The organism is Psychrobacillus sp. FSL K6-4046 (assembly GCF_038624605.1).
GTDB lineage: Bacteria > Bacillota > Bacilli > Bacillales_A > Planococcaceae > Psychrobacillus.
The window spans coordinates 2,074,685-2,997,430 of the sequence record NZ_CP152020.1 but is presented as its reverse complement, the minus strand read 5'-3'; the positions used below and the strand labels follow the sequence as shown (position 1 = coordinate 2,997,430).

Sequence of the window (922,746 nt, the reverse complement as noted above, 5' to 3'; positions counted from 1 at the left end):
CACAGGAAGTGGCTGATAGAGAGGGTTACTCGCAAGTATTATGGCTAGATGGAATTGAACGAAAGTATATTGAAGAAGTAGGAAGCATGAATGTTTTCTTTAAAATAGATGGAGAGGTTGTTACTCCAGCCTTAAACGGTTCTATTCTAGATGGCATTACTAGAAAATCCATTATCGAGCTATTAAAATATTGGGGTGTGCCGGTAGCGGAACGCAAGGTGTCAATGGAGGAAGTTAGAGAAGCTTATTTAAACGGTAAGCTAGAAGAAGCGTTTGGAACAGGGACTGCTGCAGTTATTTCTCCAATTGGTGAGCTTCGCTGGAAAGGCGAGCTATTCTATGTAAATAACGGAGAAACTGGTGAGTTATCTAAGAAATTATATGATACATTGACTGGCATCCAAAGTGGCACAGTGGAAGATCCTTTTGGCTGGGTTACAGAACTAAAATAAAAGTGTGAATCGCTCCTAGGCTAAGAATAGGAGCGATTCTTTTCTTTGAAAAATGAACTGATGTTATAAATTTGTTGCAATTTACAGCTCGTTTAATGAAGGACATGAGATGGTTCTGGTAGGAAAGCATGTCTTTGCAGGTTGGTACCACTGTCTCCATTATTCACATGTTGTACATCCAATTAATTTAATTAGTAGGAATCTCGTAGTCAAAATGTAAATCTTGTTTAATCCGAAAATTTTCACAATAAGCTACGTAGGTTCTTTCTTTAATATCAGGGTAGTTTTTTATTAAATTGGGAAGTAGCTCGGTGTTTACAAAAGGATAGTCACATTTCTTATCAAAAAAATAATATTGAAACGAACTATAAGGATAGTATTCCATTTTATTGGTCATAGCCTTGGAAGTCGTTAAAGGGTTTTGATGAATGTAACTACTGACATTTAATAAGCCTATAGGGTCGGAAACCATACTGGAAAAAAATCTGGTTTCATAGAGTTGTCCAAAATAATTATATTTACGTTTGAAGTATTCTGAGTAAGTCTTGTTGATGGATAACATCACTTCCGAAAGTGGTGTCTCAGGGGAGCGGATCAAAAGGTGGTAATGATTATTCATAATACAGTAAGCAATAATTATGAAATTCGATTTTTTATATGTACGTTGTAAAGCACGGAAAAAGAGAGAAACATCTCCTTCGTTCAAGAAAATATTCTGTCGATTATTGCCTCTCATTGTCACGTGATAATAAATCTCTGGCTGCCAAATCCTCCGCATTCTCCCCATTTTTCTAACCTCCATCTATTCTTTTAACAAACATACTATAAACCTATAAAATGTACAATAATGGAAATTATGCAATATTCACAATAATTTGATTTTTATAGATAATATTCGATTAAATTCTTGTTTTATCGCTTAAAATCGTATCGGAAATAAAATTATAGCGCTTTGTTATCGGTTCATTACAGGTGCCAGGCACCTGTAATGATTCTGTAATGTGTATAATTTGGTCGGTATATTGTGTTAAAATAGCCATAAAGAGGGGGATTCCGTATGAAAGAGCAGATATTAATTATAGAGGATGAGGAAAATATTGCTCGTGTTCTACAATTAGAGCTGGAATTCGAGGGGTATTCTGTCGAGATTGCTTATACAGGTACAGATGGCCTTATTAAATATAGAGAAAAGCCCTGGGATCTGGTGCTGCTAGATTTGATGCTGCCAGGGTTAAATGGGTTAGATGTATTAAGGAGAATTAGAGCAACAGAGGCTAAAACTCCAGTTATTTTATTGACTGCAAAGAGCGGGCTGGAGGATAAGGTGAAGGGTTTGGATTTAGGGGCAAACGATTATGTGACGAAGCCGTTTGAAATTGAAGAGCTTCTTGCTCGTGTACGTTCAGCCATTCGTTTCAATAAATCCTCTGCTTCTGCACCAGATCAAGTAGACAATATTCATGTTCATGTTTTCCATTCTATTACTTTAAATGAGCAAACGAGAGAGATTACTAATGATGGGGAACAAGTCAATTTGACGCCACGAGAGTATGATTTACTACTTTACTTAATAAAGCATCCTAACCAAGTGTTATCAAGGGAACAACTTTTAGACGCTGTGTGGGGCTTTGATTATTATGGGGATACAAATATTGTGGACGTTTACATAAGATATGTACGAAAAAAATTAGAGGAGAAAAATTGTTCTTCTTTCATTCAAACCGTAAGAGGCGTTGGATATGTTTTGAAGGAGCTAAAAAATGAAGCTTAAAGCAAAAATTCATCTTTTCTCTACATTTTTAACGCTAGTAATTTTAGGGTTAATGAATATAGGTATCTATTTTATATTTGAGTCAATGGCTTTCGATACCGAGTATAATCAGTTGAATAATGAAGTGGATGAGCTGGTTGGCGCTCTCAGTAAAATGGGAGCGGATGACGATCCAGCTACTATTTTACGTGCTTTTATCCCTCCTAATGGAGGAATTAGAGTGATCAACGCCAAGGGTGAATCTATCGTCTTTGTAGAGTCAATCGAAGAGATGAAAGATTATAAACCGGAGTTAGAGAATGGAGAGCGATATACCTCAGGTTATTTTCGAGGTGTCCCCGTCCTAACTATAACAAAGCCAGTCATATGGCAAAATGGCGAAGTTGTTGAAATCCATACGCTTAAACAGCTTGTTGAGGTAGATAAAAATTTAAAATTCCTTCGTTGGACCTTAATAGGGGTAACTATAATAGGGATGCTCCTTATGACAATTTCAAGTGTCACTTTAGGTAATATCATTACTAAACCTATAAATAAATTAATTAAAACCATGTCCCAAAGCAGGATGTCAGGAAAATATCAAAAAATAGAGTTAAGTAAAAATCGTAAAGATGAAATGACTCAGATGGGAATAGCGTTTAATGAAATGATGGAGCAGCTAGAGGAAAACTACAATAAGCAGGAACAGTTTGTTTCTGATGCTTCACATGAATTAAAAACGCCACTCACTGTCATCGAAAGCTATGCAAAGCTATTGTCTCGTCATGGCTTCAAAGATAAAGCAATAGCAGAGGAATCAGTAAATGCAATCATTCATGAGACGGCAAGAATGAAAGAGATGATTTCTCAAATGTTGTTACTGGCCAAAGGGAATGGACAGCACACTCAAAAGTCGGAAACAATTGAATTGTATGAGCTGGTGGAAAATACCTTGCAATCTATGCGCACTGCTTATAATCGTAAATTTATATTAAAAGGTGATGGCCCTGTCTACGTGAATACAGATATGGAGCAGCTAACACAGCTTCTTTTTATTATTCTAGATAATGCGAGGAAATACAGCGAAAAAGAAATTAAGACGACGATTACCGAGGAAGAAAATCATACAGTAGTCGCAATTTTAGACTATGGGAACGGTATTCCTAAAAAAGATATTGATCATATCTTTGACCGATTTTATCGTGTCGACGAGGATCGAAATAGGAAAACAGGTGGAACTGGTCTTGGATTGTCCATTGCAAAAGAGATTGCCAACCGTTTATCTCTCGAAATGGAAATAGATAGCACAATTGGGTTTGGTACTACTATTTATATTTTTATTCCAAAAACTCCAATTCTCATCAATTTTTAATGTTTATCTTTTAAAATAGAATTGGGGGAGGGAAGCATGAATGAAATTTACTAAAATCAAAAAATATACATTGATTTTTGTGTCAGTGATCGTCATTGTAGGCACTGGGTTTTTGTTTAATGTTACCCAAACGAACAGGCAATTTATGTCAGAGAATGATGTTCGTTCCCAGCTAGAGCAATTGTATGATGCAGAAGTAACTGATATAACGTTAAAAGAAAATGTATACAAGGCTGTTATTACAAAAGGTGGCTCTGTTTATTTAGTAGAGGTTAACTCTACAAATGGAGATATTTACACAATGGAGCAGACGAATGAATATATGTTAACAGGTATTTCTCAGCCTGTTGAGCAATCGGAATTCGCCACATATAGTGATACTTTTGAAGTTAGGGAATATCCATTAACTAGTAATATACGTAAGAAAGAAACAAACAATAACATTGTAGTAGAAATGAGTCCCATTACGCAAATACAGGTAAAAGAGGACACAATGAGCATGGTTAATAAAGTAGAAACCGCTCAAGCGACTGAAATGAAGTTGATTAAGTCTAGTATTTCAGCCACTTCTTCAATCCAAGAAAAGTTAAGTGATTCTAAAGTAGACAAGCCAATTACAGAAGTAATTAAAAATGCAATAAAGGATGTCTTGAAAACTGAGCCTGTGAAAACAGAGGAAGTTAAAAAGGAACCAGTCAAAGTGGAGGTTGCCAAGTCCGATGAGGGCAAGGCTGATGCTAAGGCAGAGGCTGCAACTGATTCTATAGAAGGTATTAAAACAGACTCTTCTAAAACAGAACCAACCAAAACAGATATAAGCAAGACGGAAACTACTAAAAATGAAACCTCCAAAGTGGAGTCTGTAAAGGTAGAATCTACTAAGGTAGAGACTAGCAAGACAGAAGAACCGAAAAAAGAGGAAGCTAAAAAGGAAGAGCCAGACGCTAGCTCTACTAGTACCAATAAAACACAAACTGAAACCAAAAAACCTGAAGAAGCAAAGCAGGAAAGTACTGCTACCGTGTTAATTACTCCGGAGCAAGCAACTAAAATAGCCCAACAACAATACAAGGGAACCGTAGATAGTAATTCCTTTATAAAAACAAATGAAGGTGGCTACTATTTAATAGTGATGCAAACCGCAGATGGTAACTCGAAGGATAGTAAGGATAAAAAAACAAAAGCGACGATCCAGGTACATGCAATCTCTGGAAAAATATTATCAGTAACATGGGAATAAAAATTCTCATCAATTTCTAATAAAACTCTCTGTGTATTCTCATTTAGTTCAGATATGATGAATATATAGAAAAATTATCTTTAATGTTGTTGAACGAGTTTTGAAGGAGCTCTTTCTCCAACTTAGTATAATCGGGGATATCTAACACACGAGCGATAAAACGATGTGGAAGTACGAAGGCAAAAAATTTACGGCGTATTAAATATACCTTGAGCGATAACAAGGAAAAAACACCTCATTCTACCATCCCCGTAGAATGAGGTGTTTTTATTTACATTTTAACTTTTTTGGAAAATAGTATATCCTTTATTTAATCGATGAAACAGAGCTATATTTCATAGTTTACAATACTCTAATAGAGGTGATTACACATATGTATGACGTGGTAGCATTAGGTGAGATATTAATCGACTTTACACCCTATGGGCAATCCGACAATAAAAATACATTATTTGAAAGAAATCCGGGTGGAGCCCCAGCGAACGTATTGGTTATGCTTAGTAAACTAGGGATGAAAACATCCTTTATCGGTAAAATAGGGGCAGATGACTTTGGGACGTTTCTTAAGGAAACTTTAATATCTAATCATGTAGATACGACTGGTGTAGTGACAACTGGACAAGTCAACACGACCTTGGCCTTTATTCATCTCCATCCGGATGGAGACCGTTCTTTTAGTTTTTACCGTAAACCAGGTGCTGATATTACTTTAGAGGAAAAAGAAGTGAACTATGAATTAATTGACAATGCAAAGTTATTTCATTTTGGCTCCGTTTCCATGACTAGTGAACCTTCGAGACAAGCTACTATTAGTGCACTGAAATATGCTAAAGAAAAGGGCTTGCTTATTTCTTTCGACCCAAATTTGCGTGAAAGTCTATGGGACGATCTAAGTGAAGCGAAGAAAGTCATCTCTGATAGCATGCACTTTGCAGACATACTAAAGGTATCTGAAGAAGAGCTTCACTTTTTAACTACCACAATGGACTATGAAAATGGAACTGAACTATTAAGTAGAAACTATGGAATTCCATTGATTTTGGTGACTTTGGGCGAGAAAGGATGCTTTTTTAGATATAAGGATAAAACAGAAATGATTCCACCATATGTAGTAGAAGCAATTGATACAACCGGATCAGGAGATGCTTTCTGTGGGGCTTTACTATTCAAAATTTTAGCAGAGTCTAATATGGAGAATTTGAATATAGACAAGCTAAAATCTAGTGTGCTCTTTGCTAATGCGGCAGGAGCATTAGCTGCTACAAAAAGAGGCGGAATACCTGCTCTTCCTACATTAAAGGGTATTTGTCAATTGCAGGAGGACAGCCGTAACGAAGTCTAATAGTGGCTATGAATAAAAAACCGTGAAATCAAGTTACTGATTTCACGGTTTATTATTTAGGCTATGTTGAAGGGTAGGGTTGATTTATGATGCAAAGATCAGAGAGTAGAATTGATTTTCGCCCCAGCCAGACGCTTTCCTCGGGGTGAGCGATAAGCCATCACCCATCGCTTACGCGCGTGGTTGTGATGTCTGATCTGTCTCACTCATCCCGTAGGAGTCGCCGTCTGGTGCTCTAATCAATAAATGAAACTGCTTTAGCATCGATAAAGCATTAAAAACATTTACTCGCATAAACAAAGCTAAAAAATGACACCAACCCAATTTCGTCATCTATTTATGTTCTTAATAGCCATTCGAAAGTTCCTTTGTTTATGTTTATAGTCACTACAACAAAGCTTTTATTCATTGAATAGTATGCCTTATGCAGTATTATTTCTTTCTTTTTGTCAATCTTCCTAGGGCAAATGCACCTGCTGCAAGACCGATCATAGTGTTCGTTTTTTTGTTAAACACTTGTTTTACGACAAGATTCATGTTTGCAGGGCGTTCAGCAAGACGTCTCATGAAGTAACCGTACCAGTCTTTTCCGAATGGTACATATGTGCAGAAGTTAAAGCCTTCTTTTGCTAGCTGTAACTGCATATCAGTACGGAAACCATATAGCATTTGGAATTCAAATTTATCATGTGAAATATTATTATCAATTATAAATTGCTTGATATGATTGATGACATTATGATCATGTGTTGCGATAGAAGTAAATTTACCATTTAATAAGTGCCATTCAATTAGCTCTATATAATTTTGGTCAATTTCCTCTTTTGTTTGATAAGCTACGTCTGCAGGTTCTTTGTAAGCTCCTTTTACAATACGTAGACGGAAGTTTTTATACTTTTGAATATCTTCAGCTGCTCTAAAGAAGTATGCTTGGATAACTGTTCCAACTTGGTCGTATTCCTTAGATAGCTCGTCCAATATGTCAAAGGAAGGCTGTAAATGTTTGTTAGATTCCATATCAATATTAATGAATGTATTATATTTTTTTGCGACTGCAATAATATCTTTTAAATTTTGTAAAGCAAAATCATAATCTATATCCAATCCTAATTGGGATGGTTTTAATGAGATATGAGCATCAACCTGATGTTCCTCTATTGCTTCAATCACTGCGATAATTTGAGCTTTGGCTTCTAAAGCCTCTTCTTTTTCAAAGACAAATTCCCCTAAATTATCTACCGTACAAGAGATACCTTGAGCATTAAGCTTTTTAATACTTTCCATCGTTTCTTCGATATTAGTCCCAGCTACAACATGTTGGGCACCCATTTTTAAACCATACTTTTTAGCGGCCCCATTTAATACTTGGTTTTCTGATAATGTCATAAAAATATCTTTTAACATGATGATACTCCTATCTCTATTGTGATAATTAATTATAGCATATAACATCTTTTTTCGTGCAAGTAGGACAAATAACCTCATACACAGAATGCAAATAATCACTATTTTTACCTTTTTTTAAATAATTAGAAAATGTCTTGCGTAAATAGTCGAATTGAGATAACTTTTAGTAGTATATGAATCTATTAGTAGGGGCATTTATACATATCATATTAGGAGGTAAGACATGAGAAACAAAAAAATTAAACAGACTGCAGTAGCCGCAATCGTAGCTACATCATTATTCTCAGCTTCAAGCATTTCCTTCGCAAGTACATCTTTTCAACAGGTAGTAGATAATGCCAGAAAAGACATCAAACAAGCATCCTATTCTTATAACACACCTGCTCAAGCTGGAAAACTGGCAACGAGCAAAGAGTTGTATCCTATTTTAAACAAAGCTAAAGCCAATTATCAAAAAGCAAGAAATGAAATTAATAAATCGAATGTAAAAAATAAATCTGCCCTTTTAAAAAGCTTAGATGAATTATATGCTGAACGAGTGACAAAAGGACTTATTCCTTATATCGATGCTTATAACTATGCAGACAAATATTTAACACCAATTATGAAAGAAATTGAAGCTGCTGAAGCGGGTAACGACTGGGAAAAAATTGAGAAAGGCTATCATAAGCTTTCTGCCCAATTAAAAACAAGAACTGCAATACTTTATCGTTTTACTGGAAGAGATGCTCGTCATCTATTGCTAACTCAATACAAGGATCCAGCTAATGAAGTAAGAAACGAATTGATGGTTCCGGTGACCGTTTATATGAAGGTTAAGCAAGCGCAGGCATTACTGACTGCAGATAAAACAGAGGAAGCAAATAAAGTAATTGAAACAATCCAGCCACTTCTTGACAGACTACCAAGTGACAAGGATCTTCCTGCAGTTAAACAGCTTTTAGAGATGGTTCATGCATTAGCTGATCATGTAGATGCAGACTTCACTCTATCTGTTATGCATGTCAATGATACACATGGCCACGTAGAAAAAGGGCCAAAACGTGTCACGGCAGTGAAAGAATATAGAACGTTGCATCCAGATGCCCTACTTGTAGATGCAGGAGATGTATTGACTGGTACACTGTACTTTAACGAATTCAAGGGACAAGCAGACGTAGAAATGATGAATCTCATGAACTATGATGTGATGACGTTTGGTAACCACGAATTTGATTTAGGGTCTTCTCCTGAGGGACATAAAGCTTTAAAAGAGTTTATCGAGAAATCCAATTTCCCATTTGTTAGCTCCAACGTAGACTTCTCTCAAGATGATTTATTCAATGGGCTATTTAATGTAAAAGTATCATCGGACCCTAAAAATGGACAAATCTACAGCGGTATCGTAAAGGAAATTAACGGTCAAAAAGTTGGTATCTTTGGTTTAACGACTGCTGAAACAGAAGGAATTTCAAGTCCAGAAAAAGTGAAATTTACAGACTACATTAAAGCAGCTCAAACGATGGTAGATGAGTTTGAAAAACAAGGAATTAACAAAGTAATGGCAGTTACTCATATTGGTTACGATGACAACCCCGCAGTAGATAATGATTTGATGCTAGCAGCCGCTGTCACAGGAATCGATGTAATTGTTGGTGGACACAGTCATACACAGCTGGACAAGCCTGTGATTGTTAATAAAGACAGTAAGGGTGTTGAGAAAGATCCTACCGTGATTGTGCAAGCATATCAATATAGCGAATTCCTAGGCACTTTAGAGGTAGACTTCGATAAAGATGGTAAAGTAATAGCTCATGAAGGTGCTTTAATACCGATAAAAGATCAAAAAGATGATGAGGAAGCCCTTAAGCTTATCGAAAAGTACTCCACGAAAGTTAAAGAAGTTGAATCAAAAGAAATTGGAGTAACTACAGATAAAGATTTAGAAAATCCTCGCCTAAGTGGTGATGATTCACAGTCAAGCGTACGTAAAAATGAAACGATCCTCGGCAATATAATTACAGATGGAATGTTAGCAAAAGCTAAAAAGTATGATGCCAAAGTAATCATGGCACTTCAAAATGGTGGAGGAATTCGTTCAGATATTAAAGCAGGACCAATCACGGTTGGTGACGTAATTACGGTACTTCCTTTCGGTAATACATTAGCGACAATGGAAATCAGTGGTGCTGACCTGAAGGCTGCATTTGAGATTAGCTTTAAATCATATCCAAAGGAAAATGGAGGATTCTTACACGTTGCTGGAGGTAAGGTAGAATTTGACTCATCGAAGCCAGCGGGTGAAAGAGTTGTTTCTATTAAATACTTTGGTGCTGATGGTAAATTAGTAGACGTGAAGGATACAGAGACTTATGTAATTGCTACCAATGCGTTTACAGCTAAGGGTGGAGACAGCTACGATGTTTTCGAGAAAATTTATAAAGCTGGTAAAGTAACTGACTTAGGTCTTTCTGATTGGGAGAATTTAAGAGAACAGTTTGAATCCCTTGATAAAATACCTACAGAAATAGAAGGTAGAATTGTAGATGTAAAAAAATAGTCTTAACTTTTTTCAGGAGGCTGGGACGTAACTAGTCTATAAATTAAAAAACATGAAACGGAAACTCGATTTCATGTTTTTACTTCATTTTAAAGGTCCGCACAATTTCTTGTAAGAAACCTTTCAATTTTAGTTGTTTGAAGTGGAGGTGGCGACTCCTGGGGGAACAGCACGAGCTGAAAGCCCTGCAGGAGCGAAGCGACGAGGAGATTGAAGCCGTGCCCCCGGAAAGCGTCCACTGTAACGGAAAACAACTACAGGTATATTTGAATAGAAGCCTCGAAAAATTTACAAGGTCGTAAAATTTTCGAGGCTTTTTATTTTTGAGTAGAGTTTTGTCCCACCCTCTTTTTAGATGAGAATAAGTAGGAGGGAACAAGTATACGTAATATTCTTTAAAAAGGATTGACACATGACAATAGGGCTGTAAGTGTAGTTTGCACTTACAGCCCTTTTTTAAATGAAGATATTTTCTAGGCTTTAAATTCCCACAGATTCTCCGTGAATTTTTTAATTGATTCTAAATTCGGCTCATAGCCTATCCCATAGCCTGTCGGCACTGTAATATATCCATCCTTGGCAACGACTTCAGGAGTAATAATATCCTCCTCCCAATATCGGGATGAACTTGATGTGTCTCCCGGAAACGTAAAGTTAGGTAACGAGGCAAGTGCAATATTATGTGCACGGCCAATACCAGCCTCCAGCATTCCACCACACCAAACTGGTATATTTTTTTCTAAGCAATAGTCATGAATTTTTTTTGCTACTGTAAGTCCCCCGACGCGACTTATTTTTATATTAATAACTTTAGCGCTACCTAATTCTATGGCTTTTTTTACATCTTCAAGTGACAGGATACTTTCATCTAAGCAAATAGGTGTTTTAATTTCTCGTTGAAGTTTTGAGTGGTCAACTATATCATCGTAACCTAAAGGCTGCTCAATCATTAAAAGATTATATTGATCAAGCTGCCTAAATATTTCTATGTCATCTAAGGTATAGGCTGAATTAGCATCTGCCATTAAAGGTAATTCGGGAAACGTTTCTCTTAGAGCAGAGATTAAAGAAATATCGCTACCGGGTTTGATTTTCACTTTAATACGTTTATACCCTTCCTGTACGTAATTCTTTACGACACTTATAAGTTCATCAGAACTCTTTTGTAAGCCAATGCTGACTCCCACTTCGATATTTTTGAAGGTCCCACCAAGTGCTTGAGATAAAGGAAGACTATTTCTTTTTGCGTAAAGATCCCAAACAGCACCTTCTATCGCAGCCTTAGCCATATTGTTTTTACGAATAGGGGAAAATATAGCAGACACTTCATCTGGGTGATTTATATTCCTATTTAATAGTAACGGGATTAAGAAATCCTTTATAATATGTAAATTAGTTTGAAAGGTTTCCTCGTTATACCAAGGGGCATGAAAGGCGGTAGACTCACCCCAGCCGGTATTTCCACTTTCGTCCATAACTTCGACTAATAAAAAAGGCTTCTCCTGTACACTGCCAAAGCTTGTTACAAACGAATTTTTCATCGTCATATTTAGATGATGTAATTTTACTTTTTTAATAATCATTTTTATAGAGCTCCTTAATTGGGAGGTTATTTCATCTTTTTTATAAACTGATAATAATTCACCGGTTCCTTAGTTTTACGAACAGCAATTATGGAATAATTTTCAATGAATAGAGTTTGTATGATTTTTCTAATCTGAAGGTCCCATTTTAATGCTAAATCAGGCTCTGTGACCCGCATTTCTTGAATCAGTTGAGGAATTGGCACTTCATAAGCTTCCTCAGTCGGTACAAATATGCGTGGCTCGATTAAGACAGGATAATTATTTTCTGTAAAGTCAATGTGAAAAGGCTGTGTAAACTTTGTATTCTCCGGCATCGATTATCCTCCGCTTTCTTACTCTTAATCTACCACTTTTTATACTTAATTTCATTGATATCCTACTAAAATTAAGAATTTTCATCGGCACCTTCAAAAAGAAAATGACTTGGGATACTTTGATACATCAGCTGTCTATTTTTAAAGGCATCCTTTTGTTCCACTATTAACCCTGAAACAATGGCATTCATAAAAGAAAACAAAGGTGCAACGGCATCAAAGGTTGACTTGTTTTGTGTAGATACAGGGAATAACACGTCGCTATATTCATGTATAGGGGCAAGCATAGAATCACTTATGCCAATAATATAAGCCTTTTGTTTTCTAACTAATTCTGCAATTTGAAGCGTTTCTTTCAAATAACGGTGAAACGATATAATAATTACTACCGAATTTGAATTCATGCTAGCAATGGTCCTAATCACATCTTCTGTGTCCGGTCTTATAAAGTGAACATTTTCTTTTACTAAACCAATTGAAAAGGAAAGCCAATTGGCGGCAGGGTAGGAGGTACGAAGGCCTAATACATATATTGATTTTGCCTTTGAAAGTCTTTGTACGGCTGCGTAATAAGATGCGGCATCGATTTGATCCATAGTAGCTTGAATAGATTGAATATCTTTTTCCATGACTTGTCTATGAAAGCTTTCTTCCTTAGATAATTCAATTTCTGTGTATTGGTAAGGACTTGTTGAGGATTCGTTGATAAAATAATGTTCACGCATAAGCTTTTGAAGTTCTACATAGCCGGAAAAGCCAAGTGTATAGGAAAATCGAATAACAGTGGATTCACTAATTCCTATTCTTCCTCCTAATTCGGCAGCTGAACAAAGCGCTATATCCCGAGGATGATCTAATACATAAGTAGCCATTTTTTTTTGGCTTTTAGACATAGTAACAAAATTTTCACGAATAAGATTTTGTAATTGCACGGGGTTCTCCTTTTGAAGTTAAGGCGTTATTTTTTATGTCGTTTGAAGGTTAAGCTTCAATTTCTGATAATGCTTAATTTATCATAATATTCCATTCATTACAATTACTTTTTTTAGATAGGGGTTTTAAATAGTATATATCAATGTATATATATAAAATCCTTTTTTTATAAAGGACACAAACAATAAGGTACAGAATGTTCTTATTTATAGGTGAAAGTTAATTGATTTATGTTTTAGGTCAACGGTTTTAGCTAATCCAATCAAGTTCATAAAAATTTCATAACTGCATTTTCGCGCAACCCAATAAAAAACCCCACGTATGGTGGGGGATAGTTATTTATTCTCTTTTTTCTCCTGAACTATTTTTTCTTCTTCGTCAAAAAATGGACAGCCTTCTCCAATCATATTAAGGGAGGCAATTTCATCTAGATCTTGCCTTCTTTTCATTTCATTAGAATCAACAGGATTTGAATTTGAGCTCAACCAATATCCCCTCTCAACTTTTACTTCAATATATTCTAGCGGAAAAGAAAAAAGTCCAAAAAAAAAATTTCGTTCTGTAAATTGAGGCTAAAATTCTATTATTTATGCGTATATCATCGCATTATGTCATAATCACGATATATATTTAATTCTGAAAATTGCAGAAAAAAGTAGATAGAGTAAAATAATAAAAAAGAAGGAGGTCTATTAATGTCGGTTCAACATTTTGTAGATGGAATGAATAAAAGTATAATTCATGTGGAAAAGTCAGTAGAACAAATGGTGCATCAAACTAGCATGACAAAAATCGACCAGCAACAAATAATGCGAGCTTTAATTGAATTGAGTGAAAAAGTAAAGCTGATTGAGATGTATATTCACATACCAAAAAAAGAAGACCACTCTTGATGTCTTCTCCATGGAATTTATTTAAGTTATTTCTTTAATGACTTTTTCTATATCTTTAAGTGGTGCATGGCAACTATTATTTTGACAAATTTCTACCGACAAGGCTTCTAAAGGCGCTGTGGTTGACCAAATATCAAACGGTCTATATGTTGTCTGAAGCACCTTTAAGATATCGCTTATTGGGTTACCAATTAACTTAATTTCTCTTCCTTTGCTATTTAACGATTGGAATGCCATTAGCGAAGACAATAGAGAGGTAGGATAAAGTGTAATTTCCTCAGCAAAAGTGGAAATAGTATTTTCAGCTAGTTGAAGCATATCTGGATTGTCGGTAATTTTAGCTAACCTCCAAAACTGCCAAGCGATTGTCCCGTTCCCAGCAGGAATAATTTGATCCATAATTATTTTTTCTCGAACAATTAGTTTTTCTCCACGTGTACTCGTAAAATAAAATCCACCATTTACTTCATCTTTAAAGTTGTCCATGATCTCTGAGGCTATCTGTTTTGCCTTCTCTAAATACTCTTCCTCATCCGTTGCTTCATAAAGCTCAACAAATGCCCACAACAAATTTGCATAATCATCCAAATAAGCAACGTTCTTCGCTTCACCATCTCTATAAGTTGCGTATAAAACATTTTCCTTAATAAGATGATTTTCAATAAATTGCACAGCTCTTTTTGCAGAGCTTATAAAGTGAGGATTCGTAAAAGCGGCTCCAGCTTTGGCAAGAGCGGCAATCATTAAAGCATTCCATGAGGTAATTATTTTGTCGTCAATATGTGGGTAAGCCCTATTCTGACGATGCTCTAATAGAATAGCTTTAGAAGCATCTAATCGTTCTTCCAATTCATCCTCCGATATATTAAATTCCTCTAGAATAGAAGCAATATCAGTATAGATTAAATTAGGTATATTTCTTCCATCAAAATTACCTTCTTCTGTAATATCATAGGATCTTGCAAAAAGTGTACCCTCATCCTCACCCAAGACTTGTATTACTTCCTGAAAAGACCAAACATAATAAGTTCCTTCTTCACCTTCACTGTCCGCATCAATTGCTGAATAGAATGGACCTTCGGGATGAGTCATTTCTCGTTCAACAAATTTAACAGTGTTGTATACAACTTCTTCATACTGAGGGATTCTAGTAATTTGATAAGCCTCCGTATATGCCATTAAAAGTAATGCCTGGTCATAGAGCATTTTCTCAAAATGTGGAGTAAGCCACATTTCATCCGTTGAGTATCTAGCAAATCCACCACCAAGATGATCTGAAATTCCACCACGAGCAATACCGTCTAATGTAATTTCAACCATATGAAGGGCATCATCCTCATTAGTTTCATGATAATACCTCATTAAAAAGAGCAACTGTAGAGGGGAGGGAAACTTAGGTTCTTTACCGAAGCCTCCGTGCTGAGAATCGAACATACCAGCTAACTGATGAAAGGCAGTTTCTATTATATTTGGCTCTATAGCTGTATGGTTGTTAGTTGTAGTAGTTACTTGAAAGGCTTCTATTAATTTTTCACTTACTTCTTCTAGTTGATCAAATTCATTTTCATATGCTTTATGTAAGCGAGGCAATAAATCTAACAGTCCAGGTTTCCCATATTTTTGTTCCTTTGGAAAATAGGTTCCCGCGTAAAAAGGTTTTTGGTCAGGCGTTAGAAAAACATGGAGTGGCCAGCCGCTTTCTCCAGTTAGCATTTGACAAATAGTCATATATATCGAGTCAATATCCGGTCTTTCTTCACGATCTACTTTAATCGATATGAAATGCTTATTTAATATGTTAGCGACCTCTTGATCCTCGAACGATTCTCTTTCCATTACGTGACACCAGTGGCATGTACTATAGCCAATGCTTACAAACAGAGGTTTGTTTTCCTTGTGTGCTTTTTCAAAAGCTTCCTCTCCCCATGGAAACCAATCAACAGGATTATTGGCATGCTGAAGTAAATAGGGAGATTTTTCTTTGGATAATCTATTGTGACATTGTGACGACATGAACATCCCACTTTCTGTCTTTAAATGTTATTAAACACTTTACCCTTACTGCTAATTAGTTACTCTTTATTTCTTGAAAATATCTCTAGTATAGCTGAATTTTAGTGGCATCACTTTCATGATTTTTCTATGTAAATAAAGCGAAACTTTAATAGAAAATAAAATGACTAAAGTTCTTTTAATAACACACAGGAGCTAAGTTTTATTGATGAAGAAAAAAAGAATCCTGTTTACGCTTAGGTAAACAGGATTCTTTACAATTGCTAAATACTTACGCCGAGTGACACAAGTAAATAGTTGAGGGAAACGATTGCTACAGATATGTGCAATAAAACCGTTAACCAGTTTTTTTGTGTCCCTTGAAAGTCTTGTACTAGCATAGCTACTGACCATATAAAAATAAATAGGTAAGCAAACTGTAATAGTATAGCTGGCAACATAATAAAAACCTCCTCTCTCTTAACATATGAAATAGATTAGTAATGGATTCCGCTCGTGCCTGTCTACAAAATAATTTCTTAATTCACACGAGTAGGCACTATTTGATTTACGGGTTAGTTATAAACCTTTTTATTTACTATATATCGCTCCTTCACGTTATTTTCATGCCCTTTCATACAAATGCTCCTATGTCTTCGTTCCTAATATTCATGTTTTTCTCTAAAAGTCTTTGACAAGAGTGGAGAAATCATGTAAATTATCAAATGGGCGAACAATTACCTTAGTTTTTAATATAAATATTCGTGTTTGGGAGTGTTGAGGCGTGGAAAACGTATTTGATTATGAGGATATTCAATTAATTCCTGCGAAATGTGTGGTTAACAGTCGTTCGGAATGTGATACGACAGTTTCGTTAGGTGGGTATAAATTTAAATTACCGGTAGTCCCTGCAAACATGCAAACAATTATAGACGAAAAAATAGCTTTGTATTTAGCTGAAAAAGGATACTTTTATATCATGCACCGATTTCAGCCAGAAAAGCGTATAGATTTTATTAAGGATATGCAATCTAAAGGCTTGATTGCTTCGATAAGTGTCGGTGTCAAAGAGGAAGAATATCATTTCATAGAGGAATTAGCGAACAAGTCATTAGTGCCTGAATTTATTACAATAGATATTGCACATGGTCATTCTAATGCCGTGATTAATATGATTAAGCATATTAAAAGATATTTGCCAAAAAGCTTTGTGATTGCAGGAAATGTAGGAACTCCAGAGGCTGTACGGGAGTTAGAAAATGCTGGAGCAGACGCTACTAAAGTTGGGATTGGACCAGGTAAGGTTTGTATTACAAAGATTAAAACAGGCTTTGGAACTGGTGGATGGCAGTTAGCTGCATTACGCTGGTGTGCAAAAGCTGCTAGTAAACCAATCATAGCGGATGGCGGTATTCGTACACATGGCGATATAGCTAAATCTGTTCGATTTGGTGCATCCATGGTAATGGTCGGTTCACTTTTTGCTGGTCATGAGGAATCTCCTGGAGTTACGATTGAAAAAGATGGAAAACGTTTTAAAGAATACTTCGGATCTGCTTCTGAATTTCAAAAAGGCGAGAAGAAAAACGTCGAAGGTAAAAAAATGTTCGTCGAGCATAAAGGACATCTTGAGGATACTTTAAGAGAAATGGAGCAGGATTTACAATCTTCCATTTCGTATGCAGGCGGAAACAAATTGGACGCTATTCGTAATGTAGATTATGTCGTTGTGAAAAACTCCATTTTTAATGGAGATAAGGTATATTAATTTTAAAAAAAGGACTGCACAGTGAATTAAACTGAGCAGTCCTTTTAAATTTTCTCGAAAGCATATATTACTACTTTCTACTAATTATTCGTGTTATTACATAAAAATACGAAGAACTAAATAAATATTTTCCCAGGGTTTAAAATTCCATTTGGATCAAATAATAATTTAATAGACTTCATTAGTTCCACTGCCTCACCATGCTCCTTAAGCTGGTATTTCATTTTACCGACTCCAACTCCGTGCTCCCCTGTACAACTGCCACCTAAGTCTATTGCTTTTAAAGCAATCTGATCATTTGTATACTTGGCTTTTGCTACTTCTGTTGGATCGTTAGGGTCGTACATGACCATCGTGTGGAAATTACCATCACCAACATGTCCGAAGACGCCACCTAGGAGACCACTTTCTTCTATTAGCGTGCGACCAAATACGACCATTTCTGCTAGCTTAGAGATAGGCACACATGCGTCAGCTCCAGTGTTATCTTTTCCTTTAATATGCTTATAGGCATAAGAGAGCTCATGACGAGCCTTCCAAATGTCAGCTCGGTCTTTTGGGGAATTGGCGCGCTCCCAATTGCTGCATCCTAAATCCTTCATTAACTCTTCAACTACTGTTGCTTCTTCTTCCACGATATTCGGAGTACCTGCAAATTCAAAGAATAGAGAGTGCTCTTCTGGGAATCCATAATCCCCATATACATTTACTTGTTTTATACTTTCAGCATCTACTAATTCCATTCTAAGTACCGGAATCCCACACGATAAAACTGCTTGAGCAGCTTCAGCACATTTTCCAGGTGACTCAAACGTACAACGAGCAGCTATCACTTTTTCTGGAATGCCATGAAGCTTTAAAGTAACCTTTGTAATTACTCCTAACGTTCCTTCTGATCCAGCCATAATTCCATTCAAGTTATAGCCCGAGGAAGATTTTTTTGCCTTGGATCCTGTATGGATAACGGTACCGTTTGCTAAAACAACTTCTAAATCTAAAATTTGATCTCTCATTGAGCCGTATCGTACAGCGGTCGTTCCACTTGCATTATTTGCAACCATTCCTCCAATGGAGGCATCAGCACCAGGATCAATTGGAAAGTATAGACCGTGCTTATTAACAAAATGGTTTAGCTGTAGACGAGTGATACCTGGCTCCACAGTAACCATCATATCCTCAGGATTAAATTCTATTATTTTTTTCATATTATCAAAACTAATAGAAATCCCCTTGTGAATTGGAATAGCTTGACCTTCAAGGCCAGAACCAGCGCCATATGGAGTAACAGGTACTTTATGTTCATTAGCTATTTTAAGAACGGTCACAATGTCCTCTACACTATCCGGGAACAATACAAAATCTGGCTCCACAAAAGGGTGGGAGGATTCATCTCGACTATGTCTATATAATTCTGATTCACTTTTACTTATTTTCTCTTTTCCTAGTACTTCTTCAAATTGGTCAAATAGATGTGCTTCCATAAATGACAATCCTCCTGTATATCTAAAAATTCAAAATATTTATTTACAATAATATTAACATAATATATTATTCATGTATACAGTATACAGGAAGGAGAAATTATTTTGAAAAAGCTTTCTCCAAAAGAATCTTTAGCTGATCAAGCGTTTAATGCTTTAAAGGACGCTATCATTAGTGGAAAACTAGCACAGCAGGAAGAATTACCGGAAGAAAAGCTAGCGTTAGATTTAGGGATTAGTCGAACTCCCCTGCGTGAAGCTTTAAAAAGATTAGCAGCTGAGGGTCTAGTTGAAGTAAATAAGGCTAAACCGGCAATTGTAGCAACTTTTACAAAAGAAGACGGGCTACACTATATGGAAATACGTAGATTATTAGAAATATATAATATTGACCAAAATGCAAATTATATTTCCGAGGAAGTATTGTGTGCACTAGAAGAAAATCTTGTGGAGCAATTAACTTCCATTAAAGAAGAAAGATACAACACGTTTAACGACTTAGATCAACAGTTTCATTTGCTGATTGGAAGTATAGGACCCAACAGAAAGCTGGGTGAACTGATAAATGATGCTAACGCTGGAAGTAATCGTGCTTTTCTGATTCTTTCCAATACATTAGAGGTCAGCGTAGAGGAGGCTTATTATGAGCATGAAGAGATAGTACGTGCCCTGCGGGTACAAGATAACGATTTGGCTAAACAACTTATGGCAATTCACCTAGATAATGTAGAAAGAAGATTTTTATTATATTTCAATGAGGAGGAAAAGAAATGAAAAAATTATTAGCTATACTACTGATCACTTTACTTACGTTAAGCGCATGTGGAAGGCCATCAACAAGTACGTCAACATCTAGCTCAGGGGAGGAACAAGAGCAATATACACTTCGAATTGCATACTTAGTATCTGAAGAGCAATCTACTCATCTAGCAGCTAAGTCTTTTAAAGAAAAGTTAGAGGAAGAATCGGATGGACGTTTAAAAGTTGAACTATATCCAAATGGACAATTATATGCATCCGATCGTGAAGGAATTGAAGCTGTACAGTTAGGTAATATTGAAATGACTATTCCAGCAGTAGCACCATTAGCTTCTTTCAATAAAAAGTTTATGGTTTTTGACTTACCATTTTTGTTTAATGACCATGATGCAGCATATCGTGCGCTCGATGGAGAATTAGGAGATAAGCTGCTTGCTGAATTAGAGAGCAATGATATGAAGGGACTTGTTTTTGCGGAGAATGGATTCCGTCATATGTCTAATAACGAGGGACCAATAGAGGGAATAGAAGATTTAAAGGGCTTAAAATATCGAACATTAGAAAACCCAGTACATACAGACACATTTAAAGCTTTTGGTGCCAATGCCTCACCTTTTGCTTTTGGGGAATTATACACGGCACTGCAACAAAATACATATGAAGCAATGGAATCACCCATTTCTTTATATTATACAAACAAGTTTTACGAGGTTCAGGAATATCTAACTTTAACTAGCCACGTCTATGCTGCAACTATTTTGTTGATGAACAATGACTTCTTTAATAGTTTACCAGACGATTTGCAGGAGTTAGTGCAAACTGCATCTGAAGAGTATCGAACAGAGCAACGTGAAATTGCTCAAAAGCAAGATGTAGAATTTCTTGAGAAATTAAAAGAAGAGGGCATGCAAGTAAATGAGCTGACTGATGAGCAACGGGACGAGTTCAAGGCCGCAACTCAATCCGTATATGACAAATACGTGGCTGAAATAGGAGAAGATTTAGTTAATATGGCAGAAGAAGCAAACAATCAATAATAGAGCAGGGGTGAAACGTATATGCTAAAGAAATTTGCAAGGTTCGAAGAGATATTGCTAGTACTTTCCCTTGGTTTAATGGTTGCACTTATTTTTGGTCAAGTAATAGGCAGATATGTTTTTTCCTCTGCACCAAGCTGGACAGAGGAAATGGCGAGATATATTCATATTTTCCAAGTATGGATTGGGGCAAGCTATGCAGTTAAATTAAGACAGCACATTCGCGTGGAAGCATTTATCACCCGCTTCCACGGGGTGTTTCGTCAGGTGCTTGAGATTTTATCCATAGTAATTTGGTTTGTAATGGCACTGTTTTTAGCTGTGTTTGGTACAGAGCTTGTTTTAAGTAGTATTAATCATGGACAACTGGCTCCAGCTATGCAAATACCAATTTGGATTCCGTATTTAGCTATACCACTTGGTGGGATTGGGATGGCTATTCGGTTAGTCATTCAAGTAAAAGAAGTGATACGTGGCAATTACGAAAAACCTAAGGAAGAGGAGATTATGCTATGACAGTAGCTCTTTTGTTCGGTACACTGTTTATTTGCCTTTTAATTGGAGTTCCTATTGCTATCTCTTTAGGTGTTTCCGCACTAGTTGCCATTTATTTTGGTTCTAATCTTCCACTGGGTATTATAGCCCAAAAAGCATTTACATCCTTGGATTCATTCCCGCTATTAGCAATTCCTTTCTTTATGCTGGCTGGAGTACTAATGAGTAAAGGCGGAGTTTCTAAAAGATTGCTGGACGTAGCTACTGCTTTAGTAGGTTGGATAGTAGGGGGATTGTCTCTAGTAACCATAGTAGCATCCATGTTTTTTGCGGCTATTTCGGGATCAGGACCTGCAACTGTAGCTGCAATTGGCGGTTTTATGATTCCAGAAATGAAAAACAAAAAGTATGACGGAGGATATGCAGCGGCTGTATCCGCTTCAGCAGGATCTATAGGCGTAATTATTCCACCTAGTATTCCATTTGTGTTGTATGGGGTAATAGGAAGCGTATCTGTAGGAAGCATGTTCCTAGCAGGGATATTACCAGGTATTATCATTGGTATTGGTCTGATGATCACCGCGTATTTTATTGCTAAAAAACGAGGCTATAAGTCCGAGGGAACTGCCCGCTTTTCATTTAAGGATGTGTTAAAAGCTATATACGATGCCAAGTGGGCATTGCTTATCCCAGTTATTATTTTGGGTGGGATTTATGGAGGCTTCTTTTCGCCAACGGAAGCTGCTGTCGTAGCAGTGGTCTATGCTTTAATTATCGGCTTGTTTGTTTATAAGGAGCTTACATGGAAATCCGTATTTGAATGCTTCCGCGAAGCGGTTGTTATTAATGCTACTACGATGATTATTATCGGTCTTTCCGTTTCTTTTGCATATTTCATGACTTTAGAACAGGTGCCCAATGATATTTCTTCTTTCTTGACTGAATTATCTACCAATCCAATTGTCATTTTACTAGCTATTAATGTCATACTATTAATAGTAGGAATGTTTATCGATACAATATCTGCGTTAGTCATTCTAACACCGATTCTTTTGCCGATTGTTATTGCAGTCGGTGTCGATCCCATTCATTTTGGGGTAATATTAGTTACTAACTTAGCTATTGGTTTTATCACACCACCTCTTGGAGTAAACCTATTTGTAGCTTCTAGTGTTGGTAATGTGAAGTTTGAAAGAATCATAATGGCCATTATCCCATTTTTGTTCAGCATGATTGTTTGCTTAATCCTCATCACATTCTTACCGAGTTTATCTTTATGGCTTCCAAGTATTCTAAGCAATAAATAATTGTGAAAGAAGGATAATTATATGTCTTTACAACTTAACCCACGTGCGATAGCACTTGAACAACCTGGTATTCGTCAGTTCTCGAATCAGCTCGTTAATTTCCCAAATGCAGTTAATCTAACAATAGGACAACCAGATTTCCCTACTCCGCAGGCAGTGAAGGATGCGGGAATACACGCTATTCAAAATGATTTAACTGGTTATTCTCACAATGCTGGGTTAATAGAGTTAAGAGAAGCTGTTAATAATTTTTTTACAGATAAATATGGTTTTTCCTACAACCCAACTAAAGAAATTGTCATCACAAACGGTGCGAGTGAAGCTATCGATACAGTTTTTCGAACTATTTTAGAAGAAGGCGACGAGGTTATATTGCCGGCTCCGATATACTCAGGCTATGAACCTGTTATTAAATTTTGTGGCGCTAAGATCGTTTATTTAGATACAACTAATACTGGTCTACAGCCTTCAGCAGATGAATTAGAGAAGCTTATTACAGATAAAACGAAGGCTATTTTGTTTAATAATCCTTCAAACCCTACTGGCATGGTTATTGAAAAGCAGGTAATGGATCAGCTAGTGGAAATGTTAAAGGATAAAGAGGTTTATATTGTCTCCGATGAAATTTATAGTGAGAATACATTTTTAGGAGAGCATGTTTCGTTTGCTTCCTATCCGGAGCTGCGAGACAAATTATTTTATATCCATGGGGTTTCTAAGTCGCATTCGATGACTGGCTGGAGGATTGGATTCATATTAGGTCCTGAGAAAATTATGGAGCATGTGTTAAAAGTACATCTTTACAATTCTATTTGTGCTTCTTTGCCATCACAGTACGGTGCACTAGAGGCATTAACCAATTCCAAGGACATCCCAAGCGCAATGAATATTGAGTATGTAACAAGACGTGACTATGTATATGATCGCTTGTTAAAGATGGGTCTTCCTGTCATTAAGCCGAATGGTGCATTTTATATTTTTCCTTCCATAGAACGTTTAGGTATGAAGTCTTTTGATTTTGCAACGAAGCTACTACATGAAGGTGGAGTAGCAGTAGTTCCTGGCAGTACCTTTACACCTTATGGAGAGGGCTATATTCGAATTTCCTATGCTTATTCCATGGCCGTATTAGAAGAGGGTTTAAATCGTTTAGAACGTTTTATAGAAAAAATTCAGTCCCAATGAATTCTATTACATGACGAAATGGAGAATACAATGAAAAAAGTAATTACGTATTCACTTGCACTTGGAATTTTTAGTAGTGTTATACTCGCTCCCGTAGCGAATGTACAGGCAGCGTCATTAACAAAAGCGGAAGCACTAGTTCAGAGAGCGGAGAAAGAAGCAACGGCTTTAAAATGGCAAATTTCTATTGAACATACCCAGTCTATTAAAACTCCAGATATGAAGGTATTCAATTCGACTAAATCTGCTTATCTAACGGCACAAAAAGAGATTTCCTCGATAAGTGATCCAGCTAAAAGGGCAGAATTAGAAAAAAAATTAGAGGAAACAGCCGGGATTCATTATAAACGCTCCATGGGATATGTGGATGCTATTACGTCTGGCAATAAAATTCAAAAGCTGGCTAACACTCTTCAACAAGAGTATAGAAAGGATCCAAGCTCTAAGCTTACGGAAACTGCTTATCATGCTTTATCCGAGGAAATTAGAAAGCAAGGAAAGCTTTTATATAGAGTTTATGGTAAGTCAACACGCGACGCTTTTATTACTCAATATAAGAGTCCTGCCGAACAGATGCTACTTAATGTAAAATCTGCAAAGCTAGCGAAAGGCTTAATAACTAAGCTGGACCAGGCTATCCAAAAGAAAACCAAGCAAGACTCCATTCTAAACGAATTGTTTTTAACTTTAGAATCCATAAAAGATGATACGATGTATTATCGACTATTTGAAGAATACAGCAAGGTCATGCGAAAGGACATAAATTTTGTTGCACAAGAAAAAGACTTCAACATTTATTTTGGTCAAATGAACCAACTGATCAATAAAAAAGATGTAACGGGAGTTTTCTCGTTATACGGTAAGGATTTTCCTGACTATGAATTTTTAAAAGAGGATATTCAAACTTCCTTCAATGAAAATGATACAAAGTTCGAACTGGTAAACGTTTATGTCTACTCCATCATTAGTGGCTATGCCTATGTGGAAGTTGAGGACCTTGCTACTACAGGAAATAAGAAGGAATCTATTTTAAATGTATATCTATTGAAAAAAGAAAATAAGGAATGGAAAATTGTCGATATTTTTACTCCTTACTAACTATTTTCTTCAAACAACCAACGAGAGAAAACTTGTTGGTTGTTATTTTTTGCTCCAAGAATGTTAAACTAAATGATATGAAAATTCAATTAAATTAATAGAGTCAATAGGAGGAGTAGAATGAAAACATTGTTATTAACAGGATTTGAACCGTTTTTACAGCTTACTGTCAATCCAACTATGAAAATTGTGGAACAGTTAAATGGTTTAGAGATTAATGGTCATAGGATTGTTGGTAAGATCCTACCGGTAGATTTTCGTGCCTCTGGTAAGGAGCTACTTCAATTACTGGAAGCAGAAAAGCCAGACGTACACATATCTTTAGGCTTAGCAGCTGGCAGGTATAAAATTACTCCTGAGAGAGTTGCTATCAATGTACAAGATGGGGATGTAGACAACAAAGGAAATAGGCCCGTTGATGAAGTGATCCAGGCAAACGGAGAACCGGGTTATTTCTCTACGTTGCCAATTCGAAAAATGGTGGAAAAGCTAATCCAAAATGGTTTTCCTGCTGAAATTTCTAATACAGCAGGAACCTACCTTTGTAATAATGTCATGTATGAAGCACTACATTATGCACAGAAGTCCAATAATAAACTGATTTCGGGGTTCATCCATATTCCGGCATCTCATGAACTAGCGATTGCACATGGGAAAATTCCGAGCTGGTCTCATGAGGACTTGAAAAATAGTATTATCACTTGTATTGGTGCGTTAGAACATCATGACAATTGAAATGCCAACTTTTTTTAGAACAGGGGAGAGGACTTTACGTTTTAGTTTTAAAGAGACTATAAGTCAAGAAGTATGGAGACAAGTACATTTCTTTGCTGAAATGGTTTCATTAGAATGGAATCATCTTATAGAGGAAGTGGTGCCAAGCTATCATACAATTACGGTGTTTTTTATTGATTCGTCGGCATTAGACAAAGTCGATATTAAGGGATTCTTATTCCAATGGCAGCATAAAAATTTAGCTTTAGAAAAAATGCCAACTAGATTAGTACATATTCCCGTTTGTTACGAGGAGCCGTATTCGTTAGATATGGATAGAATAGCTTCTTTAAATGGTCTTTCTTCCAAACAGATTATTCAGCTTCACACACAACCATTATATACCGTATATATGATTGGATTTTTACCCGGTTTTCCTTATTTAGGAGAGTTACATAAAAGCCTTTGCATTTCTCGCCTAGACAAGCCTAGAAGTATAGTACCAAAAGGCTCTGTTGGAATTGGAGGAAATCAAACAGGCATTTATCCCTTAGAATCACCAGGAGGATGGAACATTATTGGAAGAACACCTTTGGAGCTCTATTCGGCTTTTAGAAATGACCATTTTCTATTAAGAGCAAGAGATTTAATTAGATTTTTTCCCATTTCAATACATGAATATGAAGAGATAGCTAGTGAGTTAAAACAAGATTCTCTTGCTATGAAACGTTTTGTAGAGGAGTTGTCTAAATGATAACAATTGATATAAATGCGGATGTAGGGGAAAGCTTTGGAGCCTTTAGCGTAGGGGAAGACCAGGAATTATTTAAAGTGATTACTTCAGCTAATATTGCTTGTGGATTCCACGCGGGAGATTTTTCGGTAATGAACCGAACAGTAAAGGAAGCTAAGAAAAATAATTTATCCATTGGTGCTCACCCAGGTTTTCCAGACCTGCAAGGATTTGGACGTAGGAATATGATAATGTCACCCGAAGAAATCTATGAGATGGTTATCTATCAAGTTGGGGCCTTAAAGGCTTTCTGTCAGCTTCATCATGTACGACTTAGGCATGTAAAGCCACATGGTGCTCTTTACAATATGGCTGCAAAAGATTCCTCTGTTGCTAAAGCAATTGCGCAGGCGACGTTTGATATGGAACCAGACTTGATTTTATATGGGTTATGCAACAGTGAACTAATAGATGCGGGAAAAATGATAGGTCTTCAAACTGCACAGGAGGCTTTTGCCGATCGCCTTTATGATGAGGATGGGCAGCTAGTTAACCGAACAGAGCCAAATGCTATTTTGACTACTGATGAAGATATCGTTACGCAGGTTTTACGAATCGTAAAAGATCGACAAGTAAAGACCAAGTCTGGGGATAGTATAAGAATCCATGCTAATACCTTGTGCTTTCATGGCGATGGCAAAAATGTCTCGGCAGTCGTTAGGAAAGTTAGAAAAGTCCTAGAGGAAAACAATGTGAGGATTGCACCTTTGGAGTTGGGAATATGAAGGCGCTTTTTAAAGTTATAAAAGAGGGGGTTTACGCATCCTATCAGGATTTAGGCAGACCAGGGTATCGGAAATTTGGGATGCCTGTTGCTGGACCGATGGATAAATATGCTTTTCAAATGGGGAATAAAATTGTATCCAACTCTCCAAACTCCTTAGCATTAGAACTATTTTTAGGTGGCTTATCACTGGAAGTTTTAGATACTCATAAATTAGTTATCAGTGGGGCGAATCTGGAAGCTACGCTAGATGGAAGAAACCCCGTGGAGCTATGGACATCATTTCTAGTCATCAAAGGTCAAATCCTATCCTTTAATAGTCCGAGTAAAGGAAGTATTGCTTACATAATTCCACAAGGAGGATTTTGTGCGGACGAGGTGATGAACAGTAGTTCAGCATATCCAAGAGCAGATATTGGATATGTACTGAAGCCAAACATGATTTTATATGGGAGGGATACTTCGTATACAAACAAACGCTCTCGATTAATACCGTCTCTTATTCCTACTTATGAAAATGATGTAACTGTTAATGTTTGGGGAAGTCCACATTTGGCTTTATTTGAAACGAGCAGTATTGATACTTTTTTTAATTCGATTTATACATATAAGGCTGGGAATCGGATGGGATATTATTTAGATGGCCCTGAGCTAAAGTTCGTCTCTAAGGGCGATATTCTATCGGAGGCAACCCAGTTTGGTACTATTCAAATTACTAATAATGGTCAGCCGGTTGTTTTAATGGCAGATGCACATACGGTTGGTGGATATGCTACCATGGGGAAAATAGTAGACGAAGATTTATGGAAGATCTCCCAATTGAGGAGTGGTGGAAAGATTCGTTTTCAATGGAGAGAGTGATAAGGATTGTCATAAAATACACCTAGCAGTTGTGTGTTTTATGACAATCCTTTTTGAGCATGCATATATGTTGTTTATAGAATTTTTAATGCTTTTCTAAATGTAGCTTTATTTCCTCGGAAATTTTTTAAAATTCATTCTCGTTCATCATATAATACCAAATTCCATCCTTTAATTCTCCAGCACCTTCTTCAAAGGTCAGAGTTTCAATCGTATTTATACTTTTTTTATAATCTTTTTGTATATTTAGCATCTGCTCGAAGGTCATATTTGTTTGTAGGTTTTCTTCAATAATTAGAAGTAGTTCCGTTCCTTTTCCTCAGGAGTAGATTGAAGTTTGCCCCCTTTTTAAGTAGAGATTGAATTACTTGTTTTTGACGATGTTGTCTTCCAAAATCTCCTAGTGGATCATCTTTGCGCATTCTTACATAATCTAGCGCCTGCTGTCCCTGTAATCTAATTTTTTCCTCAAGAAAGGTATAGCCAAACACTTCAAAGGTCGTTTCTTTTACAACATTTACTCCACCTACAAAGTCTACGAAATAAGACTTTGTTCATTCCCTTTTTATTATTTTATAAATTATTAATGATATTTATATGCTTAAATGTGATAATTATCACATTTTTGTACAAATATTGTAGGTATAATTAATCAAAAAGGGAGTGTTATTTATATGCGTGGTTCTTTAAAAAGTAAACTTTTAGTTCTGGCTTTAATCGTTATATTACTACCTTTATCAATACTAGGCCTAAATAATTATTTGTTAGCTAAAAAAGAATTAGATGAATTAGGGAAAATGGGGATTCAAAATGGTACCTATGCAATATTGGATTTAATTGATGAATTGAATAAAGAGGTAGAAAAAGGCGTTATAACAATGGAAGAAGCAAAAGCACGAGTTGCAGATAAAATTATCGGTCCTTTAAAGGAGGACAATAAACGTTCAATCACTAATCCGGCATCCTACGGGAAGAATTTCTATTATTATGTTATGGATGATAAAGGCAACTTATTAGTACACCCTAGTCTAGAAGGGGAAAACTTATATGATAATCAGTCGGAGGATGGTCAGTATTTTATAAGAGATAGTATAGAAAAAGCATTAAATGGTGGGGGGTACGTGTCTTATAACTGGCCACTTCCTAGTGACGAAGCTCAAGTGGAACCAAAAATTGCATATAGTATAGAGGATCCCAATTGGGGGTGGATAATTGTAGCAGCTACATACGAAAGGGACTTTAATAAAGGCGCACATACTATGTTATTTACAACCATTGTGACGATTTTAATAGCGCTCCTGTTAGGATTAGTACTGTTTTGGTACTTTGCTAGAAAAATGACAACTTATTTAAAGAAGATTATGGTTTTAACCTCGGATATAGCAGATGGAAAGCTTAGTGGAAATGAGATACCAATAGAAACAAGGGATGAGTTAGGTCAGCTTGCATTAAATGTGAATACTATGAAGAATAGTTTAGAGGAAATGGTGAGTCAAACAAAAGTATCTTCAGACCATATGAGAGGCTCCTCCGAGGTGCTGAGTGCTGTAATAGAAGAAACTACGGCAGCTGCTGATGAAATTTCACATGTTATTACAGAAATCTCTAAAGGTGCAGTTATACAAGCAGAGGAAGCAGAGGTAGCTTCTGATAAAGTAAATGATTTGTCTACAGTTATTGAGAAAACACTTAAGCAATATAATGAAATTATTGTAGGGGTTAGTCAAATGACAAGCGTACAAGAAAATGGTTTATCTAACATAAATACCTTAACTACAAATACTGATAGATTGCAAGCAGTGATGGATGTCCTACAGGCTACTTTTACTCAACTTACTAATCGAATGGGACAGATATCTCAAATTGTTCAGACCATTAATGATATATCTGCCCAAACCAATTTACTTGCTTTAAATGCAAGTATCGAAGCTGCAAGGGCAGGAGAGCATGGAAAAGGATTTGCGGTAGTAGCAGAGGAGGTAAGGAAGCTATCAGAAGGTACTCAGGTAGCTACAGATAGTGTACGTAATCTTTTAAAGCAAATTGAGCAGGACACACGTTTAGCAGAAATTCAAATGACGGAAACTCAATCGATTTCAAATGAACAAATGGATTCAGTTGAATATACTAAACAATCATTCATGGAGTTGACTAAATCCATTCAACAAATAAAAGAAGAACTTATTTATTTAAATGAAGAGATGAATATCATGTATTCTAATAGAGAAGTGGTTGTAGGGGCGATATCTAATATTGCAGCCGTTGCAGAGGAGTCTGCAGCAGCAACAGAGCAAATGAATGCCTCAATTGAAGAGCAGAACAATGCTATTAATTCTATTATGAATTCAGCCCTTCAACTTCAACAGGAAGCTGAAAACATGCATGACTTGGTATCGAGGTTCAAATAAGAGATAAATGTGTTCGAATAGTATTTATTCAAAATAAACAAGGATAACAGTACCTGTTACCCTTGTTTTTTATCGTAAGAAAGCGGGAATAACACCTTTATCTTTTTCTAGTTTTATTACTAGGTAAATGATGGGATAAAAGAACAATAAAAAAACTGCAGCAAGCTCAGGGGAAATAACCTGAGCAATAGCTGCAGTCTTTAGTTGAAATCTGTCTTTATTATTCTTCCGCTTTAGAGCTATTAACCTGTAGAAAGTAGCGGCTGATATCTCGGAAAAAGGCGTTAAGCATGTTATTGAACATGTCTAATGCATCAAATGAATATAGTCTATAAGGATCTTCTTGTCCGTAGCCGCGAACGGAAATACCTTCTCTCAAGTGGTGTAAGTTTCCTAAATGAGAAATCCAGTATCTATCTAGCGTTTCAATGTAAATGCTTTGGATGTCCTTCCAAGTATCTTCATCTACATCATTCTCTAGTTCATCTAGTGCCATTCGGTAAACAACATTTAGTTCCTTTTGTAATTGTTCCTTACTTTCCGCAGTGAAGTTAGAGTAATCGATTGGCTCCGTGGTAGTAAGCGTGCCGATTATTTTAATTTCATCAATCACTTCCTGGTGCAAAGCAGCTTCTCCCGCAGCATCCATTTCTAACATATCCTTTAAGAAGTAATTTAAGCGTTCCTGTATAGCAATTTGAATGAGTGATTGCATGTTTTCCAGTTTCAATGCTTTTTCACGATAATTATAAATCACTTTTTGTTGATCATTGTTTACATCATCTAATTTTAATAAGTGTGATCTACTTGAGAAATGCATTCCTTCAATAACCTTTTGTACATTGTAAACAAATTTAGTTGGGTTAGGGGAAATTATTAAACCACTCTCATCTGTTTTTACTTTCTTTTTATACTTAGCGAATTCTTCTTCATCATAGTAGTAGAATAGTTCATCGTCTAAGGAGACGATAAACTGTGTGCTGCCTGGGTCACCTTGGCGACCACTACGTCCCCGTAATTGCATATCAATACGAGCACTACTGTGAAGCTCGGTCCCGATAATATGCAAACCACCAAGCTCTGCTACACCTTCGCCTAAAAGGATATCCGTTCCTCGGCCTGCCATATTAGTAGCTAGCATAATTTTATGCATTTGACCTGCATTAGAAATAAGCTCTGCTTCATCTTCCTCTGTTTTAGCATTTAAAATATTGTGTTTCAAGCCTTCCTCTTTAAAGAAATTGGATAGCTTCTCTGATTGCTCTATAGAGGTTGTCCCAATTAAAACAGGACGCCCAACTTCGTGGTGCTTTTTAGTTTCAGCAACAATTTTCTTCATTTTATCTTCAGAAGATAAATAGACAACAGTCTCCATATCAATTCGCTTGTTTGGTTTGTTCGTAGGAATCTCTGTGACTCTTAAATTATAAGTCTCCCAAAATTCATCGCGTGAAGGCATAGCACTGCCAGTCATTCCAGAGATATGACTATACAAACGGAAATAATGTTGAATGGTAACAGATGCCTGTGTATTGTTCTCTTCTTTGATCGAAACCTTCTCTTTAGCCTCTATTGCTTGATGAAGGCCATCGCTATATGTTCTGCCTTCCATTATACGTCCTGTATACTGATCAACGATTTGTATTTTATCGTCCTTCACAATATAGTCGACATCTTTTCTCATAACTACTTTTGCGCGAAGCGTCTGCATTGCTATATGAAGAAACTCTCTATGTTCGCGATCATATACATTATCGATTCCAAAGGCCTCTTCTAGACGATCTGCACCTTCATCTAACAATACAATTTGTTTTGTTTCTGGGTAATAATCGTATTCTCTTTTATCCTCAAACGATTCTACTACCATCTGCATCACAGGGAAGAGATTTAAGCTTGCGTTAGACTTACCTGCAATGATTAAAGGTGTCCTTGCTTCGTCTATTAAAATGCTATCTACTTCATCGATTAATGCGTAGAAAAGCGGTCTTTGTACGAGCTCATCTTCTCGTTGGATCATATGGTCTCTTAAATAGTCGAAACCAAACTCTGTCCCTGTTCCGTATGTAATATCACAAAGGTAAGCAGCTTGCTTTTCCTCTTTTTCCAGTCCAGCTACATTAAGTCCAACGGAAAGACCAAGAAATTCAAAAAGGGGCTTCATTTGTTCATAATCTCGAGTAGCCAAGTATTCGTTCGCGGTAATGATATGTGTTCCTTTTCCGTAAGCAGCCATCACGTAAGCTGGTAGGGTAGCCACTAACGTTTTACCTTCTCCCGTTTGCATTTGTGCAATTTGAGATTGTGTTAGAACAGCCCCTCCCATCAACTGAGAATCATAATGTCTCATTCCAAGCACACGTTTAGAGGCTTCTCGAACGACAGCAAATGCTTCAATAATTAACTCCTCTGGTGATATTCCCTCGTTAAGCTTCTCACGAAAAGTATTTGTATATGCTTGTAGCTCTGCATCATTTTTTTGAGTGAATGAATCTTCTAGGGCATTTATTTTATTTACAATTTTTTTTAGCTGGTTTAGCTCTATGACTTCTCCTGAAATCATTTTTTTAATAGATTGTAACATGTCTAATCTCCTATCTTTTATTTCCAATACTATTATATCATGAAACATAAGTGGTAGCATTTACTATATAAATAGCTATGATTACAATTTAGTTACATGATTATATTTAAAAAGTTTCCATATCATGTTAAAGTTAGTATAGATATGAAAGGGGTTAGAATGTTGAAAAAAATTAGTACAGCAATGCTTGCTATGGTTTTAGCAGCGCCGATGAGTAGTGTTCATGCAGAAGAGATAGTCAAAAAGCCAATGGTAGAAGTAAAAGAGCAACAAGGAATAGAAGGTATTAAAGATGTTGTCGAAGAAAATCTAGAGGTCGATAACTCGGAGGAATGGCTGGACGATATAATAGAAGAAAAGCCAGTAGAAGAAGTAATTGAGGAAGGCTACGAAAATTTAGGACCAATGATTTTTAAAGCTTCCGCTGTATCCTCTAAAATTGCAGCAAATAACGAGGGCGACTATTTTATTTACTACATCATGCATGGCTCTCCAGCGGCACTTGTTGTCGTGGATTATACGTCTAAAGAAATCTTACATACGTTTACGTTAGAAGATTCGAAAAGTGCATGGGGCTTGGATGTAGATGAAAATGGGAAGCTATGGGTTGGTGGATCAGTATCGAGCGTACTTTATAGCTATGATCCGAACGAGGAAGTATTTGAAAAGCATGGAGCGATTTTTTCCAATAAGAGTGATACATCTATTCAAGATTTAATCGTATCCGGCAATAAAGTGTATGCAGGTTCGGCTTATGGTGGTTCGTTAGTAGCATTTGATACAGAAACAAAAGAAATAGAGGAATTTGGTCAAATTCGAAAACGAAAAGAATTCGTGAAAGCTATCGTTGCTGATGAAGATAAAGATGAAATTTACGTTTCTATTGGTTCTCCAATGGATTTATTAGTAAAAAAGCCGAACACAAAAAATTTCACTTCATTTTTGCCAGCAAAATACATGTCTGAAAAATATGCACAGGACTTAGTTTTAACGGATAATTATATTATTGCTAGATTACATCCTTCAAATATGGCTGTTATTTTTGACCGTAAAACACTTAAAATAGTGGATGAATTTGAATTGAGCTCTAAAACTGTATCAGCAGTTTCTCCAAATGGAGAGGGGATTTACTATACAAAAGGGCAACAATTGATTAAATATGAGTTCGAGACAAAGATGCATACCGAACTTGGTGTTTATCTGCCTAAAGGAACGGAAGCTATTAATCTAGACTTTATCGTAAAGAATCCTAAGCTTCCGAACGAGGAAGGAACAGGGGATGAAAGTGAAAATACTGTTCCAGGCGCAGTTACTGCACCTAAAGTAGAATCTGGTGTAAAAAATACAGAGATTATCGTTCCAAACCCTGCCTCGCCAATAATAGTACCGCCTTTGAAAGAAAATCCTAATGGTAATGATCCTTCAGAAGAAACTTTGGAGGAGCCAAAGGAATGGATTTTATCAGGTATGGTTGATAACCTAGGTCAAATTTTTGAATACAATCCACAAACAGGAGAGTTACAATATCATAACTTTAACTTGCCGGAGCAGCCGGTTGAGCTTTACACTTTAGCATCTAGCTCAGATGGTAAACATATTTATGCAAATGGTTATATGTCAGGTGGCCTTGGCGTATACAACGTAGCAACGGGGAACAAGGAATTATATCGTAATATAAGCCAAGTGGAGTCTATGTTTGAGATAAATAACAAGCTTTATATTGGAGCCTATCCTCTAGCTAGATTATTAGTATATGATCGTTCGATTCCGTGGGGAGTTGGAAATCCTGCTGAAGTAATTAGAATGAGCTCACATGGGCAAGAACGTTCTACAGCAGTTGCACCTTATAATAAAGGAAAAGAGATTATTCTTGGTACTCTACCTGATACTAGCGTTGGTGGAGGGGCATTAGTTTTTTATGATACTTCTACTAAAAAAACAGAGATTTATGAGGATTATATTTATAACCAAAGCATTGTTTCTTTAGTAAGCAGAGGAACTCAAGTATTCGGTGGTACATCGATCCATGCCAACCAACAAGTAAATCCTAGAGGAGCAAGACTGTTCTATTTTGATCGTTTTAATCCAGAGGCAAAAAAATATATTCACCTACCATTTAGTTCAAGTATGATTACTAGTTTAATAGTAGATAAAGAGAATTATGTGTGGGGAATGGCTGATGGAAAGCTCTTTAAATACAAGGATGAATGGACTGATATCGAGACAGTTGAGTTATTACCATTAATATCAGGTCGATTCCGTAATGCACAAATATTAGAGGGTGTAGATGGTTACATTTATGGAAGTGTTGAAGGTAAGTTGTTCCGTGTAACAAAAGATAGTTTAAAAGTTGAATGGTTAAAAGATAAAGGAGTTTATGGACTAGAACAGGACTTAAACGGTAACCTCTATTACTACGATGGAAGTAATCTATGGAGATACACGATTGAGAAAAATCGTGGAAAACAAGCTGAATCAGCTGGGAAATGAAGGAGATTTAATTAAATGAAACGAAAATTGCTATACCTTGTTGTCGTTTTTGCAGTGGTCACGAGTTCACTATTCCAACCAAGTCAAGTAGAAGCGCAAGCAACGAAAGTGTATTGGGACGGTATTTTAATGGTTCCAGGTCAAGTGGGAAAAATTAAAGTAGTAAAACCGATCAACCTATGGAAACGAACATCAGATGGTTTAGTATTTGAGAGAATTCTAAAACCAGGAGAGCAATACCGTGTCTATCGCTATGACAATCTTTATGGTGGACAATATGGGCTTGGTGGCGGAATGTATATTACTAAAATGGCGGGGTATGTCGATTATAAAACACCGTCTAAAGCTAAGCTTCGAGAATTGGAGAATGCTCAGGGTGGGTCAACAGTTACCCCCCCTGTAGGTACTCCTGCTTCTAACTTATTTCCAAAAGAAGCTATCCCTACTCTATCCATTGGTAAAGTAGCTGCTCAGGCTATTACTCAAATTGCTCCCGGAGTAAGAAAAAAACTGATAGACATTGATGGGGCACTAGGGGCTCAAAAGCTTTTTGTCATTGACTATGATGGAAAAACTTCCAATATTCAAATGAAGGCAGAGCTTGCGAAGGATCAAGTAGTTGGGTTTGAAACAACTTCCTCACAAGCAAATAGTGTTCCGCAAAATGATTCTTATCATGTCGTAGCAGGCGTTAACGGCGATTATTTTGATAAAACAGGTCAGCCAGTAGATTTAATGATGATTGATGGATCTATTGTAGCTACACCGCAAACTGCGTTAAGCGACTTAGCTGTACTTGGGATTACTTCTAATAAGAAAGCTATCATTGGTGCACCTCAAGTTTCTATGAACCTTTCTGTAAATGGGACATCCTATCCTATTAATTCGGTTAATAGAAAAAGATTAGCAGATCATCTAGTTGTCTATACTAGAGACTTTGCTCCAACAACAAGCACTAACGAGCTTGGCACAGAAGTACGTGTGAAAATCGACTCAGGTAAGCTAAACGGTGGTGAAACACTTGCTGGTACGGTTACCGAAGTGATATCTGGTGTTGGAAATGCTGCTTTAAATACGAATGAAATTATTTTGTCAGGTCATCATTTTGCTAGCGATTTCCTAAAGGGAATTAATGTAGGTGACCAAATTGAAATATCTACTAAATTTACTCCAGCCGAATGGAATGATGTTCGAGAGGCTGTAAGTGGTAGATATCATTTAGTAAAAAACGGAGTACTACAAACGATTAAAGTAGCAGGTGTTGCACCAAGAACAGCTGTTGGAGTTCGAAAAGATGGTAGTCTATTCACTGCTGTAATTGATGGAAGAACTACTCAAAGTAAGGGGCTTTCCTTACAAAATACTGCAAAGCTGATGAAAGATCTTGGAGCTAACTATGCGATGACCTTTGATGGTGGTGGTTCCTCTACGGTAGTAGTAAGAGAGCTTGGTAACACAAAAGTGACGGTAGCCAATACTCCTTCCGATGGATACGAGCGCTCGGTAGCCAACTCACTACTCTTTGTGAGTACGTATAAAACAGGTCCTGCGGTAACTATTTCTCCAGCATCTAACGTACTTGAAGTATTTCAAGGGGCGACCTATACGAATCTATCAGTTCCTGTAAAAGGGATTGACCAGTATATGAACCCAGTTGCAATTTCAGGAAATGGAAAAGTTACTTCTACTATATTGTCTACTGTAAATGGTAAGCAGGTTGTCAATGCAAAACCAGGGACTTATGCAGGAATGGTTACTTATGAAGGTAAGACTACTAATATACAGTTGAGAGTAACAAACACGATAGACAGTATTAAAGCATCTGAAAATTATTTGCAATTAGCGAAAGGGCAAGCCGTTCAGCTTTCCGTAAGTGGGATTAAAAATGGACAAGCAGTTTTAACGGATGCTAGTGCATTTACATTTAGTAGTACTGTAGGTACTGTTCAAGCGAATGGTAAGTACACAGCACCAAACAAAGATGGAATTGGAACGATTAATGTAAAATACGGAAATAAGTCTTTAACTATTCCTGTCATTGTAGGTGAGGTCGCACCAACTATTTTAGAGTCATTTAACAAAGGTATCTTTAACTATGAGGCTACTAGTGACAAAGCTAAAAGTGTTTCCGTGACGTCCGTTGCTAATGATAGAGATGGGTCAAAGGCTATCAAGTTAACCTATGATTTTAAAGACACGACTGGTACTTCAGGAGCTTATATTAATGCTAAAACGAACCTTACAATTAGCACACCGTTAAAGAAAATAGGAATGTGGGTTAAAGGTGACGGTAAAGGTAACTGGTTAAGATCTCAAGTAGTTGATGCTACTGGTAAAACGGTTCAATTGGACTTTGATAAAAATGTAACTTGGACCGATTGGAGATTTGTTACAGCGAATGTTCCTGCTGGACTTTCTTATCCATTGAAAATGGATCTTCCTGTCCGTTATATGCAAACAGAAAATGCTAAAAAAGCAAATGGTGAAATCATCATTGATGACATTCAAGCTATTTATAAAGACTAAAATGAGTATATAGTAGTAGGTGTTGCGAAGCGATTTAATGTATGATAACGTAATAAGTATGGATTTTGGTAAACTTTGGAGGGAAATACATGGCTTCGGAAGAAAAAGAGAAAGAAAACAATCTAGTAGGAAATGCTCAGAAAATAGTAGGATTCTATAAAAGACAGGCTTGGGCAGCAAAGGTTTTTGAGAAAATTGAACAGGATTCCATAGTTCAAGACGGTAAAGATATAGTGCTTGCATCCTCTATTATTCAATCAAATAATAACTTATATTTTCCGGCTTTTATGCGAATTAACATGAAGGAAAATGGTAAGGTAGTAGGGGCTTATATGATTCAAGAGGAAGAAGATAGCTTTAGCCTATTACCTTTAGAGATCTTGTTAGAGGAACCAGAAATGCAAGAAATGCTTCCCTTTAAGTACCGTACTTTAGAAAAGATTGAGGGAGACAGTTTACAAGTCAACTGGCCTGAGTTCTCCTAATATAGTACTAGAAAAAATAAAGCTTTTTACAAGAATAGAAAGGACTGATTTTTGCTCATACTAAAGCGAAAAGTCAGTCTTTTCTTTCTTTATATTAAATTTGGTTACTAAGCTAGTTTTATAGTATAATCATTAATTGAAGAAACTTTCATGTCGTTAGTTCGTCTATTTTGTAGAACCTAGCGGCTAAAAAGAAAATAAAAAAACAAGGATGATATTTTTGGATATAAAATTACTTCTTGCTTTTATCATATCTATGGCCACGGCAATCGCAGTTACCCCTTTAGTAATTAAGTTTGCACATATAATTGGGGCTGTGGATAAACCTTCTGAAAGAAAAGTTCATCAAAAAGTGATGCCTCGCTTAGGCGGACTTGCAATTTTTATAGCAGTAACAGTTGGTTATTTCGTTGCGGGATTGTATGAAGCAAAGATTACTGGAATTATTGTAGGTGCTCTGATTATTATCGTGCTTGGTATTATAGACGATAAATATGAGATTTCTGCAAAAATTAAGTTATTAGGTCAAATATTAGCAGCTTGCGCTGTTATGGGTAGCGGGTTAACAATTGAAGTTTTAAATATTCCTTTTTTAGGTGTATTTGAACTTGGTATTTTCTCTTATATAGTAACACTGTTCTGGATTCTTGCTATTACGAACGCTATCAACTTAATTGATGGATTAGATGGCTTATCAGCTGGAATATCTTCAATCGTATTTGCAAGTATCGCATTTTTAGCATTTTCTGCTGATAAAATGTTAATACTTACATTGTCTCTTATCTTACTAGGGAGTACGCTTGGGTTTTTATTTCATAATTTCCACCCAGCAAAAATCTTTATGGGTGATACAGGGTCCATGTTTCTTGGATACGCTATTGCTGTCCTTTCGTTATTAGGACTTTTCAAAAGCGTTACATTATTTAGTTTTGTTGTTCCTATTTTAATCTTAGGAGTACCAATTTTTGATACTTCCTTCGCTATAATTCGACGGTTAGTTAATCGTAAGCCGATATCGGTGGCAGATAAGTCTCATTTGCATCATAGATTGCTTGCACTTGGCTTGTCTCATCGTGATACCGTATTAGTAATATATGGTTTCGGTTTGATATTTAGTATATCAGCGATTACATTTGAGACACTAACTTTACGTTGGGCAATTTTTATTATTTTATTTATATTAATTGCATTTGAAATTGTTGCAGAGAAAATTGGGTTAGTGAATGATGAATATCGACCAATTATTTCTGTTTTTCAAAAAGTTGTTGGGTATAAGCGTAATTAGCCCTCTAGTAGACAGATAAAAACTATCTAGACCACTTTAAAAGGTGGGTTGCGCTTTTCATATATTAAATAATTCATATAGGGTTGGTGTAAACAAATGAAAGTACCAATGTTAGATTTATCGGAACAATATGCATCGCTAAAAACAGAAGTTTTAGAAGCGTTAGACGGAGTTATGAGTAGCTCTGTTTTCATTCTAGGAAGCAATGTTAAAAAACTAGAAGCGGATATTGCCGAATATAGCCATGTGGCACATGGGATTGGTTGTGGGAATGGTAGTGATGCAATTCATATTGCATTACAAGCAGCAGGTATAGGTGCTGGAGATGAAGTAATTACAACTCCATTTACATTCTTTGCTACTGGTGGAGCAATCGTCAGAGCCGGTGCAACACCTGTTTATTGTGATATCGACCCTGTTTCTTTCAATATAGATCCAGCTGAGATAGAAAAGCATATTACGGACAAAACGAAGGCTATTATTCCGGTTCACTTATATGGTCAAATGGCTGATATGGTGAGCATTCGTAAAATTGCAGACAAGCATAACCTAATTGTGATTGAGGATGCTGCACAAGCAATTGGAGCTAAACAAGGTGACTTTACTGTTGGTGAATTAGGAGATGCAGCAACTTATAGCTTCTTCCCGACTAAAAATCTTGGAGCTTACGGTGATGGCGGTATGGTTGTTACCAATAATGATGATATCGCAGAGAAATCTCGTGTTATTCGTGTACACGGTAGTAAACCAAAATATTATCATGCTGTGCTTGGTTATAATAGCCGTCTGGACGAGCTTCAAGCAGCAGTATTAAATGTTAAGTTCCCTCATTTAGACACTTGGAGTGAGCAACGTAGAGCTCATGCAGATTTTTACACTCAATTGTTGAATGAAAAGGTTGGAGAATACATTAAGACACCTGTAAAGGTAGAAGGTTTCCATCATGTATTCCACCAATATACTATTTTGACAGAGCGTCGAGATGAGCTTCAAGCTTATTTAAAAGAAAATGGAGTAGATACAATGATTTATTATCCACTACCATTACATATCCAACCGGTATTTGAAAGCTTAGGGTATAAACTAGGAGATTTCCCGAATGCAGAAAAAGCTGCAAACGAGGCACTTTCTTTACCAATGTTCCCTGAGTTAAAAGAAGAGCAACAGCAATTTGTTGTTGAAAAGATTGCTGCTTTCTTTTCTGGAAAATAATGATTAAAAAGTAAAGGGAGACGTTTTGTTACGTTTCCCTTTAACTACCTTATGAATGGGTTTAAAGGAGAATAGATATGTCAGAAAATAAATCGTTTCGATTATATGATTCTCTAGAATTTTTCTGGAGGAAAAAGATTTGGTTCATCATCATACCAGTCATCGCTGCATTAATAGGCTACGGTGCGTCTTTCCTAGTACCATCCAACGGTAAGTATGTAGGAAAAAGTACAGTCTTCACTGGATCTGTAAAGTTAGAGGCATTAACTAATCCTGATCATATCATGACTCAGTATGGTAAACATTTTACAGGGAAAACAGAAGTCTTTGTCCCAACTAGAAGTTACATAAAAACAGAGACCTATGGAGATACTGAAGAACAAGTAAAGAACGAATTAAATCAGTTTAATGAGCAATTATTAGCTGGATTAATGAACCAACATGACAAAGTAATTGGTGGCACTGAAACATATGCGAGCATTCAAGCAGAGCGTATTGAAACATTAAAAACCACAATAGAAGATTATAAAAAATTATTAATTGAATCTGATAATGTAACGGTAATTAACAACTTTACTACCTTATTATCTGCAGCTGAAATGGATTTAACAAATGCTTTAGCTACGGAACAAAGAGTAAGAAATGACGTCATTGCTTATGAAAAACCAAGCATTGCTGGAGAAACCAGAGTAGGACAAACAGAAACATATGGAACAGAAGGTGCTATTGCAGGGTTCATCTTAGGAATCTTATTAGCAATCCTTTCGCTATCTATGTGGAAGTATCTAATCGATGCAAGAAACTATAGAAAAGCGTAAGCACCTATCTCTGCCCCGACAGGCAAATGGAGAAAAGCGAGGAGGCAGTTCTTCAGCCACCGGAGCTTTTATCCATTTGACCCGAGGGGCAAGGTGCAGGAGCTAGACAAGAAAAGCGTAAGCACCTATCTCTGCCCCGACAGGCAAATGGAGAAAAGCGAGGAGGCAGCTCCACAGATACTGCTTGTCCCATTTGCGCTCGGGGGAAAGAAAATTGAAGTACCAAAACATGAAACATTTATTGATAAGATGGTGTCTTTACTAGAGTAAAACAGCACCAATTAAAAGGAGAGTATAAAATGTCTACATATTATGAAGAATTATTAGCAAAAATTGAAAACCACACTGCAGTTATTGGGGTAGTTGGTTTAGGTTATGTTGGTTTACCACTTGCGGTTGAAAAAGCTAAAGCTGGCTATAAAGTAATTGGATTTGATGTACAAGAATCTAAAGTTCAACAAGTAAATGAAGGAATTAACTATATTGGTGACGTAGTAGATGTTGACTTAAAACAAATGGTTGAGTCAGGACATTTAACTGCCTCTACAGATTATGGTTCAATTAGTGCAGTAGATGCAGTTGCTATCTGTGTACCGACTCCATTAGACATTTATCAACAGCCTGATACTTCTTATGTTGAAAGCTCAGTAAATGAAATTGCTAAATATGCTAAAAAAGGTACACTAGTAGTTCTTGAGTCAACAACTTATCCAGGTACAACAGAAGAAATTATTAAAAAAGCATTAGAAGATAAAGGATTTGTAACAGGAGAAGATATTTTCATCGCTTACTCACCTGAACGAATTGATCCAGGTAATAAAAGCTTCAATACAAAAAATACACCAAAGGTAGTTGGTGGTATTACGGAAAAATGTACAACAGTAGCTGCTGCAATGTACAGCAATGTATTAGAGGGTGACGTGCATAAGGTTTCTAGTCCGGCTATCGCTGAGATGGAGAAAATTTTCGAAAACACATTCCGTCACATTAACATCGCTCTAGCTAACGAAATGGCTATTCTTTGTGAGAAAATGGGAATTGACGTGTGGGAAGTAATCGATGCTGCTAAAACAAAACCATACGGCTTTATGGCATTCTACCCAGGCCCAGGATTAGGCGGTCACTGTATTCCAATCGACCCATTTTACTTAACTTGGAAAGCTAGAGAATACAATTACCACACTCGCTTAATCGAGCTTGCTGGTGAGATTAACAATACGATGCCTGAGTATGTAATTACTCGTGCAATGCAAATTTTAAATGATGAAGGTAAAGCGTTAAGAAATGCAAATGTTGTACTTTTAGGTGTAGCTTACAAAAAAGATATCGATGATATGCGCGAATCTCCATCTTTAAAATTAGTAGAACTATTAATACAACAAGGGGCTAACTTCAAAACAGTTGATCCTCATGTAACTACATTTAGAGTTGCTGGAGAAACACATGAAACTGTGGAATTAACAGACGAGTTGTTAGATTCAGCTGACCTAGTTATCCTAGCTACTGATCATACTGGCTTTGACTATGCTCATATTGCACAAAAATCAAAAGTTATTTTTGATACTCGTAACGCGTTTAAAGGAATTGACACTCCAAATCGCTATATTAAATTATAAGGGCGGGATACAAGATGAATTTTATACATGAAGCTGCTGAGTTAGGCGAGAATACGACAGTTGGACACTTTTCTGTTATAGAAGAAGGAGCAAAGATTGGCGATAACGTTCGCATAGGCAATCGTGTAACAATTCACGCTGGTACCATCATTGGTGATGGTACCACCATCGATGATGGTGCCGTAGTAGGCAAACAGCCTAAGCCTGCCAAAACAAGCACAATGCAAATTACGAAAGAAATTCCTCCTTTAGAGCTTGGCAAGGAATGTACAATTGGAGCTAATACAATTGTGTATAGAGGAGCAAAAGTCGGAGAGAGTACGTTAATTGCTGATTTAGCAACGGTTCGAGAAGATGTTGAAATTGGTTCTTTTGTTATCATTGGTCGCAATGTTACAGTTGAGAACTTTGTAACGATTGGTAACCGTACTAAAATCCAATCGAATTCATATATCACCGCTCATTCTACTCTAGAAGATCATGTATTTATCGCACCATGTGTGACAACTACAAATGATAACTATATGGGAAGAACGGAAGCACGCTTCGACAAGATTAAAGGAGCTATTGTTAAACGTGGAGCTCGTGTAGGTGGAGCGTCTATTATTCTACCTGGTATAACAATAGCAGAAGAAACATTTGTAGCAGCTGGAGCAATAGTAACAAAGGATACAGAAGAGAAAACTGTTATAAAAGGTTTCCCAGCAAAATTCTTGAAAAATGTACCTGAGGAGGAGCTTCTTTAAGTGTTCTCTCAGTTAAAACGTTTAGGAGCGGATTCGCTCCTTTATGCATTTATGAACGTAGGTACTAAACTAATCGCATTTATACTATTCCCTTTATATGCACATTATCTTGAAAAAGAATCGCTAGTGGGAATGCTACAGATGGTAGATACTACGGTATCTATGCTTACTTTCCTAGTAATATTTGGTACTGACTCCGCGTTAGCTTATTATTACTTTGAGTATAAAGATAAAGACACACGGGAAAAGTACGTTCGCTCGGTTATGACGTTCCGTTTATCAATAGTTGTCTTGTTATTTGCAGTATTTTTAATCGGGGGAGATTGGCTGTCTGCTCTTATATTAGAATCAGCGGGCTATTCTCAGCTATTTTATATTGCATTAGGTACGTTATGCTTAGATACCATTATTACACTAGTTTTAACTATTTTAAGATATGAGTTCCATACGAAGAGAGTAGTCTTTACGACGATAGGTAAAATGCTATTAATAGCAGTAGTTTCTGTCCTTTTCTTAATGTTTGTATGGACTTCATTAGAAGGGATACTAGTAGCTCGCTTAGTCAGCGTGGCTATTATCGTCTTAGTGTTAATAAAGCCTGTTCGAGTGTATTTAAAGCCACTGTACGATAAAGCTATTTTAAAGAAAATCTTGGTTTACGCTGCTCCCCTAGTGCCTGCCTCTTTAGCTTTTTGGATCATAGCGAATGCCAATAACTTTTTTATACGGGCATATGGGACATTAGATGATGTAGGTATTTATGGGACCGCTATTAAGTTTGCAACCTTTATAACTCTATTGACGAGCGGTATACAACTAGCATGGAGACCATTTTCTATGTCTTTAAAGGACAAAAAAGATAGTCCCCAATTATTTGCAACATTATATGCGGCATTTTTAATCATTGGCAGCTTTGGAGTTTTAGCTTTAGCGACATTTATGCCATGGATTATTTTAGTAATGCCAGATAACTTTAGAATTGCATTTCAATATGTTGCACCCATTTCAATCGCAACATTTTTAAGCTTTTACTATATGATTGTTTCTACTGGAATATTTTATTCTAAACAAACAAAACATATTTCTATAGCATTTGGGATAGCTGCAATTGTATCAGTTGCATTGAATTTTGTTTTTGTGCCGTACCTCAATATATGGGGAACAGTTATTTCGTATATAGCAGCCTATTGTATCGCTTTATTTATGGTATTCCGTAAAAGTCAAAAGCTATATTATGTACCCTTCTCAGGTATAAAAATGGGTTGGACAATCTTATGGCTAATAGCTGCAACTCTTGGAATTGTATATATTCAATTACACGATTTAAATAGCTGGCTAATCTTAGGAGTATGGCTTGTTTTCATTCTTCTAGTCCTACTAGTTCGTATGGATAAGTATTTTGTAAAAAGAAAGTAATGGGGGATAGGCATGTCAAAAAAATGTATAACAAACCTTAGGCATAAAGATTTTCATACTATAAAAGGTGTCGGGTATGAAGGGTTTTTCAGAGGATACTTCTATTATGAAAATCAATATGTCACCCATGAAAACTTCGCTAGCATTATAAATGAAGAAATTTTAACATCTAATGACTTTGCCAAATGGAATGGGGAATATGCGTTAATCTATACAACTCCAGTAGAAACAAAACTGGTAACTGATATGAAGCGTTCTATTCCATTATTTTATATGGAGGATCAGTCAGGAAACTGGCTTGTCCAAGATTATATACAGCCTCAGGAAGGCTTAAATATGAATCCAGAGGCAGAGGAAGAGTTCCTAATCACAGGATTTGTTTTTAGAGAGAAGACGTTATTTAAGGAATGGAGCCAGGTTCCTGCAGTTTCTTATGTTACATTGCAGGAAAAGGCTGTCCAGGCCTACTACTATTCGTATGTTCTTCCAAAAGAAACAGAGCCAATCGATACATTTGCAGCCGAGTTAAAGACAGTATTTCATGACTTATTTGATGATCTTGCAAGTCGTTTAAAGGATCGTCAAATCGTCATTCCACTTAGTGGTGGGTATGACTCTCGATTAATCGCATTAGCATTGGTAGAACGTGGGTTGAAGGATAATATTATTGCATTTACATACGGAAGACCAGGGAACGGAGAGTCAACTGTTAGTAAACAGATTGCTGATAAGCTGGGCTTAAAATGGAAATACTTTGCCTATGATAAAAAGATGTGGGAGGATATGTACAAGTCTGACGAATGGAAGGACTATGTCGTGTATTCTAGTAATGCTGTTTCGGTAGCACATCTTCAAGATTTCCCAAGCACCAAGCTGCTGGTTGAGGAAGAAGGGTTACAAGACGCAGTGTTTTTACCAGGTCATTCCTTAGATTATCTGGCAGGTGGACATTTACCTTATGAATCTATTGTTGACAAGCAATTTGAAAAGAGTGAAATTCAAACCTTTATAATGAACAAGCATTTTCGATTATGGGAGCTAGCCGGTAAAGACAGCTATGCAGAAACAGACATCGGTAAAGGATTGTATCAGGATATTGAAGCGTATTCCAATTATACAAATGAACGTGTCACTTCTTTAATTGATGAATGGAATTGGCGAGAACGACAAGCGAAATTTATCATTAATTCTGTTCGTGTATACGAATATTTTGGACAAGGCTGGTCCATTCCATTATGGGACGATCGATTAATACACTTTTTCAGTAAAATCCCTGCGGATTTAAAATATAAAAAATATTTATATGATTATACATTGCATCAAATGTATCCGGAATTCTATCCATTGCCTCAAAAGCCAGGACCAGAAAATTCACTTAAAAATAAATATGGTATTCTCTATCCTTTACTACGCAAAATATATAGAAAGAAAAATCTATATCGTAAATATTTTGATGAGCCAATGGAGTGGTACGGAATCTATCCGACTTACAAGCAGTATGTACAGTCTCTTACTTTTAAAAGAAATGGACAAAAGTATGAGCATCCGTACAATATCAATTCGTTTATCGTAAAAGACATGATTGAAATGATGAAGGAGATTACAAAATGAAGGTTCTAACTATTTTAGGAGCAAGACCTCAGTTTATTAAAGCAGCAGCAGTTTCACGTGTAATTCGTGAAGAAGTAACAGAGCTTATCGTTCATACTGGACAGCATTATGATGCCAATATGTCTGATATATTTTTCGAGGAATTAAACATTCCAAAGCCTGACTATCATTTAGGAATCGGTTCAGGAAACCATGGTAAACAAACTGGTGAAATGCTAGCTAAGATCGAAGAAATAATTTTAAAAGAAAATCCTGATTTCTTATTAGTGTATGGTGATACAAACTCAACATTAGCAGGAGCACTTGCAGCTGCTAAACTGCATATTCCTATTGTTCATATCGAAGCAGGTCTTCGCAGCTTCAATATGAGAATGCCTGAAGAAGTTAACCGTATTTTAACGGACCATGTTTCCACGTTGTTACTATGTCCAACGGAGACAGCTATCCAGAATTTAACGAACGAAAATATTAGCGCAGGCGTGTATAATATTGGAGACGTAATGTATGATGCAGTTCTATACAATAAGGAACTAGCTAAGTCTACATCTACTATTTTAGAGACTGAAAAGATCGCTCCAAAGGATTACTTACTAATAACGATTCACCGTGCGGAAAATACAGATGATGTGGACCGTATGAAGTCCATTTTAGATGCATTCCGTCAAATCGAAGATAAAAAGGTTTGGCCAATCCATCCAAGAACTAAGAAAAAATTAGAGGATTATGGCTTTAAGCTAGATGAAATTCCTAATTTACAAGTTATAGATCCAGTTGGTTATTTAGATATGCTTTCCTTAGAAACAAACGCAAAAAAAATCGTAACAGATTCTGGTGGCGTTCAAAAAGAAGCATACTTTGCAGAAGTACCTTGTGTTACTGTTCGTGATCAAACGGAATGGGTAGAGACATTAATAGAGGATGCAAATATCTTAACTGGAACAGATACAAACAAAATCGTAGACGCAGTTAAAAAAGAAGTAACTCCTTCTTATACTCCTGTTTTCGGTGATGGAAAAACATCGGAAAAAGTGTTAGCTTTACTAAAGGAATATTCAAGTAAATAAAGTAGGTGTGAGCATTGTTAATATTTAGCATATGGCTCTTTACTGTGGTGGCTTCCACATACCTTTTTAAAAAGGTTTCTGGAAGCCTTTCTCTTGTAAAGCCAAATATGATTTCTATTGTTTATTATTATTCTTTCCTTATCTCCAGTTATATTGGCGGATTGTTAATAGCTTTAGGAATAGATGATTATTATATGATCAAAAGAATGGACCATGAGGAATATCGAATAATTGGTTTTATTTTATTGACGCTATTAATGATTTTATTCCCACTAACTCAGTTAGTTGTAGGTAGAATTTTTGGGTTTAATGGGGAGCTAGAATTTAATAACTATCTACAAAAACCCGTTCGTACAAGTGTAGATAAGAATGAGCGTATCTTTAGATTGGCTTTTGGTGCTTTATCCGCTATATCTGTTTTAGCAGTTGCTTATACCTTATTGAAGACAGCGAATGTTCCTTTAATGGAGCTTTTAAAGGGGAATACATCAGAGCTTGCAAAGCTTAGAATTGATGCGAGTAGAGGCTTCAGCGGGAATGTGTATATTCGGAATATATTCGGTATCGCATTGACTCCAGTCCTTTCTATTATTGCATTTGTATATACTACGAAATCGAGAGCATTATATTGGAAAGTATTGTTCTTTGTTTTATTCATTTCATCTGTTTTAATCTCTACCTATGACTTAGCTAAGTCTCCAATTTTCTTTTATATCATCATGCTGCTTCTAGCTGGTGTATATACACAAAAGTTAAAGCTCAATTGGAAGAGAATCAGCGGTTATATTTTGGCGGGAAGTGCCTTATTAATCGTTATGTATGTGGCTATTCAAGGGGTTACAGAGATTGAAAGCTTCTTGTCTCATAACTCTGGCCCAATTGGCAGGATTATACTGGCGCAAATTTCACCATTCTTTTTACATTTGGATACGTACTCACATTCTCTAAGCTTCTTAGAAGCAAAAGGCTTGCCTTCCTTTATTGCTGGAATTTTTGATATCGAGCAAGTACGATCAGCACGAATGGTAATGGAGAATGTATTTCCTGAAAACGTAGATAAGGGCACTGGTGGTGTTCTTAATACCATTTTCCTTGGTGAAGCCTTTGCTTCATTTGGATATCTAGGTGTTATTATTTCTATTATTTATATAGCAACCGTTATACAAGTGCTATATATCATCTTTTTACGCTTACCGAAAACACCAGTGGTTATAGCATTGTTTGTCTACTTTACGATTAATCTTCCAAGAACACTTGTTGGAGGAGTAGCTGACTTTTTCTTTAACCCAGTGTGGATATTAATGACCGTAGTATTGGGTGGATTGTTTATTCTGGAGCAGTATTTCCATGTTATATGGACGTTCCTATTAAGCAAAGTACGAAAAAAAGGAGCACCACAATGAAAAATATTTTAATTTATTATCCTTTTACTCTTGCTACTAATCCGAAGAGTGGTTCAGCAATTCGCCCCGTTGAAATGATTAAGGCAATAGAAAAATATGCGACTGAAAATAATTTAGAAACGATTGTTATCTCAGGTACTTCTACAGAGAGACGTCAATTATGGAATAAGATGCTTGCTGAAAAGAAACAAGAGCAAACATTGTTTTGTTATTCAGAAAACCAAACGATTCCTTTATGGTTAACAGATCCGGGACATATTCCAAAAGACTGGATTATTGACAAGGATGTTTTTAAAACATTAAAGAGACTTCAAGTGCCGATAGGTGTTTTTTACCGAGATGTGTATTGGAAATTCGATGAATTATATCCTTTGAAGGGTATCAAAAAAACGGTTATGAAGACTATTTATAGGATGGAAGAAAGATTCTATGAGAAGTATGTTCATACACTATTTCTTCCAAGTGATGCTATGGGAAAATACGTAGCTATCAATACTAGCAAAATGGCTCTTCCACCGGGAGGTCGTTTTACTGAGTTGAATGACAACAACCGGGAAATGCAAAAACCGTTTAAAGGTATTTATGTAGGAGGCATTAATAACGAGGACTACGGCTTGCCGACACTCGTGGATGCTTATGCCCTGCTAAATAAAAACGAGGTGCTAGGTAAGTTGGTTATTGTATGTCGGGAGGAAGAGTACACTCAGCTTAGTGACGAGGAAAAAGATAAGATTAAACAGCCTTATATTGAGCTAAAGCACGTGAGTGGAGCTGAGCTTCAGTCATTATATGAGGAAGTAGACTTTGCTTTTATCCCTCGTAAAAGATCCACCTACAACGACTTTGCAGTACCGATTAAATTAGTAGAATACTTAACAGCGAGCTTGCCTATTGTTGCAACGAATTGCTCTGCACAAGAAGACTTTATATTGTCGGGACCATACGGCGTAATAGCCGAGGATGATGCTGAGGGACTTGTGAAAGGTATGCTAGCTATTCAACCAGAATATTTACAGTTCAAACAAAATATTAAAAAAAGCTTTTTACAGCAACATTCTTGGAATGCACGTGCCGAGCAGGCTGCACAAGCGCTTATAGGAGGTAATAAAAAATGAAAATAGCTGTATTAGCTCCAAGTAAGTCTATTCATACACATAAATGGGCATTATTTTACCAATCAAAAGGTATAGATGTGAAGGTCTTTACGTTTAAGGACCATTATTCTGAAGACAATGCAAATCAAGTGCCAACGGAAATATTGCCAAAAGTGTTACCTGGTAAAGCATCTTATATTGCAGCAGCACCTGCTTTAAAGAAAATGCTAAAAGAGTGGAATCCAGATATTTTGCATTCCCACTTTATCTCTAGCTATGGATTGCTAGGAGCGATTGTGGATTATAAAGTACATTTTGTTTCCGTATGGGGCAAGGATATATTTGATTTTCCAAAGAAGAACAAGCTAAATGAGAAGCTTGTGAGATTTACGTTAAGTAAAGCAACGGCTATTTGCTCGACAAGTCATATCATGGCTAAGGAAACGAATCTTTATACGAATCGTCCTGTATATGTGACACCGTTTGGAGTGGATTTAGAGAAATTCTATCCGCAAGACACGAATGAAAGTAATGATAAGATCATTGTTGGAACGGTAAAAGCATTAGAGGATAAGTATGGGATTGCTGATTTAGTAAAAGGCTTTGCTAAGTTTCATATAGAGTATCCAAATTCTGAGCTACTCATTACGGGAGATGGCCCTCAACGACTAGAATATGAGCAGCTAGCAGATGAGCTTGGTATCTCCAGCGTTACTACATTTACTGGAAAGGTTCCGAATACAGAGGTTCCAGCTATTATTCGTAGTATGTCTATTTTCGCAGTTCCTTCCACAGAGGATAGTGAAAGCTTTGGAGTAGCCGCAGTAGAAGCGATGGCTTGTGGTGTTCCGGTAGTTGTGTCGAATGTCGGGGGATTACCGGAAGTAGTAGTGAAGGATGTCACGGGTATTGTCACTGATAAGGAAAGTCCAGATCAGCTGGCAGCTGCATTTATAAAGCTGGCCGGGAACAATGATTTAAGAGCTGGAATGGGTAAAGCAGGCGTAGCTCATGTAAAGGACAATTATAGTTGGATTGATAACGCTAATTACATGTTGTCATTATACGAAAAATATACAGAGGCTTAATAGTTAAAGTGGCCACTTAGGAAGAAAAGGTGAATTATATGATTAAGAAAGCAGTCATTCCGGCAGCAGGCTTTGGTACTCGGTTTTTACCAGCTACAAAAGCATTGCCAAAAGAAATGCTTCCAATTGTAGACAAACCAAATTTACAATATATTATCGAAGAGGCTATAGCTTCTGGAATTGAAGATATTATCATCGTTACTGGACGAAACAAAAAATCAATGGAAGATCATTTTGATAAATCTATTGAGCTGGAGTTATTGCTTAAAAATACGGGTAAGCTAGAGCTATTAGAACAAGTAGAAAACATCTCTAACTTAGTGGATATTCATTACATGAGACAAAAAGAGCCACTTGGATTAGGACATGCGATTCTTTGTACCAAAAAGTTTATTGGTAACGAACCATTTGCAGTATTGCTTCCAGATGACATCATCGATTCAGAAGTCCCAGCACTTCAACAAATGATTGCCAAGTATGAGGAAGTACATAGCAGTATTTTAGGCGTAAATGAAGTTCCTAGTGAAGATGTAAACAAATATGGGATTGTCGATTATAGTGCAGCGGAAAACGACTTATACTCAGTTAAACGACTAGTAGAGAAACCTGCTATTGAAGATGCTCCGTCCAATCAAGCTATTGTTGGACGCTATATTTTGACTCCTGGCATATTTGAAGAACTTGAAAAAGTACAGCCGGATGCAAAAGGTGAAATTCAGCTTACAGATGCTATTGATGCCTTACTGAAAAAAGAATCCATCTATTCTTACATGTTCGAAGGCAAGCGTTATGATGTTGGAGATAAGTTTGGGTTTTTGCAGGCAACATTTGACTTTGCATTAAAGCGTGACGATTTAAAAGAACCATTACTTGCTTATTTGAAGAATAAATTGAAAGATTAAACGGTGATTGCGATGCGTATTGTATATTTATGTCAACATTTTCCACCTGAAACAGGTGCACCTCAAATTCGTGTGTATGAAGTTAGTAAGGAATTACTTGCTCAAGGACATGATATTCAGGTAGTTACCGCGTTTCCTCATCATCCACATGGAATTATTCCAGATGAATATAAAGGGAAAAAATATGAGTTTGAAAAATGGGATGACATCCCGGTTCACCGAACTTGGATTTATCCATCTAAAAAAGGCTCGTTTTGGAAACGCCTTGTTTCCTATTTTTCATTTACCTTTAGTTCGTTCTTTGGGTTAATGAAAACTGGGGAAGTGGACGTTATTATTGTCAATTCTCCTCCGATCTTCTTAGGATTGACTGGGTTAATTGGGGCAAAACTAAAAGGAGCCAAATTCGTTTTTAACGTAGCGGATGTTTGGCCAGAGTCGGCTGTAAAGCTTGGACTTGTGAAAAATAAAATGTTTATTAAGCTTGCAGAAATTCTGGAATCCTTTCTTTATAAGCATTCTTGGAAAATCGCAACTGCCACGGATGGTATTAAGTCTTACATCATTAACCACTCTCAGCCAGAGGAAAAAGTTTTTGTATTACCTAATGGAGTTAATACAAAATTCTTCTATCCTCAGGAAAAAAATGAAGAGTATGTAGAAAAGTTTGGCCTACAGGGTAAGTTTGTTTTTGCCTACGGAGGAAACCTTGGATACGCTCAAGGGCTTGAGTTTATTTTGTATGCAGCGAAAAAAATGCAGGAAACTGTTCCACATGCTCATTTTCTTATTGCGGGAGCAGGACCGGAAGAAGAAAAGCTTCATAAGCTGAAGGATGAGCTTGGTTTACAAAACACTACATTTTTAGGACATCTTCCTTTGAAGGAAATGCCAAAATTATTTTCAGTAACAGATGTAAGTATAGTTCCACTTCGTGACATACAATTATTTGAGGGCGCACGTCCATCGAAAATTTTCCCTGCAGCAGCATCTGGAGTACCAGTACTATATTGTGGTAAAGGGGAAAGTGCAAAAATTATTACTGAAAATAATATAGGATTAGTAGCTCAACCAGAAAATGTTGACTCAATGTCTGAAAAAATGTTTGAATTTGTAGAAATGAAGGTAAATGATAGAAAAGCTATGGAAGAAAACGGTAGACGATTGGCAGAGGACGAATATAGCTGGACTACAATTGTAAATGACTTGTTACAAAATATTACTCAAAAGTAATATTCTTTACGATATACACCATCCTTTAAATTATGTATAATTGGTAAGATAAAATTTAAAAGTAAAGTAGGGAATTATTATGACTACTTCACGTCAAAACAAGAGAAAAAACAAGACGAGAAGAAAAATTTTATATACTGTACTGATCGTTGCGATGGTGTTATTGTCTGGAGTTATCGTATTTGCTACTAATTTGTCGTTTCAGACAAAGAACGCTGTTAACAAAATCTATGAGCCACTAGATCGTGAAAAGGAAGAACAAAACGAGGCAATAGAGAAGTTCGACAATGCGAAGGCAGAAGATTCAGCGTTTACTATTTTATTGGCCGGTATTGAGAATGAAGAAAAAGCTAAATACGGCCGTTCAGATGTGCTTTTAGTTGCAACAGTAAATCCTAAGACAAATAAGATATCCATGGTAAGTATTCCACGTGATACAAGAGTTTATATTCCTGACCTAGGGTATAACGATAAGATAAACCATTCCTACGCAAATGGTGGTATTAACTATACGATCAATACAATTGAAGAAATGTTAGATATTCCGATAGATTACTATGTTTCGACAGACTTCCAAGGCTTTGAAGATATTGTTGATACGGTAGGCGGAATTGATGTAGAAGTGCCATTTACATTTAAAGCACAGCTAACAGGTAGCTTAAAGTGGAAAACGTATACGGAAGGCCCTATGGAACTTAACGGTAATGAAGCTCTTGCTTATGTACGTATGAGAAAAAGTGATCCGCAAGGTGACATTGGTCGTAATAATAGACAAAAGCAAGTAATTAAAGAAATAATTGATAGAGGAACGAGCATATCAAACATCACTAAAATAGATGATATGATTGAAGATATAGGAAATAATGTAAAAACTAATATTCCTTCTTCCGAATATCTTGGTCTAATTAAGACATACCAAAAGATTAAGTCATCACCAATCGAGCAGCTTCAGCTTAAAGGGGTAGATGATACACGTAGAGGCGTCTATTATTTCATACCAGATGAACAAGGTTTAGAGGAACTTAGTGAGCAACTAAAACTAAACTTGAAAGATTTCGGTAATAATGCTCAGACTGATTCAAAAAAATCAACTAAAGTAACTGACTTAACAATTGGAGAGTAAAATGAGGAGTCCATATGGACTCCTCATTTTACTCTTTTTTCTATTCCTCGAGTATATTTCATGTCTATTAATACATTTGTTGGATTGTTTTATAGTAAAATCTGCATTAAAATGTAGAAAATACACGTTTTCAGGGAGGAAAAAATGAAAAAAGTAATCGCATCATCTGTTTTAGCAACTTCTGTCCTTTTGCCCATTAATCTTCTGACAAGTGATACAGTTCACACGTATGCTGCCTCGAACACAGCAATTGCGTCTACTCAACAATCTACTAAAGCTTTAATTACAAATAACAATGTCAATATTAGAAAAGGAGCTACTACTAGCTACAATAGCATTGGAAAAGTCCAAAATGGACAGCTAGTTACTATAATTGACCGCTTTACAAATGCTAGCGGTGAATTATGGTATAAAGTTAAAGCCGATTCTATGACGGGGTGGGTTATTAGTGATTATGTAAAAGAGGTTTCAAGTGCAGTAGGAGGGAATTCGACTGTTAATGGAAATTCTTATGTCGGTTCTTCACAAAAAATAGGGAAATCTGCAGCTAATATGAGAAGTGGAGCAACTACTTCTTATAAACTATTATCTACGATTCCAGCTGGAACTTCTTTGAAGATTTTGGGCAGTTTTACAAATGCTCAAAAAGAGGTTTGGTTTAACGTAGAATATCAAGGGAAAAAAGGCTGGGTTCTTTCAGAATTATTTTTACTTAGTGCCACTAATGGAGAAACTGGCACCTCTATGAAGGTAGTAAATCAATCGACAGTCCATAAAGGGGCAACTAAAAGCTATGCCACAGTTGCTACTGTCAAAGCTGGCACTACATTAACTGTTCATCAAGAGTTTACAAATGCTGCAAAAGAAAAGTGGATGCAAGTAACCTACGCAACTGGTAAAAAAGGTTGGATCCAAGCTACTGCTTTTGAAGAAGCAGCAAGTGATTCTAAGACAGTTGTAAAAGCTTCTACGGTACATTCAGGTGCAACTAAAAGCTATAAAGTTGTTGCAACTATTAACGTAGGAACAAAGTTAGCAGTTCATCAGGAATTTACAAATGCTGCAAAAGAAAAATGGTATCAAGTAACTTATGCAACAGGCAAAAAAGGTTGGATATCTGGGGAAGCATTCGATAGTGTTTCTACTTCACCAGAAGTGCCACCAACTGAAACACCAGAGAGTGGACAAGTTATAGAACAGAATACAAATCTAGTAGTTTCTGTTTCTGTCGCTAATATGCGTTCAGGCCCTAATATGTCCTACGATGTTGTTACTCAATCTAGATTAAATGATTCTTTTATCTCTACCCATTATGCATTAGATACAAACAATGAAAAATGGTACAAGGTTGGTACAACTAGTGGTGAAGCTTGGCTTCATGAATCTGTAGTAAATGTAGTAGATAGTACAGTAGAACCACCAGTAGTTACTCCAGGCAATGGTGAAACTGGAACTATTAAAAGATTTAATGCTTTGGTATACGCAGATAGTAAGTTTAACTCTGCAGTTTTACAGGGGCTTCCTAAAGATACAGCATTCACGGTATTAAATAAGATAAATGGTACAGATGGAACTAACTGGTTACATATTAAAGCAGGGGCAGTCGAAGGCTGGATTCCTGACTTTGAGGTAAGTGATAACATACCTACAAAATATGCAACCAAAGCGTCTACTGTATTCAGCAGTGCAAGTGCCACATCCAAAAAGGTAGAGTCTGTCACAGCTAGCTCTCCTTTAAGAATCTTACGTACTTTAAACAGCTGGTTAAATGTAGAAACACAAAGTGGAAAACGTGGTTGGATTCAAGCATCCCTAGTATCAGATGCATCACCAGTCTCTCTTATTAATGGAAGAACTGAAGTACGTAACGGACAAAATTATTTAGTATGGACTAAACCTACTAATTTTAAGATAACTTATACAATGCCGTCTGCAAATGTATTAAAAATTAACGGCAATCTATCTAGTATTAATACAATTGCTTCCGGATTAAAGGGAGTAAAAAGTATGAAGGTAGATCAAGTATCTGGCTGCACCTCTGTATTAACTGTTACATTTGATCCTAACTATACTTATACAATAAGAGATTACGATAAAGAGTTAACGATCAAGGTTGTTGCCAAAGGATTAGCTGGAAAGAAAATAATTATTGATGCAGGTCATGGAGCGAAGGATCCAGGGGCAGTTGGCCCTAAAGGCACTCGAGAGAAGGATGTCAACCTTGGCACTGCTAAATTCTTGAAGGCAGAGCTAGAGGCTGCTGGAGCAATTGTAACCTTGACACGTAGTACCGATGTATTTTTAGAGCTAAAAGAAAGAACTGATATTGCTAATGCTTCTGATTATGATGCATTTATCAGTATACATGCAGATTCATATACCTCAACATCTAGAGGAACAACTACTTTTTATAATACATCTGTAAACTTTAATGGACCTAAAAGCTTTACGTTAGCGAAGAGCGTTCAAGCAAATCTTGTGAAAGAGGTTGGTACGTACAATCGAGGAGTAAAACAACAATCATTCTATGTAAACCGTATGAATGAAATTCCTTCGGTTTTAGTAGAACTTGCCTTCCTTTCTAATCCTTCTGAAGAAGCATTATTAGCATCAGATGCTTTCCGTAAAAAAGCTGCGGTCGGTATTCGTAAAGGATTACAAGACTTCTTTAATCAATAATTGTTAAGTAATAGGAAATAATGCCGATAATACTCCTAGGAATGATTCCTAGGACATATCGGCCATTTTTTTGGGTAAATTCTTTGTCGAAATATTGGGTCATTAGTCATTAGTCATTTCTAGCGATAAAACAATAAAAGATAGGAAGGAAGACAAAAAATGAAAAAGAAAATACTTACAACGATTGGTGTTGTTTTAGCCTTAAGCTTTCTAATTGCAATTAATACACCAGCCTCTACAAAGGCAAATTCTAATCTACTATTAGCTTCGGTTGATTGGGTGCAATCTCAATTGAATCCATTAAATTCAAAAGTAACAACTTTAGAAAAGAAAGTTGCTGAGCAGGACGCTATGATTAAGCAACTGCAAAAAGCAGTTTCAGAGGGTGGCACAGTAATTCCGCCTATCCCATCAACACCTGACACACCTACTCCTGGTACGTTACCTTCAGTAGTATATACAAATGCTAGCAGCGTGAAGGCTCATAGCGGAGCTACACGTAATTATAAGGTGCTTGCAACATTTACAGCAAACAAAGCCTTAAATGTAATTGATCAGCACGGTACGGGCTCAAATCTATGGTACCGAGTAGAAGTATCTTCAACTGTAAAAGGGTGGGTTAACTCTGGAGACGTTACAACAACAAAGCCAAGTAATGTAACACCAAGCTCTGTTAGTGCAAAAGAAGCAGTGAACATCCGTAAAGGTGCTACAACTAGCTATGCTTCTATCGAACTAGTAGCAAAAGGAACTTCTTTAAAATACATAAGTTCTTTTAAAAATGCAAAAGGTGAAACGTGGTACAATGTTCAATCCCCAAAAGGAAACAAAGGTTGGGTACTAAGTACGTTAACTGAGGTGAGATAATTGAATAAAAAATTTGTAGCAGTATTAGCGGCTGTTTCATTAAGCTTTGCGTCAGCCAATACAGCACTTGCGTACAAGCAGGAGACCTATTCGAAGCAAATACAAGTCGAGGTACACAATACCTTTACAACTTCTTTAACTTTAAATGGTGTATATAAATTAGAAAATCTTACAACTAAAGAAATGTTCTTTGCAATGCCTGATACACCTATAACGTTTTCTCAGGTGAATGGAGAGGTTTCCATTTATCAAATGGGGGCATCTATGTACTCTTCCCAAGGCTATGCCTTACATGCTGTGACAGGAAATGAAAAAATAGTTGTTTTTAGAGCTCCTGTTGAAGGCAGAAAGGGTGCAACCGCTGATTATGGGGTTGTAAAATCCTATCAACCGTTCCAAGGGGCAAAATATGTAACGGAGTTTACAAATGGGAATGGAGAGCTTTGGTACTCCATTACGGACGAACAAGGGGTATCCTCTTGGGTCCCTGCTAAAGACGCAACTTTGTCATCAGTCGTCTCGCAGCCACTTGGAAAGACACCAAACGGCACGCAATATAGAGGAAGCTTCAATGTAGTTAAATCTGGATCCAATGTACAAATTGTGAATAGACTGGATTTAGAAAACTACTTAAAGGGAGTTATTCCAAATGAATCTTTTGCTTCCTGGCATATAGAAGCACTGAAGGCTCAAACTATTGCAGCTCGTAGCTATACACTAAGTAAATCAGGTATCTTAAGTAGCACGACTAAGGATCAAATGTATAAAGGATATTCATCAGAGCATAAAAACTCAAATGCAGCAATAGATGCTACAAAGGATTTAGTAGTTAAATATAAAGGTAAGCTTGTACAGGCTTACTATTATTCTACTAGTGGTGGAAGAACAGCGAATATTGGTGATGTATGGGATTCAACGCAGGTACCACAGTTTGTATCAGTCGATGATTCGATTGAACAATCTCCTTACAAGAACTGGTCTGTTCAAATTCCAGTATCTAATATTTTGACGAAGTTTGGTTTTAGCCCTACTGATCAGCTATTGGATATTAAGCTGACAAAAGGTGGAGCAAATGGTGAAGTAACAGCCGTAACAGCTGTAACCTCGGCAGGAGAGAAAACTATTACAGGCAATGAAACAGTAATGCGTAATGTTTTCTTAGATGCAAGCAACAAATCCTTGAAGTCAAGCTGGTTTGACGTTGCATTTACAAAACCAACTGGTGGGGGAGTAAATGATATTACTGTTCAACAGGCTAAAGGTACAGTTCCTGTGGATTCACTAACTGGTGTTTCCGTTCAAACAGCTAATGGTATTGTAACGATTCCAGAAGGATCAGTAAGCATCCAAACTAGCAGCGGTGCTGTGAACACTGATACTGTTCAAACAGGTATTCAATCTGTGACAGTCAACGGGAAAGGCTACGGACATCGTATCGGTATGAGTCAATATGGTGCCAAAGCACGAGCAGAAGCTGGGTGGACATACGATCGCATACTCAAGCATTACTATCAGGGTGTAACGATTGAAAAATATTAATAAAGCAAAAAGCAAGAACGTTGAGGAATCAATGTTCTTGCTTTTTTATATATAAATAATTGCTGATCACATAATGGAATATAGGTAAATACAAAATCGCCGATTTACGCTTTAGGCGGACGCTTTCCACGGGGTGAGCGATAAGCCATCACCCATCGCTAACGCGCGTGGTTGTGATGTCTTATCTGTCCCACTCATCCCGTTGGAGTCGCCGCCTGCCGCTACAATCACAGGGAAAGTAGGACCTTAAAATGGGATGCTTTCGAGTAGAGATGTATAGAGTAAAGTTACTATTTCAGATGTAACTATAACATTAAACTAGTTTACCATATACCTCTATGCTAAAAATTTTTATGAAGACATGATGTTGATACAACAGGGTGAGTAATATGCTTTTGTTAAAGCAATTAAAAATGTCGTGAAGTCTCTGTCAACCGGTTTATAGCTTCAATGGAAACAGTATTTTACTAGTCTTCGCTTATATCTTTTTTACCCCACAAGCTAAACAATAAATATATTGCAGCTGAGGCGATAGCAAAAATAACAGCTCCCGTTACCGGCAAGTAGATGGAATCTAGGTAAAACGAAACGGTCATAATGAGTATAAATGATACAATCATATAACTAAAAAACTTATGGAACTTCTGATGATTATCCGACTTACCTTCAATCAATGCATCAACTACCAAAATTATGATGAACTCAATAACTCCATAAATAATAATAAACCAAATTAGATTCGACCAATGATCATATTCAATGCCAACTAGCAATAGGACTCCAATTTCTGCTGCCATGGAGACTATAAGTGTGCCAAGAACACTAGCAATTACTATTAATATACCAAATACGGTTACTAAATTTTTTTTCATATAATTCCCTCGTTATTCGTGATGTCATTTAAAAAGAGTGCAGACAAAGCCAAAATACGAGACTTTGTCTACACTCTACTAGGTATTAAGGTTTTATAAAATTTTGAGTGTAATAAGGAATCGAGCCATGTGTCCATTTCACAAAGTAGACACCCACTCCTACATGAGTGTAGGCAGAGTTTATTACATTTTTCCGATGTCCTAGTGAATTCATTAATGCTTCATGGGCAAAGTATGGATCCGTGTATCCCATTGCAATATTTTCTCCGGCATTTCTAAATTGTACGCCTCCTTTTTCTAAACGGTCAAAAGGTGACTCACCTTTAAGATTATTATGATTGAAATAATCGTTCTTGCCCATATCCGCACTATGCTTGCGCGCTACATTCGCTGCCTTTGGAGCCGATTGTAAAACTTGAACACCATGAGCTTTTCTTTCTGCATTGATTAAATCAAATAAAAGATTCTCGTAACCTGTTTCTAATGTTGTAGACTTTTTTGGATATAAATTTGGATTATTATTTATTAGTTGGTAGTCTACTAAGTAAATAGCTGAGATTTTGTTGTCGTTATGGACATCTATGAAGAAGTTTGCTTCATATTTTGGTGTCGAGTAAGTAATAATCTCTACTGGGTACGTATTACCACTTGTTTCATAGCTTTTACCAAATTTGTTCTCGAGCTGATTGATTGTATTGGATACGGAAATTCCGTTAACTTGAAAGCTTTTATCCTTTGTATATAAAGAAGATATTTTATTACTAAGAGTACTGATCGCATAAAACTTGTCGTAATTGTTATGGTAAATCCCAGTAATTGCTCCAAATTCGTTAGCGACTGTTTTCTTCGCAGCACCGAGCTTATTAGTGACTGTTGAAATGGAATCGCCAATCATAAAAGAAGTTGTCGGAGCAGGTGTGCAATTTAATTGGCTAAGTTTAGATTTAGATGGTGTTTGATAAATAATAGATGCATCGTCCTTAATCACTAATCCGCCACCAAGGTGGTAATATGTGGACTTGTTAGCATAGACTCGATAATTATCTCCAGGCTTTACTGTTCGAAATGGTTCAAAGTTGCCATTATTGTTTTTATAAATCGTCGTTGGCTGTTGGATAAGCACTCTACCAATCTGTCCTTTTTTCAGCTCAACGCCATCCCAAGTAACTTTATCTGGACAATCAGCTGCAAAAGTAATTGCAGGAGCAATACTTAAGCCGAATAGTAACACAAGTAAAATTGAGAATTTTTTCATCTTTTTCCATCACTCCTCTACCTAATTATAAATCAAACGACATCAAACTCCAAAAATACTTTCTCCACACTGTCGATTATTGCTTGGCCGTTTGTTATTTCTGTCACCCACTCTAAAAATTTTAACTCATCTTCTGCTCTAGTGTATACAAAAATTTCCACTAAATCTGCGTAAGCAATCTCTTTTAGAGGATAAACGGAGTTTCTAATTTCGTTTTCAACTTTACCTAGCCATGTATAGTCAATAGAAATCTTCATCAAATGATGGAGCTGACATTCTACTTCGCCTGCTGCCTCGATGCCTTCCGTAGTCGCTTTACTATAAGCCCGAATTAGGCCACCGCCCCCAAGCTTAATGCCCCCAAAGTACCGTGTCACTACTACGACAGTATCTTTAAGTGCTCTTTTCTTAAGGACTTCAAGCATCGGAAACCCAGCAGTACCACTTGGTTCGCCATCGTCATTCGCTTTTTGAATGTGATCATGCTCGCCAATTATGTATGCAGAACAGTTATGATTAGCATCTTTATGCTTTTGTTTGATACTATTAATAAAATCTTGTGCTTCTTCTTCTGTTTCTGCACGTTGAATATAAGTTATAAATCGGGACTTTTGAATAATAATTTCACTTTGTGCGTATCCCTTAATTGTTTGATAATTGTTTCTCATAATAAATTTCCCTCCTAAATGCTTTGAAACATACTTGTAAACTAATTTTAATTTAATTTTAGTTAATTAGTGCTATAATAGAATTTGTCAGTAAAAATGAATGAAGACTCATGTTAAATGTTTAAAGGAGAAAAAACAGATGACGAACAAGAATCTTGAATTACAATCGTTAGATGTTATTTTCGATCGAATGGTCGAAGTAATGGATCATTCTAAAAAGGATATATTTATTATAAGCGAACAAAGTCGTCAAAGCTTCGAGGAAATGAAAGTTGAGTTAGAAATAATTCGCGGAAGCATTGAGGCTGTCATTCTGGAAGGAGACTCGCTTGAGGCAAAGTCGAGACTTGCTCGTAATAGATTAGCAGAGGTTTCGAAGAATTTTAACTCATACGATGAACCGCAAGTACGTAGCGCTTATGAAAATGCAAATGAGCTTCAAATTAATCTTTTAATCAAACGTAATGAAGAAAAACAACTGAGACAGCGTAGAGATGAACTGGAACGAAGGTTGCAGGGACTATTAGAAATGATAGAACGTGCAGATCAGCTTGTCAATCAAGTCAACATTGTCATCAACTATCTTACTTCAGATTTAAAGGAAGTAGGAGAAGCACTTGAAAACGCAAAAATTAAACAGGATTTTACACTGAAAATTATTGAAGCACAAGAAGAAGAAAGAAAACGCCTTTCACGAGAAATCCATGATGGTCCTGCCCAAATGCTAGCAAACGTGTTACTAAGAACGGATTTAATCAATCTTACGTATCAGCAGCGTGGTGGAGAAGAGGCCATGAAGGAAATTATCGAATTGAAGAGTACTGTGCGCGAAGCACTTTCGGAGGTACGTCGCATTATCTATGACTTACGCCCAATGGCGCTAGATGACCTAGGATTAATCCCGACGCTTCGAAAATACATCGCCACTACGGGAGAATATAATCCCACAAAGAAAGTACATTTTCAAACATATGGAGAAGAAATACGAATTCAGCCTAAATTTGAAGTAGCCATTTTCCGTTTAATCCAAGAATGTCTGACGAACGGACTAAAACACGGTCAGTTTTCAGAGGCATGGGTGAAGGTAGAATGGGTGAAACATAAGATGAACATTATCGTGAAGGATAATGGAATCGGTTTTGATCCAAAAGTGGTAAAAGAAAAATCATTCGGCTTAATCGGAATGCAAGAGAGAGTCGATTTACTAGAGGGTTCGATGAAAATTTTATCAACCCCGGGAAATGGAACTACTATTTTGTTTAGTATTCCAATAAATGAGGAATAGAAACTATAGCTGTTTTTTAATAGGAGGAAATGACCAATGACAAAAATTATCATTATAGATGATCACCAACTTTTCCGTGAGGGAGTAAAGAGAATACTAGACTTTGAAGATTCATTTGAAGTAGTGGCAGAAGGTAGCGACGGCAACGATGTTCTACGTTTATATGAGCAAAACTTACCAGACGTAGTGTTAATGGACATCAACATGCCAACCAAAAATGGCGTAGACGCTACAGAAGAACTAATTGAAAAATTCCCAGATGCAAAAGTAATCATGCTTTCTATCCATGATGATGAATCTTACGTATCTCACGCATTGAAAACTGGTGCATTAGGCTATATGTTAAAAGAAATGGATGCTGTGGCAATCGTTTCAGCAATCAAAGTAGTAGCTAAAGGTGGCTCTTACTTACACCCAAAAGTAACTCGTAATCTAGTATCAGAATTCCGTCGTCTAAGTGAACGCGAAAACAAAGGAAACTTCCACCAAACGGAAATCCGTCGCCCATTCCACTTACTAACGAAGCGCGAATGCGAAGTACTACAATTACTAACTGACGGACAAAGCAACCGTACAATTGGAGAAACACTATTCATCTCCGAAAAAACAGTTAAAAACCATGTATCCAGCATTCTTCAAAAAATGAACGTAAACGACCGTACCCAAGCCGTAGTAACCGGCATCAAAAACGGTTGGGTTGAAGTTCGATAATACTATAATAGATTAATATAGTGCCCAATATGTATGCCCCTCCAGATTTTTTTGTTGGAGGGGTTTTTGGTTTTGGGGAAGGGTTTAGAGAGAATAAAGCGTTGCACAAATGGTATGGAGTGCTGCAGATAAAAAAAGAGTTGCGCAAAACACTCGAAGTGTTGCGAAAACAAGGGTAAGTGTTGCGGAAACAAGGGTAAGTGTTGCGCCAAATGGTTCAAGTATTGCGCAAATGACATGAAGTGTTGCTGATAAAAAAAGAGTTGCGCAAAACACTCGAAGTGTTGCGGAAACAAGAGTAAGTGTTGAGCCAATGGATCAAGTGTTGCGCGAATGGCATGAAGTGTTGCAGAAAAATCTGCAGTTGCAAATAATACTCCTTCTATTTATCCTTTAGCATAAAATATCTTCTATTTGCTTTATCATAGGCTTGAAGATCAGGCATATTGTTTAACATACGCGAAGCAGCGTATTTAGAATCTATTTTGCAGAAATCACGAAAAGCTTTGATTGTTATCTTCCTATTTATTAAATGGAAGTATTCAAATATTGCAAGTTTATGAGCACCTCGATCAGTTACCCCGCACTTTCCACACTTCCAAGTAGAATATTGGCGCTGCATGCCAAATGTGCCGCAGCTTGGACACTCGACTCCACGCACTAAGTCTCCCGGAGCAATTCGATAATATTCACATAATGGAGGCATGACATATGGAGATAGATTTCGCTCAATCAAAGAAACAATTTCCTCAAACTTCGCAGAGTCAATTGGCTCGGTCAATCCATTGCTATGCATTTGATAGATTCTCTCGATCGTGCTTTCTAGTTTAAAGATTGGATAGTTGGAGGGCTTTTCGCGGATGCGACTGGACTTGGCGGTCATGATGATGGCGCCGGTCACCTTCATGGTGGGGCATACATTACGTAGAAATTCTTTCATGAAGCGGATATTACGTGTTAATTGAAAATAGGGATTGGGGAAGGGAGTTTCAATTCCATCTACTTCTTTATAAAACTCTTCGTCTTTAAAATACAAATTGCCGTTCATGTTTTTGGACTCGATTACCATACAGCAGCGGTCGCTCACTATTAAACAATCAATCTGAATTTTCCATTCGTCTAACAGTAAACCTACATTGGAAAATACATGATAGTTTCCTTCCAGTCTTAATTCCTCGAGCTTCCCGAGTAAACGATCCTCACCGCGCTCGCCGGCTTCACTACGTCGTAAATCTTCTGTCACGAACACAAGTCGCTCATGCTCCAACGACAATCTTTTTAATAAATTCTTCTGTGTTGGGTACAATAAACTTATTCACCTCCATTCTACATATATCTTACTTCAAACGTCTGAAAATTTCATTATTTTGAATATCGAAACTTATTCGTTGAGTTTTCGTCCTAACTATGACAAAATAACCAACAGCAGGAGGGAAACAGATGAGACTTATAATACAAGGACTTACTCTTGCGGCACTTACACTAGTACTTGCTGCATGTAACGATAAAGAAGAAGTAAATTCAGAGGCAGGATCAGTGAACGATACTGCTCCATCACAGTCAGAATCGGCACTAGACCACGGCGTCAAGGACAAATCAGACGTAGGCTTCGAAATGTCTTCTGACGGAAATGTGGAAGAAGCAGCCAATGTCCCTGAAAAGGAAAAAACGGCAGTATTAAATGCATTCAACGAATATATCGAAGCATTTAACGAAGAGGATATCGACCGTTACCTGAGTGTAATCTCTAAAAAACCAGAGGGCTTCAACTATGAGGACGATAAAAAGATGGTAATCGAAACCTTTGAAAATTATGATACGGTACGTACAGCCGAAGATGTGACGATTATCGAATATAATGATAAAGAAGCGCAGGTTTACTCTAATCTTCATATTGCCCTTCATGAGCCAGGATCAGGTGCTAAGCTTGATCGAAATGGTCGTCAGGTGACTGTTTTTGCGAAGGAAGAAGGCAAATGGTTGGTAACAAGTGTCTATTTCATAGGCGAAACATCTGAATAATGAACGACTTCCCCAACGTATATGATAAATATCATGGTTGGGGTCTTTTTATGCTTTCTTTTCCTATCCAGATTAAGTAAACTAGAGTTAGGAGAGTGATTTCTTATATGACGAAAACGGTAGTAGTAACGGATAGCACAGCGTATATCCCTGAAGAAATACGAGCAAGCTTAAATATTCAAATGGTTCCTCTTAGTGTCGTGATAGGAAACGAGACTTATAGAGAAGAAATAGATATTAATACAACCGAATTTTACGATAAAATCAGAAATGAAAAAGCACTTCCAAAAACCTCACAACCGTCTCTAGGAAACTTCGTAACCACCTTCGAAAATTTGGAGAAAGGTTATGACTCCATCATTTCGGTACATCTATCTAGTGGTATAAGCGGGACATTAGCTGGAGCAGAGCAAGCAGGTGGAATGGTAGAGGGAATCGATGTCCACACATTCGATACTGAGATTTCCTGTATGGTACAAGGCTTCTACGTAATACGTGCTGCTGAAATGGCACAGGCAGGAGAAACGCCTGAAGCAATTCTTCAAGAGCTGAACAAAATGAAGCAATCCATGCGTGCATATTTCATGGTAGATAACCTGGATCATCTTCACCGCGGAGGTCGCCTAAACGGCTTTGAGCGTGTTATTGGTTCAGTTCTTCAAGTGAAACCAATTCTTCATTTTGAAAATAAAGTTATCGTTCCTTTCGAAAAAGTTCGTACTCGCAAAAAAGCAATGAAACGAATTGCAGACATGCTAGAAGAAGATGCTAAAAAATACGATAAAATCAAGGCTACTATCATTCATGCAAACAACGAAGAAGAGGCTAATGCATGGAAGATACTTCTCGAGGCTATTATGCCAAACGTTGAATTTACGATTAGCTACTTTGGACCGGTTATCGGTACGCACCTTGGAGAAGGATCCATGGGGCTAGGCTGGTACCACGTCGAGTCGTAATGATGAACGAGCAATTACAACAATTTCTCACTGGACGAATATGGCTTCGCGCACATACACCATTTCCGCGCGAGGTCATTGACGACCATATCCGCAGCGGTCACATTCACCTCAAGCCAGGAATTGAAACAATACAATCCCACTCAATATTCCAATCAAACAAGTACATCTGCAATCGATGCCACAACACAAACCCATCCCTATTTTACTCATTTCCATGTTCCCGTTGTAATAAAACCTGTACCTATTGTCGCCATTGCATCCGCATGGGACGAGTTAGCAGCTGTTCTGAGCTAATGACATGGGCAAAAAAGCCAGCGAATGGAACGAAAAAGGACGTTTTTAACTGGAGCGGTCAGCTAACGCCACTTCAGCAAAAGGCAAGTGAGGAACTTTTATGTAGTGTCCAAAACAATCAATCTCACCTCTTGCATGCTGTTTGTGGAGCAGGTAAAACGGAGCTGCTATTCCCGTCGATCTATGCCTCTCTAAAGGCCGGTAAACGCGTATGTGTTGCTGCGCCAAGAACAGATGTCATTTTAGAGCTGTTCCCTCGATTTCAAAAGGTATTCCCGAAAACTATTATCCATGCACTTTATGGAGGAGCGCCAGACCAGGAAGGCTTTGCCACATTAGTATTAGCAACAACCCATCAGCTATATCGCTTCGAGCATGCGTTTGACATTGTCTTTGTAGATGAGGCGGATGCTTTCCCATACTACGCAGACAAAACGCTTCAGCAGGCTGTCATCAAAGCAGCAAAGCGAGAAGCCGCTATTCACTATGTGACTGCCACGCCCACTGATTCTCTTCAAACAACTAACCAATCCATTCTCTCCAAGCGTTATCACGGGTATCCTTTGCCAGTACCACGATTCGACAGTCTTTTTGGGTATACGAGACAATTGAAAAAGGGAAAGGTACCAAAAAAGCTGCAGCTATGGATGGAGGATAAAATACAAAACAACATCCCATTTCTCGTATTCCTACCAACCATTGAAATGCTTGAGCAATTCCCGGGAGACCTGCCTAGGGTACACGCCGAGCATCCTGAGCGAAAGGAACGGGTCATGCAGCTCCGTGAAAAGAAGGTTCCAGGTCTATTAACAACAACGATTCTAGAAAGAGGAATCACGATTGAAAATGTTCATGTTGCGGTAGTTGGAGCAGAACAGGCCATTTTCACAGCTAGCGCACTAATTCAAATAAGCGGAAGAGTTGGGCGTTCTAGCGCCTATCCGGACGGAGACATCGTATTCTTTCATCATGGAATTAGTCACGCGATGGATGAGGCAAAAGAAGAGATTGAAAGGTGGAATGAGCTATCATCTGTTTAATTTGTGGCAGTAAGTTTACGGTTCCTGCGACTTGGAGGAGGCTATTCCTCTATGTAATGGAGAGTGCTTGCTGTGACCGGTGCTGGCAAAAATTTGAAAGAGCAGAAGCTGTGCTTGACTTCTCTGATTTTATTGGAACGAAGTACGAGGGGGCGCTCGATCAAGTCAAATCACTTTACACGTACAATGAAGCGATGAAAGAGTATCTTCACCAATATAAGTTTCTTCAGGATGTTGCACTTGCTAACATTTTTGCGGGGGAAATAAAAGCATTATCTATGCAAGGGATTGTAGTCCCCATTCCAATGCACCCAGAGAAATTAAAGGAAAGAACCTTTCCACATGTGGATGAGCTACTAATTCATGCAGATATACCATTCCAGAATCTTCTTATCAAGGCTACCCCCAGCGAGCAAGGGAAAAAGTCGAAAAAGGAACGTTTGGAATCAGAGGATTCATTCGAATTGATCGACAATGTCGAAGCAACGCACTATATTTTATTCGATGATATATACACTACTGGCGCTACCGTCCATCAGGCTGCGAAATTACTGAGGGACGCGGGTGCTAAGAGCGTGGAGGCCATCACTTTAATAAAAGGCTAATCTGCCGATATAATACATAACTAGCAGAAATAGTGGAGGTATGGTCATGGGAGAGCTAAAGAATTGCCCAACATGTGGCGAGTTTTTTAACTATACTGGGTTAAGAGAAGTATGTAATCCTTGCGCAATGAATGAGGAAAAGCAATACGAAATCGTCTATAGATTTTTAAGAAAACGAGATAATCGAGCTGCTACAGTGGAACGTATTGTAGAAGCAACCGGAGTGGAAGAGTCTCTTTTACATAAATGGGTTCGTAAAGGGAGATTACAGCCAGCGATGTTCCCGAATCTTGGGTATCCATGTGACAGCTGTGGTAAATTGACTCAGGTTGGGAAGCTCTGTGGAAAATGTACGGACGAGTTAAAGTCAGGTTTACGCCAGTTTGAGGCTGCTAGGGAGTTTCGGGATAAGGTAAATAACCAAGAATCCGTCTATCATAAGGATCAAAAGTAACTCTCACCTAGTGTGAGAGTTTTATCTTTCAGTAAAATTACCCAGTTAATGAATGATTAACTCTTATAATAAGCCTCATTTCCTATACCAATCATTTCCTACAAAAGAACTCTAAACACTCATAAAAATAAACCGAAATAAACAATAGACAGTTTATGAACGAAAGGGGAATGTATATGAAAATCACCAACCATGGTGTCAATCAAATCAATCCATACCAACGTAATCAGATGCATTTAGGAAAAACTCAACAATCGATGAAACAAGCTGCTGACCAATTAGAAATTTCATCGGCTGCAAAAAGTATGCAGATAAAATCACCGATAGAAGTAGAACAAGCCGAGCGTGTTGCAGCTATTAAAGCTCAAATTGAAGCAGGTACCTATAAGGTTGATGCTAAGCAATTGGCTACAAACATTTTAAAATACTACCAAATTTAAAGGAGACTCGAGCATGTCCATCGATAATATCCTGCATTCGCTAACAAACTTAAATCTGCTTCATAAAAGTTTATTAGACATTGCATACAAAAAAACAGAAGCCATCAAGATGGGGGACATGGACAGTCTTAATAAGCTGCTCAAGGACGAACAAGCGCACGTAGCGGGGATTTCTCAGCTAGAGCAACAGCGTCAATTAGGGGTAACGGATTACCTTCGAGCAAAAGGAATTGCTCCAATCGACAACCCAACTGTTGCCCATGTCTTAGAAAACACCCCCACAGAGAAAGAAAAGGAGCAGCTAAAAGCTGCACGCAACCAGCTTCTTCTCACTATAGATAGTCTAAGAAAAGAAAATGACTTAAACCAAAAGCTCATTTTTCAATCTCTACAGTTTGTTAATATGAATTTAGAGATATTAAGACCTACCCCAGACAAAATAAATTATTCAAAGAATGAAGCCAGAGGTCCAGAGAATACTTTAGGACACTTTGATTCAAAAGCTTAAGGAGGCTAATCATGCGATCTACATTTATGGGATTAGAAACTAGTAAACGAGGTATGTTTACTCAACAAACCGCTTTGTATACGACTGGACATAATATATCCAATGCTAACACTCCAGGCTTTTCTAGACAAAAAGTAAATATGCAGCCAACCTTGCCGTTTCCGGGTATTGGGTTAAATGCAGGGAAGATACCAGGTTTTATAGGAACAGGGGTAGAAGCGCATTCTATTCAACGTATACGCGACCAATTTATTGACCGTCAATATAGACAAGAATCTAATGCTTTAGGATATTGGAACAATAGGACTGAAGTAATAACTCAGGTGGAGGATGTCTTATCGGAGCCTTCCGATTTTGGATTAAATGAATCTTTAGATTTATTTTGGAAGTCCTTAGGTGATTTAAGCTCACGTCCAGAAAATGCAGGAACTAGGAGAGTTGTTATTGAAAGAGGTATTGCAGTTGCAGATTCCTTTAATTATATTAACAAACAGCTTACTGATATCCAAGGAAACTTAAAAAATGAAATAGATGTATCTACAAAAGATATTAACTCACTATTAAAACAAATAGCTTCTATTAATGAAAATATACAAAAAATAGAACCAAATGGTTATATGCCGAATGATTTATATGATGAAAGAGATAACTTGCTCGATGAACTATCAGAGTATTTTCCGATTGAAATTAGTTATAACAAAAGCGGAGGAAATTCACTAGCAATAGCAGAGGGAACCGTTGACGTAAGTATTAAGAAGAGTGATGGAACAACGATTAAGTTAGTGGAAGGCAAAGAATCTACAGAATTAGTTCATAATATTTCTATGACTAATACTACAAATGATCCATTTACCCAACTTACATTTAACGGCTTACCCGCGGGAGCAAGGGATAATATTATATTTACCGATTTTAATAAGAATGAAGGTAGATTGGCATCTCTTATCAATTCTTATGGATATACGGCTCCTGGGACAACAGGTGTAACTGGATATTTACCAGGGCTATTAAGCGAAATGGATAGTATGGCTAGCGCATTTATGAATGAATTTAATAGAGTCCATGCAACAGGGTATACATTAAGCGATAAATCAGATTTAGATCCAAATAATTGGATATTAAGTGCAACTGGCCAAGACTTTTTCCAAGGCACAGGTGCTGGGGATATGAAAGTACGCAACGATATTATTAACAATGAAAATCTAGTTGCGGCATCCACCAGTTATGATCAAGAAGGAAATGGCTTAAACAGCTTAAATCTAGGAGATGTAAAGTCTAAACCTTTAATAAATGGGGCATCAATTCAAACTTTCTATGAATCACTTATAGGTAGAATCGGAGTTGATGGTGAGCAGGCAGCACGCTTGCAAAAAACAACAGCGAACAAACAGCTTACTATCGGGAACAATCGGGCTGCAGTAAGTTCCGTTTCCTTAGACGAAGAAATGACGAATATGATTATGTTCCAGCAAGCATATAACGCTTCAGCCCGAATGATTACAGTAGTAGATGAAACCTTAGATAAAATTATTAATGGTATGGGTCGAGTAGGTCTATAATTAGGAGGACTAAATAATGCGTGTAACACAATCAATGCTTTCCAATAATATGCTTAGAAATTTATCTAGCAGTTATTCCAAAATGGGAGTTTTACAAGACCAATTAAATACTGGTAAAAAAATTACTAGACCGTCACAAGATCCCGTTGTTGCGATTAAAGGGATTGGTTATAGAACAAGTTTAAACAAAATAGAGCAATATGAGCGTAATTTGGGAGAAGCAAATAACTGGCTAGATTCCACGGATGATGCACTAGATAAAGTTGGTTCAGCTTTACAACGAGTCCGAGAGTTGATTATTGATGCTTCCAATGATTCAAAAACATCAGATGATCGAGGTAAAATTGCTCAAGAAATCGAGCAATTAAAACTACAGATTCTAGACCTTTCAAACACTAAGGTTGGAGATAAACACATCTTTTCGGGAACGAAGACGTTAAGTCCCTTATTTAATAATAATGGCACACCGCCAGATTATAATGCAGATGGTTTTTTAATTGCTACCGGTGTAAATGAGAAGGTTAGCATTGAAGTGAATGATGGCGTGAAACTAGAAGTTAATTCTACAGGGGCAAGTGCTTTCCAAAGTATAAACAAAATGTTGAATGATTTAGGGGATTTACTTACAACGGGCGCGACCGGGACTCAAATTTCTAGCATGATAACCGAGGCAGACAGTAATTTAAATAGAGTATTGGCTGAACGTTCACAGATAGGTGCACGCCAGAATCGAGTTGAAATGGTTGCCGATAGGATATCCTCTCAAAATGTAATTATTCAAAAGCAACTTTCAAATAATGAAGATGTGGATTATGAGAAAGCTATAACAGAATTAATTACTCAAGAATCTATTCATAGTGCAGGATTATCAGTAGGGGCTCGAATTATTCAACAAACACTTGTAGACTTTCTTCGATAAGGTTTCTAAGTAGTATTGTTCATATTAAGTGAAAAATTTAAAAAGACGTTTGGATTACAATCCAAACGTCTTTCTTTAGGAGGTGAAATTAATGAATATTCCACAACTACAAATTACTACTGTACGTGGTACTCTAGGTCTCAAGACCACACCAGGTACACAGGAAATAGAACAACCACGTGCCATTCTTTCACAGCAACAACCTGCTGCCATTTTAAAAATCTCTACGATAAAGCCGGAGCTTTCTATTGATACGACAGAAGTACGAGCAGATTTGGACTTAAAAAGTGTTTTTAAACGAACAGAAGAATTTGCTCAACAAGGTATTCAGGATGGGATGGAAGGTATAGCACGACGAGCAAAACAAGGAAGAGAACTAAGCAATATTGCTAATGGGCATAATGTTATTAGACAGTTAGCAATTGAGAATGGTAGTCGTTCTAAGAAATCACTAGGAATAAAATTCATTCCCAATCCAATGAAGCTGCAACTATCTATTCAACCAGGAACACTTGAAATCAATGTGGAACCACAGAAGCCTATTAATGACGTGACGATACAAAAACCAGTTCATCGTTATACGCCGGGCAAAGTAACTGGTGAAATGGAGCAATGGCCTTCCATTAAAATTGATGTTAAATGGTAGGTTCACTTAAAAGAGAGAGATTTTAGAAAGGGACTTGTCATATTAACAAGTCTTTTTTTATTAATGATAGAATGGTAATCTATAGAATGAAAAAGGAGTCGAAAATATGCTTATTAAAACAAAGTTTTTTGGTGAAATAGAGCTAAATTCTGAGCAACTTTGGCATTTCCCAAAAGGTATTCCTGGTTTTGAGGATGAAAGAGAATTTGCCTTGCTGCCTATTGAAGGAAATACAATGTTTCAAGTGCTGCAATCCACAAATGTTAGTGAAATTGCACTCATTGTAGCAAATCCTTATACTTTAGTAGAAAATTATTCCTTTAATATTGATGAACCAACAATTGAATTACTTGATATTAAAAAAGAGGAAGATATTTTTGTTTTAGGAGTTTTGTCATTAAAAGATCCTTTAGAAACTTCAACAATCAACTTACAAGCACCAATTATTTTTCATTTGTCCAAAAAAATGGCCAAACAAATGATTATTAATGATCAACAATTTTCAGTACGTCACGTAATTGGTTCACAACCATCTCTAGTAAAAGAGGAGGAGTAAAAATGCTTGTGTTATCACGTAAAGTCAATGAAACAATTAAAATAGGCGATGATATTGAAATAAGAGTATTAGAAGTGAAAGGAGACTCCGTTAGGATAGGTATAGAAGCACCCAAGTCGATGGAAATTTTACGTGGGGAACTTATTCTTACCATTTCTGAAACAAATACAGAGTCCATTAAACTGAATCATGCTCTTTTTGATAAACTATCAAAAAAGAAATAAAAGTTTTTATAAAAGCTAAACATCCAAAAAGACAATCCGATATTATTATTGTAAGCAGCAAGTAAGGAATACCGGCCGATTCCTGAACGTTGTAAACAAACTAAAAAGGTTCACATGGATGTGAACCAAACACACACTCAAGGAGGAAATACTATTATGAGAATTAATCACAACATTGCTGCGCTTAACACGCACCGTCAATTAACTACCAACAACGCTGCTGCTTCTAAAAGCATCGAAAAATTATCTTCAGGTCTTCGTATTAACCGTGCTGGTGATGACGCTGCTGGATTAGCAATTTCTGAAAAAATGCGTGCACAAGTTCGCGGACTTGACATGGCTTCTAAAAATGCACAAGACGGTATCTCTTTACTTCAAACAGCTGAAGGTGCATTAAACGAAACACATTCAATTCTTCAACGTATGCGTGAATTAGCTGTTCAAGGTTCTAACGACACAAATACTGCAGAAGATCGTGCTGCTGTCCAATTAGAAGTAGACGAACTAATAAAAGAAATTGATCGTATTGCTGAAACAACAGAATTTAATACACAAAAACTATTAAATGGTGATATTACTGACTTAAAACTACAAGTTGGAGCTAACTCAGGTCAATCAATTTCAGTGGTAATTAATGAGATGTCTACCGACACTCTAGGAGTTGCTGGTGTCGCATTAACAGACCATGACGCTTCAACTGCTGCAATTAAAACAATTGATGGAGCTATTAGTATGGTTTCTGCACAAAGAGCAAACTTAGGAGCGATTCAAAATCGTCTTGAACACACAATCAATAATTTAGGAACATCTTCTGAAAACTTAACTGCTGCAGAATCACGTGTTCGTGATGTTGACATGGCTAAGGAAATGATGGAATTCACAAAAAATAATATCCTAACACAAGCTTCTCAAGCTATGCTTGCACAAGCTAACCAACAACCACAAGGTGTTCTTCAATTACTTCGTTAATTAGTAAACTATTGAAAATAGGTAGCCGTAATGGCTATCTATTTTTTAGATTGGAGATAAAATTATGATTTATGTAAATGGCAATCTTATAACAGTAGAGAAAAATCCTAAGAAAGCTGAAGTACTATTAAGGGATTATTTGATTAAGAAAAAGCTTGTCCTTGTTAATAATAATGATGAGCCTGTTTCATTTCAAGATTTATCGGAAATATTATTAGGTAATTCTAAAGAGATTAAGTTAAAGGGAATAAGTAGCTCTATAATATTAAGAGAGTTCAAAGAAGAATTACATAATTATATACTTAGAGTTGAACAGTACATCGAAGTTTCTCGTCAGAATGAAAATTATTCTTCTATGTTGGACAATTTTGTACAAGTAGTGGAAGCAATAATTGAGTTCTCAAAAATCGGTAATTTTTTGCAAAAAGAATTAGTTTCACACCAACAAATTAATAATATTTCCACTATGGCCTTTGAACAAGCTAAAGTTGGAAACAAAGAATATATTTTAGATTTGTTAGAATATGAATTACTTCCAGTTTTAAATTTTGTCTTTGATGAAACAAATGAGGTAATGTAAGATGGTTTACAGAATTAGTACCGATTTAGCAAATACTAATGAAAAAGTTTATATTTACGAAAGTGATAAACAAAAAATACCTTTAAATTCTTTATATTCTCCTGAAAAAGAAATAGAAAGATTCTTAAAGAAGTTAGCAGAAACTAAAAAACAATTTGTTATATTAATAGGGTTCGGTAATGGGAAATTGCTTGAAAAGATATTAGAAAGTGAAATATTTGAACAAAACATACACTTTTTATTCATAGAACCTTTTATAGAAGTAGAATTATCAGAATTTCACAGAATTTTACTATCAAAAACAAATAAAATATCATTTTTATATGCAGACAATTTAACGTCTATTCTATTTGCTGATTTTTTATCAAAGTTTATAGGCATAGGGGTTACAATTCAGTTCCATCCAAATTATATGAAATTAAATGAATTAAAAGTAAAGAAAATTTTAGAAGTAATTAATGAAGGTATTGAGACTAAGCAAGTAATAAATAATACAGAAATCAAATTCGCAAAAGATTGGATATTAGAACCAATTGCAAATATAAATTCTATATCAAATTCTATAAATTTGAAAGAACTTCAGGGTAAGTTTAAAGGAGAACGTGCATTACTAATCGCTTCTGGACCATCGCTAAATACTCATATGGATTTTATAAGAGAGAATCAGGAAGGATTTTATCTTTTTGCATTAGGCCCTTCATTGCGAGCATTACTAACAAACGATATTGTGCCAGATTATACGTTAAGTATAGATTCTTCAGCAGTTAACTATGAAACACACTTTAGTGGATTAGAATATAATGGTACACTTATTTATGAAACTGTTTCGAATTCATATATTCAAAAGAATCATAAGGGTCCGTTAATTGCTGTGAAATCACCTGCAGACCATATTACATCTTCAATTTTTCCAAACTTAGTAAGTTTCGAAAAAGCATCACCTAGTGTAGCAGTTTTCACATTACAAGTAATCAATTATTTGGGTTTTTCTGAAGTTTACTTTGTTGGTCAAGATTTGGCTCTTATAGATGGAAATTATTATGCAAAAGGAATTAAGCAACATGATGGGTCAAAAAATGTGAAACAAGAGCTTACAGTTGAAGATAACCAAGGAAAACAAGTAGGTACAACACAATCATTAAAAATATTCTTAGAAACATTTGAGTATGTTATTAAAAATTTAAGGAAGGATTTAAAACTTTTTAATCTTTCCACAAAGGGAGCTAAAATTGAAGGGGTAAGATTTATTGAAGAAAGTATGGTTAAAACAAATATAGAGAAAAAAATAATAGATATTCAAATGGAAGACAGAGTTTTAGCAAATATTGATCCCGATATATTCTTTAATGAGTTTGTTCTGGAATTACGGTCATTAAAAAAAGATGTGAATGTGGCTTTAACTAATTTGAATAGATATTTGAAAATGGGTGTAGCCAATTCAAAAGATATGGAAAAAATTTTAAAAGAGTATAGAAAAATAACAGGAAATAAGGTCCTAGAAGAGATTTTACTATCATATCTTACATTTTTATTTAAGAGAATCACTAATACCTTCAAATTAATGGATAATAAAAAGAATTATTTGAGCAAAGATCTTTTAGAAATAATTAAAGAATTAGATAGATTTTATTCAATAATTTTCAGTTTCAGTGACGGATTATTAAAAGATAACAGATTGAATCGTTAAAAAATATTTATTAATTAAAAATCACAAAGTTGTCATTATTTACCCATATGACACATAAGACCGAATTAATAAGCTCTACTATAAAGATAGGTTATTTCTGCGAGGCTACTTCCACATTTACTGCTTCAACATATCCAACAACCTGAATAGCTAATTTTAATTTAGTATATTGATACTCTAGCACTAGAAAAACTTCGTATAAAGCTCACTTCATAGATGTGTCATGTTTCACTGCTCAAACTAAAACCGTGAGTAAAGAAGTGATATTTTTTCCCTTCTTGGCTAGTGGGCGCTTAGGAAGATTATGCAGTGAATAGTTGATTTAACTAAGGATTTTAAAATATGTATTAAAATACATTTTAAATATTTTATTGGATAATACAACCCCTAGAAGTAGTGTGGATTACTTCTGGGGGTTGTATTTAATATACTATTCAGTTATAAGTAAACTGTGTTGTGGCTGATTCGCCATCAACATCCACAGTAATATCTACTATCCCTGGAGTTCCGGCTGGAATAATTATTCTAATTCTACCTGTATTAAAATAAGTGTAAGCTACTTCCTTACCACCCACAGTTACTTTCATGCTTTTAGCTGTAAAATTACTTCCATAGATTAAGACAGCATAACCACCCTTTGAGGCACCGTTATCGGGTGACAAACTTGTGATAGTTGGCTTAATACCTTCGTATAAATAGCCATCTTGTAATGTGTATTCTTGATTATCTGGATTAACCACTTTTACAGGGGTAAGGCCTTTAACCTCGACTGCTGGTGTAATAACTACTATTTCCGTATCAGTAACCGAAACAACACGTGCTAACTTGTTACCAAAATATACTTTTGCATATTTTTGGAAATTATTCCCAAATATAGTGATTGTTTCATTTCCTTGGAATGAGCCCGTTGAATTTGAAAGAACGGTTATAATTGGTGATGGATCTAACACTGGTTCTGTATAAGTGAATCCATTTGAAAGTAATCCGAATTTACCTTCATCATTTGCTACTTTAACATCAACAATTCCAGATGTTAAACTTATGGGAACTGATGCACGTAACTTAGTAGTTGATAAATAAGTTGTTGATGGTGATTCTTGGTTCCCAAAAAAGACTTTTGAAGTTGGAGATAAGTTTTTTCCATAAATAATAATTTGTTTTGTTGTACCAGTAAGAATAGAATTTTCAGACAATGATGTTATTTCGGGAACAGGCATCGGTGGTGGTGCCAGGTACTCATAACCGTTTATTAACTCGGCTGTAGCACCATCAGGATTTTCTGCTTTAATTGTTACAAATCCAGGGGTAAGAGCCTCTGGGACGGTCACTCGAACACTAGTAGAACTTAGGAAAGTAGTGCCAGTTGCCTCCTGGTCTGCGAAATAGATTTTAATTCCTTTTTCAAAATTTTTACCATATACGATAATAGTGTTTTTACCGGCCATTTCACCTGAAGTTGCAGATAAATTCTCTAATTCAACAGCTGGTTTTTGTGGTGGTGATAAATATTCATAAGCATTTGAAAGTTCAGCTGTTGAGCTACTAGGATTAACGACTTTAACAGTCACTTGACCAGGAATTATTGCGCCAGGGACGATAACTCGTATTGAAGTTGAAGATAAATACGAGGAAACGATAGCTTCTAAATCGCCAAAATATGCTTTTATACCTCGTTCAAAATTTTTGCCTGTTAGTAATATAGAATCTCCGCCAATAATTTGACCGCTCGTAACTGATAGAGAAATAAGCTCAACTTCTGGTGGAGGTGGTGGTGTAAGGTAATTATACCCGTTCTGTAATTCTGCGTTTGTATTGTCAGGGTTAACGACTTTAATATTAACGAGTCCACTTTTGTCAGCAGCAGGTGCAGTTGCACGTAGCACTCCTGCAGTAACTAATGTAGTTTCAGCTTTTATACCATTAAAGTAAACTGTTGCACCTTTTATATAGTTTGTACCATTAACAAGAATACTATTACCGCCTTCTAAGGGTCCTTCATTAGGGGAGACAGAAGTAATTGTAGGAATAGCATAATAACTATAGCTACCAATTGTAGACTGACGATCTGTATTTTCCACTTTTACCTCTACTGATCCTTGTTTACCTGCAGGTGTCGTCACAACAATTTCATTGTCAGTTACTGTAACAACTTGACCTAATACTGTTCCAAAATATACTTTTACTCCAGGTAAAAAGTTTTGGCCAGTTATCGTAACTGTTTCTCCTCCTGTTGTAAGGCCTTTATCTTCTTTAATACTTGTAATGATTGGTGCATGATTCTTAATTTCAACAATCGGGTTTGTAGTGTTTAACGAGTAAGTAGAACCATCACCAATTTCGAATGTTGAGGATGTTTGTGCTAGAGTATATTTACCAGCTGTAGCACTATCTTTGGCACGAACCTGGTAAGTGAAGCTAAGTTCGTTAGATTTCAATTCAGAAATAGACCATTTGATTGTGTTGCCTGAAACAACTGGCTTAGGTATATGATGATCATATGAGCCCGGAACCAATTCAAACTCAGGAGAAATTGTATCTGTAATTGTTACATTATAAGCACTTGCAAGACCAATTTCTTCTACAATTGCTCTGTAGACATCAGAGAGGCCTACCGAACCTAATACGAAATGATGGTGATCATAAGAAGATGCCATCTCTTTTAATAATTTGTTAGGTTCACTTTTATCAGGATTTTCGTTTGAACCCAGTAAAGCAATAGAATAGAACGTGATACCAGCGTCCTTCGCGGCTTTCGCTGCAGCTAAAGCTTCAGTTGAATTGTTAGCAGCTCCATCTGTCATAATAACAATGGTTGGTTGTGCCTCAGCGCGTTTATTTGCTAGCATTGTTGTAGCTAATTTGATTGCAGCACTAGTATTAGTATTGCCTCCCAGCTGAATAGTATCTACATATGCTTTTGCAGCTACTTTATCTGTGGTTAATGGAGAAGAGTATGCATTGTTATCAAAGTCTACAATACCAACTTCGTGCTTTGTCAAATCCATCAAATCTATAAACTCTTTAGCAGCTTGTTTGGCTGCATTAAGTCTATTATCTGACTGCATACTACCAGACTTATCAATAATTAAGATAACGTCATTAGGTTTCACAAAAGTTGAATCCTGTGGAGTTCCCTTTACAGTAAGTGTTACATCTGTTGTTTCCCCTTTTACTAGGGTGCTGTTGCTTACTGTCTTATTAATTTTCATTAAATCGCCACTTTTAACTGTTGCAGCTTCTGTTGAAAGAGGAGTAGCTATGCCGATAATAAGGATAGCAATTAAAATTAATTGAACACTTTTAAAGATTTTCATTCGATTTCATTCCTTCCTATTCAAAGTTTGTATTTCTCTTCTTTTATCGACTTGAACAAATGAAGGTTTAGGTATTTTATATCATAAATGTAAAAAGTGTAATTAGAACTAAGAATATTTAAAATAATATAATATTAATTTTAATATTACATCTAAAGGAGTAGGAGGAGCTAAAAATGATTAATAGAAAGATATTAGTTACAGGTGCTGATGGTTTCATAGGATCCCATCTTACTGAAGAACTTATACGACAAGGGTACGATGTACGTGCTTTTGTTTATTATAATTCATTTAATTCATGGGGATGGCTAGACCATTCTACAAATGAGATTAAGAAAAGTATAGACGTATTTGCTGGGGATATTCGTGATCCACATGGTGTTAAGGAAGCCATGAAAGGATGTACACATGTCCTAAATCTTGCCGCTTTGATAGCAATTCCATATTCATATCACTCTCCAGATACATATGTGGATACGAATATCAAAGGTACATTAAATGTAGTACAGGCTGCTCGTGAGTTAAACATTGAAAAAGTTGTTCATACGTCTACAAGTGAAGTATATGGAACAGCGAAATATGTTCCTATTGACGAAAACCATCCTCTGCAGGGGCAATCTCCTTATTCAGCGTCTAAGATAGGGGCAGATCAGATGGCATTATCCTTTTACAAATCCTTTGATACGCCAGTTTCAATCATTAGACCATTTAATACATACGGTCCACGTCAATCAGCTCGTGCTGTTATACCGACAATTATTAGTCAGCTAGCAGCAGGAACTACCAATATAAAGCTCGGAGCAGTAAGTCCTACACGTGATTTTAACTTTGTAAAAGATACCGTAAATGGATTTATATCTATAATGAATAGCGATAAATCAAACGGAGAAATTATCAATATAGGATCAAATTACGAAATTTCTATTGGGGAAACAGCAGAAATGATTGCAGAGATCATGGATGTAAAACTGACAATTGAAACAGATGAGCAGCGTATTCGTCCCGATAAAAGTGAAGTGGAACGGTTGTGGGCAGATAATCAGAAAGCAAAAGAGATACTTGGATGGGAACCTAACTATGGTGGGAAATCTGGCTTCAGAAGAGGATTAGAGGAAACAATCGAATGGTTTACCGATCCTAAGAATTTAGCAACATACAAAACGGATGTGTATAATATATGAATCTTCAGTGGATTACATTTACTAATGCCGTAAAAGAATTATACAAAAAAGAGTATGTACCGCTTCATGAACCTACATTTGATGAAAAAGAAATAGAATATGTAACGGATTGTATAAAAACGGGATGGGTCTCTTCGGTAGGAAAATACGTTGACCGTTTAGAAATGGAATTGGCTGAATATACAGGGGTGAAGCGAGCAGTTGCAGTCGTTAACGGTACAGCAGCGCTTCACATTGCTCTAAAGGTAGCAGGTGTAAAACCGAATGACGAGGTATTTATGCCTTCCTTAACCTTTGTAGCAACAGCCAATGCTATTTCATACTTGCAGGCAATCCCACATTTTGTTGATGTTAGCATAGAAACACTTGGTTTAGACCCCAAAAAGCTAGAAGAACACATTAAGGTTATAGGCGAAATGAAAAATGGACAACTTGTCAATAAACATACAGGGCGAATTATACGGGCTGTTGTCCCAATGCATACATTCGGAAATCCAGTGGACTTAGATCCTTTGATTGAGCTATGTGAGCGATATAATCTGATGCTTGTAGAAGATGCTGCGGAGTCACTAGGTTCCTATTATAAAGGGAAACATACAGGTGGATTTGGAAGAGTTAGCGCACTCAGCTTTAATGGCAATAAGATACTGACTACAGGTGGTGGTGGTGCTATCTTAACTAATGATGACCAACTTGCCGATTATGCAAAACATTTGACTACGACGGCGAAGATACCGCATCGTTGGGCATTTGAACATGATGAAATTGCTTATAATTATAGAATGCCTAACATTAATGCAGCAATTGGTTGCGCCCAGCTGCAAAAGTTGCCAACGTTTATTGAACAAAAAAGACAATTGACGCTAGTTTATGAGGATCTTCTTAAGAATGTAGATGGTGTAACGCTATTTAAAGAACCACTTCACGCAAAAGGAAACTATTGGTTACAAACCTTGATCTTAGAAGAAACAATAACCCGTGATTCCGTCTTGGAATTTTTAAATGAGAATGGTGTCATGTCCCGTCCGATATGGACACCAATGGATAAGTTAAGTTATTTTCAACAAATGCCAAAAGCTGACTTAACTGTAACGGAACAATTGAAAAATTCATTGATTAATATCCCAAGCACACCTTTGGAAGTGAAGTGATATAAATGTCTCGAAAAATATGTGTTGTTACTGGAACGAGAGCTGAATATGGACTGCTCTATTGGCTTATGAAGGAAATTCAACAGGATGAAGAGTTGGAACTACAAATAGTTGCAACAGGAATGCACTTATCACCAGAATTCGGCTTAACGTATAAGCAAATTGAAGAAGATGGATTTAGGATTGATGAAAAGGTTGAAATGCTTTTATCATCGGATTCAAAGGTAGGTGTGGCAAAATCAATGGGACTAGCAACGATTGGCTTTGCTGATGCATTACAACGATTAAAACCAGATATCCTTATTATTCTTGGCGATCGATTTGAAATGTTGGCCATTGCTCAAACAGCACTGATCATGCAACTACCAATCGTTCATTTGCATGGTGGTGAATTGACCTTTGGAGCATATGATGACGCCATCCGTCATTCGATTACGAAAATGGCATGTTGGCATTTTGTCAGTACAGAAATGCACCGTAAGCGAGTAATCCAACTTGGAGAGCATCCAGAACATGTCTGGAATGTTGGAGCCCTTGGTATCGAGAGTATTTTAAAGATATCATTACTATCCAAAGCTGAATTATGTGCAGAACTAAATCTTGACAACAATAGCCCTTACTTTTTAATTACCTACCATCCTGAAACAAATGGTAATGTAGGTGGCATCTATACACTTTTATCTGCTTTATGTCGATACCCGAATATACAGCTTATTTTCACCAAAGCAAATGCAGATAACGGTGGGAGGAGTATCAATGAGGCTATTGAGCAATTTGTTTTAAAGAATCCGAATGCATACTTATTTGATTCTTTGGGACAACTACGGTACTTAAGCTCAGTTAAACACGCAGAGCTAGTTATTGGAAACTCATCTAGTGGACTTATTGAAGTGCCTTACTTGCATACGCCAACAGTAAATTGCGGAGATCGTCAATCGGGTAGAGAATGTCCCTCATCGATTATACATACTTCCATGGACGAGCTCTCAATTGTGAAAGCAATTGAAACTGCTCGGAATTTTCAAGGTCCTTATGATCAAATATTTGGAGATGGGGATGTATCTAAAAAGATTATCAACCAACTTAAAAAGCAACCTCTTAAATTTGAGCGAAAGGAGTTTTATGACTTATGAGTCATCAAACGTATATTATTGCCGAAGCGGGCGTCAACCATAATGGTTCACTTGAAATGGCAAAGCGATTAGTAGATGTTGCAAAGCAAGCAGGCGCAGATGCAGTAAAGTTTCAAACATTTAAAGCAGAAAACATAGTTACACGCTCTGCACAACAAGCTGATTATCAAGTGAATAATTTAGGTGAAGCTACTTCACAATTTGAGATGTTGAAAAAGCTAGAGTTATCTTACAAGGAATTTGTAGAACTTAAATTATATTGTGATGCCAATCAGATTGAATTTATGTCGACGCCCTTTGATATGGAAAGTGTCAATTTTTTATTGAATGATATTGGAATGAGTAAGTTTAAAATACCTTCTGGTGAACTGACGAATAGTCCTTTTATACATTATATTGCTACTAAAAAAAGGCCGATGATACTTTCAACGGGAATGGCGACAATGGAAGATATTCATGATGCACTGTCATACATAGCCTATGGTTTAGCTTTTCCACGGCAGAAGGTGGATATCGATCAGGTGAGGGAATTCTATCAAACTCTAGAAGCAAAATTATTATTACAAGAATTTGTAACTGTTCTGCATTGTACAACTGAATATCCTGCCCCTTATGAAACGATTAATTTAAATGCCATTATTGAGATGAAAAGGAAGTTACACTTGCCAACTGGCTTCTCAGATCATTCAAAAGGTATCGCAGTTCCGATAGCAGCTGTAGCCCTTGGTGCAGAGGTAATCGAAAAACATTTTACGTTAGATCAAAGTTTGCCAGGACCAGATCATTTAGCTTCATTGGAACCAACAGATTTAAAAGAAATGGTTGTAGGAGTAAGAGCGATTGAACGATCTCTTGGCACAGGTGAGAAAATACCAACCCCTATTGAATATGAAAATCGTCAGGCAGCTAGGAAAAGTATTGTTGCGAAGGTAAAGATACCAGTGGGCGAAAAATTTACGGAAAGCCAATTAGCAATTAAACGCCCGGGGAATGGAATGCCCCCTTCTAAGTATTGGGATTTAATTGGAAAAGTAGCTAAGAAATCTTATGAAGTAGATGAGTTAATCAATGAATAAACAAATAATTATAATTGGTGATGGTGGTCATGCTCATGTTTTAGCGGAAGTATTAATAGCTCAGCAAAGAAAAATAATGGGTTATACTGCACCTCATGAAAGTAAGTCCTTTTTCAATTTACCTTATTTAGGTACGGATGATGTTATTTTTGAATACTCGTCTGACATAGTGGAACTAGTTTTAGGTTTAGGTATGATTAATATAACTCCAGTACGCAAGTCAATATTTGAACAATTTAGTTCAAAAGGATATTTGTTTGCAACTGTCATACATTCTACAGCTATTATTTCTCCATCTGTGAAAATGGGGCAAGGAATTCAAATTATGGCGGGGGCAATTATCCAAACTAATGCGAAAATTGGAAGCAACACAATCATTAACACTGGTTCCATTATCGATCACGATGTAGAAATTGGAAATCATGTCCATATAGCGCCAGGTTCCACTCTATCGGGTGGAGTTGTAATAGGTGAAGGTTGTTTAATCGGTGTAGGTTCCTCAATTATTCAAGAAATTAATATAGGAAATGAAACGCTAGTGGGGGCAGGTTCAGTCGTCACAAAAAATATTGGAAATAGGAAAATTGCCTATGGGGTTCCAGCAAAGGAAGTGTAACTGATGAAAAGTTGGAAGGATGTTCTTATACAGCCTCAAACAACGATACTAGAAACGATGAAAATAATTGACGCGACTACAATGCAATTTGCCGCCGTTGTCGATAGTAACATGTTTTTATTAGGAACGGTAACCGATGGTGATATTCGACGTGGAATATTAAAAGGACTTTCACTGGACTCTACAATAAGTAATGTGATGAATACGTCTCCTATTTGTGAATTAAATGGGAAAAAGTCCTTTTATTATAAAAAAAGAATGCGTGAAAGAAAGCTAAAGCAACTGCCACTAGTATCAAATGATAATCTATTAAAAAATATTGTATTTTCTGATGAGTTGGAGTTAACTATTAAAAAAACTAATAAGGTAGTTTTAATGGTTGGTGGTCTGGGCACAAGGCTTCGTCCATTAACAGATACAATCCCTAAACCGATGTTAAATGTAGGAAATAAACCAATCGTTGAAACGATTATAGAAAGTTTTAAAGCCTATGGTTTTACAAATTTCGTCTTGTCAGTTAACTATAAAAAAGAAATGATTATGGATTATTTTCAAGATGGGGCTCATCTAGGCGTCAATATCGAATACATAGAAGAATCGGAAAGATTGGGTACAGCTGGGGCTCTATCCTTATTATCAGACAAACCGAGTGAACCTTTTTTTGTGATGAACGGGGATTTACTAACGAAAATTAATTTTGAACAACTATTAGACTTTCATAATGAAACAAACTCGTCTGCAACAATATGTGTACGGGAGTATGAATATCAGATACCATATGGTGTTATTGAGACGGACAATCATCAGTTACTATCTATTGTCGAAAAGCCAGTACATAAAAGCTTTGTAAATGCAGGGATCTATATATTAAATCCTACAGCATTAGAATATATCCCAAATGGTGATTTTTTCGATATGCCGGAGCTGTATAAGAAATTGCTGCATGAACAAAAGAAAGTCTCAGCTTTTCCATTAAGGGAATACTGGCTGGATATAGGTAGATTGGATGATTACGAGAAGGCCAATACAGATTTCGGTAAAAGTTTTGGTTTTGGTGAGATAAAAGATGAATAAATTTAAATGTCTTGTTATTGGTTATGGGTCAATTGGACAAAGGCATACTAGATTGTTGAATGAATTAGGGCATAGTGTAGCTGTCGTTTCTAGGAGAGAAGTAGAGTATTCTAGTTCTTACTACGATATTAGGGAAGCGTTGTTGGTTGAACAACCAAATTATATAGTAATAGCCAATGAAACTAGTAAGCATGAATCGACTATAAATGAAATAAGGAGTTTAGGGTACAATCAAAAAATCCTAGTAGAAAAACCACTATTTCCGAAGGTCATAAATAGTGATTTAGACTTTGCTGAATTGTATATTGGATATAATTTGCGTTTTCATCCCTTGGTACAAAAACTTTTTAACGAATTAAAAAATTCAAATATTGTGTCAGTACTTTGCTATGTTGGTCAATACCTCCCCTCTTGGCGACCGGGAACAGATTATACAAAATCATATTCTGCAAGTGCATCAATGGGTGGTGGAGTTCTTCGGGATTTAAGTCATGAACTTGATTATTTAAATTTTCTTTTTGGTGAATGGAAGGAAATTGCAGCGTTTGGTGGTAAATTTAGTAGGTTGAAAATTGATTCTGATGATCATTTTTCTTTAATATATCATACCGAATTAGTCCCACATGTTACGCTTCAAATGAATTACTTAGACAATATAATACAAAGGATATTGATAATAAACACGGATAAAATTACTTATAAAGCCGATTTTATTAAAAATACTCTACAAATAAATGAAGAAATAATTCAATTTAATGTTGGAAAAGATAATACTTATAAACAGCAGCATGTAGCTATTTTAAATGGAGAAAATGAGTTTTTATGCTCTTATGAAAGTGGTTTAAGTATTGTTAAAATGATTGAGCAAGCTGAGAAGGCTTCAAAAGAGAAAGTGTGGGTGTCGAATGAGTAGAATTTGTACTATTTGTGCAAGAGGTGGCTCAAAGGGCGTAAAAAATAAAAATACTAAAATGTTGCTAGATAAACCTTTAATAGCACACAGTATTGAACAGGCTAAACAAAGTGGCTTGTTTGATGCAATAGCGGTTAGTAGTGATAATGAACAAATATTAGCAATTGCTAAGCAGTTTGGTGCGGATATATTGGTTGAAAGACCAAATGAACTTGCAACTGATCAAGCAGCAAAATTACCGGTGATACAGCATTGTCTATTAGCAGTAGAAGAGAAATTAGGTAAACAGTTTAAAGTTATTGTCGATTTGGATGCAACATCGCCATTAAGATTAGTAGAAGATATTATCCAATCAATACGAATATTTGAAGAAAACTCAGACGTAGACAATTTAATTACAGGTGCACCATCTAGAAGAAGCCCATATTTTAATCTAGTAGAAGTAAACGAAAAAGGGTACGCTGATTTGTCTAAAAGACTTGATAAAGTAATTGTACGAAGACAAGAATCTCCTAAATGTTATGATATGAACGCTTCTATTTATATTTGGAAAAGAGAAATTCTGTTGAATTCAACATCTGTATTTCATTCAAAAACTTTGTTATATGAAATGCCTGAGGAACGATCAATAGATATTGATTCTGAACTTGATTTTGAGTTTGTTTCTTTTTTGGCAATGAAAAGAGGGGAAATATCATGACTCAGTCTTATATCAAGAAGTTTAGGTTGAATGGAAAGACAGCTATTATAACTGGCGGAGCGGGTATATTAGGTGGACATTTTTGTTCTGGTTTGGCGGAGGCTGGAGCAAACATTGCAGTGGTAGATATTAATTTGGAAGCAGCAAAAAATATTGCAAATGTTATTACAGAAAAATTTGGTGTAAAAGCTGTTGCTTTTGAATGCAATGTAGCGTCTGAGCCATCAGTAATAAAAATGGTGGAATCAGTTCTAAGTGAATTTGGTGAAATTAATATCCTACATAATAATGCTGCTGGAAAATCAAATGATTTAGATGCCTTTTTTGCGGATTTTGAAGACTATACACTAGCTCAGTGGAAAGAAATCATGGGAACAAACTTAGATGGAATGTTTCTTGTTGCAAAACATGTTGGAAAAGTTATGAAGAAACAGAGGAAAGGTGGCTCTATCATCCAAACATCGTCTATTTATGGTGTGATGGCGCCTGATCAGCGTATATATGAAGGCTCATATTATTTAAATCGTCAAATTAACTCCCCAGCGATTTATTCAGCATCTAAAGCTGGGGTTATTGGATTGACTAAATATCTTGCTACTTACTGGGCTAAGGAAGGTATTCGTGTTAATGCAATTACACCTGGTGGAGTAGAAAGTGGCCAAAATGATACTTTTAAAGAAAAATATAGCTCTCGTATTCCAATGGGAAGGATGTCTCAGCCAGAGGAAATGGTAGGGGCACTCATTTATTTAGCATCTGATGCGTCTAGTTATGTAACTGGACAGAATATTATTGTAGATGGCGGTTTAAATGCTTGGTAATCCTAATTAGTATTCTCGAATTTCCATTATGAAAAATAGAAATTCCAAGGAGATATTAGCAAATTAGGAGTAGACTCTATTTTACACTTTAAAATAAAACTTTTAAAGGTGAAACTGGAGATGTTTACCCCTCTATTACCTTATATTAAACTAAAGTAACGATGAACTTAATAGAGGTAGGTCTAATACTTATTTTTACCAATTATCTTAACTTCCTTTTTGACTAGCCGATATAATTTGTATGTGAGCGCACTCGAATACAAGGAGGTATGAGAAATGGTAAATCGTATTGAAGGTAATGGAGTAACATCGCAAGTTAATGCTCAATTCGAACGAAGTGGACCAGACATGGATGTCATGGTTAAAAAAATAGTAGATAAAGCCATTGGAAATGCAGTAGACGGTGAGCAATTACCTACTAATCAAGCAAAGCTTATGACAGAAAGTATGAATAAGTTTTTAGAAGGATCCAATTCAGAACTTCGATTTGAGTTTCATGAAAAATTGAATGAGTATTATGTAACAATTGTTGATCCAAAAACACACGAAGTTATTAAAGAAATTCCCTCAAGAAAACTGATGGATGCTCATGCTGCTATGCGTGAATTTAATGGTCTGTTCGTCAATCATAAAATATAAGGACGGTGTAATGATTAATGAAAATTGGTGGATTAGCATCTGGAATAGATACAGACTCAATCATTAATGATTTAATGAAGGTACAACGCATTCCCCTTACCAAGGTTACACAAAAAAAACAAACACTTCAGTGGCAATTAGATAGTTATCGTAATGTAAACCGTAAGGTGAAAGAGTTTAGTGACAATATTTTCAACAATATGGTACTTTCAACAAAATTTAATGCGAAAATTACGGAGAGTTCTGCACCAAACGATGTTTCTATTAAAAACAAAAACTCTACTAGCGATTTTTCTGGAACAATAAAAATTGAACAGTTAGCAAAAAATTCTACTCTGCAGAGTCGTGTAATTGATGCAGGGGCCGGAAAACCGGCCACAACTACTATGGCGGATCTTGGGGTTACTGGTACTACTCTTAAAATAAGTGCGATTAATGAAAATGGAGTAATGCAAGATAAAGATGTAACTATAGCTTCTACAGATACCATTCAAAATGTAATGGACAAAATTACGAAACAAACAGGGGTTAATGCTTTTTACGATACGAATTCTGGTAAAATTGCGATGTCAACCAAACATGGTGGTGCTAATGTAACTGGTAGTGAAATTGTAGTTACAAGCGCTGGTGATGTCGCTAACAAATTAGGACTAGACGGGGAAGTTGTGACAAATAAGGGTCAAAAAGCTGTATATACAGTAAATGGCCTCAAAATGGAAAGTTCAAAAAATGTGGTTGAGGTTAATGGTTTCGAGTTTACATTAAAAGCAGCAAATAATAAAGACATAAATTTTAGTACGAAACCAGACACAGAAGCTGTTTTTGAAAATATAGTTAAATTTGTAGATGACTACAATAAACTGGTAGATGAGTTGAACAGTCTAGTAAAAGAAAAAACGTATCGCGACTTTAAACCACTTTCATCTGAAGAGAAAGCCGAGATGTCTGATAAAGAGATTGAATTATGGGAAGAAAAAGCTAAAAGTGGCTTGCTAAAAAATGATCCGGTCATTTCAGGTATGATATCACAAATGCGATCAGCACTTATGGGTTCCGTTAAAGACCAAGGTTCATTAAAAGATATTGGTATTGCGACACCTAGTGGGCAATACGCTTGGCAAGATAATGGTAAACTTGTTGTGAATGAGATAAAGTTAAAGGAAGCCATTAACAATGACCCTGACAAAGTCCAAAAACTATTCGCACAATCTGGTACTGCAGTATCTGCTGATAGTACAACAGGTGAGCAAGGATTTGCAGTTCGACTGCGAGCTATTGCGGAGAGTAGTTATAAAGAAATTCATAAACGAGCAGGAAGTGCTAGCTCTACCGAAGACTCATTTACTTTAGGGCGAAATTTAAAAGAAATGAATAAGCAAATGGACAAGTTTCAAGATCGCTTGAAAGTTGTGGAAGCACGTTATTGGAAACAGTTTTCAGCGATGGAAAATGCGATACAACGTGCCAATGCTCAGTCTGCTAATTTGATGAATGCTCTTGGTGGCGGCGCGTGATAAAACTAGTAACAAAAAGGAGAGATTTTAATGGCTGCTAAAAATCCTTATGCAACGTACCAGCATAACTCAGTAAATACCTCGACGCCTGGCGAACTAACTCTTATGCTGTACAATGGATGCCTGAAATTTATCCACCAGGCTAAAAGTGCTTTAGAAAATAATAATTATCAAGAGATGAATCTATCTTCTCAGAAGGCTCAGGCAATTGTGACTGAGTTGATGTTGACTTTAGACACATCATATCCAGTATCACAAAATATGCTTGCTTTATATGAATTTGTTAATAGTCGCCTTATAGATGGAAATATAAAAAAAGAAGGTAAGATGTTCGATGAAGCATCTGCTATCATTACCGATTTTCGCGATACATGGAAGCAAGTGATTCAAATTAACCGTCAAAAACAATATGGGGAAGTTAATGAAATATGATTCGACCAGCGATGAAAAATTGGCATCAAGTGTCCGAAACGCTTCTAGAGCTTACACGACAAACTGATGAAGCAAGGCGTGAAGAGACGATAGTTAATATTGATAAATGTTTAGATATTCGTGATCAACTACAATCACAAATAACTAGTCCGTTTACAGTAGAAGAAGAAGCCCTTGGTAAAGAACTTTTAGCAATGGAAGAAAGTATTCAGAAGAAACTTACCATGTTCACTAGTGAAATTAAAAAGAACATTTTTGATGCTAAATCAAAAAAAAGTAACATGAAAAACTATGTTAACCCTTATAGTAACATAACAAAAGATGGTACGTTTTACGATACAAAAAATTAAGTAATCCTGGTGGAGAAATAAATCTCTGCCAGTTTTTTTATTATAATAGTATGAATTATTTCTTGCGGCAGTTTTTGGATACCGTTTATAGAGGAATACCAAATTTTGCGTTTTGCCATGTAATCAAAAAGAGTTGCCGTATTACTAGTGCTGCTATTTACGAAACTTTCGAACTTTCTTTCCATGTATAGAATAGACAAGTATAGGTTGATGATCAAACAACAATAGCTAAATAATTTAAAGCTTGTGAGAAGGGACACACCCTTATTCACAAGCTTATAGTTTAAAGATTACGAATACCTAAAAAAATAGGCTATAATTCCTCTACTTAAAAGTTATACTCCTTCAACAATCCCTCCAGCTTCAAAGCTAGCCCAACACTCCCATCTATCTTCAGTTTCCCAAACATAAATGCTGAAGTACTATTCAAATCTCCATTGATCAGCTTTACAAAATCTTTTGAGCTCAATTTCAAGGTGCAGTCTGCCTTTGTGGAAGTGTCCTCTGTAACAAATGCTATACCGTCTGCGATGACTAATTGTTTGACGGAAGGTTCATCACCGGATAGGTGGAATTCGTAGCGGACGTTTTGGTTTTGGATTGGTGTTGGATTGTTGTTCATTGTGTTTTCGATTTGTGCCCATGTTTCATTCATAGTCATATCCCCTTTTTCTAAATGAATGGTTATTCATTTATGATTATGACATATTTTCTGACAACTTACGAGTGTTTATTTCCCAGGTAATATTTTGTTGAAAGTTGTGGATGTTACGAAAGTTTTACCGATATAAACAAAAAGGGGGTTTAAAGTATGAGAAAAAAGGTACTGATTATAGCATTTATACTGTTTTTTATTACAGAAAATGCAAGTGCAAGTACGCTTTATGAGGTGAAAAAGGGAGATAGCCTTACAAAGATTGCCAAATTACATAAAGTAACCGTCGCTGATCTACGTACTTGGAACAAGCTGACGAAGGATAATATTTATATTAAGCAAAAGCTTGTAGTACAAAAACCAGCCACTGTTAAAAGTGCCACAAAGGTTGTCCCAGCTAAGGCTGCGCCTGTTGTGACAAAGCCTGTTCAATCAGTAGTTGTTGCTGCTCCGGTCCCAGTAGCGACACCAGCTCCCGCACCTATTATTTCAGGGGAAGGACATGCCTATTACCCACTAATCATTGATTTTGCTAAGCGTTTGGAAGGCATTCCTTATTTATATGCCGGAAATACGATGGCTGGGTTTGATTGTAGTGGATTTATATATTTCCTACATAATCAGGCTGGTGTGAAAATGGAACGTAAGAGCAGCGAGTCTTATTATTTGGATAGTGTTGTGGTGACTAACCCGGTCCCTGGAGATTTGGTGTTTTTCCAAAACACATATAAAGAAGGAATCTCTCATATGGGAATCTTTTTAGGGGACAATCAATTCATCCATGCAGGATCTAAGGGAGTAGAAATTACAAAGCTCGATAATGTGTACTGGAATGAGCACTTTGTATCCTTTAATCGATTTGTTCAAAAGTAATTAAGACAGGAGAATGATTATGAAGTGGACAATTACAAAAAAAATGTGGTTGGGCTTCTCTGCAATTATCCTAGTGATGGTTGTTATTTCTTACTTTAGCAGCCTAGCATCGCAAACTACCACGAGTCAATATAGGGAAATCCTAGGGGTTGATAGTGTTAACGTGAGAATTATCCAGGACATTAAGATGGCTCAAAATGAGACTACAGAAAACCTTTATGATTTTCTATTGACGAAAACAGATGCTTCTAGAAAGAACGTGCGTGTTCATTTGGAGGATGAAAAGAAGCTGATGGAAGACCTTAAAAAAGGATTGAAATCTGAGGAGTCAGTACCATACATTGAGGACTATGAACGAAAATACAAGATGTTTGTGGAAGCAAATGAAAAGCTTATTTCCAATCAAGTGCTCATTGATCCATCTCAAATAAATACGTTAACAAAAGATGTTAAAACGATTAATGATAATATGATTTCTTTGCTAGATAAAATTGATGAGCAGGTTCAGCAGGATATGGATGCTACTGTTGGTGAGCTTTTGGATTACGAGCGCATGGCTATCATTTTTGTTATGTCTATCACAATTGTTGGAGCTGTCGTTGGAATTATCATTGCATTTTTAATTGGAAGAAGTGTTGCACGGCCGATTAAGCGTGTGACTTCTGGTCTTACAGAAATTGCAGTGGGCAATCTACTTGTAGAGCCTATACTTATTAAGAATAAAGATGAGGCTGGGGAAATGGCCTCGGCATTTAATAAAATGTCAGCCGACCTCCGTACGATTGTTTCGAATGTACATGAAACGTCAATGCAGCTTGCAGCTAATGCAGAAGAATTATCAGCCAGTTCAGAGGAAAGTTTAGCGAGCTCTCAAATGGTAGCAAGCTCAGCTCATGAGCAAATGGCTAGCAGTGAACAGCAGGTACTCCATATGACTACTTCTATGGAAGGAATGTCGGAGCTTTCACAAGGAGTGAATGAAATTGCCTCTAGTAATGGCGAGATGCTTAATTCTGCTAATAATGTTGGAATGCTTGTAAAACAAGGCTCTGATGTCATCGAGGCGGTGGCACAACAGATGAGCACTATTCATGAGACGTTTAATGAAACAGCAACCAATATGAGAAATATGGAGAAGCATTCTAGTGATATTCAAGCTATTACTACTCTTATTACACAAATCTCAGAGCAAACAAATCTGCTTGCATTAAACGCTGCGATTGAAGCAGCACGAGCTGGAGAATATGGAAAAGGATTCGCGGTGGTTGCAGACGAGGTAAGAAAGCTGGCAGAGCAATCCAAAAATGCTGCATCTGAAATTGCGGACATGGTAAAAGTGATCCAAGGGGCAACCGGGAATGCGGTGGTTGCAATTACGGCTGGAGAAAGCAAGGTTAAAGAAGGTTTAACAAAAACAAAAGAATCTTTAGATGTATTTGAGCATATTGAAACCGCAGTAGTAGAAGTAAGCTTTAAGGCAGAAACTGTTTCTAGTGCAATTAAGCAAATTCAGACGATTGCTCAAACGGTCACGGAGGGCTCAAGAGATGTTCAAAGACTCGCAGAAATTGTAGCACAAGGGGCTACTGATACTAGCGCAGCGACAGAACAACAACTTGCTTCTAATAATGAAATTACATCTAATGCTCAATCTCTAGCAAATTTAGCAGAAAAATTACAAGATAATATAAGTCATTTTAAAATGTAGGTATAAAGGTTCTATACTTAATATAAAAAGTGTAGAACTTTTTTATGCCATTAGGAATAAATATGTACATTTATCTATGTCAAAATACCTTATAAAGAGTATAATTATAGAGGTGCATTTTACTCATGTATGAAAATAATTACGGAAAAGGAGTTCCAAAATGAAGTTATCAATTTCCAAAAAAATGTGGTTCGGGTTTTCATTTGTTTTACTTTTATTAGTTTTTATAAGTGTTACTTCTATTTTTACTTCCTATGATCTTGCAAATAAGTATAAAGATATTATTGATAAGGATATTAAAAAGATTAATCTAGTGTCAGAAATTGAAGTAATTCAAAAGGATATGGCCACTGCTATTCTAGAGTTCGTTATGTTCGGTTCAGATGATGCTATCCAAAAATTTGATCAAGAAATAGAAAAGGGATCAGTCGCAGCTCGTGCTTTAATAGAATCTGTAAAGGATGAAGAGTCACAAAAGTTATTAAAGGACCTTCAAACAGAGACGGTACAGCTTTTTGAATCAAATGATAAAATAATCACGTCGAAAAAAAGCAATCAACCCTTTGAACAATATGCAGCAAAGTCAAGCGAGCTTAACGGCAATGCTTTAGCAATCTTGGGTGAGTTAAAACAAATTCAAGAAAAAAATATGCTACAGACTAGAAAAGAATTAGATACATATAATGATAAAATTAATATATTTATAATTATATTGGCAATCGCAAGTATTATTATAGGTATACTTGTTTCTCATTTCATCAGTAAAGGCATAGCTAACCCAATTCGTAAGGTGACAGGGGGCTTAGAGGAAATTGCAAACGGTAACCTGAAAGTAGAACCAATCGTTATTAAAAATAAAGACGAAGTTGGGGCAATGGCAGCTACCTTTAATAAAATGACGAGTGATTTACAGCGCATCGTCTCTAATGTTCGCGATTCCTCTATGCAGCTTGCTGCTAATGCAGAAGAACTGTCTGCAAGCTCAGAGGAAAGCCTAGCATCCTCTCAAATGGTTGCTAAATCTGCGGAGGAGCAAATGGCAGCAAGTGAAGAGCAAGTTAAGCATGTTGAAAACTCTGTGCGATCTATGTCCGAAATGCAACAAGGCGTATCAGACATTTCACAAAACAACAAAGAGATGTTACAAGCAACGGATGGCGTGAAAAAACTGGTTACTAAAGGCTCTACAGTAGTATCTGGAGTAGCAAGTCAAATGAATACGATTCATGAAACATTCAAAGAAACGACCGAAATTATGAACAATATGGCTAAGCATTCCAATGAAATACAGTCCATAACAGCTTTAATCACGGATATCTCAGAGCAAACAAATCTACTAGCGCTTAATGCTGCAATTGAAGCAGCTCGTGCAGGCGAATATGGAAAAGGCTTCGCAGTAGTTGCAGAGGAAGTACGCAAGCTTGCTGAGCAATCCAAAAATTCTGCTTCTGAAATTGAATCTATGGTTAAACTCATCCAGTCCGCTTCATCTGAGGCAGTTAAAGCAATCACAACAGGTGGAGATAAGGTAGAGGATGGTCTTTCTAAGACAACCGAATCATTAGACGTGTTCAATGAAATTGAGTCCAGTGTAGAAGAAGTTGCAGTGAAAGTTGCAACAGTTACTACCGCAATTGAACATATTAAAGAAATGACTAACTCTGTGACAGAAAGTGCTCAACAAGTAGAAAACTTGGCAAACCACGCAGCAGAGGGAGCAAGTGATACGAGTGCAGCTACCGAGCAGCAATTAGCTGCAACAGAAGAAATTTCAACAAATGCACAAACATTGGCGACTCTTGCAGAAAAACTGCAAAGTGAAGTAAGCCACTTTAAAATCTAATAATTGGGGTCACCCTTAAAGAAGACATCGTCACACATTGTGACGATGTCTTTTTTGTAGGAGTGATACAGAGAAGTGGCTAAGTGTAGGGATCTATGGCGGAAGTTCTACAGTGGTCAGCTGAAGTGTTGCGGGAAATAGGGAAGAGTTGCACAAATCAGTTGAAGTGTTGCAGAAATTGACCAAAGTGTTGCACTAACGGAAGGAAGTATTGCGGGAAATTAAAAGAGTTGCGGGAAATGAGGAAAGTGTTGCACAAATTAGTTGAAGTGTTGCAGAAATTGCCCAAAGTGTTGCGCTAACGGGAGAAAGTATTGCGGGAAATAAAAGAGCCCCCCCGTGCAAGAAGGAGGAGTGTTACATAGAAGTGAAGTAATTGCATTGTTACTTAATAGGAAAAACATTTATTTAATCTCACTCTTCTTTTCCCTCATCCCCACTCATATGCCTCTCACAATCATGTTATGTATTAATAAATTTAAAAATAATTTTTCCTTATACAAAATGCGATATATCGCTATTGTAAGCGATTACAATATAAATGAATATTCGAAACTAACAGAAAATTTAAAGAAATACGGTTGACTCTAAGGTTTATAGAGGTTATGATATCTTCAATATATTAAATATTGCAAGAAAATTCACATAGTAATTTCAACAGGTATTTACGAATTTTGCATAGGCAAACGCGTTGAAGCGGTAAAGTATAGGGGCGATGTAAATGAGAAGTGACATGATTAAAAAAGGTGTAGATCGAGCCCCACATCGTAGCTTACTTTACGCTACGGGGGTAAAAACAAGAGACTTAGATAAGCCATTTATCGGTGTCTGTAACTCGTATATCGATATTATTCCTGGACATATGCATCTAAATAAGTTTGCAGAGGTTGTAAAGGATGCTATTCGAGAGGCAGGAGGTATTCCATTCGAATTTAACACGATTGGTGTAGACGATGGAATTGCGATGGGACATATTGGAATGCGATATTCGCTTCCAAGTCGCGAGTTAATTGCAGATTCAGCTGAAACTGTTATTAACGCACACTGGTTTGACGGAGTCTTTTATATTCCGAACTGCGACAAGATAACTCCTGGAATGCTAATGGCCGCTGTAAGAACGAATGTCCCATCGGTTTTTGTATCAGGAGGACCAATGGAGGCAGGAGTATCCGCAGACGGGAAGCAGCTTTCCCTTACTTCTGTTTTTGAAGGGGTCGGCTCGTATAAGTCAGGTTCAATGACAGCAGAGCAGCTTTTAGACATTGAACAAAATGCTTGTCCAACTTGTGGCTCGTGCTCCGGGATGTTCACGGCTAACTCCATGAACTCTTTAATGGAAATGCTAGGTGTTACACTACCCGGTAATGGTACGATCGTTGCTACATCGGATGAGAGACACCAACTGATTCGAGAGGCGGCAAAGCATCTTGTTCGAATGGTCAAGGAGGATGTGAAGCCTCGAGATTTGATTACGAAGGAAACAATCGATGATGCATTTGCACTTGATATGGCAATGGGCGGATCGACAAATACAGTGTTACATACGTTAGCAATCGCTCACGAGGCAGAAATCGAGTATAACGTTAGTGAAATAAATGAAGTAGCGAAGCGAATTCCGTATTTATCGAAAATCATGCCAGCATCTGATTACTCCATGCATGATGTTCACTTGGCTGGAGGAGTCAGTGCCATTATAAAAGAGCTTTGTGAAATACCTGGAGCAGTTCACCCGGATCGACTAACGATTACTGGTAAGTCACTCTATGAAAATGTGAAAGACTGCGAGATTAAAAATGAGCAGGTGATTAGAAGAAAAGAAAATCCTTATAGTCCAGTAGGAGGCTTATCCGTCTTATTTGGAAACATTGCCCCAGAGGGTGGTGTGATTAAGGTTGGTGCAGTTGATCCATCTATTAAGGAATTCACTGGTGAGGCAATCGTCTTTGATTCGCAGGAGGCTTCCCAGGAAGCAATTGATAATGGAACTGTCAGAGAAGGACACGTAGTTGTTATTCGCTACGAGGGTCCAAGAGGTGGTCCGGGAATGCCAGAAATGCTGGCACCGACATCGGCGATTCAAGGTCGAGGCTTAGGTACAAAGGTTGCCCTCATTACAGATGGAAGGTTCTCAGGTGCATCCCGAGGAATTTCTATCGGGCATATCTCTCCAGAGGCTGCTGACGGAGGACCGATTGCTTTAGTAGAAAATGGCGACATTATCGCTATTGATCTTATTAATAGAACAATAGAGTTACAGGTGAGTGAGGAAGAGCTCGTTAGAAGAAGAGCAGACTTACAACCATTTGAACCAAAGATTAAAAAAGGATATTTAGCAAGGTATTCCAAGCTCGTTACATCTGCTAGTACAGGTGGCGTGATGAAAATATAAATATTGCTGTAAATCTATGATGAGGTAAAAGTTAAAGGAATTTTGTATTCACAGAGAGCCGGTAGTGCTGGGAGCCGGCAATACAACCTTTAGCGACATCCCCTCGGAGTGAGGTGTTGAACGGGATTATCCCTTTTAGATACTTCCGGGTGTAGTAATAAGCTACTCTCGTTAAAAATGGACGTTCGATGCTATGTCGTTTGTCTGCGAGGTAGCGGTTGCGCTACGAATTAGGGTGGTACCATGAAAAGAATTTCATCCCTATACAAAAGAACGATGGTTTCTTTGTGTGGGAGGAAATTCTTTTCTTTTTTATTAGATAAAAACTGGACGATTTGAGGAAGAGGAGGAATGATGATGAAGTTAACTGTAGAAGCGGAGCAATTGTTAGAGGAGCCGGCGACCAGTAAAGCTGTCCCGGAAAAGAATGGTGCAGACGTGTTTATCGAGACGCTAAAAAAGCACCAGGTGGAAGTAGTATTTGGATATCCAGGTGGTGCCGTCTTACCAATTTATGATGCACTGCATAAAAACCCGATTAAGCATATTCTTGCCCGTCATGAGCAAGGAGCAATACATGCAGCAGAAGGATATGCACGAGTGTCTGGGAAAGTCGGAGTAGTGATTGCAACATCTGGCCCTGGTGCTACAAATGTGGTGACAGGGATTGCAGATGCAATGATGGATTCGATTCCATTAGTCGTATTTACTGGCCAGGTTGCCACAACCGTTATCGGAACAGATGCCTTCCAGGAGGCAGACATCATTGGAATCACACAGCCAATTACGAAGCACAATTACCAAGTAAAGGATGTAGCGGATTTCCCAAGAATTATGAATGAAGCATTTCACATTGCTTCCACAGGTCGTCCAGGACCAGTAGTCGTAGATATACCTAAAAATATAGCAACAGGTATTTTCACCCCAAGGGAAGGGGAAACGGAAGCAGTTAATTTACCAGGCTACCAGCCAACTACTACGCCGAACTTCCTGCAAATTCAGAAGGCTGCTCAGGCAATCTCTACCGCAAAGCAACCATTAATATTAGCTGGTGCAGGGGTGCTGTTTGCAAACGCCTCAGAACAATTGAAGGAGCTAGCGGAAAAATACCAAATACCGATTACAAATACGCTACTAGGGCTAGGTAGTATCGAGGGAACGCATCCTTTGTTTCTAGGAATGGCCGGTATGCACGGGACATACACAGCTAATATGGCCATCCAAACATGCGACCTACTCATTAATATAGGAGCAAGATTCGATGACCGTTTAACAGGAAATTTAAATTACTTTGCTCCAAACGCTAAAGTAATTCATATCGATATAGATCCAGCGGAAATCGGTAAAAACGTACCAACCGAAATACCGATTGTGGCAGACGCAAAAGAGGCATTAGAGGCCTTGCTCCATCAAAATGCACCAAATGGCAACACGGCAGCTTGGCTAGAGAGCTTAAAGGTCAATCAAGAGCAATACCCATTACACTATGATGCAAGTGGAGATAGGGGACTACTTCCTCAGCAGGTTTTAGAACTAGTGCAGGAATACACAAATGGAGAGGCAGTTGTGACAACCGATGTAGGACAGCATCAAATGTGGACAGCGCAGTATTACAAGTTCCGTAAGCCGCACAATTGGGTGACCTCAGGTGGTCTAGGGACAATGGGATTTGGCTTCCCGGCAGCAATTGGAGCACAAATAGCTAAGCCGGATGCGAAGGTGGTATCCATCGTTGGAGATGCAGGATTCCAAATGACACTTCAGGAGCTCTCGTTACTCCAAGAAATGCGTATACCGGTAAAGGTCATTATTTTAAATAATCAGGCACTCGGTATGGTTCGTCAGTGGCAGGAGACTTTTCACGGAGAACGTTATTCTCACTCCTTAATCCCGGTGCAGCCAGATTTTATCAAGTTGGCAGCTGCTTACGATATTAAGGGTTATAGAATCGAGACATATGAAGAGGCAAAGGTGCAATTAAAAGAAGCACTCGAATCGGATGAGCCAGTGTTGATCGATTGTCGAGTAGTCCAAAAGGAAAGTGTCCTTCCAATGGTTGTCCCGGGCACAGCATTACACGAAATGATCGGAGTGAAGCCAGAATGAAACGAATCATTACTGTCACGGTCATCAATCAAAGTGGAGTGCTTAATCGAGTGACTGGTCTCCTGATGAAGCGTCAATTCAATATTGAAAGCATCACAGTAGGTCACACCGAGCAGCCCCAAATTTCTAAAATGACCTTTGTCGTTAACGTAGAGGACGAACAGAAGCTTGAACAGCTGTTAAAGCAGCTTCAAAAACAAGTAGACGTGCTGAAGGTAAATGATATTACAGAAAAATCAATAGTAGTCAGGGAGCTCGCATTAGTAAAGGTCGTATCTCCACCGTCTGTAAGAGCAGAGATCAATAGTTTAGTAGAGCCTTTCCGAGCATCTACCATTGATACAGGGAAAAATGTCGTTACATTCCAGGTCACTGGAAACCCAGAAAAAATTGATGCGTTCATCGAGCTCGTCAAGCCTTATGGTATTAAAGAATTAACAAGAACCGGTGTTACAGCCTTTGTAAGAGAAACACAAAAGGCCGCAAATACCCCTTATCTTTCTATACTGCAATAACAAAACAAACAATCTGAGGAGGAAATGAAAATGGCGAAAATGTATTATAACGGAGATATCAATGAAGGAACTTTAAAGGAAAAAACAATTGCAATCATCGGGTATGGATCACAAGGTCATGCACATGCCCAAAACTTAAAGGATTCAGGATTTAACGTAATCGTAGGAATTCGTGCCGGAAAATCTTTTGACCAGGCACAAGAAGATGGGCAAGAGGTTTACTCCGTGCAAGAGGCTGCCCAAAAAGCAGATGTCATTATGATTTTATTGCCAGATGAACGACAAAAAGCAGTGTATGAGGCGGAAATCGAAGCTGCTTTAACAGCGGGCAAGGCGTTAGTATTCGCTCACGGCTTTAATATTCACTTCGACCAAATCGTTCCTCCGTCAAACGTGGATGTATTTTTAGTAGCTCCAAAGGGACCGGGTCATTTAGTACGCCGTACATTTGAGTCTGGAGCAGGCGTACCTGGCTTATTTGCGGTATATCAGGATGCAACTGGGCAAGCAAAAGATTTAGCCTTGGCTTATGCAAAGGGTATTGGAGCTGCTCGTGCTGGAGTATTAGAAACAACTTTCAAGGAAGAAACAGAAACGGATCTTTTCGGAGAGCAAGCAGTGCTTTGCGGTAGTACAACAGCAATCGTAAAAGCAGGCTTCGAAACATTAGTAGAAGCAGGCTACCAGCCAGAGCTTGCCTACTTTGAAACGTTACATGAGTTAAAACTGATCGTTGACCTTATGTACGAGGGAGGAATGGCGACGATGCGCTCCTCCATTTCTGACACAGCGGAGTGGGGAGATTTCGTTTCCGGTCCACGCATCATTGATTCGTCAGTGAAGGACCGTATGAAGGATGTATTAACAGACATCCAAAATGGTAAGTTCGCGAAGGAATGGATTGAAGAAAATGAAACAGGTCGTCCAAAATACAATGCCATCAAACAAGCAGAGGCAGAGCATCCAATTGAAACGGTAGGTGCACAGCTACGAGAAATGATGCCATTCATCAATGAAGGAAAAAAAGCGAAGAAGGAAGTGGTGACGAGTGGCCAAAATTGATATTTTCGACACGACACTAAGAGATGGGGAGCAATCTGCGGGGATTAACTTAAACACCCAGGAAAAGCTAGAGATCGCTCGCCAGCTAGAAAAGTTTGGAGTATCGATTATTGAGGCAGGCTTTCCTGCTTCGTCACCTGGTGATTTCAACGCAGTTCAGCAAATAGCGAACACGGTTAAAAATTCAGTCGTAACAGGTCTCGCTCGTTCGATCAAAAGCGATATTGAAACGTCCTGGGAGGCATTAAGAGGAGGGGTTCAGCCTCATCTTCATACATTTATAGCTACATCGCCAATCCATATGCAATACAAGCTCAACAAAACACCGGAGCAAGTTATAGAAATTGCAGTAGAGTCGGTGAAGCTAGCACGTAAATACTTTCCATTAGTGCAATGGTCCGCTGAGGATGCAACACGATCTGACAAGGATTTTCTAGTTCGTATTATCAATGAAGTCATTAAAGCCGGAGCTACAACGATTAATATCCCAGATACAGTGGGCTATGCAACACCGATTGAATATGGTGCTTTGTTTAGATATTTGTCCGAGAATGTTACTGGTATTGAGAAGGTTAAGCTTTCAGCACATTGTCATGATGATCTAGGTCTCGCTGTTGCTAACACACTTGCAGCTATTGAAAATGGAGCGACACAGGTTGAGGGCACGATCAATGGAATCGGTGAACGTGCAGGAAACGCAGCACTAGAGGAAGTTGCGGTCGCGTTGCATATTCGAAGCGATTACTATCAATCGGAATCCGGCATCGTTCTAAAGGAAACTAAGCGTACGAGTCAGCTAGTAAGTAAGCTTACAGGAGTCGTCATTCAGCCGAACAAAGCAGTCGTCGGAAAAAATGCCTTTGCTCATGAATCAGGCATTCATCAGGATGGGATGCTCAAAAATCCTGAAACGTATGAAATCATTACTCCAGAGCTAATTGGAGATGTCGCTACCGAGCTAGTGCTTGGTAAGCATTCCGGTCGTCACGCATTCTTTAGTCGTGCAGTGCAAATGGGCTTCCAGTTAAGCGATGAAAAGTTAAATGCAGCCTTTACAGCATTTAAGAAGCTTGCGGATCGTAAAAAGGAAATATCTGATGAGGATCTATTTGTTTTATTGACAGATCAGCAAGTAAGCAGTGGAGAAGTTGAGGTTTACGAATTAGAGGAACTAGTCATTAACTACGAAAACAATGTACCGACTGCATCCATCACAGTGAAGATGCCAACTGGTGAGAGTACTACCGCCAAAGGTAACGGTTCTGGTGCGGTAGAGGCGATCTTTAACACATTAGAAAAGCTAGTAAATGGAGAGGTAAGAATTTTGGATTATCGGGTTTCCTCTGTTTCAAAAGGGCGAGATGCTCTAGGCGAGGCAGTGATCAATCTATCGTACAACGGAGCAACCTCTTCCGGAAGAAATGCATCGCAGGATGTACTTAAGGCATCTGCGAGAGCGTATATCAACGCAGTCAATCGACAACTAATGAATGCACATTTTAAAGAGCGTGTAGCAGTCATTCAATAAATAAAACAATGGGAGTGAATGGGATGGAAAAAACAATAACGGTATTACCTGGTGATGGAATCGGTCCTGAAGTAACGGAGGCAGCGGTAAAGGTGCTTCAAACAATTGCAAAGCGATATAATCATACATTTAATCTGCAATTTGCGTTAATCGGCGGAGCAGCAATTGATGCTTGTGAGAATCCACTGCCAGAAGAAACAATCAGCTTGTGCAGTGATAGTGATGCCATCCTATTAGGTGCGGTAGGTGGACCTAAATGGGATCAAAACCCATCTCATTTACGCCCTGAAAAAGGTTTATTGGCAATTCGCAAGCACTTCGGACTTTATGCGAATATTCGTCCAGTGAAGGCTATTCCAGCTCTACTAGAATCTTCTCCACTTAAAAAGGAAATCGCAGAAAATGTTGACATGGTAATTGTTCGAGAGCTTACCGGCGGCTTATATTTTGCAGAGCCTCGTAAGAAAACGAATGATTACGCATTGGACACTTTAGTCTACACTCGCTCTGAGATCGAGCGAATTGTAGACACGGCATTCCAGCTTGCCCGGAGCCGAAGAGGTAAGCTAGCCTCTGTAGACAAAGCAAATGTACTGGATTCCAGCAAGCTGTGGAGAGAAATAGTGGAAGAGAAGAAACAAGGCTATCCGGACGTTGAGGTAGAGCATATGCTAGTCGATTCAACTGCGATGAAGCTTATCACAAAGCCAGGAGCTTTTGATGTCATCGTAACAGAAAATATGTTTGGAGATATTTTAAGCGATGAGGCTTCGGTGATCACCGGTTCGCTAGGAATGCTACCATCTGCGAGCACTCGTGGTGACGGTTTTGGTCTTTATGAACCAGTCCATGGCTCTGCGCCAGATATTGCAGGTCAAAACAAAGCGAACCCTGCTGCTTGTATCCTATCTGCTGCCATGATGATCCGTGAAGCTTTCCAAATGGAAACAGAGGCTGCTGCTATCGAAGAAGCGGTATTTAATGTACTAAACGATGGTTACTTTACAGGAGACTTGCAGACGAACGGGAAGCGAGTTCTTTCCACAAGTGAATGGACTGACAAGGTGTTAGATGAATTAGACTCAGAATTTGTTTCAGAAAGCATTATGTATTCATACGTATAAAAGGAGAGGGACTACATGGCAAAAACGATTATCGAGAAAATTTGGGATGAACATATTGTATACGAGGAAGAGGGGAAACCAGACCTTCTCTATATCGACCTTCATTTACTTCACGAGGTAACGTCTCCCCAGGCGTTTGAGGGCTTGCGCTTAAATAATCGTAAAGTTCGCCGCCCAGACCTTTGCTTCGCGACGATGGATCATAATGTGCCAACGAGAAATCAAAAAGAAATTAAAGATGAAATTGCCCGTAAACAAATTAATACGTTACAGCAAAACTGTGGTGAGTTCGGAGTTCCATTAGCAAATATCGGACATCCCGACCAAGGAATTGTTCACATTATCGGGCCAGAGCTAGGCTTAACACAGCCCGGTAAAACAATCGTGTGTGGAGATAGTCATACCTCCACACACGGTGCCTTTGGTGCCATCGCATTTGGTATCGGTACAAGTGAGGTAGAGCATGTTTTATCGACTCAAACTCTTTGGCAGGCTAAACCAAAAACGATGCAAATTAAAGTGAATGGCGAGCTAGGCATAGGAGTAACTGCGAAGGATATTATCCTAGCTATCATCGCCAAGTTCGGAATTGATATGGGAACTGGCTACATCGTGGAATATACCGGAGAAGCTATCCGGAAGCTCACCATGGAGGAGCGCATGACCATCTGTAATATGTCAATTGAAGCAGGAGCGAGAGCAGGTTTGATTAGCCCAGACGAGACAACAGTCGAGTTTTTACGAGGCAGAGAATACGTTCCAACAGGTGAAGCATTTGAACAGGAAGCTTCACGCTGGCTAGCCTTGGCGTCTGATCCAGAAGCTACTTACGACAAAACTGTGGAAATCAATGCAGATGAAATCGAGCCATTTGTCACTTGGGGAACAAACCCTTCGATGGGCTCTGGAGTATCCCAAAGTATTCCTTATAAATCAGACTTCCAAGAGGCTTCCGATCAGCAGGCACATGAAAAAGCACTTACGTATATGGGACTGCAAGAAGGTATGCCATTGACGGATATTCGAATTAGTAATGTCTTTATCGGTTCTTGTACGAATGCTCGCTTAAGCGACCTGCGCAACGCAGCTAAAATAATAGAGGGGTGCACTGTTCATCCAAACGTTACAGCTATTGTAGTACCAGGCTCGCAAACCGTGAAGAAGCAAGCGGAAGAGGAAGGCATCGACCAAATCTTCAAGGCAGCAGGCTTCGAATGGCGTGAATCCGGTTGTAGTATGTGTCTAGCGATGAATGATGACATCGTTCCCGCTGGAGAGCATTGTGCATCCACATCTAATCGTAACTTTGAAGGCAGACAAGGAGCAGGAGCGCGAACTCATCTCATGAGTCCAGCTATGGCAGCTGCTGCAGCTATCGAAGGACATATTGTAGACGTTCGAAAATTTCAACTAGTGCCTGCTTAAGGAGGAAAAAACATGGAGCCCATCAATGAAATTAATAGTATCGTTACACCTTTAAATAGAAAAAACGTTGACACAGACCAAATTATTTCCAAAGAGTTTCTTAAAAGAATCGAGCGCACAGGATTCGGAAAATATCTTTTCTACCATTGGCGCTTCGATGCAGAAGGAAACGAACGTGCAGATTTTATCTTAAATGACGAGCGTTATAAGGAATCCACTATTATAGTGGCTCATGAAAACTTTGGCTGCGGCTCCTCACGTGAGCATGCCCCATGGGCGATCCTGGACTATGGCTTCCGTGTCGTCATCGCACCAAGCTTTGCGGATATCTTCTACAACAACTGCATGAAAAACGGCATTCTTCCTATTAAATTATCCGTTGAGGAAGTAGAATCCATTTTAAGTAAAGAAAATTATTCAATAGAAGTAAATTTAGAGGAGCAAACAATAGTGGGTGAGGATGGAGTCTCGTATTCATTCCCAATCGACCCTTACCAAAAGATGATGCTTCTAAACGGCTGGGACGAAATCTCATTAACCTTCCAATACGAAGACCAGATCAAAGCATACGAAGAAAAAAAGTTTGCCCAAGTATAAATAGAGAGCCGCTAATCTATAGAGATTAGTGGCTCTTATAATGTCGATGGGCTATGTGCATAATAAAAGAGAATAAGATCATGGCAACATTTTTGATTTATCACCGCTTACTGGGGTTTTATCACCGTTCGGAGAGATTTATCACCGTTCGCGGAGGATTTATAACCGTTCGGAGAAAAATATCACCGTTCACGAAGATTTTATCACCGCTTACAGAAATTTTTAGCTTTTAAAGACTATCCTCCAGGAAGCGCTACGCTAAATAGCTACAAAACGTAAGCTTTCTCATAAACCTTCACAGCCAATACGGGAAAGGTGATTTATTTCACGAAAGAGAAGTTGACTTTAGTAGGTAATTAAAATATAATTACTTACGAAAAGTAACTTAAAAAAAGAGGAGCAAATAAATTATGAAATTTCATCAAAAACCTTCTACCTATGTTGAGCTTGTAGAGTTAAAGGTAACAGACCTGGAGCAATCTCTTAAATTTTACGAGGAAGTAATCGGCTTTAAAGTATTAGATAGACAAGCGAGCAAAATTTGGTTAACAGCTGACGGGAAAACTGCTCTTTTATCCATTGAACAACCAGAAAATGTAGTGCTAAAACAGCCTAAAACAACAGGGCTTTATCATTTCGCATTACTTTTACCAAGTCGTGAGGATCTAGGCGCTGTATTAAGATTCTTTGCAGAGAGTGGAATTCGTATTGGTGCAGGAGATCATCTAGTTAGTGAAGCGCTGTATTTAAATGATCCTGATGGGAATGGAATCGAGATTTATAGCGACCGACCAGAATCAGATTGGAACTGGGAAAAGGATTCTGTTGCAATGGACACTTTAGCAATAGATGCACAAGCTATTTTAGCAGCAGGTGCCAACACGGAATGGAATGGATTACCCAAAGGAACTGTTATGGGGCATATACATTTACAGGTAGCTGATATAGAAGAAGCAAGAGAATTTTATGAGTTAATGGGGTTTGAAGTTGTTACTCCTTACCCGGGGGCTTTATTTATGTCTACTGGAAAATACCATCACCACATCGGATTGAACACTTGGGCAGGAGCAGGTGCACAACCAGCCTCAGAAAACATGACTGGATTAGAGGCATTTAATATTATTTATCCTTCTATAGAAGAAAGAGAGACAGCGGTAAAAAATTTGCGTGAACAAAATATTTCTGTTCTTGAAGAAAATGAAATTTTCTATACGAAAGATCCATCAGAAAACAAAATTAAAATGGCAGTTAAATAACTTCGTAAGCCTCCAGTATAATGGAGGCTTTTTCTTTTTCTTTAAGCAACAGCAGAGCTAGCATTTTGCATATAAAAAAAGAAGACTGGCACATACTCCAGTCTTCTTCCTCATTTTATAATGCCTTCAACATTCCACCATCAATTACTAGGCTTTGGCCTGTCATATAAGTATTTGCCTCAGAGCATAAAAAGGTAATGACCTTGGCAAATTCAGCAGGCTCTCCATATCTGCCCATTGGAATGATTTGTTTAAACCCTTCTCGAACATCGTCTACGGTTATATCACGCTTTTTAGCTGCAATTTCATCTAGCTCTGTTACGCGATCTGTTTGAATACGCCCTGGTCCAACGGTATTAATCAAAATATTATCCTTGCCATATTCTCTTGCAATACTTTTCGACAAACCAACCATACCCAATCGGAAGGTATTCGACAAAATTAGACCATCTAATACTTCTTTAGTAGAAGACGACGAAATGTTTACTATTCTACCGAATTTTTGTGCTTGCATGAATGGAATAGCATGTCGAATGGTACGTATATAGCTAAGCAGATTTTTTTCAAATGCTTCCATCCAGTCTTGGTCGGTTACTTGTCCGAATCCTCCTGGAGATGGCCCACCAGCATTATTGACTAAAATGTCTACTCCACCAAGCTGGGTTTCTGCTTCTTTAAATAATTGAGCAATATCCTCTTCCTTCGTAACGTCACAAACGGTGTAGAAGATATTTGGATTGGAGCTATGTTGTTTTATATCCTCCATAGTTACCTTTAATTCTTCTTCATTGCGACTAGAGATAAGCACCTTTGCTCCTTCTTGTGCAAACTGTAAAGCGGTTGCTTTTCCTAAGCCCTTACTTGATGCCGTCACTATAACACGTTTATTTTGGAGTCCTAAATCCATTGAAGCGCTCAACCCCTTCATTTCTTATTTATAAGAATATCTTACATTTAATATTCAGATTTGTCAGTGTAAATGATTATCCTTCGATATGATCGTCATTATTTGATTAACAGCAGCCTCCAAAGAGAGATTTTTACGCTGTTTTTAATTTGTTAAATATTTTATTTACCCTACTTTATAACTACCTATTTTTTTGTATGCAGAGATGAATAAAATTATTCGTTTTGTCCTAAAAACAGATTAACAGAAGATTTCATAGATTTTACATCTATATTTAGCGAAGAAACCATCGACAATTGTCGATGGTTTTTTATTGAAAACCTTATGTATCAAGGGTTGTCCCAAATTTAAAGAGAAATCTCCTTGATTACATTAGACGTCTTTTGTAATGAAAATGTTACATAACTGTAAAATAAAAAAGGTTTAAAGAGTGATAAGATGAATATAGTTAAGTTTTCAGAAAATTTATGACGTCGGAGGAACTACATGAACTTGAAGTCTATATCGCAAAAAGTCATTGGTATAATTATTTTATCTATGCTTTTAGTCACAATTCCATATGCAGCTAATACTGAAGCTTCTAGCTCAATAGATTCATCTGAATTAGTATCCACTGCTAAAAACTTAATAGGCATTAAATATCGCGGAGGCGGAACTACTACTGCTGGATTTGATTGTTCAGGTTTTGTAGGTTACGTATTTGATGATTTAGGAGTTAATCTTCCAAGATCATCCGCAGGTATGTATGCAAAAGGATCAAAAGTAGAAAAGGATGATCTTTCATCAGGGGATCTAGTTTTCTTTAATACATCTGGTAAAGGCGTATCGCATGTTGGCATCTATATTGGAGATGGTAAATTTATTCACTCCTCAAGCTCGAAGGGTGTAAAGGTAGATAAGCTAAGCGATCCATACTATTGGGGCAAACGTTTTGTCGGAGCTAAACGAGTAGCAGATGTAACGATGACTGCAAATAAATAAACATATAACAAGGTACCTTATCGGATTAGTCGATAAGGTATTTTTTTATAGCTTCATATAATAATAGTTTTAATCACACTAGGATGGTTTGCATTTAATATATCAGTGGTTTTCCTTTTCTAAGCCTTATGATTTTATAGGATTATGGCAATTACACACATATTAAAGGTTCACTGACTTATAATTACCAACTAAAACTCCAATAAAAGCGGAATTATAGTATGAAATATCAAAGTGTTTAAAATACATAAATAGGGTATAAAAGTAGTAGCAACATTATTTTCATATACCTCTAGCAGTCGAATGATTTCTTGTAAATAAATTCTTTATTAGTCATAATGAAGAAAAATATAAGGTTATTATTGGTTCTTGTGGGAGGACATAGTATGCAATATAAAAGAAATGAATATTTTCGGTACACATTTGGTGAACCTACTGAAGCAACTTTTCGTCTAATAAAAGAATCGGGAGGTGACCAACCTGCTGAATTCTCTAATAAGGGGAACTGTCAAATCGTAGATATAAGCCCGAATGGCTTGCGAATGGTCACAGAGCTATCCCTTGCTATCGAGCTAATAAAGCGAATTGAGATAAGTTTTATTATTGATGAGACCCAGCTAGATATGATAGGTGAGCTTGTTTGGTGCAAGAAGAGTGTACATGGTTTCTTCGAATACGGAGTACGATTAGTTAGGGATCATGACACGGACCAAAGAATTGTTAATGAACTGAAAGCTCGCCGGAGAAAAGAAATGGAAAACAAACCCAAAGATGTGACAAGATTCGACAAAAAATAATTATTTTATTTCTTAAAAAGAAGGATATTAAATAGGGATTGTAGAAATATTATATAGAGTTAAATTAAAGGAGGAGTTTACATGCTAAACTTTAACATTCGTGGAGAAAACCTTGAGGTGACTCCTGCAATTCGTGATTACGTTGAGGGCAAGATCGAAAAAGTGGGTCGATACTTTAACGAGGAAATTCAAGCGACTGCAAATGTCAACTTAAAGGTATACAATGACAAACAAACTAAGGTCGAAGTGACAATCCCGATGAAGAATTTAACTTTAAGAGCGGAAGAACGTCATACTGATATGTATGCCGCTATTGATTTAATAGTAGATAAATTAGAACGTCAAATTCGTAAATATAAAACAAAAGTAAATCGTAAAAGCCGTGAGCGTGAAGGGGTTGGAGCTTACTTCGCTGCAATCGATCCGCCAGATGCACCAGTTTCAAATTTAGAAGAAGACGAATACAATATCGTCCGTACTAAACAATTTGATTTAAAACCAATGGACCAAGAAGAAGCAGTTTTACAAATGAACATGCTTGGTCACAACTTCTTCATCTTTACTGATGCAGATTCAATGGGTACTCATATTGTTTATAAACGTAGAGATGGGAAATATGGTTTAATCGAAACAAACTAATACAACCTGGAAGCTAGTTGTATCATCGTAAATAAATACTTTTTAACGACAAAAAGTGACAAAACTCTTCTCTTACCTAGAGAAGAGTTTTTGTTATGTTTAGGTAATTATAAAGTTTTGAATCTATGGATAATTAATGTCTAGCTCCAGCGCCTTGCCCCTCGGGTCAAATGGATAAAAGCTCCGGTGGCTGAGGAACTGCCTCCTCGCCTTTCTCCATTTGCCTGTCGGGGCAGAGATAGGCGCCTGTGCATTTCTTGATGTCTAGCTCCGACGCCTTGCCCCTCGGGGTCAAATGGTTAAAAGCTGTGGTGGCTTTGGAGCTGCCTCCTCGCTTTTCCCCATTTGCCTGTCGGGGCAGAGATAGGCGTCTATGCTTTTCTTTTGTTACTCATTTGCGTGACTTTGTAACGAATGGTAAAATGGAGAGTAAGACTAAATGGGAAGTGAATATAATATGCTTAACGTTCTGAATAAAGTATTCGATTTAAATAAACGCGAGTTAAAACGATTAGAAAAAATCGCAGATAAAGTAGAAGCATTAGCAGGAGAAATGGAAGCTCTTTCTGATGAAGCATTAAGTGCAAAAACAGTTGAATTCCGTGGCAGACTAGCGGATGGAGAGAAATTAGACCAGCTTCTACCAGAAGCATTTGCCGTTGCACGAGAAGGGGCTAGACGAGTACTTGGTCTGTATCCTTTCCGAGTACAAATTATGGGTGCTGCTGCATTAAATGAGGGCAATATTGCAGAGATGAAAACCGGGGAAGGTAAAACACTTACCTCTACGATGTCTGTTTATTTAAATGCGTTAAGTGGACAAGGTGTACACGTAGTAACTGTCAATGAATATCTTTCTAGTCGTGATGCAGAAGAGATGGGTAAATTATATAATTTCTTAGGTTTAACGGTAGGATTGAATTTAAATTCTCTTTCTAAGGATGAAAAACGTGAAGCTTACGCTGCTGATGTGACTTATTCAACTAATAATGAGCTTGGCTTCGATTATCTTCGTGACAACATGGTGCTTTATAAAGAAGAAAAAGTACAACGTCCGCTTCATTATGCTGTAATTGATGAGGTCGATTCGATCTTGATCGATGAAGCAAGAACTCCTTTAATTATCTCAGGGCAGGCTAACAAAGCCGCAGCTTTATATATGCAGGCCAATGCTTTTGTTCGTACGTTAACGAAGGAAGAAGATTACACCTACGAAGAATCAACAAAAGGTGTTACTTTGACTGATGTCGGTGTGGAAAAAGTTGAAAAAGCGTTCCGTATAGATAACTTGTTTGATTTAACACATGTACGCTTAAACCATGCGATTAATCAATCCTTAAAGGCTCATGTATCTATGCATCTAGATGTAGATTATGTGGTGCAAGACGGGGACGTAGTAATCGTTGACTCCTTCACTGGACGTTTGATGAAAGGTCGTCGCTATAGTGATGGCTTGCATCAAGCTATTGAAGCAAAGGAAGGGTTAGAGGTTCAAAATGAATCCATGACGATGGCTACAATTACGTTCCAAAACTTCTTCCGTATGTATGACAAGCTGTCAGGGATGACTGGTACAGCTAAAACAGAGGAAGAGGAATTCCGTAACATTTATAATATGAATGTTATAGCGATCCCAACGAATAAGCCAATCGCTAGAGATGATCGTGCCGATTTAATCTATGCATCTATGAATGGGAAATTTGAAGCGGTTGCTGCAGATATTGCTGAACGAAATAAAAAAGGTCAGCCAGTACTGATTGGTACGGTTGCAATTGAAACTTCTGAAATCATTTCCAAGCTGTTAACAAAGCATGGCATTAAGCATAATGTATTAAATGCAAAAAACCATGAGCATGAAGCAGAAATAATCGCAACAGCTGGACATCTTGGTTCTGTAACGATTGCTACTAACATGGCTGGTCGTGGTACAGATATCAAACTTGGAGATGGAGTACTAGAAGTTGGCGGTTTAGCTGTTATTGGTACAGAGCGTCATGAATCTAGACGTATTGATAATCAGCTACGTGGTCGTTCAGGGCGTCAAGGAGATCCAGGGGTAACACAATTCTATCTTTCTATGGAAGATGAACTAATGCGTCGATTTGGTTCAGATAATATGCGTAATATGATGTCTAAGATGGGTATGGATGATTCACAGCCAATCCAATCTAAGATGGTGTCACGCGCGGTAGAATCTGCTCAAAAACGAGTAGAGGGTAACAACTTTGACTCTCGTAAGCGATTGCTGCAATATGACGATGTATTACGTCAGCAACGTGAAATCATCTACAAAGAGCGTAACGAAGTTCTGGAAACAGAAAACATGCGTGACTTAGTGGAAACCATGATTTTCGCTGTTATTGAGCGACTTGTAACTACGCACACTAACGCGGAAAATAAAGCAGAGTGGAATTACAAAGCAATAGAGGATTATATTCAAGCAAATATGCTTCCAGAGGGTGTTATTACGCAAGAAACTTTAGAAAATCTTTCTCAAGAAGAAGTTATTGAGAAGATTAAAGAAGAAGTTATCTCCTTCTATGATGCAAAAGAAGAAGAAATGACAGCTGAACGTATGCGCGAATTTGAAAAAGTTGTACTGCTTCGTTCAATTGATTCGAAATGGATCGATCATATTGATGCAATGGATCAGCTTCGTCAAGGGATTCACTTACGTGCATATGGTCAAACAGATCCGCTTCGCGAATATCAAAGTGAAGGCTTTGCAATGTTCGAGGCAATGGTTGAGTCAGTCCAAGAAGATGTTGCTAAATATGCGATGAAAGCAGAAATTCGTAACAACCTAGAGCGTGAAGAGGTAGCAAAAGGGCAAGCTGTAAATCCAAAAGAAGAAGGCGGTCCTGTAAAGAAAAAACCTGTTCGCAAACAAGCAACAGTGGGACGTAACGAACCATGCCCATGTGGTAGTGGAGAAAAGTTTAAAAATTGCCACGGAGCAGTTAGATAATAGAGATATTCGGAGGAAACAAAAAATGATAGAAATTTCAGTTGTAAGAAATGAATTAGACCGTACGGCGGGCAAGTTAAATGACTTTAGGGGGTCTCTTTGACTTAGAAAACAAAGAGGTTCGTATACAAGAGCTAGAGGAATTAATGACTTTCCCTGACTTTTGGGATGATTCCCAAGGAGCTCAAAAGGTCATCAATGAGTTAAACGCTTTAAAAGGCATAGTGGAGCAATACAATAATCTTATGTCTACTCAAGAAAACTTAGAAATGACGTTAGAGTTATTGAAAGAAGTTCCTGATGAGGAATTGCAAGAGGAGCTTGGCAGTGAGCTGAAAGAGTTTACAGCTGCACTGGGAGAGTTTGAGCTTCAACTTCTTTTAAGTGAGGAATATGACAAGCACAATGCTATTTTAGAATTACATCCAGGTGCTGGTGGAACTGAATCCCAAGATTGGGGATCGATTCTTTTACGTATGTATCAGCGCTGGGCTGACAAACGTGGCTTTAAAGTAGAAACGATCGATTACTTGCCAGGAGACGAAGCAGGTATTAAATCTGTAACGCTACTGATCAAAGGTCATAACGCTTATGGATACTTAAAAGCAGAAAAGGGTGTACATCGTCTAGTTCGTATTTCACCGTTTGATTCGTCTGGTCGACGACATACCTCTTTTGTGTCTTGTGAGGTTATGCCAGAGTTTACTGATGAGATTGAAATTGAAATCCGTACAGAAGATTTGAAAATAGATACGTATCGTGCAACAGGTGCGGGTGGTCAGCATATCAATACAACTGACTCCGCTGTCCGTATCACTCACTTACCAACTAACTCAGTTGTAACATGCCAATCAGAGCGTTCACAGATTAAAAACCGTGAGCACGCGATGAAGCTTTTAAAATCAAAGCTTTACCAATTAAAAATCGAAGAACAGGAAGCTCAGCTTGCTGAAATTCGTGGAGAACAAAAAGAAATTGGATGGGGAAGTCAAATTCGTTCCTACGTATTCCACCCTTACTCTATGGTTAAGGATCACCGTACCAATGAGGAAAGTGGAAATGTCCACGCAGTCGTGGATGGGGAAATTGACCCATTTATTCATGCCTACTTACGTTCCAAAATAAATTAATAGACGGTAAAAAATCCCATGCTATAATAAAATAGTATGGGGTTTTTACTATTTTATATGGGGATTGGGGAAAAAGTATGAACATTGATGATTTAAAGCAGAAGGATTTATTAAAGAAAAATAATATTCTTTATTTGGCATTTGCATTAGCAGCTGGGCTGGGGCTATTAGTTCAAATCATTATTCAAGCAAAATCTGAAATAATTGTTTCAATAGGTGTACCATTTGTTGCTTCTATCGTTTTTTATTTTTTAGCAAAGAAATCTATGAAAGTAGCTAAATTATTTCCTTATATTATTATTTTAGCTACCACCATGGTTGCATTAAGTACGGCATACTTCAATAAAATAAGTATAGCCACTATTATTTTGGCGTTTTTTGTGCTCGTTTTAAGTAGTATACATAATGACCGTTTTGTTTTTATTTATGGATATGTCTTATCTGTGATTGCACTGTATTTAAATGTTTCAAAGGACGAATTAAACCTATTTGATGGACAGACAATTAATGTATTCTTTATACAATTTATAATGGCTTTAGGCGTTTATTTACAAGTGATTCAAAGTAAGTCTTTGTTTGGGAAGATGCAGCAGTTAACGGAGGAAGCCGCCATTAAAGCTCAAGAAGACAATCTCTTAAATGACAAATTACAAAATGCAGTGCATGTCATTTCAACCAATTTAGAACAGATTCGCACAAGCACACAATCCGCTAATATTGCGCAGCAGGAGATGCTATATGCGGTAGGGGAAGTGAGTGTCGGTGCTCAACGTCAGGCAGATCATGTGTCTGATATAGTGCGTAATACTGAAGCAACTAGCAGCTCCGTAAAAGAAATGGCGAACAACTTAGAGTTAATCGTTCAAAAGGCAGAATCTGCTGGGCAAGATGCTTCAGAGGGCTCAAAAGTGATGGCAGAAATGACAAAAGATATCACCCAATTTACAATCTTTTTTGAAGAATTGAATGAAACATTTCAAAACTTGTTTGAAAAAATTAATGAAACAAATCAGTTTGCTAAAGATATTCGACAAATTACAGAGCAGACGAATCTATTAGCATTGAATGCCTCTATCGAAGCTGCCAGAGCTGGAGAGCATGGTAAAGGATTTTCTGTAGTAGCTGAAGAGATTCGAAAACTTGCAGGGGTAACCAATCAAACAGTGGAGAAAATAGATGACAATCTTAACAATGTCAATAAATTTAATGAGGCTGCTCTTCAAAAGCTGAAATTAGGGTTAGCACAAACTCACTCACAAGCCGAAACAGCGGAACAATCCAATGAGTCCTTCAAAGGTCTGTTTGAAACGATGAAGACGCTTCAGTCATCATTAACAAGCTATTTAAATGAGATTGAAACGATTGCAGAAAACAGCGAATCCATCAATGTAAGTACAACAGAGTTTGCTGCAATCATTGAAGAAAGCACGGCTACTGTCGAGGAAATCAATGCAACTTTAGTCAATATCACAGAGGATCAGCTTGCTATTTCGGACTACATCGACGAAACCTATAAGGAAGCACAATCTATTAGTAAATAATTTCTTGTAGTTAAAGTGTATCTAATTTATTTTAGATGCGCTTTTTTATTGTTTAGGAAATTATAAAGTTCTGAACCTGTGGATAAATTGATGTCTAGCTCCATCGCCTTGCCCCTCGGGGTCAAATGGATAAAAGCTGTGGTGGCTGAAAAGCTGCCTCCTCGCTTTTCCCCATTTGCCTGTCGGGGCAGACATAGGCGCTTGCGCTTTTCTTGTTTTGTGCAAGTAGCCTGTTAATACACCATCTTGCTAAAGTTCACAAAAATCTTTTCTGTTGTTATACTATTTCAGGTTGAATAAAAGAATTTACATGAAAGAGGAATAGTAATGACTACTACGACAAATAATAGAGTTCATAAAGAAATGTCTCCTTGGATGGCGAATGTTAGAGATTATTTATACGTCATCATTGGTGCTGCAATAATAGCGCTTGGCTTTAATGTGTTTTTATTGCCAAACCAGGTTGCATCAGGTGGAGTAAGTGGGATAAGTACTATCTTAAAAGGAGTTTTTGGCTGGGAGCCTGGGCTTGTTCAGTATGCTTTTAACATTCCTTTGTTTATCGCAGGCTTAATATTTCTTGGTGCAAAATTTGGGATTAAATCTTTTGTTGGAACCTTAGTTTTACCTGCAGTAGTTTTACTAACTGCAAGCTGGGAACCATGGACATATAATCCTTTGTTAGGTGCATTATTTGGTGGTATTACAGTTGGTCTAGGTTTAGGAATCGTATTTAGAGGCGGCGCTTCAACAGGCGGAACAGACTTAGCAGCTCAAATCATAACCAAATATACGGGCTTTTCTTTAGGAAGAAGCGTCTTGCTAATCGATGGCCTAATTGTGTTGAGTGCTGCCGTAGTATTTGATATTGAACAAGCTTTATACGCTTTAATAGGTTTATTTGTAACTACTAAAACAATCGATATTGTGCAGCTAGGATTTAGCCAATCAAAAATGATTTATATAATTACGAATAAACAGGACGAAATTAGAGATGCTATCTATAAGGAGATTGATCGAGGGGTAACTAAACTACCTGCATATGGTGGATATACCAATGAAGAGAAGTCTATCCTTATGGTGGTGGCGTATCAAACAGAGTTCACAAAGCTGAAACATGTGGTTCAAATCATTGACCCCACTGCATTTGTAATAGTTTCTGATGCCTATGAGGTGTTAGGAGAAGGTTTCAAAAGGTACTAAATTTGGTATAATATGAGTGCATTCATAATGTTGAGGGAGGTTCATTAAATGAATAAAAAATTATTAGCTGTTATCTTTGGAGCAGGTCTTATGCTTGCTGCTTGTGGCGGTGGAGACGACGAAGCAAAAGATACTGGCACAACTGACACTGGTACAACTGATTCGACTGAAACCGCGTCTGTAGATGCTGAAAAAATTGTAAATTCTAAATGTATTAGCTGTCATGGCGGAAATTTAGAAGGACAAGGTAATTTCCCAGCTCTTGCTGATGTAGGATCTCGCTTATCTGAAGATGAAATATTAGATGTTATTTTAAACGGCCGCGGAGCAATGCCAGGTAAAATCATTGAAGGCGCTGATGCAGAAGCAGTTGCTGCATGGTTAGCGGAGAAAAAATAAAATCGTGAGACAAGCAGCTACTTTTATAAGTAGCTGTTTTTTTGTTGGAATGAGACAGTGCCCATAGAGTGGAGGGAAGTGTCCCATAAGTAAGAGGAAAGCGCCCATAAAGTAAGTGAAGGTGTCCCATAAATGCGAGATATCCGCCCATAAGGATGAAAAGCGCCCATAGGGTTGAGGGAAGTGTCCCATAAGTAAGAGGAAAGCGCCCATAAAGTAAGTGAAGGTGTCCCATAAATGCGAGATATCCGCCCATAAAGATGAAAAGCGCCCATAGAGTTGAGGGAAGTGTCCCATAAGTGAGTAGAAAGCGCCCATAAAGTATGTAGAAATGTCCCATAAATCACAGGTATCCGCCCGTAAAGTTGAAAAGAGCCCATAGAGTTGAGGGAAGTGCCCCATAACTGAGTGGAAAGCGCCCATAAAGTATGTAGAAGTGTCCCATAAATCACAGGTATCCGCCCGTAAAGTTGAAAAGTGCCCATAGAGTTGAGGGAAGTGCCCCATAACTGAGTGGAAAGCGCCCATAAAGTATGTAGAAGTGTCCCATAAATCACAGGTATGCGCCCGTAAAGTTGAAAAGAGGAGAACGTATAAAATTTTGTGTAAATGACCATAACTTTCCTATAGGAGATGATCATTATGCAAAATTACGAAAATATGAGAATCAAGGATTTAGCTAGAGAGTGTCAATCTGTTGATGACATCATCGAGATGATGAAAAATCTTTTTAAAGAAACATTACAGCTTGTATTTGAGGCCGAAATCGAAGACCACCTTGGCTACTCCAAACATAGCCCGACAGGAAATAATACCGGAAACAGTAGAAATGGCTATCGTTCAAAGGTGATTCGAACAAAGTTTGGAAATACAGAATTAAATATACCTAGAGACCGCAATGGTGAATATGAACCGCAAATCGTGAAGAATTACGAGTCGTCCATCAATGGCTTAGAAGAACAGATTTTAGCTTTGTATTCCAAAGGAATGTCCACAAGAGATATCGAGTCACATATGAAAGATATATATGGTGTCGAAGTATCTCCTAGCTTGGTTAGTAAGGTAACAGATAAAATTTTACCTCAGATTTTCGAATGGCACTCCCGCCCTTTAGACCGTGTGTATCCAATTGTTTATTTGGATGCGGTCCACTTCAAGGTGAAGCACGAGAACCGTATTATTAATAAAGCTGCTTATACTGTTCTCGGCATTAATTCCGATGGAATTAAGGATATCCTTGGTATATGGGTAGGTGAAAATGAAAGCGCGAGCTTTTGGCTAGGTGTCTGTACAGACCTTAAAAGTCGTGGTGTAGAAGATATCTTTATTGCGTGTAAGGACGGACTTTCTGGCTTTACAGAAGCGATCCAGAGCACCTTTCCAAAGACGCATATTCAGTTGTGTGTGATCCATCAATTACGAAATACCATGAAGTATGTGCCTTCAAGGGAACGAAACCCGTTTATGACCGATTTAAAGAAGGTATACAAGGCTTCTACTTTGGAGCAAGCTGAACTTGAGTTTGGAAAAGTAAAGGCATCATGGAAAGATAAATATCCGAAGGTTATTGGTTCTTGGGAGGAACATTGGTTGGAGCTTACAGCTTACTTTTCCTACCCGACGGAGATACGGAAAATCATTTATACGACCAATACAGTGGAAGGATTCCATCGCCAACTGAGAAAGGTAACAAAGACAAAAACAGCCTATCCTACGGACAATTCACTAAAGAAGATTCTTTATTTGGCCACGATGGATGCCATAAAAAAATGGAATAAGCCTATTCCAGGATGGCTAGAGTGTGAGGGACAATTCAAAATTATTTTTGAGGGGCGGATTTAGTAGGATTATCCCTTGTTCATGTACAGTCGTGTTGGGCTCCGCTACGCTACACCCAAAAGTTTTACGCTTAATTTAGACCAAAAAGATAAGAAAAAGAGAGAGAAAAACCCTCTCCTTTTTGGCCATCGGTTAAGTGCTCAGGTTGCTCTTCAGCAGAGCCTTATCCCCTTAACGGATAAAGTAAGTATGTGCTTAGAATAAAGATAGTAATACATTTACACAAAATATTTTACATTCCCGAAAAGAGCCCATAGAGTTGAGGGAAGTGCCCCATAAGTGAGTAGAAAGCGCCCATAAAGTAAGAGAAGGTGTCCCATAAATGCGAGGTATTCGCCAATAAGGTTGAATTACTCTAACTAGTTTCTAGAGGTGTAACTAAATCCCAGCAAATCGCCCGTAAAGAGAGCAAAGTGTCACCTAAAACTTTGGAATCCGCACCTACCCCCGCAACCCGCACTTGTCATCCTCCCCTAAATCTCCAATATCCACCCAAACTCAATCAATCCCACCCATAATATTACACTACCCTTCACACGACACCCTAAATTCGCACTAAGAAACTTCCCCAAACTCATAGCTTTATTTGTCGATTTTCACAGAATGTTAACTATATTGGAGAAATAAACCTGTAGTTATTAATATTTTCACTGGCAACAAAATATAGCAGGAATTATGAAAGAAAGTGTAGAAATAAAGGGTATAGTCCTTTTGTAACTGAGTAAAAAACACTAAAAAAACTGAAAAATCGCTAATATTTTAGTTTTTCTGACTAAATTTACCTACAAAATGAAATCTATTTGTAACATTAAGAAAGACATCAAGTGTTATAATAAGCATTGTTGTATTTAATAAAAGAAAGTAATTAGGTGGTATAAAATGATAGAAATGACTAAAGTCTATAAAAAATATCCTAATGGTATTGTTGCAGCTAACGGGATTGACGTAAATATTAAGCAGGGCGAATTTGTATACGTAGTTGGACCCAGTGGTGCAGGAAAATCGACATTTATTAAAATGATGTATCGAGAAGAACGCCCAACGTCAGGTACGATCATAGTCAATGGTATGAATTTAGCAACCTTAAAAAATAAAAATGTTCCTTACTTAAGAAGACAGATTGGCGTTGTCTTTCAAGATTTCAAACTACTTCCTCGACTGAACGTTTATGAAAACGTTGCCTTTGCTTTAGAAGTAATAGAGGAATCCCCTAAGGTGATCCGGAAAAAAGTAATGGATGTATTGGAGCTAGTGGGACTAAAAAATAAAGCTAGAATGTTCCCGACAGAACTATCAGGCGGGGAACAACAACGTGTTTCTATAGCGCGCTCCATTGTGAATACTCCTAAACTAGTAATTGCAGATGAGCCGACCGGAAATTTAGACCCCGAAACTTCATGGGAAATTATGAACACATTTGAAGAAATTAATTCCCGAGGAACTACAATTGTTATGGCAACTCATAATAGAGAAATTGTAAATACAATTCGACACCGTGTTATTGTAGTTGAGGGTGGCTTAATCACTCGAGACGAGTACGGAGGAGATTACGGATATGAAGGCTAGAACAGCAGGACGACACTTCAGAGATAGCTTAAAAAGTATCAGCAGAAATGGTTGGATGACATTTGCATCCGTCAGTGCTGTTACCGTTACATTATTACTGGTAGGCGTATTCGTCATGATTATGATGAATTTAAATAAAGTAGCAGACGACCTAGAAAGAGACGTAGAAGTAAAAATTTACGTCGAATTGACAGCAAGTGAAGAAGAAATCACCAAGCTAGAAGAAGACATTAAAAATCTTCCAGGTGTTGCAGAGCTAGTATATGCGACTAAGGGAGAAGAACTAAAGAAACTTGTTATGGATTTTGGATCAGATTTAGAGTTATATGAACAAGAAAACCCATTACATAATGTTTTTTATGCAAAAGCGGTAGATCCTCAAGAGACTGAAGCGATTGCGAAGGAAATCGATAAGTTAGATAACACATTTGAGGTGAGCTACGGAGAAGGTAAAATAGAAAGATTATTCTCTGTACTTAATATGGGTAGAAACGTGGGCGTAGTGTTGATCCTTGCTCTATTATTTACAGCTATGTTCTTAATTTCGAATACTATTCGAATCACGATTGTTGCTAGACGACGAGATATAGAGATTATGAAACTAGTTGGAGCTACAAACTGGTTTATCCGTATCCCCTTCATATTAGAAGGTATGTGGCTTGGTATTTTAGGAGCGATTGTACCAATCACGTTAGTTACGGTGCTTTACTATAATCTTTATAATGCATTACAGCCTAAATTAGAGCTAGGAAATTTATTTAATTTACTAGAGTTTTCCCCATTCATTTATCAGTTAAACGCATTAATTCTATTAATGGGAGTTTTAATCGGTATTTGGGGTAGTTTCATGTCAGTTAGAAAATTTTTACGAGTATAAGAAGGTATCTTGAAAGGAGCAATAAGATTTGAGAAAACAATCCAAATGGATGTTGCGTATTGTTGCAATCGCTGCATCCGGAGCGCTACTATTTAACACGCCAAGCGCTCTTGCCAATTCATTGGACGACCTTAAAAAAGAAAAACAGAACATCCAAGAAAAGAAAAGCACTATTCAATCGAATATTAAAGAAACTGAAACAAAAATTGATACTAACGAGTCTAAAATTGATCAAATTATGGCTCAAATTCAAGAGTTGGATAATAAAATTATGGCAACTGAAAAAAGTATTTCAGCGGTTTTAAATGAGATTGAAAAAACTACAAGCGAAATCGAAGCATTAAAAGCCTCTATCGCTGAGTTAGAACAGAAAATTGCAGCTCGCGATGAATTGCTAAAAGAAAGAATAAGAGCTGTTCAAGTTAGTGGTGGATCAGTCAATTATTTAGACGTATTACTTGGAGCTAATAGCTTCGTAGATTTTATTGACCGCTTTTCAGCAGTTAATACATTGATGGAAGCTGACCGTAAAATTCTAAAAGAGCAGGCAGAAGATAAAAAAGAACTTGAAGAGCAAACGGCAAGCCTAGAGAAGAAACGTCAAGAGCAAGAAGCAAGTAAAGAGCAGCTTGTTTCCTTAAAAGCTAATTTAGATGGTCAAAAATCATCTAAGAGCACATTAGTAGATCAACTAGAAGTTGAACAAGCTAAGCTTCTGGAAGATAAAGAACAGATGGAAACAGAATATGAAGAAGTTTTAAACTTAGATAAAGCGATTCAAGATAAAATTGTTGCAGAGCAAAAGCGTCAAGCAGAAATAGCTAGAAAAGCAGCAGAAGAGAAAAAGAAGAAAGCGGCTGCAGAACGTAAACGTCAGCAGGCTGCTAGCGGATCTTCAACGGCGATTCCTGCCGTTTCAGCTGGTAACTGGACAAAACCTGCATCCGGAAGCTTTACTTCTGGTTATGGATACAGAATGCATCCAATCTACGGTAAAGGAAAAATGCATTATGGTATAGATATTGCCAACAGCACTGGAACACCAGTATTATCGGCTGCTGATGGAGTCGTATCGTATGCATCACCTTTAAGCACATACGGTAATGTAATTATGGTGACACATTCTATTGATGGTCAAACTTTCACTTCATTATATGCTCATTTAAGCAGTATAGGTGTAGGAGTTGGACAAGTTGTCTCTAAAGGTCAACGTATCGGAGCAATCGGAACTACAGGTAATTCTACTGGACCACATCTTCACTTTGAAATCCATTTAGGATATTGGGAAGGTATGGCTGGTAACTCAGTGAATCCATTGAGATACATTTCTCTATAAAATAAAAGTAACATGGGGCATTCAATTATTATATAATTGGATGCCTTTTTTTTTAGAATAAGAGATTTGATGGAAGTCTTTTTTTGTACACAAATTGTATAAAACTTAAGCTAGTGAATAGTATCTACTTAGATTTATGCATATAATTAAAATAATAATATTTTATAAGTAAAGTGGAGGTTAAGTGTGAAAAAAATAATTGGATTACTAATTATAGGTTCCTTAATAGCTATTGCTACTATATCATTTGTAAAAAATAATATTGATGAAAAGGAAGATCCTTTTGAAGGGGAGCAAATGGGAACAGATATGGCTGAAAACCCAGTAAACCAAGGGACTGGTAAAGGTGATGCAGCCCCAGATTTTACTTTGACAACACTAGACGGAAAAGAGGTCTCGTTGTCAGACTATAAAGGAAAAAAAGTAGTATTAAATTTTTGGACATCATGGTGTCCTCCTTGTAAAGCAGAGATGCCACATATGCAAAACTACTATGAAGATATGTCTGAAGAAGCTAATGTGGAAATTTTAGCAGTCAACCTTACGAACAAGGATAATGGAGTAGATGAGGTGTCTTCGTTTGTAGAAGACTACGGTCTAACCTTTCCAATACCTATGGATGAGGAAGGGCAAATAGGAAACGCCTATAAGGTGATCCCTATTCCAACTACTTATATGATTGATACGAATGGCATCATTCAAAATATGATAGTTGGTCCAATGAATGAGGAAATGCTGATAGATTATGTCGATAAACTAAAATAAGAATCTGATTTTTGGGCAAGTATTAAACTTCGTTTTCCTCACATATATTAGTGGAAAACTAGGAGGTTGAACTTGCGCAAAAATCGGATTATTTTATTTGGATTCATTTTAGTCATTGTGTTGGTATTAGGGTATTTATGGATGTCTGGAAAATCGTCAGAGCCAGAGAAAAGTAACGTTAGTAGTAGTCAAGTGATTGATGAAGCGTATCAGTTAATAAAAAAAGAGGCAGTTTTCTCAAAGAATGAAAAGCTATTAGTAGAGGGTGCAATTAGAGGCATGGCTGAAGCTTTAGAAGATCCACATTCTTCGTATTTAACGAAAGAGGAAGCGGAGACGCAAGAATCTTCTTTAGCTGAGGAACGCGTTGGTATTGGTGTAGAAATTATGAATTCTGGCGGTAAGTTTATTGTAGTGGCTCCCATTAAAGACTCTCCAGCTTACAAAGCAGGTTTGAAGCCTCAGGATGAGATCGTGCGGGTGAACAGTGAACGAGTAGATGGTAAAACTATGGCTGAATTAGTTCGATTATTAAGTGGTGACAAAGGTAGTAGTCTTAAAATGACGATATATCGTCCAAGCGAAAATCGTCATGTAGAGTTACATATGAAACGAGAGACAATCGCGTTGCATACTGTTTCCAGTGAAGTACTAGAGGTTGACGGAAAGTCTCTAGGGATAGTCACTATTTCTATTTTTGGAGAAAAAACTGCTGAAGAGTGGGAAAAGCAAACCAAAGCGCTTGTAGAACGTGGAATAAACGGACTAGTTGTGGATGTCCGAGGTAATCCAGGAGGTTATTTATTCAGCGTTTCTTCTATTATAGGAACCCTTCTACAAAACGGAAGTACGTTTGCTTACATGCAAGATGCTAAAGGTGTTTTAGAACCATTGAATACGGTAAATAAGGATAACCCTTACCTGAACAAGCTACCAGTTGTTCTATTGCAAAATGGAGGTAGTGCATCTGCAAGTGAAGTTTTGGCTGGGGCGTTAAAAGATAATAGTCGTGCTATGATCGTAGGTGAAACAAGCTTTGGTAAAGGTACTGTTCAAGAAACACATCCTTTGTCTAATGGCGGAAAGTTAAAAATTTCTACCCATAAGTGGTTAACTCCAAAGCAACAATGGATTCATCATAAGGGGATAGAGGCAGATTTGAAGGTAGAGCAGGATGAGTTATTCAACACAGATATTAAATATTATCATGGTGATTTCCACCAAGGAGATTATGGAGATGAAATTAAGTACGTACAACAAATTCTTAGTGGATTAGGCTACAATATATCACGCAAGGACGGTTATTTTGATGAAGCTACTGTTGAAGCTATAGATAAATATAGAGAGCAAAATAAACTAGAAATTAATTCGAAGCTAGATGAGACATTCTTTCAGGACTTAACGAACACAATTAATGAGTATAAGGCACGAAAAGAGAATGATCAGCAGCTTCAAATGGGTGTAAGTTATATAATTCACAGCTTAAATAAATAACTTGAGACAATAAACCTATACGGAAGTTCTCCTCGTTTGTTACAATAATAGGAAGACTATGTTGTAAGCGAGGAGGATTCGTATGGTACAAGAAATATTAATAGAATTGGCAAAAGGGATTGGACGTTTCTTCCTTCATCCAGCTGTTTATATAACACTTCTTTTTTCTGTATTAATCGGATACTTTCGGGTGAAGAGAGAGAGAAAACAATTTCGAGCGAGAATACTTTGGGGTTGGACAGAGGCCAAGCATTTTTTGCTAGATGGTTATGTATGGGCAATTATTATATCTGTAATTAGTGTAGCGGTTGGAATGGTTATACCGTCCACTTGGTTAATGGTTTATAGTGTATGGATGATTTTATTTGTTCTACTCTTTATGTATCAGGTCGGCTCTGCAATTTATGCAATTGCCCTAGCGGTAGCTACTTTTTATATCATGTTTTTCTATGATTGGTCTTATGAAATATTTTCATGGGAAATTGTTGGACAAGATATAGATGGACAAGTTATTGTTCCAATTGCTATTTTAGCAGGTTTATTGCTGATAGCAGAGGGTTTTATTATTCAAAAGCATGGAGCGACAAACGCTTCGCCTAGATTGGTTAAAACGGCAAGAGGCAGCGAGGCAATGGAATATGTAACTAAACGACTTTGGTTGTTACCGATTCTATTAGTCATACCTGGAGATGTTATACATACATATCTACCGTTCTGGCCACAGTTTACTTTAGGAGAGTCTACATTTTCTTTAGTATTGTTTCCTTTTGTAATAGGCTTTCAACAAAAAAGCAGACATTCACTGGCAGAGAATTTTTTCCCTATGTACGGAAAAAAGGTTTGGCAATTAGGGATAATCGTGACAGTTGTAGCAGCGGTAGGCTATATAGAACCACTTATCAGTCTAATAGCTTTGGCGTTGGGAGTAATAGGAAGACTAGTAATATCCTTTATTGAGTATAGAAGAGAGCGTAATGGCTCCTTTGCTGTATCTCCGCAATCGAATGGGGTAATGATTGCTGGTGTGCTTTCCGACTCTCCGGCAGAAAAGATGGGCTTAAAAATTGGAGAATGTATCGTTAAGGTAAACGGACAAAAAGTAACAGATGAGCAAGAACTGTATGAAGCCGTTCAAATCAATGCAGCCCATTGTAGATTAGAAGTATTGGATCATAATGGAGAGCTTCGATTGAGACAGCATGTTTTGTTTAGACATGACCATTACAGACTAGGATTAATCTTAGTAAGGTAGGAGAAACAATGGAAACTTTATCTATACCAACACAAGTTATACTTGCGATTGTTGCACCTGCTTTGTTAGTTGTGCTATTTACTCGAATAACCTTTAATCGATATGTCGCCTTGCTACTAACAGTTGCTCTGTTCGCAGCCTCTGTGTATGCTGGCTATACTCATCGTTGGTGGATCTATATATTAGATGCTGCATCTCTGACATTTGGATTTTGGTATGCCAGCTATATGAAAGCGCGCGACAAAAAGAGACTGGGACAAAACCATCCTCTTAAATGAAAAAGCCGATGAAATTTTACAATAAGTAAAATTTCACCGGCTTTATATTTTTTGTCATAAACAAAGGACGCTTTCTGATAAAATTAAGTTACCACACCAAATCCAACAGAAAGAAGTGTCCTTATGTTTAAAGATTATAACATGAATCAAGTGGTATTGCCTTTAGATTTAGAAGTAAAATTACAAGAAAACGATATTGCCTTCCATATTCACCATTTAGTTGAAAGCATCCCTGACGAAGCGTTTAAAGTATTTCTTCGAAATACGGGTTGCCCTGCCTATCATCCCCGCATGATGATGAAAATCATCCTTTGTGCTTACTCCCAGTCTGTTTTTTCAGGTCGAAAAATTGAAGGACTCTTATACGATAGTGTCCGGATAATGTGGCTGGCCCAGGGCTATCAACCAAGCTACCGCACAATCAATCGATTTCGTGTGCAGCCAGAGGTGAGCGAATTAATCCGTCAATGTTTCGTACAATTCCGCTGTCAGTTGGTCCAAGAAAAACTCATTGACCAAGAGGCAATCTTTATTGATGGTACAAAGATTGAAGCAAACGCTAACAAGTTCACGTTTGTCTGGAGAAAATCCGTAGAGAAATATAACAAAGGATTGATAGAAAAATCGAACCAGTTATATAACGAACTGCTTGAAAAGGAGATCATCCCTCAAATGGAACGAGAAGATGAAGAGCACCTGTCACTGGAAGAACTAACTCAAATGGTTCAAAAAGTAGAGGATATCATCACCGAATATGACCAACAAATAGAAGCGTCGTCAGACGCTTTGGAACGAAAGAGCTTGAGGAGAGAACGAAAATATCCAAAGCAGGTACGTAAAGAGTTGATTGATTATATCTACCGTAAACAGAAATATCAACGGGACTTTGAAATCTTTGGAACCCGGAACAGCTATTCAAAGACTGACCATGATGCAACCTTTATGAGGATGAAAGACGACTACATGAAAAATGGTCAATTGAAGGCTGGTTATAATGTACAAATCGCAACAGAGGGTCAATACACGCTTGCCTATAGTTTGTTTTCTAATCCAACAGACACCAAAACCTTGATCCCCTTCCTGGATGAGATTGAGAAAAATTACTTTAAGCTACCGAAGCATATCGTGGCAGATGCAGGCTATGGAAGCGAACAGAATTATGACGATATACTATCTAATCGTAAACGCGAAGCTCTGATCACCTATAACATGTACATCAAAGAGCAAAAGAAGAAACAGAAACAAAATAAGTTCAATACTGCAAATTGGAAGTACGACGAAGAGAACGATACGTACACCTGCCCGAACCAGAAACAGCTGTCCTTTAAATATCATTCCATACGCGAGGACAAGACAGGATACAAACGGGAGTTTAAGATCTATGAATGTGAGGACTGTTCAGGTTGTCCGTTCCGCTCCTCCTGTACGAAAGCAAAAGAAGGTAATAATAGAAAGTTGATGGTGAACGAAAAGTGGGAGCAACAAAAAGAATATGTGAGCGCGAAGCTTTCAGAGGAAAAGACAGGTTCTATCTATCGTCAAAGAAAAATTGATGTGGAACCAGTTTTTGGATTCTTGAAGGCTAATTTGCGTTTCTCACGATTTTCTGTACGTGGGAAACCGAAGGTTGAAAATGAAATGGGTCTTGCGTTAATGGCCGTGAACTTACGTAAGTTCACGGTAAAAACTAGATAGAAGAATAAAAAATACATAAAAATAAGGAAAAAGAGAAATTGAGTGAGCTCAATTTCTCTTTTTCCAATATTAGAAGCTAGTTTTGTCCCAGCCTCTTTTTTTAATCCATCGAATTGATGGAAAGTAATAGTGAAGTAGACTTCCTCAAACAGGGGTGGCAAGAGGAAGTCAATTGGTAAAGTGAGATACTTGGATAGGTGCAACACTTTAAGCCATAAGCGCAACACTTTTCCATTTAGCGCAACACTTTGGGTAAAGCGCGCAAAACTTGAAGTCATTCCCGCAACAATTTCGTCCATTCCCGTAACACTTTGCCCATGTGCAGTACTTCCAGTTGCTACTGCAACACTTTTATCCAAATGGACAAAGCTACAACCTACCCATAGGCTTTCATTCATCGAATCAGGTATTCAGCTCAATCTTGCTTCTTGGCTAGCGCTTCTTCATATTCCTTTCGTACGTTGTGAAGCAGTTCAGCATCAGTTAGGATGCGGTAGCCGGTATTGGCTAGAGCCTTAGCTCCCTTAATTAGTGCCTCGTCGCCAAGCTGGGATTTGGCAGCTTCACGGAACTCGATGGTGTGACCGACCAAATCATCTGGGCCAATTTTAATATGTGGATGGGCAGTAGGGACAGCATAGCTGATGTTGCCAGCGTCTGTTGATCCTTTGCCTTTTCGTTTTTCTGTATGGACAAACTCTCCGACTGCTTCAAGCTCTTCATGAAGAATTTCATCTAATTTAGAATTTAATACAAAGTCCTGAACCTCGTTTTGGAATCGCTCAATTCGTACGGAGGCTCCTGTTGCAAGTGCTGCGCCATTTGCAATAGCACGGACTTTTTCTGCTACTTCCTCTGTTTTCTTCCAGCTCTCTGCTCGGATATAGAAGCGAGCAGAAGCGTAGTCAGGAATAATGTTTGGAGCATCTCCACCGTGGGTGATGATCCCGTGGATACGTACAGTGCTTGGAAGCTGCTGACGAAGGGCATTAATGCCATTGAATAAAAGAATGACAGCGTCTAAAGCATTTATACCTTTCTCAGGAGATCCAGATGCATGTGCTGCTTTCCCATGAAAATGAAAATCTAATGGATCCACGGCCAATGTTTCACCAGTTAAAGAAGTCTTGCCGGAAGGGTGAATCATTAGTGCAACATCAACATCCTTAAGGAAACCGTGCTTGACGAAGCTTCCTTTAGCACTTCCATTAGGGCCACCTTCCTCAGCGGGCGTCCCAAGAACGACTACATTTCCTCCTGTAAGAGGGAGGGCCTCTGCCAAGGCAATTCCAGCAGCAACGCTCGTTGTTCCGATAATATTATGTCCGCATGCGTGACCTAGTCCAGGAAGGGCATCATACTCTGCAAGGTAAGCTACGGTTGGCCCTTCTTTTACTCCCTTTTTAATAGCGTAGAAGGATGTTTCATGGCCTGCAACGGAAGTAGTTACCTCGAAACCGGCGTCACGTAGTAGCTTTACATGTTTTGCACTAGCGAAGAACTCCTGGTTGCCGATTTCAGGGTTATTATGGATTTCCTGACTGACCTGCACGTATAATTCTTTGTTTTCCTCAATTGACTTTAGCAATAATTCCTTTGGTTCTTTTACAATACTCATCTGTATTCCTCCTATTTTTTATTTGATTAGATCTTCAAATGTTTGATCTAGTTGTTCCTGCGTTAAAATTACTAAAGCGGATCCGCCTTTTGTATCCTCGGTGATAACTTTCTGGATATCTTCTTCTTGATATAATTCGACAATACGTGTGTATGTTTCGTTATTTTTATCTTCTCCACGGGCTACTATTGTGTTGACATAAGGATAGATGGATTCATCCTTTCCTTCTTCTTTATATATAGGGTCCTCACCAGGTGAGAATCCTGCTTGACCTGCAACGCCATTGTTGATGATAGAAGCAGTAACGTCCGGCAGCACTCGTGGTGTTTGTTGGGCAACCATTGGAATAATATCTAAGTTCAATGGGTTTTCTACAATGCCGCTTGGATCTCCAAAAAGCCCGAAGCTGTCTGAAAGGGTGATTAAATCAGCAGACTCTAACAAACGAAGTGCACGAGCCTGGTTAGATGGATCATCTGGAATAGCAATTTTATCGCCTTTTTTGATTTCACTGATGTCTTTAATTTTTTCTGAATAAACGCCAAGAGGAGCAAACATGGTTGAACCAATTGGAACAAGGTCATTTCCGCTTTCTTTTACATATTGAGAAAGGAAGGAAATATGCTGGAAGGCATTTAAATCGATATCTCCCTGTGCTAAGGCATTATTGGGTAAAGTGTAGTCTGCAAACTCGATTAACTCAATTTCAATTCCTTCTTTAGCTGCTTTCTCTTTTAAAACTGGCCATTGGGCACCATCAGAGCCATTCACACCAATTTTCACCTTAACTGTATCCTTGTCTGAAGCAGCTGAAGAGTCGTTACAAGCTGCTAAGACTATTGCTGCCAAAAGAGCAATGACTAATAAACTAATTTTTTTCATATCTATTCTCCTTATCGTCTGATGAATTTTTTAGATAATGCATTTCCTAACCACTGGGCAAGCTGAACTAAAACGATGAGTATTATAACGGTTACGAGCATAACACTTCCGTCGAAACGCTGATATCCATAGGTCATTGCTATATGACCGAGTCCGCCTCCACCGACTGTTCCTGCCACAGCAGAAAAGTCTATTAAGCTAACAGTTATAAAGGTTAAACCGAGAATAAGAGGTCCTAATGCTTCTGGTATTAAAACTGTGAATATAATCCGTAATGGACTAGCACCCATTGCTTGAGCCGCTTCAATTACTCCGGGATCTATACTCACTAAGTTATTTTCAACTACTCGAGCAATAGAGAAGCTGGCGACGATTGTCATTGGAAAAATGGCGGCCGCAGTACCAATCGTAGATCCCATTACTAATCTAGTGAGCTGCGAGATGGCTACTAAAAAGATGATAAAGGGAATTGGTCGAATAATATTAATCAAGATGTTCAACACCTGAAATACAATTTTATTTTCTAAAATGTTTCTTTCTCGTGTTACAAATAATAGAAGACCAATCGTTATTCCTAAAATAGAACCAAAGATAAGAGTGGCAATCACCATAATAATGGTTTCTCCTGTTGCTTCTACAATCCTCGGCCAGAAAGTACTCCAATCAACCTTCATGCTTTGCCACCTCCTGAATGTCAACGATTGTCTCTAGCTCATTAATGGCACTTTGAATTGCCACGGTGTCGCCTTCAAAAGACACGATTAAATCTCCAAAAAGCCTTTCCTGTAACTCTCGTATAGAACCATAAACAATATTGAAATGAATGCGATGCTTCTGAGTTACTTGAGATAAAATGGCTTTATTTGTTACGTCGCCCTTGAAGATTACTCGATAAAAGCCGTTGCCTCCTCGAGAACGCCAATCCTCTAAGATTTGAGGAGAAGGTAAATCCTGTTGCACAGATCGTATAAAGCGCTGAGAGGTAAGATGCTGTGGATCAGTAAATACATCGAATACGTCTCCTGATTCAATAACCTCTCCATTTTCCATGACAGCTACTCGATCGCAAATGGACTGAATGACGTGCATTTCATGTGTGATTAACAAAATGGTAATTCCAAATTCCTTATTCACCTTTTTAAGTAAGCGAAGGATTTCTGCAGTAGTTTCTGGATCCAATGCAGAAGTTGCTTCGTCACAAATGAGAATATCAGGTGAGGTAGCAAGTGCCCGAGCAATACCAACACGTTGTTTTTGACCACCAGACAACTGGCTTGGATAATCTTTCTCTTTATCAGAGAGCCCGACAAAGCTAAGAAGTTCGTTCACCCTTTTTGTAATTTCATTTTTACTCAAGCCTGCTAGCTTTAGAGGGTAAGCAATATTTCCGCCAACTGTGCGAGAGTGGAACAAGTTAAAGTTTTGAAAAATCATTCCAATATTTCTTCGTCTTGCTCGTAACTGTTTGGAAGTCAATGATTTGACATCGATATTCTGAATAAATACAGAGCCTGCAGAAGGACGTTCCAGCATATTAACTAGTCGAAGCAGCGTACTCTTTCCTGCACCACTAAATCCTATAATGCCAAATATCTCACCTTCTTTTATTTTTAGAGAAACATCTTTTACTGCATGCACCTCCCGCTTGCCAAGACGAAAGGTCTTGGAAACATTTTTAAACTCGATCATTCAAATTACCTCCTCATACATCATTGGTTCGTTACAGACAAAGGATAGTCATCTACCTTTCTATCACGAGAAAAAGAGAGCTTCCTTGTTCTTATCTAAAAACGATAAGAAAAAGAAAGCTCTCCAAAATTTACGAAAAAGCCAACTTTTCTCATCTTTCAAGCAGTGCGCTTGCAGGAGTTGGCACAGTATTCAAAGATTTGAACCTGTTGCCGAAACGTCATAGGGCCTGATCCCTCGGTTTCTCTAGATAAGAAAGTGATGTGCTATTTAATTGTTGTAAGAATTGTTTTAAACTTTAAACAATAAAAACATAACCGTCAAGAGGTTTTTAAAAATAGGGTAATTTGAACCACTTAATTGATTAATTGAATATAAATTTTTGAAGGGCTCAAAAAAATAATAAATAACATAGTTTTATATTCATGGATGAGCTATAAGGCTATGTTAAAGAGTAGGGGTGATTTATGATGCATACAAAAGAAATCTATAAATCAGAGAGTTGAATTGATTTCCGCGCCAACCGGACGCTTTCCGTGGGGTGAGCGATAAGCCATCACCCATCGCTTGCGCGCGTGGTTGTGATGTCTTATCTGTCTCACTCATCCCACTGGAGTCGCCGTCTGGCGCTCCAATCAATAAATAGGAACATCCTTGATACATCGATATATTGATTATAAATTTACTTGCATAAACAAAGCAAAAAAACTGTTGCCAACCCCAATTTCATAATTTATTTGATAGTCATTTGAATATGTTTACAGTCACTATAAATAAGAATTGTTAGTCCAAATAAGCCAATAACTTTAACATAGCTTTAATAAATAAAATTTTTAAAGAAGTTAAACCTTTATATAAAGAGGCTATAAACTGCTAAAAAACCAACTGTTCCAAGGACGACAACCATCACATTTTGAAATAAAAAGGCGAGAGTAAAAGCAATGATAGCGCCTATAAAACCAAATAATATATCGCCTTCTTGTATGTATAAAACTGCTGGAAATATTAATGCTCCTAAAACAGCAAAAGGTATATTACGTAATATACCTGAAAGAACAGGTGGCAGTTCCTTGCCTTCCAAAAATGTTAAAGGAAATGCCCGAGGAATGTAAGTAACAACTGCCATGCCAAAGAGCATCCACCAATACCAACTACCCAATTTATAACACTCCTTTTGGCAAGCTTTTTTGTTTTCTTGCATAGATGATTTCAACTAGAATAGAAGAAGCAAGCGTTGCGACTAATATAGACCATCCAGTAGAAAGTAAGCTAGTCCAGTAAAAAAAAGCATTAATCACAGCAGAAATGAGGGCTAGCATCACTACTTTTCGGTTACCCTTCATAGACGGGACTAGTAATCCTATGAACATGGCATATAAAGCTATAGCCATCGCTGCTTTTAAAAAAGCAGGGAGGTTTGCACCAATCGCATGACCAATTGCAGTGAAGACAACCCAGCTACTATAGGCAATAATCACGACACCAAATGCAAACGGGGTGGAAATTTTCTCGCCTTTTTTAGTAGCAAGAACCGAAAAGGCTTCGTCCGTTATCCCAAATGCATAAATGCCTTTAATCCATCGTTTCTCGCTTTGCATCTTTTCATTGAGTGATGCCGTCATAAGAAAGTGACGGATATTCACTACAAAAGTATTTAATACAATTAATATAGGGTCTACCCCTTTTGTAATAAGCGTTAAGGACATATATTGGGCTGCTCCAGCGTAAACAAATATGCTCATGGCGGTTGCCTCCAGAAGAGACAATCCTGAGGTTTTTGCTAATAGGCCAAAGGTGAGAGCCACGGGAAAATAACCAATAGCGATACTTAGTCCATCCCGCATCCCGCTCGCGAAAGATCTATTCACAAAATATTCACATCCTTTTTACATAATGAAAAAATTATACTATAAGAGTATAGTTTTATGTATACAATAAAAGGGGAAAGTATAAATATACATAGGCGGAGGAGAGAGACATGCCAGATTGGTTATCGTTTGAGACACTTACTGATTTAACAAAAGAATATCGGACACTTGGCCCGATTATCGGCATTCTTCTGCCCTTTCTGGAAGCCTTTCTGCCATTTTTACCATTAGTGGTTTTTATCGTTGCTAACGTAGCTGCTTATGGTTTATTGTTTGGATTTTTATTATCATGGGTTGGTTCCTTTGTTGGAGCTTATACCGTCTTTTTAGTTATTCGTAAATATGGACGGGCCAGAGTTTTAGGTTTTATAACTAGGCATGAAAGAATACAAAAATTAATATTATGGGTAGAGAGGAATGGTTTTGGACCACTATTCCTATTGATCTGTTTCCCTTTTACTCCATCTGCTCTGGTTAATATCGTAGCAGGGTTATCAAATATAAAAAAACATACGTATTTATGGACTGTAGCCTCAGGAAAGCTCATTATGATTTTTGTCGTTAGCTTTATCGGCTCAGATCTTAAAGCACTTGTGACACAACCGGTTCGAACTGCAATTGTTATCCTAATCATTGCTATCTTATGGTTTATAGGAAAGCATGTGGAAAAAAGAATTGAAAAGAGAGTAGAAGAAGACATAAGTGGAGTCAATATAAAAAGAAAGAGAAAAAGAGGAGAGACATTTGAGTAAATTTAAGCAGGAGACAATGGAATGGGTCATTGCCATAACTATCGCTATAGCTATTGTAGTCGTAGTTCGAATGTTTCTTGTAACAAATTATGAAGTTAGTGGTAAGTCGATGATGCCAACCCTTGCGGATAAGGATAGGGTTTTAATTAGTAAAATCTCACCGATCAACCGTATGGACGTCATCATTTTTAACAATGGTGAGGAAGACTTTGTAAAGCGTGTTATTGGGTTGCCGGGAGATACAATCCGGTATGAAAATGATGAGCTATTTGTGAACGAAAAACAGGTAAAGGAGCCATTTCTAGAAAGTAATCTTGCTTATAAAAATCCAGATGAACATTTTACGGAAGACTTTAATTTACTTGAACTAACTGGCAGTAAAACGGTACCGAAAGGCAAACTTTTTGTACTAGGAGATAATCGAATTGCTAGTCTAGACAGTCGGTATTTTCATTTTATAGATAAAGATGAAGTTATTGGAGAGGTTAAATTCAAATACCTTCCATTGGCAGATGCTACCTTCAATTTTACGTCCGAATAATTTCCCTCACTTGACTATGTTTTGTACAATAGAGAGTAGGAGATTATTCGTTTTTTTTTATGGAAAGGAGCTTGTTTAGCTTGTCATTACGAATTATTAGTGGTCGGTCTGGATCCGGTAAGACAAAGTTTATGCAACAAGAAATTGTTCAATCAGTAAATGCGGCTCCATTCGGAGATCCGATTTTTTATATAGTACCTGACCAAATGTCATTTTCCAGTGAATACGACATGGCCGCTGATTCTGGGGTAACTGGAATTATTCGCGCCCAAGTGAGTACATTTAAACGGCTTGCCTGGCGTGTTCTTCAAGAAACAGGTGGGATAGCTAAAGAAGAGATTAGCGGCTTTGGCTATCGTATGCTTATTCGTAGCTTATTAGAGGACAACAAGGACGAATTTACTTTGTTTAAGCGTGCATCTACTAAGCGGGGGTTCACCGACCAAATAGAGGTGCTATTGAAGGAATTTAGTCGTTATTGCGTGGACTCCTCTTCGATGAGCAATGCCTTTAGCAGCTTAAAGGCTGTCGATGCCCCTCAAACATTATTAGATAAATCCTCGGATATTATGATGATGCTTGATTTAATCGAACAAAGGCTAGGGACAAGCTATGTAGACGGAGAAGGGTATTTAACACTACTCGCAAATAATATTAAGGACTCCTATCTTTTGGAAACCTCAGAAATTTATATTGATGGTTTCACCTCCTTTACCGCTCGAGAGCTAGAAATTATCCAAGCATTGATGAAAAAGGTAAAAAGACTATCTATCGCACTGCCAATGGAGAGTCTTTCAGATGCCTTTGATGAGCAATCTCTTTTCTTCCAGCCTGCTAATACAGCTGCTAGATTAATTGAAATGGCTCAGACTGAAAACGTTCAGGTAGAGGAAACGAAGCATTTTACAGATCAAAGACGGTTCGTAGCAGAAGAGCTTGCTCATATTGAAGCTAATTTCGACCAAATCCCAACTCCTCAAATTATGTCTAATGGAGCACTAAGGCTAACGGAGGCGATGAATAGACGCGCCGAGATTCATGCAGTTGCTAGACAAATTAGAGATTTAGCTCAATTTAAAAATGTCCGCTATAACGAAATGGCAATATTACACCGAGATACTGAAAGTTATGAAGGGCTAATAGAGACAACTTTTCCCCAATATGAAATCCCATTTTTTATAAGTAAAAAGAAATCTATGCTTCATCATCCTCTGATCGAGCTCAGCAGAACGGTTTTAGAAATTATTCAATCGGATTGGAAATATGAGCCAATGTTCCGAGCGATTAAAACGGATCTATTCTTCCCGATTGATGCACCTAAAACGATGTGGAGAGAACGAGCGGATCGTTTAGAGAATTTCGTGCTGTCCTTTGGTATATACGGGGATAGATGGTTCGATAGTCGAAGATGGGTGTACAAAAAGTATAGAGGCCTAGAATTCTATTCAAAGGTACAAACGGATGAAGAGCTTAGTATTCAGGCTGATATTCACGCGGCGAGAGATATTCTTATCCAGCCGATAAAGAATTTGGCAGATGCCCTGGAGGAATGTAATACAGGAAAAGAAATTGCTATTGCGCTCTATACCTTTATGGAATCCTTACAGGTGTACGAAAAACTGCAAAAACTTAAAGAAGTGGAGGAGGAAAGCGGACAGCTGTTGCTGGCTACAGAGCATGACCAAGCGTGGAATGAATGGGTCGATGTGCTAGATCAATTTGTTCTAATGTTCGGAGAGAAGGAAATGTCTCTCGAAGAGACTATGAAAATACTTGACGAGGGCTATGACCAGCTAGAGTTTTCTCGCATTCCTCCATCGATTGATCAGGTGATTGTTGGAAACGTGGATACTGCGCGTCTGACGAATATAAAAGCGGTTTTTGTAGTTGGAGTGAACGATGGTGTGTTTCCAAAAAGAATCGATCACGAGGGTTTGCTGTCGGATACGGAGCGTGAGTGGTTCGCCCAAGTAGGCTTTGAGCTCGCACCGACTTCTCGAATGAGATTGCTCGATGAAAATTACTTGACTTATAAAGCCTTTGCTACGCCTTCTCACTATTTGTATGTTTCCTATGCTATTGCCGATAGTGAAGGGAAGGCTCAGTTGCCTTCTATGTATATTAGTAAGCTCCAACAGCTTGTAGGAGGGGTACCACTAGAGATAGCGGTAATCGATCCTTCTGATGTAAAGGATCCTAGCTTTAGTATGACGTTAATCAGCCACCCGAGAACTACTCTTGCTTACCTGTCGATGCAGTTACGACAGGCTTTACAGTCTGGAGAGTTATCAGATGAATGGCAGGCTGTGTATCAGTATTATATGGAGGATCCTTATTGGTCTACGCTTATTAAGCGAATTATTCGTCCAATGCTGCGTGGAAACAAAACAGACCTTCTATCCTCGGATATAACGGCTGCTTTATACGGGGAAACGATTAATTCCAGTGTTTCAAGAGTTGAAAAGTATTATAGCTGTCCGTTTGCCCACTTTGCTGGTTATGGGTTAAAGCTAGAGGAGCGTTCTGAATATCGCTTAGAGGCACCGGCTATGGGAGATCTTTTTCATGCTGCAATGAAATGGATTTCAGATGAAACCTCTCGCTTAGATTTAACGTGGGGACAGTTGACTAGAGCCCAATGCATGCAGTTTGCCAAGCAGGCAGTGGATCATATCGTACCAATTTTTGTGCATCAGCTATTGTTGAGTACAAATCGTTATCGTTATATTCAAAGAAAATTAGAGCAAATCGTCGGAAACACGTTAGTGGCATTAAGCAGACATTCCAAAGTATCTGGCTTCGTACCAATTGCGATCGAGGCAGGCTTTGGTCCAGGCGAACAATTGCCACCTCTAGAGATACCATTAAAACATAGACGTAAGATGCAATTGCGTGGAAGAATTGACCGAGTGGACGCAGCGAATGTAAATGGCAATATGTTCATGCGCATCATTGATTATAAGTCCTCCAAAAAAGGTCTTGATCTCAATGAAGTGTATCACGGTATTTCCTTACAGCTGTTAACGTACTTAGACGTCGCTGTAGAAAATGCTAAAATATGGCTCCAGGAAGAAGCAGAGCCTGCTGGTGTACTTTACGTTCATATGCATAATCCGTTTATTCAAAGCGAGAAGGAATTAGAGGATGAGGAGCTACAGGATTCAATATATAAATCCTATAAAATGAATGGACTGTTGTTATCTGACCCAGAAGTGATTACAGAGATGGACGAGCAAATAGATGGGTTTTCGAAGGTTATTCCTGTCCGGATGAACAAGGACGGCAGCCTTTCTAAATCCTCGTCTAAAGTTGTAGAACCAAATCAAATGAAACTTCTTCAAACCTTTGTCCGTAAAAAACATGAACAGGCTGGGAACGGCATGAACGCAGGAGATACGAGAGTATATCCATATGTCATGAAGGATAAGATGCCTTGCCAATTTTGCTCATATAGGAGCGTTTGTCAATTCGACCCGCAGGATCCGGAGCAAAAGGTCCGAGTGTTAAAAGTAGATAAACCAGATGTTATAGCGGACAAGATACAAAAGGAGATGAGTACAAATGAAGATTCCTAAGATGCCTGATGATTTAACTTGGACACCAGCGCAGTGGAAGGCCATCTGGGCAACTGGTTCAGATGTGCTCGTAGCTGCCGCTGCAGGTTCTGGTAAAACAGCTGTGCTCATCGATCGACTTATACAAAAGGTGATTGCAAAGGAAAATCCAATAAACGTAGATGAATTGCTAGTCGTTACATTCACAAATGCTTCGGCAGCAGAAATGCGTCATCGAATGAGAGAGGCGTTGGAAAAAGCGATTGCCTTGGACCCTAATTCCAATCATTTGAGAAAGCAGCTGACGTTGTTAAACAAAGCACAGATTTCCACCTTGCACTCCTTTTGTTTAAACATTGTGCGCCAGTATTCCTATATGCTGACAATCGATCCGGGCTTTCGAATAGCAGATGACACAGAGGCAGCTCTTCTGCGCGATGATGTGCTAGCAGACATCCTAGAAGAAGCATACCAGACAGAAAATCCAGACGCTATGTATCTATTATCCGACAGCTTCACCTCAGATCGAGATGATCAATCGATTGAAGTGATGATCGATAAGTTATATACGTATGCTCGTGTGCATCCAGAGCCAAAGAAATGGCTACTGGCTATCCCGGAAGCTTATGAGCTAGACAGTAACATGACGATAGATGAACTGCCATTCATCGACCCATTAAAGCTCTCCATTATTTATCAGCTGGAGGAAGCGATGGCGCTGGCAGAGGATATTCGAAAGCTCGCGAATCTTCCTGACGGTCCTGCTCCACTTGGAGAGACGGCTATAAATGATCAACAACTTATACAGGAAGCTATACGCTTACTGAAGATGGGGAGCTGGCAGGACACATATTATTACTTCCAAGGATTAAAGTGGGGAAAAGCTGCCTCCATTCGAAAGGATTCCTGTGATGAAGAACTGAAAAAGAAGGCTACGAGTAAGAGGAATAAGGCTAAAAAGGTAGTCAACGATCTCAAGGACAAATATTTTACGCGAACACCTGAACGACTTTTAGAAGAGATGAGATTGATGGCTCCTCACTTAAAAACATTAGTAAATCTTGCTATTTCTTATGGAGAAAGATACACTGCAGCAAAAAATGATAGAGGGCTAGTAGACTTTTCTGACCTCGAGCATTATGCCTTAGAGATACTCACTGATCATGATGAGGACGGAAATTTAGTCCCTTCCGCAATCGCAAAGGAATATCAGGAGCGATTTAAAGAAGTGCTCGTGGATGAATACCAGGATACTAATAATCTCCAAGAAACTATTCTTCAATTAGTTAAAAGCGGTGATGAATTAACTGGGAACATGTTCATGGTTGGAGATGTAAAGCAATCTATTTACAGATTCAGACTTGCTGAGCCTATGCTTTTTCTTGGAAAGTATCGCGTATTTAATGAAGAGCCATTAGAATCTGGAGTGAAAATTGATTTAAATGCAAACTTCAGAAGTCGTCAAGAAGTGCTCCACGGAACGAACTATATTTTCCAACAAATTATGGGTGAAAATGTTGGAGAAATAGATTATGATGATGCTGCTTCCCTAAAGCCTCAAGCTCCATATGATGACAAAGACGCAGCGGTAGAGCTTGCGTTGTTATATGAAGTGGAGGATGGTAGTGCCGAGGTAGATGCAGATGAGGAAGATTTTTCATCTGTTGATGCCGAGGAGGAATTAAAAAAATCCCAAGCAGAGGCACGTTATATCATTTCAAAAATAAAAGAAATGATTACGAGCGGACATACAGTCTATGATCCATGGAAAAAGAAAGAACGCCCTGTTCAATATAGCGATATGGTCATTCTTATGCGGTCCATGACCTGGTCGCAGGAAGTCAATGAACAGTTTAAAGAGGCAGGAATTCCTTTATATGCAGAGCTTTCCAAAGGTTACTTTGAAGCGATAGAAGTTCTAATCATGCTACATACCCTACGTACAATTGATAATCCTTACCAGGATATTTCACTAGCTTCTGTTCTTCGAGCACCTTTCGTTGGCTTAACTGAATCAGAGCTTGCGCTTATTCGATTAGCTGCACCGAAGGAGTCATTTTATGAAGCGTTGAAGCTATTTGTCTCTAGTGGAGGAGCTGGCTTATCCTCTGAAACGGCAGAGAAGCTCCAAAGATTCCTGCTACAATTTGAAGATTGGAGAGATCTTAGTAGAAGAGGCTCTTTGGCAGACTTAATATGGCAAATCTATTTGGACACCCATTACTATGAAATAGTAGGCTCTATGCCTAACGGAAAACAGCGCCAAGCGAACCTACGTGTGTTACATGACCGAGCAGTTGCTTATGAAAAGACATCCTTCCGTGGATTGTTCCGTTTCTTACGTTTTATAGATCGGATGAGAAAGCGCGGAGACGATTTAGGCGCAGCTAGATCTATTAGTGAAAAAGAAAATGTTGTTCGCTTAATGACTATCCATTCCTCCAAAGGTCTAGAATTTCCTATCGTGTTCCTCGCAGGGATGGGAAGACCATTTAACCAAATGGACTTTAACGAGTCCTATTTATTTGATCAAAACTTTGGACTTGCCGTAAAGGCAATAGACCCTATCAAACGTATTTCTTTCACATCGCTTCCATTCCTAGCGGTAAAAGAAAAGAAACAAATGGAACTAAAAGCAGAGGAAATGCGAGTTCTCTATGTGGCGATGACTCGTGCCAAGGAGCACTTATTCCTAGTAGCTACTATAAAGGATTTAGCGAAAACCCTAGACAAATGGGAGGATTCTCAAACGCTTATGAGTGATGAAATGATCCCAGATTATAAAAGGGCAAAAGCGAAAGGATATTTGGATTGGATAGGTCCTGCTCTTGCTCGACACCGGGATTATAGTCAGCTATCTCAAATAAACGAGGCAAACATAGTGGAGGGTCCCTCCAAGTGGAATATAGTTGCTAAGCATATAGATGAGCTTAAAGTTCACCAGGAAGAAGAGAAAAAAGAGGAAACTTCACTTCAGGAACTATTGCAGTTGGAAAATCCAGCGTTATTAGAAGATATTAAGAAAATCTTTGATACGCACTACGAATTTGAAGCTTCCACTCATAAACGTTCTAAGCAGTCAGTGAGCGAGATGAAGCGACTACAATTATTGTCCGAGCGCCATGATGAAGAGTTCTTTGGTCCTACTACTACTCCTTTAAAAAGTAAAGTGGCTAAGCGTCCTTTCTTTTTACAGGAAGGAACGAAATTGACAGGAGCCGAAGCAGGTACGGCTGTCCATGCGTTTATGCAACATGTAGATTTATCTGAACGAAAGACCGCAGAACAAGTACTGGCATTTGCAGGGAGGTTAAAAGAACGAGAAATCATTACTAATGCTGAAAAAGAAGCGATTAATCCAGAAAAGATGGTCCCTTTCTTTCATTCCGAAATGGCCGAACGTTTAAGAATTGCTAAAAATGTTATGAGAGAATTTCCCTTTACCTATGCTTTAGTTGACCAAGATGGCGATAAGCAGATTGTCCAAGGGGTTGTAGACTGTTTATTCCAAGAGGAAGATGGACGGTGGGTGCTGCTAGATTATAAAACAGATAAAGTAAAGCATTTACAAAGCAACGAGGATCTTTTACTAAAAGAGATGAAAAACAGATACGCTATACAGCTTTCATTATATGAAAAGGCTATCGAAGACATCTTGAAGGTCGATATAAAAGAGAGAGTATTATATCTATTTGATATAAATAACACAGTAATTATTTAGGGGGAAGCTTGGTGATTTTACCTACGCAAGAAAAAGAAAGAATCATTTCTATCGATGTAATGAGAGGCTTTGCTTTACTAGGAATTTTCGTAGTGAATATGCTATTTTTTCATGGTCCGTATATTTATGTGAATCCATATGACTGGTATCAAACTCCAGCTGATCAAGAAACCTATAAGTGGATTGATATTTTCGTACAAGGCAGTGTCTATCCGCTGTTTGCAATGCTATTTGGATACGGATTAGCAATGCAATTTATGAAGTCGGAGGCAAAGGGCACGTCCTTTTCTCGCCTCGCAGTAAGAAGGCTATTGATACTACTAGGAATTGGGTGTATTCATGCATTTCTGATCTGGTCTGGTGACATTTTGATTACCTATGCATTAGCCGGATTGTGTTTAATCGTATTGATGAAATTAAAGCCACTTTGGTTAATAATAATCGCAGCTGTTTTGTATTTAATACCGAATGGCTTGTTAACTGGGTTGGTCTACTTCATGACAAAAATAGCCCCTGACCAGTCCGTTCTTTATACCGCAATTCAAAAGGTAGAGGAATCGGCCGTAGCCTATTCACAAGGATCGTGGTTCGATGTATTTGGACAAAGATTAGCCGATTGGCTTTACATGCAAGGATACGGTTTAAATGTTGTGCTTATTCTTTGTACAATATTACCGCTTTTAATGCTTGGATCGGCGGCTGCAAAGCTAAGACTAATCGAGCGAGCGAGTGAGCTGAAACTATTTTGGACCATTACAGTAATTGTTGCGATGACAGCAGGAACAGCTATTAAGTGGTTACCGTTTAGTCAAGGTGATGATTTATTTACAATGACTGCACAGGACACTTTTGGTGGGCCACTTCAAGCTATTGCTTACGGTGGCTTTCTAGCATTGATTTGTACAATTCCTATAGTAGGAAAATTATTATCGCCTATTGCTAAAGCAGGAAGAATGTCTATGACCATTTATTTAATGCAATCTATTCTTGCAACTACCATTTTCTACGGTTACGGATTTGGTTTATACGGTAAGGTCGACATAGCCACAGGTACATGGATGGCAATAGGAATATATGTTATTCAAATCATTTTTGCAGAAATATGGTTTACTAAGTTTAAACAAGGTCCTGTCGAATTATTGTGGAGAAAACTGACTTATTCGAAAATATGATCGAAAAAGATGAAATTAAACAAAGTTTGTAATAGACTATATTAATAGATTCAAATTTCTTTAGAGGAGTGTTTATAGATGAAGCTATTGTCATACCGTTTAAACGATAAAATTTATTTTGGTCCAAAAGTAAAAAAAGAAGAAGCAGTATGGGATGTACTTACTATTCAAGAAGAATTACAAGTGCTACCTAATTTTCCTGCAACTATCGTCCAAGGTGTCAGCTTCGGGATGGATTTTATTGAACAAATACGTGTTTTAATAGAAACAGCTTTAAAAGAAGAGGATCCAAATCGTTTTAAACGCTCATTTACAGAAATTGAATGGCTATCACCGATACCTCGCACACCCAAAAATGTAATGGCAATTGGTAAAAACTATGCCGATCATGCAAAGGAAATGGGTGGGGTAGCGGAGGACTTTGTTGTATTTACAAAGGCTCCGACAACAATTGCAGCAGATGAACAAACGTTACCAGTCCACTCAGAGGTTACTTCTTCGTTAGATTACGAAGGGGAGCTTGCAATCGTAATAGGAAAAGAAGGGAAGAATATTCCATCTAAATTAGCCTATGATTATGTATTTGGTTACACAATTGCTAATGATATTACCGCACGAGATCTTCAAAAGAAACATCAGCAGTTCTTCTTAGGTAAAAGTTTAGATTGGTCATGTCCTATGGGACCATATGTCGTAACGAAGGATGAAATTCCAAATCCTCAGGACCTAACGATCGTTACAAAAGTTAACGATGAAATTCGTCAAAATGGAGTTACCTCCGATATGATTTATTCGGTTGAAAATATTATTTGTGAGATATCAAAAATTGTAACCTTGGAGCCGGGAGATGTTATTTTAACAGGTACGCCTGCAGGAGTAGGTAAGGGATTCAATCCCCCAAAATTCTTGAAATCTGGCGATATTGTGAAAGTTTCTATTGAAGGAATCGGAACGCTTGTAAACAAGTTTGAGTAATGGTAGTTTAAAAGTGGTATAGTAAAGATATATTAAAATTAACGTTGAGGTGAAACAATGGATTTCTTAGCAAGTACGCACTTACACATAACAACTTGGGTAGTAGCATTAATTTTATTTTTTGTTGCTCTAGCAATGTCTAATTCAAAGGTTGTTCAGATGATTTTACGTTTAGATTATTTGCTTATCATCCTTACAGGAGTTGCTTTATTCATCAAAGGGATGGATTATGGAGAAGGCATGCTGTATGGCTTGAAGTTTATAGCTGGTATTCTTGTAATTGGTATGATGGAAATGACTTTAGTTAAAAAAGCAAAAGGTAAACCTTATACGACGTTCCTTGTATTAGTATTTGTGTTCTTCTTTATTGCTTTATTCTTAGGATTCAAGCTTCCAATGGGTATTAACTTTTTAGCATAATAATTAAAACTCTCATGTTTACATGGGAGTTTTTTTGTATTTAAATAAAAAGTTAACATTGTAATACAGGGAAGAGCGAGGAAAGATTTTTGCTTCGGTAGACGCTATCCTTATCGTGAGCTAGAAGCTATTACGCATATTTTACGTGATGATTTATAGTCCCTTTAAGAAGGCTATGGTGAAAATGAAGATTTATTTAAGATTGAACCCTCTAGAGCAATAATAAAAAAATGATAATATTGATTATAGCTATTCATTATTCCAAAAGGGAGGTTAACCCATATGATCTATCTGAAAAGCTTCAAGCTTTCTCCTCATACAGTCAATAATCCAAATGCATATCCATACAATGTGTTTAGAAAAATAACTGGAGAAGTGTTAGTCTTTCATAACATTACAGTAGTGTATGGTAACAATGGTTCCGGTAAGTCCACACTATTAAATTTAATGGCAAACAAGCTTAAAATTACGGGGGCTGAGGAAATAACAAATAATAGCCATAACATATACCCGTTAGATTACATATCAGAATGTTCATACGCGCTAGGTGAAAATAAGAGTGACGGAGAGTCAGATCAACTACCGTATAATACTTTGTACATCAAAAGCGAAGATATTTTATATGAGATCAAGAAGATTCAGCAGGAGGCGGTTCTTAAGGAAGGTTACCTGTACCAACACTCTAGGTTGGGATATACTAAGGAACGTTTGGAAGAGTTGAAACATTCTTCACAGATGTACAAACAAATGAAGATTATGAAATTTTCTAATGAAAAGTATTCTAACGGTGAGACATCCATGCAGATATTTGATGAACATCTTGTCCCCAACGGATTATACTTGCTCGATGAACCTGAAACCTCTCTTTCTCCTACAAACCAAATTAAGTTGGCAGAAGAAATCAATAAACTCGCAAGGTTTTTTGACTGTCAATTTATTATAGCGACACATTCTCCATTTATGTTGGGAACACTAGATGCTAAGATTTATAATCTTGACGCACCCCTTTTGACAACAAATAGATGGACTGAGCTTGAAAACGTAAGATTTTTCTACGACTTTTTCAATAAACGGAAGAATGAATTTGAATAATCAGCAGAAACATCTGCAGCTTCAGAACGCATAAAATAGCCAACCAAACTCGCCAATTAATGGTTGAATAAATAAAGTAATATACTTCTAATAACTTTTTGAAAAAAATAAGTAAGAACTTCAATATAAAAAAGCCTATAGCTCGCGAAATTTCATCTTCGCGAGCTACTTGACCATTAGAAAATTTTTTATTCCTTTATTGGCTAAAATGCTTTTATTTCGTTTCTAATAGTTGCAGGGAGGCGACGGATAGAATTAAGCCATAAGATTACCGAAAGTAGAGTGTTGTCGTGACGTTAGTCACGACAACACTCCAAAATTTCTCGTTAATGATATGGCCATAGCTATCCCAAAGCCGACCGGAAACAAATAGACAATGGCTTAAGGTTTTAATACCTCAAAATAGGAAGTAAGGATTTACTGGTTTATCATTAAAGATATAGATATTCTTCTTATTAGCTTTTCAAAAAAAAAGTAAGAATTATTCTTTAAAAAAGCGAAGAGCTCGCGAAATTGCATCTTCGCGAGTCGCTTGACCATTCGAAAAGTTATTTATTCTTTCATTAGCTAAAACGCCTTTATTCCGTTTCTAATAGTTGTAGGGAGGCGACGGATAGAATTAAGCCATAAGATTACCGAAATTAGAGTGTTGTCGTGACGGTAGTCACGACAACACTCCTAAAACTTCTCCGATAATGATATGGCCAAAGTCTATCCAAAAGCCGACCGGAAACAAATAGATTCCGACTGAAGACTTTCAATATCTAAAAGGAACTTAAAAAAATTCTTCAATACAGCAGTAATGTCTTATCAAAAGCCGACCGGAAACGATTAGAAACCCTAGAAGCTATTAATATGACACAGTTTGGACGAATACTTTTTTATTTTCTACGTATTTCTTTTTAAAACATAGCGATTGAAACGTAGCTTTGTTAAAATTAACGATGATAAGTCTTGTTTTAGGGTATAAATAAACAAGACAATTTTATGTTGACCCGATGTAGAGGAGGATTACCTTGAAATTTAAAAAATGGCTTGTTTGTAGTGTACTTTTCAGCAGCCTATGGATGACAACTGCTTTTAGTGCTCAAGCAGCGGATTCATCTATACAAAATGAAAGTATTTATGACTTATACGTTGACCGATATTTTAATAGCACAGTCGCAAATGACTACAATGTTAATACGAAAGATCATCTAGCCTTCGCTGGAGGAGATTTTAAAGGAATCATGGACAAAATGGATCACATACGTGATTTAGGCTTTTCAATACTCTCTATCGGTCCAGTTTTCTCAACGGAATCCTATGATGGTAAAGCAATTTTAGATTTTAATGAAATTGAAAAACATTTTGGAACAGCTGATGAATTAGAAGCTTTGATTGAGAAGACACATAATCAAAAGATGAAACTAATGATAGAATTTCCATTGAATAACTATAGTGCGCAGCATACTTGGGCCAGTGAAGAGGACAAGCAAGATTGGATCATGTCCAAAGACGGCGTACTAAAACTAGATTTAGAAAATCCAGAAGTCCAAATTGAACTTAAAGACACTATTGTAGCTTTTGCTACTAAGTACAAAATTGATGGAGTGAAGCTTTCTGAAATAGAAGGCGCACCTACAGAATTTATAAACGAAATGATTACAGCCTTAAAAGAAGTAAGAAATCCAATGTATGTTATAGCATTAGAGGAAAGCGATGCGAATTTTGATGTCAACTATTCGGAACAACGTATGGTCGCACTAAGAGATGCGTTCAAAAACACGGATTACCCTTCAGATGTTATTAGTTCGGTTGAATCCAATGACTTACTCCTAATTGACAATTTAGTATCAGAACGTTTTACTTACCATAGTGCTTTGGAAAACATGTTCCCTCCAACGCGCATTCGCGCTGCTATTGGAACACTACTGACACTACCTGGAGTACCTTATATGACATATGGAACGGAAATTGCCATGAACGGTCAGGTACCAGAAGAAAGCCATCAAATCATGAATTTTCGTGTAGATGAAGAGTTAATCGAGTATATCCAAGATGTTAACTCCATTCGTAATAAATCAGATGCACTTAGATCTGGTGACATAGAAGTTCTAAAAAATGAAAATGGTTATGCAGTATATAAGCGTGAATCAGAAGAAGAAACATTTATTATAGTTGTAAATAATACTAGCGCTACCCAACGTATTGACCTTTCTAGTGAAGTTGTAGGAGAAGACAAGGAAGTTAGAGGGATTTTTGAATCCGATTTAATTAGAACCACGGATGATGGCTCATACCGCATAGTTATTGATCGTGAAATTGTGGAAGTCTTTCAAGTAACAGACCGCAAAGGTTTAAATACAGCTTATATAATCGCAATGGTAATCTCTTATTTGTTATTTATCTTATTCCTCGTAATTGTTTGGAAAAAAGGAAAGCAAAGAAGAAGAGACGATGAAAACAAAGCGAAATAATAAAAAAACTATCTCTTGAGTGCCAAGAGATAGTTTTTTTAGTTAGAAAGATAAATTGAATTGATGTCCAGCTTCATCGCCTTGCCCCTCGGGGTCAAATGGATAAAAGCTCCGGTGGCTGAAGAACTGCCTCCTCGCTTTTCTGCATTTGCCTGTCGGGGCAGTGACAGGCGCTTGCGCTTTTCTTGATGTCCAGCTTCATCGCCTTGCCCCTCGGGGTCAAATGGATAAAAGCTCCGGTGGCTGAGGAACTGCCTCCTCGCTTTTCTGCATTTGCCTGTCGGGGCAGTGACAGGCGCTTGCGCTTTTCTTGTTAGTGATGTTCTGTATGAAGTGGAGGTAGGATTAACCAACCTTTTTCCTTCGTTAACTGCAATAATTTTGCACCTAATTGAGCTTTTTTCATATGGAATTGGCCATACATGGTAGCTATGTCTTCTCTTGTAGAAATACCCATTGCCTTACTGCAGGCTACTAATCCTGAAGCGCCATCGATTGCTAACGCAGCTGCAATTTCAGGATCATTGAATTTTGCACCTGGTGGGATATTTTCTACTTGAGCTACAGGACGCTCAGGAGGGGCAGGTGGAAGTCCAATGCCATTTTCCTTGAGAATCCTTTCCAAATACTTGTTTTCGTCTTTCATGGCATCCACGGAATCTTCAAGAATTTTTTTTAGATCTGTATCTCCAGCGTGATTATAAAAGGTTTGGTGTGCAGCAATTAATCCTTGGTTGGTTGTTAAATTAGTCCAAATAGCAAAAACTTCACCACAATGTAATGGTTGCTCTTTTTGATTCCCAGATAAAATACCCATTTTTTCACTCCATTTCGTCATAAGTCGACATGATTTTTTCAGGTCGACCTTATTATGTGACAACATGGAGGAACTATTCTAATTCCAATAAAAAAGACAAATCTGCTGGAAGATTTGTCTTTTAATCTATTAAAAGTTTTATGCTTCTTTGTTCAAAAAGAAGACAGAGATTGCTCCGGGGCCAGTGTGGGCACCAATGGTGGAACCAATCAGATGAATTTCTACATCTGTAGGCTGCATTTTTTCTAATATCATTTCTTTTAGTTCTTGTGCTCGATCTAATACGTCTGCATGACTAATAGCAATTACTTGTCCTTCTAAATTTCCTCCGCGTTCCTCTACTAATTCTACTATACGTTTCATTACTTTTTTAGTGCCGCGAATTTTTTCAATCGGTACAAGTTTGCCCTCTTCTACATGAAGTACAGGCTTGATGTTTAACAGGCCACCGATAAATGCACTTGCTTTTGATACTCGTCCACCGCGGGCCATATAATCTAAGTCATCTACAGTGAAAAGATGTTCCATATGTGTAGCATTCCATCTAATTTTCTCTTCAATTTCCGAAAGGCTTAGTCCTTCATCTCTTAGTTTTACTGCTTCTTTTACAAGCAGTCCATATCCAAGTGAAGCACATTTTGAATCTATGATCGTTAGCTTCATATCCGGATATGTCTCTAATAATTGTTCCTTCATCATCACAGCCGTACTATAAGTACCTGATAACTCTGAGGAGAAAGCGATGTAAATACCTTCTTCTCCTGACTTAGCAAGATCCTCAAAAATACGAAGGAAATGTTCAGGAGAAGTTTGAGAAGTTTTAGGCTGCTTACCATTTCTAATCTCTGCGTATACCTCTGTTGATACAATGTCGTTTATATCTTCATATTCTTTATCGTCAATATGAACACGAAGTGGTGCCAACTCTACTTGATTTGTTTCAAAAAATAATTTTGGTAAGTCACTTGCACTGTCGGCAAATATTCTCATTTTTGTCCCCCTAAAATTTGTGAATTATATTAATTCAATTTTAATCTTTCTCTTAAGAATTCTGCAATACCATCTTCATTATTTGTTGCAGTTATTTCATTGGCTATATTTTGTAAAGGAGAAATAGCGTTCCCCATAGCAACACCCACACCAGCATATTCAATCATTTCTAAATCGTTATCCTCGTCCCCAAAAGCAATAATTCTCTCTTTTGGGATATTTAAATACTTGGATACATGGTCTAAACCTACTGCTTTATTAAGTCCGTGTCTAACAATTTCAATGACATCCCAAGGTGCTCCCCAACGGCGATGGTCAATAACTTCTGCATGAACTTCTTTTAAATGCTTTCTAACATCATCTACTGAATTTTCCTCTGCATGTATGAGTAAACTAGTTGGATCGGCGTTTAAAAATTGTCGAAGGTCACCAGTAGTTATATTGGGATTTCCTTGTACTAAAGCCGATATCATTTGTTCATCATGATAATGTAAGTATACGTCATCTAAGACTTCTGCGAGCATATTTTTTATCGAATAGCTTTGAACGGCCTCAACTACTTCTTTTACAACATTCAAGCTAATTGGTTTATGTATCATTTGCCATGAACGATTTCTAGGGTGATGTACGAATGCCCCATTGAAGTTGACAATAGGAGTAGTTAGCCCAAGTTCATGATAATACATTTCGCTTGCTCGATAGGGTCTACCCGTTGCAATCATTACTTCATGCCCTTCATCCTTAGCCTTTAATAAAATTCTTTTCGTGTTATCAGAAATAACCTTTTGGTCGGTTAATAAAGTTCCATCTAAGTCTAATACGATTAAGTGTCGTTCCATGTGCATATTCCCCCTCATCTTATTAAAGTTTATCTTGTTCCAGATGTTCCGTCAAAATGTATTGGTTCGCGATTTTGTAAAAAAACTTTTACTTTGTTAAAATAATAATATTACGAATAAGGGGTGTATATTCAATGATTACTAATTTAGAAAATTGGGGAGACATCCCAGTGCTACATATATCGAAAGAGAATTTTACAAATAATGCTCCAGTAGTATTCTTCCTACACGGTTTTGAAAGTGCCAAAGAGCATAACTTACACTATGCATACCAGTTAGTCAATAAGGGCTGTAGAGTTATCATGCCTGATGCTCATTTACACGGGGATCGAGATATTGAACTTGACCAAATACAGATTAGCCTTCGCTTTTGGGAGATTGTTTTAACATCTATTGAAGAGTTGGGGAAACTTAAAAACGTCTTAAAAGAACGTGGGTACCACAACGGTCAAAAGATAGCTGTTTCTGGAACCTCTATGGGTGGAATTACAACACTGGGCTGCTTAACGGCATATCCATGGATTGATGCGGCTGCTATTATGATGGGAACCCCGGGATATGTAAACCTTGCTAAAGATCAAATGACTTTAGTTGAGCAAAGAGGATTTAAGATTCCAATGAACGAAGAAGAAAAGAAAAAAATGTTTGATACATTATCTATATTTGATGCTTCTAAGCAATTAGAGAAACTAGAAAATAAGCCACTATTTTTCTGGCATGGCATGAAGGATGAAGTAGTACCGTTCGCACCTACTAACAAATTTGTGGAAGATTTGATTGAACAATATGGTGATGCTCAGATTGAGTTTATGAAAGAAAAAAGCGTTGGCCATGCAGTTTCAAGAAAAGGTATGCTTCGTTCAACGGAATGGTTAGCTAACCGTTTGGCATAATTGATATATCTTTGTTATGATGAATGAAAGATGTAAGGAGGTATTAGTATGGATCAAGATATGAAAGATAGTATGATGGCTGCCCTGGAAAATGTTATTGACCCAGAGCTAGGCGTAGATATTGTCAATTTAGGTTTAGTATATGATGTGGATCTAACTGATGAGGGACAAGCAACAGTTACGATGACACTAACTTCTATAGGTTGCCCGATGGGTCCAATGATAGTAGATCAGGTTAAAACAGCACTAGCTGAGCTACCTGAAGTTAAAGACACTGAGGTTAATATTGTCTGGAACCCACCATGGTCAAAAGACAATATGTCTCGATATGCAAAAATTGCATTAGGTATTCGATAATTATTAAGACTCCTCTAATTATAAAAGAGGACGTTTAAAACAAAACAAGGCATCTTCTGTTCAAGTCGAACAGGAGGTGCCTTGTTTGATTATATGCGTTTTTTCTTGAATTATAAGAGCTGTTTTTCTATAGCTGCATAGGGTTTGATTTGTAGGGGCAATTCCAGCGGGATAAGTATGAAATTTCACCACAGCACGATTGCCTTGGAGAGGACTTGCCACTTACGCTATTGTGAGTGGCGATTGGAAGCACCCGAACTGAGTATAGCGAGGGAGAAGGCTTGAGTCGTGCACGCGAAAAGCGCCCGTCACAAAACACCGATATATACAAGCGAGTAAATGAACGACAATCGTTCACTTACTCTAATTAATCTATCCGACAAACGCAAAGAGGACAGCTTTCGCACTGGTTTTCTCTTCTTAATAACTCTAAATCGTTAATTGTAATAATACCTTTATGAAACGAAATTAGACCCTCACTTTTCATATCATTTAACATTCGATTAACTACTTCCCTACTCATCGAGCAAAGGTTAGCTATTTCCTGATTAGTAAGTGAAAAATTAATTTTAATCCTACCATCAGATAATGGTTCACCATACGTGTTACACAAGCGTATTAAAGTAGAATATAGAGCGCCTTTTTTACCATAAAGCATCAAATCACGAAACCTTGTCTGGTTTTTTAAGTAAATAAGCTGTATATATTTTGTCCATTCCACCATTAACTGAGTAGAATTAACAAGAAATTTTTCTAATTTATTTTTTGGTAGCACTAATAGCTGTGTAGTCTCCAACGTAAGAGCAGAAAAACTATGATGAGTATTATCTGCGAAAACACCAGATTCACCTATACAGTTTTCGGGGCCTACTATTCTTAAAGTGAGTAATTTGCCGCCCTCTGTATCTTTATTTATCGCAATAGAGCCGCTTACAATAAAATATACGTCTTGTGCTAGTTCGCCTTCTATATAAACCGAACGATCCTTCTCTAATTTTATAATAGAACCGTATTGTTTAAATAATAAACTAATATCTGGGGATACTAAAGTATGATCCACCTCAACACCACCTTTATATGTACCTATAAATATAGCATATATTCCGTTACATAAAGCTTAATACTTTACAAATTATGCTACAAGGATTTATATTTATAATAGTCAATAAAGGTCAAAGTTTTGTGAAATGGAGCTGTTAATATGCAAATGAACCAACAAGATCAAAAAAGTCCTTTAGAAACGTACGGACGTAATTTAGTAAATGCAGTAAAAGACGGCAAAATGGACCCGGTTATCGGTAGAGATCAGGAAATTCGAAATGTCATTCGTATTTTATCAAGAAAAACTAAAAATAATCCTGTACTGATCGGAGAACCAGGGGTTGGTAAAACCGCTATTGTAGAGGGACTGGCACAAAGAATTGTAAAAAAAGATGTACCAGAGGGTTTGAAGGATAAAGAGATTTTCGAATTAGATATGAGCTCGCTAATTGCAGGAGCAAAGTATCGTGGAGAATTTGAGGAGAGACTTCAAGCAGTACTCAAGCAAATCAAAGAGAGTGAAGGAAAAATCATTTTATTTATTGATGAGATCCACACTATAGTTGGTGCTGGGAAATCAGATGGTACCATGGATGCGGGGAATATGTTAAAGCCAATGCTCGCACGAGGAGAATTGCATTGTATTGGAGCGACTACTCTTGATGAATATCGTATGTATATTGAAAAGGATCCTGCGTTAGAGCGCCGTTTTCAGCAAGTATTAGTAAGAGAACCCTCTGTAGAGGATACAGTATCCATCCTTCGTGGTTTAAAGGAACGCTTTGAATTACATCATGGTGTACGTATACACGATCGAGCAATTGTAGCGGCATCTCAGCTTTCCAACCGCTATATTACAGAACGTTTTCTTCCTGACAAGGCAATAGACTTAATAGATGAAGCTTGTGCCATGATCCGTACGGAAATAGATTCAATGCCTCAAGAGCTGGACGAAGTAACTAGAAGAATGATGCAGCTCCAAATTGAGGAGCAAGCGCTGATGAAAGAAAAGGATTCAGCTAGCAAAAAGCGATTAGAACAATTGCGTCAGGAGTTAGAGGAGTTAGACAAGTCCTCAGCAGATATGCGTAAAAAATGGGAAGCAGAAAAAGAGTCCATTCAAGTAGTTCAAAAAAAGAGAGAGCTGTTAGACCGCTATCGTAGAGAGCTAGAGGAAGCAGAAAATAAATACGATTTAAATAAAGCAGCAGAGCTACGTCATGGTAAAATACCACCTTTAGAAAAGGAACTTCAATCATATGAAGATGAGATAAACAATGATTATGATTCACGTTTACTTCGAGAAGAAGTCACTGCAGATGAAATTGCTCATATTATTTCAAGATGGACTGGCATCCCTGTAACTAAGCTGGTAGAAGGAGAAAGAGAAAAACTTCTTCGCCTTAAAGAGACTTTGGGAGAACGTGTAGTTGGTCAAGATCAGGCAGTACAATTAGTGACAGAGGCTGTTTGGCGTGCACGTGCAGGTATAAAAGACCCGAATAAACCAATTGGTTCGTTTCTCTTCTTGGGGCCAACTGGTGTAGGTAAAACAGAGCTAGCTAAATCTTTAGCCGCAAACCTGTTTGACTCAGAGGAACATTTCATCCGTATAGACATGTCCGAATATATGGAAAAGCATAGCGTATCTCGATTAGTCGGTGCACCTCCAGGATATATAGGCTATGAGGAAGGCGGTCAGCTAACAGAGGCTGTGCGAAGAAATCCTTATTCTGTAGTGCTACTGGATGAAATCGAGAAGGCTCATCCAGACGTAGCCAATATATTACTGCAGCTAATGGATGATGGAAGGATAACCGATAGTCAGGGGAGAATCGTCAACTTTACAAATACAGTTGTCATTTTAACTTCCAATATAGGCTCCCAATACTTATCCAATACAACAGGACAAGTGTCAGAAACGGACGAGGAACTGGTAATGACCGCTCTTCGTGCACACTTCAAGCCTGAGCTATTAAACCGTATGGATGATATTATTATGTTCCATTCCTTAACGACTCATCACTTTGAAATGATAGCGAAAAAGTATGTAAAACAACTGCAAAATCGTCTGCTAGAGCAGGAAGTTACTTTAGAGGTCGAGGAAGATGTCTATACGTGGATCGTGGAAGAGGGAACTGATGCTGCTTATGGCGCAAGACCGCTCAGAAGATTTATCCAACGATATCTAGAAACAGCAGTTGCAAAAATGCTAATTGGAGGGAACATCCTACCTGGTAGCACAATTGTAGCGAGCCTGGAGGATGGCCAGCTAATGGTGAAATAGTATAGCTATACAGCTATCAAATAAAAAAACTCCCTTTAGAAGGGAGTTTTTTTATTAATGATGTTTAGCTTCTACAGGCTCATCCGGAATTACTTTAGTAATTAGTATAATTATAATAGCTGCTGGGATAGCCATATATAAACCATGGAAAAAGTTAAATTCTTCTACGCCATTAACTGAACCTACTACATAATTTAACATCGTAACCAAGATAAGTGTCCAAATTACTGTCATAACATATTGCATATAATTTCACCTCAAAAAAATTAATTTATCTATAGCTATCATAACATAGGGTTGTCCTATACAAAAGAATTATTCTTAACATCCAACAACTATGTTGAAAAATGTTCATATATTCGCTATTATTAATACCAGGTACTAATAATAGATTACAAGAAAAGAGGAATTTCATGAATGCAGGAATTATAGGTTTAGGAACTTATGCACCTGAGAAGATTTTAACGAATGAAGACCTTGAAAAAAGAATAGATACATCGGATGAATGGATAAAAACAATGACTGGTATAGAGGAGCGTCGAATAGCTGCTCCTGGAGAAGAAAGTTCACATATGGCTGTCAAGGCAGCCAAGGAAGCAATAGCGGATGCAGGAATTTCTCCGGAACAAATAGGACTAATTTTGGTAGCAACAGTAACTCCGGATCGTCCTTTTCCTAGTGTCTCCACGATGCTTCAGGAGCAATTAGGGGCTACTAATGCAGCAGCAATGGATATATCCGCTGCATGCGCAGGGTTTATGTATGGTGTCGTTACTGCAAAGCAATTTGTAGAATCTAAAACGTATTCTCATGTGTTAGTAATTGGTGTGGAAAAGCTGTCTAAAATTACAGACTGGGAAGATCGAAATACTGCTGTCCTCTTTGGGGATGGAGCAGGGGCTGTAGTAATTGGAGAAGTCTCTGAGGGCAGAGGCATATTGTCCTTTGAGCTTGGAGCCAATGGCAGTGGAGGAAAGTATTTATTGCAGGACGGACCTTACATTACGATGAATGGAAGAGAGGTATTTAAATTTGCGGTTCGTCAAATGGGCGAATCTGCTATTAACGTTATCGAAAAAGCAGGATTACAAAAAACAGATATTGATTTGTTAATCCCTCATCAAGCAAATATTCGTATTATGGAGGCATCTAGAGAACGACTGGAGTTGCCTGCTGAAAAAATGGCCAAAACTATACACAAATATGGGAATACCTCATCTTCGTCTATTCCACTAGCATTAAAAGAAGAAGTGAAAAATGGAAAAGTGAAAGATGATGATATTATTGTAATGGTAGGTTTTGGTGGAGGCTTGACTTGGGGAGCAATAGCGCTTAAATGGGGAAAATAATTTAATTTGTCGAAGGGACGGACATACATGACGAAACGTAGGGTTGTAGTAACAGGATTAGGTGCCGTAACACCACTAGGTAATGATGTAGAAACGACTTGGGCTGGTATTAAGGAAGGTAAATCAGGTGTCGGAATGTTAACAAGACTTGATGCATCTTTGTTTCCAGCGAAAGTGGCCGCAGAGGTAAAAGATTTTGACATAGAGAAGTATATTGAAAAGAAAGATGCAAGAAAAATGGATCGTTTTACTCACTATGCTTTAGCTTCTGCAATTATGGCAGTTGAGGACGCCAATTTAACAATCACAGAAGAGCTAGGTCTACGTACAGGCGTTTGGATTGGTTCAGGTATTGGTGGAATGGAGACATACGAGAATCAGTTCCGAGTATTTTTAGAAAAAGGAACGAGACGCGTAAGTCCATTCTTCGTGCCAATGATGATTCCTGACATGGCTGCAGGTCAGGTGTCAATTCATTTTGGGGCAAAGGCGATTAATTCATGTACGGTAACGGCTTGTGCATCTGGCACTAACTCTATAGGGGATGCTTTTAAAGTGATCGAGCGAGGAGATGCAGATGTGATGATTACCGGCGGAGCAGAGTCTCCGATTACTCATATGTCTGTAGCTGGTTTCTGCTCCAATACTGCACTTTCTTTAAATACAGATCCTAATACCGCATCGAAACCTTTTGATGCTAATCGAGACGGATTTGTTATTGGTGAAGGAGCTGGAATTCTTATATTAGAAGAATATGAGCACGCTGTTGCTCGTGGTGCTAAAATCTATGCAGAAATAATAGGTTATGGTTCTACAGGAGATGCCCACCATATTACTGCACCAGCTCCAGAAGGAGAAGGGGCAGCTAGAGCCATGAAGCAAGCATTAGACGATGCAGGAGTGTCTCCGGAGAAGATCGATTATATTAATGCGCACGGAACTAGTACGCCTTATAATGATCAGTTTGAAACAATGGCTGTAAAATCCGTATTTGGTGAGCATGCGTACAATTTGGCTATGAGTTCCACTAAATCTATGACTGGTCACTTGCTCGGTGCGGCAGGAGGGGTAGAGGCAATATTCAGTGTATTAGCTCTCCATGAAGGCATCTTACCGCCTACCACAAATCTGGAAACGCCTGATCCGTTATGTGATTTAGACTATGTTCCAAATGAGGCAAGAAAAGAAGAAATTGACTATGCCATGAGTAATTCATTAGGTTTTGGTGGTCATAATGCAAGTATATTATTTAAAAAAATCAAATAAACAACAAAAAATCCATGTTCTTGTGAGCATGGATTTTTTTGTATATTATAGTTCTTTTAGAACAAATATATATTAAAAAGTATTAAGAAATAAGTGTATATTTAATTTATTTTCATAACAATTTTCCATTATTTAGCCTAATTAAAACCTTGATATTCCAATGTTTATAATAATTTTGTATGGTTCAGAATATATTAAATAAACAAAATATATAAAAAATTTATATTGCGCTTGTAATCATCCTGTAATAGACTTTACAAAAGGAATCAAATAACAGAAAAATTTTAATCTTTAATTATTTGGAAAAAATCAGACCGAACATAAAGTTGCGTGAGAGGAGAATTAGTTTGAACAACTCAGAACAGCTATTAACCATAAACAATTTACATACCGGATTCAGAATAAAAGATACATATTATGATGCCGTGGATGGGGTATCCATTTCGCTAAAGAGAAATGAAATTCTGGCAATCGTAGGAGAATCAGGTTGTGGGAAATCTACTTTAGCAACGTCCATTATTGGGTTACATGACCACAACAAAACAAGAGTGGAAGGCGAAATTATATACAATGGTATCAATCTTGCTAAATTGAATGATGAAAACTTTAATACTGTTCGAGGAGAAGAAATAGGGATGATTTTCCAAGATCCCTTATCTGCATTAAACCCGTTGATGAAGATTCAAGACCAAATTGAAGAAAGCCTTGCCTTTCATACAAAGCTGAGTAAGTCTGAAAGAAAAAAAAGAGTATTAGAGTTATTAAAACAAGTAGGTATCCCAAATCCAGAGCGAACTGCAAAACAATTCCCACATCAATTGTCTGGAGGGATGAGACAGCGGGTTATCATTGCGATTGCAATCTCTTGTAAGCCTAAAGTAATCATTGCAGATGAACCAACTACTGCATTGGACGTAACCATTCAAGCTCAAATATTGGACTTACTTATTGACTTACAAAAAGAAACAGGTTCGGGAATTATATTAATAACACATGACTTAGGCGTAGTAGCTGAAGTAGCAGACCGGGTTGCAGTAATGTACGCAGGACAAATTATTGAAGAGGCTCCTGTAGAGGAACTATTTTCTAATCCGTTACACCCTTATACTCGTTCATTATTTAACTCTATACCACAGATGAATAGTGAGAATGATAGGCTTGAAGTTATTCAAGGAATTGTACCTTCTTTAGCCAAATTACCTCGAGAAGGATGTAGATTTTCTGCCAGAATCCCTTGGATCAGTGAAGAGACACATGAAAAAAATCCAGTATTGCATGAAGTTTCTCCGGGACACCTTGTCAGATGCACATGTTGGCAGCATTTTCATTTTGAGGGTGAGAAAGGGGAAGTAACCAATGAGTTTTATGCAAATTAAGGACTTACATGTTCATTATCCTATCAGGGGTGGATTTTTTAATACAGTGGTTGATCGTGTGCATGCAGTAGATGGAATCTCGTTAGAAATTGAAAAAGGGAAAACGTATGGATTGGTAGGAGAATCTGGCTGTGGAAAGTCTACTACTGGTAAATCTATTATTGGACTTGAAAAAATAACATCTGGACAAATCATATACGAAGGACAGGATGTTACAAATAGCCGTCGTAGTCCATCTTCTTCCTATAATCGAGATATTCAAATGATATTTCAAGACGCTCACTCAAGTTTAAATCCTAGAAAACGAGTTCAAGATATCATAGCAGAACCTATTAGAAATTTTTTGAAACTGTCTCCTACCGAAGAAAAAAGAAAAATTAATGAACTGTTAGAAATAGTGGGAATGAGCGAGGATGTCAAGGTAAAGTATCCTCATGAGTTTTCAGGCGGTCAGAAACAAAGGATTGGCATTGCTCGTGCTATTGCAACAAATCCTAAATTGATCATAGCAGATGAACCAGTATCAGCACTAGATTTATCGGTTCAAGCCCAAGTGTTGAATTTTATGAAAGATATACAAAGAGAATTTGGATTAAGTTACTTATTTATATCCCACGATTTGGGTGTAGTTAAACATATGTGTGATGAAATTTCTATTATGTACAAAGGTAAATTTGTAGAAACTGGAAGTAGGGAAGATATTTATACAAATCCTCAACATATCTATACAAGGAGATTGCTATCGGCTATACCTGACGTAAATCCAAAAGGTAGAGAAGCAAGAAAAAGAGAAAGAATTGAAGTAGAAAAAAATTATGTAACTGATCATCAGAAATACTTTGATAAGGATGGGAAAGTATTAGATTTAGTACCAATCTCAACTACTCATCAAGTAGCAATGGCCACTAGAAGCAAGGAGGTCATCTAATATGTGGAAAACAATATTGAGAAGAGTTTTAGCCATGATTCCACAGCTTTTTGTCTTAAGCCTACTAATATTTATATTAGCTAAGCAAATGCCTGGAGACCCATTCACAGGCCTAATAACACCAGAATCCGATCCTAATCGATTAGAAGAAATGAGAGTGTTAGCAGGATTTTACGATCCTTGGTATGTACAATACTACAATTGGATAACGAATGCAATTCAAGGGGATTTTGGTAAGAGTTATACGTATAGCATGCCTGTTGCGGATTTAATAGGATTTCGGGCGATGAACACACTGTGGCTATCCTTGCTAAGCGTTGTTCTTCTATACTTAATAGCTATTCCGTTAGGAGTATTGGCGGGGCGCTTTCAAGATACATTCCTAGATAAAACAATCGTACTATACTCTTTTGTGACCTATGCGATCCCAACATTCGTACTTGGCTTGCTGGCATTATTCTTTTTCGGTTATCATCTTGGATGGTTTCCGACAGCCGGTACGGTGGACATAAAGTACGAGGAAGGTACCCTTGGGTATGTATGGAACCGAATTTATCATATGCTATTGCCTGCAATGACCTATGCAATCCTTGGAACGACCGCAGTAATTCAGTACCTAAGATCTGAAATTATAGATGCAAAGTCGATGGATTATGTCCGTACAGCAAGAAGTAAGGGAATTCCTATTAAAAAAGTATACAGTAGACACATTTTCCGTAACTCATTATTGCCAATTGCAGCTTTTCTAGGGTTTACAATTACTGGGTTACTAGGTGGCTCCATATTTATAGAAACCATTTTTGGATATCAAGGCATGGGGCAATTGTTTATGCAATCTATATCCTCCAGGGATTATAGCGTTATTACTGCTTTAGTATTGCTGTTTGGCTTCTTAACTTTATTAGGTAGTCTATTGTCTGATATCATCATGAGCATTGTAGATCCACGTATTAGAATAGATTGACCCAAAATATAAGGTTAAGGAGAGAGTATGATGAGTGAACAAATACTTAATACAGAAATTCTAGAAAAAAACACACAAAGCTCTCCGCCTACAGGTTTTCAAGTGCTAGTAAGAGAGTTTAAAAAAGATAAGTTAGCAATGTTCTCGCTATTTTGTTTAGTCATTGGAATAATAGCTATCTATATCTCAGCAGCAATGATCAATCAAGAAGAATTAATGAATGTAAGTTTAAGAGACAAATTTTCAGAACCTGGCGAAAAGTTTATTCTGGGAGCTGATCAGGGTGGACGTTCCATTTTAGGACAGTTAATCATCGGAGCTAGAAACTCCATTACTATAGCATTATCGGTGACAATTATAACAGGTATTGTAGGTGTGGCCATTGGTATGATTACAGGCTACTTTGGTGGTTTAATAGACAATATATTTATGAGAATTATTGACTTTTTCATCACTATTCCAACTTTAATGATCATCATTGTGTTTGTAACAATTATTCCGAAATACTCTATATTTGAGTTCGTTCTTATTATGAGTACTTTTTTATGGGTGTCAACGGCCCGACTGGTTAGAAGTAAGTCATTAACTGAGAGTAGAAGAGATTATATAAATGCCTCTAAAACATTAGGAACTGGCAATGGCAGAATTATCTTTACAGGTGTTATGCCTAATCTTAGCTCTATTCTAATCGTTGAACTGACGTTAAGTTTTGCAGGAAATGTAGGTTTAGAAACAGGATTATCTTATTTAGGCTTTGGCTTACCGCAAAGTGTACCTAGCTTGGGAACTCTTGTGAGTTATGCGAATAATCCGTTAATTTTAGAGGACAAATGGTGGGTATGGCTACCAGCTTCCTTGCTAATTTTGTTATTAATGCTTTCCATCAATTATGTAGGGCAAGCGCTACGTCGCTCGGCAGACGCAAGACAAAGGCAAGGATAATGAATATGGTATTAAACGATTTCTGTTTGATATATAAAGATATATAAAAAGGAGGAAAAAGGATGAATAAGAAGCTTTGGACATTATTAGCTGTACTAATAGCATTTATGCTTGTGTTAGGCGCATGTAACAACGACGAAGAATCTTCAGGCTCAAATACTGAAGGAACAACAGAACCGGCAAAGACTGAGGAAGATAAGGATAAAGAAGAAGATAAAGAGGAAGAACCTGCTGCAGAAGAAGGTACTTCAGAATTTTCTCAAAAGGTTGAGCATGAGGGAGATGCAATTGATGGCGGAATTTTAAAGGTTGCATTAGGAACAGATACTCCTTTTGAAGGGATCTTCTCTCTGGTATTATATCAAAATGGTGTAGATGCAGATATTTTAGATTACGCTAGTAATTCCATTTTCTCTGTAGATGGTGACTTTTTAATTGATGACAGAGGTATTGCTACACTTGAAGCAGACCCTAATACAAACAAAGCAACAATTAAAATCCGTGAAGGTGTAAAATGGTCAGATGGCGAGCCTTTGAAAATTGAAGATGTTATGCTTCCATATTTAATCATTGGACACCCAGACTATCAAGGTATTCGTTATGACGGAGATTTTAAAAATATCATTGGTGCAGAAGAGTATAATGCAGGAACTGCTGATACAATTTCTGGATTAAAAAAGGTTGACGAAACTACATTAGAAATTTCCTTTAAAAAATTATCTCCAGCAATTTATTCAGGTGGAGATGGTCTATGGAGTTCTGCTGAACCAAGTCATATTTTAAAAGATATTCCAGTAGGACAATTGTTAGAATCTGACCCAGTTCGTAAAAACCCATTATCTTTAGGTGCATTTAAATTTGAAAAAATTATTCCTGGTGAATCTGTTCAATTTGTAAAAAATGAACATTACTTTAAAGGAGAGCCTAAGTTGGATGGCGTACTTTTAAAAGTAGTACCTTCTAGCTCAATCTCTAAAGCGTTAGAAACTGGTGAATATCATATGACAGCTGGATCATTACCAGCAACGAAGTATGCGGAAGTAAAAGACTTTAAAAATGCTTCTGTACTTGTTCAACCAGAGTTATCTTATTCCTACCTTGGATTTAAATTAGGTAAGTTTGACACTAAAACTAAATTAAGTACAATGGATCCAAATGCTAAAATGGCTAATCTAAACTTACGTATGGCAATGGGATATGCTTTAGATGTAGAGTCTGTAAATGAAGCATATTACGATAATTTACGAACTCGTGCAACTGGTTTAATACCACCAGCATTTGCTTCTTTCTATGATGACACTTTAGAGGGCTTAAAGTATGATCCAGCAAAAGCAGAACAATTATTAGACGAAGCTGGTTATAAAGATATCGATGGAGACGGATTCCGTGAAACTCCAGAAGGCGAAAAATTAGAGATTAATTATGCAGGTATGTCAGGAGACGTTACAGCTGAAGAAATGGCTGCATATTGGATTCAAAACTGGAGAGACGTTGGTCTAAAGGTTGTATTAACATCTGGTCGTTTAATCGAAATGAACTCTTTCTATGATAAAGTAGAAGCAGATGACCCTGAAATTGATATTTACATGGGAGCTTGGGGAACAGGTACAAACCCATCACCACTAGGCTTATATGGAAAAGACTCAGCATTTAACTATAGCCGCTTTACTTCACCTGAATTAGATGAATTATTAGCAGCTATCGATTCACCGGATGCATTTGACTCTGCAAAACGTGCGCAAGCATTCCGTGATTTCCAAGTATACATGTCAGAGCAAGTTCCAGTAATTCCTACTCAATTCCGTAGCGCAATTTATGTAGTTAACAAGGCAGTGAAAAACTATGATGTAACTTATGGTACTGACTTTGGATTACATGAACTTCAACTAGTATCAGAAGAGCCATTAAAATAATCTTCAAAAAAACCGTTCCTAGACGAAAGTTTAGGAACGGTTTTTCATATGTTTTATGAAGGACGTGATAATAATGAGACTACTAATTTTTCTAATAAGCTACGGAATAGCAATTATCAGCTGCTCCCATTTAGTACTATATTTAAATTTCCTGTCTTTAGGATATTCATGGAAATCAGTGCTGATGTATATGCTAAACTCAAAAGATTTTATTATCTTCTGTCTATCCATTTTAGGATTAACGATTAGCGTCTTCTACCGAGACCCATTGCGGCTTCCATCTTAACAAGCGTTTCATTTGCTAATTGGTTAGCTTTTTCTGCACCGCGATCTAGAATGGAATCTAGTTCTGATGAGTTTAATAATTCCTCGTATCTCTGTTGAATAGGTGCTAGATGATTAATAATAGCTTCTGCAACAGATGCTTTAAAATCTCCATAACCTTTTCCTTCATATTTAGCTACTAATTCTGGAATAGGTGTACCCGTCAAAGCAGATTCTATTGTTAATAGATTAGAGACACCTGGTTTGTTTTCAGTATCAAATGCTACGATTCCTTCTGAATCAGTAACAGAGCTTTTGATTTTCTTTTCTATTTGCTTTGGCGTATCTAAAATACGAATAGTTGCTTTTTGATTAGGGTCTGACTTACTCATTTTTTTCGTTGGATCCTGCAGGGATTTGATACGTGCGCCGTGCTTAGGAAGCTGGATTTCAGGCATAGTTAATACATTACCGTATCTTTTATTGAAACGTTCTGCCAAGTCACGAGTTAGTTCTATATGTTGTTTTTGATCATCGCCAACAGGTACGATGTTTGTTTGGTAAAGAAGTATATCAGCGGCCATAAGTGGTGGGTAAGTCAATAATCCAGCAGTCACAGCATCTTTCCCATCTGATTTATCTTTGAACTGCGTCATTCTTTCCAGTTCTCCAATGTGAGAAATACATTGCATCATCCATCCTGCTTTTGCATGGGCTGGAACCTCTGACTGGACAAACAAAATCGACTTCTCTGGATCTATTCCTACCGCTAGATATAAGGCTGCCAACGAACGAATATGATTTTGAAGTTCTTGGGGGTCTTGAGCTACAGTAATAGCATGCTGATCTACGATGCAAAAAATACAATCGTTATCATTTTGTAGGTCTATAAACTGTCTAAATGCGCCGATATAATTTCCCAAAGTAATTGTACCGGTAGGCTGGACGCCCGAAAAAAGTGTTTTCATAAAATTTTCCTCCTTAGAATATAAAAAAACATCATGCATCCCTAAAAAAGGGACGAATGATGTAATATCCGTGGTACCACCCAGCTTGCTAAAATAAATAGCCACTCTTCTTCATAACGCGAAGGAAACGGTATAAGCTACTTGACCTTTCACTTATACTGCTCAGAAGCCCATTCCATTTATCGTATGATCTGCTTGCAGCATCCGCAGACTCTCTAAACACACTCTATAAATGTACTTTCTTCATCAAAGCTCTTTATTTAGTTTTGATTATTATATATAGAAGAAACTCAAAAATCAAGGGACAAATTTATCCATAATAAAAAAGTAACGCTATACATGTACAAGCTAAAATTGATAACCCTAAAGCAAATAGTGGTTTAGGGGAGAAAGAAAAAACTTCGGAAGGAAGTCGCATATTCACAATCTCATCTTTTAAATGTTTTCTAGTGAAAAATTTCCTTGAGCCAGACGCATAAAGATCAAAAAATCCTCCTGATACAACATATGTAACTAGACCAATAAATGTGACAAGTCCTCCTATATAGAAGGAAACATTAGTATATGCTTCCAGATCGATACGTTTAGTCGTTAATAACATCACTAAAATTATAATAATCTGAGCACTAAAAAAATAGATAAGCTTCTTTTTCATAATTCACCTCTAATAAATTAAATTATAGAAGATTTGTTTGAAATAATCAAAACTAATAAAAAAATATGGCTATGTTAAAGGGAAGGGTTGATTTATGAAGGAAAGAAATCTATAAATTAGAAAGTAGAATTGATTTTCGCACCAGCCAGACGCTTTCCTCGGGGTGAGCGATAAGCCATCACCCATCGCTTACGCGCGTGGTTGTGATGTCTGATCTGTCTCACTCATCCCGTAGGAGTCGCCGTCTGGCGCTCCAATCAATAAATGGGAACAGCTTCATGCATAGATAAGTGCTTATTAATTTACTCACATAAATAAAGTCGAAAAACTGTACCCAATCCGAATTTCATAATCTATTTAATCTTAATAGTCGTTTGAATATTCTTTTAATAATGGTTTACAGTAACTATAAAAAAGAATCGTTAGTCAAAATCAACCAATAACTTTAACAAAGCTAAAAAAATAAAAGATAATTAACAAAATAGTTAAGAATCTTCCTAATTCGTTAGGACAATGTAATGATTTTGTTACATGATTGTAAAAATATTTAAAAAAAGGTATGTACAACTCTCTTATAAAATGTATAATAATAAATGTAATGAATTTTTCTGAATATTAGGGAGGTTATTTTTGTGAAGAATAGTAAATTAGTATGGCTTCTTAGCCTACTGTTAGTTGTAGGTCTATTCCTAGCTGCATGTGGCGGCGACGATGAGGCTAAAGAAACACCAGCTAACGAACCAGCAACTGAAACAGATGGAGAAAAAGAAGACGATGGTGCTGAAGAAGCAACATTAGACGAAGAGCAAGTATTAAACTTAATCATGGGTTCTGAAATTCCAACTCTTGATTCTGCTTTAGTAACTGACTCAGTAGGTTTCGATCTACTAAACAACGTAAATGAAGGTCTTTACCGTTTGAATCAAGAAAATGTAGCTGTACCAGCAATTTCTGATGGAGAGCCAACAGTTTCTGAAGATGGATTAGTTTATACGTTCAAATTACGTGACGCTAATTGGTCTGATGGTACACCAGTTACTGCAAATGACTTTGAATTCGCTTGGAAACGTGCTATGAACCCAGATACTGCTTCTGAATACGGTCCATACATGATGGAAGGCGTAATCGCAAATGCATCTAAAATTGTAGCTGGAGAAGTTGAGTATACTGAATTAGGTGTTAAAGCTCTAGATGAGAAAACATTAGAAGTTACTCTTGAAAAACCAGTTCCTTACTTCTTATCATTAATGTCATTTGGTACATTCTTACCACAAAAAGAAGAATTCGTTACAACTCAAGGTGAAAATTACTCTAAAAACTCTGAAGCACTTTTATACAACGGACCATTCGCTTTACAAGATTGGGATGGAACAGGCTTAAGCTGGAAACTAGTTAAAAATGATCAATATTGGGATAAAGATACTGTGAAACTTACTGAAATTAACTATGATGTAGTTAAAGAAGTAGCTACAGCGGTTAACCTTTACACTAATGGTGAAAAAGACCGTACTGGTCTATCTGGTGAGTATGCAATGCAATATGCTAATGATCCAGAACTAGTAACAGAAATGGAAACATCAGTATTCTATTTCAAATACAATCAAGAACGTAATGGAGAACCTACTCCACTTGCTAACGTAAATATTCGTGAAGCAGTTTCAAAAGCTATCAACAAAGAAGATTTAGTTAACGTAGTTTTAGCTAATGGTTCTGTACCTGCTCATTACCTAGTACCACAAGGATTCACTTTTGACGAAGATGCTAATGATTTCCGCGAAGTTAATGGAGATATGTCTACATTTAACGTAGAAGAAGCAAAAGCAGCTTGGGACAAAGGCTTAAAAGAACTAGGAGTTACTGAGCTTACTCTAGAAATTCTTGGCGGAGACTCTGATCTTTCTAAGAAGATGGATGAGTATTTCAAAAATCAATTAGAAACAAACTTACCAGGTTTAACTGTTACTCTTAAAGAAGTACCATTTGCAGTGCGCTTAGATCTTGATACAAACCAAGACTATGACATTCAAGTTGCTGGATGGGGACCAGATTACCAAGATCCTTACACATTCATGAGCTTATGGTTAACTGATGGTGGTAACAACCAAATGTCTTATTCTAACCCGAAATATGATGAGTTAGTAACTTCTGCTAACAATGAATTAGCATTAGATACAGAAGCTCGTTGGAAAGCACTTGCTGATGCTGAAAAACTTCTAATTGCTGAAGACTATGCTATTGGACCAATTTACCAACGTGGTCTTATGCAACTTCAAAAACCATATGTTAAAGGTATCGTTGCTCACCCATTCGGTGGAGACTATAGCTACAAATGGGCATATATCGAAGGTAAAAACTAAGATAGTTTAAAGTTTTAAAAATCTCATAAAATGAGAGTATATGTATTCCTTTCGGAACATATACTCTCTTTTTAAATGAGTCGAAATATACGCAATATTTTTACTATAAAATATGATTTTGACAAATTACTATTTTTTTTGTTTAATATATAGATTAGTAAAATTATAATTTATTAAATAATTTAGGAGGTGCAAAGATGGCGAAATATATTTTGCGTCGTGTTTTTTATATGTTTATCACGCTTTTCCTGATTGCGACAGCTACATTCTTCTTAATGAAGACGCTACCAGGATCCCCTATAAGCTCTGCTTCAAAACTATCCCCGTCTCAACTTGAAATAGTGGAAGCGAAATATGGATTAAATGATCCAGTTCCCGTCCAGTATGTAAATTACATGCTTAACTTAGTTCAAGGTGATTTAGGTAACTCGTTTCAGTTCAAAAATGCTGAAGTTACTGATTTGATTTTAAGTCGTATTGGACCATCGTTCCAAATTGGTTCCCAAGGTCTTATTGCCGGAGTACTAGTAGGTATTCTTTTAGGAATGATTGCTGCATTAAAACAAAATACATTTTGGGACTATGGAAGTACCATCATAGCCATTATTGGTATATCTATACCATCGTTCGTGTTTGCTACAGTATTACAATATTGGTTAGGTGTAAAGTGGGGAATTCTACCGGTAGCTTTATGGAAAGATGGATGGGCCTCAAGTATTATGCCTTCCATTGCATTAGCACTGGGACCACTGGCTACTGCAGCTCGTTTTATAAGAACCGAGATGGTAGAAGTTTTAAGCTCTGATTATATAACATTAGCAAAGTCTAAAGGAGCCAATGGTACTGAAATAGCATTTAAACACGCTTTGCGAAATGCTTTGATTCCGTTAGTGACTGTACTTGGTCCGATGGCAGCAGGATTATTAACTGGGTCATTAGTAATTGAACAAATCTTTGCTATCCCAGGAATCGGAGAACAATTTGTAAAATCTATTAACGTAAATGACTATTCTATTATTATGGGTACTACGATTTTCTTCTCTGTATTCTTAATTGTTGTAATATTCATTATAGATTTACTTTATGGAATCATTGATCCACGTATTCGTTTGTCAGGAGGTAAAAACTAATGAGTCAAGACTTGAAAAAATTACCTGCTGATTCATTTGATAGAATCCATGTAGATAGCAGTCAAGCGGAGAGAATTTCTAAACCGAGCGTAAGCTTTTGGAAAGATGCTTGGTATCGCATAAGAAAAAATAAAGCTGCTATAGTCAGTGTTTTTATACTAGTATTTATTATTCTTATGTCATTGATTGGTCCATACATTGGCCCTCATGATGCAGAAACACAAACAATTACACATGCTAACTTGCCACCAAAAGTTCCAGGAATCGAAAAGCTTGGAATTATGGATGGATATGGAAACTTGGCAGGTAAAGAAGTCAATTTATATGAATTAAAAAATGTAGATACTTATTATTGGTTTGGAACAGATGGTCTAGGTCGTGATATGTTTGCTCGAGTATGGGAAGGAACTCAGGTATCTCTTTTCATCGCATTCATGGCTGCCTTAATAGACATGGTTATTGGAGTGGCCTATGGAGGTATCTCGGGTTACTACGGTGGACGTGTAGATGATGTTATGCAACGTATAGTAGAGATTCTAATTGGTATTCCAAATCTAGTAATTGTTATTCTCATGATTATGTTTATGGATCCTGGTATCACGGCAATTATTATTGCCATTACGATAACTGGATGGATAGGTATGTCTCGCGTTGTTCGAGCTCAGGTTTTGAAATATAAAAACCAAGAATTTGTTTTAGCTTCTCGTACGTTAGGTGCTTCAAATAACAGAATCATAACAAAACATATTCTACCAAACGTTTTAAGTATTATTGTTATTAACACGATGTTTACTATTCCTGGTGCGATTTTCTTCGAAGCTTTCTTAAGCTTTATCGGGTTAGGATTACAACCGCCTGCAGCTTCTTTAGGTACACTAATTAATGATGGAGTTAAATTACTAAAATTCCAGCCACATATTTTAGTATTCCCAGCTGTAATTATAAGCTTACTAATGCTGTCCTTTAACCTTCTTGGTGATGGTTTAAGAGATGCGCTAGATCCAAAGATGAAAGACTAAAGGAGGAAAGCAAGGATGGATAAAATATTGGAAGTTAAAGATCTAGAGCTTTCCTTCCATACTTTTGCAGGTGAAGTTAAAGCTATTCGTGGTGTTAACTTCGATCTTTTAAAAGGTGAAACACTTGCAATCGTAGGGGAGTCTGGTTCTGGTAAGTCAGTTACAACTAAGGCGATTATGCGTTTATTACCGGAATCAAGCTCTGAATTTAAAAATGGACAGATTCTTTTTAATGGTAAAGATTTAACAAAGCTTACGGATAGAGAAATGCAAAAGATTCGCGGAAAAGATATCTCTATGATTTTCCAAGATCCAATGACTTCTTTAAACCCAACAATGACAATAGGTAAACAAATTATGGAGCCTATTTTAAAGCATCGTAAAGTAAGTAAGGTAGAGGCAAGAAAAATAGCGGTGGATTTATTGCGTCTAGTTGGTATGCCAAAGCCGGAAGCTCGTATAAAACAATATCCTCATCAATTCTCTGGTGGACAACGTCAACGTATTGTTATAGCTATTGCCCTAGCTTGTAATCCACAGATTCTGATTGCGGATGAACCAACAACGGCATTGGATGTAACAATTCAAGCGCAAATTTTAGAATTAATGAAAGATTTACAAAAGAAAATTGATACATCCATCATCTTTATTACGCATGATTTAGGAGTAGTTGCTAATGTTGCGGACAGAGTAGCTGTAATGTACGGTGGTAAGATTGTGGAAACAGGCACGGTAGATGAAATATTCTATAACCCTCAGCACCCATATACATGGGGCTTGTTAAGCTCTATGCCGTCATTAGATACTGCTGAAGAAAAACTCTATGCAATTCCAGGAACACCACCCGATTTGTTAAGCCCTCCTAAAGGAGACGCTTTTGCACTTCGTAGTGACTATGCAATGAAAATAGATTTGGAGCAATCTCCTCCATTCTTTAAGGTTAGTGATACGCATTACGCTGCTACATGGTTATTGCACCCTGACGCACCAAAAGTAGAGCCACCTGCGTCGATTGTTGAACGTATGAAAAATTTCCCTGGAAGTCGTTACTACGAAGGGAGTACTAACTAATGGCTGAAAAATTACTAGAAATTAAAAATTTAAAGCAATATTTTAACGAAGGTAAAGAAAATGAAGTTCGTGCAGTAGACGACATTAGCTTTGACATCTATAAAGGTGAAACTTTGGGTTTAGTAGGTGAATCCGGATGTGGTAAGTCTACAACTGGACGAACTATTATTCGACTTTATGATGCTACTGACGGAAAAGTTATTTATGATGGTGTAAACGTACATGATAAAAAATCGAAAAAAGATTTGAAAATCTTTAACCGTAAAATGCAAATGATCTTCCAAGATCCTTACGCATCTTTAAATCCGCGTATGAAAGTTTTGGATATCATAGCGGAAGGTTTAGATATTCATGGCTTAGTTAAAAATCAGACTGAACGTAAGGCGCGAGTAATTGAATTGCTGGAAACAGTGGGTCTTAATAAAGAGCATGCTGAACGTTATCCTCATGAATTCTCTGGTGGTCAGCGTCAACGTCTAGGTATAGCTAGAGCGTTAGCTGTAGATCCAGAATTCATTATTGCGGATGAACCAATATCAGCTTTAGATGTATCTATCCAAGCCCAAGTAGTTAACTTATTAAAAGAATTGCAGGAAGAAAAGGGTTTAACATATCTTTTCATCGCGCATGACCTTTCCATGGTTAAATACATTTCAGATAGAATAGGTGTAATGTATTTCGGTAAGTTAGTAGAGCTTGCACCTGCCGAAGAATTATACTCAAATCCATTACATCCATATACGCAGTCTCTATTATCTGCTATCCCGCTTCCAGATCCTAACTATGAGCGTACTCGTGTACGTAAGTCTTATGATCCTTCTTCGCACAAATATACGGATGGGGAAGAAATTGCAATGCGTGAAGTTACACCGGGTCACTTTGTATTTTGTTCTGAAAAGGAATTTAAAGAACTAAAAGCTATATCCCAATCACGTATTTAATAAACCATTAAAAGTAGGCTAATCGAAGAAATTCGAATTAGCCTACTTTTTTTGTCAGGACATATTTTCAAAGTTAAAGCTAAAAATAAGTTATACAAATTTCTTTGATTATGGAGTAAGGGTGAAAAGAAATAATGATATAGCTGAACATTTAGATTAATTATAATTTTTATTGTAATATTAGACGTATGTACTCTTTTCATCGTACGATATAGTTGTTAGAATGTTAGACGTAAAGAAAGGGAGACGGTTATGAAACAAAAATTATTAACAGTAATTTCTGGTATTATGCTAGGTGTTTTAATGATGACACCATTCGAAGCTTCAGCTGAAACAAAAGCTTTCTCGAAGGATTTTACATCGAAGGAATTTGGCTTCAATTCAATAGAGGAAACGTTAGTATCCTCTTCTAAGCTATTTGTCTATGACTCCGGACTTACTTTTAACTATCCTGATGCGGTAAGAGGAGTGTACGTAACGGGTCACTCAGCAGGCGGTTCAAGGTTTAATCAATTAGTAGAGCTAATGGATAATACTGAGTTAAACGCTATGGTCATCGATATTAAAGATGATTTTGGGAACCTAACTTATAAGCCTAAAGAGGATTCACCTTTGTTCAAGTATGAAATTGGAAAACCATACATAAAAGATCTTAGAGGAATTCTGGAAGTGATGGAGAAAAAAGAGATTTATCCGATTGCCCGCGTTGTTGTTTTTAAAGACACAGAACTAGCGGAAAGAAAGCCAGAATTATCATTTGTTGAAAATGGTTCCGTTTGGAAGAATGGAAGAGGCGAAGCTTTTGTTAATCCATTTATGCAAGAAGTATGGGATTACAATGTAGAAGTTGCAATTGAAGCAGCGAAAATGGGCTTTAAGGAAGTACAGTTTGACTATGTACGCTTTCCAGAAGGATTTGAAAAAAGAGACACTACATTAGCATATGGTAAGGGAAAATATGAGGCATCTGAGTTGGATTCAACCCAGCGTAGAGTTTCAGCAGTAACTGACTTTGTTGCTTATGCTAGAGAAAAACTAAAACCATATGGTGTACAAGTGTCTGTTGATATATTTGGATATTCCGCAACACTACCAGAAGCTCCAGGTATCGGACAAAATTTCTCGAAGATATCGGAAAACGTAGATGTCATTTCATCCATGATTTATCCAAGTCATTGGACATCTTATTTTGGAATTGCGAAACCGGATTTAGAACCATATCGTCTTGTCCAAGAATACGCTAAGGTTGAGAATGCCAAGCTAGGAGAGCTAAAAAATCCTCCAGTATCCAGACCTTGGTTACAAGATTTTACTGCTTCTTATTTAGGTAAAGGGAATTACTTAGTATATGGTAAGGCTGAGGTAGAGGCTCAAATAAAGGCATTAAACGAAGCCGGTATTAACGAATTCTTATTATGGAATGCCGGAAATAAATATACACCAGGTGTAGATTATACACCAGTTAACTAATGTGACAAGTGTCTAGGATTAAAAGCTCCCCAGATTTTACGAAAGTAAAATTTAGGGAGCTTTTTTACTATCTGCTATTTTGATAGGATACTTCCATACAGTTGCTTAAAGTGACTACAAGGGGGAAATTAAAACTATAGATGTACGTGATATCCAATCCAACTGACTATCCGATCATTTTACTTAAAAAATGAGCAAACGCGCCTTAATTACAACATAAAATGAAACTTTTTTTCATGAAAAACGTACTATATAGTGTAACAGTTGTTTTCATTAAAGAACTGCTAATTGAGAATGAATATTTTTTAGAAAACATGGTTTAAATGCTTTTAAAAAAGGGTATCATTGTATTAAAGAAACATTATTATTCTAAAAATGTATCAGGTTGTTCATTATATGTACAAATTGTAAATACTCTTTATAAGTGAGAAAATTTCTGGAAAAATGTATTTTAAATACTTATTAATTAGTGTATACTATAAAAGTGCTAAACTACATTAAATTAATTATAATCTACTTTATATAACACAAGTAACAATCGAGAGGAAGTGTTTTTTAATATGATGGTTACATTATTTACTTCTCCAAGCTGTACTTCATGTAGAAAAGCAAAAGCCTGGTTAGAAGAGCATGACATTCCTTACACAGAAAGAAATATCTTTTCGGAACCATTAAGTATCAGTGAAATTAAAGAAATACTACGTATGACCGAAGACGGTACAGACGAAATAATATCTACTCGTTCAAAAATATTCCAAAAATTAAACGTTGATGTGGAGAGCCTACCACTTCAAAGGTTATATGAATTAATTCAAGAATATCCAGGTTTACTTCGTAGACCTATCATATTAGACGAAAAACGTTTACAAGTTGGATATAATGAAGATGAAATTCGAAGATTTTTACCTAGAAAAGTTCGTGCGTATCAATTACTAGAAGCGCAAAGACTTGTGAATTAGTTCAGGATTAAGCTGATGATTTTCAAAGAAATTTTGAAAATCATCAGCTTTTCTTTATTAGTTTTTCTTGCCTCATGTTATAATTTTTAAAAACATAAAAAGTTGTATTAATATTTTTAAAAGTGAAGCTGGAATCCTTTTCTTTTTTTATTAAACAACATACAATAGTAATAGACACTACAATAATGAGGCGGAAGAAGCGAAAGGAGATGTGTTAAATGGATATCGAGCGCATCAATGACAACACTTTCAAAGTATACATTTCATACATCGACATTGAAGAAAGAGGCTTCAGCCGAGATGAAATATGGTTTAATAAAGATAAGAGCGAGCAGCTTTTTTGGGAAATGATGGATGAGGTTCATGATGATGATCATTTTGAAGAGTTAGATGGTCCCTTATGGATTCAAGTTCATGCGATGGAAAAAGGTTTAGAAGTGATTGTCACTCGAACGGAAATGGCAAAAGATGAACGATCAGACGATAGCTTAAGTGCAGAGGATTTATCAAACAAGATATTTAAAAGTGCTGTCTCCAATTCCATGGGGCCACATGAGTTTGATGATTTTTCAAATTATATGGATGACTTAGATGAAATACCCGCAGAATATACTTTTATATTCGAAAATTTTGAAGATGTTATTGGATTGTCCAAAAAACTAGATGATTTAGATCTTGACACTTCTTTATATCATTATAATGAAAAATATTACTTACACGTAATTTTTGATATGGATATGGTGGAGTTAGAAGTTATTTTAAATACGTTGAGTGTTATTTCAGAGTTTGGGCAAAGCACAAAAACAACAATTCACATAATACAAGAGTATGGCAAAGAAATTATAGCAGCCAATGTGATGGAAGAATTAAATAAACATTTTTAAAACCTTCTGAAAAGAAGGTTTTTTTGTTTTAAAAATTTGGCTATGTTAAAGTGTAGGGTTGATTTATAATCCAAAGAAATCTTAGATCAGAGAGTAGAATTGATTTCCGCCCCAGCCGGACGCTTTCCGTGGGGTGAGCGATAAGCCATAACCCGTCGCTAACGCGCGCGGTTGTGATGTCTTATCTGTCTCACTCATCCCACTGGAGTCGCCGTCTGTCGCTCCAATCAATAAATGGGAACAGCTTTAGCATTGATAATGAACTAATAAATTTACTCGCATAAACAAAGCTAAAAAACTGTCACCAACCCCATTTTCGTCATCTATTTATGTTCTTAATAGCCATTTGAAAGTTCAATTGTTTATGTTTACAGTCACTATAAAAAAAGAATTGTTAGTCAAAATCAACTAGTAACTTTAACGAAGCTAAAAATTTTAACCTCATACCATTATGATTTTGATTATTGCGTTTTATTTCTTTTATTTGTATATTAAGAATGGAGGTGATTATCATATTAACAGCCCTAACAAAGGACGGCGAAATCTTCATACCAGCTCATTATTCAAGAGACAGTTTAAAAATGATGAGACAAAATGTCTATAATTGTGCTGAATGTAAAGAAACGCTTATTTTAAAAGTCGGCAACATCAAAATTCCTCATTTTGCTCATCAACATAATACCGTTTGTGCACAGTCATTTTCAGAAGGGGAAAGTGAAGATCATCTGAGAGGGAAAATTCAACTGTACGATTTTTTGCAAAGTAAAAAAGTACCTTGTAATTTGGAACCATTTATTTTAGATATTAAGCAAAGGCCGGATATTTTAATCTTTACAGACAATATAAAGGTTGCACTGGAGTATCAGTGTAGTAAAATACCCACTAGCATCATACGAAAGCGTAATAAAGGCTATATGCAGGTCCATATCAAACCACTTTGGGTTTTAAAAACCCCTAACCCACTGGATTTTCCCCTTCAGCAAATTGGTTCCATGAAGATTTCTGCTTTTCAAACAGAACTTTTATATCATAGTATGAATGGTAAAGTTCTAATCACGTACTGTCCTCAAACCAAATCCTTTTCCTATATTTCTAATCTCCTTTATCTATATTCCAATCATTTTATCGTAAAAATTAATAGGCTTCCCATTACTATGCAAACATGGCCCTTAGCTATGGTTAAAACAATTACTGAGCACGAGTTTCAGACTTATTTAAAACTCTACCAAGATAAGAGAATGAAACGTTTAAAAAATTTATATCTATATAACCGTAAAGGTATTCAATCTTCCTTTTTACAGGTGTGCTATAAGTGGAGAATAAATCCTATAAATCTTCCTTTATTTATTGGGGTACCGTCTTGTGGGGCTGATGCGTTTGATGAGCATGCCTGTGAATGGCAGCTGCAGTGGATCGATTTTTTACTAGGCAATAGTCTGATGTTAGACACGATTACCGACCAACACTATCGCTATTTCTTACTGGTTCATCGTTGGAAGGATCCCAATCGATTAGTAATGCGGATAAAGGCTTTAAAAGCGTATGTAGCGATTCTCTTGGAATGCTTAGATATACCGGAACAACTTCACCTAGAGAGTACATGCAACTATACCAAAATGCATAAATTACTTTATAACCAATTCCTTGCAAAAGGAGCTGAAAATTGAGAAAATAGAATTGGTTCGTAGTTCGAAACAATAGGAGGAGAGAGTATTTTGACAGCAGATACAAAAAATAAAATCTTAACAAGAAGTGAAGTAGATGAACGTCTTACTTGGAAGTTGGAGGATATATTTTCTACTGAAGCGGATTGGGAAAAAGAATTTAAGGAAGTAGCGGAGTTAGCTAAAAAAGCCTCTTCTTATCAAGGAACAATAAGTTCTGGACCAGAAGCATTATTAGAAGTTTTAACATATCGTGACGAGCTAACTAGCCGATTACGTAAGCTATATACTTATGCTCATATGCGTAATGATCAAGACACTTCAAATAGTAAATACCAGGCTTTAGATAGCCGTATAAAGTCTTTATACGTAAAAGTTTCCACAGAGCTTTCGTTTTTAGTACCAGAGATATTGTCTTTAGATGAAACGGTACTAGGAAATTATCTAAAAGAAAACAACGACCTTCAAGTATATAAACAAATGCTAGAAGAGATAAACAAAGAACGTCCACATGTACTTCCAAAAGAGCAAGAGGCACTACTTGCTCAGTTTTCTGAAGTGACCGGGGCATCAGCGGATACTTTCGGTAAGTTAAACAATGCAGATTTGGAATTCCCTTTCATTAAGGATGAGAATGGCAATGAAGTACAACTTACACATGGTCGCTATAGTAGATTTTTAGAAAGTGAAGATCGACGAGTGCGTGAGGATGCATTTAAGGGTATGTACGAAACCTATGGTAAATTTAAAAATACATTTGCGTCTACTTTGAGTGGGAATATCAAAGCAGATAATGTTAATGCAAAGATCAGAAACTATTCTTCTGCTAGAGAAGCTGCTTTGTCAGCTAACCACATCCCTGAATCTGTTTATGATAACTTAGTGGAAACGGTTAACAAAAATGTACATTTACTTCATCGATATGTCAGCCTTCGTAAAAAAGTTCTTGGTGTAGACGAGCTACATATGTATGATTTGTACACACCGTTAGTAAAAGAATTGAAAATGGAGTATACGTACGACGAGGCTTGCGCAGTGATGTTGGAGAGCTTTAAGCCTTTAGGTGAGGAATACGTTTCAATTGTTAAAAAAGGTCTTGAAAGCCGCTGGGTAGATGTTGTGGAAACGAAAGGAAAGCGTTCTGGTGCCTATTCATCTGGTACTTATGGAACTAATCCTTATATTTTAATGAACTGGCAAGATAACGTAAATAACTTATTTACGCTTACTCATGAGTTTGGACATAGTATTCATAGCTATTATACTAGAGAAAACCAACCGTATGTGTATGGGGACTATTCTATTTTCGTTGCAGAGGTAGCGTCAACATGTAACGAGGCTTTGTTAAATGATCATTTACTAAAAACAATAGAAGATCCTAAGAAACGCATTTATTTACTAAACCATTGGCTTGAAGGATTTAGAGGGACAGTATTTAGACAAACCATGTTTGCGGAGTTTGAGCATATCATTCATCAACTAGACCAAGACGGAGAAGCATTAACAGCTGATAAGTTTACTGAAGTGTATTACGAGCTAAACAAGAAATATTTTGGTGACGATATTGTTATAGATGAGCAAATTGGTTTAGAATGGTCTAGAATTCCTCACTTCTATTACAATTACTATGTATATCAATATGCAACTGGCCTAAGTGCCGCTACTGCACTGAGCAATCAAATCTTGTCTGAAGGACAGCCAGCGGTTGACCGTTATATTAATGAGTTCCTTAAAGCTGGTTGCTCAGATTATCCAATCGAAGTTTTGAAAAAAGCTGGAGTAGATATGAACACAGCTTCTCCAATTGAAGAGGCTTGTAAAGTATTTGAAGAAAAACTAAATGAATTAGAGCAGTTACTGAGCTAATTAGTAAAAGCCACCTCTTAATAAAAGAGGTGGCTTTTACTTTAGAATAGAAATTATAAATTCTGGGATAATGTTTGACGAATTTGTGAAAGTGAAGTACAAGGAGTTGTTTTTATTACTGGAGCATGCTAAAGTAAGAGTGTGAAATAAATCACAAGATAACATACACCCCTTTGTTTGAACGTGAACATTTCTCCCATCCCCTTTGTAAAAAACCCTTTCCTAATTGAGGAAAGGGTTTTTTCTTTTGGCTATGGTAAAGTTATCGGTCAATTTTGACTAAACTTTTCTTTTTTATACCGACTGTAAATTAAACGACTATTAAAAATATAAATTGATTATGAAGTGTGGCTGGAGTGATTTTTCCGGCTTTATTTATGCAAGTAATTTATTAAATAGGGCTTTTTTAACTGGAGTGCCAGACGGCGACTCCAGTGGGATGTATGATCGCTTATCGCTCGCCCCTAGGAAAGGTGGTCTTGGTGCGAAAATCAATTCTACTTCCCGATTTAGAATTTTTTATGCATCATAGATATCAAGCCCGGCCTTTTCTTCATATAAAATCTAAAGCAGTATATGGCAGTGGCTATGGCTCGTTAAACGAGGGGAAAAGCCCCTTTATTACATAATAAAAGGCTGTAAACAAGTGTTTACAGCCGATGAATAATCTATTTATCTATTTTTTAAACGCCAAACTACTAGATTTGGAAGTACAACTCTTTCAACCTCTTGACGCAATAAAAGCTTTTTTAATTCATAATCAGCTTGTTGCATCGTTAAACCGTAGTAATCAGCTATTTCCTTAGTAGTCAATGAATGAAATCGATTTAATAATTTATCAAGTCCGGGTGGATCTTGTCTTTTGGGAGAAGTATTTAACATCTCCTGTAAAATTTGTACATATATATCATAAGGATAAGTGCCAGAAATTTTGATGCCTTCATCTTCAATATTTTCATTAAAAAATACAACCGTTGGGAACGTATCAACTTCCATTTCACAAGTGATGGATAAATCACTTTGGAAGGAGCGTAAACATTCCTGAGACTGGAAGTCACGTGTAAATTCCTCTACATCAATTTTCGCTTCATGTGCAAGCTCTTGTAATACCGAAAAAGAAGTTACATTTTTTGTTTGAAGGAATAGATATTCCTGTATTTTATTAAAAAAACGAAGTCCAGCTTTTTTTCCTTGAAATTCAGCTGCTTTTACTGCAATAGAAGGCAATACAGAATGCTGAATATATGGATAGTTGATATCATCTTCAACTGTTCCTTTGGATAAAACGCAGGCAGTATTTAAATTGTTTAGTCTTGTACTAAGCACTGTTCGAATAGTAAAGTACTGCCCATACTCCACTTGTAATTTTCTAATAATCGGTTGCAAATCCCAACAAGCAGAACAAAGCGGATCTAAAAACATATACATTTCAAGTGGCTTGTTTGTAATAGGAGCATTGATCGGCTCAACAGGAATTTGTATTCTTGTCACATCTTTTCCTCCTCATGACTCATTTGATTGACCATGTGGTTGGCAGTAAGTACAAGTCTTCTATATAAATCATGACGCACCTTTCCATCAAGTTCGACTTCGTCCATTGCATCTGACATACAGCTGAGCCAAGCTTCTGCACGTTCTGGTGTGATAGAGAAAGGGTTATGGCGCATCTTTAGCATGGGATGGCCATGTTCTTCCGAATATATGTTTGGTCCCCCAAGGTATTGGGTTAAAAATTGTTTTTGTTTACGCGCTGTTTCCGTTAAATCTTCAGGAAATATTGGCTTTAGCTTTGGATGTTTTGCTACTTTGCTATAAAACGTATCAACAAGGAGTGATAATTTATCTGCACCTATCTCGTCATATGGTAAAATCGGCTTCTGGGTCATAGTTGTTTACTCCTTTGCTTTAGCACTAAATACATTTTAGCAATCAAATACGAATATCTCAAACAATTAGACTGTAATCAGAAACAATATAGAAAAAACGACCAATTTTGGCGGTCGTTTATACGTCAAGCTAAGAAATTATTTAGAACTTTTTTCACATAATTTTCTGTTTCCTTATAGGGAGGAATTCCGTCGAATTTTTTAACTGATCCTGGTCCGGCATTATAAGCGGCTAGCGCTTTTTCTATATTACCATCAAATTGCTCTAACATCTGTTTCAGGTATTTTGTTCCACCCATGATGTTTTGCTCTGGATCCAGAATGTTTTGTACACCTAAATACTTAGCAGTGCCTGGCATAAGTTGCATTAAGCCAGATGCCCCAGCAGAGCTAATTGCACTAGGATTAAAATTCGACTCTTGTTTGATGACAGAAGAAATTAATTTTGCTGGCACATTATATGCGTCAGAAGCTTTGTTTATGATTTCTTCTATTGATGAGGGGTTACCTACAGAAACTTTCATAGACTGGTAGGAATTATTTATACCGTTTTCGGGTATATAAACAGGTGAGTCACCACTATAGAAAAGGGAATCGAAAGTAGTTGTGGGACCCCCAATAGATGTTTCTTGTAGAACCTGTCCAAGCATTTCTGAAAAAAGGGAAGAAGCGTTGTTAGTTTGAGAACTTTGGACACTTCCCAATGTTTGCATAGCATTAATATCCATTAACGTTTTTAGTGACTTTATATCTATAAAGCATCAACCTTTCAAAGAATTCATAGCCTTTACAAGACGTGCAATCTTTTTATCGGTCGAACGAAGGGGGATTTGATGTTTTTTCAATAATTCATAAAAGAATTTTTGCCCTTTTTCGACATCTTTACTTTCATATTCTACCTCATAATCTTCAGTATGACTATATGAGGAGTGGTCTAAGAAAAGTATGCCTTCCTCCAGCTTCAATTGAGCACGATTAGTCTCTATACTACCAAAGCAAGAAAGGGATTTAGAAGCAATCAGCTCATCAATGAAAGCGATAGAAGGAAAAATTGCTTGGTTAATGATTAAATCTCTTTGCTCATCCGTTACTAAAATTGTTTGCTCATTCATCACGTGCTTTTTTACTGGTGATTTTAGGGTAAGTTCATTTCGATCTTCCAACACTCTTAAGCGAAAGCCCATATGATTATTTTTAAAATATTGGTCAGGTGTATCAAAATAATAGTTTATTTGACTTTGAAAATGCTTAGGCTCGATATGGAAAAAGTCTGTCAAACTCATGAATTCTTCTTTCGTTAATAAGTTTTTAAATTCAATCTCTTGTTCAGATAACATAGTCTCACACCTTTCATATTATTTCATTATAGACGGTTTCCAATGAGTTTCAATATGTTAAAATAGTTACAGAATAGACAGAAGGGAACGATGTGTTTTGCCTATTACATTTCAAGTACAAAGTGGCGTGCAACTAGAAAATGATATTCGGTTTACTTTAGAGGATGTGCCTAAAGGGTTAAATATAAAAGCTGGCGGACAAATGATTACAGATTCTGATTCTTTAGCTTTCGTATATTTATTAGAAGGAGATAGCGAATATCACTATCTTAAATTTGGTCAGGATGTATGGCCATTACTAGTTAATACTTTAAAAGCTACCGAGGATCCTACTTTACAAATTGGAGACCAAAGAATCGTTTTAGTGAAATTTAAAGAAGAGTTAGAAATGCTAATTTTCAATATAGAAGGAAATGATAACTACGGAGTAGAGTTTGCTCAAGCCGTTGAAAATGCTTTTAAAGAAATTTTAAACGTATAATAAGTGTTCAAAGTGGAGGTTTAGTAGTATGGGCCAATGGGAACGTTTTTTAGAGCCGTATAAGCAGGCAGTTGATGAGTTAAAAGTTAAAATGAAAGGTATGCGGACTCAATTTGATATTGAGAATACTAACTCCCCTATTGAATTTGTAACTGGTCGGGTTAAACCACTGGCGAGTATATATGATAAGTCATTAGAAAAGGGAATCGTTTTTGAACCTTCTGCAACACTTGCAAGAGAAATTCCGGACATCGCAGGGCTGCGAATGATGTGTCAATTCGTAGATGATATAGAAACCGTCATCCAATTACTTCGTAGTAGAAAAGATATGACCATTATTGAAGAAAGAGATTATGTTAGTCATAAAAAGCAGAGTGGCTATCGATCCTTTCATGTCATCATTGAATACCCTGTACAGACAATTCATGGAGAGGTAAACATATTAGCGGAAATTCAAATTCGAACATTAGCAATGAATTTTTGGGCCTCCATAGAGCATTCGTTAAATTATAAATATAAAGGCGTGTTTCCAGAAGAAATTAAAACCAGGCTGCAATACGCTGCAGAAGCAGCATTTCGTTTAGATGAAGAGATGTCACTTATTCGAGGTGAGATTCAGGAAGCACAAAAATATTTTAGTGAGAACAAGGAACTATCCCCACCTCACATAAAAGAAGAAAAAATATAAAAGAGAGGCCGTGGTACAATGAATTTCTTTATACAGTCTCGAAATGATGAACTATCCAATCAATTAATGGAAACTGCTAAAATGTACCTTACAGATTTTGGACTAACTTTAAACGAAGAGAATCCTGATATCGTTCTTTCCATCGGTGGTGACGGTACATTATTGCATGCTTTTCATAAGTACAAGCATATGACCGATTCTGTTGCATTTGTTGGTATTCACACAGGGCATCTTGGTTTTTATGCGGATTGGAAACCTTCAGAAATAGAAAAACTAGTTATTAGTATTGCCAAGAAAGAATTTAAAGTTATCGAATATCCATTACTGGAGGTTACGATTAATTATAAGCATGGAGAGGATAGCTCTGTTTATTTGGCATTAAACGAATCTACTGTGAAATCTCCAGACGTTACGCTTGTAATGGATGTGGAGCTAAATGGGAGCTTGTTTGAGAGGTTTAGAGGAGATGGTTTATGTATGTCGACTCCATCCGGAAGTACTGCGTACAATAAAGCGCTAGGGGGAGCAATAGTACATCCTTCTTTAGAGGCTATGCAGCTAGCTGAAATTGCTTCGATTAATAATCGTGTGTTCCGTACGGTTGGTTCTTCTTTAGTGTTGCCTAAGCATCATACTTGTTTACTAAGACCAGTTAACGGTCCAGATTTTATGGTTACTGTCGATCATCTACACTTGCTACATAAGGATGTTGCATCCATTGAATATAAGGTTGCAGAAGAAAAAGTTCGTTTTGCTAGATTCCGTGCCTTTCCTTTTTGGACTAGAGTGCATGACAGCTTTATAGATAGTGATTTAAAATAATGACGGAAAATAAAATACAGCTTTCTTTCAAGGTGGATAAATCACTTCTACTAAGAGAAGCAATTAGCGAATATGGCATATCCAAAAAGGCCCTTACTAGTATTAAGTTTGAAGGCGGTCAAATTATAGTAAATGGGGAAGAAAAAACGGTGAGACATATACTTGAAAAGGGTGACATTGTTACGATTGTGTTTCCTAAAGAGAAAAAAAGCGAAGGCTTAATAGCCGAGGAAATGTCCTTTCCTATATTATTTGAGGATGAACATTTACTTGTTATATCTAAAAAAGATGGGATAAGTACAATTCCTTCTCGTGAACATCCTACGGGAACAATAGCAAATGGGATTGCTGGTTACCTTGAAAAGAATTCATCTGTTTCCACCGTACATATCGTGACTAGGCTAGACAAGGATACGTCTGGCATAGTCTGTATTGCAAAGCATCGTCATGCTCATCACTTAATGAGTGAAATGCAAAAGGCTGGATCTATTTTTAGAACCTATGAGGCAATTGTTCATGGCAGTGTAGAACAAGATTCTTTCCTTATCGATGCCCCAATAGGCCGAAAGGATACCAGTATAATTGAGAGAAGGATTGACCCAGATGGTAAGCAAGCTAAAACGTTTGTAGAAGTAATCAAGAGATTTACTGTTAATGGTGAAAATTTAACGCATGTTAGGTTAAAGCTTTTTACCGGTAGAACTCACCAAATAAGAGTACATATGATGTCAGTGGGACACCCATTGATAGGTGACGATCTGTATGGAGGAAGTTTGGATATAATGTCTCGCCAGGCATTACATGCTAAGCAACTAAAATTGGTGCATCCATTTACAAAACAAGCTTTAACGATAGAAGATGAATATCCTATGGATATGGCATCTGTTTTAGAAAAAGCTACAATAGAAAAAAGAATAAATAAACTCAAAATAAATAATGAATGAAAACAAGGGGGTGAATCAAATCGCTACCCTTGTTTCATTTTGATAAGTAGTGCTCATCTTGTTCTAACGTCGATACAGAGTAACTTTATACTTGTACTAATGTAGGGTTAAGTAGGGAATTCTTTTACATTTAGTTTTAGTATGATTTCCCGGGGAATAATATATTGATGTAACTTTTTTACCAAATAAAGAAAGCAGTTGCTTAATAAAAATAGTGGTTTTACAATAGTAAAGGATAAATGCCGAGGGGAGGGAAAGATATGAGAGAAGAAAAGATGGATTTATTAGAATTAGAAGAATCAAATTTAATTCATTTTTTACTTGCAGATTCGATGGATGAATTTAGAGAAATTTTTATGGAGCTACATCCATACGATCAATCATTATTTTTTGAGAAGGTAGAGCCAGAGCTGCGACAGAAAATCTTTCATTATCTTTCTCCAAAAGAGATGGCAGAGCTTTTTGAAGCAAACAAGTTTGATGAAGAACTATATGAATTTTACTTAAAAGAAATGGATACGACATACGCAGCTGATATGCTTTCCTATATGTTTGCTGATAACGCAGTAGACGTCTTAAACGAACTTGAGGATGCCCAGGTTGCTAGCTACTTAAATATCATGGATAAGGAATCTGCTCAGGAAATAAAAGATTTGCTACATTACGAGGAATATACTGCTGGGTCTATTATGACTACAGAATATGTAGCAATTCCAGAAAACTCTACCTGTCGTTCTGCAATGACCATTTTAAGAAATGCAGCTCCTGATGCAGAGACCATTTATTATTTATTTGTAGTAGACGAAGCCCATCGACTTTCTGGAGTAATATCCTTAAGGGATTTAATAGTAGCAGATGAAGATACCCTGATAAAGGATATTATGAATGAACGTGTTGTTAGTGTGCTAGTAAACGAGGACCAAGAAGAGGTTGCTCGAATGATCAAGGATTATAATTTTTTAGCGGTTCCTGTTCTAGATTTTGAGAACCACTTACTAGGAATTGTAACAGTAGATGATATTATCGATGTATTGGATGAAGAAGCTTCTGATGATTATTCTAAGCTTGCGGCGGTTTCTGACATGGATACTTTTGATAAGGGGCCATTTTCTGCTGCAAGAAAAAGATTGCCATGGCTAGTTATACTTCTTTTCTTAGGTATGATGACAGCAAATCTTATGAGTATTTTCGAGCAAACACTAGATAAGGTAGCTCTGCTTGCTGTGTTTATTCCTTTAATTGCTGGGATGGCTGGTAACAGTGGAACTCAAGCTCTCGCTGTAGCAGTTCGAGGAATTGCAACAGGTGATATTGAAGAACAAAGTAAAACAAAACTATTATTTCGTGAGGCGGGAACAGGTTTAATAACAGGATTAATATGTGGCTTACTAGTTATTGGAGTCATTTACTTCTGGAAACAGGACCTGTTGATTGGAATGCTTGTAGGAGCAGCGATTTTTGGCTCTATATTTTTTGCAACGCTTGGAGGATCTTTTATACCCTTACTTATTCATAGATTGAAAATCGATCCTGCTGTAGCTTCAGGGCCTTTTATAACGACTATTAATGACCTAGTTAGTATTTTAATTTATTTGGGCTTAGCAACGCTGTTTATATCATCTTTATAAATTCACCAATCCAATCTTTTTGGCATAAAGTAAAGGAAAAAAGGATGTGCCTATGAGCTCTTTAAATGATCCTATACTTTATATATCCGGTCCCCCTGTTTTTCATCTACCTCCACAGTTACGCGCCAGGGAGGAAGTAGAAATAGTAGTAGATGAGACAATTATAGAAGAGGAAAGTACTTCTATTTATGAGATAAAAAATACAGTGTCAACAAAAAACAGTGCTATTTTTGAAAAGCTGAAATTCTTAGCTAAGCCATTTCAACGGAAAGTATATCGTCCATTAAGTTTTCATATGGCCGATGGAAGTATTATTCAAGGTGAAGTGCAAGAAGTGACCGATGAGCAGGTAATATTTAGTATCAATGACGAGAGCTTAGAGACGTATCCAGTCCATCAAGTAAAGAAAATATTTTGGCGTGGAAGTATATTGAAATAGTTTAAGGCTACCTTATAGAGGTAGCTTTTTTTGTTGTATTCTACCATAAAAGTATTCGATAAATGTTGGATTTCTGTTTTTCATTGGGAGCAGTTGTCACTGACAAGTGCGTTTGCTGCTGTTTTCTCAGAGGGTGTTGAATAACCTTTTAGTATTTGCTTTGGTAGTAAAAGTAAGGTGTTTTTTAAACATAAAACTTTGTTAAAGTTATTGGTTGATTTTGCCTAACAATTCTTTTTTATAGTGACTGTAAACATAAACAATTGAACTTTCAAATGGCTATTAAGAACATAAAAAGATGATGAAAATAGGGTTGGTGACAGTTTTTTAGCTTTGTTTATGCGAGTATATTTATTAGCGCTTTTTCGATGCTAAAGCTGTTCCCAATTATTGATTGGAGCGCCAGACGGCGACTCCTACGGGATGGGTGATGGCTTATCGCTCACCCCGAGGAAAGCGTCCGGTTGGGGCGAAAAATCAATTCTACTCTCTGATCTAAGATTTCTTTATATCATAAATCAAACCTACCCTTTAACATAGCCAAACATAAAAAAAACCGTTCGGTGAGTTAGCCGAACGGAAAAGACACTACAATATTGAAAGACGATCAGTCACAAATATCTAAGAATACATCCGCTACACATTGAATCGCACAGAAGCAGCTTAAGTCCACAGTCACACAGTTTGTTGTTGCATCCCAATCATTAACACTACAGAAGCTTCCTAGATCTATATTCTCTCCATCGTCATTTAAGAATGGAACGATAGATGTACCACCTACTGTTGATAATGGTGCTAATACACGTAAAGTTGCACAGCAATTATCAAATACCTCTTCAACTCTGAAGAATATAGAAACATTACATTGTACAAGAGTAGTTCCTGGAGCAGTATATCTAAATAAAGAAGAGAATGGCGTGCCATCCTTATTCAAAAGCATAAATACACGAGTATCTGCACGGTTATTTACTGGACTAACAAGACCTCCTAGTGGTTCTAAAAAACAGCTAGTCGGGCAAGAACCACAATCAGTTACAGCTTGTGCTTGAATATCTGCTATTGCTTGCACAACATCACATACACAGTTTCCAGTCGAAGGACTTGGAGAAGGGTGATGATTTTTTCCACAACCCATTTTGTTTCACCTCCTTTGCTTCTTTCTTTAGTAATTTATGTAAAGGGTTCTAATTGAACAAGGGCAAATAGCTCAGTTCCATTTGTATATTTAAAAAGTCTGCGTGCATACTAACCTAAAAAAAGAGGAGCAAAAAGCCTAATGCGCAAAATAGTGTATATTCTACTGTTGTCTTTATTATTGACGGCTTGTTCTAGCCCTAAAGATCAGGTGTATTCGGACAGAGATACCTCAAAACTTGAGCAAGTCCTTAAGGAGCAGGATAAGATTGCCGGATATCAAAGTGTAATTGATAACAATGATGTTGTTGTAGCGATAGATATCCCGAGGTTCAAACGTTTTCAAAAAGTTAAAATAGAAGATGAAGTAAAAAAAGCGATTGAAAAAGAGTTTCCAGATAAAGAAGTAATTGTTACAGGAGATATAAAAATTAAATGGGAAATTGAAAAGATAGTAGACAAGAAGAAGAAAAATGACGAATTAAAAAAGTCAATTAGTGACATTAAATCCCTATCGAAGGAAGAGACATGATGGATCAAAAACAATATCAAAAAATCGTCGATAAGCAAACTCCTAAGGCCCCATTATTTATGAGCTGTCTTAAAGCATTTCTAGTTGGAGGAATATTTTGTACGGTTGGACAGCTAATTACTTTTTTCTATATACGTTTTTTTCCTTTTACTGAAAAGACTGCGGGTAATCCGACCGTAGCAACGATGATCTTTATCGCCATGATCTTAACAGGGACAGGCTTATATAAAAAAATCTCTCAGTTTGGAGGAGCGGGATCAGCGGTACCTGTTACTGGCTTTGGTAATGCTGTAATTTCAGCGTCAATCGAGCATAAGACAGAGGGGTATGTTTTAGGTGTAGGTGGTAATATGTTTAAGCTTGCAGGATCTGTTATTGTATTTGGTGTACTTTCCGCCTTTTTAGTAGCGTTAATTAAAACTATTTTAGTTAAATTAGGAGTGGTTTCGTGGTAAATACCGGTGGAACGATTTCATTTACACAACGACCTAGTATTGCAAGTGCCGGAGTAATAGCTGGTCCGGTCGAAAAATCAAGTCCATTTGCCGAGGGTTTTGATGAAATACTGGAAACTGAAAAAGAAACAAATGAAACATACGAGCAGGCAGCAAGTCGGTTTATTGAAAAGGCCTGTTCTACGGCAGTAAAAAAAGCACATGAAAAAATGGATAATATTGATTTGCTAATCGGAGGGGACTTAGTAAATCAAATGTCGCCTTCTAACTTTGCTGCAAGAAAGCTTGCTATTCCATATTTCGGTGTTTTTTCTGCATGTGCGAGTTCAATGGAGGCAGTTATCATTGGATCTCTTATGCTAGAGTCTGGAAATGCTAAGAACGTTCTTGCCGGCGCCTCCAGTCATCACCCTTCTGTAGAAAGACAGTTTAGATATCCATTAGAATACGGAGCACAGAAACCAAAAACAGCTCAATGGACAGTAACTGCAGCTGCTTTTGCATTATTACAAAGTAAGGCTAAAAATGCTCCTTATATTACTCATGCTACTATGGGCAGAGTTGTGGATGGCCAGCAATCGGACCCGCTTCATATGGGAGCTGCAATGGCTCCTGCTGCGAGAGATACGATTGAAAGGCATCTGAAAAATACGAATAGCAAAATGACTGACTATGATCTAATTATGACTGGCGATCTTGGAAAAATAGGTCTTTCTATATTAAAAGAAATGTTCCAAGACGAGAATAGTGGAGTTATTTTACAGGATGCCGGTGCCCAATTTTATGGAGACGATCAATTCTTTAATGCAGGTGCGAGCGGTCCAGGTTGCTCCGCCTCTGTATTCTTTAGCCATATTTATAGTCAACTTAAAAAAGGAACGTTTAACCGAGTATTGTTAGTAGCTACAGGGGCTCTATTGTCCCCTTTAACTTATCAACAAGGGGAAACAATCCCTTGTATAGCACATGCCATAGAATGTCGAATGGAGAAGAAGGGATAATATGATATCATCATTAATTACAGCTTTTGTAGTAGGTGGATTAATATGTGTAGTTGGGCAAATCTTAATGGATGCATTTAAGCTTACGCCAGCCCATACGTTAAGTGGATTAGTTGTTACAGGATCGATTCTAGATGGGTTCGGTTTATATGAGCCTCTCATCGATTTTGCTGGAGCAGGTGCAACTATACCAATTACCTCTTTTGGAAACTCATTAACTCATGGAGCGTTGGCCGAAGCAGAGAAGCACGGATTAGTTGGAGTAATAACAGGAATGTTTGAAGTAACTAGTTCAGGTATTAGCGCAGCAATCTTATTTGGTATCATTGGAGCCTTTATATTTCAGAAACGGAAAACCACCTACTAATTAAAATGCCCTACTTCCTCTTACCCCCTTGCATACTATAAGTTGAAAGGAAGGGGGGAAAGATATGTACGGCTATTGTGGTGGCGAAAGCTTTTGCTATGGTGGTGGTTACGGCTATGGCTATGGCGGTGGTTATGATGGTGGAGGATACGGTGGTTTTCAAGGCTCTAACGCATTTGTTCTGCTTGTAGTGTTATTCATTCTTTTAATAATAGTAGGAAGCACCTTTCTCCCTTAACACCTGGATATAAATAATGCGAGGGGGAAAATACATGCAAAATTCTTTTTTTAGAGCGATTGAGAATAAAACTGGCGTATCAATGGATCAGCTTTTTACATTAGCTAACGCTATTTCAAATGCTGATTTTACTGATGAACATCAAGTTAGAAAAATCGTAAGAAAAGTAGGCAGGGTAGCTAACAAACCTGTTTCTAAAGAATTAGAAGATCAGCTGACGAACTCTATCCTCCAAAAAGGAAGTTCCATCAGTTTAACTGATATTGAAAAAATGTTGTAATTTTTTTAAAAAATAGGTTTAAGGTAATTTCAAATGGGGTAAAGAGCATAGAGTTTATAATGGAGGTGGATAAGAATGGGGTATATTATTCCAGTTCAACCTTTGCAGTCACAAATTTATGCTAATCGAATGCAAATGGAAGAATATAATTTTGCTCAAATCAGCAATGTTCAATCAGTTAAAATGAAATCACTTTTTGATAATCACTTAACAAACCTTCAACAAAATGAAGATGTAGAACAAAAAGAAGAAAAGCAATTATCGGGTAATAAGGAACTTTCTAGCTTGCCATTATACAAAGGCTTTATCCAACCTAACCCCGTCAATTTATCACCTATTATTGCAGAAATATCAGGTAAAGGTCATTTTGTAAATACCTATATTTAAGCAAAAAGTAAAACCCGCTAACATACCGTTAGCGGGTTTTGCTTATGTAGGATTATAATTCTTTTTCCATAGCTCGGTGAGGAATATTAGCCTCCAGAAATTCTGGGGACGTAATAGTATACCCTCTTTTTTCATAGAAAGGTAGCGCCTGACTTTGAGCATTAAGCTTTAGCTTTTTAAATTGATGATCCAATGCATATTTCTCCATACAATCCATCATCAAGTTACCTAAATGCTTCCCTCTGTACTTTGGTAAGATACATACTCGCTCTACTTTACCGACATGGGGCTCTGCAATACGGATGCGGCCAGCTCCAAAAGGAGTGTCTCCATCATAGGCTACAAAATGCGTGGATTTCATATCATATTCGTCTAACTCTAAATGTAGAGGAACATCTTGTTCCTCTACGAATACTTTTCTTCTTATATGAATAGCATCCTCATATTCTTTCTCTGTTTCAACAATTTTTGCAAATACCAAGGTTACTCAGCTCCAGACAATCTAAATGTTTCATAGACGGTCCATGAACCGTCTTCTAATTGGTACAACAGGTGAATCCGGTCAATTTCTTCCTCAAACTGTGCACCAATCATTTTTAATTGAGGTAAAATATCGTCGTGTTCACTTCCACTAAGTTTTTGTGCAATAGTAATATGAGGAACAAATGAATACGTTTCATCATCATGAAATTCAATAGCATTTAAATCCTCATGAAGCTTCTCAAGCTCTGGAGTAGATTGAACATTAAAATAGATAGCATTTGTTACAGGTGCAAAAGAACTTACCTTTGTAGTTTTCATAGTAAAAGGCTTATGTTTTTTAGCTATATCATTAATATGGTTAGCTATTGTTTTAATTTGGGCTTCATCTGCCTCAAAAACTCCCTTCAATGTCATATGAGGAGTAATTAGGGCATAATGGGGATCATAACGCTTTCTATAAGAGTTTGCAAAATCTTGTACCTTTTTTGATGGAAAAGCAACAATACCGTATTTCATAATCATGACCTCCTTATAATTATCTTACAATATATTTCTATTATATCAAAAATACCCTACAGACTGAAATTGTTTAGCAGTGATCTTTTAATATCCGGCTGCCAAAGCTTCCATGTATGGTCTCCATTTAATTCGTCGTAAAAGGTAGAAACTCCTTTATTTTTTAGCATAACATGCAGTTGTCGATTAGGTGTAAGGAAATCGGTGAGTAATCCGTCGCCTGTTTTAACTGCCGTTTCTTCATTTCCTATTACTTGATAAATGGAAAAAGCACTTACTTCTTTATGATTTTCCACCTTTTCTAATATTTCTTCATTAACCAAAGGGGAGTGAAGGATGACCTTGCCAAAGGTGTTTGGGTATCTTAGAGCAGTAAGTAAAGAAATTGTTCCTGCCAGTGAATCACCTATTAGAGCTCTCCCCATTCCAATTTGATAAGTGGGATAATTTTCATCAATGTAAGGAACTAGCTCTTGTGCTATAAAACGTGAATACGCAAGCTGCTGCTCTCCCTCTGGATGATATTTACTTCGGCGATCTTTTACATTTTTATAAGGCACGCCCACAATGATTAAGTTTTCTATTTGCCGGTTTTCGTATAACTCATCTGCAATCCGGGATATTCTGCCAAGCTGAAAGTAGTCTTTTCCGTCTGATGCGATTAAAACACTATATTTGTATAATGGTGAATAATTGGGAGGTAAATAAATTAATAACTGGATCTCTTCATCTAAAGCTTTACTGTAAATTGTTGTATCTTGTAATGTGCCTCGATTCATATTTACACCTCGTTGTCATGTTATATAGAAATTGTATCATATACTGGTAAAGAGGTATAATAAGAGGAGTCACGATGAATTTTTTACAATGTTAGATTATAAGGAGGTTATTTTTTTGGAAAATGAATCATTAAGAGTGCATTCGAGAACAGTAGAGCAAGCCACGTTAGATGCCTTAAAACGTAGAGGGGTTACCATCGAAGAGGTTGCTAAAATCGTGTATGAAATGCAGTTTCCTTATAATAAAGGATTAACAATTGAACATTGTATTGAGTCAATCAAGAGTGTCATGAAAAAAAGAGAAATGCAGCATGCCATCTTAGTTGGTATTGAATTAGATGAGCTTGCTGAGAAGAAAATGCTTTCAGCTCCTCTTCAGCAAATTGTAGAAGCAGATGAAGGTTTGTTCGGAGTAGATGAAACAATCGCATTAGGCGCTGTATTTACATACGGAAGTATAGCCGTCACCACGTTTGGGCATCTAGACAAGAATAAAATAGGTATTATATCTAAACTAGATACAAAAAAGGGCGGAAGTATTCATACCTTTTTAGATGATTTAGTTGCAAGTATCGCTGCTAGCGCAGCATCTCGTCTCGCTCACCGAACGAGAGATTTAGAAGAAGCAAATGAAACCTTTGAAGATTTAGCACCAGAAGAAACAGCTCCAGAAACTAAAATTAAAGGTGCAACAACATAATATAATCGTATTAAAGTCTGTGGACAAACTGAAATTGAAGTTTGTTTGCAGTCTTTTTAGTTATTCATATAAATAGAATGATTTTGAGTTTATATGTTATCAATTAACATGACTAGGTACATTATTTCTAAAGTATTGTAAAGAATAAAATATATAAGGCGTTGATCTATCTGCATATTAAAAGGAGGAGAATCATTGGACTCTCCTCCTACATGTTCTAAGTAACTACGATACATTACTAATTCAAAATAAAAATACTGACTTTTAGAAAATAATCTATTCGATTGTTGTCGTCTCGGTTGTAGTAGAGTCACTTTGTTGGAAATATAAAAAAGTTTCCTCTTCTAGTTCATTTTGTAAACGTTCCTTGTTTAAACCTATTGACATTGGTCCTTGAAAAATAGGTTCCCACCATGTTTGAGTTTCAGTCATTATATTTCCTCTCCTTTTTAAAAGCTTTTAAATAATTCATTTGATTTTTATATACCCCAATTTGTTGCTCCATCAAACACTAATTACGAAATTAAAACTTTTCATAAGACAGGACTGGTTAAAGAACGGTTAGAAAGGTTACTTTATAACTCATCCTTTAAAAGTAGTATGCCATTTTTGAATCATTTAATGTACTAGGTAGAAAATCCAATTTCTTTCGTCTACTTGAAAAAAATAGTATGCTTTAGCAAGAAGGTCTTTTAGCACTAAAGAAGTTTTAATACAAAACAAAGTCGATGAGGAGATGATTTATGTGAAATTTAATTCACAGCAGTTGGATATTATGTTAGAGGAGCATCATGCATTTTACTACTCAGGCATAACAAAATCCGCGAAGTTTCGAATCGAACAATTAGAAGTATTGAAAAAAACGATTAAGAAGTATGAAGCTGAAGTAATTGAAGCTCTTTATAAGGACTTAAGAAAAAGTGAGTTTGAGTCATATACGACAGAAATAGGCTTAATATATGAAAGTATTTCAAACATGAATAAAAACCTGGAGCACTGGATGCAGCCTAAACAGGTGAAGACTCCAATGGCCTTAATGCCATCTAAAAGTCAGATTATTAGTGAACCCTATGGAACTGTATTAATTATTGCCCCATTTAACTATCCTTTTCAATTAGTAATGGAACCGTTAATTGGTGCAATTGCTGGCGGTAATTGTGCCATGATTAAACCTTCGGAAACTACTCCTCACACTACTAATATAGTGAAAAAGATTGTTGCAGAGGCATTTCATCCGCATTATATAAGAGTCGTGGAAGGAGAAAAAGAAGAAACTTCCCTTTTAATCCATGCTCCATTTGATTTTATTTTCTTTACAGGTAGTGTAAATGTAGGGAAGGTAGTAATGGAAGCAGCTTCTAAAAGACTCACTCCTATTGCTTTAGAATTAGGTGGGAAAAGCCCGGCTATTGTCGATCATACAGCTAACTTAGATTTAGCCGCTAAACGTATTATTTGGGGTAAATTAGTGAACGCCGGACAAACTTGTATTGCACCTGATTATTTATTAGTAGAAGAGCCGGTAAAAGACAAGCTGATTGAAAAATTACAGGAAGCAATTCATCATTTTTATGGAAAAAATGTACAAGAAAGTACAGACTATGGCAGGATAGTTAATACCAATCACTTTAAACGACTACAAAAAATGATTGTACAAGAAAAGGACCAGATTATTTTTGGTGGAAAATCAGACAAGGAAGATTTATATATAGAGCCGACAATTCTAGATGGTGTACAATTTTCTAGTCCATCTATGCAGGAGGAAATCTTCGGACCAATTTTACCTGTAATCACTTACAAAGAGTTACCTGATATTATTCGTCAGATTAGAAAATTCCCTAAACCTTTAGCTGCCTATATGTTCAGTGAGCATGAGGGAGCTCAAAACTATTTCCTAGAAGAGCTTTCATTTGGTGGCGGTTGTATAAATGATACTATCATGCATGCAGGTAGTGCACATTTACCTTTTGGTGGGGTAGGAAACTCTGGAATGGGTGCATATCATGGACTAGCGAGCTTTGAATTATTTACTCATCAGAAATCTATTGTAAAGAAGAGCACAACTATACCTCTTAATGTAGCATTCCCGCCTTATAAGAACAAAATAAAGCTAGTAAGAAGTTTATTAAAATAATAGTATTTTTTGGAGGTGCGATGATATAAAATTGTCGCACCTTTAGTGCGTTGTAATTAACTAATGTCCAAATGGTGACAATGAATAAACCTATTATATCAATGTAATATTGACATTTTGTATCTTTTTTACTAATATTTGAAGTGAAGCGGTTAGGTTTTTACGATAAATTAAAATTGGAGGACAAATTATGGAGTCCATATTTGGAACAGGTTCCGAAGATTTATTGCTCACAGTAAAAGAAGCTTTACATAAAGAGTCATTGTCAGATATTAACCTTTTGGGAGAAAAACTTGAAGATACATTATACAAAATGAATCTGATGAGCTATGCAGTAAATAAAACAATGATTATAGCTTTAACTAATCGTGCAGGTAAAATATTATATGTAAATGACAAATTTACAGAGATCTCTGGTTACTCTCGTGAAGAATTAATCGGAAAAACTCATCGAATTATTAATTCCTTCACCCACCCGTCTGGTTTTTTTGAAGAATTGTGGAAAACTATTCTTCAAGGTCAAACATGGGTAGGTGAAATATGTAACAAACGGAAAAATGGAGAATTGTATTGGGTAAAGACTTACATTTTGCCTATTAATACAATTGACCAAGGTACATACTTTTTAAGTATTCGAACAGATATAACACCTGAAAAAGAAAATGAGCTACGTTTAAAAACTAATATCATTAATTCCTTTGATACTGTAGTGAGACATGTAAATAACTTAATTTTTAGATTAGATAAAGAGTTGAATTTTACCCTACTAACCGGAAAGATAGCAACAGAGTATTTTTTGGAAAGAGGAATTCCGATGATTCATCCTTCCAATGAACTGTTTGCGGAACAAACATCTCGATCCTTCAGTCAGACGATGGATTATTTTCCTCGAGAAATATCTGATAGATTTAAGGAGAATATTTCTGAGGTCTTTTTAGGGAAGGAAGTTTCATATAAAGAGTGGTTTGGGCCGAAATGTATTCATATCACGATCTCACCTATTGAAAAAGAAGGTGAAATAATGGGCGCAATAGGAATAGGAAATGATATCACGGAAATAGAAAAGACTAGAAAGAAACTATCAGAGCTAGCGTACGAGGATCACTTAACAAATACATACAATACTGCAGCATTAAATAGAGATATCCAGCTTAAGATAAAATTAAAGGAAAAGTTTAGTTTTCTATATATTGATTTAGACAGATTTAAAAATATTAATGACTCATTAGGTCATGTTACAGGAGACCTGCTATTACAAAAGGTTTCTAAAAGAATGAAGAAATTTTATACCAAAGGCGCCAAGATTTATAGGATGGGCGGGGATGAGTTTGTTATCCTTTTGGAGGATGACTATTTTTCTTGTAGAGACTCATTAAGTAATGCCCAACTGTTATTAAAAGAAATTGAAAAGCCTTTTAGCATTCATGAAATGGAGTTATACATTTCATGCTCTATTGGAATTTCCTGCTTTCCGGAACACGGCGATAGCTATAATGCTTTACATAGAGCTGCAGATTTAGCGTTAAATGAATCGAAAGATAAAGGGAAGAGAACAGCAGTCTTGTATACATCTGAATATGAAAAAGGATATATAGATAAATTGTCTTTAGAGAGTGATATTCGAATGGGACTTAAAAAGAACGAATTCTTTCTAGTCTATCAACCGAAATTAAACCTAACTACCAACAAGGTTCAAGGCTATGAAGCTCTCATTAGATGGAATAGAAAGGGGGGAAATATTATTCCTCCGAATGAGTATATTCCATTTGCAGAAGAGACAGGGCTAATTATTCCGATTGGTAGGTATGTTCTTAAGGAAGCATGTAAACAAGCTACACAGTGGTTAAAAGAGGGATTGTCTTTTAGTACAATATCTGTGAATATAAGTCCAGTCGAGTTAGATCAAAATGACTTTACAACCAATGTAAAATATATTCTTCATGAGACTGGGCTTCCACCACATTATCTAGAATTGGAAATTACGGAAAACATTCTAATGAAAAATATAAGCAAGCTGTCTACTATATTGGAGGAATTAAAACAATACGGTGTTCGAATTGCTATGGATGATTTTGGCTCCGGCTTTTCAAATTTCCGTTATTTAAAGGAACTGCCTATTCATACGTTAAAAATAGATCAAGTCTTTATGAATCAGATCATAGAAAAAAGAGACGAAGTAATAGTGTCATCTATTATAAAAATAGGCAAAAGTCTTGGTTTAGAAGTAGTGGCAGAAGGGGTGGAAACAGAGGAAGTCATCCAGTTTTTAAAGCTGCATAATTGTGAAATTGTCCAAGGTTTCTATTATTCCAAGCCTCTTCGTGTGGAGGACGTTCCGAGCTTTAAGCTATTGGCTTCGCAATTATAATATTATATGGGGATCTTTTAATCTTATAAATTGGATGATAACTACCTATTCATTTTTGAAAATTAGCGAAACTACTAAAGCAAAAATACCTTGAGATCCCATTCTCAAGGTATTTTTGATTTAGTAAATGGGGGATGTAAGTATTTGATGCAACGGATATAAAAAGAAGAGACTAATCCGTAGCCTCTATACTTGAAGTGTAAGGTAACTGAATAGTTACTGTAGTTCCTTGTCCTTTTTGGCTTTCAATGGCAATCGTTCCACCATGTTCAGCAATAATTTTTTCGGAAATCATCATTCCAAGGCCTGTCCCGTTAATCTTAGTAGAGAAAAATGGATCGAAAATTTTCTCAACAACCTGTTTTTCCATCCCTACTCCATTGTCTCTAATTTTAATAAGGATGATATCCTGGGGCTCGATGGAACAGCTAATATGGATTTTACCATTGTCAGACATTGCCTCTATCGCATTTTTAACTAGGTTAATAAGTACTTGCTTCATCTGACCTTCCTCACCGTAAAGGTGTATCGGACCTTTTATAATATCAGTAGTCAAAAATATCCCATTCAAGTTAATCTCGGGTTGAAATAAAACGAGAAGGTCATCTAATGTTTGAGTTAAATCATACTTCTTTGGCAATTTTGCGTGTGGCTTTGCTAAAACTAGGAATTCACTAATAATGTAATTGATTCTTTCAATTTCGTTTTCAATTACTTTCGTGTAACGGTAATAGGGCTGGGTAGGGTCCCCATTCATAATCTGCATAAAGCCAGATATAACTGTAATAGGATTTCGAATCTCATGAGCTACTCCAGCAGCCATTTCTCCAGCAACCTTTAGCTTTTCTGATTGTAGTAATAAATTCTCAGTTTCTTTTTTAAAGCTAACGTCCCTACTAATTATAGAAAGAGCAATCAGCTCGTTTTGGTAATCATAAATTGGAGAAACAGTAATTTGGGCATCAAAATAAGTTCCATCTTTTTTTCGATCAGTAGTTTCGAGAAAATGATAGCTGGCCCCTTTTAATACCTCTTGTTTTCTTGTTTCATCTAGCTGATATTGTGGAGACAAAATAGAAACACTTTTTCCTATTACTTCTTCCCTTTTCCAACCATATAAATCCTCAAAAGCAGGATTTACTTCTATTATTTTATTGTCTTTATCAAATACAGTAATACTATCCTTCGCATTGTCAAAAAAAAGCTGTAAATAACTTTCTCTCGAATATTGCTCTTTTCTCATAGAAGTATTTAGTTCAGAAATCTTATTCCAATATTTACGGTCAAAGTATGTATTTAAGATGGAAGTGAAAATAAGTATAGCTAAAAGTAGTATAAAAGCAATTAAATCTTCTGAGGACAAAATATATGTATAGTCATCATTTTTATAATAGATGAGACCAAGAATTTCAATGATAGTTATAAAGAATAATAATATTCTTAGACCAATATTGGAATAGATGACTGCGATGTATATAGGGTAAAGAAAAAATACCATCATTACTACGCTGTCACTGTATATATTCAAGATTAATAGGTAAAGATTAAGTGTTATAAACAAAATATATTGGATGATTGGGTTCTCTGAGTTTACCCAACATAACAACGTTAAGATGAGTAGGAATACTATCCCAGCGTACAGATAAATTAATAGGTCCTTGTTATGTGAAAGTATTGCCAGAATAATATGGCATACGGTAAAACAGGAAAAAATAATGAAAAACAATTTATTTTTATCTTTCGTAGTATTAATATATTCCATTTTTCCCACCTCCTATCAGATTAGATACTTCTTATATTAGCCTATTTAAAGGTATCTGAAAATACAAGATTTTGATAAGATGGAGTAAGAACAAAGGAGGAGTCATTATGTCATACAAATTTCAAGAGCAAGAGACTGTCTCTTTGCTAAAACAATTAGTGGAAATTCCTAGTCCTTCCGGTTATACAAAGGACATCATGGACTTTATGGAGCAGTTTTTAAAGGATATTGATGTTAATTATATTAGAACTAACAAGGGAGCACTTATTGCCACCATTATAGGAGAAAATGATACTAAACATCGTTTACTGACAGCACACACCGATACTTTGGGAGCTATGGTAAAGGAAGTGAAGTCTTCTGGCAGATTGAAGCTTGCAATGGTAGGCGGCTTTAATTGGAACGCAGTAGAAGGTGAGTATTGTACAATCCATACAGCAGATGGAAGAAAAATACGGGGCACCATTCTCATGCATCAAACAACAGTTCATGTCTATAAAAATGCGACTACGCTCGCTCGTGATGAGCAAAACATTGAGGTACGAGTGGATGAGAAAGTAAAAAGTGCTAGTGAAACAAGAGAGTTAGGTATAGAGGTCGGGGATTTTGTTTCATTTGATCCTCGATTTGAGCAAACGGAATCTGGCTTTATCAAGTCACGTCATTTAGATGACAAAGCAAGTACTGCCCTTTTACTCCAACTAATGAAAGCTATTAAAGAAAATAAATGGACGATTCCTTATACAACACATTTTTATATTTCTAATAATGAGGAAATTGGATTTGGAGGCAATTCTAACATTCCAGAACAAACAGTGGAATATATAGCAGTCGATATGGGTGCAATAGGCGATGGACAAACCTCGGATGAGTATACTGTTTCCATTTGCGCAAAAGATTCCTCTGGGCCGTATCATTATGAATTAACCCGAAACCTCGTCGAACTAGCCAAGGTAGAAGGAATCGATTATAAGTTAGACATCTATCCATACTATGGTTCTGATGCTTCTGCTGCAATAAGAGCAGGTTTTGATGTCAAGCATGCATTGTTTGGACCAGGAATTGAAGCATCGCATGCATATGAAAGAACTCATATACAATCATTAGAAAATACAGCGAAGCTATTGTATTCTTATATACAATCTGAAATTCTGTAATGGATACTAGTAGACATTTTTACGATTAATTTGTAAAATTGTCTGCTAGTTCTTTTTTTACTTGTATTTTTGCTAGTAAATCCATATGATAAAAAAGTGAATAAGAAGGAGATATACAAATATGGACAAACAATTACAAGAAGAAATACTTAAGAGAAGAACCTTTGCAATAATTTCCCACCCGGATGCTGGTAAAACGACTATAACGGAAAAGCTTTTATATTTTGGAGGAGCTATTCGTGATGCAGGTACAGTGAAGGGGAAAAAATCGGGGAAATTTGCAACTTCAGACTGGATGGAAATTGAAAAGCAACGTGGGATTTCTGTAACATCCTCTGTTATGCAATTTGACTTTAATAATTGTCGTATAAATATATTAGATACACCTGGACATCAGGATTTTAGTGAAGACACTTATCGAACATTGATGGCTGTGGATAGTGCAGTGATGATTGTAGATGCTGCCAAAGGGATAGAGGCTCAAACATTAAAACTATTTAAGGTTTGTCGCATGCGCGGTATTCCTATCTTTACTTTCATTAACAAACTAGACCGACAAGGTAAAGAACCTCTTGAATTAATGGAGGAGCTAGAAGAAGTACTTGGAATTCAATCTTATGCAATGAATTGGCCGATTGGTATGGGAAAAGAATTTTTAGGGATTTATGATCGCTACAATCATCGAATTGAGCAATTCCGCACAGAGGAATCTGAAAAATATCTTCCGTTAGATGATGAGGGAGAATTAGCTGTCGATCATTCTATGAAAGAAACATCTTATTATACGCAAGCTATGGAAGATATTATGTTGTTAAATGAAGCAGGGAATGATTTTGATAAAGAAAAAGTACTTTCTGGTGATTTAACACCTGTATTTTTTGGTAGTGCATTAACTAACTTTGGTGTGCAAACCTTCTTAGAAACATATCTTCAGTTTGCTCCAACTCCACAGCCGAGAATGACTGATGTTGAAGAAGAAGTAAATCCTTTGAACGAAGATTTCTCCGGTTTTATATTCAAGATTCAAGCGAATATGAATCCTGCTCACCGAGATCGAATAGCATTTGTACGTATCGTTTCGGGGAAATTCGAACGAGGGATGACTGTTACGCTAGCACGAACTGGTAAAACATTTAAAGTCACTCAGTCTACTCAATTTTTAGCTGATGATCGTGAGACAGTAGAAACCGCTGTAGCTGGAGATATTATTGGTCTTTATGATGTTGGGAACTATCAAATTGGTGATACGGTTGTTGGAGGGAAAAAAGCATTTAATTATGAAAAGCTTCCTCAATTTACTCCAGAAATGTTTGTAAAGGTTACTGCTAAAAATGTATTAAAATCTAAGCATTTCCATAAAGGTATTATGCAGCTTGTACAAGAAGGTGCAATTCAATTTTACAAAACACTTCATACAGAAGAAGTAATTCTTGGTGCAGTTGGACAGCTTCAGTTTGAAGTATTCGAGCATCGTATGAAAAACGAGTATAATGTAGAAGTTCGTATGGAGCCAATTGGATCGAAGGTAGCTCGTTGGATTGAAAACGAAGAAGATGTAAAAGAATCGATGACAGGTCCAAGAAGCATGCTAGTAAAAGATCGTTATGATCACTATGTATTCTTATTTGAAAATGAATTTGCAACTCGCTGGTTCCAAGACAAATATGAGCATATAAAGCTATATAACTTACTATAAGGTATAGATCCCTACCAAATAGGGAATTGTAAATAAAGGTAATCGGAAGAATGCTCGCATTCTTTTGGTTACTTTTTTTATTAGGCTATGTTAAAGAGTAGGGTTGATTTATGATACAAAGAAATCTTAGATCAGAGAGTAGAATTGATTTCCGCACCAGCCGGACGCTTTCCGCGGGGGGAGCGATAAGCCACCACCCATCGCTGACGCGCGTGGTTGTGATGTCTTATCTGTCTCCCTCCTCCCGCTGGAGTCGCCGTCTGGCGCTCCAATCAATAAATGGGAACAGTTTTAGCATCGATAAAGCGCTAATCAATTTACTCGCATAAACAAAGCTGAAAAACTGTCCAACCCCAATTTCATAATTTATTTATGATTACAATAGTCATTTGAAAGTCACTTACATAATGTTTACAGTCACTATAAAAAGAATTGTTAGTCAAAATCAACCAATAACTTTAACAAAGCTTTTTATTATAAAAAACGAGAGAATTTGATTTCTATATGGAGCAGAAAGAATAAATTAAAGAAGTACATTTTCCATTGAGGTGAGTGAAATCGTGGTATTTTTAACTTATATAACTGGAGAGCTACCCGTTCTAACCATCATCGGCTGTGTATGAAAGGGGAAGTAGTTCGTAATTAACGTTATTAGTTGTTTCTGCACATTTCTACGGCATAGAAAAAAGTTATACAATTGTTATATTCTCTTTATTTATCTATCCCTAAGCAATAATAAAATTTGAACTCTTACGTCATAGAGCATATGATATAAATAGCGAAAGTAAAGGTGGTTCCCTGTATATGAAAATTAGTGGTTTCTCTATAAAAAGACCTGTATTTACTACTGTAATTATGTTTTTAGTAGTTATATTAGGAGCTGTTTCTTTTTTTAAAATTCCAATCACATTGATCCCAGAGTTAAATCCTCCAATTGGCGTTGTCGTAACTAACTATCCTGGTGCTGGGCCAATAGAGGTAGATGAAAAAATAACCAAACCATTAGAAACTTCTTTAAGTACCTTACCTGGTATTAAGTCAATCAGTAGTACATCTCAAGAAAGCGCTAATTTTATTTTATTAGAATTTGATTGGTCTACAGATATGGATGATGTTCAATTGGACATCATGCAACGAATAGATTTAGTGCCCGTACCTACTGGAGCAGATAAACCAAGATTTTTAAAATTTGATCCTGCCCAGTTTCCAGTCATTCAGTTATCACTAAGAGCTGCTGATGATGGACAAGATATTCGATTAATAGCAAAAGAACTCGAGAAGGAATTAATCAGCACAGATGGTGTTGCAAGTGTTAATATATCTGGCTCACTTGTCGAAGAAGTGCAGATATTATTAGATCAAAACAAATTAATTCAAAATGGACTAACTCAAAGTGATATTGTCCAGCTAATTCAAGCGAATAATATTTCTCTTCCTGGAGACCCAATAGAAACAGAGGAAAAGATGTCCTTAACTACTCGAATTATGAGTTCATTAACCTCTGTTGAAGAAATACAAGATTTAATTATTACTGTTAACCCAATTGATGGTTCGCAAATAACTATTTCCGATGTTGCAACAGTTCAGTTAGCAGAACAAGAGACAAATAGTGAAACAAGAGCCAATGAAGAGCCGGCTGTTCTCTTGTCTGTGCTCCAAGAATCTAGTGCAAACACTGCACAAGTATCTACAGCTTTTCAAGAAGCTTTAGACAAGCAACTAGAGAAAGAGGAATATAAGGGAGTTACAGCGGATATTCTTTTTGATCAAGGGGATTACGTCAAGCTGGCCATTAACAATATTGGAACCACTTTAGTAACAGGTGGTTTATTGGCAATGTTAGTTTTGTTCGTGTTCTTAAAAGGGATTAGAAGTCCAATTATTATTGGTGTGGCAATTCCATATTCCGTTATTGTGACATTTTTACTGATGTACTTTGCGGGTTTTTCTTTAAATATAATGACGCTCGGAGCACTTGCATTGGGAATTGGGATGTTAGTTGATAATTCGATTGTTGTTATTGAGAATATCGAAAGGCATCTCGGTTTAGGAAAAGACCCTAAAGCTGCAGCTTTAATAGGCACAAAAGAAGTAAGTGGGGCAATTACAGCTTCTACTTTAACAACTATAGCAGTATTTATACCTGTAATTTTCCTTTCAGGACTTATTGGCCAGATATTTACCGAATTTGCGTTAACTATTTCGTTTAGTCTTATTGCTTCACTTTTTGTTGCACTCACTGTCATACCTATGATGGCTAGCAAAATGTTAAAAAAACCAAAAGGAAATTTAGAAGCGAGAAGACGAAGATCGAAGGCTTACAACAATTTGGAGAAGTCAATTAAGTGGTCTTTAGGTCACCGAGCTTTAGTTCTTACTATGACCTTAGCTTTACTAGTCATTTCTGTATTTGGTATTTTCCGTGTGGGTACTGAATTTTTACCTCCTACGGATGAAGGCTTTGCTTCTATTAGTGTAAGGCTACCAAATGGTTCATCGTTTACATCTACAAATGAAATAGTAGACGAGATAGAGAATATATTGCAGGAACAGAAGGATGTAGATGTCTATGTAAGCTTCGTAGGCGGAAGTCAAGAGGGCATGTCTCGAGGTACTTCTAGATCTAACATCGCAGAAATCTCTGTGAAACTAAAACCGCTTGATGAACGAAGTCAGTCTACGTTTGAATTTGTAGATAAAGTACAGCCTAAAATAGTAGAGGTAATTGGAGAAAGAGCAGAGATAAACTTTAATGTTCAAACAGCATCAGGCTCCTCACCTAATGTGGTATCTTTCAATATTTCCTCCGCTGATAAAGATATATTAAACCAAGCCGTTGCTGATTTGCAGGCTGATTTAGAAAAAATAAAAGGCGTAACTAAGGTCAACAATGACATTATTTCTACAGTAGAGGAAGTACAAATGATTGTTAAGCGAGATGCAGCAACAGAACTAGGTCTCGCTCCTGCTCAAGTAGCTCAAATGGTTAACAATGTAACGAGAGGCGTGTTAGCTTCCCAAATAATCTCGGAAGACAATGAAGTTTACGGAGTTTACGTTAAATATAACGAATCAGATCGGGAAAATATTGAAACCTTAAAGCAATTAAAACTACGTACTCCATCCGGTCAATTTGTAAACCTTGAGGATGTTGCAAGTATAGAGGTTGCTGAGGGACCAGTAGCTATACGGAGCTTAAACCAGGCTAGCGCGGTTGCATTTTCTGTTAAGTATGAGTCAGAAAATACACTAGGAGATATGTCTGAACAAATTGATCAAGTAATAGAGAAACAAAACTTTAGTGATAAAGTGCAGGTCAATTTTGGTGGCGACAGAGAGTTGATGGATAATGCCAAAAATGATATGATTTTGGCTGTTTTATTGGCGGTTGTCTTAGTGTTTATCGTAATGGCAGCTCAGTTTGAATCTTATAAATATCCGTTTGTAATCATGTTTACTGTACCGTTAATCGTGATAGGAATTGGGATTGTCTTATTCATTACAAATACTCCTATTAGCGTTTCCGCTGTCATAGGGATATTAATACTTGTTGGAATTGTTGTGAATAATGGGATTGTATTAGTAGATTACATTAACCAGCGTAAAGCAGATGGCTATTCATCCTTCGAGGCAATTACGACTTCCGTTCGGGATAGAGTACGTCCGATACTAATGACAGCTCTAACGACAATATTAGGTTTAATTCCATTGGCCCTTGGAATTGGAGAGGGAACAGAAATAAATCAGCCAATGGCTTTAACTGTAATTGGTGGTTTAGTTGCTTCGACTTTACTAACGTTATTTGTAGTGCCAATCATCTATAGTTTAATGGACAGAGAGACAAGAAAAATAAAATCATCTTAAATAAGAGAAGCTCCGAAAATTTACGTACTGTAAAATTTCGGAGCTTTATTTTTGTATACATTGGTTTGGTTTAAGGCACTAGACCTAATAGAATTTCGTGTAATACCTTTTACGATTAAAGTTTATGTATGCGCATTTAGAGGTCTTTAGTATAATCAAAAAAAGGGGATGATTACCAATATGTCTAATGCATTGATTACAGGATTTCCAGGGTTTTTGTCGAAAAATATCATAAAGGAACTACGTCATCAAAATCGATATTCCGCTATTTATGTTCTTGTTCTTCCTAATCTAGTTCAAAAAGCTGAACAGGTAATAAATGAAATCTACGAGGACGGAATAACTAACCAATCGATTATTGTGGTAAAAGGGGATATTACACTTTCAAATGCAGGGCTTGATAATGAAACAATTAACAACCTAAAGCAAGAAATAAATGATGTATGGCATTTAGCAGCTATTTATGACTTAGCTGTTCCAAAGGAAATTGCCTGGAAGGTTAATGTTGAAGGAACTAAATTATTTAATGAGTTAGTTCTTAAACTTCCAAATATAAAAAGGTATATGTATTTTAGCACGGCTTATGTGGCGGGGAAAAGAGAAGGTAAGCTACTGGAGACGGAACTTATTAAACCCCCTGGATTTAAAAATCATTATGAGGAAACAAAATACGAGGCAGAAGTACTTGTAAACAACTTAAAAAGCCAACTGCCACTTACCATTATTAGACCAGGGATTGTAAGGGGACATTCCATCACGGGAGAAACGATTAAGTTTGATGGGCCATACTTTTTTATAAACATGATTAACAGATTAAAACGATTACCAATAATACCTTATCTCGGTAAGTCCACGTCTTTTATTAATGTAGTACCATCTGATTACATAACAAAAGCCTCCATATATTGCTGTTTTGATGAGGAAGCAGAAGGGAAGACTATTCATTTAACCGATCCAAAGCCTTATCCAGTTGAAGAGGTATATAGAGCTTTTGTTAGAGAAGTTACAGGAAAATATCCTAAGGGAAGAATACCATTAGCATTAGCAAAGGGGTCTGTTAGCTTATTACCTATAAGAAAGTTCCTGCAGGTGGAAAAAGAAACATTAGATTATCTCGCTTGGAATTCTTCTTTTGATACAACAAATGCTGAAAAAATTCTACGTAAAGGAGAGATAAATTGTCCTGATTTTATAGAGTCTATACCTTCCATGGTTCGTTTTTATAACAAACACAAAGACGATTCAACTTATCATATTTCAATTAAATAATTTTGCTTTACTAATCACTTATATGTTGTTATTATAGACATATAAATAAATAGACTCTTGACGTTCGTCAAAGGGGAGTAGCTATAGGGAAACCTATTTCATAGTCGTCATTACATGGCTTTTGCCATCGGTTATGATAGCACATTAATTTTTAATTTGCTTAGCAAGACCTTTGCCTTTTTTTAGGCAGGGGTCTTTTTATATTTCAAAGGAGGATTTTTATGGATTATGGAATTTTGTTAGAGTATGGATGGGTTTTACTTGTCCTAGTAGGACTGGAAGGCTTGCTAGCTGCTGATAACGCAGTAGTAATGGCAGTAATGGTTAAGCACTTACCGAAGGCCCAACAAAAAAAGGCTCTGTTTTACGGTCTATTAGGAGCTTTTGTTTTTAGATTTGCAGCTTTATTTATGATTACGTTTTTAGTTAACATTTGGCAGGTGCAAGCACTAGGTGCTGCTTATCTGTTATTTATCTCGATAAAACATATTTACGATCAACGTAAAAAACCAGGTCCGCATATTGAAACAGATGGCTTAGAAGAAAATGCAAAAGGTTCAGGATTCTGGATGACTGTATTAAAAGTAGAATTAGCAGATATCGCGTTTGCAATCGACTCTATGTTAGCTGCAGTTGCGATTGCAGTAACGTTGCCATATTGGGGAGACTTTGAAATTGGTGGAATTAACGGTGGACAGTTTGCAGTAATGTTCATCGGTGGTGTTATTGGGCTAGTTATTATGCGTTTTGCCGCACATAAATTTGTTCAATTACTTGAAAAATATCCTACACTAGAAACAGCTGCATTTTTAATAGTAGGTTGGGTAGGGGTTAAGTTAACTGTATTAACACTATCTCATCCAAGTGTAGCTATACTTGATGAGCATTTCCCACATTCAACTGGATGGAAATTGACTTTCTGGGTTGTTTTACTAGTAATCGCTATTGGTGGGTATTTACTTGGTGTAGCCAAAAACAAAAAGACTGCTTAATCTTAGTAAATATATAATGATTTAGTTAAAAGTATGAAAAGATAGTATGGTTACTGCTATCTTTTTATACTTTTTTTTTTTACAATGATTTAATAGGCTCTCTTTAACTTGAAAGGAACATATTAAATGAAAAACTATACATTTAAAGCGAAATATAAAATGACACCGGCTCAAATAATTGTTTCTTATTATTTTATTGCCATCGCTATTTCAGTTATTCTACTTCGCTTACCGGGAGTTCATAGGCCAGGTGTGAAAGTAGACTTTATTGATAGCTTGTTTACAGCAGTTAGCGCCGTTAGTGTAACAGGGCTAACAACTATAAGCATTGTAGATACATATACTATTTTTGGGTATATCATGCTTATTCTAATTCTCCAGCTTGGAGGAATTGGAATAATGTCTTTAGGAACATTTATTTGGCTTGTGGTTGGTAGAAGAATTGGTTTAAGGGAAAGGCAGTTAATCATGGTTGACCACAACCAGTCTAAAATGTCAGGTGCTGTAATGCTTATAAAGGAAATTATTAAAATTCTCTTATTTATTCAATTGCTTGGTTCAATTATACTGACAGTTTACTTTACGCAATACTACGATACATTTAAACAAGCATTGTTACATGGAGTGTTTACTTCTGTTTCTGCTACTACTAATGCAGGTTTTGATATAACAGGTGAATCCTTAGTTCCTTATCATCATGATTACTTTGTTCTAATCATCACGAGTATAATGATTGTATTTGGTGCGATTGGCTTTCCTGTTTTAATCGAGGTAAAAGAATTTCTTTCGAATAAAAATAAAAATTTTAGATTTTCATTATTTACGAAGCTAACTACTTTAACGTATGGGGCCCTATTAGTTATAGGAACAGTGATGATTTTTTTACTTGAATTATTTAATACTCTTAAGGATCTACCTTGGCATGAGAAATTCTTCACTGCTTTTTTTCATTCAGTATCAACTCGGTCTGCGGGGCTAACTACTGTGGACATCAATATGTTTAACGAAGGAACTAATCTTTTTATGAGTGCACTCATGTTTATTGGTGCTTCTCCTAGCTCAGTAGGTGGAGGAATACGGACAACTACCTTTGCACTTGCAATCTTGTTTCTAATAAACTTTTCTAGAGGCAAAGAAAATATACAAATATTTAATCGTGAAATTCATCTACTAGATATTTATAGGGCCTTTGCAGTATTTGTTTTAGCTATCCTGATGGTCTTTGCTGCAACAATTATATTATCGGTTTCGGAACCGGGTGTTCCAGTAGCATCCCTACTATTTGAAATAACCTCTGCGTTTGGTACATGTGGTATGTCGCTTGGGGTGACAGAGAACCTATCTTCCTTCGGAAAGCTAGTAATCATGCTCCTCATGTTTATAGGAAGAGTTGGTTTAATATCCTTCCTATTTACATTAGGAGGTAAGCGAAAAATTACCAAATACCATTATCCAAAGGAACGTGTAATTATTGGGTAATTAAAACTGCTATTGAATAACTGCTAGTCATCCTTACACAACACGGTGAAAAGCTTGTGGAAAGAGATAAACGATTAAGTAGCCCTCTTGTAAACCAAAGTGGAAACAAAAGCTATAAGGAAACAACAGAAGCCCCAGAATTTACCGAATGGTAAAATTTCTGGGGCTTTTGAAATTTTAAAGCGGTCTAATCACCTTTCTACTAATTTCTGGAATGAAACTTGGTGATTATTAATTCGTTACTTTTATATTTTCTTTTGGTTGCAAAAAGAAGAATTGTGGAGCTTCTCCGTTTTGGAATGCAGTCAGTAAGAAACCATTCTCTTCTTTGATGATTCCTTGCTTAAACAAATCCACATTAACAGTAATCGGTGTGATAAATGTCTGCTTGTACAGTTCTCGTTCTGACAAATTTAAGTGTGAAAAGTCTATTCCAGCAATCGAGGGATCCTCTATTAGTAGCTTATAAATCGCAGACTGAGTTTCTTTGTTTAAATCATTATTCCACCAAGGCTTCCGTGGTTGGAATTTTTGTTTTGATAAATAATCTAGTTTCATAACAGACTTAATAGTCGCTAAAGGAATATTTTCTAATTGTTCTAGGAAAGCAAAAAGACGAGTATAAAGGTCCTCTAGCTGATGTCCAATTCTAGACCAATTTCTTTCTTCCCAATAGGTACCGAATTGTTGGAAAAAGTCGAAAGGTGTTTCAAATACATGCTCAAATAGAAATTCTAACGTTTGGTCCATTCTATGTGCATTCCAATACTTTTCAAGAACGTCTTCCACTTGCTTAATACGTAAAATATCTTGAAAGCTTAATACATTATTAGAGAAAATTTCATATGGAGCTTGGTCTACATACACATAACCATACTTTTTTGCTTCGACTCGCAATCCTGTACCTCTTAAAAGCTTCAAAAAGCCTAGTTGTAACTCTTCGGGACGCATTTCAAAAACTTCATTGAAAGTATTTCGGAAGGAATGATAATCCTCTTCTGGTAGCCCAGCGATTAAATCTAAATGCTGATCGATTTTTCCACCGCTTTTAACCATAGTAACTGTCCTTTTCAACTTTTCAAAGTTCTGTCTGCGTTTAACTAACTCATTCGTCAAATCGTTGGTAGATTGTACACCAATTTCGAAACGGAAAAGACCAGCTGGAGCATTTTCATTTAAAAATTGAATAACTTCTGGTCGCATAATATCAGCTGTTATTTCAAATTGAAAAACAACTCCTGGTAAATGTTCATCGATTAGGAATTGAAACATTTCCATAGCATAACTTCTACTGATATTGAATGTACGATCGACGAATTTTATCGTTTTTGCACCATTTTGCATTAAGAATCGGATATCCTCTTTAACTTTTTCACGATTAAAATATCGAACACCAACTTCAATAGAAGAGAGGCAGAATTGACAAGAAAAAGGACACCCTCTACTAGTCTCAACGTAGACAATTCGTTTAGAAAGATTGGGTAAATCTTCTTCAAAACGATATGGAGAAGGAGATTCACGTAAATCTAATTTTGGAGGTAGCGGATTTAGAATAAATTTGTCGTTTTGTACATATGCTAGTCCAGGTACTTCTTTTAACTCTTTCTTTTTGTAAAGGAAGTCTAATGTTTCCTTGAAAGTCTGTTCACCTTCACCAACTACGATATAATCAATTTCTGTCACTTTACGGAGCCAAACATTCGTGTCATAGGAAACTTCGGGACCGCCTAAAATAATAGTTATGGAAGGATCTACTGTTTTTAACATCTTGATTACTTTAATTGTTTCTTCAATGTTCCAAATGTAACAGCTAAAGCCAACTACATTCGGATTTTTCTGGTACAAATCAGCTACTATATTAAAAGTTGGATCTTTTATAGTATATTCAACAATAAGGGGGGAATAGTCTGGTTCAGCTGCTGCTTTTAAACAGCGTAATGCTAAATTCGTATGGATAAACTTTGCATTTAATGTGGTTAATATTATATTCATTTTCTTAACTCCTTTAGTTTTGCATAACTATTGTAACAGTGAATATTCATGTCGACAATATGGTTAAAAATAACCATATCCAGAATAATAAAAGTGTGGAATAATCAGAATTAATCAATAATTTAAAAATTTGAATTGTTTATTCTCAGATTCTTATGAGAGGTTGGGTGCAAAATGTTAGCAGAATACGAGTACAAACAAAGGTTTGAACAGGTTTTCCAACTCTTTTCAAGTGGATTAATATTTATAAGTGATGAAGGAGAAGTATTAGACGCTAATCCATATATAGAAAAAGTGTTAAAGATAGAACGAGAAGAATTGCTTAAAATGAACTCTAATACACTTTTAAATATGTTCTCTCTAACAGGAGCTTCTAGAAAGACATTTCTACAGAATTTAGCTTCAAAAGGACAAGCAGAATTTTTTAGTGAATTTCAAACATATATGGGTGACAATAGGTATCTGCATTTGATTGTATCTAAACAGAGTGAATCTAATCTATTTCTCATGGAAATTCATGACGAATCAGAAAAAATGTTTATGAGGAAGCGCCTGAATCATAACGAATCGTTAAGTACTCTAGGACAACTTGCGGCAAGTATCGCTCATGAAATACGTAATCCCATGACATCTTTAAAGGGATTCACACAGTTGTTACTGAAAACTGCTAATGAAGACGGAAAAAGATACTTGGATGTTATTGATCATGAGATACAAAGAATGGAAGAAATATTGACAGAATTTCTTCAAGTTTCAAAGCCGAGCAACAAAGAGTACACCTACTTCGAAATTGACCAGCTCATAACAGAGGTAGCTAGTTTCATGACTCCTCAATCGCTTATGAAAGCAATTGAAATTAATATTACTAATGAATTATATACAAACATTAGAGTATTGGGAAATAGAAACCTTTTAAAACAGGTTTTTATAAATGTCATAAAAAATGCTATTGAATCTATGGTAAAAAGTGGTAAAATAGATATTAGATTATCTTTGTCTTGTGATGGATTTGTAAGTATTAAAGTAAAAGATGAGGGGAATGGAATTGGAGAAGAAGAATTAGCTAATATTTTTAAGCCATTCTTCACAACTAAATCGACAGGAACTGGGCTTGGATTATCTCATGCCTATGAAGTTATGGAGGCTCATGGCGGTAAAATAGAGGTTGAGAGTATGGTTGGAAATGGAACGATCTTTAATTTCCTACTCCCCTTACAAGTAGCTTCCTAAGCTATTTTGACAATCTATTAGTCTGACCTATATAATGATTGTTAATGTAATTTAATATAGGTGAGGATGACGACAATGACCAATGACTTATCGAGTAGTGCTTTGAAATTATTTATAGTACTTTCCCGTGCTCATAAAGTAATACATGAATGTACAAATCATTTCTTTCAAGAAAATGGGTTAAATCCAACTGAATTTGCGGTATTAGAGCTTTTATTCCATAAAGGAAAGCAACCCTTGCAACAAATAGGAAATAAGATATTACTCGCTAGTGGATCTATTACTTATGTAGTAGATAAGCTTGAGGGTCGTGGCTTTATAAAGCGGGTATCCAGCGATACAGATCGAAGAGTTACCTATGCGGAAATAACAGAAGAAGGCTCAGAGTTTATGAAAGAATTATTCCCACGTCATGAGCAGCAGTTAGTACAATTAATGAGCATCTTGACAGAAGATGAAAAAAAAGATGCTATAGAGTTAATAAAGAAGCTTGGTCTGTCCATTAAAAAATTATCTTAAGAACTTCGAGCCATAGTACGGCCCGAAGTTTTTATTTTAATTGATTTTAATAGTATTTGCCATTTTGATGAAATCTTCAATAGCAGGCGATTCTGCTGTATCAAAAACTGTTAATTTTACTCCTAAGCCATCTTGAAGGAATGTGTAGCCATAGACATTATTGCCATCTGGAATTTCTGCTTTGTACGACTTAACATCTTCTATTTGTTTCCCAGAAGGGACAATTGAGTTATCAGTGATTTCTGTTACGTTGCCTTCTGAATTAGATGCTTTTACTGTCTCTACTAGCTCGTTTGTTACATCTGCCATATTAACCTCAGAGGCATTATAGACTTCTATACGCATAGATTGCTCTTCATTTTCTTTATTGAATAGCAAGTCTTTATTTGGTTCTTCTGCAGTTAATTCATAGCCATCAAGTACGGATATGGAATATTCCTGATTATCACTATCTACAGAAGTTCCGGTTGCTTCAGAACTATTTTCTTTTTCCTCTGAACCGTTAGCTTCGCTGTTGTTTTTAGAATCTGTTACTTGATCATCGTTAGATGTCTCTTTCTCTGAAGAACCACAAGCAGCAATCAAAAGTGTTAGCAGAAGGACAGATAAAGTTGAAATTACTTTTTTCATTTATTCAGCTCCCTTTCTAGTATAGTTATGGTTTACATAACTTTCATATTAGTGGTAGCACCAGGAATAGCATTAAAAGAAATACAATATGGGCTACAATATTAAGTGGCATACTTTTTTTCTTTTCGTAAAGCCATCCAAAAATGATTCCTACAATAATAGCAAAAAAAACACCAATGTAGAAACCACTCACTATAAATGATGCTCCATATAAAACGGAACTAGTTAGTATAGCGAGAGTAGGAGAGAACCAATTTTTCACTGCATTTTGGATGAAGCCACGCCAGAAAAATTCTTCTCCAGGAATAATGATGAAGAACAATAAAATGTAATGCCATAAAGCAGAAGGTGCAAATACACCAAAGAAATGAGAAACTTCTTTCGTCGCTTGAGATGGTAATAGCTCCAGTAGCTGTAAACCTAAAAAGCACAATAAGTAAGTTCCTATACCATATACTATACCCCAAAATAAATAGTTAAACGTTTTCAGCTGATCTTCTAATTTTGAAAAATAAAAAGAAGAAGCCGTTAAAAAAAGTGTTGTAAACGAATAGAAATACCAAAATACGTTTTCATTATTAAACGTAACCCAAGTAAAAACAAAAGCTAATACTAGTGATATTACTAGTCCTATAAAAAGTTTTCGATTAATCATATATGCACATCCTTACCATAGTCACAAAAAAAGAGAAGTATAGAGTTTTATGACGGTCTAGGAAAAAGAATTGCCTGTTACTTAGAAATAAAACCGTTCATCTCATGGAGAGGAACGGCATGACGTTTAATCTTCATTGCTATATAATATCTTATAACGCTTATGGTTGATTACCGTTTTTTCTTCTAGTTCAAGCTCGTTAAAGTTTTCCATATAAGTTAAATCAACTATGACAGAATTCTCGTTAACTTTTTCTACTATACCTTGAAGACCATCTTTAAACTCAATAATGTTACCGACTTCAGCGATTTTCATAGATTGTCCCATCCCCTTAAGAACATAATATAATACAGTTTGCCCTAAAAAAAGATGTACGTAAAGTATTTTTATCAAAAGTTTTAAAACTATACATTTTGACTGATTTTAAAATAGTACTTTTTAATAATACATGAGGAATTCAGTTTAGGAGACATTCTATAATTGTTATGTTTTTCAGAGGAATAAACACCATTTATTTAAAATATAAGGAGATTTAAAAATATGCAATCGATAGATGAACAACTTAACGCGCTAAAAAGTGGGATGATAGATCAAATTCACGTCACTAAGGAAGAGTTTTTAGCATTTAGAGAAGTACTTGTAAAAAGAGAAGATTTTAAACACTTTAGTGGTAATGCAATGCAAGGTGGAGATATAATATATACTTATCTAACGCATCCAAGAAGTTAATGTGCTAATGTACATTACTTTACTTTAAATTGTCGGTATATTCTGATTAGTATAAGGGGTTTATGTATAGATAGTAGAGGGAAATATACAATTTTCAAAAGGAGAGTTTTCTAATGATGGAATCTATTCTAAAAAGGCTAGAATATACAAGAGAAAAGATGATTCAATCTGCGATAGAAAATGGTGTAACTAATAGGGAAACTATTCGATTAAGCGAAGAGCTAGATCATTTACTTAACGAGTTTCATTCCCAAGTTAAGCAGCTAAGCACATCTAAACAAATCGACTAGTAAATTGGAGAAGATATGAATGGATTCAGCTTTAATCAAACTAAAAAAAGAATTGAACCAATCTATTATAGGTAGACAAAAAGAAATCGATTTTATGCTAATGGGTTTGTTAGTTCAAGGCCATGTGCTATTAGAAAGTGTACCTGGATCTGGAAAAACAATGATGGCTAAATCTTTTGCAGAAGCCATTCAAGGAGAATTTAAACGAATACAATTTACTCCCGATGTTCTTCCTTCAGATGTAACAGGAATTAGTTACTTTCATCCTCAGAAGCAGGAGTTTATTCTGCGGATGGGTCCAGTAATGAGTAATATTTTGCTTGCAGATGAAATTAATCGTGCCACTCCAAGAACTCAGTCCAGTCTTTTAGAGGCGATGGAAGAGAAACAAGTGTCAATTGATGGTGAAACTATTAAGCTACCTTATCCTTTTATGGTAATTGCTACACAAAACCCAATAGAATCACAGCAAGGTACCTTCCAGTTACCTGCTGCTCAGCTAGACCGCTTTTTATTTAAGCTTAATATTGGTTATCCAACCATGAAGGAAGAGAATTACATTTTAAAACATTTTGGTCAAGCTCCTGGAAAAGTTAAAACTAAGCAAGTGGTTACTCTTGAGAAAATTGAAGAATGGTCTAAGCAAGTAAATAATATTCAAGTTCATGAAGATATTTTTACTTACATCATACAAATTGTACAAGGCACGAGAAAACACCAGTACATAGAACTAGGGTTAAGTAGTCGAGCTTCTTTAGCTATGCTACAGGCTTCTAAAGCCCACGCCTTCATTAATGGTAGGGAGTATGTGACACCAGACGACGTAAAGAACATCATAGATCCTGTTTGTTTGCATCGCCTTAGATTGTCCTCGCAAGGAATGCTAATCCATGAAATATCTAATATTATGGCAGAATTGATTAAAGAAATTGAAGCACCTGTTGAGGCAAGTATATAATGACGTGGAAACGTAACGATGTAAACTATAAGTATATAAAAATATATAGGGATATATTGCTGATCAGTGGGGTATTTCTTTTTATCTTTGATCAGCATGTACTTTTCGTTATTATTTTCTTTTTGTTATGTTTCGTGTTGATTCAACTGCTTTACTTTCAAAAAGTTGGTAGTGGACTTACTTTTGTAAATGAGAAAAAAAGAGTTAGATTAATGAAAGGGACTACCTCACATTTTGAGCTGACTTTTAAAAATAAAGGTATGCCGATTTGGAATGGCACCATTACAATAGCATTCCACGATTCAGTTGCTCCAGTTAGAGCCAATAATATTTTATCTTCAGGATTTTTTGAGGTGAATGTTCCTTTTTCTATTGGATACAATAAAACAGTTACGATACAAGTACCTATAGTTGGTAGTCGAAGAGGTCTTTCGAGGTTTAGAGGCATAGATATTAATATCCCTCATCCTTTAACGGAAGGTTCTATTATATTGAATTACCAACCATACATATTGATGGATGCAATGGTTTATCCAACTATCTATCCAATCAAAGAAGAATTTCTTCCTACTCGACTTAAGCCTGGAGAGCTGGAGTTAAATTCTTCTTTGTTTGTTGACCCGTTCTTCCCTATTGGTACTAGAGAATATGAACAAGGTGATCAGTTTAACCATATTCATTGGAAAGCAAGTGCAAGGACACAGCAGCTTCAAACCAAAATTTTTACAAAAGTTACTAATGTATCGGTATTATTTTTAGTTAATCTTGCAGATGGGTATAGGATGGTTCATGATTTTGAGGAGAAGATAGAGTGGCTAGCATCTAATGTGGAAGCTTGTTATAAGGCAAATGTTCCCTTTGGATTTGGCTTAAATATTCGAGCATCAGGAAAGAGACCATTTGTATTTGTTCCTTTAGGCTCTGGTGATGTACATAGACTAAATGCTTTAGAGTTACTTTCTATTCTATCGGTTAGCAATATCACTATACCATTTGAAAATATGATTAAATATATTGATAGTCATGAGGAAATACCGGTGTCTGTTCGAGTTTTTTCTCATAATATGGAGAAGTATCATTCCATATTAACCCCATGGGAGCAGAAGGCCATTGTCACATATCTGACTGAGCAAGAGGAGGGAGATTATGTTAAATAACTCCACTCAAACTTTCCATATACAAAAATTGTCCTATGAAAAGTACCTGAAGGATATGTGGATAGTTAGCTTGTTCTTTGTTTTATTGTTAAATGAGACTTTGGTAAGTTTGCCGTTTCTATGGATTGGTATCCAAATTTTTACCGTGCTGGTTGCCCAGTATACTTTTTCGAAATTTGGACCTAGTTTAATCATCGCTTTTATTATTCCTACGGTGTCATTACTTTTCCTCTTTTTATTTGGAGGTCCCTTTTGGCTATATTGTATTGGGGTTCTAATATCTGTGTGTTGCTTACATTATAGATATAATGTAATTCAGTTGGATGAGGACAGTGATAATCCTTTTGCCTTACTGTCATTAATGGTATTTTTCTCTATCCACTTAATTTGTATTATGCTTGTGATCGAAAATTATAAAATCACTTTATATAGTGTCTTTATAGGAGGAGTTATTTTCTTTGTAGGGTTAAGGCTATTTAGTGTTTGGAGAAAAAGTTACAGTCATACAAAAGAATCGTTAAACCAATTTGCACTTTATTATTTAGTTGGTTTGTCCGTTATCTTTCTTTTAACTTTCTTAAGCTTTTTGATTTTTAGCCCAGTGAGACAACTTTTAGGTGTGATCCTCCAAGGGTTGTTTACTATTGTGATGTTGCCTTTGACACCTTTGCTCATTTTAATTGAAAAATATTTGAGTAATTTGTTCAGCGAACCAGCAGAGGAAAGAGAACAGGATATTGTAGCAAATGACGGTATAATGGATGGTTTACGTCAAGATGAATCTGAAGCAATTACTTCGTCATTTCCAATAGAGTGGATCCTATTTGGGGCCTTAGGTATAGTAATACTTTTAATTGTTACTTATATTATCAAAAAGAAAATAGAATTTCCTGTGGAACAACAACGAAATAATTTCATTTATAAAAATGATAATTTGGCTATTCAGGATGAAGAATTATTAAAGCAAAGTACCATTTATAAAGTTGAAGCTTCATTCCTTAGAGAGCTTTACTTAGAATTTGAAAAAGAGGCAACATCATTAGGATACAATAGAGAAATGAGTGAAACTGTTAGGGAATGGTTTAAAAGAATGTCATGGGAGGTAAAAGGTGAATTTTTTTCTACTTATGAAGAAGTAAGATATGGTGGTCACATGGTAGGAGAAGAACAGGCAGATATTTTTATAGAAGAATTGGATAAAATAAAAAAAATTTTAAAAAAAGAGGTTTAAATAAATGTGAGCAGGGCATATTAATAAAGAACACAGCAACATTCTCATTTCCCCCTTTTTAAGGATCATCCACTGGATGGTCCTCTTTTTTTGTCTAAATTTATCATTTGCGTATTAGTTATTGAAATAAATTGCACTTCCCTTTATGAATGGACAGGTTGCTGATCCATTAGAATGATGCAAGGGACAGTTAAGAGACAAAACAGTTGATGATAGTTTATCGTTCGCCCGGATCATCTGCACTTCCGAAAAGTGATATAAAATTTCTCTCTTTTCAATCGTCCCTGCCTTACATCAAAACCAAAATTATGAAATGGATTAATCATTAAAGTGAAATTTTAAATAAATTTGTTTTACTTTTCTGATAAACTGTATTTAATACAAATTATATTGGAGGAGTTATTTATGACGGAGCAACTTAAAATAGGTTTTATTGGCACAGGTGTAATGGGTAAAAGTATAGTTAAGCATTTACTAAAAGCAGGTCATGAGGTTAGTGTATACACAAGAACTAAGGAGAAAGCAGAGGAGTTACTTACTTTAGGAGCAAGGTGGGTATCAAAGCCTAGTGAAGCTGCTAGCAGTGTACAATACCTCTTTACCATGGTTGGCTATCCACACGATGTAGAAGAAGTTTATTTTGGAGAAGAAGGAATATTCTCAATAGAAAACAAAGGGTTAACTGTCATCGATTTAACAACATCCACACCTACTTTAGCAAAAAAAATTGACAATCGCGCTAAGGAGCTAGATATGCAATCCCTAGATGCTCCAGTGTCGGGTGGAGATATAGGTGCTCAATTAGGAAAGCTATCCATTATGTGTGGTGGAGAGAGGGAAACCTTTGACAGTTCTTTATCAGTACTGAAGCTATTTGGTGAGACCATTCTACATGAGGGAACTGCGGGCGCTGGACAACATACTAAAATGTGTAACCAAATAACGATTGCATCTAATATGATAGGAGTCTGTGAGGCACTTACATACGGAAAGAAAGCTGGGTTGGAATTAGAACAAGTATTAAGAGCAATTTCTACTGGTGCTGCTGGTTCTTGGTCATTGAGCAATTTAGCACCTCGAATGATTAAAGGTGATTTAGAGCCGGGATTCTTTATCAAGCATTTTGTTAAAGACATGAAAATTGCTTTGGAGGAATCAGAAAGAATGAATTTGACATTACCTGGGTTAGAGTTAGCGAAGTCATTATATGATCAATTAATAAGTGACGGATATGAGGATAAAGGTACTCAAGCACTAATAAAATTATACGAATAATATAGTAATATTTTACCTCTGTATGATACAATTGGTATAATCGTGAGTGTGGAAAGGAAGATTTTTTGTGAATGACCACAAAGGAATATTACTAGAAAGCGGAACCAATGAATTAGAAATTGTAGAGTTTCAAGTAGGTTCAAATAGATTTGGCATTAATGTGATAAAAGTAAAGGAAATTATTCAACCTATTCCGGTTACTTTTATTCCTCTTGCACATCCGCATGTGGAAGGCATTATTCAATTACGAGGTGATGTTCTACCCGTGATAAATATGAGTAAAGTTTTAGGTTTGCCCATGCAATCTACAAGTGAGCAACAAAAATATGTTGTTGCAGAATTTAATAAACAAAAGGCTGTATTTCACGTAGACAATGTAACTCAAATACATCGTATATCATGGGATCAAATAGAAAAGCCTGGTTCCCTATATCAAGGAGGATCTTCCCACGTAATAGGAGTTATTAAAAGAGACGAAGACATGCTCTTATTATTAGACTTTGAAAGAATTATTGTGGATATAAATCCTGAATCAGGAATGAGTATAGATTCGGTGAAGAAATTAGGCCCAAGAGAAAGATCTAACAAAAAAATTGTAATTGCAGAAGATTCACCTTTGTTAAGGAAATTATTGCATGATACTATGCATGAGGCGGGTTATGTAAACCTCGAGTTCTTTGAGAATGGGAAGGATACTTTAGCATACCTAGAGGGATTAGAGAAAGTCTCTCCAGATGTATCGGAACATGTTCAAATGATTGTAACCGATATTGAGATGCCACAGATGGATGGGCATGCTTTGACAAAATCCATTAAAACCAATAGTAATTTAGCCAAACTGCCAGTAGTCATTTTTTCAAGTCTGATTACAGACGACCTTAGACACAAAGGTGACTTAGTAGGAGCAGAAGATCAAGTGAGTAAACCAGAAATTACTGAACTAGTTTTAAAAATTGATAAATATATACTGTAACAATATATAGAAATTAAAAGAGGGATTCTCAAAGCTAATGCTAGCTATGAGAATCCCTCTCCATAATATTAAATCAAATATACACTACTCAGCGTTAAAATAGGGTTAGGTAACTAGAACATTATAAGGAAGAAGAAATACACTTTTTTGACTGATAAAAGTGTTTGCTTCTACGAAATTTTATCGATCTAGGTAAGATTTCATCTTACTTGGGCGTCTATTGGAAACACGAGCAAACTTCGCAGTACAAGATGTAGAGTGATTAGTGGACTTGCTTTTAGTAGCTTTGGGAGGTCCTATATAATCGGTTAATAATTGTTTAGCCATTCTTATACTCATTTTCCTGATAGGGTTTCTATAAGTATCATCTAAATGACCGAGATGTGGTAATGTTTTAAAATCTTCTTTAACCGGAAGAAGGTGGAAATAATAGTCAGCACACTGAACTAAAACGGAGGATTGCTGTTGGCTATTTCTAGGATTACGCACAAAATGAAGACCAATTTTACTAGCTTTTTTTTCTGTAATCATTTTTTGAATAGCTAATTTTTTCAGCTCATAAAGGGGCTTGTTGTCTATAGCAGTTTTTGCATGTCTATTAACTGTATATATTGCAGTCGCTAACTGCTTGTCTGATTCAGTAGTCATAATAAGTACACTCCTTTCTTTTACTCTTACTATACATACTATCATACCAACTAATGACCTAATTGTGTACACAAATCAAAAAAATATTATATAAAAATATTTATTAGTATTTTTATTAAAAATTACCATTATTTGACGATACAAAAGAGAGTACAGTGTGTTGATTTTTGCAATATGTCTTATACGAGGCTATGGAGGCTAACATGAACAATTACGAACAGCTTAAGATGGATGATTACTTAGCAGATATGATTCATGAACAACCCAACCTGATCACTTGCCTATTGCAAAAAAAGGAAGATGGTTCTCATGTAATTATTTATACAAATAAAAGTGCCAACAAATTTTTAAAAAGTGCGATAAATTTAAATAATTTCACGCAAGAATTATGGATTCAATTAGAACCACTTTTTGTAGAAGAGGCCAAGCAGAAAGTCTACCATAACTTTGACATTATATTAAATGACCAAGTTTATACGTTTGATATTACAATAGCGCCAATGGGAGAAAAAACAAGAGGGATATATGGCTTGTTGATGGTTGATCAAACGGCTAAACCCCATTTTGATCCCTTGCTAGAGGTTCAAGAAAAATATCATTCGTTAATAGAACACAATCTAGACACCATATTAGTTATTGACCAAGAAGGTAAAATTCAATACGCAAATAAAATAATAAATACAGTTTATGGATATAAGTCGAATGAGTTATTAAATATACCATTTGAAACATTTGTAGGAGAAGAATCTCTGTGGAACTTCCGCAATATCATGAGCCATGTAAAGACGGGCAAAGCTACCGAAATGCAGAATTGCTTGATACAACATGAAAAAGGCCATTTTATAAGTACAGATCTAAAAGCAATTCCTATAGTAATTGGTGGAAGTGTAAGTGGACTTCATATAGTTCTGCGAAATACGGTAAGTGATACAGAGGAGCAGGAGCAACTATTCTATCTTGTTTACCATGATCATTTGACGGGCTTATGGAATAGAAGAGCATTAAAAGAACACTTACATGAAAATATTAAAGACGCTCAAAAAACAAATAGTGAAATATCTATTATACGAATTGACCTTGATCGATTTAAATTAATAAATGAATCATTGGGTTATACATATGGTGATGAGTTACTAAAAAAAATTGCAGATCGTTTAAGTTTATATATTGATAAGGCGAGTAATTTATATAGGCAAAGTGGAGATGAATTTGTTTTTTTATTAAAGGGAAAAACAAAGGAAGATACTAGTGCATTTGCGGAAAGTATATTAACGGAACTTGCCAAACCGATTTATTTAGATCATCAAGAGTATTTTGGTACAGCCTCTATAGGAATATCGATGTTCCCTTATGATGGAGAAAAAAGAGATGAGTTATTGTTAAAGGCTGATCAGGCTTTATATGTGGCAAAAGATAGAGGAAGAGCTCATTATCGATATTTTCAGGAACAGATGAATTTATCTTTTCCAAATGCAGCATTGATGGAATCACATTTAAGAAGAGCAATTGAAAAAGACGAGTTGTCTATACATTATCAGCCACAGGTCAATCTATTGACTGGTGAGATAAATTCATTCGAGGCTTTGCTACGTTGGAATAATCGCAAGTTTGGATATGTCTCTCCTATGCAATTTATCCCTCTAGCAGAAAAGTCAGGAATCATATTCAAGCTCGGAGATTGGGTTTTAGATGAGGTTTGTAGACAGTTAAAGCAATGGCAAGATAAGGGCTTCCGAATGGCGAGAGTTGCAGTCAACATTTCACCTCAACAATTTAAACAAGATAATTTTGCTTTTAAGATTAGAGATAAAATTAAAAAATTCAATATACTTGCCTCTTCTTTAGAGGTAGAAATTACAGAAAGTGCGATGACCGACTTGCAGAATACTTTCACTATTCTAAAAGAATTGAAGGATATTGGAGTCGTTATTTCAATTGATGATTTTGGAACCGGTTATTCCTCACTGAGTTATTTAAGAAAGTATCCAATTGACATTATAAAGATAGATCAGTCCTTTATAAAAGACATGGAAACCGACGAAAAAAGCGCTGCTATTGCAACGACGATTATTCGTTTAGCTCATAGCTTAGGCATGGAAGTAATCGCTGAAGGAGTAGAAAAAGATACCCAGGTGGAAATCTTAAAAGCAGCGAACTGTCAAAAAGCTCAAGGATTCTTTTTTAGTCGCCCTATCCCAATAGAGGATATTAACAAATCATATATGAATTATCAATAATCATTGTAGACCCATGAGAGAGCACAAAGGCTTTTCTACGGGTCTTTTTTTATTAGTATAGACTCTATCAAGCCATAGTGCTTTTCTTATAAGGGTATGATAAAATATTGAGTGAATGTTCATTCAATTTTAAAAGGGGTGTGTTTTCATTGTTATTAAAGGGGAAAACGATTATTGTCACTGGTGGTTCTAATGGGATGGGTAAATATATGGCGATGGCTTTCGTAGCCGAAGGGGCAAATGTCGTCATTACTGGTAGGGATAAGGAAAAGCTAGATAATGCAAAATTAGAGATCGCTCAGAATGGGGAACAAGTGGAAGTATTTCAAATGGATGTACGAGATCCTGAGCATGTTGCAGCAATGGTTGAGTTTACGGATAAGGCATTTGGTAGCATCGATGGCCTAGTCAATAACGCAGCAGGCAACTTTATTGTCGAGACTTCGAAGCTTTCGCCAAATGGTTGGAAGGCTGTAATCGATATTGTACTAAACGGTACCTTCTATTGTTCAAATGCTGTAGGTAACTATTGGATAAATAAAGGAACGAAAGGTTCTATTATTAATATGCTTGCAACCTATGCTTGGGGAGCAGGGGCTGGGGTAGCTCATTCTGCTGCCGCAAAAGCAGGCGTGATGTCCTTAACAAGAACACTAGCTGTGGAGTGGGGAAGTAAATACGGTATACGAGTTAATGGAATTGCCCCAGGTCCAATTGAACGCACGGGTGGAGCAGGGAAGCTTTGGGAATCAGAAGAAGCTGCTAAAAGAACAATTCAAGCGGTTCCTCTAAAGCGTTTAGGTAAACCAGAAGAAATAGGCGATCTTGCAACATTCATGATGTCAGACAAAGCTGCTTATATGAATGGAGAAATAGTAACGCTAGACGGTGGACAATGGTTAAATCAATTTCCATTTTAAAATAAATGTTAACTTCATCTGAAAATGATGAATTCCATAAAAAATAATAGCGGGCATGTAAAGTATTGCGCTAAATTCCTCTTATACCGAAACATCTTTAGAGATGTTTGAATAGCGATGTCCTCATTTGAATTTAAAAATAATGAGATGTTGTAAGCGATTTCATAGTTTTTTATTCCTTTCATATGCTATCATAGTTTTATAGGTTGTGTTTTCCAATTAGGAAAACAGACAAAGGAGTAGGATTCAATGATATTTGTAAGTAGTAAGGACTTTTTGCAAATTCCTATTAAGGATTACATTATTTCAGCAGATAAGGTTGCTCATGTGCAATTAGGAAATAATGCAGAACATGCATTGCTTGTGTTAACAAAGACGGGTTATTCTTCAATCCCAGTCCTAGACGTAAAGTATCGTCTGCAAGGACTTGTTAGTACTCAACAAATTACAGATGAAATACTTGGACTTGAACATATTGAATATGAACGATTACCTGATTTAAAGGTTGATCAAATTATGAAAAAGGATATTGCTTCTATTCACGTGAATGAAAAATTTCAAAAAGGTTTAGATCTCTTAGTCAATAACCCATATGTATGTGTTGTAGATGATGAGGGTACTTTTATCGGTATTTTAACGAGAAGAGTTATTTTAAAGCAGATGAAAAAGTATTTATACCAATCCCAGGAACCTCAAGAATGATCTAATATAAATAGCTAAGCATAATAATAAGACACTTACTGGTTGGGTTGAACAGTAAGTGTCTTATTTTGTGGGCAAAATAATTGGAGGTATTTAGATTTCATTCAAATTTCTTAAGTCGCACCCTGTAGCTACGATAAAAAAGAATAAAATACTCGTGTTTGGTTGAAAAAAATTCCCTATTTCTCTTTCCGTACGATTGTTATGACTTTAGAATTAAATTAGATTACTTAATAAAAGAAATAAAGTATACAATTAAGATGACTAAGTACTATACCGATAAAGTAATCTCAATTGTAAGGAGTAAAATGGAATAATTATGACGAGATGAATGAGAGAGATAAGTCCTGCAGTAAGTATAGATACATGCTTGTAAATTCTCCTGTGGAACATGAACCCATTGAAATAGTAACCAAACTTAAAGAAAGAGGGTCAATAAATGAATTCAGATTATCTTATTATCAAAACATTAGCTGAAGAACAAAATATGCGTAAGGCAGCAGAGCGACTTTTTCTTTCTCAACCAGCTTTATCCTTACGTCTGCAAACCATTGAAAAGGAATGGCAAACAAAGTTATTCTTAAGATCTCAAAAGGGTCTAACAGCTACTCCTGAGGGAGAACTTGTTATTGAATTTGCTAACAGTATACTCCAGCAAAGAGAAGAACTTTTTGAGACTTTACAATCTTTAAGCTCTAAGGTGCATGGAACATTAAAAATTGCGTGTGCCTCTATAGTAGGTCAAAATTGGCTCCCAAAGGTGTTAAAGGATTTTGTCCAAACGTATCCAGAGGCTAAGGTTTCTTTGTTAACCGGTTGGAGTTCAGAAATTGTGAAAGCCATTTATGATGGAGAAGCTCAAATAGGCATTGTTCGAGGCCAAACGGATTGGAAAGGGAGCAAAATGCACTTATTTAGAGATACTCTGTATTTAGTAGACAAAGAAATGACCAGCATAGATGATGTGCTAACAACAGAAAAGCCTTTTATCCAATTTAAAAGTGATTCGAACTATTATCAAGAAATTCAGCAGTGGTGGCAGAAACACTTTTCTGTAAACCCGAAGCGTCAAATAATTGTAGATCAAATTGAAACGTGCAAGCAAATGGCTTTAAACGGTATTGGATATGCTATTTTACCTTCCATTACACTGACAGGCCATGAGGATGTAAATAAGATCCCGTTAACTAATAATGAAGAAGAGTTTGAACTTACAAGGGATACTTGGTTAATCGGGTATGACAGCTCATTTGAACTTCCACAAGTTGAGGCATTTGTAAAAATTGTGAATGAGCATGCGAAGAAATTCCACTAAAGGAACTTTTTTGGGTGAGAAACGTACTAAAAGATATAAATAATAGGAGGGAAATAATATGCAGATACGCAAGTTTGCTTTGGCAATCGCAGCACTTTTTATCATTTTTTGTATACAACCATTAGATGCCTTAGCAGCTCCAAGCTTAAAGGTCAAGACTACTCTAGGTTTTGACGGAAAGGCAAAGTATGGAGAGGGCCTTCCTATAACCATCACTGTAGAAAATTCAGGTGATGCTTTTTCAGGGGATATCGTGCTTGATATGTTCGAATCCTATAGTTTAGGGAATGGGCAGGCAATTCCATTTGAAATTGGTGCTAACGAAACAAAGACAGTTCAAATTGCCTCTTCGGGGTTAAGTGACGATTATTTATACTCTAACTCCAATATTCAGCTTGTACATTTTTATGAAGGCGGCTGGAAAAAAGGAAAATCCATTGAATATAAAGGCTCCAAGAATTTAAAGGCAAATTTTATGGACCCATCCTCGACCTTTTATTTGACAATGACTAACAGTGCCGACCGTTTAACTGTTTTAAATGGTTTAAAGCAATCGAATAGTCAGGTAATCCATTTGAGTCAACTAAGTGATTTCAGCTATCCTACTGAAGGTATAGCATGGCAAATGGCAGATTACATATTCATAGATGAATATGTTTTAGCTGACCTATCTAATAGTCAGCAACAGGCTTTAGTTGATTATGTTAGTTCAGGGGGATATATCCTTGCTGGGGCCTCCGATAATACGTCCGCAGAACTTGGATTATTAGCAGAACACTTACCGTTCAATTTGCAATCGACCACAAAAAGTCTTTCACCTGAAACTGTTAGCTCTATTACTGGAGAAAAGTTATTAACAAATGATTTAACAGTTTATGAAGCAACTCTAACTGAAGGTGCACAGCCTTTGATCAATTTAGATGGTACATTACTTGCTGGTCAAAAAAAGTTGGGCAAAGGTGCAATTATACAAACAAGCTTTTCTTTAGGTGATGCGCCTCTAGCAAAAGACGAAGCGTATCCAGAGTTAATGAAAAAAATTCTGAACCCTTTAAAAACGCAGGCTACTAACTATATGTATGGATATAACGTGAAGGATCAATTAGTACATGAAATTGGTAATACGAATTCACTTTTTGCTTCTTTTAAAGTCTCAACTCCTTTGATGATAGGAATTGTAATTGTTTATATGCTTTTAGTGGGACCTTTACTGTACTTTATATTGAAAAGAAAAGATAAAAGAGAATACGCTTGGGGAATTATTCCGCTTCTTGCTATTATAACTTCTGCTGCCATATTTGGTTATGGAGCAAAGGATCGCATTGCCAGACCACAAGTTCAGCAATCTTCATTTTTATATGTAAATGAAGATAGCAGCCTTAGTGGGTACTATGCGGAATCTATTTTGAGTAATAAAGGTGGAGAATTTGCTTTTACGTCTCCAACTAGTACTTCTATGGTAGCAAGTCGAGAATACAACTCCTTTACAGGCGATGTAGTTAATATTCATGAAAACGTAATACTTGAAAAGAGTGCTTCAAGCTCAGAACTAACCTACCGCGACCTTGGTTATTGGTCCGTTTCTTCATTTTATGGAGAAACATTTATTCCAGATATAGGTAAAATAGATTCGGATCTTCGAGTAGAGGCAAGTAAACTATCAGGTACTATAACGAATAGCTTCCCTTTTACCCTTAAAGAAGTTTCTATATGGTCGGGTTCCAAGATAATAAAACTGGGAGATTTAGAACCTGGTGAACAAATGGCTGTAAATAAGGATATAGGATCCATTATGCTAAGTCCAACCTCCAACCCTTATATTAATAGTGGGGGCAGCTATGGCCAAAATGCTGGAAATCAAGACGATTTAATAACTCAACGTAAAAAGTCACTGTATGCAACAAGTAAAACTATTGAGCAACAGACAACCAAACCTGCTATTACTGCATTTGTAGAAGATAATGTAATACCAATCGAGCTTAAAGATAAAAAGGTAGAAATGTCTGCACTTCATTTATTAATACAACCATTTGAGGCAGAGACAATTATATCAGGAGATTTTACACTTCCTTCCACTAGCTTTACGGTTAATGTTGAAACAAATGCATACGGAAAATACATGGAGCCAATGGAGAATAGTAACTTTGAGTGGTATTTAGATGACGGAGAATATATTACGTCATGGAAGCTACCAGAAACTTTATCAGTAGAAGGCGTGACTTATACACAATTGCAAATTGCGAATACGGATCGCAACTCACAAACGATCGAGCTATGGAATAATAAATCCGAAACATATGAACCAGTTGATGAAAGCAGATTTACGATAAAAGAAAATATTTCCGATTATATTAACCAAGAGGGAGTAATTATATATAAATTGACGAAGGATTCTATAGACGGAAATTCTTATACACGACTTCCAGAGGTTCGGATGAAAGGGGAGGTTAAGTAATGATCGAGATTAAGGGATTAACCAAAAAGTATGGCTCTTTTTATGCTTTAAATGATTTAAATTTAACCTTACAAGAGGGAACTGTTTTTGGATTTGTCGGGGCAAATGGTGCCGGCAAATCTACGACTTTCTCTATTTTAGCTACATTGTTGCAGCCTACCTCCGGTGAAGCGTTCGTCAATGGAAATAGTGTTAAGACGGAGCCTCATGAGGTAAGAAAACAAATCGGCTACATGCCTGACTTTTTTGGTGTCTATGATCAACTGAAGGCAAATGAGTATTTAGACTTCTATGGAGCTTCTTACGGTATTCCAGAAGCAGAGAGGGCTGTTTTAATACCCCAGTTATTAGAATTAGTGAATCTAACACATAAACGATATGAATATGTAGATCTCCTTTCTCGTGGGATGAAACAACGTTTGTGCTTAGCAAGGGCATTGATCCATGATCCAAAGGTATTGATATTAGATGAACCAGCATCTGGCCTAGATCCACGTGCACGTATTGAAATGAGAGATATATTAAGACAGTTGAAGGAAATGGGAAAAACTATTCTAATTTCTTCTCATATTTTACCGGAGCTAGCTGAAATGTGTGACGAAATTGGAGTGATAGATGGAGGTAAACTGATTGCGCACGGTTCTGTTCAGGAAATTCAAGCACAGCTTGCTGGCGAGAGACATATAACCGTTAAAGTAAAAGGTTTACTTGAAAATGTAGCAACCTTCTTTGAAGAGGATCCTTTTGCTTCTAAAGTAGAGAGCGACCCTGTGAGAAACGTTATTACGTTTAACTATAGGGGAACGGAAGAAGATCAGATTAATTTACTTAAAAAAGCAGTAGAGCAACACCTAAAAATTATATCTTTTGCAGAAACAGAAACAGATTTAGAAGATGTATTTATGGAAATTACGAAGGGGGCGAAGTAAGTTGAAACAAGCTTTAAATAATCCAGTACTTATCAAAGAGATAAAACTTCGCTTTCGCTCTCTGAAAAGCTTCACAGGTATTTTGTTTTATCTTATTGCCATGTCTATTTTTGTGTTTGGTTTTATACTATTAACAACATCTTTTACAGGCACAGGATATTTTAGACCAGAAGAAAGCTTCTTTATGTTTGTGATGCTTACCTATATTCAGCTCGGTCTTATTCTTTTCATCACACCTGGTCTAACAGCTGGAGCAATTAGCTCAGAGCGTGAGAAACAAACCTTGAATATATTGTTAACAACGTCTCAAACTTCTTTTCAAATTATTATAGGAAAGCTTTCTTCATCCATTGCTTTCTTATTGTTATTGTTAGTGGCAGGCTTACCTGTATATAGCTTTGTGTTCCTTTTTGGTGGGGTATCACCAGGACAGCTTGGGCTAATCTTTTTATTCTTTTTCTTAACCATGATGGCAATTGGCGGTATAGGCATTATGTATTCCACAATTATTAGGAAGACGATTGTTTCTATGATTGCTACCTACGGGACAATGATTTTTTTAGCTGGGGTAACTGGATTTATTTATCTAGTCCTTACTGGTATGAACAGTATGGCTACGGGAGCACTTGCAACTACTCCTCAGCCAATAGCTCATTTTTTTGCAACGATTAATCCGGTTGTCCTTATGTTAAATTTAACAATGTCCAGTTCGGAGAGCTTTATCGGCCAAACAACGAATATAGATTTTCCGATATGGGCGGGATATGCTATTTTTTACGTTTTACTAACGGTTCTAACAATCTTTATAGCAGTCAAAAAGTTACGAGTTAATATGAAAAAATCTAAGTGAGGAGGATTGTAAATGGAGGACAGAAACAGATTGATTCAGTGGATTAAAAAAGCTAGATATAGCCTAGCAATTGAGCACTATTTTAAAATGCTCCAAGGAGCACTATTTTACGCATTTCTTTCTGTTGCTGTGATTTTACTAATTTCTCGCTTATTTGTCTTACCATATTACACAATTTATGCCTGGTCATTAGCCATTATTGTTTTTGTCACTTTATTAGGATGGGCATTTTGGAAAAGGCCGAAGAAAGAAATTGCTCTTCAACAGTTAGATGCATATTTCCCAGATAATGTTCTAATGACTGCCGTGTCATTTATGCACAATAAAAACCCCCTCGCTCAAGGTATTTTGCGCAAAGCTGAAACTAGTGGGGGAGCAGCTTTTGAGGCATTTAAAAAAAGAAAAAAGAATTATTTTGAAGTAAAATGGATGGTCGGGTTAGTCATGTCATGTGCGGCGATTCTTTTGTTATACACGTTTCCCGCGACTACTCAATTAGAAGCAAAAGATATTGAACAAGAAAAACAAATAATAAGTGATATAAAGAAGGAAGTAGAGAAACTAGAGAAAAAAGATTTATCTAAAGCAGTAAAAAAGGATTTAGAGGAATTAAGGGAATCATTGAAGGATACAGAACTTGCTGAAGAAGCATTGAAAGAACTTATAAAAAAACAAAAGGAGCTTGCTCTTAAGGAACAAAAACTAGAAGAAAAGAAAAATATGGCTAACTCAGATGGATCAGAGGGAGCCTCTTTAAACGAAGCGGAGTTAAAAGAGCTTGCTTCCTTAAAGGAGTCTAATAGCGCATTGGCAAAAAGTTCAGCATCTGCTCACTCTACTCTAAGTAAAATGGGGAAAAAGCTTCCATTTTCCTCGAACAATATAGCACAAGGTAATACAAATTCAAATAATAACAGTAACAATAACCAGCAAGGCCAAGGACAGCAAGGTCAAGGCCAACAAGGTCAAGGACAGCAAGGCCAAGGCCAAGGACAGCAAGGCCAAGGCCAGGGGCAAGGTCAAGGCCAGGGGCAAGGTCAAGGTCAAGGCCAAGGACAGGGTCAAGGTCAGGGTCAAGGTCAAGGCCAAGGCCAAGGCCAAGGCCAAGGGCAGGGTCAAGGTCAAGGCCAAGGTTCAGGAGGACAAGGCGCTGGTAAGGGTTCTGGAGGAAGGGACCTCCTTTCTATTCCATCTAGAATAGGTGGTACTGGAGATACGAGTGTAGACAGTGGAAGCCTTGGCGAGGGTGACTCTTCTAGTGAAGAGCCAGCAGAAGCACCGACAACTAGAGGTACGGTTAAATCATACGAGGAAGTCATCAATGAATACACGGACTCCTATTTAAAGAGTTCGGAAAGAATGCAGCTCCCTTCTGATTTACAGAGGATTGTTCAGGATTATTTCTCATCCGTAGAAAATAACGATTAATGGAGGAAACTATGGAGTTAACAACTGAAGACTATATCAATATGAGTAAACGTTTAGAAACAGTTCGCCAGGAAATAGGTCAATTTATTGTTGGACAAAAAGAGGCAGTAGAATTTTCTATTTATTGTGTTTTAGCAGATGGTCATGCACTTTTAGAGGGATTGCCAGGACTTGGGAAGACTATGCTTATCCGTACAGTTTCTGAAGTACTTGACCTTTCCTTTTCACGTATTCAGTTCACCCCTGACCTCATGCCATCTGATATTACGGGGACTAGTATGATCGAACGATTAGAGAGCGGAAAACAACAATTTAGTTTTCAAAAAGGACCTATATTCAGTCAGATGGTTTTAGCAGATGAAATAAATCGTGCAACTCCTAAAACTCAAAGTGCCCTCTTAGAGGCGATGGGAGAGAAGACTGTTACGGTCCTCGGAGACACCAAGAAGATGGATCGACCATTTTTTGTATTAGCAACACAGAATCCAATTGAAATGGAAGGGACTTATCCATTGCCAGAAGCACAAATGGATCGATTTTTATGTAAGATAATTGTTTCCTATCCAACTAAAGATGAGTTAATAGAAATTACAAAGAGAACTACGGGAAGCCAAGATATTCGTTTGAACAAAGTAATGAATGCAGAAGATCTGATTATTGCTCAACAAATGGTTAAGGAAGTATTGATTGCGGATGACATGTTAGAGTATGCAGTTGATCTTATTGCAGCTACTCACCCGGAATCTTCTGTCGTCCCAGAAGTTCAGCAATATGTTCAATATGGGAGCGGCCCTCGTGGTTTGCAAAGCCTTATTAAACTAGCAAAAGCAAGAGCCTTGGTTTCAGGACGTTATCACGTTTCGATAGCTGATATTAAAACCGTAGTAAAGCCTGTACTAAGACATCGTTTGTTGCTTAACTATGAGGGGGAAGCAGAAGGTAAAAGTACGGATGACTTAATTGAAATTATTTTACAAACAGTGAAGCAAGGACAAAGTGTATGAGTAAGGATTACTTGATCCCAAAAGATTGGACTGGAAAGCTAAGTCGATTGTCTATAGCAACCAAATCTAAACTACGTGGACAGCATAAAGGGTCTCATCGCTCCCAAAGATTCGGTGCTTCTCTAGACTTCTCAGATTTCAGGGAATACACGCCTGGAGATGATGTTCGTCAAATTGACTGGAATGTTTATGCTAGAACAGATAAGTATTTTATCAAACGTTTTTTAGATGAACAGGAAATGAGAGTACATATTCTACTTGACTCCTCAAAATCGATGGGAGAAAAAGTAAAATGGAATTTTGCTAGGCAATTAGCAGCTTCCCTAGGTATCCTTGTACTTCAAAGAGATGATCGACTTACCTTTTCCATGGTTTCAAATGAAAAAGTTCCTCCTTTCAGAAGAAAAGGGGCAACCTACCGTAAAGCGTTTGCACAAGTAATAACCGATTTGAATCCGCCGTCTATGGTAGACTCCTTTGCTAAAAATGCAATCTCCTTTCTGCCGAAAGACAGTACTGTATTATTCCTTATTACGGATTGCTTGGAGGACATAGAGCATTTAAGAACTCTTATACAAAAACTACCTCGCTTTGCGGGTGATATACGACTGTTACAAATTGTTACGAATGAGGAGTTAACCCCTTCTTTTTCTGGTGATATGCAGTTGGAGGATGTAGAAACCGCTCAACAATTAAATATATCTATGTCTTCCAGAGTAATAGATTCTTACAATGAGGAAAGAAAGCTGCATCAACTTGCTTTAGAAAAGTTATGTAGTAAATTCGGTATCAAACTAATACAGGTCAATGCAGATGAGGGCATTTCTCATGTCCTATTTCATCAACTACTAAGAGCAAATTGGGTGCAGTGAGGTGAGTACATTTGGGTTTTAGTCAATTACCATATTTATGGACAGCAATATTTCCAGTAGTTGTTCTCCTTTATTATTTCTTCCGAAAAAAATATAAGAAGCAATCCGTTTCATCTACGCTTTTTTGGGAGGAAGTAATGAAAGAAACGAGGGCCTCTCCTTATTTACAGCACCTTCAAAAAAATGCCTTATTTTATCTTCAGATGTTAGCGATGATTTTACTTGTTCTTGCACTGATTCAGCCTTATTGGAAAAAAGAAGCACTTGCAGGAGAGCAGGTTATCTTTGTCGTAGATACATCCGCTAGTATCGAAGTAAATATTAATAATACGAATTTATTTGACCTTCATAAACAAGAAATGCTTGATATGATTGAGCAGTTATCTGGTAAGCCGTTCACCCTTATTACTACAGGAAATGAACCAACTGCTGTATTAAAACAAGAAACAAATATAAATCATATAAAAAATGAAATAAATAAATTAGAAGTGACATATGAGGATGAGGCCTTTTCCAAAACACTAGATTTTGCTCAATCTTTTTTTCAAACGAAAGATACTTCGGTTTATGTATTCACAGACAAGCTTGATCAACAGACACTACCCCTACACTATGAAAATGTCAGCTGGAATGTTATTGGACAGCCAGCGGAAGTGGATAATATATCCATTAAACGTTTTGGGGCTACAAAGATGAAAAACGGAACTTCAGCATTGGTCCAAATTGACAATCAAACGAACGAAGAACAAAATGCTTCTTTAACCGTATCAAATGGAGAGAAGGATATTATAAAAGAGGCGGTTATTTTGCCACCTAGAGAAACGGTGACTCTTTCTTTTAATGAGTTGGAGGAGGCAAGCTTTCTTAAAGCTACTATTGATGTTTCTGATGATTATCTCCTAGATAATGAAATGGTTGTATTTATGCAAGACCAGCTTTCTAAGATTTACATAGATAGCTCGCTACATACATTGGTTCGTACGGCATTTCAATCACTAGGGATTGAAATGAGCAGTATACCATCGGAGCAGGTAAGCTTAGTAAAAGAAGAAGGTATACTCGCTACCAATCAGTTTGGTTTGATAGATCAAATGGAAAGACCAGCCTTATTTATTGGAAGAAATGATGTGACGCCAATCGAAGTGAACGGTAATGTTCAAACTGTGGAGCACCCGTTATTTTCTTTTGCTGATTTATCGGATATTTATGTGAGCAGTGTATACCCAGGAGTAGAAGGCTATTCTACAATTGCAACGGTCGATAATAAGCCCTTTATACAGGTATCAACCAAAGGCGATGTAGTCGTGCTTTCCGATATACAAATGACTGATTGGCCATTAAGTCCTTCCTTCCCATTATTTATGTGGAGCGTAAAAGAACAGCTATCCAATAGTAATCTATATTTAGGAACATTTACTCCAAATGAAAGAAAACCTCAATCGTTAGGCAGTACGACGAACGAATGGGAAATATATACGATGGAGGATTCCTATTTATATTCTATTGAAAATGGAGGAGCCTTTATGGCACCAAGAGAGCCCGGTGTGTATGTTATACGTTCAGGTGAAAAAGAAAAATACTTTACGGTAGCATTATCACAAAAAGAAAAAGAAATTTCCAAAGGAGCTTCTTATTCCATTGGGGCTCAGAAAACAGATAAGCAATCCGAGAATCATGAACAATTTTCGCTAGTTCCATTTCTAATTGTTTTATTGCTCTTGTTGTTTGTTATCGAGTGGGAGGTGCAAAGACGTCGTGGATTTACGAGTTGATCAACCACTATTGCTATTAATATCACTACCTATTCTTATTTATTTTATATGGATATGGAATAAAGACAGAAAGCACTGGAAGAAGGAAGGTCTTGTAGTTTTCTTTATCCGCCTGCTTGCTATTTTTTGTTTAATACTTGGTCTTACGAATCCGTATCTATTAATGCCGATCAAAGAGGAACAGGTAGTTTTCCTTATTGATCGTTCTGCTTCCGTTCAAGGTACGGAACAACAGGTTTCTGAGTGGATTGAAAAAAGCTTAGATGCTCAAACAGACAAACATCTAGTTGGAGTTTATTCTTTCGCTGAGAATTTTCAGTCAGAGATAGCATTAACGAATGAGGATATAAAGCTTCCAGTATTCAGCCCAATGGATTTACCTGGTAATACAGATATAGCTAAAGCGTTGCAATTATCTACTGGAATAATTGATCCCAACAAAGCTACACGAATTGTTCTCTTTACCGATGGAATTGAAACTAGTGGCTCGGTGGCAGACGAACTCATGAAAATGACAGGTAGTAATGTAACTGTTGATGTGGTGGAGCTTGAGAGAATATCATCAGAGGATGTAGCTATTACTACATTTGAGACACCACCTGTAGCCTTTGAAGGAGAACAACAGCAGCTAAATGTGGAATTAGAGGCTACTAAGGCAACTAATGCAGAGCTATTACTTTATCAAAACGATGAATTATTATCTAGAGAACAAGTATCCTTGGAACAGGGCTCCAATAGTTTTACATTCCGTAACACGTCTAAGGGTGAAGGTCTGTTGAAATATGACGTACAGGTGATCGTTCAAGGGGATGCTTTAATCGAGAACAATAAGCTTACGAGTGTTACGAATGTAGAGAGCTCTCCAAGACTGCTGATTGTCACTAATGAGGATGCTACAACTAATATTACTCAAGTAATTGACCAAGAGGCAATTACTACAGATGTTATCTCTGCTAGTTCCTTGCCATATGATTTATCAAATTATCTAGCCTATGATGCAATTATTTTCGACAACGTTCCAGGGCATCTTGTTGGAGAGCAAAAAATGAACGTCATCGAACAGGCAGTCAAAAATTTCGGTACTGGATTTATGATGGTTGGCGGACAAAATAGCTTTGGACTCGGGGGATATTTTAAAACACCTATAGAAAAGTTATTACCCGTTGAGATGGAAGTGAAAGGGAAGCAACAATTGCCTTCATTAGGACTTATTATAGTGATGGATAGGTCAGGAAGTATGGCTGGCTCTAAAATGGAATATGCAAAGGAGGCAGCTGCACGTTCGGTAGAAATGCTAAGAGACGATGATCATTTAGGCTTCATAGCCTTTGATGATAAACCATGGCAGATCATTGAGACAGAGCCACTCACAGACAGGGAAGACGCGGTTGAAAAGATCCTTTCTGTAGGCGCAGGGGGAGGAACTGAAATATATTCAAGCCTTGCGCAAGCATACGAGCAGTTACAACCATTGAAGCTACAGCGAAAACATATTATCTTACTGACAGATGGCCAATCAAGCTCGTCTAATGATTATCAAACTTTAATAGAAGATGGAAAAGAGAACAATATAACTGTTTCTACTGTAGCGGTTGGTCAGGATGCAGACCGTGCTTTATTAGAAAGCCTTGCAGAAATGGGGGGCGGAACATTTTATGAAGTACAGGATGAATCTACCATTCCAGCGATTATGTCTACTGAAACGGCAATCATCTCCAGAACCTATATAGAGGATAATCCGTTCTACCCGACTATTTATGGAGACCCGACATGGTCTAGTTTGTTTGTGGAAGGAGTTCCGCAGATGAACGCATATATTGCAACCACTGCAAAACAAACTGCGAATGTTATTGCACAAAGTGAGAAGGAAGATCCCGTTTTAGCTGAATGGATGTATGGTTTAGGAAGAACACTTGCCTTTACTTCTGATTCTACCGGTGCCTGGAGTGGAGATTTTGCTCGTTGGAATAATTGGGGAGATTTTTGGAACACAGCAGTCTCTAGGATGCTTCCATCCTATAGTGAAGTGCCATATACGATTCAAAAAGCAAGTGATGGAAGCTATACCGTAACAGATCCATCTGGAAAATCATCCTTTATAGAAGTGGCAGCGGTCAATGAAAAAGGGGAAGAGCTAGAAGTAAGTTCAGAGCCATTGGCGCCTGGAAAATCACGTGTCACGGTTGAGAGCGAGCCAGGACTTGTATTTTTCCGAGTTTCCAATGAACAGGACGCTGTCTATCAAGCTGGAATATCAATTCCTTATAGTGAAGAATATAAGGTCCAACAGCCAGATGTCCAAAAACTACAGCTTATAACAAATAGAACTGGTGGAGAACTTTTAAGTGAACCAGCAGAGGCGTTCCGAGATATGGATGTCACTAGCTCCGAAAAACAGCCTATTAGACAGATATTAATATTAATTGCGATAATCCTTTTCTTTATCGATATAACAATCAGGAGATTTGGATTTAAACAGCTAATTTTACCATTTAAGAAACCTAAAAAAGCAATTACCCCTTCCACTACAACAAAGTCCAGTAATATGGAAAAGCTAGTGAGAGAAAAGAAAAAACGATAAAATGTAAAAGCGCAACAGAGGCTTGTTTCCTCTGTTGCGCTTTTATCATAGAATGACAGGTTTCTTCTTTTTAACCCAAACAAGTGTAATGACCCAAGTGCAAAGTAAAATTACAGCACCTACTAAAAACGGTATGTTAATATTTACGTCAAATAATATACCAGCAAGTGCTGGGCCAATCATATTACCTAAGCTCATATACGCATTATTCATACCAGCAGCAAACCCCTGCTCATTGCCAGCGAGCTTAGAAACGATGGTATTAACAGCTGGTCTAATCAATGTAGTAGCAATCGAGAAGACTGTTGCTAAAAACAAGATAAGCCAAAAGGAATCTACTAAAAAGAATAGAACTAATGAGACGGCTCCCACAACTAAGTTGACAAGAATAACGTTTAATTCACCAAAACGTTTAAATAAGCGATCAATGACTACTGTTTGAATAACTACTCCCACAAATCCACCTACCGTTAAAATAGCGGCTATTCTTTGCGGACTATATTCGTATTTGTGATCTACATATAAAGAAAAGGTTGCCTGGAAGTTGGCGATTCCAAAAGAAAATACAAAAATGATAAATAACATCATAAAGTAAGGTGTATAAATCGAGCTTTTCATTTGAGTAAGAATATTTTCACGTTTTTTTATAGCTGGATTTAAATCAGTTATTACATTTTTAATATCAGGCAAAATGATTAAGGATACTATTGCGGAAAGAAAAGAAACTACCGCGGCCATATAAAATGGAAAGGATAAACTAACTCCTGCTAAAAATCCTCCAATAGCCGGCCCAATCATAAAGCCTAGTGACATGGAAGCTCCAATGAACCCCATACCTTTCCCACGTTCTTCATAACTTGTGATGTCAGCGACAAAGGCCATCGTTGCAGGTACTAAAAATGCTCCTCCAACTCCACCCATAAATCTTGCAATATAGAGCATCCATTCTTGAGTAGCTATCCCAAACCATAATTGTGAAACAGCAAAAATGATCAAGCCAATAATGATCATTCTTTTTCTTCCATGTTTGTCAGATAGTTCTCCCGCTAATGGAGAAAATATAAATTGTCCTAAGGCATAGGATGCGATAATAAAACCTAAGGCTTGCCCAGCAACTCCAAAAGTTTCTAAATAAGAAGGCATTACTGGAATAACAATCCCTATCCCTGACATTACAATAAACATATTGAACATCAGAATATATAATGCAAATTTATTTCTTTTCTCTGTCATAACGACTCCTGCTTTCTCTCGTACTATTATTCATCTATCGATAATATCATATTTTCCCATTAATACATACTTTCGTGTCCCGAAAAGTTATACAATTTTCTTCAATTAGAGTACTGTGTAAAATAAATAATAGCAATATAATAGCAATATAAAGTATTAATGAAATAGCTGGTTTAAGCATATACAGAGGACGCTTTCGACGGGGGAAGTGGATAAGTAAGTCATCATTCGTCGCGACAATGAACGTAAGAGTAGGATTAGATTGAATGATCTGCAATGATATTTATGAAGACTAATTTTATTAAAAATTGGGAGGTTGTTCAATAAAAAAGCTTACTTCGCGCCATAAAAAAATACCCCCAACAGGTAAACAGTTTCATCTGTCTACCTATTGGGGAGCATATCGAAATTAATTTCACGTTTTAATTTATAATAATATGTTGAAATTAATTATCTCCCATTTTAAATTTCAAGAATAATTCATTGTAATGGCCTAGCATTTCGAGACCTAGATTTTTGTATACTTCTAAATTATCTCTAGCTTCCTCCGTAGGATAGAAACGCTCGTCTGCGATAACCTCTTCATCCATTATTTCCATCGCTGCAGTATTAGGAGTGGAATAACCAACATAATCTGCATTTTGGGCAGCAACCTCTGCATCTAGCATGAAGTTAATGAATGCATGAGCACCATCGACATTCGCGGAGGTTTTTGGAATTACCATATTATCAAACCATAAATTAGAGCCTTCTTCAGGAACAGAATAGTCTAGTTCTTCATTTTCCCACATCATGTCAGCAGCTTGTCCAGACCAAGTAAGGGCTACAGCTGCTTCCTCATTTACCATCAGCTGCGTTACTTCATCGCCAATAATAGCCTTTACATTAGGAGTCAAGCTTTGAAGCTTTTCAAGAGAACTTTGAAGCTCATTTTCATCAGTAGAGTTTAAGGAATAACCTAGGCTATTTAATCCCATTCCAATAACCTCACGTGCTCCATCTACTAACAATACTTTGCCTTCTAAGGATGGATCCCATAAATTATCCCAGCTTTCAAATGTTTGTCCCTCCAATAGGGAAGGATTATAAACAATTCCTACTGTTCCCCAAAAATAAGGGATAGAAAACTCATTTTTAGGGTCAAAAGGTAAATCTAAAAAGTAAGGATCAACGTTTTTTAGATTTGGTAACTTGGAAGGATCGATTGGCAAGAGTAAATCATTTTCCTTCATTTTTTCAATAGCATACTCTGAAGGGACAGCTATATCATAGGAAGTCCCACCTTGTTCAATTTTTGTCATCATGGCTTCGTTTGAATCAAAGGTTTCATAAACCACACGATATCCGGTTTCTTCTTCAAACTGGTTTATCAACTCAGGATCAATGTATTCTCCCCAGTTAAAGACAGTAACAGTATCACTACCGGCATTATTTGCACTTTTTCCTAAATAATCGTTTGTGATAAATAATACGATACATACAACTATAATGGCTACAGCTGCTCTTACAATCTCTTTCATTTACGTATCCCCATTCCTGTCAGGTTTTTACCGCCTCGTTGGCTAATGAAGTAGTAACCTACAACTAAGAACAATGTTACGATAAAAATAATACCTGAAAGTGCATTTATCGTTAAAGTAATTCCAGCTCGAGCCATGGAGTATATTTCAACAGATAGAGTACTAAAACCATTTCCTGTTACAAAAAAGGTGACTGCAAAATCATCTAAAGAATAAGTAAGTGCCATAAAGAAACCTGCGAAAATACCTGGCTTGATGAAAGGGATGATAACCCTTCTTAAAATGTCTCTTCTAGTTGCACCTAAGTCAGCTGCAGCATCGATTAATGAGCTGTTCATCTCTTGGAGCTTTGGAAGTACCATTAAAACAACAATAGGAATACTAAAAGCAATATGAGAAATAAGCACAGAGGCAAATCCTAGCTTAACGCCCACCATAGTGAAAAGAATTAAAAATGACGCACCAATGACAACGTCAGGACTTACGATTAACACGTTATTTAACGATAAAATCGAATTTCTCAATGATTTGTTTCTAATATAAACGATTCCTAAGGAACCTAGAACTCCAATAGCCGTTGAAATTAAAGCAGATAGTAATGCGACTATAACTGTGTTTATAAGTATCATAATTAAGCGAGTATCAGAAAATACTGCTGTGTAATGCTCCCAAGTAAAGGAGTCAAATTCATTCATCGTACCGCCGCTGTTAAATGAATAGAATATCAAATAAAAAATAGGAGCATAAAGAATGACGAAAATAAGGACTAAATATATTTTTGCTGCCTTACTTGTGTTTCCCATTGGAAGTTGCCCCCTTATCTCTTTGCCCTGTAATAATCATTACGATTACCATGAAGATGATTAAGAATACAGCGATCGTTGAACCCATTCCCCAGTTTTGAGTTACGAGGAATTGTTGCTCAATAGCTGTTCCTAAAGTAATTACTTTGTTACCAGCGATTAAGCGGGTAATCATAAATAGGGATAAAGAGGGAATAAATACTGCTTGAACTCCAGCCTTTACACCATTTGTTGTTAAAGGGAAGATAACCTTTCTAAAGGTTGTCCAACCAGAAGCTCCCAAATCTTTACTTGCATCAATAAGAGAAGGATTTAACTTATCGAGTGAGTTAAAGATCGGAAGAATCATAAATGGTATAAAAATATATACCGAAACGAAAATAAAACTGAAATCAGTAAATAGTATTTGTTGCTCTCCTATACCGAATACATTTAAGAAAGCATTAATTGGGCCGTATAAGCCGAAAATACCGATAAATGCATATGTTTTTAATAATAGATTTATCCATGATGGAATGATGATTAAAAGTAACCATAATTGTTTATGCTTTGTTTTAGTCAAAAGATAAGCTGTTGGATATGCGATTAATAATGAGAACAAAGTAATTAGGAACGCATACCAGAAAGAGCTAAGTGTTAGTTTTAAATAAACAGACGTAAAGAAATTTTGATAGTTATCTAAAGTAAAGTTTCCGCTTAAGTCGAAGAAGGAATAATAAGCGATTAATGCAATTGGAGCTATTACAAATAACAGAATCCAAGCATAGTAGGGTATTAGATAAAGCGCCCTAGCTTTTTTAGTTTCCATAAGCGTCTTCTCCGTAAGACTCTAGGCGTTTATCAAACTCTTCTTCTGTTTCATTCAGACGCATAACATGAATAGACTCTGGATCAAAATTCAAGCCAATCATTTCACCTACGGCCGCCTTTTTAGTTGAATGCACTAACCACTCATTTCCTTCTTCATCATAAGTGGAAAGCTCATAGTGAACTCCTCTAAACAATTGGGTATCTACTTTAACTTTCATTTTTCCTTTATCAATCGTTGTGATTTCTAAATCCTCTGGACGAATAACGATATCGACTTTTTCATTTGGGTTTAGACCTTGGTCTACACATTCAAATTCCTTGCCACCGATACGAACACGGAAATCTGCTACCATTGTTCCTTCAACAATATTAGACTCCCCAATAAAGTCTGCAACAAAACGATTAATCGGTTCATCGTAAATATCCATAGGCGTACCACTTTGTTCAATGTTCCCAGCATTTAGGACAAAGATTTCATCCGACATTGCAAGTGCTTCCTCTTGGTCATGGGTAACGAAGATAAATGTTTTACCTAGACGTTGTTGCAGCTCACGAAGCTCGTATTGCATTTCGGATCGTAGTTTTAAGTCTAATGCTGAAAGGGGCTCATCTAGTAGTATAATTTCAGGGTCATTGACAATAGCTCTAGCAATAGCGACACGTTGTCTTTGTCCTCCAGACATCTCTGCTATCTCTCTATTTTCATAGCCGTTTAGGTTAACGAATTTTAACGCCTCTAATACTCTGTCCTCTATTTCTTTTTTTCCTAATTTTTTGATACGTAGCCCGAATGCTACATTTTCAAATACATTTAAGTGAGGAAACAAAGCGTAGTCCTGAAACACTGTATTTACTTGGCGTTGGTTAGCTGGCACATTGTTAATTAGCTTCCCGTTAAGATAAATACTGCCATTTGAAGGCTGCATGAAACCAGCTATTAAGCGAAGGATAGTTGTTTTCCCACAACCAGATGGGCCTAACAATGTATAAAACTTTCCACGCTCTAATTCAAAATTAATGTCTTTAAGAACTGTTGTGTCCTCATCATAAAATTTAGTAACATTTTCAAAGCGAATAATAGGTGTCTCTGACATAATAACCCTCCATTTTCATAAATAAGAATTCGTGACGACATAAATAACCTTGGAGATATCATCTGATGCATTTTTTAAAAGATGATGATCTGCCGCTTCAAAATAGAGGGACTCTCCAGCCGAAGCAAAGTAGTGTTGTTTGCCAAGTTGTAACTCGACGCGACCTTGTAAAACATATATAAAAGTTTGAGATAAGGAAGGTTCAAACTCTTTAAACTGACCGCCTTTATCAAAAGTGATCAATACTGGCTCCATATCGTTTTCATTGGATTCAGAAATAAGCCAGTGAAGCTTGTACTTTTTTTCTTCATCTATGTAAACAGTCTGCTCCTCTTCTTGGAAAACCACCTTAGTTCTACTATGTTCATCGTCAAAGAAATCCTTAGGCTTACAACCTAAAACATTTAGGATAGAAAAAAGTGTTTCAATGGAGGGAGAATTTAGATCTCTTTCCAGCTGGGATATGAAACCCTTGCTTAAGTCCGTTCTCTCGCCTAGTTCTTCCTGTGTTAAACCTTTTTTCAGCCTTAACTGTTTAATTTTTCTACCAATTTGCATGTAATTACGCTCCTTCTCTTTTGTAAAATAAAGAGCTTTTCCATAAAACAAAGTTTATTTTAACATAACTTTAAGTTTACTTTAACAACTTTTTAAAGATAATACAAAAAAAATTTTTTCCAACTAACAGATGCAACTGTCTCTTAGTTGCATAGACTGAATATGGATGACGGATAAAGGAGAGATATGGATGAATTTGAGAGAGGAGTTACCGGAGTTTCCTATTACGACTAAATGGTTAAACGGATCGTGGACAAAGGGACAGTTATTAGGTACAAAGCCTTTGCTTGTCTATTTTTGGTCTGTTAGCTGTGATGCCTGTAAGGTTGCTCCACCATTGATAAATAAATGGAAAGAGAAGTATAAAAATCAGTTTAATGTCATTGCTATTCATATGCCTAGGTCTCCTGAAGATGCGAGTAAAAGCTTGGTGAAGTCGACAGCTTCTGCTGCAGGAATTTATGACTCGATTTGTCTAGATCATGATTTGGTGCTATCTGAAATGTACCAGTGTAAGCTTGTACCAAATTTTTATTTGTTTGATAAAAAAGGCCGACTGCGACACAGACAGGCTGGCGAGAGAGGGTTGCAAATGTTGGAAAAGCGACTTGTCCTCTTGATAAAAGAGATCTAATTTTTAATAATAAGCATGGGTTTAAAAAATGATGGAAATCTAGATAGCAGTAGAACCACTGTTGTGTTAAACTAATGGCAATTAGTTCTAGGAGGCGCAGCTATGCAGAAGGAATTTGTTGTTATTGGTTTAGGTCGTTTTGGTGGAAGTATCGTCAAAGAGTTAATGGAGCAGGGCGCCGATGTTATGGCCATTGATAAGGTACAAGAAAGAGTTGATGAATTTGCCTCCATAGCAACCCAAGCAGTGATTGCGGATACGACAGACGAAGCAGTCTTAAAATCGCTCGGGATTAGAAACTTTGAGCATGTTATTGTTGCAATAGGTGATGATATTCAATCTAGTATTCTTACAACGCTTATGCTAAAAGAAATAGGTGTGAAGAAAATTACAGTAAAAGCTCAAAATGATTATCATGAAAAAGTGTTACGTAAAATTGGAGCCGATCAAGTAGTTCATCCAGAGCGGGACATGGGGATACGAATCGCTCATAACATCCTGTCCAACAATGTCTTAGATTATTTGGAGCTTTCCGATGAGCATTCTATTATGGAGATTAAAGTAAATGAAAAAATTGCTGGATTCTCTATAGTGGACTTGGATATACGAGCTAGATACGGTATTAATATAGTTGCGGTAAAAAGGGGAAAAGAGATTATTGTATCTCCACAGGCACAGGATAAGATGCAGCTGAATGATGTGCTCATCATCATTGGAGCAGACGTGGATATCAATCGTTTCGAAAAGAAGGTTCTTTCTTAAATAAATGAAGTGTTCATTCTGTCGAAAAATTAGTTGGCAGCTTTTTGCTGGATGAGCGATATGCTATCAGCCTATCCATCACGGGATATTTTAATAGACTCGTTTATCCAGCTAGATTTAAGGACATCAATTTATAACCGCAATCTCCCAAAAAGGGGTTGCTTTCCTACTTTTTTCCCTTACAATATTATTACATGATTTATACGGGGCATTAGCTCAGTTGGGAGAGCACAACACTGGCAGTGTTGGGGTCAGGGGTTCAAGTCCCCTATGTTCCATCATTTTGTTTACTATAGAGTAAGTAACTTAGCGAGTAGGGTATGTTTACCTTCTCGCTTTTTGTATGCATAAAATTTTTTGTATTATTTTTGTAAACAGCATTTTACCGATTAAACACGAACATTTTCTCTATATTGATTGTAACGGTAGGCGGCGACTCCCTCTTAAAATGTAGTCGTACCAATGGTTTCATTACGTATTTTAAAGTGAAAAAAATTTTTTTAACTCGTCTTACTGATCTTTTGCACCCTTATTAAACCACTTATTAAAAATATTGGAAACGAAGGCTGTGCTCCGCTAAATATCCTGGTTAAAAATTCCATAAATATACTATTCTTGGATGCACTCTGTTTCTCTGCAGAACTTATGATGACGTACCCTCCCATATCTCTTTGCGTCGCACGCATACATTCCTTCGTTCGGTCTAGTCATAAGGCAGAGGCCGGCTATGCTCCAGCAGGGACTTGAAGTCGAATGTCGCGGTTGTGCCAGCTCTCTATGTCATCCAACTAAGTTAATAACTAATGAAATGGTTCACGCTGCCGTTTGAAGAACAGTCAGGTCTTGTATCATGCGTTCTGACTGAAACATCTGTTTCTTCGTACAGAGGCCATGTGCGATTTTTAATAGTTTGCCACATAAGACCACCATGGCTTCTTTCTTTCTTAAAGGGTTTACTGGGCGTTCAATATAATAATGATACAGTGCCTTAAAGGCAGGATTGTAACGAATCATAGGCAAGATGGCTCGGAAGAGGGCTGCACGCAATTTTCTGCGTCCTCGTTTAGAAATCTTCTTTTGTCCCTTTTGTTCACCCGAGGAGTTCTCCCGTAATGTCAGTCCCGCTAGTTTGATAATTTGGCGTGGACTATGAAAGTTAGTGAACGGCCCTACCTCTGATAACAGCTCGACGGCTGTATTGGGGCCGACCCCCTCGATAGATACCAAAAAGAGATAATCGGGCATATTCTGAGCGATTTCTTGTAACCGTTCTGCCAGTAATTCATACTGTTGTTGAACGAGTCTATATTGCATAACCAAGGTATGAATCTCAAATCGAGCCATCTCCAGGCCTTCGGTCAACCCGATCGAGATTTCAGCGGCTTCCTTGAGTTTTATTATTTTGGGAGAAGAGACACACTTTAACCCATCCACCTCTTTGTAGAAAGGGAGTAGCTCCGCCACTTCTTTTTCTCGAAGGTCCTCTGGTAATGGTGTTTTCTCCAGCACTGCTAGGCCGGTTTTCCCGATGTCTTTAAAGACATGTTGGAATTCTGGGAAGAACCGATCTGTCCATCGAATGATTCGATTGGTAATGATGCCAAGCTCTTTCTGAAGCGAGGCGCGATGGGATGCACCATTGCGCAGTTCCGCTTCGATACCTTCTAAAATGCGTGGGAAGCTGAACCGCCCATCGCGGATTAGCTTGGCGATGACCATCGCATCCTTCACATCGTTCTTTGTCTGTAGATTGTCATCCAATTCTTTGGATTTCTTCACGTGACTAGGATTCACAAGCACATAGCGGATGCCATGCGCTGTTAAATGGGCCGCTAGGTTCATCCAGTAGTGTCCCGTTGGTTCGAACCCAACAAGGATTTCTGATTTCTCGTGTTTGTTTTTTAATGCGAGTAGCTGTTCATAGAAGGTCGTAAATCCTTCTGCCGACTGTCTGATAGGGAATGACTTATGCAATACTCGTCCACGGTCGTCTACAGCACAGGCGTAATGTTTGCGCTTGGCGATATCGATCCCAATGACCAATGTCTTTTCAGTTACTTGATTAATTTTATGATTCATACTATTATTCATAAGGGGCCCTCCTATATATGTTTTGAGTATTCAATTGGTTGTTGTTACTCTAGCATCATATAAGAGGGTTCTTTTTTTTTCAAGAGCCTGTAAAGTAATCATACAGGAATGCTCCAGCGGGAGGAGGGAGACAGATAAGGCATCACAACCACGCGCGTAAGCGATGGGTGGTGGCTTTTCGCTCCCCCCGCGGAAAGCGTCCGAGATATGAGCGAAAATCAATACTACTTTATTGTTTAAAATCATTTCAATTTTTGTATTCTCTATTAATTATTCGTGTTTACTATAAAAAAGCAATTATAAAATTAAAAAACGACTGCAATCAAGCACGAAAACCTCGTGGATGATTGCAGTCGAAGATATTTAGTAGAAAGCTACTAGATTAGATTATATTATTTACACTTCCATAATGATTGGTAAAATCATTGGACGGCGTTTAGTCTTTTCATATAAATAAGGGCTTAAAACATCTGTAATTTCGTTTTTCAATTCAGACCATTCTATTGCTTTGTCTTGAATGGTAAATCTTAAATGTTTATTTAGCATTTGCTGTGCTTCATTAATCATGGTGCCAGATTCACGCATATACACGAATCCTCTAGAAATAATATCTGGACCAGAAACAATTTTCTTTCTTTCCATATCCGCACTAACAACTACTATTACTAAGCCTTCTTCAGAAAGAATTCTACGATCTCTTAATACAATATTACCAATATCCCCGATACCACTACCATCAATATAGACATCTCCAGATGGGATACGTCCTGCGATATGTGCTTCGTTGGAGCTTAAAGCTAAAACTTGTCCATTCTCCATAATAAACGTGTTTTCGATAGGAACATCACAATCTGCCGCTAATTCTGTATGGATTTTTAACATACGGAACTCACCGTGGATTGGCATAAAGAATTTTGGCTTCATCAAACGTAGCATTAGCTTTTGTTCTTCCTGAGAGCCATGCCCAGAAGTATGGACATTGTTCAAGGAACCATGAATAACTTCAGCACCCGCACGGAATAACAGATTAATCGTTCTATTAACGCTTGCTCTGTTACCTGGGATAGGAGAAGAAGAAAATACTACGGTATCTCCTGGCTGAATCTGAATTTGTCGGTGAGTACCATTAGCAATTCGAGAAAGAGCTGCCATTGGTTCCCCTTGACTACCTGTACAGAGGATTAAAACTTCGTTAGCAGGTAATCGGTTTAATGCGCTTGTATCAATGAACATTTCCTTAGGGGCTGTAATATAACCTAGCTCTCGTCCAATTGTAATATTGTTGTCCATGCTTCTTCCAAAAACAGCAATTTTGCGATTATGATGAATCGCAGCGTCTATTACTTGTTGAAGTCTATGGATATTCGAAGCAAAGGTTGCAAAAATAATACGACCATTTACTTTACGGAAAATGGAATCCATACTTTCTCCAACTTTGCGTTCGGACATTGTGAAGTTAGGAACTTCAGCATTAGTACTATCTGAAAGAAGACAAAGAACGCCATCACGACCGATTTCTGCCATTTTCGTTAAGTTTGCAGGTTCGCCGACAGGAGTAAAGTCAAATTTAAAATCTCCTGTATGCACAATATTACCAGGTGGAGTTTTTACCACAATTCCAAAAGCATCAGGTATACTATGCGTAGTTCTAAAAAAGCTTACAGCTGTTTTTCTGAACTTAATCACATCGTCTTCTTCGATTACATTCATTTTCGTTTGACGAAGTAAGCCATGCTCTTCTAGCTTGTTTCGAAGTAGACCCAATGCTAGCTTACTTCCGTAAACTGGGACATTGAGTTGCTTTAGTAAGTAAGGAATTCCACCAATATGGTCTTCATGTCCGTGGGTAATAAAAAGGCCTTTAATCTTGTCCACATTTTTGACTAAATAAGTATAGTCTGGGATCACATAATCGATTCCTAAAAGATCATCTTCTGGGAATTTAATACCAGCATCAATTAGAATAATTTCATCTTGAAATTGAACGCCATACGTATTTTTGCCGATTTCACCTAGTCCGCCGAGGGCGAAAACAGCTGTTTGGTCATTTTTTACAAATTTCATGAATTACAACTCTTCTACTTTGAAATTTGGACTTGCTTGTTCGTATTCCAAGTGGTTACCTTCAAGCAGCTGGATAAGCTCAATATTATACTTGCGGTCTATAAGAAGTGAACGAACTTCACGCTCTGAATCAGCCTCTACGTATAAGCTTTTAGTGTTTTCGCGAACTGGTACCTCTAGTGCGTTTTCTTGATAATAAACTTTATAAATCATTTTTATACTCTCCTTTTTCACGTTCAAAATAAATCAATTCTCTTTATATTATCACGCTACTTATTTAAAATAAAGAAAAGCCCTCCAAATTTTGAAGGGCAAGACATTTGACTTAAGCAATAGTTTTGTTTCTGAGCATTCCGCCGAGTCGCCGCAACAGTTTTCTTTTCAAGCGTTTCAACATGGCAATCCACTCCTTATGACGTATTATATATGAAATTGTGGAGTTTGTAAAGGATTTTAACAGAAAAGTCAAATAATTTAACTTGAAAAGGGAGAAAAAAATAATGAAAAAAAAAGTATTGATTTTCGATATAGATGGAACCATTTTAGATTTAGAGAAAAATATTCCTGAAGGGGTAGAAGAAGCGTTTAAACAAGCGAGAGAAAATGGACATATTACTGTAATTGCTACTGGGAGGGCGCCATTTCTTGCTAAAGCAATCGTAGATCAACTTCAAATTGATTCTTATATAACTTATAATGGTCAAATTGTTCAATTTGAGGGCAAAACCATACATAAAGGTGTTATAGATAAGGAAGAGCTAAAAAAACTTTCGGAGTTTGCAGCTTTGAAAGACCAACCTTTAGTATATATGGACAGTCATGAGATGGTTTCTAATGTACCTGATCATCAAGATGTAATTGAAAGTATTTCAACATTAAAGGTTGGTTTTCCGAGACAGGCAGAAAACTTTTATTTAAATAATGATATTCATCAGGCACTTGTCTTTTGTGAAGAAGAAGTACAAGAGGAGTATGAACGTGCATTTCCTAACTTGTCCTTTGTAAGATGGCACAGAGTATCTTGTGATGTGCTCCCTAAGGGCATGTCTAAAGCTGTTGGGATTGAGATACTTTTAGAATACTTAGGAGAAACTCGTCAAAATGCAGTTGCATTCGGGGACGGATTAAATGATGTAGAAATGCTGAAGTTCGTAGGTACAGGTGTAGCTATGGGAAATGCTGTAGATGAACTTAAAAAACACGCAACAATCGTTACAGAACATGTCTCAGAAAATGGTTTAGTAAATGCGATGAGGCAATTAAAGCTAATTTAAAGGAGTATCACATGATAGAGCAAAGTAATAAGTACGTATTAGTATATGGCGATGCCTTTGTTGACTATATTTCAAAGGATCAGACAAATAAGAGCTTTAAAAAGTTTTTAGGGGGAGCCACTGTAAATGTAGCTGCAGGTATTGGCAGACTAGGCTCTTCTTCCTCTTTTATAACTATTATCGGAGAAGATGATACCTCTAAATTTGTGAAAAGGGAGCTAGAAGCAGAAGGAGTTGACCTTTCTTATATACAGGTCGACCCGGAAAAATCTATAAGTGGAGTTTATGTGCACTTAACAGAAAATAACGATCGTCATTTTCATACTTATTTAGATGATACCCCTGACTTACAAGTAGATTTCTCTATGATAGACTTGAATGCTTTTAATCAAGCAAGTGCTTTCCATTTTTGCTCTGGGACATTATTTCATGCAATCGCTAGAGAGACTACTAGAAAAATAGTAGATGAAGTGAAGAAATCTAGTGCGCTAATATCGTTTGATGCTAATATTCGCCCTTTAAGATGGAATACTGAACAGCAATGCAGAGAGACAATTTGTTCGTTTCTTCATGACGTAGATATATTTAAAATCACGGAGGAAGAACTTCTCTTTTTAACTCAAGCTAATACTCAATTAGAGGGTCTTAATAGATTAGCGGAATATAATATTTCCGTAATCCTTGTAACAGTAGGAGCAAATGGAACATACGCCATGATCGAAGGGGAACTGGTTCATATTCCAACTGAAAAGGTAATAGCTGTTGATACAACCGGTGCTGGAGATGCATTTATGGCAGGAATTCTATCAAAAATCCAGTCAGAAGGTAAGCCTGAAACTAGGGAAGAATGGATCAGATATATTGCTTTTGGGAATAAGCTCGGATCTATTTGTGCTACAAACTTTGGAGCGTTGTCTGCTATGCCAAAATTGTCCGATATAAACTAATGGGTAGTTGCTTTAGGAGCGGAGAGCGGAGCGTTTATTATGAAAAGCTTTGTTCAAGTTATTGGTTGATTTTGATTAACTAAACAAAGGAACATTCAAATGGCTATTAAGAACATAAATAGATGATGAAATTAGGGTTGTTGACAGTATTTCAACTTAGTTTATGCGAGTATATTTATTAGCGCTTTTCGCTCACAACACGAAAAATCGTCCGCGATATGAGCGAAAAATCAATTAAGATTTCTTTGCATCATAAATCAACCCTGCTCTTTAACATAGCCTTATTAAAAAAAGATTGGTCTCCGTAGAGGCCAATCTTTTTAATTATTTATTTTCGTAAGGAAATGCATCTGCTATTTCCGCATAAGGGTTTTGTGGATTGATATGGTCATAAAACATAATGCCATTCAAATGGTCTAATTCATGTTGGAAGGCGATAGCAGCCAGACCTTTTAGACGTTTCTTAAATGGAGTTCCATCTGGATAAAATCCAGTTGCTGTAATTCTGGCATATCGAGGAACATACCCTTCAATAACTTCGTCTACAGATAGACAGCCTTCACCAGAAGGTATATATGTTTTTTCTACGGAATGGCTAATAATTTTAGGGTTAACTGCAACAAAGCTTATTTCCTGATCGTTCTCATCCATTAGGTGTATGGCAAACATTCTTTTAGATTGGTTTACTTGGGGTGCAGCAATTCCAATTCCAGGACGAAGGTTGTATTTTTTCACCATTTCATCATCTTGGCTATTTATAACGTACTCCAATAAATCATGTGCCAGAGCTTTTTCATCCTCAGTGAGTGGAAAGGTAAGCTCTTCCGTTTTCTTGCGTAGAGTAGGATGTCCATCTCTAATAATGTTAGGCATTAAAATCATCTTGATCGTCCTTTCAAATTTCATATTTCTATTATATCGAATTATGTCGTTTTACTAAACAAAAAGGTATATAAGTCAGTTGAATTTAGTAACTAGAACAATTATAGTTGAAAATGGGTATAGGAGGTTACGGAATGAAAAAATTAATATTCGTGGTTCCTTTCATGTCACTTTTACTATTGTCTGCCTGCTCTTTTGGAGAAAGTACTCAGGAAAAATTATCTGATGCTTTAACTGAAATCTATGAAGCAGAAGAAGGCTATAGAGAAGTTCAGACTTCCTTGAAGGAAACAGAGTTAAAGGAACAGGGAAATTTTCAAAGCATGATGGAATTAACTCAGGACCAAAAAGAAGAGCTTAGTGCTCAAGTAGATGCAACTGCTAATCTATTAGAAGAACGTATGACACTGGTAGAAAAAGAAAAGGATTCCATATCTAAAGCAAAGGATAAGCTTACAAAACTAGAGTCAGTTATTTCTGATGCTAAAGAGGAATCCGAAAAGGAAAGTATCCGTTCAGTAGAAGATGCTTTTAAAAATCGATATGATTCTTACGATAAGTTGGTTGAACAATATAACTCTCTTGCAAGCTTACAAGACGCTCTTTATAATATGCTTTTAGACGAAGAAGCGGACGTATCTAAAATTCAAGAACAGGTTGCAGAGGTTAATAAGCAGAATGAAGCAGTTCAACAAGCAGTTCAAGAATTTAATGATTTAACAAAACAATTAAATGAAGTAAAAGATCAGGCTTTTTCCACACTTCAAAAAGAAGAATAATAGATTGCCTTATGAATAGTTGCCCCGCAAATGTTAGTAACATAATTAACATTTGCGGGGTATTTTTATATTTAGGCTCTGATAAAGGGGAGGGTTGATTTATATGATGCAAATAAATTTTTTAATCTGAAGGTTGATTTCCGCACCACCCAGAAGCTTTCCTCTGGGTGAGCGATAAGCTCAACATTAGGAGTCAAAACATATAGAGACTGATTATTAATGGTCGAGTTGTAACGGAAAGTGAATCACTAGAATTTTTATTAGGTTATCCTATTAATCTTTAAGGTGATTTTCTATGAGCATAAAAATAAAAAATGTGTAAAAAATAGGAGAGGTGGTATGTATATCGAAAAGGTGGTTTATATACCAGTATAGAAATTCTGTTTGAAAAAGGTGCTAAAGGTGTAATAAAAATCAGGCGATTTCTTCAAACTGATATAGTACAGATTAAATTAATGAGTAGTACAGAATTAAACTTTTTTAATATTCTAATATAAAAATGGTAGAGTTCTAGATGATTGACCGACCATTTATTCTTGAGTATACTAAGAAGTAATTGATATTGTACCAATCAATGTGCAACTTTATTTTAATACAGAGAAAAAGGAGAGGTGCTTTATGGCTTCAAACAAAGAAAACCAGTTTGACCCAATGAAAACGCTTCATGAAATCGAAGAAAAGTTTGAAATGTTCCAGATTTTAAATGAAGACGGGGAAATTGTTAATGAGCAAGCAGACCCTAATTTATCGGAAGAAGATTTAGTTGAATTAATGAGTCGTATGGTTTACACAAGAATATTAGATCAACGTTCTATCTCGTTAAATCGTCAAGGTCGTTTAGGATTCTATGCACCTACAGCAGGGCAAGAGGCTTCCCAGCTTGCTTCCCATTTCGCATGTGAAAAAGAAGATTTCATCCTACCAGGCTATCGCGATGTTCCACAAATAGTTTGGCATGGCTTACCATTATGGCAAGCATTTTTATTTTCACGTGGTCATTTTATGGGTAACCAAATTCCAGAAGGTGTAAACGTATTCCCACCACAAATTATTATTGGTGCGCAATTTATTCAAGCAGCTGGAGTAGCTTTAGGTATGCAAAAACGCGGTAAGAAATCTATTGCTATTACATATACAGGAGACGGTGGTTCTTCACAAGGGGACTTTTACGAAGGTATTAACTTCGCAGGTGCTTTCCGTGTACCAGCAGTGTTTATCGTCCAAAACAACCAGTACGCTATTTCCACTCCTCGTGAGTTACAAACAGCAGCAAAAACAATTGCACAAAAAGGTATTGCGGCTGGTTTACCAAGTATCGTAGTAGACGGTATGGATCCACTTGCAGTATATGTTGCAACGAAGGATGCTAGAGACCGTGCTGTTAAAGGTGAAGGACCAAGCTTAATCGAGACGGTTTGTTATCGATATGGCCCTCATACAATGGCTGGTGATGATCCTACACGCTACCGTACATCTGAAACGGATTCAGAATGGGAGAAAAAAGATCCGCTAGTACGCTTCCGCAAGTATTTGGAAGGTAAAGGTATTTGGAGCGAAGAAAAAGAAGCAGAAGTTATTGAGAGAGCAAAAGAAGAGATTAAAGATGCTATTAAAAAAGCAGATTCTGCTCCAAAACAAAAAGTAACTGATTTAATAAATATTATGTATGAAGAAAATCCATATAACTTAGATGAGCAATTAGCTTACTATACAGAGAAGGAGTCGAAGTAACCAATGGCGCAAATGACGATGATTCAAGCGATTACGGATGCTCTCCGTACTGAGCTTAAAAATGATGAAAATGTGTTAGTCTTCGGCGAAGACGTTGGTAATAACGGCGGAGTATTCCGTGCAACTGAAGGGCTACAAAAAGAATTTGGGGAAGATCGTGTATTTGATACACCACTTGCAGAGTCAGGTATTGGTGGACTAGCAGTTGGTCTTTCGTTACAAGGATTCCGTCCTGTTCCTGAAATCCAATTCTTTGGTTTCGTATATGAAGTGATGGATTCAATTAGTGGACAATTATCTCGTATGCGTTTCCGTACAGGTGGTGCTTTTAATGCACCAGTAACTATACGTTCACCTTTTGGTGGAGGAGTTCATACACCAGAAATGCACGCAGATAGCTTGGAGCTTTTAATGACTTCAACTCCTGGTGTGAAAGTGGTTATTCCATCTACACCTTACGATGCAAAGGGTTTACTAATATCCGCTATTCGTGATAATGATCCAGTTATTTTCTTAGAACATATGAAATTATATCGTTCTTTCCGCGGTGAAGTTCCTGAGGAAGAGTATACTATTCCTCTTGGAAAAGCAGACGTGAAACGTGAAGGTACTGATTTAACGATCATTGCTTATGGTGCAATGGTTCAAGAAAGCTTGAAAGCAGCTGAGGAACTAGAAAAAGAAGGACACTCTGTTGAAGTTGTGGATCTTCGTACTGTACAACCATTAGATATCGAAACAATCATTGCTTCTGTAGAAAAAACAAACCGCGCAATTGTTGTACAAGAGGCGCAAAAACAAGCTGGTATTGCAGCAAACGTTGTTGCAGAAATTACAGAGAGAGCTATTCTAAGCCTAGAGGCTCCAGTTCTACGTGTGGCTGCACCAGATACTGTATTCCCATTCTCTCAAGCAGAGACAGTTTGGTTACCAAACTCTAAAGATATAATGGAAACAGCAAAGAAAGTATTAAATTTCTAAAAGAAACGAACAATAGAAAGGGTGAGCACTTTGGCATTTGAATTCCGCCTACCGGATATTGGAGAAGGTATACATGAAGGAGAAATCGTTAAATGGTTTGTTAAGGCCGGTGACGAAGTTGATGAGGACGATATCCTTTGCGAAGTACAAAATGATAAAGCTGTAGTAGAAATTCCTTCACCTGTAAAAGGAAAAGTAACAGACGTGTTGGTAAGCGAAGGAACAGTTGCTGTAGTTGGCGACGTACTAGTTAAGTTGGATGCACCAGGCTATGAGGATCTTCAATTTAAAGGAGACCACAGTGGTGAAGAAAAAACAGAAGCTCAAGTACAATCTACTTTAGAGGATGGCAAGGAAGTGGAGAAAGAAGCAGTTGATGCTTCTAAAAATCAGCAACCTTCTACACCTACTAAAGAAAAGACTGAAACTACAGAGGTTAAACCTAAAGGCGACACTCGTGTAATCGCGATGCCTTCCGTTCGTAAATTTGCTCGTGAAAAAGAAGTGAATATTGCAGACGTAAATGGTACTGGCAAAAACGGTCGAATCCTTAAAGAGGACATTGAAGCATTCCTTTCTGGAGACCAATCAGTTGAAGAAGCTACATCTACAGCACCAGCTGCTGAACAGGAGAAAGTGCAAGAAACAAAATCTTCTGCACCAGTTAGCTTAGAAGGAGAATTCCCTGAAACTCGTGAGAAACTATCTCCAATGCGTAAGGCAATTGCAAAAGCAATGGTTAATTCCAAGCATACTGCACCACATGTAACGCTTATGGATGAAGTGGATGTTACTGAGCTAGTTGCACATCGCAAGAAATTCAAAGAAATAGCTGCAGAGAAAAATATCAAGTTAACTTATTTACCTTATGTAGTGAAAGCTTTAGTAAGTACATTGCGTGAATTCCCAGCCTTAAATACTTCGTATGATGATGATACAAACGAAGTTATCCAAAAGCATTATTACAACATAGGGATAGCAGCGGATACAGAAAAAGGATTGTTAGTGCCTGTTATTAAGAATGCAGATCGTAAATCAGTATTTACAATCTCTGACGAAATTAATTCATTAGCTACAAAAGCTAGAGACGGCAAATTATCTCCAGCTGAGATGAAGGGTGCATCATGCTCAATTTCTAATATTGGCTCTGCTGGTGGACAATGGTTTACACCTGTTATCAACCATCCGGAAGTGGCAATCCTCGGAATTGGTCGAATTTCAGAAAAACCTGTAATAAAAAATAGTGAAATTGTAGCCGCTCCTGTGTTAGCATTATCATTGAGCTTTGATCATCGCATGATCGATGGTGCGACTGCCCAACATGCGTTGAACCATATAAAACGTTTATTAAGCAGTCCAGAATTATTATTAATGGAGGCGTAAAAAATGGTAGTAGGAGATTTCCCGATTGAAACAGATACTTTAGTAATAGGTTCAGGTCCTGGAGGTTATGTAGCTGCAATTCGTGCTGCACAAACAGGACAAAAGGTAGTAGTTGTAGAGAAAGAACATATCGGTGGAGTATGCTTAAACGTAGGGTGTATCCCTTCTAAAGCGTTAATCTCAGTTGGTCACCGTTTTGAACAAGCAAAACATTCAGATGACATGGGTATCACGGCATCTGATGTTAAAATTGACTTTTCAAAAGCACAAGCTTTCAAAGAAAGTGTTGTGAAAAAATTAACTAGCGGTGTTTCCGGATTATTAAAAGGTAACAATATTGAAGTGGTTTCTGGTGAAGCTTACTTTGTTGATGCAAATACAGTTCGTGTAATGGATGAGAAGTCTGCACAAACTTATACTTTTAAACATGCGATAATCGCTACTGGATCTCGTCCAGTAGAAATTCCAACATTTAAATATACAAAACGTGTTATTAACTCAACTGGTGCTTTAAATCTTCAAGAGGTACCTGAAAAATTAGTAGTAATTGGTGGAGGGTACATTGGAACTGAGTTAGGTTCTGCATATGCTAACCTAGGTTCACAAGTTACAATTATCGAAGGCGGAGACGATATTTTAGCTGGCTTCGAAAAACAAATGACTACTATTGTTAAAAAAGGCTTGAAGAAAAAAGGCGTAGATATGGTAGTGAAAGCATCTGCAAAAGGTGTTGAAGAATCTGATACTGGCGTAGTCGTAACTTATGAAGTTGGTGGAGAAGAGAAAAAAGTGGAAGCTGACTATGTATTAGTTACAGTTGGCCGCCGCCCTAACACCGATGAAATTGGTTTAGAAGAGCTTGGTATTAAATTTGCAGAACGCGGATTAATCGAAGTAGATAAGCAATGTCGCACTAGCATTAGCAATATCTTTGCTATCGGTGATGTAGTAGCGGGGCCACAGCTTGCTCACAAAGCTTCTTATGAAGGTAAAGTAGCTGCTGAAGCGATTGCTGGTCAATCATCTGTTGTAGATTATCTTGCAATTCCAGCTGTTTGCTTCACAGATCCAGAGCTAGCTACAGTTGGTTTATCTGAAGCACAAGCAAAAGAACAAGGATTTGATGTAGCAGCTGGTAAGTTCCCGTTCGGAGCTAACGGTCGTGCACTTGCTCTTAACGCGACAGAAGGCTTTGTAAAACTTGTTTCACGTAAAGAAGATGGATTATTACTTGGCGCTCAAATCGTAGGTCAAGGTGCATCTGATATGATCGCTGAACTTGGTTTAGCAATTGAAGCAGGTATGACGGTTGAGGATATCGCTATGACTATTCATGCACATCCAACGCTTGGAGAAATTGCAATGGAAGCTGCAGAAGTAGTAATGGGTCACCCAATCCATATTCTATCTAAATAATAAGTAGGTCGATAAAACCGTGTAGAAATACTCTACACGGTTTTCTTTTTGACTGTTAGAATGGAAATAGAAGGGATATGGTGATTATATTGAAACTTACAACTTGGTTATTACCCGCAGCACTAACTATTTTATTAGTAGGATGTAATGCAGAAACAACGGAAGTTCAAAAAGAGCTTGGAGAAAAAAATGAAGTTAATAAAGAAACGGTAGAAACAAAGCCGGAAGAAACTGAAAAAGTGGAAGAAATAAAGCCTGTAGAGGAAGTTATTGAGGAAGAACCAGTTTCAGAAATAAAGTATGAAATTAATGAGGCAAATTGGACGATAAAACCAATTGCTGATGCGAATCCTAAGGCTGTGCTTTTAACGATTGACGATGCTCCAGATAAATATGCTGTCGAAATGGCGAAAACATTAAAAGAACTTGATGCTCCAGCTATCTTTTTTGTGAATGGTCATTTCATAGATTCAGAGGAAGAACAAGCTAATTTAAAAGAGATATATGATTTAGGCTTTTCTATTGGAAATCACACTCAAACACACGCGAATTTAAAAAATAGCAGTGAAGAACAGCAACAAGAAGAAATAATTAAAGTAAACGAGACGATAGAAGCAGTGATCGGTGAGAAGCCTAAATTTTTCCGAGCTCCTTTTGGTGTAAATACTGATTTTAGTAAGTCCTTGGTTCATCAAGAAGGAATGGTCTTGATGAATTGGACATATGGATACGATTGGGAGAAACAATATATGGAGGCTAACAGTTTAGCAGATATTATGGTTAATACGGAGTATCTAGTAGACGGAGCAAATTTGCTAATGCATGATCGAGAATGGACCGCAGCAGCTCTTTCGAAAATTGTAGAAGGCTTACGAGCAAAAGGGTATGAATTGATTGATCCAAAAACTATTAAAACGATAGAATAATTTTTCGAATCTAGTTCTGACAAAATACCTCGAGATATAAATCTTTTGAGGTATTTTGTTATTTGGAATGATATTGAGGTAAATTCCTCTAATCTAGTTTTTAGACGCTACATTAAGTTTCTCATATGAAAATACTAGTTGATTGGAGTGGAAGGTGGCGACTCCCTCTTAAAATGTAGTCATACCAATGGTTCATTACGTATTTTTAAAGTGAAAAAATTTTTTCTGAGTTCATCTAATTGACTTTCGATACCTCAATAAACCACTTATTAAAAATATTGGAAACAAAGGCTGTGCTCCGCTAAATAATTTGGTTAAAAATCCCATAAATATGTTATTCTTGGATGCACTCTGTTTCTCTGCAGAACTTATGATGACGTACCCTCCCATATCTCTTTGCGTCGCGCGCATACATTCCTTCGTTCGGTCTAGTCATAAGGCAGAGGCCGGCTATGCTCCAGCAGGGACTTGAAGTCGAATGTCGCGGTTGTGCCAGCTCTCTATGTCATCCAACTAAGTTAAAAGCTAATGAAAGTGTTCACGCTGCCGTTTGAAGAACGGTCAGGTCTTGTATCATGCGTTCTGATTGAAACATCTGTTTTTTTGTACAGAGGCCATGTGCGATTTTTAATAGTTTTCCACATAAGACCACCATGGCTTCTTTCTTTCTTAAAGGGTTTACTGGGCGTTCAATATAATAATGATATAGTGCCTTAAAGGCAGGGTTGTAACGAATCATAGGCAAGATGGCTCGGAAGAGGGCTGCACGCAATCTTTTGCGACCTCGTTTAGAAATCTTCTTTTGTCCTTTTTGCTCACCCGAGGAGTTTTCACGTAATGTTAGTCCCGCTAGTTTGATGATTTGGCGTGGACTACGAAAGTTTGTGAAGGGCCCTACCTCTGATAACAGCTCGATGGCTGTATTGGAGCCGATCCCCTCGATAGATAACAAAAATATATAATCGGGCATATCTTGAGCGATTTCTTGTAACCGTTCTGCCAGTAATTCATACTGTTGTTCCACGAGCCTATATTGCATCACCAAGGAATGAATCTCAAATCGAGCCATTTCCAGGCCTTCGGTCAACCCAATCGAGATTTCGGCAGCTTCCTTGAGTTTTATTATTTTGGGAGAAGAGACACACTTTAACCCTTCAACCTCTTTGTAGAAAGGGAGTAGCTCCGCCACTTCTTTTTCTCGAAGGTCCTCTGGTAATGGTGTTTTCTCCAGCACAGCCAGGGCGGTTTTCCCGATGTCTTTAAAGACATGTTGGAATTCTGGGAAGAACCGATCTGTCCATCGAATGATTCGATTTGTAATGATGCCAAGCTCTTTCTGAAGCGAGGCGCGATGGGATGCACCATTGCGCAGTTCCGCTTCGATGCCTTCTAAAATGCGTGGGAAGCTGAACCGTCCATCGCGGATCAACTTGGCGATGACCATCGCATCCTTCACATCGTTCTTTGTCTGCAGATTGTCATCCAATTCTTTGGATTTCTTCACGTGACTAGGATTCACGAACACATAGCGGATGTCATGCGCGGTTAAATGGGCCGCTAGGTTCATCCAGTAGTGTCCTGTTGGTTCGAACCCAACAAGGATTTCTGATTTCTCATGTTTGTTTTGTAATACAAGTAGCTGTTCATAGAAGGTCGTAAATCCTTCTGCCGACTGTCTGATGGGAAAGGACTTATGCAATACTCGTCCACGGTCGTCTACAGCACATGCGTAATGTTTGCGTTTGGCGATATCGATTCCGATGACCAACGTCTTTTCAGTCACTTGATTAATTTTATGATTCGTACTATTATTCATAAGGGGCCCTCCTATATATGTTTTGAGTATTCATTGGTTGTTACTCTAGCATCATATAAGAGGGTTCTTTTTTTTTCAAGTGCCTTTAAAGTTATAATACAGGAATGCTCCAGCCGGAATAGCATGAGGTGAAGACCCCGCAGGAGCGTAGCGAGGGCACTGAAAAAGTGCCTTTAAAACGTTTAGATGTAGAGTATGAATGCAGGTTCTGTTCATCTTCTACTATTTTCTGAATCCATGTCTTTCCGTTCCGAGCGGATGCTTTCCAGGGGGCGGCCCGGCAAGCCTTCTCCCTCGCTGCGCTCAGTCCGGGTGCTCGCCGTGGCCGCTAATCCCCTAGGAGTCACCGCTCTGCACTCCAATCCAATCCACTTTTCTACCTGTTATAGAATTTTTTAAAATGTACTCAGACCGAAAAATTATTTTCTTGCTATACTAAAGAAAAGTAAATGCAGGGGTGCTCACAATGATTTCAAACCAAGAAACGCTGAACTTAAGTCCATACATGGCGTTATATGATTTAATAATTCCAAAAGACAATATGCTTCGTCAAATCAATGAACTTGTTGATTTTTCGTTTATTTTAGAAGAACTTCAATCAAAATATTGTTTGGATCATGGTCGTAAAGCGATTTCACCCATTCGTATGTTTAAGTATTTATTATTAAAAGCAATTCATGATGTGTCCGATGTGGATTTAGTGGAACGTTCAAAATATGATATGTCATTTAAATACTTCTTAGGAATGGCTCCAGAGGATGAGGTCATTGAACCAAGTTCACTTACAAAATTTCGTCGACTTCGTTTACAAGATGTAGATTTGTTAGATATGTTAATTGGGAAAACCGTTGAAATCGCACTTGAAAAAGAAATCATCAAAAGTAAAACAATCATTGTGGACGCAACGCATACGAAAGCACGTTACAATCAAAAATCGCCCAAAGAATTCTTACAAGAAAAATCAAAGAATGCCCGAAAAGCGGTCTATAAAATAGATGAATCTATGAAAGAGAAGTTTCCAGAAAAACCGACTTCTAACGAAGTGTCAGATGAAGTGACTTACTGTAAAAAAGTCATTGAAGTGATAGAGAAAGAGCCACAAATAGCGCAAGTGCCTGCCGTGAAAGAACGTTTAAATACATTAAAAGAAATCGTAGAAGACACACTATTTCATCTGAATTATTCAAGCGATACCGATGCACGTGTCGGACATAAATCAGCAGATACATCTTTCTTTGGTTATAAAACTCATATAGCGATGAGCGATGAACGAATTATTACAGCAGCGATTGTAACAACTGGTGAACAAGGTGATGGACAACATTTAATAGATTTAATTGAAAAAAGCCAACGTACAGGTATGAAAATAGAGAAGGTGCTTGGAGATACAGCATATTCTAGTAAAGACAATTTAATATATACCAAGACAAATAAGGTCCAACTCATTTCAAAATTACATCCGCTGATTACAAATGGCCACCGTAGAAAAGAAGATTTATTTGAATTTAATAAAGACGCTAATTTATATGTTTGTCCAGCGGGTCATTTAGCAAAAGGAAAAACTATAAAAAAAAGAAATACAGATGACAACCGTAACCCTCAAATCAAATATAATTTTGATGTTGAAAAATGTAAAATATGCCCTTTCAGAGTTGGGTGTTACAAAGAAGGATCGAAATCTAAAACATATTGTGTCACAATCAAATCGACAGAGCACCTTGAACAAGAGGCATTTCAGAATACCGAAGAATTTAAACAGCTTGCCAAAGAGCGATATAAAATCGAGGCAAAGAATAGTGAATTAAAGAGTGGACACGGCTACGATACAGCGATTAGCACGGGTCTTTTTGGCATGGAAATACAAGGAGCCACAACCATATTTGCGGTCAACTTGAAGCGAATCCTAAAGTTACTTAACGAATGAGAGCAAGAATAAGGCAATGAAAAAGGGTACTTTCTGTTCAGTTTGAACAAAAAGTACCCTTTTTTAATTTTCAAAAACAAAATTATTATAAAAACGTAAGTTTTTCAGTGCCCTCAGCGTAGCGACGAGGAGGCTGAGGCCATGCTGGCGGAAAGCGTCCACCTGGAAGGCAAATCATCCGATTCATTCCAAGCAAGTAAACTGATTTTCTACTCATGGACATACTAAAAGAGAAGGCGTAAAATTATTTCTATTATCAGCGTTTATGGAGGTGAAACTTTAAAAGAATAAACTTTTAAAGTACATAATGAACAAAATAAAAAAAGTAGGTCGAATCATTTTTCAAGTAATTATTCTTTATTTATTCTCTACTCTAGGATCTTTTGTAGTGGAATTATTACCGTTTTCCTTTCCTGGAAGTATTGCTGGATTATTAATACTATTAGCGTGCCTCCTGCTAAAAATACTTCCAGCCAATCTTATAAAAGATGGGGCTGGTTTTTTACTTGCATTTCTTGCCTTATTCTTTGTGCCGGCGACCGCAGGGATAATGGATTACCCTCAGTTAGCCTCGTTAAAAGGGGTTTTTATAATAATCGCTTTAATAATTAGTACAATGTTTACAATTGTAGTAGCAGGAAAGGTATGTCAATACTTTGAAAGTAAAATAGTAGGGGAGGATTTGAAATGATTTCTCTAGCGATGGTAATTGGTACAATCATTATTTTTATAGGGATGACTTTTCTCTATAGAAGGTTCACCTATCCTTTACTATTACCTATTTTAACTACTACGATTATCCTTGTAGTAGTGTTAAGTTTTTCAGGAGTTTCTTACGATACATATATGTCAGGTGCCAAGTGGATTGATGCAATGCTCGGACCAGCGGTAGTAGGGATGGCTTACCCTTTATATATACAGCGAGAAAAAATTATAAAAAACAAGGTGACGATTATATTAGGTGTTACTGTAGCAATGCTTTCTGGACTAATTAGTATTGTTATAATAGCTAAACTTATGTCTTTTGAGGAGTTTCTTCAAAAATCCTTATTACCAAAGTCAATTACTTCTCCAATTGCGATGCCTATTAGCGAATCAATTGGGGGTATTCCAACTTTGACAGCAGTTTTTGTAATTTTAGCTGGTTTAATAGGAGCATTAGCTGGACCGTTTCTCTTTAAACTATTTCACATAGATACCGCAATCAGCAGGGGGATATCTATAGGTAGTGCATCGCATGGCATCGGCTTATCTAAGCTATCCGAGTATGGGGAAGAGACGATGACGATGGGGTCAGTGGCAATGACTCTTAGTGCTATTTTAGGGGCCTTTATATGTCCAGTGTTTGCCTTTTTAATTTTTTGATTCTATTAAAAAACAGACTTTGACGACGTTAGCCGTCAAAAGTCTGTTTTTGATTGGAGCTGAAAGTTTAATATACTAAATGATAGCCTGATGCTCTTTAATAACATGAATCATTTCTAATGTGTCGTCTTCTGGTCCCTGTACTGGTAAGCCTGCCTCTAGGTTCATCAAGATATAGTCAATATTTCCTTGAGTAATTATTTCCCCGGGAATAAAAATAGGAATACCAGGAGGGTAGACCATTACGAATTCAGCAGAAATACGGCCACTGGCTTCTAATAGTGGAATAGATTCAGTTTCTGCGTAAAATGCATCTCGAGGTGACATAGCTAAACCAGGGATGTCTGGTAAGGTTACAGCTGATTCTACTATTGTTGCTGCAGATTCATATGCCACTACCATTCTCGATAATGCATTAACAAGCATGTCTACTTCTTTTTTTGTATCTCCTAGCGTAATCAGGCAAAGGATATTATATAAATCAGAAAGCTCTACTTCAATATTCGCTTTTTCTCTAAGCCAAATTTCAGCTTCAAATCCAGTGATTCCTAAATTTTTAACGCTAATTAGTAGCTTAGTTGGATCCATATCGTAAGTAGCGGAGGATTGTAATATTTCTCTTCCTACACAATGGATATGTTCAATTTCATTTATACGTTTACGAGTTTCCTCAGCAATTTCGATTGCTTCGCCTATTAAATCCTCTCCATGTATAGCTAGCTGTCTTCTAGCGGTATCTAGAGAAGCTAAAAGAGGATAGGATGTAGAAGTCGTTGTAAGCATGGAAAGGATTGATTGTACCCTTTTTGCAGAAACTAGTCCTTCTCTTACATTCAGGACGGAGCTTTGAGTCATAGATCCTCCAAGTTTGTGTACAGATGTTGCGGCCATATCAGCACCGGCAGACATTGCCGAAATAGGAAGGTCATTATGAAAGTGGATATGTACACCATGAGCTTCATCCACTACTACAGGTATACCGTGCGCATGAGAAATATCTACAATTCTCTTTAAATCGGCTGCTAAACCAAAATAAGTTGGGTTGATAACAAGTAAACCTTTTGCATCTGGATGTGCTTCTATTGCTTTTTCTACGGATTCCACAGAAATACCATGCGAAACACCAAGTTCTTTATCTACCTCGGGATGTATAAATACGGGTATAGCACCTGCAAATACAATGGCAGACATAATAGATTTATGAACATTTCGTGGAACAAGGATCTTATCCCCAGGTCCACAAATAGTAAGGATCATTGTCATAATAGCTCCACTCGTACCTTGAACAGAGAAAAAGGTTTCATCTGCTCCAAAAGCTTCTGCAGCTAGATGTTGAGCTTTTTTGATGGCTCCTTTTGGAGAATGTAGGTCATCTAATGGAGCTATATTGATTAAATCAATTGAAAGTACATTATCTCCAACAAACTCTCGAAATGCAGGGTCCATCCCTTTCCCTTTCTTATGACCAGGAATGTGGAACTGAATTGGATGACGATTTCGATGCTTCAATAAAGCATCGAAGATAGGAGTTTCTAATTGTGACAACGCTTATACCACCTCTAATTAAATTTTTGTGCATGTAAACGATTCTAGTAATTATTAATAGAGACGTTGATGCAATGTTAAAAACAAAAGAATTATAGCATTTAAGGAAATTTATTACTATAAAAATAATTCAAAATTATTAAGATGCATTAATTTTGCTGGACAAATAGAAAAGAAATCGAGAGGTTTGCTTCTACAAGTATTTTAAAAGTCATTTGTTTTTAAAAGCATTTTATAATGAAGAACAGTTAACAAGCATTTAAGCAGTAAACGATAACCTTATGCAAACTTGTATGTTTTTCCTACGGACTTGTCTTGTTAGAGTCTTCTAATACATACATAACCTACTTTAAGGATTTAAAACGGCTCATTTAAAATTCTATCCTTTAATAGATAGATTGAATCCTAATTAAATTTTCTTTACACTACTATAAAGGGAGGGGATTAGTTTGTCATTTCAAACAAGGGTTACAGATCTATTAGGAACAAAATATCCTATAGTACAAGGTGGACTAGCATATCTTGCGTATTCGGATCTATGCATTGCGGTTTCAGAAGCGGGTGGCTTAGGACAGATAACTGCTATGAGTCTCTCAACACCGGAGGAGCTTCGCCAAGAGATTGATAAAGTGAGAGAACATACAAATAAACCTTTTGGCGTAAACTTTGCTATTGGGCAAACAGGTAGACCTTATGAACATATGCTTGAAGTCGCTATCGAAGAAAACGTTCCAGTAGTTTCAATGACTGGAGGCAATCCTGCGCCAATTTTAGATGCCCTAGATAAGACGAATATCAAAAAGCTTGTTTTAGTCGCATCTAAGCGACAGGCTTTAAAAGCAGAACAGCTAGGGGCCGACGCTGTGATGGTTGTAGGGCAAGAGGGTGGCGGTCACTTAGGGAGAGATGATATTGGAACTATGGTACTTATCCCTCAAGTTGTAGATGCTGTTTCATTACCTGTCATTGCTTCTGGTGGCATTGGAGATGGGCGAGGCTGGATGGCTGCTCATGCTCTAGGAGCAGAAGGGATAGAAATGGGGACTCGTTTTATCGCAACAAAGGAATGTATCCATGCATCGGAAGCATATAAAAATGCCATATTATCAAAAGAGGAAACAGATACAGTTGTTATTAAAAAAGAGCTAGGGTCGCCAGCAAGGGCTATCCGTAATAGTTGGACCGAAACTATTTTGACTATGGAAAAGGAAAACCCTACATATGAGCATTTGAAGCATCATATTAGTGGAGAAGCCAACAAGCAATTTATTTATAACGGTTTCGAAGACCAAGGCTTTGCTTGGGCAGGGCAAGTAATAGGTATGATTCATGACATTCCTACAACGAAAGAGCTCATCGACAGAATGGCAGCTGAGGCACTAGATATACGAAAAAAATGGAAATTATAGGAGAGTTGAAAATGGAATACACATACCCTTTTTCGTTAGATTGGTCTACAAAAGAAATAGTAGACGTAGTACAGTTTTTTGAAGCAATTGAAAATGCTTATGAAAAAGGCATAAAGCGAGAAGAACTGATGAATAAATATCGTCGCTTTAAAGAAATAGTTCCGTCTATAGCGGAAGAAAAGACATATTTTCGGGAGTTTGAAAAAGAAAGTGGATATGCAAGCTTCCCAATCATAAAAAAAATGAAAGAACAAACTAACGAAGCAATTATAAAGGGATAAAGTAATCCCTCCTTAAAAAGGAGGGAAAGCTTGTCTTATTTTATATTGGTCATAGTTTTGTAAATGGGTAGAAGCTGTTCAAACGTATTTTCTACTAAGTCGAATAATTCTGTTTCTGTTAATTTAACAGCTTCTTCTTTAGGTATATGACGCCCAACTAAAAATTCACCCTTTTTAACGTCTCTCAGACGCGTTAGAAGCTCTTCTACTCCCTCTTGATTAACTTCCCTCAAGGAAGAGGCCTCTGGCTTCATATGGTCCCCAGAAACGATAAAATCATCTGGAAGCTTTTTAAATAGACTCATTTGTTGCAGCAAACGCTCTGCAATTGCAACTTTATCGGGTGCTTCATAAATAACTGCTACTATGATAAATAAATGCGTACCCCATAAGCCAATTTGAAAATGAGGCAAAGCCTTGTAACCACGTTTGTAAGGAGCAAAAGCTACCCAACTATCCTTTGGAGGGTTAACTGATCGACGAGCGTGCTTAGCTACATGGCTAAAAAACTCATCTCCAAGAACACCAGAAAAATAAAGGCTATATTGTTTACCAAGTTCTTCAAACTTAGGTCGAACATTCTCTATAAGAGCAGTCATTCTATTTTCTAATCCTTCAATTTGAAACACTTCAAAATCTTTTTCTTGCCAAAAAGTTTTACTCATATATTAACTCCTTTCAATTTCTATGTTTATTTTAGCGGATTTTTGGGTAAAAATCTTGTAAGCAGTATTTATTAACACAAATCGATTTGTAGCATAATGTAAGTATAAAGTTCTGAATATTAAGATAAAATGATTATGGAGAGGTGTTAACTATGAAACAGGTTGTGCATATAATTCGTAAATATGATATGGAAAAGGAAAAAATTCAAACATTGAAATTGGAAATGGATTATCAATTAGCTACTTTATACGATGCAATGCAAGATGGAGACCAAGAAGTAATTAGCGAAGCGAAGATGCGATTAACAGAGCTTCATCAGTCACTGGATGAACTAAATGCGTTTACTTAAGTTGTCGTCACTAATAGCACCATGAAAAACACCAGCTAATCTTGAAAGACAGCCGGTGTTTTTTTCTTTATACTAAGACTAAGTATATGCAAAGCATGTATGACGGTCAGTTAACAGGAACATAGAAGGGGTGGTAACATGGACTTACATATACTTGATAAGTATGCAAAATCATTGATTAAACAAGCTGCGACTCAAATAAGAAGCTCATTCTCGGAGGAGTTAATTATCGAATCTAAGTCGGAAGCGAATGACTTAGTTACTAATATTGATAAGGAAACAGAAAAGTTTTTTATTAGACATATTAAAAAAGATTTTCCAAACCATCGTATATTTGGAGAGGAAGGGTTTGGAGATAAGATAGAAAATTTGGATGGCTACGTTTGGATGCTAGATCCAATTGATGGGACTACTAACTTTATTCACTTCAAGAAAAACTTTGCTATATCGTTAGGTATTTACAAGGACGGCGAAGGAATTCTTGGTTATATTTATAATGTTATGGATGATGATTTACTAAGTGCTGCTTCGGGACAAGGGGCATACCTAAACGACGTGAGGATCCCTCGGCTTGAGAGTACGACAGTAGAGAAATCTATTATAGGGGTGAATGCTAGTTGGGTTGTACCAAATCGAATGGTGCATCACGATGGAATGATAGAGCTCGTGCAAACGTCTAGAGGAACTAGATCCTTTGGGTCTGCTGCAATTGAGATTGCCTATGTAGCCACTGGAAGATTAGATGCATATTTGTCCATGAGACTTTCACCATGGGATATCGCTGGAGGAATGGTAATAGCAAACGAAGTGGGAGCAGTTGTTACTAACTTATCTAACGAGCCTATAAATCTGTTAAAACAAAATTCATTTATAGTCTCTAAGCCTAATCTTCATGAACAACTATTATCAAAATATATTATTTTAAAATAAATGAGTTCGTTTCATATATTTAAAAAATATAATAGAATCTTATAAAATTATATTGTCGAAAACCATACAAGTAATCGTTGATAAGAATTAAGGCTTTAAAAAAAGAGACTGGTCAGTGACGTTAGTCAGGACCAGCCTCTACTGAAGTAGAAAGAATTGATAAACTACCCAGCTATAATTATAAAAAACTCGGGCTTATTTAGATTTTCCTATTCTAATAACCCTTGTTCACGCATTTTCTTTTTCGTTTTAAAGCCAAATCCCATTACTACAAATAACATTGCTAAAAACAATAATGCTAACGGAATATTACGTAATGCAATAGCAACTCCTATTAAACCCATAGACAACATTGCGCCTAGAGAAAACAATACAAAAACCCATTTAATGTTACTCAAAACAATTACCCCCAAGAAAATAATTAAAAATATTATAACTTTAGTTCTACTTGTGTTATAATAGCACAGTTATGGACATGAAAAAAGAATATGGAGTGGAAATATGACAAAATTACGTCAAGATTTAAGAAACATAGCTATTATAGCACACGTTGACCATGGAAAAACGACTTTAGTCGATCAATTATTAAAACAATCAGGAACGTTCCGTTCTAATGAACACGTTGACGAAAGAGCAATGGACTCAAACGATATAGAGCGCGAGCGTGGAATTACTATATTAGCAAAAAACACAGCTGTAAATTATGAAGACACACGCATCAATATTTTGGATACACCTGGCCATGCTGATTTTGGTGGAGAAGTAGAGCGTATCTTAAAAATGGTAGATGGTGTTTTACTAGTTGTAGATGCATATGAAGGTTGTATGCCTCAAACACGTTTTGTATTGAAGAAAGCATTAGAACAAAAATTAATACCAATAGTTGTAGTTAACAAAGTAGATAAAGATTCTGCTCGTCCACTAGAAGTAGTAGATGAAGTATTAGAACTTTTCATAGAGTTAGGTGCAGATGACGATCAATTAGACTTCCCAGTAGTATATGCTTCAGGTGTTAATGGGACTGCTTCTTTAGACGCTGACCCAGCTAACCAAGAAGAAGATATGAAGTGTTTATTTGAGAAAATCATTGAATCTATTCCAGCGCCAATTGATAATTCAGATGAGCCATTACAGTTCCAGGTTGCATTACTTGACTATAATGACTATGTAGGCCGTATCGGTATTGGTCGCGTATTCCGCGGTACAATTGAAGTAGGTCAACAAGTTTCATTAATGAAATTAGATGGCAAAGTTAAAAATTACCGTGTTTCTAAATTGTTTGGTTTCTTCGGTTTAAAACGTGTAGAGATTGAATCTGCAAAAGCTGGAGATTTAATAGCGGTTTCTGGTATGGAAGAAATTAACGTAGGGGAAACAGTTTGTCCTACAGACCATCCTGACGCTTTAATTCCATTACGTATCGATGAGCCAACGCTACAAATGACATTCTTAACAAATAACTCACCGTTTGCTGGTCGTGAAGGTAAATGGGTTACATCTCGTAAAATTGAAGAACGTCTTCGTTCACAATTACAAACAGATGTTTCTTTACGAGTAGAAGATACAGATTCACCTGATGCTTGGGTTGTTTCTGGTCGTGGAGAACTCCACTTATCTATATTAATAGAGAACATGCGTCGTGAAGGTTTTGAGCTTCAAGTATCTAAACCTGAAGTTATTATTCGTGAAATTGATGGCAAAAAATGTGAACCGGTTGAACGCGTTCAAATTGATGTACCAGAAGACTGTGTAGGTTCAATCATTGAGTCTATGGGTACACGTAAAGGCGAAATGGTAGATATGATTAATAGTGGGAATGGCCAAGTACGTTTGATTTTCATGGTTCCTGCCCGTGGATTAATCGGATATTCAACTGAATTCATGTCCTTGACTAAAGGGTTCGGAATCATTAACCATACATTTGACAGCTACCAACCAGTAGTGGCAGGTCGCGTTGGCGGACGTCACCAAGGTGTACTTGTTTCTATGGAAACAGGAAAAGCAACAACTTATGGTATGATGCAAATTGAAGACCGTGGAACTCTATTCGTAGAGCCAGGTACTGAAATTTATGAAGGTATGATTGTTGGTGAAAATACTCGTGATGCTGATATCACAGTAAATATAACTAAAATGAAACAAAAAACAAACATTCGTTCAGCAAATAAAGACCAAACAAATGTTATTAAACGCCCACGTATCTTAACTTTAGAAGAAGCATTAGAATTCCTTGGCGATGATGAATACCTGGAAGTAACACCAGAGTCTATTCGCTTACGTAAAAAAATTCTTGAGAAGAGCGAACGTGAACGCGTAACGAAGAAAAAGAAAAGTGCAGATCAGGAATAGGAACTGAAAGGGTGACAAGCCTTGGAGGAACAAGATCTAGTAATGGGTAGAATGTCTTCTATCGCTAGGTTTATATATGAAACAATGCCCAACTTTACTGTATCAGGCTATGTTTTATTTATCGTCATATTTTTATTGTCGGTGCTAGTGTACAAGCTTGGATTTGCAAAGAAGTTAGTGTTTAAGCAAAATGTAGTTATCTATATTTTCCTTTTGTTAGGTTGCTTAATGTTGACCTTCTTAGCATTTTTCCTTCCGGTAGTGGAAGCATTGTTAGTTGCTGCATTGATATTAATCATATATAAAATACGATTAAAACTAGAAAAAAGAGGTTCGACTACTTAGGTAGACTACTTTAAATCTATAAACGAGGCTGAGACATAATCCACCTCAAAATTAAAAGCAGATCAAATTTTACGATGAGTAAAATTCGGTCTGCTTTCTTTTTATATCTTCTTCCGAAACCATGTAGAGATTATCTGCTTATAGAAGTAATATTAGTTGTTCGGAGTGAAGGTTGCGACTACTAGAAAGAGACTATAGGCCACAGGAAAGCGTTCACAGTAACGGAGAACAATGGCTACCCCAGTTAGGCGTTCTAGGAAAGACGAAGTTAGACGAAGCTCTTGGGCTCGCATCCATGGTCACAAATTTTAGAAAATATGCAGTACGAGGATGGCATCTCATTATATATTTTCAAGGCTCTGTTAAAGGCTAGGGTTGTTTTTTCGTGAAGCGATTTAGTTTGTGAAATGTTATACTTAAACTAATGAGGTAGTTTAGTTTAAGTAGTAGGTATTATTAAATGTAAGTGTTTATAAAGAGAAAGGGGTTATGACGTTGAGAAAAACAAAAGAAAAAAATGAATTATTTGAATGGATAAAGACAATAGGAATTGCACTTTTATTTGCATTTGGTATTCGATTTTTCCTATTTGAACCTATTGTGGTTGACGGTGCCTCTATGATGCCAACGTTTGAAAATGGTGACAAAGTAGTAGTGAACAAAATCGGACCAGAATTGATTGATTATCAAAGATTTGATGTAATTGTATTTGAAGCCAAAGAAGATACTAACTACATCGAACGTATTATTGGTATTCCTGGTGACCGCATTGCTTATGAAAACGATGAACTTTTTATTAACGGTGAGAGGTACGAAGAACCCTACTTAGAGGAATATAAAAAAGCTTTGTTAGACAATGATACACTTACTGGAGACTTTACATTAGAGGAAAAATTAGGTGAAACAACTGTACCAGATGGTACTTTTTTTGTACTAGGAGATAATCGCCGTGATAGCACAGATAGCAGGGACCCTCGTGTTGGATTTGTTTCAGAGGAAAAAATATTAGGTACCGCAAAAATAGTATTTTTACCCCTAGATAATTTAAAGATAATAAAATGATAAAGTGGTTTGTAAGTGAAATGAGGAAATATTTATTAAGCTAACGAGTGCTTTAGTAAAAACTCAGTATCAAAGTAAAATGAGCCAGGAGGAAATATCCTAGCTCATTTTTATGTGTATTTAAAATCAACCTTTACCTTTAACATAGCCACTTTCAAAATAAAACGCAAAAAGAGAATTCCACAAAGCAATTCTCTTTTTGCGTAAAATGAAACTAATTATGTACTAGCTTCGTTTTTATTCTCTTATAAGTAAAAGCAGAAAAAAAGACCTAGAAATTTTCTGTAAGTAAAAATTTTAGGTCTTTTTGATTTGGAAGATAAGTATGGTCCTAGTCTTGATTAATTAAAACTCATTTTCAATTAATCGAGAACTTTTGTAGGAGATATACTTACCAGTAGCTAGGCGTTCCTTCGTTTTATACTCGATTCGATCATGACATTCTTCGCACATATAAGTGTGAATAGGTCGGTTTCTTAATTTTTTTGCTAGTGGTAAATCAGAAGAAATTTCATCAATTCGATCACATATCACACATTGCACTTTCATATACAACACTCCTACTCTAATCGAAATGCAGTTACGTATCTAATCGGATCATTCAGGTTACTTCCATCTTTTTTTATAATATGGACGGGACCATCTTCACGAAGAGGCTTGCCCTTGTGACTAAATTTAACTAGAATATCATCCATTTCATCTAAGGAAATAGTATGATTTCCTTCGCTTGTTTCAATTATTAAGTGCTTTGCCTCTTTTAATGGTTCAGCATTTTGAATAAATGGTGTTAACTCAATGCCATAAGTGTTAGAAAGCATTTTAGTCTTTTCATATTTCTTTTCTGATTTTAATGTAGGGGGATTTGTAGATCCCTCTATAATCTCACGAGACCAATGAGCTGAAGTGACCTTTGTGTATTCCTCGTCTAAATCTTTATACTCATATTTACCTTCAAAAAACTCATCTAGGTCAATTCTACGATCATCAAAAATCCACACAGTGGGATCCAACGTTATATTAAATTTAACTGCTCCTGTAATAGGTATTATAAATTCCATGCAAATTGCCTCCTCTTAACTGTCTAATCTATATTAGTATACAGATAAAAGGTGAAATTTAAAAAGAATATTTCCTTTTCGATTAAACCTAAGCGAGAGAACACTTGCAATTTTTCCAATCAAAAGATACACTTTAGGGAGGTAAAGAACAAGAAATAATAATAATGGGGGCGTCCTCATGGATACTAATATAGAACTTTCCTATCAAGATAAAGCTTTAGTGCTCTTAAAAAAAGATGCTGAAAAAATTGCCCAATTGATAAAAGTGCAAATGGATAACTTAACAATGCCTCAATGCCCTCTTTATGAAGAGGTTTTAGACACGCAAATGTTTGGATTATCTCGTGAAATAGATTTCGCGGTAAAACTTGGACTTTTAGAAAAAAGTGAAGGTAAAGAGATTATTGCTTCACTTGAAAAAGAGTTGTCTGTTTTACACGAGATTCACACAGAAAAATAATGTTAAAACTCAAACAAGCAGACTGTTTGAGTTTTTTTCTATAAAGAAATTGAGGTCTTTCATATGAATGCTTATATAAAACGTTTTATTAAAAACTTTGACTATCCTGTATTTTTTGTTTACATCGCTCTTTGTTTATTCGGTCTAGTAATGATATATAGTGCGAGCATGGTTTGGTCCGTTGAAAGGTATGGATGGACCCCAGATTATTTCTTCAACAAGCAAAAGCTTAATTTGTTATTATCTTTGCCTGTGTTTTTTTTAGCTGCGTTGTTTCCGTACAAGCATTATAAGAGTCGATTTATGATGCAGTTGATGCTTGGAGTAATGTTTATCCTACTCATTCTCGTTCATTTTATTGGAGTAGGTGGAGAAAGTGGATCCCAAAGTTGGCTGAGTTTAGGTTTTGGTAATGTACAGCCATCAGAAATTGCTAAAATTGTAATAGTCTTATACTTTGCTAGTATCTTTACGAAAAAATATCAAAATGGAACCTTGGATAAGTTGAATGAGTCTGTAGGACCTCCTTTGTTAGTTTTATTTTTCGTATTTGTTCTCATTATGCTTGAAACTGATGTTGGAAATACAATGATTATAAGTTTTGTAGCCATATCTGTTATTGCTGCAAGCGGTATCAAATTTAAGTCATACTCCAAACTAATGGGATTAATTGGTATACTAATAGTTATTGCCTTAACTTTTATATATTTCTTAAAAGATTCGCTTCTGACAGAACGTAGGTTAGGTAGACTTGAAGCATTTTTCAATCCTTTTGATTATGAACAGGGCTTTGGCTACCAAATAGTAAATGGATATATTGCTATTGGATCAGGCGGGCTGACAGGGCTGGGCTTGGGAAATTCTAACCAAAAGTATGGATATTTACCAGAGCCACATACAGATTTTATCATGGCCATTATTGCTGAGGAGTTAGGCTTGGTAGGTGTTCTGATTGTGTTATGCGGTTTGTTCTTCCTAGTGTTTAAGGCGATAATGATTAGTATAAAAACTAGAGATCCTCAGGCTAGAATGATAGCTGCTGGAATCGCAAGCATCATAGGGTTTCAAACATTTGTCAACCTTGGCGGTATGCTTGGAATAATCCCGCTTACTGGTGTACCACTTCCTTTTATAAGTTACGGGGGGACCTCCATCATTATCTTATCTGCTGCCATTGGTATACTGATGAATGTGTCAATGTTTGTTAAACTTGAAAAGACTAAATCATAAGGAGTGTGCAATGGGATGAATAATATTAAAAAAATAGTAGTAGCAAATAGAGGCGAGATTGCTATTCGTATATTTCGTGCTTGTACCGAGTTAAATTTGCGTACCGTAGCTATTTATTCAAAAGAAGATAGCGGTTCCTTCCACCGCTTTAAATCAGATGAGTCTTACTTGGTGGGTAAAGATAAAAAACCGATCGATGCTTATCTAGACATTGAAGATATTATTCGCATTGCAAAAGAAAGTAAGGCCGATGCTATACATCCAGGCTACGGTTTTCTATCAGAAAACGTAGAGTTCGCAAAAAGATGTGAAGAAGAAGGCATTATTTTTATTGGTCCAACATCTAAGCATTTAGATATGTTTGGAGATAAGGTAAAGGCACGAGAACAAGCTGTAAAAGCTGGAATTCCTGTTATACCGGGAAGTGATGGACCACTAGAAGACTTGGAATCCATTCGTGATTTTGGTAAAAAGCATGGCTACCCTCTAATGATTAAAGCTTCTCTTGGTGGTGGTGGTCGTGGAATGAGAGTAGTACAAACTGAGGAAGATCTTGAGAGCGCTTACGATAGAGCAAAATCAGAAGCAAAAGCGGCTTTTGGCTCTGATGAGGTTTACGTAGAAAAGTGTGTATATGAGCCAAAGCATATTGAGGTTCAAATTTTAGGAGATAAAGAAGGAAACCTAATCCATCTATACGAGCGAGATTGTTCTATTCAACGTAGGCATCAAAAGGTTGTAGAGATTGCTCCTTCCAATTCATTAAGTCCTAAGTTAAGAGATGAAATATGTCAGGCAGCTGTAAAGTTGATGAATAATGTAGGTTATATAAATGCAGGAACTGTAGAATTTTTAGTGACGGATGATGAATATTATTTTATCGAAGTAAACCCACGCATCCAGGTAGAACATACGATTACAGAAATGATCACGGGAATAGATATTGTTCATGCTCAAATAAAAATAGCAGATGGGATCCCTTTAAATGCTCCTGAAATGGGTATACCTGACCAAGCTGACATTCCGTTATTTGGTTTTGCAATTCAATCGCGTGTAACTACTGAGGATCCTTTGAATAATTTCATGCCAGATACTGGTAAATTAGCCGTTTATCGTTCAGGAGGAGGATTTGGGGTCCGTCTAGATGCAGGTAATGGCTTCCAAGGTGCTATTATTTCTCCATATTATGATTCTTTGCTAGTAAAAGTTTCCACATGGGGAATGTCATTTAAAGAAGCAGCAGCTAAAATGGATCGGAATTTACAAGAATTCAGGATCCGTGGTATTAAAACAAACATACCATTCCTAGAAAATGTAGTTAAACACCCTTCGTTCCTGTCAGGGAAATTTAATACAAGTTTTATAGATTCTACACCTGAATTATTCCTGTTTCCTAAAAGAAAGGATAGAGGGACTAAACTATTAAATTACATTGGTAATGTAACGATTAATGGGTTTCCAGGTATAGAGAAAAAGATAAAACCAGAGTTCGGCTCGGTTAGAAAGCCAACTTTCGATTTATCCTCTAACCCACCAGCAGGGACAAAAGATATTTTAGATCAGCGAGGCGTTGATGGTCTGATTCAGTGGGTAAAGGAGCAGAAGGATGTTCTATTGACAGATACGACATTCCGAGATGCCCACCAGTCTTTACTTGCAACTCGAGTGCGCTCTTTCGATATGTTTAATATTGCCAAAGAATCTGCACATGGTATGCATAATCTTTTCTCATATGAAATGTGGGGAGGAGCAACGTTTGATGTAGCTTATCGCTTCTTGAAGGAAAATCCTTGGGACCGCTTGATCAAAATGCGTGAAATGATCCCAAACACTTTATTTCAAATGCTATTCCGAGGAGCAAATGCAGTAGGCTATAAAAACTATCCTGATAATGTGATTCGTGAATTTATAGCAAAATCTGCTGAAGCAGGAGTAGACGTATTCCGAATATTTGATAGCCTTAACTGGATAAAAGGAATGGAAGTAGCGATTGATGCTACGCGTCAATCCGGTAAGATTGCAGAGGCAGCTATTTGTTACACTGGAGACATTTTAAATGACTCTAGAGACAAATATACCGTTCAATACTATAAAGACATGGCAAAAGAGTTAGAGGCTTTAGGGGCTCATATTTTAGCGATTAAGGATATGGCAGGATTGTTAAAACCGGAAGCAGCCTATCGTTTAGTGTCAGAATTAAAAGAAAGCGTAGATATTCCAATCCATCTACATACACATGATACAAGTGGAAATGGTATTTATACTTATGCTAAAGCAATTGATGCTGGAGTAGATATTGTTGATACAGCATTGGGAACTATGGCTGGATTAACATCACAACCTAGTGCTAGTAGCTTAAGCTATGCCATGCAGGGATCTGGTCGCAATGTTATTGGTAATGTCGAAGCATTTGAAAAACTTTCTAGCTACTGGGAAGATGTTCGTAAATATTATCAAGACTTTGAAAGTGGCATGATTAGCCCGCATTCTGAAATATATGTCCATGAGATGCCTGGAGGTCAGTATAGCAATCTTCAGCAGCAAGCGAAGGCTGTAGGACTAGGGGATAGATGGGAAGAAGTAAAATCGATGTATTCACGAGTGAATCTTTTATTTGGAGACATCGTAAAGGTTACCCCTTCGTCTAAAATTGTTGGAGACATGGCTTTATTTATGGTTCAAAATAACCTAGATGAGCTATCCGTTGTTACGAGAGGGAAGAAAATTGACTTTCCAGACTCTGTTATCGAATTTTTTGAAGGATATATCGGACAACCTCATGGTGGTTTCCCTGAAGAGCTTCAAAAAGTGGTTTTAAAGGATCGTGAACCTATTACAGTGAGACCAGGTGAACTATTAGAGCCAGTAGACTTTAATGCGGTTAAAGAGCTTCTATTCAACAAATTAGAGCGTCCGGTAAATAGTCAGGAAATATTAGCCTATACTTTATATCCAAAAGTGTTTGATGAGTACTGTGCAACTGAGAAAAACTTCGGTGACGTTTCGGTTCTTGATACACCTACTTTCTTGTATGGAATGAGACTGGGTGAGGAGATTGAGGTAGAAATAGAGGTTGGTAAAACCTTGATCATTAAACTAGTTTCGATTAGTAAACCAGACAAAGAAGGAAATAGAATTATCTATTTCGAGCTCAACGGCCAGCCACGGGAAATAACTATCCAGGATATGAACATGGAAGTAAGTAGTTTCTCTAAGCTTAAAGCTGAACCGTCTAATGAAAGCCACATTGGTGCTACTATGCCAGGAACTGTATTGAAAGTAGAGGTTGCCACGGGTGATGAAGTAAGACGTGGTCAGCATCTAATTATTACAGAAGCAATGAAAATGGAGACGACCGTCCAAGCACCATTTGATGGTATTGTAAAAGCTATCCATGTAGGAGCAGGAGAAGCAATTGCAACCGGTGATTTATTAATTGAAATGGAAAAATAATAAGTAAAATAGCTCAAAGGTATCAGAGTTAAAATTTATGATATCTAAGACTGTAGGCAAACATCGTGAATTATGGAGTTTGCCTACAGTCTTTTCTTTTAAAAAGGAGATAAAGTTGATTACCAGATGCGAGCGAATCTTATATAGGATATTAAGCAAGCTGGTAAGCTATTGGATTCTTTAGTCCATATATGTCTTTATTGAGTTGACCAATGAAAAAAAACGTAAGCATGCTAGAAGGATACTAGTCTGCTTACGTTTTTTTTAAAAGAAAAGAAGAATCTTACTGCTAAGTCTATTTTACTTCTGTATTTAGTTGCTTGTTTTACTTCTCGATAACAATAATATGAGATAACATAACAAACCAAATAAAAGAGAAATAAATAAAGAATGAAGTAAGGCGATATAAAGGTTTAATTTAGTTAATACTACAACCATACCTGTAACTACCTGGCAGGACACAAGTATGAGGGAAATAATCCAGCCCCAGTAAATCGCACGTTGATCCTTATAGTTCTTGATGACATGAATAGCAATGATTAAAATCCAGATAAAGATTAGGCCGGCAGCTGCTCTGTGCCCCATTTGAACCCATTCATACATATTGGTTGGTAAGGCAAAGCCATCATTGTTACATAGTGGCCAGTCATTACAGATTAAACTTGACTCGGTGTGACGAACTAATGCCCCCGTGTATATAACAATGTAGGAATATAAGGCCACGCCAATGGTATGAAATCTCAGTGTCCTACCGATTTTAATCTTATCAGTATCAAATTTTCTGTCTACCTCGAAAATTAGAAGTGTCAAAAGTAATACTGCTGCAAAGGAAATTAGGGAAATTCCAAAATGAAGTGCGAGGATAAAGTCGCCCTGTCCCCATTTAACTTGAGCGGCTCCGATTAATGCTTGCAACACAAGGAAAAAGAAAGCCATAAAGGATAAGAACTTAGTCTCACGAACATGACCCAATGCGCGCCAAGCCCATACGGATAATGCTACAATTAATATTCCAACTGCCCCTGTAACTAGGCGATGTGAAAACTCAATTAAAACTTCAGCGGTAATTACATCTGGTATAAGCTGTCCATTACAGCCAGGCCAATGTCTACCACAACCCATGCCGCTGTCAGTCTTTGTAACAAGTGCTCCACCTAAAAGAATTAGGAGCATACCAATTGTTGAAGCTACAGCTAGCCATTTTAAATATTTGTTTATATGCAATACGTCACCTACTTTATGTATATATTGCTCGCTTAATAAAAGCGGTATCTGCTACTAGATAATATCGAAACCTGAGCAAAAATACAATGTAAAACAACGAAACACTTAAATAAGACAAACTCTATTCACAAATTGTTCATAAAATCGTTAATTAGTATTCACACATGAGGGGGGCAAATGATTTACTATTGATATGTTCAGTTTAGAAACATAAATTACTAGGTACTATTATGCGAAAATTCTTTTCTGTGTAGAAATATGTTATAGTTTTCGCTATAGTATAAGGTAGCGGAATATGCTTACAACTTTGAAAGGAGGGTGCAGCATGTCAAATGGTCATACTATAACCGCTACGACCAAAACCGACAGAGATCCGGTAACTTCTTCTTTTTTGAAAGACTTCCTTTCATTGATTAAAATTGGAATTGTCAATTCTAATTTAGTTACTACTTTTACAGGTTTATGGTTAGCTTTCCAGTTTACGAATACAAACTTTCTTCACGAGCTAGATTTATTGTTTTTCACGCTTTTTGGTTCCGCGTTAATAATTGCAGGTTCCGCTGCGATGAACAATTTTATCGATCGTGATATCGACCCAGTGATGCAGAGTAAGAAGGGTAGACCAACTGTCACAGGTAGATTTAACCCGACAGCCGTGCTCATTACTTCTTTCACGTTTTTAGTTGTAGGTGAGGCTTTCTTATTTATGGCATCTACTTCCGCAGGTATATGGGGATTAGCTGGTATAATCAGTTATGTCGTTTTGTACTCTATGTGGTCGAAAAGAAAGCATGTCAGTAATACTATTGTGGGTAGTATCTCTGGTGCAATCCCACCGGTAATCGGCTGGGCGGCTGTAGAGCCAGGTTTAAGTTTAGGAGCATTAGGCTTGTTCTTCATTATGTTTGCTTGGCAACCACCTCATTTCTACGCTTTGGCTATGAAACGTGTGGAAGAATACCGTGCAGCTAATATTCCAATGCTACCTGTAGTCAAAGGTTTCAAGCGTACAAAGGTTTCTATGCTACTGTGGGTGATTTTACTATTCCCACTTCCACTATTTTTGATGGAACTAGGAACAGCTTTTGTTGTACTTGCAACAGCGTTAAACATTGGATGGCTAGTTTTAGCTGTTAAAGGATTTAAAGTAGAAGACGATATTAAATGGGCGACTAAAATGTTCGTTTATTCATTGAACTATATGACAATTCTATTTGTATCAATGATTATCTTCTCTATGTTTGTTTAATTTTTGGGATTCTTTCTTAGTCAACAAGAATTCATATAAAAGAACCACAGTCCAAATGTACTTGAAAACAATAATGAAAGAGGGGTTTGATTTAGCTATGATGAAAGGGCTTAAAAAATGGCGACTTTTTTCACTGTTAGCAGCTCTTACGATTTTTCTGTCGGGTTGTGGCGAAGAATATTTATCAACGCTATCACCTGCGGGAGAAGTCGGAAGAGATCAATTTAATCTATTACTACTAGCATCAGCTATTATGGCATTAGTTATTATAGTAGTAGTGATAATTTATGTAATTGCTCTAACGAGATATAGTCGCAAAAAGGTTGGAGAAGATGTGATTCCTAAACAGGTTGAAGGAAGTCACACACTTGAAATTATTTGGACAGTTATTCCAATTATACTTTTAGTTATTCTTGCAATTCCAACTGTTTATTACACGTATAAGCATGCAGATGTTGCAGCTATGGATCAAGTGGATGAAGAAGGAAACAAAACAAACCTAACAGTAAATGTAACTGCAAAGTTATACTGGTGGGAATTTGAGTATCCGGACTTAGGAATAGTAACTGCACAAGAACTAGTTGTTCCTACAGATGAGCAAGTATTCTTCAATTTGAAGGCTGCTGATGTAAAACACTCATTCTGGATTCCATCAATCGGTGGTAAATTAGATACAAACGTTGAAAACGTAAACAAATTCTACCTTGTATTCGATAAAGAATCTGCAGGATTAGAAGATGGAGTTTTCTACGGAAAATGTGCTGAATTATGTGGACCATCCCATGCATTAATGGACTTTAAAGTAAAATCAATGAATCGTGAAGATTTCAATGAGTGGGCAGAAGCAATGAAAACCACTGTACATACTGCAGAAGGGGATCTTGCTCAACAAGGGGAAGAATTATTCCAAACAGCTACTTGTATTGGATGTCACGCAACTGGTGGCGAAGGTATGGCTGGTCAAATGGGACCAAGCTTAGCTACATTTGGAGATCGTAACCGCGTGGCAGGCTTCATGGAACACAATAAAGAAAATATAAAAAAATGGATCAGTGATCCTCAAGAGTATAAACCAGGTAACATCATGCCTGCTGATGAACAATTAAATGGCGGTAAACCATTTACAGACGAGCAATTAGATGCTCTTGCAGAATACTTAATGGGACTATCTATTGAAAAATAATTCCATAGATAAAAATGAGGGAGGTAAAAAGTTGTGAGTTCTATAGCTAAGAAAAAAGGCTTTGGCGCAACTTTATGGGACTATTTGACAACAGTAGACCATAAAAAGATTGCTGTCCTGTATCTCGCTGCCGGTGGTTTGTTCTTCGTAATCGGTGGTATCGAGGCAATGCTTATTCGTATCCAATTGGCTAAACCGGATAACGACTTTGTAAGTGCAGGTCTTTTCAATGAAATTATAACAATGCATGGTACTACGATGATTTTCCTTGCAGCCATGCCGATATTATTTGGTTATATGAATGCCGTCGTGCCACTACAAATCGGTGCACGTGACGTAGCATTCCCGTTCTTAAACGCACTTGGATTTTGGTTATTCTTATTTGGTGGTATCTTCCTAAACCTTTCTTGGTTTATGGGTGGAGCTCCTGATGCTGGTTGGACTTCTTATGCATCACTGTCCTTAGCATCGCCTGGTCACGGTATTGACTTCTATGCACTCGGACTACAAATATCCGGTGCTGGTACGTATATTGCCGGGATTAACTTCCTTGTAACAATTATTAATATGCGTGCGCCTGGTATGACATATATGCGTATGCCATTGTTCACTTGGACTACATTTGTGGCAAGTGCATTAATTTTATTTGCATTCCCACCACTTACAATCGGTCTTTTCTTCCTTATCATCGACCGTATGTTTGGAGGACAATTCTTCAATCATGAAATGGGAGGAAATACAATTATCTGGGAGCATTTATTCTGGATATTTGGACATCCTGAGGTATATATTCTGATTTTACCTGCTTTCGGTATTTTCTCAGAAATCTTCTCATTATTTGCTCGTAAACGTCTATTTGGATATTCATCCATGGTATTTGCGACAGTATTGATCGGATTCTTAGGATTCATGGTTTGGGCCCATCACATGTTTACAGTTGGATTAGGGCCAACAGCTAACGCAATTTTTGCAGTTGCAACAATGGCAATTGCTGTACCAACTGGTATGAAAATATTTAACTGGCTGCTTACAATTTGGGGAGGAAGTATTAAAGTTACAGTTCCGATGCTTTATGCATTAGGATTTATCCCTTCATTCGTAGCAGGTGGTGTAACTGGTGTCATGCAAGCCGCGGCTCCACTTGACTACCAAGTACATGATTCTTACTTTATCGTTGCCCATTTCCATTATGTAATCGTTGGTGGGGTAGTACTTGCTATCTTAGCTGCATTACATTTATATTGGCCTTTAATGTTCAACCAAATGTTAAGTGAAAAATTAGGTAAGTGGACTTTCTGGTTCTTCTTTATCGGTTTCCATCTAACATTCTTTGTTCAGCATTTCTTAGGATTAATGGGTATGCCACGTCGTGTATTCACGTTCGGAGCAGATCAAGGTTGGGATTTATTCAACGCAATCAGTTCCGGTGGTGCCGTATTCATGGCAATCGGTGTAATTATCCTTGTAATTAATATCGTTATCACAATTGTTAAAAACGAAAAAGTTGGAAATGACCCTTGGGAAGATGGACGTACATTGGAGTGGGCTATTCCACAACCAATTCCATTCTACAACTTTAAACAAACTCCACTAGTTCGTGGTTTAGATACTTTCTGGATTGAAAAACAAGAAGGAAACAAAGAAGGCATGACATATGCAGAGCCAATTTCGGATATCCATATGCCTAACAATTCTTTCATTCCTTTCGTAATGACATTAGGTTTATTTATCGCAGCGTTCGGTGCACTTTACAATGGTGAAAAAGATTGGGCTGTTCCAGTATTAGTACTAGGACTTGCAATTACAGTTGCTTCTATGGCTGTTCGTTCATTGAAAGACGACCACGGATATCACATTCATAAAGAAGATTTAATGAATGACAAAGGGGGTAAATAAGATGGACGTGAATAAAAAGTACACCCCACAAACTTGGCCAGATCATCCAGAACAAGCAACAATGGAAGGTAAGAATAAATTCTTAGGTTTCTGGTTGTTCTTAGCCGGTGAAACTGTACTATTTTCTAGTTTGTTTGCAACTTATTTAGCCCTTAAAAATAAAGGGCCAGAGGGTATGGAATTCAGTACAAATACGTTATTTGAATTACCTCTAGTTTTTATCATGACAATGATTCTGTTAACTTCATCGTTAACAAGTGTTTATGCTATGTACCATATGAAAAACCATAATTTCCGCGGTACACAAACTTGGATGGCTATTACTGTATTGTTAGGTCTAGTTTTCCTAGGATTAGAAATTTATGAGTTCAATCACTATGTACATTTAGGATTCCACTATGGACAAAGTGCTTTCTCAACTGCATTCTTTACGTTAGTTGGTACTCACGGTCTTCACGTAGTTATTGGTTTAGGATGGATCATCTTATTACTTCTACGTAATGCTAAACGTGGATTCAACTTATACAATGCACCAAAATATTATACTGCATCTTTATACTGGCACTTTATTGACGTTGTGTGGGTATTCATCTTTACAGTAGTATACTTGATGGGAGTGGTGAACTAATGTCTTCACATGACAATCATGTTTACGTTAGATCTCAAACTGAATTTGAATATTTGAAGCGAAAAAGAAGAGAGAATATGCGTACACAAGTAACGACATTCTCTATCATGATTTTCTTGACGTTAATTTCATTTACAGCAGTAGTAGCAGGTTTTTCAAAATACTACATTATCCCAATCATTTTATTGTTAGCTGCAGTTCAAGTAGTGTTACAACTTTACTACTTTATGCATATGAGTGAAAAAAATCATAACATTCCTGCTTATTTCATCTATTTTGCAGCAATGGTTGGTTTTACATTCCTACTAACTTTCATAACAATTGTTTGGTGGTAATACTAAAAGAGCTAAGATTTTTCTTAGCTCTTTTTTTTTTTAGATAAAATAACTTCATAATTCCTGTTTTAATATAAAAATATGGACTAAATTCAACTTCTGGGATGCTTTACAGGTGCACGTTATGATATATTATCTGCACCAATGGAGGTGACGCCTGTCTCTGAATCATTAATAGAACTGATCCGTGCAATTAACCGGCAGAGAGTGATTCATGAAATTTGATTTCATTATAATCGCCTTTATATCTAAATCAATGTGTGACAGTCTGTCACAAATTTTATAATAGTAATAATTGTCATAGTTCGTTCATTTGATGTTAATTGAACTGCCCTATATAATAGGGGTAGCAACTTAAAAAGGAGCGTATAAGTATGTCTATTAGCATATTCGGCTTCCAAGCTTTATGGAGTCCTATTCTTTTAGGATTATTAGTTTGTATAGCTATTTTATATTTCTTGATTACTGTCAAATGGAGAAATGACTTTAAAGTTTCCGAGCCACTAAAAAGAAAAGAAGCAATTTATTTTATTTCTGGTTTAGTTCTTTTATATATTGTAAAAGGCTCTCCTTTGGATTTAATGGCACATATCATGTTTACATTCCATATGGTTCAGATGGCACTTCTGTTATTACTAGTACCACCCCTACTTATGAAAGGGATTCCATGGTGGGTATGGAAAGTGGTTCTTGAGTTACCGGTATTAAGAAAGCTCATTCCTTTCTTTACAAAGCCACTGTTATCATTAGTATTATTTACTATGACTTTCTCGTTGTATCATATTCCTTTGGTTTTTGATGCTATTAAGATGAACGAGGTTCTTCACGGGGCTTATACTTTAATGCTATTTTTAACGGCTGTCTTTATGTGGTGGTCCATTGTGGACGTGCTGGAGTCGGAAAAAAAATTACATGGCCTAAAGAAAATTGGTTTTATCGTTGCGAGTGCAGTATTAATCACCCCAGCGTGTGCACTAATCATTTTCTCAAATAGTCCAATGTATGACACATATACAGATTCTGATGTTTGGTTAAAGAACATGGAGTTATGTGTACCTACAGATACATTAGCCGGTCTAAACCTATCTGGTCCTGAGTTGTTCTCTAACTTAGATCCACTAGAGGATCAACAGCTGGGCGGAATAGTAATGAAAATTATTCAAGAAATTATATATGCTGCATTCTTATTCTCCATCTTCTTTGCATGGTATAAAAATGAGCAGGATAATGCAGATCAAATAACTCAAAAAGCATTAGACGACTTAAAGGTACAAGCTAAACTATAATTTTTATATATGAGGAGAATGAGAATGAGTGTTCCAGTATTACCTACAATCAGCACATTTTTTATTGTTTTAAGTGCTGTGCTTGTTGCGGTTGGTTGGATTTTAGTTAAGCAGAGAAAAATAGAAGCTCATAAAAAAACAATGTTTGCAGCCGCAATCTCAGCGCTTACGTTTTTCATAATTTATGTGTCTCGAACATTATTTATAGGAAATACAGCCTTTGGTGGGCCGGATGATATTAAAATTTACTATACGGTATTTTTAATATTCCATATTATTTTAGCCACTACTGGGGCAGTATTTGGATTAGTTACAATTTATTTAGGATATAAGAACAATATAAAGAAACACCGTAAGCTTGGACCTATTACTAGTGTTATATGGTTCTTTGTCGCAATCACAGGAGTGGCAGTGTATTCATTGCTTTATATATTCTATAAAGGCGGGGACACTACCTCCGTGTTCAAAGCAATTCTCGGTGGATAATAACTTATGTTCCCTGTAGTAGACTCATTTCTAAGCAATGGAATTTCAATAAGAAATAGAATGACGAGGCTTGGGGTAAAATTAGTCTCAGCAACATAAAAAGGTGAAATTGCGACATGCAATTTCACCTTTTTTGTGTTGTATATTTGTAATCGAATTATAATTTAAAATTTAATCGAATCATGCCCGCTTCTCTTGCGGTTATAAATAATATGACGACCAGTGGCCCGATTAGGAACCCAAGGAAGCCAAACAATTTAGCACCTATAAACATGGCGATAAGAATCGCTAAAGGGGATATACCCATTTGACTACCCATTAACTTAGGCTCTACAGCTCTTCTAATTATAAGTAAAATTATAGCAAGAACCGTGAGCTTTGTGGCGAATACAGTATCACCTACAAGGAATAAATATCCTGCCCATGGAGCTAATACAGCAATCGATCCTAAAATAGGAATAACATCTATGATCCAAATAACTAGAGACATTATGATGGCTATCTTAAATGGAACAATAAATAACAATCCTATTAAAGAAACGCCTAAAATGATGAAGCTAGCTAATATTTGAGCCTTCATAAAACCAATGGTTACTTTCTTTACGCTAGAAGTCATGACGCGTACCTTTTCAGCAGTCCCATCCTTCAGGAAGAAAAAGAATTTTTGGCTTAGGTTTTCTAGGTCTAACATAAATAGAAAAAGAGCAATTATAAAAACTATGAAGTTTATAAGAAACTCAGGAATATTAGTTAGCAGGGCCGAAATATTTGAGTAGCTTAAAAGATCTAGAAGCGCATCCTTCATACTTGTTAAGGTAGCATTAAACTTATCTTGTATGGACTGTACTACTTCAAGAGGTAGCCCTTCGGTATACTGAAAGACGTTATTCTGAATATTTATCCATATCCCAGTCAAACTATTAAGATGATAAGGGATTACTTTTGAAGTATAAAGGAGTTGGCTTATAAGCTTAGTTACAATGAAATATAAGAGGGCCGAAATGATGGTTAGAAAAAAAATGAAGTTGGTAATAACTGCAGGTTTTCGTTTCCATTTAAATACCCTTTGAGTAAACTTTACAACTGGTTCAATAACTATCGCAGTAAGTAACGCTAAAATAATCGGAACTGACACTGGTAGGATGAAAATAGAAATGAACAGAATAAAAATAAATAGGATTATATACTTAATGTTTTCTTTTTTAAACGCTTTTAAAACCATTCTATTTTGCTCCTTTATAGATCGTTCCTTTAAGTATATACAAGGAATACCAGTTTTAACAGATAAAAAAACGTTAGAGAAATTTTTCTCTAACGTTTCATTAGTTAACCTTGGATAGCAAATTCATCTAATTCAGCTTTTAAAGCTGTTAGAGTAGTTACACAAGATTTAACTAGATGGTTCGGGAATACTTCACCTTCACCGTATTCCACACCATGCGGATAATAGTGTTTTCCTAAAACCGGTTTTAAAAGTGTAATGTTAGCTTCGTGTGCACCAACATCTCCTTCTTTTGTAAAACCGAATATACGAAGGTAGAAGATACCCTCTTTAATTTCGAATTTCTTATCGTAAGTCACACGTTCATAATCCCATTGTCCGGCGCGGATTAAACCATGTTTTTTCATTATGTCGTCTAATACATTTAAGTCTAAGACTTTGTCTTCTATACCTGTATTTTCAAAATACATCGAATTGTCCTCCTTCACATTGAAGTTATACTAAGAATCTGTTCTTATTAATATTAATTCAAATTCAAAAATGTTGCAATGACAACATTGTGTATTTGTACATATCCTTGATATACTAATGAAAATGAAGGAACTTCGAAGGAGCCAAAAAAGTTGAAAACTTTATTTCATATTTTAGTTGGCATGGCTATTATATTATTAATATTCATATATTTTGATTCACCAGTTCGAGAAAACGATTTAATAACAGGTTCAAATAATAACGGCCAGCTAATTCCAGTTGAAAGAGAAGAAGTAGTCGAAACCGTTAGTATATTCACAAGGCCGAAGGAGGGAATCTCCACTTTAATAGGAAAGTCAGTAAAGGAAGTGAGGACCCTTTATGGAAATCCAGCTAGAATTGACCCTTCCATTTATGGATATGAATGGTGGGTATATAATAAGACTTTCTCCGACTATATGTTAATAGGAGTTAAAGAAGACAAAGTAACACAGGCATTTGCAATAGGAAATCATGTTGATACTTCCCCTTACAAGATTGGTCAGTCTCTTGAAGACATCTACCGGTTCACACTAGTGCAATCCGAAGTAACAATGAATATTGGCGACAACACATATATATTTTCCTTAAACGAAAATGATATTAAAACTAGACTGCTGGTTCAATTTGATGATTTGTTCGCGATGCTCTATATTGATCAAAAGGATCAACAGCTAGAGGCTGTCAGATTTAGTGACTCACAAACTCTTCTCCTGCATAAACCGTATGATATCTTATATAGTGGGGAAGTCATTGAATCTAAAACACCATCTTCCAATCTTCAAGTAAAGGCGGATAGAGCTACTGCTATCCAAGTTGTGGAGATAACAAATATTTTAAGGCTTCGACATGGGTTACGTGTTTTAGAATCAGACGTTAACCTCCAGAACTTGGCTGATATGCACAGTGAAGAGATGGCAAAGAATAATATTGTTACAAACGATAACTTTGAGATACCAAGGTTTAAAGATAAGCTTAAAGAAGCATCACTGGATTTTAATCGCGCTGGTGGTAATACTGCTGCTTTTTACTTTGATGCTGGAGAAGCTGTGAATGGTTGGTTGAATTCCCCAGACCATCGACAAACTTTATTAGGTAGGTCATATACTCATACCGGTGTAGGAGTCTACAGTAATTACTATACGCAAAACTTTATTGAGAAAAAAGATAATCTAGAATAATTATAGATGAACAAAAGTACCATTTGTTTCTTCGTACAAAGAGCGAATATGAAGTGGGACACCATGAAGGGCAGCAAAATTTGCTGCTCTTTTTTGTATGACTTCTACAGGTTCATTTATTTTAAGTTGAAGCTCATCATACGTCATATGGGATATTAATTCCACTTCGCTATTAGTAGAAGGATCTGCTGACATCACTCCTGGCACATTCTTGTAAAATTCTACAACATCTGCTTTTAAATAATAGCCATATACGACAGCCGTTAAATCACTTCCACCTCTTCCAAGGGTAGTAAAATTGTTACTACCTTCTGTAACTCCTTGAAACCCAGGAACTACGATGCATGGGTAGTCCTCAAATGTTTTTAAAATTTGTGTGGTGTCTACCTTATCTATATTTGCATTGCCAAATTCTTCGTTAGTAATAATCCCAGCATTTTTACCATACAAAATAGTTGAATGAACACCATTTTGTTTCAATTCTGCTACTAGTACAGATGCACTAATGAGCTCTCCACATGCAGAAAGTAAATCTGTCTCTACACTGTGTGGCGAGCTTGGTATAAGGTCAAGCAATGTATCGGTAGAGTAATGTTGACCTCTTCTTCCCATGGCGGATACAACAACTAACACTTTCTTATGGGCAGTGATTGCTTTTTGGATTCTTTCGATGACTAATTGTCTATTCGAAGTATCCTGCATCGCAATTCCTCCATATTTTTGCACAATCATATTTTCAACCACTCTTTTCGTGACATTTCAAACACTCCGTTCATAAAATACAAGGAATTCATTTTACTGTATGCGATTTAACAAGAATGGTGTAGGGAGTGAGCTACTATTTATCCAATAAAAGAGCTATTAGAGGGTCTGGAATATAAGATATTTGGAGATTTAAATGGTATAACGGTTCATCGTTTTATAGATCATTCCAAACAAATACAGCTTGGAGATGTATTTGTCTGGGAATCCAACAATCGTACCTTTGTAGAAGAAGCAATCCAAAGAGGGGCTAATCTAGTCATTACTCAGCATTATATTCCAGACTGTAGTGTTCCACAAATCGTTCTTCCATCTGATATGTTTTTGCTAAAAGACAAGATTGCGTATTTAACCTATAAAAAATATGGACAAAAAATAAAGACAGTAGGCATTACAGGTACCAATGGTAAAACTACCGTTGCTTCTTTTATTGGGCAGCTATTGAAGCAACAACAGAAGTCAGTATGTGTAATTGGTACTCTAGGGGTCTATGTGAATGGTGAAAAATTGGAAAGACAATTTAGAAACAATACCACTCTACCTTTTTATGATTTCATACAGGTAGTGAGGTATTGTTATGACTATGATGTGGAATACATCGTATTAGAAGCCTCTTCTCAAGGCTTGTTGGATAATCGATTAGGAAGTTATCCAATGGACGTAGCTGTATTTTTAAATATTGGAAAAGACCATCTAGAGTTTCATGGCGGCATGGTGCCATATAAAAAATCTAAGGAGCTACTCATTCCATTGGCGAGAAAGCTAGTAGTTAATAATAATGATGAATGGTGTCGTTCAGTTGCACAAAAAGCATATATACCAACAATACGATTCGGAAATCAGAAAGGTAACGATGTAATTTTTAGTAATGAAAAATATTTAAATGAAGAAGTTAAGTATGAATATGAAGTAAATGGAAAAGAGACGTCTGTCATCATGAGGAATAGTGGATATCATAATGGGATGAATTTAGCTGCTGCACTTGGTGCAATGTTAGGGCTTGGCCTCCCATGTGAGATGATCTATCCAGTAAATTTACCGGCTGGAAGGCTACAAAGGGTACAGAATAATAAGGGGATTGAAGTATTGATAGACTACGCACATACACCTGATGCATTAGAAGCTTGTTTGTCTTCTATTACAGTTTATGCGAAGAAAAATATATTCGTTGTCTTTGGGTGTGGAGGAAATCGTGATAAGCAAAAGAGAAAATGGATGGGAGAAGTAGCTTCCAAATATGCTACTAAGGCAATTATCACTTCTGATAACCCACGAAATGAGGAACCAGAAGCAATTATCGCAGAGATTATTCAAGGGATAGACCCTAGCAAGGTAATGGTGGAAGCTAATCGAAGAAATGCAATTCGCTTGGCATTAGCTACCGCTCAAGAAGGAGACGTCGTTCTAATAGCGGGAAAAGGGCATGAAAAAGAACAAATTATTAAAGAAGTTGTTTTACCCTTTTCTGATCTTGAAGTAGTTCAGTCTTATTTTGATGAAGGTGTAATAACAAAAAATGATCCGGTTGCATGAGCAATCTTTTTCCCATCCGGTTGGGTAACCGTGCATTCCATTACTAGCGTTTGTCTTCCTTTATGTAAGTACGTAGATGTAGCAATCAGTTGCTTTTCGGATGAAGCTTTTATGTAGTTAATCGTCATATTAGTTGTAACGGCACCTTTTCCTTCTGGATGAAGGTCTTTGTTCACTAAAAATCCCATAGCATTATCGACCAAAGTTGCAATGACACCACCATGAGGCATATCAAAGCTGTTATGAATTAGTGGGGTAACAGGAAGTGTTACAATACATTGGTTGTCCTCAAAACGAGTGTCCATTTGAAACGTCGCATTTAGGTATGTAGGGGCAAGTCCTTCTTGTTTCTTTTTTAATCCGGTAAGGAAGTCTGTCAGTAAGCCTTTTTCCGTTTCTGAGGCTTCTTTTGTAACTTGTTCAAATAGAGTTTGTAAATTTTCCATAGAAATTCTCCTAACACTTAAGTTATTAGTTTAACAATTGTCTCCAGTTTTCTGTTATGATAAACAGGATTGGAGGTTTTATTTATGATTATGACTGATGAATGGGTGGATATAATGGATCACTCAGACCTATTATGTACAATGATTTTATCCTCTGAACCATTTTACCTTTACTTAAATGCACATCGTGCTGTATATACAAAACCTGAACTAGTGCGGGAAATCAATAGCTTTACCCGACTGAAGGACCAATATGAAGAGGTTCAACGCTTTGGAAAATACCATCCAGATTACTCAAGAGTCATGAAAGACATTCGTGTAACTAAACGTAATCTTGATATGGTAGATGAAATAGCAGCTCTTAAGGTGGCTGAAAACGAGTTACAGGACCTCCTCGATGAGGTAAGCTTGATTATTGGTAAAACAGTCTCAGAAGGAGTCAAAGTACCTGTAAGTAATCCATTTTTCGCTTCTAGCGGTTCAAGCTGCGGTAGTGGCTGTGGAACCGGCGGGTCGTGCTCTTGCTCAGCTTAAGAAAATCACAAAATTAAAAGTCAGCTAATCAAACAAATGGATAGCTGCACCAAATAAATTAGGAAGGATGTGTACATTAATTGTGCACATCCTTTTTTTACTCATAAAATTCTAGTTCAACTTTAATACATCAATTGCTAGGTCAGGTCTATCTGTAATAATCCCTTTTGCTCCATTTTGAATAAGCTTTTTCATTACCTCTGGATCATTGATGGTCCAATAATGTACCGGGATATTTAAAGTAGATAAAAATTTTATAAATCCAGGACTGTCCAGAGAAACCATTTTGGCTCTTAGCGGTAACTGAAAAATGTCCGCCTTTGGATGATATAAATGTCTAAATTGTGAAGTGTAAGCTGTGTATGCTTTTTTCACTTCTTTTTCTCCGGCACCTAAAGCAACTCTGTTTTGAGCGTAGAGATTGAAACGATCAATTTGTTCATCAAAGAAGCTTGTTACAACTACCCGATCAAAGGCTTGTTTTTCTTCTATCAATCTCCATAGCTTAGATGGCATTAGACTACCTTCATAAGTCGCAGGGTTGTCCTTTATGTCCATATTAATGAGCATTTGTGGATAAGCATCGATTAACTCACCAAGTGTTACCACTCGTTCACCTTTGCCTCTATAAGAAAAGCCATCTTTTATATCTTTAAAATGATACCCTATATCTGCAGCTCTAAGCTCAGACAACGTGTAGTCTGCAACCTTGCCTGTAAGATCTGTTGTTCTTTCTAATGTTTCGTCATGAAATACAATGATTTCTTCGTCTTTAGTTAATCTCAAATCAATTTCAAAGCCATGGACTCCTAATTTTGCAGCATTATCAAAAGCAGCCATGGAGCCTTCAGGAGCAAGGGCTAGTCCTCCTCGATGTGCAAGAATAATGGGATGTTCATACTTTAATGCTTCCTTTGAAGGGCGGCTATCCGGCTTTGATAAAGCTTTTGTACTAGCCCAAGCGGCACCTGCAGCAGCAGCAATTGCAAGAGCTACATTAGATTTTTTCCCCATATTTTAATCCCCCTTTTTGGACTTATTCAAATTGTAGCAAGATAATAGGAACTTAACTCACTTATGTTGCGACGATTTCTTTAATTATAGCCAATTGATATTTAGCTGTCAGCTAGTTGTTGTTGCTATCAAAATCCTCCATATGTTATTCTTGAAGGAAGAAATGAGGGGAAGCGTATGACAGAAAGACAAGGACTAATTGTCTATGTGCATCATTTAAAGCAGGCTAAATCTTTAAGAAAATACGGGCATGTCCATTATATTTCTAAAAAAATGAAATATGTCGTTTTATATTGTGATCAGGATCAGATAGAAGCGGCTAAACAAAAGATGAATAAACTTCCTTTTGTAAAAGAAATATTAGAGTCCTATCGTCCGTTTGTAAAAACAGAATTTGAAAATAGTAAACCAGATAAAGCTAAAGAGTATGATTATAAAATCGGTCTATAGCATTTTATTGGAATGGTGGTATATAATGGTTTAATCTTAGGATTCCAATGATATACTGATAAAATAAATGCGTATCTGCAAACGTCGAGGAATGCTTAATAGATATTTTTATTGGTTCAACCTGTAACTCGTTTAAAGTTTCTTTAAATGTACTTAGTCTTTTGGATTCTGGCTGTGACTGGGGAATGCCCTCACGGCAAATGTAAATTGGGAAAAATTTGGTATCATTTATGGGTTTTAGAGCAATTGCTATAGAAATATAGTCCTTCCCATTTTTTGGTGAAGAGAAGATAAATGCTCTGTAAATACGTTCCTTGTTTACACGTGCTAATTCACATAGCTCAAATGTATCTCCGTAACCTTCGCCAAGTTCTATAAAACGTTGGATCAATGAAAACACTTCCTTTCCAATTCATCTTACCACTATGTTGGAGGACAATTCCATGAAAATTATTGTAGGCTTTATATCTATGCTTTTAGTAGTAACAAATTGCGTTTTATTATTATTTCAATATGAGGTGTACTCCTCCAATATAGATGAAGAAGTACAGGACTTTTCATATGAGCAAGAAGTAGATATCCAATTATTTGAAAATAGTATACAAGTAAATCATCACTTTTTTAACTTACCAAAGGAGAAAGTCTCTATTTTATGGCCAATTGCTAGTGAAAATAGGAGCTGTTTAAACGGTGCTGGAGATAGCTGTAAACGTTTTGCAGAAGACTTGAGTAGCTTTCTTGAAGATGAAGTCTCCAGTCAAAGTGTATCCTATACTTTTCCTTTGCCAAATGGTTTAAAAGAAGGAGTCGTTCTTTCTGATTTTCTCTTAAAGCTAGAAAATGGTGATGTAACCTATACAACATTACATATAACAGACTCTTTAAAAAGAGGAGGAATGTGGGTAAGTGGACTACCTAAGATTGGTAACTCTTCTTTAGACTTAATTGACTACTCACTTTCTATTGGAGAAGGTACTGTACAAGAGTTATATTGGCAACAAGAAGCTTTACCGATTCAATACCAAAATGATCATTATTCGGTCTATTCCAAGGAGCCGGTAGCGGTTGGTCTACAAAAGCTTTTAGATGAATTACAATTACCTAACACTAGACATTCTTCTATTTTAGTTGAGGATAATAAGTACAAAGTGAACGCAACCAATATTTTATTTTTGGAAAATGAGGACTTGCCTTCTATACAGAGAGATATAGCTGTTAAAAATATTCAGGATGGCTATAATTTACCGACCGAAAATCTTCTGCTAGCAGAAGTAGTAAGCAGCTTTTTAATGGAGTCTCCTGTGGGGGCTGAAAAGTCAATATGGATGTATGAGACCATAACTAATTATTTGACTAATAGTCAATTGTCAGAATGGAAGTCCTTGTTGGAAAATCAGAAGGAGTTAAGTGCGGAGAAGTTGGATAAGCTATTGTCATCTCTTCTGGACTCCAAAACTTCATTTTTCGAATGGAATGATCTGCAAAACGACAAGTTCCCATTGTTGTTTGAAGATTCACGACTTGTATATATTAACGATGGCATACAAAAGGACATCGACGTCCTATTTAAGGATGGAAAGGTTTTGTATGCAGCAGAACCATTATTAGATGTGTTGGGCTATACGTATGACGACACAGATAAAGGTTTATACGTCCAAAATGAAACTAGGGCATTTAGATTTCCTATTCAAGAACCATTTTATGTTTATAATCAAAAAAGATATGATGCCATGTCCGAGCCCTTTGAAAAAATCGGTTCAAAATTTTATATAGAAGAGACGTGGATGATTCGTTTGTTTTTGTTGAACATAGATAAAGAGGACGGACGAATTCATTTACAAGAAGAAACGTCTAATTAATGCTGGGAGAAATAGTATGAGAGTTATTTCAGGAACTAGAAAAGGATTACCATTGAAGGCAGTACCAGGAACTAATACAAGACCTACTACAGATAAGGTGAAAGAGTCTATTTTTAATATGATTGGGCCGTACTTTAATGGCGGAACGGCTGTGGACTTATTTGCAGGCAGTGGTGGACTAGGGATTGAGTCTTTAAGTAGAGGTATAGAAACATGTATTTTTATTGAAAAAGATTATAAAGCGATTCAAACCATTAACGAAAATCTAAAAAAATGTCGCTTAGAAGATGCAAGCGAGATATACAAAATAGATGCATCTCGTGCAGTAAAGGCATTTGAAAAAAGAGCGCTGAGTATAGAGCTATTATTCGTTGATCCTCCCTATAGTAAAACTCCTTTTTATAATCTGGTTGGGGAGATAGTGGAAAAGGGTCTAATGTCTGAAACAGGAACAATCGTCTGTGAGCATGAAAAGATGGTGGATCTACCGGATGCTTATGGAGAGTTCCAGCTTTCGCGCAGAGAAAATTATGGTGGGACGGTTATTTCCATTTATCGTTACCAAGAAGAAGAGGGGAAATCACATGAGTAAAATGGCAGTTGTTCCAGGAAGTTTCGATCCAATCACTTATGGACATCTTGATATTATTACTCGAGGAGCTTCTATTTTTTCAGAGGTTTATGTAGTTGTTTTAAATAACTCCTCTAAAAATCCTCTATTTTCTGTAGAAGAACGAGTAAAGCTTATTCAGGAAGTAACTGCCCACTTGCCCAATGTAAAGGTAGAAACCTTCTCAGGTTTACTTATGGACTATGCTCAGAACGTAGGAGCAAGTGCAATCATTAGAGGTCTTAGAGCAGTCTCTGACTTTGAATATGAGATGCAAATCACCTCTATGAATCGAGTTTTGAATGATGAAATCGAGACATTTTTTATCATGACCAAAAATCAATATTCATTTTTAAGCTCTAGTATAGTAAAAGAAGTTGCTAAGTACGGAGGCAACATTGGAGAGCTAGTACCACCACAAGTGGAAATAGCGCTTAAAGAAAAATATAAGCATCAACCATAACCTTGCCCTCGGGCAAGGTATTTTTTTGCCTCCGATCAATAAATGACAGAAGTGTTACTGGTGCCTGGCACCAGTAACACTTCTGTCATTTAGCCAAGTATGAAAAATAGTGGAATGATGAGCATGTTGAGCAAACGGAACATGAGGTATTTCCGAATGGGTATGCCTGCTTTTTGAGCAAGAACAATTATTTGCATATGAATACTTAAACCGCTAAAAGCAATAATAAGAGCAATGATAAAAGGAAGGTAGTAGGATCCTGATAGTATTTGTCCGGCAAGGCTAATCCCACCCGTCATTTCAAAAAGTGAGGATACAAAAACTAGGACAGTTGGTGAAATAGTTGGGATGATTTCTTTTAAAGATTCAAATACGATATAGCTAATTGTAGTAAAGAAGATAACGGTCGTCCCAATAAGTAAAAGGATTTGATAGGTTTCTTTTATGCTCTCTTGGAAGGGAGAGGTGTTAGCTTCTTTTTTGTATGTATTCATTTGAATAGGCTTGGAGAAAATAATGAATACTAGTAGGAAAATAAGGTTGACTACATGAATGATGATTAATAATTTAAGCCCCGCTATTTCTGCATTAAATATTTCAATTCCCACAAATCCAATCACAAACATTGGGCTAGGTGCGTGGCAAATAGCTAATAGCCAGCTTGCATTCCGGGCGTTTAAGGTGCCTATCTCCTTTAAGGAGGATATAATGGCTGCTCCACTAGGGAAGCCCCCAAGAGCTGTCAGGAGGTAAATATTAAAATAAAGTTTAAATTTGTTACTGGTAGTTAAAAATTTTTTCTGAGTGCGAATAAACATTTGAGTGATCACCAAATAAGGTAATAGGTAAGGCATGAGAGATGTAGTGAAGATGCGCATCCCTTCTAATGCACCTTTATGTGAAACTCCAGGCTGTAAAAATAAGAGAATAATAAGTGCCCAACTGCCAACTGTAACAATAATATGCATTTTGCGTCATTCCTTATCTCTTAAAGGAAAACATTTTTTCCTCAAAGCGTAGTTTTTGTAAGATTTCTTTCTTGAACAGAGTTATTCATTCTTTTAAATCTTCCAGAGTTAGCAATATTTTCTTAATATGTTTTGTCAGTCAAAATTGGAAGTGATAAACTTATATTTATATTTAATTATTTATGAAAGAGAGGGATAACTTATGAAGAAGATAAAACCAATAGTCCTTCTTTTTATTGTTGTAATTATTTTGGCATTAGGCTTCTATCCAATGGAATCCTACATTTCAAGACCAGGCGGAGCTTATGAGCTTTCACCATTGGTACATGTTGAAAATGGAGATGAGGATGACGAGGGTACATTAAGTCTTCTAACTATTGCTCTATCAAAGGCGACTCCTCTCACGTATGCGTACGCGAAAGTAACAGATAGTCAAAAGATTTATCCTGCCGATCAAATTCGCCAAGAGGACGAAGATGAAGAGGAATATAATGTACGTCAATTAAAGCTTATGTCTGATTCTCAGTTTAATGCTATTACGGTGGCTTTCGATCGAGCGAAAAAACCATACACCGTTATTAATCACGGAATATTTATTTTTAATGTAGTGGATGGAGGGGGCGCTCACAATATTCTAAAACCAGGAGACAAAATTTTAGAAATGGATGATTTGTCTGATCTGACGGGAGACGTGATTGCTAAGTACTTAGCGGATAAAAAAGAGGGCGATACCGTTCGTTTAAAGGTCGAGCGGGAAGAAAAGGTGCTTATTAAAGAGGTAACCCTTAAATCGGTCCCAGGGGTCCTTGAAAAGGCTGGTATTGGTATTTCCTATACTGAAAACAAGGTAGTAGAAACCACCCCGTCTGTAGAGATTAAATCCGACGATATTGGGGGTCCATCGGCAGGTCTAATGTTTACCCTTGAGTTATTAAACCAACTGCTTCCAGAGGACATAACAAAAGGCTACAATATTGCAGGGACTGGTGAAATGCTACAAGATGGTACTGTTGGAAGGATAGGCGGAATTGACTTAAAAGTAATTGCTGCAGATAAAAAAGGGGTAGATTTCATGTTTGCACCCGACGATGATATACCTGAAGAAATTGTTGCTAAAAACCCAGATCTTACCTCTAACTATGAAGAAGCTTTAAAAACGGCAAAAAAAATTGGCACAAAGATGAAAATTGTGCCAGTGAAAACCATTGACGATGCAATGGAATATTTAGATAACCTAGAACCTAAATGATTAAATTCTAATTGGTATCTTTCTAAATTCGCTCCCAACCATGGATGAACCAAATTTAGTTTGAAGTCCTAAATAATATAGATTTGCGGCTTTAATATCAAGCTGCAGTAGTATATTATCCTTGCTTGCAGCCACCCTACTAACTAGAGGGAGCTGCAAGTCTTTTTTTATGAATTGGAGGTAGGTCTGTCCTTTTTGACTCATTGCAAGTGGTCGGATATAGGTAGGGTACTCAATAGCTCTTAAATCTTCCCATGTAAATGCATTATAAATATGGGTCAACATTCTTTGTATTCTTGTCCAGGTAAATCGTTTGGATTTTATTTGCTCCATAAATGGGAAGAAACTGTCATGCTTTGCAGCAGCGTTCCAAATAGCATTTTCAATGCCTTCCGTCACCTCTGCATACTTTGCAATGCTATGTTTATCCTGGCGCAAAATAATTAGGCGCAAAATAGGATAAAAACGCTCCCAGCTACCGAAGCTTTCTGCCTGGTCAATCCATTTGGTTAGACCCATAAGACTTGTGTCGGGTAAATATGGATGAATTTTAGAAAGCTCTTTTTCTTCGAAGAGCACCTTTCTAATTCCAGTAGCGCTCGCAATCGATTCTGTTTTTTTAGCATCATCGTGATAGTTAGCCACAATGCGTTGAATTGTAGTTGGCTTGATGGATGAATTTATTTGACGTGCAGCCTCCATGTAATGGTAGCCTAAGATGTTATTCGGTTTAGACAAATCCACTAGAGGTTCAGTTGCTTCATTTGCCAATACATGATATGCCTCGTTCAGTGCTTTTGGATAACTAATCCCTTTTTTTATAAATTGGGAGATAGCCTCGTTATATTCATTCTTTTTAGAGGTTAACAACTTAACTGTATGATTAAAAGACTCTATTGACCCTTCCTCACTTCCAAAACAAAAGCTGTCGCATTTTAATGCATCCAATAAAAAAATAGCTCCCTTAGCAAAATCACTTGCCTGTGCAGTTGCAAATGCATATGGTAACTCTATAACTAAATCGACACCAGCATCTACTGCCATTTTAGCTCTAGTCCATTTATCTACAAGCGCTGGCTCTCCACGCTGCAAGAAGTTGCCGGACATGACAGCGATTGAAAGTTCGCTATCCGTCTGTTTAATGGACTGTTGTAAATGGTGTAGATGACCATTATGAAATGGATTGTATTCTACAACAATTCCTGTGGCTTTCATTATAATTAATCCCCCTTAAATTTTCTGATCTTCTAGCTGGTAGTCTTTGCTATCCTTGTTTTGTCTGTTAAATCTGGACCAATCTTAAATACTTTCCTTACTGAAAGTATAATGTTAAAATAAAGTAGTGACAAGAAATTATCTTGACATCTAAAACTAAGCATTATATAATCAACTTTGTTGTCTTGAGGTGATAATCGTATGAAATGGGCAATTAGTCAGCTTTCTAAATATCGTGAGAATGGTCTAGATATAGATGAATTCGTGGAACTCGAAAATGTGAAGAAGCGAAATCAAGACGTTCGAAAGATTTCACCCGTTCATGTAAAAGGGCACTGCACATTTGGTGCAGCGCAAATGACTTGTCATTTTCAGCTTTCTGGAGTTTTAACCTTACCATGTGCACGCACTTGGGAAGATGTAGAATTTCCATTTGAGATTCATTCGGATGAAGTATTCACCTGGTCCGACACTGCACTCGCTTCTGCTAAAGCGTATGATAATTATCATATCGTAGAAGGGGATGTCATTGATGTCGATCCTGTTCTGGAAGAATTAATTCTTTTAGAAATACCATTGCAAGTGTATAAAGAAGGTGCAGACCAATTTAAACACGAGGGTGGGACAGGTTGGAGCTTTACTACTGATGAAGATCTTAAAGAATTGCAAGAAGATGACCAACCAAAATTGGATCCAAGACTTGCTGATTTAGCTAAGTATTTTGATCAAACAGACGAATAATAGATCTGTAAGGAGGTGCCACCAATGGCAGTACCAGCTAGAAGAACTTCTAAAACTGTAAAAAGAAAACGTCGTACACATTTTAAATTATCCGTACCTGGTATGGTTGCTTGTTCAAATTGTGGTGAAATGAAATTGGCTCACCGAGTTTGTAAATCATGCGGTCAATACAAAGGGAAAGAAGTAGTGAGCAAATAATACAGTATTTGTTCCTTAAAAGGCTACCAAAGAGACCATGGCTCTTCGGTAGCCTTTTTCTCTATATTCATTTTAGGAGGTACATACGTTGGCTTACACAATAAAAGAACAGGATAACATCCTAATATTTGAGATTGATCGACCTGACATACATAATGCTATTAACTTTGATGTTTTGGCTGGATTTAGGCAGCTTGTGACCGAGGTTAATTCAAATAAAGAAATTAAGCTTGTAGTAATCACAGGAGCAGGAGATAAGTCTTTCTGTTCAGGAGGAGATTTATCGGTTTTTCATGAGCTAAAAACGGCGGAGGAATCTTACGCAATGCTAAGCGAAGTAGCTAAAGAACTTTACAAGGTAGCTACTCTCGAGGTACCAACAATAGCTTTAATTAATGGGACCGCAGTTGGTGGGGGATGTGAAATAGCCACATTATGCGATTTCCGACTTGTCAAAAAGGAAGCAAAATGTGGTTTTATCCAAGGTAAACTTGCTATTACCAGTGGCTGGGGTGGAGGAACATACCTTTTTGAAAAGGGTATGAGGTATGATAAAGCGCTAAAGATGTTAACAGAAGCCACACCTTATCATTCATCGGAGCTATTAGAAATGGGTTGGGCTACCGAAGTGTTTGAGGGTGATAAAGTGATTGCTCTACAAGACTTCATCTCCAAAATGATTCTTCCCCATTCGACAGTTTTGAAGGCCTACAAAAAACAGATCATACGAAAATGGGAGCAATCTAAATTATTTGAGAGAATAATGGAAGAAGTGAAAGAATGCTCTATACTTTGGGAAGCTGATGTACACCATGAGGCAGTGAATTCTTTTTTATCAAAAAAGAAATAAAATAGAGTCTATTTATACCCACTTTGCATATATTAATAAAAAAGCAAAGGGTGATTAATGTGAATGTTAAATTGAGAAAAGATAGCTGGACCCTCGACGAAGACAATCTACTAAAAGAGATAGTACTAAAGAAAATCGAACAAGGCCACACCCAAATCTCAGGGTTTCAGGAAGCCAGCGTGTTGTTAGGACGGTCCAAACAAGCTTGTGCATTTAGATGGAATAAAAATCTTCGCCCACAACTTTTCCCAAAAGAGGATTCCCCGAAGGTAGAAAGTTTCAAGGAGACTGTAAACGATTCCACTTCCCTTCAAAACCATTTGCAACTTGCCATGCAAAGTTATGATGAAATGAAAAATTCCTATGATGAAATAGCTAATGCATATAATTTACTAAAAAGAGATTACGAGGTACTAGTGAACTGGGCCAAACAAGGTGTTCAACACATAGAAAGAAATTAGCAAGGAAGTCTCTAAAAAATAGAGACTTTTTTTAATGGAAAATAATTTTATATCAGAATCGTTACAGGTGCCTGGCACCTGTAACGATTTTGTAATTTTTTGTTGGTTATTTGGCCCTAGGTTATGTAGATGATTTTAATCAATTATTATGTGAAAGTTGAATTCACTTTCAACTTTCGTATAGACTAATAGTGGGGAGAATATTTTGACAAAGGGGAGATACATATGAAAAAGCTGTTAATAGCAAATCGGGGAGAAATAGCACGACGGATTATTAAGACATGTAAACGATTAAATATTGAAACTGTGGCAATTTATAGTGAAGCGGACGAACAGCTTCCTTATGTAAGAGAGGCGGATTATGCTTTTCTTATTGGGCCGAGTCAGGTGCAACAGTCTTATTTAAAGGCTGATGACATAATTGAGCTTGCTATACGAGAAGGTGTAGATGCAATTCATCCAGGCTATGGTTTTTTGTCAGAAAATGCAGAGTTTGCTAGAAAAGCAGAGGCGGCTGGAATTACGTTTATTGGCCCTAAAGCAGAAACGATTGAAAAGATGGGAGATAAAATTGAATCCCGTATAACAATGATTCATGCAAACGTGCCTGTTGTACCGGGAACTGAGGATGGGCTTAATTCTTTGGACGAGGCACTTCTCGCAGCCAAACAGATTGGCTACCCAATTATGCTTAAGGCAAGCGCCGGCGGAGGCGGCATCGGCATGATTAAATGTGACGATGAAGCAACCCTTACCAAGCACTTTGAATCGATTAAAACTAGAGCCAAATCTTATTTTGGTAGTGATATAGTATTTTTAGAAAAATTTATTGAAGATTCTCGCCACATTGAAGTACAAATCTTTGGGGATACAAAAGGAAACATCGTGCATTTGTTCGAACGTAATTGTTCTGTACAAAGAAGAAATCAAAAGGTTCTTGAAGAATCTCCATCTCCTAACTTCCCAGAAGAAGCCAAGAAGAAGCTGTTTGAGGCGGCGGTTAATGCGGCAAAGGCGGTCGATTATGTGAATGCTGGCACGGTGGAATTTATCGTAGACCAAAATCATCAATTTTACTTTTTAGAGATGAATACCCGTTTACAGGTAGAGCATCCAGTAACAGAAGCGGTAACAGGCTTTGATTTAGTAGAATGGCAGCTAAAGGTTGCGCAAGGTGAGGAGTTGCCGGTTAAGGAGCAAGACAAAATTACAACTAATGGGCACGCGTTTGAATTTAGAATTTACGCAGAGGATCCAAAAACGTTTTTACCTTCTCCAGGAACAATATCTACTCTTACATGGGGAAATGATTCGGATGTACGAATAGATGCAGGGTATGAAGAAGGAAATAAGGTGACTCCTTTTTATGATCCAATGATTTCCAAAGTAATTATACATGCAGAAAACAGAAGATTAGCAATAGAGAAAGCACAAAAATTATTTTCTTCTGCTAAAATAGAAGGTGTAAGAACTAATATTTCACTATTTGACCAGTTTTTACATGACAGTACTTTTGAAAGTGGAGTATATTCAACATCCGTTTTAGGGGAATGGATGGACAAACAAAGGGAGGAAATTTCAAAATGAAAAATTTAGAATCAACTATGGCAGGTACAGTATTTACGGTTAACGTTGCAGTGGGGGACGAAGTGCAAGAAGGCCAAGTGGTTATGGTACTTGAATCGATGAAAATGGAAATTCCTGTAGAATCTAATGTCGCAGGTAAAGTTCTAGAAATAAAGGCGCAAGTTGGAGACTTCGTAAATGAGGGAGACGTATTAGTAACGTTCGAATAAAAACACCTCCAATACCAAAAGTGTAAGTTGCGTATTTAAAATTCTATTAGAACATTAAGTAGGTTTAACGAATCGTTCAATAAATGTATCTATCAATTAAAATAATTGTTTATTTTATTCTATCAAGCAATTGTATCAGTCGGAGTGTGCCCTACATACAGGGCTCGGCTGCTGCTACTTGAAACGGGGGTTTTACAAAGTGGGAGAAACAAAGGGGTATAACGATAAGTTAGAAGAAAAATTATCATCTATTTATGCAGGTGGACATTCAAAGTATCATGAGAAAATGAAGGAGCAGGGGAAGCTGTTTGTTCGTGATCGTTTAAACCTGTTATTTGATAATGGGGAATACGTAGAAGACGGTCGATTTGCAAATGTAGAAGCAGGTGACTTACCTGCTGATGGTGTTGTTACTGCAACTGGAAAAGTAAATGGACAAACAGTTTGCGTAATGGCAAATGACTCTACAGTAAAAGCTGGATCATGGGGATTTAGAACAGTTGAAAAAATAATTCGAATCCAAGAAATTGCTGAAAAAAATCGCGTGCCACTATTGTATTTAGTAGACTCTGCTGGGGCACGTATTACAGACCAATTAGCAATGTTCCCTAATCGCCGAGGAGCTGGTAGAATTTTTCACAATCAAGTGAGATTATCCGGTTTTATCCCTCAAATATGTTTGTTATTTGGACCATCAGCTGCAGGAGGGGCGTACATACCGGCATTTTGTGATGTTGTATTTATGGTGGAAGGAAATGCCTCGATGTACCTTGGATCTCCACGTATGGCTGAAAAAGTAATTGGAGAAAAGGTGACCTTAGAGGAAATGGGTGGGGCGCGCATGCACTGTACAGTTAGTGGAGTCGGCGACGTGCTTGTTTCCTCGGAAGAAGAAGCTATAGAAGAAGCGAAGAAGTATTTAAGCTACTTCCCTGCCAATTACACTGAAAAGCCAAAAACGGTTGAACCGAAGCAAACCAAAGAAGGTAGAACGTTAGAGGAAATTATTCCTGAAAACCAAAATGCACCTTTCGATATGTATGAAGCAATTGATGCATTAATCGATGAAGGTACTTTCTTTGATATTAAAAAACTGTTTGCTCCGGAGCTAATAACAGGATTTGCTCGAATCGAAGGGAAGCCGGTAGGAATCATAGCGAACCAACCGAAGGCAAAAGGTGGAGTCCTGTTCGTAGATTCTGCAGACAAGGCTGCTAAGTTCATTTCTCTTTGTGATGCTTTCTCCATTCCATTATTATTCTTAGCAGATGTTCCGGGCTTCATGATAGGGACAAAAGTGGAAAGGGCAGGAATTATCCGCCATGGAGCTAAGCTTATCGCTGCTATGAGCTCAGCAACTGTACCAAAGCTTTCTGTTATTGTACGAAAAGCTTATGGCGCAGGTCTTTACGCTATGGCTGGACCAGCTTTTGAACCTGATGTGTGTATCGCACTTCCTACCGCTCAAATTGCTGTTATGGGACCTGAGGCAGCGGTAAACGCTGTATATTCCAATAAGATTGAAGCAATCGAGGACCCAAAAGAACGATTAAAATTCGTTCAAGAAAAACATGCAGAATATAAGGAAGAAATAGATATTTATAAGCTGGCATCTGAAATGATTATCGATGAAATTGTGAAGCCGAGCGATCTGCGTAACGAGCTTGCTAATCGTTTGAGATACTATGAAGACAAAGAAATTGCAATTGCACCTCGAAAACACCCAGTCCTTCCTGTATAATATTTTTAAACTTAGGTCTACCTTAGAGGTAGGCCTTTTTAATAATAAGCTTTGTTAAAGTTATTGGTTGATTTAGACTAACAATTCTTTTTTATAGTGACTGTAAACATAAACAAAGGAACTTTCAAATGGCTATTAAGAACATAAATAGATGATGAAATTGGGGTTGGTGACAGTTTTTCAGCTTTGTTTATGCGAGTAAATATTTTAGCAATCGATAAGCTGTCGCCGTTTATTGATTGGAGCGCCAGACGGCGACTCCTACGGGATGAGTGAGACAGATAAGACATCACAACCACGCGCGCTAGCGATGGGTGATGGCTTATCGCTCACCCCGAGGAAAGCGTCCGGCTGGGGCGAAAAATCAACTCTACTCTCTGATCTAAATTTCTTTGCATCATAAATCAGCCCTAACCTTTAACATAGCCTGAAAATACGACCTAATATAACGTTTGGTGGACGACCTCCCTGGATGGTAGATTATTCCCCCATATAATATTTTGTAGGAGGTGAAGAAGTATGCGAATAGGAATTATAGGAGCTGGAGCAGTCGGTATGCTATTTGGCGCCTATTTATCTAAAGCAGGTCATGACATATCCTTTTTAGTAAGGAATAAGAGCTTAAAAGAACTATACATAAAAACAAATGACATTACGGAACCAATTGAATGTCAGATAGTCAATTCTATAGAGGCACTACATCCAATGGATATAATTATTGTGGCAGTTAAGTATCACGATCTCTCTTCATTAAAAAATAATTTAGATTCCTTACCAAATGAAACTCCTCTACTGTTTATACAAAACGGTCTACTACATTTACAGTTTATCGATACTTTAAAACAATCGAATATATTATTAGGTTCTGTTTTGCACGGAGCGACCAAAATAAATCGGGAAACGGTACAACACTTAGGAATTGGAACGACTTCAATTGGATTTTATAAAGGAAAGTGGCAGCGTCTTGAACAGCTACTGAGATCTAAGTCAGAGCAATTCCCATTTCAACTTACTGAAAATATTAGACAAATCTTGTTTAAAAAAGCATTACTTAATTGCTTGATAAATCCCTTAACTACCATTGCTCGTGTACAGAATGGTGAACTAATTAAAAATGAATCATATAAAAAAATATTGCGAAGCCTGTATGAGGAAATTATAGAAGCCTTTGAAGATTGGAACGACTTATTGGCTTGGGAAGAAGTTGTGTCGCTTTGCCAAAATACAGAGTATAACTACTCATCCATGCTTAAGGATTTTCAGAGCAATCGCATAATGGAAGTCGATACTATAGTAGGGGCTATCCTAGCGGAAGCAGAGAGTCGTAAAAAGTCATTGCCCATTCTAAATACTTTTTATTTATTATTAAAAGAAATGAATAAAGTAGGTGATTGATATGATCAGCCTTGTTTCTATCATTGTATTAGTTCCAGCAATTCTATTTATCATTTCTTTTGTGATTGCCAAATATGCGTTTCGCAAAAGAAAAAAATCTATTGGTACAGCTGCAGATATTACTACGTTTTTGTTATTCTTTTCAGTTTCTCATGTGTTTAATGTTATTTTTGAAAAAGAAATAGGATTTATTATTATTATTTTTGCTATTTTTATTGCAACTATTATGACCATTCTAGAATGGAGAATGAAAAAAGAGATAGAAATAAAGCCTCTGCTTCGGAAAGTGTGGAGATTGTTTTTCATCCTACTCTGCTTCATGTACGCTCTTTTATGGATAATCGGAGTAATCCGATATGTTTTAAAGTATATAAGCTAATAATTTTCATCTCTTTCTGATGAAATGATATACTCTAAAAGGATTATATTAAAGAGGTGGAAAATCGTGCGATTAGAGCAATACACACAACCATTTGTTTCCCCATTCTATAAAGCATATTTAGAGGACTCTGCAAGTCTTTCCTCTTTTTTTCATTATGAATGGAACCAAGAGGATTTAAATAAAAGACTTCAAGAGACCGATTACTCAAAACATAAAAGAGTTGAGCTGGCTGGCGTCATTACTAGCTATATGGACCAGTTTGGTATTTCTGAGAAAAGTAGAAAACATATAGAGGAATTGAAAGATAACGGCGTGGTTGTAATTGGTGGACAGCAGGCAGGCATATTGACCGGTCCTATGTATTCCATCCATAAAGCCATTTCAGTGATCGTTCTTGCGAAACGTCAAAGAGAAATACAAGGTATACCGGTAATTCCTGTATTTTGGATAGCAGGTGAGGATCATGATATCGATGAAATCAACCATGTTTACATAGAGAAAAGCAGAAAGCTCCAAAAACTCGTTTTCCCCGAAAGATCGAAGTTAAAGAAAATTGCTTCAGAGACAACATTTACGAAAGAAACGATGCTAGCCTATTTAGAAGAGATTTTCAAAAGCTTGCCTGAAACATCCCATACGAAAAAACTATACTCAAAGTTCACTCATTTTGTAGAGGAACATTCCAACTTCACTACGTTTTTTTCGGCAATTATGAACGAATTATTTTACGAAGAAGGACTTCTTATGGTTGATGCAGCCTATCAGCCTCTTCGCCAGTTGGAATCTGACTATTTTGTTCAAATGATTGAACAGTCCTCGGATTTGGCAAGTTTAGTATTTCGAAAGGAACAACAGCTTGACCAACTAGGGTACGGAACTCCAATTCAAGCGAAAGAAACAGCTGCCAATTTGTTTTATGTAGAGGATGGCGAACGTTTTCTTCTAGAAAGAGAGAGTAATTCTTTTGTACATGATGCTAAGGGATTCTCTTTCACCAAAGAAGAGCTTATAGCGATTGCTAAAGATCAACCTGAGAAACTTAGTAATAACGTTGTTACCCGACCATTAATGCAAGAAATGGTTTTTCCGGTATTAAGTTTTATTGGTGGTCCAGGCGAGATAGCATATTGGGCTACATTAAAAGATGCCTTTCAATTATTTAATATGAAAATGCCGGTTATCACGCCGCGACTTAGTATATCTTTGGTCACTCCTAAGGTGCAATCGCTACTAGATAAGCTGGAATTCTCGATTCCTGATGTTTGGAGTGGAGAGGTTGAGCTTTCAAAATCTAGGATGATTGAGCAAAATCAAAATAAGGATGTCTCCTCGTTCATCCAGTCAATTAAAGATGATTTAGCAAGTAAGTATGAAGAGCTTGATCAATTACTAAAACGAAATGACATTAAGCTTACATCTTTAGTAGAAAAAAACTTAGATTTTCATGCGAAGCAGCTTACCTTCATGGAGAACGCAGTGGAGGATACTATTTTAACCAAGCTAGATTCTTCTATTTATCGTTATGACCAATTAATGATTCAGCTTATGCCTAATGGTGGTCTGCAGGAAAGAACTTATTCTCCTATTCAATTACTAAATGAAAAAGGACAGAACCTCCTTGAAGAATTACTCCAGGTTCCATATGAATTTAATGGTAAGCATCATGTAGTATCTATATAATGTATCTTGCTCCTCTCCCTTAATTGGGAGAGGAGTTTTTTCGTTTCTGAGAGAGATGCATTATTTGTATGGGTTGAAATTGATGAAAGGGAAATAATTAAGTCGTTTTTTATAATCCATGGGATGTAAATTATGACTTGTAAAATCATATTACAAATCGAAAAATAAGGGATTATAAGATGAATTTGTTCTTTTGTTAATTTTCTCTTCTTTAGAAATATTAAATGTTGTTTATCTATTACAACGACTGTTAGTTAAATTTAATGCAAATTTAATGAAATATAGGTTTAAGCTTCGGAATAATGGGTAGCTCTTTTTTCTCCTAAACCCTTGTCATATTTGCTCTAAATGTGTTTTAACAAGTACTAATTACGCATTTTCAAATTTTCTCCACTAATTTACGAAAAAATTGTGGAGGAAAGTGGGGGGATGTGGTATGTTATTGACATAAAGTGGGGTGAGTAGCATGTTCATGGGCGAATACCAGCATAACGTCGATCCTAAAGGGAGAATAATCATACCTTCTAAATTTAGAGAGCATTTGGAGGATTGTTTTGTTTTAACTCGTGGTCTTGATAATTGCTTATTTGGTTATCCTATGAATGAATGGCGAAAGCTCGAAGAAAAATTAAAAGAACTACCTGTAACTAAAAAAGATGCACGAGCATTTACTCGTTTTTTCTTTTCTGGTGCTACAGAAGTAGAAATTGATAAGCAAGGCCGAATCAATATACCAAGTAATCTTAGAGCATATGCAAAAATGGACAAGGAGTGTATTGTTCTTGGGGTGTCCAACCGTTTGGAAATATGGGCGAAGGAAGCCTGGGAAACATACTTTGAAGACTCTGAGGATTCATTTAACGACATTGCAGAGAATATGATCGGCTTTGATATATAAGAAATGGAGGGAAGAGCTTGTTTCATCATACAACAGTACTACTCCACGAGACGGTAGATGGGCTAGCTATTCGTCCCGATGGAATTTATGTTGACTGCACACTAGGTGGTGCCGGTCACAGCGAATACTTAATCAAACAGCTTAATGAAAATGGTAGGTTAATCTGCTTCGATCAGGATATGACAGCTATCGAAAATGCAAAAGTAAAATTAGCTCCTTACTTGGAACAAATCACTTTTGTTCACTCCAATTTTCGATATTTAAAAAAATCCTTAAATGATTTAGGTATTGAAAAGGTTGATGGGATTTTATATGACTTAGGAGTTTCCTCACCTCAGCTAGATACCCCTGAGCGTGGTTTTAGCTATAACTACGATGCTCCTCTTGATATGCGGATGGATCAAACAAGTGAATTAACAGCTTTCCATGTCATTAATGAATGGCCTTATGAAAAGTTAGTGAAAATCTTTTTCCGTTATGGAGAAGAGAAATTTTCCAAGCAGATTGCAAGGAAAATAGAGCAGGCAAGGGAAACTGCACCTATCGAAACTACCTTCCAGTTAGTTGAGTTAATCAAAGCAGGAATTCCGGCTGCAGCAAGAAGAACAGGCGGGCATCCAGCCAAGCGTATTTTTCAAGCAGTCCGAATAGCAGTGAACGATGAGCTGGGAGCAGCTGAGGATTCACTCGAGGATGCAATACAGCTTATAAAGGTGGGAGGACGAGTTAGCGTTATTACTTTCCATTCTTTAGAAGATAGGCTAACAAAGACTATCTTTAAGGAGGCGTCCTCACTTCCAGAGTTACCGCCAAACTTACCAGTTATCCCGGCTGGAATGGAACCTATGCTGAAGTTAATAACTAGAAAGCCAATTTTACCTTCGAAAGAAGAGCTAGAAGTAAATAACCGTTCAAGATCTGCCAAGCTGCGCATTGTGGAAAAACTAATCGAAAAGGGAAGTGTTTAAATGGCTTTACGTAACTATCAGTCAGAGACATACATAGCTAGGCCTTCTTTTCCAGAGCAACCACCACAGCCAAAGAAGCCGGCAAAAATAAAGAGTAAAATACTATCTAAAGGTGAAAAGTTTTTATTTGTAGGATTATTGATCGTTGTAACTGTGCTTTCGTTAATGATTGTTCAAACTCAAACAGACGTTAGAGCAACTACGAAAGAGATATCTTTACTTGAACAACAAATAGATACTACTTCAAAAGAAAATACTGACTTGTCCATACAAGTACGTGAATTATCTACCTATGATCGAATTTGGAAAAAGGCAGAGGAACTCGGCTTGAAACTAAATGAGCAAAACGTAAAGGTAGTACCAGGACAATGAATAAAAAATTTCGTTTTCAATGGGGAGCCTTTCTAATGTTTTTACTTTATGGAGGGCTCTTTTTTGTATTGCTAAGCCGCTTTGTATTTATTCAGGTTACAGGTACAGCAGAAGGGGAAGTTTTAGCTTCAAAAGCAGACGATAAGTATGGACGTGTTCAAGAAATACCAGCAAATAGAGGCAATATTGTAGATCGTAATGGCGAGATAATTGCAGAAGATACCTTAAGCTATAAGATGATTGCAATTACGAGAGCAGAGGTTTCAGGTAATAGTAAAGTCCCTCGACATGTTGTGGATCCAGAGGATACTGCTAGAATACTTGCAGAATATATTGATATGTCAGAGCAAGAGATTCTAGAGATATTAAATAAAGGTATTGAAAAGGACAAGTATCAAGTCGAGTTTGGCAAAGCTGGAAGAGATATTAGTCATAAAAAAATGTTAGAGATTAAGAGTTTAGAACTTCCTGGAATTCAGTTTAGCCAAGATTTAAAAAGGTTATATCCTAATGGGACATTTGCATCTCATTTAATAGGATTTGCTCTCAAGGAAGAGAACAAGGATGGGGAAGCCATTGCAGTGGGGAAAATGGGACTTGAGTACATTTATGATAAAAAGCTTACTGGTGTGCCAGGTAAAGTGGAATATCATAGCGATACAAAAGGCTTCTTACTTCCTAATGCAAGCAAGATGGTCACAGAAGCACAAGATGGCTATGACATTCACTTGACGCTCGACAAAACAATAGAAAACTTTTTAGAAGATGCTATGAATAAAGCAGAAGAAAAGTATAATCCTGAAAAAATGACAGCCATTGTTGCAAATGCTAAAACAGGTGAGATATTAGCAATGGCTCAACGACCGACATTCGAACCGAATACGAGAGAAGGACTTTCGACCAATTGGTTGAATGAAGCCATTGAGCAAACGATAGAACCGGGTTCTACGATGAAAATCTTTACTTTAGCATCTGCTATTGAAGAGGGTGTGTGGAATCCAAATGATCAATTTAAATCGGGCTCCTACAAAGTGTATGATCGTACCATAAGAGATCATAATGTAGTTGGTTGGGGAACTATTTCTTACCTAGAAGGATTCCAAAGATCTTCTAACGTTTCCATGGCCTTTTTACTAAATAAAATAGGTGACGAAACCTTTATAGAATATATTCGTCGTTTTGGTTTTGGGCAGCCCACTGGTATAGACCTTCCAAATGAGGCAAGTGGTATCGTAAATGATAGATATCCTATTAACAGAGTTACTACGACTTATGGGCAAGGGGTAACGGTCACACCTATTCAATTAGTCCAAGGAATGACTGCTATTGCAAATGAAGGAACTATGTACCAGCCTTATGTTATTGATAAAATCGTTAATCCTAATACAGGAGAGATTGTCGATGACAATGAACCAGTAGAAAAGAAATCTCCTATTTCAGCAAGCACTGCTAATCAGGTAAAGGAAATTCTGGCAAGCACTGTTACATCGGAGCATGGGACGGCCCAACGCTTTAAATTGAATGGATATACTTCTGCAGGAAAGACTGGTACTGCTCAAATTCCAAAAGGGGATGGAAGCTACTTTTGGGGAAGACAGCTATTCCTCTATTCCTTTTTAGGGATGGCTCCTGTAGAGGATCCTCAATTAATCGTGTATGTTGCTGTTCAGAAACCGAAGATAAAAGATACAGAGGTTGGTTCTCAGCCAGTATCTGAAATATTTAATTCTGTCACTGAAAATAGCTTGAAATATTTAAATATAGAACCAGAAAACCTTGAATTATCTAAACCGATAAAAATGCCTAATTTAATTGGTAAAAATGTGTTAGACAGCCAAATGGCGTTAGAAACTCAAGGATTAAAAACTGTTATAATTGGACAGTTGGATCAGGTGTTAGAGCAATATCCTAAGGCAGGCACCTCTGTTATTTCTCAAGGAACTGCTTTTATAAAAGGGAGTGGGGAAATAGTACTTCCGAACTTTGCAGGATGGTCAAAAAGAAATCTTATGATTTATAAGTCACTTTCTGGGTTGCCAATAGAAATAATAGGAGATGGCTTTGTGTCGAAGCAAAGTTTAACAGCTGGCTCAGTTGTGACTAGTGATTCACCGATTGTAGTTCAATTGTCGAGTCCAAAGGAAATTGCTGAAAACAGCGTAGAGGAAGAAGAATTGGAAGAACTACCGCAAGACTAGAAGAGTGCTAGAATAGTTAAGGACGTTTTCTCATAAGCTATCTAAAACGGACATAAAGGAGAAAACGTAATATCTAAACTTAAACAAGTTATTCGGCTACGTATGATATGGGTTATTACGCTGCTGTTGTTTCTGGCGGTAGCGGGAAAGCTTATTCAGCTTCAGTTTTTTCAGTTCAGTGAATTGACTACTAAAGCTAAGGAAAGCTGGGACCGAGAGCTGCCTTATGCTTCTGAAAGGGGCAATATTCTTGATCGAAATGGGGAGGTAATAGTTGGTAACAGACTATCTCCTACCCTTTTCTATATGCCTTCCCAAAATAAAGAACCAGAGAAGGTTGCAAAAGAAATTGCACCATTGTTAGAAGTGGAAGAGAGTAAGCTATACGAACAGATTAACAAGAGAGCTTATCTTGTTAAAATTGCTCCAGCAGGGAAGAACATTACGTCTGACTTAGCTATGCAGATTCAAGATAAAAATGTTAAGGGTCTGTATGCTGGTATTGACTATGTCAGAGATTACCCGCATGGTAAAATGCTTTCGAGATTGTTAGGCTTTACCGGATATGATGCCCAGGGGCTTGCTGGAATCGAATATCAATACGATTCTGTCTTGAAGGGCAAAGAATCAGCCATTCGAATGTTTACTGATGCTAAAGGCATTCCACTTCCACATGTGGATGACAGTTGGAAAAATGGACAAAATGGTAACCATGTCCAATTAACAATCGATATGAAAATTCAATCCGTAGTAGAGAGAGAATTGTCACAAGCAATGGATAAATATGAGGCAACTCAAGGCATTGCAATCGTAATGAATCCTAATAATGGAGAGATACTAGCACTAGCTTCGGCTCCAAATTTTGACCCTTCTTCTTATCAAGAAGTTGATTCTACTATTTACAATCGTAACTTACCAGTTTGGATGACATTCGAACCTGGATCCACGTTTAAAATTATTACGCTTAGCGCAGCACTCGAAGAAAATGTTGTTAACTTAGATAATGACCATTTTCATGATGCTGGTTACACAATTGTAGAAGGAGCAAGACTGCGATGCTGGAAACGACAAGGGCATGGTAGCCAAACGTTTCTGGAAGTTGTAGAAAATTCCTGTAACCCGGGATTTATAGAATTAGGCAGGAGAGTTGGACCTGACAAGCTTTCAGAGTACATAAAGAAGTTTGGATTTGGTCAATCCACAGGTTCTGGAATGGCTGGAGAATCTTCGGGCATTCTATTTAGTAAAGATGCTTATGGGCCAGTTGAACATGCAACCACTTCATTTGGCCAAGGTATTTCTGTCACACCGATTCAACAAGTTCAAGCAGTAGCAGCGGCTATTAACGGCGGCTATTTGTATAAGCCTTATATTGTTAAGAACATTGTGGATGGAGAAACAAATAAAATTCTATCTACAGCAGAACCAGAAATGAAAACGCAAGTAGTATCAGAAGCAACTTCTCAAAAAGTACGTGAGGCACTTGAACACGTGGTTGCTCATGGTTCCGGTAGAAACGCCTATAGAGACCAATTACGGATAGGTGGAAAAACTGGGACTGCACAAAAGGTTCAGAACGGCCGATATATGGATGGAGAGTACATTGTTTCTTTCATCGGCTTTGCTCCTGCGGATAAACCAGAACTTATAGTATATGTAGCAATTGATAATCCAAAGCATAGTACTCAGTTTGGTGGAGTAATTGCCGCACCAATAGTAGGTCAAATTATTGAAGATTCACTTGAGGTTACCGGTGGAGGTAAACAATTAGAGAAAGATTATAGATGGGGAGATGTTCAAACTGTCCGCGTCCCAAATCTTGTAGGAACTAAAAGAAAAGAAATTACATCGTACATGTATCCGTTTCAAATTGTTTGGCACGGCGATGGAGATGAAATCTTAACTCAATTACCGAAAGAAAACAGTCTTATTCCGTTAGATGGGACTATACATGTTTACACAAAATAAAAATAACTATAGTACATTCATGATTAGTTGTGCGTATTTAAGGAGATTTTTTTATGACATTGTCTACAACGTTAATTACACTTATTGCTAGTTTTTTAGTATCTGTTATACTTGCCCCGATTATTATCCCCTATTTAAGAAGGATGAAATTTGGGCAAAGTATAAGAGAAGAGGGGCCAGAATCCCATCAGAAAAAAGCTGGAACACCTACCATGGGTGGTTTAATATTTTTAACCTCAATCATTGTGACAACACTTGCTATTTCGTTTATATTTGACAAGCTTACGACACAGTCAATCGTATTGTTGTTAGTATTAGTGGGCTTTGGGTTAATTGGGTTCTTGGATGATTTTATAAAAGTAGTTTTAAAGAGAAATTTAGGTTTAACTTCTCTACAAAAACTAATCGGACAAATAATTATTGCGATTATTGCCTTTTTCTTGTTAAAGCTAGGTCCATTTGATACTTCAATTTCCATTCCATGGACTGATATTACGCTTTCTCTAGGTCAGTTCTATGTTGCCTTTTTAGTGTTTTGGCTAGTTGGCTTCTCCAATGCAGTAAACCTATCAGATGGGTTAGATGGTCTTGTATCTGGTACAGCATCAGTATCTTTCGCTACTTTTGGAGTGCTTGCTTTAATATACGAACAAACGGATATTGCAATTTTTGCCTTTAGTGTTGCTGGAGCCTTGTTAGGTTTTCTATTGTTCAATAAAAATCCCGCTCAAGTTTTTATGGGAGACACTGGATCACTAGCTTTAGGTGGAGCACTAGCTATGGTTTCAATTCTTGTTCAACAAGAAGTGCTTCTATTGATCGTTGGGATTATCTTTGTAATAGAAACATTATCGGTTATATTACAGGTCATTAGCTTCAAAACTACTGGTAAGAGAATATTTAAAATGAGTCCGATTCACCATCATTTTGAACTTTCTGGCTGGAGTGAACGTAAAGTTGTCACCGTATTTTGGGCTATTAACTTTGCGGCTGCAATGTTTGTAGTGATTATGGAGGTTATGTAAATTGAAACAGCTACCTTTTGTATACCATAAAAAAATACTTGTTTTAGGCTTAGCCAAAAGCGGTACAGTTGCTGCTGAGCTCTTGCATGACTTAGGAGCATTTGTAACAGTTAATGATTCCAAGCCATTTGAGCAAAATGAAAATGCTCAATATCTTTTGACCAAAGGATTGACAGTCATTTGCGGCAGTCATCCAGAAGACTTGCTGGATGAAGGGTTTAATTTAATCGTAAAAAATCCTGGAATTCCTTATACGAATAGTGTAGTTGCAGAAGCTATTAAAAGAGGTATTCCTGTATGGACAGAAGTAGAGCTTGCGTATCGTATTAGTGATGCTCCCATGATTGGAATTACGGGGTCAAATGGTAAAACTACTACAACGACTCTTATATACGAAATGTTGAATCATGCTTCTAAGCAACCATTGATTGCGGGTAATATAGGAACTGTTGCCTCTGGGGTCGCAGAAAAGGCGACTGCAGACAATACAATTGTTATGGAGTTGTCCTCCTTTCAGTTGATGGGAACTGAACAATTAAAACCTAAAATTTCAGTTTTAATGAATTTATATGAGGCTCACTTGGACTATCATAAGGATTATCAAGAATATACAGACGCAAAATTTAATATTACCAAAATGCAGGATGAAAATGATTGGTTTGTCTATAATGCAGAGCAACAGTTAGTTCAAGATTATGCTGATAAAAGCCAAGCACAAAAGGTTCCTTTTTATGTTAGCAAAAAGACAGCTAATGGTATAAGTGCCGACGATCAATTTGTATATTGGAATGGTGAACAACTTTTTGAACGCTCCCTTATTGCACTACGAGGTAAGCATAACTTGGAAAATGTATTAGCTGCAACTGCTGTAGCTATTTTGTCAGACTGCTCGTTAGAGAGTATTAAATTTGTATTACAAACCTTCCAAGGTGTAAGGCATCGCACTCAGTTTGTGTTAGAGTCAGATGGACGTAAGTTCTACAATGATTCTAAAGCTACGAATACGCTGGCTACCAAAAGTGCGTTAGAAGGGTTTACTGAGCCTGTCGTGTGGATAGCGGGTGGAGTCGATCGAGGACATTCGTTTGATCAGCTTATTCCTTATTTACCTAATGTGAGAGCACTTGTACACTATGGTGAAACAGCGGAAAGACTTCAGAAATTTGGAGAAGAGAACCATATACCCTTCGTGAAAAGAGTCTCTAATTTAGAGGAAGCCACCCGTTTAGCTGTGGAGGTATCAGAAAAAGGAGACATTATTCTTCTTTCTCCCGCTTGTGCAAGCTGGGATCAATATGAGAGCTTTGAAATTCGAGGGGATGAATTCATCAAGGTTGTTGAATCTTTAACGAATAATTGAAAGGATGAAATAATCGAAAGATAAACGTAAGTTACTATTCTTATCGTCTGTATTATTTTTATCAATTATTGGGATTTTGTTTGTGCATTCAGCCGGATCGTATTGGAGCGAGGTTCATTATCAAGGGCAAACGCCTTTCGCTTTGAAACAGAGCTTGTATTTAATAGTTGGGGTGGCAGGAGCATTTTTTATACAAAATAAATCATTTCTCCGCCTTCCCACATTTTGGCACGTTTTATATATCATATCGGTGGTATTGCTTATAGGGGTATTGATTCCTGGTATCGGTGTCGTACGGAATGGTTCACAGAGTTGGATATCTCTTGGTTTTACCAACTTTCAGCCTGCAGAGCTGTCTAAAATTGCTGTATTAGGCGTGTTGGCTTTAGCTTTAGCAAAGGAACCAAAAAACAAAGGTAAACTATATATGCGTAGCGCACTTCTACTCTTGCTGCCAATAGGCTTAATAATGGTTCAACCAGATTTTGGATCTGCTTTTGTATTAGTTGTAGCAGTATTTATGCTGTTATTTGCTGCAGGACTTCCTTTAAAGTTTTTTTTCGCCATTGGATTATCTGGGGTAATAGGTTTAGCAGCACTAATCATTTCTGCTCCGTATAGGTTAGTTAGGATCCAAGCTTTCTTGGACCCTTGGAAAGACCCTTTAGGTTCTGGATTCCAAGCAATTCAATCACTATTAGCCATTGGTCCAGCTGGTCTATTCGGTTTCGGCTACGGAAATAGTCGCCAAAAGTTTTTATATTTGCCAGAGCCACAGAATGATTTTATCTTCTCCATTTTATTGGAGGAAACGGGATTTATCGGTGGGATAGTTGTAATCTCTGCCTTTGTTGTTTTTTTCACTACTAGCTATATGATGGCTTCCCGTGCGAAGACAAGAGAGGCCCAATTAATGATAGTAGCCTTAACCTCCTTACTTGTTGTACAAACGTTTTTAAATATGGGAGTAGTAACTGGCTTGTTACCTGTCACAGGGGTAACCTTACCATTTATCAGCTATGGCGGGTCATCCTTAGTAATGACCTGGGGGATTATCGGAATCATTTTAAACTTGGCTAATACATCTAGTACAGAAGGGAGGCGGTAGAATGGAAAAAGTCATCGATATCGAAGATCGAATACCTACCTTAAAAGAAAAAAGAAGACGTAGAACAAACAAAAAATTTTCCATTCTACTTTTTCTCTTTGTCTTTACTCTATTGGTCTTGCTTTATTTTCAATCGTCTTATAGTCAGGTACAAAAAATAGAGCTAGATGGGGCTAAGCTTTTCTCCGTGAATCATTACATTGAACAAAGTGGTCTAAAAATTGGAGATTCCATGTGGAGCTTTAAGGAAAAAGACATAGAAAATTCATTGGAGAAAAGCGATTGGGTAGAATCAGTTCAAGTTAAAAGAAAATGGCTATCCAGTGTTCATATCGAAGTTAAAGAATTTAAACAAGTTGGATATGTAGAAAAGGAAAATGCACTTCAAATAATTTTGGAAAATGGTAAGACTATAATTCCAGAAGATGAGATTGTTCCTGTCGAAGGGCCAATCATCGCAGATTTTGAAGATGAAAAAATTCGATTACGTCTTATAAAAGAACTTAAAAAGTTGAATAGTGAAGTGTTATTAACTATCTCTCAAATAAACTACGTCCCTACAGAGAATGATATATACTCCATTCAAGTTTTTATGAATGATGGTAATGAGGTACAAGCTCTAATCCCATCATTTTCAAGTAAAATGAATTATTATCCGTCGATTATTTCACAAATAAACCCAGATCAAAAAGGGGTAATCGATATGGAGGTAGGGTCATATTTTGAACCCTATCAAAAGGTTTTAAATGAAACTGAGGGTGAGGAGGCCATTGAGGATGAAGAAGAGGAGTCGTCTTAATGTTCCTTTTCGTGGACGTATTCTTATCTCGCTGGTTAGTTTAGTGTTAGGGTTCATTTTAGCTTATTCCTATAGCATGGCATCTGCGGATAAAGAAATAGAGGGTAATAATAGCTATTCGTTGGAAATACAAAAGTACAGAGAGCAGCTAATAGAACAGAAGGAAATGAATAAGGAATTAACAGAAGAGATAAATAAAAAACAACAGGCTATTAGAGTTTTTGAAAAGTCATTTGTGGATAGCGAAGAAAGCGTGGAAGAGTTAGTAAAGGAGGCTGAAATGCTTCGGTTACTAATGGGAGACATTCCATCTGAGGGGAAAGGCATTTCAATAGCTTTGCAGGATGGTGAGTATAATCCTTCTCAGGAAAACCCAAATGATTACATTGTTCACGAAAGTCATGTATTTAAAGTGATAAATGAGCTAAAAATATCAGGAGCAGAAGCAATTACTATTAATGGACAAAGGCTTCATGCTCAATCTTACATATCGTGTACTGGCCCAGTGATAACCGTCGATGGACGAGCTTTTCCCGCGCCTTTCACAGTTGAAGCCGTAGGTGATCCCAAGGTATTACTAGCATCGGTTAACTTAGGTGGCGGTATTGTAGATCAGCTAACAAACGATAATATCGTAGTCACCGTTGAAGAAAAGAGTAACATCATGATGCCTGCCTTGCGTGGGGACCAAAATTAACAAAGGCAAAGGAGGGCCGAATACATGAAAAAAACCGTCTATATTCGGTTTACTATAATTTTGTTGATCGTTGGTTTCATGATTGCCATTCAATACAATACAGTAAAACAACCAGAAACTCGCGATACGCGTGATGTATGGGAGATTCGCCAAGAGCTTGCCACGGAAACACAGCTGCATTCCGAATTGTTGTCGGAAGTGCGCCTGTTAGAGGAGACAGTTGGCAAGTATGACAATATGGTCAATGAAAGCCCTGAAATAGCTTTAAATGAAACCGTTAAACAATTAAAACAGGATATTGGTATAGCTGATTTTAAAGGTCCAGGACTAACCATAACAATTGAACCCTCTTTAGAGAGTATGATGGTGGGGGAGCAAATAGAAGAAATATCTCCTGATTTATTAATTCGATTAATTAATGAGATTAATCGCTTTAAAGCGGAGGCAGTAGAAGTGGATGGCAAAAGGATTGTATATTCCTCTGCTATACGGGATGTAAACGGCAGGACGACGGTTAATAACCTGACAATAAAAAAGGCCCCCTTCACTATTAAAATTGGCACATTAACATTAGAAGACGCTAAGAAAATGTATAACCAGCTACAAGCATCTCCTATTGGAGATAATTTTTACATTGATAATCTAAGACTAACTATAGGTGAACCGGAAGATGAGGTTACAATACAAGCCTTTGATCAATCAGTAAATATGGAATTTTTACAAGAAGTGCCAGGGGGAGAATAGTTATGTGGTTGCCGTTTTTAGGATTAATACTTGGAATATCACTTGGCTTAATGACTGATATTCAAATTCCAGAGGTTTATGAAAGCTATTTATCCATTGCTGTTTTAGCTGCATTAGATACTTTGTTTGGAGGAATTAGGGCACAACTTCAACAAGTTTACGATGATAAAGTATTTGTTTCCGGTTTCTTCTTTAATATTGCTTTAGCTGCTGGTCTTGCCTTTCTGGGGGTCCATTTAGGGGTAGATTTATATCTAGCAGCCATCTTTGCTTTCGGTGTTCGACTTTTTCAAAATATAGCTGTGATTCGTCGAATAATATTAACAAAATGGCCTGAGAGAACAAAAAGATAATGTTTTGTGCTATAATTTACTATTTCTTTAGAAAATTTTAGACTTTATAGGTTTTTTACAATAGAATAATAAATAAAGAGTTATTAGGAGGTGCCACGGGTGAATCAATCAGAAATGTACGTATCATTAGATATTGGGTCGTCTTCCATTAAAGTATTAATAGGTGAAATGAGTGATGACTCGCTGCATGTAATAGGAGTAGGAAATGTTAAATCAAACGGTATTAGAAAAGGCACCATTGTTGATATAGATGCAACTGTTCAATCGATTAAAAAAGCCGTTGGTGAGGCTGAAAGAATGATAGGAATGTCTATACATGAAATAGTGTTAGGTATACCCGCTAATTTAGCGAATATACAAAACGTTAAAGGCGTTGTCGCTGTCAATCGAGAGGACAGAGAAATAACAGACGCAGACTTGGACCGCGTATTAGAGTCTGCTCAAGTAATGTCTATTCCTCCTGAAAGAGAGCTAATTAACATTGCTCCCAAACAATTTATCGTGGATCATTTAGAAGAGATTAAAGATCCTCGCGGAATGATTGGAACTCGTCTAGAATTAGACGGTTTAATGATGACGACATCCAAAACGATTTTACATAACGTGTTACGATGTGTGGAAAGAGCAGGCCTTCAAATTAGAGAGATATACCTTCAACCATTGGCAGCAGGACATTTTGCCTTAACTGAGGATGAAAAAAATCATGGTACTGCCTATATTGATATTGGTGGAGGCTCTACAACCATTGCAATATTCAGAGAAGGTCATTTAGTCAATACTACTGTTATTCCTGTAGGTGGGGATCATATCACTAAAGATTTATCTATCGTTTTAAAAACCCCTACAGAACAAGCAGAAATGATAAAATTAAAATATGGACATGCCTTTTACGATGACGCGTCGGATGATGAGTTATTCGAAGTACCAGTAATTGGTGCTGATATGAAAGAGCAATATTCTCAACGATATATAGCAGAGATTATTGGAGTACGTCTAGAAGAACTATTTGAGTTAATTCTTGAGGAATTTTACCGTATGGGATTACAAGATCTCCCAGGTGGAGTAGTAATCACAGGTGGAGTTGCTAAACTTGAGGGTATCGGACAATTGGCGAGACACATATTACAATCGCGTGTTCGACTGTACACACCAGATTATATCGGCGTTAGAGAACCACAATATACAACAGCTGTTGGCCTTATAAGATATGCCTATAAAGAAGATCTTTTCTATGGTAAAATTGGCAATAGCCATGCATTATCTCAAATGGCACACAATGAAGTAGTAGCAAGCACTAAAAAACAAAAACAACCACAAAAAAATTCAAACAATGAAAACAAAGAGAGTGCAATGAGTAAGGCGAAGAAACTTTTTGACAAGTTCTTTGAATGAGAAAACTTTATCATAGTTGAAAGAATATAGGAGGCAATAGCATGTTAGAATTTGAAACAAACGAAGATCAATTAGCAATTATTAAAGTTATTGGAGTCGGTGGCGGCGGAAATAACGCAGTAAATCGTATGATTGAACATGGCGTCCAAGGGGTAGACTTTATCGCTGTAAATACAGATGCACAAGCCCTTAACATGTCAAAAGCTGAAGTAAAACTTCAAATTGGTGGTAAACTAACTCGCGGTTTAGGAGCAGGAGCTAACCCAGAGGTAGGTAAAAAAGCAGCTGAAGAAAGTAAAGAATTAATAGAAGAAGCACTAAGAGGTGCAGACATGGTTTTCGTAACCGCGGGAATGGGTGGCGGAACTGGTACAGGAGCAGCTCCTGTAATAGCTCAAATCGCTCGTGACTTAGGTGCTTTGACTGTCGGAGTAGTAACACGTCCATTTACTTTTGAAGGCCGCAAGCGCTCTACACAGGCTGTAGGCGGGATTGGCATGATGAAGGAAGCCGTTGATACACTAATTGTTATTCCTAATGATCGACTATTGGAGATTGTAGACAAAAATACTCCAATGCTAGAAGCATTTAGAGAAGCTGATAACGTTCTTCGTCAAGGTGTCCAAGGTATCTCTGATTTAATCGCAGTTCCTGGTCTTATTAACTTAGACTTTGCCGATGTTAAGACAATTATGTCTAACAAAGGAGCAGCACTAATGGGGATTGGTATTTCTGCAGGAGAAAATCGAGCAGCAGAAGCAGCTAAAAAGGCTATTTCTAGTCCGTTACTTGAAACTTCGATTGATGGAGCGACAGGTGTATTAATGAATATCACTGGCGGCTCAAATCTTTCCTTATTTGAAGTACAAGAAGCTGCAGACATCGTAGCATCTGCTTCAGATGAAGAAGTTAACATGATCTTTGGTTCGGTTATCAATGATAACTTGAAAGATGAGATTGTAGTAACAGTAATTGCAACCGGTTTTAATGAAGAAGTAATTATGCAAAAACAACCTAGAGGGACAGGCTTTGGAACTGCACGTGCACAGCAAGCAGCTACTACACAGCGTGAAACTAGAAAAGAAGAGCCACAGTCTCAACCGCAGCCTTCTTATCAGCAGGAACGTCCTGCTCCAACTCATAACCACCAAGATGATGCTTTAGATATACCAACATTTTTAAGAAATCGTAATCGCAGAAACTAATAGATTAATAGATAAAAAGCAATCAGTTTAATAGCGATTGCTCAGGCTATAGACTTTCAAAGAAATTTGAAATGTCTATAGTCTTTTTTATTGTTTAGGAAATTGTATTATTCTGAACCTGTGGAATTTATTTATGTTTTTAATTAGTCGTTTGAATTGTCACTTTTGTAATGTTTACAGTCACTAAAAGAAAGTTTTAGTCAAAATCAACCAATAAACTTTAACAAACCTTTTATTTTTAATACATAGTGAGGTGCCTTCTCTTCATGTAAGGTCTCATTATTTTTCAACTTTTTGTTCTTAGTCTTCGTCTCATCAAAGGTTTATGAAATCGATTCAACTAGTTACGAAAAAAACTCATACCATAATTCTTTCTATAATTTTGTCGTTTAAAAAATTTACTTTTGAACGCTCCTTTGACAAATTTCTTATAAATCGGATGTTAAGCTTTTATCAAAAGGAGGAGAGCTATGTACGCAGAAGTTATGATTGCAACAAACACCTTTTTCAACTATACCGTTTTAGCGTTTGCAAACAGAATTGGTTGGATTGAAAACAAAAAAAGATACCTGCTTCTGTCTGCATTTGTTGCGGGATTGATAACCGTCGTTTTTTCTAATCATTTCATTACGCTATTTTTGACTTTCTTTCTCATGATTGGAATAGCGTTTTGGAAAAAAAGGACACAAATCGTCAAAGCCATTTCATTAACATTACTAGCAAGCATCTTTGCTGGTGGACTACTTACAGCAATTGCCCCAATGTACCATAATGCGAGTAATTCATTCATGATTATCAATTATGCATTAATTGCTACTGGTGGTTTATACCTCCTCACGAAACACGTACTTAGTCTGCATATTTCACAATCGGAAAGAGAACTTATTTATCCTTCTAGCATTAAATTATTCAATCAAACAAAGGAACTTACACTATTTATTGATTCTGGGAACGTCTGTACAGAACCACTTTCTAATGATCCTGTACACTTTATAGCAGCAGAAGCTCTTCGTCCCATTCTTCCAGAACTTCTTTATGATGTGATAAATAGCTGGGATAGCACACATTATAAAGGTTTGGATATGCTTCCAAAAGAGTATGCGAGTAAGGTTCGTCTAATACCAATTGCAACCGTTCAAAAGGAAAAGTCATGGGTAATAGGCATTAAATTCGATGAATGGGTCGTAAATGATCAACCTTTACCAAAAGGTTACATCGTACTAACGAGAGGTAAGGACAAATTTCCACACGAGGCAGACGGTATCTTACATAGTTCCTCGTACTATCATTTGAAAAAAAGGAGTGCTAAATAATGATATTAAATATGCTACGTCGATTTTATTATTGGATTCTCTCATTTAGAAGAAAAGGAGTCCATTATATTGGTGGAAGTGAATCATTACCAAAACCATTGACGAGAGATGAGGAACGAGAAATGCTACTAGCTTTTATGGATGGAGATGAGTACGCAAGAGATGTGTTAATCGAAAGAAATTTAAGACTTGTAGTATACATTGCTAGAAGATTCGATCAAACGAATACAAACATAGAAGATTTAATTAGTATTGGATCCATCGGACTTATAAAAGCGGTAGAAACGTTCAATTTAGATAAAGGCATTAAGTTAGCAACCTATGCTTCAAGATGTATTGAAAACGAAATTCTTATGCATTTGAGAAAAACGAACCGCATGAAATCAGAAGTTTCATTTGATGAGCCTTTAAATTCTGATTCAGATGGTAATGAATTACTGCTTTCCGATATTCTGGGTACAAGTGAAGATCTAATAATAGAGGATGTCGAAAAAAAGCTAGAACGTCAGCATGTTTTTGAAGCTATAAATTTATTGGGAAATAGAGAAAAATATATTATGCAATGTCGTTTTGGGCTTAACGGACAAGAGGAAATGACTCAAAAAGAGGTAGCTGATCATCTTGGAATTTCCCAATCTTATATCTCAAGATTAGAGAAAAAAATAATTTTAGATTTAAAAGAAGTACTGAATGAACCGATTGCCTAATGGGTGAAATTGGATAGCTATGCTCCGAATAATCTTTTAACCGGCGGATAAACTGACTAAGAACTATTAAAAAGTCCGGAGGAAGATCTATGACGAGAACAAAAGTTGAATTATGCGGCATTGACACATCAAAGCTTCCTTTACTAACCCACGAAGAAATGAAAGCATTATTTATTCGCTTACAAGCTGGCGAAGATTCGGTTAAAGATGAATTGGTAATGGGTAATTTAAGATTAGTTTTAAGTCTAGTACAGCGCTTCGCTTATAGAGGCGAGCAAGCAGATGACTTATTCCAGGTAGGTTGCATAGGGCTTATAAAGTCCATTGAAAATTTTGATTTAAAACATAATGTGCGTTTTTCCACATATGCAGTGCCTATGATCATTGGTGAGATAAAAAGACATTTGCGTGACCACCATTCTGTAAGAGTTTCTAGATCATTAAGAGATATTGCTTATAAGGCTATGAAAGCCAAGGAACAATATATTAACGAACATTTGGAAGAACCGACATTAGAGGATTTGTCTAAAATACTTGAGATACCAGTAGAAGATATATTACTATCGCTAGATGCAATTCAAGATCCTGTCTCTCTTCAAGAACCAATTTTCAGTGATGGAGGAGATGCTATTTATATGATGGATCAATTATGTGATAATGATGTATCAGAAGATCAATGGGTTACTTATTTTACGGTAAAAGAGAGTTTTCAAAACTTAGACTCGCGACAAAAGAAAATATTAACGAAAAGAATATACTTTGGTGCGACACAAACCGAAATAGCTACCGACCTGGGTCTCTCGCAGGCTCAAATCTCAAGACTAGAGAAAAGTGCTTTATCTACTATTCAAAATCAGTTAAATCCTAAATAACAATCCTTAACGCTTTTTCTCGTCAGAAAAAGCGTTTTTTTCTATTTTCATGAATATACTATTAAAAAGGAGGGGAACTGTTGAAGTTTTCAGATGCGCAACAAAAAGAAGTCATTGAGGCTAATTCAGGGCAATTACTGGGCTTTATAGTGGATGCAGAAATAGATAAAGAAACAGGTCATATCATTTCCTTTATTGTAGAAACTAATGGGGCATACCCCACATTTTTCAATAAAAAAAGGGAAACGAAAAAAATTAGCGTACAAAATATAGCTGTTATTGGAAAAGATGTAATAATTGTTGCTAAAAACAGAGAATAGGTACTGTTCTTTATTGATAAAACGCCATTTCATTGATACAATGAACAAAACACTAGATGAAGAGTTGGTTTAAAATGTCAAATGTTCATAATAATTTAATTAACATTCAAAAGCATATTGAAGAAGCCTGTGTACGCTCTAATCGAAATTTTGACGATGTAACACTTATTGCTGTTACAAAGGAAGTTTCAGTAGAACGTACGGAGGAAGTTATTCAAAATGAAATATTGCATCTTGGAGAAAATAGACCTGAAGGACTTAAAAGAAAATTAGAAGCTATTTCAGCTAACGTAAAATGGCACTACATAGGCTCATTGCAAACTAGGAAAGTAAAATCGGTAATCAATGAGATAGATTATTTGCACTCCTTAGATCGTAAAAGCTTGGCCGAGGAAATTGAAAAAAGAGCAGACAATGTTAAAAATTGCTTTGTTCAAGTGAATGTTTCTGAGGAACAATCCAAGCATGGTCTATCTATGGAAGAAGCTGAATTGTTTATTGACACTCTTAAGGATTATTCACATATACGTGTAGTCGGTCTAATGACAATGGCACCGAATACGGAAGATAAGGCTTTAATACGAAACGTTTTCCGTAGCTTAAAAGAGCTTCAACTAAGAATTGCTGCAAAACAACTTCCACACGCCCCATGTAAGGAGCTATCCATGGGTATGTCCGGAGATTACGAAATAGCTATTGAAGAGGGAGCTACATTTATACGAATAGGAACAGCATTAGTCGGCAAAGACAAGGAGGATGAATGAGTATGAAGAATTGGGTAAAAAACTTCTTCTATTTAGAAGAGGATGAAGATACTACAACACCTCAGCAACCTAGAACACAAAATCGTGCAGTAGAACCAGAACAAGTACGACAACAGCCAGTAAAATCATCATATCCTAAAGAACGCAAATTTAATGCTGCTCCTAAGGAAACTGCTGCTACGAATCTTGTCAGTATTCAAAATATGCAAAAGTCCTCAAAGGTAATTTTAATTGAACCGAGAGTCTATGCTGAGGCACAAGACATTTCAGAGCATTTAAAGAACAAAAAAGCAGTTATAGTTAATTTACAACGTATTGACAAGGAACAAGGAATTAGAATAATCGACTTTTTAAGTGGAACAGTATATGCTTTAGGTGGAGACATTCAAAGAATAGGAACAGATATATTCTTATGTGCCCCTGATTCGGTAGAAGTAGCGGGCTCAATATCGGATTACTACTACAACGATCTAGATTAATAGAGGAGTTATTATAATGGATTTGATTTTATTTTTATTGGCACAATTAGTACAAATTTACTCATTTGCGTTGATTATTTATATCTTTATGTCATGGGTACCTAATGTGAAAGAATCTACGGTAGGACAATTTTTAGGGAGAATATGTGAGCCCTACTTAGAGCCCTTTCGTAAGATTATCCCACCAATAGGTATGATTGATATTTCACCGATTGTTGCTATATTTGTTCTTAATATAGCTATGAGAGGGATTATATCTCTAGGTCATTACATTTAACCTCACATTTGTGAGGTTTTTTTAAAATATATTATTTATTCTTGTCCCCTCGGGTTAAACAAAGGCAAGCAATTTAACTAAACTAAAAGGCTATGTTAAAGGTTATGGTTGATTTACGATGCAAAGAAATCTTAGATCAGAGAGTAGAATTGATTGTTCGCACCAGCCGGACGCTTTCCTCGGGGTGAGCGATAAGCCATCACCCATCGCTTACGCGCGTGGTTGTGATGTCTTATTTGTCTCACTCATCCCGTAGGAGTCGCCGTCTGGCGCTCCAATCAATAAATGGGAACAGCTTTAGGATCGATAAAGCGCTAATCAATTTACTCGCATAAACAAAGCTGAAAAACTGTCACCAACCCCATTTACATCATCTATTTATGTTTTTAGCCATTTGAAAGTTCCTTTTTTAATGTTTACAGTAACTATAAAAAAGAATGGTTAGTCAAAATCAACCAATAACTTTAACAAAGCTAACTAAAAAAAGTTTTTCTGTGCTTTTCTCCATTTGCCTGTCGAGGCAGAGACAGGCGATTGTGCTTTTCTAATTATAAATTTCAGTGAGGTCTTGATTATATGGAACATTTATTACAGCATTTTAGGAAAGAAGAGCAACCTTTTATCGAGCAAACGGTTAGTATGATGAGAGAGGTTGAGGATCGTTATGCGCCAAAGCTAACGGATTTCTTAGACCCAAGACAACAATTTATCGTGGAGTCTATACGTGGGCAATATGAAATAATTGAGTCTAGCTCTGCTGGTGCTTTAGAGGACGCGGAGAGAAAAAGGATACTACTTTATCCCTCGTATTTCGAACCAGCGGAATCTGATTATAATATGACCGTAGTGGAAGTAAAATATCCACAAAAATTTGTAACATTAAAGCATCAAGATGTACTCGGTTCGATGATGTCCTTAGGGATTGATCGAAGTAAGTTTGGTGATATTCGTGTGGAGGAAGGATCTATTCAGTTTGTAGTTGCTACAGAGGTTCTTGACTACGTTAGAGCAAATTTCGTCAGTATTGGTAAGGTTAAAGTTCATATGGAAGTAGTAGAAGATCCGGCTAATTATTTTAGACAGCAAGAAATATGGACTTCTGAAAATCATACGGTTAGCTCTTTAAGGCTGGATACAGTTATCTCATCTATTTTCAATATTTCTCGGCAAAAATCTGCTTCTATCATTCAAGGTGGAAAAGTAAAGGTCAATTTCACTGTAAAAGAACAAACATCCTTAGAGTTACAGGAGTTAGATCTCATCTCTGTAAGAGGATTTGGTCGATTAAAGTTATTGATGATTGAAGGGAGAACAAAAAAAGACAAAATTAGACTGCAAATTGGTAGATTAGAGCCAAAAAAGTGATTTCCTTAAATTAAATTTGAAATTTAGATGTTTTCAACCTGCCGGAAATGTATAATAGAGGGAAGAAGATTAGTATGTAAAGGAGATGGATAGGATGCCACTAACACCACTTGATATACATAACAAAGAGTTCAGTAAAGGATTCAGAGGTTATAACGAAGATGAAGTAAACGAATTTCTGGATCAAATCATGAAAGACTTAGAGATACTCATCAAAGAAAAAAAAGAGTTAGAGCTTAAATTGAAGTCATCTAGTGAAAAGGTTGGCCATTTCACCACTATAGAAGAAACCTTACATAAATCCATAGTTGTTGCCCAAGAGGCTGCTGAGGAAGTAAGACGAAACTCTCAAAAAGAAGCAAAGCTTATTGTAAAAGAGGCAGAAAAAAATGCAGACCGTATTGTCAATGAAGCTCTATCTAAAGCTCGGAGAATTGCTTTAGAAATAGAGGAATTGAAGAAACAGTCTAAAGTGTTTAGAAATCGCTTTAAAATGCTAGTAGAGGCTCAATTAGATCTTATTAATACAGACGATTGGAATCATTTGATGGAGTATGATGTAGATTCTACTGCTGTCGATCGTATTTCTGCTACAGAGGAATAAGAGATTTCTTGACGGCTGGCCGTACATTTCCTATAATAATTTCATATCATATATACATGCATTGAAAAAGACGTCTAAAAATGATTTCAGTCAAGCGACTTGGGGATGGTGGAAGCTCAAGCAATGAAGCGTTTTAGAAGATCACTTTGGAGCAAGGACACTGAATTTTTTAAGTGTCTTCGGATATGTCCCGTTATGACATACTAAGCGGCGATTACTTTGGGTGATCGCAAGTAGGGTGGTACCGCGAGCATAACTTCTCGTCCCTTTTTGGGATGAGGGGTTTTTTTATTTGTAAATATACCAGTACCTGCGAAAAATGAAGGAGGAAGAACAAATGGAGTACAAAGACACATTATTAATGCCAAAAACAGACTTTCCTATGCGAGGAAACCTACCGGTCAAAGAAGTAGATATCCAAGCAAAATGGGAAGAACAGGACATCTACAAGAAGGTTTTAGAAAGAACGAAAGATCGTCCATTTTTCGTCCTGCATGATGGTCCTCCGTATGCAAACGGTGATATTCATATTGGGCATGCTTTAAACAAAGTTCTAAAAGATATGATCGTTCGTCACAAATCAATGACTGGCTATCATGCTCCTTATGTGCCAGGCTGGGATACTCACGGACTTCCAATTGAACAGGCTTTAACAAACAAAGGTGTTAAGCGTAAAGAATTATCATTGGCTGAATTTAGAAAGCTATGTGAGGATTATGCCTATCAACAAATTGACAACCAACGTACTCAGTTTAAACGTTTGGGTGTGCGTGGAGATTGGGAAAATCCTTATGTGACTTTAAAGCCTGAATTTGAATCTCGCCAAATCGAGGTATTTGGTGCGATGGCTAAAAAGGGATACATTTATAAAGGATTGAAGCCTGTTTACTGGTCACCTTCAAGTGAATCAGCGTTAGCAGAGGCCGAAATTGAATATCAAGATAAAAAATCTCCATCCATTTATGTAAGCTTTGCTGTTACAGATGGTAAAGGGGTATTAGAAGAAGGTACCAAGTTTATTATTTGGACTACAACTCCATGGACAATTCCAGCAAACCTTGCTATTTCATTGCATCCACGAGTGGAGTATGTCGTAGTGCAAGCAAATGAAAATAAATATGTTGTAGCGAAAGACTTGGTAGAATCAGTGGCAGCTGAGCTGGGCTGGGAAGAGTATTCTATTGAACGTACAATTCTTGGTCAAGAAATGGACCGTCTAGTTGCTAAACATCCTTTGTATGACCGTGATTCTTTAATAATCCTAGGTGAACACGTAACTACTGAATCTGGTACTGGTTGTGTTCATACGGCACCAGGACACGGGGAAGATGACTTTTACGTAGGGAAAGCTTATGGTCTAGATGTGCTTTGTCCAGTAGATGAGCGTGGAGTAATGACAGCAGAAGCACCAGGCTTCGAAGGGTTATTCTATGATACAGCCAACAAAGCAATTACAGAAGCATTAGAAGAAGCAGGAGCATTAGAGAAACTTACATTCTTTACTCACTCATATCCACATGACTGGCGTACGAAAAAGCCTGTTATTTACCGTGCAACACCACAATGGTTTGCTTCAATTGAGGCATTTAGAGATGAATTATTACAATCTATCCGTAACACTAAATTTACACCAGCATGGGGCGAAACGCGTTTATATAATATGATTCGTGACCGTGGAGATTGGTGTATATCTCGTCAGCGTGTATGGGGTGTGCCAATTCCAGTGTTTTACGCAGAGGATGGAGAACCGATTTTAACAGAGGAAACAATTGCTCATGTATCAAATCTTTTCCGTGAGCATGGTTCGAATATTTGGTTTGAAAGAGAAGCGAAAGACTTGCTTCCTGAAGGATTCACACATCCACATAGCCCAAATGGTATCTTTACAAAAGAGACAGATATTATGGACGTTTGGTTTGACTCTGGATCTTCCTACCATGGTGTTTTAGAAGAACGTGATGATTTGGTATTCCCAGCAGACTTATATTTAGAAGGTTCTGACCAATATCGTGGGTGGTTTAACTCTTCTTTAATCACAAGTACAGCTATGCATGGTCATGCACCATACAAAGGGCTACTAAGTCACGGATTTATTTTAGACGGAAATGGTCGTAAAATGAGTAAATCACTAGGAAATGTAATTGTTCCTGCAAAAGTAATGAACCAGTTAGGTGCTGACATTTTACGACTATGGGTTGCTTCAGTAGACTATACTGCTGACGTTCGAGTTTCAGATGCAATTATTAAGCAAGTGACAGAGGTATATCGTAAAATCCGTAATACACTTCGCTTCTTACATGGGAACATCAGTGATTTCAATCCAGCAAGCAATCGTGTGGCATTTGAAGATTTACGTGAAGTAGATCAATACATGTACATGAAATTACAAGAAGTTATTAAGACTGTTAGAGCAGCTTATGAGCGCTATGATTTTGCGACCGTTTATCACACAGTAAATAACTTCGTATCTGGAGAGTTAAGCTCGTTCTATTTAGATATTGCAAAAGATGTTGTATATATTTATGGAGCAGATGACAAAGATCGTCGTGCAATGCAATCCGTCATGTATGATACACTTTCAGCTTTATTGAAACTGTTAACTCCAATTCTTCCCCATACAACAGATGAGCTTTGGGCTTATTTGGAGCATGAGAAGGAAGAAAGTGTCCAATTAACTGACATGCCAGATGCTGTTGAATACCCAGCTTTCGAAGCTCTTGCTCCTAAGTGGGAAAAAATCATGGAACTACGTGATGATGTTCTTAAAGCGCTTGAGGAATCTCGTAATGCGAAGACAATTGGTAAATCATTAGAAGCAAAAGTTACGTTATATGTTAGTGATGAATATAAAGTATTGTTCGATACTGATGCAATTGACTTTGCACAATTATTTATCGTATCTAAGTTTGTTCTGGGAGGCTCCCAATCTGATGCTCCAGCAAACAGTTTAGTGCTTGAGCATTCATCTGTTGTAATAGAAAAAGCAGATGGTGAAAAATGTGAACGCTGCTGGACTATTGCTGAAACAGTAGGAGAAAGCGAAGCTCACCCGACTTTATGTACTCGTTGTGCAGAAGTTGTAGAAAAACATTACGTATAATAAATTTATAGATGTCCTTTATGTAAATTCATAGGCACCGAAAACCACAGTCAAAAAGAATAAAGGCGAGTACGTGAACGATTATCGTTTACGTACTCGCTTTTTTTATAACGAGAGTGATTATATAGCGAACCTGTTAATTAGGGCACCTTTTTATAGGAGCTAGTATAGTATTTGCATAAACAGCAAAGTATTATATAACACAGAGTTTCCCAGGACGTTTAAAGAGAAGCCTAACTTTTCTTTGTATAATCTATAGATGCTCTTTTACGTAAGATAGGTTTCTATGGTAAACTATTGTAGATTGTTTAATATTATTCAGCAAAAATCTTTTTAATAATTATAAGTTGGATGTAATATTCATTACTACAGACGAGAGAGGTCGTTAAGGCTTATTTGATTATCGGGGGAATTAATGTGTGGAAATTTTATGGACTAGCAGTATTTGTTATTGCCTTAGATCAATGGACAAAATGGCTTGTTGTTAAAAATATGACGCTTGGTGAGCAAATTATGATTTGGGACCCTTACTTTGCACTGCTTTCACATCGTAACCGTGGTGCCGCGTGGGGTATGCTCCAAGGACAAATAGGGTTTTTTGCGGTAGTTACTATAATTGTAATCGCTGCAATTATTTATTACTTCCATAAGGAAGCAAAAGGGAAACCTGTTTTTCAAGTAGGATTAATGCTTTTACTAGGTGGAGCAATTGGTAACTTTATAGATCGACTTTGGAAAGGCGAAGTAGTTGATTTTGTAGATGTGCTCATTCCAATTGTTAACTATGATTTTCCGATTTTTAATATTGCAGATGCTGCCCTGACTATAGGAGTTGTAGTAGTAATTATTTTTATACTACAAGAAGAACGAGCTGAAAAGAAAAAGGTGAAATAATGGAAGAATTAACGTTTATTATTGAAAAGGAACAAGAAAAAGAGAGAATTGATAAAGCAATTGCTTCTTTTGATACAGACTGGTCTCGTACACAAATTCAAAATTTTATAAAAGATGGTAGTGTATTAGTTAATAACGAGCCTGCCAAAACAAGCTACAAGGTAAAAGAAGGCGATGTTATTATTGTCACACCTCCTGAAGTAGTTGAGCTAGACATAGTGGCAGAAAACTTAAACCTTGAAATCGTTTATGAAGACGAGGATGTATTAGTAGTGTATAAGCCAAGAGGTATGGTAGTTCATCCGGCTCCCGGACATCTTAGCGGTACGCTTGTTAATGGTCTTATGCATCAAATTAAGGACCTTTCTGGTATTAACGGAGTATTACGACCGGGAATTGTCCACCGTATTGACAAGGATACGACAGGCCTTTTAATGGTAGCTAAAAACGATGTTGCCCATGTTTCTTTAGTAGACCAACTTGTAAAGAAAACTGTTACTCGTAAATATACAGCACTTGTTCATGGCCACATTGCTCATGACAAAGGTACAATTGATGCACCGATTGGCCGAGACAAAAAAGAACGTCAAAACATGGCAGTCGTTGATAATGGTAAGCATGCTGTAACTCATTTCCGTGTATTAGAACGCTTTAACAAATATACTTTAGTGGAATGTCAGTTAGAAACTGGTAGAACACACCAAATCCGTGTTCATATGAAGTATATTGGTTATCCTTTAGCTGGGGATCCCAAATATGGTCCAAAGAAAACACTAAACTTTAATGGACAGGTTTTACATGCGGGAGTTCTTGGGTTTATACAGCCTAGAACCGGGGAATACTTAGAATTCTCATACCCACTACCAGAGGATTTCACGGATTTATTGCAAGATTTGAGAAAAACAGCATTGCCAAAAGAAGAATAGTCAGATATACTGATTACAATAAATTGAATAGTTTCACCTTTAATAACAGTCCAGAGAGGCTGAGAAGGTACATGTGAAAGTGACTCACTATTATTCTGCGGATTAATAGGATCACTATATTTTAAATGCGCACATACAACCTCTTGGGCTCTTCTAGCTCAAGAGGTTTTTTACATTTCCGAATAGGAGGAGATAATTTATGGAAGAAAAAGCAAGTATTCTAGATGAACAAGCCATTAACAGGGCACTTACTCGAATTGCACATGAAATAATTGAACGGAACAAAGGAATTGAAGAATGTATATTAGTAGGCATAAAAACTAGAGGTACATATCTAGCACAAAGACTGGCTGAGAGAATCGAAAAAATTGAAGGCAAACCAATCAAAACGGGTGAATTGGATATTACATTATATCGAGACGATTTATCAATCAAAAGCGCTTCTAATGAGCCTTTAGTACAGCAAGTAGATATTTCTCATGATGTAACGAACAAAAAAGTAATTTTAGTAGATGATGTGCTATTTACAGGAAGAACAGTTCGAGCGGCAATGGACGCAGTAATGGATATAGGTCGACCCTCTCAAATACAGTTGGCTGTTTTGATCGATAGAGGACATAGAGAGCTACCAATTCGAGCGGATTATGTTGGCAAGAACATTCCTACCTCTAGCAGTGAAAAAATAGTAGTTAAAGTTACAGAGACAGACAAAATAGATGCTGTAACAATCTTTGAATAAACCAAAAAAGGTGGCGACTTAAATGTCAAAGGCAATATTAGATGTAAATGACAAGCCTACAGGTGGACAGCTGATTACTTTAAGCTTTCAGCACATGTTTGCAATGTTTGGCTCAACAATATTAGTACCTCAGCTTGTAGGGTTAAGTCCCGCTATCGCATTGCTAACCAGTGGTATAGCAACTATCATTTTTTTAATGATAACCAGATTTCAAGTACCAGCGTATCTTGGTTCCTCCTTTGCTTTTATAGCGCCTATACTAGTTGCTTCAAATGGATTAAATGAATCAACAGGTAAAGCTATAGACCCGGGAAATGCCATGATTGGAGCAGTATTCGTCGGTTTGGTATATGGTGTAGTGTCACTGATCATTTGGAAGAGTGGCTATAAGTGGATTATGAAGCTATTACCACCAATCGTTGTTGGTCCGGTAATCATGGTTATTGGTCTTGGATTAGCAGGAGTAGCAGTGGACATGGCCATGAATATTACAAATGTAGAAACTGGTTTAAAAGAATATAGCTTTTTACATTTTTCAGCAGCGCTAGTGACATTGTTTACAGCAATCATTTGTACAATCTTTTTTAAAAATATTATTAGCACAATGCCAATTTTAATAGGCTTAGTAGTTGGATATCTCTACTCTATCCTCATTGGTATTGTAGATTTTACACCAGTTAAAGAGGCTAGCTTACTAGCGTTACCTGATTTCTTAATACCAGGTGTTCATTATGACTTTGAAGTTACTTCTAGAATCTTGCTCATTATGGTACCAATTGTCATTGTTACTATTTCGGAACATATTGGCCACCAATTAGTATTAGGGAAGGTAGTTAATAGAGACTACATCAAAGAACCAGGTTTACATCGATCTCTTCTAGGGGATGGTCTTGGAACATTTGCTAGTGCCTTAATCGGCGGACCTCCAAAGACAACCTATGGTGAAAATATTGGGGTATTGGCAATTACTCGCGTATATAGTGTGTATGTCATAATGGGTGCGGCTGTGATCGCTATACTACTGTCTTTCTTTGGTAAAGGCATGGCTCTAATCACAACGATACCTACTGCAGTACTCGGTGGAGTATCGATCCTTCTATTCGGAATTATCGCTTCTAGCGGATTGCGAATGCTAGTAGAGGCAAATATTGATTTTGGGAATAGCAGAAATCTAGTTATTGCGTCGGTAATCCTTGTAATCGGTATAGGTGGAGCTAAATTTATTGTTACAGAGGCTTTGAGTGTGGAAGGTATGGCACTAGCAGCAATCGTTGGTGTAGTTTTAAACTGGATACTACCAGGTAAAAAAGAAGCACAAGCATCAGGTAACGAGACAATAGAATAATGACCTTTTAAAAAGTTGAACAGAGAGTCAACGAAGGGTTCAGATTGAAAAGAGAATTTTAGTAAAAAATCTCTTCTTTGATCATGCTTTGACGAACCCTCTTGAGCTTTTTCAAGAGGTTTTTTTTATAGAAAGGCGGATATTTATGAAAAATTTAGTCTCAATGAAGGAATTATCTGTAGAACAAATAATTGCAATATTAGAACAAGCCGAAGCATTCCGAACAGGCGCAGCCTCTACTTTAAAAAATAAATATACAATGGCAAATCTCTTTTTTGAGCCGAGCACTAGAACTAAGATGAGCTTTGAAATGGCAGAAAGAAGGCTCCCAATCGATGTGCTGCCGTTTGAAGCTGGATTTTCAAGCACGTTAAAAGGTGAAACATTATATGACACAGTAAAGGTACTGGAAGCTATAGGACTTGATGCACTAGTTATAAGACATGAGCAAAACAACTATTTTGAAGAGCTGATAGGTAATGTAAAGCCTGCAATCATTAACGGCGGAGATGGCACTGGAAATCATCCGACTCAAAGTCTGTTAGATATTTTTACGATCTGGCAGGAGTTTGGTACTTTAGAGGATAAAATTGTCACGATAGTAGGGGACATAGTGCATAGCAGGGTGGCAAGGTCTAATGCTCAAGCTCTTACTAGACTAGGAGCTACCGTTCAATTTGTCTGTCCTCCTGAGTGGCAAGGAGAATTTGAAACTATTAATAGTTTTGAGGAAGCGATAGAAACAAGTGATGTATTAATGATGCTTCGCGTACAACATGAACGTCACGATGGTTTGGCTTCTTTTTCAAAGGAAGCGTACAACAAGTCTTATGGCCTTACAGTAAATCGGGAACGAAGGATGAAAGATGGAGCAATCATTATGCACCCTGCCCCTTTTAACCGTGACGTGGAAATAGCTAGTGAATTAGTAGAGTGTGAACGTTCTAGAATTTTTAAGCAAATGGAAAATGGTGTTTATATCCGAATGGCTGTTATCGAGATGATCTTAAAAGGGAGAGAATAAAATGACAAAAATTATTCAAAACGTCCAACTAGTAAACAAATCAGGTGAATTACAAACTACCTCAGTTGTAGTAAAAGACGGAAAAATAGCTGAAATTACGCCTACTCCTACTTTAGAAGATGCGCAAGTGATTGATGGTAAAGGAATGTTACTGTCCGCTGGCTTTATCGATGTGCACGTTCATTTACGTGAGCCAGGTGGAGAGCATAAAGAAACAATAGAAACAGGAACTAAGGCTGCTGCAAAAGGGGGATATACTACGATTTGTGCGATGCCAAATACTCGTCCAGTTCCAGATACAGTAGAAAACTTCTCTCATGTATTAGATTTAGTAGATAAAAATGCACTAGTTCGAGTACTTCCTTATGCTTCTATTACCATACGTCAAGCAGGTAAAGAACGTACAGATATAGCCGCACTAAAAGAACTTGGTGCATTTGCTTTAACAGATGATGGAGTCGGTGTACAAACAGCTGGAACTATGCTGGAAGCGATGCAAGAGGCAGCAAAACATACTATTCCTGTTGTAGCTCACTGTGAGGATAATTCCCTTTTGTACGGTGGGGTAATGCATAAAGGAAAGCGAAATGAAGAGCTTGGATTAAAAGGAATCCATTCGGTTTCAGAATCGGTACATATTGCGAGAGATATATTATTAGCTGAAGCAGCAGGAGCACATTATCATGTTTGCCATGTAAGTACAAAGGAATCTGTTCGAGTGATTCGAGACGCTAAGAAAGCCGGCATCCATGTTACTGCAGAAGTAAGTCCACATCATTTATTACTTTGCGAGGAGGATATTCCAGCAAATGATGCAATTTGGAAGATGAATCCTCCGCTAAGAGGTAGAGACGACATGATGGCTTTACGTGAGGGATTGTTAGATGGAACTTTAGATTTTATAGCAACAGATCATGCCCCTCACACAGATGAAGAAAAAGCACATGGTTTCGAAAAGGCTCCCTTTGGAATAGTTGGATTAGAGACGGCATTCCCATTACTGTATACTCATTTCGTAAAAACGGGGGCGTGGTCATTAAAGCAACTGCTAGATTATTTGACCATCAAGCCAGCAAACGTATTTGGGTTTGAATTTGGCAAGCTAGAAGTAGGAGCTCCAGCTGATTTAGTATTAGTAGATTTAAAAAAAGAACAAAAAATAGATAAAGAAGCATTCCTTTCTAAAGGAAAAAATACTCCGTTTGATGGATGGGTTTGTACAGGTTGGCCACAAGTAACGATTTATAACGGAGAAATAGTATGGCAGGAGGAACAGGCATGAAAACAAGATATTTAATATTAGAAGACGGTACTGTTTTTAAAGGAAATGCATTTGGTAGTGAATTAGGGACTATTGGAGAAGTAATTTTTACAACTGCTATGACCGGTTACCAGGAGTCTATATCAGATCCATCCAACTGTAGTCAAATACTTACTTTTACGTATCCGATGGTAGGTAATTACGGTATTAATCCAGATGATTTTGAAGCAATAGAGATCGCCTTGTCTGGGGTTGTAGTTCGGGAGCTAGCAGAGAACCCATCTAACTTCCGTAACCAAAGTACATTGAATGAATTTTTAACTTTAAAAAATATTCCAGGAATTGAAGGAATAGATACTCGAAAGCTGACACGCATTATTCGTAAGCACGGTTCTCTAAAAGGAACGCTAACAGCTGCTGGAGAAGAAGTGAATGTGGAAGAAACCGTGGCAACGTTAAAATCTACTGATATTCCTAAAAACGTAGTGGAGCAGGTTTCTATTACGAGACCTTATCCAAGTCCAGGGCGAGGTAAACGAGTTGTATTAGTAGACTTCGGTATGAAGCATGGAATACTAAGAGAGTTAAATAAACGTGATTGTGACGTTATTGTAGTACCCTTTAATACATCTGCTGAAGAGATTTTAGCTATGCGCCCTGATGGAGTGATGCTTTCTAATGGCCCTGGGGATCCGACAGATATACCAGAGTCTATTGAAATGGTAAAAGGTCTAATCGGAAATGTTCCAATCTTCGGAGTTTGTCTAGGTCATCAGTTAATTTCACTAGCAAGTGGTGCAACGTCCTTCAAACTAAAATTTGGTCACCGAGGTGGAAATCATCCAGTAAAAGATTTAACTACTGGAAGAACAGAGCTAACTTCACAAAATCATGGCTATGCGATTGATGCAGATTCAATCTCTAACACGGATTTAGAAATTACTCATCTAGCATTAAATGATGGGACAATTGAAGGTGTAAGACATAAAAAATATCCCGTATTTTGTGTACAGTTTCATCCAGAAGGGTCATGCGGTCCAGAAGACTCAACCCACTTATTTGATCAATTTATTGAACTAATGAATAAAGAAAGCAAAAAGGAGACTTCACATGCCTAAACGTAAAGATATAGAAACTATTTTAGTAATCGGATCTGGTCCAATTGTTATCGGTCAAGCTGCAGAGTTTGACTATGCGGGGACACAAGCATGTATTTCCCTTAAAGAAGAAGGCTACAAAGTAATATTAGTAAACTCAAATCCAGCAACTATTATGACAGATACAGAAATTGCAGACAAAGTATATATTGAACCTATTACTCTTCCATTTGTGAGTAAGATCATTCGCAAAGAGCGTCCAGATGCAATCCTTCCAACTTTAGGAGGACAGACAGGTTTGAACATGGCGATTCAATTAGATGAATCAGGTATATTGGATGAGTTAGGAATTGAAATTCTTGGTACAAAACTAGAGGCGATTCATAAAGCAGAGGATCGTGACTTATTCCGTACGTTAATGAATGAATTGAATGAACCAGTACCGGAAAGTGATATTATCCACAACCTAGACGAAGCAAAGGCGTTTGTAGAGCGAATCGGATACCCAGTAATAGTAAGACCGGCCTTTACCTTAGGAGGAACCGGGGGAGGTATTTGTCACAATGATACAGATCTAGTGGAAATCGTAACTAGTGGTTTAAAGTACAGCCCTGTGACTCAATGTCTACTAGAAAAATCGATTGCTGGCTTCAAAGAGATTGAATATGAAGTAATGCGAGATTCAGCTGATAATGCAATCGTTGTTTGTAATATGGAAAATGTTGACCCAGTAGGCATTCATACGGGAGACTCGATTGTAGTAGCTCCGACACAAACATTGTCGGACCGTGAAAACCAAATGCTTCGAAATGTTTCCTTAAAGATTATCCGTGCGCTGAAAATCGAAGGTGGATGTAATGTGCAGCTTGCTTTAGATCCATATAGCTTCCAGTACTATATTATTGAAGTTAACCCACGTGTAAGTCGTTCATCAGCACTTGCATCAAAGGCAACTGGCTATCCAATCGCGAAGCTTGCAGCAAAAATTGCAGTAGGACTTACACTAGATGAAATGATGAATCCTGTAACTGGAAAGACATACGCTTGCTTCGAGCCAGCTTTAGACTATATTGTTGCAAAAATTCCTAGATGGCCGTTCGATAAATTCGAATCAGCAAAACGTAACCTTGGAACACAAATGAAGGCAACCGGAGAAGTAATGTCGCTAGGACGTACATTTGAAGAGGCAATCTTAAAATCTGTTCGTTCATTAGAAACAGGTCACTTCCATTTGGAAATGAAGAACAGCGAATCCATAACAGACGAATGGATTGCCAAAAGAATTCGTCGCGCAGGAGATGAGCGCTTATTCTTTATAGGAGAGGCACTTCGCCGTGGTGTGAGCATCGAGCAAATACATGAATGGTCTCAAATAGATCTGTTTTTCTTAAACAAATTACAGAACATCGTGCAATATGAAAAGGTAATACAAGAGAATCCGTTTAATCAAGAAATTCTTTATAAAGCAAAAAGAATGGGCTTTGCTGATAAAACAATAGCAAAGTACTGGAACGTGAAAGAAATAGAAGTATATAACTTTAAAAAGGAACATGGAATTACACCAGTTTACAAAATGGTAGATACTTGTGCAGGAGAGTTTGAATCAGAAACTCCTTATTTCTACGGGACATATGAAGAGGAAAACGAATCCATTCGAACGGATAAAGAAAGTGTCATCGTACTTGGTTCTGGTCCAATTAGAATCGGGCAAGGAGTTGAATTTGATTATGCAACAGTTCACTCTGTATGGGCCATCAAAGAAGCAGGCTATGAAGCGATTATTATTAATAATAATCCAGAAACAGTTTCTACCGATTTCTCCATCTCAGATAAATTGTACTTTGAGCCATTAACGGTAGAAGACGTCATGCACATCGTGGACCTTGAAAAGCCAAAAGGAGTAGTTGTACAGTTTGGCGGTCAAACAGCGATCAACCTAGCGGAAGCGTTAGAAGAACGAGGCGTAAAAATATTAGGCACTACTCTAGAAGATATCGATCGAGCAGAAAATCGCAATAAATTTGAGGCTGCTCTTCACGAAATAGGAATTCCTCAGCCGCTAGGTAAGACAGCAGTATCTGTAGAAGAAGCTATTGAAATAGCTAATGAAATTAGTTATCCGGTATTAGTTAGACCTTCTTATGTTTTAGGTGGTCGAGCAATGCAAATCGTTTACAATGAAGATGAAATTAAACACTATATGGAAAACGCGGTTGAAGCTAGCCCCGAAAAGCCCGTTTTAATTGACCGTTACTTAACTGGTACAGAGGTAGAAGTCGATGCAATCTGTGATGGAGAGAATGTTCTAATACCAGGTATCATGGAGCATATTGAGCGAGCAGGAGTGCACTCAGGTGATTCAATCGCTGTATATCCACCACAAAAGCTATCACAAAAACATATAGACACATTGGTAGATTATACAACGAGACTGGCAAGAGGCTTAAAAATAGTAGGTCTGATGAATATTCAATATGTAATTTCCAAAGACGAGGTTTATGTAATTGAAGTAAACCCACGCTCAAGCCGTACGGTACCTTTCTTAAGTAAAATTACATCGATTCCAATGGCAAATATTGCAACAAAGGCAATTTTAGGAAAATCCATTGTAGAGCAAGGCTTTAAAACAGGGCTTGCACCAAATAGTCCAGGAGTATATGTAAAGGTCCCTGTATTCAGCTTTGCTAAGCTGCGCCGTGTAGATATTACCCTAGGGCCAGAGATGAAATCGACTGGAGAGGTTATGGGTAAAGACATAACATTAGAAAAAGCCCTCTATAAAGGCCTAGTAGCTGCAGGAATGGAAATTAAGGATCATGGCTCAGTGCTAATGACGATTTCTGATAAAGACAAAGAAGAAGCAACAGATATCGCTAAGCGTTTCCACGCAATTGGCTTCCGTATAATTGCAACTGAGGGTACAGCTAAAGCAATTCAAGAGGCAGGTATTCCAGTAGATATTGTTGACAAAATTGGTTCTAAGGGAACTACTTTACTTGATGTTATTCAAAAAGGGGAAGCGCAATTTGTTATTAATACTTTAACAAAAGGCATGCAGCCCGAGCGTGACGGCTTCCGAATTCGTAGAGAGTCTGTTGAAAATGGAATTCCTTGCTTAACTTCTCTAGATACAGCAGAGGCAATGGTTCGAGTAATTGAATCGATGAGCTTCTCTACGGATACGATGAAGTTACAGGAGGTCCGTGCATGATTAAACAGGAGCAGATGATTGTTGTATCTCAACATAAAATTGCGACGAACATTTTTAGGCTTACGATAAAGGGACAGCTCGTACAGGAGATGAAACAACCTGGCCAATTTGTTCATGTACGTGTGGCAAATCAAATGGAGCCACTACTACGAAGACCGATTAGTATTTGTTCTATCGATAGTGAAGCATCAGAATTCACGATGATTTACCGAGCAGATGGTAGAGGAACTGCGCTACTCTCAGAGAAAAAAGCAGGGGACTATATAGATGTACTCGGTCCATTAGGTCAGGGTTTTCCAATCGAAAAAGCTGCTTCAGGCGACAAGGCATTACTAGTAGGTGGAGGAATTGGAGTTCCTCCTCTCTACGAGTTATCTAAAAGATTAGTAGAAAAAGGTGTTGAACCGATTCATGTTCTAGGCTTCCAATCGGAAAATGTTGTTTTCTATGAGGAGCTATTTAACCAGCTTGGCGAAACACATATTGTTACAGCAGATGGAAGCTATGGTCATAAGGGATTTGTAACAAATGTTTTAGAGACGATGACGGATGACTTTGCTGTGTACTATAGCTGTGGTCCAACGCCTATGCTTGCTGCTGTGGAAAAAATGTATCCGCATAAAGAAGGCTATCTCTCCTTTGAACAACGAATGGGCTGTGGGATTGGTGCATGTTTTGCATGTGTATGTGAGACAACGGAAAAAATGGATGCTGACTATCTGAAGGTTTGTTCAGATGGTCCAGTCTTCGAGTCAGGAGTGATTCGAGTATGAATAGATTAGCTGTCGAATTACCAGGACTGTCATTAAAGAACCCGATTATGCCTGCTTCTGGGTGTTTTGGGTTTGGAAAGGAATATGCTCAACTCTATGATTTATCCAAATTAGGAGCTATCATGATTAAAGCAACAACCTTAGAAACACGACTAGGTAACCCAACTCCTCGAGTAGCTGAAACGCCTGCAGGGATGCTGAATGCGATTGGGCTACAAAATCCAGGACTAGCTAAGGTCATGGCAAACGAGCTGCCGTGGCTAGAACAATATGATGTGCCGATCATTGCAAACGTGGCTGGGACATTAACAGAGGACTATGTTGGTGTTGCTGAGGCTATTTCAAAGGCACCAAACGTATACGCTCTAGAGCTAAACATTTCCTGTCCAAACGTTAAACAAGGTGGAATTACGTTTGGCACAGATCCCCTAATAGCAGAAGAATTAACAAGGGCTGTCAAGGAAGTTTCAAGCGTTCCCGTCTATGTAAAATTGTCTCCAAATGTAACAAACGTAGTAGAAATCGCAAAAGCAGTAGAAGCTGGCGGTGCAGATGGTATAACGATGATTAATACGTTACTTGGTTTACGTTTAGACACTCGAACTGGTCGCCCTGTAATTGCTAATGTAACCGGCGGCTTATCAGGTCCTGCAATTAAGCCAGTCGCACTTCGTATGGTGTATGACGTTGCTAAACAAGTATCCCTACCAATTATCGGTATGGGCGGGGTGTCGAATATAGATGATGTCATAGACTTCCTATCTGCAGGAGCAAGTGCGGTTGCAGTAGGCACCGCTAACTTTGTTGATCCATTCATTTGTCCGACTTTAATCGATCAATTACCAGAAAAGTTAGATGACCTTGGATATAAAACAGTAAACGATTTAGTTGGAAGGAGCCATCGATTATGAAAAACAGCCCCATTATCGCATTAGACTTTTCTTCAGCAGAGGAAGTGTACCATTTTTTAACCCCTTTTGAACATTCTCTGTTTGTGAAGGTGGGAATGGAGCTTTTTATGCAAGAAGGTCCAGCTATCGTTTATAAGCTAAAGGAAAATGGACACAACGTGTTTCTAGATTTAAAGCTACATGATATTCCAAACACCGTGGGGCAAGCAATGAAAGGGTTAGCTCGTTTAGGTGTTGATCTCATCAACGTCCATGCAGCAGGGGGAGAGTCTATGATGGCTAGAGCTCGAGAAGGTCTGGAAGCTGGTACATCAGTTGGAAAAGTAAGACCTGCTATTATAGGCGTTACGCAATTAACTTCCACTTCTGAGAAGCAAATGCAAGAGGAACAGCTGATTAAACAAACTCTGGAGGAATCTGTTCTTCATTATGCTAGGCTTTCCCAAAAAGCAGGATTAGATGGGGTAGTATGCTCTGTACTAGAGGCAAAGAAAATAGCAGAAGCCTGTGGGGGAGACTTTTTAAGAGTTACTCCAGGTATACGACTATCTACTGGAGAGGCACACGACCAAGTACGAGTAGCAACTCCTTCTAATGCTAGGAAGCTAGGCTCTTCTCACATTGTTGTTGGACGTGCAATCACAGAAGCAGATAATCCCGTAGAGGCTTATAAAACTATTCTAAAAATGTGGGAGGAACAAGCATGACACCTGAACATAAAATTGCAAAAGCACTTCTTGAAATAGGAGCAGTAGAATTAAAACCAAACGATCCTTTCACGTGGGCATCGGGAATTGAATCACCCATTTATTGTGATAATCGTATAACGATGTCTTCTCCGGTCGTTCGCAAGGAGATTGCAAAAGGTCTTGCTGAAGCAATCCAAAAGAACTTTCCAGAAACTGAAGCCTTGGCGGGAACGGCGACAGCAGGGATTCCTCATGCGGCATGGGTAAGTGATGTATTAGAGCTTCCTATGATGTATGTACGCTCTAAGGCAAAGGAGCATGGTAGAGGAAAGCAAATCGAAGGGAAAGTAGTGACAGGTCAGAAGGTAGTAGTCATCGAAGATCTAATTTCCACTGGAGGAAGTAGCTTAACAGCTGTTGAAGCGCTTCAAAAAGCTGGGTTAGAAGTACTTGGAGTTGTAAGTATTTTTACATATGGACTTCCAAAAGCGGAGGAATCATTTAAAGAAGCAGAGATTGACTTTGTCAGCCTGACTAACTTTGAAGCTTTGGTTAATGTGGCGCAGGAAGTAGGATCTATTACAGAAGCCGATATTCCGATGCTTACTAAGTGGCATAATGATTTAAAGCAAGGGTTATTAAAATAAGAAAGTGATTGCCTCTCATTTTTAATGGAGAGGCGATTCAGACTGTAGACAAACTCCAAAAATTTTGGATTTTGCCTACAGTCTTTTTTCTTTTAAAATAGAAGTAACGCGAGGAAGAGTTGATTTCCGCTACGAACGGACGCTTTCCGCGGGCACGGCTTAGGCCAACAGGATGTTGGTCAGGAAAACGTTGTCACACGATGTGACGTCCTTAGTTTTCCCTCCTTGAAACTCCCTCGCTGCGCTCAGTCCAGGGTATTCAGCTCGCGCTGTTCCCGCTGGAGTCGCCGTTCTTCGCTCCAATCAACGGGGCCTCCTATAAAATGAATGAGGTGATGGATATGATGACGAAAAATCAAACCAATGAACGCGCACAATTTGAAATCTTGACTATTGAACAGTTGGTACCACAAGGTTATCGCCAGTATGCCTCAACTCCTTCTATTTGTGCCACGTGTCCAGTGATTGACCAATGCACGCAGAGTATGAATAAACAAAAGATGATTCAATGTCCTATCTGGCAAGACTATTTGGATGTAGCTGAGGACTTACGTCATAACTATGAAATGAAAGGAATTTACGGGAAGCGTAAAGAGACGATCGAGCGTGTCTTTGCCGATGCCAAAGAAAAGCATGGTATGCGATGGACAACCTTAAAGGGTCTTAAAATATTGTCCATGCAGGCGATGCTAACTTTTGTTGCCTTAAATCTTAAGAAGTTGGCCAGCTGGACCTGGAAAACGCCAAAAATGGCGTAAAACAAACAAAATCGAGAGCTGAATTAGCTCTTTTTCCAGAATGTAAACTGTGATAATAGCAAAAGGGTGGGAAATCGTTTCGATTTCCAACCCTTTTGTCTACACTCTGGATCGCCTCTCATTTTTAATGGAGAGGCGATTTTTAAATGGATGAATCAATTTCATAATCATTTGCCTCATTTATCCTAGTTGAGCTGTCCTTGAATCAAAGCAACCTCTAAAGATGCTTACAGATTTTTGTACCATAAGTAAAAGAGAAAGAAGTGAGATTACTTCTTTCCCTATTTAGTCAAAGAATGCTAGATTTATTAGTCTACTGTTACAGCAAGCTCTTTTACTAATAGAGAGGGTGATCCATAACCTCCAGGTTGAAAGGTAAGATCTGATGCAATGGCATCTATAGTTTTCATAAGGTAATAGAAGTTTCCAGCAATAGTCATTTGGTTTATAGGTGATTCGATATTACCGTCTTTTATATGATAACCTGTTGCCTCCACTGAAAAGTCACCTGATATCGTATTTGTTCCAGAGTGTAGCCCAGATAAATTAGTTATATAAATGCCATTTGGAAGATTACCTAATATCTGCTCTCTGTTTTGCTCCCCAGGAGCAATATATAAATTTTGCGGTGCTATAGTTAAAGTACCTTTGTAAGAGGACTTATATGCATTTCCAGTGGACTCGCAGCCATCAATCTTAGCAGTCTTCCGATTGTGTAGAATAGTTTCCAATGTTCCATTAGAAATAATTGTTCGTTTTTTGGTAGCTACTCCTTCGCCATCAAACGAAGATCCAGAAAAAGCATCAGGATGGAAAGGGTCGTCTATAAGAGTCAGCAAATCTGATCCTATTTTCTCTCCAACTTTTCCTTTTAAAAGGGATTGATCCTTTTGAGTATTTTCAGCCGAGAAAATTTCAGAAAAGATAGCTAAGAGAGAAGCAGCGGCATCATGTCTGAATACGACCGGGTATTTACCGCTAGGGATGGTTTTACCACCCAAATAAGATAATGCTTCTTTTGCTAGCTCAGTAGCAATTTCATCAGCATTTAAAGTATGAAAATCACGAGTCATTTTAATAACGTGTCCAGTTTTCATTTCATTATCAGCTTTTACAACTGCCGATACAAAAATATAAAGTCCGTTTCGTTCATCCTGCAAAGAGAGGCCTTTATTATTAATCATTAATCGTTCGGAATTAAAATCTTCTAGCATGCAATAGTTTAAAGTAGTTATTCTTGGGTCGTATGCCAGTACTTTTTGTTCAATGGCTTTTATAAGCTCAATTTTCTCAGGAATTCCTATCTTCTTTAATTCAGGATTATAAAAGCTATGTTGGACATATTCTTTACTTCCCTCGAAAATAGAAGAATTATCACTTTCATCTAAGATATCAGCGTTAGCCTTAGCTTTTTCTACTAAGAAGGCAATCGAGCTCTCATCTATTTTTTCTGTATAAGCATAGCCCATGTTTCCGTTATACAGACCTCTAAACCCTATGCCAGCTTCTTCAGAAGTTTCATAACTATCTACTTCTCCATTAAAAATCATACATTTAAACGAATCTGATCTTTCGTAGTAAGCTTCTGCTTCAGAAAATCCAGTGGCTTTTGCTTGTTTAAGCAGCTCTTTTTGAAAGTCTGTTGTATTCATCATTATTCCCCCTTTGTTCCACCAACAGTGATTTCACTTACACGAATCATGGGCTGTCCTACGTTAACTGGAAGGCTTCCACTAATGGAACCGCACATTCCAGCACCGTGAGCAAGATTATTTCCGACACGATCTACTAGTTGTAATGTCTTTGCCCCATTTCCAATTAGCGTAGCACCACGGATTGGTTGAGCTATTTCTCCATTCTTAACTATATAACCTTCCATAACTGCGAAGTTGTAGTCTCCAGTGGCAGGGTTAACTTGCCCACCGCCCATATATTTAGCATAGATTCCATATTCTGTAGAAGCTATTATTTCTTCCGGAGTAGAAGACCCAGGTGCGATAAATGTGTTAGTCATTCGTGACGTAGGGTTGTATCTATATGATTGTCGACGTGAAGAACCCGTTGGCTTTGCATTCATTCTTCTAGCATTAAATTTATCAATCAGATAGCCTTTCAAAATACCATTTTCAATTAATACGTTCTTTTGAGTTTTTTCACCTTCATCATCAATATTTAATGAACCCCATTCGTTAGGTAATGTACCATCGTCAATATAGGATACAATGTCAGGAGCAACTCTTTCACCTATTCGATTAGCAAAAACAGAATTGTTTTTGGCAACCGATGTAGCCTCTAGGCCATGACCGCATGCCTCATGAAAAATAACTCCTCCAAATTCGTTGTCAATAATAACTGGGAACTTTCCGCTAGGACATTCCTCAGCACCAAGCATATTTACTGCGATACGAGCCGCCTCTCCGGCATAATGTTCTAAGTTAAGATTTTCTATGAATTCAAACCCAGCATGAGCCCCTGGACCATAAAAGCCAGTCTGCATTTCAATACCATCAGAAGCAGTGGCTTGAATAGATAGTCGGCTATATACACGAGTATCTTCTACAAACTTTCCTTCTGAATTTGCGATTAAAACATTCTGTTCCTCGTCTATATAGCGTATTCCTACCTGTTTAATACGAGGATCAAAGCCTCTGGCAATATCATTTGCTTGTCTCATGACAGATACTTTTCTAAGATTTTCTACACTACGAGGCTTTAAAGCAATAGTATGTAGTGGCTGAATAATTTCTTTTTGAAGTGGATGAATGATTCCAGCAGAACCGCCTTGGATGGCATGGGCTGCTCGCTTGGCTGCTTGTATTAAACCTTCTTCTGAAAAATCAGTAGTATACGTATAAATACTCTGTAACCCTAAAAATATACGAATACCAATACCAAAATCTCTACCCGAATTACTTTTTTCTAGTTTGTTGCTTTGTAGTACTAATTGATTCACGTATTTATCTTCTACAAAAATCTCTGAAAAATCTCCTCCGGTAGAAAGTGCTGCCTCCAATACGTTTTCTATAATGGACTGTTTTAACATATAATTCCCCCCTCGTATATTAGTAATAAGAGCTCTTTCCGATAGAATTTCCAGTTGATCCGGACAGCTGGAGGATCTGTTGGATTTCCTATAGGAAGTGGTCGCCTCTTGGCTCCCTCACCCTTTTTATGTTTTACCTGTTTGACCCCTGCTTTACCGAGGGAGCCAAAAAGGAAAAGTCTATTTTTAACATGACTAAATAAAGCTGACAGGTGCTTACCTGCTTATTTGAGTTGCCTAACTTCATATCGTTTGGACGAAGATTGGAGGATGCTCCATTTCAGTACTTCGTCCTTTTTTATTTCAATCTACTTTTCTCTCAGACCGTGCCCATGAGACAATGGAACGGACAAGGTTGACACAGGAAATAGCTTTTCCCCCTTGCGGGCACTTAGTGCACTGCTTAATAAGCCTGCTACCCATCGTTCATTATGGAAGGTCTAACCACTGGCTGCGACGCTGAGGAAGAAGAGAGTGTAGCGCTCATTTTGGTCTTCTTTCACTTTGATTGCTAATAACGAGGCAGACATCGATGATTCTGATGGGCACCCAGGTCTGAGACAATCTTGATTAATCCCACCTTAGGAGGTGATTGGCATGTCACAAATGCTAGTCGGTATCGACGTGAGTTTGCGCTCCCATCATGTCCATTTCATGCATGGAGAGGGACATACGCTCGCTGATTTTTCTGTTTCCAATGATACAGAAGGTGCGAACACCTTAATTCAAAAGCTTTTAGGAACAGCGGAAAAAAATCAGTGCGAACATATTAAAATTGGATTAGAAGCGACAGACCAGTATAGCTGGCACGTTGCTCATTATTTAAAGAATCAATTGCACAATTATGAACCAACGTTTCAAACAGCGGTTTATATGTTAAATGCACGTAAAGTATCTCGCTTTAAAAAGGGGTACGATACGTTACCGAAAAACGATCGAATTGACGCCTGGGTAATTGCGGATCATTTACGCTTTGGACGTCTGCCACATGAAATGCAAGAAACCTTACAATATGAAGCACTTCGTCGTTTAACACGTACCCGATTCCATCTAATGCATGAAGTTGCACGTAATAAAACCTACATGATGAACCAACTGTTTTTAAAGTTTAGTGGCCTACGCCAAGATAACCCGTTCTCGAATACATTCGGTACGACCAGTCTCGCTGTCATTGAAGAGCTAGATCCGGAAACCATTGCCGAGATGCCTTTAGAAGAACTGGTTGAGTTCTTACAGGAGAAAGGCAAAAAACGTTTTGCCGAGCCAGAAGAAATCGCTAAATATCTTCAAAAGCTTGCACGTAATTCCTTTCGATTAGACAAGGCCATGGCTGATCCCGTTAACATCTCACTATCCGTGATTTTAAGTACGATTCGCCATATGGAATCCCAAGTCAAACGTTTGGATAAGGAAATCGAGCGTATGATGAAAGGTTTCACCCAAACATTAACTTCCGTAAAAGGCATTGGACCCGTGTACGCAGCCGGCTTGCTCGCCGAAATTGGAGATATCAAGCGTTTTGATGACCACCACGCATTAGCGAAATATGCTGGACTCGTTTGGACACAGTATCAATCTGGCGAATTTGAAGCCGAAAATACTAGCCGGATGCGAACCGGCAATAAATACCTACGGTATTATCTTGTACAAGCAGCAGATGCGGTACGTAAATATGACACTGAATATAAAGCCTTTTATCAAAAGAAATACCAAGAAGTAACCAAGCACCAACATAAACGCGCTCTCGTCTTAACCGCTAGAAAACTAGTACGCCTCGTGCATTCGCTACTACGCACGAATCAGCTGTACATACCACCAGAAAGGAGAGACTGAGTTAACCAACTCACAACCTTTCACCCGTTAAATAACTTCCATTTTTTTCTTTTTTAAAAGCAGAAAAATGAGAGGTTTATTTGGTATGCGCAAAAAGTGTTCATTTGGAAAGTATCACTTAAGTAATTTCCAATTCATTTCTTTTTTTCGCTTGACATATTACCACTGGGCTTAATAGAATTATATAGTAATAAACTATTACTTAATACTGTTTATTTTGATAATTTAGTAAATTTAAAAATGTTATTAGAGGGTAATATTTACGCATTAATAAGTGTGTTAGAGTTGGGCATTCTAATAGTATGGGATGACCTTTATTACGTGCATTGACATGGGCTTTGGAGAAATAGAATGGATATTTCCTTTCTCATGAAGTATTATTTCGACTAAATAAATTAAAAACTAAAAATCTGTATTGGATTAAATGGGTAATAAATCATAAGAAAGTTAAGACATCCCTCTCTGGTTATGTTATATTCTTAATAATTATAAAAAAATGAAAATAGAGGATGTAGAGAATATGTCAAATTCAAAAATATTGAAATGGGTTACAGGAGGATTAGAGGCTGTACTAGGTATACCAGTTCTTGGAGGAATCATAATTCTGAGCTTGGCCTGGATTCCTTTGCTAATTATGCTGGCACTGCATATAGTTACTCTAGTGATTACAAAAAAAGAAGGCAGAGGAACTACGACAGGGAGTATACTAGGAATAGTAACCTCTTGCATTGGCTTCATACCTATTGTAGGAATGATTATGCATATCATTACTGCTGTTATTTTAATGATAGAAGCTTCTAAGCCAGAGATTCCAAAAGACGTCTTTAATGAAGAGTTTTAAATAGACTTAAAGAAATCAAAAACTGACTTATTAGAGACAGTAGCTAAGTACAGTTTTTTCACAACTCGCTGTAACCGTAAATAACTCCAGATAATTGAAAGAAGCCATGAAAATTTTACATCCGTAGAATTTTCATGGCTTTTTATTTTGAGGAGAGTTTTACACCCGCCTCGTTTATTAATTTTTTATTATTTAGTGTAGTTATCAAAGTATCCTTGAATATAAATCATTGGTGTACCTTTGTCTCCGCTACCGGAAGTAAGATCTGACAGAGAACCAATAAGATCAGTTAATCTACGTGGAGTTGTACCTTGAGCTTCCATTGCTCCAACAAGATTGTCTTCTTTGTTATTAATATGCTCAGTAATTGCTTGCTTTAATTCTTCTCCTCTTAAGTGAGCGAAGTTATTATCTGCAAGATATTTTAATTTTACTTCATTTGGAGTTCCGGCTAATCCAGATGTGAAGGCTGGTGAAACAACGGGATCAGCTAGCTCCCAAATATGTCCTACAGGATCTTTAAATGCTCCATCTCCATATACCATTACTTCTACATTTTTCCCTGTTTTTTCTTTTATAATTTCTTGAATGTTATCAACGATTGGTTGGCAATCGCGAGGGAAAAGCTTCACCGTGTCTTCTGTCGATTTGTTCGATCCAAGTAAACCATATTCCTCGTTAAAACCACTTCCATCAATGGATTCCGATAATATGTTGTCTAGACTATAAATTTTTTCGCCACCATTTGCTTTTAATATTTTCTTCGTTCTAAATCTTGAGTGAATATCACAAGCAAGTACATTTTTTGTATAGTCTAGAATAGATTTTGGGTTGTTAGAGAAAATGACTTCACATTCCACTCCATATTCTTCTATTAACGATTTATAGTATGCAATGTAGTCTACTCCGGTAAAAGGATGTAGCTTATAGCCAAAGTAGTCGCGGAATTGTTTCTCTGTAAGGACATCTGTCCAAGGGTTTACGCCTTTATCATCTAACTCGTCAATTTCTACAAGATGATTGCCGACTTCATCAGAAGGATAGCTTAGCATTAAGACTATTTTCTTTGCACCTTTTGCTATTCCACGGAGTACTACTGCAAATCTATTACGACTTAGAATTGGAAAAATAACACCTAGTGTGTCATCTCCAAATTTCGAATGAACGTCAGTGGCAATCTGGTCTATACTAGCGTAGTTTCCTTGAGCGCGGGCAACGATAGATTCAGTTACGGTCACAATGTCCTGATCGTTGATAGAAAAGCCTTCCACTTCTGATGCTTTTAATACACTATTTACTACTATTTCTTCAATATTATCACCATTATTTATAATTGGGCCACGAAGACCTCTTACAACTGTTCCCACTACTCTTTCCAAATTGAACGCTCCTTCAACTATTATAAATATATTATTACCACTTGTAATTCTACGTAATACAGTGATATAAGTAAAATTAATATATATTATAATAGATATAAGAGGTGCTTATATGTCAGGGAAACTGGATTTATATAAAATATTTTGCATGGTAAGTAAAAATAATAGCTTTTCGAAGGCTGCAAAAGATCTCTTTATGAGTCAATCCGCAGTTAGTCAGGCCATAATGCAACTGGAGAAAGAACTAGATACCAGATTATTCTACAGAACGACAAAAGGAGTTACTTTAACAACAGAAGGCTCTGTGCTTTTTGAATATGCTAGCTCTGCTTTAAAGCTCATTGATACTGGTGAGGAGAAAATTTTAGAATTTAAAAACCTTACTGCAGGGGAACTTAAAATTGGAGTTGGAGATACAATTTCAAGATTTTTCTTGCTCCCTTATTTAGAGGAGTTCCATAATAAATATCCTAGTATTAAATTCACCATTGTAAATGGTACGACCATAGAGCTTTGCAATATTTTAAAGAGTGGAGGAGTAGACATTGCTCTTTGTAATTTTCCGATAGATGATGATAGCTTGGGACAACGGCCTTGTCTAGAGGTACAAGACATCTTTGTATATGGGGAAAAGTTTGATAAAGTCTTGTCAAAGCCAATTAGTTTGGACAAGCTTGTAAAATTTCCATTAATATTCCTTGAACAAAAATCAGTCTCGAGAAGATATGTGGAAGAATATATGCTTTCAAAGGGTGTAAAAATATCACCTGAATTTGAGTTAGGTTCTCATGATTTACTATTGGAATTCGCAAAAATTAACTTAGGTATTGCTTGTGTTACTAAGCAATTTGCGGGAGATTATTTAAGAAAAGGTATGCTTAAAGAGGTGAAGTTAAAAGAGAGTATACCGCCAAGAAATATAGGAGTGTGCTTTCTAAAAAGGGTTCCATTATCAACTGCCGCCACTAAATTTGTAGAATTAATCGAGTAAAGGCTTGATTTTCCACAACTATTTCTAAGAAGTGCTACGCTTTGTCATATTGGGGTAGCACTTCTTTTTTCTTCCAAAATACAGTATGTAGGGATACGTAGTGTGATTTTAAAAAAAATATTCTGAAATTTCACTGTAGACATGTTAGGTAACCTTACATTATAATAATATATTATAAAAAAGGGGGAATTGAATGGTTAAATTTACAGCTGTGTTATCGATCATCCCAAAAGCCTTGCAAATGTTTTTAAACCTCTGCTTAGTCTTCTTGGCCTTTATACTGGCCTTTTTGTTAGTGAAGGAGCTGACGATTTTTATAAAGGTGTTGCTCACGGTAGGTCCGAGCAATTATAAAATGTTCCTTGCTAATATCCTCATATTCTTTTTGTATTTTGAATTCATCACTATGATCGTGAAGTACTTCAAAGAAGACTACCACTTTCCGCTTAGATATTTTTTATATGTAGGCATCACAGCAATGATCCGTCTAATCATCGTAGAGCATGACCATCCAATTGATACTCTTTTTTACTCACTCGTTATTCTAATTTTAATTGTTGGTTATTTTATTATGAATATTACACCACTTGAAAGACCTAGTAACCCATGGTTTATAAAAGGAAGGGAAAGAGAAAATCCATCAAACTTGGGAGAAACGAATGCATGAAAAATACCTATTTAAGTCGTGAAATTATTCCTAAAAAAATAAATAAAACCTCTATAAATGTTGCAAAGAGGATGGTTGTGAATAAACCACAACCATCCTCTTTATTTATATATAGAAAAGCGTAAGCCCCTGTGCTTGCGCCGACAGGCAAATGGAAAAAGCGAGGAGGCAGCCTCACAGCCACCGGAGCTTTTATCCATTTGACCCCGAGGGGCAAGGGGCTGAAGCTAGCCAAATAGAAAAGCGTAAGCCCCTGTGTTTGCCCCGACAGGCAAATGAAAAAAGCGAGGAGGCAGCTCCGCTCATACTAATATACTAAACCAATGCGAGTATGAGTTTTTTGAAAATCTTCTTCCTCAGGGTCAAAATAATCATCACTAAAACTAGCTATAAATTCCTTGTTGTCATTTAGGTAGCCTGCACCCCATGTAGGATCCATTGTGACCCACCGATCATCGACCTTAGCCTCTACCCATGCATGTCGATCTATAGTGTATCCTTCTACAAATCGGGCTTCGATATTGCTTGCACGTAAGAGTGCAATCGTAAGGTAGGCGTAGTCCTGACATACCCCCGTTTGAGAATTTAAAGTTTTTAAGGCACTGTCATCCCATTTAAAGTCGTCATTTTGGAATTTAACTACGTCATAAGAGATGGTGTTAGCTACAAATTCATAAATAGCTTTTGACTTTTCTAATTCGGAAGTTTTCCCTTTTGTAAGGCTGTTTGCTAGGTCAATAATTTGTGGTGCATCAGATTCAATGCCTCTTGAAGGAAGAATATCTCGTTTATCCTGTTCAGCTGAAGAAATTATATCGAACTTAGCAACCTCATAATATCTAAAGAAATCATTTTTAGTTTCAGTAATCTCAGGGACGCTAATAGATACTTCATATTCTCCAGGGCCAAATCTTAAATGAAAATAATCGTTAAATGTAAAGTCTTGGATGGGGATGACCTCTAGAGCATGATCTTCACCTTTTTGAGTTTGCACATAGAGATGGGTAGTTTGTTTTGATAGTGAAGCTTCTGGATCTATAAAACCCTTAATGTAAAACGTGTGTCCTGTTGTCTTTTCTCCACTGACAGGCTCAACCAGATTTATCCCGCGTTCAGCATATAGGGAAGAATAAGAGATTGGTTCCAATATCTCTAATGATGTATTTTCTATAAGCAAATCTGTTGCAGTCTTGTAAAAGTTATCTTTCTCTAAATCGGGAATCATAACTTCTAGCTTATGCAAGCCTTTGCCAAATAAAAGTGGAATATTGGCAGTAAATTGACCTTTTTTTATTGGAATAACATTACTCCACGTTTGACCGTCTTTTGATAGCCGAACCATAATATCCTCGTATAATCCACCATTCTGTAAGTTCCCTTGCAATGTATAAATACCGTCTTCTTCTACATAGCCGACCTCTGTATTAAGGATCAGTCCGGCTTCTAAACCAATAGGTGTATAGGCAACATCTCTAATTCTATTTGGGTTTACATTTAGAACTTCAAAGTTTGCTGTATCATAGTAATGGTTTTCTCGTTCTGTGCTCGGTATCTGTACTTTAATCTTATACGTTCCCTCACCGTTAAAAAAATGAATGATTTTTTTAAATTTACCATCACTAATTGGAACAAAATAGTCCTGTTCCTGAATATAACTATTTTCATTTTCTGTTTGGACATTAATCCATATGTAGTTAGATTTTAGTTCGTCAGCCTTTTTTATCTCACCTGCAATAGTAACTTCACCGTTAGCAGAAAACTTCTCATATTTTGGTTCATAAAAGGTGAGCCCTAGTTCACTTGCATAAGAGGAAGTGAGATCCAGCGGAATAAGGTTTATGCTTTTATTTTTTTCCTGAACTAAAATTTCATAAGGATCAGCTTCAACTTTTTCTATTGGAACAGGGATGTTAGGTTCTGTTGGTATTGGATTATTCAATGTTTCGGAATCATTACCACATGCAGTGAGAAGAATTAAAAAACAAAATATAGGGAATCCGCGTTTAAATAACTCCATTGAACATCCTCCTTTTTATCCGCATAAAACTCTTCTATTTATTCTCTCATAAATTTGGAAAAATAGTGGATTATTTTTTACATGTATTGATATCAGTAGCAGGTGTCTCCAGTAGGAGACGTGAGCTGTATAAGCGATGACAGCGCGAACGCTTAATACAAGGGATAACTTAGAAATTTACGCGTCCAACTGCCAGCTGCTTACTAAATTTAAAATAAAATTAAATTATATACAAATAATAAAAAAATGACAAAATTATGAACAATCGATTAATAATTTATGAATTAATAATGAAAAAAAGAATAATAGTATAACAAAAAAATACAAAAGAGTTATACTTACGTTATTGTGAAATTATTCACAATTAATAATATTAAACCTATTCTTTTAAATGAAACAGCATCAAAACTCCTGCAATTTATGAAACTTTACTTGGGAATTTCAGGTATAAAAAGTTTTTTTGATTACAAGATAATTTAGAAACTTGTATGAACAAATTATTAAGGTCCTAAAAGTGAAGTCCCAGTAAGAGAGTAGTTAAGAGAAAGAGGCGATTTCCAAAACTTAAAAGTTAAAATATCGTGTATGACAATAGAAGAAGATGGAATGATTAATAAGGATAAATTAGGACAAAATACAGCAGATAAGTATACAGAGGTGCTTTAAGTTCACCTATTATTTTATCCACAAGTATGTTTAATCGCAAAGTAAAGATTCATTCTTAGTTAGTCTATTTGTAAATTTATAGAAGTAGAGGAGAAGAAAAGATGAAAAAAAATAAAATGTTATTTGTTCTTCTGGCTTTTGCAGTATTTCTTATCATTATTTTGTTACCAAATCCTGAAGGACTTCCTGTTGCTGGGCAGAGAGCTCTGGCAATACTTGCGTTAGCAGTAATTCTGTGGGTTACAGAGGCTGTATCGTTTCCTGTAAGTGCCTCCATAATAATTGTGCTCATTTCCGTATTTATAGGTCTTGCTCCAACTATTGATGATCCTACAGTAGATTACACGACATCAGGTGCATTAAAGCTTGCGTTAGGTGGGTTTAGTTCTTCTGCAGTCGGATTAGTAGCCGGTGCTACATTTATCGCAGCAGCGATGGAGCTTACGGGATTACACAAAAGGTTAGCCCTTTTCATCATGTCCAAAGTTGGTACAAAAACCAAGAGTTTAGTTTTTGGGACAATTGTTGTAAGTATTGTATTAGCTCTATTTGTTCCTAGTGCTACAGCTCGGGCGGGTACAATTCTTCCTATTCTTTTAGGAATAGTAGCTGCTTTTAATTTACCTAAAACAAGTAGGCTTTCCGCTTTATTAATAGTTACGGCAGTGCAGTCTATATCTATTTGGAATGTTGGTATTAAAACAGCTGCAGCCCAAAACATGGTTGCTCTTGGATTTATTGAAGAAACTTTTGGCATTAATATTACCTGGGGGCAATGGTTTATATATGCTGGTCCCTGGTCCATACTGATGTCTATCTTACTATTTTTTCTAATGAATAAGCTTATCAAACCAGAGCTATCGGAATTAGAAAACGGTGACGTAGTTATTAAAGATCAATTAAGAGATTTGGGTCCTATAACAGGGAAAGAAAAAAGATTAATCATTATTTCCATCGCATTGCTAATTCTTTGGGCAACAGAAGGTATACTTCACCCACTAGATTCAACGACAGTGACTTTTATAGCGGTCATGGTTATGCTCTTACCTGGAATTGGTATTTTTTCTTGGAAAGAAGTGCAAAATAAGATTCCATGGGGAACTCTTGTAGTATTTGCAGTTGGGATATCAATGGGTACAGTGCTTTTACAAACGGAAGGAGCTGCTTGGTTATCGCAAAATACTTTAGAAGCAGTCGGTTTGACAGAAATGCCTCTTATTTTTATTATCATGGTCCTTTCGTTATTTAATATTTTGATTCACTTAGGATTTGCAAGTGCTACGAGCTTGGCTTCCGCTTTTATACCTATTGTTATCGCTTTAGTGGTCTCCATGCAGCCAACTTCATTTAACGGTCCTGGTCTTGTATTAATCCAACAGTTTGTTGTTTGCTTCGGTTTCTTGCTACCTGTAAGCGCACCCCAAAATATGCTTGCATATGGTACCGGTGCCTTCACAACAAAGGACCTTTTGAAATCTGGTCTTCCAATCACTATAGTAGGATACTTATTAATCATTGTCTTCAGCATGACTTATTGGCAATGGGTTGGTCTTCTTTAAGACAAGTGGGATTAGTTATAAAAATATAAGGATGTGTAATAATGAATAACAATTATCCATGGAATCAATTTCAAGGACCCAATTTAGCATACCTGTTAGAGCAATACGATTTATATGTACAATCACCTGATGACGTAGAAGAGGAAATAGCAGCATTGTTTCAACAATATGGTTCACCAGTCGATTCTTTGGGTCAAAGTGAGACTAAATCGATATCAGGTAATATAAACAACAACTTAGATAAAATTCTTCGAGCTATTCGGCTCGCAGATGCTATTCGTACACATGGGCACCAAAATGCTAACATTTACCCCCTTAACAATGGGAAACAGGATCCGTCGAAAATTAGTATGGAGTTCTATGGCCTCTCTGAACAGGACTTAGTAGATGTACCGGCAGCTCTTATAATTACTAATCCTCCTAAAGACATACGTAATGGACTTGAGGCTATCAATTATCTAAGGTCTGTTTACACGGAAAGTATTGCTTTTGAAATTACACATATCACAGACTCCAAGGAGAGACAATGGCTGCAAGATAAAATTGAAGGAAATGCTTTAAATCAAAGCCATTCATTAGAAGAAAAGAAAGAGTTACTAGAACGTTTAACTAAAATTGAAGGATTTGAAAAGTTTATTCATCGTACGTTTGTAGGAGCTAAGCGCTTTTCTATAGAAGGGCTTGATGCATTAGTTGTTTTAATCGATGAATTAGTTAATCAGGCTGGGATAACAAAAACTAAACAGGTGAATATCGGAATGGCCCACCGTGGCCGATTAAACGTCTTGACGCATGTATTAAATAAACCGTATGAGATGATGTTTGCTGAGTTCGCTCATGTACCGTCTAAGGCATTCTTACCTAAGGACGGATCTTTAGAGATTGCAGAAGGCTGGTTTGGTGATGTGAAATATCATAAAGGGGCTACCTATCGTTCAAATAATGGCGTCACAGTACAGCTGGCCTATAATCCATCCCATCTTGAGGTAGTGAGTCCTGTAGTGACTGGTCAAACTCGAGCTGCACAAGAGGTAAAAGACATACCTGGTTATCCGAAGCAGGATAAGAATGCAGCATTTGCAATCTTAGTTCATGGAGATGCCGCTTTTCCAGGGCAAGGTGTAGTAACAGAGGTATTAAACTACAGCCGAGTACGTGGTTTTCAAACAGGTGGATCCATTCATATTATTGCTAACAATATGATTGGATTCACTACAGAGCAATTCGACTCTCGTTCTACGAATTATTCCTCGGATCCTGCAAAAGGATTTGAGGTTCCAGTCATCCACGTAAATGCTGACAAGCCGGAAGCTGTGTTAGAAGTAGCAAGGCTTGCTTTTGAATATCGTCGACAATTTAGTAAGGATATAGTTATTGATCTTATTGGTTACCGTCGATATGGTCATAATGAAATGGACGAACCATCCATTACTAATCCATTGATGTATCACATTGTCCATAAACATCCAACTGTAAGGCAAATTTATGGTGACCAACTTGTAGAAGAAAAGGTACTTAATCAGTCCCAAGTTGAGATGTTAGATGAGACAATATTAAAGGAAATGCAGGAGGCATATGACAGGGTCAAAGAACTTCCGCAGACAACTGCAAACGAGGTAGTGATTCCGCAGGTTGTATTAGACGGGTATCCTGATATACAGACTGGTGTTGAGGAAGTAAAGCTAAGTAAGGCTAACGCAGAACTTTTAACCTGGGCCAAGGAGTTCACACCATTCAAAAAATTAGAGAAGATACTTAGACGTAGGGAAGAGCCCTTTACCGGAAGCGGAAAGATAGACTGGGGACACGCCGAAACACTTGCGTTTGCAACTATTTTGCAAGATGGACATTCGATACGCTTAAGTGGACAGGATGCCCAACGCGGGACGTTCTCTCACAGACATTTAGTACTACATGATGAGAAAACAGGAGAAGAACTTATACCAATGCATTTTATTAGCGATTCTGCTGCCTCTTTTGTTGTTCATAACAGCCCATTAACAGAAGCTGCTATTTTAGGCTATGAATTCGGATATACACTAGAGGATAAGAATACGTTAACGATTTGGGAAGCACAGTATGGGGATTTTGCTAACATGGCACAGGTAATGTTTGATAACTTTATCAGTTCTGCTCGAGCGAAATGGGGATTGAAGTCAGGTCTAGTAATGCTGCTTCCACACGGGGCCGAGGGGCAAGGCCCAGAGCACACAAGTGCTAGATTAGAGAGGTACCTACAGCTTTCAGCAGAAAATAACTGGACTGTAGCTAACCTTTCAAGCGCAGCAAATTACTTCCATATATTACGCAGACAAGCAGAATCTTTGAATGAAGAATTTGTGCGTCCGCTACTAATCGTCTCTCCTAAATCACTTTTACGGAATCCTTTGGTTGGTGCTGATGTCTCTGAATTGGTGGATGGTAAATTCCAAGCAGTGATTGAACAACCGAATCTTGGTGGCCAACCAGACGAGGTAAAGAAAATTGTTTTTGCTAGTGGGAAAATGGCAATTGATTTAGCGGAAAAAGTAAAAAGCGGCACTGATTTTAATTATTTGCATATCATTCGTGTGGAACAGCTTTATCCATTCCCTAAGGATGAAATTTTGTATATATTAGGACGTTACCCAAACGTAGAGTTATTGACATGGGCTCAAGAAGAACCTCAAAATATGGGTTCTTGGAATTATGCTCTCCCGTATTTATTAGAGATGGCAGATGGAAGAAGCATTGCTTATACAGGACGAGTGCATCGCTCAAGTCCGGCTGAAGGCGACGCAGATACTTATAAAGTAGAACAAGGAAGAATTATTGAAGAAGCATTAAAAAGTTTGTGAGCAATAGAACTAAAAGGAGGAAGTTTAAGTGGCAGAAATTATAGTTCCGGAATTGGCAGAGTCTATTACAGAAGGCACGATTGCCCAGTGGTTAAAAAAACCAGGTGATACCATTGAAAAAGGCGAGTTTATAGTTGAGCTCGAAACAGATAAAGTAAACGTTGAAGTTATATCCGAGGAAGCGGGAGTAGTGAGTGAGCTGTTATTTGGTGAAGGAGATACAGTTCAGGTAGGAGAGGTTATTGCAATCGTCGGTGCAGGATCTGGAACTTCTGCTGCCCAACCTCAGGCAGAGGAAGTAAAGGTTGAGGAAAAAGCTCCAGATATACCAAAGGCAGAAAATGCACCAATTACAAAGGTTGAAACTACCTCAGACACAAGTAGACCTATTGCTAGCCCTGCCGCGCGTAAGATGGCAAGGGAAAAAGGTATTGATTTAAATGAAGTGTCTCCTGTTGATCCAATGGGGCGTGTTCGTGTTCAAGATGTATCAGCCCATGGCTCAAAACAAATAGCAGAGCCAGCTAAAATTGTCTCTGCTCCAACAGATGATGGTCGTACGACTCGCGAAAAAATGTCTCGTAGACGACAAACAATCGCTTCACGTTTATTAGAGGTCAAACAAAGCACTGCAATGTTAACGACGTTTAATGAGATAGATATGACGAATGTGATGGCTTTGCGTTCTCGTAAAAAAGATAAATTTTTCGAAGACAACCAGGTACGTCTAGGTTTTATGTCGTTCTTCACTAAGGCAGTCGTAGCTGCTTTGAAAAAATATCCTTATGTTAATTCACAGCTGGATGGAGAATACATTGTTAAAAATAACTTCTTTGATATTGGTATTGCTGTATCAACAGAAGGGGGTCTAGTAGTGCCAATCGTTCGTGATGCGGATCGTAAAAACTTTGCAGAAATTGAAGGGGATATTGGAGAACTGGCTAAAAAGGCGCGTGATAACAAGCTAGCACTTTCGGATATGACGGGTGGTTCCTTCACTATTACAAACGGGGGTGTATTTGGTTCCTTAATGTCTACCCCGATATTAAATGGAACACAAGTTGGTATCCTTGGAATGCATACCATTCAAAAACGACCGATAGCGGTTGGAAGTGAAATTCAAATAAGACCTATGATGTATGTAGCTCTTTCTTATGATCACCGTGTAATAGACGGAAAAGATTCAGTAGGCTTTCTGAAAATGGTAAAAGAATTGCTCGAAAATCCAGAGGATCTTATGCTGGAATCTTAAGAGAGTTCAGGTGGAGTATTAATATTTACATTTTAAGTTTTTTGGAGGCTTACTGGATTAATCCAGTAAGCTCTTTTTTTATTCTTAATTATTTTCTGGGAAATACTATTAGCAGGAACTCTTTTATGAAAGGCGAATTACTAGTTATTACATTAGAATGGGAGTGGCGCTATTATGGTAAAAAATATGACTTCTGAAGATTCTATTAAGAGGTGGGACAAGTTTGCTGAAAAATATGCAGCCAATCATCTGGAGCATGGAGATCCACATAAAGAGGTATATTTAAATCCAACCTTGTTTAGTCTTATGGGGAATTTAAACAACAAAAAAGTACTAGATGCTGGTTGTGGAGAAGGGTATTTAAGTAGACTGATGGAGAAAGCAGGAGCAGCTGTAACAGCTATTGACTATTCATCAAAGATGATTGAAATAGCAAAAAGTAGAACAACATCAGAACTCAATATAGAATTTAAACAATCTAACTGTGAAAATTTACATTTTATAATGGAAGGAACTTATGACGTAGTTGTTTCTAATATGGTGATCCAGGATTTAGAAGGTTATCAGCAAGCATTTAATGAGATTTATCGTGTTCTTCGAGAGGGTGGGATTTTTATCTTTTCTATTTTACATCCTTGTTTTCAAACTCCAAAAAGTGGATGGGAGAAAGGGCATGACGGTAAAAAATTATATTGGAAAGTAGATAACTATTTTTATGAGGGAGCCTATGAGCAAAGAGGGATGGACCAGGTAATCTTCTATCACCGCACATTAACAAGTTATGTAAAAGCCATCTGTGAAGCTGGATTTTTAATAGAAGAGATAGTAGAGCCTACCCCATCTGAGGAAATGTTGAAGAAGTACCCATCATTTCGTGAGGATTTTAGAAGTCCCGACTTCATTGTTTTTCGACTGAAAAAGTAATGTTAATTAAGTAGAATAGATTTTTTAAAGCTAAGCTAGAACAGTTTAACGAGTTGTGTAGTGGGGAGACTGTCGCTGGACATAGTGATAAATAATAATCCTTCTAAATTATTTTTTTCTTATATTAAATTTATCTAAACTAATGATTAAACCTAATTTATATACCTTAAAAAAGGGCAATCTCTCATGAGATTGCCCTTTTTTCGTGGTAATCACCTATAAAAACTAGATACACAATTTTCTTACGGTTTAATAATTTTACTCAAACCTTTCTTTTGGCTCTACATATGATAGCAAAGTACGAAAATCTATTAAAGGTGTGTAAGTTATGACAAAAGAAAATGATGAAAAACATTTTAATAGACTTGGGGAACATGAACATCGCTCAAATAAAAATAGGTATAAACTAACTTCGCAACAATTTCCTGTTAGAAGCTCGAGAATAGAATCCGCAAATATAATGCCGAGTGCTTCTGTTAATCGGAACTCTCCTTCTGGAGCCACTGGAAATAACAATGTTCGTTATCGAACTTTTAATGGCAAACAAATTAGTCAGTTTTGTAACTATAACCCTAGAAGAGATTTCGGACGTTGCCTTGAATATAACCGCGACGCGATTCCATCTGTTTGGACAAGGAGCCAAGTAGAACAAATTCGAATTAATTCTACTAATGTTGCACCGCTAATTGAAGCCCCATTCCCTCGTATATCAGCCGATTTATGGATATGGGATATGTGGCCGTTAATAGAAAAAGACGGTTCAATCGCAGTGTTACCTGGTGGTTGGCGAGTGTTATTTGCTTTATCTGTCCCTCGTAGTGTTCTACCAGGAAAAAGACATGATGTTGCAAGAATCAGTTACTTTTATTCGAGAAACGGACTTGACTGGATCCAGGGAGGTTACGTATTCGAAGAAGGTACAGCTTTAGGGTCTAGACAGTGGGCGGGCTCAGCAATGCTTGATGATGATGGTCGTATTTATTACTTCTATACAGCTACTGGTAGAAGAGGAGAAGCTCAAATCACTTACGAGCAGCGAATTGCATTATCGAGCAGTGATTATATTTCTAACTTAGATGGTGTGCAATTAGTAAACTTTGCCCCTCATCAAGTAATCCTAGAACCAGACGGTATTCTCTACCAGACAGAAGAACAATCTAGTGGAGGAATAATTTATGCCTTCCGTGATCCCTTCTTCTTCAAAGACCCTGCGACAGGGTGTGAATATTTATTGTTTGAAGGAAATATAGCCGGTACGTCAGCAGATGTAGACTGTGGACCTGGAGTTCCAGCAGACGCTGCAGAATATACAGGCAATATAGGAATAGCATTACTTCGTAATAACAGCTTTTCCAGTTGGGAACTACTCCCTGCACTTTTAGAAGCAGGATGTACGAACCAACAAACTGAACGTCCTCACATAGTAGTGAGTGACGGACTGTACTATCTTTTCACTGATACTCATGCTTCAACATTTGCACCAGGTCTTGTTGGGCCAGACGGGTTGTACGGTTTTGTAGCAGGATCCTTACGTGGAAATTACGTACCGCTAAATGGAAGCGGTCTAGTAGTTTCTAATCCTCCTTCCGAGCCATTCCAGGCCTATTCTTGGCTTGTATTACCCGACTTTTCAGTCCTAAGCTTTATAGATAATTTTGATTTACAAGGTATTCCTATAGAAGAAGTCGGTTTTTTACCAGAACAATTTCAATTTGAGCATTTTGGCGGGACGCTAGCTCAAACACTACAGTTAGCTGTAAGTGGTAGGAATACGGAGATTATAGATGTTTATGAGTATGGACTAATGATGGTATCAGAAACAGAAAGTCCGAAATGCAGAGAATGTAATGATGATTACTCTACTGAGAATCATCACAGACGTTAAGTAAGAAAAATTATAAATAACATTTGATTATATGAGTGGTCAATTTTTCAAATTAGATTAAATTAGATTTTCGTACAACCATTCATTTGATTGAATTGAAAATAAGAAAAGGTGAAAATATATGTCAAAAAAAAGAGATATGGGTCAGAGAGTTCCAATCGCTGGGTCAGGTAATGAAATGCTATCTCCAATAACTGGAGGTTCATCTAATAGAAATTTCCCAAGTGCTGCAACTAATTCTGGAACTACTCAATACAGATCATTTAACAACAATGATATTAAAAGATTTTGTGACTACAACCCACAAAGAGATTTTAAAAGATGCTTAAACCAAAGTATTGACGCGGTCCCTTCGGCTTGGACGAGGGCGCAAGCAGAGCAAATTAGAATTACTGCTTCTAATAGCGCTCCTGTTATACAAGAACCATTCCCTCGAATTTCAGATGATTTGTGGATATGGGATATGTGGCCACTTCAAGAAAAAGATGGCTCTATAGCTGTACTTCCTGGTGGATGGAGAGTCCTGTTTGCCTTATCTGCACCTAGAAGTGTATTGCCAGATAACAGACATGACGTAGCGAGAATCGCATACTTCTATTCTAGAGATGGCTTAAATTGGATACAAGGTGGACTAGTTTTTGAAGAGGGTACTGCATTTGGATCAAGACAATGGGCAGGATCTGCAATCATCGACGGAGGAAGAATCTATTACTTCTATACAACCTCCGGTAGACGTGGTGAAGCTCAAGTAACTTTTGAACAACGCATTGCATTAACAAGCAGTAACTTTAGATCCAATTTAGATGGTGTCGAGCTAGTTAACTTCGCGCCACATGAAATAATTTTAGAGCCAGACGGAGTGCTTTATCAAACGCAAGAACAATCTGAAGCGGGTGGAAGTAGTATTATCTACGCTTTCCGTGATCCTTGGTTCTTTAAAGATCCAGCAACAGGCTGCGAGTATTTATTGTTTGAAGGTAATATCGCGGGAAACAACTTAGACATTGATTGTGGACCTGGAGTGCCAGAGGAAGCAAGGCTTTACACTGGAAATATTGGAATTTCCCTACTAAGAAACAATGAGTACACTTCTTGGCAATTACTTCCGGCTCTCTTAGAGGCGGGTTGTACAAATCAGCAGACAGAACGTCCACACCTTATTGTAAGGAACGGTTTGTACTATTTATTTACAGATAGTCATAGATTTACGTTTGCTCCTGGTTTAACTAATGGACCTGGACCAGATGGTTTATATGGTTTTGTTGCAGGGTCATTAAGAGGGAATTATCAACCATTAAACTCTGGTGGTTTAGTTATAGCAAATCCAGTTTCTGAACCGAATCAGGCCTATTCTTGGTTAGTGTTACCTGATTTCTCTGTACTAAGCTTTATCGATACATTCGATTTACAGGGAATAACGACAGATGAGCTTGCTGATTTACCTGAATCATTCCGAAGAGCTCATTTTGGTGGAACTCTTGCGCCTACTCTTCAATTAAGAGTTTCAGGTAGAACAACAGAAATTGTAGCTGAATACGAGTACGGCTTGGTTATGGTATCTGAAACGGAAAGTCCGAAGTGTTGCCGAAATGGTGCAGAAAACGGTAATGGTGGAAACGAACACGATCATGATTGCCGCTGTAAAGATCATGGTGATTGTAATTGTAACCATCATCGTAATAGAGGCAAAGACAATTACGATTGTCAATGTAACCATCAACACGGGAAAGACAGAGACAATGAGGATTGCAACCATGATAGAAGTGATGAGTGTGATTATGACAATTACGATTCTAATGGGCAATGTTATAGATGCGGAAAAAACCATAGCAAACCGTCCTATCCTAGAAGTCATAAGTCTTGGAAGGAAGATAACTATTGGAAAAACTCTAAGCATAAACACGATGATGACTGCTACTCGGTAGGTGATTGTGAATGTAAGGATAAGCATGACGATTATGACTGTATCACGTTTCCGAAACCAGATAGAAAGAGATTTTACGATGACCCTAACTGTGGATGTAGAAACAGGTAAAAAAATTAAATATAAAATTTAGTCTTCAGTCCGGCTCCTTTATGGAGTCGGATCTTTTTATATGAGACATATTTCTAAAACAATAGATGGAGAGAAGGTATGAATTCTTGCATCTGCCCGATAGAAAATGGCCAAAGCGAACATAAGAGAATGGAATCGCTAGAAGACATCAAGCTGGTACAAGTTACTCTAAATACATGTAAGCTATTCATGATTCTAAAAAGTACAAAGTATGAAGAAATGTAGCTAACAAGCCTGTTATTGCCGATAAACACAATTATGTAATGAAAGTTAACATAAAATAAAATAAATTCAGAAAAATGTATTGACATTCATTCTGTATTAAGTAAAATAAGAATATAAATAAATGATGTTATGTTTTCTTACATGTAATGTTAAGAGATGTAACATAAAGAAATAGGAGGGGTCAAAATGGAAGATGTAATGTATTTGATGAACAGCTTATGGACCATGGTTGCTGCAATTTTAGTTATTTTTATGATTGGTGGATTTATACTTTTAGAAGCTGGTTCAACAAGAATGAAGAATGCTGGGCACGTTGCCGGTAAAACCATTTTTACTTTTGGGTTGGCATCATTAGTATTTTGGGCAGTAGGATATGGTTTTATATTTGGAGGGAATGCTAACTTCTTCGTAGGAATGACAGACTTCTTCTATGCTGGTGGAGGAGAGGATGGAGCAAGTGTTTCTCCTACCGTATTTTTTGTTTTCCAATTAGCATTTGCTGGTATTGCAATAACGATTGCTCTTGGAGGGTTTGCCGAACGTGCTAAACTGTCTGCTTACGTAATTTTCACTATTCTTTTCGGCATAATCGTTTATCCAGTAATCGCTCATTGGGTGTGGGGAGGCGGCTGGTTAGCTGAACATGGAAAACAAGATTTTGCAGGGTCTACAGTAGTACATCTAACTGGTGCAGCTGCAGCTCTTGCGGCAACGATGATACTAAAACCTAGAATAGGGAAATTTAACAAAGATGGTTCTTCTAATAACTTAGCGGGTCATAACCAAGTTTATACTGCATTAGGTGTACTAATTTTGTGGGTTGGTTGGTTTGGGTTTAACGCGGGTAGTACGGTTTCCGTTGATGCAGCATTCTTTGGGTATGTAGCATTAAATACTGCTTTAGCAGCAGGAGCAGGAGCGGTTGCGGCAACATTTATCTCCTGGGTAGCTTTAGGGAAATCAGATATTCCTACTATTTTAAATGGAGCATTAGCTGGTTTAGTTGCTATTACGGCATCGTGTGCATTCGTAGACGTATGGGCGTCAGTTGTAATTGGTTTAATAGCTGGGGTACTTGTATTTTATAGTGCACGATTCTTTGAAAAGAGAAAAATTGATGATCCAATTTATGCACTTTCTGTTCATGGAACTGCTGGTATTTGGGGTACTTTATCTACCGGCTTCTTTGCTACAACCGAGCTTGCGACGACAGGGAAACCTGGTTTGTTTTATGGTGGTGGCGTAGATCAGCTGTTAGTTCAATTAATGGGAGTTGCAGCTTGCGGAGCATTCGCTTTCGCCGTATCATATGCTATTCTGTTTATAATGAAGAAAGTCATGGGTGGTATCCGAGTAACAGAAGAAGAGGAAATAATGGGTCTGGATATGAGTGAGCACGGGAATTATGGCTATCCAGAACAAATGGTTTTAGAGGAAGCGAAAGGTACTAACTAAAACAAATAAATAAACGTCAAAAAGCCTCTGCTTCAGAGGCTTTTTGTATAAAAGGGAGTGTGGTCATGGAAACCTATGAATCCTTAAGAGAGTGGAAGGACCAAAATATCATGTCCTATTTGAAAGATACCATCTCTCTCAATGATTTTCATGATCAAGTCATGCAACATGTGATGTATATTGCTAAAAGTAAACTAAAAGAGGACCCGCCCTGTAACTTCACATGGTTTATAACGGGCAGTGGAGGTAGAAGAGAGCAAGGTTTAATCAGTGATCAGGACCATGGAATTATATATGAAAAGTCGGACAAAGAATATGAGGAATATTTTAAAGTGCTGGGAGAGGAGCTAGCATTCGGGTTGCATGCTGTAGGGTATCCATATTGTCAAGGGAACGTTATGAGTTCTAACCCATTATGGTGCAAGTCTGCGGGGCACTGGAAAAGTCAGCTTGAGGGATGGATGAGAGAAGAAAGCTGGGAGGCTATTAGACATCTTCAGATTTTTTTTGATGCTCGTACTTTATGTGGAGATCAATGCTATATTAATGAATTAAAACTTTTTATCTATCAATTTCAGCTAGGTCATTCTTCTTTATTGAGTCGGTTTTCTGCCAATATTGAACATGTCAAAAATGTTATAGGACCAGTGGGGCAGATTTTAGTGGAGCAGCATGGTAAGTATCAGGGATGTGTCAACTTGAAATATGCCGCCTTTTTGCCGTATGTAAATGCAGTGCGTCTATTATCCATAAAGGAAGGCATCTATGAGACTTCTACGTTAAGTAGGATTGTTCAATTAAAGCGTTTAAGTAAATACGATAAAATGCTACAAAACTGTGATAGAAATTTCTTGGATTTGTTAAAGTATCGTATTTCTTTAATTCAAATAGAGAATTATACAGACACTCATTACTTAAGGATTCATAATTTGTCTAAGGAAGAGCGTAAAGAGATTAAGCGAATACTGAAGGATGGAAAAAGGCTACATGAAGAAGTAATTGCTTTAACTAGTTAAAAAAAGGGTGTTGGCGATGGCATTTGAACCGTTTATGCAAATATTAAGAGGACTACAAGGAAAACGTAACAATGTTGGAATTGGTGATATTCAAAATGCTCAGCAAATGGCCTATTTACGTAACTTGGAAAAGGAAATGAATCAACAATATGTACTTGATGTTCCGCTTATGGATTTAAAGGTAGTAGTCTTTGACATCGAAACGACGGGGTTTTCTCCTGAAAAAGGAGATACCATTATTTCTCTAGGGGCAATAAAGATGCGAGGTGATCAAATAATTGAGGATGAGGTGTTTTATTCGCTCATCCACACCGACCAAAAAATACCTGATGTTATTGTTCAATTGACAGGAATTACAAATGAACAGGTAAGCAATGCCATGCCGCTTTCGGATGTATTCATCCAATTCCTTCAATTCAAACAAGATTGCACATTAGTGGCACATCATGCTACTCATGAACGAAATTTTATGGAGCACGCAAGCTCAACCTTGTTTCGTAAGCCCTTTAAGCATCGGATTGTAGATACTTCTTTCCTTTTAAAGGTGATAGAGCCTAATTTAAATTTTGTGACGCTGGAAGACATATGTGTTCATAACGAAATTCCTATTATTGGACGACATCATGCTCTAGGAGATGCCAAAATGACAGCTAAGCTATGGAGTATTTATGTTAAAAAAGCCAAAGAAATCGGCTGCGAAACGTTAAGTGACGTCTATCACCGTCTCGCCAGGCTCTAAAAGTATAGGGGTTTTAAAATAAGCCTGACAGTTCATTAACTGTCAGGCTTATTTTTATTATATGAGAAAAGGGTATTTACATAGGTAAATCGAATATATAGTAGTGGGTAGGGGGTTGTTTAGTGGAAAATATACTATTATCAGATGGTTGTAATGCGATTAATTTTTATGAAGTGGGTGATCGACGAAATCCCTTAATTGTTTGTTTACATGGCCTAGCTGGAAATGCACCATATACATTTGATCAACTTTCAACATTATTGGAGAAGGATTTTTATTTTATTATGGTCGACCTACCTGGGCACGGACTTACAAGTCCACTAAGTAGGGAAAGTGACTATTTATTCTCATCATTGGCTCAGTGGCTTCAAAAATTAATTAGACAAATAACTGATAAGCCTTTTTATATACTGGGACATTCCTGGGGAGCTGATATTGCACTGCACTACAGTAAGTTATTCACGGAGAATATATTAGGTGTGATAATGTTGGATGGAGGATATACCTTTCCTGTCAATCAACCAGAGATGACATATGAAGTTGCACTTTCCGGTTGGAATACATATATGGATCAATCTACTTTAGTAGAATGGGAAACAGTTTTAAAAGAATATAAGGAGTATACAAGCAAGTGGGATGACCGAAAAGAAAAATATGTTCGGACACTATTTTACAAGGAGAACAACCTTTTCACTTTAATTCCCTCTAAGTTTACTATTCTTTCTATTATTAAAGCCTTTTTCACTGAGCCTTTCACAAGTGCCTACCCATACATTCAAGTGCCACTTTTACTCTTGCATGCAACATTGCCGAGAACTCTTGATAAAGCCCGAGGTGTTGGATTTAAGCAGCTAGAAGAATCAATAAGTGAATTGGCAATAATAGCTATGGAAAACGCTGGACATATGATTCAATGGGATCAACCAGAACAAACAGCTTTAGAAATTAAAAAGTGGGTTATGCAACAAAAAATGAAGAAAAATGAAGAGGAGTTATTAGGATGACAAAGACTACTTTTGCACTAATCGGAACGGGGATAGTTGGAGAACGTATCATTAACCAAATAAAAACTAATCCTAATTGTGAAATTTTATCTGTTTTTGATGAAAATAAAAAAAGACTGAGAGAAGTTGCTGAAAAGTATACGCTACCGGAAGCCTCTACGCTAGAAGAACTACTAGAAACAAAGCCTGATTGGATTTATATAGGAACACCCCCAGTTAGCCACGCACCGATTACAGAAAAGGCAGCAGCCTATGGATTAAATATTCTTTCTGAAAAGCCACTAGCACACGATGCGCAAGATGGAGAAAGAATGGTTAAAGCCGTGACCAAGGCAAACGTACATACAGCCATGCATTTTCCTTTAATGTACAGTCCAGTTATACATAGTCTACAACAATCGATTTCAGATGGTTCATTAGGGGATATCCTTAAAATTGAGCTACATACATACTTCCCTCATTGGCCTAGAAAGTGGCAACAAAATGCATGGATCGCATCTCGTGCGCAAGGTGGTTTTATAAGAGAGGTATTTCCACATTATTTACAACTCTTATATCGTTTATTTGGGAATTTCACGATAACAGCACATCATACGACATATCCTCAGGATGCAGAGCTTTGCGAACTTGGTGTCTCTGCCTTGGCAAAAACGGATAGTGATATTCCTATTGTTTTGAATGGCTTATCAGGGATAGGGCAGGAAGAACGACTAGAGTTTAAAGTATTTGGAACGAAAAAGGTTATCACGATTAGAAACTGGTCCGAGTTATGGGAAAGTGAATTGGATAAAGAGGCAGTACAAATCACTCCATCTACAGTGTCTGATGGAATAATTGAAGCATGTCATCAATCGAGGATCGGTGAAAAGTCTACATTAGTTTCCTTTGAAGAGGGTTTGAAGGTACAGGGATGGATTGATGAATTATTAAAGTAAATCATAATTGCTATTTCTATGGAAGCACATGCACATCCTCTAAGAAATAACGAAATTTGTACACCTTTAATTATATTTGTTTCCACTCTAGTCGGATGCAACTGCTATTTACGATAAGTCACTTTATTGTTTTAAGCTTTGTTAAAGTTAATGGATGATTTTGACTAACCATTCTTTTTTATAGTGACTGTAAACATTATAAAAGGGACATTCAAATGATTATTAAGATTATAAATAGATGGTGAAATTGGGATTGGGTACAGTTTTTCGGCTTTGTTTATGCGAGTAAATTTTTTAGCGATCGATTCTAAAGCTGTTCCCGTTTATTGATTGGAGTGCCAGACGGCGACTCCTACGGGATGAGTGAGACAGATAAGCCATCACAACCACGCGCGCAAGCGATGGGTGATGGCTTATCGCTCACCCCGAGGAAAGCGTCCGGCTGGTGCGAAAAATCAATTCTACTCTCTGATTTAAGATTTCTTTGCATCATAAATCAACCCTACCCTTTAACCTAGCTTAGTTTTAATAAGCTAGGACATAACTATTAAATTAAAAAACCGTGAAATCTGCAACATGATTTCACGGTTTTATTTCTTTGAAAAGACACTGATTTCTTGTAGTACGTCTCTCCATTACTACATGTTGTTTTAAGGAGAGTTATGTCCAATCCTCTTATGTTGCTCCTCACAAATACAGTGCTGCAAGAAAAATGCCTAATGCATCTTCATAAATTTCATCAAATTGGGTTAGTGGTAGGGGGTTCGTACCAATGCCTAGTTCGATAGTAAAACCAGGTCTTCTCCAGTCTTGGATAAACCAGTCCTTATAGCCCGCGTAGCTATTGGTAGTTTCTATTGGAATGTAGCCGCTCGCTTCACCGAATTGTATGGCTAGAACTTCATTTTCGGGAGGCTGAAGATTTTCAAATCCCCAGTAAATGACTTGACCCTGGGTATGAAAAGGGAGTACTCGAACGAAATCTCTTCTTCTCGTTAAATCTGCCATTGCGATAGCTTCGGGCTGTGTTAATGGAGCTTCCCCGCCATAATCTCTTGGTCCTGGAGATTTAGGATTCCGATCTCTTTCTAGCTCCCATAACGCAGGAAATTGATCATTTAAATCTACCCCGTTTATATTGGCCTTCCACCCTGAAAAGTTAGTACTTCCCTTATTCCATTCAATCACATTACTTCGATAAGGCTCGTCGGATGGTGGACCATTAATTACTAAATCCACTCCGTCTGGATTAACCATGGGCACTATGGAAAGAAAAGTTTGTTCGTACAAAGGTGTAGTTTGAATTCCTCTAATGGTGTTCCTATTAGTCAGTGAAAGTAAATAGTCATCTAAGAAGGTCATGATGATAGGAGTTGTAATCCATTCGTTGGCATGAAAGGAACCATCAAAATGGACTCGCTTGTTTCCATTCCCAACTACTATTTCCTGGAGTTCTTTGCCCATAACAGAGTTGCCAATAGAAGAAATTTTTAAAAATGGATACACGGTTTGAAGGCGTCGAATATCAATGACTAAGGAATTGTAATCATAATTTCTTTTACCGGTGACTACTCTCCAAGTAATTCTCAAAGGGATTTTAATCGTTTGTCCGACTTGTAATGAGGTTGGGGTAATATTTGGGTTAGCTAAAAGAATACCCTCTACTGATATTTTTCTACTCTGTGCAATAGCCCAAAGTGATTCTCCTCTTCTAATTTGATAAGCTAATCCTACATATCCTGGTATTTGAATTTGTTGTCCAATGAAAAGGTTTTGAGGGGATATATTCTGGTTGGAATCGAGAATTAGTTGTAGGGGAATATCAAACAACTGACTAAAGTAATAGAGGGAATCTCCTTGTCTTACAAAAACATCCATGCACTTCCTCCACTTCTTTCGATTCATCATAAAATTATATGTAAAAGAAAAGGAAAGATATGACTTCAAAAGAAAAACGTGCGAAATTTATTTCGCACGCAAACTTTTAGTCTACCAATTTTCTTTTTGCAATTACTATTCCATCTTCGTCTGCATATAAATAATCTCCTGGATGCCAATCGATGCCTAAGAAAAACAGTGGTATATCCACTTCACCTGTTCCTTCTTTTTTACTTTTTAAAGGATTACTTCCGAGGGCTAGAATGGCTATGTTAAGCTCAGTTAGTTCCTTTGAATCTCTCACGCATCCATTAATCACAATCCCGGAAAGGTTTCTATTTTCGGCTATTCCAGCTAAACGGTCTCCCATTAGGGCGCACTTTTTAGATCCTCCACCGTCCACGACTAGAACGCTTCCCACTGGAATGTCTTCTAATGCTTGATTTATTAAAATATTATCTTCAAAAACTTTAACAGTACAAATGGGACCAGAAAAGCTAGTTTTTTTACCGTAGGATTTAAATTCAGAACCTAGGACTTGGATCTCGCCTGAATATTCATCACATAAATCTGCTGTGCTAAATGTCATTCATTTAACCTCCTGGTTTTAAAAAATATATTTCTACCAATTTACTACTTATTTTAAATATTTGCAAAAATTTAAAAGGAATAGTTTTCAAGACAAAAAAGCGACTGATAGAGTTATCCTACCAGTCACATAGTGAAGACAAAATGTCTCGAGTGTTTCATCTCTCGAGGCATTTTGTCATTTTCAAAGGAATGGTATGCGACTTCCCTTTGAGTGTTGAAGATGCGGTAGAAAATCTGTTCAAAGATATCCGAATCCTAAAAACCAACGATACTCCATATTCCTTTCGATTTCTTTAATCGTTTGACGCATGGAACGGATTCCGAATGTATATTGAATAAATGTCATTTGTGACAGTACGACAGGGTCGATGCTTGGTCGGCCAACAGCAGAGTATAGATGTTCTACTAATGGATAAATAAAGTTAAAATTAATGGCAGCATCCAGCTTGCGGATCAGGTGGTCCTTAGGTACAAGTTGTTCACGCTCATTCATTTGATTGCTCGTCATCATGGTTATCATCGCCTCAGAATAATGGGAAATGTATAAGGACACCCTATTCTAGTAGCCGATACAAGTCGATTGGAGCGGAAGGTGCGAAGACTCCTACGGGAACAGCACGAGCCGAAGCACCCGGACTGAGCGCAGCGAGGGAGAAGGCTGAGGCCGTGCCCGTGGAAAGCGTAGCGCCTATAGCGGAAATCGATGATTTCTTAGTATGTATGGTAAATAGAAAAAACTGTAGACAATCTCCAATTTCTTTGAATTTGTCTACAGTCTGCGACTGATAGAGTTATCCTACCAGTCACTTTGTTTATTTTTTCATATGTCTAATTTTTTCTTCATCTGGTGTAACGAACAAAGTAGTTTGTTCGAAGTAAATGACAAAGCCAGGCTTCGATCCATTTGGCTTTTTCACTTGTTTGACTACTGTATAGTCAACTGGCACCGAAGAAGATTCACGGGCTTTACTAAAATAAGCTGCCAGGTTTGCTGCTTCTGATAGGGCTGTTTCAGATGGGTTATCTGAATGTATAACAACATGAGAACCAGGTATATCCTTCGTATGCAGCCAAGTATCCGTTTTCTTCGCTAGCTTAAATGTCACATAATCATTTTGCTTGTTGTTCTTACCAACTGAAATTTCTGTGCCGTCAGAGGCAATATACTTTTCAGGTGTTGGTTTTACAGGCTTTTTCTTCTTTTTCGAAGCGCGCATTTTCAGCAAGCCTTGCTCCATTAACTCTTCTCGAATCTCCTCGATGTCAGTAGGAGATGCCTGCATGACTTGTTGTTGCAATAGCTCAAAATAGGCGATGTCATCTTGGGTTATTTCTAGCTGCTGTTCAATCTTTAATAAGGCAGTTTTTGCTTTTGTATAGCGGTTGTAGTAACTTTGAGCGTTTTGGGTGGCTGTCTTTCTATCATTTAATGGAATGACAACCGTTTTTTCATTTTCATCATAATAGTTAACTAATTCCACTTCGGACAAACCTTTATCAATTGCGTATGCATTTGCCATTAGCAATTCTCCGTACAATTGGAATGTATCTAGCTTTTCAGCCTGTTCGAAATCCTTTTTTAATTTCTTCATTTTTAACTTTAGCTTATTTAGTTCATTTTGTAGCCATCGTTCTAAATCGCCGGCTTGCTGCTTCACTCGATCACGTTCAGCTTTGGCAAAATAAACACGGTCTAACAAGCTGCCTAAATTTTGTTCGTCAAACTTAGTGCCATCTAAATGATTTAAAGCATTAGGTGAATAATAAGTTTTACCGTTTATCTCTACGATTTGCTTTGAGGTACCACCTTGCATAAATTCACTTATATAGGATTTATAAACATCCAGCTTTTCAGTAGTATTAGTAATTTCGTTCATGCGATATATCAATTCCTTCGCATGAAGTGGAGAAAACCCTGAAATCTTCTCTACTATTTCTTTAGGGTCTGATGTATTGAAAATCACATTTGTTAAATCCTCGGAATATACTAGTGGGTTCAGCTTGTTCTGTGTAGGTGGTGCAATATAGGGCTGACCAGGCAAAATGGTTCGATAGCTATTCATCGAAGGAGATAAGTGTTTAATGCTTTCTAGGATCAAGTTTCTGCTAGGATCTACTAATAACAGGTTACTATGACGGCCCATTATTTCCATGTGAACCTCGCGGGTAATATCATCCCCGATTTCATTTTTGCTTAGTACTTCTAGTATAATAATTCGATCCGTTTCATGTTGGCGAACCGCAGTAATGATTCCGCCCTCTAGATGCTTGCGAAGTACCATACAAAACAGTGGAGGAGTAGCTGGGTTATCGATCGATTCATGAGTGAGTTGTATTCGAGAATAAGAAGGGTGTACAGAAAACAATAGTTTAAAGTTTTTCCCTTGAGCTCGTATTTGCATAAGTATTTCTTGTGCATTTGGTTGGTGTATTTTAGAAATACGACCTGTTACAATTTGTTGTAATTCAGTTTTCATTGAAATGGTAAATAATCCATCAAAAGCCATAATAATTCCTCTTTCAAAACAGTTTTTTATATTCATTTAAAATTGATTAAACTATGTTAGTTTGGTAAAAATGCAGAGAATATGATTTTTTTACAATTGGAATAAGAAGAGTGGACTAAAAAACTACCTGCATAGGCGAGTTTATCCTCTCACCGATTAGTTTCTCTATCATGAGAACTCAATTATAGCTTAAACTTGTATATCTTTAAGCAAAACTATCTCAAACGTTAAAATCTAAAAATTGTTAATATAGCTAAAGTAATAAACAAGTCCTTGCTTTTCTTTTAATCTTATCATTTTATAGAGGACTTGTGTTATAATCAGTAAAGTATGTATTAAAGTTAGTATTCGGAGATAGCATGTAATTGAAGGAGAAGTTATGCGAAGAGAAAAAGGGATATTAATCGTTTTATCAGGTCCATCCGGAGTGGGTAAAGGAACTGTAAGAAAAGAGTTGTTCTCTGAACCGGGAACGAACTATGAGTACTCCATATCCATGACTACAAGGCTCCCACGCGAGGGTGAAGTAGATGGTGTGGATTATTTCTTTAAAAAGAAGGCAGAGTTTGAAGCCTTGATCGAGCAAGGTAAATTGTTAGAGTATGCATCTTATGTAGGAAACTACTACGGTACTCCAATTGACTATGTGAATGAAACGTTAGACTCCGGTCGAGACGTTTTTTTAGAAATTGAAGTTCAAGGAGCTGCTTTAGTACGCGAAAAAGCTCCAAATGCCTTATTTATTTTCCTTGCGCCTCCTAGTTTAAGCGAGCTCGAGCAACGATTGATAGGTAGAGGGACGGAGACAGAGGATGTCATCAACTCCCGTATACTAGCTGCTAGGCAGGAACTAGAAATGATGCACTTATATGATTATGTTGTAGAAAATGATGAAGTTACAAAAGCTTGCGCAAAGATTAATGCAATTGTAGCTGCGGAGCATTGCCGCCGTGAACGTGTGGAAAAAAGATATTTAGCCATGTTGGAAGGGGAATTTTAAAATGTTATATCCATCAGTAGATTCATTAAAAAACCAAATCGATTCAAAGTATTCATTAGTAAGCGTTGCTTCTAAAAGAGCACGCCAGTTACAAGAAGAAGGCGGAGAGCGCCTAGGTATTTACGTTTCAGCGAAGCAAGTTGGTAAAGCACTTGAGGAAGTAGCTGCTGGAGAGCTTAAAATCGAATCCACTAACGAAAATGCTGTATACGAGGATGAAGTATAAGTAACTCTATTTAGCTTGCGTTAGACATCAGCTAAAGTAATAGTTAAATGCCTCAACGGATACCTTAGGAGTAAACGCCAAGGCGAATCGGATGAAAAGACACCTCCCAAAGAATGTATCTGTTCTTTGGGAGGTTGTTGTTTAGAGAGGGGATTAATAAATGATAACTTCTAAGAAAATTCTTGTTTGTGTGACAGGCGGGATTGCAGTTTATAAAGCAGTTGCGCTAGTAAGTAAGCTAACGCAGGCTGGCGCAGAAGTGAAGGTAATGATGACACCATCCGCTATGGAATTTGTGACACCATTAAGTTTTCAAGCGATGTCAAGAAATGATGTATACTATGACACGTTTGATGAAAAAAATTCGCAGGTTATTGCACACATAGATTTAGCAGATTGGGCGGATTTGGTGCTCGTTGCTCCTGCAACAGCTAATACTATTGCCAAGCTTGCTAATGGGATAGCGGACAATATGGTTACCACTACTCTTTTAGCAACAACGGCAGATGTCTGGATTGCGCCTGCTATGAATGTACATATGTACGACCATCCAGCAGTAAAACGGAATATTGAACAGCTTTCAAAAGACGGATATTCATTTATCGAGCCATCTGAAGGCTTTTTAGCATGTGGTTACGTTGGAAAGGGAAGATTGGAAGAACCAGAAAAAATTGTAGAGTTAGTCGAAACACATTTTTCTCCGAAAGACTTACCTCTAAAAGGGAAAAAGGTAGTCGTAACTGCAGGTCCTACAAGAGAAAAGCTAGATCCTGTTCGATTTTTAACTAATTTTTCAAGCGGTAAAATGGGATATGCTATGGCAGAGGCTGCTTCTAAATTAGGAGCAGAGACTATTCTCATTTCAGGTCCAGTTGCAATAGATGCTCCTCAAAATGTAAAGCTAGTAAACGTCGAAAGCACAGAGGATATGTTTCTTGCAGTCCTTAATCATTTTGAAACAGCCTCTATAGTAGTGAAAACAGCAGCAGTAGCGGATTATAAGGCGAAAGAAATACACCCTCAAAAGATGAAGAAAAAAGAGGGGGAAGTTACAATCGCTTTGGAAAAAACTACGGACATATTATCAGAGTTGGGAAAACGTAAAACAAGTCAAATATTAGTTGGCTTTGCAGCTGAAACTAATGATGTTGTGCATTATGCAAAAGGTAAGTTAAAAAAGAAAAATGCAGATTATATAATAGCTAATGATGTGACAGAAGAGGGTTCTGGTTTTGGGACAGAAACGAATGCCGTAACTCTTGTTGGAAAGAATGATATCGATATTCACTTTCCACAAACCAGTAAGAAGGAGCTAGCCCTTCAGTTATTCCGCATGATAATCGAGCTAGAGAAAGATGAGACTCTATGATTGTAGAGGTTATTGTTGATGTAGCTGCATATCCGATTGACCGCCCGTTTGATTATGTAGTACCTGAACATTTGGAAGACTTAGTAGAACGAGGTAGCCGGGTTCATGTTCCTTTCGGTAATCGAAAAGTGCAAGGGTTTATTACCAATATCAAAGGAGAAACAGATATAGATCGAACAAAACTTAAGGAAGTTCTATCGATTATAGATGTTGAGCCAGTTATTACGGAAGAATTGCTAGAGTTGTCTAAATGGATGACAAAGAAAACTCTTTGCTATGAAATTGACGCTCTTCAAGTAATGCTTCCAGCTGCCTTACGAGCATCCTATAAAAAAAATATTAAGATAGTTGACTCTACCCAATTAGATGAAGAGATTCTAGCGCTTTTTGGAAAGAAAGAAGTTCTTCCTTATGAAGCTTTTGAAAAAGCAGGAATGCTACGTGTGATGAAAAGGCATTTAACAGAAGGTAGTCTATTGCTCGAAAATATTATTAAGCAGCAAACAAGAGTTAAAACAGTTACTAAATATACGCTGGTTGAAGATAAAGAATTTATAATAGATCAACTAAATAAACTCACCAAACAAGCAGTAAAACAAAAAGAATTGATTGAGTGGCTTCTAGCACAAGAACAAAACTCTTTCACTATGCAAGAAATAATTCAGACTGCCGCTGTTAGTAATGCTACTGTTCATGCACTTATTAATAAAAAGATATTAGTGAAAGAGCAAGAAGAGGTGTATCGGGAGATTACTTCACTTGACTATCAAGATCGTGATAACCGAGTACAGCTAACTAATGAACAGAAGGCTGCATTATCTAAAATTACAAATGCTCAAAATAATAGAGAAAACACTACCTTTTTATTGCACGGTATAACAGGCAGCGGTAAAACAGAAATCTATCTTCATGCAATAGAAAAATCTATAGCAGAAGGAAAACAAGCAATAATGCTGGTACCTGAGATTTCATTGACACCCCAAATGACACGACGTTTCAAGCTGCGCTTCGGGGACCAGGTGGCAGTAATGCATAGTGGCCTATCAACCGGCGAGAAGTTTGATGAGTGGCGTAAAATTTGGCGTGGTGAAGTAATGGTTGTTGTTGGAGCTAGATCAGCAGTATTTGCTCCATTTAAGGATTTAGGTGTCATTATTTTAGATGAGGAACATGAGTCCTCCTATAAGCAAGAGGATACACCGCGCTACCATGCCAGAGATGTTGCAATTTGGAGAAGTGAGTATCATAAATGCCCGGTTATTTTAGGCAGTGCCACCCCCTCCTTAGAATCCTATGCACGTGCATCAAAAGGGGTATACACTTTACTAACTTTAACAATGAGGGCAAAAGAGCAAGCTTTACCAACCGTCAATATAGTGGATATGCGTGCGGAGCTAAAAAGTGGGAACCGTTCTATGTTTAGTGTTCCTTTAGCAGATGCCATTCGAGAAAAACTAGAAAAGAAAGAACAAATTGTACTCTTTTTAAATAAGAGAGGTTTCTCTTCTTTTGTTCTTTGTAGAGATTGTGGAACAGTTGTAGAATGCGACCAGTGTGATATTTCTTTAACGTATCACCGAGAAGGCGAACGATTAAAATGTCATTATTGCGGACATGAGGAGCCAGTGCCTCATCAGTGTCCGGAATGTCAGAGTGAACATATCCGTTTTTTTGGCACAGGTACGCAAAAGGTAGAAGAGGAAATTACTAAATTATTTCCTTATGCCAGAGTTTTACGAATGGATGTTGATACTACTAGAACGAAGGGATCGCATGAACGCATTCTGAAACAGTTTGGAGATGGCGAGGCAGACATTCTATTAGGAACACAGATGATAGCAAAAGGACTGGACTTTCCTAATATCACTTTGGTAGGTGTCTTGAATGCCGATACTACTCTCCACCTTGCGGATTTTAGAGCTGCTGAAAAAACATTTCAGCTAATGACACAGGTAAGTGGTCGAGCAGGAAGACACGATAAGGAAGGTATTGTATTCATCCAAACGTATACCCCTGAGCACTATGCGATAGAGTACTCTAAGGACCAACTGTACGAGCCCTTTTATCATAATGAAATGATTATGCGTAAGCAATATGAATATCCACCATTCTATTACGTGACATTAGTGCAAGTTACGCATGAAAATGTTCTTCTTGCAGCAGAATACGCGAAGCTTGCTACCGATTGGTTACGAGGTAATCTATCGAGCACGAGTATGGTAATAGGGCCGACTGCAAGCGCAATTAGCAAGATACAAAATAGATATCGCTACCAATGTTTGATAAAATACAAACAAGAACCACTATTAATAGAAAAACTACAGCAACTGATTAAAATTTACCGTACGGAGTGGATAAAAAAAGGGGTTATACTTACAGTAGACTTAGATCCCTCCACTATTTTATAGGCTGTTTGAAAAGAGGAATTTAGAAATGGCAATTCGATCAATCGTTACACACCCTAATGAAATATTAACCCAAAAATGTAAAGAAGTTCATGCATTTGATGAGAAACTTGGTAAGCTACTAGACGATATGTATGACACAATGATTGCTTCAGATGGTATCGGTCTTGCTGCGCCCCAGGTTGGAGAAGCCATCCAAGTGGCGATTGTAGACTTAGGAGAAGGTCAAGAGGTAATTGAAATGATTAATCCCGAAGTAGTCGAAATAGGTGGATCAGAAGTGGAAGTGGAAGGATGCCTAAGTTTTCCTGACATTTATGGAGAGGTAGAGCGTCCATTTTATGTGAAGGTAGAGGCTCAAGATCGTGATGGCTCTTTATATGAGTTAGAGGCAGAGGACTACGAAGCAAGAGCAATTTTACATGAAATTGATCATTTACACGGTATTTTATTTACCTCTAAAATAATTCGTTATGTTGATATGGAAGAGTTGGAGAATGAACAGGAGGATGAGCTATGACTTCTATCGTATTCATGGGCACACCTGCTTTCTCAGCACCAATCTTACGCATGCTAGTTGAGGAAGGCTACGAGATTAGTGCTGTTGTGACTCAGCCTGATCGACCAGTAGGTAGAAAAAAAGTGTTAACTCCTCCTCCGGTAAAGGAAGAGGCTTTAGAGCTTGGATTACCAATCATTCAGCCAAACAAGCTAAAGGGATCTGAGGAACTCAATCAAATCCTTAACCTGGCGCCAGACTTGATTGTCACTGCTGCCTTTGGTCAAATTTTACCGAAAGAATTACTAGAAGCTCCCAAATACGGTTGTATCAATGTGCATGCATCCTTACTTCCAGCCTATCGTGGAGGAGCCCCAATACACCAAGCAATTATAGATGGACAAGAAAAAACAGGTGTCACTATTATGTATATGGAGGAAAAACTCGATGCAGGGGATATCATTTCTCAGCGTGAAATTCCTATTACACATCTAGATGATACTGGAATTCTGTTTAACAAACTAAGTGAAGTAGGAACTCTCCTTTTAAAGGAAACATTGCCATTAATCATTACGGGCAGAAATGAACGAATTGTCCAAGATGAGTCTCTAGTTACCTATGCAAGAAATATTTCACGCGAACAGGAAAGAGTAGATTGGACTAAGTCTGCAATAGAAATTCACAATCAAATCCGTGGTCTTCATCCGTGGCCTGTAGCATATACCACATTAGATGGACAAACAGTGAAGCTTTGGAAAGCAGACACGATTGATACAGATACAATGGAATTACCAGGGACAGTCGTAAAAATTGAAACAGATTATTTTGTTGTTCAAACTGGTTTGGGAGAAGCTATCCGAATTGATGAGATACAGCCGGCTGGGAAGAAAAAAATGTCTGCAAATGACTATTTGCGAGGCGTAGGTTCTAAATTGCGAATAGGAGACAAATTTGAATGACAAAAAAGAATGAAAAAATATGGACAGGTAATGTAAGAGATGCAGCATTAACTATACTAATGGCTGTTGAAAAACAACAAGCTTATAGTAACTTGTTGCTACATCAAACAATTGAAAAGTATGACATTGAACCAAAAGATCGAGCCTTATTAACCGAGTTAACTTATGGAACGCTTCAACATAAAATGACATTAGATTACTACCTTCAGCCCTTTATAAAAGGTAAGCTGGATGACTGGGTTAGACAACTTCTTCGATTGTCCTTATATCAAATACACTATTTATCGAGAATTCCAGACCATGCAGCTGTAAATGAAGCGGTTAACATTGCTAAGCGAAGAGGACATAAGGGAATTTCCGGTGTAATTAATGGTATTTTACGCTCGATCCTTCGAGAAGGCGTCCGTTCCACGGAAGAGATTCAAGACAAGGTAGAGAGACTTTCTATCGAGACTAGTCACCCAATGTGGATGGTGAAACGATTTATTTCCGAATATGGTTTTGAAACAACTGAGCAAATGCTTAAAGAAAATAACGAGCCTCCTGTGACTACTTTACGTGTTAATTTATTCAAGCGAACAGTAGAACAAGTTATGCATTTAATGACTCAAGAAGGATATGTCGTGGCAAAGAGCGAAGTTATTCCAGAGTGTATTTATTTGTTCAATGGCCAAGCAGCTAAAACGACAGCTTTTCAAAAAGGTTTTGTTACCATTCAAGACGAAAGCTCTATGATCCCGGCCTATGCTCTTCAAGCAGAACCAGGAATGACCGTATTAGACATGTGCTCTGCACCAGGCGGAAAAACGACACATATAGCTGAAAAAATGAAAAATACTGGAAAGCTTGTAGCGATGGATATTCACCAGCATAAATTGAAATTAGTAAAAGAAAATGCTGAAAGACTAGGCTTTAGTTTTATTGAAACAGTTGAAAAAGATGCACGCCAAGCGTCAGAGTTATTTCCAGAGCAAACGTTTGACCGTATTTTAGTTGATGCTCCTTGTAGTGGTCTAGGGGTCATGAAAAGAAAGCCTGACATTAAATATACGAAAAGTGAAAAGGATTTCGATTCACTGAAGCCGATACAACTAAAATTATTAGACGAAGCATATACACTTTTAAAGCCAAATGGTTTAATAGTTTATAGTACGTGTACAGTGGACCGTGAGGAAAATGAAGGTACGGCCAAGTTATTTATGGAAAAACATCCAGATATGGAACTAAAAAGTTTTCCAGACGTTGTAAAGAATATAAAGCAACAAGAAGAGGATGGTATGTTACAGCTGTTTCCTCAAGACCTGAGAAGTGATGGATTTTTTGTGGCAGTTTTTCAAAAAAAGAGCTGATTGCAACGGGCTCTATCTATGAAGAGGTGAAGGGATAAATGAGGTTCGTTGTTAAAACTGATGTAGGCTTGAAAAGAACCATTAATGAGGATCGTGTAGGTGTATTTAAACGTGAGGATGGTCGTATTTTAGCTGTTGTAGCGGACGGAATGGGTGGTCATAATGCTGGAGATGTAGCTAGTGAGATGGCTATTACTGAGTTCGAAAAGTATTTTCATGCTTACAATCCTTCTGTTGTTCCAGCAAAAGATTGGTTAATGTACACGTTTCAAACCATTAACCAACTAATCGCCCAACATTCATCCTCTAATACAGGGTGTGAGGGTATGGGAACAACTTTAATTGCAGGTTTGTTTGAAAACAGCAAAGGGATTATAGCTCATATTGGGGACAGTCGCGTTTATCAAATTACACAAAACTTGGTTCGGCAAATTACAAGAGACCATTCTTTTGTAAATGTCTTACTCGACTCTGGGGAGATAAATGAAGAACAAGCAAAAACACACCCTATGAAGAATGCAATTATGAAAGCAGTCGGAACCGAACGAACTATTCACCCTGATTTTTTTGAAGTAGAATTTGCAGCGAATTCATATTTTCTTTTTTGCACAGATGGTTTAAGTAACAAAATAAGTGAATCCTATATACAGCACTTGCTATACTCAAAGAAATCTCTTTACGAAATGGGAGATGAATTAGTAGAGGAAGCTAATAAGTCAGGCGGAGAAGATAATATATCCCTGATCTTGTTAACGAATAAGGATGAGGAGGTGTAAGGATGTTAATCGGCAAAAGAATTAGCGGCAGGTATAAGTTGCTAGAGATGATTGGTGGAGGCGGCATGTCCAACGTATATTTGGGACATGATATGATCTTAGACAGAGACGTCGCAATTAAGGTTTTGCGATATGATTTTTCTAATGAAGAAGAACTGCGTCGTCGCTTTCAGCGAGAAGCACTTTCTGCCACAAGCCTTACTCACCCTAATATAGTTAATATCTACGACGTAGGAGAAGATGAAGATATTCACTATATAGTTATGGAACATGTTAAAGGTGAAACATTAAAACAATACATACAGCATAATGCCCCGGTTTCGCCCGTTAAAACAATTACGATTATGAAGCAGCTAACTTCGGCTATTTCTAATGCACACAATAATCATATTATTCATCGGGATATAAAACCACAAAATATTTTATTGGATGAACAAGAAAACGTGAAAATAACTGATTTCGGCATAGCGATGGCTTTAAGTGCGACTTCCTATACACAAACTAACTCCGTTTTAGGAACCGTGCATTATTTGTCTCCAGAACAAGCCCGTGGCGGTACTGCTACTAGGGAATCGGATATTTATGCGCTAGGAATTGTGTTGTTTGAGTTATTAACTGGACAGCTTCCTTTTTCAGGAGAGTCAGCTGTATCCATTGCATTGAAGCATTTACAGGCGGAAACTCCATCGGTTAGAGCTATCAATCCAGTCATACCACAAAGCCTAGAAAATGTTGTCCTAAAGGCAACTGCAAAAGATCCTAGAAACAGGTACCGTTCTGCAGAGGAAATGGAAAGAGACTTATCAACTGCCATGTCACCAGAAAGGTCCAATGAACCAAAATTTGTTGTTCCTGTAGACGATGGAGCTACGAAGGTTCTTCCGGTTATTAAAGAGCCTGTTTCTTTTGAAGATGTTGCAGAAACTAAAAAATTACAAACGGAGGATAAGCCTCCTGAACAAACAAAACCAAAGAAGAAAAGAAGTAAATGGAAAATAATAACAGGGATAATAGCTGGCCTTATCTTGCTAGCATTAATCATCATCGTAGCTTTCCCTGGGTTGTTTAAACCGGACAAGATAGAAGTTCCTCCTGTAGCTGGCTTAGCGGTCGAAGATGCTATAAAGCTACTTGAGTCAGAAGGCTTTATCATTGGAGAACAAATTTTAGAATTTGATGATGAGGTCGAAAAAGATCATGTCATAGGTACAACACCAGAAGAAGGAAAAATGCGTGACGTAGAAACTGAGGTAGATATAATTGTATCCCAAGGGAAGGAAACTTCTGTAATGGGTGACTACGAAAATCAGGATATCACCCAGGTTATAGCTTTGCTTGAAAAACAAGGCTTTAAAATTGAGGAAGATAAAATCTACTCTTCTACAACGGCGGGTACCATTTTAAAGCAGGAGCCTGAAGCTGGACAAGAAATAATTCCAGAAGAAACAGTTGTCCGTTTTCAAGTAAGTCTTGGACCAGAAATGATTACTTTGAGAGACTTAAGGGAATACAATGAAAAGAATTTAAACGAATATGCAACAAACTCTGGATTAAAGGTCGTTAAAACAAAAGAAGTAAACCACGATACAATTCCTAAAGGAGCAGTTGTAGAACAATCTCCTGGGCCAAACTCGAAAGTGGCAAAGGGAAGTACGGTTCAGGTAGTGATTTCTTCGGGGCCAAAAGCTAAGCCAACTAAGACGTTTGTAAGAATTGTGCCAATTCCTTATTTGGAGCAAGAACTTGATGGTGAAGGGGAAGAAGGAGAAGATGAGGAAAATCCTGAACAGGAAGTTGTTCCTCAAATAATTCAAATTTACATTCAAGACAAAACGCATAAATTTACTGACCCTCCAGTTGAAGAGTTTGAAATTACATCGGCAGTAGAGAAAAAGATTTCACTAGAAATTGTGGAAGGCGAGGCTGGCGGATATCTTATTAAAAGAAATCAAGAGGTACTCGAACAGAAAACAATAAAATATGAAGATATAGATTAGGGAGGCATAGGATGCCAAATGGTCAAATAAGAAAAGCACTTAGTGGTTTCTATTATGTATATGATAATGGTAAAGTGATTCAATGTAGAGGGAGAGGGGTCTTTAGAAATAGAGGCGAATCTCCTCTAGTTGGTGATTTTGTTGACTATACAGTCGAGGGAGAGAACGATGGTACTATAACTGTCATCCACGAAAGAAAAAATAACTTAGTTCGTCCACCGATATCGAATATTGATCAGGCCATTTTAGTTTTTTCTATTAAAGAACCAGACTTCAATACGATATTATTAGACCGTTTTCTAGTAGTGCTAGAATCCTTTTACATTGAGCCAATCATATGCTTGACGAAAAGTGATTTGATGGATACTAAGATGGAACAAACAATGAAGGATTATATCAACGATTATGAAAATATTGGTTATGAAATATTAATGACCTACAAGGATGATCCAGATTTTAACGATAAAATAACCCCTATTTTAAAAGGGAAAACTACTGTACTAGCAGGACAATCAGGGGTAGGGAAATCTACTTTATTAAATACAATTCTCCCTTCCTTAGATTTAAAAACAGGAGTCATATCGGATGCTTTAGGACGTGGGAAGCATACAACCAGACATGTAGAACTAATCGAGGTTTGTGATGGGCTTCTAGCTGATACCCCTGGTTTTAGTTCTTTTGAATTTGATTTAATGGAAAAAGAAGAGCTCTCTAGTTGCTTTCCTGACTTTGTAAAACGACAGGACGAATGTAAGTACCGTGGGTGCCTACATGTTAATGAGCCAAAATGCGCTGTAAAAAAAGCAGTAGAGCTTGGAGAAATTAAAGAATACCGATACAAACATTATTTACAATTTTATGAAGAAATAGTAGATAGAAAGCCGAGGTACTAACTTATGGTAAAGATTGCACCTTCTATTTTAGCAGCAAATTTTGCAAAACTTGGAGAAGAAGTATTAGAGGTAGAAAAAGCTGGAGCTGAGCTTATTCATATAGATGTGATGGATGGTCATTTTGTTCCAAACATAACGATGGGACCGATTGTCGTAGAGGCTTTGCGACCACTTACGAGCCTTCCATTGGATGTACATCTTATGATTGAAAATGCAGATCAATACATTGAGGCATTTGCTAAAGCTGGAGCTGATTATATAACAGTTCACGTAGAGGCTTCACCACATCTTCACCGTACAATTCAGCTGATTCGTTCATTTGGAGTGAAGCCAGGAGTTGTGTTAAATCCACATACACCTGTCGAATCAATTATGCATGTATTAGAGGATGTTGATATGGTTTTATTTATGACTGTCAACCCTGGATTTGGTGGTCAGAAATTTATACATTCGGTCATTCCTAAAGTAAAACAACTTTCTCAGATTATACAGGAAAGAAATCTTTCTATTGAAATTGAGATTGATGGAGGAGTCAACGAGGAGACAATTATTCCTTGTGTGGAAGCAGGAGCAACTATTTTAGTCGCTGGATCCGCTGTTTATAATGCACCTGACAAAGGAAAGGCACTTCAAAGAATAAAAGCTGCAGGATTGAGTGTGGCTTCAAAATGAAGCGTGTCTTCATCTGCGCAGGTGGTCCTGTAGAGGAAGTTGTTGATCTTAGACAGCTTCCTTTTTTACAAGAGGAAACAATCTTTATTGGGGCTGATAGAGGTGCCTATCATTTGCTGAATGCTGATATTGTTCCAACTGAGATTATTGGAGATTTTGATTCTATTAGTTATAAAGAGTTGGATACACTACGTAAACACGTGACACATGTATCTATAATGCCTTCTGAGAAGGATGAGACAGATACGCGTTTGGCTTTATTAGAAGCAATGAAATATAAACCAAACGAAGTTATTTTAACTGGTGTAAGTGGTTCTCGTTTGGATCACTATCAAGCAGCTCTTCATGATGTATACCACTTTCAACGATTGCATCCTGAAGTCTCCTTTTATATCCAGAACAACAAAAATAAGCTTCAATTTCTACTTCCTGGAACACATAAAATAGATCAACAAGAATACAAATATATATCTTTTTATCCTTTTGGTGAAGGACTGGAAGACGTTACACTAGACGGATTTTTGTATAATGTGGAAGAAGAACCAATAAATTATGGCCATGCAAAGTTTACTAGTAATGAACAAGTAGAGCGAACAAGTACTATCTCCTTTAAGTCAGGCATATGTTTAATGATAAGAAGCAGTGACTAAAAGGGAGGAAATTCGTGTGAAGGTCTACACATTTAAATTACCTAAATCTGTTAGTAGTTTAATGAAGGTTTGTATTCGTCTTTTTAAAAAGGATGAGGAAAAAAAATAGTTTTAAAAAGAAATAATGCCAGGTCGACAATTTGTCGGCCTGGCATTAATTATGAGAGCGATTATACGCGCTCAATTTTTCCTGATTTTAAAGCTCTAGCAGAAACCCATACGCGTTTAGGTTTACCGTCTACAAGAATACGGACCTTTTGAAGGTTTGCCCCCCATGTACGCTTAGTAGCGTTCATTGCGTGAGAACGAGCATTACCAGAACGAGCTTTACGCCCAGTGATTGCACATACTTTTGGCATTATAATTTCCTCCTTTAAAAAAGAAGCTGAAAGATTTTCAGTTCGATATTTCACATACTTTAATAATTTACCACAGACTCTTTTGATAAGCAAGTATATCAAGAAAAAAACCTTTACACTATAAAATAACAGTTTAGCTTCAGTAGTTACTTGCAGTGTCGGGGTTTACATAGTTACTATAGTAACAGATGGCGTTTATACTGGAAAAATATTTTACTAAAAAATAACTGCATAAATGAATTTAAGAAACTAAGAGGTTTCAGGTTACTTGAAAAATAAGATAAAAAAGCAGGAGAAGAAATTGCTGATTTTCACTTTCTGCTTGATGAGCAATATGGATGCCCGTCATTAGCATACTCGAAAGCAATTCTGAATTATTTTTATTCAAGTCATAGAGCACCTTATTGCTATAATTACAGGTTGTATAGAAAATAACGTATAATGTATAAATCAAACCATCTTTTTTTTGAAAAGGAAGCGCTAAATAAAAACCACTTTTGCAAAAAGTAGACGAATAGAAACGTGTCTTTTATAATTTTAAAGGGTGTAGTACAATAAGGGATAGTCAAAAAGGACTTGGGAGGTTTCAACATGTCAATAGAATTAACAAATGAATTTGGGCACATTGATATATCACAAGATACTATTGCTCAAATTGCAGGCGGAGCAGCGATTGAATGCTATGGAATTGTTGGTATGGCATCAAAGCATCAAATCAGAGATGGTTTAACAGATATATTAAGAAAAGAGAACTTTACAAAAGGTGTAATTGTTAGACAGGAAAAAGATGATTTACATATCGATATGTATATAGTTGTAAGTTACGGAACAAAAATTTCTGAGATCGCTTATCAAGTCCAGTCTAAAGTTAAATACACGCTAAATAAATCTCTTGGTATGTCGGTGAAATCCGTAAATGTTTACGTACAAGGAGTTCGCGTGGCAAACGTGTGATTAAGGAGAGAAAACAATGAAATCAATCAATGGTAATCAATTTGCGGATATGGTCAAGATGGGAGCACATCATCTTTTCCAAAACGCTGACTATGTCGACGCATTAAACGTATTCCCTGTACCCGATGGTGATACAGGCACAAACATGAATCTTTCAATGACTTCAGGGGCTAAAGAGACAGCTGCTCATACTAGTGAGCATATTGGCAAAACAGCTCAAGCATTGTCCAAAGGTTTGCTAATGGGTGCTCGAGGAAACTCTGGAGTTATTTTATCGCAACTTTTTAGAGGCTTTGGAAAGTCGATTGAGCAGCATGCAACCTTAGATGCAAAACAATTTGCCCAAGCTTTACAGTATGGAGTAGAAACGGCTTACAAAGCTGTTATGAAACCAGTTGAGGGCACTATTTTAACTGTAGCAAAAGATTCAGCTAAAAAAGCAGTGGAAGCTAGTGAAACGATTACAGATATATCAGAACTAATGGCAGTTGTTGTAGAAGAGTCTAAACTATCACTAAACAGAACTCCAGATCTATTACCTGTTTTGAAAGAAGTAGGCGTAGTTGATAGTGGCGGACAAGGCTTAGTATTTGTTTATGAAGGTTTCCTTGCAAGCTTAAAGGGAGAAGCTCTTCCTGAGAGAACAATTAGTTCCTCTATGGACGATTTGGTTAGTGCTGAGCATCATAAAAGTGTTCAAGGATATATGGATACTGCTGACATTGAATTTGGTTTCTGTACAGAGTTCATGGTCCGTTTTGAAGAGGGCAAGAAAGCCTTTATCGAAAATGACTTCCGTAATGATTTAAGCGAGTATGGTGACTCACTTTTAGTTATCTCCGATGATGAGATTGCTAAAATTCATATCCATTCTGAAACACCAGGTGAAGTCTTAACTTATGGTCAACAATATGGGGACCTAATTAAAATTAAAATTGAAAATATGCGTCAACAGCATACAGATATCGTAGGTGAAGGCCATTCTTCTAATACTGCTAAGAAAGCAGAAGTTCATCCTTATGCAGTAGTAACAGTTGCAATGGGAACAGGTGTCGCTGAATTATTGAAGAGTCTTGGAGCTTCAGCAGTGATAGAAGGTGGTCAGACAATGAATCCTTCTACTGAAGACATTGTAAAGGCGATTGAGTCTGTAGGAGCTGAGCGTGTACTAATCCTTCCTAATAACAAAAACATCGTAATGGCTGCTGAACAAGCTGCAGAGGTTCTGGGGATTGAGGCTGCGGTAGTGCCTACAAAAACAATTCCTCAAGGAATGGCAGCGATTTTAGCGTTTAACGCTCAAGCGACTGTTCAAGAAAACCAAAAGAATATGACCGATGCTTTTGCACACGTTAAAACTGGTCAAGTTACTTTTGCTGTACGTGATACGTCAATTGACGGTGTAGAGATTAAAAAAGATGATTTTATGTCTTTAGCTGAAGGGAAAATTATACTTTCACAGCCATCTAGAGTGGAAGCTGCAACAAAGCTAGCAACAGAATTGATTGACGAGGATTCTGAAATTGTGACAGTTATTTACGGAGAAGATGTCACGGAAGAGGAAGCTGGGAAATTTGCTTCGTTTATTGAAGAGACCTTCGAAGATGTGGAAGTAGAGCTTTATAATGGTAAACAACCATTGTACCCATATATTTTATCAGTAGAATAAAACTAGTAATACTCCGCGTGGGAGAAATCCCACGCTTTTTTTTTAGCAAGAAATTTCAGAGTTCTTTGTAATCCTTTCGTACAATACTTTTGTTTAAAGTTCCCTAAAAGTGTAAAATAGAAATATCAACATGAAAGTGAGGTCTGTCAAATGAAATTTAAGTCTGTTTTTGACATTATTGGACCCGTTATGATTGGACCGTCCTCTTCCCATACTGCTGGAGCAGCTCGAATAGGAAGGGTAGCAAGAGATTTATTTGGAAAGCAACCTACTTGGGCAAAAATCCATCTTTATGGCTCTTTTGCCGAAACATATAAAGGCCATGGTACAGATGTGGCGATCATCGGTGGCTTATTGGACTATGATACCTTTGATGAGCGTATTAAAACGTCGTTTAGTGAAGCAGAAAAGGTCGGTCTATCCTATGAGTTTATACCTGAGACAGGACATACTGAGCATCCAAATACAGCTAGAATTGTATTAGGAGACGACGAACGTGAAATGTCGGTGGTTGGTATTTCTATTGGTGGCGGGAAAACAGAAATAACAGAGCTAAATGGTTTTCCGTTAAGATTGTCAGGCAACTTGGCTGCGATATTAGTTGTTCACAATGACCGTTCGGGATGTATTGCAAGCGTTGCCAATTGTTTAGCTAAGCACAATATTAATATCGGTCATATGGAGGTTTCTCGAAAAGAGAAAGGAAATATGGCATTGATGGTAATTGAAGTGGATCAAAATGTGAGTAAAGATATTTTAGATGAAATTACAACTCTACCTAACATAACGAAGGTTACGAGAATTGTAGATTAAGGAGGGTTATGATGGAAGTCTTATTTCGCAATGTGCGAGAATTAGTAGAAAAAGCTGAAAAAGAAAATAAGCTTATATCTGAGATTATGATAGAACAAGAAATTCTTATTACAGAACGCACTCGTGAAGAAATCATGTCACAAATGGATCGTAATCTGACAGTTATGGAAGAAGCAGTAGAAAAGGGACTAAAGGGAGTTCGTTCCACTTCTGGATTAACTGGTGGGGACGCTGTTCTTTTGCAAGCTTATATGAAAAAAGGAAATTCTCTTTCTGGAGAACTGATGCTTGATGCTGTAAGTAAAGCTGTAGCTACGAATGAAGTAAATGCGGCGATGGGAACTATTTGTGCTACACCTACAGCGGGCTCGGCAGGAGTAGTCCCAGGAACTCTATTTGCGGTAAAAAACAAGCTGAACCCGACTCGTGAGCAAATGATCAGATATTTATTTACAGCAGGGGCATTTGGATTTGTTGTAGCGAACAACGCTTCTATATCTGGCGCTGCAGGAGGCTGCCAGGCAGAAGTTGGATCAGCGGCTGGTATGGCTGCCGCGGCGATAGTAGAGATGGCTGGAGGGACTCCTGCCCAAAGCTCTGAGGCATTTGCTATAACTTTAAAAAATATGCTTGGATTAGTATGCGATCCAGTTGCAGGGCTAGTAGAAGTACCATGTGTGAAAAGAAATGCGATGGGAGCCTCTAATTCCTTAGTGGCAGCAGATATGGCACTTGCGGGAGTAACAAGTCGTATTCCTTGTGATGAAGTAATAGATGCTATGTATAAAATTGGTCAAACGATGCCAACAGCATTAAAAGAAACTGCTCAAGGAGGCTTAGCAGCTACACCTACAGGAAAATGGTTAGAAGCTAAAATCTTTGGTGGGGCTGTGGTCGGCAGTGGGAAATAAGGGGAGCGATTTAGTTATCTCTCTAAAAGGTGTAGGGGCAGGAACTGCTAAAGCCTTAGAGGAGCTAGGGATAGTTACACTAGATGATTTAGTAATGACCTTTCCTTATAGGCATGAGGATTTTCGGTTAAAAAACCTTGCAGAGAGCGCCCATAATGAGAGAGTAACTGTGGAAGGAAGGGTCGAAAGTGAACCTTCTCTTCTTTTTTTAGGGAAAAATAAATCGAGGTTGCAGGTTCGATTGTTGGCAGGCCAGCATCTGATCAAGGCTGTATTTTTCAATCAAGCTTATTTAAAATCAAAAATAACTCCAGGTTCTGTAATTACTGTTACTGGTAAATGGGATAGAGGACGACAAGTTATTAATGTGTCGACGTTCTCAGTAGGACCAAAGACAGACCAACAGGATTTTGAACCTGTCTATTCGTTGAAAGGCTCCATAAGCCAGAAAGTTTTTAGGAGATTTATGCGACAGGCGTTAGATGAGTTAAAAGGGGATATCACGGATCCTTTGCCGGAGTCTATCCGATCGATGTATAAATTGCCTGAAATGGTGGAGGCTCTCGAGGGAATTCACTTCCCACAGGATGCTGAACATTCCAAAAATGCAAGAAGACGGTTTGTTTACGAGGAACTACTTAACTTTCAGTTGAAGATGCAGGCCATTAAAAAGGTGCGAAAAGAACAAAATGTTGGAAATGGCGTTTCCTTTGATAATGAGCGAGTAAAAAAACTAATTGAATCCTTACCTTATGAGTTGACTGATGCTCAAAAGAGAGTAGTTAATGAAATTTGTCGTGACTTGAAAGCACCTAATCGAATGAACAGACTTTTACAAGGGGATGTAGGCTCAGGGAAAACTGTAGTTGCTGCAATCTGTTTGTATGCTGTCATAACGGCAGGCTATCAAGGTGCTTTGATGGCTCCGACGGAAATTTTGGCGGAGCAACATGCAGCTTCATTAGATGAGTGGCTCTCACCCATTGGTGTAAGAATAGCGCTATTAACTGGCTCTACTAGGCAAAAGGCAAGAAGAATGGTACTAGAAAATTTAGCTGCAGGTAATATTGATTTACTAATAGGTACACATGCGTTGATTCAACCTGATGTTTCATTTAAAAATCTTGGTTTAGTTATTACGGACGAACAACATCGTTTTGGTGTGGCTCAAAGAAGAGTTTTAAAAGAAAAAGGAGAAAATCCAGATGTACTTTTTATGACAGCGACACCTATTCCGCGGACCTTAGCCATAACGGCGTTTGGGGAAATGGATGTCTCCGTTATTGATCAGATGCCGGCAGGAAGAAAATCCATTGATACTCACTGGATGAAGGAAGATCAGCTTCCTAAACTTATAGGTCGTCTTAAAAAAGAGTTGGCTAATGGCAGACAAGCCTATATCATTTGCCCTCTAATTGAGGAGTCTGAGAAACTAGACGTCCAAAATGCGGTAGATGTTTATAATATGATGTCTTATGAGCTCGGAAAAGATTATTCGGTTGGCTTGATGCACGGACGGCTGCATCCGGACGAAAAAGATGAAGTGATGAGGAATTTTACCGAGGGGCATATTCAAGTATTAGTCTCGACAACGGTAGTTGAGGTCGGAGTAAACGTTCCTAATGCATCCTTTATGATTATATTTGATGCAGAGCGCTTTGGATTAGCACAGCTACACCAACTACGTGGTAGGGTTGGGCGCGGAGAACACCAATCGTACTGTATCCTTCTTGCTGATCCTAAGACAGAAGAAGGGAAGGAACGAATGATGTCCATGACAGAGACGAATGATGGTTTTGTCTTGGCAGAAAAAGATTTGGAGCTACGAGGACCTGGTGACTTCTTTGGGAAAAAACAAAGTGGATTGCCTGAGTTTAAAATAGCAGATTTAGTTCATGATTATCGTGCATTAAATACAGCGAAAATAGATGCCGAGCGTTTATTGGAATCTGAGCACTTTTGGAATTCCGATGAAATGGAAGGTCTACGGAATGCCTTGGTTGACTCTAAAGCACTAGATGGGGAAAGAATTGATTAAAAAGAATGCAAGGATGAACTAAATCATTTCTTGCATTCTTTTTTTATTGTTTATATACTGATATTAGTACCAAGTGCTAAAATGGTGGTGAATAGCTTGAAATATACGAAAAAAGAAAGACAAAGGCTTTTACTAGAAACGCTAGATAAAAACCCTTTTATAACAGATGAAAACCTGGCGGCAACTTTTCATGTAAGCGTGCAAACCATACGATTAGATCGAATGGAGTTATCCATCCCAGAATTGCGTGAGAGGATTAAATCAGTTGCAGCTCATAATTTTGAAGAAGAGGTAAAATCTCTCCCAATTGATGAGGTTATTGGAGAAATTATAGATATAGATTTAGACAAACAGGCAATATCACTACTAGATATTAAGCAGGACCATGTGTTTGCAAGGAATGGTATTGCACGGGGACATCATCTTTTTGCACAAGCAAACTCATTGGCTGTAGCTGTTATTAATGATGAACTGGCCTTAACTAGAAAATCTAATATTACATTTGTGAAGCCTGTAAAAGTCGGTGATCGTGTTATTGCAAAAGCAGTTGTCCTATCTAATGACACTGAAAAGAAAAATACAGTTATTCAAGTGACAAGTAAGGTAGAAAATGAAACTGTTTTTGTTGGAGAATTTAATATGTATAGAGAAACTATGAAGTAAAAAGGTGTGTAAAAATGAAAATATCGATAGATGCAATGGGCGGAGACAATGCCCCTCATGAAATAGTAAAGGGAGCCTATGAGGCTCTAGAAGCTTTTGACGATTTGAATATTATCTTATATGGTGATGAAAGTAAGTTAGAATCACTTGTAACTAAGCATGACCGCTTGACCGTAGTTCATACCGATGAAGTGATTGAAGGAACTGATGAGCCTGTTAGAGCTATTCGTAGAAAGAAAAATTCCTCAATGGTTAAAATGGCTGAATCGGTGAAAAGTGGCGAGGCAGATGCGTGTGTTTCTGCGGGTAACACGGGGGCTCTAATGGCAGCGGGACTTTTTGTAGTTGGTAGGATAGATCAAGTAGATCGTCCAGCGCTTGCTCCCACCCTCCCAACAATAGACGGGAAAGGGTTTGTAATGCTTGACCTTGGTGCAAATTCAGATGCCAAACCGGAACATCTACAGCAATTTGCTGTAATGGGAAGTGTATATGCAGAAAAAGTTCGTGGTATTCAAAACCCTCGAGTTGGCCTACTGAATATAGGAACCGAAGACAAAAAAGGAAATGAGCTTACAAAAGCCGCGTTTTTACTGTTGAAAGAGACACCGGTGAATTTTATTGGAAATGTTGAATCTAGAGATCTTTTAAATGGCGTAGCTGATGTAGTTGTAACAGATGGATTTACAGGTAATATGGTATTAAAAACGATTGAAGGTACGGCCGGGGCGATGTTTACTTTGTTGAAAGAAGCTTTTAATACATCGACAAAAACAAAAATATCAGCATTGCTAGTAAAAGAACAGTTAAAAGGTATTAAAAATAAATTGGATTACTCTGAGTACGGTGGAGCTGGTCTATTTGGATTAAAGGCTCCAGTTATTAAAGCACATGGTTCATCTAATAGCAGAGCGGTTTTTCATGCGATAAGACAAGCACGGACAATGGTAGAAAATAATGTTTCTGAGATTATTTACACTACATTACGAAAGGAATCTTCCGATGACTAAAATTGCTTTTATATTTCCTGGACAAGGGTCTCAATCAGTAGGGATGGGGCAACAGCTAATTGAAAACAACAGTGAAAGTAAAAAGATTTATGAATCAGCAGATCAAAAATTAGGTTTTTCCTTATCAGATATTATGTTGAATGGACCGGCTGAGGAGTTAACTAAAACCTACCATGCACAGCCTGCTTTACTTACAACCAGTACAATGATTGCAAGATTATTAATTGAGGCTGGAATTACTCCAGATTATACGGCTGGGCATAGCTTGGGAGAATATTCTGCTTTAGTTGCCTCTGGGGCAATTAGTTTTGAGGATGCGGTATTATTAGTTCATAGACGTGGTCTTTTCATGAATGAAGCTGTACCGGCAGGAGAAGGCTCAATGGCAGCCATATTAGGACTAGATGATACTTCTTTAGCTGAGGTAACTCAAAAGGTTACGCAAGCTGGTGACATTGTACAAATTGCTAATCTTAATTGTCCTGGTCAAATTGTTATTTCTGGTACAGCAGAAGGAGTCAAAAAAGCTTCTGAACAAGCGAAAGAAGCAGGGGCTAAAAGAGCAATTCCTTTAACTGTTAGTGGTCCCTTCCATTCTGAATTAATGAGACCTGCTGCACATAAATTAGATGAGGCAATCAATTCTATTAAACTTTCAACTGCAAAACCTCCTGTAATTTCTAATGTTACGGCGCTTCCTGTAGAGGATGCAGAGGACGTGAAGTCCCTATTGGTCGAACAGTTATATTCGCCCGTTCGTTGGGAAGAATCGATTCAACAAATGCTTGATCTTGGTGTCAATGTCTTTATTGAATGTGGTCCAGGTAAGGTACTGAGTGGCTTAGTCAAAAAAATAGATCGATCTGTTACGACTTATTGTGTATATGACGAGGCTTCCTTCCAGCAAGCCATTACGGAAATAGGAGAGGTTATCAATGGGTAAATTAGAAGGCAAATCTGCAATTGTAACAGGTGCTTCTCGTGGAATCGGTAAGGATATAGCTATTTACTTAGCAAACGAGGGTGCTAAGGTAGTAGTCAATTATAGCGGCAGCAAAGAGAAAGCAGAAGCCGTTGTGGAAGAAATAAAAGCGCACGGAGGAATTGCTTTTGCTGCTCAAGCTAATATTGACCAAGCCGATGATGTTCAAAGTTTAGTTAAGCAAACTTTAGAAGTCTTCGGATCTATTGATATTTTAGTTAACAACGCTGGTATCACACGTGATAATCTAATTATGCGCATGAAGGAACAGGAATGGGACGATGTATTGAATACGAACCTAAAAGGGGTATTTCTCTGCACAAAAGCTGTTACGAGACAAATGATGAAACAACGAAATGGTCGTATTATTAATATAACTTCTATTGTTGGAGTTTCTGGAAATGCTGGACAGGCTAATTATGTTGCGGCTAAGGCTGGTGTCATTGGTCTAACGAAATCTTCTGCAAAAGAATTAGCGAGTCGTAATATAACTGTTAACTCGGTTGCGCCTGGGTTTATAACTACTGATATGACGGATGCTCTTCCTGAAGAAGTTAAAAGTCAAATGTTGAGCCAAATTCCTTTAGCGAAGTTTGGAAATCCTGAAGATATAGCAAAAGCAGTAGCATTTTTGGCATCAGAGGATGCTAATTATATTACTGGGCAAACGCTTCATGTTAATGGCGGTATGTATATGTAATGCCCATCTGTAACTTAATAAGCACGATCTGATATAAGTATTTAGATTTCATGTGAAATAGCCTTTCATAGACTAAAAGTTTTTTGTATAATCATTGAGGGGAGGTGACAAATTTGTCAACAGTTTTAGAACGTGTAACTAAAGTGATCGTTGATCGTCTAGGTGTAGACGAGAGCGAAGTAAAATTAGAAGCATCTTTCCGTGATGATTTAGGTGCTGACTCACTAGATGTAGTGGAGTTAGTTATGGAGCTTGAAGATGAGTTCGATATGGAAATTTCGGATGAGGATGCGGAGAATATTTCTACTGTGGGTAACGCAGTTAGCTATATTGAAAGCAAGCAAGGCTAATATTAAATAGTCACCTTTATATATATAGTCTTTATATAAAGGTGAATTAAGTTAAATAGCAACAGAGACGTTTTTACTATTCGTATGAATAATTAAAAGCGTCTCTATTTCTTTTTGCACATTGCTATAGAAACAGGTAAACTTAAACAGATAGATGTTAAGTAAGAAAGGCAGATCAGGATGAAAGTAAATAGAAAAAGCAACCACCCTAAAAAAACAGGGTTCCCAGAGAGTGTTAAACAACAGTTTCAAAAATTTCAAAGTCATTTTGAAATCGAATTCAATAATCCAACATTATTGTATCAAGCCTTTACCCATTCATCTTATGTGAATGAGCATCGACGTAAATTTTTCACCGATAATGAGCGTTTAGAGTTTCTAGGAGATGCCGTATTAGAATTATCTGTTTCTCAATACTTATTCCAGCAATACGAGGTTATGAGTGAGGGGCAGCTTACAAAGCTTCGAGCAGCGATTGTTTGTGAGCCTTCTTTAGTTGTGTTTGCAAACGAATTAGGATTTGGTAAGTATGTGCTCCTTGGAAAAGGAGAAGAGTTAACTGGCGGACGTGAAAGACCGGCACTTTTAGCGGACGTATTCGAAGCATTTATCGGTGCTTTATATTTGGATCAAGGATTGGAGGTAGTCGTTTCCTTTTTGGAAAAGATTGTCTTCCCTAAAATCGAAGTCGGTGCTTTTTCGCATGTGATGGATTATAAAAGCCAACTACAAGAAGTCATTCAACAAAAAAACAATGGTGCACTTAGCTATGAAATTGTAGAAGAAAAGGGTCCGGCACATAACCGTACCTTTGTTTCGCGTGTTATTTTAAATACAACGGAACTTGGCGTCGGAATAGGACGTTCTAAAAAAGAAGCAGAGCAACAAGCAGCTAGACTAGCGATACTCGCAATAAAGGATCAAGAACAGGGGGAATAATCGTTGTTCCTTAAGAGATTAGAAATTATAGGGTTTAAATCATTTGCAGACCGAGTTGGGATAGATTTTGTACCAGGAGTTACTGCAGTGGTAGGTCCGAACGGTAGTGGGAAGAGTAATGTTACAGATGCAATCAGATGGGTGCTAGGTGAGCAATCTGCCAAATCACTCCGTGGAACAAAGATGGAAGATGTTATCTTTGCAGGGAGTGATTCAAGAAAGGCATTAAACTTTGCAGAGGTTACCTTAATATTGGATAATTCTGATCGTCGTGTTCCATTAGATTTTACTGAAATAAGTGTTACGAGAAGGGTTTACCGATCAGGAGATAGTGAATATCTTCTTAACAAGCAAACGTGTAGATTGAAAGATATTATAGATTTATTTATGGATTCTGGTCTTGGAAAAGAAGCGTTCTCTATTATTTCCCAGGGACGTGTTGATGAAATACTAAATAGCAGACCTGAAGACAGAAGAACGATATTTGAGGAGACCGCTGGCGTCCTTAAGTATAAACAACGTAAGAAAAAAGCAGAATTTAAGCTGATAGAAACGGATGATAACTTAAATCGAGTGCTTGATATTCTCCATGAACTAGATGGTCGAATGGAGCCACTCAAAATTCAATCATCTCTTGCTACAGATTATTTAGAGATGTCTACAGAACTAAAGGATATTGAAATTGCAGTTATTGCTCATGACTTGAATCTTTTTGTGCAAGAAAGTACAGAGCTACATAATCAGCTTCAACAAATAGAAGAGCAAAAAACGTCGCTTTTGACGAAGATTAGTAATGCAGAGTCAGATATTTTATCTATAAGAAGAACCATTAGTTCCACAGATGAAAAGCTAGACAAGGAACAGACTGAGTTACTTGAGGTAAGTTCTGAATTAGAACGTCTAGAGGGAAGAAAGCTGTTGCTTGCTGAGAAAAAACAAAATGCTAGTCAGCAAATATCGCAGCTAAGAAGAGCTTTGGAAGAAGAAAAGACGAGACTTCAAGTACTTGAAAAACAGCTAGAAGAAAATATTTCTTCTAGCTCTAAAAAGAAACAGTCATTAAAAGAACTTCGAGCAAAAAAATTACAAATCGATCATGTTCTTAGTAGGTCAGCTTCAGAGGTTGAAGAGGAAATCGAAACTTTGAAGGGCACTTACATTGATTTGTTAAATGAAGAAGCAACAATGAAGAATGAAATGAAGCATATGGAACAGCAGCTTCAATTTGAACTAGTATCTTCTGAGAAAATTATTGAAGATTATCGGGAGATCAAAGACGAGTTAGAAAAGCTTACAAATCGAAAAAAAGAGATAGAGAAGCAGCTGGAAGCATGTCAGAAAGACTTAGCGCAAAAGGTGCAGGACTTTAAAACGAAGCGAGAATCATCGGAGCATTTAGAAGCCTCTTATGAGGAACAGCAAACGTTGCTTCAAAAAGCCTATCAAATGAAGCATCAAATGCAGGCTAGAAAGGATTCCTTACAAGAGCTTGAATCCGAGTTTTCAGGGTATTTCCAGGGAGTTAAGGAAGTATTAGTTGCACGTGATAAAAAAGAGCTCAAAGGGATTCATGGCGCAGTGGCTGAACTAATTCAAATTCCATCTAACTATATGAATGCAATTGACACAGCTATTGGCCAGCAGTCTCAGCATATTATTACTGATACTAGTCAGGATGCACGGATGGCTATTGATTGGCTGAAAAAGAAAAGAGTTGGAAGAGCTACCTTCCTTCCACTTCAGGTTATGAAGTCACGTAAATTGAGCGAGCAGACGCTGGCTCCGATTAAGGAGCATCCATCTTTTGTGAATACGGCAGATATGCTTGTCAATTACGATAGAGACTATAAAGTAATTATTGAAAGTTTACTAGGTAATATTATTATTGCAACAGATTTAAAGGGCGCTAACGAAATGGCGGCACGCCTTCAATTTAGATACCGTTTCGTAACACTTGACGGTGATGTTGTAAATGCAGGAGGCTCCTTGACAGGGGGGTCTGTAAAACAACAGTCATCTGTCTTTACACGAAAAGCTGAGTTAGAGCAATTAAATGATAAGCTTGTAGAGCTAGAACAATCCGTACATCAAGCAGAAAAATCAGTTGCTCATAAAAAACAGCAAGTTCAGCAGATTAAAATTGCATTAGAGGAAGCGCGTCTCTCAGGGGAAGCGTTGCGAGAAGAAGAGCATAAACTATTGTCAGAAGACAGAGAATGTGGAGCGATAATTTCTCGTTTAACCAATCGCTTGCTTGAATTTGATGAGGTTCAAACTGAAAAGAATAACCTGCATGAGAATCTTGTTCGCAAAAAAGAACAAACAGCTAAGCGTAGTTCGGAGATCAATGAATCTTTAGCTTCCATTCAAAAAACTATTGATCAACTGCAACTGTTAAAGCAACAGTCTATGCAAGAAAAAGATAAAGTACAAAATGAACTTGGCGAACTGTTGTCCTCTATTGCTGTAGTAAATGAGCAAGTGACGCAACAAGAGAAAGAAAAGAAACAGCTGGAACAGGATATTCAATATTGTGTTCAAAAAGTTGGTACTTTAGAAAAAGAGATCAGCTGGTTTGAGAATGATGACCAAACAGGTCCATCTCCAGAACAAATTGACCAAATGATTGCCACTAACAAACAGAAAAAAGATTATCTACAGGGGCAAATAACGACGGACAAAGAGAAAAGAATTGGACTTTCTCAAAGAGTTAACGAATCTGAAGGTCAATTAAAGATGCTACAGCAACATTTAAGTATCTTTTCTAACGACGAGCGTGCATTAGAACTAAGGTTGAGCAAGCTGGAGGTGGAAACTAATTCACTTCAAACACATCTAGAAGAGACGTATGAAATGTCCCTGGATGAAGCAAAGCGAGACTATCCTTTTGACATGGATGAGGAGCTTGCTCGCAAAAAAGTAAAGCTATTAAAACGCTCTATAGAAGAGCTGGGACCTATTAACTTAGGGTCTATACAGGAATACGAGCAAGTCAGCGAACGTCACTCGTTCTTAACAGAACAAAGAGAGGATTTGCTTTCTGCTCAAGATACATTGCATGAGGTTATTAAAGAGATGGACGAAGAAATGACTATACGCTTCGAATCTACGTTTAATGACATTCAAAGAAACTTTAAGGTAGTGTTTAGACAGTTATTTGGTGGCGGACAGGCAGACTTAATTTTAACCGATCCTACCTCCATGTTGGATACGGGAATAGATATAGTGGCACAGCCTCCAGGCAAAAAGCTACAGAATCTTTCTTTACTGTCGGGTGGCGAACGAGCATTAACCGCTATTGCCTTGTTGTTTTCAATTCTTCATACTCGTCCGGTACCTTTCTGTATCCTGGATGAAGTGGAAGCTGCCTTAGACGAGGCTAACGTAACGCGTTATAGCGACTATTTAAAGAAATTTAGTCATGATACGCAGTTTATCGTCATTACACACCGTAAGGGTACGATGGAGGGGGCAGATGTACTGTATGGTATCACTATGCAGGAATCTGGGATTTCCAAGCTTGTATCTGTAAAATTAGAAGAAGAATTAGTCACTTAAATAGGAGGTTCTACTGTGAGCTTTTTTAAAAAAATGAAAGAAAAAATGTTGGGCTCTACACCAGAGGCTGAAGAAACAGTTTCGATTACCAATAAATTTAAAGAAGGACTATCGAAAACACGAAATCAATTTACTTCTAAAGTAAATGATTTAGTAGCGAAATATCGTAAGGTAGATGAGGATTTCTTTGAGGAGCTTGAAGAAATTTTGCTTCAGGCAGATGTTGGATTTGAAACCGTAGTGGAGTTAATGGACAAATTGCGTTTTGAGGTTCAGCGTAAAAACATTAAAGACACTGCCGGAATCCAATCTGTTATTTCTGAAAAACTTGTTGAGATATATGAGGCTGGTGATGAGGATTTAACTGAGCTTCACATCGAAGAAGAAGGACTAACAGTTATCTTATTCGTCGGTGTTAATGGAGTTGGGAAAACAACTACTATCGGTAAACTTGCACATCGTTTAAATGGAGAAGGAAAAAAAGTAATGCTTGCTGCCGGGGACACTTTCCGTGCAGGTGCTATTGATCAACTTCAAGTGTGGGGCGATCGTGTAGGTGCAGAGGTTATAAAACAGGCAGAGGGCTCTGATCCGGCTGCTGTTATGTATGATGCTATTCGTGCTGCCAAGAACAGAAAAGCTGATGTGCTTATTTGTGATACAGCGGGTCGTTTGCAAAATAAAGTAAACCTGATGAATGAGTTGGAAAAAATTCACCGAGTTATTACTAGAGAAGTGCCTAATGCTCCGCATGAAGTATTGTTAGCATTAGATGCCACTACAGGACAAAATGCGCTTGTTCAGGCACAGACTTTTAAAGAAGTGACCAATGTTACTGGAATTGTGTTAACAAAGCTTGACGGCACTGCAAAAGGCGGTATAGTACTTGCTATCCGCAATAAGTTGCATATACCAGTTAAATTTGTTGGTCTCGGAGAGCAAATGGATGACCTACAGCCATTTGATGCAGAAAAATATGTTTATGGATTATTTGCTGAAGGGTTAGAACTAGAAGAAACATCAGAAGACAAGTAATTTTACTTGACAGTTAAAGCTAGTCTTTATAAACTATTAGATGAACCATTCATGGTAAGGAGAGATGGGAATGATTGAAAAAACGACTCGTATGAATTTTCTCTTCGATTTTTACCAGGCTTTATTGACAGATAAACAACGAAGCTATATGCAGCTTTATTATTTAGATGATTTATCACTCGGCGAAATTGCAGAGGAATATAATATATCCAGACAGGCTGTTTATGACAATATACGTCGCACTGAAATGATGCTGGAAGAGTATGAAGAAAAGTTAAATCTTTTTTCCAAATTCGAAAAAAGACAAGAAACGACTAAACAGCTTATGCAAATAGCAAATGAACAATCATCAGAAGAACTGACTCAACTCATTGAGCAATTAAAAGAATGGGATTAGGAGGCGAGCTTGCATGGCATTTGAAGGTTTAGCTGAGCGTCTCCAAGGGACGATTCAGAAAATCAAAGGTAAAGGCAAAATTTCTGAGGCTGATGTTAAAGAAATGATGCGTGAAGTTCGTTATGCACTACTGGAAGCGGACGTTAACTTAAAAGTGGTAAAAGAATTTGTTAAAAACGTCTCTGAACGGGCTGTAGGGCAAGAAGTGATGAAAAGCTTAACTCCAGGTCAGCAGGTCATTAAAATCGTAAAAGATGAATTGACCCAGCTAATGGGAGGCGAGCAGAGCCAGATAGCTTTCTCTTCAAGACCGCCTACTGTTATTATGATGGTCGGATTACAGGGTGCTGGTAAAACCACCACTACTGGTAAACTTGCAAATGTACTTCGAAAAAAGTATAACAAGAAGCCTTTGTTAATTGCTGCGGATATTTATCGTCCAGCAGCAGTGAAACAGCTTGAAACGATTGGAAAACAACTCTCCTTACCAGTATTCCAAAAGGGTACGGACATTTCTCCTGTGGAAATAGTGAAGCAGGGTCTTGAGCATGCAAAGGAAGAACATTATGATGTAGTGATTGTCGATACAGCTGGTCGTTTACACATTGATGAAACTTTGATGCAAGAGCTTAAAGATATTCGTGCATTAAAAGAGCCGGACGAAGTATTCTTAGTTGTAGATGCAATGACAGGGCAGGATGCAGTCAATGTAGCTAACAATTTTAATGACTCTATTGGTATAACAGGGGTCGTACTTACGAAATTAGATGGCGATACACGTGGTGGGGCAGCCCTTTCAATCCGTTCTATTACTCAAAAACCTATTAAATTTGTAGGTATGGGTGAAAAAATGGATGCTTTAGAGACTTTTCATCCAGAACGCATGGCATCCCGTATTTTAGGCATGGGAGACATGATGTCCTTAATCGAAAAGGCTCAAGCTAATGTTGACGAAGAAAAAGCGAAGGAACTGGAAGAAAAGTTCCGTACGCAGTCTTTTACGTTCGATGATTTCCTGGAGCAGCTAAGCCAAGTGAAGCAAATGGGACCTCTTGACGAGATTTTAAAAATGCTTCCAGGAGCAAATAAAATTAAGGGATTAGAAAATGCGAAAGTTGATGAAAAGCAAATGGATCGTGTCGAAGCCATTATTTATTCAATGACTACGCAGGAGAAAACTAACCCTGAAATTATTAACGGAGCTCGAAAAAAGAGAATTGCTAAAGGATCAGGAACATCTATTCAAGACATTAATAGACTTCTAAAGCAATTTGAAGAGATGAAAAAGATGATGAAGCAAATGACAAATATGCAACAAAAAGGAAAGAAAAAGATGAAAATGCCAGGATTTGATTCTCTTTTTAAGTAATTTTCCTTAAAAAAATAAGGTGTTAAGAAAAAACACTTTACAAACATTTAAAACCTTGATAATATACTATCTTGTGTGAAACTATTCGGAGGTGCAATAAAAATGGCAGTTAAAATTCGTTTAAAACGTATGGGAGCTAAAAAATCTCCTTTCTATCGTATTGTAGTAGCAGACTCTCGCTCACCACGTGACGGTCGTCAAATTGAAACAGTAGGTACTTACAACCCACTTACTAAACCAGCAGAAGTTAAAATTAACGAAGAATTAGCGTTAAAATGGCTTCAAGATGGTGCGAAACCATCTGATACAGTACGTAACTTGTTCTCTGAACAAGGAATCATGGAAAAATTCCATAACGCAAAACTCGGCAAATAATCGGAGGGGACATTGTGAAGCAGCTGATCGAAGCAATCGTTAAACCATTAGTTGATTATCCAGACAAGGTTCAGGTGGTAAAGGACGAAAGTGTAAACCGTATAGTTTACAAACTTTCTGTTCATCCTGAAGATATGGGAAAAGTAATTGGCAAACAAGGCCGAGTAGCTAAATCTATTCGTACAATTGTTTACTCAGCAGCAGGCAGTCACCAAAAGAAAACATATGTCGATATATTAGATTAACTTCACTTGTGAAGCTAATACCTCAGGGAAGAAATTCTAAAGAGGTAAATGTAATATGAAAAGAGGGAGAACACTTTGTTCTTCCTTTTTTGATAGGAGGAATTTATTCGATGGAATGGTACAATGTTGGAAAAATCGTCAATACCCAAGGAATTTGGGGAGAGGTTCGTGTCATTTCTACTACTGACTTTCCAGATGAGCGTTATCAGGTAGGAAATGAGCTTGGTCTTTTTAAAAAAGATGGTTCTAAACCAATCATCGTTAAAATTACCAGCTACCGTAAGCATAAAAATTTTGATTTGTTAACTTTTGACGGTTATACCTTACTGAAAGATGTAGAAGGCTTTCGTGATGCAACGTTAAAAGTATCTGAGAAGTATCTAACAGAGTTAGAAGAAAATGAATACTACTATCATGAAATTATTGGCTGTACGATTGTTTCTACCGAGGGTGAGACAATTGGAACCGTTACTGAAATACTTCAAACTGGAGCAAATGACGTATGGACTGTGCAGCCGGTCAAAGGGAAGACACACTATATTCCATATATTGAGGACGTAGTGAAAAAAATAGATGTGGATAAAAAAGAAATTACGATTGAGGTACTGGAAGGTTTATTGTCATGATGAAAATTCATATTCTTTCGCTTTTTCCAGAGATGTTCACTGGAGTGTTCAACTCATCAATTTTGAAAAAAGCGCAGGATAAAAATGAGGTGTTGATTGATGTAGTAAACTTCCGAGACTATTCTGGTAACAAGCATCATCAGGTTGATGATTATCCCTATGGTGGTGGAGCAGGGATGGTATTAAAGCCAGAACCTATTTTTAACGCTATTGAGGCTCTTCCTCCTAGCTCTAGTGGGAATAGACGGATTATATTGCTTTGCCCCCAAGGAGAACGCTTTAATCAGCAAAAAGCTGAGGAATTAGCGAAGGAAGAGGAGCTTGTTTTTATATGTGGTCATTACGAGGGCTACGATGAGCGAATTAGGGAGCATTTAGTTACAGATGAAATTTCAATTGGAGATTTTGTTTTAACCGGTGGAGAATTAGCTGCTATGACTGTAGTAGATAGTGTTGTGAGATTACTCCCCAATGTTCTTGGCAAGGCTGCTTCCCATGAGCAAGATTCGTTTTCTACGGGCTTGCTAGAGCATCCACATTACACTCGACCAGTAGAATATCGTGGCTACAAGGTTCCAGATGTATTGCTGTCTGGAAACCATGCAGCTATCGATCAATGGAGAAGAGAGCAGTCTTTAAAACGAACATTAGAAAGAAGGGAAGACCTTCTCGAAAATGCAGAACTAACAGATTCTGAAAAAAGAATGCTTCAATTAAAAGAGTTATAATTTATAATTGCATATAGCCAGTCAATATGATATATTTTACTATGTACTTTTATGTGAAGTACTGATTTTGGGTGTTCCGCTGCAACAGCTATGTGTGTAAGAGCATTCTATATAAGGAGAGAAAATGATGCAAAACATTATTTCAGAAATCACAAAAGATCAATTACGTACAGATCTTCCTACATTCCGCCCAGGTGACACAGTTCGTGTACACGTTAAGGTTGTTGAGGGAACTCGCGAACGTATCCAAATGTACGAAGGTGTTGTAATTAAACGTCGTGGAGGCGGAATTAGCGAAACTTTTACAGTTCGTAAAATCTCTTCCGGTGTTGGTGTAGAACGTACTTTCCCAGTACACACACCAAAAATTGCTAACCTAGAAGTTATTCGTCGTGGTAAAGTTCGTCGTGCTAAATTGTACTACCTACGTGAACTACGCGGTAAAGCTGCTCGTATTAAAGAGCGTCGCTAATAGTGTAAGTAAGGCAAAATTGCCTGATGTGAATGTTGCAGGAAAAAGTGATCTCACTTTTGCTGCAACATTTTTTTCTTTGTGGATAATTATTGTATTTAAGAGAAGTATATATATTATCTATTTTTTAAAGTGGTAACCGTCATTGTTAGTAAAGTGAGGGAAGACTAATCGTAGCCCATACAGAACGCATCGGACAAGAGTAAAGATAAAATACATATACTAACTGAGAAGCATATAGAAAGTTATTAAGAACTAGCATGAAATTGGGGTGGGTGACAGTTTTTCAGCTTTGTTTATGCGAGTAAATGTATTAGCGCTTTATCGATGCTAAAGCTGTTCCCATTTATTGATTCCTTTAACATAGCTTTTTATTTTAGATATTTTCTCTATATATACTGAATTTAGACGATTTTATTTTGCCACTCTTACATTTTCCTTGTACAATATAAGAGTATATAAAGGGGGCAAGTGAATGGGACAAGCACAAAAAGAAAAGAATGAGTTATGGGAATGGTCGAAAGCGTTATTAATAGCTTTTGGACTTGCAGCATTAATTCGACTCTTTTTATTTACCCCTATAATTGTGGACGGAGAATCTATGATGCCGACCTTAGAAAATGGGGATAGTATGTTAGTGAATAAAATTGGTTACGTGGTCGGTGAACCAAAACGATTTGATATTGTAGTTTTTCATGCACCTGAGCAGAAAAACTATATAAAACGTGTAATAGGGCTTCCTGGCGATCATGTCGAGTATAAAAACGACCAGCTCTACATTAACGGAAAAGAAGTTGCTGAGCCTTATTTAGAACAAAAAAAGAGCGAGTTAACAGAAGGTACATTAACTGGGGACTTTACGCTTGAAAGTATCACTGGAGACAAAAAAATCCCAGAAGGATATGTTTTCGTTATGGGAGACAACCGCTTATACAGTAAAGACAGCCGAATGATCGGTTTAATTGAAATCGATGAAATTATAGGGAAAACAAATTTAGTATTTTGGCCAATTGGTGAGGCTGGTTTTGTAAAATAACCAAAGTAGTGCGTAAGAAGGTGATTCTTCTTCCCGGCTATTAGAAAATAGCTAGTGCTTTAAGAAGGAGGTGCAATATGACAATACAATGGTTTCCGGGTCATATGGCCAAAGCAAGAAGAGAAGTTACCGAGAATCTAAAGCTTGTAGACATTATTTTTGAACTGATAGATGCACGTTTACCATTGTCTTCAAGAAATCCTATGTTAGACGAGGTAGTCCATCAAAAAACAAGGCTACTTATTCTAAACAAAGTGGATATGGCTGATGATATGCAAACCAAAAAATGGATAGCTTATTTCGAGTCAAAAGGGCACCCTACTGTTGCGATAAACTCTTTGGAAGGGAAAGGACTCCAAGCGGTTTTTAAGGCCTCTAAAGAGCTTTTAAAGCCTAAATGGGACCGTATGAAAGAACGCGGGATTAAACCTAGACCAATTAGAGCTATGATTGTAGGAATTCCGAATGTTGGAAAATCTACTTTAATTAATCGCTTTGCCAAAAAGAATATTGCTAAGACCGGAAACACTCCAGGTGTAACCAAAAGACAGCAATGGATTAAAGTTGAAAAGGAAATAGAGCTATTAGATACGCCGGGTATTTTATGGCCCAGATTTGAAGACCAAATAATAGGCTATAAACTTGCTTTAACTGGTGCCATTAAGGATGCTGTTATCAACATGGAAGACTTAGCAGTATATGGGCTACGTTTTTTAGAAGAACATTATCCAAAGAGAATGGAAGAGCGATATAATATTACAAAAGTCAGTGAGGATTTAGTAGACACTTTTGATCATATTGGTAAACTCAGAAGATGCTTTGCATCGGGCGGTGAAATTGACTATGATCAAGTGGCTGAGCTAATTGTTCGTGATATTAGAAATCAGCAACTAGGTAAGCTAACCTTCGATTTTGTAGACGAATATGAGTGAAAAAATTCTACCCTTTTTACCTTCTGGTAAAGAGGGTTTTCTCGATTTATAATATTTTTAACCGATACATACATAAAGCAAAGAAAGCTGAAGTGATTTTATTGTTACGTTTACAAGATATAAAAGAAAAATTAATAGTTGCAGATGGCACAGAAGACTGGTTTAAAGAACTTGAAGAAGATCAACGGGCTGGAGCAAAGAAATTATTGGAAAGCTGGAAGAGAAAACAACAAGTCCAAAGACTAGAAAAAGAAGCTCATATTGAGAAGGTAATGTTTGATAAAAGTTTTGATGTTAATCGAAGTGGACTAATAGCCGGAGTCGATGAGGCAGGAAGGGGGCCGCTAGCAGGTCCAGTTGTGACTGCCGCGGTTATTTTAAGCGAAGATACAAATAACTTAATAGGATTAAATGACTCTAAACAAATATCCAGAGCAAAAAGAAATGAATTAGCTTTAAAAATAAAAGAAAATGCTATTAGTTACTTCATACATTTTCAATCAGTTGGAAAAATTGACACGTTAAATATATATGAAGCAACAAAACAATCGATGTCCGAAGCTGTGCTTAGCTTAAAGATTCAACCGAGTGTTGTATTGGTAGATGCTATGAAACTACCAATAGATATAGAAAATCACTCCCTTATTAAAGGAGATGCTAAAAGTTTAGCAATTGCAGCTGCTTCTATTTTGGCAAAGACAGCAAGAGATGAATATATGGATAAACTTCACGAGCAGTATCCTGTCTATCTTTTCAATAAACACGCAGGCTATGGTACAAAGGAACATATAGCAATGATTATGCAGCATGGTCCAAGTGAGCATCATCGTAAAACGTTTGAACCGATTAAATCTATATTAAAAAGTGAGGTGAAAGTATGAGTGGGCCTTCTTTTTCGTCCATCCAATCGAACGCACCAAATGTTATTTCATCGAAGGTATCGGCTCCTTTGAAAGAAGGGCAAGTCGTACATGGAACAATAAAAAAACTATTCCCAAATCAAACAGCGGAAATGCAAATAGGCAATCAAAAGATCATCGCTAAACTTGAAACCCCTTTAAAAACAGGTGATGCCCACTTCTTTCAAGTAACAAAGTCGGCACCTGAAATTCAACTAAAGGTAGTTACTGGTCCCTTGAGTGGAGGGAATTCAATTGCACAACAGTCTCAGCAGTTGCTCCAGGCGATGAATTTAAGTAAATCGAGTGAGATGCAGGCAATCATTCAATTTTTTATAAAGGAACAATTACCTATCTCTAAGGAAATACTTATACAGGCTGAACAGCTGATTAAGAATTTACCTCCTAATGCTACTTTAAAAGGAGGACTAGAAGCAATTCAAAAAATGATAGAATTAAAAATTCCATTGACATCTAATATGTTTGATACTTTATTGAGTGGTAAAACTACTACTGGTTTCCCTTTACTAATAACTAATTTGAAAACTGCATTACAGCAGGAACAACAACTTTCTCCAACACAAAAAGAATCTATTGTACAAAACCTACAGAAGATAGGAGAACCTTTTCATCTTCCTGTAGCAGGTGCTCTATTAGGTAAACAGCTACAAACTCTTCTAAATACACAGCTTCCATCTGCTATTCGTTTACCTATATTACAACAGCTTATAACCGCTTCTATCTTACCTTCTGAGGCGACATTGAATAATCCGGTGCCAATTTCAAATAACCCAGTATTAAAACAAACAGCAGGGGAAATCATTAGCAAACTAATGCAGCCAAGTATAGAAAATAAACTGGGAGTAGTTGAGCAGTTGCGAAGCTGGATTCAAAATCAGCCCTTACTTTCATCATCTCAAAAGGAACAAGTTTTAATGAATATTAAAGAAGGAGAAGCAAAACCTAATCTAGTAGCTCATTCATTAGTTAAGGTCTTCTCTGAGCAAAGCCAGCAAGCAGTTTTTAAAATAGATTCAAATGGACTTACACCAAAAGATCATTTAGTTTCTATATTGGGAAAAGGAATGACTATCAATTCCATTAATCAAACTTTAGAGCAAGTAACCAATATTAATAAGGACTCTTCTCTTATCCAATTTAGAAATCAAGCAGAGCAAGCAGTACTAAGTCAACTAGATGGTAAAGCCTTTGAAATGGCAATGAAAGAAACTCTAAAAATGCTTGGATTTAGCTATGAAGGAAGTTTAGCGAGTGGGAAAGATGAAGTGCGCCAACTGGCAAGCCAGCTAAAACCACAGCTTGTAGAACTACTACAAATGCCTAATATATCGGCTATTGTTAGAGATGGAGCCGAATCGATTATTAGTCGGATGAATGGTTTGCAGCTCCTATCGGGTGAAAATGGTCCCCAACATCAATTATTAATGCAAGTTCCTTTAGAATTTTTAGGTAAACGAATGGATGCAACTCTTGAATGGAATGGGAGAATGAAAGAAGATGGGAAAATAGATTCAGATTTTGCCCGAATAATTTTTTATCTCCAACTAGATTCCCTTAAGGAAACAGTAATAGATATGCAGGTTCAAAATAAAATTGTAACAATTAATCTCTTCAATGATGACCAGACAATTGAAACGATAGCGAATAAGTTTAAAGCTACATTAAAGGATGGACTGGTTACTGCGGGTTATCAATTATCTGGAATATTTATAAAAAGCTTTGCACAGCAAAAAATGTCAAACCTATGGCAAAATAACTCTTCTTCTAAAGAGCAAGGAGTGGATATAAGGATATGACGGAAGGAAAATATAAAAGGAAAGAGGCTATCGCCCTCACATATAAACCTGGTCAATCGGATGCTCCTACGGTAGTAGCTAAGGGTAAAGGGAAAATAGCAGAAAATATTTTAGAAAAGGCATTGGAGCATTCTGTACCAATACAAGAGGATGCTAGTCTAGTAGAACTGCTAGGAAAGCTAGATATTAACCAATCCATACCCGAAGAACTTTATCAGGCGGTTGCAGAGGTTTTTGCATTTGTGTATAGGGTAGATAAAGAAAGAGGAGAGAAGTAATATTTTGTCCTTTTTATCACAGAATAGATTATGCAAGAGAGTTCGATAAAAGATTTAGAAACTACGGGTAGAAAATCATCTTTTTGTAAATCGTGTTGTACAAGCTTATTTTGAACACATATTTTAGTGAAATAGGAAGTACATTGTCGATTTCTATAGATTGAATATTCTATGTTTTTTGTAGTTATAATACTTTTATGGACAATTTGTGACAGCTTTATTACAATGATAAAGGTAGCAAATAGTGACATAAGTTTGAGGGAGGATGTATAAATGAATATCCATGAATATCAAGGTAAACAGCTCCTTAGACAATATGGCGTAGCAGTTTCTAACGGAATCGTTGCTTTTTCACCAGAAGAAGCAGTGAAGGCCGCTAAGGAATTAGGTTCTGACGTTATTGTTGTTAAAGCCCAAATTCACGCAGGTGGACGCGGTAAAGCTGGTGGGGTTAAAATTGCAAAGAATTTAGACGAAGTACGTGAATATGCAAAAGAGCTTTTAGGTAAAGTTTTAGTGACTCACCAAACAGGACCAGAAGGTAAAGAGATCAAGCGTCTACTTATCGAAGAAGGTAGTAAAATTAAAAAAGAATATTATGTAGGTTTAGTATTAGATCGCTCGACTTCTCGTGTAACATTAATGGGCTCTGAAGAGGGCGGAATGGACATCGAGGAAGTAGCAGCAAACTCTCCGGAGAAATTATTCTATGAAGAAATCGATCCTGTAGTAGGATTAACTGGATTCCAAGCTCGTAGAATGGCATTCAATATGAATATTCCAGCGAAACTTGTAAATAAAGCAGCTAAGTTTATGCTTGGTCTTTATCAAGTTTACAATGAAAAAGATGCTTCTATCGTTGAAATCAATCCATTAGTAGTAACTGAGGATGACAATGTATTAGCATTAGACGCTAAGTTTAACTTTGACAGTAATGCTTTATACAAACACAAGGACATCTTAGAGCTACGTGACTATGATGAAGAGGATCCAAAAGAAATCGAAGCATCTAAATATGACCTAAGTTATATTTCATTAGATGGAAACATCGGATGTATGGTTAATGGAGCAGGTTTAGCTATGGCAACAATGGATACAATTAGCTACTACGGCGGCTCACCCGCTAACTTCCTGGACGTTGGGGGCGGTGCTACAGCTGAAAAGGTTACAGAAGCATTCAAAATTATCTTAGCTGACAAAAATGTAAAAGGTATTTTTGTTAATATCTTTGGTGGTATCATGAAATGTGACGTAATTGCAGAAGGTGTTATCATCGCTGCAAAAGAAGTTGGACTTCAAGTGCCATTAGTTGTTCGCTTAGAGGGAACAAACGTAGATTTAGGTAAAAAATTATTAAATGAATCAGGCATCAATATTGTTGCAGCAGATTCAATGGCAGACGGTGCTCAAAAAATCGTTAATCTTGTAGGATAAGAAAGGCAGGGACATAAAATGAGCGTATATATTAATAAAGATACTAAAGTAATTGTTCAAGGAATTACGGGCTCAACTGCTCTTTTCCATACAAAACAAATGCTAGAATACGGCACTAAAATCGTTGCTGGGGTTACTCCTGGTAAGGGTGGAACAGAAGTAGAAGGCGTACCTGTATTCAATACAGTAGCGGACGCTGTTAAAGAGACAGGTGCTAATGTATCTGTAATCTACGTACCTGCTCCATTTGCTGCTGATGCAATCATGGAAGCTGTTGACGCTGAGCTAGATATGGCTATTTGTATTACTGAGCATATTCCTGTATTGGATATGGTAAAAGTTAAGCGCTATATGGAAGGCAAGAAAACACGTTTAGTGGGACCAAACTGCCCAGGTGTTATTACAGCTGATGAGTGTAAAATCGGGATCATGCCTGGATATATCCATACAAAAGGACATGTAGGTGTAGTTTCACGTTCTGGTACGTTAACATATGAAGCGGTTCATCAATTGACTCAAGCAGGCATCGGTCAAACAACTGCTGTAGGTATTGGTGGGGACCCTGTAAATGGTACAAACTTTATCGACGTGTTAAAAGAATTTAACGAAGATGAAGATACTTATGCTGTAGTAATGATCGGAGAAATCGGTGGTACTGCTGAAGAAGAAGCTGCTGAATGGATCAAAGCTAACATGAAGAAACCGGTAGTAGGATTTATCGGTGGTCAGACTGCACCTCCTGGAAAACGTATGGGTCATGCTGGAGCAATTATCTCTGGTGGCCAAGGTACGGCAGAAGGTAAAATTAAAGCAATGGAAGCTGCTGGAATGAAAGTAGCTGCTACTCCATCTGTAATTGGCGAAACGTTAATCGAAGCTATTAAAGAAGCAGGAATTTACGACGCTTGTAAAACACATTAATTAAAAAAGTGCGGCTCATCAAATGATGGGTCGTACTTTTTATAAACTAATAATTACCCACATCTGTTAGGGCATACACATGCACATACTTTTCATATAAAAAATTTCACAAAAGGGGTTAATTGATGATAGAACAAACTTTCCAAAGAAGATTACTCGCTCTACATTATGTATTTCCTGTACCTCTCCCTAAAGTAATTCCACTTCTAAAAATAGATCCCGATCTATCCCAACTAGAAAACATCCAACCAAACCTTCTTGCTAAATTGTGTAATATTCCCATTGAAAGAGCTATTCACTTGAAAAATATGTATAAAGAATTAGTTTATCATCCTCTACTTGAAACCTATGAGAAACATAATATTTTCCCAATCGCTTATAATGATAATTGTTACCCAGAAAGTCTTTTGAAATTATATGATCCTCCAGTGATTTTATATACTAAAGGAGATGTAAGCTTACTAGCTAACATTAAAAAGATTGCTATAATTGGTTCTAGAAAGGCAACTTCCTATTCAGAAAAAAGTATAGAAAAAATACTACCCCCTCTAATTCAACAAAATTATGTTATTGTCAGTGGTCTTGCAAGAGGTGCGGACACGCTGGCCCATAGAAAAACAATAGAAATGGGTGGAAAAACTATTGGAGTATTGGGCACAGGTTTTTCTAATATTTATCCTAAAGAAAATGAGGATTTAGCGAATTTTATGTCGAAGAGCCACCTACTAGTAACTGAATATCCTCCCTATATTACTCCAAAAAAGTGGAATTTCCCCATGAGAAACAGGATTATAAGTGGTTTGTCGTTAGGTGTCGTTATTACAGAGGCACATAAGAAGAGTGGTACAGTTTCTACAATGGAGCACGCCTTAGAAAATGGAAAAGAAATTTTTGCAGTTCCAGGATCTATTCATTCAGACCTATCCGAAGGTCCGAATCACTTGATTCTAGAAGGGGCAAAGCCTATTTGGGACGGCAATCAAATTATTGAAGAATTAATATAAAAACCTTCAATTTAAAAATTTAAAAATGAAAAGTCTTGCAATTATTAAGAAACTGTTATACATTTTGCAACAGGTATTTGTTTTGCAGATTGAAGCGAGTTACCTTCTATAAGGAGGCACATCTATGTCGGATTATTTAGTTATAGTAGAATCGCCAGCGAAGGCAAAAACGATTGAGCGATATTTAGGAAAGAAATATAAAGTAAAAGCATCGATAGGACATGTTATAGATTTACCAAAAAGTCAAATGGGTGTCGATGTAGAAAATAATTACGAACCAAAATATATTACAATACGTGGTAAAGGGCCAGTCCTACAGGATTTAAAAAATGCGGCCAAAAAAGCAAAGAAAGTTTATCTCGCGGCTGACCCCGACAGAGAAGGGGAAGCAATCGCCTGGCATTTAGCAAAATCTCTAAACGTAGATTTAGAGTCAGACTGTCGTGTTGTATTTAACGAAATAACAAAAGATGCTATACTAGAATCATTTAAGCATCCTAGACCGCTTGATAAGGATTTAGTAGATGCCCAACAGGCAAGACGAGTTCTAGATCGTCTAGTAGGATATAATATCAGTCCTATTCTATGGAAGAAAGTTAAAAAAGGTCTTTCAGCAGGTCGTGTACAATCCGTTGCTCTGCGACTAATAATTGATCGTGAACGAGAAATCGAAAAATTTATCCCAGAGGAATATTGGTCTATCGAGGGTAAATTTGAAAAAGGTAAAAAAGCATTCGAAGCTCTTTACTTTGGCAAAGAAAAAGAAAAAGCAAAGCTTACCAATGAAGATGAGGTTAAAGCTGTATTAAATCTCATGAAGGGTAAAAAGTTTGATGTTACTAATGTTACTAAAAAAGAAAGAAAGCGTAATCCTGCGCCTTCATTCACTACCTCCTCACTACAGCAAGAGGCAGCTAGAAAATTAAACTTTAGAGCTAGAAAAACAATGATGCTTGCTCAACAGCTTTACGAAGGAATTGACCTTGGAAAAAAAGAAGGTACTGTTGGTCTTATAACTTATATGCGTACGGATTCTACTAGAATTTCGGATACAGCTAAGGCAGACGCTGCTGAATTTATAAAAAGTGAATATGGATCAGAGTTTCTTTCGACTAAGAAAGCGGAGAAGCAAGATAAAAAGGCCCAAGATGCTCATGAAGCTGTTCGACCTACAAACATACTAAGAACACCTGATTCGTTAAAGGCAATATTATCTCGAGATCTTTTCCGCTTGTATAAACTTATATGGGAAAGATTCGTTGCAAGTCAAATGGCTCCAGCAACTTTGGATACAGTTGCAGTAGATTTGAAAAATGGTGAAGTCATTTTTAGAGCTAATGGTTCTCAAGTGAAATTTGCTGGTTTTATGAAGGTCTATGTAGAAGGCTCTGACGACCAAACAGATGACAAAGATAAATTGTTGCCTGCAATGGAAGTAGGAGATAAAGTAAGCGCTACAGAAATAGAGCCTAAGCAACATTTCACACAGCCACCACCACGTTACTCAGAGGCGAGACTTGTAAAAACGTTAGAGGAACTAGGCATAGGTAGACCATCTACATATGCCCCAACTTTAGATACAATTCAAAAAAGAGGCTATGTTGCTCTAGAAACAAAGAGGTTCGTTCCAACCGAGTTAGGAACAATTATCCATCAGCTTGTATCAGAATTCTTCCCCAAAATAGTAGATATTGAGTTTACTGCTCAAATGGAACGAGATTTGGATAGTGTAGAAGAAGGTCAAGTCGAGTGGAAGAAAATAATCGATGCTTTCTATGTAGAGTTTGAAAAACACTTGGAACATGCGGAAGCAGAGATGGAAAAAATCGTAATAAAAGATGAGCCTACCGGTGAGGATTGTGAAGAATGTGGTTCTCCGATGGTGTACAAGCTTGGTCGCTACGGAAAATTCATGGCATGTAGTAATTTCCCGGACTGTAGAAATACAAAAGCAATTGTTAAAGAGATTGGCGTGAAATGTCCATCATGTGAGGAAGGGCAAATTGTTGAGCGTAAAAGTAAAACAAAACGCTTATTCTATGGCTGCAATCAGTATCCTACATGTGAGTTTCTTTCTTGGGATAAGCCAATTAGTAGACAGTGTCCAAAATGTAATGAAATGCTAGTAGAGAAGAAGTTGAAAAAAGGAATACAAATACAATGTGTTGCGTGTGATTATAAGGAAGATCCGCAAAGCTAGAAAGAAGGATACGACATGACTGAAATAGTAAACGTTATTGGAGCAGGTTTAGCTGGAAGTGAGGCTGCTTGGCAAATAGCTAGCAGAGGAGTTAAAGTACGTCTCTTTGAAATGCGTCCTGTTAAACAGACGCCAGCTCACCATACAGATAAATTTGCTGAGCTTGTTTGCTCAAACTCTCTTAGAGCAAACAACTTAACAAATGCTGTTGGGGTTATTAAAGAAGAAATGCGTATGTTGGATTCTCTAATCATCTCCTCAGCGGACAATAGTAGTGTTCCTGCAGGTGGTGCACTTGCCGTAGACAGACATGATTTTGCGGGTAGAGTTACTGATTCTATTAGAAACCATCCACTAATTGAGATTGTAAATGAAGAAGTAACTGAAATACCAGAGGGTATTACAGTGATCGCTACAGGTCCTTTAACATCGCCAGCTCTTGCAGAAAAGGTAAAAGTGGTTACAGGTCAGGATTATCTATACTTCTATGATGCCGCTGCACCTATCGTAGAAAAAGATAGTATCGATATGGACAAAGTATACTTGAAATCTAGATATGACAAAGGGGAAGCAGCTTATTTAAACTGTCCAATGACTGAGGAAGAGTTTAATCGCTTCTATGATGCTCTTATTGAGGCAGAGGTTGTACCATTGAAGGAATTCGAAAAGGAAATTTATTTTGAAGGCTGTATGCCAGTAGAGGTCATGGCTGCAAGAGGCAGAAAGACGTTGCTATTTGGTCCTATGAAGCCGGTTGGCCTAGAAGATCCTAAAACAGGCAAAAGACCATATGCTGTAGTCCAACTGAGACAGGATGACGCTGCTGGCACACTTTACAATATCGTAGGGTTTCAAACACATCTAAAATGGGGCCCACAAAAAGAAGTACTAAAGCTAATTCCTGGATTAGAAAATGTGGAGATAGTAAGATATGGAGTAATGCATCGCAATACGTTCATTAATTCGCCATATGTTTTAAAGCCAACATATCAGCTAAAAGCTAACGAACAAATCTTTTTTGCTGGTCAAATGACAGGTGTTGAAGGCTATGTTGAATCAGCTGGAAGTGGGTTATTAGCTGGCATAAACGCTGCAAAATTGGCAAAAGGTGAAGAACTAGTTGTATTCCCAGCCGAGACGGCTCTAGGGAGCATGGCCCGTTATATAACAGAAGCCAACCCGAAAAATTTCCAGCCAATGAATATTAACTTTGGCTTGTTCCCAGAGCTACAACCTAAAGTAAGAGATAAGAAAGTACGCACAGAGCAGATGGCTAATCGAGCACTAACAACGATTCAAAATTTTATGAAAAGTACATCGATATAATTGCTAAAAGCCTCTAAAAAGTTGTATACTTTTAGAGGCTTTTACAATAGATGAATTGGAGTGGTTACTTGTGATTGGTAAAGAGGAACTTCATTCTTTTATTGCACATATACAATTAGAAAAAAATTATTCTAATCTAACAGTTCGAGAGTACGAAAAAGATATTATTCAATTTTTAAAGTTTATAGAGGCGGAGGGTGTCCAAGAATTAAATGACGTTGAATATATTCATGCTCGGTTGTATATTACTAAGTTGTATGATGAAAAATTAGCAAGAACGTCTATTTCTAGGAAAATCTCGTCAATCCGATCTTATTACAAATTTTTAAACAAGGAATATAGTATTCGAGACGATGCTTTTCAGTCTTTGTATCATCCGAAAAAAGAAACGAGATTACCACAATTTTTCTATGAAGAGGAAATGGAAAAGTTATTCGAGAAAAATAAAGGGACAGATCTATTGTCTGTTCGAAATATTGCCATACTTGAATTATTATATGCAACTGGGATGCGTGTGAGCGAACTTATTTCCATTGAAAACAGTCATATAGATAGTAGTTATGGTGTAGTGCGGGTTATGGGTAAAGGAAGAAAAGAGAGATACATACCAGTGGGAGACTATGCACTTGCTGCAGTTGAAGAGTATATGCACAATAGCCGACCTAAGCTGATGAAAAAAACTTCTCATCCATACTTATTTGTGAACAATCGAGGTGAGCATCTCACTACTGATGGGGTGCGTTATATCTTGAATAGTATGATTAAAAAAGCTTCTATGCATACAACTATATATCCCCATATGCTTCGCCATACATTTGCTACTCACCTACTTAACAATGGTGCTGATTTAAGAAGTGTCCAAGAGCTGCTAGGGCACGCTCATCTCTCCTCGACTCAGGTTTATACTCACGTAACGAAAGAGCATTTAAGAAAGACATATATGAATGCCCACCCAAGGGCGTAACTACAGGAGGTCATACAATGGGTTCAATTCATGCAACTACTATATTTGCAGTTAGTCATAATGGAAGCTATGCAATGGCAGGCGATGGTCAAGTTACTTTAGGAAATCAAGTGGTAATGAAGCATACAGCAAAAAAAGTTAGAAGATTATTCAATGGTCAGGTTATAGCAGGTTTTGCAGGTTCTGTTGCAGATGCTTTTACGCTTTTCGAGATGTTTGAAGGAAAATTGTTAGAGTACAATGGTAATCTTCAACGAGCAGCAGTAGAGTTAGCTAAACAATGGCGTGGAGATAAAATGCTTCGCCAATTAGAAGCGATGCTTTTAGTAATGGATAAAAAGCACTTGTTGCTTGTCTCTGGTACCGGAGAGGTTATAGAACCTGATGACGGTGTTTTGGCAATAGGCTCAGGTGGTAATTATGCATTAGCAGCAGGAAGAGCATTAAAACAATATGCTGGAGACAAGTTGACTGCAAAGGAAATTGCAGAGGCTGCTTTGAACACAGCTGCAGACATTTGTGTGTTTACAAACCATCAAATAATTGTGGAGGTATTAGGTGAACATGAAGGAAACTAACTTAACCCCTAAACAAATAACAGAGCACTTAAATAAATATATTGTAGGCCAAGAAACAGCAAAGAAGGCTGTAGCAGTTGCTTTACGCAATCGTTATAGAAGACAAATGTTAAACGAAGAAATGAAAGCAGAAGTAATCCCGAAGAATATTTTGATGATTGGACCTACAGGTGTAGGGAAAACTGAAATTGCAAGAAGGATTGCCAAGCTAACAAAAGCCCCTTTTGTAAAGGTAGAAGCGACTAAATTTACAGAAGTAGGGTATGTAGGTAGAGATGTAGAGTCTATGGTTAGAGACTTAGTAGAAGCTGCTATTCGTATTGTAAGAGAAGAAAAAATGGAAGAAGTTAAGGATCAGGCTATACGTTTAGCTAATGATGCTATTGTAAAGCTTCTTGTACCTTCTCTTAAAAAGAAGAATGCGGGACAAAATCCCTTTGAAGCTTTATTTGGTGGAAAGCCTGAAGATGATTCATCAGACACCGAGGATACAGATGTACGTATAAAACGTTCTCAAATTGCCGAAGATTTAAGAGATGGCAAGTTAGAGGATGAAATAGTAACGGTAGAAGTGACAGAACAGTCACCATCTTTATTCGACGCATTACAAGGTGGAGGAATGGAAAGCATGGGCATGAATATGCAGGATGCTCTTTCTAACTTAATGCCTAAGAAAAAGAAAAAAAGAAAAATGAAAGTAAGAGACGCTAGAAAAGTATTAATTCAAGAAGAAGCGGGTAAATTAATTGATAACGATGAGTTGTCACAAATTGCCATTGAAAAGACGGAGCAAACAGGTATTATTTTTATAGATGAAATGGATAAAATCGCTAGCAAAAATGGTGGAAGCTCTTCTGCTGATGTATCTCGTGAAGGGGTACAAAGAGATATATTACCAATTGTAGAAGGTTCAACAGTTACGACAAAATATGGAGCAGTAAAAACAGATTATATATTGTTTATTGCTGCTGGTGCTTTCCATATGTCGAAGCCTTCTGATTTAATACCTGAACTTCAAGGACGCTTTCCAATTCGTGTAGAGCTTGAGAAGCTTACGAAGGAAGACTTTGTCCGAATTCTAAAGGAACCTCATCAGTCTCTAATAAAGCAATATGAGGCATTGTTATTAACTGAAGAAGTAACTATTTCTTTTTCAGATGAGGGAATTGAAAGAATTGGGGATATAGCATATCAGGTAAACCAAGAAACCGATAATATCGGAGCAAGACGTCTTCACACGATTTTGGAGAAAATTTTAGAAGACCTATCTTACGAGGCTTCAGATATTTCACCGGCTCAAATACAGATCACTCCTGCTTATATTGACTCTAAACTTGACAATATTGTGAAAAATAAAGATTTATCACAATTTATACTTTAAAATCCGATTCTTATTACTTTCAAAAACAATTAAAAACCTTTAGAATATTAAAATAAATAGGAAAATTACAATGGAGGCTTTATTTAAATGAATTTATTAGACAAAACACGCAAAATTAACTCGATGTTACAGGCATCTGCTGGGAAACCAGTTAACTTTAAAGAAATGGCTGCAACATTAAGTGATGTAATAGAATGTAACGCATTTATCGTTAGCAGAAAAGGAAAGCTATTAGGTCACGAAGTACACCAACAAATCGAAAATGATCGTATCATTAAAATGATGGAAGAGCGTCAATTCCCTGAGGAATATACAAAAAATCTTTTCCACGTGAGTGAAACGTCATCTAACTTAGATGTATATAGTGAACACTCTGTATTCCCTGAGGAAAATAGAGAATTGTTTAAAGATGGTTTAACTACAATTGTTCCTATTATCGGTGGTGGAGAGCGTCTTGGTACACTTATTCTAGGACGTCTTAAAGATGAGTTCCAAAACGATGATTTAATCTTAGGTGAGTATGGTGCTACTGTAGTTGGTATGGAAATCCTACGTGAAAAATCAGAAGAAATTGAAGAAGAAGCTAGAAGCAAAGCAGTAGTACAAATGGCTATTAACTCATTATCATATAGTGAATTAGAAGCTATTGAGCATATCTTTGAAGAATTAGACGGAAACGAAGGACTTTTAGTAGCATCTAAAATTGCTGACCGTGTAGGAATTACTCGTTCTGTGATTGTTAACGCTCTTCGTAAACTGGAAAGTGCTGGAGTTATCGAATCAAGATCTCTTGGTATGAAAGGAACTTATATTAAAGTTCTTAATGATAAATTTTTAGCAGAACTTGCACAACTTAAAATGCGATAATATCCTAATAAATGGAGCCAACTCTAGAATATCCTAGGGTTGGCTTTTTTTTATTTAATAAATTAATTAAGATAGAAACATTTTTATTCCAAAATCAGACATCGATAAGCAAATGTGACAAATAATTTGTCGAAAATGAATAAAAAAAGGATAAAAGACCTAATATTTTTCAAAAAAATGAATAGACACTGTGTGACATTTTCTTTACAATTAGATTATTGTGTTTTTGATAGAAAATTAATAAAAAATACTCAATTTAGTTAAACGGAGGGGAGATAAAAGTGGGAATTTTTACCGGTACAATTGAGAATTTAGAACGAGGTTTGAATTTCGCATCTATGAAACAAAAGACTATAGCGCAAAATATAGCGAATGTTGACACACCAAATTACAAAGCAAAAAGTGTTAACTTTAATGATTTTTTAGAAAATGCAAAGAAGTCTTCAATTTCTGCATACCGTACAGAAGAAAAGCATTTTAACTTTCAAGCTAGTCAAGCCTCACCTGGAGCATTCGACTATTCCAATTTAAGATATAGCAGTAATGGTAATGGGGTAGACATGGATAAGGAACAGGCTAATCTAGCAACGAACCAGCTTTACTATAATGCTTTAGTCGATCGTGTTAGCGGCAAGTTAAATAGTCTACAAACAGTTATTAAAGGAGGCGGTTGATAGTGTCAATATTTCATGGGATGAACACTACTGCGTCAGCACTTACAGCTCAACGTTTACGAATGGATGTTATTTCTTCTAATATGGCTAACGCTGAAACAACACGAGCGAAATTGGTCGATGGAGAATGGCAGGCATATAGAAGGAAAACGGTAACTCTACAACCAATAGAAGGCTCTTTTTCTAGCATTTTAAATGTAGCAAGAGGAACTTCTAGTAAAAGCGGGGTAGGAAATGGAGTAAAGGTCTCGGGAGTTAAAGAGGATGCAGAAACACCTTTTAAACTTGTATATGATCCTTCACATATTGATGCTAACGAGGAAGGATATGTAGCAATGCCTAACGTCGATCCTTTAAGAGAGATGGTTGATCTTATCTCTGCTACTCGTTCATATGAGGCGAATGTCACCGTTTTTAATGCAAATAAGGCAATGCTTTCAAAGGCACTTGAAATAGGAAAATAGAAAGAAGGTTTAACGCTTAATGGCTATTGAATCAGTATCTATGTTTAATGTTGGCCAAGTAAATGCACCTTTGGCAGCAAATAAGTTGAGTCCATCTCAAGCACAAGAAAACTTTGGTGATTTCCTTCAAAGTGCTATTAACTCGGTAAATGATACACAGAAGGCTTCAGATGTAGCAACCAACAAACTAATAAGTGGTGGAAATATTGAGCTTCATGAAGTAATGATCGCATCACAGAAGGCAAGTATTGCATTAAATGCAACATTAGAGATTCGTAATAAAGTCGTAGAAGCATACCAAGAAATAATGCGTATGCAGGTTTAGACCTCGGTTATTGTAATATATCGAGCTAAAATATTCACCATAACCGGAGGATAAAAATGAATGAGCGTATAACAAAAATTAAAAGTGATATAACAACATTTTGGAAGAGTCGTACTAAAGGTCAAAAAGGGACTATGATTGGCGGATTTCTAGGTGTAATAATTCTTGCTGCGGTCCTGACCTTTTTTCTTACAAGAACGGAAATGGTTCCTTTATATTCAGAGGTAACTCCTTCTGAAGTAGGACGTATAAAAGAAAATTTAGATTCTAAAGGTATACCAAATGAAATAGCTGTTGGAGGGACTTCTATATTAGTTCCAAAGGAACAGAAGGATACTTTATTAGTGCAAATGGCAGCAGAGGGATTTCCGCAATCAGGAATGATTGATTATAGCTTCTTCTCTCAAAATGCAGGCTTTGGGATGACAGATAACGAGTTTAATGTATTAAAGCTGGCTACTACACAAACTGAACTAGCCAATTTGATTAAAAGCGTGGAAGGTGTTAAGGAAGCAAAGGTAATGATCACCTTACCTGAAGAAGGGGTATTTTTATCCCAAAGCAATGAAACAGCAAGTGCATCTATTGTACTAAATACAGAACCAGGCTATCAATTTTCAGAGACGCAAATAGCGTCCTTATACAATTTAGTTTCTAAATCTATTCCGAACTTATCTACTGAAGATATCGTTATAAGAAACCAATTCCTAGAGTATTTCGACCTCCAGCAGGCAAATGGTTCTGGTGGTACAACTGTCACAGATCAAATGACATTGAAGAAGACGATTGAGCGAGACCTACAACGACAAGTACAAACCATGCTAGGTACCTTAATGGGCCAAGATAAAGTAGTAGTATCCATTACTACAGATATCGATTTTAAACAAGAAAATCGAGAAGAGAATCTCGTAGAGCCAGTCGATGTAGAAAATATGGCTGGAATTGAAATTAGTGCTCAACGTATTTCTGAAACGTTTACGGGCAACAATCCGGTAGCTGGTGGTACTCCTCAAGGAGAGGATGCTACTGATAACTTCACCAACTATGTAGAAGGAACTACTGCCGATGGAGATTACGAAAGATCGGAAGATACAATAAACAATGAAGTGAATCGTATCCGAAAAGAGATTGTTGAAAGTCCATATAAAATTAGAGACATAGGTATACAAGTAATGGTTGAACCACCAAATGCAGAAGATGTTGCATCCTTACCGGAAGATATCCGAGGAGATATCGAACAGATGCTTGCTACAATTGTTAGAACTTCCATCGACAAAGGTGTAGGAGAACTAACAGAGGAACAAGTGGAAGATAAGATTGTAGTTTCGGTTCAGGAGCTGAGAGGGAAAAATTCGGTTGCTGAAGTATCTTCTTCAACAATCCCTTGGTGGGTATATGTAATTGGTGGAATATTATTAGTCTCCATTATTCTTCTTGTCATTACTTTAATTCGTTCAAGAAGAAGTGAGGAAGAGGAAGAATTACTTATTGTCGAAGAGGCAAGAGAGATACCAAAAGTTGATGATATTAATAATGAGAAAGAAACAGAATCTACTTTAAGACGTAAGCAACTAGAAAAAATGGCTAAAGACAAGCCAGAGGAATTTGCAAAGTTATTACGTACTTGGATTGCAGAGGATTAAGGAGGGACGGCTATGAATAAAAAAGAGAAAGAACTAACAGGTAAGCAAAAAGCCGCGCTCCTATTAATTTCTCTAGGACCAGAAGTGTCTGCTTCCATTTATAAGCATTTAAATGAAGAAGAAATTGAACGATTAACTCTAGAAATATCTGGAGTGAAAAAAGTAGAACCGGAAATAAAAGAAGGTATTATAGAGGAATTCCATCATATTGCCCTAGCGCAGGATTATATATCACAGGGTGGTATTGGCTATGCAAGGACAGTTCTTGAAAAGGCACTTGGTAGTGATCATGCTCAAGCAATTATCAACCGTTTGACGTCATCCTTACAAGTTCGTCCTTTTGATTTTGCTAGAAGAGCAGAGCCAACGCAGCTGTTTAACTTTATACAAAATGAACATCCTCAAACGATTGCTTTAATTTTATCTTATCTTGAACCACAGCAGGCGGGGATTATTTTATCTTCCCTTCCTCAGGAAGTACAAGCAGATATAGCTAGAAGGATTGCAACAATGGATTCTACTTCTCCGGAAGTAATTAGTGAAATAGAATCAGTGCTTGAGAGAAAACTTTCCTCTACCGTAACTCAGGACTTTACAGAAACTGGCGGTGTAGATGCAGTTGTAGAAGTACTAAATGGTGTCGATCGAACTACTGAAAAAACTATTTTAGATGCTCTTGAAATTCAAGATCCAGAGCTTGCAGAAGAGATTAAAAAGAGAATGTTTGTATTCGAAGATATCGTTACGTTGGACAACCGTTCTATTCAAAGAGTTATACGTGATTGTGAAAATGAAGATCTTATTCTTTCTATGAAGGTGTCGAGCGAGGAAGTGAAGGATATTATCTTCCGAAATATGTCTACAAGAATGGCAGAAACCTTTAAAGAAGAAATGGATATTATGGGACCAGTCCGATTACGTGATGTAGAAGAAGCACAAAGCAGAATTGTTTCTGTGATTAGACGACTAGAAGATGCTGGTGAAATTATCATTGCCCGTGGTGGAGGAGATGACATTATTGTCTAAAATTTTCCGAAACGTACAAATGGATTGTAATACAGAAAAATTCCGTCCGATTCATATAAGAAATCTCAATGTAGAAGAGACAAGCGATAAAACACCGCTCGCTATAAAGGAAAGCTTCAATATAGAACGCAGCAAAATGTTGGATGAGGTCAATCAAGAAATAAGGAATAAACAAAAGCAGTTACAATTAGAAGTGGAAAATACTCGGCAACAAATTCAACAGGAGCTAAATGAATGGAATAACCAGAAGCTTAGCTATCAACAAAGTGCTTACGAAGAAGGATTTGCACAAGGTGTAGAAGAAGGAAGACAAAAGGCACTGGCTGACATGCAAAGTTCCCTAAAAACAGCCAACGAAGCGATGCAAACAGCATATGAAAATGCTGCTGCCTATTTACAGCAACAAGAACAAGTAATTCTTGAATTGAGTATTCGAAATGCAGAGCGAATCATTGGGATTAAATTAGAGGAAGATTTCGATTTGTTTTTGTCTATTGTTCAAAGGGGCTTAAAAGAAGCTCGTGAAATGAAAGAAATAAAAATATATGTTTCCCCATATTACTTCAATCTAGTATCTAAAAATCGAGAAGAGCTTGCTTCTATCTTCCCGATAGACGTGCCATTTATGATTTTCGTAGACGAGGAAATGAATGATACAGATTGTTATATTGAAACAAATCATGGTCGAATTGTTGTAAGTATTGATGAACAAGTAAAAGAATTAAGACGTAAGCTGGTTGATATTCTTGAAAGCATGGAGTGAGAGTAATGAAAGCAATCGATTTAATCCAAAAAATACCAAATGTCTCTACTTTTAAAAAGTACGGCCGTGTAAATCGTGTAGTTGGATTAATGATTGAGTCGCAAGGCCCCGAGAGCTCTATTGGAGATGTATGTAAAATCCATATTAATTCTGCTAAAAATGGTCCCTCTGTCATTCTTGCTGAAGTAGTAGGCTTTAAAGAAGAAACTGTAGTCTTGATGCCTTATACAAATATACGTGAAATTTCCACAGGATGTTTAGTAGAAGGAACAAACAGTCCTTTAGAAATAAAAGTAGGTCCTGAGTTAATTGGGAAAGTACTTGATTCCATGGGCAATCCAATTGATGGAACGGTGTTACCGAAAGGCTTGAGCACAGTTGGTACAGAGCAAGATCCACCAAATCCTTTAACAAGACCACCTATTCATGAGCAAATTGAGGTGGGAGTGAAGGCGATTGATGGTATGCTTACAGTCGGAAAGGGACAAAGGGTTGGTATTTTTGCTGGTTCAGGTGTAGGTAAAAGTACCCTGTTAGGAATGATTGCAAGAAATACGAATGCTGACTTAAACGTGATTGCCCTTATTGGAGAACGTGGCAGAGAGGTTCGAGAGTTTATTGAACGTGATCTTGGCAAAGAAGGATTGGAAAGGTCAATCGTAATAGCTGCGACTTCTGACCAGCCAGCTCTTATGCGTATTAAGGGAGCATTTACTGCTACTGCTATTGCGGAGTATTTTCGAGACAAAGGCTTAAATGTCATGCTAATGATGGATTCCGTTACCCGTGTAGCGATGGCTCAACGGGAAATAGGATTAGCAGTTGGTGAACCACCAGCTACAAGAGGGTATACTCCCTCCGTATTTTCTATTTTACCTAAGCTGTTAGAACGAACGGGTACAAATGAAAATGGAAGCATTACAGCGTTCTATACGGTACTCGTAGATGGAGATGATATGAATGAGCCTATTGCTGATACAGTCCGTGGGATACTTGACGGACATATAGTGCTTGATAGAGCGCTAGCCAACAAGGGGCAGTTTCCTGCTATCAATGTGTTAAAAAGTATTAGTCGTCTAATGAATCATATTTCAGATGAACAGCATGTAAAGGCTGCTGAAAGGCTACGTGAGCTTTACTTTACTTACAATAAATCAGAGGATTTGATCAATATAGGGGCATATAAAAGAGGAACTTCCAAAGAGATTGATGAGGCCATTCAATATGAACCTTTAATTACTGCTTTTTTAAAGCAAGGATATTTGGATAAAGTTTCTTTGGACAATAGTGTTCATGAATTAGTGATGTTATCAGGCGGAGGAGCTTAAGATGGTTGCTTATCAATATAAATTTGCTAAGGTGCTTACGGTTCGTGAACAGGAGAAGTCAGAGACAGAAATAGCGTACAAAGAGTCAGTTAATGCCTTTGAACAGGTTGCTACTGAACTATACAATCTTTTGAAAAAAAGAGAGTCTACTCTAGACACTCAAAACGATTTGCTGTCCAATGGATTAAGTATTGATGGAATACATCATTATTCTAATTTTCTAGAGAGCCTACAAAAAAGAATTGAAGTTGTACAAAAAGAGGTTATACAGGCTAGGTCCAAGATGAACTGGTATGAGGAAAAACTGTTGGAAAAAAGCTTAGAGGTTCGGAAGTTCGAAAAAATGCAAGAAAAGGATTTTGAAAGTTTTCAACAAGAACAGTATCGCCTAGAAGCGATTGTTTTAGATGAGATTTCTTCCTTAAAGTTTCAAAACAAAGAGATTAGGTGAGTAAAGCATGGCAAAAAAGAATAATCAAAAGAAAAGCCTTCATACGATGGACAACGGGCCAAGAAAAATCGGCTTAGGCAAGAAAATATTATATTTGTTTATCATACCGCTTCTCTTTGCTTTGGCTCTCCTTTTAACTTTTGCCCAAATAACAAATATTAATGTATTTGAAAAAGCTAAAGAACTTACCTCGTTTAGTGAGAATAAGCCATTGGATGACAATGCAAAATCAAATCGCTTAGAAGAGAGAGTTGTTTCATTGCAAGCAGAGATTCAGCAAAAAGAAGTACAAATTAATCAGCTTCAGGGCGAAATAGAAAACTCTGTGAAGTCTGAAGAATCCTTGTTGTCAGAACAGGAAAGCCTATTACAGGAAATTGAAGAACTGAAGAGACAAAATGAACAATCAAAAAGGGATTATGCAGAGGTAGTTTCTACCTTCGAAAAAATGTCTGCAAAATCAGCAGCTCCTGTTATCTCGAATATGAGTGATGCAGAGGCATTGAGAATTTTGGCGAGTTTAAAACCAGATACTGTTGCAAAAATTTATGAAAAAATGTCACCTCAGGATGCTGCTAAATATACTGAGCTAATGACCAAGCAGTAGATCGTATTTTGCATGTGAGAGGAGGTGAAAGAAAAATTGAGCATAGCGATATTTAATATGAGACCTCCTGCTGCTGTGCAACCTAAAACAGAGTTGCCAACAGGTAACAGTCAAGGATTTGGAAATGTATTTGGACAAATTCTTTCCAGTCAGTCTGTACCATCTGTTAATGTTGAAAGCCCTGTGAAAACAGAGCAAAATCTTATACAAGATTTACTTTCTCTATTAGATGCCGAATCCATAGAGGATGCACAGAATTTACTTCAAACGGATGAACTACTAGTAGATTCAAATGACTTACATCAATTGTTAAATAAATTGCTAAGCAAGCTTGAAGATTTACAGGAGAACCCAGATCAGAAACAGGATGTTTGGGAAATTCTTGCGAATGTAATGGAACAGCCTCAAAAGCTTGTTGACTCTATCCTTTTAACATTAAATGGACAAGCATCGAATAAGATTACAAGTCCAGTGGAAGCAAAACAAGCAGTAGAGCTTTTAAAGGTAGTCCAACTTATAGGAAACAAAAGTGATTTGACCTTCAAACAAGAAACGACACTTTTTGATCTAAAACAAACATTGGAAACTTTAAAGGAAAACTTAACAAATTTATCATTGATACAAGGTAGAAACTCTACTCCCGTAACTAAAGCATTTATACAACAAGTGGTAATGAATCAATCAGTTACTAAAGGAATGAGTACAGAAGTAGTAACAGAAAGTAAAGAAACCACTTCTGTAAATCAAGGTCAGACAATCACTGTACAAACAAAAGTAGAGACAGTGTCCATGACTCTCCCTACACAAAAATCAGCTCAGTCAGAGGAGTTTATAAAAGAACTTCAAAAGTTGATGAACCGGGTTCAATTTGGACAAGCAGCAGGGGCTAATAGATTAGTGATTAAGCTATATCCTGAACAGCTTGGAACGATCCGCATTGAGTTGATACAAAAGGATGGAATCTTAACTGCAAAAATGCTTGCATCAACTGCCTTAGGTAAAGAAATGCTAGATACGCATTCTGGTCAATTAAGACAAGGACTGGCAAATCAAAATATACAAATAGAGAAGCTAGAGATTACCCAAGCATTGCAAGACACAGCAAAACAGGAGAAAAACCAAGGTTTCCAAGACTCTACTTTTAAACAACATAGACAGCATGATCAACAAGAAGAAGATTCAGATGTTTCAGTTTCAGATATACAAACCACGTTCCAAGAATTTCTAAGTGAAATAGAGGTATAAAAATGGCTGATTTAACACCAATTACAAGCAATATGTACCTGTCATCTAAAAAAACGACTAAAACAACGGGTAATAGTACGCTTGGAAAAGATGAATTTTTAAAAATATTGATGACACAACTTCAAAATCAGGATCCTACTAATCCAATGAAGGATAACGAATTCATTGCTCAAATGGCACAGTTTTCTTCCTTAGAGCAAATGACGAACTTAACGAATGCCTTTGAAAAGTTTGCGCAGGCACAAGAACAAACCCAAATGATTGAATACAGCAATTTTGTTGGTAAGCAAGTGAAATGGCACGAGCTGACAGACAAAAATGGTGTAGATGGTAAGCCTATCACTAACGAAGGAACTGGCCAAATTGTTGGAGTTAAATTCGTAAATGGGAGCGTAGAATTTACACTGTCTGATGGAAAGAAAATTACACCAGGTAACATTTCGGAAGTATTATCAAGCAATGGGAACTCTAACAGTTTAGTAGAGGCAAGTATGATGATTGGAAAAACTATTGGATACACTGATAATACCGTAGAAACAAAAGGTGTTGTTGAATCTGTCTCTAAAAAAGATGGTGTGATTTTATTGAATCTTTCTGGTGGTACTACGATAACAGCAGATAAAATTAATTCTATCCAATAAAGAATAGAACGGAGACTTGCAATGGACCATGTTACTATTAACCGTGTCTCCCTGCAACCAGGTATCCGTCAACCAATAACAACTAAGCAAGTCACACCTCCTAAACAGGCGTTTTTACAGCATTTACATGAAGCCACGGTAAAAACAGAACTAAAGGTAAGCAAACATGCCAATCAGCGATTACTAGAAAGAAATATTCATATTTCAGATGCGCAGTGGCAGCTTGTAAGTGACAAAGTATCAGAAGCGCGCTCCAAAGGTGTAAAGGACTCATTAGTATTGATGGAACAAGCAGCTTTAATCGTAAGTGCAAAAAATGCCACGGTTATTACTGCAATGGATCGTACGGAAGCAAACAATCAATTGTTTACCAATATAGACGGCACAATAGTGCTAGGATAGCAGGACCTTTAAAGGATGCTACGTGCAGTGGACTGATTGAAGCTAGCACACAAATCGAAGGGAGAAATTCATCAATGATTCGTTCAATGTACTCAGGTATCTCAGGACTTAAAAACTTTCAAACAAAATTAGACGTAATAGGTAACAACATCTCTAACGTAAATACTTATGGTTTTAAAAAGGGTCGTACAGTTTTTAAAGATTTAATCTCACAGACGACTTCAGGTGCTTCTGCACCTACAGGAACACGAGGTGGAGTAAACGCTAAACAAGTAGGGTTAGGCTCCCAGTTATCTGCAATTGATACTATCCACTCTGGAGGTTCATTGCAATCTACAGGTAATACATTAGATCTTGCTATATCTGGAGATGGGTTTTTTCAAGTAGCAGATGGAAAAGGAGCAACTGCCACAGCTGGTCCAAATGGATTTGAAAATTATTTATATACACGTGCTGGGAACTTTTATATGGATAAAGAAGGATACTTAGTTAATTCTGACGGGAAATACTTAGTTGGTGCCTCAGCAGTTACTACTGGTGCGCCGGCGCAGTTCCCATTGGCCAATTTAGTTTCTGTAACACCTAATAGCGGGAATTTAGATGCAACTGGTAATGATGGAATTCCTGATAAAACATTTATAACCGGAGCTACTACTACTTATAAACCAATTCAAATTCCTACTGACGCTCAAAGTATGAGTATTAGTCAAGATGGTACTGTGACATTTGTAGACAAAGGTGGAGAACTTAGATGGTCGGGGCAATTGGTTTTAGCCAAATTTCCAAATGCAGGAGGTTTAGAAAAGGCGGGGAACAATTATTTTAAATCCTCACCAAACTCAGGTACTCCGTTAAACTCAGTAGGAACTCAAGATGGTCTTGGAACAGTCAACTCTGGCTTCCTAGAAATGTCTAACGTTGACTTATCTGAAGAGTTTACGGACATGATTGTAGCGCAACGTGGATTCCAAGCTAATACTCGTATTATCACGACTTCAGACCAAATCTTAGAGGAATTAGTTAACTTAAAACGATAAAAAATAGTCTAACAGCTTGACAGTAAGGGAGGGGTGGGCCGTTCCTTGAATGGCCCGGCCCTTAAATAAATGATTAGTTTAACTCGTTTAAACGGTAAAGAGTTTTCGTTAAATGCATTATACATAGAGACGATTGAATCTTTTCCAGATACTACGATAACGCTAACGAACGGTCATAAATATGTGGCGTTAGAAACACGAGAAGATGTGTATGAAAAAATCGCTCAGTTCTACAAGGAAATACATATTTTATCGAATCCTTATTTAAGAGGTGAACAGGATGAAGAATAACAATAAGCTAGTAACTATGATGCTAATTATTTTGGTTTCTCTTACTTTGGTAGGTGTGGTTGCAATTTTACTCTACTTCCAATTTAATAAAGGTGAAGAAGCCAACGAACCTACAATTGATGAGATTGTCGAGTCTTCTGTGGACATTCAAGAAATTACAACTAATTTAGCAGGCGACAAATTTATCCGGATTTCTATGAAAGTTCAAACAGACAGTACAAAGTCGGCAGAGGAACTTACAAAACGAGATTTCCAAGTGAAAAATATTTTGATCACGGAACTTTCGGAAATGACGCCAGAGGATTTAGAAGGTAAGCAAGGTAAGATAAGCTTAGAGTCCTCTTTAAAAACAAAAATAAATGAATTAATGCATGATGGGGAAGTACAGCAGGTGTATATTACTTCCTATATTATTCAGTAAAGTAATTTTTTGAATGGAGGTGGGCAGATTGGCAGGAGATATATTATCTCAATCAGAAATAGATGCATTGTTAAGTGCCCTTTCGACAGGTGAAATGACAGCGGACGAAATGAAGAGCGAACAGGAATCAAAGAAAATTCGTACTTATGATTTTAAGAGAGCTCTGCGTTTCTCGAAAGACCAAATACGAAGTTTGACACGTATACACGAAAATTTCGCACGTCTTTTAACCACATTTTTTTCTGCCCAGTTAAGATCATATGTTCAAATATCTGTAGTGTCCGTAGACCAAATTCCTTTTGAAGAGTTTATACGCTCGGTACCTCATATGACACTCATTAATGTGTTTGAGGTTCCGCCTCTAGAAGGTAATATTCTAATGGAGATAAACCCCAATATCGCATATTCCATGCTGGATTTATTAATGGGAGGGAAGGGTCAGACGCATACAAAGGTAGATAATTTAACTGAAATAGAAACAAAGATAATGACTAATCTCTTTGAAAAATCCTTTGATAATTTAAGAGAAGCATGGAGTAATATAGCGGATATCGATCCAATCTTAACGGAATTAGAGATAAATCCGCAATTTTTACAAATGATTTCTCCAAATGAGACTGTAGTTGTCATATCTTTTAATACGGTTATTGGAGAAACAAGTGGAATGATTAATATTTGTATTCCTCATGTAGTATTAGAACCAATCGTACCGAACCTATCTGTGCGTTACTGGATGCAAACAAATAAAAAAGAAGTGTCACCGGAACAATTAGCAGTCCTTAAAAAACGTGTTAAATCAGCAGAAATACCAGTTGTGACTGAATTAGGTTCTACTGAAATCACGATGGAAGATCTTTTATATCTTCAGTTGGGCGATGTGATTCAGTTAAATGCAAAAGTTGAAGATGCTCTTACGATCAAAGTAGGAGATATACCTAAGTTTAAAGCCCAGCCTGGTAAGCTTAAAAAGAAAATGGCAGTACAAATAATTGAAACTTTGAAAGGAGGAGAGGATGATGATGAGTGATGATATGCTCTCCCAAGAAGAAATTGAAGCCCTCCTACGTGGAACGGTTGACAATGTGAAGGAAGAAAAAGCAAACAAGGGTACATCGAATATTGAAGATTACTTAGACTCTTTTGCTATAGATACTTTAGGAGAAATCGGTAATATTTCCTTTGGAAGCTCTGCTACCGCTCTATCTTCATTATTAGGTCAAAAAGTGGATATAACTACTCCACATATTAGCATGATTAATAGAAGTAGATTAGTGGAGGAGTTTCCACATCCTTATGTGGCGGTACAAGTCAAATATACTGCTGGACTAATAGGTATGAATCTACTAGTTATTAAGCAATCAGACGCTGCTGTAATTGCAGACTTAATGCTAGGTGGAGATGGAATAGATCCAAGTCCTCAGCTAAGTGAAATTCAATTAAGTGCCGTACAAGAAGCTATGAACCAAATGATGGGCTCTGCCGCTACTTCAATGTCCACTGTGTTCAATAAAAAGGTAGATATCTCTCCACCATCCATAGATATTTTAAATCTTATCGAAGGGGAAGGCGAGGAAGCGATCCCTAATGATGATTTACTTATTAAAATATCTTTTAGACTACGAGTAGGAAGCTTAATAGATTCTAATATTATGCAGCTTATACCATTAGAGTTTGGACTGAGCCTAGTTAAATCACTATTGGGTGAGGATGAAACTGAACTAGAGGCTGCGGCAACAGTGTATGAAGAAAGAGTAGAAAGCAATCACGTATCCGTTCCAGTGCCAGACTATTATGAAACACCACCAGTTCAACAGCCAGTTGCACCGCAGCATCAACCAAGACAAAGTAATACACCACCTGTAGAGGTGCAACAAGCTCAATTTGCTAGCTTTGAAGCAACAAAACTAACACCTAATGAGTCGAGAAATTTAAATTTACTTCTTGATATTCCGCTACAAGTAACAGTAGAATTAGGTCGTACTAGAAGGACTGTGAAGGAAATTTTGGAACTTACCAGCGGTTCTATCCTAGAGTTGGATAAATTAGCTGGAGAACCTGTAGACATCCTTGTAAATAATCGTCATATTGCCAAAGGGGAAGTCGTTGTAATTGACGAGAACTTTGGTGTTCGAATTACAGATATACTAAGTCAGGCAGAACGTATAAATAATTTACGATAAGTAATGGAGGAGACATATTATGTCGAAAAGAATTTTAATAGTGGACGATGCTGCGTTCATGCGCATGATGATTAAAGATATTTTATCTAAAAATGGTTTTGAAGTAGTAGGTGAAGCGGCAGATGGTGTACAAGCTGTAGAAAAGTACGCTGAATTAAAACCAGATTTAGTGACGATGGATATCACGATGCCCGAAATGGACGGTATCGAAGCTTTAAAAAAAATTAAAGAAAAAGATCCGAGTGCAACAATTATAATGTGTTCTGCCATGGGGCAACAAGCTATGGTTATAGATGCCATTCAAGCAGGAGCAAATGACTTTATCGTAAAACCATTCCAAGCTGACCGAGTAATTGAAGCAATCTCTAAAGCGATAGGGTAAGAAATGATGTGGAAGCTTTACCTAAATATTTGTATGGCATGTTTTCTATTGATATCTTTTCCGTTAGGTACTGAGGCATCTGTAGATTCAAATGAAAGTATTAAGGATTATTTAGAACGAGAAAAGAACGACTCTGATCCATCTAAAGAAACCGATAGTAATACACCAGTTGAACAAGAAAAGAATACTCCACAAGAAGCAAGTTCAAGTGGAGTATCTATTACAGCCTGGGATTACATTAAAATGATTTTTGCCTTGTTATTTGTCATTGCTTTGTTGTATGGGTTATTACGCTTTTTAAATAAACGAAATAGAAGCTTTCAGCATAACCAGCTCATCCATAATCTTGGAGGAGTTGGGGTTGGACAAGGCAAGTCAATTCAGTTAATGCAAATTGGCAACTCTCTCTATTTAGTAGGGATTGGAGAAAATATAAATTTACTGAAAGAAATTACAGATCCTCAAGAAATAGAAGTGTTAACAAAACTATATGAGGATAAGCTTGGAACTGCTCAAACGCTTCCTTATATTATGGAGTTAATGAATAAACTAACAAAAAACAAGACTCATAAGGCAAAAAATAACGAAAATCCTTCATTTAATGAAACGTTTCAAAAAAAGCTAGAAGATATAAAAAGAGACCGTAGTGAAGTATTAAAGGATTGGAAGACAAAGGAGCGCAAAAACAATGAATGATTTCGTCCAATTCTTCTCGGACAGTGATCCGTCAAATGTCTCCACTTCTATCAAATTAATGCTTTTACTAACGGTTTTATCTTTGGCACCAAGTATTTTAATATTAATGACTTCCTTTGCTAGAATTATGATTATTTTGTCTTTCGTACGTACAGCTTTAGCAACCCAACAAATGCCGCCTAACCAAGTATTAGTTGGTTTAGCCTTATTCTTAACGTTTTTTATCATGGCACCAACACTTCAGGAAGTGAATGAAACTGCCTTGACTCCTCTCTTTGATGAAGAGATTACGTTGGAACAGGCTTATGAAAATGCTAGTGGACCATTTAAGGATTTTATGAGTGAGCATACAAGGCAAAAGGATTTAGAACTATTTTTAAGATATACCGAAGCAGAGCGACCAGAATCAATTGATGATATTCCATTGACAGTAATGGTACCTGCTTTTGCTTTAAGTGAAATTAAAACAGCCTTTCAAATAGGTTTTATGATCTTTATTCCTTTCTTAGTAATCGACATGATTGTGGCTAGTGTCCTGATGTCGATGGGGATGATGATGTTGCCACCGGTAATGATATCCTTACCATTTAAAATTTTATTGTTTGTATTAGTGGACGGATGGTATTTAGTTATGAAGTCCATCCTACAAAGTTTTTAGGAGCTGATTGTATTGAGTAATGAAATGGTAATATCAATTGCAGAAAGAGCCATTTGGGTCATTCTTCTTGCATCAGGTCCTCTTTTGTTAGTGGCTTTAATAACAGGTCTTGCAGTGTCTATCTTTCAAGCAACAACACAAATTCAAGAGCAGACTCTTGCATTTGTTCCTAAAATTATTGCAGTTTTAGTGGCTATCGTCTTTTTTGGACCATGGATGCTATCACAAGTGACCTCCTATGCTGCAGATATTTTTGAAAACTTAGTGAGATATATTGGTTAGTTCAATGGAAGAGATCATACCTAGACTAACTGTATTACTATTAATTATTGCTAGAGTTTCAGCGTTCATGATTACATTGCCACTGTTTTCACATCGTACTATTCCAGCTACACACAAAATTGCCTTTGCCGTGATTCTCTCTTGGATGATGTATTACACGATGGATGTGAGTCCTTTTGAAATTAACGGAGAATACATATTATTAATCATCAAGGAAGTAATGGTAGGCTTATTTGTAGGGTTACTAGCCTATATCATTCTTTCTGCAATTCAAATTGCTGGCGGATTTATCGACTTCCAAATGGGGTTTGCAATTGCCAATGTAATAGACCCTCAAACTGGAGCGCAAAGTCCGTTGATAGGACAATTTTTAAATATTATTGCACTTTTATTACTGTTAGCTTTAAATGGTCATCATTTGCTCTTAGATGGAATTTTTTATAGCTATCAGTTTATCCCTATGGAAACGACTTGGCTTGCTTTTGGACAAGAAAATTATGTGGAATTCATTATGAAAACATTTGCGGGAGTTTTTGCAGTTGCCTTCCAGATGTCTATTCCTATCGTGGCGACTCTATTTCTAGTGGATATCGCGTTAGGAATAACAGCTCGTACAGTTCCTCAGTTAAATATTTTTGTAGTGGGATTCCCTATAAAAATTGGGGTTACGTTTATCGTGTTATTAGTCATGATGGGAGTCTTACTGGCTGTTATGCAAAAAGTATTCGAGATGATGATCATCGCTATGCGAGATTTAATGATAATTTTAGGTGGTGGCTAATATGTTAATGCTCCGATTGGATTTACAGTACTTCGCAGGAGAAAAGACAGAAAAGGCTACTCCTAAAAAAAGACAGGATTCTCGAAAAAAAGGACAAGTGCTAAAAAGTCAGGATGTTACAAGTGCCATTGTGTTACTAGCAGTATTCGTCTTTATGTTTTTCTTTGCAGGTTTTTTACGAAATGAGATTTTTACTTTCTTCAATGTTACTTTTACAAAGTATATGTTAATGGATTCAATTTCCATCCCCATAGCCATTGAGATTTATAAGGATATGCTAATGGAAATGGCTATGATTTTGCTTCCTATCATGTTAGTAGCGGTAGTTGCTGCTGTTGCTGCAAATTTCTTTCAGTTTGGCTTGCTCTTTACGACGGAGCCTTTGAAATTTGATTTGAAGAAAATAGATCCGATAAAGGGACTTAAGCGAATCTTCTCGATGAGGGCGGTCATTGAACTATTAAAATCCATTCTTAAGATTACATTTATAGGATCTGTTACAACGATGATTTTATGGATGAACCTTGAGCAAGTACTCTCTTTGTCCTTCAAAACTGCTTGGGACACCTTATCAACGATAGGCTGGCTCACAGGGATGATGGGTATTGTCGCTTCCCTTGTCTTGTTGTTTATATCGATCTTAGATTTCTTCTATCAGCGTTTTGATTACGAGAAAAATTTGAAGATGTCTAAGCAGGATATAAAGGACGAACATAAGAACTCAGAAGGAGATCCTATTATTAAATCACGTATTCGACAGAGACAAAGAGAAATGGCCATGCGTCGAATGATGCAGGAAATTCCTACAGCTGATGTTGTCATTACGAATCCTACTCATTATGCTATTGCACTAAAGTACGATGACCAATCAATGGAAGCCCCAATCGTAGTGGCCAAAGGTGCAGATTACGTTGCTCAAAAGATTAAAATGATTGCTAAGGAAAATGACGTGGTAATGGTTGAAAATCGGCCACTGGCTAGAGGGATGTATGACCAGGTTGAAATTGGTCAACGAATTCCCGATGAATTCTTTAAGGCGGTAGCTGAGGTATTAGCTTATGTGTATCGCATTAAACAAAAAATTTAAAGATTGAGGTGGAAGTATATGCAAGTCCGCGATATATCCGTTTTAGCAGCAGTAATTTCTATTGTGGCTATGCTCGTGATACCTCTTCCTCATTGGTTATTGAGTTTTCTAATCATTGTTAATATTACTATTGCTCTTTTAATTTTAATGACGGCAATGAATATGCAAGAGGCATTACAATTTTCTGTCTTCCCAACATTATTATTATTAGTAACCTTATTTAGACTTGCGCTTAATGTTTCCACTACACGCGCGATTTTAGCTGAAGGGGATGCGGGGAAAGTAGTAGAAACGTTTGGAACATTTGTTACAGGCGGGAATATGTTAGTTGGGTTAGTAGTTTTTGCAATTTTAGTTATAATCCAATTTATCGTAATCACTAAGGGAGCGGAACGTGTATCAGAGGTTGCTGCCCGTTTTACCTTGGATGCCATGCCTGGTAAACAAATGAGTATTGACGCTGACTTAAATGCCGGAATGATTTCGGAAAAGGAAGCAAGAGAGAGACGTGAAAAGGTAAGTGGAGAAGCCGACTTTTATGGTGCGATGGATGGTGCAACCAAATTCGTAAAGGGTGATGCGATCGCTGGTATCATTATCGTAATTATTAACTTACTATTTGGTATTATCATTGGTGTAGTTCAGTTTGAACTACCTTTTGGTGAGGCTGCAGTTTTATTCTCCACAATGACTGTTGGAGATGGACTTGTGTCCCAAATTCCGGCTTTACTAATATCGACTGCTACAGGGATTGTTGTTACAAGAGCTGCATCTAAAGGTAATTTAGGTGGAGATATTACAGGTCAGCTATTAAGTCAGCCTAAGCTACTTTATGTAGCAGCTGCCTCAATTGCACTTCTGGGGATTGTGACCCCTATAGGAGTGATTCTTACTTTTCCTATCTCAGCTATTTTAGTTATTGGTGCTTACATGATGGGTAAAACTGAAAAAGAGGATCCGGAAGAACTAGAGGAGTTCCAGGAGGAAGCAGCTACCGATAATATGAAGAGCCCTGAGAATGTTATTAATCTATTAAACGTAGACCCAATAGAATTTGAATTTGGCTACGGCTTAATACCACTTGTTGATACAGCACAAGGTGGAGATTTACTTGATCGTGTAGTAATGATTCGCAGACAGCTGGCGTTAGAGCTCGGTATAGTCATTCCGGTAGTACGGATACGTGATAATATTCAACTTCAGCCAAATGAGTATCGGATTAAAATAAAAGGAAATGAAATGGCTCGAGGGGAATTGCTATTAGATCACTATCTTGCTATGAGCCCTGGAGATGACGATACGATCGAAGGGATTGACACGATTGAACCTTCTTTTGGATTGCCGGCTAAATGGATATCTGAAGCGGTCAAGGAAGAAGCAGAGATTATGGGATATACAGTCGTAGACCCACCTAGCGTTGTTTCTACTCATATGACAGAAATCATCAGAAACCATGCCCATGAGTTACTTGGTAGACAAGAGACGAAACAGCTCATTGATCATATTCGTGAAACATCTCCAATTCTAGTGGACGAATTGACTCCAACTCCGATGACGATAGGAGAGATTCAAAAGGTACTAGGAAACTTACTAAGAGAGCATGTTTCAATCAGAAACTTGCCAATTATTTTCGAAACACTTGCAGATTATTCAAAAATGACATCCGATGTCGATATATTAACTGAATACACTAGACAAGCTTTAGCAAAACAAATAACTTCTCAATATGCTGGGAACAGTAATACGCTCAAAGTTTTAACGGTGTCTGGTAGAGTAGAGAAAATGGTTGCTGATAGTATTCAACAAACTGAGCATGGTAACTACCTTTCAATTGATCCTACTGATTCGCAAGCTATATTGGAATCTATGGCAAGAGAGGTGGAACGAGCTTCTCTGATGGAGCAGTCTCCGATAATATTATGTTCACCAGCAGTAAGAATGTACTTAAGACAAATGACCGAAAGATATTTCCCTCAAATCCCGATTCTTTCATATAACGAGCTAGAATCATCTATTGAGGTACAAAGCGTTGGGGTGGTGAATGTTGAATGAAAATGAAAAAATATATCGCAGCCACTATGCCTGAAGCAATGAAGGCTATTCGTAAGGAATTAGGAGACGAAGCAGTAATTCTAAGTTCTAAGGTTGTATACTCAAAGGGTTTTCTAGGAATGTTTAAAAAGAAATCTATTGAGGTTTTAGCTGGAATGGATAGTATAGAGCTTCCAAATAAAACACCAAATTTACCGACTGTTCAGATTGATTCAGATTCTAATCAAACTTCAGAGATAAAAAAAGAATTAGAAGATATAAAGAATATGGTTAAATCGATTCAACGTCCACAGTTGGAACAACAATATTCGGAAGAACTTCATACACTTATTCACCACCTTAAGCAACAGGAACTAGCAGAGGAGCTTATCACGCGAGTAAGTGATGAGCTTTTTGTGCATGGTAAAACAACGATTGAAGAACAATTAGATTTCACAAAAAACTATTTAAATAATCTCCTGAGTGATCTTTCATTTGGAGGAATCTCCTACGAAAGAAAATTTATTAATGTGCTAGGACCCACGGGTGTTGGTAAAACAACGACGATAGCAAAAATGGCCGCTCGTGCAGTTCTTGAAAAGAAGAAAAAAGTAGGGTTTATCACAACCGATACTTACCGCATTGCTGCAATAGAACAATTAAAAACATATGCGGGTCTTCTACAGGCACCTATTGAAATTGTCTACAGTCAAAAAGACTTCCAACAAGCTGTTCATCAATTTGAGAAATTGGACCTGGTCTTTATCGATACGGCAGGTAGAAACTATAAAGAAGTTAAATTTGTAGAGGACTTACAAAAGTTAATCGATTTTAAGGACAACACGGAAACTTTTCTTGTACTCTCTTCTACCTCTAAAGAAAGAGATATGGAAGTAATAATAGAGCAATTTACAGAGTTTCCAATTGAAAAACTGATATTTACTAAAATCGATGAAACAAATTCTATTGGCTCGATGATTAATTTAATGGTTAAATATAACAAGGGACTTGCTTACTATACAGATGGGCAAGAAGTACCGGAAGATATTGTAGAGGCTAGTCAAGATGGAATAGTCGAGTTGCTATTAAAGGGGATTCATAATGAGAGATCAAGCTGAGGAATTACGATTGAGAATGCTTCGCAATCATAGTCAGTTAGGCCGTTCAATTGCAGTAGTTAGCGGAAAGGGGGGCGTAGGGAAAAGTAATTTTTCTACAAACTTCACATCGATGCTAAGTGCGCAAGGGAAAAAAGTAGTCTTAATCGATATGGACATTGGAATGGGTAATATTCACATTTTACTTGGAAAATCAGCGCCTCATAATTTAAAAGATTATTTAGTGGGAGAAAAATTATTAGAAAGTGTCATGTTTGATGGACCAAACGGACTGAAATATATATCTGGAGGTTCAGGGCTAAATGGAGTCTTAGAGTGGTCGGACAGTATGTTTGAAAGGCTAATTGAAGCGTTTGAATTCCTTCAAAAGTCCTATGATTATATTATTTTCGATATGGGTGCTGGGGCAACATCTCAAACATTAGACTTGTTAGTTGCATTAGATGACATTATCGTCATAACAACGGCTGAGCCTACATCAATCACTGATGCCTACTCTATGATGAAATATATATATCTTAAAGATCCACAGAAAAGCTTCTTTCTATTATGCAATCGAGCTTTCTCAAAAGAAGAGGGTGAAGATACTACGGCTAGATTGAAGTTGGCTATGTCCAAATTCCTTTCGAAGGATGTTGTTGTTCTAGGGAGCTTACCAGAGGATCCCACAGTACGTAAAGCAGTCCAACAGCAAGTACCTTTTTCCATTTTGTATCCGCAAAGTGAAATCTCTAAAAAGCTTTCCTCTATTGTTAGCAAGTTTACAGAAGAACAGTTGGTAGCAGTTCCGTCTAATCCGAGTAAGTTTATTGATAAATTGAAAAGCTTATTTAAAGGAGGCGGTAAGTAGGATGGAACCAAAGAAAAAATTACTTATCGTGGATGATTCAGCTTTTATGCGTAAATTAATCGGAGACTTTTTTAAGGAAAACAAAACAATTGAAGTAGTTGGTATAGCCCGAAATGGATCAGATGCCCTTAGAAAAATTAAAACACTACGTCCTGATGTTATTACGATGGATGTAGAAATGCCAGAGATGAATGGAATAGAAGCCCTAAAACAAATAATGATTGATTCGCCTGTTCCAATCATTATGCTTTCTAGTACCACGCAACGGGGTACGGAAAGTACTTTACTAGCTATGGAATATGGTGCAGTAGACTTTGTAGCTAAACCTAGTGGCACCATATCTTTAGATTTACATAAGATTAAAGATGAATTAGTAGAAAAAGTAGAACATGCTTCAAAAATCACTATAAGTAAATTAAAAAAATTACAACTACCAACAAGAGAAGAGCCAAAGGTAGTGATGAACCAATCTGTTACACATAGGTTGCTAAACAAAAAAAAGATGGTATTGATCGGTACTTCTACAGGGGGACCACGAGCTTTACAAGAGGTTCTACCCAGTTTACCAGGGGATTTAAAGGCTCCTGTTTTAATAGTTCAGCATATGCCTCCTGGGTTTACTAAATCACTTGCGGATCGTTTAAACCAACTATCCGAGATAGAGGTAAAGGAAGCAAGTGAAGGAGATATTATTAGGAATGGACATGCTTATATAGCTCCAGGTGGATATCATATGCGCATAAAAAAAGTAGGAACGGCTTATACGATAAAACTTGATGATGTAGAGCCTCCTAGAGGAGGACATAGACCGTCTGTGGACGTTCTATTGGAAGACAATAGCAGCTATAATGACTTTGATAAAATCGTAATCATTATGACTGGTATGGGTTCGGACGGCTCTAAAGGCCTGAAGCGGTTAGTTGAGGCTGGTAACGTAGTAACAATTGCTGAATCCTCGAATACATGTATTGTTTATGGCATGCCTAAAGCAGCGGTAGAAACAAAATTAGTGAATGAAGTGGTAGATTTAGAGAGAATTGCAAACACAATCACACGGTATTTACCTTAAAGGGGAGTTAAGTTCATGGATATCAATCAATATTTAGAGATGTTTATAGAAGAAAGTAAGGAGCATTTACAGGCATGTAATGATCATTTACTAGAACTAGAGAAAAATCCCCAGGATCTTTCTATTGTTAATGAAGTATTTCGTTCTGCTCACACATTAAAAGGTATGTCTGCAACAATGGGTTACGAGGACATAGCTAATCTTACTCATAAGATGGAGAATGTTCTAGACGAAATTCGAAATAGCCGTTTAAATGTTACTCCAGAGCTTCTTGACGTAGTTTTCGTAGCGGTGGACCAGCTAGAAGAAATGGTCTTTAACATTGCTGAAGGCGGAGATGGAAAACTGAATGTAGAAGAGACTGTAAGAAAGCTTCATGAGATTGAAACCGGGGAAATAGAAGTTGCTGCTACTGTTGTAAATAATGTTTCTTCAACCTCGCTAGAAAATTACTTAACTTATGACGATTATGAAATGACTGTCATACAGCAATCTGCAGAACAAAATTATTTTTCATATGAGATATCTATCAAACTTCGAGAAGATTGCTTGCTTAAAGCTGCCCGCGTGTATATGGTTTTTGAGCTACTTGAAAAAATGGGAGATGTTATTAAATCTTCTCCTTCAGTTGAAAAGCTCGAAGATGAGGATTTTGATGAGCAGTTCTATGTAGCCTTCGTTACGACGGAAACGCAAGCTGATGTACAGAAGAAGCTGATGAAAGTATCAGAGGTTACGGAAGTAATCGTAAACACGGTTAGCCTTGAACAACTAAAGAAACGACAAAGTGAAGCCTTAGAAAAAGACGAAAGCAGCGTCATAGAACAACAGAATGAAGAGAAACCAACAACGGAATTGAAGGCTTCTAGAAAAAAACAAACAGTTACAAAGAATAACCAGTCGCACGGAAACAAAACAATTCGGGTTAACATCGAGAGATTAGATATATTGATGAACTTGTTTGAAGAGTTAGTAATTGACAGGGGTAGGCTTCAATCTATTTCTGAAAATCTACATGATAGTGAATTAGAGGAAACTGTCGAACGTATGGCAAGAATTACGGGTGATTTACAGAATATCATTCTCACAATGCGTATGGTACCTGTAGATACAGTATTCAATAGATTTCCTAAGATGGTTAGACAGCTAGCAAGAGACTTAAACAAAAAGATTAATCTACAAGTTATCGGTGCTGAGACTGAATTAGATCGTACGGTCATAGATGAAATTGGAGACCCACTTGTTCATCTTATTAGAAACTCTTTAGATCATGGTATTGAAAGTCCTGAAATTCGAAAAGCAAAAGGTAAACCAGAAGAAGGTACTGTTATACTTCGAGCGTACCATAGTGGTAATCATGTCTTTATTGAAATTGAGGATGATGGTGCTGGAATTAATCGTGAAAGAGTATTGAAAAAAGCTATAGCTAAAAACATTGTAACATCAGAGGCTGCAACGGTAATGAGTGATAAACAGGTTGCAGAGTTAATATTATCATCTGGTTTTTCGACGGCGGAAGTCATTTCTGATGTGTCAGGACGCGGCGTAGGTCTGGATGTAGTAAAAACAACGATTGAATCATTGGGAGGCTCTATTGAGATTTCTTCTACTGAAGGACAAGGCTCCTTATTTTCTATTCAACTACCTTTAACACTGTCTATTATTTCAGTCATGTTAGTGGAACTAGGAGAAGAAATTTTCGCTGTCCCTCTTTCTTCTATTATTGAGACCGCAATTATTCGTTCATCCGACATTTTAAATGCTCACAATCAGAAGGTCATCGATTTCCGTGGTAATGTTGTGCCGCTCGTATTCTTAGATGAAGTATTTGAAGTTCCTCAAGAGCGTACAGAGGAAGAATTTCATTCAGTGGTGCTTGTAAGAAAAGGTGACAAAATGGCTGGCTTAGTTGTTGATTCATTTATTGGCCAACAAGAGGTCGTATTAAAAACTCTTGGAACATACTTGTCTAGTGTATTTGCTATTTCAGGAGCAACTATTCTAGGGAATGGGAAAGTAGCCTTAATAATTGATTGTAACGCTTTAATAAGGTAGGGGGAAAAATAATGACAGAGGCTTTAGAAACAGAATACTTAAAAGTAGTTGTTTTTCAATTAGCGGACAAAGAATACGTAATACCAGTAAGCCAAGTACAAGGAATTGAGAAACTGATTCATATAACAAGAGTTCCCAAGACTCCTTCTTTTGTAAAGGGTGTCATTAATTTACGAGGTGTAGTTACACCTATTATCGATTTGAAAAGCAGATTTGGTTTAGGTGAAAGTAATTTAAATGATTCCTCACGAATTATTATAATTTCATTAGATGATATGAATGTAGGTGTCATCGTAGACTCTGCAAATGATGTGTTAGATATTTCGAAGGATTCCATTGAACCACAGCCGGAAGTAGTTGGAGGATTAGAACAAGACTTTATAGCAGGTGTTACTAAAATTGACAAGCGTCTATTAATATTGCTGCATCTAGATTTAGTTTTAAATCCTATTAAGACAGGAGCTTAGTTTAATGTTTGAAAAGCAAATTACTTCCGTCCATCTGGATGTTCTTCGAGAAATTGGGAATATTGGAGCAGCTCATGCTGCTACTGCACTGTCCATGCTATTAAACAAAAAAATAGATATGAATGTTCCTAAGGTAGAAATGGTGACCTTCGATGAAATGATGGAGCTAGCTGGCGGGGCAGAAAGTGTTGTGGCAGGTATATATCTTCGAATTGCAGGAGATGTCAATGGGAGTATGTTCTTTGTATTACCTGTAGAGCAAGCAAATCAATTTATTCGGAGATTAGTTCAAGATGACCAAATAGATTTTGAAAAGGCTCAAGTAACTGAGATTGGCGCATCTGCTCTTCAAGAACTAGGTAACATATTATCAGGCTCTTATTTATCCGCTCTCTCTGATTTTACAAAGCTAAATATTTACCCATCTGTTCCTGCATTATGTGTAGATATGGTAGGAGCAATCATTAGTTTTGGTCTTGTAGAGCTTTCACAAATAAGTGATTATGTAATTGTCATTGATACAGCTATTAACGAAGAAGAAATGGAAAATGGAAAAAGTGTCCACGGACATTTCTTCTTACTTCCAGATCCAGAATCATTTCAGTCGATCTTTCAAGCCTTAGGAGTAGAATAATATGATTGAACAAGCTCAAATGGCAGCAGTGGTGAAGGTAGGAATTGCTGATATGAACATTGTTAAGGCTCCTCAAATTATAAGGACCACAGGCTTGGGGTCTTGTGTTGGAGTAGTTTTATATGATGATAAATCTCAGATAGCTGGTATGGTTCATATAATGCTTCCTAACTCTTCTTTAGGTAGAAGTGAAAACATTAATACGGCCAAGTTTGCTGATACGGGTATTCAAGCGCTTATTAACCTCTTAAAGCAAGAAGGGGTAAGTAGTGATAGACTTCGAGCTAAAATAGCTGGCGGTGCACAAATGTTTCAATTTTCGTCCAGTAGAGACACGATGAGAATAGGTCCTAGAAACGTAGAAGCAGTAAAAGAATATTTAAAAAAATACTCCATCCGAATAATTTCAGAAGATACTGGAGGGAATAGCGGGAGAACAATTGAGTTTGATCCTCTGACCAAGCTGTTAAATGTACGGACGGTTAACCAAGGGGTGAAAAATATTTAATGGTTGGAACGATGATGTCTAATTTTTGGATAGCGTTGCTAACATTTAGCATTCTTTTTCTCTTCTCTTACCCATTTATAGAAGGGGCAATTATTCTTATACCGATTATTTTGTGGGCTATCCTATCTTTCTTTATAACTTTTGGGGGTCGTGCAATTTTATCTTATGTACTAGACGATAGAATGAAAAAAATAGAAGTCGAGGTTCCTTTTACCCAGGATAATTCTCAAACAAAAGTTGTTGGATCAAAAGAATACGCTGAAATTATAAAAGATATGATAAATGAGGAATCTTAAGTGGGGGGCGATTTTTCTTCGTCTCCCCTTTTTGTACGAAATTTTGGTATAATATCCATAAATAATAGAATGCAGTGTCGAAAGGAGGATATTTGTGTCAAAACAAAACTTGACAGAGGAGCAGCTCCTTTGGAGAAGATGGACTGAAAGCAAGGATCCTCAAGCGGGCGATTTACTTCTAAAAAAATATACTCCACTAGTTACGTATCATGTTCAACGGATAGGTGCGGGTATTCCTCAAAATGTTTCAAGAGATGAGCTCAAGAGTCTTGGCATGATGGGCTTATTTGATGCATTAAATAAGTTTGATCCTTCTAGAGATTTGAAGTTTGATACGTATGCATCCTTCCGGGTAAGAGGTGCAATAATAGATGGCCTTAGAAAAGAAGACTGGCTTCCAAGATCATCACGTGAAAAAGCTAAAAAACTGGATCAGAAAATAGAAGAATTAGAGCAAAAACTTATGCGACATGCGACACCTGAAGAACTGGCCGATTTTGCAGAAATACCTTTAGATGATGTATATCAGACTGTTCAAGAACACTTCTTTTCTAATGTTTTGTCTATAGATGAACAATTACATGATCAGGATGAAATGGATAGCAAATCCTTTGTGATCAGAGATGATACACAAACTACGCCTGAACAAAAGCTCGTAAAGGACGAGCTAATTAATGACCTTGTCAATCAAATCCAACACTTAAATGAAAATGAGCAATTAGTATTAAGTTTATTTTATACAGAAGAATTAACTCTAACTGTTATCGGGGAGATGCTCGGCTTATCCACCTCGAGAATATCTCAAATACATTCTAAGGCACTTTTTAAGCTTCGGAAGCTATTAGTAAATGAAATGATGAATACCTAATGTGTGGAGGGCAGACAGATGAGTCTTAAAGGTTTGGAATTACAAATAGCTATCCCAAAGACCGTGGACGCAGGGAAAATGGCTGATCAGATGCAGCAGCAAAGCCTAGTTAACCAAGCCAACGCCCAAGCCGCGACAGAAAGGCAAATAGAAAAGAACAGAGAAACTGTTATAAAATCTAATCATATAGAAGCAGACTCAAAGGGAAATCAACAGGAGCAGGATGAGCAAGAGAAGAAAGATAGGAAAAAAGGACAAGAGAACAACAATATAAAGCATCCTTTTAAAGGGAACTTTGTGGACTATAATGGATAGGAGAAAAAATGACAACAATTATTATAATAGCACTGTTTCTTCTCCAAATAATTAGCTTTTATTTCATTGCATTATTAAATATGAAATTATCAAAATATAAAGATTTGGAAGACAGACAAGAACAAACTATGAAAGAAATAGAAGATTCATTTAGTGCTTATTTAGCAGATATGAAGGATGAAAATGATCGTCTTCTATATGAATTAAAGGAAAACAGTTTTGTTCCTCCTATAAAGGAACATGCTTCTGCAAAAGAAGAAGTTTCTACAACTATAAAAAATGATATAGATTCTTCCTTTGTGATTTCAAGGCCCCTTGTATCCAAACATAAGGTAGCAAATAGCTATGTCCAGGCTGCTAGTTTGCCAGAAAAAAAACAGCCAGTTACGATGAAAGAAAAGGTACTATATTATAGTGAAGAAGGAAAAAGTCCAATTGAAATAGCCAAATTACTTCAAATAGGAAAGACGGAAGTAGAACTTTTCTTAAAGTTTAAGTAATAAATAGTTGAAAGTATAAAATAACTATGGTATATTACAATACGGTATGAATACACACGCATTACGGATGAACTTGGCAGGTGCTCTAGAAATAGAGTAGCCAATGACAGATGATGGATGCGGAAGACTAAACCAAACCAGGAGGAAATAAAATGTCAGTAATCTCTATGAAACAACTACTTGAGGCCGGTGTACACTTCGGTCATCAAACTCGCCGTTGGAATCCAAAAATGAAAAAATACATTTTTGTTGAACGTAACGGAATCTATATCATCGATCTTCAAAAAACGGTGAAAAAATTAGAAGAAGCTTATGATTTCATGCGCCAAGTAGGTCAAGATGGCGGGAAAGTTCTTTTCGTTGGAACTAAAAAACAAGCTCAAGAAGCTATTAAAGAAGAAGCTGAACGTTCAGGTAACTACTACATCAACCAACGTTGGTTAGGTGGTACTTTAACAAACTTCGGTACTATTCAAAAACGTGTTGCACGCTTAAAAGCAATCGAAAAAATGGAAGAAGACGGTACTTTCGCTGTACTTCCTAAAAAAGAAGTTGTTCAACTTAAAAAACAACACGAACGTCTAGTTAAATTCTTAGGCGGTATCCGTGATATGAAAGCTGTTCCAGATGTAATGTTCGTAGTTGACCCACGTAAAGAGCGTATTGCAGTAGCAGAAGCTCGTAAATTGAACATTCCATTAGTAGGAATTGTTGATACTAACTGTGACCCAGATGAAATCGACTATGTAATCCCTGCAAATGACGATGCAATCCGCGCAGTAAAATTATTAACTGCTAAAATGGCGGATGCATTACTTGAAGCAAGACAAGGTGAAGATGCAGAAGTAGCTTCAGCTGAAGTTGCTGCTGAGTAAGACACATGTAAGTACAGGTGATAAGCGGCCAAACCACTTATCACCTTTTTTTGAGAAACGACATGATTCGTACTAGGAGGAATTTATAATGGCAGTTACAGCACAAATGGTAAAAGAATTGCGTGAAAAAACTGGCGCAGGTATGATGGATTGTAAAAAAGCTTTAGTTGAAACAGACGGAAACCTAGAAGCAGCAATTGACTTCTTACGTGAAAAAGGTCTTTCTTCTGCAGCTAAAAAAGCTGATCGTATCGCAGCTGAAGGTACAACTTACATCCATATTGATGGAAACAAAGCTGTATTATTAGAAATGAATGCAGAAACGGATTTCGTTGCTAAAAATGAAGGATTCCAAACATTAGTTAAAGACGTAGCTTCTCACTTATTAGCTACTGAACCTGCTTCAGTGGAAGAAGCATTAGCTTCTAACATTCAAGAAGGCGTTACAGTTGAAAATGCTATTTCTAATGCAGTAGCAAAAATCGGAGAAAAAATTACTCTACGTCGTTTTGTTATTGAAACAAAAACAGATGCAGACGCTTTTGGACCGTACCTACACATGGGTGGACGCATTGGTGTTCTAACTGTTCTTGAAGGATCTACTGATGATCAAGCAGCTAAAGATGTTGCTATGCACATCGCAGCTTTAAGCCCATCATATATCTCTCGTGATGAAGTATCTGCTGAAGAAGTAGAGCATGAGCGTAAAATCTTAACTGAACAAGCATTAAACGAAGGTAAACCTGAAAATATCGTTGCAAAAATGGTAGAAGGTCGCCTTGGTAAATACTTTGAAGAAGTGTGTTTATTAGACCAATCTTTCGTTAAAAATCCAGACCAAAAAGTACGTGCTTTTGTTGAATCAACTGGTGGTAAACTAGTTTCATTCACTCGCTATGCTGTTGGTGAAGGAATCGAAAAACGTGAAGACAACTTTGCTGAAGAAGTAATGAGCCAAGTTAAAGGAAATAACTAATAATAAGAACTTTAAGTTCTTATTTTATAGAAAAACTCTAGGGAGCACGTAATTTGTGTTCCCTATTTTTCAAGAAAAGAGATGGAGGATATCTATGAGCACACCATATAAAAGAATCGTTTTAAAACTAAGTGGCGAAGCATTAGCTGGAGAAAAAGGATTCGGATTGTCACCTGAAATTATCAAATCAGTAGCTGAACAAGTGAAAGAGGTAGTGGATCTTGGGGTAGAGGTTGCTGTTGTAGTTGGCGGAGGCAATATCTGGAGAGGTAAAATTGGAAGTGAGATGGGCATGGACCGTGCGAATGCTGACTATATGGGCATGTTAGCTACGGTTATGAATTCATTGGCACTGCAAGATTCTCTAGAGCAATGTGGAGTTGAAACTCGTGTACAGTCTTCCATTGAAATGCGTCAAGTGGCAGAGCCGTACATAAGAAGAAGAGCTATTCGTCATTTGGAGAAAAAACGTGTAGTAATCTTTGCAGCGGGAACAGGAAATCCATACTTCTCGACTGATACTACAGCAGCCTTAAGAGCGGCAGAAATTGAAGCAGATGTAATCTTAATGGCTAAAAATAATGTAGATGGTGTGTATTCTGCTGATCCTAAGACGGATAAAACAGCAGTGAAATATGATGAATTGTCTTTCTTGGAAGTAATTCAACAAGGTCTACAAGTAATGGACTCAACAGCGTCCACGCTATGTATGGACAATGATATTGCACTTATTGTATTCTCAATTATGGAGAACGGAAATATTAAAAAGGCTGTCCTAGGTGAATCTATCGGAACAGTCGTTAGGAGGAATTCATAATGCCGAAACAAGTAATAGAGCAAACAAAAGATAAAATGGCTAAAACTATTCAAGTGTATACAAGAGAATTGGCTTCTATCCGTGCTGGTCGTGCAAGTGCTGCATTATTAGACAAAATAACTGTAGATTATTACGGTGCTCCAACTCCAATTAACCAAATGGCTGGTATTTCAACACCTGAAGCTCGTTTACTAACGATTCAGCCATATGATAAATCCGTTTTAGGAGATATCGAAAAAGCGATTATGAAGTCAGATTTAGGGATTACGCCAACAAATGATGGTAACCTAATTCGTATCGCGATTCCTGCACTTACAGAGGAACGTCGTAAAGACTTAGTGAAACAAGTGAAAAAAGAAGCAGAAGAAGCTAAAGTAAATATTCGTAACGTACGTCGTGATGGAAATGACGACTTGAAAAAGTTGGAGAAAGCTGGAGAAATCACAGAAGATGATTTAAGAAGCTATACCGAAGAAATTCAAAAAATCACAGATGCAAATATTGAAAAAATTGATGCAATCACGAAAGACAAAGAAAAAGAAATTCTAGAAGTTTAAGCCCTTCTAGCCAGTCTTACAGTTGAACTTTTATTCGAGGAAGGCGTCCTTTTAGTAGGACGCCTTTTTATATTCGTCTTTATTTGTTATGATAAGATATATGCTTCGAGAAGGTTTAAAGTGGAGGTTAATGCATGCTAAAAAAACTTATTCGTAAAAATGATCAAGCGATAAGTAATAATTTAAATGATCGGGTGGGAAATGCCCAGAAAGAACAATTGCCAGACCATATAGCCATCATTATGGATGGAAACGGTAGGTGGGCAAAAAAGAGAGCCCTACCGAGAATCGCAGGTCATCATGAAGGAATGCAAACGGTTAAGAAAATAACGAGGTTTGCAAACGAAATTGGAGTAAAAACGCTTACTTTATATGCATTTTCAACAGAAAACTGGAAAAGACCAAAAGTCGAAGTTGAATTTTTAATGCGTTTGCCAGAGGAATTTCTCAACACGTACTTACCTGAATTGATTGAACAAAATGTTCAAGTACGAATGATGGGTAATATTGATCTTTTGCCAGAGCATACTAAAAATGCTGTAACAAAAGCAATGGATAAAACGGCTGATAATAATGGGTTAATATTAAATTTTGCTTTAAATTACGGAAGTAGAGATGAAATTGTTCAAGCTATAAAAAAAATAGCTACTGATGTACAAAAAGGAAGCATGGCAGTAGAAGATATATCAGACAGTAAGTTCAATGATTATTTAATGACAAAGGACCTGACCGAACCGGACTTACTCATTAGAACAAGTGGAGAGGTTAGATTAAGTAACTTTATGCTTTGGCAGCTTGCTTATACTGAATTTTGGTTTACAGACACATTATGGCCTGACTTTGATGAAGGCTGTTTACTAGATGCGATTGAAACTTTTCAAAAACGTAATAGAAGATATGGTGGAATTAAGGAGGAAGAAACAAATTGAAAACAAGAATCATCACGGGTGCGGTGGCTTTAGCGCTCTTTCTTCCTATTGTTCTTCTAGGAGGACCTATATTTACTGTTCTAATTTATGCGATTGCTGCAATAGGATTATATGAAATATTAAAAATGAAGGGTATAAGCTTAATCAGTTTTCCAGGTATTATATCAATTCTTCTTTTATTCTTACTATTATTCCCTTCCGTATATACAGAGAAAATAGTTAATCTTACGGGTCACACGAAGCTGGAATGGATATTCGTAGCGGTATTTATTTTACTAATATTTACGGTATTAACGAAAAATAAATTTACATTCGAAAATGCATCGTTTGTGCTATTAAGTACGTTATATGTTGGGATTGGATTTTATTACTTTATTGAAACGCGAGCAATAGAAGGTGGTTTGGCGTATGTCATTTTTGCCTTATTAATCGTTTGGACCACGGATTCTGGAGCTTATTTTACAGGGAGAAAGTTAGGTAAACGTAAGCTTTGGCCAGAAATATCTCCAAATAAGACGGTTGAAGGTTTTGTTGGGGGTATAGTTTGGGCAATAGTAACAGCACTAATTATCCAATGGGTTAGTCCGCTTACATCTTCTTACATAATATTGATAGGGATTACAATCGTAGCCTCTATATTCGGGCAACTTGGAGATTTAGTAGAGTCAGGTATTAAAAGACATTTTAATGTAAAAGATTCAGGTAATCTTCTTCCTGGGCATGGTGGTATATTAGACCGTTTCGACAGTCTTCTTTTTGTCTTGCCATTATTGCATTTTTTACATTTTATATAAGGGAGACGACATTATTTCATGAGTAAAAGAATAAGTTTATTAGGTGCAACAGGTTCTATCGGGATACAAACATTAGATATAATAAAGGAGCATCCGAATAGATTTCAATTAGTTGCATTTTCTGTTGGTAAAAATATAGAAGAAACAAAAAAGATTCTAAAAGAGTTCCACGTAGAGGTTGTGTCTGTCCAAAAAGAGGAGGATGCTATTTTACTTCAACATGAGTTTCCCAAAGTAGAAGTTGTTTTTGGTGATGAAGGTTTAGTGCAAGTGGCTGCTCATACAAAAGCAGATGTTCTTGTGAATGCTGTTCTAGGAAGCGTAGGTTTAAGACCTACTTTAGAAGCTATTAAAAAAGGTATTACTATAGCTATCGCCAATAAAGAAACATTAGTTACTGCTGGTCATTTAGTAATGCAGGCCGCTAAAGAACATAATGTGCCGATATTACCAGTGGATAGCGAGCATTCAGCACTTTTTCAAGCAATGAATGGAGAGAAAAAATCCGAAGTATCTAAACTAATCATTACTGCATCTGGTGGTAGCTTTAGAGACCGTACACGCGAAGATTTAAAAAACGTCACTGTAAAAGAAGCATTGAACCATCCAAACTGGTCTATGGGTTCTAAGATCACAATTGACTCAGCAACGATGATGAACAAAGGCCTGGAAGTAATTGAAGCGCACGTTCTTTTTGATATCTCTTATGATGACATTGAAGTTTTATTGCATAGAGAAAGCATCATACACTCCATGATTGAATTCAAAGATACCAGTGTGATTGCTCAATTAGGAACACCAGACATGCGAGTACCAATACAATATGCCTTGTCCTATCCAGATCGATTGGAGCGTTCAAGTGCTCAACGATTAAATTTAGCGGAAATTGGAAAACTTCATTTTCAAGAGATGGATTATAAGAGATACCACGCCTTAAAGCTTGCGATAGACGCAGGCCGAGCTGGAGGTACAATGACGACTGTCTTAAATGCTGCTAACGAAGCTGCAGTAAGTCTATTTTTACAAGAAAAGATTAAATTCCTAGAAATTGACGAATTAATCGAACGGGCAATGGACGAGCACTCTAATATTTCTTCACCAGATTTAGATACTATATTATTTGTTGATAGCCAAACGAGAAAAACTGTTCAAAACATGGTAAAATAATGTATTGAGGAAAGATAAGCAGGAGAAAAAGGTGGGGTATAATGGAAACAGCCATTGCGTTTATAATCATATTTGGAAGTATTGTTTTTTTTCATGAGCTAGGGCATTTTATTTTTGCCAAAAGAGCTGGAATAATGGTTCGAGAGTTTGCTATTGGCTTTGGGCCTAAAATATTTGGTATGACTAAAGGCGAAACTCTATACACAATCCGTTTATTACCAATGGGTGGTTACGTACGGATGGCTGGAGAAGATTTAGATTCTGTTGAATTGCAGCCTGGTTATCGTCTAGGTATTCGCGTAAACAAGGATAACAAAATCGATCAAATCGTACTTAACCAAAATAAACAGTTTCCTGATATGCTCTTTTTAGAAGTAGAAAGATCAGATTTGATGAAGGACATGTATATTGAAGGCTATGATGAGGAAGAGCGTTTAGTTCGTTATCAAGTGGCAAGAGACGCTGTTATCATAGAGAATAATACAGAAACATTTATAGCCCCTTACGATCGACAATTTGGTTCGAAAACAGTTGGACAACGTGCCTTGACGATTTTCGCAGGACCTTTGTTTAACTTTATATTAGCTTTCTTTATATTTTTAGCTCTAGGTCTGATACAAGGTATTCCAACTAATGAGCCTATTATTACGTCAGTAGTGGATGATAGCCCAGCTGAAATGGCAGGCATGAAAAATGGGGATTTAGTTAAAGAAATTGACGGAGTGCAAATTACAGAGTGGGAGCAGCTATCAAATGCTGTGAGAGAAAGTGCAAACGAGCCGATGACTTTCGTCGTAGAACGAGATGGTATGACCGAAGAATTGATGATAACTCCAAAAGAAGTGTCTACCAAAGAAGGGAAAGTCACACAAATTGGCGTCATGTATTCGAGTCCTTTAGAGAAAAATCCAATTGGAGCAATAGCCTTTGGAGCTGAACAAACCTATGAATGGACGAAACGAATATTTACTATCTTAGGGACATTAATAACTGGTTCATTTAGTATAGATGACTTGTCTGGGCCAGTCGGTATATATCAAGCGACAGATACGGTAGCACAATCAGGTGTATTTAATTTAATGCATTGGGCAGCTGTGTTAAGTATAAATTTAGGGATTATGAACTTGTTGCCATTACCAGCATTGGATGGCGGTAGATTATTGTTCTTCCTATTTGAAGCGGTAAGAGGAAAACCAATTGATAAACAGAAGGAAGGAATGGTTCATTTTGTCGGAATCATGCTTCTAATGGTATTGATGGTAGTAGTTACCTGGAATGATATACAAAGATTCTTCCTATAGAGTAACTTGGTGAATACTGGGTAATCTTTTTGTTTATAGATTTGATAGAATATGTAAGAGGGGGAGTTCGAGTAGCTGAACTTCCTTTCTTTTTCTGTTAATCGTTCAGTTTTATCTATAATAATGTTTAATATGCTTAAAGTAGAGTTGATTCCGCTTTTGGCGTACGCTTTCCGCGGGGTGAGCGATAAGCCATCAGCCATTGCTTACGCGCGTGGGTGTGATGTCTTATCTGTCTCACTCATCCCGCCGGAGTCGCTGCCTACCGCTACAATCAACACGGAGAAAGTAATCTGGTTTAAGTAGTAAGGTACTTTTTATAAAAGTAACCCAATTAAGAAAAAGAATAATTAATGAAATCTAAATGCAATTCAAAGGAAATAGAATTGATTTCCGCTCTCCCGAAATGCTTTTTCGTTGGGGTACCATACCAATCGTTAATGTATAGGATGTCTTATAGATTAATCTCATTCAACGTAACAAATAAAATAAATATATAGAATAACTTTTAAAATAAGGGGGGATAGGTAATATGCAAGATGGCAAAATGAGAATGCATCTATTGTTGCAACAGCTAGAGTTGACCGAAGACACTGTTGTTAAGCATTTCGAAAATGCTTCTATTACAAGATTTACAGTTCATAAAAAACAAAGACAATGGCATTTTCAAATCAATATAGCTGCCGTTCTTCCTATCGATGTCTATAACCAATTCCAATCAAGACTAGAAGAAAAATTTCAAGGGATTGCTACAATATATTTAGAAATCAATTGTGAGCATCCAGAAGTAACAGAATCGCTCATAAAAGCTTATTGGACAAGTGTACTTAAAGAATTGAGCGACATGGCTCCTCCTTTAAAAGATTGTCTACTTGGTCAAGAGCCCGAGTGGAATGGTCAGATGATTCAGCTGACATGCGGACAAGAATTACAACAACGTACTTTTAAAAAGAAATATATTGATCAAATTGCAAGTGTATATGAGAGCTTTGGTTTTCCTAAACTTGCGATAGATTTTAAGTTAGTCGAGGATACAGAGGCTTTAGCTGAAGCACAGGTAGCTTTTTTAGAACAACGAAGAATGGAAGAAGAGCAACTTGGGAAAAAGGCTTTAGAAGATATGCAAAAGAGAGACTCTCGTCAGGATAGTGGTGAAGCCAGCGAAGATGGTCCATTCCAGCTAGGTACTCCACTGAAAAAAGAAGAGGCAAGTGTGGAGATACGTTCTATACAAGATGAAGAGCGTCGTGTAACGATTGAAGGCTTTGTGTTTGATGTCGAGGTGAAAGAGCTGAGAAGTGGTAGATCTCTATTGACGGCTAAGGTCACTGACTACACAGATTCTATTCTTGTAAAAATGTTCTCTCGCGACAAAGAAGACGCTGGAATGATGGAGCGCCTTAAAAAAGGAATGTGGATAAAGGTAAGAGGTTCAGTTCAAAACGATACATTTGTGCGTGATTTAATCATTATGGCTCAAGATATGTGTGAGATTAACCCTGTACTAAGATATGATACTGCAAAAGAAAAAAGAGTCGAGTTACATATGCACACTCCGATGAGTCAAATGGATGCGGTTTCTTCTGTATCGGCGTTAGTTTCTCAAGCAGCAAAGTGGGGCCACCAGGCAGTAGCCATAACGGACCATGCGAATGTGCAATCATTTCCGGAAGCGTATGCTGCTGGTAAAAAGAATGGCATTAAAATTTTATATGGACTAGAAGCTAATCTAATTCATGACGGTGTTCCAATAGCTTATGACGAGCAGCATATCCCACTTGAGGATGCAATTTATATAGTTTTTGACGTAGAAACAACCGGTTTATCCGCCACATATGACAAAATCATTGAGCTTGCTGCAGTTAAAATGCAAAATGGCAATATTATAGATAAGTTTGAAAGATTTGCGAATCCACATCATGCTTTATCAGCTACAACAATTGAGCTTACAGGTATCACAGATGATATGGTTCGCAATGCACCAGAAATAGAAGACGTTATACGGGATTTTCATGAGTTTATTGGAGACGGCATAATTGTTGCCCATAACGCATCGTTTGATATGGGCTTTTTATACGAGGGGTATAGAAAGTGTGGCATTGATCACTTTGATCATCCAGTAATTGATACGTTAGAGCTGGCTAGGTTTTTACATCCAGAGATGAAAACACATAAACTAGGTACTCTAGCCAAAAAGTTTAATATTGAATTAACACAGGCCCACCGAGCAATTTTTGACTGTGAAGCAACTGGCTATTTACTTCTTCACCTACTAAAAGAAGCTGAAGAAAAGAATATTCATTATCATGATGACTTTAACAAGCACATCGGCCAAGGTGATTCATACAAAAGAGCTAGACCATCTCACTGCACAATTTTAGCTGTTAATGATGAGGGGCTTAAAAATCTATTTAAGCTAGTGTCCTTGTCACATACAACAACTTTCTATCGAGTTCCACGTATTAAGCGTTCAGTACTACAAAAGCATAGAGCTGGATTGATCATTGGCTCTGGCTGCGATAGAGGTGAGGTATTTGAGGGACTCATGCAAAAGCCGTTAGAAAAGGTTGAGGAGATTGCGAGTTTCTATGATTATCTGGAGGTTCATCCGAAAGAAGTTTATGCTCATTTAATAGAAATGGAACTAGTAAGAGATGAGTGGAATCTAGAAGATATTATTCGTAAATTAATTAAAGTAGGGAAAAAGCTGGGAAAACCAGTAGTAGCGACAGGTAACGTACATTATTTACATGAGAATGATGCAATGTTCCGAAAAATCCTTGTCAATTCACAAGGGGGGGCAAACCCGCTTAATAGGCATGAGCTTCCTAAAGTACATTTTAGAACGACAAATGAAATGCTTGATGCCTTCTCCTTCTTAGGGGAAGAGCTAGCAAAAGAGATAGTTATAACAAACCCTAATAAAATTGCGGACTCAATCGAAGACATAAAACCGATTAAAGACGATTTATATACTCCAAAAATTGAAGGTGCGGATGAAGAGGTTAGAGAACTGACCTATACCAAAGCAAGAGAAATTTATGGAGAGAATATACCTGAGATTGTGGAAGCTCGTATAGAAAAAGAACTTACCTCAATTATCGGACATGGCTTTGCCGTTATCTATCTGATCTCTCATAAGCTAGTAAAGAAATCTTTAGATGATGGTTACTTAGTTGGTTCTCGTGGTTCTGTAGGCTCGTCCCTTGTAGCAACATTAATGGATATAACAGAGGTCAATCCTATGCCTCCTCATTATGTCTGCCCAAACTGTAAGCATTCGGTGTTCTTCCAAGACGGCTCAGTCGGCTCTGGATTCGATTTACCAAATGCCAACTGTGAAAAATGTGATACACCTTATGTAAAAGAAGGACAAGATATTCCATTCGAAACATTCTTAGGATTTAAAGGCGATAAGGTACCAGATATCGACTTAAACTTTAGTGGAGAATATCAACCAATCGCACATAATTATACGAAGGAACTTTTTGGGGAAGAATATGTTTTTAGAGCGGGAACGATAGGAACTGTTGCAGAGAAAACTGCTTATGGGTACGTCAGAGGCTACATGAATGATAACAATATAAATTTACGTGGAGCTGAAATCGATCGCCTCGTACAAGGATGTACAGGAGTAAAACGAACTACAGGGCAACATCCCGGCGGTATTATTGTTGTACCTGACTATATGGATATTTATGATTTTTCACCAATCCAGTTCCCAGCAGATGCTCAAGATTCTGAATGGAAAACAACACACTTTGACTTCCATTCCATTCACGATAATCTACTTAAGCTGGATATATTAGGTCACGATGATCCAACGGTCATTCGTATGCTCCAAGATTTATCTGGAATTGATCCTAAGACAATTCCAACAGATGATCCTGAAGTGATGAAAATATTTAGTGGGCCAGAGTCACTTGGTGTTACAGCAGAACAAATCGATTGTAAAACTGGAACCCTTGGTATCCCGGAATTTGGGACCCGTTTCGTTAGACAAATGCTTGAAGAAACAAAGCCATCTACTTTTTCCGAGCTTGTTCAGATTTCCGGGCTGTCCCATGGGACGGATGTTTGGTTAGGCAATGCTCAAGAGCTTATACAAGCAGGCACCTGTCAGCTTTCTGATGTTATCGGTTGTCGTGACGACATTATGGTCTATTTGATTTATCAGGGACTTGAGCCATCACTTGCTTTTAAAATTATGGAGTCTGTGCGTAAAGGGAAAGGTTTAACACCTGAGTTTGAAGCAGAGATGAAATCGAAAGGCGTAGCCAACTGGTATATTGAATCGTGTAAAAAGATTAAATACATGTTCCCAAAAGCGCATGCCTCTGCCTATGTTTTAATGGCTGTTCGTATTGCATATTTTAAAGTTCATTTCCCAATACTATATTATGCGGCATATTTTACAGTACGAGCGTCAGACTTTGATTTGATCTCTATTGTAAATGGCTCTCATACGATAAGAGCTAAGTTAGATGAGATTAATGCTAAGGGGTTAGAAGCATCTAACAAAGAAAAAAGTTTAGCTACTGTGCTAGAGCTTTCCCTAGAAATGTCAGAGCGTGGAATTAAGATGCAAAAGATTGATCTTTATAAATCCAAGGCGCATGAGTTTACTATAGAAGGTAATACATTAATACCACCTTTTGATGCAGTACCAGGGTTAGGGACAAATGTAGCAGTTCAAATTGTTAATGCTCGCAAAAATGGTGAATTTCTCTCTAAAGAGGATTTACAGCAAAGAGGAAAAGTATCCAAAACAATCATTGATTATTTAGATGCAATGGGTTGCCTAGAAGGGCTTCCTGAAGCAAATCAGCTTTCGTTGTTTTAGTCACTAATTTGCAAACAAACCTATGGTATGGTAAGATAAATCTACCAATGTTTCATAGTTCTGTGACGAAAGAGTGGGATTTCCCGCTCTTTTCTGTTGTTATATAGAAAATCACGGTTTTGTAAGGAGGCCTTTATGAGTAATATAACTAGTAAAATGGAAGAGCTTGTTTTACCGATTTTACAAGAAATGAACTTAGAGCTCGTTGATATTGAATATGTAAAAGAAGGTCGCGATTGGTTTTTACGTGTGTATGTCGATACACCAACTGGTGGAATCGATATTGAGCAATGTGCACAAGTAAGCAACAAACTAAGCGAAAAGCTGGATGAAGAAGATCCTATTAAGGAAAATTACTTTTTAGAAGTTTCCTCTCCAGGGGCAGAGCGTCCATTGAAAAAAGAAGCTGATTTTATTGCAGCTGTAGGGAAATATGTTTTTATTAAAACTTATGAGCAGATTAATGGTGCAAAAGAGTTTGAAGGAACATTACTTTCTTATACTGCAGAAGAAGGCGCTTTAATAGAAATTCGCATCAAAACAAGAAGAGTAAAAATTCAAATTGAAAAAGAGAAAATTGCGCTAGCTCGTTTAGCAATCGATTTCTCTGCATAATGTATATTGAGGAGTGGTGGCTGTGAGTAGTGAGTTATTAGATGCGTTAACAGCGCTAGAGAAACAAAAAGGGATTTCAAGAGATGTATTAATCGAGGCAATCGAGGCTGCTTTAGTTACGGCTTATAAAAGAAATTTCAATCAAGCTCAGAATGTTCGCGTCGATATTAACTTAGCGAATGGTTCGATGATCGTTTATTCAAGAAAAGATGTAGTGGAAGAAGTAGGAGATGGTCGTTTAGAGATCTCTTTAGAGGATGCACAAGCTATTAATCCACATTATGCAATTGGAGATGTAGTGGAAGAAGAGGTTACTCCACGTAATTTCGGTCGCATTGCTGCACAAACAGCGAAACAAGTTGTAACGCAAAGAGTTCGTGAGGCTGAACGAGGATTAATATACGAAGAGTATGTTGATCGTGAAGATGATATAGTAAATGGTATCGTTGAACGACTAGATGCGCGTAATATATATGTAGGATTAGGGAAAGTGGAAGCTGTTTTACCAGTAAACGAACAAATTCCAACTGAAACATATCGTCCCCATGATCGTATCAAAGTGTATATTACAAAGGTTGAACGAACAACTCGTGGACCACAGGTGTTTGTTTCAAGAACACATCCAGGATTACTTCGTCGCTTATTTGAAATGGAAGTACCTGAAATTTTCGAAGGTATTGTAGAGATTAAATCTATCGCTCGTGAAGCTGGAGATCGTTCAAAAATATCTGTTTTTGCACATAACGAAGAAATTGATCCGGTTGGCTCATGTGTAGGTGCGAAAGGTGCTCGTGTTCAAACGATTGTAAACGAACTAAGTGGAGAAAAAATTGACATTGTTGAATGGTCAGAAGATCCTATTGTTTTCGTTGCAAATGCACTTAGTCCTTCGAAAGTTTTAGATGTTCAAGTAAATGAAGAAGAAAAATCCACTACTGTAGTAGTACCAGATTATCAATTATCCCTAGCTATTGGTAAAAGAGGCCAAAATGCAAGACTTGCAGCTAAGCTAACTGGCTGGAAAATTGATATTAAAAGTGAAACTGATGCTAGAGAGCTAGGAATTTATCCTAACGAGAATTCTCCGCAGCTAATTGTAGAAGAATTAGAAAATGATATGGATGATTTTGATTTTTACAAAGACGAAGAGTAAGAATAGGAGGCTGATTTAGTATGGCCACTCAAAAAAAAATCCCATTACGAAAATGTGTTGCTACTGGAGAAATGTTTCCTAAAAAAGAAATGATTCGAGTAGTTCGTTCTAAGGAAGGCGAGGTTAGCGTGGACCCGACAGGAAAAAAATCTGGTCGTGGTGCGTACGTCTCTAAAACCGTAGAAGCTGTTAACCAAGCGAAGAAAAAGAATTCTTTAGGTAATCATTTAGAAGCGAGCATTCCAAATGAAATATATGACGAGTTAATCGTCATGATTGAAAGAGAAAAATTGAAATGAATATAGAACAACAAATTACGCAACTATTAGGACTCGCCACTAGAGCTAGAAAAACGATTTCTGGTGAAGAGTTAGTCGTAAAAGAAATTAGAAGTAAGAAAGCAAAGCTAGTTATATTAGCTAACGATGCTTCACATAATACTGCTAAAAAATTGAATGATAAATGTGCATCTTTTAACGTTGAGCTGCATGTCTTTGGAGACCGGCACGATCTCGGACATGCGACGGGAAAAGAGGCCAGAGTGGCAATAGCCATTATGGATGACGGTTTCGCTAAAAAACTGTCCGGCCTTCTCAACGAATATAACCGGGGGTGAGCTAATGACTAAAATCAGAGTTCATGAATACGCGAAACAAATTAATAAATCGAGTAAAGAAGTTATAGAGCAACTAGGAAAGTTGAATATAACAGTAACGAATCATATGTCTACGCTTGAAGGAGATGCTGTTAGTAAATTAGACGGCATTTATAAAAAAGGTGGAGCTGGAAACAACTCTAATTCACAACAGTCTAAACCTGCTAACCAAGGACAAAGACCAAGTAATCAGAACCAGTCTAGACCAGCTTCACAAGGACAGCAAAGACCAAATAACCAAAACCAGTCTAGACCGTCTTCACAAGGTCAACAAGGACAGCAAAGACCAAGTAATCAGAACCAATCTAGACCAGCTTCCCAAGGTCAACAAAGACCAAATAACCAAAATCAATCTAGACCATCATCACAAGGGCAATCACGTCCATCAAATGCTGGTCAATCTCAGCAAAGACCAGGAAGTCAGTCAAATACTCAAGGTTCTAATACTCAAGGTTCAAACAATCAACCAAAGAAAACCTTTACTAATAATAACAAGCCAGGTGGACAAAATCGTCCAGGTGGCCAAAACCAAAACAGACCAGGTGGACAAAACAGACCAGGTGGCCGATTCAACAAGCGTAGAAAAGGACCAACTACACCTGTTCAACCACCAGTTCCTAGAAAAGAAAGAGAACTTCCAGAAAGAATTACCTTTACGGAATCTCTTACAGTTACAGAGCTAGCGAAAAAATTAGGTCGTGAGCCTGCAGAAATCATTAAAAAATTGTTCTTACTTGGTGTAATGGCAACAATTAACCAGGAACTTGATAAGGATGCTATTGAACTTATTTGTGCAGACTACGGTGTAGAAGTGGAAGAAGAAATTAAAATCGATATTACCGATTTAGAAGTTCATTTCGAAGCTCCTGTTGAAGAAGATGCTGCTAACATGGGTGAACGCCCACCAGTAGTTACAATCATGGGACACGTTGACCATGGTAAAACAACTCTTCTAGATTCAATTAGACACACAAAAGTAACTGCTGGAGAAGCCGGCGGTATCACTCAGCATATCGGTGCATACCAAGTGGTAGACAATGGCAAAAAGATTACTTTCTTAGATACTCCAGGACATGCTGCATTTACAACGATGCGCGCACGTGGAGCGAAAATAACTGATTTGACCATTTTAGTAGTAGCAGCTGATGATGGTGTAATGCCTCAAACAGTAGAAGCTATTAACCATGCAAAAGCAGCTGAAGTTCCAATTATCGTAGCAGTTAACAAAATGGATAAACCATCTGCTAATCCTGATCGCGTAATGCAAGAGCTTACAGAGCACGGTTTAGTACCAGAAGCATGGGGTGGAGACACAATCTTCGTACCAATTTCTGCTTTAAAAGGTGATGGTATCGACAACCTACTTGAAATGGTTCTACTTGTTTCTGAGGTTGCTGAGCTTAAAGCTAACCCAAAACGTCTTGCTTTAGGAACAGTAATTGAAGCTCAATTAGACAAAGGTAGAGGTTCTGTTGCAACGTTATTAGTTCAAGATGGTACATTAAAAGTTGGAGATCCAATTGTAGTAGGGCATGCTTTTGGGCGTGTTCGTGCAATGGTCAATGATTTAGGTCGTCGTGTGAAAGAGGCAGGTCCTTCTACTCCTGTGGAAATTACAGGATTAAACGAAGTACCACAAGCAGGAGACCGTTTCGTTGTATTTGAAGATGAAAAAACTGCTCGTCAAGTAGGGGAAACGCGTGCTTCTCATGCTCAAGTGAGCCAACGCTCTGAAAAATCACGAGTAACATTAGATAACTTGTTTGATCAAATGAAACAAGGTGAAATGAAAGAACTTAACCTAATTGTTAAAGCAGACGTTCAAGGTACTGTGGAAGCGATGGCAGCTTCACTTATGAAAATCGAAGTTGAGGGTGTAAATGTACGTATTATCCACACGGGTGCAGGAGCAATTACTGAATCAGACATTAGTCTTGCAGCTGCTTCCAATGCAATTGTAATTGGATTTAACGTTCGTCCAGATACAAATGCTAAACGTGCAGCAGAACAAGAGGGTGTTGATATTCGTCTTCACCGTATTATCTACAAAGTAATTGAAGAAATCGAAGCTGCAATGACAGGCCTATTGGATCCAGAATTCCAAGAGAAAATCATTGGTCAAGCAGAGATTCGTGAAACCTTTAAAGTTTCTAAAGTAGGAACTATCGCAGGATCCTATGTAACAGAAGGTAAAATTACACGTGATAGCGGAGTGCGAGTAATTCGTGATGGTATCGTTATTTTTGAAGGTGAATTAGATACGTTAAAACGCTTTAAAGACGATGCAAAAGAAGTTGCAAAAGGCTACGAGTGTGGGATAACGATTAAAAACTTTAATGATGTAAAAGAAAACGATATTATCGAAGCTTACATTATGGAAGAAATTAAACGCTAATGATTGTCTATGCAGAGTGTGAATTTCTTATTCCTACTGCACATTCATTGAAAGAAAAAAGAGCAGTTTTACAACGTATGCTCACTAGAACCAAACAAAAATTTAATGTTTCTGTTTCAGAGTTAGATCACCAGGATGTGTGGCAACGTACCAAAGTTGGAATAGTTGCCATTGCTTCTGACAAGCGTGCGGTCGAACGCGAGCTAGTGATGGCCATTAGGTTTTTAGAATCTAACCCTGAATGGGAATGTATTGAAATCAACAAAGAATATTTATGATGAAAATGAGGTGTAGCAATTATGTCAATGCGTGCGAACCGAGTTGCCGAACAAATGAAAAAAGAGTTAGGTGAAATCATAGGACGTAAATTAAAGGATCCTCGTATAGGATTTGTAACAGTTACAGATGTAGCAGTTACAGGAGACCTACAACAAGCGACTATTTATATTACCGTACTAGATGGAGACCGTAACGATACCTTAAGAGCTTTAGAAAAAGCTAAAGGCTTCATACGTTCGGAAATAGGACAGCGTATTAGATTACGTGTAACGCCAGAATTATTATTTGAGTTTGATGAATCTGCAGCATATGGAAATCGTATCGATAATCTATTAAGACAGATTAACCAATCTTCAAATGAGGAATAACACATAATACAAAGAAGTCTGCTTAAATTGAGCAGACTTCTTTCGTGTATTTTTGAAAAATGGGGTGAGCATGATGTATGAAGGAATATTGCCTTTATGGAAAGAAAAAGGAATGACCTCACATGACTGCGTTTTTAAATTACGCAAAATATTGAAGATGAAACGGATTGGCCATACAGGAACATTAGATCCAAGTGTAGAAGGTGTATTGCCAATTTGTCTTGGTCAAGCTACTAAAGTATCCGAGTATATAATGAATGAAGGAAAAACCTATGTAGCTACTGTAACGATAGGATCATCTACAACTACTGAGGATGCAGATGGTGACGTAGTAAAGGTAGATTCAAGTGAAAAACAATTCTCTATTGATCAAATAAAAAGTGTCCTTCAACAGCTGACTGGACAGATTACTCAAACTCCTCCAATGTATTCTGCGGTTAAAGTGAATGGTAAAAAGTTATATGAATATGCCCGCGAAGGTAAAGAGGTAGAGCGACCTAGTAGACAGGTGACTATACATTATTTAAATCTTTTAGATGAAGATGATCTTTTTTCAGGTCAAGAAATTTCCTTTCAAATAGAAATTGGTTGCAGTAAAGGTACATATATACGTACACTTGCAGTACAAATAGGTGAACTTTTAGGTTATCCTGCACATATGTCTTCACTTGTTCGTACAGCATCAGGGAACTTTACTAAGTCACATTGTTTAACCCTTCAAGAGGTACAAGAAGCTTTGGAAGAGGGTGTATTGGATAACAATATATTACCTATTAAGCATGCACTCGCTAAATGGCCATCTGAAGAAATGGATGAGTCGTTAAAGAAATGGATTGCGAATGGAGCCGTCTTAGAGTTACATCCTCTCCTCAATACCAATGACAAAGTTGTTTTTACAGAGGAAGGGCAACCAGTTGCAGTTTATATTAAACATCCAACAAAAAATGGTATGATGAAACCAGAAAAAATGTTTTCATCAGAAAAAGGAGTATAATATGAACGTTTATCATTTATCTTATCCAAACCATTTATATAACATGAAGAACAATGAAGAATTTTCCCTAGCAATCGGCTTTTTTGATGGTGTTCATTTAGGTCATCGAGCTGTCATTCAAGAAGCCTTGGACAAAGGGAATGAAATGAATCTAAAAACAGCTGTAATGACATTTGATCCACATCCTTCTCTTGTTTTAGGTGGAAGGAAGGAACAGGTATTTTATATAACTCCCTTGGAGCAGAAAATTGATATTCTGGAACAAATGAACGTAGATACACTGTTTGTAGTGAGATTTACATCTGACTTTGCAAAGCTAACCCCAGTTGAATTTATAGAATCTTTCATTAAACGAGCTAATGTAAAGCATGTTACAGCTGGCTTTGATTTTTCTTTTGGTGCTTTTGGTAAAGGGACAATGAAGGATATGGCGGATCTTTCTGCTGGAGACTACTCTGTTTCTGTAGTAGGTAAACAAGAAATGGAAGGCGATAAAATTAGTTCTACCAGAATACGTGGAGCACTTAAAGAAGGTAATGTGGAAGACGCAAAAGAACTTTTAGGTCGCCCATTTATGCTTACAGGCGTAGTGGTACATGGTGATAAGCGCGGAAGAACGATTGATTTCCCTACTGCTAATATTCAACCAAAAGAAGGTCAGTTTATACCGGCTATAGGTGTTTACGCAGTGAAGATACGTGTGCAGGAGCAATGGTATGAGGGAGTGTGTAATGTAGGATATAAGCCTACATTCAATAATCCGGATGAAAAAAAATTGTCTATTGAAGTACATATCATTAACTTTGACCAATCTATTTATGGTGAAGAAGTGGCAGTCCATTGGTACAAGCGCATACGTGCTGAGCAAAAATTCAGTGGAATTGTAGAGCTTAAAGAACAAATCGGCAAGGATAAGCAAGTTGCTATTGATTACTTCAAATTATAATTTTTGAACCAATTGCTTCAGACAAACTGCTACTATATTTGGAGAAGAAGCGTCTATAAAAGTTGCTTCACGTAACAGATTATGCTATTCTTTATAAGTACAAAATGTACTTAACCTTTCCTTGGCTTTTTCGATTCTCCAACGATTGCTCAGGAACAGGGGATATTAAGAATATTAGGAGGAAACCTACATGGCAATTACACAAGAACGCAAAAACGAACTAATCGCTGAGTACAGAACTCACGAAAGCGATACAGGATCTGCAGATATTCAAATCGCAATCCTTACAGAAGAGATTAACTCTTTAAACGAACATTTACGTACACATAAGAAAGATCATCACTCACGTCGTGGTCTATTCAAAATGGTTGGACGTCGTCGTAACTTATTAAAATACTTACGTGAAAACGAAGTACAACGTTACCGTGAACTAATCGCAAAACTTGGTTTACGTCGATAAGATACACCTAGGAAAGCGGGATTTATCCCGCTTTTTCTATTGGTATAAATTTTAATATATTAGGGAAAATATTATATATTAGTATTAGCAAGTAATTTCTGTTTTTTTAGTAAAATATTTCGCATAGTTCCGATATTTTTGATACACTACTTATGATACATATAACCACTATAGCGCGCTAAACATTAGACTGCGTTATATTTCAAGTTGTATAGAAATAGTAGATGATTTATGAAAGTGTGCACTTCTAATGAGAAGGAATCTTTCTTAGGATTGTCGAAAAATTTATTATAGCTAATTAAAAAGAAGTTTTTTGAAGTTGAGAGGAGTCCAGATTAATGAGTGAAAAGAAAGTATTTACACACGAATGGGCAGGCCGTCCATTGCAAGTAGAAATTGGACAACTTGCAAAACAAGCGAATGGGGCAGTTCTAGTAAGATATGGTGATACTAGCGTATTATCCGTAGCGACTGCATCTAAACAACCAAAGAATTTAGATTTCTTTCCATTAACAGTGAACTATGAAGAGAAATTATATGCCGTTGGTAAAATTCCTGGTGGATTTATTAAGCGTGAAGGTCGTCCTTCTGAAAGAGCGATTTTAACAAGCCGTTTAATCGACCGTCCAATTCGCCCATTATTCCCGGATGGCTTCCGTAATGAAGTTCAGGTAATCTCTATTGTTATGTCAGTAGACCAAAACTGTTCTTCTGAGATGGCTGCAATGCTAGGTTCTTCTTTAGCACTAAGTGTATCCGACATTCCGTTTGATGGACCGATTGCAGGTGTTCAGGTAGGCCTAATAGGGGATGAGTTCATCATTAACCCAACGGTAGACCAAATGGAAAAGAGTATTTTAGATTTAACTGTAGCTGGAACAAAAGATGCGATTAACATGGTAGAAGCAGGAGCTAAAGAAGTTTCTGAGGAAGTCGTTTTAGAAGCAATTATGTTTGGACATAGTGAAATCGTAAAATTGATTGAATTCCAAGAAAAAATTGTTGCAGAAATCGGTAAAGAGAAAAAAGACATACCTTTATTTGAACTAGATAAAGAACTTTTTGGTGAAATTAAAGAACTATGCGAAGCTAAGCTAGTACAAGCTATCCAAGTACAAGAAAAGCATGCTCGTGAAGATGCAATATCTGAAGTGAAAAATGAAGTGTTAGAGCAATATAAAGAAAAAGAAGCAACAGATGAAACGTTGAAACAAGTGCGTGAAATTCTGGATGCTATGGTTAAAGAAGAAGTGCGTCGCTTGATCACAGAAGAAAAAGTACGTCCAGATGGTCGTGGTGTAGCTGAAATTCGTCCATTATCTTCTGAAGTAGGCGTTTTACCTCGTACGCATGGTTCTGGTCTATTCACACGTGGACAAACTCAAGCTTTGAGTATTTGTACATTAGGACCGCTTGGTGATGTGCAAATTATTGATGGTATTGGCTTAGAGGAATCTAAACGCTTTATGCACCATTATAATTTCCCACAATTCAGTGTGGGTGAAACTGGTCCAATCCGTGCTCCTGGTCGTCGTGAAATTGGTCATGGTGCCTTAGGTGAACGTGCATTAGAAGCAGTTATTCCAGACGAAAATGATTTCCCATATACACTTCGCTTAGTTGCTGAGGTGTTAGAATCAAATGGTTCTACTTCACAAGCAAGTATTTGTGCTTCTACCCTTGCTATGATGGATGCAGGTGTTCCACTTAAAGCTCCAGTTGCTGGTATAGCAATGGGACTTGTTAAAAAAGGAGAGCATTACACAATCCTAACTGATATTCAAGGAATGGAAGATCACCTTGGGGATATGGACTTTAAAGTAGCAGGTACTTCTAAAGGGATTACAGCACTTCAAATGGATATCAAAATAGACGGATTATCTAAAACCATTTTAGAGGAAGCTCTTGAGCAAGCTAAAATTGGACGTATGCAAATTTTAGAAAGTATGCTTGCTACTATTGGTGAGCCACGCCAAAGCTTATCTAAATATGCACCAAAAATTACAGTTATTAAAATTAATCCAGATAAAATCCGTGATGTTATCGGACCGGGTGGTAAACAAATTAACAAAATCATTGATGAAACTGGCGTAAAAATTGATACAGAGCAAGATGGTACAATTTATATCGCTTCAGCAGATGAAGAAATGATTGCTCGTGCAAAACAAATTATTGAAGACATCGTGCGTGTAGCTAAAGTAGGAGAATACTACTTAGGAAAAGTGAAACGTATTGAAAAATTCGGTGCATTTGTTGAAATCTTCAACGGTAAAGATGGCTTGCTTCATATCTCTGAAATTCAAGAAGAACGTACGAAAAACGTAGAAGACGTTCTGAAACTTGGCGACGAGCTTTTAGTAAAAGTTATTGAAATCGACAACCAAGGCCGCGTTAACTTATCTCGTAAAGTAGTAATTAAAGAAGAAAAAGAACGCGCAGAACAACAAGATAACTAATAATTAAAATATACGTAAACAAAAGGTTGTCCGTAGATCCAATCTACGGCAACTTTTTTAAATAACTAAAGAAAAGCGCAACCGCCTGTCTCTGCCCCGACAGGCAAATGGGGAAAAGCGAGGAGGCAGTTCCTCAGCCACCGGAGCTTTTAACCATTTGACCCCGAGGGGCAAGGCTGCTTGGGCTACAAATAAAAAATAAATGAATAGATTAGATAGAGGTGCTATATTGATAAAGAAGAAAACGTGTAAGAATGGGTTGCGTATAGTGCATGAGCATATTCCACATGTGCGATCTGTTGCAGTAGGCATATGGGTTCAGGCTGGTTCAAGGTATGAATTGCCAGAGGAAAATGGGTTAACTCATTTTATTGAGCATATGTTATTTAAAGGCACTAATACTAGAACAGCAAGACAAATCGCTGAAGAGTTCGATCGAATTGGTGGAAATATTAACGCCTTTACTTCAAAAGAAAATACTTGCTACTATGCAAAGGTTCTCGATCACCATGCAAAATATGCTGTTGAAATACTTTCAGATATGTTTTTTAACTCCACATTCGATCCAATCGAATTAGATAAAGAACGACAAGTAGTATTAGAGGAAATCAAAATGGTAGAAGATACCCCTGATGATATCGTACATGAGTATCTATGGCAGGCTATGTTCCCAAATGATCCTTTAGGTGCTCCTATATTAGGAACCGAAGATACATTAAATACATTTACAAGGGAATCCATCATATCTTATATGGAAAAACACTACACACCGAAAAATATTGTAATTTCAGTAGCAGGAAACATTTCTGAGGATCTATTAGGCTATATAGAGTCATTGTTTGGTGATTTTAAGCAACCAATCTTAGAGGTGGCACAATTTAGCACACCTGTTATTAAACCTGTGTATACGGAAAGCCATAAAGATACAGAGCAAGCCCACTTATGTTTAGCTTATCCTGGGCTTAGTGTGAAGGCGGACAATATATACAGTCTTGTAGTGTTGAATAATATACTTGGTGGAAGCATGTCCTCAAGACTTTTCCAAGAAATTCGAGAAGAAAAAGGGCTAGCCTATTCTATTTACTCATATCATTCGTCATATGAAGATACGGGAGTTGTTGCCATTTATGGCGGAACCTCTTGCAATCAATTAGAAGAATTAAAGAGCTCTATTAATGAAACGATTCAAACTGTCTTGGAGCACGGCTTTACGGAGACAGAAGTTTCAAACGCTAAAGAACAGCTTAAAGGAAACCTTTTGTTAGGACTGGAAAGCTCAAACTCTAGAATGAACAGAAACGGTAAAAATGAATTATTATATGGCAAGCATCGCTCATTAGATGAAGTAAGCGATTCAATTGATGAAGTTACTTTGGAGTCCGTAATGGACCTTACAAAAGAAATATTCTCTCATAAGCCTGCTATTTCTGTAATTATGCCTAAAGACGTCGAGTGTTAATCGACGTCTTTTTTATTTTTTTAAAAGCTTTGTTAAAGTTATTGGTTGTTTAGATTAACAATTTTTTATAGTGACTGTAGACATAAACACAGGAACTTTCAAATGGCTATTAAGAACATAAATAGTTATGAAATTGGGGTTGGTGACAGTTATTCAGGTTATTTATGCGAGTAAATTTTTTAGCGATCGATGCTAAAGCTGTTCCATTTATTGATTGGAGCGCCAGACGGCGACTCCTATGGGATGGGTGATGGCTTATCGCTCACCCCGAGGAAAGCGTCCGGCTGGTGCGAAAAATCAACTCTACTCTCTGATTTAAGATTTATTCATATCCTCTCCTGTAGTTACGCTAGGAGCCCATTATTTTAATGGGTTTTTAATTCACTTTGTTTTAAAGATGGCATATACATAAGTAGAGATTAAATGAGGAGGGGACAGATTGTTACTTTCGGAACTTGCAGAAAAAGAGCTTATTCAAGTGAAAGATGGATCGAGATATGGAAGGCTGGCAGACACTGAATTATTATTTAATCCACAAACGGGTAAAATACTTGGGTTTGAATTATATCAAAAATCTTCATCTTTTTTTCAATCCAATAAAGCTCCTAGGAGAAAAGAGTTTATATCCTGGGAAGAAATAATTCTTATTGGTAAAGATCGAATTTTGTTCAATGAAACTGACTCTTCGATAGAAACAAGTGTATACCCATGAAGAAAAAAATTGCAATTATCGGAACAGACCCACGCTTAAATTTTTTGCAACAATCTGTGTCTGACTATTTAGATACTCAATTGTATCCAACGATGACATGGGATACAGAACTCAGAGAAACTATTTTTGCATATGAACCAGAGGTTATTTTTTTACCGATTCAACCAATCCAAACAGATTGCTCCTTGGAATTGCCTCCCAGTTGTCAAACCCTTTTTATAGGTAAAACAAACGAAAGCATTGATAGGGAATCTAAAAAAGATACTATTCAGCCCTTTTATTATTTAGAGGACGAAGAATGGATTTGGGAAAATGCCAACCTCACTGCTGAGGGCTTTATCAATTATTTTTACTTATATGAAAAACAAGCAATTTATAACAAAAAATTCATCATTACCGGATACGGAAGGGTAGGTAAAAGATTAGCACTTGCTTTGCATCATTTGGGAGCCGAAGTTATTATCTCTGTTAGATCGGAGCTTCAACTTTACGAAGCTAAAAGCTCTGGCTATCAAATAGTAACCCTTGATAATGTTTTGGACCAGCAAGGTAAGGACGCCTATCTGGTTAATACAATCCCTACCAAGTGGTTAAAGAATGAAAATGCAGCCTCTTTCAATCGAGTTTTTGACCTCGCCTCCAATCCGGGCTGTCTCTTGGATAACGAAAATAACATCCCTCTGAATTACAGTCTCTCCACCAGCTTGCCAGGTATGTACTTTCCGCAAGATGCAGGACAATTACTTGCCAGGTCTGTTTTGAAGCATCTTGCTTTTTAGAGGAGGAAAAATAGTGTTAGAAGGTCTACGTATTGGTCTAGGAATCACCGCTTCTCATTGTACGTATGAGGAAGTGATACCAATGATTAAGCAATTTACGGATGTTGGTGCGACAGTTGTGCCAATCATCACTTTTTCAGTTTTAACAGCTGCTACTCGTTTCGGTACAGGAGAAGAGTGGGTAGAAAAAATAGAGGCAGCTAGTGGCAATAAGGTAGTTTCCAAGATAGTAGAGGCAGAGCCTTTTGGTCCTACTAATCCACTAGACTGTATGGTTATTGCACCAATGACGGGTAACTCCATAAGTAAGTTAGCTAATGCACAAACAGACTCACCTGTATTAATGGCTGCAAAGGCCACCTTGCGTAATGGTAAGCCTGTGGTGCTAGGTATATCCACAAACGATGCATTAGGCTTAAATGGAACGAATATTATGAAGCTGCTCACTACAAAAAATATTTATTTTATCCCCTTTGGTCAAGACAATCCATATAAAAAACCTAATTCTTTAATTGCAGATTTCACAAAGATTGTACCTACTGTTGAACACGCAATAAATGCAAAGCAAATTCAGCCTTTACTCATTGCCTATCAATTATAAATATTAAAAATAGTGTATTATTATTTAATTTATGATACAATATCGCCAATATGTTTTGATTTTTGAGAGGAGAGCTTTGCATGTCAAAAAATTATACAACAGCTATTGTAGGAGCTACAGGTGCTGTAGGTCAAAAAATTATAGAGCAACTAGTTAAGAGAAGCTTTCCTTTTTCTACCTTGAAGTTATTAGCTTCCAAAAAGTCTGCAGGAAAACAGATTGATATTGACGGGAAAATTTATACAATAGAAGAAGCTACACCAGAAGCTTTCGAAGGTGTTGATATAGCATTTTTTTCTGCGGGGGGCTCTATTTCAAAAGCATTGGCTAAGGAAGCTAGTAAGAGAGGCGCTATAGTAATAGATAATACGAGCGCATTTCGAATGGATCCGGATGTTCCGCTAGTAGTACCAGAAGTGAATAAATATGCTTTAAATGAGCAACAAGGGATTATTGCTAATCCTAATTGTTCTACTATTCAGATGGTTGTTGCATTAGAACCAATTCGTAAGCATTATGGGCTATCAAAGGTCATCGTTTCGACTTATCAAGCAGTATCAGGAGCTGGGGCTGCAGCTATTCAAGAATTGACAGCTCAAAGTGAGAGAATAATAGAAAGACAACCAAATCCTGAAGTTTTACCTGTAAAAAGTGCGGAGAAGCATTATCCAATTGCAGGTAACGTAATTCCTCAAATTGATGTCTTTAATGAAGATGGTTTTACATTTGAAGAGCACAAAATGATGAATGAAACAAAAAAAATTATGTCTCTTCCGGAACTTTCGATTGCCGCTACCTGTGTAAGGGTGCCTGTTGTAACAGGACACTCTGAATCGGTGTATATAGAGGTAGATAAAGAGAACGTATCCGTTTCTGATATTAAACAATTGTTATCTGAAGCAGAGGGAATTGTTCTTCAAGATAATCCGAATGAGCAACAATACCCGATGCCTTATTTCTCAGAAGATGAAGATGCAGTTTTCGTTGGACGTATTAGAAAAGATCCTTCTAATCAGTATGGTTTCCATATGTGGATTGTTTCTGACAACCTATTAAAAGGTGCTGCTCTAAACTCCATTCAAATTGCTGAAGCATTAATTGAAGAGAAAATATTGTAAGCAAGAATAGTTTTTAGCTTATCTAAGAGGTCGCTTGTTTGTGGGGGGATCGATAAGGAACCACCCATCACTTCCAAGTGGTTGTGGTGTTAAGCTTTCTCTTATCCCTACTTGTGGCACCGCTTGCCTTTAATAATGATAAAATATACTCCATTAAATATATTTAGATTTTTAGAGAGAGTTTTTTCTCTATTCATTTGGAAAAGCGCTAGCAGCCTTGCTCCACAGGTCAAATGGATATAAGCTGCTCGTCGCAAACTAAAACGTTTGCGGTGGCTGAGGAACTGCCTCCTCGCATTTCCCCATTTGCCTGTCGGGGCAAACATAGGCGCCTGCGCTTTTCTTATTGTCTAGCTCCGGCGCCTTGCCCCTCGGGATCAAATGGGAAAATACTGCGGTGGCTGAGGAACTGCCTCCTCGCATTTCCCCATTTGCCTGTCGGGGCAGACATAGGCGCCTGCGCTTTTCTATTAAATATAGAGAATTAAATAAGAGGTGTGGTTGAATGAATATAGGAAATGTTTCTACAGCAATGGTTACACCGTTTAGTTCAGACGGTTCTATTGACTATCATAATACTGAAATACTTATTGAGCACTTGCTTTCGAATGGAACTGATTCTCTTGTAGTTAGTGGTACGACTGGAGAATCTCCGACATTATCAACAAATGAGAAATTAGAACTTATACAATTTGTAGTGGAAAAGGTTAATAAAAGAGTACCAATCATTGCTGGTACTGGTAGCAATAATACAGCTGCATCCATTGAGCTTTCGCAAAAGGCGGAATCGCTCGGAGTAGATGCTTTGATGATAGTGACTCCTTATTACAATAAGCCTAATCAACGAGGAATGATTGCCCATTTTGAGGCTATTGCTTCAGCTACTACGCTTCCTATTGTTGTTTATAATATCCCTGGGCGATCAGTAGTCAATTTGGAGCCAGAGTCAATTATTTCCCTTAGTAAGATACCATCCATTCAAATTGTAAAAGAAGCTAGCGGCAGCCTGGATCAGATGACCAAAATCTTAGCTGGAACAAATGAGGATTTCCTTGTGTACAGCGGGGACGACGGCTTAACCTTACCTTTACTTTCAATTGGGGGGAAAGGAATTATTTCAGTCGCTTCTCATGTTATTGGTAACGAAATGCAGGAAATGATACAGCTGTTTCACCAAGGGGAACATGCTAAAGCTGCTAAAATCCATCAACAAATCTTGCCAGTCATAAAGGCATTATTTCAACATCCGAATCCTGTAGTTGTAAAATATGCACTTTCTAAAATTGGCGTAGAGGTTGGCTCCTTGAGACTTCCTTTAGTTGAGATGAACGAGGAAGAGAAGCTAGATTATGATCGTGTTTGGGATAAATTTTTGGAAACGAAATAATGATATGAGAAGCTGGAGTTCTAACTTCAGCTTTTTTTATTTGTGTGAAACGGTGACGTCCGATATAATAAAAAATAGTGGATGTTGGTCGGGTTAACAATTAGGAGGAAAAGAATTGGTAAAAGCTAAAAATGAACTTATACGTATTATACCGCTCGGCGGAGTTGGTGAAATAGGAAAAGCAATGTACGTAGTAGAAATAGACGATGAAATATTTATAGTAGATAGTGGACTTATGTTCCCAGAAAACGAAATGTTAGGAATCGATATAGTTATTCCAGATATTACGTATTTAGAAGAAAACAAGGATCGTGTTAAAGGAATATTTTTGACGCATGGACATGAAGACGCAATTGGTTCTATTGCTTACTTACTGCAAAAGATTCAGGCGCCTGTATATGGATCTAAGCTGACGATTGCTTTAGCAAAAACGCATGTAAAGGCTATGCCAGTTAAACAACAAATAAAGTACTTTGAAGTTACAAACAAAAGTCGTATGAACTTCCAAAACACACACGTAACTTTCTTTCATACCACACACAGTATTCCAGACTCTTTAGGTATCGTATTCCATACATCTGAAGGTGCAATTGTGCATACTGGTGAATTTAAATTTGATCAGTCTGCTAGAGGGAAGTACCGTCCTGATATTGCTAAAATGGCTGGCCTGGGTGAAGAAGGCGTATTTATATTAATGTCTGATTCAACAGAAGCAGAAAGACCCGGACACACAACATCAGAGGCAGTAATCGAAAACCAATTATCTGAAACATTCCACGCTGCTAAAGGTCGTATTCTAGTATCTTTATATGCATCCAACTTTATAAGAATTCAACAAGTGCTAGACAAAGCAACGGAAACAGGAAAAAAAGTAGCTATTGCAGGTAAAAGCTTGGAAAATATCTTTGCTATAGGGTTAGACCTAGGTTACTTTACGGTTGCAGAGGACACAATCATACCTATAAAGGAAATCTCTAAGTATAATGATGAACAAATAGTAATCATTGTATCTGGTAATCAAGGAGAACCTTTAGAAGCTTTAGAGAAAATGGTACGTAAGCATCATAAAGATATTAAGATTAAAGATACAGATACCGTATTAATAACATTTACACCATCACCAGGTATGGAGGTTGGCGTATTTAATACGATGAACCTGATTGCCAAGGCTGGTGCCAAAGTGTTGACTTCCAGTAAAAATGTCCATGTATCAGGGCATGGAAGTCAAGAAGATTTAAAAATGATGTTAAACTTAACAAAGCCTAAATACTTTATCCCAATTCAAGGGGAATATCGTATGCTTATTGCTCACTCTAAGTTAGCCCAAGATATCGGGATGTCTAAGTCAGAAATCTTTATTGCTGATAAAGGCGACATCGTGGAATACAAAAATGGGAAGATAAGAATGAGTGGAAGAGTACAAGCAGGTAACGTCCTGATCGATGGCATTGGTGTAGGAGACGTAGGGAATATTGTTTTAAGAGATCGTAAGCTATTATCTCAAGATGGAATATTCATTGTAGTAATTACACTTAACCGTGCACAAAAGAAAATAGCATCAGGGCCTGAGATTCTTTCTAGAGGGTTTGTATATGTAAGAGAATCAGAAGAGTTGATGGACGAGTCAGCTAAACTAGTAAGAACAATTGTTGAAAAATATGTGAATAAAGAAACGTTTGAATGGACAAACATTAAACAAGAAATCCGTGATACGCTAAATTCATATTTATTCCAACAAACGAAGAGACGTCCGATGATTATTCCAATTATCATGGAATATTGATATCTAAAAATCAGGATTTCCTTTCCCCAGTGGAAGGAAATCTTTTTTATCTTTTTAAGCTGTTATATTTTACCTGTTAGGGACATCCTAATAGAGAATACTTAATGCAAAGCAGGTGATATTCTTGGCAAAGAAGAAAACAAAGAAAAAAGTTAACAAAAATAAAAGTAAGAAGAAATCCCTTCATCCTTTAATGTTTGAAATAATAGGGCTTCTCATATTGGGAATCGCAGTTATTTCATTCTTTGAATATGGCTTAGTTGGAGAAGTACTCGCTTATATTGGGTATTTTTTATTTGGAAATTGGCATATCGCGATACCATTTATGTTCGTTATTTATGCTCTTATTATAATGATCAAACAATCCTTTCCACCGTGGAATCATCGCTTGTTATTAAGTGGAGCCTTTATTTTAAGCAGCTTACTAATATTTAGTCATTTAGCACTTTTTGAGCAACTGTTTGAGGGCAAGGCACTGATGACGAACTCTGTTCTAAGGGAAAGCTACAGGGTCTTAGTAGAAAGTGGAGGTATTACGAATAGAAGTAGTTCTCTAGGTGGAGGTATGATTGGGGCTATTCTGTTTGCCTCATTCCATGTGTTGTTTGACTCTGCTGGTGCAAAAGTTATTAGCTGGCTACTCTTATTAATTGGTATCGTTCTTTTGACAGGAAAAGCACTTGTACCTTATTTGGTAGAAGTATCTCCTAAGATGGCTGAAAGCTTTAAGAACCGACCAAAAGCTGAAAAGAAAAAGCCTTCAACGGAGCAGAAGAAGGTTTCGCGCAGATCTCGTAAAGATGCAGTACAAGAAGAGTCGGAGCAAGCTGTTACCATACTTGACTCCAATCATCCGCCACAAGAAGAACCAGAAATCCCATCTTCTCCGATTATCTCTGCTTTTACAGAGAGAATCACAAGAAAAGATGAGACAAATGAATCGACAGAACCAACAGAACCTATTGAGATTAATATGGATGCGGATGAACTGGAAAACGAAGATTATCAGTTACCGAGTATTAATCTATTAGATTCTCCAGAGCACAATGATCAAAGTGGAGAGTTAAATGCAATTCAAGCTAATGCTAAAAAGCTCGAGCAAACGTTCTTAAGCTTTGGGGTAAAGGCAAAAGTCATGCAAGTCCATTTAGGGCCTGCAGTTACTAAGTATGAGGTACTTCCTGACGTAGGAGTGAAGGTTAGTAGAATCGTAAGTCTTCACGATGATTTAGCACTTGCTTTAGCGGCTAGAGATATCCGAATTGAAGCTCCAATCCCAGGGAAGTCTGCTATAGGGATAGAAGTACCAAACAAAGAAGTGGCAATCGTAAGCTTACGAGAAGTACTAGAGGCAAAAGAGAATAATAAGCCAAGCCAAAAACTATTAATAGGTTTTGGTCGTGATGTTACCGGACAGGCAGTATTAGCCGAATTAAACAAAATGCCTCATTTACTTGTTGCCGGTTCGACAGGTAGCGGGAAAAGTGTTTGTATAAACGGGATTATAACAAGCATTATGATGCGAGCAAAACCGCATGAAGTTAAAATGATGATGATTGATCCAAAAATGGTTGAGCTTAACGTCTATAATGGGATTCCCCATTTGTTAGCACCCGTAGTTACGGATCCAAGAAAAGCATCCCAGGCATTGAAAAAAATTGTTTCTGAAATGGAAAGAAGATATGACTTATTTTCCCATACAGGGACGAGAAATATCCAAGGCTACAACGACCATATAGAAAAATGGAATGAAGAAAATGAAGAGAAGCATCCTAAACTTCCATTTATTGTAGTGATAGTCGATGAGCTAGCTGATTTGATGATGGTAGCTTCAAGTGATGTAGAGGATTCTATCACACGACTCGCTCAAATGGCCCGTGCAGCTGGAATCCATTTGATAATAGCGACACAACGACCGAGTGTGGATGTTATTACAGGAATCATTAAAGCTAATATACCTTCAAGAATTGCATTTGCGGTATCTTCTTCCATAGATTCGAGAACTATTTTGGATATGGGTGGAGCAGAAAAACTTCTAGGTAGAGGGGATATGCTCTTCCTACCAGCTGGCAGCTCTAAGCCTGTTCGTGTACAAGGCGCCTATTTGTCAGATGCCGAAGTAGAGAGAATTGTCGATTTTGTAATTGAGCAGCAAAAGGCAAACTACCAAGAGGAAATGATTCCAGATGAAGTGGAAGAATCGCAGGAGCAGTTAGAACGAGATGAACTGTATGATGATGCCGCACAACTAGTCATGGAAATGCAAACAGCTTCAGTTTCCTTGATCCAAAGACGCTTCCGTGTTGGATATTCTAGGGCTGCACGTATTATTGATCAGCTTGAAATGGGTGGAATCGTAGGACCATACGAAGGAAGTAAACCAAGACAAGTGTTAATATCAAAACAAGATTACGACCAAGATCCATTGTAAAAAATGTGCTAACCATTTATGAGGAATAACATATGCAAACATACGAAAGATAATCGAGAAGTTCTATACTCGATTATCTTTTTTAATTACTAAAGAATAAATAATTTATTTTTAAAGACATTACAAACATGCGTAAGCAAAGCAGAGGGGTTATCGTGCATTCCTGGAAGGTGACTACCAAAAGTTGGTAAATGTAAAATGCTTCTAAGAAAAATTTGATTTTTAAAGATTTAAAACAGTAAGGCTAAATAAAATTTATTACTATATTTTGAATGTAATTTTTATATATAATTCCTTTTTTTTACTACAATGTGAAGCAATTTAAAACACTGACAAAATTCAGTGTTTTCAAGGGTTTTTATCAATTAGTATCACACATTAAGAGATATATTATGACAAAATGATTACATTTATATATTAACAACGTAAAAACAAATAATAATTTCGTAAATAAAGTATTTATTTAAAAGATTAAAAGTGGTATAGTATGTACTGATTAGTAGGAAAGTTTTACATCAGAGGTCTGATCTCTTCATAATGGTGGTGTTTTAAATGACAATAAAAATGGATCAAAGGCATTTATACCTACAAGTAATCGATCGTCTTAAACAAGACATTGAAAAAGGGATTTTCAAAGAAAAGGAGAAGTTACCTTCTGAATTTGAATTGGCCAAGCTTCTTGGGGTAAGTAGAGCAACTTTACGAGAAGCTCTGCGAGTGCTAGAGGAAGAAAATATTATCGTAAGAAGACATGGTGTAGGAACCTTTGTTAACTCAAAGCCTGTTTTTACATCAGGGATTGAACAACTCTCAAGTGTTTCGGCGATGATTAGAAACGCAGGGATGGAGCCTGGTACTATTTACCTTAGTTCAATGGAATCAGAAGCATCTGAAGATGATGCAAAACGATTCCAGTGTGAGGAGGATACGACCGTTGTTACAATGGAGCGGGTCCGAACTGCAGATGGTGAACCAGTGGTATATTGTATCGATAAAGTTCCACAATATTATTTACCGGCAGATTTTCTTATAAGAAAAGAAGGCTCTATTTTTACAGCATTGGAGGAATCAGGTGATATAAGGATTTCGCATGCGGTTACCTTCATTGATCCAGTGGGATATCATGAAGTAGCTTCACCAACCTTAAATTGTGATCCAGAGACTTCGTTGCTGATTTTAAAACAATTGCATTATGATGAGAATGATCGTGTAGTTTTATATTCGAAAAATTATTTTCGAGCAGACAAATTTAGCTTTCATGTAGTTCGGAAAAGGGTGTAAAAAAGTAGTTCCTGCTAAGAAGAAGAAAAATAATGGGGGTTTTCAAGTTGACGAAACGTAAATTTGGTTTAGGCTTATCACTTGTTTTAGCTGCTGGTACAATTCTTGGAGCATGTGGTTCTAAAGATGAGGAAACAAAGAAAGACGAAGGTTCTAATGCTGGTACTGGAACTGAAGAAACAGCAGACATCTCAATCGCAATGGTTACAGACGTCGGTGGAGTAGATGATAAATCATTCAACCAATTAGCTTGGGAAGGTATTGAAGCATTCGGTAAAGAGCATGGTCTTAAAAAAGGCGATGGCGGTTACGATTATTTACAATCACAATCAGATGCAGATTATATCAACAATATTACTAACTTAGTTCGTCGTGACTTCGACATAGTTTATGGTATTGGTTTCTTGATGGAAAAGCCTATCACTACAATTGCTGAACAGCAAAAAGATGCTCAATTAGCAATTATTGATGCAGTAGTTGATGCTCCAAACGTTGCTTCTGTAATGTTTAAAGAACAAGAAGGTTCTTACCTTGCTGGAGTAGCAGCAGCATTAATGTCTGAATCAAAACAAATTGGTTTTGTTGGTGGAATGGAAATTCCTGTTATTGAACGCTTTGAAGCAGGTTTCCTTGCAGGAGTTAAAGCAGTTGATCCATCTATTAAAGTAGATGTTCAGTATACTGGTAAATTTGACGATGCAGCTCTTGGTAAAACAACAGCAAATCGTATGTACTCTTCAGGCGTAGACATTATTTTCCACGCAGCTGGTGGAACTGGTAATGGTGTTTTTGCAGAAGCTAAAGAACGTAAAACAAAAGATAAAGATGCTAACGTATGGGTTATTGGAGTTGACTCTGACCAATACGAAGAAGGAGCAGTTGGCGACACTAATGTAACGCTTACTTCTATGCAAAAACGTGTTGATGTAGCAGTACAAAACATTGCAAAAGAAACAATGGAAGGGAAATTCCCAGGTGGTAAAACGGTTACTTACGGTTTAGCAGAAGAAGGTGTTCAGCTTGCTGATTCACGTGGAGCTATTCCTGAGGATGTTTTAGCGAAAATTGAAGAATATTCTAAAAAAATCGCTTCTGGTGAAATCGTAGTTCCTGAAACTGTAGAATAATTTGACTTAACATCATAAAGGCCGACTTGCTCGGTCTTTATGATATTTTAAATTAATGGACGAAAGATTTTAAATATTTAAAGTCTTTCCTGTATTAATTTAGTACTAGTATTCAAGTAGGGAGTGAAATTCATTGGATTATGTAATAGAAATGCTAGGCATTCGGAAAGAGTTTGGAACTTTCGTAGCAAATGATAATATAACCCTTCAATTGAAAAAGGGAGAAATACATGCTCTTTTAGGTGAGAATGGAGCAGGAAAGTCCACTCTCATGAACGTATTATTCGGTCTGTATCAACCAGAAGCAGGCGACATAAAAGTAAGAGGTAAGTCTGTGAAAATTACGGACCCAAACGTTGCCAATGACCTGGGAATTGGAATGGTTCATCAGCATTTCATGCTAGTGGAAAACTTTACAGTTACGGAAAATATTATTTTAGGTAACGAACCAACTAATGGCGGTGTCGTAAATATTAAGGATGCTGCACGTAAAATAGAGCAACTGTCAGAAACTTACGGATTAAATGTAGACCCTTATGCAAAAATAGAGGACATTTCCGTAGGAATGCAACAGCGGGTAGAAATTTTGAAAACGCTTTATCGTGGTGCTGAAATACTAATTTTTGATGAACCGACAGCCTCTTTAACTCCTCAAGAGATTAATGAGCTTATTCAAATTATGAAGCGTCTTATTAAAGAAGGTAAATCTATCATTTTAATAACGCACAAACTTAAAGAAATTATGGATGTGTCGGATAGAGTCACGGTTATTCGTAAAGGTAAAGGAATTGGTACTGTTATAACAGCAGAAACAAATCCAAACGAATTGGCATCGCTTATGGTTGGACGTCAGGTTGAATTTAAAACAGTTAAGGGCGAAGCTAAACCTAAGGAAGAAGCATTGATCATTAAAGACTTAATAGTGACAGACTATAGAGGTATTGAAAAGGTTAAAGGGTTAAACTTAACTGTTCGCAAAGGTGAAATTCTCGGTTTAGCAGGGATTGACGGAAATGGTCAAAGTGAGCTAATTGAGGCAATTACTGGTCTTCGTAAGTCTAAGAGTGGATCTATAAATCTAAATGGAATAGATATTACAAACAAAAAACCTCGTAAAGTGACAGAGGCGGGAGTTGGACATATTCCACAGGATAGACATAGACATGGTTTAGTTTTAGATTTTCCAATTGGTCACAATATTGCTCTTCAAACCTATTATTTAGAGCCTATTTCTAAAAGAGGAATTATAAATTACAAAAAAGTGTCTAACTTAGCGCAAAAAATTATTAAAGAATATGATGTACGTACACAAGGTGAGCATACATTGGCTCGAGCATTATCAGGAGGTAACCAACAGAAGGCCATTATCGGTCGTGAGGTTATACGTGACCCTGAGTTGTTGATCGCGGCGCTTCCTACTCGTGGTTTAGATGTAGGGGCAATCGAATTTATTCATCAGCGTTTAATAGAACAAAGAGATAAAGGGAAAGCTGTTTTACTTCTGTCGTTTGAACTTGATGAAGTTATGAACGTATCGGATCGAATTGCTGTTATATATGATGGACAAATTGTTGATTCTCTTTTACCTAAAGAAACGACAGAGCAAGAGCTTGGTCTATTAATGGCAGGACAAACAAGAGAAAAAGATAAGAAGCAGGGGGATGTAGAGCATGTCGAATAGAGTAGTAAATATACTTGTCCCTGTTATTTCCGTAATACTAGGGTTAATCGTGGGTGCGATTGTCATGCTAATAAGCGGATACGATCCTATCTTGGGATACGCTGCGCTATGGGAAGGTATATTTGGAGATGCCTATAGAATGGGTGAAACAGTACGTCAAATAACACCATACCTATTATCAGGGCTTGCGGTGGCGTTTGCTTTCCGCACTGGGCTGTTTAACATTGGAGTGGAGGGGCAATTACTTGTAGGCTGGTTTGCAGCGGCTTACGTCGGTATTGCATTTGATCTGCCAATGTACATACATCTACCACTAGCAATACTTGCTGCAGCCGTTGCAGGAGGATTGTGGGCTTTCCTACCAGGATTATTAAAAGCAAAACTTCAGGTGCATGAAGTAATAGTAACGATCATGATGAACTACATTGCACTTCATACAACGAATGCGCTTATTAAAATCGTTGCTGATGGTGGCGACAGTACGGAATCTATTAAACCAACCGCTTCACTGACGTCTGCTTTCTTCCAAAGCATGACAGACTATTCTCGTTTACATTATGGAATATTTATTGCGTTAGCAATGGTTTTATTAATGTGGTTCATTTTAGAGAAAACAACTACTGGATATGAATTGAAGTCAGTAGGATTTAACAAGCATGCTTCAGAGTATGCTGGTATGAATGTCTCTAAGAATATCATCTTATCTATGGTTATCTCAGGTGCTTTTGCCGGTCTAGCTGGTGCTATGGAGGCATTAGGTACATTTGGTTACGCAAGTTCTAAAGGTGCCTTCACAGGTATCGGGTTTGATGGAATCGCCGTGGCTTTACTGGGGGCGAATACACCTCTAGGAGTAATTTTTGGTGCTACACTATTTGGATCTCTAAAATATGGAGCAACTAATATGCCTAACGCTGCAGGAGTTCCGATAGAAATTGTATCGATTGTTATTGCGATTATTATTTTCTTCGTTGCCTGTGGATATGTCATTCGCTATTTCCTTGAAAAGATTAGTAAGAAAAAGGAGGCGAATTAAATGAGCTTTTTAGATGTATTATATTTCATCGTTCCATCAGCAATTTTCTATGCAGCCCCTTTAGTTTTCACTGCTATAGGTGGAGTTTTCTCTGAAAGATCTGGTGTAATTAATATTGGTCTAGAAGGTATGATGGTTATGGGTGCCTTTATTTCCATCATTTTTAACCTGACTTTCGTTAGTACGTTTGGTGCTATGACACCTTGGGTTGCAGTTATTGCAGCCATGATTGTTTCAGGTATATTTGCTTTACTACATGCGGTAGCATCTGTATCGTTTAGAGCAGACCAAACCATTTCTGGGGTAGCGATTAATATGTTAGGTGTCGCTATTGCATTGTTCACAGTAAAAATGATCTATGACAAAGGACAAACAGATTATATTCAAGAACGTTTTATACGTTTTGATATTCCTGGTTTAAGTGAAATACCAATCATCGGACCAATGTTATTTAAGGATGTCTACTCTACTTCTATTTTAGCTGTTGCAGTAGCTATTCTAGCATGGTTTGTTATTTACAAAACTCCATTTGGTCTTCGCCTTCGTGCAGTAGGTGAGCATCCTATGGCAGCAGATACAATGGGAGTTAATGTAAAGAAAATGAGATACATTGCAGTAATTATTTCTGGTATGCTGGCTGGTATTGGTGGAGCTGTATATGCTCAATCTATTTCAGGAGAGTTCAGTCACACTACAATTAATGGACAAGGATTTATGGCTCTTGCAGCCATGATCTTTGGTAAATGGCATCCGCTAGGAGCACTTGGAGCAGCACTTTTCTTCGGATTTGCGCAAGCTTTAAGTATCGTTGGTGGACAAATACCATACATTGATCAGATTCCAAGCTATTACTTGCACATTTTACCATATGCATTAACGATTCTTGCTGTAGCAGGATTTATAGGGAAAGCAAATGCTCCTAAAGCGAGCGGTATTCCTTATATTAAAGGAAAAAGATAAATTTTTGCTTAGAATTTACCAATTAATAATAAAAAATATAGCGATTAAAAAGGGACCAATTAAGTTTGGTCCCTTTTGTTTGTATTGATATAATTAGAAGATGTATAGTGAAAAGGTATATGAGTAACACTAGAAAGAAAAAGGGGGAATTCTTTTCATGTTTCAACATTTTGAATTAGCCAAAGGTGTCCAGCTTTATATAAGACCTACAGAACAATTTAAAACCATTAATATTTCATTTAAATGGAAGCAGCCATTAACTGTAGAGTCTGCTGCAGTAAGAGCGGTACTTTCCAATGTACTGCAATATAGCAATGCCAAATATCCAACATATGCATCTTTTAGAAAACGTTTAGATGAATTATTCGGAGCGGTATTATATTTTGACACATCTAAAAAGGGTTTAAATCATATTTTTTCTTTAAATGCCGAAACTGTTAACGATGCTTATCTGTCTAATGAAACTGTGGTAGATGAAGTACTTTCATTATTACAAACAGTGCTTTTCCAACCTAACTTAGACAATGGAAAATTTGTTGAATCGGTTGTGAAGCGAGAAAAAGAACAAGTGATAGAACGTATTCAGTCTATGTACGATGATAAAACTCGTTATGCACAGCAACGATTATTAGAAAATATTTTACCCGATCATCCTGCTTCTATTAGCGCTAATGGTACGGTGGAAACAGTGAAGGCAATAACAAACGAACAGTTATTAGAAATGCATCAAAACCTGCTTACAAAAGAACCATTATCTATCTATATTGTAGGTGATGTAGATGTAGATGAAATGAAAACTAAAATTAGTGAATTTTTCCCGTTTGAAGCTCGTTCTGCAGACATTCCAAAAGAAACAGAAAGTGCTGTTTCAACAAACGACAACGAGTTTTTACATGAAAAACAGGACATGAAGCAAGGGAAATTACATATCTCTTATCGAACTCCAGTCACGTTTTACTCTAATGAATTCCCAATTATGCAAATTACTAATGGTATTCTTGGTGGCTTTGCCCATTCCAAGATTTTCATGAATGTTCGTGAAAAAGAAAGTATGGCATACTATGCCTCAAGTAGCTTTTCCTCCCTTTATGGTCGCATTTTTGTATTTGCTGGAATTGATGCCAACCTACAGGAAAAAGCTGTGGCATTAATAGACGAACAGCTAAAGGAAATGCAAGAAGGAAATATATCTGATTTAGAGATCAATCAGACAAAATCCATGCTTAAAAACCAGCTTAAGGAATCTTTGGATTCTGCTAGAGGACAAATAGAAATTTACGATCAATATAAAGAACTCGATGAATCCTTTACAGTGAAAAACTGGACCGCTAAATGGGAAGATGTCACGAAGGAGCAAATTCAAGAAATGGCTTCAAATATCGAAAAGGAATTTGTCTATTTCTTATCTGGTAAGGACGGTGCAGACAATGAATGAAACTTACTTTGAACAGCTAGAAGAAACACTATATCACGAAGAACTTTCCAATGGATTAAATGTCTATATTTTGCCTAAAAAAGGCTTTTCCAAAACATATGTAACCTTTACTACAAAATACGGTTCTATTGACCGAGAATTTATTCCTCTAGGTAAAAAAGAGCCTGTTACAGTACCAGACGGGATCGCCCATTTTCTAGAGCATAAAATGTTTGAAAAGGAAGAAGGAGATGTTTTCCAGAAGTTCAGTGAAAATGGGGCTTCTGCCAATGCATTCACATCATTTACAAGAACTTCTTATTTATTCTCCTCAACAGATAATATATTAGAAAACACTAATACTCTTCTTAATTTTGTACAGGAGCCATATTTCACAGAACAAACTGTTGAAAAGGAAAAGGGTATTATTGGGCAAGAAATTACCATGTATGACGACCAGCCGGACTGGAGGTTATACTTTGGTACGATTGAAAATATGTACAAAGAACATCCAGTGAAAATTGATATCGCGGGCACAATAGAGTCTATTAGTCATATTACAGCTGAGCATCTTTACGAATGCTATAACACGTTTTACCACCCTTCGAATATGGTGTTGTTCGTTGTAGGAGCTGTAGATCCTAAAGAAATGATGGAATTTGTGAAAGAAAATCAGGCTAAAAAAGAATTTAAGGCTCCAGAGGAAATTGTCCGTTTCTACCCAGATGAGCAGCCGCAAGTAGATAAAAAAGAACGAACGTTAAAAATGGACGTACAAAAGTCTAAGCTTTTATATGGCATAAAATCGAACAATGTTAATATTACCGGTGAAGAAATGTTAAATTATGAGTTGGCTATGCAAGTGGCAGTTGAACTGATATTCGGTAGAACATCCTCGTTTTTCCAAGAGGTCTATGAAAAAGGGTTAATCGATGAATCCTATAGTGCAGACTTCTCTATGGAGGAAGGCTACGGTTTTGCAATGATAGGCTCCGATACAGGAAATCCAGAAGAGCTTGGTCAGAAGATTAAAGAAACTATCACTAAATTTGCAACGAATTGGACATTAGAAGAAGAGGATATGAAACGAATCACCAGAAAGAAAATTGGTCATTTCTTACGTTCATTAAATTCAATTGAATATATTGCAAACCAATTTACTCGTTATAAGTTTAACGATATGAATTTATTTGATGTAGTACCAGCCTTAGAGAACTTAGATGTGGACCAAGTCAAGAAGGCATTTGAAGCCTTTAAGGATGAGAATACGCATACTGTATTTAAGATTATTCCATCAAAGGAAACAGATAATGGCTAAGAAGTTTGCTCTAGTGATAGGTGCGTCTGGAGAAATAGGGATTGCTACTAGCCTAAGTATGGCGGAGGCTGGATGGTCCCTGTACCTTCATTTTGCAAGTAATAAAGAGAAGGTGGATGAACTTATAGTTGCCCTCGATCTTGCCTATCCAGAACAGGAATTCATACCTATTCAAGCAGACCTATTAGATACAAATGCAATTGAAGTCATTGTGAATTCTATTTACTCTCTTCAATCGATTGTCTTTGCCCAAGGCCAAAGTCTTTATAAAGGTATAGAAGAGACCTCTCTGGAGGAAATAAGACATCTCTTTCAAGTACATGTAGAGCATCCGATGTTTTTAGCGGGAAGATTAGCGCCTAAGCTACGAAAGCATGAGCATAGCTCTATTATCTTTATTGGCTCTATATGGGGAGAAACAGGTGCTTCCTATGAGGCAGCCTATTCCGCTGCTAAAGGGGCTCAGCATGCGTTTGTGAAAGCCTATGCTAAAGAGGTTGCAATGCAAAAGACAAACGTCAATGTCGTAGCACCAGGTTTTATCGATACAAAAATGAACGCTCATTTAGATGATGAATCACGAGAGTTTATATTAGAAGAGATTCCTGCAGGTATATTTGGAAAACCACAGGACGTAGCCAATGTGGTTGTTTTTTTAGCAAGTGAGAAAGCATATTATATTACTGGTCAAGTCATTCGAGTTAATGGTGGTTGGTATATTTAGGAAAAGAAAAGGGGGAAGTTAACTCTCTTTTCTTTTTTCCTTTTATTCGGTTATAAAATCATATATGATAGAACTATTAATGCATTGAGAACGTCATTCTATAAAGGGAGGAATACATGATGGCAAGTGAATGGTTTTTTGAATACGAAATTCAAGTAAATCGTCCTGGACTTTTAGGAGACATTTCTTCTCTATTGGGTATGCTGCGAGTAAATATAGTCACTATTAATGGAGTAGATGAGGGTAGACGTGGTATGCTCATTAAAGCTGAAAAAAAAGAAAATATTGAACGCTTTGAACATATCATTTCCACAATGGAAACAATTCATTTAACTAAGTTTCGTGAGCCGAAGCTAAGAGATCGTTTAGCTGTGCGTCACGGAAGATACATACAAAGAGATGCTGATGACAGAAAGACTTTTCGATTCGTAAGAGATGAGCTTGGTCTACTAGTAGATTTCATGGCTGAGATCTTTAAACAGGAAGGACATAAGCTAATCGGTATCAGAGGTATGCCTAGAGTAGGGAAAACAGAATCTGTAGTTGCAGCAAGTGTTTGTGCGAACAAAAAATGGATTTTCCTGTCTTCCACAATGATTAAGCAAACGATTAGAAATCAACTCGCTGGGGATGAATTCAGCGATCGCAATATCTTTATTCTGGATGGAATTGTTACAAGAAAGTCAAATGATGAAAAGCATCTACAACTTGTTAGGGAAATGATGAGAATGCCTACTATTAAAGTAGTGGAGCACCCAGATATGTTCATCAAGCATTCCGAATATTCTATAGAGGATTTTGACTATATAATTGAGCTTCGTCATAGTCCAGAGGAAGAAATAACGTACGAAATGATGGAAAAAAATCATGCGATGACCGACAAAGGCATGGGTGGATTTGGCGGATTCGGTGAATTTAATTTTTAACGAAGTAGGTGTTTTAATTGACTGAACTTGGTACTCGTTTAAAAGAAGCGAGAACAGCAAAAGGATATAGTATCGAGGATTTGCAAGAAATAACAAAAATCCAAAAAAGGTATTTAGCTAACATTGAGGAAGGGAATTATTCTACAATTCCTGGTGCTTTTTACGTGCGAGCTTTTATCAAGCAATACGCAGAGGCAGTTGGCTTAAATGGGGATGAGCTTTTAGAGACATACAAATCAGAGCTTCCAAGTCCTACAAATGAGGATGTTGCAAAAACTATTCCTGCAACACCGTCTAGAAGAACTTTGGGTGGCCGAGCATCGAACAGATTTATGGAAATTATGCCGATGATTATTGTGGCATTGTTTGTTGTCGCGATAATTGTGATTGTATGGACACTTAGACAGAACTCTCCAGAGACGGAAGAGTCACCTGCAGTAGAAACAGAGGAACCAGTGACTATGGATATCACTCCTCCACCTTCGGATCAAACAGCTACAGATAATGAAGAAGAGGAAGAGGCTGTGGAAGAAGAAATTGAAGAAGAACCAGTGCCTAAACTAGCTTTCACGTTAGAGGGGACTCAAGGGGAAACTTCAACATATACTGTATCTGGTGCAGAAACTTATCAGCTAAAGTTAATGGCTAGCAGCGACAAGACATGGTTAAACTTAAAAGACCAAGCAAACAAAACTTTATATGATAGCTGGGTTAACACTGGAACGCCATATGAGCTAGATGTAACTACAACGGAACAAATTCGCGTGAGAGTGGGTAACGTTCCAGTTACGCAAGTCTTTATTAATGATGAGCTAGTAGAATTCCCAACAGATAAGAGTCCTCAAAATTTAGTTATAAAATTCAGCAAATAGTCATCGATTAGATGGCTATTTTGTTTGAAATATGAAAGGAGTATTTTTTGATGAAAATGAATATACCAAACCAAATTTCTATGTTTCGCATATTTTTAATTCCAGTATTTATGATTTTTATGCTAATTGATTTTAACTGGGGGGAAGCTAGTTTTTTAGGCGCAACTATTCCAGTAAATCACCTAATTGGAGCTATTATTTTTATTATCGCCTCTATTACTGATTTTATCGATGGTTATTATGCTCGTAAATATAATTTAGTAACCAATATGGGTAAGTTTTTAGATCCTCTAGCGGACAAATTGCTAGTTTCAGCAGCATTAATTATATTAGTGCAGTTTGGAGTTGCACCAGCGTGGGTAGTTATATTAATTATCAGCCGTGAATTTGCAGTGACTGGTTTACGCTTAATATTAGCGAATACAGGAGAGGTAGTTGCAGCAAACCAACTCGGTAAAATAAAAATGTGGACACAAATTATCGCGATTTCATCATTACTTTTAGGAAATGTATTTTTTGAAATGTTCAATTTCCCATTTGATATGATCATGCTATACGTTTGTCTATTCTTTACTTTATGGTCGGGATTTGATTATTTCTATTTGAATCGCAAAGTGTTACTTGACTCAAAATAGGAAGGAAGTTTTGGGATGAAAGCAGAGATTATTGCGGTAGGATCAGAATTATTGTTAGGGCAAATTTCCAATACGAACGCAAGATATATATCCTCCCAGCTGGCAGAGTTAGGGATCGATGTGTATTACCACACAGTAGTTGGAGACAATCCTAATCGTTTGTTAGAAGCCATAAAAATCGCAGAAAATCGAGCTGACCTCATTATTTTTTCAGGAGGTTTAGGACCTACTAAAGACGATCTTACAAAAGAAACAATTTCTAAACACCTTAACAAAAATCTTGTATTAGATGATCATGCAATCATTTATATTGAGGATTTCTTTAAAAGAGCTGGAAAAGTAATGACGGAGAACAATAAAAAACAAGCATTAGTTTTAGACGGCTGTACTGTCCTTGAAAACAAGCATGGGATGGCTCCGGGGATGCTGCTTTCCACAGAGAAACATACATATATGTTATTGCCTGGCCCTCCAAAAGAATTAGAGCCGATGTTCCAATTTGAGGCTAAGCCGCTGTTACCTAAACTGCTTTACAAAGAAAATGTAATTATGTCCCATGTCATTCGCTTTTATGGTATTGGCGAAGCAGAGTTGGAGAATGAGGTCCAGGATTTATTGGACAATCAAACAAATCCGACCCTTGCGCCGCTAGCTTCTGACGGCGAGGTAACCTTACGACTTACTGCGAAAGCAGATACGGAGGAAGAAGCTTGGAAAAGGATTGAAAAGCTACAAGCTGAAATCTTAAACCGCGTGGGCAAATATGTATATGGCTATAATAACGAATCGTTAGCCTCCAAGCTTAGAGATATTCTAATTGACAATGAGCTAACAATTTCTGCTGCAGAAAGTATGACTGCTGGACTTTTTCAATCGGAGTTAGCGGCAGTCCCAGGAATGGGCGTAGCACTTGTAGGTGGCATTATCACCTATACAGAAGAAGTGAAAATCAATCAGCTTAGTGTTAAGAGAGAAACGATTGATGAACATAGTGTCGTTTCTAGTCAGGTTGCAGAAGAAATGGCTAGTCGAGTCAAAGAAAAGTTTGAAACAACGATAGGTGTAGGTATTACTGGAGCAGCTGGGCCAGATGGACACGGAGATCAACCGGCAGGAACGGTGTGGATTGGAATAGCGTATGGAGACGTTGCCCCAATTTCTTATAAATTGAATCTATCTGGTATGAGAAACACAAATCGTTTAAGAACAGTTAAGTTTACTATTCATTATTTGATTCGACTTTTAAGAGAAGAAGGATTATCGAAAATTTAATTTTAACAAAGGAAAACGGCTCAAATTATCATTTTGTGCTGTTTTTTCCTATCAAAATCTAATAGTGTTAAAAAATAAACGAATAGATGTTCGCTTTTTTCTTGTAAATTTCTCAAAGACCGAGTATACTAAAGATAGTAAAAAAAATGATAGTTTCTAGGAGGAAATACATTTGGCTAATGATCGTAAAGCAGCGTTAGAAATGGCTTTAAAACAAATAGAGAAACAATTTGGTAAAGGGTCCGTAATGAAATTAGGAGAGAAAACAGACCGTGAAATCTCTACCTCTTCAAGTGGTTCCCTAGCTCTTGATGCAGCACTTGGAATAGGCGGATATCCAAGAGGTCGTATTATTGAAATTTATGGCCCAGAGAGCTCAGGTAAAACAACTGTAGCGCTTCACGCTATTGCAGAAATACAAAAAACAGGTGGGCAAGCGGCATTTATTGATGCAGAGCATGCGTTGGACCCTGTATATGCACAAAAACTAGGCGTTAACATAGATGAATTATTATTATCTCAACCCGACACTGGAGAGCAAGCCCTTGAAATCGCAGAAGCTCTAGTCCGCAGTGGTGCGGTTGAAATCATTGTTATCGACTCTGTTGCAGCATTAGTACCAAAAGCGGAGATAGAAGGAGAAATGGGAGACTCTCATATTGGTCTTCAAGCTCGCTTAATGTCTCAAGCATTACGTAAGCTATCAGGAGTTATTAACAAATCTAACACTATAGCAATCTTTATTAACCAAATTCGTGAAAAAGTTGGAGTAATGTTTGGTAACCCGGAGGTAACGCCTGGTGGTCGTGCACTTAAATTCTACAGCTCTGTCCGCTTAGAAGTAAGACGTGCTGAAGCTATTAAACAAGGTACAGACATTATGGGTAACAAAACGAAAATTAAAGTAGTAAAAAACAAAGTTGCTCCACCATTTAAAACTGCAGAAGTAGATATTATGTACGGAGAAGGAATCTCTCAAGAAGGAGAAATCGTTGATATAGGTTCTGAATACGATATTATCCAAAAAAGTGGTTCTTGGTATGCTTACAATGAAGAACGTATTGGCCAAGGGCGAGAAAACGCTAAGCAATTCTTGAAAGAAAACCCTGCTATTAAAGAAGAAGTGGCATTAAAAATCCGTCAATCTCTAGGTATGTCTGCTGGTGCACTTGTTATTGCAGCGCATGAGCCAGAGGACGAAGATGGCGAGTTCGAGCTACTTTTAGAAGATGAATAATAGTTAAAGTTAAAAAGATATCAAGAGACTCTCTCTTGGTATCTTTTTTTAAAATCTATTTCTAATATTTTTTGTAGTTTAAACTTATCATAAAGTCCATTTTACTTGAACTTTAGTAGTTGTGAATGAGCTAAATTCAAAATTAGAAGCTTTACCTATTAAAAGCGTTCGTTGAAACGACAGGCAATGAATCTAGTCGGTTGAATGAACATTGATCATTCTTCAGAAAAGGACAACCAGAGCTGAAACTAATTATAATTTCTTTGCTGAGCAGATAAATATCATGATTTTTTTATTGATTGTTCCTTGTGGTTTTACATAATAAAAGAAAATATGAAATTGTTTCAAATAGGAATTATGAAATCATATTATTTAGGCAATACCTAAAGTAATAGATATCCTCTCTCTAAAACTAATAATATTCTTCCGTTTCCTTGACAGAGTATTTCTACATCTATACAATTAAAATTGTATAATTTCTTTATTAAATGACTAAAAAGCAGTACAAATATGCATTCAATTAGCATATATGTGCCGACTGAAACTTAAAAGTATAGCAAGAGGGGGTGTTCGAAATGACATGGGAAATTATCATCTCCGCTTTGCTTGGTCTTATTATCGGTGGCGCTGTTGGTTACGGTTATCTGAAAAAAGTGAATGATTCAAAAGTGACTGGTGCAAAACAATCTTCTGTACTCATTATAGAGGAAGCAAAGCGAGAGGCAGAAGCATTAAAGAAAGAAGCACTTTTAGAGGCCAAAGATGAAACTCACCAATTACGAAATGAAGCTGAATCTGACATCCGAGAACGCCGCATGGAACTGCAAAAACAGGAAAATCGGTTATTACAAAGAGAAGAGAATCTAGATCGTAAAGATGATGCTCTAAACAAGAGAGAAGTAAGTCTTGAGCGTAAAGAAGATGCTCTAACACAAAGACAACAGCATATCGAACAAAAGGAAAGTAAAGTGGATGAACTAGTTGAAGAGCAACAAACAGAGCTACAACGTATTTCTACTCTTACTCGTGAAGAAGCAAAAACTATCATTCTTCAAGAGGTAGAAAATGAATTGGCTACTGATATTGCTGTGATGACTAAAGAATCTGAAACAAGAGCCAAAGAAGAAGCTGACAAGAAATCGAGAGAAATACTTTCACTTGCTTTACAAAGGTTTGCAGCAGATCACGTTGCGGAAACTACCGTTTCGGTTGTAAACTTACCGAATGACGAGATGAAAGGACGAATTATCGGACGTGAAGGACGAAACATTCGTACACTCGAAACATTGACTGGTATCGATCTTATCATTGACGACACACCAGAGGCTGTAATTCTTTCCGGGTTCGATCCGATTAGAAGAGAGACTGCTCGATTAGCCCTTGAAAAATTAGTGCAAGATGGACGTATCCATCCTGCTCGAATTGAAGAAATGGTAGAGAAGTCTAGAAGAGAAGTAGATGAACAAATTCGCGAAATTGGCGAACAAACTACTTTTGATATAGGTGTTCATAACCTACATCCAGATTTGATGAAGATTTTAGGCCGTTTAAGATACCGTACAAGTTATGGTCAAAACGTATTAAAACATTCTACTGAAGTTGCCTATTTAGCTGGTCTCTTAGCTGCAGAGCTTGGAGAAGACGTAACACTTGCTAGACGTGCAGGCTTATTACACGACATCGGAAAAGCAATTGACCATGAAGTGGAAGGAAGTCACGTTGAAATAGGGGTAGAACTTGCAAGAAAGTATAAAGAACATCCGGTAGTAATTAATAGTATTGCTTCCCATCACGGAGATACAGAAGCTACTTCTGTCATTGCCGTATTAGTAGCAGCAGCAGATGCTTTATCTGCAGCTAGACCTGGTGCAAGAAGTGAAACATTAGAAAATTACATTCGCCGCCTTGAAAAACTAGAGGAAATTTCAGAATCCTATGAAGGTGTTGAAAAATCCTTTGCTATTCAAGCGGGTAGAGAAATCCGCATTATGGTTCGTCCTGATCAAATCGATGACATTACGGCTCATCGCTTGGCAAGAGACATCCGTAAGCGAATTGAAGAAGAGCTCGATTATCCTGGTCACATAAAAGTAACTGTAATCAGAGAAACTAGAGCCGTAGAATACGCAAAATAAAGTAAAAGCAATCATAACATTGAAAACAAAAGGCTTCGAAATGAAGCCTTTTTTTCGTGAAAGGACGTTATTGTAAAAATGAAAATACTATTTATCGGTGATATTGTTGGATCAATTGGTAGAGATACGTTGGAAAGCTACTTACCAAGACTAAAAAGAAAATATATGCCAGATGTTGTAATTGCCAATGGGGAGAATGCAGCTGCTGGTAGAGGCATTACGAAAACTATATTTAACTCTCTTTTACATATGGGAGTAGACGTAGTGACGATGGGAAACCATACATGGGATCAAAAAGAAATTATGGACTTCATCGATGATACAGATTATTTAATTCGTCCTGCCAATTTTTCAGAAGACGCTCCGGGTAAAGGAATGACCTCTGTAACGAAAAACGGCCACACTATTTCTGTCATCAATATGCATGGTAGAACATTCTTACCGCCACACGATGATCCATTTAAAATGGCAACTGAAATGGTTGAAGAAGCTAAGCAGCTATCCCCAATTGTATTTGTAGACTTTCATGCAGAAGCGACAAGTGAAAAAATTGCCTTTGGATGGCATTTAGACGGCAAGGCCTCTGTTGTAGTAGGAACTCATACGCATGTACAAACAGCGGATTCTCGTATTCTTCCTGGCGGCACTGCTTATATTACAGATGTCGGAATGACAGGTCCTTATGATGAAGTATTAGGGATGAAAAAAGAGGACGTACTATACCGTTTCCAAACAAATATGCCAACTCGCTTTGAAGTACCGAAGAGCGGTCGTTCGGTGCTAAGTGGATTTTTCGTAGAGGTGGATAACCAAACTGGTAAAGCAACACATCAAGAGAGAATATATATTAACGAAGATTATCCATTTGAAGCATAAAAAAGTCTAAAAAATTTCTTCCGAGCATAAGTTAGTTTATGAACGAAAGCAAGTTCATAAATATAGCGATAAAAGGAGAAATGATAGTGGATTCTTTAAAAGTATCTTCTCGTTCAAACCCCAATTCAGTTGCTGGTGCATTAGTTGCAGTTATAAGAGAACAAGGTTACGCAGAAATGCAGGCAGTAGGCGCAGGAGCATTAAACCAAGCTATAAAAGCTATTGCTATTGCAAGAGGATTTGTTGCTCCTAGTGGAACAGACCTAACTTGCTCACCGGCGTTCACAGATATTATTATTTCTGGTGAAGATCGAACTGCTTTGAAATTACTGGTAGAAAAGAAATCAAAATAATATATAGCAGCAAGGCTTTCTTCACAAAAGGCTTGGTACTCTATATAAAGTTTCACAAAAAGCCGCTACTGTCTTTAGTAGCGGCTTATAATTTGCGTTTCCATACTTTTTTGAATAAATCGTGACGGAGGGGTTCCGTCAAAGGTCTGAAATTCCATAAAAGTACAGGTAATACATAGTGTATATCGCTACTTCGTGATAAACTAATGAAGGAAAAAAGCATTTAAAGAGAACAGTAAGGAGATGTTTATATGTTGCAACAGCTTTCTTGGAAAGTAGGAGGGCAGCAAGGAGAGGGTATTGAGAGTACAGGCGAAATATTCTCTATGGCTATGAATCGCCTTGGGTACTACTTATATGGATACCGTCATTTCTCTTCTCGAATTAAAGGCGGACATACTAATAATAAAATTTGTGTGCGTCCTACTCAAGTACGTACCATTCCAGATAACTTAGATATTTTAGTGGCATTTGATCAAGAAACGATTGAAGTCAATTATAAAGAGCTTACAGAAAAAAGTATCATACTAGCAGATGCTAAATTTTCACCAGAGGCACCAGAGGACTGTTTAGCACCAATGTATATCGTACCTTTTACAGAGATTGCTTCTAGCCTTGGAACCTCTCTCATGAAGAACATGGTGGCAATTGGAGCTACGTCTGCTTTATTAAACCTAGACAAAGCCGTTTTCCAAGGAGTCGTTGATGAAATCTTTGGTAAAAAAGGTGAAGAAGTTGTAGAAAAAAATATGCAGGCGATTCAACAAGGATATGACACGATGGCTGAGCAGCTTGGGGACCGTCTTGGAGAGTGGGAAATAGCTCCAGCTGACGGCAAACAGCGTTTATTCATGATTGGTAATGATGCAATAGCTATGGGCGCATTAACTGCAGGCGTACGCTTTATGGCAGCTTATCCAATTACTCCAGCTTCTGAAATAATGGAGTATATGATTAAAAAGCTACCTCTATTTGGAGGAGCAGTCATTCAAACAGAAGATGAAATTGCTGCAGCAACAATGGCAATTGGTTCTAACTACGGTGGTGTACGTGCATTTACAGCGTCTGCAGGGCCTGGCCTGTCTCTAATGATGGAAGCAATCGGATTGTCCGGGATGACCGAGCAACCATTAGTAATTGTCGACACACAGCGTGGGGGTCCATCTACAGGATTACCGACCAAACAAGAGCAGTCTGATTTAATGCAAATGATCTACGGTACGCATGGGGAAATTCCAAAGGTGGTCATTGCACCAAGTACTGGAGAAGAAGCGTTCTACGATACAATCCAAGCTTTTAATATTGCTGAAGAATTGCAGCTACCTGTCATTATTCTTTCGGACTTACAGCTATCACTTGGTAAGCAAACAGTGGAACCATTTGATTATTCGAAAATAGAAATCCGTCGAGGTCGTTTAATGGACAACGAAGAGCTTCCGGAAACAGAAGATAAAAGTTATTTCAAACGATACGAAGTAACCGAAGATGGTATTTCACCACGTGTATTACCAGGTATGAAGCATGCAATTCACCATGTAACAGGTGTAGAGCATGATGAAACTGGCAAACCTTCTGAAGCAGCATTAAACCGTCAAGCTCAAATGGACAAGCGTATGAAAAAATTAAAGTTTGTTAACTTCGATGAGCCAGTGTACGTTAACGCCCCTCATGAAGAAGCAGATATATTATTTGTAGGATTCAATTCTACTCGCGGAGTACTAGAAGAACTACAACAAACACTAAATGACAATGGAGTGAAAGTGAACCATGCACATATTCGCTTAATTCACCCATTCCCAACCGAACAAATGCAGCCGCTAGTAGCTAAAGCTAAAAAAGTAGTAGTGGTAGAAAACAATGCAACAGGACAATTGGCAAACATTATTAAAATGAACGTCGGCGGTCATGACAAAATAGTGAGTGTATTGAAATATGATGGCACTCCATTCTTGCCATTAAGTCTTGCAAAACAAGTGAAGGAGATGCTAACAGATGGTAACATTTAAAGATTTTCGTAACAATGTAAAACCAAACTGGTGCCCAGGATGTGGTGACTTTTCTGTGCAAGCAGCAATACAGCGTGCAGCAGCAAACGTAGGCATCCAGCCGCATGATTTAGCAGTCATCTCTGGTATCGGATGTTCTGGACGTATTTCTGGCTATATTCACTCTTATGGCTTCCATGGTATCCACGGAAGAGCTTTACCAATTGCACAAGGTTTAAAAATGGCTAATAAGGATTTACACGTAATCGCATCTGGTGGTGACGGAGATGGGTTTGCCATTGGTATGGGACACACAATCCACTCAATTCGCCGTAATATCGATTTAACGTATGTAGTAATGGACAACCAGATTTATGGATTGACTAAAGGGCAAACATCTCCACGTTCAGCAGAAGGCTTTAAAACGAAGTCTACTCCAGGTGGAGCAATAGAACCTTCCGTTAAACCACTGGAGCTAGCACTGACTTCTGGGGCTACATTTGTCGCACAAGGCTTCTCTTCAGACATTAAAGAATTAACTGCAATTATCGAAGCAGGTATCCAGCATAAAGGCTTCTCGTTTATCAACGTGTTCAGCCCATGTGTCACTTATAACAAAGTAAACACATATGACTGGTTCAAAGAGAATTTAACGAAGCTATCTAATGTGGAAGGCTACGACTCCACTAATCGTGAGGAAGCAATGCGAGTAGTAATGGAAAATGAAGGACTAGTAACTGGAATCATCTATCAGGATGAAAATGCACCTTCTTACCAGGATCAAGTACCTGGATATGCTCCAACACCGCTTGTTGATCAAAACTTGAAGATGAGTGAAAAAGAGTTTGATGCATTGTTAAAAGATTTTATGTAAATGAATACTAAGCTCATGAACGATTATCGTTCATGAGCTTTTTTGTGTTTATAGGGATAATTATGAATAGAATCTCTGCTAAGGATGTGTGGATGGTTGCACGTAAATGTTGGGAGGTGCACTTGTAGGAGGTAGGAGCGCACCTAAGCGAGAGAGTCGCACGTAAATAGTGTGGAGCCGCACCTAAAGGGTTGAGAAGTGCACGTAAAGTAAGTGAAACCGCCCATAAGTAATAGCAAAGTGTCCCATAACAAGTTGAAAACCGCCCATAAAGCATGGACAAGTGTCCCATAAATCACAGTAAACCGCCCATAAACAAAGAAACCGCCCATAAGTAAGGGAATGTAAAATATTTTGTGTAAATGTATTACTATCTTTATTCTAAACACATACTTACTTTATCCGTTAAGGGGATAAGGCTCTGCTGAAGAGCAACCTGAGCACTTAACCGATGGCCAAAAAGGAGAGGGTTTTTCTCTCTCTTTTTCTTATCTTTTTGGTCTAAATAAAGCGTAAAACTTTTGGGTGTAGCGTAGCGGAGCCCAACACGACTGTACATGAACAAGGGATAATCCTACTAAATCCGCCCCTCAAAAATAATTTTGAATTGTCCCTCACACTCTAGCCATCCTGGAATAGGCTTATTCCATTTTTTTATGGCATCCATCGTGGCCAAATAAAGAATCTTCTTTAGTGAATTGTCCGTAGGATAGGCTGTTTTTGTCTTTGTTACCTTTCTCAGTTGGCGATGGAATCCTTCCACTGTATTGGTCGTATAAATGATTTTCCGTATCTCCGTCGGGTAGGAAAAGTAAGCTGTAAGCTCCAACCAATGTTCCTCCCAAGAACCAATAACCTTCGGATATTTATCTTTCCATGATGCCTTTACTTTTCCAAACTCAAGTTCAGCTTGCTCCAAAGTAGAAGCCTTGTATACCTTCTTTAAATCGGTCATAAACGGGTTTCGTTCCCTTGAAGGCACATACTTCATGGTATTTCGTAATTGATGGATCACACACAACTGAATATGCGTCTTTGGAAAGGTGCTCTGGATCGCTTCTGTAAAGCCAGAAAGTCCGTCCTTACACGCAATAAAGATATCTTCTACACCACGACTTTTAAGGTCTGTACAGACACCTAGCCAAAAGCTCGCGCTTTCATTTTCACCTACCCATATACCAAGGATATCCTTAATTCCATCGGAATTAATGCCGAGAACAGTATAAGCAGCTTTATTAATAATACGGTTCTCGTGCTTCACCTTGAAGTGGACCGCATCCAAATAAACAATTGGATACACACGGTCTAAAGGGCGGGAGTGCCATTCGAAAATCTGAGGTAAAATTTTATCTGTTACCTTACTAACCAAGCTAGGAGATACTTCGACACCATATATATCTTTCATATGTGACTCGATATCTCTTGTGGACATTCCTTTGGAATACAAAGCTAAAATCTGTTCTTCTAAGCCATTGATGGACGACTCGTAATTCTTCACGATTTGCGGTTCATATTCACCATTGCGGTCTCTAGGTATATTTAATTCTGTATTTCCAAACTTTGTTCGAATCACCTTTGAACGATAGCCATTTCTACTGTTTCCGGTATTATTTCCTGTCGGGCTATGTTTGGAGTAGCCAAGGTGGTCTTCGATTTCGGCCTCAAATACAAGCTGTAATGTTTCTTTAAAAAGATTTTTCATCATCTCGATGATGTCATCAACAGATTGACACTCTCTAGCTAAATCCTTGATTCTCATATTTTCGTAATTTTGCATAATGATCATCTCCTATAGGAAAGTTATGGTCATTTACACAAAATTTTATACGTTCTCATAAGTAATAGCAAAGTGTCCCATAACAAGTTGAAAGCAGCTCATAAAGCATAGACAAGTGCTCCATAAATCACAGTAAACCGCCCATAAACAAAGAAACCGCCCATAAGTAATAGTAAAGTGTCCCATAACAAGTTGAAAGCAGCCCATAAAGCATGGACAAGTGCCCCATAAACTCCAACAAACGACCCATAACCAGAAACTCACCAAACCGCCATACCAGAAGTTTCTCCTAAACCACCATTACAACTTAAAAAAGGACCCCCTAAAACAAGGGAATCCCAGCAGAACAAACTCTATTATTCAAATCACAATCTTATCTAATTCCCATTAAGTGCACTATATAAACCAAAAAACCGCACATATTTTGTCTAAATAAGAAATTTTAAGCTTAATGCCTTGTAGCAATGGAGCACTATTCAGTATAATAGGATGGATATTCGGATTTTGGCGAATGAAAGAAAGGGGAGTTCTTATGAACGAGGAATCACGTTTACAAAGTACTCAAATAAAAGAAACTACTTCTCCCGAGAAAAACGTGGAGAAAGATTATAGCAAATATTTTCAAGCAGTTTACACTCCCCCGTCCTTAAAAGATGCAAAAAAACGTGGGAAAGAAGAAGTGGCTTATCACAACGACTTTTCAATTGCAGATGAATTCAAAGGGATGGGACAAAATCGTAAATTTTATATACGTACTTATGGATGTCAAATGAATGAACATGACACAGAAGTAATGGCTGGGATTTTCATGCAGTTGGGATATGAGCCAACTAATACAGTGGAAGATGCGAATGTCATCCTTTTAAATACTTGTGCTATTCGTGAAAACGCGGAGAACAAAGTATTTGGTGAACTTGGTCATTTAAAGCATTTAAGAAGAAATAATCCTGATTTGCTAATCGGTGTATGTGGATGTATGTCCCAGGAAGAATCCGTAGTAAAGAAAATTTTGAAAACGTACGATCAAGTAGATATGATTTTTGGTACACACAATATTCACCGTCTACCTAACATTCTTAATGAGGCGTACCTATCAAAAGAGATGGTTATTGAAGTATGGTCTAAAGAAGGGGATGTAATAGAGAACCTTCCGCGAGTGCGTAAGGGGTCTATTAAAGCCTGGGTTAACATTATGTATGGCTGTGATAAGTTCTGTACATATTGCATCGTGCCATATACACGAGGTAAAGAGCGTAGCCGTCGACCAGAGGATATTATTCAAGAAATTCGCCACCTTGCAGCTCAAGGCTATAAGGAAATTACACTTCTTGGTCAGAATGTAAACGCTTATGGAAAAGACTTTACTGACTTAGATTATCGTTTTGGTGACTTAATGGATGATCTAAATAAAATTGATGTAGCGAGAATTCGTTTTATGACTAGTCATCCTAGAGATTTTGATGACCATTTAATCGAAGTTTTAGCAAAGGGCGGCAACTTGGTAGAGCATATTCATTTACCAGTTCAGTCAGGATCATCTGATATTCTAAAAATTATGGCTCGTAAATATACAAGAGAACATTATTTAGAGCTAGTAAGAAAGATTAAAACTGCTATTCCGAATGCCTCATTGTCAACGGACATTATTGTTGGTTTCCCTAATGAAACGGACGAACAATTTGAGGAAACACTATCTCTGTATAAAGAGGTAGGATTTGAAATTGCATACACTTATATTTATTCTCCACGTGAAGGCACTCCAGCAGCTAAAATGATTGATAACGTGCCAATGGAAGTGAAGAAGGAAAGACTTCAACGTTTAAATGCACTAGTAAACGAAATGTCTGCAGAGGCAATGAAGAAGCTTGAAGGTGATATTGTGGAGGTATTGGTAGAAGGGGAAAGTAAAAATAACCCTGATGTACTTGCTGGATATACCCGAAAAAGCAAACTAGTGAATTTTGTTGGACCTAAAGATATTATTGGGAAGCTTGTTCAAGTTAAAATTACAAATGCAAAAACGTGGTCACTTACTGGTGAACTAGTAGAAGAAACAATTGAAGAAAAGGTGGGTATATAATGACTACTAAATACACTAGAGACGATATTATTGAGAAGGCTAGAGAAATAGCTACTATGATTGCAAACACGGAAGAAGTTGACTTCTTTAAACGTGCAGAAGCACAAATTAATGAAAATCAATCCGTACGCGAGAAAATTGCTAGCTTAAAGAGCTTACAGAAACAAGCTGTTAACTTCCAGCATCTTGGAAAAGAAAAAGCATTGAAGATGATTGAAGGTAAAATAGCTGCAATCGAAGAAGAAATCGACAGTATTCCCATTGTTCAAGAATTTAAGCAATCTCAAGGTGACGTAAACAGTCTGTTACAGCTAGTTGCTAATTCAATCTCAAACAATGTTACTAACCAAATTATTGAATCTACCGAAGGTGATCTTCTTAGAGGAGAAACTGGTTCTAAGGTTAAAAACACTACTTACGATAGCTGTTCATAATGATAAACGACAAAACATACACTGTATCTACACGATACAATGTATGTTTTTTTATTTGGACAAAATTCTTATTGTCTATTGAAATCTCTGGAATTAACGCTCGCTACTTTTCGGCAAATTAACGGAATTTACTTAATTAATTGACATCGTATGAAGTATTTATGATAGAATTATAGAGAACAAAGGGTACTTTTATATAAAAAGGGAGGAAATGTAAAATATGAAAACTAGACAATTTAAATGGTTAGCAGTCTTAAGCATTTTTGCTTTAGTATTTTTAGCAGCTTGTGGAACTAGTGACTCCGATAGTGGGTCAGACTCGGGTTCTGGCGACTCAGCCAAAACAAAAGCAGATTATAAATTTTTAAGTATACTAACTGGTGGAACGCAAGGTACGTATTACCCACTAGGTGGTACTTTTGCTGATTTAGTTACTGAAGAGACAGGTATAAAAACAACTGCTGAGGTATCTCAAGCTTCCGCTGCGAATATGACAGCTTTACATGAAGATGATGAAGGGCAAATTGCCTTCGTACAAACTGATATCGCTTATTATGGTACAGAAGGAACAGAAATGTTCGAAGGAAACAAGTTAGATACAGTAGTTGCAATTGGTGCACTTTATCCAGAAACGGTTCAACTAGTTACCTTAGCGGATTCAGGAATTAATTCATTTGAGGATCTTAAAGGCAAAAAGGTTTCTGTAGGGGCTCCTGGTTCAGGAACATATGCAAATGCTGAGCAACTTTTAGAAATTCATGGTCTATCAATAGAAGATGATATTGAAGCTCAAAACTTAGATTTTGGTGAATCTACTGATGGGTTATCAACTGGACAAATTCAAGCTGCATTTATCACTGCAGGTTACCCAACTTCCGCAGTGGAAGCTTTAAATGCAACTAAAAAAGTAAATATTATTTCTGTTACAGAAGATAAAGCAAAAGAACTTATTGAAAAATATCCTTATTATGCTGTAGATGCTGTGCCTAAAGGTACTTACGGTCTTTCTGAAGAAGTTCCAGTAGTTTCTGTATTAGCAATGCTAGCAGTTAAGAAAGACCTTCCAGAGGATTTAGTTTATGAAATCACAAAAGCGATTTATGGCAATACAGATAAAATTAGCCATGCTAAAGGTGAATTTATTAAAGCAGAAACAGCTCTAGATGGTATTGGAATAGAAGTTCATCCAGGTGCTCAAAAATATTTTGATGAAGTAAACAAGTAATCATTAGTGAAAAGAGGCTTTGATGCGTACAGCTTCGAGTCTCTTTTCTAATTAAGAGAGGCTTTCCACTTCATGAAAAATAAAATAATTATTGTTCTTATAATGATAACTTTCTCTTTTATCTTTATACCTTTTGTACCTACCCTCTCCTTTACCGAAACACGTACGGAATTACCAATTACTCATTATCTTCCTTTAAAAAAGGAAAAAGAATTCCAAATTATTTTTACTCATACTATACATAAAACAGATGTTATTGAAAATTACCGGGTACTAAATAACAAGGAAATTCTCTTACTATCAATGGAATATAGTGACGTTGCGATTGGAATGCCGAGCTACGCAGAAGAGGGGCAAACACTTGTATATAAAGATGGTTTATACACTCTATCGTATGCTCATGAAGCGTTGCCTTCTTTTACTATGTTTGTAGGAGATGTTGAAGATCAGCTTTTTTTACAATACCAAAAGAAGAAATACAATTTAAAAGTAAAACTAGAAAAAGGGAAATCTTATTTATTCGAAGTGAAAAAGCTATCATTATTTGACATAGCGAGAGGAGTTAACCTGAATGAGCAATAATAAAGGCAATAAAAAAGAGCGGAATGCAGAAGAAAGTAATTTTAAAGAGTTGTCAGCTGAGGAACAGCAGGCGCTGCTAGAGAAATACGATCCAGAATCTAATACACGTAGTGTAGGTAGTAATTTTAAATATGTTATTTATTTTGGCTTGCTAGCATTCTCTTTATTTCAGTTGTATACGGCAATTTTTGGACAGTATCCAGCGCAAATACAGCGTACTGTTCATTTGGGCTTCGGTTTATTATTTGTATTTTTATTATTCCCAGCTCGTAAGAAACTTTCTAAAACAAAAATACCGTTTTATGATTATATACTAGGAGCAGCGGCAATTTTTGTAGGAAGCCATTGGGTAATTAATTACGAACGACTTGTTAAAAGTTTAGGTGGTCTAGAAACCTTAGACTTTATAGTCGGTTTAGTTGCTATTATATTAGTTTTAGAGGCTGCACGCCGAGCTGTAGGCTTGCCGATCACTATTATAGCAGGGTTATTTTTAGTATATGCCTATTTTGGAGAATACTTCCCTGCGTTTATGGCTCATCGAGGACAAAGCTTAGATAATATCGTTAAGCTAATGTTCTTTTCAACGGATGGAATTCTAGGAACACCGTTAGCAGTTTCCTCTACGTATATTTTTGCATTCCTATTGTTTGGAGCATTTCTAGTTAAAACAGGGGTTGGACAGTATTTTAATGACCTGGCAGTAGCTGTTGCTGGGAAAATGGTTGGAGGCCCTGCAAAGGTTGCAATCTTCTCATCAGCTTTACAAGGAACTATTTCCGGGAGCTCGGTAGCAAACGTTGTTACTTCAGGATCTTACACCATTCCGATGATGAAATCATTAGGCTATAGAAAAGAATTCGCTGGAGCTGTAGAGGCTTCTGCATCAACTGGTGGGCAGTTAATGCCACCGATCATGGGGGCAGCCGCGTTCCTTATGGTAGAATTTATCGGTCGTGGAGTCACCTACTGGGATATTGCGAAAGCCGCAGCAATTCCAGCGCTTCTTTATTTTACAGGAATTTGGATTATGACTCATTTTGAAGCAAAACGTTTGGGTTTAAGTGGGTTAACAGATGAACAAATGCCAGATCGTAAAGAAATCTTTAAAAAGATTTATTTAATCTTACCGATTTTCTTAATCATTATTTTAATGATGACAGGTGTACCTGTTATCCATGCTGCGTTATATGGCGTGGTAGCATGTATAGTTGTAGGTGCGATTAACAAAAGTACACGTTTAGGGCCAAAAGAAATTTTAGATGCTTTAGTAGACGGGGCACGAACTGCACTAGGTGTAGTAGCAGCCACTGCTTGTGCTGGGATAATTGTAGGAGTAGTCGTGAAAACAGGATTAGGTCTTAGTCTAGCAACTAGCTTAGTTAAGCTAGCGGGTGGAAGTATTATACTAACCTTGTTCTTCGTTATGATTGCATCTCTAATTTTAGGAATGGGAGCTCCAACAACAGCAAATTATGTTATAACGTCGACTATTGCTGCACCAGCTATCATTACCTTACTAGCACCAGATGTAGCACAAAATGCAATACCACTAGTTGTCATATTGTCTGCTCACTTCTTTGTATTCTATTTTGGAATAGTAGCAGATATAACCCCTCCGGTAGCACTGGCCGCCTTTGCAGCCTCGGGTATTTCTGGTGGAGATCCTATTAAGACAGGTGTTCAATCTTCTAAGCTAGCGATTGCCGCCTTTATAATACCTTATATGATTGTATTTTCTCCGACGTTGCTCATGATTGATACGACATTCGGGGAAATTATCTGGGTAACATTCACCGCTGTTACTGGAATGATTTCTATTGGAGCAGGTATGATTGGATATTGGTATCGAAAAGTCAGCTGGATTGAAAGAATACTGGCAATAGGTGCAGGTTTATTGTTAATCTATCCAGAAGGTATTTCTGATATTACAGGGTTAATTATTTTCGCTATATTATTCATCATCCAATTATTTACTCGAGAGAAAAAGGAAAAACAAGCTATTGCTCTATAAAAGCTAAAACCACGAGCTAATTATGGCTCGTGGTTTTATTTCATATGTAAAATTATGAATATATTGGTATAATTAAATTTAACAGAATACATAGAATAGAGGATATATTTATGACGTTAAAATTCATTCAAGCTGGTAAGCATACAAATGATATGATTCATTTTCCTGAATTTGATTTGACAATACAACCCGGAGAGGTAACGGCAATCGTTTCTACAGTAAATGTTAAAGAGCAGCTTTTAAATACATTTCTAGGAAAAACACGACTTTCCAATGGTAAAGTAGATTATCTCCCAGATAAAAAAATAGGTTTTTTCTTTTTACATGAAGGTTGTTATGAACGACTAACGGTAGTTGAAACTTTAAAATATTATCAAAAACTATTTAATTCCTCTGAACAAATAGAAAGCATATTACAAGCAGTGCAGCTAGATGCTCAAAAGAATAAGAAACTAAAGAGTTTGACTTACTCTGAAAGAAAGCGAGTACAGCTTGCATGGTTGCTTATACAAAACCCTGATATATACATAATGGAAGAACCAGATCAAAATCTCGATATCGAGTCGAAAAGGATTCTTTTTTCACTTTTAAGAGAGCTACGTCTAGCAAAAAAAGTAATCTTAATATTAACTGGCCAAGTAGAAAGTGGAGTTGCTTGTTCCGATAATGTATACCGATTAGATGAAAAAGGACTGCGCCCAGTTTTAACTAAGGAAGAAGACAATGAGGAAGTAATAGATAGGAGTGAGCCGACTACTGACAAAATTACCACTACCGATGAAGTAGTAGAAGAAAAAGTAGTTCAGCCAATTCGTTTCGAAAAAATACCGACGAAAGTAAATGAAAAAATTGTATTATTTGACCCTCCAGAGATTGATTACATAGAAAGCACAGAAGGACAAACATATTTACATATTAAAGGGGAAAGCTTTGCATGTTCCTTTACGTTGAATGACTTAGAAGAAAGATTATTGGCTTTTGGTTTCTTTCGCTGCCATCGTTCCTATATAGTAAATTTACAAAAAGTGCGGGAAGTCATTACTTGGACAAGAAACAGTTATAGCTTAGTACTAGATGACTCAGAAAAATCGTCCGTACCACTCTCAAAGACCAAAATGGCGGATTTAAAGGGAATGTTGGGCCTCAAATAAGCTCCATTCAGCATAAAAAGGAGTTCATTCATCCTAAAATTAACTCCTTTCACGGTAATTATAATGTCTTTCCATTAAATATCTTCTAATCTTAGGTTGTAGATACGAAATGCTAAACCAAACAATTAGGAGGTTTTCAAATGGAAAATGTAATTGAAGTAAAAGGCCTTGCCAAATATTTTTCCAACTTTAAGGCAGTGGAGGATGTAAACTTTCAAGTAAAAAAAGGTGAAATTTTTGGTTTTCTTGGACCAAGTGGTTCTGGTAAAACGACTACTATTAAAATACTAACGGGTCAGCTGGATCCCACAGAAGGGGAAGCGTTCGTTTTTGGCGAAAGTGTATCTAACTTTAAAAAGGCTAGTGAACGAAAGCGATTCGGTGTTCTTACCGATAATAGTGGACTCTATAGTAGATTAACAATTTTTGAAAATTTAAAGCTTTACTGTGAGCTATATGATTTACCGATTTCGAAAGTAGATGAGGCTCTTGGATTCGTTAACTTAAATGAGGCACGTAAGAAAAAAATCGCTGAATTATCTAAAGGAATGATACAACGTGTAGTACTAGCGAGAGCTATTCTCCATGAGCCAGAGCTATTGTTTTTAGATGAACCAACGTCTGCATTAGATCCAACAAACACGTTACATATTTATACCGGCTTACGTGCATTAAATGAAAAAGGAACCACAATCTTTTTAACAACACATGACATGCAGGAGGCTGAAACCCTTTGCGATCGAGTTGCATTTTTAAATAAAGGGAAAATTCAATTACTGGATAAACCTAGCGAGCTGAAGAAACAATTTTCAGATGGAACGATGACCGTTGAGCTAACAAACAATGAAACAATCATAATTAAAAGGGATGAGGCTGGAGCAGATACGATGTTCCAATTGATGAAGGAGAATCGTATTTCCACTGTACATTCCAATGAGCCTACATTAGGTGATATTTTTGTCAAAGTGACTGGAGGAGAATTAATATGACATTTTCATGGAAACGTGTAAACGCAATTTTTCAAAAGGACTTTAAGGAATTTAGTAGAAACATGGCAGTCTCAGTTGTTGTCTTTTTACCTATTTTAATGGCAGCTATTTTTAGCCGGATGGGAATGGATCCATTGGTGAATGGTAATTTCACGATAAGCTTTGCGTTAACAATGGTAGGCTCGTATGTTCAATGCTGCTTGATTGCAGAGGAAAAAGAAAGAAATACACTGCGCGGATTAATGCTATCCCCTGCAAATACGTATGAAATTCTTGGTGGGAAAAGTGCATTATCATTCGTTTTAACAATGATAGTAGCTATTGTTAGTGTAATGCTTGCTGAGTATTCTCCAGCCAACGTACCTGTATTATTATTAGGATTAGCCTTATGTGCGATATTTTTTATAGGCTTAGGTACTTTACTAGGGTTAATAGCAAAATCAGTAATGGAGTCTTCTGTGATCGTGTTGCCAGTTATTTTATTGTTTTCTATGGGAACAGCAATCGAAAGCTTTAGTGATAAATATCCTATTTTAAGTGTAATTGAATATATACCAAACCTTCAGCTATTAGAATTAGCAACTAGGATAGATGCTGGAGCTGGGTTTGGAGAAGTTTGGAGCCATTTAGGTATAATCGCTCTATGGTCAGTAGTAATTTATATCATTACTGCTATTGTCTATAGAAAACAAATGGTAGATTAATAAAAGGAAATGTAAACCGACTGAAATATTAAAATGAATTTGATTAAGAGAAATAATGCCAAATATAGGAGAAGCTTTGTATCCCCCAGAGCTACTCCTTAAGGTATTTAGAAGAGAGGATAAAAATAATGTATAGTCCAATTTGATTTAACTCCGTATTAAATGAACGAAATTAATATGGGGGATAATTATGAAACAAAATAAAAATTTTATAGTATTACTAACTAGTCAATCGATTGCAAACCTTGGAGATGTTTTTTATCTAGTAGGTGTTATTAGTGTTTTATATGACTTAACGGGTTCAGCCGCCATTTCTTCCATAGTGCCATTTACTATTACTACTGCAATGTTTATTTCTAGTTTAGTGACTCCTTTATTTCTTGGGAAATATAGGCTAAAGTTCTTACTGGTGTGGTCGCAGGCAGGAAAAACTTTGCTATTAGCATTGTTAGTAGTTTTTCTATTGTTTTTTATGCATTCAACTAATTATTGGTACATTTTCTTTGTAATAGGTGGAATTGCTTTGTTAGATGGCTGTGCCAATCCGATTATGCGAGCTTTCCTACCTCATTATGTGGAAGATGCTCAGCTGATAAAGGCTAATAGTATCGTAGAAACTGTCACTCAGTTATTGCAAATTGGTGCTTGGTTGTTCGGCGGATTGTTACTTTTATTGCTAAGCCCCAATTGGTTAATACTTATAGTATGTGGCTTCTTTTTAGTTTCCACTATACTTACGTTGCTTTTAGAAGATGTAAGTCATGAGGAAAATGAGAAAGATACCCTCTGGAACCAGTTCTGCGAAGGCTGGATTAGTATAAAGAAAACTCCGGTTCTTAAAAAAATTATGCTAATGGATATTCTAGAGACGATAGCAGGTGCTGTTTGGATAGCAGCCATTCTATATATTTATGTGGAGACTGCCCTCCATGAAGGAGAACAATGGTGGGGCTTTATTAATGGAGCATTTTTTATAGGATTATTAGTAGGAAGCATTATTTGTATGAAATATTCCACTGTGACAGATACCTATAAGCAATATTTTATCGGCTATGGCGCATTCATTAGCGGTATTCTTACCATCCTATTCGGTTCTATAAGTTTTCCATTACTAGCGATTATAATATCTGTAGGTATTGGACTAACTAGCCAATTGAAAAATATACCGCAACAAACAATTATTCAGCGAAGCGTCCCGAAAGAAAAGTTATTAACCGTTTATACATCTTTAGGTACAGTAGGTACTGGGCTGTTTGGTATATCTTCCTTAGCCATAGGTATTGCAGTAGATTTAGTCGGCGTAAGAATAGTATTTATTCTTTCAGGTGTACTACTACTTTTGGTGAGCTTGGTAGTTTTAAAGAATAGAAGGTTGTTTAATTAAAGTTGTCATGCAGGAGCTCAGTTATATTACTGAGCTTTCTGTATGTTGTTGGAACTGTATCAGTTATAATGAGTGTAAACAACGCGAGGTGATTTGCATGGATCGTGATTTTTTAATACATATTACTTCTGAAAGCCTCAAGCTAGTCAGAGTAGAGAACGACTATACACAAGATAAAATGGCGGAGCTACTAGGAATCTCCAAAAAAACATTAGTACAAATAGAAAAGGGAAGGACACTAGCAAATTGGACGACCACTATCGCTATATGTGCCTTATTCCGTGATAGCCCAACCTTGCAAAATCATATTGGTGGAGATCCTATGGAGGTAATAGAGCTCACTGCCCACGATGTGATTATACGTCCAAAGGATAAAACATTAGGTGGCTATATATGGTGGAAAAATGTTGAAGAAAAAAATGGTTTTCGCTTACAGCAAAATGTACTTAGCAAGCATTTTCGAATAGTAGATGAAGAAAATTATCGAATTCTTAGCACGTTTGATGAAGCGGTAGCAAGAGATAAGTGGAATATTATTAGTCAGAAAATTTAATGTTGTCTAAAACTCCCCTTTAGTGTAAAATTACACTAAAGGGGAGTTTTAGTATGAAGAATATAAACAAATATCAAATTATAATTATAGTTATTTTCATCAGCGCATTGCTTATTAATTTCATGCCTGCGATTAAATTTCCAGACCATCGGATAAGTATTTTCAACTTAGCTATTTCTGTACTGTTCTTAATAGGCATCCTATATTACTCGAGTGTAAAGGATGGCACTGCTTTATATGGCATTGGATTTGTAGCAACCTTAGTTATATTTGTTGTAAATCTTACGGAAAATCATCTTTTCGATTATGTTGTCTTAGATGTATTAGCTAATATACAATATCCTTTGTATGTTATTTTCGTCATTCCACTTTTTGGACTAAACAAATTATTGAATTTGAGCTACGGAAATTTTTCTTTGATTGTTTCTCTCCTATACCTAACCATTTTAGCTGGCAGCCTTTTAAAGTATAAGTGGAAGGTGCGGAATACGAGTTTACTTATTTTGGTTCTTTTGTTTTATTGTTTGCCTTTTGGCTACTACGGCATGTATTTGGATTATACAAAAGGGTCATTGCTCGGATACCTATCAATGATTATCATTTGTATAGCTCTAGCGTATATTTGCAAAGCATTTCTATTTGTACCTGTTCTAGTTGTAGGGAATTTATTATCTGCTATTAGTTCTTTATATTTTATACACATGATGGATATAAAAGAGGATTGGGGATATTTTTTTAAACCATTTAGGCAAACAACTATATTTTTTATTATCTTCCTTTTAAATTGCATCCCACAATGGTTTGTTATTAGATCAACTGGTAGGAGGGATAGGAAAAGATGAAAAATTGGTTAGTTATAATTTTAGTTATAAGTTTATGTGTAAATGTATTGCTGTTTGGCAATATTTTCTGGAAAGGGATGTATACACCTAACGAAAAGGATCGGGTCATTTTAGGAGAAATGGTACAATTAGTAATAAGCAGTCAGAAATTTAAAACAATAGATGAATCAGAGGGAGTTCTTGCAGTCAATCAAATTGTTGATAGAAACAAGGGAGGGGTATTTCCTTATCACTATGACGTAATTGTATATACCAGTGAGCAGGCATATATCTTTGGTTGTAAAGATGATAAATGTGACGTAGTGGGATTAGTAGGGACTATGGCTTCTAAATACGAAGATTCGGAGCAACTATTACCGTTCAAATAATAAATCGGAGTTAGTGTTCAGAATGGGATATGACCAATTCCGCCGTTAGATCTTTGAAACGAATATATTTTTTCCTCGTCTAATTCATAAAAATAAAGAGGGATTATAATGTATAAAATAGGTTTCCTTGTGTCTTTAATAGTTCTGTCCTTATGTTTAGTGAGCTGTCAACAAAAGGTTGATAGGAAGGTTGATACCGAACCGTCTGATACGAAACCACTAGATACAAAAGCCCAAGCTATAGAAGAAGATTTTGTATATCGACTTGTGACAGAAAAAGCAGAGTACGGTAAGAATGGACCTATAAAAATTTATGCTGAATTAGAATATACAGGAGAAAAAGATGAAATTGAAATTTTTCATTCAGCTTCCCCGTTTTCTTTCCCAATGGTTGAAACTACCAGAAACTTTGAAATCGGATACGGTATGGATACACCATTATTAAGCACTAAACTAAGAAAAGGGGAACCACTCCGTGCAGAATATTGGGGAAGTGGCGGCTACACTTCAGAGGATAAAAAAGAATATGTAGATTTTATAAGTCAAATTATGAATCAGGAATTTCCAGAAGGACGTTATATCGTAAACGGCTCTGCTGATTTTTATGTGAAAGCTAACGGGAAAACTGAACAAAAGAAACACTATAACATTAAATTGCAAGTAGAATTTAGGGTTAATAATACTAACTAGAAAAAAATGCTAGATGAAAACAACTACTCTAACGTAAGAAAGGTTGTTAGCTAATTGAAGAAAGTAATAATAGCCATCTTTTTATTCGGATTAATTGTCATTGTTCAAAGCGTTCAAGTTATTTACACGACCCATACATTTATTAGGGTGATGAATTTAATATCTACCATTTTCATTTCTGTGGCAATCGGTGCCTTTATTAGAGAAATGTTTATTTTAAAGAAGAGTAAATAAGTAGAATAATATATGGAAAGTATTTAACTAGGAATCGGTTATTGGAATAAATTAATCACTATCACATAAATAAAAGAACTAGAGGGGATTAGCAATTTATTTGGTAAGCCATTTAATTTCTAAAGCTTTTTTCTTTGCTAGTTGTAGAATTTGAAGTCTAAATGCTTGCTTGCTCTCTAGCTGTTTGATCATCATTTCAAATGTACTAAAATTACTTATAATATAACCCGTTTTCTCATTGTTAAAGTCATAGTTTCCAAGTATTTTTATTTTTGATAGGTACCAAACTTTATATGTATCGGTAGTAGATTCCGACTTCTTCCATCACTTCCCGCTCTAAAGCCTCCTTCAAACTTTCACCATTTTCTAAACGCCCTCCAATAGTTGTGATTTGCTGTTCTGCCTTGTCCCACGAAAGCATAATCATGCCTTGTTCGGTTATGGGTTTACAATGAACACCAGCAATTCTTCTGTCCTTTGGTAGTGAATCCCTATCATTTAGCATCAAATTCCTCCTTACACCTTAAACTATTTCGATATAAATTTGTAAAAATCTACTTTGAATAAAAAAAGAAAAGCGAAAAAATGTTTACTTAATTTACAAATTTTAGATTATAATAGTATTAACAGATAATTACAATAAATATTTGAATGGGGGAATTATGAGTTGAAAAACTTATATATCATTTTAGCTACTGTCCTAGTAGAAACAGCTATATTATGGGGAGTTTCTATTATATTAGATTGGAAATTCGTAGATGTCATTTTTCTTGGTAGTTTAGCGGTATTTGGCCTCATCTGGTTTCTTCAACTTAATTCTAATAGAAATAGCAATGAAGAGAACGCTCATTTGAAAGGCTGGAATGGACAGGATGGTGGCGGGGTTACACCTTTTCAATTTAAATTCAAAGGATCTCCTATTGTATTAGGATTACTGCTATTTATTGTAGTAAGCTTTTGCATAACTGCATTGACTTATTATCCTTATTTTATTGATTAATGAAAGAGGTCTAGGCTATGGAACGATTGATAACAGAACAAGAGGATTTATTAATAGTGTTAGACAGTCTTTTAAGGGAACCAAAATTTTTTTGGGACGATTTTTATCGTGATCGGAAAAGAGAGGTTCCTTTTTTTACGGTAAAGCCTGATGAAAATTTAGTAGAATATGTGGAACGAAATATATTTAAACAAGGTAATGTGTTAGAGCTAGGATGTGGACCTGGCAGAAATGCCATTTATTTAGCAAATAAAGGATTTGCAGTTGATGCGGTTGATATTTCAAAAGAGACTATACAATGGGCAACCGAGAGAGCAAAAAAAGAAAATATTGATGTTAACTTCATCTGTCAAAATATTTTTGAGCTGAATATTCAGGAAGATAGCTATGACATTGTCTATGATTCAGGTTGTTTTCACCATATCGCTCCTCATCGGCGAATGAGTTATATCCAACTAATACAGAGAGCACTTAAATCTGGAGGCTATTTTGCTATCACTTGTTTTTCTCCAAATGGCGAATATGGTGGAGCGACAATTTCGGACGAAGAGGTTTATCGTTCACTAAGCTTAAAAGGTGGACTTGGGTATGATGAAACTAAATTACGAGCTGTCTTTAAGGGATTTAAGGAGATAGAGATACGACAAATGAGGGAAATAAAACCACCAGCAGAAATGCTTGGCTTAGCTGGTTTTATGACAGCAGTTTTTCAAAAAACATGATTGGTGGGAGCAGTTTTATGTCTAAATGGGTACATCAAATGATAGAAACTTCTCGAGGAAGTTTTGAGGTGTTTACAAAAGGAAAGGGAGAGCCGGTTTGCGTTACACACCATTACTCTGAATTCGATGATAGTGGTGATTATTTTGCTAATACTTTTACAAGTACAAACAAAGTGTTTCTTGTAAACCTGAGAGATGCAGGTAACACAGACAAGCCTAGTTCTCCACACGAATTAAGTATGATTGACGCAGTACTTGATTTAGAGTCCATACGGCAGGCCTATGGTTACGAGAAGTGGATTTTTGCTGGACATTCGACAGGTGGAATGATTGGTTTACTTTATGGTATCCATTTTTCTGAATCTCTTAAATCTCTTATTATTGTGGGATCTTCGGCAAGAGAGTTTAGTTCTTCCTCAACTAAGTGTATTTATAATGAAGAACACCCGAATTATGAAAGAATGCAAGAATTAATGCAACTTTTAAAAAATCCACTTCTTACAATAAAAGAACGCTATCAACTCTCAAAAGAAAGAACTCAATTTTCTTTATATAGACCTGATAATTATGAATCATTTTTTTCGAGTAACATACATAAAAAAATATGTGCTAGCAGACTAAACTTTTTTGGGAGGGAGGCTCTGATTTACGACGTGACACGTCAACTTGATAAGGTCAAAACTTCCGTTCATATTTTGTGTGGGAGACATGACGTTCAGTGTCCAGTAGAGTTTTCTTTAGAAATGCATGAAATACTAGAATATTCCACGCTCGATATATTCGAACAAAGTAATCACTATCCATTCATAGAAGAAAAAGAGTTATTTACACAAGTTATAAATAGGTTTCTCGTAGAATGACTACAGTAAGCAAGTTATGTTCTCTAGAAAGAGAGGCTATATAAATATATGAATAAGTATGGCAATGAATTGTTCACAGGAACAGCTTTGTATTATTCCCGGTACAGACCTCTATACCCAGCTACTCTGATTCGATTTTTAATCCAAAGGTTCGCTTTAGACGGAACGGGACAAATGTTAGATTTAGGGTGTGGTGATGGAAGACTTGCGTTAAGATTTGTCGATTGGTTTGAAAGAATAGTGGGAATAGACCAGGAAGCAGAAATGATTCAGCAGGCTACCCATTTACAGCAGGAGTCTAGATTTAGTAATTTCGAGTGGTTTCTAGGCGATTTGGATAATTATAAAACTAATCATGAGGAATCATTTAAGCTAGTAACAATTGCCAAAGCTTTTCATTGGATGGAACGTGAAAAAACACTTGAACTGTTGTTTAGTATGGTTTCACCAGGAGGCGGTATCGCGATTATTGACCCTGCTTTCACCAAAGTCACGCCTAGTTTGTGGGAACTCAAAGTGGATGAAGTTATGAAGTATTGGTATGGTGGAGAACGAAAAGCAGGAAATACGCTTTATCAACCGCCGAGTGAGACTTATGAACAGCTTATTAATCGTTCTAACTTTGACTTGGAAACCATTGAGCTTCCACCATATCAACATAGCTGGAACATAGATTCTATAATCGGCAATATATATTCATCCTCCTATGGTGCTAAACATTTTTTAGGTTACAATTCTCATGTGTTTGAAAGGCATTTAAGAGAGGAATTACTAAAAATTGAACCTACTGGACGTTTCGAGGAAAAAATCCAACTTTCAGTCCAATTAGCGCTTAAATAAGGAGTGTTATCACTATGCATAAACAAATTAAAACCTACAAGGAAGCTATACATATAATTGAAGAATTTGGGCTATTGCCCCTTGCGCCTCTTATCCCTGATTATCCTTCATTAGGAAGTATAACTGCTAAAGAAGTCTGGCATTCAGATACAGAATTTGATCCATGGATGTGGAGGACACAATTTTCGATGGATGGAACGGCAGGATACGGCAAGTTTATTAAGAAAAAGTCGGTGCTCATTTCAAGGGAGCTACTCCCATACTTTAAAAGGGTTTTAGGTGAAGAAGATTCAGTCGAACAACGTTTTGCAGATGGCAAACTATCAAGAGAGGCTTTAGTAGTTTTTCAATTAATTCAAGAAGAACAGGGAATAGATACTAGAGTTTTACGGAAAAAGTCGGGTCTGATACAAAAGGAGCAAAAGAAAGTTTTTGAAAATGCATTGTTAGAACTTCAGGGTTATATGGATATCGTAATTGCTGGAATTCAAGAGAAGACAGATGAACATGGAGAGAAAAATGGTTGGAACTCCACAGCCTTTGAAACCTATGATGCATGGACTATCAGAAATGGGATCCAGAAGCTTGGCCCTAGTAGACAGGAATCTAAAGACTATTTAATTGCTCATTTTGAGAACAAGTGCAATGAGAATGCGATGAAAAAAATAATTAAAATACTGCAATAGAATGTGGGGATTCAATGGAGTTTTTATATCATATGGTACCAAAGAAAATGATTGGCGATGAACTATTACCGCTAAATTATATAAAAGGCTTAGACAACGAGCTTTATAAGCAATATAGCGAGAAATATCGTAACAGTCCAGAAAGGGAAAGTCTTTTGCAGAGGAAAATACCTAAACTAGATTGTTTGTGAAATGATGTTATATTTTTATTGCCACTTCATCCAAACTACATTTTTGAAGCATTGTCCGAGTTAGGGGTAAGCATAAAAAAGGACCTATTATTTTATGAAATCCCAATTGAAAGACTACATGATAACTTAAATGCAATCTATTATTATCGCAAAGACAATTACAAGGGACCATCTTCAGATATACCTGAAGAGGAAGTGGAAATTATTCAAATGGACTCTTTTCCAATGTTAAATGCAATCCCCGAAAATACATTAATCTACTTTGCTGAAGAAAGTAAGAAAGGTAAAAACTTCGGGATGTTTGCCTATATTCCTCATGTTTTAAGCCTTGGAAAAATTAATATTTATGGTGTAAATCATGTTAACTGGAGTGAGAAGCCGATTTAAAAAATAGGTATAAACCTAGAAAAAGAACAGCGACTGCTGCTCTTTTTTTTGTATAGAAATTCTAAATTAGCGTATCACACATTTTAGAAGGGTATAATAAATACATAAGAAAAAAAGTAATTGATAAGAAAGGAAGGTTCGATGTCAGAAACTCAAAACCAAGCTGGATGGAATCTAGACAATAGTTATACTAGTCTTCCGCCAATGTTTTTTACAATAATAGATCCTAATCCTGTTAGCTCCCCTAAGCTTACCGTTTTAAATGAATCACTAGCCACTGAGCTAGGATTGAATAAAGACTATCTTAAAAGTGAACAAGGTCTACAAATACTAGCTGGAAATAGTGCTCCAGAAGGAAGTAAGCCTCTTGCACAAGCCTATGCTGGTCATCAATTTGGACACTTTACTATGCTAGGAGATGGTCGGGCATTATTGTATGGAGAACAATTAACCCCTGATGGGAAGCGTTTTGATATACAACTAAAAGGCTCTGGTAAAACTCCTTATTCTCGCGGAGGAGATGGAAGAGCTGGACTTGGTCCTATGCTTCGAGAATATATTATTAGTGAAGCGATGCATGGATTAGGAATACCGACGACACGTAGTCTTTCAGTTGTAACTACTGGCGAATCAATAATCCGAGAAACACTTCAACAAGGGGCTGTAATGACGAGAATCGCTAACAGTCATATTCGAGTTGGTACGTTCCAGTTTGCTGCAACCTACGGGACATATGAGGACTTACAGGCACTAGCTGACTACACGATAAACAGACATTATCCTGCGTTGGAGGATAAAGAGAACAAATATTTACTTTTCCTCGAGGAGGTAACGAAGCGTCAAGCATCACTTATTTCTCAATGGCAGCTAGTAGGGTTTATTCATGGAGTGATGAATACAGATAATATGAGCATCAGCGGAGAGTCTATTGACTATGGCCCATGTGCGTTTATGGATACCTATGATATGAACACTGTATTTAGCTCAATTGATACGCAAGGACGTTACGCATACGGCAACCAACCTGGTATTGGTGGCTGGAATCTGGCTAGACTTGCAGAAAGTTTATTGGCCCTTATTCATGAAGATCAAGAGGAAGCAATAAAACTTGCACAGGAAGTGTTATCTGCCTATCCAGAGCATTTCCAAACAAATTACCTAAAAGGCATGAGAGCTAAACTAGGGTTATTCCATGAAGAAGAAGGAAATCTAGCCCTCGTTCAAGAGCTTCTAGAACTAATGCAGAAGTATAAAGCAGACTATACAAACACCTTCCGAGCTCTAACTATGGAAGAGCTAGATGAAAATGAACTTTTTAAATCAGCTGATTTTAATAAATGGCATACAAAGTGGTTAGATAGATTAGAAAAACAACAAGAATCAAAACAAGAAGCAACACAAATGATGAAGCAACATAATCCTTCTGTCATTCCGAGAAATCACCGTGTGGAAGAGGCGCTAGAGGCAGCAGTTGATAGAGGAGACTATCAAGTGATGGAAAGTTTAGTGGCAGTGCTTCAAAACCCTTACGATTATTCAGCCGATAACCAAGAGTACTCGAAGCTTCCACCAGACTCAAGCTGTGGATATCAAACTTTCTGTGGAACGTGAAATATAGATTCTGGTTTTGACTTTTATTTAATGAAATTAACTTTCTTAATCAATAAGTATCAACAAGAACCTTCCAAACAAAATATGTTTGGAAGGTTTTTTTGTTTTAAGTAAAGAGCATCTAAATCATTAGACCTAATAGATTAAGGTAGGTATTATATATCAACTATAATTAAGACTCTTTTAAGACATATCTATAATTATAAAGGGATAATATACTGAAAATTGTAATTATACTGATAAAGGAGGTTGTTTAATGGGGAGAAAACAATTTATTCGTGCTGTTTCTCTTTTTCTAAGCATCATGTTAGTCTTTGCTGTTTTGCCTATGACTAGTTTTGCTAATTCTGTAGAAGAAGATGTAATAGCAAAGCTTAAGGATAGGGGATTTAAGTCCCCTGTAAATCTCGGAATAGGTGCCTCAGAAGTTGTTCTATTAAACGCTGCTTTTGGAAAAGAAAATGGTAGAGATGTAGTTTATGCCACAGCAAATGGTGGTGTATTTAATGTAGTAGATGTAAAGGATAATAAGCTAATATTTTCTCAGCAGTTAGCAAAGGTATCTCAAGTGTGGAGTCATACTATTGCTTCTAATGGGACAGTGTATATTGCTGCACTCGGAGAAGGAAATGTAGGAGAGCTTTGGAGCTATTCTCCAACAACAAAGATTGTCGAAAAGCTAGGAACACCTAATGCTGGACACCAAGCATGGAGTAGTACTACGGATGATAATGGAAACGCATATATTGGTACGTATGCGGAAGGCAATGGGCGTATTTATAAGTATGATGGTGCCACTAAGTCTTTCGTTGACTTTGGAAAGATTGATGCTGACAATGCTAGTTATATTCGTTCTCTCGAATATCATGATGGATACTTATATGCTGGTTTAGGAGTGGAAGGAAAGGTTTATCGTATTAATGTAGAAACGATGGAAAAAGAAGAAATAACAAAAAATGTACCTGACATTTTAGGGAAGCCTGTCAGCCAGATTAAATTCGTTTATGATATGGCGGTCGTCGGTAACTATCTATTTGCTCGTTTTGATGACGGAGGCGAATCGGCTATACTTTTTTATGATTTGATTAACCAAGAATGGGTGTCAGATAAAAAGCTTGGAAAACTGCATGATGGATCAGCAGATGATTTTGGAAGCTTTGGTTTTATCCAGTTACCGGTCAATGGAGATAAGGCGTATGTAATTCACAATCGTCACATTGTAGAAGTTGATATCAATACATTGGAGACGCGTGAAACAGGGATTAGATATGGAGCTGGCTTACGAGGAGGGGCATTTGTAGATATGGGAAGAGAAGATCTTCCAGGTCTCTCTCTAGTAACAATGAATAGGACAGGCCAAATATTTGCTGCAAATCTAGAGACAAATAAAACTGTTACCCTGCCAACGGCTATGCAAGCACTTCCACTTAAACTTCATAACCTTGGGGAGGGTCCAGATGGTAATCTTTATATGACTACTTATCCTGGGGGACCAAAGGGTTCGAAATATAATATCCAAACAGGGCAATTTGTAACGTATTCCCAGGGACAGGCAGAGGGAATTGTAGCGGGAAATGGGAATGATTTATTTTTTGGGATTTACGGAGGTGCTGCTATTCAAAGGATGAATACAGAAACAATGGCGTTAGAAACACTTTTTGATCTTAAGCCGGAGCAGCAGGATCGGCCGTACATTATGAAATTTGTAGAAAACAAATTATTAATCGGTACTATACCGGATTATCAAAAGCTTGGCGGGGCACTTACGATTTATGATTCTGTTACGGGAGATAGAAAAACTTATCGTAATGTGGTTCAGGATCAAAGTATTGTTGGATTAGCCTATAAGGACGGTTTAATTTACGGCTCCACTACAGTAAGAGGGGGGCTTGATATTCCTCCGAGCACGTCAAAGGCAAAAATGTTTATATGGGATATGGCAAGCGAGCAAAAATTGAAGGAATTTGAATTAGATATTCCAGAACTAGATGCTCCTCCAATAATTAGCGGATTAACGTTTGATGATAACGGAACATTATGGGGCGCAGTAGACGGCATTATTTTTGCAATGGATCCTGCGACTCATGAAGTGATAAAGTATAAAAATATATATCCAGAGATAAAAAATAGGGGTATGTGGAGACCGGTCCATATTGAAATTGGAAAAGATGGTCTGCTATACACAGATGTAGGTGGAAAGCTTACGGTAATAGACCCTTCCTCTGAAAACCTAGACCATGTTTCATTAATCAATTCAGGACCTGAAATTGATTTTATGGTTCTAGCGAATGACAAAGAAGGAAATGAAAATATCTATTATATAGATGGCGATGCAACTCATCTATTTATGATTCCTGTAGTGGATGGTGGAGAAGTTGTAAATCCTGAGGAACCGATTTATGAGACTGTCAATGTTCCGATTAAAAATGCAGGATTCGAAGACAAGGTCAAGAAAGAAAGCATACCGGGTTGGTCATCCTTATTTGGAGCATTTCCATCCAATGCATCCTTTGAAATAAGCGATTTACGTAAAAAATCTGGTAAGAAAAGCTTAAAAATTAACGATACCGATCAAAAGCAAACTGTTTTCGCACAAACCGATTCGATTTCTATAAAAGAAGGAATCGAGTATACAGCTTCTACTAATCTCTTTTTAGAAGACGGTAGCGTAAGCTTCTTTATTCGTTATTTTGACGAAAAGGGAATACAAGTAGGTAGTGATCGAGATGGTGAAAATATTATCCATATCCGTAACGGTCATAAGGAATGGCAGACGGTAAAAGCGACCGTTACAGCTCCAGAGGGGGCAAAATATGCTCGTCTATTTGCTGGAACATCCAATTACTTCACTACAACAGCTGCATACTTTGATGATTTTAAGCTGAGCTATGAAAAGGAAGTAAAGAAGCCTGGTAAACCTGGGAAGCCAGATAAACCGGGTAAACCTGAAAAACCAAAGCCAGAGAAGCCCGGAAAACCAGGCAAGTAAGGTATTAGAAAAAGAGGAAAAAGTGAATTTACACTTTCTCCTCTTTTTTAATTTATCTCTTTTTCTTCTTGCCTAGCTCTGCTGCAGCTTTACTTTTTTCTACTATTTTCTCAAATTCTATTTGAACATGCACATGATTGTTATCATTATAGGAGACGTCTAGAACCTTGCACTTGCGACCTTTAATTTTTAAGTCTTCGTCTACTGCAGGAATGTTTCTTAACGCTTGAGTTAATACAATTATATTATTTTCATAAAAATGTACTGCGAACATGTGCTTTTCCCCTTTATCAAATAAATTAATTCTGAAATAGAATCTCTATATTTTATGAGATAGAAAGGAATATAGAACAAGAAAAAGTGACAAGATAAAGTATGGTAGATATTGATTGTAATTATGAAGCAGACCGATCAATTATTTGGAAAAACCGACCGATTAATGAAGTTTACCGACCGATTATTTAGAGAAACCGACCGATTAATGGAGTCAACCGACCGATTATGAGATAAAACCGTCCGATTACCCTCTAAGCATACAAAAAAACGAAAAAGTTACACTGTATGTTTTACTTTTTCGTGGAAGATTATTATATATCTGTATGATCACTTTCTAATTCATTGAGCTTTTCATAAATTCTTCTTTTCCTGTAAAGCATGATGCCAGCCTCTGCTATATCTTGGATCATTCCTTTATTTGCAAATGCTCCAAATATAATTCCGGCTATGGGTACCATTTGAAAGAGCTTTTTCCACCCAAATTGATCACGATAGGTGAAAAATACTTCCTGCCAGCCTTTTAACTGGGACAGCATATTTTCTGACGTCGGTTTATTTTCATGAAGAACCGATAATTCATTTAAAATGGATTCTTTTCCAACGATATCAGCAGACGCAAATTGCAGACACTTAATGATAAACACACGCTCCTGTTTGTCGTTTGGATCATACCCATGAATAATCGCAATTTCCTGCAAAGTTTTTAGTGCAGTACCAAGAATCACGGGAATATCGATTGCTAGTGTAAATATGCCACCAACCCCCGTAGTCGCACCCTGAAGAGTAGCAAACTTCACACGTCCTTTTTGTAACCTTTCACTCAGTATGATCATATCTTTTAATGGAATGTTCCCAATATCCTCTATAGACTCTATAGGGTCGTAAGGAGTAGATGATTTAATCTTATTAATCATCGTTTGTTCATTGAATAAGTATTTACCACCCGTTTGTATATAGCTGCCTATTTCAGAGACAAGTAAACCAATTTTTTCTTGTATAAAAGCAGGAGTTAACTTATCTAAGACCTTAAAAGGAAGACGTCCGAGCTTTTCCCAAATCCATAAACCCTTCTGATCTTTCTCCCAGGCTTCTATCTCTTCTAAATGTGTATGAAGATAGTCTTTCGTTTCCATCTATCACTACTCCTTATAATAATATCTTATCACTACTATAATCTAATCTTGTTCAACTTACATACATGACGCGCTTAAATCTTTATCGGTTTCAATATTGTTAAGTTACTTGTGCTATTGTTACAGGTGCCAGGCACTTGTAACAATTGGAAAATGTTATTTCAAAATAATTGTTTACCAATTCATAATTTTCGTGTTAAACTAGCATTTATATATAATTAATCATAAAATTTTAACATATCAAAGAGCAGGTACATCGTTAAATATGCTATCATGTTTAATATCGGAGGGAACAACATGAAAAAACTCTTACATACATGGAACCAAGTAAGTCTCGTTAAACAAATTTTACTGGGTATTCTGATAGGTGTTATTCTAGCTTTAACAATACCTGAAGCTGCAAGCTGGGTTACTATTTTTGGTGCTTTATTTGTTGGTGCTTTGAAGGCTGTTGCGCCAATACTTGTATTGTTCCTAGTTATCCATGCAATTTCTTCTCATAGAAGTGGTCAGCAAACGAACATGAAGTCAATTATTATACTTTATGGAATTGGAACATTTCTTGCAGCACTTGTTGGTGTTCTTGCAAGCTTCCTATTTCCGGTTACGCTTACGCTTACAACTGGAGTAGAGGATGTTACACCTCCAAGTAATATTGTAGCGGTATTAGAAACTCTTCTATTTAATGTAGTTGATAATCCGGTAAATGCCATTATAAATGCAAATTATATTGGAATTTTAACATGGGCTATTCTTTTGGGACTTACTCTGAAGAATGCTGCAGAAACAACGAAAACTGCTATAGCTAATATTTCAGATGCCATTTCACAATTAGTGAAATGGGTGATCAAGCTTGCTCCTATTGGTATTTTAGGGCTGGTTTTTGATGCAATCGCAACGAATGGTCTTTCTGCTTTAACGGAATACGGCCAATTAATTATTATATTATTAAGCTGTATGCTATTTGTAGCTTTAGTTATTAATCCTTTAATTGTTTACTTATACGTACGGAAAAATCCTTATCCATTAGTATTCCGCACGTTAAGAGAAAGTGGAATTACAGCTTTCTTTACGCGTAGCTCGGCTGCTAATATTCCTGTAAATATGGAATTGTGTAAAAAGTTAGAGTTGAACAAGGATACATACTCTGTTTCCATTCCTTTAGGAGCTACTATTAACATGGCTGGAGCAGCAGTTACAATAACTGTCTTAACCCTTGCTGCCGTTAATACGTTAGACATAAATGTAGATATTGCTACTGCACTAATCCTTAGTGTCCTTGCTGCTGTGTCTGCTGCGGGAGCATCTGGAGTTGCTGGTGGATCACTTTTACTTATCCCATTAGCATGTAGCTTGTTTGGTATACCGAACGAAATTGCTATGCAGGTGGTTGGTGTAGGATTCATCATTGGAGTCATCCAAGATTCATGTGAAACTGCCTTAAACTCATCCTCAGATGTATTGTTCACAGCTACTGCTGAATATGCAAAGGATCGTAAAGAAGGAAAAGAAGTTATTATTCACTCTTAATAAAATCAAGTGCCTCTCTATAATCCTTTATAGAGGGGCACTTTTTATACATATTTTAATTTAATGGAAGGATACTAAAGACAAAAGGAGAATCTTTATGTCCGAGTGTCCACTGTGCAATGCATTCAATGAATTTGAAGAGAACTGTCCAAAGTGTACTAACCCTTTAGAGGACGCTGGCAAGGAAAGTGATTTTCTAGATCCCTATGCTCATTACAACGACCTAGACACCATTAAAATGGCAGACGGTTATTCTCATACAAGCAAGGAAGAAATTTGCCCACATCTCATCACTTGTAATAATTGCGGATACGATGAAGTGAAATTTGTACAAGGAATATGAAACAGCTGAATAATCAGCTGTTTTATTTTTGTGTATTGAAGTAAAATATATGTAATATTGAAAAAATATCGCTTAATGAAAAAAAGAAAAGAAGTCAAATCCATATAGAAAAGAGGAATAGATATAGTTATAAAAACAAAAACGCATTACCCATTTATCTATTTCTTCATTGAGCCGAATGTTGTCATTGTATATAAAATAGAAACTCAAAACTATTTGACAGCAACTGAATTTAAGAACTATGACTGCAAGATGTATGAGATTAATACACCAACTGAATTTGAAGAGTTTCACCATGAAAATTATCGACCTCTCCGTTCACGAACTTGGTTTATCAAGCAGGAAATAATGAGTGACATTGTAGAAAAAATAAACTCCTTCATCCAAGAGTCTCTACAGTTACATCAAAGATCTAAAGGACCTATTCATTTAGTTTCTTCGGAATCTGCAGCCGGGTCTCTTAAGGTAGGACTTCCGAAGCCACATACAGTCATCGCTATCCCAGATAACTTAACTTATGGCCCGTTAGGAAAATTAGTTGAAAGAGCAGAGCAAAAAATACGAGAAGAATGGCTATTTGATCATATAAATGACGAGCAGGAAGAAGGAAATTATGCCAGTAAATTTAGCAATATGTTACGTCAAATTGATGATATTGCCGATTCAATCCCTATATATCTATGGTGTGGAAATAATGTAGCTGAACAAATAGGGATCCGTTTTATGGTTTATTTATTAGGAGAGAAGAAAAATGCTATTTATTTGATAACTGAGGATAAAATAGCTATATCTTATACTTCTCATTTACATTCGGAGCAAATTAAAAAAATATTCGAACAAAACAAAGATGTTTTACCACTTTCCTCAAATGAGCGTTCCACCTATATCGAAGAATGGTTCAAGTTAGTTGATAGTAAGGAAGTCTTGCGCATATGGAATGGCAGAGAAATAATAGGGGTTTCAGAAAATTATTATGATTCCCTCATTCAAGCAACTGCCGAAATGCTGCATAACAGTCAATCTGAAAAAGAGTTTCTTCCCGTAGGAGAAGTCATAGCTGAAATACTTAATAAAGAGATAATAGATCCATTCTTCTTAGAATATAGAGTAAGACACTTAACTTACGATGGTACTTTTAAGATAAAAGGTATTCCTAAATCTATGCACAGCTATAAAATAAAGCTCCAATAGTGATGCATTCGGAAGCTATCCAAAAATTCAAGATCTGCTAGTTATTAAATGAAACAAAAGGAGAAAAAATTATGAAAAAACTTTATATAAAGCAAAAGGTATTAAGTCTAAGTGGCAAGTTCACCGTAAAGGATCAGCAGGAGAACGATGTATATTACGTTGAGGGCAGCTTTATGAAAATCCCCAAAACGTTCTCTATTTTAAATACATCCAGAAACGAAATAGCGCTCATTACGAAAAAAATGTTCAGTTTTTTACCGAAGTTTTTTGTGGAGGTAAATGGAAAAGAAGTACTAACGATTAAGAAGGAATTCTCTTTCTTGAAGGCTCGTTATTCAATTGATGCAGCTGGTATTGAGGTGCATGGTAACTGGTGGGATATGAATTTCCAGGTGTTACAGCACGGAGAAGTGGTAGGGCAAGTTAGTAAGGAATGGTTCACTTGGGGGGATAGCTATCAGGTGGAAATCTGGAAAGAGGATATGGAAGCCATCATCATTTCTCTAGTTATTGCGATTGACTGTGTAAAGGCGGACCAAGCAGCATCTTCATCTGCTACTGCGTCGATTTAAGCTTTAGATTGTCTACCAGCATTTCAAAATATGATTCTTGAATTCGAAAAACAAGAATCATATTTTGATAAAAAAATTTTACCCTTTAAACCAATGCTTATTATAATAATGCTTCAATATCCTTTTCCATATCAATGGTATCTGTAGTAGATTCATAACGATGTAGAACGTTACCATTACGATCTAATAGAAACTTAGTGAAGTTCCATTTAATCGAATTTCCTTGCATATAATGTGGTACCTTTTCATTAATGATGGAACTTAGTATTCGAGAAGACGGATGAGAATTGTTAAATCCTTTAAATGGCTTAACTGTCGTTAGGTAATTAAAAAGAGGTTCGGCCTCTTGATCTCTTACTTTTACCTTAGAGAACATTGGGAATTGTACACCAAAATTTATCTTACAAAACTGATTAATGTCTGAATTACTACCAGGCTCCTGGTCATCGAAATGATTAGATGGGAATCCTAGGACTACAAATCCCTGCTCCTTATACCGAGCATATAATTTTTGCAAATCTTCATATTGGTATGTAAAGCCACACTTGCTTGCAGTATTGACGATCAACACTACATTCCCCTTAAATTTTTCTAATGAAACCAAGTTACCACTGATATCCGGTAATTTAAAATCAAAATCATAGATACTCATCTTTTCTCCCCTATCCTCAAATAAAAACTTATAATAAGAGTCCTTAGACCTAATTCGTTAGACTCATATAATTGATTGTATTATAGTTCTTAAATAATTGCCAAATTATTGCTTGGTATGTTTATAGAATGATTTAAATCTATATATTTTAACTGCTAACTTACAAAAGGAGGAAGTGGAAGGAGGAAAGAAAAATCTTTTGTAGTATTTATAATAAGACAGTTTCTTGAGTCCCAATTTACTTAGGAAAAATCCATAAAAAAATACTAGAAAGAGATACCATCTAGTATTTGAAAAAATTATAAATTTTCGTTTTGTTGTTTGATCTCGTCGCCAGTTAGAATGATATTGGCCTCTTCGAGTGCTTTATGTTTATCAACAGAGTCACCAGGAACATGGTTACCGTTTGGATAGGTAGATCCGTTTTCAATCGTTATTTTTTCATTTTTAGGTGCTTTTGTATTAAAGTCATCCTGCTTTTTCATTTTTTCACTCCTTGTTTGTTATTAGTATCGTTTACCAATGTACAATTTCTGCTTTACTATTATGGACATCCTTTTAATAGACATACATTTGGCTCAATGAAAGATGGAATATCTCCACAATCTCGAAACTATACCTAGGAGGAATTACAATGAATCGCATAAATATTATTACACTTGGGACAAAGGATATCGTCCGTGCACATGAGTTTTACAAGAAACTAGGATTCGCTACTGCTGTAAGAGGACCAGAATCAAGTCCGCATATTATCTTCTTTAAAAATGAAGGTACTAAAATAGCTTTATATCCATTGGAAGACCTTTCAAAAGACATAAATTCGGATAATCCACCGAATGCATCCAATGGATTTACAGGCTTCACACTTGCTTATAACGCAAAAACAAAAGAAGAAGTAGACGAATTAATGAAAATGGCCCATTTAGCAGGCGCAACTATCCAAAAAGCAGCCCAAGCAACAGACTGGGGAGGCTACGGTGGCTACTTTACTGACCGAGACGGCTATTATTGGGAGATTGCCTACGCAGATACATGGGAGTTTGATGACGCAAATATGTTGTTAATTGAAGATTAGTAGGGATTTTGATAGTAAGGAGCGTTAAAATGGATAAGTTTGTTTTTATATTTGGACCCTAAGCAGTGGGCAAGATGACAGTTGGACAGGAGCTTGCGAGGGAAACAGGTCTAAAGCTGTTTCACAACCATATGACAATAGATTTGCTAGAGCCACTTTTTGGCTTTAGTGAGGAAATGTGGAGACTGACTCACGAGTTTCGAATGGAGATTTTTCAATCATTTTTGAAAAGTAATCAGGATGGAATGATCTTTACGAAGGTATGGTATTTTGACAAACAAGAGGATTGGGATGATATAGAGAATATCTGTCAAATGATGTCATCCAAAGGTGTTTCTATTTACTTTGTTGAGTTAGAAGCCAATGTGGAGAAGAGACTCGAACGAAATATGACACCACATCGATTAGAATGTAAACCAACAAAAAGAAACGTGAAGCTATCTGAACATCACTTACTAACAACAATGGAAAATAACAGATTAAATTCAATGCCTGGAGAAATAGAAAGAGAAAATTATATAAGAATCGATAATACTTTTTTGAGTCCATATGAAGTCGTACAAATAATAAGAGCTGAGTTTAATTTTTAATAAGAAAATGAGGGGACATAATGTTAGAGACAGTAAAAGAGCTAATTACAAGAGAGCAGTGGTCAGAAGCATTTCCTTTAATGAATCAACTAAGAACAGATTTAACGATGGAAACGTACATAGATTTATTGGACGAAATGCAGAAGGATGGATACAAGTTGTATGCCCTCTATGTCCAAGAGAAAATGGTTTCTTTAATCGGATTTAGCTGGCGAACGAACTTTTACAATAAGCGCCATATATTTGTTTACGATTTAGTAACGGATACATCACAGCGTTCAGGTGGCTACGGTGAACAATTATTAACATACATACATAAATACGCTAAAGAAAATGGTGCAGAGTACATAGCTTTAGAGTCAGGCTTACAAAGAAAAGAAGCCCACCGTTTTTATGAAAATAAATTTGAATACGACAAATGGTGCTATTCCTTTAGAAAAACGTTGAACTAAATAAAACAAAAGGAGCAATAAAATGAAAGTACTTATTCTTGGAGCCACTGGCTTTTTAGGATCTATCTTATATCAAAAGGCTCTTCAGGAAGAATCGCTAACCGTTGTTGGAACATCTAGGTTGTCAAACGTGGCAAAAAAAATCATTCCTTTAGATGTAATGGACAAGCATTTAGTTGCACAGACAATAAACAGTATAAAACCGGATGTCGTCATTTGGTGTCTTATGAGCATGGAGAACGAGGATCAGCTTATTGAAATTGGACTGAAAAATGTCGTAACACATTTGAGTGAGGTCACCAAATTCATATTCATATCTACTGATGCGGTGTTCGTGGATGGTAGGGGTGATTACGATGAGCTTGATCCCACTGGTTTGCTACCTTCCGAAGCTCGTCTAGCTATTTACGTAAATGCAAAAAATGCCGGAGAACAATATTTGATGAAGAATCATCCAAATTATGTGATTGTACGGACAGGGCCATTATATGGGGACAATCATTATATAGAAAAACGTACGCTCCTAATCATTGAACATATAAAAGAAAATAAGCAGTATAATGCGTGGGAAAATGTATTTAGGTCTTTTGTGAATGTCCATAATCTATCAGAAGCCTTGATAGAGCTAAGTAAAAATAACGTCATAGGCATTCTTCATGCAGGTCCACCACAAAAGGAAAGCTATTATACTTTTAATAAAAAGAGAGTGGAGCAGCTTGGATTCGACAGTACCTTCATTTGCCCAGTGATTGTTACAAAAGAAGAGAATCCCTATATATCTCTAGATACATCCTTAAGGACAGATAAGATTTCTGAATTGCTGCCAACCGTATTTAGGAATATATAAATTACGGAAAATCGTTACATGCAGAGACGATGAATGTTCGACTAAAACAGCAAATACTCTCTAATACTAATTCAATAGACATATTTATCATAGGAATATTGATAGATGCTTTCCTTAACATACCACTCCGAAAATCCTCTTTTTTACTTGTTGGAAGGAAATTTCTTCTTTAAGTGGAATATGTCCCTAATCTATTAATGCAAATTAGAATGGGGGAAGATTATGAGGAAAAGGTGGGCAAGCCTTTTGATGGCTTGGGTCTTATTTGTGAGCATGTTTGGAATGGGGCAATTAGCTCAAGCAGAGGTAACAACAGAGGATGCTTTAAGTGAATCCATTTCGACAATCGTTCAAGAAAAACTGTCAGGTGCAAAAGTAAGTATTGCGATTATGGACCGGATGACTGGTGAAGTGGTGTATGACTATAATGGTGATACACCTATTAAACCTGCTTCCAATATGAAGCTGCTTACTACTGCCGCAGCGCTAGATGTTCTAGGAGAAAATTATCGTTTTAAAACAAGTCTGTATACGAGCGGTAAGCTATCTAATGGAGTATTAAAAGGAGATGTCTATTTACAGGGACAAGGCGATCCAACCTTAATGGAGGCAGACTTACGACAATTTGCTCAAGCATTGAAGGCTAAAGGAATTCAAACGATTGATGGAAGAATTGTCGGAGATGACAAGTGGTTTGATGATGAGTTGTTAACACCAGGCATATGGGCAAACGATGAATCGTATTACTACGCAGCTCCAATTTCTGCATTGACTACATCACCAAATGCTGACTATGATTCTGGAACCATTATTATAGATGTCAATGGTTCTGCAATCGGGAATGCTCCTACCGTAAAAGCAACACCCCATCTTGGAGATCTAGAAATTGTCAATCAAGCACAAACTGTAGCGGCTGGCCAAAGTAATACAATTACGATTGAAAGATCTTATCGAACAAATCAAATTGTCATAAGTGGCAATCTACCGATCGATAAGACTAAAAGAGAGTGGGTAACGATGCAGCACCCAACTACTCATACATTGACAATGTTCCAAGCCATATTAGAACAAGTAGGGATAGAGTATAAGAAACATAAATTGTTTAGAGCTGCCACTCCTAAAAGCGCTGAACTAATATCAGTAAAAGAATCTATGCCATTAAGAGAACTACTCATTCCTTATATGAAGCTAAGTAATAATGGTATTGCGGATATATTGGTTAAAACAATGGGCAAGGTCAACGGCAATCATGGAAGCACGAAGGCCGGCTTAAAGGTGATGGAGCAGTACGGTAATTCCATTAACTTAGATATGTCTAATTGGAAATTTGAAGATGGCTCTGGCATGTCTCACGCAAACTCAGTGTCCGGCTTGGCTATTAATGATTTACTTCTAAAGATACAACAGGAAGATTGGTTTGCCACTTATTTTAAAAGTTTACCAGTAGCTGCTCATCCTGACAGAATGGTAGGAGGCACACTAAGAAACCGTCTAAAAGATCCACTTACTTCAGGTAACGTTTTTGCCAAAACAGGTTCATTAACTGGCGTTAGTACGCTAAGTGGTTATATAGAAGGAAGTAGTGGGGAACAATATATTTTTAGTGTATTGGTACAAGATAAGTCAGGTACAGCTACAGTAATTGATGAAATTGTAAAGGAAATGGCTAGAGGACTATAAAATATTTAAAAACTAATAGAAAGGCCGGTAAACGAAAGTTTACTGGCTATTTCTATTGTCAAAATGAAAGTAAAAGTATCAAGTTAGAGAAGTGGCGCTTAATAGAATATATGATTTTGATTGACAGTCAAATCAAAAAGTGTGCTAACATACATATTTATGACGAAAAATAATGAGATAATTCTAAAAAATCTAATTTTTATTTGATTTATTGCGATTAGTGAAATATATTAATAGAGTGCTTAATATGTTAAAAAAAGGGGATGAATGAAGTGAAAAAGAAATTATTATGGGTGTTTCTACTTACCTTAAGTATTTTGCTAGTTGCTTGCAATGAGGACAAAAATACTAAAGAAAGTTCAACGAAAGAACCAGAAACTACTGAGGGGAAAGATTCTGCTGAACTTGATGAAGTACAAGAATTAAATCTTGTTGCAGGTGCAGAGATTCCGTCAATGGACTCAGTTTTGGCCGATGATGCTGTGTCATTTAATTACCTTAATAACGTAATGGAAGGGCTCTATCGATTAAATCAAGAAAACATTCCTGTGCCTGCAATGGCAGAAGGTGAACCAGAAGTTTCAGAAGATGGATTAACCTATACATTCAAATTACGAGATGCTAACTGGTCCAATGGTACTCCAGTAACAGCAAAAGATTTTGTATTTTCTTGGAGAAGAGCAATTGACCCTGAGACAGGCAGTTCCTATGGTCCTTATATGATGCAAGGGTTAATAAAAAATGCAACCCAAATATCAATGGGGGAAATGGCAAAAGAAGAATTGGGCGTTGAAGCCGTGGATGATAAAACCTTAAAGGTGACGCTTGAGAGACCCGTACCTTATTTTATGTCCTTAATGTCATTTGGTACCTTCTATCCTCAAAATGAAGAATATGTAACTGAAAAAAGTAATTCCTATGCATCAAACTCAGATAACCTTATCTACAATGGACCATTTGTGCTAACTGAATGGGACGGGACTGGCTTATCCTGGTCATTAGAAAAAAATGCAACCTACTGGGATGCTGAAGTTGTCCAGTTGGATAAGGTTAATGTGGACGTAGTCAAGGAAACAGCTACATCTGTTAACCTCTATGAGAATGGGGAAAAAGATCGTGTAGGATTATCAGGAGAATTTGCACTTCAATATGCAAACCATGAAGAAGTAATAAAAGAATTAAAACCTACTATCTACTATTTGAAGCTAAACCAAGAACGTGATGGTCAAAAAACAGCCCTTTCAAATGTGAAAATTCGTAAAGCAATTGCTATGTCCTTCAACAAAGAGGATTTGGCATCAGCTATACTGGCAAACGGTTCAATACCAGGTGATTTCCTAGTGCCTAAGGGACTGACATTCGATGAAAATAAAAAAGATTTTCGTGATATAAATGGAGACATGGCAAAGTATAACGTTGAAGAAGCAGCAAAACTATTTCAAGAAGGAATGGAAGAAGAAGGACTGACTGAATTAGAGCTAGAATTAGTTGGTAATGACAGTGAGCTTGCTAAAAATATGGATGAATATTTAAAAGCTCAGATGGAAGGAAATCTTAAAGGGCTTACTATTAAGCTGATACCAGTTACATTCAATGTGAAATTGGACAAGGATGCAGCGCAGGATTACGATATTCAAAGCACTGGCTGGGCACCTGACTTCCAAGATCCAATTACCTTCCTAGAATTATTTGTTACAGGTTCACCGCAAAATAATATGTCTTATTCAAACCCGGAGTTGGATAAACTGATTGACCAAGCAAAAAATGAACTTGCATTGGAGCCTGAGGCACGCTGGGAAGCACTAGCAAAAGCCGAAAAAATCATTATGGAGGAAGATGCTTCCGTCGCATCGATGTATCAGTCAGGACTCATGTCACTACAAAAACCATACGTCCACGGAATTATATCTCATCCGTTTACAGGTGATTATAGCTACAAATGGGCTTATATTTCAGGAAAAGAATAATCCGTAAATGATGAGTGTATATCCATTATTGGATATACACTTTTTATTTCACCTATTCTAGACTGCATATTTGTTACAAGGGTGGAAAGTATAATAGTATTCGATTAAAGGAGGCCATACATATCTTGAAGCAAGAAAATAATGAAAGTGCTAAATTAGGGAATAAAAACGTTGCTACGAATACGGCTTATGGAGATCCCATTAAATCTACCAAACCCTCAATAAATCAAGAATTTAAGCAAGCATCCTCCCAAATTGCAGATAGTACACAAAAGCCAATGATGAATGACTATGGAAAACAGAATACTTCCAAGGAATATACAACGGATCGGTCATACGGAGACCCTTTAAAATCAGATGCACGACCTATGGATTATACACACAAAGCAGCATACTCCATTATTGCAGAGAGTACGGAGAGGGCTAGTACAAAAAAAGCGAAAGAGAAGGAAGACCCCACTAGTTTCACTGGAGGGCACTGAAAAACTTACGTTTTTATAATAATTTTGTTTTTGAAAATTAAAAAAGGGTACTTTTTGTTCAAACTGAACAGAAAGTACCCTTTTTCATTGCCTTATTCTTGCTCTCATTCGTTAAGTAACTTTAGGATTCGCTTCAAGTTGACCGCAAATATGGTTGTGGCTCCTTGTATTTCCATGCCAAAAAGACCCGTGCTAATCGCTGTATCGTAGCCGTGTCCACTCTTTAATTCACTATTCTTTGCCTCGATTTTATATCGCTCTTTGGCAAGCTGTTTAAATTCTTCGGTATTCTGAAATGCCTCTTGTTCAAGGTGCTCTGTCGATTTGATTGTGACACAATATGTTTTAGATTTCGATCCTTCTTTGTAACACCCAACTCTGAAAGGGCATATTTTACATTTTTCAACATCAAAATTATATTTGATTTGAGGGTTACGGTTGTCATCTGTATTTCTTTTTTTTATAGTTTTTCCTTTTGCTAAATGACCCGCTGGACAAACATATAAATTAGCGTCTTTATTAAATTCAAATAAATCTTCTTTTCTACGGTGGCCATTTGTAATCAGCGGATGTAATTTTGAAATGAGTTGGACCTTATTTGTCTTGGTATATATTAAATTGTCTTTACTAGAATATGCTGTATCTCCAAGCACCTTCTCTATTTTCATACCTGTACGTTGGCTTTTTTCAATTAAATCTATTAAATGTTGTCCATCACCTTGTTCACCAGTTGTTACAATCGCTGCTGTAATAATTCGTTCATCGCTCATCGCTATATGAGTTTTATAACCAAAGAAAGATGTATCTGCTGATTTATGTCCGACACGTGCATCGGTATCGCTTGAATAATTCAGATGAAATAGTGTGTCTTCTACGATTTCTTTTAATGTATTTAAACGTTCTTTCACGGCAGGCACTTGCGCTATTTGTGGCTCTTTCTCTATCACTTCAATGACTTTTTTACAGTAAGTCACTTCATCTGACACTTCGTTAGAAGTCGGTTTTTCTGGAAACTTCTCTTTCATAGATTCATCTATTTTATAGACCGCTTTTCGGGCATTCTTTGATTTTTCTTGTAAGAATTCTTTGGGCGATTTTTGATTGTAACGTGCTTTCGTATGCGTTGCGTCCACAATGATTGTTTTACTTTTGATGATTTCTTTTTCAAGTGCGATTTCAACGGTTTTCCCAATTAACATATCTAACAAATCTACATCTTGTAAACGAAGTCGACGAAATTTTGTAAGTGAACTTGGTTCAATGACCTCATCCTCTGGAGCCATTCCTAAGAAGTATTTAAATGACATATCATATTTTGAACGTTCCACTAAATCCACATCGGACACATCATGAATTGCTTTTAATAATAAATACTTAAACATACGAATGGGTGAAATCGCTTTACGACCATGATCCAAACAATATTTTGATTGAAGTTCTTCTAAAATAAACGAAAAATCAACAAGTTCATTGATTTGACGAAGCATATTGTCTTTTGGAATTATTAAATCATATAACGCCATGTATGGACTTAAGTTCAGCGTTTCTTGGTTTGAAATCATTGTGAGCACCCCTGCATTTACTTTTCTTTAGTATAGCAAGAAAATAATTTTTCGGTCTGAGTACATTTTAAAAAATTCTATAACAGGTAGAAAAGTGGATTGGATTGGAGTGCAGAGCGGTGACTCCTAGGGGATTAGCGGCCACGGCGAGCACCCGGACTGAGCGCAGCGAGGGAGAAGGCTTGCCGGGCCGCCCCCTGGAAAGCATCCGCTCGGAACGGAAAGACATGGATTCAGAAAATAGTAGAAGATGAACAGAACCTGCATTCATACTCTACATCTAAACGTTTTAAAGGCACTTTTTCAGTGCCCTCTTTCACTGCATACGGAGACCCAGTGGTTTCTTCTAGCGAATCTATAAATGAAAACTATAAAAATGCTTCTGCAATTATTGCAAAAAGTACAGAGGATACTGGGCATGATGGGGCTAGAATCAAATAGTATAAATATATAATAGCATTTAAATTGAGATATAAAGGATTAAGGGGTAGGATGAAATAGAAAAGAGTTAAGGAGGTAATATTATGGACAGACTTAAGGATAGGGTTGTTATTGTTACAGGAGGAGCAGGAGGCATTGGGCTAGGTATGTCCAAGGCGATGGCTAAGGAAGGAGCAATAATAGCAATTGTTGATGTGAACGAAGAAGCTGGTCAAGCAAGTCTAAAAGTACTTCAGGAAATATCACCTAAATCGATGTTTTTAAAGGCAGACTTAATGGATAGAGACAAGCTTCCTACAATTATCACTACAGTAGCAGAAGCGTATGGAAAAATTGATGTTTTAGTCAATAATGCACATGCATCTAAACAGGTGACGATTGAAGACACAACACAAGCAGATTTAGATTTGTCATTCGGCACAGGGTTTTACCCAACCTTCTATTTGATGCAGGCAGCACTTCCATATTTAAAAGAAACAAAAGGAAATGTGATTAACTTTGCATCAGGCGCTGGATTAGCTGGACACGAAACACAAGGGGCGTACGCTGCAGCAAAAGAAGCAATTCGAGGAATTTCCCGTGTGGCAGCCAATGAATGGGGTCGCTTCGGTATTAACGTAAACATTATTTCTCCTATTGCCGACTCTGAAGGCGTACGAGCATGGGCGAAAGCACAGCCTGAATATTACGAAAATGTTCGCAGCAAAATCCCATTAGGACGCTTCGGTGATGTGGAAGAAGATATCGGTCGCGTAGCAGTTTTCTTAGCAAGCGAGGACTCTAAGTATATAACTGGTCAAACAATCATGGCAGACGGCGGATCTATAATGCTACGCTAAATATATGAAAAAGTCAGGGTGAATTGTTTCTCACTCTGACTTTTTAAATGTGTATTTTTATTACTCTCCGCAAGGTACCACTCCTATATGCTTGTTTCGTAAAAAAACTAAATTCTCTAGACTTACTAGATGCACTAGACTACGGTAAATCTCCTTCTGAACTAACAGTTCCATTTGAATTGTAGTAATTCATTGTGTGATTGTCGTAAAGTAGAGCGGCATTGTAGTAAATGAAAGTTAGATTGTAGTAAATTTCATTTCAAATTCACAGTCAGATTTGGATTGTAGTAATTTACTGGGTGAATGTCGTAAAGTAGAGCGGCATTGAAGTAAAGGAGGTCTAGAATGTCGTAAATTTCTTTTCAAATTAACAGTCAGAAATGGATTGTAGTAATTTACTGGGTGAATGTCGTAAAGTAGAGCAGCATTGTCGTAAAGGAGGTCTAGAATGTCGTAAATTTCTTTTCAAATTAACAGTCAGATATGGATTGTAGTAATTTACTGGGTGATTGTCGTAAAGTAGAGCGGCATTGTAGTAAACGAACGTTAGATTGTCGTAATACGCTGGAAAATTTTCGTAAAGCACAGCATTATTGTAGTAAACGAGCGCTATACCAAATAGATTCATGAAAAAAAGAAGACTAATAAATAGCCTTCTTCAGAAAATTATTTCAAAAATTTAGGATCTTCATATTTTGGATTTGGATAATCATAAAAACCTTTTCCATTTTGAATTCCCAATCGTCCTTTATCGATTAACTCCGTTTTAAAGTATGCTGCTATTTTCGCCTTTTGCTCATTTCCTAATTTTGCTTTTTCAAGTGCAATGTTATATGGGGTGTTTAATCCTATAATGTCTAGCACTCCGAAGGGGCCTCTGTTTACGCCCATACCTGCCATCCATGTTTTATCCACTGTCTCAGGATCAGCAATTCCATTTGCGACTAAATTTTGAGCGGCATCTAAAAATGGTACTAATAAGGAATTTAAAATGTAGCCAGGCTGTTCCTTATGGATAGGTAAAGCAATCATATTAATTGCTTTAGCAAATTCAATCACCTCTTCAAAAACCTGAGGTTCTGTGCCTTCATGTTTCATAATTTCAGCCGTGTTGTTTAACCAAATTCTATTTGCAAAGTGTAAATGTAAGAATTTCTCAGGACGACCCGTAAACTCAACGAGCTGACTAGGGATCATAGTGGAGGAATTTGACGCAAAGATTGTTTTCTGTGGAGCAACCTTCGACAAATTTTCATAAAATACTTTCTTGATATCCAACACTTCGGGAACTGCTTCAATTACTAAATCCACATCCTGAACAGCCTCAGCTAAGTCCGTATGCAACGTTAAACGATCATAAGCTGTATCTACTGCTTCTTGAGTTGCACCTAAGTCTTCTTGATAGCTTGCTTTCAGCCCAGTAAGTCTTTCCTTTGCCTTCTCTAACGCTTCTTCATTAATATCATATACGGCTACTTTAAATCCGTAAAAAGCTGTCTGAAAAGCTATTTGACTTCCTAAAACTCCACTACCCGCTACCAGTACCTTATTAGTATCCAAAATAGTTCACTCCTCTATGCTCTAATAACTATTAGTTATTATCTAATTTGACATTATTATGTATTAGAAAATAAAAAATTAGTATAAGACAGCTTGCTATTGAGTGAAGGTGAAAATGATGGAAAATTACATTTATTCATTGAAAAAGAAAGGAAAAAAATTAAATACATGTTAAAATTGAACAAGAAGCACAAATATTTAGTTTTAGAGAGGACGCTAATGGACTATACAGAAGTAATTCATAGGTTGAAAGATAATCGCTTGATGCATTCTGAGCAAGAAATTATTTTGTTCGAAGAGGCATTGGAGGAAGTAGCAAATACAAATGATGTTCACTTTATCGGTCAGCTGATGGGCGTGTTAGACGATGAAACCGAACAGGAAGAAGTCATGTGGGGCGTTATACATACAATAGAATACTTAAGTGCGTTTTCTCCTAAGAAAGGCTTGAAACAAATGATTGCTGCTGTTCCAATGAATATCGAAAAAAGTAGAGAGTGGATGGTGTTTCTACATTATAGAATTTTAAATCATGATGAATATAGAAATTTATTTATTGAAGCATTAAAAGAGGCTGACATAATATGCAAAGGCGTTGTATTGAATCTACTAGAAGTTATAAGGGATGATAATCCAATTGATTTTACAGATAAAGTAGAAGAGGTAAAAAAAGGATTATGCACATAGAAAGGAAGAAAACAGTGGAATTGAGAATAATACGAGAAGATACCGATGAATCTAAAAAAAATATTAATGAAAGATTGTATTATTTTAATCTAGCACACTTTCCTGAGGACTTGAGAGGGAGATATGAGGAAGTTAACTTATTTATAAAGGATGAGAAGGATCAAGTGCTAGGAGGAATAATGGGAGAAGTATGCTGGAATTGGCTAGAAATTCATGTTTTGATAATGGATGAATCGCTACGTAAGAACGGGTATGGTTCAAAGTTGTTGATAAAAGCAGAGGAAATAGCTAAGGAAAGAAAATGTGATTTCATTAAACTGGATACTTTAAGCTTTCAGGCATTAGAGTTTTATAAAAAACATGGGTATGAAGTGTATGGAACTCTGCCTAACGTTGGTCGGGACTTTGACCATTATTACATGAAAAAAGATTTAATGTATGAAAATAGATAGGGGTAATTTAATGAACATGCAAACTATACATATGCTAGATATAGCATACTGCGAAACATTTACTAGAAGAATTGATAGATCATGGGGGATTCTATTTTGTAACGAGAATCAGCCTGACTACTATGATGCTAATCATGCAAGGATAATGACTGCTTGCGACAATTCACATGAAGTAGCTGAAGAAGTCATAAACTTTTTTCAATCCAAAAACATCGTACCGAGGTTCTACATTTATGACCTAGAAAACCAGCAAAACTTACTGACCGAACTAAAATCGAGAAATTTTAAATATGAAGAATTGATAAGTCCGGTACAACTATGGGATAACAAAGTTATTGATATCTCCGCTGACCCTAAGGTGACAATTGAAAAAGTGACAAATGAAAATTACCGAGAAGCGATTGAGATTGAGGGAAGTATAAAAGAGTTCGGTGGTCTGGAAGTAATGGAAAAGGTTTTTGAGGAGCAATTTAATCACCCAGCATTCACTCATTATCTACTTCGTTATGATGGGGTAGCCTGCTCCTCGGCTTGTATTTTTGAAGACGGCAATCAAGCTAGAATGGAAAGTGTAGCAACATTAGAAGCATTTAGAGGAAAAGGATTAATCGGACAAATCATTCATCATATTCAGCAAGAAGTTACAAAAAAGGGAATTGAAAAGCTATGGGTTTTCCCTATAAATGAAACCATCGAAAAGGTCTATCAAAAATATGGTTTTGAGACAGTACATAAAGCAGTAGCGGGTCATGCATTTTTAAGCGGGAAGAGTATTAAAGAAATTCAAAGTTAATTTTCATGATAGCTTGGTTCGTATTAATCGAACTAAGCTATTATTTATAAATCTATTTCATATAAGTAGTTTTGAACTGTAGCTATCCTAAATGCAAAAACATTAAATAAGTAAATGAGGTAATTAAAATGAAATATGCCCGATTTTTATATTTTAGTATAGTGTTTATATTTTTGATGTTATTTATAAATCTATATATTCTAATTGAACCATTCCACCATATCGTTTTTATGATAGTTGGTATAACTTTTATTATATCTTCCTTTGTATATTATAAATATCAAGAAAAGAGTTAAAATGGCTTAATTAGCTATTCTTCATCGAATTCCTTAAAATAATTCTCTATTGCTTCGGGGAGCACTTCTGCCCGAAGGATCGTTAGTTTATTCGTCCCAGGACTGGTTTCTATAAGAACTGATTCTGTATCATCATCATACTGAATAACGGTGAATTGCCGAATCATTGACGGGCTACCTTTCTCGCTTTTTAATACGTCATATGCCTCTTCAGAAAAATAATTCTCGTAGCCCGGCTCCAACAAATGGTGAACACTCGAGAATTCTTCTGAGAATCTTAACTCTTGATATAGTTCTAAGGAATCTTCCGGCTTCGTGTAGTAGTCATATAACAAGGGACCAAAAAAAATCACAACTATTAATATTATAACGGTTACTTGAATGGTTGGTTTCCTCATATCACCTTTCCTCCTCTAATTTAGAATTGCTAAAAGTAACACAATGATTATACCATGCGAATTATAATTGGGGTATATTTCCAAAAAGAAGCGATCAGATTGTCTCGAGTTTAATGAGTAGTTTATTCGCAACAAATATATGAAGGAGTAGATGAGGATGTATAAGCAAGGAATGGTTTCCATTTGGCTTGGTAATATCAAAAACCAGAGCTTGTTATATGGGTACGTGGATGTAACTTATGATGAGGATGGAGATTCCATTCCTTCTAAATTTTATTTGGATTTTAATATTGATATGGATGAAACAGACGAGGACTTCATTGAAAAAGATTTTGTTAGTAAGAAGAGTGATGATCTATCCAAACTTTTAGAAGGGTGTTCATATGATGATGTTATAATCCCAAATGTTAAAAAGAAAATTAATATAACAAAACCATATAATGCATTAATATTAATTTATAATTTTGAGTATGAAAATAATATCCAAGCAGCTAGCGACTTTGTATTCGTAATTACTACTAGGTACGAATAAAAGGAGTAAACTATTTGTATTTAATTTTGACTTTTCGTTTGACTTTTTTAATTCCAAATATTACAATCAAATTAAGGTTAACGAATTGTTAATCAAAAACCTTTGGAAAAGATTTTTTTCTTCAGAAGGAGTGATAAACATGTCTAACGAAGAAGCACTAAAGCAGTATGATATCAAAAAATATAAAACACCGGACGGCTATACATCAGATATCGCAGTTTTTACAATAGTTGCAGAGAACAAGGAAGAGCATAAGCCACCTATCATGTCTCTGAAGCTAATGCTGATCCAGCGGGCCTTACAAAACGCTGAAGGCGATACAAATATAGAGGCAGGAAAATGGGCGCTACCAGGGGGTTTTGTTCAAGAGGATGAAACGGCTTTGGAAGCAGCTAAGAGAGAGCTTGAGGAAGAAACAGGCGTTGAAAATGTGCTGATCAAACATTTCGGGGTGTACGACACACCTGGTAGAGATCCCCGTGGATGGATTATTACGAATGCTCATTACGCTATTGTTCCGATGGATTACCTTTCTAAAAGAAAGGCTGCAGATGATGCAGCAGAAGTGGAGTTATTCTCCATTGAAGAAGTGTTAAATCTCTCATTAGCATTCGACCATCGGGAAATCATTACAGATGCTATTCACATGATTACAAATGATTTGCTCCAAACGACTGTTGCTAAAAACTTCTTGCCAAAACATTTCACTTATTCAGAGCTTCAGGCAGTATTAGCAACTGTAACCGATGAACCGGGTATCCTAAGCGAGCAATCCTTTGCTAGGAAAATAAAGACACTGCCGTTTATTCAAAAGGTTCCGGGAAAGAAGACACAGAGAACATCTAAGTCTCCTGCTGCATTATACGAATTTTTGGAAATGGATATTGTGAAGTCTATTTACACGGCTAGATATTAATTTTTTTATTATCAATGATTAACAATTTGTTTATTAAAATAATATGTAGGAGGAAAATAAAATGAAAGCACTTATTAACATTGATTACACGAATGACTTCGTTGCGACGGATGGTGCATTGACATGCGGAAAGCCAGGGCAAGACATTGAGCAAGAGATTACGCGACTAACAGAATCTTTTATCAAGGAAAATCAGTACGTAGTGTTTGCAATAGACGTACATCATTTAAATGATCCGTATCATCCGGAAACCAAATTGTTCCCTGCTCACAATTTAGAAGGAACAGAAGGTCGTAAATTATACGGTAGCCTGCAGGAGATATACGAATCGTCTAAAGAGAGCAAGCAAGTATATTGGATGGACAAAACAAGATATTCAGCTTTCGCAGGAACGGATTTAGAGATAAAGCTACGCGAAAGAGGAATTACCGAGGTTCATTTAGTTGGAGTATGTACGGATATTTGTGTGCTTCATACTGCAGTGGATGCTTACAATAAAGGTTTTAAGGTCATTGTGCACAAGGATGCAGTCGCAAGTTTCAATCAAGTAGGACATGACTGGGCTCTAGGGCATTTCCAAGGGTCTATAGGGGCAGAGGTTATTTAATCGAAATTTAGACTGGGAGGTTAGTACAATGGAACGATTATATAAAGACGATAGCTTAGCTCTCCATACGGACCTGTATCAAATTAATATGGCCCAAACGTATTGGAGAGATGGATTTCATAATCAAAAATCGGTGTTCGAGGTTTATTTTCGTAAGCTGCCATTTGGGAATGGCTATGCTATTTTTGCTGGTCTGGAGAGAGTGATCGAATTTATCAACAACTTCCATTTCTCTGAGACAGATATCGATTATTTAAGAGACCAAGGCTATGAAGAGGAATACTTAGATTACTTGAAGGGTATTCGATTTACTGGTACATTACGAAGCCTAAAAGAAGGCGAGCTAGTTTTCCCGAATGAGCCAATTATGCGTATAGAGGCACCACTGGCCGAGGCACAGCTAATTGAAACACCTATCTTAAATATTATTAACTTCCAAACGCTTATTGCAACGAAGGCAGCACGTATTAAACAAGTGGTTGGAGAAGATATAACATTGGAGTTTGGTACTCGTCGAGCACAGGAAATGGATGCGGCTATTTGGGGTACAAGAGCTGCTTATATTGCAGGGTTCGATGGAACTTCGAATGTGAGAGCTGGAAAACTGTTTGGTATTCCAATTGCAGGCACCCATGCACATTCATTGGTTCAGGCTTATATCGACGAATATACAGCGTTCACCAAGTATGCAGAGAGTCATAAGGATTGTGTGTTTTTAGTAGATACGTACGATACATTGAGATCTGGTGTGCCCAATGCGATCCGAGTAGCGAAGGAACAAGGAGATAAGATTAATTTTAAGGGTATCCGATTAGACAGCGGAGATTTGGCCTACTTATCTAAAGAAGCTAGAAAAATGCTAGATGAAGCAGGATTTAAAGATACCAAAATATCTGCCTCGAATGATTTAGACGAGGCGACGATTCTTAACCTGAAGGCACAAGGGGCTAAAATAGATATGTGGGGAATTGGGACGAAGCTGATTACCGCCTATGACCAACCTGCCCTAGGAGCAGTTTACAAAATCGTGTCTATAGAGGGAACGGACGGGGAGATGGTAGATACCATCAAAATAAGTGCAAATCCTGAAAAGGTTTCGACACCTGGTCTGAAAAAGGTTTACCGAATCATTAATCGGAACAATGGGAAATCGGAAGGGGACTACATTGCTTTAGAAACCGAAGAGCCACAAAAAGAAGAACGATTAAAGATGTTCCACCCGGTTCATACATTTATAAGCAAGTTTGTTACTAATTTTGAAGCAAGAGAACTACACCATACGATTTTTGAAAACGGCAAGCTTACGTATCAAACTCCTTCTATATTAGAGATTCGAGAAAATGTTCAAGAAAATCTAGAGCTACTTTGGGATGAATATAAGCGCCCGTTAAATCCAGAAGAGTATCCGGTAGATCTGAGCCAAAAATGCTGGGATAACAAGATGAATCGTATCGCAGAAATAAAAGAAAAGACACAGCAAATGATGAAACAGAAAAAATAGCTTATAGGAGGAGTTAATATGGCTAGGATCGGAATCTATGGATCTTCCTTTGATCCCATCACGAATGTCCATTTATGGACAGCAAGCACGATTGGGCGCAGATGTCGTTTAGATAAAGTAATCTTTTTACCTTGTTCGCACAAAAGAAGAGATAAAGAGATGAATGTTGCAGACAACCATCGTTGGAATATGATCTTACTCGCTATCGAAAACAATGAAAAATTCGAGGCAGATGATTATGAGATGAATCAGGAAGCCTGGAATGCAAATACGTATCAAACGATGAAGCATTTCAAAGAAAAATACCCGAATGATGAAGTATTCTTCATAATGGGAGCAGATTTACTAGTTGATATAGGTGCAGGTAAATGGAAAAACGGTGAAGATTTAGTGAAGGAAAATAAATTTATTGTCATGGCAAGGGACGGAATTGATATGCTCAAGGTAATCAGCAAGTCCCCTATCCTAAGAAACAACGATGAAGGATTTCACCTCATAGACAAGGGACTAGCAATGGAAATCAGTTCCTCCTATATTAGAGATGAATTCGCAATGGGTGGGGAGCCGAGATATCTTCTACCAGATAAATGTTATGAGTACATCCTAGAAAATACACTCTATCAACGGAAATAAATTGTTGGCGCCTAGCTAAACCGTAGGCGCCTCCTTTTTAATAAAAGATTTATGGAGAATTTTTATAGTCTAGCAAAATCTATAAAATTGGGAGATATGAGCTCATGATCAGAATGCACAATTTACCTGAAAACATCAAAGAGGCATTAAAACCTTTTTATACCAAAGATGAAAAACCAGATGTTTTTCCAGCGAAATTTTCTTTTAAAGGGGAACTTTATTATTATTTCACTTTTGCTCCAGCGGCAGAACAAGTGATTTTACGCAACGATGGAAGTGCTCCTTACTTCGAGGAGATAAAGGAAGAGGCGCTACTAGCAAACAATTTTAATGTTTGTATTGAGAAATTTGTACATATTGGAGCTGGATGGGCAACTGCAAACAGGCTAGGTAACTATGAAAACTATAAAAACATATTTACCCAAATTAAAAGGAAATTAGGTCCATTCCCGGAGGATGTACAAAAAGCATATGATGTAGTCAAGCATGTCCCCGATATAATTATAGAAAATCAACATCAAATAGTAGATGCCGTGAAAAAGGCGGATGAGTTGTGGAAAGTAGCAAGTGATATAGAGCTGGTTACCGATCAGGATGAAGAAAAAATGGAGTCCTATTTAGTTGAAATGATTCAGGCACAGGTTAGACAAAATGATATCCAAATGAAAACAGATGAGGAAAGAAGGATAATTAGTGAATTTGTTTCCTTAAAAAAATGGGTTAACTTACACGCATTTATATTATCCATCAGGCTAAGACCCTTTGATAAATACATGTTTAGTCGTAATCATGAGGATGCGGACGAATGGGCTGAGCTTAGAGACATGGCGCTATATAGTAATCGTAAAGCAGAGGAAGTAAAGGATCATCATTTGGTTTTCGATAGCCTAAGAAATCCTAGATTAAAGAGTGAAGGTATTTAGATGAGAGGAAAAATAAAATATTGTGATGTTTACCCTATCGTTCTAAGTGTTTTAAACATGTTAAGAACGATAGGGATTTTTTAAAGTTTACAGAGCAACATTGAGGAAGATAAAGTGATTATTCTCGTGCCAGAAAAGTGTATTCATGACACAAAATAGCAAAACAGTCTCTAGTACAGAATAATCTACTACTATATAATATAGGATGCATGAAAGATCAATTGGAACGGAGAAAAATTATTGACACACATTCTAGTAGTAACATTAGCGGGCATAATAAGCTTGTTTCTTAGTTTATATATACGAGTTAAAGCGAAAGATGCTCCGGGAGTAAAGCCGTATATTTTAGTTACCATATTGTCATCGATTTTCACATTTGCTTATGCCTTTGAATTAGCAAGCTCGACCTTAAAAGAAATGAAGTTTTGGCTTGAAGTTGAGTACCTTGCCATGCCATTCATTCCTGTATTTGTTCTATTTATGTGTATGGAGTATGTAGGACGCAAGATTAAAACATGGAACTATGCTATTTTCATCATTCCCATCACTACGATATTTATGATGCAAACGAATGATCTTCATCATCTTTATTATAAATCGATGAAAATAAATAGAGATGGTCCATTCCCGTTGTTAGAGCTAGAATGGGGCCCATGGTTTAATGTTCATGCTATCTTCTTATTTTTATGCTTAACTATATCTGTCTTCCTATTGCTTAGGGAATATCGTAAATCTTTATTTATGTTTCGTATGCAAACTTTATTGATGGTGGCAGGCTTTATTACGCCTATAATAGCTAATTATTTTTATTTAAATGATTGGAGTGAAGGAATAGATCTAGGCCCGATTTCTTTAAGTATTGCTTTTACGTTCCACGGGATAGCTCTTATATCCTTACAAATGTTCAATGTCGCTCCCATTGCTAGGGATAGTGTATTTGAAAGCCTGAAGGAAGGAGTGCTTGTTTTAAATCAAAACAAGGTGATCGTTGATTATAATAAAGCAGCACTAATTGTAATTCCGACTTTAAGTGGTCATCATATTGGTAAACCTATTGCAGAGGTTCTCGCTGAAAATCCCGAACTTATTGAGAGGTTAGATGAAGAAATAGAGTCTGACTATACTAGCTTACTAGACGAGAGAGTTACACACTTTCGAATAAATTTTACAGAAGTGATGAATAAAAGTGGGTTGCAGGTCGGTAAAATTATTACCTTTATTAATGTTACGGAAAAAGTACAGATGGAAGAAAAATTAAAACAATTGGCAAGCATAGATGGGCTTACTCAGGTATTAAACCGTACATTCTTTATGAAAAAAACGGAAGTAGTATTTGATGATATATCGATAGATAGAGGTAATATTTCTATTGTCATGTTTGATATAGACCATTTTAAAAGAGTAAATGACACTTATGGACACGAGGCAGGAGATGTAATCCTAACTAGTGTCACAAGCATAGTAAAGAAAAACTTACGCTCCACAGACTATATGGGTCGCTACGGAGGAGAAGAGTTCATTATTTGTATGAGGGATACTTCTTTGATAGAGGCTGCTAATAGAGCAAATATAATTCGACAAGCAGTGGAAGATAGCTTAGTCGCTTTTTATAATGAAGAAATACAAGTAACATCAAGTTTCGGGATCTCTCATGCTCTTCTGGAAGTAGGAGAAGATAGATATTCCATTCAACAGCTAATTAGAGAAGCTGACCAAGCGTTATATGCTGCAAAAAATAAAGGTAGGAACTGTGTAGCAATATATAATGCTGACGAACTATTACTTCAAATCTAATAAAGACGAGTGAGTAAACAGGTGATCTGTTTACTCTTTTTTTTATAAATAAGAATAAAGACTTAGGATTAATTAATACAATAGACTTAATTTTTCTAGATATTAGTAATCCTTATGAATTGTTTTGATGATTTAATCCATTTCATCCTTTACCTTTCTTTATAATAAATGGAATATTATAGATAAAAAGAGATTGCTAGAGGAGGAGAAAGTATGCCTAGTTCTAGGGGAATATTGTATAATAATGAAAACAGGCAATCCTTCCTAACACCGAACATTTGGTGTGGTTGCCTATGAAAATATTAGATGTAGATTTACTTCAAGATGGATTGAAACGAAATATGGCTATGCTTGAGCGCCTGAAAAACGAGACAGAGAATATCGAAAGAACGGTAAGTGGCTTAGTTGAAATGGACGAGCTGTTAAAGGGCGCAGGAGGCAATGCTATCCGCGACTTCTATGCAGAATGTCACCAGCCCTTTCTACAATTCTTCCAGCTGTTCTCCGTTAGTTATCTTCAAACGCTTCAACAAATGGAATCTGCCCTCCTATCACTAGAGCCAGATCCAGCAGGATACATAAGGCAAGAATTTCTAGAGGGAGAGCTGGAGCAGGGCCTAACACTGATCGGCAATCTGACAGAAGCCCTCACCAATGAGGCGAACAGTATCATGGACAGTGTCAGTGATATCGTGGCCCTGCCACATCTCGATGACAGTGCAGTTCAGGAAGGTGTCATTACTTCCAAAAAGAAGCGGGATGACACCGTTCAAAAGTTGAACGAGTTCGATTACTCTCAGACCGTGTCATTGAATCCTGTGGAACAGGACATTCAAACGATGGACACATGGCTAACGGATATAGAAGGAATGTTTCAAAGTGGTCTAACCGATGTCCATTTTCAGCCGAGTCGCTGGGGGATCTTGGCTTCGAGAAATACTTTGAAAATGGAGCTGGAGGCACGTACTTCACGGATTCAAGGAGACACCACCCTCCAACCCAAAAATCATGACTTGACGACCATGTTTTACACTTTTTTAACAGGGGCAAGCCCCCTCCAATTTGGCTACAGGGGATTCATCCAAAAACCAAATGTATTATATGGTCCTAGTATTCTAGGTTTTGCTAGTCTTCCTACTCATTCGACCACAAAAAATATAAATGAAAATGTGAAAGATGAATCGAATGAACTGGACGAAATTTATGCAGCGATTTTAAAAAGTAATCCAGAATTGGCAACAGATAGCCCTTCAACTCCTCAAACATATTACGCTAATGAACCTATTACCTATGAGGGAATGAGGAAAGTGCTAGGTGGAAATGGATCCGGAACTCCGGATGGGTTATTTGCCATGGGAGTAGGTTTGAGTATAGCTTCTAAAAAGGGTGGAGAAATCGCGGCAGATGAGTTTCTCTTAAATGATATTGAAACCCTAAGGGACCCTAATGCTTCTAAAACAGACAAGGGAATCGCTCTTTTTTCTTTAACGCCTATGGGGAAATTAAAAAAAGCCGCTGAAGGGATAGAGGAAGGGAAGGACTTTTTAGAGCATGTCATTGATGCTCAAAAGAAGGCCGAGAAAGCAAAGGATACGGCAAAGGATGCTAAAAAATCCGTGGAGGATGTTGAGATTGAGACTAAGGGTACGGGTAAATTTATCAGTAGCGCCGATGATGTTGTATTTAAACAAAGCTCAATAGATAAGGCTTTCAGTAAACACAGAAAAGATTTTGGAAGTTATCCTGATGGTAGTAAATCTAGTGTGGAATTATTCAAAAATGATGTTTCAGAGCTGATTAATACTGGAGTTCGAAAACAAGGAAAATATAGAAACGTTGAAGGAACGCATATTTATAACGAAGATAATAAACAATGGACTTTTATTAACTCAGATGGAACTATGAATACAGCATTTAAATTAAGTGACTCACAATACAAATATTTAATTGACAAAGGAGTTGTAAAATAGTGAGATTAGTTAACACCTACCTCTCAGAACATGAATTAAAGAAAGAAGAAATTGAAGTGATTTGCAATATATTTAAGAAACAATATGATGAAAATATAGAAGTAAATAGCTATAAATATGATGATCGTAAATATTATGAAACTGATATTGATATAATTGACATAGAATTTCTAAAGGAGAGTATTTATAAAGAAATTGATAAGTTGATTAAGGTTCATGAAATGGTTATTCAATTAGTTAACCAAAATGTAGAAATAATTGTAGCTAATGATGATACAGATACGGAAATCCAAGTATTTGAAAAAAATTGGAATGATATATCAGGATTTGGATTATTTATTACTTCAAGAAAAATTCAAGATGTTGAACCCTATTATACTTCTGATATTTGTAACGCATATTTGAATTTTGAAAATGTTAGCTTTGGAGTAATGTTCGAATAATGTTTATTATGTAGAAGGGGAAGTTGTATAATTGACTATGAAAATTTATTATTGTGACGAATGGTCGGACATTAAAAAGAAGCCTTGGAACATAATTGATGACCGTACTGCATACACATACCATCAAAAACAAGAACCATATACGGCGGTATTAGTAGAGGATGAGAAACCTAAGTATATTGTAAATGTTACAAATGATTGGGTATCGGTTGGGTTTTATGATGACCTGATTCGTAAGTATTTAAATTATGATTTTGAAGTTATGAGTGATGGTAAGATTTTTTTAAGAACAGCTATGTATTGGGAATATGATGATGAAACTGACACGGAAGTAAGTACCTTGATTTTAGGCTTCCGAGAAGATGGTTATATAGCAATGGAAAAGAGAGATTTAAATACCGGTTCAGTCGAGGAGCGCGAAACTAGCGATACCCTTGAAAGAAACTGGGATGTATTTCCTGGATTTGGTCATTACAATCATTTGTGCAAAGAGGAAAGGTAACGTGTTTAGAGCACTCTAGTGCCTAAACTAGTTATACGAAAGGGTTTTACGTATAGGCACATAAAGCAAGTGAACTAAAATACAATTAAAATATTTAAGATGGACAAAAAGAGCAATGATCCGTTTAAAAATAGAGACTCCATGAAGGTACTGCCATCATGGAGTTTTATTTTGTATAGGAATAATAAGAAAAGTACGTGAATTGGGTGATTTGACATTTTACATGGTGTGGGGACTTATGACACTGCAAAACCTATAAACTAAAGACAATGGGTAAGCTCGTAATTTAAAGTGAAGATTTATGAGTGGGACAATAAGAATGTGATATGGTTTGTAATTTTACTAGAGAAGGTCGTAGACGAGTAAGAATGAGTTTAGAAAGTTATTTTCACTTCCAAAAAGAAGCGGGATGACACCGTTCAAAAGTTGAACGAGTTCGATTACTCTCAGACCGTGTCATTGAATCCTGTGGAACAGGACATCCAGACGATGGACACATGGCTAACGGATTTAGAAGGAATGTTTCAAAGTGGCCTGACAGATGTCCATTTTCAGTCGAGTCACTGGGGGATCTTGGCTTCGAGAAATACTTTGAAAATGGAGCTGGAGGCACGTACTTCACGGATTCCAGGAGACACCACCGTCCAACCAAAAAATCATGACTTGACGACCATGTTTTACACTTTTTTAACAGGGGCAAGCCCCCTCCAATTTGGCTACAGGGGATTCATCCAAAAACCAAACGTTTTATATGGTCCTAGTATTCTAGGTTTTGCTAGTCTCCCTACTCATTCACCCACAAAAAATATAAATGAAAATATGGAACATGAGACGAGTGAATTGGACGAAATTTACGCAGCAATTTTAAAAAGTAATCCAGAATTGGCGGTAGATAGTCCTTCTACTCCTCAAACATATTCCGCGAATGAACCTATTACCTATGAGGGAATGAGGAAAGTGCTAGGTGGAAACGGATCCGGAACTCCGGATGGATTGTTTGCCATGGGAGTAGGTTTGAGTATAGCTGCTAAAAAGGGTGGAGAAATCGCAGCAGATGAGCTATTTTTAAATGATTTTCAAACGTTGAAGGACCCAAATGCTTCGAGAATAGATAAAAGTATAGCACTTTTTTCTCTTACACCAATGGGGAAATTAAAAAAAGCCGCTGAAGGGGTAGAGGAAGGGAAGGATTTTGTAGAACAGGTCATTGATGCACAAAAGAAGGCGGAAAAAGCAAAGGATGCTAAAAAATCTGTGGGGGATGTTGAATCTAGTAATACAATCAATGACATCAAAACTGATATAAACTCAAAATTTGATGGTTTTGATTTGAATCAAGCTTCAAATAAACAAAAGGGCAATTATGGGGAATACAAAGCATATGATAATCTTGTAAATAATGAAAGTCTGAAACAAGCTGGTTACGATTTGGAGCGTATCGGAAATGTAGCACCAACTTCTCCGAATGATAAAATAATTAAAGGAATTGATAGATTAAATAAAAATAATAATACTAATAGTGCTATAAAGTATGTTATTGACGAAGCAAAATTTGGTACTTCACAATTAGGAACAACCAAACTAGATGGTCCGCAAATGTCGAATGATTGGTTGTTAGGTATGGGTTCGGGAAAAAGCAGAATAATAAAAGCGGTGAATGGAAATGAGAAATTAGCAACAGAAATTTCGGATGCATTAGAAAATGGTCAAATCGAAAGAGTTTTATCCAAAGTTAATTCAAAAGGAGAGACACTTACATTTCGTTTGGATACAGAGGGGAAAATTGTAGGAACTTGGCCATAATTGAAAACATAACAAGAGGTGGGATTTAATGAGGGATTTTTTATGTGATTTAGAATATTTAAAAGAAACCATTGACTTTAAAGAGAAATTAATTAAAGAAAAAAATAACAAAATAGAAAGAATAAAACAAGATGTAAAAGAAAATATTCAAAGATACCCATTGGATAACGAACAAATTATATTTAATACGAGATCTTCTTTGTTTCAGTTATATACTGAATTGATACGGGCCAAGTACTCAATAGGGAGAGCATGTGCAGATTTAGAAGAAGATTATCTAGAAGCATTAATGATGCTAGAGTATATTGGATATAAAAAAGTACGTTATGTTAATTTTATTTGGATGGTTGCTTTAGGTATACTACTTGAAACTGACAAAGAAAACATACGTAGATTAGCAAAGATTGCAGATGGTGAACATGTAGATGATGTTCTACTGGATTACTTATTATATTCATATAAAATTGAACGAAAGATAAAATCATCACAATTTGAATTGAAGAAACCTTATTCTAAGTCATTAGAAATTATTGAGCTAAGTTTCAGAAACAAAGTGGAAGCTTCTACGAGAATAGAAAAATATATCGAAAAAGAATGGTTTCAAGGACACTATAGTTATGGATGGAAAAACTCACATAAAGAGCCAGGTTATCTTGGCTTTTGGAGTTTTGAAACTGCAGCCCTAGCAAAAATCCTTAAATTAGATGACAGTACACTAAAAGCAAATAATCATTATCCGTACGACTTAGCCCACTATAAAAAAGATATGATATTTAATATTGAACCATTAAAACAGTTAGAAAAAGATGAACCTTCATCAATGGAAGAGGATTATCATTTCGGAATCGAATGTAATCGAAATTTGGAACAAATTATACCTAGAAAATATCATCAAATGGTAAATCAAATAATTGAAGACTATGAAAATATATCCTCCTCTGAATTTTGGAACAAATATAATTTGAAAGATATCTGGTTTGAGGAAGAAGAGTTTGTTCGCGAAAAAAATACTAAAGATTTACTTGGAACATTAATCGTTTTTGCCCTCGTGGATCAAGAATATATTTTACAACTTGATTATAAAGAAAAAGTAGAAGATTATATGGATGATATACCAAATGACTGGCTAGAGCAAGAAGTGAAACTAGTAAGATTAGAAATGGATAACGATCAAGATTACTATATGTATATCCCTGTATCGGTTCAAATGAAGAATCTTTATGAGGTTAGAATAATAAATGGCTTATAAAAATCTTATTTTAGGAGTGTTAGAAAACGATTTTCTTAAACGTTTTCTAACACTCCTTCTTCTCCTTAGTTTCAAGTTCCTTCTAATCTAATAGACTGACAGATATTTAAAATACATAATAGCAGTAGTGGTTTTGTCTTAGCTTTAGAAGATAGTTCTATCCACTTTCAGACATCACAGTGGAGTGTGAACCCTGCAAAAAAGAGGCTGGTATGGGATCTTGCAACCCGTGAATCGACTCTTCCGATATTAAAAAAGTACTCTTTAACCGAGGAACTATCCAGTATGCTCCAAACTTATCTGCAAGGGGTGTCAACCATCTCGTTTGGACTTGGTGGGCAGGTTTCAAGACCAAATGTGTTTATGGGTCCTGCAGTGAATAAGAGTAACGGGAATCCTCTCCATTTGAATTTCTGGAAGAACAACCTGATTCCATCCGTGTAACAGCTGATTAGCGCCACAGAGGCGGAAACACTCATCAATGAAGCAGTGAATGTAAAAAAAGTTGCCGATGAATATGGTAGCGTTTCAGAAGAGAGCGTGATCGAAGGAACTTATTATACATTACCGGATGGGAAGATTATACGACAATATTATGGTCGGACAGGTACCCAACAGTATAAATATGTTCAGATTATTCCGGAAGAACGAATCGGCAGTGGAAAAACATTAGAAGACATATTCCCTCCCATAACAAAGATAGAAGAATTTTTAATAGGGGACATCATCACCATGTCAGAGGACCCTTCACAGGAATCCGTTGCGGAAGCCGCATTATTCACCGTTTTCAAGCCACTTAAAATGGTGGATAAGGTTAGTGATGTTATTAAAGATGGGAAAAAGAAGATAGAAAAGATTGAGGATAAGGGGAAAGGTAATGGTGTCCCTTCATATGGAAAAAACTCAGTACCTATTGGTCCTTATAGAGAAGTAAATGGATTTCCCTCTAAAGTAAAGACAGGTTCTCTAGAAAAGCATATCCCTAATACGCCAAATTACGAACAAGAAATAGCAAATGGAAAAAGCAAGAGTATCTTCTATGGGGATAATAAAAAAGCACAAGTATTGCTTGATAAGTACGCTGGAGAAGGTCAGCTACTACCAAATGGTAGAAAAGAAAGAGTAGACTTTAGTGAAACAATCGGAAAATATTAAGATGTCGATACCGGCGAATACCTTGAGACTACTAGAGGAATAATTCATTATGGAAAAGATGGCGCACATATAGTGCCTTCTGAACCACTTAAATAACAAAACAGGGAGAAATTATATGGAATATGATTCTTTGGTAAAAACCATAAAAGAACACAAGGATAGTAATCTTATAATAGAGTGGGATAGCGGGTTAAAGATTATTGGTGAACCAGACACACTCTATGAAACAGACAATGGATTGGATGATGATAATATAAATTATACCGAATATTATGCAATTACATTTCAAGTTGGTGACATTTTAGCTCATCCTTCTAGTAAAGAAGGTAGTATATATAGTTGGTTAATACAAGGGAAAGGTTCATTAATAGAAATATCACTTTACGATAATCCACCAAGTCAGATCTTTTTGAGTGATGGACAAAGTGTATGGAAACGGGATATTCCAAAATAAATTACTGTTTAATCAATAAAACCTTGATTGGCTATAGCCTGTCAAGGTTTTATTGATATATCAAAATTGAAGTCAAGACTTCAATTGATAAACAAATAAATTGTTTGCAGTTAATATAGTGAAATTTACTAATTAATTATTCAATCGTGATATCAGGGCCCTCCCTCATCTCGATGACAGTGCAGTTCAGGAAGGCGTCATTACTTCCAAAAAGAAGCGGGATGATACCGTACAAAAGTTGAACGAGTTCGATTACTCTCAGACCGTGTCATTGAATCCTGTGGAACAGGACATTCAGACGATGGACACATGGCTAACGGATATGCAAGGAATGTTTCATAGTGGTCTAACCGATGTCCATTTTCAGCCGAGTCGCTGGGGGATATTGTCTTCGAGAAATACTTTAAAAATGGAGCTGGAGGCACGACAAACTTTGAGTGTCAGCTTCCACAACCAATACAATTGGAATACAGATAAGTTATTATCAATTTTAGAATATAAGAGACCAATTTTGTTTGGCTTCAGTGGATTTATTAACAGAGAAAGTCCTTTTATCAGTCCTGACTTAATAGTAATTTCAAATATAAAAAAAGAGACTTCACTTAATAAATCCTTCGAATCTGGTGGTGTCTTTGTAGCTAATGTGTCGAATAAGGTCACGGCAGGTACCCATGAAAACGTATTGTTTCCTTTAATGCAAACATTTGATAGTGATAAAAATCCTACAGAAGTTTGGAGAGATTTATTTGCAGGTAATTTAAATGATGGGGAAAGCACCTATAATCTACCTAAACACAATTCTAAAGTTGCCCAAACAATAGCTGATACTTTAGGCTATACTATTGGCGATATAGGCCTCACTAAAGCTTTAAGAGGTGCGGGTTTAGGTATGAAGACAGGACTTCCGTTTTTATCTAAAGGGAGAATCTTATCTGCCACTAAAGAAGGAGCTATGGTCGGTACCGTCATGGCAAGTACAGAGATTGCCGGTCGTGAAACTGGTCGACCAAAAGACTATAACTGGAAAGAGAATACTATTCAATTTGGTATGGAAGTAGTCGGTGGGGCGGTACTTGATCCATTAATTGATACAGCGCTACCTTTAATTAAGTCAACCTCATCTAATCCTGCTAAGAAGTTGTTAAATAATCAACCTGTAATCTCTCATTCATCTTCTTATAAAATAGAAACAGCTGGGGAAGTTGATAAGGGTACGGGTAATTCTATACAATATGCTGAAACTGGTGGAAGAAATATATCCCCAGAGCAGTTCTTTAAGGAAGAAGCTATTGCAGAAGAAATGTATGAAAAATTTAGAAATCTAGGAACAGAAGATGTGAATGCAATTGCTAAAAATACAGGCTTTTCTGTTGCTAGAATACAAAGGATTAAAGATCATGTTTTTAATAACTCTCATATAAAGGATTATGGAGTTGGGAGATTTGATCCAGACTACGAACTAGCTCAAGCATGGCAAAGATTGATAGATGGGAAACAAGTAGATTCTGATATACAATTATTACATCACGAAATTTTCGAGTCAAAATTTGAGGGTATATTCCAGACTAATTATAGAACAGCTCATGACAAAACTATAGAATCTGGAAGACCATGGAATTGGGAGAAAAACTATGGGGAGTGAAGATTCATGGCAGTTTTTGTTTTAATGTTGAAGGAATTTGAGGATGAAGAGAGAGTGGTTTATCAATATGGACCGAATGAAGATTTAATGGGACGAATTGAATATGATAAAATAAATGGAGTTATCAACCAACTATCGCAAATTGACTCACAAGAATTCGCTGATGAATTCTTCTTTAAGAGAGCAGGAAGACGACTTTCAAGAATGATTATTAAAGAAAATCAAAATTTCGTTGATCGAACAACTATTGAATCTTAATTGCCTGCTTATGATTTATAAATTTTTTATTAGATATAGGTATTTAAGAGATATAGCTAAATGCCTCTCAAGGTTTTTTACTTTAATTTATATTAAAACAGTTGATAATTGAGTGAGACAATAAGAAAATGTTTTGCTTGAGAATCGAGAGCTCATGATGGTAGTACCATCATGGAGTTTGGTTTTAATACTCGGTTAAAGTGACAAGTACGATAAATAGGCGAGATGACATTTTACAAGGCAGGGGTTGTTATTATATGGAGTGGGTAAAAAACTAACGAGATTGACAAAGCTCGTGGCGATAAACAATGGATAACGTGAAAGTGTTTGCTTGTGCTACCTTGGCTTAAAGTTTTGGGTTGTATTTTTACAAGAGAAGGTCGTATAATACTCGCTATTCCTTAAAAAGCGTTACGAAAATTACAATTTATGTAACGGGAGGGTGAAAAGTTGAACGTTGTTGGATATATACGAGTCTCAACTCAAGGGCAGGCAAGAGATTGATATAGCTTGAAATATCAAGAAGAGGAAATTAAAGCATATTGTAAGGAACAAGGCTTAAACTTGATACATATTTTTAGAGATGAAGGAATTAGTGGCGCAAAACTAAATGAAGAAGCATTCGAAATAGACAGGGTGGGCCTACAGGAGATGTTGGCTCACCTTTCGTCTGTCCAAATTGATTATGTGGTGGTGCTGAACACAAGCCGATTATGGCGGTCAGATGTTGTAAAAGTGTTGATACAACGAGAGTTGAAGAAATTTGGTTGTGATATTAAGAGTATTGAACAACCATTTTACAGTATCCATAAGAAAGACCCGAACGACTTTTTGGTCAACGGATTCATGCAGTTATTAGACCAATACCAACGGCTTGAAATTGCCCTAAAACTAACGAAAGGCATAAACAAGAAAGCGAAGGAAGGTGGATGTGCAGGAGGAAGAGCAACATTTGGCTACCAAAAGCAGAAAGGTGAAAAGGAACTAAAAATACATAACGGGCATGCAGAAGTAGTAAAAAGATTATTTCAACTTAAACAAAAATATAAGAATTGGTCACTGTCTAGGTTGGCAGAAGCATTGAATGAAGAAGGGTATCAAACAACCCAAGGGAAAGCATTTACGAAAGTACAAGTGAAGTGAATATTAGACCGAGAAAGTTTATATCAAGGGATCTATACATACGGGCAAATACAAGCAAATGGAAAACATGAAGCAATAATTTAGAAGTTACTTAAAAAAGGGACTCACTTTCTTATATATTCCTATGTAAAGATGAAAATGGACAGGCTTTCGTAACAATGCGCACCGGATAATGAACGCTCGAACTAAGGTTGTCGGCATTTTCATTCAATAAATGACAACTGAATAGGAGGATGAACCATGTATGAAAAACAGAAACACATTTATGTGGGTGTAAACTTGCATAAGCAACACCATTTTATATCCAACATGCAGAACCTTTTTGGGAAGAAGATGTACCCTTTGAATTACTAGATATAGCAGATGAAGAAAATAATATTGAATCATACACACTCCTTTCTAGAAAAGAACATGGTTTTCCGAAGCAATATCTTGTTTTAAGCGAAATGTCAGTAAATTCTGTATTAGTGTTGGATACTTATTAGTCTCTATATATTGTCCAGTCACAGTGTCATATTATTTACCTATTGGCTTACCAAAGTCCACGCTCTCTTTATTGTTGGTAACAGTGGTTGCTTTCCCTGCAAACTTCTCAAGCAATTCTTGTGCAGTCTTATTATCGCCATAGAAAATACTCTTGATTTTTCCATTTGCTATTTCTTGTTCGTAATTTGGCGTATTAGGGATATGCCTTTCTTGAGAACCTGGCTTTACTTTAGCGGGAAATCCATTTAGTTCTCTATAAGGACCCATAGGTACTGACTTCTTTCCATAAGAAGGTACACCATTAAGTATCTATGAGTTATCTTTTACTGAACAATAATTAACAATTAAAATATGCTTTCAAGAAATCAATAAACGATTACCAAGTTTCTTTTAACTCTCCTTTTAACAGCAGTTCATCTCCACCCTCAAAATTAACTATATAAACTTTGTCTGTTACAGGAATGATACACTATGGAAAAGATGGTGCTCATATTGTACCGGCAAAACCATCAGAATAAAATAAGAAAGAGGATTGTCTATGGAAGCAGATTCTTTATTTAAAACATTAATAGAGTATGAAGGTGTAGAGATCATAATAGAGTGGAACAGTGGATTAAGAATTGTAGGAAAAACAGACACATTTTTTGAGACAGACAATGGATTAGATGAGGATGATCCCGAGTACGCAGAATATTATGCAACTGCATTTCAAGTAAATCATATTTTATCCCATCTTTCTACTAACGAAGGCAGTGTATATAATTGGCTGAAACAAGAAAAAAGTTCATTGGTTGAAATTTCTCTCTATAATGATCCACCAAGTTCATTATTTTTAATCGACGGAAAGAGAGTATGGGAAAGAGAAATATATAAATAATAGCTGATATTAACCTTTTACCTTGATTGGTTAAATGCCTTTAAAGGTTTTTTCTTTTATTTACATTAATATAGCTGATATTTGTGAGAAGCAAATTGAAAATGATTAGTTTGTGAATCGAGAGCTCATGATGGTAGTACCATCATGAGGTATCGTTTTAAAACTTTGGGGAACCAAACACGAATGAGAAAGGGACGAGATGACATTTTACATGGCAGGGGTAGTTTTATGACATGGAATGGCTAAAAAACTAACGACAATGACAAATCTCGTGGCGATAAACAATAAAATTACGTGAAAGAGAATTCTTATATTGCTTGGGCTTATAATTTTGGGTTTTATTTTAACTAAAGACGATCGTATAACAATCGTGGTATCGCGGCTACGAAGGAATGGAACCGTGTTGATGTGTTAGCAGCTATTGATGAAGCTTATCAATCTAAACAACAGATAGGTTCAAATAAGTATAAAGGCGTAACTTCATCAGGAATTAAAATAGAAATGTACTTAAATAAGGATGGTTCAATAGCTACAGCATATCCATTGTATAAAAAATAGAATAGTAGGTGAGTAAGATAAATGAGATATTCTTATGAATTTAAGGAAGATCCATTTGGTGATATTGGAATTGTTTTACCGGAAGATATAAGTCTTTTCTCTGACTTTATTGGAAATATTTCATCAGAAGATCAGGTGGATTAATATATAGAATATATAGAATATATTAAGAGAGTTTTAGAAGGGGTATATGAAGACTTTGAAATTGAATTAAATGCTACAAGTATTTTCATACAAAAAGATGTAATAATTGTTGAAAATAATTTCCGAACCGAAGAACCTTATAGAAATAAAATGGAAACTGAACAATTTATAGAGTTATTGTTAATATGGAGAGATAAAATTCAAGAAATATTCAAAGGTTGATGTTTAAAATAACGTAAATATTTTTAGTATGGTATATAGTTAATCTTATAATCTATATCTTAAATCCTAAAATATTTCATTTTCACCTGATTAAGAAATAATTCATTGTATAATTCCTTGATTGGCTAGAGGCCTTTAAAGGTTTCTTTATTAGAAAAAGGCTATGTTAAAGGTAAAGGTTGATTAATAATACACATAAAAATGAGCTGGAATACGAATCTCCAGGAAGAAGATAATTATTTTCTTTCCGATGGATAAAAGGCTATCATTCGATGGCATTCTCCAGACCCTATAGCGGCAAGCAAATATCCAGGATCAGCATCAGGTTCATGATGGACTGCACAGATAAAGATCGGGAATAAACAGTTAAAATCATACGGAACATGGACAAAAAATCAATCTTTAAATGAGGTTCATATTTCAGTAGAAGGGAAATAAAATGTGGATATAAATGAAATTAAGAATCTGCCTGATAGAATACCAACTGATACACTAATATCAATGTTTCAAAACATATTATTTCAATTTAGAAATAATGAAATTGAAAAGGATAGTTTTTTATTAATCCTTAGTCAACTAACAGACAGACAAGTTATGACATACGAGTTATTAAAAAGTGATATACGAAATGATATTGATATAACACTCTCTAAATTATGGAATATAGATTCCTATGATGATGTAGATATTATTCTTTCTATTGTAGTAAATCTTGGTCTAGAAGTTTGCTTTAATAAAATAAAAGAGTCCCTGGAACCTTATAAGGAAGTAGATAAATTAATACTAGAGGAAATAAAGGAAACAATTGATGAAATAGGCGATAATATATCTAATCCTTATTATAGTTTGGGGAAATTTAAGTAATATTACTAGTATAAGGAACTTAAAGATGTTAAAGAATACTAGTAATTTTTAAATGGTTATTACAAGAGAATGCTCATTCTATTATTTTAAAAAATACCTTGATTGGTTAAAACCTTTCAAGGTTTTATTGTTATATTTCGATTGAATTGGAGTCATGAATTCAATTGGAAAACAAATAAATTGAGACCCTAAGGGACAATGCATCTAAATCAGACAAGGGACCTGAACTTTTCCTTAACACCAATGGGGATATTAACAAAATTAGGTGAAGAAATCGAGGAAGAGAAGGACCTTGTAGAACTTGCCATTTAGGATCAAAAGAAAGTGGAGAAAACAAGCATTCTATAAACTCTGTGGAGGTGAAGGATGTTGAGGTTAATATTAAAAGTACCTGTGTATTAGAAATAAAGTATCTGTTAAGTTCATCAAATATGAAGCATAAAAAAACATAATAAAGAAATCTATTAAGCGACAATCAAAATATTTATCAGATTCTTAGTTAGCAGATAAATTAGTATCTAGTTTTTTTAATCCGAAGAGGAGTAAGGATGACTTAAATAAATATGTCGAAATTGCTTATAATGATTTGAAAAGTCAGGGGAAAACTGGGAATCTAACATATGAAATAGGCAGGGAAAGGATGGATGGATGAATTATTCATCCTGACGGTCAATTTGGTAGTGTATATGGAAGACATAAGTTTACGGTTGAGGATATTAGAAAAATGACCAAATAAGGAGGAAAATGATGTTCGAAATATGTTTTAAAATATTTGAAAATGAAAATGTTGAAGAAATGGAGCTAAACGGGGCAGATGGGTATTTTCAATTTATAATTGATAACGAAACCTACGGTATTATTATCCCAGAAGAGATTGATGAATTTTCAGTATCTATTTATTGGTGGGTTTATTATTTTTTAAAAGCGGTTTTAATTTTGAAAACCGAGAACTATGTTTTAATAAGTGATATTGAAAAACTTAAAGTTTGGATTGAACTAAAAAAAGTAAAAAATATTGTAAGGATAAGTGAAGTAACTGCTGATAAACCTGAAGGAAGTGGTGCAATAGAAACGAAAGAAATGCCTAATCTAATTCATCAAGATTGGGAAGACAAACAAGTTACTTATGAGAACTTCAAAAGTGAAGTAGTAAATAAAGCTAAGTTTTATGTCAATGAATTAAGAGTTTTAAACAACGAGAATAGAAAAGATATTTTGAATTTAGAGAGTTTGATAATGGAAATAGAAAAATAACTTGATATTGTATCGACTTTAATTGATGATATATTAAAAAAATAAGATAGTCAATTAAACTAACAGCTCGTACAAACATATAAGTTTCTACGTAGTAGTATTAATGAAAATAAATTTATAATATCTAAAAACAAATAAACTTTAAAGCACTTGACGCTTATGGGCCACAAGTGCTTTTTTCTTTTTTGGATAGAAGTGAGCAGACATATTATACTATTATTAGTGTGCTAAGTATTAAATATCTATAATTTGTGTACAGTATAACGGTGTTTGTCAATATAGTTGTCGCATTTAGCTAGTTTAGTATTTTAAAAATACATGTTCTTATAATCTTGTAACCCCTAATTCAGTCTAGGCTACCGCGCTGTGCTTGCTGGCCTGTTGATTGGAATGGAAAGGAAGAGCGTTCTTTCCATTCCAACCAACAGGGTAACGGGGGATTACGGTTTAACTAATACTTCTTTTTTAGCCTCATCCCGCATGGGATTAAGCGCTACTTGTTCATGTGGTGCCCAGTTTCTCGTTTTCCGAGCCCATCGCTCAGGATGCTTCTCTTTCGCAACTTCGTACACATCTTTTCGCCTTTCTAATATCGCCAAATGTGCTCCCGTATGGCACTGTACTGGCGTTACGTAATTGAGCCCACTGTGTAAGTGAACCTCATTGTACCAATGGACAAACTTTTGCGCCCATTGTCTTGCTTTTTCGAGTGTTTCAAAGCCTTTATGCGGGAAATCAGGTCGATATTTTAGCGTCCGAAACATCGCTTCTGAATACGGATTATCATTACTCACACGTGGTCTTGAAAAGGAACTTTGAATGCCCAGTTTCTCGAGTAACACTAGGAATGTCGCAGCTTTCATCGGGCTACCATTGTCCGAATGTAGAACAAGTGGCGTTCCTTGAATTTTTTCACTGATCACTGCTTTTTTCACGAGTGCTTCCGCATGTTTGGATTCTTCTGTTTCCCATACTTCCCAGCCGACTGCTTTTCTACTAAACAAATCTAGAATCAAATAGAGTCGATAAAATAAACCTTTCACGGGTCCACCCAACCAGGTAATATCCCATGTCCACACTTGATTGGGAGCCGTCGCAAGATGGCTTTCTGGGATTCTTCGCTGTGGCTTACCACTACGTCCCCGATGATTTTGCATCTTTTCTTCTTTTAATACACGATAAAAGGTGGATTCAGATGCAATATAAGTACCTTTATCTGCGAGCTTCGGAACGATTTGTGTTGGTGGTAAATCCGCGTAATCTGCTTGTTTCACAACGGTGATAATTTCGTCTCTTTCTTCTGGTGATAATTTATTTTTCGGTACGGGACGTTTTGTAAGTGGTCGCTGATCGACTTTCACTCCGCCATCGGATACCCAACGCTCATACGTACGTACGTTGATGTGTAGCTCCTGACAAGCCTTCGCTATTCGTGCACCATTTTGATTGGCTTCTTGTATTAATTTCACGGCTAGTGTGCGATTTGCCGGGTCAATCATTCGTCCTCGTCGTCCCCCCAAATCGCTTGGGCCTTTTTTCTTAGAAGTAGTAATGCCGCAGCTTCCGCCAACGCTTTCTCCTTCTTTTGTAAATCTTTTTCTAATGCTTTTGCACGTTTCTGTTCTTCTTTTAGTTGAACATTCAACTGCTTGGACTGATCAAATGCTTGCCCATTTGCCTGAAGGCAAACACTCTTCCATGCTTCAATCTGTTCCAGATACAAACCCTTTTTACGGCAATACTCCGCAAGCTCCAGTTCATTCATCGCAAATGTTTCCATCACGATAAAAAACTTATCTTGACTGTTCCATTTGTCGCTTGTTTGTCCATTACCTGGCGTTGCAGTTCCAGCTACGCGAGCTTGCTTTCGCCACTTATATAGCGTCACTTCTGAAATACCTTCCGCTTTGGAAATTTGCGAAACCGCTTCGTTGTTAGGTGGCATCATACGCTTCAAAATTTCTGCTTTTCGTTCTTGTGTGTAACGTGTTCCATTTTGTTTTGTCATTAACGATCGACCTCCGTGTATTTTACTTAATCATATCACGTTAGCCTCGTACGACTTCTATCCTAACAGAGGGGGATAATGGAAATCACTCTGTTCCTTCAAAGATACGAAGACAATTAATTAGCTATGGAAAAAGTAGACAGTAAATTGATCAGAACAAAGTTCCAAGTAAAACTGACAATATTGAAGATTTTATTGAAAGAATGCAAGATAATCAAAGAATCTTGAATAATAGAGCTGGAGATATATTCATTTTTCATAGAAAAATAATGAAAGTTGAGGTTATATATAATCGTAGAAAAGTTAACAACGTCCATAGTGCTATATGGTAAAGTTGATTCCTTAGATTCAAATAAGTGGGGAGATTTTTATAACTATATATCTAATTTGTTAAGTCAATAAATTTGGTTCCAAACTATATGGCTTTTTCTAGAGAAGCAGTTAGTAGTAAAATTTCTTCTTGAATAAGAGTAGAAAAGAATTTATTTAAGGCAATAGAAAATAAAGAAGAAATTTTATCGTTATCTTTATATAGCCTTCCGGAAGATTTCGAAACAGCTGCCTTTGATTATAATGCATAATAATAGTGACGTTACCTATTGAGATTTACGAAAAAATTGACTATAAAGAATTAGTAGCGGGGCTGAAAAATTTTATAGAATTTAAAGATGGCGAAATATTTAATATGTCTAATTTGGAAAGTCCCCAATTATATGCCTCTAAAGCAAATGCTCCATCTTCATTTAGAACTTTAGATGTGAAGGTAAACTTATAATAATTTGCTAAGTCTTAGACAGAGAATATCGAAAGAACAGGAGATATTTATATTCTTCCACTATGAATATCTGAAAAGGAGTGATTAAGTTGCAAAACCATATTACAACCTCAATAGTTTTATATGGAAAAAAAGATCACACTTATTCAAATAGCTGGATTAAGTTTTACAATAATGCAAAAGAGTTAACAACCAATTTAGGATTTAGTCCAACTCATATTGGTATATACGGTCAATCATTTAAAACGAGTAAAATTAAGGACATAAATAAAATTGAGAAGAAACTAGTTAAATCTATAGAAAAGAATGAAGAAACTCTTGCCATTTCCATTTATTCTTTACCAGAGAATTTTAGTTTAGCTGCATTTGATTATGAAGTATATATAAGTTTAGAAAACTTAGATGACAACGACTATATGTTAATTGCCACATTTAAAGATGAAATATATAATTTGGTAGATGAAAGGGAGTTTATTGAACAATTTAGTAAGTATATAAAGTTTGAGGCAGGGCAAATTTTTAAATTGTCTAATCTCGAAAGTCCTCAGATTTATGCTTCTAAAGCAAATTCATTACAGGCTTTTAAAACATTAGAAATACTAAAAGATTTTCTTTAAGATGAAATTTATTGAATATCCAAGGGTCGTTAGAAAAGGGATACTCAAAAATAAATTGTTCAACAAATACCTTGATTGGTTAAAATCCTTTCAAGGTTTTATTTTTATTAAAATGAAGTCAAGTATTCAATTGGTAAACAAATAAATAAATTTTTAGCAGTAGTGGATCTACGTCAATATCCTGGACATAAAAAAGTTAAGTCTCTGTCAGAACGGCATCCAATCATGGAGCGTCCTGTACCCAGCGAAACCAGTCAAGTGAAAGACCGTACTTGACAGCTTTCGCTGGGTACAGGAAATACAAGCCATGGATGTCGTCCTGAAAAAATGTGTAGGTAGGGGTAAATCTGGAAAACTAGATGCCTTTGCTCTCAAACCGCTTCTTTTCGGCATAAGTCCTCTAATTGTTGAGGTGTTAGATAGTTAATAGCTCCATGAATTCGTTTTCGGTTGTACCACGACTCGATATAATGGAATAGGGTCAATCGGGCTGTTTCAAAATTGATATAACTAGATTGATATACCTCTTCTTTTTTCAAAATCGCATGAAAAGACTCGATACATGCATTGTCATATGGGCATCCTTTACGACTGAAAGATTGTTTGAATTTTGCTTCTTTCACTGCTTTTTCAAAGTCTTCACTAGTATACTGGCTGCCTAAATCGGTATGTAAGATTAGTCCTTCTTCTGGTTGTTGAACATCGATTGCGTTCGCTAAAGCTTGTAAAACAAGTTCTGTTGTCATCGATTTGGAAAAGGAATAGCCAACAATTTTTTTCGTGTGTAAATCTAGGACGGAAGCTAAATAACACCAGCCGTCTCTTAATGTATGAATATACGTAATATCTGCAACCCATTTTTCATTAATGGTCGTCGTTTCAAAATTTTGTTCTAACAGGTTTTCACGTTCCACCACTTGTCCAGTGGAGGAAGTTGGTCGGTACTTCTTCACGATCGTTGATCGAATTCCAGCCTTTTTCATGATTCGCTGCACTCGATTTAAGCTGAAATCGACCTTTTCTTGGGTTAACAGATAATGAATTTTTGGTGCACCATAGCGACCTTTACTCTCCGCATGTATAGTTTGTATGCGTGCTAAAACCGCTTCGTTTTCCATGGCATACGAAGATTTTACTTTATGGAACGACTGGTAATACGTACTTCTTGGCACTTTTAGCACATCACACATCAATTGGATAGGAAAGTGTTCTTTCTCCTTTTCGATATGGTCAATAATCTCTTGGTCTGTTACTTTCTTGCGAATATGGTCATAGCCTTTTTTAGGATGTCTACCTCCTGTTGAAGCCGAAGGTTTTCCTTTTGGATTTCTGCGATTTGTGACGGTGTTAAACCCCCACTGTTTTCGATTGGGGAATGTGTTTTAATCCATTTATAAATAGTTACTTCAGAAATACCATATTCGCTACTGAGATTACTCACAGGTGTACCAGATCTGTGGAGTTCGACAATTGTTTGTTTAAATTCTTGGTTATACCGTTTTTGTTTCATTCCGGACACGTCCTCTCTATTTATAGGATAGAGACTTAACTAACTTGTGTCCATACATCCATACTAGCATCATAGATATAGTGAATATGAATACAGCATTTAAATTTAGCGACTACCTCTCAGAACATGAATTAAAGAAAGAAGAAATTGAAGTGATTTGCAATATATTTAAGAAACAATATGATAAAAATATAGAAGTAAATAGCTATAAATATGATGATCGTAAATATTATGAAACTGATATTGATATAATTGACATAGAATTTCTAAAGGAGAGTATTTATAAAGAAATTGATAAGTTGATTAAGATTCATGAAATGGTTATTCAATTAGTTAACCAAAATGTAGAAATAATTGTAGCTAATGATGATACTGATACAGAAATTCAAATATTTGAAAAGAATTGGAATGATATATTTGGATTTGGATTATTTATTACTTCAAGAAATATTCAAGATGTTGAACCCTATTATACTTCTGATACTTGTAACGCATATGTGAATTTTGAAAATGTTAGCTTTGGAGTAATGTTCGAATAATGTTTATTATGTAGAAACAGGTCTTCCACTCCCTTTTTGTAATCCTTAACAAAAAACATTAAAATATAGGATGAATGAATGATTTACTATCCTCCATAACATTCATTATGAGTACTAAAGTCTACTCTTGCTTTTTTACCATGGGATATTAGCTGACCTTTTTCAGCACAATAGAGGAATAATTCATTATGGAAAAGATGGTGCGCGTATAGTGAGGTGAGAAGGATGGCTGTGGGATTTAAAGTGAAATATTACTGGTATCAAGTCGGGCATGGTGATTTCTTACATTCTTTTTTCTCTACAATAAGTTATCAATTAGAACTAAATGGATGGGGAACTGAATATCCTTTCTTATTAAATGAACTTTATAACGGGAAACTTGATAATAAGAATATTGATAGCGCTATAAATGAATTAGAAGCAATTAAAAAGAAATTACAGGATTTTAACCCCTCACAAGTAATATGGGACATTGATGACTTATCTAAAAGCCCGCCTTGGGGTGATAATATTAGTAAGGATATCACAAACTTATCTAATTACTTTGTTACAAGTGAGGGAGAAGACTTAATAGGTATATTAATGAAAGCATTGGAGAAGGGTCAAAAAACTAATTTCGATGTTTATATAGAAAACTTGTAAATAATATACTTACACATGATGACCTTGAAATTAGATCAAGGTCATTTTCTTATTGTTTAATTAATACGGAGAGAGGGCGTAGAGAAACTACTCATTTAAGATAAGGGAAAAGGAGAAGAATATATGAATCTAGTAGATAAAATTATTGTAGGAAATTGTTCAGCGGAGGAGTTAGAAAAATTATTAGATGAACAGAATCCTATAATTTTATATCATGTTATGACGGCTATTGGCAAATTTGGTGTAACCGTCAAGTAGAATTGAACACTTTTTGCTAATTTAGAGTGAACACTTTTGCTTAAAACAAATTCTGTCGGTTTTTCATCCGATAACTGTCTCCATTCATGTGTATTACCTCCACACGATGTAAAAGACGATCTAAAATAGCCGTAGTAATTCCTTCATCTCCCATTAATTCTCCCCATTGATCTGGACTCTTATTAGAAGTTAAGATGATGGAACTTTGTTCATAAAGATGATTGATCATTTGGAAGAACAGATTGGCCTCGCGTTGGTCCATCGCCATATACATCAAATCATCAATAATAACTAAATCAGAAGCTCTTAATCGTTTCATCTGTACCTGTGATTTATGCGCAAACTCCTCCGTTTTCAGTAGTTGAATTAATTCTCCCATTGTCACAAAGTAAACTTGATAACCTTTGTTAATCGCCTCGATGCCTAAGCCTACGGCTAAGTGTGTTTTTCCCACTCCTGGAGGACCTAATAAGATCAAATTATACTGTTGCTCCAGCCAATTTATTTCTTGTAGTTGAGTAAGTTGGCGTTCACTTAAAGAATTTTGTGCTTCAATACTAAATTCCAACAGAGTTTTCTGATAAGGGAACCGTGCCCATTTCAACCGTCTTTCCACACTCTTAGCTTCTCTTTTCTTCAATTCAAAGTGGGTAATGGCCTCTAGGAACTCTAAATAGGTCCATGAGGATTTCTCAGCTTCGCGAAGGAGCTGTGGAAGCTCCTCGGCTGTTTCGGCTAAGCGTAATAGTTTGAACTGGCTCTGAATTTCTTTTACCGTATGATTCATGAAAGTTCGCCTCCTAAAATGCTTGTGTACGTACTTAAAGGACGTGTTCCAACTGGTATATCTACTTTATGAATCAGCCGTTTCTCCTGTTCTAAGGAAAGTAATGGTTCCTGTTGAGATTGTTTTTTTAGGTAAAGTACAACGTCTTTAAAATCATTCGCACTATACAAATTTTCATTGATGCATTTCTCCAGCGCCTTATCTAACCAAGTGGAATCGTTTATTGAAACCGAACGGAAAATTTCTAAATGATCTCGACGATAACGTGGGTATTTCTCGAGCACTTTCTCTATGTACGCCTTCGCTTTTTCTTCCTCTTCAAATGTCGATAAAAGCCCCTTTTTTAAAGCCTCGATACCTTTAGATCGATCCCTACTATGATTTCTATTCTTAATAAGAATACCCTTCTCCTTGCTGATTGTATGTTTGGCAATGACTTCACGATTCTTACTACTTCTGATAACCAACTGCTTGTTATTGGAGCCTTTTACTTCAAGGAACACCTGATTATTTCCTTTTGTTTTGTAAGTACCTATCGGTACGGAGTATCGATTAGACTCAAATCTGACTGTGTTGTCCTTCATTACATTTCTTGTTATACTAGACTCATTCATACTTTCTATTGAAAGTAAGCTAGAGACCGGTTGTAAGTGTTGCTTTTCGAGGAGAAACACTTCTGCGGGTCTTTTTTTCGTTGTGTTATGCACATTGTGATTCCCAGTTCGTTCGAGCCATTGAAGTGCTCGTTCATTCCAGTCATCAATATCTTTAAAAACTCGACTATCTGCGAAGTTTCCTTTGATAAATTTAACGACATTTTCAATCATTCCTTTTGATTCAGGGTCTGCCTTACGACATAAATGAACCCTGAAATTCCGTTCTTTCACATACGATTGAAAATCGGTAGTCAGAATTAAATCACCAGCGTTCTCGCTAACCGAAAGTAAATGATCCTGATCGTATACAATTTCGTTAGGCATTCCCCCATAAAAGTGAAAGGCGTTTTCATGGCAGCGAATCGCATCTCTTGTTGTAAATGGTCGATCTTGCCATTCCATGTATTTGTGGCGTGAATGCGCCAAAACAAACGCGATAAAGTAAAGTTTTATTTCTCTTTTACTTACCGTTTTCTGCTTTGTTTCTCCCCAATCAACCTGCATCTGTTTTCCCATAGGCTGTTGTTGTATTGCCTCATACTGCCTTGTTTGTTTCGTCTTTTCAATTTGATATTTCTCTCTGACTTCTTGAACATATAATCGAACAGTACTGTCTCCAATCTCTAGGCTTGGAAACTTTTCTAATAACCAATCTTTAATCTGAGCTGCACTTAGGTGTGGATATTCCTCCAACCAGGCAACTATCCAATCTAGATGCTCATCTAATTTCTTCTTCCTTGTTTTACCTTCTTCAAATTGTTGTATCGCCTCTTCAAAGCTCATCTCCAAATATTTATACACTGTCGTTCTAGATACTTTAAACTGATTTGCAATTTGAGAAACTGTTAAGTTTCTTTTGGCTAGTTGATGAATTTCTAAATAAAGCACTAATTTTCCCTCCACTTGTCTGACCCCCAATAAACGAATATATATAGTTTACTGAAAATCTATTAGATTAGCGAAAGTGTTCAATGTTATTTAGCAGCAACTGTCCATTTTATTTTAGCGTTTACATTTGGAGTCTATAATGAAAAAATTATATATAATATCTTTCAAACGGGAAGCAGAAGATAAATTGTTGGGATATTATAAAGTTGGTGATTTAGCAATTGTAACTTTACAAAAGATAGGAGAAAATATAGAAGAAATTTCTTCGTATGAAATTTTAGATGACTTCGATCGAAAAGCGCTTAAGCAACTAGCAAAAGAGATAGGTTGGTAATATAACTAAAGTCTTGTTTTAGTGAAAAATGGAAATCAAGTTTTAGTGAGCTTGGATATTTTCTTCTAGTATCTTTTATGTGTATTTTAAATCAACCATTTCTTTTGCATAGCGGAAACGATACCATTGACTCCCACTCGGATTCCCGGAAGCGCAACACGTCCATGTTTTGTGTGGCTATTGTTCTTCTTGTTCTCTATTTTGATGTCTCTGATATTTAGGTTAAGCATCATTGTATTCACCTCTTTCATCTTTAAATTTTTGGTTTATTTATAATTATGTCTTTTAACGGGGCATCACGGCACAGGTTAGCGCGATATGTCAGAAATAAGATGCAAGGGGAAATCTATGGGACTCTAAGCTTTAGGGTTTTTATTAATCAACACTTTATCCGATAATATAGAGGCAACGAGGTTTAAATGGGACGGGTCATTTATGTATCGTATATGAAAAAAACCCAAGGCATTATGCCAAGGGATTTTATTGATTTTTATTATTTTACATACGTAACATGACTACCAGTTCCACCAGCAATAGGTAGTTTAAAGGTATTTATATTCGTACCAATTTTCAGCTTTACATTAGTTTTAGTGGATATGTTAATCCCACGGACATTTACATATTTGTTTGATAAGTTGCCATCACTAGTTATGACGTTTTGTGAGATGGTTCCTTCGTTATCAGTAGATCGTATTGCAATAGCAGCAGGCACTACGTACGACTTGTCCTGTACATTTAGAATTTTATTTTTAGTAATTAAAAACTGATGATTTTGGGTGTTCATACTAATACCATTAGCGAAGCTATTCGTCAAGGTGTTTTCTTTTATTACTATACCTTTCGTAAGCTTGGCACAGATTGCACCTGAGATACTACTTCCTTCTTTTCCGGCATTTGTTAATTCGTTACCGCTTATCATAAGACCAGTGGAATAATCTACCGTTGATCCTGCAACAATAATGCCGCAACCTTTACCGATCCCTTCGATTTGGTTACCTTTTGCCGTTGAGTGATGTGTACCAAACATTCCTACTTTGCCGTCTTTGCCATCACCTGTAGCATTGACTAACGCTATACCGACGTTCGCGTTTCTTATTTTATTGTAGTTAAACGTAATATTTACTCCACCGTGCGTGTCTAACGCCTCCCATAATGGAACATCCTCTATGGTGCTATTTGTTACCGAGCTGTCTTTGCTTAGTGGATGTTTTTCGAGGTCACTTTGGCGAGCTTTCCTAGAAAAGTACACACCGTATGCATTACCGTTGTGTCCCGGAGTAATATTTTTAATATGGCTCTTATCTACGTGGAAATTACTAACAGACATTGCGCCAATGCCCGCATAGCCGATGTTCTCAACTTTAGTATTTGTAACAGTCACATTGTCTGCAAAATCGGCTTTGATGCCAAAAAATCCAATGTCATGAATAAAGCTATCTTGAATGACGATATTTTTAATATAATTCGCTGAATCCGCACCAGCAATGTTTATTCCGATACCTTTTACATTAGCATCTTTGTTGCCTGCCCCCTGTATTTCTAAACCGTATATCTTTACTCCGCTACCTATCGTTAGTAGTGTCGTGTGCTGTTTATCATTATAAATTTTAGAGCCATAACCAATAATAGTTGTATTTTCAGGAACTTTTAATCCGCTCACTTCATACGAACTACCATATGGTAATACAACAATTTTTCCGGATCCGAGGTTCAATGCATTTTGTAGTTTTTCAGTCTTATCGGCATTTTCTACAAGTACAAATTTGTCTTTATTACTATCTGAAATGCCAAGTTCAAGTCCAAGTTTGGCATTTTCTAATATTTCTTTTTCTAACGTATTGCTATCAAGGGATTCTGCGTTTACTTTCACATCTACACTGACACCAATCGTCAGCACTATAATAATTGCTAAAATACTGGTAAATAATACTCTCGATAACCTCATCATCATCGTCCTCTTTCGTCTTTTAATTTTTGGTGTATTTGTTTATTTATGCTCACACCTTTTATCGGACGTGCAGATACAAAGTATCATGCAAAGTCAACTTTATATGAGATAAAAAAACTATGTATATTTTGAAAAGTAGGTCTTAATTACTTGTACACAGACTATATATCGGATTTTTAAACCACTTATTTACATAAAAAACAAAAAAAGCCCCATCAAAAAATAGGGGGGTGTATTCTTTTGCCGCGAAATTGCGCTTGGTGTACTAATCGTTTGGTAATCTCTCCATCGACAGAGCCTTTTGGCGAGCTGTGGCATCCGCACCGAGTGACACACCGAAGTTTCGAAGACAGTAAGCGGATTCAAAGGAATTCACTGTCCAGTTAGCGAAGAAACTAGATGATGTAATTGGTGGTAAGTGTATGGGTGAAGTTGGTAAGGGAGCAAGTATGGCTGATGATATTTTTAAACAAAGCAAAAAGGTAGTTGATCATATGTCAAACCAAAGCATTTATCAATAAGGTAATGGAGCAAAGTTTTTAGGAGATTCTGAAGGTGCTGCCGAGCAAATATCGAAGGACTCAATGAAAAATAGAATAGTCCAATCAATAACAGATAACGGATTAACTAAAATGGGAAAACAGAGTTATTCAGTAATAATTGAGGCTGGAAACCATAGGACCACAGGTGAAAATTTAATTAAAGTTGAATTATCAGAAGAGGGAGGCATGTTATAAGCTTATCCAACAAAATAGAAAGGGATCTATTATGAACGTTTTAAAAGGGTTTTTGCAGGCAGAGATTAATACACAGGAATTATATGAAGATATAATGTCTTTTATAACTTCATATCATATCAGATGTGGAGAATTTGAAGGAAATGAATATGTAATAAAAAAATGGATCAAACGAATTTTATTTTATTTCCGGAATATATAGATGAAGATGATGAAAGAGAAATACACGGAGCAATATCAGTTTATAGAAACAACTTAATCAAAGAAATTAATGACTGCGCTCACCTTAAAGGAATACAAGTAATTCATGTAAATTAGTAGTAACTAAGATGGTTTGAGTTCGAAAACGTAGTCTCATTGGAAAGAGTAACCCCCCTCTTTAGTAAACTTTCAAGAGTGGATTTCCGAATCCTCCAATTAAATTAATTAAATGTAAGAAAAAATAATAGGGTGTTAGAAAATATATACTCCCCTAGGGTTGTATCATCATAGAGTATTGTTTGCAATGATAGACGTTAACAGTAAAGTTTCATATACTGGAAACCTACGTGTAGATTTTATATAGTTGCTATCAATCAAAGCTTATTACTAAAGAAAAGAGTGATTAACATTAGAGTTTTTGAAGAGTTGCACACAATCGAAGAAGTTGATCGTTTTATTTCCAGCAATCCATTAAGCTTTATTTACGTGTCACGTAGAGAATGCACGGTTTGTCATGCTCTTTTGCCACAAGTGAAGGTGCTTATGGAAAAGTTTCCAGATATACAGCTCGCACACGTTGATTCGGCTGAAGTAGAAGAGGTTGCAGAAAGGTTTATTGTTTTTTCAGTCCCTGCTATGCTTTTGTTCATTGAGGGAAAAGAATATTTGCGGGAAGCACGCATGGTCCATATGAGTCTTTTCGAAGAGAAATTACAAAAAATTTATGAAGGATATAAAAATGAAAGGCTATTCTAGCATGAGCTAGGAATAGCCTTTCATTTTTAATTAATAGGGAAATAAGATTCTTAGTCGCAGGATAAACAACTCATCATTATAAAGCGTCTAAGAGCAACCCCATACTTGCATATATAATAACCGTAAAGTAAATCACAATCATATGGATTAATGAGAATTTAAACATTTTGTTTGCCCAGTCTTTCATATCCATTTTGCGTGTTCCGAATAAGCTTAATCCCAACCAAAATAGACCTAAAACGAGTGAAACTAATGTGAGACCTAAGCTAAGCGGTAAAAACAAAAAGCTAGATAGCACTAATAGAATTAAATAGAAATTTGTTTGGATATATGTGCGTCTACCTGCTTTAACAACGGGAAGCATTGGAATTTTTGCAGCAGCATAATCATCCTTTTTTCGAATGGCGATCGCGTAAAAGTGAGGCATTTGCCATATTACCATGATTAAAAATAATGCCCAACAAGCTGGGTGCCAAATATCAGGAGCGACAGCTGCCCAACCGATCAATGGGGGCATTGCACCTGAAATACTTCCTACTTCCGTGTTCCAAATCGTATGGCGTTTCGTCCACATTGTATAAGGAACTACGTAAAAAAATACTCCCAAAAATCCAAGTAAACTTGCTAATGGCGATGCTAAATATAATAAAATTAATCCAATTACTAATAATAGAATCGCGACTATTAAAACTTTCTTAATCGATATAGCGCCTGTTACGGTTGGACGTACCTTCGTACGAGCCATAATCGCATCGATATCGCGATCATAAATGTTATTAAACGAACCAGCGGCAGCAATTACGGCTGCTGTTCCTAAAAATGCAAAAACTACATTCCAAATATTATCTACAAAGCTGTACTCATAAGTATATAAAGCAAGCATTAAACCAGCAATCATTGGAATAAGATTAGACTTAATGATTCCTGTTTTAACTACTTGAGCCCATAACGTTTTTTGTGATTGTTTAGTCATCGTATTTCATAGCTCCTTATTTATCCACTTGAACTAATATAACCTATATGATTAGCTAAAATCTATATATTAACTCTTTTTTATAATCATATTTGAACAATTTAGGTCTATTTCTACATATATAATTGCCGCATAGTAAAAACAGTCCTGCTGAATGCTAAAAGGACTGTTTAAGAGAATTGATTTTAATGTAAAAATGGAAAATTTGATTAATCGATATTTACAATCACTATGATAATTAGTAAGACGAATATAGGCAGACCAACAATTACAGATAATATAGAAATAAAGTTTTTAATTTTACTATCCTCTTTTAAAAATTTCTCTGCAATTTTATAAATTATGACTCCAAGGAATCCACCAATAAAATTTAAAATAATATCATCAATGTCCGTTGCTCCTAATTCAAAAATATATTGAACAACTTCAATAAATAGGCTCAATAAAAAGATAGAACATAAAACCCTAGCTATGGATTTAATACTGCTATGAAGACTCAGATAGATTCCTGCTGGGATGAACATTAAAACATTTCCCCAAATATTCATATCTACAATTCTTGTTCCACCAATTCCATTATCCACCATAATATACTCTCTTATAGAATTCAACGGAACGAAATTAACACTTCTGAAGCTACCTCTGCCTAAAAATACGGTATCAATTAATAAAAATAGATAGAAAAATAATATGCCCCAGTAAAATATATTTAAAGACTTTTTCATTACGATTTATCCCTTCACTCAATCACTTCTTACCCACTATACATTAAATTCTTTAAGAAAAGGTAAGACAAAATCTTAAGGAAATATTAAATAATGTAATTTATTTTCTTCCACCAAATAAATTATTTCCTCAATATTCTAGATTGAATTTTGTCCTCAATAGTAGTTTTATCGAGTAACTTAACTCTTAAGGTTTTTGTAAGAAATAAGTAAGACAAAAGATATTTCTGAAGTTTAGTATAAATCATACAGTAGGGAGGAGGAAGGGGGTGTAATCTTCCAAAATCGTCCAAGTCAGTTCTAGTTAATTGGAACTTTGCTATGTACGTGATAAATAGGGTCATCAACCATTTGGGGATTAATTTTAGCTTGAGTTAGTGTAGAGGACTTCGGATAAAAGGTAGTTTTTTCAGAAAAGCGAGAGAACCTTGCGGAGAAGGAGCAGAACCTTGCGGAAACGAGCTAGAATCTTGCACAGACGTGAGAACCTTGCGAAGAAGGAGCAGAACCGTGCAGAAACGAGTTAGAACCTTGCGGAGACGGGAATAAACCTTGCGGAGATGGGATTAAACCTGGCGGAAACGAGCTAGAACCTTGCACAGACGGAGCAAAGCCTTGCCGTACTGAACTAGCCTTTGCTAAAAGCATGCTAGTTAATAATCTAATATTCACTTATATTTTCTCAATTACAATTCATAAAAAGGAGCCAAAAAGATGATTAAACGAATTCTTGTAGTACTCATTTTAGTTAGTACTTGTCTTTCTTTCAGTCCTGTTTACAGTGCGGAAAATGGAAGTACGCCATCAGGTATTCCATTAAATAAGTTAAAGGAGGAAATCGATGGGTTTGTCTTAAATCACATTGGTCAATCAACACCGGGTGCTTCAATTGTAGTCGTAAAAGATGGAGAAATTGTGTTTTCTAAAGGATATGGTTACGCAAATATTGAAAAAGAGATATTAGTAAATCCACAAAAAACGGTTTTTGAATATGGTTCTATTAGTAAATTGTTTGTATGGACAGCTGCAATGCAACTAGTCGAACAAGGAAAATTAGATTTAAATGAAGATATTACAACATACCTTCCTAAAGATTTTGTCTCCAAGTTAACATATGAAAAGCCTATTACAATGAATCAAATTATGAGTCATACAGCGGGTTTTGAGGATTATTACTTTGATTTAATCATGTCTACCCCAGAAAGTGTAGATTCTTTAGAAGAAGTTTTAATCAGTAGGCAACCGAAGCAGATCTATGAACCAGGTAGTACAATGGCATATTCAAATTATGCGACTGCTCTAGCGGGTTACGTCATTGAACGAATTGCAGAGCAAACTTTTTTAGATTACGAGATGGAGCATATTTTTCTACCACTATCCATGCACAGCACATCAGGCGATCCTACTTTAGCGAATTACACAGAACTTGAACACAAAGCGAAAGGTTATATACCAAAAGAAAATAAGGAGTTTACAGAAGGAAGTTGGTCATATGTTCCACTCTACCCGGCTGGTTCTGTAAATGGAACAGCTGAAGACTTAGCGAGATTTGCTGTCGCGCTAATGCCAACGAATTCTACTAGCAATCCACTTTTTTCAACTGAAGGCACTCTCGACAAAATGCTAACACAAAGCTATTCTCCACATAGTAATCTGCTCTCTAACGCACATGGCTTTTGGGAATATGATGGTAAAGTGAGAGGGGTAGGCCATGGAGGAAATACAGCTGCCTTTAGTTCAAATATGGTAATTGCACCGGATGAACATTTTGGAGTAGTTGTTTTAACAAATGCCTCAGCTGAAATGAATGTGACATCAGGAGTCATAGATTTACTTTTTGGTAAACCCGATGACATGACTCAAACACCAACAATTGAGATGCCAAGCTTTGATGAAATTGCTGGATTGTATGTTGCAGCTCGCCAATCACGTAGCACATACACGGAGTTTCTTGGTTTTCTACCACCCTTAAAAGTCGAAGCGGTATCAAAAGATAAAATAAATATAAGCCTTTATGGAATGGAAGGTACCTACACTCAAATCGATCCTTATTTATATACCCTTACATCTAGTGAGAATCCGATTGTGGGATATATTCTTTCAAAAGCTTATTTTGAGGTGGACGAATTCGGAGTAAAACGGCTCACCAATGGTCAGGTTGCTGATTATTTACCTTTAGAAGGGGATCGAAAGCTGCCATGGCTAATAATTAGTTTAGGCATAGTACTAATTAGTGTATTATATTTTATTTTCTCACCTATCATTTGGCTAATAAAATCATTAAAAAATCACAAGCAAAATATGCAGCCCTCAAAAGAAACAAAACTATTTTGGTTGATAAATTTAACTGGAAGCTTGTTAGTCATAAATAATATTGTTCTTGTTATTCGTACTATTGTTAGCTCCTCGATGCTTTATTTAGATGCGCTTCAGTTACACATTTACTTAAACTGGTTCCTTCTTTTTGTAGCAGTAATTCTTGTCATTTTAGATTTAGTTAATTGGAAATTAGTAAATTTGAAAAAAAGCCATAAATTTATACGAGTTTTCACAATATGGCTCATTGTATTATTAGTAGCCGTATTAATGAATTGGAATTTCTTTAATCTTCTATAAAAATAATTTTTGAACCAATAAGTATTGTACAGGATGGCTAGAAGATGTTATTAGGAGGAAAGATGTATAGTGGATAATAAGTTAAGTTATGCAAAAAAGCACCCCATTAAAAGTATAATACTGATTGAGATTAGTTTTTTACTAGTAGTTTTTATAGCGGGGGCGATTGCGACGATTAAACAATTAAGTTACAATTCTCCGATATTAATATCGTTCATACCAACTGCACTAGTATTAATCATTTATTTTACATGGAAAAGAAAATGGACCTATTTTGGTTTTAAACGAGTATTAATCAGAAAAAGCTGGTATTCGTATTTGCCTCTACTTCTTATTTTAATTGTATTATGCTTTCAAGGGTTTAGTTCCCAGCCTCTTGAAACAATTATATTCTTTGTTGGTTTTGCTATTCTAGTGGGTTTTGTGGAAGAAAGTATTTACAGAGGAATAATGATTAAAATATTATTGCCACTAGGTATGCTTCCAGCTATTCTAACTTCGAGCATATTATTTTCTGTTACCCACATGCTTAATTTGTTATCTGGACAAAGTTTAGGACAGACTGGACTTCAATTGATTTATTCTTTATTAATAGGAATAGTGCTTGCACAATTATTTATAAAAACAGAAAACATTTACCCTCTAATTTTGTTTCATGGCCTTCATAATCTGCTTCAATTTTTAGGAAACGGAGAATCCAGTGTCATTCTGGATACGACAGTGATTGGTATTTTAGTTATAGCTATTACTGTCTTAGCATTTTCTCTGCGGAAAAATAATACAGTAAAGAATGCTTTTATTCATGAAAGAATTTAAATGATTAAAGGCTATACATTTTGAACTAAACCCCGAATAGTGGCTGCTTTTAAAAGTAGACCAATTCGGGGGTTAATGTTTTTCATGGTGAATGTCGAGCTTCCGGATGGTTCATTGCTTCAAGAAGAGAAATAGCCTTTAGGAAAATAATCTTCACATAAGGTAAGTTAGTGCTTAGGATTTAATATGGCAAACATTTCATGGTCTTCCCATTTTTCGTTAATTTCTACACTTTTTTTTGCCAATCCCTCATTGTGAAAACCTACTTTTTCTAAAACTCGAATGGAGCCTGTATTATTTGGCATGACTCCGGCTTCTATTCTGTGTAAGTTGAGTGTCTCAAAAGCATATTGAATAACTAGACGAGTAGCTTCAGTGGTATATCCTTTGCCATTATGCGCTTGATCCAAGGAATAGCCTAAAAGGGCGCTTTGACGAGGTCCGCGGACTACTTGAAATAGTGAGATAGAACCTATTAATACGTCGCCATCTACTTTAAAAATTCCAAACTGATATGCGGAATCCTTTGTCGAATTTTGTGCCGATTTTTCAATTAATTCTTTTTGCGTTTCTATGGTCCAGTAGTTTTCTGGAAGAGCTACGGAATAGTTTTGTAAAAATGCACGATTCCTGATTTCTAAATCTAGCATTTCTTTCGCATCTGAAACTATAAATGGACGAATGTATATATTTTTAGTTTTTAACATCTCATATCTCCTTCTCTAAGAAATAAATACAGTATATCATAGTGAATTATGGAGATAAATGGTTGAGGTTCTTTCGTTAAAATTGATATTCGCATTATTTCATTTTCTTTAATTAGCATGAGAATTATACATATCTAGTTTTCCAGAAAAGAGATGATTGCGATTGTCTAGAAAATCTTTCTTAATCGGTGTGTGCGATAGCACTGATCTCAATTAGTTGCTCAGGGAAAGCCAAGTAAGTCACGCCGATACAACTGCCGGCTGGACGATGTTCTCCGATATATTCCTTAAACATTTCTATGACTGGGGAGAAATGGGCTTGAGGATTCGTTAGATAGAGCTCCACATAAGCGAGATTAGATTTTGTTACACCAAACTCCTGAAGGACGAGGTCCAGATTTTCAAGTGTCTGACGGGCCTGCGCCTCAATATCTTCCTCTCCAACGAATACGCCGTCTTGATTGTGTGAAAATTGCCCTGAAATGTAAATGGTATTGTTGACGCCATAACCTTGTGTAATCCCATGATCCCAGAGATTGTGGTTGTAAGTTTTAACACTATTCATTATTTTCTCTCCTTTATTTCAAAGTAAAGTAAGTATAAAATGAATAAAAAGAAAAAAATAGTACGCACATTTTTGATAGTTACTATCAGAAAGGATAGTGTCAAATGAGTATGGAGGAATATAAAGACAAGGGGAATATTCAAGAGACATCATTTGGGTATACTTTGTCGGTAGTAGGTGGAAAATGGAAAATGCTAATTCTCTATCTGCTAGCTGAAAATCAACCCGTTCGCTTTAATGATATGAAAAGACAAATAGGAGCCATTACCTTTAAAACATTGAGTTCACATCTTAAAGAGCTGGAAGCAGATGGGTTGGTTTTACGGAAAGAGTACCCACAAATACCTCCTAAAGTAGAGTATAGTCTAACACCTAAAGCAGATACTTTATTACCTGTTTTGGAACAACTATGTGAGTGGGGAGAAAAAAATCGCAATAATTAATAGCTCATGATATTGCGTGGATTTACTAATACTAAAAGCTACTAATAGGGGGAGCATTTTATGGAATGGATCGTGTTGCTACTTATAGTTTTTATTGGTTTTAGTCTTTTTGTGCGCAAGAACACCTCATATAAGTTTGGTTTATCTCCAAAAACATTAGAATTAAAGCAAATTAAAGGGTTAAAAAAGCTAAATGATACACTGGAGCAATCCCTTCCTAAAAGTTTTATGGAAAATGTAGAAGTGAGGGTAAGGAATAATAATAGATTAAAAGAAAATGAGTATGAGTGGCGCCTCCTAGATTTAAAACGCTATTTTATTATGGCGTCACTATTAAAAGAGTCTCCAATGTTTAGTGAGAAAGTTGATGAATTGTGGCATGAGATGCTTATGTTTACCCGTGAGTATGAAAATTTTTCGATAAATTATTTAGGTGCAAAGCTACATCATAGTCCAAATGTAAAGATAGAACCCGATCCTGATTTACGTGGTTTTTTTGACTGGGTGTATGCAGAGCTATTTTTTATAAGACGCGAGAATATACTTCTGTATAAAGGTTTTTTTAAGAACCCTGTTCATCCAACTGTAATGGATGATTTTAAAAATTTACAAGAAAATGAATTAATCGATATTTACTTTAAACGTGATTCGAAATATATGAAAACTGTACTTGCGCTTATTACTTCCATGAAAAATACAGTAAATGGTGTAAGAGATTACGAGAAAAAGATTATACATGAAAAGTTGAAACAAGGAAAAAATCATCAAAATTACAACGCAATGCTCCTTCCTTTCTTGTCTGTTTCTTATTTCCATTATGATGAATTTTCAAGTTACATGAAAATAAGCAATGGCGATAATTTATCGAATTGCACAAGCTGTGGGTCGGCCAACTCTTGTAAGTCTTGCTCTTCAGATAGTTCTTGCTCAAGCTGTGGGGGAGGAGATTAATAAAGAGAGGCTGGGATATAGCGAGTCAATCAATGAAAAGAGGTGAAATAAGAAATATGATTTCACCTCTTTACTGTTTTTATAAGGTAACTGATCTCTAATAAAAATTCACTATCATTGTTTGAAGCGGAGGCGACGTTTCCTGGTAGTACAGCGAACTGAAAACCTAAAAAGAAACATAGCAAGGAAGTCTAATCATATTGAGGGAAGGATATAGCATACTAATTAAATGTGAAGCAAGAGAGTTTTCTAAAATATATTATCGGCCATTATTATAGTAATTTACTTTTGGAAAGCGTTTTCGTTAATTTGTAAGAAAATTCTTGATTTTCTATTAATCTAGGATTATAATTCTATTTGAAAGCGGTTTCACCTTCTAATTATTGCTTTTTTTTATATTATTTAGAAACCGGTTTCCTTAATGTATCAAGTAGCTTAGTTTTTATGATGAGGACAATATGGGAGGTGCATGATACAAAAATAATAACTTTCATTATTTTTGTTGAAGAATTACAACCTGTAAGACACATTGACTAAAAAAATTAGGGGGAATCAATTTGAGAAGTTTAAAAAAAATAGGTGCTTTGGGCTTGTCGGCTGTTCTTGCACTATCATTGGCAGCTTGTTCTGAAAAGGAATCGTCTGAAGGTGCAAAAAGCGGAGGCTCACAAGACCAAGTTACATTAAACTTTTGGACTTTTGGTGCTACTAACTATGAAGACTTAGCGAAGGCATATGAAGAGGAAAATCCTAATGTGAAAGTTAAAGTAAGAGCTGCTGAAACTGCAGAGCACCATGATGCATTATTTACTGCATTATCGGCAGGAAGCGGAGCTCCAGATATTACGATGCTAGAGATTGATCAATTAGATCGTTTTAAAGCAGCACAAGACCAGTTTGAAAACCTTTATGATCTGGGTGCAAAAGATATTCAAGACCAATACTTAGATTGGAAATGGAGTACGGGAGAAAATAATGCTGGGGATTTCTTAATCGGGTTACCAACGGATATTGGTCCAAAAGCTTTATATTATCGTACAGATGTCTTTGAAGAGGCTGGTTTACCAACAGATCCTAATGAAGTAGCTAAACTTATCAGTTCTCCCAAAGCATTTGAAGAAGCTGGTATACAGGTGAAGGAGAAAACTGGAAAACCATTCATCGATAGTATTGAAATGGCATTCAGATCTTATTTAGATGCAGCACAAGAAACGTTCCTAAACCCTGAGGGTGAATTATTAATAGAGCAAGAAGGAAATACGGTTAAAGAGGCATACGACTATGCTGTAAAGCTTAATGAGCTTGGTATTGTTGGAAAATTCGAAATGTGGTCACCAGAGTGGGCAAATGCGGTAAACAAAGGTGAATTTGCAGCTGAATTAGGAGCTGGCTGGTTAAAAGGTTGGATGGAAGGGAATGCACCAGAAGCAGTAGGTAAATGGAGAGTAGCAACATTGCCAACTGAATTTGCTGCAAACTGGGGCGGTTCGTTTATCTCCATCCCAAAAGAAACTAAACATGCAGCTGAAGCTTATGAATTTGCAGAGTGGTTAATCTCTCCTGACAATCAAATAAAATCATTCCAAACAAAAGGATTATTCCCATCTGCTCCGTCTGTTTACGAAATGGATTCCTTCAAAAACAATGAAGATGAGTTCTTTGGTGGCCAATCAACAGCACCAGTATTTGCTCAAGCAGCACAAGACATCAATGGAGCGGTGTATAAAGGAGAAAAATACTTCCCGGTTTATCAGGAAGTACTGAATGCCTTAAAGGATGTTCAAGCTAAAGGGGCAGATCCAGAAAAAGAGTGGGCTGCAGCAGTTAAGCGTGCAAAGGATTTAATGAATCGCTAGTAAAGAGAATAATAGATTTGAAGGTGGATGAGGAGTTGAATGAGCTTCCATTCCACCTTTCATAGGACATGAGGTGAGTATATGAGTGCTGTAAGTAATAAGGAAAAGGTAAGAAAAAAAAGGTACATGTCCGAAGCAAAAAAAGATATGGCTTCAGGTTATTTATATATTGCACCTTTCTTTATTATTTTTGCTATTATTGGGTTATATCCAGCATTATTTAGTATTTATCTAGGTTTTCAAAAGTGGAATGGATTAAGTCCTATGACTTTTGTTGGTTTAGCAAATTTTAAAATAGTATTAACAGATCCTCTTTTTTGGAAATCAGTCTACAACACAATTGTCATGGGAATCATGGGAACCGCCCCTCAATTAGTGTTTGGAATCATTTTTGCCTATTTATTAAATCTGGCATTTTTAAAGTTTAGAAATTTCTTTCGCGTAACAATTTTTATGCCGTATATTACTTCCATGGTGGCTGTAGCTCTTATTTTTAGTGTATTGTTTAGCGATCATGAATCTTCTTTAGCCAATTATGTATTAAGTTTGGCGGGGCTGGATCCTGTGAGCTGGAGCAGCTCTGAGTGGGGAACGAAGATTGCCATTTCGATTATGGTATTTTGGCGGTGGGTAGGGTATAACACCATTATCTATCTTGCTGGTATTCAAAGCATCCCAAGCTATTTGTACGAAGCAGCAACGATCGATGGAGCAAATAAATTTCAACAGCTTATATACATTACCATACCGATGCTGAAGCCATTTATCATTTTAACGGTCTTCACTTCAACTGTAGGAGCTCTGCAGTTATTTTCTGAACCAACCATCTTTTTAGGAACTAGTGCTTTTACAAGAGACGAAGCGATGACAATTGTTATGTATTTGTACCGGGACGCTTTTAAACTCCAATCTTTTGGGACGGCATCGGCTACAGCTATCATATTATTAGTATTGATAACCGTTTTTGCTACGATCAATACATTATTAACCTCAGGCATTGGTAGGAAGAAAAGAGGTAGAAACTAGTGAATAAATCGGAAAAAGGAAGAAAACCGTCCTTTAGTAAAATCCTTTCTTATGTACTTTTGTCCATTGCATCCCTACTTTCGTTGTTTCCGTTTTACTGGATGTTTGTAATGGCAACAAGCCCTAGCTCTGCTTACAATTCCATTCCACCAACGATTACACCTGGGAGCTTATTAATAGAGAATTTTAAAAAGGTCCTGGATAAAATTGATTTCTTTCAAGCCATGTGGAACTCACTGATTGTTTGTTCAATTGTCACCGTTGTCGTTTTGTTTATCAGTTCATTAGCTGGCTTTGCCTTTGCGAAGTTTAAGTTTCGAGGTAAAAATATACTTTTTACTGCTATCCTCTTAACGATGATTATACCGCCTCAATTAGGGTTAATTCCACAATATTTCCTAATTTCTAAGGCAGGACTACTGGATACGTTACCAGGTGTGATGGTATTGTTCTTCCTTAATCCTCTGGGTATCTTCCTGATGAGACAATATATTAGTCAATCTGTCCCAGATGAGCTAATTGAAGCGGCAAAATTAGACGGATGCTCCAACTTTAAAATTTATCGTAGTATTGTACTTCCCATTATACTTCCGGCATTTGCAACTTTAGGAATTATTGTATTTTCGGCTGCATGGGGCGAATTTTTATGGCAATTTACAGTTTTAAGAGATCCGGAGATGTATACGATTCAAGTTGCTTTAGCCCAATTAAGTAATACACAAAATGCAGACTTTGGCATGATCTTATCGGGTGTCTTTTGGGCAACTATCCCACTTTTGATTGTTTTCCTATTGTTTAACCGCTTATTTATATCAAGTATTACAGAAGGCTCTGTGAAATAAAGTAACGTGTAATAGAAGGGATAAGAGATGAATTTAACTATAAAAGATATCGCACAAATGGCAGGTGTCTCCCCAGGCACTGTTTCAAAGGTCATCAATAACTATGAAGGCATTAGTGACAAAACAAAGAAACAAGTGATGGATGTCATTAACCAAAAGGGGTATGAACCTAATTTTTCGGCAAGAACTCTGGCAACAAAAAGATCAAATCTTATTGGGCTGATCTATGCTGGAAAGATTAATGTGGAAATGACACATCCTTATTTTAATGAGGTTATTTCAGCATTTAAAAAGAATATAGGTCTACTAGGCTATGATATTATCATGTTTTCCAATGAACGCTTTCAAATGGGGCAAGGCAGCTATTTAGCACGATGTCGACATTTTCAAGTGGATGGTTGTATCGTAATTGCCGGTGAGGAAGTGGAAGAGACTATCTATGATGTGGCGAAGGAAGGAATTCCATGTATCGGTATAGATATTGAGTTAAAAGGTCCGAAATCTAGCTACATCATGACAGATAATGTGGATTTATCAAGAAAAGTAGTAGAATTTTTTTATCTACATTCCGTTAGAAAGATTGGTTATATAGGTGGGAAATGGGATTCTGCGATTTCTCGTTATCGGAAACAGGGTTTCTATGAAGCTATGCATCAATTTGGTCTAGAATTACGCGAAGAGTGGATTGAGTATGGTGACTTTCATGAAGAAAGCGGATATGAGGCGATGAAAAAAATACTGCAATGTAAAGAGCATCCAGAAGCTGTCTTTGCTACATCTGACCTGATGGCTTTAGGTGCTTTAAGAGCGATAAAGGAAGAGGGGCTAAGTGTACCGCAAGATATTCAAATTGTCGGGTGTGATGACATTGTGGCTTGTCGTTATAGTGAGCCAAAACTTACGACAGTAAAGCAGGATAAAGAAAAGTTCGGGAAATTATCCGCTTATATGTTAAATGATTTGATAAATGGAGAGACACAATTAAAGCCAGTGTTGATCGACTCCGAGTTGATGATAAGGGAGTCGTGCGGAACGAACAGGGTTGATAGGAGGTAATTTTGTGAATTACTATGCTGTTTTTGATGTTGGAGGTTCTTCTATCAAATATGCCCTTATGAATGATTTAGGAGAGTTTATTGAAAAGTCATTTGCTCCCACTCCTGAAGCTAGTCTTAAGCTGTTTGTGGATACGGTGGAATCTATCGTAAAGGATTTCCGAAAAAAATACGAACTAAAGGGAATAGCTATAAGTGTACCTGGTGCTGTCAATGTAGAGACCGGATATATAGGGGGAGTCACAGCACTTCCATATATCCACGGACCGAGTATTAAGGAGCTTCTACAGGACCGGACACATATACGGGTTGAAATTGAAAATGACGCTAATTGCGCGGGGTTAGCAGAAGGATGGATCGGTGCTGCAAAGGATATTAAGGATTACCTATGTATCGTGATTGGGACCGGTATCGGAGGAGCTATAGTTCTTGATAAAAAAATTAGACATGGCAAGAACCGTTTTGCTGGAGAATTTGGTTATATGATCATGGAGGACTATTTAGAGGAACCAATAGGGAAAACGTGGAGTACTTTAGCTGCAACTGGTGGATTGATAAACCAAGTGGCAATACGCGAAGGAATGGAACCGAATGCCCTTACAGGTGAAAAAGTGTATGAATTGGCTGAAGACGGTAACAAAGAGATACAAAATGAAATAGAAAAATTTGTGAAACGATTAGCAGTAGGAATTTATAATTTACAGTATGTAATTGACCCAGAAAAAATCTTGATAGGTGGAGCCATCAGCACGCGAGAGGGTTTCATTGAACAAATCAATGAAACCTTAAATCAAATGAAACATGATAAGGATAGTTTAACTATTCAAGTAGAAAGATGTCAGTTTGGAAATGATTCTAATTTAATCGGAGCTTTGTATCATTTCATACAGAGACAGTCGATGCATGGAGAATAGCTAGGAGGGTGAAATCGATGATACATCAAACGCTTAAACCGTTTCCGAAGAATTTCTTATGGGGAGCAGCATCTGCAGCCTATCAAGTGGAGGGTGCTTGGAATGAGGATGGAAAAGGTGTTTCAAACTGGGATATGTTTGTTCGTATACCTGGTAAGACATTTAAAGGAACAAACGGTGATGTGGCAGTAGATCACTACCATCGTTATAAGGAAGATGTTCGCTTGATGGCAGAAATGGGAATGAAAACCTATCGATTTTCTGTTGCTTGGACACGTATTTTTCCAAAAGGCAGAGGAGAAGTTAATCAAAAGGGCTTGGAGTTTTATAATCAATTAATTAATGAATTAAAGGTTAATAACATAGAGCCGATTTTGACATTGTATCATTGGGATTTGCCACAGGCCCTTCAGGATGAGTACGGAGGCTGGGAGTCTAGGAGGATTATTGAGGACTTTACGAATTACAGTATAGAATTATTTAAACACTTTGGTGACCGAGTGAAATATTGGGTTAGCTTAAATGAGCAGAATATATTTACAAGCCACGGATACCAAATGGGGACACATCCTCCAGGTATGAATGATGAAAAACTATTTTATCAAGTCAATCACCATGCAAACTTAGCAAATGCTAGTGTGATCAAAGAATTTCATAAATATGTTCCCGAGGGGAAAATCGGTCCAAGCTTTGCCTACTCACCAGCTTATGCCGCGTCTTCTAGCCCAAAGGATATTATAGCTGCTGAAAATGCCGAGGAGCTAAATAGTCATTGGTGGATGGATACATATATATGGGGTAGGTATCCAGAGGTAGCATGGAATTACTTAGAGAAAAAAGGGCTCTCTCCCACTATTGAAGAAGGGGATCTTGAGTTATTAAAAGAAGGTAAGCCAGACTTTATTGGTTTAAATTACTATCAAACAACAACTTTTGAAGAAAACCCTTTAGTAGGCGGTGTTGGATCATCGGAAATGAATACCACTGGTGAAAAAGGAACGTCGAAAGATACTGGCATACCGGGATTATATAAAACAATTGCCAATCCAAACTTAGAACGCACTAACTGGGATTGGAATATTGATCCGGAAGGGCTGAGAATTGCCCTACGTAGAATGACTAATCGTTATGGTCTTCCTATTCTGATAAGTGAAAATGGGTTAGGAGAATACGATAAGGTAGAAGCGGAAGAAGTGATTCAAGATGATTATCGGATTGAATATTTGCGTTCTCATATTATTGCCATTCAGGAGGCAGTTTCCGATGGCTCCGATGTTCTAGGTTATTGCATTTGGTCCTTCACAGATTTGTTAAGTTGGCTAAACGGCTTCCAAAAACGTTACGGGTTAGTTTATGTAAATCAGCATGAAGAGGGAGAACATGATTTAAAGCGCATTAAGAAGAATAGCTATTATTGGTACAAGAAAGTCATCGAATCGAATGGAACCAACTTGTAGTATGAAGAGTTCTTAAGATTAAGCAAAGTCCGTTTATTTTGAAACACCCCGTAAATGTTAGACTTGAAACTAACATTTTCGGGGTGTTTTATATGGCGTACAGCAGAAGCATATAGTTTACTTGAAACAAAAAACTGGCTTAAGTTCCATCACACAGAACTTAAGCCAGCCAATTAGCTGTATAGAGAATCTCTTTATAGTCAATGAATCTACTACATAGAGATTAGTTATAAACTAAAATTTAACCTTCTAGTGTTAACACGCCATCTTCCATACGGTACACTTTGTCACAAAACTCTAGCATACGCTCATCATGCGTTACCATTACAGCAGCCTTATTACGTTCTTTGACCTCTTTGCGAATTTGTTTTACTACTTCAAATGCGCGGTTAGAGTCTAAGCTCGCTGTCGGTTCATCTGCCAGGATGATGTTTGAGTTGTTAACAAACGAGCGGGCAATTGCTACACGTTGGCGTTCCCCACCAGATAATTCGTTTGGAAACTTGGATAATTTTGAACCTAATCCTAGGTCGTTTAGCAACTCTTTAGCAAATGCTTTTTCTGCTGGAGTTACCTTTCCTTTCATTTTACAAACAAGTAGCAACTGATCGAGCACGTTTAAATACGGAATTAAGTTCGATGTTTGTAAGACGAAACCTATATCCGTTAGGCGGAATGCTGAAAGATCTTTTTCTTTCATGTTACCAACGTTTGTACCACCTACTAATACTTCCCCTTTAGTAGGCTGAAGTAGAGCACCGGCAATAGATAATAATGTACTTTTCCCTGAACCAGAAGGGCCGATAATGGCGATGAAGTCACCAGGTGCAACTGTTAACGAAACATTTTTTAAAGCGTCAACAGTTGAATCGCCTTCTTTAAATGATTTTGTTACATTGTTTAATACTAAACCTGTCATTTATTCCACTCTCCCAATCGCTGTTAATGGATCGATTTTCGTTACTTGACGTGCGGAAATAACGGAACCTAAAACAGAAACAATTAAAAGAACTACTCCATAGATCAATACCATATTAAAATCTAAGTTGAATGGCATGTCTTCTGGGAAGACTAATGCTGTCAAATAAGTCAATCCGATACCCGCGATAATGCTAACTAACGATAAAACAAATACTTGTGTGATGATTGAATTTTTAATAAATCGGTTTGAAGCACCAATTGCTTTCATAACACCGAACTGCTGCGTTTTTTGTAAAATGAATACATAGAAGAATACGGCAATAATAACTGCAGAGATGGCAAATAAGAAGGCAAGCATCATGTAAATAGTGGCACTTTCTTCTTTATAACCAGGCATTCCCATTACCGCTTCTGATTTCGTGAACGTTTCAATTAAGTCATAGTCTTTAGCGATCTGGTCAGCTTCGATTGAAGTTCCTTGTAAAACAATCATCGTTACAGGATCTTCTAGACCATTATTTGAACCAGGTGCTGCAAAGGCATAAGATTGCCAAGTTGCAACATCAACAAAGACTGTAGGTAAATGGTTAAATGTTTCGCCAGTTGTAAATCCTACTATGTTTAATTTGATGTCTGAACTAGTTACTACAATCGTATCGCCAATTTCATATCCTTTTTTCTGTAGAGATTCATCAATTAGTACACCGAATGGATCATTTGGATCTAATTGCTTACCTTCTACAACTTTTGGTTCGATAAATTTGCCAGGATCAACCCCGATAAAGGCAACATCATGTTTTTCTTTAGTGTTGGAAGTAGCTTCATTTTGAATAATAATTGTAGATTGTCCAAATTTTGCAGCTTCCTTAACACCGTATTTACCCTCAATGTCTTCTGCGATTGCTCCAGACACCTTCGTTTTCATCATCGTTCCCTCAGAGCCCTCTTCATATATGAAAAGATCTCCATCGATATTTTTCATCGTTGCAGCAGCTAAAGTGGATAATCCATTACCTAAGCCCGATAAAATAAAAACAAGCCATGCAATTAGCATAATGATTGTGCCAATCATTGCAAAACGTGTTTTGGAATGTTTCATTTCTTTTAGTGCTAAAAACATTCTATGTTCCTCCTCTTATATATGTTATTTGACGATAGATTTCTCTATGGTTCTGACTACTTGAAGAACAGATCATAAGAAAACACATTAACTCAATCCAATAAAACTATATTAAAATAACAAAAGTTTGCAAAAAAAATAAATATAGCTTTTTTGAGGTTGAATAATATGTCCCTCCTATACGCCTCAATTTACAGTATAAATCACTAATATGAACTTTAGCTAAACTTTTTAAAAATTTTTTCGGTTGTTTTTTGTATAAAAGATATATTTTAATAGTATTAATTCGTTATATTAATATTATTTTGATGTGAAAGTGTAATTTACTTATATCCTGGAGACCAGACTAGCGGTTTGTTGTTCACTAAGTATTGCACCCCATTAATCTTTTTACTATTTTAAATCTTTTTACATTTTTTGCGGTGAAAATAATTCCCAATATATTCTATTGACCATTTAAATTAATCTTGTTATTATTCTCCTAATGTTTTTAAAAGAATAGATATACCTTGTATAATTTCAAGAATACGGCTTGAAAGTTTCTACTAGCTACCAGTAAATAGCTTGTCTACAAGGAATGGGAAATTAATGATATTTTTTATTCCATTTTTTTGTAGAAAAGCTTTGACCTAATAGTGGTCAAAGCTTTTTTTTATCAAATGGATAATAAAATGAATTGGTTGGAAAACTAACTTCTGAGTCATTCCCTTTCAATCTTTAATTATAGGAAATAGGAGATTACAACATGAGAAACTTTTTTAAATTCACAGAACGGAACACTTCCTATAAGCAGGAATCACTCGCAGGGATAACGACCTTCCTATCTATCGCTTACATATTAGTCGTAAATCCAATTATTCTAAGCCAATCTGGCATGGATAGTGGAGCTGTATTCACAGCAACTGCTCTTACTGCAATCATCGGAACACTACTTATTGGTTTACTTGCCAACTATCCAATCGCAATTGCACCGAGTATGGGATTGAATTCATTTTTCACTTTTTCTGTCTGTATTGGAATGGGAATTGAATGGCAAGTTGCTTTGACTGGTGTCTTTGTTGCAGGTATCATTTTTATGCTATTAAGTTTAATGAAAATCCGAGAGAAGATCATCAATATCATTCCACTGGATTTAAAATATGCAATAGCTTCTGGAATTGGTTTCTTTATCACATTTATTGGGCTGAAAAATGGAGGAATTATTACTGGCAATCCAGATACATTTGTTTCCATCGGAGATTTAACTTCACCGATGACCGTACTAGCAATTATTGGCCTAATCCTTACGATCGTTATGTTAGTTCGTGGAATTAAGGGCGGTATTTTCTACGGAATGGTCATTACAACAATTATTGGGATGATTTTTGGGTTAATTAAAGTTCCGTCATCGATCGTTGGAAGTATACCGAGCATTGAGCCAACATTTGGTGTTGTATTTTATCATTTAGATGAGATTTTTACACCAGAGATACTGACTGTTATTTTCACGTTTTTAATCGTTGCCTTTTTTGATACAGCTGGTGCACTTATTGCACTTACTAGTCAAGCAGGAATGATGAAGGGTAATACGATTCCAAATATCGGAAAAGGTTTGATTGCTGATTCTGCTGCTGGTGCAATTGGTGCTATTTTAGGTACATCAACGCCTGCTACGAGTGTGGAATCTTCCGCTGGTATAGCTGTTGGGGGAAGAACGGGCTTTACGTCTGTCGTGATTGCAGCTTGTTTTGTAATTGCCTTATTCTTTTCTCCACTGGTGGCCGTTATTACAGTCGAGGTAACAGCAGCTGCATTAATCATTGTAGGTGCATTAATGGCCATGGAAATCAGTAAAATTAACTGGACTAAGTTAGAAATTGTCATTCCCTCGTTTTTAACAATAATTATGATGCCTCTTTCTTCAAGTGTGGCAATCGGAATTGGATTAGGTTTTGTTCTTTATCCAATTTGTTTAGTAGCACAGAAGCGTTATAAAGAAGTTCATCCAATTATGTATGTACTTTGCTTGTTATTCATTTTATACTTTGCTTTTATCGTATAGAAAGAGAATTAGAGGACTGTGAGATACAGTATTAGGGTAATTAAATTAATGAGAGTAAACTATAAGAGACATAGATTAGTTCAGCTAATTTATGTCTTTTTTATCTCATAAAATACTTAGGAAAGTTACACTTAAACCTTGTATTTAGTAAGATAGATGTTATTGTATTATAAATACTAAAACTAATGCCTCGATAAATATTTACGATTTAAAGACTAAGGAGAATCACATGAGCTGGAGCAAATTGAAGAAAAACTTGGAGAGTTATCTCTGCCCTGCATTATATGGAAGGGTTGAATACAGTGCTAGTAGCTACCGTTATTTACCTGACAAATCAGGAACTTGTTTTATTACGGTAGATAAAAAGAATGTGCTGAATATGAGTGATAAAACAATTTTAATTAAATGGTATCTAACTGAGCAGGAAATTAAGAATGATGCCAATATCCAAATTCCTATCAGCAGTGAGGAAATAGAAGCGGTAAGAAAAGAAAGCAATGGTATGATTCCGGATGATCGTCTACAAGTAATTGCAAGGAGTAGAAAATTATCAGAATATGCTAAGGAGCTTTTGTCAGCTCAGTCATCATTAAGCAAATCAAATTTTGTAGTTGTAGCTAATCAGTTTTTATCCACTTCTATAGAGGAAAGCATAGAGAGTAATGATATATTATTGAATGTTCTAGCTTTGGTAGACAGACGACTTGGCAAAAAACGAATTTTAAACATGTCCGAGAAGATGAAGTTAAAACACCCAATTGTGCAGTATTTTTATGAGCTACGGCTCCGTACGTTATGATAATAAATTATGTGATAGCTTGCCACAAGCAATGGAATAAAACAAACCTAAGAAAAATATACTTACATGAAAGAGTTTCTTACCTTATTGAGTAAGAAGCTCTTTCATGTTGTATGTCGTACTATTCTTCAAACACCGAAAACCCACTACGAACCTAGTAAAAAATTGTTTCACTTATGGGCACCTGCACATTTCAGACAAACTATCTGCTGAAATACAGTAAATCTTAAAATTTACTATTATCAATAAGCTAACAATAATGTTAGTCTATACTAGTTCTGAAATTTTAGAATGAACAATATGAAACTATTATAGGAGAGTCCTAAAATGAAAAAGAAAATGAAATATTTAATTATACTTTTAACGGCCATCTTAATGGTTGCTTGTACCGACGTAGAAGACGCAGCCATTTCAGATGTAGAAACAATTCCTCAAGACATACCCACAGAATCAAATTTAAATACTGAAAAAGAAGAAGCTAACCCTACAATTGTGGCTGAACCGGTAATTGAAGAAATATCAACACAACCAAATGAGGATCTATTCTCAGGGTACAAACTTATCGAAGTTGATGGGGGTGATTTGTCCGGATATCGTGAATCTAACGTGGTCGTTGACATTGGTTACGGGGAACGTGAATATTGGGCATTTACGAATGAACACGGGCAGCTAGTACGTGTCATTGCGGAAGAGATCAATCTACAAGATGACAGTACCGAGCCGGTATTATCGTCTGGGAGATACTACTCTGATGAGGCTAAGGTGCCAGGTGTCGAAAGTGACTTTTTAGATGAAGGACATATCATTGCGGATTCTCTCGGAGGGTATAGGACACTTTTTGAACAAAACTTAAAAATCTTACTATATATTATCTAAAAACCTTTCACATCAATGATTGTGTGGGGTTATTTTTTTGTTCAAAAACAGTTGACGGTGAACAAAACTATACATATACTATATTACTATTAGGTTAACGAAAATTTAAAATAAGTATTATAGGAGTCTTAAAATGAAAAAGAAAATGAATTATTTAATCGTACCTTTAATGACCATCTTTATGGTTGGTTGTACAAACATAGAAGATGTTTCGAATACTGAGGAAAAAACAGATTCACAAGAAGTAACAACGGTTAATACAACTGTTGATGAACCAGTAGTAGAAGATACATCAACTCAATCAAAAGATGAACTGTTCAAAGGCTACAAATTAATCGAAGTGGATGCTTGTGATTTATCTGGAGATCGTGAAGCAAATGTTGTGGTAGACATTGGTTTTGGTGATCGAGAATATTGGGCATTTACAAATGAACATGGTCAACTGATTAAAGTGGTTGCTGACGAAATCATTTTACAAGATGACCGTACTGAACCTGTCACATCATCAGGAAGATACTGCAAAGATGAAGCAAAAGTTCCCGGTGTAGAAAGTAAATACCTTGATGAAGGGCATGTTATAGCTGACTCGCTTGGGGCGTATAGGACACTTTTTGAACAAAACTTAAAAATCTTACTATATATTATCTAAAAACCTTTCACATCAATGATTGTGTGGGGTTATTTTTTTGTTCAAAAACAGTTGACGGTGAACAAAACTATACATATACTATATTACTATTAGGTTAACGAAAATTTAAAATAAGTATTATAGGAGTCTTAAAATGAAAAAGAAAATGAATTATTTAATCGTACCTTTAATGACCATCTTTATGGTTGGTTGTACAAACATAGAAGATGTTTCGAATACTGAGGAAAAAACAGATTCACAAGAAGTAACAACGGTTAATACAACTGTTGATGAACCAGTAGTAGAAGATACATCAACTCAATCAAAAGATGAACTGTTCAAAGGCTACAAATTAATCGAAGTGGATGCTTGTGATTTATCTGGAGATCGTGAAGCAAATGTTGTGGTAGACATTGGTTTTGGTGATCGAGAATATTGGGCATTTACAAATGAACATGGTCAACTGATTAAAGTGGTTGCTGACGAAATCATTTTACAAGATGACCGTACTGAACCTGTCACATCATCAGGAAGATACTGCAAAGATGAAGCAAAAGTTCCCGGTGTAGAAAGTAAATACCTTGATGAAGGGCATGTTATAGCTGACTCGCTTGGGGCGTATAGGACACTTTTTGAACAAAACTTAAAAATCTTACTATATATTATCTAAAAACCTTTCACATCAATGATTGTGTGGGGTTATTTTTTTGTTCAAAAACAGTTGACGGTGAACAAAACTATACATATACTATATTACTATTAGGTTAACGAAAATTTAAAATAAGTATTATAGGAGTCTTAAAATGAAAAAGAAAATGAATTATTTAATCGTACCTTTAATGACCATCTTTATGGTTGGTTGTACAAACATAGAAGATGTTTCGAATACTGAGGAAAAAACAGATTCACAAGAAGTAACAACGGTTAATACAACTGTTGATGAACCAGTAGTAGAAGATACATCAACTCAATCAAAAGATGAACTGTTCAAAGGCTACAAATTAATCGAAGTGGATGCTTGTGATTTATCTGGAGATCGTGAAGCAAATGTTGTGGTAGACATTGGTTTTGGTGATCGAGAATATTGGGCATTTACAAATGAACATGGTCAACTGATTAAAGTGGTTGCTGACGAAATCATTTTACAAGATGACCGTACTGAACCTGTCACATCATCAGGAAGATACTGCAAAGATGAAGCAAAAGTTCCCGGTGTAGAAAGTAAATACCTTGATGAAGGGCATGTTATAGCTGACTCGCTTGGGGCGTATAGGACACTTTTTGAACAAAACTTAAAAATCTTACTATATATTATCTAAAAACCTTTCACATCAATGATTGTGTGGGGTTATTTTTTTGTTCAAAAACAGTTGACGGTGAACAAAACTATACATATACTATATTACTATTAGGTTAACGAAAATTTAAAATAAGTATTATAGGAGTCTTAAAATGAAAAAGAAAATGAATTATTTAATCGTACCTTTAATGACCATCTTTATGGTTGGTTGTACAAACATAGAAGATGTTTCGAATACTGAGGAAAAAACAGATTCACAAGAAGTAACAACGGTTAATACAACTGTTGATGAACCAGTAGTAGAAGATACATCAACTCAATCAAAAGATGAACTGTTCAAAGGCTACAAATTAATCGAAGTGGATGCTTGTGATTTATCTGGAGATCGTGAAGCAAATGTTGTGGTAGACATTGGTTTTGGTGATCGAGAATATTGGGCATTTACAAATGAACATGGTCAACTGATTAAAGTGGTTGCTGACGAAATCATTTTACAAGATGACCGTACTGAACCTGTCACATCATCAGGAAGATACTGCAAAGATGAAGCAAAAGTTCCCGGTGTAGAAAGTAAATACCTTGATGAAGGGCATGTTATAGCTGACTCGCTTGGGGCGTATAGGACACTTTTTGAACAAAACTTAAAAATCTTACTATATATTATCTAAAAACCTTTCACATCAATGATTGTGTGGGGTTATTTTTTTGTTCAAAAACAGTTGACGGTGAACAAAACTATACATATACTATATTACTATTAGGTTAACGAAAATTTAAAATAAGTATTATAGGAGTCTTAAAATGAAAAAGAAAATGAATTATTTAATCGTACCTTTAATGACCATCTTTATGGTTGGTTGTACAAACATAGAAGATGTTTCGAATACTGAGGAAAAAACAGATTCACAAGAAGTAACAACGGTTAATACAACTGTTGATGAACCAGTAGTAGAAGATACATCAACTCAATCAAAAGATGAACTGTTCAAAGGCTACAAATTAATCGAAGTGGATGCTTGTGATTTATCTGGAGATCGTGAAGCAAATGTTGTGGTAGACATTGGTTTTGGTGATCGAGAATATTGGGCATTTACAAATGAACATGGTCAACTGATTAAAGTGGTTGCTGACGAAATCATTTTACAAGATGACCGTACTGAACCTGTCACATCATCAGGAAGATACTGCAAAGATGAAGCAAAAGTTCCCGGTGTAGAAAGTAAATACCTTGATGAAGGGCATGTTATAGCTGACTCGCTTGGGGCTGTATCAAATTCTTATAATATCACGGCTCAAAACAGTACACTCAACAGACACGGCGACCAAGCTTACATGGAAGATGCTATTCGTAAAGCCGGTGGAGCTACTGATTTTGAAGCGATTATCACATACCCTAATACGAAGACGCAAATCCCTTCTCATTATCAATATACGTACACGATTAATGGGAATAAGATTACGGATTCATTCGACAATGTGAATCCTGATGAAGTAAACGCAGCACAAGGTTTGACAGGGAAAAGCAATAGCAAAAACACACCATCTACTTCGACTAATGCAAGCCAAGCTGGTGATATTTCTAGTGTTGATACGAATGGTAACGGGAAGGTTACAATTAAAGAAGCCAAAGATGCGGGTTTCAGTATGCCAATTACGCGTGACCACTGGCTGTATCAGTACATGGATGACCGTGACGGAGACGGTTATGTAGGCGAATAGCAATTAAACTCAAGCTAGTTGTTTTTAGGGGGATATAGACTTTGTAGCAGTTCGTGTTTTAGAAGGCATATGAAGTTTTTAAACAACTTAGGACAATACGAAATAAAGAGAAAAGCTTTAATGATAAGGGAGAAAATATATGACAGGTGGGAAGATAAATGAATAAAGCTTCAAACAGTCAAAACCATAGCAATGTTGTGGGAATAAACAAAAGATTAGGGGTGTATAGGTACTACTGTAAAAGGGTATCTGCAACAGAAACTTTACCTAACGGTAAAAATCGTACTGTCGATAAGATGATGATTATGTTGGAGCAGAAGAAAAACGGATATGCAATAAGTGTTGTCCACCCTATTTCAGAATTTATTCATCTGCCATTAAAAAAAGGCGGTATCCCTAGTATTAAAACACAAGAACAAATTGCTAACTCTATTGTGAACTTCCTAAATTTTGTGTTTATAGAAAATCACGCAAAGTATAAGTTATCAAGCGTAAAAGACCTTCTTTTTGAACATGGAGAGGATTATTTGAACGTTTATGGATTAATGGGACGAAATAACGCTCCAGTGAAAAAAGAAACAGTCAAAAGATGTGAATGGAATCTTACTCGTTTATACTATTTTCTAGCCAAAAAAGATATTTTAAATCATATAACGATAAATGATTTTGATTTCAAAGAATACACGTATGAAGTTTTAGAAGTCAAAAGGAAGCCAGAAAGCCCTTTTATCAATGTGAACTATCCAAATGATGAGGAAGAAACATTTCTTATCCATGATCTTCCTCACGAGTTAATTATCCCATTCATACAAACCGCATATACGTATACACCTAGAATAGCTCTTGGGGTGGCATTTCAGTGTTTCGGGGGCTTACGTGCTGGAGAGGTTGTAAATATCGCTAGAACCGGTATTACTCCATCAGGAGAATTCGGATTATATGGATTTCAAGTAATAATAAAAAATCGTAATTTCAGACCCGAACTAAAGGATATCAAGGGAAAAGGAACCGTAAAAAAACAAAGAAGACAAGGTATTTTCCCTTTTAATGGCGAGTTATTACAACTTCTATATAAGACGCATATTGAAAAATATAAACCTACCGATGGTAGCAACGCTCTCTTCTCCAACAGAGATGGAAAAGCAATGGAGAAATTCACTTATCAACGGGAGTTTGGAAAATTGAAAAATAAATTCCTAACTTTATTGTTAGAGGCTAAAGACCCTTTACTTAGAACATATGGATTGGAATTAAGTAGCGCTAAATGGTCTACTCACATCGGACGTGGAATCTTCTCGAATTTGATTGCAGCAGAAGCAACCAATGTACTTCAAGTTATGACAGCACGTGGAGATAACAACCCCATGAGCAGTATAACGTATCTAAACAATACAGATAAAATGCTTAGACTTCTAAAGGGTAATTACGATGATATGTATATGGATTTATTAGAAGCAAAGGAAGAGATTATTTCTGAATTAAAATTAAACAGTCGGGATCGAAAAAAAAAGGATGATTAAAGGTGACAGAATGGTATACACCCGAAGAAGTAGCTAAATTAATCAATAAACATGATTCAAATTTACGAAGACATGCACGAACAGGTTTAATACCCGATTCGCTTTTGAAAGTGGAACTTTCTTCTGGTGGAAAAATCAAATATTTGATTCATGCAAACTATGTTGAGCAGCAATTATCCTTGCAAGCTAAACTTTCAAGCGATTATTACAAAAAATCTGAAGTTAAAAAAATGCTAAAAGTATCAGACCTAAGACTAAAGAAACTACGAGAGACAGGAGTATTCGAGGATGTCCTGCTTTTTGAAACAATTTTATACTTTTCAAAAAAAGAAGTTGATAAATATATAAACAGAAAAACAAGCGCAGTCAAATTAATCAAAGAAGAATTAAATGTATCAACAGATAGACATGCTTTAGTTAATTTTATATTTAACGACCCTCTTTTATCTAAGCTTGTATACAAAGAGGCTAATAGCTACCAAATTGAAATTGAAGATTGGGAGGAATACAAAAAAGGATTAGTGGATATTGAAGAGGCTTCTAGGTACCTTAATCTGCCTTTAGAAGTGATGCAGATGTTATGGCGTAAGAAACACATAAAATCGTTTACAGTGAACGCTATGGGCATTAGAACGCATCTTGCTTACTTAGATGAGTACAAGCAACGTGGGCTAATTCCAATTGAGCAATTAGCATTGGAGATGAACACATCTTTGAATGTTATAAGGAAATTTTTTACCTCTGACGACTATATTCTTCTTCCAGATAACAAAAGAGATTTTTACATCAAAAGAGAAAAAGCTGATGAACTTATAAATAGTTACGCTGCGATACAAATCAAGCACAATTATAATAACCATCTTGTAGAAACTAACTATCATCAATTTTTTGAAGATAGTATTACTTACTTTAAGAACAAAGCCAATATAAACCTTACAGTAGATTTATATAATAGATGGGCTAGAAAAAAAATAAAAAAAAGCACACAGTCACTCAAAAAAATCACGCTTAAATATTTGCGTGTTTTAGAGGTTTTAGCATCTCAACTAACTAAAGAATTGATGGAATATACAGATTTAGAATTAAAACCACTTTTCGAATCATTCCCTAAAAATCTAACTAGTAGATTTACCCAATTCCTTGACTATTGCAAAGAGAAAGTTGATTGTGCATTTAGTGGCGATTATGTTTTTAAAAAGACCTTAAATGGGGATGAGGATGAAGCGTATACTAAAGAAGAGTGGAAAATGTTAATCCTTCATGTTTTAGATGTGAACAAACATTTCGAAAATGCAGTTGAAAACAGAGAGTATGCTAATACATGGCTATTCTGCTTGTTGCATTTTTCACTGGCATGGAGACGCTCAGATTTGTTTTCATTTAAATCGATATCACTTGATATAGTGGGCATTGATGATTTTGAATGGTTCAACGAACACACATTTAGATTAGAAGACGCTCAAAACATATTAAAAACAGTCGGAAGAAGTATGCAAGAATATTTATCAAGAAAGAACAAACGAAAATCCGTATACGTTGTCCCTTTTATTTTTGAAGTGCCTACGGCATTAGCCTTCATTCTTAGTGAACTACACCGTAAAAAAGAAAACGCTAAAAGCGAAATTTTAGTTAAAAATATAAGTGACAAAAATATTTATGATTTCTTTGGAAAAGATTTGCCGAAGTTCAAAAATAGAAAGAGTAACAAATCTTTAATGACTTACGGTTGGGAAACAGCGGTAAAAAACGGTAAAGGTGCTTTAGCCTATTGGCTAAGTGGTTTTTCTCGTTCTCACACTCATAATATTGCAATGCCTAACTCTATCACTCAGGTATATCTAGTTACGCGAAATACTGATGTAGATGTTGAAGAAATGGCTCGTCACGCCTTCGATAGAGGGATTTTTGGATGGCAAGTAAAAGTTATGATAGACGCTATAAATGAAAATGAACCTATGAGCTTAGAAGAAATGACAACAGCCATAACAAATATCAACAAAGAATATTCACCTGTAATGATAAACGAATTATCAAAGTTCGCTGTCACTAGGCACGAGCAATCAATTGCATTATTAAAAGACCTTATGAAAATTCCAAAACAAGAGTTAAAAGACAAACTAAAGGAGATTTCCAGATTACGCTCTCCTTCATTGCTAGACCATTCACAATGTCTCGTAGGATTGGAAAATTGTCCATTTAAAAAAGAGGTTGAATATAATCTAGAAATGCCATGTCTCGGTTGCAAAAATCGCATCGATACAAATTATATTTTAGATATTGTGAATGTGAAAATATTTTCTTTGATTGAACGACTAAAAAAAACAAATCAAGATGAACATATCACGCGCATCAAATATACACACATGATTAAATCGCTTTTGTATATCCTAATGGATTTCAAAAGAATGTACGATCAATTTGATACGAATTATATTCGCAGCTTCATAGATTTGGACTTGTTGCAATCAAATATTAGAGAATTAAATGTCACAAAATTTTTAACTATAAACGAGGCGAATAATTGATGGCTGTAAAAAAATTGAAAGTAGGTAATATAGATAAAGGATTACTTATTTACGAAGAGACTTCCAATTCAGTTGCAGAAAAAAAGTACCTCAAGTACAACAAAGATGAGTTAATTCAGTATCAAGAAAAATTCGAGCTTTTACAAGACGATGGGATTATTAAATCCCCATCTGAATTTCTTGACCATCAATGGAACGTAATGGGACGCGAATATTATAGGAGTCTTGATTTTGCGGAAATAGAATATAATAAAGAGCTTTATTTATCTTTAAAATGCTACGTAATAGTACAACTATATGATCGAAATATATCCCCGGATAGTATTTTTGAGGGGTTAGGTAACATTTTAAACATCATTAAATTAACAAGTTGTTATGACAAACGAAAACTATTGGAATTCGAGGAATGGAAGTTAGAAAAAGAGTCATCAAAAATAAATTTAGATAAATACAGAAATTATAACTTGGGGTACTTGTACTTTAATCCTATAAACGACGCATCTGATTATATCCCTTTATTTGAATCCATACAGGGCGCTGATTGGGATATAGTCAGAGAGATACCTACTTATGAAGAATTTGTCCGTTTTGATTTTTTAATTAACGATTTCATGAACAAAGCAACAAATGATATGCGTTCGAAATATTATCCAATTTTCATTTGGTGGAAATTATCTACAATTATCCCGATTCGTCCAATAGAACTAGTTAAAATAAAGAATAACGATATACGGTATGATGCGAAAGAAGAAAAATATTACCTTACAAAAGGGAAAAGAAAGCTACCACCTTCCAAAAAAGAAAAAGGAAAGCATCACGTCGCTATACCTCACGAAATTCAGATAAACAAGGAAGTATTCGAAATTATAGAAGATTATAGAAAAGTAACTAATAGCGAGAACGAAGAATATTTATTTTATCTCTCTCACCATTATGAACATTTAACAAAACCTAAATATAGCAGCGTCGTTAATAAAGGGGAAACAAAAAAATATAACAACCATCGAACAACCGATTTAATGACAAAGCTATTGGTTTCATTTTTCAATGAAGTGATACAAGACGGTATGGGCATTAACGTTGTAAATTCAAGAGACGAATTAGATTTAGAAAATCCACACAAAACCATTACTCGCTTTAGTCTAATGGATACACGCCATTTCGCTATCTGTTCAATGATGATGCAAGGATTCAGTGAATTAACAATCGCCCAAATGGCAGGTCATACTAAGATTGAAACCCAATCCGCATATGCATCTCATATCGATGATTTTCAAAGGTCTTATTCTAATTTACTAGCTAAGGATATTCAACGAAGTATGACAAACCTAAATACTTCAGGATTTGATCATTTTACATTTCGTCAAAAGCAGATACTCTCTTATTGGAATTCTGACTACTCTAAAGAAAAGAAAATAGATTATGGTTACTGCCAATCAAAAAACTTTCCGTACGAATGTTTCGAAGATGATTGCATCTTTTGTAATAAAATTCATATAGATTTATCTAATTTGACCACTCTAGAACAATCCGAATTGGCAAATAAAATCACAAAAATCCAAGATGAAATACAAATTAAATTAAATTTCATCAAAAAGTATTATCAATCAGCTTATAGGAAAAAGGAGTCAGAGTTCGATAATAACGAAAAAAATTCTAAAGACCTTGAACGAAACAGCGCAAATCTCGCAATTTTATTAAATAGAAAAGCAATGTTAGAAGCGCATATAGCAAAAAAAATGGAGGTACAAGATGACAACTGAAAAGTCTAAAGGAGGCAGACCGCAAAAATATCCATATGAGGAACTAAGATCTGTTTTATTCGAATACGCAAACAAAAATAGTGGGAAATTAATTACTCTGGCAGATTTAGGGCGTGAAACGAAGTTTCCACGGTACGTATGGAGAAATAATAAACAGATTCGAGAAGACATTGAAAAGCTTAATCAAACCCCTATGGCAATCGTGGGTTTAATGAAAGAGAATGTAAAAATTCCTTCGGCTGAGGATTTAGTCAACTCTAATTATTACAATAAAAACCTACTAATAACAAGGATTCAACAAGTCCTTGACGCATATCAAACTACGTTTGAACAGGTGTTAAAGACAACTGAATTAGAAGATAGACTAAATACTAAGGAGAAAGAAATAGCCTCTCTAAAAGAAGAAATCGACGCACTGAAAAAGCAGTCTGCATTCTATCAAGAAAAATACGAATCGATGACATTGCATAGCACTTCTCTTCTTAGTCGTAAAAACTTTCAGTTAAAGGAGAATGTCATAGATGCGGAAAAGAAATTTAAAGAAATTGACGATGAATTTGAGGATTTATTCAAATAACAGATTAATCTTATAATTCGAATGCATGTAAAAAAGGCTACTGTATTTATTATAAACAAACAGACCAACAATTGCATTTTTGTTATTCAACAAACGGGTCATATTGTTGAACAAAATAGGTTGAAAATGAATAAAAAATAATCAAACTTTTTATTTACAAATAAAAATGCATCCATTAAATCAATCTTTTTTTGAGATAATGGATGTATTTTTTTGTTTCTGTTCGCAGAGATTGTTGCTCTAGATACGTTATCTTATTTAACAAACGGGGCAGTTTAGTTGAATAGGAAATGTCTGTCGTAGAACCAAGACTATTTCTTGTTGCTTCTTCATTTGTTTCACTCCATTTTCTTTACACTTTTACTTAAAGCGTATCTTAAATAGAGCTTTCATTTTAGTTCTGGATGCCTCTCTTGATTTATGGAAAGTTAGGTATTGTGATTATTGACACACAATATTATACGTCGTATAATATCGCTATATACTATACGATGTATAATATATATGAATCTATAATATGAATTTTTGGAGGTGTAGCAATAATGGGTTTTCAACTTGGTTCTGCACTACTCGATGCTTGTGTGCTTGCCATCTTAGCGAAAGAAGATGCTTATGGCTATTCGTTGACACAACAAGTTCGTGAAGTTATGGATATTTCTGAATCTACACTTTATCCAGTGTTACGCAGATTACAAAAAGGCAATTATTTGTCTACATATGATCAGCCATTTCAGGGAAGAAACCGTCGTTATTATCGCATAACAGATCTTGGACGTGTAAAGTACGAAGAATTATTGAAAGAATGGACGGAATATAAAGAAAAAATTGAGCATGTGTTGATGGGAGGATTAAACGATGAATAAAGAGACGTATTTGAAACAACTTGAATCTAAACTCAAACGAATACCAAGTAATGAAGTAGAAGCAGCAATTGAATATTACAATGAATACTTTGATGAGGCTGGCACGGAAAACATTCAACAAGTTATTAAGGAATTAGGATCACCTGCTCAAGTTGCATCGAAAATTCTAGCTGATTATGCGATAAAAGACTTAGATAGTCATCCAGGCTCAGCAAAAAAAGGCTTATTAGCCATTTGGATTATTATTCTTGCAATTCTTGCAACACCAATTGCACTACCGATTATGTTAGCTGTTGTAGCATTAATTTTTGCATTTGTCTTATTGTGCGGTTCATTGGCATTTGCCGCAATCGCTATCCTATTTTCCTTAATCCTGGGAGGTATTGGTTGTTTAATTGGAGGCGTAGCCGTATTTATACAACATATTCCTACTGCTCTATTCTTTATAGGTCTAGGATTAACAGCTTCAGGTATTGGGCTACTTGCTTTCTCACCAGTTATTATCCTTATTAAAAATGGTAGCCGCACTATTGCAAGAATGCTAAAAAGACTGTTTGATCGTATTACAAAACGAGGTAAGGAGGTATTATAAATGAACAAGTCAAAACTAATACCTATTATTGCTAGTGGTATGATTGTCGTTGGAATTGTGCTAACAGCAATCGGGTACATGTCTGGAGCAGTATTCACTATTGTCACAACGGATGATGGATTAAAAGTAATCGACGTAAAAGATGTACAAACCATTTCTGAGGAATTAACACCATTCTCGGACATTGATGTAGATTTAGATGATACAGATTTTGAAATCATCCCTTCTGATAAGTACGAGATTGAAATACTTTCATACAAAGAACTAGAAAAAGGATTCACATATAAAGTACAAAATAATAAGTTAATTATCAAAAGTGATGGTTTATTTGGTGGATTTTTCAATATCAGTTTAGGTGAAATACCTAAAACAAAAATTAAAATTTATTATCCGAAAGACACTACATTTAACAATATAAATTTAACAAACGAATTTGGTGATATACATTTAGATTGTATCAAAAGCAATCATTTAAACATCTATTCAGGAGATGGTGACATAACAACAACTAATGTTAAAATGGACACTTTTGAAATTAAAAACAACTTTGGCGATATTTTCGCAAGCAACGTCGAAACAAAAAATTTAGTCATTAACATGAAGGATGGTGCCTTACAATTTATGAAGGTAGTGGCTGATGCTACTACGATTACAAATCAATTTGGTGATATTGATTTAAGTGATTTAAACAGTAAAGGTTTAACAATTAAAAGTAATGATGGCGACATTGAAATACAAGGTTTACTGTTAGGAAAATCAAGTATCACGTCTAACTTCGGTGATGTAGACCTGCAAGTAACCAATAAAGAATCAGAGTTAAATTACAACATTAATAATTCCTTTGGCAATATCATGGTAAATGAAAATAAATATCAATCCAAAGCCAAACATCATGTTAACACGATAAATGAGCTTACTATTAACGCTAAAGATGGAGATGTGAATGTACAATTTTAAATACTATGAAAAACCGAGACTTTCTCTGTAAAACAATGGGACAACAGCTGATGATCACGGTTATTTTTTATACAGCTATCGGGAAAGCATTCCTGTAATAACTGAAAGTATATGTAGAGTTTGTGAAACAACGTACTTAAAGTAACAGGAGCGTTAGTTGGACAAGAAATAAACAACTTTATTATTCATTTTTCAAGGGTTATGTAAGCAGCTGAATAGAATTTAAAACAACTTTAACAAGCCTTACTACAAAACTATTTGTAGTAAGGCTCTTATCTTTTTAACTTAAAATTAAATGACTTTATTATCTCTATACAAAAGTCCTTATTCAGCAATCGGGCGCTACCCCAATAAGCGCCTCTAAATTCAAGATACCTTAGTTCATTAAAGATTTATACAGTATGCAAAATCATTCAAAATAACGTTCCCAAATAAAATTTTGGGTGCAAACTAAAATCCTAGAAATCCTGATTTAATAGTATTTCTAGGATTTTTATATGAACATTGTTTATAAGGTATTTTATGTATTTCTCTTCAAAGTCACTTGCAGCAATAGTTTGAGCGTTTTCTAGTGATCATACAGAGTTGATGTCGTTGCATAAATTCGTGCATATTCTTTAAGGTGTAAATACACATCTTTATTACACTAATCCAATGATAAAAGTGTAGGAATTTCAAGTTTTGTTCATCATTTAGTTTTGTTCATCGCTCAAATTAAGGTGTATCAAAAGCTAAAAGGTTTTATCCCTTAAAAGGCTATCCTATACGGGGGCGGTATCCAATGCATATAATATTACCCCACAAGAAAGTACGCTCAACCGACATGGTGATCAAGCATATATGGAAGATGCCATTCGTAAAGCAGGTGGTGCTACTAATTTTGAAGCAATCATCACTTATCCAAACATAGAAACGCAAATACCTTCCAGTTATCAGTATACTTATACGATAATGGGTAACAAAATCGTTGATACATTTGACAACGTTAACCCGGATGAAGTAAATGCATCCCTTGGATTGACGGGTAATGAGCCTCCTGCTCCAACTACTTCAAACACTAACGAAGATATTTCTAGTGTGGATACAAATGGTAATGGACAGGTGACGATTAAAGAAGCTAAAGCAGCAGGTTTTAGTATGCCAATCACGAGTGACCATTGGTTATATCCATACATGCATGATAATGATAAGGACGGTATGGTAGGGGAGTAAGCTCTTAGACCAAAACGGAAAAATGATGAGAATTTACGACATATGAAAAGGGAGATTGTTTTTTAAAAAACAATCTCCCTTTTACTTGAATTATATGCTTTTAAGACTTTGTTAGTTTTGTTCCAAGTATTCGTCGGCCGAGATCACATTGGCATACATACCATGAAGTGCGCTGACAAACGAAAAATGGACTTGTTGTGCTGGCACTACTTTATCTTGGTACGTTAGTTCGCGAGTTGCACATGCATCTTCAATAAGTGTAACTTCATAGCCATGATCTACTGCTGCTCTGACAGTAGCATCAATACACATATGTGTCATCATACCGACAACTACTAGCTTAGTTATTCCTTTTTCTTTCAATTTGCTTTCTAATTCAGTTTGTAAAAAGCTATTAGGGAAATGTTTGATGATGATACTTTCAGTTTCTAACGGTTGAACAGTTTCATGGATTTCGACACCTGCAGTATCCGGAAGGAAGAACCCTAATGCTGGATCTGCTGCAATATGCTGAACATGGAAAATGTTATCTTTGTGATTCTGTCTAAACCACTCAAGTACTTTCACAGCATTTGCAGCCGCTTTTTCCGGGTTACTTAATTCCATCTTACCATTTGGGAAATAGTCATTTTGAATATCTACAATAATTAGAGCTGTACTCATTATTCTCCACCTCATCAGAAGTATTTTGTTACACTATAATCATAAATCCCATACGGTTTTTTATCGATAGGTTGACGAAACACTTTCATCTCAAAAAATTTCATTGTGAAAGGAATTTAATATGGAACTTGATAATATAGATTTTCAGATTCTTCGGATGTTATCCGAAAATTCACGTATTCAATTGAAAGACCTAGGTGAACAAATTCACATGACTGGGCAAGCAGTAGGCAATCGTATAAAGAAACTGGAGGAGAGCGGTGTAATTAAAAACTACTCTCTAATAGTTGACGAAAAGAAATTAGGGCTCACTTATACAGCATTTATCATCATTTACATGATAACTACAAACCATGATTCGTTCATCCAAGTGATGAACGATCGAGATGAGGTAGTGGAAGTTCACCGCGTATCGGGGGAGGGCTGTTATCATTTAAAAGTAAAGGTTAGCTCTCAAGAGCAATTAAATCTTTTCCTAGATAAAATTCTGGAGTACGGGAACTATAGCGTCCATTTATCTATTAAAGAGATTAAACAACGAAATCCATTGATTGCCAACGGATGAACTTAAAACGAGGAGAAATAAGTTACTACTTTAAAATTTTAGTCAGTTAATGTAAATGAATAGACTAGCTAAAAGTGAATGATATATGCGATACAACATTCGAATAAACGCTTAGAAAGTTAGAAGGAAATTAATTTTAATTTGATTTAATCAAAGAACAGTAGATCGGCTTTTTATAGCTTATCTACTGTTCTTTTTTAAGTCATAAAAAAAGCTAACTAGCTACATTATTTGACCATTATCTAACACAGTATATAGATATTTAATAATGAATTTATGTAAAAGTAGTTGACTAAAGCAACTTTATATTATAAAGTAGACTTAAAATTCTAAAGAGGATGAAAATTTAAAAATGTCTGAAAATAATATAGAGAAAATTAAAGGATTTAATCGTTTTTACACTCGGACAATGGGACTTTTTAATTTATATACTGACGAAAGTCCTTATTCCGCAACTGAAGCCTTAATAATGTTTGAAATTTCATCTCGGAATGACTGCACAGCAGCTTATTTATCAAATTATTTTCTTTTGGACAAAAGTTATATGAGTAGGATCTTAAAGCACTTTGAACGAGACGGGCTCATAGTGAAAAAATTTTCAGAAGAGGATCGACGGATACAATATATAGAACTAACAGACATAGGGGGAGAGGCACTTACATCGCTTGCTAACAAGGCAAGTCTTAATGTTAAAAATATGATAGATGGAATTTCTGAAGAAGAGATTGAAGTATTGATTGAATCAATGCAAAAGATCGAGAAAATCTTGTATCCAAAAATTCGATAGGGGGAAATGCTAAATGAGAAAAAAAAGCTTTTTTTTGTTTGCTTTAGGTGTGCTATTAATTTTGACGGCCTGTACTGAAGGAACGGTAGGTACGAGTAACTCAGAAGGAGAAGGAAACGCTTCATCTTCAAATAAAGATAGTATCGTAATTGCTTTTGAATCTGATGCAGGAACACTAATGGCTAATTCAGATGTTAACTACGTAACTGATACCCAAATCCGTAATATTTATGATGCACTTATTGACAGAGATGGTCAGACTGGTGAATTCATCCCTGTCCTTGCTGAAGAATGGAATAATGTAGACGAATTCACTTGGAAATTTAATTTGAAAGAAGGAGTCAAATTTCATAATGGAGCTGAATTTAATGCAAATTCCGTTAAATTTAGTATCGACTACATTTTAGATGATGCAAATCAATCATTTTATAAATCAAGATGGGTAAATGTACAAGAAGTAAATGTAATTTCACCATATGAAGTTGAAATTAAAACCTCGCTGCCTTTTCCTAGCTTGATTCAACGTATTGCTGAAGATTTATTAATTATCGAACCTGGATACGTTGAGGAGGTAGGTACAGAAGAAGCTGCTAAAAAACCAGTTGGCACTGGAGCTTATAAATTTGAGGAATGGTCAAGAGACAATTTTTTACGTTTAGTAGCTAATGAAGATTATTGGAAAGGAACTCCTTCAATTAAAAATGTAGAATTTCGTTATATCCCAGAGTTCAGTTCTCGTCTTTCAGCTTTCTTAAGTGGAGAAGTAGATATATTTAAAAATATTCCTGTAGACTCTGTTGAAAAAATTAAAAGTGATGATGGATCAAAAATTGAGGAAGTTCCATCAGCTAGAATTAATTATCTTGCTCTAAATAATTTTTATGATGGTCCTTTAAAGGATCAGAAAGTTCGTCAAGCATTGAATCATGCAATAGATGTGGATGAATTACTTAATTCTGTTTTAAATGGACATGGAACAAAGATGACTGGTCCTTTAGCAAAAATTAATACAGGTTACATCGAGACTAAAGGTTACGAATACGACCCAGAAAAGGCAAAGAATCTTTTAAAAGAAGCTGGCTATGAGTCTGATTCTCTAGTATTAAGCCTTGATACCCCTAATGGTCGTTATCCAATGGATTCACAAGTTGCTCAAGCTATCGCTGCCCAATTACAACGTATAGGTGTAAAAGTCAATGTTCAAGTAAATGAATGGGGAGCACATTTAGAGAAAATAAGAAATAGAGAAATGGGTGATATGTTTATCCTAGGTTGGGGCCCAGCGTTTGATCCGCAATCTACAATCGAAAATCTCTTTACAGAAGTAGCTCCATATAGCAGTTTCTATGATAAAGATATCGAAGCTAAGATATATGAGACGAATGCAATCTTCAATGAAGAAGAAAGATTTAAAGGATATGCAGAATTACAAAATAAACTAGTAGAAAAAGCAGCGTGGGTTCCATTGTGGCAACAGTCTGATTTATACGCAGTACGAAAAGATTTGAACTTTGAGCCACGTGTAGATGAAAAAATACCAGCGTTTGAAATGTCTTGGAATTAAAATTCGTACATTTATTTTATCATAAGGGGTTAGGGGGATACATTCTATCCTCCTCTTCTCTAAATAAATAAATAAATATATCAGGTATAAAGGGGAGTTAGATATGCTTGATTTCGTAGTAAAAAGAATAATCCAAGTTGTGATTGTAGTTTTATTAGCCCTTACGGTTGTGTTTTTTTTGATTAGATTATCTGGAGATCCTACCGCGTTATTCTTACCCCCCGATGCACCTAGAGAACAGATTGAAGAATACCGAGAGAAATTGGGATTCAATAGACCTATTTATATTCAATATGGAGAATTCATGTTGAATGCAGTACAGGGTGATTTTGGCCAATCTCTTCGCAGTCGTGAGGATGCATTACCCTTAGTACTAGATCGTCTGCCAGCTACTTTCCAACTAGCTATATCAGCTTTAGTACTGTCTTTGTTAATTTCTATACCTTTAGGAGTCCTTTCTGCATTTAAAAGAAATTCAATTTTTGATCGGATAGCTGTTGCCTTAACAGTGCTTGGTCAAGCTGTCCCTAGCTTTTGGTTAGGTTTACTACTTATTTACTTTTTTGCAGCTCAGTTGAATTTACTTCCTTCTGGTGGTGCAGGCTCAATTGTTCATTTAATCCTCCCAATGATTACTTTAGCAGCTTACAGTGTTGCTAGGTTTACAAGGTTCACCAGATCTACCATGTTAGATGTATTAAGAAAGGATTATATTAGGACAGCTAAGGCTTCCGGAGTACCAACCTCAAGGTTAGTTGGGCGTTATGCACTTAAAAATTCTCTAATTCCAATTATTACACTAGTGGCGCTTGACTTAGGTACATTACTTGGGGGGGCAGTTATTACTGAGGTTGTATTCGCTTGGCCTGGAATAGGAAGATTGTTAATGCAATCACTTATGAACAGGGATTTTCCAATAGTTCTTGCTGGAGTATTTATCATAGCACTTATTTATGCAGTTATTAATTTTATAGCGGATGTATTGTATGCATATGTAAATCCACAAATTCGAGTGAAGTAGGTGAGAGTATGGCAACGGATATTCCAAAGGTACCGCACACGACAAAAACACAAACTTTAAAAATTAATAAAGAATCTTCTCTAACTACTTTTTTCTCTAATTTATGGAAAAGTTGGACAGGTATTCTTGGATTTCTTATTATAATTACCTTGTTATTCATAAGTGTTTTTGGCCAATGGATTGTTCCTTATGATCCTCTTCTTGCGGATTTCAGTAAAAAATTATTACCTCCATTAACGGACGGGCACATATTAAGAACAGATCAGTTAGGAAGAGATATTTTCTCCAGAATTATTCTTGGTGCTAGAATTTCTGTAATTATTGGTGTTACAACAGTGTTAATAGCAGGTACTTTCGGTACTATAGTAGGTATTATTTCTGGTTATTTCAGAGGTTGGATTGACGTTATCTTAATGAGAATTGTCGATGTTCAATTAAGTTTTCCTTTCATTCTATTAGTTCTTGTAATAAATGCCATTATTGGCACTGGTCTTCGTAATATAATTATTTCTTTAGCAATTGGGGGATGGGTTATTTTTGCCAGAGTTATTCGAAGTGAAGTCCTCGCATTACGTGAAAAAGAATTTATTACGGCCTGCGTAGCAACGGGCGTATCAAGAACAGGAATTTTATTTAAACACATTCTACCAAACTTGTTTACGCCAATTATTATTCTATCATCCTTACAAATTGGCACCTATATAATTGCTGAAGCATCCATAAGTTTTCTAGGTTTTGGTGTTCAACCACCAGAACCAGCGTGGGGGAACATGTTAAATGAAGGAAAAGATTATATATTCAGTTCATGGTGGTTAATCACATTCCCTGGAATTGCAATCATGATTACGGCTCTAGGTGTTAACCTTTTTGGAGATTGGCTACGTGACACATTGGATCCAGAGTTGAAAGGTGAATAACAGGAGGTATAATGATGTCAAAAAAAATTCTACAAGTTAAAGACCTGAGGATTCAATTTAAGAGTGGTAAAGAGAAAACCATACCTATACGAGGAGTCAACTTTCATGTAAATAAAGGAGAGACATTAGGAATTGTAGGAGAGTCTGGAAGTGGAAAGAGTGTTACATCCCTATCAATTATGGGGCTTCTACCAATTAAAACTAGTGAGATAGTATCAGGTGAAATTCTTTTTAATAATCGGGATATTTCTAAATTGAAGGAGAAGGATTACCGTAAACTTCGAGGAAATGAAATTTCTATGATATTTCAAGAACCTATGACATCGTTGAATCCTGTCTTTACGATTGGTGAACAATTGAGTGAACCATTAAGACAACATAAAAAATTAGCAAAAAAAGAAACACGAAACGCTATAATCACAGTCTTAAGACAGGTCGGTCTACCAAGAGCTGAACAAATAATTGATGAATATCCTCATCAATTATCTGGTGGAATGAGGCAAAGAGTAATGATATCCCTTGCTCTACTATGCCAACCTCAACTTATGATTGCGGATGAACCTACCACTGCTCTTGATGTAACAATACAAGCCCAGATTTTAGAACTCTTAAGAGAAATAAAAGCACAAAATGACATGAGTTTAATGCTAATTACGCATGATTTAAGTATTGTCGCTGAAATGTGTGATCGTGTAGTTGTTATGTATGCAGGAGAAGTAGTTGAAGAGGCAGGGGTTACTGAATTGTTCGATAACCCTTTACATCCCTACACTCAAGGTCTCATGAAATCATTACCCACCAACAATGCTAGAAAAAGCAAATTGTATTCGATTGCTGGTCAAGTACCTAAACCTTCTGAAATTAAACAAGGCTGCGTATTTGCTAACCGATGTCCATATTCTTTTAATAAATGTTTTGAAGAAGCACCACCTGTTTTTCAAGATGGAAATCATTTAAGTAAGTGTTGGCTCCACGACTTAACCCTGAAGGAGGTGGAGCATCATGGAAAGCAAAGTATTATTAACAATTAAAAACTTGAAAAAGTATTATGAAATTCCTCAAGGAATGTTTAAAGAAAAAATTGTTGTAAGAGCTGTAGATGACATCAATTTTAGTGTAATGAAGGGTGAGACATTTGCTTTGGTAGGTGAATCAGGTTGTGGTAAATCAACCACAGGTAGAACTATTCTAAGATTGTCGGAACCTACAGCTGGAAAGATTATTTTTAAAGGGACTGAACTGACATCGTTACCATATAAGAAAATGCGTTCTCTTAGAAAACAAATGCAAATGGTATTTCAAGATCCCTATGCATCTCTTAACCCCAAAAAAACAATAAAACAAATATTGCTAGAACCTTTAAAAGTTCATCGGAAATTTGATAAAAGAGAACGGTTGCAGAAAATTATATCCATGCTTAAAATAGTCGGGCTCTCTGAATATCACTTGGATAGGTATCCCCATGAATTTTCAGGAGGGCAGAGACAGCGTATTGGTATAGCGCGGGCAGTCATCCTACAGCCTGATTTCATAATTGCAGATGAACCAGTGTCTGCCTTAGATGTATCCGTACAATCTCAAGTAATAAATTTAATGCTAGAGTTACAAAAAGAATTCGGATTAACGTACTTGTTCATTTCTCATGATTTAAGTGTAATTCAACACATGACCGACCGTGTAGCTGTAATGTACTTAGGAAAAATTGTTGAAATTGCAGACACAGAAGAATTGTTCAATAGTCCAAAGCATCCATATACACAAGCCCTGCTATCAGCAGTACCGGTATCACATCCAAAAGAACAGAAAAATCGAATCGTTTTAAAAGGGGATGTTCCAAGTCCAGTGAATCCACCCTCTGGCTGTGCATTCCACCCCAGATGTCCATTCGCAATGGAAATCTGTAAATCTACAATTCCAAAAGAAACTGTATTCGAAAAAGGTCATACTGCAATTTGCCATTTATATACAAAAAAAGAGGAGGAAATTAATTATGTTACTAGCAATTCCTAAAAGTGAGTATAAAGAACGTCAGCAAAAATTCTGTGAAATATTAACGGATAAAAAATGTGATGGAGCAGTAATATTTTCTGTAACTGACATCTTTTATTTAACTGGATTTCACTTTCATCCAACAGAAAGACCAATCGGCATGTTTATTGATCCTGAACTTAAATTTCACTTATTCTTGCCAGCTTTAGAACATGAACATGCTGAGGAGTATGGTATCGTAGATCAAGTTCACTCCTATCCAGAGTACCCAGGAATAAGGCATCCAATGGAATATATGAAAGAATTATTAATTCAGTTTGGTTTTGAAAATAAAACAGTCGGTTATGATTCATTAGGCTACGGATCGCCAATGGGTTATCGTGGACAATCAATTGATCAGCTAATCTCAGTTAAAGAGTTTGTATCCTTAAAATGGGTAATAGAGGAAATGAGATATATTAAATCTGCTAATGAAATTGAGTTAATTAAAGAATCATGTCGTTGGGGAAATTTAGCTCATCGTTTATTGCAAAAATATACGAAAGCTGGATTAAGTGAAATTGAAATTACTAGTAAAGCATCCATGGAAGCAACAATGGCAATGATTGAAACATTAGGTGCTGAATACAAACCTCATGGTAAAACAGCCTATGCGATTTTTAGAGGACAAATTGGTCCTGAATCAGCTTTCCCTCATGCCGTGACTCAAAATCTTGTACTTAAAAAAGGAGATACGCTGGTTACAGGTGCGGCTGCGGACGTTTATGGATATGGCAGTGAATTAGAACGAACAATGTTTGTTGAAGAAGTTTCGAAAGAACAGGAAAAATATTTCCAGTATATGCATGAGGCTCAGGATGTTGCACTTGCAGCAATTAAGCCAGGCGTTTTATATTCCTCAGTTGAAGAAGCGGTTCAAAAGTACTTTAAAGAGACAGGTATTACGGAACTTACAAGCCACCATACTGGCCATAATATTGGTTTACTTGGTCATGAAGCTCCATTTTTTGATTTAGGGGATGATAATGAAATTAAGCCTGGAATGGTAGTTACTGTGGAGCCGGGAATCTATGTAAGGGGAATAGGTGGATTTAGACATTCAGATACGGTTCTAGTAACAAATGATGGAATAGAAATGTTAACTTACTATCCTCGAGATATAAAGTCTCTTATTTGTTAAATATAATTTGCACTTGGCATTATTTCGCCAAGTGCTTTTATAACGGATCAAATTTAATTAGAGAAGGAAGGTTTGCTAATTGAAATTATTTATTTCTGCAGATATAGAAGGAATTGCTGGTGTAGCCACTATTCAACAACTAACCACAAATGGTGAATATCAGCGTTTTCGCAAGATAATGACTGCTGAGGTTAATGCTGCTGTAAGAGGTGCCTTTATAGGAGGAGCTAAAGAAGTTGTGGTTGCCGATGGTCATGGGAACATGTCAAATATTTTGATAGAAGAGCTGGATCCAAGAGCACGATTGGTCTCCGGTAATAATCGTGTGATGTGTCAATTAGAGGGCCTTGATGAAACGTTTGATGGAATTATTTTTGTTGGGCACCATGGTAGAGAAAGTTCATCAAATGCTGTGATAAGCCATACGCTTGCAGGGATATGTGTAAAGGAAATGAAAATTAATAATCAAATTGTTGGGGAAACGGAAATGAATGCCCTGGTAGCTGGTAGTTTAAATATACCTGCTATTTTTATTAGTGGAGATGACCTTTATGTAGCGGAAGTGAAAGAAACATTACCAGATGTTGAATCAGTCGTAGTAAAATTTGCACGAGATCGCTTGGCTGCAGAACTGATTCATCCTGAATTAGTACAAATAGAAATTGAAAAAAAAGTTATATCTTCGATTAAGAGAATTAATAATATTAAGCCCTTAAAAATAGAAGGACCAATAACTTTTGAAATTGAATTCAAAGGTCCGCAGCAAGCAAAAATGACTTCAACACTTCCAACCGTTCAAATGATTAGCCCTACTAGAATCATGTTTACATGCGAAGACATGGTAACCGCATATAAACATATGTGGGGTTGTGTGATTATTGCTATTGCGGCAACTAATGGAGTGCTGGGAAATGTAAATGCTTGATATACACGTTTTTTTTAGTGTGATGATATGGAAACCACATATAAACATCTGTGGGGTTGCGTGATTATTGCAGTTGCATCCAAAAGGCTGAAACCCCAATCATCAAGGGTTTCAGCTTTTTTATGATTTTGCAAGCTACTTAATTGGAATATTGGATCGAGTATAGCTATTCTTGAATTCGAGCGGGATGAGTAATTGCAAACATTAAAAATTTTATCTGATATTCGCAAATTGGATGCAAACAACTATTTGAATTAAAAAGATGGTAGAATTGCGATAGATAATCAAAAAAATGAGGAATTTTCTGATGAAGAGTGGTATTCATAATATTATTTTTATAATGAGATTCCATTCTATTGGAGAGATATGATAGTATTGCGTCAAAGTAAACACAGAAGTGTCTAGCAGGATTTTCTCTCTATTTTGACGAATTGTGGAGGGAAGAGGGAGGGATTTTAAATGTTTGATTATATTCTTAGTGTAAAAAATGATAAAGAGTGGGAAATTATTTCAAGTATTCAAACTAACTTATTTGATATGAAAGACCATTGTTTTGTGATTAATGATAATGAAAAAAACATATTGTTAGATTATAAAAATAAGCCTCTTCGTTTAACTACACTAATTACAGATACACAAAACCAGGAAATTTACGGTTATGACGTAAAGGAATTCGCTGTTTGGACTATAACTGCTAATAGGGTTTACTGTTTGAATCCTAATAAAAACTACAAAGAATTTAAATTACCACTTAATGAAAATTAATATCAAAAACTGCACATCCATGTGGATGTGTTTTTATTTATATAAAAAGGATACACAAAAAATGTATCAAGAAATGAGGAAATAAAATGAATGATATTTTTGTTAAATCACTTTATGAGTCTATCATTAAAGAGAATCTTGAAATATACAAAGACTTGTATGAAACTACGAATGTTACTTCTAAAACAGATGATTATTTGAAAAAAGCTATAGGTTTTTACGATAGTTTAAATGACGAAAATAAAGTTACATTAATGAAGATAATTGAACAAACTATGATTGATACTATTTCAAACATGCTAGGAGTAATTGATGGAAGTTCGACTTTAAAAGATTGTTCGATAGAACCTAAATTACTTCTCGATTCTATTGACACAGAAGGAGAACTGCAAGGTTCGTTTATAGAATTCATAGAAGAAAGAGATAGTAACATCTAATTGGTTTTTTTAGAATGGGCTTCCTAAAACTATACTTTCTATGCGTATAACGATATATATTCATTAGACCCGACATCTTAAGTAGAAAGTACCCTCAATCAAAGAAGATTTAGTAATGATAATAGTAATGAAATGTTATATTCGCCACTAGCTATTTAACTATTGATTTCTTCGTCAGTAGTGAAAGAGTATCAGGAGATTTTATGCATACTAATACGTAGGGTTTATTTTTATGGTTATTGTAGTTAATCTCTTTACCTCTCCGTGTAAAAATGGAATATTATAACTATTGGTAGTTTGCTAGAGGGGGAGAAGAATGTTCACCTATGGGGCATTATTGTATACTAAAGGATATAGTGAGATGAGTTTTTCTAAACATGTGATGAGGACAAGCCTATGAAGGTATTGGATGTAGATTTATTACAAGATGGGCTACAGCGAAACATTACAATGTTAGAAAGATTAAATACTGAAATAACAACAATCCAGCGTGGAGTCGAAGGACTAGTTCAGATGGAGGAACAATTAAAAGGAGAAGGAGGAGGTGCCATTCGCTCCTTTTATGAGGAATGTCATTTACCATTTCTTCAGTTTTTTCAATTGTTTTCCTACGATTCTCAACAAGTACTTTATCAAATTAGCAAAGCTCTTAACTCACTTGAGCCGGACCTCTCAGGTTACATATTAGAAGAATTTTTAGAGGGCGAACTGGAGCAGGAATTGACACTTATTGGTCAACTTACCGCTAGTCTAACAGACGAAACAAATAGCATCATGGATCAGGTGAGTGACATTGTAGCACTACCCCATTTAGATGATAGCGCAGTGCAGGAGGGGGTTATTAGTTCTAAGAGAAAACGTGATGATACCCTCTCGCAACTGTATGAATTTGAAGCAACACAGACGACTGCTTTAAACACCATGGAACAGGATATCCGGACAATGGAAACATGGCTCTCTGATATAGAAGGGATGTTTAAAAGTGGGCTAACGGATGTTCATTTCCAAGCAGATAACTGGGGAGCATTGACTGCTAAAAATAAGTTGAAGACAGAATTGGCATCTCGTACATCTCCTATTGCCGTACTTTCCTCCATAGTGAATAGAGAAAATCAGTTGACGACTATGCTCCAGGCATTTATAGCTGGTAATGGTCCTATTCGATTTGGCTATGGTGGTTTGATTCACATAAACAATCCTTTTGTGGGTACAGATATGCTTGTCTTATCCTGTGCAAGACCAGAGAGCGGTGGGATTGAACAAGAAAAAATAAATATCCAAAAGAACAGCAATATTTTTCAAGACTTCTATGATCTAGGAATAGGTGCGTTAAAATCTGTAGCAACAATAAACCCATTCGATGATAAGTCATTCGGTGAAGCTATGCTAGAAAGAGCGAATGATGTTGGTCAAAGACAGACGGACGATTTTGTCGAGGTACAGCGATTTACTCATCGGACAGCTAATACATCTCTTTTAGGTTTACCTTCAGAATTGCACAAGGCTGGAACAGGAGAGGAGCATTTATTTTATACTACACGGGAGTTTGGTGAAGGCGGAGGTACTGACCTTATAGCTGATATGCTGGGCTATGGAGTCCCTGGGCTTGGTGCTGTTAAAGCTATTAGAGGTACATCTTTAGGAGCGAAAGGACTTACAACCGGGATCTCTGCACGCAATTTAGGACAATTTGCTAAAGAGGGTGCAGCCGTTGGTAGTATTATGTCAGCAGGAGAAATTGGCAGTCGGGAATTACTAAATCCAGAGGACACTAACTGGAAACAGAATGCATCAGAGTTAGGTCTAAATATTGCTGCAGGGGCTACATTGGATCCCTTATTTTCAATGGCAGTACCTATTGCTAAGTCTGTACAAAAGATGGTAAATGAGAAAGCAATTGTAGAAGCTGTTAATTCACCATCGAAAATTGGTGAAAGGATACCTAAGGGTACGGTTAAGATTGAAGGAATGCCTCCTCTTGTTCAGTCTAGAGTAAACTTAAGAAATGGAAGTGCAGCAGAAGGAGCAGGTTTTAATCATGTATTAGATAGGCATTTTAATCCTTCAAAGAATGCTTCCCAATTCTCAATTACACCTGACGTGCTTAAGGGAGTTCTTCAAAGTAAAGAAGTTGTGAACACTCCAGTTTCAAAAGTTTTATACTCAGATATAAAGTTAGCAGATGGGACAATCGAGAAGCAGGCTAGATATGTAAGGGAAGTTACATTAGACTCAAACATAGGTATTGATAAGTTTAGTGGTTCTCCTACAAATATTATGACAGTACTAACCGATAAGTATGGAAATCTAGTTACTACTACACCAGGGGTGATAAAATGAAACTAAACGGAAGCAAACAGGAACAGGATTTCAGAAAGGAGTTAGAAGGTTCGAACATTGTTACGGCTCAAGATGGTAAAGCAGAAGCAATATTGAATGTGTTAAGAACTACTTTTGGAGAAGTAAAAAGTGCATATATTTTAAATTGGACACCTGACCAAAGCGAAGACATATTCACTATTTTAGTTGACCTTGATAGAATTGCTAAAATTGAAATTAGTAGAGTCAATCATTCGGAAGTTCCTATAATTGAAACTTTTAATCTGAAGGATTTTCAAAGAGGGTTAAGTAAAATTTTTCAAATTAAATTAGCCGTAGCGATTGATTTAGCGAAAAAGGAACATCAAAACGGTTAAATCAGTATTGTGAAACCTTGATTGGCTATATGCCTTTCAAGGTTTTTTACTTTAAGATCTTTACGGTTAAAAGCAAGATGACTTTTGAATCAAAAACTCAGATTGAGGCAGGAGTTGATCCAAAAACTGCCCGTAAAGCAAGGGGAGATGAATTCTCGAACCAGCGCCCCCCCACCTTGTCGAATTTGTAAATAGTAATGATAATAGTAATGAAATGTAATATTTTCCACTAGCTATTTAACTGTTGTTTTTCTGTGACAGTAGTGAAAGAGTATCAGGAGTTTTTATGCATACTAATACGTAAGGTTTATTTTAAAGGTTATTGTAGTTAATCCCTTTACCTCTCCGTGTGAAAATGGAATATTATAACTATTGATAGTTTGCTAGAGGGGGAGAAGGATGTTCACCTATGGGGCATTATTGTATACTAAAGGATATAGTGAAATGAGTTTTTCTAAACATGTGATGAGGACAAGCCTATGAAGGTATTGGATGTAGATTTATTTCAAGAAGGGTTGCAGCGCAACATTATTATGATAGACAGGCTGAGCAGTGAAATGGAAGCTATCAACGATGCAGTGAAGGGTCTAGTTCAGATGGAGGATCAATTAAAGGGAGCAGGAGGTAATGCCATACGCTCTTTTTATCAGGAATGCCATTTACCACTTCTTTATTTTTTCCAGTCGTTTTCTGAACAGTTTAAACAAGTCCTTAGCCAGATGGAGGCAGCACTTCATTCACTGGAACCTGATTCCTCTGGTTACATACTCGAAACTTTCCTAGATGGAGAGCTAGAACAGGGACTTACGCTTATTGGCAAAATCACTGCTAGATTAACAGATGAGGCAAATAGTATCATGGATCAAGTCAGTGATATTGTTGCCCTGCCTCATTTAGACGATAGCGGAGTGCAGGAGGGAGTTATTAGTTCTAAGAGAAAACGTGATGATACTTTAAACCAACTTTATGAATTCGATGCTACCCAGACATACGCACTGAATCCAATTGAACAAGGTTTACAAATGATGGACACGTGGTTGACAGAAATCTATGGACTATTCCAATCAGGGGTCAAGGATATAAACTTCTTGCCGAGCCAATGGAATGTCCTTACGTTTAGAAGTGAGATAAGAACAGCATTGTTCCCAAAAATATACTTAAATCCAAATGACTTATGGATAAAAGAACAGGAACAACTGATGGGTACAGAAATTACTCCGGGAACTTTTCGGGCACTCGAGGGTAAAAAGACCAAAACAATCAAGAGAGGTACTTATGGAAGCTTTACCCTCTTAAAATTCCACCTGTACGAAAATGGGCTGATCGTCAAAGAATACCAGCTTGGGACAAGAAAGCCAATTCAATATGAAGTGGTAAACAAAGTAGAAGAGGAATTCGATGATGGTGGTTTCCGCGAGCTCGATGGGTACTTTGAGGGTACAAAACTTGCATTTGTTGATTATTTAAGACCGCACGCGATTGTCAAAAAAGGGGTCAAACTCGCTTTTTCCTCGGGGTCCAAACTATTTAAATATAAAGGCGATCTATCTGTAAAGAAAACTCCTACGGTTGAAAACAAGTCACCTAAGTATAGTGTGAATGGTAGTCAAGAGGCTGGAAACCCTAATAATGGTATGGTTAAAGATGTACCTTCTTATGGAAAGAATTCAGTACCTATCGGACCTTATAGAGAAGTCAATGGATTCCCTGTTAAAGTAAAGCCAGGTGCTCAAGAAAAGCATATTCCTAATACGCCAAATTTCAAACAAGAAATAGCAAATGGAAAAAACAAGAGTATTTTCTATGGCGATAATAAAACAGCACAAGAATTGCTTGATAAGTTTGCAGGGAAAGGTCAACTACTGCCAAACGGTAAAAAAGAAAGAGTAGACTTTGGTAAAACTATTGGGAATTACTATGATCGAAATACCGGTGAATATCTTGATACTACTAATGGATTGATACATTATGGGAAAGATGGAGCTCATATAGTACCGTCAAGGCCGTAAAAACAAAAGAAAAGAGGATGAATATGGGGTATGACTCTTTAATAGGAACATTAATAAAATATGAACATAGTGACATGATACTAGAATGGGAAAATGGATTAAGGATTGTTGGTGTACTAGATACAGTTTTTGAAACAGATAATGGGTTAGATGACGACGATGTAAATTATACCGAATTTGATGCAGCTGTTTTTCAAGTAAATGATATTTTAGCGCATCCTACTAATGAAGAAAGTCGTTTATATAAATGGTTAATACAAAAGAAAGGTTCATTAGTTGAAATTTCACTTTATGATGATCCGCCAAGTGCAGTTTTTTTAACTGAAGGAGAAAGTGTATGGAAAAGGGATAGTAAAAAATAAAAACGTTACTTTAAACATAACCTTGATGGGCTAAAATGCCTTTCAAGGTTTTTTTACTTTAATTTATATTAAGTCTGCTGATATTAGTGAGAATCAAATTGAAAATGATTAGATTGTAAGGATGTTTCTAGTAATGGCGGAGAAGTCCATCATATACCAGTTTATTCTGTTAGTCCGAAAAGTAGAGGTAACAGTCCTGGTGTAAGAATGAAACCATAGACCATAGACAAACAGCGAGTGGGGGTAAAATCTTTAATAGAACAAGGGAAATTAAATGAGGCTCAAAATATGGACATTAATGATTTAAGAAATAAGTTTGGTAACAAATATCATGAAGGTATTAGACAAATGTTAGAATATACTAAAAGATTAAACAAATCTGGGTGGGGTAAAAAATGAATGAACTTATAATAACTCCTAATAAGGGAGTAGGTCCAATTAGTTTTGGCATGACAAGAGAGGAGGTTAGAAATGTTTTAGGAGGAAATGTAGTAGAATATAAAAAAATGCCTATGTCTGATACTTTTACAGATGCATTTAATGATCATGGAATACACATATATTACGATAGTAACGATACGTGTGAAGCAATTGAAATGGCACTACCAGCAGACCCAAAATTTTCACATAAACACATGATTGGAAGGCCTTTTAGCGAACTGAAGTCAACTATTATTTCACAAGATAGTGATGTTGAATTGGATGGGGTGGGAATACTAACTCTATATTTATGAAGCACAACTGAAAATAGAAGAGTATATGAATTTGAAATAGATGGTAAGAAAAAAATATATCATAGAGCACCGAGTGGATAAATTCGGGAGAGGTCCTCACTTTCATGGTGCTGACGATTTGAAGGGAAGTCAATGGAAAAAGGAAGATATAATCAGTATCCTGGACATTCTCCAGAAGATTTTGTTGGTTAGAAAAAGAATGGTCGACCATGGAAAGGTGCTTAATTTGAGTGACGAAAGAAAAACAAAAATGGAGCTGTTAAAAAGAAAAAGTAGAAGAAAGAATTTATTAAAAGAAATAAACTTCATGAATCTTTCAGAGGAACCTTTTTTAAATATCGAAGATAATGATTTATTTTGTAAGAATGTGTTTTCCCTACTTAACAGAAAGGAAAATAAGATTCAATTGCAAGGAGATAGCTATAAAGAACATATTCAAAAATCAAGACAATTGTTAAACGATACTATTGATAATATCGAAGTAATACCAAAACAAGGAAGACTATTAATTTTTAGAGAAAATGAAATAGAAGCAGTGTTGGTTAATGTTAATGAAGTATTTAGTCACTTAAATGAAATGATTGAGTTAACAAAGTTTTCAGGTGGCTATGGTGATTTTATTCTAGTTGCAGAAGATTTTAATTTTGGTTTGTGTATTGAACGAACGGAATATTTTTATGAGTTAAGTGTTTGGGGACTATCATAAGGAAAAATTTGAGAACCTTGATTGGCTATATGCCTTTCAAGGTTTTTTACTTTAATTTGTTTTAAACTAAAAGAAATCCCAGACTTTATATATGATAACTTGGCTATTTATATTAATAAAAAGAAATTTGACAATGCTACTAATAACGAAAATATAAACCAATTATCGCAAGATAAAAATAAGTGTATAAAACTATTGAAAATAGAGGAGTATAAGATCTTGGAAACAAGCTCAAGTACAAAATCATGAATTGAATACATTCATAGTTTGAAGCCTCACTAATATGGGATAAATGAATTGTTTTGCGCTGAAAAAATTAGAAACTAAGCGTAATAAAGAACAATGTTGTTAATAGAGTAAGAGATTCCAAACAGGATATTCGGACAATGGAAACACAATTAATACCAGTGAAGGAATATCCAAGGGTACGGTAAAAGATGTTACTTTTAAAAAGGGTTATGATACACATTTAACCGTAGTGGAGGGTTTTAAAGCAAAACCGAATATAAGAATATTGAATTGGAAATTATTCACAATAACAATGATAGACTTAAACCATAAAAGAGGAGTGATATCTTGGAAGACTGGGAATATAATGAAATATTTGAGGCTATTAATGAAGACTACAATGATTATTTAAAATTAAATAGAGGACATGAGTATGCAATAGCAAGAACTGTTAATGATTATATAAATCTTGGAAAGATAGAAGACTTTATTGTTGATACTGCTATAGGTGAAATATTGTTATCCAAAAATAAGGTTTTTATTGGTTATGTTGAAGGGATAACAAAGAGATTAAGTATGTTTGAAGATTTAGATGATACAAGTGAATTAACACATGAAGAAATAGCTGACTTGACTAATAGGATAGAGAAAGTACTAGATGGTCTTACTAAGGTTGAGATAGATTATAACCCATACTCCGAATAGTAATTTGCGATGTTTGATGATGAAATTAATTTAAAGCACTTGATGTCCTTTTAGGGCATTAGGTGCTTTTTATGTGATATTTATGCTTTGCACAAAATGAAAATGTCTTTCATAGCTCATAAAGTTTGTGTCATCTAGGCATTCTGTTTTAGTGCTTGGTTTGTGAAAATAATAATGATAAATAGGTGAGATGAAATTTTACAAGCCGAGAGGACTTATAATACTGCCAAATACACAAACTGATGAAAATGACAAAGCTCGTGATGCTATATGTGGTAACGATACAGATATATATAGCTTGTGAATGGAAAATGAGGATCGTTTAGGGACAGGAGATGTTTGCTCATCTTTTGTCTAACCACGTTATGATTAGTTAAATAATAAACCATCGGATTGACAACCAGTGAAAAGTAAGCCTTAGTATTTGGAAAATTGGTTGGAATGGTAAGTATTTTATTTCTTCGCAAGGTAATATTGTTCGTAAAATGTACACTTAAATTTACGAAGTAAGTTAGTGGAAGAGGAAATAAAAAACGAGAATAGAATAAGAATCATTGAGGATTAGGATTTTCGCAATTAATAAATAAATTATTTCTTGAAGGGGTGAGAGACTTTAATATTAATCAAACTGTAAAAACGTCGGGTGCTTACGTTTTATTTCGGGGGCTGTTTATTTTTCAAGTTGGTCCTACAAAAGAGGCAGATAAACTTGGAGTAGTTAGGCTCGTACAAGCGGATCAGTTCCAATAAATGATTTAACAAGATTCAATGCTCCTAAGCAATTGCAATTTGTTTATGATATGTTATCAAATAACCCCAAAAGGTGGAATTATTTAAACGAAGCTGAGCAACTACATGCAAACTGGTATATAACACAATATGAGGTATTCGATAATGAAGTTATCTAGAGAAAGAGCAGAACAACTTGCACTTGAATATGTAAATAAAGATAAGAATGACAATTTCAAGTTAGAACTAATTGATGTAGAAGTTTCTAAAATTCCCCCCAAATATTGGGCCGCCACTTTTGAAGTTAGAACGTCAGAAGGCGATATTTTAGAGGGTCCTTTACTTATACTTGTAGATGACGATTTTGAAAAAGCAATGAGTTTAGATGAGGATGTTGAATCTCACATGGCTAATAGAGAATAAGTGAAGTATCCTTTTCAAATCCAAATTGAAAGAACCTTGATTGGCTTTGTGCCTTTCAAGGTTTTTACTTTATTTTTTTTAAAGACGTCTGATAATTGATTGAAACAATAAAAAAATGAATTGTTTAAGAATCGAGAGCTCAAGATGGTAGTACCACATTACGGAATATCATGTTAATGCCTGGTTTGGTGGAGTGGAATAATAATTAGGCGAGTGCTTTACTTCAATAAGGAGAGGTACGTATAGGACGTGAAAAGGCACTAGATTCTCCCTATGATTTTGTGAACTATTGGACTTTCGGGATTTCAGATGGAATTGTGTCAGGAGCCAATGAAAGAAGTGCCAAAATGTTCGACTCGAAACTAGATTTTTTAAATTATGCTACATTTGGTTTTAGTGGAATGGTTAAAGAAGCAATTTTTCCAGATGATCCCTTTTCAAAAGAACATTGGCAAAATAGCATTGGATTTGTTGGAAGCATAATTGGGCTTAGATTGGCAGCAGCTCCGTCACCGGTTAAGAAACCTGGTAATGGTGTTGGGGATAGTAAATAACAAATGAAGGAAAAAATGTGAGTGAAAGGACAATTAATAATGGGGAAGGAACATCTAAGGGTATAGAAAAAGATAATATATTTTCTAATGGGTCGTTTAATCATGTATTTCATGGTGAAATAAACAAAAAACGTAAAGCTGTAGGTTATCATCATGAAAGTATGATGGGTGGAAAAATAGTCGAGATAACGGACCCTCCTAATAAATATGGGGTATACCGTGCAATAGTTGAAATTGAAGGGAAAAATAAAAAGGTGCCTTCAACATTTTTTCCGAGTGATTGGAATAGAGTACAAGTTACAGTTGCGATAAAACAGGCTTACAGTAATAGAAAAGTGATAAAGGATAATTTATATGAAGGTATTTTACCTAATGGTATGAAAATCCAAATGAGGTTAGACCCTGAAGGGAAAATTAAAACTACTTACCCAATATATTAAGGAAGTGTACAAATATGAAATATGAAATCAAGTTTAGGGAAAACGAAAGAGGTATTGAAGTGGAGGTTCCAGATGCTATTTCCGCAGTAGCAATACTTCTAATGGGCGATGTTCAAAGCAACAGTCAACCATGGTTAAAATTAATAAACAAAGTTATAAGAGGCGAGTCAAATTATGAGGAATGTACAGGAAATAATTGTACATTGGAGATTAATCAAGATATAACAAAAATTCTTGATAACTATAGTGAGGAAGAAGATGAATGTGTAATTGAAACAAATGAGCTAAAGAAGATAATAGAATTGTGGGCAGAAAAGATAAATAGTACTGTTGAGTAAATGATAAAAAACCTTGATAGCATAATGCATTCAAGGTTTCTTTTTTTTGAGGGGCTACCCAGTGCCGAATAACTTCGATTTATTAAGAGAAAAAGTAATAACACGGTTACGTCATCCGCTTTAATTGCAGAGATTGGTGACATTCATCGGTTCGCAAACTCTGATAAACTCGCAAGATATGCGGGAATAGCCCCTATCAGAATGGGGTCGGGTGGTAAAGAGAAGATGAAGAAAATTTAAAAATGTGAAATTTATCTAAAAATACAAATATATAGATAAGTGAATTCTAAAAAATTCTTAAATTTTATCAAGTGATATAGTTTTTCTTTAAGATATTGATAATTTATTTACATTTGCTAAAAAACTAACTTAGAATAATGTTTATTTTTTGGTTTAATATTAATACAATGGAATCAATTGTTATCCATTTAAATCAAAGTGGATAATTAAATAATCAATAAACATGATGGGAGATGTAAAATGAAAAAATTTTCTTTGTTACTATTTATTCTGGTTTTTTTGTTAGCGTGCGAGGAGAAAAATACGATAGAGAATTCTTCAAAAGTTGAATCCGATAATTTTATCTTTATTAAAGAGGAAGATATTGAAGTACCTGAAGGTGCATATTTAGCTGAAAATATTACCGAAGACCTTACTGGGGATGGAATAGAAGACGAAATTATTCTTTATATTAGTCCTCCACCTATTATTGCAGAGACGGGAGAATTCCTATGGGATGACTCTCATTTGTGGCAATTAATCCTTATTGATCAAGGTAAGAAGTATCCGTTGTATAATGACTCTGTTAGAGGTGTTCTAGATTTTTGGATAGCCGAGAACGAAGGAAAAAAAGAGCTTGTACTATTTAATAGCGGTCAACATTTAATGTTGTATAAATATAATTATGATAAAGAGAAGTTTATACGAAATGAACTATTCTATGAAAAGTTAATTATTAATCAATCATTTTCACAATGGTAAAAATAAATGGTAGAATCCTAAACCAACCATGTTCATAACTAATTAACCAATAATCAAATTAGATAGATAATGAAAATAAAACCACCAACCAGTTATGGAAGGTGGTTATTTTTTATGTTATTTAGTTACTTTGAAGATAAAAGGTTCAATATCAATTTCGTAGTTTTGACTATATCCCTCTGCATGTACTTGTATTTCTGTAGTTGCAGAATCCAAGGCAGGGAATGTAACCACTCCTGATGTTGATATACCAGGAAGTATATCTGATTGTAAGTCAGGGAAATCAGCCTCGTAATCTGTTTCTTCTTCATATTGAGTACCATTAGATACAAGTTTTATGCTGTGAGTATAAAATGAAATGTTGTCATTTGTGTTATTGGTAACCGTTACATATAAACGAGTGTGAGGTTCTGCAAACTCAATTTTATCCACTTGTACAACGAATCCGTGTTGATCAATAGTTTCTCCAGTTGTTAATGTCTCTAGAGTAGGTGCTACTGCATCTATATAACTTATTACTTCAAGAGACTTAGCATTCATAACTGGGGCGATTACTACCCCGCCTAGCATGTTTTCTCCTTCAAATTCATCTTCTATTACACCGTCTACTTTAACATAGTCACCGTCATTCACTTCAAAGTTAGGATCCTGAAAGGCAACGATTGTATTGTACTCTGAATTTTTAGGGTCGGCAAAAACTTGAAGATAAACGCCGTCATTATCTTTTTCTGGAGTACTAAAAACTTTACCTACAAAGCTATAATTATAACCTTTAAACTTTTTAGGCTAGGTATATAATTTTGCGATATCACTTTCTTCAATAATTTTTCCTATTATTTGGGAGGTGGTTTGTTTAAATGTATATTGAACCAAAAGAGTTATTGTTAAAAATGAAAGAGCATGACTTTGTCTATGATACTAAAGTCGGCAAAATGGTCAATAAGAAATATGAGGAAGATAAAGCTTATGTATTTAAAATATTGGACTTATTATATGAAAACTTTCACAGGGTAAGATTTGTATATGATTTAAGTGAAAGTGTAATCGGCAAAGGAAAATGGGCTGTTTTAATTTCTCAAAAATTTGCAGTGGCAGATAAAAGAATTCCCATTCCAACAGTACCATTTCACCTACAATATGATGGCAAAATTAATATATCCATAATGGCAAAGCACTCATATTTTATGCTCATTGGATTTTTTCAAGAGTTAGATGATGAGATATGTGTCTCTTTGAATTTTAAGAATGATGAGTACAGGAAAATATACAAGAAACTCGTGGAAAACCAGACATTTGTATAAAATTTTGACAGCCTTTAAGGGCTGTTTTTATTTGAAGGGAAAACAATGCTCAAATTAAATATTATTCAATTTGTCTTCGGTTGCTTTAGTAAATAAGAAAGTTAATTATAAATGAAATAGGAGAAAATATTCTAGCTCATTTTTTTGTGCACTTTAAATCAGACAATACCTTTATAATGAAAAGATTTAAAAGGGATATATAATTAATTCCTTTGTAATGATAAGATTTATACTTAATTTACCTAGATTTTAACCCCATTTTAACCCCAACTACAAAAAATGAAATACTTTTTATATAAATAAAAAAACCACAAACCCTGTGATAACAAGGGGTGTGGCTACTATTAATATATGGTCCCGACTGGTCTCGAACCAGCGACCCCCACCTTGTCGAATTTGTAACCTTTAAATAACCTGGTTAAATTGAATTCGATTAAGTTAAATAAGTCTGATTTAATAAGGTTTTCATGACTGTTAAAGTCATTTCAGTAAAATAAGTTCGGTACAAAAAAATAATTATGCGGACAAATTGCGGACAAAAGAGTAAACAGGTGGTCTGTATTACTCTTTTGATGAAAACAGGTTACTACAGTTTCAGTAATACCTAATCCTTCATGAGTTAATTTCAGAATTGCTCTTATTAGGTATGCCTCTATGATTTTTCTAAATAGAATCCCCACTTAATGTATTAGCAACATTCGTTAGACTCCAGCTTTTTTAATAACAACATTTACTTTCATATAGCAAGTTCTCTCATTAAAGATAAAATCAAACTACATATTCATTAATATCTATTTAACTACTATTTTCTTTAATTGGTAGTTAAAAAGTCTCGGTCTATTATTTTTTTGTTAATTCGTATGGTTTATTTTTTTGGTTATTATTACTTCTCCCTTTACCTTCTCACGTATAAATGGAATATTATAACTATTAGTAGTTTGCTAGAGGGGGAGAAGCATGTTCACCTGTGAGGTATTATTGTATAATAAAGAATATTGTGAAGTGGCTATTTGTAGATGCTCGGTGAGGCAAAGTCTATGAAAATATTGGATGTAGATTTATTTCAAGAGGGGTTGAAGCGCAACATTATTATGTTAGACAGGCTGAGCAGTGAAATGGAAGCTATCAACGATGCAGTGAAGGGTCTAGTTCAGATGGAGGACCAATTAAAGGGAGTGGGGGGTAATGCCATCCGTTCTTTTTACCAGGAATGCCATTTGCCGTTTCTTCACTTTTACCAGGTGTTTTCTGAGCAGTTTAAACAAGTGCTTAACCAGATGGAGGCAGCACTTCATTCACTGGAACCTGATTCCTCCGGCTACATACTCGAAACTTTCCTTGACGGAGAGCTAGAACAGGGACTTACGCTTATTGGCGAACTCACTGCTAGTTTGACGGATGAGGCAAACAGCATCATGGACCAGGTAAGCGATATTGTCGGCCTGCCTCATTTAGACGATAGTGGAGTGCAGGAAGGAGTCATTAGTTCTAAGAGAAAACGTGATGATACCTTAATGCAACTTTATGAATTCGATGCTGTCCAGACAAACGCACTGAATCCCATTGAACATGGTTTGCAGACGATGGACACGTGGTTGACGGATATGGAAGGCTTGTTCCAAGCAGGGGTGAAGGATATAAACTTTTTGCCGAGTCAGTGGGATGTCTTGACGTTTAGAAGTGATATTAAAACAGAATTGTTTCCAAAAGTATACTTAAATCCAAATGACTTATGGGTAAAAGAACAGGAACAGCTTATTGGTACGATGATTAGTGCAGCGACTTTTCAAGCGATGCATGGAAAGAAAGTTAAGACTATTGAAGAAAACGTAGCGGAAAATATAAAATATCATGCGTATGATAATGGTTTACTCATTAAAGAGTATGTTATAGATCAAACTGTTTTCTACGAAGTTGTTTCTAAAGTTGAATATAAAGAAGAGGCTATTATAGTCGACAAACCGAAAGAAAACAAATTACTAGATTCTTTTCAGTTTGGATTAGATTTAGCAGGACTAATACCTGTTGTTGGTGAAGTAGCAGATGGAGTAAATGGTGTTATCTATGCGGCCAGAGGGGATGCATTAAATGCGGGACTTTCTTTTTCCGCGATGATTCCCTTTGCTGGCTGGGTAAGTACGGGTGGAAAATTCGTAAATAAAGGAAGCGATTTATATTCATCAAGAAATGTTTTGAGTACAGAGAAAGTGGAGTCCATCTATACGCCAATTTACCAAGATGTCGTCAACAGTCCACTTGGCAAAACTCAAAATCAACTAGATATCTTATATAAAACTCATTCCCAATTGAATACGCCATATACCCTTATGTTTAATTTACCATCTGCCAAAACGGATATCCCTACGAGTATCAAAAGTGGAGATGTTGAAGTTAAGACTGAAATAAAGAATGTGGAAGTTGGGGCTAAGGGTACGGTTAAAGATAGGCAGATAGACTATACTAGAGGTTTTGACGTGGAGCCTAAATATAGCTCTTATGAGCAAAGGGTAAAAACTACACCCGTTAATAAAGGTGAATGGAGTAGCGAACGAGCAGAATCGTTATTTATCTCTGATAAGACCGGAGAAATTAAAAAATATCTTGATAAAGCTGGTGTTGATGGAGTTGAGTACAAAAACGGAATGCCAGACTTTTCTTCATTTTCCAAAGGTGAAATTAAATTAGAAAACATGACTAATGATAGAAAATCAAATTTTTCGATTGCTGATGAAGAATTGGCTAAAAAGTGGAGTACACCAGATCAAAAATGGACAACAGAAGATATAGCTGATTGGCGAGAAGATAATAAATATACTTGGCACGAACTTAATGACTTGGAAACAATACAATTGGTACCAAGTAAAATCAATAGTGTTTTTAAACATTTGGGTGGAGTTGGCGAATATAATATAAAAGTTAAGTTAGGAGAGTAATAAGAAATGACAATTATTAATGATGATTTATTTGGAAAACTTGAATATAAAAACAACTTTTGGAGAGGAAAAACAACTATTAGAATGTTTGATTTGGAAAGAGAAATACTATTAAGTGTTGATGCACATGAAAGTGCTGATTTTTCAAATGTACAAAGAGAAACATTTCTTAATTTTATTCAAGATATGAAAAATATAATAAATGAGGCAGAAAAGCAAGTATATGATTACTATATTGAGAACTATGAAGAGTACAGAGAGATGTTAGGGAATAATTCAGAAGCAGACAATTTTGCTCCAAAAATTGATTCTATCTCAGATTTAAAAAGATTAGTGAAGCCAACTGAATTAATTGTAAGAAGAGTAAGGAAGAATGGAAAAAGAAGACTGGGTTTGCTTTGCGATGTCTCTTGGGATATTGAAAATGGTTTAGGAATAAAAATTGAAGATGAAATTGTAGAAGAAGTAGGTTATCAAGATATTGTACTATAAATCAGCAAATATAACCGCTAAGATTGACCTTGAATGGCTAACAGCTTATTCAAGGTTTTTTTATAGGATTAATTAAATTTTTACCATGGACAACAAAAATTTTCTACTCTCAGAATTCATAACTCAAAGAATATTGCGAAGTAGTTATTTCCAAAAGCTTAATGGGGAAAAGTCTATGAAAGTATTAGATGTAGATTTATTTCAAGAAGGACCAGCAAAGAAATCTGGAAATGCAACGGTCGAAGGTAAAGCAATAGATGAAGTAAAAGGTGTGACTGAAAGTACAAGTAATACTGTGGAAGGGATCCATAAGGGTACGGATGAATTCAGTTATCGAACTAGTCAGGCTAACAATGTTAATATATCCGAAAGCAGCATTAAACATTCAAATATAGGTGACTTCACAACCGTACCTAAAACAGGAGATATTTCAAAAATGAAGGGAGGAGGACATGGACAAAGTAATATTGAATTCTTAGAAATAAATAATTTAGATTATAATATAACTAAAGTATATGAGAACGGTGTTAGAGTAGGTAATGTACCTGGACACAAGGTGAAAGCAAAAAGAACAGGTTCTAATCAATCATGGTTTCCTGAAAACTGGACAGAGTCTGATATTAAAGCAGCAGGAGCTAAGAGTGCTTAATTTCCCGGATTTTCCAATGCAGAAAATGGTGTTCCTATTTTTGGAGATTATAAAGCGGTTAGAGTTGGAGTGATAAAAACAAATGGAGAGATAGGGACTATTTTTCCAGATGCCACCAAACAATCGTAGATAGTTGGAGGATGAATATGGATATTGAAATTAAAATGACAGCTATATTAAATAAAAGAAAAAAATTAAATTTAAATGATGACTATGGAATACAAAATAGTTGGAATGAAATAATAGAAGTTCTCGTAAAAAATGAGGGAAATACTTTAAAATATTTAGAAAACTGTGGTAAAGAGGATTTATATTGGTTAAGTGAAGTTTTTGAAGATATTACAGAAATAGTACAAAGTAAAGAACTAATTAATTGCTTAAGAAAATTAGATAAAAAATTTCCGGAATTAGAAATGACAAAAGATATTGATATAGCAGAAAGTTATATAGAAAACCCATAGGTAAAAAAGGAATATTGTGAGCAAATAGTTAGGTAAAAGATTATTTTGTCATTCATAGTGTTTTTTTGGAATTTAGCACGGAATGATGTAATTAAATATTGTTGGTGGGATTGCGGTACAAATGAGATTGTCAAATCATGTTCTATTTCTTTTTATTAATCTTGAAAATTAACAATTAGTGAACGTCATGCTATTATTATAAGAATATTCAGTGGGAATTTTATAATTTGTGCGGGAATTGAAAAATACTTGGTGGACGCATAAGCTAATCATCTATGGTGAAATAAAAAAAGGGAGTCGTGAGTTATGCCAAATAAGGATTTGCAAAAGCTTCGTGAATCGATCGATTTAACATTGAATCAGCCAGGTGTATACTTTCAATCGGAAATATTAGCAACAGGAATATCTAGTAGTAGTCACGGGATTGCTGATTTCCAAAATGTTTCCTCTGCAAGTAAAGATTCATTTAGATTCCCAACTTCTGAACCGGAAGAAGGGCAGGTGGATAACAACGAAACTAGATCTCTTTTTCATCAAGGTGAAATTTTCCTGCTAGTAGTGGATGGTGGGGAAAAAGAATGGACAGCCTTTGAAACGGGTGATACAGGGTGGGGTTCATCTACATTAGCGCCCCTGTTTTGGTTACAGGGAGTTGACGACCAGGTAAAACCCCTAGGGACTTCTCGTTATCAGCTATCAATTAATATGCAACGGTATATTTCTGAACAACCCACGTCTGATGCATGTGCTCAAGCAAAAAAATCGTTGGAGAACAATATGGTTGGCTTGTCAACGCAAATACTTTCCTGTGAAGTGAAATGCGATCCTCAAGGGCGAATTGAATGGCTATCTGTTATTATGCCAATAGATAACTCTCCAGAAATCCCAGTTAGTTTGGAAGGAGAAGAGGAAGTAAAACCAACTAAAATGACTATTTCGCTGAGCTTCATAGATCATCCCCCATCCATTCCTAAACCTGATGTAAAGTTTCGCTTTTCGGCAATGGAGTTTATTAATTCATCAGTAGAACAGGCTAAGTTGGACTTGTCTACAAGAGAAAAAGACTGAGATGAATAATACTACTTACTTTACACAAAAGTTAACATATGACCGATTATCGGAAGGAAAGAAGTGATGGACTAAGCTTCTTTCCTTCCTTTTGTTCGTTTATGTGTACTTTTGCGAACCACTAGTTACGAAAAAAAACAGCATCTAGATAATGATCTAGATGCTGCAGAGTGTAGACAAAAGGGTTGGAAATCGAAACGATTTCCAACCCTTTTGCTATTATCACAGTTTACATTCTGGAAAAAGAGCTAATTCAACTCTCGATTTTTTTGTTTTACGCCATTTTTGGCATTTTCCAGGTCCAGCTGGCCAACTTCTTAAGATTTAAGGCAGCAAAAGTTAGCATCGCCTGCATGGACAATTTTTTAAGACCCTTTAAGGTTGTCCATCGCATACCATGCTTTTCTTTGGCATCGGCAAAGACACGCTCGATCGTCTCTTTACGCTTCCCATAAATTTCTTTCATTTCATAGTTATGACGTAAGTCCTCAGCTACATCCAAATAATCTTGCCAGATATGACGTTGAATCATCTTTTGTTTATTCTTACTCTGCGTGCATTGGTCAATCACTGGACACGTGGCACAAATAGAAGGAGTTGAGGCATACTGGCGATAACCTTCCTTCGTTGTTGTTCGGTAGTTAAGAACCTGTCCTTCGGGACAGAGATAGCAGTCATAATGTTCGTCATAAACATACTCGTGTTTTTTAAAGAAGTCTTCTTTTGTCATTGGTCGTTTGTACGGAAGTGCAGGAAGGACATGATTCTCTAAAAGGAAATTCGCAATAGCTGGTGTCTTGTAGGCTGCATCAGCGGCAACAACGACTGGGCGTCCCACCCGGTCGATGACCTTCTGAACCAGTGGTTCAAGCATATGGCTGTCGTGAACATTTCCAGGTGTGACAATGTTTGCAAGCACAAAACCCTTCTCGTCTGTTGCAGCATGAAAAGAATAGGCGAACTGCTTTGTCCGTTCATCTTTTACGTAGTAACCACTTTCAGGATCTGTTGTCGATTCCTTAATCTCCTTGTACTCTTCCTTTTCAAACTTTTCAGGTGGGAATGGTTTCTTCCCATGCTTTTCCCGGTCGAGGTTGAGCTCCTCCTGGAGCCTCTTTTCATAAGCCCGCGTCTCTTTACGAACAACCTTCTTCTCAAACTTTCTCTTATTCGCACTAGCTTTCACATGGGTCGAATCAATAAAGACATGATCCGGGCTTAGGAGCCCACGATCTGCGACCTCCTTTAATACTCTGTAGAAAATCTGCTCAAATAGATCTGTGTCTGCAAAACGACGGACATAGTTTTTCCCGAAAGTTGAGAAATGGGGAACCTCGGTATGGAAACCAAAGCCTAGAAACCATCGGTATGCCATGTTGGTTTCAATCTCTTTAATGGTTTGGCGCATGGACCGTATACCAAAGGTATATTGGATAAAAGTCATCTTGATAAGTACCACTGGGTCGATACTAGGTCTCCCTATTGTCGAATAAAGATTTTCAACCAATGGATAGATAAAGGAAAAATCAATTGCCTCATCTAACTTACGAACAAGGTGGTCTTGTGGTACCAACTGTTCAATAGTCAAGATTTCTAATTGTTCGCGTTCATTGGTTTGATTTTTCGTCATCATATCCATCACCTCATTCATTTTTTAGAAGGCCCCGTTGATTGGAGCGAAGAACGGCGACTCCAGCGGGAACAGCGCGAGCTGAAGACCCTGGACTGAGCGCAGCGAGGGAAGCGGCTGAAGCCGTGCCCGCGGAAAGCGTCCGTTCGTAGCGGAAATCAACTCTTCCTCGCGTTACTTCTATTTTAAAAGAAAAAAGACTGTAGGCAAACTCCAAAATTTTTGGAGTTTGTCTACAGTCTGCAGCATCTAGATAATGATCTAGATGCTGTTTTTTCTCTTATAAATTTGTAAGTTCTTTTAAAACTTTTTCATGAAGAGAAACTGTTTTTTCTAAGTCTTCCTGTGTATGTTCTGTAGACATAGAGTAACGAGTTAGTGGTTTGATGTAGATACCTAACTCAAGTAAACGACGATCAATTTTTTCGCGCATGACAAAATCTGATTCCTGCATATCCCGGTAGTTTAGAATTTCTTTATCTGTGAAGACTATATTGAAGATTGTACCAAGACCAATTGTTTTCATCGTAATATTGTAGCGTGCATAAAGAGCTTCTAACTCGTGACGTAACCACATTGTACGTTCGATTGTTTTATCTAGCGTACCGTCTTTTTCAAGTAGATCTAGAGTAGCTTTTCCTGCACTTAGGATTGTTGGATGTCCATAGTAAGTACCTGAGTGGAATAAAACACCTTCTTTATCTCCGTTCTTTTCTTTATCTGTTACAACACTAGCACTTAAAATATCTCGGCTACTAATTGGGTTTGTAATCTCCATTATCTCTTTACGACCACCTACTAGTCCAACTGGAAACCCACCACCTAAAACCTTACCTAAGGTTGTAATATCAGGTGTGATATTATAGTAACCTTGTGCTCCGCTCATACCTACGCGGAAACCTGTTTTTACTTCATCGAAAATTAACAAGATGCCATACTTTTCAGTGATTTCACGTAAGCCATCCATAAACTCCTGCGTAGCTGGAATATATCCTCCTTGAATAGGTTCCATAATAACCGCAGAAATTTCATCTTTGTTTTCAGTTAACAGTTGGACTGTGGATTCTAGATCGTTAAAAGGAAGAACAACTGTATTTTCAAGGTAGTAATTAGAGATTCCCCGTGATTCTGGAACGGGAGTTGGGCGCTTCGAATCGCCTGCTTCTTCCATTGTTGGGTTTACGCTAATTAGCGATTGGTCGTAACCACCATGATAATGACCTTCAAATTTTGCTAATTTTTCACGTCCAGTAAATCCTTTCGCGATACGAATAGCAAGTAATGTTGCTTCCAAACCAGAGTTTGTAAAGCGTGCCATTTCAATACCGTTATACAGTTCAATTACCCTTTTCGCCATCTGTTGTTCCAAAAGGTGAGGAGTACCAAAAATAGTTGTACCCATATCATTTAGCTGGTTCGTGACTGCCTCCGTAATAGCTGGGTGTCCATGTCCAGTTAATAAAGAACCTGAGCATAATAAATAATCAATGTAAGTATTACCATCAACGTCCTTTAATTTAGACCCTTTTGCTTCATTCATGACAATTGGATGTGGCGTCATGTATTTAATATGGGCTGTTACGCCTCCTGGAATATAAGTACAGGCTTCTTCGAAAATCCTTTTTGATGTTTCCACTGTATATGTGGTTTCAGATGACGTTTGCATAAGACCGTTCCTCCTGTTTTTGAAATTAATATTTCAAGTTTTTTATAAAATGATTTATTTATTTCATAATAATCTTAGGTAACTGAAAAATCAACGCTTTTCTGAAAAATCAATTTTCAATATAACCTTAATATTGATATAGTGAAAATGAGAAGAAGAATGGGAGTGTTATAGAAAATTTGGTGAAATGAAGTTGACGAAAATAATTTAGTTTCTAATTTATTTTTTTATGTATAAAATATTTAAAAATAGCATTGAAAATAATAGAAGAGAATGGGAGGAGACTACCGAATATGCGAGATCCGTATCTTGAAATTGGAAGTCAAATGAACAGTTTAAGTAAATCACAAAAGAAGGTAGCTCAATACATTTTAGATAATCCAAACAATATACTATTTCAAACAGTTGAAAAATTAGCGAAGGAAGCGGGTGTTAGTGATGCTACTGTTGTTAGGTTTGCGAATGCGCTTGGTTATAAAGGATATCCAGACTTACAGTATCATATTCAAAACAGGCTACAACGAAAGCTTAAAACGACTGAACGGCTGAAAAATGATCAAACATTAGGAAATACTCTTGAAGAGCAAATTAAATATTATATTATGCAGGATGTTCATAATGTTCAAAGCATTATTGAAGATATTGATACATATCAATTTGAAAAAGTAATTCAAGCCATTCTAGGAGCTGAAAATATTTATATTATCTCAAGTCGGAGTGCTGGTTCTCCAGGTATGTTTTTGAATTACTACTTAGATATACTGCTTGGAAACGTCACTCATGTCAAAGTTTTAGAAGTAGATGGAGAGAAAATGCTTAATATTAACCAAAATGATGTTGCGTTTGCAATTAGCTCTGCAAGGTATACGCGAAGCACGATAGAGTTATTTCGGTATGCTAAAGAAAGAAAAGCTTGCACAATAGCACTAACAGATAATTTTTCTTCACCTTTAGTGCATCACGCTGACTTTGCTCTTTATACTAAAAGCGATTCTTCCTCGTTTTTTGATTCATTTGCAGCATCAATGAGTATGATTAATCTGATACTAGCGTTCGTTGGAAAGTATAAAGAAGCTGAAAATACTGAACGTCTGGAGGAACTCGAAGCGCTTTGGGCGAGTTTAAATATCTTCTACTAAGTTTATTTGTATTCCCAAATATTATAAGGACTGATTCTTAAATGAAAAAGAAAGTTGTTGCATTAAGTATCTTAAAAACGTAAAAAGTAATAAATAATACAAATGACTGAAATTTTAGAAATGTCAGTTTTTAAGATCAATGAATTTTTTAGTTGGAATCGGTCGCCAAATCCGTCGCCAAGTAACTCTTAATCATTTCAGAATTAGCTAAAAGGAAAAGCCTGAAAACATTGATAGAACAACGTTTTCAGGCTTATTCAAATGATGGTCCCGACTGGTCTCGAACCAGCGACCCCCACCTTGTCGAATTTGTAACCCTTATATAACCTGGTTAAATTGAATTCAATTAGGTTAAATAAGTCTGGTTTAATAAGATTTTCGAGACAGTAAAAATCATTTCAGTAAAATAAGATCGGTACAAAAAATTAATTATGCGGACAAATTGCGGACAAAAGAGTAAACAGGTGGTCTGTATTACTATTTTTATAAAAACAGTGTGTAACAGTTGTTTCTTCAATTTTTATATTCAAGTAAGTTTAGTAATGAAAATGAAAATTTTTTCCTTCATTTTTAAAACATCTTCATGTCATTCGTTTTTTTTGAGCTACCTTCCAAAGAAATTCGCCTTTAGCAAATATAAATCCCTCGTTAACTGAGGTTTGATATTCATTATCGTAAGAATCTCGGAAATACAATTCAAATATAAATCGTTCATCAGTGTAACCATATTTATCAAGGTTAAGTTTTAAACAATCCGTAGATCCAAAACCAACATGAAGTTCACCTATTAATTCTCTTTTAGGAGGAATTTCTAAACTAAAATCTGCTCCCATCTCAGATTCGAAACCGTAAACGACATGCTTAGTTCTCACTTTATTTTGGTAGTCTTTTACAAACAATATACCGGAAACAATTGTTACAGGATTGGTACTTAGGTTTCTAAAGGAAATATCTAAAAGTGCGGTGCCGTCTACAGGATTTATGGCTCTCAGATGTTCATCAATTATTTTAATTTCAAATTTCCCTGTCTTTTTTTCATATATTCTATCGAAATCAGTCCTATTAGCTATAGAATTGGTGCTACCTTTTCTTATTAAGCATAGGCCCTGATTTAAGTTTTTATATTGTTTTTTTAATAAATAAGGTTTGTCATCGGAGCCATCAATTTCAATTATCGCAACTTTATTATCTTGGTAATCAATGTAATGTAGATTGATATTCACATCAGGTTCTATATTATTTAATATAAACTGTTGATAACTAGAAGAATCCACTATATCTTCAGAAGATATTCCAGAAATCGAACGAATTTCTCCAATTCTATCTTTAACTCCCATGACAATATATCTCGGACCAATATAATTTGAATTAGCCATAGCTAGAATGTCTTTTAATAAATCGGGAGTTCCGTTTTTAGGATACATTCTTTCCTTAAAGTCTAGACTGTCTGATTCAAACCCATTTTCAATTAATTCTTTTATTATATTCTTCATTTAGTTATTCCTCTTTTTGTATATAATTTTTCTGTTTATAGTATTGAAACGTAACAAGAGGATTTTGTAATCTCCTAATATTTTATTATACTTAGTTAATTTTATATAATTATACCTTATATATGCAAATATACTAGTAAATACAATTTTTATTTTATCTTTAGATTCCAACATTTTATAACTAGAAAGTACCCTCAATCAAAGAAGATTTAGTAAAGATAAAAGTAATGAAATTTTATATTTGGCACTAGCTATTTAACAGTTTTTTTTATTCATCAGTAGGAAAAGGTTATCAGGAGGTTATATACAGACTAATACGTAAGGTAACTATTAATAGTTTGCTAGAGGGGGAGAAGAATGTTCACCTATGGGGCATTATTGTATACTAAAGGATATAGTGAAAAGAATTTTTCTGAACGTGTGATGAGGACAAGCCTATGAAGGTATTGGATGTAGATTTATTACAAGATGGGCTACAGCGAAACATTACAATGTTAGAAAGATTAAATACTGAAATAGAAACAATCCAACGTGGAGTCGAAGGACTAGTTCAGATGGAGGATCAATTAAAAGGAGAAGGAGGAAATGCCATTCGCTCCTTTTATGAGGAATGTCATTTGCCATTTCTTCAGTTTTTTCAATTGTTTTCCTACAATTCTCAACAAGTGCTTTATCAAATTGGCAAAGCTCTTAACTCTCTCGAACCAGACCTATCAGGTTACATATTAGAAGAATTTTTAGAGGGAGAACTGGAGCAGGGGTTGACACTTATTGGCCAACTTACCGCCAGTCTAACAGACGAAACAAATAGCATCATGGATCAAGTGAGTGATATTGTAGCACTGCCTCATTTAGATGATAGCGCAGTGCAGGAGGGGGTTATTAGTTCTAAGAGAAAACGTGATGATACGCTCTCGCAGCTGTATGAATTTGATGCAACACAGACGACTGCTTTAAACACCATGGAACAGGATATTCGGACAATGGAAACATGGCTCTCTGATATAGAAGGAATGTTTAAAAGTGGGCTAACGGATGTTCATTTCCAAGCAGATAACTGGGGAGCATTGACTGCTAAAAATAATTTGCAGACAGAATTGGCATCTCGTACATCTCCTGTTGCTGTACTTTCCTCCATAGTGAATAGAGAAAATCAGTTAATGACTATGTTGGAAGCATTCATAGCTGGTAACGGTCCTATACGATTTGGCTACGGGGGTTTGATTGGGATACACAATCCTTTTGTGGGTACAGATATGCTTGTCTTATCCTGTGCAAGACCCGAGAGCACTGGGATTGAAGAAAAAGATATTAAACAAAACATATTCGTGAAATCCTTCCATAGTTTTAAAGGCATTGCGGAAGACTTTTGGGATGGGGTACGTATACGACGTGAAAAGGCACTAGACTCTCCATATGATTTTGTAAACTATTGGACTTTTGGGATTTCAGATGGAATTGTGTCAGGATCTAATGAAAGAAGTGCCAGGATGTTTGACTCAAAACTAGACTTTTTAAATTATGCTACATTTGGTTTGAGTGGAATGGTTAAAGAAGCAATCTTACCAGATGATCCTTTGTCCAAAGAACATTGGCAAAATAGCTTTGAATTTGTAGGAAGCATAATTGGACTTAGATTGGCAGCAACTACGTCACCGGTTAAGAAACCTGGGAATGCTGCGGGGGATGGTAAAGTTACAGATGATGGAAATAATGTGACTGAAGGTACAAGTAATACTAGTGAAGGAATATCTAAGGGTACGGGAAATACTAATCTAACTGAACCTTCATTACCTAATGGGAGTAAGCCAAAAGGAGAATACACAAAGGGTGATTCACATGGTGTTAAGAAAGAGAATGAAACAGCAGATTTCTTGGCAAATGAGGGCTATGAAATAAAAATGTTAAATGAAGTAAATGGCGGTAATGGTCACGGCATAAAAGCAACATCTAATCCAGATTTTCTCATTGAAGGCAAAGTATTTGATTGTTATGCTCCAACGCCAAATACGAAGACAGATAATGTTCTTAGGACCATAACAAGTAAAACAAAAACACAGGCAGAAAGAATTGTTCTTAATGTGGATAATTTTCCACCTGAGAAAATTTTTGAAATTACTGAAGGTATTCAAAGAAAAGCTAATCCAAATGGAGATTTGAAAAACTTAAAAGAATTACTTATTGTAAACAACGGAAAAATTACTCGAGTAATTGGAGAGGAGAAATAAATGGATTACGAATTGTTTTTAAGCTCTAATTTAAGTTGTAAATCCCTGGCGGAAATTATTCGAAGTATAATAGTTGAATCTGTGAACGAAGAGATAACTGTTCACATTAGTGAAGAAGAGATAGTTATTGGGATTAAGTATTTTTCATTAGCTTTAGAAATTGAGGATATATCTGACATAGCTTTTATTAGAAGGCATTACGATATAGATGTAAATGTAAGCATTAGGGTCCAATTATTTGGTAACACTTTCTATCAAGGAATAGAAGTTTTGTTTAAAGTTATTGGGAATCTTATGAGACAAGTTGGCGGAAATCTATTGTTTTTAGAAAACGGTTCGGATCAATTACTTAGAAAAGAGAATGGTCAGTTAATTATCAATAGTGATTTAGATCAATACCAGGTTAAATATCTAAACAAGGGTTTGCTTAGTTTTCTTGAACATTCTTACATTAAAGAAAAATTGCCAAACTAGGCATTTGATAATTATGAACCAAAAAATCATTATAATTATAGAAGAAGTTAACATAACATCTACCTAAAAATTAGTGTAGTTTTAGGTACACGAACATTACTAGATGAAAATAATCCTAGAATTGTGCAGAAATGGGAAGAGTTAATTGTTTCACTAAGTGTAACGAAATATGTTGATTGATGAAAAAGACTTTCAATTAATTGATTGAAGGTTTAGTAAACAATTAAACATCTAATATTTGTTATAGTAGTGAAAAGGAATTTGACATAACAAATGAGAATCTTAAAGGTAAGTAGCGAAGATGAATTAAATGGTAACATTAAATATTTGCATTATCTTTGGGAGATATAATAAGGAGTGATTGGATGGGGACTTTATTTGAACAAATACCAAGACACGATCGTTTGGATAAGAGTCGTATTGTAACAATTGGAAAGGAAGTTAAGGAGATAGGGGAAGAGCTAGGAATTTCGTTTGATAACGCACTAAATCTTTATTTAGCTGTTGCAAAGATAAGTGATTACGACACGAAAGATGAACAACTGGCAGGTTTTGGAGAATTACTGCAAAATCTAATTAATCAACTGGCAGAACGTGATTGAATAAACGTAATTGTGGCATATAGTGAATTACGCAACAAAACTATGTAAATTGATATTATCGAGCTTTAAATCAAAGCCGCGGGCGATTGCTTGCTGCTTTTATTATATTTCCGAGTTCAAGTAATGACATCATTTCCATTCACATTATGATAAAGCGTGGAGGGATTAGATGAATATAACTGAGTTATTGTTGGTATTCTATGTGCAGAAATCGACTAGCGAGGCGCACCACATAGGTGCGCTATTTTTATTTATGGCTATGTTATTTTAATTATATTTAATGGATCTATTAAGTAAATTAGAACTTTTTTTTGCAATTTCTTTTATAAAATCCTCTGGAGTTTTATCCCATTTATAATAAGGTTCACTAGTTATTGTTTCAATTACTTCTTTACTTGAATTTTGTGTGATAGAGTAATTAGAATTCTTTAACAAAGTCTTTTTTAATGAACTTCTTAGGTTAATATCAAAAGCTGGATAAAAAGAAAAGTCATTCAAAAAGTAAAAAAAGTCACTTTCTAAAAATTTCGAATCTGCACCTTTTGATTTGTAGTTTTCATCAAATTTTTCGAATTTAGTTTTTAATTTTTTTAAAACTGTAATATAAATGGGATTAATTCGAGTTAGTGAATTGTCCAAAATATAATATGCAATTGACGGTGTTTGTCAATATAGTTGTCGCATTTAGCTAGTTTAGTATTTTAAAAATACATGTTCTTATAATCTTGTAACCCCTAATTCAGTCTAGGCTACCGCGCTGTGCTTGCTGGCCTGTTGATTGGAATGGAAAGGAAGAGCGTTCTTTCCATTCCAACCAACAGGGTAACGGGGGATTACGGTTTAACTAATACTTCTTTTTTAGCCTCATCCCGCATGGGATTAAGCGCTACTTGTTCATGTGGTGCCCAGTTTCTCGTTTTCCGAGCCCATCGCTCAGGATGCTTCTCTTTCGCAACTTCGTACACATCTTTTCGCCTTTCTAATATCGCCAAATGTGCTCCCGTATGGCACTGTACTGGCGTTACGTAATTGAGCCCACTGTGTAAGTGAACCTCATTGTACCAATGGACAAACTTTTGCGCCCATTGTCTTGCTTTTTCGAGTGTTTCAAAGCCTTTATGCGGGAAATCAGGTCGATATTTTAGCGTCCGAAACATCGCTTCTGAATACGGATTATCATTACTCACACGTGGTCTTGAAAAGGAACTTTGAATGCCCAGTTTCTCGAGTAACACTAGGAATGTCGCAGCTTTCATCGGGCTACCATTGTCCGAATGTAGAACAAGTGGCGTTCCTTGAATTTTTTCACTGATCACTGCTTTTTTCACGAGTGCTTCCGCATGTTTGGATTCTTCTGTTTCCCATACTTCCCAGCCGACTGCTTTTCTACTAAACAAATCTAGAATCAAATAGAGTCGATAAAATAAACCTTTCACGGGTCCACCCAACCAGGTAATATCCCATGTCCACACTTGATTGGGAGCCGTCGCAAGATGGCTTTCTGGGATTCTTCGCTGTGGCTTACCACTACGTCCCCGATGATTTTGCATCTTTTCTTCTTTTAATACACGATAAAAGGTGGATTCAGATGCAATATAAGTACCTTTATCTGCGAGCTTCGGAACGATTTGTGTTGGTGGTAAATCCGCGTAATCTGCTTGTTTCACAACGGTGATAATTTCGTCTCTTTCTTCTGGTGATAATTTATTTTTCGGTACGGGACGTTTTGTAAGTGGTCGCTGATCGACTTTCACTCCGCCATCGGATACCCAACGCTCATACGTACGTACGTTGATGTGTAGCTCCTGACAAGCCTTCGCTATTCGTGCACCATTTTGATTGGCTTCTTGTATTAATTTCACGGCTAGTGTGCGATTTGCCGGGTCAATCATTCGTCCTCGTCGTCCCCCCAAATCGCTTGGGCCTTTTTTCTTAGAAGTAGTAATGCCGCAGCTTCCGCCAACGCTTTCTCCTTCTTTTGTAAATCTTTTTCTAATGCTTTTGCACGTTTCTGTTCTTCTTTTAGTTGAACATTCAACTGCTTGGACTGATCAAATGCTTGCCCATTTGCCTGAAGGCAAACACTCTTCCATGCTTCAATCTGTTCCAGATACAAACCCTTTTTACGGCAATACTCCGCAAGCTCCAGTTCATTCATCGCAAATGTTTCCATCACGATTAAAAACTTATCTTGACTGTTCCATTTGTCGCTTGTTTGTCCATTACCTGGCGTTGCAGTTCCAGCTACGCGAGCTTGCTTTCGCCACTTATATAGCGTCACTTCTGAAATACCTTCCGCTTTGGAAATTTGCGAAACCGCTTCGTTGTTAGGTGGCATCATACGCTTCAAAATTTCTGCTTTTCGTTCTTGTGTGTAACGTGTTCCATTTTGTTTTGTCATTAACGATCGACCTCCGTGTATTTTACTTAATCATATCACGTTAGCCTCGTACGACTTCTATCCTAACAGAGGGGGTTGAACAAGTTATAAAGTAATCATTATAATTGTCTAGAACCTCACATAGATAATCACTACTAATTTTTTTTGGTAAAGTTTTTAAATATATAAATAGATCATACATTTGAGGTAGTTTATCTGAGTTATCTCTAAGAGAAATAAACAAGTGTTGGAAAAACCTCTCTTCTAAATACTCAACTTTATCTTTTAAATCATACTTTTCCTCCGCTGATAATTTAACTATTTTTTGACTTAATACTGCATAAGTCGCAATTAAATTATGTGTACTATGGTAATTTATATTAAGCGAATATATGTTAGTAATAGTTTCTAAAATATGAGCAAGATTAAATTGATGTATTTCAAGCTTTAAAATACTCCTAACGAATTTTAGAAAGTAGTTAAGGAGTTTAGATGTTGAATTTGGGTATTCTAACAGAATTAGTTCTATATTTTGTTGTAATTTAAGCCATAAAGATTTTGTTTTCTTATTATAAATAGAAAAGGAAAGGTTTGTTTGTGTATTAATTAAAAATAAATCTAAAAGAGAAATTAATTTTATTATTGCTGGGTCTGATACAAAAAATGGTTTGCTTTGTAGTTCACTTTTACTTGTGTTTAATTTTAGATTATAACTTTCAAGATTGATAAAAAGATTTTCTTCAATCATTTCAATAATTTTTTTATCATTAAAAAAAATAAAAAAATCATCTAAAAACCTATATATCTTATAATCTTTACCTAATTGTATGTTTTCTTTTTCTAATGCCTGATATAAATTTACATCTATTCTAGTCAATAAGAGTTCGGAAATTACCCGAGAAAATTCAGGACCTACAACTATTCCATTTGTTTCATTAAAATTAATAAGCTGACATACTTTATCAGTCGCATTCGGAAAAATTTCATCAAAAGATCGTCCTTTATATTTTTTTGCGATTGATTTGTCTCCAAATACTGCCCACGCAATAGAATGAGTATATATTGAACCGAAGAAATTTTGAATATCAAGTTTCTTAAAAAAATTATATTTGTAAAGATCTCTTCGGAATTTATTTGATTTATATAAATTGGTAATTTTCTTGTGATTTCTATAAGAAAAATAATTATAAAAAAAAGCTTCTGTCTCATCACTAGTTATTGAAACACCTTGTGTAAAACTAAATTCTTGTTCAATTCTAATTAATTCATCTTTAATAGCCTGAGAAGGTATAAATACAGGTTGATTTCTTATGATTGGGGATCGAACACTATATTTGGAGTTTTTACTATATGAAACTATTAATTGATCGTATCTCAAAACCCCCTCTGTTAGGATAGAAGTCGTACGAGGCTAACGTGATATGATTAAGTAAAATACACGGAGGTCGATCGTTAATGACAAAACAAAATGGAACACGTTACACACAAGAACGAAAAGCAGAAATTTTGAAGCGTATGATGCCACCTAACAACGAAGCGGTTTCGCAAATTTCCAAAGCGGAAGGTATTTCAGAAGTGACGCTATATAAGTGGCGAAAGCAAGCTCGCGTAGCTGGAACTGCAACGCCAGGTAATGGACAAACAAGCGACAAATGGAACAGTCAAGATAAGTTTTTAATCGTGATGGAAACATTTGCGATGAATGAACTGGAGCTTGCGGAGTATTGCCGTAAAAAGGGTTTGTATCTGGAACAGATTGAAGCATGGAAGAGTGTTTGCCTTCAGGCAAATGGGCAAGCATTTGATCAGTCCAAGCAGTTGAATGTTCAACTAAAAGAAGAACAGAAACGTGCAAAAGCATTAGAAAAAGATTTACAAAAGAAGGAGAAAGCGTTGGCGGAAGCTGCGGCATTACTACTTCTAAGAAAAAAGGCCCAAGCGATTTGGGGGGACGACGAGGACGAATGATTGACCCGGCAAATCGCACACTAGCCGTGAAATTAATACAAGAAGCCAATCAAAATGGTGCACGAATAGCGAAGGCTTGTCAGGAGCTACACATCAACGTACGTACGTATGAGCGTTGGGTATCCGATGGCGGAGTGAAAGTCGATCAGCGACCACTTACAAAACGTCCCGTACCGAAAAATAAATTATCACCAGAAGAAAGAGACGAAATTATCACCGTTGTGAAACAAGCAGATTACGCGGATTTACCACCAACACAAATCGTTCCGAAGCTCGCAGATAAAGGTACTTATATTGCATCTGAATCCACCTTTTATCGTGTATTAAAAGAAGAAAAGATGCAAAATCATCGGGGACGTAGTGGTAAGCCACAGCGAAGAATCCCAGAAAGCCATCTTGCGACGGCTCCCAATCAAGTGTGGACATGGGATATTACCTGGTTGGGTGGACCCGTGAAAGGTTTATTTTATCGACTCTATTTGATTCTAGATTTGTTTAGTAGAAAAGCAGTCGGCTGGGAAGTATGGGAAACAGAAGAATCCAAACATGCGGAAGCACTCGTGAAAAAAGCAGTGATCAGTGAAAAAATTCAAGGAACGCCACTTGTTCTACATTCGGACAATGGTAGCCCGATGAAAGCTGCGACATTCCTAGTGTTACTCGAGAAACTGGGCATTCAAAGTTCCTTTTCAAGACCACGTGTGAGTAATGATAATCCGTATTCAGAAGCGATGTTTCGGACGCTAAAATATCGACCTGATTTCCCGCATAAAGGCTTTGAAACACTCGAAAAAGCAAGACAATGGGCGCAAAAGTTTGTCCATTGGTACAATGAGGTTCACTTACACAGTGGGCTCAATTACGTAACGCCAGTACAGTGCCATACGGGAGCACATTTGGCGATATTAGAAAGGCGAAAAGATGTGTACGAAGTTGCGAAAGAGAAGCATCCTGAGCGATGGGCTCGGAAAACGAGAAACTGGGCACCACATGAACAAGTAGCGCTTAATCCCATGCGGGATGAGGCTAAAAAAGAAGTATTAGTTAAACCGTAATCCCCCGTTACCCTGTTGGTTGGAATGGAAAGAACGCTCTTCCTTTCCATTCCAATCAACAGGCCAGCAAGCACAGCGCGGTAGCCTAGACTGAATTAGGGGTTACAAGATTATAAGAACATGTATTTTTAAAATACTAAACTAGCTAAATGCGACAACTATATTGACAAACACCGAAAATATTATTGCTAAAAGATTATCTATAAGGAATCCTTCGAAAGATAATGAAAAATTTTCAAAAAAGTTATTTGTTGAAATATATAAATAAATAATATTCTGTGCCTGTCTCAATATAACCCAACCCTAAAATAGTAAAAACCCCTTTCGGTATCAACGTAATTAAATGTGATACCGAAAGGGGTTTTAATTTATACACATAATAGATGGTCCCGACTGGTCTCGAACCAGCGACCCCCACCTTGTCGAATTTATCTTACTTATATAATCTAGTTAAGCTGAGTTCGAATAGATTAAATAAGTCTGGTTTAATAAGGTGTTTGAGACGGTGTAAATCATTTCAGTAAAATAAAAACGGTACAGAAAATTAATTATGCGGACAAATTGCGGACAAAAGAGTAAACAGGTGGTCTGTATTACTATTTTTATAAAAACAGTGTGTAACAGTTGTTTCTTCAATTTTTATATTCAAGTAAGTTTAGTAATGAAAATGAAAATATTTTCCCTTCATTTTTAAAACATCTTCATATCATTCGTTTTTCATTTTTGAGCTTCCTTCCAAAGAAATTCGCCTTTAGCAAATACAAATCCCTCGTTAACTTAGGTATGATATTCATTATCGTAAGAATCTCGGAAATGCAATACAAAGATAAATCGTTCATCGGTGTAACCGTATTTATCAAGGTTAAGTTTTAAACAATCCGTAGATCCAAAATCAACATCAAGTTCACCTATTAATTCTCTTTTAGGAGGAATTTCTAAACTAAAATCTACTCCCATCTCAGATTCGAAACCGTAAACGACGTGCTTAGTTCTCACTTTATTTTGGTAGTCTTTTACAAACAATATACCGGAAACAATTGTTACAGGATTGGTACTTAGGTTTCTAAAGGAAATATCTAAAAGTGCGGTGCCGTCTACAGGCTTTATGGCTCTCAGATGTTCATCAATTATTTTAATTTCAAATTTCCCTGTCTTTTTTTCATATATTCTATCGAAATCAGTCCTATTGGCTATAGAATTGGTGCTACCTTTTCTTATTAAGCTTAGGCCCTGATTTAAGTTTTTATATTTTTTTTAATAAATAAGGTTTGTCATCGGAGTCATCAATTTCAATTACGGCAACTTTATTATCTTGGTAATCAATGTAATGTAGATTGATATTCACATCAGGTTCTATATTATTTAATATAAACAGTTGATAACTAGAAGAATCCACTATATCTTCAGAAGATATTCCAGAAATCGAACGAATTTCTCCAATTCTATCTTTAACTCCCATTACAATATATCTCGGAGTCAGTAATGAGGAAACGGCGTAATTATATCGCCAATTATGTGAAAGAAGATTCGGCAGATGAACGAGACATCCGTAATCTATTTCGCAAGTTTGTTAACGTAAAGGTGTCGGAAGGTGTATCGGAAGGTACCGTCCACCAATACGAAGAGAACTTCGGATTCTTTCGCGAGTATATCGAGAAGCACGGTAATAACTTCGACGTAGAGTTTATTACGCATGAGTATATCCGCGAATGGATTATGTATATGCAATTTAAGCACGTTCAGTACCGAAAGGTCGATACTCGTAAAGAGAAAGAAATCGGTCTAAAACCTGCTACGATTAACACCCGTATTAAAACCTTGCGAGTAATGGTTAATACGCTTCAACGAGAGATATTTTTGTCGTATATTTTAACTAAGAAGATACTTTCATCTTAATATATCGTCCGATATTATTAAAAAAAAAGTTGAATTGAATGATTATTCAATTATATAATTATATAATATATGGTAAAATATAACTTAAAATAAGGGGGGCTAATAATGTTTAAAGAAATCTTTAACGAGATAATTAAAATTACCCATCATGATTATGCTGGATGTGAGGATAAGGAAGGCTGGGATCGACCTGATGAGTATTTAAATAAAATAGAACTCTTAGAAAAAGAAAATACACTGGATGATACGACATTTAGTCAATTGGTAAATGAATACTTATTAGATTTCGGTGATAAACATATTTACTTTACTGTCAATCAAGCATATACATTACACAATAAAACATGTGGTTTTAAGGTAAAATGGTATGATGATGCATTATATATAATTACAAATAAAGAAGAAAAAAGAATGAGAATAGGTGATAAAATTATTTCTATTGATGGAAAAACAATCAAAGAAATAAGTGAATCAGAAGAAAAAATCCTTCGAGAATCCATTAAAGAACGCCAACAATGGGAAACTTTATTAAATTATGCGAAATCTATAGAATATGTAAATGATCAAAATGAAATTAAAACTATTACATTAGAAAAATATGATATTCAAAAAACGGAAGCAATTTTTGAAAACTATTTAATGGAAGAAAATATATACTATATAAAAATATCAAATTTAACGGAACAGCAAAAAGTAGAAAATTTATTAAAAGGTTCAATCGAAGATATTAAAAAGAACAAAAATTTAATCGTAGACTTACGGGGGAATGGAGGGGGTAATGCTACTTTGTTGTCTTCTCTAGAGCCTTTTATGTTTTCGGTTGGGGAAAAACCAAATACTGTCTTGCAACCAAGACTTTTCAATTGTACCGAACGAAATGCTGATCTATTTCTCGAAATTTGTAATCAAGTTCGTCATTTAGAAGTGGATTCTAACACGAAAAAGATGCTTGATTTTGCAGAAAATATTTTTAAACATAATCGAGGCAAAGGTTTCGTAGAAGTGGACTTTTCTCAAATCCTTGAAACTTTGCAAAAGGACTTTAAGGGAACTTCTAATCCAGAGAAAGTTATTATAGTAATGGATGAATATACGGCAAGTGCTGCAGAATCTTTTATTGAAGTATGTGCTGAGTCGTCAAAAGTTACTACAGTTGGCCGATCTACTATGGGGATTAATGATTATAGTGATTTAGTAATGATGCAATGGGAAAATAAATATGCACTTTCATACCCGATATCTAAATTAAAAAGTCAGTCGATTCATCATCCAGCTTTTGGTACAGGTTTAAAACCGGATTTTTATATTAAATGGACACCTGAATTTGTTTTAAAAGATAAGGATATAGAAAAATCTTTGGAATTAATTCAACAAAAAGTGAATTCATAAATAAAAAATTAACAGAATAAAATATGCCATGTAAGATAGACTCTTAAAAAAGAGTTTATCTTATATTTTTAAAAAGTACATTGAAGGAAATCATAAATATAGCTTCTTCAGATTTAAACTTATTAGAATAGCTTATTGGGCAGACCATAGAAGCTGCTTTAGAACGGTATTATCTAAGTGGAAAATGACCCAGGTGAATAAAGTCACCTGGGTAGTGCAAAGACTCATTAGCGTTTCTATACTTTAAGTAGCAATTTTTTTATCTCTTAACATGCTATGTACTCGTCAGCATGTTTAAGGTCCCGGACGAAATTATTATTAGACCATTCCATAGTAGGTTATATAAGCGATTTAAACAGCAAACGAGAAATTAGTACATCCTTAAAGAACACAAGAGTACCTGATATTTATTGTTAGTTGTGTATAATAAAAACTGCGGTAATACTTTCTAATATGAAAATACCTTATCTGTTTTAAAGAGTCTATTGAAAACACCATCTTTTTCTACTAATTCTTCAAAATTACCACTTTCAACAATAACTCCTCCATCAAATATATAAATTTCATCTAACATCGTTAAGGTAGATATATTAAATTTGTGACTGATCATAATAATTGTTACGTCTTTTAAATCCAAAATTCCTTTTTCTAGTTTTATAGAGCTATCTATATCTAATGCTGATGTCCCTTCATCTATAAGGAGAAATTCCTTTTTATGATATAGAGCTCTGGCTATAGCGATGCGTTGTTTTTGACCTCCTGAAAAATTTTGTGTATATTCACAAATTTTAGTAGCATATTTGTTTGGTAAATCATTTACCATCTCGTCTACCCCAGTAAGTTTAACAACTTCTTCAAATAAGGCAGAATCATAAGTTTTATTTAAGAGTATGTTCTCTTTAATATTTTTATTGAAGAAAAATACTTCTTGTTCAATTATAGATATATTGGAACAAATATCATTAACCCCTAAAGATTTTAAGGATTGTTCTCCAATTTTAATATCCCCTGAGTAATTTTGATAAAAACCTACAATTAATTTGAATAGAGTACTTTTACCTGAACCGCTTTCTCCATATATTCCATATTTTTTTCCTTTTTCAAAAGTAAGACTAATATTATTTAGTACATTTTTTCGATTTTCATAGTTAAAAGAGACATTTTCTAAAATTATATTACCTTTATTTAATCTAGATTTTAGCAGCTGGTTTTCATTATTCGATATTTCTAATAATTTATTTCTTATACCTTTTGTACTGTTAATTAAAGTAATTTTTTGAGCAATTGCTTGAAGTGGTTGAGTAATTCCGTTACTTAATTGTATAACTGCTATTAAACTTCCGGTAGTTAATTTTCCTATTATGACAAAATAACCTGCAAGACAAATTCCAATAACCAATGTAGCCAACCCTAATAAAGAAGCAATAGTTGAGAATATAGAATTTAAATTTGCCAAATTAAATTTACTGTTCTCCAAGTTTTTATTTACATTTTTAAACTCTGCATTTGCTACTCTTAATAAATCAAAGGTTTGAATTGTCGTGTAACCTTCAAATAATTCTTTTATTTTTGTCGTATAATATGAATTCTCAGTAGAAACAATATCTCGTTTTTTTTGTAAAGGCTTACTGAAAATATTTGGAATTAAGAATAAGATTAAAGAAGCACTAATTAAGCAGAGAGTGATCAAGGGATTTATATAAAGTAAAACAACAATTGTTAGAATCAATAGGGTTATATCCCCAACCAAGATAATATATGAATAAAGGTAATTATTACTTATATCATTCACATCGTTAGATAGATTCGAAATATATTCAGCAGATGTTTTATTTTTGAATTCCCTATACTTTTTAATAATTAAACCATTAAATATATCATTTTTAAAGTGAAGCATTGAATTTTCTAAAAATTTGGATAAAAATATATTACTTAAATAATAGACAATACCAAAAAAAATAAAATATATTCCAATAAAAATAATATATTTTAAAAAGCCATTTAAATCTCCTTCAACAATATAATCCACTATTTTCTGCAGAATTATAGCTATATAAACTTGCATAGCAGAGGTGAGTATTCTAAATAAAACTGCAAAGGATATGCTCCATGGGTTTTTTTTTATGTATTTTATCAAAATCGTTCCCCCTCGTATATTAGTAATAAGAGCTCTTTCCGATAGAATTTCCAGTTGATCCGGACAGCTGGAGGATCTGTTGGATTTCCTATAGGAAGTGGTCGCCTCTTGGCTCCCTCACCCTTTTTATGTTTTACCTGTTTGACCCCTGCTTTACCGAGGGAGCCAAAAAGGAAAAGTCTATTTTTAACATGACTAAATAAAGCTGACAGGTGCTTACCTGCTTATTTGAGTTGCCTAACTTCATATCGTTTGGACGAAGATTGGAGGATGCTCCATTTCAGTACTTCGTCCTTTTTTATTTCAATCTACTTTTCTCTCAGACCGTGCCCATGAGACAATGGAACGGACAAGGTTGACACAGGAAATAGCTTTTCCCCCTTGCGGGCACTTAGTGCACTGCTTAATAAGCCTGCTACCCATCGTTCATTATGGAAGGTCTAACCACTGGCTGCGACGCTGAGGAAGAAGAGAGTGTAGCGCTCATTTTGGTCTTCTTTCACTTTGATTGCTAATAACGAGGCAGACATCGATGATTCTGATGGGCACCCAGGTCTGAGACAATCTTGATTAATCCCACCTTAGGAGGTGATTGGCATGTCACAAATGCTAGTCGGTATCGACGTGAGTTTGCGCTCCCATCATGTCCATTTCATGCATGGAGAGGGACATACGCTCGCTGATTTTTCTGTTTCCAATGATACAGAAGGTGCGAACACCTTAATTCAAAAGCTTTTAGGAACAGCGGAAAAAAATCAGTGCGAACATATTAAAATTGGATTAGAAGCGACAGACCAGTATAGCTGGCACGTTGCTCATTATTTAAAGAATCAATTGCACAATTATGAACCAACGTTTCAAACAGCGGTTTATATGTTAAATGCACGTAAAGTATCTCGCTTTAAAAAGGGGTACGATACGTTACCGAAAAACGATCGAATTGACGCCTGGGTAATTGCGGATCATTTACGCTTTGGACGTCTGCCACATGAAATGCAAGAAACCTTACAATATGAAGCACTTCGTCGTTTAACACGTACCCGATTCCATCTAATGCATGAAGTTGCACGTAATAAAACCTACATGATGAACCAACTGTTTTTAAAGTTTAGTGGCCTACGCCAAGATAACCCGTTCTCGAATACATTCGGTACGACCAGTCTCGCTGTCATTGAAGAGCTAGATCCGGAAACCATTGCCGAGATGCCTTTAGAAGAACTGGTTGAGTTCTTACAGGAGAAAGGCAAAAAACGTTTTGCCGAGCCAGAAGAAATCGCTAAATATCTTCAAAAGCTTGCACGTAATTCCTTTCGATTAGACAAGGCCATGGCTGATCCCGTTAACATCTCACTATCCGTGATTTTAAGTACGATTCGCCATATGGAATCCCAAGTCAAACGTTTGGATAAGGAAATCGAGCGTATGATGAAAGGTTTCACCCAAACATTAACTTCCGTAAAAGGCATTGGACCCGTGTACGCAGCCGGCTTGCTCGCCGAAATTGGAGATATCAAGCGTTTTGATGACCACCACGCATTAGCGAAATATGCTGGACTCGTTTGGACACAGTATCAATCTGGCGAATTTGAAGCCGAAAATACTAGCCGGATGCGAACCGGCAATAAATACCTACGGTATTATCTTGTACAAGCAGCAGATGCGGTACGTAAATATGACACTGAATATAAAGCCTTTTATCAAAAGAAATACCAAGAAGTAACCAAGCACCAACATAAACGCGCTCTCGTCTTAACCGCTAGAAAACTAGTACGCCTCGTGCATTCGCTACTACGCACGAATCAGCTGTACATACCACCAGAAAGGAGAGACTGAGTTAACCAACTCACAACCTTTCACCCGTTAAATAACTTCCATTTTTTTCTTTTTTAAAAGCAGAAAAATGAGAGGTTTATTTGGTATGCGCAAAAAGTGTTCATTTGGAAAGTATCACTTAAGTAATTTCCAATTCATTTCTTTTTTTCGCTTGACATATTACCACTGGGCTTATTTTTATGACAAATTTAGTATGGACTTTAAACCATCTTAATTAGAAATAATTATAAAATCAATCATTAAATTGGATAAAATAACAAAAAATAACTTTTTTTATAATTTGTGTTTACAAATGAACAGAAATTTTGTAATATTCAATTAAGATAGGAGGTGAGAATCATGAATAACGTATTAAATTTACAAAAAATAGAAAACACTACTCCTGTAGAACCACTATGGGCTAGTTTATTAAGCATTGTTTGTACAGATAGGAGGCCTACTTAATTTTTGATGAAAAATGGAGGAATGGTGGTGAGATTCATGAAGAACGTATTAAATTTACAAAAAATTGAAACTTCTACTCCTGTAGAACCGTTATGGGCTAGCTTGTTAAGCATTGTTTGTAAAAGTGAATTACCTTCCTAATAAAATTAGACTCTTACTATATCTAGATATAATAAGAGTCTAATTTATTTTATATAATACCTTAATAGTTCGTATAGTATTGAATATTTTATGTGGTGCACCTTTCAAGATGATAAATGTAATAGTTAATGAAACTAAAAATTTGATTTAAAGGAAGGATAATTATGAATCATTTAAACTTACTATTAAATAATGAATTTTATACAACCTTAGATAATTATAATGAGAATGATTTTTACAATTTAATTGCAGATGACTTTAAGTCTGATAATTGGTTTTTTTTAAAAGATAATATTTATTTCCACTTCTCTAATAATAATCAAAAATTACCTAAACAAGGATGGAAAATTCATATTTCCGCTCTTCCAAGTAATGCTCAAGATATATTATCTATTAGTTGTCGTATATGTAAAAAAAACAATGTGTCATTTAAATTCATGTTAGATAAAAATATATTAGTTTTTTCATCGTCAAAACAATCTCCAAGACAATCTTCCGGTAAATTTATAACTATCTATCCAAGTAATTTAAACGATTTCAATAAAATCATTAATGAATTGTATAATGAATTAAAGCATTTTAAGGGTCCATACATTCTAAGTGATAAAAGATTTCTGGACTGTAAAGTTTTGTATTACAGATATGGTGGAATCTTATCTAACAAAATTTTAAATCATAATGGTACATTTTCTGAGGTATTAATTGATCCATCAGGTAATCTAATTGAAGATTCTAGAGAACCGTATTATAAAAAATTTGACTGGGTACCTGAACCTTTTGAAGATGAAGAGGTAAGTACTGAAAATGAAGGTTTAAAAGAAGGAAGATATAATATTTTGGAAGTAATCAAGTATAATAATTCTGGTGGTGTATATCTTGCCTATGATAATCTACAGGCTAAAAAAGTAATTATTAAAGAAGCAAGACCATATACTTTAACTAATAATCATGACAATACTGATGCAGTTTTTTATCGAAAAAAAGAAAATCAGATATTTAATATATTATGTAATGTTAATTATACTCCTAATCTCATAGATGAATTTTATGAATGGGAACATTACTTTTCTGTAATAGATTTCTCTGAAGGACAACCATTAAGACAATATTTAGTGGAGAATTCACCTTTTGTTAATCCTGATACAGCGAAAGAAAATTTATTGAGTTATTTTGAAGAGTTAGAGATAATTTGGGCAAATATAACAAAGGGGCTTTCGGAAATTCATAAAAATAATATTTTTTTATGTGATTTTCATATTGATAATATCTTTATAGATAAAGAATTGAATGTTTCTTTTATTGATATGGATGGTTCTCTAATAAAAGATTCTAAAAAACAAGAACCTATTTTATATTCACAGGGATATATTGATCCTAAGTTTAAGGAATCTCAGCAATATACGTTTGAAATAGAATTATATGGTTTAGGAGCGTTATTTTTTTCAACATTATCTACTTATAATTCTTATTTAGATAAAAATCCAGGCTTTATTGATTCATTTTTATTTAAATTAAAAAATGAAATTAATTTGCCTGATAAATTTATTCATATAATAAAAAGTTTAACTAATTCTGATTCATCTAAGAGACTAAATTTAGACGCTATACTTAATATATTAAGTAAAGAAGCTTTTATTACAGATTATAGTATTTCAAATAGTATATCTGCTTCGAATAAAGAATTAGTAAGTATGATAACAACATATATTGTTAATGCTGCTGATCCAAGTCAAAAACATTTATTCTTTACTGATCCAAAAATAGTTAACCCTTTAAATGTTGAGAATGGGGCATCTGGTGTACTCTATGCTCTAAAGAAAATTAATGGGTCTGTACCAAAAAAATACATTGAATGGATTAAAAATCATAATATTTCAAAGGAAACTTATCCTCCAAGTCTTTATTTAGGACTGGCAGGAATAGCTTGGTCTATGTATACTTTGGATGAACATGAATTATCATTTGAAATCATGGGACTAACAAATAATCATAAGTTAAAGTTTAAATGTCCAGATATTTATACAGGAACTGCAGGAATCGGTTTAACTAATTTATTTTTTTGGACAAAGACAAAAGACAATAAATACATAGAAGAAGCAATTAATTGTGCAGACCATTTAACTAGAATAGCAAATTACCATGATAATGGGACAATTTCTTGGACTGCACCAGACAATAAAATTTACATTGGATACGCTAAAGGCGCTAGTGGAATTGGATTGTTCTTCCTGTATTTATATAAAATAACTAATGAGGTTAAATATCTTAAAATTGCAAAAAATGCGATAAACTTTGATTTAAGTACTGCAATTAATAAAGACAATTTTATATCATTTCCATCCAAACATATTGGTTCTTCTGCATTTTCACCATATTGGTTTATGGGTTCGGCAGGCGTAGCAACAGCGCTAATTCGTTATAAATATGTTACTAATGATGAACATTATAATGAAGTATTAAGCAAAATTATAAATGATTCAAATCGCATGTACACTTTATTCCCAGGACTATTTAATGGTCTTTCAGGTTTAGGCAATTTAATGTTAGATGCAGAATATTTTCTTGGAAATTCTGAATATGGTAGGAAGGCAGAACAAATAGCTGATTCATTAAAAATTTTTGCCATGGTCCAAGTAAATGGGGTTACTTATCCAGGTGATTATTTAACATTTTTTAATAGTGATTTTGGTTCTGGATCAAGTGGAATTGGATTATTTTTAAATAGACTTCAAAATAAAGAACTAAATTTCAATTTTTTAATTGATGAAATATTGTGATTTAATGTGTTTAATATTATCATAGCTAGAAGCTAAAAAGTGGTAATTATTTTGCTTTTTGGAATAACTGTTGGAAGGGGCTAGGATGGACAAAGGGAGGCCATCATGAGATTACTTTGCGAGATGGTCCTGTTCAACTTTGTTATGATCCTAATTTACCGACTAATGGATTGGATAATCAGAAGACTGAAATCTTTCATATATGTGTAGTTAATAATATAAGCTTTAATGAAGCATAGGAAAAAGAACGATGTTTATTGGCTATACAAAACTTAAATTTAAATCTTAAGGATGTACTCGGCCATAATTAGTTCAGTGGCACGGCAACCTCTTGTCCTGGTATTAGTAGGAACAAAGTAAGAAATAGATTGAAAGGGTTGCAAACACCTGATAAGTCAGTTAGTGGTATAACAAACACAGGTAAAATCATTCCACTCTCATCACCCATTAAACCTTGGTAGAGGTTTGTTACCTTGCATGGCAGAAAATATAGCAATCCATACAGTAATTGGATTAATATCTTAGTCACTCAAGTTTGTCGTATAATACCAGATTGCTAATACTGGTTTTTCTCTGTTCCTACTTCCTGGTTGGATTCCTATTTAACTTTGAAAAGGTAAGAGAAGAATTCACAAATTTTTAATATCTATAATCAAACTAAATAGAGGCAGTTATAGTATCAGAGATTAAGAATAAGAGGGTGCCATAGGCACTCTTTTTTATGTATTTTAAACGAAGGATTTAAAGTATCGATTAAAGGTATAATACAACACAATCTTATTACTATATTTGGGTAAAAGGAGATTAAAAATAGCAATAGTAATTCTTTCATCCCCTATTTCATTGTAAATACTTCATTTTCTTAAGTGTAGTTATCTATTATAATAATTTATAAGGGAATTTTGTAATGGGTGGTGACATATGAATTTTTTATTTTGGAATGTTAATAAGAAAAAATTAGATAAAGTAATTGTAGATTTAGTAATCGAAAATGACATTGATGTACTTATCTTGGCAGAATATGAAGAAGATATATCAGGATTATTAAAAGAATTTAAGCATAATAATAAGCTTATGCATAATTACACTAATTTGCCTAAAAGAGATAGATTGAAGATTTTTACTACTTTTCCTGAAAGTAAAATTAAAAGGGTTGAAGATGGTCATCACTATTTAGTATTAATGATACCCCATAATAATATAGGTTACATAACTTTGTTTGCAGTGCATTTCTTTAGTAAATTACATAGAAATGACCCAGATTTTCTTATGAAGTCTGTTAAGTTTTCTAGTACTGTAACAGAAATTGAGAAAAGGGTAAATTCAAAAAATACAATATTATGTGGAGATTTCAATATGAACCCTTTTGAACAGGGTTTAACAATATCGGGAGGTATGCACGCGTTTCCAACGAAAATTGAAGCTAAAAAGGGTAAACGCACAATTGATTATGAAGAATATGAAACGTTTTATAATCCAATGTGGAAGTTTATAGGGGAAGATAATTCGCTTGGTACTTATTATCATTCTAATCCAGATTCAAGTGGACTATACTGGAATATATTTGACCAAGTTATTGTAAGACCAAATTTAATAGATAACTTGGATAATTTAAAAATAATTAGAGAAACTAATACCGATATCTTAGCAACAGATGAAAAAATATTAATTAGCGACCATTTACCAATTAAATTTAGTATCAATTAGGAGGACTTAGTATGGAAAATTTATGGGGAAATTTAAATGATGTAGATGATTTTAAAGTAGCAAAATCGATTTTAGATGAGCAAGCATTATTTATTGCAAAGATGACAAAAAATACTTTGTATGCTGAAGTATTAATTGATAATTCGTATAAAGATGAAATTTTAGATACACATGATAAAAATTTTTTTTATAAGTTAGTTATAAGAAGCGAATATCTAAATCACTATGAATTTAAAGTACTAACTATTAAACATGATTTATTGCAGTACCCATTAGAAATTTCTCTTCCTAATGAAATTGGTGAAGATTTAAGTAAAAATCCAGATGTAAGTGATAAATTAACATACTCGCCAATAGTAGATTATTGTTTGGTTGCAAATAGCGAACAAGAATTTATTGATTATTTGGGTCATATTTTGAAATCAAAAAATCTAATGCAAATTATTAAAGCACTTTATAAAATGTCTGATTTTTAACAGATTGATTATATATGCCAAGGTGATAAGATAGCCTTATAAATGTAGTCCTAACTCATAGTCATAAGTGAGAGGCGGAATAGTATGCGACATGGATATGCACGGGTATCATCCGTAGGACAAGATTTATCGGATCAGTTAGCGAGGTTAGAGGCTCAAGGATGCGACGTTATCTTTAGCGAGAAGATAACAGGAACTAAAGCGGATAGACCGGAGTGCTAAGAAATTGAAAATGAAAAATATAATATAACAAAAAGTTAATTATATTATATTTGGAAAAACCCCTTAAATTAACGTTTAAGGGGTTTTATTAATATCTTTTTTTAATAATACCAATAGTGTGAAAGTAAGTCTGAAATCAAATAAAGCATTTCCTCAACCATGAATCTCCTCTACTAGATGTCAAATGAAGTAACATACAAAGACATAGTAGCGCCATTTTTTTTGTATCATTTATTGGTGGTGTGTCTTGATTTTGTTTTAATTTACCAAATTTTATGTTATAATTAGAAAAATGAGATTAAAAATTCTTCTTCTATTTTTTTATAAATAAGGCTGTGATATATTCCAATAAATCCCCTTTTATAAGTAATAAGTAATTGAGAACATAGTGTTCTTATTTTTTTAAGAGAAAATAGAACATACGCTCTTATTTTTTTTGCTAAAAATAAGAACATACGCTCTTTTTTGAGTTAAAAAAGTCTTTTGTTCTTGTTACAAGTTGAAGGGAGGATAAACATGAATATTTACGAAAATAAACTAGTCTCAAATTTTTTATTGCAATAGAACAAACAATAGAGATAGAACTAAATGTAGAGAGTGGGCCGAATACACCCTATGAATTTATCCCTAAAGCAATAGACTTCCAGGAACATATTTCAGATTTTGTTTTATTTAATAGTTTTAACCGCTTAACTGTTAATCAAAAAAGGATTCTTACATTATTCTATTTTCATCAAATGACAGATACAGAAATAGCCTCTTCCCTAGGCGTTAAGCAACAGTCAATTTTCAAGAGTAGAAAAAATGCGCTTATAAAATTACGGGAAGGAGTGAAAGAAAATGTTTGAAGGTGATGCGCTTCTACAATTAATAGGGAATTTTGGGTTCCCTATAGCTGTAACGGTATATTTATTGCACAGATTAGAGAAAAAACTTGAAGAATTAGAAGGGGCGATAAGATCCTTAGCTGATGTATTTAGAAAAAAATAAAACATAAAAGCGAGGTAAATATGAGCGAAAAAGAAATTTTAGAAATCATTAAGTTGCTGGAGCCTAAAATTAAAAAAGTGCTTTTACAAACTACTAGTCAGAATAGGGACGATTTAGAACAAGACTTGATAGAGCTATTAATAAAGAAAATTCGTAGCAATAGTATTCAAGAGGTCCCGGGTTTTTTTGAATTTATAAATGAACAAGTAATTAAACAACAAAGTACATTAGAAAAGGATAAATAACAATATCACTAGAGAAAAGCTTTTAAGGAGGCTTTTCTCTATTATCAATTAAAGAGTGTTTTAGTAAGAAGTAGAAATAACCAAAAAACTTATATGAAAATTTTTAAGAGAAGACTGTTATGTTGTATCGGTATTCCCCTTTAGTAAATGTAAGTCAAATATAATAAAGAAAGAGGGAATCAAAATGGGATTACAGGGTTATAAAGTTTTTATTGATGCTGGACACGGGGGTACTGATCCAGGTACATCGTATGAAGATTTGAAGGAAAAAACACTCACTCTTGAAATTGCTAAAAAGTTAGAAACTGAATTAAAAAGCTTAGGAGCTACTACTAAAATGAGTAGAACTACGGATGTTTATCCTTCTTTGGATACCCGTATTGCAGAATCAAACAAATTTGGTGCTGATATTTTTTGTAGTGTTCACGTAAACGCTGGTAATGGAACAGGCGTTGAAACTTGGGTTCACGACAATTCTAGCTCTTTAACAAATTCTTTAGCAACTTATGTAAATAACGCTATGGCTACTACTCTTGGAGTAGGGAATCGTGGCGTTAAAAAGGCTCCTTCTCAGCGAGAGAACGATAATATTAAAGTGATAGATCCTAAATTAATAAATGGTTGGGCTATCTTACCAGAAGTTTTATTTATCAAGACGGATTATGATAAATTAAAGCAGAGCTCAGTTCGAGAACAAGCTGCAAAGGCCATAGCTAGAGGTATGTTTAACTTTTCTAATTCAATTCCACCAAAAAACTAATATTTAAGTTAGGGAGGATTTATCCTCCTTAACTTTTTTTTTTTGGTGCGCCCGGCATGCGCATGAACTATAGGGTGTAAGTCCCGAACCGCGAAGACAGAAGTAGAGGTTAGCCAAGAGCAAGGGTGTCCGTAGTGATACGGAATCTGAAGGAAGCTGGAGGCAAAGCACCGGTCCGAGGAACACGAACCTCATAGAAGGCTAGGTATGATTGAGTGAGTTTGCCAAACAAAACAAAGCTCTTTCTGTCGAAGGTCATACCAAGTAAATGAGGCGGATAGATGGTGTGAAAGTGCATGCGCTTACCCGGGGAGGTCTGACAGAGACGTGAAGTACCCTTCATAACCTGCTTGGTGACAAGCAGCTGAACTGTCAGAAGTCAGCAGAGGTAATAGTACGAATGGGTCTAGAACCACTCGGAAGGACCGAACAATTAAGAGAGAATAGCCCTTGGCTTTCCAACTTGGATGTTTGAACACAGAAAACTAGTGCCTCACGCTTAGAAAGTAGTGGTGAATCCCACGAGGGTATTTGCGGAGGGTGTAGTCCAGTTGGGCAAAAGAAGATAAGCTATTCACGGAAAGGAACGAAATGGTGATGTTGAATCAGATACTTGAACGGAAAAACATGATGCAAGCGTTAAAGCGAGTGGAAGCGAATAAAGGAAGCCATGGAGTAGACATGATGCCCGTACAAACCTTACGACAGCACATCCTCGAAAATTGGAAAACCATTAAATCGCAGATTTTAAATGGAACCTATGAACCACAGCCAGTACGTCGAATCGAAATCCCGAAACCAGACGGTGGTGTGCGTCTATTAGGTATTCCAACCGTGACAGATCGTTTGATTCAACAAGCTATATCGCAGATACTATCTGAGGAATATGATAAAACATTTTCGGATTACAGTTATGGATTCCGACCAAATCGGAGTGCCCATGATGCCATTCGAAAAGCAAAGGGTTATATAAAAGAGGGTTATCGATGGGTTGTGGATATGGATTTAGAGAAATTCTTTGATAAGGTCAATCATGACCGACTAATGGCAACGTTAGCGAAACGAATTTCAGATAAACCTTTACTAAAACTCATTCGTAAATATCTCCAATCCGGTGTCATGATAAATGGCGTAGTTTCCAGTACAGAAGAAGGAACCCCGCAAGGTGGACCTCTAAGTCCACTCTTATCAAACATCGTATTAGACGAACTTGATAAAGAGTTAGAGAAACGTGGACATAAATTCGTACGGTACGCAGATGATTGCAATATCTATGTGAAGAGTGAACGGGCAGGGGTACGAACAATGGCGAGTGTACAACGATTTATTGAAGGAAAACTTCGACTGAAAGTTAACGAAAAGAAATCGGCAGTGGACCGCCCTTGGAATCGAAAATTCTTGGCGTTTAGCTTTACTGCTCATAAAGAATCGAAGGTTCGTATTGCAAAAACGAGCCTACAACGAATGAAGAAGAAAATACGAGAAATTACCTCTAGAAAGATGCCATACTCCATGGAATATAGAATCGAAAAGTTGAACCAATATCTAGTGGGATGGTGTGGATATTTCGCCTTAGCAGATACACCTACCACATTTAAAACACTGGATAGCTGGATTAAACGAAGATTACGTATGTGCCTGTGGAAGGATTGGAAGAAACCTCGAACAAGAGTTAGAAATCTTACTCGATTAAAAGTTCCTTATGGGAAAGCATACGAGTGGGGAAATACTCGAAAAGGGTACTGGCGCATTTCTAAAAGCCCCATATTACACAGAACCCTCGGCAAGTCCTTTTGGGAAAGCCAAGGGCTGAAAAGTCTGCAAGTTCGTTACGAAACTTTGCGTTATTCATCTTAATTGAACCGCCGTATACGGAACCGTACGTACGGTGGTGTGAGAGGTCGGGGGCTAATCGCTCCCTCCTACTCGATTAACCTTTTTCCTTTTCTTTGCGTCTAAAGGGTACGTTGTAGTTAGGTGAGTCAAGTGGAAAGGGAGGTTAAAATGAAGGGGATAGATGACCGACAATTTGAACAAATCATGAAAGAACACGGGGAGCCGTTAATTCGTTTAGCTTATTTGATGGTAAAGGATTGGGGAGCAGCCGAAGATATCATGCAAGATGTTTTTATAAAGTATTACTTAAATCAAGATCAATTCCAGGGAAAATCCACTCTTAAAACTTATCTATATAGAATCACAATAAACTGTTGCTATAACTATTTAAGGAGTTGGAAAAATAAGAAGAAGAATTTTACTGAGCAGATAAGGGGTTTATTCACAGACAGTTATAACCCTGAAAAAGAAATACTATCTAACAATCGTAATAGTACGTTACTAGAAGAGATATTAAAACTGCCAACTAAATATCGTGAAGTGATTTTACTCTTCTACTATCAAGAATTTAAAATAGTAACCATTGCTCTCATTTTAAATTGTTCTGAAGGAACGGTAAAGACAAGACTATCAAGAGCTAGAAAGTTATTGAAAACAAAATTGTCTGTAGTAGACGGGGAGGATTGGGCGAATGAATGAAATAAAAAAAGAAATCGATTATTTCATAGGAAAAGAACCTCGTTTTAATCGCCAATTAGAGAACCGGATTAAGATGAAAGCAACCGAGAAACATAAGGACGAGAGGTATAAAATATTTGGTAAAGGATTGTTGAGTTATATAATGTCTTTTGTTTTAGTGGCTTCTGTGTTCTTTCTGTTGTTCACTGTTTTGCAAAAGGACGTTGAACCTACTGGCAACACTAACGGGGAGTCAAACTCAAGTTTAGAGGGTGATAAGTCATTCATAGACAACGAAGAACAAAACGAATTATATGTAGATACAACGGAAGAAGACAAGTTGAAGGAACCAACTGAAGAAGAAATAGAGGAAGCTAAAAGTTTGACGAATGAAGTGGTAGAAAAGTTCTTGCTCGCGCTTTCCACGAAAGACAGAGCAACAGCACAATCACTTCTGGCATCAGAAGTCAAATTAAAAGATAATTTTGCGATAGAATATGGAATTTATGAATTTGAATTTACGTTTGATTATAAAGAAGATGTAACTAGTTCTGAACTATATGGATACGAATTTATTGATGGAGACAGACAAAGGTTTAGGTTATTTTATGATATTACTTTTAATCGATCTACTACTTATCCATACTTTTTGATAATAGAACTTGTCTATCAAGATGGAGAATGGCTAATAGCCAATATAAATTCAGATGTATAGAATGAGAAAAAAATATCGAATAGAGAAGGGGCAAATGATGAGAAAAAAATACTTAGTGTTATTTCTTATTTTTGTGTTAGTTGGTTGCGAAAGTGCAAGCAATAATATTAAGAAGGATGATACTCAACAGACGGAAATTCAAGAAGAAACTAAAACAGCGGGGGTCGGAGATATTCCAGCTGCACTACTAACTGAAATTTCTCAGCAGATTGGAGTTCCGCAAGAAGATATTACAGATGAAGACTTATTAAGGGTAAGCAATTTAACGATTAATGACCAGAATAATGATGATATCTCTGCATTATCTGAAATGAAAAATTTTGAACAGCTTTTCGTAACTGCTCCTATTGATATGGAATCAATTAGTCAGTTAAGCAACTTGAAATATCTTTATCTCCAAAACATACCTGTTTCAGAAGTGAATTTTTTAAAGTCTTATAAACAATTAAATACTGTTGAAATATCAAACAGTGGGCTAGAGGATTTAAAGGGTTTTCCAGAGTTGCAAAATATAGAAATTATTTTTATAGTCAATAATCGATTACAAGACTTAGGGCCTTTGGAACCTTTGAAGTCTCTAAAATACTTAGATATTACGAATAACCAAGTTGTATCGTTGGCACCACTCGAAAAATTAGTGACTCTTGAAGATCTTACTTTAATGAATAATCCAATTGATGACTTTTCAGTAGTATCCAAGTTAACCTCTTTGCGTTTTCTTTCATTGAATGGAACGCCTCTTACTACTCTTGAATTTGCTAGTTCTTTGAATAACCTGGAGCGTTTACAGATTGCAGATACAGTCGTATCAGATTTATCTCCTTTATCAAGATTAAAAAATCTAACATACTTGGATATAAGAAATACGAATGTAACGTCTATTCAACCGCTAATTGATAACAATGAGTTAAAATATTTATTACTTAATAAGGACAAGGTGAAAGATTGGGAGCTGCTCGAAGGTAAGGAAGATTTACTGATTTCGGAAATAGAAATAATGGCTAATTAGAAAAATTAGCTATCACTTCTAAACAAACTACTATTATTAATAATGAATAAAAAGGACAAAGCCTCTATATACCATAGGGTATTAGTGGGCTTAGTCCTTTATTTGTTCTACTCAAACAAGCTCGATTTTTAGAAAGATTAATTATAGAGAGCAATCTTTTCGATATCTACTCCATAGTGGTCAAGTGTTTGCTTCATATTTACACGAGATGTACTCCCAGGGTCGTTGATAAGGAACATTCCTTTCTCGATACCAACTACTGCTCCAGTGTCACTATCTACAGCTACTTGTCCTACAAATCCGTCGACTACAAATGTATGAGGAGAAGTGTGTACAATAAAAGCTTGTCTTTGTTTGACTACTAAATCAAACATTTGCTGTTTTAGTGTATTAAAACCTCCCCATTTCAATGTGTTAGTCAATCCATACCTAGTACCAGCCGTAGCCCAGACAAAAGGGCAATCTACAGCTCCGGGTTTTAATGTGGCCAATACTTGACCTGGATCTACTGACTTTCCTTTGAATCTTAGTAGGTTGGCATAAGATGTGATAACACATCCCACACTTGCCATGGAAGAACCACAACTTGTTAAAGAATTAGACCAAGAGCCAACGTGTTGTTTGTAATCCCCTACACCATTGAGTTGAACACTGTAATTTTTTAATTCTAATGCCATTTCTTTTTCCTCCTTTGTTTTGTGTTACATCTATAAAAGGGGAAAAGGAGGTTCTGAAAACAGACAGTATAAAAAATTATTTAAAGTATAATCTCCGTTACTAATGGCTTTAAATATGATTACATAGCATTTTACTATCCCAGCTGAGTACGGCGCTATGCTTTCTAGAGTAGACTTTTTCGAGATAAATCTCTGTGGTTTCGATTCTCTCATGTCCCAAAGATCTTTTGATAGAGTATATATCAGCATTGTTCTCCCGAGAGATAATTGCATAAGCATGTCTAAATACGTGAGGGGTAATGGTACTTCACTAGGCCATTCATAGTCAGACTAATTAATACAGTGAAAATCTTGCGGACAAATAGCGGACAAACTTTAAAAAATGCGGTATATGCTTAGAAGATATAATAAAGAAAAAAACCAATAAACATTGATATATCAACGTTTACTGGCTTACCCAAAGGATGGTCTCGACAAGTCTCGAACTTGCGACCCCCACCTTGTCGAGGTGGTGCTCTCCCAACTGAGCTACAAGACCGGATTTTGAAGTTAATCTGATTTTATCATATACCAGAGTTGGTAGTATATAGTTTTTTCTTTTTATCCTAAATGGGGCGTCATAAATTCCTCACATATCAGCTAGAAGTGGGACTTGTTTGGGACTGCTCCCTTCCACTAAGATGGAAGAGATAGTGGGAGGGGCTATGATTATGTTAACTGAAGCGCAGGAGTTTATAAGACTTTATTACATAGAGACAGGTAAAGAGGAACACGAGATGGTTGCCCGCCTGGAAGAAATAGAAGATGAAATTAATCGCTGTGGCACATATACACATACAACGGATGAGCTGGAGTTCGGTGCTAAAGTTGCTTGGCGTAATAGTAATAAATGCATTGGTCGTTTGTTTTGGCAAAGTCTGACTGTTTTCGATAAGCGGGATTTATGTAAAGAAGAAGACATTTTCAAGGCATTGCTTGAACATATTGAGTACGCTACGAACGACGGACGAATCAGACCGACGATTACCATTTTTTCTTCAACGGATGTTCGTGTTTGGAATCACCAACTCATACGTTATGCTGGCTATGAAACTCAGGGGGGAGTCATTGGAGATTCAGATTCCCTTGCTTTCACGAAAGTTTGCGAAGGGCTTGGCTGGAAAGGGGAGGGGACAAACTTTGATGTGCTCCCCCTTGTCATTCAAGTGAATAATCATCCTCCTAAGGTTTTTAATGTACCGGATTCGTATATTTTAGAGGTTCCATTCCGACATCCAGAGATGGATTGGTTTTCAGACTTGCAGCTAAAATGGTATGCCGTTCCGATGATTTCTAGTATGAAGCTAGAAGTAGGAGGCATAACGTACGGAGCTGCTCCATTTAACGGCTGGTATATGGGAACAGAGATAGGTGCACGTAATCTCGCGGATGATTATCGATATAATATGCTGCCTACCATTGCTGAACAAATGGGCTTGAACACGAAGTCGAATGCTTCTCTTTGGAAGGACCGCGCATTGGTCGAACTGAATGCTGCTGTTTTATATTCCTTTAAGGAGGACGGGGTGAGTATCGTGGATCATCATACGGCTGCTCATCAATTTAAAAAGTTTGAGGAAATAGAACGGGATGCAGGGAGAGACGTCACTGGGAACTGGACTTGGCTCATCCCACCGATGTCACCAGCAACAACTCATATCTTTCACAAGCCTTATAACAATGAAAAGATAACGCCAAATTATTCCTACCAGCCAAACCCATATTAATAGTTAGTTAAATACCAAAAGACCATCCAGTTCAATGCGGATGGTCTTTCTTTTAAGATATGCACTGAAATTTTAATTTTGAAAGGTTTTACAATAAGTTTTGTGGAATAAGTTATTGTATGAATCTAAAATTTTATCTGATGATAGCTAATAAACTATGGAGGTTAAAATATGAATAAACCGATAGAAAATAGAATAGATACGATTTTCATCCATGTTTCTGATTTAGAGCGTTCCATACAATGGTACAGCAATTTACTTGGCATCGAAGTATTAAAAACAAATCATACAGGTCCAATATATACCTTTAATATGGGGGAGAACAGACCCGGGTTAACGCTTGATAATCATTGCTTGGATGAAGATTATACATTCATCCCATCTAATCAGCCACTTTTTATCTTTAGTTGCACTGACATTGAGGAAGCTTTTCTGCATGTTAGTAGCATGGGAGTTGAAATGGTTACGGATATTATAAGGTACACAGATTTATCTGAGTTCTCCTTTAAGGATCCTGATGGGAACATATTGATGGTTTGTACTTGTTTTTCATAGTTTGTGATATAGCAGGTGTAATGAAAACTATGTTATCCCGCCTGCTAGCTCACTTTAAGTTCAGTTTAGTTTAGTTCTTACTTATTTTTAAAAGCAGAAAGGAGAGTAATCGCATGACAAAGGATAAATGGAAGGCATTTGTTAATTTAGGTGTGTTATTTAGTGTTATGGGCTTAATATTGAATTTTTCCAGTGTCTATTTTGGAGTCTCATTAGCTGATCAGTGGCTTTCTAATGAGGGCAGTGCAGACACTTCCTTATATTTAAGTAGAGTAACAGGATATACAAATAGTTTTTTAGCAACTGGTAGTGTTTTTTTAATGATCGGTCTTCTGATGATAATTATTTCTACAGTAAAGGTTTTGGATTCGAGAGAATGATTTTTATCCATTGTTAAAGATTAATCGTCCTTATTTTTATATAATCAAATATGCTTGCAATGATAGTAACGGTGAAATAGATTCCACTATACATAAAGGAAATGTTATATGGTATAAAAAATACAAAGTAACAAAGTACAATCATTAAAATATTGTTATAGAAAAATATAGCATTACCGTTACTTGTCGTTTTCCATTTGTAAAGATTATAAATTATTGTGCCGGCAAGAATAACTATCGTGAGTACTGGGGTCCAGAGGGGATATTCATATGGAATCAGTAACATAGTTATTGCTAGAATGACCGTTACTACTAAATAATGCTTGACTCTTTCTTTATAAGTCATTGCTTGAAATCTGTTCATATCCTTCCCCTGTCTCATCGTATTTTTCTTATCCTGCAATGCTTTTTATTTATCCCTCTGATACAAACCGATCTCTTCCGGCATGCATTCCGGCAAAGAATAGCAAAATAACTGTCACGATGAATAATAGTATTGGAGTATCCCAGCTTCCAGTCGTATCGTGAACAAACCCAAAGAATACTGGTCCGATTGCAGCAAGTAAATAGCCGATAGATTGCGCGACACCAGATAAGTCTGCAGCCTCCATCGGTGTTCTTGATCTAAGAGAGAAGAACATCATAACTAATCCAAATGAAGCCCCGCCCCCTAATCCTAGGAATACCATCCATAGTAACGCTAGTGAAAGACCTCCGTATAACAACCCCATAAAACCAATCAAATAACAAATCGTAAATACCGCTACCAGTATTCTTTGATCCTTCATCCGCCCTGCTAGGATTGGAATAAGAAAGGTCATAGGGAGCTGTGAAAATTGCATGATGGATAGCATCCAGCCCGATTTCCCAGCCTCCATTCCTTGTGTCTGCAATATTTCCGGAATCCATGCAGCAGTTGTATAAAAAATCAGGGATTGGAAGCCCATACATAAAGTAATAGTCCAGGTTAAAGGAGATTTCAAGATAGATTTAGCTTTAATAGGATTGGCTTCGGGTATATCCGGGACAATTTGTTGCTTCCTTTTAATTTGGGGTACCCAAACTAGGCAGGCAATGACAGCTAAAATAGACCAGATTCCTAATGCTCCTTGCCAACCAAGGAATGTTCCTTTTGCAATGGGATAACTAATGCCAGCTCCAATGCCAGCAGAAAGATTCATAGAAACGGTGAAAATACCTGTAAGCAACCCGATTTGTAAAGGGAACTTAAGCTTGATGAAGCTGGGTATTAACACATTTCCAAACGCAATTGCGATTCCGATTGAAGCTGTGCCAAACAATAAGAAGAAGGGAGTGCCGATGGAGCGGATCGCAATTCCGAACGCAAGCAGTGAAATAGCAAGAAATAATGTCATTTCCATTCCAAGACGACGTGCTAATCTAGGTGCAAATGGAGATATAACCGCGAAGGCAAGCAATGGAATCGTCGTGATAAAACCTGCCAACACATTGGAGATATCAAGCCCATCCCTAATATAGGATATAATCGGTCCCACCGCGGTAAGGGGTGCTCGCAATGTAGAGGAGATGAATATAATCCCTATGACCAATACGGCAATAGATTTTTTATTTATTTCTGAGGTAGTCAACAATACTATTTCTCTCCTCACAACATTTATGTACTTTGATATTAGAAAATCCTACACGCTTTATCTGAAAATTTCAATAGCAATAGCTTCAAAATCATAAAGAGCAAACGCAAAGACTATGTATAATATGTTACACTTAATATGTAAAAATTTTGAATAATTGCATTTCATAATACTAAATAAAAGATGGGGTAATCGAGAACGGTCGATAGGTGTTCTTTCAATGTAAGCATCACGTATAGAGTTATAAATTAAGGGGGAGTTCCATGGAGACGAATAAGATTTTATCATTAGTAAATGTTTCGAAACAGTTCGGGAACAAGAAAGTGCTTAGCGGGGTGAACTTAGATGTCTATGAAGGTCAGATCATTGGATATATTGGACCGAATGGGGCAGGAAAAAGCACAACTGTAAAGCTAATTTTAGGCTTACTTGATGGGTACTCCGGAATGATTGAGATATTTGGAGAAAATATTAAAAAAAACAATTATACATATAAAAAGAGAATAGGCTATGTTCCTGAAACGGCAGAACTATACGAAAATCTAACAGCCTATGAGTATCTTGTTTTTACGGGTGAAATGTATGGATTAACAACGGAGGAGGCAGAAAAAAAGGCTTCTTCACTCATGAAGGAATTTGGTCTGGAAGCTGCATTCCACCAACGATTGTCCTCTTTTTCTAAGGGGATGAAACAAAAAGTACTAATCATTTCTAGCTTGCTACACGATCCAGACTTATTATTTTACGATGAGCCATTAAGTGGTTTGGACGCGAATAGTGTGATGGTTATTAAAGAAATTTTAGCCAAGCTTGCAGCACAAGGGAAAACTATATTTTACTCCTCTCATATAATGGATGTCGTTGAGAAAATCAGTAATCGGATTGTACTTTTAGTAAATGGGGAGGTAGTGGCGGACGGAAGCTTTGAAGAGCTAAAGCAACAAAGTCAAAGTCAAGAGGGCTCCTTAGAGGAAATATTTAATCAGCTGACTGGCTTTAACGAACATGAAGAGATTGCAGAACGTTTTGTGCAAACGGTTAGTGGAGGAACGAGCCATGAATGATTTTGTTTCTCTAAGAGTACTCGATAGATTTAAAAGAATGTTTCTTAAGCTAAACATTGATTACGACATGATGAGGAGGATTTTACAGCTAAAGCTGACAATGGACAGTCGTAGAATGCCTCCTATCTTCAATGGCTCTAAAGTAAAAAAGGAAGGAAATCAATTTCTGAAATCCCTATGGATTTATGGGCTTTTTGGGCTTGTCCTTTTAACACCGTTTCTATTTTTAGGTGATAATTTTATGTTCTCTTTGACAATCATGTTTAGTTCTTTATTTGTTATTTTAATGACTTCTATAATTTCGGATTTTTCTGCAGTACTGCTAGATGTTCGGGATAAGAATATCCTTCAGTCAAAGCCAATTAGCAATCGAACGATTAATGCAGCCAAAATGATGCATATTTTCATTTATATTGTTTTATTGATTGGGGCATTTGTAGCTATACCATTGATAGTCAGTATTTTTAGGTTTGGTCTCCTGTTTGCATTATTATTTTTACTAGAGATCGTTATGATTAGTTGTTTAACTGTTATATTGACAGCATTTATCTATTTATTCGTTCTTCGCTTCTTTAGTGGAGAGATCCTGAAGGACGTCATCAACTATGTTCAAATCTTCCTAGCAATCGGCATGGTTGTCAGCTATCAATTAGTAGCGCACATATTCGATATAGTAAACCTGGAAATAACCTATCACTTTGTCTGGTGGCATTTGTTGGTCCCGCCATTTTGGTATGCAGCACCTTTTGAGCTGTTTTTTAATAATAACCATTCCTTGTATATCGTTCTCTTCACTATACTCGCAGTATTGGTTCCAATACTGGCTTTTTTCCTGTATGTACGTTTAATGCCTACATTTGAAAATTATTTGTCTAAATTGCAAAGTGATACGAAAAGAAAAAAGAAGAAAGCGCGGATGTTGACCTTATTTTGGTCCAAGATTTTGTGTAGAACAAATGATGAAAGGGCTTTTTATAAATTTTCCTCGATTATGCTGAAAGAGGAAAGGGAATTAAAGCTTAAAATATATCCAATATTAGGTTTCGCAGTTATTTTTCCCTTCATCATGTTATTCAATAATTTGAGAACAAGCAGTTTAGAGGAACTGGTAAATGGAAATTCATTTCTCGTCATTTATTTCGCTCTATTATTTGTGCCTTCCGTCGTTCCCTTGCTTCAAACCTCAAATTATTATAAGGCACACTGGGTATTCTATGTGGCACCAAGCCCGAGTAGGGCGCTAGTATATAGTGCTACCTTGAAGGCGACATTGATAAATTATTTCTTGCCTATATTAATTCCTTTAAGTATCCTTTTCCTTTGGATCTTTTCTTTCCGAATTTGGATGGATCTCATAATAGTTTTACTTGGAGCAATAATTTTAACCCTCGTTTCGTACTGGATCTTCATCAGAGACCCCTATCCTTTTTCCAATGAACCGAAGCACGCACAGGAAGGCTCCATGGTTAAAATGTTCGGTGCGATGTTTTTAGTTGGTATTATGACTGTAATTCATATGCAAGTTACAATATTTAGCCTCGAATGGTTATACATTCTAGTGCTCGTAATTAGTATTTTCATTGGCTGGAAGCTAACATTTTTCGGGAGAAAGCAGGGAGCAGATGCTTAAGAAAGATATTCAAACAGAGCAACAAATTTTAGCACTAATAGAAGACGACAAATGGATGATGGATGTATTGAGAACTGCACAAAGGTTGGAGCTTTCAGATTGGTGGATATGCGCTGGGTTTGTTCGGTCGAAAATATGGGATACGCTACATGGATATGATAGACGTACCCCCTTGGCAGATATAGATGTGATTTACTTTGATCCTCATTGCTTGGATGAAGGGGAGGAGAAAAGACTCGAACAGCAGTTGATAGCTTGGAAGCCTGGTATCCCTTGGTCTGTGAAAAACCAGGCAAGGATGCACAAGATAAATAATCTCCCACCTTATAAATCAGCGGAGGACGGGATAGCAAATTTCCCGGAAACAGTCACAGCGTTAGGGGTAAAGTTAGGGGCTGATGGTTTAATCTTAACGGCACCTCATGGTATCGAGGACGTAATTCAAATGCAAGTTCGCCCAGTGCCGGTATTTGTAATGAGCGAAGAACTTCAAGACGTATATAAAAATCGTATGAAGAGCAAGGACTGGAAGGGTAACTGGCCTATGGTTTCTGTACAACATAAATTTCTTTGAAAAAAAGGAGTATTTTATGAGCAAAAAATCTTGGTTTTTACTGTCTTTATCCATACTTATTACATTTGTTATAGTTGTCATTATCCTAAAGCCAAGTGAAACTGATTATGCCAACTGGATGGAAAGTTCCTATCAAGTACACTGCCTTAATTATAATTGCGATACTTTCCAACTAGATGTAAAAGAAGGAGAAGAGCCAGTTATGATGCAGTCTGTTAGAGGCTATGTTTCACCAGGTATATTTATAACGAAAATAGAACGACATTATACAAGTTTTAGCGACTCTTCGTATATTTTAAACGTTGAAGTAGAAGGCTTCTTGGGTAAATTCAAGATTAAAAATGAAGAAATTAAGAACGTGCCAAGAAACTAAAATAGCTAGGACATAATTAGTCAATAAATTAAATAAGGTGAAATCGGCAAATTGATTTCACCTTATACTTCTTTTTATAGCTAGCTTAGCTGATATCTTGAAAGAAATTTCTCCATTCTAGTTGTTTGGTGAGGAGGCGGCGACTCCTGGGGGAACAGCGCGAGCTGAAAGCCTAAGCAGGAGCAAAGCGACGAGGAGATTGAAGCCGTGCCCCGCAGAAAGCGCCCGCCGTATCGGAAAACAACTGCATGTATTGAATAGAAGCCCCGAAAACTTTGCCAGGTCCTAAACATTGCGAGACTTTTTATTGGAAGAGAATTTTGTCCCAGCTCCTTGTCGAATACATACGAGAAATGAAAAAAGAAATCATATTCTTTCCCTTTTTATCTACACAACATCTTCAAACAGATGAACCGATTGGGCAAACGGTGCATATGATGTTATGACTTGATTACAAGGAGGAAGAACATGAAATATTTGCGACATATCGTGACGAAAGCAGTAGTTGCTAAAGGTAAAAAGAGAACGGAATCTTGTGAGACACTTCGACCACCAAACACACCTTCTAGCATTTTAGGGTGCTGGGTTATTAATCATACGTACCAGTCTAAAAAACACGGGAAATTTGTAGAAGTATCTGGAAAATTCGATATCAACGTGTGGTATGCTCACCACGATCACTCTAAAACATCTGTATTTACGGAGACTGTGAACTATAAGGACCGCATTAAACTAAGCTATAGAGACAAAGATGCCACTGGTGAGGAAGTACATGTACGTGTCATTCAACAGCCAAATTGCACAGAAGCAATTATTGTCAAAGGCTGTGAATTCCAAGTGACGGTAGAGAGAGAGTTACTTGCGGAAGTAGTAGGAGAAACAACTGTTTGTATTCAAGTTTATGATGAAGATTTCGAGGAAGAATGGGCTTACGAGGATGAGAGTTCATCCAGTTCTTCTAGCTCATCTAGCTCATCTAGCTCGTCTAGCTCTTCAGACGATTTCCACGATTCATCTTCACTTTAATAAGCCGGCGCTGGCCGGCTTTTTTTTTATGAGTTAAAGTTCTATCGTTAATGACAGGTTTCTTTCTATATTCATAGAAATTATAAAATCAATTAGTCCCTCACTTCCTTGTTTTCAGTATCCTCTATAGCTAGTTTTTCCCATATAAAACAACTAAAAACAAGTCGTATTATGGCTGCGGTGATTATTTATTTTGTTATAATAGGGAGAGTAACAAATGAGAAGAGGGAAACAATGACTACAATTACTCCAATGATGCAACAATATTTAAAGATTAAAGAAAATTACATAGATGCTTTTTTGTTTTTCCGTCTCGGAGATTTTTATGAGCTATTTCATGATGATGCGATTAAGGCAGCATCCATTTTGGAGATTACTTTAACAAGCAGAAAGGACGGCATCCCGATGTGTGGTGTGCCACATCATGCTGCACAGAGCTATATAGAGACTCTGATCTCGAAAGGGCACAAGGTAGCAATATGCGAGCAGGTGGAAGATCCGAGGGTTGCTAAAGGTGTCGTCAAGCGAGAGGTTGTTCAACTGGTAACTCCAGGTACTCTCATGGAGGGCAAGGCATTACACAATAAGACAAATTATTTTATCGCCTCAGCCGATTTATTGTCTACGCAAGAAATTGTTTTCTCTTATTTGGATGTATCCACAGGTGATGGGTTTACTACTATTATAAAAGGAGACGAAAAGGAAGTGGTTCAACAGCTTCTTGCTCTCCAGGCAAAAGAATTAATCGTAAGCGAACAATTATATTTAGTGATAAACGACCTATCCTCTGTTCATGACTTTACGTTATCCATCGAGCAAGAGGAATTGGCAGATGAAGAGGCTGCAAAGTATGTGGAGAATCATCCAACAGTCACCTATCGTACAGTCAAGCGTTTATTAAAATACATACAGAAAACACAAAAACGATCATTGCTCCATATTCAACCTTTTAACTTCCAGGAAAGAGAAGCGTTCCTTGCAATGGATTACCATTCTAAACGTAATTTAGAGCTTGTCTCCTCGATACGAAACGGAGATCAAAAAGGAACGTTGTTATGGCTATTAGATGAAACAGTCACAGCTATGGGCGGAAGAAAACTGAAGCAATGGATTCATCAACCACTAGCCAATAAGCAGGCGATTGAATCTAGGCTCAATATCGTTACCAGCTTCTTAGATGACTTTATGCTAAGAGAAGACATAAAAGAGCTGTTCAAAGAAGTATATGATTTAGAGCGATTGGTTGGAAGAATTGGCTTTGGAAGTGCTGGAGGACGGGACCTTGCCCAACTTCGACAGTCTCTTTCTAAAATCCCGCAGATTAAACAGCTTCTATTAGAAACGCAAGACGATACGCTACATGTATTAGGAGAAGCAATAGAAGATTGTCAGGACATTTGGAGGAAGCTCGAGGATGCGATTAGTGATCAGCCACCTATTTCTGTCAAGGATGGCGGAGTCATAAAAAATGGCTATAACGACCGATTAGACACGCTTCGAGATGCTTCTGTTAACGGCAAGAAATGGATTGCAGAGCTTGAGCAGAGAGAACGAGAAATCACGGGAGCAAAAAATTTAAAAATCGGTTATAACCGAGTGTTTGGCTATTATATCGAGCTAACAAAATCGAATATCCACTTAGCCGATGAATCTAGATATGTGCGTAAACAGACTCTTGCTAATGCTGAAAGGTATATAACAGACGAGCTAAAGGAGAAGGAATCACTGATCCTATCAGCCGAGGATGAAAGTCTAGTATTAGAATATGAACTTTTCTCCGAACTTCGTGAACAAATTAAACAATATATTCCGCTAGTACAAAAGCTAGCGAAGCAAATCAGCGAGCTTGATGTGTTTATATCGTTTGCCGAGGTTGCTGAGAAGCATCGTCTGACAAGACCAATCTTCCATGATTCGAATGCAATGATTATAAAAGAGGGAAGACATCCAGTTGTAGAAAAGATGATGAATAATCAGCTGTATGTCCCAAATGATTGTGTACTTACGGAAAACGAAAATATGCTACTTATTACTGGACCGAATATGTCCGGTAAGAGTACCTTTATGAGACAAGTAGCCATCACTGTGATCATGGCACAAATAGGCTGTTATGTGCCTGCTAAATCTGCCGAGCTGCCGATTGTGGATAAAATATTCACTCGTATCGGAGCGGCTGATGACCTTGCAGGAGGTCAAAGTACTTTCATGATAGAGATGATGGAGTCCCAGCATGCCATAGTCAATGCAACAAACAAAAGCCTACTGTTGTTCGATGAAATCGGTCGTGGGACTTCTACCTATGATGGCATGAGCTTAGCTCAAGCAATGATGGAGTATATACATGACCATATTGGGGCTAACACTTTGTTCTCCACTCATTACCATGAGCTGACAGAACTAGAGCAAACATTGTCCATGCTTCGTAATGTCCATGTGGCTGCTACTGAAAAAGATGGCAAGGTTGTTTTCCTTCACAAACTGAAAGAGGGGCCAGCTGATAAAAGCTACGGAATCCATGTTGCAGAGCTAGCGCAGCTACCAGAAGAAATTATCTCAAGAGCTCGGGAAATCCTTGATACGTTTGAACAGCAGGAAAGAAAAGAATCCGCCCAGAGCAATGGAGCTAATACTCAGCTATCATTTTTTGAAGAGACACCAAGCTCTGAAGCCCAAGCGCCAGTAATAAAAGTGGATGAAACAAATGAAGAAGAAAATGAAACTGCTAAAATTATTATGAAAAAGCTTAAAAAGGTGAATATTTCGGGTACAACACCTTTAGAGGCTCTTCAATTATTATATGAGCTACAAAATGAACTAGATTAAAAAATATAGGTGGTGAGCAACAATGGGGAAAATCGTCGTAATGGAAGAGCTCTTATCTAACAAAATAGCTGCAGGGGAAGTAGTCGAGAGGCCAGCCTCCGTAGTAAAGGAGTTAGTGGAGAATGCCATTGATGCAGAAAGCACCTCCATAGAAATTATGCTAGAGGAGGCAGGATTAGCTAAAATTCAGGTGACTGACAATGGTAAGGGCATGGATGAGGAGGATGCTTTACGTTCCTTCTCTAGACATGCAACCTCTAAAATAATGACCGAACATGATCTGTTCCGAATCCGTTCCTTAGGTTTCCGAGGAGAGGCCTTAGCCAGTATCGCTTCTGTTTCTAAGATTGAACTTTGGACCTCAGATGGAGAGGAGATTGGAACAAAGGTTATGCTGGAGGGAGGAAGAGTAATCTCCTGTACTCCCGCGCCAATTCGAAGAGGGACGGACATTGTAGTAAAACAATTATTTTTCAACACACCGGCACGACTTAAGTATTTAAAAACGATACAAACAGAGCTAGGACATACCATTGATTTGATCAATCGGCTAGCGCTTAGCTTTCCAGAGATAGCATTTAAGCTATCACATAACAACCAGACAATCCTACAAACTAGCGGTCGTGGAGATTTAAGACAGGTGTTAGCTTCGATATACGGAGTATCTAATGCTAAAAAAATGATAAAATTCGAGGCAGAATCATCGGATTTTAAGATTTCAGGCTATGGAACACTTCCGGAGATCACTAGGGCGTCTAAAAATTATATGACAATCTTAGTTAACGGGCGCTGGGTCAAGCATTACGGATTAAATAATGCCATTGTGGAGGCCTATCATACGTTACTACCAATTGGACGCTTTCCGATTGTCGTCTTAAACATTGAAACAGACCCAATGCTAACAGATGTAAACGTGCATCCTGCTAAGCATCAAATTCGTTTGAGTAAGGAAAAGGAACTGATGGAGCTAGTAAAACAAACCATCCGCAAGGTTATGCATCGTTCCCAGCAACCACCTGAGATAAAGGAGAAGCCTGTGAAGCCAAAGCCTCAGCCGAGCTTCCAGTTCGATTTCTTTAAACAAACATATGAGCCAATAAAGCAGGAAGTAAGGGAGCAGAAGGATTTCTCTATCACTCTTCCTCCAAATAACGATCAAAGACCTGATGTGGAGTCTTCTAAATGGGAAGACATCACAACCGTCATGGAACAGAGCTTTTCGACTAATGATGAACCATATTCTGAACCAGCCTTCGAACAAAGAGACCCATTTCCGGATTTACATGTGGTCGGCCAAATCCATGGTACATATATTGTTGCGCAAAGTGAAGATGGATTTTATCTGGTTGATCAGCACGCAGCACAGGAACGTGTGAAGTATGAGTATTACAAGGAAAAGGTGGGAGACGTTGATGCAACTGAGCGTCAAGCACTTCTGCTACCACTCACCTTCCATTATTCTTTGGATGAAGCTTATCGTATTAAGGAGTCCATCGATGAGCTGCACAAAGTAGGTATATTTTTGGAGGAATTTGGTTCCTCTAGCTTTGTTGTGAGAGATCATCCAGTATGGTTTCCAAAGGGGCATGAAACGAAAATCATTGAGGGACTAATCGAGCAAGTGTTGACAAATCGTAAAACAGACATTAAAAAGCTCCGTGAAGAAGCTGCAATCATGATGAGCTGTAAGCTTTCCATTAAAGCAAACCATTATTTAACGCTGCATGATATGGAGCAGCTGCTAGTCAGTCTAAAAAATGCGAAGCACCCTTTGACTTGTCCACACGGCAGACCAGTCATTGTCCATTTTTCGACGTATGAAATTGAAAAGATGTTCAAACGAGTAATGTAGGAGGGATTATGTGGGAAAATATATTTTATCCATCGATCAAGGTACTACTAGTTCAAGAGCTATTCTATTCGATAAAAAAGGTAATATCGTTCATTCCTCCCAAAAGGAGTTCAAGCAGCACTTTCCGAAGTCAGGCTGGGTAGAACATGACGCAAAGGAAATTTGGGGGACTGTGCTGTCAGTATTGGCGGCAGTGTTAACAGAAAGCGGTAGTCAACCTGGCGATGTTCATGGTATCGGAATTACTAACCAACGCGAAACGACGGTTGTCTGGAACAAGCATACAGGAAGACCTATATATAATGCGATTGTTTGGCAATCAAGACAGACCCAGTCTATTATTGATGAGCTAAAGGAAGAAAACCTAGAACCTTTTTTTCAAGAAAAAACGGGCTTAAGGCTGGATCCTTACTTTTCCGCAACTAAAGTTAAATGGATATTAGATAATGTCGAGGGAGCAAGGGAACAGGCGGAGGCTGGAGAGCTGCTATTTGGAACCATTGATACATGGCTAATTTGGAAGCTATCTGATGGTAAGGCCCATGTCACAGATTACTCCAATGCCTCTCGAACGATGCTCTATAATATATTTGAGCAAAAGTGGGATCAGGAGATTTGCGAGAAGCTAAATATTCCGATGGGAATGCTGCCTACTGTTTCTTCTTCATCAGAGGTTTATGCAAAAACTGATCCATCTGTTTTCTTTGGGAAAGAAATTGACATAGCAGGAGCTGCGGGTGATCAGCAGGCTGCCTTGTTTGGACAATGCTGTTTTGAAAAGGGTATGGCTAAAAACACATATGGTACAGGCTGCTTTATGCTCTTAAATACCGGAGAGGAAGCGGTAACCTCTCATAACGGTTTATTGACGACCATCGCATGGGGGATTAACGGAAAGGTGACCTATGCATTAGAGGGGAGCGTTTTTGTCGCTGGCTCTGCCATACAATGGCTGCGTGATGGACTGCGTATGTTAAAGCATGCCAATGAATCTGAAAGCTACGCAAAACGTGTGGATTCTACAGAAGGTGTATATGTCGTTCCGGCCTTCGTTGGATTAGGAACACCTTATTGGGATTCTGGAGCTAGAGGGTCCATATTTGGACTCACACGGGGCACTACGAAGGAACATTTTGTCCGTGCTACCCTCGAGTCTCTTGCCTACCAGTCAAAGGACGTCTTAGATACGATGATCAATGATTCTGGTGTTGATGTAGAAGTGCTCAGAGTAGATGGTGGTGCAGTAAGTAATGAATTTCTCATGCAATTTCAAAGTGATTTGTTAAATTTACCCGTAGAGCTTGCAAAGCTAAACGAGACTACGGCATTAGGCGCTGCTTTTCTAGCAGGCTTGGCAACCGGGTTTTGGAAGGATGAGCAGGAGCTATCCGACATGAGAAAAAGCCAACGCTTATACGAGCCTCAAATGGATGACGCTAGAAGAAAACGATTATATAAGGGCTGGAAATTAGCCGTTGAAGCAACACGAGTATTTAAATTTCAGGATGAGGAAGTGGAGTAAGTGAAATCTTCAGTAGAACGTGAGCAAATACTAAATACATTAAACTTTTATGAATTCGATGTCTTAGTCATCGGAGGTGGTATAACAGGCGCGGGGATAGCTCTTGATGCAGTAACGAGAGGGATGTCTGTAGCCTTAGTGGAAATGCAGGACTTTGCAGCAGGGACATCAAGCCGATCGACAAAGCTAATACACGGTGGTTTGCGTTACCTGAAGCAAATGGAAATTAAGATGGTAGCCGAGGTAGGGAAAGAAAGAGAAATTGTCTACGAGAATGCAGTTCATGTGTCTAAACCTACTGGCATGCTCCTTCCATTCCATAAGCAAGGAACGTTTGGTCCCTTAAGTACTTCAGCTGGCCTAAAACTATATGATTATCTAGCGGGTGTTAAAAAAGAAGAACGTCGTCTGATGCTATCTGCTCAGGAAACACTAGAAAAAGAGCCTCTAGTTAAAAGTAAGGACCTTCTTGGTGGTGGCTATTACGTTGAGTATGTTACGGACGATGCAAGACTAACTATCGAAGTTGTAAAAAAAGCGATTGAAAAAGGTGCCGTATGCTTAAACTATGCTAAGGCTAGATCCTTCCTCTATAGCGATGATAATAAAGTGGTTGGTGCTGAAATAGTAGACATGGTTACAAACAAAAGAATTGCAATTCATGCTAAAAAGGTAGTAAATGCTACTGGACCTTGGGTTGACGGTGTGAGAGCACTAGATGCAATCGAGAACAAAAAGAAGCTGCGACTAACAAAAGGTATTCATGTTGTAATCGACCAATCTATCTTCCCGCTGCATCAAGCAATCTATTTTGATACACCTGACAAACGAATGGTATTTGCGATACCTAGGGAAGGCAAAACATATGTTGGGACAACTGACACCTTTTTTGAAGGGAAAATCCAAAATCCAGTAGCTACGTTACAGGACGTTGAATATCTAATAGATGCCATTCATTACATGTTCCCTGGTGTCAGAGTAGGAATCGAGCATGTTGAGTCTACATGGGCAGGTGTTCGTCCGTTAATCTATGAGGATGGCAAGGATCCGTCTGAAATTTCACGTAAGGATGAGATTTGGGAATCAGAGGCGGGACTATTAACAATAGCAGGCGGTAAGCTGACAGGCTATCGTAAAATGGCCGAAACAATCGTTGATAAGATTTCTAAGCAGCTCGGGGATGAAAAGTATGGTCCTTGTGTGACGAAGCATTTGAAGTTATCTGGTGGTGAAATTGAGAGCTCAGAGCAATTCGAAGGATTTGTTGCTTTAAAAGAGCAAATCGCTCCTTCCTACGGTTTAACGCAAGAAGAGGGAAGAAGATTGGCTAAGCTCTACGGCTCAAATGTAGATAAAGTGTTCCAATATGCGCATATTCTCTCTACTGTTCCAACTAATTTGCCATTAGGTTTGCTAGCGCAGATATACTATGCAGTTCATGAGGAGATGACGTACTCCCCAGTTGATTTCTTAGTAAGAAGAACGGGTATGCTGTATTTCCATATTGACCAGTACAAATTGTATAAGGATGAAGTACTAAGCGTGATGAAGCAATTGCTACATTACAGTGAGGAAGAGACTGAAAGCTTCTCTCAACTATTAGAAGAAGCTTTAATAGATGCTATGTTTTCGAAAGGTAGTGTTGTGGAGTGAAGCAAATTTTAGAAGCAAAGATGTCAGATGGTCATCTCATTTATGTGATGAAATGTATACCATCTGATACACCAATTGGCCATGTTCACCTCATGCATGGCTTGGCAGAGCATATTGAGCGTTACGATGCATTTATCGATTTTCTGGTTGATCAGGGATTTATCGTAAGTGGACATGATCACCGTGGTCATGGAAAGACGGCAGGTAAGAACGGTCAGCTCGGCTATTTTGCCGATCATGCTGGGTTTGAAAGAATTACAGAGGATGTACGAGAAGTGCTGTTGACTGTCCGAGAAGGAATAAGTGATGTTCCTCTTATTTTGTTCGGACATAGCATGGGCTCGTTCGTTGCGCGTCGATATATGCAAAAATATAGTGATTCCCTGTCAAAGGTTATTTTAAGTGGAACAGCGTTTGACCCTGGAGTAATGGGTAACATGGGAAAGCTGATTGGTAAAGTAGCTTCTAAGATTAAATCACCACAGGCAGAAAGCCCTTTGCTTAACTCGCTAGCATTTGGAGGATTCAACAAGAAGATTGATCATCCGGAGACTCCTTTTGACTGGTTAACCAGAGACGAGGAAGAAGTAAGGAAATATATTGAGGATCCTCTATGTGGTTTTGTCCCATCCAACCAGCTTTACGTTGATATGTTTGGTGGAATGAGAGCTATTCATAAGGAATCGGAAATTATGAAAATTCGTAAAGACCTCCCCGTGCTCATTATAAGCGGAGGGAAGGACCCCGTAGGAAAAGACGGCAAGGATGTATTTAAAGTGGCGGAAGGTATGAAAAAAGCTGGTATGAAAAATATAACGGTGCAATTGGTCGAAGGGGCAAGACACGAACTATTAAAGGAAATAGGAAAAGAGCAAACAATGGAATTTATATATAAGTGGATGATGAAGAATGAATAACCGCCCAGCAGTAATCGCGATTGTAGGACCAACTGCTGTAGGGAAGACTGCGTTGAGCATCGAGCTAGCTAAGTACTGCGATGGAGAGATCATTAATGGTGACTCGATGCAGGTTTACCGAGAGCTAAACATTGGAACAGCCAAAATAACTGAAGAAGAAATGGAAAACGTTCCACACCATTTGTTGGATCTCAAGGATCCGACGGAGAGCTTCTCTGTAGCCGAATATCAAAAGCTCGTACGTGATAAAATAGAGGAAATTGCCTCTCGAGGAAAAGTGCCAATTATTGTAGGTGGAACGGGGCTATATGTTCAGTCAGTACTATATGACTTCCGTTTTACCGAGCAGCCAAAGCTAGAGAGCTCAAGGACAAGGGAGCTTGAAAGTATGAGCTCAGAGGAACTATATTCGATGCTAGAGAAGATAGATCCGGAAGCTGCAAAAGACATTCATCCAAACAATGTCCAACGAGTTATAAGAGCTATCGAGAGACATGAGCTGACGGGAAAACAAAGAGACGAGATTGAACAAAATCAGGGCAAGGAAAAGGTTTATCCACACTACATCATTGGTCTGAACATCAATCGTGAGGAACTCTATCAACGTATAAATAAGCGGGTAGACATCATGATGGACCAAGGACTGCTACGGGAAGTAAAAGGTCTTTATGATAAAGGGTTAAGAGATGTCCAGTCTATTCAAGCGATAGGGTATAAGGAGATTTATGATTATCTAGATGGATTGGCAACACTAGAGGATGCTGTCGATAAGCTTAAACAGAATTCGAGAAGGTATGCGAAGCGGCAGTTAACCTATTTCCGGAACAAAATGGAGATTCACTGGTTTCACCCATTTGAAGATCGTGAAAGTATTTTAGAAGAAATTAGTGCATTCTTGCAGGAAAATCAATAATTTAAGCGAATAGTTAAAGTGATACGTTTTTAAGTGTAAATTGTAAACGGGGGTATTGGGATGAAACCAATGAATATTCAAGACAACTATTTAAATCAGTTAAGAAAAAACGAAATCTTTGTAACAGTTTTTCTGTTAAATGGCTTTCAATTAAAGGGGACAGTGAAATCATATGATAATTTCACTGTGTTATTTGAGTCCGATGGGAAGCAGCAATTAATTTATAAGCATGCGATTTCTACATTTGCACCATCGAAACCTGTCAAGCTATCAGAAGAGTAAAATCGAATCCTTTGACAGTTCCACTTGCTCCAATTATTATTTGATAGAATCTTTAAATTGAAGTGGAGAGGTTATTTATGAAAACTATTACGACAGATGAACTTCTAAAAAAAATAGATGCAGGCGAACAAGTCAACATCATTGATGTACGTGAACAAGAGGAAGTAGATGCAGGAATCATTCCTGGAGCTAAGCATATTGCATTAGGTCAAGTGGAAACAAGCTTGGATCAGATCGACCCGTCCGTTCCTCATTACATAATTTGCAAGGCTGGCGGCCGAAGTGCAATGGCTTGCGAAATCCTTGAAGAGAACGGTTACGATGTAACGAACGTAACAGGTGGTATGATGGCCTGGGACGGGGAAGTGCAATTCTAATATTTACATGTAGTAAGGGGCTAATTTCATTTTTTTGAAATTAGTCTTTTCTCTTTTATAGTAAAGCTTTGCTAAAGTTATTGGTTGATTTTGAATTCAAAATGACTATTAAATAACATATCTAGATTATAAGATGTGGTTGGAGTCCGTTTACCGGCTTGTTTATGCAAGTAAATTTATAGATTGAGTTTTATTGACGCATTAAAGTATACTCAATTTATTGATTGGAGCGACAGGCGGCGACTCCAGTGGGATGAGTGAGACAGATAAGACATCACAACCACGCGCGTAAGCGATGGGTGATGGCTTATCGCTCACCCCACGGAAAGCGTCCGGCTGGCGCGGAAATCAAATCCACTCTCTGATTTAAAATTCATAAATCAACCCAACCCTTTAACATAGCCTTTAATAAAGAGTTAAAATTATAATTTCTCTAACAAAATACAAAGTACAAAGAATAGAATTAGGAGATGCATCATGGAATTTACAACTACCTTATCAGAAGAAATATTGGCATTGGCAAAATCAGCAGAAGCTAAGATTGCCGATTATCACAAAGAAATAGAAAGCATCGCCTTTCACAATCAACAAAAAGTACTTCATGCCTTTAAGGAGCATCATGTAAGCGATCATCATTTTAATCCTTCTACAGGCTATGGCTACGACGATGAAGGACGTGATACGTTAGAAAGAGTATATGCAACGACCTTTGGAGCAGAGGCTGCTTTAGTACGTCCACAAATCATCAGTGGTACCCATGCGATTTCAATCAGTTTGTTTGGTGTGCTACGCCCTAACGATGAATTGCTATACATAACCGGTAAGCCCTACGATACATTACAATCGATTGTCAGTGGGGGAGAAGAGGACACGGGCTCTTTGGCCGACTTCGGTATCAATTATCAGCATATTGACTTGCTAGAGGATGGAGACGTGAACTGGGAAGCCGTAGAAAATGCTATACATGACAAAACCAAGGTAGTCGCCATTCAACGATCTAAGGGCTACGCAGTTCGTCCTTCTTTCACAGTGGCTCAAATTAAGGAAATGGTAGAAAAAATTAAATCCATTAAGCAGGATGTCATCATTTTTGTAGATAATTGCTATGGAGAATTTGTGGAAACCCTTGAGCCCACTAATGTCGGCGCAGATTTAATGGCTGGCTCCTTGATAAAAAATCCAGGTGGTGGAATAGCTAAAACGGGTGGATATATTGCAGGAAAAAAAGATTTTGTTACAAAATGCGCTTACCGAATGACTTCTCCGGGTATAGGTTCAGAGGCGGGTGCTTCACTGAATACATTATTAGACATGTATCAGGGATTCTTCCTAGCTCCCCATGTTGTCTCGCAGGCAGTAAAAGGCGCTATTTTCACTTCAGCGGTTTTGGAGGAAGTAGGTATGACAACCGAGCCCCATTATTCTCAAAAACGAACGGATTTAATACAATCAGTATCCTTTCAAACGCCAGTGCAAATGATACAATTTTGCAAGGCTATTCAAACCCATTCACCAATCAATGCACAGTTTGCTCCAGAGCCGGCATACATGCCTGGTTATGAGGATGACGTTATTATGGCTGCAGGAACATTTGTACAAGGCTCAAGTATGGAATTGACAGCAGACGGCCCGATTCGACCTCCTTATACGGCCTTCATCCAAGGTGGATTAACATACGAGCATGTCAAATATGCCATTTTAGGAGCAGTTCAGTCATTGAATCAATAACAAAAAAATACCACTTTCTGAAAAAGAAAGTGGTTTAATTTTTTGAAAATTTTATGTAAGTTTTCCTAACATGGTGTTGACATGTTAGCTTACATAACATATACTATGTTTATAACCTACATAGGAGGTGCAGCGATGGAAAAGGAATGGCGACGTTCCATGCCACTGCTATCGATGAATATTGTCATGCAGCTAACTGGTTTAACCGCTAGACAAATTCGCTATTATGAAGAGCAAGAATTAGTTCAGCCTGCACGGACGGAAGGTAAGCAACGCATGTTCTCATTGGATGATATCGATGTCTTGTTAGAGATTAAAGACCTTCTGAAATCGGGTGTGAACATAGCTGGTATTAAACAAATTTTTGAGATGAAAAAAAATCCTGCAACCTCTAAGGATGTTCGACAAGTAATTTCTGACCAAGAGTTACGCGCAATTGTTAAGGAAGAAATGCGATTGGCACAAAGTCAGCAGCGAGCTTCTTTAAGACAAGGGGACTTATCCCGCTTTTTTCGTTAAGTAAGCTTCAACAAAAATATCAAATATTTAGGAGAGTGGAAAAATGAGTAAGTATACTAAAGAAGACATCAAAAAGTTCGTTCAAGAGAATGAGGTGAATTTTATTCGTCTTCAATTTACAGACATACTAGGTATGATTAAAAACGTGGAAATTCCAGTGAGTCAGCTCGATAAAGCTCTAGATAATAAAATGATGTTTGACGGATCTTCTATCGAAGGATTTGTTCGTATAGAAGAATCAGATATGTACTTAGTTCCAGATTTAGACACTTGGGTAGTATTCCCTTGGATTACAGGTAAAGGGAAAGTAGCTCGTCTTATCTGTGATGTTAATAAAGCAGACGGAACTCCATTTGCAGGAGACCCGCGCAGTAACTTAAAACGTATTTTAAAAGAAATGAAAGAGTTAGGATTCACTAGCTTTAACTTAGGGCCAGAGCCAGAATTCTTTCTATTTAAATTAGATGCTCAAGGTGAGCCAACACTTGACTTAAATGACCATGGCGGATATTTCGATTTAGCTCCAATGGACCTTGGAGAAAACTGTCGCCGTGATATCGTTCTTGAATTAGAAGAAATGGGCTTTGAAATTGAAGCGTCTCATCATGAGGTTGCTCCTGGACAGCATGAAATCGACTTCAAATATGCAGACGCAGTAACTGCTTGTGATAACATCCAAACGTTCAAGCTTGTAGTTAAAACAATTGCTCGTAAGCATGGCCTACATGCGACATTCATGCCAAAACCATTATTCGGTGTGAACGGCTCCGGAATGCACTTTAACGTTTCATTGTTCAAAGGGAAAGAAAATGCCTTTTTCGATGAGTCTGCAGATATGCAAATGAGTGAAACAGCAATGCAATTTATGGCTGGTGTATTGAAGCATGTTCAAAGCTTCACTGCTATCACTAACCCAACTGTTAACTCATACAAACGTCTTGTGCCAGGCTACGAAGCACCTTGTTATGTAGCATGGTCAGGTCAAAACCGTAGCCCTTTAATTCGAATTCCTTCTTCAAGAGGCTTAAGTACACGAATCGAGGTTCGTTCTGTAGATCCAGCAGCAAACCCATACCTAGCTATGGCAGTTATTCTTCAAGCAGGATTAGATGGTATTAAAAACAAATTAACACCACCACCAGCAGTAGATCGTAACATTTATGTTATGACAGAAGAAGAACGTATTGAAAATGGTATTCATAACCTACCACCATCATTACACGCTGCTGTTCAAGAGTTAGGCAAAAATGAAATCGTTCGTGGAGCACTAGGTGAACATATCTACGCTAACTTTGTAGAAGCAAAAGAAATCGAATGGGATATGTTCCGTACAACTGTACATCCATGGGAACGTGAGCAATATTTGAAGATGTATTAATAGTAAAGCGTTGGGGCTCTTGGGCTCCAACGCTTTTCTTATTATCGTACGAGAAGCTTATTTGTCGGAAGCAAATATAAAGAGTTTTTTTCTCTAATGCTGTATATTGATTACGAAGGAGTGATGATTCATGATCAATGAAGAAATAAACAAACTTTCGGATATTTTGTTACAAAGTCTGTATGATTATCATTTTGCTAATGATGGCGGGAGCTATGTATTACCTAAAGCTATGGTAAATACGGATCTCAATAGCAAACAAGCGATTGAATACTTAATCAAAATGGAATATGCAGTGGATAGCGGGCAGGGTTCAGATAACCTGGTTTTAGCAATAACTGATAAAGGCATGGAGTATCTTAAAAACAAATAAGTATTCAGCAGAATATCCACATTGTTAAACTCAAACTGAGTATTAAGGTGAAAAAATATTTTTTTAAAACATCGTCCAATAGTTGATTGGAACGGTGTTTTTTTATGTAAATAAAAAATGGTTAGTGGGTAGATGTTTAACTCATTTTATAAGAAAAAATAGAGGGGAATTGATAAAAGAAGTCGAATTAGTAATACTTAAAGCTTAAATGAGGTGAGCCGTATTTATGGAATTTATAATAGATAGTGCATGTTTTAACAAGGCAATTTCAGAAGTGAATAGAGCAGTATCTTTAAAAACACCGTTCCCTATTCTCTCAGGAATTAAGATAACTGTTGATCACAATCACTTAACTCTTGTTGGAAGCAATTCTGATATTATAATCGAAAAAGTTATTCCTGTTTGGAAAGATGAAGTGGAAGTTTTGGAAGTCTGTCATACAGGTAGTATTGTAGTTGCAGCCCAACTTCTAAGTGAAATTTTAAAGAAGTTACCCGGAAAAATACATATAAAAGTAAACGAAGAAAAGCACGTTACCATTCAAGCGAATGAAATTGTAACTACTCTATATGGATTCAACGCAGATGAATATCCTAGTCTTCCACAAATGGAGGAGACTGAATCCATAAAAATTTTAAGTGATGAGTTGGTAGAAATTATTAAACAAACGGTGTATGCAGCCTCGAAGAATGAATCTAGACCTGTCTTAACAGGAGTTAATATGTCTTTCCATCAAAATCGACTCACGTGTATTGCAACAAATTCACAGCGTTTGGCTTTAAGGGAGCTTACCATAGATTCGGTTATGAATGGTTCTTTCAATGTTCCAGCCACAAGTTTAAGTGAGCTATCCAATCTAATTACGAAGGAATCAAGTGTAATAAACATATTTGTTTCAGAAAGGTACATAGTATTTAAGTCAAATACCATCTCCCTCTTTTCTAAACTAATTGATGGAAATTACCCTAACGTATCCGGCCTACTATCAAATAATTTCAGGACAACAATTATACTTAATACAGTACAACTGTTAAAGGCTATCGATAGAGCTTGTCTTTTTGCAAGTGAATGGAAAAATAACAATGTACAACTAGAAATTAACAATGGTGCTAAAATCAAAATCTCTTCTAATTCCACAGAAATAGGTAAGATTGAAGAAACACTAAGTATTAAAGCAATCACTGGGGACACTAATCTAACTATTTCACTTGATGCGATTTTTTTGATGGATGCGTTAAAGATAATAAAAGAAGAAGAGATAAAAGTTAGTTTTAACGGTTCAATGAGCCCAATTTTAATTGAGCCTATTGAACAGTCCTCTTATCTTCAACTCATTTCACCGGTCCGTTCTTATTAAATAGTACAATTATGTTTTCTAACTATTCGAGCCTTCTATGAGCAATCTATGTGTGCACGAGGCTTGGATATAACTAGTCTAGAAATTAAAAAACGTGAAATCAGCAACTTGATTTCACGTTTGTACGAGTCCTTATTTATTCAAAAACGAGCTTTCAAAGAAATCTAGAAGATGCTCTAGAGTAATGGGATCGCTGTAGGTAGAAGCCTTTGTATTTATTTCGTATACTTGACCATTCTTAACAGCAGGGATGTTTTTCCAAAGGTCTGTTTCTAGGAAAGAGTTATCTACGTCTGGATTTTTGCTCAAAATTACATAATCACCTGCGTATTCGGGAAGTAATTCAGTTGAAATCGTATAAATACCCGATTCAAGAGCTGAATTCTTTACCTTTTCGGGCATATTCAATCCCATTGCTTGGTACAAAATTTCTGTTCCACGTGCATAATTATTTCCAAAAACATAAAACTCCTTGTTACCACTTTCAATAACAGAGACAGTTGCATCTTCTCCGATTTTTGCTCGAATAGCCTCGCCAATTGATTCAGCTCGAGATTTGAAATCCTCTATCCATTCGTTCGCTTCTTTCTCCTTGTTCAGAAGCTTTCCGATTTCAAGCTGCTGTTGTAAGTAATCTAGTTTCCCCCAAGTAAAAACAACAGTCGGTGCAATTTCATTTAACTTGTCAATATTATTCATATGAGAGCCTGCAATAATTAGGTCTGGCTCTAATTCAATTATTTTTTCCAGGTTCTCCTCTGTTACAACCTCTACTCCTTCCAGTCGTTCTTCAAATAGAGGGTTCATCTTTGTCCAATCATCAATTCCAACTACATTTGCGTCTAAAGCTAAGGCATTTGGGCCATTCGTGAGTGTAATTATTCTTTGCGGATCAGCAGGGACCTCGATAGGGCCAGTTTCCGATTCATATGTAATCGTTTCAGACTTTGTTTCTCCTTTTTCTTTATTCGTTTCATTGTCTCCACATGCAGTAAGAACAAGAACAACAAATAGTAAAGATGATATTAATAGCTTTTTCATCATGTAAAACTCCTTCTTTATAAATAGGGTGAGAAAATCTGTAGGTTAATCAATAATGATAATCATTTTCAATTAATTCTTTTAAATAATAATTCTATTATTTAAAAATGTCAATGAAATAATTCGAGGCAGCCAAGTGGTCTTATCTTTTCCTTATGAAAAGCGCACTTTTCTAGTGGGCATCACGCTATAATTCGTCAAAATCAATTAATAAGTATATTCGATATTTTTCTTTTTTTAGGACAAGCTATTTATGAGGAATAATGGAGGAGGAACCAAAATGGAATTACTTTTAAATAGGCTACACGAAGGAATTGAATATCTTTCATCACAAGGTAAACAAGTTACTTTGATTAAAATGAATCCAGATATTTTTGCGTCTTTGACACAAGACACGCTGTCTAATGTCGAGATGTCTTTTAATGCAGCAACTGTATTTGGAGTACCAATGGAATCGGATGAAAATGTGGAAAAATATGAGTTCATAATTTCAAGACCACTGAACCAAATTCTAACTATAAATAGGGGATATCCATTAAGAGTGGCCCCTATTTTGTAAAAACAAACTATATTTCTAGCCTTTCTAAATTACTTATAGCTTGGTCAATGCCATCATCGATGCTATTGTCTAATTCTTTTTCATATACATAAAAGATTAAAATGTTTTTCACTTCGTATACATCATAGGACACTGTATTCATACTTTCCGTTTGTTTCTGAAAATCTTTACGTCCTTTTTTTCGATTTTCCTCTGAATCGTAAATGTAGATTAAGAATGTTTTATCATGTAGAGTATATTTGTTTAGTTTGACATCATTCAGTTTCTTATCAAAAATACTCTCGTTATTTTCTTTTGACTCTTCTACTGTGAGGTGTTGGTTTTCTAGTGAGACAATTACATCATTTAATGTAATGTTAGCTGCTTGAACTTGACATGCAGTTAACAGAACTAATGCAATTAAGGTAAAATAAGCTTTCTTCATTTTAATGCTCCTTTAAGAAGGTCATTTTAAGATAACTCCATATGTGAAGAAGTTTAAGTAAGGGATTTGATGATCGGTGATCCTATTAAGGTACTTCCCTCACCGATAAATAACTCCTCTTTTAAACACTTACCATTCTACATTTTTTTCCAAAAACCTTCTTCTAGTAGCTATAATAGAGTGTATGAGAAAGAGACAAAGGACATCACGTAATCTGTGAGTTCTTTTTAAAATAGACAGAAGGTGGCACGGTATGAATTCCTCTATCTATAGTGATGCATTGGGGTTATTCAGTTACAATGAGACAACAAAAAATTTTGAAAACTACAAAGGGAATATTCATTTCATCTTGAATAGTATAAATATAGGAGGTGCTAAGGAACTGTTAATTGGTGTTGAAAAACAATTTTCTACTGTAGAAGTTTTCGAACAACATGTAAAAACTTCTGTGGCTGAAAATTTGCTTGATTATAAAAATGACTTTTGGCCTGAATACGATGAAAATGATCCGAATTTAAATTGGGAAGCAGTAGATGCAGGTGAATACAATATAACTCTAAAAGAATTTGTTTCATCAATCTCCTTATCTGATGTAGTGATAAATAAACATGCTATTTACTGTGAATTCTATGACGGTGATTTATTTGGTGGACACAGAATACATGCAACGTTTTCAAGAGATTTAAAACTACTGAAGGCAAATATTTAAAATACTAAAGTAGAAAATAAATCGAAAAGGGATGAGGCAATGGGGAAACCTGATGAGGAGAAGAAGAGTAAAATTGATACAGATGATGCATTTAATCGGGCCTTATATGGTAGTCCTACCATTGGAGGAATGCTAGTAGTAGGAATCATTGTAGTAGTCATTATCGTCAATATTTTTAAAAGTTAAAACAGGTAGATTTAATAGTTTTACCTAATTCCCCTGATAATTATTTTCCTTATGGGAACAATAGTAGGAAAATAATAAAGGTGTGAATAGGATGAAAAAGGCTGTATTTTTAGACAGAGACGGTGTGATTAACGAAGTACTGACGAACAGGGTGAAATTTGTAAATAAGCCAAGAGATTTGTACTTTCTTCCTAGAGTTCCAGAGGCCATAAAAAAATTAAATGCAGTATTTGATTATATTTTTGTTGTGACCAATCAAGGTGGCGTTGGGTTAGGTTACACGAAGGAAAAACAATTAATACAAATCCACGAGCATATGGCAGAGGCTTTAAAGAAAAAGGGGGCAGTTATTCATGAGGTTGTCTATTGTCCACATAAACCAAAGGAGGGCTGTTCCTGTAGAAAGCCCAACAGTAAATTAATTGAAGATCTTGCTAAAAAGTATGATATTAATTTGACTTTTTCTTATATGGTAGGAGATACAGATACGGATATAATAGCAGGAAAAAAAGCCGGCACAAAGTGTGTATTTCTTGGGAAAAGCGACCCGCTAGCTGACGCCATCTTTCCTGACTTAGCCAAGGCTGCTGAATGGATAATAGAAGACAGTCAGAATGGTAAATTAAATGTATTGAACTAATAGAGGGAGATGAGAATGGAGATACATTGGGTAAATGGTCAATATGCTGAGGATAATAGGATTTTCGATATGGAGACGGAAGTATATGAGTGGTCCGATTCATTGTATGGAGATTTCTTGGATGGCTTAGTAAATAAAAAAAGTGTTGGATATGCAACTCCCGATGAAAAGGTGATCACTAGTCTTAGCAAGCTTATACCAGAATGGGCAGATCACTTGAATGTAAAGGTAAGTCTGCACAAAGATAGAATAACTGTAAACAATACGAATCTGTATAGAATTTGGACTTCGCCGAGCATTTGAATGAATCATGATGTGAGGAGGGGAGGAAATATGTTGTATGACGCTAAACTGTTAGAAACCCTCCAAGAAAGCAAACCCTTGAGTAAAATTCTTGAAACTCTTAGGCAATTAGATCCACCCTTTGAATATTATGTGGGAGCAGGGAGTATTACAAATACGATATGGAACCGAATTTCAGGCTATCCACTCGATTATGGTATTTCAGATATCGATATTGTGTATTACGATAACTATAATTTAGATGTTCAGAGTGAGGTAGCGCTAAGGGAGACATTAGAGATTAGCCTTGGTGATTTTCCATTTAAATTAGATGTAAAGAATCAGGCTAGGGTGCATTTTTGGTATGAAGGTAAATTTGGATTTCCTATTGAGCCATACCCGTCGCTAGAGTCAGCGATTGACAGCTGGCCAACAACTGCTACTGCTTTAGGTGTTAGGTTAGAGCAAAGTGGGTTGTACACAATATACGCTCCTTACAGTTTACATGATTTATTTTCCATGATTGTTAGACCGAATAAGTTACTAGTTACTGAAGAGATTTATATGAGCAAATCAACGAAATGGAAAGAGAAGTGGCCATAACTAGAAATTATACCTTGGTAATACAATTTTTAAGGGGTGATTATGGTGAATTTTTATATTGCTTCAAGCTTTCAGAATGTCCAGCAAGTAAGAGAGCTTGCAGAATTACTAAGGGATAAAGGATGGAAGCATACATACGATTGGACTAAACATCATAAAGCAGACTCATTGGATTGTCTTTCGGAAATCGGCAAAAAAGAAATGAAAGCAGTAGGTGAATCTGACATACTAATTGTATTACTTCCAGCTGGCAAGGGAAGCCACATAGAAATGGGGATAGCCTTAGGATTGGGAAAAAGAGTTTTTTTATATTCTTCTACTAATTCTATTTATGATTTTAGTCAAACTAGTACCTTTTATCACGTGGATGGAGTAGAACGTTATGTAGGAGATTTTCACTCCTTTGCCCAATATGTGATAATGAAAAACATGGAGGATAGTTCTATCTAAACTAGTAACAAACACAAGTTAAATCTAAGTTACCTTAGGTCGTTTGTTAGTAATTAATAATATAAAACCTATAATAAGCGGAAATAAAAACATCCAGATTAAATATTCATTTAAGTCATTAATCATAATATTTTCAAAGGTACTTTTATCCTTATAATAAATAACTGTTCTTACACCTGTTAACAAAGCTACAATTACTAAAGTTATTTTTAGAAATTTATCAGAAAATAATAAGAGTATAACTAGAACAAAGGAGGTAAGTAAGATAAGGAAGAAATAGGAATCCAACTCATGCATCTTATAATTAATCGGCATGTCTAATAACATGATAGTTTTTCGTATAAATAGTTGAATGAATAAATTAATCAATAAAATAATGCTTACACATAATCCAATCATATTCTTCATTTGCATAGAGAAGCCTCTATTCTTGTTATATTTTTTCAGAAATATTTAAAGGGTCAAAGAAAAGTTCATAGTTATGATAGTGAACAGAAATCCCATATCGTTGCTTGTAAACTTGGAGAGCTTCATCTAAAAAGTTGGGTGTAATTTCAAGGTGCAAGCAAATTTCCTCAACAGTGGTATATCCATGGAGATAACAATCGACTAGATGGTCTAGGGAGACTATTTTTTCGTATCCCCATCTTCTGGCGATTAACTCACGCTTTTGACTAATCATATTACTTAGATCGGTGATGTCCCCCGCAGTTGTTTCATAATGTCCTAGTTCTTCCGCCAAGATACAGTGCTTCTCATAGGAGGACTTGGATTTATTGATTTCAATATTATTGTCATAGTAGAGTCCGGAAAGACCCTTTGGCAAATTTTTTTCAATAATACAGATTTGCGGATATTCCATTAAAAGTTTTTCATAACGCACGTACATACACCTCCGTAATTCTCACAGGAAATTATTTTCTTTGAGATTTGATGAACTCAATATACTTTTTAATATCCTCCATCTCTTCCTCGGTGACATCCTCATCTATATGTGCCGCTATTGTTTCGATGTTTTTTTCTTTTTTAGGTTCAAATGGTGGGAAAAATTCATTGATAGAAACGTTTAGAATTTTAGCTAGCTCATATAATATTTCTTGATTGGCCTTCCTTTCTCCTTTTTCATAACGCGAAATAGTTTGTTTCGTAGTATGTAACTTTTCAGCTAACTCTTCTTGGTTCATATTTCTCATAATACGCCATTTTTTTATTTGTTCCCCTACGTAATTAGTCAGTTCCATATTCTGTTTTTCCTCCTGCACTAGTGATTTCTCCATTATATAATAAAGTCACCAAAATGGGAATATTTTTAAGCGTAATGCTATTATACCATTTACAAGTAACCGATATGGTGATATATTATTTTCACACCGAGGATGGAATATATATGATAAGAGTAGATAAAAAAAATTTAACCCAAAGTCACCAAAATGGTTACTTTAGGGGAGGGGGGAAAAGGGATGAAGCAACAAACTTATTTGTTAGATGTTTGGTATTTTAATGATGGGACACTGAAGGATCCATATGAAATGTGGTTTGTCGTTTCAAAAAGTAGGGGGTATGAAGAATATCTTCAAGTAAAGGAACAATCCAATAATGCAAAATTTAATCATTACCATAAAAGTCTGCTATCCAGTATGTTTGGGAAATGGTAACAGTGTTAAGCATCTGGTATGTGACGAATCTACTCTTTAGTATGCCCTTGATCGAAGTGGACAAGCGTCTAGCACGTTTAGAGAAAGTAAGAAAGGGAGCCGATATATATGGAAAATGAAAAGAAGCAGCAAGTGGAACAAGCAGTATGTCTGATTAAGGATGGAAAAATGGACGTAGTGGAAAGTCCAATCTCTGGGTACGGTAAACAAATTATTACATGGCAAAATGGAAAGCCTACACATATCGAGATTCAATCAACTAAAAGAATATAATCGTTACTGGAATAACCAGGACACAAAACTTAAATCCAAGTTTTGTGTTTTTTTATATTATTTTCCAAGTTTTCCTTTTTGCTTATTTAACTTCAACTATTTTATAGGAGGGAATTAATATGAACTTACAACTAATTGATACTAAGAAAACCAAAAAAGCAGTGGAACGTTCTTTTGGAGAATTTAGAAGGTATCTACTTCAGCTTTCACTCCATAACATGCCAACTATTACTTCCCAATTCTCTTTAGTTCCTCCCTCTGGAGGCTTCAATGGTTCAAAGACGGAAAGTTCTGCTCTTAAGAATGTTGAGTATGAAAGAAAGAGAGAAAAGGTGTTGGAGAAAACAATCAATGCAGTTAACAAATTATCCTTTAAAGAAAGATCCATCATTACGATGAAATATTTTGGAGAGGAAGAGGTGTATGATTATGAAGTTTACACCGAACTACATCTGTCTCACCGTCAATATTATCGTATTAAGGCAGCGGCCTTTCAAAAGCTTGCAATAGCAATGGACATAGTTGTATGGAAAGAGGAAAAGGAGCACTCAAACGATAAGTTAAATTTAAAAAACATAGAAGCAATCGAATGGCACTTTTAAGGCACTCTATTTTGCCGGGAGTATGGTTTAATATAAAATATAGAAATAGTCTAATAAGACTGATTAACAGATTTAAGATGAGCAAAGAAAAGACGGCACAATGATGGCACACTTTTTCATTATTTATATGTTTTAATATAAACTAAGAAGAAATAAAAAATATCGGCAGAAGAAAAGGACGTTCCTATTTGGGAGCGTTCTTTTTCTATCCCGTAAAAAGAAGGAGTGAGGGAAATGGAATTATTTATAGGTATGGGTTGCACAGTTTTAGGGTTTCTTGTCGGATTGCTCACCTATAGCCGCAACCGAGACAAGGATGTAAAGGCAGAGGCAGCTAGGACTGCGGTAATCGAAACGAAGCTTGATAACATCATAAAAGGGGTGGAGGTAATTCAAAGAGAATTAAAAGCACTTGAAAAACAACGAGAAATTTTATCAGAAAGATTAACTCGAGTGGAGGAAAGCAACAAACAAGCAAGCCGCCGATTAGAAGATTTGACACTCATACAGGAGGTGACAAGTGTATGAACATTAACTGGAAGATTCGTTTGCAAAATAAGATTTGGGTTGTAGGTTTCATATCCCAAATATTTATATTAACGGAGCTATTACTAATCGCTTTCAAACACATTGGGATTACAGAATACATGTTATCTCATGAACTAGAGTCGTGGGTGATAGCTGTTGTAAATGTAGTTTTTGGCATGTTGTCCATGATTGGTTTGATACAAGATCCAACGACACAGCATATCTCCGACAGTAAAAGAGCACTGACATATACAAGACCTAATTGAGCTACCCACAGAGGTGGCTCTTTTTATTGAAAGGGGTGATTACATTGGTGTAGCTAACGGCAGTACAAAGAAAGGTATCTAAAATAAAAAAAATAGAAGAGGTGATTGATTATGGTAAAAGTATTTATTGATCCAGGTCATGGAGGAACAGATCCAGGCGCAGTAGGGAATGGTTTGCAGGAGAAAAATTTAACGTTGCAAATTGCGACACGAGTAAAAAATATACTTTTGGCAGAATACAACAATGTGAGTATTTTGATGAGTCGAACTGGAGACTCGTTTCTATCGTTACAGGAGCGTACGAACCAAGCAAATGCATGGGGAGCGGATTTTTTCTTGTCTGTTCATATTAATGCTGGAGGCGGGACAGGCTATGAGGATTATATATATCCAGGTAGCGGCACCCCTACTACTACGTATCAAACGAATATTCACTCTGAAATATTGAAGCTTGTCAATTATTCGGATAGAGGAAAGAAAACAGCGAATTTCCATGTCTTACGAGAATCGAATATGCCTTCGATTCTTACAGAAAACGGGTTTATTGATAACGCGAACGATGCAGCAAAGCTAAAGACTTCCTCTTTCATTGAATCTCTAGCCAGAGGACATGTAAATGGTATCGTAAAGTCGTTTGGGCTTCCTAAAAAGGCTACCGCTGTTTATCACACGGTTGTAAGCGGGGATACTGTCTATGGACTAAGTCAAAGCTATGGAAGCACAGTGCAACAAATAAAAGATTGGAATGGTCTCGATTCCAATTATTCGATTTATGTTGGTCAGGTGTTAAGAGTGAAATAAAAATGATAACCCAAAAAGAGGCTGGGACATAATTAGTTTCAGTTTACGCAAAAAGAGAAAGTTGATTCATTTATAATTTTTAAACATAAGGACACTTCTTTCGTTTAGAATTTGGTAGTAGGATACTTAAATTTTAACAGAAGATGTCCTTTTTGTTGCCTGAAATTATGTAGAGATCATCTGAATATAGAAGAAATATTAGTTGTTCGGAGTGAAGGCGGCGACTCCTAGGGGACAAGCGCGTGGGAGAGACTACAGGCTCGATCCGTGCCCCCAGGAAAGCGTCCGCCTTAACGGAGAACAACGGCTACGAAGTAGACATAAAAATAAAGCAGTTCAAATTTTACTCATCGTAAAATTTGAACTGCTTTTAATTTTGAGGTGGGTTTTGTCCCAGCCTCTTTTTTTTTATTTTGTATTAATTGTTACCCCTTGTAGCTTTAGATATTGTCCATCCGAAACAGTTAAATACGTATCAGCTTCTACATTTTCATTAGTTACGATATCCTCTAACTGATGTGAGCTGCTCTTAGATACTTCGTAATAACCTAATTCAGAATCCGTGCCTAATGTAATCTTATATTCTCCTGCAGGAATATCTTTTCCAATCTTATACATACCGTCCGTGTAGACACCGTCTTCTGGAATAACGGAAGGTGCTTGTTCAACGGGATACATTTCTCCGTCCTGGAACTTAAAATACTCCCCGTCGTTTAGGGTGACATAGGAATTGGCTTCCTTACTTAGGTTATCGTTGAAAATAATGCTTTCCAATGCTCCGGAGCTATCTTTAGAGCTCTCGATATACGTGTAGCCTTTTGCAAACACTATATATTCTCCGGCGGGTATATCGGTCCCAACCTTGTATGTCCCCGACTTAATCTTCCCATCGTCTTTTATGGTTTCTTCCTTTTCCCCTGAAGGTTTGTCAGCAGTATTAGAATCATCCGTTTTGTTTGTAGTTTGTTCGTTTGCAGTATTATTTGTAGCATCTTCATCTCCGCCACCTGTAGTTAATACAATGATTATAATAATGACGATTACCCAGAACCACCACTTTTTATAAAATGGCTTATTTGACTTTCCCATATATTTCTCCACCAATCATAAGAAAAGATTTGTTTAAACATTAAGAGGTTGCCCAATAATGTAATTTTTTATGAGTTATGATAGAGATTTAATTACTAAAAAAGGAAAGATAAAGGAGTTCATTGTTAGAAAGGAGAATAGTGTATGAAGACGTGGCGAGAATAAAATTATTTTGGTGATTTTTTTACAGGGGATATATGAAGTGTCTACTTCTATAGATTAGGGGGAGAAAGATACATTCCACTATAAATATTATGCGTAATAGATATTGCAGCAGGTGGTGTAAAAGGTTCATCAGGAATGCGACAAATGAAGAGGTGCATTGATTTAGAAAAAAAAGAGTAACCTTGTTGGTATGTGCAATTGTATTTGGAGTTTTAGATTTACTAACCGAACTGAATTTATTACCTTTTATGGCGTTGTTCATAGGTGCAAATTGTTTTCTATTAGGGTTAAACGATTTAAAAAAAGAGAACAAAGCATTTATGGGTTATACATTTATGATGATCTCTTTGATACTAGTTTTAATGGCTATAATCAGTTTATTTAAACCTTATTATTAAAAAATGAGCTTGGCAAAATGTTTACCAGCCCATTTTTTATGTTCTTTCTTTGTTATAGCTATATTAATCTATTCCATATTCCTTGATGAGTGTCTCCATTTTTCTGCCGAACTCACGATCCAATTTTCGTACTTCATTTAAAATTTCATTTGCTTTTGTGATTTTATCGGGATCGTTGGCATCCATACCGGCTGCAACCTCACTAAATGCAATGTGCTGCTTGCTAATGGCATCTATTAGTAACTCATGGGTAGCTGCAATATCATCATTAGGGGGAATGATTGCTTCTATGTTTTCTAGTACAAACATATTTTGGGGCAGTATTTCTTCATAAATGGCAGTAGCAAATGTATAGCTATCGATTTCACCATTTGATGCACCCATTCTAAGTTCATCCCACTGTACCGCTAAGTCAGATACCTGCATATAAGCGTCTCGTACATCATCAACATAATACTGTATCAATTCCTTGTCGGCTGTCACAACTTCTGTTTTTTCTTCTTCCTTCGTAACTTCTTTTTCTACTTTAGTTTCAGACTCTTCTTCCTTTTTGACGACTTCCACCGATTCTTTCTCGGGCTTTGCTTCCTTTGAAGATGGAGAACAGGCAGTCACTCCTAGAATAAGGGAAATTAACCCTATCATGAACCATTTCTTCATTTTATTAACCCCTTCCTGTAATTGGAAAGTACTATATTTTTAGTACACGGATCTTTCATACATCTTTTAAACGGGCTAACAAATGCGATCCCAGTGAAGGACATACTAAGACCTTCCTAAGCTGATTTCTTTTTATTTTCGATGAATAAAAAATCACTTACTTAATATATTCAGATGAAAAAATGAAGTCACTGCTATTTGGTTAATGATCGCTTGTAAAATAGCTTTTGTGCGTTGGTAATAGGGTGTTTTAAGGGGATATAAAAATATAAAGATGAGTATTTTCTTAAATAGCAAAATCCTGATTAAACACTAACATTTACAAATAAGTGATTGTAGCGGCAGGTCACGACATCAGGATGATGGCTTAACCTGAACAACTGAAAGCGTCTGTCAGAAATATATTCACTCAGATGTTATGAAAAAGGGAAGGAGGTTCTTTGGAAATAAAAAAAGATGGACATGAATATATCATGCCATCTTAATGTCTTTTGGTGTATGTGATTTTTTTACAAATCAATCTATATTATATTCAAGTAGTAAATTCTCCATCTCTCTTCCAAATTCGCGATCAAGTTTTCTTACCTCACTCAAAATTTCGTTCGCCTTAGTCATTTTATTGGAATCGTATGTGTCCATAGCAGTAGCAACCTCACTAAATGCTATATGCTGTTTATTGATTGCGTCTATGAAAAGTTCATGGGTACGAGCAATTTCATCATTCGGAGGGACTATTGCTTCAATTACTTCAATAATAGCCATGTTTTGGGGTAACAAATCTGTTCTGATTACTTCAGCGAATTCTGGAGGAGTTACCTCTCCTGTGGAGGAGCCTATTCTTAGAGCATCCCACTGAGCTCCTAAATTAGTAGTCTCCATATAAATTTCCCTAACTTCCGTGACATACGTTTCAACGGCTTCTCGATCTTTAAAATTTTCAGGTACTTTAGTAGATACCATTTCTGCCTCTGTTTTACTAGCTTTAAGTTCTATTGGTCGTTTTTCCTTGTCAGCTATTGGGGGAGTAACCTCTTCATTTGAATTACAGGCAACTAAGTAAATAGTGCACGAAAGTAAAAATAATAATTTTAGTCCTTTCCTCATATTTTCTCTCCTTTTCTTATTTGGGTTGTGACACACATATATGGAAGGTTTTTCTTGAACTATAAAACTTTACCCTTCGTCGCAAAAAGAAAAACCAAAAAAGGAGAAAATTGTATAAAATAAATGAAAAATAGAGTATTTAATATTTTTTAGTAGAAATGTATGTAATAGTTGTTAGAATAATGGTTTTTCAAATTGGTTCAGATGGGCAATCACAGCTAGTTGACCAATATGGTAGGCCTCGTGACCATACACATGCTGAAATACCCAACCAATTGTCGGAACTGATGGAGGGATCCACCCGTCAGAAAATGATGGCACGTCTATAAGCTGGTCAAATTGTAAAACATCCAAAGAGTTAAGAATAAAATCAGTTTCCATTCTGATTTCCTCGTAAGCTGTTAAGATTTCTCGAGGTGGTGAATAAGCATTAACAGTAACTTTAGGTTTCTTTTTAAAAGCTATTTCATTGATCCAGAAATCCTCACTTGTGGCTATATGAAATACTACCCAGGCTACATTATTAGAGTAATTAGGGTGAACTTTCACCCAATTTTCTTCAGACAAATTTTTAAGGTAAGGTATTAAGGTTTTTCGAAAATCGTTACGATAAGGAAATTGCAATTTGAATCTTCCTTTCCACGGTTAGTAGATTATGATTCTCTTTTGTTAAGTTCTTTCATAAAAAGACGAGGGGGAAGTGTAGACTTAAGGTGTAAAAGCAAGATAAGAAATTATTAGTAAAAACAAAACCCCCTCACATATAAATGTGAAGGGGTTTTTCGATGATCTAAACAGAAATGTCCACTTTCTAGTTTAGATATGATATCGGCTCTACGTAATCATACTATGATACGGAAATAAGTCAAGAGATTATTAGTGGATATGTCGGTAAACTCCAACTACTTTTCCTAAAATCGAAACTTGGTTCACAATAATAGGGTCCATAGTCGAGTTTTCTGGTTGTAATCTAAAATATGTTTTTTCTTTAAAGAACCGTTTCACAGTAGCTTCGTCGTCCTCAGTCATTGCAACTACAATATCCCCATTATTAGCAGATTGTTGTTGTTTAACCACAACATAATCTCCATTCAAGATTCCAGCTTCAATCATACTGTCACCCATAATTTCTAACATGAATAGATGGTCGTCCGATGTACCAAACGTTTCAGGTAAAGGAAAAAATTCTTCAACATTTTCAATAGCTGTTATAGGCATACCGGCAGTAACTTTACCAACCAAAGGAACATGCACAACACCCTGTCTTTCCACAGAAACTTCCAAACCGTCCAATATTTCAATAGCGCGTGGTTTTGTAGGATCTCTCCGAATTAACCCTTTACTCTCTAATCTTGCTAAGTGACCATGCACTGTAGAGCTTGAGGCAAGTCCAACAGCCTCGCCAATTTCACGTACGGAAGGTGGATAGCCTTTTTTACGAACCTCTTCTTTTATAAAAGCTAAAATATCTTCCTGTCTTTTCGACGCTTTCTTCAATGAGTTCACCTCTTTTAGTAATAAATTACCTACTATATTAATACTTGTTAATAGTATAACAGTGTCCTATACAATATGCAAACATAGGTTCTAAAATATGTTGACAAAAACAAATGTTCGCATTAGTATTAAAATATAGATACGAACAAACATTCTTATTTGGAGGTTTTAACATGAATTGGGTAAAAAACAATTATTTTTTAGCGTTATTTTTAGGACTTAATCTAATTTTCATAACAACTATGGCTATTACACATACAATCTCGGCAGAAAAAGATTACGAAATTCATATAGAACAAGGAGATTCCCTTTGGGGACTTGCTAGTGAATATGGAGTAAAAGATTCAAAAGAAGACTGGATAAGTAAAGTTATCGAAATGAATAATTTATATGATACCTCTATTAAACCAGGAGATGTTATAGTAATTCCAAAGGTAAGTGAGAACTATCACTTAAATTATGGAACAGAGGTAGCAGGAGAATGAAATCAGTTATTTATTGTCGGGTAAGTACAGACAAGTCTACTCAAGAAACTTCACTAGAGAGACAAGAAGAAGAGTTAATAGATTTTGCAACAAAACAGGGTTATGAGGTTTCTCAAGTATTCTTAGACCAGCATAGTGGGTACGATGTGGAGAGAGATGGCCTACTAGAAATGCTTAATTATGTGAAGGAGAATGATATTAAAGCTGTATTTGTCCAAGATGAAACTAGAATCGGCAGAGGAAATGGGAGAATGGCAGTCCTTCATATGCTGCAGAAAACGAATACTACCGTATTTACATTGCAAGATAAAGGGATATTAAACCTTAATGAAATGGATTCTATGCTTTTAGAAATTCTTGCCTTAGTTGAGGAGTATCAACGCAAAATTCACAACGCCAAAATTAAACGTGGGATGAAACGAGCAATCTCGCAAGGTTATAAGCCAGAAAAGAATTTAAAAACTCGAGGGAATCCTGAAGGAAGAGATCGTATAGATATACCAGTTGATGAAATAGTCCGGTTAAGAAATGCAGGACTAACTTATGAGGAAATTACATCCACTCTCAAAGGGTTAGGATTTCATATAAGTAAAGCTACCGTACATAGAAGATATATTGAATATAAAGAAGCACACGAAGAGTAAAGACTTGCACTTCGTGTGTTTTTTTCATACCTTTATATAAGAGATAGCTGAAAGGATGAAATTAAATGTTAAGTAAAGAAAAATTAGCACGTATAAACGAGCTGTCAAAGAAATCTAAGTCTAGTGGATTATCTATTGAAGAGGCAAAAGAACAAAGTGCACTACGCAAAGAATATTTGGAAACGTTTAGAGCGACGATGAGAGATACAATTGAACATGTGAAAGTTATTGACCCTTCTGGAAATGACGTAACGCCAGAAAAGGTTCAGCAAGCAAAAAAGGGTAAATTTCTGAATTAACTAATCATTTTAGAAACCTTGATAATACAGAGATTGTTGTCTACACTAATAATATAGAAAAAAATTTGTTCGAGAGGATGTCATTCATGTCATTACAATCAGATTTATTAGCAATTACGACTATACGTACTCTTTCTATCGATGCAATCGATAAAGCAAACTCTGGTCACCCTGGTCTTCCAATGGGGGCTGCACCAATGGCTTATACGTTATGGACAAAACATTTACGCCACAATCCGAGCAACCCTAATTGGTTTAACCGCGACCGTTTTGTTTTATCTGCTGGTCATGGCTCTATGCTGTTATACAGCTTGCTACATCTTGGCGGATATGATCTTCCAATGGAAGAGATTAAAAACTTCAGACAGTGGAACTCTAAAACTCCCGGACATCCAGAATTCCGCCACACTGCTGGGGTAGAAGCAACTACTGGTCCATTAGGACAAGGAATTGGTATGGCTGTAGGTATGGCAATGGCCGAGGCTCATTTAGCTGCCACTTATAATAAAGAAGGACACTCTGTTGTTGATCACTATACGTACGCGTTATGTGGCGATGGGGATTTAATGGAAGGTGTAGCTGCTGAAGCTATTTCACTAGCAGGCCACTTGAAGTTAGATAAATTAATCGTATTGTATGATAGTAATGATATTTCATTAGATGGAGATTTACATAAATCTTTCTCTGAAAATATAGCTAAGCGTTTTGAATCTTATGGATGGAATCATATATACGTAGAAGATGGAAATGACATCGAAGCTATTTCTGCTGCTATCGATAAAGCTAAATCACAAAATGATAAGCCAACTATTATCGAAGTTAAAACAGTCATTGGATTTGGTTCACCAAACCGATCAGGTAAAGCAGATGCGCATGGTATGCCACTTGGAAAAGAAGAATCTCTTTTAGCTAAAGCAGAGTACAAATGGTTATTTGAGGAAGATTTCTATGTTCCAGAGGAAGTATACGAGACTTTCAAGGAAGCTGCAGAACGTCAAGGCGTTCAAGAAGAAGCATCTTGGAATGATAAATTTGCAGCATATGAAAAAGAATTCCCAGAATTAGCAGCAACTTTAAATCAAGCGATTAAAGGAGAAATGCCTGCAAACTTTGCAGATGCTCTTAAATCATATGAAGAAGGTTCTTCACAGGCAAGTCGTGCTGCTTCAGGAGAAGCAATTAACGCAATTGCTCAGAATCTACCTTCATTCTTTGGAGGAAGTGCTGACTTAGCTGGTTCTAACAAAACTACTATTAAAAATGCTGGCGATTTCTCTGCTGAAAACTATGCAGGTAAAAACATCTGGTTTGGAGTACGTGAATTTGCAATGGGAGCTGCACTTAACGGTATGGCATTACATGGTGGTCTTCATGTATTTGGCGGTACATTCTTCGTATTTAGTGATTATGTTCGACCAGCAATTCGTCTATCTGCCTTAATGGGATTACCAGTTACTTATGTATTTACACATGACAGTATTGCAGTAGGAGAAGATGGTCCAACTCATGAGCCAGTTGAGCACTTAGCATCACTAAGAGCGATGCCAGGTCTATCAGTTATACGACCAGCTGATTCAAACGAAACTGCTGAAGCATGGAAGCTAGCTGTTTCTTCTAAAGATCAACCGACTGTATTAGTTCTATCACGTCAAAATCTACCAACACTAAAAGGTTCTGTGGAACAAGCAAGTGAGGGAGTTGCAAAAGGTGCTTATGTCGTTTCTCCAGCAGAAAATGCAGAAGGTATCTTATTAGCAACTGGTTCAGAGGTTGGGCTAGCAGTAGAAGCTCAAAAAGCTTTAGCGGCTGAAGGAATTCAAGTTTCTGTAGTTTCTATGCCTTCATGGGATAGATTTGAAAAACAAGATGCTGCATATAAAAATGCAGTACTACCTTCTAATTTAACAAAACGTCTTGCGATTGAGATGGGATCTTCTCTTGGTTGGCATCGTTATGTTGGATTCGAAGGGGACGTAATTGCAATCGATACATTCGGTGCAAGTGCTCCTGGTGAAATCGTTATGAAAGAATACGGATTTAATGTAGAAAATGTTGTTTCTAAAATGAAAAACTTACTACAAAAATAATATTCTTATGTGCAATTCGAATACTTGGTCTTAAAAGTATTCGAATTGCTATTTTTTAAAAGAAATTATATAGAATGCCTAGCCAATTTATAGTATAATTTCAATTGGTGTCTTGTACACGTAGAGAAGTTGGTAAAGGAGGAAAAACATTGGATACTTGGATATGGGTTGTTATAGTAATTGTCGCTTTAATCGGTGGTGTTGTAATTGGATTTTTTGCAGCACGTCAATATATGATGAAATATTTGAAAGAAAATCCACCAATCAACGAACAAATGCTACGTATGATGATGGCACAGATGGGTCGTAAACCATCCGAAAAACAAGTGAAACAAATGATGAACCAAATGAATAAAATGCAAAACAAATAATAAAGACACTTTGTACCGTGTGTTCTGACTATAGACAACTCTTGTGATTTTGAGTTGCCTATAGTCTTTTTTGTACTATTTGAACAGGTCTACTAATTCAAGTGAAAATTTAATAAGAACACCTAAAAAAGAGAAGAGTTGGCTGGGACTAATTCTCCTCCAAATAAAATGTAGTTGTTTTTCGTTACAGCGAATGCACACTTCCATTTCCTCGTCGCCTTGCTCTTGATTAGGCTTTCAGCTGGCGTTGTTTCCCCAGGAGTCGCTTTCTCTCCAGAAAACGAGACTAGATAAATCTTTTATTAGAATTCAGTTATCTTTAAAAAAGTAAAGACGTGAAATCAGTAGTTGATTTCACGTCTTTTAATTCATTGGCTAGGTCCCTATCCAGATCTTCAAGTAATTAGCTATTCACGGAATTGTCTTCTCCCAGCAAATTATATTGCTTTAAGAAATCAGAGACGATTTCCTCATATTCCTTGCTATTCTCATTAAACGATTTAGCATGAGCCCCAATATCAAATAGCTTTAACATCTTTGGACCTCTTTTCTTTTCATATAAGTCCTCAGTCATTTTCGGTAGTATAAAATCGTCCTCCAGGCTATGAATAAATAGGACAGGCTTTTCAATTTTGTCTACTACATCAATGGGGGATACTAAATTCAGGGTGTACCCATCTCGAAACTTTAAGAAAAAATTTGCAAATCGGATTGCTAAGCTTGAACGAAGAGGGGTTGTTTGAGTCATAATGTGATACACTTGCTCTTCAAAGTTGGAAAATGCACAATCGGAGATATAGAAATCTGCATCATCCACAATGGAACCAGCATAGAGAAGGGTGGTGGCTGCGCCCATGGATTCTCCATGTATACCAATAACTGCATTTTCACCTGCCCTTTCTCTAACGGCTTCCACAATAGCCTGTAAATCCATTTTTTCATAATAACCGAAGCTTGTCGTTTTTCCACCAGAATCCCCATGTCTACGGTGGTCATATACAACACTATTAAATCCCAGTCGTTCAAACATCCTAACAAATCTAAGTGAATTGATCTTGTTCTCTGTAACGCCATGACAAATAATAACGTAGTTACTCGTTTCTAATGGCTCGATGAAAATCGCTTTAAGTGAGTATCCGTTTTTAGAGGGGATCCATCGCTCTAATTTATTTACTGCTGTATACCAAGCTTCATCAAATCGTTTGGATGTAAGCTCCCGGTTATAAATAAAATCATCTTCTTTTTTCTTCATATACATAAGTTTGTTTGTAAGAAAAAAGCCGAATATAGTAGCAACAGCAGAAATAATACTTGTAAAAATACTCGTCCAAACAATTACTCTTTTTCTCAAGGTCAACACCTACTTGCTTTTAAATAGTTTATACATACCTGTTTCAATTGGTCTGGACACATAAGGAGAAATTATGTCGACAGCGTTTAATAATTCATCTATGTCGATATTAGTGGTAATATCCATTTTATGTAGCATATTCACGACATCCTCAGTTGCTACATTGCCTGTTGCACCCGGTGCAAAAGGACACCCCCCTAAACCACCAGCCGAAGTATCGAATCGAGATACACCTGCTTGTAACGCTGCAAATATATTGGCAATACCCATTTTGCGAGTATCATGAAAATGGGCAGTAATTAATGTATGAGGAAACACATTTATTAACGTATGGAAAAGTGCGTAGCTTTCTTTTGGATTCGCCATTCCAATAGTGTCCGCCACGCTAAGCTCTTGTACACCCCATGACACAAATTCCTTACATAGTTCAGTTACTTTTTCCGGATCGACTGCACCCTCAAAAGGACAATAAAAAGCAGTGGAAATACATGCACGGACAAAATATCCGTCTTCTATTAATTTTTCTACAAGAGGCTTTAATTCATTCATACTTTCTCTAGTAGTTTTGTTAATATTTTTTTTATTAAAGCTATCTGAAACGCCAACAAAAACAGCGACACTTTTAGCTCCATTTTCCAATGCTAGGTCTATTCCTTTTTTGTTTGGTGTTAGTACAAATTGTCTACCCACTTTTTTCGCATTTGTAACAATTTCTTTTGCATCACTCATTTGTGGTACCCATTTAGGTGACACAAAGGAGCTTAGTTCCATTTCCTCTACCCCAGCTTGTTGAAGTTGCTCGATAAATAACAGCTTTACATCAGTTGGTACTACATTTTTTTCATTTTGTAGACCATCCCGTGGACCTACCTCGATAATTGTCACTTTTTTTGGTAAACTATACATATTCATCCCTCCCTCTTTTATTGTAAAGAAAGGTTGGTTGAACAAGCAAATTTTAAAATTTTTGTTTCATAGTTTTATTGAAAATAGGGGATATGAAGGAGGAAATTCACGTGACAAATGAAGTTGTAATCGTAAGTGCAGTTAGAACTGCTATTGGTTCTTTTCAAGGCGCACTAAAGGATGTTCCGGCAACAAAGCTTGGAGCAATTGTAATTGATAAGGCTTTAGAAAAAGCTGGAGTTTCTAAGGAATCAGTGGATGAAGTAATCATGGGGAATGTGCTTCAGGCTGGTCTTGGACAAAACCCTGCTAGACAGGCTTCTATACAAGCAGGTTTACCACAATCCGTTTCGGCTTTAACCATAAATAAAGTATGTGGTTCAGGTCTTAAAGCAATACATTTGGCAACACAAGCGATTATTGCTGGAGATGCAGATATAGTTGTTGCTGGTGGTATGGAGAATATGAGTCAAGCTCCATATCTATTAAAAAATGCTAGAGAAGGGTTCCGAATGGGCGATCAAAAAGTAGTAGACAGTATGGTTTCTGATGGTCTATGGTGTGCTTTTAACGATTACCATATGGGAATAACAGCAGAAAATCTTTGTGACCGCTATGACATTTCACGTGAGGAGCAGGACAAATTTTCTGCTCGGTCTCAAGCAAGAGCAGCAGAAGCTGTAGAGACTGGCAAGTTTAAGGATGAAATAGTTCCTGTTGAGATTCCTCAAAGAAAAGGCGAGCCTGTTATCTTTGATAAGGATGAATATCCGAAAAAAGGGTCAACAGAGGAAAAGCTAGCTGGTTTGCGTCCTGCTTTTAAAAAGGACGGTTCAGTTACGGCTGGAAATGCTTCGGGTATTAACGACGGCGCAGCAGCTGTTGTCGTAATGTCCAAACAAAAGGCTGAGGAACTAGGCTTAAAACCATTAGCTACAATTCTTGCTAATGCATCTGCTGGAGTAGATCCAAGCGTGATGGGAATTGGACCTGTGGAAGCAGTGAAAAAAGTGTTGAATAAATCAAAACTATCCTTAAGTGAAATCGAGCTAATTGAAGCAAATGAAGCTTTTGCTGCTCAATCTATAGCAGTAGATAGAGAGCTTGCCTTCAATCATGATATACTAAATGTAAATGGTGGAGCAATTGCTTTAGGTCATCCAATCGGTGCAAGTGGTGCTCGAATTTTCGTTACTTTACTTCATGAAATGGAGAAAAGAGATGCTAAAACGGGGCTTGCGACACTTTGCATAGGTGGAGGACAAGGAGTAGCCACTATTGTGAAACGCTCATAAAGTAGGTGAATAATATTGGCTAAGAAGAAACAAAAAAGACAGCAACAGCCTAACTTTAAATCTTCAGCTGTAAAAGAAGATGGGAATTCTCTTTCAGATCAGCTTTCTATGGATGTGCTTGCTAAGTTAAAAGAAACTAAGAAGCAATTAGTAACAGCTGAGCAAGAGAAGGAAGAAGAAAGACAGGCACAGCTTGCTTTTGAAAAGAAACAAAAAGAAAAAAACAAATCCTTCGAAGAATTGCTCGATGAGTATGGCTTTGGTGGTTCTAAGTTCTAAAAAAATGTGTGGGAAATCTCCTGCGAAAAATGAATGGCCCCTAGAATTTTGCAGACAGCAAAATTTTAGGGGCCATTTTTGAATCATAATGAGTGAAAATTTATAACGATACTGACCCTTATATTTATCTCCACTTTAATGTAAGAAATACTTTACTTTATGTCTGGTTTACTTTACATTAAAGGTAATTAAAAAACAGTGGAGGGAATAAATGGATATAAAGAATCGTTTAAAAGAACTGAGAGCAAGGTCTAACCTTACACAAAAAGACTTATCAGAAAAAGTAGGTGTAACGCGGCAGACTATTGTCTCGCTGGAGAAAGGAACCTATGTGCCATCGCTGTTACTCGCGATGAATATAGCGGAAGTGTTTCAGGAGCCAATTGAAAAAATCTTTTTCAAGGGGGATGGCAAATGAAGATTGTTCTATTTGAAAGTATCAGCAAAATCATTATTATAGGGGTGCTTGCATATGCAATGGGTTTTGCTTATGAAAACATCTGGTTGATGGATGAATTCGATAGAGGGTTGTCAAACGGTGAAGTTATAAATGCGGATGTAAAATTTAGTTGGTGGCCATTTATCCTCAGTATTTTATTAATGGTACTTCAATTAATTCTTTCTCTAAGATTGAAGTCAAGAAAACGGGCCGATATCCTTTTGAAGTTTGGAGAATTTCAAGATGGTGATGAACGGGAGCTGAGCATCACCAATAAAGCAACCAGAGCTTCTCATGTTGCTTTTACATTGAGTGCAATTATTGCAATGTCGATCATGGTTCTTTCTACAAATTACATTTATCTTAACCCTGCATTTCCTATCTATTTATTTGCAGGAACAATAGTAACTTCAAGCATTGCTTATGCTATAGCATGGTGCGTTGAATATTATAAGTGAATGAGGATGAGAGAAAGGTAAATGAAAGAAATGTGAAATCTGTAGTTTGATTTCACGTTTTATTTGTTTAAGAAGCCAGCTGATTCTTGTAAGACAATCTCATTGTTCGTAGAAAAAGCAGCGACTCCTCGCCGCCAAGTGCGTGAGAGGGACTATAGGCTCGAGGCGTACCCCAAGAAAGCGTCCACCGTAGCGGAGAACTACTGAGTTCGAATTTCTTATCGATTATGAACTTTCAGTTAAGCAAAAAATAAAGCATTAAAACTTATTAAGCTTGGAGATATATTTCCAAGCATTTTTTTGTGCATGTAAAACAACCTGTAAAACCCGTGCTCCTCTAAAAGTTTATAAAATGTAAAATTTTCAAATAACTAATTGATAAAAATACCCAGTTATACTATGATTATCATAACAATATTATAGACAGGTAATATACATGTCTTTTTTTATAGAGGAGTGACCGTTAAATGAGGATGGCAAAAGTGGGGATTCTTTTAGATAGAGAGGAAACCGAAAAACAGTGGAAGAAAGGGGAAAATGTATTTGACCGCTATTTGGAAGAGATTCTTGATCATGTAAGACTGCCTTATAAAAAAATAGATTCAATCGAGGAGCTTGACTCCTTTGATTTACTGATTGTGGCTTGTTGCCCTAATACAGAAGCTGCTCAAACAAAAATTTTAGATTATGTAGAAAATGGAGGTACAGTAATTTCATATGGCGAACTTCATTGTCTAAAAGAAAGGTTAGGCTTCAGTTCCCATTCTATTCCTGCTATAGGCTATGCAGAGCTTTCTTCTTTTCTTAACCAGTCAACGTCTCTTCGTTATTTACACGCGGATCCATGGGTCTATTTTGGAGATCAGTTAGAGATCCAACAATTTGGAGCGTTACTAGAGGGCAATGGAGATGCCCTGCTTCAAATTAAGTATGGAAAAGGGACCATTGAGCGATGGGCCGTCTCTATTCCCCAAACAATTGTAGGCTTACAGCAAGGTACTGCTCCTATAACAGAAGACGGAGTTCCTGCTCCCGACGGAAGTGCTAACTTGGATGAGGAGATATTAAAGGCGGACGACGGCTTTATGCTCGATTGGGACCTAGACCGAACGGTTACTGAAACAGGTATGCCTTATTTTCCCCATCCGTATGCTGATTTGTGGAGAGAAGCGTTAATAGAGCATTTAGTAAAGTGTGCTCTCGATAAAAATCTTACGCTTCCTTTCATTGATTATTGGCCAGCAGGAGTAGAACATGTTGCTTTAATCTCTCATGATAGTGACTTGAACGTGGACGAATCAGCACAAATAACGTTAGATACCCTAAAGGAAGAAGGCGTGCAATCGACTTGGTGTATGATTGTGCCTGGATATAATCCTTCTATTTACAAACAAATCAAAGCAGATGGGCATGAGCTAGCTCTACACTATAATGCATTAGAATCAGATAATGGAATTTGGTCAGAAAGTGCCTTTCATGCACAGCTGACTTGGTTGCAGCAGACAGTGGGTATAGAACAAGTGACGTCCAATAAAAATCACTATACGAGGTTTGAAGGCTGGGGAGAATTTTTTACTTGGTGTGAGAAATATGGAATACAGGCTGATCAATCGAGAGGTCCTAGCAAAAGAGGAAACATAGGCTTCTTATTTGGCACGTGTCAGCCTTATTTCCCTATCGCTTGGGCCGATGAAAAAAATCGAATGTATGATGTGCTAGAGATTGGTTTTCTGACCCAAGACTTGAACCATAATACGTTAGCGGATGCGACGGTTATCGAACCATTTTTGGAAGGAGTCAAACGAGTGAATGGAGTTGCTCATTTCCTATTTCATCAAATCCACATCTATCAGCAACCGCCAGTACGCGAAGCGATTATTCAACTAATCCGTATGGCAAGGCAGCAAGGCTTCTCGTTTTGGACTAGTAAGCAAATTAATGATTGGGAGAGAGCGAGACGCCAGGTTAAAATTATAGATGTATCTGAAGAGAATGGTGTGGTACTTAATGAAAATTCGATTGACGATAAGCTCGTTATTCTAATGCCCGTTCCAAAAGAAGATGCACAAACGGTCAAACGTTTTGGGCTGCATTGTAAGATGGTTTCTGCTACAAATCACCTTTTAAAGGAAGCGTAATGTTGGAGGGTCTAAAAATGAAAAACAACACTTTAGCGATTTTAGGTGGGCAAAAGGTTAAAACGACTCCATTCGGAACTGGGAAACGCTTTGGGATGGAGGAAGCAACGGAGCTACTAGAGGCACTAGAGCAAAATACACTCTTTTATCATTTCGGTAGCAAGGTTAAGAAATTTTTAGCAGATTTTAATGATTTATATCATGTGAAGTATAGTGTGGCTACCTCATCTGGAACTGCTGCGCTGCATGTTGCTCTAGGAGCAGCTGGTATTACAGTCGGTGACGAGGTCATAACTAGCCCAATTACAGACCAGGGTACTGTAATTGGTATCTTATATCAGAACGCTATACCTATATTTGCCGATTTAGAGCCAAATAGCTATAACATGACAGCTGAAGCCATTGAAAAGGTAATCTCACCTAAAACAAAGGCGATTATTGTTGTTCATCTTGCTGGAAACCCATGCGACATGGATTCCATTATGGAACTTGCTAGAAAGTACAATGTAAAAGTGATAGAGGATTGTGCCCAAAGCTATCTCACTACTTACAAAGGGCGCTTAACTGGCACAATTGGTGATTATGGATGCTTTAGTACAAACGACTTTAAGCATATATCTACAGGCGATGGCGGAATTGTTACTGTAAATTCCGGGGAAGAGGAAGATTACTTTACCACTCATGCATTTGCAGATAAAAACTATAAAAGACATGACAAGGAAGTTGTAAAAGATATTCAATATCTGGCACCTAACTATCGTATGACAGAACTTCAAGGTGCTGTTGGTATTGCGCAGATAAAAAAACTGGATTGGATATGTACGCGAAGAAATAAGCTTGGAGAACGATTGAGTAGTGGAATACAGAATACCAAGGGCATACGGCCAATGAAAATAACAACTGGGGGATGGTGCAGCTACTGGTTTTATATGCTAACGCTCGACTTAGATGTGTTAAGCTGCACCCGTGAAGAGTTCTCAGCGGCACTTACAGCAGAGGGTATTCCAAATTCACCAGGGTACATTCCACAAGTGTTATACGCACAAAGCCTATTCCAACAAAAACAGGCTTACTTAAATAGCGAATATCCTTTTAGTCTAGGTGAGTATAGTTATCAAGCCGGTAGCTGTCCAAATGCTGAAGAAATTTTGAAGACAGCGATACGGTTAGATATAAATGAGTTTTTTAGTGATCATGATATAGAGGATATGATTACTGCCTTAAATAAGGTAGCTGCCCATTATTGCGTCTAAAGGAGAGCCTATATGTATAACAAACTTATAGATCATGGAACTCCGGTTGTCGCGGAGGAGGAGCGAACAGCTGCTATATGTACGAAGGAACAAGCGAGTAAATTAGTAATTGCGGCCAAGGGCTTTGTGTTAATAATCGACTTAGAAAAAGGAACAAGCAAGCAAGTTTTCTTTCCACTGGAAAATAAAGAATACCCTTTTGCCTCATTTAATAGTGGAGGCTTATTTTATACGGGGGCAGGTAAGATGCTGCTCGTGTTAGACCCTTTCAAAGAGTGCTTTGTGGATTATCAAGTAATAGAGAATGGTGAGGAAATAGTCGGTTTTAGCTTTGCAGAGGACAGTGAGGGAATGATTTATTTCACTACATACCCTCACTGTCACTTGCTTTCCTATGATAGCAAATCGCAGCATGTTGTAGATTACGGCTCTATGCATGCCGAGGAAAAATATCCAGGAACAGTAGCTCTTGATACGCACGGATGGGCTTATATGGGAATTGGAACTGAGAAAAGAGATATAATAGCCTACCATTTAATAACTGGCCAGAAAAAGAGTTTGCTTTCCTCTCATCAAAGGCAGAAGGGAGCAGGCTATGTATATCTTGGAAACGATGGTACTGTCTATGGACACATAGAGGCATCCGACTTAAAGAATGTGTTAACGGCCTCTCAGTGGCTAAAGTTTTCTCAGGGAGAATGTAATCCAGCAGCGGACGTTGCACCTTCTAGTTTTGTAGGAACAGGATTTCAAAAAGTCCACATTCCAAATGAATCAAATTATCAGATCGAGCACTACAGCTTATCTGAAGGGCTTGTTCAAATTAGTCATAAGGATAGTGGGATACAGAAAACGATTCATTTAATATACCATTCGGAGGGAGCGGAACTTTCAAGTCTTTTTCTCGCTCCAGACGGATTTATCTATGGTACGTCCATGCACCCTCTACAATTTTTTCGGTATGATCCAACCAAAAACTCTCTTCAAAATTTTGGAGCACTAGAAAAGGGAGGGGGAGGAAATATTTGTGCCTATGCTTCCCATGAAAATCTGTTAGTGGGAGTGGCATACGCAGGTGGAAAGCTATATGTTTACGATTTAGATCAGCAATCTTCTATTCCTCGTTTAGTTTTAGAAGAGGATCAGATTCATCGACCTCGCTGTGCCCTTGCCTTGAGTGGAACGAAAGAAGTAATATGGGGTGGGTTTCCGGGCTATGGACTAGTTGGTGGTGCCTTGGCAATTTATAATATGGATACAGAAAAGCAGGTCGTAATACGCAATGAAGATATATTACCCTTTCACAGTACTATTTGTCTTAGTGAGCTCAGTAACGGAGATATTATAGGGGGCACAAGTGTAGAGGCACCTGGAGGAGCAGTATCAAAAGAACAGGATGCACGCTTATATGTGCTTGATCGAACAACCATGCAACTAAAATGCAGTTTCGTACCCTTTAATGGAACACGAGAAATTATTGCTATTTATACAGATATGTATAATCGGGTGCATGGTGTTACTGGGCTAGGAATGTACTTTATATGGGATACTGAAATGAATTCTATTCTTTCCGGAAAAGATCTATCCAGTTATGGGGAACCGATTCGTTCAGGCTTCGTTTATGACGAGCCTAATCACACGCTTTACTGTCTTATGTCAAACGCACTTATTGCGATTGATGTTAAGCAACCATGCCCCGAACCAATACTTAAGAAAGGGTTAGAAGCTAAAGCGAGCAGTGGTACTGTTCTATTTAATGGAAGAGTTTACTATGGTAGTGGCAGTCATTTATATAGTGTAAGTATAGAATGATGGGGTGAAGAAATGTATGCATTGTCCACTTTACATCAACAGGGTGCGCCTTCTCTTTTGCGATTAATGGAACGTAAAAGAGATTGGGAGAACAAAAGAGATGCAATCGAAAAAATTTGGTTACAATGTATTGGTGGGGTCCCACCTTTAGTACAGACACATTTTGATATAATCTCTTGGAAATCGTATGAAGATTACTATTTAATAAAGATAAGGTACGACACTGTTTTCGACGATATGGTTCCAGCAAACCTGCTAATACCGAAAGGATGTAACAGCAAAAAGGTTTCTACTAAAGATGACGCCATAGAGGTTTTGAACTCTAGTCACAAACAATATCCCTCCGTTATTGCGCTTCATCCAACGAGCGACAACGGGAAGGATGATGTAAGTACAACAGAGGGACGGCAAAACAGACAATATGGACTTGAGCTTGCTAAGAGAGGCTATGTAGTACTTGCCCCGGATACGATAACAGCTGGAGAACGGGTGCGACAGGACGAAAAGCCTTTTCAGACAGCAAGCTTTGACGCCGCACATCCGAACTGGTCTGCAGTAGCCAAAATGATTGTGGATCATCAGCAAGGAATTAGTCTATTAGAGAGTTTAAGTTGTGTAGATAGCGATAAAATAGGGGTGATCGGACACTCACTTGGAGGCTACAACGGTTACTTTTTAGCTGGCGTAGACCGTAGAATAAAGGCAGTAGTATGTAGTTGTGGATTTTCAACATTTGCAGGAGATCCGGAGTTACATCGTTGGGGAAAACGAGATTGGTTTAGTCATATCCCCCAGTTAAGTAACTACATAAATGATGATAAGGTTCCTTTTGAATTTACTGAAATAGCTGCATTAGTGGCACCTACACCTTTTTTTCTATGGATGGGGCAAAATGATTCTATTTTCCCGCATTGGAAACCAGCTGCTGAAGGACTTTTTGAACTAAATTCATTGTATAAGTGGATGGATTGTACAGAAAAAATCCAAACGTTAATAGGGAACTCGGGTCATGACTTCCCCTATGAAATTAGACAAGCAGCTTACTTATTTTTAGATAAATGGTTAATGAAATAAAACTACCAACCTTGCACATGTTATGATTGATTCATATCTTTATATAGCGCCAATTTTGGCAGGGGAGTTGTAAGCATTGATAAAACGACAAAGTGACTTTGAAAGTCGTTATAACAAGTTTATCCATGAGGTAAAACAAGAGATTATTACAGGGAAGATTAAACCTGGGGAATTTATATTGCCAGAAAATACATTAAGTAAAGAATATGCGCTTAGTCGAGTTTCCATAAGAAAAGCGTTAGCAGAGCTAGTGGAAGAAGGGCTTATAGAAAAAATAGCAGGAAAGGGAAACCGGGTAACCTTACCTGATGACACACAAAAGCAAACTTTAACGCTCGGTTGGTTTTCTAACTCCTATGAGATTGAGATTATTAATCTAATCATTCAGAGATTTGAACAATTGAATCCTTATATTAAGATAAATCTTGAAATTTTACCAAATGATCAGTACGTTTATAACCTTATGCAGTCATTTAAACACGGTTCTGGCCCGGACGTTTTTATAGTTTCAGACTATCATTATAGACAGCTGATGGAGAAGGATCACTTAGATCTTATAGAACCCTATTTACCAGCGCATATAGATCCGATGAAGGATAGTTATCACCAAGTTTTTCAAATGTTTTCAACGGAAAACAAAATGCATGTAACTCCGTTTGTTTTCTCGCCAGTAATGATTTGCTACAACAAACGGATATTTGAAAAAGCAGGCGTTCTAAACGATTTTCATATAAAAGATTGGAATGATCTGTTAGAGGTGTCCCGAAAAACAACAAATGATCTAAATGAGGATAATTTAGTGAATGAGTATGGTTTTTGTTTTTCGTCCTCGACTAACAGATGGCCAGTTTTTCTATTACAAAATAAAGGAAGCTTTAAGGATTCCACAGGAACTAAGCCGGTGATGAACAGTAAGGAAAATATAGAAGCGTTAGAGTTTTGTGTTGATTTAATGTACAAACATCAGGTATCCCCTATTTTTTCACATGGTAGCAACGACCTCGCTGAGAACCTGTTTATGCGAGAAGGGGCAGCGATGATCTTAACTACCTATTATTTTATGAATGAATTCAGAGACCATAAGATACAATGGGATGTAATTCCACCGCCTAAAAATAAAGATGCAGGCACACTTTTACTTGGAGGGGCACTTGGTGTCCATGTAGATAGTCCAAATAAGCCAGCCGCACATGCACTGATCGATTTTATGGTTAGTGAAGAGGCGCAAATATTGATAAAGAAAAATGGAAGTACGATTCCAATGCTGCGAAAGGTTGCAGAAGACAATAGACTCCTCCAGCCTGATATTCATCCAGAGCATTACAATGCCTTTATTGAAACGATGCCAGTCGCTAAAACGATCAAGGATTTACACCTAACGATTGAAGAATTTGAGTTAATTGAACGAGAAATGCATTTTTTATGGGCAAATATGGAGAAACCAGAGGAAACATGCCAAAGAATACAACAGCTTTTAGAATAAGATTAAGTAGTTTTAAAGGTAAATAATCATTTATTGGTATAAGAGATGAATTGAAATTCTAAGCCACTAGCCTGAGAATATGAATTCTATTGTATAAAAGTATGATTCTCTAATTGAATTCATAAAGTAATAAGAAATAAATAAGAGATTGTTGAAGATTTTAGATGGAGAAGATTGAATCTTTAAAAGGTTAGATAAACAAGAGGTGAATGGTATGGAGCTGACAGGCTGGAGAGGAACGCTATATCGATATATGGACTGGGGAATGCGGCTTGCCTATATAAATATCCTTTGGTTAGGCGGAATCATCTTAGGTCTAGGCGTTGTAGGTTTTTTCCCAGCTACAGTTGCTATGCTATCGGTTATACGCAAATGGAGCTATGGTGAAGAGGATATAAAAACCTTTCGTTACTTCAATGATATATATAGAAAAGAATTATTAAAATCTAATATCTATGGTTATATTTGGCTGATTATAGGCGTTATTCTTTTCGTAGATTTGCAGTTTTTTCGTAGCCTGCCAAATATAGCAGCCTTAATAGCATCATTTTTCTTCTTTATATTAGGTGTAATTTATTTGATCGCTTTATTGTATGCTTTTCCACTTTATGTCGGTTATCAGATGAAGCTTTCCCAGTATTTTAAGGATTGTATTTATATCGTTTTGGCCCATCCTTTGTTTGCGGTGTTCATGGTTTTAGGTTTTTATTTCCCCTATTATTTAGTCATGAAAATTCCTGGACTCATACCTTTTTATAGCGGAAGTTTAATAGGCGTTACTTTAATATTTCTATCCAATAAACTGTTTAAAATTATTGAATCAAAACAGCAAGAGCCCATTGAATATAAGAAATAAATAATTTTAGAAAAATATTGAATAAATGTAAAAATTAAACTAAAATTGGTAATATAAATACAGGTATTATACAGGTAAATAAATTGGCAAAAAGCTTCAAGGAAAGGGGAAATAAGTTATTGTTACTCAAAATAAAGACGCTGAGACAGTTGTTCCGACATTAGCTCACGTCAAGGAAAAACCAAAGCCCCCAAATAAAAATTCTATTAAGCAAAAACTGTGGCGGGATCGGTATCTATTGCTACTTCTTTTGCCAGGTGCCCTTTACTTTTTAATCTATCGATATATTCCGATGATTGGATTATTGTTAGCATTTAAAGATTATAGTCCATTCCAAGGATTTCTTAAGAGCCCTTGGGTTGGATTAAAACATTTTCAATCCATTTTTGAAGACTCGGAGGTTATACAAGTAATTTGGAATACACTTCAGATTTCCATGTTACAAATTATTTTTGCATTTCCTATTTCCATTATTTTAGCACTTATGCTGAATGAGTTAAGAAACCAAATGTATAAACGATTTCTGCAGTCTGTTGTATATATGCCTCACTTTCTTTCTTGGGTTGTGGTAGTTGGAATAACTGTTATCTTTCTACGAAGTGAAGGTTTAATAAATAACTTTCTTGGATCTTTTCTAGATATGAATCCTATACCTTTTCTAACGGATCCGGCACTGTTTAAACCGATTGTTGTATTGCAGGTCATCTGGAAGGAGTCTGGATGGGGTACTATATTGTTTCTAGCTGCCTTATCCGGCATCAGCCCTCATCTATATGAGGCAGCTGTCATGGATGGTGCGAGTCGCATGAGACAAATTTGGCATATAACATTGCCTGCATTAAAAAGTACGATTGTTATTTTATTAATCCTTCGTTTAGGAAACGTGATGGATAGTGGTTTTGAACAAATCTTTCTAATGCTAAATCCTTTTAATATGGAATCGGGTAATGTTCTCGATACGTATGTTTATTTTAAAGGAATACAGCAGGCGAATTTTAGTTTTGCAACCGCTGTTGGTCTATTTAAAGGAATAATTGGCTTGATTTTAGTGGTTCTTGCAAATAGGCTTGCTAAACGATTTGGTGAGGAAGGTCTATATTGACCATATGAAAGATTGAAAGATTCAAGATGACATGTCTTTATGGGAGACTCTCGTCTGGAAGGGGGTATGTTCATGTTTAGGTCTTCTGGGGAAAAAGTAATGGATTTTTTCAATGGTACAGTTCTCTTGATTATAGCAGCAGCCATGCTTTTTCCTTTTCTATATATTTTCTCGGTTTCGTTTTCTAGTGTTAGTGATGTATTAAATAGTGATTTCTTGTTATGGCCAAAGGAATGGGTGACTGATGCTTATACGTATATATTAGGCTCTGATCAATTTATTCGTTCGTTGTTCGTAACGGTCTATATTACTGTCGTTGGAACATTAGTAAATCTATTTTTTACTACGACGATGGCTTACTCGCTAACTAGAAATATTTTAGGGCAACGAACAATTCTTTTTCTAGTATTGTTTACGATGCTATTTTCAGCAGGGATGATCCCTACCTATATTATTGTAAAGGAAACAGGATTATTAAATTCCTTATGGGCTCTTATAATTCCTGTGGCGATTAGTCCATTTAATCTGATCATTATTACACAGTTTTTTAAAGGAATTCCAGAGGAACTGACAGAGGCGGCATTAATAGACGGTGCAAACGATATCCAAATATTTACTCGCATTATTTTACCTTTGTCGAAGCCAGCCTTGGCAGCATTCGGTTTATTTTACGCAGTAGGTCATTGGAACAGTTATTTCTCAGGGGTTCTATATTTAAATGATCCTGCAAAATGGCCGATTCAAGTAATTTTAAGGCAAATTGTAATAGTCAATGAGCCTAATGCGGCACTAGGGGGGCATGCAGCAATGCTGGAAAATCTTCCACCTCCTGAAACCGTTCAGATGGCTGCTATATTGTTAGCTACTTTACCGATTTTAATCGTCTATCCATTCTTACAAAAACACTTTGCTAAAGGAGTGATGCTTGGATCTGTTAAGGGGTGACTTTCTATCGCAATGGACATCGAGAATTTATTTACACCAGACAAAATAGTAATGGAGGGGTTAATGTGAGAAGTAAGCAGTGGTTTTATGGTTTTCTAATTCTTATCATTGGTCTAATTTTAGTAGCTTGTACCGATGAAAATGCCCAAACTGAACCAGCGAAAGAGCCGGAAAAAGAGACAAATAGTGCAGAACCAAACAAAGAGGAACCGGCAGTAGATCCGTTTGATCATACAGAAAAGTACACGATTACGGGAATGACATTTCGTTTCGGTGATCCACCACCACTGAAAAGCCCGGGTCTTGATATGATAAATGAACGCTTTAACGTGGACTATAAGCCGGAAATTATTCCTCAGGGAGACTATATTGAAAAGTCGTCTGCTATAGTTGCTTCTGGATCTATGCCAGACCTAATCGGATTTCCAGGAACAGACACTCGTTTTTATCAATGGGCAGAACAGGGAGCATTCCTGCCTTTAGATGATTATCTTAAGCATTATGACACACTAGGGAAAATCCCAGAATACGTTTACAACTCTTTTAAAGTGAACGGGAAGATCTATGGTATTCCACGTTACTCTCAACCGTACCCTGTAACACCAGTTATTCGTAAGGATTGGTTAGATAAGCTTGGTTTAGAAGTTCCTACTTCTTATGAGGAACTGGAGAAGGTAGCGATAGCTTTTACGAAGGAAGATCCAGATGGTAATGGAAAAGATGATACTTACGGCGTTGCAATTGGTGAAAATATTAACCCGAACTTTAATATGGGAACTTACTGGGACTTTAACGCTTGGTATCACCAAGATAAAGAAGGAAATTACATCCCAGGAATTATTTCTGACGGTAGAAAAGACTTGATCCAATTTTTTGCTAACCTTTATAAAGAAGGAGCGATGACGAAGGATTTTGCAGTTCTTGATTGGGCTAGCACGAACACGGAGTTTTACTCTGGAAAAGCTGGAATCTTTGTTGGGGGAGTTTCAGGTATGTCTGAAGCCTATTTCGAAGGTCTTTTAGCAGCAAATCCAGATGCACATTTAATAGCAATACCTCCTTTTGAGGCTCCAGATAAATCCAAGGGCTTCACTATTGGATCTGGTTATTCAGGTATTTTAGCTTTAAATGCTAACATGGCTGGAGACGAAGGTAAGATTTTCCGTGCTTTAGAAATGGTTGACTTTGGTAAAACATATTACCCAAGGGATACAAAAAATCCGGATAACGCTGATTTTGATTTCTATTTAGGTGGAGAAGGAAAAGGGTATAACATGGAAAATGGGCAGGCAGTTCAATTGCCAAACTTCTCATCTGATGGACTTTCACCTTCGACTTACTTCTTAGACAATCGTGAGCAAGTACCAGAAGATGCAAATATCACATATGCAGATGATTACAAAATGCCAGAAATGAAGGAAATGGTTCAATCTCTTCAGGAAATGTTTGAATCTAACAAGCTTTATGTAGATCCTTCATACGGAGTAATGTCTCCAACAAATCAGGAGAAAGGCACTGATTTAACACAATTCATCATGAACGAGCAAGCAAAAATGATTGCTGGCCAAAGACCAATCTCTGAATGGGATAGCTTGGTTGAGGAATACATGAAACGTGGAGGAGAACAAATTATTAAGGAAACGAACGAAGGAATTAAGGCAAAGGGTTACACAGAAAGAGAATGGAAATAATATAAAAAGAGAGCAGCTCCAAAAGTCATTTAAAGACTTTGGTGCTGCTTTTTTTTGAAATAGCTATGTAAAAGGGTATGGTTGATTAATGTTGCAAGGAATCTTTAAGTCAGAAAGTAGAATTGATTTTTCACACCAGCCGGACGCTTTTTCGCGGAGTGAGCGATAATCCATCACCCATCGCTTACGTGTGTGTTTGTGATGTCTTATCTGTCTCACTTATTCCTGCTTATGTCGCCGTCTGGTGCTCCATTCAATAAATGGGAACGGCTTTAATTCATCGATAAAGTGCTTATAAATTTACTTGCATAAACAAAATTTATGTTCTTAATAGTCATTTGAATGTCACTTCTGTAATGTTTACAATCACTTTAAAAAAAGAAGTTTTAATCAAAATTAACCAATAACTTTAACAAAGCTTTAGAAATAAACAAATATTGACTTCGTTTAAGAAATTTAACTTTCTAATGCAGAACTCTCATTTATTTATTGAATATTTTGAAACTAAAATTTTAGATATACGTAAATTTATGACGAGAAAGTTATTATACTTTCATATAGCAAAGGGGGAATGATTAATGAAGAAAAAATTACTTTTGGTTTTTATAGTGTTACTGCTACAGACAGGCTGCTCATATACTTTTAGCATAAATAGTACGGAGGACTTTATAGAAAGCGTTCCACATCCAAATTCAACTGAGATATTGGATAAACTGCAAAAGGAAGATTATGAAGTTGTGTTTTATGAAGATGAAACAGGATTCCGTACTGGATATAAAAAGTCGGTTGATGAATATTGGACACATACTGGAAACGGTGAGATAGATCCTGGTGACGGTATGGACTGGGTAATGTTTAATAATCCAAAAGTACCTTTAACATTGTTTGGAGGAATTATCACAAATGATCAAATTACAACCGTGCTTGTGAAGCAAAAAACAATAGAGAAGGGAGCTACAATTGTTGAGATTTCTGAAGGATTAAGATGTTGGTTTGTTACCTTTGATGCTTTAGAAGAAGCAGATGCTGGGGAACCCGACCCATTGAAAATCGAAGCATTTGATAGTAATGGAAATGTTTTATGGAAAGAGGGTGTTTATGAAGGTGGGCATTTTAGTGGGAAAATAACTAATTAAATTCTACTTTCTCATCCAATTACTTATAGAACTAATTAAAGAGCCGTTATACGATGTTATGGGGGACAAAACTAGTGAAAATACATATATTTGGTGCTTCTGGATCTGGAACAACTACCTTAGCGAAAGCATTATCCGATGAAATTTGCTGGACCCATTTGGACACAGATGATTATTTTTGGTTAACAAAATATACAGAGATAAGAGAACTGGAAGAAAGAAAAGACCTCCTGGAAAGAGATTTAAACTCACATGGAAATTCAATCTTATCTGGAGCAGTATGTGGTTGGGGAGAAGATTTAAAAACTTATTTTGATGTGGTCATTTTTTTATGGATACCACCGAATATTAGATTAGAAAGACTTGAAAAAAGAGAGTTTCAAAGATACGGAAATGATATTTTAGCAGGTGGACCCAAGCACGAACAATACAAGGAGTTTATGGAGTGGGCTGGGCTATATGATCATGCAGGAATGGAAGTGAGAAGTAAAGCTTTACATGAAGAATGGTTGACGACATTGACATGTCCAGTTTTGCGGATAGAAGGAGATTATACTGTCCAAGAACGTGTAGATATGACAAAGAGCTTTTTGCAGCAAAAATATGGATTACTACAATAACCTTCTAGATTACTACAATGACCGAATGGATTACTACAATCAGAAGCTACTTTACGACAATCAGTGAACATTTTACGACAATCAACCAATTATTTACGATAATCCTCCTTTTCATAAGAAAAGCTCCTTGATTTAAACAAATTCAAGGAGCCTAGTGCTAGTTTTATATTCGATGCTCTGAATAAGTAGTTTTTTTCGTTATTTCAGAAGCTTTTGCTAGTAAGTCATCAGGTATCTTAGCTTGATACGCTTCAATTGTCTCCATTAATTGTTCAGATGAGCTTGCTCCAACGATTGCAGCACCACTTTGCAGGACATAGTGAAGAGCTATGCTAGTTAGTGATGCATCTAAAGACTTTAGTTCCCCTATCGTGTCTAGTAGCTCCTTGTTTGTATAAGAGAGGTAGTCGCCCGCTTTTTTAGCACGAATAAGCCCTTCATCTTCGGTCAGCATACCTTTTGCAAGCGAGCCTCTACTAAGCAGGGTAGTCCTGTTTTGTTCCAGTAAGTGTAACCACTCCTCTGGTCTTCTATCTAGCAAGCTATATTGCATCATAACCGATACTGCATTGCTTTTTTGTAGGAAGCGGTTAATAACATTCGGTCTGATAGAAGAGATGCCGTATTCTCTAATTAGGCCTTCCTTTTTTAAAGATTCCATCGTATCAATCACTTCATCCACATTGTCATCCATTGTCCCGCCGTGTAGCTGGTACACATCAATATAATCTGTTTGAAGGCGTTTTAGGGATTCATGTATCGCCGTTTGAATCCATTCTTTTGAGGCATCCCAATGCCAGCCATCACCATTTTCGTTTAGTCGATTACCGACCTTAGAGGCAATAACTATGTCCTGACGATGAGGTTTAAGAAGAGTACCTAGAATCTTTTCGTTTTCTCCACGGTCATACAAATCTGCCGTGTCATAATACGTAATACCATGTTCCATTGCGGTTTGAATAATCTTTTCGGCTTCTGTAATGTTTGTGGGTAGTGACATACAACCAAGTCCGATTTCTGAAATAGAGATTTCACTTTTTCCTAATTGTCTTTTTTCCAAGATTATCACTTCCTTTCCTACATGGTACAATGAGAATTAGATAGATTCAAATGAGAGGAAGAAAATTAATGAAAAAATTTGAAGAAAAAACAGTTACAACTGATTTAAAATATACTGGTCGAATTATTACATTACAGGTAGATGATGTTCTTTTACCGAATGGGAAGCAAGGTAAAAGAGAGATTGTGAAGCACCCGGGAGCAGTTGCAGTAGTAGCTGTAACTGACGATAAAAAAATAATTTTAGTAGAACAGTATAGAAAAGCACTGGAACGCTCTATTATTGAAATACCGGCTGGTAAAATTGAGCCAAATGAGGCCCCAGAGCTTACAGCAATGCGAGAGCTTGAAGAGGAGACAGGCTATACTTGTAGTAATCTGAAGTATATACAATCTTTTGCAACCTCACCTGGATTTGCTGATGAGATTATACACCTTTACTTGGCTGAAAATATTGTAAAAATGGAGAATCCAGCTGATTTAGACGAGGATGAGTTCGTTGAATTATTACATGTCAGTCTTGAAGATATGGAACAAATGGTAATCTCTCAACAGATCTTTGATGCAAAAACAGCTTTCGCCTATATTTGGTTAAAAGATTATTTAAAATAAGCATGTTTGAACCTAGTACAAGCATAAGATGAAAATAGATAGGGGGGATTCCAAGTTGAACCAGTCTTATACTATTTTCGTATCTTTTTGTGTACTAGTTGTTAGTTTTATAGGAGGATTAATACTTTTTGAACGTAGCTCACCAGAACAGCAGCAGTGGATTATCAACCTTTTGGATGCACGAGTCTTATTGGAAGGGCCACCTAGTTTCCTAGAGACGATTTTTCCTCACTTGATGATTGCAGTCGTTTTTTTCTTGTTTTATCAGCATCGCTACTTACAAAGATTCATCTTAGTCATTTGCGCATTCAAAATTACCTTTTATGGATTCTGTTCCAGTTTTTTGCTGCAAACTCAAGAAAGTACTTTTCCGTATGTATTTTGGTGGTTCCCATTTCAACTCGTCTACTGTATCCTATTACTTGCATTGGCAAGAAGAGTAAATCTCTTTACACTTGGCTTCTATATAATTACTATTATAATAGAGTTTATTCTTTTACCATTTATCGTATTTAATAATTAGTATTTATTAATAATTATTATTATGTGAATCTCTTGTAATGAGAAAACACTTCTTGTTATAATAGTGGTAGTTAAGGAGGCGTCATATGGAGAGCCGTATTGATCGTATTAAAAAACAATTATCTGGTGCGGGCTATAAACTGACGCCACAGCGTGAAGCGACAGTTCGAGTATTGCTTGAAAATGAAGAAGATCATTTGAGTGCGGAGGATGTTTTTCTACTAGTTAGAGAAAAATCACCTGATATAGGACTAGCGACTGTTTATCGAACATTAGAGTTATTAAATGAATTGAATGTAGTAGATAAAATTCAATTTGGAGATGGCGTATCACGCTATGACTTAAGACAAGAAGGCGCTGCACATTTTCATCATCATCTTGTATGTATCGAATGCGGAGCTGTGGATGAAATTCAAGAGGACTTGCTAGAGGATGTAGAGGCAATCGTGGAAAAAAGATGGAATTTTATTATAAAAGATCATCGTTTAACGTTCCATGGGATCTGCCATCGTTGCCAAGATAAATAACCAAAAAGGATAGCTAAAATATGCTATCCTTTTTTTAATTGCATAATTATTTAATAGGAGGTTTTTTGATGAAAGAGGGTCTGCTTCATTTAGAAGATTATTTGCATTTCCTCCGCATAGAACGACAGCTAGCAGAGAATACATTAGTTTCCTATAAAAATGATTTAACGGAATATTTAAAGTCTATATTTAACATCCAGCAATTAAGTAGTTTAGCAGACGTTGAACGGCATCATATCATTTTACATTTAAGAGATTTAAAGGAAAAAGGTAAATCAGCCCGAACAGTTTCTCGACATATTTCGTCTATCCGTTCCTTTCATCAGTTTTTGTTGCGGGATAAAGTGACAACAACCGACCCTACTATTCATTTAGAGCTTCCTCAACTAGAGCAGAAGCTACCGAACTTTTTGTCAGTTGAGGAGCTGAACACCCTTTTAGCGAGCATTGATGTGTCCAAGCCGCAGGGAGTGAGAGACCTCGCAATGTTTGAACTTATGTATGCAAGTGGTATGCGTATAAGTGAGTGTCTAAATTTAAATTTAGAGGATTTACATTTATCGATGGGATTTGTCCGTGTGTTTGGTAAGGGAGGGAAGGAACGTATTATTCCACTTGGTGGAGCAGCATTGCGTGCCTGTAGCAATTATATCGAACATGCACGCCCTGCACTACTCAAAAAAGAACGTACAGATGCTATTTTTATCAATCAAAGAGGGAAACGTTTAACAAGACAGGGAATATGGAAATTACTAAACAAGCATGTCCTTGCTGCTGGCATTAAAAAAGAAATTACACCACATATTTTACGGCATTCTTTTGCAACTCACTTGATTGAGAATGGGGCAGATCTAAGAGCCGTTCAGGAAATGTTAGGACATGCTGACATCTCTACGACACAGATTTACACCCACGTAAGTAAAAAGCGATTAAAAGAAGTTTACAAACAATACCATCCTCGTGCATAATGTCAGAGGTCTGACATTTATTTTCGGAGATTTTTTGGTACACTAATAAAGAACAAGTAGGAGGTAGAAATTATGGGAAAATTTAAACGTATACATGTCATTGTGATGGACTCTGTCGGAATCGGTGAAGCACCAGATGCTGCAGCCTTCGGTGACGTTGGCTCACATACACTTGGACATATTGCAGAAAAAATGAATGGATTGAAAATGCCAGAAATGCAAAAGCTAGGGCTAGGAAATATTGAAGCTATTAAAGGTATTGCTCCAGCAGATCAACCAACAGCTTATTACGGGAAGATGCAAGAAGTTTCTGTCGGTAAAGATACGATGACTGGCCACTGGGAGATTATGGGGTTAAATATCGACAAACCATTTAAAGTATATCCAAACGGATTTCCTGAAGAGCTTATCACTGCTTTAGAGGAGAAAACAGGGCGTAAGGTGATTGGCAACAAGCCAGCGAGTGGTACAGAGATTTTAGACGAGCTAGGGGAAGAGCATATGAAAACGGGAGCAATAATCGTTTATACTTCCGCTGATCCAGTTCTTCAAATTGCTGCACACGAAGAAGTGGTTCCATTAGAAGAATTATACCGAATTTGTGAAATCGCAAGAGAACTGACGTTGTCTCCTGAATTTTTAGTTGGTCGTATCATTGCACGTCCATTTATTGGAGAGCCAGGAAGCTTTGTTCGTACTTCAAATCGTCATGACTATGCTCTAAAACCGTTCGCTCGTACAGCAATGAATGAATTGCAAGATGCTGGTTTAGAAGTAATGGCGATTGGTAAAATTAATGACATTTTTAATGGGGAAGGTATTACTTCCACAGTTAGAACAAAAGATAACATGGATGGCATGGACAAATTTATCGAAACGTTGGATAAAGACTTTACAGGTATTAGTTTCTTAAACCTAGTAGACTTCGATGCTTTATATGGTCACCGCAGAGATCCAATTGGCTACGGTAAGGCTCTAGAAGAGTTCGATGCTCGCTTGAAGGAAGCGCTTCCTAAGCTAACAAGTGATGATTTATTAATCATTACAGCTGATCACGGAAACGACCCTACAATGCCAGGAACAGACCACACGCGTGAATTTGTTCCATTAACTGTTTATTCACCTAGATTTACAGAAATTAAAGAATTGCCTTTACGTATGACATTTGCAGATATAGGAGCAACAATTGCAGATAACTTTGATGTAAAGCCAACTGCATTTGGTGAAAGCTTCCTATCTTTATTAAAATAAAGGACGTGTATGAAAATGAGAATGAATGACATTATTGAAAAGAAAAGAGATGGCCATGCTCTAACAAAAGAGGAAATTAGTTTCTTTATTGATGGCTATACAAACGGTTCTATTCCTGATTATCAAGCTAGTGCATTACTAATGGCAATCTACTTCAAAGATATGAATGATGAGGAACGTGCCAACCTAACGATGGCTATGGTTAACTCAGGAGAACAAATTGACCTATCAGCGATCGAGGGTGTAAAAGTTGATAAGCATTCTACTGGTGGGGTAGGCGACACAACTACTTTAGTTTTAGGACCTCTAGTAGCTGCTTGTGGCGTTCCAGTAGCAAAAATGAGTGGACGCGGTTTAGGTCACACTGGTGGAACAATAGACAAGCTAGAAGCAATTGAAGGCTTCCATGTAGAATTATCTTCTGAGCAATTTGTAAAACAAGTAAATGAAATAAAAGTGGCTGTAATCGGTCAAAGCGGTAACTTGACTCCAGCAGATAAAAAACTGTATGCACTTAGAGATGTAACGTCAACAGTTAATAGCATTCCGCTTATTGCAAGCTCTATAATGAGTAAAAAAATTGCAGCAGGTGCTGGTGCAATTGTGCTTGACGTTAAAACTGGTGATGGAGCATTCATGAAAACGGCTGAAGATGCTCGCAAGCTAGCAAAAGCTATGGTGCAAATCGGTAATAGTGTTGGACGTCAAACAATGGCAATTATTTCTGACATGAGTCAACCACTAGGCCGAGCAATCGGAAACGCTCTAGAGGTACAGGAAGCGATAGATACGCTTAAAGGAAATGGCCCAGAGGATTTAACGGAACTGTGCTTAACTTTAGGTAGTCAAATGGTTGTCGTTGGAGAAAAAGCAGAGACGTTAGAAGAAGCTCGAGCAATGCTGAAAAAGGTAATCGACGATGGATCTGCTTTAGAAATCTTCAAGCAATTCATCAAATGGCAAGGCGGAAATGAAAATGTAGTCGATAACACTAATTTGCTACCTAAAGCTGCTTTTGTTACAGAATTAACTGCTAAGGAAGCAGGCTACGTAACTTATATGGAAGCGGACGAAATTGGTACTGCAGCTATGTTACTAGGAGCTGGAAGAGCAACGAAAGAGTCAGAAATCGATTTAGCAGTAGGAATTATCCTTAACAAAAAGGTAGGAGATCGTGTAGAAAAAGGCGAATCACTAGCTACCATCCATGCTAACTCTGAAGATATCCAAGATGTTATCAATAAATTACACAAAAACATCCAAATTGAAGCTGCACAAAAAGATGCACCGCCTTTAATTTATGAAGTAATAACAGAATAACACTAAAATCTTTCTCGAAATTGATAAGACCCTGATAACTTTACTAACGTAAGGTTTTCAGGGTCTTATTTGTCTTTACCGCTCTCCTTCTTGATGGATTCATCGGTTGAACTACAGGGGAGTGAAACTTTGATGCGCCTAGATTCTGTCGCTGTTATGAAAGAAGTTGACGCTGATTGTAGAGTTGAAGAATTATATAATAGAATGCTTAACGTTATTGATATTAGGCGGTATTTCGAGGTGAGTTTGAAAAGGTTTTAATGGAAAATAGATACTCCCCTTATTTCATTTAGTCTGGATTTCGGTCTTCCAAGAAGGGATTAATACCCCTTTTGTTGAACCTATTTACTAAATGGACAGCTTAGTGGAAAAGGAACGATAATAGAACGGGGGGTAATTATAGCAAAGCGATGGGGATTTACATATATATTTTGTAACGACTTGGAGAAAATGAAGTGGTTTTACTCAGACATACTTCAGTTAATACTCATATGGGATGATAAAGGTTCCATAGCTTTTAAAATTGGTGAACACCAATTAAGTATTGATTACAATGAAGAATTTAACCCACCATCAAGCAAGTTTTCCATTCAACCAGGATGGAAAGGTGGAACAGAACCAAGGATAGGTTGGTCGTTAGAATGTGATAAAGATAATTATAAAAAAATTGTAAATTCTGTATTAAAAAATGATATAACAAAATATTACAATAAGCCCATATGGAAGGGATATTGGAGTTTTCCTATTTTAGACCCTATGAATAATACAATAGAAATTACATGTACTGAAAAGATTATCCACTAAAAATTACGACATGAATTATTTAACATAGCCATTTTCTTCTAGATGATAATTTATGTATTTACCTTGAATGGTCAAAAGTTAATTGTAAGTCAATCACCTTGAGCTCATTTAACCCCTGCAGCTTATTTTGAGAAGAAGATAATTTTTTCATTCATTCATTTATATTTTTTAGAATAACTTTCATAAATTAGTGATTTACCAATCCCATACAAGCATATTTCCCTGTTGATTGAAGCGGAAGGCGGCGATTCCTGTGGGATGAGTGAGCTAGATAAGACATCACAACCACGCGCGCAAGCGATGGGTGATGGCTTATCACTCACCCCACGGAAAGCGTCCGGCTGGTGCGGAAATCAATTCTACTTTCCTCTTTAAAAAGCAGATGATTTACATTTTTCTTTTTATTATTTCTGTTTTTCATCGCTCACCCCGCCGAAAACGAAAATCAATTCTACTGTATAGATTAAATAGCATAACATGCCCTTATTCTGGCCTAATTTTTCTTTAAAAATAGCAAAATAAAATTGAATCATATAAGCAGCAATCTAAGATTTAAAAATATCTTAAATTGCTGTCTTTTTATTGTTTAAAAAATGTTTAATTTACCCATACTTGATGTGTATAGACCTTTTGTCGAAAATCTTCTAAATTGCGATGATTTCTTCTACTTTTGTCATTTGCAAAGGATTATAGAATTCTATGTGGAATTGCGTTTTATGAGGAGGCGATTTTATGAAACACGATGTTGAAAAAGTAGGAGACGAAATTGTTATTATTCGATTGAAAGGTGAGCTAGACCATCATAGCACGACAGAAATAAGAAATGAGATAGTACCAATGATTAAGAATGGCTCTATTAAGGTTCTTGTTTGGAATTTAAAAGATTTAAATTTCATGGATAGCTCAGGTATTGGACTCATTCTAGGTAGAATGCGAGAGTTAGCTCCAATTGATGGTCAAACCATCATCGTTAATCCATCACCAACTATGCGCAAAATTTTTCAGTTTGCAGGTTTAAGCCCATACATTTACAGCGAATCAGAAATTGAAATAATTTCAAAGTTAGGGGGAATAGTTTATGGACAATGAAATTACATTATCTTTTATTGCCAAAAGTGAGAATGAAGCATTAGCAAGAATGGTGATGTCCAGTTTTATATCTGCGATCGACCCAACAATTGAGGAGCTGTCAGAGTTTAAGACAGTTATCTCGGAAGCAGTAACTAATGCTATTGTGCACGGTTATGAAGAGGATGGCGTAGGAAAAATCGAAATACATGCGCAACGTAGTGGAAGAGAGATAGTCGTTTCTATTGTAGATTATGGTCGTGGCATAAAAGATGTCACCCAGGCAAGAGAACCTTTATATACAACCAAGCCTGAGCAGGAACGTTCTGGTATGGGCTTTACTATAATGGAAAGCTTCAGTGATGATGTGGATATATACTCCATTCCTGATAGGGGGACAACCGTAACCATCACAAAGAAATTTGTACCAATTCAAGAATCAGTTAGGACCGTCTAATGATGAACAATAAGCCAACAATTTTACTGACCCAGGAGAAGATGAGAGAGCTAATAGCCCTGTCACAAGAGGGTGACAAGTTCGCCAGACAACAAATGATAGAAGGAAATACAAGATTGGTTTGGTCTATTGTTCAGCGTTTTGCTTCTAGGGGGGCGGACCTAGAGGACTTATTTCAAATTGGATGTATTGGTCTTATGAAATCGGTTGATAAATTTGACTTGTCCTATGAAGTGAAGTTTTCAACGTATGCTGTTCCTATGATTATTGGAGAAATTCAGAGATTTCTTCGAGATGATGGAATGGTCAAAATTAGTCGTTCCATTAGGGAGTTGAACTTTAAAATTCGTCACGCAACGGATGACTTTCTTAAAACGCATGAGCGGCAGCCAACCATTTTGGAGCTAGCAAGTATTTTAGAAGTTTCTAGAGAGGATATTGTCATGGCGACCGACGCTCTTAGAGATCCAGCTTCCTTGCAGGAGCAACTCTATGAAAATGACAGTGGAGATGCTTTGACTTTGATGGACCAAATGAAAGATGAACGTTCAGAAAAGTCATTCGATCATATCCCACTAAGAGAACTAGTAGAAAAATTAGAAAAACGAGAACAGATGATTATTTATCTGCGTTATTACCTAGACTGTACTCAAAGTGATATTGCCGAAAGGTTAGGGATATCCCAAGTTCAAGTGTCGAGACTAGAAAAGAAAATTTTGACACAGTTAAAGAGCTGGTTGGTACCTGTAGGCAGTACTGCTAATACAAAAGCTAGAGATAGGTGATTATTACGAAGACACTATTTAAGGATATGACCGAGGCAGAAGCGTATTTAAAAGAAAAGTTTGGGGAGAACGAGTCCTATGATTTTGGACTCCTTCATACCCACTTGTTTAAATTCCCGGTATTACTTGTTTACATTAATGGTCTCATTGATGGACCGACATTAACAGATTTAATGACGGGGACTATGAAGAATCCTCCAGAAGAGGATGTTTCTCAAAATGAAATCATGAATCACTATTTTCCTTACTACTCGATCACGCAATATGACTCAAAAGAAAAGTGGATTTCGGCACTACTAAGTGGCCAAGTGACGTTCATTTTGGAAAATGGATCAGTTTATACGGTAGATGTACGAAGTTACCCCGGTAGAACACCCGAGGAGCCAGACAATGAAAAAGTGGTACGTGGATCTCGGGATGGTTTTACGGAGAACATTGTTTTAAACACCGCACTTATTCGTAGACGAATAAGAGATACCAACCTCCGTTTCGAACTACATCAAATTTCCTCGATGAGTAAAATGGATATCGCGATTTCCTATATTAAAGGAGTGGCGAACGAAGAAAATCTAGAACTCATTCGGAAGCGTTTAAAAAAAATCAAGCATGATGGATTTACAATGAGTGATAAAGCACTAGAGGAATGGTTATTCGTGCAGGGCTTTCATCCAGTGCCTTTTGTTCGGTTTACCGAAAGGCCGGATATAGCAGCAGCTCATTTACTTGAAGGTCATATTTTGCTTGTTGTAGATACCTCTCCATCTGTTATTATTGTCCCTACAACCCTATTCCATCACTTACAACATGCTGAGGAGTATAGACAAGCTCCAGCAATCGGAACCTTAGTAAGATCTATTCGTTTTTTTGGAGTTTTCTTCAGTTTATTCTTATTGCCATTTTGGTATTTAATGGCTAAAAATACCGATTATCTACCGAAAGCCTTAGATTTCTTAGGACCTAATGAAACAAGTGAGATACCACTTTTACTTCAATTGATATTTGCCGATATCGGAATAGAGTTTTTAAGGCTAGCCGCCATTCACACCCCTACTCCTTTATCTACAGCAATGGGAATTATAGCGGCTTTAGTCATCGGACAGATGGCTGTTGATGTAGGGCTATTCGTAGCAGAAGTTATTTTATATACAGCTATAACAGCTATATTTACGTTTGCTATTCCGTCCTATGAACTAAGTATTGCTACTAAAATATTTAGGATGTTCCTATTGCTTAGCGCAGCTGCTTTTGGGGCTAATGGACTGTTTATCGCAACAGTGTGTTTAGTATGGTATATATGTAGCTTAAAGCCATTAAATGTACCTTATTTGTGGCCATTAATACCTTTTTATCCGAGAGCGTTTGCTCGTATTATTATTCGTTTTCCGATGCCAACTAATGCGAAGAGACCTTTCATTACACGATCACCTGTTCGAGATCGTTCCAAATAGCATTGCATTCCTCATATTCAATATGGTAAAGTTCATATAGAAAATGAGGAAAAGAGGCGAGGATACATGGTAATGGTATCAGAGCATAATGTGAATGAAAAAGGCCACCTGTTGATAGGCGGTATTGACTCATTAGAACTTACTAAAACATATGGAACTCCGCTATTTGTATATGATTTGTCTCTTATCAGATCAAGAGCAAGAGCCTTTTTAGCTACTTTCCAGGAAGAAAATATAGGTGCTCAGGTAGCTTATGCAAGTAAAGCCTTCTCTTGCATTGCAATGTACCAAGTTATTGAGCAAGAAGGCTTGTCCTTAGATGTTGTATCAGCAGGAGAACTATATACAGCAATACAAGCGGGATATCCTCCAGAACGAATACATTTTCATGGTAATAACAAAAGTGTTGATGAATTAATGTTGGCAATGGAGCATAAGATTGGCTGTATAGTCGTGGACAACTTTTACGAGATTGAATTGCTAAAAAGTTTAACTACAAAGCTAAACCAAAAAGTAAAAATATTACTAAGAGTTACTCCAGGAGTAGAGGCTCATACCCATGATTATATTACAACTGGTCAACAGGACTCTAAATTTGGTTTTGACTTAATGAATGGACAAGCTGATCAAGCATTTCAACAAGTTTATAAAGAAGAATTTATAGAATTGTTAGGATTGCATTGTCATATTGGTTCTCAAATTTTTGAAACAGTTGGTTTTAAGCTGGCAGCAGAAAAGCTTATCACTAAAATGATTGAATGGGATAACGCGTTTGGCTATGCCTGCAAAGTATTAAATCTTGGTGGTGGCTTCGGCATTAAGTATACCGAGCAAGACACTCCACTGGAACCTTCTACTTATGTGAAGGAAATGATTAGTGCTGTCAAACAATTAGTAGCAAATGCTAACTTAGAGATGCCAGAAATTTGGATTGAGCCAGGTCGTTCACTAGTTGGTGATTCGGGAACCTCCCTTTATACCATTGGCTCTGAAAAAGAAGTACCGGAAATTCGGAACTATTTAGCAGTCGATGGGGGCATGTCGGATAATATTCGCCCAGCATTATATGGAGCAGAGTATGATGCGGCGATTGCCAACAAAATGGGAACACCTAAAAAGGTTGACTATACAATTGCTGGTAAATGCTGTGAGTCTGGGGATAAGCTTATTGAGCATATTTCATTACCGAAAGCTGAACCAGGTGATATTTTAGCAGTGTTCTGTACAGGAGCATATGGTTATTCAATGGCAAGTAATTACAATCGTATGGCAAAACCGGCAGTAGTATTCGTTGAGAATGGTCAGCACCAATTGGCTGTAAAACGAGAAACATTGGAAGACCTTATACGCCTCGACCTTCCTTATCATATAGAGAAAGGAAGAGACTAATTTGAAAAAGATAAATGTTATATTGTTTCTAATTTTATTTTTAACCGGAATAATTTGGGGAGTAGCATATTGGCTATTTATTGCCCCAAATGGTAATGTATAATTGGACAAATAATATAAAAAGTAGTAAAGTTCTTTAAAGAAATTAAAAGAGGGTCTTAAACATGTTATTTCGTTATAAAAAAGCTTATGAAAAAATTTCTATGGGTCTCTTATCTTTTATGCCCAATGAAAAAGATGTCAAAAAACTATTAGAAACGATTCATGAATACGAATCTAATCCTGATTGGCACTTATTCGTTTGGAAAAAGATGGAGGATGTCGTCGGCATTATTGGAGTTCGAATGGTGGAAACAGATGCAATCATCCAACATATTTCTGTTAATCCTTCTCACCGAGGAGAGGGGATTGGCAAGAATATGATTCTAGCCCTATCTAATGTTTTACAAACGACTAATATTAGGTCAACGGAAGAGATCAAAGCTTTCTTTGTAAAATGTCATAAAGAAAAAGAAGAGAACTGACCCTATAGGTCATCTCTTCTTTTTTTCTTTTTTTCTCGTTCTTCAAGTATTTCAGAGCGGTCTCTAAGCATATGTTTATGAATAAGAAAATGTTGATCTATATCTTTTGATAAGGTTACCTCCTTGGTGAGGGTAAGCAGTGAATCATTTTGGATGCCAATTTGAAATGCTGTAAAAGGCTTATGAAGCTGAATAGATTGATAGGCTTGGGTGGCATCTTTTAGTAACTGTTCTGTATTTAAAGTTTCGAAGAAGGGAGATTGTATTGTTTCTTTCATACGTTTAATACTGCTTTTCATGGTCTTAGAAGCGCCTTGAAAGTTACCACGTCGCCAGTGGTACATAGAAGTGGAAAGTAGAATGAGTGCGGCTAAAGGATGTACCTTTTGTCGTGGGGAAACTTCCTTCCAATAGTCTTCTAATAGTTCGTGGCATTCAAAATAATCTTTAGTCTCGTTAAATTCTGTTATAAAATGAACAAATTTAGAATCGAATGTAGGGTGCATTCCAATCACCTTTCCTCTATAATTATGTTTAAAATCAATATTAGGTGGAGTTTTATGTCTTACGAAGTAAAAACAGAAGCATTCGAAGGTCCACTCGATTTATTATTACATTTAATAAATCGTTTGGAAATAGATATATACGATATCAAAATGGCTGAGATCACTACACAGTACATGGAACATATCCATGCAATGCGAGTTCTCGAGTTAAATGAAGCAAGTGAATACTTAGTGATGGCTGCTACGTTGCTGTCTATTAAAAGTAAAATGCTTCTTCCAATTCATCAGGACGATGATATGGAGGATGATTTTGATATTAATTTAGACGACCCGAGAGATGAGCTAGTATTAAAATTAATAGAGTATAAGAAATATAAGGAAGCCGCGAGTAATCTGCAGGAGTTAGAAGAAACTCGTAATCTATTTTATACGAGACCGCCGGCAGACTTAAGTGGTTACCAAAGTAATCAGCAGTTAGCTTTGTTTGAGCTCGATGTAAATGTTTACGATATGCTTGGAGCCTTTCAAAAAATGTTGAGAAGAAAGCAGCTTAATGCTCCTCTACATACTAAAGTGAGCAAGCAAGAGATCTCCATTAGGGAGTCTATGACTAACGTGATTACTACTTTAAAAAAGCATAATGGAAGACTATCATTTTATGAGCTCTTTCCAACAAGAGACAAAAACACTATTGTTACGACCTTTTTAGCGTTATTGGAGCTAATGAAGCGTCAGGCGGTTTTGGTTGAGCAAAAGAGTAATTTTGAAGATTTGTTTGTTCAATTAGGAAAGGAAATTGAAATATATGAAGAAATTAAAGAGTAAAATAGAAAGTCTACTATTTGTAAGTGGGGAGGACGGTTTAACTAAAAAGCAACTGTCATTCTTAACAGATACTGAAGAAAACCAAATAGCCGAGGCTTTAGATTTGTTGATGATGGAGTATGAGGATACAGAGGACAGAGGCATCCAGCTAAAGCAGCTCGCTGGAACATACCAACTCGTTACAAAGGAAGAAAATATAGATTGTATTCAAAAGCTAGTGGAAAATCCAACTGCCCAGTCTCTTTCTCAGGCATCGCTTGAGGTTTTGGCTATTATTGCATATAAGCAGCCAATTACTCGAGTAGAAATAGAGGATATCCGTGGTGTGAAATCAGAACGGCCAATACATACATTAGCTGCAAAAGGACTAGTTCAAGAAGTTGGACGTGCAGAAGGGACAGGTAGGGCTATCTTGTATGGAACTACACAGGAATTCCTTCAATACTTTGGATTAAAGGATATCAGTGCACTACCTCCATTACCTGAAGAAGTAGAGGTAGAAGACATGGAAGACACAGATTTATTTATGACCAAGTTCCAAGAAGCATTTGAAGGATAGAAATAAATGAAAAAGGAGTATTTTCCATTTATAAAAAAGCGCTTATACTAATTTTGTTTTTCCTGTTTGTTAATATTGGAAGTGCACAAGCCGTATCTTCATCTTATGCTGTGATTGATGCTAAGACAGGGAGATTGTTGCTAGGAAATAATGCAGAGGTAGAGCTTCCTATTGCTAGTCTTACAAAGGTATGGACAGCATTGACGGTGTTGGACAATGCAACTCTTGATGAAGAAATTACGATTTCTTCGGTAGCTGCGGCTCAAGAAGGATCCTCTCTCTATTTGCAGCCAGGAGAGGTTTGGACTGTTAATTCCTTGCTGCATGGACTAATGCTTCAATCAGGCAATGATGCAGCTTATGCATTAGCAGAGCATACTGGAGGTTCCTTAGAAGGTTTTGTGAAACTGATGAACGAAAAGTTTCAATTAGCTGGTTTAGAAAACTCTCATTTTACGAATCCTTCGGGTCTTCATAATGATGAACACTATGCTTCGGCTCAAGACATGGCTAATATGTTCCGACTTGCTTTGCAAAATGAAGATTTTATGAAAATCGCATCTGCTAAGAACTTTGTTCCAAAGGAACGTTCTATCAAATGGAGAAATAAGCATAAACTTATGCATTTCAACGAATATACCGTTGCCGGTAAAACAGGTTATACGAAAAGAGCTGGAAGAACGCTTGTAACATACTTGAAAGACAAGGATAAAGAAGTAATTGTGGTAACATTGAATCATTCAAATGATTGGAACACTCATGTTTCTCTTGCAGAGCAAATATTCCAAAACTATTCGATGGTTCAAGTAGTTGAAAAAGGGAAATACGAGCTTTTTCAAAAAGATGTTATAGAGGTTAAAAAGGACTACTATTTACTTTTGAACAAGGAAGAAGAAGAGAAGCTAAATAATGTACTCATTATCCCGAGAAACAACAAGGAAAAGAAGCCTTTTCTTTGGAAGGTAATGATTGATAAAGATGTTGCGCTAGAATTTAACGTCAAGAAAGTCAAATAATTTGGAGAAGACAGTTTTTCTAAAAGACTGTCTTCTTTTATTTTCTGCAAAAGTGTGACATAATTCACTCATGTATGAAGAATGGACGAGGTGGATTACTTGGAAAGATTACAAAAAGTTTTAGCACACGCAGGTGTTGCTTCACGTAGAAAAGCAGAAGAGTTAATTTTAGAAGGAAAAGTAATGGTCAATGGGAAAGTAATTAAGGAATTAGGTACTAAGGTCTCTGATTCAGATACAGTTGAAGTAGAAGGTGTCAAATTAGAGAAAGAACAAAAGAAATATTTCTTACTTTACAAGCCAAGAGGTGTTATCTCAGCCGTTAGCGATGACAAAGGTAGAAAGACTGTTACCGATTTACTCCCTCATGTAACGGAAAGATTATACCCAGTAGGTAGATTAGATTATGAAACTTCAGGTTTATTGCTCTTAACAAATGATGGAGATTTTTCTTATGCACTTACACATCCAAAGTTCAAGGTGGACAAGACTTATGTCGCGCGACTTAAAGGTATACCTTTACGCGAGCAACTAAGACCGCTTGAGAGAGGTGTCGTTTTAGAGGATGGTAAGACAGCTCCTGCAAAAGTTAAGCTTCTATCTTCTGAAAAGAAAGCAAATAAATCAATTGTTGAAATTACGATCCATGAGGGCAAAAACCGTCAAGTACGTCGTATGTTTGATGCAATTGGCTTCCCTGTACAAAAATTAAAAAGAGAACGATTTGGTTTCTTAACTCTACACGGTTTGAACGCAGGAGAGTGGAGAGAATTAACAACTCATGAGATTAAACAGCTTAGAGTACTGGCAGAAACAGGGAAAATAGGTAAATAGCAATGAAAAGTTCACAAAGCCTTCATATGTCCTTCTCAAATTGGACATTATATTTGGTATAATATTGTCGGCAATGCATGGAATGGAGGAAATAAAAGGTGGCTCAATCCAAACAAAAACGTTTTTACATAAGAGCAGTTATTTTGGTAGTACTTACACTAGCAATTGTTTTTACAATTTTCTCTAACGTGACGAAAGAAAAAAATGCAGTTCTCAAAGTCGGCGATAAAGCACCGAATTTCCAAGTAGTGGATATGAATGGAGAACAGCATAAACTGTCTGACTATGAAGGGCAGGGAATCTTCTTAAATTTCTGGGGAACTTGGTGTAAACCATGTGCTAAAGAAATGCCAGCTATGGACAACCAATTTAACATTTACAAAGAACAAGGTGTTCAAACCTTAGCCATTAATGTGGGAGAATCAGATTTGAAGGTAAACCGTTTTGCTAACCAATATGGTTTAACATTCCCAATTGCGATCGATCGTAATAAAAGCTTGTTGGATTCCTATAATATTGATCCACTACCAACGACCTTTTTGATTAGCCCGGAAGGTAAGATCGAAAAGATTATTAAAGGTGAGATGACCGAGCAAGATATTGCTGATTACATGGAACAAATCAAACCTTCCTAAAGGAGTCTTTTAGATGGACAAGATAGTTTGTAAATGTGGGCACGTCAACCCTGCAGGTACAGAGCTTTGTGAAAGCTGTGGACGACCGTTAAGTCAACATTCGAAAGATCAAAAGCTTGTTGATATGAGGTATGAAGGGTCCGCAAGACGTTCTCAAACCTATAACAAAACAATCATTGATAAAATTTGGAACTTCTTTTCTAGTGTGAAAGTAGGGATGTGGATAATAGTTGCTATCTTAGTCGCAGCTGCGATAGGAACAATTTTGCCACAGGTTTTCTATGTTCCTGCCACAAGAGAAGAAGATATTGCTGCCTACTATGAACGAGTTTATGGGTGGTTCGGCACACTCTACTATGAATTAGGTCTTTCTGATCTTTATAGCTCATGGTGGTTCCAAACATTAGTTGGAATGCTAGGGATTTCTCTAGTAATTGCAAGTTTAGACCGAGTAATTCCACTTTATAAATCTCTCAAAAGGCAAAAAACAAAAAGACATGTGAGCTTCTTAAAACGTCAACGTGTTTATGGTGAGGGAGAAGTTGAATCTCCTGTAGAATCGCTTGAGAAAGCGGAAGAGAAGCTAAAAGCATTAAAGTATAATGTGAAAAGAGAAGGAAATGCAATTCTGGCAGAAAAAGGCCGATTTTCTAGGTGGGGCCCGTATGTTAACCATTTAGGTCTAATCCTTTTCTTATTGGGTGTTATGATGCGTGCTATTCCAGGCTTCTATGTCGATGAAACAATGTGGATCAGAGAAGGAGAGACGCTCTATATCCCACAAACAGATGGATATTTCTTAGAAAGTAAGCAGTTCATATATGAGACTTATACAAAAGAAGAATCTGAGGAAGTTTTTGGAGAAGCCTTGGATAGGGTTGGTTCAATCGCGAAAAACTATCAAACAGATATTGCTTTGTATAAAGGTCCTGACGATGCAATTGCTGGACATCCGGAAGATTTAAAGCTAGTAAAAGAAGAATCCATTCAAGTTAATGAACCTTTGAAATTTGATAATTTTTCTGTGTTCCAAATGGATTTCCGTCTTAATGAATTAAAGTCTATGACCTTCCATTTAGAGGATAAGGAAACTGGTACTAACCATGGTCAGTTTACGGTTGAATTATCAAATCCTCAAAGTATGTACGAGTTAAATGACGGGTACAAAGTAGAAATTGTGGATTATTACGCTAATTTCTCTGGATTTATAGACGGAGAACCACAATCAGAGACGCCTGAACCAAAAAATCCAGCATTTTTAATGAAAATGTATAGCCCGGAATTTCCTAAGGGAGAATCTAGCTTTGTCATGATTCAAAATACATTAGAGCCTTTAGGTGAGACAGCTCATAAAGTTAAATTTGAAAGTGTAGAAACTAGAGATATGTCAGGTCTTACAATCCGAAAAGATTTAACACTTCCTATTCTTATGCTTGGTGGATTGATTTTCATGATTGGTGTTGCACAAGGGTCATACTGGAATCATCGCCGAATTTGGCTTCAGTATCTAGAGGATGGAAAAATGGTTGTTGCGGCTCATACAAACAAAAACTGGATGAGTGTGAAAAAGGATATCGATGAAGTATCAAAGGTAACCAACATTCCACCATATGAGGACCAACAAGATCTAGATACAAAACTAGAAAAAGAGGAAATACAGGAAGGGGAAAAATAAGATGACAATGGTTTCTGTAAGTGAGACTTTATTGTTTGTTGCGTTTGTTGCTTATTTGGTTGCTACGTTCCTATTTGGTGGAGCAGTCAAATCTTCTGCCGCTTCAGCTAGAAAATCATATAAACGATGGGGTACTTTAGCAATCAGCGTGACAGTTATTGGTTTTGTAGCAAACTTAGGGTATTTTATTACTCGTTGGATTGCAGCAGGACATGCACCAGTAAGTAACTTATTTGAGTTTACAACTGCGTTTGGAATGCTCGTAGTAGGAGCATTTATATTAATTTACTTTATATACAAAACCCCTGCTCTTGGGTTGTTTGCACTTCCAATAGCAGTACTAATTATTGCTTATGCAAGTATGTTCCCAAAAGATATCACTCCTTTAATACCAGCGTTAAAAAGTCACTGGTTAACGATCCATGTTATTACGGCTGCTCTTGGAGAAGCTATTTTAGCAATTAGTGCAGTAGCAGGTTTGATCTTTTTATTGAAGAATATTGACCTAACAAAGCCATCTAAACAACGTTTTTGGATGGAAGCTACTATGTACGTTTTAGTACTAGTTTTAGGATTTGTTGTATCAACAGTTACCTTCTCTGTTGCAGATTATTCAGCAGAATATTCCTATATCGATAAGGAAGGTAATCCGCACGATATCGAGTATAACAAGCCTGCTTTATTTGGGATGAATGAATCCGAAGCAATTACTGATGGAGCGATGGAGCCATTGGTGGAAGTTCCTCCATTAGTTAACGGTAAAAAGTTGACTACAGTTGTATGGTCTCTTCTATTTGGTACAGTGCTATACGGACTGTTACGTTTAATATTACGCAAACGTATTTCTTTAGTTCTTCAGCCATTAACTAAAAAAGCGAATTCGCAGCTTATGGACGAAATTGGTTACCGTGCAGTATTAATCGGTTTCCCGGTATTTACATTAGGAGCACTAATCTTTGCGATGATCTGGGCACATGAAGCTTGGTCTCGTTTCTGGGGTTGGGATCCAAAAGAGGTTTGGGCACTTATTACTTGGTTATTCTATGCTGTTTTCTTACATTTAAGATTAACAAAAGGTTGGCAAGGCGAAAAATCTGCTTGGTTAGCTTTAATAGGATTTATCATCATTATGTTCAACCTAATTGCGGTAAACTTAATTATTGCTGGGCTTCACTCTTACGCGTAAGTCAAAAGTAGTGCTAAAAAGCTCTTCATTCAACAGAATGGAGAGCTTTTCTTTTCTTTTATGATAAGTAATTGTACAATATAAGATAGATGTTGATAGAAGGGTATGATATGTAATGTCAGAAATGATAAAACTTTTAGTAGTAGATGACGAAGAACGTATCCGTCGATTATTAAAAATGTATTTAGAAAGAGAAGGTTATGTAGTAGAAGAAGCAGAAAATGGACAAATTGCTCTTCAGCTCGCTTTAGAAAATGAATATAATTGTATACTATTAGATATTATGATGCCTGAAAAAGACGGAATCGAAGTGATTACAGAGCTTCGTGAACATAAAGATACTCCAGTTATTCTTCTTACTGCTAAAGGGGAAGAGGCCAACCGAGTAGAGGGATTTGAACTTGGAGCAGATGATTATATCGTAAAACCATTTAGTCCTAGAGAAGTGGTACTTCGTGTAAAAGCACTTTTAAAAAGATCTACTGCTTTTTCTCCTTCCCAATCTGTGTCGATATCCAAGGATGTAGTTGTTTTTCCACATCTAACAATTGACCACGATGCACATCGAGTGACTGCTGACGGGGAAGAAGTTAGTCTTACACCTAAAGAATATGAATTGCTATATTTCCTTGCTAAGGCGCCAGATAAGGTATTTGACCGAGAACAGCTTTTGAAGGAAGTTTGGCATTATGACTTCTTTGGAGATTTACGTACAGTTGATACGCATGTGAAGAGATTACGTGAAAAGCTAAATAGAGTATCCGAAAAAGCTGCAAAAATGATTGTTACTGTATGGGGAGTTGGCTACAAGTTCGAGGTAGGAAATGAATAGGATTTGGAATAGTGTTGTCGGGAAGCTATGGGGAACCATATTGCTTCTCGTCTTATTTGTGTTGTTTATAATTACTGTCCTTATGTTAGAGTTTTTAGAAGATTTCCATACAGAGCAAGCAGAAGAAACCTTGAGGCAGGAAGCTGCAACCATCGGAAAAATCGTAGAACAGCATGATAATGTAGAAGAATCCATTTCTATCATTAGTGATATATTAGGAACAGAAACAAATGCATTAATTGTAGACGATGCGCAATCTGTGTTCCTTTCCATTCATGATGGCTTAAACAAAGAGGTAATTAAAGACAAGATTTTAGACGATGACCAGCTTTCCCAAATTTATACTACTGATAAGACGATTATAAGAAAGATGCTAATGCCTTCCATGAGTGAAGATAACTTAATGGAAAATTATCTTATTCTAGCCTTTCCATTAGAGTCTGAAATACAAACACACGGCGCTGTTTTTATTTATCAAAGCTTAGAGGTAGTAAGTAAAACTTCAAACAACACGACAAGAATTGTGTTCTTATCTGGTTTTATTGCTTTACTGCTTACTACTCTTTTTACGTTTTTCCTTTCTTCAAGAATTACTTCTCCTTTACGTTCTATGCGTGAGGCTGCATTAGAGCTAGCTAAAGGGAACTTTGAAACGAAGGTACCCTATACACAGCGAGATGAGATAGGAGAGCTAGGATCTGCATTTAATCGGATGGGGAAACAGTTAAAGCACCATGTAGAGGTAATCAATCAAGAAAAAGAACAACTGGCTAGCATTTTAACGTCTATGACAGATGCTGTTATTACTATCAATAAGGATTTCCATGTACAAGTCAGCAATCCACAAGCAGAACAACTTCTTACAAAATGGCAAGCTGAAAACAACCAATTGGATGATTCTGAGCTACCAAATGAGCTGCGTCATCTTTTAGAACATGTATTAGAGATAGAAGAAGAGTTGGATGAGGAACTAGAAATTCGAGGAGAGTATTTCTCTGTCTCCATTAGTCTTCTATACAGCAACGAATATGTTCGTGGAGCTGTGGTGGTGCTGCGTAATATGACTGAGCAACATCGTTTAGACAAAATGCGTTCTGACTTTATAGCAAATGTGTCCCATGAGCTGAGAACACCGATTTCAATGCTTCAAGGCTACAGTGAAGCCATTATTGATGAAATTGTAACTACTGAAGAAGATAAAAATGAAATGATACGAGTCATTTATGATGAATCGAAACGAATGGGAAGATTAGTAACAGAATTACTGGATTTAGCAAGATTAGAATCAGGGTATTTGAGTATATATAAGGAAAACGTAGAGATAGTTCCAACTATTGAAAGAATAACACAGAAATTTGATCAAGCTGCTAAAGAGAGTAACGTTCGTTTGAACTTTGAACAGCACATTCCATCAGGTCAACCGTTAGAGATAGAAATAGACGAGGATCGAATGGAGCAAGTGTTAACGAATCTTATCGACAATGCTTTAAGACATACACCAGAAGCAGGTTCTGTGACTGTTCATTTAAGTACTTTAGAAAACCAAATTATTATTAAGGTATCAGACACCGGAGTAGGAATTCCAGAAGAGGATCTTCCTTATATTTTTGAACGTTTTTATAAAGCCGATAAAGCTAGAACCAGAGGGAAGGCTGGAACAGGTCTGGGTCTTGCTATTGCCAAAAATATTGTAGAGAGACATGATGGTTACCTCTCTGCAGAGAGTACGGTTGGGGTAGGTACAACATTTATTGTTCGATTACCCTTTTAGTTAATGTAACAAAACGGGAGATGAAACGACTAATTGAAAGAACGGGGGGAGCCATATGAATGACTCCGTTTTCCACCGCTTGTATGATAGCTATCATCAAGACGTTTTTCAGTTTCTGATCTATTTAGTGAAAAATAGACAGACTGCGGAAGACTTGGTCCAAGAAGTGTACGTTCGTGTTCTAAGAGCCTATAGTAAATTTGAAGGTAAAAGCTCTGAAAAAACATGGTTATTTTCGATTGCTAAAAATGTGGCTATCGATCATTTTCGAAAGCACACAGTTAGAAAGAAAAAGATGTTTGATGCATTTGACTGGGAATCTACGCAGCTTGCGTCAAAGGATATGTTACCAGAGGATTTCGCTGTTTTAAATGATGAGATGAAGGCCCTCCTCTTAGCATTAGACACTTGCACAGGTGACCAGAAAATGGTGGTTATTATGCGATACTTCCAAGAGCTTTCTATCTCAGAAACTGCACAAATACTATCTTGGACCGAGGGAAAAGTGAAAACAACCCAGCATCGAGCGATTAAAGCGCTTCGAGAAAAATTATCTAGTCAAAAGAAGGAGGGTAATGTTCAACATGAGTAATAACGAAAAACAGAATGATGATTTAGAAAAGCTCTTAAGCAACATGCCCATCTTTACAGATAATCGCTCGAAGGATGAAGTGTATAATCGTGTTCAATCAGAAATGAAGTCTGCCAACATAGATGTTATCAAGCGTAACAACAAACCGTTTTCAAGATGGATGCCACTTGTAGTTTCTATTGCTGCTGTTTTATTGTTGACGCTCCTGGTCTCTTCTTACTTGGAGACGAGTAATGAAGAATCTGCTTCACAGCATAAAGCTGATGAACAAGCTGATACAATGAGAACGATGGATGTTAATCCAGCCTCTGAGTCGAAAATGGAGAAAGACATGAAAACGACGGAAGAAGCGGAAATAGAGAATAAGGATGAATCATTCAATTCTCTAGCTGTTGAAAGTGAATCATTACCTATTCAACCATTTAATAGTGCAAGGACGGTATATGAGGATGATTTAAACGATGGCGTTGCATTTCATTTTTCATTAACAAAAGAGGCTTATGCATACCCAATTACAATCATTATTTCTAAAGGGAAAATCAATGAAGATTTTCCTGACGGATGGCCAAATAGTCTTCAGTTATATGAGCAGTATGCAAGTGCTATCGATGAAGTTGCTTTAGGCTTTAACGATTATCTACCTTTTCAAGGTCATTTTGTTTCTGTAGGAGATACACTACAACATTATTTACCTAAAGGTCATGGATATGACGAAGCTTCTGCTACTACAGCTGTTTATGATAATACAATCAGTTATATATTCAACGATTATACCTATTTGGAGCGATTAAATGAAGATGGAACACCTATTAATTGGGATCAGGTAGGCGTTATGGGTAAAGAGAACTTGGTAAACGGAAATAAAAAACAAGTATATTACAAGCAAACCATGAGCAACGGACTGACATTCCTTGTTCCTAAGGGTGTATCCACTGAAGCCCCTTTTACAGAAATGCAAAAATCAGTAAATGATTATTTTACAACTGTAGTGCCTAAAGGTGTTAATTACGAAGTAACAGAAGAAGGCAACACTGTGGTCATAACCTTTGAAGAAACTTTAGATTTGGCAACACTGGAATTCGATGATTCTATTCTAATGATTGAAGCATTTACGTTAACTGCTGCAAGCTTCGATAAAACCGTTCGATTAGAAAATGTCGAGCAAAAAATATGGGATCGGTTTGATTTGACAAACACTTTACCAATTCCTATGGGGCCTAATGGTTACATGAGGAGCGATATTAAATAATATAGTCTGAGTCGACCTACTGGTAGGTCGATTTTTTTGTTGTGTAAGAGTAAGGGTATTTTGCGTACTTGGGTGTCAGGGGGAAGGGTTACCTTTATTTAGCGTTTTACAAGCGGTTAGGGGGGTTATGGAGGGTATTAGGTGATACTTTTTAATCTTAGGTGCGTAGATGCTATTTAGGTGCCACTTCGTTTATTTTATGTAGCACAATTGGATGGTTTAGGTGCCACTTTTTGAAATTTAGGTGCGTAGATGCTATTTTGAAGACACTTCATTAATTTTATGTAGCACGACTGCATGGTTTAGGAGCGCTTTGGAGTAGTTAAGGTGCCGCTTTTTGATATTAAGGTGCGTAAATGCTATTAAGGTGCCACTTTCTTAATTTTATGTAGCACGACTGCATGGTTTAGGAGCGCTTTGGAGTAGTTAAGGTAACGCTTTTTGATATTAAGGTGCGTAGACGCTATTTAGGTGCCACTTCGTTTATTTTATGTAGCACAATTGGATGGTTTAGGAGCGCTTTGGAGTGGTTAAGGTGCCGCTTTTTGATATTAGGTGCGTAGATGCTATTTAGGTGCCACTTTCTTTATTTTATGTAGCACAATTGGATGGTTTAGGAGCGCTTTGGAGTGGTTAAGGTGCCGCTTTTCGATATTAAGGTGCGTAGACGCTATTTAGGTGCCACTTCGTTTATTTTATGTAGCACAATTGGATGGTTAAGGTGCCGCTTGGTCTTCTGTAAAGAAAGTAGACAAATTAATTCACAACTTTTTTTCTTCCACTACCGCGCTGTCGCTTGCTGGGATGGTGAAAACAGGATAGGTCACAACCATACCTATCCTATTTCCACCATCTCTGATTTTCTCACCCTGCAGCCAAAAGACAACTTTTATTGAACGCTTGTTCAAAGTCTACAGGACTCACATAACCCAACGTGGAATGCCTTCTTCTCGTATTATAGAATTGGTCAATATAATGCCCAACCGCTTTGATTGCTTGCTCACGCGTCTCCCATTTATGGCGGTAGATCAACTCTTTCTTGATCGTCGCATGGAACGACTCGATACAGGCATTGTCATAAGGATCTCCCTTGCGACTCATGCTGCCCTTCATTTCTCTTTCGGTCAATAACCCGGTATAATCCTGCGAACAATATTGCGATCCACGGTCCGAGTGATGGATTAGTCCTTCCCCTGGGTCCCTTATCATAATTGCCTGTTGGAGGGCTTCGAAGGGTAATTCTTTTTTCATATTGTCTCTAATACTCCAGCCAATAATTTTTCGTGAAAAAAGGTCCATCACGCTCGCCAAATATAACCACCCCTGTATAGTCCAGATATACGTTATATCTGTTACCCATACGGTATTAGGTGCTTCCGCCAAGAATTTGCGTTCAAGCAGATTTGGATAGATAGGATGTTGGTGATTGGAATCCGTCGTCACCACGTAAGGGGTCGCTGATGTCGCACGGAGTCCCATCTCGTTCATTCGTTTCCCTATTGTCCGCTCACACACGTGAACACCTTGCGCCTCCAAATCTTTTGCGATTCGCGGGCTGCCATAAGTTCCATGACTTTCAATGAAGCTGGTTCGGATCAGTTGGTTGATTTCTTCTTTTTCCTCTTGAATTCTGTTCCGTTTCTCTTTTTCTCTCAACCATTTGTAATAACCACTAGTTGAAACCTTTAAAACTTCAGACATCTTCACCACGCGAAACTCATTTTGATGTTCCTCTATGAACGTAAATATCACGTGTGGCCTTTGGCGAAGACATGCATGGCCTTTTTTAAGATTTCATTTTCCTCCTTCAGTTCTTTTTCGTTCTTCTCTAGCTCTGCTATGCGTCTTTTCAGTTCTGTAGAAGAGATGAGCTGTTCATTATTTGAAAGCTCCTGCTTCTTGTTGTAGGCCCTTACCCAGGCACGAATTCTTTGCGGCTTGATCCCATGTTCATATCCTAATTCGGTTGCCTTTCTTCCATCTTCGATTACCAATTTCACCAGATAATCACGCATTTCTCTACTTGTCCTTGTCATAATAAACACGCTCCCTTTATTTTCTATAAGTATGAGGGTCGTGTTTTAACGTGTCCACTTTTTATACTATCTCTACGCTTTTTGATATTAAGGTGCGAAGATGCTATTTTGAAGACACTTCATTAATTTTATGTAGCACAATTTTAAAAGAGTCAAAGAAAAATGCCTTTTATCACCGTTCGTGAGGCATTTATAACCGTTCGTGAAGATTTATCACCGCTCGTGAGGCATTTATCACCGTTCCCGGAAAAATATCACCGGTAGCATGAATTCCAACGCACAAATACCTCTATTATATCCAGGTGACCCTTCCCAAACTCAATAATTGGTTCCCACTTTCCATGGCATCAATAATTTGCTTAAAGTAAAACAGTTGTATTGCATATATTAATATAGTTTGATAAAATGATTGTAATTCAAGATATTCTTGAAGGACAACAAAATATTGATTCATCTTCGGGGCAGGGTGAAATTCCCGATCGGCGGTAGTAGAAGATTTTTTTCTTGAGCCCGCGAGCCGTTAATGGCAGGATTTGGTTAAATTCCAAAGCCGACAGTATAGTCTGGATGGGAGAAGGTGAAGGTGCAGCTGTTTTTCGTATGCTCTTATACGGATACGCTTATTTAAGTGTACCTTTTTCTCCTTTAAGCTAACTTAATGCTTAAGGGATTTTTTGAGTATGGATAACAAGCTGAACCTTTCTTCTTGTGGAGTGAATCGCAAAAGGAGAGAGGATTTATGGCAAAAAGTAAGACGCGAATGCTTATTGCAATCGCTATGCTGAGTAGTATTTCTTTCGTATTAATGCTGCTTGCATTTCCGTTACCAGTTTTACCAGCTTATTTGAAAATTGACTTTAGTGATATTCCAGCTTTAATTGCTGCAATTACTATGGGACCAGTTGCAGGGGTACTTGTAGCCCTTATGAAAAACGTTTTGGATTGGTTATTCTCAGGAAGTCCTACAGGCGTTCCAGTTGGTCATATGGCTAACTTTGCAACAAGTATCTTGTTTATAACACCTGTTTATATTATTTATCGTAAAGTAACATCTTCTAAAGGGATTGCTTACGGTTTAGGTGTTGGGACTCTTTGTATGGCACTTGGTATGAGCTTGTTAAACTATTATGTTTTCTTACCAATGTATTCGTACTTTTTAAATTTCCCTGCAGAAACAGGAACAGCTTTATTTAATTCAATTATTTTAGGTATTTTACCGTTCAACCTTATAAAAGGTATTCTAGTGACTATCGTCATGATCGTTTTATTTAAACGAATGAAGCCATTGCTAGATAAGGTTAGTAAATCGTTTAAAGTACCAAAGCCTATTTAATAAATTTTAGATTACTTAAGCTTGCTTGTAATCTTGTCTATAAAAAACAAAAAGGCCAAGAACATGAGTTGCTCATATTCTTGGCTTTATTATACTATTCGAATTTAAGTGGGTCGCCTTCAAATGATTCTTCTGAAACTTTAATGGAATCTGTAGGACAGCCTTCAAATGCGTCTTCCATATCCTCCATCAATTCCTCTGGAACTTCTGTTGTCCCCATGTTATCATCTAAAATAACAAACGCAATACCTTCATCGTCATAGTCATATATATCTGGAGCAGCTGCTCCACAAGCTCCACATGCGATACATGTATCTTTATCTACTATAGTGTATTTTGCCATTAGTATATTCTCTCCTTTAATTCTACTTATACGAATTAGCTATCTTATTCATTCTAAAGCTGTTTTCATTACTTTTCAACAAAAATACTTTTAAACTGCGAGGTATTTAACTTGTATTTTAGCCAACTATTACTAAATATCATACAAAGTTTTAATGGAGAGCGGTCAGCAATGGCTTCTTTTTACTTATTAAAAGGAAAAAAATCAGGTCAAACGATACAAGATGTGACTTATTTTAGTTTGCATCAATATTTCTCTATTTATCCAAAACTCACAAAGGAAGAGTATGAAGAGGAGCTATCTAAGCTCTATGAATACAGCTGGATTGAGCAGCAGGATACTCTGCTAAGAGTCAGTGACAAAGGGGAAGCTCAGCTAAAGGGTTATAAAAATCCGTTATTTAATGGATGGCTATTAAGAGGAAATGAAAAAGTTTTTTGGGGAAGACTAGAATTAGTCGTGCAAACTCTATCCCACTTTAAGAACCATGAATCAAGATTTATACCAAACCAGAAGGATTATTTTGTTCACCAATTCGTCAAAAGCTATTTAAGAGAAAGAGATTATAAATCCGACAAGTTTCAGCAAAGCTTTAAAAGTCAACTTGAACACCTGTTATTGCATCCAAGTCTAGGGGACATTCATCGGACGTTGCTTATCTATAGACTGAGTGGATATCAAATAAGTGGATTGACGTGGGATCAGCTGGCTACGGTATACGAGTCATCAGTTACAGACATGAAGCTTCAATTTGTAGAAGCACTACACATTATTTTAACTAACGTAAATGAAGTAGACCATCCTGATTTAACCCAATTAGCACAAGATATTTTTGTACATAATCCTTTGACCCAATCTGCCTTAAAGACAGAACAGCTCTTAACACAAGGCTATTCTTTACAAGAAATCGCCTCTATTAGATCTCTTAAAGTAAATACGATAGAAGATCATTTAATAGAAATCGCCTCTGCTAATAAAGGTATGTCTCTTTCAACTATTATTTCAGAAGAGGATATACAGCGAGTTTTGATGATCTCAACTAAAAATAAAACGAAAAAATTGAAAATAATCCGAGATAGTTTACCAGAACTAAGTTATTTTCAAATTAGATTAGCTCTAGCTCTTGAAAGGAGTGTATGAAAATGGATCAGCTTCAGCACATACTTCAGACTCGATTCGGTTATGCAGAATTTCGAGAAGGGCAACGAGAAATTATAGAACGAGTACTGTCGGGAAACGACGTTGTAGCTATTTTGCCGACGGGAATGGGGAAATCATTATTATTCCAATTGCCCGCCTATTTAATGGATGGAGCAGTTCTAGTTATTTCCCCATTACTCTCCTTAATGCAGGACCAAGTGGAGCAGCTTAAAATGCTAGGTGAAAAACGAGTGGTGGCGATCAATTCCTTTTTATCCTTTGAACAAAGAGAAGAAGCATTATCTCGCTTACAAACATACAAATTTATATTTACTTCACCAGAAATGTTGCAAAACGAGTATTTTCAACAAAGGCTTTCTAGTATTTCAATTGCGTTTATAGTAGCAGACGAAGCGCATTGTATTTCTCAATGGGGGTTTGATTTTAGACCAGACTATTTAAGAATTTCTAAATCGCTTCAGGCATTCCGACATGTGAACGTGCTGGCTTTAACTGCTACTGCTACCAACGAAGTGATAAAGGACATTGAACATACATTATTAATGAAAGAGCCATTTGAATATATCCATTCATTAGATCGACCTTATATTGCCTATGAATCCTATCAGGTAGAAAACCAAAAAGAAAAGCTGGCCTGGATCATAAATAGAGTTACTAACACAACTGGTCCTGGGATTATCTATAGCCAGTCTAGAAAGAAAACACAATTTTATGCTCAGGAGCTTCAAAAAAAGGGAGTAAAGGTTGCTTATTATCACTCGAAAATGGATCAAGAGGATCGTATTCTTATCCAGCAGCAATTCCAGCAAGGACATCTAGATTGGATTTGCGCCACGAACGCATTTGGTATGGGAATACATAAGGATAACATTAGGCAAATTATTCATGATCATATACCAACCTCTATCGCTAACTATATGCAAGAGGTAGGGAGGGCTGCGAGGGACGGGAAACAGTCGATTGCGACGATTCTTTATATGCAGTCTGATGTAGAACAAGCCTATTTTGTAGCCATGCAAGAATTTCCAGAGGAACAGGATATTGAAATTGCTTATCGGAAAAGTAATCAGGTAGTTTTATCAGAAACGACACAAAGAATACTAGATTACTGGAAAAAGGAGCTATCCCAACAAGAAACCATTAATCTTTTTCAACGTATACGACAAAAAAAGTGGAGAGAAATACAAGATTTGTACACCCTTTTACAGAATGAGGTTTGTATAAGGGAACAATTATTAGCACATTTTGGTCAAAGGTTAACAAGGAAGCCCAAAAATTGTTGTTCAAAATGTACTCTAAATCTTCAGGAAATATTTCAGCTACACGAAAAAACCACTGTTAATACTACTAAACTTGACTGGAAAAGTAGATTAAATAGTCTCTTATAGCTCTTAACAACATTTACATTTTCAACAAAATTCGTCATAATAGTAGTAGATAAGTGGAAGAATGGAGTTTGAAAAAATGAGTAAAGATGATTATCAAAAAAAAATAGAAGAGCATAGACAATCCATTGGGGTAGAAAATGAATCATCAGAATTGAGAAGAAGCAGAAGAAATGCTACTGGTAAGAAGAAAAAGAAAAAGAACCTTCTTTTACCAACCTTATTTGCTATTTTTATATTATTGCCAGCAAGTTTTTTACTCTACGTCCAGTTTATCTATGTGCCTGATAAAGAAGAGACGACGACCGAAGAGGCTAGAATTGAAGTGGAAACAAAACCAATCTCTAATTCAAATGAGACAGATGAGAAAGATGAAGAGGTTACCGAACAACCAGTTCAAACAGAAAAAATAGAAGAAACAAAGCCAGAAGAGTCCACTGAGGTTGCTCAATCAACTCCTGCAGTAGCACCTGCACCTGTAGAAAAGGAAGAACCGAAAGCACCAGTGCAGGCAGAACCTAAGAAGGAAGAAAAAGTTGAAAAGCCAAAAACCGAGGCTAAAACGCATATTGTTAAAGGAAACGAGACTTTATACCGAATAGCAATGAACTACTATAAAAATCCAGAAGCAGTTGAAAAAATTAAAGCTGCAAATGGTCTAGCTTCGAATGAAATTTATGAAGGACAAAAATTAATCCTGCCATAATGTACAGATGGCAGGATAAATAACCTTTTTATAGAATATATAAGTATAGACCTATAGAGAAAGAGGTGTTTGCATGTTTGTAAAAAGTGTTATGATCCCGAAGGAAAAATGCTTAACGATTAGTGGAGAATCTTCCGTATTGGATGCTTTAAATGAACTGGAAGCTAAGGATATTGATGCCCTACCAATTATTGAGTCTGGAAAATACTTGGGGATGTTCAATAAGTATCTGTTATATAAGGCGTATTTTTACAGTGATACAGATAAAGAAACGTTTTTAAAACAGACAAAAGTGTCAGATGTAGTGACTAGGGAAGATACCTTTGTCAAAACAAGTGATGTATTCGAGCAAGCGTTTATGAAATTATATGATTTTCCAATCCTTGCAGTAGTAGAGGATGAGAAATTTTTAGGTCTTGTCACTCGATACGATACGATACATCAATTTAAGAGTGCCTTTGGAATGAATACGAAGGGAACACGAATTGCCTTTACTTCGGTGGAATCAGAAGGAAGAATTTTGAAAGTGTCTGATATTCTTCACAAGTATCATACTTCAGTAATATCCTTAGTTACTTTTGATGAAACTGACAAGCTTGTGCGTCGAATCGTTCTTAAGATTGATAACGAACAGAAATTAGATCGTATTATCCATGACCTAGAAAAGTCAGGCTTCCGGGTGTTACATATAGACAAGGATGAGTAATATAAATCGGTTCAAAGGCAGGGGTCATTCCCTGTCTTTTTGCTTGGAAGAGGATTAGGGAATAGTTTGGCTTTGCCTTGAACCTCGTGGTCAAATAGGAATATAGTAGCTTAAGGGCTACTCTACACTTTTGATATGATTTACGGGTAAGGTATAGGAGCTTTCGCTTTTCTTATTTGGTTTAGGGGGAATATAATAAGTGTTATCGATAGGAATCACCATTGTTATTGCAGGTATCATTCTCTTCCTTTACATGCTTTTTCTAGCATTTCAAACGAATGTAAAAGAACATCATCTACTTGTGAAAGAAATGCCAAAAGCGACACAATTGAATATATTATTTATTTCTGATATACATCGCAGGAAAATAGATGATACATTAATCCATTCCATCATTGGAAAGGTAGATTTAGTAATAATAGGAGGGGACCTGACAGAAAAGGGTGTACCTTTGATGAGGACAAAGTTCAATTTAGAACAGTTAAAAAAGCTTGGTCCTGTTTATTATGTATTTGGAAATAATGATCGTGAAGTAGGCGAATCTAACTTAGTTTCTATATTTCAAGAGCTAGACATTCAAATATTAAATAACACTTCTGTCACGATCTCCGAAGGAAAGATACCTATTCGCTTAGTAGGGATAAATGATGGATTTGTAGGGAAAGTAAGTATTGCAGATGCATTTAATCTGGTGGAAGAAAAGGATATTATCATATTCGTTAGTCATGCACCGGCATTTTTCCATTCTGCTCTTAAGGTAAGTAAGCCTCGGCTAATGCTAGCTGGGCATTTCCATGGCGGACAAATTCGTATAGGACCTATTGGTATATACGAAAAAGGCTCCTACCGATTAAAAGAAAATCGCGCAGAATTAATAAGTAATGGATTTGGTACTACCGGAGTGCCACTGCGCTTAGGGGCTAAATCTGAGTGTCATATCATAACCCTTCATAACATGGAGAGATAGACATATAGTAAGAAAGGAAGTTTTATACGTGGAACAAGTTTTAGATGTAGTGGTAATTGGAGGGGGTCCTTGTGGACTATCAGCAGCAATTTCTACTCAAGAAATGGGATTAGAAACGCTCGTTATTGAGAAAGGAAATGTGGTGAATGCTATCTTCAACTATCCTACTCATCAAACTTTTTTTAGTACGAGTGAAAAGCTCTCCATTGGAGATGTACCTTTTATCGTAGAAGAAAGAAAACCAAAAAGAAACCAGGCTTTGGTTTATTATCGTGAGGTAGTGAAACGTAAAGATATTCAAGTTAACAAATATGAGCAAGTGGAACGTGTTGAAAGGTCTACCGATTATTTTCAAGTAACTACCTCTAAGGGTTCTTACAAAGCTAAGAGCGTCATTGTAGCTACAGGTTATTACGACCATCCTAATTACATGGGAATACCCGGAGAGGATCTCCCGAAGGTATTTCACTACTTTAAAGAAGGACATCCATACTTCTCCCAAGATGTTTTAGTAATTGGAGGTAAAAACTCAGCAATCGATGCTGCTCTTGAGCTAAATAAAGCAGGAGCAAATGTTACAGTGGTATATCGCAGGGGACAATACTCTTCAAGCATTAAGCCATGGGTTTTACCAGAGTTCGAGGGATGTGTAAGAAATAACGAAATCCAAATGCACTTTAATACTGAGGTCTTATCTATTGAAGAAAACAAAGTAACATTAAAAGGAACAGAGGGCGAGTTTGACATTGAAAATGATTTTGTTTTTGCTATGACGGGCTATCATCCTGACCATTCTTTTTTAGAAAAAATGGGAGTAGCCATTGATAACGAAAGTGGAAGACCATCGCATAATCCAGAAACCATGGAAACAAATGTGGAGGGTATTTTTATTGCGGGAGTAATAGCAGCAGGAAATAATGCTAACGAAATTTTTATAGAAAACGGTCGCTTCCATGGTGAGCTGATAGCTAAAGAAATTAAAAGAAAAGAAGAAAGCGTATAGACTTTTCTTCTTTTCAAATGAAAGTGAATTAATTTCTTTACTATAGCTTACCAATTTACAGGACTATTTTTTTTAATACCTCAAGAGAAAAATCTCTCGAGGTATTTGTTTTTTTGAGAGCTTTTATTAGCTCTGTTCACGGGGGTACATAGCTCCAGCGCTTATTAAGCTTGTACCTATTGAATTATCACAGACTTTTTATCTTACCTAGTAAATATACTAAGGAGGGCTTGTTTTGGATCTGGATGATTTAAGGCGATTAGTAAAGCTAGTCTAGCTTTTTGACCGTTTAAACCTTGAGCAAAAATGACTCCTATCTCCTTTAAACCTTTCCCGCCACCCATATAACCGTAAACGTCTTGGGCAATTCCATTAAAGCACCTCGATACAAGAACAATAGGGATGTCCTTACTCAATAAATCCTGAATTGCTGGTACTAGGCTAGGTGGTACATTGCCTTGGCCCAATCCTTCTAAAACTATCCCATCATATCCAACATTTACTGCTGCTTCTAGGAGATCTGCTTCCATCCCTGCATAGACTTTAAACAAAGCAACCTTCTTGTTAATCTGTTGAATTGGAAAAACAGGCTGATGATTAGGTGTGTGATGAAAATATACAATAGACTTAGAGATAAATCCGATAGGACCATATTGCGGACTTTGAAATGTGCTAACGTTGCTGGCATGTGTTTTCGTAACATTTACCGCAGTATGTATTTCATCATTTAATACAACTAAAACACCTTTTCCAACTGCATCATCAGATGAAGCGACTTGGATAGCTGACACTAAATTATATAAGCCATCTGATCCTATTTCATTAGCAGATCTCATTGCCCCAGTAAGCACGATAGGAATGGCTGGTCCAATCGTTAAATCTAAAAAATATGCAGTTTCCTCTAAAGTATCTGTACCGTGAGTGATTACCACTCCATCAATTTCACCTTTAACGATATATTGATCAATTAATTCTTTTATACGGAACATCTCAAAGGGAGTTATATGTGGGGAAGGAAGATTGAATATTTCCAGCTCAATAATATGTGCTAGGCTATTTAATTTCTCTGCTTCTACCAGTAATGGATTGCTATCTGAAGGTACTACTGCACCAGTTTCTGCATTTACCTGCATTGAAATAGTTCCGCCGGTATGGATAAGTAAGATATTTTTCATTGATATAACCTCCAGAAATTTAACAAAATGAGAAGAAATTAATGTATAATATAAATAGTAAAATGGAAGGAGTAAGATCATGTTCGTACTACTTTCCTGTGCGATTGCACCGGCTCTTGCGCTTTTAAGTTATTTCTATCTTCGTAGAGAAATTGCCGAAGAACCTTCAAGGCTTTTGTTACATACATTTATTTATGGTGCTATATTAACATTCCCAATTATGTTTATCCAGCACGTATTAAACGAGGAGCATTTGTTTACTTCTCTTTTTTTTCGGAATGTCCTCGTGACAAGTACATTAGAGGAATTTTTTAAATGGCTAATAATAATAGTGGCCTTATATAAGCATGTTGAGTTTGATGACCCATATGATGGAATTCTCTATGGTGCGAGTGTTTCTTTAGGATTTGCAACCGTAGAAAATATCTTATATCTTTTGAACTACGGAATGGGAGAGGCTTTTTTAAGAGCTTTGTTACCTGTTTCGAGTCATGCATTATTTGGTGTAGTTATGGGATATTATATAGGTAGAGCTAAGTTTACCTCTATAAAAAAAATAAGGCTTGAACTTTTCTTTGCTTTAATCGCCCCACTCTTTCTACACATTATCTATAATAGCATACTGACTTTCACAGGGTTAGAGATATTGCTGATGGTCCCGTTTATGTTATTCTTATGGGTTTTTGGCTTGTCGAAAGTAAAGCAAGCTCATATTTTATCTCGGAGAACTAGATTTGAAAAACACGAATATTTTATTAGGGAAGATCCTACCTAACTTTAAGAAGATAGAAGTCATGACTAAATAAATAGGTCATGACTTTTTTGTATGGTAATTTACTTTGGATATGTTAAAGGGTTGGGTTGATTTATAATGCAAAGAAATTTTTAAATCAGAGAGTAGAATTGATTTCCGCCCCAGCCGGACGCTTTCCGCGGGGTGAACGATAAGCCATCACCCATCGCTTACGCGCGTGGTTGTGATGTCTTATCTGTCTCCCTCATCCCTGCTTATGTCGCCGTCTGGAGCTACAATCAATAAATGGGAACAGCTTTAGCATCTATAAATCGAAACAATATACTCGCATAAACAAAATGTTCCTTTTTTAATGTTTACATTCACTATTAAAAAGAATTGTTAGTCAAAATCAACCAATAACTTTAACAAAGTTTTTACTTTTTAATTTCTGTTTTCATGAAAGTTATCATGTATAAATCACTCCTGTTTAACCAAGCTAGTTAAAAAGGAGAGATGACTTATGAAACAGCTAAAATATGTTCTTATTGGCGTAATCTTTTTTACAGCTAGCTATATGTTCTTAACTCAAGAGCAAACTACTCAAGCGTTCTCCGAGCAAACTGTTCAGCGTGGAGCATTTGGAGACGATGTAATTGAATTACAAGCCAGATTACAATACATAGGCTATTACACCGGGGAAATTGACGGTAAATTTGGTTATGGCACGTATTGGGCTCTTCGAAACTTCCAAGAAGCATTTGGTTTGCCAGTGGATGGTCTTTTAGGACAAGGAACTAAGGACAAGCTAGTGAAGGCTACAAAGTTTGACAAAGAATATGTACATGATCAAATCAATAAGGGTAATCGTTTCTCAGTACATGGAAATACAAACCAGAACCAACAAGCGAATAATAAAAAACCTGAAAGTACAAATATGCAGCTACCACCGAAGTATAGTGAAAAAGATTTAAAGCTGATTGCTAACGCAGTTTATGGAGAATCACGAGGGGAGCCGTATGAAGGGCAAGTAGCCGTTGCAGCGGTAATCCTTAATCGAGTAGAACACCCGGACTTTCCAAATACTATTAGTGAAGTGATCTTCCAACCTTTAGCATTCACTGCAGTAGCTGATGGACAAATTTGGCTAGAGCCGAACGAGCGAGCTAAAGAAGCAGTACTAGACGCATTAAATGGATGGGATCCTTCAGAAAACGCAATTTACTATTTCAATCCTGAAACTGCTACTAGTAAGTGGATCTGGTCAAGACCACATATCAAAAAAATTGGACAGCATATTTTTTGCTCATAAGGAGACTATATGAAAAAATTTGGATGGGTAATCGCTATAGCTGCTCTTGCCGTATTTGTTGTTTATCATTTTTCAGTACAAGAACAAAACACCAACCTTAAGAATGCTTTAGCAAGTCAATATTCGAATGAATTAAATTCTGCCTCCGAAAAACTGACTGAATTAAGTGATTCCATTGATGAAACATTGATATTTAAAGATAAAGAGTCATTAGATCGTCCGCTGGAGGATGTATGGAGACTGTCTTCAGATATTCGAGCATCTATTTCAGGGCTACCTATAGATCAGGAAACTTCCTCAAGCTGGTTGAACTATTTAACGAGAATAGGTAATGGAGCTACTCAAGTTAGAACAGGAAAAGTACCAATCGAAGAGTGGCAAGGAAATATGGTAAGTGCACGTGAAAATTTAAGGAGCTTAGCCGACCAATGGGCATTCACAAATAGAAACGATGGAAACAAAGATTACATTGTTAGTTCCTTTGTACAAAATAAAGTTAATAAAGAAAACGAAAAGAATTGGAAATCCCTTGGAGCATCTGTAAAAGCGTATACGGAAAGCGATTTTCCAATGACAGCAAGTGAAACCGATCAACAGAAGAAAAAAGACTTACAACATATTTCGGATAAACCAGTAAGCGTAGAGGATGTAAAAGCAAAGTTTGCAAAGATTTTTCCAGAACTAGCGGATGCCAAAATTTATGTTACAGAAAGTGGAAAGGATGCTCCATATCCCTTCTACCATATTGAATTTCATAAAGACATTCGTATTGGTTACGCTGATTTTACAAAAAAGGGAGGCCATTTATTATCCTTTCTAATGGAAAGACCTTTTGATAAAAATACTATTGATACGGAAAGCATGAAGAAAAATGCTTTGGATTATATGAAAAAGTTAGGGTATACAGATACGGAGCTTATAGAATTCCGTGAAAACCACATTGGGTGGCATTTAGCGTTTGCTCGGAAGGACGCAGAAAATGATGCAATCGTTTATGCAGATGGATTACAATTAAAAATTGCAAAAGACAATGGAGAATTACTAGGCTTAAATGCAATGGAGTACATTCAAGAGGAAAAAATAGCTAAACAAAAAGTAATTCCTTTAGATTATAAAACCATATTCGCTGATAATTTAAAAATAGAAGAAGCAAAAATGGCTTACGTTGAGAATGATCAATTACAGCAGCGTCTAGCATATGAGTTACTAACTCGAAGCGAAGACATTGGAACATATAGAGTGTATATTGATACAGAATCACATGAGATTCTGCATTCAGAAAAATTACCTTAAAATAATATATAGAATTCTCCCTCTTTAAATGTCATAATAAAATTAATATGACATTTAAGAGGGTAAAAATTATGCAAATTAAACTAGGAACAAATTTAATAGTTGAGCCAACTTTCACAGAGAAGGCTGAGAAATATCGTTGTAAAGTAGTAGATATGGATGATCATTTTATATATGTAGATTATCCTATAGATACTATTACCAACAAAACCGTTGTCATGATGGAAGGTACTCAGTTACGTGCCACGTTTATAGAAGAAACGAAATCTGTCTTTGCTTTTCCAACAGAAGTGTTAGGAAGAAAGTTAGGACAAATTCCAATGATAAGACTGTCTTATCCTGACACGGAAGACTTTATGAAAATACAGCGTCGTAATTTTGTAAGAGTTGTATCACCAATTGATATTGCTATTCAATTTGGAGATGAAAAATATCAATCGGTAACTGATGACATAAGTGCGGGTGGGGTAGCCATCATTCTAAATGAGGAAGTGAAATTTAGTGGTGGAGATGAGGTATCTTTAATTATTCCATTATCTTTTAATAATGGAGAAATGAGATATGTATTTACTACTGCTTTAGTCATACGCATCTGGGAGAGAGAATCGTTAAAAATTGCGTCTTTACAATTTACGAATACAGATGATTTGGACAGGCAACAAATCGTTCGTTTTTGCTTTGAAAGACAGTTGCTTATGCGAAAAAAAGGACTAAGTTAAAAGTCTGTATTTACAGGCTTTTTTTTTTCGTATTATTCTGTGATAAAATATAGGCAAATAGAGTGGAGGATAAAATGATGAAACAAATTCAAATAGCGATTGACGGTCCAGCAGCGGCGGGTAAAAGTACGATAGCGAAGCAGACGGCTGAATTATTAGGTTATACATATGTGGATACAGGAGCAATGTACCGAGCAATTACGTATAAAGCACTTCAACTTAACATAAATTTGCAAGATGGAAGCAAACTAACTGAGCTTCTAAAAGATACCTCTATTGAGCTTAAGCCATCTTCTAAAGGACAACTTGTGTTTTTAGATAACGTGGAAGTAACGGACCAAATACGTTCAAAAGAAGTCACTTCGAACGTATCAGTTGTAGCAGCACATGCTGATTTAAGAGAAGAAATGGTGAAAAGACAGATTGAGATGGGTAAATCTGGCGGAGTGGTAATGGATGGACGAGATATTGGAACACACGTCCTTACAAATGCTGAACTTAAAATATTTATGTCTGCAAGTGTTGAAGAAAGAGCAAACAGAAGATTTCTAGAAAACGAAAAAAGAGGAATTCATACAAGCTTAGAAGAATTAATTCATGATATAGCATTAAGAGATAAATTGGATAGCGAGAGAGAAGCATCTCCTCTCATCAAAGCAAAAGACGCTATTTTCATTGATACCACATCTCTTACGATTCATGAAGTTTCTAATAAGATTATGCAGTTGGCAAAAGAAAGGATGGTTTAATTGGAACTGTATTCCTTTGCGAAAACAATTGTTTTTGCAGCGTTAAAACCAATATATAGATTTGAAGTAATAGGGGCTGAAAATTTCCCAAAAGAGGGAGGGATTTTACTATGCTCAAACCATATAGAAAATTTAGATCCTCCTGTCGTTGGGATTAACGCACCACGACCTGTTAACTTCATGGCAAAGGAAGAGCTTTTTAGAATACCTGTATTAAAAAGTTTACTACCGGGCGTAAGAGCATTCCCAGTAAAAAGAGGAATGAGCGACCGTGATGCGCTTCGAAAAGCGTTAAAGCTTTTAAAAGAAGGAGAGGTTGTAGGTCTTTTTCCAGAAGGAACAAGAAGTAAGGATGGAAAGCTAGGAAAAGGTTTTAGTGGTGCTGGTTTTTTTGCCCTTAGAGGAAATGCAAACGTAGTGCCATGTGCAATTATTGGGCCATATAAACCTTTTAGACGTTTAAAAATAGTTTTTGGAGAAGTTATAGATATGGAGCCGTACAGAGAAAGAAGAGCTTCTGCAGATGAAGTTACAGAAGTTATTATGGAACACATCGGTAAAATACTAGACCAATATAAAACTAAATGATTTTAAATACTTTAATCTGTTCTTAACACATCTTTAATGGCTACAGTGTGGCGGACTCTCAATCATCCTACGGAGAGAGAAAATCAACTATTTTTATAAACTAGCATATATGTCACTAGCTTTTAATATTCTCTTGTTTTTATCCAGTTTTTTAGTTTGATAGCGAAGCAAAATGATTAAGTGGATGGGAATTTCTATTTCAAAAGTGCTTCTTTTTGTATTTCTGAGAAAGTTCGCATAAAATAGAGAAGAGACGTTGTGAAGGAGGAATATCATATGTCAGAAGAAATGAACTTAAACACGCAAGAGTTTAAAGAAGGAGATCTGGTTAAAGCGACGGTTGCACAAGTAGATGAGAAATCAATAATTGTATCAATTGAAGGTGCACCTTTCGATGGTATAGTTCCAATTAGCGAGCTTTCTAGCCTGCATATTGAAAAAGCATCCGACTCCGTTTCCATCGGCGATGAACTTGAACTCATGATTACTAAGGTAGAAGAATCTAACTACGTTCTTTCCAAACGAAAAGTCGATGCTGAAAAAGCATGGGAAACGTTAGAAAAACAGTTTCAATCTGGGGAAGTTATTGAAACAGAAGTTAAAGAGGTTGTTAAAGGCGGACTAGTTGTAGATTTGGGTGTCCGTGGATTCATACCTGCTTCTTTAATAGAAGATTATTTTGTAGAATCATTTGAAGATTATAAAGGGCGAGTTTTGACTTTTAAAATCGTTGAATTAGAAAAAGACAAAAACCGATTAATTCTTTCTCATAAAGCAGTAGTTGAGGATGAAAAATCAGTAAATAAAAACAAAACGTTAGATAACATTAAACCTGGGGACATTGTTCCAGGTACAGTCCAAAGACTAGCTTCTTTTGGTGCTTTTGTAGATATTGGAGGCGTGGATGGACTTGTTCATATTTCTCAAGTATCCCACGAGCACTTAGATAACATATCTGATGTGTTAAAAGAGGGACAAGAAGTTAAGGTAAAAGTATTGTCTATAGATCGAGATGCAGAAAGAATTTCTTTATCTATTAAAGATACGTTACCTGGACCATGGTCTGATCTGGAAGACAAGGCTACAAAAGGATCTGTTCTAACTGGGAAAGTTAGACGACTAGTATCTTACGGTGCCTTTGTTGAAGTTTTCCCTGGGGTTGAAGGCTTAGTTCACATATCTCAAATTGCTCATCAGCATATCGGGACTCCTCAGGAAGTACTGAAAGAAGGTCAAGAGGTAGAGGTAAAAGTTTTAGATGTAAACAGTAAAGAAAAACGTTTATCTCTAAGTATTAAAGAGCTAGTGAAGAACGAAGATGAGTTCAATTTAGCTGATTATCAAATGCCTGAAGAATCCAAAGGTTTTTCTATTAGCGATGTTCTAGGCGATCGTTTAAAAGACTTTACTAACAAATAATAATAGCTAATTTCGTCATAATCTTAACTTATTCAAGCAGGTGACTTCAATAAAGTCGCCTGCTTTTATTGTTTTGTTGTATAATACAGTTTAGACGAAGTTTGGAAGGATGTAATATTAATGACAAAACCAGTAGTAGCAATTGTTGGTAGACCTAATGTAGGTAAATCGACTATATTTAATCGAATTGTAGGAGAACGTGTATCCATTGTGGAAGATATCCCAGGTGTAACGCGTGATCGTATATATAGCTCAGCAGATTGGCTTACACATGAATTCAACATCATTGATACAGGTGGAATTGAATTGAGCGACGAGCCATTTCTAGAGCAAATCAAACAACAGGCTGAAATCGCTATGGATGAGGCAGATGTAATCATCTTCCTAACAAATGGTCGTGAGGGTGTGACAGCAGCAGATGAATACGTTGCTAAAATACTTTATAAAACAAAGAAGCCGGTTGTATTGGCGGTCAATAAAATTGATAATCCAGATATGCGCGAAATGATTTTCGACTTTTATGCCCTAGGATTAGGCGAACCATACCCTATTTCAGGTTCACATGGTCTAGGTCTAGGAGATTTGCTCGATGAAGTCGCTAAAAACTTCCCAGATATGGATGAACAGGAATACGGTGAAGAGGTTATTAAGTTTTCTCTTATCGGACGTCCAAATGTAGGGAAATCATCTTTAATCAATGCATTCTTAGGGCACGAGCGAGTCATCGTAAGTGAAATTGCGGGAACTACAAGAGATGCTATCGATACAGAGTACTCATTCGATGATCAAGATTATGTAATGATTGATACTGCTGGTATGCGTAAAAAGGGTAAAGTGTATGAGACAACTGAAAAGTATTCTGTACTTCGTGCATTAAAGGCAATTGAACGCTCAGACGTTGTTTTAGTTGTTCTAAATGCAGAAGAAGGCATTCAAGAGCAGGATAAGAAAATCGCTGGTTACGCTCATGAAGGCGGTAAAGCAGTTATTATTGTGATGAATAAATGGGATGCCATTGAAAAAAATGATAAGACGATGAGTGAAATGACTAAAAAGATTCGTGAGCATTTCCAATTTTTAGATTATGCACCAATCGTATTTGTATCAGCAAAAACAAAACAACGTGTAAATTCTTTATTCCCAGTTATCAATCAAGTAAGTGAAAACCATGCAATGCGCGTTACATCTTCCGTTCTAAACGAGGTAGTAGAAGATGCAGTAGCAAGAAACCCTGCTCCAACAGATAAAGGGAAAAGATTGCGTATTTACTATGCTACTCAAGTGGCCATTAAACCGCCTACTTTTGTTGTATTTGTTAATGAACCGGAATTAATGCACTTCTCTTATGAGAGATTTTTAGAAAATCGCATTCGTGAATCATTCGATTTTGAAGGCACGCCTATAAGAATTATTACTCGTGCTAGAACATAATTAGCAAAGGGGGCTTAAAGATGACAAATGTAACCGTTCTTGGAGCAGGTAGTTGGGGAACAGCTTTAGCGATGGTTCTTGCGCATAATTCTCATGATTGCCTTCTCTGGTCACACAGAGAAACTCAAACCGAGGAAATAAACCAGAATCATACCAATAAAAAATACTTGCCGGATACGATACTGCCTGAAAATCTTAAAGCTACAAGCGATTTAACTCAAGCAATAGAGCATGCATCTATTATTGTTTTAGCAGTACCTACAAAGGCAATTAGAGAAGTTTGTCAGGATATTGTAAAGCTGATGGAAAACAAAAAGCTTTTAGTGCATGTTTCGAAAGGAATCGAACCTGATTCCTTAAAGCGAATATCAGAGATGATTGCTGAGGAAGTTCCTGAATCTATGGTAGAGGGTATTGTAGTATTATCTGGCCCTAGCCACGCCGAGGAAGTAGTTTTACAGCATCCAACTACGATTACGGTGGCTAGTGATAATATGATGGCTGCAGAAAAAGTACAAGATCTATTTATGAATAATTACTTCCGTGTCTATACTAATGATGATGTCATTGGAGTAGAAATAGGGGCTGCCTTAAAAAATGTCATCGCATTGGCCGCTGGTATTGTAGATGGGCTTGGTTATGGTGATAATGCTAAAGCTGCACTTATAACTAGAGGTTTAGCTGAAATCTCAAGACTTGGTATAAGTCTAGGTGCCAAGCCGTACACTTTCTCTGGTCTGACAGGAATGGGTGATTTAATAGCAACGTGTACAAGTGTACATTCCCGTAACTGGAGAGCCGGTAACCTACTCGGTAAAGGCTCTAGCTTAGATGAGGTGCTAGAAGAAGTAGGTATGATAGTGGAAGGCGTTAGGACGACAAAAGCAGCGTTTCAGCTTGCACAGAAGCAATCTATTGATATGCCTATTACCGCTGCATTACATTCTGTTCTGTTTGAGCAGGTACATCCAAAACAAGCAGTTGATTCCCTAATGCATCGTACAAAGAAGAATGAACTGGAAGATTATAAGACGTTTTAAAAATTGTCATAAAAAAGAGTTGTATAAAAAAGCAACTCTTTTTTCATGTGATATACTATTTTCATGAAAGGTGGGGGAACAGTTGCTATTAGTCTCTTCAATGGACAAAATGTGGATATCCTTTGGTTCTATGGGATGCATGTTTATGGCCATGTTACTTATGTTTTTTGTAAAAACAAAAATCCAAAACAGATTCATAAAGTTTATATTTGGTCTGGTTGCATACATATTGCTTTTCATTGGTTTTATCACAATGGTTTATATCATTTTCAATCCAACAAAAGCCTAGTAAGGAGATTCGAATGAAAAAACTATTACTAACTGCTATTTCTATAACAACACTCGTCTTAGGTGGTTGTGGTTTTAAAGGCGGCTATGAGCCAGAAAACCTATTACCTTATGAAGATCAGCTTAATTCCGTACAGACTGCAGTTGAAAGCTTCCAAGAAGCCTCAGGTGGCTTGCTGCCTATCAAAACACGTGAGCAAGAAACAGATCAATATATAAAATATCCGATAGATTTTAAGAAAATTGTTCCGAACTATCTTGGGAAAGCTCCTGCTAACTCGTATGAAACAGGTGGGATTTATCAATATGTCTTAATGGACGTAGAGGAAAACCCAACTGTAAAGTTGGTAGACTTACGAATTGCAGATACTTTGCGAGATATTAACTATCGCAAAGGGATAAACGGCTATGGTCCTATCGCTGAGACGATTGTAGAAGGTGTTTATAAGCTAGATTTTAAAAAGATGGGTTATAAAGACGAAATTACCGTTCAAAGCCCTTATTCAGACACTCTGCTTCCTCTAGTAGCGACGGGCGATGGAAAAGTATATGTGGACTATTCTATTGAGCTTTATCGTTTGCTTCAAGAGACAGAGGTTGACGTCAAGCCAGGTGATGATATTCGTTTTTTAATAACGGATAACTTTGCGATCGTCCCTGCGTATTCATTGCCTTATACGGTTGATGAAAATAACGAACCTATTTTTATGATAAACAAATAACTTATAAGAAACGTTTCATGCTCTATGCATGAAACGTTTTTTTCGTGCATATATTAAATTGCGAAGAAAGGAGAATACCGATGTCTAGCAAACTGTATGAACAAATAGCAGAAAGAACAAATGGTGATGTGTACCTTGGTGTAGTAGGTCCAGTTAGGGTAGGTAAATCTACGTTTGTAAAAAGAGTAATGGAGCTAGTTGTATTACCGAATATTGTTGACGAATCAGAAAGATTAAGAGCACAAGACGAACTTCCACAAAGCTCTCCTGGAAACGTCATTATGACAGCAGAACCTAAATTTGTTCCTGCTCATGGTACGAATGTATACTTGGGTGACGAGCAGCTTCGATTACAAATTAGATTAGTAGATTGCGTAGGGTACATGATTGATGGCATTAAAACCCATTCTGGAGAAGAAGGGCAGAAGCTGGTCCATACTCCTTGGCATACGGAAGCAATTCCGTTTGAGGAAGCTGCAAGAATTGGAACTGATAAGGTTATTCGGGATCATTCTACTATTGGCATTGTGATTACAACGGATGGTTCTGTCAATAATATTCCTAGGGTAGCAGCAGAAAAAGCAGAAGATGAAATTATAGGTCAGTTAAAGGAAATTGGAAAGCCATTTGTTATTGTCGTTAACAGCAAAACGCCAGGTCATTTAGAAACTCTTCATTTGTGCGAAGAACTTCAAAAAACTCATGAAGTACCTGTAATTCCGGTTGCTGTGGATAGAATGACAGCAGAGGAAATTCAGTACATACTACAACAGGCGCTATATGAATTTCCGATAACGGACATTGAATTGATGAAGCCTGATTGGACAGATGTACTTGAGCCAGATCATTTTGTTAACAATCAAATTACTACTTCCTTACAAGAATGGCTGCAAATTGTCTCCAAAATGAGAGACGTGAAGGAGCTTGCAGAAAAATTTAAGGAAGTCCCATTTATCAAGTCTGCAGAGGTTATAGAGGCAGATCCTGGTAGAGGGTCTGCTTGTATTCAAATAGATTTAAAACCTGAAGTATTTCAAGAGGTTTGTGATGAATGGCTTGATGAGCCAATTACTTCTAAAAAAGACTGGTTATTGTTTGTTAAGGAAGCGTCTACAGCTAAAAAGACATATCATCGGTTTGCGGATGCGCTAGAAGCAGCAAATACGACAGGATATGGTGTGTCACTTCCATCCATTCAGGATTTCCAACCTACTGCACCAGAAATTATTAAACAAAATAATTTCTTTGGAGTCAGCTTAAAAGCTAAGGCTTCTTCGCTTCATATCATTCGAGTGGATATGGAAGCAGAATTTGCTCCGCTTTTAGGGTCAGAATTCCACAGTCAGCAGCTTTTAAAAGACTTAAAGCATGGATTCTTACATGATAGAGATGCACTTTGGTCAACGCAGGTTTTTGGAACGTCTCTGTTAGAGGTTATGAAGGAAAGTATACGGTATAAAACGGAAAGTGTAAGTCAGGTTGCTAAGAAAAGAATGCGCCAAACAATTGAAAGAATGGTAAATGAGGGAGACCGTGGAATGGTTACCTTTATTCTATAAAATACGGATTTGGACTTTTTGTGCCTATGCAAAAAGTCCTTTTCTTTGTTTTTTTTACGTTCTTTTTAAGGAAAGTTGCCTAAACACGGATAAATAGTGTTGCGAAGGCATTTCTGTTGTGATACTCTTTTTACAGGATTGATGCTTATCTTCCTTTGAGAGGAGGTGAATAGTATGAATAAAACAGAATTAGTGAACTCTGTTGCAGAGGCTGCAGAATTATCGAAAAAAGACGCAACTAAAGCAGTTGAGGCTGTATTTGAATCAATTCAAACTGCTCTTGCAGATGGTGAAAAAGTTCAATTGATCGGTTTTGGTAACTTTGAGGTTCGTGAACGTGCTGCACGTAAAGGACGTAATCCACAAACAGGTAAAGAAATCGATATCGCTGCTAGCAAGGTGCCTGCTTTCAAACCAGGTAAAGCACTTAAAGATGCTGTAAAATAATGGTGTCGTAGTACATAGAACGGTTACTGTGAAGCTTGCTTCATAGTAGCCGTTCTTTTCAATTTATTATATAATAAAAATTTGTTGCCTGAAGTGAAATTAATTTCCTATATTCATTTCATATGCTAAGATACATACGACATATTATGCAGTTTTTTCTGGGGGGTCAGCAGATGACGAAGGTCGATCTGAAAAAAATAGAAAATGCAGTAACAATGATTTTAGAAGCGGTAGGAGAAGATCCTAATCGAGAAGGGTTATTGGATACTCCAAAAAGAGTTTCTAAAATGTATGCTGAGATGTTTGAAGGACTACACCAAGATCCAAAAGAACATTTCAAGACAGTTTTTCATGAAGAGCATGAGGAATTAGTTTTAGTAAAAGATATACCTTTTTTCTCCATGTGCGAACATCACCTTGTTCCTTTTTACGGTAAGGCACATGTTGCATACATACCTAGAGATGGCGTTGTAACCGGCCTAAGTAAACTCGCTAGAGCCGTGGAAGTTACAGCAAGAAAGCCACAGCTTCAAGAAAGAATCACTTCCACGATTGCTAATGATATTATGGAAATGATTAACCCTCATGGAGTCTATGTCGTGATAGAGGCAGAGCATATGTGCATGACCATGCGCGGGATTAAAAAGCCTGGTGCCAAGACCGTTACTTCTGTAGCAAGAGGTATCTATGAAACAGACGATATAAAGCGCTCAGAGGTTTTATCATTTATCCAAATGAAATAACTCCTTTTGAGGTTCGATGAGAATATGGTATGATGAATTTAGATTATGAACAAAGGAGACTATTGTAATGTCTAGTTCAGATTTTATCGTTATAAAGGCAGAGGAAGACGGAGTACAAGTGATCGGTTTAACCCGAGGTACGGATACAAAATTCCATCATTCTGAAAAGCTTGATACAGGTGAAGTGATGATTGCTCAATTTACAGAGCATACATCTGCTATGAAGATAAGAGGCAAAGCTTCCATTCATACAGACAACGGTATTATTAAAAGTGAATCTAAGAAATAAATAATTTAAAAGGCCAATAATCGCGAGTTAAATTATATATGTCGTGACAGACTAATGCTAACTGCGATTGGGAAATGGAGTAAAGTGTATGAATGAATCTTTGATAAAACATCATTTAGAAAAATACAAAAGAGATATTCTCATGCAAATACAACATAATACTCTGTTAAAATATGCAGGAATGCCTGTTATCGACGAAGAACGTTTGTTCTTTACGCTTTTACCCATGCTAAATGGAGAACAGTGGGATGACTCAAATAATCAAGCGACCATTGCTGTCTCATTGATTTTTGCAGCTCTTGCAGCTCACGATTTAGTCAAGGAGCAAAATGCGACCACCAAAGAGCAACAATTACAAGTATTGGCGGGAGATTATTACAGTGGAAAATATTATCAGCTGCTGGCGAAGGGAAAGCAGCTAGAGCTGATTCAAATTTTTTCTGCTGGAGTCTCATCTATCACAGAGCACAAAACAAAATTTTATGACCACCTAGCTTATCCTTTCGAAGACCTTATTCAGTCTATACAGCTGATAGAAAGTAAGCCAATCGAGCAATTCATGGAATACTTTTCGTATCATGAATATATCTTTATCATGAAGGAAGCATTACTCCTTATAGCCTTAAGAAGAGAGTTACATGCCTTTGAAAACAGGGAAGAAACATTCTATATCCGAAATTCCTTCCTGTTGCAGACAAAGATCGATTTGCTTCGTGAGGAAATAGAAACGGTAGAAAATAATTTGGTGCGGGAAGTGCGATACTCCACTATATTAAAAGAAAACGTAAAGCATGCTATTTTAGAGCGAGTAACCGAACAAGCTATAAAGAGCAGTTGAGAGAAGGTTTAACAGATGGGAAAAACAAAAGAACAACATGTCCACGAGGTTTTTGAGAAGATTTCCACGAACTATGATTCTATGAATTCTGTCATAAGCTTTCAGCAACATAAAAGCTGGCGGGGCGACACGATGAAAGCTATGCAGGTCAAAGAAGGAAGCAGTGCATTAGACGTTTGTTGTGGCACGGCTGACTGGACGATCGCTTTAGCAAAGGCTGCTGGTCCTACTGGTACAGTTAAAGGATTAGACTTCAGTCAAAATATGTTAAATGTAGGAAAAGAAAAAGTGAAAGATATACCACAAATTGAATTGATTCATGGTAATGCAATGGAGCTGCCTTTTGAGGATAATACATTCGACTATGTAACAATTGGATTTGGCTTGCGAAATGTTCCCGACTATAAACAAGTGCTACAGGAGATGAACCGAGTAGCTAAACCGGGTGGCATGATTGTTTGTTTAGAAACCTCTCAGCCAGATTCCAAGCTCTTTAATGCAGGATTCCGCTTTTACTTTAGATACATTATGCCAGTTTTCGGAAAGCTTTTTGCTAAGAGTTATAAAGAATATTCTTGGTTACAAGAGTCCGCAAAAGAATTTCCAAATAGAGCTGAGCTAACTCAGTTATTTGAAACAGTAGGAATGGTTAACGTGAGTAGTAAACCATACAGTGGTGGTGCAGCTGCCCGACATATTGGCTATAAGAAAGATTTTTAAGTAGGGGAAGGTTTGTTTCTGTGGATAAGATGAGATTAAAAATGCTTTATTCCGATCTAAAATCGGATTTAGAAGTCATTGAAAATGAATTAGCAGCAGCTGTGAATTCTTCCTCCCACTTATTGAATGAGGCCTCGCTTCATTTGTTGCTCGCAGGGGGAAAAAGAATCCGCCCTGTATTTGTACTGCTTTCAGCTAAATTTGGCGACTATTCTATAGAGTCTATTAAGCAGGTTGCTGTTTCTGTCGAGTTGATACACATGGCTTCCTTGGTCCATGATGACGTGATTGACGATGCTGAAACTAGAAGAGGCCGAGAAACTGTTAAGTCTCAATGGAACAATCGAGTAGCTATGTATACAGGTGACTTTCTTTTCGCTAAGGCTATTGAATACATAACAGCAGTAAAAAATACATATGCTCATGAGGTTCTCTCTAATACGATGGTCGAGCTTTGTATTGGGGAGATAATACAAATTGAGGACAAGGGATTTGTTGATCAGACGGTCCGGGACTATTTAAGAAGAATTAAAAGAAAGACAGCAATCCTCATCTCAGCCAGCTGTGAACTGGGTGCAATTTCTTCAGGTGCCGATGAAAAGACTATTAAGCATCTTAAGAGATTTGGTTACTATGTAGGAATGTCTTTCCAGATTATCGATGATATCCTCGATTTCACTTCCACTGAGGAGGAGTTAGGTAAACCAGCTGGAGGAGACTTACTTCAAGGTAATATTACTTTACCAGTGATATACTCAAAAAATGATCCAGCTATCTATCCGTTATTGAAAAGGGTTTTCGATGGTGATATCGAAGAGAAAGATATGGAATTGCTGCTTAAAGAGATTCGACAATCGGAAGGTATTAAACGAGCAAAACAAGTAAGTAATATGTATTTGCAAAAGGCTTTACATGAGGTGAAACAGCTTCCGTCAAATTCTGCAAAGAAATCCTTGCAAAATGTCGCATTATTTATGAGTAAACGTAACTTTTAATTGAAATTAACTGGCTGTAATGATAGTATTTTTAACGGTGGAGAAATAAAATCCATTTTATATTTGAAGGAGTGTTCATAATGGAAAAAACATTTTTAATGGTAAAACCTGACGGCGTACAACGTAACCTAATCGGTGAAATCGTTAGTCGTTTCGAGAAAAAAGGATTCCAATTAGTTGGAGCAAAATTAATGCAAATTCCTACTGAATTAGCAGAACAACATTATGGTGAGCACAAAGAGCGTCCGTTCTTCGGAGAACTTGTAGAATTCATCACTTCTGGACCAGTTTTTGCAATGGTTTGGGAAGGGGAAAATGTTATCTCTACAGCTCGTTTAATGATGGGTGCTACTAACCCTAAAGAGTCTGCTCCAGGAACAATTCGTGGAGATTTCGCAGTAACTGTTGGTAAAAACATTATCCACGGTTCGGATTCATCTGAAAGCGCTGAACGTGAAATTGGCTTATTCTTCAAACAAGAAGAATTAGTTTCTTACGCTAAAGATGCTAACAACTGGATTAACTAATTAAAAAAACAAAGCTATTCTCTGCTAAGGAGATGGCTTAGACTGTAGATAAACTTAATTTAAGTTTATCTACAGTCTTTTTTTTAGGCTAAATTAACTCATTGGAGAATGATAGGGGTAGATTTAACAATTTACAAAAAAGGAGCTAGAAAATGCAACTTCTAGCTCCTTGTAGTTTTATTTAAAATCCCCTCTCTTTTAAATAACGGACAGCTTTAATTCAAATAATTAAATACTTCATTAAAGTAAAGACCTCTTATTTGTTAAGGAAGCTTAGTACAGGAGGGAAGAGTAACAGAATAATGGCAGTTAAAATCAGTATGATATAAATCAATTTCGGTAGTTTTTCTCCATCTTTTCCTCTATTCCTGCTATTAAATAGTAACTTACCTCTAGTAAACACCAGAAGTAGAATAAGAATAGAGACATAAGGTGTCCAACCATACTTTTCAATATCAATGTTCATCTCTTCATAGATACCACCCCAAAAAATTACCCAATTCAAACTAATGAAAAGGAGTATTACAAAAATTAGGGTTGAATTTAAAAGGCTTTTCATTGAATTCTCCTAACTAATATCTATTTTTTCATTTTTATCCTTTATTTCAAAAAGCTGATTCATTATTTTAAGTTTAGCATTTCACAACAAAAAACACTCCAAGAAAATTCACTCCTCTTATGAAAGAACTCGATTTTCCAGAGAGGTTTTTATGTTTTATAGCGTATGGATAGACATTTTTTAATATTTGTTCTCTGATAAAGCGTTTACTTCCTGCAGCAGGTTGTCTGTGCCTATAGTCCTCATGCGGTTATTCCTTAGGTGACTCACGCTTTGCTTTGGATTATTTGTAATACATATATAAAGTATATGCGTAAATGTTCACATTTCTCTGTTTTTTTGCTGTATTCGAAATGACTATATTGCGATATACTTTATAGATAGGCTGGTGGAAGGGAACGATATTATTTGCAAGATTACATAAAGTTTGTAGAGTCTATTAAAAAGAAAACTGGCATCGATTTAGCTCTGTATAAAGAAGCTCAAATGAAACGACGCCTGACATCTTTATATGAAAAGAAGGGATATAAAAATTTTGTTTCTTTCTTTGAGGCGATTGACACGGACCGAGATCTTCTAAATGAATTCCTCGACCGAATGACAATCAATGTGTCTGAGTTTTATCGAAATAGCAAGAGGTGGGAAGTATTACAACAAAAAATTTTTCCAAAGCTACTAGCTGATAACAAGAGGCTTAAAATATGGAGTGCAGCATGTTCTACAGGTGAAGAACCATATACTACAGCAATGGTATTGTCTAATCATCTACCGATTAGCCAAATTTCTATTCTAGCAACGGATATTGACGAAAATGCTATTCAAAGAGCAAAGGTAGGAATCTATCCGGAACGATCGTTAGCAGAGGTTCCCTTAGATATGAAAAATAAATATTTTGAGAAGCAAGCGCCTTTTTATAAAATTGACGACACCATTAAAAGAACTGTTTCTTTTAAAAAGCATAATCTTTTATTGGATACATACGAGAGAAATCTCGATTTAATCATTTGCCGTAACGTAATGATTTATTTTACAGAAGAAGCTAAGGATCAGATTTATCAAAACTTTAGCAAGTCGCTACGTCCTGGCGGAATCCTTTTTGTTGGAAGCACAGAACAAATTTTTAATCCTACCAAGTACGATTTTGTAACAGAGGATACGTTTTTCTACCGGAAAATGTAGAACGAATTTGATTGGTAAGTGATTTTAATTTGTCGATTTTTAATGAGGAACTGTCCGCTAAAAAACGGACAGTTTTTCTTCTATACTCTAAGTAAATATGATATAGTTGAAAACAAATACTTTAGCGAGTTGAAGGGGGAAAGCGTTATGCGTTATTTAACAGCAGGTGAATCACATGGTCCACAGCTTACTGCAATCATTGAAGGGTTACCAGCACAATTAGATATCACAAGTGAAAAGATAAATAAAGAACTAAAAAGACGTCAAGGTGGACATGGTCGAGGAAGACGCATGCAAATAGAAAAAGACACAGTAGCAATTACAGCGGGAGTGCGACATGGTAAATCATTAGGATCTCCAGTTTGTCTAGTAGTAAATAATGATGATTGGAAACATTGGACTCATATTATGGGAATAGAGCCACTAGATGAGGACATGAATCCAGATGAAATAAAAAGAAAGATAACACGACCTCGTCCAGGACATGCCGATCTCGTTGGAGGTATGAAATATGGACATCGTGACCTACGAAACGTATTGGAGCGATCCTCTGCGAGGGAAACTACGGTCCGAGTGGCTGTGGGAGCTGTTGCAAAGCAACTATTAAACGAACTAGGCATTTCTATCGTTGCTCATGTAACGAAAATAGGTGGCATTGAAGCTAACCTGAATTTAGCTGAAGGTATGACAATAGATGATATACGTGAAAAAGTGGAGAACGACCCTGTCTACTGTTTAGATTCTGAAGCGTCATTGAAAATGGTAGAAGCTATTGACCAAGCTAAAAAAGCTGGTGACACGATAGGCGGAGTGGTAGAGGTCATCATTACGGGAATGCCTGCCGGTGTGGGAAGCTACGTTCACTATGACCGTAAGCTAGACGGAAAGCTTGCAATGGCAATGCTTAGCATCAATGCATTTAAGGGTGTTGAGGTTGGCTTAGGGTTTGAAATGGCTAACTTATTTGGCAGCCAAGTGCATGACCAAATTTCTTGGAATGAAGAAGATGGTTACATTCGAGATACGAATAGGCTCGGTGGTATCGAAGGTGGTATGTCTACTGGTATGCCGATTGTAATTAGAGGGGTTATGAAGCCTATCCCAACCTTATATAAACCTTTACAAAGTGTAGATATTGATACCAAAGAACCTTTTAAAGCTAGTATTGAACGTTCCGATAGCTGTGCAGTACCCGCAGCATCTGTTGTGGCAGAAAATGTTATTGCATGGGAGATAGCTTCTGCAATATTAGATACGTTTAAAGCAGATCAAATGGAAGTACTGAAATCAGATATTCAGAAACATAGAGCGTATACAAAGGGGTTTTAAGCCATGATTATCCCAGTAAAAACGAATGCATCTAATTATGAGGTTCATTTAGGTGAGAACATTTTGGAGGATTTCTCTAAAAGAAACAAAAAGACACTCGAAAATTATGATCAGTTAATCATGATTAGTGATGAAAATGTATGGAATCTGCATGAAAGTTATGTAAGAAAAAACTTTACTGCGCCATTTAACCTGTTCCTTGTTCCATCTGGTGAGTCATGTAAAACATTTGAATCCTATTTTAATGTACAATCCTTTCTATTACAGAACGGTGCATCCCGAAATTCAGCTATATTTGCCTTAGGGGGAGGGGCTGTAGGCGATTTGACCGGATTTGTTGCGGCTACGTTTATGAGGGGAATAGACTTTTATCAAATACCAACTACTATTTTAGCTCATGATAGCTCGGTTGGTGGTAAAACCGCTATTAATCACCCTCTAGGAAAGAACATGATAGGGGCTTTCTATCAGCCACAGGAAGTTATTTATGATGTTCATTTTTTGAAATCTCTACCTCTTTCAGAAGTTAAATCGGGAATGGCTGAAGTGATTAAGCATTCCCTCATTAGCGACAGTGAGTGGGTTGAAGAATTTTTCCAAATCACTTCATTAAGCAATTTGGAAAAAGACCAATTATTACAGTGGATAAATAAAGGCATCCGTGTGAAAGCAAAAATTGTGGAAATGGATGAAAAAGAAAGCAACTTTCGCAAATATTTAAATTTTGGACATACATATGGTCACGCAGTTGAAGCTGCAATTGGGTATGGAAAGATCTCTCATGGAGAAGCTGTCATGATTGGCATGATTCCTGCTCTATTGCTTAGTGAGAAGTATGGGCAACTCCCTAAAGGCTTTGCTAAAAGGTTTTATTCATTAGCTAATAGGTTGGAATATAATTTTGAGCAGATTTTAGATTGTCCGTTTGAGCAATTGGCAGCCTACATGCAAAAAGATAAAAAAACTATAAATAAGCAATTGCATTTTGCATTGCTTGAAACTATAGGCAAGCCATTTATACAGGTAGTACCGGTAGATGCAGTAAGACTGTGTGATGAAGAATTACGACAATGGATTAGGGAGGGGAAATAAGTGATAAGAGGCATTAGAGGAGCAACAACAGTCAATGCAGATTCTAATGAAGAGGTTCTTCAGGAAACGTCCCGTCTTGCTTTAGAAATGGCGAAGGCAAACGATATTGAACCAGAGTCGATTGCTTCTGTCATTATAAGTACTACATCGGATATTACATCTGCATTTCCAGCAAGAGCAGTTCGAGAAATAAGTGGGTGGGCATACGTCCCTGTTATGTGTACGCACGAAATGAATGTTCCAGGTGCGCTTGAGAAATGTATACGGCTAATGATACACGTTAACACCGTTAAATCACAAAAGGAAATACAGCACATATATTTAAACAAGGCAGTTCAATTGAGACCAGATTTATTAAAAAGATCATAATAGAATTGGGGTAAATAGGATGAAATTTAAAAAACAAATTGCTGGATTGCAAGCATACCAACCTGGAAAAACAATGGATGAAGTGAAGAAGGCATTTAATCTAGAAACAGTTACAAAGCTAGCCTCTAATGAAAATCCATATGGTGCTTCACCAAAAGTAAAGGAATTTCTCACAAATGCTTCTATAGATTTTGCTTTATACCCAGATGGATATGCTTCTAGACTTCGTACAGCAGTTGCTAATCATTTGAATGTTTCGGAGAAGCAGTTGTTATTTGGTAATGGCTCAGATGAGAATATTTTAATTGTTTCTAGAGCTATGCTTGAGCCTGGCTTAAATACTATTATGGCAGATTTAACTTTTGGTCAATACAAACACAATGCTATAGTTGAAGGCGCTGAAACTAGAACTGTTCCATTGACTGTGGATGGAGAACATGATTTAGAGCAGATGCTAGCAGCTATCGATGAAAATACAGCTATTGTATGGATTTGTAATCCGAATAATCCTACAGGGACATTAACTCCAAGTGATAAAATTAAGGCATTTGTGGAGCAAGCCCCAAGAGACGTGTTAATCGTCTTAGATGAGGCATACACCGAATATATTACGGACCCCAACTATGAAGATTCTATTTCGTTAATAGAAAATCATCCGAATGTCTTAGTAATGCGTACTTTCTCTAAAGCGTATGGGCTAGCTAGCTTCCGCGTTGGTTATGCTGTTGGATCCGAGGAAGTAATTAGCCAGTTAGAGCCGACAAGAGAGCCATTCAACAATACAGTTATATCACAGGAAGCAGCCATTCTTGGATTGAGCGATCAGCAATTTATTGCAGAATGTAAGAAGAAAAACAACGATGGAAAGTCTCAGTTTGAAGCATATTGTAATGAGCGTAATCTTCATTTTTATCCATCTCAAACAAACTTCATCATGATGGAAGTCAAAGCAGACAGCGACGAAGTTTTTCAAGGGCTCATGCAACGTGGATATATCGTTCGCAGTGGTAATGCTTTAGGTAAACCAGGATACCTGCGTATTACAATTGGGACGAAGGAACAAAACGAGGGGCTACTTCAAAAACTTGATGAAGTGTTGACTGAGTTAGGAGTAGTTTAAATGAATAAGAACATCCTGATAATAGGGCTTGGTCTTATTGGGGGCTCTCTTGCACTTGGGTTAAAGAGGAGAGACGATTTAACAATTGTAGGCTATGATTCTAATGCCAAATCTCTTGAAACCGCGAAAAAGCTAGGGGTTATAGATGAGATTGCTTCTAATATGGAGGAAGCTGCGAAGCATGCGGATATCATTATATTCGCTACTCCAGTAAGCATCACGATAGAGCTTATGAAACTCCTTCCAGACTGGGAACTAAAAAACAATGTGATTATAACCGACACAGGCAGCACCAAAAATGAAATAATGAATGCCGCTCTAAACTTGAAGCACCATGGAATCACTTTTATCGGAGGACACCCGATGGCTGGCTCCCACAAGAGTGGAGTAGGAGCGGCACGGGCCTACTTGTTTGAGAACGCTTATTATTTGTTAACTCCCTTTGTTGATGAACCAATAGAGAACGTTAATAGATTAAAAGAGTTATTACTAGTAACGAAGGCGAAGATAATCGAGATAAGTGCACATGAGCACGATCATATGACTGCTACTGTAAGTCACTTTCCTCATTTAATTGCAGCCTCTTTAGTTCATCAATTATCGGCAGAGAATAAGAGCTATCCTTTTACGAGACAGCTCGCAGCTGGAGGATTTCGCGATATCACAAGAATTGCCTCTTCCAATCCCGTCATGTGGCGAGATATAACGATGCAAAATCGTGAAGAAATCAGTAAGCAGCTTCAGCAATGGACCGAGGAAATGCTTCGTTTAAAGCATCTAATAGATGGGGCCGATGAAACAGAAATTGAAGCTTATTTTGCTCAGGCTAAACAAGTCCGAGACGAACTCCCAGTAGCGCAAGGTGCTTTATATACAGTGTATGACCTGTATGTGGATATCCCTGACTATGCGGGGGTTATCGCCGAAGTTATTGGTTATTTAGCGAAAGAGCATATAAGCATTACAAACTTGCGCATTGTCGAAACTAGAGAAGATGTGTTTGGTATTTTGGTTATTAGTTTTCAAACAATGGAGGACCGAGCACAGGCAGTTCGATGTATTGCTGCACATACATCATTTGAGACTTATATTGCGTAGGGAGGAATTAACTATGACAGTTAAACTTTTAAACTTTGGTAAGCCTTCCTTACAAGGAAGCATTAAAATACCAGGAGATAAATCAGTCTCCCACCGTTCGATTATGTTTGGGGCTATTGCGGAAGGAACAACAACGGTAGAGGGGTTTCTACAAAGTGACGATTGCCTAAGTACGATTGATTGTTTCGGCAAGCTTGGTGTAGATATTAAGGTAGACGGTGAGCATGTGCAAATCGATAGCCAGGGGATTTCTACTTGGAAGGAACCTGATGAAATTTTATATACAGGGAATTCAGGTACAACGACTCGTCTAATGCTTGGGATTCTAGCAGGCTCTAGTATTTCTTCTGTGTTAATAGGCGACGAGTCTATTCAAAAACGACCAATGAAGCGAGTCACAGAGCCGCTCAAGCAAATGGGGGCCAAGCTAATAGGTCGAGCGAATGGACAATACACCCCTATTGCCGTAGAGGGGACAACCCTAAAAGCGATTCATTATAAAATGCCTGTAGCCAGTGCTCAAGTGAAATCTGCTATATTGCTAGCTGCTCTAAATTCAGAAGGAGAGACTGTTGTAGAAGAGCTAGAAACCACTCGAGATCATACAGAAAAGATGCTCAAGCATTTCGGAGCAGAAATTTCAGTAAAAGACAATGTAATTAGCCTTCAGGGTGGACAAAAGCTAACAGGAGCACACGTTGTAGTCCCTGGTGATATTTCTTCTGCAGCATTTTTCTTAGTTGCTGGGGCTATCGCTTTAGATAGTAAGCTTGTGCTAACTAATGTTGGGTTGAACGAAACCCGTACAGGAATTATAGATGTGCTAAAAGCAATGGGTGCCACATTAACTATTGAGACACAAAATAATGCAAGTCACGAGCCAATCGGTACGTTGACGATAGAAACTTCTAATTTAGTAGGAACTGAAATTGGCGGAGATCTCATTCCAAGGTTAATAGATGAGATACCAGTAATAGCACTTCTTGCCACACAAGCTAAAGGTAAAACAATTATTAAAAACGCGGAGGAGTTAAAGGTAAAAGAAACTAATCGTATTGATGCCGTGGTCAATGAACTGAGAAAGCTTGGAGCGAATATTAATCCAACAGAAGATGGAATGGTCATTGAGGGGCCAACTCCATTGCATGGTGGCGAACTTTCTACATACGGAGATCATCGTATTGGAATGATGGCAGCTATTGCTGCGTTAGTAACCGATGGTATAGTTTCAATTGATAATCAGGAATGTATAGCCGTTTCCTATCCAAATTTCTTTGAACACTTAGAAAATGTCATAAAATAAATAAATTTCCCATACTCTCCTGATCAAGGAGAGTCTTTTTCTTGTTCAACCTTCAAAGTTCTTGTACGATTAAATAGTAGAGAAGGAATGGTGATGTTATGGAAAAAATGATTCCCTTTATCCGAGTTATGGAGGATGGAGATATAGAAAAGCTTGATGGCATGGTAGATGCTTTCTTACTAGAGGAAAATCCTGACGAGCAGTATGGATTAGCAGACTTATTAACAGAATATGGTTTTATACAAGAGGCAATAAAAACGTTAGAGCATTTAAACTTTTTATTTCCAGAGGAAGACCAACTGAAAATAGACCTCGCACAATTATTTTTAGAATTGAATAAAGAGGACGATGCTTTGGAAATGCTAAGTAATATAGAGAAGAACAGCGAGTCCTATCCACAGGCCTTACTTACATTAGCTGATTATTATCAAATGATTGGTTTATATGAGGTTGCCGAACATAAAATAGAAGAAGCAATCGCTCTATTACCGGGAGAGCCACTTTTGCAATATGCAAAAGGAGAACTTTTATTTGAAACTGGACGGTATTTAGAGGCTGCGAGACTTATGGAAGATCTTTTAGCTTCTAAAAGTGAGCTGCAAGGAGTGGATCTTTCATTAAAAATAGCTGAAATCTATAGTGCTGGAGCAGCGTATGAAGAGGCTATCCCTTATTATACAGAGGCCCTTCAAAAGGAAGCTGCACCAGAGGTTCTTTTTCAGGCAGGATATGCATTTTTCCAAGTTAGACAGTATGAAACGGCTGCAAAACATTTAAATCATCTTTTAGAAATAGACCCAGATTTCTTCTCTGGCTATATGCTTTTAGCGGAAACATACGCTATGCTTGAAAAGAATGAGGAAGCACTGAGTGCTATTACAGATGGAATCGCTAGAGATGAATTTGAAAAAGAATATTATTTATTTGCAGGTAAAATTTCTCTAAAATTGGGTAGAGTGAAAGAAGCAGAAGGTTTTCTTCAGGAAGCAATCGCATTAGACCCTGAGTACATGGATGCTATTTACATACTTTCTTCCTTGTTCTCCCAGGAGGAAATGGATGAGGAGTTAATTGACCTCTATGAAACCTTAAAGCAAGAGCAATTTGAGATGTCTTCTATGTATCCCCTTTTAGCCTCAGCATATGAGCGGTTAGAAATGTATGAAAAAGCATACGAATTTTATAAGCTTGCATATACTGAACATAAAGAGGATGCAGCATTTTTGGAAAAGTACTTATACTTCCTTTTAGAAGATGGTAAACGTGAAGAAGCAAGAGAAATTATTTTGATATTACAAGAGCTTCAGCCAGAAAACAGTGAATGGTTTGACATGATGGAATAATGATAGGAAGGAGAGGTTATGTGACTGCTTCTGTTTCAGTTGGTGAGAAAAAAGAATTTGTCCGTTGGTTTCTGAAAAAGTATCAAATGAAGAGAAGAGAATGTGTGTGGATTTTAAATTACTTAATAAGCCACGAAACAATGTTGAACAATGTACACTTTGTGGAGGAAGCCCATTATTGTCCAAGAGCTATGATTATGTCTGTTACTACATCCTCCGGAATACCTTTTAGATTTTATAAAGGTAGTATCATGACAGCAGATGCTGAAAAATCTTTTCACGATCTTCGCTTAAACCCAGATGAAGAGATGTATATACAATTGAACTTTCAAACACTGCCCCCAAGTCCCGAGTATTTAGCAGTATTAGAAGAAAACCCGTATATGCCCAAATATCTGCATATTAGTGAAAAAGATAAGCTAATTGCAGAGGATATTTTAACCGAAAGCTTGCAATCTTTTCAGGCCGAACAACTAAAAAAACAGATTGATCAAGCAATTGATGATAATAATAAAGAAAAGTTTCTCGAACTTTCCGCACTATGGAAAAATCTACCGTATAGAGAAAAATAGGAGAGATAACATGCATTGGAACGGAAAAGATAGCACAGTTTTTCAAGCACAAAAAGAATATATTGACACAGCGATAGTCCCACTTATATTAATAGATGGTTCAGAGCATGGATTTCCATTTGCTGCCTCAGCTGCAGATTTTACTTTGTCGCTAGCAAATACAATTGAAAATCAGTTCAAAGGAAGGATCGTTTTATTTCCTTCCTTCTCTTATACAGGATCTCAGGACAAGCTATCATTATTGGAGGCTTGGAATGAAGAATTTAAAAAAGCTGGATTTAAACATATCTTTTACGTTACTTCTGACAGAGAGTGGAGTACAATGGGAGAGGAACAAAATGTCCTGTGGTTCCCATCAATACCACTTGATTCCATGGATCAAAAAATGAAATTATCCGTATTGGAGGATCAATTAAGACAATTAATCCCTCGTTTTGCGAATAAGTGGGCGAATTAGTGACAATATGTTTCATTATTTGTTCACAAAGTTCATAATTCGTAGCAGGAATTATTGACCTTCCTTTTTTATTGATATATCATTGAAATGTCCTAGTATTATTAATTCAAGCAAGTATGTCCATTGGACTGACCTTTAAGTTAGAGGGGGGAAAAGGATGAGTAACAATAAAGTATCAAGACGCCAATTTTTAAGTTATACATTAACAGGTGTTGGCGGATTCATGGCAGCAGGTATGCTTATGCCAATGGTACGTTTTGCAGTTGATCCTGTATTGCAAAAATCAGAAGGTGGAGATTATGTACTGACTGAGAAGAAGATTGCAGACCTTACTGAGGTTCCTGAACGAGTAGACTTTACTTTCGAGCAGGTAGATGCCTGGTACAAGTCTGATGTAACTAGCGCTGCATGGGTTTACAAAGAAGGAGATAGCATTATTGCATTGTCTCCAGTATGTAAACACTTAGGATGCACAGTTAACTGGGAAGGTGACCCAGCACACAAAAATCAATTTTTCTGTCCATGTCACGCAGGCCGTTACGAGAAAAACGGACAGAATGTTGCAAAAACACCACCTCTAGGTCCGTTGGATCAATTTGAAGTACGTGAAAATAACGGTTTCTTAGAAATTGGAAAAGCTATAACTAACACATTAGTTTAATGTAAGGGGGTACGACATCAGTGCTTAATAAAATCTATGATTGGGTGGATGAACGTCTTGATATTACACCTATATGGCGTGATATTGCAGACCATGAAGTACCAGAACACGTAAACCCTGCACATCATTTCTCAGCATTTGTTTATTGTTTCGGGGGATTAACGTTCTTCATTACAGTTATTCAAATTCTATCTGGTATGTTCTTAACAATGTATTATGTACCGGATATCGAGAATGCATGGGAATCAGTTTACTACCTTCAAAATGAAGTAGCATTCGGTGAAATCGTGCGTGGAATGCATCACTGGGGAGCATCTCTTGTAATTGTTATGATGTTCTTACATACTTTACGTGTATTCTTTACTGGTTCTTACAAAAAACCTCGTGAACTAAACTGGATGGTCGGAGTATTAATCTTCGCTGTTATGTTAGGTTTAGGATTTACAGGTTACCTACTTCCTTGGGACATGAAAGCATTGTTCGCTACAAAAGTAGGTATTGAAATTGCCGCATCTGTACCGGTTATCGGTGGCATGATCAAAACATTATTAGCTGGTGATGAGACAATCATCGGTGCACAAACATTAACAAGATTCTTCGCGATTCATGTATTCTTCTTGCCGGCTGCTCTTTTTGCTTTACTTGCAGCTCACTTTATCATGATTCGTCGTCAAGGTATTTCTGGACCACTATAATGGGTAAGTGGAACAGATAATTCTTAAAAGGAGGGGACAATATGCATCGCGGAAAAGGTTTGAAATTTGTTGGAGATTCTCGTGTAACGGATCCTTCTAGCCGTAAAAAGAAAACTCCTAAAGACTATTCTGAGTATCCAGGTAAAACAGAAGCTTTCTGGCCTGACTTCTTGCTAAAAGAATGGTTAGTCGGAGCAGTATTTTTAGTCGGTTATTTAGTATTGACAGTTGCACATCCATCGCCGTTAGAGCGACCAGCTGATCCAACGGACACAGCTTATATTCCTTTACCTGACTGGTATTTCCTATTTTTATATCAATTATTAAAATACGAATTTGCTTCTGGACCATACAACATCATTGGAGCAATCGTTATGCCAGGTCTTGCTTTCGGAGCACTTTTACTAGTACCATTCTTAGATACAAGCAAGGAAAGAAGCCCATGGAAACGTCCATTACCAACTGGTTTCATGCTTTTAGCTATCGCTTCAATTATTTTCTTAACTTGGGAATCTGTAGCTAACCACGACTGGGAAGCTGCTAAAGCACAAGGTGAAATTAGAGAAGAAGTGGCTGTAGAAATTGATGAAACTGCTCCTGGATTTGAAATATATCAGGGCTCATCATGTATAGGTTGTCACGGTAATGCTTTTGAAGGCGGTATAGGTAAACCACTTATTGGTTTAGAATATACAGCTGAAGAAATCGTTGAAATTGCTCATGAAGGGATTGGAACTATGCCAGGTGGCACATTCCAAGGAACGGAAGAGGAATTACAACAGCTTGCTGAGTTTATCACAACTTTACAACCAGCAGAATAATCCAAAAAAAGAGAGTCAGGTAACTGACTCTCTTTTTTTAGCAATTATTCCTTTAATGAAATTTTACAAATTCTTCACAAAAAATTATAGTTATTCTAGTTATAATAAAATAGGGGAGTATGGGAAATATATATGATGACGCATATAAAATTGTTGCTCTACAATAAATCATTCATGTGGTTGTTATTTTACGTAAACCTAATCGGAACAATTTATGGATATTATTGGTATAATGGCCAATTATCTGTTACTGAAACAAAATTTCTAATATTTGTACCGGATAGTCCAACGGCGAGTCTATTTTTTACACTTGCTCTTTTAGGTTGGCTAATGAATAAAAACTGGAAACTAATAGAAGCTTTAGCGCTTATTACACTTGTGAAATACGGACTATGGGCTGTTGTTATGAATTTATGGACGTTAGTAGAAACTGGAGATATAGGCTGGATGGGCTGGATGCTAGTAGGCTCACATTTTGCTATGGCACTTCAAGCTATTCTATATATTCCTTTTTACCGATTTAAATTTGTCCATATTGTGATCGCAGCCATTTGGACGCTCCACAATGATGTGATAGACTATGTATTTGGTCAAATGCCTACGTATAGAAGCCTAAGTGAGTACGCTAGTAATATAGGCTATTTTACCTTCTGGTTATCGATTGCGTGTATTCTCTTATCGTATGTCGTATATCAGAAAAGGACAAATCGTATCAGTTGATTGCAAGGTAAATAGCATATAAAATATTAATTAGATATCGAGAGGGGGAATTTCTGTTGGGAATGTATATCGTTTATTTTGCGATAATTTTATTGTTGCCACTATACGCACAAATGAAAGTAAAAAGTACCTATAAGAAATATTCCAAAGTCCGCTCCACTTCAGGAATGACTGGTGCAGAAGTAGCTAGACGAATATTAGATGAGAATGGTTTATATGAAGTTAAGGTAGTGGAAAGTAGCGGGTTTTTGAGTGATCATTATAACCCAATGACGAAAATAGTAGCTTTATCTAGCCATAACTACCATGAGGCTTCTGTAGCTGGAGCTGCAATAGCTGCCCATGAAGTTGGTCATGCGATTCAACATAAAGAGGCATACTCTTTCTTAACATTACGACACAAGTTAGTACCAGTAGCTAATATTTCTTCCAATGCCTCATGGGTATTTATCATGATTGGTATCTTTGCTACTTCTACTAATATGCTGTTATTAGGTATCATTCTTCTTGCTATGGGGGTTGTATTCCAAATCGTTACACTTCCTGTAGAGTTTAATGCTTCTAGTCGTGCTATGAACCAAATGGTTTCATTAGGAGTAATTAGAAACGAAGAAGAGCGTCACGCTAAAAAAGTATTAAGTGCAGCAGCATTAACATACGTTGCAGCAGCAGCAGTTGCCGTATTAGAATTATTACGTTTAGTATTAATCTATACAGGAATGTCAAGAAGCGAATAAACAAGAAAAGCGCAAGCGCCTGTCTCTGCCCCGACAGGCAAATGGAGAATAGCGAGGAGGCAGTTCCTCAGCCACCGGAGCTATTATCCATTTGACCCCGAGGGGTAAGGCGCTGAAGCTAGACATCAAGAAAAGCGCAAGCGCCTATGTCTGCCCCGACAGGCAAATGGAGAAAAGCGAGGAGGCAGTTCCTCAGCCACCGGAGCTTTTTACCATTTGACCCCGAGGGGCAAGGCGATAAACTCAATTTATCCATAGCTTCAGAATTTTATAAAACAAAGGAGACTATCTTAGCTTGTTGAGATAGTCTCTTTTAATGAATAGCTTTGTTAAAGTTATTGGTTGATTTTGACTAACAATTCCTTTTTATAGTGACTGTAAACATAAACAATTGAACTTTCAAATGGCTATTAAGAACATAAATAGATGATGAAAATGGGGTTGGTGACAGTTTTTTAGCTTTGTTTATGCGAGTAAATTTATTAGTTCTTTATCAATGCTAAAGCTGTTCCCATTTATTGATTGGAGCGAAGACGGCGACTCCAGTGGGATGAGTGAGACAGATAAGTCATCACAACCGCGCGCGTTAGCGACGGGTGATGGCTTATCGCTCACCCCACGGAAAGCGTCCGGCTGGGGCGGAAATCAATTCTACTCTCTGATCTAAGATTTCTTTGGATTATAAATCAACCCTACCCTTTAACATAGCCTAATGAATAACAACAATTCTTAACAAAAGAGCATGCTTACACTGTAGAAGTGTGAGCATGCTCTTTCATAATTTAAAGCAACGGTTTTTTTTGTTCATCTAACGTAAAGCCTTCGCCCATGACATCGTTCATTTCTGTTACCGAAACAAAGGCATGCGGATCAACAGAAGCTATAATCGTTTTTAAACGGATAATTTCATTTTTAGAAATGACACAATACAATACTTCACGATCTTTTTTCGTATAATGTCCGTATCCTTTTAAGACGGTAACCCCACGATCCATTTCATTTGTAATCCTATTTGCAATAGCGTCCTGATGGTCAGAAATTATAAATGCTCCACGAGCAGCATATGCACCTTCTTGAACAAAGTCAATTACACGTGCGCCTACAAATACTGCTACAAGCGTATACATCATAGAACGAATATCTAAGAAGGTTAACCAAGAAACCATGATAACCACGGCATCAAACATAAACATGGTTTTACCCATACTCCAACCAAGATACTTTTGAGCTAGTCTAGCAATAATGTCAACGCCACCAGTCGTTCCGCCAGCTCGGAAGATAATACCTAAACCAACACCGATAAACACACCAGCAAAAAGAGAGGCTAAAAATAAATCATCATTAATTCCTAGCTGAATTTCGTAGATTTGGGAAATTTTCAGGAATACGGAAACAGAAAAGGTTCCGATTAATGTATAATAGAACACTCTCCTACCTAAAAGCTTCCAACCCAAAATAAACATAGGTATATTTAATACTAAATTCATTACAGATACATCTAAATGAAAGACAAAGTACAAAATTAATGTTATTCCTGAAAAGCCGCCTTCCCCTAGTTCGTTTTGCATATTAAAGTGTACAAAGCCGAAACTAAATATTGCAGAACCTAAAATAATCATTAATATATTCTTTAATTTTAAACCAATCCCCATTGTACCACCTCATTTTATAGTCCATACTAAATCTATATTATTTTTTTGCTTTTGACAACACCCTTATATTTTTATTACGATGAATGAAGGAGAGTGAGATTAATGAAAGAAACAAAATCATTAAATATGCTTCAACAAGAAGTTGATACATACATAAACCAATTTAAAGAAGGTTATTTTCCTCCTATGGAGCTTCTAGCAAGATTAACAGAGGAGCTAGGTGAGCTTTCGAGAGAGGTACAACATAAGTATGGTACTAAGAAAAAGAAGCATACGGAAGTACAAAAAGAATTAGCTGATGAAATGGGAGACTTCTTCTTTGTGTTAATCTGTCTGGCTAACTCTGAGGGCATAGATTTAGAAGATGCCTTACAAAAAGTTTTACATAAATATAACACTCGAGATAAAGATCGCTGGACTAAAAAGGAGGACTAACTATGGTGATTAAAGTAGCTATAGCAGGACCAAGAGGGAAAATGGGAAGAGAAGCAGTTAGTACTGTTATTAAAAATGCAGAATTTTTATTGGTTGGACTACTAGATTCTAAAAAACATGAAGAAACTCTAGGAGATAATATACCTATCTTTACATCCCTAACTGAATTAATTGAAGAAACTGCTCCAGATGTTTTAGTGGATTTGACAGTTCCGTCTGCTGTATATGACCATACAATAACAGCATTAGAATATGGTGTAAGACCTGTAGTTGGAACGACTGGATTTTCTGATGCACAACTAGATAGTATTAGGAATTTAGTGGAAGAAAAACAAATTGGCTGTATCATTGCACCTAACTTTTCTATTGGTGCAGTATTAATGATGAAATTTGCTCAAACTGCTGCAAAGTATTTACCGGACGTAGAAATTATTGAAATGCATCATGACGAAAAAATAGATGCACCTTCGGGCACTGCTATTAAAACTGCTCAAATGATACAAAACACTAGAACAGAGGCAACGCAAGGACATCCACAGGAGGAAGAAATCCTTCCTGGAGCAAGAGGGGCGAATTTTGAAGGTATGAGAATTCATAGTGTTCGACTGCCAGGCTTAATCGCTCACCAACAGGTGTTATTAGGTGGAGACGGTCAACTATTAACATTGAGACATGACTCATTCAATAGAGGCTCTTTTATGTCTGGTGTGGTATTGTCTATTAAAGAAGTAATGTGTCAAAATAAATTAATATATGGATTAGAAGAGATTATTTTATAGGAGGAAAACGTGATGAGAATCGCATTGGTGGCTCACGATAAGAAAAAAGAGGATTTAATACAATTTGTAACAGCATATAAGCCTATTCTTGAAGAGCATGAGTTATTTGCTACTGGTACAACAGGTACACGGATTATAAATGAGGTCGGTCTCTCTGTTTTTAGGTATAAATCAGGTCCACTAGGCGGAGACCAACAAATTGGTTCTGCTATCGCTAATAATGAAATGGATATGGTTATTTTCTTTCGTGATCCCCTTACAGCGCAGCCTCACGAGCCGGATGTTACTGCTTTAATCCGCCTTTGTGACGTTTATCAAATCCCATTGGCAACTAATATGGGTACTGCTGAAATTCTCCTTAAAGGAATCGAAGAGGGGTTTCTAGACTGGCGTCTTTTAGAAGAACGTCGGGGTAGATAAAGAAAAGAGGACATATACATGCGTAAACTAAAAATAGGTATCACTTGCTATCCTACTGTTGGTGGTTCCGGAGTTATAGCTACTGAGCTAGGAAAAATGCTTGCTGAAAAAGGGCATGAGATCCATTTCATCACATCTAGTGTTCCCTTTCGTTTAAACAAAATTTATCCAACTATTACGTTCCACCAGGTGGAGGTAAATAGTTACTCTGTATTCCAGTATGCCCCTTATGATATTGCTTTGGCTAATAAAATGGCTGAAGTAATTCAAGATGAGGGCTTAGATGTTCTCCATGTCCACTATGCAATACCACATGCGGTTTGCGCAATCCTTGCTAAGGATATGGCTAATTCTGATATTGGAATTGTTACAACTTTGCATGGGACAGACATTACAGTTCTAGGTTATGATTCATCGTTGACGGGAGCCATTCAGTATGGAATTGAAAAGTCGGATGTCGTTACAGCCGTCTCTACATCGTTAGTGAAACAAACTAGAGAGCTAATTACGACCAAAAAAGATATTGAGACGATATATAATTTTGTGGATGAAAGAGAGTATCACAAAAAGGATGCAAACAACCTAAAAGAATTATTAGGCATTAAAGAGAATGAAAAGGTTGTCATCCATGTATCCAATTTTAGGAAAGTCAAGCACGTTCCGGATGTTGTAAAAAGCTTCGAATTAATGCATAAAGAAGTCCCAGCAAAACTCCTATTAGTAGGGGATGGTCCAGAAAAGCATCCAGTGATGGAATATGTGAAGGGTAAGCCAATTGAGAAAGACGTTCTTTTTCTTGGAAAACAAGAAAATGTTTCAGAGCTATATTCTATTTCTGATCTGATGCTACTGTTATCTGAAAAAGAGTCATTTGGTTTAGTATTACTGGAGGCAATGGCTTGTGAGGTTCCATGTATTGGAACTGCCGTCGGTGGTATACCTGAAGTAATAATACCTGGTGAAAATGGATATTTGGTACCTCTTGGAGATATAGACAGTGTTGCCGAATATGGTCTGAAAATATTGAAGGATCCTCATTTACATAACCAGTTAAAGGAAAGGGCAGTCCAAATCGTAAAGGAACGTTTTAGCTCCTCGCAAATAGTAGAGCAATATGAAAAGATGTATGAAAGAGTGGCGAAAAAATAAATGAAAAATCGATGGCCAGATGCTTATAAAGTAATCTCCGTACTTGAAAATGCTGGCTTCGAAGCATACGTGGTTGGTGGAGCAGTAAGAGACTTCGTGAGAGGTGTGCAAGCTAACGATGTAGACATAACAACTAATGCTTTACCACAACAAGTAAAAGAATTATTTGAACATACCATTGATGTGGGAATTGAACATGGAACTGTTCTTGTTGTTTTATCAGAACCAATTGAAGTTACAACCTTTCGATCGGAGACTACGTATAGTGACCATAGAAGACCGGATGAAGTTAAATTTGTTCATACGCTTAAGGAAGACTTAAAGAGACGTGATTTCACGATTAACTCGATGGCTTTAACTAAAGAAGATAAGTTAATCGACTTCTTCGGAGGAAGTTCCGATTTAGAAAAAGGTACGATCAAGGCAGTAGGGAATCCAAAGGAACGGTTTTCCGAGGATGCCCTTAGGATGCTACGAGCTATACGTTTTTCAGCACAATTAAATTTCACCTTAGATAGCTCGACACAAGCTGCCATCAAAGAGCTTCATCCTTTAATCAGTCATATCTCTATAGAGAGAGTAAAAGTAGAGCTAGAGAAAATTTGGGTTAGTAATTACCCCTCCAAAGGAATGGATTTGTTTGTTTCGACTGGAATATCTCAACATTTCGTAGGGAATTGGGTAGATTCAATCTCTAAATGGGGAGATTTTAATAGCTTTGGGATGAAAGCAAATGGATGGGCATTTTTCATATTAATGAATAAAGATTCTAACCATACTGAGCTACTTTCTGCCTTTAAATGCTCCAATTTAGAAAAAAAACACGTCAAGGAAGTGCTCCGTGCTGTGGAATCTTTGAATAATGGGAGCTGGGATTCTGTGGAGCTGTTTCAGTTTTCGGATGAAGTATTGATTGCAGCAGCGAGCTATGGAAGGGTCCTATTTAATATCGAGCATTCATATACCCCAGAGATCTTGAGAGAAGAAAAAAAGAAGTTAGCTATTTCGTCTAAGCGAGATGTAGTAGTTAGTGGCAATGATTTAATGGAATGGAAGCAGGAAAAAAGAGGCCCTTGGATTAAAGAAGCTTTAGATAAGTTAACAATAATGATTTTGAACGAAGAACTAAAAAACGACAGAGCACAGATAAAGGAATGGTTTTTTCGTGAGTATATCAATTAAAGAAAGAATTATTTCGAGACTCCAGGCTGCAAAGGGAGACCCAATTTCTGGTCAAGCACTCGCAGAAGAACTAGAGATTTCTAGAACGATGGTATGGAAGTATCTTAAAGGACTTGGAGAAGAAGGCTACGAAATTGAAGCTATAAAGAAAAAAGGCTATATTCTTAAACAGATGCCGGATACTTTAGCTAGTGAACGTATTTCACTTCATCTCGAAACAAAAGAACTAGGTAAAAATATTATATATTATCCGGTTTGTGATTCTACTCAGACGATTGCTACAAACAAAGCGAGAGAGGGTGTCGCTCATGGAACGTTAGTAGTATCAGAGGAGCAGACTGCTGGTCGTGGTAGACTAGACCGTTCTTGGGAATCTTCAGCTGGAAAGGGGATCTGGATGAGTCTCATACTCCGACCTAATATTAGTCCTCAATTTGCTGCACAGTTTACGCTAGTAGCTGCTGTAGCAATCGCCAGAGCAATAGAAGATACTACAACCTGTGTGCCAAGCATTAAATGGCCTAATGATCTGCTCATTAATGGGAAGAAAGTGACTGGCATCCTTACCGAGCTTCAGTCAGATATGGACCGTGTACAAGCTATTATTATTGGAATGGGTATCAATGTAAATCAGACATCAGAATCCTTTGAAGGACCTTTGGAATCTATTGCCACTTCTTTAAAGTTGGAAACTGGAGAACATGTAGACAGAGCTCTCCTAGCTGCCAAAGTTCTATTTTATCTAGAAAAATATAGTGATATGTACATCACTCTAGGTTTTGAACCTATTAAACTCATTTGGGAGAGCTATAACTGTACTATTGGCAATAGGATTAGAGCTACTACTCTTAGGGATACAATTGAGGGACAGGCTATTGGCATTACTAATGATGGAGCTTTGCAGCTTCAATTAGATAATGGAGAAATAAAAGGTATTTATTCGGCTGATATTGATTTACTCAAAATTTAATTTGGACGTTTTCGTCTAATTCTGTTATTCTGTATGCGAAGGGTAGTATCTTTTTAGAACTACACCGGTAAGTTACTTTTTTAAATTAAATAGTCTGCCTTGATCTATGAATGACAGGGACGGAGAAAACCGATGAATTTAAATTTTCTGCCCTTCTGTCCAAGTTAGGATTGAAGGGCTTTATATTTGGTTTTCTCTTCTATTTTACCAAAGGTAAGCTTATGTGCTAGACCGAGGTAATAATTTTATAAGGAGGGAAATGGATGAAAACAACGAGTGATTTTTTGAAAATGAAAAGTAATGAAGAAAAGATTTCTATGATCACAGCTTATGACTTCCCAACAGCCAAATTTGCTGAAGAAGCTAATGTCGATATGATTTTGGTAGGGGATTCAGTTGGGATGGTAGTGCTAGGGTACGATTCTACCGTAACAGTTACGATGAATGATATGATTCATCATGGTAAAGCTGCTAGAAGAGGAGCACCGAATACATTTTTAGTTGTGGATATGCCATTTGGAACATATCACGGAAATATCGATCAGTCGCTCTCTAACGCAGTTCGTTTAATGCAGGAGACGGGTGCACAGGCTGTAAAGCTAGAGGGAGCAGGAGCAATTATACCTGTAATTGAAAAGCTGACATTTGCTGGTATACCGGTAGTCGCTCATTTAGGATTGTTACCTCAATCTGCAGGAGTTCTGGGTGGATATAAAGTGCAAGGGAAAACTGCGGAAGCTGCGCAAAAACTAATTGAAGATGCCAAAAAATGTGAGCAGGCGGGAGCTTGTGCTGTCGTGTTGGAGTGTATCCCTTATCAGCTAACAGAGCAAATATCGAGTGCTCTCATGGTACCAACGATAGGAATAGGAGCTGGTTCGACTGCGGACGGCCAAGTATTAGTATTCCATGACTTGGTTAAGTATGGATCTCATCATATACCGAAGTTCGTAAAAGAATATGCGAATGTGGGGGAACCTATTTTAAGCGGTATTAAGAAGTATGTAGAAGAAGTTAAAAATGGTGCATTCCCTGCTACAGAGCATTCTTTCACCATGAAGGATGATCAACTAAACCAACTATACGGAGGTAATCCTAGCCATGCAAACAGTACAAAAGATTGATGAACTTAAAGCAATTATTGCAAAACATAAACAACACTCTATTGGTTTTGTACCAACGATGGGGTATCTACACGAAGGCCACCAAGCACTACTTACTAGAGCTCGAGCAGAAAACGAGTTCGTAGTTGCTAGTATCTTTGTAAATCCAGCACAGTTTGGACCAAATGAAGATTTAGATAGATATCCAAGAGATATTGAACGAGATACAAAGATTGCTGTAGAATCTGGAGTAGATTTACTATTTGTTCCAACGCCTGATGAAATGTATCCTTTTGAAAGTGGGATTACGATACATGCCGGTGATATTTCTACCAAGCTATGTGGTTCCACACGTCCAGGTCACTTCGATGGTGTACTAAAAGTAGTATCTAAGCTATTTCATTTAGTTCAACCTACAAAGGCATATTTTGGACAAAAGGACGCTCAGCAGCTTGCGATTATTAAGCTGTTTGTTGAAGCATACAATTTCCCGCTAGAAATAGTTGCTGTTCCAACTATACGTGAAGAAGATGGATTGGCTAAAAGTTCGCGAAATGTATTTCTTAGCGCGCAAGAACGTGAAGTTGCCCCTCATATTTACAAGGCGCTTACGCTGGCAAAAGAGAACGTGCATCGCACGGGGGATGTACAAAAGGCTATTGCTGAAGCTAAACAATATATAATTGAAAACACATCTGGTAAAATAGATTACCTGGAGGCTTTGGCTTATCCAACACTACAACCTGTAAACGAGTACACAGAAGAAGTCTTATTTGCAGCTGCCGTATTTTTTGAAAAAGCAAGATTAATTGATAATATAATAGTTAATATGAAGGAAGTGCAGTAATAATGTTAAGAATGATGTTAAACAGTAAAATTCACCGAGCAGTAGTCACTGAGGCGGATTTAAACTATGTAGGCAGTATTACAATTGACCAAAATATCCTGGATGCAGTAGGAATGCTGCCAAATGAAAAGGTTCATATTGTCAATAACAATAATGGGGCACGCTTTGAAACATATATTATCGCAGGAGAACGTGGAAGCGGTGTAATTTGTGTAAATGGAGCTGCAGCACGCCTTGTTCAACGTGGAGATATAGTAATTATCTTGTCTTATGCATACGTAATGAATGAAGAAGCAAAAAACCATCGTCCAACAGTAGGAATTATGAACTCAGATAATACGATTAACCAAATTATCAACTACGAGCCAGAAGCAACAGTCATGTAATAATTGCACATGGAGGTGGCTGGAGAAAAAAGCCCCTGGATTTCAAAAGTCCCCGGAAATTTTACCAATCGTAAAATTTCCGGGGCTTTGTTTTTTATTGCTATTGCAACTTTCTCTCTAACAAGCTAGATCTGCACATTTTTTCGTCTAAATAGGATTTGAATTGTTTATTTGAGAATGAAAGAAGTAGGGATAATAATTTTAATTTTTTTTAAGTCCTACATATATTTCGTTTCTAATAAAGTAATGTGGTACAATTTTTAAAAAGCAGTGCTCGAGCGCTTGTTAGAATGCTTTTAATTTTAATGATGGTGAGATGAAGTGTGTTGGAAAATCATAAATATGCAGTTGTCGATATTGAAACAACAGGCCATTCATCTGCCAATGGTGACCGAATTATTCAGCTTGCAATTGTTTTTATAGAAAATAATAAAATAACGGGCTCCTTTAATACGTTTGTAAATCCGCAAAAACAAATTCCTCTATTTATTCAGGATCTAACTAACATCAAGGAAGAAGATGTCAAGGATGCTCCTAGATTTGAAGAGATTGCCCCAAAAGTGTTGGAAATGTTGCAAGATCATATTTTTGTTGCTCATAATACGAACTTTGACTTAACGTTTCTTCAGCAGGAGCTAAAACGTGTAGGATTACCTAAATTAGTTTGTAAATCGATTGATACAGTGGAATTTGCAAAGCTGATGTTTCCTAATATTTATAGTTATAAACTTCAGGATATAGCAAATGAGCTACATATAGAGCTTGAATCTGCCCACCGAGCAGATGACGATGCGAAGGCTACAGCTTATTTACTGCTGAAATGTTTTGATCAGCTACAAACGCTGCCAATGAAAACAATAGAACTTTTACATAAGAGATCCTTTCAATTAAAATCCAATCTAGCTCTTATATTTTTTGAAGTGCTGACGATGAAAAGAAAAATGTATGACTCAAAGGATTATTTAGAATATCGAGGGATCCCTTTACAATATGAAAGAGATGAGCCTCTTCCAACGCAAAGTGAGCTAGTTTACCCAAGCTCTTTCGACGAAAAGAAGCAGTTATTCCAACAAGGAAGTTTAAAGCTGGAGGAAAGAACTGGCCAATTTGAGCTTATGGATAGAATTCACCTAGCGCTGTCCGAATCTAGAGAAATAGTATGTGAGGCCGAGACTGGGATAGGTAAAACATTAGGGTATTTAATCCCTGCTGCTATTTATGGAATAGAGCAAGGAAAGCCAATTATTATTAGTACCTACACTACTCATCTTATTGATCAACTAATAAATGAGGAAATACCGAAGCTTCATGACATTTTGAATATAAATCTTCGAGTAGCTAAACTAAAAGGGATTAACCACTATATTGACCTTTATCGTTTTTGGGAGCATCTTCAGCAAGATGACGAGTCATATGATGAAACCTTCACTATCATGCAGATTTTAGTTTGGCTTACTATGACAGAGGAGGGTGATCTTTCTGAGCTTAATGTCTCTGGAGGTGGTTTACTCTTTGTTGATAAAATAAGAAGAACCTCTGAGAAGATGATAAACGACGTAAAAGGAATTGACTTTTATGAGAGAGCACTTCTTCGGAGTAAGGATTGCGATATACTTGTGACGAATCATTCTATGATCATAGCAGACAAGGATAGAGAAGTTAAACTTTTAGAGAATGGCTGTGCAACTATCATTGATGAAGCACATCAAATGATCCATGCTAGTATTTCTCGAAAAGAACGTATTTTTTCCTATACTAATTGGAAGTATATTTTAGGCCAATTTGGAACGTTAGATACCGATCATCTACTTTACAAACTGTCGCTTATAAACGTCTCTTTATCCGTACGACTCCGCATAGAGAAGCTTTTTGTAAATGTTGTAGAGTCGTTTGATCTCGCTATGTCTCACATCATTTCTTCTATACAAAGCTTCCCTCATAAATCTAAAAGTACGAAACGTACGAATACGATGGAAGAGTTAGAACTAGATAAATCATATTTTATCAAAGTAGCTAAAAATCTGCAGACGTTTATATATTCCACAAAGCCATATGTTGGCTCGTCCAAGAAAAACCTATTGGACCCTCAATTAATAGTTATCGTAAATGAGTGGGAATATTGGCTACGGGAGCTAGAGATTAAAGTAAGTGAGTGGGATGAAATATTTCTTCAGGATGGTGAAGAAGAAGCAAAATGGCTCGAACTAGATAATAGGAGTGTGCCAGGGAGCCTTACTATCATCAAAAGACCATTAGATTATCAAGAGGATATAAAAGAAGCAATGGCTCCGTTAAGAGATAGTGGAGGTATTATTTGGACGTCGGGGACTTTGACCGTACCATCTAACAAATACTTTATCACTTCACAGCTAGGGCTTAGTTCGAGTGTGCCGATTCATCAATTTAAAGTAGAATCTAATTTTTATAATGGGGCAGAGCTCCTAATTATTGAAGATATGCCGGATATTCAGCAAGTTTCACAATCTGACTATATTGAGTCAGTGGCAGAAGCAATTGTTCAGACAGTGCTAGTAACTGGCGGAAGATGCTTTGTATTATTCACCTCACAAGATATGCTTCGAAAAACGGTTGAGTTAATACAAGAGACTAACCTGCTCGAAGATTATATGCTGTTTGCCCAAGGGATTACAACTGGCAGTAGAATGCGTCTATTAAAATCCTTTCAACGCTTCTCGAAATCTGTACTTTTCGGCACCAATAGCTTTTGGGAGGGCGTAGATGTGCCAGGGGAGGCACTGTCTGTCGTGATCATGGTGCGTTTACCTTTTTCATCACCAGATGACCCATTATTTAAAAAACGTGCAGAATTAATGAGCAGAAACGGGCTTAACCCATTTTCATCCTACTCTTTACCAGAAGCAGTTCTAAGATTTAGACAAGGATTTGGTCGTTTAATTCGTTCCTCCGCTGATAAGGGAGTATTTATCGTATTAGATAGAAGAATTGAGACTAAGTCGTATGGGGCTGATTTTTTACAGGCGATTCCTAACATACCTGTAAAGAAAGTATCACTAGAAAATATAGTCTTAGAGCTAGAAAATTGGTATACTAATTAAGGATGAGTATTAGAAAGCGGGTAGAAATATGGAAAACAAAATCGAAGTCATCTCCACCGTCACCGTACAATACCAATCAGATCTATACAAAATAGTAGATGCATTGAACCGTTCTTTGAAGGAAAAGGATTTAATGTTTGGATTGGCATTAGATAAAGAAGACCAAGAAAAAGCAGTCTTTACCATTTACAGGACCTAAATATGGCACTTAAAAGATGGCTATTATTTATCGTTATTTTTACAATTAGCCTAACCGCAATCCTTAGCATTCTTATATATACTCAGGCTCGGGAGCCATTTAAGGAAGCCTTAACGTCTGCAGAATCTTATACACTAAAGAATAACTTATTGGAGACAATTGATGAATCCTATGTGTATAATAGTACCGACTCTTATCAGACGATTATAGGTAACACAAAAGATGGCGCCAAAAAAGCATTTTTTATCCCTCTGAAGGCAAATGAAGAGCCTATCATGGAGGTAAGCTTTGAAGAGGGTATATCAAAAGAAGAAGCCATCTCCATCGTTTTGGATGGAGAGCAAGAAAGTAAGGTGCTCCACGCTAAGTTAGGTGTGGAAGAGGTTGGCCCTGTATGGGAGATTACCTTTGTCAATTCAAAGGATAATCTAAACTACGTTTATCTATTATTTGATAACGGCGACTGGTGGAAGAGAATATCCAATTTGTAAAATTTATTTATGACTAATGGAGGACAACATGAAAAAAATTATGATTAAAGATATGGCCAACCATGTCGGAGAAACAATAAAACTTGGGGCTTGGCTTGCGAACAAGCGCTCAAGCGGAAAAATTGCCTTTTTACAGCTACGTGATGGCTCCGGCTTTGTACAAGGAGTAGTAGTAAAGGAAGTTGTTGGAGAAGAAATTTTCCAAACAGCAAAAGGGTTAACTCAAGAAACTTCTATGTATATCACTGGAGAAGTAACTAAAGATGAACGCTCATCTTTTGGATATGAGCTACAAGTAAAAGAAATCGAAGTAATTCACGCTGCGGTTGATTATCCTATTACACCAAAAGAGCATGGAACTGAATTTCTTATGGACAACCGTCATTTATGGCTGCGTTCTAGAAAACAACACGCAATTATGAAAATTCGTAATGAAATAATTCGTGCTACATATGAATTCTTTAATGAAAATGGATTTGTAAAAATGGATCCACCAATTTTAACTGGATCTTCTCCTGAAGGAACTTCAGAGCTTTTCCATACAAAGTATTTTGATGAGGATGCATATTTATCTCAATCTGGACAACTATACATGGAAGCTGCAGCAATGGCATTAGGAAAAGTATTCTCCTTTGGACCAACATTCCGTGCAGAAAAATCTAAAACACGACGTCACTTAATTGAATTTTGGATGATCGAGCCAGAGATGGCGTTTGTAGAATTCGATGAGAATCTAGAAGTACAAGAGCAATACGTGGCATATATTGTCCAATCTGTTCTTAAAAACTGTCAATTAGAATTAGAACGTTTAGGACGCGACACTTCTAAATTAGAAAAAATTCAAGCACCATTCCCACGTATCACGTATGATGATGCAATTAAGTTTTTACACGAGAAAGGCTTTGATGATATTGAATGGGGAGATGATTTCGGATCACCGCATGAAACAGCTATCGCAGAAAGCTATGATATGCCAGTATTCATCACGCATTATCCTATAGGCATTAAACCATTCTACATGCAGCCTCATCCAGACAGAGACGATGTTGTATTATGTGCGGACTTAATCGCTCCTGAAGGATATGGTGAGATTATCGGTGGATCAGAACGTATTCATGATTATGATTTACTAAAACAACGTCTTGCAGAGCATAAATTAGATGAATCGGCTTATGCATGGTATTTAGAGCTACGTAAACAAGGGTCTGTTCCTCACTCAGGGTTTGGGCTTGGATTAGAACGTACAGTAGCTTGGTTAAGTGGAGCAGAACACGTACGTGAATCTATCCCATTCCCAAGACTATTAAACCGTTTATATCCATAATAAGAATCAGAAAGAAAGAACATTTACGTTAATAAACTTTTACAGCGTATTATATAAGAAAGGGAGTGCGAGTATGCAAAAGCGAAATCGGCTCCGAATCTGGACAGAGCAGGGAAATGTAACCATTTCCCAGCTTTTTTTTAGCCATTACAAGGCCATTAATGTCAAGGACGAGGAAGCTATTCTGCTATTACATCTTATCGCTTTTGGAGAAGCGGGTAACCACTTTCCAACCCCTCAAAACTTAGTGGAACGTACACATTTTAACGAACATAAAGTAGTGACGATTTTACAACGTCTTGTCCAAAAGGGATTAATCCAAATTGAACAGCATATGGACGAAAATGGAGTTCATTATGAATACTATGATTTTAATCATTTATGGGAGCTTTTGGTCGATTGCGTAGAGCAACAAAACCTTAATAAAGAAGACGAAGAAGTGAAGGGCGAAGAAGGCGAAATTTACAAATTATTTGAAGCTGAATTCGGTAGATTGTTATCTCCAATGGAATATGAAACAATTGGAATGTGGTTTGACCAGGACAAGCATTCTGCCTCTTTAATAAGGCTAGCTTTGAAAGAGGCTGTCTTATCTCAAAAGCTAAGCCTGCGCTATATAGACCGCATATTATTCGAGTGGAAAAAGAAAAATATAAAAACAGTAGAAGCTGCAGAAAATCAGTCGGCTCAGTTTAGACAGCATATACCAATGCAAAGACCAAAGGAGCAATCCTTAGATGCGGCGAAAGTTCCTTTTTACAATTGGTTAGAAGAAAGAGAGTAGGTGGAGAACGTTGCTTACAAAGGCCCAATGGCATTTTTGTTTAGAGGAAATGGAAAGGATGTTTCCGGATGCTCATTGTGAGTTAGTCCACGATAATCCTTTTGAATTATTAGTAGCTACACTTTTATCAGCGCAATGCACGGATGTGCTTGTAAATAAAGTAACTAAAAATTTGTTCCAAAAATATAAAAAGCCCGAAGACTATTTAGCAGTTTCAATCGAAGAGCTACAAAACGACATACGTTCAATCGGCCTATATCGTAATAAGGCAAAAAATATTCAAGCGCTTAGTAAGCAACTAATAGAGCTTTATAATGGAGAAGTACCGGAAGACAGAGATCTACTTACTACTTTTCCAGGAGTAGGGCGCAAAACTGCTAACGTAGTTGTTTCAGTTGCTTTTGACATTCCTGCCATTGCCGTCGATACTCATGTCGAAAGAGTATCGAAGCGATTAGGACTATGTCGATGGAAGGACTCTGTCCTACAGGTCGAGGAAACGTTAATGAAAAAGACTCCGATTGAATCCTGGTCCAAGGCACATCACCAGCTTATATTTTTTGGCCGCTACCATTGCAAGGCACAAAATCCCAATTGCCCACAATGTCCGTTACTGCCTGTGTGCAGAGAGGGTAAAAAAAGGATGAGTAAAGTTGTCCAAGCTTAAAAAAGAAGACTTTGTCGGACTTTTTGCAAAGTGGTCAAAGATGCGAGATGAGATACAAGCTCATTATAAAAAAAGAAATAACGGGTCTATTGATTTAATGGAAAAAGGAATTGATCTGTTAAACGAGTTAATTGACCTTGCAGATGGCACTTGTCCATTAAACTATCAGGAACGTTTTACTTTTATAAAACAGAACTATAAAACTTTTGCGGCGTTTCGACAGCTGGATGAATTATTTAAAGAAACGGAAAAGAAGCTTGCTCTTCGCTTTATTATGGAATCAAGAAAACCTTAATTATTCAACAATGCCCCATATGTACTGCCTACTAAAAGTTAGATACTAAACTAACTTAGAGAGGGAGTCCATATGGGGCATTTTTAGATTAGGGCAGTTTAAATATAAAAAAATATGGCTATGTTAAAGGCGAGTGCACTGAAAAAGTACTTTTAAACTCTTAGAGGTAGAGTATGAATAAAGGCTCCTATTTCCTGAGACCGTGTCTTTCCGTTCCGAGCGGATGCTTTCCTGGGGGCGGCCCGGCAAGCCTTCTCCCTCGCTGCGCTCAGTCCGGGTGCTCGCCGTGGCCGCTAATCCCCTAGGAGTCACCGCTCTGCACTCCAATCCACTATAGAATTTATTAAAAATGTACTCAGGCAAAAAAATTCTTTTATTGCTATACTAAAGAAAAGTAAATGCAGGGGTGCGCACAATGATAAATATAATTTTGAGGTGGAAAAATGTAAAATATGCCCTTTCAGAGTTGGGTGTTACAAAGAAGGATAAAGAGTGGATACGGCTACGATACAGCGATTAGCACGAGTCTTTTTGGCATGGAAATACAAGGAGCCACAACCATATTTGCGGTCAACCTGAAGCGAATCCTAAAGTTACTTAACGAAGGAGAGCAAGAATAAGGCAATGAAAAAGGATGTTTTCTGTTCAATTTGAACAAAAAGTACCCTTTTTTAATTTTCAAAACAAATTTATTATAAAAACGTAAGTATTTCAGTGCCCTCTTTAAAGGGTAGGGTTGGTATTTCGTGAAACGAGTTCGTTTGTGAAATGTTACACTTAAACTAAAGTAAGCAATAAAAAATCACTTTATAAATTCAAGAAACAATTAAAAAACGAGGAAAGGGTTATAATCCCATTTCCTCGTTCTTTTTTTAATCATTTTAAGTAATAATCGGATAGTTTAAGGTGTAGATCCGGTTTCTGTGCCGTCTTCAGGGGTTTCCTCAGGATTTTCTCCATCGGTGCCTCCATCTTCTTGACCACCATCATTATTACCACCATTACCGTTGTTGTTACCATTGCCATTATTACCACTATTACCGTCATTACCGTTTCCATTATTACCATTGTTACCGTTATTACCATTACCATTACCGTTGTTACCATTGTTACCATTGTTACCAGGTTGGTTTTCATTCTCGCCCTCGGTATCTTCTGGTTTTTCTTCCTCCGAGTCAGGAGACTCGAGATCTTCTTCTTCGATACCTTCGAGTACTAGCTCTACACTAGCTGATTCACTTCGAACATCCTCAGCTATTGCTGTAACGGTAAATAAATATTTACTACCAGGGATTAGAGCTTGAACAATTAACCCTGTTTTATCTGTTGTTTGTAAAATTTCGCTTGGACCGTTGTCAATAGAGACCGCTACCTCAAACTGAACGTTAACATCTTCTTCGCCTTCAGGTCCTTCGAAGTCCCAATCTAATGTTGCTGATGATGTTATTTCATCATATTGCACAGATAGGTTAGAAGGGGCATTTAGTTCTAGCTGGTCATATTCCTCAGATACTTGTTTAGGCTCTGTCCCTTTAACAAATAACTCTGTTAGCTTCATATTTTCAGGTGTATACTCACTAGCTAATTTTAATGGATTAGAACCTCTTTCAACTGTTACTTCTACGACTGAATTAGGCTTTTTAAATCTTTCTGTTTTCTGTCCTTCTGAAATACTTCCCATAATTTCTTTAAAGATTCGTTGTGGAAGACTTCGTTCTTCGGCAGTTGTAATAGCAGAGTTGTCATCATAACCTGACCAAACAGTTACTGAATAGTTAGTTGTGTACCCTGCAAACCATACATCTGGAACACCTTTTTTATCTCCGCTGAAATTGGACGTACCAGATTTTCCTGCTACATCTAATCCGCTGATTGCTGCAGCCTTACCAGTTCCTTTTGTTAAAACATCACGTAAAACGTCTGTAATAATGTAAGCTGTTGAATCCTTCATAACTGTCTTGGATTCAGGCTTGTAATTTTTCTCTGTTTTGCCATCTCTGTATACAATTTTGTTAATAGCATATGGTTCTGTATGATTCCCGTTATTACCAAACGCAGCGTATGCTCCTGCTAGTTGAATAGGGGACATAAATTTTGAAATACCACCAATTGCATAGGCTTCATTTACTGTGCCGATATCTACTCCAAATCGACTAATAAATTCTCTTGCGTTCTTAGTACCTACTTCTTTTAATGTTTTGACTGCTGTAGTATTGCGAGATTTATATAATGCTTCACGCATAGTCATAGCACCTAGATATTTATTATCGGCATTACGTATTACTTGATCAGTACCTGTATACTTAATATCTTCATCTACGATGGTTTGAGCAGGTGACCAGTCTAAAAATTCTACAGCTGGACCATAGTCTATTAAAGGCTTAATAGTCGAACCAGGTGAGCGTTCTTTCATATCATGCGCATGATTATATCCTCGATCTACTCCGTAATTTCTTCCTCCACCAGCAGCGACAACTGCTCCAGTCTTAGTATCAATTACTGCAACACCAGCTTGTATATCTTCAGTAGGGAAGATGTCTGAGTTTAAGGTTTCTTCTACTTTCTCTTGAGCTTTCGGTTGAAGTGTAGTATGGATAGTTATACCTTCGGAAATAGCATCTGCATCTCCATTTTCTTCAAGTTCTTCTAATACTATATCGATAAATGCATCGTATTTAGAATCTTGGTTCGCTACTCTTTGATCTTCGGGTAGAAGGGAGTCAGCAACTGGAATAGCTTGGGCTGCTTTCATTTCCTCATCTGTTATTTTGCCATGAAGATTCATTAAGTAAAGAACTGTATTTCTTCTCTTTTCAGCAAGTTCTGGATTTTTAAAAGGGTTATAGTTATTAGGACTTTGAGGCATTCCCGCTAATACAGCCATTTCATGTAATTCAAGATCCTTTAGTTCTTTCCCATAAAAATATTTAGAAGCAGTACCAAAGCCATAAATACGTCCTGACATTAAAATTTTGTTGAAATACATTTCAAAAATTTCTTCTTTTTTATATTCACGCTCTAATTGTAGAGCTAAATGGGCTTCTTGAGCTTTACGTTTTATTGTTTTTTCATTTGTAAAGAAAGAGTTTTTGACAACCTGTTGAGTAATTGTACTTGCACCCTGTGCACCAAATCCATCCTTCAGGTTGGCTAAAACGGCTTTACCTAAACGTAAGACATCTACTCCCATGTGATCGTAGAAACGAACATCCTCTGTTGCCAAAATGGCATCTTCCATTTGTTGAGGAATTTCCTCATAGGATATATATTCTCGGCTTTCACTTCCGACGGTTGCAAACTCTTCACCGTTTGCGTCTAATAGTTTAGGACTGATCGGGTCTTTTAGTAATTCCTCATCTAAATCTGGTGCTGTGCTTGCATAATATGCATAAACGGACCCACCAGTTATTAATCCTACTAATCCAATTGCTAAAATTGCTATCATGATACGTTTTAGCCATGTTTTTGCAGGTTTTGTTTGTTTTTTCTTTTGTTCAAGTTGTTGTTTTCTTCTTTGTCCACGAGTAGATTTTTGCTCACTCATAAACGTCTCCTCACTTTCCCTTTATACATACAAGTCATTAACTATCTTTAAATAATTGACCCTTGGTGCATATTTTGGAGTTATTTCAATCCCATATTCCTCAAATTCCCCGAGAGTGATTGATTTTCTTCCTCCAGATCGCATTCTATCCCAAAAAAATTTTAAATGCTCGTAAGACAAATAAAAATATCGATCCGTTGTTGAAAAACGAACCAATAGAAAGCTAATACCGAGTTGCTGAACAACTCTTCCCATATGTTCTACTTGATGAAGATGAACGTTTTTTAAAGGAAATGAAGTCTTATTTTCCGTTTCTTTTGCTTCAAAGTCAATATATTTCCCTTTGTATACCCCGTTAAAGTCAGTAGTGGATGGTGTCCTGTAATAAGCTTCTTTTATAACCGCCGAGCTTCTACTTGGGTAATCTACCTTAACGACCTGAATAGGTATTGGTTTTTTATAGATGACAGCAATGTCATGAGCTAGATAGTACTCATTGGCATCATTTATCTCATCTTCTAACGTCTTACCCCTATTACTGAAAGAATAATCCTTTTGCTTTGGGGTTTTTGTTTTCTTGGTAGGTGTATATACCTTCCCATTAGGGTATTGGATAGCCAAGACAATCACCTCTTTTATGATATTAGTTTATCACAAGTTAGTTAGACGAACGAGTAATCAATTTAGTTTCATTTGGCTATGTTAAGGGTTGGGTTGATTTATGATGCAAAGAAATCTTAAATCAGAGAGTAGAATTGATTTTTCGCCCCAGCCGGACGCTTTCCTCGGGGTGAGCGATAAGCCATCACCCATCGCTTACGCGCGTGGTTGTGATGGCTTATCTGTCTCACTCATCCCGTAGGAGTCGCCGTCTGGTGCTCCAATCAATGAATGGAAACAGCTTTAATGTATCGATAGTGCTAAAAATTTACTCGCATAAGCAGCAAAGTTGAAAAACTGTCACCAACACCAATTTCGTCATCTATTTATGATTTTTATTTGAATGTCCTTTTTATAATGTTTACACTCATTAAGTCACTATAACAAAGAATTGTTAGTCAAAATCAACCAATAAATTTAACAAAGCTTTTCATCTTAACCACTGTCGATGTGCCGCTAGTTTTGTCTTATGTATAGAACCTTTGTCGAGTAGGAAGGGATTTATCAAGAAGGAAGGAACTAAACAGTAAAAGGAGAGTGTTAACATGAATAAAATTGAACGTCTTATTGATCAACTAGAGCTTTTGGAATATCTATTGGAGAACCGTTTAAACGAAGAACAGGATCAATTTGAAGAAGATTTTAGTAAATCATCTTTTCGCTTGCTAGGAAAGATGGAAAAATTAGAAAGTAATCTGTAAGGAATGTATGTTCGTTCGAAGCTGGTAATATGCTATGCTTTTTGATAAACTATTACTAGAATGAGAGGGATTACTTTGTCATTAACAAACGTAAATAAACAGCTGCTAATTGAATGTGATAGTTGTATAGAAAGGTTTCACCGTTTTCGTGAAGAAGACCGTGAACCGGATTTTTTTGAAGAAGTAAAGCCATATGCGTATGATATAGATGAATTACTGAATGAATGGGAGCAACTAGTACGTCCTTGGATCCAATTAAAGCGACCAAAATATGTACATCCGAGTCAAATTGATTCGTTACTTGAATCAATGAGACAATTTGTCGTACAGTCCTTTTATAAAGCCACTAGTAAAAAACGTTTTTTAAAGTCTGTACATTCTTCTAAATATACTTTAGAAACCATTCTTCAAGCGTTACAGGAGGTCGGGGAGTAACATGCTAAAAAACAAAAGTATAGCTGAGCTATTAGATGATTGGAGAATTGATAATAATCGATTTCCACAAATAGAGCATATCCATACTGTGGAGGAGAAAGAAGCCGTATATGCTCCTTTTCCACATCAAATGCATCCATCCATCACAAATGCTTTAAAAAAGCGAGGGGTGGAACAACTCTATATTCATCAAAGACAAGCCTTCGATGCTGCTTCCTTAGGGAAATCGTTTACTGCAATTACCCCCACCGCCTCTGGAAAATCTCTTTGTTATCATCTTCCCGTATTGCAATCTATTATGGAAGATCCCACCTCTCGAGCAATTTACTTATTTCCGACTAAAGCGTTAGCACAGGATCAGAAAAGTGATTTAAATGAATTGATTCGGGAAAGCGGGGAGGAGATTTTAAGTTATACCTATGATGGTGATACCGAGCCGGGAATACGCCAAAAGATTAGGAAATCAGGACATATAGTGCTGACCAATCCAGATATGCTGCACTCAGGTATTTTGCCGCACCATACAAAATGGGTTTCACTATTTGAAAACCTTAAATATATTATTATAGATGAAATTCATACATATAAAGGTGTATTTGGAAGCCATGTTGCACATGTCATTCGTAGATTAAAAAGAATCTGTGAATTTTATGGTAGTAGCCCTCAGTTTATTTGTACATCTGCCACGATTAAAAATCCTAAGGAGCTTGCTGAGAACTTAACAAACGAATCACATTTACTTATAAATGAGAACGGTGCACCTGCTGGAAAAAAACATTTTGTTTTTTATAATCCTCCGATTGTACATCCCGTTTTTAATGTGAGACGAAGTGCAGTATTAGAAGTGAGAGACCTTGCACAAGAGTTATATGTCAATGGAATTCAAACGATTGTTTTTGCTAAAAGCAGAGTAAGAGTAGAAATGCTAGTGACTTATTTGCAGGCTCTAGTAAGTAAAAAAATAAATGACCAATCTATTCGTGGTTATCGAGGCGGTTATTTACCTTCTGAACGACGAGATATTGAAAAAGGACTCCGGGATGGAGTAATTCGTACTGTAGTAAGCACAAATGCATTAGAACTAGGTGTAGATATTGGCCAGCTCCAAGCATGCATTATGACTGGATACCCTGGCAATATAGCTAGTGCATGGCAGCAGGCAGGACGAGCTGGGCGTAGGCAGGATGAAGCGCTCATAATTTATGTGGCGCAATCTACTGCCCTAGATCAATACGTAGTAAAGCATCCAGACTATTTTCTTGGACAATCACCGGAAGAGGTTCGAATTCATCCTGATAACATGATTATTTTGATGGATCATCTTAAATGTGCCGCTTTTGAGCTTCCTTTTACGACTAGCGACAATTATGGTGAATTTTCAATTCAGGAATTGCTAGAGTTCTTAGAAAGTGAAGGGGTTCTATTAAAAACAGCAGATAAATGGCATTGGATGTCCGAAAGCTTTCCTGCTAGTAATGTTAGTCTTCGTTCTGCCTCCCAAGACAATGTCATTATAATTGATCAGTCAGTACCTACTAAAACTCGAGTCATAGGAGAGATGGATCTTTATAGTGCGATGACCCTGCTTCACGAGGAAGCTATATACCTTCATCAAGGAACACAGTTTCAAGTAGAGAAATTAGATTGGGAAGAGAAAAAGGCATTTGTTAAAGAAGTGGACGTGGATTATTTTACAGATGCTAATATTGCAATCGAGCTAAAGGTGCTAAGTGAGGATAAGGAAAAAGAAGCTGATATTGGAACACTACGTTTTGGAGACATTATTGTTCTTGCTCAGCCGACCATCTTCAAAAAGATTAAGTTTGATACGCACGATAATATTGGATCAGGTAAAATACATTTACCGCCTTTAGAGCTTCACACTACATCCACTTGGTTTAGCTTTGATAAGCCAAATGACTGGTCGGAAACCTTGCTTTCAGATGCGATGACGGGTGTAGCATATGCTTTGCATTCATTTATACCATTATTTATTCATTGTGATTCTAAGGACATTCATGTAGTCCCACAAGTAAAATCAGTAAACGTGGAGAAGCCTACTTTCTTTATGTACGATAGCTATCCTGGCGGTATTGGTTTATCCGAGAGAATGTTTGACCTATGGAATGACTTAGTTCCAAAAGTTACAGAGCAAGTTGCGAGCTGCCCTTGTACTGGTGGGTGTCCAGCATGTATTGGAGCACAAGATGCTGAAAATAACTTAAAGAAAGAAGTTATAAAATTACTGCATATGCTACAGGTGGATCGTTATGTCATATGAGAAAAAACTATTAGAGATGAAGGGACTTCTGAAGAAGAATGTTCCCGAGAAACAGCCCAAAAAGGAAGTGCCAGAAATTGCACTTCCTTTTTATACAGAACAATGGAAACAAGCTGGTTTAAAGCTTATAAAAAACGAGAAGGGTTTTTTCTTTTTAAAAGAAACATTTTATCGTAAGAAGCATATACATGGAACTATTGGTTTGGATAAGCTGGAGGAGGCAATTTCCTTTATGCAAGAGAGATACCCAAATCATCCACTTACGGTTTCACCAGGTAATCCTTTTTGCTTCTATGATACAGAAACAACTGGGTTAAAAGGGACAGGTGTGCTCATTTTTTTAAATGGTATATTAAAAAAAGCGCCCGGGGGATACTTGCTTTCTCAATATGTGTTAGTAGAGCCTGGGCAGGAAGCAGCGTTTCTGTTAGCTACTGAATTTTGGAAAGATACACAAACTATTATTACTTATAATGGTAAGAGTTTCGATATTCCACAGTTAAATACTCGCTGGACGATGAATCGCAATAATCTTCCGCCATTAAAAGATCATGAGCAAATTGATTTAATGCATTCCTCCAAAAGAATATGGAAAGGTGATTTAGAGAGATTTAAACTAAAGCAAATAGAAGAGAGCAAACTGGGCTTTACAAGAAAAAATGATCTTCCAGGACACTTGGCACCCATTATTTATTTTGATGCAGTAAAACAAGGTGATCCTACTAATCTTATGAGAATTTTAAAGCATAACGAATGGGATATCTTATCACTTGCAACTCTCTATACTTTATCGATAGATCTTTTAAAAAAAGAAGAATCACTAGAAACTGCTAACACTTACACGAATATCGGTAAATGGTTTAAAGACCTAAAATCAAAAGATGCGAGCAATAAATGGTTTGAATTCGTCGTAGACCAATTTTCAGAAAGTGAAACAAGCGTCGCATACTTTTATATTGGGTTACATTTAAAAAGACAAAATCTAATAGAAGAAAGTGTAGAAGCATTCGAAATAGCTTTAAAGGAAATCGACGGGAAATATCGTCTAAAGGTTTTGGTGGAACTTGCAAAGCTTTATGAACATCAGAAGAAAGACTATCAAAAAGCATTAGAAAAAACGCAGGAATGCTTAGATTATTGGAGTAAGACTAGGATGGATTCTCCTAAAGGTTTTGAAGGTGAGCTTCTTAAGCGGGAAATAAGAATAAAAAGAAAAATAGATATTTCCCGGGAAAGCGCACAACCTAACAAAAAACGCACATAATCACGCGAAATTACTCCATTATTCGACACCATTATGCTATAATACGAGTAGCTAATTGTAGACGGAAGGAAGATGCTACATGGAATTTAAACTTAAAGCTTCTGATATATTAGAAAAAGAATTTAAAACGGGTCTTAGAGGCTATAACCAAGAAGAAGTAGATATGTTTTTAGACGATATTATTCAAGACTACGAAGCGTTTGAAAAGAAAATCATTCAACTGCAGCAAGAAAACAAGCAACTTAGAGAAGAGCTAGAGGAAGCACCACGTAAATCTGTTCCCGTACAACCAGCAGCAGGTGCAACTAATTTTGATATTCTAAAAAGATTATCTCATTTAGAAAAACATGTATTTGGAGCTAAATTGTACGAATAATATTATATCAAAAAAGAAAATTTGTGTTTTCATGTCAAATCATATACAATGTAATTACCACTTATTTATTCGGGCAATCGCTGCAATGCTTAGACATTGTAGAGGAAAGTCCATGCTCACACAATTCTGCGATGAATGTAGTGTTCGTGCTTAGTGAAAAAATAAACTAAGGCAGCCTTTTGGCTGACGGCGGGATGAAGGCCTAAGTCTTCGGATATGGCTAACAATCTCTGAAAGTGCCACAGTGACGAAGCTGGATAGGAAACTATACAGGTGGAACGAGGTAAACCCCACGAGTGAGAAACCCAAATTATGGTAGGGGCATTTTCTTGAAGGAATTGAACGGATAGAAAAACAGATATTAATCTGTAGATAGATGATTGCCGTCCACATACGTACGAGGTAGTTCACCGTTTGAGTACCGTGGAAACAAAACATGGCTTATTGAGTTTATGAGTGGCTATAATTAATAATACGAAAAGCTCTCCAATCACGGAGAGCTTTTCTTTTCTTGACTACATATTTTATCATGAGAGAGTAAAACCTCACCCTATACTATTATTTATCTCAGGTTGCTTGATTGATGTCTTAAAGGCAGGTTATTAATGCTTTAATAGAATTGTATTTTATCATCGAGTTAGTACTGAGGGGAAGCAGGTCCTAGAAAGTGAAAAAAGAGCAACATCCCGAAAGCTTTTCTTTGTACCCAAAAGAGCTAGTAGAGAAAGTATTTAATTCCACTACTGAGGGTATTATGATTACGGATGAACATTTAAAAATTACTTTAGTGAATGCTGCCTTTCAAGCGGTTACTGGATATAGCTTGGAGGAGGTTAGAGATAAAACTCCTAGCATATTAAAATCCGGAAAGCAGGACAAATCATTTTACGACTCCATGTGGAAAGAGTTAGACAAAAAAGGAATTTGGCAAGGTGAAATTTGGAACAGAAGGAAGAATAGTGAAGTATACCCTGAGCACTTAAAAATTACTAGAATTCAAAACGAACTAGGCGAAACTACACATTATTTTGGAGTGTTTTCTGATATTTCCATAAAAAAAAGTGCAGAAAAAGAAATAAAGACATTGACTTCAACGGATTATCTCACAGGTTTACCTAACAGGTTCTCTTTTAATGAATTGTTTTTACAGTTAATTGAAAACTCGACTCCAAATAGCTTCAGTGCACTTTTGTTTATCGATTTAGATCGTTTCAAGCAAGTGAATGCATCACTTGGAAATGAAATAGGAGATAGAATTCTAGTTGAATTTACGAAACGTGTCAGGCATATAACACCAAAGGATAGTATCTTGGCAAGGTATGGTGGAGACGAGTTCTTACTTGCACTTTCACATATTAAATCACATATAGATGCTGGCCAAATTGCTATTGAAATTATTAAAATGCTAAGCAAGCCATTTATAATAGATGATTTGGAAATTTATTTAACCGCTAGTATAGGAATCAGCTTTTTTCCTCAAGACGGACAAGAAATAGATGAACTTATTCACAAGGCAGATAAGGCAATGTACTTTGCTAAGCATAATGGCCGTAATCAATATGCATTTTACTTTGAAGAGTTGAAGAGAGATTCGAAAAGGCTGCTGTTATTGGAGGCTGAACTGAGAAAGGCGATACAAGCAAATGATTTCTCCGTCCATTACCAGCCTAAAGTTTCCTTGGAAACAAAAACCATTATTGGAGTAGAGGCTTTAGTAAGGTGGGAAAATGATCAGGTAGGTACTGTATCTCCAGCAGAGTTTATCCCACTTGCTGAAGAAACTGGCCTAATCATCCCATTAAGTGAGTTAATTATTAAAAAAGTATGTTTAGATATCCTTGAATGGAGAACACTTGATATTAGTAATATTTCAGTATCCATTAATATTGCATCTATACATTTTCAACAAGATAATTTTATTGAAAGAATAAACAACTTGGTAATGCAATATAATTGTAGTCCACAGCAGCTTGAATTAGAATTAACTGAGCGCACTATTATGAAGGATTCTAATAATATTATATCTAAGCTTATAAAGCTTAAAAGTAATGGATTTAAAATTTCTATTGATGATTTTGGGACAGGATACTCGTCCTTGAGTTATTTAAACCAATTTCCTATAAACTATTTAAAAATTGATAGAAGCTTTATTCAGCACATAACCACCTTAAAGGATAAACAAGCAATAGTGGAATCTATTATTTTAATGTCACATCGTTTGAATATTAAGGTTGTAGCTGAAGGTGTAGAAACGAAGGAACAAGTAGAAATTCTAAGGGAAATGAATTGCGATATTATCCAAGGATACTATTATAGCAAGCCAGTTCCAAGTAAAGGGCTAATGGATTTCTTAGAGTTATGGGAGATCCATAAGCAAGAAGGGAAGGTATAATGACAACATTTAAATTAGTAGCTACTGCTGCAATGGGGCTAGAGGCAATCGTTGCAGAAGAAGTAAAAGCACTAGGATATGAAACAACAACTGAAAACGGAAAGGTATATTTTGAAGGAGATGAAAGAGCAATTGCAAGAGCTAATACATGGCTACGAGTTGCAGACCGTGTAAAGATTGTAGCTGCTCAGTTTCCTGCCAGAACCTTTGATCAACTGTTTGAGAATACTAAAGCGATTCAATGGGAGAAGTTCCTCCCTGTAGATGCTGCTTTTCCTGTACAAGGCAAATCAGTCAAATCAACATTATTTAGTGTTCCTGATTGTCAGGCTATTGTTAAAAAAGCGATTGTAGAAAGATTAAAGCTAGCCTATAAACGAATTGGGTTTTTAGATGAGTCCGGGGCTACATACAAGATAGAAATTAGTATATTGAAGGATGTAGCGACTATTACCATTGATACTAGCGGAGCTGGACTGCATAAGCGCGGTTACCGACATGGTCAAGGGGAAGCACCTTTAAAAGAAACCTTAGCAGCAGCTTTAGTAAAAATCTCTAAATGGAGTCCCAATAGACCTTTTGTTGATCCTTTTTGTGGTTCCGGTACAATTCCAATTGAGGCAGCCATGATTGGGCAAAATATTGCTCCAGGATTTAACCGTGATTTTCATAGTGAGGCTTGGGCTTGGATGCCTCAAAAAATTTGGGATGATGTAAGAAATGAAGCTGAAGATTTAGCCGACTATGACCAACCTTTAGAAATAATTGGTTCAGATATTGATCATAAAATGATTCAAATTGCAGAGCAGAACTCTTTTGAATCAGGCTTTGCTGATTTAATCAGCTTTAAACAAATGCAGGCAAGCGACTTCTCTACGGACCTAATGGATGGCGTGATGATTGGTAATCCACCTTACGGAGAGCGTATAGGCGAAATTGAAGAAATTGAGAAAGCTATTAGTGACCTAGGACATATGATGGAAAAATATCCTTCTTGGTCAGTTTATATGTTATCTTCCATGGAGAATTTTGAAAATCTGTATGGTCGTAGAGCAACGAAGAAACGTAAATTGTTCAATGGGTTTATAAGAACAGATTACTATCAGTTTTGGGGTAAACGTTCATAACAGTAGGGGAGACTAAGCTCTCCCTTGCTGTTATATTATATTTAAGGGAGTTAGAAAATGAAGCAAGCTTTACCATTTAAATTATCTAAGGACCGTTCTTTCTTTGAATCATTAGGAGACTGGATGGGAGACGTTTTATACGATGAATTACCCGAAAAAGGATTTGAATGTCGTGATGAGCAAATTTTCATGGCTTATCAAATTGAAAAAGCTTTAAAAGAGAAAAATGTCTTGTTTGCAGAGGCTGGAGTAGGTACAGGAAAGACGATAGCTTATCTACTACCTGCTATTTCTTATGCGAGATATACTGGAAAACCAGCACTTATCGCCTGCGCTGATGAAACACTAATAGAGCAGCTAGTAAAAGAGGCTGGCGATATTTTTAAGTTACAAAATTATTTAGATATAAAAATAGATGTGAGATTAGCTAAATCACGCAATCAGTATTTGTGTCTTAAAAGACTAGAAGAGGCTCAAAAAAATGGAGAGAATGACTTCTTCATAGAAGAAATTGAAGATGGTGTTCCTGATTTTGTTTATGGTTCTGCTTCTCTACAAAGCATATTTCCTTTTGGTGAAAGAAGCCAGTTTCCTGGAGTTTCGGATGTAGATTGGCAAAAAGTTAACTTCCATCCTACTCAACAATGTACAGTTTGTGATTTACGCAATCGATGTGGGCAAACTATTCACCGTCAACATTACCGGGAATCATCTGATTTAATCATCTGCTCGCATGACTTTTTAATGGAGCATCTTTGGACAAAAGACTCTCGCATTCGTGAAGGGCAGCTACCTTTTTTACCTGAAGTCTCTATGATTGTACTGGATGAAGGACATCTGTTAGAATTTGCAGCTCAAAAAGCACTTACATATGAAGTGCAGAGTGAAACACTGATCCGTTTACTAGAACGGGTGATGGTTGACGGGGTCCGAGAAAAAACGTTAAATCTTATGGAAATACTTCAAAATACACATGAGAAAATTTTTAGTGTATTAAGAGTGGGAAGTGTTACTGAGGAAACCGAACGTATGAAAATTGATAAGTCACCTCAACTAATGCAGCTATGTAAGCAGGCGATTAAAATTACAGACGACTTGCTTGAGGAATTTGTATTTGAATCGGAACTGTTTACGATTCCAGAATATGAGCTAAGAATGGTAGAAGAATTTTTAGAGCAGTATTCATTCTCGCTAAGGCTGTTTACAGAAAAAGGTGATGGCGTTGAATGGCTAGAAATAATCGATGGCTATGAAACACTTATTATTATGCCAAGGCTAGTAACGGATATTTTAAATGAAAAGCTATTTAGTACTAAACTGCCTGTCATTTTTTCTTCTGCAACTTTATCCATAGAAAAAGATTTTACTTATTTGGCAGATTCTTTAGGAATTGAGAAGTATCAATCATTTTCTGTACCATCACCATTCGACTATGATGAGGTTATGAAAGTTACAGCTCATCATGTTAGTCAAGTAGAAAAAGTTCAAGAAACAGATAAGATATTGGATTCTACTAGTCAAACCCTCATTTTGTTTAAGTCTAAAGCTGCGATGGATCATTTTAGAGCATCGACTCAAGCCAAGGACATTGCTTTTGAAGGGGACCGTGAGCTTTCGACTATTGTAAAGGAATTTCAAAATGGAGAATTCTCTACGCTTTGTTCTTATCATTTATGGGAAGGCTTAGACTTACCTAAAGAAGCTTTAACTCGAGTAATTATCTATGATCTGCCATTCCCACCTGTAGATCCTTTATTCGATGCAAAACGTTCGTTTTCTAACGATCCCTTTGAAGAAGTAGAATTACCGTTTATGCTGCTTCGACTTCAACAGGGAATAGGACGTCTTATCCGTACGTCTGATGATCACGGTGAAATACACCTTCTTCTAAATGAGTCTGAAGCGTTAATAGAAGATCGCTTTGCACGTATCTTACCTACAACCATTTCAAATGAATAGTACTAAATTTTAACCTTTTACTTTAGAGTATCGCCATGAAATTACTCGAATTCCTTCTTATTATAAGGAATTTGTGAAATCATATGACGATCTTTGAAGTAAAAGGTTTTTTTTTGAACGAATTCCTTCTAACTGAATAATATAAATAATACAGGGCAAACGTCTCAAGTAATAAGAGAAAGGTGGGGTTAATCATACCAAATATAGAGGATGAAGTTGTCTTTACGAAAGAAGAGGCTGTTACATTTAATATTGCTAGTGACTTTCACTACAATAATTCAGCGGGAAAATTGACTGTTCCATGGTTTGATTATGGTGCGTTCGTTGAAATAAATAACAATCAGAAGAAATGTATATGCTTTTCAGTTTTACAACCAGTAGAATCGGCTGAAGTGGAAAGTGATGACCAAGTATCAGCAGATGATAGCATAACTGACATAGAAGAAATATATGCGTCTGATATTAAAAAAGTAAAACGACGTACTTTTAAAAGAAAACGGCGCAGACGATTTATAGACACAGTACCATCTGAAGATAATATTATGATAAATGGCCCTCAAGAAAATACAAAGGAAAATAGTTTATTCAATTTTTTAAGGGAAGAAAAAAATTCACTTAAGCCATACTATCTGCTATCAAATCATAAAAATAAAAGTAAACAGCCAAATCAACTAAAATATATTAGGGCTTATTTGCCAACACCGAGCCGTAAAATAAATCATGTATTAGAGTATGAAAATGCAGATTATAATCATGAATTAGAAGTGATGGCTTACATTGAGTCAGAAGAAGAACCAACAGAATGGAATACCACAGAACAAACACCGCTCCAGGATTCTTCCTTCTTTATTGAGCCGCAAGCAATTGAGATCCCTTCCCTACAAGAAGATTCAAAAGAAGAGGAATCTATAGAAGAAACAAACATTCCTACAATACCTTCCTACGACAGTAAAGAGGAAATATTAGTTTTAGGAAATGATGTAGATTATTCTTCCATAGAAATTGCTCATGAAATAGATCCATTAGATTCCATAACTAAAGAATTAGAATTTACTAATGAAGATAGTATAAGATTTATGGATGAAAGTCTTCGAGACACGTATTTGTCTGTAATGATTAGTAGTCTGAAAAAAATTCTTGCTAGTAAAGAAGCGGTTGAAAGTGAAGACCTCAACACGTTACCAGATAACACTCTCCAAGATTATCAAGAGGAAGACATATCTACTATAGAAAAAGAATCTCTTTTAGAGGAAGAGGAGATATTACTCACTAACTTAGTTGCAGAAGAAGATTCTCAAGAATCAGAGGAAGTAATTTATAAGGTAAAGGGACCCACCTCTAATATAAAAACAAAAACGATATATATTCCGTTTTCTACCTACGTAGATATTGAAGATTTTATGAACCCTGCACTTTATGGTAGTGCAAAGCAAGAAGGGTATAATTTTTTACCTACAAACAACGATCATTTCCCTCTTTTAGATACAGTATTTTTTGATAGTATGTACTTTTTTCAAGAAGATCTCTATTGCCATCTGTTAGGTTATAAAGTGCATGAAATTCTCTTTTCTGCTCATAACAATGACTCACAAAAACTATCTGTAGCAGAAAATAACCTATATAAGTCCCAAGTTAAAGTTAGACATAATTCAGGACAAAAGGAAAATAAGCTCCCGTTAGCGGTGCATATTAAAGTACCTGTAATTATAGGGGAGTATGATGTTGAAATAAGCTTAAAAAGAGCCTTGGATTTGGAAGAAAGAGTAGTTAATATTAAAGAATTATCAAAGGATATTCAATTGGCTTCTTGTAAATTCATACCTTCCTCTTTCGAGCAATCCAACGAAGAAGGTGTTCAACAGGCAACGAGAGGAAAGCTGTTAATAGAAGGGACTATTATACAAAGAATTGAATATACGGTGTTGTCGGAAAGCGAGGAAAAGCTAAGGAAAAAAGATTTACCGTCTGAATCGCCTAAAGTGCAACAAAATGCTGTAATTGAATTAGTTTTGCAGCTTTTACAAGTTCAGAAAGTGTATTATCCATTCACAAAAAAATAAACTCCACTTGTACTGTAATTTTGTTAGTGCAAGTACCTTTTTTAATGTAGCCATCTCTAACGAATGAGTTCGTTGGTGATGGCTTATTTAATTGCTGATTATTAATTCCTTTAAGCTGTAGGCGACGAGTCCAGTGGGATTACTGCTATATACGGTTCCTAGCCCCATCAAGAGAATGGCGATTATGAATTTGATAGAGCTAGTAAAATTTAAATTATTGGTTGTGAATAGTATGAGGAAATCTCTAAGCTATATTACACAGAAGAGTTATTTAAACAGTTAAATAGATAAATAATATCGACATAATTTACGTTTCTGTGTCTATTGCTTATACATCCATCGGTGATTTTACATAACTTAAAACAGAAATGAATTAATTTCGCAAAAAATGAATGGAGGAAATTTTAAATGAATGAAGAGAACGGTTTAAACAATGGCGATTTGTCCAATGTTTACCCATGTCCGGTAGATAATGCAAGGTCTCTACCACAATTACAGGATGAACCTGTTGATCCTTGCGTAGTACCCGATAATTTTTACCCGATTATTAAGGTGCCAGCTGTATTGGCGGAAACTACAATTCAAATAGTAGTAGAAGCAGATATATTATTAGATCCACCTGCAAGCGAAATCAAAAGAGTACACAAGGATGTATTCTTGACACAATGTAAGCTTGTACCGGTAAGGTTTGATCCGATGGATTCTTGCGATGGCTCTCGCAGAGTTACTAGAGCTAAATTATTTGTTGAAGGATTTATTAGAAAGGACATCGAATACGCAACTGATGATTGTAACGGTGTAATTTACGATCGTATTGCTTCCGTACCTTTCACAGGCTTTGCTGACCTAAATGGGTCTGATTTTATTCTATACCCTATCATTACTAAATCTTCTGAAAGTCAATCCCGTTTCATTAATCCGAAAAACAGTGAAATGCCTCGTTTAGATAAGTATTTCTTTGAAAACAGTACTTTCTATAATGAGCAGCCTTATTGTGAATTGGTGAGAGCTGAGTTTTTCGAGCTTGACTACTCTCCGTGTTTAGTGGATATGCGCGATACTTTTGATACGCTTACAGAGAAAATGGTAGTAGACCTAACTTTAAAAGTACTACAAATTAGACAAGTAAGAGTACGGTCAGAGGGGTAAAAATTTAAATAATAGACAAAGCCCTATTTGGGTGGGCGTGTGCTTAAATATGTATAATGATATATACATTTTTAAAAGGGAGTGCTCTAAAAGTCAGAAATTTGGCTTTTACGGGTAGTCCCTCTAACGCCTTGTCCATACATAGAAACTGCTAAAGTTTGTAAACGACGAGACGATCAACAAGTGCAAGATTATAAAAACAAAAAGAGAGACTGTTTATATGAACAGTCTCTCTTCCTTCGTATATACTTAAAAGAATTATAGTTACCAGAATTTATAACCTTTTGAACCTGGAGGAGCATTTTGAATCATATCAAACACCGGAACCGTATAAGCAAATAAAATTAAGAAAATACAAATCGTTAACCATATTTTCCAGTTTTCGAGTGCCATCGGTGTTTTTTCTGCATTTTCGGATACTTCTCCAATTGGAAATTCTGTATCACCTTTAGGAGCAAACCATACTAATTGAGCTACTATATATAAGACTAAGATGATACCGATGAATAAAATTGTACCGCCAACTGCTTGTGCGATTTGGTAGGGAACCCACTCGGCTGCCTGGGCAGATTCACCATAGGTTGAGAAATCTGATCGGCGGGGGGCTCCCAATAATCCAGCAATATGCATTGCTCCAGACATAATGGACATACCTACTGCCCAAACAATACCTTGTATAATAGCTAGCTTATTCATTTGTTTAGTCAACACTCTACCAGTAAGGTGGGGGATTAACCAATAGGCTGCTCCAAAGAATGTTAAAACGACAGTTGTTGCTAAAGTAAGATGGAAATGACCTGTAACCCAGATAGTATTATGTACTACTTGGTTCATTTGGTTAGATGCATTGATAATACCACCAGCCCCAGCAGGGATGAAGGCAGCCATTCCGATAAATGGTACTAGGAATCGCGCATCCTTCCAAGGTAGCTTTTTAAACCAGCCAAATACGCCTTTTCCTCCAAGCTGTCTTCCACGAATCTCAAATGAAGCAAACATAGAGAAAGCAGTCAGAAGGGAAGGTATAACTACCATCATTGTTAAAACAACTTGCAAGTACTTCCAAAATGAATCAATACCTGGCTCTGTCAATTGATGATGGAATCCAACTGGGATAGAGAAGATTAAGAAAAGCATAAAGGATAATCTTGCTAGTGCGTCCGAATAAATTTTACCTCCAATAATTTTCGGGATGATCACATACCAAACCATATACGCTGGTAATAACCAGAAGTATACTAATGGGTGACCGAAATACCAGAAAAGTGTACGAGAGAGTAAAACATCGATTTTATCTACCCAGCCTAAAGACCAGGGGATTAATTGGAATACTACCTCAACTGCTACACCAAGTGAACAAATAATCCACATAGTTAAATTTACAATAACCATAAAAGTTAATAATGGGCTAGGTTGCTTTGGATTTGCTTTACGCCATTCCATATATTTCATGATCAAGCCAGCTCCGCCAATCCATGAGCCTACTACAACTAATGCCATCCCAACATAGAAAATCCAATGCGCTTGAAGTGGTGCATAAAAAGTATACAACACAGATGCTTCGTTTAATAAAACCATTACTGCAGCAGCAGTAGTGCCGGTTGTCATTGTCCAAAAACCAATCCAACCTAGTGTTCTCTGTTTATCTGTTAATGTGCCGGAAGTACGGCTAACAGCAGCAATTTGAAAACCAAATATAAAGTAAGTAGTTAAAATAAGTCCTAATAAAACACCATGAACAGTTAATAATTGATAGTAACCTATACCCCAAGGAAGGGTGAATTGCCCAGAACGTACAAGGGTTTGTAAGAGTCCGCAAAGTCCTCCTATTAATAGTGCAATAAAAGCTACATGAATATGAGCCATTGCAAGCTTGCCATCACGACGGTCAACTTTCACAAAGCTTTGGGCTTTTTCTGTTATTGTTGCCATGTTACTCAACCACCTTTAACTTCGATGTCATAGACGTGTGTCCTACACCGCAATATTCGTTACATAAAACTAAATACTCTCCAGCTTTATCTACAGTTGTTACATATTCTGAAACGTAACCTGGTTCAAGCATCATATTAATATTTGTATCTACTATCTGAAAGCCATGTATAACGTCTTTCGTTGTTGCTATAAATTTAACCGTAGAACCTAGTGGAACTTCAAATTCTTGTGGGTTATAAAAGAATGCGGATGCAACTACTACTATCTCATAATCCCATTCTTTACCTTCTACTTTGTGAACTCCTGGGTTATTGAATGGAGCAATCTCGTCTACTCGCTCAGGATCAATATATACTTTTGCACTTGGTGGATGTGAACCATAGTGGAAGGCGCTAAAACCAACTATTATTAAAAATAAAACTAGTGAACTAACTCCAAATGTTATCCACCATTTTTCATACTTGTGAATATGCATAACCTTTAACCTCCATTAGTTTAAAATCTGTCAATAAATAAATAGAATGCAAAAAACCAAGTGACTAATATAAATAAACCGACAACGCTAACTGAAATGAGCGTCCCTTTTAGTTCTGGTTCTTTATTTTGTTTTTTGGACATTTGTCTTACACCTCCAAAACTTTCCTTCTTTTTCTATAGGTACATCATAAATTTAAAAAAACAAAGTTGATGTGATATTTATCACACATACAAAGGTTATATGTGAAGATACTGTGAAATAATTTGAAAGTAACAAAAAAGTAAATAGGAATTGTGATAAAAGTTATATATTAATTTTTAGTGGGGAAATATAAGTGTATGGAAGGATTAACGCATTTTTATGTTGGCTTTGTTAAAGAGTAAGGTTAATTTTATGAAGCAAAGCAAACTTTAAATCAGAGAGTAGAATTGATTTCCGCCCCAGCCGGACGCTTTCCTCGGGGTGAGCGATAAGCCACCACCCATCGCTTACGCGCGTGGTTGTGATGTCTTATCTGTCTCACTCATCCCGTAGGAGTCGCCGTCTGGCGCTCCAATCAATAAATGGGAACAGCTTTAGCATCGATAAAGCGCTAATAAATTTATTCGCATAAATATAGCTTTTATGTTTTAGAAAATTTGATAATGAGGGCAACACTTATATCATGGGGCATGACAGCGATTTTTAAGGGATAATTATTGGAAAGACTATTGTCTCTATCCGCTTGAACAACTGCTATGATGTAACAAAAAAAGCCCTAAAAATTTTACGATTTGTAAAATTTCAGGACTTTTAACTTAAAGGAGGATTTTTTTCCATTCTCTTCGATGCGTACAAAGTATTAAGAATTATGTATAACTATCTAATCTTCATCAACAGTCAGAATAATAGCCATGGGACCTATGTCAGTCACTTCTACGGGTAGAAAGAAAGCCTGTTGGAAACCATATAACTTACTTTGTCCTACAATTACAGTAGGAGGGGTTATATCTATTTCTAATCCTTGTTGTGCAACAACCGTACATAAATTACCTGCAATCATGTTTCCTAGTTCGCCTGTAAAAGATTCAAGCATTTCTCCCTCTAAAGGCATACCAAACATAGAGGCACCAACAGATGAAAAATAATGAGAAGATGCATCTATTATAATTCTTGCTTTCATATCGCCTACAATACCGATCAGTACAGCCATTTCCACTACCTCATATGGTTGAGACAAGAGAGTAGGTGGTTTGTAACTAAGGTTTAAAGGGATGACTGCTTTTATAGATTGAATCGTCCCATTCAATATAGTTTGTATGTTTCTAGAAAGAGTCATCTTTTTCCTCCAAGTAGTAAAGTTGAATCAATTTTAGCATAATATCTAGTCAAAAAGAATATATTTTATAGTCATTTGTGAATTGTTATGTTATTATTTAAATGAGAATGAATATCAAGTTCAGTTGAGAGGGAGATAGTCATGTTATATATTTTAATTGGCTCAACAGTTGTTATTTATAGCGTAGTCACAAAACATATATTAAGTTCAATAACACCTCAATCAAAATAATAATAATTTCTGTGATGACTTTATGACAATAAAGTCATCTTTTTTTATATTTTCTGATATGATATACATATTGTTTATTAGATAAAAAGGGGAAAAATTTCAAATGGATCAATTAGAGGAACTACAGAATATTAAACAAAAAAATGCTTTACTTGCAGCTATCTTTAAGCAAAACAAGGATAATGAAAGATATGCCAAGTCAAAGCTATTTGCAGATAAATTAGAAAAACAAACATTTACCATTGCTTTTGCTGGTCACTTCTCAGCAGGTAAATCTAGTATGATTAATGCGCTCGTAAATGAACAACTGCTACCGACTAGTCCCATTCCTACGTCGGCTAATATTGTAACTGTAAATAAAGCAGATGAAAATTATGCGATTGTCCACTTTGTTGATCAGTCTCCTGTTAAATTCTCAGGAGAATATGATATACAGCATGTAAAAAAATATTCAAAGGATGGTAGTAAGGTTTCTCAAATAGAAATTGGTCATAAAACATCTGGGCTTCCGAAAGGTATTACCGTTATGGATACGCCCGGTGTTGATTCTACAGATGACGCTCACCGAGTGTCTACGGAGTCGGCTCTCCATCTTGCAGACATCGTTTTTTATGTGATGGACTATAACCATGTACAATCTGAATTGAACTTTCAATTTACGAAACAATTGCTGCATTACAACGAAAACATATACTTAATCGTTAACCAGATTGATAAGCACCGAGAAGAAGAGTTGTCTTTTACTGCTTATAAAGATTCTGTGTCATCAGCTTTTACCGCTTGGAATGTTGTACCAAAAGATATTTACTATACCTCTTTAAAAAACAAAGAGATGCTACATAATGACTTTGAGCAAGTAAAACAAATTGTAAATGATTCCATCCTTCATAAAGAAGAACTTTTTTTGCTATCAGCTACAGCTACATTAGATAAACTAAAAGATGAGCATCTGGCATTTTTAGAAGAGGAAAAAAAAGGTCTACAGCATGAGCTAAGTTATTTATTAACTGAGGAAGATTGGATTAATGTCGAAGAAATCTTAGATCAGTTTGAAGTCTCAGAAAAACAAAAAAAGCTTCAAGAAAGCGACGCTTGGAAAAAGGTATTTGAATCTAATAGAAAAGAAATCTTAAGCAATGCCTCGATAATGACGTATGAAATTCGGGAGAAGCTAAAGAGTTATGAGGAAAGCAGGCAGGATAACTTCAAAGTTGGCTTCTTCTCGAGTAAGAAAAAGACGGAACAAGAAAGAAATAATAGGTTAAAAGAGACAATTGAGCTACTAGAGACAATTGTTTCCACTCATATTACGGCACATATTAAAAACTTAATGAAGCGGATGCTAAAAGATGTTGGTTTATTAAATGACAGTAAGACAAGTGAAATAAATAATATGTCATTTTCTTTGCCAGCCGAAATCATCGTAGATACGATGCATAATGGGGCTAGTACAACAGGTGATGCGATATTAAATTACGCAAATCGTGTAAACGATGCAGTTAGCCGATACTTTGTAAAAGAAACGGAAGCTTGGAAAGAAGAGAATATTCAATACATTGAAGAGCATTCTTCTACTGAAGACGAGCAGTTTAATAAGAAAACTGATACTTTAAGAGAAAAACAAGAAGCTATTTTAAAAGTGTCGGAAATAGAGAAAAGGGTAGAGGATCTTAACAAGTTATTAATAGCTCCTACTCTTCAAATTCGAAAAGATAGTATCAATCTTTTAAGTGAGTGGAACGAGGAACGTCAATTGTTCGAACGATCTATTGTGGAATATGTAGAGACAACTGAAGAGGAAGTAGAGGCAGTTAATGCTGTCGCTGCTGAAGAGGAGAAATCTGAGGAAGCTCCTATATTAGCATTTGATGAAATGATTCACCGTGCTAATAAAATTGGAGAGATCTTAAAAGAGCTACCTGACTTTCAGGAAGCTGCTTCCGTTATTAAGAAGAAAGCAATGCGGGTAGAAAACCAGCAATTCACCATTGCGCTTTTTGGAGCTTTTAGTGCCGGAAAATCAAGTTTTTCCAATGCGCTGATGGGAGCTAATGTGTTGCCTGTATCACCAAACCCTACTACGGCAACCATAAATAAAATACATCCCGTAACTGAAAATCATTTGCATAATACGGCTGATGTTAGCTTGAAAACGAAAGAGCAGCTTTTGGAGGATGTTAAGTTTGCCTTTGAACAATTAGGTATAACTATTATTTCTTTAGAAGAAGCCTTCGAAAAAGCTCCAGCTGCAGTAAAAGAGACCTCTACTGAGGAAGTTCATAAATCCTTTATTAACGCATTTTATATCGGATACCCGGCTGTAAAGGACAAGCTGGGAGAAGTTTTAAATGTAGATGAAAAGGAATTTTCTCTTTTTGTCGCGCAGGAATCTAAAAGCTGCTTCGTAGATTTTATTGATTTCTATTTTGATTGTGAGTTAACAAGATTAGGAGTAACTTTAGTTGATACTCCGGGAGCAGACTCCATAAATGCTAGACACACAGGTGTCGCTTTCGACTATATCAGAAATGCAGATGCAGTATTATTTGTGACGTACTTTAACCATGCTTTTGCTAAAGCAGATAGAGAATTCTTAATCCAGCTTGGCCGTGTGAAGGACTCTTTTGAGCTAGACAAGATGTTCTTTGTAGTGAATGCAATTGACCTTGCAAGCAATGAGGAAGAGGCAGATTTAGTAAAGCAATATGTCAAGGACGAGCTACAGCGTTTTGGTATTCGTTTCCCTCGAGTGTTTGGTGTCTCTAGTCTTCAAGCTTTGCAAGAAAAAGAAAATAAGATGCAGCTGCATAAAGGTATGGAGCAGTTTGAAAAATCATTCCATCAATTCTTAGAGCAGGATCTTAAGCAAATTGCTGTCATTGCTTTAGAAGAGGAATCGAATCGCCAGAAAAATAAATTGTTATCTCTCATCCAACAAACCGAGGCTAATCTAGCTCGAAAAGAAGAAAGACTGACGGAGCTTACTAATCAAGAAGAAAAAATAAGAGAACGATACACACAGTACAACGCTATATCCTTAACAAAGGATACGACGCAAGAATTAGAGTCACTACTTTTTTATGTTTTACAACGTGTGTATTATCGCTTTAATGAATTTTTCAAGGAAGCTTATAATCCTTCCCTGTTTTCTAATCACAGCGCTTCCGTTGCTTTAGACATCGCTCTAAAAGATATTCTTCAAATGATTCGTTTTGATTTGGAGCAGGAGTTACGTGTAACCAACTTCCGAGTTCTTCAATTTATCCAGAGACAAATAACCCAGCTGGATAAGGAAGAAATGAGAATCTTAAAGGATTGGAATGGAAGCTTAACTTTTAGCCCTCATGAAAGTGAGGACTATGAATTATTAGAGTTTGTAGGTCCTTTCCAAGACAAAGATAAATATAGTCACGTAAAATCATACTTTAAAAATGCTAAGTCCTTCTTCGAGAAAAATGAAAAAGAAAAGTTAAGGGATACTCTATCTGAGGAAACAAAAGTAGAAGCAACAGCCTATATCGAACAAGAGAAACAAAGACTGGTTGAATGGCTCATCCATTATGCTGAGCAAGAAATAGAGCGAGCTCGTATAAAATGGCTGAACGAATCATTACAACAGCTTGCTGCTGAGCGAAAACTGTTGGAGCAAGAAGAGACGTTGAAGCGCTGGAAAGATATTTATCAAAAAATTCAGGGTGGAGGTAATGCTTAGTGACTAAGGTTTTTATCGATCTAACTGATATTGATGCTAATACTACAAGGTTTATCGATACACGCTTTAACCTAGCTGATTCTAAGGCTGGATTTGATTTGTTTCAAGATGGGCATGTAGAAGGTGCGGTTTACTGGGACTTAGAAAAAGATCTTTCTAATATGGAGGATGTTCATGGTAGACATCCAATGATTTCGAAAGAGAAAATGACAGAACTCATACAGAGCGCAGGACTATCATTGGATGACCAAATAGTTATATACGATCAAGGAGCAGTACCTTTTTCTTTAAGAGCATATTTTTTACTAGAGTGGGCAGGCTTTAAGAATGTTAAAGTTTTACGTCAGGGTTTTGAAGAAATAAAGCAAGCACTTCCCATTACTAAGAAAATAACCTATTACGACAATACGAAAGTAGTTCCTAGTTGGAATGATAATATATTGTTAAATATGGACGATGTCCGTGAGGTTGTAAAAGGGAACAAGGAAGGTCAGTTAATTGATGCACGTGCAGCTGCTCGATTCAGAGGCGAGATAGAGCCAATTGATCCGGTAGCTGGTCATATCCCCACAGCAATTAATTATGACTGGGAACAATTAAAGCAGGGTAGTACTTTTTTAGACAAAGACTCATTAACTGCAAAGTTAAGTGATCTAACGAACAAAAAGAAGCCAGTTATCGCGTACTGCGGAAGTGGGGTAACTGCAGCTCCATTATATGCAAGCTTAAAAGAGGCTGGATATGAAGATGTTAAATTATATGTTGGTAGCTATAGTGACTGGATTCGCGAGAACGAAATAGAAACATCTACATAACTAATATAAAAATAAACATGAGGCTAGGCTGCCAATTATAAACCTTAAAAATTTTACTACCTGGTAAGGTTTCGAGGATTCTATTCTAATCACCTGGAGTTGTTTTCCGATACAGCGGACGCTTTCTGGGGGGTCTGCAAACAACTAAAATGAAGAAATGTCTTAAAAAACCGTGAAATCAAGTTGCCGATTTCACGGTTTTTTTATTGCATTTTTAACTTTAACTACTCATATTTAACGTACAAAAAGATACTTCTTATTAATATAGGTGCTTTCTTCAGTAGCAATTACTTCAGCATATGGAATACCAAATAGAGTATAAGCAGTAAGCACGGAATATTCAGCTTGACCCGTATTTTCATCTATGATCGTATCATTGACCTCATACGAGACAACCATGAGATTATCAATCGAGTGTTGAAAAGTATTAATTGTAGTCCCTATAAAAGTATCATTCATCTGCGTATTGGTAATCCCTGTAGGTAGAAATGCTGCAAAAAAAGTAATGAATACAATTACTTTTAAAAATGCTTTGCCGGGATGAAAAAATGCTCTTTTTCTTTTCATGAACTTCATAATCGATATCTCCAATCTTTTATACACGTTCTATTAGCTTATTCATCATAATTCCTTTCAATGAATGTTATTTTCGTCAGTAAAAGGAAATAGGACTAATATCTTTAATTTCCAGTGTATTTAAGTTAGTATTGGAAAGACTAAATGATATCTTTTTAAATATTTTTCCTTTATAATTAATTGTCGTGCAAGAGAATTTGGTGTATAATAGGCGAATTGTATGTGTAAGAAAAGAGGGGCTAAATAATGAAAAAATCAATTTATGGTCTAACTAGAGACCAATTAATAGAATGGTTAATGGAACATGGTCAAAAAAAATTCCGTGCGGAACAAGTATGGGATTGGTTATATATTAAACGAGTACAAAGCTTTGCGGAAATGAAAAATGTAAACAAAGACTGTTTGGATCTTTTAGAAGAAAATTTCGTTATCCAAACGCTAAAAGAAAGTGTAAAACAGGAGTCGGCAGATGGAACGATTAAATTCCTTTTTGAAATGCAAGATGGGAATTTAATTGAAACAGTATTAATGCGTTTTAAATACGGTCTGTCCGTATGTGTAACAACTCAAGTTGGCTGTAATATCGGCTGTAGCTTTTGTGCAAGTGGTCTTTTAAAGAAGAGTCGTGACTTAGATGCTGGAGAGATAGTTGGACAAATTATGAAGGTTCAAGAGCATTTAGATCAGCTTCAAAAAGACGAGCGTGTAAGTCATATCGTAGTAATGGGTATTGGCGAGCCATTTGACAACTACAAAAACCTTATGAACTTCTTAAGAACAGTTAATGATCAAAAAGGACTTGCAATTGGTGCACGTCATATCACTGTTTCTACAAGTGGGCTAGCTAAGAAAATTATTGACTTTGCTAATGAAAATATTCAAGTAAATCTTGCTGTTTCTTTACATGCTCCAAATGACGAGCTTCGTTCTCAAATCATGGTTATCAATAAAGCCTTCCCAATTGAGAAAGTAATGGCTGCTGTTGACTATTATTTAGAAAAAACAAACCGTCGTATTACATTTGAGTATATCCTACTTAAAGACGTTAATGATCATGTGGAAGAAGCGCAGCAGTTGGCTAAGCTATTGGAAAATAAGCGACATCTTTCATATGTTAACTTAATTCCTTATAATCCGGTAGATGAGCATGGACAGTACCAACGTAGTACTGAAAAATCCATTAGTGCTTTCTTCCAAACATTGAAGAATAAAGGAATAAACTGTGGAGTACGTATGGAGCAGGGTACTGATATTGATGCAGCCTGTGGTCAATTACGTAGTAAACAAATTAAAAAAGAAAAAGCTGGAACAAAATAATTTATTAAAAAACGCATCTGCCTCATTCAGGCGGATGCGTTTTTTGTTTCTTATCCATTTTGTCAGGATGTTCATCAATCGTATGCTTATAAGCATAGCCCTTGTTAATAGTGAAAATCGTTAAAGCTAGAACTATGACGAATATAATAATACTTATTATTATGACAGTACCCATAAAAAGATATCCTCCTAATTCACGCATTATAGTTACATCATAGCACAAATGGCTTTAGTCAATCTGAGTCTACAAAGTGGCAACTTATATAGGAAAAGCGAGATATGGAAGCTCATAAAAAGGCTATCCCCTTCAAGAGGATAGCCTTACTAAATTTATACAGTTGCAGTTACGTTCATAACTTCTTCAATTCTTTCCCATGGAAGTTCCATTGCCGCAGCAACGCCTTGACCATAAGCAGGGTCTGCTTTGTAGCAGTGAATGATGTGACGGATTTTAATGAAATCTTCTACGCCATTCATATTACGAGCAGTATTTTCAAATAGGACTTGTTGTTGCTCAGGGTTCATAAGATTGAACAATTTACCTGGTTGCTCAAAGTAGTTGTCGTCATCTTCACGGAAATCCCATTGAGTTGCTGCCCCATCAAGAGATAAAGCAGGTTCTTTATATTGAGGTTGATCTTTCCATTGACCATAGCTGTTTGGCTCGTAAGTCATGGTGCTTCCTTTATTGCCATCTACACGCATAGCACCATCGCGGTGGTAAGAGTGGAATGGGCATTTAGGTTGGTTAACTGGAATTTGATGATGGTTAACACCTAAACGGTAACGTGCTGCATCTCCATAAGAGAATAGGCGACCTTGTAGCATTCTATCTGGAGAGAAGCTGATACCAGGTACTACGTTAGCTGGTGTAAATGCAGCTTGCTCTACTTCTGCAAAATAGTTATCTGGGTTGCGGTTTAATTCGAATTCTCCAACTGGAATTAGTGGGAAATCTTTTTTATACCAAACTTTTGTTAAATCAAATGGATTATAAGGCATATTGTTAGCTTGTTCTTCCGTCATCACTTGGATATACATTTTCCATTTAGGGAAGTTACCTGCGTCAATTGCTTCCATTAGATCACGTTGGTGACTTTCACGGTCTACTCCTACGATTTCAACTGCTTCTTGGTCAGTAAGGTTTTCAATTCCTTGTACTGATTTCATGTGGAATTTAACCCAAACACGTTGACCTTCCGCATTGATCATTGAGAATGTATGGCTTCCAAACCCGTCCATCGTACGGTAGGATTTTGGTAATCCACGCTCACTCATTACGATAGTAATTTGGTGAAGTGCTTCTGGAAGAGAAGTCCAGAAATCCCAGTTGCTATTAGCGCTACGCATATTTGTGCGTGGGTCACGCTTAATGGCATGGTTTAAATCTGGGAATTTTAATGGATCACGGAAGAAGAATACTGGTGTGTTGTTCCCAACTAAATCCCAGTTACCTTGTTCTGTATAGAAACGCATTGCAAATCCACGAATATCACGCTCAGCATCCGCTGCACCGCGTTCTCCAGCAACAGTTGAGAAACGTACGAACATTTCTGTTTCTTTTCCGATTTCAGAGAAAAGACTAGCGCATGTATATTGAGTAATGTCATGAGTTACAGTAAATTTACCGTAAGCACCTGAGCCTTTCGCATGCATACGACGCTCTGGAATGACTTCTCTATCAAAGTGTGCTAGTTTCTCTAATAACCAAACGTCTTGAAGTAGAAGAGGACCTCTTCTACCAGCAGATTGTGAGTTTTGGTTATCTACTACTGGTGCGCCAGCTGCAGTTGTCATCTTGTTATTTTGATTTTCAGACATTCTTTTTCCCCCTAGATTAGAATCTTTATAATACAAGAATTATTATATCAAAGGGAAAGTGATAATGCTAGAATTAGATTATAATTATTTTTATCTGCACATAGTTTGTGAACAATTTTTGGCGCCTTTAAACTAATATAAATGTAGATATAAAGCTATTCTTCTATATTAATAACTCAAAAAGCGTGCTATCTTTATTCACTTCCTTAAAAGAAAATCCATTTTCATTCATTCTCATTAAGAGTCCTGAATAATCATTACTAGTTTTCAATTCAATACCTACTAATGCCGGTCCGCTTTCTTTATTGTTTTTTTTCGTATATTCAAAGGTTGTAATGTCATCATTCGGACCGAGTACTTTATCTAGGAATTGTCGTAAAGCTCCAGCTCTTTGTGGGAAGCTCACGATAAAGTAGTAGAGTAGACCTTCATGAATCAATGACTTTTCTTTAATCTCTTGCATTCTTCCAATATCATTGTTACCACCACTAATAATACAAACTACAGATTTTCCTTTAATTTGTTCCTTATAAGAGTCAAGCGCTGCTACTGATAATGCTCCAGCAGGCTCTGCGATAATAGCGTGTTTATTGTACAGGTCTAAAATGGTGGTGCATACCTTTCCTTCTGGAACAAGTGTAATATCATCCACGTATTTGGCTACCACTTGATGCGTTAGCTTTCCGACGCACTTAACCGCTGCCCCATCTACAAATTTATCTATCGTTTCAAGTACGATTGGCCAGCTGTTTGCTATTGCTGCCTTCATACTTGCTGCTCCAGCAGGCTCTACACCAATAATTTGTGTGCTAGGAGATAGATTCTTTATATAGGAAGAAACACCAGACACTAAACCTCCTCCACCAATGCTACTAAAAACATAATCTAGCTTTTCATCAATATCATTCATAATCTCAACTGCGACTGTACCTTGACCTGCAATGATATCTAAATCGTCAAAAGGGTGGATAAACAGTCGATCATTCTCATTTGCGTAGGCAACGGCACTGCTAGCTGAATCATCAAAAGTATCACCAGCTAGAATAATTTCGACAAACTCACGTCCAAACATTCTTACCTGTTCAATTTTTTGACTCGGAGTAGTCAATGGCATAAAAATTTTTGCATATATTCCTAAATGGGCACAAGCATAAGCAACACCCTGAGCATGATTTCCTGCACTTGCACAAACAACTCCATTTTCACGAGCCTTTTCTTCAACCGATTTAATTTTATAGTAAGCTCCTCTCAGTTTAAATGAGCGAACATGTTGAAGATCTTCACGTTTAAAATAGATATTAGCCTCGTATTTCTCCGACAGATAGTCGTTTTTTTGTAAAGGTGTATGTAACACAACCTCTTTTAAAAATTGATGCGCTCTTAACACATCTTCAATTTGAAGTAATTTTGTCTCCGCAAGTTGCATTAGATGACCCTCCTAATTTTAATTATTCGTATATTTTAACACACTACAGCAATAAACCCCTAATATATTTTTGATAATTCAAAACAATGTAACATTTGTAGGTTATTGTTAATTATAAACACATTTTGTTGACAATTTTGTTAACTTAGAACATAATATGTTCATAGTTAACATAAAGTTGTGTTGAGGAGATTGAATTATGCTTCCAATTAACAGAAAAAAGAAAATAATTGATGAGCTTTCTATAAAGGGGAAGGTTGAAATATTAGAGCTTGTAGACCTTTTAGAGGTTTCTGCAATGACTATTAGAAGAGATTTAGATGAACTAGAAAAGCAAAAGAAATTAATTAGAACTCACGGAGGGGCGGCACTACCACAAGCGATCATTGGAGAGCAATCCTATGAACAAAAGCTCTCAGAAGCTCATCTACAGAAGAAGGAAATCGCACAAATAGCAGTAGGCTTAGTAAAGGATGGTATGAGAATTCTATTGGATTCTGGTACTACGACATTAGAGATTGCCAGATTATTAAAATCCCGTTCAAATATAACAGTAGTAACAAATGATATTAAAATTGCAGCAGAATTAACCGACTCGAAATTAGAAGTAATTTTACTGGGTGGTAAGGTACAGAATGGGGTTGGGGCAATATTAGGGTCATTTGCAGAACAAATGCTTAAAAACATTCACGTTGACATACTGTTCCTAGGTGCACATGCTGTGCATTCCAATCTCGGTATTACATCTGCGACATTTGAGAAAGCATCTATTAAAAAAGAAATGATAAACGTCAGTGAGGCTGTCTATCTAACTGTAGATGCACAGAAATTTGGGAAAAAAGCATTTGCTAAAATAGCGGATGTGGACTCGGTTACCGGCATCATAACAGATAGCACTATTTCCAAAGAAGTAGAAGATATCTATAAGGAAAAATCTTCTTTTATAAAGGGAGTGACAAAGTGAAAATAGGTATCATTGCAGATGATTTAACAGGAGCAAATGCCACTGGAGTCCGGTTAGCTAAAAACGGATTTATGAGTGCTACAGTCGTTTTCGGAGGAGAAGTGCCTAAAAATAGTGATTTTACTTCTATAAGTATAGATACAGATAGCAGGTACTGTTCTCCGTCTAATGCGGAAGAGCGAGTTCTGAAAGCATATGAACAGCTGACCAATTGGGGAGCAAGCGTTATTGGCAAACGAATTGATAGTACGGTTAGGGGTAACTTGGGAGTAGAGACAGATGCACTGTTAAATGCCATTGGCGGTAACTCTATAGCCATTGTAGTAGCTTCTTATCCAGATTCCGGAAGGGTAGTGTCTGGTGGTTATCTTTTAGTGGATGGGGTGCCAGTGGAGGCAACAGATGTCGCTAAAGACCCTATGAATCCAATTAGTATCTCACATGTTCCAACTATAATGGAAAATCAAAGTAAGTTAAAAGTTTCACATGTAGGGCTCGGTACAGTTTTAAAAGGTAAAGAGTCCATTCAATTACAGATCGTTAAACAAATTGAAGCGATGAATCGGATTATAGTGGTGGATGCAGTGACAAATGAAGAAATAGATAACATTGCAGAGGCGATGGCTTCCATAGATGGGATACATTTTATCCCTGTTGATCCAGGTCCACTTTCTGCCTCTTACGGGAGAATGAAAGCCCATCAACATGTTCAAACAAATAAATTTATCGTGACTGTTGGCAGTATTACACCCTTAACTGGGAGACAGCTAAATTATCTGATAGATAAAAAGAATGCGGAACCTGTATATGTGCATGCGAGTGCTTTAGCATCGATGACGAATTCCTGGGAGGAAGAAATTGCTCGAGCTACTGAAGAAGCTTTGTCTAAATTAGAAGATCAAGAAGTATTGATAATTACTACTTACACGCCTGGAACCGAAAAGCTCAACCTTTCAGAAATTGCTTTAAAAGAAGGGGTTACTGAAGAAAAACTGGCAAAGCGTTTAACAGAGGGACTGGCTAGAGTGACAAACAATGTGGTTCAGCAGACAAATCACCAAATAGACGGTACTTTTTCAAGTGGAGGGGATGTAACTGCGGCCATTTGTGCGGTAAGTAATGCAACTGCAATAGGCTTACAGGATGAAGTTATTCCTTTAGCTGCTTATGGTCATTTTATAGGTGGAACCTTTGATGGGATACCTGTCATTACTAAAGGTGGAATGGTAGGAGACAAATATTCAATTTATAAATGCGTAAGATTTTTAACGAATAAAAAAGAAGAAGGAAGTGTTCTAGTATGACAACAAGAGAAATTATTGCGATACCAATGGGTGATGCAGCGGGAATCGGCCCAGAAATTACAGTTAAGTCACTAGCTAAAGAAGAAATTTACTCTATGTGTAAACCACTTGTGATAGGGGACGCTAAAATTATTCGCAAAGCGATCGAAGTAACAGGTGTAGATTTAGAGATTAATATAGTTACTACTCCAACGGACGGTTCTTATGAGTATGGAGTAATAGATATCATAGATTTGAATAATATTAATATAGAGCAATTTAAACCGGGTGAAGTTTCTGCTCAAAATGGTCAAGCAGCATTTGAATTCATTAAAAAGTCAGTGGAGCTAGCAATGACTGGAGAAGTAAAGGCACTGGCAACCACTCCAATTAACAAGGAATCATTAAAAGCTGCAAATGTTCCTTACATTGGACACACGGAAATGCTTGAAGATCTTGGTGGTGCTCCAGATCCTTTAACTATGTTCCAAGTCAATGGGATGCGTATTTTCTTCTTGACTCGTCACTTGTCTGTTGCAGATGCTATTAAACAGATGACTAAAGAGCGTGTTCGAGATTATTTAAATAGATGTGACCAAGCTTTGAAGCGTTTAGGTGTCGAGAGTCGTAAGTTAGCTGTTGCAGGGCTAAATCCTCATGCAGGCGAGGGAGGCTTGTTCGGGATGGAGGAAGTGAATGAGATTAAACCAGGTGTTGAGCTTGCTAAAGCAGATGGAATCGATGCGTATGGCCCAGTGCCAGCTGACTCCGTATTCTTCCAAGCACTTAATGGTAAATATGATGCAGTTCTTTCTTTGTACCACGATCAAGGTCATATTGCAGCTAAGATGACTGATTTTCATCGTACTATTTCCATTACGAATGGGCTTCCATTTTTACGTACTTCCGTAGATCATGGCACAGCTTTTGATATAGCTTGGAATAACATCGCATCTGAGGTAAGTATGTACGAATGCATCAAGCTAGCTGCCGAGTATGCGCCTAAGTTTACACGCGAGTCTTTGTAGATTTTGTAGAAAGGAAAGGGGGAAACCCCTTTTCTATTTAATTATACATAATTGAAAGGGGTTTCAGAGATGGTTTTAGAAATGCAAATGTTATTGGGGTTAGTTATCGGTGTTACTGTTTTAATTTTACTTGTGTTAAAAACAAAGATTCATGCTTTTTTAGCTTTACTTATTGCTGCTTCTATTACAGGACTTATCGGCGGGATGGAGCCATTAAAAGTAGTTAACTCTATTACAAGTGGTTTTGGTAACACACTAGCTTCTATAGGGATTGTAGTAGGGCTAGGGGTTATGATGGGTAGAATTTTAGAAGTAACTGGAGCAGCTGAAAAGCTTGCTTATACGTTAATTAGAGTAGTTGGAAAGAAGAAGGAAGAATGGGCAATGGCGATTGCTGGTTATTTTGTATCAATTCCAATTTTCGTTGATTCGGCATTTGTCATTTTAAATCCTTTAGTAAAGTCATTATCACGTAAAACTGGTAAATCCGTAGTGACACTGGGTGTTGCTTTAGCGATTGGTTTAGCTGCAACTCACCATGCAGTTCCACCGACACCAGGTCCATTAGGAGTAGCAGGTATTTTTGGAGTAGATATAGGGGAAATGATCCTTTGGGGATTAATATTTGCAATTCCAATTATTATAATAGGTGTTTTTTATGCAAAATGGGTTGGTAAAAGAATCTACCAAGTTCCAGAAGAAGATGGAGAAGGATTTGTGCGTAAGGATTCTTCCGAGATGGTGTATAAAGATTTTTTAGCTGCTTCTGCTGACCGAGAAAAAGAACTACCATCTTTCTTTATTTCATTTTTACCAATATTATTGCCAATCATATTAATATTCTTGAATACTACGCTAACCGCTTTAGAAATAACAGGAGGGGTTTGGGAATATGTGTTGTTCCTTGGACAACCGATTATCGCATTAGCCCTTGGATTAGTTGTAGCGATTTATGGGTTAGCTAATCAGATGAAAAAAGACGAAGCGTTAGAAAGAATGGAAGAGGGTATGACAACTGCTGGTATTATCCTGCTAGTTACAGGTGCTGGGGGCGCTCTAGGTACAGTGTTGCGTGACAGTGGTACTGGAGATTATTTAGCTGAAATCATAGCTGGTTTACCATTGCCTGCAATACTTGTGCCATTCTTTATCGCTTCTATTGTACGATTAATACAAGGAAGCGGGACCGTTGCAATGATAACAGCCGCTTCTATTTCTGCTCCGATCCTAGCTAATCTTGACGTTAACTTAGTTTTGGCGGCTCAAGCTGCAGCACTAGGAGCGATGTTGTTTTCATATTTCAACGATTCTTTATTCTGGGTTGTTAATCGTATGTTAGGTATAACCAAACTAAAAGAACAAATTTTAGTTTGGTCTGTACCAACAACTATAGCGTGGGGAACTTCTTTGATTATGCTAATTATTGCAAATTCAATAGTAGGTTAATAGAGTAAAAGAGTACTCCCCCATTCACAAAAACCTTTATATTACAAGTATTACAGGTGCCTGGCACTTGTAATACTTGTAAATGATAGTGAAATAATAATGATATTATTCAACAATAGTTTAGGCTCGATTCTAATATAATTTAGCATGTACCCCATGAGTAATAAGCTTTAAGGTTATATAATTACTAAATACTATTTGCAAAGTTTTATCTTAAACATCAGACAAAAATAAAGCCCTGAAATTTTACAACAGTAAAATTTCAGGGCTTTTCATTTTCGGGAGTGATTATTTCCAACTATATTTAATAGGAAATAAAATGTCTTAATCCAACTAGCTGCCTAGATCAAAATTCACTAAAATAGAATCTTAAAAAGTGTCTATAAGGGAACTAGCCCTATGCTAACAAAATTAAAAATAAATGAACTACTAGTTTATTCTCACGCCGCCTATACTACTTAATAAAACCGAAGTTATTTAAAGGATAATACGTCATGTTCACGGTACCTAGTACTATATCCATAGATATGAACCCAACACTAGGCTCTCGGCTGTCATTACTAAAGCGCCTATTGTCTCCAAGTACAAATAACGAACCCTCTGGTACTACTACTTCACCCAAGTAGTCTTCAAGGGTAAAGTCCTGGGTTAGCGTGCCATGATCAATTAATTCTTTTTTCAATTCATCTAAATAAGGCTCATCGTATTTTTTTCCATTTATTAAAAGCTCATCATCTTTATAGGTAATATGGTCGCCAGGTAAACCTATAACTCGCTTGATGTAATTAGTGTCCTTATTAACCTTAAAAACAATAACATCAAATCGCTCATAGTCATTAAATTTAGGGCCGATTTTATTGACCATAACCTTATCTCCATTTTCAAAGGTAGGAAGCATAGAAGCACCTTCCACTTCTATAGGTATAAATAAAAAGAAGCGTATCCCAAAGGCAAGCAAAACAGCAATTCCAATTGCTCCGATCCATTCTCGCAATTCGTTTTTTCCATTCTTTTTTTTCAAATTTCCTACCTCACATTTCTACATTCTCTTCTATTTATTTTACCACAATATAGCAATAAGGAACTATTAAATGGTCTCACTGATATTGGTTCAATAGCTTGAAGAACTGTATGGTAAAGTCGTGGAATACCTTTTCTGATGGTGACAAATCCCTAGTCACTGGACTAATCATACCTACTGTCCTTTGGAGTGGTGGAGATATTAGTGGAACCTTAGTTGTAAATCTAGGGATAGAGTCATAGAAAGTACTGTCTGGTAGTATCGTGATTCCTACACCGGCAGCAACTAGACCTTTTATGGCAACCATATCTTCTCCAACAGATGAACTTTTAGGTGTAAACCCTACGGAATGACAAGCATCATAAACAAGTTTATGCAATATATATCCTTTTGGAAATAAAACAAAGTCTTCTTCTCTCATATCAATTAAGGGGATCTTTTCTCTTTTTGCAAAGCGATGATTCGTAGGTACTAGTACAGAAAAGTTTTCCGAAAACAAAATGGTGGTATTAATAGTATTATCCTTTGGAGGAAGTGGACCTAAAAAAGCGATATTAATATCTCGTTTTTTGACTGCCTCGATTAAATGATTATAAGAACCTTGTCTCAACTGGAATGCTACGTTAGGATGCTCCTTTTTAAAGGCAGAAATAACTGTGGGGAGTAAATGACCAGCCAAACTAGTTGGGAAACCGATTTTAATAGTTCCTTTTTCTGGATCTAGATACTCATCAATTTGTTTTTTGGCAAAATCGATTGCTTGTAGGGCAGACATGCAATGCTCTAAAAAAATCTTACCTATTGGCGTTAATTTTACATTTCGCCCAATACGTTCGAATAATTCCACACCCAGTTCACTTTCTAGATTAGCGATTTGTCTACTAACTGCAGACTGTGCTACGTGTAAATGAATAGCTGCATCCGAAATATGTTCTCTTTCTGCGACTTCTTTAAAGTATCTTAATTGCCTGATTTCCATAGTTTTCTCCTAACCTATCTCAAAAGTAGATTGTTTATATCCAAATTATATATTGTTTATATTATTTTGAAAACATACAATGTTCCTAACACACTTTTTTGGAAAATGGAGGTCGATTGCATGACATTTCACCAATTACCTGGAGCGCAGGGCATGTATAATCCTGAATTAGAGCATGACGCCTGTGGGATAGGTTTATATGCTAATATAAAAGGCTTACCGACACACGATATAGTAAAAAAAGGCTTAGAAATGTTATGTCGGTTAGACCATCGTGCAGGAAAAGGCAGTGATGGCCAAACTGGAGATGGAGCAGGGCTCATGGTGCAAATACCTGATGTTTTTTTTCGGGTTGTTTGCAGCCAATGGGACCTTCCAGAAAAAGGACAATATGGAGTAGGAATGTTGTTTTTTACTCAGGATGATGAGGAAAGACAGGCGATAGAACTAAAAATAAATGAAACGATTATTGCTGAAGGTCAAGAGCTCATTGGTTGGAGGACAGTTCCTACTGATAAGAGTAAGTTAAGTGAATCCGCTAGTGAAACTGCACCTGTAGTGCGACAAGTATTCATCAAGGCTAAAGACTTTCAAGACTCGCTAGCGTTCGAGCGCAAGCTGTATGTCATTAGAAAACTAGTAGAGCATTGGGCACAGCAGGAAGCGAAAAAATTCTACTGTCCAAGTCTTTCTAGTCAGACAATCGTTTTTAAAGGAATGTTAACTCCTAAAGAAGTAGACGAGTTTTATGTAGATTTACAAGATGAACTGTTCACTTCGGCATTTTCTTTAGTACACTCTCGTTACAGCACAAACACATTCCCAAGCTGGGAGCGTGCTCATCCAAATCGCTACATCGTTCATAACGGGGAAATAAATACGCTACGAGGTAATGTCAACTGGATGAAGGCCCGTGAGCAACAATTCGTTTCGGATGCCTTTGGTGATGATTTAGAAAAACTACTTCCTGTGATTGACCCTAGTGGAAGTGATTCATCTATGCTCGACAATGCATTTGAATTTTTTGTTTTAGCTGGCAGGTCTCCGGCGCATACGGCAATGATGCTTATCCCAGAGCCGTGGACAGAGAATCCTCACATTTCACAAGAGAAAAAAGCATTTTATGCTTACCACAGCTCTTTAATGGAGCCATGGGATGGTCCAACAGCTATTTCATTTACGAATGGAAAGCAAATTGGGGCTATTTTAGACCGCAATGGTTTAAGGCCGGCGCGTTATTATGTCACAAAAGATGACTATATTATTTTTTCTTCTGAGGTTGGAGTAGTTGATATTGAAGAAGAAAATATTCTTTATAAGGAACGTTTAAGCCCAGGAAGAATGCTGTTAATTGATTTGGAGCAACAAAGAATTATTTCAGACGAGGAAATAAAATCTGAAATGGCAAGAGCACAACCATATCAGCAGTGGTTAAATGATCATCAATACAAGGTAATAGCTGAGGAAGATATACAGGAAAATGTAGAGGACCTATTGTTCCGTCAAAAGGCATTTGGTTATACGTATGAGGATATACACAAATACATTCTGCCAATTGCGATAGAAGGAAAAGACCCTATTGGTTCAATGGGGAACGATACTCCGTTAGCTGTTCTATCCGATAGACCGCAATCTCTTTTCAATTATTTTAAACAGTTATTTGCACAAGTAACTAATCCACCAATCGATTCTATCCGGGAACATATTGTTACCTCTACGATGACGTTGCTTGGTGCAGAAGGTGACTTACTTAACCCTGGAGAGCTCAATGCTCGTCGAATCTATTTGGAAACACCTGTTTTAACGAATGGACAGCTTCAATCCATAAAGGATTTGAAGGATGAAAGTTTCCGAAGCGGCACTATATATATTAATATGTTTGAAGATTTGGAAAAAGATTTAGAGAGGATCTCTAAAGAAGCAGATGAGCTAATAGATAAGAACGTATCGCTTATCATTTTGTCAGATAGATCATTAAATGCGTCTCAACCGACTATACCTGTTCTGTTGGCAGCCAGTAACCTGCATCAGCACTTGCTCTGTACAGGAAACCGTACGAAGGTGAGTATAATCGTTGAATCCGGGGAAGCAAGAGAGGTCCATCAGTTTGCTGCTCTCATCGGATATGGGGTGGACGCGATTAATCCTTATCTTGCATATGCAACTATAGCGGAGGCAATCCATGATGGCCATTTAGAAAGCACCTATGACGCTGCAGTTGCTAAGTATAGCAAAGGTGTAGCAGAAGGCGTCGTTAAGGTAATGTCTAAAATGGGAATATCCACGGTACAAAGCTATCGAGGTGCGCAAATATTTGAAGCGATAGGTATTGGCCATGACGTCATTGAAAACTATTTCACAGGCACAATTTCTCAGCTTGGTGGTATCGGCCTGGAAACGATTCGCGAAGAAGCGATTCGAAGACATCTATTAGCAGTAGAATCTACTGTCGATGCTTTAGATTCAGGCAGTGATTTCCAATGGAGAAGTACAGGAGAGCACCATGCCTTTAATCCGAAAACAATTCATACCCTTCAGTGGGCAACGCGACGAGGAGACTATGGACTTTATCGTCAGTATGCAGAAATGGCAAATGAAGAGAGAATCGGCTTTTTAAGAAATCTTCTTACTTTTAAAAAGGGGTCGAAAAAGATTCCACTAGATGAAGTAGAATCAGTGGACTCCATTGTAAAGAGATTTAAGACAGGTGCGATGTCATTTGGTTCATTAAGCCAAGAAGCTCATGAAACGTTAGCGATCGCGATGAATCGTCTTGGAGGGAAAAGTAACAGTGGAGAGGGCGGAGAAAATCCGAATCGATATGTGTTAGATACCAATGGAGATAATCGTCGTAGCTCTATTAAACAAATTGCTTCCGGCCGTTTTGGAGTAAACAGCCACTACTTGGTTGAAGCCGATGAGCTTCAAATTAAAATGGCTCAAGGAGCAAAGCCGGGTGAAGGCGGTCAGCTTCCAGGAAATAAAGTATACCCATGGGTAGCAGATGTCAGAGGCTCGACGACAGGGGTAGGTTTAATATCTCCACCTCCACATCATGATATCTATTCAATCGAGGATATGGCCCAACTGATTCATGACTTAAAAAATGCAAATCGCTCAGCTAGGATTAGTGTGAAGCTAGTTGCAAAATCTGGCGTAGGAACGATTGCAGCTGGTGTGGCTAAAGGTGCAGCAGATGTAATTGTAGTTAGTGGGTACGATGGTGGAACGGGAGCGTCTCCGAAAACAAGTATTAAGCATACAGGGTTACCTTGGGAGTTAGGCCTTGCGGAAGCTCATCAAACATTAATGCTAAATGGGTTGCGAAACAAAGTAGTCCTTGAAACAGATGGCAAACTCATGACTGGTAAGGATGTCGTTATGGCTGCCTTGTTAGGAGCAGAAGAATTTGGTTTTGCAACAGCTCCCCTAATTGTACTTGGATGTGTGATGATGCGTGCTTGCCATATGGATACTTGTCCGGTTGGAATAGCAACACAAAATCCAGAGCTAAGAGATAAGTTTAGTGGGTCTGCGGACTATGTTGTAAACTTCATGAAGTTTGTAGCAGAGGAAGTAAGAGAGTATATGGCTTTACTTGGTATTCGAACTGTAGATGAATTGGTTGGTAGAACGGATCTATTAGAAGTTAGCGAGCGAGCGAAGGCTCATTGGAAAGCGCAGCAATTAGATCTATCTGTATTGCTTTATCAAGTGAGTGGGGACCGTACTTGCAAACAAGCTCAAGACCATCAGCTTGAAAAGTCATTTGATATCAGAGAGTTACTGCCACAAGTAGAAAAAGCTATCATTCATAAAACGAAGGTAGATTTAAACTACACCATTGCTAATACTGATCGGGTTGTAGGTACTATTATAGGGAGTGAAATCTCTAAGAAATACGGAGCAAGCGGCTTACCAGATGACTCGATTACTCTACGCTTTAAAGGTGCGGCAGGTCAAAGCTTTGGAGCATATATCCCACAAGGAATGACAATGTTTGTGAACGGGGATGTAAATGACTATTTTGGTAAAGGAATTTCAGGCGGGAAGCTTGTAGTTACTTCTCCGTTATCGGGAACAGCAGAACAAAATGTTATAGCTGGTAACGTTGCATTATACGGAGCAACTAATGGTTCCGTATTCATTAACGGTCGTGCTGGAGAACGTTTTGCAGTGAGAAATAGTGGAGCCGATGTTATCGTTGAAGGAATCGGAGATCATGGCTGTGAATACATGACAGGTGGTAGAGCAGTTATTCTAGGTGATGTAGGCAAAAATTTTGGAGCGGGTATGTCTGGTGGTATTGCCTACGTGCTAGTGGATGATATAGAAGGATTCAAGTTTAAATGTAATATGGAAATGATTGGTTTTGAGAAACTTCAGTCTAAAGAAGAGATTCATAGTGTAAGGCAGCTAATCATGGATCATTATTATTATACAAGAAGCACAAAGGCTATGAATATCTTGGACAAATGGGAAGATACAGTTCACAAATTCGTAAAGGTTGTACCTAACGACTATAAAAAGATGCTAGAAAGAATTGCAACATTTAAAAATGAAGGACTGACTACAGACGAGGCAGCGATGAAGGCATTCTTATCAACATCTACAAAAAAAGTAGAAAAGAAACCTACGCTTCTGAAGTAATAAGAGTCTATAAAACATTTGCTGCTGTGGAGAAAAATAAGAGCCATTTAAGGAAAGGAGGAGTTTCAATATGGGTAAACCAACTGGGTTTATAGAATATAAACGAGAAAAAGCCAAGGAAGTAGCTCCTCTTAAGCGTATAAAAAACTGGGAGGAATATGCATCCAAACTTTCGGATGAATCTCTTCGTAAACAAGGTGCAAGATGCATGGATTGTGGAACTCCATTTTGCCATATGGGTATTGAAATCAGAGGTGCGACAGCTGGGTGCCCAATTAATAACCTAATCCCAGAGTGGAACGATTTAGTTTATCGTGGGAAGTGGCAGGAAGCTTTAGAAAGATTATTAATGACCAATAACTTTCCAGAGTTCACTGGTCGAGTATGTCCAGCACCGTGCGAAGGCTCTTGTACGCTAGCTATTACGGATCCTGCAGTTTCCATTAAGAATATAGAAAGAACGATTATTGACAAAGGCTTTGAAAATGGATGGATCACACCAAGGATCCCGTCGGTTCGTACTGGAAAGAAAATTGCTATTATTGGATCTGGTCCTGCTGGGTTGGCGAGTGCAGACAATTTAAATCAGGCAGGTCACTCGGTTACTATTTACGAGCGTGCTGACCGTGCAGGTGGGCTTCTCATGTATGGCATTCCAAATATGAAGCTTGAAAAAGAAATAGTAGAGAGAAGAGTTCACCTGCTTCAGCAGGAGGGCATCGACTTCGTTTTAAACACTGAGGTAGGTAAGGATGTTACAGCGGAGGAGCTAAAACTTCAATACGACGCAATTATCTTATGTATTGGTGCACAGAAACAGCGTGCCCTCCACATGGATGGAAGTGATGCAGATGGAGTTTATATGGCAATGGACTATTTGACTTCAACTACTAAAAGTTTATTAGACTCCAACTTTGCAGACGGTCAGTTTATTAATACAAAGGGGAAGGACGTCATTGTGATTGGTGGTGGTGACACTGGAGCAGACTGTGTGGCAACAGCTATACGTCAAAATTGTAGAAGTGTCGTACAATTCGGTAAGCATCCACAGCTACCTGCAGTGCGAGCAGCGGATAACCAATGGCCTACAGACCCAAATATTTATAAATTGGAATATGCATATGAGGAAGCCAATGCAAAATACGGCAAGGATCCACGGGAGTACTTAATTCAAACAAAAAAGATGATCAAAGATAAAGATGGCAAACTGAAAGAGCTTCATACCGTTCAAATGGAAAAAATATTAGGGGAAGATGGTTTCTACTTTTTTAAAGAAGTTCCAGGATCTGAGAAAGTATGGCCTGCACAATTTGTTTTTGTAGCTATAGGGTTTGAAGGTCCAGAAACTCCTTTGGCGGACCAGTTTGGTGTAAAGGTGTTAAACAAACGTATCGTTGCCTCGGCTAAAGATTATACAACGAATGTGGAAGGTGTATTTGCAGCAGGAGACGCTAGGAAGGGTCAAAGCTTGATTGTCTGGGCTATTAAAGAAGGGCAAGAGGTTGCTAAAAGAGTAAATGATTTCGTTATGAATAAATCGTTTGTTAAATAATCGTGGTGCGGGAGACTTATAAGGGGTCTCTCGTTTTTTCTTTCTTTTATTACGCTATCATATTAGCAGACTAAAGTTTTTCTTTTATTTTCTGTCAACTGATGGCATAATAAAAGTAAGAGATTGAAGAGGGGGAACAGCATGATTGGCATAATAGATTATGGAGCAGGGAATTTACATAGTGTGGTTAAGGCAATTACTCGCCTTGGTTATCAGATTAAGCTTATCACCAAACCTAGCGAGCACGATGATGAAATAGAAAAGCTAATCCTACCTGGTGTGGGAAATGCCAAGGTGGCCATGGATGTTTTAAATGAGACAGGCTTAAGTGACTATTTACGGGCAGAAGTTGATAAGGGGACACCTCTTTTAGGAATTTGCTTAGGAATGCAGCTTCTTTTAGAGACTAGTGAGGAAGGTAATGTTCCGTGCTTAGGGTTTCTACCAGGAACAGTCCCTTTGTTTGGTGAAGAGGCGGAAAAAGTTCCACATATGGGTTGGAATCAAGTGCAGGATGTGCAAAATCATTTCTTGTTTCAAGATATTCCAGATAACACGGACTTCTATTTTGTTCATTCCTATTACGCACAGCCTAGCATAGAGGATCACATAATCGGTGTGACAAATTATGGACCTGACTTTGCATGTGCGATCGGAAATTCCCAGGTGATGGGTGTACAATTCCATCCAGAAAAAAGTGGTAAACACGGCATTCAATTGCTAGACAATTACTGCAAGCAAGGAGTTGACGAGCATGCTTAGAAAACGAATTGTTCCTGCAATAGATGTTTTAGGAGATAAAGCAGTAAAATATGTACAATTCAGAAACCCTACGATAATTGGAGATCCAGCAGAGCTAGGGAAGAAATATTCAGAGGATGGGGCGGATGAGTTAATCTATCTGGATACTACTGCTTCGTTAAAAAACCAAGACTTAAAGATAGATTGGATTCGTCGAGTCGCAGAGCAAGTATACATACCTTTTTCGGTAATTGGCGGTGTTCGAACGATAGATGACTTTAAAAGGTTGCTTCGCGCTGGAGCAGATAAGGTAGGGGTTAACTCCGCTGCTGTACAGCGACCAGAGCTTTTAAGAGAAGCGGCAGATATATTCGGTAAGCAATGTGTGGTGCTAGGATTGGATGCCATGCCAATTTATAATGAGAACAATGAAATTATCAGATGGGAAGTATACACACATTCAGGACATGAGAAAACAGGAATGGATGTAGTAGAGTGGGCACAGCAAGCAACTGACCTTGGAGCAGGAGAGATTATTTGTACAAGTATTCATAAGGACGGTATGAAAAATGGCTATGATGTGGAGCTTATTAAGCTACTATCTGAGAAAGTAAATGTGCCAATTATTGCTTCTGGTGGAGCTGGTACTTTAGATCATATCGAAGAAGTGTTTACAGATGGAAAAGCAGATGCAGCTTTAGTTGCCTCGATGATCCACTATGGAGACTATACTATTTCGGAGATTAAAGACTATTTATATAAGAAGGATATTAATGTGAGGATGTAGTTTTTGGATGACTTGTTAAGGATTAATTCTTAGCAGGTCTTTTTTTGATAGAAATATATGTTAGTTTTTATTATATATTTGACAAACGGTCGGTTCTGTCCAATTATCGGTCGGTTTCTGAGCAAAATCGGTCGGTTCTGCCAAATAATCGGTCGGTTATTGAGCAAAATCGGTCGGTCACATAAAAAAAGCTATCCAATCATCATTGATTAGATAGCTTTAAGGCTGTGTTGCATCAATTTGTGAGAATCTGTCTAACATAAAAGTTTCTCTATCTAAGTATTTCCCATCCTCGTTCTTGAGCAACAGCTCGAAGTTTTTCCTCAGGCTTTACAGCTACAGGATTGCCGACTAATTCAAGGACAGGTAGATCTGAATAGCTATCTCCGTATGCATAGCTGTTTTCCCAATCTATTTCTTGTCCTTCTAGTCTTTCTAGTAGCTTTTTCGTCTTCATCACGCCATTTACATGCTCTAGTGGAGACTTTGTATACACATAGTTATCTTTATATATGATTTCCGTTCCGATGATATCGGTAAATGTAATTCCTTCTGTGACACGTTCTAAAAATTGGGTGTAAGCACCTGAGACTAGATAAATATGTACATTTTCTTGCTGGTGAGCATTCAATTTTTCTAAAACCTTTTTATTGAAGCTTTGCTGCATTTGCTCTTTTAATTCGTCAAAGTATTGATACATCTCATCTTGTGTTCTTCCTTCAAAAGCCTCTAGATATAATTGCATGGACCGTTTTCTCATACTAGTAGTTGGATAAAGCTTAAGTTTATTGGCAATATAAGGCGGGACGATGGATCTATAAAAACGTTTATATTGCGGATGATAGGTCGGGTGCACCTTTAAGTGATTCATTAGCAGCTTGAAAGTCTCTTCCTCATATAACGTTCCATCAAAATCAAAAATAGCAACTTGCATATCTATCTTCACCTTTTCATTAATATGGCTTTATTTTATTATACTGGAAAAGGGTGAGGAAAGACAAAATACTATTAAGAAATAAACGCTTTCTGTCCTTAAGGGGAACAGAAAGCGCCTATTTAGGTTACTATTGCATTTTGTACATTGGACCTTGAGCAGTACCGTACGCGTTTAAGATTTGCTCCATAGTTTGTTCTTCGAAGCGAGGTACTTGATAATACCCATGCTTGTTTTGATAAATGGAAAGCTCGTAAGCCATCTCAATACAGTTAGGGATTGAATCCTGAAGGACTCTTCGCACAACTGGGTTAGTAGCTTCTAGCGCTGCAGGAACCTTACCAGCAGCTCCAGCTTTAGCAGAGCTTAACAAATAACCGGAGATCATTTCGTCATTTATCTCTGAAGCACTTTGGATAGGTTTTTTAGGTTGTGATGACGGTTTTAGACCATAAGTAAAATCATTTTGCGTGGCCATCTTATAAGATGCAGTGCGATGTGAAGGGTCTTTCCCAGTTTTAAAGCATTCCACCAGCATATTATACTCGTCTAAAGCAAAAGCATACTGACGGTCTAGAATGCTTAATAATTCCTGATCCTTCACGTGTGGACGTAAAATGGTGCTCAAGTTTAATGCACCGATTGCTGCAGACAATACCTCATGTACATCCATTAATTCGTGCGCACCATGATTAAAATGAGGTACAACCGTTTGCCCATTCATCGTTTCACTGTGATTTTGACTGTATGTGTTATCCAATCTATTCTCCTCCTCCATTAAGATGTATTGAAACATCTAAATTAGTGTGAACAGAACAAACAAAAATATGTATGCACGCTAAGTTAAAAGAAAGTGTTACAGGTGCCAGGCACCTGTAACACTTTTGAAATAAAATAATCGTGATTTTTGGGGAATCACGATTATGTATGCATTTAGTTTTCGGTTGAAGCTACTAATGAGAACAGGAAGCGATACAAAAACTGGTATGTTTCTTCTATTGTATAATTCGTGTTAAATCCGTCAATATAATTTAAAGGTAGATTGACTTCCCACAGGCCATCTCCAGCAGAGAACATGACACTGTAATTCATTGCTTTTCCATCAAAGTGTTCGTTCAAATATGCTTTTAGTGCGTCCCCGTGTTTCTTTTGTACGGATAGTCCAAACATGGCTGTATATACTTCAAATACTTCATCGTACTCAAAGGCGATAGCGTCTACACTTAATGTTTCGAAATGAGGAGTCTCTAAGTACATAAACTCGTTCATTTTTTCTTTAAAATGAGAAATAGGAGTTTTTAAAAAGGCGTTAGATTCTTTTGAGATTAATTCCTCTGTTTCTTTATCGAATCTTTCAATGATTGCATTTTCAAATAGTTTGTCGCTTTCGATTACGGATATACTGGCAGTATCCGATAAAAGTTCATTAGTTAAAGCATAGTCGTGCTCTTCTTTCGTCAGTGAGAGACTTTCTCCTGCATGTTCCGTAATTTTTTGAGTTAGTTTCTTTTTTATCATATATAATCGTTCCTTTCTTCATCTGCAATTACTTGTAAGTCGTATGCGTCAATACTAATTATAGGGTAGTTATTATTTTCTGCATAACTTTGAGCAAGTTTTTTAATAAATTTTGGTGATCCTTCATTTTCGTCATCATAAATGATTAACATGGCATCCGTATTTCTAATGAGAAATTTGTTTTTTTCGATAAATTGCCACGGCGCCTCATAAGGCTTTTTTGTCACGCTTGTATGAAAATCAGCAAGTGCAATAAGCCTTTGATAGTTTTCCTTCTTCTGCTCATTCCAATTTTTCTCTTGTTCCAAGAAGGGTGTAATAATAGAATATTTTAGCTGGGGAAATTCCTTCTTTAGCTCCACTACTAGCTCTGCTGCCCATGTTTCCACGCCTAGCTGTCCACTAAGAATAACCCATTCCAGTCCTTCATCAAGGAGAGCACGCATTTGACTCTCAATCGCTTTTTTTATAATAGGAACTCCAGGATGGCTATCATTAAATATCCCTAATTCATGGGCTTTATACCCAGTTACCAAAAGTCTTTTAATCATTTTCTCTTCCTTTTCTTAAGTTATTGAGTAATGTGACCATATACTACATTTTCTCATAAACTAATATGAATGCAAAGAAGGGATGATGGAAGTTGAATGAAAGAAGTAGCGTGGAGTTTGTAAGTCCGTTTGATGGTTATGTATTCCAAGCAGCAGAAAGTTTAATAGGCACTAATATTGCAGTGCAAACGACTAAAAATATCCTTCAAGGAAAATTGACAGCAGTCGCTCCAGATCACCTTGTCGTGAATGTAGGTGGAGTTCCTTTTTATGTACGTATACAAGCTATCGTTTGGATTTCTCCGAACATATCTAAATGAAAGGATGGTTAATTGTTTAATAGAGTAGATAAATTGTTGATTGAATTGCCCAATTTAGAATATGGAGATGCAAATGCGGCTTCCGCTGTGCAGGAGCTCTTAGGTGGTAAATTTGGTGAAATGTCGACACTTAACAACTATATGTATCAATCCTTTAACTTCCGTGGCAAAACTAAGCTAAAACCATTCTATGATTTGGTGGCCAGTATAACAGCGGAGGAATTTGGTCATGTGGAGCTCGTCTCCAATACGATAAATCTATTATATAAAGGAACTAGCTTCAGTGGAGACCCAGATGTGGCACCACTACAAGATGCCAAAAATATGCGAAACACTTATGCTTTTATAGCCAATGCTCAAACCTCCTTAGCCGGAGATTCCATGGGAAATCCTTGGAGAGGAGATTATGTATTTTCTAGTGGTAACCTAGTATTAGATCTTTTGCATAATTTCTTTTTGGAATGTGGTGCAAGAACCCATAAAATGAGAGTATATGAAATGACTGATCACCCAACTGCTAGGGAAATGATCGGATATTTATTAGTTCGTGGAGGGACGCATATTATCGCTTATGCAAAAGCCCTTGAAATAGCTACAGGTGTAGATGTAACTAAAATGTTGCCAATTCCTAACCTTGATAATCGTGCGTTTGATCAGGCACGAAAATACGAGGATTTAGGATATGGGAATGTGCTTTTTACATGGAACAACGTAGGCGATTATAAAGACATTGATAAAATCTGGAAGGGTAAGAATCCTACAAGTGGGGACCAATTAATTGTGAAGGAAGGTAGTCCTAAAGGCTATAAAATTCCTGAATTAGAATCTCTCCCGGAAGAGTTCGCTCCTGGAATCGGTCCAGAGGAATTCCAAGCCATTGCCAAACGATTAATGTCTAAAATGTAAACTGACATACAGGTAGGGACTAAGGGTGCTTCAGAAAAACAAATGGCTAAAGGGTGTCATACATTGTATCGGCATTCTAGCTTGAGCATACCGGTATGTCGAACAAAACTGGAACAAACATTATATAAAAATAAATAAATACTAATTTTTTCCTAAATGTGTTTGTACCATGTACCGATCATTTGATAGACACAAAAACCCCCATTTTCATAGAACGGGGGTTTTCATTATTTGTTTGATTGTTCATCTAATCTCGTTATTCTTTCGTAACCATCATGTGCTGGAGCTCTTTCATATTACGAACACCAGCCAAGGAGATAGAAACCTTTGTCTCTTGCAGGAGATTCTCTAGGACTCTTTCTACACCTAGTTGTCCTCCAGCAGCTAGCCCCCAAACGAAGGGGCGACCGATACATACAGCAGAGGCACCAAGAGCTAGAGCCTTTACAGCATCAGAGCCTCGTCTAATACCACTGTCAAATAAAACAGGAATTCTTCCATCAATAGCTTCTACAATACCAGGAAGTGCATCAATACTGGCAATAACGCCATCCAGTTGCCGTCCACCGTGGTTAGAGACAATGATGCCGTCTATTCCTTGTTCAACTGCTAGCTTGGCATCCTCTGGATGGAGGATCCCTTTGATCAAAATCGGGAGGGAGACGTGGTTCCTTAGCTCATCAATATCATTCCAGTTCAAGGTAGGATGATATATATTCTCTAAAATACTATCAACGATAGCCCCCTGAGAATGCTCTGGTAAAGCAGCCATAAAAATAGGGTCTGAAGCATAATTACCTTGGCCAAAGCCGCGCTTTAAAGGAGAGAACTGGTTGCGAATATCTTCTTCTCGCCAACCGAGCATCACCGTGTCTACTGTCAGGACGATTGCTTCATAGCCGGCAGCTTCTGCACGTTTAGCCATACTAAACGCTATCTCTTTGTTAGATGACCAGTAGAGCTGGAATCATTTTGAGCTTCCGGGAGTTGCGGCAGCAATCTCTTCAATAGAAAAGCTTGACACAGTACTTTGTATGTAAGGAAACTCATAATTAGCTGCAGCCTTTGCCACAGCAATTTCTCCATCTTCATGTGCAATTTTATTTACTCCAACTGGAGCGATGAAGAGGGGGTGAGGATACGTTTTACCAAGTATTGTTACTTCGGTATTTAGGGTAGATACATCATTTAAAAATCGTGGAACGATTGAATACTTCGAAAAACTATTTATATTTTTTCGATAGGTTTCTTCTCCACCAGCAGATGATCGAATATAACCAAAGGGACCAGCCTCTAATGCTTCTTTTGCAGCCTTCTCTAATTCGTTAAAGTCAATTGGATACTGTTCATTATTATCTATATTGCCTAATAGTAGGTCATTGTTTTTAGCGTTACTCAACGTATTCACCTCTCATGGAGTACTAGTTTAAAACTTTCTTTATACGAATGGATTTAATAATTAGTCCTTTTTTAATCTTGCAGCTAATCGGTTGCCGAGAGACTGAATGCCTTGAACTAAAATAATTAAGATCACCACTATGACATACATAACGTCCGTTTCATAACGTAAATGTCCATAACGATAAGCTAAATCTCCTAAACCACCAGCGCCGACCATGCCAGCCATAGCAGTTGCTCCTATTAATCCAACCGTTGCAATTGTTAATCCTAATATGATAGATGGTCGGGCCTCTCGCAGCAGCACATGCCATATAATGAACCGTGTTTTGATCCCCATGGCTGTATAAGCTTCAATTACTCCATTTTGAACTTCCAAAAGGGCGGACTCCATCAGACGGGCGATGTAGGGCGCAGTATAAATAACTAGCGGAACGATAACACCTTTCACACCGATGGTCGTACCAACAAGGAATTTCGTAAATGGTAGGATAAAAAATAATAGAATGATAAATGGTATAGAACGAATAACATTTATGAGAAGGTTACTTAACTGGTATACGATTGCATTTTGTAATGCTTGCCCAGGTCTCGTTAAAACAATCAGTATACCTAAGGGAATACCGATTAGGATGGAGATTAATAAAGAAATCCCTACCATTTGGAAAGTTTCTATGGTGGCTTTTCCGATTAATGGGAGCCATTGATTGGTAAATTGTTCAATTCCACTCATGAGTGCACCTCCAAGTTTTCTGTTTCAACACCGCGTTCGTTTAGAAATTGGATTGCAGACTGAACTTGGTCCGGGTCTCCGACTAAATGGATGACAATATTACCCACAATCCCATTTTTCAACTCGATGATATTGGCGGTTAATATATTAGGCTGGACTTCAAATCTTTGGCTAACCTCTGCTATTAAGGGCTTACCAGTGCTTTCTCCAACGAAAGTTAAACGTGTAACAGCACCTGTTACATGGAGCTGAGAAATTAGAGACGAGGATAGATTTCGTTGACTGATTGTGCTTAAAAACTTCTTTGTTGTTGGATGCTTTGGCTTTGTAAAAAGGTTAATCGCAGTGTTTGCTTCGACAACTTCTCCTTTTTCCATTACATACACATGATCACATATTTTTTGAATGACATTCATCTCATGAGTGATTAGTAGAATAGTGATACCCAGCTCTTTATTTATTTTTAATAGCAAATCCAAAATGGAATCAGTAGTTTCAGGATCCAATGCACTTGTTGCTTCATCGCTTAATAGTACTTCGGGTTCCTGTGCAAGGGCTCTAGCTATTGCGACGCGTTGTTTTTGCCCTCCTGAAAGCTGGTTTGGATAGCTTTTATACTTATCAGATAAACCAACTATTTCTAAGTACTTTTCTACTCTACTTTTTACTTCTGTTTTATCATAGCCGAGTAGCTTTAATGGAATGGCAATATTATCATAAACAGTTGCTGTTTTTAGAAGGTTAAATCCTTGAAAGATCATTCCTATTTTATTTCGTACCATACGTAGCTTCGCTGGGGGGAGGGGGGTAATGTTATTGCCGTTTATGTATACTTTTCCGGATGTTGGTTTCTCTAAGAGATTAACACAGCGAATGAGCGTGCTTTTCCCTGCACCGCTATAGCCTATAACCCCATGAATTTCACCTTTTTTTACGTGTATGCTTACATTATTTACAGCCTTTACCGTACTACTTTTACTGTTGAATTCTTTGGTAATATTTTCTAAAACTATCATGAATGATCTTCCTTTCTAAAGAAACGCCGGCAGAGCTATACGCTTGCGTTTTTCTTGATGTCTAGCTTCGGCGCCTTGCCCCTCGGGGTCAAATGGGAAAATACTCCGGTGGCTGTGGACCTGCCTCCTCGCATTTTCCCATTTGCCTGTCGATTAGAGATAGGCGCCTACGCTTTTCTAATTTACCAACCTGCTAGTGCGGAGCCTTGGAATTCTTCTTCAATAAATTCTCTAACTTCGTCGGAATGGTATGCTTTAATGAATTTTTGGATGGCAGGATCATTTTCGTTTTCCTTACGAACAACAATATGGTTAACGTATGGGGAATCAGCTGACTCTAACAAAATTGATTCTTCTCCAGGGTTAATACCAGCTTCTAAAGCATAATTGGAATTGATTGCTGCAGCATCGACCTCACTAAGCTGTTTTACTATTTGCGCTGCCTCTAATTCAACGAATTCAAGGTTTTTAGGGTTTTCTTCAATGTCATGAATAGAAGCATTTCCTTTTTTACCTTCTTTCACTTTGATAAAACCATTTACTTCTAATATGTCTAAAGCTCGTGCACCTTGTGTTGGATCATTCGGTAGTCCAAAGGTAGCTCCATCTGGCAGTTCATCGAAGGATGTATACTTTTCAGAATAAACGCCCATTGGAAGTAAAATAGTCTCAGCGACTGGTACTAGCTCTGTATCATTATTTTCGTTAAATGAGTCAAGAAAAGGTAGAGTTTGATAACTGTTTGCGTCCAAGCTTCCTTCATCAAGGGCAGTGTTTGGAAGTATGAAATCTGAAAAAGCCTTAATCTCAATTTCTAGTCCATCACGTGCTGCAATTTCAGCAACAACCTCAGTAACTTGTTCATGTGGACCTGACGTAACGCCAACAACTAATTTATTTTCATCTAATGGTCCTGATGTAGCATCATCACCACAAGCCGAGAGCAACCCTGTTAATAAAACTCCTGATAACACTAAGCTAAATTTTTTCATTGTAATTCCTCCTGAATATGTATTAATAAAAACGAATAAATATAAAAGCCTCTCTTTCAAAAGAAAGAGAGGCACACAAATATGTATTGTCCTCTCTTATCTTCCAAAACAAAATGTTTTGCAGGATTTAGCACCTTTCTATACTTTTTTAGTATAGATGGTTGCCGAGCTTCAACGGGCCAGTCCCTCAGCTACTCTTGATAAGAGATAATAATCTATTAAGTTTTTCGTTTTTACTATAGAAAGAATTTACTACACTGCTCTATTGAAGTCAATAGATATTTTTATATTTTTATAATTGTTTAGAAAAATTCAAATAGAATATTATATAAATAATTATACAAAAGTGATTTATGTGGAAATACTAAGATGGGAGCATTTAAAAGGTTTACATTTAGCTTTACGCTTTATTTTCATGGTTATGTTAAAGGTAAGGGGTGATTTAAAATTCATATAAAAAGTGAGCTGGAAATGTATCTCCAAGCTCACTTTTTATGTGCATTTTTTTACTAAAGCCCCTTCGGTGACTATTTTAATTCAGTAATGCAAGTTTTGCTCTAGATGGAGTTTCATACTTTACAGTAACTCCATTTAACATGGTATTGTTTTGTACAATATAATACCCACCACCTAGACCATACATGGGAACATATCCATCAAGTGGTTGTTTAGCTGAATACACTCGGAATTCTTCGTTAGGCATTAATTGTCGGATAGGTTCAAGACCAGGTTCGCCACCATCAACACTATTAATTACTTTAAATAAAGTAGTTTCCTTAAGGATTGTAACCTTTCCGATTTGACCTGCTTTAAGTTCCGTTTTTCCCCACATAACTTTTGTAGAAGAATCTACTAATAATGCAAGTTTTGCTTTAGAAGGCGTTTCATACTTTAAAGCACTGTACATATTGACAAACAATCCGTCCCCTAGACCGTATTCTCCTCCGTATATATCTGTACGGAATGTATAGACACGATACTCTCCACCTGCTGGTAACACTTTTCCTCTAGAGCCATCCGCCTTATATGTTGCCACATCTGCGTAAAGTGTTACTTTACCAATCTGACCTTTTTTTAATTCCGTTTTCCCCCACATAACTTGTGTTGATGAAGCTTCTGATGTGATAGTGAAGGAAAATATCGCTACTAAAGTAAATACAATCGCTATAAAAATATTTTTTTTCATTTTTTACCTCCTACAATAATTAACCAATTGTAACATAAATTACATTCATATTTTGAAATAAATTAATATATAGGCTTTGAGTTCTGATGCTAGTATGGATGTATGGACACAAGTTAGTTAAGTCTCTATCCTATAAATAGAGAGGACGTGTCCGGAATGAAACAAAAACGGTATAACCAAGAATTTAAACAAACAATTGTCGAACTCCACAGATCTGGTACACCTGTGAGTAATCTCAGTAGCGAATATGGTATTTCTGAAGTAACTATTTATAAATGGATTAAAACACATTCCCCAATCGAAAACAGTGGGGGTTTAACACCGTCACAAATCGCAGAAATCCAAAAGGAAAACCTTCGGCTTCAACAGGAGGTAGACATCCTAAAAAAGGCTATGACCATATTCGCAAGAAAGTAACAGACCAAGAGATTATTGACCATATCGAAAAGGAGAAAGAACACTTTCCTATCCAATTGATGTGTGATGTGCTAAAAGTGCCAAGAAGTACGTATTACCAGTCGTTCCATAAAGTAAAATCTTCGTATGCCATGGAAAACGAAGCGGTTTTAGCACGCATACAAACTATACATGCGGAGAGTAAAGGTCGCTATGGTGCACCAAAAATTCATTATCTGTTAACCCAAGAAAAGGTCGATTTCAGCTTAAATCGAGTGCAGCGAATCATGAAAAAGGCTGGAATTCGATCAACGATCGTGAAGAAGTACCGACCAACTTCCTCCACTGGACAAGTGGTGGAACGTGAAAACCTGTTAGAACAAAATTTTGAAACGACGACCATTAATGAAAAATGGGTTGCAGATATTACGTATATTCATACATTAAGAGACGGCTGGTGTTATTTAGCTTCCGTCCTAGATTTACACACGAAAAAAATTGTTGGCTATTCCTTTTCCAAATCGATGACAACAGAACTTGTTTTACAAGCTTTAGCGAACGCAATCGATGTTCAACAACCAGAAGAAGGACTAATCTTACATACCGATTTAGGCAGCCAGTATACTAGTGAAGACTTTGAAAAAGCAGTGAAAGAAGCAAAATTCAAACAATCTTTCAGTCGTAAAGGATGCCCATATGACAATGCATGTATCGAGTCTTTTCATGCGATTTTGAAAAAAGAAGAGGTATATCAATCTAGTTATATCAATTTTGAAACAGCCCGATTGACCCTATTCCATTATATCGAGTCGTGGTACAACCGAAAACGAATTCATGGAGCTATTAACTATCTAACACCTCAACAATTAGAGGACTTATGCCGAAAAGAAGCGGTTTGAGAGCAAAGGCATCTAGTTTTCCAGATTTACCCCTACCTACACATTTTTTCAGGACGACATCCATGGCTTGTATTTCCTGTACCCAGCGAAAGCTGTCAAGTACGGTCTTTCACTTGACTGGTTTCGCTGGGTACAGGACGCTCCATGATTGGATGCCGTTCTGACAGAGACTTAACTTTTTTATGTCCAGGATATTGACGTAGATCCATTCATTAAACTAGCCTCGAGCGTTAGTTTAAATACATTCTTTCACAAACTTTTTAATACCATTTTACATAAGTCTACCTTTGCCTTTAACATAGCCATTTTCATTTTAAATAACTTTTGCAAGAAGTTTTAAGTAAACTTTCAAAATAAAATACTGGTTATTTTAAAAACAGAAACTGATTTACTTGTTAAAAAAGCTGTAGCTTTTCTATTCTTTCTACGGCTTCGACGAGTCGATCCTCATCAACTAATAGCCCCACCCGTACATAACCTTCTCCATGCTTACCGAAGCCGTTTCCAGCAGCGACTGCAACATCAGCTTTTTCTAAAAGAAGGTCTGCAAATTCCTCGCTAGTATAGCCATTTGGAACTGGAAGCCAAGCGAAGAAAGAGCCTTCTGGAGCTTTTACGTTCCAACCAATTTTTCTACATGCCTCTATGAAAATGTTTCTTCTTTTTTCATAAAGTGCTACTAATTCATCCACACATTCTTGAGAGCCATTTAATGCTTCGGCTGCTGCAGTCTGAACCGCAGGAAAGAGACTGACAAAAAGATGATCTTGTATAATATTAATAGATTCAATGATTTTAGAATTACCGACTGCAAAACCCACACGCCATCCAGCCATATTATAGGTTTTAGAGAGTGTATACATTTCAATGCCGATTTCCTTTGCGCCTTTTGCTTCTAAAAAGCTAACTGGTTTCTTTCCATCAAACCCAATACCTCCATACGCAAAGTCATGTACAACGGCTATACCATTTTCCTTCGCTAAATCTACCGTTTCTTGAAAAAATTCTGAAGTGGCAGAAGCTCCAGTTGGGTTATTTGGATAATTCAAATACATCAGTTTTGCAGCTTCTTTTTGTTCTGTAGAAAGCTGCTCGTAATCTGGAAGAAAACAATTTTCCTCTAACAGGGGCATTGTTTCAAATTGTACATTGGCTAGCCCAATACCTGATAAGTAATCTGGATAACCAGGGTCTGGAAGAAGCATTAACTCGTTATCATTCATCAAAGCTAAAGGTAGTTCAACCAAACCAATTTTAGTTCCAAATAAAATAGCGACTTCTGTATCAGGATCCAAATTTACGTTGTATTCGCGCGAATAAAAATCTACTGCTGCTTGCTTCAACTCATTTATTCCTCTGAATGGAGAATATTTATGAGATTGAGGGTTTTTAGCAGCACTTGATAATGCTTTTACAATATGATCCGGTGTGGGCTGGTCGGGATTACCTTGTCCAAGATTTATCACATCTCTTCCTTCTGCCACAGCTTTCGAGACTTTTTGTACTAGTGTTGCAAAAAACTGGGGAGGGAGATTTTTTATACGATCAGAAAATTCCATGGGCAATACCTCTTTTTCTAAATAGTTGCATATATTAGTCAAATCTTATAACCTTTTTAGTATTATGTCTAGAGGTGGTGTCGGTATGAAAATTGCTTGTGTTCAGTTAGATATAGCATTTGGTAATCCTAAAGAAAATTTTGAAAACGTTGAAAAGAAGATTAGAGAGGCTGCAAAGCAAGAAGCTAAACTAATCATTTTACCGGAAATGTGGAACACGGGATATGATTTGACTAGATTAGAAGAAATAGCTGATAAAGAGGGGAATGACACAAAGAAATTATTAGCCAAGCTAGCGAAGGAATTACATATTCACATTATCGGTGGCTCTGTCTCTACAAAAAAGGATTCTCATTTTTATAATACGATGTATATTGTAAATGATTCTGGAGATATCATAACAGAGTATGATAAGGCCCACTTATTTAAGCTAATGGATGAACATTTGTATTTAAAAGCAGGAAACAAGAAAAACTTATTCGAAATCGAGAATATAAAGATGGCAGGTGTTATATGCTATGATCTTCGCTTTCCTGAATGGTTTCGGGCTCACTCTTTACTAGGAGCCAAGGTAATATTTGTTCCTGCACAGTGGCCAGCAGCCCGGATTGATCATTGGAAAATTCTTCTGCAGGCAAGAGCAATCGAAAATCAATGCTATATAGTGGCAGTAAATCGAGTAGGAAAAGACCCGAACAATGAATTTAATGGTAACTCGATGGTGATTGCCCCTTGGGGAGAAATAGTATGGTTAGGTAATGAGGAGGAAACTACCGGTCTAGTAGATATTGATTTAAATCTTGTAGAAGAAGTAAGAGGTAGAATTCCGGTTTTTCAAGATAGGAGAGAATCATTATATAAATAATAATATTTATTTGAAAACTCTTAATTTAAGTTGACTGATAGTTTGCTTTTTTGTATGGTTTGTTAAAGGGGGAGAAATAATGACAGAACACAAAATTGCTATACAGGATGAATATCCGGATGATTTTGCTTGGTGTTATGGATGTGGTCGTTTAAATGAAGAGGGGTATCATTTAAAGACATATTGGAATGGAGATCAAACAGAAACAATTTATCAACCTAGAGAAGAGCATACTGCAATTCCTGGCTTTGTGTATGGTGGATTAATAGGGGCTTTGGTAGATTGTCACGGGACCGGCTCAGCATCACTTGCTCTTCACCGAAAAAATGGATTTGAGCCTGGCAGTGGTGAGGCACCTCCACGATTTGTGACGGGTTCACTGCATGTGGATTTTCTGAAACCAACACCACAAAAAGTTGAACTAAAGGCTATCGGTACGGTGGAAGAAATACATCCGAAAAAGTGGAAGGTGACTTCTGAGGTGTTTGCTGGAGACGTCCTTTGTGCTAAAGGGGAAGTAATCGCTGTTGTCATGCCTGCTACTTTTGCGAAATAATAAATATAACAGTTAACACAGGATATTTTTCCTGTGTTTTTATTATTGATTAAAGGAAAATAGTGACTTTCTGCAAAGGTCGGTTACCCATGTTGTAACTGGATATTTATGTTAAAATATTAAAGAGTTTATCAATGTAGAGACTTTAAATGACACGATATAGGTCATTGTTTTTTTGAGGTAGAGTTGAATGATTTGTAATCTTTAAGGAGGGACAAAATGATAAAATCTGCAAAGGGTCAATTAATACTTTCCACAATAACTGCCACTCTCTTTATTATTGCTTCCTTTTCTTTTATACAATTTAATGATGGTAATAGTTTTTTCTTTGGACCGGTTGTGTTCTACATTTTAATGTTATTAAATGTATTTCATGCGGGATTATTAACGCAAAAATATATTCAATTCAAAAATGACGACACTGATTAAACTACAGATAAATTAAAAATATAATCGTTAATAGGCAGAAATACAATGATGAGCTATAGGTGGAGTTCTCAGCTTTTTATTGCATTTCAGTTCCTTGAAATATCCTTATGATCTTGTTTTCTAGCTTGCTTTTACATACGATATACTTTTCGAAATGGAACAGAGGATGCTCGTTGGAAAACAACTATTAAATTTAAGATTATAACCCCTCTTTTATGGGAAAGAAATAATAAAGGAGGGGAAATCAATGGATACTATTTTGTACTTATTTTTTACAGCGGCATATATAGGGCTGTTTATTTGGGGATTAATAGGAATAAAGAAAAAAGATGTTTTCAAGTGGACAAGCTTTGTGTATCTTATTATTTTGGCACTCATCTATGATAATGGAATAATTGGTATTGGGAGATGGATCGGTGAAGGTGATTTGCTGGAAACCTTGAATCTCTTACGATTTTGGACGCATGCATTTTTAACTCCATTACTTGTCTTATTTGCGGTTGGTACATTGAAGGAAAGTGGAATAGCATGGGCTCAGAAAAAATGGCTTACGATATCAGCTATTATTTATACATTGATTTTAATAGGTATTGAAATATGGTTGGAAGCGTCTCAGCTTACATTAAAGGCTGAGGAGGAATATGGGGTTCTTAGATATGTCTCTACAGAAGAAGCTTCAGGGCCACCAATTATGATTCTTCTAGTAACACTTGTATTAATCGTAACTAGTGCTATTCTTTGGAAGAAAACAAAATGGGCAGTATTTTTTATAGGTGCAATCGTTATGACAATAGGTAGTGCGGTTCCTATCAATGTAGAGAGCGGTGCGGTCACGAATGCATTTGAATTGTTCTTATTATTTACGCTTATTTGGACAAAGAGAAGGCTTATAAAAGGTAAACTCCAATATAAATAAATTCAAATTAAAGAAATTAAGACGACCCAATAAATTACTGGGTTGTCTTTTTGAATTTAACTAAACTAATGGCAAGAGAAGTCTAACGATCAATATAGAAAAAATAAGTTGGAACTACCTTAAATGTGTTAGGCTTTGGTCAAGAGATATAATGCCAGTTAAGTATAAAGATGAGGAGGATAAAAATGAAATCTGAAAAAGAAAAAATGCTGTCCGGTGAATTGTATAATCCAGCAGATACCGAATTAGTTAGAGACAGGGAAGAGGCAAGGAGAAAGGTAAGAATTTATAATGAGACTATTGAAAGTGAAGGGGAAAAACGCCGTGAACTACTAATGGACTTATTAGGTTCTACAGGGAAATTAGTTTATATGGAGCCAACGATTAGATTTGATTATGGCTATAATACGCATGTTGGTGACAACTTTTTTGCGAATTTTGATTTTATCATATTGGATGTTTGTGAAGTTCGCTTTGGGGATAATTGCATGCTTGGACCAAGTGTGCAAATTTATACAGCCACACATCCTCTGCATCCAGGAGAACGTAATTCCGGCAGAGAGTATGGAAAACCTGTCACAATTGGAAATAATGTTTGGATAGGGGGACATGCAGTTATCAATCCAGGAGTCAATATTGGAGATAATGCTATTATTGCAGCTGGTGCTGTCGTTGTAAAAGATGTGCCTGCGAATGTGGTGGTAGGCGGTAATCCGGCAAAAGTAATTAAAGAAATTGAAATATAATGAGCTTATTAGGAGCAACGGGAGCATCAAAGTATAGAGATTTTAAATTTCATACAGAAAGTGAAAAGTGAAATTGCGCGTGGCAATTTCACTTTTTGCAAACTATTAGACAGCATCAACTGGTACAGGCTTTGGTGCTTCTTCTGGTTCTGGTACTTGTGTCAAAACTATTATTCCAATAATAAATAAGATGATTAAGCTAAATACACCGTAAGAGGAATTCCCTGTAACTTGTGTAGTAAATCCAATTAATAAAGGTCCCATTATGGAAGCAAATTTACCGAAAATATTATAGAACCCAAAAAACTCGTTAGAATTTTCTTTTGGTATTAGCTTGCCGAAATACGATCTACTTAATGCTTGGATCCCACCTTGAGAGGTTGCTACTAGCATAGCTAAAATCCAAAAATCAGTGATAGTTTCTAAGAAAAATGCATACGTACATACAATTGTATAGACGATAATCCCTACATATAACATTTTCTTTTCAGAAAATCTAACCGCCAGCCTACCATATAGAATTGCAAATGGAGCTGCGACTACCTGGGTAACAAATAGAACAATGATTAAATCAGTAGATTTTAAGCCTAGGTCCGTACCGTAGGCAGTAGACATTGAAATAATGGTTCCTACACCGTCAATGTAAAAGAAATATGCTATTAAAAATAGAAACAATGCCCGGTACTGACGAATCTCCTTAACCGTTTTTCCAAGTCGTTTAAAACTTTGTGTAATTGGATTTTTTTCTCGCTCGATATAATGAATCTGTTTTACATTTTTAAACATCGGAATAGCGAATATAATCCACCAAGCTGCGGTGATAAGGAAAGCAATGCGGCTTGCTGTGATATCTGAAATAGGAATGATATTATTGCTGGCCAAAAGAATGATGACTATACTGATTAAAAATGGGATAGCACTACCTATATATCCAAGACCGTAACCTCTAGATGATACTCGAGACATTCGCTCGTTAGTGGTGACGTCAACAATGAAGCCATCATAGAAAACGTTAGCTCCAGTTGCACCAAGAGCAGCAAAAGTATAGCAAATTAAAAATAGATACCATTTGTCATAGGGGATAAAGGCAAGCAATGCAGTTGCTGTTACTCCTAAAAAGAAAAAGAAATAGAAAAATTTCTTTTTAAAGCCTTTGTAATCGGCGATGGTACCAAGGATTGGTCCGATCATTGCTAATATAAACGTAAAAATCGCAATCGTATAACTAAGGTAAACCGTTGAATCAGCTGTATCAATGCCAGCAGCAGTAGCTGACCCTTTATAAAAAATAGGAAAAATTGCAGTAGTAATTATGATGGAATATGCGGAGCTACCCCAGTCGTAGAGAGCCCAACTATTTTCTTCCTTTGTAAACTTTTTCATCATTTTCCCCCTTCCCGTCTGATAATATTGTACATGATTTGTAACAAAGTTTGTAAAAATTTCTGAAATTTTACAACTCTTTTTTGTTCCATAATGGTGGGAAGAGAGAGGATTCCCCGCGAATAGGAATAGCTTTATTTCATTTTAATTGAAATTTCGGAAACAACATAGGCTAGATGGTCATTGCCAAACAACTGTAGTACTTGAATTACGGTTTGAGTGTCTACATCTACAGCATTTATTTCTGTTTCTTCTACTGCTTTTGCTAAAGCTTCATTCGTTGCTTGTTCCGGATAGGCAGTTTGATAAAGTGCAAAAGGGTCTACTTCATTGTTAATACACCATTGTGCAAATAATTGAATCATCATATTCTCATCTTGTTCGTATTGCTCAATCACTTTGTTTTTCATATTTACTCCTTGTTAAGTCATATTTTATGGCTTATTTGATTATATCTTTAAAAAAGTGGTTAGACAGGATTGGTTATTTAATTAGTATAATTATAGCAAAGTTCGTTAAATATAGAAGTAGTTTAAAAGCGGAAGGAGGGTGTATCAACGGTTTGTTGGAATACTACTATAAAACAAGTTGCTAATAGTTGACTATAAATTTATATATCTTGATATAAAAATAATAGATTAAGGGGGATTTATTAATGGCAATATTAAAAGACTATACAGAACAACCAACTTGTGAAGTTGAACTAAATATAGAATCAGTAAATGATATGAGCGTAAAATTCAACATTTGTTTCCGTTCTGGTCACAGTTTCCCTGCCGTACATTCAAAATCAATACGCTGTTTAAAAGAAGATTTCCTGGAAATGTTAAGTGATTTAAAACGACTAAATAACACATATTTAAGTATGCTAGAACATAAAGATCCAGGGTTGTGTATTTATCATATTCCTCAGTTTGGTACTTATTACTATCCTAACTATGGATTATTGGTGCCTGAGAAGGAAAGGGATTTACGCTATAGATTAATTTTTGTTTTAGATGCAGGTGAGCTGAATCATCGAATGGCAACAGAATGTGGACCCGCCTTATGTTTAATAGTTAGGATGGAACAAATTAATGAATTTGCTAACAGTTTAATTGCTCAAGTAAATACTGTTTAATAACTGATACACACTAATTAAATAATAAGCCCCAGAAATTTTACGAGTGGTAAAATTTCTGGGGCATTTTAAATTTTTTTGCAGTATCGTTTAGCTTGTTCGTTCTTAACTTACTTGCTGTCAATTTCCTCTGTTAAGCTTTCAAGTTCATCAACAAGTGAACCAATATATGCAATTGTATCTCGGAGTGGTTCATCAGTTGTAATGTCCACACCAGCCATTTTAGCTAATTCTACTGGCGATTTAGTTCCACCAGCCTTTAATACTTCTAACCATTCGTCTACTGCCGGCTGTCCTTCGTTTAGTATACGTTTAGCAACCTGCGTGGAGATGGTTAAACCTGCACTATATGTGTATGGATATAATCCCATATAGTAATGTGGCTGTCTCATCCAAGTAAGCTCTGCTCCATCTGTTATTTCCACAGAATCTCCCCAGAATTCTTCTAAAACCTCTCGCTTGTATGCATTTAAAATTTCAGCATTTACATTTTGCCCTTGATCTACACGCTCATAAACTTTACGTTGATAAGCTGCTTCTAGTAAATGAGTAACAAAGTTATGATAATAGGTTCTAGCAACAATGGAAGATATTACCCAACGTTTAAATTTAGGGTCATCCGAACTTTTCAAAAGATGATTGGCAACTAACATTTCATTCATTGTGGAAGGCGCCTCGATAAAATATAAAGATGGACGAGAATTAAATAGATTTTGTTCTTGGTGTGCAAAATAGAAATGACCCGCATGACCAAGCTCGTGAGCGAGAACAAATACTTCATTCATTCGACTCGACCAGGATATTAAAATGTATGGGTGACTACCATATGGACTAGAACAGAAAGCGCCCGTGGATTTTCCTTCATTTTGTGCAAAGTCTACCCAGCGTTCCTTATAAGAGCGATCAACCATTTCTAAATACTTATCACCCATTACTGATAATGATTCATTAATATACTTCTTGGACTCTTCTATTGTAATAGTCGGCTCATAGTTTGGATCTAGGGCAATCTTTAAATCAGCGAAGGTCATCTTATCTAAGCCATGTACCTTTTGAAGTAATTTTGCATATTTCCTCATATGTGGTGCTAATTCTTTTGTGATTAGATCTATTTGACGGTTATATAAAGATCGATCGACTTCTTGGTCGAACAATAAATATTCGAATACCGAATCGTATCCTCGCAGGTCAGCCGTTGTTTTTTCTTGTTGAAGCGCAATGTCATACGTTTTTGCAGTGGTATGCTGATATTCCTTCAATTTAGATGAAAAAGCTTCAAATGCTGCTCTTCGAAGAACTGTATCTGTTTCAGCTTCCCAATCATTTTCAAAGGAAACGTAGCTTAATGGATATGGTTTTCCGTTTACCTCAAAGTCAGGAAAAGAAATATCCAATAATTTAGTTGTTTCATATAAATTATAAGGTGCATCAAATGTTGGAGAGTAGGCAGCTAATACCTTTTCCACTTCTGGGTGAAGCGTATATTTCTTTCTTTCTAGTAACTTCACTAAATAGTTTTCGTAAGAAGAATCCAGTTTTGCTGCTTCCTCAAGTAACTCTGTGGGCATTTCTAATAGTTCGCTGTCAACAAAAGATGTTTGGCTAGCAACCTTGCCAGCTAATGAACTAAATTGACCGGCTCTCATTTGTGCTTCCGTATTTGACTGGTCTTCCGTAATCGCTAATCTTGCATAGCTACCTAACAAACTAAATTTCATATAAAGAGACTGGTATTCCTCCAAAGCATCAATGATGACATTAGCGCTATCTAATTTCCCTTTATACTTTTCAACGAATACAGGGACATTTTTCTCTATTTCTGCGTAAGCATCTTTATATTCCTTTTCCGAAGCAAATAAATCCTTTAAGTTCCAAGTTTCTTCTATTTTAACCTCTGATCTTTTTGGTAAACTTTGTACCATTCCCATCTCTCCTTAATATTACGGATATCGAACTATAAATAATTATAACGGAACTTAATAGAAAAGTAATTATTTTTCTTATATTCAGATTTATTTAATGAAACGGCTTTTATGTAGAGCTAAGACAATGAGCATATATACTACTTTTTTTATTAATTGTTCGTGCTTAACTTTTAAAAAGGGGTTATAAAATTGACACCTTTAAATGATATCAAAGTTAAACTGATCAGATTTTTGAAGCTAGTATTTCATGATTTTCAATAATAGAAGTATGAAAATGATGCCATTTTTTTATTTAATATATTGATATACTAAAGATTAAAAAGATTCGAATTAGTCAAATTTTTATAGACTGATTCCTATCTTTGTTTTACAATGTAATTGTATTACGAAAGGATAATTTTGGATGAAGTTAACTATAAGAAAGAGATATTAGTTCGCTTTTCAATTTCAAAATTTTCAAACAACAAAGGGGATGCATTGTATGAAAAAATCAAAGTTTGCTTCATTATTCCTAGCCTCGACCATTCTCATTGGAGTTTTGGCAGGTTGCAATAGTGAAGGCGGTTCAGGGGATGGCGGAGATACGATTAAAATTGGTATTAATCTTGAGCTATCTGGTGGAGTTGCTTCCTACGGACAATCAGAAGATAAAGCAATTGATCTGGCTGTAGAGGAAATTAATGATGATGGTGGTATTGACGGGAAGAAAATCGAACTTGTAAAAGTAGATAATAAATCGGATGCTGGTGAAGCCACCAGTGGAGCAATTAAGCTTATTACAAAAGATAAAGTAGTCGCTATCATTGGAGCTGCAACTAGTGGTAACACTGTAGCTCAAGTAGAAGTTGCTGGAAAAAATAAAGTACCACTTATCTCTCCATCAGGCACGAGTACTACAGTAACCGTTACGGATAAGGGTAAACTAAATGAGTTTGCTTTCCGCACAGCGTTTATTGACCCATTTCAAGGAACAGTAGCAGCAAATTTTGCCGCTAATGAGCTAAAGGTTAAAAACGTAGCGATTTACGCAGATAACAGTAGTGATTATGCGAAAGGCTTAGCAGCTTCCTTTAAGAAGGATTTTGAAGCTGCAGGCGGAAAAATTGTTGCACAGGAATCTTATGTTGCTAAAGATACAGATTTCCGTTCTACATTAACAAGTCTTAAATCTAAAAATCCAGATTTCATCTTTATCCCTGGTTATTACGAGGAAGTTGGTCTTATCGTTAAGCAAGCTCGTGAAATGGGGATTACAGTACCATTGATGGGAGCAGATGGATGGGATTCACCGGATATTGTTGATTTAGCAGGGGCAGATGCATTAAATAACACATATATTATCACTGCTTATTCTTCAGAGGATCCAGATGGTAAAGCTAAAGCCTTCTCAGATAAGTTTAATGAAAAATACGGGGAAGCCCCTAACTCCTTCCACGCTTTAGGCTATGACACTGTTTATCTATTAAAAGATGCAATTGAGAGAGCAGATTCAACAGATGGAACAAAAATTAAAGAGGCATTAGAAGCAACAGATAATCTAGATCTTGTAACGGGACTTTACTCGATGGATGAAAATCACCACCCAGTAAAATCAGCAACCATTATAGAGTTCGTAGATGGAGAGCAAGTGTTTAATACAAAGGTTAATCCATAAATATTGTTACTAATAACGGAGGGATTCATTCCCTCCTTTTCTGTGACTCTATGAAAAAAGGGGTTAGGCTTGTGCTGCCCTAAATATAAGGAGTGTAACTACATGGAATGGGTTCAACAGTTGATTAATGGTATTTCACTAGGAAGTATATATGCCTTAATCGCCCTTGGATATACAATGGTTTATGGAATTATTAAGTTAATAAACTTTGCTCATGGCGATGTATTTATGGTAGGTTCTTTCATTGGTTTCTATTCAATTACCGTATTTGGTTTAGGTTTTTTTCCCGCACTTATTATTTCAATGACTGTCTGTGCATTATTTGGTGTTCTAATAGAGCGCATTGCCTATAAACGACTAAGAAATGCTACACGTATAGCGGCTTTAATTACTGCCATAGGGGTTTCTTTACTCATTGAATATGGAGTGATTTATATAAGAGGTGCTCAATCTGAGGCATACCCAGATTTCTTTAAGAAAAACTTTGAACTATTTGGTGTGCAAATAGGTATGCAGTCCATCTTAATATTGTCTGTTTCCGTTGCATTAATGATTATTCTGCAATATATCGTACATAAAACGAAAACAGGAAAGGCAATGAGAGCTGTTTCTCATGACACAGAGGCGGCAAAATTAATGGGTATTAACGTAGACAACACAATTTCCGCAACTTTTGCAATTGGTTCAGCCCTAGCGGGTGCTGCTGGTGTTATTTTTGGAGTTTACTATACAAAGATTGACCCATTAATGGGAGTTATTCCAGGGGTAAAGGCCTTTATAGCAGCAGTATTAGGGGGAATTGGAATTATACCTGGAGCAATGGTAGGAGGTCTACTTTTAGGTGTTATTGAATCTGCTGTAAGTGCAATAGGCTTCTCTTTGTGGAGAGATGCAGCAGCATTTGTCATTCTAATATTAATACTTATCTTTAGACCATCAGGTATTTTTGGCAAAAATGCACGAGAGAAAGTGTAGGTGTATACGTATGAAGAGAACCTCTAAACAATTTTGGCTATTTGTTGTATTGGGGATAGCCATCTATGCCGTGATACAGCTTCTTATTATGAACGGGATTATAGATCAATTTTATAGTAATACAATTATTGTTATATCTATTAATATTATATTAGCCGTAAGCTTACACCTTATAATTGGGATTACCGGACAATTTTCTATAGGGCATGCAGGCTTCTTAGCAATTGGGGCATATATTTCAGCTATTGTGACAATGAGGCTTGAATTACCATTTTTCTTAGCCATAATAATAGGTGGAATTGTTGCTGCTTTAGCTGGGTTGATCGTTGGCATTCCTAGTCTTCGCTTAAAGGGAGACTACTTAGCGATAGCAACGCTTGGCTTCGCTGAAATTATTCGTATTGTTTTCTTGAATATCGACTATGTTGGTGGAGCTTCCGGTATGCAGGTTGACCATATGACCACATGGACTACAGCATTCATCTGCTTAGCAATTACTATCTTGGTGATTGTCAATTTCACAAATTCAAGACATGGTATTGCCTCCATTTCAGTTAGGGAAAATGAAATTGCTGCAGATGCCATGGGAATAAATACGACTTATTATAAGGTAGCAGCATTTGCAATCGGTTCCTTTTTTGCTGGAGTAGCAGGCGCTCTTTACTCACATAATTTTTATATCATTCAACCAAGTCAATTTGGTTTCTTGAAATCGTTCGACATTTTAATCTTTGTTGTTCTAGGAGGATTAGGGAGCTTATCTGGAGCCGTTTTATCAGCTATCCTATTAACCGTCGTCTCAACGTATCTACAAGGATATCCAGAAACTCGAATGATCATATACAGTCTCGTACTAATCATTGTTATGTTGTATAGACCAAAAGGATTGATGGGGACGATGGAGATTACAGATTACTTTAAAATGTGGAGAACACCAAAAGGGGGCAGTCAATATGGAAAATAGGCCTTTACTAGAGGTGATAAATGCCGGAATTCAATTTGGGGGCTTGAAGGCTGTCCAAAATTTAAATATGGTTTTAAATGAGGGAGAGCTTGTAGGTTTAATAGGGCCAAACGGAGCAGGCAAAACAACGAGCTTTAACCTATTGACTGGGGTCTATGCACCTACCACTGGAGATATTATGTTTAACGGGGAAAGAATTAATGGATTAGCCCCCTTTAAAGTAACTAGGAAAGGAATCAGCAGAACCTTTCAAAATATTCGTCTGTTTAATGAATTGACTGTCTTAGAAAATGTGAAGGTCGCTTATCATTCTTTAGCTAAGCATACGATGCTTAGCTCCATTCTGCGACTACCTTCTCATTTTAAAGGTGAGCAAGAGATGGAAGAGAAATCTATCGAATTTTTGAAGATATTTAAATTAGATAGATATAAGGATGAGCTTGCTAAAAACCTTCCTTATGGTCAACAGAGACGGTTGGAGGTTGCAAGAGCTTTAGCAGCAGGGCCTAAGCTACTTTTATTAGATGAGCCAGCAGCTGGAATGAATCCTAAAGAAACAAAAGAACTGATGGATCTAATAGGATTTATTCGTGAAAAGTTTAATTTAACCATTCTGCTGATTGAGCACGATATGAATCTTGTAATGGGTGTTTGCGAAAGAATTTATGTATTAGACCATGGACAGCTTTTAGCAGAAGGTACTCCTCAAGAAATACGAAATCATCCAAAGGTCATTGAGGCTTATTTGGGAGAGGAGGTTCCTAATGTCCATGCTTAAAGTAGAAAATATGGATGTGTATTATGGGAATATCCAAGCTTTACATAATATATCGTTAGAAGTGAATGAAGGAGAAATTGTTACGTTAATCGGAGCGAACGGGGCTGGAAAAAGCACGCTCCTTAAAACTCTATCTGGATTGTTAAAGCCTAAGAAAGGGAAAATCGAGTTTTTAGGTAAATCTATAACAGGGAAAGCAGCTCAAACGATAGTGAAGGCTGGTATATCTCATGTACCAGAGGGTCGAAGAGTTTTTGCTAATCTTACTGTAGAGGAAAATCTCGAGCTAGGAGCATTTCTTCGTAAGGATAAGGCAGGCATTAATTCAGATTTAACAAAGGTTTATGAAACTTTTCCAAGATTGTTAGAAAGAAGAAAGCAGCTATCCGGAACACTCTCCGGTGGAGAGCAGCAAATGCTTGCCATTGGGCGAGCGATTATGGCAAAGCCTAAACTAGTGTTACTAGACGAACCGTCGATGGGATTGGCTCCGCTTATGGTTCAAACTATTTTTAAAGTCATAGAAGAGATAAATAATGACGGCACCACCGTATTATTAGTTGAACAAAATGCCCATATGGCACTTTCCGTAGCTAATAGAGGATACGTTATTGAAACAGGTAAGGTAGTATTATCTGGGCCTGCAAGGGAGTTACAATCGAGTGAAGAAGTTAAGCTAGCTTATTTAGGTGGTTAATAAAAGATGCTAGGAGAAAAAGGTGAGCTTGGTAGCTATCAAGCTCATTTTCCATTTTATAAGGGATGTCAAATCTTTAACATCACACAACTTTTCGCCTATTTGAAAAAAGAATTTTTCTTCTCTTTTTCTCCATATCAATCAAAATATCCATTATCTATAGTTATTCCTATATAAATAATGCTACAATGAGAAAATGTAGTAATTATATTGTATAAATTTGGAGGAAACATGATAAGAACGTTACGTTTTTGGATTTTAACTTTAATTTCATTTTCAATCATTGGCATACTGACAAGCTCACTCTTTTCAAGCTATTTAGTGACAAAAGATAGCTTGATTGATAACTCGTTGGAGCAAAATCGAGTATATTCTAAAAAGCTGGCGGAAATGTCAGAGGAGCTTTTTTCTTCTATGCAACTTAACCTTGAAGGGAGAAAAGCTGATATTATCAAGCTATTGGATAATCCGACAGAATTAACAATAGTATTGAACCAGCTGATAGTAACAAGTAAAAACTTTAACTCTGTCTCAGTTATTGATAAGAACGGTCTCGCGATAGCTACTTCTCCTAATGTAGGAATTGCTGGTACTGTTATTCAATCCGAAGGTGTTAAAGAAGCATTAGATAAGAAAGAGAATATTATTACAAAACCATATATGGCTGCGACAGGTAGATTACTAGTTCTTGTATCCACCCCGCTTTTTAATGAACAAAATGAGTACCTAGGAATGCTGAACGGAACCATCTATTTAGAAGAGGATAATTTTATACGAAACATTTTAGCAGAGCATTATTCTAAAGATGGATCGTATGTTTATGTCGTGGACCATTCAGGAACGCTTATTTATCACCCTGATGAAGAGAGAATCGGAGAAGTAGTAAAAAGTAATGAGATAGTAGAGAGCTTAATCAGAGGTGACAGTGGCGCAAGTATTACTGAAAATACGAAGGGTGACCTGTACGTGGCTGGATATACTTTAATAGAAGCAAGCAGATGGGGAGTAGTATCGCAAACCCCTTATGCTTCAAGTATAGAGCCTCTTGCTGGAATCATATTGAAGATATTTTTATATGCACTTCCTTTTATAGTTTTATTTCTTGTAGTAGCTTTTGTCCTTTCAACTAAACTAGCTTCTCCATTACAAAAACTTGCAATGTACACAATGGATCCTCAATTTAATAGAAATGAGCTAGAAATTCCGACATGGTATTTTGAGGCTAAGCAGTTAACGGAAACTGTTGAAAACTATCGAAAACAGCAAGAAGAAACTGTAGAGAATTTTAAAACTCAATCCTTAACTGACCCTTTAACTGGGTTAAAAAATAGAAGGTTTGCAGAATATCTTTATAGTCATTTAATCGAGAGTAAAAATAACTTCTCGATGATTATGGTGGATATCGATTTCTTTAAAAAAGTAAATGATGAGTTTGGACATAATGCAGGGGATGAGGTTCTGCAATTCATAGCTTACCGAATGAATGGGGTCGCTCGTGAAGAAGATTATATCATTCGATTAGGTGGCGAGGAATTTGCAATTGTTATGCCGAATACTCTACTAGAGGAAGCATATCTTATTGCAGAGATACTGAGAAAAGATATTGAATCTACTTTACCTCCAACCAATAAGGCTATTACAATATCTTCTGGAGTGGGGGAATACAAGCATAAGGCTGAAGCGATTTCTTCATTTATGGACCGTATTGATCAGGCTCTATATAAAGCAAAATCTAATGGGCGTAATCAAACGATTAAATCCAAGTATTAGAAATAACGTAAAAAGGTTTTAGCAAGTAGCTAAAACCTTTTGTCATTGTACATTGTTCATCTTTTTAATGAGATAAAATACAGCCTCTATAATTATTCCTATTACTAACCCAAAAGCACTAAACATAAACAGTGACAGGATTCCTATTATATCACCGTTTCCTTCAGGATTTATAATGAAGGAGCGGAAAAGGTCAATGAAACCTATCGCCAATCCAAACGTAAATAAATAAAATGCTTTGTAGAGCTTGTATAATAGCATAGCCCCAGCTGTGACTCCTGCTACAATGGAAAAGGCTGCAAAAGCAATAAAGTTCATAATAACTAATTCTTGTCCTAATACATACCTAACACCTAGAATTAGTAAAAAAAGTGAAGCTACAATGATGAAACCAGCAATTTTCCCATAATTTTTTAACAAATTAAACGCCTACCTTCTCTTTTTATAATATAGGAAAGTGGCACAATTTCCAATACATCCATAAGAAAGGTTTGATCAAATTATGACGGAACATCTTTTTCATTTAAAAGCGAATTGGCCTGGAGGCAGAAATGACGTGGGAGATATTCACTCAGGGAATTTACAAACTAATATCTCCATTCCAAAAGAAATGGACGGACCTGGAATTGGAACTAACCCTGATGAAATGCTTTTAGGTGCTGCAGCGACTTGTTATATTATTACACTGGCTGCAATGATGGAGAGAAGTAAAGTAAATACAGAAAACTTAGAGATGAACTCAACTGCTATAGTAGATGTTACAAATGGTATTTTTACGTATAAAAAAATTATTCATCGTCCGATAATTGTAATAACAGATGAAAAAGACAGACTAGTATCAGAAAAGCTCGCTATTAAAGCAGAACAAAGCTGTATGATAAGTAAAGCATTGCGAGGAAATGTGGATATTGAAGTAGAATATTCTATAAATATAACGGATTAATCGATTTCATAAAATAGTGAAGAACGATATAACTAAATGATTATTTTGATTTTCATACCTTTAAGTTAAATTGCTAAATAGAAGAAGTTATAATAACCGATATTTTTCAATATTGATCTTTAATTGATTGTTCATGTTTTTACTTTATAAAAGGAATTACATCTTTAATTAAAACTACATTTTGATTAATAGGGGTGAATACAGTGGAATGGATAATAATACCAGCTTTAATTTTTTCTGTACCTGTCATAAGAGCGATAACAGATCACTTAGAAGAAAAAGCACGTATAAAAGCTAGCTCTGTTAAAGATGCGTTAGAACTAGAAAGACTAAAACAAGAAAATTTTATCATTGAAACCGAAAAGATGAAAATAGAATTGGAACAAATGAGATTACAATCTCCCTCTCCAAGCTTAGACTTTTCCGTTACTAAAAAGGAGGTTTAGCATTGTATGGAAGGTATAATGATGATTAAACGAGCTGAAATAGAAGATTCAATGGATGTAGTCAGATTAGCTTCTCTTCTATGGCCAGGACACAACATAGAAGAGTTTAAAATAGAAACAGGCCAGCTGATAAAAAACGAGAATGCGATTGTTTATCTAGCATATGGACCTTTAGGAGAGCCAATAGGATTTGCACAGTGTCAAATTCGAACAGACTATGTTGAAGGAACTAGTACAACGCCAGTAGGCTATTTGGAAGGACTATTTGTGAAAGAAACGTTCAGGAGATCAGGCATCGCCAAGCAGCTAGTTAAACATTGCGAAGACTGGTCTATTTTAAAAGGCTGTAGGGAGTTTGCTAGTGACTGTGAGCTAGACAATGAGGAGAGTTATAACGTCCACCTGAAGCTAGGCTTTAAAGAAGTAAATCGTGTCGTTGCTTTTGCTAAAAAGCTGACTTAAACATGAGGAAATTATGAAAGGCACTTTCTGTTCAATTTGAACGGGAAGTGCCTTTCTCATCTGCTATATTTTGTTTATACAACGTAGAAGGTTTATATCACAAATTCATATACACATATAAAATGAAATATGGTTCCGAGCAATATGAAAATATGGAAAATTTCGTGGAAGCCTAATTTTTTTATAAATGGTAGATTAGGCTTTATACCATATATGATTCCGCCTATCGTATAGAAAATGCCTCCTCCAACTAAATATAAAAGTCCGTGGGTTCCAAGACTATCAGCTAATGAAGGAGCAAGAAAGATAATAATCCATCCCATTCCTATATAAAGGGCTGTGGAAATCCATCTTGGGCAATCAAACCAGACCATCTTAAATAATATTCCTGAAAAAGCTAGGATTCCAATTAAACCAAATAATAGATACCCTGTTGATCCCTTTAAAGTAATCAGGCAAAAAGGAGCATATGTGCCAGCGATGAGTAAATAAATCATTGAATGGTCTAAACGGCGTAAAAACTGAATAACACGACCTTTCGACTTGACCGCATGATACGTGGCAGAAGCTGTGTAAAGCAATATCATACTAACGCCAAATATAGAGAGAGCTGTTAATGTTAGGCTCGTTGCGTTTAAGGTAACTCCTTTCATAAGCATGAGGAATAACCCGGTTATTCCTAAAATAGCTCCAAATAAATGAGATAAGGAGTTAAAAGGTTCTCTAATATAATTTTCTAGCATAAAATGAATGCCTCCACTTCAATATGTAGTTTTAATAACTACATATAATGATATATTGATATGTATTGGTAGTCAAGGTTTACCTTTATTGAGTTTTAAGTTACTATGTTTTTAAGTATTACTAGGAGGTTCATTTATTTATGAATGATTTAAATAGGTTAATTGACCGTTTAGCTTTAGACACTGCCATTAAAGAAGAGGATATACCGGAAATAGACTTATACATGGACCAGGTTATACAGCTTTTTGATGCTAAATACGGGACGACCATTCGAAGTGATGAAGACAAGGTATTAACTAAAACGATGATTAACAATTATGCAAAGGGCAAGCTATTCGTTCCGATAAAAAATAAGAAGTACTCTAAACAACATATTATGTTGATTAATCTTATTTACCATTTAAAAGGATCACTTTCCATCAGTGATGTGAAAGAAACTTTATCTCCCTTAAAGGAGAAAATGGCTTCAGATGAATTTACATTAAATAATTTTTATCAATACTTTATTTCCCTTCAGCAAAATAATAAACAAGTCTTTTTAAAAGAAATTCAAGATTTAGATAAACTAACTAAAGAATTAGAGGCCGAGGAGGAATTACAAAAACTACTGTTAATCTCTTCTCTAGCTAATATGAGTAATTTTTATAGAAGAGCTGCGGAGTTGCTGGTTGATGAGCTTGCTCCTAAAGAAAAGGAGAAAAAATAATGAAAACTCTTTGGACAGACGGAAGTATTTATACAATGGATTCGGAAAATTCTATGACGGAAGCAGTTTTAACAGAAGGTGGAAAAATTATCCGAACAGGTGAAAAAGAAAAATTACTTCCCATGGCCGACATAGTTATTTCCCTTAAGGGGTCTGCAATGTACCCGGGATTGGTAGATAGTCATATTCATTTAATCGGTCACGGGGAAAAGCTTTCCTATCTCGACCTTTCTGGCTTTACATCCATAGAAGACATAGTGACAGAGGTAAGAAAAAAAGTCGTTCCTGGTCAGTGGTATATAACAGAGGGCTGGAACGATAACAATTTAATAGAGAGTCGCCCTATTACTCGAACTGATCTAGACGGTGTTATACAAGAAAGCCCAATCGTATTAAAAAGAATTTGTAGACATGTCCTTGTAGCGAATTCCAAAGCAATGGAAATTGCGGGGATAACCGAAGAAACTACTAGTCCAGTTGGTGGAATGATAGGAAGAGACGATAATGGTAGATTAAACGGGCTATTCTACGATGAGGCACAGAATCTAATCACTTCTCACATCCCACCAGTTACCTCAGATTACTTAGCTGACGTTATACGATTAAGTATCCAAGATTTACTCTCAAAGGGACTTACAGGCGTGCATACGGAGGATATGTCCTATTACGGGCAATATAATGTGCCATTAAAAGCGTACCACGATGCTGTAGAAGAAAATTTTAAAGTTCACCTGTTAAGACATCATTTAGTTTTTGAACAAATGCAGAGAGAGGTACCTACTGAATTCATAGAATTTGGTGCGATGAAAATTTTTGTAGACGGTTCATTGGGAGGAAGAACGGCTCTATTGTCTACTGACTATTTTGATGCCACTGGAACACAAGGGGTAGCTGTTCATCCTGAAGAAAAACTTGAGCAATTAGTGAAAATAGCTCGAGATTACCAAGAAAACATAGCAGTGCATGTAATTGGAGATAAGGCTACAGAGCTTATATTGGATGTAATCGAAAAATATCCGCCACCTCATCCGAAAAAGGATCGGCTCATTCACGTAAATGTTTTACGGAAAGATTTAATAGAAAGAATGCGCAAGCTTCCTTTAGTATTAGATATCCAGCCAATATTTGTTCCTTCCGATTTTCCTTGGGTAAGAGAACGACTAGGAAGCGAAAGAATGGAGTGGGCATATGCCTGGAAAACTCTTATAGCTGCTGGATTAGAATGCTCAGGCGGTTCAGATTCGCCGATTGAAAATGCGGATCCATTTTTGGCCATGGATGCTGCAGTAAACAATGTGTGGAATCCTGCTCAGTCATTGTCCTTGTATGAAGCACTTTGTCTTTATACAATAGGTAGTGCTAAGGCAATAGGTAAGGGGCTTTCTCGAGGAAAAATTGAATCAGGCTATGATGCTGATTTTACAATTGTTAATGAGCCGCTTACCGTAAGTAATCTAGCGAAGGTGTCTGTGTGTAAAACAGTAGTAGCAGGAAATATTGTGTATGAAAGAAAATGAAACTAATTATCTGTATATCCGTATAATAAGTTAAAGAAAAAGGAGGTTATATCATGGAAAATACAGGGCTAAAAGTATTATTACATGCAAGCACTTGGTTTGCACCGTTTTTAGTACCATTTGTGTTGTATTTAGTAGTAGATAATCATGAAATTAGAAATTTATCTATTCAAGCAGTACTTTTTCAATTAGTAATGTCAGTCCTACTGTTTATATCATTTTTACTGATATTTATTATAATAGGTATTCCATTAGTAATAATTTTTGCTATAATGGCTTTTGTTGTCCCGATTATAGGTATAATTAAAGCAATCAATGGCGAAACATTTAATTATCCTATTGTGGGATCATGGATTAAATAAGGGCTGTAATGTAAAAGGGGAAAAAGTATGACTACTAGAATTGGTATTGATGCAGGTGGAACTTTAACGAAAGTCGCTTACTGGAACGATGAAAATATAATGTCCTTTAAAAGTTTTCTATCCTCAGATTTTCAAAGTGTTAAAGAGTGGGTGGAAAGTAAGCATTCGTCAAGTTCTATCTGCCTTACTGGTGGTCGAGCAGAACAACTAAAAAAGATCCTTTTGTCAAAAGAGGATCTTCCTTATGTAGTTGAGTTTGATGCAACGATGAATGGTGTGATGCATCAAATGAAACAGGAAATCATTAATAGTAGCTCGGCAATCATTGCAAATATTGGTACAGGTACTTCAATACATATTATGCATGATAACTCGCATGCTCGAATTGGTGGAACTGGAGTAGGTGGGGGAACACTTTTAGGATTGGGAACGGCATTAACAGGTTTAACAGATTATAAGGAAATGATTCAGTTATCTTTAAATGGAAATAGATCGACAATAGATGTTTTAGTAAGTGATATTTATAAAGATAACAAATTACCAATAACTGGATCGCTTACTGCTAGTAATTTTGGTGGTGTTTCTTTAAAAAACGAAGAAACAAGAACAAAAGCAGATCTGATTGCAGGTATCCAGGGTATAATTGGTGAAGTTGTGGCAACATTATGTATACAAGCTGCAGATGCTCATGGTGTCGAGGACATAATTTATATAGGTTCTACACTAGAAGATAATATATTGCTTCAGGAAATTATTGAATCCTATACGATACTAAAAAAGAAAAATCCAATATTTTTAGAAAAACATGGGTATAGTGGAGCGATTGGTGCATTATTGGAAAACAATTAAAAAAGATTTTGGATAATTGTTGCATTATTAGGATAGGCGTGTTATATTTAAAGAGGATTATTTTTGTTCGGTTAGTTAGTAGGTGGCAACACTTTTACTTAACAGTGTTGAGCAAGGATAGTAACACAATGTATGCACAATTTGCATACGAGGAGGATACACACATGGAACAAGGTAAAGTAAAATGGTTTAACTCAGAAAAAGGATTCGGATTTATCGAACGCGAAGGCGGAGACGATGTATTCGTACATTTCTCAGCTATCCAAAGCGAAGGTTTCAAATCTCTTGACGAAGGTCAAGAAGTAACTTTTGAAATCGAGCAAGGCCAACGTGGTCTTCAAGCTACTAACGTAGTTAAAGCTTAATTTTAAACCTAAACTTTAACAGGCTCTCATTTCGAGGGTCTGTTTTTTTGTGTTATCATATATAGAAAGGTTCACATATTGATATGCAAGGGAGTAGTTTGGATGAAAAAGTGGAAGAAGGATATAATTATTAATGTGCCTATTGAATTTGCATGGCCTTATTTCTATGGGGACTTAGAGAAAAAGAAAGCAATTTTCCCTAAAATTATAGATGAAGAGGTTTTAAAGGAAACACATGAAGTGGAAGGTACAATAATCCGACAAGCATATAAAAACGGATCGATAGACGAATCTTATGACCTTACTATAAAAAAGTTCATCAACGAACCAAATCATAAGCTCGTACAAGAAGCCTTTATTTTAAACAACATGTTCCGTATGAAGGTGGATTACGAATTAAATTCAGTGGATGAAAACCAAACAAGGTTTACTTATCGATCTGTTAACAGACCAAGAAACCCCTTGTTGAGTCTATTTCAACTCTTCGGCAAAGATGATGTTATTATACGATTCATGAATCGCACAAAAACTAATATTGAGGAAGCGTATAACTCAAACGGAGTAGAACAAGACGTAATCGTAACACCAGGAGAGATTGAAACTGCACCTGAAAAGTAAAAAGAAATGCTTTCATAGTAAAGCCCAAAAAAAAACACCTCCACTCAAATATATTTGTTGGAGGTGTAGCTTGTTATGGTAAATTCTTTCGTACTGCTTCTCGTGCTAATGCATGTGCAGCTTTATTTTGATCATCAGAGATCCACTTTATAAAAAACATATCGAAGGTATCTGTTATAGCTAGTATTTTTTCTAATATGGCTGCAAACTCAGGGTTCTTAGCGTAGCGTTTTTCAACTGCTGCGAATACTATTTGTGAATCAGTCCTAATAGACACGATGGTAGGGGATAATTTCGATACTTCTTCCAAACCACGTTGTAAGGCGATAAATTCAGTAACGTGATTTGTTTGGTCTCCTATAAACTCACTAATTTTAATCTGGTGACCTTCTCCTTTGATAAAAATCCCAATACCACTAGGTCCTGGATTGCCAGTAGTGGAGCCATCAATATATAATTCAATCATTATTAATCATCCTTTAAGGTAATGTAAGGTAATTTTTCGAATAAATATAATTGTACTGTTGAATATGTCATACGGCAAGGAGTAGAAAAAATGAAGCATACACAAATTATAAATGAAATTGATCAGCTAATAGAAAATTATTGTAAAGGCTGTTTAGTGAAAAGTGAACTAAGAAAAGAAAAAGGCAAGACTAAAGCTCATCAGTTTTGTATTAAAGGCTGCACGGTTGGGGAAGAGATAAAAGAGGCAGGCAACAAATTATTTGGAAAATAAAAAAAGTCCCACGACCAGTTGCCGCGGGAAGAACTGTTTACTTCGATTTTATAACGTTTGCAGCCTGAGGTCCACGGTTTCCTTCAATGATCTCAAATGTTACTTCTTGACCTTCATCAAGTGATTTGAAACCTTCTCCTTGAATACCAGTAAAATGGACAAAAACATCTTCCCCATCATTGTACTCGATGAACCCATAACCCTTTTCGTTGTTAAACCATTTTACTTTCCCCTGTTGCATAACTGTTCCTCCCTTAATCCACAAAAAATTCTGTAAATGGATAAAATAAACTATACATGAAATAGATGCTACCGTCAATAAAATGTCGAATTATAGCTAAAATCTTATCAATTTTATGAGGTGAAAAAAGCTATAATTTAAAATATAATCCAACAAACTTAAGTATACCCAAATTAATGAAGAAATTCTCAATTTAAAATATGTAATGTGATTAGGTCTTTGGATAGGTAAATTAAATTATTATAATAAATTTTAGCTTTGTTAAAGTTATTGGTTGATTATGACTAACAATTCTTTTTTATAGTGACTGTAAACATAAACAAAAGAACTTTCAAATTGCTATTAAGAATAAATATAGATGATGAAATTGGGGTTGGTGACAGTTTTTCAGCTATGTTTATGTGAGTAAATTTGTTAGTGCTTTATCGATGTTAAAGCGGTTCCCATTTAATGATTGGAGCGCCAGATGGCGACTCATACGGGATGAGTGAGATAGATAAGACATCATAACCACGCGCGTAAGGATTGGTGATGGCTTATCGATCACCCCGAGGAAAGCGATCGGCTGGGGCGGAAATCAATTCTACTCTCTGATCTATGATTTCTTTGCGTCATAAATTCACCTCACCCTTTATAAATTTTAATCAATAAGAAAAGGCTAGCTAAAGAGAAAATATGATATCCACTTACAACAAGAGGGTACCTTCGAATGACTTTCAAAGGAAAAGACTGCACTATAGCGGTCTTTTTTTCTTTTTTTCGTTATAATGAATAGGATGACTCGTTTGAAGGAGGTATTTTAATATGAATGCTATTATCCTGTGTGAAAAGCTAGTTAAAGACATATACAACAAATTTGACGCCAGTCATGATTTTTTGCATATAGAAAGAGTGCGTAAAAATGCGCTGACCATTGCTTCTACGGAGATAAATATCGATTTAGAGATAATTGAATTAGCAGTTCTACTACACGATGTAAGCGATCCGAAATATTCGAACGAAGGGAAATTTATGGAGGATTACATCATTGAGCAACTTGAACTTACTGATGTATCAAAAGATAAAGTAAAAAAAATCATTCAATCTGTTTCCTTTAATGGAGGAAATGAGACAACCGCGGATACGATCGAGGCAAAGATTGTTAGAGACGCAGATCGGCTAGATGCTATTGGAGCCGTTGGAATAGCAAGAACGTTTGCATATGGTGGAGCAAAGGGTAGAAAATTATACGATGTATCTGAAACGCCGAGAGACAATATGTCCATCGAGGAATACCGTTCTAAACAAACAGCTTCCGTCACTCATTTCTATGAGAAGCTGTTGAAGCTGGCAGACGGAATGCAAACTAGAAAAGGCAAAGAGCTTGCTGCAGAAAGGCATGCCTTCATGGAATTATTTCTAGAAAACTTAAGAAAAGAAACAGGGGAATCTATATGAGTCATTTAATCATTTCTAATCTTACAAAAACAGTAGGTGAGAAAACGCTATTCGAAGATATTTCATTTACAATTAATAATCAAAATCGTGCAGGGTTAATCGGTATCAATGGTACAGGGAAATCGACCTTTTTATCGATTATTGCAGGACAGCTTGAGGCAGACTCTATTGATCGGGACCATCCGAACAAGTTTCGAATTGCCTACTTAGAACAGCAACCGGTATTTGAAAAAGAAGAAACGGTCCTTCAAACTGTATTTAGTGGAGATTCACCTATTCTGAAGATCAACAGAGAATATGAAGAAGCATTGCTCGCTTTAATGGCTAATTCCGATTCAACTGAATTACAAAATAGATTGATGGACT

General features: G+C 36.8%; 872 protein-coding genes, 2 tRNA genes, 1 other RNA gene, 23 pseudogenes, 4 riboswitches and 3 other annotated features (2 of these 905 only partly in view). Of the genes and pseudogenes, 730 read left to right on the top strand and 168 right to left on the bottom strand.

Annotated features, from left to right (window positions below; translation table 11 throughout):
- Positions 1 to 452, top strand: partial view of a branched-chain amino acid aminotransferase gene (locus MKY09_RS14725; RefSeq protein WP_169358759.1) — the 3' end only. 622 nt of this gene lie to the left of the window's left edge; 452 of the gene's 1,074 nt are visible here — the last part of the coding sequence; its start codon lies beyond the left edge, outside the window; it ends in the stop codon at positions 450 to 452.
- A 187-nt stretch (positions 453 to 639) separates the two neighbouring features.
- Here MKY09_RS14725 and MKY09_RS14720 read toward each other — a convergent pair whose 3' ends face one another.
- A complete protein-coding gene (locus MKY09_RS14720; protein WP_342567002.1) occupies positions 640 to 1,239 on the bottom strand; it encodes a transposase in 600 nt (199 codons plus the stop codon).
- 270 nt (positions 1,240 to 1,509) lie between these two features.
- Here MKY09_RS14720 and MKY09_RS14715 point away from each other — a divergent pair, with 270 nt between their 5' ends.
- The 4 genes from MKY09_RS14715 to MKY09_RS14700 all read left to right on the top strand — a co-directional run bounded on the left by MKY09_RS14715 (position 1,510) and on the right by MKY09_RS14700 (position 6,156).
- Positions 1,510 to 2,223: a response regulator transcription factor gene (locus MKY09_RS14715; protein ID WP_169358761.1), complete on the top strand. Its 714-nt coding sequence runs from the start codon at positions 1,510 to 1,512 to the stop codon at positions 2,221 to 2,223.
- Positions 2,213 to 3,574: a HAMP domain-containing sensor histidine kinase gene (locus MKY09_RS14710; RefSeq protein WP_342567001.1), complete on the top strand. Its 1,362-nt coding sequence runs from the start codon at positions 2,213 to 2,215 to the stop codon at positions 3,572 to 3,574. Before MKY09_RS14715 ends, MKY09_RS14710 begins: the two co-directional genes overlap by 11 nt.
- A 40-nt stretch (positions 3,575 to 3,614) precedes the next feature.
- Positions 3,615 to 4,814, top strand: coding sequence for a PepSY domain-containing protein (locus MKY09_RS14705; protein ID WP_340884882.1), 1,200 nt, complete (start codon positions 3,615 to 3,617; stop codon positions 4,812 to 4,814).
- Positions 4,815 to 5,187: 373 nt separating this feature from the next.
- Positions 5,188 to 6,156: a carbohydrate kinase gene (locus MKY09_RS14700; protein WP_342567000.1), complete on the top strand. Its 969-nt coding sequence runs from the start codon at positions 5,188 to 5,190 to the stop codon at positions 6,154 to 6,156.
- Between the two features lie 432 nt (positions 6,157 to 6,588).
- Here MKY09_RS14700 and MKY09_RS14695 read toward each other — a convergent pair whose 3' ends face one another.
- Positions 6,589 to 7,563 (bottom strand): proline dehydrogenase family protein, encoded by a 975-nt coding sequence (locus MKY09_RS14695; RefSeq protein WP_251552820.1) that lies wholly within the window; start codon positions 7,561 to 7,563, stop codon positions 6,589 to 6,591.
- A gap of 223 nt (positions 7,564 to 7,786) precedes the next feature.
- On the opposite strand from MKY09_RS14695, the gene MKY09_RS14690 reads away from it, so the two are divergent.
- Positions 7,787 to 10,102: a 5'-nucleotidase C-terminal domain-containing protein gene (locus MKY09_RS14690; RefSeq protein ID WP_342566999.1), complete on the top strand. Its 2,316-nt coding sequence runs from the start codon at positions 7,787 to 7,789 to the stop codon at positions 10,100 to 10,102.
- A 473-nt stretch (positions 10,103 to 10,575) separates the two neighbouring features.
- Here MKY09_RS14690 and menC read toward each other — a convergent pair whose 3' ends face one another.
- From menC to MKY09_RS14670, 4 genes are all read right to left on the bottom strand, one after another.
- Complete coding sequence (gene menC, locus MKY09_RS14685) at positions 10,576 to 11,685, bottom strand: o-succinylbenzoate synthase (RefSeq protein WP_298467014.1); 1,110 nt, start codon at positions 11,683 to 11,685, stop codon at positions 10,576 to 10,578.
- Between the two features lie 26 nt (positions 11,686 to 11,711).
- Positions 11,712 to 12,002 carry a hypothetical protein gene (locus MKY09_RS14680; protein ID WP_298467017.1) on the bottom strand — a complete coding sequence of 97 codons (291 nt, stop codon included), beginning with the start codon at positions 12,000 to 12,002 and terminating at the stop codon, positions 11,712 to 11,714.
- 71 nt (positions 12,003 to 12,073) lie between these two features.
- Positions 12,074 to 12,934 carry a MurR/RpiR family transcriptional regulator gene (locus tag MKY09_RS14675; protein WP_298467020.1) on the bottom strand — a complete coding sequence of 287 codons (861 nt, stop codon included), beginning with the start codon at positions 12,932 to 12,934 and terminating at the stop codon, positions 12,074 to 12,076.
- Positions 12,935 to 13,270: 336 nt separating this feature from the next.
- Positions 13,271 to 13,420: a hypothetical protein gene (locus MKY09_RS14670; protein WP_169358770.1), complete on the bottom strand. Its 150-nt coding sequence runs from the start codon at positions 13,418 to 13,420 to the stop codon at positions 13,271 to 13,273.
- Between the two features lie 210 nt (positions 13,421 to 13,630).
- Between MKY09_RS14670 and MKY09_RS14665 the strand changes: the two genes are divergently transcribed.
- Positions 13,631 to 13,828 (top strand): hypothetical protein, encoded by a 198-nt coding sequence (locus MKY09_RS14665; protein WP_169358771.1) that lies wholly within the window; start codon positions 13,631 to 13,633, stop codon positions 13,826 to 13,828.
- A gap of 21 nt (positions 13,829 to 13,849) precedes the next feature.
- Here MKY09_RS14665 and MKY09_RS14660 read toward each other — a convergent pair whose 3' ends face one another.
- Together MKY09_RS14660 and MKY09_RS14655 are read right to left on the bottom strand one after the other, a co-directional pair.
- On the bottom strand, positions 13,850 to 15,841 hold the full coding sequence (locus MKY09_RS14660) for a thioredoxin domain-containing protein (RefSeq protein ID WP_298467024.1): 1,992 nt from the start codon (positions 15,839 to 15,841) through the stop codon (positions 13,850 to 13,852).
- A gap of 263 nt (positions 15,842 to 16,104) precedes the next feature.
- Complete coding sequence (locus MKY09_RS14655) at positions 16,105 to 16,281, bottom strand: hypothetical protein (RefSeq protein WP_169358773.1); 177 nt, start codon at positions 16,279 to 16,281, stop codon at positions 16,105 to 16,107.
- A 323-nt stretch (positions 16,282 to 16,604) separates the two neighbouring features.
- Here MKY09_RS14655 and guaC point away from each other — a divergent pair, with 323 nt between their 5' ends.
- Complete coding sequence (gene guaC, locus MKY09_RS14650; RefSeq protein WP_342566998.1) at positions 16,605 to 17,588, top strand: GMP reductase; 984 nt, start codon at positions 16,605 to 16,607, stop codon at positions 17,586 to 17,588.
- A gap of 116 nt (positions 17,589 to 17,704) precedes the next feature.
- Here guaC and MKY09_RS14645 read toward each other — a convergent pair whose 3' ends face one another.
- A complete protein-coding gene (locus tag MKY09_RS14645; RefSeq protein ID WP_342566997.1) occupies positions 17,705 to 19,069 on the bottom strand; it encodes an FAD-linked oxidase C-terminal domain-containing protein in 1,365 nt (454 codons plus the stop codon).
- Between the two features lie 105 nt (positions 19,070 to 19,174).
- On the opposite strand from MKY09_RS14645, the gene MKY09_RS14640 reads away from it, so the two are divergent.
- The 10 genes from MKY09_RS14640 (at position 19,175) to MKY09_RS14595 (ending at position 28,042) form a co-directional block, all read left to right on the top strand.
- Positions 19,175 to 19,843 carry a GntR family transcriptional regulator gene (locus tag MKY09_RS14640; protein WP_342566996.1) on the top strand — a complete coding sequence of 223 codons (669 nt, stop codon included), beginning with the start codon at positions 19,175 to 19,177 and terminating at the stop codon, positions 19,841 to 19,843.
- Positions 19,840 to 20,865, top strand: a complete 1,026-nt coding sequence (locus MKY09_RS14635) for a DctP family TRAP transporter solute-binding subunit (RefSeq protein ID WP_251552731.1) — start codon at positions 19,840 to 19,842, stop codon at positions 20,863 to 20,865. The genes MKY09_RS14640 and MKY09_RS14635 overlap by 4 nt, the downstream gene beginning before the upstream one ends.
- A gap of 21 nt (positions 20,866 to 20,886) precedes the next feature.
- On the top strand, positions 20,887 to 21,381 hold the full coding sequence (locus MKY09_RS14630) for a TRAP transporter small permease (RefSeq protein WP_251552732.1): 495 nt from the start codon (positions 20,887 to 20,889) through the stop codon (positions 21,379 to 21,381).
- The gene (locus tag MKY09_RS14625; RefSeq protein WP_340884860.1) at positions 21,378 to 22,667 is read left to right on the top strand and encodes a TRAP transporter large permease; all 1,290 of its coding nucleotides are present in this window, start codon (positions 21,378 to 21,380) and stop codon (positions 22,665 to 22,667) included. The genes MKY09_RS14630 and MKY09_RS14625 overlap by 4 nt, the downstream gene beginning before the upstream one ends.
- A gap of 21 nt (positions 22,668 to 22,688) precedes the next feature.
- The gene (locus MKY09_RS14620; RefSeq protein ID WP_169358780.1) at positions 22,689 to 23,852 is read left to right on the top strand and encodes an aminotransferase class I/II-fold pyridoxal phosphate-dependent enzyme; all 1,164 of its coding nucleotides are present in this window, start codon (positions 22,689 to 22,691) and stop codon (positions 23,850 to 23,852) included.
- Positions 23,853 to 23,882: 30 nt separating this feature from the next.
- A complete protein-coding gene (locus tag MKY09_RS14615; RefSeq protein WP_251552735.1) occupies positions 23,883 to 24,950 on the top strand; it encodes a hypothetical protein in 1,068 nt (355 codons plus the stop codon).
- A 120-nt stretch (positions 24,951 to 25,070) separates the two neighbouring features.
- A complete protein-coding gene (gene pcp, locus MKY09_RS14610) occupies positions 25,071 to 25,685 on the top strand; it encodes a pyroglutamyl-peptidase I (RefSeq protein WP_340884853.1) in 615 nt (204 codons plus the stop codon).
- A complete protein-coding gene (gene pxpB, locus MKY09_RS14605; RefSeq protein WP_342566995.1) occupies positions 25,675 to 26,418 on the top strand; it encodes a 5-oxoprolinase subunit PxpB in 744 nt (247 codons plus the stop codon). The genes pcp and pxpB overlap by 11 nt, the downstream gene beginning before the upstream one ends.
- On the top strand, positions 26,418 to 27,182 hold the full coding sequence (locus MKY09_RS14600; RefSeq protein ID WP_340886071.1) for a 5-oxoprolinase subunit PxpA: 765 nt from the start codon (positions 26,418 to 26,420) through the stop codon (positions 27,180 to 27,182). The genes pxpB and MKY09_RS14600 overlap by 1 nt, the downstream gene beginning before the upstream one ends.
- Positions 27,179 to 28,042, top strand: coding sequence for a biotin-dependent carboxyltransferase family protein (locus MKY09_RS14595; RefSeq protein ID WP_342566994.1), 864 nt, complete (start codon positions 27,179 to 27,181; stop codon positions 28,040 to 28,042). Before MKY09_RS14600 ends, MKY09_RS14595 begins: the two co-directional genes overlap by 4 nt.
- Positions 28,043 to 28,169: 127 nt before the next feature.
- Here the strand turns inward: MKY09_RS14595 and MKY09_RS14590 are convergent, their stop codons facing one another.
- Positions 28,170 to 28,295, bottom strand: coding sequence for a hypothetical protein (locus MKY09_RS14590; protein ID WP_285841610.1), 126 nt, complete (start codon positions 28,293 to 28,295; stop codon positions 28,170 to 28,172).
- Positions 28,296 to 28,716: 421 nt separating this feature from the next.
- Between MKY09_RS14590 and MKY09_RS14585 the strand changes: the two genes are divergently transcribed.
- Positions 28,717 to 30,450, top strand: coding sequence for a cache domain-containing protein (locus tag MKY09_RS14585; RefSeq protein ID WP_342566993.1), 1,734 nt, complete (start codon positions 28,717 to 28,719; stop codon positions 30,448 to 30,450).
- Positions 30,451 to 30,670: 220 nt separating this feature from the next.
- On the opposite strand, the gene secA (MKY09_RS14580) is transcribed toward MKY09_RS14585, so the two are convergent.
- A complete protein-coding gene (gene secA / locus MKY09_RS14580; RefSeq protein WP_342566992.1) occupies positions 30,671 to 33,031 on the bottom strand; it encodes a preprotein translocase subunit SecA in 2,361 nt (786 codons plus the stop codon).
- Between the two features lie 159 nt (positions 33,032 to 33,190).
- Here secA (MKY09_RS14580) and MKY09_RS14575 point away from each other — a divergent pair, with 159 nt between their 5' ends.
- The 20 genes from MKY09_RS14575 to MKY09_RS14480 all read left to right on the top strand — a co-directional run bounded on the left by MKY09_RS14575 (position 33,191) and on the right by MKY09_RS14480 (position 60,228).
- Complete coding sequence (locus MKY09_RS14575; RefSeq protein WP_342566991.1) at positions 33,191 to 35,521, top strand: hypothetical protein; 2,331 nt, start codon at positions 33,191 to 33,193, stop codon at positions 35,519 to 35,521.
- Between the two features lie 15 nt (positions 35,522 to 35,536).
- Positions 35,537 to 38,047, top strand: coding sequence for a phosphodiester glycosidase family protein (locus tag MKY09_RS14570; RefSeq protein ID WP_298467071.1), 2,511 nt, complete (start codon positions 35,537 to 35,539; stop codon positions 38,045 to 38,047).
- Between the two features lie 89 nt (positions 38,048 to 38,136).
- A complete protein-coding gene (locus MKY09_RS14565) occupies positions 38,137 to 38,532 on the top strand; it encodes a hypothetical protein (RefSeq protein WP_342566990.1) in 396 nt (131 codons plus the stop codon).
- Between the two features lie 220 nt (positions 38,533 to 38,752).
- The gene (locus MKY09_RS14560; RefSeq protein WP_169358790.1) at positions 38,753 to 39,817 is read left to right on the top strand and encodes an MraY family glycosyltransferase; all 1,065 of its coding nucleotides are present in this window, start codon (positions 38,753 to 38,755) and stop codon (positions 39,815 to 39,817) included.
- A gap of 96 nt (positions 39,818 to 39,913) precedes the next feature.
- Positions 39,914 to 41,029, top strand: coding sequence for a DegT/DnrJ/EryC1/StrS family aminotransferase (locus tag MKY09_RS14555; protein WP_251552745.1), 1,116 nt, complete (start codon positions 39,914 to 39,916; stop codon positions 41,027 to 41,029).
- A gap of 77 nt (positions 41,030 to 41,106) precedes the next feature.
- The gene (locus MKY09_RS14550; protein WP_342566989.1) at positions 41,107 to 41,847 is read left to right on the top strand and encodes a hypothetical protein; all 741 of its coding nucleotides are present in this window, start codon (positions 41,107 to 41,109) and stop codon (positions 41,845 to 41,847) included.
- A gap of 299 nt (positions 41,848 to 42,146) precedes the next feature.
- Positions 42,147 to 43,463: a nucleotide sugar dehydrogenase gene (locus MKY09_RS14545; RefSeq protein WP_169358793.1), complete on the top strand. Its 1,317-nt coding sequence runs from the start codon at positions 42,147 to 42,149 to the stop codon at positions 43,461 to 43,463.
- A 14-nt stretch (positions 43,464 to 43,477) separates the two neighbouring features.
- Complete coding sequence (locus MKY09_RS14540) at positions 43,478 to 44,209, top strand: acyltransferase (protein WP_342566988.1); 732 nt, start codon at positions 43,478 to 43,480, stop codon at positions 44,207 to 44,209.
- Entirely contained in the window at positions 44,210 to 45,625 is a 1,416-nt protein-coding gene (locus MKY09_RS14535) for an oligosaccharide flippase family protein (RefSeq protein WP_169358795.1), read from the top strand.
- 12 nt (positions 45,626 to 45,637) lie between these two features.
- Complete coding sequence (locus tag MKY09_RS14530; RefSeq protein ID WP_251552750.1) at positions 45,638 to 47,236, top strand: asparagine synthase C-terminal domain-containing protein; 1,599 nt, start codon at positions 45,638 to 45,640, stop codon at positions 47,234 to 47,236.
- Entirely contained in the window at positions 47,233 to 48,300 is a 1,068-nt protein-coding gene (wecB, locus tag MKY09_RS14525; protein ID WP_169358797.1) for a UDP-N-acetylglucosamine 2-epimerase (non-hydrolyzing), read from the top strand. Before MKY09_RS14530 ends, wecB begins: the two co-directional genes overlap by 4 nt.
- Positions 48,301 to 48,314: 14 nt before the next feature.
- Positions 48,315 to 49,703: an O-antigen polymerase gene (locus MKY09_RS14520; RefSeq protein WP_342566987.1), complete on the top strand. Its 1,389-nt coding sequence runs from the start codon at positions 48,315 to 48,317 to the stop codon at positions 49,701 to 49,703.
- Positions 49,700 to 50,818 (top strand): glycosyltransferase, encoded by a 1,119-nt coding sequence (locus MKY09_RS14515; RefSeq protein ID WP_342566986.1) that lies wholly within the window; start codon positions 49,700 to 49,702, stop codon positions 50,816 to 50,818. Before MKY09_RS14520 ends, MKY09_RS14515 begins: the two co-directional genes overlap by 4 nt.
- Positions 50,815 to 51,885, top strand: a complete 1,071-nt coding sequence (locus MKY09_RS14510; protein ID WP_342566985.1) for a glycosyltransferase — start codon at positions 50,815 to 50,817, stop codon at positions 51,883 to 51,885. Before MKY09_RS14515 ends, MKY09_RS14510 begins: the two co-directional genes overlap by 4 nt.
- Positions 51,886 to 51,923: 38 nt before the next feature.
- Positions 51,924 to 52,787, top strand: coding sequence for a UTP--glucose-1-phosphate uridylyltransferase GalU (gene galU / locus MKY09_RS14505; protein ID WP_340884807.1), 864 nt, complete (start codon positions 51,924 to 51,926; stop codon positions 52,785 to 52,787).
- Between the two features lie 12 nt (positions 52,788 to 52,799).
- Positions 52,800 to 54,020, top strand: a complete 1,221-nt coding sequence (locus MKY09_RS14500; protein ID WP_342566984.1) for a glycosyltransferase family 4 protein — start codon at positions 52,800 to 52,802, stop codon at positions 54,018 to 54,020.
- 79 nt (positions 54,021 to 54,099) lie between these two features.
- Positions 54,100 to 55,143, top strand: coding sequence for an LCP family protein (locus MKY09_RS14495; RefSeq protein ID WP_342566983.1), 1,044 nt, complete (start codon positions 54,100 to 54,102; stop codon positions 55,141 to 55,143).
- Between the two features lie 144 nt (positions 55,144 to 55,287).
- A complete protein-coding gene (locus MKY09_RS14490; protein ID WP_342566982.1) occupies positions 55,288 to 57,822 on the top strand; it encodes an SH3 domain-containing protein in 2,535 nt (844 codons plus the stop codon).
- A 159-nt stretch (positions 57,823 to 57,981) separates the two neighbouring features.
- Positions 57,982 to 58,689 carry an SH3 domain-containing protein gene (locus tag MKY09_RS14485; protein WP_342566981.1) on the top strand — a complete coding sequence of 236 codons (708 nt, stop codon included), beginning with the start codon at positions 57,982 to 57,984 and terminating at the stop codon, positions 58,687 to 58,689.
- Positions 58,690 to 60,228 (top strand): SpoIID/LytB domain-containing protein, encoded by a 1,539-nt coding sequence (locus tag MKY09_RS14480; RefSeq protein WP_342566980.1) that lies wholly within the window; start codon positions 58,690 to 58,692, stop codon positions 60,226 to 60,228. It abuts the gene before it with no gap.
- A gap of 467 nt (positions 60,229 to 60,695) precedes the next feature.
- Here the strand turns inward: MKY09_RS14480 and MKY09_RS14475 are convergent, their stop codons facing one another.
- The 3 genes from MKY09_RS14475 to MKY09_RS14465 all read right to left on the bottom strand — a co-directional run bounded on the left by MKY09_RS14475 (position 60,696) and on the right by MKY09_RS14465 (position 63,023).
- Entirely contained in the window at positions 60,696 to 61,100 is a 405-nt protein-coding gene (locus tag MKY09_RS14475; protein WP_342566979.1) for a YrvL family regulatory protein, read from the bottom strand.
- A gap of 85 nt (positions 61,101 to 61,185) precedes the next feature.
- Complete coding sequence (locus tag MKY09_RS14470; RefSeq protein ID WP_342566978.1) at positions 61,186 to 62,355, bottom strand: CAP domain-containing protein; 1,170 nt, start codon at positions 62,353 to 62,355, stop codon at positions 61,186 to 61,188.
- A 32-nt stretch (positions 62,356 to 62,387) separates the two neighbouring features.
- On the bottom strand, positions 62,388 to 63,023 hold the full coding sequence (locus MKY09_RS14465; protein ID WP_342566977.1) for a YigZ family protein: 636 nt from the start codon (positions 63,021 to 63,023) through the stop codon (positions 62,388 to 62,390).
- Between the two features lie 139 nt (positions 63,024 to 63,162).
- Here MKY09_RS14465 and MKY09_RS14460 point away from each other — a divergent pair, with 139 nt between their 5' ends.
- Complete coding sequence (locus MKY09_RS14460) at positions 63,163 to 64,308, top strand: histidine kinase (RefSeq protein WP_342566976.1); 1,146 nt, start codon at positions 63,163 to 63,165, stop codon at positions 64,306 to 64,308.
- A gap of 36 nt (positions 64,309 to 64,344) precedes the next feature.
- Positions 64,345 to 65,019 (top strand): response regulator transcription factor, encoded by a 675-nt coding sequence (locus MKY09_RS14455; protein ID WP_169358810.1) that lies wholly within the window; start codon positions 64,345 to 64,347, stop codon positions 65,017 to 65,019.
- A 382-nt stretch (positions 65,020 to 65,401) separates the two neighbouring features.
- Here the strand turns inward: MKY09_RS14455 and MKY09_RS14450 are convergent, their stop codons facing one another.
- Entirely contained in the window at positions 65,402 to 66,325 is a 924-nt protein-coding gene (locus MKY09_RS14450; RefSeq protein ID WP_342566975.1) for an NERD domain-containing protein, read from the bottom strand.
- Between the two features lie 134 nt (positions 66,326 to 66,459).
- On the opposite strand from MKY09_RS14450, the gene MKY09_RS14445 reads away from it, so the two are divergent.
- The 15 genes from MKY09_RS14445 (at position 66,460) to MKY09_RS14375 (ending at position 78,484) form a co-directional block, all read left to right on the top strand.
- Positions 66,460 to 67,041 (top strand): nuclear transport factor 2 family protein, encoded by a 582-nt coding sequence (locus tag MKY09_RS14445; protein WP_342566974.1) that lies wholly within the window; start codon positions 66,460 to 66,462, stop codon positions 67,039 to 67,041.
- A 107-nt stretch (positions 67,042 to 67,148) separates the two neighbouring features.
- Positions 67,149 to 68,000, top strand: a complete 852-nt coding sequence (locus MKY09_RS14440) for a DegV family protein (protein WP_342566973.1) — start codon at positions 67,149 to 67,151, stop codon at positions 67,998 to 68,000.
- Between the two features lie 296 nt (positions 68,001 to 68,296).
- Positions 68,297 to 69,337 (top strand): DEAD/DEAH box helicase family protein, encoded by a 1,041-nt coding sequence (locus tag MKY09_RS14435; protein ID WP_342566972.1) that lies wholly within the window; start codon positions 68,297 to 68,299, stop codon positions 69,335 to 69,337.
- 110 nt (positions 69,338 to 69,447) lie between these two features.
- Positions 69,448 to 69,942 (top strand): ComF family protein, encoded by a 495-nt coding sequence (locus MKY09_RS14430; protein ID WP_342566971.1) that lies wholly within the window; start codon positions 69,448 to 69,450, stop codon positions 69,940 to 69,942.
- A 46-nt stretch (positions 69,943 to 69,988) separates the two neighbouring features.
- Positions 69,989 to 70,396: a TIGR03826 family flagellar region protein gene (locus MKY09_RS14425; RefSeq protein WP_342566970.1), complete on the top strand. Its 408-nt coding sequence runs from the start codon at positions 69,989 to 69,991 to the stop codon at positions 70,394 to 70,396.
- Between the two features lie 176 nt (positions 70,397 to 70,572).
- Entirely contained in the window at positions 70,573 to 70,836 is a 264-nt protein-coding gene (flgM, locus tag MKY09_RS14420; protein WP_342566969.1) for a flagellar biosynthesis anti-sigma factor FlgM, read from the top strand.
- Positions 70,837 to 70,849: 13 nt separating this feature from the next.
- Positions 70,850 to 71,344, top strand: coding sequence for a flagellar protein FlgN (locus MKY09_RS14415; RefSeq protein ID WP_342566968.1), 495 nt, complete (start codon positions 70,850 to 70,852; stop codon positions 71,342 to 71,344).
- 11 nt (positions 71,345 to 71,355) lie between these two features.
- Positions 71,356 to 72,903, top strand: coding sequence for a flagellar hook-associated protein FlgK (flgK, locus tag MKY09_RS14410; protein ID WP_342566967.1), 1,548 nt, complete (start codon positions 71,356 to 71,358; stop codon positions 72,901 to 72,903).
- Between the two features lie 16 nt (positions 72,904 to 72,919).
- Positions 72,920 to 73,822, top strand: coding sequence for a flagellar hook-associated protein FlgL (gene flgL, locus MKY09_RS14405; RefSeq protein ID WP_342566966.1), 903 nt, complete (start codon positions 72,920 to 72,922; stop codon positions 73,820 to 73,822).
- A 91-nt stretch (positions 73,823 to 73,913) separates the two neighbouring features.
- Positions 73,914 to 74,468 carry a DUF6470 family protein gene (locus MKY09_RS14400; RefSeq protein ID WP_342566965.1) on the top strand — a complete coding sequence of 185 codons (555 nt, stop codon included), beginning with the start codon at positions 73,914 to 73,916 and terminating at the stop codon, positions 74,466 to 74,468.
- Between the two features lie 106 nt (positions 74,469 to 74,574).
- Positions 74,575 to 75,024, top strand: a complete 450-nt coding sequence (fliW, locus tag MKY09_RS14395) for a flagellar assembly protein FliW (RefSeq protein WP_342566964.1) — start codon at positions 74,575 to 74,577, stop codon at positions 75,022 to 75,024.
- Positions 75,025 to 75,026: 2 nt separating this feature from the next.
- Entirely contained in the window at positions 75,027 to 75,248 is a 222-nt protein-coding gene (gene csrA, locus MKY09_RS14390) for a carbon storage regulator CsrA (RefSeq protein ID WP_342566963.1), read from the top strand.
- A gap of 156 nt (positions 75,249 to 75,404) precedes the next feature.
- Entirely contained in the window at positions 75,405 to 76,217 is an 813-nt protein-coding gene (hag, locus tag MKY09_RS14385) for a flagellin Hag (protein WP_342566962.1), read from the top strand.
- A gap of 64 nt (positions 76,218 to 76,281) precedes the next feature.
- Positions 76,282 to 76,797 (top strand): hypothetical protein, encoded by a 516-nt coding sequence (locus MKY09_RS14380; RefSeq protein ID WP_342566961.1) that lies wholly within the window; start codon positions 76,282 to 76,284, stop codon positions 76,795 to 76,797.
- Between the two features lies 1 nt (position 76,798).
- Positions 76,799 to 78,484: a 6-hydroxymethylpterin diphosphokinase MptE-like protein gene (locus tag MKY09_RS14375; RefSeq protein ID WP_342566960.1), complete on the top strand. Its 1,686-nt coding sequence runs from the start codon at positions 76,799 to 76,801 to the stop codon at positions 78,482 to 78,484.
- A gap of 434 nt (positions 78,485 to 78,918) precedes the next feature.
- Here the strand turns inward: MKY09_RS14375 and MKY09_RS14370 are convergent, their stop codons facing one another.
- A complete protein-coding gene (locus tag MKY09_RS14370) occupies positions 78,919 to 81,798 on the bottom strand; it encodes an IPT/TIG domain-containing protein (protein WP_342566959.1) in 2,880 nt (959 codons plus the stop codon).
- 176 nt (positions 81,799 to 81,974) lie between these two features.
- On the opposite strand from MKY09_RS14370, the gene MKY09_RS14365 reads away from it, so the two are divergent.
- From MKY09_RS14365 to MKY09_RS14305, 13 genes are all read left to right on the top strand, one after another.
- Positions 81,975 to 82,979, top strand: a complete 1,005-nt coding sequence (locus MKY09_RS14365) for an NAD-dependent 4,6-dehydratase LegB (protein ID WP_342566958.1) — start codon at positions 81,975 to 81,977, stop codon at positions 82,977 to 82,979.
- On the top strand, positions 82,976 to 84,130 hold the full coding sequence (locus MKY09_RS14360) for a LegC family aminotransferase (protein WP_342566957.1): 1,155 nt from the start codon (positions 82,976 to 82,978) through the stop codon (positions 84,128 to 84,130). Before MKY09_RS14365 ends, MKY09_RS14360 begins: the two co-directional genes overlap by 4 nt.
- Positions 84,131 to 84,135: 5 nt before the next feature.
- Positions 84,136 to 85,263, top strand: a complete 1,128-nt coding sequence (gene neuC / locus MKY09_RS14355) for a UDP-N-acetylglucosamine 2-epimerase (RefSeq protein ID WP_342566956.1) — start codon at positions 84,136 to 84,138, stop codon at positions 85,261 to 85,263.
- Entirely contained in the window at positions 85,260 to 86,339 is a 1,080-nt protein-coding gene (gene neuB / locus MKY09_RS14350) for an N-acetylneuraminate synthase (protein WP_342566955.1), read from the top strand. Before neuC ends, neuB begins: the two co-directional genes overlap by 4 nt.
- Entirely contained in the window at positions 86,332 to 86,955 is a 624-nt protein-coding gene (locus tag MKY09_RS14345) for an acetyltransferase (protein WP_342566954.1), read from the top strand. Before neuB ends, MKY09_RS14345 begins: the two co-directional genes overlap by 8 nt.
- 3 nt (positions 86,956 to 86,958) lie before the next feature.
- Positions 86,959 to 88,029 carry a nucleotidyltransferase family protein gene (locus MKY09_RS14340; RefSeq protein WP_342566953.1) on the top strand — a complete coding sequence of 357 codons (1,071 nt, stop codon included), beginning with the start codon at positions 86,959 to 86,961 and terminating at the stop codon, positions 88,027 to 88,029.
- The gene (locus tag MKY09_RS14335) at positions 88,022 to 88,942 is read left to right on the top strand and encodes a Gfo/Idh/MocA family oxidoreductase (RefSeq protein WP_342566952.1); all 921 of its coding nucleotides are present in this window, start codon (positions 88,022 to 88,024) and stop codon (positions 88,940 to 88,942) included. The genes MKY09_RS14340 and MKY09_RS14335 overlap by 8 nt, the downstream gene beginning before the upstream one ends.
- Entirely contained in the window at positions 88,935 to 89,642 is a 708-nt protein-coding gene (locus MKY09_RS14330) for an acylneuraminate cytidylyltransferase family protein (RefSeq protein WP_342566951.1), read from the top strand. The genes MKY09_RS14335 and MKY09_RS14330 overlap by 8 nt, the downstream gene beginning before the upstream one ends.
- Positions 89,639 to 90,463, top strand: a complete 825-nt coding sequence (locus tag MKY09_RS14325; protein ID WP_342566950.1) for an SDR family oxidoreductase — start codon at positions 89,639 to 89,641, stop codon at positions 90,461 to 90,463. The genes MKY09_RS14330 and MKY09_RS14325 overlap by 4 nt, the downstream gene beginning before the upstream one ends.
- A gap of 276 nt (positions 90,464 to 90,739) precedes the next feature.
- A complete protein-coding gene (locus tag MKY09_RS14320; RefSeq protein WP_342566949.1) occupies positions 90,740 to 91,102 on the top strand; it encodes a flagellar protein FlaG in 363 nt (120 codons plus the stop codon).
- A gap of 17 nt (positions 91,103 to 91,119) precedes the next feature.
- A complete protein-coding gene (fliD, locus tag MKY09_RS14315) occupies positions 91,120 to 92,616 on the top strand; it encodes a flagellar filament capping protein FliD (RefSeq protein WP_342566948.1) in 1,497 nt (498 codons plus the stop codon).
- A gap of 30 nt (positions 92,617 to 92,646) precedes the next feature.
- On the top strand, positions 92,647 to 93,048 hold the full coding sequence (gene fliS / locus MKY09_RS14310) for a flagellar export chaperone FliS (protein ID WP_342566947.1): 402 nt from the start codon (positions 92,647 to 92,649) through the stop codon (positions 93,046 to 93,048).
- Entirely contained in the window at positions 93,045 to 93,398 is a 354-nt protein-coding gene (locus MKY09_RS14305; RefSeq protein WP_342566946.1) for a hypothetical protein, read from the top strand. Before fliS ends, MKY09_RS14305 begins: the two co-directional genes overlap by 4 nt.
- Before the next feature lie 328 nt (positions 93,399 to 93,726).
- On the opposite strand, the gene MKY09_RS14300 is transcribed toward MKY09_RS14305, so the two are convergent.
- Entirely contained in the window at positions 93,727 to 94,053 is a 327-nt protein-coding gene (locus MKY09_RS14300; RefSeq protein WP_342566945.1) for an SCP2 sterol-binding domain-containing protein, read from the bottom strand.
- A gap of 156 nt (positions 94,054 to 94,209) precedes the next feature.
- Between MKY09_RS14300 and MKY09_RS14295 the strand changes: the two genes are divergently transcribed.
- From MKY09_RS14295 to MKY09_RS14240, 12 genes are all read left to right on the top strand, one after another.
- The gene (locus MKY09_RS14295) at positions 94,210 to 94,926 is read left to right on the top strand and encodes an NlpC/P60 family protein (RefSeq protein WP_342566944.1); all 717 of its coding nucleotides are present in this window, start codon (positions 94,210 to 94,212) and stop codon (positions 94,924 to 94,926) included.
- 19 nt (positions 94,927 to 94,945) lie between these two features.
- Positions 94,946 to 96,634: a methyl-accepting chemotaxis protein gene (locus MKY09_RS14290; RefSeq protein WP_342566943.1), complete on the top strand. Its 1,689-nt coding sequence runs from the start codon at positions 94,946 to 94,948 to the stop codon at positions 96,632 to 96,634.
- A gap of 160 nt (positions 96,635 to 96,794) precedes the next feature.
- Entirely contained in the window at positions 96,795 to 98,477 is a 1,683-nt protein-coding gene (locus MKY09_RS14285; RefSeq protein ID WP_342566942.1) for a HAMP domain-containing methyl-accepting chemotaxis protein, read from the top strand.
- Between the two features lie 721 nt (positions 98,478 to 99,198).
- The gene (gene ilvD, locus MKY09_RS14280) at positions 99,199 to 100,866 is read left to right on the top strand and encodes a dihydroxy-acid dehydratase (protein ID WP_169358833.1); all 1,668 of its coding nucleotides are present in this window, start codon (positions 99,199 to 99,201) and stop codon (positions 100,864 to 100,866) included.
- A gap of 7 nt (positions 100,867 to 100,873) precedes the next feature.
- Positions 100,874 to 101,132: a binding site (T-box leader), on the top strand.
- Positions 101,133 to 101,217: 85 nt separating this feature from the next.
- Positions 101,218 to 102,972, top strand: coding sequence for a biosynthetic-type acetolactate synthase large subunit (ilvB, locus tag MKY09_RS14275; RefSeq protein WP_342566941.1), 1,755 nt, complete (start codon positions 101,218 to 101,220; stop codon positions 102,970 to 102,972).
- On the top strand, positions 102,969 to 103,487 hold the full coding sequence (ilvN, locus tag MKY09_RS14270) for an acetolactate synthase small subunit (RefSeq protein WP_342566940.1): 519 nt from the start codon (positions 102,969 to 102,971) through the stop codon (positions 103,485 to 103,487). The genes ilvB and ilvN overlap by 4 nt, the downstream gene beginning before the upstream one ends.
- A 30-nt stretch (positions 103,488 to 103,517) precedes the next feature.
- Positions 103,518 to 104,549, top strand: a complete 1,032-nt coding sequence (gene ilvC / locus MKY09_RS14265) for a ketol-acid reductoisomerase (protein WP_342566939.1) — start codon at positions 103,518 to 103,520, stop codon at positions 104,547 to 104,549.
- The gene (locus MKY09_RS14260; RefSeq protein ID WP_342566938.1) at positions 104,536 to 106,077 is read left to right on the top strand and encodes a 2-isopropylmalate synthase; all 1,542 of its coding nucleotides are present in this window, start codon (positions 104,536 to 104,538) and stop codon (positions 106,075 to 106,077) included. The genes ilvC and MKY09_RS14260 overlap by 14 nt, the downstream gene beginning before the upstream one ends.
- A 23-nt stretch (positions 106,078 to 106,100) precedes the next feature.
- On the top strand, positions 106,101 to 107,201 hold the full coding sequence (gene leuB, locus MKY09_RS14255; protein ID WP_342566937.1) for a 3-isopropylmalate dehydrogenase: 1,101 nt from the start codon (positions 106,101 to 106,103) through the stop codon (positions 107,199 to 107,201).
- 15 nt (positions 107,202 to 107,216) lie between these two features.
- Positions 107,217 to 108,626, top strand: coding sequence for a 3-isopropylmalate dehydratase large subunit (gene leuC / locus MKY09_RS14250; protein WP_342566936.1), 1,410 nt, complete (start codon positions 107,217 to 107,219; stop codon positions 108,624 to 108,626).
- A gap of 12 nt (positions 108,627 to 108,638) precedes the next feature.
- Entirely contained in the window at positions 108,639 to 109,223 is a 585-nt protein-coding gene (gene leuD, locus MKY09_RS14245) for a 3-isopropylmalate dehydratase small subunit (RefSeq protein WP_342566935.1), read from the top strand.
- A 410-nt stretch (positions 109,224 to 109,633) separates the two neighbouring features.
- Positions 109,634 to 110,479 carry a VOC family protein gene (locus tag MKY09_RS14240; RefSeq protein WP_342566934.1) on the top strand — a complete coding sequence of 282 codons (846 nt, stop codon included), beginning with the start codon at positions 109,634 to 109,636 and terminating at the stop codon, positions 110,477 to 110,479.
- A 115-nt stretch (positions 110,480 to 110,594) separates the two neighbouring features.
- Here the strand turns inward: MKY09_RS14240 and MKY09_RS14235 are convergent, their stop codons facing one another.
- A complete protein-coding gene (locus tag MKY09_RS14235) occupies positions 110,595 to 111,386 on the bottom strand; it encodes an SDR family oxidoreductase (RefSeq protein WP_342566933.1) in 792 nt (263 codons plus the stop codon).
- A gap of 486 nt (positions 111,387 to 111,872) precedes the next feature.
- Here MKY09_RS14235 and MKY09_RS14230 point away from each other — a divergent pair, with 486 nt between their 5' ends.
- The 17 genes from MKY09_RS14230 (at position 111,873) to MKY09_RS14150 (ending at position 132,146) form a co-directional block, all read left to right on the top strand.
- Positions 111,873 to 112,367, top strand: a complete 495-nt coding sequence (locus tag MKY09_RS14230; RefSeq protein ID WP_169358843.1) for a C40 family peptidase — start codon at positions 111,873 to 111,875, stop codon at positions 112,365 to 112,367.
- 386 nt (positions 112,368 to 112,753) lie between these two features.
- Positions 112,754 to 113,164 (top strand): PilZ domain-containing protein, encoded by a 411-nt coding sequence (locus MKY09_RS14225; protein ID WP_342566932.1) that lies wholly within the window; start codon positions 112,754 to 112,756, stop codon positions 113,162 to 113,164.
- A gap of 81 nt (positions 113,165 to 113,245) precedes the next feature.
- Positions 113,246 to 113,803, top strand: a complete 558-nt coding sequence (gene raiA / locus MKY09_RS14220; RefSeq protein WP_251552802.1) for a ribosome-associated translation inhibitor RaiA — start codon at positions 113,246 to 113,248, stop codon at positions 113,801 to 113,803.
- Positions 113,804 to 114,260: 457 nt separating this feature from the next.
- Positions 114,261 to 116,771: a preprotein translocase subunit SecA gene (secA, locus tag MKY09_RS14215; RefSeq protein ID WP_342568255.1), complete on the top strand. Its 2,511-nt coding sequence runs from the start codon at positions 114,261 to 114,263 to the stop codon at positions 116,769 to 116,771.
- Positions 116,772 to 116,799: 28 nt separating this feature from the next.
- Positions 116,800 to 117,901, top strand: a protein-coding gene (gene prfB, locus MKY09_RS14210) for a peptide chain release factor 2 (RefSeq protein WP_169358855.1) whose coding sequence is annotated in 2 segments (ribosomal slippage) — positions 116,800 to 116,871 and positions 116,873 to 117,901 — 1,101 coding nt in all. Because the reading frame shifts where the segments join, the coding sequence is not laid out codon by codon here.
- Between the two features lie 77 nt (positions 117,902 to 117,978).
- Positions 117,979 to 119,442 carry a methyl-accepting chemotaxis protein gene (locus MKY09_RS14205; RefSeq protein WP_342566931.1) on the top strand — a complete coding sequence of 488 codons (1,464 nt, stop codon included), beginning with the start codon at positions 117,979 to 117,981 and terminating at the stop codon, positions 119,440 to 119,442.
- A 363-nt stretch (positions 119,443 to 119,805) separates the two neighbouring features.
- Complete coding sequence (locus MKY09_RS14200) at positions 119,806 to 120,645, top strand: YitT family protein (protein WP_342568254.1); 840 nt, start codon at positions 119,806 to 119,808, stop codon at positions 120,643 to 120,645.
- Positions 120,646 to 120,693: 48 nt separating this feature from the next.
- Positions 120,694 to 121,044: a cytochrome c551 gene (gene cccB / locus MKY09_RS14195; RefSeq protein ID WP_342566930.1), complete on the top strand. Its 351-nt coding sequence runs from the start codon at positions 120,694 to 120,696 to the stop codon at positions 121,042 to 121,044.
- 642 nt (positions 121,045 to 121,686) lie between these two features.
- Entirely contained in the window at positions 121,687 to 122,886 is a 1,200-nt protein-coding gene (locus MKY09_RS14190) for an IS256 family transposase (RefSeq protein ID WP_169361554.1), read from the top strand.
- Between the two features lie 876 nt (positions 122,887 to 123,762).
- A complete protein-coding gene (gene ftsE / locus MKY09_RS14185; protein ID WP_169361051.1) occupies positions 123,763 to 124,449 on the top strand; it encodes a cell division ATP-binding protein FtsE in 687 nt (228 codons plus the stop codon).
- Positions 124,439 to 125,326: a permease-like cell division protein FtsX gene (gene ftsX / locus MKY09_RS14180; protein ID WP_169361050.1), complete on the top strand. Its 888-nt coding sequence runs from the start codon at positions 124,439 to 124,441 to the stop codon at positions 125,324 to 125,326. The genes ftsE and ftsX overlap by 11 nt, the downstream gene beginning before the upstream one ends.
- Positions 125,327 to 125,354: 28 nt before the next feature.
- A complete protein-coding gene (locus MKY09_RS14175; RefSeq protein WP_169361049.1) occupies positions 125,355 to 126,662 on the top strand; it encodes a M23 family metallopeptidase in 1,308 nt (435 codons plus the stop codon).
- A 186-nt stretch (positions 126,663 to 126,848) separates the two neighbouring features.
- Positions 126,849 to 127,427, top strand: coding sequence for a redoxin domain-containing protein (locus MKY09_RS14170; RefSeq protein WP_169361048.1), 579 nt, complete (start codon positions 126,849 to 126,851; stop codon positions 127,425 to 127,427).
- Between the two features lie 72 nt (positions 127,428 to 127,499).
- Entirely contained in the window at positions 127,500 to 128,921 is a 1,422-nt protein-coding gene (locus MKY09_RS14165) for a S41 family peptidase (RefSeq protein WP_169361047.1), read from the top strand.
- An 82-nt stretch (positions 128,922 to 129,003) separates the two neighbouring features.
- Positions 129,004 to 130,173: a PDZ domain-containing protein gene (locus MKY09_RS14160; protein ID WP_342566929.1), complete on the top strand. Its 1,170-nt coding sequence runs from the start codon at positions 129,004 to 129,006 to the stop codon at positions 130,171 to 130,173.
- Positions 130,174 to 130,181: 8 nt separating this feature from the next.
- Positions 130,182 to 130,451: a CsbA family protein gene (locus MKY09_RS14155; protein ID WP_342566928.1), complete on the top strand. Its 270-nt coding sequence runs from the start codon at positions 130,182 to 130,184 to the stop codon at positions 130,449 to 130,451.
- A 123-nt stretch (positions 130,452 to 130,574) separates the two neighbouring features.
- Positions 130,575 to 132,146, top strand: coding sequence for an IS1182 family transposase (locus MKY09_RS14150; protein ID WP_342566927.1), 1,572 nt, complete (start codon positions 130,575 to 130,577; stop codon positions 132,144 to 132,146).
- A 415-nt stretch (positions 132,147 to 132,561) separates the two neighbouring features.
- Here the strand turns inward: MKY09_RS14150 and MKY09_RS14145 are convergent, their stop codons facing one another.
- The 6 genes from MKY09_RS14145 to MKY09_RS14120 all read right to left on the bottom strand — a co-directional run bounded on the left by MKY09_RS14145 (position 132,562) and on the right by MKY09_RS14120 (position 138,179).
- Complete coding sequence (locus MKY09_RS14145) at positions 132,562 to 133,764, bottom strand: M20 family metallopeptidase (protein WP_251552806.1); 1,203 nt, start codon at positions 133,762 to 133,764, stop codon at positions 132,562 to 132,564.
- A gap of 18 nt (positions 133,765 to 133,782) precedes the next feature.
- A complete protein-coding gene (locus MKY09_RS14140; protein WP_169361042.1) occupies positions 133,783 to 134,646 on the bottom strand; it encodes a MetQ/NlpA family ABC transporter substrate-binding protein in 864 nt (287 codons plus the stop codon).
- 11 nt (positions 134,647 to 134,657) lie between these two features.
- Positions 134,658 to 135,320 carry a methionine ABC transporter permease gene (locus MKY09_RS14135; RefSeq protein ID WP_342566926.1) on the bottom strand — a complete coding sequence of 221 codons (663 nt, stop codon included), beginning with the start codon at positions 135,318 to 135,320 and terminating at the stop codon, positions 134,658 to 134,660.
- Positions 135,310 to 136,335, bottom strand: a complete 1,026-nt coding sequence (locus tag MKY09_RS14130) for an ATP-binding cassette domain-containing protein (RefSeq protein WP_169361040.1) — start codon at positions 136,333 to 136,335, stop codon at positions 135,310 to 135,312. The genes MKY09_RS14135 and MKY09_RS14130 overlap by 11 nt, the downstream gene beginning before the upstream one ends.
- 148 nt (positions 136,336 to 136,483) lie before the next feature.
- Positions 136,484 to 136,592: riboswitch (SAM riboswitch) on the bottom strand.
- Positions 136,593 to 137,185: 593 nt separating this feature from the next.
- Positions 137,186 to 137,494: an AzlD domain-containing protein gene (locus MKY09_RS14125; protein WP_342566925.1), complete on the bottom strand. Its 309-nt coding sequence runs from the start codon at positions 137,492 to 137,494 to the stop codon at positions 137,186 to 137,188.
- 1 nt (position 137,495) lies between these two features.
- A complete protein-coding gene (locus MKY09_RS14120; RefSeq protein ID WP_342568253.1) occupies positions 137,496 to 138,179 on the bottom strand; it encodes an AzlC family ABC transporter permease in 684 nt (227 codons plus the stop codon).
- 134 nt (positions 138,180 to 138,313) lie between these two features.
- On the opposite strand from MKY09_RS14120, the gene MKY09_RS14115 reads away from it, so the two are divergent.
- From MKY09_RS14115 to MKY09_RS14075, 9 genes are all read left to right on the top strand, one after another.
- On the top strand, positions 138,314 to 138,955 hold the full coding sequence (locus tag MKY09_RS14115; protein WP_169361038.1) for a TVP38/TMEM64 family protein: 642 nt from the start codon (positions 138,314 to 138,316) through the stop codon (positions 138,953 to 138,955).
- The gene (gene lepB, locus MKY09_RS14110; protein ID WP_342566924.1) at positions 138,948 to 139,496 is read left to right on the top strand and encodes a signal peptidase I; all 549 of its coding nucleotides are present in this window, start codon (positions 138,948 to 138,950) and stop codon (positions 139,494 to 139,496) included. Before MKY09_RS14115 ends, lepB (MKY09_RS14110) begins: the two co-directional genes overlap by 8 nt.
- Positions 139,497 to 139,576: 80 nt before the next feature.
- Positions 139,577 to 143,071, top strand: a complete 3,495-nt coding sequence (gene addB / locus MKY09_RS14105; RefSeq protein ID WP_342566923.1) for a helicase-exonuclease AddAB subunit AddB — start codon at positions 139,577 to 139,579, stop codon at positions 143,069 to 143,071.
- A complete protein-coding gene (gene addA / locus MKY09_RS14100; RefSeq protein ID WP_342566922.1) occupies positions 143,058 to 146,771 on the top strand; it encodes a helicase-exonuclease AddAB subunit AddA in 3,714 nt (1,237 codons plus the stop codon). Before addB ends, addA begins: the two co-directional genes overlap by 14 nt.
- A gap of 11 nt (positions 146,772 to 146,782) precedes the next feature.
- On the top strand, positions 146,783 to 147,943 hold the full coding sequence (locus tag MKY09_RS14095) for a DUF418 domain-containing protein (protein WP_342566921.1): 1,161 nt from the start codon (positions 146,783 to 146,785) through the stop codon (positions 147,941 to 147,943).
- A 78-nt stretch (positions 147,944 to 148,021) separates the two neighbouring features.
- Positions 148,022 to 148,918, top strand: a complete 897-nt coding sequence (locus tag MKY09_RS14090; RefSeq protein ID WP_169361034.1) for a fumarylacetoacetate hydrolase family protein — start codon at positions 148,022 to 148,024, stop codon at positions 148,916 to 148,918.
- Between the two features lie 57 nt (positions 148,919 to 148,975).
- Positions 148,976 to 149,338, top strand: coding sequence for a YisL family protein (locus MKY09_RS14085; RefSeq protein WP_342566920.1), 363 nt, complete (start codon positions 148,976 to 148,978; stop codon positions 149,336 to 149,338).
- A 282-nt stretch (positions 149,339 to 149,620) separates the two neighbouring features.
- Positions 149,621 to 150,430 carry an AAA family ATPase gene (locus tag MKY09_RS14080; protein ID WP_342566919.1) on the top strand — a complete coding sequence of 270 codons (810 nt, stop codon included), beginning with the start codon at positions 149,621 to 149,623 and terminating at the stop codon, positions 150,428 to 150,430.
- A gap of 1,016 nt (positions 150,431 to 151,446) precedes the next feature.
- On the top strand, positions 151,447 to 152,889 hold the full coding sequence (locus MKY09_RS14075; RefSeq protein WP_169361031.1) for an alpha-amylase family glycosyl hydrolase: 1,443 nt from the start codon (positions 151,447 to 151,449) through the stop codon (positions 152,887 to 152,889).
- A gap of 313 nt (positions 152,890 to 153,202) precedes the next feature.
- Here the strand turns inward: MKY09_RS14075 and MKY09_RS14070 are convergent, their stop codons facing one another.
- From MKY09_RS14070 to MKY09_RS14060, 3 genes are all read right to left on the bottom strand, one after another.
- Positions 153,203 to 153,706: a DUF3231 family protein gene (locus tag MKY09_RS14070; protein WP_169361030.1), complete on the bottom strand. Its 504-nt coding sequence runs from the start codon at positions 153,704 to 153,706 to the stop codon at positions 153,203 to 153,205.
- Between the two features lie 138 nt (positions 153,707 to 153,844).
- Positions 153,845 to 154,696, bottom strand: a complete 852-nt coding sequence (locus tag MKY09_RS14065; protein WP_251556039.1) for a DegV family protein — start codon at positions 154,694 to 154,696, stop codon at positions 153,845 to 153,847.
- 29 nt (positions 154,697 to 154,725) lie between these two features.
- The gene (locus MKY09_RS14060) at positions 154,726 to 155,535 is read right to left on the bottom strand and encodes a Cof-type HAD-IIB family hydrolase (protein ID WP_342566918.1); all 810 of its coding nucleotides are present in this window, start codon (positions 155,533 to 155,535) and stop codon (positions 154,726 to 154,728) included.
- A gap of 134 nt (positions 155,536 to 155,669) precedes the next feature.
- On the opposite strand from MKY09_RS14060, the gene MKY09_RS14055 reads away from it, so the two are divergent.
- Both MKY09_RS14055 and MKY09_RS14050 read left to right on the top strand, forming a co-directional pair.
- On the top strand, positions 155,670 to 156,428 hold the full coding sequence (locus MKY09_RS14055) for a prolyl oligopeptidase family serine peptidase (RefSeq protein ID WP_342566917.1): 759 nt from the start codon (positions 155,670 to 155,672) through the stop codon (positions 156,426 to 156,428).
- 48 nt (positions 156,429 to 156,476) lie between these two features.
- A complete protein-coding gene (locus MKY09_RS14050) occupies positions 156,477 to 156,785 on the top strand; it encodes a metal-sulfur cluster assembly factor (RefSeq protein WP_169361026.1) in 309 nt (102 codons plus the stop codon).
- Between the two features lie 367 nt (positions 156,786 to 157,152).
- Here the strand turns inward: MKY09_RS14050 and MKY09_RS14045 are convergent, their stop codons facing one another.
- The gene (locus MKY09_RS14045; RefSeq protein WP_251556041.1) at positions 157,153 to 157,845 is read right to left on the bottom strand and encodes a Crp/Fnr family transcriptional regulator; all 693 of its coding nucleotides are present in this window, start codon (positions 157,843 to 157,845) and stop codon (positions 157,153 to 157,155) included.
- 141 nt (positions 157,846 to 157,986) lie between these two features.
- On the opposite strand from MKY09_RS14045, the gene MKY09_RS14040 reads away from it, so the two are divergent.
- Entirely contained in the window at positions 157,987 to 160,113 is a 2,127-nt protein-coding gene (locus MKY09_RS14040) for an AAA family ATPase (protein WP_342566916.1), read from the top strand.
- A gap of 54 nt (positions 160,114 to 160,167) precedes the next feature.
- Here MKY09_RS14040 and MKY09_RS14035 read toward each other — a convergent pair whose 3' ends face one another.
- Positions 160,168 to 160,359 carry a DUF2929 family protein gene (locus tag MKY09_RS14035; RefSeq protein WP_169361213.1) on the bottom strand — a complete coding sequence of 64 codons (192 nt, stop codon included), beginning with the start codon at positions 160,357 to 160,359 and terminating at the stop codon, positions 160,168 to 160,170.
- A 167-nt stretch (positions 160,360 to 160,526) separates the two neighbouring features.
- Between MKY09_RS14035 and MKY09_RS14030 the strand changes: the two genes are divergently transcribed.
- The 7 genes from MKY09_RS14030 to MKY09_RS14000 all read left to right on the top strand — a co-directional run bounded on the left by MKY09_RS14030 (position 160,527) and on the right by MKY09_RS14000 (position 168,851).
- Positions 160,527 to 161,462 carry a beta-ketoacyl-ACP synthase III gene (locus MKY09_RS14030; protein ID WP_169361212.1) on the top strand — a complete coding sequence of 312 codons (936 nt, stop codon included), beginning with the start codon at positions 160,527 to 160,529 and terminating at the stop codon, positions 161,460 to 161,462.
- A 27-nt stretch (positions 161,463 to 161,489) separates the two neighbouring features.
- Complete coding sequence (gene fabF, locus MKY09_RS14025) at positions 161,490 to 162,728, top strand: beta-ketoacyl-ACP synthase II (RefSeq protein WP_298468610.1); 1,239 nt, start codon at positions 161,490 to 161,492, stop codon at positions 162,726 to 162,728.
- A 347-nt stretch (positions 162,729 to 163,075) separates the two neighbouring features.
- Positions 163,076 to 164,104: an ABC transporter ATP-binding protein gene (locus MKY09_RS14020; protein WP_342566915.1), complete on the top strand. Its 1,029-nt coding sequence runs from the start codon at positions 163,076 to 163,078 to the stop codon at positions 164,102 to 164,104.
- Positions 164,085 to 165,032, top strand: a complete 948-nt coding sequence (locus MKY09_RS14015; protein WP_169361209.1) for an ATP-binding cassette domain-containing protein — start codon at positions 164,085 to 164,087, stop codon at positions 165,030 to 165,032. Before MKY09_RS14020 ends, MKY09_RS14015 begins: the two co-directional genes overlap by 20 nt.
- A gap of 1 nt (position 165,033) precedes the next feature.
- Entirely contained in the window at positions 165,034 to 165,996 is a 963-nt protein-coding gene (gene opp4B, locus MKY09_RS14010; RefSeq protein WP_342566914.1) for an oligopeptide ABC transporter permease, read from the top strand.
- Positions 165,997 to 166,026: 30 nt separating this feature from the next.
- Positions 166,027 to 166,938, top strand: coding sequence for an ABC transporter permease (locus MKY09_RS14005; protein ID WP_251556044.1), 912 nt, complete (start codon positions 166,027 to 166,029; stop codon positions 166,936 to 166,938).
- Positions 166,939 to 167,000: 62 nt separating this feature from the next.
- Entirely contained in the window at positions 167,001 to 168,851 is a 1,851-nt protein-coding gene (locus tag MKY09_RS14000; protein ID WP_342566913.1) for an oligopeptide ABC transporter substrate-binding protein, read from the top strand.
- A gap of 245 nt (positions 168,852 to 169,096) precedes the next feature.
- Here the strand turns inward: MKY09_RS14000 and trpS are convergent, their stop codons facing one another.
- Positions 169,097 to 170,083, bottom strand: a complete 987-nt coding sequence (gene trpS, locus MKY09_RS13995) for a tryptophan--tRNA ligase (RefSeq protein WP_251556047.1) — start codon at positions 170,081 to 170,083, stop codon at positions 169,097 to 169,099.
- A 45-nt stretch (positions 170,084 to 170,128) separates the two neighbouring features.
- Positions 170,129 to 170,342, bottom strand: a binding site (T-box leader).
- Between the two features lie 51 nt (positions 170,343 to 170,393).
- On the bottom strand, positions 170,394 to 170,738 hold the full coding sequence (locus MKY09_RS13990) for a DUF3899 domain-containing protein (RefSeq protein WP_251556048.1): 345 nt from the start codon (positions 170,736 to 170,738) through the stop codon (positions 170,394 to 170,396).
- A gap of 632 nt (positions 170,739 to 171,370) precedes the next feature.
- Between MKY09_RS13990 and MKY09_RS13985 the strand changes: the two genes are divergently transcribed.
- The 10 genes from MKY09_RS13985 (at position 171,371) to pepF (MKY09_RS13940) (ending at position 184,099) form a co-directional block, all read left to right on the top strand.
- A complete protein-coding gene (locus MKY09_RS13985) occupies positions 171,371 to 173,095 on the top strand; it encodes a peptide ABC transporter substrate-binding protein (RefSeq protein WP_169361203.1) in 1,725 nt (574 codons plus the stop codon).
- A gap of 197 nt (positions 173,096 to 173,292) precedes the next feature.
- Positions 173,293 to 174,225, top strand: coding sequence for an oligopeptide ABC transporter permease (gene opp3b, locus MKY09_RS13980; protein ID WP_342566912.1), 933 nt, complete (start codon positions 173,293 to 173,295; stop codon positions 174,223 to 174,225).
- Positions 174,225 to 175,244 carry an oligopeptide ABC transporter permease gene (gene opp3C / locus MKY09_RS13975; protein WP_169361201.1) on the top strand — a complete coding sequence of 340 codons (1,020 nt, stop codon included), beginning with the start codon at positions 174,225 to 174,227 and terminating at the stop codon, positions 175,242 to 175,244. The genes opp3b and opp3C overlap by 1 nt, the downstream gene beginning before the upstream one ends.
- 15 nt (positions 175,245 to 175,259) lie before the next feature.
- Positions 175,260 to 176,315 (top strand): ABC transporter ATP-binding protein, encoded by a 1,056-nt coding sequence (locus MKY09_RS13970; RefSeq protein WP_342566911.1) that lies wholly within the window; start codon positions 175,260 to 175,262, stop codon positions 176,313 to 176,315.
- Positions 176,315 to 177,256, top strand: a complete 942-nt coding sequence (locus MKY09_RS13965) for an ATP-binding cassette domain-containing protein (RefSeq protein WP_169361199.1) — start codon at positions 176,315 to 176,317, stop codon at positions 177,254 to 177,256. The genes MKY09_RS13970 and MKY09_RS13965 overlap by 1 nt, the downstream gene beginning before the upstream one ends.
- A 303-nt stretch (positions 177,257 to 177,559) precedes the next feature.
- Entirely contained in the window at positions 177,560 to 178,726 is a 1,167-nt protein-coding gene (locus tag MKY09_RS13960; protein ID WP_240949814.1) for a putative glycoside hydrolase, read from the top strand.
- Between the two features lie 563 nt (positions 178,727 to 179,289).
- A complete protein-coding gene (spxA, locus tag MKY09_RS13955) occupies positions 179,290 to 179,685 on the top strand; it encodes a transcriptional regulator SpxA (RefSeq protein ID WP_053590237.1) in 396 nt (131 codons plus the stop codon).
- Between the two features lie 218 nt (positions 179,686 to 179,903).
- Entirely contained in the window at positions 179,904 to 180,569 is a 666-nt protein-coding gene (gene mecA / locus MKY09_RS13950) for an adaptor protein MecA (RefSeq protein WP_169361197.1), read from the top strand.
- A gap of 497 nt (positions 180,570 to 181,066) precedes the next feature.
- The gene (locus MKY09_RS13945; RefSeq protein WP_342566910.1) at positions 181,067 to 182,236 is read left to right on the top strand and encodes a competence protein CoiA family protein; all 1,170 of its coding nucleotides are present in this window, start codon (positions 181,067 to 181,069) and stop codon (positions 182,234 to 182,236) included.
- 48 nt (positions 182,237 to 182,284) lie between these two features.
- A complete protein-coding gene (pepF, locus tag MKY09_RS13940; protein ID WP_169361195.1) occupies positions 182,285 to 184,099 on the top strand; it encodes an oligoendopeptidase F in 1,815 nt (604 codons plus the stop codon).
- Between the two features lie 672 nt (positions 184,100 to 184,771).
- On the opposite strand, the gene MKY09_RS13935 is transcribed toward pepF (MKY09_RS13940), so the two are convergent.
- From MKY09_RS13935 to MKY09_RS13920, 4 genes are all read right to left on the bottom strand, one after another.
- Positions 184,772 to 185,590, bottom strand: coding sequence for a ClpXP adapter SpxH family protein (locus tag MKY09_RS13935; protein WP_342566909.1), 819 nt, complete (start codon positions 185,588 to 185,590; stop codon positions 184,772 to 184,774).
- Positions 185,587 to 185,985, bottom strand: a complete 399-nt coding sequence (locus tag MKY09_RS13930) for a globin (protein WP_169358857.1) — start codon at positions 185,983 to 185,985, stop codon at positions 185,587 to 185,589. The genes MKY09_RS13935 and MKY09_RS13930 overlap by 4 nt, the downstream gene beginning before the upstream one ends.
- Positions 185,986 to 186,110: 125 nt before the next feature.
- Positions 186,111 to 186,698, bottom strand: a complete 588-nt coding sequence (locus tag MKY09_RS13925; RefSeq protein ID WP_240949626.1) for a lytic transglycosylase domain-containing protein — start codon at positions 186,696 to 186,698, stop codon at positions 186,111 to 186,113.
- 48 nt (positions 186,699 to 186,746) lie between these two features.
- Complete coding sequence (locus MKY09_RS13920; protein ID WP_169358859.1) at positions 186,747 to 187,322, bottom strand: CYTH domain-containing protein; 576 nt, start codon at positions 187,320 to 187,322, stop codon at positions 186,747 to 186,749.
- Between the two features lie 97 nt (positions 187,323 to 187,419).
- Here MKY09_RS13920 and MKY09_RS13915 point away from each other — a divergent pair, with 97 nt between their 5' ends.
- The 6 genes from MKY09_RS13915 to MKY09_RS13890 all read left to right on the top strand — a co-directional run bounded on the left by MKY09_RS13915 (position 187,420) and on the right by MKY09_RS13890 (position 192,324).
- A complete protein-coding gene (locus MKY09_RS13915) occupies positions 187,420 to 187,803 on the top strand; it encodes a hypothetical protein (protein WP_342566908.1) in 384 nt (127 codons plus the stop codon).
- Between the two features lie 28 nt (positions 187,804 to 187,831).
- Positions 187,832 to 188,491, top strand: coding sequence for a GTP pyrophosphokinase family protein (locus MKY09_RS13910; protein WP_342566907.1), 660 nt, complete (start codon positions 187,832 to 187,834; stop codon positions 188,489 to 188,491).
- 18 nt (positions 188,492 to 188,509) lie between these two features.
- Positions 188,510 to 189,313: an NAD kinase gene (locus MKY09_RS13905; protein WP_340884562.1), complete on the top strand. Its 804-nt coding sequence runs from the start codon at positions 188,510 to 188,512 to the stop codon at positions 189,311 to 189,313.
- On the top strand, positions 189,313 to 190,257 hold the full coding sequence (locus MKY09_RS13900) for an RluA family pseudouridine synthase (RefSeq protein ID WP_342566906.1): 945 nt from the start codon (positions 189,313 to 189,315) through the stop codon (positions 190,255 to 190,257). Before MKY09_RS13905 ends, MKY09_RS13900 begins: the two co-directional genes overlap by 1 nt.
- A 260-nt stretch (positions 190,258 to 190,517) precedes the next feature.
- The gene (gene mgtE, locus MKY09_RS13895; RefSeq protein WP_169358863.1) at positions 190,518 to 191,885 is read left to right on the top strand and encodes a magnesium transporter; all 1,368 of its coding nucleotides are present in this window, start codon (positions 190,518 to 190,520) and stop codon (positions 191,883 to 191,885) included.
- A 52-nt stretch (positions 191,886 to 191,937) separates the two neighbouring features.
- Entirely contained in the window at positions 191,938 to 192,324 is a 387-nt protein-coding gene (locus tag MKY09_RS13890; RefSeq protein ID WP_342566905.1) for a hypothetical protein, read from the top strand.
- 607 nt (positions 192,325 to 192,931) lie between these two features.
- Here the strand turns inward: MKY09_RS13890 and MKY09_RS13885 are convergent.
- Positions 192,932 to 193,459 (bottom strand): CotY/CotZ family spore coat protein, encoded by a 528-nt coding sequence (locus tag MKY09_RS13885; RefSeq protein WP_342566904.1) that lies wholly within the window; start codon positions 193,457 to 193,459, stop codon positions 192,932 to 192,934.
- 141 nt (positions 193,460 to 193,600) lie between these two features.
- Between MKY09_RS13885 and MKY09_RS13880 the strand changes: the two genes are divergently transcribed.
- The 7 genes from MKY09_RS13880 to MKY09_RS13850 all read left to right on the top strand — a co-directional run bounded on the left by MKY09_RS13880 (position 193,601) and on the right by MKY09_RS13850 (position 196,718).
- Complete coding sequence (locus MKY09_RS13880; RefSeq protein ID WP_342566903.1) at positions 193,601 to 193,990, top strand: YhcN/YlaJ family sporulation lipoprotein; 390 nt, start codon at positions 193,601 to 193,603, stop codon at positions 193,988 to 193,990.
- A complete protein-coding gene (gene spoVAC, locus MKY09_RS13875) occupies positions 193,990 to 194,445 on the top strand; it encodes a stage V sporulation protein AC (protein ID WP_342568252.1) in 456 nt (151 codons plus the stop codon). The genes MKY09_RS13880 and spoVAC overlap by 1 nt, the downstream gene beginning before the upstream one ends.
- The gene (locus tag MKY09_RS13870; protein ID WP_342566902.1) at positions 194,439 to 195,446 is read left to right on the top strand and encodes a stage V sporulation protein AD; all 1,008 of its coding nucleotides are present in this window, start codon (positions 194,439 to 194,441) and stop codon (positions 195,444 to 195,446) included. Before spoVAC ends, MKY09_RS13870 begins: the two co-directional genes overlap by 7 nt.
- Position 195,447: 1 nt before the next feature.
- Positions 195,448 to 195,813: a stage V sporulation protein AE gene (gene spoVAE, locus MKY09_RS13865; protein WP_298469861.1), complete on the top strand. Its 366-nt coding sequence runs from the start codon at positions 195,448 to 195,450 to the stop codon at positions 195,811 to 195,813.
- Between the two features lie 64 nt (positions 195,814 to 195,877).
- Positions 195,878 to 196,051 (top strand): YjcZ family sporulation protein, encoded by a 174-nt coding sequence (locus tag MKY09_RS13860; protein ID WP_169358869.1) that lies wholly within the window; start codon positions 195,878 to 195,880, stop codon positions 196,049 to 196,051.
- Between the two features lie 34 nt (positions 196,052 to 196,085).
- Positions 196,086 to 196,331: a stage VI sporulation protein F gene (locus tag MKY09_RS13855; protein ID WP_169358870.1), complete on the top strand. Its 246-nt coding sequence runs from the start codon at positions 196,086 to 196,088 to the stop codon at positions 196,329 to 196,331.
- A gap of 75 nt (positions 196,332 to 196,406) precedes the next feature.
- On the top strand, positions 196,407 to 196,718 hold the full coding sequence (locus tag MKY09_RS13850) for a hypothetical protein (RefSeq protein WP_169358871.1): 312 nt from the start codon (positions 196,407 to 196,409) through the stop codon (positions 196,716 to 196,718).
- Positions 196,719 to 196,770: 52 nt separating this feature from the next.
- On the opposite strand, the gene MKY09_RS13845 is transcribed toward MKY09_RS13850, so the two are convergent.
- The 3 genes from MKY09_RS13845 to MKY09_RS13835 are packed head-to-tail and all read right to left on the bottom strand — an operon-like array spanning position 196,771 to position 198,496.
- Positions 196,771 to 197,199, bottom strand: coding sequence for a GNAT family N-acetyltransferase (locus MKY09_RS13845; protein ID WP_342566901.1), 429 nt, complete (start codon positions 197,197 to 197,199; stop codon positions 196,771 to 196,773).
- A gap of 2 nt (positions 197,200 to 197,201) precedes the next feature.
- Positions 197,202 to 197,717: a YjcG family protein gene (locus MKY09_RS13840; protein WP_342566900.1), complete on the bottom strand. Its 516-nt coding sequence runs from the start codon at positions 197,715 to 197,717 to the stop codon at positions 197,202 to 197,204.
- Between the two features lie 56 nt (positions 197,718 to 197,773).
- A complete protein-coding gene (locus tag MKY09_RS13835; protein WP_342566899.1) occupies positions 197,774 to 198,496 on the bottom strand; it encodes an alpha/beta hydrolase-fold protein in 723 nt (240 codons plus the stop codon).
- A 115-nt stretch (positions 198,497 to 198,611) separates the two neighbouring features.
- Between MKY09_RS13835 and MKY09_RS13830 the strand changes: the two genes are divergently transcribed.
- A complete protein-coding gene (locus MKY09_RS13830) occupies positions 198,612 to 199,196 on the top strand; it encodes a phosphatidylglycerophosphatase A (RefSeq protein ID WP_342566898.1) in 585 nt (194 codons plus the stop codon).
- A 276-nt stretch (positions 199,197 to 199,472) separates the two neighbouring features.
- Here the strand turns inward: MKY09_RS13830 and MKY09_RS13825 are convergent, their stop codons facing one another.
- Entirely contained in the window at positions 199,473 to 199,628 is a 156-nt protein-coding gene (locus MKY09_RS13825) for a hypothetical protein (protein WP_251556058.1), read from the bottom strand.
- 313 nt (positions 199,629 to 199,941) lie between these two features.
- Between MKY09_RS13825 and MKY09_RS13820 the strand changes: the two genes are divergently transcribed.
- Positions 199,942 to 201,330, top strand: a complete 1,389-nt coding sequence (locus MKY09_RS13820; RefSeq protein ID WP_342566897.1) for an aldehyde dehydrogenase — start codon at positions 199,942 to 199,944, stop codon at positions 201,328 to 201,330.
- A gap of 190 nt (positions 201,331 to 201,520) precedes the next feature.
- Positions 201,521 to 203,698, top strand: coding sequence for an EAL domain-containing protein (locus tag MKY09_RS13815; protein ID WP_342566896.1), 2,178 nt, complete (start codon positions 201,521 to 201,523; stop codon positions 203,696 to 203,698).
- 172 nt (positions 203,699 to 203,870) lie between these two features.
- Here MKY09_RS13815 and MKY09_RS13810 read toward each other — a convergent pair whose 3' ends face one another.
- Positions 203,871 to 205,460, bottom strand: coding sequence for an ATP-binding protein (locus MKY09_RS13810; protein WP_342566895.1), 1,590 nt, complete (start codon positions 205,458 to 205,460; stop codon positions 203,871 to 203,873).
- A 107-nt stretch (positions 205,461 to 205,567) separates the two neighbouring features.
- Here MKY09_RS13810 and MKY09_RS13805 point away from each other — a divergent pair, with 107 nt between their 5' ends.
- The 6 genes from MKY09_RS13805 to MKY09_RS13780 all read left to right on the top strand — a co-directional run bounded on the left by MKY09_RS13805 (position 205,568) and on the right by MKY09_RS13780 (position 215,917).
- Positions 205,568 to 206,617, top strand: coding sequence for a M42 family metallopeptidase (locus MKY09_RS13805; RefSeq protein WP_342566894.1), 1,050 nt, complete (start codon positions 205,568 to 205,570; stop codon positions 206,615 to 206,617).
- 121 nt (positions 206,618 to 206,738) lie between these two features.
- Complete coding sequence (locus MKY09_RS13800) at positions 206,739 to 208,313, top strand: peptide chain release factor 3 (protein WP_169358881.1); 1,575 nt, start codon at positions 206,739 to 206,741, stop codon at positions 208,311 to 208,313.
- Positions 208,314 to 209,117: 804 nt separating this feature from the next.
- Positions 209,118 to 212,177: an efflux RND transporter permease subunit gene (locus MKY09_RS13795; RefSeq protein WP_342566893.1), complete on the top strand. Its 3,060-nt coding sequence runs from the start codon at positions 209,118 to 209,120 to the stop codon at positions 212,175 to 212,177.
- Between the two features lie 180 nt (positions 212,178 to 212,357).
- Complete coding sequence (locus MKY09_RS13790) at positions 212,358 to 213,446, top strand: SDR family oxidoreductase (RefSeq protein ID WP_342566892.1); 1,089 nt, start codon at positions 212,358 to 212,360, stop codon at positions 213,444 to 213,446.
- A 221-nt stretch (positions 213,447 to 213,667) separates the two neighbouring features.
- A complete protein-coding gene (locus MKY09_RS13785; protein ID WP_342566891.1) occupies positions 213,668 to 214,438 on the top strand; it encodes a TerC family protein in 771 nt (256 codons plus the stop codon).
- Between the two features lie 126 nt (positions 214,439 to 214,564).
- Positions 214,565 to 215,917: a TrkH family potassium uptake protein gene (locus MKY09_RS13780; RefSeq protein WP_342566890.1), complete on the top strand. Its 1,353-nt coding sequence runs from the start codon at positions 214,565 to 214,567 to the stop codon at positions 215,915 to 215,917.
- 231 nt (positions 215,918 to 216,148) lie between these two features.
- On the opposite strand, the gene MKY09_RS13775 is transcribed toward MKY09_RS13780, so the two are convergent.
- Positions 216,149 to 217,909, bottom strand: coding sequence for a B12-binding domain-containing radical SAM protein (locus MKY09_RS13775; RefSeq protein ID WP_342566889.1), 1,761 nt, complete (start codon positions 217,907 to 217,909; stop codon positions 216,149 to 216,151).
- A 174-nt stretch (positions 217,910 to 218,083) separates the two neighbouring features.
- On the opposite strand from MKY09_RS13775, the gene MKY09_RS13770 reads away from it, so the two are divergent.
- Positions 218,084 to 219,139 carry an ATP-binding protein gene (locus tag MKY09_RS13770; protein ID WP_251556066.1) on the top strand — a complete coding sequence of 352 codons (1,056 nt, stop codon included), beginning with the start codon at positions 218,084 to 218,086 and terminating at the stop codon, positions 219,137 to 219,139.
- A gap of 75 nt (positions 219,140 to 219,214) precedes the next feature.
- Positions 219,215 to 219,658, top strand: coding sequence for a MarR family transcriptional regulator (locus tag MKY09_RS13765; protein ID WP_169358888.1), 444 nt, complete (start codon positions 219,215 to 219,217; stop codon positions 219,656 to 219,658).
- 36 nt (positions 219,659 to 219,694) lie between these two features.
- Here MKY09_RS13765 and MKY09_RS13760 read toward each other — a convergent pair whose 3' ends face one another.
- From MKY09_RS13760 to MKY09_RS13750, 3 genes are all read right to left on the bottom strand, one after another.
- Entirely contained in the window at positions 219,695 to 220,288 is a 594-nt protein-coding gene (locus tag MKY09_RS13760; RefSeq protein WP_342566888.1) for a hypothetical protein, read from the bottom strand.
- 43 nt (positions 220,289 to 220,331) lie between these two features.
- Positions 220,332 to 220,943: a type II CAAX endopeptidase family protein gene (locus MKY09_RS13755; protein WP_342566887.1), complete on the bottom strand. Its 612-nt coding sequence runs from the start codon at positions 220,941 to 220,943 to the stop codon at positions 220,332 to 220,334.
- Positions 220,944 to 221,069: 126 nt separating this feature from the next.
- On the bottom strand, positions 221,070 to 221,258 hold the full coding sequence (locus tag MKY09_RS13750; RefSeq protein ID WP_144537802.1) for a DUF2187 family protein: 189 nt from the start codon (positions 221,256 to 221,258) through the stop codon (positions 221,070 to 221,072).
- A gap of 225 nt (positions 221,259 to 221,483) precedes the next feature.
- On the opposite strand from MKY09_RS13750, the gene MKY09_RS13745 reads away from it, so the two are divergent.
- From MKY09_RS13745 to MKY09_RS13715, 7 genes are all read left to right on the top strand, one after another.
- The gene (locus tag MKY09_RS13745) at positions 221,484 to 221,672 is read left to right on the top strand and encodes a hypothetical protein (RefSeq protein WP_169358891.1); all 189 of its coding nucleotides are present in this window, start codon (positions 221,484 to 221,486) and stop codon (positions 221,670 to 221,672) included.
- Positions 221,673 to 221,785: 113 nt separating this feature from the next.
- Entirely contained in the window at positions 221,786 to 221,962 is a 177-nt protein-coding gene (locus tag MKY09_RS13740; RefSeq protein WP_169358892.1) for an aspartyl-phosphate phosphatase Spo0E family protein, read from the top strand.
- A 19-nt stretch (positions 221,963 to 221,981) separates the two neighbouring features.
- The gene (locus tag MKY09_RS13735) at positions 221,982 to 222,920 is read left to right on the top strand and encodes a MoxR family ATPase (protein WP_169358893.1); all 939 of its coding nucleotides are present in this window, start codon (positions 221,982 to 221,984) and stop codon (positions 222,918 to 222,920) included.
- Complete coding sequence (locus MKY09_RS13730; protein WP_169358894.1) at positions 222,920 to 224,077, top strand: DUF58 domain-containing protein; 1,158 nt, start codon at positions 222,920 to 222,922, stop codon at positions 224,075 to 224,077. The genes MKY09_RS13735 and MKY09_RS13730 overlap by 1 nt, the downstream gene beginning before the upstream one ends.
- Positions 224,078 to 224,132: 55 nt before the next feature.
- Complete coding sequence (locus MKY09_RS13725; RefSeq protein WP_342566886.1) at positions 224,133 to 225,308, top strand: DUF4129 domain-containing protein; 1,176 nt, start codon at positions 224,133 to 224,135, stop codon at positions 225,306 to 225,308.
- A gap of 405 nt (positions 225,309 to 225,713) precedes the next feature.
- Positions 225,714 to 226,583: an NAD(P)-dependent oxidoreductase gene (locus tag MKY09_RS13720; protein WP_251556069.1), complete on the top strand. Its 870-nt coding sequence runs from the start codon at positions 225,714 to 225,716 to the stop codon at positions 226,581 to 226,583.
- A gap of 67 nt (positions 226,584 to 226,650) precedes the next feature.
- On the top strand, positions 226,651 to 227,556 hold the full coding sequence (locus MKY09_RS13715) for a chemotaxis protein (protein WP_251556070.1): 906 nt from the start codon (positions 226,651 to 226,653) through the stop codon (positions 227,554 to 227,556).
- A gap of 180 nt (positions 227,557 to 227,736) precedes the next feature.
- Here the strand turns inward: MKY09_RS13715 and MKY09_RS13710 are convergent, their stop codons facing one another.
- Positions 227,737 to 228,204 (bottom strand): YkyB family protein, encoded by a 468-nt coding sequence (locus MKY09_RS13710; RefSeq protein WP_169358898.1) that lies wholly within the window; start codon positions 228,202 to 228,204, stop codon positions 227,737 to 227,739.
- Positions 228,205 to 228,407: 203 nt separating this feature from the next.
- Between MKY09_RS13710 and MKY09_RS13705 the strand changes: the two genes are divergently transcribed.
- From MKY09_RS13705 to MKY09_RS13650, 12 genes are all read left to right on the top strand, one after another.
- A complete protein-coding gene (locus MKY09_RS13705) occupies positions 228,408 to 230,441 on the top strand; it encodes a bifunctional diguanylate cyclase/phosphodiesterase (RefSeq protein WP_169358899.1) in 2,034 nt (677 codons plus the stop codon).
- A 149-nt stretch (positions 230,442 to 230,590) separates the two neighbouring features.
- Entirely contained in the window at positions 230,591 to 231,361 is a 771-nt protein-coding gene (gene fadH, locus MKY09_RS13700) for a 2,4-dienoyl-CoA reductase (RefSeq protein ID WP_169358900.1), read from the top strand.
- 249 nt (positions 231,362 to 231,610) lie between these two features.
- Positions 231,611 to 232,063 (top strand): cyclic-di-AMP-binding protein CbpB, encoded by a 453-nt coding sequence (cbpB, locus tag MKY09_RS13695; protein ID WP_169358901.1) that lies wholly within the window; start codon positions 231,611 to 231,613, stop codon positions 232,061 to 232,063.
- A gap of 439 nt (positions 232,064 to 232,502) precedes the next feature.
- On the top strand, positions 232,503 to 233,378 hold the full coding sequence (locus tag MKY09_RS13690) for a LysR family transcriptional regulator (RefSeq protein WP_169358902.1): 876 nt from the start codon (positions 232,503 to 232,505) through the stop codon (positions 233,376 to 233,378).
- 58 nt (positions 233,379 to 233,436) lie between these two features.
- Complete coding sequence (locus MKY09_RS13685; protein ID WP_342566885.1) at positions 233,437 to 235,833, top strand: hypothetical protein; 2,397 nt, start codon at positions 233,437 to 233,439, stop codon at positions 235,831 to 235,833.
- Complete coding sequence (locus tag MKY09_RS13680; RefSeq protein WP_342560452.1) at positions 235,833 to 236,762, top strand: ABC transporter ATP-binding protein; 930 nt, start codon at positions 235,833 to 235,835, stop codon at positions 236,760 to 236,762. The genes MKY09_RS13685 and MKY09_RS13680 overlap by 1 nt, the downstream gene beginning before the upstream one ends.
- Position 236,763: 1 nt before the next feature.
- The gene (locus tag MKY09_RS13675) at positions 236,764 to 237,612 is read left to right on the top strand and encodes an ABC transporter permease (protein ID WP_340884463.1); all 849 of its coding nucleotides are present in this window, start codon (positions 236,764 to 236,766) and stop codon (positions 237,610 to 237,612) included.
- A gap of 12 nt (positions 237,613 to 237,624) precedes the next feature.
- The gene (locus tag MKY09_RS13670; RefSeq protein ID WP_342566884.1) at positions 237,625 to 239,040 is read left to right on the top strand and encodes a hypothetical protein; all 1,416 of its coding nucleotides are present in this window, start codon (positions 237,625 to 237,627) and stop codon (positions 239,038 to 239,040) included.
- Between the two features lie 11 nt (positions 239,041 to 239,051).
- Positions 239,052 to 240,044 (top strand): MoxR family ATPase, encoded by a 993-nt coding sequence (locus MKY09_RS13665; RefSeq protein WP_169358907.1) that lies wholly within the window; start codon positions 239,052 to 239,054, stop codon positions 240,042 to 240,044.
- Entirely contained in the window at positions 240,041 to 240,916 is an 876-nt protein-coding gene (locus MKY09_RS13660) for a DUF58 domain-containing protein (protein ID WP_169358908.1), read from the top strand. Before MKY09_RS13665 ends, MKY09_RS13660 begins: the two co-directional genes overlap by 4 nt.
- Positions 240,917 to 240,927: 11 nt before the next feature.
- Entirely contained in the window at positions 240,928 to 242,688 is a 1,761-nt protein-coding gene (locus MKY09_RS13655) for a BatA and WFA domain-containing protein (protein WP_342566883.1), read from the top strand.
- Positions 242,672 to 245,269, top strand: a complete 2,598-nt coding sequence (locus tag MKY09_RS13650; RefSeq protein ID WP_342566882.1) for a VWA domain-containing protein — start codon at positions 242,672 to 242,674, stop codon at positions 245,267 to 245,269. The genes MKY09_RS13655 and MKY09_RS13650 overlap by 17 nt, the downstream gene beginning before the upstream one ends.
- A gap of 45 nt (positions 245,270 to 245,314) precedes the next feature.
- On the opposite strand, the gene MKY09_RS13645 is transcribed toward MKY09_RS13650, so the two are convergent.
- The 6 genes from MKY09_RS13645 to MKY09_RS13620 all read right to left on the bottom strand — a co-directional run bounded on the left by MKY09_RS13645 (position 245,315) and on the right by MKY09_RS13620 (position 251,287).
- Positions 245,315 to 246,502 (bottom strand): MFS transporter, encoded by a 1,188-nt coding sequence (locus MKY09_RS13645; RefSeq protein WP_342566881.1) that lies wholly within the window; start codon positions 246,500 to 246,502, stop codon positions 245,315 to 245,317.
- Positions 246,503 to 246,948: 446 nt separating this feature from the next.
- Positions 246,949 to 248,022, bottom strand: a complete 1,074-nt coding sequence (locus tag MKY09_RS13640) for an ABC transporter substrate-binding protein (protein ID WP_342566880.1) — start codon at positions 248,020 to 248,022, stop codon at positions 246,949 to 246,951.
- Positions 248,019 to 248,825, bottom strand: coding sequence for an ABC transporter permease (locus MKY09_RS13635; RefSeq protein WP_342566879.1), 807 nt, complete (start codon positions 248,823 to 248,825; stop codon positions 248,019 to 248,021). The genes MKY09_RS13640 and MKY09_RS13635 overlap by 4 nt, the downstream gene beginning before the upstream one ends.
- Complete coding sequence (locus MKY09_RS13630; RefSeq protein WP_169358914.1) at positions 248,809 to 249,633, bottom strand: ABC transporter permease; 825 nt, start codon at positions 249,631 to 249,633, stop codon at positions 248,809 to 248,811. The genes MKY09_RS13635 and MKY09_RS13630 overlap by 17 nt, the downstream gene beginning before the upstream one ends.
- A complete protein-coding gene (locus MKY09_RS13625; RefSeq protein ID WP_169358915.1) occupies positions 249,623 to 250,729 on the bottom strand; it encodes an ABC transporter ATP-binding protein in 1,107 nt (368 codons plus the stop codon). Before MKY09_RS13625 ends, MKY09_RS13630 begins: the two co-directional genes overlap by 11 nt.
- Before the next feature lie 15 nt (positions 250,730 to 250,744).
- Positions 250,745 to 251,287 (bottom strand): XRE family transcriptional regulator, encoded by a 543-nt coding sequence (locus MKY09_RS13620; RefSeq protein WP_169358916.1) that lies wholly within the window; start codon positions 251,285 to 251,287, stop codon positions 250,745 to 250,747.
- Between the two features lie 190 nt (positions 251,288 to 251,477).
- On the opposite strand from MKY09_RS13620, the gene MKY09_RS13615 reads away from it, so the two are divergent.
- The 3 genes from MKY09_RS13615 to MKY09_RS13605 all read left to right on the top strand — a co-directional run bounded on the left by MKY09_RS13615 (position 251,478) and on the right by MKY09_RS13605 (position 252,961).
- Complete coding sequence (locus tag MKY09_RS13615; protein WP_342566878.1) at positions 251,478 to 251,921, top strand: TlpA disulfide reductase family protein; 444 nt, start codon at positions 251,478 to 251,480, stop codon at positions 251,919 to 251,921.
- 102 nt (positions 251,922 to 252,023) lie between these two features.
- Entirely contained in the window at positions 252,024 to 252,683 is a 660-nt protein-coding gene (locus tag MKY09_RS13610) for a TrkA family potassium uptake protein (RefSeq protein WP_169358918.1), read from the top strand.
- A gap of 205 nt (positions 252,684 to 252,888) precedes the next feature.
- A tRNA-Ala gene (locus MKY09_RS13605) sits at positions 252,889 to 252,961 on the top strand.
- Positions 252,962 to 253,496: 535 nt separating this feature from the next.
- On the opposite strand, the gene MKY09_RS13600 is transcribed toward MKY09_RS13605, so the two are convergent.
- From MKY09_RS13600 to MKY09_RS13590, 3 genes are all read right to left on the bottom strand, one after another.
- On the bottom strand, positions 253,497 to 254,774 hold the full coding sequence (locus tag MKY09_RS13600; protein ID WP_342566877.1) for an IS110 family transposase: 1,278 nt from the start codon (positions 254,772 to 254,774) through the stop codon (positions 253,497 to 253,499).
- A gap of 396 nt (positions 254,775 to 255,170) precedes the next feature.
- A complete protein-coding gene (gene rnjA / locus MKY09_RS13595; RefSeq protein WP_169358919.1) occupies positions 255,171 to 256,838 on the bottom strand; it encodes a ribonuclease J1 in 1,668 nt (555 codons plus the stop codon).
- A 3-nt stretch (positions 256,839 to 256,841) separates the two neighbouring features.
- A complete protein-coding gene (locus MKY09_RS13590; RefSeq protein WP_298471874.1) occupies positions 256,842 to 257,051 on the bottom strand; it encodes a DNA-directed RNA polymerase subunit epsilon in 210 nt (69 codons plus the stop codon).
- A 287-nt stretch (positions 257,052 to 257,338) separates the two neighbouring features.
- On the opposite strand from MKY09_RS13590, the gene MKY09_RS13585 reads away from it, so the two are divergent.
- Both MKY09_RS13585 and MKY09_RS13580 read left to right on the top strand, forming a co-directional pair.
- Entirely contained in the window at positions 257,339 to 258,112 is a 774-nt protein-coding gene (locus tag MKY09_RS13585; protein WP_342566876.1) for a Cof-type HAD-IIB family hydrolase, read from the top strand.
- Positions 258,113 to 258,123: 11 nt separating this feature from the next.
- Entirely contained in the window at positions 258,124 to 259,059 is a 936-nt protein-coding gene (locus tag MKY09_RS13580; protein WP_342566875.1) for a carbohydrate kinase, read from the top strand.
- Between the two features lie 324 nt (positions 259,060 to 259,383).
- On the opposite strand, the gene def (MKY09_RS13575) is transcribed toward MKY09_RS13580, so the two are convergent.
- Positions 259,384 to 259,941, bottom strand: a complete 558-nt coding sequence (def, locus tag MKY09_RS13575; protein ID WP_169358923.1) for a peptide deformylase — start codon at positions 259,939 to 259,941, stop codon at positions 259,384 to 259,386.
- Between the two features lie 134 nt (positions 259,942 to 260,075).
- Here def (MKY09_RS13575) and MKY09_RS13570 point away from each other — a divergent pair, with 134 nt between their 5' ends.
- From MKY09_RS13570 to MKY09_RS13545, 6 genes are all read left to right on the top strand, one after another.
- On the top strand, positions 260,076 to 260,720 hold the full coding sequence (locus MKY09_RS13570) for a YkyA family protein (protein WP_342566874.1): 645 nt from the start codon (positions 260,076 to 260,078) through the stop codon (positions 260,718 to 260,720).
- Positions 260,721 to 261,338: 618 nt separating this feature from the next.
- Positions 261,339 to 262,451, top strand: a complete 1,113-nt coding sequence (gene pdhA / locus MKY09_RS13565) for a pyruvate dehydrogenase (acetyl-transferring) E1 component subunit alpha (protein WP_169358925.1) — start codon at positions 261,339 to 261,341, stop codon at positions 262,449 to 262,451.
- 3 nt (positions 262,452 to 262,454) lie between these two features.
- A complete protein-coding gene (locus tag MKY09_RS13560) occupies positions 262,455 to 263,432 on the top strand; it encodes an alpha-ketoacid dehydrogenase subunit beta (protein ID WP_251552959.1) in 978 nt (325 codons plus the stop codon).
- A 30-nt stretch (positions 263,433 to 263,462) separates the two neighbouring features.
- A complete protein-coding gene (locus tag MKY09_RS13555) occupies positions 263,463 to 264,815 on the top strand; it encodes a dihydrolipoamide acetyltransferase family protein (protein WP_342566873.1) in 1,353 nt (450 codons plus the stop codon).
- Positions 264,816 to 264,818: 3 nt separating this feature from the next.
- The gene (lpdA, locus tag MKY09_RS13550; protein WP_169358928.1) at positions 264,819 to 266,231 is read left to right on the top strand and encodes a dihydrolipoyl dehydrogenase; all 1,413 of its coding nucleotides are present in this window, start codon (positions 264,819 to 264,821) and stop codon (positions 266,229 to 266,231) included.
- A gap of 83 nt (positions 266,232 to 266,314) precedes the next feature.
- Positions 266,315 to 267,157 (top strand): polysaccharide deacetylase family protein, encoded by an 843-nt coding sequence (locus tag MKY09_RS13545; protein ID WP_342568251.1) that lies wholly within the window; start codon positions 266,315 to 266,317, stop codon positions 267,155 to 267,157.
- A 538-nt stretch (positions 267,158 to 267,695) separates the two neighbouring features.
- On the opposite strand, the gene MKY09_RS13540 is transcribed toward MKY09_RS13545, so the two are convergent.
- Complete coding sequence (locus tag MKY09_RS13540; protein ID WP_342566872.1) at positions 267,696 to 268,973, bottom strand: IS110 family transposase; 1,278 nt, start codon at positions 268,971 to 268,973, stop codon at positions 267,696 to 267,698.
- Between the two features lie 466 nt (positions 268,974 to 269,439).
- Here MKY09_RS13540 and MKY09_RS13535 point away from each other — a divergent pair, with 466 nt between their 5' ends.
- From MKY09_RS13535 to MKY09_RS13525, 3 genes are all read left to right on the top strand, one after another.
- Entirely contained in the window at positions 269,440 to 270,897 is a 1,458-nt protein-coding gene (locus MKY09_RS13535; protein ID WP_251557258.1) for an IS1182 family transposase, read from the top strand.
- Positions 270,898 to 271,204: 307 nt separating this feature from the next.
- Complete coding sequence (locus tag MKY09_RS13530; RefSeq protein ID WP_169358930.1) at positions 271,205 to 271,588, top strand: CidA/LrgA family protein; 384 nt, start codon at positions 271,205 to 271,207, stop codon at positions 271,586 to 271,588.
- Positions 271,585 to 272,262 (top strand): LrgB family protein, encoded by a 678-nt coding sequence (locus MKY09_RS13525; protein WP_169358931.1) that lies wholly within the window; start codon positions 271,585 to 271,587, stop codon positions 272,260 to 272,262. The genes MKY09_RS13530 and MKY09_RS13525 overlap by 4 nt, the downstream gene beginning before the upstream one ends.
- Positions 272,263 to 272,337: 75 nt before the next feature.
- Here MKY09_RS13525 and MKY09_RS13520 read toward each other — a convergent pair whose 3' ends face one another.
- Positions 272,338 to 273,807 (bottom strand): aminotransferase class I/II-fold pyridoxal phosphate-dependent enzyme, encoded by a 1,470-nt coding sequence (locus tag MKY09_RS13520; RefSeq protein ID WP_169358932.1) that lies wholly within the window; start codon positions 273,805 to 273,807, stop codon positions 272,338 to 272,340.
- A 449-nt stretch (positions 273,808 to 274,256) separates the two neighbouring features.
- Here MKY09_RS13520 and MKY09_RS13515 point away from each other — a divergent pair, with 449 nt between their 5' ends.
- Positions 274,257 to 275,216, top strand: coding sequence for a nitronate monooxygenase family protein (locus MKY09_RS13515; protein WP_169358933.1), 960 nt, complete (start codon positions 274,257 to 274,259; stop codon positions 275,214 to 275,216).
- An 11-nt stretch (positions 275,217 to 275,227) separates the two neighbouring features.
- Positions 275,228 to 275,497 carry a UPF0223 family protein gene (locus MKY09_RS13510; RefSeq protein WP_169358934.1) on the top strand — a complete coding sequence of 90 codons (270 nt, stop codon included), beginning with the start codon at positions 275,228 to 275,230 and terminating at the stop codon, positions 275,495 to 275,497.
- A 35-nt stretch (positions 275,498 to 275,532) separates the two neighbouring features.
- On the opposite strand, the gene MKY09_RS13505 is transcribed toward MKY09_RS13510, so the two are convergent.
- Positions 275,533 to 276,162: a DUF1054 domain-containing protein gene (locus MKY09_RS13505; protein ID WP_169358935.1), complete on the bottom strand. Its 630-nt coding sequence runs from the start codon at positions 276,160 to 276,162 to the stop codon at positions 275,533 to 275,535.
- Between the two features lie 152 nt (positions 276,163 to 276,314).
- On the opposite strand from MKY09_RS13505, the gene MKY09_RS13500 reads away from it, so the two are divergent.
- A complete protein-coding gene (locus MKY09_RS13500; protein WP_169358936.1) occupies positions 276,315 to 276,512 on the top strand; it encodes a hypothetical protein in 198 nt (65 codons plus the stop codon).
- Between the two features lie 138 nt (positions 276,513 to 276,650).
- Positions 276,651 to 277,442, top strand: coding sequence for an inositol monophosphatase family protein (locus MKY09_RS13495; protein ID WP_342566871.1), 792 nt, complete (start codon positions 276,651 to 276,653; stop codon positions 277,440 to 277,442).
- Positions 277,443 to 277,651: 209 nt separating this feature from the next.
- Here the strand turns inward: MKY09_RS13495 and MKY09_RS13490 are convergent, their stop codons facing one another.
- Entirely contained in the window at positions 277,652 to 277,840 is a 189-nt protein-coding gene (locus tag MKY09_RS13490; RefSeq protein ID WP_169358938.1) for a YlaF family protein, read from the bottom strand.
- Positions 277,841 to 277,943: 103 nt separating this feature from the next.
- On the opposite strand from MKY09_RS13490, the gene typA reads away from it, so the two are divergent.
- The 3 genes from typA to lepB (MKY09_RS13475) all read left to right on the top strand — a co-directional run bounded on the left by typA (position 277,944) and on the right by lepB (MKY09_RS13475) (position 281,198).
- Positions 277,944 to 279,791, top strand: a complete 1,848-nt coding sequence (gene typA, locus MKY09_RS13485) for a translational GTPase TypA (RefSeq protein ID WP_169358939.1) — start codon at positions 277,944 to 277,946, stop codon at positions 279,789 to 279,791.
- A 42-nt stretch (positions 279,792 to 279,833) separates the two neighbouring features.
- Positions 279,834 to 280,136 (top strand): YlaH-like family protein, encoded by a 303-nt coding sequence (locus tag MKY09_RS13480; RefSeq protein ID WP_251552969.1) that lies wholly within the window; start codon positions 279,834 to 279,836, stop codon positions 280,134 to 280,136.
- Between the two features lie 495 nt (positions 280,137 to 280,631).
- Positions 280,632 to 281,198: a signal peptidase I gene (lepB, locus tag MKY09_RS13475; protein ID WP_342566870.1), complete on the top strand. Its 567-nt coding sequence runs from the start codon at positions 280,632 to 280,634 to the stop codon at positions 281,196 to 281,198.
- A 345-nt stretch (positions 281,199 to 281,543) separates the two neighbouring features.
- On the opposite strand, the gene MKY09_RS13470 is transcribed toward lepB (MKY09_RS13475), so the two are convergent.
- Both MKY09_RS13470 and MKY09_RS13465 read right to left on the bottom strand, forming a co-directional pair.
- Entirely contained in the window at positions 281,544 to 281,747 is a 204-nt protein-coding gene (locus MKY09_RS13470) for a YlaI family protein (RefSeq protein ID WP_169358941.1), read from the bottom strand.
- 11 nt (positions 281,748 to 281,758) lie between these two features.
- Positions 281,759 to 282,256 (bottom strand): peptidyl-prolyl cis-trans isomerase, encoded by a 498-nt coding sequence (locus tag MKY09_RS13465; protein WP_342566869.1) that lies wholly within the window; start codon positions 282,254 to 282,256, stop codon positions 281,759 to 281,761.
- Positions 282,257 to 282,434: 178 nt separating this feature from the next.
- On the opposite strand from MKY09_RS13465, the gene MKY09_RS13460 reads away from it, so the two are divergent.
- From MKY09_RS13460 to pyc, 3 genes are all read left to right on the top strand, one after another.
- Entirely contained in the window at positions 282,435 to 282,716 is a 282-nt protein-coding gene (locus tag MKY09_RS13460; RefSeq protein WP_169358943.1) for a YlaN family protein, read from the top strand.
- Between the two features lie 63 nt (positions 282,717 to 282,779).
- Positions 282,780 to 283,946 (top strand): FtsW/RodA/SpoVE family cell cycle protein, encoded by a 1,167-nt coding sequence (locus MKY09_RS13455; protein WP_251552953.1) that lies wholly within the window; start codon positions 282,780 to 282,782, stop codon positions 283,944 to 283,946.
- 15 nt (positions 283,947 to 283,961) lie between these two features.
- Positions 283,962 to 287,399, top strand: coding sequence for a pyruvate carboxylase (gene pyc / locus MKY09_RS13450; protein WP_251552952.1), 3,438 nt, complete (start codon positions 283,962 to 283,964; stop codon positions 287,397 to 287,399).
- A 312-nt stretch (positions 287,400 to 287,711) separates the two neighbouring features.
- On the opposite strand, the gene MKY09_RS13445 is transcribed toward pyc, so the two are convergent.
- Entirely contained in the window at positions 287,712 to 288,623 is a 912-nt protein-coding gene (locus MKY09_RS13445; protein ID WP_298471907.1) for a heme A synthase, read from the bottom strand.
- Between the two features lie 325 nt (positions 288,624 to 288,948).
- Between MKY09_RS13445 and cyoE (MKY09_RS13440) the strand changes: the two genes are divergently transcribed.
- The 7 genes from cyoE (MKY09_RS13440) to MKY09_RS13410 all read left to right on the top strand — a co-directional run bounded on the left by cyoE (MKY09_RS13440) (position 288,949) and on the right by MKY09_RS13410 (position 295,686).
- Complete coding sequence (gene cyoE / locus MKY09_RS13440) at positions 288,949 to 289,872, top strand: heme o synthase (RefSeq protein WP_298471909.1); 924 nt, start codon at positions 288,949 to 288,951, stop codon at positions 289,870 to 289,872.
- 97 nt (positions 289,873 to 289,969) lie between these two features.
- On the top strand, positions 289,970 to 291,055 hold the full coding sequence (gene coxB / locus MKY09_RS13435) for a cytochrome c oxidase subunit II (RefSeq protein ID WP_169358947.1): 1,086 nt from the start codon (positions 289,970 to 289,972) through the stop codon (positions 291,053 to 291,055).
- Positions 291,056 to 291,088: 33 nt separating this feature from the next.
- Positions 291,089 to 292,951, top strand: a complete 1,863-nt coding sequence (locus MKY09_RS13430; protein WP_298471911.1) for a cytochrome c oxidase subunit I — start codon at positions 291,089 to 291,091, stop codon at positions 292,949 to 292,951.
- 1 nt (position 292,952) lies between these two features.
- A complete protein-coding gene (locus tag MKY09_RS13425; protein WP_298471913.1) occupies positions 292,953 to 293,579 on the top strand; it encodes a cytochrome c oxidase subunit 3 in 627 nt (208 codons plus the stop codon).
- Positions 293,579 to 293,914 carry a cytochrome c oxidase subunit IVB gene (gene ctaF / locus MKY09_RS13420; RefSeq protein WP_298471915.1) on the top strand — a complete coding sequence of 112 codons (336 nt, stop codon included), beginning with the start codon at positions 293,579 to 293,581 and terminating at the stop codon, positions 293,912 to 293,914. Before MKY09_RS13425 ends, ctaF begins: the two co-directional genes overlap by 1 nt.
- 374 nt (positions 293,915 to 294,288) lie before the next feature.
- Positions 294,289 to 295,200, top strand: a complete 912-nt coding sequence (gene ctaG / locus MKY09_RS13415; RefSeq protein WP_342566868.1) for a cytochrome c oxidase assembly factor CtaG — start codon at positions 294,289 to 294,291, stop codon at positions 295,198 to 295,200.
- Positions 295,201 to 295,224: 24 nt separating this feature from the next.
- On the top strand, positions 295,225 to 295,686 hold the full coding sequence (locus MKY09_RS13410) for a DUF420 domain-containing protein (protein WP_169358952.1): 462 nt from the start codon (positions 295,225 to 295,227) through the stop codon (positions 295,684 to 295,686).
- 157 nt (positions 295,687 to 295,843) lie between these two features.
- Here MKY09_RS13410 and ytvI read toward each other — a convergent pair whose 3' ends face one another.
- A complete protein-coding gene (gene ytvI / locus MKY09_RS13405; RefSeq protein ID WP_298471919.1) occupies positions 295,844 to 296,908 on the bottom strand; it encodes a sporulation integral membrane protein YtvI in 1,065 nt (354 codons plus the stop codon).
- 104 nt (positions 296,909 to 297,012) lie between these two features.
- On the bottom strand, positions 297,013 to 297,378 hold the full coding sequence (locus MKY09_RS13400; RefSeq protein WP_169358954.1) for a YugN family protein: 366 nt from the start codon (positions 297,376 to 297,378) through the stop codon (positions 297,013 to 297,015).
- A 153-nt stretch (positions 297,379 to 297,531) separates the two neighbouring features.
- Here MKY09_RS13400 and MKY09_RS13395 point away from each other — a divergent pair, with 153 nt between their 5' ends.
- On the top strand, positions 297,532 to 298,599 hold the full coding sequence (locus tag MKY09_RS13395; protein ID WP_342566867.1) for a CAP-associated domain-containing protein: 1,068 nt from the start codon (positions 297,532 to 297,534) through the stop codon (positions 298,597 to 298,599).
- Here the strand turns inward: MKY09_RS13395 and MKY09_RS13390 are convergent, their stop codons facing one another.
- Complete coding sequence (locus tag MKY09_RS13390) at positions 298,600 to 299,331, bottom strand: aspartate kinase (RefSeq protein WP_342566866.1); 732 nt, start codon at positions 299,329 to 299,331, stop codon at positions 298,600 to 298,602.
- Between the two features lie 108 nt (positions 299,332 to 299,439).
- Here MKY09_RS13390 and MKY09_RS13385 point away from each other — a divergent pair, with 108 nt between their 5' ends.
- Positions 299,440 to 300,894 carry a UDP-N-acetylmuramoyl-L-alanyl-D-glutamate--2,6-diaminopimelate ligase gene (locus tag MKY09_RS13385; protein WP_342568250.1) on the top strand — a complete coding sequence of 485 codons (1,455 nt, stop codon included), beginning with the start codon at positions 299,440 to 299,442 and terminating at the stop codon, positions 300,892 to 300,894.
- On the opposite strand, the gene MKY09_RS13380 is transcribed toward MKY09_RS13385, so the two are convergent.
- Positions 300,849 to 301,340, bottom strand: a complete 492-nt coding sequence (locus tag MKY09_RS13380) for a PaaI family thioesterase (protein ID WP_169358957.1) — start codon at positions 301,338 to 301,340, stop codon at positions 300,849 to 300,851. The genes MKY09_RS13385 and MKY09_RS13380 overlap by 46 nt on opposite strands.
- An 84-nt stretch (positions 301,341 to 301,424) precedes the next feature.
- Here MKY09_RS13380 and MKY09_RS13375 point away from each other — a divergent pair, with 84 nt between their 5' ends.
- Positions 301,425 to 301,874: a YlbF family regulator gene (locus MKY09_RS13375; RefSeq protein ID WP_169358958.1), complete on the top strand. Its 450-nt coding sequence runs from the start codon at positions 301,425 to 301,427 to the stop codon at positions 301,872 to 301,874.
- A gap of 111 nt (positions 301,875 to 301,985) precedes the next feature.
- Here the strand turns inward: MKY09_RS13375 and MKY09_RS13370 are convergent, their stop codons facing one another.
- Positions 301,986 to 302,888 (bottom strand): glycerophosphodiester phosphodiesterase, encoded by a 903-nt coding sequence (locus tag MKY09_RS13370; protein WP_342566865.1) that lies wholly within the window; start codon positions 302,886 to 302,888, stop codon positions 301,986 to 301,988.
- 177 nt (positions 302,889 to 303,065) lie between these two features.
- On the opposite strand from MKY09_RS13370, the gene MKY09_RS13365 reads away from it, so the two are divergent.
- On the top strand, positions 303,066 to 303,338 hold the full coding sequence (locus MKY09_RS13365) for a DUF2129 domain-containing protein (protein WP_169358960.1): 273 nt from the start codon (positions 303,066 to 303,068) through the stop codon (positions 303,336 to 303,338).
- A 4-nt stretch (positions 303,339 to 303,342) separates the two neighbouring features.
- Here the strand turns inward: MKY09_RS13365 and MKY09_RS13360 are convergent, their stop codons facing one another.
- Entirely contained in the window at positions 303,343 to 303,738 is a 396-nt protein-coding gene (locus MKY09_RS13360; RefSeq protein WP_342566864.1) for a methylthioribose kinase, read from the bottom strand.
- Between the two features lie 43 nt (positions 303,739 to 303,781).
- Between MKY09_RS13360 and MKY09_RS13355 the strand changes: the two genes are divergently transcribed.
- Genes MKY09_RS13355 through coaD form a run of 3 tightly spaced genes read left to right on the top strand, consistent with a single transcriptional unit; the run spans position 303,782 to position 306,270 of the window.
- On the top strand, positions 303,782 to 305,197 hold the full coding sequence (locus MKY09_RS13355; protein ID WP_342566863.1) for a hypothetical protein: 1,416 nt from the start codon (positions 303,782 to 303,784) through the stop codon (positions 305,195 to 305,197).
- A 16-nt stretch (positions 305,198 to 305,213) separates the two neighbouring features.
- Complete coding sequence (gene rsmD / locus MKY09_RS13350; RefSeq protein ID WP_169358963.1) at positions 305,214 to 305,789, top strand: 16S rRNA (guanine(966)-N(2))-methyltransferase RsmD; 576 nt, start codon at positions 305,214 to 305,216, stop codon at positions 305,787 to 305,789.
- Complete coding sequence (gene coaD / locus MKY09_RS13345; protein WP_169358964.1) at positions 305,782 to 306,270, top strand: pantetheine-phosphate adenylyltransferase; 489 nt, start codon at positions 305,782 to 305,784, stop codon at positions 306,268 to 306,270. Before rsmD ends, coaD begins: the two co-directional genes overlap by 8 nt.
- A gap of 89 nt (positions 306,271 to 306,359) precedes the next feature.
- On the opposite strand, the gene MKY09_RS13340 is transcribed toward coaD, so the two are convergent.
- Entirely contained in the window at positions 306,360 to 307,238 is an 879-nt protein-coding gene (locus MKY09_RS13340) for a hypothetical protein (RefSeq protein ID WP_298471930.1), read from the bottom strand.
- A gap of 202 nt (positions 307,239 to 307,440) precedes the next feature.
- Here MKY09_RS13340 and MKY09_RS13335 point away from each other — a divergent pair, with 202 nt between their 5' ends.
- Positions 307,441 to 308,487 carry a SepM family pheromone-processing serine protease gene (locus tag MKY09_RS13335; protein ID WP_342566862.1) on the top strand — a complete coding sequence of 349 codons (1,047 nt, stop codon included), beginning with the start codon at positions 307,441 to 307,443 and terminating at the stop codon, positions 308,485 to 308,487.
- Here MKY09_RS13335 and MKY09_RS13330 read toward each other — a convergent pair whose 3' ends face one another.
- Positions 308,488 to 309,702: a nucleotidyltransferase gene (locus MKY09_RS13330; protein ID WP_298471934.1), complete on the bottom strand. Its 1,215-nt coding sequence runs from the start codon at positions 309,700 to 309,702 to the stop codon at positions 308,488 to 308,490.
- 201 nt (positions 309,703 to 309,903) lie between these two features.
- On the opposite strand from MKY09_RS13330, the gene MKY09_RS13325 reads away from it, so the two are divergent.
- The 47 genes and pseudogenes from MKY09_RS13325 to MKY09_RS13095 all read left to right on the top strand — a co-directional run.
- Positions 309,904 to 310,443, top strand: coding sequence for a YceD family protein (locus MKY09_RS13325; protein ID WP_298471936.1), 540 nt, complete (start codon positions 309,904 to 309,906; stop codon positions 310,441 to 310,443).
- 24 nt (positions 310,444 to 310,467) lie between these two features.
- Positions 310,468 to 310,641 (top strand): 50S ribosomal protein L32, encoded by a 174-nt coding sequence (gene rpmF, locus MKY09_RS13320; protein WP_144537945.1) that lies wholly within the window; start codon positions 310,468 to 310,470, stop codon positions 310,639 to 310,641.
- Between the two features lie 88 nt (positions 310,642 to 310,729).
- The gene (locus tag MKY09_RS13315) at positions 310,730 to 311,491 is read left to right on the top strand and encodes an enoyl-CoA hydratase/isomerase family protein (protein ID WP_169358969.1); all 762 of its coding nucleotides are present in this window, start codon (positions 310,730 to 310,732) and stop codon (positions 311,489 to 311,491) included.
- Positions 311,492 to 311,550: 59 nt separating this feature from the next.
- On the top strand, positions 311,551 to 311,952 hold the full coding sequence (locus MKY09_RS13310; protein ID WP_169358970.1) for a hypothetical protein: 402 nt from the start codon (positions 311,551 to 311,553) through the stop codon (positions 311,950 to 311,952).
- Positions 311,953 to 312,177: 225 nt separating this feature from the next.
- On the top strand, positions 312,178 to 313,539 hold the full coding sequence (locus MKY09_RS13305; protein ID WP_342566861.1) for a biotin carboxylase N-terminal domain-containing protein: 1,362 nt from the start codon (positions 312,178 to 312,180) through the stop codon (positions 313,537 to 313,539).
- Positions 313,536 to 313,748 carry an acetyl-CoA carboxylase biotin carboxyl carrier protein subunit gene (locus MKY09_RS13300; RefSeq protein ID WP_169358972.1) on the top strand — a complete coding sequence of 71 codons (213 nt, stop codon included), beginning with the start codon at positions 313,536 to 313,538 and terminating at the stop codon, positions 313,746 to 313,748. The genes MKY09_RS13305 and MKY09_RS13300 overlap by 4 nt, the downstream gene beginning before the upstream one ends.
- A gap of 199 nt (positions 313,749 to 313,947) precedes the next feature.
- Entirely contained in the window at positions 313,948 to 315,489 is a 1,542-nt protein-coding gene (locus MKY09_RS13295; protein WP_169358973.1) for an acyl-CoA carboxylase subunit beta, read from the top strand.
- 519 nt (positions 315,490 to 316,008) lie between these two features.
- Positions 316,009 to 316,884: a 2-dehydropantoate 2-reductase gene (locus MKY09_RS13290; RefSeq protein WP_342566860.1), complete on the top strand. Its 876-nt coding sequence runs from the start codon at positions 316,009 to 316,011 to the stop codon at positions 316,882 to 316,884.
- A gap of 1 nt (position 316,885) precedes the next feature.
- The gene (locus MKY09_RS13285; protein WP_342566859.1) at positions 316,886 to 317,263 is read left to right on the top strand and encodes a DUF3397 domain-containing protein; all 378 of its coding nucleotides are present in this window, start codon (positions 316,886 to 316,888) and stop codon (positions 317,261 to 317,263) included.
- A gap of 66 nt (positions 317,264 to 317,329) precedes the next feature.
- Positions 317,330 to 318,946, top strand: a complete 1,617-nt coding sequence (bshC, locus tag MKY09_RS13280; protein ID WP_342566858.1) for a bacillithiol biosynthesis cysteine-adding enzyme BshC — start codon at positions 317,330 to 317,332, stop codon at positions 318,944 to 318,946.
- Positions 318,947 to 319,412: 466 nt separating this feature from the next.
- Complete coding sequence (gene mraZ / locus MKY09_RS13275; protein WP_169358978.1) at positions 319,413 to 319,844, top strand: division/cell wall cluster transcriptional repressor MraZ; 432 nt, start codon at positions 319,413 to 319,415, stop codon at positions 319,842 to 319,844.
- A gap of 17 nt (positions 319,845 to 319,861) precedes the next feature.
- Positions 319,862 to 320,812 carry a 16S rRNA (cytosine(1402)-N(4))-methyltransferase RsmH gene (rsmH, locus tag MKY09_RS13270; RefSeq protein ID WP_342566857.1) on the top strand — a complete coding sequence of 317 codons (951 nt, stop codon included), beginning with the start codon at positions 319,862 to 319,864 and terminating at the stop codon, positions 320,810 to 320,812.
- Complete coding sequence (gene ftsL / locus MKY09_RS13265) at positions 320,813 to 321,184, top strand: cell division protein FtsL (RefSeq protein WP_169358980.1); 372 nt, start codon at positions 320,813 to 320,815, stop codon at positions 321,182 to 321,184. It begins immediately after the preceding gene.
- A 35-nt stretch (positions 321,185 to 321,219) separates the two neighbouring features.
- Positions 321,220 to 323,382, top strand: coding sequence for a penicillin-binding transpeptidase domain-containing protein (locus MKY09_RS13260; protein ID WP_342566856.1), 2,163 nt, complete (start codon positions 321,220 to 321,222; stop codon positions 323,380 to 323,382).
- Positions 323,383 to 323,484: 102 nt separating this feature from the next.
- On the top strand, positions 323,485 to 325,350 hold the full coding sequence (locus MKY09_RS13255) for a penicillin-binding transpeptidase domain-containing protein (RefSeq protein ID WP_298471953.1): 1,866 nt from the start codon (positions 323,485 to 323,487) through the stop codon (positions 325,348 to 325,350).
- A gap of 53 nt (positions 325,351 to 325,403) precedes the next feature.
- Positions 325,404 to 326,375: a phospho-N-acetylmuramoyl-pentapeptide-transferase gene (gene mraY, locus MKY09_RS13250; RefSeq protein WP_169358983.1), complete on the top strand. Its 972-nt coding sequence runs from the start codon at positions 325,404 to 325,406 to the stop codon at positions 326,373 to 326,375.
- A 1-nt stretch (position 326,376) separates the two neighbouring features.
- Positions 326,377 to 327,735 (top strand): UDP-N-acetylmuramoyl-L-alanine--D-glutamate ligase, encoded by a 1,359-nt coding sequence (murD, locus tag MKY09_RS13245; RefSeq protein WP_169358984.1) that lies wholly within the window; start codon positions 326,377 to 326,379, stop codon positions 327,733 to 327,735.
- 49 nt (positions 327,736 to 327,784) lie between these two features.
- Positions 327,785 to 328,843, top strand: a pseudogene (locus tag MKY09_RS13240) (putative peptidoglycan glycosyltransferase FtsW); the annotation flags it as partial.
- A gap of 1 nt (position 328,844) precedes the next feature.
- Positions 328,845 to 329,642: an FtsQ-type POTRA domain-containing protein gene (locus tag MKY09_RS13235; protein ID WP_169358985.1), complete on the top strand. Its 798-nt coding sequence runs from the start codon at positions 328,845 to 328,847 to the stop codon at positions 329,640 to 329,642.
- Positions 329,620 to 330,339: a DUF881 domain-containing protein gene (locus MKY09_RS13230; protein ID WP_342566855.1), complete on the top strand. Its 720-nt coding sequence runs from the start codon at positions 329,620 to 329,622 to the stop codon at positions 330,337 to 330,339. Before MKY09_RS13235 ends, MKY09_RS13230 begins: the two co-directional genes overlap by 23 nt.
- A gap of 24 nt (positions 330,340 to 330,363) precedes the next feature.
- The gene (locus MKY09_RS13225; protein ID WP_251552940.1) at positions 330,364 to 331,083 is read left to right on the top strand and encodes a DUF881 domain-containing protein; all 720 of its coding nucleotides are present in this window, start codon (positions 330,364 to 330,366) and stop codon (positions 331,081 to 331,083) included.
- A 2-nt stretch (positions 331,084 to 331,085) separates the two neighbouring features.
- On the top strand, positions 331,086 to 331,436 hold the full coding sequence (locus MKY09_RS13220) for a small basic family protein (RefSeq protein WP_169358988.1): 351 nt from the start codon (positions 331,086 to 331,088) through the stop codon (positions 331,434 to 331,436).
- Between the two features lie 99 nt (positions 331,437 to 331,535).
- The gene (gene ftsA, locus MKY09_RS13215) at positions 331,536 to 332,828 is read left to right on the top strand and encodes a cell division protein FtsA (protein WP_342566854.1); all 1,293 of its coding nucleotides are present in this window, start codon (positions 331,536 to 331,538) and stop codon (positions 332,826 to 332,828) included.
- A gap of 41 nt (positions 332,829 to 332,869) precedes the next feature.
- Positions 332,870 to 334,033, top strand: a complete 1,164-nt coding sequence (gene ftsZ / locus MKY09_RS13210; protein ID WP_169358990.1) for a cell division protein FtsZ — start codon at positions 332,870 to 332,872, stop codon at positions 334,031 to 334,033.
- Positions 334,034 to 334,503: 470 nt separating this feature from the next.
- Entirely contained in the window at positions 334,504 to 335,346 is an 843-nt protein-coding gene (locus tag MKY09_RS13205; protein WP_169358991.1) for a sigma-E processing peptidase SpoIIGA, read from the top strand.
- On the top strand, positions 335,346 to 336,053 hold the full coding sequence (sigE, locus tag MKY09_RS13200; RefSeq protein ID WP_240949634.1) for an RNA polymerase sporulation sigma factor SigE: 708 nt from the start codon (positions 335,346 to 335,348) through the stop codon (positions 336,051 to 336,053). The genes MKY09_RS13205 and sigE overlap by 1 nt, the downstream gene beginning before the upstream one ends.
- An 89-nt stretch (positions 336,054 to 336,142) precedes the next feature.
- Positions 336,143 to 336,925, top strand: coding sequence for an RNA polymerase sporulation sigma factor SigG (sigG, locus tag MKY09_RS13195; protein ID WP_169358992.1), 783 nt, complete (start codon positions 336,143 to 336,145; stop codon positions 336,923 to 336,925).
- Positions 336,926 to 337,005: 80 nt separating this feature from the next.
- Positions 337,006 to 337,245 carry a YlmC/YmxH family sporulation protein gene (locus MKY09_RS13190; protein ID WP_169358993.1) on the top strand — a complete coding sequence of 80 codons (240 nt, stop codon included), beginning with the start codon at positions 337,006 to 337,008 and terminating at the stop codon, positions 337,243 to 337,245.
- A 74-nt stretch (positions 337,246 to 337,319) separates the two neighbouring features.
- Positions 337,320 to 338,009 carry a YggS family pyridoxal phosphate-dependent enzyme gene (locus MKY09_RS13185; protein WP_169358994.1) on the top strand — a complete coding sequence of 230 codons (690 nt, stop codon included), beginning with the start codon at positions 337,320 to 337,322 and terminating at the stop codon, positions 338,007 to 338,009.
- Positions 338,006 to 338,488, top strand: coding sequence for a cell division protein SepF (locus tag MKY09_RS13180; protein ID WP_169358995.1), 483 nt, complete (start codon positions 338,006 to 338,008; stop codon positions 338,486 to 338,488). Before MKY09_RS13185 ends, MKY09_RS13180 begins: the two co-directional genes overlap by 4 nt.
- Positions 338,489 to 338,504: 16 nt before the next feature.
- Complete coding sequence (locus tag MKY09_RS13175; protein ID WP_169358996.1) at positions 338,505 to 338,765, top strand: YggT family protein; 261 nt, start codon at positions 338,505 to 338,507, stop codon at positions 338,763 to 338,765.
- Positions 338,766 to 339,341: 576 nt separating this feature from the next.
- Positions 339,342 to 340,130, top strand: coding sequence for a YlmH/Sll1252 family protein (locus MKY09_RS13170; RefSeq protein ID WP_169361230.1), 789 nt, complete (start codon positions 339,342 to 339,344; stop codon positions 340,128 to 340,130).
- 94 nt (positions 340,131 to 340,224) lie between these two features.
- Positions 340,225 to 340,734, top strand: a complete 510-nt coding sequence (locus MKY09_RS13165) for a DivIVA domain-containing protein (protein WP_169361231.1) — start codon at positions 340,225 to 340,227, stop codon at positions 340,732 to 340,734.
- 52 nt (positions 340,735 to 340,786) lie between these two features.
- Positions 340,787 to 341,005: a binding site (T-box leader), on the top strand.
- Positions 341,006 to 341,071: 66 nt separating this feature from the next.
- Positions 341,072 to 343,834, top strand: a complete 2,763-nt coding sequence (ileS, locus tag MKY09_RS13160; protein ID WP_298470653.1) for an isoleucine--tRNA ligase — start codon at positions 341,072 to 341,074, stop codon at positions 343,832 to 343,834.
- Positions 343,835 to 344,251: 417 nt separating this feature from the next.
- Positions 344,252 to 344,728, top strand: a complete 477-nt coding sequence (gene lspA / locus MKY09_RS13155) for a signal peptidase II (protein WP_169361233.1) — start codon at positions 344,252 to 344,254, stop codon at positions 344,726 to 344,728.
- Positions 344,728 to 345,654, top strand: coding sequence for an RluA family pseudouridine synthase (locus MKY09_RS13150; RefSeq protein WP_298470650.1), 927 nt, complete (start codon positions 344,728 to 344,730; stop codon positions 345,652 to 345,654). Before lspA ends, MKY09_RS13150 begins: the two co-directional genes overlap by 1 nt.
- 199 nt (positions 345,655 to 345,853) lie before the next feature.
- Positions 345,854 to 346,393: a bifunctional pyr operon transcriptional regulator/uracil phosphoribosyltransferase PyrR gene (gene pyrR / locus MKY09_RS13145; RefSeq protein WP_169361235.1), complete on the top strand. Its 540-nt coding sequence runs from the start codon at positions 345,854 to 345,856 to the stop codon at positions 346,391 to 346,393.
- A 22-nt stretch (positions 346,394 to 346,415) separates the two neighbouring features.
- Entirely contained in the window at positions 346,416 to 347,738 is a 1,323-nt protein-coding gene (locus MKY09_RS13140; RefSeq protein ID WP_342566853.1) for a solute carrier family 23 protein, read from the top strand.
- Between the two features lie 145 nt (positions 347,739 to 347,883).
- Complete coding sequence (locus tag MKY09_RS13135) at positions 347,884 to 348,762, top strand: aspartate carbamoyltransferase catalytic subunit (protein ID WP_342566852.1); 879 nt, start codon at positions 347,884 to 347,886, stop codon at positions 348,760 to 348,762.
- 1 nt (position 348,763) lies between these two features.
- Positions 348,764 to 350,044, top strand: coding sequence for a dihydroorotase (locus MKY09_RS13130; protein WP_342566851.1), 1,281 nt, complete (start codon positions 348,764 to 348,766; stop codon positions 350,042 to 350,044).
- A complete protein-coding gene (locus MKY09_RS13125; protein WP_342566850.1) occupies positions 350,041 to 351,141 on the top strand; it encodes a carbamoyl phosphate synthase small subunit in 1,101 nt (366 codons plus the stop codon). Before MKY09_RS13130 ends, MKY09_RS13125 begins: the two co-directional genes overlap by 4 nt.
- Positions 351,134 to 354,331 carry a carbamoyl-phosphate synthase large subunit gene (carB, locus tag MKY09_RS13120; protein ID WP_298470638.1) on the top strand — a complete coding sequence of 1,066 codons (3,198 nt, stop codon included), beginning with the start codon at positions 351,134 to 351,136 and terminating at the stop codon, positions 354,329 to 354,331. The genes MKY09_RS13125 and carB overlap by 8 nt, the downstream gene beginning before the upstream one ends.
- Positions 354,328 to 355,104: a dihydroorotate dehydrogenase electron transfer subunit gene (locus MKY09_RS13115; RefSeq protein ID WP_342566849.1), complete on the top strand. Its 777-nt coding sequence runs from the start codon at positions 354,328 to 354,330 to the stop codon at positions 355,102 to 355,104. Before carB ends, MKY09_RS13115 begins: the two co-directional genes overlap by 4 nt.
- Entirely contained in the window at positions 355,101 to 356,015 is a 915-nt protein-coding gene (locus MKY09_RS13110) for a dihydroorotate dehydrogenase (protein ID WP_342566848.1), read from the top strand. The genes MKY09_RS13115 and MKY09_RS13110 overlap by 4 nt, the downstream gene beginning before the upstream one ends.
- Positions 356,012 to 356,722 carry an orotidine-5'-phosphate decarboxylase gene (gene pyrF, locus MKY09_RS13105; protein ID WP_342566847.1) on the top strand — a complete coding sequence of 237 codons (711 nt, stop codon included), beginning with the start codon at positions 356,012 to 356,014 and terminating at the stop codon, positions 356,720 to 356,722. The genes MKY09_RS13110 and pyrF overlap by 4 nt, the downstream gene beginning before the upstream one ends.
- Positions 356,719 to 357,351: an orotate phosphoribosyltransferase gene (gene pyrE / locus MKY09_RS13100; RefSeq protein WP_342566846.1), complete on the top strand. Its 633-nt coding sequence runs from the start codon at positions 356,719 to 356,721 to the stop codon at positions 357,349 to 357,351. Before pyrF ends, pyrE begins: the two co-directional genes overlap by 4 nt.
- A gap of 410 nt (positions 357,352 to 357,761) precedes the next feature.
- Positions 357,762 to 358,109, top strand: a pseudogene (locus MKY09_RS13095) (transposase); the annotation flags it as partial.
- A 308-nt stretch (positions 358,110 to 358,417) separates the two neighbouring features.
- Here MKY09_RS13095 and MKY09_RS13090 read toward each other — a convergent pair.
- A complete protein-coding gene (locus tag MKY09_RS13090) occupies positions 358,418 to 359,764 on the bottom strand; it encodes a TldD/PmbA family protein (RefSeq protein WP_342566845.1) in 1,347 nt (448 codons plus the stop codon).
- On the bottom strand, positions 359,764 to 361,152 hold the full coding sequence (locus MKY09_RS13085) for a TldD/PmbA family protein (protein WP_169361246.1): 1,389 nt from the start codon (positions 361,150 to 361,152) through the stop codon (positions 359,764 to 359,766). Before MKY09_RS13085 ends, MKY09_RS13090 begins: the two co-directional genes overlap by 1 nt.
- Before the next feature lie 597 nt (positions 361,153 to 361,749).
- Here MKY09_RS13085 and MKY09_RS13080 point away from each other — a divergent pair.
- On the top strand, positions 361,750 to 362,985 hold the full coding sequence (locus tag MKY09_RS13080; protein ID WP_251557253.1) for an IS110 family transposase: 1,236 nt from the start codon (positions 361,750 to 361,752) through the stop codon (positions 362,983 to 362,985).
- Between the two features lie 520 nt (positions 362,986 to 363,505).
- Entirely contained in the window at positions 363,506 to 363,826 is a 321-nt protein-coding gene (locus MKY09_RS13075; RefSeq protein ID WP_342566844.1) for a hypothetical protein, read from the top strand.
- 188 nt (positions 363,827 to 364,014) lie between these two features.
- On the opposite strand, the gene MKY09_RS13070 is transcribed toward MKY09_RS13075, so the two are convergent.
- The gene (locus MKY09_RS13070; RefSeq protein ID WP_340884211.1) at positions 364,015 to 365,205 is read right to left on the bottom strand and encodes a coenzyme F420-0:L-glutamate ligase; all 1,191 of its coding nucleotides are present in this window, start codon (positions 365,203 to 365,205) and stop codon (positions 364,015 to 364,017) included.
- A gap of 112 nt (positions 365,206 to 365,317) precedes the next feature.
- Between MKY09_RS13070 and MKY09_RS13065 the strand changes: the two genes are divergently transcribed.
- Both MKY09_RS13065 and MKY09_RS13060 read left to right on the top strand, forming a co-directional pair.
- Positions 365,318 to 366,196 (top strand): LysR family transcriptional regulator, encoded by an 879-nt coding sequence (locus MKY09_RS13065; protein WP_169361543.1) that lies wholly within the window; start codon positions 365,318 to 365,320, stop codon positions 366,194 to 366,196.
- Positions 366,197 to 366,389: 193 nt separating this feature from the next.
- The gene (locus MKY09_RS13060; RefSeq protein WP_342566843.1) at positions 366,390 to 366,863 is read left to right on the top strand and encodes a phosphate-starvation-inducible protein PsiE; all 474 of its coding nucleotides are present in this window, start codon (positions 366,390 to 366,392) and stop codon (positions 366,861 to 366,863) included.
- A gap of 307 nt (positions 366,864 to 367,170) precedes the next feature.
- On the opposite strand, the gene MKY09_RS13055 is transcribed toward MKY09_RS13060, so the two are convergent.
- On the bottom strand, positions 367,171 to 368,880 hold the full coding sequence (locus MKY09_RS13055; RefSeq protein ID WP_342566842.1) for a transglutaminase domain-containing protein: 1,710 nt from the start codon (positions 368,878 to 368,880) through the stop codon (positions 367,171 to 367,173).
- A gap of 767 nt (positions 368,881 to 369,647) precedes the next feature.
- On the opposite strand from MKY09_RS13055, the gene MKY09_RS13050 reads away from it, so the two are divergent.
- The 12 genes from MKY09_RS13050 to MKY09_RS12995 all read left to right on the top strand — a co-directional run bounded on the left by MKY09_RS13050 (position 369,648) and on the right by MKY09_RS12995 (position 385,433).
- The gene (locus tag MKY09_RS13050; protein WP_298470620.1) at positions 369,648 to 371,105 is read left to right on the top strand and encodes a DASS family sodium-coupled anion symporter; all 1,458 of its coding nucleotides are present in this window, start codon (positions 369,648 to 369,650) and stop codon (positions 371,103 to 371,105) included.
- Between the two features lie 41 nt (positions 371,106 to 371,146).
- On the top strand, positions 371,147 to 373,942 hold the full coding sequence (locus MKY09_RS13045) for a 2-oxoglutarate dehydrogenase E1 component (protein ID WP_342566841.1): 2,796 nt from the start codon (positions 371,147 to 371,149) through the stop codon (positions 373,940 to 373,942).
- Between the two features lie 28 nt (positions 373,943 to 373,970).
- Positions 373,971 to 375,194: a 2-oxoglutarate dehydrogenase complex dihydrolipoyllysine-residue succinyltransferase gene (odhB, locus tag MKY09_RS13040; protein ID WP_298470617.1), complete on the top strand. Its 1,224-nt coding sequence runs from the start codon at positions 373,971 to 373,973 to the stop codon at positions 375,192 to 375,194.
- Between the two features lie 174 nt (positions 375,195 to 375,368).
- Positions 375,369 to 376,118 (top strand): class I SAM-dependent methyltransferase, encoded by a 750-nt coding sequence (locus MKY09_RS13035; protein ID WP_342566840.1) that lies wholly within the window; start codon positions 375,369 to 375,371, stop codon positions 376,116 to 376,118.
- Between the two features lie 328 nt (positions 376,119 to 376,446).
- Positions 376,447 to 378,003: a glycoside hydrolase family 68 protein gene (locus MKY09_RS13030; RefSeq protein ID WP_342566839.1), complete on the top strand. Its 1,557-nt coding sequence runs from the start codon at positions 376,447 to 376,449 to the stop codon at positions 378,001 to 378,003.
- Between the two features lie 121 nt (positions 378,004 to 378,124).
- A complete protein-coding gene (locus MKY09_RS13025) occupies positions 378,125 to 380,038 on the top strand; it encodes a glycoside hydrolase family 68 protein (RefSeq protein WP_342566838.1) in 1,914 nt (637 codons plus the stop codon).
- Between the two features lie 99 nt (positions 380,039 to 380,137).
- Positions 380,138 to 380,284 (top strand): hypothetical protein, encoded by a 147-nt coding sequence (locus MKY09_RS13020; RefSeq protein WP_298470609.1) that lies wholly within the window; start codon positions 380,138 to 380,140, stop codon positions 380,282 to 380,284.
- A gap of 186 nt (positions 380,285 to 380,470) precedes the next feature.
- On the top strand, positions 380,471 to 381,739 hold the full coding sequence (locus tag MKY09_RS13015; RefSeq protein ID WP_169358538.1) for an ammonium transporter: 1,269 nt from the start codon (positions 380,471 to 380,473) through the stop codon (positions 381,737 to 381,739).
- A gap of 65 nt (positions 381,740 to 381,804) precedes the next feature.
- Positions 381,805 to 382,755, top strand: coding sequence for a DUF294 nucleotidyltransferase-like domain-containing protein (locus tag MKY09_RS13010; protein WP_298470606.1), 951 nt, complete (start codon positions 381,805 to 381,807; stop codon positions 382,753 to 382,755).
- Between the two features lie 16 nt (positions 382,756 to 382,771).
- Positions 382,772 to 383,494 carry an exonuclease domain-containing protein gene (locus tag MKY09_RS13005; RefSeq protein WP_298470604.1) on the top strand — a complete coding sequence of 241 codons (723 nt, stop codon included), beginning with the start codon at positions 382,772 to 382,774 and terminating at the stop codon, positions 383,492 to 383,494.
- Positions 383,495 to 383,616: 122 nt separating this feature from the next.
- Complete coding sequence (locus MKY09_RS13000) at positions 383,617 to 384,498, top strand: alpha/beta hydrolase (protein ID WP_298470602.1); 882 nt, start codon at positions 383,617 to 383,619, stop codon at positions 384,496 to 384,498.
- Positions 384,495 to 385,433, top strand: a complete 939-nt coding sequence (locus tag MKY09_RS12995; protein ID WP_342566837.1) for a Gfo/Idh/MocA family oxidoreductase — start codon at positions 384,495 to 384,497, stop codon at positions 385,431 to 385,433. Before MKY09_RS13000 ends, MKY09_RS12995 begins: the two co-directional genes overlap by 4 nt.
- 687 nt (positions 385,434 to 386,120) lie before the next feature.
- On the opposite strand, the gene MKY09_RS12990 is transcribed toward MKY09_RS12995, so the two are convergent.
- The 4 genes and pseudogenes from MKY09_RS12990 to MKY09_RS12975 form a co-directional block, all read right to left on the bottom strand.
- On the bottom strand, positions 386,121 to 387,311 hold the full coding sequence (locus MKY09_RS12990) for a M14 family metallopeptidase (protein WP_342566836.1): 1,191 nt from the start codon (positions 387,309 to 387,311) through the stop codon (positions 386,121 to 386,123).
- A gap of 106 nt (positions 387,312 to 387,417) precedes the next feature.
- Positions 387,418 to 387,900, bottom strand: coding sequence for a ribonuclease E activity regulator RraA (gene rraA, locus MKY09_RS12985; RefSeq protein ID WP_342566835.1), 483 nt, complete (start codon positions 387,898 to 387,900; stop codon positions 387,418 to 387,420).
- A gap of 246 nt (positions 387,901 to 388,146) precedes the next feature.
- Positions 388,147 to 388,413 (bottom strand): annotated as a pseudogene (locus MKY09_RS12980) (transposase); the annotation flags it as partial.
- A gap of 301 nt (positions 388,414 to 388,714) precedes the next feature.
- A complete protein-coding gene (locus MKY09_RS12975; RefSeq protein ID WP_342566834.1) occupies positions 388,715 to 390,409 on the bottom strand; it encodes an NFACT RNA binding domain-containing protein in 1,695 nt (564 codons plus the stop codon).
- 379 nt (positions 390,410 to 390,788) lie between these two features.
- On the opposite strand from MKY09_RS12975, the gene gmk reads away from it, so the two are divergent.
- From gmk to MKY09_RS12915, 12 genes are all read left to right on the top strand, one after another.
- Positions 390,789 to 391,409, top strand: coding sequence for a guanylate kinase (gmk, locus tag MKY09_RS12970; RefSeq protein ID WP_342560498.1), 621 nt, complete (start codon positions 390,789 to 390,791; stop codon positions 391,407 to 391,409).
- Position 391,410: 1 nt separating this feature from the next.
- Positions 391,411 to 391,635, top strand: a complete 225-nt coding sequence (rpoZ, locus tag MKY09_RS12965) for a DNA-directed RNA polymerase subunit omega (protein ID WP_169358547.1) — start codon at positions 391,411 to 391,413, stop codon at positions 391,633 to 391,635.
- Between the two features lie 160 nt (positions 391,636 to 391,795).
- Positions 391,796 to 393,004, top strand: a complete 1,209-nt coding sequence (coaBC, locus tag MKY09_RS12960) for a bifunctional phosphopantothenoylcysteine decarboxylase/phosphopantothenate--cysteine ligase CoaBC (protein WP_342560499.1) — start codon at positions 391,796 to 391,798, stop codon at positions 393,002 to 393,004.
- On the top strand, positions 393,001 to 395,412 hold the full coding sequence (gene priA, locus MKY09_RS12955) for a primosomal protein N' (protein ID WP_342560500.1): 2,412 nt from the start codon (positions 393,001 to 393,003) through the stop codon (positions 395,410 to 395,412). The genes coaBC and priA overlap by 4 nt, the downstream gene beginning before the upstream one ends.
- A gap of 25 nt (positions 395,413 to 395,437) precedes the next feature.
- Complete coding sequence (def, locus tag MKY09_RS12950; RefSeq protein ID WP_342560501.1) at positions 395,438 to 395,929, top strand: peptide deformylase; 492 nt, start codon at positions 395,438 to 395,440, stop codon at positions 395,927 to 395,929.
- Positions 395,926 to 396,867 carry a methionyl-tRNA formyltransferase gene (fmt, locus tag MKY09_RS12945; protein WP_169358551.1) on the top strand — a complete coding sequence of 314 codons (942 nt, stop codon included), beginning with the start codon at positions 395,926 to 395,928 and terminating at the stop codon, positions 396,865 to 396,867. The genes def (MKY09_RS12950) and fmt overlap by 4 nt, the downstream gene beginning before the upstream one ends.
- Entirely contained in the window at positions 396,864 to 398,216 is a 1,353-nt protein-coding gene (gene rsmB / locus MKY09_RS12940) for a 16S rRNA (cytosine(967)-C(5))-methyltransferase RsmB (RefSeq protein ID WP_169358552.1), read from the top strand. Before fmt ends, rsmB begins: the two co-directional genes overlap by 4 nt.
- Before the next feature lie 38 nt (positions 398,217 to 398,254).
- A complete protein-coding gene (locus MKY09_RS12935; RefSeq protein WP_169358553.1) occupies positions 398,255 to 398,992 on the top strand; it encodes a Stp1/IreP family PP2C-type Ser/Thr phosphatase in 738 nt (245 codons plus the stop codon).
- 2 nt (positions 398,993 to 398,994) lie between these two features.
- A complete protein-coding gene (pknB, locus tag MKY09_RS12930; protein WP_169358554.1) occupies positions 398,995 to 400,989 on the top strand; it encodes a Stk1 family PASTA domain-containing Ser/Thr kinase in 1,995 nt (664 codons plus the stop codon).
- An 11-nt stretch (positions 400,990 to 401,000) separates the two neighbouring features.
- Positions 401,001 to 401,882: a ribosome small subunit-dependent GTPase A gene (rsgA, locus tag MKY09_RS12925; protein WP_169358555.1), complete on the top strand. Its 882-nt coding sequence runs from the start codon at positions 401,001 to 401,003 to the stop codon at positions 401,880 to 401,882.
- Between the two features lie 3 nt (positions 401,883 to 401,885).
- On the top strand, positions 401,886 to 402,554 hold the full coding sequence (gene rpe, locus MKY09_RS12920; protein ID WP_169358556.1) for a ribulose-phosphate 3-epimerase: 669 nt from the start codon (positions 401,886 to 401,888) through the stop codon (positions 402,552 to 402,554).
- Positions 402,551 to 403,204 carry a thiamine diphosphokinase gene (locus tag MKY09_RS12915; protein WP_342566833.1) on the top strand — a complete coding sequence of 218 codons (654 nt, stop codon included), beginning with the start codon at positions 402,551 to 402,553 and terminating at the stop codon, positions 403,202 to 403,204. Before rpe ends, MKY09_RS12915 begins: the two co-directional genes overlap by 4 nt.
- Positions 403,205 to 403,374: 170 nt before the next feature.
- On the opposite strand, the gene rpmB is transcribed toward MKY09_RS12915, so the two are convergent.
- Positions 403,375 to 403,563 (bottom strand): 50S ribosomal protein L28, encoded by a 189-nt coding sequence (gene rpmB, locus MKY09_RS12910; RefSeq protein WP_142605779.1) that lies wholly within the window; start codon positions 403,561 to 403,563, stop codon positions 403,375 to 403,377.
- Between the two features lie 591 nt (positions 403,564 to 404,154).
- Between rpmB and MKY09_RS12905 the strand changes: the two genes are divergently transcribed.
- The 115 genes from MKY09_RS12905 to MKY09_RS12335 all read left to right on the top strand — a co-directional run bounded on the left by MKY09_RS12905 (position 404,155) and on the right by MKY09_RS12335 (position 520,685).
- Entirely contained in the window at positions 404,155 to 404,517 is a 363-nt protein-coding gene (locus MKY09_RS12905) for an Asp23/Gls24 family envelope stress response protein (RefSeq protein ID WP_169358559.1), read from the top strand.
- 16 nt (positions 404,518 to 404,533) lie between these two features.
- Positions 404,534 to 406,186, top strand: a complete 1,653-nt coding sequence (locus MKY09_RS12900) for a DAK2 domain-containing protein (RefSeq protein ID WP_251552922.1) — start codon at positions 404,534 to 404,536, stop codon at positions 406,184 to 406,186.
- Between the two features lie 150 nt (positions 406,187 to 406,336).
- On the top strand, positions 406,337 to 406,999 hold the full coding sequence (gene sdaAB, locus MKY09_RS12895) for an L-serine ammonia-lyase, iron-sulfur-dependent subunit beta (RefSeq protein ID WP_169358561.1): 663 nt from the start codon (positions 406,337 to 406,339) through the stop codon (positions 406,997 to 406,999).
- A gap of 11 nt (positions 407,000 to 407,010) precedes the next feature.
- Complete coding sequence (gene sdaAA / locus MKY09_RS12890; RefSeq protein WP_342566832.1) at positions 407,011 to 407,910, top strand: L-serine ammonia-lyase, iron-sulfur-dependent, subunit alpha; 900 nt, start codon at positions 407,011 to 407,013, stop codon at positions 407,908 to 407,910.
- Positions 407,900 to 409,948: an ATP-dependent DNA helicase RecG gene (gene recG, locus MKY09_RS12885; RefSeq protein ID WP_342566831.1), complete on the top strand. Its 2,049-nt coding sequence runs from the start codon at positions 407,900 to 407,902 to the stop codon at positions 409,946 to 409,948. The genes sdaAA and recG overlap by 11 nt, the downstream gene beginning before the upstream one ends.
- Before the next feature lie 96 nt (positions 409,949 to 410,044).
- The gene (gene fapR / locus MKY09_RS12880) at positions 410,045 to 410,611 is read left to right on the top strand and encodes a transcription factor FapR (protein WP_298472327.1); all 567 of its coding nucleotides are present in this window, start codon (positions 410,045 to 410,047) and stop codon (positions 410,609 to 410,611) included.
- Between the two features lie 14 nt (positions 410,612 to 410,625).
- Positions 410,626 to 411,621, top strand: coding sequence for a phosphate acyltransferase PlsX (gene plsX, locus MKY09_RS12875; RefSeq protein ID WP_342566830.1), 996 nt, complete (start codon positions 410,626 to 410,628; stop codon positions 411,619 to 411,621).
- A complete protein-coding gene (gene fabD, locus MKY09_RS12870) occupies positions 411,614 to 412,564 on the top strand; it encodes an ACP S-malonyltransferase (protein WP_342566829.1) in 951 nt (316 codons plus the stop codon). Before plsX ends, fabD begins: the two co-directional genes overlap by 8 nt.
- Positions 412,557 to 413,303: a 3-oxoacyl-[acyl-carrier-protein] reductase gene (fabG, locus tag MKY09_RS12865; protein ID WP_342566828.1), complete on the top strand. Its 747-nt coding sequence runs from the start codon at positions 412,557 to 412,559 to the stop codon at positions 413,301 to 413,303. Before fabD ends, fabG begins: the two co-directional genes overlap by 8 nt.
- A 113-nt stretch (positions 413,304 to 413,416) precedes the next feature.
- A complete protein-coding gene (acpP, locus tag MKY09_RS12860; RefSeq protein WP_169358568.1) occupies positions 413,417 to 413,653 on the top strand; it encodes an acyl carrier protein in 237 nt (78 codons plus the stop codon).
- 180 nt (positions 413,654 to 413,833) lie between these two features.
- The gene (gene rnc / locus MKY09_RS12855; RefSeq protein ID WP_169358569.1) at positions 413,834 to 414,592 is read left to right on the top strand and encodes a ribonuclease III; all 759 of its coding nucleotides are present in this window, start codon (positions 413,834 to 413,836) and stop codon (positions 414,590 to 414,592) included.
- A 3-nt stretch (positions 414,593 to 414,595) separates the two neighbouring features.
- On the top strand, positions 414,596 to 418,150 hold the full coding sequence (gene smc, locus MKY09_RS12850; protein ID WP_342566827.1) for a chromosome segregation protein SMC: 3,555 nt from the start codon (positions 414,596 to 414,598) through the stop codon (positions 418,148 to 418,150).
- Positions 418,151 to 418,165: 15 nt separating this feature from the next.
- Positions 418,166 to 419,185, top strand: a complete 1,020-nt coding sequence (gene ftsY / locus MKY09_RS12845; RefSeq protein WP_169358571.1) for a signal recognition particle-docking protein FtsY — start codon at positions 418,166 to 418,168, stop codon at positions 419,183 to 419,185.
- Between the two features lie 70 nt (positions 419,186 to 419,255).
- Positions 419,256 to 419,582 carry a putative DNA-binding protein gene (locus tag MKY09_RS12840; RefSeq protein ID WP_169358572.1) on the top strand — a complete coding sequence of 109 codons (327 nt, stop codon included), beginning with the start codon at positions 419,256 to 419,258 and terminating at the stop codon, positions 419,580 to 419,582.
- 13 nt (positions 419,583 to 419,595) lie between these two features.
- Positions 419,596 to 420,951, top strand: coding sequence for a signal recognition particle protein (ffh, locus tag MKY09_RS12835; RefSeq protein WP_340884109.1), 1,356 nt, complete (start codon positions 419,596 to 419,598; stop codon positions 420,949 to 420,951).
- Positions 420,952 to 421,053: 102 nt separating this feature from the next.
- Positions 421,054 to 421,326 carry a 30S ribosomal protein S16 gene (gene rpsP, locus MKY09_RS12830; RefSeq protein WP_053590001.1) on the top strand — a complete coding sequence of 91 codons (273 nt, stop codon included), beginning with the start codon at positions 421,054 to 421,056 and terminating at the stop codon, positions 421,324 to 421,326.
- 14 nt (positions 421,327 to 421,340) lie between these two features.
- Positions 421,341 to 421,571: a KH domain-containing protein gene (locus tag MKY09_RS12825; RefSeq protein WP_342566826.1), complete on the top strand. Its 231-nt coding sequence runs from the start codon at positions 421,341 to 421,343 to the stop codon at positions 421,569 to 421,571.
- Positions 421,572 to 421,681: 110 nt separating this feature from the next.
- Positions 421,682 to 422,197, top strand: a complete 516-nt coding sequence (gene rimM, locus MKY09_RS12820; protein WP_342566825.1) for a ribosome maturation factor RimM — start codon at positions 421,682 to 421,684, stop codon at positions 422,195 to 422,197.
- Positions 422,197 to 422,925 (top strand): tRNA (guanosine(37)-N1)-methyltransferase TrmD, encoded by a 729-nt coding sequence (gene trmD, locus MKY09_RS12815; protein WP_342568249.1) that lies wholly within the window; start codon positions 422,197 to 422,199, stop codon positions 422,923 to 422,925. The genes rimM and trmD overlap by 1 nt, the downstream gene beginning before the upstream one ends.
- A gap of 127 nt (positions 422,926 to 423,052) precedes the next feature.
- A complete protein-coding gene (rplS, locus tag MKY09_RS12810; RefSeq protein WP_169358710.1) occupies positions 423,053 to 423,397 on the top strand; it encodes a 50S ribosomal protein L19 in 345 nt (114 codons plus the stop codon).
- A gap of 475 nt (positions 423,398 to 423,872) precedes the next feature.
- Positions 423,873 to 424,433, top strand: coding sequence for a signal peptidase I (lepB, locus tag MKY09_RS12805; protein ID WP_169358576.1), 561 nt, complete (start codon positions 423,873 to 423,875; stop codon positions 424,431 to 424,433).
- A gap of 77 nt (positions 424,434 to 424,510) precedes the next feature.
- Positions 424,511 to 425,365, top strand: a complete 855-nt coding sequence (ylqF, locus tag MKY09_RS12800; RefSeq protein ID WP_342566824.1) for a ribosome biogenesis GTPase YlqF — start codon at positions 424,511 to 424,513, stop codon at positions 425,363 to 425,365.
- A gap of 101 nt (positions 425,366 to 425,466) precedes the next feature.
- Positions 425,467 to 426,246, top strand: a complete 780-nt coding sequence (locus MKY09_RS12795) for a ribonuclease HII (protein ID WP_342566823.1) — start codon at positions 425,467 to 425,469, stop codon at positions 426,244 to 426,246.
- Positions 426,243 to 428,081, top strand: a complete 1,839-nt coding sequence (locus MKY09_RS12790) for a hypothetical protein (RefSeq protein ID WP_342566822.1) — start codon at positions 426,243 to 426,245, stop codon at positions 428,079 to 428,081. The genes MKY09_RS12795 and MKY09_RS12790 overlap by 4 nt, the downstream gene beginning before the upstream one ends.
- On the top strand, positions 428,078 to 428,359 hold the full coding sequence (locus tag MKY09_RS12785; RefSeq protein ID WP_340884093.1) for an EscU/YscU/HrcU family type III secretion system export apparatus switch protein: 282 nt from the start codon (positions 428,078 to 428,080) through the stop codon (positions 428,357 to 428,359). Before MKY09_RS12790 ends, MKY09_RS12785 begins: the two co-directional genes overlap by 4 nt.
- Positions 428,360 to 428,632: 273 nt before the next feature.
- Positions 428,633 to 429,793, top strand: coding sequence for an ADP-forming succinate--CoA ligase subunit beta (sucC, locus tag MKY09_RS12780; protein ID WP_342566821.1), 1,161 nt, complete (start codon positions 428,633 to 428,635; stop codon positions 429,791 to 429,793).
- 18 nt (positions 429,794 to 429,811) lie between these two features.
- Positions 429,812 to 430,714 carry a succinate--CoA ligase subunit alpha gene (gene sucD / locus MKY09_RS12775; RefSeq protein ID WP_342566820.1) on the top strand — a complete coding sequence of 301 codons (903 nt, stop codon included), beginning with the start codon at positions 429,812 to 429,814 and terminating at the stop codon, positions 430,712 to 430,714.
- Positions 430,715 to 430,839: 125 nt separating this feature from the next.
- Complete coding sequence (gene dprA / locus MKY09_RS12770; protein ID WP_342566819.1) at positions 430,840 to 431,718, top strand: DNA-processing protein DprA; 879 nt, start codon at positions 430,840 to 430,842, stop codon at positions 431,716 to 431,718.
- A gap of 124 nt (positions 431,719 to 431,842) precedes the next feature.
- Positions 431,843 to 433,918 carry a type I DNA topoisomerase gene (topA, locus tag MKY09_RS12765; RefSeq protein ID WP_251552914.1) on the top strand — a complete coding sequence of 692 codons (2,076 nt, stop codon included), beginning with the start codon at positions 431,843 to 431,845 and terminating at the stop codon, positions 433,916 to 433,918.
- A 15-nt stretch (positions 433,919 to 433,933) separates the two neighbouring features.
- Positions 433,934 to 435,244 carry an FADH(2)-oxidizing methylenetetrahydrofolate--tRNA-(uracil(54)-C(5))-methyltransferase TrmFO gene (gene trmFO, locus MKY09_RS12760; protein ID WP_342566818.1) on the top strand — a complete coding sequence of 437 codons (1,311 nt, stop codon included), beginning with the start codon at positions 433,934 to 433,936 and terminating at the stop codon, positions 435,242 to 435,244.
- Between the two features lie 73 nt (positions 435,245 to 435,317).
- The gene (gene xerC / locus MKY09_RS12755) at positions 435,318 to 436,208 is read left to right on the top strand and encodes a tyrosine recombinase XerC (RefSeq protein ID WP_342568248.1); all 891 of its coding nucleotides are present in this window, start codon (positions 435,318 to 435,320) and stop codon (positions 436,206 to 436,208) included.
- Positions 436,209 to 436,225: 17 nt separating this feature from the next.
- On the top strand, positions 436,226 to 436,786 hold the full coding sequence (hslV, locus tag MKY09_RS12750; RefSeq protein ID WP_169358586.1) for an ATP-dependent protease subunit HslV: 561 nt from the start codon (positions 436,226 to 436,228) through the stop codon (positions 436,784 to 436,786).
- On the top strand, positions 436,773 to 438,167 hold the full coding sequence (hslU, locus tag MKY09_RS12745; RefSeq protein ID WP_342568247.1) for an ATP-dependent protease ATPase subunit HslU: 1,395 nt from the start codon (positions 436,773 to 436,775) through the stop codon (positions 438,165 to 438,167). Before hslV ends, hslU begins: the two co-directional genes overlap by 14 nt.
- A gap of 87 nt (positions 438,168 to 438,254) precedes the next feature.
- On the top strand, positions 438,255 to 439,034 hold the full coding sequence (codY, locus tag MKY09_RS12740) for a GTP-sensing pleiotropic transcriptional regulator CodY (protein ID WP_169358587.1): 780 nt from the start codon (positions 438,255 to 438,257) through the stop codon (positions 439,032 to 439,034).
- Positions 439,035 to 439,315: 281 nt separating this feature from the next.
- Positions 439,316 to 439,708, top strand: coding sequence for a flagellar basal body rod protein FlgB (gene flgB / locus MKY09_RS12735; RefSeq protein WP_342566817.1), 393 nt, complete (start codon positions 439,316 to 439,318; stop codon positions 439,706 to 439,708).
- Between the two features lie 2 nt (positions 439,709 to 439,710).
- Positions 439,711 to 440,172, top strand: a complete 462-nt coding sequence (gene flgC / locus MKY09_RS12730) for a flagellar basal body rod protein FlgC (protein ID WP_342566816.1) — start codon at positions 439,711 to 439,713, stop codon at positions 440,170 to 440,172.
- A 19-nt stretch (positions 440,173 to 440,191) separates the two neighbouring features.
- Complete coding sequence (gene fliE / locus MKY09_RS12725) at positions 440,192 to 440,497, top strand: flagellar hook-basal body complex protein FliE (RefSeq protein WP_342566815.1); 306 nt, start codon at positions 440,192 to 440,194, stop codon at positions 440,495 to 440,497.
- Positions 440,498 to 440,553: 56 nt separating this feature from the next.
- Positions 440,554 to 442,140, top strand: a complete 1,587-nt coding sequence (fliF, locus tag MKY09_RS12720; protein WP_342566814.1) for a flagellar basal-body MS-ring/collar protein FliF — start codon at positions 440,554 to 440,556, stop codon at positions 442,138 to 442,140.
- A 12-nt stretch (positions 442,141 to 442,152) separates the two neighbouring features.
- Positions 442,153 to 443,166 carry a flagellar motor switch protein FliG gene (fliG, locus tag MKY09_RS12715; protein WP_342566813.1) on the top strand — a complete coding sequence of 338 codons (1,014 nt, stop codon included), beginning with the start codon at positions 442,153 to 442,155 and terminating at the stop codon, positions 443,164 to 443,166.
- Positions 443,150 to 443,929, top strand: coding sequence for a flagellar assembly protein FliH (gene fliH / locus MKY09_RS12710; protein ID WP_342566812.1), 780 nt, complete (start codon positions 443,150 to 443,152; stop codon positions 443,927 to 443,929). Before fliG ends, fliH begins: the two co-directional genes overlap by 17 nt.
- A gap of 5 nt (positions 443,930 to 443,934) precedes the next feature.
- Positions 443,935 to 445,257: a flagellar protein export ATPase FliI gene (gene fliI / locus MKY09_RS12705; RefSeq protein WP_342566811.1), complete on the top strand. Its 1,323-nt coding sequence runs from the start codon at positions 443,935 to 443,937 to the stop codon at positions 445,255 to 445,257.
- 1 nt (position 445,258) lies between these two features.
- Positions 445,259 to 445,708 (top strand): flagellar export protein FliJ, encoded by a 450-nt coding sequence (fliJ, locus tag MKY09_RS12700; RefSeq protein WP_251552910.1) that lies wholly within the window; start codon positions 445,259 to 445,261, stop codon positions 445,706 to 445,708.
- A gap of 7 nt (positions 445,709 to 445,715) precedes the next feature.
- Positions 445,716 to 446,315 carry a hypothetical protein gene (locus tag MKY09_RS12695; RefSeq protein ID WP_342566810.1) on the top strand — a complete coding sequence of 200 codons (600 nt, stop codon included), beginning with the start codon at positions 445,716 to 445,718 and terminating at the stop codon, positions 446,313 to 446,315.
- Positions 446,316 to 446,351: 36 nt separating this feature from the next.
- The gene (locus MKY09_RS12690; RefSeq protein ID WP_342566809.1) at positions 446,352 to 447,560 is read left to right on the top strand and encodes a flagellar hook-length control protein FliK; all 1,209 of its coding nucleotides are present in this window, start codon (positions 446,352 to 446,354) and stop codon (positions 447,558 to 447,560) included.
- A 2-nt stretch (positions 447,561 to 447,562) separates the two neighbouring features.
- A complete protein-coding gene (gene flgD, locus MKY09_RS12685; RefSeq protein WP_251552907.1) occupies positions 447,563 to 448,201 on the top strand; it encodes a flagellar hook assembly protein FlgD in 639 nt (212 codons plus the stop codon).
- A gap of 21 nt (positions 448,202 to 448,222) precedes the next feature.
- A complete protein-coding gene (locus tag MKY09_RS12680) occupies positions 448,223 to 448,603 on the top strand; it encodes a TIGR02530 family flagellar biosynthesis protein (protein WP_251552906.1) in 381 nt (126 codons plus the stop codon).
- A gap of 74 nt (positions 448,604 to 448,677) precedes the next feature.
- Positions 448,678 to 449,640: a flagellar hook-basal body complex protein gene (locus tag MKY09_RS12675; RefSeq protein ID WP_251552905.1), complete on the top strand. Its 963-nt coding sequence runs from the start codon at positions 448,678 to 448,680 to the stop codon at positions 449,638 to 449,640.
- A 69-nt stretch (positions 449,641 to 449,709) separates the two neighbouring features.
- Positions 449,710 to 449,931 (top strand): flagellar FlbD family protein, encoded by a 222-nt coding sequence (locus MKY09_RS12670; RefSeq protein ID WP_251552904.1) that lies wholly within the window; start codon positions 449,710 to 449,712, stop codon positions 449,929 to 449,931.
- The gene (gene fliL / locus MKY09_RS12665) at positions 449,921 to 450,352 is read left to right on the top strand and encodes a flagellar basal body-associated protein FliL (RefSeq protein ID WP_251552903.1); all 432 of its coding nucleotides are present in this window, start codon (positions 449,921 to 449,923) and stop codon (positions 450,350 to 450,352) included. Before MKY09_RS12670 ends, fliL begins: the two co-directional genes overlap by 11 nt.
- Positions 450,353 to 450,380: 28 nt before the next feature.
- Positions 450,381 to 451,379: a flagellar motor switch protein FliM gene (gene fliM, locus MKY09_RS12660; protein ID WP_342566808.1), complete on the top strand. Its 999-nt coding sequence runs from the start codon at positions 450,381 to 450,383 to the stop codon at positions 451,377 to 451,379.
- Positions 451,372 to 452,532 (top strand): flagellar motor switch phosphatase FliY, encoded by a 1,161-nt coding sequence (fliY, locus tag MKY09_RS12655; RefSeq protein WP_342568246.1) that lies wholly within the window; start codon positions 451,372 to 451,374, stop codon positions 452,530 to 452,532. The genes fliM and fliY overlap by 8 nt, the downstream gene beginning before the upstream one ends.
- Before the next feature lie 19 nt (positions 452,533 to 452,551).
- On the top strand, positions 452,552 to 452,914 hold the full coding sequence (locus MKY09_RS12650) for a response regulator (RefSeq protein ID WP_251552902.1): 363 nt from the start codon (positions 452,552 to 452,554) through the stop codon (positions 452,912 to 452,914).
- Positions 452,915 to 452,917: 3 nt separating this feature from the next.
- Entirely contained in the window at positions 452,918 to 453,610 is a 693-nt protein-coding gene (locus MKY09_RS12645; RefSeq protein WP_342566807.1) for a flagellar biosynthetic protein FliO, read from the top strand.
- A complete protein-coding gene (gene fliP, locus MKY09_RS12640) occupies positions 453,603 to 454,268 on the top strand; it encodes a flagellar type III secretion system pore protein FliP (protein ID WP_169358606.1) in 666 nt (221 codons plus the stop codon). The genes MKY09_RS12645 and fliP overlap by 8 nt, the downstream gene beginning before the upstream one ends.
- 12 nt (positions 454,269 to 454,280) lie before the next feature.
- Positions 454,281 to 454,550, top strand: a complete 270-nt coding sequence (gene fliQ, locus MKY09_RS12635) for a flagellar biosynthesis protein FliQ (RefSeq protein WP_144538065.1) — start codon at positions 454,281 to 454,283, stop codon at positions 454,548 to 454,550.
- Between the two features lie 4 nt (positions 454,551 to 454,554).
- Positions 454,555 to 455,331 carry a flagellar biosynthetic protein FliR gene (gene fliR, locus MKY09_RS12630; RefSeq protein WP_342568245.1) on the top strand — a complete coding sequence of 259 codons (777 nt, stop codon included), beginning with the start codon at positions 454,555 to 454,557 and terminating at the stop codon, positions 455,329 to 455,331.
- A gap of 1 nt (position 455,332) precedes the next feature.
- On the top strand, positions 455,333 to 456,418 hold the full coding sequence (gene flhB / locus MKY09_RS12625) for a flagellar biosynthesis protein FlhB (RefSeq protein WP_169358607.1): 1,086 nt from the start codon (positions 455,333 to 455,335) through the stop codon (positions 456,416 to 456,418).
- A gap of 18 nt (positions 456,419 to 456,436) precedes the next feature.
- The gene (gene flhA, locus MKY09_RS12620; protein ID WP_342566806.1) at positions 456,437 to 458,470 is read left to right on the top strand and encodes a flagellar biosynthesis protein FlhA; all 2,034 of its coding nucleotides are present in this window, start codon (positions 456,437 to 456,439) and stop codon (positions 458,468 to 458,470) included.
- Positions 458,467 to 459,567, top strand: a complete 1,101-nt coding sequence (locus MKY09_RS12615) for a flagellar biosynthesis protein FlhF (RefSeq protein ID WP_342566805.1) — start codon at positions 458,467 to 458,469, stop codon at positions 459,565 to 459,567. Before flhA ends, MKY09_RS12615 begins: the two co-directional genes overlap by 4 nt.
- Positions 459,551 to 460,417, top strand: coding sequence for a MinD/ParA family protein (locus MKY09_RS12610; RefSeq protein WP_342566804.1), 867 nt, complete (start codon positions 459,551 to 459,553; stop codon positions 460,415 to 460,417). The genes MKY09_RS12615 and MKY09_RS12610 overlap by 17 nt, the downstream gene beginning before the upstream one ends.
- A 1-nt stretch (position 460,418) precedes the next feature.
- On the top strand, positions 460,419 to 461,486 hold the full coding sequence (locus tag MKY09_RS12605) for a chemotaxis response regulator protein-glutamate methylesterase (protein ID WP_342566803.1): 1,068 nt from the start codon (positions 460,419 to 460,421) through the stop codon (positions 461,484 to 461,486).
- A gap of 15 nt (positions 461,487 to 461,501) precedes the next feature.
- Entirely contained in the window at positions 461,502 to 463,541 is a 2,040-nt protein-coding gene (locus MKY09_RS12600) for a chemotaxis protein CheA (protein ID WP_342566802.1), read from the top strand.
- Positions 463,542 to 463,552: 11 nt separating this feature from the next.
- The gene (locus tag MKY09_RS12595) at positions 463,553 to 464,008 is read left to right on the top strand and encodes a chemotaxis protein CheW (RefSeq protein WP_342566801.1); all 456 of its coding nucleotides are present in this window, start codon (positions 463,553 to 463,555) and stop codon (positions 464,006 to 464,008) included.
- Positions 464,009 to 464,012: 4 nt separating this feature from the next.
- Positions 464,013 to 464,642, top strand: coding sequence for a chemotaxis protein CheC (locus tag MKY09_RS12590; RefSeq protein ID WP_342566800.1), 630 nt, complete (start codon positions 464,013 to 464,015; stop codon positions 464,640 to 464,642).
- A gap of 1 nt (position 464,643) precedes the next feature.
- Positions 464,644 to 465,150 (top strand): chemotaxis protein CheD, encoded by a 507-nt coding sequence (locus MKY09_RS12585; RefSeq protein ID WP_342566799.1) that lies wholly within the window; start codon positions 464,644 to 464,646, stop codon positions 465,148 to 465,150.
- Positions 465,150 to 465,446, top strand: coding sequence for a hypothetical protein (locus tag MKY09_RS12580; protein WP_342566798.1), 297 nt, complete (start codon positions 465,150 to 465,152; stop codon positions 465,444 to 465,446). Before MKY09_RS12585 ends, MKY09_RS12580 begins: the two co-directional genes overlap by 1 nt.
- A 94-nt stretch (positions 465,447 to 465,540) precedes the next feature.
- Positions 465,541 to 466,314, top strand: coding sequence for a FliA/WhiG family RNA polymerase sigma factor (locus MKY09_RS12575; RefSeq protein WP_342566797.1), 774 nt, complete (start codon positions 465,541 to 465,543; stop codon positions 466,312 to 466,314).
- An 18-nt stretch (positions 466,315 to 466,332) separates the two neighbouring features.
- A complete protein-coding gene (locus tag MKY09_RS12570) occupies positions 466,333 to 466,629 on the top strand; it encodes an RNA polymerase subunit sigma (protein WP_342566796.1) in 297 nt (98 codons plus the stop codon).
- An 8-nt stretch (positions 466,630 to 466,637) separates the two neighbouring features.
- A complete protein-coding gene (locus tag MKY09_RS12565) occupies positions 466,638 to 467,129 on the top strand; it encodes a hypothetical protein (RefSeq protein WP_342566795.1) in 492 nt (163 codons plus the stop codon).
- A gap of 152 nt (positions 467,130 to 467,281) precedes the next feature.
- Complete coding sequence (rpsB, locus tag MKY09_RS12560) at positions 467,282 to 468,004, top strand: 30S ribosomal protein S2 (protein ID WP_169358619.1); 723 nt, start codon at positions 467,282 to 467,284, stop codon at positions 468,002 to 468,004.
- 88 nt (positions 468,005 to 468,092) lie between these two features.
- Positions 468,093 to 468,980, top strand: coding sequence for a translation elongation factor Ts (gene tsf / locus MKY09_RS12555; RefSeq protein WP_251552892.1), 888 nt, complete (start codon positions 468,093 to 468,095; stop codon positions 468,978 to 468,980).
- A gap of 94 nt (positions 468,981 to 469,074) precedes the next feature.
- Entirely contained in the window at positions 469,075 to 469,797 is a 723-nt protein-coding gene (gene pyrH, locus MKY09_RS12550) for a UMP kinase (RefSeq protein WP_169358621.1), read from the top strand.
- The gene (gene frr, locus MKY09_RS12545) at positions 469,797 to 470,354 is read left to right on the top strand and encodes a ribosome recycling factor (protein ID WP_342566794.1); all 558 of its coding nucleotides are present in this window, start codon (positions 469,797 to 469,799) and stop codon (positions 470,352 to 470,354) included. The genes pyrH and frr overlap by 1 nt, the downstream gene beginning before the upstream one ends.
- Before the next feature lie 134 nt (positions 470,355 to 470,488).
- Positions 470,489 to 471,283 (top strand): isoprenyl transferase, encoded by a 795-nt coding sequence (locus tag MKY09_RS12540; protein WP_342566793.1) that lies wholly within the window; start codon positions 470,489 to 470,491, stop codon positions 471,281 to 471,283.
- Positions 471,280 to 472,077 (top strand): phosphatidate cytidylyltransferase, encoded by a 798-nt coding sequence (locus MKY09_RS12535; protein ID WP_342566792.1) that lies wholly within the window; start codon positions 471,280 to 471,282, stop codon positions 472,075 to 472,077. The genes MKY09_RS12540 and MKY09_RS12535 overlap by 4 nt, the downstream gene beginning before the upstream one ends.
- 18 nt (positions 472,078 to 472,095) lie before the next feature.
- Positions 472,096 to 473,244: a 1-deoxy-D-xylulose-5-phosphate reductoisomerase gene (locus tag MKY09_RS12530; protein WP_342566791.1), complete on the top strand. Its 1,149-nt coding sequence runs from the start codon at positions 472,096 to 472,098 to the stop codon at positions 473,242 to 473,244.
- 41 nt (positions 473,245 to 473,285) lie between these two features.
- Positions 473,286 to 474,545: an RIP metalloprotease RseP gene (gene rseP / locus MKY09_RS12525; protein ID WP_342566790.1), complete on the top strand. Its 1,260-nt coding sequence runs from the start codon at positions 473,286 to 473,288 to the stop codon at positions 474,543 to 474,545.
- Positions 474,546 to 475,068: 523 nt separating this feature from the next.
- Positions 475,069 to 479,388 (top strand): PolC-type DNA polymerase III, encoded by a 4,320-nt coding sequence (locus tag MKY09_RS12520; RefSeq protein WP_342568244.1) that lies wholly within the window; start codon positions 475,069 to 475,071, stop codon positions 479,386 to 479,388.
- Positions 479,389 to 479,523: 135 nt separating this feature from the next.
- The gene (gene rimP, locus MKY09_RS12515; protein WP_169358627.1) at positions 479,524 to 480,003 is read left to right on the top strand and encodes a ribosome maturation factor RimP; all 480 of its coding nucleotides are present in this window, start codon (positions 479,524 to 479,526) and stop codon (positions 480,001 to 480,003) included.
- Between the two features lie 22 nt (positions 480,004 to 480,025).
- Positions 480,026 to 481,156 (top strand): transcription termination factor NusA, encoded by a 1,131-nt coding sequence (nusA, locus tag MKY09_RS12510; RefSeq protein ID WP_169358628.1) that lies wholly within the window; start codon positions 480,026 to 480,028, stop codon positions 481,154 to 481,156.
- 20 nt (positions 481,157 to 481,176) lie between these two features.
- Positions 481,177 to 481,455 (top strand): YlxR family protein, encoded by a 279-nt coding sequence (locus tag MKY09_RS12505; RefSeq protein WP_251552889.1) that lies wholly within the window; start codon positions 481,177 to 481,179, stop codon positions 481,453 to 481,455.
- Positions 481,452 to 481,772 carry a YlxQ family RNA-binding protein gene (locus MKY09_RS12500; protein WP_169358630.1) on the top strand — a complete coding sequence of 107 codons (321 nt, stop codon included), beginning with the start codon at positions 481,452 to 481,454 and terminating at the stop codon, positions 481,770 to 481,772. Before MKY09_RS12505 ends, MKY09_RS12500 begins: the two co-directional genes overlap by 4 nt.
- A 4-nt stretch (positions 481,773 to 481,776) precedes the next feature.
- The gene (infB, locus tag MKY09_RS12495) at positions 481,777 to 484,206 is read left to right on the top strand and encodes a translation initiation factor IF-2 (RefSeq protein WP_169358631.1); all 2,430 of its coding nucleotides are present in this window, start codon (positions 481,777 to 481,779) and stop codon (positions 484,204 to 484,206) included.
- Positions 484,206 to 484,484 (top strand): DUF503 family protein, encoded by a 279-nt coding sequence (locus MKY09_RS12490; RefSeq protein ID WP_251552888.1) that lies wholly within the window; start codon positions 484,206 to 484,208, stop codon positions 484,482 to 484,484. Before infB ends, MKY09_RS12490 begins: the two co-directional genes overlap by 1 nt.
- 21 nt (positions 484,485 to 484,505) lie before the next feature.
- Positions 484,506 to 484,853, top strand: a complete 348-nt coding sequence (gene rbfA / locus MKY09_RS12485; RefSeq protein ID WP_298472615.1) for a 30S ribosome-binding factor RbfA — start codon at positions 484,506 to 484,508, stop codon at positions 484,851 to 484,853.
- Positions 484,854 to 484,926: 73 nt separating this feature from the next.
- Positions 484,927 to 485,847: a tRNA pseudouridine(55) synthase TruB gene (truB, locus tag MKY09_RS12480; protein ID WP_342568243.1), complete on the top strand. Its 921-nt coding sequence runs from the start codon at positions 484,927 to 484,929 to the stop codon at positions 485,845 to 485,847.
- Position 485,848: 1 nt separating this feature from the next.
- Complete coding sequence (gene ribF, locus MKY09_RS12475) at positions 485,849 to 486,793, top strand: riboflavin biosynthesis protein RibF (protein WP_342566789.1); 945 nt, start codon at positions 485,849 to 485,851, stop codon at positions 486,791 to 486,793.
- Positions 486,794 to 486,983: 190 nt separating this feature from the next.
- Positions 486,984 to 487,253 (top strand): 30S ribosomal protein S15, encoded by a 270-nt coding sequence (gene rpsO / locus MKY09_RS12470; protein ID WP_169358635.1) that lies wholly within the window; start codon positions 486,984 to 486,986, stop codon positions 487,251 to 487,253.
- A gap of 338 nt (positions 487,254 to 487,591) precedes the next feature.
- Positions 487,592 to 489,709: a polyribonucleotide nucleotidyltransferase gene (gene pnp, locus MKY09_RS12465; protein ID WP_169358636.1), complete on the top strand. Its 2,118-nt coding sequence runs from the start codon at positions 487,592 to 487,594 to the stop codon at positions 489,707 to 489,709.
- Between the two features lie 229 nt (positions 489,710 to 489,938).
- A complete protein-coding gene (locus MKY09_RS12460; protein WP_169358637.1) occupies positions 489,939 to 491,168 on the top strand; it encodes a pitrilysin family protein in 1,230 nt (409 codons plus the stop codon).
- Positions 491,169 to 491,607: 439 nt separating this feature from the next.
- Positions 491,608 to 491,880, top strand: coding sequence for a YlmC/YmxH family sporulation protein (locus tag MKY09_RS12455; protein ID WP_169358638.1), 273 nt, complete (start codon positions 491,608 to 491,610; stop codon positions 491,878 to 491,880).
- Positions 491,877 to 492,659, top strand: a complete 783-nt coding sequence (locus MKY09_RS12450; protein ID WP_169358639.1) for an NAD(P)-dependent oxidoreductase — start codon at positions 491,877 to 491,879, stop codon at positions 492,657 to 492,659. Before MKY09_RS12455 ends, MKY09_RS12450 begins: the two co-directional genes overlap by 4 nt.
- 13 nt (positions 492,660 to 492,672) lie before the next feature.
- A complete protein-coding gene (locus MKY09_RS12445; RefSeq protein WP_169358640.1) occupies positions 492,673 to 493,260 on the top strand; it encodes a dipicolinate synthase subunit B in 588 nt (195 codons plus the stop codon).
- An 80-nt stretch (positions 493,261 to 493,340) separates the two neighbouring features.
- Positions 493,341 to 494,378: an aspartate-semialdehyde dehydrogenase gene (locus MKY09_RS12440; protein ID WP_342566788.1), complete on the top strand. Its 1,038-nt coding sequence runs from the start codon at positions 493,341 to 493,343 to the stop codon at positions 494,376 to 494,378.
- A gap of 505 nt (positions 494,379 to 494,883) precedes the next feature.
- The gene (dapA, locus tag MKY09_RS12435) at positions 494,884 to 495,765 is read left to right on the top strand and encodes a 4-hydroxy-tetrahydrodipicolinate synthase (protein ID WP_342566787.1); all 882 of its coding nucleotides are present in this window, start codon (positions 494,884 to 494,886) and stop codon (positions 495,763 to 495,765) included.
- A 115-nt stretch (positions 495,766 to 495,880) separates the two neighbouring features.
- On the top strand, positions 495,881 to 497,548 hold the full coding sequence (locus MKY09_RS12430; protein ID WP_251552879.1) for a ribonuclease J: 1,668 nt from the start codon (positions 495,881 to 495,883) through the stop codon (positions 497,546 to 497,548).
- 124 nt (positions 497,549 to 497,672) lie between these two features.
- Positions 497,673 to 499,979: a DNA translocase FtsK gene (locus MKY09_RS12425; protein WP_342566786.1), complete on the top strand. Its 2,307-nt coding sequence runs from the start codon at positions 497,673 to 497,675 to the stop codon at positions 499,977 to 499,979.
- A 552-nt stretch (positions 499,980 to 500,531) separates the two neighbouring features.
- Positions 500,532 to 501,260 (top strand): GntR family transcriptional regulator, encoded by a 729-nt coding sequence (locus MKY09_RS12420; protein ID WP_169358645.1) that lies wholly within the window; start codon positions 500,532 to 500,534, stop codon positions 501,258 to 501,260.
- Positions 501,261 to 501,307: 47 nt separating this feature from the next.
- On the top strand, positions 501,308 to 502,387 hold the full coding sequence (locus tag MKY09_RS12415; RefSeq protein ID WP_169358646.1) for a BMP family protein: 1,080 nt from the start codon (positions 501,308 to 501,310) through the stop codon (positions 502,385 to 502,387).
- Positions 502,388 to 502,520: 133 nt separating this feature from the next.
- Complete coding sequence (locus tag MKY09_RS12410) at positions 502,521 to 504,068, top strand: ABC transporter ATP-binding protein (RefSeq protein WP_169358647.1); 1,548 nt, start codon at positions 502,521 to 502,523, stop codon at positions 504,066 to 504,068.
- Positions 504,058 to 505,104 (top strand): ABC transporter permease, encoded by a 1,047-nt coding sequence (locus MKY09_RS12405; RefSeq protein WP_169358648.1) that lies wholly within the window; start codon positions 504,058 to 504,060, stop codon positions 505,102 to 505,104. The genes MKY09_RS12410 and MKY09_RS12405 overlap by 11 nt, the downstream gene beginning before the upstream one ends.
- Positions 505,105 to 506,064 carry an ABC transporter permease gene (locus MKY09_RS12400; protein ID WP_169358649.1) on the top strand — a complete coding sequence of 320 codons (960 nt, stop codon included), beginning with the start codon at positions 505,105 to 505,107 and terminating at the stop codon, positions 506,062 to 506,064.
- Positions 506,065 to 506,221: 157 nt separating this feature from the next.
- Entirely contained in the window at positions 506,222 to 507,499 is a 1,278-nt protein-coding gene (locus tag MKY09_RS12395; RefSeq protein WP_342566785.1) for a pitrilysin family protein, read from the top strand.
- Positions 507,492 to 508,796, top strand: coding sequence for a pitrilysin family protein (locus MKY09_RS12390; RefSeq protein ID WP_342566784.1), 1,305 nt, complete (start codon positions 507,492 to 507,494; stop codon positions 508,794 to 508,796). The genes MKY09_RS12395 and MKY09_RS12390 overlap by 8 nt, the downstream gene beginning before the upstream one ends.
- A complete protein-coding gene (locus MKY09_RS12385; protein WP_342566783.1) occupies positions 508,789 to 509,520 on the top strand; it encodes an SDR family oxidoreductase in 732 nt (243 codons plus the stop codon). Before MKY09_RS12390 ends, MKY09_RS12385 begins: the two co-directional genes overlap by 8 nt.
- Positions 509,521 to 509,639: 119 nt before the next feature.
- Positions 509,640 to 510,446, top strand: coding sequence for a YmfK family protein (locus MKY09_RS12380; RefSeq protein WP_169358718.1), 807 nt, complete (start codon positions 509,640 to 509,642; stop codon positions 510,444 to 510,446).
- A 17-nt stretch (positions 510,447 to 510,463) separates the two neighbouring features.
- Positions 510,464 to 511,318, top strand: coding sequence for a RodZ domain-containing protein (locus MKY09_RS12375; RefSeq protein ID WP_298473337.1), 855 nt, complete (start codon positions 510,464 to 510,466; stop codon positions 511,316 to 511,318).
- 56 nt (positions 511,319 to 511,374) lie between these two features.
- A complete protein-coding gene (gene pgsA / locus MKY09_RS12370; RefSeq protein WP_169358719.1) occupies positions 511,375 to 511,953 on the top strand; it encodes a CDP-diacylglycerol--glycerol-3-phosphate 3-phosphatidyltransferase in 579 nt (192 codons plus the stop codon).
- 15 nt (positions 511,954 to 511,968) lie between these two features.
- Positions 511,969 to 513,225: a competence/damage-inducible protein A gene (locus tag MKY09_RS12365; protein ID WP_342566782.1), complete on the top strand. Its 1,257-nt coding sequence runs from the start codon at positions 511,969 to 511,971 to the stop codon at positions 513,223 to 513,225.
- A 172-nt stretch (positions 513,226 to 513,397) separates the two neighbouring features.
- Complete coding sequence (recA, locus tag MKY09_RS12360) at positions 513,398 to 514,462, top strand: recombinase RecA (protein ID WP_277347068.1); 1,065 nt, start codon at positions 513,398 to 513,400, stop codon at positions 514,460 to 514,462.
- Between the two features lie 575 nt (positions 514,463 to 515,037).
- On the top strand, positions 515,038 to 516,597 hold the full coding sequence (gene rny / locus MKY09_RS12355) for a ribonuclease Y (protein ID WP_169358655.1): 1,560 nt from the start codon (positions 515,038 to 515,040) through the stop codon (positions 516,595 to 516,597).
- A 78-nt stretch (positions 516,598 to 516,675) separates the two neighbouring features.
- Entirely contained in the window at positions 516,676 to 517,473 is a 798-nt protein-coding gene (locus tag MKY09_RS12350; protein WP_169358656.1) for a TIGR00282 family metallophosphoesterase, read from the top strand.
- Positions 517,474 to 517,559: 86 nt separating this feature from the next.
- Complete coding sequence (locus MKY09_RS12345) at positions 517,560 to 517,826, top strand: stage V sporulation protein S (protein WP_169358657.1); 267 nt, start codon at positions 517,560 to 517,562, stop codon at positions 517,824 to 517,826.
- 251 nt (positions 517,827 to 518,077) lie between these two features.
- Positions 518,078 to 519,832: a 2-oxoacid:acceptor oxidoreductase subunit alpha gene (locus MKY09_RS12340; RefSeq protein WP_169358658.1), complete on the top strand. Its 1,755-nt coding sequence runs from the start codon at positions 518,078 to 518,080 to the stop codon at positions 519,830 to 519,832.
- Entirely contained in the window at positions 519,819 to 520,685 is an 867-nt protein-coding gene (locus MKY09_RS12335; RefSeq protein ID WP_169358659.1) for a 2-oxoacid:ferredoxin oxidoreductase subunit beta, read from the top strand. The genes MKY09_RS12340 and MKY09_RS12335 overlap by 14 nt, the downstream gene beginning before the upstream one ends.
- Before the next feature lie 577 nt (positions 520,686 to 521,262).
- Here MKY09_RS12335 and MKY09_RS12330 read toward each other — a convergent pair.
- A complete protein-coding gene (locus MKY09_RS12330; protein WP_169361554.1) occupies positions 521,263 to 522,462 on the bottom strand; it encodes an IS256 family transposase in 1,200 nt (399 codons plus the stop codon).
- 532 nt (positions 522,463 to 522,994) lie between these two features.
- Between MKY09_RS12330 and miaB the strand changes: the two genes are divergently transcribed.
- The 14 genes from miaB (at position 522,995) to MKY09_RS12260 (ending at position 535,712) form a co-directional block, all read left to right on the top strand.
- The gene (gene miaB / locus MKY09_RS12325; RefSeq protein ID WP_169358660.1) at positions 522,995 to 524,542 is read left to right on the top strand and encodes a tRNA (N6-isopentenyl adenosine(37)-C2)-methylthiotransferase MiaB; all 1,548 of its coding nucleotides are present in this window, start codon (positions 522,995 to 522,997) and stop codon (positions 524,540 to 524,542) included.
- Positions 524,542 to 524,976, top strand: a complete 435-nt coding sequence (locus tag MKY09_RS12320; protein WP_169358661.1) for a RicAFT regulatory complex protein RicA family protein — start codon at positions 524,542 to 524,544, stop codon at positions 524,974 to 524,976. The genes miaB and MKY09_RS12320 overlap by 1 nt, the downstream gene beginning before the upstream one ends.
- A gap of 220 nt (positions 524,977 to 525,196) precedes the next feature.
- On the top strand, positions 525,197 to 526,201 hold the full coding sequence (locus MKY09_RS12315) for a TAXI family TRAP transporter solute-binding subunit (RefSeq protein ID WP_169358662.1): 1,005 nt from the start codon (positions 525,197 to 525,199) through the stop codon (positions 526,199 to 526,201).
- A gap of 72 nt (positions 526,202 to 526,273) precedes the next feature.
- Positions 526,274 to 526,783 (top strand): DUF1850 domain-containing protein, encoded by a 510-nt coding sequence (locus MKY09_RS12310; protein WP_342566781.1) that lies wholly within the window; start codon positions 526,274 to 526,276, stop codon positions 526,781 to 526,783.
- On the top strand, positions 526,773 to 528,797 hold the full coding sequence (locus tag MKY09_RS12305) for a TRAP transporter permease (RefSeq protein WP_169358664.1): 2,025 nt from the start codon (positions 526,773 to 526,775) through the stop codon (positions 528,795 to 528,797). Before MKY09_RS12310 ends, MKY09_RS12305 begins: the two co-directional genes overlap by 11 nt.
- 110 nt (positions 528,798 to 528,907) lie before the next feature.
- Positions 528,908 to 529,948, top strand: coding sequence for a LytTR family transcriptional regulator DNA-binding domain-containing protein (locus tag MKY09_RS12300; RefSeq protein ID WP_342566780.1), 1,041 nt, complete (start codon positions 528,908 to 528,910; stop codon positions 529,946 to 529,948).
- 140 nt (positions 529,949 to 530,088) lie between these two features.
- Positions 530,089 to 530,937, top strand: a complete 849-nt coding sequence (locus MKY09_RS12295; protein ID WP_342566779.1) for an ABC transporter ATP-binding protein — start codon at positions 530,089 to 530,091, stop codon at positions 530,935 to 530,937.
- Positions 530,934 to 531,641 (top strand): ABC transporter permease, encoded by a 708-nt coding sequence (locus tag MKY09_RS12290; RefSeq protein ID WP_342566778.1) that lies wholly within the window; start codon positions 530,934 to 530,936, stop codon positions 531,639 to 531,641. Before MKY09_RS12295 ends, MKY09_RS12290 begins: the two co-directional genes overlap by 4 nt.
- A 190-nt stretch (positions 531,642 to 531,831) precedes the next feature.
- Positions 531,832 to 533,025 (top strand): MFS transporter, encoded by a 1,194-nt coding sequence (locus MKY09_RS12285; protein ID WP_298473359.1) that lies wholly within the window; start codon positions 531,832 to 531,834, stop codon positions 533,023 to 533,025.
- A 97-nt stretch (positions 533,026 to 533,122) separates the two neighbouring features.
- Complete coding sequence (locus MKY09_RS12280; RefSeq protein ID WP_298473362.1) at positions 533,123 to 533,578, top strand: helix-turn-helix domain-containing protein; 456 nt, start codon at positions 533,123 to 533,125, stop codon at positions 533,576 to 533,578.
- Positions 533,579 to 533,631: 53 nt separating this feature from the next.
- A complete protein-coding gene (locus MKY09_RS12275) occupies positions 533,632 to 534,420 on the top strand; it encodes a hypothetical protein (protein WP_298473365.1) in 789 nt (262 codons plus the stop codon).
- Positions 534,417 to 534,788 carry a hypothetical protein gene (locus MKY09_RS12270; protein ID WP_342566777.1) on the top strand — a complete coding sequence of 124 codons (372 nt, stop codon included), beginning with the start codon at positions 534,417 to 534,419 and terminating at the stop codon, positions 534,786 to 534,788. The genes MKY09_RS12275 and MKY09_RS12270 overlap by 4 nt, the downstream gene beginning before the upstream one ends.
- A gap of 108 nt (positions 534,789 to 534,896) precedes the next feature.
- Positions 534,897 to 535,478 (top strand): hypothetical protein, encoded by a 582-nt coding sequence (locus tag MKY09_RS12265; RefSeq protein WP_342566776.1) that lies wholly within the window; start codon positions 534,897 to 534,899, stop codon positions 535,476 to 535,478.
- 54 nt (positions 535,479 to 535,532) lie between these two features.
- Complete coding sequence (locus MKY09_RS12260) at positions 535,533 to 535,712, top strand: hypothetical protein (protein ID WP_298473374.1); 180 nt, start codon at positions 535,533 to 535,535, stop codon at positions 535,710 to 535,712.
- Between the two features lie 289 nt (positions 535,713 to 536,001).
- Here the strand turns inward: MKY09_RS12260 and MKY09_RS12255 are convergent, their stop codons facing one another.
- Positions 536,002 to 536,217, bottom strand: a complete 216-nt coding sequence (locus MKY09_RS12255; RefSeq protein ID WP_342566775.1) for an NUDIX domain-containing protein — start codon at positions 536,215 to 536,217, stop codon at positions 536,002 to 536,004.
- Positions 536,218 to 536,379: 162 nt separating this feature from the next.
- Between MKY09_RS12255 and MKY09_RS12250 the strand changes: the two genes are divergently transcribed.
- The 9 genes from MKY09_RS12250 to MKY09_RS12210 all read left to right on the top strand — a co-directional run bounded on the left by MKY09_RS12250 (position 536,380) and on the right by MKY09_RS12210 (position 544,998).
- Positions 536,380 to 536,712, top strand: coding sequence for a hypothetical protein (locus tag MKY09_RS12250; protein ID WP_342566774.1), 333 nt, complete (start codon positions 536,380 to 536,382; stop codon positions 536,710 to 536,712).
- 17 nt (positions 536,713 to 536,729) lie between these two features.
- On the top strand, positions 536,730 to 537,434 hold the full coding sequence (locus MKY09_RS12245) for a class I SAM-dependent methyltransferase (RefSeq protein WP_342566773.1): 705 nt from the start codon (positions 536,730 to 536,732) through the stop codon (positions 537,432 to 537,434).
- A 17-nt stretch (positions 537,435 to 537,451) separates the two neighbouring features.
- Positions 537,452 to 538,294, top strand: coding sequence for an alpha/beta hydrolase (locus MKY09_RS12240; RefSeq protein ID WP_342566772.1), 843 nt, complete (start codon positions 537,452 to 537,454; stop codon positions 538,292 to 538,294).
- Between the two features lie 48 nt (positions 538,295 to 538,342).
- Complete coding sequence (locus tag MKY09_RS12235; protein WP_251552856.1) at positions 538,343 to 539,134, top strand: class I SAM-dependent methyltransferase; 792 nt, start codon at positions 538,343 to 538,345, stop codon at positions 539,132 to 539,134.
- A gap of 14 nt (positions 539,135 to 539,148) precedes the next feature.
- Positions 539,149 to 539,820, top strand: a complete 672-nt coding sequence (locus tag MKY09_RS12230; protein WP_298473390.1) for a hypothetical protein — start codon at positions 539,149 to 539,151, stop codon at positions 539,818 to 539,820.
- A gap of 14 nt (positions 539,821 to 539,834) precedes the next feature.
- Positions 539,835 to 540,011 (top strand): hypothetical protein, encoded by a 177-nt coding sequence (locus tag MKY09_RS12225; protein WP_342566771.1) that lies wholly within the window; start codon positions 539,835 to 539,837, stop codon positions 540,009 to 540,011.
- An 18-nt stretch (positions 540,012 to 540,029) separates the two neighbouring features.
- On the top strand, positions 540,030 to 540,398 hold the full coding sequence (locus MKY09_RS12220) for a hypothetical protein (protein WP_342566770.1): 369 nt from the start codon (positions 540,030 to 540,032) through the stop codon (positions 540,396 to 540,398).
- Between the two features lie 141 nt (positions 540,399 to 540,539).
- On the top strand, positions 540,540 to 542,009 hold the full coding sequence (locus MKY09_RS12215) for a YdiU family protein (RefSeq protein WP_342566769.1): 1,470 nt from the start codon (positions 540,540 to 540,542) through the stop codon (positions 542,007 to 542,009).
- Positions 542,010 to 542,265: 256 nt separating this feature from the next.
- Positions 542,266 to 544,998, top strand: a complete 2,733-nt coding sequence (locus MKY09_RS12210) for a carbohydrate binding domain-containing protein (protein WP_342566768.1) — start codon at positions 542,266 to 542,268, stop codon at positions 544,996 to 544,998.
- Positions 544,999 to 545,050: 52 nt separating this feature from the next.
- Here MKY09_RS12210 and MKY09_RS12205 read toward each other — a convergent pair whose 3' ends face one another.
- Together MKY09_RS12205 and MKY09_RS12200 are read right to left on the bottom strand one after the other, a co-directional pair.
- Positions 545,051 to 545,272 carry a hypothetical protein gene (locus MKY09_RS12205; RefSeq protein ID WP_169358684.1) on the bottom strand — a complete coding sequence of 74 codons (222 nt, stop codon included), beginning with the start codon at positions 545,270 to 545,272 and terminating at the stop codon, positions 545,051 to 545,053.
- A gap of 313 nt (positions 545,273 to 545,585) precedes the next feature.
- A complete protein-coding gene (locus MKY09_RS12200; protein WP_342566767.1) occupies positions 545,586 to 546,407 on the bottom strand; it encodes an EcsC family protein in 822 nt (273 codons plus the stop codon).
- 297 nt (positions 546,408 to 546,704) lie between these two features.
- Between MKY09_RS12200 and sstT the strand changes: the two genes are divergently transcribed.
- From sstT to MKY09_RS12180, 4 genes are all read left to right on the top strand, one after another.
- Positions 546,705 to 547,937 (top strand): serine/threonine transporter SstT, encoded by a 1,233-nt coding sequence (gene sstT / locus MKY09_RS12195; RefSeq protein WP_298473405.1) that lies wholly within the window; start codon positions 546,705 to 546,707, stop codon positions 547,935 to 547,937.
- Positions 547,938 to 548,034: 97 nt separating this feature from the next.
- The gene (locus MKY09_RS12190; RefSeq protein ID WP_169358687.1) at positions 548,035 to 548,280 is read left to right on the top strand and encodes a hypothetical protein; all 246 of its coding nucleotides are present in this window, start codon (positions 548,035 to 548,037) and stop codon (positions 548,278 to 548,280) included.
- A gap of 216 nt (positions 548,281 to 548,496) precedes the next feature.
- Positions 548,497 to 549,471, top strand: coding sequence for a DUF1835 domain-containing protein (locus MKY09_RS12185; RefSeq protein WP_298473409.1), 975 nt, complete (start codon positions 548,497 to 548,499; stop codon positions 549,469 to 549,471).
- Positions 549,472 to 549,542: 71 nt separating this feature from the next.
- On the top strand, positions 549,543 to 550,043 hold the full coding sequence (locus tag MKY09_RS12180; RefSeq protein WP_298473411.1) for an LURP-one-related family protein: 501 nt from the start codon (positions 549,543 to 549,545) through the stop codon (positions 550,041 to 550,043).
- A gap of 100 nt (positions 550,044 to 550,143) precedes the next feature.
- On the opposite strand, the gene MKY09_RS12175 is transcribed toward MKY09_RS12180, so the two are convergent.
- A complete protein-coding gene (locus tag MKY09_RS12175; RefSeq protein WP_298473414.1) occupies positions 550,144 to 550,695 on the bottom strand; it encodes a glutathione peroxidase in 552 nt (183 codons plus the stop codon).
- A 299-nt stretch (positions 550,696 to 550,994) separates the two neighbouring features.
- A complete protein-coding gene (locus tag MKY09_RS12170) occupies positions 550,995 to 551,180 on the bottom strand; it encodes a hypothetical protein (protein WP_298473417.1) in 186 nt (61 codons plus the stop codon).
- A 149-nt stretch (positions 551,181 to 551,329) separates the two neighbouring features.
- Here MKY09_RS12170 and MKY09_RS12165 point away from each other — a divergent pair, with 149 nt between their 5' ends.
- The 7 genes from MKY09_RS12165 (at position 551,330) to MKY09_RS12135 (ending at position 557,788) form a co-directional block, all read left to right on the top strand.
- Positions 551,330 to 551,770 carry a VOC family protein gene (locus tag MKY09_RS12165; protein ID WP_342566766.1) on the top strand — a complete coding sequence of 147 codons (441 nt, stop codon included), beginning with the start codon at positions 551,330 to 551,332 and terminating at the stop codon, positions 551,768 to 551,770.
- A 74-nt stretch (positions 551,771 to 551,844) separates the two neighbouring features.
- Complete coding sequence (locus MKY09_RS12160; RefSeq protein WP_342560542.1) at positions 551,845 to 552,360, top strand: shikimate kinase; 516 nt, start codon at positions 551,845 to 551,847, stop codon at positions 552,358 to 552,360.
- A 20-nt stretch (positions 552,361 to 552,380) separates the two neighbouring features.
- Positions 552,381 to 552,812 (top strand): GNAT family N-acetyltransferase, encoded by a 432-nt coding sequence (locus MKY09_RS12155; RefSeq protein ID WP_342560543.1) that lies wholly within the window; start codon positions 552,381 to 552,383, stop codon positions 552,810 to 552,812.
- Positions 552,813 to 552,834: 22 nt separating this feature from the next.
- Positions 552,835 to 553,659 carry a sugar nucleotide-binding protein gene (locus MKY09_RS12150; protein ID WP_342566765.1) on the top strand — a complete coding sequence of 275 codons (825 nt, stop codon included), beginning with the start codon at positions 552,835 to 552,837 and terminating at the stop codon, positions 553,657 to 553,659.
- A gap of 222 nt (positions 553,660 to 553,881) precedes the next feature.
- On the top strand, positions 553,882 to 555,339 hold the full coding sequence (gene dacB, locus MKY09_RS12145; RefSeq protein WP_340883888.1) for a D-alanyl-D-alanine carboxypeptidase/D-alanyl-D-alanine-endopeptidase: 1,458 nt from the start codon (positions 553,882 to 553,884) through the stop codon (positions 555,337 to 555,339).
- A 272-nt stretch (positions 555,340 to 555,611) separates the two neighbouring features.
- The gene (locus MKY09_RS12140) at positions 555,612 to 557,306 is read left to right on the top strand and encodes a peptide ABC transporter substrate-binding protein (protein WP_342566764.1); all 1,695 of its coding nucleotides are present in this window, start codon (positions 555,612 to 555,614) and stop codon (positions 557,304 to 557,306) included.
- Positions 557,307 to 557,431: 125 nt separating this feature from the next.
- Positions 557,432 to 557,788 carry a hypothetical protein gene (locus MKY09_RS12135; protein WP_342566763.1) on the top strand — a complete coding sequence of 119 codons (357 nt, stop codon included), beginning with the start codon at positions 557,432 to 557,434 and terminating at the stop codon, positions 557,786 to 557,788.
- Between the two features lie 104 nt (positions 557,789 to 557,892).
- Here MKY09_RS12135 and MKY09_RS12130 read toward each other — a convergent pair whose 3' ends face one another.
- Positions 557,893 to 559,350: an IS1182 family transposase gene (locus tag MKY09_RS12130; protein WP_251557258.1), complete on the bottom strand. Its 1,458-nt coding sequence runs from the start codon at positions 559,348 to 559,350 to the stop codon at positions 557,893 to 557,895.
- A gap of 524 nt (positions 559,351 to 559,874) precedes the next feature.
- Here MKY09_RS12130 and MKY09_RS12125 point away from each other — a divergent pair.
- A complete protein-coding gene (locus MKY09_RS12125) occupies positions 559,875 to 560,630 on the top strand; it encodes an SDR family oxidoreductase (RefSeq protein ID WP_342560546.1) in 756 nt (251 codons plus the stop codon).
- 666 nt (positions 560,631 to 561,296) lie between these two features.
- On the opposite strand, the gene MKY09_RS12120 is transcribed toward MKY09_RS12125, so the two are convergent.
- A complete protein-coding gene (locus MKY09_RS12120) occupies positions 561,297 to 562,190 on the bottom strand; it encodes a 3-hydroxyacyl-CoA dehydrogenase (protein WP_342560547.1) in 894 nt (297 codons plus the stop codon).
- Positions 562,191 to 562,409: 219 nt separating this feature from the next.
- Between MKY09_RS12120 and MKY09_RS12115 the strand changes: the two genes are divergently transcribed.
- From MKY09_RS12115 to MKY09_RS12105, 3 genes are read left to right on the top strand one after another with little or no spacing between them, the layout of a single operon-like run.
- Positions 562,410 to 562,877 carry an Imm30 family immunity protein gene (locus MKY09_RS12115; RefSeq protein ID WP_342560548.1) on the top strand — a complete coding sequence of 156 codons (468 nt, stop codon included), beginning with the start codon at positions 562,410 to 562,412 and terminating at the stop codon, positions 562,875 to 562,877.
- Positions 562,878 to 562,891: 14 nt separating this feature from the next.
- Positions 562,892 to 563,329, top strand: a complete 438-nt coding sequence (locus MKY09_RS12110) for a GNAT family N-acetyltransferase (protein ID WP_342560549.1) — start codon at positions 562,892 to 562,894, stop codon at positions 563,327 to 563,329.
- A 10-nt stretch (positions 563,330 to 563,339) separates the two neighbouring features.
- Positions 563,340 to 564,122, top strand: coding sequence for a GNAT family N-acetyltransferase (locus MKY09_RS12105; protein WP_342560550.1), 783 nt, complete (start codon positions 563,340 to 563,342; stop codon positions 564,120 to 564,122).
- A gap of 310 nt (positions 564,123 to 564,432) precedes the next feature.
- Here MKY09_RS12105 and MKY09_RS12100 read toward each other — a convergent pair whose 3' ends face one another.
- The gene (locus MKY09_RS12100; protein ID WP_342560551.1) at positions 564,433 to 564,816 is read right to left on the bottom strand and encodes a hypothetical protein; all 384 of its coding nucleotides are present in this window, start codon (positions 564,814 to 564,816) and stop codon (positions 564,433 to 564,435) included.
- A 157-nt stretch (positions 564,817 to 564,973) separates the two neighbouring features.
- Here MKY09_RS12100 and MKY09_RS12095 point away from each other — a divergent pair, with 157 nt between their 5' ends.
- The 18 genes and pseudogenes from MKY09_RS12095 to MKY09_RS12010 all read left to right on the top strand — a co-directional run bounded on the left by MKY09_RS12095 (position 564,974) and on the right by MKY09_RS12010 (position 582,826).
- The gene (locus tag MKY09_RS12095) at positions 564,974 to 565,348 is read left to right on the top strand and encodes an immunity 22 family protein (protein WP_342566762.1); all 375 of its coding nucleotides are present in this window, start codon (positions 564,974 to 564,976) and stop codon (positions 565,346 to 565,348) included.
- 139 nt (positions 565,349 to 565,487) lie between these two features.
- Complete coding sequence (locus MKY09_RS12090) at positions 565,488 to 566,264, top strand: NUDIX domain-containing protein (RefSeq protein ID WP_169358704.1); 777 nt, start codon at positions 565,488 to 565,490, stop codon at positions 566,262 to 566,264.
- A gap of 61 nt (positions 566,265 to 566,325) precedes the next feature.
- Positions 566,326 to 566,871 (top strand): isochorismatase family cysteine hydrolase, encoded by a 546-nt coding sequence (locus tag MKY09_RS12085; protein ID WP_169358705.1) that lies wholly within the window; start codon positions 566,326 to 566,328, stop codon positions 566,869 to 566,871.
- A gap of 28 nt (positions 566,872 to 566,899) precedes the next feature.
- Entirely contained in the window at positions 566,900 to 568,372 is a 1,473-nt protein-coding gene (locus MKY09_RS12080) for a nicotinate phosphoribosyltransferase (protein WP_342566761.1), read from the top strand.
- A gap of 18 nt (positions 568,373 to 568,390) precedes the next feature.
- Positions 568,391 to 569,005, top strand: a complete 615-nt coding sequence (nadD, locus tag MKY09_RS12075; protein WP_342566760.1) for a nicotinate (nicotinamide) nucleotide adenylyltransferase — start codon at positions 568,391 to 568,393, stop codon at positions 569,003 to 569,005.
- A 104-nt stretch (positions 569,006 to 569,109) separates the two neighbouring features.
- Positions 569,110 to 569,928, top strand: a complete 819-nt coding sequence (locus MKY09_RS12070; RefSeq protein WP_342566759.1) for a hypothetical protein — start codon at positions 569,110 to 569,112, stop codon at positions 569,926 to 569,928.
- A 240-nt stretch (positions 569,929 to 570,168) separates the two neighbouring features.
- Positions 570,169 to 571,722, top strand: coding sequence for a histidine kinase N-terminal 7TM domain-containing protein (locus tag MKY09_RS12065; protein ID WP_342566758.1), 1,554 nt, complete (start codon positions 570,169 to 570,171; stop codon positions 571,720 to 571,722).
- Positions 571,723 to 572,015: 293 nt separating this feature from the next.
- Positions 572,016 to 573,692: an LXG domain-containing protein gene (locus MKY09_RS12060; RefSeq protein WP_342566757.1), complete on the top strand. Its 1,677-nt coding sequence runs from the start codon at positions 572,016 to 572,018 to the stop codon at positions 573,690 to 573,692.
- The gene (locus tag MKY09_RS12055) at positions 573,692 to 574,135 is read left to right on the top strand and encodes a hypothetical protein (RefSeq protein WP_169361521.1); all 444 of its coding nucleotides are present in this window, start codon (positions 573,692 to 573,694) and stop codon (positions 574,133 to 574,135) included. Before MKY09_RS12060 ends, MKY09_RS12055 begins: the two co-directional genes overlap by 1 nt.
- A 37-nt stretch (positions 574,136 to 574,172) precedes the next feature.
- Entirely contained in the window at positions 574,173 to 574,637 is a 465-nt protein-coding gene (locus MKY09_RS12050) for a hypothetical protein (RefSeq protein WP_169361526.1), read from the top strand.
- Positions 574,638 to 575,021: 384 nt separating this feature from the next.
- A complete protein-coding gene (locus tag MKY09_RS12045) occupies positions 575,022 to 576,440 on the top strand; it encodes a T7SS effector LXG polymorphic toxin (RefSeq protein WP_342568242.1) in 1,419 nt (472 codons plus the stop codon).
- A 28-nt stretch (positions 576,441 to 576,468) separates the two neighbouring features.
- A complete protein-coding gene (locus tag MKY09_RS12040; protein ID WP_340883871.1) occupies positions 576,469 to 577,689 on the top strand; it encodes a PoNe immunity protein domain-containing protein in 1,221 nt (406 codons plus the stop codon).
- Positions 577,690 to 578,511: 822 nt separating this feature from the next.
- Positions 578,512 to 578,940: pseudogene (locus MKY09_RS12035) on the top strand (polymorphic toxin type 50 domain-containing protein); the annotation flags it as partial.
- Positions 578,941 to 578,959: 19 nt separating this feature from the next.
- Positions 578,960 to 579,298 carry a hypothetical protein gene (locus MKY09_RS12030; protein ID WP_342566756.1) on the top strand — a complete coding sequence of 113 codons (339 nt, stop codon included), beginning with the start codon at positions 578,960 to 578,962 and terminating at the stop codon, positions 579,296 to 579,298.
- A gap of 151 nt (positions 579,299 to 579,449) precedes the next feature.
- A complete protein-coding gene (locus MKY09_RS12025) occupies positions 579,450 to 580,940 on the top strand; it encodes a T7SS effector LXG polymorphic toxin (RefSeq protein ID WP_342568241.1) in 1,491 nt (496 codons plus the stop codon).
- A gap of 6 nt (positions 580,941 to 580,946) precedes the next feature.
- A complete protein-coding gene (locus tag MKY09_RS12020) occupies positions 580,947 to 581,198 on the top strand; it encodes a hypothetical protein (RefSeq protein WP_000268085.1) in 252 nt (83 codons plus the stop codon).
- 510 nt (positions 581,199 to 581,708) lie between these two features.
- Positions 581,709 to 582,425 (top strand): annotated as a pseudogene (locus MKY09_RS12015) (recombinase family protein).
- A gap of 218 nt (positions 582,426 to 582,643) precedes the next feature.
- The gene (locus MKY09_RS12010; protein ID WP_342568240.1) at positions 582,644 to 582,826 is read left to right on the top strand and encodes a hypothetical protein; all 183 of its coding nucleotides are present in this window, start codon (positions 582,644 to 582,646) and stop codon (positions 582,824 to 582,826) included.
- 34 nt (positions 582,827 to 582,860) lie between these two features.
- Here MKY09_RS12010 and MKY09_RS12005 read toward each other — a convergent pair.
- Together MKY09_RS12005 and MKY09_RS12000 are read right to left on the bottom strand one after the other, a co-directional pair.
- Positions 582,861 to 583,124: pseudogene (locus tag MKY09_RS12005) on the bottom strand (polymorphic toxin type 50 domain-containing protein); the annotation flags it as partial.
- 79 nt (positions 583,125 to 583,203) lie between these two features.
- Positions 583,204 to 583,284 (bottom strand): annotated as a pseudogene (locus MKY09_RS12000) (SMI1/KNR4 family protein); the annotation flags it as partial.
- Between the two features lie 81 nt (positions 583,285 to 583,365).
- On the opposite strand from MKY09_RS12000, the gene MKY09_RS11995 reads away from it, so the two are divergent.
- The 5 genes and pseudogenes from MKY09_RS11995 (at position 583,366) to MKY09_RS11975 (ending at position 586,746) form a co-directional block, all read left to right on the top strand.
- Complete coding sequence (locus MKY09_RS11995; RefSeq protein ID WP_342566755.1) at positions 583,366 to 583,704, top strand: hypothetical protein; 339 nt, start codon at positions 583,366 to 583,368, stop codon at positions 583,702 to 583,704.
- 375 nt (positions 583,705 to 584,079) lie between these two features.
- Entirely contained in the window at positions 584,080 to 584,262 is a 183-nt protein-coding gene (locus MKY09_RS11990; RefSeq protein ID WP_342568239.1) for an EndoU domain-containing protein, read from the top strand.
- Positions 584,263 to 584,283: 21 nt separating this feature from the next.
- Positions 584,284 to 584,628: pseudogene (locus MKY09_RS11985) on the top strand (tRNA-Val4).
- A gap of 441 nt (positions 584,629 to 585,069) precedes the next feature.
- Positions 585,070 to 585,492 (top strand): hypothetical protein, encoded by a 423-nt coding sequence (locus tag MKY09_RS11980; RefSeq protein ID WP_342566754.1) that lies wholly within the window; start codon positions 585,070 to 585,072, stop codon positions 585,490 to 585,492.
- Positions 585,493 to 586,236: 744 nt separating this feature from the next.
- Positions 586,237 to 586,746, top strand: coding sequence for a hypothetical protein (locus MKY09_RS11975; protein ID WP_342566753.1), 510 nt, complete (start codon positions 586,237 to 586,239; stop codon positions 586,744 to 586,746).
- Positions 586,747 to 587,186: 440 nt separating this feature from the next.
- Here MKY09_RS11975 and MKY09_RS11970 read toward each other — a convergent pair.
- A pseudogene (locus MKY09_RS11970) lies at positions 587,187 to 588,754 on the bottom strand (IS3 family transposase).
- Positions 588,755 to 589,618: 864 nt separating this feature from the next.
- Between MKY09_RS11970 and MKY09_RS11965 the strand changes: the two are divergent.
- On the top strand, positions 589,619 to 590,146 hold the full coding sequence (locus MKY09_RS11965; protein ID WP_342566752.1) for a hypothetical protein: 528 nt from the start codon (positions 589,619 to 589,621) through the stop codon (positions 590,144 to 590,146).
- Positions 590,147 to 590,517: 371 nt separating this feature from the next.
- On the opposite strand, the gene MKY09_RS11960 is transcribed toward MKY09_RS11965, so the two are convergent.
- Positions 590,518 to 591,656, bottom strand: a protein-coding gene (locus MKY09_RS11960; RefSeq protein WP_169361557.1) for an IS3 family transposase whose coding sequence is annotated in 2 segments (ribosomal slippage) — positions 590,518 to 591,431 and positions 591,431 to 591,656 — 1,140 coding nt in all. Because the reading frame shifts where the segments join, the coding sequence is not laid out codon by codon here.
- An 86-nt stretch (positions 591,657 to 591,742) separates the two neighbouring features.
- Here MKY09_RS11960 and MKY09_RS11955 point away from each other — a divergent pair.
- The 3 genes from MKY09_RS11955 (at position 591,743) to MKY09_RS11945 (ending at position 593,095) form a co-directional block, all read left to right on the top strand.
- Positions 591,743 to 592,195 carry a hypothetical protein gene (locus tag MKY09_RS11955; protein ID WP_342566751.1) on the top strand — a complete coding sequence of 151 codons (453 nt, stop codon included), beginning with the start codon at positions 591,743 to 591,745 and terminating at the stop codon, positions 592,193 to 592,195.
- 225 nt (positions 592,196 to 592,420) lie between these two features.
- Complete coding sequence (locus MKY09_RS11950) at positions 592,421 to 592,837, top strand: immunity 70 family protein (RefSeq protein WP_342566750.1); 417 nt, start codon at positions 592,421 to 592,423, stop codon at positions 592,835 to 592,837.
- 123 nt (positions 592,838 to 592,960) lie between these two features.
- Positions 592,961 to 593,095 (top strand): hypothetical protein, encoded by a 135-nt coding sequence (locus MKY09_RS11945; RefSeq protein WP_342566749.1) that lies wholly within the window; start codon positions 592,961 to 592,963, stop codon positions 593,093 to 593,095.
- Between the two features lie 40 nt (positions 593,096 to 593,135).
- Here MKY09_RS11945 and istB read toward each other — a convergent pair whose 3' ends face one another.
- Both istB and istA read right to left on the bottom strand, forming a co-directional pair.
- Positions 593,136 to 593,882 carry an IS21-like element helper ATPase IstB gene (gene istB / locus MKY09_RS11940; protein WP_169361551.1) on the bottom strand — a complete coding sequence of 249 codons (747 nt, stop codon included), beginning with the start codon at positions 593,880 to 593,882 and terminating at the stop codon, positions 593,136 to 593,138.
- Positions 593,879 to 595,426 (bottom strand): IS21 family transposase, encoded by a 1,548-nt coding sequence (istA, locus tag MKY09_RS11935; RefSeq protein WP_342568204.1) that lies wholly within the window; start codon positions 595,424 to 595,426, stop codon positions 593,879 to 593,881. Before istA ends, istB begins: the two co-directional genes overlap by 4 nt.
- Positions 595,427 to 595,565: 139 nt before the next feature.
- On the opposite strand from istA, the gene MKY09_RS11930 reads away from it, so the two are divergent.
- Positions 595,566 to 595,760, top strand: a complete 195-nt coding sequence (locus MKY09_RS11930; protein WP_342566748.1) for a hypothetical protein — start codon at positions 595,566 to 595,568, stop codon at positions 595,758 to 595,760.
- Positions 595,761 to 595,846: 86 nt separating this feature from the next.
- Here the strand turns inward: MKY09_RS11930 and MKY09_RS11925 are convergent, their stop codons facing one another.
- Together MKY09_RS11925 and MKY09_RS11920 are read right to left on the bottom strand one after the other, a co-directional pair.
- Positions 595,847 to 595,993 (bottom strand): hypothetical protein, encoded by a 147-nt coding sequence (locus MKY09_RS11925; protein ID WP_342566747.1) that lies wholly within the window; start codon positions 595,991 to 595,993, stop codon positions 595,847 to 595,849.
- A 260-nt stretch (positions 595,994 to 596,253) separates the two neighbouring features.
- Positions 596,254 to 597,708 carry a right-handed parallel beta-helix repeat-containing protein gene (locus MKY09_RS11920; RefSeq protein WP_342566746.1) on the bottom strand — a complete coding sequence of 485 codons (1,455 nt, stop codon included), beginning with the start codon at positions 597,706 to 597,708 and terminating at the stop codon, positions 596,254 to 596,256.
- A gap of 1,337 nt (positions 597,709 to 599,045) precedes the next feature.
- Between MKY09_RS11920 and MKY09_RS11915 the strand changes: the two genes are divergently transcribed.
- Positions 599,046 to 599,402, top strand: a complete 357-nt coding sequence (locus MKY09_RS11915; protein WP_340883863.1) for a thioredoxin family protein — start codon at positions 599,046 to 599,048, stop codon at positions 599,400 to 599,402.
- Between the two features lie 76 nt (positions 599,403 to 599,478).
- On the opposite strand, the gene cyoE (MKY09_RS11910) is transcribed toward MKY09_RS11915, so the two are convergent.
- Together cyoE (MKY09_RS11910) and MKY09_RS11905 are read right to left on the bottom strand one after the other, a co-directional pair.
- Positions 599,479 to 600,375: a heme o synthase gene (gene cyoE / locus MKY09_RS11910; RefSeq protein WP_340883861.1), complete on the bottom strand. Its 897-nt coding sequence runs from the start codon at positions 600,373 to 600,375 to the stop codon at positions 599,479 to 599,481.
- Between the two features lie 209 nt (positions 600,376 to 600,584).
- Positions 600,585 to 601,100 (bottom strand): VanZ family protein, encoded by a 516-nt coding sequence (locus tag MKY09_RS11905; RefSeq protein ID WP_340883858.1) that lies wholly within the window; start codon positions 601,098 to 601,100, stop codon positions 600,585 to 600,587.
- Positions 601,101 to 601,814: 714 nt separating this feature from the next.
- Between MKY09_RS11905 and MKY09_RS11900 the strand changes: the two genes are divergently transcribed.
- Both MKY09_RS11900 and MKY09_RS11895 read left to right on the top strand, forming a co-directional pair.
- On the top strand, positions 601,815 to 603,716 hold the full coding sequence (locus MKY09_RS11900; protein ID WP_342566745.1) for a serine hydrolase domain-containing protein: 1,902 nt from the start codon (positions 601,815 to 601,817) through the stop codon (positions 603,714 to 603,716).
- A 69-nt stretch (positions 603,717 to 603,785) separates the two neighbouring features.
- Positions 603,786 to 604,532 carry a type II CAAX endopeptidase family protein gene (locus MKY09_RS11895; RefSeq protein ID WP_251556764.1) on the top strand — a complete coding sequence of 249 codons (747 nt, stop codon included), beginning with the start codon at positions 603,786 to 603,788 and terminating at the stop codon, positions 604,530 to 604,532.
- Between the two features lie 167 nt (positions 604,533 to 604,699).
- Here the strand turns inward: MKY09_RS11895 and MKY09_RS11890 are convergent, their stop codons facing one another.
- Positions 604,700 to 605,239 carry a GNAT family protein gene (locus MKY09_RS11890; protein ID WP_342566744.1) on the bottom strand — a complete coding sequence of 180 codons (540 nt, stop codon included), beginning with the start codon at positions 605,237 to 605,239 and terminating at the stop codon, positions 604,700 to 604,702.
- Positions 605,240 to 605,420: 181 nt separating this feature from the next.
- On the bottom strand, positions 605,421 to 605,804 hold the full coding sequence (locus MKY09_RS11885) for a RidA family protein (protein ID WP_169361078.1): 384 nt from the start codon (positions 605,802 to 605,804) through the stop codon (positions 605,421 to 605,423).
- A gap of 104 nt (positions 605,805 to 605,908) precedes the next feature.
- Here MKY09_RS11885 and MKY09_RS11880 point away from each other — a divergent pair, with 104 nt between their 5' ends.
- The 8 genes from MKY09_RS11880 to MKY09_RS11845 all read left to right on the top strand — a co-directional run bounded on the left by MKY09_RS11880 (position 605,909) and on the right by MKY09_RS11845 (position 614,348).
- Positions 605,909 to 606,247 (top strand): helix-turn-helix domain-containing protein, encoded by a 339-nt coding sequence (locus tag MKY09_RS11880; RefSeq protein ID WP_169361077.1) that lies wholly within the window; start codon positions 605,909 to 605,911, stop codon positions 606,245 to 606,247.
- 60 nt (positions 606,248 to 606,307) lie between these two features.
- On the top strand, positions 606,308 to 607,198 hold the full coding sequence (locus tag MKY09_RS11875) for a hypothetical protein (protein ID WP_169361076.1): 891 nt from the start codon (positions 606,308 to 606,310) through the stop codon (positions 607,196 to 607,198).
- Between the two features lie 557 nt (positions 607,199 to 607,755).
- Complete coding sequence (locus MKY09_RS11870; protein WP_340883849.1) at positions 607,756 to 609,054, top strand: extracellular solute-binding protein; 1,299 nt, start codon at positions 607,756 to 607,758, stop codon at positions 609,052 to 609,054.
- Positions 609,055 to 609,135: 81 nt separating this feature from the next.
- Positions 609,136 to 610,080, top strand: a complete 945-nt coding sequence (locus MKY09_RS11865) for a sugar ABC transporter permease (protein WP_251556770.1) — start codon at positions 609,136 to 609,138, stop codon at positions 610,078 to 610,080.
- Positions 610,080 to 610,922 (top strand): carbohydrate ABC transporter permease, encoded by an 843-nt coding sequence (locus tag MKY09_RS11860; RefSeq protein ID WP_251556771.1) that lies wholly within the window; start codon positions 610,080 to 610,082, stop codon positions 610,920 to 610,922. Before MKY09_RS11865 ends, MKY09_RS11860 begins: the two co-directional genes overlap by 1 nt.
- Before the next feature lie 27 nt (positions 610,923 to 610,949).
- Positions 610,950 to 611,978, top strand: a complete 1,029-nt coding sequence (locus MKY09_RS11855; RefSeq protein WP_342566743.1) for a LacI family DNA-binding transcriptional regulator — start codon at positions 610,950 to 610,952, stop codon at positions 611,976 to 611,978.
- Between the two features lie 4 nt (positions 611,979 to 611,982).
- Positions 611,983 to 612,891, top strand: a complete 909-nt coding sequence (locus MKY09_RS11850; protein ID WP_342560571.1) for an ROK family protein — start codon at positions 611,983 to 611,985, stop codon at positions 612,889 to 612,891.
- A gap of 17 nt (positions 612,892 to 612,908) precedes the next feature.
- A complete protein-coding gene (locus MKY09_RS11845) occupies positions 612,909 to 614,348 on the top strand; it encodes a glycoside hydrolase family 1 protein (RefSeq protein WP_251556776.1) in 1,440 nt (479 codons plus the stop codon).
- 241 nt (positions 614,349 to 614,589) lie between these two features.
- Here the strand turns inward: MKY09_RS11845 and MKY09_RS11840 are convergent, their stop codons facing one another.
- Entirely contained in the window at positions 614,590 to 615,267 is a 678-nt protein-coding gene (locus tag MKY09_RS11840; protein WP_342566742.1) for an ABC transporter ATP-binding protein, read from the bottom strand.
- Positions 615,268 to 616,389, bottom strand: coding sequence for an ABC transporter permease (locus MKY09_RS11835; RefSeq protein ID WP_342560572.1), 1,122 nt, complete (start codon positions 616,387 to 616,389; stop codon positions 615,268 to 615,270). It lies immediately after the preceding gene.
- Between the two features lie 489 nt (positions 616,390 to 616,878).
- Positions 616,879 to 616,980, top strand: a riboswitch (purine riboswitch).
- A gap of 154 nt (positions 616,981 to 617,134) precedes the next feature.
- Here MKY09_RS11835 and MKY09_RS11830 point away from each other — a divergent pair.
- The 16 genes and pseudogenes from MKY09_RS11830 to MKY09_RS11755 all read left to right on the top strand — a co-directional run.
- Positions 617,135 to 618,430, top strand: coding sequence for an NCS2 family permease (locus MKY09_RS11830; protein ID WP_342566741.1), 1,296 nt, complete (start codon positions 617,135 to 617,137; stop codon positions 618,428 to 618,430).
- A 229-nt stretch (positions 618,431 to 618,659) separates the two neighbouring features.
- Positions 618,660 to 619,229 carry a hypothetical protein gene (locus tag MKY09_RS11825; RefSeq protein ID WP_342566740.1) on the top strand — a complete coding sequence of 190 codons (570 nt, stop codon included), beginning with the start codon at positions 618,660 to 618,662 and terminating at the stop codon, positions 619,227 to 619,229.
- A 327-nt stretch (positions 619,230 to 619,556) separates the two neighbouring features.
- A pseudogene (locus MKY09_RS11820) lies at positions 619,557 to 620,054 on the top strand (hypothetical protein); the annotation flags it as partial.
- A gap of 184 nt (positions 620,055 to 620,238) precedes the next feature.
- A pseudogene (locus MKY09_RS11815) lies at positions 620,239 to 620,700 on the top strand (hypothetical protein); the annotation flags it as partial.
- A 187-nt stretch (positions 620,701 to 620,887) separates the two neighbouring features.
- A pseudogene (locus MKY09_RS11810) lies at positions 620,888 to 621,349 on the top strand (hypothetical protein); the annotation flags it as partial.
- A gap of 187 nt (positions 621,350 to 621,536) precedes the next feature.
- A pseudogene (locus MKY09_RS11805) lies at positions 621,537 to 621,998 on the top strand (hypothetical protein); the annotation flags it as partial.
- A gap of 187 nt (positions 621,999 to 622,185) precedes the next feature.
- Positions 622,186 to 622,647 (top strand): annotated as a pseudogene (locus MKY09_RS11800) (hypothetical protein); the annotation flags it as partial.
- Between the two features lie 187 nt (positions 622,648 to 622,834).
- Positions 622,835 to 623,752 carry a hypothetical protein gene (locus tag MKY09_RS11795; RefSeq protein WP_342566739.1) on the top strand — a complete coding sequence of 306 codons (918 nt, stop codon included), beginning with the start codon at positions 622,835 to 622,837 and terminating at the stop codon, positions 623,750 to 623,752.
- A gap of 158 nt (positions 623,753 to 623,910) precedes the next feature.
- Entirely contained in the window at positions 623,911 to 625,272 is a 1,362-nt protein-coding gene (locus MKY09_RS11790) for a hypothetical protein (protein ID WP_342566738.1), read from the top strand.
- Positions 625,273 to 625,274: 2 nt separating this feature from the next.
- Positions 625,275 to 627,797: a hypothetical protein gene (locus tag MKY09_RS11785; RefSeq protein ID WP_342566737.1), complete on the top strand. Its 2,523-nt coding sequence runs from the start codon at positions 625,275 to 625,277 to the stop codon at positions 627,795 to 627,797.
- Positions 627,794 to 629,560, top strand: a complete 1,767-nt coding sequence (locus MKY09_RS11780) for a hypothetical protein (RefSeq protein WP_342566736.1) — start codon at positions 627,794 to 627,796, stop codon at positions 629,558 to 629,560. Before MKY09_RS11785 ends, MKY09_RS11780 begins: the two co-directional genes overlap by 4 nt.
- Positions 629,550 to 630,137, top strand: a complete 588-nt coding sequence (locus MKY09_RS11775; RefSeq protein ID WP_342566735.1) for a hypothetical protein — start codon at positions 629,550 to 629,552, stop codon at positions 630,135 to 630,137. Before MKY09_RS11780 ends, MKY09_RS11775 begins: the two co-directional genes overlap by 11 nt.
- Before the next feature lie 542 nt (positions 630,138 to 630,679).
- Positions 630,680 to 631,000 (top strand): PadR family transcriptional regulator, encoded by a 321-nt coding sequence (locus tag MKY09_RS11770; RefSeq protein ID WP_342566734.1) that lies wholly within the window; start codon positions 630,680 to 630,682, stop codon positions 630,998 to 631,000.
- A complete protein-coding gene (locus MKY09_RS11765; protein ID WP_342566733.1) occupies positions 630,993 to 631,592 on the top strand; it encodes a DUF1700 domain-containing protein in 600 nt (199 codons plus the stop codon). Before MKY09_RS11770 ends, MKY09_RS11765 begins: the two co-directional genes overlap by 8 nt.
- On the top strand, positions 631,593 to 632,549 hold the full coding sequence (locus MKY09_RS11760) for a DUF4097 family beta strand repeat-containing protein (protein ID WP_342566732.1): 957 nt from the start codon (positions 631,593 to 631,595) through the stop codon (positions 632,547 to 632,549).
- A gap of 774 nt (positions 632,550 to 633,323) precedes the next feature.
- Positions 633,324 to 633,761 (top strand): annotated as a pseudogene (locus MKY09_RS11755) (hypothetical protein); the annotation flags it as partial.
- A 111-nt stretch (positions 633,762 to 633,872) separates the two neighbouring features.
- On the opposite strand, the gene MKY09_RS11750 reads toward MKY09_RS11755, so the two are convergent.
- Positions 633,873 to 634,424, bottom strand: coding sequence for a cysteine hydrolase family protein (locus MKY09_RS11750; protein ID WP_342566731.1), 552 nt, complete (start codon positions 634,422 to 634,424; stop codon positions 633,873 to 633,875).
- Positions 634,425 to 634,545: 121 nt separating this feature from the next.
- Here MKY09_RS11750 and MKY09_RS11745 point away from each other — a divergent pair, with 121 nt between their 5' ends.
- From MKY09_RS11745 to MKY09_RS11625, 25 genes and pseudogenes are all read left to right on the top strand, one after another.
- Positions 634,546 to 634,989: an Lrp/AsnC family transcriptional regulator gene (locus tag MKY09_RS11745; protein WP_342566730.1), complete on the top strand. Its 444-nt coding sequence runs from the start codon at positions 634,546 to 634,548 to the stop codon at positions 634,987 to 634,989.
- 352 nt (positions 634,990 to 635,341) lie between these two features.
- Positions 635,342 to 635,776, top strand: a complete 435-nt coding sequence (locus tag MKY09_RS11740) for a MarR family winged helix-turn-helix transcriptional regulator (protein WP_342566729.1) — start codon at positions 635,342 to 635,344, stop codon at positions 635,774 to 635,776.
- A 13-nt stretch (positions 635,777 to 635,789) separates the two neighbouring features.
- Positions 635,790 to 637,340: an ABC transporter substrate-binding protein gene (locus MKY09_RS11735; protein WP_342566728.1), complete on the top strand. Its 1,551-nt coding sequence runs from the start codon at positions 635,790 to 635,792 to the stop codon at positions 637,338 to 637,340.
- A 103-nt stretch (positions 637,341 to 637,443) separates the two neighbouring features.
- Positions 637,444 to 638,361, top strand: a complete 918-nt coding sequence (locus MKY09_RS11730) for an ABC transporter permease (RefSeq protein ID WP_342566727.1) — start codon at positions 637,444 to 637,446, stop codon at positions 638,359 to 638,361.
- A gap of 8 nt (positions 638,362 to 638,369) precedes the next feature.
- Positions 638,370 to 639,278 carry an ABC transporter permease gene (locus MKY09_RS11725; RefSeq protein ID WP_342566726.1) on the top strand — a complete coding sequence of 303 codons (909 nt, stop codon included), beginning with the start codon at positions 638,370 to 638,372 and terminating at the stop codon, positions 639,276 to 639,278.
- Between the two features lie 11 nt (positions 639,279 to 639,289).
- Entirely contained in the window at positions 639,290 to 640,309 is a 1,020-nt protein-coding gene (locus MKY09_RS11720) for an ABC transporter ATP-binding protein (RefSeq protein ID WP_342566725.1), read from the top strand.
- Complete coding sequence (locus MKY09_RS11715; RefSeq protein WP_342566724.1) at positions 640,281 to 641,288, top strand: dipeptide ABC transporter ATP-binding protein; 1,008 nt, start codon at positions 640,281 to 640,283, stop codon at positions 641,286 to 641,288. Before MKY09_RS11720 ends, MKY09_RS11715 begins: the two co-directional genes overlap by 29 nt.
- On the top strand, positions 641,269 to 642,447 hold the full coding sequence (locus MKY09_RS11710; RefSeq protein ID WP_342566723.1) for a Xaa-Pro peptidase family protein: 1,179 nt from the start codon (positions 641,269 to 641,271) through the stop codon (positions 642,445 to 642,447). Before MKY09_RS11715 ends, MKY09_RS11710 begins: the two co-directional genes overlap by 20 nt.
- Before the next feature lie 79 nt (positions 642,448 to 642,526).
- Positions 642,527 to 643,372 carry a M55 family metallopeptidase gene (locus MKY09_RS11705; protein ID WP_342566722.1) on the top strand — a complete coding sequence of 282 codons (846 nt, stop codon included), beginning with the start codon at positions 642,527 to 642,529 and terminating at the stop codon, positions 643,370 to 643,372.
- A gap of 459 nt (positions 643,373 to 643,831) precedes the next feature.
- The gene (locus MKY09_RS11700; RefSeq protein WP_342566721.1) at positions 643,832 to 644,137 is read left to right on the top strand and encodes a hypothetical protein; all 306 of its coding nucleotides are present in this window, start codon (positions 643,832 to 643,834) and stop codon (positions 644,135 to 644,137) included.
- An 86-nt stretch (positions 644,138 to 644,223) separates the two neighbouring features.
- Positions 644,224 to 644,574 (top strand): transposase, encoded by a 351-nt coding sequence (locus tag MKY09_RS11695; protein ID WP_342566720.1) that lies wholly within the window; start codon positions 644,224 to 644,226, stop codon positions 644,572 to 644,574.
- A 396-nt stretch (positions 644,575 to 644,970) separates the two neighbouring features.
- Entirely contained in the window at positions 644,971 to 646,914 is a 1,944-nt protein-coding gene (locus MKY09_RS11690) for an LXG domain-containing protein (RefSeq protein WP_342566719.1), read from the top strand.
- Complete coding sequence (locus tag MKY09_RS11685; RefSeq protein ID WP_340883809.1) at positions 646,911 to 647,270, top strand: hypothetical protein; 360 nt, start codon at positions 646,911 to 646,913, stop codon at positions 647,268 to 647,270. The genes MKY09_RS11690 and MKY09_RS11685 overlap by 4 nt, the downstream gene beginning before the upstream one ends.
- Positions 647,271 to 647,749: 479 nt before the next feature.
- A complete protein-coding gene (locus MKY09_RS11680) occupies positions 647,750 to 649,279 on the top strand; it encodes a T7SS effector LXG polymorphic toxin (protein WP_342566718.1) in 1,530 nt (509 codons plus the stop codon).
- A gap of 23 nt (positions 649,280 to 649,302) precedes the next feature.
- Positions 649,303 to 649,641 carry a hypothetical protein gene (locus tag MKY09_RS11675; protein WP_342566717.1) on the top strand — a complete coding sequence of 113 codons (339 nt, stop codon included), beginning with the start codon at positions 649,303 to 649,305 and terminating at the stop codon, positions 649,639 to 649,641.
- A gap of 395 nt (positions 649,642 to 650,036) precedes the next feature.
- Entirely contained in the window at positions 650,037 to 650,375 is a 339-nt protein-coding gene (locus tag MKY09_RS11670) for a hypothetical protein (protein ID WP_169361425.1), read from the top strand.
- A gap of 40 nt (positions 650,376 to 650,415) precedes the next feature.
- Positions 650,416 to 651,081, top strand: coding sequence for a hypothetical protein (locus MKY09_RS11665; protein ID WP_342566716.1), 666 nt, complete (start codon positions 650,416 to 650,418; stop codon positions 651,079 to 651,081).
- A gap of 576 nt (positions 651,082 to 651,657) precedes the next feature.
- Complete coding sequence (locus MKY09_RS11660; RefSeq protein ID WP_342566715.1) at positions 651,658 to 652,014, top strand: Imm3 family immunity protein; 357 nt, start codon at positions 651,658 to 651,660, stop codon at positions 652,012 to 652,014.
- A 603-nt stretch (positions 652,015 to 652,617) separates the two neighbouring features.
- Positions 652,618 to 652,740: pseudogene (locus tag MKY09_RS11655) on the top strand (NUDIX hydrolase); the annotation flags it as partial.
- 168 nt (positions 652,741 to 652,908) lie between these two features.
- Positions 652,909 to 653,166, top strand: coding sequence for a hypothetical protein (locus MKY09_RS11650; protein ID WP_342566714.1), 258 nt, complete (start codon positions 652,909 to 652,911; stop codon positions 653,164 to 653,166).
- Positions 653,167 to 653,513: 347 nt separating this feature from the next.
- On the top strand, positions 653,514 to 653,720 hold the full coding sequence (locus MKY09_RS11645) for a hypothetical protein (RefSeq protein ID WP_342566713.1): 207 nt from the start codon (positions 653,514 to 653,516) through the stop codon (positions 653,718 to 653,720).
- A gap of 17 nt (positions 653,721 to 653,737) precedes the next feature.
- Positions 653,738 to 654,160, top strand: coding sequence for an EndoU domain-containing protein (locus tag MKY09_RS11640; protein WP_342566712.1), 423 nt, complete (start codon positions 653,738 to 653,740; stop codon positions 654,158 to 654,160).
- Positions 654,161 to 654,174: 14 nt separating this feature from the next.
- Positions 654,175 to 654,498, top strand: a complete 324-nt coding sequence (locus MKY09_RS11635; RefSeq protein ID WP_340883821.1) for a hypothetical protein — start codon at positions 654,175 to 654,177, stop codon at positions 654,496 to 654,498.
- A 105-nt stretch (positions 654,499 to 654,603) separates the two neighbouring features.
- A pseudogene (locus MKY09_RS11630) lies at positions 654,604 to 654,738 on the top strand (transposase); the annotation flags it as partial.
- A 240-nt stretch (positions 654,739 to 654,978) separates the two neighbouring features.
- A complete protein-coding gene (locus tag MKY09_RS11625; RefSeq protein ID WP_342566711.1) occupies positions 654,979 to 655,479 on the top strand; it encodes a hypothetical protein in 501 nt (166 codons plus the stop codon).
- 117 nt (positions 655,480 to 655,596) lie between these two features.
- On the opposite strand, the gene MKY09_RS11620 is transcribed toward MKY09_RS11625, so the two are convergent.
- Entirely contained in the window at positions 655,597 to 656,112 is a 516-nt protein-coding gene (locus tag MKY09_RS11620; protein ID WP_342566710.1) for a hypothetical protein, read from the bottom strand.
- A gap of 224 nt (positions 656,113 to 656,336) precedes the next feature.
- On the opposite strand from MKY09_RS11620, the gene MKY09_RS11615 reads away from it, so the two are divergent.
- The 6 genes from MKY09_RS11615 to MKY09_RS11590 all read left to right on the top strand — a co-directional run bounded on the left by MKY09_RS11615 (position 656,337) and on the right by MKY09_RS11590 (position 662,383).
- On the top strand, positions 656,337 to 656,780 hold the full coding sequence (locus tag MKY09_RS11615) for a hypothetical protein (protein ID WP_342566709.1): 444 nt from the start codon (positions 656,337 to 656,339) through the stop codon (positions 656,778 to 656,780).
- A 1,037-nt stretch (positions 656,781 to 657,817) separates the two neighbouring features.
- Positions 657,818 to 659,713 (top strand): T7SS effector LXG polymorphic toxin, encoded by a 1,896-nt coding sequence (locus MKY09_RS11610; protein WP_342566708.1) that lies wholly within the window; start codon positions 657,818 to 657,820, stop codon positions 659,711 to 659,713.
- Positions 659,714 to 659,719: 6 nt separating this feature from the next.
- Complete coding sequence (locus MKY09_RS11605; protein ID WP_342566707.1) at positions 659,720 to 660,205, top strand: hypothetical protein; 486 nt, start codon at positions 659,720 to 659,722, stop codon at positions 660,203 to 660,205.
- A 175-nt stretch (positions 660,206 to 660,380) separates the two neighbouring features.
- Positions 660,381 to 660,854 (top strand): EndoU domain-containing protein, encoded by a 474-nt coding sequence (locus tag MKY09_RS11600; protein ID WP_342566706.1) that lies wholly within the window; start codon positions 660,381 to 660,383, stop codon positions 660,852 to 660,854.
- 146 nt (positions 660,855 to 661,000) lie between these two features.
- Complete coding sequence (locus tag MKY09_RS11595; protein WP_342566705.1) at positions 661,001 to 661,315, top strand: hypothetical protein; 315 nt, start codon at positions 661,001 to 661,003, stop codon at positions 661,313 to 661,315.
- Between the two features lie 306 nt (positions 661,316 to 661,621).
- Positions 661,622 to 662,383 carry a hypothetical protein gene (locus MKY09_RS11590; protein ID WP_342566704.1) on the top strand — a complete coding sequence of 254 codons (762 nt, stop codon included), beginning with the start codon at positions 661,622 to 661,624 and terminating at the stop codon, positions 662,381 to 662,383.
- A 274-nt stretch (positions 662,384 to 662,657) separates the two neighbouring features.
- Here MKY09_RS11590 and MKY09_RS11585 read toward each other — a convergent pair whose 3' ends face one another.
- A complete protein-coding gene (locus tag MKY09_RS11585) occupies positions 662,658 to 664,016 on the bottom strand; it encodes an IS1182 family transposase (protein WP_342568221.1) in 1,359 nt (452 codons plus the stop codon).
- Between the two features lie 277 nt (positions 664,017 to 664,293).
- Positions 664,294 to 665,679 (bottom strand): aspartate aminotransferase family protein, encoded by a 1,386-nt coding sequence (locus MKY09_RS11580; protein ID WP_342566703.1) that lies wholly within the window; start codon positions 665,677 to 665,679, stop codon positions 664,294 to 664,296.
- 293 nt (positions 665,680 to 665,972) lie between these two features.
- Between MKY09_RS11580 and MKY09_RS11575 the strand changes: the two genes are divergently transcribed.
- On the top strand, positions 665,973 to 666,818 hold the full coding sequence (locus MKY09_RS11575) for a MurR/RpiR family transcriptional regulator (protein ID WP_342566702.1): 846 nt from the start codon (positions 665,973 to 665,975) through the stop codon (positions 666,816 to 666,818).
- Positions 666,819 to 667,399: 581 nt separating this feature from the next.
- Here the strand turns inward: MKY09_RS11575 and MKY09_RS11570 are convergent.
- Positions 667,400 to 668,311, bottom strand: a complete 912-nt coding sequence (locus MKY09_RS11570) for an ATP-binding protein (protein ID WP_342566701.1) — start codon at positions 668,309 to 668,311, stop codon at positions 667,400 to 667,402.
- A gap of 437 nt (positions 668,312 to 668,748) precedes the next feature.
- On the opposite strand from MKY09_RS11570, the gene MKY09_RS11565 reads away from it, so the two are divergent.
- The 3 genes from MKY09_RS11565 (at position 668,749) to MKY09_RS11555 (ending at position 671,615) form a co-directional block, all read left to right on the top strand.
- The gene (locus MKY09_RS11565; protein WP_342566700.1) at positions 668,749 to 670,539 is read left to right on the top strand and encodes a T7SS effector LXG polymorphic toxin; all 1,791 of its coding nucleotides are present in this window, start codon (positions 668,749 to 668,751) and stop codon (positions 670,537 to 670,539) included.
- Positions 670,540 to 671,013, top strand: coding sequence for a hypothetical protein (locus MKY09_RS11560; protein WP_342566699.1), 474 nt, complete (start codon positions 670,540 to 670,542; stop codon positions 671,011 to 671,013).
- A 365-nt stretch (positions 671,014 to 671,378) separates the two neighbouring features.
- On the top strand, positions 671,379 to 671,615 hold the full coding sequence (locus tag MKY09_RS11555; RefSeq protein ID WP_342566698.1) for a hypothetical protein: 237 nt from the start codon (positions 671,379 to 671,381) through the stop codon (positions 671,613 to 671,615).
- Positions 671,616 to 671,882: 267 nt separating this feature from the next.
- Here MKY09_RS11555 and MKY09_RS11550 read toward each other — a convergent pair whose 3' ends face one another.
- From MKY09_RS11550 to MKY09_RS11540, 3 genes and pseudogenes are all read right to left on the bottom strand, one after another.
- Positions 671,883 to 672,254: a hypothetical protein gene (locus MKY09_RS11550; protein WP_342566697.1), complete on the bottom strand. Its 372-nt coding sequence runs from the start codon at positions 672,252 to 672,254 to the stop codon at positions 671,883 to 671,885.
- Positions 672,255 to 672,448: 194 nt separating this feature from the next.
- Positions 672,449 to 674,016 (bottom strand): annotated as a pseudogene (locus tag MKY09_RS11545) (IS3 family transposase).
- 40 nt (positions 674,017 to 674,056) lie between these two features.
- A complete protein-coding gene (locus MKY09_RS11540; protein ID WP_342566696.1) occupies positions 674,057 to 675,373 on the bottom strand; it encodes an RNA-directed DNA polymerase in 1,317 nt (438 codons plus the stop codon).
- A gap of 77 nt (positions 675,374 to 675,450) precedes the next feature.
- Between MKY09_RS11540 and MKY09_RS11535 the strand changes: the two are divergent.
- Positions 675,451 to 677,018, top strand: a pseudogene (locus MKY09_RS11535) (IS3 family transposase).
- A gap of 777 nt (positions 677,019 to 677,795) precedes the next feature.
- On the opposite strand, the gene MKY09_RS11530 reads toward MKY09_RS11535, so the two are convergent.
- Both MKY09_RS11530 and MKY09_RS11525 read right to left on the bottom strand, forming a co-directional pair.
- Entirely contained in the window at positions 677,796 to 678,014 is a 219-nt protein-coding gene (locus MKY09_RS11530) for a hypothetical protein (protein ID WP_342566695.1), read from the bottom strand.
- 247 nt (positions 678,015 to 678,261) lie between these two features.
- Positions 678,262 to 678,477, bottom strand: a complete 216-nt coding sequence (locus tag MKY09_RS11525; protein WP_342566694.1) for an RNA-binding domain-containing protein — start codon at positions 678,475 to 678,477, stop codon at positions 678,262 to 678,264.
- A gap of 23 nt (positions 678,478 to 678,500) precedes the next feature.
- Between MKY09_RS11525 and MKY09_RS11520 the strand changes: the two genes are divergently transcribed.
- Positions 678,501 to 678,914: a phage integrase SAM-like domain-containing protein gene (locus tag MKY09_RS11520; RefSeq protein WP_342566693.1), complete on the top strand. Its 414-nt coding sequence runs from the start codon at positions 678,501 to 678,503 to the stop codon at positions 678,912 to 678,914.
- A 105-nt stretch (positions 678,915 to 679,019) separates the two neighbouring features.
- Complete coding sequence (locus MKY09_RS11515) at positions 679,020 to 680,303, top strand: S41 family peptidase (RefSeq protein ID WP_342566692.1); 1,284 nt, start codon at positions 679,020 to 679,022, stop codon at positions 680,301 to 680,303.
- Positions 680,304 to 680,751: 448 nt separating this feature from the next.
- Here MKY09_RS11515 and MKY09_RS11510 read toward each other — a convergent pair whose 3' ends face one another.
- The gene (locus MKY09_RS11510; protein ID WP_342566691.1) at positions 680,752 to 682,440 is read right to left on the bottom strand and encodes an ABC transporter ATP-binding protein; all 1,689 of its coding nucleotides are present in this window, start codon (positions 682,438 to 682,440) and stop codon (positions 680,752 to 680,754) included.
- A gap of 597 nt (positions 682,441 to 683,037) precedes the next feature.
- Between MKY09_RS11510 and MKY09_RS11505 the strand changes: the two genes are divergently transcribed.
- From MKY09_RS11505 to MKY09_RS11440, 14 genes and pseudogenes are all read left to right on the top strand, one after another.
- Positions 683,038 to 684,273 (top strand): IS110 family transposase, encoded by a 1,236-nt coding sequence (locus MKY09_RS11505; protein WP_251557253.1) that lies wholly within the window; start codon positions 683,038 to 683,040, stop codon positions 684,271 to 684,273.
- Positions 684,274 to 684,612: 339 nt separating this feature from the next.
- Positions 684,613 to 684,717 carry a class III lanthipeptide gene (locus MKY09_RS11500; RefSeq protein WP_342566690.1) on the top strand — a complete coding sequence of 35 codons (105 nt, stop codon included), beginning with the start codon at positions 684,613 to 684,615 and terminating at the stop codon, positions 684,715 to 684,717.
- 36 nt (positions 684,718 to 684,753) lie between these two features.
- Positions 684,754 to 684,858, top strand: coding sequence for a class III lanthipeptide (locus MKY09_RS11495; RefSeq protein WP_342566689.1), 105 nt, complete (start codon positions 684,754 to 684,756; stop codon positions 684,856 to 684,858).
- A 164-nt stretch (positions 684,859 to 685,022) separates the two neighbouring features.
- Positions 685,023 to 687,635, top strand: coding sequence for a class III lanthionine synthetase LanKC (gene lanKC / locus MKY09_RS11490; protein WP_342566688.1), 2,613 nt, complete (start codon positions 685,023 to 685,025; stop codon positions 687,633 to 687,635).
- Between the two features lie 921 nt (positions 687,636 to 688,556).
- Complete coding sequence (locus MKY09_RS11485) at positions 688,557 to 689,342, top strand: hypothetical protein (protein ID WP_342566687.1); 786 nt, start codon at positions 688,557 to 688,559, stop codon at positions 689,340 to 689,342.
- An 11-nt stretch (positions 689,343 to 689,353) separates the two neighbouring features.
- Positions 689,354 to 689,818 (top strand): hypothetical protein, encoded by a 465-nt coding sequence (locus MKY09_RS11480; RefSeq protein WP_342566686.1) that lies wholly within the window; start codon positions 689,354 to 689,356, stop codon positions 689,816 to 689,818.
- An 84-nt stretch (positions 689,819 to 689,902) separates the two neighbouring features.
- Positions 689,903 to 690,037, top strand: a pseudogene (locus tag MKY09_RS11475) (recombinase family protein); the annotation flags it as partial.
- Positions 690,038 to 690,880: 843 nt separating this feature from the next.
- On the top strand, positions 690,881 to 691,030 hold the full coding sequence (locus tag MKY09_RS11470) for a YvrJ family protein (RefSeq protein ID WP_342566685.1): 150 nt from the start codon (positions 690,881 to 690,883) through the stop codon (positions 691,028 to 691,030).
- A 20-nt stretch (positions 691,031 to 691,050) separates the two neighbouring features.
- Positions 691,051 to 691,275 carry a hypothetical protein gene (locus tag MKY09_RS11465; protein WP_342566684.1) on the top strand — a complete coding sequence of 75 codons (225 nt, stop codon included), beginning with the start codon at positions 691,051 to 691,053 and terminating at the stop codon, positions 691,273 to 691,275.
- A 184-nt stretch (positions 691,276 to 691,459) separates the two neighbouring features.
- The gene (locus tag MKY09_RS11460) at positions 691,460 to 692,035 is read left to right on the top strand and encodes an N-acetylmuramoyl-L-alanine amidase (protein ID WP_342566683.1); all 576 of its coding nucleotides are present in this window, start codon (positions 691,460 to 691,462) and stop codon (positions 692,033 to 692,035) included.
- Positions 692,036 to 692,629: 594 nt separating this feature from the next.
- Positions 692,630 to 693,892 (top strand): group II intron reverse transcriptase/maturase, encoded by a 1,263-nt coding sequence (gene ltrA / locus MKY09_RS11455; RefSeq protein WP_342568238.1) that lies wholly within the window; start codon positions 692,630 to 692,632, stop codon positions 693,890 to 693,892.
- Positions 693,893 to 694,039: 147 nt separating this feature from the next.
- Positions 694,040 to 694,570 carry a sigma-70 family RNA polymerase sigma factor gene (locus MKY09_RS11450; protein ID WP_342566682.1) on the top strand — a complete coding sequence of 177 codons (531 nt, stop codon included), beginning with the start codon at positions 694,040 to 694,042 and terminating at the stop codon, positions 694,568 to 694,570.
- Positions 694,563 to 695,264 (top strand): hypothetical protein, encoded by a 702-nt coding sequence (locus MKY09_RS11445; protein WP_342566681.1) that lies wholly within the window; start codon positions 694,563 to 694,565, stop codon positions 695,262 to 695,264. The genes MKY09_RS11450 and MKY09_RS11445 overlap by 8 nt, the downstream gene beginning before the upstream one ends.
- Positions 695,265 to 695,298: 34 nt before the next feature.
- Positions 695,299 to 696,273: a leucine-rich repeat protein gene (locus MKY09_RS11440; protein ID WP_342566680.1), complete on the top strand. Its 975-nt coding sequence runs from the start codon at positions 695,299 to 695,301 to the stop codon at positions 696,271 to 696,273.
- Between the two features lie 137 nt (positions 696,274 to 696,410).
- Here MKY09_RS11440 and MKY09_RS11435 read toward each other — a convergent pair whose 3' ends face one another.
- The 3 genes from MKY09_RS11435 to MKY09_RS11425 all read right to left on the bottom strand — a co-directional run bounded on the left by MKY09_RS11435 (position 696,411) and on the right by MKY09_RS11425 (position 697,488).
- Entirely contained in the window at positions 696,411 to 696,950 is a 540-nt protein-coding gene (locus MKY09_RS11435) for a hypothetical protein (RefSeq protein WP_342566679.1), read from the bottom strand.
- A 109-nt stretch (positions 696,951 to 697,059) separates the two neighbouring features.
- A complete protein-coding gene (locus MKY09_RS11430) occupies positions 697,060 to 697,251 on the bottom strand; it encodes a tyrosine-type recombinase/integrase (protein WP_342568237.1) in 192 nt (63 codons plus the stop codon).
- Positions 697,252 to 697,415: 164 nt separating this feature from the next.
- A tRNA-Val gene (locus tag MKY09_RS11425) sits at positions 697,416 to 697,488 on the bottom strand.
- Between the two features lie 166 nt (positions 697,489 to 697,654).
- Between MKY09_RS11425 and MKY09_RS11420 the strand changes: the two genes are divergently transcribed.
- From MKY09_RS11420 to MKY09_RS11410, 3 genes are all read left to right on the top strand, one after another.
- Positions 697,655 to 698,716: a nitric oxide synthase oxygenase gene (locus MKY09_RS11420; protein WP_342566678.1), complete on the top strand. Its 1,062-nt coding sequence runs from the start codon at positions 697,655 to 697,657 to the stop codon at positions 698,714 to 698,716.
- Between the two features lie 171 nt (positions 698,717 to 698,887).
- Positions 698,888 to 699,271: a VOC family protein gene (locus MKY09_RS11415; protein ID WP_342566677.1), complete on the top strand. Its 384-nt coding sequence runs from the start codon at positions 698,888 to 698,890 to the stop codon at positions 699,269 to 699,271.
- 113 nt (positions 699,272 to 699,384) lie between these two features.
- The gene (locus MKY09_RS11410; RefSeq protein WP_342566676.1) at positions 699,385 to 699,651 is read left to right on the top strand and encodes a hypothetical protein; all 267 of its coding nucleotides are present in this window, start codon (positions 699,385 to 699,387) and stop codon (positions 699,649 to 699,651) included.
- Positions 699,652 to 699,664: 13 nt separating this feature from the next.
- Here the strand turns inward: MKY09_RS11410 and MKY09_RS11405 are convergent, their stop codons facing one another.
- Both MKY09_RS11405 and MKY09_RS11400 read right to left on the bottom strand, forming a co-directional pair.
- Positions 699,665 to 700,015, bottom strand: a complete 351-nt coding sequence (locus MKY09_RS11405) for a hypothetical protein (protein WP_342566675.1) — start codon at positions 700,013 to 700,015, stop codon at positions 699,665 to 699,667.
- A gap of 49 nt (positions 700,016 to 700,064) precedes the next feature.
- Positions 700,065 to 701,264, bottom strand: coding sequence for an MFS transporter (locus MKY09_RS11400; protein WP_342566674.1), 1,200 nt, complete (start codon positions 701,262 to 701,264; stop codon positions 700,065 to 700,067).
- 263 nt (positions 701,265 to 701,527) lie between these two features.
- On the opposite strand from MKY09_RS11400, the gene MKY09_RS11395 reads away from it, so the two are divergent.
- The 18 genes from MKY09_RS11395 to dnaN all read left to right on the top strand — a co-directional run bounded on the left by MKY09_RS11395 (position 701,528) and on the right by dnaN (position 721,625).
- A complete protein-coding gene (locus MKY09_RS11395; RefSeq protein WP_342566673.1) occupies positions 701,528 to 702,328 on the top strand; it encodes an ABC transporter ATP-binding protein in 801 nt (266 codons plus the stop codon).
- The gene (locus MKY09_RS11390) at positions 702,321 to 703,958 is read left to right on the top strand and encodes a hypothetical protein (RefSeq protein WP_342566672.1); all 1,638 of its coding nucleotides are present in this window, start codon (positions 702,321 to 702,323) and stop codon (positions 703,956 to 703,958) included. The genes MKY09_RS11395 and MKY09_RS11390 overlap by 8 nt, the downstream gene beginning before the upstream one ends.
- Positions 703,951 to 704,532 carry a nucleotidyltransferase family protein gene (locus tag MKY09_RS11385; RefSeq protein WP_342566671.1) on the top strand — a complete coding sequence of 194 codons (582 nt, stop codon included), beginning with the start codon at positions 703,951 to 703,953 and terminating at the stop codon, positions 704,530 to 704,532. The genes MKY09_RS11390 and MKY09_RS11385 overlap by 8 nt, the downstream gene beginning before the upstream one ends.
- Before the next feature lie 16 nt (positions 704,533 to 704,548).
- A complete protein-coding gene (locus tag MKY09_RS11380) occupies positions 704,549 to 704,905 on the top strand; it encodes a hypothetical protein (protein WP_342560628.1) in 357 nt (118 codons plus the stop codon).
- A 468-nt stretch (positions 704,906 to 705,373) separates the two neighbouring features.
- On the top strand, positions 705,374 to 705,931 hold the full coding sequence (gene cotE / locus MKY09_RS11375) for an outer spore coat protein CotE (RefSeq protein ID WP_342566670.1): 558 nt from the start codon (positions 705,374 to 705,376) through the stop codon (positions 705,929 to 705,931).
- A 234-nt stretch (positions 705,932 to 706,165) separates the two neighbouring features.
- A complete protein-coding gene (gene mutS, locus MKY09_RS11370; protein WP_342566669.1) occupies positions 706,166 to 708,754 on the top strand; it encodes a DNA mismatch repair protein MutS in 2,589 nt (862 codons plus the stop codon).
- Positions 708,755 to 708,776: 22 nt separating this feature from the next.
- Positions 708,777 to 710,606 (top strand): DNA mismatch repair endonuclease MutL, encoded by a 1,830-nt coding sequence (mutL, locus tag MKY09_RS11365; RefSeq protein ID WP_342566668.1) that lies wholly within the window; start codon positions 708,777 to 708,779, stop codon positions 710,604 to 710,606.
- A gap of 10 nt (positions 710,607 to 710,616) precedes the next feature.
- Positions 710,617 to 712,128, top strand: a complete 1,512-nt coding sequence (gene glpK, locus MKY09_RS11360) for a glycerol kinase GlpK (protein ID WP_342566667.1) — start codon at positions 710,617 to 710,619, stop codon at positions 712,126 to 712,128.
- A complete protein-coding gene (locus tag MKY09_RS11355; RefSeq protein WP_342566666.1) occupies positions 712,129 to 713,781 on the top strand; it encodes a glycerol-3-phosphate dehydrogenase/oxidase in 1,653 nt (550 codons plus the stop codon).
- Positions 713,778 to 714,698: an alpha/beta hydrolase gene (locus MKY09_RS11350; protein ID WP_342566665.1), complete on the top strand. Its 921-nt coding sequence runs from the start codon at positions 713,778 to 713,780 to the stop codon at positions 714,696 to 714,698. Before MKY09_RS11355 ends, MKY09_RS11350 begins: the two co-directional genes overlap by 4 nt.
- Positions 714,691 to 715,611, top strand: coding sequence for a tRNA (adenosine(37)-N6)-dimethylallyltransferase MiaA (gene miaA / locus MKY09_RS11345; protein ID WP_342566664.1), 921 nt, complete (start codon positions 714,691 to 714,693; stop codon positions 715,609 to 715,611). The genes MKY09_RS11350 and miaA overlap by 8 nt, the downstream gene beginning before the upstream one ends.
- Positions 715,612 to 715,671: 60 nt before the next feature.
- Positions 715,672 to 715,893, top strand: coding sequence for an RNA chaperone Hfq (gene hfq, locus MKY09_RS11340; RefSeq protein ID WP_144541813.1), 222 nt, complete (start codon positions 715,672 to 715,674; stop codon positions 715,891 to 715,893).
- A gap of 77 nt (positions 715,894 to 715,970) precedes the next feature.
- Positions 715,971 to 716,270, top strand: coding sequence for a rhodanese-like domain-containing protein (locus MKY09_RS11335; RefSeq protein WP_144541815.1), 300 nt, complete (start codon positions 715,971 to 715,973; stop codon positions 716,268 to 716,270).
- A gap of 477 nt (positions 716,271 to 716,747) precedes the next feature.
- Complete coding sequence (locus tag MKY09_RS11330; protein WP_342566663.1) at positions 716,748 to 717,998, top strand: methionine gamma-lyase family protein; 1,251 nt, start codon at positions 716,748 to 716,750, stop codon at positions 717,996 to 717,998.
- Positions 717,999 to 718,133: 135 nt separating this feature from the next.
- Positions 718,134 to 718,517 (top strand): MerR family transcriptional regulator, encoded by a 384-nt coding sequence (locus tag MKY09_RS11325; RefSeq protein ID WP_169361155.1) that lies wholly within the window; start codon positions 718,134 to 718,136, stop codon positions 718,515 to 718,517.
- A gap of 43 nt (positions 718,518 to 718,560) precedes the next feature.
- Entirely contained in the window at positions 718,561 to 719,895 is a 1,335-nt protein-coding gene (gene glnA, locus MKY09_RS11320; protein WP_342566662.1) for a type I glutamate--ammonia ligase, read from the top strand.
- 130 nt (positions 719,896 to 720,025) lie between these two features.
- Positions 720,026 to 720,268 carry a hypothetical protein gene (locus tag MKY09_RS11315; protein WP_342560636.1) on the top strand — a complete coding sequence of 81 codons (243 nt, stop codon included), beginning with the start codon at positions 720,026 to 720,028 and terminating at the stop codon, positions 720,266 to 720,268.
- A 226-nt stretch (positions 720,269 to 720,494) separates the two neighbouring features.
- Entirely contained in the window at positions 720,495 to 721,625 is a 1,131-nt protein-coding gene (gene dnaN, locus MKY09_RS11310; RefSeq protein ID WP_342566661.1) for a DNA polymerase III subunit beta, read from the top strand.
- A gap of 132 nt (positions 721,626 to 721,757) precedes the next feature.
- On the opposite strand, the gene MKY09_RS11305 is transcribed toward dnaN, so the two are convergent.
- Complete coding sequence (locus MKY09_RS11305) at positions 721,758 to 722,666, bottom strand: ABC transporter substrate-binding protein (protein WP_342568236.1); 909 nt, start codon at positions 722,664 to 722,666, stop codon at positions 721,758 to 721,760.
- A 280-nt stretch (positions 722,667 to 722,946) separates the two neighbouring features.
- Between MKY09_RS11305 and MKY09_RS11300 the strand changes: the two genes are divergently transcribed.
- The gene (locus MKY09_RS11300; protein WP_342566660.1) at positions 722,947 to 723,225 is read left to right on the top strand and encodes a lactate dehydrogenase; all 279 of its coding nucleotides are present in this window, start codon (positions 722,947 to 722,949) and stop codon (positions 723,223 to 723,225) included.
- A 7-nt stretch (positions 723,226 to 723,232) separates the two neighbouring features.
- Here the strand turns inward: MKY09_RS11300 and MKY09_RS11295 are convergent, their stop codons facing one another.
- The gene (locus MKY09_RS11295; RefSeq protein WP_342566659.1) at positions 723,233 to 723,649 is read right to left on the bottom strand and encodes a hypothetical protein; all 417 of its coding nucleotides are present in this window, start codon (positions 723,647 to 723,649) and stop codon (positions 723,233 to 723,235) included.
- Between the two features lie 253 nt (positions 723,650 to 723,902).
- Here MKY09_RS11295 and MKY09_RS11290 point away from each other — a divergent pair, with 253 nt between their 5' ends.
- The 6 genes from MKY09_RS11290 (at position 723,903) to MKY09_RS11265 (ending at position 726,519) form a co-directional block, all read left to right on the top strand.
- A complete protein-coding gene (locus MKY09_RS11290) occupies positions 723,903 to 724,358 on the top strand; it encodes a DUF2262 domain-containing protein (RefSeq protein ID WP_342566658.1) in 456 nt (151 codons plus the stop codon).
- Positions 724,359 to 724,397: 39 nt separating this feature from the next.
- Positions 724,398 to 724,544: a hypothetical protein gene (locus MKY09_RS11285; RefSeq protein ID WP_342566657.1), complete on the top strand. Its 147-nt coding sequence runs from the start codon at positions 724,398 to 724,400 to the stop codon at positions 724,542 to 724,544.
- 91 nt (positions 724,545 to 724,635) lie between these two features.
- Positions 724,636 to 725,184, top strand: coding sequence for an HAD family hydrolase (locus MKY09_RS11280; protein WP_342566656.1), 549 nt, complete (start codon positions 724,636 to 724,638; stop codon positions 725,182 to 725,184).
- 15 nt (positions 725,185 to 725,199) lie between these two features.
- Positions 725,200 to 725,487: a hypothetical protein gene (locus tag MKY09_RS11275; protein ID WP_342566655.1), complete on the top strand. Its 288-nt coding sequence runs from the start codon at positions 725,200 to 725,202 to the stop codon at positions 725,485 to 725,487.
- A 30-nt stretch (positions 725,488 to 725,517) separates the two neighbouring features.
- A complete protein-coding gene (locus MKY09_RS11270) occupies positions 725,518 to 726,069 on the top strand; it encodes a nucleotidyltransferase family protein (protein WP_342566654.1) in 552 nt (183 codons plus the stop codon).
- A 42-nt stretch (positions 726,070 to 726,111) separates the two neighbouring features.
- Positions 726,112 to 726,519, top strand: a complete 408-nt coding sequence (locus tag MKY09_RS11265; RefSeq protein ID WP_342566653.1) for a nucleoside 2-deoxyribosyltransferase — start codon at positions 726,112 to 726,114, stop codon at positions 726,517 to 726,519.
- 24 nt (positions 726,520 to 726,543) lie between these two features.
- On the opposite strand, the gene MKY09_RS11260 is transcribed toward MKY09_RS11265, so the two are convergent.
- Genes MKY09_RS11260 through MKY09_RS11250 form a run of 3 tightly spaced genes read right to left on the bottom strand, consistent with a single transcriptional unit; the run spans position 726,544 to position 727,760 of the window.
- The gene (locus MKY09_RS11260) at positions 726,544 to 726,933 is read right to left on the bottom strand and encodes a hypothetical protein (RefSeq protein WP_342566652.1); all 390 of its coding nucleotides are present in this window, start codon (positions 726,931 to 726,933) and stop codon (positions 726,544 to 726,546) included.
- Positions 726,934 to 726,952: 19 nt separating this feature from the next.
- Positions 726,953 to 727,402 carry an ImmA/IrrE family metallo-endopeptidase gene (locus MKY09_RS11255; RefSeq protein ID WP_342566651.1) on the bottom strand — a complete coding sequence of 150 codons (450 nt, stop codon included), beginning with the start codon at positions 727,400 to 727,402 and terminating at the stop codon, positions 726,953 to 726,955.
- A 31-nt stretch (positions 727,403 to 727,433) separates the two neighbouring features.
- Entirely contained in the window at positions 727,434 to 727,760 is a 327-nt protein-coding gene (locus MKY09_RS11250; protein WP_342566650.1) for a helix-turn-helix transcriptional regulator, read from the bottom strand.
- Between the two features lie 219 nt (positions 727,761 to 727,979).
- Between MKY09_RS11250 and MKY09_RS11245 the strand changes: the two genes are divergently transcribed.
- The 6 genes from MKY09_RS11245 (at position 727,980) to MKY09_RS11220 (ending at position 730,644) form a co-directional block, all read left to right on the top strand.
- Positions 727,980 to 728,174, top strand: coding sequence for a hypothetical protein (locus MKY09_RS11245; protein WP_342566649.1), 195 nt, complete (start codon positions 727,980 to 727,982; stop codon positions 728,172 to 728,174).
- Between the two features lie 108 nt (positions 728,175 to 728,282).
- Positions 728,283 to 728,447 carry a DUF3954 domain-containing protein gene (locus tag MKY09_RS11240; RefSeq protein WP_342566648.1) on the top strand — a complete coding sequence of 55 codons (165 nt, stop codon included), beginning with the start codon at positions 728,283 to 728,285 and terminating at the stop codon, positions 728,445 to 728,447.
- A gap of 119 nt (positions 728,448 to 728,566) precedes the next feature.
- The gene (locus MKY09_RS11235) at positions 728,567 to 729,049 is read left to right on the top strand and encodes an ArpU family phage packaging/lysis transcriptional regulator (RefSeq protein WP_342566647.1); all 483 of its coding nucleotides are present in this window, start codon (positions 728,567 to 728,569) and stop codon (positions 729,047 to 729,049) included.
- Positions 729,050 to 729,283: 234 nt separating this feature from the next.
- Positions 729,284 to 729,577 (top strand): hypothetical protein, encoded by a 294-nt coding sequence (locus MKY09_RS11230; RefSeq protein WP_342566646.1) that lies wholly within the window; start codon positions 729,284 to 729,286, stop codon positions 729,575 to 729,577.
- Positions 729,574 to 729,843, top strand: coding sequence for a phage holin (locus MKY09_RS11225; RefSeq protein ID WP_342566645.1), 270 nt, complete (start codon positions 729,574 to 729,576; stop codon positions 729,841 to 729,843). Before MKY09_RS11230 ends, MKY09_RS11225 begins: the two co-directional genes overlap by 4 nt.
- A 111-nt stretch (positions 729,844 to 729,954) precedes the next feature.
- The gene (locus tag MKY09_RS11220) at positions 729,955 to 730,644 is read left to right on the top strand and encodes an N-acetylmuramoyl-L-alanine amidase (RefSeq protein WP_342566644.1); all 690 of its coding nucleotides are present in this window, start codon (positions 729,955 to 729,957) and stop codon (positions 730,642 to 730,644) included.
- Between the two features lie 408 nt (positions 730,645 to 731,052).
- Here the strand turns inward: MKY09_RS11220 and MKY09_RS11215 are convergent, their stop codons facing one another.
- Positions 731,053 to 731,733, bottom strand: a complete 681-nt coding sequence (locus MKY09_RS11215; protein WP_342566643.1) for a hypothetical protein — start codon at positions 731,731 to 731,733, stop codon at positions 731,053 to 731,055.
- A 350-nt stretch (positions 731,734 to 732,083) separates the two neighbouring features.
- Here MKY09_RS11215 and MKY09_RS11210 point away from each other — a divergent pair, with 350 nt between their 5' ends.
- The gene (locus MKY09_RS11210; RefSeq protein ID WP_342566642.1) at positions 732,084 to 732,296 is read left to right on the top strand and encodes a hypothetical protein; all 213 of its coding nucleotides are present in this window, start codon (positions 732,084 to 732,086) and stop codon (positions 732,294 to 732,296) included.
- Between the two features lie 63 nt (positions 732,297 to 732,359).
- On the opposite strand, the gene MKY09_RS11205 is transcribed toward MKY09_RS11210, so the two are convergent.
- The 4 genes from MKY09_RS11205 to lexA all read right to left on the bottom strand — a co-directional run bounded on the left by MKY09_RS11205 (position 732,360) and on the right by lexA (position 735,557).
- Positions 732,360 to 732,956, bottom strand: coding sequence for a hypothetical protein (locus MKY09_RS11205; RefSeq protein ID WP_342566641.1), 597 nt, complete (start codon positions 732,954 to 732,956; stop codon positions 732,360 to 732,362).
- Positions 732,957 to 733,472: 516 nt separating this feature from the next.
- Positions 733,473 to 734,060: a hypothetical protein gene (locus MKY09_RS11200; RefSeq protein ID WP_169360799.1), complete on the bottom strand. Its 588-nt coding sequence runs from the start codon at positions 734,058 to 734,060 to the stop codon at positions 733,473 to 733,475.
- Positions 734,061 to 734,234: 174 nt separating this feature from the next.
- Positions 734,235 to 734,684 (bottom strand): DinB family protein, encoded by a 450-nt coding sequence (locus MKY09_RS11195; RefSeq protein WP_342566640.1) that lies wholly within the window; start codon positions 734,682 to 734,684, stop codon positions 734,235 to 734,237.
- Positions 734,685 to 734,936: 252 nt separating this feature from the next.
- Positions 734,937 to 735,557 (bottom strand): transcriptional repressor LexA, encoded by a 621-nt coding sequence (gene lexA / locus MKY09_RS11190; RefSeq protein ID WP_169360801.1) that lies wholly within the window; start codon positions 735,555 to 735,557, stop codon positions 734,937 to 734,939.
- Positions 735,558 to 735,730: 173 nt separating this feature from the next.
- Between lexA and MKY09_RS11185 the strand changes: the two genes are divergently transcribed.
- The 5 genes from MKY09_RS11185 to MKY09_RS11165 all read left to right on the top strand — a co-directional run bounded on the left by MKY09_RS11185 (position 735,731) and on the right by MKY09_RS11165 (position 739,443).
- Positions 735,731 to 736,042: a LysM peptidoglycan-binding domain-containing protein gene (locus tag MKY09_RS11185; RefSeq protein WP_298472269.1), complete on the top strand. Its 312-nt coding sequence runs from the start codon at positions 735,731 to 735,733 to the stop codon at positions 736,040 to 736,042.
- A complete protein-coding gene (locus MKY09_RS11180) occupies positions 736,039 to 736,686 on the top strand; it encodes a recombinase family protein (protein WP_298472271.1) in 648 nt (215 codons plus the stop codon). The genes MKY09_RS11185 and MKY09_RS11180 overlap by 4 nt, the downstream gene beginning before the upstream one ends.
- A gap of 65 nt (positions 736,687 to 736,751) precedes the next feature.
- A complete protein-coding gene (locus MKY09_RS11175; RefSeq protein ID WP_169360804.1) occupies positions 736,752 to 736,985 on the top strand; it encodes a DUF896 domain-containing protein in 234 nt (77 codons plus the stop codon).
- An 86-nt stretch (positions 736,986 to 737,071) separates the two neighbouring features.
- Entirely contained in the window at positions 737,072 to 739,072 is a 2,001-nt protein-coding gene (gene tkt / locus MKY09_RS11170) for a transketolase (protein ID WP_169360805.1), read from the top strand.
- A gap of 149 nt (positions 739,073 to 739,221) precedes the next feature.
- Positions 739,222 to 739,443 carry a YneF family protein gene (locus MKY09_RS11165; RefSeq protein ID WP_144537029.1) on the top strand — a complete coding sequence of 74 codons (222 nt, stop codon included), beginning with the start codon at positions 739,222 to 739,224 and terminating at the stop codon, positions 739,441 to 739,443.
- Between the two features lie 403 nt (positions 739,444 to 739,846).
- Here MKY09_RS11165 and MKY09_RS11160 read toward each other — a convergent pair whose 3' ends face one another.
- The gene (locus MKY09_RS11160) at positions 739,847 to 740,794 is read right to left on the bottom strand and encodes an alpha/beta hydrolase (RefSeq protein WP_342566639.1); all 948 of its coding nucleotides are present in this window, start codon (positions 740,792 to 740,794) and stop codon (positions 739,847 to 739,849) included.
- A 9-nt stretch (positions 740,795 to 740,803) separates the two neighbouring features.
- Positions 740,804 to 741,700: a hydroxymethylglutaryl-CoA lyase gene (locus MKY09_RS11155; RefSeq protein WP_340883750.1), complete on the bottom strand. Its 897-nt coding sequence runs from the start codon at positions 741,698 to 741,700 to the stop codon at positions 740,804 to 740,806.
- Positions 741,701 to 741,810: 110 nt separating this feature from the next.
- Here MKY09_RS11155 and MKY09_RS11150 point away from each other — a divergent pair, with 110 nt between their 5' ends.
- The 15 genes from MKY09_RS11150 to MKY09_RS11080 all read left to right on the top strand — a co-directional run bounded on the left by MKY09_RS11150 (position 741,811) and on the right by MKY09_RS11080 (position 758,281).
- Positions 741,811 to 742,995 carry an acetyl-CoA C-acetyltransferase gene (locus MKY09_RS11150; protein ID WP_340883749.1) on the top strand — a complete coding sequence of 395 codons (1,185 nt, stop codon included), beginning with the start codon at positions 741,811 to 741,813 and terminating at the stop codon, positions 742,993 to 742,995.
- Between the two features lie 15 nt (positions 742,996 to 743,010).
- Positions 743,011 to 743,274 carry a YqkE family protein gene (locus tag MKY09_RS11145; protein WP_169360811.1) on the top strand — a complete coding sequence of 88 codons (264 nt, stop codon included), beginning with the start codon at positions 743,011 to 743,013 and terminating at the stop codon, positions 743,272 to 743,274.
- 211 nt (positions 743,275 to 743,485) lie between these two features.
- On the top strand, positions 743,486 to 743,692 hold the full coding sequence (locus tag MKY09_RS11140; RefSeq protein ID WP_342566638.1) for a helix-turn-helix transcriptional regulator: 207 nt from the start codon (positions 743,486 to 743,488) through the stop codon (positions 743,690 to 743,692).
- The gene (locus MKY09_RS11135; RefSeq protein WP_342566637.1) at positions 743,689 to 744,171 is read left to right on the top strand and encodes a hypothetical protein; all 483 of its coding nucleotides are present in this window, start codon (positions 743,689 to 743,691) and stop codon (positions 744,169 to 744,171) included. The genes MKY09_RS11140 and MKY09_RS11135 overlap by 4 nt, the downstream gene beginning before the upstream one ends.
- 467 nt (positions 744,172 to 744,638) lie before the next feature.
- Positions 744,639 to 746,309 (top strand): hypothetical protein, encoded by a 1,671-nt coding sequence (locus MKY09_RS11130; protein WP_342566636.1) that lies wholly within the window; start codon positions 744,639 to 744,641, stop codon positions 746,307 to 746,309.
- A 17-nt stretch (positions 746,310 to 746,326) separates the two neighbouring features.
- Complete coding sequence (locus MKY09_RS11125; RefSeq protein WP_298472289.1) at positions 746,327 to 747,562, top strand: DegT/DnrJ/EryC1/StrS family aminotransferase; 1,236 nt, start codon at positions 746,327 to 746,329, stop codon at positions 747,560 to 747,562.
- 12 nt (positions 747,563 to 747,574) lie between these two features.
- Positions 747,575 to 749,374, top strand: coding sequence for a hypothetical protein (locus tag MKY09_RS11120; protein ID WP_342566635.1), 1,800 nt, complete (start codon positions 747,575 to 747,577; stop codon positions 749,372 to 749,374).
- 12 nt (positions 749,375 to 749,386) lie between these two features.
- Entirely contained in the window at positions 749,387 to 750,448 is a 1,062-nt protein-coding gene (locus MKY09_RS11115) for a dienelactone hydrolase family protein (protein WP_342566634.1), read from the top strand.
- Positions 750,449 to 750,524: 76 nt separating this feature from the next.
- Entirely contained in the window at positions 750,525 to 751,931 is a 1,407-nt protein-coding gene (locus MKY09_RS11110; RefSeq protein ID WP_342566633.1) for an extracellular solute-binding protein, read from the top strand.
- Between the two features lie 214 nt (positions 751,932 to 752,145).
- Positions 752,146 to 752,787: a YesL family protein gene (locus MKY09_RS11105; protein WP_169360819.1), complete on the top strand. Its 642-nt coding sequence runs from the start codon at positions 752,146 to 752,148 to the stop codon at positions 752,785 to 752,787.
- A gap of 205 nt (positions 752,788 to 752,992) precedes the next feature.
- Positions 752,993 to 753,889, top strand: a complete 897-nt coding sequence (locus MKY09_RS11100) for an ABC transporter permease subunit (RefSeq protein ID WP_169360831.1) — start codon at positions 752,993 to 752,995, stop codon at positions 753,887 to 753,889.
- 72 nt (positions 753,890 to 753,961) lie between these two features.
- Positions 753,962 to 754,834 (top strand): carbohydrate ABC transporter permease, encoded by an 873-nt coding sequence (locus tag MKY09_RS11095; RefSeq protein ID WP_169360820.1) that lies wholly within the window; start codon positions 753,962 to 753,964, stop codon positions 754,832 to 754,834.
- Between the two features lie 65 nt (positions 754,835 to 754,899).
- Positions 754,900 to 756,525, top strand: coding sequence for an extracellular solute-binding protein (locus MKY09_RS11090; protein ID WP_251555969.1), 1,626 nt, complete (start codon positions 754,900 to 754,902; stop codon positions 756,523 to 756,525).
- A gap of 578 nt (positions 756,526 to 757,103) precedes the next feature.
- Positions 757,104 to 757,661, top strand: coding sequence for a hypothetical protein (locus tag MKY09_RS11085; protein ID WP_169360821.1), 558 nt, complete (start codon positions 757,104 to 757,106; stop codon positions 757,659 to 757,661).
- Positions 757,662 to 757,714: 53 nt separating this feature from the next.
- Complete coding sequence (locus MKY09_RS11080) at positions 757,715 to 758,281, top strand: AAA family ATPase (protein WP_251555967.1); 567 nt, start codon at positions 757,715 to 757,717, stop codon at positions 758,279 to 758,281.
- Between the two features lie 163 nt (positions 758,282 to 758,444).
- Here the strand turns inward: MKY09_RS11080 and MKY09_RS11075 are convergent, their stop codons facing one another.
- Positions 758,445 to 759,341 carry an aldo/keto reductase gene (locus tag MKY09_RS11075; RefSeq protein ID WP_342566632.1) on the bottom strand — a complete coding sequence of 299 codons (897 nt, stop codon included), beginning with the start codon at positions 759,339 to 759,341 and terminating at the stop codon, positions 758,445 to 758,447.
- Positions 759,342 to 759,409: 68 nt separating this feature from the next.
- Between MKY09_RS11075 and MKY09_RS11070 the strand changes: the two genes are divergently transcribed.
- From MKY09_RS11070 to MKY09_RS11010, 13 genes are all read left to right on the top strand, one after another.
- A complete protein-coding gene (locus tag MKY09_RS11070) occupies positions 759,410 to 759,952 on the top strand; it encodes an NUDIX hydrolase (RefSeq protein ID WP_340883735.1) in 543 nt (180 codons plus the stop codon).
- Positions 759,953 to 760,007: 55 nt separating this feature from the next.
- Positions 760,008 to 760,475, top strand: a complete 468-nt coding sequence (locus MKY09_RS11065) for a hypothetical protein (protein WP_169360825.1) — start codon at positions 760,008 to 760,010, stop codon at positions 760,473 to 760,475.
- An 85-nt stretch (positions 760,476 to 760,560) separates the two neighbouring features.
- The gene (locus tag MKY09_RS11060) at positions 760,561 to 761,001 is read left to right on the top strand and encodes a Fur family transcriptional regulator (protein WP_169360826.1); all 441 of its coding nucleotides are present in this window, start codon (positions 760,561 to 760,563) and stop codon (positions 760,999 to 761,001) included.
- A gap of 68 nt (positions 761,002 to 761,069) precedes the next feature.
- Positions 761,070 to 761,969, top strand: a complete 900-nt coding sequence (gene xerD, locus MKY09_RS11055) for a site-specific tyrosine recombinase XerD (RefSeq protein ID WP_342560667.1) — start codon at positions 761,070 to 761,072, stop codon at positions 761,967 to 761,969.
- Between the two features lie 72 nt (positions 761,970 to 762,041).
- Positions 762,042 to 763,220: a phosphopentomutase gene (gene deoB / locus MKY09_RS11050; protein WP_342560668.1), complete on the top strand. Its 1,179-nt coding sequence runs from the start codon at positions 762,042 to 762,044 to the stop codon at positions 763,218 to 763,220.
- A 15-nt stretch (positions 763,221 to 763,235) separates the two neighbouring features.
- The gene (locus MKY09_RS11045; protein ID WP_342560669.1) at positions 763,236 to 764,540 is read left to right on the top strand and encodes a pyrimidine-nucleoside phosphorylase; all 1,305 of its coding nucleotides are present in this window, start codon (positions 763,236 to 763,238) and stop codon (positions 764,538 to 764,540) included.
- Positions 764,541 to 764,918: 378 nt separating this feature from the next.
- Positions 764,919 to 765,344: a VOC family protein gene (locus tag MKY09_RS11040; RefSeq protein WP_342568235.1), complete on the top strand. Its 426-nt coding sequence runs from the start codon at positions 764,919 to 764,921 to the stop codon at positions 765,342 to 765,344.
- 732 nt (positions 765,345 to 766,076) lie between these two features.
- The gene (locus MKY09_RS11035; protein ID WP_169361316.1) at positions 766,077 to 766,433 is read left to right on the top strand and encodes an anti-sigma factor antagonist; all 357 of its coding nucleotides are present in this window, start codon (positions 766,077 to 766,079) and stop codon (positions 766,431 to 766,433) included.
- Positions 766,423 to 766,869: an anti-sigma F factor gene (spoIIAB, locus tag MKY09_RS11030; protein WP_169361315.1), complete on the top strand. Its 447-nt coding sequence runs from the start codon at positions 766,423 to 766,425 to the stop codon at positions 766,867 to 766,869. Before MKY09_RS11035 ends, spoIIAB begins: the two co-directional genes overlap by 11 nt.
- Complete coding sequence (locus tag MKY09_RS11025; RefSeq protein ID WP_169361314.1) at positions 766,869 to 767,654, top strand: SigF/SigG family RNA polymerase sporulation sigma factor; 786 nt, start codon at positions 766,869 to 766,871, stop codon at positions 767,652 to 767,654. Before spoIIAB ends, MKY09_RS11025 begins: the two co-directional genes overlap by 1 nt.
- A 2-nt stretch (positions 767,655 to 767,656) precedes the next feature.
- A complete protein-coding gene (locus MKY09_RS11020) occupies positions 767,657 to 769,102 on the top strand; it encodes a spore germination protein (protein WP_342568234.1) in 1,446 nt (481 codons plus the stop codon).
- 66 nt (positions 769,103 to 769,168) lie between these two features.
- Positions 769,169 to 770,491 (top strand): diaminopimelate decarboxylase, encoded by a 1,323-nt coding sequence (gene lysA, locus MKY09_RS11015; RefSeq protein WP_169361313.1) that lies wholly within the window; start codon positions 769,169 to 769,171, stop codon positions 770,489 to 770,491.
- A gap of 164 nt (positions 770,492 to 770,655) precedes the next feature.
- Positions 770,656 to 771,015, top strand: coding sequence for a GNAT family N-acetyltransferase (locus tag MKY09_RS11010; protein WP_169361312.1), 360 nt, complete (start codon positions 770,656 to 770,658; stop codon positions 771,013 to 771,015).
- A 2-nt stretch (positions 771,016 to 771,017) separates the two neighbouring features.
- Here the strand turns inward: MKY09_RS11010 and MKY09_RS11005 are convergent, their stop codons facing one another.
- Positions 771,018 to 771,521, bottom strand: coding sequence for a DUF309 domain-containing protein (locus MKY09_RS11005; RefSeq protein ID WP_169361311.1), 504 nt, complete (start codon positions 771,519 to 771,521; stop codon positions 771,018 to 771,020).
- Positions 771,522 to 771,575: 54 nt separating this feature from the next.
- Here MKY09_RS11005 and MKY09_RS11000 point away from each other — a divergent pair, with 54 nt between their 5' ends.
- The 11 genes and pseudogenes from MKY09_RS11000 (at position 771,576) to MKY09_RS10950 (ending at position 782,695) form a co-directional block, all read left to right on the top strand.
- The gene (locus MKY09_RS11000; protein WP_169361310.1) at positions 771,576 to 772,346 is read left to right on the top strand and encodes a segregation/condensation protein A; all 771 of its coding nucleotides are present in this window, start codon (positions 771,576 to 771,578) and stop codon (positions 772,344 to 772,346) included.
- Entirely contained in the window at positions 772,327 to 772,905 is a 579-nt protein-coding gene (gene scpB, locus MKY09_RS10995; protein ID WP_169361309.1) for an SMC-Scp complex subunit ScpB, read from the top strand. Before MKY09_RS11000 ends, scpB begins: the two co-directional genes overlap by 20 nt.
- 53 nt (positions 772,906 to 772,958) lie before the next feature.
- Complete coding sequence (locus MKY09_RS10990) at positions 772,959 to 773,921, top strand: D-alanyl-D-alanine carboxypeptidase family protein (protein ID WP_169361308.1); 963 nt, start codon at positions 772,959 to 772,961, stop codon at positions 773,919 to 773,921.
- A gap of 99 nt (positions 773,922 to 774,020) precedes the next feature.
- Entirely contained in the window at positions 774,021 to 774,755 is a 735-nt protein-coding gene (locus MKY09_RS10985; RefSeq protein ID WP_342566631.1) for a pseudouridine synthase, read from the top strand.
- A 98-nt stretch (positions 774,756 to 774,853) separates the two neighbouring features.
- On the top strand, positions 774,854 to 775,390 hold the full coding sequence (gene resA, locus MKY09_RS10980; protein ID WP_169361306.1) for a thiol-disulfide oxidoreductase ResA: 537 nt from the start codon (positions 774,854 to 774,856) through the stop codon (positions 775,388 to 775,390).
- A gap of 13 nt (positions 775,391 to 775,403) precedes the next feature.
- Positions 775,404 to 777,065: a cytochrome c biogenesis protein ResB gene (locus tag MKY09_RS10975; protein ID WP_342566630.1), complete on the top strand. Its 1,662-nt coding sequence runs from the start codon at positions 775,404 to 775,406 to the stop codon at positions 777,063 to 777,065.
- Position 777,066: 1 nt separating this feature from the next.
- Entirely contained in the window at positions 777,067 to 778,251 is a 1,185-nt protein-coding gene (gene ccsB, locus MKY09_RS10970) for a c-type cytochrome biogenesis protein CcsB (RefSeq protein ID WP_169361304.1), read from the top strand.
- A 115-nt stretch (positions 778,252 to 778,366) separates the two neighbouring features.
- Positions 778,367 to 779,083: a response regulator transcription factor gene (locus MKY09_RS10965; RefSeq protein WP_169361303.1), complete on the top strand. Its 717-nt coding sequence runs from the start codon at positions 778,367 to 778,369 to the stop codon at positions 779,081 to 779,083.
- Complete coding sequence (locus MKY09_RS10960) at positions 779,076 to 780,854, top strand: ATP-binding protein (protein WP_340883723.1); 1,779 nt, start codon at positions 779,076 to 779,078, stop codon at positions 780,852 to 780,854. Before MKY09_RS10965 ends, MKY09_RS10960 begins: the two co-directional genes overlap by 8 nt.
- A 49-nt stretch (positions 780,855 to 780,903) precedes the next feature.
- Positions 780,904 to 781,446, top strand: a pseudogene (sigX, locus tag MKY09_RS10955) (RNA polymerase sigma factor SigX); the annotation flags it as partial.
- Positions 781,439 to 782,695, top strand: a complete 1,257-nt coding sequence (locus MKY09_RS10950) for a hypothetical protein (RefSeq protein ID WP_342566629.1) — start codon at positions 781,439 to 781,441, stop codon at positions 782,693 to 782,695. The pseudogene sigX and the gene MKY09_RS10950, both read left to right, overlap by 8 nt.
- 864 nt (positions 782,696 to 783,559) lie before the next feature.
- Here MKY09_RS10950 and MKY09_RS10945 read toward each other — a convergent pair.
- The gene (locus MKY09_RS10945) at positions 783,560 to 784,447 is read right to left on the bottom strand and encodes an IS3 family transposase (RefSeq protein WP_340883316.1); all 888 of its coding nucleotides are present in this window, start codon (positions 784,445 to 784,447) and stop codon (positions 783,560 to 783,562) included.
- Positions 784,444 to 784,731, bottom strand: a complete 288-nt coding sequence (locus tag MKY09_RS10940; RefSeq protein WP_342566628.1) for a transposase — start codon at positions 784,729 to 784,731, stop codon at positions 784,444 to 784,446. Before MKY09_RS10940 ends, MKY09_RS10945 begins: the two co-directional genes overlap by 4 nt.
- Before the next feature lie 448 nt (positions 784,732 to 785,179).
- Positions 785,180 to 785,314, top strand: a riboswitch (FMN riboswitch).
- A 156-nt stretch (positions 785,315 to 785,470) separates the two neighbouring features.
- Between MKY09_RS10940 and MKY09_RS10935 the strand changes: the two genes are divergently transcribed.
- Positions 785,471 to 786,064: an ECF transporter S component gene (locus tag MKY09_RS10935; protein WP_342560674.1), complete on the top strand. Its 594-nt coding sequence runs from the start codon at positions 785,471 to 785,473 to the stop codon at positions 786,062 to 786,064.
- Positions 786,065 to 786,158: 94 nt separating this feature from the next.
- Here the strand turns inward: MKY09_RS10935 and MKY09_RS10930 are convergent, their stop codons facing one another.
- Entirely contained in the window at positions 786,159 to 786,407 is a 249-nt protein-coding gene (locus MKY09_RS10930) for a ferredoxin (protein WP_342560675.1), read from the bottom strand.
- A 171-nt stretch (positions 786,408 to 786,578) separates the two neighbouring features.
- Here MKY09_RS10930 and MKY09_RS10925 point away from each other — a divergent pair, with 171 nt between their 5' ends.
- The 6 genes from MKY09_RS10925 (at position 786,579) to MKY09_RS10900 (ending at position 792,335) form a co-directional block, all read left to right on the top strand.
- Positions 786,579 to 787,547 carry a helix-turn-helix domain-containing protein gene (locus MKY09_RS10925; protein ID WP_342566627.1) on the top strand — a complete coding sequence of 323 codons (969 nt, stop codon included), beginning with the start codon at positions 786,579 to 786,581 and terminating at the stop codon, positions 787,545 to 787,547.
- Between the two features lie 2 nt (positions 787,548 to 787,549).
- Positions 787,550 to 788,956 (top strand): RecQ family ATP-dependent DNA helicase, encoded by a 1,407-nt coding sequence (locus tag MKY09_RS10920; protein WP_251555937.1) that lies wholly within the window; start codon positions 787,550 to 787,552, stop codon positions 788,954 to 788,956.
- Positions 788,957 to 789,032: 76 nt separating this feature from the next.
- A complete protein-coding gene (locus tag MKY09_RS10915) occupies positions 789,033 to 789,659 on the top strand; it encodes a LysM peptidoglycan-binding domain-containing protein (protein WP_169359596.1) in 627 nt (208 codons plus the stop codon).
- 73 nt (positions 789,660 to 789,732) lie between these two features.
- The gene (locus MKY09_RS10910; protein WP_169359595.1) at positions 789,733 to 790,365 is read left to right on the top strand and encodes a CBS domain-containing protein; all 633 of its coding nucleotides are present in this window, start codon (positions 789,733 to 789,735) and stop codon (positions 790,363 to 790,365) included.
- A 199-nt stretch (positions 790,366 to 790,564) separates the two neighbouring features.
- Positions 790,565 to 791,332 (top strand): metallophosphoesterase, encoded by a 768-nt coding sequence (locus MKY09_RS10905; RefSeq protein ID WP_342566626.1) that lies wholly within the window; start codon positions 790,565 to 790,567, stop codon positions 791,330 to 791,332.
- Between the two features lie 28 nt (positions 791,333 to 791,360).
- Positions 791,361 to 792,335 (top strand): YpdA family putative bacillithiol disulfide reductase, encoded by a 975-nt coding sequence (locus MKY09_RS10900; protein ID WP_251555930.1) that lies wholly within the window; start codon positions 791,361 to 791,363, stop codon positions 792,333 to 792,335.
- Positions 792,336 to 792,538: 203 nt separating this feature from the next.
- On the opposite strand, the gene MKY09_RS10895 is transcribed toward MKY09_RS10900, so the two are convergent.
- A complete protein-coding gene (locus MKY09_RS10895) occupies positions 792,539 to 793,510 on the bottom strand; it encodes an asparaginase (protein ID WP_251555927.1) in 972 nt (323 codons plus the stop codon).
- A gap of 79 nt (positions 793,511 to 793,589) precedes the next feature.
- Between MKY09_RS10895 and prsW the strand changes: the two genes are divergently transcribed.
- From prsW to ndk, 19 genes are all read left to right on the top strand, one after another.
- Positions 793,590 to 794,285, top strand: coding sequence for a glutamic-type intramembrane protease PrsW (prsW, locus tag MKY09_RS10890; RefSeq protein ID WP_340883716.1), 696 nt, complete (start codon positions 793,590 to 793,592; stop codon positions 794,283 to 794,285).
- A gap of 535 nt (positions 794,286 to 794,820) precedes the next feature.
- Complete coding sequence (gene sleB / locus MKY09_RS10885) at positions 794,821 to 795,555, top strand: spore cortex-lytic enzyme (protein WP_240949706.1); 735 nt, start codon at positions 794,821 to 794,823, stop codon at positions 795,553 to 795,555.
- Between the two features lie 9 nt (positions 795,556 to 795,564).
- Positions 795,565 to 796,848 (top strand): PepSY1/2 domain-containing protein, encoded by a 1,284-nt coding sequence (locus MKY09_RS10880; RefSeq protein WP_169359589.1) that lies wholly within the window; start codon positions 795,565 to 795,567, stop codon positions 796,846 to 796,848.
- 71 nt (positions 796,849 to 796,919) lie between these two features.
- The gene (locus MKY09_RS10875) at positions 796,920 to 797,567 is read left to right on the top strand and encodes a flagellar brake domain-containing protein (protein WP_340883714.1); all 648 of its coding nucleotides are present in this window, start codon (positions 796,920 to 796,922) and stop codon (positions 797,565 to 797,567) included.
- 74 nt (positions 797,568 to 797,641) lie between these two features.
- Positions 797,642 to 798,316, top strand: a complete 675-nt coding sequence (gene cmk, locus MKY09_RS10870) for a (d)CMP kinase (protein ID WP_205964054.1) — start codon at positions 797,642 to 797,644, stop codon at positions 798,314 to 798,316.
- The gene (locus tag MKY09_RS10865) at positions 798,317 to 798,904 is read left to right on the top strand and encodes a lysophospholipid acyltransferase family protein (RefSeq protein WP_169359587.1); all 588 of its coding nucleotides are present in this window, start codon (positions 798,317 to 798,319) and stop codon (positions 798,902 to 798,904) included.
- A 276-nt stretch (positions 798,905 to 799,180) separates the two neighbouring features.
- Complete coding sequence (gene rpsA, locus MKY09_RS10860) at positions 799,181 to 800,323, top strand: 30S ribosomal protein S1 (RefSeq protein ID WP_169359586.1); 1,143 nt, start codon at positions 799,181 to 799,183, stop codon at positions 800,321 to 800,323.
- Between the two features lie 120 nt (positions 800,324 to 800,443).
- On the top strand, positions 800,444 to 801,754 hold the full coding sequence (gene der / locus MKY09_RS10855; RefSeq protein WP_169359585.1) for a ribosome biogenesis GTPase Der: 1,311 nt from the start codon (positions 800,444 to 800,446) through the stop codon (positions 801,752 to 801,754).
- Between the two features lie 20 nt (positions 801,755 to 801,774).
- Positions 801,775 to 802,794, top strand: coding sequence for an NAD(P)H-dependent glycerol-3-phosphate dehydrogenase (locus tag MKY09_RS10850; protein ID WP_169359584.1), 1,020 nt, complete (start codon positions 801,775 to 801,777; stop codon positions 802,792 to 802,794).
- 100 nt (positions 802,795 to 802,894) lie between these two features.
- Positions 802,895 to 803,083: a DUF2768 domain-containing protein gene (locus MKY09_RS10845; RefSeq protein ID WP_169359605.1), complete on the top strand. Its 189-nt coding sequence runs from the start codon at positions 802,895 to 802,897 to the stop codon at positions 803,081 to 803,083.
- A 13-nt stretch (positions 803,084 to 803,096) separates the two neighbouring features.
- The gene (locus tag MKY09_RS10840) at positions 803,097 to 803,804 is read left to right on the top strand and encodes a hypothetical protein (RefSeq protein ID WP_169359583.1); all 708 of its coding nucleotides are present in this window, start codon (positions 803,097 to 803,099) and stop codon (positions 803,802 to 803,804) included.
- An 80-nt stretch (positions 803,805 to 803,884) separates the two neighbouring features.
- Entirely contained in the window at positions 803,885 to 805,363 is a 1,479-nt protein-coding gene (gene spoIVA, locus MKY09_RS10835) for a stage IV sporulation protein A (RefSeq protein ID WP_169359582.1), read from the top strand.
- A gap of 174 nt (positions 805,364 to 805,537) precedes the next feature.
- Complete coding sequence (locus MKY09_RS10830) at positions 805,538 to 805,810, top strand: HU family DNA-binding protein (RefSeq protein WP_169359581.1); 273 nt, start codon at positions 805,538 to 805,540, stop codon at positions 805,808 to 805,810.
- Between the two features lie 173 nt (positions 805,811 to 805,983).
- Positions 805,984 to 806,553, top strand: a complete 570-nt coding sequence (gene folE, locus MKY09_RS10825) for a GTP cyclohydrolase I FolE (RefSeq protein WP_169359580.1) — start codon at positions 805,984 to 805,986, stop codon at positions 806,551 to 806,553.
- A 67-nt stretch (positions 806,554 to 806,620) separates the two neighbouring features.
- On the top strand, positions 806,621 to 806,842 hold the full coding sequence (gene mtrB, locus MKY09_RS10820) for a trp RNA-binding attenuation protein MtrB (RefSeq protein WP_169359579.1): 222 nt from the start codon (positions 806,621 to 806,623) through the stop codon (positions 806,840 to 806,842).
- A gap of 88 nt (positions 806,843 to 806,930) precedes the next feature.
- Positions 806,931 to 807,680, top strand: a complete 750-nt coding sequence (locus MKY09_RS10815; RefSeq protein ID WP_169359578.1) for a heptaprenyl diphosphate synthase component 1 — start codon at positions 806,931 to 806,933, stop codon at positions 807,678 to 807,680.
- 15 nt (positions 807,681 to 807,695) lie between these two features.
- Complete coding sequence (locus MKY09_RS10810) at positions 807,696 to 808,400, top strand: demethylmenaquinone methyltransferase (RefSeq protein ID WP_169359577.1); 705 nt, start codon at positions 807,696 to 807,698, stop codon at positions 808,398 to 808,400.
- A 20-nt stretch (positions 808,401 to 808,420) separates the two neighbouring features.
- A complete protein-coding gene (gene hepT / locus MKY09_RS10805; protein ID WP_251555926.1) occupies positions 808,421 to 809,395 on the top strand; it encodes a heptaprenyl diphosphate synthase component II in 975 nt (324 codons plus the stop codon).
- A gap of 80 nt (positions 809,396 to 809,475) precedes the next feature.
- Positions 809,476 to 809,922, top strand: a complete 447-nt coding sequence (gene ndk, locus MKY09_RS10800; protein WP_169359576.1) for a nucleoside-diphosphate kinase — start codon at positions 809,476 to 809,478, stop codon at positions 809,920 to 809,922.
- Positions 809,923 to 810,178: 256 nt separating this feature from the next.
- Here the strand turns inward: ndk and MKY09_RS10795 are convergent, their stop codons facing one another.
- Positions 810,179 to 810,481, bottom strand: a complete 303-nt coding sequence (locus MKY09_RS10795) for a hypothetical protein (RefSeq protein WP_340883712.1) — start codon at positions 810,479 to 810,481, stop codon at positions 810,179 to 810,181.
- Positions 810,482 to 810,889: 408 nt separating this feature from the next.
- On the opposite strand from MKY09_RS10795, the gene MKY09_RS10790 reads away from it, so the two are divergent.
- The 15 genes from MKY09_RS10790 (at position 810,890) to MKY09_RS10720 (ending at position 823,977) form a co-directional block, all read left to right on the top strand.
- Positions 810,890 to 811,660 carry a protein-glutamate O-methyltransferase CheR gene (locus tag MKY09_RS10790; protein ID WP_251555924.1) on the top strand — a complete coding sequence of 257 codons (771 nt, stop codon included), beginning with the start codon at positions 810,890 to 810,892 and terminating at the stop codon, positions 811,658 to 811,660.
- Between the two features lie 147 nt (positions 811,661 to 811,807).
- A complete protein-coding gene (gene aroC, locus MKY09_RS10785) occupies positions 811,808 to 812,989 on the top strand; it encodes a chorismate synthase (protein ID WP_169359573.1) in 1,182 nt (393 codons plus the stop codon).
- A 3-nt stretch (positions 812,990 to 812,992) separates the two neighbouring features.
- The gene (aroB, locus tag MKY09_RS10780; RefSeq protein ID WP_251555922.1) at positions 812,993 to 814,081 is read left to right on the top strand and encodes a 3-dehydroquinate synthase; all 1,089 of its coding nucleotides are present in this window, start codon (positions 812,993 to 812,995) and stop codon (positions 814,079 to 814,081) included.
- Entirely contained in the window at positions 814,082 to 814,450 is a 369-nt protein-coding gene (gene aroH / locus MKY09_RS10775; RefSeq protein ID WP_169359571.1) for a chorismate mutase, read from the top strand.
- A 19-nt stretch (positions 814,451 to 814,469) separates the two neighbouring features.
- Positions 814,470 to 815,570 carry a histidinol-phosphate transaminase gene (gene hisC, locus MKY09_RS10770; protein WP_169359570.1) on the top strand — a complete coding sequence of 367 codons (1,101 nt, stop codon included), beginning with the start codon at positions 814,470 to 814,472 and terminating at the stop codon, positions 815,568 to 815,570.
- A complete protein-coding gene (locus MKY09_RS10765) occupies positions 815,571 to 816,668 on the top strand; it encodes a prephenate dehydrogenase (protein ID WP_169359569.1) in 1,098 nt (365 codons plus the stop codon).
- 13 nt (positions 816,669 to 816,681) lie between these two features.
- Entirely contained in the window at positions 816,682 to 817,971 is a 1,290-nt protein-coding gene (gene aroA / locus MKY09_RS10760) for a 3-phosphoshikimate 1-carboxyvinyltransferase (protein ID WP_251555921.1), read from the top strand.
- 98 nt (positions 817,972 to 818,069) lie between these two features.
- Entirely contained in the window at positions 818,070 to 819,314 is a 1,245-nt protein-coding gene (locus MKY09_RS10755) for a tetratricopeptide repeat protein (protein WP_251555917.1), read from the top strand.
- A 20-nt stretch (positions 819,315 to 819,334) separates the two neighbouring features.
- On the top strand, positions 819,335 to 819,886 hold the full coding sequence (locus MKY09_RS10750) for a ReoY family proteolytic degradation factor (RefSeq protein ID WP_169359567.1): 552 nt from the start codon (positions 819,335 to 819,337) through the stop codon (positions 819,884 to 819,886).
- Between the two features lie 10 nt (positions 819,887 to 819,896).
- Positions 819,897 to 820,343, top strand: a complete 447-nt coding sequence (locus tag MKY09_RS10745) for a DUF2487 family protein (RefSeq protein WP_169359566.1) — start codon at positions 819,897 to 819,899, stop codon at positions 820,341 to 820,343.
- A 157-nt stretch (positions 820,344 to 820,500) separates the two neighbouring features.
- On the top strand, positions 820,501 to 821,004 hold the full coding sequence (locus MKY09_RS10740; RefSeq protein WP_169359565.1) for a ubiquinol-cytochrome c reductase iron-sulfur subunit: 504 nt from the start codon (positions 820,501 to 820,503) through the stop codon (positions 821,002 to 821,004).
- Between the two features lie 20 nt (positions 821,005 to 821,024).
- Positions 821,025 to 821,699 carry a cytochrome b6 gene (locus tag MKY09_RS10735; protein WP_144536871.1) on the top strand — a complete coding sequence of 225 codons (675 nt, stop codon included), beginning with the start codon at positions 821,025 to 821,027 and terminating at the stop codon, positions 821,697 to 821,699.
- 41 nt (positions 821,700 to 821,740) lie between these two features.
- Positions 821,741 to 822,520: a menaquinol-cytochrome c reductase cytochrome b/c subunit gene (locus tag MKY09_RS10730; protein WP_251555914.1), complete on the top strand. Its 780-nt coding sequence runs from the start codon at positions 821,741 to 821,743 to the stop codon at positions 822,518 to 822,520.
- 132 nt (positions 822,521 to 822,652) lie between these two features.
- Positions 822,653 to 823,240, top strand: coding sequence for a DUF1405 domain-containing protein (locus MKY09_RS10725; RefSeq protein ID WP_251555911.1), 588 nt, complete (start codon positions 822,653 to 822,655; stop codon positions 823,238 to 823,240).
- 62 nt (positions 823,241 to 823,302) lie between these two features.
- Positions 823,303 to 823,977, top strand: coding sequence for a zinc metallopeptidase (locus MKY09_RS10720; RefSeq protein ID WP_251556021.1), 675 nt, complete (start codon positions 823,303 to 823,305; stop codon positions 823,975 to 823,977).
- Between the two features lie 782 nt (positions 823,978 to 824,759).
- Here the strand turns inward: MKY09_RS10720 and MKY09_RS10715 are convergent.
- Positions 824,760 to 825,629, bottom strand: a complete 870-nt coding sequence (locus MKY09_RS10715; protein WP_340883710.1) for a YitT family protein — start codon at positions 825,627 to 825,629, stop codon at positions 824,760 to 824,762.
- A 102-nt stretch (positions 825,630 to 825,731) separates the two neighbouring features.
- Between MKY09_RS10715 and MKY09_RS10710 the strand changes: the two genes are divergently transcribed.
- From MKY09_RS10710 to MKY09_RS10630, 17 genes and pseudogenes are all read left to right on the top strand, one after another.
- On the top strand, positions 825,732 to 826,064 hold the full coding sequence (locus tag MKY09_RS10710; protein WP_251555909.1) for a nucleotide pyrophosphohydrolase: 333 nt from the start codon (positions 825,732 to 825,734) through the stop codon (positions 826,062 to 826,064).
- A gap of 2 nt (positions 826,065 to 826,066) precedes the next feature.
- Positions 826,067 to 826,843 (top strand): 4-hydroxy-tetrahydrodipicolinate reductase, encoded by a 777-nt coding sequence (gene dapB, locus MKY09_RS10705; protein WP_298469467.1) that lies wholly within the window; start codon positions 826,067 to 826,069, stop codon positions 826,841 to 826,843.
- A gap of 12 nt (positions 826,844 to 826,855) precedes the next feature.
- A complete protein-coding gene (gene mgsA, locus MKY09_RS10700) occupies positions 826,856 to 827,263 on the top strand; it encodes a methylglyoxal synthase (RefSeq protein WP_169359559.1) in 408 nt (135 codons plus the stop codon).
- An 18-nt stretch (positions 827,264 to 827,281) separates the two neighbouring features.
- Positions 827,282 to 828,412 carry an N-acetyl-alpha-D-glucosaminyl L-malate synthase BshA gene (gene bshA / locus MKY09_RS10695; protein WP_340883708.1) on the top strand — a complete coding sequence of 377 codons (1,131 nt, stop codon included), beginning with the start codon at positions 827,282 to 827,284 and terminating at the stop codon, positions 828,410 to 828,412.
- Positions 828,413 to 829,594: a CCA tRNA nucleotidyltransferase gene (locus MKY09_RS10690; RefSeq protein WP_340883707.1), complete on the top strand. Its 1,182-nt coding sequence runs from the start codon at positions 828,413 to 828,415 to the stop codon at positions 829,592 to 829,594.
- A complete protein-coding gene (locus tag MKY09_RS10685; RefSeq protein ID WP_340883706.1) occupies positions 829,578 to 830,564 on the top strand; it encodes a biotin--[acetyl-CoA-carboxylase] ligase in 987 nt (328 codons plus the stop codon). The genes MKY09_RS10690 and MKY09_RS10685 overlap by 17 nt, the downstream gene beginning before the upstream one ends.
- 263 nt (positions 830,565 to 830,827) lie before the next feature.
- A complete protein-coding gene (panB, locus tag MKY09_RS10680; protein ID WP_340883705.1) occupies positions 830,828 to 831,688 on the top strand; it encodes a 3-methyl-2-oxobutanoate hydroxymethyltransferase in 861 nt (286 codons plus the stop codon).
- The gene (gene panC / locus MKY09_RS10675) at positions 831,666 to 832,514 is read left to right on the top strand and encodes a pantoate--beta-alanine ligase (RefSeq protein WP_340883703.1); all 849 of its coding nucleotides are present in this window, start codon (positions 831,666 to 831,668) and stop codon (positions 832,512 to 832,514) included. Before panB ends, panC begins: the two co-directional genes overlap by 23 nt.
- A 2-nt stretch (positions 832,515 to 832,516) precedes the next feature.
- Entirely contained in the window at positions 832,517 to 832,900 is a 384-nt protein-coding gene (gene panD, locus MKY09_RS10670) for an aspartate 1-decarboxylase (protein ID WP_169359553.1), read from the top strand.
- A 323-nt stretch (positions 832,901 to 833,223) separates the two neighbouring features.
- Positions 833,224 to 835,977: an ATP-dependent DNA helicase DinG gene (gene dinG, locus MKY09_RS10665; protein WP_298469476.1), complete on the top strand. Its 2,754-nt coding sequence runs from the start codon at positions 833,224 to 833,226 to the stop codon at positions 835,975 to 835,977.
- A 28-nt stretch (positions 835,978 to 836,005) separates the two neighbouring features.
- On the top strand, positions 836,006 to 836,176 hold the full coding sequence (locus MKY09_RS10660) for a YpmA family protein (RefSeq protein ID WP_144536843.1): 171 nt from the start codon (positions 836,006 to 836,008) through the stop codon (positions 836,174 to 836,176).
- 2 nt (positions 836,177 to 836,178) lie between these two features.
- Positions 836,179 to 836,667 carry a DUF5590 domain-containing protein gene (locus MKY09_RS10655; protein WP_251555882.1) on the top strand — a complete coding sequence of 163 codons (489 nt, stop codon included), beginning with the start codon at positions 836,179 to 836,181 and terminating at the stop codon, positions 836,665 to 836,667.
- Between the two features lie 28 nt (positions 836,668 to 836,695).
- Positions 836,696 to 837,991, top strand: coding sequence for an asparagine--tRNA ligase (gene asnS / locus MKY09_RS10650; RefSeq protein WP_169359550.1), 1,296 nt, complete (start codon positions 836,696 to 836,698; stop codon positions 837,989 to 837,991).
- Positions 837,992 to 838,064: 73 nt separating this feature from the next.
- On the top strand, positions 838,065 to 838,775 hold the full coding sequence (locus MKY09_RS10645; protein WP_251555881.1) for a DnaD domain-containing protein: 711 nt from the start codon (positions 838,065 to 838,067) through the stop codon (positions 838,773 to 838,775).
- Between the two features lie 10 nt (positions 838,776 to 838,785).
- The gene (gene nth / locus MKY09_RS10640) at positions 838,786 to 839,442 is read left to right on the top strand and encodes an endonuclease III (protein WP_169359601.1); all 657 of its coding nucleotides are present in this window, start codon (positions 838,786 to 838,788) and stop codon (positions 839,440 to 839,442) included.
- On the top strand, positions 839,429 to 839,737 hold the full coding sequence (locus tag MKY09_RS10635) for a YpoC family protein (RefSeq protein WP_251555877.1): 309 nt from the start codon (positions 839,429 to 839,431) through the stop codon (positions 839,735 to 839,737). Before nth ends, MKY09_RS10635 begins: the two co-directional genes overlap by 14 nt.
- A gap of 420 nt (positions 839,738 to 840,157) precedes the next feature.
- Positions 840,158 to 840,357: pseudogene (locus tag MKY09_RS10630) on the top strand (IS5/IS1182 family transposase); the annotation flags it as partial.
- A gap of 281 nt (positions 840,358 to 840,638) precedes the next feature.
- Here the strand turns inward: MKY09_RS10630 and MKY09_RS10625 are convergent.
- Both MKY09_RS10625 and recU read right to left on the bottom strand, forming a co-directional pair.
- On the bottom strand, positions 840,639 to 843,281 hold the full coding sequence (locus tag MKY09_RS10625) for a PBP1A family penicillin-binding protein (protein WP_298469485.1): 2,643 nt from the start codon (positions 843,279 to 843,281) through the stop codon (positions 840,639 to 840,641).
- A gap of 21 nt (positions 843,282 to 843,302) precedes the next feature.
- Positions 843,303 to 843,902 (bottom strand): Holliday junction resolvase RecU, encoded by a 600-nt coding sequence (gene recU, locus MKY09_RS10620; protein ID WP_251555874.1) that lies wholly within the window; start codon positions 843,900 to 843,902, stop codon positions 843,303 to 843,305.
- 584 nt (positions 843,903 to 844,486) lie between these two features.
- On the opposite strand from recU, the gene MKY09_RS10615 reads away from it, so the two are divergent.
- From MKY09_RS10615 to MKY09_RS10565, 11 genes are all read left to right on the top strand, one after another.
- The gene (locus MKY09_RS10615) at positions 844,487 to 844,642 is read left to right on the top strand and encodes a hypothetical protein (RefSeq protein ID WP_169359545.1); all 156 of its coding nucleotides are present in this window, start codon (positions 844,487 to 844,489) and stop codon (positions 844,640 to 844,642) included.
- A gap of 75 nt (positions 844,643 to 844,717) precedes the next feature.
- The gene (locus MKY09_RS10610; RefSeq protein WP_298469388.1) at positions 844,718 to 845,077 is read left to right on the top strand and encodes a YppE family protein; all 360 of its coding nucleotides are present in this window, start codon (positions 844,718 to 844,720) and stop codon (positions 845,075 to 845,077) included.
- Position 845,078: 1 nt separating this feature from the next.
- Positions 845,079 to 847,358 (top strand): DEAD/DEAH box helicase, encoded by a 2,280-nt coding sequence (locus MKY09_RS10605; RefSeq protein ID WP_298469391.1) that lies wholly within the window; start codon positions 845,079 to 845,081, stop codon positions 847,356 to 847,358.
- Positions 847,348 to 848,622 carry a ribonuclease H-like domain-containing protein gene (locus MKY09_RS10600; RefSeq protein WP_298469394.1) on the top strand — a complete coding sequence of 425 codons (1,275 nt, stop codon included), beginning with the start codon at positions 847,348 to 847,350 and terminating at the stop codon, positions 848,620 to 848,622. The genes MKY09_RS10605 and MKY09_RS10600 overlap by 11 nt, the downstream gene beginning before the upstream one ends.
- A 79-nt stretch (positions 848,623 to 848,701) precedes the next feature.
- Positions 848,702 to 848,998 carry a cell division regulator GpsB gene (gene gpsB / locus MKY09_RS10595; protein ID WP_342566625.1) on the top strand — a complete coding sequence of 99 codons (297 nt, stop codon included), beginning with the start codon at positions 848,702 to 848,704 and terminating at the stop codon, positions 848,996 to 848,998.
- A gap of 65 nt (positions 848,999 to 849,063) precedes the next feature.
- Positions 849,064 to 849,447, top strand: an RNA gene (gene rnpB, locus MKY09_RS10590) — RNase P RNA component class B.
- Between the two features lie 218 nt (positions 849,448 to 849,665).
- Positions 849,666 to 851,390: an EAL domain-containing protein gene (locus MKY09_RS10585; RefSeq protein WP_340883689.1), complete on the top strand. Its 1,725-nt coding sequence runs from the start codon at positions 849,666 to 849,668 to the stop codon at positions 851,388 to 851,390.
- A complete protein-coding gene (locus MKY09_RS10580) occupies positions 851,390 to 852,517 on the top strand; it encodes a class I SAM-dependent RNA methyltransferase (RefSeq protein ID WP_169359540.1) in 1,128 nt (375 codons plus the stop codon). The genes MKY09_RS10585 and MKY09_RS10580 overlap by 1 nt, the downstream gene beginning before the upstream one ends.
- A 57-nt stretch (positions 852,518 to 852,574) precedes the next feature.
- Positions 852,575 to 854,476 (top strand): ATP-dependent DNA helicase, encoded by a 1,902-nt coding sequence (locus MKY09_RS10575; RefSeq protein WP_298469402.1) that lies wholly within the window; start codon positions 852,575 to 852,577, stop codon positions 854,474 to 854,476.
- 182 nt (positions 854,477 to 854,658) lie between these two features.
- Entirely contained in the window at positions 854,659 to 856,536 is a 1,878-nt protein-coding gene (locus MKY09_RS10570; RefSeq protein WP_340883688.1) for a hypothetical protein, read from the top strand.
- A gap of 408 nt (positions 856,537 to 856,944) precedes the next feature.
- Positions 856,945 to 857,685, top strand: coding sequence for a CsxC family protein (locus MKY09_RS10565; protein WP_340883687.1), 741 nt, complete (start codon positions 856,945 to 856,947; stop codon positions 857,683 to 857,685).
- 264 nt (positions 857,686 to 857,949) lie between these two features.
- Here MKY09_RS10565 and MKY09_RS10560 read toward each other — a convergent pair whose 3' ends face one another.
- The 4 genes from MKY09_RS10560 to MKY09_RS10545 form a co-directional block, all read right to left on the bottom strand.
- Positions 857,950 to 859,617, bottom strand: a complete 1,668-nt coding sequence (locus MKY09_RS10560; RefSeq protein ID WP_169359536.1) for a b(o/a)3-type cytochrome-c oxidase subunit 1 — start codon at positions 859,615 to 859,617, stop codon at positions 857,950 to 857,952.
- A 1-nt stretch (position 859,618) separates the two neighbouring features.
- A complete protein-coding gene (locus MKY09_RS10555; RefSeq protein WP_298469411.1) occupies positions 859,619 to 860,095 on the bottom strand; it encodes a cytochrome B5 in 477 nt (158 codons plus the stop codon).
- Between the two features lie 20 nt (positions 860,096 to 860,115).
- Positions 860,116 to 860,238: a cytochrome c oxidase subunit 2A gene (locus MKY09_RS10550; protein ID WP_298469414.1), complete on the bottom strand. Its 123-nt coding sequence runs from the start codon at positions 860,236 to 860,238 to the stop codon at positions 860,116 to 860,118.
- Positions 860,239 to 860,960: 722 nt separating this feature from the next.
- On the bottom strand, positions 860,961 to 861,416 hold the full coding sequence (locus tag MKY09_RS10545; protein ID WP_342566624.1) for a chemotaxis protein CheX: 456 nt from the start codon (positions 861,414 to 861,416) through the stop codon (positions 860,961 to 860,963).
- Positions 861,417 to 861,750: 334 nt separating this feature from the next.
- On the opposite strand from MKY09_RS10545, the gene MKY09_RS10540 reads away from it, so the two are divergent.
- Together MKY09_RS10540 and MKY09_RS10535 are read left to right on the top strand one after the other, a co-directional pair.
- Complete coding sequence (locus MKY09_RS10540; RefSeq protein WP_342566623.1) at positions 861,751 to 865,359, top strand: dynamin family protein; 3,609 nt, start codon at positions 861,751 to 861,753, stop codon at positions 865,357 to 865,359.
- The gene (locus tag MKY09_RS10535; RefSeq protein ID WP_340883684.1) at positions 865,359 to 866,174 is read left to right on the top strand and encodes a sulfurtransferase; all 816 of its coding nucleotides are present in this window, start codon (positions 865,359 to 865,361) and stop codon (positions 866,172 to 866,174) included. The genes MKY09_RS10540 and MKY09_RS10535 overlap by 1 nt, the downstream gene beginning before the upstream one ends.
- Before the next feature lie 234 nt (positions 866,175 to 866,408).
- Here MKY09_RS10535 and MKY09_RS10530 read toward each other — a convergent pair whose 3' ends face one another.
- Positions 866,409 to 866,750 (bottom strand): hypothetical protein, encoded by a 342-nt coding sequence (locus MKY09_RS10530; RefSeq protein WP_298471798.1) that lies wholly within the window; start codon positions 866,748 to 866,750, stop codon positions 866,409 to 866,411.
- Between the two features lie 246 nt (positions 866,751 to 866,996).
- Here MKY09_RS10530 and rlmN point away from each other — a divergent pair, with 246 nt between their 5' ends.
- Positions 866,997 to 868,067, top strand: a complete 1,071-nt coding sequence (gene rlmN / locus MKY09_RS10525) for a 23S rRNA (adenine(2503)-C(2))-methyltransferase RlmN (protein ID WP_169359529.1) — start codon at positions 866,997 to 866,999, stop codon at positions 868,065 to 868,067.
- A gap of 22 nt (positions 868,068 to 868,089) precedes the next feature.
- Here rlmN and ytzI read toward each other — a convergent pair whose 3' ends face one another.
- The 3 genes from ytzI to ilvA all read right to left on the bottom strand — a co-directional run bounded on the left by ytzI (position 868,090) and on the right by ilvA (position 871,314).
- Positions 868,090 to 868,242: a YtzI protein gene (gene ytzI / locus MKY09_RS10520; protein ID WP_169359528.1), complete on the bottom strand. Its 153-nt coding sequence runs from the start codon at positions 868,240 to 868,242 to the stop codon at positions 868,090 to 868,092.
- 155 nt (positions 868,243 to 868,397) lie between these two features.
- Positions 868,398 to 869,888, bottom strand: coding sequence for a catalase (locus MKY09_RS10515; RefSeq protein WP_298471794.1), 1,491 nt, complete (start codon positions 869,886 to 869,888; stop codon positions 868,398 to 868,400).
- A 163-nt stretch (positions 869,889 to 870,051) separates the two neighbouring features.
- Positions 870,052 to 871,314 carry a threonine ammonia-lyase IlvA gene (gene ilvA, locus MKY09_RS10510; protein ID WP_342566622.1) on the bottom strand — a complete coding sequence of 421 codons (1,263 nt, stop codon included), beginning with the start codon at positions 871,312 to 871,314 and terminating at the stop codon, positions 870,052 to 870,054.
- Positions 871,315 to 871,513: 199 nt separating this feature from the next.
- Here ilvA and MKY09_RS10505 point away from each other — a divergent pair, with 199 nt between their 5' ends.
- The 4 genes from MKY09_RS10505 (at position 871,514) to MKY09_RS10490 (ending at position 876,035) form a co-directional block, all read left to right on the top strand.
- Positions 871,514 to 872,278: a DeoR/GlpR family DNA-binding transcription regulator gene (locus tag MKY09_RS10505; protein WP_340883681.1), complete on the top strand. Its 765-nt coding sequence runs from the start codon at positions 871,514 to 871,516 to the stop codon at positions 872,276 to 872,278.
- Positions 872,275 to 873,582 carry a four-carbon acid sugar kinase family protein gene (locus tag MKY09_RS10500; protein WP_340883680.1) on the top strand — a complete coding sequence of 436 codons (1,308 nt, stop codon included), beginning with the start codon at positions 872,275 to 872,277 and terminating at the stop codon, positions 873,580 to 873,582. Before MKY09_RS10505 ends, MKY09_RS10500 begins: the two co-directional genes overlap by 4 nt.
- The gene (pdxA, locus tag MKY09_RS10495) at positions 873,579 to 874,589 is read left to right on the top strand and encodes a 4-hydroxythreonine-4-phosphate dehydrogenase PdxA (RefSeq protein ID WP_340883679.1); all 1,011 of its coding nucleotides are present in this window, start codon (positions 873,579 to 873,581) and stop codon (positions 874,587 to 874,589) included. The genes MKY09_RS10500 and pdxA overlap by 4 nt, the downstream gene beginning before the upstream one ends.
- Before the next feature lie 69 nt (positions 874,590 to 874,658).
- A complete protein-coding gene (locus tag MKY09_RS10490; RefSeq protein WP_342560682.1) occupies positions 874,659 to 876,035 on the top strand; it encodes a gluconate:H+ symporter in 1,377 nt (458 codons plus the stop codon).
- A 454-nt stretch (positions 876,036 to 876,489) separates the two neighbouring features.
- On the opposite strand, the gene lepB (MKY09_RS10485) is transcribed toward MKY09_RS10490, so the two are convergent.
- Together lepB (MKY09_RS10485) and MKY09_RS10480 are read right to left on the bottom strand one after the other, a co-directional pair.
- The gene (gene lepB, locus MKY09_RS10485; RefSeq protein ID WP_340883675.1) at positions 876,490 to 877,056 is read right to left on the bottom strand and encodes a signal peptidase I; all 567 of its coding nucleotides are present in this window, start codon (positions 877,054 to 877,056) and stop codon (positions 876,490 to 876,492) included.
- Between the two features lie 76 nt (positions 877,057 to 877,132).
- Positions 877,133 to 878,035, bottom strand: a complete 903-nt coding sequence (locus tag MKY09_RS10480; protein ID WP_340883674.1) for a LysR family transcriptional regulator — start codon at positions 878,033 to 878,035, stop codon at positions 877,133 to 877,135.
- A gap of 120 nt (positions 878,036 to 878,155) precedes the next feature.
- Here MKY09_RS10480 and gltB point away from each other — a divergent pair, with 120 nt between their 5' ends.
- The 4 genes from gltB to hisF all read left to right on the top strand — a co-directional run bounded on the left by gltB (position 878,156) and on the right by hisF (position 885,765).
- The gene (gltB, locus tag MKY09_RS10475) at positions 878,156 to 882,685 is read left to right on the top strand and encodes a glutamate synthase large subunit (protein WP_342566621.1); all 4,530 of its coding nucleotides are present in this window, start codon (positions 878,156 to 878,158) and stop codon (positions 882,683 to 882,685) included.
- A gap of 70 nt (positions 882,686 to 882,755) precedes the next feature.
- Positions 882,756 to 884,237, top strand: a complete 1,482-nt coding sequence (gene gltD / locus MKY09_RS10470; RefSeq protein ID WP_342566620.1) for a glutamate synthase small subunit — start codon at positions 882,756 to 882,758, stop codon at positions 884,235 to 884,237.
- Positions 884,238 to 884,378: 141 nt separating this feature from the next.
- The gene (gene hisH / locus MKY09_RS10465; RefSeq protein ID WP_298471766.1) at positions 884,379 to 884,999 is read left to right on the top strand and encodes an imidazole glycerol phosphate synthase subunit HisH; all 621 of its coding nucleotides are present in this window, start codon (positions 884,379 to 884,381) and stop codon (positions 884,997 to 884,999) included.
- Complete coding sequence (gene hisF / locus MKY09_RS10460) at positions 884,992 to 885,765, top strand: imidazole glycerol phosphate synthase subunit HisF (protein ID WP_298471763.1); 774 nt, start codon at positions 884,992 to 884,994, stop codon at positions 885,763 to 885,765. The genes hisH and hisF overlap by 8 nt, the downstream gene beginning before the upstream one ends.
- Positions 885,766 to 886,036: 271 nt before the next feature.
- Here the strand turns inward: hisF and MKY09_RS10455 are convergent, their stop codons facing one another.
- From MKY09_RS10455 to MKY09_RS10440, 4 genes are all read right to left on the bottom strand, one after another.
- Complete coding sequence (locus MKY09_RS10455; RefSeq protein ID WP_298471760.1) at positions 886,037 to 886,699, bottom strand: HAD-IB family hydrolase; 663 nt, start codon at positions 886,697 to 886,699, stop codon at positions 886,037 to 886,039.
- A gap of 130 nt (positions 886,700 to 886,829) precedes the next feature.
- Positions 886,830 to 887,423 carry a spore coat protein gene (locus tag MKY09_RS10450; protein ID WP_205964174.1) on the bottom strand — a complete coding sequence of 198 codons (594 nt, stop codon included), beginning with the start codon at positions 887,421 to 887,423 and terminating at the stop codon, positions 886,830 to 886,832.
- Positions 887,424 to 887,632: 209 nt separating this feature from the next.
- Positions 887,633 to 888,217 (bottom strand): branched-chain amino acid aminotransferase, encoded by a 585-nt coding sequence (locus tag MKY09_RS10445; RefSeq protein ID WP_342560690.1) that lies wholly within the window; start codon positions 888,215 to 888,217, stop codon positions 887,633 to 887,635.
- On the bottom strand, positions 888,214 to 888,768 hold the full coding sequence (locus tag MKY09_RS10440; protein WP_342560691.1) for a DUF1273 domain-containing protein: 555 nt from the start codon (positions 888,766 to 888,768) through the stop codon (positions 888,214 to 888,216). Before MKY09_RS10440 ends, MKY09_RS10445 begins: the two co-directional genes overlap by 4 nt.
- 92 nt (positions 888,769 to 888,860) lie before the next feature.
- Between MKY09_RS10440 and MKY09_RS10435 the strand changes: the two genes are divergently transcribed.
- Positions 888,861 to 889,088: a YuzF family protein gene (locus MKY09_RS10435; protein WP_169361494.1), complete on the top strand. Its 228-nt coding sequence runs from the start codon at positions 888,861 to 888,863 to the stop codon at positions 889,086 to 889,088.
- A 12-nt stretch (positions 889,089 to 889,100) separates the two neighbouring features.
- Positions 889,101 to 889,994, top strand: a complete 894-nt coding sequence (locus MKY09_RS10430) for a manganese catalase family protein (protein WP_342560692.1) — start codon at positions 889,101 to 889,103, stop codon at positions 889,992 to 889,994.
- A 256-nt stretch (positions 889,995 to 890,250) separates the two neighbouring features.
- On the opposite strand, the pseudogene MKY09_RS10425 reads toward MKY09_RS10430, so the two are convergent.
- The 5 genes and pseudogenes from MKY09_RS10425 to MKY09_RS10405 form a co-directional block, all read right to left on the bottom strand.
- Positions 890,251 to 891,393, bottom strand: a pseudogene (locus MKY09_RS10425) (alpha-hydroxy-acid oxidizing protein).
- 60 nt (positions 891,394 to 891,453) lie between these two features.
- Positions 891,454 to 892,125 (bottom strand): methionine ABC transporter permease, encoded by a 672-nt coding sequence (locus MKY09_RS10420; RefSeq protein WP_169361491.1) that lies wholly within the window; start codon positions 892,123 to 892,125, stop codon positions 891,454 to 891,456.
- Positions 892,122 to 893,141 carry an ATP-binding cassette domain-containing protein gene (locus MKY09_RS10415; protein ID WP_342566619.1) on the bottom strand — a complete coding sequence of 340 codons (1,020 nt, stop codon included), beginning with the start codon at positions 893,139 to 893,141 and terminating at the stop codon, positions 892,122 to 892,124. Before MKY09_RS10415 ends, MKY09_RS10420 begins: the two co-directional genes overlap by 4 nt.
- A 182-nt stretch (positions 893,142 to 893,323) precedes the next feature.
- Entirely contained in the window at positions 893,324 to 894,133 is an 810-nt protein-coding gene (locus MKY09_RS10410) for a MetQ/NlpA family ABC transporter substrate-binding protein (RefSeq protein ID WP_298471742.1), read from the bottom strand.
- A 93-nt stretch (positions 894,134 to 894,226) separates the two neighbouring features.
- Positions 894,227 to 894,340: riboswitch (SAM riboswitch) on the bottom strand.
- Between the two features lie 325 nt (positions 894,341 to 894,665).
- The gene (locus MKY09_RS10405) at positions 894,666 to 895,319 is read right to left on the bottom strand and encodes a hypothetical protein (protein ID WP_298471739.1); all 654 of its coding nucleotides are present in this window, start codon (positions 895,317 to 895,319) and stop codon (positions 894,666 to 894,668) included.
- Between the two features lie 156 nt (positions 895,320 to 895,475).
- Here MKY09_RS10405 and MKY09_RS10400 point away from each other — a divergent pair.
- Positions 895,476 to 896,614 (top strand): IS3 family transposase gene (locus MKY09_RS10400; protein WP_169361557.1). Its coding sequence is split into 2 segments (ribosomal slippage): positions 895,476 to 895,701 and positions 895,701 to 896,614, totalling 1,140 coding nucleotides; the frame shifts between segments, so codons are not numbered across the junction.
- A 395-nt stretch (positions 896,615 to 897,009) separates the two neighbouring features.
- Here the strand turns inward: MKY09_RS10400 and MKY09_RS10395 are convergent.
- Positions 897,010 to 898,173, bottom strand: coding sequence for a pyridoxal phosphate-dependent aminotransferase (locus MKY09_RS10395; RefSeq protein WP_342566618.1), 1,164 nt, complete (start codon positions 898,171 to 898,173; stop codon positions 897,010 to 897,012).
- 85 nt (positions 898,174 to 898,258) lie between these two features.
- On the opposite strand from MKY09_RS10395, the gene MKY09_RS10390 reads away from it, so the two are divergent.
- The 5 genes from MKY09_RS10390 (at position 898,259) to MKY09_RS10370 (ending at position 901,685) form a co-directional block, all read left to right on the top strand.
- Positions 898,259 to 899,038 (top strand): carbon-nitrogen family hydrolase, encoded by a 780-nt coding sequence (locus tag MKY09_RS10390; protein WP_342560698.1) that lies wholly within the window; start codon positions 898,259 to 898,261, stop codon positions 899,036 to 899,038.
- Between the two features lie 79 nt (positions 899,039 to 899,117).
- On the top strand, positions 899,118 to 899,594 hold the full coding sequence (locus MKY09_RS10385; RefSeq protein ID WP_340883665.1) for a PaaI family thioesterase: 477 nt from the start codon (positions 899,118 to 899,120) through the stop codon (positions 899,592 to 899,594).
- Between the two features lie 219 nt (positions 899,595 to 899,813).
- Positions 899,814 to 900,023, top strand: coding sequence for a hypothetical protein (locus MKY09_RS10380; protein ID WP_169360154.1), 210 nt, complete (start codon positions 899,814 to 899,816; stop codon positions 900,021 to 900,023).
- 247 nt (positions 900,024 to 900,270) lie between these two features.
- On the top strand, positions 900,271 to 900,939 hold the full coding sequence (locus tag MKY09_RS10375; protein ID WP_342560699.1) for a hypothetical protein: 669 nt from the start codon (positions 900,271 to 900,273) through the stop codon (positions 900,937 to 900,939).
- A gap of 185 nt (positions 900,940 to 901,124) precedes the next feature.
- The gene (locus MKY09_RS10370; RefSeq protein ID WP_342566617.1) at positions 901,125 to 901,685 is read left to right on the top strand and encodes a sugar O-acetyltransferase; all 561 of its coding nucleotides are present in this window, start codon (positions 901,125 to 901,127) and stop codon (positions 901,683 to 901,685) included.
- A 105-nt stretch (positions 901,686 to 901,790) separates the two neighbouring features.
- Here the strand turns inward: MKY09_RS10370 and MKY09_RS10365 are convergent, their stop codons facing one another.
- Positions 901,791 to 903,068, bottom strand: a complete 1,278-nt coding sequence (locus MKY09_RS10365; RefSeq protein ID WP_251556171.1) for an MFS transporter — start codon at positions 903,066 to 903,068, stop codon at positions 901,791 to 901,793.
- Between the two features lie 134 nt (positions 903,069 to 903,202).
- Positions 903,203 to 903,478: a hypothetical protein gene (locus MKY09_RS10360; protein ID WP_342560700.1), complete on the bottom strand. Its 276-nt coding sequence runs from the start codon at positions 903,476 to 903,478 to the stop codon at positions 903,203 to 903,205.
- A gap of 245 nt (positions 903,479 to 903,723) precedes the next feature.
- On the opposite strand from MKY09_RS10360, the gene MKY09_RS10355 reads away from it, so the two are divergent.
- Positions 903,724 to 904,188 (top strand): hypothetical protein, encoded by a 465-nt coding sequence (locus MKY09_RS10355; RefSeq protein WP_298471724.1) that lies wholly within the window; start codon positions 903,724 to 903,726, stop codon positions 904,186 to 904,188.
- A 110-nt stretch (positions 904,189 to 904,298) separates the two neighbouring features.
- Here the strand turns inward: MKY09_RS10355 and pepF (MKY09_RS10350) are convergent, their stop codons facing one another.
- Entirely contained in the window at positions 904,299 to 906,110 is a 1,812-nt protein-coding gene (pepF, locus tag MKY09_RS10350) for an oligoendopeptidase F (RefSeq protein WP_340883659.1), read from the bottom strand.
- A gap of 475 nt (positions 906,111 to 906,585) precedes the next feature.
- Here pepF (MKY09_RS10350) and MKY09_RS10345 point away from each other — a divergent pair, with 475 nt between their 5' ends.
- The 6 genes from MKY09_RS10345 (at position 906,586) to MKY09_RS10320 (ending at position 912,951) form a co-directional block, all read left to right on the top strand.
- On the top strand, positions 906,586 to 907,767 hold the full coding sequence (locus MKY09_RS10345) for an ABC transporter substrate-binding protein (RefSeq protein WP_342560702.1): 1,182 nt from the start codon (positions 906,586 to 906,588) through the stop codon (positions 907,765 to 907,767).
- Positions 907,768 to 907,869: 102 nt separating this feature from the next.
- Complete coding sequence (locus tag MKY09_RS10340) at positions 907,870 to 908,742, top strand: branched-chain amino acid ABC transporter permease (protein WP_342566616.1); 873 nt, start codon at positions 907,870 to 907,872, stop codon at positions 908,740 to 908,742.
- A gap of 10 nt (positions 908,743 to 908,752) precedes the next feature.
- The gene (locus MKY09_RS10335) at positions 908,753 to 909,706 is read left to right on the top strand and encodes a branched-chain amino acid ABC transporter permease (protein WP_342560703.1); all 954 of its coding nucleotides are present in this window, start codon (positions 908,753 to 908,755) and stop codon (positions 909,704 to 909,706) included.
- Complete coding sequence (locus MKY09_RS10330; protein WP_169360144.1) at positions 909,696 to 910,484, top strand: ABC transporter ATP-binding protein; 789 nt, start codon at positions 909,696 to 909,698, stop codon at positions 910,482 to 910,484. Before MKY09_RS10335 ends, MKY09_RS10330 begins: the two co-directional genes overlap by 11 nt.
- Entirely contained in the window at positions 910,477 to 911,181 is a 705-nt protein-coding gene (locus tag MKY09_RS10325; protein WP_169360166.1) for an ABC transporter ATP-binding protein, read from the top strand. The genes MKY09_RS10330 and MKY09_RS10325 overlap by 8 nt, the downstream gene beginning before the upstream one ends.
- Positions 911,182 to 911,412: 231 nt before the next feature.
- Positions 911,413 to 912,951 (top strand): sensor domain-containing diguanylate cyclase, encoded by a 1,539-nt coding sequence (locus MKY09_RS10320; protein ID WP_340883655.1) that lies wholly within the window; start codon positions 911,413 to 911,415, stop codon positions 912,949 to 912,951.
- Between the two features lie 42 nt (positions 912,952 to 912,993).
- Here MKY09_RS10320 and MKY09_RS10315 read toward each other — a convergent pair whose 3' ends face one another.
- Positions 912,994 to 913,371 carry a hypothetical protein gene (locus tag MKY09_RS10315; protein WP_340883653.1) on the bottom strand — a complete coding sequence of 126 codons (378 nt, stop codon included), beginning with the start codon at positions 913,369 to 913,371 and terminating at the stop codon, positions 912,994 to 912,996.
- A gap of 82 nt (positions 913,372 to 913,453) precedes the next feature.
- On the opposite strand from MKY09_RS10315, the gene MKY09_RS10310 reads away from it, so the two are divergent.
- From MKY09_RS10310 to aac(6'), 3 genes are all read left to right on the top strand, one after another.
- A complete protein-coding gene (locus MKY09_RS10310) occupies positions 913,454 to 913,894 on the top strand; it encodes an OsmC family protein (RefSeq protein ID WP_340883651.1) in 441 nt (146 codons plus the stop codon).
- Positions 913,895 to 914,097: 203 nt separating this feature from the next.
- Positions 914,098 to 914,340: a hypothetical protein gene (locus MKY09_RS10305; protein ID WP_169360140.1), complete on the top strand. Its 243-nt coding sequence runs from the start codon at positions 914,098 to 914,100 to the stop codon at positions 914,338 to 914,340.
- Positions 914,341 to 914,346: 6 nt separating this feature from the next.
- Positions 914,347 to 914,802 (top strand): aminoglycoside 6'-N-acetyltransferase, encoded by a 456-nt coding sequence (aac(6'), locus tag MKY09_RS10300; RefSeq protein WP_342560705.1) that lies wholly within the window; start codon positions 914,347 to 914,349, stop codon positions 914,800 to 914,802.
- A gap of 92 nt (positions 914,803 to 914,894) precedes the next feature.
- Here the strand turns inward: aac(6') and MKY09_RS10295 are convergent, their stop codons facing one another.
- Positions 914,895 to 915,545: a hemolysin III family protein gene (locus tag MKY09_RS10295; RefSeq protein ID WP_340883649.1), complete on the bottom strand. Its 651-nt coding sequence runs from the start codon at positions 915,543 to 915,545 to the stop codon at positions 914,895 to 914,897.
- A 140-nt stretch (positions 915,546 to 915,685) separates the two neighbouring features.
- Here MKY09_RS10295 and MKY09_RS10290 point away from each other — a divergent pair, with 140 nt between their 5' ends.
- From MKY09_RS10290 to MKY09_RS10265, 6 genes are all read left to right on the top strand, one after another.
- A complete protein-coding gene (locus MKY09_RS10290) occupies positions 915,686 to 916,252 on the top strand; it encodes a DUF1836 domain-containing protein (RefSeq protein ID WP_298471705.1) in 567 nt (188 codons plus the stop codon).
- Positions 916,252 to 917,769, top strand: coding sequence for an amidohydrolase (locus tag MKY09_RS10285; RefSeq protein WP_340883648.1), 1,518 nt, complete (start codon positions 916,252 to 916,254; stop codon positions 917,767 to 917,769). The genes MKY09_RS10290 and MKY09_RS10285 overlap by 1 nt, the downstream gene beginning before the upstream one ends.
- Before the next feature lie 53 nt (positions 917,770 to 917,822).
- Positions 917,823 to 918,131, top strand: a complete 309-nt coding sequence (locus MKY09_RS10280; RefSeq protein WP_340883647.1) for a DUF4870 domain-containing protein — start codon at positions 917,823 to 917,825, stop codon at positions 918,129 to 918,131.
- A 27-nt stretch (positions 918,132 to 918,158) separates the two neighbouring features.
- Positions 918,159 to 918,980: a type II pantothenate kinase gene (gene coaW / locus MKY09_RS10275; protein WP_169360135.1), complete on the top strand. Its 822-nt coding sequence runs from the start codon at positions 918,159 to 918,161 to the stop codon at positions 918,978 to 918,980.
- Between the two features lie 164 nt (positions 918,981 to 919,144).
- Positions 919,145 to 919,345 carry a cold-shock protein gene (locus MKY09_RS10270; protein ID WP_053589685.1) on the top strand — a complete coding sequence of 67 codons (201 nt, stop codon included), beginning with the start codon at positions 919,145 to 919,147 and terminating at the stop codon, positions 919,343 to 919,345.
- Positions 919,346 to 919,447: 102 nt separating this feature from the next.
- Positions 919,448 to 919,963, top strand: coding sequence for an SRPBCC family protein (locus MKY09_RS10265; RefSeq protein ID WP_340883646.1), 516 nt, complete (start codon positions 919,448 to 919,450; stop codon positions 919,961 to 919,963).
- Between the two features lie 73 nt (positions 919,964 to 920,036).
- On the opposite strand, the gene MKY09_RS10260 is transcribed toward MKY09_RS10265, so the two are convergent.
- Entirely contained in the window at positions 920,037 to 920,429 is a 393-nt protein-coding gene (locus MKY09_RS10260) for a reverse transcriptase-like protein (protein ID WP_340883644.1), read from the bottom strand.
- A 90-nt stretch (positions 920,430 to 920,519) separates the two neighbouring features.
- On the opposite strand from MKY09_RS10260, the gene MKY09_RS10255 reads away from it, so the two are divergent.
- Complete coding sequence (locus tag MKY09_RS10255) at positions 920,520 to 920,702, top strand: zinc-finger domain-containing protein (RefSeq protein WP_340883643.1); 183 nt, start codon at positions 920,520 to 920,522, stop codon at positions 920,700 to 920,702.
- A 37-nt stretch (positions 920,703 to 920,739) separates the two neighbouring features.
- On the opposite strand, the gene MKY09_RS10250 is transcribed toward MKY09_RS10255, so the two are convergent.
- Positions 920,740 to 920,943 carry a cold shock domain-containing protein gene (locus MKY09_RS10250; RefSeq protein WP_169360131.1) on the bottom strand — a complete coding sequence of 68 codons (204 nt, stop codon included), beginning with the start codon at positions 920,941 to 920,943 and terminating at the stop codon, positions 920,740 to 920,742.
- 804 nt (positions 920,944 to 921,747) lie between these two features.
- On the opposite strand from MKY09_RS10250, the gene MKY09_RS10245 reads away from it, so the two are divergent.
- Together MKY09_RS10245 and MKY09_RS10240 are read left to right on the top strand one after the other, a co-directional pair.
- Positions 921,748 to 922,380: an HD domain-containing protein gene (locus MKY09_RS10245; protein WP_340883642.1), complete on the top strand. Its 633-nt coding sequence runs from the start codon at positions 921,748 to 921,750 to the stop codon at positions 922,378 to 922,380.
- A protein-coding gene (locus MKY09_RS10240; RefSeq protein ID WP_340883640.1) for an ABC-F family ATP-binding cassette domain-containing protein crosses the window boundary here: on the top strand, positions 922,377 to 922,746 show its 5' end (the start). Its footprint extends 1,511 nt past the window's final position; the window shows 370 of its 1,881 coding nt (coding positions 1-370); its start codon is at positions 922,377 to 922,379; its stop codon lies off the right edge, out of view. Before MKY09_RS10245 ends, MKY09_RS10240 begins: the two co-directional genes overlap by 4 nt.

What these genes read in the sequence shown, in the direction of transcription:
- MKY09_RS10930 (WP_342560675.1), bottom strand. Translation starts at nt 786,407, where the DNA reads ATGGCAAAATACACTATAGTAGATAAAGATACATGTATCGCATGTGGA.
- MKY09_RS11380 (WP_342560628.1), top strand. Translation starts at nt 704,549, where the DNA reads ATGAGCAAAAAATCTTGGTTTTTACTGTCTTTATCCATACTTATTACA.
- MKY09_RS13390 (WP_342566866.1), bottom strand. Translation starts at nt 299,331, where the DNA reads ATGATTGTGCAAAAATATGGAGGAATTGCGATGCAGGATACTTCGAAT.
- MKY09_RS12190 (WP_169358687.1), top strand. Translation starts at nt 548,035, where the DNA reads ATGTCCGAGTGTCCACTGTGCAATGCATTCAATGAATTTGAAGAGAAC.
- MKY09_RS13455 (WP_251552953.1), top strand. Translation starts at nt 282,780, where the DNA reads ATGAATGCTTATATAAAACGTTTTATTAAAAACTTTGACTATCCTGTA.
- sigE (WP_240949634.1), top strand. Translation starts at nt 335,346, where the DNA reads ATGATATTAAATATGCTACGTCGATTTTATTATTGGATTCTCTCATTT.
- tsf (WP_251552892.1), top strand. Translation starts at nt 468,093, where the DNA reads ATGGCAGTTACAGCACAAATGGTAAAAGAATTGCGTGAAAAAACTGGC.
- hfq (WP_144541813.1), top strand. Translation starts at nt 715,672, where the DNA reads ATGAAACCAATGAATATTCAAGACAACTATTTAAATCAGTTAAGAAAA.
- spoVAE (WP_298469861.1), top strand. Translation starts at nt 195,448, where the DNA reads ATGATATCATCATTAATTACAGCTTTTGTAGTAGGTGGATTAATATGT.
- ndk (WP_169359576.1), top strand. Translation starts at nt 809,476, where the DNA reads ATGGAAAAAACATTTTTAATGGTAAAACCTGACGGCGTACAACGTAAC.
- MKY09_RS11670 (WP_169361425.1), top strand. Translation starts at nt 650,037, where the DNA reads ATGAATGAACTTATAATAACTCCTAATAAGGGAGTAGGTCCAATTAGT.
- MKY09_RS10720 (WP_251556021.1), top strand. Translation starts at nt 823,303, where the DNA reads ATGTATATCGTTTATTTTGCGATAATTTTATTGTTGCCACTATACGCA.
- hag (WP_342566962.1), top strand. Translation starts at nt 75,405, where the DNA reads ATGAGAATTAATCACAACATTGCTGCGCTTAACACGCACCGTCAATTA.
- MKY09_RS14135 (WP_342566926.1), bottom strand. Translation starts at nt 135,320, where the DNA reads ATGAAGGTTGATTGGAGTACTTTCTGGCCGAGGATTGTAGAAGCAACA.
- MKY09_RS13465 (WP_342566869.1), bottom strand. Translation starts at nt 282,256, where the DNA reads ATGGAATTTATAATACCTATTACAGGAGCAGTTAAATTTAATATAACG.
- MKY09_RS12125 (WP_342560546.1), top strand. Translation starts at nt 559,875, where the DNA reads ATGGACAGACTTAAGGATAGGGTTGTTATTGTTACAGGAGGAGCAGGA.
- MKY09_RS10845 (WP_169359605.1), top strand. Translation starts at nt 802,895, where the DNA reads ATGGACAAAATGTGGATATCCTTTGGTTCTATGGGATGCATGTTTATG.
- MKY09_RS12130 (WP_251557258.1), bottom strand. Translation starts at nt 559,350, where the DNA reads ATGATTTCAAACCAAGAAACGCTGAACTTAAGTCCATACATGGCGTTA.
- MKY09_RS11950 (WP_342566750.1), top strand. Translation starts at nt 592,421, where the DNA reads ATGGCTGTGGGATTTAAAGTGAAATATTACTGGTATCAAGTCGGGCAT.
- MKY09_RS12210 (WP_342566768.1), top strand. Translation starts at nt 542,266, where the DNA reads ATGGGGAGAAAACAATTTATTCGTGCTGTTTCTCTTTTTCTAAGCATC.
- MKY09_RS13825 (WP_251556058.1), bottom strand. Translation starts at nt 199,628, where the DNA reads ATGACTGAAACTCAAACATGGTGGGAACCTATTTTTCAAGGACCAATG.
- MKY09_RS10245 (WP_340883642.1), top strand. Translation starts at nt 921,748, where the DNA reads ATGAATGCTATTATCCTGTGTGAAAAGCTAGTTAAAGACATATACAAC.
- MKY09_RS11695 (WP_342566720.1), top strand. Translation starts at nt 644,224, where the DNA reads ATGAATGATATTTTTGTTAAATCACTTTATGAGTCTATCATTAAAGAG.
- MKY09_RS13755 (WP_342566887.1), bottom strand. Translation starts at nt 220,943, where the DNA reads ATGATTAATCGAAAACTTTTTATAGGACTAGTAATATCACTAGTATTA.
- MKY09_RS13535 (WP_251557258.1), top strand. Translation starts at nt 269,440, where the DNA reads ATGATTTCAAACCAAGAAACGCTGAACTTAAGTCCATACATGGCGTTA.
- MKY09_RS10740 (WP_169359565.1), top strand. Translation starts at nt 820,501, where the DNA reads ATGAGTAACAATAAAGTATCAAGACGCCAATTTTTAAGTTATACATTA.
- MKY09_RS12565 (WP_342566795.1), top strand. Translation starts at nt 466,638, where the DNA reads ATGACAACAATTATTATAATAGCACTGTTTCTTCTCCAAATAATTAGC.
- MKY09_RS12505 (WP_251552889.1), top strand. Translation starts at nt 481,177, where the DNA reads ATGGCCACTCAAAAAAAAATCCCATTACGAAAATGTGTTGCTACTGGA.
- MKY09_RS11760 (WP_342566732.1), top strand. Translation starts at nt 631,593, where the DNA reads ATGAACAAGTCAAAACTAATACCTATTATTGCTAGTGGTATGATTGTC.
- MKY09_RS10335 (WP_342560703.1), top strand. Translation starts at nt 908,753, where the DNA reads ATGAAGAGAACCTCTAAACAATTTTGGCTATTTGTTGTATTGGGGATA.
- rplS (WP_169358710.1), top strand. Translation starts at nt 423,053, where the DNA reads ATGCAAAACATTATTTCAGAAATCACAAAAGATCAATTACGTACAGAT.
- MKY09_RS10850 (WP_169359584.1), top strand. Translation starts at nt 801,775, where the DNA reads ATGACAAATGTAACCGTTCTTGGAGCAGGTAGTTGGGGAACAGCTTTA.
- MKY09_RS14115 (WP_169361038.1), top strand. Translation starts at nt 138,314, where the DNA reads ATGCCAGATTGGTTATCGTTTGAGACACTTACTGATTTAACAAAAGAA.
- MKY09_RS12645 (WP_342566807.1), top strand. Translation starts at nt 452,918, where the DNA reads ATGATGTGGAAGCTTTACCTAAATATTTGTATGGCATGTTTTCTATTG.
- MKY09_RS11130 (WP_342566636.1), top strand. Translation starts at nt 744,639, where the DNA reads ATGAGGATGGCAAAAGTGGGGATTCTTTTAGATAGAGAGGAAACCGAA.
- MKY09_RS12650 (WP_251552902.1), top strand. Translation starts at nt 452,552, where the DNA reads ATGTCGAAAAGAATTTTAATAGTGGACGATGCTGCGTTCATGCGCATG.
- MKY09_RS11290 (WP_342566658.1), top strand. Translation starts at nt 723,903, where the DNA reads ATGAATTCCTCTATCTATAGTGATGCATTGGGGTTATTCAGTTACAAT.
- MKY09_RS11795 (WP_342566739.1), top strand. Translation starts at nt 622,835, where the DNA reads ATGAAAAAGAAAATGAATTATTTAATCGTACCTTTAATGACCATCTTT.
- MKY09_RS11465 (WP_342566684.1), top strand. Translation starts at nt 691,051, where the DNA reads ATGAGCGAAAAAGAAATTTTAGAAATCATTAAGTTGCTGGAGCCTAAA.
- tkt (WP_169360805.1), top strand. Translation starts at nt 737,072, where the DNA reads ATGTCATTACAATCAGATTTATTAGCAATTACGACTATACGTACTCTT.
- fmt (WP_169358551.1), top strand. Translation starts at nt 395,926, where the DNA reads ATGACTTCTATCGTATTCATGGGCACACCTGCTTTCTCAGCACCAATC.
- fliP (WP_169358606.1), top strand. Translation starts at nt 453,603, where the DNA reads ATGAATGATTTCGTCCAATTCTTCTCGGACAGTGATCCGTCAAATGTC.
- MKY09_RS13670 (WP_342566884.1), top strand. Translation starts at nt 237,625, where the DNA reads ATGGAGGACAGAAACAGATTGATTCAGTGGATTAAAAAAGCTAGATAT.
- MKY09_RS12905 (WP_169358559.1), top strand. Translation starts at nt 404,155, where the DNA reads ATGTCAATAGAATTAACAAATGAATTTGGGCACATTGATATATCACAA.
- MKY09_RS10655 (WP_251555882.1), top strand. Translation starts at nt 836,179, where the DNA reads ATGGCACTTAAAAGATGGCTATTATTTATCGTTATTTTTACAATTAGC.
- bshA (WP_340883708.1), top strand. Translation starts at nt 827,282, where the DNA reads ATGCGTAAACTAAAAATAGGTATCACTTGCTATCCTACTGTTGGTGGT.
- MKY09_RS11555 (WP_342566698.1), top strand. Translation starts at nt 671,379, where the DNA reads ATGGGGACTTTATTTGAACAAATACCAAGACACGATCGTTTGGATAAG.
- aroC (WP_169359573.1), top strand. Translation starts at nt 811,808, where the DNA reads ATGCGTTATTTAACAGCAGGTGAATCACATGGTCCACAGCTTACTGCA.
- MKY09_RS11315 (WP_342560636.1), top strand. Translation starts at nt 720,026, where the DNA reads ATGATCAATGAAGAAATAAACAAACTTTCGGATATTTTGTTACAAAGT.
- MKY09_RS13325 (WP_298471936.1), top strand. Translation starts at nt 309,904, where the DNA reads ATGAAATGGGCAATTAGTCAGCTTTCTAAATATCGTGAGAATGGTCTA.
- MKY09_RS10895 (WP_251555927.1), bottom strand. Translation starts at nt 793,510, where the DNA reads ATGAAAAATATCTTACTTATCCATACCGGCGGAACTATTTCAATGCAG.
- scpB (WP_169361309.1), top strand. Translation starts at nt 772,327, where the DNA reads ATGAAGAAATTAAAGAGTAAAATAGAAAGTCTACTATTTGTAAGTGGG.
- coaBC (WP_342560499.1), top strand. Translation starts at nt 391,796, where the DNA reads ATGATAACTTCTAAGAAAATTCTTGTTTGTGTGACAGGCGGGATTGCA.
- MKY09_RS11610 (WP_342566708.1), top strand. Translation starts at nt 657,818, where the DNA reads ATGAAAATATTGGATGTAGATTTATTTCAAGAGGGGTTGAAGCGCAAC.
- MKY09_RS13920 (WP_169358859.1), bottom strand. Translation starts at nt 187,322, where the DNA reads ATGTTATCTGAACAAGAGATTGAATTTAAAAACTTATTAACGAAAGAA.
- MKY09_RS14130 (WP_169361040.1), bottom strand. Translation starts at nt 136,335, where the DNA reads ATGATCGAGTTTAAAAATGTTTCCAAGACCTTTCGTCTTGGCAAGCGG.
- MKY09_RS14190 (WP_169361554.1), top strand. Translation starts at nt 121,687, where the DNA reads ATGCAAAATTACGAAAATATGAGAATCAAGGATTTAGCTAGAGAGTGT.
- MKY09_RS13150 (WP_298470650.1), top strand. Translation starts at nt 344,728, where the DNA reads ATGGAAGAATTAACGTTTATTATTGAAAAGGAACAAGAAAAAGAGAGA.
- rpe (WP_169358556.1), top strand. Translation starts at nt 401,886, where the DNA reads ATGGTAAAGATTGCACCTTCTATTTTAGCAGCAAATTTTGCAAAACTT.
- MKY09_RS11095 (WP_169360820.1), top strand. Translation starts at nt 753,962, where the DNA reads ATGTTTAGGTCTTCTGGGGAAAAAGTAATGGATTTTTTCAATGGTACA.
- MKY09_RS10385 (WP_340883665.1), top strand. Translation starts at nt 899,118, where the DNA reads ATGACAGAACACAAAATTGCTATACAGGATGAATATCCGGATGATTTT.
- MKY09_RS12405 (WP_169358648.1), top strand. Translation starts at nt 504,058, where the DNA reads ATGTCGAATAGAGTAGTAAATATACTTGTCCCTGTTATTTCCGTAATA.
- MKY09_RS10745 (WP_169359566.1), top strand. Translation starts at nt 819,897, where the DNA reads ATGCATTGGAACGGAAAAGATAGCACAGTTTTTCAAGCACAAAAAGAA.
- MKY09_RS10715 (WP_340883710.1), bottom strand. Translation starts at nt 825,629, where the DNA reads ATGGGGATTGGTTTAAAATTAAAGAATATATTAATGATTATTTTAGGT.
- neuB (WP_342566955.1), top strand. Translation starts at nt 85,260, where the DNA reads ATGAGTCATCAAACGTATATTATTGCCGAAGCGGGCGTCAACCATAAT.
- MKY09_RS11480 (WP_342566686.1), top strand. Translation starts at nt 689,354, where the DNA reads ATGGAAAATTTATGGGGAAATTTAAATGATGTAGATGATTTTAAAGTA.
- MKY09_RS13645 (WP_342566881.1), bottom strand. Translation starts at nt 246,502, where the DNA reads ATGACAGAGAAAAGAAATAAATTTGCATTATATATTCTGATGTTCAAT.
- MKY09_RS14300 (WP_342566945.1), bottom strand. Translation starts at nt 94,053, where the DNA reads ATGAATGAAACATGGGCACAAATCGAAAACACAATGAACAACAATCCA.
- MKY09_RS11225 (WP_342566645.1), top strand. Translation starts at nt 729,574, where the DNA reads ATGAACATTAACTGGAAGATTCGTTTGCAAAATAAGATTTGGGTTGTA.
- MKY09_RS11435 (WP_342566679.1), bottom strand. Translation starts at nt 696,950, where the DNA reads ATGGCATTAGAATTAAAAAATTACAGTGTTCAACTCAATGGTGTAGGG.
- MKY09_RS14585 (WP_342566993.1), top strand. Translation starts at nt 28,717, where the DNA reads ATGCGTGGTTCTTTAAAAAGTAAACTTTTAGTTCTGGCTTTAATCGTT.
- frr (WP_342566794.1), top strand. Translation starts at nt 469,797, where the DNA reads ATGCCGAAACAAGTAATAGAGCAAACAAAAGATAAAATGGCTAAAACT.
- panB (WP_340883705.1), top strand. Translation starts at nt 830,828, where the DNA reads ATGAAAACAACGAGTGATTTTTTGAAAATGAAAAGTAATGAAGAAAAG.
- MKY09_RS10925 (WP_342566627.1), top strand. Translation starts at nt 786,579, where the DNA reads ATGGCTTCTTTTTACTTATTAAAAGGAAAAAAATCAGGTCAAACGATA.
- rpmB (WP_142605779.1), bottom strand. Translation starts at nt 403,563, where the DNA reads ATGCCAAAAGTATGTGCAATCACTGGGCGTAAAGCTCGTTCTGGTAAT.
- MKY09_RS11930 (WP_342566748.1), top strand. Translation starts at nt 595,566, where the DNA reads ATGAAAAAATTATATATAATATCTTTCAAACGGGAAGCAGAAGATAAA.
- MKY09_RS12085 (WP_169358705.1), top strand. Translation starts at nt 566,326, where the DNA reads ATGAAAGCACTTATTAACATTGATTACACGAATGACTTCGTTGCGACG.
- rpsB (WP_169358619.1), top strand. Translation starts at nt 467,282, where the DNA reads ATGTCAGTAATCTCTATGAAACAACTACTTGAGGCCGGTGTACACTTC.
- MKY09_RS13730 (WP_169358894.1), top strand. Translation starts at nt 222,920, where the DNA reads ATGACGTGGAAACGTAACGATGTAAACTATAAGTATATAAAAATATAT.
- MKY09_RS13235 (WP_169358985.1), top strand. Translation starts at nt 328,845, where the DNA reads ATGGAAAAAGTCATCGATATCGAAGATCGAATACCTACCTTAAAAGAA.
- menC (WP_298467014.1), bottom strand. Translation starts at nt 11,685, where the DNA reads ATGATTATTAAAAAAGTAAAATTACATCATCTAAATATGACGATGAAA.
- MKY09_RS13340 (WP_298471930.1), bottom strand. Translation starts at nt 307,238, where the DNA reads ATGCATATTATTGTTACAGTTGGCAGTTGGGCACTTATTATTCTCTTA.
- MKY09_RS12450 (WP_169358639.1), top strand. Translation starts at nt 491,877, where the DNA reads ATGAAGAAAAAAATTGCAATTATCGGAACAGACCCACGCTTAAATTTT.
- MKY09_RS13640 (WP_342566880.1), bottom strand. Translation starts at nt 248,022, where the DNA reads ATGAAAGAGATTGTAAGAGCAGCTGTAGCCATTATAGTTGTATGTATC.
- MKY09_RS13775 (WP_342566889.1), bottom strand. Translation starts at nt 217,909, where the DNA reads ATGAATATAATATTAACCACATTAAATGCAAAGTTTATCCATACGAAT.
- secA (WP_342566992.1), bottom strand. Translation starts at nt 33,031, where the DNA reads ATGTTACAATCTATTAAAAAAATGATTTCAGGAGAAGTCATAGAGCTA.
- MKY09_RS14460 (WP_342566976.1), top strand. Translation starts at nt 63,163, where the DNA reads ATGACGAACAAGAATCTTGAATTACAATCGTTAGATGTTATTTTCGAT.
- MKY09_RS13480 (WP_251552969.1), top strand. Translation starts at nt 279,834, where the DNA reads ATGGGTAGAATGTCTTCTATCGCTAGGTTTATATATGAAACAATGCCC.
- MKY09_RS13010 (WP_298470606.1), top strand. Translation starts at nt 381,805, where the DNA reads ATGGAAACCTATGAATCCTTAAGAGAGTGGAAGGACCAAAATATCATG.
- sucD (WP_342566820.1), top strand. Translation starts at nt 429,812, where the DNA reads ATGAGCGTATATATTAATAAAGATACTAAAGTAATTGTTCAAGGAATT.
- MKY09_RS14590 (WP_285841610.1), bottom strand. Translation starts at nt 28,295, where the DNA reads ATGCTAAATATACAAAAAGATTATAAAAAAAGTATAAATACGATTGAA.
- MKY09_RS11790 (WP_342566738.1), top strand. Translation starts at nt 623,911, where the DNA reads ATGAATAAAGCTTCAAACAGTCAAAACCATAGCAATGTTGTGGGAATA.
- MKY09_RS13080 (WP_251557253.1), top strand. Translation starts at nt 361,750, where the DNA reads ATGTCACAAATGCTAGTCGGTATCGACGTGAGTTTGCGCTCCCATCAT.
- MKY09_RS10975 (WP_342566630.1), top strand. Translation starts at nt 775,404, where the DNA reads ATGGACAAGATAGTTTGTAAATGTGGGCACGTCAACCCTGCAGGTACA.
- MKY09_RS14630 (WP_251552732.1), top strand. Translation starts at nt 20,887, where the DNA reads ATGCTAAAGAAATTTGCAAGGTTCGAAGAGATATTGCTAGTACTTTCC.
- MKY09_RS11010 (WP_169361312.1), top strand. Translation starts at nt 770,656, where the DNA reads ATGTTATTTCGTTATAAAAAAGCTTATGAAAAAATTTCTATGGGTCTC.
- secA (WP_342568255.1), top strand. Translation starts at nt 114,261, where the DNA reads ATGCTTAACGTTCTGAATAAAGTATTCGATTTAAATAAACGCGAGTTA.
- MKY09_RS12440 (WP_342566788.1), top strand. Translation starts at nt 493,341, where the DNA reads ATGTCAAAAAATTATACAACAGCTATTGTAGGAGCTACAGGTGCTGTA.
- MKY09_RS10490 (WP_342560682.1), top strand. Translation starts at nt 874,659, where the DNA reads ATGGTTTTAGAAATGCAAATGTTATTGGGGTTAGTTATCGGTGTTACT.
- MKY09_RS14070 (WP_169361030.1), bottom strand. Translation starts at nt 153,706, where the DNA reads ATGGGTATTTTATCTGGGAATCAAAAAGAGCAACCATTACATTGTGGT.
- gmk (WP_342560498.1), top strand. Translation starts at nt 390,789, where the DNA reads ATGCGAAGAGAAAAAGGGATATTAATCGTTTTATCAGGTCCATCCGGA.
- MKY09_RS12365 (WP_342566782.1), top strand. Translation starts at nt 511,969, where the DNA reads ATGAAAGCAGAGATTATTGCGGTAGGATCAGAATTATTGTTAGGGCAA.
- rsgA (WP_169358555.1), top strand. Translation starts at nt 401,001, where the DNA reads ATGCCAAATGGTCAAATAAGAAAAGCACTTAGTGGTTTCTATTATGTA.
- MKY09_RS10260 (WP_340883644.1), bottom strand. Translation starts at nt 920,429, where the DNA reads ATGATTGAATTATATATTGATGGCTCCACTACTGGCAATCCAGGACCT.
- MKY09_RS11395 (WP_342566673.1), top strand. Translation starts at nt 701,528, where the DNA reads ATGGAGACGAATAAGATTTTATCATTAGTAAATGTTTCGAAACAGTTC.
- MKY09_RS11005 (WP_169361311.1), bottom strand. Translation starts at nt 771,521, where the DNA reads ATGCACCCTACATTCGATTCTAAATTTGTTCATTTTATAACAGAATTT.
- MKY09_RS10290 (WP_298471705.1), top strand. Translation starts at nt 915,686, where the DNA reads ATGAATGATTTAAATAGGTTAATTGACCGTTTAGCTTTAGACACTGCC.
- MKY09_RS13560 (WP_251552959.1), top strand. Translation starts at nt 262,455, where the DNA reads ATGGCGCAAATGACGATGATTCAAGCGATTACGGATGCTCTCCGTACT.
- MKY09_RS12240 (WP_342566772.1), top strand. Translation starts at nt 537,452, where the DNA reads ATGTCTAAATGGGTACATCAAATGATAGAAACTTCTCGAGGAAGTTTT.
- MKY09_RS13960 (WP_240949814.1), top strand. Translation starts at nt 177,560, where the DNA reads ATGATGACACCATTCGAAGCTTCAGCTGAAACAAAAGCTTTCTCGAAG.
- MKY09_RS11270 (WP_342566654.1), top strand. Translation starts at nt 725,518, where the DNA reads ATGTTGTATGACGCTAAACTGTTAGAAACCCTCCAAGAAAGCAAACCC.
- MKY09_RS13750 (WP_144537802.1), bottom strand. Translation starts at nt 221,258, where the DNA reads ATGAAAATCGCTGAAGTCGGTAACATTATTGAGTTTAAAGATGGTCTT.
- MKY09_RS13580 (WP_342566875.1), top strand. Translation starts at nt 258,124, where the DNA reads ATGATAGAGCAAAGTAATAAGTACGTATTAGTATATGGCGATGCCTTT.
- MKY09_RS13855 (WP_169358870.1), top strand. Translation starts at nt 196,086, where the DNA reads ATGCAAAATTCTTTTTTTAGAGCGATTGAGAATAAAACTGGCGTATCA.
- MKY09_RS13630 (WP_169358914.1), bottom strand. Translation starts at nt 249,633, where the DNA reads ATGGAAACTAAAAAAGCTAGGGCGCTTTATCTAATACCCTACTATGCT.
- MKY09_RS11460 (WP_342566683.1), top strand. Translation starts at nt 691,460, where the DNA reads ATGGGATTACAGGGTTATAAAGTTTTTATTGATGCTGGACACGGGGGT.
- cyoE (WP_298471909.1), top strand. Translation starts at nt 288,949, where the DNA reads ATGTCAAATGGTCATACTATAACCGCTACGACCAAAACCGACAGAGAT.
- dnaN (WP_342566661.1), top strand. Translation starts at nt 720,495, where the DNA reads ATGGAATTTATAATAGATAGTGCATGTTTTAACAAGGCAATTTCAGAA.
- rsmD (WP_169358963.1), top strand. Translation starts at nt 305,214, where the DNA reads ATGAGAGTTATTTCAGGAACTAGAAAAGGATTACCATTGAAGGCAGTA.
- ftsE (WP_169361051.1), top strand. Translation starts at nt 123,763, where the DNA reads ATGATAGAAATGACTAAAGTCTATAAAAAATATCCTAATGGTATTGTT.
- MKY09_RS13635 (WP_342566879.1), bottom strand. Translation starts at nt 248,825, where the DNA reads ATGGGAAACACAAGTAAGGCAGCAAAAATATATTTAGTCCTTATTTTC.
- ffh (WP_340884109.1), top strand. Translation starts at nt 419,596, where the DNA reads ATGGCATTTGAAGGTTTAGCTGAGCGTCTCCAAGGGACGATTCAGAAA.
- leuC (WP_342566936.1), top strand. Translation starts at nt 107,217, where the DNA reads ATGGCAAAAACGATTATCGAGAAAATTTGGGATGAACATATTGTATAC.
- MKY09_RS13885 (WP_342566904.1), bottom strand. Translation starts at nt 193,459, where the DNA reads ATGGGTTGTGGAAAAAATCATCACCCTTCTCCAAGTCCTTCGACTGGA.
- trmD (WP_342568249.1), top strand. Translation starts at nt 422,197, where the DNA reads ATGAAAATTCATATTCTTTCGCTTTTTCCAGAGATGTTCACTGGAGTG.
- MKY09_RS12935 (WP_169358553.1), top strand. Translation starts at nt 398,255, where the DNA reads ATGAGGTTCGTTGTTAAAACTGATGTAGGCTTGAAAAGAACCATTAAT.
- MKY09_RS14365 (WP_342566958.1), top strand. Translation starts at nt 81,975, where the DNA reads ATGATTAATAGAAAGATATTAGTTACAGGTGCTGATGGTTTCATAGGA.
- MKY09_RS14240 (WP_342566934.1), top strand. Translation starts at nt 109,634, where the DNA reads ATGAAATTTCATCAAAAACCTTCTACCTATGTTGAGCTTGTAGAGTTA.
- ctaF (WP_298471915.1), top strand. Translation starts at nt 293,579, where the DNA reads ATGTCTTCACATGACAATCATGTTTACGTTAGATCTCAAACTGAATTT.
- MKY09_RS11715 (WP_342566724.1), top strand. Translation starts at nt 640,281, where the DNA reads ATGGAAAGCAAAGTATTATTAACAATTAAAAACTTGAAAAAGTATTAT.
- MKY09_RS13835 (WP_342566899.1), bottom strand. Translation starts at nt 198,496, where the DNA reads ATGAATCGAGGCACATTACAAGATACAACAATTTACAGTAAAGCTTTA.
- rsmB (WP_169358552.1), top strand. Translation starts at nt 396,864, where the DNA reads ATGACAAAAAAGAATGAAAAAATATGGACAGGTAATGTAAGAGATGCA.
- MKY09_RS11700 (WP_342566721.1), top strand. Translation starts at nt 643,832, where the DNA reads ATGTTTGATTATATTCTTAGTGTAAAAAATGATAAAGAGTGGGAAATT.
- MKY09_RS12270 (WP_342566777.1), top strand. Translation starts at nt 534,417, where the DNA reads ATGAAAAATTGGTTAGTTATAATTTTAGTTATAAGTTTATGTGTAAAT.
- MKY09_RS12170 (WP_298473417.1), bottom strand. Translation starts at nt 551,180, where the DNA reads ATGAAAAAGCAGGATGACTTTAATACAAAAGCACCTAAAAATGAAAAA.
- MKY09_RS11615 (WP_342566709.1), top strand. Translation starts at nt 656,337, where the DNA reads ATGTATATTGAACCAAAAGAGTTATTGTTAAAAATGAAAGAGCATGAC.
- cbpB (WP_169358901.1), top strand. Translation starts at nt 231,611, where the DNA reads ATGATATTTGTAAGTAGTAAGGACTTTTTGCAAATTCCTATTAAGGAT.
- MKY09_RS14620 (WP_169358780.1), top strand. Translation starts at nt 22,689, where the DNA reads ATGTCTTTACAACTTAACCCACGTGCGATAGCACTTGAACAACCTGGT.
- MKY09_RS13090 (WP_342566845.1), bottom strand. Translation starts at nt 359,764, where the DNA reads ATGATGAATACAACAGACTTTCAAAAAGAGCTGCTTAAACAAGCAAAA.
- MKY09_RS11830 (WP_342566741.1), top strand. Translation starts at nt 617,135, where the DNA reads ATGAGAAACTTTTTTAAATTCACAGAACGGAACACTTCCTATAAGCAG.
- ribF (WP_342566789.1), top strand. Translation starts at nt 485,849, where the DNA reads ATGAACGTTTATCATTTATCTTATCCAAACCATTTATATAACATGAAG.
- cmk (WP_205964054.1), top strand. Translation starts at nt 797,642, where the DNA reads ATGATGAAACAAATTCAAATAGCGATTGACGGTCCAGCAGCGGCGGGT.
- MKY09_RS11745 (WP_342566730.1), top strand. Translation starts at nt 634,546, where the DNA reads ATGGAACTTGATAATATAGATTTTCAGATTCTTCGGATGTTATCCGAA.
- MKY09_RS13965 (WP_169361199.1), top strand. Translation starts at nt 176,315, where the DNA reads ATGGCTGAAAAATTACTAGAAATTAAAAATTTAAAGCAATATTTTAAC.
- MKY09_RS11260 (WP_342566652.1), bottom strand. Translation starts at nt 726,933, where the DNA reads ATGCAAATGAAGAATATGATTGGATTATGTGTAAGCATTATTTTATTG.
- MKY09_RS10920 (WP_251555937.1), top strand. Translation starts at nt 787,550, where the DNA reads ATGGATCAGCTTCAGCACATACTTCAGACTCGATTCGGTTATGCAGAA.
- MKY09_RS13025 (WP_342566838.1), top strand. Translation starts at nt 378,125, where the DNA reads ATGTCAAAAAAAAGAGATATGGGTCAGAGAGTTCCAATCGCTGGGTCA.
- MKY09_RS13685 (WP_342566885.1), top strand. Translation starts at nt 233,437, where the DNA reads ATGCAGATACGCAAGTTTGCTTTGGCAATCGCAGCACTTTTTATCATT.
- MKY09_RS13305 (WP_342566861.1), top strand. Translation starts at nt 312,178, where the DNA reads ATGAAAAAGCTGTTAATAGCAAATCGGGGAGAAATAGCACGACGGATT.
- ytzI (WP_169359528.1), bottom strand. Translation starts at nt 868,242, where the DNA reads ATGGGTACTGTCATAATAATAAGTATTATTATATTCGTCATAGTTCTA.
- MKY09_RS12095 (WP_342566762.1), top strand. Translation starts at nt 564,974, where the DNA reads ATGTATAAGCAAGGAATGGTTTCCATTTGGCTTGGTAATATCAAAAAC.
- MKY09_RS13260 (WP_342566856.1), top strand. Translation starts at nt 321,220, where the DNA reads ATGTTTTTACTTTATGGAGGGCTCTTTTTTGTATTGCTAAGCCGCTTT.
- MKY09_RS14160 (WP_342566929.1), top strand. Translation starts at nt 129,004, where the DNA reads ATGGTACAAGAAATATTAATAGAATTGGCAAAAGGGATTGGACGTTTC.
- MKY09_RS13665 (WP_169358907.1), top strand. Translation starts at nt 239,052, where the DNA reads ATGGAGTTAACAACTGAAGACTATATCAATATGAGTAAACGTTTAGAA.
- fliI (WP_342566811.1), top strand. Translation starts at nt 443,935, where the DNA reads ATGAAAGCAATCGATTTAATCCAAAAAATACCAAATGTCTCTACTTTT.
- MKY09_RS10345 (WP_342560702.1), top strand. Translation starts at nt 906,586, where the DNA reads ATGCATTGTATGAAAAAATCAAAGTTTGCTTCATTATTCCTAGCCTCG.
- MKY09_RS11085 (WP_169360821.1), top strand. Translation starts at nt 757,104, where the DNA reads ATGAAGAAAAAATTACTTTTGGTTTTTATAGTGTTACTGCTACAGACA.
- MKY09_RS10615 (WP_169359545.1), top strand. Translation starts at nt 844,487, where the DNA reads ATGAATAAAATTGAACGTCTTATTGATCAACTAGAGCTTTTGGAATAT.
- MKY09_RS12975 (WP_342566834.1), bottom strand. Translation starts at nt 390,409, where the DNA reads ATGGCTTTTGATGGATTATTTACCATTTCAATGAAAACTGAATTACAA.
- MKY09_RS14530 (WP_251552750.1), top strand. Translation starts at nt 45,638, where the DNA reads ATGTCAAAAAAATGTATAACAAACCTTAGGCATAAAGATTTTCATACT.
- MKY09_RS14325 (WP_342566950.1), top strand. Translation starts at nt 89,639, where the DNA reads ATGACTCAGTCTTATATCAAGAAGTTTAGGTTGAATGGAAAGACAGCT.
- trmFO (WP_342566818.1), top strand. Translation starts at nt 433,934, where the DNA reads ATGACTGAAATAGTAAACGTTATTGGAGCAGGTTTAGCTGGAAGTGAG.
- MKY09_RS10965 (WP_169361303.1), top strand. Translation starts at nt 778,367, where the DNA reads ATGTCAGAAATGATAAAACTTTTAGTAGTAGATGACGAAGAACGTATC.
- hisC (WP_169359570.1), top strand. Translation starts at nt 814,470, where the DNA reads ATGAAATTTAAAAAACAAATTGCTGGATTGCAAGCATACCAACCTGGA.
- MKY09_RS12315 (WP_169358662.1), top strand. Translation starts at nt 525,197, where the DNA reads ATGAAAACTAGACAATTTAAATGGTTAGCAGTCTTAAGCATTTTTGCT.
- MKY09_RS12615 (WP_342566805.1), top strand. Translation starts at nt 458,467, where the DNA reads ATGAAAATGAAAAAATATATCGCAGCCACTATGCCTGAAGCAATGAAG.
- MKY09_RS11840 (WP_342566742.1), bottom strand. Translation starts at nt 615,267, where the DNA reads ATGACAGGTTTAGTATTAAACAATGTAACAAAATCATTTAAAGAAGGC.
- MKY09_RS10560 (WP_169359536.1), bottom strand. Translation starts at nt 859,617, where the DNA reads ATGGCAACAATAACAGAAAAAGCCCAAAGCTTTGTGAAAGTTGACCGT.
- MKY09_RS14205 (WP_342566931.1), top strand. Translation starts at nt 117,979, where the DNA reads ATGAACATTGATGATTTAAAGCAGAAGGATTTATTAAAGAAAAATAAT.
- MKY09_RS14085 (WP_342566920.1), top strand. Translation starts at nt 148,976, where the DNA reads ATGGATTTCTTAGCAAGTACGCACTTACACATAACAACTTGGGTAGTA.
- fliE (WP_342566815.1), top strand. Translation starts at nt 440,192, where the DNA reads ATGGCTATTGAATCAGTATCTATGTTTAATGTTGGCCAAGTAAATGCA.
- MKY09_RS11120 (WP_342566635.1), top strand. Translation starts at nt 747,575, where the DNA reads ATGTATAACAAACTTATAGATCATGGAACTCCGGTTGTCGCGGAGGAG.
- MKY09_RS13495 (WP_342566871.1), top strand. Translation starts at nt 276,651, where the DNA reads ATGGACTTACATATACTTGATAAGTATGCAAAATCATTGATTAAACAA.
- MKY09_RS14040 (WP_342566916.1), top strand. Translation starts at nt 157,987, where the DNA reads ATGCAAATGAACCAACAAGATCAAAAAAGTCCTTTAGAAACGTACGGA.
- MKY09_RS10370 (WP_342566617.1), top strand. Translation starts at nt 901,125, where the DNA reads ATGAAATCTGAAAAAGAAAAAATGCTGTCCGGTGAATTGTATAATCCA.
- MKY09_RS11885 (WP_169361078.1), bottom strand. Translation starts at nt 605,804, where the DNA reads ATGAATAGTGTTAAAACTTACAACCACAATCTCTGGGATCATGGGATT.
- MKY09_RS10285 (WP_340883648.1), top strand. Translation starts at nt 916,252, where the DNA reads ATGAAAACTCTTTGGACAGACGGAAGTATTTATACAATGGATTCGGAA.
- panC (WP_340883703.1), top strand. Translation starts at nt 831,666, where the DNA reads ATGCAAACAGTACAAAAGATTGATGAACTTAAAGCAATTATTGCAAAA.
- MKY09_RS14540 (WP_342566988.1), top strand. Translation starts at nt 43,478, where the DNA reads ATGAATTTTATACATGAAGCTGCTGAGTTAGGCGAGAATACGACAGTT.
- MKY09_RS11265 (WP_342566653.1), top strand. Translation starts at nt 726,112, where the DNA reads ATGGTGAATTTTTATATTGCTTCAAGCTTTCAGAATGTCCAGCAAGTA.
- def (WP_342560501.1), top strand. Translation starts at nt 395,438, where the DNA reads ATGGCAATTCGATCAATCGTTACACACCCTAATGAAATATTAACCCAA.
- MKY09_RS13140 (WP_342566853.1), top strand. Translation starts at nt 346,416, where the DNA reads ATGTCAAAGGCAATATTAGATGTAAATGACAAGCCTACAGGTGGACAG.
- fabF (WP_298468610.1), top strand. Translation starts at nt 161,490, where the DNA reads ATGACGAAACGTAGGGTTGTAGTAACAGGATTAGGTGCCGTAACACCA.
- MKY09_RS12900 (WP_251552922.1), top strand. Translation starts at nt 404,534, where the DNA reads ATGAAATCAATCAATGGTAATCAATTTGCGGATATGGTCAAGATGGGA.
- MKY09_RS11215 (WP_342566643.1), bottom strand. Translation starts at nt 731,733, where the DNA reads ATGGGAAAGTCAAATAAGCCATTTTATAAAAAGTGGTGGTTCTGGGTA.
- ccsB (WP_169361304.1), top strand. Translation starts at nt 777,067, where the DNA reads ATGACAATGGTTTCTGTAAGTGAGACTTTATTGTTTGTTGCGTTTGTT.
- opp3C (WP_169361201.1), top strand. Translation starts at nt 174,225, where the DNA reads ATGAGTCAAGACTTGAAAAAATTACCTGCTGATTCATTTGATAGAATC.
- MKY09_RS10450 (WP_205964174.1), bottom strand. Translation starts at nt 887,423, where the DNA reads ATGAATGGGCAAACGGTTGTACCTCATTTTAATCATGGTGCGCACGAA.
- MKY09_RS11300 (WP_342566660.1), top strand. Translation starts at nt 722,947, where the DNA reads ATGGAATTACTTTTAAATAGGCTACACGAAGGAATTGAATATCTTTCA.
- opp3b (WP_342566912.1), top strand. Translation starts at nt 173,293, where the DNA reads ATGGCGAAATATATTTTGCGTCGTGTTTTTTATATGTTTATCACGCTT.
- MKY09_RS11450 (WP_342566682.1), top strand. Translation starts at nt 694,040, where the DNA reads ATGAAGGGGATAGATGACCGACAATTTGAACAAATCATGAAAGAACAC.
- MKY09_RS13805 (WP_342566894.1), top strand. Translation starts at nt 205,568, where the DNA reads ATGTCATACAAATTTCAAGAGCAAGAGACTGTCTCTTTGCTAAAACAA.
- MKY09_RS13110 (WP_342566848.1), top strand. Translation starts at nt 355,101, where the DNA reads ATGAATAGATTAGCTGTCGAATTACCAGGACTGTCATTAAAGAACCCG.
- MKY09_RS13365 (WP_169358960.1), top strand. Translation starts at nt 303,066, where the DNA reads ATGACAGAAAGACAAGGACTAATTGTCTATGTGCATCATTTAAAGCAG.
- MKY09_RS13900 (WP_342566906.1), top strand. Translation starts at nt 189,313, where the DNA reads ATGACGGAAAATAAAATACAGCTTTCTTTCAAGGTGGATAAATCACTT.
- MKY09_RS12070 (WP_342566759.1), top strand. Translation starts at nt 569,110, where the DNA reads ATGATCAGAATGCACAATTTACCTGAAAACATCAAAGAGGCATTAAAA.
- MKY09_RS11125 (WP_298472289.1), top strand. Translation starts at nt 746,327, where the DNA reads ATGAAAAACAACACTTTAGCGATTTTAGGTGGGCAAAAGGTTAAAACG.
- MKY09_RS14200 (WP_342568254.1), top strand. Translation starts at nt 119,806, where the DNA reads ATGTCTCCTTGGATGGCGAATGTTAGAGATTATTTATACGTCATCATT.
- MKY09_RS14440 (WP_342566973.1), top strand. Translation starts at nt 67,149, where the DNA reads ATGACGAAAACGGTAGTAGTAACGGATAGCACAGCGTATATCCCTGAA.
- sigG (WP_169358992.1), top strand. Translation starts at nt 336,143, where the DNA reads ATGACGAGAACAAAAGTTGAATTATGCGGCATTGACACATCAAAGCTT.
- def (WP_169358923.1), bottom strand. Translation starts at nt 259,941, where the DNA reads ATGATTTTAATGCCTAACATTATTAGAGATGGACATCCTACTCTACGC.
- mutS (WP_342566669.1), top strand. Translation starts at nt 706,166, where the DNA reads ATGACTACAATTACTCCAATGATGCAACAATATTTAAAGATTAAAGAA.
- MKY09_RS13800 (WP_169358881.1), top strand. Translation starts at nt 206,739, where the DNA reads ATGGACAAACAATTACAAGAAGAAATACTTAAGAGAAGAACCTTTGCA.
- MKY09_RS11845 (WP_251556776.1), top strand. Translation starts at nt 612,909, where the DNA reads ATGATACATCAAACGCTTAAACCGTTTCCGAAGAATTTCTTATGGGGA.
- MKY09_RS10420 (WP_169361491.1), bottom strand. Translation starts at nt 892,125, where the DNA reads ATGAGTGGAATTGAACAATTTACCAATCAATGGCTCCCATTAATCGGA.
- MKY09_RS11865 (WP_251556770.1), top strand. Translation starts at nt 609,136, where the DNA reads ATGAGTGCTGTAAGTAATAAGGAAAAGGTAAGAAAAAAAAGGTACATG.
- MKY09_RS10625 (WP_298469485.1), bottom strand. Translation starts at nt 843,281, where the DNA reads ATGAGTGAGCAAAAATCTACTCGTGGACAAAGAAGAAAACAACAACTT.
- MKY09_RS13890 (WP_342566905.1), top strand. Translation starts at nt 191,938, where the DNA reads ATGAGCTCTTTAAATGATCCTATACTTTATATATCCGGTCCCCCTGTT.
- MKY09_RS10555 (WP_298469411.1), bottom strand. Translation starts at nt 860,095, where the DNA reads ATGCATATTCACAAGTATGAAAAATGGTGGATAACATTTGGAGTTAGT.
- codY (WP_169358587.1), top strand. Translation starts at nt 438,255, where the DNA reads ATGAATTTATTAGACAAAACACGCAAAATTAACTCGATGTTACAGGCA.
- MKY09_RS14445 (WP_342566974.1), top strand. Translation starts at nt 66,460, where the DNA reads ATGAGACTTATAATACAAGGACTTACTCTTGCGGCACTTACACTAGTA.
- MKY09_RS10690 (WP_340883707.1), top strand. Translation starts at nt 828,413, where the DNA reads ATGAAAAATCGATGGCCAGATGCTTATAAAGTAATCTCCGTACTTGAA.
- MKY09_RS12590 (WP_342566800.1), top strand. Translation starts at nt 464,013, where the DNA reads ATGTTTGAAAAGCAAATTACTTCCGTCCATCTGGATGTTCTTCGAGAA.
- MKY09_RS14455 (WP_169358810.1), top strand. Translation starts at nt 64,345, where the DNA reads ATGACAAAAATTATCATTATAGATGATCACCAACTTTTCCGTGAGGGA.
- MKY09_RS11385 (WP_342566671.1), top strand. Translation starts at nt 703,951, where the DNA reads ATGCTTAAGAAAGATATTCAAACAGAGCAACAAATTTTAGCACTAATA.
- flhA (WP_342566806.1), top strand. Translation starts at nt 456,437, where the DNA reads ATGCAAGTCCGCGATATATCCGTTTTAGCAGCAGTAATTTCTATTGTG.
- MKY09_RS11035 (WP_169361316.1), top strand. Translation starts at nt 766,077, where the DNA reads ATGAAACACGATGTTGAAAAAGTAGGAGACGAAATTGTTATTATTCGA.
- MKY09_RS11200 (WP_169360799.1), bottom strand. Translation starts at nt 734,060, where the DNA reads ATGAGGAAAGGACTAAAATTATTATTTTTACTTTCGTGCACTATTTAC.
- MKY09_RS12605 (WP_342566803.1), top strand. Translation starts at nt 460,419, where the DNA reads ATGGAACCAAAGAAAAAATTACTTATCGTGGATGATTCAGCTTTTATG.
- MKY09_RS12150 (WP_342566765.1), top strand. Translation starts at nt 552,835, where the DNA reads ATGAAAGTACTTATTCTTGGAGCCACTGGCTTTTTAGGATCTATCTTA.
- coxB (WP_169358947.1), top strand. Translation starts at nt 289,970, where the DNA reads ATGATGAAAGGGCTTAAAAAATGGCGACTTTTTTCACTGTTAGCAGCT.
- MKY09_RS13680 (WP_342560452.1), top strand. Translation starts at nt 235,833, where the DNA reads ATGATCGAGATTAAGGGATTAACCAAAAAGTATGGCTCTTTTTATGCT.
- MKY09_RS11000 (WP_169361310.1), top strand. Translation starts at nt 771,576, where the DNA reads ATGTCTTACGAAGTAAAAACAGAAGCATTCGAAGGTCCACTCGATTTA.
- MKY09_RS11635 (WP_340883821.1), top strand. Translation starts at nt 654,175, where the DNA reads ATGAAATATGAAATCAAGTTTAGGGAAAACGAAAGAGGTATTGAAGTG.
- MKY09_RS10935 (WP_342560674.1), top strand. Translation starts at nt 785,471, where the DNA reads ATGGCAAAAAGTAAGACGCGAATGCTTATTGCAATCGCTATGCTGAGT.
- carB (WP_298470638.1), top strand. Translation starts at nt 351,134, where the DNA reads ATGCCTAAACGTAAAGATATAGAAACTATTTTAGTAATCGGATCTGGT.
- MKY09_RS10515 (WP_298471794.1), bottom strand. Translation starts at nt 869,888, where the DNA reads ATGTCTGAAAATCAAAATAACAAGATGACAACTGCAGCTGGCGCACCA.
- MKY09_RS14155 (WP_342566928.1), top strand. Translation starts at nt 130,182, where the DNA reads ATGGAAACTTTATCTATACCAACACAAGTTATACTTGCGATTGTTGCA.
- pnp (WP_169358636.1), top strand. Translation starts at nt 487,592, where the DNA reads ATGAGTGAAAAGAAAGTATTTACACACGAATGGGCAGGCCGTCCATTG.
- folE (WP_169359580.1), top strand. Translation starts at nt 805,984, where the DNA reads ATGACGAAGGTCGATCTGAAAAAAATAGAAAATGCAGTAACAATGATT.
- MKY09_RS12245 (WP_342566773.1), top strand. Translation starts at nt 536,730, where the DNA reads ATGGAACGATTGATAACAGAACAAGAGGATTTATTAATAGTGTTAGAC.
- MKY09_RS14575 (WP_342566991.1), top strand. Translation starts at nt 33,191, where the DNA reads ATGTTGAAAAAAATTAGTACAGCAATGCTTGCTATGGTTTTAGCAGCG.
- MKY09_RS11155 (WP_340883750.1), bottom strand. Translation starts at nt 741,700, where the DNA reads ATGTATAGTTTACCAAAAAAAGTGACAATTATCGAGGTAGGTCCACGG.
- MKY09_RS14615 (WP_251552735.1), top strand. Translation starts at nt 23,883, where the DNA reads ATGAAAAAAGTAATTACGTATTCACTTGCACTTGGAATTTTTAGTAGT.
- plsX (WP_342566830.1), top strand. Translation starts at nt 410,626, where the DNA reads ATGAAAATATCGATAGATGCAATGGGCGGAGACAATGCCCCTCATGAA.
- MKY09_RS14380 (WP_342566961.1), top strand. Translation starts at nt 76,282, where the DNA reads ATGATTTATGTAAATGGCAATCTTATAACAGTAGAGAAAAATCCTAAG.
- MKY09_RS14330 (WP_342566951.1), top strand. Translation starts at nt 88,935, where the DNA reads ATGAGTAGAATTTGTACTATTTGTGCAAGAGGTGGCTCAAAGGGCGTA.
- MKY09_RS13020 (WP_298470609.1), top strand. Translation starts at nt 380,138, where the DNA reads ATGAATTCTTGCATCTGCCCGATAGAAAATGGCCAAAGCGAACATAAG.
- MKY09_RS11725 (WP_342566726.1), top strand. Translation starts at nt 638,370, where the DNA reads ATGGCAACGGATATTCCAAAGGTACCGCACACGACAAAAACACAAACT.
- MKY09_RS13525 (WP_169358931.1), top strand. Translation starts at nt 271,585, where the DNA reads ATGATTTCTCTAGCGATGGTAATTGGTACAATCATTATTTTTATAGGG.
- MKY09_RS13285 (WP_342566859.1), top strand. Translation starts at nt 316,886, where the DNA reads ATGATCAGCCTTGTTTCTATCATTGTATTAGTTCCAGCAATTCTATTT.
- MKY09_RS10815 (WP_169359578.1), top strand. Translation starts at nt 806,931, where the DNA reads ATGAATGAATCTTTGATAAAACATCATTTAGAAAAATACAAAAGAGAT.
- MKY09_RS10255 (WP_340883643.1), top strand. Translation starts at nt 920,520, where the DNA reads ATGAAGCATACACAAATTATAAATGAAATTGATCAGCTAATAGAAAAT.
- MKY09_RS11025 (WP_169361314.1), top strand. Translation starts at nt 766,869, where the DNA reads ATGATGAACAATAAGCCAACAATTTTACTGACCCAGGAGAAGATGAGA.
- MKY09_RS11900 (WP_342566745.1), top strand. Translation starts at nt 601,815, where the DNA reads ATGATTAAACGAATTCTTGTAGTACTCATTTTAGTTAGTACTTGTCTT.
- fliY (WP_342568246.1), top strand. Translation starts at nt 451,372, where the DNA reads ATGAGTGATGATATGCTCTCCCAAGAAGAAATTGAAGCCCTCCTACGT.
- MKY09_RS11650 (WP_342566714.1), top strand. Translation starts at nt 652,909, where the DNA reads ATGAAGTTATCTAGAGAAAGAGCAGAACAACTTGCACTTGAATATGTA.
- MKY09_RS10360 (WP_342560700.1), bottom strand. Translation starts at nt 903,478, where the DNA reads ATGAAAAACAAAGTGATTGAGCAATACGAACAAGATGAGAATATGATG.
- MKY09_RS14030 (WP_169361212.1), top strand. Translation starts at nt 160,527, where the DNA reads ATGAATGCAGGAATTATAGGTTTAGGAACTTATGCACCTGAGAAGATT.
- MKY09_RS13510 (WP_169358934.1), top strand. Translation starts at nt 275,228, where the DNA reads ATGGAATACACATACCCTTTTTCGTTAGATTGGTCTACAAAAGAAATA.
- MKY09_RS13970 (WP_342566911.1), top strand. Translation starts at nt 175,260, where the DNA reads ATGGATAAAATATTGGAAGTTAAAGATCTAGAGCTTTCCTTCCATACT.
- MKY09_RS10310 (WP_340883651.1), top strand. Translation starts at nt 913,454, where the DNA reads ATGACGGAACATCTTTTTCATTTAAAAGCGAATTGGCCTGGAGGCAGA.
- lpdA (WP_169358928.1), top strand. Translation starts at nt 264,819, where the DNA reads ATGGTAGTAGGAGATTTCCCGATTGAAACAGATACTTTAGTAATAGGT.
- MKY09_RS10550 (WP_298469414.1), bottom strand. Translation starts at nt 860,238, where the DNA reads ATGTCCAAAAAACAAAATAAAGAACCAGAACTAAAAGGGACGCTCATT.
- MKY09_RS13125 (WP_342566850.1), top strand. Translation starts at nt 350,041, where the DNA reads ATGAAAACAAGATATTTAATATTAGAAGACGGTACTGTTTTTAAAGGA.
- leuD (WP_342566935.1), top strand. Translation starts at nt 108,639, where the DNA reads ATGGAGCCCATCAATGAAATTAATAGTATCGTTACACCTTTAAATAGA.
- MKY09_RS11525 (WP_342566694.1), bottom strand. Translation starts at nt 678,477, where the DNA reads ATGGGAGTTAAAGATAGAATTGGAGAAATTCGTTCGATTTCTGGAATA.
- MKY09_RS11420 (WP_342566678.1), top strand. Translation starts at nt 697,655, where the DNA reads ATGATTATGTTAACTGAAGCGCAGGAGTTTATAAGACTTTATTACATA.
- MKY09_RS12230 (WP_298473390.1), top strand. Translation starts at nt 539,149, where the DNA reads ATGCATAAACAAATTAAAACCTACAAGGAAGCTATACATATAATTGAA.
- spxA (WP_053590237.1), top strand. Translation starts at nt 179,290, where the DNA reads ATGGTTACATTATTTACTTCTCCAAGCTGTACTTCATGTAGAAAAGCA.
- csrA (WP_342566963.1), top strand. Translation starts at nt 75,027, where the DNA reads ATGCTTGTGTTATCACGTAAAGTCAATGAAACAATTAAAATAGGCGAT.
- MKY09_RS10880 (WP_169359589.1), top strand. Translation starts at nt 795,565, where the DNA reads ATGAAAAAATTTGGATGGGTAATCGCTATAGCTGCTCTTGCCGTATTT.
- MKY09_RS10940 (WP_342566628.1), bottom strand. Translation starts at nt 784,731, where the DNA reads ATGACAAGGACAAGTAGAGAAATGCGTGATTATCTGGTGAAATTGGTA.
- MKY09_RS11060 (WP_169360826.1), top strand. Translation starts at nt 760,561, where the DNA reads ATGGAGAGCCGTATTGATCGTATTAAAAAACAATTATCTGGTGCGGGC.
- MKY09_RS11855 (WP_342566743.1), top strand. Translation starts at nt 610,950, where the DNA reads ATGAATTTAACTATAAAAGATATCGCACAAATGGCAGGTGTCTCCCCA.
- MKY09_RS11975 (WP_342566753.1), top strand. Translation starts at nt 586,237, where the DNA reads ATGATGTTCGAAATATGTTTTAAAATATTTGAAAATGAAAATGTTGAA.
- MKY09_RS11305 (WP_342568236.1), bottom strand. Translation starts at nt 722,666, where the DNA reads ATGAAAAAGCTATTAATATCATCTTTACTATTTGTTGTTCTTGTTCTT.
- MKY09_RS11770 (WP_342566734.1), top strand. Translation starts at nt 630,680, where the DNA reads ATGGGTTTTCAACTTGGTTCTGCACTACTCGATGCTTGTGTGCTTGCC.
- MKY09_RS12400 (WP_169358649.1), top strand. Translation starts at nt 505,105, where the DNA reads ATGAGCTTTTTAGATGTATTATATTTCATCGTTCCATCAGCAATTTTC.
- lysA (WP_169361313.1), top strand. Translation starts at nt 769,169, where the DNA reads ATGGTAATGGTATCAGAGCATAATGTGAATGAAAAAGGCCACCTGTTG.
- MKY09_RS12205 (WP_169358684.1), bottom strand. Translation starts at nt 545,272, where the DNA reads ATGTTCGCAGTACATTTTTATGAAAATAATATAATTGTATTAACTCAA.
- fliS (WP_342566947.1), top strand. Translation starts at nt 92,647, where the DNA reads ATGGCTGCTAAAAATCCTTATGCAACGTACCAGCATAACTCAGTAAAT.
- MKY09_RS11605 (WP_342566707.1), top strand. Translation starts at nt 659,720, where the DNA reads ATGACAATTATTAATGATGATTTATTTGGAAAACTTGAATATAAAAAC.
- MKY09_RS11070 (WP_340883735.1), top strand. Translation starts at nt 759,410, where the DNA reads ATGAAAAAATTTGAAGAAAAAACAGTTACAACTGATTTAAAATATACT.
- MKY09_RS14415 (WP_342566968.1), top strand. Translation starts at nt 70,850, where the DNA reads ATGTCCATCGATAATATCCTGCATTCGCTAACAAACTTAAATCTGCTT.
- MKY09_RS12165 (WP_342566766.1), top strand. Translation starts at nt 551,330, where the DNA reads ATGAATCGCATAAATATTATTACACTTGGGACAAAGGATATCGTCCGT.
- MKY09_RS10405 (WP_298471739.1), bottom strand. Translation starts at nt 895,319, where the DNA reads ATGAAAAAAAATATTTTTATAGCGATTGTATTTACTTTAGTAGCGATA.
- MKY09_RS13425 (WP_298471913.1), top strand. Translation starts at nt 292,953, where the DNA reads ATGGACGTGAATAAAAAGTACACCCCACAAACTTGGCCAGATCATCCA.
- MKY09_RS12990 (WP_342566836.1), bottom strand. Translation starts at nt 387,311, where the DNA reads ATGGATGTTTTTGTAAGACAAGGAGATTCCCTCTATTACTTTAGTCAG.
- MKY09_RS12275 (WP_298473365.1), top strand. Translation starts at nt 533,632, where the DNA reads ATGAAGAATATAAACAAATATCAAATTATAATTATAGTTATTTTCATC.
- MKY09_RS11220 (WP_342566644.1), top strand. Translation starts at nt 729,955, where the DNA reads ATGGTAAAAGTATTTATTGATCCAGGTCATGGAGGAACAGATCCAGGC.
- MKY09_RS14055 (WP_342566917.1), top strand. Translation starts at nt 155,670, where the DNA reads ATGATTACTAATTTAGAAAATTGGGGAGACATCCCAGTGCTACATATA.
- MKY09_RS14150 (WP_342566927.1), top strand. Translation starts at nt 130,575, where the DNA reads ATGTTTAAAGATTATAACATGAATCAAGTGGTATTGCCTTTAGATTTA.
- MKY09_RS12200 (WP_342566767.1), bottom strand. Translation starts at nt 546,407, where the DNA reads ATGGAAACGAAAGACTATCTTCATACACATTTAGAAGAGATAGAAGCC.
- MKY09_RS14665 (WP_169358771.1), top strand. Translation starts at nt 13,631, where the DNA reads ATGTCGGTTCAACATTTTGTAGATGGAATGAATAAAAGTATAATTCAT.
- MKY09_RS12255 (WP_342566775.1), bottom strand. Translation starts at nt 536,217, where the DNA reads ATGCTAAATGATAGGGATTCACTACCAAAGGACAGAAGAATTGCTGGT.
- MKY09_RS12040 (WP_340883871.1), top strand. Translation starts at nt 576,469, where the DNA reads ATGAGGGATTTTTTATGTGATTTAGAATATTTAAAAGAAACCATTGAC.
- mutL (WP_342566668.1), top strand. Translation starts at nt 708,777, where the DNA reads ATGGGGAAAATCGTCGTAATGGAAGAGCTCTTATCTAACAAAATAGCT.
- MKY09_RS13005 (WP_298470604.1), top strand. Translation starts at nt 382,772, where the DNA reads ATGGCATTTGAACCGTTTATGCAAATATTAAGAGGACTACAAGGAAAA.
- MKY09_RS10530 (WP_298471798.1), bottom strand. Translation starts at nt 866,750, where the DNA reads ATGAAGTTCATGAAAAGAAAAAGAGCATTTTTTCATCCCGGCAAAGCA.
- MKY09_RS11410 (WP_342566676.1), top strand. Translation starts at nt 699,385, where the DNA reads ATGACAAAGGATAAATGGAAGGCATTTGTTAATTTAGGTGTGTTATTT.
- MKY09_RS10395 (WP_342566618.1), bottom strand. Translation starts at nt 898,173, where the DNA reads ATGGAATTTTCTGATCGTATAAAAAATCTCCCTCCCCAGTTTTTTGCA.
- istB (WP_169361551.1), bottom strand. Translation starts at nt 593,882, where the DNA reads ATGAATCATACGGTAAAAGAAATTCAGAGCCAGTTCAAACTATTACGC.
- cotE (WP_342566670.1), top strand. Translation starts at nt 705,374, where the DNA reads ATGAAATATTTGCGACATATCGTGACGAAAGCAGTAGTTGCTAAAGGT.
- MKY09_RS14345 (WP_342566954.1), top strand. Translation starts at nt 86,332, where the DNA reads ATGAATAAACAAATAATTATAATTGGTGATGGTGGTCATGCTCATGTT.
- flgD (WP_251552907.1), top strand. Translation starts at nt 447,563, where the DNA reads ATGGCTGATTTAACACCAATTACAAGCAATATGTACCTGTCATCTAAA.
- MKY09_RS10960 (WP_340883723.1), top strand. Translation starts at nt 779,076, where the DNA reads ATGAATAGGATTTGGAATAGTGTTGTCGGGAAGCTATGGGGAACCATA.
- ilvC (WP_342566939.1), top strand. Translation starts at nt 103,518, where the DNA reads ATGGCGAAAATGTATTATAACGGAGATATCAATGAAGGAACTTTAAAG.
- MKY09_RS14090 (WP_169361034.1), top strand. Translation starts at nt 148,022, where the DNA reads ATGAAGCTATTGTCATACCGTTTAAACGATAAAATTTATTTTGGTCCA.
- MKY09_RS14680 (WP_298467017.1), bottom strand. Translation starts at nt 12,002, where the DNA reads ATGCCGGAGAATACAAAGTTTACACAGCCTTTTCACATTGACTTTACA.
- MKY09_RS10910 (WP_169359595.1), top strand. Translation starts at nt 789,733, where the DNA reads ATGTTTGTAAAAAGTGTTATGATCCCGAAGGAAAAATGCTTAACGATT.
- ftsX (WP_169361050.1), top strand. Translation starts at nt 124,439, where the DNA reads ATGAAGGCTAGAACAGCAGGACGACACTTCAGAGATAGCTTAAAAAGT.
- fliG (WP_342566813.1), top strand. Translation starts at nt 442,153, where the DNA reads ATGAATAAAAAAGAGAAAGAACTAACAGGTAAGCAAAAAGCCGCGCTC.
- lanKC (WP_342566688.1), top strand. Translation starts at nt 685,023, where the DNA reads ATGAATCATTTAAACTTACTATTAAATAATGAATTTTATACAACCTTA.
- MKY09_RS14370 (WP_342566959.1), bottom strand. Translation starts at nt 81,798, where the DNA reads ATGAAAATCTTTAAAAGTGTTCAATTAATTTTAATTGCTATCCTTATT.
- MKY09_RS13030 (WP_342566839.1), top strand. Translation starts at nt 376,447, where the DNA reads ATGACAAAAGAAAATGATGAAAAACATTTTAATAGACTTGGGGAACAT.
- MKY09_RS13810 (WP_342566895.1), bottom strand. Translation starts at nt 205,460, where the DNA reads ATGGAATATATTAATACTACGAAAGATAAAAATAAATTGTTTTTCATT.
- MKY09_RS14225 (WP_342566932.1), top strand. Translation starts at nt 112,754, where the DNA reads ATGCAATATAAAAGAAATGAATATTTTCGGTACACATTTGGTGAACCT.
- MKY09_RS11105 (WP_169360819.1), top strand. Translation starts at nt 752,146, where the DNA reads ATGGAGCTGACAGGCTGGAGAGGAACGCTATATCGATATATGGACTGG.
- MKY09_RS14120 (WP_342568253.1), bottom strand. Translation starts at nt 138,179, where the DNA reads ATGCGGGATGGACTAAGTATCGCTATTGGTTATTTTCCCGTGGCTCTC.
- MKY09_RS11280 (WP_342566656.1), top strand. Translation starts at nt 724,636, where the DNA reads ATGAAAAAGGCTGTATTTTTAGACAGAGACGGTGTGATTAACGAAGTA.
- MKY09_RS13590 (WP_298471874.1), bottom strand. Translation starts at nt 257,051, where the DNA reads ATGATTTATAAAGTTTATTATCAAGAAAACGCACTAGAGGTACCAGTT.
- prsW (WP_340883716.1), top strand. Translation starts at nt 793,590, where the DNA reads ATGTTCGTACTACTTTCCTGTGCGATTGCACCGGCTCTTGCGCTTTTA.
- aroA (WP_251555921.1), top strand. Translation starts at nt 816,682, where the DNA reads ATGACAGTTAAACTTTTAAACTTTGGTAAGCCTTCCTTACAAGGAAGC.
- MKY09_RS11875 (WP_169361076.1), top strand. Translation starts at nt 606,308, where the DNA reads ATGGAATGGATCGTGTTGCTACTTATAGTTTTTATTGGTTTTAGTCTT.
- MKY09_RS13220 (WP_169358988.1), top strand. Translation starts at nt 331,086, where the DNA reads ATGTGGTTGCCGTTTTTAGGATTAATACTTGGAATATCACTTGGCTTA.
- MKY09_RS13370 (WP_342566865.1), bottom strand. Translation starts at nt 302,888, where the DNA reads ATGGGGAAAAAATCTAATGTAGCTCTTGCAATTGCTGCTGCTGCAGGT.
- fliR (WP_342568245.1), top strand. Translation starts at nt 454,555, where the DNA reads ATGGAAGAGATCATACCTAGACTAACTGTATTACTATTAATTATTGCT.
- MKY09_RS13115 (WP_342566849.1), top strand. Translation starts at nt 354,328, where the DNA reads ATGATTAAACAGGAGCAGATGATTGTTGTATCTCAACATAAAATTGCG.
- topA (WP_251552914.1), top strand. Translation starts at nt 431,843, where the DNA reads ATGTCGGATTATTTAGTTATAGTAGAATCGCCAGCGAAGGCAAAAACG.
- MKY09_RS11690 (WP_342566719.1), top strand. Translation starts at nt 644,971, where the DNA reads ATGAAGGTATTGGATGTAGATTTATTACAAGATGGGCTACAGCGAAAC.
- xerD (WP_342560667.1), top strand. Translation starts at nt 761,070, where the DNA reads ATGAAAGAGGGTCTGCTTCATTTAGAAGATTATTTGCATTTCCTCCGC.
- MKY09_RS11565 (WP_342566700.1), top strand. Translation starts at nt 668,749, where the DNA reads ATGAAGGTATTGGATGTAGATTTATTACAAGATGGGCTACAGCGAAAC.
- opp4B (WP_342566914.1), top strand. Translation starts at nt 165,034, where the DNA reads ATGTGGAAAACAATATTGAGAAGAGTTTTAGCCATGATTCCACAGCTT.
- MKY09_RS12320 (WP_169358661.1), top strand. Translation starts at nt 524,542, where the DNA reads ATGACTACTAAATACACTAGAGACGATATTATTGAGAAGGCTAGAGAA.
- MKY09_RS11275 (WP_342566655.1), top strand. Translation starts at nt 725,200, where the DNA reads ATGGAGATACATTGGGTAAATGGTCAATATGCTGAGGATAATAGGATT.
- MKY09_RS13765 (WP_169358888.1), top strand. Translation starts at nt 219,215, where the DNA reads ATGACCAATGACTTATCGAGTAGTGCTTTGAAATTATTTATAGTACTT.
- MKY09_RS12090 (WP_169358704.1), top strand. Translation starts at nt 565,488, where the DNA reads ATGTCTAACGAAGAAGCACTAAAGCAGTATGATATCAAAAAATATAAA.
- cccB (WP_342566930.1), top strand. Translation starts at nt 120,694, where the DNA reads ATGAATAAAAAATTATTAGCTGTTATCTTTGGAGCAGGTCTTATGCTT.
- MKY09_RS11325 (WP_169361155.1), top strand. Translation starts at nt 718,134, where the DNA reads ATGGAAAAGGAATGGCGACGTTCCATGCCACTGCTATCGATGAATATT.
- ilvB (WP_342566941.1), top strand. Translation starts at nt 101,218, where the DNA reads ATGATGATGAAGTTAACTGTAGAAGCGGAGCAATTGTTAGAGGAGCCG.
- MKY09_RS12995 (WP_342566837.1), top strand. Translation starts at nt 384,495, where the DNA reads ATGACAAAGACTACTTTTGCACTAATCGGAACGGGGATAGTTGGAGAA.
- MKY09_RS12790 (WP_342566822.1), top strand. Translation starts at nt 426,243, where the DNA reads ATGAGTGGGCCTTCTTTTTCGTCCATCCAATCGAACGCACCAAATGTT.
- MKY09_RS11445 (WP_342566681.1), top strand. Translation starts at nt 694,563, where the DNA reads ATGAATGAAATAAAAAAAGAAATCGATTATTTCATAGGAAAAGAACCT.
- MKY09_RS11625 (WP_342566711.1), top strand. Translation starts at nt 654,979, where the DNA reads ATGAAAAAATTTTCTTTGTTACTATTTATTCTGGTTTTTTTGTTAGCG.
- MKY09_RS11230 (WP_342566646.1), top strand. Translation starts at nt 729,284, where the DNA reads ATGGAATTATTTATAGGTATGGGTTGCACAGTTTTAGGGTTTCTTGTC.
- MKY09_RS14340 (WP_342566953.1), top strand. Translation starts at nt 86,959, where the DNA reads ATGAAAAGTTGGAAGGATGTTCTTATACAGCCTCAAACAACGATACTA.
- MKY09_RS12530 (WP_342566791.1), top strand. Translation starts at nt 472,096, where the DNA reads ATGAGTAAAAGAATAAGTTTATTAGGTGCAACAGGTTCTATCGGGATA.
- pcp (WP_340884853.1), top strand. Translation starts at nt 25,071, where the DNA reads ATGAAAACATTGTTATTAACAGGATTTGAACCGTTTTTACAGCTTACT.
- MKY09_RS14140 (WP_169361042.1), bottom strand. Translation starts at nt 134,646, where the DNA reads ATGAAAAAAATTAGTTTATTAGTCATTGCTCTTTTGGCAGCAATAGTC.
- addA (WP_342566922.1), top strand. Translation starts at nt 143,058, where the DNA reads ATGAAGATTCCTAAGATGCCTGATGATTTAACTTGGACACCAGCGCAG.
- deoB (WP_342560668.1), top strand. Translation starts at nt 762,042, where the DNA reads ATGGGAAAATTTAAACGTATACATGTCATTGTGATGGACTCTGTCGGA.
- MKY09_RS13175 (WP_169358996.1), top strand. Translation starts at nt 338,505, where the DNA reads ATGGATTTGATTTTATTTTTATTGGCACAATTAGTACAAATTTACTCA.
- MKY09_RS13255 (WP_298471953.1), top strand. Translation starts at nt 323,485, where the DNA reads ATGATATGGGTTATTACGCTGCTGTTGTTTCTGGCGGTAGCGGGAAAG.
- MKY09_RS13725 (WP_342566886.1), top strand. Translation starts at nt 224,133, where the DNA reads ATGTGGATAGTTAGCTTGTTCTTTGTTTTATTGTTAAATGAGACTTTG.
- MKY09_RS13600 (WP_342566877.1), bottom strand. Translation starts at nt 254,774, where the DNA reads ATGAATAATAGTATGAATCATAAAATTAATCAAGTAACTGAAAAGACA.
- MKY09_RS13015 (WP_169358538.1), top strand. Translation starts at nt 380,471, where the DNA reads ATGGAAGATGTAATGTATTTGATGAACAGCTTATGGACCATGGTTGCT.
- MKY09_RS11570 (WP_342566701.1), bottom strand. Translation starts at nt 668,311, where the DNA reads ATGAAGAATATAATAAAAGAATTAATTGAAAATGGGTTTGAATCAGAC.
- fliH (WP_342566812.1), top strand. Translation starts at nt 443,150, where the DNA reads ATGACATTATTGTCTAAAATTTTCCGAAACGTACAAATGGATTGTAAT.
- ctaG (WP_342566868.1), top strand. Translation starts at nt 294,289, where the DNA reads ATGTCTATTAGCATATTCGGCTTCCAAGCTTTATGGAGTCCTATTCTT.
- MKY09_RS13905 (WP_340884562.1), top strand. Translation starts at nt 188,510, where the DNA reads ATGAATTTCTTTATACAGTCTCGAAATGATGAACTATCCAATCAATTA.
- MKY09_RS10455 (WP_298471760.1), bottom strand. Translation starts at nt 886,699, where the DNA reads ATGCAAGTTGCTATTTTTGATTTTGATGGAACGTTATATGAGGAAGAG.
- MKY09_RS14035 (WP_169361213.1), bottom strand. Translation starts at nt 160,359, where the DNA reads ATGCAATATGTTATGACAGTAATTTGGACACTTATCTTGGTTACGATG.
- MKY09_RS13770 (WP_251556066.1), top strand. Translation starts at nt 218,084, where the DNA reads ATGTTAGCAGAATACGAGTACAAACAAAGGTTTGAACAGGTTTTCCAA.
- MKY09_RS14320 (WP_342566949.1), top strand. Translation starts at nt 90,740, where the DNA reads ATGGTAAATCGTATTGAAGGTAATGGAGTAACATCGCAAGTTAATGCT.
- MKY09_RS11765 (WP_342566733.1), top strand. Translation starts at nt 630,993, where the DNA reads ATGAATAAAGAGACGTATTTGAAACAACTTGAATCTAAACTCAAACGA.
- MKY09_RS13990 (WP_251556048.1), bottom strand. Translation starts at nt 170,738, where the DNA reads ATGAAAAAGAAGCTTATCTATTTTTTTAGTGCTCAGATTATTATAATT.
- MKY09_RS12180 (WP_298473411.1), top strand. Translation starts at nt 549,543, where the DNA reads ATGAAAAAACTTTATATAAAGCAAAAGGTATTAAGTCTAAGTGGCAAG.
- MKY09_RS10755 (WP_251555917.1), top strand. Translation starts at nt 818,070, where the DNA reads ATGGAAAAAATGATTCCCTTTATCCGAGTTATGGAGGATGGAGATATA.
- coaD (WP_169358964.1), top strand. Translation starts at nt 305,782, where the DNA reads ATGAGTAAAATGGCAGTTGTTCCAGGAAGTTTCGATCCAATCACTTAT.
- gltD (WP_342566620.1), top strand. Translation starts at nt 882,756, where the DNA reads ATGGGTAAACCAACTGGGTTTATAGAATATAAACGAGAAAAAGCCAAG.
- MKY09_RS14655 (WP_169358773.1), bottom strand. Translation starts at nt 16,281, where the DNA reads ATGTTGCCAGCTATACTATTACAGTTTGCTTACCTATTTATTTTTATA.
- MKY09_RS12305 (WP_169358664.1), top strand. Translation starts at nt 526,773, where the DNA reads ATGAGCAATAATAAAGGCAATAAAAAAGAGCGGAATGCAGAAGAAAGT.
- MKY09_RS13505 (WP_169358935.1), bottom strand. Translation starts at nt 276,162, where the DNA reads ATGAGTAAAACTTTTTGGCAAGAAAAAGATTTTGAAGTGTTTCAAATT.
- spoIIAB (WP_169361315.1), top strand. Translation starts at nt 766,423, where the DNA reads ATGGACAATGAAATTACATTATCTTTTATTGCCAAAAGTGAGAATGAA.
- MKY09_RS11995 (WP_342566755.1), top strand. Translation starts at nt 583,366, where the DNA reads ATGGAAGCAGATTCTTTATTTAAAACATTAATAGAGTATGAAGGTGTA.
- MKY09_RS13530 (WP_169358930.1), top strand. Translation starts at nt 271,205, where the DNA reads ATGAACAAAATAAAAAAAGTAGGTCGAATCATTTTTCAAGTAATTATT.
- rimM (WP_342566825.1), top strand. Translation starts at nt 421,682, where the DNA reads ATGGAATGGTACAATGTTGGAAAAATCGTCAATACCCAAGGAATTTGG.
- MKY09_RS13185 (WP_169358994.1), top strand. Translation starts at nt 337,320, where the DNA reads ATGTCAAATGTTCATAATAATTTAATTAACATTCAAAAGCATATTGAA.
- rpsO (WP_169358635.1), top strand. Translation starts at nt 486,984, where the DNA reads ATGGCAATTACACAAGAACGCAAAAACGAACTAATCGCTGAGTACAGA.
- MKY09_RS13570 (WP_342566874.1), top strand. Translation starts at nt 260,076, where the DNA reads ATGAAAAAATTAATATTCGTGGTTCCTTTCATGTCACTTTTACTATTG.
- MKY09_RS12115 (WP_342560548.1), top strand. Translation starts at nt 562,410, where the DNA reads ATGGACTATACAGAAGTAATTCATAGGTTGAAAGATAATCGCTTGATG.
- ileS (WP_298470653.1), top strand. Translation starts at nt 341,072, where the DNA reads ATGGAGTACAAAGACACATTATTAATGCCAAAAACAGACTTTCCTATG.
- MKY09_RS10410 (WP_298471742.1), bottom strand. Translation starts at nt 894,133, where the DNA reads ATGAAAAAATTTAGCTTAGTGTTATCAGGAGTTTTATTAACAGGGTTG.
- MKY09_RS14060 (WP_342566918.1), bottom strand. Translation starts at nt 155,535, where the DNA reads ATGGAACGACACTTAATCGTATTAGACTTAGATGGAACTTTATTAACC.
- MKY09_RS12295 (WP_342566779.1), top strand. Translation starts at nt 530,089, where the DNA reads ATGGAAAATGTAATTGAAGTAAAAGGCCTTGCCAAATATTTTTCCAAC.
- dprA (WP_342566819.1), top strand. Translation starts at nt 430,840, where the DNA reads ATGATAGAACAAACTTTCCAAAGAAGATTACTCGCTCTACATTATGTA.
- MKY09_RS11295 (WP_342566659.1), bottom strand. Translation starts at nt 723,649, where the DNA reads ATGAAGAAAGCTTATTTTACCTTAATTGCATTAGTTCTGTTAACTGCA.
- MKY09_RS13540 (WP_342566872.1), bottom strand. Translation starts at nt 268,973, where the DNA reads ATGAATAATAGTACGAATCATAAAATTAATCAAGTGACTGAAAAGACG.
- MKY09_RS13760 (WP_342566888.1), bottom strand. Translation starts at nt 220,288, where the DNA reads ATGAAAAAAGTAATTTCAACTTTATCTGTCCTTCTGCTAACACTTTTG.
- miaA (WP_342566664.1), top strand. Translation starts at nt 714,691, where the DNA reads ATGAATAACCGCCCAGCAGTAATCGCGATTGTAGGACCAACTGCTGTA.
- MKY09_RS10540 (WP_342566623.1), top strand. Translation starts at nt 861,751, where the DNA reads ATGGATCAATTAGAGGAACTACAGAATATTAAACAAAAAAATGCTTTA.
- MKY09_RS11520 (WP_342566693.1), top strand. Translation starts at nt 678,501, where the DNA reads ATGAGGAAACGGCGTAATTATATCGCCAATTATGTGAAAGAAGATTCG.
- MKY09_RS11880 (WP_169361077.1), top strand. Translation starts at nt 605,909, where the DNA reads ATGAGTATGGAGGAATATAAAGACAAGGGGAATATTCAAGAGACATCA.
- galU (WP_340884807.1), top strand. Translation starts at nt 51,924, where the DNA reads ATGATTAAGAAAGCAGTCATTCCGGCAGCAGGCTTTGGTACTCGGTTT.
- MKY09_RS10480 (WP_340883674.1), bottom strand. Translation starts at nt 878,035, where the DNA reads ATGGAAATCAGGCAATTAAGATACTTTAAAGAAGTCGCAGAAAGAGAA.
- wecB (WP_169358797.1), top strand. Translation starts at nt 47,233, where the DNA reads ATGAAGGTTCTAACTATTTTAGGAGCAAGACCTCAGTTTATTAAAGCA.
- MKY09_RS13500 (WP_169358936.1), top strand. Translation starts at nt 276,315, where the DNA reads ATGAAACAGGTTGTGCATATAATTCGTAAATATGATATGGAAAAGGAA.
- gpsB (WP_342566625.1), top strand. Translation starts at nt 848,702, where the DNA reads ATGGAATTTAAACTTAAAGCTTCTGATATATTAGAAAAAGAATTTAAA.
- MKY09_RS10600 (WP_298469394.1), top strand. Translation starts at nt 847,348, where the DNA reads ATGTCATATGAGAAAAAACTATTAGAGATGAAGGGACTTCTGAAGAAG.
- fliF (WP_342566814.1), top strand. Translation starts at nt 440,554, where the DNA reads ATGAATGAGCGTATAACAAAAATTAAAAGTGATATAACAACATTTTGG.
- MKY09_RS12570 (WP_342566796.1), top strand. Translation starts at nt 466,333, where the DNA reads ATGAGTCTTAAAGGTTTGGAATTACAAATAGCTATCCCAAAGACCGTG.
- MKY09_RS14050 (WP_169361026.1), top strand. Translation starts at nt 156,477, where the DNA reads ATGGATCAAGATATGAAAGATAGTATGATGGCTGCCCTGGAAAATGTT.
- MKY09_RS11580 (WP_342566703.1), bottom strand. Translation starts at nt 665,679, where the DNA reads ATGCAAACGTCATCTGAAACCACATATACAGTGGAAACATCAAAAAGG.
- MKY09_RS12490 (WP_251552888.1), top strand. Translation starts at nt 484,206, where the DNA reads ATGATTGTCTATGCAGAGTGTGAATTTCTTATTCCTACTGCACATTCA.
- MKY09_RS14500 (WP_342566984.1), top strand. Translation starts at nt 52,800, where the DNA reads ATGCGTATTGTATATTTATGTCAACATTTTCCACCTGAAACAGGTGCA.
- MKY09_RS12610 (WP_342566804.1), top strand. Translation starts at nt 459,551, where the DNA reads ATGAGAGATCAAGCTGAGGAATTACGATTGAGAATGCTTCGCAATCAT.
- MKY09_RS14065 (WP_251556039.1), bottom strand. Translation starts at nt 154,696, where the DNA reads ATGAGAATATTTGCCGACAGTGCAAGTGACTTACCAAAATTATTTTTT.
- MKY09_RS12785 (WP_340884093.1), top strand. Translation starts at nt 428,078, where the DNA reads ATGACGGAAGGAAAATATAAAAGGAAAGAGGCTATCGCCCTCACATAT.
- MKY09_RS13460 (WP_169358943.1), top strand. Translation starts at nt 282,435, where the DNA reads ATGGATACTAATATAGAACTTTCCTATCAAGATAAAGCTTTAGTGCTC.
- aroB (WP_251555922.1), top strand. Translation starts at nt 812,993, where the DNA reads ATGATTATCCCAGTAAAAACGAATGCATCTAATTATGAGGTTCATTTA.
- rnjA (WP_169358919.1), bottom strand. Translation starts at nt 256,838, where the DNA reads ATGAAATTTGTAAAAAATGACCAAACAGCTGTTTTCGCCCTCGGCGGA.
- MKY09_RS14465 (WP_342566977.1), bottom strand. Translation starts at nt 63,023, where the DNA reads ATGAGAAACAATTATCAAACAATTAAGGGATACGCACAAAGTGAAATT.
- pxpB (WP_342566995.1), top strand. Translation starts at nt 25,675, where the DNA reads ATGACAATTGAAATGCCAACTTTTTTTAGAACAGGGGAGAGGACTTTA.
- MKY09_RS12175 (WP_298473414.1), bottom strand. Translation starts at nt 550,695, where the DNA reads ATGAGTATCTATGATTTTGATTTTAAATTACCGGATATCAGTGGTAAC.
- fabD (WP_342566829.1), top strand. Translation starts at nt 411,614, where the DNA reads ATGACTAAAATTGCTTTTATATTTCCTGGACAAGGGTCTCAATCAGTA.
- MKY09_RS14570 (WP_298467071.1), top strand. Translation starts at nt 35,537, where the DNA reads ATGAAACGAAAATTGCTATACCTTGTTGTCGTTTTTGCAGTGGTCACG.
- MKY09_RS11675 (WP_342566717.1), top strand. Translation starts at nt 649,303, where the DNA reads ATGGGGTATGACTCTTTAATAGGAACATTAATAAAATATGAACATAGT.
- MKY09_RS13300 (WP_169358972.1), top strand. Translation starts at nt 313,536, where the DNA reads ATGAAAAATTTAGAATCAACTATGGCAGGTACAGTATTTACGGTTAAC.
- rpsP (WP_053590001.1), top strand. Translation starts at nt 421,054, where the DNA reads ATGGCAGTTAAAATTCGTTTAAAACGTATGGGAGCTAAAAAATCTCCT.
- MKY09_RS14555 (WP_251552745.1), top strand. Translation starts at nt 39,914, where the DNA reads ATGAAAGTACCAATGTTAGATTTATCGGAACAATATGCATCGCTAAAA.
- MKY09_RS14235 (WP_342566933.1), bottom strand. Translation starts at nt 111,386, where the DNA reads ATGGATTTAGGACTCCAAAATAAACGTGTTATAGTGACGGCATCAAGT.
- rpmF (WP_144537945.1), top strand. Translation starts at nt 310,468, where the DNA reads ATGGCAGTACCAGCTAGAAGAACTTCTAAAACTGTAAAAAGAAAACGT.
- MKY09_RS10330 (WP_169360144.1), top strand. Translation starts at nt 909,696, where the DNA reads ATGGAAAATAGGCCTTTACTAGAGGTGATAAATGCCGGAATTCAATTT.
- MKY09_RS12380 (WP_169358718.1), top strand. Translation starts at nt 509,640, where the DNA reads ATGGCAAGTGAATGGTTTTTTGAATACGAAATTCAAGTAAATCGTCCT.
- rnc (WP_169358569.1), top strand. Translation starts at nt 413,834, where the DNA reads ATGAAAGTAAATAGAAAAAGCAACCACCCTAAAAAAACAGGGTTCCCA.
- MKY09_RS13065 (WP_169361543.1), top strand. Translation starts at nt 365,318, where the DNA reads ATGTCAGGGAAACTGGATTTATATAAAATATTTTGCATGGTAAGTAAA.
- MKY09_RS13330 (WP_298471934.1), bottom strand. Translation starts at nt 309,702, where the DNA reads ATGAAAGCCACAGGAATTGTTGTAGAATACAATCCATTTCATAATGGT.
- MKY09_RS13180 (WP_169358995.1), top strand. Translation starts at nt 338,006, where the DNA reads ATGAGTATGAAGAATTGGGTAAAAAACTTCTTCTATTTAGAAGAGGAT.
- MKY09_RS11575 (WP_342566702.1), top strand. Translation starts at nt 665,973, where the DNA reads ATGCGAGATCCGTATCTTGAAATTGGAAGTCAAATGAACAGTTTAAGT.
- MKY09_RS12585 (WP_342566799.1), top strand. Translation starts at nt 464,644, where the DNA reads ATGATTGAACAAGCTCAAATGGCAGCAGTGGTGAAGGTAGGAATTGCT.
- MKY09_RS12235 (WP_251552856.1), top strand. Translation starts at nt 538,343, where the DNA reads ATGAATAAGTATGGCAATGAATTGTTCACAGGAACAGCTTTGTATTAT.
- MKY09_RS11905 (WP_340883858.1), bottom strand. Translation starts at nt 601,100, where the DNA reads ATGAAAAAGTCTTTAAATATATTTTACTGGGGCATATTATTTTTCTAT.
- hslV (WP_169358586.1), top strand. Translation starts at nt 436,226, where the DNA reads ATGGGTTCAATTCATGCAACTACTATATTTGCAGTTAGTCATAATGGA.
- MKY09_RS10325 (WP_169360166.1), top strand. Translation starts at nt 910,477, where the DNA reads ATGCTTAAAGTAGAAAATATGGATGTGTATTATGGGAATATCCAAGCT.
- MKY09_RS11485 (WP_342566687.1), top strand. Translation starts at nt 688,557, where the DNA reads ATGAATTTTTTATTTTGGAATGTTAATAAGAAAAAATTAGATAAAGTA.
- MKY09_RS10725 (WP_251555911.1), top strand. Translation starts at nt 822,653, where the DNA reads ATGATGACGCATATAAAATTGTTGCTCTACAATAAATCATTCATGTGG.
- pdxA (WP_340883679.1), top strand. Translation starts at nt 873,579, where the DNA reads ATGACAACAAGAGAAATTATTGCGATACCAATGGGTGATGCAGCGGGA.
- MKY09_RS11180 (WP_298472271.1), top strand. Translation starts at nt 736,039, where the DNA reads ATGAAATCAGTTATTTATTGTCGGGTAAGTACAGACAAGTCTACTCAA.
- MKY09_RS13705 (WP_169358899.1), top strand. Translation starts at nt 228,408, where the DNA reads ATGAACAATTACGAACAGCTTAAGATGGATGATTACTTAGCAGATATG.
- hisH (WP_298471766.1), top strand. Translation starts at nt 884,379, where the DNA reads ATGATTGGCATAATAGATTATGGAGCAGGGAATTTACATAGTGTGGTT.
- MKY09_RS10250 (WP_169360131.1), bottom strand. Translation starts at nt 920,943, where the DNA reads ATGCAACAGGGGAAAGTAAAATGGTTTAACAACGAAAAGGGTTATGGG.
- MKY09_RS12580 (WP_342566798.1), top strand. Translation starts at nt 465,150, where the DNA reads ATGGTTGGAACGATGATGTCTAATTTTTGGATAGCGTTGCTAACATTT.
- MKY09_RS10375 (WP_342560699.1), top strand. Translation starts at nt 900,271, where the DNA reads ATGGATACTATTTTGTACTTATTTTTTACAGCGGCATATATAGGGCTG.
- rpsA (WP_169359586.1), top strand. Translation starts at nt 799,181, where the DNA reads ATGTCAGAAGAAATGAACTTAAACACGCAAGAGTTTAAAGAAGGAGAT.
- MKY09_RS13735 (WP_169358893.1), top strand. Translation starts at nt 221,982, where the DNA reads ATGGATTCAGCTTTAATCAAACTAAAAAAAGAATTGAACCAATCTATT.
- MKY09_RS11440 (WP_342566680.1), top strand. Translation starts at nt 695,299, where the DNA reads ATGATGAGAAAAAAATACTTAGTGTTATTTCTTATTTTTGTGTTAGTT.
- MKY09_RS12310 (WP_342566781.1), top strand. Translation starts at nt 526,274, where the DNA reads ATGAAAAATAAAATAATTATTGTTCTTATAATGATAACTTTCTCTTTT.
- MKY09_RS13840 (WP_342566900.1), bottom strand. Translation starts at nt 197,717, where the DNA reads ATGAAATACGGTATTGTTGCTTTTCCATCAAAAAAGGTACAAGATTTT.
- MKY09_RS11600 (WP_342566706.1), top strand. Translation starts at nt 660,381, where the DNA reads ATGAAAGTATTAGATGTAGATTTATTTCAAGAAGGACCAGCAAAGAAA.
- MKY09_RS10915 (WP_169359596.1), top strand. Translation starts at nt 789,033, where the DNA reads ATGAGTAAAGATGATTATCAAAAAAAAATAGAAGAGCATAGACAATCC.
- MKY09_RS12280 (WP_298473362.1), top strand. Translation starts at nt 533,123, where the DNA reads ATGGATCGTGATTTTTTAATACATATTACTTCTGAAAGCCTCAAGCTA.
- MKY09_RS14545 (WP_169358793.1), top strand. Translation starts at nt 42,147, where the DNA reads ATGTCTACATATTATGAAGAATTATTAGCAAAAATTGAAAACCACACT.
- MKY09_RS11500 (WP_342566690.1), top strand. Translation starts at nt 684,613, where the DNA reads ATGAATAACGTATTAAATTTACAAAAAATAGAAAACACTACTCCTGTA.
- MKY09_RS13165 (WP_169361231.1), top strand. Translation starts at nt 340,225, where the DNA reads ATGCCACTAACACCACTTGATATACATAACAAAGAGTTCAGTAAAGGA.
- MKY09_RS11515 (WP_342566692.1), top strand. Translation starts at nt 679,020, where the DNA reads ATGTTTAAAGAAATCTTTAACGAGATAATTAAAATTACCCATCATGAT.
- MKY09_RS10265 (WP_340883646.1), top strand. Translation starts at nt 919,448, where the DNA reads ATGAAAAAGTGGAAGAAGGATATAATTATTAATGTGCCTATTGAATTT.
- MKY09_RS11235 (WP_342566647.1), top strand. Translation starts at nt 728,567, where the DNA reads ATGAACTTACAACTAATTGATACTAAGAAAACCAAAAAAGCAGTGGAA.
- MKY09_RS13400 (WP_169358954.1), bottom strand. Translation starts at nt 297,378, where the DNA reads ATGTATTTTGAAAATACAGGTATAGAAGACAAAGTCTTAGACTTAAAT.
- pdhA (WP_169358925.1), top strand. Translation starts at nt 261,339, where the DNA reads ATGGCTTCAAACAAAGAAAACCAGTTTGACCCAATGAAAACGCTTCAT.
- fabG (WP_342566828.1), top strand. Translation starts at nt 412,557, where the DNA reads ATGGGTAAATTAGAAGGCAAATCTGCAATTGTAACAGGTGCTTCTCGT.
- MKY09_RS14515 (WP_342566986.1), top strand. Translation starts at nt 49,700, where the DNA reads ATGAAAAATATTTTAATTTATTATCCTTTTACTCTTGCTACTAATCCG.
- cyoE (WP_340883861.1), bottom strand. Translation starts at nt 600,375, where the DNA reads ATGACTAAACAATCACAAAAAACGTTATGGGCTCAAGTAGTTAAAACA.
- sstT (WP_298473405.1), top strand. Translation starts at nt 546,705, where the DNA reads ATGAAAAAACTCTTACATACATGGAACCAAGTAAGTCTCGTTAAACAA.
- mgtE (WP_169358863.1), top strand. Translation starts at nt 190,518, where the DNA reads ATGAGAGAAGAAAAGATGGATTTATTAGAATTAGAAGAATCAAATTTA.
- flgK (WP_342566967.1), top strand. Translation starts at nt 71,356, where the DNA reads ATGCGATCTACATTTATGGGATTAGAAACTAGTAAACGAGGTATGTTT.
- MKY09_RS10645 (WP_251555881.1), top strand. Translation starts at nt 838,065, where the DNA reads ATGCAAAAGCGAAATCGGCTCCGAATCTGGACAGAGCAGGGAAATGTA.
- MKY09_RS14285 (WP_342566942.1), top strand. Translation starts at nt 96,795, where the DNA reads ATGAAGTTATCAATTTCCAAAAAAATGTGGTTCGGGTTTTCATTTGTT.
- MKY09_RS10440 (WP_342560691.1), bottom strand. Translation starts at nt 888,768, where the DNA reads ATGATTAAAAGACTTTTGGTAACTGGGTATAAAGCCCATGAATTAGGG.
- MKY09_RS12265 (WP_342566776.1), top strand. Translation starts at nt 534,897, where the DNA reads ATGTATAAAATAGGTTTCCTTGTGTCTTTAATAGTTCTGTCCTTATGT.
- MKY09_RS11080 (WP_251555967.1), top strand. Translation starts at nt 757,715, where the DNA reads ATGTTATGGGGGACAAAACTAGTGAAAATACATATATTTGGTGCTTCT.
- MKY09_RS12020 (WP_000268085.1), top strand. Translation starts at nt 580,947, where the DNA reads ATGGCAGTTTTTGTTTTAATGTTGAAGGAATTTGAGGATGAAGAGAGA.
- MKY09_RS11505 (WP_251557253.1), top strand. Translation starts at nt 683,038, where the DNA reads ATGTCACAAATGCTAGTCGGTATCGACGTGAGTTTGCGCTCCCATCAT.
- MKY09_RS13230 (WP_342566855.1), top strand. Translation starts at nt 329,620, where the DNA reads ATGAAGAAGAGGAGTCGTCTTAATGTTCCTTTTCGTGGACGTATTCTT.
- rny (WP_169358655.1), top strand. Translation starts at nt 515,038, where the DNA reads ATGACATGGGAAATTATCATCTCCGCTTTGCTTGGTCTTATTATCGGT.
- MKY09_RS14005 (WP_251556044.1), top strand. Translation starts at nt 166,027, where the DNA reads ATGAGTGAACAAATACTTAATACAGAAATTCTAGAAAAAAACACACAA.
- ytvI (WP_298471919.1), bottom strand. Translation starts at nt 296,908, where the DNA reads ATGGTTTTAAAAGCGTTTAAAAAAGAAAACATTAAGTATATAATCCTA.
- MKY09_RS12350 (WP_169358656.1), top strand. Translation starts at nt 516,676, where the DNA reads ATGAAAATACTATTTATCGGTGATATTGTTGGATCAATTGGTAGAGAT.
- MKY09_RS10660 (WP_144536843.1), top strand. Translation starts at nt 836,006, where the DNA reads ATGGAAAACAAAATCGAAGTCATCTCCACCGTCACCGTACAATACCAA.
- flgL (WP_342566966.1), top strand. Translation starts at nt 72,920, where the DNA reads ATGCGTGTAACACAATCAATGCTTTCCAATAATATGCTTAGAAATTTA.
- pepF (WP_340883659.1), bottom strand. Translation starts at nt 906,110, where the DNA reads ATGGTACAAAGTTTACCAAAAAGATCAGAGGTTAAAATAGAAGAAACT.
- mgsA (WP_169359559.1), top strand. Translation starts at nt 826,856, where the DNA reads ATGAGAATCGCATTGGTGGCTCACGATAAGAAAAAAGAGGATTTAATA.
- MKY09_RS14645 (WP_342566997.1), bottom strand. Translation starts at nt 19,069, where the DNA reads ATGGAAGCACATCTATTTGACCAATTTGAAGAAGTACTAGGAAAAGAG.
- MKY09_RS11825 (WP_342566740.1), top strand. Translation starts at nt 618,660, where the DNA reads ATGAGCTGGAGCAAATTGAAGAAAAACTTGGAGAGTTATCTCTGCCCT.
- MKY09_RS11665 (WP_342566716.1), top strand. Translation starts at nt 650,416, where the DNA reads ATGGTAAGAAAAAAATATATCATAGAGCACCGAGTGGATAAATTCGGG.
- MKY09_RS12335 (WP_169358659.1), top strand. Translation starts at nt 519,819, where the DNA reads ATGGTAACATTTAAAGATTTTCGTAACAATGTAAAACCAAACTGGTGC.
- ilvN (WP_342566940.1), top strand. Translation starts at nt 102,969, where the DNA reads ATGAAACGAATCATTACTGTCACGGTCATCAATCAAAGTGGAGTGCTT.
- MKY09_RS12225 (WP_342566771.1), top strand. Translation starts at nt 539,835, where the DNA reads ATGGAGTTTTTATATCATATGGTACCAAAGAAAATGATTGGCGATGAA.
- MKY09_RS10295 (WP_340883649.1), bottom strand. Translation starts at nt 915,545, where the DNA reads ATGCTAGAAAATTATATTAGAGAACCTTTTAACTCCTTATCTCATTTA.
- MKY09_RS11750 (WP_342566731.1), bottom strand. Translation starts at nt 634,424, where the DNA reads ATGAGTACAGCTCTAATTATTGTAGATATTCAAAATGACTATTTCCCA.
- raiA (WP_251552802.1), top strand. Translation starts at nt 113,246, where the DNA reads ATGCTAAACTTTAACATTCGTGGAGAAAACCTTGAGGTGACTCCTGCA.
- MKY09_RS14490 (WP_342566982.1), top strand. Translation starts at nt 55,288, where the DNA reads ATGAAAAAAGTAATCGCATCATCTGTTTTAGCAACTTCTGTCCTTTTG.
- MKY09_RS14690 (WP_342566999.1), top strand. Translation starts at nt 7,787, where the DNA reads ATGAGAAACAAAAAAATTAAACAGACTGCAGTAGCCGCAATCGTAGCT.
- MKY09_RS13615 (WP_342566878.1), top strand. Translation starts at nt 251,478, where the DNA reads ATGAATTTGAGAGAGGAGTTACCGGAGTTTCCTATTACGACTAAATGG.
- rlmN (WP_169359529.1), top strand. Translation starts at nt 866,997, where the DNA reads ATGAAAAAATCAATTTATGGTCTAACTAGAGACCAATTAATAGAATGG.
- MKY09_RS10840 (WP_169359583.1), top strand. Translation starts at nt 803,097, where the DNA reads ATGAAAAAACTATTACTAACTGCTATTTCTATAACAACACTCGTCTTA.
- MKY09_RS10565 (WP_340883687.1), top strand. Translation starts at nt 856,945, where the DNA reads ATGAATGAAGAGAACGGTTTAAACAATGGCGATTTGTCCAATGTTTAC.
- MKY09_RS13710 (WP_169358898.1), bottom strand. Translation starts at nt 228,204, where the DNA reads ATGACTACTGAATCAGACAAGCAGTTAGCGACTGCAATATATACAGTT.
- pyc (WP_251552952.1), top strand. Translation starts at nt 283,962, where the DNA reads ATGAATAATATTAAAAAAATAGTAGTAGCAAATAGAGGCGAGATTGCT.
- MKY09_RS10710 (WP_251555909.1), top strand. Translation starts at nt 825,732, where the DNA reads ATGAAAGAAACAAAATCATTAAATATGCTTCAACAAGAAGTTGATACA.
- MKY09_RS11720 (WP_342566725.1), top strand. Translation starts at nt 639,290, where the DNA reads ATGATGTCAAAAAAAATTCTACAAGTTAAAGACCTGAGGATTCAATTT.
- MKY09_RS10580 (WP_169359540.1), top strand. Translation starts at nt 851,390, where the DNA reads ATGACAACATTTAAATTAGTAGCTACTGCTGCAATGGGGCTAGAGGCA.
- spoVAC (WP_342568252.1), top strand. Translation starts at nt 193,990, where the DNA reads ATGGATCAAAAACAATATCAAAAAATCGTCGATAAGCAAACTCCTAAG.
- pyrE (WP_342566846.1), top strand. Translation starts at nt 356,719, where the DNA reads ATGACACCTGAACATAAAATTGCAAAAGCACTTCTTGAAATAGGAGCA.
- MKY09_RS12600 (WP_342566802.1), top strand. Translation starts at nt 461,502, where the DNA reads ATGGATATCAATCAATATTTAGAGATGTTTATAGAAGAAAGTAAGGAG.
- MKY09_RS10415 (WP_342566619.1), bottom strand. Translation starts at nt 893,141, where the DNA reads ATGATAGTTTTAGAAAATATTACCAAAGAATTCAACAGTAAAAGTAGT.
- MKY09_RS10875 (WP_340883714.1), top strand. Translation starts at nt 796,920, where the DNA reads ATGCAAATTAAACTAGGAACAAATTTAATAGTTGAGCCAACTTTCACA.
- MKY09_RS13790 (WP_342566892.1), top strand. Translation starts at nt 212,358, where the DNA reads ATGTCTAATGCATTGATTACAGGATTTCCAGGGTTTTTGTCGAAAAAT.
- lepB (WP_169358576.1), top strand. Translation starts at nt 423,873, where the DNA reads ATGGGACAAGCACAAAAAGAAAAGAATGAGTTATGGGAATGGTCGAAA.
- MKY09_RS12160 (WP_342560542.1), top strand. Translation starts at nt 551,845, where the DNA reads ATGACAGTTGGACAGGAGCTTGCGAGGGAAACAGGTCTAAAGCTGTTT.
- MKY09_RS10765 (WP_169359569.1), top strand. Translation starts at nt 815,571, where the DNA reads ATGAATAAGAACATCCTGATAATAGGGCTTGGTCTTATTGGGGGCTCT.
- sdaAB (WP_169358561.1), top strand. Translation starts at nt 406,337, where the DNA reads ATGAAATTTAAGTCTGTTTTTGACATTATTGGACCCGTTATGATTGGA.
- infB (WP_169358631.1), top strand. Translation starts at nt 481,777, where the DNA reads ATGACTAAAATCAGAGTTCATGAATACGCGAAACAAATTAATAAATCG.
- MKY09_RS13585 (WP_342566876.1), top strand. Translation starts at nt 257,339, where the DNA reads ATGAAAAAAAAAGTATTGATTTTCGATATAGATGGAACCATTTTAGAT.
- MKY09_RS11945 (WP_342566749.1), top strand. Translation starts at nt 592,961, where the DNA reads ATGAATCTAGTAGATAAAATTATTGTAGGAAATTGTTCAGCGGAGGAG.
- sucC (WP_342566821.1), top strand. Translation starts at nt 428,633, where the DNA reads ATGAATATCCATGAATATCAAGGTAAACAGCTCCTTAGACAATATGGC.
- der (WP_169359585.1), top strand. Translation starts at nt 800,444, where the DNA reads ATGACAAAACCAGTAGTAGCAATTGTTGGTAGACCTAATGTAGGTAAA.
- MKY09_RS14705 (WP_340884882.1), top strand. Translation starts at nt 3,615, where the DNA reads ATGAAATTTACTAAAATCAAAAAATATACATTGATTTTTGTGTCAGTG.
- mraZ (WP_169358978.1), top strand. Translation starts at nt 319,413, where the DNA reads ATGTTCATGGGCGAATACCAGCATAACGTCGATCCTAAAGGGAGAATA.
- pyrF (WP_342566847.1), top strand. Translation starts at nt 356,012, where the DNA reads ATGAAAAACAGCCCCATTATCGCATTAGACTTTTCTTCAGCAGAGGAA.
- MKY09_RS12080 (WP_342566761.1), top strand. Translation starts at nt 566,900, where the DNA reads ATGGAACGATTATATAAAGACGATAGCTTAGCTCTCCATACGGACCTG.
- MKY09_RS13355 (WP_342566863.1), top strand. Translation starts at nt 303,782, where the DNA reads ATGAAAATTATTGTAGGCTTTATATCTATGCTTTTAGTAGTAACAAAT.
- MKY09_RS13170 (WP_169361230.1), top strand. Translation starts at nt 339,342, where the DNA reads ATGGAACATTTATTACAGCATTTTAGGAAAGAAGAGCAACCTTTTATC.
- rraA (WP_342566835.1), bottom strand. Translation starts at nt 387,900, where the DNA reads ATGACATTTAGCACAGCAGATTTATGTGATGAATATTCAGGCGAGATC.
- MKY09_RS14720 (WP_342567002.1), bottom strand. Translation starts at nt 1,239, where the DNA reads ATGGGGAGAATGCGGAGGATTTGGCAGCCAGAGATTTATTATCACGTG.
- MKY09_RS12500 (WP_169358630.1), top strand. Translation starts at nt 481,452, where the DNA reads ATGAATATAGAACAACAAATTACGCAACTATTAGGACTCGCCACTAGA.
- MKY09_RS12540 (WP_342566793.1), top strand. Translation starts at nt 470,489, where the DNA reads ATGCTAAAAAAACTTATTCGTAAAAATGATCAAGCGATAAGTAATAAT.
- MKY09_RS13860 (WP_169358869.1), top strand. Translation starts at nt 195,878, where the DNA reads ATGTACGGCTATTGTGGTGGCGAAAGCTTTTGCTATGGTGGTGGTTAC.
- mraY (WP_169358983.1), top strand. Translation starts at nt 325,404, where the DNA reads ATGACATTGTCTACAACGTTAATTACACTTATTGCTAGTTTTTTAGTA.
- MKY09_RS11185 (WP_298472269.1), top strand. Translation starts at nt 735,731, where the DNA reads ATGAATTGGGTAAAAAACAATTATTTTTTAGCGTTATTTTTAGGACTT.
- MKY09_RS14700 (WP_342567000.1), top strand. Translation starts at nt 5,188, where the DNA reads ATGTATGACGTGGTAGCATTAGGTGAGATATTAATCGACTTTACACCC.
- MKY09_RS13745 (WP_169358891.1), top strand. Translation starts at nt 221,484, where the DNA reads ATGCAATCGATAGATGAACAACTTAACGCGCTAAAAAGTGGGATGATA.
- fliL (WP_251552903.1), top strand. Translation starts at nt 449,921, where the DNA reads ATGAAGAATAACAATAAGCTAGTAACTATGATGCTAATTATTTTGGTT.
- MKY09_RS11175 (WP_169360804.1), top strand. Translation starts at nt 736,752, where the DNA reads ATGTTAAGTAAAGAAAAATTAGCACGTATAAACGAGCTGTCAAAGAAA.
- MKY09_RS11735 (WP_342566728.1), top strand. Translation starts at nt 635,790, where the DNA reads ATGAGAAAAAAAAGCTTTTTTTTGTTTGCTTTAGGTGTGCTATTAATT.
- MKY09_RS10270 (WP_053589685.1), top strand. Translation starts at nt 919,145, where the DNA reads ATGGAACAAGGTAAAGTAAAATGGTTTAACTCAGAAAAAGGATTCGGA.
- MKY09_RS14495 (WP_342566983.1), top strand. Translation starts at nt 54,100, where the DNA reads ATGACTACTTCACGTCAAAACAAGAGAAAAAACAAGACGAGAAGAAAA.
- priA (WP_342560500.1), top strand. Translation starts at nt 393,001, where the DNA reads ATGATTGTAGAGGTTATTGTTGATGTAGCTGCATATCCGATTGACCGC.
- MKY09_RS11685 (WP_340883809.1), top strand. Translation starts at nt 646,911, where the DNA reads ATGAAACTAAACGGAAGCAAACAGGAACAGGATTTCAGAAAGGAGTTA.
- MKY09_RS11585 (WP_342568221.1), bottom strand. Translation starts at nt 664,016, where the DNA reads ATGATGACGAAAAATCAAACCAATGAACGCGAACAATTAGAAATCTTG.
- hisF (WP_298471763.1), top strand. Translation starts at nt 884,992, where the DNA reads ATGCTTAGAAAACGAATTGTTCCTGCAATAGATGTTTTAGGAGATAAA.
- MKY09_RS14470 (WP_342566978.1), bottom strand. Translation starts at nt 62,355, where the DNA reads ATGAAAAAATTCTCAATTTTACTTGTGTTACTATTCGGCTTAAGTATT.
- MKY09_RS12290 (WP_342566778.1), top strand. Translation starts at nt 530,934, where the DNA reads ATGACATTTTCATGGAAACGTGTAAACGCAATTTTTCAAAAGGACTTT.
- MKY09_RS14475 (WP_342566979.1), bottom strand. Translation starts at nt 61,100, where the DNA reads ATGAAAAAAAATTTAGTAACCGTATTTGGTATATTAATAGTAATTGCT.
- MKY09_RS10605 (WP_298469391.1), top strand. Translation starts at nt 845,079, where the DNA reads ATGCTAAAAAACAAAAGTATAGCTGAGCTATTAGATGATTGGAGAATT.
- MKY09_RS13130 (WP_342566851.1), top strand. Translation starts at nt 348,764, where the DNA reads ATGACAAAAATTATTCAAAACGTCCAACTAGTAAACAAATCAGGTGAA.
- flgM (WP_342566969.1), top strand. Translation starts at nt 70,573, where the DNA reads ATGAAAATCACCAACCATGGTGTCAATCAAATCAATCCATACCAACGT.
- rbfA (WP_298472615.1), top strand. Translation starts at nt 484,506, where the DNA reads ATGTCAATGCGTGCGAACCGAGTTGCCGAACAAATGAAAAAAGAGTTA.
- spoIVA (WP_169359582.1), top strand. Translation starts at nt 803,885, where the DNA reads ATGTCTAGCAAACTGTATGAACAAATAGCAGAAAGAACAAATGGTGAT.
- MKY09_RS14335 (WP_342566952.1), top strand. Translation starts at nt 88,022, where the DNA reads ATGAATAAATTTAAATGTCTTGTTATTGGTTATGGGTCAATTGGACAA.
- fliJ (WP_251552910.1), top strand. Translation starts at nt 445,259, where the DNA reads ATGGTTGCTTATCAATATAAATTTGCTAAGGTGCTTACGGTTCGTGAA.
- pknB (WP_169358554.1), top strand. Translation starts at nt 398,995, where the DNA reads ATGTTAATCGGCAAAAGAATTAGCGGCAGGTATAAGTTGCTAGAGATG.
- MKY09_RS13050 (WP_298470620.1), top strand. Translation starts at nt 369,648, where the DNA reads ATGAAAAAAAATAAAATGTTATTTGTTCTTCTGGCTTTTGCAGTATTT.
- MKY09_RS11710 (WP_342566723.1), top strand. Translation starts at nt 641,269, where the DNA reads ATGTTACTAGCAATTCCTAAAAGTGAGTATAAAGAACGTCAGCAAAAA.
- MKY09_RS13290 (WP_342566860.1), top strand. Translation starts at nt 316,009, where the DNA reads ATGCGAATAGGAATTATAGGAGCTGGAGCAGTCGGTATGCTATTTGGC.
- gltB (WP_342566621.1), top strand. Translation starts at nt 878,156, where the DNA reads ATGACATTTCACCAATTACCTGGAGCGCAGGGCATGTATAATCCTGAA.
- MKY09_RS11680 (WP_342566718.1), top strand. Translation starts at nt 647,750, where the DNA reads ATGAAGGTATTGGATGTAGATTTATTTCAAGAAGGGTTGCAGCGCAAC.
- MKY09_RS13850 (WP_169358871.1), top strand. Translation starts at nt 196,407, where the DNA reads ATGGGGTATATTATTCCAGTTCAACCTTTGCAGTCACAAATTTATGCT.
- MKY09_RS13785 (WP_342566891.1), top strand. Translation starts at nt 213,668, where the DNA reads ATGGATTATGGAATTTTGTTAGAGTATGGATGGGTTTTACTTGTCCTA.
- MKY09_RS12915 (WP_342566833.1), top strand. Translation starts at nt 402,551, where the DNA reads ATGAAGCGTGTCTTCATCTGCGCAGGTGGTCCTGTAGAGGAAGTTGTT.
- pyrH (WP_169358621.1), top strand. Translation starts at nt 469,075, where the DNA reads ATGAGCACACCATATAAAAGAATCGTTTTAAAACTAAGTGGCGAAGCA.
- MKY09_RS12340 (WP_169358658.1), top strand. Translation starts at nt 518,078, where the DNA reads ATGTTGCAACAGCTTTCTTGGAAAGTAGGAGGGCAGCAAGGAGAGGGT.
- MKY09_RS13795 (WP_342566893.1), top strand. Translation starts at nt 209,118, where the DNA reads ATGAAAATTAGTGGTTTCTCTATAAAAAGACCTGTATTTACTACTGTA.
- MKY09_RS13035 (WP_342566840.1), top strand. Translation starts at nt 375,369, where the DNA reads ATGGTAAAAAATATGACTTCTGAAGATTCTATTAAGAGGTGGGACAAG.
- nadD (WP_342566760.1), top strand. Translation starts at nt 568,391, where the DNA reads ATGGCTAGGATCGGAATCTATGGATCTTCCTTTGATCCCATCACGAAT.
- MKY09_RS14550 (WP_342566989.1), top strand. Translation starts at nt 41,107, where the DNA reads ATGTCAGAAAATAAATCGTTTCGATTATATGATTCTCTAGAATTTTTC.
- MKY09_RS10355 (WP_298471724.1), top strand. Translation starts at nt 903,724, where the DNA reads ATGGCAATATTAAAAGACTATACAGAACAACCAACTTGTGAAGTTGAA.
- MKY09_RS12390 (WP_342566784.1), top strand. Translation starts at nt 507,492, where the DNA reads ATGAATGAAACTTACTTTGAACAGCTAGAAGAAACACTATATCACGAA.
- MKY09_RS11205 (WP_342566641.1), bottom strand. Translation starts at nt 732,956, where the DNA reads ATGAAGAAATGGTTCATGATAGGGTTAATTTCCCTTATTCTAGGAGTG.
- MKY09_RS13205 (WP_169358991.1), top strand. Translation starts at nt 334,504, where the DNA reads ATGTACGCAGAAGTTATGATTGCAACAAACACCTTTTTCAACTATACC.
- sleB (WP_240949706.1), top strand. Translation starts at nt 794,821, where the DNA reads ATGTTCTTAACTCAAGAGCAAACTACTCAAGCGTTCTCCGAGCAAACT.
- asnS (WP_169359550.1), top strand. Translation starts at nt 836,696, where the DNA reads ATGAAAAAAATTATGATTAAAGATATGGCCAACCATGTCGGAGAAACA.
- MKY09_RS11390 (WP_342566672.1), top strand. Translation starts at nt 702,321, where the DNA reads ATGAATGATTTTGTTTCTCTAAGAGTACTCGATAGATTTAAAAGAATG.
- MKY09_RS11115 (WP_342566634.1), top strand. Translation starts at nt 749,387, where the DNA reads ATGTATGCATTGTCCACTTTACATCAACAGGGTGCGCCTTCTCTTTTG.
- MKY09_RS10830 (WP_169359581.1), top strand. Translation starts at nt 805,538, where the DNA reads ATGAATAAAACAGAATTAGTGAACTCTGTTGCAGAGGCTGCAGAATTA.
- MKY09_RS12680 (WP_251552906.1), top strand. Translation starts at nt 448,223, where the DNA reads ATGGACCATGTTACTATTAACCGTGTCTCCCTGCAACCAGGTATCCGT.
- MKY09_RS13815 (WP_342566896.1), top strand. Translation starts at nt 201,521, where the DNA reads ATGGAGTCCATATTTGGAACAGGTTCCGAAGATTTATTGCTCACAGTA.
- ylqF (WP_342566824.1), top strand. Translation starts at nt 424,511, where the DNA reads ATGACAATACAATGGTTTCCGGGTCATATGGCCAAAGCAAGAAGAGAA.
- MKY09_RS12675 (WP_251552905.1), top strand. Translation starts at nt 448,678, where the DNA reads ATGATTCGTTCAATGTACTCAGGTATCTCAGGACTTAAAAACTTTCAA.
- MKY09_RS11775 (WP_342566735.1), top strand. Translation starts at nt 629,550, where the DNA reads ATGACAACTGAAAAGTCTAAAGGAGGCAGACCGCAAAAATATCCATAT.
- MKY09_RS13780 (WP_342566890.1), top strand. Translation starts at nt 214,565, where the DNA reads ATGAAAAACTATACATTTAAAGCGAAATATAAAATGACACCGGCTCAA.
- neuC (WP_342566956.1), top strand. Translation starts at nt 84,136, where the DNA reads ATGTCTCGAAAAATATGTGTTGTTACTGGAACGAGAGCTGAATATGGA.
- MKY09_RS14230 (WP_169358843.1), top strand. Translation starts at nt 111,873, where the DNA reads ATGAACTTGAAGTCTATATCGCAAAAAGTCATTGGTATAATTATTTTA.
- MKY09_RS12100 (WP_342560551.1), bottom strand. Translation starts at nt 564,816, where the DNA reads ATGAGGAAACCAACCATTCAAGTAACCGTTATAATATTAATAGTTGTG.
- MKY09_RS13410 (WP_169358952.1), top strand. Translation starts at nt 295,225, where the DNA reads ATGAGTGTTCCAGTATTACCTACAATCAGCACATTTTTTATTGTTTTA.
- MKY09_RS14435 (WP_342566972.1), top strand. Translation starts at nt 68,297, where the DNA reads ATGACATGGGCAAAAAAGCCAGCGAATGGAACGAAAAAGGACGTTTTT.
- MKY09_RS13375 (WP_169358958.1), top strand. Translation starts at nt 301,425, where the DNA reads ATGATTATGACTGATGAATGGGTGGATATAATGGATCACTCAGACCTA.
- mecA (WP_169361197.1), top strand. Translation starts at nt 179,904, where the DNA reads ATGGATATCGAGCGCATCAATGACAACACTTTCAAAGTATACATTTCA.
- MKY09_RS11045 (WP_342560669.1), top strand. Translation starts at nt 763,236, where the DNA reads ATGAGAATGAATGACATTATTGAAAAGAAAAGAGATGGCCATGCTCTA.
- rpoZ (WP_169358547.1), top strand. Translation starts at nt 391,411, where the DNA reads ATGTTATATCCATCAGTAGATTCATTAAAAAACCAAATCGATTCAAAG.
- MKY09_RS11405 (WP_342566675.1), bottom strand. Translation starts at nt 700,015, where the DNA reads ATGAACAGATTTCAAGCAATGACTTATAAAGAAAGAGTCAAGCATTAT.
- MKY09_RS14625 (WP_340884860.1), top strand. Translation starts at nt 21,378, where the DNA reads ATGACAGTAGCTCTTTTGTTCGGTACACTGTTTATTTGCCTTTTAATT.
- MKY09_RS14715 (WP_169358761.1), top strand. Translation starts at nt 1,510, where the DNA reads ATGAAAGAGCAGATATTAATTATAGAGGATGAGGAAAATATTGCTCGT.
- truB (WP_342568243.1), top strand. Translation starts at nt 484,927, where the DNA reads ATGTATGAAGGAATATTGCCTTTATGGAAAGAAAAAGGAATGACCTCA.
- MKY09_RS13880 (WP_342566903.1), top strand. Translation starts at nt 193,601, where the DNA reads ATGCGCAAAATAGTGTATATTCTACTGTTGTCTTTATTATTGACGGCT.
- MKY09_RS14080 (WP_342566919.1), top strand. Translation starts at nt 149,621, where the DNA reads ATGATCTATCTGAAAAGCTTCAAGCTTTCTCCTCATACAGTCAATAAT.
- MKY09_RS13930 (WP_169358857.1), bottom strand. Translation starts at nt 185,985, where the DNA reads ATGACCCAGAAGCCGATTTTACCATATGACGAGATAGGTGCAGATAAA.
- MKY09_RS11470 (WP_342566685.1), top strand. Translation starts at nt 690,881, where the DNA reads ATGTTTGAAGGTGATGCGCTTCTACAATTAATAGGGAATTTTGGGTTC.
- MKY09_RS13075 (WP_342566844.1), top strand. Translation starts at nt 363,506, where the DNA reads ATGTCAAATTCAAAAATATTGAAATGGGTTACAGGAGGATTAGAGGCT.
- MKY09_RS14360 (WP_342566957.1), top strand. Translation starts at nt 82,976, where the DNA reads ATGAATCTTCAGTGGATTACATTTACTAATGCCGTAAAAGAATTATAC.
- MKY09_RS12155 (WP_342560543.1), top strand. Translation starts at nt 552,381, where the DNA reads ATGTTAGAGACAGTAAAAGAGCTAATTACAAGAGAGCAGTGGTCAGAA.
- MKY09_RS11890 (WP_342566744.1), bottom strand. Translation starts at nt 605,239, where the DNA reads ATGTTAAAAACTAAAAATATATACATTCGTCCATTTATAGTTTCAGAT.
- MKY09_RS10810 (WP_169359577.1), top strand. Translation starts at nt 807,696, where the DNA reads ATGGGAAAAACAAAAGAACAACATGTCCACGAGGTTTTTGAGAAGATT.
- MKY09_RS10730 (WP_251555914.1), top strand. Translation starts at nt 821,741, where the DNA reads ATGCATCGCGGAAAAGGTTTGAAATTTGTTGGAGATTCTCGTGTAACG.
- MKY09_RS14295 (WP_342566944.1), top strand. Translation starts at nt 94,210, where the DNA reads ATGAGAAAAAAGGTACTGATTATAGCATTTATACTGTTTTTTATTACA.
- MKY09_RS14000 (WP_342566913.1), top strand. Translation starts at nt 167,001, where the DNA reads ATGAATAAGAAGCTTTGGACATTATTAGCTGTACTAATAGCATTTATG.
- MKY09_RS12385 (WP_342566783.1), top strand. Translation starts at nt 508,789, where the DNA reads ATGGCTAAGAAGTTTGCTCTAGTGATAGGTGCGTCTGGAGAAATAGGG.
- MKY09_RS11285 (WP_342566657.1), top strand. Translation starts at nt 724,398, where the DNA reads ATGGGGAAACCTGATGAGGAGAAGAAGAGTAAAATTGATACAGATGAT.
- MKY09_RS10320 (WP_340883655.1), top strand. Translation starts at nt 911,413, where the DNA reads ATGATAAGAACGTTACGTTTTTGGATTTTAACTTTAATTTCATTTTCA.
- MKY09_RS14145 (WP_251552806.1), bottom strand. Translation starts at nt 133,764, where the DNA reads ATGAGTATTGTAAAAGAACCAAAGGAATTATTGCTAAAGTCAATTGAG.
- MKY09_RS13060 (WP_342566843.1), top strand. Translation starts at nt 366,390, where the DNA reads ATGGTTAAATTTACAGCTGTGTTATCGATCATCCCAAAAGCCTTGCAA.
- MKY09_RS14595 (WP_342566994.1), top strand. Translation starts at nt 27,179, where the DNA reads ATGAAGGCGCTTTTTAAAGTTATAAAAGAGGGGGTTTACGCATCCTAT.
- MKY09_RS14565 (WP_342566990.1), top strand. Translation starts at nt 38,137, where the DNA reads ATGGCTTCGGAAGAAAAAGAGAAAGAAAACAATCTAGTAGGAAATGCT.
- MKY09_RS10445 (WP_342560690.1), bottom strand. Translation starts at nt 888,217, where the DNA reads ATGATAAAAAAGAAACTAACTCAAAAAATTACGGAACATGCAGGAGAA.
- trpS (WP_251556047.1), bottom strand. Translation starts at nt 170,083, where the DNA reads ATGAAAACACTTTTTTCGGGCGTCCAGCCTACCGGTACAATTACTTTG.
- hslU (WP_342568247.1), top strand. Translation starts at nt 436,773, where the DNA reads ATGAAGGAAACTAACTTAACCCCTAAACAAATAACAGAGCACTTAAAT.
- MKY09_RS12595 (WP_342566801.1), top strand. Translation starts at nt 463,553, where the DNA reads ATGACAGAGGCTTTAGAAACAGAATACTTAAAAGTAGTTGTTTTTCAA.
- leuB (WP_342566937.1), top strand. Translation starts at nt 106,101, where the DNA reads ATGGAAAAAACAATAACGGTATTACCTGGTGATGGAATCGGTCCTGAA.
- MKY09_RS13690 (WP_169358902.1), top strand. Translation starts at nt 232,503, where the DNA reads ATGAATTCAGATTATCTTATTATCAAAACATTAGCTGAAGAACAAAAT.
- ilvD (WP_169358833.1), top strand. Translation starts at nt 99,199, where the DNA reads ATGAGAAGTGACATGATTAAAAAAGGTGTAGATCGAGCCCCACATCGT.
- MKY09_RS12695 (WP_342566810.1), top strand. Translation starts at nt 445,716, where the DNA reads ATGGCAAAAAAGAATAATCAAAAGAAAAGCCTTCATACGATGGACAAC.
- MKY09_RS14015 (WP_169361209.1), top strand. Translation starts at nt 164,085, where the DNA reads ATGAGTTTTATGCAAATTAAGGACTTACATGTTCATTATCCTATCAGG.
- MKY09_RS13925 (WP_240949626.1), bottom strand. Translation starts at nt 186,698, where the DNA reads ATGCAAACATTGGGAAGTGTCCAAAGTTCTCAAACTAACAACGCTTCT.
- MKY09_RS11835 (WP_342560572.1), bottom strand. Translation starts at nt 616,389, where the DNA reads ATGTTTTTAGCACTAAAAGAAATGAAACATTCCAAAACACGTTTTGCA.
- MKY09_RS13335 (WP_342566862.1), top strand. Translation starts at nt 307,441, where the DNA reads ATGAAGAAGATAAAACCAATAGTCCTTCTTTTTATTGTTGTAATTATT.
- flhB (WP_169358607.1), top strand. Translation starts at nt 455,333, where the DNA reads ATGTTAATGCTCCGATTGGATTTACAGTACTTCGCAGGAGAAAAGACA.
- fliD (WP_342566948.1), top strand. Translation starts at nt 91,120, where the DNA reads ATGAAAATTGGTGGATTAGCATCTGGAATAGATACAGACTCAATCATT.
- MKY09_RS11140 (WP_342566638.1), top strand. Translation starts at nt 743,486, where the DNA reads ATGGATATAAAGAATCGTTTAAAAGAACTGAGAGCAAGGTCTAACCTT.
- pgsA (WP_169358719.1), top strand. Translation starts at nt 511,375, where the DNA reads ATGAATATACCAAACCAAATTTCTATGTTTCGCATATTTTTAATTCCA.
- MKY09_RS10505 (WP_340883681.1), top strand. Translation starts at nt 871,514, where the DNA reads ATGCTTCCAATTAACAGAAAAAAGAAAATAATTGATGAGCTTTCTATA.
- MKY09_RS11920 (WP_342566746.1), bottom strand. Translation starts at nt 597,708, where the DNA reads ATGATGAGGTTATCGAGAGTATTATTTACCAGTATTTTAGCAATTATT.
- MKY09_RS14660 (WP_298467024.1), bottom strand. Translation starts at nt 15,841, where the DNA reads ATGTCGTCACAATGTCACAATAGATTATCCAAAGAAAAATCTCCCTAT.
- MKY09_RS11240 (WP_342566648.1), top strand. Translation starts at nt 728,283, where the DNA reads ATGGAAAATGAAAAGAAGCAGCAAGTGGAACAAGCAGTATGTCTGATT.
- MKY09_RS10380 (WP_169360154.1), top strand. Translation starts at nt 899,814, where the DNA reads ATGATAAAATCTGCAAAGGGTCAATTAATACTTTCCACAATAACTGCC.
- MKY09_RS11330 (WP_342566663.1), top strand. Translation starts at nt 716,748, where the DNA reads ATGGAATTTACAACTACCTTATCAGAAGAAATATTGGCATTGGCAAAA.
- MKY09_RS12215 (WP_342566769.1), top strand. Translation starts at nt 540,540, where the DNA reads ATGTCAGAAACTCAAAACCAAGCTGGATGGAATCTAGACAATAGTTAT.
- MKY09_RS13470 (WP_169358941.1), bottom strand. Translation starts at nt 281,747, where the DNA reads ATGAAAGTGCAATGTGTGATATGTGATCGAATTGATGAAATTTCTTCT.
- ilvA (WP_342566622.1), bottom strand. Translation starts at nt 871,314, where the DNA reads ATGCAACTTGCGGAGACAAAATTACTTCAAATTGAAGATGTGTTAAGA.
- MKY09_RS11925 (WP_342566747.1), bottom strand. Translation starts at nt 595,993, where the DNA reads ATGATGCTTAACCTAAATATCAGAGACATCAAAATAGAGAACAAGAAG.
- MKY09_RS11590 (WP_342566704.1), top strand. Translation starts at nt 661,622, where the DNA reads ATGCCAAATAAGGATTTGCAAAAGCTTCGTGAATCGATCGATTTAACA.
- MKY09_RS14485 (WP_342566981.1), top strand. Translation starts at nt 57,982, where the DNA reads ATGAAAAAGAAAATACTTACAACGATTGGTGTTGTTTTAGCCTTAAGC.
- MKY09_RS13620 (WP_169358916.1), bottom strand. Translation starts at nt 251,287, where the DNA reads ATGCAAATTGGTAGAAAAATTAAACAGTTAAGGCTGAAAAAAGGTTTA.
- MKY09_RS13085 (WP_169361246.1), bottom strand. Translation starts at nt 361,152, where the DNA reads ATGTTAAAACAGTCCATTATAGAAAACGTATTGGAGGCAGCACTTTCT.
- MKY09_RS14425 (WP_342566970.1), top strand. Translation starts at nt 69,989, where the DNA reads ATGGGAGAGCTAAAGAATTGCCCAACATGTGGCGAGTTTTTTAACTAT.
- fliW (WP_342566964.1), top strand. Translation starts at nt 74,575, where the DNA reads ATGCTTATTAAAACAAAGTTTTTTGGTGAAATAGAGCTAAATTCTGAG.
- MKY09_RS13045 (WP_342566841.1), top strand. Translation starts at nt 371,147, where the DNA reads ATGAATAACAATTATCCATGGAATCAATTTCAAGGACCCAATTTAGCA.
- MKY09_RS11495 (WP_342566689.1), top strand. Translation starts at nt 684,754, where the DNA reads ATGAAGAACGTATTAAATTTACAAAAAATTGAAACTTCTACTCCTGTA.
- MKY09_RS10795 (WP_340883712.1), bottom strand. Translation starts at nt 810,481, where the DNA reads ATGAAAAGCCTTTTAAATTCAACCCTAATTTTTGTAATACTCCTTTTC.
- MKY09_RS13740 (WP_169358892.1), top strand. Translation starts at nt 221,786, where the DNA reads ATGATGGAATCTATTCTAAAAAGGCTAGAATATACAAGAGAAAAGATG.
- MKY09_RS11645 (WP_342566713.1), top strand. Translation starts at nt 653,514, where the DNA reads ATGTTCGACTCGAAACTAGATTTTTTAAATTATGCTACATTTGGTTTT.
- MKY09_RS14710 (WP_342567001.1), top strand. Translation starts at nt 2,213, where the DNA reads ATGAAGCTTAAAGCAAAAATTCATCTTTTCTCTACATTTTTAACGCTA.
- MKY09_RS12105 (WP_342560550.1), top strand. Translation starts at nt 563,340, where the DNA reads ATGAACATGCAAACTATACATATGCTAGATATAGCATACTGCGAAACA.
- MKY09_RS13720 (WP_251556069.1), top strand. Translation starts at nt 225,714, where the DNA reads ATGACGGAGCAACTTAAAATAGGTTTTATTGGCACAGGTGTAATGGGT.
- MKY09_RS13055 (WP_342566842.1), bottom strand. Translation starts at nt 368,880, where the DNA reads ATGGAGTTATTTAAACGCGGATTCCCTATATTTTGTTTTTTAATTCTT.
- ftsL (WP_169358980.1), top strand. Translation starts at nt 320,813, where the DNA reads ATGGCTTTACGTAACTATCAGTCAGAGACATACATAGCTAGGCCTTCT.
- MKY09_RS10340 (WP_342566616.1), top strand. Translation starts at nt 907,870, where the DNA reads ATGGAATGGGTTCAACAGTTGATTAATGGTATTTCACTAGGAAGTATA.
- MKY09_RS12050 (WP_169361526.1), top strand. Translation starts at nt 574,173, where the DNA reads ATGAAAATTTATTATTGTGACGAATGGTCGGACATTAAAAAGAAGCCT.
- MKY09_RS14290 (WP_342566943.1), top strand. Translation starts at nt 94,946, where the DNA reads ATGAAGTGGACAATTACAAAAAAAATGTGGTTGGGCTTCTCTGCAATT.
- MKY09_RS10950 (WP_342566629.1), top strand. Translation starts at nt 781,439, where the DNA reads ATGAGTAATAACGAAAAACAGAATGATGATTTAGAAAAGCTCTTAAGC.
- rseP (WP_342566790.1), top strand. Translation starts at nt 473,286, where the DNA reads ATGGAAACAGCCATTGCGTTTATAATCATATTTGGAAGTATTGTTTTT.
- MKY09_RS11335 (WP_144541815.1), top strand. Translation starts at nt 715,971, where the DNA reads ATGAAAACTATTACGACAGATGAACTTCTAAAAAAAATAGATGCAGGC.
- MKY09_RS11740 (WP_342566729.1), top strand. Translation starts at nt 635,342, where the DNA reads ATGTCTGAAAATAATATAGAGAAAATTAAAGGATTTAATCGTTTTTAC.
- MKY09_RS10365 (WP_251556171.1), bottom strand. Translation starts at nt 903,068, where the DNA reads ATGAAAAAGTTTACAAAGGAAGAAAATAGTTGGGCTCTCTACGACTGG.
- glnA (WP_342566662.1), top strand. Translation starts at nt 718,561, where the DNA reads ATGAGTAAGTATACTAAAGAAGACATCAAAAAGTTCGTTCAAGAGAAT.
- MKY09_RS13945 (WP_342566910.1), top strand. Translation starts at nt 181,067, where the DNA reads ATGGAGGTGATTATCATATTAACAGCCCTAACAAAGGACGGCGAAATC.
- MKY09_RS14375 (WP_342566960.1), top strand. Translation starts at nt 76,799, where the DNA reads ATGGTTTACAGAATTAGTACCGATTTAGCAAATACTAATGAAAAAGTT.
- MKY09_RS14305 (WP_342566946.1), top strand. Translation starts at nt 93,045, where the DNA reads ATGATTCGACCAGCGATGAAAAATTGGCATCAAGTGTCCGAAACGCTT.
- MKY09_RS12300 (WP_342566780.1), top strand. Translation starts at nt 528,908, where the DNA reads ATGACGTTAAAATTCATTCAAGCTGGTAAGCATACAAATGATATGATT.
- MKY09_RS13910 (WP_342566907.1), top strand. Translation starts at nt 187,832, where the DNA reads ATGGGCCAATGGGAACGTTTTTTAGAGCCGTATAAGCAGGCAGTTGAT.
- MKY09_RS12285 (WP_298473359.1), top strand. Translation starts at nt 531,832, where the DNA reads ATGAAACAAAATAAAAATTTTATAGTATTACTAACTAGTCAATCGATT.
- MKY09_RS12420 (WP_169358645.1), top strand. Translation starts at nt 500,532, where the DNA reads ATGACAATAAAAATGGATCAAAGGCATTTATACCTACAAGTAATCGAT.
- MKY09_RS11135 (WP_342566637.1), top strand. Translation starts at nt 743,689, where the DNA reads ATGAAGATTGTTCTATTTGAAAGTATCAGCAAAATCATTATTATAGGG.
- MKY09_RS12840 (WP_169358572.1), top strand. Translation starts at nt 419,256, where the DNA reads ATGATTGAAAAAACGACTCGTATGAATTTTCTCTTCGATTTTTACCAG.
- MKY09_RS12670 (WP_251552904.1), top strand. Translation starts at nt 449,710, where the DNA reads ATGATTAGTTTAACTCGTTTAAACGGTAAAGAGTTTTCGTTAAATGCA.
- MKY09_RS13225 (WP_251552940.1), top strand. Translation starts at nt 330,364, where the DNA reads ATGAAAAAAACCGTCTATATTCGGTTTACTATAATTTTGTTGATCGTT.
- MKY09_RS11730 (WP_342566727.1), top strand. Translation starts at nt 637,444, where the DNA reads ATGCTTGATTTCGTAGTAAAAAGAATAATCCAAGTTGTGATTGTAGTT.
- MKY09_RS14510 (WP_342566985.1), top strand. Translation starts at nt 50,815, where the DNA reads ATGAAAATAGCTGTATTAGCTCCAAGTAAGTCTATTCATACACATAAA.
- mtrB (WP_169359579.1), top strand. Translation starts at nt 806,621, where the DNA reads ATGTCTAGTTCAGATTTTATCGTTATAAAGGCAGAGGAAGACGGAGTA.
- MKY09_RS12395 (WP_342566785.1), top strand. Translation starts at nt 506,222, where the DNA reads ATGTTTCAACATTTTGAATTAGCCAAAGGTGTCCAGCTTTATATAAGA.
- panD (WP_169359553.1), top strand. Translation starts at nt 832,517, where the DNA reads ATGTTAAGAATGATGTTAAACAGTAAAATTCACCGAGCAGTAGTCACT.
- MKY09_RS11595 (WP_342566705.1), top strand. Translation starts at nt 661,001, where the DNA reads ATGGATATTGAAATTAAAATGACAGCTATATTAAATAAAAGAAAAAAA.
- MKY09_RS14400 (WP_342566965.1), top strand. Translation starts at nt 73,914, where the DNA reads ATGAATATTCCACAACTACAAATTACTACTGTACGTGGTACTCTAGGT.
- dacB (WP_340883888.1), top strand. Translation starts at nt 553,882, where the DNA reads ATGAGGAAAAGGTGGGCAAGCCTTTTGATGGCTTGGGTCTTATTTGTG.
- MKY09_RS10575 (WP_298469402.1), top strand. Translation starts at nt 852,575, where the DNA reads ATGAAGCAAGCTTTACCATTTAAATTATCTAAGGACCGTTCTTTCTTT.
- MKY09_RS13380 (WP_169358957.1), bottom strand. Translation starts at nt 301,340, where the DNA reads ATGGAAAATTTACAAACTCTATTTGAACAAGTTACAAAAGAAGCCTCA.
- MKY09_RS13610 (WP_169358918.1), top strand. Translation starts at nt 252,024, where the DNA reads ATGCAGAAGGAATTTGTTGTTATTGGTTTAGGTCGTTTTGGTGGAAGT.
- MKY09_RS10545 (WP_342566624.1), bottom strand. Translation starts at nt 861,416, where the DNA reads ATGACTCTTTCTAGAAACATACAAACTATATTGAATGGGACGATTCAA.
- MKY09_RS11245 (WP_342566649.1), top strand. Translation starts at nt 727,980, where the DNA reads ATGAAGCAACAAACTTATTTGTTAGATGTTTGGTATTTTAATGATGGG.
- typA (WP_169358939.1), top strand. Translation starts at nt 277,944, where the DNA reads ATGACAAAATTACGTCAAGATTTAAGAAACATAGCTATTATAGCACAC.
- MKY09_RS11415 (WP_342566677.1), top strand. Translation starts at nt 698,888, where the DNA reads ATGAATAAACCGATAGAAAATAGAATAGATACGATTTTCATCCATGTT.
- MKY09_RS12330 (WP_169361554.1), bottom strand. Translation starts at nt 522,462, where the DNA reads ATGCAAAATTACGAAAATATGAGAATCAAGGATTTAGCTAGAGAGTGT.
- MKY09_RS13135 (WP_342566852.1), top strand. Translation starts at nt 347,884, where the DNA reads ATGAAAAATTTAGTCTCAATGAAGGAATTATCTGTAGAACAAATAATT.
- MKY09_RS12030 (WP_342566756.1), top strand. Translation starts at nt 578,960, where the DNA reads ATGGAATATGATTCTTTGGTAAAAACCATAAAAGAACACAAGGATAGT.
- MKY09_RS14635 (WP_251552731.1), top strand. Translation starts at nt 19,840, where the DNA reads ATGAAAAAATTATTAGCTATACTACTGATCACTTTACTTACGTTAAGC.
- dapB (WP_298469467.1), top strand. Translation starts at nt 826,067, where the DNA reads ATGGTGATTAAAGTAGCTATAGCAGGACCAAGAGGGAAAATGGGAAGA.
- MKY09_RS11560 (WP_342566699.1), top strand. Translation starts at nt 670,540, where the DNA reads ATGGATTACGAATTGTTTTTAAGCTCTAATTTAAGTTGTAAATCCCTG.
- sdaAA (WP_342566832.1), top strand. Translation starts at nt 407,011, where the DNA reads ATGGAAGTCTTATTTCGCAATGTGCGAGAATTAGTAGAAAAAGCTGAA.
- MKY09_RS11250 (WP_342566650.1), bottom strand. Translation starts at nt 727,760, where the DNA reads ATGGAACTGACTAATTACGTAGGGGAACAAATAAAAAAATGGCGTATT.
- pyrR (WP_169361235.1), top strand. Translation starts at nt 345,854, where the DNA reads ATGGAAGAAAAAGCAAGTATTCTAGATGAACAAGCCATTAACAGGGCA.
- MKY09_RS13660 (WP_169358908.1), top strand. Translation starts at nt 240,041, where the DNA reads ATGAGTAAGGATTACTTGATCCCAAAAGATTGGACTGGAAAGCTAAGT.
- MKY09_RS13625 (WP_169358915.1), bottom strand. Translation starts at nt 250,729, where the DNA reads ATGTCAGAGACACCTATTATTCGCTTTGAAAATGTTACTAAATTTTAT.
- dapA (WP_342566787.1), top strand. Translation starts at nt 494,884, where the DNA reads ATGAATATAGGAAATGTTTCTACAGCAATGGTTACACCGTTTAGTTCA.
- rimP (WP_169358627.1), top strand. Translation starts at nt 479,524, where the DNA reads ATGAGTAATATAACTAGTAAAATGGAAGAGCTTGTTTTACCGATTTTA.
- MKY09_RS10390 (WP_342560698.1), top strand. Translation starts at nt 898,259, where the DNA reads ATGAAAATTGCTTGTGTTCAGTTAGATATAGCATTTGGTAATCCTAAA.
- ftsZ (WP_169358990.1), top strand. Translation starts at nt 332,870, where the DNA reads ATGTTAGAATTTGAAACAAACGAAGATCAATTAGCAATTATTAAAGTT.
- MKY09_RS11955 (WP_342566751.1), top strand. Translation starts at nt 591,743, where the DNA reads ATGAATACAGCATTTAAATTTAGCGACTACCTCTCAGAACATGAATTA.
- MKY09_RS12060 (WP_342566757.1), top strand. Translation starts at nt 572,016, where the DNA reads ATGAAAATATTAGATGTAGATTTACTTCAAGATGGATTGAAACGAAAT.
- MKY09_RS10280 (WP_340883647.1), top strand. Translation starts at nt 917,823, where the DNA reads ATGGAAAATACAGGGCTAAAAGTATTATTACATGCAAGCACTTGGTTT.
- miaB (WP_169358660.1), top strand. Translation starts at nt 522,995, where the DNA reads ATGAACGAGGAATCACGTTTACAAAGTACTCAAATAAAAGAAACTACT.
- coaW (WP_169360135.1), top strand. Translation starts at nt 918,159, where the DNA reads ATGACTACTAGAATTGGTATTGATGCAGGTGGAACTTTAACGAAAGTC.